The organism is Aquimarina sp. EL_43, assembly GCF_943422735.1.
Taxonomy (GTDB): Bacteria; Bacteroidota; Bacteroidia; order Flavobacteriales; family Flavobacteriaceae; genus Aquimarina; species Aquimarina megaterium.
On the sequence record NZ_CALSBR010000001.1, the window covers coordinates 4,729,059 to 5,651,804 of the forward strand.

Below are 922,746 nucleotides of genomic sequence, written 5' to 3' on the forward strand. Positions count from 1 at the left end.
ATTCTGGAGCACAACGTTATACTTCTTCATGGACGGGAGATAATGTGGCTACCTGGGAGCATCTGTGGATTGCCAATATTCAGGCACAGCGTATGAGCATGAGTGGTATGTCATTTACAGGTAGTGATATTGGGGGATTTGCAGAGCACCCAACAGGAGAACTATATGCCCGATGGATTCAACTGGGAGTATTCCATCCGTTCTGTCGTACACACTCCTCTGGAGATCACGGTAATCAGGAACCTTGGACTTTTGGAGAAGAAGTGGTAGATGTTACCAGAAAATATGTAGAATTACGATATCAACTATTGCCATATTTGTATACCATGTTCTGGGAATATGCAGAGGCAGGAATCCCAATGCTAAAATCTTTGGTATTATATGACCAGGAAGATTTACAAACTCATTATAGGACCGATGAATTTATATTTGGAAACCAAATTCTGGTATGTCCAATACAAGAGCCTAATGCCAAAGGTAGAAGAATGTACATTCCAAAAGGATATTGGTATAACTACTGGACTAGAACATATGTAAAAGGAGGGAAAGAACAATGGGTAGATGCTGATCTGGATATTATTCCATTATTTATTAAAGAAGGAGCAATTATACCTAAATATCCAATACAACAGTACGTAGGAGAAAAGAAGGTCGAAGAATTAAAACTAGAAGCATACTATAAACTAGGAAACAAAGAGGTATCCAAAGTTTATGAGGATGCCCAGGATGGGTATGATTATGCCAAAGGAAGATATAGTCTTAGAAGTTTTTCCTTTACAGGGAAAGAAAATGAAGTTATTATTCAACAACATAAAGATGGTAGTTATGTTACAGAATATGAAACGATGCAAATAGAACTGGTAGGGCTTCCCTTTAAAATAAATGAAATTGAAATTGACAATGTTGTAGTTTCATTTGAAAGTGTGCGTTTTGATACGAAAAATAATATACTAAGTGTTCCTAAAGGTTTTACAGAACTTCATATTATAGCGAAGTAATTACCTTTTATCGAACAATAAAGCATTATATAGATTTTTTGAAAGAAATATTAGCTATTGTTTTTTGAAGGTAGCCTGTTATTTTCGTAATTTTAACAAAATGAAAATTCAAGATTAATATTAATATATGAACATGCGAAAATCTATAGTCCTATTAGGAACTGTTTTATTATTTATGTCCTGTGCGACAAATCCATTTACTGGTAAACAAACATTGGCATTAGTCCCTAATTCTCAGATATTACCAATGGCTTTTCAGCAGTATAATCAATTCTTAGGAGAGAATAAGGTTATAAAAGGAACATCTGACGCACAAATGATCACTCGAGTTGGCCAAAAAATAGCAAAAGCATCAGAACGCTGGTTAAATGCTAATGGCTATCAAGGGTATCTTAAAGATTATAAATGGGAGTATAATCTTGTAGATGATAAAACTGTGAATGCCTGGTGTATGCCTGGAGGTAAAATTGTATTCTATACCGGGATTTTACCGATTGCAAAAAATGAAACTGGTATTGCTGCTGTAATGGGGCATGAGGTTGCTCATGCATTAGCAAATCATGGTCAACAGCGAATGAGTGCTGGTCAAATCCAACAAGTAGCAGGAGCGGCAACTGCAATTGCAGTAAGCGGGAAAGATCAAAAGACACAACAAATCGTTGGTACTGCATTTGGTTTAGGAAGTCAATTTGGAGTAATGCTGCCTTTTAGTAGAAGTCATGAAACAGAAGCAGACCGTATAGGATTACAACTAATGGCAATCGCTGGTTACAATCCTGATGAAGCTGCAGAATTGTGGAAACGTATGAAAGCAAATAGTGGAGGACAAGCTCCACCAGAGTTTATGAGTACCCATCCATCAAGTGATACACGTATTGCTAATCTAACAGCATGGGCCCCTGCAGCAAGGGCTGAAGCCAAAAAATTTGGGGTAACCTCTTTTAAATAATTGTAAAGTTTATAATCTTAAAAAGATTATACTTACTTTAGAAGCTGTTCTGAGCAAATTCAGAACAGCTTTTTTTTATATAAATTGTCATATTAAATCACTACTCGAAGTGATTATTATCTGATGGATATATCTTAATTTTATAAGTAAATGAGTAAACTACTACCAAAAGGGCATAAAAAATTATTAAATGCCTGGGCTTTCTACGATTGGGCAAATTCAGTATATAACTTAACGATTTCTTCAGCGGTTTTTCCCATTTTTTGGGGAGCACTCACTATAGTTAGAAATGATCAGGGAGAAATTGTTAATGATACAGTACGCTTCTTAGGATACGATTTTAATAATGATTCTTTAATAAGTTATGTCACTGCTTTGGCATTTCTAACCGTATCTATAATTAGTCCATTACTTTCGGGAATAGCGGATTATGTGGGGAACAAGAAGAATTTCCTTAAATTTTTCTGTTATTTAGGTGCATTATCGTGTATTGGCCTTTATTGGTTTAATCTCGAACACCTTTGGTTTGGATTACTATGTTACTTCTTGGCCCTAATTGGTTTTTGGGCTAGTTTGGTATTTTATAACTCGTATTTACCAGATATCGCATTTCCAGAACAACAAGATGCTATTAGTGCCAAGGGATATTCTCTTGGGTATATAGGAAGTGTAATTTTATTGATTATTAATCTTGTTATGATTTTAAAATATGAATGGTTTGGTTTTGAAAGTGAAGGTGTACCAACGAGATTATCTTTTGTTATGGTAGGAATTTGGTGGATTGGGTTTAGCCAATACACATATTATTATCTTCCAAAAGGGAATAAGAAAGATGTACTAACCAAAGCTGTTGTTTTTAATGGCTTTAAAGAGCTAAAAATGATATGGAAAGCACTTCAAAACGATATACGACTTCGCAGATATCTAAGTGCGTTTTTTGTATATAGTATGGCAGTACAGACCATTATGCTTATTGCAACTTATTTCGGAATCGAAGAATTAGACTGGGGAGAACAAAACGCAACTACCGGTTTAATTATAAGCATCCTGCTAATTCAGCTTGTTGCCGTACTGGGAGCGTATCTTACTTCTAAAGCGTCTTCAAAATTCGGAAACATACAAACATTGATTGTAATTAACTTTATCTGGATTGGTATTTGTGTCTATGCGTATACAATTACGACTCCATTTCAGTTTTATGTTACCGCCGCAATTGTTGGTCTTGTTATGGGGGGTATACAAGCATTATCAAGATCTACATACTCAAAGTTATTGCCAGAAGATGCTATCGATACGGCCTCATACTTTAGTTTTTATGATGTATCAGAAAAAATAGGTATTGTAATTGGGATGTTTTCATATGGAATTATCGCTCAGGTAACTGGGAGTGTACGATATTCGATTCTTTTCTTAATCCTTTTCTTTGTGGTTGGTCTTGTCTTATTATTCAGAGTACCAAAAACAAAATGATTACATACTAAAACCTTGTAAGGTTTTTATAATAATAAAAAAAAGGGTAAAAGCGGATAAAAATCTTTTATCCTTTTTTTGTGTATTTCATCTAGTTTTTAAGATTATTTAGTCTGTGATAATTAAATATCATTTTGAAATATAATAATATTGGAAACGTTATCGTTATTAGCTACTTTTATATAATAAAACTCATGACAATGAAAAAACTTATGTTAGCGTTGGTAGTTGTACTACTAGCTTCCTGTAATACTACTCAACAAACCGTTATTGCAGCAAAAAAGACCCTGAAAGGGGAGTGGTCTCTTGACAAAATCTCTTATGACCGTCAGGGAATATTTGAAGTAAATCTCTATAATGATGCCTCTGCAGAATGTTTTACTGGAAGTATCTGGAAATTTATCCCAAATAATAATACCGGAAAGTATGAAGTAAATCAAAGTAGTTGTGTTTCTACAGGAGCAAGAAACTTTAGATTTACAATTCCTAAGCCCGAGGGTAATGGAGCATATTATTTTATGTTTAAACCCATAAACGAAAAGAAAAAAAGCACAAATAATAATGCTGGTTACAGAATGCTTTTGGATCACCTTGATGATACCACTATGACATGGAAAATGACTGTAAGTCTAGAAGGGAAACCTTTTGTAATCACCATGAATTTTAATAAATTACAATAAACTCAAATCGATAAATGATGAAGACAAATCTTAAAAAAATAGTGGTTGCTGTAATGGCTGTTGCAATTTTAACAAGTTGTGAAGCCGTTAAAAACTCAAATAACACACAAAGAGGAGCGGTAATTGGTACTGCAGCTGGAGCTGTGATAGGAGGAATTATAGGAAATAATGTAAAAAACAAGAACTCTGCACTTGGTGCCGTAATTGGTGGTGTCGTAGGAGGTGTTGCCGGTGGTGTTATCGGTAAACAAATGGATAAACAAGCTCAGAAAATTGAGTCAGAAATACCAGGAGCCGAAGTAACAAGAGTAGGAGAAGGTATTGATGTGGTATTTGATGAGAATAGTGGAGTATATTTTGCTACGAATAAATCTACTCTTAATTCGAAGTCTAAAACTAATCTTAACAAATTAGCTGGTATTTTTAAAGAATATCCAGATACTAATATTATTGTAGAAGGACATACAGATAGTACAGGTGATGATAGCTATAATATGTCATTATCTCAAAAAAGAGCAAATGCTGTTACAAACTATTTAATATCTCAGGGAATAAGCAAGAGTCGTTTAACGACTTATGCTCACGGAGAGACACTTCCAAAATATGATAATGCAACTCCAGAAGGAAGAGCTAAAAATAGAAGAGTTGAACTTGGTATTGTTGCTAATGAAAAGATGAAGCAAGATGCGCAAAAGCAAGTAAAGCAGTAAACTTTTGTAATAAAACATTTAAAATCCCGACTATACAGTCGGGATTTTTTTATGCTTAATTTTTAATGTATCTTCAATACTTGGACAAGTATTCACACATAATAATCATTGGCGGAGGGCTCGCCGGACTAACCAATGCTATTCATTTGGTTAAAGCAGGTATTCCTGTTACACTTATCGAAATGAATGTATATCCAAAACACAAAGTATGTGGCGAATATATATCTAATGAAGTACTACCATATTTTGAATTTTTAGATATAGATATCAATGCTTTACAGCCTACCAGAATTTCAAAATTTACTATAAGTACACAAAAAGGAAAGTGTATACAAAGTACATTACCCTTAGGAGGTTTTGGAGTTAGTAGATATGCTCTTGATCATTATCTATGGGAAAAAGCAGCGGTAGCAGGAGTACAGTTAATACAAGATCAGGTAACCGATGTGCATTATCATAATAATAGTTTCCAAATTAAAACAGCTGTCAATGGTGTACTAACCAGTGATCATGTTATTGGCGCATATGGAAAGCGAACTCTATTAGATAAAGTTTTACGACGAGATTTTAGCTATAGAAAATCCCCGTGGTTAGCTGTTAAGGCTCACTACAAAGCTGATTTTGATTCAAATACGGTCTCATTACATAATTTTGAAGGAGGATACTGTGGTCTTTCTATGGTAGAAAACAACATCGTAAACGCGTGTTATTTGGCTACCTATGACAGTTTTAAAAAATATAAAGACTTAGATGCATTTCAAAAGGAAGTCCTGTGCAAAAATCCACATTTAAATGCATTCTTTAAGAACGCCGAATCATTATTTGATATTCCTATTACGATAAGTCAGATAAATTTTGATAAGAAAAACCCTGTTGAAGATCATGTCTTTATGACCGGAGATGCTGCTGGTTTAATTCACCCTCTTTGTGGTAATGGTATGGCAATGGCAATACAAAGTGCACAGATACTTAGTGAACTACTAATACATAATTATAATCAGGGTGTAATAACGCCCAGAAAAGTAATAGAAATAGAATACACCAAACAATGGAATAAAGCATTTTCTAAAAGATTGTATACTGGTAGGGCATTACAAAAAATCTTATTAAATGATAGATTACAACAGCTTTCTTATACAATAGCTAATACCATACCAGCTATTGTACCTAGAATTATAAAACAAACCCATGGAGAGCCTTTGATATGCTAGCAAATTTACAATATAGGAGTAATGAGGCAGAACTCATGGACAATCCAGAGATTGAAGAAAAGGCTTTACAAATTGCATTATCTGATATTTCGAGAGTAAATAAATGGTTGGGAGGTAATGCAATTACCAATAAGGCTATACACACTTTGGTCAAAAACCTCAATCCTTCACAAGAGATTACAATTCTTGATTTAGGTTGTGGTGATGGTGAGATGTTAAGGGCAATTGCAGATTCGTTTAGAAAAGAAAAAAGAAACACAAATCTTATAGGTATTGACCTGAATAGCAAATGTTTAGATTACGCTATCAAAATGAGTACTTTATATCCAGAAATATCATTTTTTAACAAAGATATTTTAGAAATAGAAGCTTCAGAGTTTTCTTGTGATATCATTATCTGTACATTAACATTACATCATCTTAGAAACGAAGAGATCAAAAAAATTATAAAAAAAGCTATTAACCTGGCAAAAACTGCAGTTGTGATCAATGATCTTCACCGTAGTACATTGGCATATTATCTTTTTAAAATATTCAGTTTCTTTTTTATTAAAGGATATGTAGCGAAAAATGACGGATTGGTTTCTATAAAAAGAGGATTCAAAAAGAAAGAGTTATTATATTTTGCCAAAGCACTTCATTTACAAGAGTATAAAATAGATTGGAAATGGGCTTTCCGGTATCGGTGGATTATAAAAACCGCAAGTAAATAAAATTAAAAAAGCAAGAAAAATTGAGTGTAAAAATAACTGCTGTAACTAAGCAACTTCCACAATACATGCGGGAGACAAAAGAAATATTACCCTTTGTTTCTCAATGGTTATCAGGTCAGAATGAACGTTTCAAACGTAAAGTGATTAAGATTTTTGAGAATGCTGCAGTAGATCGTCGTTATGGCATTATGAGTATCGAAGAAGTGTTTTTGGCTACCTCTTTTGAAGAGAAAAACGACATTTATATCCGAGAAGTAAAGAAATTAGGAACTTCTGTTTTAAAAAAAGCATTAGAAAAAGTCGATTGGGATCCCAAATCTCTTGATTACATTATCACTGTAAGTTGTACAGGTATTATGATTCCTTCTATTGATGCATTTATTATTAACGACCTTAATCTCAAACAAGATATTGTAAGACTGCCTGTTACAGAAATGGGGTGTGCAGCGGGTGTTTCGGGAATTATTTATGCGAGAAATTTTCTACAAGCCAATCCGGGAAAGAGAGCTGCGGTTATTGCTATAGAATCACCTACAGCAACATTTCAGTTAGATGATTACAGCATGACAAATATGGTAAGTGCTGCCATTTTTGGTGACGGTGCAGCATGTACATTGTTATCATCAGAAGAAGATGCTACAGGCCCAAAAATTATAGGAGACGAGATGTATCATTTTTATGATGCAACGACAATGATGGGTTTTAAGCTAACTAATGGGGGCTTACAAATGATATTAGACCCTAAAGTGCCAGAAACTATTGCCGCCCATTTTCCTAATGTAATTCATCCTTTTCTGGCAAAATATAACAAAACCATTGAGGAGGTAGATCATCTTATTTTTCATCCCGGAGGAAAAAAGATAGTACAGACGGTAGAAGAGCTTTTTGGATATTTAGGTAAGAATATAGAGGATACAAAGGCCGTTTTGATGGAATATGGCAATATGAGTAGCGCCACGGTGTTGTATGTATTAGAACGATTCATGGCGCAAAACCCGATGCCAGGGGAAACAGGACTTATGCTTAGTTTTGGACCAGGATTTTCTGCGCAACGAATATTACTGGAATGGTAAAAATTACTATTTTTTCATTTCCGCGTAGGCGAAATATTATTTATATAAAACAAATATTAAAAACTTAGATGTGTGAATAACGATTTTGTAAATAAAAATGAATGGGCACTCATACTGGGTGGTAGTAGTGGTTTGGGCTTAGCTTCTGCCAAAAAACTGGCTTTGCACGGTATGAATATTATCATTGTACATCGCAATCGTAAAAGTGAAATGAACCAAATCGAAGCTGATTTTATAAAAATAAAAGAAACGGGAGTTGGTTTTCTTTCGTTAAATATAGATCTTTTGAAGCCTGAAAAACGAATGGAAGCTATAGCAAAAATAGCAAATATTATAGACGAAGGGCGTATAAAAACAATTGTGCATAGCGTTGCAAAAGGCAACCTAAAACCTATGATTGATGCAACGCATGTATTGAAGAATGATGATTTTCATTTAACTATTGATGCTATGGCAATCAGTCTTTATGATTGGGTTACTTTGGTATTTAAAGCGGCATTGTTTGCAGAAGATGCTAGAGTTATTTCTTTTACAAGTGAAGGAAATACGAAAGCCTGGAAGAATTATGCAGCTGTTTCTGCTGCCAAAGTAGCTCTCGAAGCTATTACCAGAAGTATAGCGTTAGAATTTGCACCTTATGGCATTAAAGCCAATTGTCTGCAACCTGGAGCAGTAGATACTCAGTCATTACGAATGATACCTGGTCATGAACAGATTATAGAGCATAGTCTAAAACGTAACCCGTTTAATCGAATTACGACACCAGAAGATGTAGCGAACGTGGTGTATTTACTATGTAGAGAAGAAGCCTCCTGGATTAATGGTTGTGTGATACCTGTGAATGGAGGAGAACATTTAAACTAAAACAAGTGAAATGAAAAATATAGTAATTCTATGTCTACCCATTGTCCTTTACATTCTGTCTTGCAAAGAAGATAACAATAGTGCGGGAGATGTAGTTGCTGGTGTAAATGATAATAAAGCAGAGGTTATAAGTGTCGAGGTAACAGGAGAAGAGAATAAGTATTCTTTTAATGTTGGTATTAAGAGTCCGGATCAGGGATGTGATCAATATGCTGATTGGTGGGAAGTTATTTCTGAAGATGGAGAATTGCTCTACAGAAGGATTTTGGCACATAGTCATGTAAATGAGCAGCCTTTTGTGAGATCAGGAGGGCCTGTTCCTGTTAAAAAAGATCAAATCGTGTATGTGCGTGCACATATGAATACAAGCAAATATGGCAATAAAGTGTTTAAAGGCAATGTAAGCGAAGGATTTACAAAAAGCACTTTAGAAAGTGAATTTGCTAATCATTTAGAAAGAACACAACCGCTTCCTGATGGATGTGCGTTTTAAACTCGTTTAATTTTGGGTATAGAAGATATTATACAAGAACTGCCATATAGCAAACCATTTTTGTTTGTAGATAAAATTCTGGAGATTGATGATGATCATATCAAAGGTAGCTACACATTTCTAAAGGATGAATATTTTTATGAAGGACATTTTAAAGATAATCCTATTACTCCGGGGGTGATCCTTACCGAATGTATGGCGCAAATTGGGATGGCGTGTTTTGGGATTTATCTTTTAAAAGGAGAATGGAGTAAAGCCAATTTCGGAGTGGCAATGACTAGTAGTGATATTAATTTTTACCACCCTGTTTACCCAGAGGAGAAGGTGACTGTAATTGCTGCTAAAGAATATTTTAGATTTAATAAGTTAAAATGTAAAGTTACTATGTATAATGCTGAGGACGTGTTGGTTGCTAAAGGTATTGTAGCAGGAGTAGCTTTTAAAAAATAAAACCAAGAGATGAGTAGTATAGGATATTCGTTAGTAAAACTAGTGCTTAAACTAAAAGGAGAAAAGAAATCCTGGTCTCAAGATCCTATTGATTACCGTAAAAAAAGAAAACAAGATGTACATACTCCTAACACAAAGCTTTTATTAGGTAGTATCTTTGAAACTAAAGAGATATACAATAGTAAAGTGACTAGTATTGCCCCTAAAAATACAAATACAGATTTTTTGTTATTGTATTGTCATGGAGGAGCCTTTGTTTATGGTCCAACTCAAGAAAACTGGATAGCAATAGCTAAGATCGCAAAACAAGCACGTTCTCATGCATGGATGGTAGATTACCCAAAAGCACCAGAAAACACTATTAAAACGATAACAGAAAGCATATATCAAGTATATCTCGAAGCGATAAAAACATATAATCCATCTAAAATCATTTTAATTGGTGATTCTGTAGGAGGAAATTTGATTATGACGCTTACGCAACGATTACTAAAAGAAAAATACAAATTACCAAATAGATTAATAGCGATTACACCAATGATAGACGCCAGTCTAACAAATCCGAAAATTGAAAAAATTGATTTGATAGACCCTATCCTTAGCATAAAAGGGGTGAAGTCTGCAAAGAAAATGTGTGCAGGTCAATTATCTTTAAAAGACCAGATGATTTCTCCCATATACGGTGATTTTGATGATTTTCCGACAATACACTTGTTTACAGCTACAAATGATATCTGTACTCCTGATCAAGAGATGCTAATAGATAAAATAAAAAAAGCCCAAGGTGAAATAGAAGTTATTAAAGGAAAAGGAATGCCTCATATATGGCCAATACTACCTATACTATCTGAAGCTAAAATTGCTATAAAGAAAATAGTATCGATTATTAATTTAGCTATAGATGATGAATAAAAGGCGTGTCGTTATAACAGGCTTAGGTGTGGTTGCTCCAAATGGAACGAACGTTTCAAGTTTTAAAAAACATGTTTATGATGGAGTAAGTGGTATACAACATATTAAAAAATTAGAGGATCTAAATTTTTCATGTCAAATAGGTGGTTTACCAATTTATAAACATGATCATTTAAACAATTACTTTAATTCAATTCAGCTACGTGGTTTAAATGCTTCTGGGATGGAATATGGAGTTATTGCTGGTATGGATGCTTGGAAAGATTCCAAGTTGCCTATCAATGATTCTGAAACACCACTTTGGGATGCCGGGGTAATTTTTGGAACCGGAATATTAGGTGTCGATAAATTTAGAGAAGCTATTTATAAGGTAGACGAAGGTAAAGTAAGAAGATTAGGGAGTACCACAGTTACACAAACTATGGCCAGTGGTATTAGTGCTTTTTTAGGTGGTATGTTAGGATGTGGAAATGTGGTTACCACTAATTCCTCGGCTTGTAGTACAGGAACCGAAGCTATTTTGATGGCCTATGACAGAATAAGTGATGGTAAAGCAGAAATCATTTTGGCGGGTAGTACAAATGATAGCGGTCCCTATGTATGGGGAGGCTTTGATGCTATGCGTATTCTCCCATATAAGTATAATAATAACCCGACCGAGGCATCGCGCCCCATGAGCGCCACAGCTAATGGTTTTGTGCCTGGGAGTGGAGCAGGAGCTTTAGTTATCGAAAGCCTGGATAATGCCCAAAAAAGAGGAGCTACAATCTATGCAGAGATTTTGGGTGGACATGTAAATAGCGGTGGACAACGTAAAGGCGGAAGTATGACAGCTCCTAATAATGATGCAGTGCAGTATTGTATTCGTAAAGCGGTAACGCATGCAGGAATAGATCCGGGAGAAATTGATGCAATCAATGGTCATCTAACCGCTACAACGATGGATAGTGTCGAAATACAAAATTGGTGCATAGCCTTGGGGCGAAAAGGACAGGATTTCCCGTATATCAATTCACTTAAGAGTTTAGTAGGGCATTGCCTGGCAGCTTCTGGTAGTATAGAAAGCGTAGCAACTGTATTACAATTGAAAGAGAATTTCATCTTTGGAAATATAAATTGTGAAGATTTACATCCCGAAATAGAAAATTGGGTATCCAGAGATCGAATCCCTACCAAAACATTGGATTATGCTCCTAATATTATTGCAAAAGCTAGTTTTGGATTTGGAGATGTAAACGCTTGCGTTATCTTTAAAAAATACATATAAAAATAGTATCAAAAATAAATATTGAATCAACTCTAATTAAATTATGACAAAAGAAGAATTACTTTCTAAATTAAAAACAATCATAACACCGTATGTACAAAATGAAGAAGGGCTCACTACTCTTACAGAAAACACTGATTTTATAAAGGATCTGGAAATTAATTCTGCCAATCTGGTAGATGTAGTGCTTGATGTAGAGGATGAATTCGATATTGAGATTGATAATGAATCGATGGAGAAAATGTTAACTGTTAAGGCTTCAATTGCTGTGATAGAAGATAAATTAGCGTCGAAATGATCGGTAATGATATTGTAGACCTTCAATTAGCCAAAACACAAAGTAATTGGCAGAGAAAAGGGTGGCTTCAAAAAATATGTACCATACAGGAACAACAACATATTTTTACTTCAGAAAAAGCAGAAATACAACTCTGGCAGTTTTGGAGTATGAAAGAGGCGGCATATAAAGCCCACCAAAGGCGATTTAACCTTTCTCGAAGGTATAACCCCCAAAACTTTGAATGTACGCCAAAAGGAGAGGTTTATGTTGGTAATTACCGTTATAAAACAATTACAGAAACGCAAAATGAATATGTGTATAGCATTGCAATGGTATCTGATGAAAAGTATCACTCTTCTGTATATGGTAAAAAAACGAATGCACGTTCTAAATTGAAAGAAACAATTTCTGAAAAACTAAATATAGATTCGTCTCTGATTTATTTTACTAAAAATAGTAAGGGAATTCCGTTAGTACATATTGACCAAAAAGCAATACAATTACCGCTGTCGTTTACACATCACGGAAAATACTCGGCATTTGTCGTTTCAATTTAACAATTTGTCGTTAATAGAATTAGATTTCGGCAGTAATAGGATTTAAAAAAACAATTAAGCGTTGTTTGGTATTCTTTGATACACAACTTACTGATAAAATTTACCTATACAATTAAGAAGAAGCAATCTGGGGTATCTTTTTTAAATATATTTGTTTTCAGTGAAAAAATGGAAACAGTTAGATACTAAAAAACTATCTAAGTATCGGAAAATAAAAACGAATATCTAATTTGTTTTGCTCTCGTTTGTCGTGGATATTAACATCAAAATCACTAGAGTAAATCGTAGTTTTGCCTAATAATTTTTTGTCATCAAGAGAGAATGTGATAATCACTTCTTTTTGTATTCCCTTAATAGTAAGATTGCCAATAACTTTATAAGTATTGGTGTCAAAAGCAACTACATCGGTACTCACAAATCTTATTTTTGGGTATTTTTTTCTATAGAAGAATTTTTCCCACATTAAATGTCCATCACGCAAAAAATTATCGGTATCTAGTGTATTAATAAGGGCAGTACCTTTAAAACTTGCATTCTCTGGATCTTTAGGATTGAAATTAATCTTAAAATCTAAACCCGCAATAGTACCAGAAGTTTCATCTTTTATAAAATCAAAAGAAACTCTTGATTTTTCTTTGTCAAAAACAATGCCTTGATAGTCATTGATTAAGGCATAATCAGAAGTTGGGCTGGTTGGTAATTGTGTGGCGTTAGGAATAATATCTTGCCCAAATCCTTGAGCATACAAAATACCAATCAATATGTAGAGAAAAGTTCTCATAGGGATAATTATAATTTTACTAAGTTAGAAATAATCAAGAATCATTCCAAGGGTTTATTTACCCCAATTCTATACCATCATTCAACTACAAAACCAACAGGTATTCAACCTTTTGATTTACAGACTTTTAACTCTTTACTAATGTTTTAGTTATTTATACTTTTGCTCTTAATAAAATTGCAATTTAAAAAAGAAGTAGAGGGAACCTATGCATGAGAACTCTTGATATAACAAATTTTATAAAAACACAGATCATGAAGAAAAATGGAATATATGAAGATCAGGTTACTGATGAAACAACAGTTGTCGAAGAGGCTTTTGAAGGAACAGGAGATATCATAGAAACTGAAGAATTTGATGATACCTTGGAAGAGGAAACAGAAGAATCTGCCAACGACTACTTAGAGGTGAGTAGTGAAAACAGTGGGGGAGATCAGGATTTTGAGGATCTCGAAACACCTTTTGAAGGTAATGAAAGTGGTACCACAGAAAATTCTCAAACCGAAGAAGGTACTCTAGAAAAAGTTTCGGGGTACGATTACTCGGTATTAGAAGAGCAAGAAAACGAAGAAGAAGATGAAGAAAATCTTTTGGATGCATATTACGCTGAGTTTGGAGATCCTACTGCAGCAATGCTAATGCGTAGCGAAAGTGGTAAGAAAATGATGCAAGAAGTTGTTATCGGTAAAGATGATCGTAAACAAATTAAGGGAACAACCAAGTATCCCTGGCGTGCTATCTGTTCTTTAAGAATCAAAGCAAAAGATGGTACCAATTGGATTGGTACAGGATTTCTTATCGGCCCCAGAACAGTTATTACAGCTGGCCATGTAGTTTATATGCATAAACATGGTGGCTGGGCTAAGAGTATCGAAGTAATCCCGGGAAGAAATGGTGCTAAAAAACCATACGGATCATGTAAATCTTCTCATTTCCATTCGGTTAAAGGGTGGACTAAGAGTAAAAAGAGAAGCCATGACTATGGAGCTATTATACTTCCCAAAAACTGTAAGTATGGTAACAAAGTAGGGTATTTTGGATATGGAAACTATGGTTTCTTTGATTTATTAGGATTAAAAGTAAATCTTTCTGGATATCCTGGGGATAAACCAGCAGGTACACAGTGGTGGCATGCCAGAAAAATTAAAGCAGTTACATCCAGAACATTAGTATATAATATTGATACTGCAGGAGGGCAAAGTGGTTCTCCGGTATGGCGAATCAAAAATGGTAAACGTTATGCTGTAGGAATCCATACCAATGGATATTCTTTGGGTAATTCTGCTACTCGAATTACAAAACCCGTGTTTAAGAATCTTAAAAACTGGAAAAACAAATACAAATAGTAAGTAAAACAGAAAGAATGAGCATTTTTATAAGAGAGAATGCTCATTCTTTAAAAAACAAATATAAAAACTAATGGCAGCTACAATTAGAGGAAGAATAGTAGATCAAAAATCTAAAAACCCTGTAGAAGAAGCAGTGATAACTTTAACGATCACTGGGATGACACGATTAGTAGATATAGCTCAAGTAACCGATGATACTGGAGCTTTTTTCTGGAATGATCTAACTCCAGGAAAATACGATATACTCATTATAGCAGAAGGGTATGCAAACAGAAAAATTTCAATCCTATTAAATACAAACGAAGAACAGGAAATTTTTATTGAACTCTAAACCCTAAAAGAAGGATTGTTCGTACGTATCTTAAAATAAATATAAAGTACTACGAATGAGTAGACTAAAATTAAAAAAAATGATAACTTAGAAAGAGAATTAATTGTTAGTCGCGTGATTCATTAAAACTTTCCACTATGAGTAATAAAGAAAAAACCACTAGAAAAAGACGATTCGCAGATTTCCAGAATAAATATCGTAGATCTTCTAATTTTGGATACGGATCAAAGAGAGACCAATTCGCTATTGCCGGAAACGGTGATCTATCTATACCTGAAGATCGTAAACATGCATAGTTGATCACATAGGTAATCACTTTATTAATTAAGTAGCACGTTGTTGTTTTACAGATACTTTTAAATATACAAGAATTACAATTGAAAGTAGTGCACAGACCAAAAACCCTATAAATAAAGGTAGAGTAGTCCCCAAAACAAATCTTCCTATATAAGTGCTAATAGGAACCGCCATAATAGTTGAAACAAAACCTGTGATTGCAGCACCTATCCCCGCAATATGACCAATAGGTTGCATGGCCAACGCCCTTAAATTTCCAAATAAAAAACCAATAGCAAAAAATTGCATTCCGAAGAATAGCAATAATATACCTACGCTTGGATTTGAAGAATTATAAAACAATACAATATATAAAAGTGAAATTGCAAAAAATGCGAGTAGAGAAGTGGTAACCAATTTCTCCATACCATATTTTAAAACTAGTGTTCCGTTTAAGAAAATAGCAGAACCTATAGAGATTGCCAAAAGACCAAATATATACGGAAACTCTTCTTTTAATTGATATTGCTGCTCAAAAACTTGTTGAGAAGTACTTAGATATACCATAAAAGAACCCACAATAAAGCCCGAAATAAGGGTATAGCCAATGGTCGTTTTGTATTGCATTAATTCCTTTAGGCCATCTATAAAAATAGTAGATGTAAATTTTATACGTTTAGATATTTCGAGGGTTTCGGCTTGTCTTTTCCAAAACCAAAAAGAAACTAGTATACTAAATAGTACTTGCACATAAAATATAGCTTGCCAATCATAATGATCTAATACAAATTTACCCAATGCAGGAGCAATAATGGGCACCAAAAGAAATACTACAGTAATAAATGACATGATACGTGCCATATAATCTCCGCTATAAATATCTCGAATCATAGCAATAGCAATGGTTCTGGGAGCAGATAACCCTATACCTTGCAGAATTCGTCCCAATACCATCATTTCTATGCTTGTCGCAAAAACGCAGATAAAGCTTGCGATAATAAAAAGTAATAGCCCCATGTACACAACAGGTTTTCTACCTATACTATCTGATATGGGCCCAAAAAATAACGGACCAATACCAAGACCCAGAAAAATCATGGTTATTAATAACTGATTGTCTGCGACTTGCCGGGTACCAATAGTAATCCCTATAATATCTAACGCAGGTAAAAGTGCATCTATAGCCAAAGCTACGATAGACATTAGAGATGCCATAAGGGTTACAAATTCAAACTGGGCGAACTTATTTTTTTGCATCTGGCAAAAGTAATGCATTTGGCCCACAAAGGTTTAAAGCAGAATGTTATATTCTGTAACGCTATACTATTTTTAATAGTCTTTTATGTGAATCGTACTTTTTTAACCAATACCATCACTTAATTATGAGAAATAGTGACATTTTACTATATAACAAACCAAGGTTAAAACTGTTTCGAATACTTAGAAAAAGGCATTATGTACTTGTAGTAGGAGTCGTGTGTTCTGTTTTCTTATCCGGAAAACAAATACATGCTCAGGAAAAAGAAACAGATGCAAATGGAGTAGTAGATAAGAAATCAAAGTTAGCAATTGGTGGATTTTCATATTCTGGACTATCAAGTCGTGAACAGCATGCATATTTTACAATTGACTACAAAGTAAATTCAAATTTGTTTATAGAATTACAAGGGTATAATGACACATATCTTTCTGCAGATGTTTTTAAAATGCCGATTAGAGGAAAATTACAATTAACAAATAAATTTCATTTTTTTTCTGGTTTGGAAATAGAACTTACACGAAATGTAGATATTCATGATATAGAAGTTCCTTTACAAACTAAGTTTATATATGGTATGGGGTATGATTTTGATACTAATTTTTCTTTAGAGGTAAATCATAATCTAAACTTTGGCACATCGGAGTTTGGATATTATGGAACTCCAAATTTATTGTATGTGCGAGGAAGGTATAGGTTTTAGGGACTAAAATTTTCTATATACTACCTGATTCACTGAAACTTATGTTAAAAAAATGTGCTGATATTTAAAAAAATGGTATATTATTTGATGCAATAATCAGTAATATTTATCATAAAAAATGAAAACTCTTTTTTTAGTACTTATAAGCTGTTTACTATTGAGTTGTGGAAGTTCACAAAGTCCAGTAGTATCTACAGAACAAAGTAAAGCATTAGATGAATTAGATGAATTGGTAGCGCAAAAAAAACTAGAGATTATATCGGATTGGGCATCACCAGTAACGAGCGGTAGTTTTAACGCATTGGCCAATAGCGGATTATTACCTGTAGGAAGTACAGGAAACAATATAAATCTAATCGGAAATTATAATCATTTTAGAATTCTGGGAGATAGTATCTCTGTGGATTTACCATATTTTGGAGAACGTCAAATATCTGCAGGTTTTAATAATAAAAATAACAATATAGAATTTGATGGTGTACCAGAACATACTAAGGTTACATATAATGAGAAAAAGCAACGGTACTCCATAAATTTTGAAATTAGGAATTCTACAGAATGGCTTAGAATATCAATAACACTATATTCAAATTTGAGAAGTGATATTATGATACAGAGCAATCACCGAACATCGATACGATATAGAGGTATGGTATCAAAATTAGAAGATAAGAATCATACAGCGGTATCGAATAATTAATCTGAACTAAATCAATAGCAGAGCAGCACTCAAATATTCTATTTTACATAATATAAATTATAGTACAAATGTATTGTTTAGTTAATAAGAGTGGTCTATCCATTTGATAGCTATAATGTAGTATTATGTAAAATATCCCAGAAGCATTCGTTTTCATTATAATAATTGGAACTTGGGTCATTAAACTAATAAGCGGTTTGCTTCGCAGAGTTTTTTAAAACATTATGTATCTATAATTAGCCGTTATGTAAAATAGCCGCTACCAAGCGCTCGATTGTTTTATAAAATCAAATTGCTCTGGCAATTTATTTTACACACAATTATCCATCGCTTGCCAACGCCAAAATAAAAGCTAACCTTTTTACTCTTATTAAAAATCGCGTATTCGATAAAATGTACGTAATAAAAAATTTTAGACGATTCTCGTAAGTTTGCCACAAGAGTATAAAATTTTCCCTAGCTCTAATCCTTGCTTAAAAATTTCTATACACTTGTTATATGTAGAACTTTAATTAACCATTTTTTTATTCTTTCATTATCTTTTGTCTTGAAACAAAAGAAACAAAAATTCAAGGCTGCATATAATTTTGGAAACAATTAACGGCTCATTCGCTATATTTTAGGAAACATTGTAACTGTTTTCAAGATTGCTTTGAAATCCCTTGTATAATTGGAATTCTTAAGAAACTGTATTACTAAACCACTAAAATATACACGCTCATCTCACCTTATTGTTTTACCAAAATTTTATGAGGCCAAGAGAGAATTAAAAATAGTCAACTTCTTTTTCATTTATCTCATCAATAACAAAAAATAAATTTTCGAATCTTTTATATATTTGAGGTTCATTAATCGTTTTGATTTCATCAGCAAAACCGCCTTTACTTCCTGTTATTTCAAAAAGGCCATCAATCTCTAATTTAGTTAGCATTTTGTTTTTATCTAAAAAATCTTCCTCAAAATAATGTTCAATTTCGAAAAACTTAAACTCTTGTTTGGCTTGGTTATATTTTGCTAATTCTTCTGGAATTGGTAAAATAATGGCATAAATATTTTTTGTCTTATGTTTTTTTACAACTCCTGTTTTAAATATTTCATAATCCTCATTTTTAAAACCATTAAACTCCTGATGTCCAGAGGCATCATTATCAAAAACACCAATAATTGTTTTATCTTGATATTTTCCATTATCCATTTCTTTAGCTATATTATTTAATGTTTTAGCTAATTCATGTGTTCCACCACCTTCTTTTTTAGTTTTAATCTCGCATGATTCCACATTCCAATAAGGTTCTGTATTTCCTGTTAAAGCTTTAAAAGCCTGCATCATATATACTGCATCAGTTTTCCCTTCTGTATATATTTCTACTTTTTTAATAGGCTTAATTGCTTCTAAACTTGTAAACCTAGTAACATCAACACCATTTTCAAGATAATACTTGATACCTTGTTGCATTTTCTGAAGTCGGCTTTTTAACTTGTATCTGTCTTTTAATTCATCTTTGTTTTTAGGGTCAATAATATCAAGTCCATTATCAAATAACAGTGCGAAAATTGGATTTGAGAGAGTGTTTTTTCTTGAATAAAACAAATCCAATTTGTCATTTTTATCAAATTTATCCGATGTTAAAGTTGCTCCTATACAAAATAGTTTATATTTTAAATTAACTATATCACTAGCTAAACCAGTATCCTCAATTTTGTCTAACTCTTCGCTTAAATGGTCAAATGCCAGCTTCAATGTGTCTTCAAGGGTTTTAGAATTAAAATGATTGAAGAACCAAAAGAAATTCATTAATGCAATATCAGTATCTCTTAAATTTTTAAATATTGGTAAAGTTGATGATAGTCGTTTAACATCTTGGTCAGCTTTTATTAAAAGTTCCAATGATTTAATTACACCATCTTTTCTTATATCAGAATCTGTAAGCCACAAAGATTGTAAAATATATCCTAAACCCGAAGATGCAATTAACTCATCCTTTAGTTCGGTATATTTATCAACCCTTATCAATAAATCTCTTAAAAAATCTGGCATATCTTTAGTCCTACCAGTAAAAAATATTGCGGTATTTTGCCAACTAAATTTTGTGAAATTTTCAATTAATGTTGGTACTAAATCACGTCTCTGATTAAAAATTTCTCTTGAAGCATAATATTCCATAAAATAGTCATGCTTAAAATCTATTTTACCATTTTCATCTACATATAAAACACCAGTCCCTTGTGTCAATGATTTTAGAAGTTCTGGATAGACTTCATCTTTGATAGTTATATTCTTTCCTTTAAAAAATTTTTTAATTGATGATTCAAACTCTTCAATAGATTTTCTTGTATTATTTGGATCCTCAATAATATCAACCGCATAAATAGATAATATTCTTTCTTTTATTGTTATATCAAGAAATTCAAGACTAGACTTTACGGATGTTCTTCCTAATAAAAAAACATTAAAATTATCATATATGTCAGTTATTGTAGCTGGAATTTCATATTGCTTTTCTTCAAAAAGTATAGAAATTAGAGATACAGTCAGAGGAGTTATTGGTATTTTTTCTAGTATATTATTATCATGTAGTGTAACCCATAGTTTATCTGATTTTTCTAAATTAAACCTAAAAAAATTATCCAAAAACAATTTAACTTGATTCATGTCAAAATTGTTTAAGTTAACTCTTATGTGGTCATTTAATTCAAAACCTTCTACCAGATAATCGTAATTTCTTGTTCCTATAATAAAACGAATTCCAAAATCTTCTTTTAAGCCATGAATTTCATTCAGAACCTTCAATTGGTTATCTCGTTCAAATTCATCAATAGAGTCAATTATCAAAATTATTTGATACTCATTGTAAATTCGTTCGATATCAAATTCTTTATATATTTTAAGTAACTCTTTATCTAAAATAGTTTTAATATCAAACTTTGATTCAAGAATACTACTAGCTTTAATTAATACAGGTATATTCTTAAAAATTAATTCTTTATTTTTCTCAATAAGCTCCTTCCCTATTTCTTTGAGCAATGTACTTTTTCCTGTACCAGCTTCTCCTGAAAGGATATAATTACCAGACTTTACAATTTTATCTTTGTTTACTCTACTTTTTGTTAATGTTTCTGTTTCAGAATCTTCTTTGTATATATATAATTTTGGTTCAATAAATATTTCTAATAATTTATCATATTTATCATCTAATTTTAATAAACTTTTTAGATGTTTATCTGCTTGAATTGAATCATTAAAACTAATTTCATACGGTTTTAAAAACGTATCATTATGTGACCAATAGTCTTCATAATAATCGTTTATATTATCAATTACTTCTTTTTTACTCCAATATTCAATTACTGCCTTTGGATTTTCATCATTTAACCAATCCTTAAAATAATTTGAGAGTTTACCATTTGAAGTAACAACATATAATTGGTCATATTTAGAATTGATTTTTTTGATTCTTTCATCAAGAACTTCAACTTTACCATTCAATTCACTTAAAGTAATTAAAAAATAAATTTTTTGATTTTTAAGAGCTGTTTTTTGTGTAGCTTCAATTAGATTTTCTGAAACTCTATTTACATTTTCCAACCCCATTTTAACTAATAAATCTTCTATTAGTTTCGATAAGTCTCCAACTTTATCTATTGTATCAATGATACTATTTTTGTTCATATTTATATGCCGATGAAATTATCCATCTAAAATATGATTATTGAATTAAAAAAAAGCAATTAATTTAATTAATTCCATTCCACACACATTACGCTTCCCTCCTACGTCGTCGCATAAAAAGTGTTCCATTAACATTGTAGAAGAAACTTTTTAGAATAAAATTTTTTAAAGAAACTGTAGTAACAACTTTCGCTTTTAACCAAAGCTCAAGTTACATAACGCAGAACATTATAGTACAAATGTATATTGTAGCAAATTGGCGGATGCTTGCATTTTACATAATTGCAGATATAACAACACGCCAGTGTTTTATATCGACAGCAATTATGTAAAAGTCAATTTGCGACACGCCTGTTACATCCGTAGCTATAATGTAATACTATGTAAAATATCCCAGGATAATTCTATTTCATAGTAATCGTAGCTACTTGGGTCATTAAAACTATTTTAAGGCGTTTATGATTAAACCTCACGTTTGACATTTGTAGCTATAATTTGCCGTTATGTAAAATTGCCGCGCCCAACCGCTTTATTGTTTTGTAAATAAAAATGCTCAATGCATTTTTCTCTACACACAATTTGCCATCGCTTGGCCACACCAAAAAAAGCAAAACTTTTAGCTAGCTTATAAATCGCGTATATGATAAAATATACGTGTTAAAAGTTTTTATGCGATTCTCGTGAAGTTGCCGCATAAGCATAAAATTACTCTGACGAGGTAATTTCTATGCACATGCTAACCACAGAACACAGATTAAACATTCTAAAGGTCTACATATCTTTTTGTCTTGATACAAAAAGAAACAAAAAAATCAAGGCTGCAGAAAACTTTGGAAACAATTACGGCTCAATCGCTATATTTTAGAAAACATTGGAACTCATTAAGATTATTTAGAACTCGCTTTAAACTTCACGTTTATTTAGAATATGTATTTGCTAGCCCTCTAAAATATAGACGCTCTTTCACCTATTGTTTTAACCAAAGTTTTCTGAGGCCGTTACAAAAATTGAAGTTCTATTTTACATAATGTTATTGGTTTGATAATTTATCTAAGCAATTGTTTGATTTTCTCTTGTGTTAACCAAGGTCTTTTTCTATGAATCATTTTATGACAATTAGAACATACCATAACAATATCTTCGATTTTGGTTTTATCTCCTTCCTTCATTTCTGAAACAGGTATAGTATGATGACCTTCAATAAAGTCCTCTCCTATTTTACCATATATCTTTTCAAAATCAAAATCACATATTTCACAAAATAATTTCCCATTTAGTTCTTTAAAACGTCTCTTCGCTTCAATCATCAATTTAGGGTTTCTTTCAAATAGAATATGCTTTCTTAAAACTTTCTTACCTTCAGGAAATGTGATATCATCTTCAGTTAAATCAACATTTTTTTCTTGGGGAATATAATTTCTTAACCCCCAAACTCCAGAGCCAATTCCACTTATGGTATAAAAAAGATCTTCTTTATTTAAAAAAGATTCAGAATCAGAAGAATGTTGTTGAATTGTTCTTCTTACAACAGCTTTCCAGTTTTCTGATAAATTTTCTTCTCGAATCTCTTCAATCTTGGAATATAAATCTGAATAGTGGCTCAGACCACCTAACTGTACTAGAGCATTCGAAATATCATCTGTCCATTTACTCATATAATTAAGCTGAAATTATTTCAATTTCCTTTTGAATAATAGTTTTTACTTTACTTTCATTAGATTCACTTTCTTTTAATCTTCGATTCACCAATTTAATTCTAATTCTTTCTAGTTTTATTGTGTCCAAATCAGGAATTAAAATTGAATTTGTGAAAGCTAAAATATTTTCGATATCTATATCATTACGAAGCATTTCATCTAATGTATTGAATTCCTCATCTGTAATATTATCGTTATAAGGAATTGATAATTCCTTGAATTCATTTGGTGTTAATTCAAGAACTCCACCTCCATAAAACCTTCCCTCTAATTCTGCTAAAACAAATGTCAAAGAGTTATAAAATGAAAATACTAAATTTCGAATATTATACTGATTTTTAGTTATTATTCTATAAAAGGAATCCGTAGCAAGACTATTAGCTTCATTAACAAATATCTTTGGATATTTATGACACCTTTTAACAAAAAGCCCCTCAGATACCCAAGTACTTGGAACATGATACCAATTATCTCTTAAAGTCATTTTATATCTTTTATGTAGCTCACCAGAATTGTCTTCTTTTTTCTCCTCTCCTTTATTTAAATAATTAATTATTTTTTGATTTAATTCAGTTTTTGGCAGATTTGGAAAAAGTAAAAAGTTTACTTTAACGTCATTAGCTTTTAAAAGATTGAAATCTAAATTTGTGAAATTAGCAACATTTGGAACCAAAGCTCCTTTTGGTAGAATTGGTTTTATTACACTTCTAAATCTTGTTAATTCATTTTGTTTTAATTCTTTATCTGTAAGAATAAAATAATCATTTGCTGCAGAAACAATTCCAACTTGCGCTTTATCACAATAACCACTAATTGAACTATATTCACTTCTTTTCTCATCAATAAAATCTAACTCCTCATCTGTTAGAATATAATTTGTCCATTTATCAAGTGTCGTTCTATGAATATTATTATGCTTTTCTGTGAATCTTGGTTCATTCAAATCTTCTAACTCATCAACTTGATAAAAGGAAAAACCATGTTCATTGATATTTTCAATCCCTTTAACTCCAATTAATACTATAACATCTTGCTGTATCCCTTCAAAAATTAATTCATTAAAAGCAAACACTTCTACTCTGTCAAACTCATCAATGATTAAAGCTCTTAATTCTTTTGCATATTTAACCTGTAAAACTTCTGATGGAATTACAAAGCAAAGTATACCATTTTGCTTTAAACTCATGATCGCAGCTTCTACAAAAGCAATCCAAATATTATTAATTTTTCCATTGGAAGTAATCAGCTTATTTGAATCTTTAAATGTTTCGTGAACTTCATCACAACTTTTTAGTTGTAACTTTTGAAGATTCTTTCTCTTTATATAAGGAGGATTCCCTATAATTAGGGAATATTTTTTATTATTATCTAAATGATATTTTAAATAATCTTGATGATAAATACCTTTTTTTATCTTATTTGAACTTGGAATTAATGCTTTTGCGTTATTTAATTCTTTTTTATCTATATCAAATAAATCAATAGAAATACTATCTGTAGTATTTAAATCCAAAGAATCAAACAATGAGGATATGAATTGTCCATCACCACAACTTGGCTCTAAAATTGAAATATCATTGACTCTCAAATATTTTTGCACAATATGTCTAGCCAAAAACCTTGAAAGAGTTGTTGGAGTGTAGTATGATCCTGTTTCTTTTTTGTTTAGCACCTATTTATTTCTCTTTATTTCTCTAGGTTCATATCTAGAAATTTTTTTGTCTTCGTTTAACAGATTACTTATTTCAATGATTTTTTTATTTACTGCAACTAATAATTCAGCTGTCTTAGGATTATCCTTTTTAGTTAAAAGCTGTTCACTAAGAGCTTTCATTCTATTTGCTTCATTTATATATGTTTCTCTGATGAAATTTTCTCTTCTTTCATTTATTAATTGTGGTCTATTCAAAAAAACCTTCTCTATAACATATTTAGAGGCTACATATTTTCCAGAAATTAACCCATTTTCTTCAATTTCAAAAAGGTCATTATAATCTATTTGATTAGGGTCAGGATATGAAATAACTGAATGATCATCACTTGGGTCGTTAGGCCAATCATTACTTTTAAACCTATTGCAAATTGCGCAAGCGTAGAACAAATTATTATAGTCCTTAATTAACTTAGCAAATTGCTTTAAAGATTTTGGTCTATAATGTTCAACATGAAAATGATCACTTCCTCCAATAGGATTTTCATGAATCGCACAATAAACGCATTTTTCCTTTGCTTCTCTCCTTAAATACGGCTTGTAATCACCATATTTTGATACTTTATCTGGAATTACCGAATCTTCTTTTGCTATAACAGTGTACTTCATCTATTCTTTCAAGTAATCTTCTATTTTATTTGATAAATCTTCTAATTCTTTAGTTTTCATCTCTAACTCTTCTATCCAGTCTTGTCTATCTTTAGAAATGAAGTTAGAAAGAGGTATTTGTAATTTAACTTGTAGAGCTTTTAGTTCATATTTTTCTTCCTCTGAGGCTTTGTTTAGGGCTATTAATTCGGATAACTCAGCTAACCTAAAGTATTCTTTATTGAAATTTTCAAAATAAGTTTGAGTTACTCTTACGAACTTTTTGAATTGTTGATTTGCACTGTCACTTTCTTTGAACTTATCTCTTTGGATAACACCTTCAAACTCTCCATCATTATCCACAAGTGCTGGATCATCAGCATGAGCTGAAACAACATAAATAGGTAGTTGCTTATTCGTATTTCTAACAACTTTTACAAGATCGTGTCCATCATAATTTGTAAAACCTCCACCATCTTTTTCAGCCTCTTTTAATCTTTCATCAACTATCAATATGATTACCTTATTATGAGAAATCCAATTTGGATAATCTGTTTTTTGTTCTAAAGGTTCAAAGTGATCTACATCCCATGCGATTCCTTCATTCTTAAGATATCTTTTGAATTGTTTAGCTAATCGCTTTCTTACATCCTTTCTATCGTCTATTACTGCTACTAACGCCATAATTTATTTTTTTGGTAGCCAAATTGTAAATCTTGCTCCTTTTAATTTTTTATCATTCTCAACTTCTCTACTGCCATCTAAGTCATCAATTATTGATTGTACAATTGTGAGTCCTAAACCAGTTCCGATTTCATTTCCTTTACTATCAGTTTTTGTTGTATGAAGAGCTTCCCAAATAATCTCTCTAAAATCTTCATGAACTCCATTTCCTGAGTCAGAAACTACTATCTCAAATCCATCTTGTTTGCCTTTTAAAACATTTTTTAATTCAACTTTTATTTCTCTTTTTTGATCATTATGCAAACAAGCTGAATAAGAGTTAGTCAATAGATTAATTATTATTGTTTCAATATCCATTGGAAATGTTTTGGCTGACACATCTTCCATATCAGTTGAAACTTTAATCCCTCTTGCTTTAAATGCAGTATTCATTTCATCAATTGTATTATTCAAAAGGGCTTTAATATCTGTTTGCTTTCTCTTTCGCTTATCTCTTTTTATTCTTGTTAAAGCGAAGGAGCCCCATTTTGATACATGTGTCGAATAATGTTTAGCGCTTTCAAGTTCCTCAAGTGCTTCATCTAAATTCGGAGGCACTTCATTTAGCGATTCAATAGCTTCCTCATTTGCCATTTTGAATTGAGAAATTGACATTTGAGTTTCATGCCCAAAAACAGCTGATGCAATGCCAATCGTAGCTAGACCTCCTAAAGTTCTATTTTTGTTTAAAATTTCTTCAATAGTTTTTTCCGTAGATTCCGTTTTAACAAGCACAGCATCAACTGATTTTGAAGCATCCAAAACATATATATGGTTGTTTTCTTCAGCTTTTTTACTTAATTCAGAAAGTTCTTCTTTTAATTTTGAAAGCTCTTCTTTGTAATCGTCTAATATTTTTTTGTAAGATTTCCTTGGAGTTTTCTGATTGCCTTTATCAATTTCTTTATGAATATTATGTCTATGTAATTCTAATAGTCTAACTCCACATAGAACAAGCGCTCTGAGATCAAAATATGCTTCATTATGAACTAATCCTTCTCTTGCTGCGCTATCTTCTAATTTTTGATTTTCATCTCTATTAATATATATGGCACCAAGCATTTGGTTATTTTTCACCATCCAGTCTTGTCTACCAATTCCGGCTGGGTTTTGTGCCTGACGACCACCTAAGTTAAGCCAGTCTTCTCCATCTTTACCAGAAAAGCCATATGGCTTAACACTTACATTATCTCTATATATTTTAACTCCACCATTATATTCTAAATATTCACGCAATTGTTTTAAAGTAAATCCAGTTCCTTTAACTAATCCAGATTCACGTGGATAAAACATAAGATCAAACATTACAGGTCCACAAGTAGGTTTTTTATCACTAATATCGAAACTTTTAAAGTCATTAAGATATCCACCTTGTTCTGTTTTTTTATTTGTTTTTTGTGATAGTAATTTCCAAGGGATTTTTTTCTCTTTCTTCGGATCACCAAACCCATATTTATCACTTATGAAATAAGATATTTCGTCACCTTCACCATCATAATAGACATTTAATTTTACTTCAGGTTCTAAATGCTCTTTTGGCTTAACTTCTCCTTTGTATTCTGTCTTGATATTTGTATTTATCGTAACTAAGAAATCTTTGATTACTTTAAAAGGAGATGTCAAAATTGACAGTTCCTCATATAATCTTTTGAAGTCAGAGTCGCTCCAATTATTTCTTAAATTTCTTATTATAATTTCTGTTCCAGTTTTGCTTTCTTCAGGTAAATTAACCTCAGGTGATTCAATTTTATTAAATGGAATTAATAATAAATCTACTCCTTGTTTATTAAAATCATCCCAATTGATTTCCAATCCAAAAACATCTGCTTCTTCTGATTTTGTTATCAAATTAATTGTTGATCCAAGTCTATCCGCTGATAGTCTACCAATACCTTTTTCACCTGTTTTTCTTCTATTTTTTTTTGTCTTTTTATTAATTCTTTTAGTTGAAAAACCAATTCTTAACCAGTTATTTATAACTTCATCTTCAGTCATTCCGCTTCCAGAATCAGCAATTCTAATATAACTGGCATCTCCGTCTACGATAATGTCTATATCAACTTTTTCAGCATCAGCATCGTAACCATTTTTAACAAGTTCAATAATCGCAGTTGTATGATCTTTAATGCTATCCCTACCTAAATGTGCAATAGTACCCGCGTCAGTTCTAAATCGTAGGTGTTTATTATCATAACTTATGAAGTCAGAAGTTAGTTCTAAAAATTGTTGAAAATCAACTTCTTCTGCTTTTAGTACTGCTTCTAGTTCTTTTTTTATTTTATCTTCTGTCTTCATGATTTGAACTTTGATTTTGAAACAATAAGTTCTTTAACATCAACATCTAATATTTCAGCAACTTGATTTAATACCTCCAAACTAGGTTGCGTTCTATTTTGAACATAAGAATTAACCATATTATAGCTTTTACCTAGTTTTTCTGATAACCAGGTTTGTTTAATGCCTTTATCTTCTAGAACTTCTTTTATACGGTTCATTTGAATTTACTTTACATCATAAATGTAAAATAATATCTTGATTAATGAGATATTTATAGAGACTTAAATTGTATAATTATCAACATTGAGAAATTAAGCCATTCCATACACATTCCCCTACTCTCCTATCCCTTCGACAAGCTCAGGGGCCACGTCGCTACGGGCAAAGCGTATTCCATTACATTTTTAAAGAAACTTTTGAGAAGAAAAAAATCAAAAAAAGATATTGCTTGTAACAGCTTTTTACCCAAGCAAAGTTACATAACGCAGAACATTATAGTACAAATGTATTTATTGAAGCAAATTGGCTTTTACATAATTGCTGACGATATAGAACACCTGGTGGTGTCGCTATATCTGCAATTATGTAAAAGCCAATTTGCTCAACGTTAAGTTTCATTAGTAGCTATAATGTAATACTATGTAAAATATCCCACAGTGATTGTAGTTTCATAGTGATCGTAGCTACTGGGGTCATTAAATTACAGTTCTAGAGCTTTAGCTGTATAACGCTAGTAATTATGTAAAAAGTAATTTGCGCAAATGCGTTATCCAACTGTAGCTATAATGACACCATAAAAACAGAACTTTACTTTTTGTACACTTGAGTATAGGGTACAAATATTTTTAAACCATAGTAATTTATTTTGTCTCTTACACTTTCCTGCTTCACTCCTACGCGTCGAATAAAAAAGCGTTCTATTAATTTAGAATAAGAACATTTAGGGAAAAAAATCAAGGGGAATTCTTAAACAAGCCCCCATTTTATAAAGTTGTAACTCTCTAAACTTACGTTTATGTATGCTCATTTTTAATTAAATGAGCATTTTTTAAAATTCACCCTTATTGGGTGAATTCTAAACTATTTACTTAAAATATTTTTACACCTTCATAAACGACAAAAAAACACAATGAAATTATTAAAAACTATTAAGAGCCTACTTGGTAAGTGATCAAGAAATAGTAAATATGCGTTTTGTATTTATAGAAGAATTTACTAGAGGAAGAGGTGATAATCAAAATAGAGAGCTTATCGAAATTTGCTAACAATGAAAAATCCGCATATTATATAAAAGCAGAAGTAGATGTTAAAAGTGCTGCTTTAGATCCATCTGATAAAAAACAAATACGATTAATTTAACTTAAAAAAACATAGAATTAAGAAAATGAAAAATACTATTTATACACTACTACTACTACTTGTATTTACACAACAGTTAGTTGCTCAAAGTTTTCAAACAGGAAAATATTACACTTCAAGTCAAGCTATTAGCGCTATCAACCTCGTTCTTAGAGATGATAATACTATTAAAGCAGACTTTCAAACAAACAGAGGTAACTATAACTATATTTTTAATCCATTGGCTAAAAATAAAGGGAGCTATGAATCAACAAAAGGAGGGTTTATTCTAACAAGTAAAAAAGACGTCTTAACGCTTTTAGAGCTTGATAAAAATAACTTAATTAATTATACTGTTGCTCTTGCTACTTCAAAAAAAGAGTTACAAGAAGCAAAGAAAAAATTAGGGATAAAAAGCAATGTCTTTTCTCAATTAAATAATACCAAACAAAAATCTAAACCTAAAGAATATTTTTTAAGACACCCAACTTCAGAATTTCATAAAAATAATGTAGGGAAAATAGTATTTTTTTCTGAAGAACCTGTCATTGGAAAAGAAGATAAGGGGTTAATTAAAAACTCTTTTAAAGTAGGAGAAGAAATTTGGGCTGTAGCTTATTTGCCAAGCACTTTCAATTCTAATGAATACTTTAAAAGACTAACAAATTCTTTTTACGATGCCTACGGAAAAACACATTATTGGATTACTGTTGGTGTTGATAAAAATGATAAAGACAGGTTGCCAAAAGAAAATGAGATAGTAAACCAATGTACTGTAAAAACAATATATAAAGATGATTTAGAAAAAAACTATGTCGTATTTCAATTAATTCCAGCCTCCTTAGAATCTACGGTTAAAGATAAAGGTGTAAGTGATTTTTTACTTAAACGAATGGGCGAACGTTTACAAAGTAAAAAACATCGTATTAGAGTTTCATTAACAGATGGTGAAATGAAACAAAATCAAGAAATTATTTCAGGGTATTTTAATTATGACGCTACATCTGGAACTGAAAGTTTATTGGCGCTGTCTAAAGCCAAAGCAAATAAAGTTTTAGAAGAAAAGAAATTGCCTTCTGCTGTACGTAAAGATACAAATATTGAAAATGAAATGTTAATGCAAGTTAAACTATGGGGGTCAAAGAACAATTGGTCCGATGTTGATTTTAGACGTGCAATAATCACTTTAGATTGGACAATATTAAAAGATAAATACGGAAACATTGAAGGTAAATATATTGAAGGTGATGTTTTATACAAGAGCGATGAAGGCTGCGGTTATAGAAACTTTGGTTTTATAAGAAAATACCAAGGAGGAGGTCGTTATAATTCTTCTATTAGACAACATACTGTTGGAGCTACTGCCCCATTAACTTGCAAAAAAATAAATTAAAACAAATTTCAATAACTCAAAAAATAAATTTAATTATGAAACTAAACCACTACGGACTCAAAAGTCTATAGTGGTTTAGTTTTTTCTATGAAAAAATTGATCCTTATAGGTTGCCAAAGTTAAATTTTGATACTTACAAGTCTCAAATATTTGTGATAGCATCAGAGCAACAAAGCTCACGAATCTTCGGATTACAATTGATAACATTTAGATATATAATCCCATTCCATACACATTTTGCCTCCACGCCTCTACCCTTTCAGCAAAAAGAGTATTCCATTACCTTTTTTAAAGGAACTTTTAGCTCAGAAGGTTTACATTGTTTTAGAGGACTTCGTGAATCTTCGATTTCGTTAGAAAACTTTTAAAATAAACTGTAGAAGTAATAAACTTTGCTTTTCCCAAAGCAAAGTGACCCTTCGGCAAGCTCAGGGTAATACATAACGCAAGTACATTATAGTACAAATATAATATATGAGTAAAACGGCGAATACCGCGTATTTGATATAATATATACTCTGCAATCAAATTAAATAGCTCTTCAATCATCGTTTTATTGAACTTTCGTTTAGGCTGAATTGAAACTAAGGATAAAATTGAACAGTTCCAAAAAATGAACTTTTTTTTGGAACTGTTCTTAACGGTTTTATATGTGTCTGGTCATACCAATTTTGATTATATTTAAAAGATGAATCCACTATTGCAATATATACTATTACAACGCGCCAAAAGAAGGTTGAAATCCAAAAGTGGTGATCAGGCAATTCTCAAACGGCATATTGTGAATGAGTTAAGGAAGGGCCATGTAGAATTCGTTCATTCAGTCAAAGAAATGGTGTTTATTTCGATGGGTGTGCTTTCGGCAGGCTTTGGACTTAATGGTTTCCTACTTCCCAATCAGTTCATTGATGGCGGTGCTACTGGTGTTTGCCTCTTACTCCAAGTGTTCTCTAATATTTCATTAGGACTATTACTTATTATTGTCAATCTTCCATTTGTCATATTAGGGGCAAGGACGATAGGTAATTTTTTTGCAATTAAGAGTATTGTGGCCATCGCGACTTTGGCCATCGTTGTTCATTTTGTGCCGTACCCAATAATAACTGAAGACAAATTGCTGATTGCTTTTTTTGGAGGTTTTTTTTTAGGTTTGGGAATAGGGATGACTATGCGAGGAGGAGGTGTTATTGATGGTACTGAGGTTCTGGCAATTTATTTAAGTAGAAAATGGCATATGACAGTAGGAGATATCATACTGTTGATCAATATCATCATATTTTCAATAGGAGCATATCTACTGTCAATGGAGACGGCACTGTACGCAATTCTTACCTATCTGGTGGCTGCTAAAACCGTGAATTATATAGTTGATGGTGTTGAAGAATATATTGGAGTTACCATTATTTCAAAAAAAAACGAAGAGATACGATTAATGTTAACTAATGAGATGGGAAAAGCATGTACTATATATCATGGAAAACACGGATATGATAAATTAAATGAGGAACGCGCTAATTTTGAAATTGTATATACTGTATTAACTCGGCTAGAAATAGCAAAACTAACTACAGAAATTGATAAAATAGACAGAAATGCCTTTGTTGTAATGGATCTGGTCAAGGATATTAAAGGAGGCATGATAAAGAGAAAACCTTTAAAATGAGATTGGTTTGAATTCGTATCTTTTTTAGTATCGTACAGATATTTTTATATACCATTTTTCGGACCTGGTTCAATATCGATCATTGTTTTTTGAGTTAATTGAGAACCATCTTCATTTTTCTAAAGTCTATTCAGACGTTTCAATAGTTCTTTTTTATGAGTTCTTGATAAAGGTGTTTTTTGGTTGTTTGTCATTAAAATCAATCCGTCATCATCTCTTAATACTTGAAGAATATGATCGACATTTACCTGGATTGAAGAAACACTACCTTTATTTGATTTGAGTACTATGAGAAAAGAGCAATAATATTTAGATCTCTTTGTTTGAACTGAATGTATAATATTCCCATTACACACACATTCCCCTACTCTCCTGCCCATTCGACAAGCTCAGGGTAATACATAACGCAAGTACATTACCTTAGTACTAAACATCTAAAATGCGGTAAAAGCGATAATTGTGCTAATAATTCCATTTTAATTTTTACTACCTATTGCCGATAAATATTCGGTAATAGGTATATCTAATGATAAACCTAAAAATCCATTGTCACCAAATTTTTTACCATCAATAATTGGAAAACCTATTGTAATTGAAACATCTAAAGTATTATAAAGCCTTAGTCCAGTACCTACTCCAACATGAGGAAAATCAAAATTTTCATTAGTTGTTAAGTCTGCAATTTTATATAACAAACCAGATCCATATGCGATTAAATACCATTGATTTACAAATGGGTTTAACTCATTAGACTTGTCCTCATATGCAATTGAAGACTTAGCCAAATAATCATATCCTTTATTTTTAAATCCAAGAAGCTTTTTCTTGTAACCAATTTTTTCAGAGGCAAAACCAATCGAGTTGAGTGTCTGACTTTGATTGTTCTCCGTATAATTATAATCAGATAAAAATAGATTTTGGCTAAAGCCTATTGAAAAATATAATGTGTTTTTACCATAAGAACTCTCCTTATTGTAGTTTTCAATAAATGTATTTAAAAAAGATAAAACATCTATTTCTATCAATTGTTCTTCATTGTTAATGATCGTGTATTTATCAATTCCATTAATTATTTTTTCGTATATGTTTTTAAACTTTGATAGATTCTGGTATTTGATTTTTTCTTCACTCTCCAGTTTAGAATCAATTGTATTTACAAAAAAATTATGAGACTCATCTAAGAGTTGTAGGATATAACTAAATGTATTTGCTTTATCTAGTTCATTTATCTTGGATATGAAACCGAAAAACGAAATCACGTCTTCGTTTATTTCAAGATCCTCAAGTTCTGGTGGAATAAGAAAATAATTCATTATTGGAATTATACCATTAATTGCTTTAATAAAAGCATCAATTGTTTCATCATTTTTAGTATCAGCAATAAGGATTTTGGCTTGGATTAATTCTGGTAATACTTGATTTTCAAAATATAAAACATCATCTATTGTAAAATTATCTTTCTCCGAAAGCTTCCTTGTACGGATATACAAATTGCTAAAAAATTCAGCTTTATCTTTAATGAAAATACTATCCTTTAAATTAAAATTTTTACTTACCAAGTTATTGGAAATATTCTTTAATAAACCTTTTAAAAATCCAATATTTGACTTTGTATTATTAAATAAAGATTTGCTATTTGTTTTTAGTAGAGACTCAAACTCTTCTAGATTTGTCAATTTTTTTAATCTCTCAGTTACTGCATTGAACCGATAATCATCAAATGTACTATCTAACTCATTTTTAAGTAATTTCGATTTATTGATCAAACTATCTTTGAGAATTTCAATTCTTTCGGTTGAATTATCAGAAACTTCAATATTAGATATGAAATTTTTCCAATTATCTTCTGTTTCCCTCAATTTTTGCAAAATCCTCGTTGCTTTATCATATTGTTTATTAATATCGACTTTATGTGAGTTTATATTTCTAATAATGGCCAATCTTTCCCTTACTAGGTCTCTAGCATTTATTAAAGAAGAATTTTCTTGAACAATTGATCCTGCTTCACTTTTTATCTTTTTTAATATGAACCTTGCCTCTTCTAATTTGTTGGCTATATTAACAAACTCTTTCTTATAGTTTTCTAAGTTCAGCTTTCGGCTTGTAAGTACACTCAGATTAAAGTTAACATTTTCTTCTGAGGTAACATTCTTTAGATTTATATCTCCTAATTTCTCACCATTTTTTTTAAATGAATTTAATTTATCAATTCCTCGGTTGTAATCTTTAACCAAATCATGATATTTGTTAAGTTCAAAGCCAATACTAAATATTCCTAATAATTCATTATCCCCATTTTCGGTGGCATAATTTTTAAAAATCTCTGGATCAAAATTTGTTTTGTGTATATCATCGAGATATTGTTTCCGTATATTCTTAAGCTTATTATAATCTTTTGAAACTAATATCTCTTTAATATAATTGTAACTATTTAAATAGGCATTAATTATATCGTTAATTTCTAATCCTAAACTATTAAATATTCTCTCATTTACTTCTTGGTTCTTTATTTTATTCACCGAATTTTGATTCTTATTGCTTTCATTTTCCTTACTTTTATTCGCATCACTCTCATTACTTACATTTTCTTTAATTCCAAGCGAATTAAAAAGTCTAGAATACGTAAAATTTATTTTGGAATCAAAATCAAAAAATCCTTTTTCTTTGAGTAATTTATTATGGCTTAGCTGTGTACCAACTATATCAATTAATAGTTGATCTTTTTGATTTAGTGTTAATAAGGTATCTTTTTTATCTATTTTTATGACCAACTTAAGAGAATCATAATATTTAGTAATTTCATTAATTAAAGTAGAATCTTTAGATCTTAAATCGCTCTTTTTCCCTTTGTAATAAACCTCTTTATAAAGTTTTGTGAACCCAATGACCAATGCATAATTTGTTGCTAACTCTAAAAGCTCTTTTTCAATAATGTCTTGATTCTTTTCATCAACTAGAGTGTTAATAGTATTTTGAATAAACAATTTGGTTGTATAGTTATTTTCCGGGAACTTTGAAAATACGTAACGTTTCAATCCTTCACGCTTCAATTCATTTTGTTTTTTAACAATAATTTTTCTCAAGGCATCGATATCAATCGTCCCTTTGCCAAAGGTTAGACTTTCTAACCCTACCGATAAAGTAGGGTCATAATTTTCTTGTGCTAGGCAATTCTCATTTAAAATTAGCAGCAAGTACAGAAAAAGGGCTAAGCAAAATCTAAAAAGTATCATAATCTATGAGTTTTGATCGGTTAACAATTAAAATTAATAACAAGTACATTAGCAAAACATAACCCTCTAGGCCAAGGCATCTGCCCTATTTGTTTCATTTTTATCATGATTATAGTTTTTAAAAACAGAAAATATTTTTTTGGAGTAAAGTATAAAATACTCAATTTATTCATCCAAATTATGGGCTACTAGGAATACTACCAATACCGGATATAGGGTATTTTTGTTTAATTTGTACGTAGAAAAAACTATAGATACTTATACAAAATCAATTTCCATGTGCAATCTGTTGTTCCTTCGAGGAATAAGCATTCTATTACATTTGCAAGGAAATTTTTAGAATAAAAAAGTTTGCTTCAAAACATTACCCATTTCTTTTCCACGAATCTTTAATTACTTTCAAAAACTGACTAATACCCGTTGTACCTCCTGAAAGTAATGCAGCTGTAAATAAAAGGTCACAAAAATATAAGAGTTTTGTGCTTATATTACTTTCTATCGAACTCATTGAAATAAAAGGAGTCAGGGTTTTAATACCCGTTACAGCTAAAATTAAACCAATACTAAAAGCTACCATTCTTACATAGGTTGTTCTTTCAGAATTAACCGTTGTCATTATTTCTTCTGCTCTTTTGATAGAACCTTCTGAATTAGCTAATTCTGAATTTAATCTTGTTATGTTAGCTGCCCTTGCGCCCGTGTCAGCTGTTAATTGTTCCTGAAGGATATCTCTTCTTATTATTCTTCGTCTTTCTCTAAAAAAAGATAAAGTCGTTTCAGTTTCCTTCCTTATTTCTTGTGAATCGTTGTTTTCAGCGAAAAACACTGTAATGAATTGATCCAAAAGAGCACCAACAAGCAATAATCCTACCGCTAATTCTCCTAAAATTTTTTCAGGATTGTTTTTCCATTCAAAATCTTTTATGTGATTCTCATCATAGTTCAAAAAAAAGATTAATATAACCACTACTAACATTAACAAAACCCACCAATACTTTTTTAATACGCTTATCATAACTTTTATTTTTAATAAAATTCTCTTTAAAAACTAATTCTTTTTCTTCAAAAAAGGAAACTACATTTATTTAACAGTTTACCCCTTAATATTCCCTAAGGAAATAGTTTTACAAAGTTGATTAATTACTTGTATACCGGTCAAAAGGAAAACCATGGAAAATGAAAGGAGGGATTTTCCCCTAAATCGGAAGATAAACCTTATATTTCTGGTTATTAGTTTTTTAAATGAATTTTTAAAGATAGGTTTGAGAATTATTAATAATTAAAACTTTTAATCATGGGAACAAATTCAATTGACTCAAAACCTATTTTAATAACAGAAGCAGAAGCGTTTTTAGATAAGTATAACACACTAAATAGTAATATTACAAAAACGCCAAAGATCAAATCACCTGAAGTGGATGAATTAATAAAAAATAAATCCAATGCATTTGCTTTTAAGGCTGAACATATCCAAAGTTTAATAGGAAAAGGAAAAGCAGATTATATAGTAGTTATTCTTGGTGCACATAATGTAGATATTCCAGAGCATAAATTAAAGGCGGGGTCTTTCACTGTTATGGCCTTAGGATATACTAAAGATGAAAATTACCTAGGAGATGAAATTAAACTGAATATAATAAAAAAGAAACCAGTAGCATATCAATATCCTCCAAAGGCAGCGATTACAGGAACTCCAAAAATTAAAGTAGGAAAGGATGGAGAAAGAATGAGCATCGAACCTACATTAAAAGAGGACCAATTAATTTTCGAAAAAAATACTGGAAATTTATTTATGAAATAACTTTTAATTATTCAACAACTAATAAGTCAAATAGCTATTTGGAGTGTATTTCTCCCTGCATTAATCGGTTTGTTTTTTTATCGAAAGCTTAGTGCAGATAGCAAGTGGATTGCACTGATAGTATTTTTAGCGTGCGTACCACACATTGTTACATATGTAGAAAGCTATTTTGAAATTAAAAAAGAAACTCCTGTTCGATATGTATTTTTTAATATATATATGATACAGGAACTTCTTTTTTTAGCAATATTCTTCAATCAGTTTTTCCCTTCAGGAGTTAAGAAAACTATATTTAGAACATCAGTAGTACTATGCTTTTTGTTAGGAGTTATGCTAATTATCAAAAATGGATTTACCAACTTCCAGACTATTTGGTTGTGTTTTAACAATATTGCTTACACTATGTGGTCCTTATTGCTGTTATATAAACTATATGAAAGAGACGATACGGTATTTAACACTTCCTATTCGTTGTTATTCTATATTTTTGGTCTCTTTTTTTACACAAGTTGTACAATATTAGTATTTGGGTTATGGGATTATATTAGAAGTCATGAAAATTCATATTTAAAAAATCTTAATGCCATACATTCTATATATAATGTGGTAATGTATGTATCGTTTTCTATCGGTTTTATTATAGAAGTAAAACTATTTCGACCAAAAAAATCTTAATCTAAGAATATACCTTATGGTAAATAAAATAGACGAAGACATTTTAATTTCTGTGATAGCAGGATCAATACTACTCTCTGTATTATGTATTTTTATAGTGGTTTTTACCATGCTATATTTTAAAAAAAGAAAGCAAAATAAGCAGGAAAGGGAACAATTAGCTTCAGAATTTGCTGCTACATTACTTCAATCCCAATTAGAAATCAAAGAGCAAACACTTCAGAACATAGGACGGGAGCTTCATGATAATCTTGGGCATACAGCTAGTCTAATAAAAATATACTTAAATACAATAAAATTTGATGATATAGTAAGTGCTGAAAAAAGAATTTCCGATTCTAAAGAATTATTGAAACAGCTCATAAAAGACTTAAAACTGTTATCATTAGACCTAAACGGAGATAGAGTGATTCAGCAAGGACTATGTGTTGCAATTGCTAATGATTTAGATAAATTAAACAAAATAACTACGCTTACGACTAACTTAAAAATAACAGGTAAGGAATTCGTACTGCCATCTGAATCTGTTATTATTTTGTATCGTATGTCTCAGGAGATTATGAACAATATCATCAAGCATAGTGAAGCTACTGAAGTTATTGTGGAGTTTAAATTTTTAGAAAATTTACTTACCTTAGTATTTCACGATAATGGTGTGGGGTTCAGTTTTGATGAAAAATTAAATAAATGGGGGAATGGCTTACTTAATTTGCGAAATAGAGCAAAGATAATTAATGCTGCTTTCAATGTAGAGAGTTCAGAAAAAGGAACAACAGTTATCATTGAAATAACGAACTAAATGACATTTTTTTCAACAGTAAAATTGGGGGTTGTTGATGATCATAATCTATTTCGAAAAGGACTAATTAGTCTTATTTACATGCTATCTATGGAGTGTAAAATCCTTTTTGAAGCGTCTAATGGTAAGGAACTACAATCTTGTATTAATCCTGAAAACCTTCCAGATATAGTACTATTGGATGTTAATATGCCAGAAATGGATGGTTTTGAAACCGTTATATGGCTACGCAAAGAATATCCAAGTATACATATTCTGGTAATCAGTATGATAGGAAAAGAAGAAACCATAGTTCGCATGCTAAAATTAGGAGTAAAAGGGTATTTGAGTAAGGATGTAGAGCCCAAAGAATTAGAGGAAGCTATTAGATCAGTTATTAATAAAGGGTTTTACTATACGGATTTTATTACAGGGAAATTGGTGCATTCGTTTCAGAATGGTGTAAATGAATTCGAAAGCACTTATAGATTTCACGAATTAAAGGAACGAGAGCGAGATTTTATTAAACTGGCTTGCAGTGAAATGACCTATCATGAAATTGCAGATAAAATGTTCGTTAGTCCAAAAACAGTAGACGGGTATCGTAATACACTTTTTGAAAAATTGAATGTTAAAAATAGAGTTGGTCTAGCGTTGCATGCTGTTAAAGAAGGTTGGGTGAAACTTTAACCTTATTTTCCCATTCCACACCCCCCTACTCTCCTATCCTTTCCACAAGCTCAGGGACTACGTCGTTTCGAGCAATAAGTATTACATTTTTTAAGAAAATTGGGTTAAAGAACTTCGCTTTTACTAAAGCGAAGTGGCCCATCGGCAAGCTCAGGGTAATACATAACGCAAGTACATTATAGTGTAAATGTATTTATGGAAGCAAATTGACGAATACGTGGTATTAACATAGTTGCAGATATAACGACACGTTAGGTGTTTTATATCATCAGCAATTATGTAAAAGCCAATTTGCGATACGCCTGCCACATTAGTAGCTATAATGTAAATATCCTGTAAAATAAACTTTCTACTAAATCGAATATTCTGTACTACGGGTTCAGAAATTTTCAAATAAATGATTCTCAGCGATTAGGATTTTGCCGTTATGTACGGCACAATTTTAAAGATTAAAAAAATGCAAACACTTTTAGATGAATTTTAAATCGCGTATTTGATAAAACACCTACCATTTTATTGTATTCATAATCTTAAAAAAATAATTTTAGGATAATATTTTATATCCTTTTTGTTGTGAATTCGGAATGTATTAAAAATTATAAATATAAAATTCATTATATACATAACTATTAAAAACACTAAGTTAGAATTAATAATAATACGCCAAGTTATCTCTTCAGTTATACCAAAAATTATTGAAATTAATGGGATGAAGAAAAGTAAAATAGTCCATGTTATTTCAAAATTGACAATATCTTTTCCAACTTTATTAATGTCTTTTAATTTATCTTTTTTTAGAATCCACAATATAAATGGCACCAGAATTCCAAGTATAGGAAAGAATACGTAGGTAAGTGCAGATAAATTAAGAATTTTCAAAAACCTCCTATCCTCTTTTATTGTCCAATCAATTAACTCATCTGGAGTAACATTTAGAGCATTGGATAATCTTTTAAGGGTATCGCCCGTTGGTTCCGTTTTACTTTTTTCAATTCTTTGAATAGTTCTTAAACTCAAGCCTGATTCTTCGGCAAGTATTTCTTGAGACATTCCTTTTCGGTTTCTCAACTCTTTTATTTTTTTTGCTAAATCTTTATTCTTCATTACACTTTTTAATTACTTAATTTTATTAGCGCTAACTTGTCTCGTTCCTTGGTTTAAAGTTAGGCTGACAATTTTTCCTTTATCATTTGAATTGAATATTATTTTAACCGAAGAACCCTTTACAAAAAAATGATTCTCATCTTTAGCAAAAAGCTCATTCTTTCTTAATTCCTTTGGAGCTTGAAGAAAGAGTGAATTACCTATCTTGGTTATTTTAATATTAGCATTAGGCTTCAATCTGTAAGTGCCTATATATTGCTTAAGTATTTCTGATGAAATTTCTACCGTTTTATCTATAGTCGAAGTTTGGTTGATAATCATGGTTGCGATTTTCTTTGTAACATCTGGCACATTTTTAATACTCTTACAATTGCAATTGGTTAATGCGATAATATAAATATTTTCTTTGGTTATAAAAATGCCGCTGGCAGTATACCCAAAAGTACCGCCATTGTGAGCAATTACTTTTGAACCATTTAAATTTCCTATTCTCCAACCATATCCATATGGAATCTTCTTCCCATCGTTAAGTGTTGATGGGTTTATTGCTTTTTTCAAACTAGAACGTTTAATTAATGTATTAGATGTGATAGCATTATGCCATTTTAATAAATCATCTACGTTGGACATTAATGAGCCCGCCGAATATGGTAATGTCAAACTCATATAATTCGCGTTGATATATTTATTGTGTATATATTGATATCCAGCAGCTCTATTTTTAATGATTTCCTTATTACTACCATAATATGATTTTGTCATACCAAGTTTTTCAAAAATATTTTTTTCAATAAAATCTTCATACGATAAACCTGAAACAATTTCTATAATACGCCCAAGAATTATATAACCAGCATTGCTATATTTAAACTGTTCTCCTGGTTCAAAATCCATAGGCTTATTCTTAAAATAATCAATAAGTTCTGTGGATGTCATGTCCGTTCTAGCTATTAAACTCTGATTGCCCGAAGGTGTACTATTCTTAATGCCAGATGTGTGATTTAACAAATGATGGATAGTAATACCCTTACCTTTTGTGGGATAGTTAGGTATATATTTTATAATCTCATCTTTAACTCTAAGTTTACCCTTCTCCTCTAACATTAAAATGGCTATTGCAGTGAATTGCTTTGTGATAGACCCAATTTGTAACACACTATTCAATGTAATTGGTGTTTCTAGTTCTAAGTTAGATTTGCCATACGCTTTTCTATAAATGGGTTTACCATCTTTAGCTATTAACATTACAATTCCTGGTTCATTTTCTTTATAAATTGAGGAAACTATATTATCTATTTGTGATTCTAAATCTTGACTAAAACTAATATTCAATATAAAAAGAAAAAAAAGGGATGTGAGAAGTAATTTCATAGTTATATTTATCTAGAAAGATTAGATCAAAATTAAATATAACACATTACAACGCTTGTGAATTCTTTACGACATCTTTACGACATCTAAGCTAATTAACAGTAACCAAAGAGGTGTTGAAGTATCATCAGAGTCATCAAAACAAGTCCATACTTTTTATTTTCTAGAATTTTAGACAAAAACATTATAAATAACTTGAAGTCTATTCCTTCTTATGCCTTATCAGTTTTTGTGACCTTTTTAATAAGTTAGGAAATGTTTTTCTCAGTATAAAACTGCTTTTTTATAACGTTACTGTTTGTTTTCTAGGAAAGCAATAATCAAAAATAATTTCCTTGGATTTAAATAAACACTATATTCTTTTGATATACTTGAAGGTTAATTGTTTAAAATTGATATAAAAATTCCCAAATAAAAACTAATTAAAAGGTTAAATAAAACGGTATAAATCAAATCCCATTCCATATATATTCCCACTTCGCTCATATCGTCGCTTCGGGCAAAGAGTATTCCATTACATTTTTAAAAGAAACTTTTTGGGAAAGGAAAAAAATAAAGAAGATTAGGTACTGGTAAAAACTATTTACCAAAGCAAAGTTACATAACGCAAGTACATTATAGTACACATAACAATATCTAGAAAGTCCGGTGGACTTTCTAAATATTGTTGGCGAGATGATGCGTTGGCAAATGCTACGTATTGTGGTTAACTAAGCGCCAGCATATTATATGGATAGATATTATGTCAAAGCCATTGGTTTTATTGCTTTTCTAGTATTGCAGGTAATATATAATCAGTCATCATTTTATTAACATTGATTTGATTACCTGGTTTACCATATGCTGAGGCAGTGATAACCACAACAAAAGGAATGTCTTTAAAAACAAAGATCTTATTACCCCCGTTGCCTGCGGAAAAAAAAACTTCGTAGTTTTCCCCATCTACTTTATATATATTATTAAAAAAAAGGTACCCATAATATCCTTCTTCTCCTGCATCTGCATAAGCTCTGGATACTTGTTTGGTTAAGCTTTTCTCTACCCATTCTTCAGTGAGGATTTGTTTGCCATTCCATTTGCCTTTGTTTTTATAAAGTTGTCCATATTTTGCAAAATCAATAGCGCGTAGTTGTATTCCTCCACCTGTATATGCAATATGTTGAGGGGTATAAAACCACTTATAATTGGTAATACCTAAGGGGGCAAATAATTTTTTATCAGCAAAGGAAACCAGTCCGTTTGGAACTGATTTATCAATGATATCCCCTAGCAAACCAGAACCAGCAGTAAAGTAATTATAATCCTTACCTATTACTTTATTTTTATGCATAGGTAAATCTAAAGTAAATTTCACCCAGTTATCAGTAGATTGCATTTTAAATTCAGTCCCTGGACTGTCTTCGTCATTATCATTGCCAAGAAATCCAGAACTCATGGTTAATAGTGATTTTAGAGTTACAGAATCTTTTTTTGGACTATAATTTTTATAGGATTTTAAATCATAAAAATCTTTTAATAAAACATTTTCATTTTTTATAAATTTTTCTTCAATTGCTATTCCCATTATTGTAGAGGCAAATGATTTTCCTACCGACATAGGGTTGTGTAAACTATCTCTTGTTGTTCCATTAAAATATTCCTCTATTAAGAGTTTACCATTTTTTATCACTACAATTCCGTTAATATCTTCAAACCTACTTTCTGCTATTTTTCTATTTAGAGCTTCAATTTTATTGTTGTCAAAATTATCTTTAGAAATTTCCCAACCACTATTAGGCTGTATTTTCTGAACAGGAACTAAATTTTCATCTATATGTATTTTAGGCACTTCTACAACGATATTTCCTTTTGCCAAAAGAGGACCAACTTTTAATGTACCATCCCTTAAATACGGCTTTATTTCTATGCTTAACGTGTGATTTCCTTCGGTAAACGCATCTAGCCCACCATTAATTTTCATAAATCGTTGCCACATAAACCAGCCCCAGAAATTAATTTGTTCTGGTGTTACTAGTGGTATTACTTGTCTAAGTTTTTCTGTTTTACGTGTTTTTGGCCCTGCTCCAGTGTTTAAGTTTTCTGCATAAATTAATTTTCCATCTACTAAATATGAAAATTGAAAATTTCCTTTGCTTAATAATTCATCTTCAGATAAGGATGGGGCTAATTCTTGAAGACTTTGTATCAATGGTTTATCTAAGTTGAAAACAATACTAAGGTAGTTGTCGTTATGTAAATTGAAGTTTTTTGAATATTCTTCTGAGGAAATTTTAGCTTTTGTAAAATCTACTGTTGAAAAATATAAATTTTCTATTTCGGTTGAATTCGTATTATCTGATTTTGACTGACTATTATTCTTGCATGATATTAATATACATACAATAAGTACTAAAAAATGATTTGATTTCATAATTGGAATTTGATTTGATGAAAAATGTCGTTTTAAAACATTTTATAATTGTATAGAATTAACACTTATGACATTTATTTTAATCTCTTATAGCGTTCTAATATTTTTGCGTCTACCCAATAAATATCTTGGTTACTTGTATAAAAAAAGTATTTTCCGTCTTTACTTACAAACGGACAAAGTTCATGATTTTTAGTGTTTATGCGTTCACCCATATTGACAGATTTAGACCATGTTCCGTCCGTGTTCTTAAAGCTAATGTACAAATCGCCTCTACCAAGACCATCTTGTCTTGTGCCGCAAAAAATAATATAAGACTCATCTGGGGCAATAAAAACATCTGCTTCGTAGCCTAGAGTGTTGATTGAATCACTTAATGAAACTGGCTTTTGAAATTCTCCTTTTTCATATTTTGAAGCATAGATGTCGAAGTTAGACCCAACTTTGTTTGATGAAAAATACATAGTACCATTGTAGGTAAATGAAATGTAATATTCATCATTATTTGAGTTGATTTTTGGTCCAGCATTTATAGGTTCCGACCATCCGTTAGCAAATCTTTCAACATACCAGATATCATAATCTTTTGGATCCCCTAAACCATCTAAAGCTCTTTTAGATATAAAATACAATCTATTCTCGTCAGGTGAAAGAAAAGGGTCATTATAACCATATTTTTCATGTGCCAAAATTATTTTGGGTTTGCTCCAATTGTCTCCTACAAGTTTAGAATATCGAATTTCTTCTTTTCCATTGGTCGCAACTCCATAAAAGAATTCAGTAGCATCACTATTAAAGACTGATCCAAACTCGTATTCATCCTCTTTAGAAATAATATCGGGTGCAAAAATTTGAGGAGTGGTTGATGGTGGTTTTTGTTTTAGATATTTGAGTTTTTCATTTACCTGGCTTAAACAATTTGTTGTTGTTTGATCTTTTCTCTTATCGGGATTTTTTACAGGAAGTTTGTGTTGTAAGTAGTCAAAAATCTTATCTTTTTCCGATTTAATATACTCTTTGTCTATAGCTATATTACTTTTATTTGTTTTAGAAAAATTAAGTTGAGCATTACTGTCGAGAACGCACAAAAAAGAAATTACGATAATGAGTTTATATTTCATCGGTATTTTTTAAAATTTTACAATCATCAAACTAATAGAAAGCAACTCTCACTTAATAAAATGAAATTAACATTGTTATTTTTCACTTTAATTTTTTTGTAAAGAAAACTTTTTTTTGTCATCAGATGTAACTATTGTCGTTATTAGATGTCCTAAACTATAGTATCAGACTATTTTGTTAATCTATACATAAATAAAGATCAAATTCTAACTAAATGAAATGATAAAAAATATCAAACTCATTTTTATGTTAGACTAAAACACAACAATATTAAAATTTTGAGTGGATGAGTATATCGCTATATGAGCTTTTTCTGGTATTGATTATTGGTCAGTGTATTTTTTTGATTTTTGCCATTCAGTATATCCCTAAAAAGCATACAGGAGCAAATAGGGCTATACAGTACTTATTAGCTATTTATAGCCTTTTTTTATTCGAAAGAGCTATGGGGCATCAATTTGAAAGAGAATTTTTGAGGCTATATGGTAATATCATTAATATTTTTTATCTTTTTATTGGGCCTTTAGTTTACACGTATATTAGGCGGTTACTTTTTTATAAAAACGGAAATTATCAGTTAGCATACTATCACTATTTGCCAGCACTATTGTATTTAGCATACTGTTTTTTTCATGTTTATATTTATGATTCAATAAAGGATGTAAGCAGTTATTTTAACACTTTATTGTTTTGTAACGACATCATATTTTTCGTTTTTATCTCGGCTTATTTATTCAAATCTAATAGACTACTAAATTACTATAAGAGGAATGAAAGGCAAGAATTATCCTTTAATCAAACCATTATAAAATATATAGAGGTTATGCTCATTGGTTTGCTGGTTTATATGATTTTTTGGTTGTTAGGCATTGTTGAACGCTTTATTGTTAAATTACCAATTGATATTAGAATGATATGGGATATATCATGTTTAATCTTTGGTATACAGATTTATATAGTAGGTTTTTATAATTTAAAACATCCTGAAGTATTTAAAATTAGATTTTCATCTAATAATGAAAATGAATCTAAAAGAAAGAATATACTAGAAGAAAATGAAATAAGTAGGATTCAAAACATAGTTGATATTTTTTTTAAAGAAAAAAAAGGATATAGACGAACAGAATTAAGTTTGTCAATTTTAGCTAATGAAATTAATACTACAACTAATAAATTGTCATGGGTTCTCAATAATATCTACAAAAAAACTTTTTATGAACTGGTTAATGAATATAGAGTTGAAGATTTTTTACAAAGAATCAAAGAAAATGACCATAAAGAATTTACAGTAGTATCTATAGCATTTGATGTTGGGTTTAATTCTAAATCTACTTTTTATAAGGCATTCAAAGAAATAACAAATTTTACTCCTACAGAATATATTAGAAAGGTTGAGAATTCGCAAAAACTTAAAGAGTATTAATAAATTGTATCATCTCACAATTTATATACATTTTGCCTCCCGCCTCTGCCCTACAGTATTTATTGAGAGAAATATACACTAGCTAAGTTTTAATTAGTATTTTTGATTTGTTCCATCCATATTACTTTAGGTTATGTCTATTACATCAATAAGAAGAATATTCGTATTTGTTATTACAATCTCTGTTGTTACTATATATTCTTGTAAACAGGAAAAAAAATCTAAAGAAACAACTGTTACAAATCACAGTAAGGCTAATTTAAAAGAAGCACTAACCTTTTATGCTTCTTTTGATAAAGGAGTTGATGCAGATTTTTCATTAGGCGATACACGTATGTTTACGGTACCAAATAGAAAAGCGATAGATTCTGCAAAGGTTGGATTACACAAACCTGATATTAGCAGACAAGAAGGGAAAGGAAAATATGGTTATGGATTGGTCTTTACAGAGCGTAGCAAAGGAAATATTTATTATCCTAGTGAAAAAAACATAGCCTATACTAAAGAAAATTGGAGTGGCGCAATTTCATTTTGGTTAAGTTTAGATCCTGCTACAGATTTAAAACCCGGCTATTGTGATCCTATTCAAATTACAGATGTAAGTTACAATGATGCTGCAATTTGGGTTGATTTCACCAAAGAAAACCCTCGTGATTTTCGATTAGGTGTTATTGGAGATCGAAATGTATGGAATCCAAATCCTGAAGGACCTGATAACGAGAACCCCATTTTTAATAAGCGTCTAACCGGAGTAAAAAATCCACCTTTTGGGAGTGATCAATGGACACATATTTTGATTAATTTTTCTAATCTAAATACTAATAACGGACAGGCATCTCTGTATATAAATGGTAAGTTAAAGGGTACTCGTAAGAATATTGATACGCCTTTTACCTGGGATTTGTCTAAATCTAATATTTATTTAGGATTAGGATATATCGGACTTATGGATGAGCTATCCATTTTCAATAGAAATTTAACAGATAAAGAAATCATAACATTGTATGAGTTAGAAAATGGTGTACACACTATTTTAGAAATAAAGAAATGATACACGTAATAATATCCAGAAAACCCTTAGATAAATTGAGAGTTAAACTTAATATACAAAGAAATTGAAATAAAACGGGTTTTTAGATTTTAGTAAAGAATAATTTTAGAATACCTGCTAATTTATTTCCAGATATGCCTAAGGTGTACAATTCATAAAATTGGGTGTATTGACAGCAGTAAGTGGTGCATTAGAGGCAAAATTATGACAGAATATCGCATTGCTTACATTCCAACTTCCAATATCTTGATTAAATAGTGTATCTCTAAACATAGAACCCATATTGGTCGCACTACTCACGTTCCAACTACTAATATCTCGATTAAATGAGGAATTTCTGAACATAGAGAACATATTTACCACATTGCTTACATCCCAACTATCAATGTTTTGATTAAACGGAGTTCCTCTAAACATAGAACGCATATCGGTTACATTTTTCACATCCCAATTACTTATGTCTTGGTTAAATGAAGAGTTTCCAAACATAGAATCCATCTGAGTTACATTACTGGTGTCCCAGATATTAAAATTTCCATTAAGAAGGGTATTGACAGTAAAAAACATATTAGACATATCTGTTACTAGAGAAAGATCTGGAGCATCAACAGCATTTATAATCAAGGTATTTACCCCTGCAAAAGCACTATGCATTGTTAACCATTGTATAGTACCCCACTGCTCCACCGCACGTAACTGGCCTTGAGAAGTGCTGTTATTAGAAAGAACTATTGCTGGAAAGGTACCACTGATGCTCACAGTATGGATACCGGCATTAGAGTAAGTATGGGTAGCATCAGAGGTTCTCCCGGTTTGAGTTGTGCCATCACCCCAATCTATTGTGTAATCATAGGTGAACTCCGTTGACCGTGTAGATATGGTTACCATTTCATTACTACTAGTGGTTTGCCAAGTAGTTACAAAAGAAGTATCGTCTACATCGGTTAGATTTATGGTTACTATAGCCTCGGCTGTAGTTTTACCATCGGTAACCACTACAGTAATGGTATGGTATTGAGAAGTTTCATAATCTAAAACTTTCAAATCATCAAGACTTAGTATTCCCTCATCACTAATTTCAAAAAGATGATCATCATTAACGCTAATACTAAACACTAGTGTATCACCATCTGGGTCAATGGCTTCAATCGAACCTATTGGTATATTATCAGCTATATTTTCAGCAACAGTAAAGCTTTGGTTATTTATAACGGGAATATTATTTTGAGCTATCTTCAGATCATCATCGTTACTACAATTTAAGAGTGCAGTAAGCACAAAAAACAGTACAAGAAATTTTGCTAGATTTTTCATATCAATAACAAGTTTTTTTATTTTTTAAATAATTTCCACTTTCAACCTTCTAGAAAAAGCTAATTTTTATTTTTACAGAATCATCACCTTTTTAGCTAAGAATTTTCCCTATATACTTTTCTACCGTTTAATCAAATAGCTCGATTAAAGAACCTTTAAGGTTAGATGATGTTAAATGTTATGAAGTGACTAATCTATAATTTTAAACGTTAAGGTGTAATGACAAATTAACAAAACCCTATTTTGAATTTATGGACTGAGGTTTTCGATTGACCTGACTATGCATTCATTCCTGTGTTTTATAAAAATTAAAATGCCATAACTGGCATTTTAATTTTTACACATGATTTCCAACCAATCTGATCAAACCTTTATTTAATTTTGACTAATTTGCTATTTTCAAAAGTGCTTCTTTGGCAACTTTACCTATATCACCATCAGAATCTAAAGAAATGGCTTTTTTGAGTGCTTCTCTTGCTTTAGTAGGGTCTTGCAGTGCGATGTATGATTCTCCTAGATATTTATAAGCATTTGCAGAATTTGGGAATAGTTGTAAAACCATAGAAAATACTTGAGTAGAAGCCTGAATTTGAGGTACACGGCCACTTTGCAATAAAATGTTTCCTAATTTAATTAACTCCATCTCAAAATCACAAAACGCATAAAGTGGGTCCTGGATCATTTTAGGAAGTTCTTCTGCCAGTTTTTGTGTTTGTCCAGATAAATACAAGCTTACGACATAATCCATTGGCTTAGGTTTAAAATCCTGTACATTAAAAGTTAATGCTGCTTCTAATACAGGATCTTGATTGCTTGCATACTCATCAAAACTCATAGTAACTGGAATACTAGGGGCTATCCAATCTGCATTTTCTAAGGCTGGCTTATCTTGCCACCATAAATACGATAAAGAAATATTAATAGCACTATTTGGTAGTGTTACAGGGCGGTTATCCCCCCAAAAATTAACATTTTCTGCTGTGGGTTCCCCTACAAAAATAACATTAGTATAATTGTCTATTTCATTAACGAGATTTTGACAAGCAGAAAAGGTTCGTTTTCCTATAATAACAAATAGCTTTCCTATTTTATTTATCTTTTCGGCTTTAATAAGACCTTTTATAACATCTTTATTTAAATAGTTATTTCCACCGCCATTTAAACGTAAATCAATAACTAACTTTTCGGTATCGTTAGTTTCTATTTGATTAAAAACACGAGCATAAAAATCCTTAGTACTTTCTTCGGCTTCATCTGCTATTCTACTATGTCTAACATACATTGTCCTTTCTTTGGCTAAGTATTCTGAAAAGTAAACCTTATCTAGCTGTTGTAAATATAAAGGTGTTGTTGATTGGTCTCTTGCATCCAACCAATTTTCATCTTGATGTACATAACCACGGTGTGTGGGTACTGTCTCTCCTTTAGCCAATGCACTAAAGGATTGGGTAAATACGTTGCCATTTTTTTCTAACGTAAGTGCTACCTCATTTTGAAGGGTCTTTGTTATTTTTTGGGCATGTAAAATTTCAGGATATCGTATGTTATTAATTCCGTAGGCTTTAAAATATTGCGAATTTTCTACTTCTACTGTCGGTTCAATTGCTTTTAGAACCTCTGAAATTGGCTTCCCTTCTATCGCTATGACCTTTGCTCCAACTGCTTCTGGGTAGTTCTTGTGTGTTCCCTGAATATATATTCCATCATTAAATTCATATAAATTGAAAGGCAATTGTGAAAATTCAAAAGGCTTTTGATGAAAACTAATATAGGTATGCCCATATTTGAATAAAGACACAAGTCGAGAAATCCCAACTATAATTTCGTGTTCTTGTAAATTAGGAATGTCATGGCATAGTGTTTCTACTTCGGTATCAAAAATCTCCTTAGTTGTTTTTACAAAAAGATGTGAATAATCGTTATGTATGGTGTTTTGAATAAAACGAAGATCTTCTTGCCATTGTACTTTGGTTAACCTCTCTTGAGACCATAGTTGAGCAAATAGAAATAGGTTGAGTATAATTAGTATTTTTTTCATAATATTATTTTTTAACCTGAATGTATTTCAGGGATTTTGATTATATATTGATTGATGAATTAAAAGTGCTTATTTACTGTTCGTTCTTTCTAAAATTAAAGTAGCAAATGATTGTACGCCATATTTTATGGTGGTTTCGTCTACAGCAAAATTTGGTGTATGGGGCATAGAATTTATACCTTTTTCAATATTAGATCCTCCTAAGAAAAAGAATACTCCTGGTACTTTTTGCTGATAGAATAAAAAATCTTCACCAAAATAAGGAGCTTGGCCGTACAGTGGTTTAAACATTTCTTTGTTATAGAAACCAGAAATTGTTTGTGATGCAATTTTTGTGAGTTTAGGATCATTTATAGGAGTTCCCGAGTAGTCTTTTGAATATTCAATAGAAATAAAAGCATCTTTAAATTTAGAATTAAGGATTTGCTTTTTTATTTCAAGAGGTATGCTATTCACTTTTTTTACGTCAGTTTCAAGAAAACTAGCATTATAAAAAGTAACACCCTTATCTGTATTAAGTCCTGCACCCTGTAAAATGAAGTAATCTTTAAAAATTGTTTCTTTGTTTGTCAACCCTATTTCAGAATCTGAAATCTTATTTATGATATCCCAGATTGAGCCATTCTGTTCTATATTACGAACAAAACCTTTTAATATAGTATTCATGAAGTTTTCTAACTCTTTTTCATTGGTGCTAGGCTTGAATTTTATCTTAAGTGATTTTTGATAAGCAAATAACTCATTAGCCTTAACATTAATCTCTCCCGATGGACCAGGGCCAATATGTAATCCATAAATTTCATCTGGTTTAATAATGTCGAAAAGGCCATCTTTAATCATATCTTTTGCACCCGTAAAGGTTTCTTCGGCAGGCTGAAAAATGAAATAAATAGTACCTTCTAAGTTTTCTTTTTGTTGCGATAGAACATTAGCAATTCCCAAACCAATTGTGGTATGCACATCATGACCACAAATATGCCGTATGCCTTTATTTTTAGATTTAAAATCTACAACATCTGCTTCGTCTGTTTTTATAGCATCCATATCGGCTCTCCAAGCTATTTTTCTTCCTTTTTTATCACCTTGTAGGATTCCTACTACTCCATGTCCTCCAACATTCGTTTTAACTTCTAATCCTAAATTTTTTAAGTATTCTGCTACAATTTGAGAAGTTCTTTTTTCTTGTTTCGAAATTTCGGGGTTCCTATGTAAACCCCTTCTAATTTTAACCAAGCTATTATAGATGTCATCAGTTTGTTTTACTATTTGTTGGTAGGAACTCGTATTTGTATCTGATTGTGCAGAAAGTATTCCGGTAGTTACTAAAAGAAGTATGACTATAAGTTGTGTTTTCATGATATAATTTTGTTTGTTATATATCACAAATATTGTCTTATTATGTCATTAGAAATAGTGCTTTTTGTTGAAGTATCGTATTTGATATTTGAAACGTCACAGCAGTATTATTTGTTCATCCAATCTTTAAAATCACTAGTTTTTTGTCTACTTACAATAAACTCCTGATCTCTTGGATTAGAAACAGATAACTTTACTCTGTGATTAAAATATGGTTCTATTTTCTGAATTGAAATTTTGGAGATAATCTGACCTCTGTTAATTCTGTAAAATTTAGTGTCATCTAAGGAATCAAATAATTGGTCCATAGTTTCATCTATGATGTAGCGTTTGTTATGGGTGATACCAAAAGTAATACTATCCTGCGAATATATATACAATAGCTCTGATACCCTTATTTGTACAAAGCCACTCCCCTCTTTTACCAATATTCCTGAGCGTTTTTGTGGGGTTTGAATACTGCTCAAGAGTTCTTTTAAGATATTGGGTTCTATTGGATTAGATAGGCTTTTAGATTTTGAAAATTTGTGTAATGCAGCATCTAAGTCTTTTTGTTGAATGGGCTTTAGTAAATAGTCAATACTATTTACTTTAAATGCTTGAATAGCGTATTGGTCAAAAGCCGTAGTGAAAATAATAGGTGCAGTAACTTCTACTTTTTGAAATATCTCAAAACTCAATCCATCTGCTAGTTGAATATCCATAAATACTAGTTCAGGAGTAGTGTTCTTTTGAAACCATACGACAGCATCTTCAACGGTATCAATAATATCTAATAATTGAAAATCAAGAGTGCTTTTCTTTAACAAGTTTTGTAACTGACTTGCAGCCCGGGGTTCATCTTCAACAATTAGTATTTTCATGAGTTGTATTTTGATTTGATGCTTTTAATAATGGAAGAGAAACTGTAAAATGCTCCCCGTTATTATTGATAATAGGTGCTTTACTTGATATAAGTTGATACCGTTTTTCAATATTCTTTAATCCAATTTTTGTGGATGGTATTTGGGTTGACTTCGTTTGTATTTTATTACTTACCACTAAATAATCCTCTTTAATTTCTATAGTAATAATCAAAGGTTTCGCCCTAGAAACGATATTGTGTTTTATAGCATTTTCTAGTAAAAGCTGCAAACTCATAGGGACAATCATAGCCATTTGTTTGCTTTCCGGAATACGCCAATTTACCTTTAGGTTATCTCCAAATCTTTCTGATTGAATATGAATATAAGCTTTTGCAAATTTTAATTCTTTTTGTAATGAAATTAAGTTGGTATTTCCTGATTCTAGTATAAATCGATATACATCAGACAGATTATCAACAAACCCCTTCGCATCTTCTTTAGCATCTTGATCAATAATATCACGTAAGGTGTTTAAACTATTAAATAAAAAATGAGGTTGTGCTTGATTTCTTAGAGTATCTAACTGTGCTTGTATCATTATTTGTTTGGTCTGCTCTTCATCTCTAATTGATTTTTTAAGCCTAACATAATAATAAATTGCCTCATATATCGCCATTGTCATAATAATGATTATAAAAACAGGTAAAAGAACTTTCAATATTACCATATGGGTAGAATAGAATCCCAAAAAGGTAAACAATTGTGCAAGCAAAAAACCCATTGTAAAGTCAACAAACAATATCACACAAATAATTGCAAAAAGAAGGAAGATAATACGTTTTAAATCATCTTTAAAGTCAGGATATCTTTTCCGTAAATGAATCAAAATAAACCTTATGATACACCAATCACAGATTGTAGGAATTAATGAAGCAAACCAACCTATGAGTACTAATTCTATTGATGCTCTTTCTGATGGGTTATTGAATAAATAGTTTGCTACAAGACTTATAATAAGAATACCTATTACAGAAAACCAAATATCATTGAATCCTAGATATTGTATGCGTTTTTTTTTATTAAATAGTACCATGAACTATAAGTGTATTAGCAGTATACCTTGTTTAACTTGATAGAATACAAATCCAAAAGCAATTACAGTAATAACCTGATTCCTGCTTCTAGTTTTCCATTATTAGAGGCATCATACGAATAACGGAATTATTTGTATCCTGTACAAACCAAAAAAATGGACTTTTATTTGTAGTTCAAATATCTTAGGATTGACAAAAAAATGAAATCATAATATTTTGAAATGTCGTAATATGTTTCTGAATTGTTATACTTTTAGATATAATGCCATACCACATTAGTTGACAAAATAAACCTCACCCGTGTCTTCGGCAAACCCACCACCAAGCTGCCAGTCATCTTTGGAGAGGGAATTGAGAACAAAAATTTGAGGTGTTAAACCAGGTGTTTTATAACCAAAATAGGGATCTTCTACAAGGGGTTGTGTATCATTGTCTTTTGCTTTCTGATTTTTGGTATTACAAGCATTTAAAAATAAAACAAATACAAGTATTAAAAGTATAGAGTTGTAATTTCTCATTGTTTAGATTTTTATCATGTTTGCTAAGGCCTAGATATTTCATGTACTATCATTCAACCAATGTTCCTTCATATACAGTATCATATTTGTTAAAATCAGTATCATTCCCTCCAATCATATAAATCTTACCATTGAGTGTAGCAATACCTCCTATCTGTATTGGTTTGGGTAAATTGGTTGATTTAATCCATGTATCGTTTGTTGTATTATAAATATATACACTTGAAACGGCTTTTTCGTCTTTGTTTTGCCCACCAGGAAAAATAATTTTATCATTTATTACCGCACTACCAAGCAAAATAGAAATCCAAACAGGACAATTCTTTTTCGTTTCCCATGTATCAGAAAGTGTATCATATTTCCATAAAACATCGCCACAAAGCACATAAATATTGTTCCCGACAGCAGAAATTATTGAACTTTCACAAGGCATAGGTAGAGGGGATAAGGTTTGCCATGAATTTGATTTTGGATTATAAACTTCATTTTTATCAGTTTTCACGACTTTATTTGTCGTGCTAGACTTAGTTATTCCACCCATAACATAGATTTTATCATTAACTACACATGAAGTGTTGTGTTGTCTTCCAGTTGGCATTGGTGTCAATACATTCCATTTGTTGCTTAAAGCATTATAAGCTTCTAGTCTGTCTAGTGGTCCTCTTGCTCCTCCTGCTCCTCCAATAACATAAATTAATCCATTTATTTCTACTAAACTTACATTCCACCCCCGAGTAATCATATTTGTTGTTTTCTTCCATGTATCTTCAACGACATTATATTCATAAACTCCTGAAACTTTAGAATGTGCCTCCATAAAATAGATATTATTATTGCAGCTTACTGCTGCTCCCCTCATAGGTTGTGGAAGCTTTGCCTTTTCCTTCCATTCTATTTTTTGAGCAAATACTCCTGAAAAAATGAATACTATTAGTAGAAATAAAATAATCCTTCTTTTTTTCATTGTTTACTTATTTGTGTTCGCAATTTATAATTTCAACTCGCCAGCTGGCTCATTCACTAAAAAGGTCAACTAGGCTTTTTCTATACGTTCCGCCCTATTTGGGTCTGAGATTCTCAATAACCTGAGTAGATACCCAATGTTTTTTACCCACATAATAAGTTCTTCCATCTTCCTTTTCTATCCATTCTCCTCTAGTAAAAAATAAGTATTTCTCATCTTGTGTCACCATGGGTGAGCTTTCTTGCATTTCACTATTAATCGCTTGCCCCATATTCATTGGAGGTGACCAAGAGTTTTCTTTATCTTTTTGTTTAAAACTGATATAGAGATCTGCTTGCCCATATCCATCTTCTCGTCTAACATCCCAAATTAAATAAGATTCGTCTGGTGCAATAAAGGGATGAGCTATGTATTCCCCTGTATTAATATCAGCATTCATTCTTACTGGATTTTCATACTTGCCGTCTACAAATGGACAATAATAAAGAGAGCCATTTATGTTCATGTCTTCTTTTTTATAAACAGCATAATAATAAGTTCCATTGGATGAAATAGACCAACCATGTGCTTGGTCTTTTAAAAATTCGCCTGTACTTTTGGGCTCTGACCAACCAGTGTCTGTCCGTTTTCTATACTCTTTACCAACGTACATCGTATTGCCATCCTCAGAGAATCTTGGCCATTTTATATCGGTCTCAGATTCCTGACCCCAACTATTATTTTCATACCGAATAACAAAAAATGTGCGTTTTTCATATTTCCCATTTTTCCTAGTGAAATAGAATTCCTTCATATCTTGTGAAAACCTCCCCCCTTCAAAACTTCCCTCTGGAGAAAGAATATCAGGAGCAAAAAGTTCAGGAATTAAACCTGGTGGCTTTTGTCCAAAATAACGATTTTCAAATACTGGAAAGCTAGAAGCGTTTTCCTTATTACCTTGAGCAAAGGCAGTATGAAGCGATATAACTAATGTTAATATTAATGATTTCATTGTTTTCATATTTTCTTTCTTTGTGTTCGTTATTTATAATTTCAACCCGCCAGCTGACTCGTTCACTAAAAAGGTCTACTAGGCCTTTTCTATACGTTCCGCCCTATTTAGGTCTAAGATTTTCAATAACCTGAGCATCTACCCAGAATATGTCCCCATCTGAGTCTGCTTTATTAAAGAAAAAATATTTTCCGTCCGGAGTTACGTATCCTCCAGATTCCCAAGAACTAGTATTAATTTTATCTCCCATATTAATGGCAGCACCCCATGAACCGTCTTGCTGTCGAAAACTGATATACAGGTCAGAATCACCATATCCATTGTCTTTTTCACTATCCCAGATTAAATAGGACTCATCTGGCGCAATGAAGGGATGGGCAGTCCATTTACCTGTGTTAATCTCCTTACCGAGAAGTTTGGGTTTTTGACGCTTACCACCCTTAATTGTTGACATACGGATTACATCGTTATTTTTATAATCATCAAAAACATAGGTGCCTTTGGTGGATGCCGACAAGCGCATAATACCCCAGTCTTCCCTGTCAAACATGGGACCAAGACTTTTTACCTCTGACCAACCAGTCTCGGTACGCTCCATATATTTGCTACCCAAGTGCATGATCTTACCATTCGGAGCGACGATGGGCCGACCTACTCTGGGGCCCACCACAAACTCGCGCCATCGGTTATTTTCGAATTTAAAAACAATTAACGACCATTTTTTACTTTTGACATCTTTCCTAGTAAAATAGAACTCTTTCATGTCGGGTGTGAAGAAAGCACTAAGGTCACGATGCTCTGTCGAAACAATTCCAGGAGCAAAAACTTCAGGTGTTAATCCAGGTGGCTTTTGCCCAAGATAGGAATCTTTTACAGGGGGGTGTGTATCATTATCTTTTGCTTTCTGATTTTTGGTATTACAAGCATTTAAAAATAGAGTAAATACAAACATTAAAAGTATAGAGTTGTAATTTCTCATTGTTTAGATTTTTATCATGTTTGCTATTTTTTAATAAAAGCTGGCAGAACTCTTGCGGATGTCAGTGATACTGAGCTATCAACAGGACGATGAGTAGTGGTCACAACAACAAGATCAAGCGCTTCGATTACATAGATATTTTGTCCGCTGCCGCCCCTAGCCGATTTACTGAGGTAGCTTTTATCGCCTGCGGAAAAATCGGCCTGCCACCAAAAATAACCATAAGCTGTGCCTGAAACACCATTAGCAGTGTCATCATACTCATCACTTTGATTGACAATTTTACTGGTAGATCTCGCAATAAAAGTTTCTGGAACCAACTGTTCACCATTCCATTTACCCTTGTTGATGACCAGAGTGCCCCATTTGACCATATCGCGCGATGTCATGCTCGAGCGACTTCCTGAGCTTGGCAGGCCGCTAACATCAGTTTCCCAGTCATAATTCGTTATGCCCATTTTATCGAGAAGTTCATTTTTGATAAAATCTTTAGCAGTTCCTGGTACAACGGCGTCAATGACTTGCATCACCAATATTGGATCGAATTGATATTTAAAACTCTGAGACTCTGCAGTAATAGGCGCACTATGCTCGAGGTAAGCCTGAACTTGCCCCTGGCCTTTTAACAGAGCAGGGGTTTTCTCTAATTCTTCTCTCTGTTCTTTACTGATGCGGATACCGGAACGCATAGTCAATGCCATGTGCAGCGTGATTTTTTCTGCACCCTCAACAAACTTTGTTGGGTCCAGGTCTTTTAGAAAGCCAACCAATGGTTTGTCTAAATCGGCCATGGACAGATATCCCAATTGGATAGCACGACCGAGTGCCAAACTGGTGTAGGCTTTAGTCGCTGATGCTTGTGGGTGTGGTAGATTGATACGACCACGTGAATAATAGGATTCAAAGAGGAGTTTACCTTTATAGGCAATAAGAAAGCTGTCGAAGTTACCATATTTGTTGTCAGCTATCTCCTGCGCCAACTTAAGAACCATTGCTTTATTGCCACCATCGATACCTAATTCGCCCACGAGGATACCGTCTCTTCTATCAGCTGGAGCTGCATCGATAAATGCTTTTTTGAGATCAGGAATATCCCTGAATGAGAGCGTGGTTTCGGCAGCTGTAGCTTCTGGTGTTTGACTATCACTTTGTTGAGCAAAGCTACTATGTGTTAGTACAAGAAGAATTAAAAGTAGTAATCCTGTTGTTGTTTTTATAGCTTTTACTTGTTTCAAATTATTAGTTTTCATTTTTTCCTTCCTTTTTAATAGTTTCATTCACTTTTTTGCAATTCCTTAAGCTTATGTCTTGTACCATTATTTTGAGGATTCAATTCAAGTGATTTCGTATAATTTAAAATTGCCAGATCAATTTCTCCAATTTTCACACAGGCTTCAGCATAACTATCGTATACTTTATGACTATCGGGATAGAGCATCATATTCACTTTGAAAACATCTTGTGCTAATGTCATTCTATCCTCATGGAAAAAATCATAGCCTAGATCATTTAAATAGTCTTCAGTAACAGTAAGATAAGTTGAGTCATGTTCTTTTAAGGCCTTATATACATTAAGTGCTTTGTCAAAGTCACCTTCAAGAAGGAATTCTATAGGTTCTTTTTTATCAGTATCCATCTTAACAAAAGTTGAAGCTATTGTTCCATCGTTTCTATTAACATAAAGTAAATTGAGCGTTTCGTTTTCAGAATCTGGCTTGAATTGGATAAGTCGACTAGAATTTCTTCTAACAAAACTACTATCCGAGATTTTAACTAGTTCTTCTGCTTGCACGTCAAGTATATTTTTATAGAACAGTTGATTATCCTTTTGAAAAACTTCGACAATCCTACCATTGGACATATATCTACCATTAATTTTGTTGACTAAAGATTGTTCAACTTCTATTTTTTTATGTATTGGAACAAACTTATCCCATTCATAAGCCATAGCAACAGCGCGAATAACTTCGGCATTAAACTCCGGAAACGTAGAATTGGTCATCACAACCACACCATAACCTTTGTCTCTATGAGCCATTATTTCAGCATAGAATCCTGTATTCCATCCGTGATGCCTTAAGTAGATTTCATCATTTCTATTAAAAAGCTGAAAACCTAAGCCTAGTGTAAATGACCAACCAGAATTATTACTCACCCCATATGGTGTGCCCATTAATGCTGTCAGGTCTTTTGATAATCCTTTAGTACTCTTACCGTTTAGGGTTTGCTGTACATTGGCTATAAATTTTGCATAGTCCTCGGCAGTTGTCCATAATCCAGTTGAAGCCAATACAGGATCAATCTTTCTTCCTCCTTTTACCTTAGAACCATCTTTTAAATAACCTGTTGCTACCTTAGTTAATTGCTCCGTAGTAAGTGATAAGTTAAATGTACTGTTGTTCATTTCTAAGGGCTGCAACACGAGTTCATTCATAATCTCTGGGAATGTTTTCCCCTCTACATCCAACATCATTTGTTGAATAGGCACATAGCTAGCGTATGCAAAACGGACACTTTCACTAGGCTCTTTATTGACGGTAATTGGCTCGTTAGTAGCTGGATAAGTTCCATTTAATGTCTCTGTAAGTGTTGGGATTTTTTCATCAATACTATATGACCCTGTTCCACGAGGATGTATTCCGGCAGAGTGATTCAAAAGGTTTCTTATAGTAACTTTCTTGTCTTTGGTAAATTCATTTTCTGGTACTTTCCAGGATTTTAAATAACTGTTAACATCTTCATCTAAGTCTAATTTATTTTCTTCTACAAGACGTAATGCACCATAGGCTGTTACTGGCATACTAGTTGCCGCTGCCTGGAAAAGTGTTTGTGTCGTTACTGGGGTTTGACTTTCTTTATCCACGACACCGTAGCCTTTTGTCCATGCAATTTCACCATTATGTATGACTGCAATACTCACACCTGGAATGCCATAGTGTTTCATTCGTTCTTCTATAGACCATGTTGAATCACCCTCTACGTGTACCCGAGTTGTGAGACCTGTTTCTACCTTTTTAATTACATCAATTGTGGTATCGGTATTTGATTCTTCTGTACATGATTGAAAAAGAATTATGGTTAAAAGAACTGAGATAATATTTTTCATATAATGATTTTTTTATTGAATGATTGATTATTAAAAGGCTTTAATTAAATGTTGAATAAAAATATAGCATAATCCATGTTTAACACCTTAAATTGGATAAACACGACAATTAAATGATAAAACCATTTCGTCATTGATATACCGCTTTTGTACAGAAATTATGGAGATTTGTAGGTGTAGATAGTATATGTATTATATAAAATTTGGTTTCATTCACGTTTTTGTAATTCACTAATTGTCTGCTTGGTACGGTTATTTTCAGGGTTTAACTCAAGTGATTTAGCGTAATTTTTAATTGCCAGATCAATTTCTCCCATTTTCACACAAGCTTCTGCATAACTTTCGTATACTTTATAACTATCTGGATAGAGCATCATATTCACTTTGAAAACATCTTGTGATAATTTCATTCTATCCTCACGGAAAAAACTATAGCCTAGATCATTTAAATAATCTTCAGTAACTGTAGGATAAGTTGGGGCTTGTTCTTTTAAGGTCATATATGCATTAAGTGCTTTGTCAAAGGCACCTTCAAGAAGGAATTCTACGGGTTCTTTTTTATCCGTATCCATCTTAACAAAGGTTGAAGCTATTGTTCCATCGTTGCTATTAAGATAAAGTAAATTGAGCGTTTCATTTTCAGAATTTGGTTTGAATTGCATAAGCCAACTAGAATTTCTTCTAACAAAACTACTATCCGAAACTTTGATGAGTTCTTCTGCTTTTACGTCAAGTATATTTTTATAGAGCAGTTGATTGTCCTTTTGAAAAACTTCTACAATCCTGCCATTGGCCAGATATCTACCAGTAATTTTATCAACTAAAGATTGTTCAATTTCCATTTTTTTATGTACAGGGAAATAATTATCCCATTCATAAGCAAGAGCAACAGAACGAAACACTTCAAAAACAAAAGCCGGAAGAGGGGTATTAGTTAACACAACTACACCATATCCATTGTCTCTATGAGCTGTCATTCTACTATAAAACCCTGTACTCCATCCGTGGTGTTCAAAGTAGACTTCATCTTTCTTATTATAAATTGAAAAGCCTAGTCCATATTGTCCATAACGATTTTTTGAAGATGGTGTAAGCATTAATTCCGTCATATCTTTTGATAATCCTTTGTTACGATTATTATCTTTTAGAGTTTGCTGTATATTGACTACAAATTTCGCAAGATCCTCTGCAGTTGCCCATAATCCGTTTGAAGCCAATTCTGGATAGATATGTCTTTTACCTTTTACCATAGAACCATCTCGTAAATAACCTGTTGCTGCTATTTTTAATTGCTCTATGCTAAGAGATTGATTAAACATACTGTTGTTCATTTCTAAAGGTTGGAGCACTAATTCATTCATTAGCTCTGGGAATTTTTTACCTTCAACATCCATCATCATTTGTTGAATAATCGTATAGCCCCCAGCTGAAATCCAAAGATTTTCATTAAGTGTTTTATCTACGATGATTGGATTCGAATTGGCTGGAGGAGTTCCATTTAATATCTCTTTAAGAGTGGGTACAGGTACATCTGTACTATATCCTTGAAAATCGTGCACGTTTATTCCGGCAGAATGACTCAAAAGGTTTTTTATAGTGACTTTCTCTTCTTTGGTAAATTCACTATCAGGTAATTTCCAGGATTTTAAATAACTGTTAATGTCTTCACTTAAAGTTACTTTATTTTGGTCTACAAGACGTAATGCACCATACGCAGTTAAAGACATACCAATTGTTGATACTTGGAAAAATGTTTTATCGGTCACAGGAACTTTACTTTCTTTATCCATTACCCCGTATCCTTTTGCCCAGGCAACTTTGCCATTATGTATTACAGCAATACTAACACCTGGAACACCATAGTGTTTCATTCGTTCTTCTATAGACCATGTTGAATCACCGACTATATGTACCCGAGTTGTGAGACCTGTTTCCACCTTTTTAATTAAATCAATTGTAGTATCAGTATTTGATTCTTCTGCACACGATAGAAAAAGAATTAGGATGAAGAGAACTGAGATACGGTTTTTCATATTTATAAAATCTTAATAGCTATTTATTTATTGACTTTTAACCATGCGGGACTTGAAGCATTACTTATAATTTTTCTTACTGAAGAACCATCTTTGTTCATAATATAAATGCTTTTTTCTCCATCCCTGAGTGATGAAAATATCAGTTGAGAGCCATCAGGGGACCATGATGGATACCAATCACCAACATCATTATTTGTTAATCGTTTTTGATTAGACCCATCAATATTCATCACATAAATTTCATAATTTCCATCTCTATCAGACATAAAAGCGATTTGCTTACCATCTGGCGAAACCTCTGGATGCCACTCTTCAGCTTCATTACTTGTCAACTGAATTATGTTGTTACCATCAATATCTGCTATGCTTATCTCACTTTTTTTATCTTTGAATTCTGAGTGAAAGACTATTCTACCATCTGGTGTAAAATGAGGACCACCACCTTTTAGTGATTTTATTTGAGACAGTTCGCTACCATCTGAATTCATAATCCAAATTTCTTGCTGCCAATTTTTTTCCGAATCTTTATATTCTCTTGAAAAAACAATTTTTCTTCCATCAGGTGACCATGCAGGTGAATTATCCCATTTGTTTTTTTCGTGAGTTAATCGTTTCCTATTCGTACCATCACTATTCATGGTATGAATAGACCATGTTTTTTTGTCATCATATTTGTAATAAAAAGCGAAGTGTTTTCCATCAGGAGACCAAGCTAAGTAGCCGCCTTTCTCATTTGTACTTTTAATATTTGATTTACCTTCAGTATTTTTTTGATAAATTTCTACATAACCCGATTCTTTTGATGAATAAGCAATTGTATAGTATGTTGATTTAGATTTGTCACTATTCTGGCAATAGACATTGACAGACAGTAAAGTTAATATGAGTAGGACTTTCACTTGTTTCAAATTTTTGGTTTTCATATTTTCTTCCTTTTGGTATATTTAGAGCGTCTCTTCAGGTTAAATCATTTTTTTGCAACTAATTAGTGTACAAAGTGATTTGGAATAGTCCCTTTTGTCAGTGTCAATGTATTTTTCATGGTTTTTTATCATACAAAAGTTGTATTTTTCTCTCATGAATTCAATGCAAAATTTGCCAACTGCTCTATGTATTAATGAACTACTCAAAGAAATTATCTGATAATGATTAGCTTACATCTGTAAAACCACTTCAAAATGAATTTGAGATTTTTGCCTTGTTTTCTTTTCGTATTACTACTTGTGACCTCTTGCTCTCAAAGTTCTATTTACAAGAAATACGAGACTGTATTTCGGGTTGGAGATCAACAAGAATGGGCTTCGAAGAACTTAAATGATCAGGACTGGAGAAAACGCATAAGATTAGTGCCGGATGGTAAGGTTTTCTGGTCCAGAACTAAAATTGATATTTTAAATACCTCGGAATCATTACACCCATATGGTCTTCAGTTACATGTCTATGGAGAGTATGAGGTTTTTTGGGATGGAGTATTGATTGGGAAAAATGGTAATCCTGGACAAGAAGCAATACTTGGTCCTGAAGGTAAAATGTGGGCAAATTTTAGCATTCCTACCCATCTAACAGAAAAGGGAGAACATCTATTGGCGCTACGATCAAGTCTTTATTATTTTCCAAATCATACAGTAATAAAGGTGCTAGAGATAGACTATTACGATGATCTACTAATCGATCGACTCATCGAATCTTCCTATATGCATCTTTTTGCTGGAGCTTTTCTTATCGCCTCTTTCTATTTTCTATTTCTGTTTCTAAGTGACAAAAAGGAATATACCACACTAATTTTCAGTATTAGTTGTTTTCTCTTTTTTATCCTGATTTTGGCGGAATTCAGTAAAGTATATGTACCCATCCATTACAGTCTCCATGTTATACGTCTTCAGATCATAAGTTTTCTAATGTTCGGAATTTCTTTTTTGATTCCGTTCTATTTTTCAATGCAGTTTCCTTTCCCCAAACGAAAATTACTACTGACCATTTATACGGGTGTTTTATTATTCTTTTTCCTATCAAAACATATCATCGAATTGACTACCAATAATATGGCTTTGAGCATGTGGATTTTTTCATTTGGGATTGTGGTGTTTGGGGTTTATAAAAAGATGAAAGGTGCTCGTCTCGTACTGTTGACCCTCCTATTATCCGTGCCTATAGGTTTTGTCACTCCTTTTAATAAAAGCCTATTCGCAGGTTTCTGTCTTATCCTTCTGGGTATGTTTTATTTACTTTCTCTAAGTATCAAAGAACAACGCCTGGCTTATGAAAATTCTTTAGTTCAATCCACACGCCTGCGTCTAGAATTACTTAAAAAGAATATTCAACCTCATTTTTTAATGAACACCCTGACCTCATTAATAGATTGGGTAGAAGAAGCACCTAAGAAAGGTGTTTTGTTTATAGAAGCATTAGCAAAAGAATTTGATCTTTTTAACCAGATAGAAAATCAAACATTGATACCTATTTCGCAAGAAATAGCCCTTTGCCGTACACATCTTGAGATCATGGAGTATCGGAAAGAAATAAATTATTCCTGGCAAGATGAAGGCATAGACCCTGAGCAAAAAATACCTCCTGCCATTCTTCACACCCTACTGGAAAATGGAATTACACACAGTTTGCCTCTAGAAGATAATAGTATTAAATTTAAGCTTATTTTTGAATCGAATAGCCATTATAAGTGTTATACATTTTTGACGTTTGCTGCTCTTGAGGAGCGGGCAACAAATAATAGAGAAGAAGGTACAGGACTGAAATACATAAAAGCTAGACTTACAGAGAGTTATCATTCGAAATGGGATTTCACCTCTGAACCAACAAATCATGGTTGGAAAAACACCCTAAAAATTTATTCCTGAGAATATGAACATTTTAATTGTTGAAGATGAATCAAGAATAGCCAAAAGAATTGAACGAATGACACGTGATATTTTTGGCGACACCTTACAATCACTAACCCATATTAACAGACTCCATAAGGCATTGACGTATATTGAAACCCATTCATTGGATCTCGTTCTCCTGGATCTGAATCTTAATGGTGAGAATGGTTTTGACCTGCTTACTACAGTAGTTTCCCAATCCTTTCATACAATAGTTATTTCTGCCTACAAAGATCAGGCAATTACTGCTTTTGAATATGGGGTTTTAGATTTTGTACCTAAACCTTTTAACAGAGATCGTTTGGAGCAAGCTTTCAATCGGACTATCACGAAAGAAAAACCAGAAAATAAAATCAAGTATTTAGCTGTAAAAGGAAGACACAGGATACAGCTCATACCCATTGAAGATTTGCTTTATATAAAAGGAGCTGGTGTCTATACCGAACTCTTTCTAGCAGATGGAAAAAAAGAACTACATGATAAATCGCTCGAAAAGCTAGAACAACTGTTATCACCTACTTTTGAACGTATTCATAAATCATACTTAATGAAGATGTCTGAAGTAAAGGAAATTGTCGTAAAATCTGGTAGCAAATATATGGCCGAGCTAAAAAATGGAGAACTTATCCCTATTGGAAGAACAAAGTACAAAGACATAAAAGCGAAGTGGCTTTAAACACCGTATTGATGTATACTCGAGTTGTGAGACCAGTTTCTACTTTTTTAATTAAATCAATAGTAGTATTAGTATTTGATTCTTGTGTACATGATTGAAAAAGAATACTAATGAAGAGAACCTAGATACTGTTTTTCATATCTATATTTTTTTTACTGAATGATTGATTACTAATCGGGTCTTGGCTTAACATAAATCAAATGTTGAATAAAAATATAGTATAATCCATGGTTAATACTTTAAATAGGATAAACACAATAATTAGATGATAAAGCCATTTCATCATTGATATAAGGCTTTTGTAAAGAAATTATGGAGATTTGTAGATGTAGATAGTATCTTTATTTTTTTAAATAAAAGAGTTTATGATTAAAAAGTCTTTGAAACACACCATACTCATTAATATAGGAGCTTTCTTGTTGGTTTTTATACTTGAAACATTGAGTAATTTGTTTTTTAGAGATGATTTTGATACTAGTTATTCTTTTCATGCACATGGACTTAATTATACTGTTATGATTATGGGTTTCATTTGGGTAAATCATTTTGTTCTTATTCCTTTTTTATTAGATAAGAAAAGGTATTTTGCATATGGAATACTACTCATTGGGAGTATATTTATTTTTTCCCACTTAAGAACAAATACTTGGTCTGGTACTTCTAAAATATTCTTCTTTCTTCTTTATACAACAGGAGCAGGTATGGCTGTTTTTTTCTTAAGAAGGAATATGATCATCCAAAAAGAAAATGAAGAGAAAGATAAATTACAAAAAGAGATGGAGCTTAACTATTTAAAAGAGCAGGTAAATCCTCATTTTTTATTTAACTCATTAAATAGTATTTATGCACTTTCAAGACAGCAATCACCAGAAACCCCTGATCTCGTAATGCAGCTCTCAGAATTGATGAGGTATCAATTAGAAAGTTCTAAAAAAGATACCGTTTTATTAAGAGAAGAGCTTGAGTTTATAGAAAATTATTTGTTACTCGAAGAAAAAAGACTGAGTAAACGTTGTACTATTGAGTTTTTAATTGGCGGAGATTTGTTAGAGTTAAGGATTTCTCCAATGCTACTCATCCCATTTGTTGAAAATGCTGTGAAACATGGTGCCCAAAGCACTAATAAACAGAGCACAATTGATGTTTCTGCCACTATAAAAGATAACACCCTTCATTTTTGTGTAGATAATTCAAAGCCTCCCATGGTTGCTGTTCCCAAAAGAGAAGGACTGGGCCTTGAAAATGTGAGAAGACGTTTAAATCTATTATATCCTAATTCTCACGTATTAGAAATTGATGATATGGAAAAACTATATCGTGTAAATTTATCTATTGATTTAAGAGCTTCAATATTAAAAAAATAGTTAATGATTAAAATTGGCATAGTAGATGATGAAATACTAGCACGTAAAGTGTTAGAAGATTATTGTTCTAAAATTGACAACTTTGAATTAGTATTAAGTACGGGAAATCCACTTGAATTTGTCAATTTCACTCAGCAAAATGAAGTTGATCTCATTTTTCTTGATATAGAAATGCCGGAACTTAATGGCATGGAAATTTTGCGTTCTATGATAAACCCACCTAAAGTTATTTTAACTACGGCTTATTCTGAGTATGCATTAGAAAGTTATAATTATGGTGTTGTTGATTACTTATTGAAACCTGTAAAAATTGAACGCTTTTTGAAAGCAATAAACAAAGTTTCAGCTTCAAAAATAATACAGCCTAAAAAAAATAGTGGAAGTGAAGAGCTTCAAATAAAACATGATGGAATGCCTGTTAATATTTCATTTAAATCAATTCTGTACATTCAAAGTTTTGGAAATTATTTAAAAATCTTTACAGATTCAAGAATGTACCTGATCTCTGAAACATTGACTAATATCACTACATTATTATCTGAAAATTTCGAACGCACACATAAATCATATATTTCTAATCTAGATAGAGTTACAAAGGCAACCAGAACATATTTGTTAATTGAAAATAATAAAGTTCCTGTGAGCGCTACCTATAAGGTTATTGTTTTTAAAAAATTGGAAGTTTTATCAAAATTGTAACATAGTTTATTTCCATTTTACACGCATTCTACTTCCCTCCTATGCTTCGACTTCACTCAGCATAACGCAAATATATAAATACCGTGTATTTGATGTAATATCAGATATTATGTCAAAGCCAGATTTAGAACCTTAAAATTATCTTCATTCCAACCGTATTATCTTGCAGCTATACTCTGACTACAATTTTAGCTCTTTTAAAGCTGCAACTCTGCTGTTTTTCTTCTATCTTTAATACAATTGTAGCGTTCGACTGGTAATATTTAACATAACTAAGATCTAATGACTGGAAAACCTAAATCATCTCAGTCTGTCCATAAATTTGGTACTTTTCTGGGGGTCTACATGCCTAGTATTCTTACGATATTGGGGTTGATTATGTACCTGCGTTTTGGTTGGGTTTTAGGCAACTTGGGTTTGATTAAAACCGTAATCGTTGTTTTAATAGCTAGTTCGATCACTTTTATTACAGGATTGAGTGCATCGGCTATTGCGACCAATATTAAAATGGGTGTGGGTGGAGAGTATTTCATGATCTCACGAAGTTTGGGGTTAGAACCAGGAGGAGCAATTGGAATACCCCTTTATTTATGCAGGACACTAAGTGTTACTTTTTATTGCTACGGTCTTTCAGAAGCTATCCTGGCATTGTGGCCCATCACTGGGGTGGTACTTCCCTCATATACATTGCAATTGATAACTATTGGTTTTATTGTAATTATTACAGTACTCTCCGGAAAGAGTGCGAAGCTTGTATTACATTCCCAAATTCCTATTATGATTATAGTAGGAGTCTCAATTCTGGCCTTGATGATTGGTGTATTAAGTAAAGACCTACAATCTCCCATTATAGAAGCAACCTATCGAACAGCTCCAGAAGGGTTTTGGTACGTATTTGCTGTTTTTTTTCCTGCGGTTACAGGTTTTACTGCTGGGATTGGTATGAGTGGAGATCTAAAGGATCCGCAGAAATCAATTCCAAAAGGAACTATGGGAGCTGTTATTTCGGGAGCTGTTATTTATCTTATTATCCCACTTTTATTAGCCATAACAGGAGCATTAACAATAGAACAAATGACCGACCCTGAAGCTGGCGTTACGATATGGACACGCCTGGCGGTTTTTGGACCATGGATTGTATATCCAGCAGTTTGGGGCGCGGTTTTGTCGTCTGCCTTCGGAAGCATATTAGGTGGACCAAGGATTCTACAAGCTTTGTCTATGGATGGTTTAGTTCCAAAATTCCTGGCTAGGCTTTCCAGATCCGGACAACCTACTATTGCTACTTGGATTAGCGGAGCCATTGCCGTGAGCGCTGTCTTTTTAGGAGGGCTTAATACTATCGCTCAATATGTTTCGGTTCTGTTTCTTACCTTATACGTTGCAGTAAATATTAGTGCTGCCATCGAGCAGTTGATCAAAGAACCCTCTTACAGGCCTACCATTAATATACCATGGTATATTTCTATATTGGGTGCCATTGCTGCTATGATAGTGATGTGGCTAATCAATCCATTTGCGTTTGCATTTGCTCTGGGAATTGAACTCCTCATTTTCATATACCTCATGAGTAAAAAACTCGAACAACAGTGGGGTGATGCTTCGACAGGAATTTGGATGCACCTGGGACGATATGCCCTGCTTAGGTTGAATGCAAAAAAAATTCATCCACGAAATTGGAGGCCTATAATTATATTGTTCATCCGGGATTTAAAGGAACATATCGAATTAGTCAGGTTCACCGAAATGCTTGGACAAAACAGCGGACTTCTTACGATCTCCAAACTGATTACCTCTGAAAATAAGGATGAACTTCCTTTACGAAACGAAATCGCCCACGAAATGCAGAAAGACTTGGCTTTGGTAGGTCTGCAGGCACTTACAGAAGTACATGTGGTAACAGACCTTAAATATGGTATGAATCAGATAGCAGCGGGACACGGGATTGCTGGTATCAAAACCAATACTGTAGTTTTTGGATGGTCTTCTACAGAAAGTGGTAAGATAAAGGAATTAGAGATTATCAGTGAGCTGGCTCGATCCGGTAAAAATATCTTAATCGTTCATATTGACAAACCTTTTCCGAAGAAGATCAGGAAAAGAATCGATATATGGTGGCGTGGACAAGAGAATAATGGTGATCTAATGGTTCTACTCGCTTATTTGATCCAACTCAATAATAAATGGAAAAAGTCCACAATTCGTATTTTCTCGGTTACTCATTCTGAAGATGAGAAGCAAATTTTAGAAAATCATATTGGATTATCAATTAGAGAAGCTCGAATTGATGCGAAGGTTATTGTTATTTTAGCCCAACCAAAAGAAAATGCCTTGGATATATTACTAGCAAAGAGCAAGTATGTAGATCTTGTTTTTTTGGGCTTGGCACGAGAAACCAACCAAATTGAAGAACGCGTTATATTTATCGACAAGATTTTATCGAAATTGAATCGGGCAGTACTAGTACAAAATAATGGCATGGAAAGTGAAACCCCCATCATTTTCGGCCCAACAACATCAAAAAGTTAGACATTTAGTGTTTTGTGTATAAATGGTATTGTGTTTTATTTAGAAATAAGTTGAAGCATATTTGATTTGCTTGTAGCTTGTAATTTGTTCATTTTTAATACTACTCATTTTTTGGTTTATAATTATTTTTTAAAAATAGAAGTAATCTCTGCTATTGCCTATACTATTATTTAAATAAAGTTTTTATGCCATTTTTTAATTCGAAAACAGATTTCACTTCTTTAGGATCCAGTGGTTTATCAAAAACGGCAAGCTCATCCATAAAGCCTATATACCCTAAACCTAACATAATTTTTCCTTTTTCTGCTTCCCACGTAAATGGATCGTTAACATCTTTTATAACACCTTTAAATTGACCGTCTAGGTATAATCTGAATATAGATTTTGTTGTATTTACTTTTTCAAAAGTAATAGCAATGTGTGTCCATTTTCCTTTCTCAAAAGGAGGTTTCTTTACGGTAACAGTTCGTTTTTCCCACTTAGCATCATCATTTTTATTTTCTGGATTCCAAACTTCTAAATCTCCCAAAGCTCCTAATCTAAATTTTCTTGGATCATGATCTGTGAAATCTACCCATAAGGCGGCATCATTGTATCTAACATCTGTAATACATATTGGGTCGCAATAGCCTGGTGCCAAATCTTTGTTAGGATCTAATTGTAACCAAAATGATACAGTACCACTCCATGATTTACTACTGTATCCAACATTTTTATAAGCTTTATAAAAAATAGCAGAAGTGTTTGCCTTTTTAAAGTGAAGCGCATCACCCGTAAGGCCTTTATTTTTAGCTAAAACGACATTAGTGTTATGTAAGCCAGGTTGGGCACTAGCATTTTTTTTATAGTTTTCGGCCGTATATATCATTGCATCGCCAACAGATATATCTGCAGATAATTTTCCGTCAAAAGAACTGTAAAAAAGTATATGATCTTTTAATTGTTGGTTTTGTGAAAAAGAAATAGTAGTAATTAGCAAAAGGAATACTCTAGATATAGATAAAAGCATTGTTGTTTTCATGATTTTTTGATTAAAAGTTAATATTTATAGTATGAACCATGTTGTTTTTGGATGTATTAAAATTATTCAGATCATCTTTACACATTAATTATGTATACTCCATTCAATAGCTTTATGAGCATGAATTTTTCCTGTATCGAATATTGGAATAGCTATATCTAATTCTGAAATCAGAATAGGTAATTCTGTACAACCTAAAATAACACCTTGTGCACCTTGTTTTTGTAGTTCTTTTATAATCCCAATAATTTTTTGTTTTGAAGCGTTTGTAAATTGCCCATTAACCAATTCGTTATAAATTATATCATGGACAACTTGTCTATCACTTGTATTAGGAATTAAAATTTCAAGCCCAAAATCATTAATCAATGTTTTGGTGTAGAAATCTTTTTCCATAGTAAATTTTGTCCCTAATAATGCTACTTTTTTTAAACCTAATTTTCTGATAGATTCGCCAGTAGTTGTAGCAATATGTATAAATGGAATACTTACATTTTCAGAAATATAATGACTTACTAAATGTATAGTGTTTGTACCAAGTAGAATAATATCTGCTCCTGCCTTTTCTAACTGCTGTGCTGCTTTTTTCATGAGTTCTCCTATAGCATCCCAATCGCCTTTAAAAGTTAATCGTTCTATGTCTGCAAAATCTACTGAAACCATAATACATTTTGCAGAATGAGAACCTCCCAATATATCTTTTGCTTTGGTATTCAAAAACTCATAATACAGTTTTGATGATTCCCAACTCATTCCTCCTATTAACCCTATTGTTTTCATATTTTTATTATTAGCTTCAACAAAGCTATGATGAATAGTTAGGGGTAAACAGTTTTGAAATTGAGATAAATAAAATTATAACTGAAATAATTTCAACTACAACCTATACATAAGTAACTTATCTTTACAATTTATGGAACTCAAATATTTCAGATTAATAAAAACAATTGCTGAAGAAGGCAGTATTGCTAATTCTACTGAACGACTTTTTTTAACACAGTCGGCTTTAAGTCATCAGTTACGTGAGTTAGAAGAACGATTAGGTTTTAAAGTCTTTGAGAGAACAAGAAATAAATGGGAGTTAACTCAAGAAGGTTCAGAACTATATAAATTGGCTAATAAACTTTTTAGTGCAATAGACGAAAGCCTTAGTAATATTCAGCATATAAAAGAAGGCTCAAAAGGTTCTATTAAGTTAAGTGCAGAATGCCAATCATTTTTTCATACTATTCCCAGGTTTATACAAAAAATGGGGATTCTATATCCAGAAATTGATATAGATATAACTCTTGGAGCAACACATCAAACCATATCACAACTATTATCTGATGATATAAATATTGCCATTGTAACATCGAAACCTGCTTCTGAAGAATTGGAAAGTATAAAAGTGTTTGAAGATGAGATTTTTGCTGTTGTACATAAAGAAAATCATCTTAATAGTTTAGATTATTTAGAAGCAAGTGATTTTTCAGACATACACTTGTTAATCAACTCTTTTCCGTTAGAAGGTGTAGCTGTCTATGAGCAATTTCTAAAGCCAAACGGAATACATCCTATTAAGATTTCTGCAATTCCGTTTACAGAAATTACATTATCAATGATACATGCTAATATGGGAATCATGTGCGCTCCAAAATGGCAATTGACTCCTTTTAAATTGTCAAAAGAGTTGATATTCAAACGCATTGGGAAACATGGTTTAAAACGAAAACATTACTTAGTTGTAAAAATGAAACATCGAAATAAAAAGTATATACACGATTTCATCTCTAGTTTTGAGGAAGATTTTTTGGAAGATAATTTTCGATGAAAATTACGTTGACATTCCTTGTTTTTACATAACAAATTGATAATTTCTTTTGTCACGTAGCGCAGTCATTATATTAATGAATATGCATAGTTTTGATTAAATTTTGGTATTAAACCTCTATAATTTAAAATATCATATTAATTTGCTCTATAGATTGCATTCCCAAATTTAAAGTATTCACCTTTGTTTAGAATGAAATCTTCAACAGTTATTTTATCACTATTTATATGATAATGATATATTGTTTTACCCTTTTCTGTCTCTTCACTTCCCCACAGAATAGTCATTACATTATCATTAATAGTACCACGTAACGGAAAAGAAACACCTCTATTATCAAACCAATTCCCTACAACTTTACCATCATTCTCAATTTTATAATAAGCGGTTGCCAAAAATACAATCTCACCATTATCTTTTGCTTTTCTTTTATTTTGAAAATCTAGTTTTATAAATTTTCCGTCCCACAAACTTTGCCAATCCATAGTAAATGTTGCTTTTTATTACTAAAATGATAATGGAAATCATCGCATTAATAATACCATTAAATATTAGTAAAGAAGACCAATCGAAAGATATCATACTTCATTTTTAATATATTAATCTAAAATAAGGCTTTTAAACTAATCATTCCAAATACATTATTCTTTTAGCCTAGATCCTTAAAACGAATTAAAATAAAACTCGTTAATTTTTCTCTACAAACAATTCATCCATAAAAAAATACAATTCGGTAACATCGTTTTTATAGATAGTAATGTCCTTACGATATTTGATCAATCAATAAGCAAAACCATCTATGATTCAAGTACAAAACCTTTCCAAATCATTTCAAAACATACAGGCAGTAGACGATATTAGTTTTACCATTAAAAAAGGAGAAATCTTCGGGTTCTTAGGTCCCAATGGGGCTGGAAAATCTACCACACTCAATATGATGAGTACTATTTTAAAAAGCGATGCAGGAACTATTTATATCGATGGCAAAAATAGTAATAAAAATGCTTCAGCATGTAAGCATCTAATTGGTGTTGTACCGCAGGAAATATCCTTATACGAAGACCTTTCTGCCTATAAAAACCTATTGTTCTGGGGAAATTTATATGGAATTCCTTCCAAAATATTGAAAGAAAGAATCCATACCACTCTCAAATTGATCGGATTATTAGATCGGAAGAAAGATTTGATCAAAACCTATTCGGGGGGAATGAAACGCAGAATCAATATTGCTGCGGCATTGCTACATCATCCAAAAGTATTGTTTATGGATGAGCCAACTGTGGGAATAGATCCGCAAAGTAGAAACCATATTTTTGAAGTCATCGAAACTCTGAACGAACAAGGAATGACCATTGTCTATACCACCCATTATATGGAAGAAGTAGAGCGTTTGTGTGATCGTATTGCAATTATAGATTCAGGGAAAATCATTGCACAAGGAACACAATCTGAGTTGAAAGAATTGGTACAGACAAAAGAAAGTATTCAGCTCGAATTTGATTTCCTTTCCGAAAGCAATGTAAATCAACTCAAAAAATTACTTTCCCATACATTGACACAAAACAAAAACAAGTTGTTGGTAGAGTGTACAGTGAAAGATCTTTCTAAAGTAATTACAGCGTGTAATGAATTGCAATTACCTATCAAAGACATACAATTGAACAAAGTAAACTTGGAAGCGATCTTTTTAAGCCTCACAGGAAAACAATTAAGAGATTAATCATCTTCATATCCATCAATTACAAAATCAACCATCATGTTTATTACTATTTTAAAAAAAGACTTAAGATTATATTTCTCAGACAAAAAAGGAGTTCTGATTACCTTTCTATTGCCTATAATTATGATTACATTATTTGCATTTGCATTTGGTGGTGTTGCAAAAAAGAAAAGTGCTCCAAAACCTTTAGGGGTTTTGGTCGTAGATAAAGATGCTACAACAACTTCTCAAGAATTGATTACAAAATTGAATAGCATGCCGACTATTCGTTTGATCGCTTCTGAAGAAGAGAAAGCCTTAGACCTTGTTAGAAAGGGAAAAAATGTGGCCGCTTTAATTTTTGAAAAAGGTTTTTCGGATGCTGTCAAAGCTGATACAAACTTGCCTATCGAACTAAAATACGACGCTGCAAGAGATTTACAGATGCGAATTGTACATACCGTTTTAAAAGAAGGATTCAAATATCATTTAGGAAAAGTAGATGTGATTAATACTATAAAACTAAAAACAACTTCGCTAATCAAAGAGAGTTCTACCAAAGCACACCCTGGTTTGGTACAAGCTGTAGGAGGAACAGCAATTATGATGTTGTTGTTTAGTATCGCTGCTATTGGCGGTGGATTGTTAGATGAAAAAGATGCAGGTACTTTAAAACGTTTGCTAATTGCTCCTGTAAAACCATTAGACATTTTATTAGCAAAAATGGGAACGGCCATGGTGGTTTCTATTTTACAATTAACCACCATGTTTGTCTTTGCCTGGTTGGCATTTGGGTTACCTATTTTTATGGATATACTCTCATTAATCGTATTGATTTTATGTATCTCGTTTGCAGTTTCTAGTTTTGGAGTTTTCTTAGTATCTACGGTAAAAACACGTCAACAATTACAAGGAATGAGTACCATTATTATCATTCTGATGTCAGCAATTGGAGGAAGTATGATTCCGATTAGTATGATGCCAGCCTTCATGCAAAACATTGCAGTAATTAGTGTGAATTACTGGGGAATTGAAGGTTTCTTTGATATTTTATGGAGACAATTACCTTTGATAGCCATTCTTCCTAAAATGGGAATTCTATTAGCTATTGGTTTGGGAATGACTTTGGTTTCTACAATATTGTTTAAGAAGAATATTATTGCCATAGAGTAAATTATTCTGAAGTAGTTTTAAAAATCACTTCAGAATATTGTCCAGTCGCATCATCCCGCAATTATAATGATTCTTCTACTTAACGGTATATAATCATGAAGATTAAGAGTCTTTATGATTATCGAGCGAGATGATGCGGTGAATTATTATTTAGGTCTAAGTGTTTCAATAATCTGGGCATCTACCCAGAATACATCTACATTTTCGTATTTGTCTGACCCCATATTCCGATTGAAGAAAAGGTACTTACCATCTGGAGTCACACTCGCAGCCGCTTCCCAGGCATCGGTGTTTATTTTACCTCCCAGGTTAATAGCCTCACCCCAGGAACCATCTTTTTGCTTAAAACTGATGTAGATATCCGAATCTCCATATCCACTATCTCTTTCACCATCCCAGATCAAATAAGATTCGTCCGGAGCTATAAAAGGGTGCGCATTCATTTTTCCGGTATTAATCTCTTTACCAAATGCTTTAGGTTCTTCATGTTTCCCATTTATTAATCGCGAATACCGAATCACACCGTCTCCATCTGGCATGCCAACTTCATCAAAAACATACATCCCTTTTGATGAAGTAGTAAGGCGCATGATCTCTATTTTTTGGAATGAGGAGTCTAGTTTTTTTATTTCTGACCACTCACCTGCCCCGGTTCGTTCCTTATATCGTCTCCCCAAATGCATGGTCTTACCATCGGGTGAGATAAAAGGTTGCCCTACTCTGGGTGATATCACTGATTCATGCCATTTATTGTTTTTATATTGAAAAACAACAAATTCCATTTTTTTATCTTCATCAGCTTCCCCAACTTCTCTAATAAAATAGAACTCTTTCTGGTCTGGTGTAAAAGCACCTCCGTATTCCCAACCACCAGTCACAATCATTCCCGGAGCAAAACGTTCAGGTATTAAACCAGGTGTTTTTTGTCCCAGATAAGGGTTTTCTATAGTGACGGCAATATCATTACTTTCTGTTGTACGTTCCTTTTTAGTTTGGCAGGCATTTAAAAATGGCATCATTGCCAGTAGCATCAAAATACAATATGCTTTTTTCATTGTTCGAACTTTTTTTATTCTAGGTGATTTATTGTATGGATTATGATTTAGGCCTGAGATTCTCGATAATCTGGGCATCTACCCAAAATATATCTACATCATCGTATCTATCGGTTGGTTTTGTTTTACCTACACTTCTATTGAAGAAAAGATATTTTCCGTCCGGTGACACAAATGCACCGGCTTCCGAAGACTCTGTGTTTATCTTGTCGCCCAAGTTAATAGCCTCACCCCATGAACCATCTTGCTGTTGAAAACTGATATAGATATCAGCATTACCATATCCGCTATCTCTTCTACCATCCCAAAGAATATAGGACTCATCTGGAGCAATGAAAGGGTGAGCATTCGATCCTCCAGTGTTTATCTCCTTACCAAACTGTTTAGGTTCTTCACGTTCTCCATCAATTAATCTAGAATAACGAATAATACCTTCTCCCATTGAATCAAAAACATAGGTTCCTTTAGCAGAAGCTGTAAGGAGCATGATTGGGAAGTCTTTAAATGGAACACCAAGGCTTTTTATCTTGGACCAATCGCCAGTTTCCGTACGCTCTTTATATTTTGTACCCAAGTGCATGATCTTACCATCGGGCGATATAAAGGGTTCTCCCACTCTGGGTGATATAACCGACTCCTGCCACTTATTATTCTTATTTTGAATAACAACAAATTTCATTTTTTTATCCTCCTCTGTTTCTCCAACTTCTCTGATGAAATAAAATTCTTTTAGGTCGGGTGTGAAGGCACCACTCCATTGCCATTCCTCTGTTGTAACCATACCAGGAGCAAATAATTCAGGAATCAAACCCGGTGGCTTTTGACCAAGATAAGGGCTTTCTATAACTGAGAGTTCATCTTTAACAAACGCTGGTAGGATGATTTTTGAAACTTGAGTCATTATAGTATCTTCCCTGTCATGGCCAGTAATCACAACAACTAAATCAAGTTCATCAACGGTGATAATATATTGTCCGCCACCACCCCAAGCGAAAGTGGTATCATAGCTTTTATCACCGACTGCTATATTCGTTTGATAGAAAAAATAACCATAATTAAAGCTGTCGGGTTGCCAATCTTCAGTAGGTTTAGTAATGTTACTAGTCGCTTTAGCTAAAAATTTTGCTGAAATCAGTTGTTCGCCATTCCATTTACCTTTATTGATGGCCAAAGTTCCCCACTTGACCATATCACGTGATGTCATGCTCACGCGCCACCCCGCTTCTGGCAAGCCGCTAATAGAAGTCTGCCAGTTATAATTAGTTATGCCCATTTTGTCGAGAAGTTCATTTTTGATGAAATCCTGGGCGGTGCCCGGCACGACGGCCTCAATGGCTTGCATCACCAAACTTGGATTGAAGTTGCCATATGAATAGTTCTGAGATACTGAGGTAATAGGTGCACTATGCTCAAGAAGGGTCTGAACTTGACCTTGGCCTTTTAACTTGTTTGGATTTTTCTCGAATTCTTTTCTCTGTTCTTCATTGATGCGAAGCCCCCCGCGCATGGTCAATGCCTTATGGAGCGTGATTTTTTCTGCACCCTCAACAAATTTTGTTGGATCCAGGTCTTTCAGAAAACTAACCAAAGGCTTATCCAGGTCAGCCATTGTTAGATAGCCCAACTGGATAGCACGACCCAATGCCAAACTGGTGTAGGCTTTAGCGGCTGACGCTTGGTCACCAGCCAGGTTAACGCGACCACGCCGGTAATAAGATTCAAATAAGAGCTTGCTTTTGTGGGTGATAAGCATGCTGTCGTAGAGACCGTGCATACTATCGGCGATCTCCTCGGCCAGCTTGATAATCATGTCTTTATTGCCACCATTAACGCCTAATTCACCAATTGCTAGACCGTCTTTTCTTTCTGCCGGTGTTGTATCGATAAAAGCTTCTTTGAGATATGGTAAATCCCAAAACGATATTTTGGCTTCGGCAGCTGTAGCCTCTGGTGCAGGGCTATCACTTTGTTGGGCAAAGCTAATACTTGTTATTAAAAGTATAATTGAACAGAGTAATCGTATTATGTTTTTCATTGTTTTATCTTTTGAATTCTAAATCGTTTAATCTTACACAACCACTGTTATTTTCGTGTTTTTAACCAAACTGCACCAAAAGCGTTATTTATAAATTTTTCTACCGAGGAACCATCGTTGTTCATCATATAGACATGTTTTTCTCCATTCTCATCTGTGGATTGGAAAATTATTTTAGAACCATCAGGAGACCAGGAAGGATTCCAATCATCAACATCATTATTTGTTAATCGTTTTTGATTGGAGCCATCTATATTCATTACATAAATTTCATGATTTCCATCTCTATTAGACATAAAAACGATTTGTTTACCATCTGCAGAAACTTCAGGATGCAAATCTTTAGCTTTATTATTGGTTAACTTAGTTATATTGCTGCCATCAATATTGGCTATGCAAATTTCTTCACTATTGGAATGATAGATGGAATGAAAGACGAGTTTCCCTTCTTGAGTAAAATATGGTCCTCCACCATTCAGTGGTTTTATTTGAGCTTGTTCACTACCATTTGAATTCATAATCCAAAGTTCTGCCCTCCAAACTTCTGCCGAATCTTGATAATCTCTTGCAAAAACAATTTTTTTTCCATCAGGAGACCACGTAGGAGAATTATCCCATTTGTTTTTTGCATGCGTTAATCGTTTCATGTTCGTACCATCACTATTCATAGTATGAATAGACCATGTGTTTCCTCTATCGTAATAGCCATAAGAAGCGATACGTTTTCCATCAGGAGACCAAGCTATATAGCCATCTCTCCCAGAGCGATTAGTGATTCTAGTTTTTGATTCAGCTTTACTATCGATCAGGTAAATTTCTGAATCACCGGTTTCTTTTGATGCATAAGCAATCGTATAGGATATGGATTCCGATTTTTTATTGTTCTGACTATAACCAACCAAAAGAGAAAGGAAAGGTAAAAGGATGCTGATAGTTTTTATATACTTCATATTCTTACTTTTTAATAATAATTGATGTAATATCCTTAAACAAACGTATCGAATAGGATTAGTAAAAAATTGTAAAATAGACAAACGATACTTTCAAACTGAAATAAACCTATTTGTAACGGAAAATATTCTTAATCCGTAAAAAGCATGAGTTGGGCAATAGATTATCTGGATTGGTCTTTTTTAAAGGGATACTAGATTCATATTTTATATATTTATACACTATGATAAAAAGAAAGAACTTAATAGATTGGATCTTTCAGAATAGAGTCGTTTCACACCTCATATTTTGGATTTTATTGTTTATAAGTTTACCCATATTGGCAGCATTAAATGATGGAAGCGTTGAAAAGACTGTAAACGCTAGTTTGAGTTTTTTACCTGCTCAATTATTAGCAAGTTATTTTTTAGTCTATTATCAGGTACCCAAACTTCTATTTAAAAAGAAGTATCTTAAGTTTGGATTCTCTTTTTTGATATCTGTATATGTATTTTTAGTTATTTCAAAGCTTTCAAGTATGTACTTGACTAAATTTTTTATTCCTAAATATTACAAGGAGGAAAGCTTGATAGAAATAATATCCGATCCATTTCACTTGGCTGTAGTGCATTTTCCGTCGGTCTATGTATTTGTTTTTTTAATGCTAATGACTAAGATAGTTAAAGACCGCTTTGAAGAACGTCATCAACTAGAAGTTTTACAAAAAGAAAAAGCAAATACCGAACTTAAATTTTTAAAAGCGCAAACAAATCCGCATTTTTTGTTCAATACGTTAAATAATTTGTATTCATTAACATTAGATCGATCTGAAAAAGCCCCTGAAGTTGTTTTGAAACTATCAGACATGCTAGATTATATGCTTTATCGGTGTAAAGATGCTGAAGTTCCATTAAAAAAAGAAATTGCTTTTATACAGGATTACATAGATTTAGAATCCCTACGTTATGGCAATAAATTAACATTGAACTTTACATACCATCTTCATTCTCCCACCGTAATGATAGCACCCTTAATCCTGATATCATTTATCGAAAACGCCTTTAAACACGGTGCGAGTAATAATCTCAAGGATTCGGTAATTAAAATTGAATTAACCACAAACCAAGATCAACTATGCTTTAAAGTTTTTAATACGCTACCCGAAAACAGACAATACGACACGAAAAATGAATCACATTCTGGAATTGGATTTTCTAATGCTCAAAGACAATTAGAACTGAACTATAAAAATAACTATGACCTGAAAAGCACCCAAACAGACAATGATTTTCAGGTAGTATTAACTATTAATTTACAATAATATGGGAATAAAATGTATGGTCGTAGATGATGAGCCGCTAGCCATTAGAGTGCTTGAAAAACACATAATGGAAATACCAGACCTTGAACTTGTAGCAACATTTGATAACCCTATAACCGCTGGACATTTTCTTCAAAATACTACTATAGACCTTTTATTTCTAGATATCCAAATGCCTGTAGTTACAGGTATCGATTTTATAAAAAATACGAGGATACAACCAAAAGTTATCTTAACAACAGCTTACCGAGAATACGCTTTAGAAGGGTATGAACTGGATATTATTGATTATTTATTAAAGCCAATATCTTTTATTCGGTTTTATAAATCTATCAATAAATACAAGGCATTGAATACAACACCTCCATCCACCTCCCAAGAATCATCAGAGGTCGATAAGACATTAGATCACTTCTTTGTTAATTCAAACAAAAGGATGATTAGAATAGAGTTTAACGACATTCTGTTTATAGACAGCATTAAAGACTATGTGAGAATACATACTGCAAACGACATCATAATTACAAAAGATAAAATAAGTTCTTTTGTTCAAAAGCTACCTTCTTATTTTTTGAGGGTTCATCGTTCCTATATTATTAACACTAGAAAAATTGCTTCTTTAACTGCAAAAGATGTTGTTTTACTTGGCGGTATGGAAATTCCGATTGGTGCTTCCTATAAAGAAATTATTAAATCGATTAAGAATTGAGAGCGCTCGACTGTTAATTGTCACACTCCTATCCTTTCGACAGTACTTCAACATTTCGGTAGGCTCAGTGTGCAACCCAGGAATCATATCGTTTATATCATAGACATAGTATTCATAGCGCAATGCGCTATGATCACAGGCCATAAATTTCTATTGAGTTTCACATAAGCGATCCCCATAATAATTCCGATTAGTGCTACCGATATAGAACGTTCAGAGATATCATACGAGTGTCTAAAACCCCAAATACAAGCTTGTATTATAATCGCAATTGTGGTCCTAAATTTTAAATTTGAAAACAAACCTTCTATCCAGGTAATTAAGAAACCTCGTTCTAGTAATTCTTCAAGTGCAGATTGTAACCATACAAAAAGAATAACAGAAAAAAAATAGCCGTAATCTCCATTACGAAGTGAGTAACCTGTATTGGTTCCTTTTACGGCATCACTACTTTCTTTAACAACCAAAAACGAATCTTGTATTAGATTAAAAATAAGAAGTACTCCAATTATGATAGCAGTTATTATTCCTGCTTTTAAAAATGTTTTAGTAATGTTTTTAGGCCTTATAAGTCCCAAAGATTTCCATGTAACTCCTCTCCTTCTCATTTGCCATGTTGCAACTAATAAAGTGGTACCAGAATATAAAAACCCTGTAACTAAATAGTGCGTATTAGGAATTGAGGTTTTCCTAATCAAAAACATGATTGCAATGTAAATAATGAGATCAAAGAGAAAACTAAGTTGGTTGTTTTCTTTTATATTATTTTTCATGCTTTTAATTCTATTGTAACTTTTCTTTAAATCGATTTAGAGTATTCGTAAACGAATTTAGCAGCCTATGAGATTGCTTTTTAGCTACTTCTACCGCTTTTTCGTAGCTTTTTAAAGCTAAATCGAATTGTTCATTATTCTCGTAAGCTTCACCTAAACTATCATACATATTTGCTTCATCTGGAAATAAATGCACATTTAGCTTAAATAATTTTATAGCAAATTCAGTATTTTTTTCTCTCATAAACTCATAAGCAATAAGATTTAAACGTTGTGGATGATTAAGAGAATAGTTGTGTATTTTCACAAAGTTCTCAATATCTTTTAAGTCATTGAAATTGTTGATTTTAGCTTTGTTACTGTAAATAAAAAAGCGTAATCTCTCTTTTGGCAATTGGTATTTTTTATTATATAAGATATCCTCTATATAGTATACAATGTTTCTAGATATCATATCGTAGTTAGATAAAGCAATTATGGTGTATTTGTCATCTAAATATCTTGAAAAATATGACGAAAACCCTGGTAATCCTCCACCATGACCTACTACTCTATTATTATTTTTATTTTCTACCTGAAATGCCAAACCGTAAGTTATTTTTGGTATAACATTGGTAAATAATTTCTTTTTAGAATTTTCATTAATTAGAAGTGAAGTGTATAATGCTTGGTCAAATTTCAACATATCTTTAACTGTAGATAATATTCCTCCATCAGATTGTGGTGAACTATTTGTATATATCGTATTTGTATACTTACCAGATATTGACTTTAAATAACCTAATGCTCTATTTTCGACAACATCATCCCAAAATCTCATTTGCGTATTGTACATTTTAGCAGGAATAAAGATATTCTGAGTAATAAATTCTGAATAAGACTGTCCCGAAATTTTTTCAATAATTGCACCTAACACAACCATTCCAGAATTAGAATATGCAAATTTTTTTCCTGGAATATCAAACTCTAATTTTTGTTCATAAATAAAAGGTATTATATCATTGATTACGTAACGTTTCCCTCTATTTGCTCTATACACTTTGTGCCGCATGTAATTGCTTAAACCTGAAGTATGAGACAATAAATGATGAATAGTTATTTTATTGCCAAATGGAAAATCTTTCAGGTATTTTACAACCGGATCATTAATATTTAATTTCCCTCGTTCTTCTAATTGCATAATGGAAACACCGGTAAACATTTTTCCCATTGAGGCAATATTAAACTTTGTATCTATATTGTTTTTTATTTGATAGCTTTTATTCGCATCGCCAAAAGCTTTTTGATATAAAATTTTGCCCTCTTTTGCCAGCAAAACAGTTCCGGAAAATTGATCAAGCTCAACATGCTTTTGCATCATTTCCTCTATCTTGTCGTTTATTGTTTGTGCCTGTAAACTTGATACAAAACAAATTATTAAAAATGTAATTACTTTAATCATTGATATATAGTTTTATATGTATACATCAAAATTGATTAAACGTAAGAACTTATTAAAACGAAATAGATAGTTACAATGCAATTCTAGACAAACAAGAGGATTTTATCTATTAAGTAAAATCGGTATTAATGAATCTTTGAAAATCTTTTCTGTATTTTTCTGAAACTGGAATGTATTTATCTCCAAATACAATACGATTACGTTCTATAGTCGTTATCATCTTTAAATTAACAAGAAAAGAACGATGTACACGCATAAAGCTTTTTTTAGACAACTCTTCTGCTAAAGATTTCATGCTTTTTAAAGTAAGGATTGGCTTTTCAGAATTAACTGTGTAGAGTTTTAAATAATCTTTTAAACCTTCAACATAAATTAAATCTTTTAAATTTATCTTAATTAACTTATAATCCGACTTTACAAAAATATAATCCTCTATATAATTTGTTTGATTTGAGTTGTTAGGCAATAACTGTTTTGCCTTATTCGCAGCAGAGAAAAACTCGGGATAACTAATTGGTTTTACTAAATAATCAATAGCATTAACTTTATAACTTTCGAGTGCAAATTCTTCGAATGCGGTTGTAAAAATAACTTTAGTGTTTTTGTTTAAAAGTAGTTTAGAGAATTCAATACCAGATAGGTTAGGCATTTGTATGTCTGTAAAAATCAAATCAACCGATTTGTGTTCTATAATTTCCATTGCAGCAATAGCACTATTGCATTTAGCTATCAATTTTAAAAAAGGTGTAGATTTTACATAACCTTCTAATAAATTAAGAGCCAAAGGCTCGTCATCAATTAAAACACAAGAAAGTATCATTTTTTAAAATTAAGGATTAATGTTGCAATATATTCGTTGTTTTCCTCTCTGGTGGTTAATTTAAACTTGTTGGGATACAATAGTTCTAATCGTTTTTTTAAGTTCTCTAATCCAATTCCAGAGTCGGTAACTTTTTCTTTTTCGGGAAAAGAAGAATTAGTAACAGCATAATTAATACAATCATTTTCTATTGTTAAATCAATATAAATAAAACTTGGCTGTATAGCATCTATCCCATGTTTAAAAGCGTTTTCTACAAAAGAAATAAGAAGCAATGGAGCAATTTGTATAGGTTGATTAATTATAGGAAAACTCTTTTTTAACGTTAGATTAGCAGATACTCGCAATTGCATTAAATCTATGTAACGTTCTAGAAATTCTATTTCTTTTACAATAGGAACTTTATTGATTGATGCGTCGTGTAATAGATAACGCATCAGTTTGCTTAAGGTGTGTATTGATTCTTTGGCCAAAAAAGGAGAGCTATCAATTAATGCATAAATATTGTTTAAGGTATTAAAGAGAAAATGTGGCTGAACTTGATACTTTAAATATTTAATTTCAGTATCTAATTGTGTTTGTTTTACTTGTTGTAATAATAATCTATTTTCATTAAATCTTGAATTTACTTTTAAACCAACACACATGCCAATACTTAAAATTATAGGTAGCATTAATTGAACAGTAGTCATAGCACCACTTCTTACTTCTCGAATCAACTCTCCATTAACTGTTGGGTGAAATACATTAAATCGCAACAGTTTTTTTAATAATACATAGAGTATAACAATCAAAAAAATATTTAGAATATAAAACAATACCTTTTTATTTTTAAAAAAAAGTAGATCTACTAACACAAAGTAATTGATATAAAAAACAAGAAAAATGCTTGAAATAGACAGCCAATTTCTATTAATAAGATATTGCCCATTTGGAATATGATTTAATGAAGCTATTGGATATATAAATACAACGAGCCATAAAAAACTGTGTAATATTATTTTTAAATAACCTTTCTGCATACCATTTTGATAAAAAACTAAGGTAAGCTAAACAAGATAAATATTTGTAATTATATAGACGGTCTTTCTATTTTTATAGACGATTATTATAATTCTATCTATATCATTCCACGCAGATTATACTCCTCTCCTATTTTTTTAGTCAAAATTGCACGAACCCAAAAACACCATTATGTATATTTGTAAATGAGCATAAGAGTGTTAGCAAAAAATATAACTTGTATAAACCTCAAATGTCTTTTTTAGTATGGAGAAACCAGTAATTGAGTTTATCAAACACATAAGGCAATATAGTACACTCTCAAACGAAGCAGAAAACGCTATTGTAGCACTAGCTCGTAATGAGACTTTAGCTAAAGGTACCATCTTAAGCAAAGAAGGAAAAACATGTAAACACCTCTATTTTTTAAAAAGTGGCACAGTTCGCACTTATTTTTATCAAGACGGAAAAGATATTACACATTGGATTTATCCAAAAAACAATATGGTAACTTCTTGGCATAGTTATCTTTCGCAAACACCATCAAAAGATTATATCGAAACTACCGAAATCAGCGAGGTTATTTCATTAACCTATACTCAATGGCAGGAATTATATACCACTTTTCCGGAGTTAGAACGTTTTGGACGCCTACTCATAGAAGAACAAATGGCATTGATAGATGATTTTTATAAAGGCTATTATTTTTTATCGGCCAAAGAAAAGTACCAATTATTAATAAAAGCAATTCCTAATATAACGCAAATTGCCAATTTAGGACATATCGCTTCAATGTTAGGTATAAGTCAAGAAACATTAAGTAGAGCTCGAAAGTAGATTTTGACATAAGTCAAAAATAACACTAAACACTCTGATTAGTTTTGCCTCATAATCTTCATAAACCAATTACAATATGAATACTAATAATTTTATTTGGGCAGACTTATCCAGTTACAATCCTGATAAAGCAAAGCAGTTTTATGAAGCTGTTTTTGGTTGGAAATACTACAGTACCGATAATTATTTAATTGCGTATAACGATAAAAAAGAAACTGTTGGTTTGTACCAAACACCGCAGAAGTTTCAAGATATGAAAATGCCATCTTTTTGGATGTCCTATATTCAAGTAGACAGCGTTACAGAAACTATAGAAAAAGCACGTAAACTAGGTGGAATTATAGAACTGGTAGATACCAAAAATTCTATTGGTAGCATCGCTTTAATACGTGATACATTAGGCGCAGGGTTTACTGTCTATGAAGGCAATGCATTGAATTCGAGAACTAAAAATAAAGAAAACACTTTAATTTTTAACGAATTACACGTATCCGACACCCAAAAATCGATTTTATTTTATAAACAGCTTTTTAATTGGAAATTTCAAAAAGTGGATGAGAATAGCTTCGAGATTTATAACTTAAAAAACGATCATATAGCAACTATTAGTGAAATACCTAACAGTATAAAAAGTAAATACGAATATTGGGTATGTACATTTGGTGTAAAAGACCTGAAACAATCACAAAAAACCATTGAAGCAAACGACGGAAACCTAATTTTTAATGAAGGTAACCGGCTATTATGTTCTGATGGATCCGAAGCATTCTTCTACATACAAAAAATATAACTTCTTACGAGGAAGAACAAAGTAAAAACCAGTATTAAAAACATAAAAAATGAAAAATTCAATAGTACTGTTCAGAAGTTTAGCTGTGGTTATCCTACTTGCTGGTAGTGCACACTTAGTAAGCTATGCTTCACAAAGTTCAAACTATACGTCTGGAACTGATTTAGAAGAAAACACTATTTCTCAATTTCCAGATGAGAAAAAACAATCTATAGAAAATGAAGATGATAATAAAAAAACTTCTAATGCTTCTGTAAACCATTATAATGAAGAGACAGATTATATTATTGGTAATTGGAAAGTAACTTATCACTCAAAAGAATTTAGAGGCGCGATAGTGTATACTATTAAAAAAGAAGGCAATGTATTTAATGCCTATACTTACCAATATGAAGATGAAAGTGGAAATAGCGAAAAAGCAAAAGGCACAAAAACACTCATTATAAAATCATTCGATGGTTACAAGGGAAAAGGGATCTATACCATTGAACATGAAAAACAAATATATGATATCGATTGTACCATTGATATGGTTGATGAAAATACTTTTAAGCTAAGCTATGACTATTATGGTTATGGTGATGTAGAAACTTGGAAAAGGCAATAAATTATGATTGAATTTTTATCAAAACAACTAAGCTGGATTGATGTTAATTACTGGTTTTATCTCATTAACGATTTAAGTTTACTGTACATCATCATTCCGTTTTTTGTATTAGAATTAATTCGTTATGCATGGCAAAAACGCTTAAACAAAAACCTTGTTTTTGATAGTATTGCTAATATAATTACGTTTGGTGCATTTCTCCTTATTGAAATTATCCTTGGAGTTTTAGCGATAACCAAACTTTATTATTGGTTATATAACAATGCTAGTTTACCACATTTAGAATTAAATTGGGCAACAATTATTTCTTGCATAGTATTAGCAGATTTTGCTTACTATTGGGAACATCGTATGATGCATCGCATAGGTATTGGATGGGCAACACATACTGTACATCACAGTTCTCCACATTTTAATATGTCGGTAGCATATCGTTTTGGACCATTAGATGCTATAATGCCCATTCTTTTTTCACTTCCGTTAGTGATGTTGGGATACGATCCTATTTTAGTATTATTATCTGAAGTATTTGTACAAGTGTTTCAAACCTTATTACACACCGAAATTATTGGTAAACTCACAAAACCAGTAGAGTTTATTTTTAATACACCGTCACATCATCGTGTACATCATGGTTCAAACAGACAATATTGGGATAAAAACTATGCCGGAATTCTTATCATTTGGGATAGAATGCTAGGCACATTCGAGCCCGAAGTCGAAACTGTAAAATACGGCATTTCAGAACCATTAAATAGCACCAACCCTATAAAAGTATTTTTTCATGGAATAACTCGATTATTCAAAAAAATAGCTAGTGTTGAAGGCTTTAAAAACAAGCTTCTGGTGTTGATTAAACCACCAGATTGGATGCCAAAAAATTAAAAAACAGCCTCTTGTTTTCGTGAAAACAAGAGGCCTTTTTCTATTTAATATAATATTTTGAAAATTCTTCTTCAATAAGAATTTTACTTAATCTATTACCTGTGATCATTTCTGATTCTATACATAAGCCAGCCGTAATTGTCCCATATTGCATACACTTTTTTATATCATAACCATTAGAAAATCCATACAGAAAACCTGCAAAAAAAGAATCACCGGCACCATTTGTATTGATCATCGTATAATTTTCAATAGTTGGGACTTCAATCCATTCTTGATTTATAGTATATGCAGTTGCTCCACCTTTTCCGTGAGTACACACCACCAATTTCTTACCATTAGCAATCTGTTCTTCCATAAAAGATTTATAATCTGATAAATTATCTGAACTTAAAAAAATATAGGTAGCAGCATCAATAAAGTCTTGATGGTATTGGTTTTTACCATCATAATCATGTAAATCGGTCCAAACTTCTTTATTTAATTGTTTACAAATTGGTAAAATATTACGGCAATAATTAGCAATATTCACAACAATAAAGCTTGCTTTTAATACTTCTTTTTCAAATTTGGAATAGTCAATATCTGGTACATCCGAAGAAGAGTTCATGAATATAGAAATACGTTCTCCCTTATTATTCATAATATTTAAATGCCTTTCGGTACCTTTTATATCTATATCATTAATGAAATTTAGTGTAGGCTCTTGCAAATAAGACATTATTTTTTCTCCAAAAGAATCATTACCTATTAAAGAATGAAATGTAGTATAAAACCCTAATTTAGAAAACGCCAAAGCTTTTCCAGCACCAGTATTTCCAATAGTTTCATCAAAATCACAATTATGAATTGTTTGTGGAATAGCCTCAGGAAATTCATCTAATGTGATTACCGAATTGTATGAGGCTCCTCCTATAACAAATATGTTTTTCATTATTTACTAAGTTTAATTATGGAAGCCGAATTTGCTTTTAAATCAATTGACTTAAGGGTAGAGAAATGAGTATTTGTAATAATATCCTTTCCTTTAGAATATCCATCAAGAGCTTCTTTGTAACGCTCTAAACTATAATTTGGAATATCTTTTTTCTTATTATTTATAATAATCATCGTGCTTTCGGTATCTGTATACCTAAAATAAACATAGATATTTTCTAAAGGTTGAAAATGCTTCAATTTTCCAGAATGGATTTCTGTAGCTCCTTTACGCCAATTCAAAATTGTACTTACATAATTGTATACGCTATTTTCTTGAACTGTTCTTCCTTTATTAGTAAAAGCATTTCTTTTATCCGTCTTCCACCCTCCCGGAAAATCTTTTCGTAATTGTCCGTCAGGTTTATCACCTCCAAACAATAATTCATCACCATAATACAATTGCGGAATTCCTCTTGTGGTTAAGATAAATGCCATACTTAGTTTAAGTTTATCAATGTCTTCATCTAATAGCGTGAATAATCTCCCAACATCGTGATTTCCATTAAATATTTTATTGCTAAATGGATCTCCATACACAAAATCTTCAGCGAGTGTTTCATAGATCTTATATATATTCTCTTCTTTTCCAAATGCCTTTAACATTGCGTAATACAAGGGGTAATCACATACACTATTCACAGGAGATTTGTAACCATCGTTATTAACTCCACCATTATTCCAATATGATAATGATGACGCTTTAGCTTCCCACGTTTCTGCAACAATATAAAAGTTAGGGTATTCAGTATTAATAGTTTCTACCCATTTTGCCATTACATTTTTTTCAGGATAAGGATAGGTATCCATTCTAATACCATCTAACTGTGCATATTCTACCCACCAAATTGAATTTTGGATCATATAGGTGGCTAAAAATGGATTTTCTAAATTTAAATCGGGTAAATTAGTATCAAACCAACCTTTTGTAAATAAATCGTAATCACTTTTTGAAACATGTGGATCAGAAGCCGCAATATTGGTAAAATTACTTCGTGTAAATGTGTCCCATTGATTCAACCAATCTTTAGAAGGTAAATCATTCATCCACCAATGACCGGCTCCACAATGATTAAAAACCTGATCCATAATCATTTTCATTCCTTTTTGATGACACAAGTCAACCAAACTCAAAAAATCTGCATTATTTCCAAAACGACTATCTGTTTTATAAAAATCTGAAATTCCATAACCATGGTATGAGTATTTTGGTTGATCATTTTCTAAAAACGGATTTAACCATAAAGTCGTTACCCCTAAATTTTGAATATAATCTAAATGATTTATAACTCCTCTTATATCTCCGCCATGTCTTCCATCTTGGTTAGAACGATTTACTTTTTCAAGAGTATCTTCGGTAGAGTCATTTTTTGAATTTCCATTCGAAAAACGGTCAGGGGTTATTAAATAAATAACATCAGAGCCATCAACACTTTGAGTTGCATTGTCCCTATGCTTTTTTGTTTTTAATTCGTAGGTGTAACGTAATTCTTTATTCGTTTTTGTTTTAAAAACAATATCAAAAGAACCTTCTTTGGTTGTTTCTGCTATTGACAAATTTATAAAGAGATAGTTTTCATTTTCTAATGTAGAAATACTATGTATTAAAACCCCTTCATAATTGATACTTGGTTTTGTTTGACTAATATTTTCTCCATATACCAAAATTTGCAATTCGGGGTTTTCCATTCCGATCCACCAATTTGGAGGTTCTACTCTATTTAATGTTACACTTTGTGCACTTAATCGAATTGAAACAAAAAAGAGTAAACAAATAATAAAAATTCTAAATATAGTTTTCATTTTAGTAAAGTAAAAAATTAGATTTCTCAATATTACCAATGAAAATAACACCTCACAATCTCATTATATAAACAACCACTTCGATATACCAAACTACCAGTATTTATTAGTTTTAGTAAAGCTGAAAATCAATTCTAATGAGCTATAGATTACAATTGTTTACTTGTTTTTTGTATAAAATTGCCAGTTGTTTGTATATAATTAATGGTCATTTAGATTAATTTTTAGATTTTAGCCAAATGAAATCAAACTATACTAATTTTTCATTTTTGGGTATACAAAAAAAATCTAACAGAGTCACAAAACATCTTGGTTATTGGTTGGCATTTGTATGTTTTTTTACTTTAGTTTGGGGAACTTATGATAATGATTATTTCAGGAATTTTATGATCCAAATGTTAAGTCTTCCTGCAAGACTTATTTTGGTTTATGTGTCGTTGTATTTCTTATTTCCGGTTTTTTTTCTGAAAAAGAAATATGCGATGTTCGTCTTTCTCTATATTCTTTTATTGATTTTTGTTACTGTTTTTATTCAAAGAGTCTTATTTTTTTATGTTGTTCAACCAAATTATTTACAAAATTTTGAAGTTTCTAATTTCTTTGTTCTTACAGAAATAATGAACACACTTTTAGATGTAAATATTGCTATCATCATTCCTTTGGGGTATGTTTTTTTTAAAAGTTGGCATGCAACAAATCAAAAAACTATTGAACTAGAAAACCAACAATTACAATCTATAAAAGAAGAGGAATTTATTTATTTAAAAGTTGAAAAATCATTGCAGAAAATTTTTTTGAAGGACATAATTTTTATTGAAAGTCTTAAAAATTATGTCAAAGTAAAAACTACTAATAGAGAAATTATCGCTTATAAAGGCATTTCATCGATTGAAGAAATGTTAACCAACAAAAAATTCTTAAGAGTTCACCGTTCTTTTATTGTAAGTCTCAATTTTATTGATTCCTTTTCACCAAGTAAATTAATATTAAAAGGAATCCCTATACCTATTGGACGAAAGTATAAAGAAGAAGTTAAAGACACTTTAGGTTATTTTTAGATGTAAATTAATTCTCATTCTACACATATTTCCTTACTCTCCTATCCTCTTCAGTAATCTCAGTGTAGCAAAACCAGAAGTTATGTTGTTTTGTACAATATGTGTTATAGTTTTATCTTATGTATTCTATGAGAGACCAATTTTTCTTTCAAAATCTTCTTTATATACTCTACCTACAGGAATTCTTTCTTCTTCAATATAAATTTGGTTCCCTGATAATTTTGATATAGCTCTTATATTTATAATATATGATTTGTGTACTTGGCAAAATAATGAGTCATTAAGTTTCTCTTTCCATTGCTTTAAGGTTTCTGAACTCAGATAACTTTTATTTTTAGTTTTTACTTGAGTATAATCAGAATCCGCCGTGATAAACATTATTTCTTTTTCTGAAACCTTAAACAGATCATATCCCGATTTTATAAAAAAGAAATCTTCTTCTTTTTTTGGTACTATACTATCAGATTGAAGAGTTGTTTTAGTTTCATATGATGCTTTTGTAACTGCCTGTATAAAACGCTGAAATGAAAAGGGTTTTAAGAGATAATCAACTACATTATACTCATAACTTTCTAATGCAAATTCTGAGAAAGCTGTTGTTAAGATAGTTTTAGGTGGATTATTAATAGTCTTCAGAAAATCAATACCAGAAATTTTGGGCAAATGTATATCCAAAAAAATAAGGTCTATAGTGTTCTTTTGCAAAAAAGTTAAAGCAGTTAAAGCATCAGAAAATACACCTTTTAATTCTAATGTACCTAAATCAGCAATATATTTTTGTAGAATACGCTGTGCAGGTGGTTGATCTTCTATGATAATACACGTTTTAGACATACTTCTTTTAAGTATTTAAATATAAAGAAAGAAGCGCTTTATATCTATTATTCTCTTCTTCTATTACAAGATAATGTTTTCCGGGGTACAAAAGATTTAAACGTTTTTTTACATTCTTCAAACCAATACCTTTAGATATATTTTGATTATTTGCGTTTGGTAAAAAACTATTTTCGCAAATAAAAGTTAACTTATCGTTTTCTTCAATATCAATTTTTATATCAATAGTTATATTGTCGCTTTGACTTGCATTACTATGTTTAAAAGCGTTTTCTATAAAAACCACTAATATTAATGGAGCAATTTGATAATTCTTGGTAATCCCAGGAACATCAAAATTAACGTTTCCTCTTTCTTCAATTTGTAACTCATTAAGCTTAACAAAATTCTCAAGATGCTTGATTTCTTTTTCGAGTGAAACCAGGTCCTCTTTACAATCGTATAACATATAACGTAAAACTGATGACAATTCTAGAATTATGGAAGGAGTTTTTGGCGAATTTTCAATAGCATAAGAATATAGATTATTCAAGTTATTAAATAAGAAATGAGGATTGATCTGTGATTTCAAGAACCGCAACTCACTTTCTTGTACCGATATATGTAACTGCTCAACTTCTTTCTGTTTTTTGTTGGCATCCCATCCCAATTTGAAGCTTATCATTATAATAATTATTGGCATAATATCAATAAGTGTATAGAAAACACTTGAAATGTGCTGCCCTCGTCTTCCTGGAAAAAATATTTTTTCGAGAACAAATTCTTCTACAAAATAGACGAACATAAAAACTAAAATCAAAGAAACTGCAAGTTTGAGATACTTTTTCTTATAAAAGAAAGACGGAACTAAAACATAGCTTATAAAAAGAGAAACAAATACATAATGAATAAAGAATACTACTTTATAGAACTCTATTTCTGGATCGTGTTTATCAAAAGAATACACTATAAACAGTACAACAAAAAATACAATTTGATATATCCATTCTTTATTTTTCCAGCCTTTTATAAAATGCCTCATAACACAAAAATATAGGAATTACTATATATGCTGCTACTATTTACCGTAAGCTTCATGTATTATAAGGTAAACGACAAAAAGTTGGAGGCAAACGACCATTAAGTTGTTTAAGGTAAAAGTTTTGTAGTTCACGTGTTTTATTTTTGGTATTTATTTTGCTTTGTGAATTTTGATTTCGATTAATTAAGATTTCAAATATGAAGCGAATATTTCTAGTAGCTAATCTTTTTTTACTACTGTTTACCACTTGTATTGTAAATGCACAATCTAAAACTATCACGGGAAAAATTGTTGAAGCTACCTCACAACAACCCATTGAATTTGCTACGGTTTTAATTGCAGATAAAGCAACCCAAAAACCTATAACCGGCACTACAACTTCTGAAGATGGATCATTTGAATTTTCTACTGTAGAAAGCAACTTTATTATAGAAGTAAGTTTTATTGGTTTTCAAAAGAAAACATTTAATACATATCAGGTAAAAAAAGGAAACATAGATTTAGGAATAATACTATTAGAAGAAGATAAGGAACAATTAGACGAAGTCGTTGTTTCTGCAGAAGTATCGCAAACTGTTTTCAAGTTAGATAAACGTGTTTTCAATGTCGGAAAAGATTTGAGTAGCGCTGGTGCTAGTGCTCTAGAGGTATTGAATAATGTACCTTCGGTAAATGTTAATATCGAAGGGCAAATAAGTTTAAGAGGAAGCCAGGGAGTGCAAATGCTTGTTAACGGAAAACCATCGGTGCTTACCGATCAGGGTAGCAATGCTTTGGGAACTATTACGGCAGAAATGATAGACCGTGTTGAGGTGATTACTAATCCATCTGCGAAATATGACGCCGAAGGAACGTCGGGTATTATCAATATTGTTCTTAAAAAGGAAGAAAAACGAGGGTTAAATGGATCCATTTCTCTAAATGTAGGTACTCCCAATAGTAACAGTATTGGTGTAAGCCTTAATAAACGTACCGAAAAATTTAATCTATTTACACAATTAGGTGTTGGTCATAGAACTTTTCCTACAGAAAGGATTTCAGAGAATAATGATCTTGTAAACAATACTCAACTGCAATCTGTGGGTGATGGTGATAAAAATGAAACATTTTACAATATCCTGTTAGGAACAGATTATCACCTAAACGACAGTAATGTTTTTACACTTTCGGGAAGCTTTGCTTATGAAGTAGAAGACGAAAATTCAACAAATCTGTTTTCATTTAACGAATCTGAAGTATTAACACAAAGCTGGACAAGAACTGAAGAAACTGAGGCAACCAATCCTAAATGGCAATACGAATTTCAATACAAAAAAGATTTTAAAAATCATGAGGATCACGATCTACTCTTTAGTGCTTTGGGATCATTTTTTGGTAAAGATCAATCATCTGATTTTAAGGATAGAACGACCTTTGGTTCTCGTGAAAATCTTGATCAACAAACAGCAACCGATTTTAAAGAAGCACGCTACACCTTTAAATTAGATTATACTCGCCCTTTTGCCAAAAAATATACAATGGAGCTAGGTACTCAATATATATTAAATGATGTATCTAATGATTATCAGGTAGGGACATTAGAAAATGGAAATTTAGTAGTAGACCCTAATCTTACCAACTTATTCGATTACAATCAGAATGTACTGGGTGTTTACGGAACCTTAGGATTCGAAGGTGAAACATGGGGAATTAAAGGTGGTTTACGACTAGAGAATACCGACTTAAAAACGGTTTTGCAGAATACTAATGAACAAAACACACAAAATTATACAAACCTGTTTCCAAGCGCTCATGTATCATATAAAATTTCTGATAATATATCGCTTCAGACCGGATACTCAAAACGTGTTTACAGACCAAGATTATGGGATCTAAACCCATTCTTTAATATCAGAAATAATTTCAGTATTTCGACTGGAAATCCAAATTTACAACCCGAATTTACAGATTCGTATGAATTGACGAGTATTTTCAAAATTGGAAAAACCTCTTTTAATCTTGGCTTATACCATCATTATACCAAAGATGTAATAGAGGATGTAACTACGTTTGAGAATGGTATTAGCACTCGTTTGCCTATTAATGCAGGAACAAACAATACCAAAGGAATAGAATTTAATACCAAATACAGCCCTTTTAAATGGGGAACAATCACAGCCGATTTCAACTGGAATGCTTTTAATCGAAAAGGGAGTTTTGAAGGAAACTCTTTAGATTTTGATGGTACTCGCTGGAATTCTAGAGCTACTGCCAAAATAAAGTTACCAGCAGGTTTTGATTTTGAAGTCTCTGGCAACTACAGGTCACGTTTTAAAACCATACAAGGACAACAAGAGGAAAATCTATTTGCCAATTTAGGGTTACGAAAAAAACTTTTCAAAGGTAAAATTGTAGCCAATTTGAGTGTTAGAGATGTTTTTGAAACAAGAGTCTTTGAATTTACAACTGATCAACCTGATTTTTCTACCTATAACCGTAATCAAAGAGGTCGTTTTATCACTTTTGGCTTAAGCTATGGATTTGGTAAAGGTGAAGCCATGCAATACTCAGGCTCTCGAAGATTTTAATACATAACAAATAAATCAAATATAATGAGAACAACATTTTTGACAACTTTTTTAGTTTTAGTAACACTTACTCTTAACGCACAATCTACCTGGAAACTCGATTTAGGTCATTCATCAATCAACTTTGCAGTATCGCATTTAGTAATATCAGAAACCACAGGTTCTTTTGATCAATTCGATATTACGGCAACAACAGGAGACAATTTTAATAATCCCAAATTCGATGTTACTATTCAAACGGCAAGTATCAATACGAAAAACACACGAAGAGATGACCACCTAAAAGCCGATGATTTTTTTGGAGCTGAAAAACATCCCAATATCACATTTAAAAGTTCTTCTTTTGAGAAGACAGGAGAAAAGACCTTTGCGTTAAAAGGAAATCTTACAATCAAAGGTATTACCAAAGAAGTTTCTTTTACCGGCAAACTAAACGGAATACTCAAAAATGACCGTGGTGAAAAAGCCGGATTAAAACTAACAACAACCATCGACCGTACTGTTTTCAATGTGGGAAAACCAGGAAGTGCTTCAATAGGTGAAGAAGTTGAAGTTACTATTAATTTAGAGATGGCGAAAAGCTAAAAATGAATAAAAAGGCAAGAACATTATTAAATAGAAACCTACATAGAGATATTGGTTACTTCTATGTAGGTTTGATTATCGCTTTTTCAATTTCGGGTATTGCTTTGAATCACAGAACCAATTTTGATCCACAAGAATACACTGTAAAAACTGAAACCTTTCAAATAGAAATACCTTCTGATGATACTCAAATTACAGATGAATTTTTAAAAAAAGTAGCAAAAGAGATTTCAAAAGAAGAATATAAGGGTAACAGAAAAAGAGAAAACACTATAAGACTATATTTTGAAGATGCTTTTGCTTCTCTAGACCCTAAAACAGGTAAGGGTGAAATTGAATATGTCCAAACCATTCCTTTATTGGGGCAAATGACAATCCTACATAAAACTACGAATAAGTGGTGGATATGGTTCTCTGATATTTTTGGTGTGGCCATGCTTATTATTGCGATCACAGGTATGTTTATAGCTAAAGGGAAAAATAGCTTTAAAATACGAGGTTGGTGGCTGGCGACATTGGGTTTAATTTTTCCTTTTATATTCTTATTTTTAATTAGATAATACTAGCAATCATGAAAAAACTAACCATCTTTATCACAGTATGCGCAATGTTACCTTTTTGCAATAGTGCGCAAGAAAATAACAATGTTGTAACAAAAGATAAGAAGGTTGTTGAAACGATAACCGATGCCAAAACAAGAGTGCTTTTAAGAGCACAAAATGCTCTTAAAACTTTTGATGACCAATCAAAAGTTCTTCTTTCTTTTGAGGATAATGACAGAACCAAATGGACTAACCTTCCTTTGGGTATTGTACAACGAAAAGGAATTAGTATAGGAAATATGACCAATTCACAACGAATAGCAGTTCATAAGCTGTTATCCGAACTCCTTAGTTCTAAAGGGTACTTAAAAACTACTGGGATAATGCATTTGGATAATATTCTGGAAAAGCATTTTAACGTTCCTCACCTTAAATGGAGTCACAAGCAATATTATTTTACATTTTGGAATACGCCTAAAAAAGATACCAATTGGGGATTTAAACTTGAAGGTCATCATTTATCATTAAATTTTACATATGCCGATATGAAAATCTCTTCTACACCTCTATTCTTAGGAACAGATCCGGCAGAGGTAAGAGAAACTGAATATGCTGGTTGGCGGGTATTAGGCGAAGAAGAAGATTTAGGTTTTTTGTTTATAAACAGTCTAAACGAAACTCAAAAAAACAAAGCAGTCTTGAAAGATAAAAGAGTTCCTCGTGATATTCTTACAAATCCAGATGCTAAGCAACGCCTCACAGCATTCTGGGGAATCAAAGCTTCTGAACTAAGTAAAGAACAAAAAACACTCTTAAGAATTATTATAGAAGAATACGTTCATAACCTGGAACATAGTTTAGCTCATGACGAGATGGAAATAATTGATAACGCTGGTTTTGACAATATTCATTTCGCATGGATTGGAAATATGCAAAGAAGTGATAGTTACTATTATTTAATTCATGGCCCAACCTTTATTATAGAGTTTGACAATAGCAGAAATCATATTCATTCTATTTTTAGGAGTAAAGCAAATGACTTTGGGAGGGACATCTTAAAAGATCACCTAAAGAATAATCCACACTAAAAGCTATTTTCGAAGTACCAGATAAATATCAACTATCAAATCAAGTAATGACTACTACACAATAGTATCCAAATTAATTAACAAGAACAACAGTTGTTAGTATTAGTATTTTTATCAAAAGAAGCATCTAGACCAGTATCAATAGCCTTTTTTAACTGATAGAACGCTTGTTGAATTTTTGACAATGGTGAAGCTATATTCATACGCATAAACTGAGTATGACTTCTTTCAAACCAATCTCCTGGAGTCAAGGCTAATTTAGCTTGATGAACGACTAAATGCTTCAATGCATTATCTGATAAATGCAACGTGCTAAAATCTAACCAGATTTGATACGTCCCTTCTGGCTTATATAATGTAATCTGAGGTAATTCTGTTTCTATAAAATCAATGATCCAATTCATTGTTTTTTCGAGGTATACTAATAAATCATTCAACCACTCTTCTCCTTTGGTATAAGCAGCTATAGTAGCATTAGCAGAATATATACTGCCATGATCCAAATACAATGATCCAACGATGCTCTTAACTTGTGTATACATTTTCTTATTTGGTATATATAAATAGCCATTAGAAATACTTTGCATGCCAAATGTCTTAGCAGGAGAACCAATAACTGCAATATGTTTTTCATTATTATTTAACGAAGCTATACTATTAAACTGTGATTTTGAATACACAATATCCGAATGTATTTCATCACTGATAATTGTTACATTATATTTATTAGCAAGGTCTATTAACTTTTGTAATTCTTCTTTTTTCCATACACGACCAACAGGGTTATGTGGATTGAAAAATAAGATTGCTTTAATAATTAAAGTTTTGAGCTTACGTTCTATATCCTCAAAATCCATTTTATATTGACCATCTACAACTTTTAATTTATTGCTAACCACTTTCCTGTTTGCAGATTCAATAACCTTATAAAATTGATGATAAACGGGTGTTTGCACCATAATACTATCTCCTTTTTCCGATAGTTCTCTAATTAATAAACCTATTCCTGTGAGTACTCCAGAAACTTGCACAAATGATTTAGGGTTTAATTTTAATTGATGACGTTTAAAATTCCAATCTGAAATGGCTTTAAATACATCTTCAGTAATAAATTCGTAAGCATATATATTTCTGACTATCAATTTTTGCAAAGCGTCTTGTATTGGCTTTGCTATTTCAAAATCCATATCAGCTATCCACAAAGGCATAACATCTGTTGAGCCAAACATAGACTTTAAATAATTAGGATTACTCTTTGCAAAATTGTTTTCTATTGTATGTGTTTTATCGAAGGAACTCATTATGTTATATTTATTTTTTGTTGACTACTTCCATTCTCTTTTTGCAGCTTCAAAATCTTTTTGAAACTTATCTGTATGCCACATTAAAAGTAACATTCTATGTGCTATTTGTCTTGCGACTTCTTCATCACTTGGAAAATGAACTCCCATGATTTCTCTAGACAAACCAATTTCATAGGCTAAAGCTATAAATTCAGCTCTTTTTTCTGGTATTAGTTCACTTAACGTATACGCTTGTATATATGCCCATAGTGTGTGACCACTTGCGAAAGAAGGCGTAGGGATTTCTTGTAAGGGTTTTATATTAGAATCTAAATGATATGGTCTTGCTCGTAATAAATTAAATTTTACCGCAAACTCCAATAGTCGTGTATCTTGCATAACACTTTTTAGTAGTTTTGCTGTTTTCGGAAAACTTTTTATATCATGTTTTTCTTTAGTAACCTCTCTTACCATAAAAAACAAGTCCTGTAAATTACGTTCATAATCCTTATGAGTATTTGTGTAGTTTTTATGTGGCCAATACCCAATTCTTGCAAGTTGCAATACACGATCTATCTCTTCATTTGTTCTTTTCGCTTGTAAATCGAGTAAAAAATCAAGTTCAGCTCTTGTTTGTTCTGAACTATTGGCTGGAAAACTTACTGAGTTTGTTATAAAATCAACCTGATCAGAACTTAGATAATAAGGTTTATTTAAGGCGTATTCTATTGTAAATGACAGGTATTTTTCTGGTGGATAAACTATAGCATCCATAGCCGTATAAGCTGTTCGTTTTTCTGAGCTTAATTTCTTTAACTCTTTATAATGATTACTTATAGGTTCTATGTCGTGAATTTTGGGAAAAATAGTATTTTGACTATATAAACCTAAAGAAATACCGAATACTAAAATGATGCTTAAATTCTGTTTTAAAATATTCATAATATAAAATTATATTTTTTGATTCTTTCCTTCTATAGACGTGTAAGTCTAAAAAAGATGCAAAAAAATTACCTCATTAACATATGAGGCAATTTTTGTTGTTAATTCATTCTATCAAAATTACTTTTCTGCATAAACCCCTAGGCTAATAACTGCGTTATCACTTGCCTTAAACTTCTCTAATTCTTCGGGGCAGCATACATATTGTAGTAGCACATCATCTGGCATTTCAATTTCTCTTTCTTTTGTAATGGTAATGTTTTTAAAACCAGCATTTTTTATAGCATTAATATATTCTTCTTGTTGTAATGCTCCAGAAATACAACCCGCATACATTTCGGCTGCTTCCATAATACCCTTTGGCAAACTACCTCGTAAGACAATGTCTGACATACTAAAGTGCCCTCCTGGTTTTAAAACACGATATACCTCTTGATAAGCTTTCTCTTTATCTGGAACCAAGTTTAATACACAGTTGCTAACAGAAACATCAATAGAATTATCTTTCAGTGGGAGATCTTCTATTTCACCTAATACAAAATCCACATTATCATAATCCAATTTCTGTTTATTTTCATTGGCTTTTTCAATCATAGCTTCGGTCATATCCACACCAATTACATGACCAGTATCTCCAACAATACGGCTGGCAACAAACACATCATTTCCTGCTCCAGAACCTAAATCGAGAACTGTATCTCCTTTTTTGATTTTAGCATGTTGTGTAGGGATTCCACAACCCAATGCATAATCTGCTTCTGCTTCATAACCATCTATCGATTCGTAACTCTCACTAAGTGTCCAGTCTTGCGCCGGTGAGCCACAAGCTGTTGGTCCGCAACCACAGCCTGCACCAGAATTAGCTACTCTTGTATATGCATCTTTTACATGTTCTTTAATTTCTTGTGACATACTATATCTATTTTAAAGTGTTTTTAATTTATTTTCACTCTATAGACGTCACATCAAAAAAAAGACGCAAGAAATTTTATTCGCAAGTTTTATTACAACTTTTGGTTTTATAGTCTATAACACCTCCATAGACATCAGTAGATATTAAACAACATTGCTCGTAGGTAGCTTTGAGCATTTCTCTGCCCCGTTGTATACGTGATTTTGCCCCTGAATATGAAATATTTAATCGTTCAGCTATTTCTTTTTGAGGTACATTTTCAATATCAGCCAAAATAACGGCTTGTTTATATTTTTCTGGAAGTGAATTTATAAACGGACTTAGGCAATCAATAAGTTCTGAAGTAAGGTTTTCATTTGATGTCTCCGATACTTCAATATCTTTGGTAGTTCTATTGTATTTAATTTTTCTAAAATGTGAAATGATTTCATTGCGTGTGATTTGATATATCCAAGACACAAGTTTTTCTTTGTTTTTTAGGGTATTAAATTTTGTAAACGCTTTTAGAAACACATCTTGAACGATATCTTTGGTTATTTCGGAATCATTAACTTTTCCATTAACAAAATTGGTTAATCGATCATTCATATCATTCCAAACGTGTATAATCTCATTACTCATAGTAGTAAAAATAAATCTTTGATTTATTTATAGACGTAAAGAATCAAAAAAGACGCAAAAATTATTACTTCAAACAAATTTTCCTACTTTACCTATCAATCATTTTATTCAATAAATATTATATTACTAAAAAAGTATTCAGCTCACAAAATCATTATTGTTTTAGAGAAGTATGAATTATCAATTTCGTTAGAAGTTTTTAAAGAATATTAACTTTCAACTTTTTCCAAATGATCTTTAGAATCAAAAGAAATGATAAATTTGGTTCCGACACCTAATTCACTTTCACAGTGAATTTCGCCATCCATCGATTCGATATATTTTTTAACGATAGATAACCCTAATCCAATAGATGCCTCTCCTTCTGTGGGTTGTGCGCTAAGTTTCTGAAATCTCCCGAATAGTTTCTTTTGATCCTCTTTACTAATACCTGGTCCTTGGTCTTCTACCACAACATATGTTCTAGCATCATGGGATTTTACATGTAATATAACTTCACTTCCTCTTTCAGAAAACTTGATGGCATTAGAAACCAGATTTTCTAGGACCTGGATCATATAGTTTTTATCCACTTCTACAAAGTGATTTCCTGGTTGTGATGTAGTAATTATTTTAATCTCTTTATCCTCGGCGGTAAGACGAAAACATCTTACCACATACTTCACCAATTCTAACAAATCAATAATTTGATTCTTTAATTTAACCCGATTTGTTTCTAATGCATGTATATTTAAGATACGGCCAATCATCTGCGAGAGGCGATCAGCTGAGTTGTCAATTTCGGTTAAATAGGACACCTGATCTTTAGTCAAATCTAAAGAGGTAACATCAATTAATTGTATTAATAATCGTATATGGCTCAGCGGAGTTCTAAGATCATGAGCAACTATATTAACCAACATATCCTTTTCCTTGTTCAGGTTAACTAGTTCTTCATTTCGAATAGCGACTTCTGCCGTTCGTTCCTTGACCTTCTTTTCAAGTATTATATTTTGCTCCTGAATTAGTCTTTCATTTTCTTTGGCTGCCAACAGCGCTTCTAATTGTGCATCTTCTTTTTGTTTTTTGTACATATTAATTCGATCACCCAACGCAAATGAAAGCAGTAAAACTTCCAGAGCCGAACCAATCTGCATTGCATTTAAATACGTCATCACAAAAGTGAGATTTAAAGACTCGAGAATTGCAAAACATATACCAATGATAAGGGCTCCCCAGGCTAATAAATAATATTTGGCTGGGCGATATCCCTTTAATTTAAATCGAATACCTAAGATAAGAAAGTATGATGCCATGATTAACAGACCTCCCTGTGATAATTTCAGACCTTCTATTTTAAAGCCCAGTAACACAAGAGCACATACCAAAATACCAATAACAAGAAATACCATAGATCCCTTGTGCATAGTAGAACCGGATTCTTTGGTGTTTAAAAATTTTTGAGTAAATAAAGTAGCGGTAATCATCGTTAATCCAGAACTAACGACTACAACTTGATTAATGAAAGGGGTATTTGGCCAAAAGTATTCGAAGAAGTAGCCAAATATTGAAGCCATAAACCAGGTTATACTAAACACATAAGCAATGTAATAGAGGTATATTCTCTCTCTGGTCGAAAAATATAAAAAGAGATTATATAGAAAAATCAAGAGCATAAACCCAAAATAGATCCCTTGCAAAAAGTCTAAATCATGTTCATAATCTAAAAAATTAGGAAGTGTTCCTACTCGAAGCGGGAAAAACAAAGGTTGATCACTCTTTACCCTAAGGTAAAAAGTTCGCGTACTATTTACATCAAAATCAAGAGCAAATAGATAATTACCAACTTCAATTTCCCTGGTATTAAAAGGTAAATCATCACCAGTGTGTCTGGTAGAAATTAATTGATTTGCCTCATTAAATTCATAAAGTGATATCGAATCTATGAACGCCGAGCCAACATTCAGATAAAAATCGCCCGGTATGACCTTAGTAATTTTAAATTTCAGCCAGTAAGCGGAAGCTGTACTAGAGAAATTTATGGTTTCTTGAGTATACGCTTTAAACTTGGTTTCAAGGTTGTTATTTCTTGTTTCTTCAATAGATAGTCTAAGCGAAGTATCCTCCAAATATTGCGTTTGTTTTCCAATATCATGTAATTCTGTTGAATCATCAAGAAGGATAGTAGTTTGACTAAATACATTAAGAGGAAACAATAATATAATCGATAAAAACCCCAAATAGTATTTAAAATATGCTGTCATTCTTAATGTTTAATAGTTTGAGAAATCATTTTTTGCTCAACAAGGAAATTTAATATATCATACTACTTGAATTTCCTAAAATATCTATTGTATATAATAATTTTACTTGTAAGTTTATAAACCTTTTTACTAATATATGAACAAACTCGAAATACTTAAGAAAAAAGCCAAAGGAATTGTACTTCATGCCTCCGAAACTCCGCAGAATCGCTATAAATTACGTTACGAATTCTATCAAAAATACGGAGAACCTTTCATTAAAGGAAAAGAAGGACTGGGAAATTCTGAATTAGCGTTTATGGATTGGGAAATAAAAAGAGGAACTCTTAATTCTATAAATGCACAACATCCTGGTAGTCTGTGGTGGAGATCAGTAAACAGTCATTTTTTATATTTAGGGACACTTGCCCAATTGATCTATGAATCTGGTGAGACGTTTCCGGATCTACCTGTGCCTGTTAATTTTTGGTTGCAGTATATTCATACACCCGATGAATGTTCCTGGTATCATGCTCATAACTCTAGTATCATTGCCGGGTATCAAGTAGCCGATTCGTTAGCGTTTAAAGAAAATATTTATGAGCAATATTTTATGAATATCGTGCTTTATCGTGTATTGTATGCTCAGTCAATGGTTGAAGGTGTGAGTTTTGGAATTTTAGGTGAAATATTTAGCAATCCGCGAGGAGCTGCAGTTTCTATCCTAACAGATATTGAAGCCTTTTATCCAAGTCATTATCCATTATCTAAAAAAGATATTGAGTATGTTACGCATCGGGCACATAATCTAAATGGATTGATTGAAGATATTTTCGACAAGCTTTTTATCATACCACATTTAGATGAGTTATATACCGAAGCCGCCAAATGGAACAAATCTCCAATAGTATTAGAATACATCAAAAATAATAAACCGCTCTATCCGATTAGTGAGAGTGAATTTAGTTCAGCACATTTCAATACAAAATTAATAACTAAGAAAATCCATACTCTTTAAAATTAATAAACCAATGCAAAACTCAGAAAACAAAAAGAAAATAGCCATACTAGGTAGTGGTATGTCATCACTAACAGCCGCTTATGAACTTAGCTCTTACGAAAACTGGCAAGATCATTATGATATCACCATTTATCAAATGGGTTGGAGACTAGGAGGAAAAACCGCTACTGGTAGAGGTCCAAACGAAAGGATTCAGGAGCATGGTATTCATATTGCCCAAGGATGGTACGAAAATGCTTTTCGATTGATACAAGACTCTTACAAAGAATGTGAGCAACATAATCTAATGCCCGATAGCCCCTTTAAATCCTGGGAAGAAGCTTTTGATCGGGAAGATACTACCCTACTCACTCACTTTGACCCTAAAACAAATCAATGGATCAAAAAGAATATCATATTCCCATCTAATGAGTATATACCTGGTCAGGGCGGTCCTTTACCTTTTTCGGCCATTATTCATAAAGCAGTAGGTCTAGTCTCCGAAATTTTGTTTGGTACCGATCCAAATAAGAATAGTCTAGTAAGCATGGCTTCTGAATCTGCTAAAGAAATCAAACCACCTGAGCACCATCCGCTTTGGGCAAGTTTTAAGTCTAAATTTGAAGCGTTTGTAAAGGATAAACTCTTTAAGCATGAAGGTGAAAAACTATTGAATTATATATCAGAATTAGTTGAGAACCTGACCAGTGAGGATCACGATCATGCACAACGAAAAGAGCATCATTCTATGATCAAAGAACTATTCGACTTACTTTCTAAATGGGTAGCTAAACTTATTGATTCGATAGCCGATCACAACGAGTATTTCTATTGGTTAGCCGTATTTGTAGAATTCGGACTTGTAAATATGAAGGGAACATTTGAAGATGTATATAACTCAGAGACTCATGAGTTGGATTATGATCGTATTAACGATTTAGATTACCGAGAATGGCTTAAAAACCATGGAGCAAGTGAACGATTGTTGAGTTCTGCTATGGTAAGATTTCTTTATACAGGAACCTTTCACAACCTTACTGGATCTAATCACCAGGGTAGTTTGGCAGCTGGAGTAGGGCTTCATTTTCTAACAAATTCTGCAGGGTATAAAGGATCTTTTGTATGGAAATTCAAAGCAGGAACTGCAGATACTATGATTACTCCAATTTATTTAGTCCTTAAAAACAGAGGTGTGAAATTCAAATTCTTTCATAAAGTAGAACAGGTACATTATTCTGATTCTAGAGAAATAGAAAAGATATCTATGGCCGAACAGGTTACCTTAAAAAATGGGACTTACACTCCTACTTATAAATTTAAAAATCTGGATGTATGGCCCGGAGAGCCACTTTATGACCAAATAGATGACCAACAGGCCAAAGCACTTAAAGAAGGGCAATATGATCTCGAAGAAGCCTGGTGCGGTTGGGAGAATGTTGGTAAAATATCTTTAGAAAAAGGTAAAGATTTTGATGATGTAATTTTGGGTATCCCTATTGATGTTTTGGGTGGTGATGAAGGCATCTGTAAAGAGATTATTGATAATAATGAGGCATGGAAAAATATGTACAATCATGTAAAAAGTATCCCTACCATGTCTATGCAATTATGGATCAAACCTACCTTAAAAGAACTAGGTATGAATTTACCCGATTGGGGCTTTCCTGAAGGGTCATTACCTAATCTGGTTACGTATGCCGATCCTCAATATTCATTTATAGATATGTCGCAGGTGATGCCATATGAGGATTGGAAAAGTGATGAACCTGGGGTTTTGATATATTATACAGGATCGTTTCTAGATCCAGAAGTGATACCTCCATACTCAGATCATAGGTATCCTCACGAGCAATTAGAACGTATCATGCGGGTTTCAGAACAATGGTTAAAAGATAAAATGGGTTGGTTTTTTCCGAATGCCACTACTCTGGAGTATCCAGAAGGAATGAAATTAGATGTAATTCATGATTTCTCGAAAAATGCCAAAACCGATTATAGTAGGTTAAAAACACAGTTTTTTCGTGCTAATGTAAACCCAACAGATAGATACACACTATCACTTCCTGGTTCTAATAAATATCGTCTTAAAGCTAATGAGTCTGGTTTTGATAACCTTATCCTAACTGGAGATTGGATCAATTTTGGCGTTAATGTAGGGTATTATGAAGGAGCTATCGTTGCAGGTCTTCAAGCTGGTCAAGCAATTAGAGAAAAACTTGAATTGCCAAGTGAAACAGAAATTTTTTCTGGAGTGAAATTGAAATAGTAAAACGAAATACTTTCACAATACAAAAAAAGGTCGATTACAAGTAGTAATCGACCTTTTTTATGATTGTTTGTTATTGAATCATTTTATATGCATCTTCAATTCTTATCTTTTGTATAAGTGTCGGATCTACCATAAACATTCGTTGTCATTAATGCTTCGACCTGATCATTTTTTCTTAAGAATAGTAACCTCACATCGGTAAGTTCACCGTATTGAAAGGTTGAATTATCAATCGGAGTTAATTTAACTTTTGAGTCGGTACCACTTTGATAATATAACACTCCGTTTTCTAAACTAATGGCTAGATTTGCATACGTACCTACATAACTTTTTAAAGAAGATAAAGGAACATTTACTGGAGTTTGGACTGCTTTTAAGGTACCAATATGCCAATCATAAAAATCATTTCTAAAAGCATCTGTATTAACGCTTTTTAATGAATCTAGAGCTTTTAAATGAGCAGATATTAGTGCATCTTTTTCAGAAGTTTTTATATGCGGAATAACCCCTACTCCTTCCCAATTCGAATTTGTAATCGGGTTTATTGCTCGCCCTGTAGAGGTCCAAACTTTGAATTTTTTTGATATCTGAAACGATTCACCAGGATGTGCCCCTCCACCAGAAGTTTCACCAATAATTACCGCACGTTTTAAATGTTTTAGGTTATATGAAAATTCCTCAGCTGCAGAAAATGTACTACTACTGGTTAGTATATATAACTGTACATCCGGTAATCTTTTTCCCGGAACATATGGTAAGGTCCAAAATTGTTCATTGGTTTCATCAACTCTATTATAAAATGTGTTTAAATGAATAGGATCGCCATCAAAAAAATAGCTGGATAGCAACTGAACCATCTGTGGATACCCACCTCCATTATTTCTTAAATCAAAAATTATAGCATCTGTATTACTCAAAAAATTCATTGTAGCAATTACGGTTTCACTTGCATATTCTGGATCACGAAAACCTCTAAAATTTATATATCCAATATTTCCATCGAGGATTTTAACTTCTTTAAACGTAAAATTATCTCTCTTCTCCATTTCTCTCATTTTTTCAAGAAACTTCTCACGATCTTCAGCACTCATTTCTGTAGATTCTCTTCCTCGACTTTCAGGATTATAAAAAACTCTTAAATGTTTATCATGGTTTATTGACTGTATGTCCTTGGTAAGGATTTTTGCCAATTCTTTTGGATTACTTAAACTCTTATAATGATCTTTTTTTAAGTTGCTATTAATCAATTCTACTATTGTATTGGCAATTTCTGGAAATACATATTTTTCCTTTATTACTTTTCCAACTGCATCGATAGTTTCCTTAATTTCTTTTGTTGTTAATTTTTCAATATTCTTTTGAGAATAACAAGTTATAATGGTAAAAAGGAAAAATAAAATAAATACATCGCGTTTCTTCATTTTTTTTATCGTATTAAGAAGCATTAGCTTCAAATTTCTATACCACAAAAATGAATCAAGCGATTTGTGTTTTAAAATTATATAGATAAACTTAAAATTTTAATAGACGTTTTATAAGATTTCGTCTATTTAGAAAACTCTACTTCTCGAGTTTATCTACAGTTACCCTTCTTTTATATACAGATAGCTCCTAAACAGCTCTTTTTTTTAATAAGAAAATGATAATTTGATTATCTTCCCAGTTATGATTTTTAACAAAAAAAGAATCCTTAGTCATATTATATTTTGGGTGGGAATTTTTCTTTTCTACATTTTTTCTTCTAGTCATCCAGAATTGTTTGAACAATCTATAGAAACAACTTTGTTTAAACTCCCAATATTGATGATAGCTGCCTATACTTTCAACTATTGGCAAATACCACGCTATTTAAAATATAAAAAATACGTTGCTTTTGGGTTATCTATGATTTTTATGATTATCATATTAGTTCTACTATTTCGTATAATGGGATATTATCATCTGGACAAATATTGCGCAGATGGTCCTTATCCACTAATTAGTTTAGACGATTTTCCATTTTATATGTTGTCATTCCATTTTCCTGCCTTGATCATGTATTTCTACAAAACCAATAAAGAGCAAGAGTTAGAAAAACAAAAAGTGTATCAATTAGAAAAAGAAAAAATAGCTACAGAGCTTAAATACTTAAAAGCGCAGTTAAATCCTCATTTTTTATTCAATACACTAAACAATTTATATTCTTATGTGATTACCAAATCTCCTAAAGCACCAGATATGGTATTGCAACTTTCAGAAATTTTAGATTATATTTTATATAGAAGTCAGCAAACATCAGTTCCTTTGGTCGAAGAGATTCATACTATAGAAAATTATGTAGCATTAGAACGAATTAAATATGGTAAAAGATTACATGTTATTTTTGAAAAAAATCACTTTAAAAATGAACAACCAATAACCCCACTATTATTGCTATCTATTGTCGAAAATGCTTTTAAACACGGGGTTAGAGGAAATATTAAAAAACCAGAAATAAAAATTACACTTGAACAATTTGACGGATATATAGAGTTTGGTGTTTGGAACACAAAACCAGAAACCGAATACAATCATAAAACAGAAGAATATAAAAGCGGAATTGGTCTTGTTAATATTCAACGGCAATTAGATTTAATCTATCCCGAAAAACATAAATTTGAGATTGATGAATCTGATACGTTCTTTAGCTTAAAACTGACTTTAAAAACAAATTAATATGGTACGATGTTTACTTGTTGATGACGAATCTCCTGCAATTGATTTGCTGAAAAATCATATAAAAATGCTTGATGATCTAGAAATTGTTACCAGTTGCTATAGTGCTGTAGAAGCTTTTGAGGTCATCAAAAAGGAAGAAATTGATTTGTTATTTTTAGATATTGAAATGCCCGTTTTAAAAGGTTTAGATTTTCTAAAAACATTACAACACCCCCCTAAAGTGATTATTACCACAGCCTACAGAGAATATGCAATAGAAGGATATGATTTGGATATTATAGACTATTTATTAAAACCTATTTCTTTTGATCGGTTTGTAAAAGCTATTGATCGCTATTATGAAAGAGTACAATCTTCTCCTTTGGCTATTGTCGAAAAAAGCGATACATTTTTTTATGTAAACGTAAACAAAAAACACATTAAGATCATATTTGATGAAGTTCTATATATTGAAAGCCTAAAAGATTATGTAAAAATCCATACTATTCACCAAAAATTGGTAGTTAAAAGTAATATTGGTAAAATAGAAACTCAACTCCCTTCATCTCTATTTCTACGTACCCACCGTTCTTATATTGTTGCTATCGACAAAATTACTGCATATACACAAAAAGATATAGAAATAGATACTATAGAAATCCCAATCGGATCTAGTTACTCTAACAAAGTCTTCTCTTTATTATCACATACTTAGACACTTTTATAGCTTTTATCACTGGTTAATCTAACATCATCTACTTTTTAAGAATAGTATTCATATCAAGCATAATTTTACCATAAATTAATTCAAAAATGTAGATATGAACATGTTTAAACATCTAAGTATTTTTTTAGTTATAGTAAGTTTTTCATCTTGCCAATCCCAGAAAACAGAACGTGAAATCGAGGACGATTTTGTCAAAAAGTACGCTCCTTCTAATTTAAATACTCATGGGTTTACCCTGCCTGTAGACTCAAAAGTATCAGAGGTACATCAACTCTTTAATGATTTGTCGAAGAACTTCTATTTTTACGGAGATAAAGAAGAGTTTGAAGAGAAAGCGGCAAAGATTATGAAATTAGATCCCAATTATCCTAGTGGTTTTCTAATGGGAGGGTTTTATGAACAAGACCCAGAAAAATATAAAGAAAAAGTAACTAAAGCATTTGAACTCTCTAAAGCAACAACATTAAAATCAGAGCGAGATATTATGCAGGCAGAGTATTATCTATTGGTAAAAGAAGACTATTCTAAAGCTCAAGAATACTTTCAAAAAGTAGTGGATATGTATCCAGACAGCGCTGCGGCTGTTTGGTCTTTAGGTATGGCATATTATTACAATAGTGAATTTGACAAGGCCTTAGAATGCTACAAAAAGAGTACAGAATTAATACCAAATCTACCCAAAGGCTATGAGTTTATGTCCGTTATGTATTATGCAAAGAAAGACTATAAAAAAGCACTAAAGTATCTCGAAAAAGCAATACAATATGGAGCTAATGCCAAAAATGATTTTTACTATGCTGAATATGTAGCAATGGTGTATAACAGAAATAAAATGTATAAAAAAACCAAAGATTATATTGAAACTGTAAGCACGTATGGCGAATTGTATAAAAACAGTGAGATGTTAGGAAAAATATCTGAAATTGTTACAACAAAATTAGATTCGATACAATCATCAAAATTGTAAAGCGGGTCTTGTTCTAATAATGATAAAAAACAATTAATAATCCCTGAAGTGTAGTTCAGGGATTATTTTGATAAAGAAATTTTATGTATGTTAATTTTCATAATCATCTAAAAATCAAACAAGAAAATCACATTCTGCATACATTATAGCTCCGACTACTTCATTTCAACCGATGCCATGCTATTAATGATCGTATTGGCTGCATCAAAATTGGTGTCGTCATTAATGTTGAACTCCATCATCCCCCCCTTGTTACCGTTGGTTGGTTCCCAAGCTGCTAGTTGTTTGGTTTCAGAAAGTGGTGTTTGCCAAGGATCACCTCCAATTCCAATCAAAACATTTTCATTTCCTACAATATCAGCATAATATCCAAATTGAGTAATCATCGTGTTATAATCCCAAAAATACCCCATGGTCATCACATAATCGAATATACCCACAGTTGGTTTCAATACAATCTTATCGCTGTATATCTGGTAACCAACATAGCTCAATATCAATCCTGTATTGGACTTAGGGCCAAAATATTTTCCCAAGGCAACCATAACGTCAACAAAGTTCTGATTGGGTATTACACCTCCTCCTTGTTCAGGATCGATGTCAATTCCGTCAAAACCCCATGATACGATCAAATTATATAGATTTAATGCAAAAGTATCTGGATCAGGAATGGTATTCCAGATAAGAGTAGCATTTGGAGGGATTATAGAGGCGCAAACCTTTACTCCTTTAGCTTTCACTGCTGCAACTTGTGTCTGGATTTCGCTCCAGGAAGTACCTCGAGAGGTAAGGTAGTCATAGTTTATACTGGTTCCTGAAGTAGTAGATTCTAGATTAAACAGAAACAAGTTGATAATATCGATCCCTGCGGGTAGTGATTGAAGGGTTGGTGGGTTAGACTTATACCCCAACCAATAGACAACGAACTTTTCATTAGAAGTATTCATATTGATAATATTTATTGATTAATAAAAAATACTACTGGAATTTATGCCTTTTTTCAGTTAATTGTAAGAGTATATATACGTGTTTTCAATCTAAGTATATCCCCTTAGAATCTATACATATTTGTGAGTATTAACTCAAATTGATTGATTAGAATTATAGGACATTTTTAAAGAAAACCTTTAGTCTGAGGTTCTAAATTCACTACTTGGAAAAGCTCTCTGCCCCTTCACTCCTGGGATTAGCCCATCTATGTTTTTATATCCGTGTATAGATTTTATTTTCTTATTCATAACATATACATTATTTGTAGGTACATATATTTTATTAAAAAAATAGCAAAATATAATTTTGTTATCTTTTTAAATTGCTTTTTGTAATAGTTTAATTTTTTGGTTTAAATCAGTATTTAGTTTCTCGTTCTTTAATCCTTCTTCCGAAAAATTATCATAGAAAGATGGTAAAGAAAAATCTGCAATAATATTTCCCCCTAAATGTGGAAATGTCATTTTCGCTCCTTGAAGAACTCCCAATCCACCTCTTCCTCCTGGAGAAGTCGACATTAATAACATAGGTTTATTCTTCCATACCTTTTGGTCTATTCTTGATAGCCAATCGAAAGCATTTTTAAATGCTGTGGTATATGATCCATTATGCTCTGCCAAAGAAATTACCAATGCATCTGCAGATTCTAAAAGGTTATCTAATTTAGTTGCATCTTCTGGTATTCCATTTTCTGTTTCTAAATCAATACCATATATTGGTAAATCAAAATCATTTAGATCTGCTACTATTATTTCAGAATTTTCAATTTGGTTTGCTGCGTATCTTGCCAATGTTTTATTCATTGATTTTTTGCTATTGCTTCCACCTATCGCTACTATTTTTTTCATTGTAACTGTCCTTTTAGTTTTTTAATTAATTGTTTTAATGTATCTGCTTCTTCAGCATTAAGATTATTCATCATAGGTTTGTGAAAATCATGAACCTTTTTGTCTAATTTTTTCAATAGTTCAAGACCTTTATTAGTAATTATAATATCCATTTTTCTCCTATCTTCGGTACAAAGTGTTCGTTCAACAAGTCCTTTTATTTCTAGTTTATCAACAATACGAGAAACATTGCTAGAACGTTGTACCATATTTTCTAATATGGTGTTTACAGAAATAGGTTTGCCTTTGGCTCCTCGTAATATCCTTAATACATTAAACTGAGGTTCGTAAATATCAAACTCCTTTAGCTCTCTTGTTATTGAATCTGTAATCCAATGTCCTGTTCTTATAATCTCAAAAATAGCTTCAAAATAAATATTCATTACATGTACATTATTTGTAGGTACAAATATATATCAAAAATATGAACTGTACAAATTGCATCTACATTGCACATATGCATCTACTCTCCTATAGTTACTATCTTTTTTTAAGAAGTTGAGTCAAATCTCTTTTAAACATTCAAAAATCAAACTCTACCTTTTCTATATGATGATGGAGTCATGCCTTCAAATTTCTTAAATGCGCCATTAAAAGAGGAAAGACTACTAAAACCTGTATCAAAAGCAATTGATGAAATCGTATATTTATCACTTCCTGCACTCGAAAGTAGTTTCTTTGCTTCTTGGATTCGATAATAGTTTATAAAATCATTAAAATTTTGCTTAGCATATTGATTAATAACCGATGATGTTAGTTGTGTGGTTTTTCCTATCATGGTACTCAGTTTTGCCAGAGATACATCTGGTTCGAGGTATAATTTAGTATCAATAACCAATTTTGAAATCTCATCAAATAAGAGGTTATTGTTGTTTGCTTTAAACACATCACCATCCAGATCTGTTACTTTAAGTTGGAATGCTTTATAGCTTAAAAAATAGATAATTACCGAATATAATATTGGGCCTACAACATACGGTACGGTTTCATCTAATATGTTTAGAACATAAGATCCCCAGATGACCACAAAACCAATAATTAAGAGGTGTAACCAATTTAATATTGCGCTACGAGATTTTGTTTGTTGCTCTTGCTTATAGTGCCTCTTTGCGCGTTTTAAGGTTCTCCAGGATAAAACTATATAAAAAGCGAAGTGTAGATATATAAAAACAAGACCACTCGAAAAAACGATAATAACCAACTTGCTGTTTTCATACCATTCTTTGGTCACAAAAAGACTAGCGATAAAAATCAAAGCAAATGGAACGAATTCTAAAATATAATACTTGGGTAATTTAAAATTAGGGCGTGTCATCCCAAAAACATACCACCTTAAAAGTGGTCCGATTAGTAACAAAAATGCTAATCCCGCAAAAATAAATATAGGCTCCAGACCATCACCAAAATTTAACATGACCGATTTACCTATTCTAAATGCCATACATACAAGAATGAATGCCAGTAAAAGATTACTCAATGTCTTTTTCTTTTTAAAAACACTTAAGTAGAAGGCAAATAATACCCCATGCAAGAGTCCTGCACTACTAACAATTACAAGTAATATATCTAAAAAACTCAATGGAATTATTTTTTCCAAATGTAGGGATATTTAAAATTCAAAGAAAGTACAAACCAAGTATTGATTTGTACTTTAAATCTAAGATAAATACTGCTTATGCTATAAACCTCTATATGTTTTTGGATTCTCCTTTTGCATATGATGTTAAACTAACAAGGTTAAAAAACCGTCCAATACTACCTTTCATAATTGCAACAACACTATGTACAGCAATAAGTTGTCTGGCCAAAGGTTTATTTTCTACAGTCGATATTTGTTTAATTAATTCTTTGGCTTTCTGAGTACCTCCTTCTTCATATGCAATTAAGACTTTCATAGCATTTTCTTCGGCTGTTATTTCTCTATGCTTTGGTGTATATCCCAATGCCGAAATCATAGTTTCTGCTAATATCCATGTAGACCAAGGATTTTGACCTGTTATCAAGTTTTTATCATAGCTAATATGTTCCAAATACGTGGCTCCCTCATTAAAACGTGCACCCTGAGCTACTAGTTTATCTTGTAAAAGAAAAGGAAATATTTCTTCGGCATCTGGAATAAGTAGTAATTCCTCATTATTAGTAAAACTACTCACTTTTTTGTTTTCTAGTAATGGGCGACCGGTATCGAGAGTTACATTTACCAAAGCTGCCGGCCCATGACATACTGCGCCAACCACCTTATTTGATTGATATAAATGGCGTACAATATTTTGAATGTCCTTATTTTGTGGGAAATCAAACATTGCCCCTTTTCCTCCTGCAAAAAATACAGCTTCATACACATCTGGGTTAATATTTTTTACCGGAATGGTATGTTTTACTTTATGTTGAGCAATGCTATCGTTTAAAAATGCAAAATCATATTTCCCCATATCATCATCATCAATCACAACTGGTGGTTCTCCTCCCAACGGGCTGGCAATATCGACTTCAAAACCATTCGCTTGAAAAACGTAATAGGCACGTGACAATTCGGTTAGTTCATAACCCGTACTTTTATCGGTGCTCCCCATAGTAGCTGTGCTTGTCACTATAGCCAGGATTTTTCCTCGTGAGGGTTGGATGTCTTCAGATAAATATGGTAAATCAATTGTTTGTGTAGTAGACAAATCGGTACCCATTTCTTCTATAGGTAATAAACTCATAAACCACCAACCGAAAATAAAAAGAAAGACGATTATACTGCCAAAGACAATTAGAATCCATTTAAGAATTGGATATTTTTTAAACATAACATGATTTTTAGAATTACAGTGCGAAGTACTACCAAAATCATTGTAAAAACTGTCGAAATGATAATTCCGTCAGACTAAATTATGTTTTGAATACCTTATGTAGTAATCAGATAAGCAAAAAAGAGACCATCTATAAAGATGATCTCTTGAATATTCTAAAAATAAATTCAATTAGAATTTTAATATTATTAAAAGAAATGTTAGCATATATATTGACCGCTCCAAGGCAAATAACAACATACCTTAACACCATCTACATATATAAATGAACCATCTCCACCACAAGGGCGGCTTGGACCTGCGCTTCCGTCGATACTTTTTTGCTTATCTTTAGATAACTCTTTAGCTCCTGTTACATTTAAAAGTGCTTTTTTCATAATTCAGAATTTTAGGTTTTAAGAATATTTTTTGAATAGAATTTAACTCTAAATTTAATGTTTTTTAATACGGTAATCAATCACATTAATTAAACTTTAGGAATTATGTTACAAACGATCATAATATAAAAGCCCATCACCAAAATGATAGACTTTTACAGGTAGAATTGGCTAATTCATTACCATATACAGTCGATATGGTATTACCGTTACACTGCATTGTGTTCCTTACCAACATGTGGTTTTTATTTTGCTAGTAATTCTCTTTTAAATCCGTTATTAAACTTGACATTTGTAGTGGTTTGTTCATACAATACTTTACCTTTAATATTACCATCCCAATCTGCTGGAATTACTTTTCGCTTTGCCATAAAAGTATATCCATTAACGGTTTCATATTCTATTTCCATAAGAGATATCCCTAATGCACTTCCTTTTACAGTAAACAAAAATCTATCTACAAGAAGAGTAGTTGGATTAATATACAGTATAAAATCATCCTGAACATCCCCTACTCCTTTTTCAAAACCTATTTTTACTATGCTGTAATTTACCTTGTTATATACTCTATCAGGAAGCTGCGTATACAAAATACCTTTATCTAATAACTTAGGCATCATAGTAAACCAGTAATAATTAGCTTTACGCAAAAAATCAGAACTTCGTAATGTTCGTGTATCTGTTATCTTAGTGTTTTCAATAGTTATCCACGAATTACCTGTACTTTCGTAATATTGGGTAACTATTCCTTTCTTTTTAGGAAGTACAAATACGTTATGTGTTTTATATTGTCCCCAAGACACTTCTCCATTAAAAATATAACGCTCTACAGAAATATCACTTTTCTTAGTCTTTGGGCTATAAAAATCATAGGTAAACTCAACATCTTTTAGCTTTTTAAGTAGTTCATAATTTCCTGTTCTAGCAACCATTTTTTCTATTAGGGCTTTAGCAGAATCGCTATTTGATAATTCCTTTTTTTGGGCAAAGGTTATGTTAGCCAGTATACAAGCTATACATGTAATGTATATTCTCAATTTCATAATCTTGTAATTTTTATAAGAATTTGTCAGTTTTTTCATTTTTGTCACGTTTTTTACGTTTTAGTCTTTTGTTTTTTCCTCCACCAAAACGGTAAGAAAGTCCAAAATAAACAGATTGGCTATCACGTCTAAATTCACCATCCTGAATAACAGTTCTATAAGCTTCAAAAGCAAATCTTTGTGTTCTGAAAATGTCATTAAAATTAACACTAAAAGTTCCTTTTCCTTTGGCAAAATTGTAACGGGCACCGGCATTTACGAAAATATTGTCTTTTAATTCGTACTGTAATATTTTTTGCGGACCACTATAAAAAGTAAAGATTTGGAACGTTAAGTTTTTAGAAGCTTTAAAACTATTATTAAGTCTTGCATTTAATAAAGTATTATTAACTTTTACATTTTGACCTTCAATAACTCCTTTTTGTGTTCTGGTATACACATCAAAGTTTGCATTAAAATTCCACCATTTTATTGGTCGGTAACTTACCGAAAATTCAACTCCATAAGCATCATTACTATCAAAATTTGCATAATCAAGAATAAGTAGTGTTGGATTGTTTTGATCAAAATAGCCTATTCTATTAATCTCATCTTTAATTTTTCTATAAAAGCCACCAAACGTTATATTGCCTTTATTTATTTTTCTGTTATAATTGAGTTCGACCGAATTGGTAAACTGCGGCCTTAAGTTTGGGTTACCTATGATAATAATCTGCGGAGTACTAATTCGTCGTATAGGACTAATCTGGGTTAGTGATGGCCTATCAATACGTCTACTAAAACTTAATTGATATGAGTTTTTCTGCTCTTCGTCAGGAGTATATTTCAAAAACCCAGAAGGAAATACATTAAAAAGGTGATCTTTAAAACTATCTTGTGGCTCCCCTACTTCATTAAATTGAGTCGTTACATTATAATCTTCTAATCGAACTCCAATATTATATTGCCATGTATTAAAGTTTTGACTAAACGTTGTATAAAACGAATAAATATCTCTATCATAAGAAAAGGTCGAATTTCTAAAATCAATGCGACTCGTTTCATAAGAGTTATCGGTACGTCGCAGACGCGTTTCTACTCCAATTTCTACGATTGACTTCTCGCTAAGAGGGTTTACATAATCAAGATTTACTGTCGTATTTGTTCGTTTATCATCAACAATTTCTGTATAATTATTTATAGGTGAATTTCCTGCGAACTTAAAATCGTTAGCAATATCACTTTGTAGTGTATTATAATCTAATTCGAGTTCTATGGTATGTCCTTCTTTAGCAAAAGAATGTAGAAAATCAACATTATAAGTCGAATTTATATTATCTCTTTTTATTGTATCAAATTGTATGAAGTTTGAAGCAGTATCGTTAAAAAAAGTAAGTGTTTTTTTACCTTCTAAATCTGCATTAAACAAATTTTGATTGGTATACACCGAAAATGTGTTTTTTTCGTTAATGTAATAGTCGACACCTACTTTAAATAGATGTGATGTACGACCATTATTATTTTTGGTTAACTGATTCGTTTGTTCTATAGTTCTGGTAACAGTTCCATCTGTTATTTGCGTCCCGAAACGATTGCCATAGCTCCCGTAAAAATTAGTTTTCCCTGTTCTGTAATTTAGACTCAGCGAATTATTAAATCGTGCTTTTTGCCCAAAAGTTACTCCAGAGTTTATGGATCCATTAAATCCTAAACGAGTACTTTTTTTTAGGATGATATTAATAATTCCACTCATGCCTTCGGGATTATATTTTGATGAAGGACTTGTAATCAGTTCTATAGTTTTGATTGATGTAGATGGTATTTGTTGTAATAGATCGGTAGCGCTAATATTAGTTGGTTTTCCATCAACCAGAATACGAACATTTTCATTACCACGAAGAGAGATTTCACCATCTTGATTAACACTTACCGAAGGAATATTACTCATAATATCACTGGCCGAAGCACCGGCAGTAGTTAAATCTTTTCCTACATTAATTACCTTTCTATCAATCTTTTGTTCAATAGTCGAACGTTCGGCTGTAATTTCGACTCCTTCAAGAGCAACAGCTTCTTCTTCGATTAAAATAGTTCCAAAATCGATTTTATTGTTTGATTTGGTAATTGCAATACTCTTTGTAACTGTTTTGAAACCAATAAACTGAACTTCAAAATCATATGCTCCAAAAGGAATTTTATCTACAAAAAACACTCCCTTGTCATTTGTAATCCCACCAGTTGTGATCTTATCTCCGGATTTAACAATTATGTTCACATAAGGTATAGGTTCTTGTGTATTTTGATCTAATATTTCTCCTGTAACTGTACCCGATTGCCCATACATACCTATAGAAATAAGGAAAAGGAATATAAATGCATGCTTTCTATTCTCTAAAAGGTTAGGTAAGATTGTTTTCATAAAGTTCATTCTCAAAAAAATTATGGTTTGAGCGGCTAAATTATATGAAGAGTAAACCCGTATAAAAAAAACAGACAGAAGCAGTATAAGTGATGCCATAGATTGGGTTACTGCCGATCTATGATTTTGTCTACGGGAAATAGATTTTCGACACCACAAACCCTCAGTTTGGTGTCCTATACGAACTTGGGTTCTTTTAATTTGTACCTTTACAATCAATAGAAATAGAAAACGATATGTTACATAAAATCCAAAGCTTTCTGGAAGTTTCAAGATTCAAGTACCTCATATTTGGGCTTTTGATTTTTGTCTTTTCCGCTTCTACCGCAAGTTGGTATTATGCAACAACTGAAGAATTGTTAATCACGTACAGTATAAGAGCTATATTACAAATTGCCATGTCCTATGTGATTATAGAATTTTTAATTGTACATCTTTTAAATAAGGGTAAGGTCTTGATTTTTTGGATATCAATCATAATAACACTAGTTACTTTTTACCTTATTTGCACCTTAACGTATATGTATTATTTTGAGCCTACCTTCCCTGCAACGTATGTAAATTATATAAAACGTTTTACCGATGCTTCACTACTAGGGAGGTTTACCAACATAGGTGAGTTTATATCAAAATCATTGTATTTACTGTATCCAACATTCTTAATCCTGGTATTAAAACTTTATACAGAGAAACAACGTTTACTAAAGTTAAACGAACAGAAAAGAACAACCGAGCTTGCTGCATTAAAAAATCAATTAAATCCTCACTTCTTATTTAATACATTAAATAATTTACATGCATTGGCCTTAAAAAAGTCTGATGACACTACCAAAGTAATTCAAAAGCTTTCTAATATTCTCGATTATATCTTATATCGTTGTAACGAAAATTATGTATCATTAGATAAGGAAATTGATTTAATCGAGAACTATTTATCCTTAGAAAAAATACGATATGCCGATAGAGTAAAAATCTCATTTAGTAAAAATGTAACAGGACAAGAAAAAATAGCTCCTTTATTATTGCTCACATTTATCGAAAATGCATTTAAACACGGTGTTAAAGAAGAAATAAATCAAGCAAGTATCGAAATCAACATCTCTAAAAAGGAAGAGCAATTAGTGTTTAATGTAAAAAACAGCAAACCGATGGGAGTTGATATTTCTATGAATAAAGATTCTATAGGGCTAAAAAACATAAAAAAACAATTAGAATTACTGTACCCCAAAGCATATGATTTGATTATTGAAAACAAATCAAATTCATTTTCTGCTAATCTTAAATTAGATATTATATGAGCTATACATGCTTAATTATAGACGATGAACCTTTAGCCAGAGAATTAATCGAAACGTATTTAGATAAACTACCAGATTTTGAATTAATTGCTTCGTGCTCAAGTGCTATTGAAGCCAGTTCGATATTAAATACAACAAAAATAGATTTACTTTTCTTAGATATTGAAATGCCAGTATTAAAAGGCACCGATTTTTTTAAAAACCTTGTCTACAAACCTCAGGTAATTTTTACTACTGCTTATCGTGATTATGCAGTAGATGGATTTGAATTAAATGCTGTAGACTATTTATTGAAGCCAATATTTTTTGAACGTTTTTTCTTAGCCATTCAGAAGTTTTTAAAACAGGAAAGAAAATCCATTTCGTCTGATTCACCAGAAGATACTGTACATAAGAAAATAGATTTTGTTTTTGTAAACAAAGCAAAAAAACAAATAAAAGTACTTTTTGATGATGTTCTGTATGTTGAAAGTTTAAAGGATTATATTAAAATTCATTTAGAGAATGAAGCACTAACGATTAAGGAAAGTATTTCTAGTTTTGAAAAACGTATTGATAAACGTTTTATTCGTTTACATCGTTCTTATATTGTAAATAGCGAAAAGATCACTGCATATACTAAGAATGATGTAGAAATAGGAAGAATTGAAATTCCTATTGGAAACAGTTATAAAGATAACATGCTAGCTTTTTTAAATGACTTGTATAAAAGCTTCTCATAAAAAACAGGTATACAAACATCAAAACAACTTCAAAAATCTATTCTAAACACTTATTTTTTTAATTCCTCTAGTGCAAAAAACGGATCTTTATTAAAGGCTTTCCAATCCTTTTTTAGCTGTTCATATAAGGTATCAATTTCGGTGAAATCAATTTTTAAATCATCTTCGGATTTTTTGAGCTCTAGAATATACTCCATAAGTTCGTAGCAGAGCGTAAATTGGCCGCAGGAAATTAGTGTATCCATTCTATTTTTGGCAATATCTTTTTTATCCCACCATAATGTTGTTGGTGTTTCAGATGCAGTTAACCCTACACTCATTAATAATTTGCTAGGTACTGGTTTAATATCCTTATTATAACTGGGCTTAGCTCCCGAATAAGGTGTCTTTTGGCCATTTAGCTTATATACTGTGGTGGTAATACGTTTGTTTTTTAGTGAATATTTAGCATAGAACAAATCATAATTAAGTCTACGCATTTGTTTTAAGAAAACATCATTAATCATTTTTACTGCAGATGTTAATCGATTTGTAAGCATCTGTTGCACCAATCCAATATCAAGTTTTTTAAAACTCAGGATGTCATCTACAAGTGGTTCTGGTACATTTTTTTTAAAAAGCGATGCCATCTTGCTTTTAAAAAATTTCATGACAACCGAGGCTAATCCTCCCAATATTGTTAAAGTCAATCCAATACCAATTAATATACTGCCAATGATATAGATGGCAGGCCAGGCACAATCATCACAACTATTGAAAATTTTCATTGAATTTATAGTCACTATAAGTACTCCTATTACAAGAAGTATCCAATACAATGGTTTAATCCTGAAATATGTTAAGGCTTTCGCTATAAACTGTTTTACAGAAACTCCTTTTTTCTCAAAACTATTATCCTGATGCCAGGGTACCATTTTAAAACTTCCAACATCATTTACGATGATAAGACTGAGTGCATTTTTCATTCTCTCATTAATTCGAATCATACTACCAATTCCTTGATTATCTGCAATACCACCATCCATGATTCCTACTCCATCAATAAATCTATCAAGGCTTTTCAATGCTTTATAATCTGTAGTATTATGATCTTTAAAATAATCATCCGGAAATTGTAATGGTTCAAACCCAAGAGGAAAACAGGAAGATGAAGCAATAATATCTCCTAATTGTACTTTAAATTTAAGCTTTTCTACAGATGTATTAGAAAGTGGAGAATTACCAAAAACTCCTGTATTTTGAAACCTATACGTAAGTCCAAACGAAAAATCTGTAGCATTATAACATACTTGTTTTAAGTGTTTTGATGCTGGGTCCTTGAACATAGAAAAATCTCCCTTAAAAACTTCCATTTCTGCATATGTCAATGCAAACGCATTAATCAGGGAACGTGTCTTGTATGAATTATTTTTCCAAACGGTATCATCTTCCAGTTTCTTAATTGCTGTATCTAATAATTTATCGTTTTTAGGTTCAAAGGTTTGGTAAAATGCTTTAAAAAAATCTGTAAAACTGTGTTTCGTATCCTGTGCAGATTTGGCATAAGCTACTGCCAAAAGTGTTCCACCACTAACAGAACTTAGAGCTTCTACATATTCTAATAGAGGTTTTTCTTTAAATTTGACTTTATTTAGATACGAAAGTATCCCCAAAGAATAGAATGTTGCTCGATAACCACCGCCGCTAAAACACAAGCCTATATTTTCAAAAGGAATAAAGGTACTTTCGGTACTACTATTATCTTCACTCATAATTCCAGAATTTTACAGTATAATTTTAATAAAAGAATACATTAATAAGAAACTTAAATCAACTATTTATAATCAATGTGGGGAATTAAAAAATGACGATTATGATGTTTAAACTTAAGATGAACTTTTATAGCTAACAATACGTAAAAATACCTGTTTTCATATACACATTCAATAAATAGTATTTTTTATTTAGTACAATCCTGTATCGCTTCATCCAAAATTGCAATTCCTAAATCTATTTCTTTTTTGCTTATGGTTAATGGAGGAGCAATTCTAAAAACACTTCCGTAACCTTTCATTCGAACTATATTCATATTTAGTCCCAGCTCCAGGCATCTACTACATATTTTTTGCCCCAAATCATCGTCTGGTATCTTTGTTTCCCGATCCTTTACAATTTCAACACCTAATAAAAGTCCGCTACCTCTTACATCCCCTATACATTCATATTTCTCATGTAGTTGTAGCAATTGCTGTTTTAAGTACTTCCCCTTTTCTAAAGCATTTTTGGCTAATTGTTGTTCATCGAGTATTTCGAAAGCAGCCGAGCCAAAGGACGCACAAAATGGATCGGATACATGAGAAGTCACATAAACAAACCCTCTTTTATGGCATTCTTCCTCTATTTCTGCCGTAGTAACCATTGCAGCCAAAGGAAGCCCTCCTCCTAGTGTTTTTGATAAGGTTAAGAAATCAGGAACAACATCATATTGTTCAAAAGCAAAAGTTGTCCCAAGGCGTCCTAATGCCGTTTGGGCTTCATCAAATATTAGCAATAATCCACGTTCGTCACATAGCTCTTTTAACCTCTTAATATAGTCGGGTTTTAATTCTATCATCCCTGCAGCGCTCAATAAAGGTTCGGCTATTAATGCTGCATATTCACCAACAGATTGCTGATCGGCCATTTTCATGCCTACTTCCAGGCAAGTATGATCACAGCTCCCTTTACAATGTGCAATCGGACAGCGATACTCATAAGGTGCCGGTATCATCAAACTACCAGACATCGCAGGTCCGTATCCTTTTCTTGTTTTTGAATAGGTATACGATTGCGCCCCGGCCGTCATACCATGCCAGGATCCAGAAAATCCTATGATTTCAAAACCACCAGTAACTAATTTTGCCATTCGTATTGCCACTTCATTCGACTCGGATCCTGTATTTAGAAATATACATTTGGACAGACTATCGGGTAGTTTGCTGGTTAGTTTTTTGGCAAGATCAATAACCGGAGGAGACAAAATAGAACTTAGTAAATGAATAGCTTTATCTCCTGATTTTTCTAATATTTCAACAAATTTTGGGTGGTTATGTCCAAATACAGAACACATTTGACCAGAAGTAAAATCCAGAATTGCGTCTCCTTTTTTATTATAGATATAGCTTCCAAAAGCTTTTTCGGCAATAAAAGGTGAAAACTCACCACAATACCGTATTAGTGTTTCCTGGGCCTCTTCTACTTCTTTTGGGTTTAAATCTTGCATAACGTTTTACTTTTGATAGCAAGTTCGATCAATTTTAAACCCCAAAATTGTAAAATTCAATCATTTTTAACCAGGTCGGCATATTTTTTTGGGATCATCCCAACATTCATTTTAAAATATTTATTAAAATGACTTTGGTCAAAAAAGCCCGTATCATAAGCAATATCGGTAAAACTATCTCTCGTCTTTATGTATTCTTTAGCTTTTTCTATTCGCAGATTTTGTAGATAGCGAATAGGCGAAATCCCGATATTGGTTTTAAAAAGACGTTGAAAATGACTATCACTTAAACAGGTTAGATCTAATAATTCTTCCACTAGTATGGTGCGATTATAATTATGCTCGAAATGTACCAGTGCCTTTTTTAAAATAAGTTTTGACTTTGTTGAATTAGCACTAGTACTAATCAAAAAATGCTTAAATACTTCTGGCACTCTGGTTTCTTCACTATTTGTAGCACCCAAATTCTTCTTATTGGTATCCCTGATCGATTCGAACCAGGCATCAAAATGATGTTTATACGAATGGCAATTCTGTATTATAGTTAGACCTAATCGGTCACTGGAAATAGTATTGAAAGAGTATAACTTTGGAACTCGTATCACCTTATAATGAAAAAAATTCTCTACCAATGTCTGGTGTGCCACATAAGGAGGGATCACGACCAAATCACCTGTTTTTAAAGTGAATATAGCATCTTTACATATAAGATTTGAACTTCCATTTATGATATAAGAAAAGGTATAGCGATCCGGATGCAAATGCATCGGGAAAAAATGTTTTTTATCATAACATATGGTCGCACATTCCATGATATAGGTAACTTATCATACGAAGGTAATTAAAAAAAACACATACCCTTTACATAAAATTAGTCATTATAACGACAATACCTGTGTTTCTTAAATTGAATTTTTGAGTATCTCTATTTTAGAAATTGAAGAATTCTTAAGTATTGATAATGAAGGCTGTGATCTTAAACATGCGCTATTTTTACCAATTTCAGGTAGAAAACCCGCTATAAATTGGGGGTTTTAACTCTTTTTAATTGATTGTAAATGCTATAACTTTAGTAAAGCTAAATATGGGCTAACGGTATTCTAAATCTATTATTATGAATCCAGCTTCTATCGATGAAGTAATCAAAAAATTAGAATCTATTCTGCAGTGGTCAAAAGAACACTCTAGTCGAGTAGGCTATTTCGCTAGTTTATATTTGCGAGTAACCCAAACCATTAAAAACAAATTAGGTACAGGGTATTTTGATGATGATAAACGACTTGAAGAGTTAGATATTCATTTTGCAGCACACTATTTTAAAGTAGTTGAACAATTTCAAAACAATGATCCTGCCATGCCCAAAGCATGGGCAGTTGCTTTTAATGCAATATCTGATCATGAACTCATTATTGTTCAACACTTATTATTAGGAATGAATCCGCATATCAATATTGATTTGGGAGCTGCTGCTGCAGAAATTGCTCCTGATGCTGCTATTCATGATTTACACGATGATTTTCAAAAGGTAAATACGATTCTTGCTTCTATTATCCCAACTGTTCTGAAGGAGTTAAGTGAGCTTTCACCATTATTATACTTATTAGAAGACATTGCAAAAAAAGAAGAAGAGGCGATTATTAATTTTAGTATGAAAATCGCACGAGACTTTGCCTGGAAACTTGCTATCGAATTAGCACCACTCACCTTGTCAGATCAACAAATTGTCATTGAACAAAAAAATATAGATATAGCCCAGGTGGGTCAAAAAATTATTGACCCAGGTTTTTTGGGAGAATCTGTCTTAAAGATTATTAATTCTGTCGAAGTAAAAAATGTCGAACAGATTATTGACACCTTAAATGCTGGAAACGAATTACTTGAATTAATAGAACAAGAACAAGGCATCGCACTAAGTCCGGAAGCTCTTAAGAATGCTCCTAACCAGATATATTACTTTCGAATAGCAAAAGGAGAATGGACTGGTCATTTTAATTTTAAAATAAAAAGCTGGTCTAAAATGCTAAAGGCTTCGATTAGTATTAAAAATAAGATATTGCTTACTATGATGGGGTTATTTCAGAAAATAGTTGGTGATGCTTCTATCAAATCAATTATTACTCCTTTACCAAATGAAGGAAAAGCAGGTGTTGCCAAAAATGATTTCCGAATTCATAAAGGTTGGTTTACCCTTTTTATTTCTAAAGAAGATTACCTTTTATCTCCTAATGGCAAAGGAGTAATTGTAGATGCCCATGTTCGTTTTGGACCTTTTTCTTTTTTGTTCAGAGAACATGATGTGTATCCTGCTGTGATTTATGATAATGGCCTCAAAGCATTGTATCATATTGATTTGTTAGGCACCCAATTTGTTGGTGATTATACCGTTCGATCAGATCAAAAGCAAGTACATTCGGTTTTAGAGAATGATTGGGCAAAAGCAGTAGAAATCTTGAATAAACAATGATAATATTAAATCACTTTACTGCTTAATTGAGTTCCATATATCTAGATACATTTTCCAATTAGTTCCAACTTTTCTCCAAACAATCACATATTTACCTTTCCAGGAAATTTCTTCTCCGTTAGCTTTTTTTGTAGTGCCTTGATACGTACCATAATCATATGCTTCATTACCGATGATTTTAATTTCAATAGGATCTATTTTATGGTTAATGATTGATATCCCTTCAGGAAGTTTCCAATATCCCAATATATCTTCTATTCCTTCAATAATCTTTAAATTATTAGGGAATATTTTGGCATCCTTGGTATACGATTCACCAATCATTTTATAGTTTGAAGTATTTACATATTTAGAAAAGTTTTTACCGTTTTCTAATATTTGTTTGATCTCTGCTTTTTCTCCGATATAGTTTTGTCCAATTGCTTGATTACAAATGAATATGAGAAGTAAAATTGATAAAAATGATTTCATTTTTTAGTTCTTTTGCTTTCTATAGAATATTTTGCTCACTACTTTCCATTCTCCATCTACTTTTAATAAATTCATATAATCAATAAATGCAAATGTTTCGTATTCAATTTCAAGTTTTGCTTGTGCTGCATTTCCTGTGATATCTATAGATGCAATTTTTGTTTTCCGGTTTTGTTTAGGTCCCGGTTTCATTACTTTTTTAAAGAATTCTAAAGCATTTACCTCTTTGTAACCGTCTTTTGAAATAAATTTCATCGTAGCATTGGTATGAAATGCTTTTTTTAAGGTTTCAAAATCATTATTTGTACCACCGTCCAGATAATACGTAACGGTTTTTTCTACAAGTGCTTTATCAGATTCCTGAGCAAAAGTTAATGAAGAAGTACTAATGCATACAAGTAGGATATAAAGTATTGTTCTCATCTGTTTATTTATTTTAAGTTATTTATGATTTGTTTTCTTAAGCATTGCTACAACTTGTTTTGCCACAGATTCAGATGCTGTAGGGTCTTGTCCGGTAATTAATCTGCCATCAACTATATAATGATTATCCCATCCTTTTTTAGAATAGGTGAAATTTCCTCCATTTTTAGTAATAGCCTCTTCAATAGAAAAGGGAAAAGTTTTATAATACGCTTTGTTTTTATTTTCAAAAGCATCAGCAAAACCATTTACCTCTTTTTCTTCATACAGATATTTTCCATTTGTTAGCTTTAAATTTACAATTCCTGCAGTTCCGTGACAAATGGCTGATACAATTCCTGTATTCTCATAAATTTTCCTTGAGATACTCTGTATGGCTTTATTCTCAGGAACCCCGAACATAGCAGCTCCACCACCACTATAATAGACCGCTTTATAGTTTTTTGCATCAATAGCATCTGGTGAGTACGTATTTTTAAATAAATTCATAAAATCTAAGTCGTCTAAATATTTTTTTTGAATAGGATCTGAGGTATTTATATATCCTATTGGTATTTCGCCACCTTCTGGGCTTACAAAATCAACCTGGTAGCCAGATTTTATAAATACATCATAGGCCAATACGATTTCTGCAAAATGATTAGCCGTTTTTAGAGTTGTGTCTCCGTAGGTACGTTGATTAGAGGTAACAAACAAAATCTTATCTTTTGAAGATGCCGAGCACCCCATAAAAAGAAAAACCACCAAAAATGATACTATACAATTTCTCATACTGAATTAATTTTCAGCAAATTTGAAAAATCCTCACCTGTATTGGTTTATATATTATAAATCAGAAGTACTGATTTATAAATTAGAACTATTCTGTTTCTTTTTTATATGCCGCCGGAGTCTTACCAACTATCTTTTTAAAGGTAGTATAAAATGTTGATTTCGAATTAAATCCACACTCATACCCAACAGCTTCTGTAGTATAATTGCCTTCGTCAACCAAAAGTTGCTTGGCTTCCTCTATTCTATATTCGTTAATAAATAGAGGGAAGCTTTTTCCCAGATTGTCATTTAGAAATTGAGACAAGTAATGCGGTAAAACGTGCAGTTGTTTAGAAACGTCTGCAAGTTTTAAATCCGGGTTTTTAAATAACTTCTTTTCTTTAATCATACCATCTAATCTGATTTGAAACTTATTTGCTTCATCATGGTCTATCTTTTTATCCGCGTATTTAATCGTTTCTTCAAAAAACAAAGACGTTTTATTTCTTTTCAATACCCAAAATAGAATTAAAAGAAAAAACACAAACGAAAACGAAAGTGCACCTACGATATACGATGTGTAAGATCCAATATTATATCCCATCCAGATAATAAATACTCCACCAAATACACTTAAAACCCAAATTTCTAATTGTTTTATTTTATGCTCTTTAGAAAACAATGTCTTAAAAACCGTTTTTAATTGAATCGCTGTACATATAATATACAAAAGCCATTGTAGATATATGATTTTAACCAAGTTTCCTGACCATAATCTTTTATGTTCCCAATACGGATATATAATGCTTAATACAATGACTACTAACAGAACAGGGATAACATGAAATAACCACCAGCCATTACGTTTGGACTCAACTATCAAACTTCTGGTATATAAGTATAAAAAAGGACCTATTAGAACACAAGCCGAAAGCCCTATTTGAATAAATACTTCTGATAATGCTGGATTAAAATAAAAGAAAACAGATTTTAGTATTCGTACACTTAATACAAATAAAAGTGCCGACAGGAAATAATTAGACAGTCCTCTTTTCTTAGAAAAGAAAGCAAAATAAAAACTTAACAAAAACCCGTTTAATGCTCCTAGTGCACTAAAGAGAAATAATAATTGACGCTCTAAATCCATGAAAATATAAAAAGTAAACCCGTTGTGTATTTTAAAATTAATACTATAAAAAAAGCGTCAATTCAAGTGGTTTTTCATAGTGACCTCTCGACTGCGCTCGAGATAACATAGAGAAAAATTCTACTTCGGCAAGCTCTGTAGAACTATCGAGAATAGCTTTTTTGATTCCAAATCCTCGTCATCCTGAGTGTATCGAAGGACTCTATACATTTCTTCCTATGGTCGAAGCACTCTAATTGACGAATTTGGTATTCAAAAATATCAAAATGCACAACAGGTAAAGTAAATATATAGCAAATATTTAAAAATGATTTATAATTTTCATTTCCATTCCAGATACATTACCCCTATTTTACTATTCTTTGATAACCCCTGGAATTACATATTCAACGTGAATTCGATCTAAGGATTTAGTTTAAAAAAGCCGTCAAAAGGCATTTACTTGAAAATTTACGTCAGTCAGAGTAATTTTCGGTAGAAAATTGTATCAAAGACAAGTAAATTTTCTTACGTCGAACTCACATTATTTACTTTACTATTTTATCTGGCTTATACTGTAGTTTATTAAACTACACCAGCTCACGTCTTAATTCATTTAAAGAGATGTTACTATTAATCAACCTGGTGATTACCTCTTCACGAAATTCGTCCAAATCATCATAATCATAATATTTGGCCCACTTGTAGGTTTCGAGAAGGTTTTTGATTTGCTTGATAAGCTTTCGGGTTGCATCTGCAGAACGTAGCACAGCAACCTGATCATAATCAGGATTATCTTTATGCATATAGCTTACCTTTTTGGTTTCAAAATCAACCGAAATATAATAGGCATCTACATCGGGATCCAGATTTTCTCTAAAATCTGCCCAATCTGCATATCCCAATCGTAAATCGTCAATTTCTGGAGGAAAATCAGATACTAGTCTCCATTGGCACTTTGCAGCTCTACCCCAATGGTTAGACATTCTATATACTCCATGTTTTGTATAATAATAGGTACTCCCCGACTCACTTCTGTAATTTGGTTTTCTTCTGGTGATTTCGCGTAGCGAAGCTCCTCTGAATACACAATACGTTTTATTAAAGAAGTTATAACGCGTGTATACCTTAACGTGTTCCTTTTCCTGATGTTCCAAATGCATATTTTTTTCCCGGTGGCAAAGAAATCACAATTTTTTCAGAAAGTAAAAACAAGTTTTTAACATCTGCCCACAATACTGTTTTTATAATAGTAGGATAAGAATTCCTCTTCATTGCTTACACAATTATATTGCTTTCTGTTATGGTTCGAAATTTCCATCGAAAAGAAGGGTTTGAGCAAAAATCTTATTTATATTTGGTCTAAATAAACAACTTAAATTTTACACATATGAAAACTATAACACTTACTACGTTAAAGTGCTTATTTCTAATCGTTTTTTTCACATTGTCTTCTTGTGAAAAAACACCGATAGAAGAAACGAATACAGTAATATCTTCTTCAACAGAAGATAATGTTAAAACAGAATATATTGACCTTTTTAATTCTTCTGAAGGAAAATGGGTTAATATATGGTATAAAGGTGTACAAATAAAAGCCTTTGAAATAAATGAAGGATACATTTACGGCGGTGATGTTTTAATACCAAAGAACAAGGCAAGTTCGAATTATAAAGAATATAACGGTATTAGTAAAACTGGTGGTAGTATTACTTTATTAAGTAGGTGGCCAAAGGGTCAGGTTATTTATGAAATCGATCCCGCTTTACCAAATCAAAATAGAGTTACAAATGCAATATCGCATTGGACAAATAATACGAATATAACATTTAAGCTAAGAGGAAGTGAAACTGATTATGTTAGATTTACCACAGGAGGAGGATGCTATAGTAGCTCAATTGGTATGGACGGAGGTCAACAGATTGTAGGATTAAGTAACAGCTGTAGTACAGGTAATGTAATACATGAGATTGGGCATGTAATTGGTTTGTGGCACGAGCACACCAGAAGTGATCGAAATAATAAAATTAAAGTTTTATGGAACAATATAATAGATACCTATGAACCTCAATTTGAAATACAGAATACAATAAACTACGGGTTTTTAGATTTTGGATCTATTATGATGTATCCTTCTAATTCTAGTTTTTCATCTAATGGAAATCCTACTATGACAAAACTTGATGGTAGTACCTGGACGGCACAAAGAAGTGCCTTATCTACAAATGATATAAATGGTTCAAATGCATTATATGATAAATATAATTGTTATGGTGTACCTGCTTTCTTTTCTCATAACACATATGCCGATGGTCGGAGAGTTAAATACAATGGAAAAGTTTATAGCAAAATACCAGGCTCATCGAATGATTTTCGTCCTTATTTTGTAACTAACAGGTGGAGTTATGTAGCAGAATGTCTAAATTGTGCTGACTTCAATCCCTGGAGACCAGGACCGCATGCAGTAAATTCGTATGTATCATATAATGGCGAATTATATAAGAATATACGTTTTATTATTCCGCCATATTTTTTTACTCCTCCCAACCAAATACCAAATACATGGGAAAAAGTAGAATGTAATGAATAATTAGATTCAATATATAATTGAAGAGGCAATAATATTATTGCCTCTTTTTATGTGTATAGACTAAAGAATTCTATTTTAAATAAATACTCCTATCTAAAAAGAATAGCTTTTCAAAACCAACAAACCCTTTTCATCCCCAGTGTATCGAATGATATCATTTAACAGTAAATTGCTGTCAAAAAGGGGGATTTAACCTGTCTACATTAGGCATTACACTCTTTTATGAGTACTGTTTGTATCCTAACTTTGATCAATAGGTTTAGATTTTTAAAATGATAAAGTGAACATAATAGTCAATTGGCCTTTGACAGGCTTATCAAACGAGAAGTAAAGAGAAGTCCTGTTGCAGGGACTCATATTTTTGAATTAGCTTGATTCTAAAAAAGCATCTTGTTACAGAACAAGATGCTTTTTTACTGGCATGTACCTAATTAATTCAGGGTATAACTACTTTGCATTTTCGTAAAATGTCAAGGCTCTAGAAGGACATTTTTCGATCTGATTTTTTAATGCTTCAGAAGTAGCCATCTCTGGTCGAATCCATGGTTTTTCCTTAGGTTGGTATACTTCTGGTAAGGTCTTTACACAAACACCCGCATGAGTACATTTTCCAGGTTTCCAAACTACTGTAATCTCTCCGTTGTTGTATTCTTTTCTAATCTCGTTTGCCATGATATAATGATTTAAAGTGTGGATTATACTTCTATTTAAAGATATAGCTTCCTTTTAAATACAATATAAAACCGAATGGTTTTCTCAGTAAATCCGAATCATATTCGATAATTAATCAATATACACTATTTTATTAGGCTCTTTCGAGCTTCGTTTCTTAAACCGGTTATAGATTCATGATGTAACGTTTTTTGACAATACTCCTCTAATAGATAATAGTTTTTAGATATATTTAGAAATGAAAAAGGAATTCTTTACTGCTGCTAAAGTATATGTAAGTACCTGGATATTGATCGTATTATTGTTCCTTTCATTATCATTAAGAGCAGATATTAGTTTTAAAAAATCTGTTGAAACCTTAATAGAAGTACTTCCGAATACTGTATTTTTAGTAAGTACTCATATCGCATTTAGCATTTTTTATATACTCTTTTTACTCATTCGATACTTCATAAGAATATACCGTCGCAAAGGCTTTATTATTATGGGGAAACAAGTACTATTTGGTGTAGTGATTCCTTTTTTTGTCCTATTGGGTATCTATAAAGCTATTATATATACTAATAGTGCAGAAGAGTTTTCTTATAAGTGGGATTATTCTATTGAAAATGCTAGCAATACGACAAATGATCTTTATAAAATCGATGGGAAACATCGCGGAATGAGTGTATTTGGCTGGGGTTCTCAAAACAAAAAATCTATTACTACACTAGTAAAAAACAATGTAGAATGGGTGGCTGTTATTCCTTTTTTATACCAGAAAGATCAACATACCATACAAATGAATACCCCAAAAGTTATTGGACAATGGTCCAAGAGAGATTCTGTTTTTATCAACAGTATTGCACAATTACGGGCAAAGGGAGTTCATGTTCACCTAAAACCACATTTATGGATGAGCGAGGGCTGGCGCTCTGATATTTCGTTACCTTCTGCCACCGACTGGGATATCTGGTTTGATTCTTATCGTAGTAATATGATCCATTATGCACGTATGGCTCAAAAAACAGGAGTTGAACTATTCTGTATAGGGACCGAGCTACGATCATCGTTACAACATCAGCCGGATCGATGGAAAGCCCTGGTACAGGAAATCAAAACTATATATCATGGTAAGCTTACTTATGCCGCCAATTGGGATGGAGAATTTAAACATGTCGATTTTTGGCAAGAATTAGATTATATTGGTATACAGGCATATTTTCCGCTTACCAAAAAATCTCATCCCGACCTGGTTACTTTAAAAAAGGGATGGAGTACTCACATTACAACATTAGAAGCCTTATCTCGAACACACCAAAGGCCAATACTATTTACAGAAGTGGGGTATAAAAGCGAGGCTTCTGCTGCAATACAACCTTGGGAGTGGCAGTCTTCTTTGGGTATCCTATACCAGAAAAAATCTGATCGTACCCAACAGCTTGCATACCAGGCATTATTTGAATCATTATGGAGTAAAGAATGGTTTTCGGGTATGTATATCTGGCAATGGGATACCAGAACTTCTATCGATAGTGCACCTACAAGCCTGGATTTTTCACCGCGCTACAAACCAGCACAAAATACCATTGCAAAAGGATATGCTCGCCAGAACATACATAAAAACTAATATCCACAATATAAACATAAACCTCTCATTATCATACAACAAGATCAATTCATTCTGTTACTATTTTATGTCTATCACATGTTCTAAACGTACGTAACTCTTCGGTACCAACCACAATACCATTAGCTATAAATGTATTGGCATTATCCAGCTTTACGATAGTATACGTTTGTTGAGCAGTATCAATTTCTTTGATATTTAAAATTTTCACCGCACCAGAACTAGCTTGTAATATACTCCCTGCTTTAAGTTGTTTAACATCATCAAACTGGTATGCCATCTGTGTTTTCCTGGGAGAATAAGACAACCAATCTCCAGAAGAAGATAAGAGTGGATGATCACGGGTACAGGTAATCGTAGAACCATTGGATAGTGAAAGCGTAATAAGAGCATCATGTATTGGGTTTGCCAGTTCTTGAATGGTCGCAGCAATATAGCTACCTGTAGATTGATCATAAGAAAGTACCTGTTCTCCTACTAGTATATTCTCTATTGGTTTTTGAGTGTGATCCGCCATAGTAATCAAAGTGCCTTTGGCAAAACAGTGTACATCAATTCCATCAAAATAGATTTCAGAAAGTACTGTATCTTCATATTTATCTCCCGGATACACCTCCATAATCTCGAATTTCATAGTCCAGGGCGGTAAACTTTTTGAAGTAATATAATCTATACTCTTATCTAATTTACCTATCGGATCTACTTTAAAATGTTGTGCAGCACGTTGATCGGTAAGATTTAGGATTGCATAAGGTTGATTCTTAACATACACTTTAAGTTTTTTTACTCTACTATTGTTTCGCCAGGTCGTTTCGCTTTTTACATACCCATTTACAACAATAATTTCTGTGATACGAGGACTTCCCTGGTAAAAACTATATTCCAGGTATTCTCCTACTCCATACCCGGGTACTCCTTCTACCCATGCATTTTTATAGTTAAGATCCATGGCATTCTCTGCACGATAATTTATGTTTCCCTGATCGGCCAGATATGATGATGCAGTTTCTTTAAATGGTCCTCCACCGCAATACCAACTACACCCCTGGCCTTCAATATCCCAATAATTAGTCATTGTTTCATCAACCATCTTATCTAATTCTGCTTTCTCCTCCTGGGTAAGGTCTTCTTTTTTTAATCCCTTTGACATGCGTTCCCAAATGGCTTCACAAGCTTTTCTGTTTCTGTTAAACTCCTTTTCATCTGTAGTATTCAAGTCCAGTACTTCGATACGTGTTGGTGTAAGCACCTTGATTTCCTGTGCATAAGAAAAAAGTGTAATGAGTAATATGATACAAGTAAGTGTATTTTTCATCTGTTCTTTTTTTATTGTTTTTTAGTTGTCAGATGGAATTCGCCATTGAACATCTCGGTTGGTATCAATTCAATTGTTATGGCTCATTTCATAACATGTATGGTATATCATTGGTATGCACTACAAATATATTATTTATTACCGCCACCGCCTCCCCTGTTTACCGTGATAAAATAAAGTTAACAACCGTATTCATTTCCTTTGTTTAATTAGAATCGGAGGCTGAGGAGTGATACGGTATACGCTCCCCGTTTGAGAGCATTTCGACGCTTCGGCAGGCGCAACGTAACACCTCAGGGTTCCTACTTCAAGAATTGAGTTCTTTGGCTTGGTTCACGAAACACATAGTCGAAGTTCGTTTACTGTAAAAGATGTTATCAACATTATTTCTAGACCCTACAAAGATGTATGTAATATAACTCCTGTTAAATCAAGGCTTTTGAATTATTACAGTAACATATAATACTGTTGAGAAACCAATAATTTCCACACTACCAAAAAGTGAAAATTATTATTTATTTACGGTTTATACTTCGATTTTATGTTTGTGTAAACAATTAGAAAGGAACAACTAACTCATCTGTTTTTTAAATAGTTTTGAATCATCATTAACCAAATTCTTAAAATCTTACACAATGAAAAAATCCATTTTAAAATTAGGCCTGTTTGCTTTTATCTCCGTTACTTTTATAGCATGTCAAAACGATGGTCTTGATGCTCCCGAAGCACAAGAAGTACAAAATGCAACTGTTCAAGATGCTTCAAAACAGTTTGTAAGTGTAAAAGACGTATCAAACGATCCTACGATGCCACAATTAGTAGAAAAATTGATACATCAAAACAACCAGGCAACTGCCAAAAGGGTTGGATGCACATTAGATAGTGATATCGGATGTGGTAGTGATGCCGCTGCAGAGATCGAAGAATATGTAAATCTTTCTAACTGTATTTCTTTTAGTAAAGGAACATTGATCATCCCTATTCAATCCAGACAGTTTACCTATAACTATTCATATTATATCGATGGAGACGGAGATATAAACATGGATCAGTATCAATATCAATTCGATTCTCATGTAGCAGATATCGCACAGCGAATAGCACCTAACAAAATAGCACTGGTAAGTGCTAATGCATCTAATGGTTGCGGAAGAGGTTGGAAAGTAGCTAATATCACGTATACTGTTATTCTAGGTAACTAAGATTAATCTTGATCTTGCTATAAAACAACACATGACAAGCCCTATATATCTGTTTTGATGTATAGGGTTCTTTTATTTTATAGGGGGATGTTTTTTGTTTTGTTTTTATGCTCACCCTTCGACTACGCTCAGGGTTCGGTACCACTTCGACAGGCTCAGTGTGGCAGCTTCAGGGTTTGGGATTCGTTGTTTTTATTGGTATTTGAGCTGAAGATACATCATGACAAAACACACTTCTAAAAGTTGAAATCATACCAAAAGATTCATTATTTTAGTACTATAAACCACAGCCCGATTAATATTTAGATATACGATAAAAACCGTCAATTCGAGTGATTTTTCGTATTAAAATGGAGAAAAATTGTATCGAGAATAGGTTGTACTAAAAGATTCAAATAAAACTATGATATAACATGAAAAACAGCTTAGGTATACGTGCAAAACATCTTTTGTTGATATACTTTCTACTCACTTTTTTGATTTCGTGGACTGGTCTAGTTTTTATTATGGGTATTGACGGATTTACCGGACAGAAAGAAGTACCAGATAGTCAAATCCCGTTACTATTTTTGGCTATGTGCGCAGGGCCTTTTATAGCAGGGTTGTTAGTTAATTACTTTGAAAATGGTAAAGCCAGTTTTAAACAACTAATAACCAGAATAGGTAAATGGAAAGTAAGCACCCAATGGTATGCAATCGCACTTTTTTCTGCTCCGCTACTTTTTGGACTTACCTATGTAGCACTCTCTTCTTTTTCTTCTAAATTTTCTCCTATCCTTTTCTCTACCGATGATCTTCTCTTTTTAGTTCTTGGAGGAATTCTAGGTGGTATTGTAGCCGGTTTTTTTGAAGAAATTGGCTGGACAGGGTTTGCTGTCCCAAGATTGAGGCAACATTTCAATATAGGTACTACAGGGTTAATTGTTGGTGTCATATGGGGAGTATGGCATTTGCCTCTTTTTATGGATAGCGACCCTGATGAAGATATTCCATTGGCAATCTTACTGATCATAAAGCTCGTTACGCATTTACCAGCTTTTAGAATTTTGATGGTCTGGGTATATGATCACACCCAAAGTTTATGTATAATAATTCTTATGCATATGTCTCTTACGACAAGTACGATGATTTTTCAACCCACAACGACAAAAGGGGTTGATATCGTTGTTTTTAACCTTATGTTTACTGGATTGATTTATGTGTTTATGATTATGCTCAGGTATCTTACCTTTCGATTACGATCAGGGTTCGGTACTACTTCGACAGGCTCAGTATAACAGCTCAGGGTTCGATTTATTTCGAGGAATGAGCCCTTAGGCTAGGCTTAGGAAACACAGAGTCGAAGTCCCATGCTCTGAAAACTAAATAATGTATATCATTTTTACATTCTGTAATCTTATCATAAGCACTGAAAACAAGACCATTAATAAACCATAATCGTAGTGTTCCTTTCATAGAATAGATGTAATTTTACCTCCAATTAAATCACTACCATATGAAAATAAAATTACTTTTTTTTATTGTTTTAATCCTTTCCAGCACTCTGGTATTATCTCAAAAGAGCATCGTGTCCTCTGGTGGAAACGCTACTGGTACTAGTGGAACATCTAGTTTTACTGTGGGGCATTTTTTTTACAGTTCTACAGCAAATACGGTCGGTTCGATAATTGAAGGAACACAACAAGCTTACGAAATTGAAATCTTAACTAATATAGATTTAGGAGGGATTCAATTAAATGCAAGCACATACCCAAACCCAACAACAGATAGACTAATCTTGTTGATTAATCTCGTTAATTTGGTAAATATCAATTTTCAAATACATGATATTCACGGAAAATTGATTATGAATAGCCCTATAAAAGGTAATATTTCTACTATAGAGATGGGTACGTACGCAAAAGGAACGTATATCCTATCAATAAAAGATCGAAACAATACCTTAAAGACTTTTAAAATAATAAAAAAATAAACCTATGAAGAGCATAATTACTTTATTACTATGCATACTATCTTTATCTATAGCCACAGCACAAGATTCTAATAGAATCAATTATCAGGCTATTGTAAGAGATGTTAATAACACAGTACTTCAAAATACTGATATCGGAGTACAAATCAATATTTTACAAACATCTGCTTCAGGGTCATCAGTATATTCTGAAACTCAGAATGCAACTACAAATATCAATGGCCTAATCAATATTATTATTGGTTCTGCTACAGGTTTTGATAGTATAGATTGGGGGAATGGCTCTTATTTTATAAAAATAGAAATTGATCCGACTGGTGGAACAAACTATGTTATATCTACCGTCAATCAACTACTTAGTGTCCCTTATGCTTTGCATGCTGCAACTGCAGATTTTGCAGAAACGGCAGATTATAATGCTTTAACTAATACACCAACCACTATTACAGCAGCCCAGTCTGCAAAGATTGATTTTATCACCATATCCTCTGCTGTAGATATTAATCAACTGCAAACCGACGTTACGGCTAACAACGCTAAAACTTCGTTCCCTGGATTTGGGACAGTACCTGGTACTGCACTAGAAGGAAATAATCTAATTTGGACAAAATCAACGAATGACATTTTTTATAATACAGGTAATGTAGGTATTGGAGTTGATCAAAGCAGTAGTTTTGGGGATGCCAAACTACATGTAAGTGGCCCTATCCTTTTTGATGGTACTCCTGCTACAACGGTTCCCGGAACTTTATACTATGACAGTACCGGTAATGGAAGTTTTCATTATACAGATAATACCAATACCAGCGTTTTGATTAATTCTGGCGGAGTAACCTATAACAGTGGATTATGGACGGTAGAAAACGGAGATGCTGTAATTAGTTCTGACGTTATTATGCAATCTAGCCTTGGAGTTGGCCAGGATATGAATGTAGGTCAGGATTTTGGTTTTAATACAATTATTCTTAAAGAAAATAATCTAAGATTATTATTTGATGATTCTGATGATATTTCTGGTACAATGCCTGCTAATGATTGGCAAATTGAGGCCAATTCATCTACTAACGGAGGGACATCCCACTTTGCAATAGTAGATGCTACTGCCGGTGTAACTCCTTTTAAAATTTTGGCAGGAGCTCCAGAGAGTTCTTTATATGTTGCAGCTAATGGTAATGTAGGGATAGGGGTTAATTCTCCTACTGAAAAATTAGAGGTTGCAGGAGCTGTAAAAGCAAATACTTTTATAGGAGATGGTTCCGGAATAACAGGAATAGCAACAGGTACAGGAGGAGTAGCTAATGCCGGAAATACCACTATTGCTGCAGATACCGATGCAAATACTGTTGGTGAAATCTCTTTCCAAACACAAAACACAACTCGTATGACTATTACCAATACTGGTGCTGTAGGGGTTGGAACTACCAGCCCTTCAGCAGATCTGGAGGTAGCTGGAGATGTTAAAGTAAATGACTTAACAATAAATGGGAATGCCAATGTACAAACCATGACCCTGGGCACAACGGTAGATACATCAGTAACTCCTTTTCCTCCCGGATATAATGTTACAGACAAGAGTCTTATTATTTTGGATGGTCAAGTACCTTCTTCACTGCGAGGATTTACAGGAGGAGTTACCGGACAAACCATTACGATTACTGCATTAACCTCTGCAATTACTATTCAACACGAAGGCGTTCCTCCAGGTTTAGGCAGTGTAAGTTTACCAGGAAATGCTGATATTGTATTGCCTATAAATGGAAGTGCCACATTTGTCTTTGACGGAACATTTTGGTATTGTGTAGGACTTAATAATTAATTGCGATGAAGAAGAAACTATTAATATTCATATGCCTGCTTGTTGCGACAACAGGTATATACGCACAATCACCAGAGCTATTTAGTTATCAAGCTATTGTACGTAGTACATCAAATGTATTGGTTGTTAATGCTCCTGTATCTCTGCGCATTAGTATATTACAAGGTAGTACTACAGGAACCACTGTATATAGTGAAACACATGATACCACCACTAATTTTGCAGGTATGGTAAATGTACTGGTAGGTGAAGGAACAATTATATCTGGATCCTTATCAAATATTGATTGGGGAAGTACGGTGTATTTTATCAAGACAGAAACTGATCCTACAGGAGGTACAGATTATGACATTGTAGGAGTAGCAGCATTACACAGTGTTCCTTATGGGTTTACCAGTAACACAGCAAGTCGGGCATTAAGCGTAGATTACAATAACATAAACAATGCACCAAGCACTATATCTTCTGCACAGGTAGATAAATTAAATCTACTAAATGTTACAACTGCAACAAACTTTGATCAAATCGCTAACGATATAGCACTTAATACAGCAAAAGTTTCCTTTCCCGGTTTTGGGACTACCGCTGGAACTGCTTTTGATATCATCTGGTCTAAAATAAATGATAATGTATATTATGAGAGCGGAAAAGTAGGAATTGGTTTTACTGATGCTACTACTTTTGGTAGTGCCGTGTTAGGAATTAAGAACGGAATAGTACTAAGCAATGCTAATACTAATGGTATTAGTACAAAAACTCCAGGTTCTTTATTTTATGAAGAAAATGCTAAAGGATTTCTTTTTTACTATGACAATACAGGAACCCTAAAATCCTTTGGAACGGCGAATATTGAATTTAATACCAGGAATAATGTCTTTTTTAGTGATGCAATTATCCAAAATCGTTTAGGAATTGGTGAAGACGCAACCACAGGAATGGATTTTGGAGAAAATGATATGGTGCTACGTGATAAAACCATAAGTCTTTTGTTTGATGATACCAGTGTCTCTGCAAGCTTTCCAAGGAATGATTGGGCCATAAAAATTAACGATGATGTAAATAACGGGCAAGATTACTTTGCTATTAGAGATATTACAGGTAATAGAAATCCTTTTCTGATTATGGCGGGTGCACCAAACAACACTCTTGGTATTACTGCAAATGGAAATATAAACATTGGAAATAGTATTCCGACAGAAAAACTAGAAGTAGTCGGAACAGTTAACGCTACGGCCTTTGTTGGAAATGGAAATGGTCTAACCAATCTCCCCGGAGCAGGTACAGCTTCTACATCTAATACCGGAAGTACTACTATCGGCGCAGATACCGATGTAGATACCAATGGTCATATTATCTTCGAAACTGCACAAAATACCCGTTTACAGATTGAAAATAATGGAACTATAAATAATGGTATTGCAGATCCTACAAAACTAGTAAGTATTAACGGTGATGCTAATTTTAATGAACTAGATGCGAAAACATTATCGATAAGTAAATCGTTACGCAAAGCTGTTTTTACAGAATCTAGTGCTCCGACTTTTGTGGGAGCGTATGATTTAACAGGGAGATCTATAGTACTTTTTAATAATGCCAACACGACGATAAATAGTTTTACTGCTGGTAAGATTGGTCAAAAGGTACATTTGATTAATGTACACCCCACCAATACAATTACCATATCTAGTTTCGCAATTATTAGTCCAGGCACTGGGTTTACCCGTGTATTAGATCAAAACGAAAGTATAACCCTTGTATATAACAATAACCGTTGGGTAGCAACAGATTATATAACCGCTCCCTAGTTCGTAGATTATTATATTTATAGATGGATATAAACCCTAGACTCATAAAGATGGATCTAGGGTTTATTTTTTAGTCTTCCATCCTATCTCACCATGTCAATATGTACAATTCTAATTAGTTAGAGCCTTAACGATTGGGATATTGATGAATCTATTAAAAATCATTATTAAAAGTATTGGTATTTCCTTACTAAAAATAAAAAGAGAGAGTTTTACCTCTCTCTTTTCTCTCTAAACAAAAACGCATCATTCAACAATGAATTTCATGGCTTTTTTCTCTTTTTTAAGTGTGGTTATTATGACTAGATAAAAGCCGGGGTCTAGTTGGTTTACATTAATTATTACTTCTTTACTGTTTTCACGAATCACATCATCTTTTATTACATTTCCTGCTATACTTGTAATCGTGATTTTACTTCCTTGAAGGTTTTCGAAACTATGTAGAAATAGTCTATTGCTAACGGGATTAGGGCTAATCTTAATAGTAGTGCTTTTCATCGAACTTAATTGCATGTTCCTATTCTGAAAGGATGTCTCTTCATTTACCCAATTGGTAGCTTGACAATCGGGAGGTGTAGATGATGTACTACAATACAAAGTGAAATTATTGTTTTTTGATACTAATACAAGGTTTCCTTCGTCTGTAGTGGCGTAGTATGATCCATCTAAACCATTAATTCCTGTAGTACTCAACTGTACTTCTGGTTTTGGAGCATTAAAACTATGGGTAGTTTTTTGTAACAAATCCACATACCAGTCTGGAGTACCATCATTTGTATTCAAAGAAAACTGATATAGACCATTATTGTTCGAATCCCAATTTATAGTTAAGTTTTTGATATTATCCAAATTAGGTCCGCCATCCCCTAAAACATGAATAGTATCATATTGCTGATTTAAAGAAGGCAATGCCGTATCCAAAGGAACACCAAAATTGCAACCAACAGCTCCATCAATCACTTTAATAACTTTGGTTACTGTATCTGTTTTTCCTAATTGGTTAGTCACCGTAAGTGTAATATTTACCTCTTCAGGTACTGTGTATGTAGCAGATGGAGTTTTAGATATTGATGTCTCTCCATTTCCTAAGTCCCAATTATAACTTAATACTCCTCCAGAAGGATCTATTGATGATGACGCATCAAAATTCACCAATAAAGGACGTATTCCACTTTCGGGATCGGCAGTAAAAGAAGCTATCGGTTTACCATCGCTTACTTTTATGGCTATTGTTTTATGTGCTTCCTTTTTACCGTCACTTACAGTAAGTTGTATTACATAATCACCTACAGTATCATATTCATGAGTAACTGTAGTTCCCGTTCCTGTTTTTCCATTTCCAAAATCCCAGGTATATGTAAGAATATCTCCATCCGGGTCTGAAGAAGAAGATCCATCTAAACTAACAAGCAATGGTGCTACACCTATAGTAGGGTTGGCTATGAAATCAGCAATAGGACTACTATTATCATCAATAACGGTTATTGTTTCTGTTGCTACTACAGAGGTATTAACGCCATCACTTACAGAAAGACTTACCAAATAAGATCCTATTTCTGTGTACATAACTACAGGAGCCATTTCTAAAGAAGTTTCTCCGTTTCCAAAATCCCATGTATATGTCAACAAATTTCCATCGGGGTCACTGGACCCCGAAGCATCAAAATGTACTTCTAAAGGTTTTTTTCCGCTGGTCGTACTTGCCGATATCACTGCAACCGGCGTACCAGATTCGTCTTTGGGCTCCATACCCCATACTAATTTCCCTTTATGATATAAAGTTACTTTGACATGAGGTTTCAAGGTTTTTTTATTTGCATCATAAGAGTGATCATTAGACTGATTATGAGTTAGGTACCCCGCATGATGTATTCTTGTTTTTATTTCACCAGATTTTCCTTTTGCAGGTAATTTTCCTGAAGCTCCAGTAAAGCCTATTTCAACATACTTCTCTTCTCCTTTGGTTTTAAATTTTCCGTTTACTCCACTAATCGAAGTATAATCTATACCAAAACTCATTGCCGCAGTATGCTCTGGGGTATACCAATATCGTATTTTGAATTCTGAATATGGTATTGCTTTGGTAGAATCACTTACAATCTGAAATACAGGTTTTATTTCTGAAGAATTTACGTTTTGAGTATTATCATAATATTCTACTCTAAAAGGAGTATCGGGTAAATCTATGATACTTTTATCTACCGTTATGTTAACTATTCCCGGATCACCAGCAGGATTTCCGTTTTCATCCATCAATACTAGCTTTATCTTATGATCTCCATCTTCAAGATTTTGAATTGAAATGGGTTCAATTGTATAAACAGAACCCTTTGCTATACCATCGATATAGTATCGTATATGCTTCCCTCCTGGTTTAATATCCCATTTATAAGTGGTAAACTTAACATCAAAATTTGGTTTTAAGATACTTCCATTAATCGGAGACTGAATAATAGCTGTTGGTCTTTCTGGAAGAGGGTCTTTTGTAACGATTACTGTAATCTCATCTTTTAAATCCAACACCGAATTATTACTACGTTCCATCTGTAATGCTAATTTATGGGGTCCTTCAGACAGAACTGTACCATCGGTAAAAACCCCTTCACTAGTAATCAAACCGCGATCTTTTCCATCAATTTTAAACCTCAACTTGTACAAATTAGATGGAAGGTTCCATCCTTCGGTATCAAATTTTATTTTTAATGGTGTATTTACCAGTTCACCATCCGAAGGGGATTTAAAATGAATATCTGGTAAGGGTCGTACCGGGGTTTGTGCATCTCCTCCATGCAATGTCCATAATACTCCTGCATCAAAAAGTTCCCATCCATTGTCGGTGAGCAGGTGCATAAATTGATCCCTAAGCGGAAAAGCTAGTCGTCTGGAAGGGAGCGAAGTCCCTGCTTCATAACCAAATAGAATTGGATGATTCCCCACTTTGGCAATAGTCACTGCATTTTCTGTTGGCTTGCCAAAGGGCATTCGTTGCGTAATTTTGTATAATGCTGTTTTTCCCGCGTTTAGTCCAGCGGCAAGAGGATGATCAGCATTAGAAATCGTCACTTTTGGATACGCTTGTGGTGTAAATCCAAATCCAGAATTGATATTTCCCGAAGTTAGTTTCAGTTTCCCATACATAAAAGGATCCCACGTCATAATAGGCACTACAGCAGATTCTAAATCGTTTCCAAGTACTCCCGGATCGACAGAAGAAGAAACGAGTACCATATCATATGGATTTGCCATTTCTGGGCGACTCACTTTTTCATCAGAAAACAGAAGTATTTTAAATCCTAACTGCTGTTCTAAGCGTGATTTTATCTTTTGATCTTCGGGAGTTAGTTTTTTATCATCTCCCACTACAAACATTACTTTTATTTGCTTCTTATACCTTACTTTTATTTCTGAGGTAAGAGAAGCAGTATTTCCCTGGTTATAAAACACTTTTGCAGAAATCTTATATGCTTTCCATAGTACAGGGCTCCAACTCATTTCAAAAGGAGTAGTATTCACTTCTCCCAATAATTCACCATCAATATAATATTCGATTTTGGTAACTCCATCTATATTTGTTTGTACACTTAATTTCACAGGATCAGACTTCTCTATACTTGCTCCTGCTTTTGGAGATGCCATTTTTACAACCTGTGATTGTTCTATAGCCGGTTCTGAGCCATCAATCTGTTTGATATAAGCTATCAATTTGTTAAAATCAGATTGATTAAGACTAGAAGTGGCAGCATGTGCATCATTAGTATTATAAGTGGTAAATACTTCTTCTAAGGTTGTAGCACTTCCATTATGTAAATAAGGGGCTGTAGCCCATACATCTCGTAATGTTGGAGTATCAATCCCTAATATTTTTTTTTCCTAAGCGGCTACCACTATTCGTTGTGATCGTACCCACATCATGCATTTTTCCGCTTTTACTATCGGTAAAATTATTTCCACCGTGGCAAGAAGCACATTGTAGGTTTTTAAATATTCTTTTTCCGGCCACTGCATCATTTGTCAAGGCTCCATTTGCTTTTCGATATGGGCTGGGATCAAAAGTATTGAGGGATTCTATATATGCTGTCAGCGCGTCTAAATCTGCCGATTTCCCTTGTTTTGGATCTCCCAGAGAAAGTCCTGTTGTTCCTTTGTTAAAGTCACTGTCTTTCATAAACCCCCGACCTTTGAAATGAAAACGAATATCATTTTCAAAATCCTGAATCTCATCAAAATTAGCACTCCAATGCACTCTACCATGTTCTGTTCCCGCTCTTCCGACCAAGGAGATTGTATTTCGTACTCCTTCTCCTCTATCTGTAAAATCCCAATTGCGACCATCCTGGGCTCCATCAATATGACAACTTGCACAACTAATATATCCGTCGGTTCCCATTCTCAGGTCAGCAGCATTATAAAATATTTGCTTTCCTTTTAATACTGTCGTACTAAGCTTTTCATTCGTAACCGTTTTCACTGTAGCTATTTTTTCTAAAGAAGTATTTCCTGATTCGATCATTTCTTTTGCATCAAATACCGTAATATCTCTACTCATAAAGTTTTTGACAAAAAGGCGATTTGTTTTTTTATCGATTACCATTCCCTGAGGAGCACTGCCTACCTCTTTTTTTATGAGTTCTAGTCCTTTTTGTGGGTCAATTACCACGATTCTATTATTACCCTGCATCGTAAGAAAAAGAAGATTTCCTGTTGGGGTAAAAAGTGCAGAAGAAGGTTGCCCATGATTATCAATATCTAATCGATGCGCTAGCTTTTCTGTATTTGTAGTTAAATCAATCGATGCTATTGCAGTTCGTACTGCATTGTCAAAAGGAAGTGGTTTTCCATCTCGGGAAAGACCTCTTAATATATTATCTTTTTTTGCTACAGACCAAGCTGATTTATTATTAGGATGTATACTAATACCCGATACATAATTCGGAACCCCTCTACCTTCGTTTCCATTATCCACAGTAAAATCGTCTATCGGTAATGCAATTGTATGGGTAAGCTTAAATGTTTCTATATCTATTTTCCAAACCTGCCCTTCTTCATCTGGGGATATAAATCGGGTTACGAGCAATTCTTTTCCATCTCCTGTTACTGCTAATGCTCTTGGTGTTTGCCCTATAGTAAGTGTGGCAGTTATTTGCTGAGTTACGGGGGATATTTCTAAAATTTTTCCTGACCCATAAGTAGATACAAAACACCGGCTTTGATCTGGCGTAAAAACAATTCCAAATGGACGAGAACCTTTAGGTAAAGGAATTTTTGCGTGTATCGCACCATTCGCTTTAAGCACATATATTTCATCAGAATCCCTGCAAGTTATCCATGAATTTCCATCTGAGTCTACTGCAACATTTACTGGATCTGTACCTGTACTTACCTCTTTGATTACAGATAAATCATCTGCATTAATCAAGGTTATCGTATTATTATCGGGATTAACCGACCAAATAATCCTTCTATTTTCATCTACTGCAATTGGAGTAGATTGTGTAGGTAAACTAGCTGGTAATGTTTCTACAATAGATAATGATTTTGAAAATACAGCAAACCCTCCATTGTTATCAGATACCTGTACCTGTACCAAATAATTTCCTGGCTTGGCAAAAGTATGTGACGTTTTTTCTCCTATCCAATCCGTTTTAGGGGTACCATCACCAAAATCCCAACGGTAACTCATCGAGTTTCCATCGGGATCAGATGCATTTGCTACAAACTCAACTGTATCGTCCAATCCTACAGGTGATGGCATATTACTATCTATACTGGTAATTTCTGGTGACTTGTTTGAAGCGTCTCCTCCTGTTGTAAAATAAAACACATACTCTTTAATCCCATTACCTACAGCATCTTTAACTCCTCCATCGACAAATTTTACCTCATACGTTGTATTGGGTAATAATTTCTCTCGCGGAGCATAGTTAATCACATGATAAGAAGTCGAAGTAACATCTCCTTTAATAGGATTTCCTCCTAATGGACTTACTTGTATCGTTTTATCATTAAGCGAATTATCATCAAGAATTTCATTGATTACAAAACCAATAGTTGTATCTACGGGTTGATTTGTTGCTCCTGATACAGGAAAATGATGCCCTACAGTTGGCGGACGTGTATCCAGATCATCCTGATGAGAAAAAATAGAAGTTTTACCATCCCCACTTGCTACTAAGATATGCCCAATAGGCATCCATTGATTATCTAACAACTGTAAGGTCTCATCATCAGAAGGAGGAAAAAACTCTTGCTCTACACGCATTTTTTCAAAATTGTATTTTACTCCTCTATCAAACCTTCCTGTAAAACCAAATTCATCTTTAAAAATCATATAACGTCCCAGAGTAATATCATCTGAGGAGATATTAAAACCGTGTTTTACATTAGTAGGATCACTTATATCAAAAGCTACCAATGTATTATCTCCTTCATTTCCGCTCATATAAATCAAATAATTTCTCCATACCTGAAAACCAGTGCTATATTGCTCATGTGGTACTCCGCCTCCAAAAGCACCCAGAAATTTTATGTTTTTCGGATCTCCAAAATCGAATACTTTTATTTCCCCACTCTGCGGAGCATAAAAAACATAATTCCCTAAACGCAGTACTATATCTGGCAGCGTAGCAGCAATTGGTATTTTTCCTACTTGCTCCCCACTTCTCATATCATACACCCTATCGCCGTCTATAGTGTGCGGAAATGTTTCTAAATTATCATAATGAGGTTGATTGTCTTTAACCGTATATAAAACATTAGAAGAAGTGATTGGTTTTCTTTCTAACATATTCGAAAGGTCAAGGTATTTATATCCCGATCCTGCTACTTCTGGTACAGAATATTCTCTATAGTACAGATCGCCCATTTTCCACCATCGATGCCCATTATTTCCTGCCCCATCAAACTGAAGTCTCTTGGGATCTGTTGGATTAGAAACATCCCATATCCCCGTTCCTTCCTGGCCGGCTATCATCAGATAATTACGATGGTATGTATTAATCCGGTCTCCTTGTGGGAAATTTGATAAAAAAGTACCTGCAGGCCATGTTTGTGTAGTCATCGACGGACCTGAAGTCCCGTCATAGGATTCGATCATTTTTTTAGCAAGGCCAAATGACATCAAAATAGCTGAAACGTATAACAACCATAACCCTTTTGATGTCATAATGGCTAACCATTTGCGATATAATTTTTGTTTAGTTTTCATGTGTTTAATGTGTATTGTGTTTGAGGTCTGATAGCATTTACTTTATCATACGAATCATCATTACATATTCTATATAACATCTCTTTCAATCATCGAATAATCAGAGTATCGTAGTGCATTATTACTTTATCATTAAATTTTTCAACAGAAATACATGTATTATCTCTTTTGAGAAATTGAATTCTAAACTATTGGTATTGCACCCTAATTATACATCTCATTTTTTGATCTAATTCATGTTAGAATTGTGATTGGTATACAGTAGCTATCATTACGTATTTTCTATAGTATTTTACTTAAGTAGAATAGAGAGGCACATCGTATTGTGCCTCTCTATGATACTCAAATAATTATCGTTTAATTATTTTTTCTCTGAACTTTTCTCCCGTAGTTGTATTGATAATTTCAATAATATATAACCCGGTAGAAAGCCCCTCTAGCGAAAGTTGAGCGCTGTTTTGTAAATCCTTAAAAGATTTGGCTACCACCACATTACCTGCGATATCAAGAACCTTAACTTTAGCATTGGTAAGCTTAGCGTTTCCAGAAATATTTACATAGCTTGATACAGGATTAGGATTCACTTTGATTCCCAGATTCTTTTCAGGAGTACTTTTATTTCCTGGTTCATAAAAGAAATGTCCATATTCTGCATTTGCAAGAGCTATTTCAATTTGAGCCCAGCTTCTATGGTAACGTTGTGTATATTCTTGTCCAGAATTATACATTTCTTCAAGTCTTCCAAACTCAGGATCATTTTTATACCCTGATCTGATATCTAAGAAAGATACTCCAGACTTAATTTCATCACCATTAGCCATTGTACCGCTATAATTAGAAGGAACATAAACTTCCTGCTCAAACATTCTATTAAAATCCCCTCTGGTTTCTGGTGCAGATACTCCTTTATCATCTCTATACTTGTTCCACATTCTATCCAGTATTTCTTTTGCCAGATCGCGAGATTCTGTATCTAATACTGCATGTTTCTGAGTAGCAGCAGCATAATAGATCAATGCTTTTGCAGTAGATGCTGCAATACCTAGGTCTTTACCATATCCAACCACCTTAACACTAAGGTTATTATTACTTCCTGGGTTGGCAGGATTCCAATCGTCTGGTTCTCCTGTCCACTCTAGTGTTGCAGGGATTTCAAAATCATCATCTCCTACCAGTTTCACTACACTTTTAACCCAAGTGGCCCATTTATCTATTAAATCTTTAGCCATCTTATCATTAGTGATGTAGTAGTATTCTGCTACACGCTCCATAGACCAGGCTTGCCATCCAAACCATGTTCCACTTCCTGGATCATGATATACTGGATTATCATCATAAGCCATTCCGTAGAATTTAGATTTACCTGCCGGGTATGGGCTATAATCTCCATTCCAGCTATTTGTAGCTCCACCAGCAATTGCGCCTTCTTTAGATTGTAACCAGGTGTAAAACTCCATCATTCTCTGTAAACTGGTATTCCAGTCATTTTCTCCTGTTTGAGATTTAGGCTTTAGCTCATTTACATTGGTTAATGCATATGCTGCAACTGGGTTTTGGTATCCAAAATGACAGTGACTAGAACTAATTCTCCATGCCCATTCTCCCGGAGGTGTTGCACCACCCCAGGCAATATACCACGACATTAGATAATGTGCACTTTCATACCCTTTTCCGGGAGTAAGACCCTCGGCCCCCATTTTCATAAAGTACTTGTCAAACATCGCTAATCTCAAGAAGTCTCCCATTTTTGACGCTTTACCCAAATGGTCTGTAAGCGTAACTCCTTGTTCTTTGGCATATTCTTGTGCCCAATACATCGCCTGTACTACTCTGGCATCTGCATCTGGTGCACTGGTATATCTCCATTGCTTTGCATAATTAGGGTCGCCTGTAAAGAAGGGTAAAAATCCTTCTTCGCCTCCCCATGTAAAATCTTCCCATGATGGATGTGGAATAGTTTCAAAAACAGATTCCTGCTCACCTCTCTGGAACGTATTGATATATGATGGCGTACTTGTTCCATCTCCGCGATTACCATATCCGTAGAAATTATCGTTATCCAGTAACCAATGCATTTGATATACCTGGTCACCATAGGTCGCCGATAAATCTGCTGAAACTGGATCCTCTCCTACCGGTAATCCAAATTGTAATGGTGATGGGTACATATTAGGATCTGGGAATTCTGCTGCATAGGTTGCAGGTTTTGAAGGGTTATAAACAGAATTGGTAGGTTGATCGTCTACGGTTGGAATAATAAATTTTTCCATTGCATCCCATACTTCACCAACTCCAGACCAGTCCTCATTTATTTTTCCATCCATCACTTCTAACTGTAACCAGTATGAATACAATTCACTTGTAGATTCATGACCATAATCTGGTGCTTCAACAATTAATGTTTCAATAGAATGATGTGGAGACCCGTCTGCACTGAAATATCCATTACTTACACTATAGAATTCGTCTTTTAATTCATTGAACCTGTTATAGTATTCGTTAGATCCAGGAGGAGTAACAATATCTTCTTTCACTTTGATACGTTTTGTTGCCTGCCCGGTTCTTCCTCCTTCATCGGTTACGGTAAGAACAACATCATACTCTCCTTCTGCTACAAATTCGTGTGAAACCAATTCTCCTGTAGCAGTAGATCCATCTCCAAAATTCCAGGCAAACGTAAGTATTTCATCTGCTGAATCCGGATCACTAGAAGCAGAAGCATCAAAGCTCACCGTTAATGGCGGTACTCCTGCAGTGGGTGTAGCCGATATTCTTGCTATCGGGTCATTATTATTAGCGCTTCCACTACAATCTGGCCTGGTAGATGATGTACTAAAATAGATGGTGAAACCTTTATTTTTGGAAACCATAATAAAGTTATCTCCCTCTTTATTTACATAGTAATCACCATCTAACCCAGGAATCCTGGTATTACTAAGTTTTACTGATGGGTTTGCATTTGCAAAAGTGTGGTTAATGTTTCCTAATAAGTCTACATACCATCCCGGGACTCCATCTGTGGTTAACATAGAGAATTGATACAGCCCTTTATTCCTTAAATCCCAATTAATAGTAAAGTTAGCTACATTACTTAGGTTAGGTCCTCCATTTCCTAATACAAATATATTCGTATAGGAAATATGTGGTGTAGAAGGTAATGGATTGGCTACTGGTGTTCCAAAGGTACAATCTTCTACATTCCGATATTCGTAATCTATAATTGATTTTTCTAATTCTCGCCCCATACTTCTGGAAGCAGGGAGTAAAAGAATCAATGTGCAAATAAATAATTTAATTTTTCTCATTTTATTAAGTTTTAAGAGTTAGTGTTAAAAGAGCGGGAGAGAAAGAATGTCCCGCTCTTTTTGGTTAATTGTGAACTATCATTCTATAATGAATTTGGTAACGATATGTTTACCATGTACTGTGGTTACTTTTGCCAAATACAGGCCAGAACTTAAGTGATCTACACGAATCATAGTAGATTTCTTACTCTTACCTATAGTATAGCTTCTGATTACCTCCCCTGCTAAGTTTGTGATGATAATCTGGCTTCCTTTTAGATCTTCGGTACCAACGATGGTTAATTTATTTTTAACAGGATTTGGACTTATTGTGATGTCAAATTGATGGTCTGTTGAGTTCTCATTTTTTATAGCCATTCTTTCTAAAGAACTAGAACAATCCGGAGGAGTCGCCGATGTACTAAAATATACGGTAAACCCTTTGTTTTTAGACACTAAGACAAAATTCCCTTCATGTTGAGCAGCATAGTATGATCCATCAAATTTTGGAAACCCGGTTCCTGTTAGTGTTACACTTGGGCTAGCCGCTTTTAGGTTGTGCGTTATTTTCCCTAACATATCAACATACCAGTTTGGTACTCCATTATTGGTATTCATTGAGAATTGATACAACCCGTTATTACGATTATCCCAGTTTAAAACAAAATGAGTAACATTGCTAAAATCTGGCCCTCCTTGTCCTAAAACATGAATGTAATCATAGCGTTGATGAATAGAAGGTATACCAGAATCGAGTGGAGTTCCAAAAGCACAATCAACAGATCCATCGGATGCTTTAATCACTTTGGTTGCTGTATCTGTTTTTCCTAATTGATTCGTAACGGTAAGTGTAACGGTAAAATCTCCTACTGCTGTATAGGTTGTTGATGCAGTTTCTGATGTCGCAGTCTCACCATTACCTAAATCCCATTGATATGTTAATGTTCCTCCTGAAGGATCTACTGAGGCTGATGCATCAAAATTAACCAGTAAAGGAATAAATCCTTCTTCTGGATCAGCTGTAAAAGAAGCAATGGGTTTTCCGTCACTTATAGTTACCGTTAGTGTTTTAACAGCCACTTTATTCCCATTACTTACGGTAAGTTTTACCGAATATGTACCTACTGTGGTGTATTCATGAGTAGCTGTTACTCCACTTCCTGTAGTACCATCACCAAAATCCCATGCATATGTGAGCGGATTCCCATCAGAATCTGATGAAGCCGAAGCATCAAAACTTACAGTTACTGGTGCTATTCCGGTAGTTGGATTTGCTACAAAATCAGCGATAAGAATATTACCATCGATTACAGTTATGGTTTCTGTTACAGGTGTAGAAACATCAGTACCATCACTTACCGTTAGCGTTACTACATATGATCCAATTTGGGCATATGTCACTACTGGTTTCTCTTCTGTCGATGTTTGTCCGTTACCAAAATCCCATGAATAGGATAACGCATCTCCTTCGGGATCACTAGAACCAGAAGCATCGAAGCTCACTTCTAAAGGAGCATTTCCTGTTGTTACATTTGCCGATAATACAGCAATTGGTTTCCCTTTGGGTTCTTTACCATGAATCAAAATTCCTTTATCATACATTGGAATTTTCTGAGAATTGATACGAGTTGATTCATTAAGACCATCTGCAGAATAATCATTTGCAAGATTCCATGGCATTCCTGCTTTTACTTCTATTCGTAGCTGCGCTTCTCTTCTACTGGGGGACTCTCCTATCGGAGCTACAGGATCATTAGGAAACGAAACTTCTGCATAATATATGTTTTTGGCTGCGTCCCAGGGTCTAACCTTTAATTTTCCATTTCCTTCAACATAACTAAGTTTTATGGTATAGTCACTTATCGTATAGCCACTATTCACAGCTTCAGAAATATCAAAGAAATATCTAAAAGAAAGGTTCTTTGTTGTTCTGGCCGGCCATGCAGTATGGTTTTTGGCCATTACCGATACCGTTATTCCATTCTGGTTATTACTATTAAATTTGGCATCTGCCAAAAACTCGTCTTTAGGGGTTTCCTTTATAGGAAAATTGGCTAGTGGAGTCCCTCCAAACTCTTTATACATCCTAGCCAAAGTTCCTGTAAATGCCGCGTTATAATCACATGCAACTTCATTTGCGACATAATCTCCTCTATCATCTACATACTGATCATTGGCAGATGGTGGTCCTCCTACCAGTGCTCCATAGGTAATGTGTCTATTATTTTTTGGTAAACCTGTTAAGTTATTAGTCCAGGTCCCATGTGCTGTTCTATGATGTGGGTTTTTAGGAGAATTGTTACCAAAACCAACTACATAACTACTATTTCTGGGGTTATCTCCCAGGATATAATTGATCTGACGCTTTGCAAAATTGAGGTAGGTAGCTTTTTTGGGAGTATCAACATGATCACTATATACAAATGCTAAAAACGAAGTATTAGCAGTATGACGTAACGACCCCCATTGCGTTAGGTGCGCCTGACCTCCGGCACTATAAGGAACACGTTCTCCGTTATATCCTGTGGTCCAATAATCCAAATGTCTTTCTGCATCAATCTTATATTTATTTTTACCCGTAATCTTTGATAATAGGATGTAACATCCGTATGATTTATCATCCCAGGCCAATCCCCACTTATACGATTTTGTGGTAGACTGTGGCTCATTATTCATATTATCATATTCTGATTCTGCTTTATCCAGATAAGATTGTTTTTTTGTGGCTTCATACAACCAGGTAGCTCCCCATACAATTTCATCTTTAAATCCGCTCCATGATTTATAGTATTGTTGTACATCTGGTATAGATATAGAATAATCTCCTCTATGCTTATCTGCAAAATCATACAATTGTTCTGCATGAGAAAGTAATGTCGCGCTATAAGTTGGGTCAGAATCTTTAAATACAATACTGGCTGCTGCCAATGCTGCTGCAGTTTCTCCAGCTAGTTCTGTTCCTGGTTTTGCTTTTGTGATTTTATAAGCAGGTCTGGCCATAGGCATTACTTCTGCAGCACCCCACCAGGCATGATCTGCTCCTCCATTACCCACCTGCCCATAGAATTCATTGGGAGCAGTATGACATTTGATAAAATAATCACATACAAATCGTAGATTATTTTTGATATGCTGTAATTGCCCGCTATTACGATACGCATCTTCATATTCTATAGCTCCCCAGGCTAACATCGTAGCAGAATACGCCATAGGAAATCCAAATTTTACATGATCTCCCGCATCATACCATCCTCCGGTCAAATCTTTATTAACACCAGAACCATCATTTATTGCCGAATCATCTCTCCAGCTCACTCTATTCCAATCTGGTAACTTCCCGGATTGTTGCACTTCGTAAAAGAAAATAGATTTTTGTAATGCTTCTCCGTAATTAAAGCTTTGTGCAGTACTCGGCACGCTAAAAACACAGAATAATAGCCAAAAAGCTACTTTAACTAAATTTTTCATAATTGTAAGTTTTAAATAATTGTTTGTTATGATTTAATTACCTCAAAAACCTGATTTTTAACATTCAGGTTTTTAATGTTTTTTCATCACTAGGATGCGTCAAAAAACCTCACAAAACTGCTCGGCTTTTTAACCTATTTTCACGACTGACTATCTAAAAAACTATATGACTGACTTAGTTTTTTATTATTTATGATTTTGAATATATACTTCCCGTAGAAAGGGAAATTGGTAATTGATATTTAATGTGCGTTTTTAGGTGTCGCACATCAGATGCATAACACTGAGTAGTATGCATGACTTTGCTGGATTTCTCATAATTTACGTTAGGTTTTAAGATTATATTATTTAAGACAAAACTTAATTTAATTCCATTTGGTTTGATGGAAAAAACTCCGCTTGGTTACTTGTCTATTTTTATAGAGATAACAATCATTTATATATAGACACTTTATTTTGAAAAAAAATCAAATATTTAACAATATTACTGACTACTACATAATTCACATACTTGCATTACGGGATTCTCATCGAAAATAGATGTGTTATAAGGTTAGAGAATATGATTTTAAGGTAGGTGATGGTTCTCACCCTTCGAGAGCCTCAGGGTTCGAGTTCAATTTATCATTAAAGTCCGAGATACCATCGGGGGCTGAGGTTCTCGAAGCCCCATTTTTATCACGATACGCCATGGATAATCCCGGTAATGTTTCCAACTCCCCTCTCATTAATGCTTCTTTCTTTGCTCTCGACCAACCTTGTACTTGTTTTTCTCTGTAGAACGCAGTGTCTATTCGATTATAGTGCTCATAATACAGTAGCTTTATCGGTAATCTTTTTTTGGTATGGTTAGCGCCTTCTCCTTTTTGATGTTGTTGTATTCTTCTCTCCAAATATTTTGTACTACCTGTATAATAACTCCCATCACTACATTCTAAAATATACATATATCCATTCATATAAAGTTTTGTTTTTACAATAATAGCGCATACGAGTTTCATTTTTTGGAACTAGAAGAGCATCATCGTACAAATATCTCAATATTGTAAACCAATACCAGGACGAACTAAAAGTTGTAACCTTATTTTAGGATTATTATAACATATGTAAAGTTATTTTAGGACGATAGGGTACTTACGAAGTACCCTCCCCCCACTACAGAAGTACCCACCCCCCCAGTGCAAACACAGGTGTGTCCTGTATAAAACAGAGGCAGCACCTCTGTTAAACACAAGTGCTGCCTCTGTTTGAAGTACCCCCACCTAGCAATCGAAGTACCTCTGGCCAGGGTTACGGGTAGTGATACCCACTACCATAAGTACCCTATATACCCTTAACCTACCCACTACTATAAGTACCCACCCCCACTTATATAAGTGGGGTTTGGCCTATTTTGTAAAGTATTGGGTTGTTTTTTGGCAGGTTTTGTTAAAATGAGTGTCGGTTATTTTTAGACAGACTTTAACATATGGTGTATATCAATTCTACTATTCTTCTCCATATATATATTTACGAACAATAGGCTGACTAATACGCTTTAATGTTTTTCCATTAGTTGGATGTTTTCCTCCCATAGTAAAATACTCTATTTTCCTATCATACTTGCTGTACCAATAAATCCCTTTTCCATTTTCGAATAATTTCATAGTACTATCCAATTCAATTTTTCTAAAATTCTCTAATAAATCTGGATTCAATGCTATATCAGGAGAATTGGTTTTTCCACATTCTATTACTATATAATGATCTTTTGACCAAGTCATGCAACCATTTTGTTTCCAATCTATTCCCCAAAATACAATTGCAGCAATTAAAGGAATAAAACTAATGGTAATTACAATTTTTTTCCATCCAACTCCTTGCGGATCTGTTCTTTCTGGTGGGTCCCAATCGATTTCATTTGTTAGTTCTTCATCACTTCCAATTTCAGTTTTATAATCAACAAAAGGCACTTCTTTTAAATAACTATCATCTATAGGTTGGTTTTTCAGGAACTGGTCTGTTGAATCATAATTTAAATACGCTAATAGTTTATTAATAATAGTCTCGGTAGGTTCTTGTTTTGCACCATTCTTAAAAAAGAAGTCATAATAATTCGAAAGCGTCTTATAGTGTCTTTCATTTTCTCCTTCTTTTTCATTTTTAGTTATTCTTTTTGAAATCTTTTTTGCTAAAGCAGTTTTCGAACCTGCCAATGGGTTATCCTTCTTTGCTTTTATAAATGATAAGGCTACAATTTTCTTGAATTCCTCCATGAATTATTAGTCTGTATAAGTAAAAGTAGGAAATTTCATGGAAATCTTATTGTGGAAAAACACATCTAAAGGTTGATTATCACTCATTTCCACTAAAATTCTATCAGACTTCCCTTCTATTTCCACCCAATACTGGGGTTTTTATTGAAAATTGCGGTATCGAATTGGTAATGATCCTTTTATGTACAAATCAGGATCAATGTACAAAACTGATTCGAAACCGGAAATATAAGACAGGATCTGTGTATTGATCCAGGAAGTACAATTCACTTTTTCTGTTGGCCTATTTCCACTCTACTTCCTAAAAATCGAAGAAGCGCTTCTTCTCATTTAACGTGTTGCCGAATGGCTGTTAATCCTCTGGATTTAAACCCCGGACAGCAACACTATTGTTCAATTTTTAAAAACAAAAAAAGATGAGAAGATCATTTTTAATAATAGCAATAGTAATGTTTAGTTTATCAATATTTTCATGTACTACCTCTGATATCACCGACGAAATCGATATTGAAGAAATCGCTACCGAAGGGGAAGATGGAAATCTTGAAGAAGAGAGCACCGAAGAAAGTGAAGGAAACTAAACTCAATAAAAGGGCTTTGCAACTATGCAAAGCCCTATTTTTTTTATTAATTTGGTTGAATACAAATTCATCTAGCCATTGAGACCAATTTTATACTTATTTATATTTATCATATCTATCATTGGGTGCAATAAATCTAAAAATACTCATCGATCAAATACCCCCACTAACGATTCTATTACAAAATTTTTCCAACTTAGTAAGGATACATGTCTTAAACCACCCAAACGATTAATTTATATTAATAAAGCCTATTTAGAATGTTCAAAAAATGATATAGATTCTTCAATGCTACGCATCCTATCATACAAAGCGTTTTTGCATAAACTAAACAAAGAACCGGATAGTGTAATACTATATTCAAAAAAAATGCTTTCGCTTGCACAACAAGTTAAAGATTCTAATCAAATAGGAAGAGCTTATTTTAAAATAGCTGAATATTACCGGAACAAAAGCATTAACGATAGTGCATATTACTATTTAAATCAATCAAAGAACACTTTTTTTGCTATAAACGATAGTATTGCAGTTGGTAAGAAACTAAATACGATGGGTAGAATCCTCATAGACGATGATAATTATTATTTGGGAGAAACAATTTTAATTGAGGCTTTGAGATACTTAAAACCACTAAAAGATAATGCGTCAATAACTAATGTATATTTCAACCTTTCTATTGGTTCTAAAAAACAGCTCAATTATAGTGATGCTCTTCGACAAATTAACATAGCCATAAATTTAAATAAATCTCAAGAAAAAAATGTAATTCTGCTAAATAGTAAAGCATTAACTTTAAGAGAAAAAAAAGAATACAACAAAGCGATTAGATTATATGATAGTATCCTAAGAAATATGTCTAGAAGTAAAAATAAAAAAGAATATGCACGAGTGATAGATAACTTAGCCTATACTCAATGGCTTTCTAATACTTCTTTAGACGTAGAACACAAATTGATAGAAGCCTTGAATATTCGTAAATCACTTGATAATGCTGTTCCAGGAGTAATTGCGAGCACTTCTCATTTAATGAAATACTATACTAAAAAAAATAAAGAAAAAGCGATTGAATATGCTAATCAATTATACAAATTAACAGTTGAACAAAACAACATAGAAGACAGATTAGATGCATTAAATTATTTAAGAAGATTAGTTTCGAGCGAAAAATCCAAAAATCAATATATGGATTTATACATTACTATTAAGGATAGTATAACCAGAGCTAGAGATCTTACTAAAAATAAGTATGCAGCTATGCAATATGATTTTAGTGAAAAAGAAAAAAGAATACAAAAACAAGATATACTAATTGCCCAAAATAAATTAAAATCTTCTCAAGATGCTAATCAAAAATTAGCTCTGGCAATACTAGCACTAATAATGTCCGGCATAGGAATTTTTATTAATCGATATCGTAAGCATCAGGCCAAAATTGCTCTTATCAAAGAACGCCACACCACCGAAAAAAGAATCTCTAAAAAATTACATGACGAAGTAGGAAATGATATCTTTTATCTCGCTACACAATTACAACAAGATCCCGGTTTTACGACCGACCCCGATAAGCTAAAAATACTTAAAGGGTTTGATAGTGTATACCATAAAGTGAGAGATATTTCGAGAGACCATACCGTAGAAACGGGAGAAGAATATGGTGATGAGGTATTATCCTTGTTAAACTCTTACGGCAGTCAAACCACAAAAGTGGTTACCAATACTCTGGATGCTGATTTCTGGTCTTCTGTATCTGCTTATAAAAAAGGAGAATTGTATTGGGTACTTAAAGAATTATTGACCAATATGAAAAAGCATAGTAAAGCCAGTTTTGTATCTGTACAATTTCTGAAAGAAAAACAACATCTCGTCGTTACCTATGTGGATAATGGTATAGGAATTACCGATAAACACCTTATTTCTAAAAACGGACTTCGTAATGTGGAAAACCGCATGAAAGACATCAAAGGAACTATTACTTTTGAATCTGAACCTAAGCAAGGTTTTAAAGCAAAAATTGTTTTTACCTCTTAATCAATCAAGGTATGTTTACAAAAATTATTATTGCCGAGGATATCGATAATGAAAATCTGGGAATTGTTTCTTCAGTCCATACATTTACCAATGCACAGGTAGATACGGCTCAGTTTTGTGATAAAACAAAACTCAAGATCGAAAGAGAACTACAAGAAGATTCTCCTTATCAGCTTCTGATCAGTGATCTCTCCTTTACGCTGGATTATAAAGAGCATACTATCACATCAGGGAAACAACTTATCGAAGAAGTCAAAAAAATACAGCCTGATATTAAAATCATTGTTTTTTCGGGAGAAGATAAATCGGCTATTATGAAATCTCTTTTCGAAAACTACAAAATCAATGGATATGTCTGTAAAGGGTTATATGGGTTATCTGAGTTAAATAAGGCCATACAAGCGGTATATGATCATAAAACATTTACTTGTCCGGTTTCTAAAAATGCTTTACATCAAAAGAATGTTTTACAATTGGATGCTTACGAAATACAACTGCTAACCTTATTGGTACAAGGATACAAGCAAGAAGAAATTAGTCAATTCCTAATACAAAACAATATTTCGCCGAATAGCAGACGCTCTGTAGAAGACAGAATACGTAAACTACGAGAAGATTTTAATGCGAAAACCAATGTGCAATTAATCTATATGGTAAATCAATTAGGGTTGATTTCATAAACGAATACTATAAAAGCATATATTTTTATCCCTTGTGGTTTTCCACGAGGGATTCTTTTTAGGTCAAAGTAAATTTGAATTTAATAATAATTAATATTTAAACTCTACAGACATGAAAAAAGCAATACAAATTATTTCAGGTGCAATTATAACTATTATATTTCTAGCTTTCTTTTTTGGTGGTGGGCTTGAAAAACAGGCTGAAAAAGAAATCAACAAAATTCAAATTCAAGTTGCGAATGATGCGGTTAAGCAATATGAAATTGCAAAAAGAAATGGTTTTGCAACGGATGCATATGTTCAAGCAGGATTAGTTACTGCAGCATACTTACAAGCGAACGATGAGAAGAATTATAAAAAATGGAAAAAGATAGAAGAACAAGAAGCTAAAAATGCAGGGCTATAATTATTAATCTGGAATAGGGATAAAGTTTGGTGTTGGGGTAACAAGCTTTATTATATGTAGACCTCACAGGTTTTAAAACCTGTGAGGTCTTTTCTTTTCTAATAAGTTTTAGGTTCTGTGGAAAACCACAAGGGATTGGTTTTTAGGGTTGGTAAGTTTGAAGTGTATTAATCATAAAATTTAGAAACTAATGGAATATAAAGTAGTTCATTTTGAAAGAAGTAAAGATGTCTCTTCAGAATTACAAAATATTATTAATGCTCAACATTCTCAAGGTTGGGAATATATTAATCATCAATATAGTGACAAATTAACTCCTGGTAATGATGGATGTTTTGGATTAGGTAAAACACCAGATGTTGTTACCCATGTAGGACTTATAATATTTAAAAAATCATAATGAAACATATATTACTATTTACAATAAAAATGTATTGGTTTTTGATCCCAAAATCAAAAAGAAGAAGATGTGTTTTTCGAAAATCCTGTTCGAATTATGTTTATGAGCAAATAAACAATAATGGTATAAACTCAGGAATTAAAGCTTTTAGGTATCGATTTCGTAATTGTAGAAGTGGTTTTCAACTTTTTAAGAACCCTATTAATAATGAGACACAAATAATACTACCAAATCAAGAAATTATTAAGCAAGAAGAAATATCCAAACATTTTTTATAATAATCTTCAATATAAATACAAATCAAAATGAAAAAAATCATCCCATTAATATTCTTATTTATATATATCACCATCTTTTCACAAGATCAAAAAACGAATTTAAATCAAAGTAATGCTGAAATCTTTTCCAACAAATCAGGATCTCTAATTGAAAAACAGTTTAAAGAAGTAGGGAAAGTCGATAAAACAGAAATTAAGATAGTCAAATTGACGGATATGATTTCTGGGGAATCTATCAGTTCTTTAAGATTAGAGCGTAGATTTATAGATAAATATACTTCTGATACCAAAATAGCTTCTTTAGATACTGATGAAATTAGTGCCTTAATTAAATCAATAGAAATAATACGAGGCCAAGTTTTTAGTTTTCCACCAGAAAATTATACAGAAATATCATTTAGAAGCAGGAGTGGGTTTGAAGCGGGATGTTATTGGAATAAAAATATATGGAAGCCATATATCCAATTCAAAAAGAATGATCGCAAGTCTTTGTTAAGGCTAAACAAACCAGATTTCTTGAATTTATTGGCATTAATTAAACAAGCAAAAAAAGAACTTAACTAACTATGGAACTAAACAACCAACTTAAAGCCCTTGCCGATAAGATCGAGCAATTAAAAGATAAAATAGAAAACGAAGAATCTACCAAACATGCTTTTGTATTACCCTTTATTAATCTACTGGGATATGATAGCTTTAATCCTACAGAAGTGGTTCCCGAGTTTACAGCAGATCTGGGTCTAAAAAAAGGAGAGAAAGTAGATTATGCTATTTTTCAAAATGATCATCCAGTTATGATCATAGAATGTAAAAATTGGAGAGAAGACCTTAATGTGCATAACTCTCAATTAGCACGATATTTTCATGTTACTCATACCCGATTTGCATTATTAACCAATGGGATTGAATATCGATTTTATACTGATCTCGATGAGGCTAATATTATGGATGAAAAACCATTTCTCGAATTTGATATCACGCACCTTAAAGAAAGTACCATTAGTGAGATTGCCAAGTTTCATAAATCTAATTTTGATATCAATAAAATTGTTGATAATGCCAGTTCTTTAAAATATACTAAAGAAATTAGAAAGCTTATTAATGCAGAATTACAAACACCTTCATATGATTTTATACGATTATTTGCTAATCGTGTATATTCTGGTAGGTTGACTGAGCGTGTTATGGAAGAATTTACAGAATTGGTACAAAAAGCTTTTAACCAAACAATTAGTGAACGAGTAAGTGATCGTCTAAACTCTGCGCTTAGTCAGGAAGTAGAAAAGCAACAAGAAGAAGTATTAGAACATGAAGAAGAAGTTAGCAAAATAATCACCACAGAAGAAGAACTAGAAGGATATCGAATTGTAAAAGCTATTCTTCGTCGAAAAATATCAATAAATAGAATTGTACATAGAGATACACAATCTTATTTCGGAATTCTATTGGATGATAATAACAGAAAACCTATTTGCAGACTTCATCTGGATGGTAACAAAAAGTATATCAGTCTTTTTGGTCAAAATAAAGATATTCAAAGAGAGCAGATACATGCCGTAGATGATATCTATAATTTTGAAGAACAATTACTACAAACTATAGATCATTACGAACAGGAAATTATTAAAACTCCAATACCATGAAAAGAATAACAACAGCAATAGTTTTGCTTCTTCTCTTCTCCTACCAATGTCATTCGCAAAGTGTAGAAGCATCGTTATACTTAAGAGAAGAACTGATAAAACAACGAGACGATTTATTACAACAGGTACGTGAAATACAAGCACGGATTGATGCAATAGACTTAAAATTGGGTAACGCCACAACATCAAATACTGAAAAGAAATACCTTACAAAAGCAGTTAATTATAATGCACAGACGAATTATTCTAATTCTTTAGAAAATACCACCACCAGGCAGAGACAATATAGAACAAAAACAAAAAGAACCTATTACCGGGGGCCAAGAGGTGGATGTTACTATATTAATTCTAATGGTAATAAAACATACGTAGCCAGAAGTATGTGTAATTAAATAAACACCAAATATCTAATTTAACCCGATGTGCATTTAGGAAAATTATTACGGAAAAAGCGTCAATTCGAGTGTTTTGTCGTAATGGAATGGAGACAAAATGTATCGTGAATAGCTTTTTAAACTAAAATCCTATTCACGATATACTTCTCCTAAAGTCGAATCACTCCTTTAGACTTGCATAATTATAGTTAAGAAATATCTAAATGCACAACAAGTTTAATTTATTAAAAATAAAGTTAATGAAACTTACTTACTTTAAATATCTATGTATTTTAGTACTATGCCTATCATTTTCTTCTGTAGAAAAACTCCCTCAAGAGTTTTTTGCTAAAGTTATTGGCGTAAAAGATGGGGATACTATAGAAGTCTTATATAATAAAGAACCCATCATCATCAGGCTGGCACATATTGATTGTCCCGAGAAAAAACAACCTTTTGGTCAAAAAGCAAAGCAATTTGTTTCTGATTTCTGCTTTGATAAAGAAGTAAAGATTATTACTAAAGGAAAATTTGATCGGTATAGAAGACTTATTGCTGTAGTACAGTATAAAAACAAAATACTTAATAAACAGCTGGTTGCAAATGGATATGCCCTACATTTTAAAAAATACTCCAAAGACACTACCTACAATATACTAGAAAAAGAGGCTCGTTTCTATAAAAAAGGAATGTGGTCTCAAAAAGAACTTATAGAACCCTGGCTTTTCCGTAAAAGAAAAGTCTCAAAAAAAGCACATCAATAATTATATATGAATATTCAACTAGACCACCATGAAAACAATACTATTCATCACAGCAATGCTTCTCTCCTGCTCTATATACAGCCAGGAAGAAAAAGAAAATGAAGAGAAAAATCAAGAAAACACTCGAGAAAACCCAAAAATAGTATATATCTGTAATAGTATGAGTAGCAAGCGCTATCATTATAAAAAAGATTGTACGGGGTTAAGAAATTGTAAAGACTCTATTGTAAAAATCTCTATCATAACAGCAAAAGATAGATACGCTAGGACAATATGCGGCTATGAAACACACAGAGAAAGTTCTTCTAGCAGGGATAATTGAATTAATGGTACTTCTATAATTGAATCAAATGTAAGATTGGAGGAATTATAACTCTTGACTCTTCATTAAGTTACATACTCGTTACAGAAAACCCCATTCTCAACAACCTTATATACGTAACCTATTTTTAAATTTATATAGTTCTCCTGTATTAAAAGCAGTAACTAGTTCCTTACAATAAAGTATCGGTTAAAAACCAACAAAATACCTACTAATGGGTATTCCCTCCCATAGCTACCCCTGTTACTTTTGAATACACTAAAAACCAACACCTTATGTATATCAAAACGAACACACTTTATTTTTTATGGGGAGTACTCATATGTTTCTTTTCATTTCATGTTTCTGCCCAAGAGGTTTTAGAAATCAAATATGAGGATAACAATAAATCTTTATCCAAAATATCTACTAAGGATTTACATCCAGATGAAACCTATTTTATAAACATAACCGGGATAAATACCGCTTATATGGATATAACCATAAATGCAACACCAAAAGAACTGGTATCTCCTATCCCAGAACCTTTAAAAACTATTTTACCTGGCATAACCGAAAGTATTAGTATTGGTAATGCTTTTCAAATTTTAAGCGGTATTGATACTACTTCAAAAACAAAAGTAAATGCTTATGAAAAAATCTTTGAACAGGTAGAATTACATAAAAAGAAACTCAATGATTTAAGAGTAGAAACCAAAATTCTTTATGATCTAGTACAAGAACACAAATCTAATTCTGAAATAGTTACAAATAAAATCAGAAGTATTTTAAAGTCCTGGAGCAATGAAAATGCTTCATTAAGTCTTCCAGGCGATAAACTACAACTTAAAGAAAATATCTTAGCAAGTATAAATTACATTAAATCAGCTAATATTTTTTTTAATAATTACTTAGCTGGAGCTAAAAAAGCAACAACCTTGTTGGAAAATAATTTTATTCAACATAAAACAAAGATAGAGGCAATTGCAAGTCAATATAATACAGAAGAATTCCTTCGTTATTGGAAATTGATTGTTAAAGCCAATAGCTATACAAATCATAAAAAATCAAATCAATCTTATACTTCTGATAAGGATGTGTTAGAGGCCAAAGTAACTATAGTAAACTGGTTTACTAAAGATACTCTGGTTCAAAAAACTTTAGACTTTTATAACAAAGGAAACAAATTAAAACTTGGGTTTTCTTCAGGGTTTATTTTTAATAATATCATTGAGGATACATACTTTTTAAAGGCACGTGATACGATATCTAATTCTATAATTAGAGAAAATCAAGACAATGCAGATATTACTATTGGGGCTTTGGCACATCTACATTATCAGTTCTCGAGTTTCACCAGTGCCGGGATAAGCTTAGGATTGGGGATATCTCCTCTTGATGGAGAAACACGATATCTTATGGGAGGTAGTATTTTATTAGGAAAGAAAAAACAAGTTGTAATTAGTGCTGGAGCAGCTATGTCAAGAATTAGTGTTCTGTCTGGAGCTGTATCTGAAGACGATCAGGGACTATATATACCCATAGGGCAAGAAATCCCAACTTTCAAAAAAACACAATGGGGATATTTTATTGGCCTTACCTATAATATTTTGAGGACTAAAAAGTAATTAAATACAATAAACCAATGAAAACAATCTATAAAATAAGTCTGGTACTATGTTGTTTATATTATATCAGCTGTAAAAATGAACAAAAAGTAGAACATACGAATGAGACGGTGGAAGTAATAGAATCTTTTGACTATTATACCAATGAAGAATTTGATATAAAAGACTTTGTGACCACAACTCAGGTAGATGCCACAACCTTAGGTGAATTATCTGAAGATACAGATCCTTTTGAAAAATTTATGCAAAGATTTAATTCAGTTGACATCGATGGATTTACTTATTACGTTGTAGAAGGTGATCTATTACTAGATGAAGATCAACTATTAGAATATTTTTATGTGAGAGAACACATTTCTGAGACTCTAAAACAATCCAATCAACTATTATCAAACAAATTAGTAGGTGAAGTAAGAAATGGACAATTAGTTCGAATACAAAACCCTACCAATATAAAGTATACCATTATAAAAAGTTCTTTTGACAATGAAGAAAATTATAACAAGATTGTAACATATATGAAGGAAGCAACTCAATCCTGGAGTAATGTATGTAATCTTAAATTCTTTCACAAAGTAGAAATGGATGGTACATTAAGGCCAACAGATAATCCGGAAGAAGTGGATTTTGTAGTGCGCGAATATCCTGCTGGAGGAGCTTTTATTGCTAAAGCCTTTTTTCCATACTACAGCAAAAGAAGAAAAAAAATTCTATTGGACCCATCGTTTTATAACTCGGGATTTAGTCCAATTGGAGTATTGAGACACGAACTGGGCCATACCATTGGTCTTAGGCATGAACATATTAGATCTGGAGCTCCTGCCGATTGTCCATCTGAGAGTTTAGAAAATACTGTGAACCTCAGTGATTATGATCCACAATCTGTAATGCACTATTTTTGCGGAGGTGTTGGAAGCAGAGAGCTCTTAATTACAGAAAAAGATAGTATCGGAATTCAATTCTTATACGGACCTTCCACATAAAATAGCATAACAAAAAACACTCCCGATAGTTGCGTCCAACTATCGGGAGTGTCTTCCTCTTTACATCATGTGCAGAGGATGTATTGCTTGTTTTTAATATGTTTCAATTACCCTTCGCCACTTCGACAGCACTTCGACAGGCTCAGTGTAAACAAGCTCAGTGTAAACAAGCTCAGTGTGGCAACTTAGGGTTCGGTAAATATAAAGATACTAATGCCTAAACGAAGTAAGATGTAGTTTTACCTCTTTTAAGGTATCCTGAGTGATCATATACTCCTGTCCCATCAAGTTAATTTTGCACTCACCATCTATTTCGCAAATAGCCGAAATATGACTGGGATTGATATAATGTGTAATTCCCTGCTTATCTTTGATTTCCATAAATTCCATAATCGATATTGTTTTTATTTATATTCCTGATTTTTGATAAAAATACAACACACCTGGTTTCAGAATAATGATTCCTGTCATTTTTTGATAATAAAATTGTTTGGTTGTTTATCCCTTCGGCTAAGCTCAGGGTTCGGGATTTGTTGCTTTATTCGTATTGTGGGCTGAGGTGTCATACTGAGCCTGTCGAAGTACACTCGAAGCCGAAGTCCTAGGTTACTCAACAAATATTTCTAAGTCAATCAAAATTCCACTAAATTTGTACATCAACTACAAGTATTACTATTGCAAACTATAGATCATCTTAGCCAATTACATAATCCCTTCTATTTTTGGGGACTACTGCTTATCGCAAATATAGCGATGTTCTTATGCACCATCCTGATTAGCTATTTATGGTCTTCTTTTTATAGCCATCAAAAGTTACCCATCGAAAAGAAAGACATTACCTTATCTATTGTAATTATGATGATTAATGTACTTGTTGCAATTCCCGGATATCTGCTCTTTATCAACTCCAACATTACGTTTACCGATACTAACCTTATACGGGATTTTATACTACTCTTTGTGGTTGTTGATTTTGTAATGTATGTATTTCATTATGCTTCTCACTATGTATGGCCATTTACATTAGCACATGAAAAACATCATGAACACTACAGTTTTAACGAGATTAGCCTCTATGTGATGCATCCTCTTGAAGCTATTCTTTTTGGTTGTATACTAACCCTGCTTCCATTGGTAATCTCTCTTAATTTCTATAGCTTTATTTTCTTTCTATTCTTTAATTGGTTGATCGGAGTTTTATCGCATCTAAATACATCTTCGAACAAACGAGTTTTACTATTTGGTAATAATGTTTTTCATAGAAACCATCACGAATACTCCAAATACAATTTTGGATTTTATACCGTGATCTGGGATAGGATTTTTGGCACCTACTATTATAGTGCAAAGCGTGACTAATTTATCAATTTTTGTATTCCTTCAATAAGAAAAGAAAGCATATGCTTATGCGCTTTTCTCATTTTCAGGATCTATTTCTGTATTTTGAGCAAGTTCTTTTGCCCAAGCAATGGCATCTTCAAGATTATTGAAGCTCTGGAAACTATTTCTCATAAAGAGTTTTTCTATCAAAGAATTAAAAATTCCTCTCGAAGTATAGCTTACTACAGCATACCCTCTTAGATTATAACCATTTCTAAAAAACTTAACCCAATCACTAGGTTTTACAGAATATAAGTTCACGCGGTTGGATATATATACAATATCTTCACCATTATTATCATACAGGTGAGCAAACTCTTCGGTTATGGGTTTGGCATGGTCCTCCCATGTAAATAGCACTCCTTCATTAATCTCTGCAACTACAAAAGTATCAAACAGGTAATAATTACCGCTAGAAAAATTAAATTCGTGTATCGCGTCCTTGTAGAAAGGAGAATCCTTTATATATCCCATATTATGTATACATATTTCCTAAACCCCCATAAAAAGTAATATTAAATAAGCCGTTGTGCTAGTTGTGTATCTGGATATTTTTTAACCAAAACCCTTATTATCTATAATAAAGATGGAAGGCTCGATAGGTGTACAGAACTTATCGAAATACCTGAATTGACAGATTTTTGGTTAATACACAACTGCTATAATATAGTAATTAATCTATAATCTAAAAAGCAACATATCTGTTTCCTCCTTTATTTATAATCATTTTAAGCTTTTTATCTTCTTCTGAAAAATCCAGAAGTAAATGTACAATAGGTGTATAAACACAACTTTATATGGTGCTACCGTAGGTGATCGAGTGTTTAATTTAAAGAATTTATCACGGCTCTGTCTCAAAGTAGTTCATTCCATAATCCGGCAATTGATATGCTTCGATAATAGAGCGATTGTGTCGCTCTTTGCATAAACTCTAGGTGTCAGGTAAATTATGATGTATAGTCAATAGTATAAATGTTTTCTTCAAAATACAGTGCGTTATTTACTTGTTAATTTATCATTATAAATAGGTGAAATTTCCCCGAAGTATGAATTGGTTTCTTTACATATTCTTAAAATACAAACCGAATAGTATCAGGTAGATAATTAGTTATTTAGTAGAAGTATTAACCAATAAATAATATAAAATGAAATTACACTCAAAAATCTTATCAAGTTTATTAGTATTCCTGGTATTATTTACCTCTTGTGAAACGAATACTGAACAACCAGAAATTGTTAAGACTAATCCATATCTGGAATTAGTGGGTACTGTAGAGCATCGTCAGGCAACTAAAGAGGAATTAAGTAAACTTGTTCCTACTCAAGCTAAGGCTAATTGTACACTTCACGGAGATGAAGGATGTAGCGAAGATGCTTCATCTGAGTTCGAACGTTATGTAAAAGAATGTACTACGTATCCTCGTATATGGCCACCAACAGGAGCCGTTTCTACACACTACAAAAGTATGATCTATTATGTTGACGGTGACGGAGATATCAATTTGGATCACTATCAAGACGATCTACAGGCACACGTAAATCAATTAACCAGTTCTACCGGAGCTGCTTTTATTAGTGCCGACATTGTATTTTGGACATGTAATGAAAGAGAAAGCAATTCTTGTGTAATAGCTTACACAGTATACAGATAGAGAATTCATAGTATCGATAGTAAAGAAGCAGGCTTCTAAGTGAAGTCTGCTTTTTTATTTGTCCTATAGTCATGTCTCACTTTTGAACATTACTTTTTCCAGTGTTTTAATACCTGATTGATATCTGATCGTACTTCTTTTCGGATTTCTTTTTTACGTTTCCCTTTACCAAACTGATCGTCATAATTAGTTTCGGCATGTCGTATATGAGCTTCTACTGCAAGATCAATCATTTTATCATCAAACTCCTTAGCATTGGCTGTACGTCCCACTCTACCACTATATTTCTCGCATGCGTGTTTTGCTATATCAAACTCTCTCTTTGCCGGACAATTAGGATATCGTCTTCTAATAGCGATGGCGAAATTAATAATATATTCTTTGTCTTGTTGTTCTCGTACTATAGCTGCTTTTCTATTTTTTTCTGCACGAATATCCTGATCTTTATGACATTCTATTTTTGCTTTCTCTATTGCGATTTCTTCCACCAACTGTCCTTGTCGCTCATAGCGTTTTCGACGCTGATTCCATGCCCATACTACTCCGCACAAGGTAGAATATTTCTTAGATCTACGAGTCATTGCGGCATCTCCTGGCGGCAACAATACATACCCGCCAAACGGAGAACAACTAAAACAGGTGCCTTTGTGTTTCTCGCTTTCTGCTACAAATGATTTCCCGACAAGAATGCGTTTACCGCATTGTATACATCGAAGTTTTTCTTTCTTCGTTAAAAATATATTCTGAGAGGTTGTAGCCAAATATCAATTGTTTTAAAAGAAGGCGAAAATACATTTTTTAGTATTGAATTCGTCTCAAAAACATCACCTTTTCCTTATGTATACTCATTATGATTATTTTTATCTTCTGATATAAAATCCAAAATTAAATCCTACCGCCTCTGTATAAACATAACTTTGAATAACTGTATCATACTCGATCGGAGCGTTTAATGCTCTCATAAGTTTTATCATTCGATAGAGTTTGGTTCTTGAAATCCCTAATCGTTGTGCAAATTTTTCTGGTGATCCGGTGGCTTGTAAACGAATAAGCTGATCCATTCGTTCTATGATTTTGATATGTTTGATCATACAATCCATATACGTTTCTCTTTATGTGTTATACCAAATAACAATCCTTTCCCTTTCTGTAACAGTGAGATTGTTATACTAAACTATGTTGTCGTGATATGATTACTTACTCATGTCCTATATATGCACAGTATTGAGAAAAAATATTGATGAATTGTACTACTGTAGTGTGTTGAATTTTTCATGGTGAGTTGTTTTAACCCGGATTATGCAGTAGAACTTCGTTATGAGACTTGAAAGTACCATAAAATATGACAATTTTCTTAGTTTTTGCATAGCATCGCTATGGTTAAACTGAAAAATGTAGTGCAACGGTATATTTTGAAGCAGTTTCAAAGCGTAATAGATTTTCTACTGCATAATCCGGGTTTAAGTTATACTTAAAAATATCACGTAACTTATGGTAATAAAATCATAAATGAGGGAACTCCCCTTTTTGATGAGGGAACTCATTTTTGGTCTATACGTATTATATCATAAGTAACAAGAAACACCTGCAATGTTAAGTTTTTGATTTGTAGGAAAAAAACAAGTATCTGTACTCAAAAAAATAGTACATTGGTAGAAAACATATATTGTCAACATGGTAGAACACATAGCACTAAAACTGGCTACCGAAGCTGATCTCTCTGCAATGGTGCAGGTGGGAGATGCCTTGTTTGATTACCCCATAAAAACAAATCGGGCCAAAGAATTTTTAAAGGATCCAAGACACCACATGGTACTAGCCTATGATGGCGCACAAATTGTAGGAATGGCCTCGGGGTTTCATTATGTTCACCCCGATAAAGACCCTGTATTCTTTATCGATGAAGTCTCTGTACTGGATGAATATCATAATAGAGGCATCGGACGCAAAGTGACCAGGTATTTATGTGAATATGCAAAACAATTTGACTGTGAAGAAGCCTGGCTGGCAACAGAACATTCTAATATAGCTGCAAGAAAAGCATATGCCGCTGCAGGGGGAATAGAAGACAAAGACCCTATTGTACTTATTAATTTTGAGCTAAAAAAAGATAAATAACATTCCCTATTCACTCTAAGTCTTGTTTTAAGGAAATGTATGATTATCATACCAACTACCTATACTATTTTTACTAACTTTATCCGAATCAAATAGAATCATCAATCAAACCACACAACAATCAAAATCATCATGAAAAAACTCATATTTCTTTTTCCTGTTCTTTCTTTTTTTATTTCTTGTTCTACTACTCCGGAAGCGGTCGTTGCACCAGATCATGTAAAACTGGTAGAAACCAATCTTAGTCATCCCGTATATATCAAGGGAGATTCTACATGGACCATAGAAGAACGTATGAAACATTACGGGGTTCCGGGAGTAAGCATTGCTATTATTAAAGATTATAAGATCGATTGGATAAAAAGCTATGGTATCACAGACAAGGAAACAAAATCTCCTGTCACCGATCAAACGCTTTTTCAGGCCGGATCTATTAGTAAACCCGTAGCAGCATATGGGGCATTAACACTTGTAGAACAAGGTAAAATTGATCTCGACAAAGATGTAAATACTTATTTACAGTCCTGGAAATTACCAGACAGTGAATTTACCAAAGAAAAGAAAGTTGCTCTTAAGCACCTTCTTAATCATTCGGGAGGATTAACCGTACATGGTTTTTTAGGATACAGTCCTGATTTGCCCGTACCCACACTAGTACAGGTGTTAAATGGAGAATCCCCGGCCAATTCTGGGGCTATCTTTGTAGATAAAACTCCAGAAAAGAGTTTTCGCTACTCAGGAGGAGGATATACAGTGATGCAACAAATGATGATCGATGTTGCTCAAAAGTCATTTCCACAGCTTATGAATGATTTGGTGTTGCAACCCTTACAAATGAGTAATAGTACATATGATCAACCTTTACAAAGTGAACAATTAAAAATGGCTGCAACCGGTTACCTACCTGATGGTTCTATGACCAAAGGGAAACGACATACCTATCCAGAAATGGCTGCAGCAGGATTATGGACTACCGCAGAAGACCTGGCTAAATTTGCAGTTAATATACAACAGACATTAAAAGGAGAAAGCAAAGCTGCATTATCCCAGGATATGACTACCAAAATGCTAACTCCATTTGTAGAAGATTTTAGTGGATTAGGCATCTTTATAAACAAAATGGAAGACGAAATTTATTTTGGCCACGGGGGTTGGGACGAAGGGTTTTCTAGTGAAATGATAGCGCATAAAGATAAAGGATACGGAGTAGTCGTATTAACCAACTCTAATCATCCTGATTTTATTTCAGAATTGATTCGATCGGTAGCACTTTCCTATTCGTGGGATGGTTTTGTACCAACATATGAAAAAATGGAAATGACCACTACTCAGCTTGAGGAAATTAGTGGTCGATATCGTTTAGGAAATAACAACCTCATCAATATATACCACACTAACAATCAGCTATTCAAAAAAGATATGGGTGCAGAACCGGTAGCTTTATTTAAGGTATCTGATAGCACGTATATCAGTAGAGAAAATAACCAACCTATTCAGTTTACAACCAATGCAGAAAGTGGGCAACTGAATATGTTACTCATACATCCTATGAAAAAAACAGTTGAATCTACTTTGGTATTGATGAAAGAAGATGAAAAAATTCCTTTTGAGTTTCTTGAAGAAGGTAATTTTGAAGAAGGTCTGAAAGCGTATCAGGAAATAATGAAAACCAATGCAGATGATCCTGCGGTTTCAGAAAATAATCTAAACCGATTAGGATATCGTTTTATGGGTGCCGAAAAATTAAAATTAGCACAAGATATATTTAAAGTTAATATGCTACTCTATCCAGAAAGTTTTAATGTATATGACAGTTATGCTGAAGCCTGTATGAAGATCGGAGAACTGGACCTGGCCATTGAGAACTACAAAAAATCGTATAGCCTCAATGAGAAAAATACGAATGCCTTAAACATGATCGAGGAAATAGAGCAGAAAAAACAAAATCAAGTCGAATAAAGATTTTGATTATCTACCTATTACAACACTATTCTTGAACTAGTGATGGGTGCAATCATAAACATGCTACACTGAGTTGTCACACTGAGCTTGTTTACACTGAGCCCTTCGATAAACTCAGGGCAGGCCTGTCGAAGTGTCGAAGCAGTATCGAAAACTAACCGATTCCTCTGGGCATTGTAACAATACCCAGAGGTAATCGTCCTATACATACACACCAATCCTAAATCATAAATACGTATGAGGTATAGTATAGAAAGGGATACTCAAATGAAAGCTCTGATGTATCACAAATATGGTACGTCTGATGTACTTACCTTTAAAGAAATCCCTGTACCTATTCCCAAAGAAAATGAAGTACTGGTCAAAATTCGTGCAACTGCCATCAACTCATCAGATTGGGAACTCCTGAGGGGAAAACCTTTCTTTGCCCGTATCTGGGGACTTCTAAAACCGAAGTATCACATTCTTGGTTCTGATATTGCCGGACAAGTTGTTAGTATTGGTAAAGGCGTTAGTAAATTTAGGCCTGGTGATGCAGTGTTTGCAGATATATTCGAACAGTGGGGAGGTTTTGCAGAGTATGTATGTGTTCACGAAGATCTATTATTGTTAAAACCAGAGCATATTACATTTGAAGAAGCATCAGCCATACCGCAAGCAGGTGTTGTCGCCCTACAAGGACTTCGTTACAATGGAGAGATTAAACCCGGACAACAAGTTTTGATCAATGGTGCTGGCGGTGGTGCAGGTACATTTGCGATACAAATCGCCAAATCATTGGGCGCCGAAGTAACTGGTGTAGACAGCGCCAGAAAACTAGACTTGATGAGATCAATCGGTGCAGATCACGTTATTGATTATACCAAAGAAGATTTTACTAAAAATAAACAACAATACGACTTGATTTTTGATATTGTGGGACGTCGTTCGATTTTTGACTTTAAGCGTATTTTAAAACCTAAAGGAGCCTACGTTATGGCAGGTGGTTCTATGCGTAGACTTTTACAGGTTCTCTTTTGCGGTCCTCTGATCTCAAAAACTACGAGTAAGAAAATGGGACTCCTGATGCATAAACAGAATAAAGAAGATATCGGTCATATGCTGAAACTACGTGATGCCAGAAAAGTAGTACCGGTTATTGATAGATGTTATCCACTATCCCAGGGCATAGCAGCATTTCAGTATTTTGGAGAAGGACTTGTTCTGGGAAAAACAATTATCACGTCTGAAGCTTAAATTAAAAGAATATATATGAAACGAGAAAAATGGTTTGATAGAAAGTTTGATTTTTCTTTTGAAGAAAATATTTTCCCCTTACTACTCAAAAGATTAGAAGGCGCTCCTTCTGTTCTTGCAAATACGATCGATTCTCTTACAAAAGAACAATTAATCCATAAAAGAAACAGAAAATGGTCGATACAGGAAAACATTGGTCACCTGATCGATTTAGAACCCATCTGGCAAGGAAGACTTAATGATATTACAACCGACAAAATAGAATTGAGGCCTGCCGATCTGCAAAACCAAAAAACAGATTTTGCCCAGCACAATCTAAGAGACAGTAATGATTTACTTAAAGAATTCTTGGCTATTCGTACAATAACTGTAAACCAACTTCATCAACTTACCGAAAAGGAAATCTATAAACATGCATTGCACCCCAGGTTAAAAACACCAATGCGAACTATGGACCTGTTTCTTTTTGTTGCAGAGCACGATGATCATCACATCGCTGCTATAGAGGAATTAAAAAAAGAATTCTAAGATTAAAAATAAGATATGAGTAGCATTAAAGAAAAGCTATGGTTACAGGTTTTTATCATTTATACCCGGTATATGATCGGTGGGGCATTTGTTTTTGCTAGCCTTATCAAAATCAAAGGAAAACGATTTACATCGGTAAGCGGAGCATCGGAGCCTATTGATACTGCCTGGCATTTTTTTGAAACCATGTATCAATCTGGGTTATATTGGAAATTTATTGGCATTGGCCAACTCATCGCAGGAGGTTTGCTCATGACCCAAAGATATGCTAAACTGGGAGCGCTACTTAATCTCCCTATAATCGCCAATGTATTTATAATTACCTTATCCTATTACTTTGCCTACACACCTGTGATTACAGGGTTAATGCTATTCGCAAATATGCTACTGATTATATGGGATTGGAATGCGCTAAAGGTTATAATCAACCTCCCCCCTATATTTGATAAAAAGAAAAGGTTTGAAAAAGATAAAATCTGGGAAATAACTGGGATCGCCTTATTCCTGTTCACTTTTATCTATAGATTACTAGTTGATGGTTATGACCCTTTCTTTTGGGCAGGAGTTTGTTTTCTGGTGGGTATAACAGGATTAATTATAGGCCTAAAAAGAAGACGAATGTATTATCCCAAAGAGAATACCTTGCAATAATACATTTTCTAAAATGAATTGATCAAACCGAGCCTTTCTGAAGGTTTGTTTACTTATTTTGATGGTTATATAGGTTTAGAAAAGCTCGGTCTGATACTAATAACCTGATTAATATTTCAAAGGGCATAAAAACTGTCAATTCGAGTGAATTTTACGATTAAAATGAGTGAAATTTGTATCGAGAATAGGTTTTTAGCATTGAAATGCTTGTTTTCGATACAAAATTCTTAACAGAATTTCACTCAAACTGACGCATTTCAGATTAATCAAACTCAGGTTAATACATAGCAAACCCGAATTATATATTAGAACTTCGTTATGAAGCTTTAATGCACAATCTGGGTTAAAGGTTACTTGAGTCGTTTTTTTATACTACTCATTTTCTTATTTAGTTTTAAAATTTCTTTCATAAGATGAACATTTTCAATTGCTCTGTAAGAATCTGGACCTGGAGGTGGCGGTGGATCTGGTACTCCTCCCGGTGGTAACCCTCCATCAGGTCCATAAAACTGAGGTTTAAATTTAACCAGGATATCAATTAGTAATTGTGGGTCTTTTTCAAGATCAATAATGGGTCCGTGCTTTTTTATTACATCCTTTATAATTTTCTCCTGGTTCTTTACAGAAACAATAAGGTTCTTGTCTCGTATATGAGATATTTTAGAACCTTCGGCTTTTAAGTTTTTGATTTTTTTTGTCATATGCGTTTCAATTTTAGAGTTTTTATCGTATTGCTTTTTGTCTTTCCCAGGTAACCAATGTTGTTTTTTTACCATTAATAATGGGTAAGCCTGCATGCAACATATTATAATTACAATTTCCGTCTGGCAGTAAATTATCCCAGACCAATAATCTTCCTTGTTTTGGTTTGACTTTGATATCTAAATTTTTGAAATGTGTCGCACCTCCTTTTTTAGGTGTATTGAGGTATAATAAATAGGTTTTCTTTCGTTCTCCTGCATAATGCTCTCCCCAGGCTCCACTATCATAGTGATAATCAAACTTACCATGTTTGGCATATTTTGTGGCTTGCCATTGCTCTAGCCTATTCGGTTCTACATCAAATAATGATGTAATATCTTCTTCTATTTTCTTTATCACTCCTATAAGTGTATCTGTAAACAATTCCTGATCTGCACTTTTACTAATCCGGGTGTTGCTAAGATGACTCTTATGTATCTTTGGATCTATTACCGTACTGCGTTTCCAGAAAGAATATTCGAGTTCTTCTAATATTTTGGCACACATCGATGCAGGTACAAAACCATCAATACATATGATTTTATCTTTTTCTAATATCTCAGCTACAGATTGCTTCATTTTCTATACCATTATCATACAACTTAAGATCAATATATTTTTCATACTCAATCACTTTCCTATCAGGGCCAAGTATAGTATTAGAAGTCATGTTTGTTGTATAGATTATTTTCATTTTATGATAAGATATCTCCTCCTGTTTATACCATGAGGTATGATCATCCCAATGTGGTGTTCTTGTTTCTCTATCATATAAATGCCATCCCAAAATAATATGAGGGTGAAACAAATCATATCCATACGTATATGCCCTAAGGCTGGTTAATACCTCGTCTCCAAAAAAGTAGATCTCTGGATCGAAATGAATTTCATTATTAAAGAAACCATCGGCAAACAAAAAGTGTAATGAGATAAATTGTGCAAGAAGTGGTTTCTTAATTTTTTTCCAATGAGGAATAGGATAACTTGTTAACTTCGTAAGGAGTCCTTTGTCTCGCTCTAAAGGATAGATTTTAAGCGGGTATTTCATTCTTCCATCGGGTTCATTTTCGGGATCATAAGAAGGAAGATATGCTGTGATAATTGGTTTTTTTATACCTTCATCTTTTAAGGCTTTAAACATTTTTATAGTTTCCTCGTCCCAGTTTTTCACAAACCTATGATGAGAATCAAGGTATAAGGTATAGGCTTCATTTTTCCATTGTTTCTGAAGTAAATTACGTGCCCAGTTACAACCTTTACTGTCTTTGTAGTGAATATCAAGAATTTCGACATTACCGTAGTCAAAAACTTCTTTTTTAAGTTGTTCTTTATTTCCATGTTGCCATGCAATTACGATTCTTAGTCTCTCGGGATGTTTAGCCATTTTATTAAGGTCAATCACTGTGTTAGACAGCTCTTTATCCCGGTATGCTGGTATTTGTATGTATATCTTTTCGAGCATTATTATGTTCTTTTTAGTTGCAAGTTGTATTGCTATACCTATTTGTACAACTAAATTTTTATCAAGATACAATGGGTTCGCCTCTCAAAAAAGGGGGATTTACCTATTAATAGTCAGTGATTTACCCTTTTTAGGTATGATTTAATGTGATGTAAGCTTTTAGAGGTTAAGGTAGTGATATACTCTTCTTACGATGAGTTAACCTACTTTTTCAGACCTGATCCAGAATCTATAATTGAATCAAAATATCTACTTAATCATACTACTTCTTTAGTATATTGCAAGTGCATCATTTTTTAACTCAAAAAGACGGTTCGTTTAGGCATTTTTCAAATGATTAGGATTAATCAAGAATTATTAGATTTCTTTTCACAACTATCAGAGTCTTCTGTAAGTACTATGGTAAAAGAGAAGAGATTTATTTCAAAAGAAAAGATTATTATTCAGGGAAAATATGTACCCTCTATATTCATTATAAAAAATGGCGTAGTAAAATGTTATGTAAACGAGGATAATGGCAGAGATTTTATTCAGGAGTTTTTTAGTACTGGTGAAATCCTTGGAGAATTAGAAGTCTTTAATGATATTATTAGTTTTTGTAATGCAGAAGCAATAACAGAAGTTACTGGATATGAGATTGATGCTAAAGATTTCTATACCCTATTAGAAAATCACCCAAAACTTAATTTACTACTTTTAAAAGCATTAGCCAATAAAGTAAGAGATACTGCAATTAGAGCCTCTCAACAACAATCATATCCTATTGCTTATAATCTTAAAAAATTAATGAAATTTTCTTCTGATGAAGCTATGGCTTTTTCTAAACAAGATATAGCCGATTATTTAGGAATAACACTACGCAGTCTTAATAGAGCACTACATGAGATATCTTAATATAGTTAGTATATTTGATGAAATTATGAGAATCCCGTATGGTTCTCAAAACCGATATATCATCAAAGGTAAACGCAAGAATTAAATTATTAAATGGATAACTACGCTATTCTTAGCATTATAAGCTTGATGATTGTTTTTATATCATCACTTTTTGCCATCTTCTTACTAACTGTAAAAACCAAAAACAAAACCGGTAATCGACTTATTGCTGCTTTTCTTATTCTTGTAGCCATCGATATCAGCTCTTTTTTCTACCATCGATTTATAGATATGCCTCTAACGCTAGAAATGATACGTATGGATCTTCCATCTTTTTCAAGTCCGGTGCTTTATCTTTTTGTCTTATCGGTTATCTATATAGATTTTAAGCTGAAACCAAAACATCTGTTACATGGCCTTCCATTTGTAATAAGCACTTTGATATTTACACCCAGATTTTATTTGGCAAGCCAAGAAGCCAAACTTTCTTTTATGAATAATTATTTGCTAACTCCAGAATCCATTTCCACTATGATTATTGGTCATATTCAGGTTATAGCATATATCATTGCCATTTTTGTTATCTTAAAAAAATCTAAGAAGATAATGCTGGAAAACTACTCTAATGCAACCACAGCAAAACATAAATGGTTGTTTCAGTTAAACGTTATTTCTAGTTTTATCTTTGTTGTTAGTACTTCAAAAACGATATTTAAGTTTTATAATGATGATTTCCAAACTGTAAATATTGCCAGAATTATTGTTGTGTTTCTGGTCCTATGCTTTATATGCTGGTTAATTTTAAAAGCATTGTATAATCCAGGTTTTTTTAGAGGAATTGATTCTAAATTACTTCCGGTAGAAAATATGATTACAAAGAATGAAACAGTAATCAATCTCCCAGGCGATAAAGTGATTCAGGATCAAATACAGCAATTAAAAACGTATATGATCGACCAAAAACCTTATCTGAATCCCACACTCACTATACAGAATTTGGCAGATGATCTACAACTCCCTGTTAGAGAAGTATCGATTCTGATCAATCATCATCTGGATCAGCACTTTTTTGATTTTGTAAATGAATATCGCATACAACACGCGATGGATATTTTAAAAGATCCTACTAAAAAACAAGTAACTGTTCTCGAAATCTTGTATGAAGTAGGTTTTAATTCTAAATCTTCTTTCAACACTTCTTTTAAAAAATACGCTAACGCCACTCCTACTCAATACAGGAAAAACAACTCATAATCAGAGTCTTGCAAAAAGTCGAACGTTTGCTTGTAAAAAGTCGAACTCATTTTTGGTGGTCAAAAGCGTTCGATTATTTTAATCGGTCGCACAGGTTGTATTCAAAAATGATATTTGCTTCATAATTAATCTTAAATATAAAATTGTGATGCGATCTATCTTTATTTCTTTATTGTTTTTACTTCCTTTCTTATGCTTTTCTCAACTAGAAATCAAAGGAAAAGTTATTAGTAAAACAGAAACCATAGCTTTTGCCAATGTTATTTTATCTACACCAGGATCTGATGGTACAGTAATTACAGGTGCAATTACTGACGAAAACGGAAACTTCACCCTAATGGCAAAAGAAGGAACTTATACACTGGCAATACGTTTTATGGGATATACCGAATGGCAACAAGATATTGTATTAAATAACACTGTGGATTTAGGTACTATTACCCTCGAAAGCAGTACTACCAGTCTTGACGAAGTGGTGATTACCAAAACCAAAAAAGTAATTGAACGTAAACCCGACCGTCTGGTGTTTAATGTAGAAAATAGTATTGCAGCCAGTGGCGGAGATGCTTTAGATGCCCTTAAGATAGCACCAGGGGTTACGGTTCAGAATAATACTTTGAGTATGATTGGTAGAGGTGCATCGCGTGTAATGGTAGACGGAAGGATATTGCAGTTATCTGGAGAAGAACTGATAGACTTTTTAAATGGTATAGCAGCAAGTGATATTAAGAAAATAGAAATCATTACGAACCCACCAGCCAAATATGAAGCTGCCGGAAATGGTGGACTTATTAATATTATTTACAAAAAAGGAGCACGTAACTCTTGGAAAAATACCACTACCCTGGCCTACAATCAGAATACATACAATTTTACTACGCTTCGTAACAACTTTTTCTACAACAAAAACAAACTACGATTTTCTGTAACTGCCAATGGTACTAAAGGAAATATAAGAGAAATCGAAGAAGTAGATGTGTATTACCCTAATGGTCCATGGGTGTTGGATATGGATAATAAAGCAAATAAAGACAATATATCAGGTCGTTTATCAATAGATTATGACATTACCGATAATATTATCGTAGGTGCACAATACCTGGGTAATCAAAATACTCCCGATAATACTGTACAATCAACTACTCAAATTTTTAATGCAACCAACCAACTGGATTCTATATTGGATAATACAGGTTTTTTTGATAGAAAGGTAAAAAGCCACCTGTATAACCTACATATGATTACTACATTAGATACCCTGGACAGAAAGATTTCTTTTGATATTGATTATTTTGATTATGATAATACTCTGAAACAAGACAATGTAGTAAATACGTTATTACCAAACGGTGAATTTGTTGGGATTAACTATGCCGCTATGAATCTATCAGATCAACGTATTGATAATTTTAGTGCAAAAATAGATGTCGAGCACCCTTTTCCTTCTGTTAATTTATCATATGGTGGTAAACTTAGTTTTATCAAAACCATAAATGGATTACAAAACTTTACAACAGAGACAGGTACTCCGGTTTTTGACCCTATATCTTCCAACCAATTTGAATACACAGAAAATATTCAGGCATTATATGTAAATGCTTCTAAGAAGATCAATGACAAATGGGAGTTTCAACTGGGGTTACGAGTAGAAAACACACTTACAGAAGGCTTCTCAGAAACCCTAAACCAAACCAATACAAACGAATACTTAAAGTTTTTTCCGACAGCCTATATATCGTATCAAAAAAATGATAATAACATATTTTCGCTTAATTACGGAAGACGTATTAACCGACCAGGTTTTAGAAATTTAAATCCATTCAGGATATATGTTAATAGCAATAGTTTCTCTGAAGGAAATCCATTTTTACAACCTTCATTTACAGACACTTTCGAATTTAACCATACCTACAACAATACATTAACTACCAATGCTTTCCTTAATATTACCACTGATGGTTTTGGTACTATTTTTACAGCAGATCAGGAGACCGAAGTACAGGCAGTGATACGCGAAAACTATTATAAAAGTTATAATTGGGGAATTGGTGAAACCTTCTCATTTAGCACACTACCCTGGTGGAAAAGCCAGAACCAGGTATATGTTCTTGGATACAAAACTGTCATTGATGACGCGATAAACGCTAATGCCGAGGATGGGTTTCAGCTTCATCTATCTACGAACAATACTTTTACATTAAGTAAAACCACCAAATTGCAGCTTAACTTTGTATATAATTCTCCGCATAAAACAAACTTGTTTGACATTAGTGAAACCTACAATCTTAATTTAGCACTAAAACAAAGCATGTTTAAGGATAAACTACAGCTTTCAGTATTGGTAAATGATATATTAGATACATCGAGTTATAGTAGATTAGCTTCTGTAGTAAATGGTATAGAAACAGTATATGCCCAAAATTATAGCCCTCGATTTGCCAGAATATCACTATCCTACACATTTGGAAATAATAAGATAAAAGGTAAGCAAAGAGGTTTTGGAAATGATGAGGAAAGAAATAGAAGTAACTAATAAGCACATCTTCCTATCGCACCATTTTTCATCAGCTCATTCAAAATCAATAATGTTGTTGGATCTCCATGTTGCGCTAAACGATTGATGACTTCTTCAAGATGTTTACTGTTCTTTACATGAAACTTCATAATTAAACAGTCTTTACCGGTGACTCTGGTGCATTCTACCATTTCAGGATACGCATCCGCATCCAGTGCATCGGTAAACGACTGAAAATTGATTCTATTTACACTCATCATAATGAATGCAGAAAGAGACCATCCTAGTTTAGCAGGGTTTACCTGTGTCGTATATCCTGTGATCACTTCTGTATCTTCTAAACGTTGTACACGCTCTGCCACTGCAGATGGAGAAAGCCCCACTACTCTACCTATGTGTGCAAATGGCAAACGTGCATTTTCCTGTAAGAGCTCTAAAATCTTCCAGTCTAAATCGTCTTTCACCATAATCGTTGGTTTTTGTTTATAATTAAGATATATTCTCCAGAAAAAACAAAGATAAACCAATGATTTGTTTTCTAGGTCTTCTTTGTTTGGTATAATTTTGAATCAAAATCTAATACAATCCTATGTTTGGCATTCTTAATTTTGGAACCTTTATTTTAGCAGGAATACTACTTAACCTCACGCCTGGAGCAGATACTATATATATTTTAGGACGTAGCATTTCGCAAGGAAAAAAATCTGGAGTGATTTCTGCTCTGGGGATTTCTTCGGGAGCTCTTTTACATTGTATTTTTGCAGCACTTGGGTTATCTATTCTATTAGCAAAATCTGCTACTGCATTTAGTATCGTTAAATATGCTGGTGCTGCTTACCTAATGTATTTAGGAATTAAATCATTATTAACAAAATCAACAGCTATTGCTGAAGTAATTAAAGAAAAAGAAACAGCAAAAAACTACAAAAAAGTATATATCTCGGGGGTTTTAACCAACCTACTTAATCCAAAAGTTGCACTCTTTTTTTTGGCGTTCTTACCACAATTTATTAATCCGGATTACGCTAAAAGTGCCATCCCTTTCTTAATTCTGGGGTTAACTTTTGTGACTACAGGTACAATATGGTGCATGATACTGGCTTTCTTTTCTGCTAAGTTCGCTAACAAGATCAGAGAAAATAGTAAAGTGAAGTTTTGGATGGATAAAACTACTGGGGTTCTCTTTATTTTACTAGGAATCAAATTAGCCTTAAGTAAAAAATAATATTTCAAATAAGTGTTAAAACCTTACGTAACAGAATGTAAGCAATTCTTAATAAAGAATTAAAAACAATTAAAAAAAACAAAAAAAAGTAGGGTTTCGTATAAGTTAACCGTTATAATTAAGAGAAAGTAATTGGTTTTTGAGAATAAAGTTGGATATGTTGTTTTCTCATAAAAACATATAGAATAATTGATAGGTGAAATCACAACTATCAACTACCATACAAATCATTAACAATCAATACCTTATACAGGATTCAGTTGTTGATTTAAAAAGGAATATTATGAAAAGAATATCAAAATTAGCAAGTATTGTACTAATTTCATCCTTGCTATGGTTTTGTTCGGGAGATGATGATACTACAAATCCTGGTACAGATGAACCTGTAGAAGCAACAAAAATATTGGTAGAAACCTTAAGCGTTCCTTGGGAGCTAATTTGGGGTCCTGATAATTTCTTGTGGGTAACCGAACGTAATGGAAAAATTAGCAGGATAAATCCCGACAGCGGAGAGCAACAATTGGTATATACGATTCCTAATGTATCTCAAGTTGGAGAAAGTGGGTTATTAGGTATGGTACTTCACCCCAATTTTGATACCAATCCATATGTATACGTTGTATACACCTATAACGGGGGAAGTGGCTTATTGGAACGATTAGTTCAGTTTACATATGCAAATAACACCTTGTCTAACGAAACTGTACTTATCGATCAAATTCCCGCCAACTCTAATCACGATGGCTCTCGGTTATTGATCACACCAGATATGCATCTATTTATGACTACAGGTGATGCTGGTAATACCAACCTTTCTCAGGATATGAATTCTCTGGGAGGTAAAACACTAAGATTAAACTTAGATGGTAGTATCCCTACCGATAATCCTTTTGCGAATAGTTATATCTATAGTTTAGGGCATAGAAATGCACAAGGACTGGTATTGCATCCTAATGGTAAATTGTATAGTTCTGAGCATGGACCCAGTTCTGATGATGAAATAAATATCATACAATCTGGTAAAAATTATGGATGGCCGGCTGTAAAAGGTAAAATAGATACTCCCAACGAACAGACTTTTGCAGCGAGTACAGAGGTTATCGAATCCATTTTTGAATGGACACCCACCATTGCTCCTTCTGATCTGGTCTATTATACGGGTAATCGAATTCCTGAATGGACTAATAAACTACTGATGACAGTGCTAAAAGATCAAAGAATAATTGCGCTTACTCTAAACAGTGACGGAACTGCAATTACCAATGAGGAAATATTCTTTAATGGACAGTTTGGTCGTCTGAGAGATATCGCTATTTCTCCTCAGGGACGTGTTTTTATCGCTACCAACGGAAATTCGTATGGGGATACCAGTAATACACATCGTATTATCGAGATTAATAAAATTGAAAAGTAACTCCTCAAAAAATATAATCCTAAATCCTATTTATTTATGAGTGTTCTGTAATTACACTTCTTATGAAATTTATATACAGGTATTAGTTTTTTCACATAAAATTAAATACATTTTGTATCGTAATAATATGCTATAATTAGTTTTGTTTTTCTTTGAATTGAGAACAGATTTTGCATCTATTTGACTTTTTTCATTTTCTTCATTATGGCTACCCCATAAAAAGTGTAGAACAAACCTAGAAAGGAACTCCCGAAATAAGTATAATCCAACAAATACAATCGTATATACAGACATTCAAATAACTGGTTAAGAATTAATTAACATTGCTTTGTTATTAATTGATTAAATGTTAAATTTTTTATGAATAAACATGAGAAAATTTATAAAACTAAGATATCTTTGAACCAGTAAAAAGTAAAGTTGAAACTTCATAATTAGTATAAGTTGAGTTTGTGTTAAATACCGATTATGTTTCAATTTAGGCCCTCTATAGGAGTAGTTAACCTAGAGGGCCGCTTTCTATTAAACACCTATTTATTAGTTATTTACAACTAAAATAAACAAAAATCTACAAAGACATATTTTTTTGTAGGATTTGTTGTATTCCGACACAAGTTTTTTCTTACAAAAGGTAAAAAACAGGGTTAAATAAAAGCCTGTGATAGGTACTTTATCCATACATCTATATTTGTTAAAAAAATCATAATATTCTTGTACTCAATATTAACCTTAAAGCTATTTAAAGTCTCTATATTTTATAGTCAAATATATTCTTAAACAAGGGTTATTCTATATGTGCATTTTATTGTTCTTCAAGATATTATACAATTTTCACTTGCACATGTTACGGTTTTTCCGTAATTTTATCCTGCCTCATTATAAAATTAATAGCTTATGCGCAAAATTACCCTTGAAGAAGAGTTTAATGCTCGACAGTTAGATATCAAATACAAAGACCTCTGGGATCGAGGTATTCACCTCTTTACTATAAATGACCAGAATCGCGATTTTTATTATTCTATTTACTACGTAGATTTATTGTTTGTTGAAGTGATTTATAATAAAATTACTGGTGATATCATTACTATCAAAAGTTTTACAGATAAAAGAAAACTCATGTTTTATCTTAGAGAAGACTTTTCGTAATTAAAGTTTTTTAGATACTTGCAAATACAGTAATCCGTTTTATACATTAGAAAATCTACTAAGTTTTCAGGCTTTCTAGTCTTATAACGATAAGATCCTAATGTATAAACCAGATTAACGTTGTCGATACCAAATATTAAGGATTAGTCCGGTAATCACTAATAGGGTACCTATAATACTTAGGGCTGGATATATATCGGCAAACCAAAAAGTACCTGCAATCATTGTAAAAATTACTTCGACATATTTTAGGGATACCACTTTATTTGTTGCTTGAGATTGAAATGCTTTGGTCATAAATAATTGCCCGAAATATCCAAAAACCCCTAAACTAAGTAATAGTGGCCACTCTATACCTTTTGGTGTAGTCCAGTTGAAAATAGAAAGAATACCTCCTACGGTAACAGAAATCCACATAAAATAGTTAACGATCACAACAGGGTGGTCTCTATGACCAATTTTATTTATTAGTACATATACTATTCCGCTAAATACAGCTGATCCCAGTACTAATAACAGACCAAAAGAATCAATATTAGGATCAAAACCTTTGATCATTAAAACACCGCTAAACGCCATTAAAAAGAACAACCACTGTATTGGTTTTACTTGTTCTCTAAGAAAAAGTATAGCAAAAATAGTAGCGAAGATTGGTGATAAATACCGTAATGATACTGCAGAACCAATAGGAAGGTAATTAACCGACATAAAGAATAACCCCATCGAGGTTACTCCTGCCAATCCTCTATAGATCAACAATCCTTTTTGGTTACCCAATATTGGGATCTTATGCCATAACAAGTAACTCATCGTAAAAAATAACGAGCCAAATGCTCTAAAGAATACAAGCTGTGCTCCTCCAAAGTGCGCTAAATACTTAACAAATAGGTTCATTGCTGTAAAAGACACAGCACTTAGAAGCATAAAGTATATAGCTTTCTTCATTTTATCTAGTTAGAAGGATCAAAGGTATAATCTAAATGGTTTTGCTAATGTATTACCTTGTGATTTTGGAATTCCTGTTTTCTGTACATAGTAATCCCAGTTAGAAACAACATCAATGATTTGTTGTATCGCTTCCTTATGATTTTTATAGCTAATCTTCTCTCCTACAGCAATCAAATCCTGTAATGTAAAATCATCTCGTTTACCATTAATTGACATCTGATGCATACTGGTCCAAATCCCTGATGGATTGTATGAATAGGTCACATCATATGCAGGCGAAAGTCTCCAAACTCCACGTTTATCCATCAAAAAAGAAATATTTTTGGTATGATCATCCTGGTTACGGGCAATAACATTAAATACCATTCTTTTATACAATTGTACGGCATCACTATGTGGCAACCGTAGTTGTCGCATTACTTCAAATGCATTTTCATAAGAGTGTGCACCTGGAGATTTATAATCAAAATGTGCTATCGAACACAAGGTTTGCATATGTATTTTTTCATTATTACCATGGCGATCAAAGCGTTTGGTCATAAAATGAGCTCTGTCATGTTCTTCAAAAAGCAAAGATTTTTCCATATTGATACCACAATCCAATGCCATTAAGTAATATGCATATTCGATCCTACCATACCCTTGTGGATCACCAAGAGTAGTATCATCTACTCCATCAAACTTAAAAATATAATGTTCAAATCCGTGAGGAGCTATGGCCTGGCCCGACCGTATCTCATTTGTTGTAGAGTTATAAGCAATTATAGCCTTAGCTCGTTGCCCTCCTGCCGAAGTTCCTACTTTAATCAATTCATTAAGGTGTTCTGTTTCAGAAAGATTAAGTTCTAGTTTTTCTCGTGTATTAAGTATCTTTTCTGCCAGTTGTGCTAGTTTATCTACCTCTAATGTAGTAGTTTGAGCTTGCCCTATATGTTTCGCAGGTTGAAACTCTAGTGCTCCCATACCGCGAGTGCCAATATAACATAAGCGATCTAGTGGGGTAAATTTGGATTTTGGAATGTTATTAAGAGCAAGCCATTGGTCAATTAAACGATTCCCAAAATCATCGGGCAATACATCAGATAACATTCCTGGTAATCCACGGTAAGTGTCCTGATTTAGATTAGGAAAGCTATATATTTTTTTTGCAGAAGACTGTATTGGCATATGTATTGGTGAGACATCCTGGTTTTTATTTAGGAATGAAGGAAAAAACTCAAAAGAAGCAAAGTTTTTTTGACTATCCCAACTTAATGCTCCCAATTCTTCTCCCCAAAGGGTAATTTTAATAACATCTACCATAATGGATCTTCTTTTTGATTTTTAGAGCTACGTGATGCACGCTCACGTTCCTTTCCTTTTAGTTTTAATAATTCTATAGGGCTTATGCCCGGATCGGGAAATAAAGAGCTTAATGCGTTTAAATCTCCAAATGCTCGGAGTATCTGTATAAAAGTTAATAGTGTAGTTGTCTTTCCGGATTCAAAATTCTTAATCGTTTGCACATGCACTCCTGCCCTCTTAGAAAGTTCATCCTGAGTAATATTAAGATTAAGACGCCGTTGTTTTACTCTTTGAGTAAGTTCTGCTAGTATTTGTTCGTCTGAAAGGTTATTTACATTCATCACACATAAATTTAATTAATGTATATAAAAATATACATTAAAATTATAAAACGTAAATTATGTATATTTTATTATACTTTATAACGCAATTTCTTATTAAATACAATAAAGTATACTATAATATACACAAAATTATTAAAAATAAAATAAAGCACACTATAATATACCTTAAATATTATGATTAGATTTTAAATATCCTCATCATTTATCGAAACTGAATTTTAGATATTTGTCTTCATAAAAAACAGGTAAATCCCCCTTTTATATCGTTTAAAATAGTATTATTTTTAACCTACTTAGCGATCCCCCTCTAATCATATCGTCTGATTGTCTTAAAATCTAAGACAATGAAACATTCTATCCGATTACAATACATAAGCATAGTACTGGCAATAACCATTTGTTGTACAAGCTGTATGTCTACACGAGTTGTAAGTCTTCATGACAGTGATGCTGTAGTTAAAAACACTAAAACCACCTGGAGCTTTGCTTGGGGGCTGGTTTCTCCTAAAGATATCGATGCCAGATGTGAATCCAAACATTTAAGCTCAGCAACCAACACCACCAATTTTGGATACATTTTATTATCCGCAATCACATTAGGCATTGTTGTACCGCAAACCACAACATGGGAATGCGCCCCACCAGACCCTCCAATAGAAGAGTTATAGAGAAAATACATCATCTCTACTTGATCTATACCAATAAAGACAGAAAATCATATCTGGTTTTGATATTGGCTTACTAACAGTACTACCTAAAAAACAAAGAGCAGTTGCAATAAAATATTAAAAAACATAATCATGGCGTTACCAAAAGGCATTGAAACACTACCCATAAGAAAATGGGAAAACAGGCATCAAAATTTTACACAAAAGCTAACACAAAACGCTTCTTTTAAAGTACGTAATGATGATTCGCTAAGCAAAGGAGCGGATAAATATATTGCTACAACCAAAAACTTACAATGGTTGATAGGGCATGCAATTGATAACAATATTCGATTACGTGCTATGGGTAGCGGCTGGTCATTTTCTAAGGTAGCGGTTTCTGAAGGCGGTATCTTAGATACTAAATCATTACGTCTAAGTTTTTCGGTTAGTAAGTCTAATATAAGCAACGAATACCTCGATAAAGGAGGGCTAGCCGACGATTTATTTTTTGTGCAATGCGGCGTTTCTATATTGCAACTCAACTCAAAATTAGAAAAAGAGAAACGTCCTAATCGCTCTATCAAAGCCTCGGGAGCTAGTAATGGTCAAACAGTAGCAGGCGCATTATCCACAGGTACACATGGCGCTGCTTTTAACGTAGGAGCAATACAGGATTTTGTAACAGGAATACATCTCATCGTTGGTCGCAATCGTCATGTATGGCTAGAGCGAAGCTCCAACCCTGTAGTATCAGATCGGTTTATTGATTGGTTAGGCGCAGATTTAATAAGAGACGACACTATGTTTAATGCCGCTTTGGTTAGTTTCGGAAGTTTTGGGATTATACACGGTATTATGATCGAAACAGAGCCCAAATTTCTACTTGAAGAGCATCGTATAGACAAAATTGCATACAACAGTGAACTTAAAAACACCATGAAAACATTAGATTTTTCAGCAATTAATACTATACTCCCCTTTCCTCAACACTCTCCTGATCGAGAATTATATCATTTTGAAATACTAATAAACCCTTATGATTTTGAACCCGATAACAATAATAAAGGTGTGTTTTTAAAAGTTTCCTATAAACGCAAATACAGGGATAACTACACCCGTAGAACTCCAGATGATAAAGGGTTAACCTATGGTGATGATCTACTGGGGTTAATACAAACAGTTATGGATAGTCTGGGAGGGTTATCGATTTTATTAGTCCCAAAATTAGTTAACATACTATTCCCCCTGGCCTATAAAGAAATCCCTCCTATGGAAGGAACTATAGGAGAAACATTTAGCAATACCAAATTTAGAGGTAAAGTTGCCAGTGCAGCTTTAGGAATAGATATCAAAGACAGTGTACGAGTTGTTGAAGAAATTATGATGATTATTGAAGATGGCGACCCTTTTCCTGGTGGAATATCATTACGATATGTAAAAGGAACTGAGGCATTATTAGGGTTTACGAAATTTCCAGAAACCTGTGTATTAGAATTAGATGGTGTAGATGCAGATATAACTCGAAAGTTCTACGAAAAAGTATGGAATCGATTAGAAGCTATCAATATACCATATACCCTACATTGGGGAAAAATAAACTTCAACCTTAATTTTCAGCGAATCCAGAATATGTATGGTACTGCAACAGTACAGCATTGGCTTGACACTCGTAACGATCTACTAGAACCAGAAGCAATGAATGTGTTTACCAATGGCTTTATTGAAAGATGTGGGTTAAACAAAGTAACTGGAGTAATTGTTTAAACAAAACCTATAAATACTTAATTTACAAATACATATGTGATAAAAGTAGTTATGATTTAAAATAATTCTAATTATTATTGAAGCTCTTTGGCATGATAATCGTTCTAGTATAAATATATTTCATAACTTTATTTTTTTTAATCCCCATTACTCAATGAAAAAGCTGTCCTTCCTACTACTGCTTTTTTTAGCACAAATTGTCTATTCGCAGACTTATACTGTACTTGATTCAGTACAAAATACACCTATACCATATGCCACAATTTCTTTTAGAAACGGAAGTGGAACATTTGCTGATGCAGATGGTAATTTTCGATTCTCAAAAAAATGGTATTCTGATGTAGACTCCTTATACATATCATCTATAGGATATAAAGAATTAGCACTGTCTACTTCTGCCTTACCTCAGAAAATACGTTTAGTACAGGATATTGCAGAACTTAAAGAGGTGTATATTGTTGCAGAAAAGAAAAGAAAGTACAAAACCAAGAAATTGGCCTCAGAAGTGCATAATGATTATTTTAAAAGCTGGCTCCCCACAGTAGAATCTGAAATTGCAGTTTTCTTCCCCAAAGACCCCGAGAAATCTACCAAAATAGCTTCAGTATATCTACCCATTAAAACAGAATCTTCAAATCGAAATGCAAACAAAAAGGAATCATTTTCTACTTTATTCAAAATGCAGTTTTATGGCAATAACAATGGATATCCAGGAAAAAGATTACCTTATGAAGATATTATATTTAAAGTAACCAACAAGGATAAATCTAATTTTGAACTGAACGTTTCAGAATATAAAGTTTTCATACCAAAAGATGGTATTTTTGTTTCCATACAGGTATTAGGCTATACAGATAAGGACGGAAAACTACAACAAACAAAAAAGTATAGTGAGATTGAAACTCGAAAAGGTATCGTTAAAGTATCTACCACTTTTAGACCCTTACTTCCGTTTACAGACAAAATAAGTAGTTACAAAACTTTTACCAGAAGAGTATTTTTTAAAAATAGAACCTGGCAGCGTTTTGACAGAGGGTATAGCAAAAACAATAATCTGATTAAAAATAACAACACCAATTATGGTATGGGGTTAAAACTACATTTATACGAAGAGGATTAGAGTAACATTAATCTAAAAAAGATTTTCTTTTCGTATTAAACTGTACTGCTGCTTCGTGTATTTCTTTATGTTTAGCAGTTTGGTTTTCTGCATGATCTACCGCATCAGAAATTGTCAAATAATAATAAGTCGCACCTAATCTATCTGTAAAACCTGATCGTTTTAAAAAGTCTCGAACAGGACCTATTGTACCCACCATTAACAACTGAACTCCGATACCATCAAGATATTGCTGTATATCGTCTAATACATGCAAGCCAGTACTATCGATATCATGCATATTTGTATTGTCGAGGATTAGAAATTCGGGTAACCGTTCTCGATCAGAAACATAAGCCAGAATAGCATCCTTAAAATAACTTGAATTACCAAAATACAATTGATTATCAAACCTGATAATTAAATACACCTCTGATTGTATTGCATCTGGAAACCTATTAATATTTCTATAATATTTGGTACCTGGTATATTTACTAATTCGGCAATATGAGGACGAGCACTGTAATACTGTAGAAATACAAACGACAATATCACCCCGATAAAGATTCCATTTTCTACTCCAAAAATCAATGTTCCTAAAAAAGTAATGATCATTACAATAAAATCTCGTCTTCTAAGTCGAAACAAGTATTTTGCTTCACTAAAATTAATCAGGCCAAATACAGAAACCAATATAATTGCCGCCAGAACTGCTTTAGGGATATAATAAAAAAATGAAGTGAGAAAAAGCAAAGAAAACATCACCATTAATGCAGCTATAATAGACGACACAGTGGTCTTCCCTCCTGCCTCATCATTGATTGCTGTTCTACTATAACTTCCCGAAGAAGGTACTGCCTGAAAAAAAGCGCCAATAACCTTAGCTATTCCTAATGCAAATAATTCTTGATTAGGGCGTATGATATGGTCTCTCTTTTTCATTTCTATAGATTTGGCAATCCCAATACTCCCTACATACCCAATAAAAGTGACCGTTAATACCGATGGGATAAGTGCAACCATCGTATCATAATCCATATTCGGAATACTAAAAGAAGGGAGACCGCTAGGTACATCCTTAATAATCGCCAATCCTTTCGCATTTAAATCAAAAATATAGGCTATAGAAGTTGTAATCACCAATACAGTAAGTGCTCCTGGGAAAGAGCGTTTCCATTTTTTAAACACATTAATAGTTACAATAGAGCATAAACAAATCCCAAGTGTAATCCAATTTACTTCAGCAAAGTGACTAATTGCATACCAAATTGTCTGGTGCGTGTATTTAAAATCCGGAATAGCAATCCCCAGCCCCTGATCTAATTGAGAAACAATAATAATTATCGCTGCTGCAGAGATAAATCCAGAAATTACAGGCTGAGAGATAAGATTTACCAAAAACCCCATACGCAACACACTCATAATAACCTGCAATATTCCTATCAAAAACCCCACAAACAGAACCAATTCTACAAACCTCTCTGTAAATGGGTCTGCAAGTTGACTCACTCCACTCATTACTAATATTGCAGTAACCGCTACCGGCCCTATACTTAGTTGTCTGGATGTTCCAAAAAAGGCATAAAGCAACAAAGGAATCAGACAAGCATACAACCCATAAATTGGGGGTACCCCCATAAGTAATGCATAAGCGATCGCTTGCGGTATAAGAATAACTCCTACTGTAATACCAGCAATACAATCTGCTTTAAAGAAAGAGCTACTATACTTTTTATCTTTAAAAATCTGAAGAAACGGGACTATTTTATATAACTTTTTAACGCTACCGAAGGTTTTTGATTTATTAGGTAAATCTACAACAGTTTCAGAAGTTATACCAAAAGAATTTATAATTCATCTGTTTAAAGTTGAATTCGTTTTATTTTGATAGAAATAACTAATTTTAATCAGGCTCATTATAGAGATTTACCTATTTTTGAAAACAACATCGTATACTTTTTTTCTCTTAGTACTTTTCAAAAAACTCTATGAACGAAACACTACTTCTTTTCATTTTAGCAATTATTGGATTTATAGCAGGAGTAATTAATACTATAGCTGGTGGCGGTTCTTTACTCACCTTACCTATGTTAATTTTTATGGGACTCCCTCCTGCCGTTGCTAACGGCACAAATCGTATAGGAATTTTCATTCAATCTATCTCCTCTATTGCCGGTTTTAGAAGTAAAGGAGTTAAACCAGGTTCTTTTGGGGTCTATCTGGGAATATCGGCTCTTGTTGGATCATTAATCGGAGCACAGATTGCAATCGACATTAAAGGAGAAACATTTAATAAAATCCTTGCAATTGTAATGGTTATCGTAGTCCTTTTTATGGTTTTTAAGCCCAAAGTAAATCTTCAGGATGTGATAGAAAGAACACAAGGTAAACATTTTTGGATTTCGATTCTTGCCTTTTTCTTTATCGGGGTCTATGGTGGATTTATCCAGGCAGGTGTAGGAATATTTATCTTGTTAGCATTAACCTCTATAAATTACCTAAACCTGGTTACATCTAATGCCGTTAAAGTATTGGTCGTTTTTATTTATACCATTGGGGCACTAGCCATTTTTGTATATAATAATCAGATCGACTACCTCTATGGTTTTGTTCTTGCAACAGGAAATGCTACAGGAGGGTGGATTGCAAGCAGATGGTCTGTAAAAAAGGGAGATGGTTTGGTTAAAGTGTTTTTAATCATTATGGTTATTGCTATGGCTATTAAATTATGGATAGACAGTTAATCGCATAAAAAATAAGCAATTTTTGTTACACCACCTCTTCTCTTGTTTTATACTCTTTTACAATATATTACACCAAAAACAAGATATAACAATTGCTCTATCTGCTCGCGATAATACAGCTTATCCCACATATCTCGCTCAATATTCTTATCTTTTAGAACTAATAAACACAAAAATCACCATCTCATGAAACTTTCCCCCGTATTCATTACCCTGGTATGTCTTATTTTTTTTAACTGTAAGTCACAAAAAAATGAAGACACCGAAGAAAACAACGAAACTATTACCGAAGCCCCACAAGAACTACCTGAAAAACCGATTAGTGATATCACTATCGACCCAATAATTCATGCTACAGCTATTATAGAATGGAAAGAAAAAACTATTTATATAGATCCTGCAGGAGGAGCCAAAGCTTTTAAAGATAAAAAACTTGCAGATCTTGTACTTATCACAGATATACATGGTGACCATATGGATATTGAAACCTTGGATAGCCTGGATTTATCAAAAGCCGAAATTATAGCACCTCAGGCAGTGGCCGAAAAACTTCCTGCACAATACACAGATCACTTGATTATTCTTAATAATGGAGAAACAAAAGAAGTACAAGGTATATCCATTGAAGCCATCCCGATGTACAACCTAAGAGAAGAAGCCTTAAAATTTCATGATAAAGGAAGAGGCAATGGTTATATAATCACTTTAGGAAAGAAACGACTTTATTTTTCGGGAGATACAGAAGATATTCCGGAAATGAGAGCATTACAATACATAGATATGGCATTTGTAACCATGAATCTACCCTATACTATGACCGTAGAAAGTGCAGCGAGTGCTGTTCTTGAGTTTAAACCTAAGCAAGTATACCCATATCATTATCGTGGAACCGAAGGGCTAAGTGATGTTGCAAAGTTTAAAGAACTGGTATCAAAAAATCCGGATATAGAAGTAATTCAATTAGATTGGTATCCCAACAACACCAAATAGTAAGTTAACAGTACCGTTCTATTCTAATAAATAATCTAACATAAAAAAGGTCTGCGACAAATGCAGACCTTTTTTATATGTTCTATGTAGATTATATAATAATTATATCTTTTTTACTCTAACAGCATTCATTCCTTTCTGACCTCGCTCAAGTTCAAAAGTCACTTTATCATTTTCTTTTACCTCTTGCATCAAACCATTCACATGCACAAAATATCGCTCCTGCGTTTCAGTATCATTAATAAAACCATATCCCTTAGAATCATTAAAAAACGCAACTTTTCCTTTTCTTACCGGATCAAATTCCTCTTTTTCTCTTTTAGGAACCCCAATCTCAATATTCTCAGCTTTGATTTTTTTCTTTTTGGTCGGATCTGGTGGGGTATCAGTAGTATACCCATTCTCATCAACATAAGCAATCATACTATCCAAGCCATTACCCTTATTAGAATTAGCTCTACGCTCCTGCTTCTTTTTCTGCTTTTCTTCTCTCTTTTTTAATTTCTTTTTCTCTTTTTCAATTTTACTAAAAGTCTGCTGTGATTTTGCCATTCGCTATTTATACTTTGTTTTTTGTTAAACCGATTTTTAACCTAAAAAATGGAGGTTGTCATTGAAATACTAAACGAATGATTGGAAAATAGCAATTTCTAAGATTGATTTACCTAATAATTTACCCAGTTGTTGCAATAACGCATACATCTAATATATAAATATTGATATACTGAATTTTTTACAAAGATAAGTTTTCATTTTTAATTTTAGAAAAGTATTTACCTGATTCATGGTTCTGTATGAAATTTTGGCTCTGATAAAACTAAATTCGTAAATTCGAAAACTCATTTTTTCACCTCTAAAACACCAATTTCTATATTTTTTGAATGAAAAACAATACCGATAAACAAAATCATCAACATTTCGCTATTTACAAACCATATGGTTATCTAAGCCAGTTTATTAATAACGGTCAAAAACAAAATTCAAAAAAACTATTAGGAGAGTTGTATAATTTTCCTGAAGGAACTATGGCTATTGGGCGGCTGGATGAAAAATCAGAAGGGCTATTATTACTCACTACAGATGGAAAAACCAGTAACCATATCTGTAGCGGTCATGTAGAAAAAGAATACTATGCTCAAGTAAACGGTGAAATTACCATAGATGCAATTGAATTATTAAGAAAAGGAGTCGAAATTGGTTTTGAAGGAAAAAAATATATCACTACACCTTGTAAAGTTTCCAAAATAGATACTATCCCCACATTTCCCGAAAGGCCAAAAAAAATACGTGATGACAGGCATGGCCCTACCAGCTGGGTATCTATCACATTACAAGAAGGCAAATTTCGCCAAGTACGAAAAATGACATCAGCCGTCGGTTTTCCTACATTACGATTAGTACGAGTAAGAGTTGGTAATATTTATTTAAATGAAATGAAAGCCGGAGAAGTGAAAGAACTATACACTTTATAATCAAATCATACTCTATAAACCCACACAATCGCTACTGTTTTTAATTATTTGGATTAAATATTCTGTTTTCTTCCTATAACACAACTTTACTTCTCCTGTGTCATTAGTAAAAATGAAATATGTATAAGAATGATATTCTAAAAAACATGTTTTAACCACAGCTGACTAGAATTAAAATCTACCAAAAACATATAACAAAGACTAATATTCTAAATCAATATATATATTTAGAATATTTACCCATACTATGTAATTTTGAACAAATTATTAAGCCTATTATGAAATTACATACTACAGAACAACAGCAGCTTGAAGAATTATATCATAGCATCAAAAGTACAACACAAAATTTTTTAGGATACCCGGTTTCAAAAGATTTTGATTATTCAGAATTAATGCCATTTCTCCAATTCCCTTTAAACAACTTAGGAGATCCGTTTAGTGAATCTACGTATCGTGTAGATTCTAGAGCCATGGAGCGTGAAGTTGTAAATTTCTTTGCCGGATTATTTAGAGCCCATGAAAATGATATTTGGGGATATGTAACCAATGGTGGTTCTGAGGGAAACTTATATAGCCTATATGTAGCGCGAGAATTACATCCAAAAGGGATGGTCTATTTTTCTGAAGCTACACATTACAGTATTCAGAAAAATGTAACCTTGCTTAATATTAATTATGTGATTGTAAAGTCGCTTCCTAATGGTGAGATGGATTATGATGATTTAAAAGAAGCAATTGGTTACAATAGACATAGACCAGCAATAGTAGTTGCTAATATTGGAACAACAATGACAGAGGCCAAAGACAATACCAAAAAAATTAAAGGAATTCTGGAAGACATGGCTATAGAGAAGCATTACATACATGCAGATGCTGCCTTAGCCGGGGGATTTGCACCGTTTGTTACCCCAAGACCACAATTTGATTTTGAAGATGGTATCGATAGCATCTCAATCAGTGGGCATAAGTTTATAGGGTCTCCCATGCCGTCGGGGGTAGTTATTGTAAAAAAGGATAACAGAGACAGAATTGCAAGAAGAATAGCGTACATCGGTAGTTCTGATGCTACTATAACCGGATCAAGAAATGGACACACCCCATTATTTTTGTGGTATGCAATAAAAAAATTAGGAGTCGAAGGGTTTAAAAAACGAACAGAGCATAGTTTAGGTGTAGCTTCTTATACAGAAAACAAACTCAAAGATCTTGGAATTGAAGCCTGGAGAAACCCTAATGCTATAACTATCGTTTTCCCTGCTCCCAGCACAGAAATTATAGATAAATGGCAATTAGCAACAGAAAACGGACAATCCCATATCATTTGTATGCCAAATGTATCTTACGAACAAATTGATAGTTTTATAGCAGATATTGAAGTAGAAATGTGTACTGTCTAATATAAAATTAAAACCATATGATTATAACATAACATAATGGGGCATAACAAATTGTAATGATTCTTTCATAAGAAAACATTCAATTTTATGGTATTTTCGTCAGTGAATTTGTGTAAAAAGTATATTGTTGTTTCTTATATAAAATACCCCATTCACTATTTAATATAATTCAACAATACTTTCTTATAATGTAATTAACTTATCATTGCAAAGTACCACCGCCATATGCGGTGGTATTCTGTTTTTATATTATTTTTGCGCCAGTTAAAAAACATGGTTGTCTTTTTTTGGTTAGAATAGCAAACATGTAATAGAAAAATAGAACGTAATACATTATGAATAGATTACAACACATAGAAAATGAACTTTTTGATTTAAGGGTACAATTACAAAATCATAAGCTTTATAAAAATTTAAGCCATATTGATGACATAAAAATATTTATGGAAAACCATGTTTTTGCAGTTTGGGATTTTATGTCTTTATTAAAAGCAATACAAGTTAAACTAACCAATGTAACTACCCCATGGATTCCTAGAAAAAACCCTATATTATCCAGATTTATCAATGAAATTGTACATGCAGAAGAAAGTGATATTAATGAGTTAGGAGAACCTAAAAGTCATTTTGAAATGTATTTAGATGCTATGAAACAGATAAAGGCCGATACATCTAAAATTGATTTGTTAGTCGATTTAATTGCATCAGGAAATGATGTCGATCATGCATTAAATCAATTAAATATCGATCAGCATGTACTGGATTTCGTTAAATTTTCTTTCGAAATTATAGAAACTGGCGAATCTCACCGTATTGCATCTGCATTCACTTTCGGAAGAGAAGATGTTATTCCCGATATGTTTATTGAAATATTGAAAAAATCTGACTCAGAAAATAAACGATACAATAAACTAACGTATTACCTCGAAAGACATATTGAACTTGATGGAGATGAACATGGGCCGCTTTCATTAGAAATGATTTCTGAATTATGCGGAAACGATTCAAAAAAGTGGGAAGAAACTTTGCAGATTGCCAGGAAAGCTTTAGCACATAGAATTAAGTTATGGGATTGTATTTCTGATACAATAGAAAAGAAAAAGTTAACGTATAGTATCTAAAACACCTAAAAGCAAACACATCATAAAGAGTAATTTTTATGAAATCGAAAGTATATTATTCATTCAATAGTCGTTGAAACTCTTCGAGATAAAGGCCAATATGATACCCATCCATTAGTCCGTGATGTACATTAATAGCAATAGGCAAACTTAATTTACCATTTTCTTTGGTATATCTGCCAAAAGAGATTTTTGGTACACTATCCTTAAACTGAAAATGTCTGGCATGTGTAAGCCCTGTATAATTATACCAGGGAATAGATGAATAATGAATGGTATCTATACGCTTGGCATTATCCGTATGTCGTAATCCTGTACTTTTTTTAACAGCTTCAATTTCTTGTTGTGCTTTACTGCAAAACATCTCAAAATCATTGTCATACTCCATAAATGAAAATCCGAATGTATGATCCTCTCTCCCTATAGTTGGGGATGCATGAATTTTATCATACACAAACACTTGATTATCCTCTATACGATATCTAAAGGCCTCAATAGCATTAGCTGCATGAAGAGATTTGTAGAGGTAAAATAAAAAATATGGATACCCAAGGTCTTCTATCTTTTGGTACCCCATTGTAAAATCTACAGTTGTGGTTATCCCAAAAAACGGTTCATCAAAACTACCAAAAAAATCAAAATGCTCTTTTCTGTTCCAGGTAGTAAGATCTAGTTTTGTTTTCATTTTTATAATATTTGCAATAACTCGCTAGCCTTTGCAAAGCTCCTAAAATTAGGATGATCTATTTTATCATCAACCATTTCATGAGCCCAGGTAGTATGAAATGGAATATGAAATGCATGTGCCCCAATATTTAAAACGGGTAGGATATCAGATTTTAGAGAATTCCCCACCATTAAAAACTCATTTTCAGTAATATCCAGGTGTTTTACCAGTTTTTTATATTGCTTTTCTGTTTTATCAGAAACAATTTCAATATGATGAAAATAATTCTCTAATCCAGATTTAATAAGTTTACGCTCCTGATCCAGCAAATCTCCTTTGGTAGCCATTACAAGTCGGTATTTCTCTGATAACCGACGTAATGTTTCATCAATCCCATCGATCAACTCTATAGGTTCCCGAAGCATTTCCTTTCCTTTTTCAATTAGCCTCTGTACCAGGTCTATCGTCATATCTCCATTAGAAATTTTGATAGCTGCTTCTATTAACGAAAGCGTAAATGGCTTAATCCCATAGCCATATAATGGCAGGTTTTGCATTTCGACATCAAAAAGTAATTTGTTTGCTTCTTCTTTAGGTAAATACTCTTCTAATAACGTACAAAACTCTTCTTCTGCTTTTCTGAAAAAAGTTTCATTTACCCAGAGCGTATCGTCTGCATCAAAAGCAATTACTTTAATTTTTTTTAAAGGCATTTTATCTCACCAATTTTTTATACTTAATACGTTTTGGCATTAAATCACCACCTAAACGTTTCTTTTTATTCTCTTCATAATCAGAGAAACTTCCTTCAAAGAAATATACTTGCGAATCTCCTTCAAAAGCTAAAATATGAGTACAAATCCTATCGAGGAACCAACGGTCGTGAGAAATTACCACGGCGCATCCGGCAAAGTTTTCTAGCCCTTCCTCTAACGCTCTTAATGTATTAACATCTAGATCATTAGTAGGCTCATCTAAAAGTAATACATTACCTTCTTCTTTTAAGGTCATTGCCAAGTGTAATCGGTTACGCTCACCTCCAGAAAGCGTAGATACCTTTTTATTTTGCTCGCTTCCGCTAAAATTAAAACGACTCAGATACGCTCTTGAATTTACTTGCCTTCCTCCCATCATAACCAACTCCTGTTCTTCACTAAAGTTCTGCCAGATAGTTTTATCCGGATCGATATTACTATGACTTTGATCTACATAAGCAATCTTAGCAGTATCTCCGACTGTAAAGCTACCCTTATCGGGTTGCTCTTCTCCCATTATCATTTTAAATATAGTAGTTTTACCAGCTCCGTTTGGACCAATAATTCCAACAATACCTGCCTGAGGAAGATTAAAATTTAAATCTTCATATAACAACTTATCATCAAAAGCTTTACTTACTCCTGTAGCCTCGATAACATTAGTTCCTAATCTAGGACCATTCGGGATGTAAATTTCAAGCTTTTCATCTACTTGTTTTTGATCCTGACTTAACAATTTATCATAGTTACTCAAACGTGCTTTTTGCTTCGCCTGACGACCTTTTGGGGCCATACGAACCCATTCTAACTCTCGTTCTAATGTTTTTTGACGTTTAGAAGCCTGTTTTTGTTCTTGTGCAAGTCGTTTTGATTTCTGATCCAACCATGAAGAGTAATTTCCTTTCCACGGGATACCTTCTCCTCTATCAAGTTCTAATATCCACCCAGCTGCATTATCCAAAAAGTATCTATCGTGAGTTACAGCAATCACAGTACCTTTATATTGTTGTAGGTGATGCTCTAACCAATGAACAGATTCTGCATCTAAATGGTTAGTAGGCTCATCTAATAATAAGACATCTGGTTCTTGTAGTAAAAGACGACAGAGTGCCACTCTTCTACGTTCACCACCAGATAGTACTCCGATTTTCTTATCAGATTCTGGAGTACGAAGTGCATCCATAGCTATTTCTAATTTGGTATCCAACTCCCATGCATTACTGGCATCGATCTGATCCTGTAGGTTCGCTTGTTTATCCATAAGTTCCTGCATTTTATCAGGATTCTCATAGACCTCTGGTAAACCAAACATATCATTGGTCTTATTATACTCGTCTAAAACGGCAACCGTTTCTGCTACACCTTCCTTTACAACTTCTAATACTGTTTTTTCAGGATCTAGCTTTGGTTCTTGTTCTAACAGACCAACTGTATATCCCGGGGCAAATACAACATCTCCCTGGTAATTTTTATCTATTCCTGCTATAATCTTAAGCAAAGTAGATTTTCCCGAACCATTAAGCCCAAGGATACCTATTTTAGCTCCATAAAAAAAACTGAGATATATGTTTTTGAGAACCGGAGTATTTGCACTTTTGTACGTTTTACTCACTCCGGACATCGAAAAGATTACTTTTTTATCGTCTGACATAAGCCCTTAATTGTTATTTTTAGATTGTATAGTTTATAAGAGTTAAACTCTCCCTTTTAATGCATTAAAAACCCAGGCAATTGCAAAAAAGCCAACTCCAACAGCCGCAAAACCATATCCAGATACATCTCTATATCTAAAAGCTCCTAATGCAATAAGTGCTAAACCAACTATTATCATTATAAAAGTTGCCCAAGCCAACACTGTATTTTTATTCATTCCCATAAATTATTTTTTTTAGTTTAGTACGGTTACTCATGTTTTTATACATAAGCAAGTGCAAATATCGGTATTTTATCGTCAAAACACAGGTTTTTATAGAGTTGTTAAGACAAAAAAATAGTTTACCTATTGTCCTACAGTAAATTAAGAATTCACTTTTATTTAAAAACAGTTCTTCAGGGGTCTAGATCAACGTTAAAACATAGTGCCGAATATTATTAATGGCATATGCACTTCTTTTTCTGATTCGAAATATTAGTATACTCATGTTAATACTTCGTAGCTGGAAAGAAAAGTTATGATCAAATTATTTTGCTAATATTGAATTTAAATACCAAATAGAAGGGGTTTTTAATTACAGCCTTAACACTTTCTACAATTAAACTACTAAAAAACAATATTTTAAGAACAAAATAATAGCGTGGTTTAAATTGGTCTCCTATCATTCATAAAATCTACGTTTTTTGTATTTTCGTGCAAACAATACACACAATATACACAATACACAAAATGGATATAAACTTCAACAAAAACGAAGATCACAATAAACTCTTAGTATCAGAATTACGACAACGCCTTGCCAAAGTAAAATTAGGAGGAGGCGAAAAACGTATTGAAAAACTTCATGCCAAAGGCAAAATGACAGCAAGAGAAAGAATCGATTATTTATTAGATACAGATTCTAAATCTATAGAAATTGGTGCTTTTGCAGGAGAGGATATGTATCATGATCACGGAGGATGTCCTAGTGGCGGTGTTGTTGTTAAGATTGGATATGTAAGTGGAAAACAATGTATTGTTGTAGCTAATGATGCGACAGTAAAGGCTGGTGCCTGGTTTCCTATTACAGGAAAGAAAAACTTAAGGGCTCAGGAATTATCTATTGAAAACAAATTACCTATTATTTATCTTGTGGATAGTGCGGGAGTATATCTACCCATGCAAGATGAAATCTTTCCCGACAAAGAGCATTTTGGGAGGATATTTCGTAATAATGCAGTAATGAGCAGTATGGGGATCGTTCAAATTTCTGCAGTTATGGGGAGTTGTGTTGCCGGAGGCGCTTATCTGCCAATCATGAGCGATGAAGCTCTAATTGTGGATAAAACAGGTAGTATATTTCTTGCGGGAAGTTATTTGGTAAAAGCTGCTATTGGAGAAAGTATTGATAATGAAACTCTGGGTGGTGCTACCACTCATTGTGAAATTTCTGGAGTAACCGATTATAAAGCTAAAGATGATGCTGATGCTCTGGATACCATTAAAAATTTAATGTCAAAAATTGGAGATTTCGAAAAAGCCGGTTTTAATCGTAGTAAACCTGTTTCTCCAAAAGAAAATCAAGATGAAATCTATGGCATTTTACCAAAAGCCAGGAATGAACAGTATGATATGATGGAAATCATCAATCGACTGGTGGATGATTCTGATTTTGAAGAATACAAAGCCGGATACGGACAAACGATTTTAACTGGGTATGCGCGTATCGACGGCTGGGCTGTAGGCATTGTAGCTAATCAACGTAAAATAGTAAAGACTAAGAAAGGAGAAATGCAGTTTGGAGGTGTCATCTATTCTGACTCGGCAGATAAAGCAACCCGATTTATTGCCAATTGTAATCAAAAGAAAATTCCGTTGGTGTTTCTGCAGGACGTAACCGGATTTATGGTTGGTAGTAAAAGTGAGCACGGAGGTATTATTAAAGATGGCGCAAAAATGGTAAATGCCGTGAGTAATAGCGTAGTACCAAAATTTACCATAGTAGTTGGTAATTCTTATGGTGCAGGTAATTATGCGATGTGTGGCAAAGCATACGATCCTAGATTAATTGCTGCTTGGCCAAGTGCAGAATTAGCGGTAATGGGCGGCGCTCAAGCAGCAAAAGTATTGTTACAGATTGAAACAGCTTCTCTAAAAAAGAAAGGAGAGCAATTATCTGAAGAAGATGAAAAAGCACTGTTTAATAAAATTAAAGCTCGATATGACAAACAAACTTCTCCATATTATGCCGCTGCACGAATCTGGACAGATGCTATCATAGATCCATTAGATACAAGAAAATGGATTTCTATGGGTATAGAGGCTGCAGATCATTCTCCAATTGAAAAGAAATTTAATTTAGGAGTCATTCAAGTGTAACATGAAAATATATCGTATGTAGTAATGATTTGTGTATTAAAAATATGCAAAATGTATGTTTTAGGTTTTTTAGAAAACTTAACTTTAAAACTTAATTAACCATTTTAAATATTTTCGCAATGATTAAGAACATTTTAAATCTAGACAAGGTCATAATCCTTAAAAAAGAACAACAAAAATCTATTAATGCAGGTTCATTTGATAGAGGGTGCCCTCAATTTCGAGCATGTTGGAAAGATAGTGATTGTCCTTGTGGAGGATGTGGAGTAACAATAGCAGGCCACTATATTGATGATTTGTGCGCTTTTTAAGGGATAAAAGAAATCCAGTCGATTTCCTAATTATACAAATATCTACTTTATAGATTAGTAAAATATACATACTCTAATTACTAACGTAACCTATACCTAAGTAATTAGAGTTGTTTATTAATATAATTAGTATTCAGTATCTTTATTTATCTATTTGCAGATCTTCATTTATGAGGAATAAATACGCATTAATTATGAAACTACATATCAACATCTCATGCATACTATCGATACTGAGTTTTATTTTTATAGTGAGTTGCCAGACTGCCAAAAAAGTTGCTTTTGAAACCCCTGTAGATACTACTTCAAAAAAAATCAACCATCAAATTAAGCAAACATATACGTTAAAAGATATTGGTGTATATGCCAGTAATGAGTTTGACGGTGCCCGTCTAAATGGGTTTAAAAAAATAAACGATAGTACTGCGGCGGTTATTATACACCCTGAAAATACTCCTATAAATAAAAGCGCATACTACGCTTTTAAAGCATGGGCCAATACACCAAAACCTTTTTATTTTCAGTTCCTGTATCCCGATGGACATAAACACAGGTATCTCCCACAATTAAAAGCAAATAACGAACAATGGAAAAGTATTGACTCTATTAATTTATATCAAACTAATGAAAACACTACGATAAAAATTCAACTAGATAAAACGCCTTTATTGATCGCTGCTCATGAAATACATTCTTCTAAACATGTTAAGGATTGGTATACAAATTTGATTAAGGGAAAAGAGAGTTATGTAAATCTGAGTGTATTCGGAACCTCTAAATTGGGTAGAGAATTGCCTGTGTTAGATATTTTTAACGGAAATCCCGAAAATAAGGATGTAATCGTTTTGTTAACGCGACAACATCCTCCAGAAGTTACAGGTTATTTTGCTTTTCAACACTTTGTACAAACTTTATTAAATGATGACTCTGAGCTTTCGAAAGAATTTTTGAATAGGTATCGTGTATTAGCTTTTCCTATTATGAATCCGGATGGTGTAGATCTAGGTCATTGGAGACACAATGCTGGTGGTGTAGATACTAATCGAGATTGGTCTGCATACCGACAACCCGAAATTAAGCAAACAGTACAATTTATTTCTAAAACATTAAAAAGAAATAATTCGAAACTAATACTAGGTCTTGATTTTCATTCTACCTGGTATGATATATTTTATACCAATGAAATACGAAAAGGCACTACACTCCCCTATTTTATTGAAGATTGGTTTACCGCATTAGAAAACAATATCCCTGACTATGTTGTAAACGAAAAACCAGGAAATAGCAAGAAACCAGTTTCTAAAGGATGGTTTCTATATGGGCATAATGCTACAGGTGTAACTTATGAAATAGGTGATGATACTCCAAGAGATAAAATAAAAGTGATCGGTACGGTTACTGCACAACAAATGATGAGGATTTTAACCGATAAGTGATGTAATTCAATTTATTTTCTTTTAGGAATGGTTATCAATTCTGTTTGCCTGTCATTCACATATTTAAAACCTGAAGTTCCCCAAAAGCCCGCTTCTTCGAGCATAATACGAATATCTTTTTTCCATTCTGGGAGTGTTATTGTAGTATTTAATTCGATAGCATACACAGTATTTTCATACAAAGGATAATCTCCTGTTCCCGGGACTCCGCCTTGTGCATCCCACATTCCTATTGTTGGTCCTGCAGAGTGACCAAATACTCCTAATGGATGTGTATATATTGACGGTTTAAGCCCTTCGGCTTTTGCTTGTTCAAGAGATTTTAATAAAATCTCATTTCCGGTCTTACCGGTCTTAAAATTAGAAGTAAAAATGTCCTGTACTTTATTTCCATCTGCAAAAGCTTTTGTTAAAAACTCAGGAGGAGATATTTCTCCATTTTTAAGAATATAGGCGTGTTGCTGGCAATCTGTATTTAATCGTAAATATGTAATCCCAAAATCACAATGAATCAAATCTCCCGGCCGAATTACTTTATCTTTTGGTCGATCAGAAAAGGAAACAATATGGCTTTGTAATGCTTCACCCGAACGCTGAATATCTACCGTAGGATGAAACCAGGTTTTTAGCCCCATATCAGTTACCTTTTGCCTTAACCACCAAACCACATCATCTGTAGTAGTGGTTCCTGGTTGTATAACCGAAGTACTAAATGCTTCATCAATAATATCATGAGTGATTTTTACCAACTCTTTATATATTTCCATTTCCTGTTGGGTACGTGTTTCTACCCATGCAATTGATAATTTTTCGGCAGAGGAAATTCTTGACTTATATTCTTCTGGCAGCACATTCATCAACTCATCATAGTCTGTTTTTACTATACCATCCAGAATTCCGAAGTCTTTAGAATAATTAATTCCAATTTTTTTAGGATCTCTTTTTGAAATTATATCAATAAGTGCTTTCCATTGATCTGGTTGTTCATCTTTGTCCCAGGCAGAATCAATATTTTTGCCCACATTATATCGAGCTACTGCCAGTTTTTCTATTGTATTTTTAGCTTTATCCCTATAAAAAACCAATATAGTTCTCCGTCTGGCATTTAACCATGTCGAAGGTAACATTGTTTTAAGCACGGGGTCTTCATTGTATTCTCTAGAAATCAAAATCCACATATCAAACCCTGTACGATCCATTAGTTGAGGTAAAAGATTATCGAATCGATCTTTTAAAACCATATCAATTGCTGCAGCTCTTTCTCTTTGGTTAAGGATTTGGGATTGAATTGTAGTACTTAGAAAAAATAAAATTATAATAACGAAGTTTTTCATTGTGTGATTAGTGTGAGGCAATTAAATATATAATTGAAATAAAAATATCACAAAAAAAGACACCTGCAAAACAATACAGGTGCCTCTTTCTAACTTTAACAATACCTTTTGATTACTCCTCTAACCCTAGATAGCTATTCATAAGTCTTATAAATTCTGCTTTATATCCCTGGTTATCTTTTTCTTTATTTGTTTGGGCTAAATCAATAATATCTTTAATATCTTGGTTTTCAATACATTTCGAACCTCTTAGTTTCATCCCAAACCAAGCGATTGAAGCTGCAAAATTAAAATCTTGTGATGCAGAAGTTTTGGTATCTGTATGTAAAACATGAACCATTTCAATACTCTTTTTCTCTTGTGGTTTTTTATATCTAAACTTAACAGTTAATAGTTCATCTCCATACTCTTTTTTAATCGTTGAATTGGTATATTTTAGATCTGCAATCTCTTTCAGATATTTGTTTTTTACTCCTACAGGAATTACCTCATATAGTGCGGTTACTGTATGCCCGCTTCCCAGCTCTCCAGCATCTTTAGTATCATCTATAAAATCCTCATCTGCCAAAAGTCTGTTTTCATATCCTATCAATCGATATGCTTGCACTTTCCCTGGGTTAAATTCAACCTGAATTTTTACATCTTTAGCTATTGTATATAAAGTACCTCCGAATTCTTGCCCCAATACTCTTTGTGCTTCTTGCATGGTATCAATATATGAATGGTTACCATTACCGGTATCTGCCAATGTTTCTAGCTTACTATCCTTGTAGTTTCCCATCCCGAATCCCAGACATGTTAGAAACACATTAGATTTACGTTTTTCTTCAATCAATTTTTTCATGTCTTTATCGCTACTAATCCCTACATTAAAATCGCCATCGGTAGCCAGGATAACTCTATTATTGCCATTCTTTATAAAATTTTCTTTTGCTATTTTATACGCCAACCTTATTCCTTCTCCTCCTGCCGTTGATCCTCCTGCTTCAAGGTTTTGCAATGCTTGATTAATTTCGTGCTTATTAGCTCCAGATGTGGGTTTTAATACCATTCCTGCTGCCCCTGCATATACAACTATAGAAACCTTGTCTTTTTCTCGTAATTGATTAACCAAAAGTTTAAAAGCCTTTTTTAGTAGAGGTAACTTATTGCTGTTACTCATCGATCCTGATACATCAATTAAAAATACAAGGTTAGATGCAGGAATTTCATGTTGAGGAATTTCTTTTCCTTTTAACCCTATCTTAACCAATTGCGTTTTTGTATTCCAAGGAGTTGAAGCATACTCAGTATGAATTGCAAAAGGATGTTCGTCTTTGGGTTGTTCGTATTGATAATTAAAATAATTGATCATTTCTTCAATTTTAACGGCATCAGCAGGAACTTTAACTCCATTATTAATCATTCTACGAATATTACTATAGGATGCTTTGTCTACATCAATAGAAAAAGTCGAGAGAGGAGCCATTTGAACTTTTTTAAAATCATTCTCAACAATTTCTCGGTATGACTCATCATTTTGTACTTTATAATTACCAGAATGCGTAGTAATTACAATGCATCCATGCTTAGCCTTAGATCCATAAACCGAAGTTGCTTTTTTATTTTTAAGTACTTCTACCTTTGCTATTTTTGTTGGATCTATTGCGTTAACTACGGCTATGTCTTTATTATCAACAGGTACTCCATCTACCACATACATCGGTTGTTTTGCTCCCGAAACCGAATTAACTCCTCTAACTTTTAATGTATTACCTGTATTAAAAACCCGTACCCCAGGCGACTTATTTACGTGCCTTTGCCTGTGTTTTCTCCCTTTCCTTCTTGGTCTATTACTAGATACAGCATAACTCATTGATTTTCTCACTCTATTTGATCCATATGCTGTAACAACCACTTCTTCTAATTCTGCTGAAGAAGGAATCAATTTAATATGCATAAAAGCCGAGGCAGCGGTTATTTTTTCTTCAGCGGTTTCGAATCCTATGTAAGAAAACATTAGTGTATCTCCTATAGTAGCAAGAATGGTGTAATTACCATCAAAATCTGTTTGCGTTCCGTTGGTGCTTCCTTTTATAACAATATTTACACCTGGTAAAGGCTGGTTTTGATCATCTGTTACTTTTCCTGTAACTTTTATGTCTTGTGCATTTGAAATCCCTGTTATAAAGAAGACAAACAAGATGTATTGTAATAGTCTCATAGTTAATAGTTTTTAATTATAAACCAAAACTATGCGTTCTTATAAGCGATAACAATCAAGAATGAGTGAAGTCGTCTTTTTATTGAGTAAAAAGGAAAATATTGGTTTTTATGTTTCAAGAAAATGTAAAAGAGGGAAGTTTATTATCTGAATTGATTGGTTAATACAATCTATACTTTAACCAGAAAAGTATTACAATTTAGAATTCATAGCCAATTCTACGGTTTGTTTTCTTTGCACTTTTCCGTTCTCTGTTCCTATAAATTGAGGGATAAAATAAATCTCTTTCGGGATTTCGTATTTATTTAAGGTATTTAAATTCTGTATCGCTTCTTGCAATGTTAGGTATGCAATTTTATCATACTCACGTTCTATTAGTAGGATTACTTTGTCACCAAGCGTATCATCGGGGATACTGGTAATAAAAAAACGATGTCCGATCAATAGTTGTAATTTTGTTTCTATCTCTTCTGGATATAACTTTACTCCTCCACTATTAATTACATTATCATGACGTCCTTTCCACAAAAACTTTTTATATGTTTTTAGCTCTACCACATCATTAGTAATGATCGTCTCTTCATTTAGCTGCGGAGCTTTAATAATCAAGCAATTTCTATTATCAATGCTTAGCGTAATATTAGGTAGAGCCTTAAAATAGTGAGCATCTTTTTTATCTTTTTTCTTCGGGTTTATTCTTCTTGCGGCTATATGAGAAACTGTTTCTGTCATACCATAGGTTTCAAATATTTTAGTCTTAAAACCTTGGACCAATTCTTTTAAGTTTTCTGAAACTGGTCCACCTCCTACTATTAACTTTTTAATTAAATGAAGTCTATTAAGAGAGTTATCTAATTGTAGAGGTACCATTGCGCAAAAATCATATTGCTTATACACGGTATCCAAAGGATTTGTTCTTGGAGGTACCAAATCTATTTTCCATCCCAATACCATAGCTCTTACAAGCATCATTTTTCCTGCAATATAATTTGCAGGAAGGCATAATAGTGCTGTAGTTCCTTCTTCAGATTTAAAAAACTTTCCTGTTGCTATTGCACTATTGATCATGTGTTGTTTATATACCTTAATTTTTTTTGGCTTTCCTGTAGAACCCGAGGTTTGTACAACAATATGATCTTTTTCATTTAGCCAATCTAACAAAAAACTTCCTGCTTCCTGTTCATATACCTCACCTTCTTTAATAAAACCATAGGCTAAAGATTTTAGTCTTTCTTTATCAAAACAATTTTTATTTATTGAGAAGCTTTGATGTATTTCGGGAATAGAAAATGTACTTTTCGTTTGCATATTCAAATTTCAATTTTCTAACAAACTCATAAGTTATCAATATGTAAAGAGTGTGTTATTTCTTTGTTAGTTATTCTGAAATTGTATCAGATGGTATATTTCCAAAAAGTTTATCTTTCCATCCTGTCCATTTATATTTTTTAGCTAATATGAATAGATAAACAGGATATAATATAATAACAGGAAGTACAATATCAATACCTGCTGAAGGTTCTGAAATATCTAAAAATATTGCATTGGTTTGAAAAGCGCTCCAATCTGTTGTAACCAACATTGCAGCCATTATATTATTTGCTGCGTGAAAACCTAGAGCCAATTCCATACCATCGTCCATTAAGGTCATAATACCTAATAGAAGACCAGTTCCTATATAAAACACCATCATAATATAGCCTAGTTTCTCAACTTCTGGATTTAAACCATGAAGTAATCCAAACGTTACAGAAGTGATGATAAGTGGTAACCATTTATTCTTAGCTAAAACACCTATACCTTGCATTAAATATCCTCTAAACAAATACTCTTCAAAACTAGTTTGTAATGGTAGCAAGAGTAAAGAAATTAAAGCCAAGATTAAAAACGGAATCATTTCAAAATTAAGCTTATAAATTTCTGGTTCTGCATAAAAGCTAATCACAAAAAACACAATATTTATAAATGAAACAAGAAAGAATGTAAACCCAATACGTTTCCAATCAATCTTTTTTCTTGTTGTAGTCAATTCTCTAATCGTTTGTTTATGAATAAACTTAGCAGCTATAAATAACCCCAATAATCCAGATATAAAACTTATAATCACTAAGGTTAGAAATAAATTAGAATTCATATCTAACGAGGTGAAGTTAGATTCTGCAGCAATCATCAACGTTTGTAAATCACCAGTATTTATAAATGCCCCTATGAACAAAGGGATAATACCTATAAATTGCCAAAAAATAAAAATGATTGCTAACCCGATTAAATATCTCCACCAATCATGCTTTATTTTAAGTGCTTGTGCTATATACATATAATCTTAATTTAAATAATTTACGTTCCAGTTTATGTTATTATAATATCCTAAAGTTCCTTGACTAACAACCAAAGGTGAATCAATATTATTTGTATACAATCCTCCTGTTCCTAAGCCTTGAGGCATTTTGTTATTTAAAGTATATGTATATTGCGCAATAGCACTTAGTCCTATATTACTCTCTAGTGCACTGGTAATCCACCATCCAATTCCATAAGATTTTGCTATATCAATCCATTCTTTAGTTCCTTTAAAACCTCCTATCAAACTTGGTTTAAGAATAATATATTGTGGTTGTATAGTTTGTAATAGTTTTTTCTTTTCTGTTACATCAAAAACACCTATTAACTCTTCATCTAATGCTATAGGCAATGGGGTCTCTTTACATAAGTTTGCCATTTCTTTAAGCTGTCCTTGTCGTATCGGTTGCTCTATACTATGCAAATCAAAAGCAGAAAGCCGTTTTAGTTTATCTAAAGCTTCTTCTGGTTTAAACGCGCCATTAGCATCTACTCTTAATTCAATACTATTTGAGGAAAATTGAGATCGTATATAAGACAACAAATTTAGTTCTGTTTCAAAATCAATAGCCCCAATTTTCATTTTTATGCAATCAAATCCATCTTCTAATTTAGAGGTAATTTGTTGTCTCATAAATTCTTTATCTCCCATCCATATGAGTCCGTTGATAGAAATTTGTTCCTCACCCCGGGTAAATGGTGAAGGAAACAGTAAAAAAGGAGAATCGCTTTCTAAAGATTTAAACGCCATCTCTACTCCAAATTGAATACTGGGAAACTCTATAAGCTCTTCCCAAAGCTTGTCTACACCTAAATGAATATTCTCACAGGTCCATTTTAATTTATCCTCATAATCTGGTCGGTCATCTATACTTAATGTTCTTAGAATACCGCATTCTCCTATTCCTTCTTTTATTCCGTCAGAAATCACAATCAACCAGGTTTCTTTGGTTTTTAGAATTCCTCTCGAGGTACCGCTTGGTCTTTTAAACTTAAGGATATGTTTATAATATCTGGCATTCATTATAATGTGATGCTTTCCCCTATATCTAATAGCATAAGGTCTTTATTTTTTTCAAAAAACTTTTGTTTGGCTTGATCATGATCAATTTCAATATATCCAAAAGTATCATAATGTACTCCTAATATTTTTTCACATTCAACAAAATCACTTGCGATAATAGCATCATCTACACCCATTGTAAAATTATCTCCAATAGGTAGAATAGCTAGATCTAAAGTATTTCTCAATGGGATTAATTTCATATCCATTGTTAATGCTGTATCCCCCGCAATGTAAATAGTTTTATGTTCTCCTTCAATGATAAACCCTCCTGGTTGCCCTCCATATGTTCCATCGGCAAAACTACTGGTATGAATTGCATTCACATATTTTACTTTTCCAAATTCAAAACTCCAGGTTCCTCCATGATTCATAGGATGTATTTCGACACCTAGATTCTGGTAATATGTGGCTATTTCATAATTTGAGACAATCGTAGCATTATTACTTTTGGCTATAGCTTCTGCATCAAGAACATGATCTTGATGTGCATGAGTAAGCAATATATAATCTGCTTTAATTGTATTTATATCAATTTTATCCTTAGCTAACGGGTTACCCGAAATAAATGGATCTATAAGGATATTTGTTTCATTGATTTCAATTAGTAAAGTATTATGACCGTAAAAGGTGATTTTCATGTGTGAAAAATTTAAAACTAATTATACTACAAATAGGTTCTGAGATACAATAGAATGCTCACAAAAGCTACTATAAATTATCTACTATAACAGAGTTCGACTAAATTATAAAATCTGCCCCAGACTAAATAAAATTGATAGTAAAAATGTTGTTAAAGCTATTTTTTTAAGCTCGGGGTCTAATAGTTCTGAATTACTGGTTTTAGCAACTTTTCGTATATGAATAAGTAAAGGTATATAAGCAATCAAAAACAAAAAGTTTATAGGTGTTTTATAGGTAGTATATAAATATACTAACATGGATAGCATAGCGATAATTAGTAAGGTAAAATGGTAAGTTCTTGCTCGATTAATTCCTAGTTTTACAACAAGTGTATTTTTACCTGCTTTTTTATCACTATGATAATCTCTCATATTATTAAGGTTTAACACTGTGGCACTCAATAATCCGATAGTGATCGCAGGTAGAAAAACAAGAACATTTAATTGTTTTGCAAACAAAAAGTAACATCCAACGACGCTAACCAAACCAAAAAAGATAAATACAAAAAAATCTCCTAACCCCCTATATCCATATGCAGAGCTACCCATTGTGTATTTAATAGCAGCGGCTATAGCAGCAAGTCCTAATATGAAAAAGAATACAGAATAGAAAAAGTACTCTTTTCCGAAAGAAACATAAATTAAAGCAATAGCAACTCCTAAGGTGATTAATGCTGTAAGTACTATTCCTTTATACATTTCCTTTTTAGAAATAGCTCCACTTTGCAAAGCTCTTTGTGGCCCTATTCTATCTTCATTATCAGTTCCCTTTACCCCATCACCATAATCATTAGCGAAATTGGACAAAATTTGTAAACCTAATGTAGTAATAATAGCCAGCCAGAAGGTATTTGTTTCCAAAAAGTTCTTATAACCTAAAGCAGATCCAACAACTATTCCCGAAATCGATAGTGGTAACGTTCTTAATCTAGCTGCAGAGATCCATGCTTTTAATTTGGTCATTTTTATAATTTTGACTTCAAAGGAACATTATTTTTATAGAAAAATAAAAATTAATTACATCAATTCTTTGTCTTAAGAGTTTATAAAAATGTGTAACGAATCATAATATCACTTATTTTTACAAATTTAGTAATTCATCTTATTCTAATTTTTATAAGACTTTTTATAGCTTAGCATTTTTAAATCCCTAAATACAATGATTAAACTTACAAAAGCCATTATTTTTTTGTTCTTATGCCTTATGATCGGATGTAAAGATGAGCCAAAAACAAATGGTATTAATCAATCAAAAACTACTCAATCTGATACTCAAAAAGTAAGAAAATCAGAAAAACCACCTTTTATTTGGGAAGGGTCTAATATCTATTTTTTATTAACCGATAGATTTAAAAATGGAGACCCAACAAACGACGAGGCTATAAAACGAACTAATGAAACAGGCAAGTTAAGAGGTTTTGAAGGAGGTGATATTAAAGGAATTATTCAAAAAATAAAAGATGGGTATTTTAAAGCACTCGGAGTAAATGTTATATGGTTTAGTCCGATAGTAGAACAGATACACGGAAGTGTAGATGAAGGCACAGGAAATACATATGCGTTTCATGGATATTGGACAAAGGATTGGACAAAAATTGATCCTAATTTTGGCACGTATAAAGAATTAAAAGAGTTAATAGATACAGCCCATAAAAATGATATTAGAATCCTAATGGATGTGGTAATGAATCATACAGGTCCTGTTACAGAGCAAGATCCTGTCTGGCCTGATAGTTGGGTACGAACCTCGCCACAATGTACTTATAAAGATTATGAAAGTACTATAAATTGTACGCTGGTAAAAAACCTCCCCGATATTAAAACAGAGAATAACGAAAATGTAGAATTACCCGAAGCGCTAATAAATAAATGGAAAGCCGAAGGTCGACTAGAAATAGAACTTGCAGAGATAGATGTTTTCTTTACCAAAACACGGTTAAAAAGATCTCCCAAGAATTATATTATCAAATGGTTAACCGATTATGTTAGAGAGTTAGGAATAGATGGATATCGTGTAGATACGGTAAAACATATTAAAGAAGATGCATGGAGTATATTGGCCGAACAAGCTAAGCTGGCATTTTTAGAATGGAAATCAAAAAACCCTGATAAAACACTAGATGATAATGAATTCTATATGTTGGGTGAATTATATGGCTATGGAATTGATGGGAAACGATATTATGATTTTGGAGATCGTAGAGTAGACTATTTTGCTCATGGATTTAACAATATGATCAATTTTCAGTTCAAATATGATGCTAATCAACTTGATTATGAAAAATTGTTTAGCAAATACAGTAAAGCTTTATACACGAATTTAATTGGTAAAGGAATAACCAATTATATAAGTTCTCATGATGATGGTAAACCTTTTGACAAAAAAAGAAATAAAACGTATGAATCTGCCACCAAACTGTTACTAACTCCTGGTATATCCCAGATATATTATGGAGATGAGATAGCAAGACCATTAATTGTCGACGAAACCAAAGGAGATGCCACGCTTAGATCTAATATGAATTGGGATGCAATCGATAATGAGGATACCAAAACACTATTACAGCATTGGCAAAAACTAGGAGTTTTTAGAAAAAATCATCCCGCTGTAGGAGCTGGTAAGCACAAAATGATATCTCAAAAACCTTATGTATTCTCAAGAAAGTATCATAAAAATGGAGTATCAGACAAGGTGGTAATAGGATTAGATCTTCCTATGGGTGAAAAAATAATTAAAATTAATTCGGTTTTTCCAGAGGGAGCTATTTTAATTGATGAGTACTCGGGTAAGGAAGTTACAGTTTCTAATGATTCGGTAATGATTGATTCTGAATATGAAATTGCTCTATTAGCAATAAAAAAGTAAATTAATAATAAGAATTCTTTTTAAGTATCTATTGTGGTTAAATGACTATTAATTTGGTTTTACTTTTTCTAATATTCAAAAATAATATATCCCAGGACTAGACTCTATAGCGGTTGTATATATATATGTACCATATATTTATATGAATCTAAAGTAAAAATTGGATAAGATATCAAGTAGAAAATCGTTAATTTATTTAAGTTCATAATACCCCATGAAGAACTTACCTCCTTAGGATAAGGAGGTAAGTGTTGGGGAAAACAAAAAAAGTAAGGGAAAAATTGTAATTGGAATACATGTCAAAGATAAAGAGGTTTGGTGCATATACGGTTACGGTTTTACCTCAAACTTTAGCCGGAATAGTAGTATGAATTGAAGATAAGCCACTTAATTAACTGAAAAACAGGTATTTAACATAAATCAACTCTGTATGTTAAATTATACTAAATAAAAAAAACAAATATCTGTATAAATAAATACCCGTAATTGATTTCTAATAATTCAAGAAAAATTTAAATTTGCAATCATTAGTAGTTAATCATCTTTATAATATTACCCATTTGGAAAATAAAAAAGCAATCAAGTTAATCGATAAAATTCTGGTAGACCTGGAAAAAACAGGTATCAACACAGATGCACTAATTGTAGACCTTAAAGAATTAAGGACTTATGCTTTAGAAGAGCAAATACCACTTGTAGTAAAGGTTCTTAGGTTTACTTATGAGCATATAGAAGAGAATAATTCTTTTCTCATACCTATTCCGGATGATGAACCTATAGATGAGGACAATGAAATCCCAAATAATGAAGAAACTAAAGACCCTGTAGAGAGTCTTAAATATTTGGTATCATTAACAAAAAGTCTTAAAAACAGAACAAATATTTCAGACTTAAAAGAGTACAGAGATGCTCTTATGGAATATTAAATGATAGCTTTTTAGTGAGTCATTTTTCTGATTTAGTTTTTAAAAAATTATAGATCTTATAGAAGCGTCATATCTTTTATGTAGGAATGGCGCTTCTCTTTTTAACAGTATCAATCATTTTTTAATACGCTATCAATCGTAGTAAGATATTCCTCAAATTTTATTAGGTTATTATGCGATCCTTTTGGTATTGCAATCATTCTTTTGTTTGAAACTGTAATACTATTAAATAATAGCTCTCCTGATGCATAAGGGACTACCCTATCATCGGTGCCATGGTAAATAGTAATACCACAAACTACATTTTGTATAAACTCATGAGACGGAATTTTATATCGTAGCAATAGGTTTGTTGGAAAAATGGGTAACCAACTTTCTGCAATATCTTTCATATCATAGTATGGAGTTTCTAATATCAAATGGTTAGGTCGATTATCTGAAGCTACTTTTACTGCTATTCCGGTTCCAATAGATCTTCCATAAATAGTTATCTGATCCTCAGGATACCGTTCTAAAACATAATTATAGAACAATTGTGCATCTTCATATAATTTTTGTTCGCTGATTTCACCTCTACTTTTTCCATACCCCCGATAATCCATTATGATGACATCATATTTTTTTTGAGCAAAGAATATCGCTATTTCCCCCCAACGTTTCAAACTTCCCTTATTACCATGAAAATACAAAATAACCCCTTTGGGATCTTCATTAACAAAACGAATAGCATTAAGACGACTATGATCGTTGGTTTCTAGAAAAAACTCTTCAAAAGGATGCGCAAATTGAAAAATAAAATCGGTAGGAAGTTTTTCTGGTTGAAAAATGATTTTTTCCTGAAAGAAATAAAGCAATACGATAGTAATACTATACAATATTATACTCCACAATAGTATTTTTTTAAGCTTGCGCATTTGCTTTTTTTGAAGAATGCACAACACCAATACTTGTATTAGAAAGATTTATCTTTTTAATTTTAGAATTGATAATTTCTCCAAGCATCTTATGATAAGATTCAAAATTATTCAAATTTTTATGCCCTCCTCCTATCACAGTATATAACCGAGTAAGTTTTGGTCGAATTTTTGATAATTTAATACTTGATTTAAAAGGAATCAATTTATCATGGGTACCATGTATAATATGAATAGGGCAATTTACATACTTAAGCCATTTATAGGTTGGTATAGGATACCTCATTATTAAAGAAATTGGCATAAACGGGATAAACTTTGCAGCAACCTTATTTAGACTATAATAAGGAGCATCTAATATCAACATTTTAGGATTATTGATAGAGGCAAGTTTTGTAGCAAATCCAGACCCCATTGAACGACCGTATAAAATAATATATTCTTCCTTTACTCTATCTTTAATCTTATTATAGACAAACTGAAGATCTCTTTTTATTGCTTTAAATGAACGTCTACCTGTACTTTTACCAAACCCTCTATAATCCAACATAAATACATCATACCCATGTCTTGTGAAGTCTACAGCAAATTTCCCCCAGCCTTTAATGCTTTTAGAATTTCCTTTAAGATATAGAACAACACCTTTTGGGTTCTCTACTTTAAAATGAAGACCATTAAGTATAGCACCATCTCTTGTTTCCAGGTTGTATTCTTCTACAACCTGATTGTTATAATGAAACTCAAAATCCTTATCTAACTTCTCTGGTTTAAAAATGAAATATTCCTGCAAATAATACAAGATTATACTTACAACAACATACACTGCAAGAATACTAATTGCTATATATCCCCAATACGACATCCAATTATTCTTTTTTGTAAGTATCTAATTTACAAAAAATTAAATTGAGGTATAAAAAAAAATCCTGCTTTGGCAGGATTTTAATTACATATTATTTGTTAAAATTTATCGTCGCGCATCATAAATTCTGAATCGAACTCCTACTCTTGCATAAATATCAAAGAATTTACTATTAGTATCGGTAATATTATCTACAAAATCGTTCATCACTCCTACTTCTGCCATAATATCGAACATCTCTCCTACCATTTGAGAAAAACCAGCTCCGTACACACCACCAATAATCAACTTCTCATAGCCATCATCTTCTAGTTCTACACCATTTATTTCAAATTTTGTATTTACTCGAAAAGAAGGTCCGACATTAATAAAACCACGAAACCGATCTTTACCATCACCAGTTAAATATCTAAATTTTGGATTAAATCCAACCTGAAGTGTCTCTGCATCGCCTGTTCCTTCTATTTCACTGGTACGCTGTAAAAGATCTAAAGAAAAAACAATACTTGTTCTCGCTCTAACTCCCATTACATAACCATATCCGGCATTAACATAAAAACCTGTTCCGCCTGTAGTTTCATTATTATCAAGGTTTAGTTTAGAAAAAGTAGCTCCAGCAGAAACTTCCCAGCGATATTGCCCATAAGAAACAACAGAAAGCGTTGCAAAAAGAATAAAAAAGACTATTTTTTTCATGATTTCGAATTTAGATTTGAGGTTGTAATAGAGCGAAAATACTAAAATTTAAAAAACGACCATAAAAAAACCTGTCATATGACAGGTTTTTTTATGGTCTATATTGAGATAATATCCTTTATTTATGCATAAAAGCTTGTTTCTGTAATAAAAACTCTTCGGTTTCTACTATATCCTCATCAGGGATACAACAATCTACAGGACATACTGCAGCACATTGTGGTTCTTCATGAAACCCTTTACATTCTGTACATTTATCAGGAACAATATAATATACTTCATCACTAACAGGCTCTTGTGCCTCATCGGCATTTACACCTTTACCACCAGGAAGAACTACATCTCCTTCTAAATCTGTACCATCAGAATATCTCCAATCATCAGCTCCTTCATAAATTGCAGTATTTGGGCATTCTGGCTCACATGCACCGCAGTTTATACATTCATCTGTTATTATAATTGCCATAGCTCTTTTTTATTCTAAATTTGCAGCACAAAAATAGCTCGTAAACTAGTGATAAACAAATAAGAAATGTTATTAAATGATCGTATCAAAGCTTTTTCTGAATTAGGAAAGTTTCTTAGTCAATTCAAATCCACTGGTTATGAGAAGGTTAATACCATTTATCATAACGATGATTTTTTTGATAAAATGCTTCATAAAATTACTACTGCCGTACATCATAATGGGTGGTTTACAGAAGAAAATGTACTTTTTTCTCTAGAACAATGGAGTAATGCTCTTACCGAGAATAGTTTAAAAGATTGGTTGTCTCCTTATACATTAGAAAAAATAGAACCAAAAACTGTCGGTATTGTTATGGCAGGGAATATACCATTAGTAGGTTTTCATGATTTTCTTTCTGTATTAATTTCTGGGCATCACGTTTTGGTAAAACAATCTTCTAATGATAATCAGTTGTTACCTTTTTTAGCTTCGTATCTAGTAGCGGTAGAACCTCGATTTGAGGCATCTATTAAATTTACTTCAGAAAAATTTAAAAATTTTGATGCAGTAATTGCCACCGGAAGTGATAATACTTCTCGATATTTTGAATATTATTTTGGTAAAGTCCCCAACATCATACGAAAAAACAGAAATTCTGTTGCCATTTTAACAGGAAATGAGACCAAAGAACAACTCGAGGTACTAGGTAAAGATATTTTTAGATATTATGGATTGGGATGTAGAAGTGTATCAAAACTAATGGTCCCAAAAGGGTATGATTTTGATTCTTTTTTTAAAGCTATTTATCCATATCATGATGTCATTAATAGTGCAAAGTATGCTAATAATTATGATTACAATAAAGCAGTTTACTTAATGAGTAATTACAAATTATTTGAAAACGGCTTTTTAATGCTCAAAGAAGACGAAAGCTATGCTTCCCCTATTGCAACCTTGTTTTATGAAACCTATGATTCTAAAGATCAGTTAAGCAAAAAAATTAAGAGTGACAGCGAAAAGATCCAGTGTGTTGTAGGCCTTGATTTTTCTCCAGAATGTATTGAATTTGGAGAAACGCAAAGCCCTCAACTTTCAGATTATGCAGATGGTATAGATATTATTGAGTTTTTGACAAAAATTAATTAAATAATTTATCATTTTGATAATGATTTTGTATCATATTATTAGCACCTTTGTGGTGTTTTTTCTAACACTGTTTTTAGAGTAAAGAAAAAACAACGAAACCATACTATTTAACAACAATAAAACTACTAATGAAACTGATACAATTAGATAACCGTTAACATAAATAGTTATAAGATTTTTAATTGTTGAAGATTCCATGTGGCCATTAAAAACAACAAACATTAGCACATGAAAAAGCATAATTTTAGCGCTGGACCCTGTATTTTACCACAAGAAGTATTTAAAGAAGCATCACAAGCAGTGTTAGATTTTAACAACTCTGGTCTTTCTATTCTAGAGATATCGCATCGTAGTAAGGATTTTGTAGATGTTATGGAAGAAGCCCGTAGTTTGGTTTTAGAATTACTAGGTTTAGAAGGAAAAGGATATAAAACACTTTTTCTTCAAGGTGGAGCAAGTACTCAATTTCTTATGACCGCTTATAATTTATTACAAACAAAAGCTGGGTATCTAAATACAGGAACCTGGAGTGATAAAGCCATAAAAGAAGCTAAGCTTTTTGGTGAGATCGTAGAAGTTGCTTCTTCAAAAGATTCAAATTTTAATTTTATCCCCAAAGGGTATAATATTCCTAAAGGATTAGATTATTTACACCTAACTAGTAATAATACTATTTTTGGTACACAACTTAAAGATTTTCCTTCTACCGATACTACTCTTGTATGTGATATGAGTAGTGATATCTTTTCTAGACAGATGGATTTTTCTCAATTTGATTTAATTTATGCTGGTGCTCAAAAAAATATGGGCCCTGCAGGAGCTACTGTTGTAGTAATTAAAGAAGATATTTTAGGGAAAGTAAACAGACAAATTCCTTCTATGCTTAATTATCAAACGCATATTAGCAAAAGTAGTATGTTTAATACGCCGCCTGTGTTCTCGGTATACACATCAATGCTAACCTTAAAATGGATTAAAAAATTAGGTGGTATTTCGGCAGTAGAAGAACTTAATGAAAAGAAAGCTAAGCTTATTTACTCTGAAATAGATGTAAATCCATTATTCGAAGGTTTTGCTGCAAAAGAAGATAGATCAACGATGAATGCAACATTTAAACTTTTAAATGATGATCTTAAAGAAACTTTTGATGCTATGTGGAAAGAAGCAGGAATTAATGGAATTAACGGTCACAGAAGTATTGGAGGATATAGAGCTAGTATGTACAATGCATTAAGCCTTGAAAGTGTTGCTACTCTTGTAGATGTAATGGGTGATCTAGAACGTAAAGCGTAAAATATTCTAACAATAATCATTTAAGACAAGTCAAATTAATAGGACTTAATATTCAAAATTTAAAACTTGAAAATGAAAGTATTAGCAAACGACGGAGTATCTCAAAGCGGAATTGAAGCTTTAGAAAAAAAAGGCTTCGAGGTTTTAACAACTACAGTAGCTCAAGATCAATTAGTTAATTATATTAACGAAAATGAAATTTCTGTACTACTTGTGCGTAGCGCAACTAAAGTAAGAACAGATATTATTGATAATTGTCCTTCTCTTAAGATTATTGGCCGTGGTGGTGTAGGAATGGATAACATAGACGTAGCATATGCTAGAGAAAAAGGACTACATGTAATTAACACTCCCGCAGCATCTTCTGGATCTGTAGCAGAGTTAGTTTTTGCACATTTATATGGTAGTGTACGTTTTTTACATGATTCTAACCGTAATATGCCTCTCGAAGGAGATAGTAAATTCAAAAACCTAAAAAAAGCATACGGTAGTGGTATCGAATTAAGAGGAAAAACTCTTGGAGTAATAGGTATTGGGCGAATCGGACAGGCAACTGCAAAAATTGCAATTGGAGTTGGAATGAATGTTATTGCTTATGATCCTTTTATCGAAGAAGTAGAAATACCATTAGAGTTCTTTGATGGGCAATCATTAACGTTCAAAATCAAAACTGTATCCAAAGAAGAGGTGCTTAAAAATTCTGATTTTTTCACACTACACGTTCCTGCTCAAAAAGAATATGTGATCGGGAGTTCTGAAATTGAACAAATGAAAGATGGTGCAGGAATCATTAATGCTGCAAGAGGAGGCGTAATTGATGAAGTAGCATTGGTAGAAGCCCTAGAAAAAGGGAAACTAGGTTTTGCAGGACTTGATGTATTTGAGAATGAGCCTAGCCCGGCAATCAAAGTATTGATGAATAATAAAATATCGCTAACACCGCATATTGGTGCGGCTACAGGAGAGGCACAAGATCGTATTGGCCAAGAATTAGCTGAGCAAATTATTAAGATTCTGAACTAGATATAAAATATAAATTACATAAAAAAGAGCTGTTTCAATGATTGAGACAGCTCTTTTTTTACTTTTCATCCTGTAAAATGGTTTTTTATCCCATTTTTGTCAAAATAAAACGAGTTAATAATTCTAATTCTGGTATTAAAAATGTAAATTTAGATTCATTAAAAAATATTTACAATGTCAGGAATTTTAGATCTATTAAATAGCCCAATGGGCAAGCAAATTATCAACGGTGTGAGCTCACAAACGGGCCAATCCCAAGATAAAACCGGAGACCTATTAAGTATGGCTATGCCTGTACTTATGGGTGCAATGCAACGAAATGCATCTACACCTGAAGGAGCTTCGGGACTATTAGGAGCATTAACTGGTAAGCATACAGGTGGGATTTTAGATAATTTAGGAGGTTTATTTGACGGTGGTGTTGATCAAAGTGTTACTAATGATGGAGCTGGTATTCTAGGTCATATTCTTGGAAATAAACAACCTGCAGTAGAAAATGCTTTAAGTCAAAAATCAGGAATCGATGCTGGTTCTGTGGCTCAAATACTAAAAGTTGCCGCTCCAATTCTTTTAGGAGTATTAGGAAAACAAGCTAAACAGAATAATGTAAACGATGCTAATGGATTATCAGGTCTACTAGGTAGTATGTCTGGCGGTGGTACTAAGCAACAATCATTGATAGAATCTTTCTTAGATGCAGATGGTGATGGAAGTATTCTTGACGATGTTGCCGGAATGCTATTAAGTAGTGGAGGAAAGAAAAAAGGAGGTCTTGGAGGGCTGCTTGGTGGTCTTTTTGGAAAATAATACTCCTACCCAATAAGTCAAATAATATAATTTTTATTATTTTGATGTATCAAAAGAAAGGGCTTATTAGAGTTATATAACTTTAATAAGCTTTTATTTTAACCAACTACCTACTAACATGAAAAAATTACTAATTTTAGTAGTGTTTTTATATTACACAAGCACTATTGCTCAAATCGATGCTAATGCATTACTGGGATTGCCAGGAGCTACTACAACCGATATAAATGGTATTAGTACAGCTACAATACAAGAAGGATCTTTAATCTTCGATACAGTTAAAAAAAAGGTATTTCAATTTAATGGAACAGAATGGAAAGAATTACTCGAATCCCCATCTGTATTCGCTAAAACCGGAAATTATACTCTTGTAGATACTGACAATCATAATATACTAACCTTTAATAGCACAACAGATGTTACATTAACAGTTCCTGCGGGACTTCCTATAGGGTATAATGTTAGTATCTATCAACTGGGAGTAGGAAAAGTAACCGTCACAGGAGCCGCAGGGGTAACTATAAAAAATAGATTATTACGATTTAAAACAGCAGGATTAGATGCAGGAGCTGGTATCGTATGCACAGCAACCAATACATTTCATATCACTGGGGATTTAAAAAGAAATTAATAGCATGGCAAGATTATTACTTTACATAGGTCTGTTTTTTTCTAGCCTTGGTTATTGTCAAATTGGTCAATACAATAATTTCCCTACGATGAGGCCGTCTCATATCCTCGATGAAAAACTTACTAATATTAGCTTTGCTTTTTCCTTAAGGGTGCTAGAATCTGATTATAATGGACCTCTTATACGCCTAAGAAGAGATAGCGATAACGCCCAACAAGATTTTGGGTGGGACGATAATGATATTGTGGATGTGGCAGCAATAGATACCTGGAGAGGTGCTGCAAATGTATTTGTAGTCATATGGTATGATCAAAGTGGTTTAGGTAGAAATGCTATTCAGAATACCAATGCATTTCAACCACGGTTTATAACCGATCCCGCCAGACCTTATTTTTTTGGAGATGGTAGCAATGATCGGTTAGATATCAATACAAGTATTCAAATTCTTACTAATGCAGGAGTTAACGGTTCTGTTTTTACAGTTTTATACTCTACTTCTGATAATCAGTTTTCATTCGGTACCAGGCAACCTGGTGTTAATAGAAATCGATGGTCTATTCATGTAAACTGGACAAATAACAGAGTTTATTTTGATTCTGGGATTTGTTGTAGTGATCCTGTTCGATGGGCTTCTAATACGAATAATCAATGGCAACAGTTCTCTTTTATTCGCGCTAATGTTGTACAGACAATTCGACGATCCGGTACTATTCTTAGAACTGGAAACTATACTTTGGGTCGTTGTACTGCAACAAATGGAGCGGGTATTCTATATTCTAATGGAGCCAATCGCGAATTTGCCACAAATCGATTTACCGAACTCATTATGTATCGCATGGATATTAACCTTGTTGATATTCAGGAAATTGAACAAGACCAGATTGATTTCTGGAATTTATAATTTCTACAACACTATCGTATTCTTTTTTTAGATATATTTATAAGATCATGAAAAATTGTATTTATATATTAATCATAGGAATATTCATTTATAGCTGTTCTACAACCAAAAACAGAAAAATGGATGTAGCTACAACCGATACTGCTTCAGATACCATAAGGATCGCAAATGATAGCCTGGAATATGAAATTATTATTATAGAACCTGGATTTAATTCATGGTTAATTACTCAAAGACCCAGAGGGTTTTATTCTGAAACATTTTTAGAAACCAGAAATCGTATCTATGTTACAGAATACAATCAAAGAGTGATGCAACCGCAGCGATTTGATCCTAATTTATATCTTCAACAAATTAATTATGATCCCGTGATTCATTATGGGTATGAAGTAAATTATCTTCTATATAATTACTTTCTATATTTTGAGCAGCAATATCGACAACGATTTATTGTAACAAGAGGGCGACGATTTTGATTTCCATTCTTTTTAGTTGTATTTTTGTGACATGCAAAAATTTAAGGAACGTTGGGAAATAAAGGATAATTGGCAATTAATCTTTCCTATATTAGGGCTGCTAAGTCTAGTATTCTCGTCTTATCTGATTGGTAAGTATATTCTAAAACTATTACCAATTACCCAAAACGATAGCATTTATATTGGTGTACTATCTGCGATAATAATTTTTCTATCTTCATTATTTCTTTTTATTACCTTAAAACTTTTTAATGTTCTCGAAACAAAATGGAACGTTTCTTATCGATGGGAACTCATTGCCATTTTTATTGCGTTTGCTGTAACGGGTTCTACTGCTGCCCGTGTTTCTGATCCTATACTTACTTTTATAGGGATACATAGGGATACAACAAATGGTTGGTTGTATTGGCCTGCAAGAATACTATTGATATTTCCTGTATATCAAATATTACTTATTATCGTAGGGTGGCTCTTTGGACAGTTTAAATTTTTCTGGGATTTTGAAAAAAAGATGTTAAGTAGAATGGGATTTGCTCGTTTCTTTAAAGATTAAGAAATATCTACATCAATAATATCTTTTACTTTTTCCTTTTTAACCACATAGGTATATACCCACATAATAGTAAACGTTGGTATAATATCCAAACCTGGCAAAGCTTCTTCTACAAAGGTAAATACCCCGGCAGCCTTACCAACATTACCTTTATACATTCTGGTCATTAACCAACCTGCTAAAGGAGCCCATATCACATCTGCAAACTCCCCTACTCCAGGAATCACATAGCTAATCATTCCTAAGCCATCGAAAAGTAAACTTAATCCAAGTTTTTTATATTTATCTTTTGCCATATTTAATACATAATTTATAGTTTAATATACAATAAATAAAGCAAAGAGTATTCCAAAAATTTGTTATCCCAGATCTGCTGTAATTAATCTCAAAAACTCTGATCGGGTCTCTATTTTTTCAAATTGTCCTCTAAAACCAGAAGTAGTTGTTACAGAATTTTGTTTCTGTACTCCACGCATCATCATACACATATGAGAAGCTTCAATTACCACAGCAACACCTTTAGGTTTTAAGGTAGTATTGATACATTCTAAAATATCATGAGTAAGTCGTTCTTGCACTTGTAATCGTCTGGCAAAAACATCAACAATTCTAGGTAATTTACTTAGCCCTACTATATAACCATCGGGAATGTATGCAATATGTGCCTTACCAAAAAATGGTAACATATGATGTTCACATAACGAATACAATTCAATATCCTTAACTATTACCATATCGTCATAACCTTCCTTAAACATAGCGCTCCTAAGAATTTCGGCAGGATCCTGATGATATCCTTGTGTAAGAAATTGCATTGCCTTTGCCGCTCGCTCGGGAGTTTTTACTATCCCCTCTCTTTTTGTATCTTCACCCAGATCCTCAATAATAGATTCAAATTTCTCTTTTACTTCTTCGGTTACTTTTATGTTGTATTCCTCAAAATTCTTATATAACATAGCAATAATTCTATTTTTCTTTTTTCAATTTGTTTTTAAAGGTAGTATTTAATTTATTAAGTTTTGGATTTATCACAAATTGACAATATCCCTGACTACTGTTTTGGTTATAATAATCCTGATGATATGTTTCGGCATTATAAAATGCTCCTAATGCCGTTACCTCTGTAACAATCGGATTATCAAAAACAGATTCATCCTCAAGCATTCTAATTACTTGTTCTGCGATCTGCTGCTGCTGTTCATTGATATAAAAGATAGCACTTCGATATTGTGTGCCACGATCTGCTCCCTGACGATTTAAGGTTGTAGGATCATGTGTAGCAAAAAACACTTCAAGTAATTCCTTATAGCCAATACATTTGGGATCATATTCAATTTTAATTGCTTCGGCATGCCCTGTTCTTCCTGTTGTTATTTCGCGGTATACGGGGTTCTTTATTGATCCTCCTGTATATCCAGATACCACTTTTACGACTCCTTTTAAACGCTGAAAAACTGCTTCTGTACACCAAAAACAGCCACCAGCAAATACTGCTGTTTCAAAATTATTTTCTTCCATAACTATTTAGTCGTCTTTTTTTCAACGAAAATACATATATGCAATACCATTTTTTGCTTTTTAACTTTTCGTTAGTACCACATCTCCTAATACAAGCCTAGTTTTGCAACTAATCAAAAAAAAGTAAGGTTTTTATTACAATTTTATGAATATACAATTACATTCAAAAGCTTATGCTATATTTTTACTTTTCATTACATTACAATCTTTTGCTCAAGAAAGAAAGGAAATTATAGCAGAAAGAATAAGTAATCCTCCTAAAATTGATGGTGTTCTTGATGATGATGTATGGAAAACCCTTCCGGCTCATGGTAATTTTCAGATGTGGCAACCTGGAAACGAAGGTGAAATACCAAAAGAGATCCAATCTGAAGTAAAAATGGCGTATGACAATAAAGCTGTTTATTTTGGAGTCTACTTATATGACGATCAACCCGATACAGTATTACGCCAATTTAGCCAGCGAGATGATATATTTGTGCAAACCGATCATTTTAGTATCGCGATAAATACCTACAATGATGGAGTTAATGAAACTCGTTTTTATATTACCAGTGCTGGTACTATTGGTGATGCTAGAGCAGATCAATTCAATGAAGATTTTAGTTATAATGTAGTTTTTGATGCGAAAGTTTCTTTTGATGATCAAGGATGGTATGCAGAGTTTAAAATACCATATAATGCATTACGCTTCCCGGAAGTGGATATACAGGATTGGAGTATCAATTTTTATAGAAGATCTCTAAGTCGAAATCAGACCCATACCTGGAACTTTATTGATAACAAAATTGGGCAACGTACGCAATATAATGGTTTGGTTAAAGGCGTAGAGAATGTTAACCCTCCTGTAAGACTTACTTTTTTCCCATTTGTGCAAGGTCTGGTATCACACTCTGATGGAGATACCGAAACTGATTTTAGTGCAGGGATGGATGTAAAATACGGGTTAAGTGATAGCTTTACATTAGATGCAACTCTAATTCCGGATTTTGGGCAAGCAGCTTTTGATGAAGTTCGTCTTAATTTAGGGCCGTTCGAACAAACTTTTGGAGAAAACAGGCAGTTCTTTACTGAAGGCACAGAATTATTTAATAAAGGAAATATTTTCTTTTCTAGAAGAGTTGGCGGTAAACCCTCTACATCTATATCAGACGATGACCTTAATACGAATGAAGTTGCAGAAGATGCTCCTTCTAAAGTAAACCTCCTTAATGCCTTAAAAATTTCGGGAAGAACAAAGGGGAATCTGGGTATCGGTTTTTTTAATGCGATTACAGAAAAAACAGAAATTCGAATTACCGATACTATCACTGGTGCTGTGCGCAAAGAAGTAGTTGAACCTATTTCGAATTACAATATTTTTGTATTAGACCAACAGTTTAATAAAAATTCTTCTGTTTCCTTAATTAATACTAATGTAACTCGTAGTGGTAGCAAGTTTAGAAATGCAAATGTAACAGGGTTGGTATGGAATCTTGCCAATAAGGCAAACTCTTATCGCCTAACCGGAAGATCTTTGGTTAGTCACATAAATTCTCCGGGAGATAATATTGGTGGCTTTGCGTCAGAGCTTGATTTTGATCGTATAAAAGGTAAAATCAGATATGGTTTTGGCCATGATTTGGCAAATACGACATATAACATTAATGATTTAGGAGTAAATTTCAGAAATAATTTTAATAATTTTAGAGTAAGTGCTTCCTATCAAATCTTCGAACCTAAAGGATTATTTAACACGTATCGTATTAATGTTTTTGCAAGACATAGACGACTATATGATCCTAGTATTCAAACACAAAATTCTGTAGGTGCAAATTGGTTTTTTGTAACCCGAAAACGATTTGGTTTTGGTGGAAGAGGATCTTATAACTCTAAAAATCAAGACTATTTTGAGCCTCGTGTAGGCGGAAGGTTTGTTACTTTTAGTCGAAGTATTGGTGGTAGAATGTTTGTTTCTTCTGATTATCGAAAAAAGTTCGCCTATGATATTAGTGCCGGAACAAGGCAATGGTTTGGTGATGGACAAAAGATATATAGAATAGAAGTTTCTCCTAGGTATCGATTTTCTGATAAATTATTAGTGATATGGAGATCAGAATACTATAATCGCCCAAATAATTTTGGATATGTTGATGATGATGGTACAGATGTATTTCTAGGACAACGAGATATTGTTTCGTTAGAAAATTCTCTAAGTGCTAGTTATAATTTTAATCCCTATAAAGCTGTAAATTTACGTTTTCGAAACTTCTGGAGTACTGCCGATTATTCTGATAATGTATTTTATATTTTGAACGAAAACGGATCCAGAACTCAAATTGATTATGATATTTCAGAAGATAATCCCAACACCAATTTTAACATTTGGAATCTGGATTTAAGTTTTAATTGGAGATTCGCACCTGGCAGTGAAGCTACTCTACTCTATCGCAATCAAATTTTTAATGATGATGAGTTATCTACTTTAAATTACACACAAAGTCTGGATAATTTATTTAACAAGCCTATCAAACATACTTTATCATTAAGAGTGGTCTATTTTCTTGATGTGAATAATTTAAAGCGTTCTTCTAAAGGATAATCTTGGGGATTCTAATGATATTGATTACTTTCACTCCTTCAAGTATAGAAAACAGATGATCAAAGCTAATAATATTCATAAAAATTATGGAGACCTTCATGTTCTTAAAGGAGTAGATCTTCATATCAAACAAGGAGAAATTGTTTCTATCGTTGGTGCTTCTGGTGCAGGAAAAACAACATTATTACAAATTTTGGGCACATTAGACCGTGTTAGCGAAAAAAAAGATTGTGAATTATCGATTAATGAATCCAATATTAATACATTATCTCAGAAACAGCTTTCAAAATTTAGAAACGAACAACTTGGTTTTATTTTTCAATTCCACCAGTTATTACCAGAATTTACTGCACTAGAAAATGTGTGTATTCCTGCTTTTATAAAAAAAACTCCAAAAGCCAAGGTAGAAAAAAGAGCCAAAGAACTCTTAGATTTCTTAGGGCTTTCTCATCGATATGATCATAAACCTAGTGAATTGTCGGGAGGAGAACAACAACGAGTTGCAGTGGCCAGAGCACTAATCAATAATCCAAAAGTGATTTTTGCTGATGAGCCATCTGGAAATCTAGATAGTGAAGCTGCAGAAAATTTACATCAATTATTTTTTAAGCTTAGAGATGAATTTGGGCAAACCTTTGTTATTGTAACGCATAATCAAGAGTTAGCCGATATGGCTGATAGAAAGCTGGTTATGGTAGATGGTAAGATTGTAGGGTAAATCCGGTGGCATATAACAGACCATATCTATACTATGAATATTATTTCAGGACGGGACAAAAAAATAAAAAGGCTGCATAATTAATTATACAGCCTTTTCTTAATAAATTTCAAAGTTCTTAATAATTTTATATTAGTATATATACTGGAGAGCAGCTACATCCCCACTACTAAAACGACCAGTAGCTCCAAATGCTCCACATGAAATCATGATTGATGATCTATCTACGCCTGTTGGAGTTCCTGGGATATGAATAGCACCATCTTGTCCTTGTCCTTCATTTTGACCATTATCACATGATCTAGCAAACCAGTCTGTATGACGTAAACCAATACAATGTCCCATTTCGTGAGCAATTACATGTTTAGAATAAGTTACACCTCTACTACCTACACTAGGTCCGATTCTTGCCCACTTGTAAGGTCTTCCTCCTGAAGGAAATCCAGCTAATCCACCAGCACCTAGGTCTCCACGTACATAAACTACTATATCTGCTGCTTGATAATTAGTACCAAAACTAAGACTCATTCTAATCGTTAACCCTAAACTGTTATAGCTGTTTACCGCTTGCCTTAAACCTTGTTGTGCAGCTTGGTTTAATCCATTACCACCACCACCTGTGTATCCTAATACTGTGATTGTACGGGCAGAAACAAGATTTCTTGTTCTATATTGCTTCATTCCATTATCCAAAGACTCTAAACTTGGCTGATCTGCAAGTCCAGCAACTGGTATCCCAAGATCTGTACCATTAACGAAGTAGTCTTCACTACTTCCATCCAAATCTGTAACCGTTTTAACAGTCACATTATTTGTATTAACCCCCATGCTTTCTAACTTAAGAAGTTGTTCTTTTGTAGGAGTATTATCTATTTCATTTACTTCTGCAGCTACTTCTTCTTTTTGACAAGAAGTAATGCATCCTGCCACGATAGCGCTAAGCGCTAATAATTTGATAGTTTTCATATTATTAAGTTTGTTAATTTGTGTGAGTCAACAAAAACCAAAAGGTTTTCTATCATCTCGATTAAAAAAATTAGATATTAAGAACTTTGAAATCTTAATACTAGTTAGAGTATGTAATCTTTATTGTTCTAAATGAAGCTGTTAAGCATATCGCTAAACAACAAAGCATAAACCGGATAGAGGCTAAAAAGACCTCATATGAATCAAAATTTGGAAAGTTACTTTTTGATTGTTCCTCAATAAGAATTTTTAAATCTCAACTTTTAGGCTTTCAAAATGGTCCCTAAGAATCCTAAAATTGCATTAAAAAAAATATTCCGGCTTATAACTTTGTAGCAACCAAGAATTTAATCTATAGTTATCCTATAGACTATTGTTTATTTAGTAAAAACAAAATTGGAATACTGTTGAATAGTGTTTTCATAAGTTGAATGTTTGTGTAAAATTAGTTGATGCTAAATTCAACAAAAAAAGGACTCAAATCAATAATTAGATGTCTCTAATCACGATTTAAGACATCTTAAATCGTGATTAAAGACATTTACAAATAAGTATCAAATATAGTAAATATAGGAGGTAACAGAACTTTAATTAACTATAGTACACCTATTCAAAAGGAAAAAAATTAAAATACGAAAAGACTGCCTTTTCAGGCAGCCCCCTCTAAAAAAAATCAAAGTTCTTAATAAGTTTATATTAATATAAGTACTGCAATGCAGTAACATCATTTCTATTTAGAGTCCCATTTTGAGGGTTTCCTTGTGCCGGACAAGAAATCATAAAAGATGTAATATCCACTCCAGTTGGAGTTCCCGGAATATGGATAGCACCATCAGCACCTTGACCTTCTGGTCGACCATCACATACTCTTCTCTGCCAATCTGTATGACGTAACCCTATACAATGCCCCATTTCATGAGTGATAACATGTTGAGTATACGCAACTCCTCTGTTTCTAACATTAGGTCCTATTCTTGCCCACTTATATGGTCTTCCACCAGAAGGGAATCCTGCTAATCCACCAGCTCCTAAATCACTTCTTACGTATACTACCAAATCAGCTGCCTGATAGTTGGTGCCAAAAGTGAGTCTCATATTAAGAGAAGTATTTAAATTATTATATGTATTAACAGCTCTCTGTAAGGCCTGCCTTCCAGTATTAGACAGTCCATTACCGCCACCACCTGTATAACCTAATACATTAATTGTACGGTTATTACTAGAGACAATGTTTCTCGTTCTATACTGCTTCATCCCGTTATCCAAAGATTCTAAGCTTGGCTGATCTGCAAGTCCGGCAACCGGTATCCCTAGATCTGTACCATTAACAAAGTAGTCTTCACTACTCCCATCCAAATCTGTAACTGTTTTTACAGATACATCTTCTGTATTAACTCCCATGCTTTCTAACTTAAGAAGTTGTTCTTTTGTAGGAGTATTATTTATTTCATTTACTTCTGCAGCTACTTCTTCTTTTTGGCAAGAAGTAATGCACCCCGCAACGATAGCGCTAAGCGCTAATAATTTGATAGTTTTCATATTTTAAGTTTGTTAAATTTGTGTGAGTCAACAAAAACCAAAAGGTTTTCTATTATCTCGATTAAAAAAATAGATATTAAGAACTTTGAAACCTTAATATTAGTTAGAGTATGTAATCTTTATTGTTCTAAATGAAGCTGTTTAAGCATATTGCTAAACAACAAAGCATAAACCGGATAGAGGCTAAAAAGACCTCATTTGAATCAAAATTTGGAAAGTTTTTTGATTGCCACTCACTCAATAAGAAATTTTAAATCTCAACTTTTAGGCTTTCAAAATGGTCCCTAAGAATCCTAAAATTATATTTAAAAAAAAATCCGGTTTATAACTTTGCAGAAATCAATTATATAATCTATGATTTACCTTAATAAATTCTTTAGTTTGTATCTAAGGGAACTAGAATTGGAATGCTGTTGAATAGTGTTTTCATAATAAGTCGATTGTTTGTGTAAAATTAGTTGGTGCTAAATTCAACAAAAAAAATGCACAAATCAACAAACAGGTGTCCCCTAACATGATATAGGATGTCTTAAATCATAATCATAAACATATAAAAACAAGATAATCAGTCATCTGCGTTTTTTGCATATGATGAAGGAGAGACTCCAACAATATCTTTGAAATTTTTGTAAAATGATGCCCTGGAATTAAAACCTACCTCATTAGCTATTGCAGAAATGCTAAATTTTTTATGCCTATCCATAGACAAAAGCTGTTTAAATTCCTCTATCCTATAATAATTGATATAATTATTGAAATTTTTATGTTCTATCTTATTAATTGCTTTAGAAATTAGCCTTTCTGGCAACTTTATCTCTTTGGCAAATGTTTTTAAGGTAATTGAAGGGTTTAAATACGCTTTGGTTTCTGTCATATATTCTTCAATAATCCTTATAATATTTTCTAGTTCTGCCTTAGTTTCTTTTTCTTCTACTTTAGGAGAAATCATATTTATAATATTAACCTGTACCAAACTCGCAATGGTAACATAATAGAGAGAAAGTAAAAGAATAGTATTCATCAAATACCTATAAGATTTTTCACTAATAAACAGATTCAATGAGTTACCCGAAAGATTAAACAGGATACAGATAATACAAAAAACAGTTAACCAATTTAATGATTTGTTTTTGGTGACTTCATAATAATAAGGTAATTGTTTTTTATGCTTATTATTAATTTTAATAATCATAACAGACATCGTTACGATATAGACAGCACCAACAATGTTCATTATTTTGCCAAAATGCATTTCTTTTAAAGTAGTATGCATTTCCGGGTTTTGCAGCACTAGAAGAAAAAATACTGATAAAAACAAAAACTCTAAGATTGCAGGGATATAGTAATAGAATTTTCGCTTTATATAAATTCCAGCCGTTTCTACTGCGTAGAAAAATAAAAAACTCATACTTAACAAATTAAATCGAAACGGATGATAATAAATAGCCGGATGCTTAACATACTTAAAAACAAAATACATTGCCATCTCGACACATAAAGTAACAAAAAACAATCCCAGATATCTATTAATATGAACTTTTTTAGATCGGTAAAAAAGTAGAATAACAGTAATAACTAACGTTTGTAAGCCACTTATTAAAAATAAATAATCTATAATTTTCATCTCAAGAATCTTTAAATAACAAAAAACCACTGACTGTTATTAATATAGATCAATAGAAATGCCTATATGTTTTGTAACATAATAAAAACTATCTTGTTAATGGTATTAAAATAGATAAACTTTTTAACACATAAATTTATTGTACATAAAACTCAAATCTGTATTTTATTTAACCTTTTTCTTAAATATTAATAGATATTCATTAAAATTATCATCTTTGCTGATGATAAAACAATAAAATGATAATATATCCCCGTGAAGAAATTTAACCATATCGACCTCAAAGATTTTCTGGATGAAAAGGCATTTTACTACGAACAACCAAAATTTATTGAAACAGATCCGGTACAGATTCCTCATCTATATACTGAGAAAGAAGATATTGAAATCTCAGGATTTCTTACTGCCACTATTTCCTGGGGGAATCGAAAAAGCATCTTAACCAATTCTCACAAATTAATGTCACTTTTGGGGAATAGCCCGTATGATTTTATAATGAATCATACCGAGATAAATCTTCAAGATTTTAATGGTTTTGTACATAGAACTTTTAATAGTACAGATCTCTCCTACTTCATCACAGCACTACGACATATATATACTAAGTATGATGATATGGAAACTTTTTTTAAATTGTATAAAGAAGAAGACAACTTTCAGACCGCAATTCATAATTTTAAAAAAGAATTCTTTTCCTTACCGCATCCGATTAGAACAGAAAAACATGTTAGTGACCCTCATAAAAACTCTGCTGCCAAACGAATCAATATGTTTCTACGGTGGATGGTAAGAGATGCTTCTGCCGGAGTTGATTTAGGTATTTGGCGTAACCTCTCCCCTGCTCAATTATCATGCCCCTTAGACGTGCACTCGGGAAACGTTGCTCGTAAATTGGGATTGCTTACACGCAAACAAAATGATGGAAAAGCATTGTTAGAGCTTGATACAAAACTGAGAAGCTTAGATCCCATAGACCCAGTTAAGTATGATTACGCATTATTTGGACTTGGAGTTTTTGAAAAATTTTAAGTTTAGAACCATTCTAAAGAGTAATCTTAACTTTACATTCTAAACATTTAGATGATATTTCTTTAATAAACATAAAACATCTTCATAAAGCTGTTGAGGTATGCCTTAAGCTAAATTTGTGGAAACAAAAATCCACACAATCATGAAAAATTATCTTATTACTGCCTCTTTAGGTGCTGCATTACTATTGGCTTCCTGCAACCTAGACGATTACACAGGAGGTCCTACTAAGCCTCCAACAGGAAAAATTGAACTAAAAAATCATTCTATCTCTCCTGTTTTATTAGAAAAAACCCCTGAGTTTTCTGATATAGAAATATACAATCTGCTTTCTTCTGAAGATACCTATATTCCTGATTTCACATACGGTTCTATGGCAGATGGTGCAGGATTACTTCGTAATAAAAACGGAACATTTACTTTAATTAATAATATAGAAGCAGATTATTCTGTTGCCAGAATCACATTAGACGAAACTTTTAAACCAATTAAAGGAGAACATATCCTTAATGCTTTGGCCACAGCAAATACTGCCCAGTGTTCTGGTTCACTAATTACTCCATCTATACATGGTTTTGGCCCTTTATATCTTTCTGGTGGTGAATGGGGAGGAAATTCTAAAGGTGTTTTTGCAACTAACCCATATAAGAATGCATCAGAAGCTTCTGCTCCAAGAATGTTGACTGCACTAGGGCAATGGTCTACCGAGAATGCTGTGGCACTAAGCAGACGTGCATATCCGGGTAAAACTGTCGTTTTTATTGGTGATGATAATAGTAATAACGAAGTTCCTTCGGGACAATTAGGAATGTATGTTGGCAGACAAGGTGATCTTGAAGGAGGTAAATTATACGGGTTGAAAGTAACCTCTCCAGGAGTAACCTACGAGGTAGATATGGAAGAAGGAATTTCTTATGATATGGAGTTTGTAGAATTAACCGAAAAAGATATTGATTTATTAGATGCCGAAGCTAAAGAAAAAGGAGTAATGGGGTTTTCTAGATTAGAAGATATAGATTGGAGAAGAGGGCGTAGCAGAAAGAACAACCAAGAAGTATACTTTGCTGTAACAGGAAGAGATAAACCTGGATTAATAGGAAAAGGAACACGTTCTGGGAGAATTTACAAAGTAGAACTAAATAATAGAAATCCATATGGCCCTGGTAAAATAACTTGTGTATTAGATGGTGACAAAATTGGTGGTACTGCCGAAGCTTTTCACAGTCCTGATAATATTTTGGTAACCAAAAACTACGCTTACATACAAGAAGATCCAAATGGGATTCAAGATTTTAAACCTGCAGCAAATCATTATTCGAGATTGTATCAATACAATTTAAACACCAGAGAATTAAAAGTAGTATTAGAATGTGATCAGCCTAAAGCAGCAGCATCTGGATACGGTAGTTTAAATAAGATATGGGAAATAACAGGTATGATCGATATATCAGACGTGATAGGTGTTGATGAAACTTTTCTTATGATTACTCAAAATCATGGATGGGAAAGAGCAGACGGAACACCTTTTACCGATCCTACAGCAAACCCTGATGTAGCAAATAGCCGTAAAGAAGGTAGTATGCTTTATGTAATTAAAGGTTTAGAACGATAGACATATGATTTTATTTAAATACAACAAAGAGGCTTATTTTATGATAAGCCTCTTTATCATATTTGGTATTTTTTCTTCTTGTTCAGAAAAGAAAGAAGTAAAAATAGAAAATGCACCATTCAATATCCAAATGAAAGAACAATTCATAACCGATATTACTATGGCAATTAATCACCTGGATAGCGCTAAAACCGATACGACCAATGTCAAAAAGCATTTTCTTCAATCCAGAAAGTATTTCAAAAAAACTGAACCCATTTTGGCTTCTCTGGATATTGAAAATTATGGCTTCTTAAATCAACCTAATATTTTGAAAGTTGAAGAAGATGACTTTACCGATATAAAAACTAAACAACCAAGTGGATATCAAGTTCTCGAAGAAGAGATTTTTACAGAAGAAATGAATGCTGTACTTGTGAACAAGCACTTAAATCTGGTATCAAACAGGTTAAAATTAATTAGGAAAAATATCAGTTTTAATCACTTAAAGACATATCATTTTTTATGGCTATTTAGAAAATCAATAGTTCAAATTGCACTTACAGGAGTAACAGGTTTTGATTCTCCTGTCTTAGAAAACTCTTTAGAAGAGTCTAAAGTAGTATACCAAAGTTTAAAGACTTATTTATCTATCTTTAAGAATGAATTTAACGACGTAGCACTTTTAAAAAAATGGAACCACGAAATAGATGCGTCAATTAAAGATTTAAATGCTAATTTTAATACGTTTAACCGATATAATTTCATTAAAAACCATACGCATAAACAATTAGAATTATGGAATCAAGTTGTAGATGATTGGCGTGTGAGCTTTCCTTTTGAGTTAGCAATAAAAAATAATGCTACTTCTCTTTTTTCTAAAGATACTTATAATCACACCTATTTTGCTGATAGAAATTCTGGAGAAATGACTTTGGGAAAAATAGCATTGGGAAAAAAGTTATTTTACGATACTAACTTATCTTCGAATAAAAAAATTAGTTGTGCAACCTGCCATCATCCAGACAAAGCATTTACAGATGGCTTGAAAATTGGAGCAAAAGTTACACGCAATACTCCTACATTATTTTATGCTGGTCTTCAAAAGGCATTTTTCTATGATAAAAGAGCCGGTAGTTTAGAAGGTCAGATCATTGCCGTAATAGAAAATGAAAATGAATTTCATACAGATTTAGAAACGCTAAGACAAGTTGTTATACAAGATAGTACATACACAAAAAGTTTTGCCGAAGTTTTTAAAAACCAAAAGGTCGGTAATGCCGAAATTAGGAATGCTATAGCTAGTTATATAAGAAGTTTAGCACCTTTTAACTCTAAATTTGATCGCAACATAAACACTCTCGAGAATACGCTTACTCAAAATGAAATTAATGGTTTTAATCTTTTTAATGGTAAAGCCAAATGTGCTACATGTCATTTTGCTCCTGTTTTTAATGGTACTGTACCTCCTAACTATAGAGAATCAGAAATCGAATTAATCGGAGTTCCAGAACAAAATGACACTATCAATGCCACTATTAGTGCCGATTTAGGGAGGTATTATGTGTATAAAACTCCCGAAAGGAAACATTTTTTTAAGACTCCCTCGGTTAGAAATGCTGGAAAAACAGCTCCTTATATGCATAACGGAGTATATACTACTCTAGAAGATGTTATGGATTTTTATAATCGCGGAGGCGGTATTGGTATTGGTATCCAGAATGAATATCAAACCTTACCTCCCGATCCGTTACATCTCACTAATCAGGAAATAGAGGACATTATTTCGTTTATACATACATTAGAAGATGATATTGAAACCTATTAAAAAAGAATTTGATTGCTAATTACCCATTCATCAATTTAAGATATAGGTGGTCGCATATCTTTCTTAAGTTACATTACGGTTATCACGTAAAATTGTTATGTAATGCTAATTAATTCGTAATATCTGGGTTATTTTTGTTAATTTTATTAGGAATTGATTCTTATATAAATCAATTCTTTGTAAGAGGATGATATCGAATGCTATACCCATAAACGAAAACTTTAGGTTAGAAGCTTTAAAATCATTAGACATTCTGGATACCGAATCACAGAAGGAGTTTGATGAGATTACTGCGCTTGCCGCGTATATCTGTGAAACAGATATGGCACTAATTTCATTAGTAGATAATGATAGACAATGGTTTAAATCTAAACACGGTTTAAAAACCTGTGAGACTCCTCGTAATAATTCGCTTTGCTCTCATGTTGTTTTACAACCTCATGCTCCTTTAATAATTAAAGATACCCGAGAGGATAAACGTTTTAATGACAACCCAATTATTCTAGAAGAAAAACCTATTATTTTTTATGCCGGAATTCCTTTGATAGATAAAGATGGTTTTGCTTTGGGGTCCTTATGTGTTATGGATAGTGTTCCCAGAGAGCTTTCTAATAAGCAGCTAGAATCCCTTAACGCTCTGGCAAAACAGGTGATTATTCTTTTTGAGCTTAACAAAAAGAATAATGATCTTCAAATAATTCAAAACAAATTAAAAAAACATAACGAATCTTTAAGGGAATTTGCTAGAGTGATATCGCATGATCTCAAAATGCCATTAGCCAATGTTATTACATCTACAGATTTATTAAAACTTAAACTGGAAGATAAACTCGACAATGAAAGTTTAGAATATTTTGATTATATCAAAACTTCTTCTTTCTCTATGAGTAGTTATATTAGTGATGTACTTGATCATTATGAGAGTGAAAGTTTAATACATAATGAACCCGAAGAATTTTACTTAAATCACCTATTGAATAAAATTGTTGATTTACTTACTATGAAACCGGATTTTACTATCTATTTCCCAGAAGAAGATCCAATCATACAATGTAATAAACTAGCATTAAAACAAATTTTCTTTAATCTTATCGGAAACAGTATTAAATATAATGACAAAGATCAGATCATTATATCAATAGAAACTAACGAAGATGAGAATTTTTATTATTTCAGAATAACAGATAACGGAATGGGGATTCCGAATGATAAGTTGGATACCATTTTTGAGCTTTTCACTACCGCTAATACTACAGATAGAAGCGGTAATAAAGGTAATGGTATTGGGCTTTCTACAGTAGAAAAATTAGTTAAGAATCTAGGAGGTTATATTAAAGTATCTTCTAAAGAAAAAATTCAGACCACTTTTGAGTTCTCTATAAAGAAATCTATTTAGACTGTTTTCGATAGTATTTTTGCTACACAAGCCTGAGCACATTTTTCACCATCGATAGCTGCAGAAATTATACCTCCGGCGTACCCTGCTCCTTCACCACAAGGATATAATCCTTTAATTTGTGTATGTTCTAATGTTTTCCAGTCTCTGGGAATACGAACAGGTGATGATGTTCTAGACTCGGGAGCATGCACTACAGCATCATTGGTAAGATACCCTTTCATGCTTTTGCCAAATGCTTTAAAACCATCTTGTAATGTTTGATGAATAAATTTAGGGAACACTACACCCATATCAGCAGATGTTAAACCTGGTTTATACGAAGTTTCTGGAAGATTTGTTGATATTCTTCCTTCAACCATATCTACCAGTCTTTGTGCAGGAACCTTTTGAGTCTTCCTTCCTATTTGCCAAGCGTACTGCTCTATATTTTTCTGAAAATACATCCCCGATAAAGGACCATATTTAGAAAATTCCTTAAAATCTTCTATCCGCAATTCTATAACAATACCACTATTGGCGGTAGGTTGATCCCTCTTAGAAGGAGACCAGCCATTTGTAACCACTTCTCCAGGGCTGGTAGCACAGGGAGCAATCACACCACCGGGACACATACAAAAAGAATACATTCCTCTGCCTTTTACTTGTTTTACGATACTATATGGTGAAGGAGGTAAATAAGGCCCTCGAACTTCACAAGAATACTGGATCTGGTCTATGAGTTTTTGCGGGTGTTCTACTCGTACTCCCAAAGCAAATGGTTTTGCTTCGATCTCTATTTGTTTATCATACAATAGTATAAATATATCTCTTGCAGAATGTCCAGTGGCCAAAATAACGTTATTCGTAGCAATAGTACTCCCATCCATTAGAGTAACGCCATAGATTTCAGAATTTTTAATTTCAAAATCAATTACACGAGTATTAAAATGTACTTCTCCTCCTCTTTCAACAATTTTCTCTCGTATTGCAGTTATAATGCCTGGTAATTTATTTGTTCCGATATGTGGATGTGCTTCGACCAAAATTTGATCGGTAGCTCCAAATCCAACCAAAAGCTCTAAAATACGATGTACATCTCCTCTTTTCTTAGACCGGGTATATAATTTACCATCACTATATGTACCTGCTCCACCCTCTCCAAAACAATAATTAGAATCCTCGTTAACAATATGATCTCTGGTAATAGCTTTAAGATCTCTACGACGTGCCTGTACATCTTTTCCTCGTTCTAAAACAATGGGTTTACAACCTAATTCAATACAGCGTAGTGCTGCAAACAGGCCTGCAGGGCCGGCTCCAATGATAACTACCTCTGGTGCATTAGAAACATCTGGATATTCTGGTAATACAATGGGTTGATTTATATAGTCTTCCTGTACATATACTTTAAGCTTCAAATTGATCTTAATTGCTCGTTGCCGCGCATCTATAGAACGTTTTAAAACCTGAATATGTCTAATTTCATCAGAAGGGATTCCATTTTTATGTGCTACCTTACTTTTTAATCGATCGGGATGTGCCGCAATTTCTGGCGAGACTTGTATCGTGAATTCGTATTGCAATCTTAGCTTAGGTTTTGAATTTAGGGCGAAGATACAACATTCTTTGCTTCAAAATAACTCTTATAAAACATCAAAATAGTACTTATAAACAAGCCGAATCTTTCTAGATTTAACCTTTTCTTAAGATATTAGTCCCTATCTTTGACCTCAAACAAACCTTAAATTTACAATTATGAAAAAGCTTTTTTTATTAGCAATTGCGGTAATCGGTTTTTCAATTTCTTCAAATGCACAGGACATCAAACTTGGTTTTAAAGGTGGTGTAAACTTTGCTACATTAAATGGAGACGGTTACAATGGTTTAGATGGACGTACAGGATATCATATTGGTGCTGTAGTTCAAATAGGATTATCAGATATGTTTGCTGTACAACCAGAACTTATATATTCTGCTCAAGGGGCAAAATTTAAAGCCTTAGGTATTGATCAAGATATTGATGTTGATTATTTAAACCTTCCTGTTTTGGTAAAATTAAAATTCGCTAAACTTTTTAGTGTAGAAGCAGGACCTCAATTTGGTTTTATAGTTAATGATAATTTTAATGGTGGTACTGATCCAGAAAGCTTTGATCTAAGTGCAGCTGTAGGTGCCGGAGTAGAATTTGGTTCTTTTTTCGGTCAATTACGATATAATATTGGATTTACTGATATCGTAGATAATGTAGAAGCTAAAAATTCTGTATTTCAAGTTTCTGTTGGATACTATATCTTTTAGTAAAAAAAAAGATTTATATAGAAAGAGCGGAAGTTTTACTTCCGCTTTTTTTAGACATAAAAAAATAATGTCTCCTTCCCTTACCACTTCGTACTTATTTTAATTTTTGATTGATAATTTGTGAATTGATAATTTTGAAATTCATAAATCCCAAATCTTATAGTATATTTGACAAACCTTACTAAGGAATGCAGTTTAAACACCCAGAATTTCTTTACGCTCTCTTTGCACTTATAATTCCTATTCTAGTTCATTTATTTCAGTTACGGCGCTTTCAGAAGGTTAATTTTACAAATGTTGAGTTTCTAAAAGCGGTTACGGTACAAACTCGAAAGAGTTCTCAGATCAAAAAATGGTTGACACTTCTTGCTCGATTATTAGCTATGGCGGCTATCATTTTTGCTTTTGCACAACCATTTCTGGCATTAGAAGAAATTGTAGGTAAAAAAAGTAAAACCGTTTTATACCTTGATAATTCGTTTAGTATGCAGGCCAAAGGTTCTAAAGGGCCACTCCTAAAACGTGCTGAACAAGAAATCCTTAGTGACCTTCCTGAAGAGGAAACCATATCTCTTTTTACCAATACAGAGACTTTTATTGATGTTTCTAAACAAGATATTCAAAACGACTTGTTACAAATCGAGTACTCGTCTAATCAACTTTCGTATTCAGCAGCCTATCTTAAAGCTAAACAGTTAGTAGGAACATCTCCAGAAACCAATAAACGTATCATAATGGTTTCAGATTTTCAACAAAAAGAAAATGCCTTTAGTATACAAAAAGATACAGATACAAAAACACACCTTGTTCAGCTACAACCTGTCACCAGGCAAAATATTGCTATCGACAGTCTGTATTTAAGGCATAATACCAATAATGATCTCACTCTTAATGTAGTATTAAGCAATACCGATACTAATGCAGAAAACACCTCTATTGCGCTATATAATGACGATAAATTGATTGCCAAAACTGCAGTTTCTATTCCGGAAAATGGCACAGCCGAAACTGAATTCCGCTTAGATGAGAATATAAAAATTAATGGTACGGTAACTATAGAAGACCCCGTAATAACTTTTGATAATTCAAGGTTTTTTACCATAAATGCTCCAGAAAAGATAAAAGTTGTTGCTATTAATGAAACAGATGATAGTTTTATAAAGAATATTTTTACTTCGGATGAATTTGTAGTGCTAAGCAGCTCTGTCGAAAGGCTTAATTACAATGATATTAGTAATGCAAATCTGGTAATTATTAATGAGGTTAAGCAAATTCCGGTATCACTTATCAATGCATTAAAGCCTTTTGTTGATCAAGGAGGTACTATTTGTCTTATTCCTGCAACAAATGGAGATTTGGTTTCGTATCAACAGTTTATAAGCGGATATTCGACACAAGGGTTATTGGCAGAAACAACACGTGAAAAGAAAATCACATCTATTAACTTCTCACATCCATTATATCGTGGGGTTTTTGATAAAAAGATTACCAATTTTCAATATCCAAAGGTAAATAGTTATTATCAGGCAAATGCATCCAATATCGTGCTATCTTTTGAAGATAATAGCCCTTTCTTATACAAAACAAATAATATATATGTATTTACATCGGCTATAAATCAGGAAAATTCTAATTTTAAGAATTCTCCTTTAATCGTTCCTACATTATATAATATTGGTAAACAAAGCTTACAGCTTACCGATATATCATATACTATTGGTCAGATTAATTCTTATGATATTCCTATATCTCTCGGACAAGATGGAATATTGTCTTTGGTCTCTGATCAGGAAAACATTATACCATTGCAACAGAGTTTTTCTACAAAAGTGAATATAACGACAGACGAAGTTCCTACACGAGCAGGGATTTACCGTGTACAAGATAAAAATACCAGTGTTCAACAACATGTAAGTTATAATTATAATAGTGCAGAGAGTGATTTACAATACTATAACTTAACTACTACAGAAGATTATCAAGTAAGCCAATCAGTCACAGAGCTTTTTGACCAAATAAAAGAAGAGACTAGTGTTAATGAACTTTGGAAATGGTTTGTTATTTTTGCGTTGATATTCTTGCTAATTGAAATACTACTATTAAAATATCTAAAATGAACTTCTTATTAAAGGCTGCTACTGTAATTGACCCAAAATCCTCTTTTCATCGTCAAACAGTTGATGTATTAATCGAAAATGGAATAATTACAGATATAAAGAAGACAATCAAAGCCCCTGATCATGTTGAAGAAGTTACATTAGATAACTTACACATCTCACAAGGATGGTTTGATAGTAGTGTAAGTTTTGGTGAACCAGGATATGAAGAACGTGAAACTATTGAACATGGTTTACAAGTGGCTGCAAAAAGTGGTTTCACAGCTATAGCGTTACACCCAAATACATTACCTATAACCGATAATAGCACTTCTATAGGTTTTCTAAAAGGAAAGTCTCAAAATAGTGCAGTATCATTATATCCTATCGGAGCCTTGACCATACAGTCCAAGGGTGTAGATATGGCAGAATTATATGATATGCAACAGGCAGGTGCTATTGCCTTTGGTGACTATAAAAAAGCCATTCAAAATCCTAATTTATTAAAGATTGCTCTTCTCTATGCACAAAATTTTGATGGATTGGTTCTATCTTTTCCTCAAGAAAATAATATTGCCGGTAAAGGACTGGTTAATGAAGAAGAACAAAGTACTTTACTTGGATTGAAAGGAATTCCTGCGCTAGCAGAAGAATTACAGATTGCGCGAGACTTGTTTCTACTAGAATATACAGGTGGCACCTTACACATCCCTACAATTTCGACAGCCAAATCGGTAGCATTAATTAGAGATGCTAAGGCAAAAGGATTACAAATAAGTTGTAGTACCACCGTTCATCATTTAACCCTAACTGATAAAGAGCTGGTTACATTTGACACTAATTATAAAGTACTTCCTCCATTAAGAACGCAAAAAGATGTAGATGCCTTGGTAAAAGGTATAAATGATGGTACAATTGATATGATTACCAGTGATCATCAACCTATAGATGTAGAACATAAAAAGGTAGAGTTTGATCACTCAAAATACGGTACTACCGGTTTAGAAAGTGCTTTCGGAGTTCTTAATACGATATTAGATATTGAAGAAACCATAGCCATGCTTACTAGCGGTAAATCTATTTTCAAAATAGAAAGTGAAAGCATTGAAAAAGATAATAAAGCAGATTTATCTTTATTTAATCCTACAGGTGATACCACTTTTACAGAAGAGCATGTTATATCTTCTTCAAAAAATAGTGCTTTTATAGGAAAATCTACAAAAGGAGCTCCTTATGGTATTATCGCTAACGGAAAAATGATATTAAAATAAGTATATTACAAAACTAATTCTTCATTACGATCTAGTGTAGTAATAAAATAATATAATACAACAATTATGCAATCTGACTACGCAAAACAAGGAAAAACAGCAGCTATTGTTTCATATATCACCATTATTGGTACAATTATAGCTTTTTTCATGAATCAGGAAAATAAAAATCAGTTTGCAAGTTTTCATATCAGGCAAGCATTGGGTTCATGGATTAGTTTCTATCTTTTAATAGCTTTGGCTAATATTTTTGACTCACTAATGATTCATATCGCTTTCTATATCTTCTGTATCGTGCTAATTGTTTTTGGGCTTATCCTGGCAATACGAGAAGAGCAAAAAACAGTTCCTATTTTGGGGCCTTTCTTTCAGGAATGGTTTAGTTTCATTAAATAGAAGGTTATAACGAACTATTTTATGTTTAAAAAAATAGCAAAACTAGTTCTTAAACTCTTATTATTTCTTTTTTTAACCGCTCTAACGCAAATTGGTGGAGTGATATATATTCTTACAGAATTACTGGTTAAAAGAAATATACATAAGTATAGGTTAAAAAAAACGGCCATATTTCTTATCACTTATATATGTATAACGTTTTTGATTATCCCCCATATCGCCCCGTTATTTGGTAGAGAAAAAATTAAAGATACTACACAAATAAAAGCTCATAGCTTCGTAACAAAATTTCTAAATCGAAATTATGTACATCTTGAGCTTTATACTGCATTAGAGGAAATTGCAAATTCATTTCATCGATCTAATCCTGATATCGCACTGGTATATCTAGATGCTAGCTTTCCATTTATAGATGGTTTTTCATTGCTTCCGCATTTGAGTCATAATGATGGAAAAAAGATTGACATCTCATTTATTTATCAAGATCAAAATAATGAGACGACCAACAAAAAACCTTCAATTAGTGGCTACGGAGTATTTGAATCGCCTACCCAACAAGAATATAATCAAACCTTAATTTGTAAACAAAAAGGAAATTGGCAATACGATTTTACCAAATACACAACTTTTGGAACCTTAAACAAAGGGTTAAAATTTTCTGAAAAAGCTACAAAAGATTTACTTTTGGCAATCGTAAAACAAAAACAGATAGAGAAGGTTTTTATAGAACCACATCTAAAGAATAGATTAAAGGTACAAAGTACCAAAATACGATTTCATGGATGCCAGGCAGTACGGCATGATGATCATATACATATACAATTAAAATAAAACTATGCAAACCAAACCACTATCCCTATATCATATTATAAAAGAACCTACAATAAAAAAAGATAAGACTCCTGTTCTATTTATGTTTCATGGGTATGGTAGTGATGAAAATGATCTTTTTTCTTTTGCTACAGAACTACAGGAAGAATTATTCATTATTTCGGTTAGAGCACCTTATCCTATGCAACCATATGGTAATGCGTGGTATGCAATTTACTTTGATGCTGCCCAGGGAAAATTTAGTGATGATAAACAAGCTATCGAATCCAGAGATAAAATTGCTGCTTTTATAGATGAAGCTATCGATGCTTATGATTTGGATAAGGATAATGTTACTCTTCTTGGATTTAGCCAGGGAACGATCCTTAGTTATGCAGTTGCACTCTCCTATCCGCAAAAAGTAAAAAATGTAATTGCATTAAGCGGTTATATAAATGAAGATATTCTGGCTGATAATTACAAAGTAAATGACTTTTCTAAGCTTAATTTATATTGTTCTCATGGTAGTGTAGATCAGGTAATTCCTGTGGATTGGGCTCGTAAAGCTCCTGTGCTACTCTCAGAACTTGGCATAACAAGTTCCTTAAATGAATTTCAGGTAGGTCATGGTGTCGCTCCCCAGAATTTTTATCAATTTAAAGAATGGTTGAGTACTCACATTTAACATTAGAATTTTAGTGTAACCTTATGCCAAATGTCAGTATTTTTATAATTTATTGAGAAGTCGTAGTAATCGGCAATTCGATATACTAGTGACAAACCAAGACCACTAGAATCAAGCTTGTTTCCTGATTTCTTAAAACGTCCGAATAATTCTTCTTCTGATATTTCTAATGGTTCTCCTGTATTTTTAATCTCAAAATATGCATTGGTAAGTGTCATTACGATTTTCCCTGATTCTATATTATGTTTTATAGCATTACTAATCAAATTATTAAACAGCACATAGGCCATTGTTTCATTAATCTCTATCGACGGATTTTCTTTAAAATCAAGAGTTACCTCTATATTTTTAATATCAAGTAATTCTTTTACTCTTCCAATTTTCTTTTTAAGATATTCTGCCACGATTAGTTTTGATGTATCTATAAATTGATTATTATCAATTTTTGATAGTAAGGAAAGATTATCTTTAAGCTTTGATAACCTTCCTGTAGACTCGTATACTTGTCCTAAAATAGATATTTGCTGTTCAGAAAGATTTTTATCCTGCATCAAAAGCTCCATTTTATTTTTAATAATTGCTAATGGTGTTTGTATCTCATGAGAAGTATTCTCGGTATATTCTTTTAAATTCTTATAATCCTTTACCACTTGATTTGTCATGAGTTCGAGTGTAGAATTTAACTCTTCAAACTCTAATATATTAGTTTCACTAAAAGATAAAGGCTTTGGTTTTTTAACATTAAAATCTTTTATCTGGCTTAGCGTATTATAAAAAGGTATCCAAATTCGTTGCGAAACGATATTACTCAATACAAGCATCGTAATAAAAAACAAAGCAGTAATCAAAGCAATAACCTGTGTAACACCTCTTATTAAATCTTCTGTAGATAGTAATGATTTGGTTATAGAAAAGACATAGAAATTATCTCTCACTTTGTCAGAGAAGGTGATCTGCCTATAGTTCATCTGCTCATTTTGGTATTCATTAAATAATATCGTGTCTTTTATAAATGTTTGGATTTTTGGGTCATTATCTACTTTTTGGATAGTAATATTATCTCCAATATTTAGACTATAACTACTTAATAACTCATCATGCCTATACAACTCATCAATCAATTCTTCTTTTGCCGCAAATAATTTATCATTAAACTCGCTATTTACAGTACGTCTAATAACAAAATAAGAAGATAAACCTCCCACAAGAGATACAATAAATAGTCCTGTAAAATAATAACGATTAGATAAGCTTAGTAGTTTCATTGATCAGAAAATTTATACCCTACGCTGTATACAGTCTGTATATAATCTTTACCACCATGTTCGAGAATTTTTTTTCTAAGGTTTTTTAAATGAGAATAGATAAAATCATAAGAATCTGCAATCCCCATTTCATCTCCCCATAAATGTTCTGCAATAGATCCCTTGGGAATTACACGATTTGGATTCGAGATAAAATATAGCATTAGATCATACTCCTTTTTAGTAAGTTTTAGAATTTTGTTATGTACTTTAACACTCATTTCATAAGGGAATACTTCAATTTCATTAAAGGTAATCGTGTTTTGGGCATCAAAATTTCTTCTACGTATAATCGCCTTTATACGTGCATTTAGTTCTGCAAGATCAAATGGTTTTGTAAGGTAATCATCTGCTCCAATATCAAGGCCATAAATTCTATCATCGATAGCATTGCGTGCAGATACAATGATGATTCCTGATTTTGATCTCATTTCTTTAATCTGTTTAATAACATCAAGACCACTACCATCAGGAAGGTTAATATCAACAACCAGGCAATCATATTCATAATCCCAGCTTTTTTCCTTTGCCTCTGCTAGATTATCTGTCCATTCACATTGGTATCCTTCTCTCCCAAGGTACTGCACCATCGATTCGGCAAGCATATGTTCGTCTTCTATAATTAGAATTTTCACTTCTTTCAGATTAAATTTAATAGTCCAATAACCTTTAATTAAAGAAACAAATAATTATCAGAAAGCAAAAGTTTTTGCAAACAATATTCATCTTCAAAAATAGAGTTGATTTTCAACTTAAAAACAACAACATAACAAGCTGTTTTACAAACACCTACCTTAAAAACAGTTTCTAAACAACTTCTACAGATTTCCTACAGATTCTCCACAAATTCTCTACAGATTCTAATTCTACTTTCGCACCCAATAAAACAAACTGGTTACAAAACAACAATTTAACCACAATTAAAAAATGTTTTAACCATAATTTAAATACTATGAAAAAAATACTTAGCCTAATCTTATTTCTTTTTTTACAAATCAGTTTTTCGCAAACCCAAGAGGATTATCAAAAAATAATTACCGAAGTAACTGATGCATATAACGCAAAAGATGTCGATAAGATTTTTAACTCGTTCTCACCCCAGTTACAATCGACATTTACAATCGAAAAAGTAAAACAATTTGTTTCTGAAAACCAGTCAAAAAAAGGACCAATGGGAACTTCTTCTTTTTTATTAGATGAAGACAAAGCAAAAAGATACCTAACAGAATTCGAAAATACTTCTATGATTCTAATTCTGGGATTATCCCCCGATAAGAAAATTACAAAATTAATTCTTGAAGAATACTAATATATAAACACTTAAAAAATAATAGAAATGAGAAATAATTATTTAACTGCTAAATCAGCGTATATACTCTTTATACTAGGAATAACGACATTTAGTATAGTCAATGCCCAATCTAAGCCAAAATATGGCGTAATGACCTATAATAAAGCTATCAATATATCTGAGAAACAAGGTATGCTAATTCAGAAAATGGCTAAAGATTACCTATATATGGTAGAAAATTCGGATGATGACAAGGCGTCAAGAGATCTCATGACAAGTAAAATTATTTTTGAAAAACAAAATGAAATCTTGTCTAAAAATTCTAGCAACAAGGCAACAAAGAGTAAAATTAAAAAAGTGGGAAATCTATGGGTAGCATTTAAAAAACATATAGAAAGTACTCCCAATTTTGATGATGCCAAAAAAATTCTGAACCTAAATACAGATTTACTTAAAGAAACAGAAAGTGTTGTGCGTTCTATTGTGATAGAATCCAAAAATGCTAATAAAACTATAAAAGGATTAGCTAATGATGACTCTTATAATGAAAAAGATCTAGAACTGAAAAAAATCATAACCGTCTCAGGAAGACAGCGCATGCTTGCACAAAGATTGGCGTTATATTATTTAGCAAATCACCCAACATTGAAAGACAAAAACTCTGAACAAATGTTGAAAAACATATACAATGAAATAGATGGAATGAATACCCCATTACTTCTTTCAGATTTTGATAATGCCGAAATAGATGAAAAAATCGCAAATGCATTAACCATCTGGGAACTTATCACACAAAATAAACTTGGAAAACAAGGATACAAGCATAAAGAAATCTATGATATTTCTAATAAACTCACCAGAGCATATAATGAAATAACAACTTTATACGAGCATACGAAACTATAACAGACCTACTCCCCTGGTTTTGTAGACAACATATCAAAATCTAAGCTAATCTCCCAACACATCAATATCTTTCGAGCTAATTAATGTGCCTTATCCCCAGGGCACTGCTTCGAAAAATTCTAAAGATTAGTTTCCATTTCCACTCTTAAACCTAACAATAAAATATCATCTATTTCTAGTACAAGTAGTGTATTAGAATGTAGAAACGTAAAAAGAATACATTAAATATTTTAAGAACATTAACGCATGAAAAAAATACTTTTAATTACTACTGCAATGGCATCTTTCGCTTTTGCTAATGCTCAAGAACATCACAATAGTGCTACAAAAGAGCACCATTTTGCTAAAGATTATGATAAAAAAGGAGAATTTGAACAAGGAGATATATTTGTTTCTGCTTTGTTTGGATTTGATTCTAAAACAATTAAAGACGAAGGAGAAGAACATAAAGATATTATGTTAGATGTATTTACCAGAGTCGGTTACCTTATTTCTAATACTGTAACTGGTGGTGTAAAATTTGGATACGAAAGTGAAAAAGAAGAAGAAGGAGAAACAGAAATTAGATCTCATCATGGACTTATCGGAATATTTGGACGATATGATTTTACTCCGGGTCATAAATTCTCTCTTTTTGGTGAACTTGGAGTAGATTACCTTACAGCCGATGTAGAAAGAAATGGTTTAAAAAATAAAGAAAAAGGGTATAAAATCGGGCTTATCCCTGGATTAACCTATTTCCTGAATGATCATTTTGCTATTGAAGCTTTATGGGGAGCTATATCTTATGAATCTATGAAAGCTGATAAAAGAGAAAAATCTACCGACGAAATTATTGTAGGGTTTGATTTCGAACATATCAATTTTGGATTGGCATACAAATTCTAAAAACAACATCCGTATAGCCTACTATAGCAGTTATTTACCCTAAAATCACCTATACATTACGGTTGTATTGTTATATAACTAAAAATAATTACAATAAAATAATAACATACAATGAAACTGATTTTAAAGAAATATGTCTACGTGATCGTTGGATTTTTACTATCCACAATCGGGTATTTATATTGCATCATAGGAAATATAAATTTAGCAGAACAAATAGATATGTATTTTAATTTTATTAAATCATCAAAAATCGATGAATTGATATTTCTATGGTTTAAGTTCTTTGCTTTATTTATTATGCTGAATATCATAGTAATTTTAGAAAAAAAGCGAAACATTGAAAAGAGAAAAATATATCACTCAATGTTATATGCTAGTAATCATATTATACGAAACTTCTTATATCAATCTCACATATTAAAAATGGAAGCCGAAGAAAACATCACGTTTAATAAGAGTACTATTAATATGTTTGAAGAAAGTAAAGATGAAGCAATGCTGTTACTCAAAAAGTTATCTTCGATAACTAAGATTGATGATACTAGTATTTATAACTCAATAAAAGAAGAAGTGGGAAACAAAAACAGTACAGTGTAACTCTTCATACCCTATAAATAAGCTCCTCTCCTCCTAAATAAATTAGGTATTGATATAGCTCAATATGCACTTGAGCAAATCATAATATAGTATTTCAAGAATTTTATCCCTTATCGGGAAGATTGTGTGAACGGCTCTAATACTTAGAATTGTAAAATAGAGTCAAAATGATTGATATATCTATATCTATAATGAGAGGAGCATCCTATTAAATCATGCCAATTATTACTTGTTCATTTGCCCCAGTTTTTCAATTTTTTTCAACCATTTATTTCTAAACTCTTCCGTTGATAATCGGATGGGACCAATTGTCGTGATTTTTACTTTTTTTATCCCAATAAAATTCAATGTTCCCCTTTTCATAGCAAAATGGCTTGGGCTTCTATAAAACAATCTATAATACCAAGCAGGTTGGTCTAATGTGCAAATTATTCTTGCTGTTTTTCCAGTAAAACACTTATCCCACCACAAAGAGTTTTCTTTTTTATTAAATGCAAATCCCGGAAGTAATACTCGGTCTAAAAAGCCTTTCATAATTGCTGGCACAGATCCCCACCAAACAGGATAAACCCAAACAAAATGATCTGCCCATTTTAATTTATCTTGCGCTTCTAATAAGTCTGATTCTAGTTCGGTTCGTTTCCGATATCCAAATTGCAGGTTTGGGTTGAAATTCAATTCTCTAATATTGATTTCTTTTATTTCAGCATTCGATTTTTTTACTCCTTTCGTATACGCTTCTGAAATTCCGAAGTTGAAACTTTCTTTATCAGGATGTCCATTTATGATTAGTATTTTTTTCATCATCTTTAGAAATAAGTTTTCATTTTTTCTTCAAATCTGGTATTGGTTAAATTACTCTCTTTGAAGAATTTATATAATATAAAACAAGCAGGTATTGTTAAAGAAATAACACAAATAAGGAAAGTAGCAAAGCTACAAAAGACATCCAAAGTTTGTGCACCAATTTCTCCAATATAGGATGCAATATTATCTTGCTCGTTTATAAAATAGTTGTGAACTGATTGTGCATAATCAAAAAACCGAATTGAAGTTTCATATAGTAACCAAGTTGGATAAAACCATTTTCTGATTGGCACCCACCATTTTCCAAAAATTGATCTTAATTGTTCGTTGTTTTCTTCCATTTTTTTATTCTTTTTTACAAAAGTCGCTCTAATGGAAGAGTTATCAATTGATCTTAATCAAGTCAGAATTTTAGGATTTCTTATTCTGCTCAATGTTTCTGGTGTTATCCCTAAATAGGAAGCAATATGTATAAGAGGAATCCTATTTTCCATATCCGGATGAATATGTATTAAATGTTTATACCTCTCTTCTGCTTTATTGAATTGAATTGTATATAATCTTTCGCACAAACCCAACATAGTTTCGGTCACAACTTTACTTATAAAACGTTCAAAATCATGATACTTGTTAGAAAGCTTGTCAACCGTATCTTTTGAAAACTCTAAAACTGTCGAGTCCTCAACAAACTCAATATAATGTGGACTTGGTTCGTTACTGAAAAAGCTAACTATAGAAGCCATAAACTGATTTTCAAAAGTAAACCAGTCTGAAATATCTTTACCATCTTTCAAATAATAAGCTCTTGCACAACCCTGTACAATTAAATATGCTTTTTTAGAAAATTGTCCCTCGCGTATTACAATTTCCTCTCTTTTGAAAGTGTTGATTCTTGAATTGGCAATGAACTCTTCTTGGCATTCAATAGATAGTGGAAAATATGTTTTTCCAACTTCAGTTAAAATATGTTTACTGTTCATTTTCTAATTGGCTACAACATACATTACAAAAGATATATGTTCTTTATTATTCTATGCATGTTTATTTACAAATCTAGAGGAATTTTAATTAACTTAAAATTATTTACTATTACTTGATTATATATTTCTGTTGTTATGCGCTGTACTTTATTATTCTATTAATAATTTCAGCAGTTTCAAGAGGTTTTTCTAAGGGAAATAAATGCCCTTCATTAAGCTCAATGGTATCAAAATTTGAAAGGTTGCTTTTCCACCATTTAGCATCAGATTTTTTAAACATCTTACTTTTATTGCCATATATCAGTGTTCCATTTAATTTGTGAATTCCTCTTGGTAACTTGGTATATGTAGAACTATATATCTCGGCTTCAATTTCTTTACTAAACGCTAGTTCAAAACCATTTTCAGATGCTTTCAAACCATATTCAATAAAGTCGTTAAAACACTGATCATTAAATTGCTGAAATAGTTGCTTACCCTTGAAGTATTTGTAGGCTTTTTGTTTTGTTTCAAAAAAAGATTTCCTATTTAATGTTCGTTTCGCAGGTCCGATATTATTTGCAAATCCAAATATTTTCATTAAATGTATCAGTTTTCTTTTCCAGGGATGATAAAGAATCGGTTCTATTACTATTACTTTTCTGAAAAGCTGCGGCTTAATAGAAGCTGCTATTAGTAATAAAACCCCGCCAGTAGAATGCCCAATGCCAATTACAGGTTCTTCGAACTTATTCTCTATAGAATCAATTACTTCTAGAGCCAGGTTTTCGAGATTCCCATTTAGTTTGAATTGGTTATGCCCCATTAATTCGACATAATTTATATCAGCATTTTCTATTGAGTTTAAAAAATGATTGAAACATTTTCCCGGAAAACCATTTGAGTGTGCAAACTGTATTAAATTCCTATTCAATTCTTTAGATTTGTTGGGCATAACGTTTTTTAGCTAAACTGCGTTTTTATGCTTTTTTACACTTTGTTGGCAGTTATTTTAATTCAGTAACTCTTTCAAATGTTCTCAATTTATCAATTCTGCATACTCCAAAGCAGTTTTATTAGCTTTTCATTTCTTTTTATGCTAAATAAACTCGAAAATAATCCCATATTCTTTTTATTTAATTACAAATAACAACCTCTATAACAATCACATAAGCCGATATGCGGCTATCATTTATTATACATTATTAGCCCCTCTATTATTTCTTTTCTTCTCGCATAATTTTCTCCATTTTACGACCTCTTGCCAATTCGTCAATCAGCTTTTCCATACGTCTACACTGTTTATACAATTCGAATTCATCCTCTATTTCTTCAATTCGATAACCACAAACGACTCCTTTAATTAAGTGTGCATTAGGATGTATTTTAGCTTTTTGAAAAAATGTTCTAAAAGTTGCTTTTTCATCAATAAGTACTTGTAAAGCATCTTGATCAAAACCAGTAAACCATTTAATTACTTGGTCGAGTTCTTCTTTTGTTCTACCATTTTTTTCCAATCTATTCAGGTAAAGTGGATAAATGGATGCAAATATCATATTGGCAACCTTTTCATTTTTTTCGGGTGTAACTTTCATTTTCATTTTTATCTGATTTTGAATTGATTGGTGCTAATGTCTTGTATATAAAAAGTAGCGTTTATAGTTACTAGGTTTTCATTATTAAAACTAAAGTAATAAAAAAGTGCAAAACTTTGAGTCTTGCACCTTAATGAGTTATTTTTTATATACTTTATTTCCCAAAGATCGTATATGCAATATACGAATTGTTGTACATAGGAGTATACTTAAAATTCAATTGGAAAATAAACTAAAGAACTGACAACTCTATTTTCTATTTCTCCAGGATTAAATTTGAAGCCACAGTTTTTAATAATATCAACAGCAACTTTATTAAGTTCAGAGTTACTTTCTTCAAAGGGTTCAGGAAAACTTAATTCCCCGTTCTTATTAATTACAAAACTTAAATAACATATTAAGCTTTCGTCGGTTACTTTTTTCGATTTTCCTATTTCGAGTTTTTTTCTATAACATTCAATTGATTCTTTAGTTGGCTGAACTAACTCAACTCTTTTATCCAAAGCGCTATACGAAGCTACTATGATTTTGTCTGTGCCAACTGCAAAATTGCCTTGGTTTAATTCCAATGGTGTAATCTTAATCGCTTCCTGTATTTCAAAATAATCTTCAAACTCTGTAATTGTCTTTATAGAAATACATCCATCAACTTCTCTAAGTTTGTTATACCAATTCCCAACTTGATGATCCTTGAATGATTCATAATCGACCTTAACCTCATCAGAGTAAAAGGTCGTGGATTTGCCATAATTAGATTCATATTTTACAATAAAACAATCTTTGCCCATTATATTGACAACACTATCTCTAAATATTTTTGACTTTTTATAGTTAAAATTAGCCCTTCGCGAATCACGATATGTGATATATGGTTTATTAACATAATCATCGTACATTCTCTTTGAAATGTTATCATAAGTATATGAATATGTTCTTTGATTATTGTTGAAATAGGTAGATTTATAAAAATTCGAAGTAATTAAATATTTGACTTTCTTTCCGTGTTTTAATGACCATAGAGAATCCAAGTCTAAATTCTGTCTTTTAGGAATGATTTTTATGTCATATTCGATTTCACCACTAAAATACTGCGCATTAACGGAAACTGAAATCAAAAGTAAAAGTATTAGTCGCTTATATCTCATTCTTTAATTATGTTCGTTAAGATACATAGTTTACACAAGTTAAAGATTAGGTGTTTACACTAAATTAGTTTCTAACCTTGTTGATTGTTGTTTATGTCTTAGATTTCTTTGATCAAAGAAACCTAAAAATACATTTCTATAATAGACTTTCCAAATACCATTACCTAGCTCTTGGATTCCTACATATTTTCCTTTTAATGCTGCAGTTAAATACACCCAATAATAGGACTTCCATCTTATAGCTCCGCTCTTCGTTACTTTTAGAATTTTATACTTAGAATCATAGTCAAAATCTTTTATTTTTTCAGGGAATGGTCTACAGGAAAAATCGTGTACATCCGCTGGTGTTTTCATATCTAAAGCTTCGTGTGGTCTTATGTGATTATATTCCTTTACAAAGTGGTTTAAACGCCTTTGTTGTGCTTTTAGATCAAAGGCTGAAGGTTTGGCACAAGCCGCTTTTAAATCGCGATGTATACGTTCATGTCTACCATTTTGTTCTGGGTGTGCTGGGTCAGAAAATACAGGGATAATACCTAGTTCTATAAACCAATAAGAGAGTTGTGTAAATCGTTGTATGGCTCTTACAGATCCAAAGGGGCTTCCATTATCAGTATGTATTTGTTTTGGGATGCCGTAGGTTCTAAAAACCTTTGTGAATGCTGTCTTGGCAGCTTTTAGTGTTTCTTTGTAATGTCCTTTGGCGGCGAATAAGAATCGACTTTTAGAGTCCGCTATAGTTAGTGGATGACAGTAGATTTTATTACCCATTAAGAACTTACCTTTATAATCGGCACTCCATACTTCATTACAGTTTTTGGGGTCAAAAATAGGGTGTATAGGCTTTACTCTACGCATTCGTTTTTGAGGGGATACCAAACCGTTTTTTCGAAGAATATTATGAACCGTAACCACAGAAGGGATTTGCTCTTTTGGAAATTCTTTAAACAATAAAACCCTAATTTTCTTCGCCCCCCATAACTTATATTTTTCTTTTAACTTAAGAATACTTTCAATGATTTTTTGATCCGTTGTATTAGGATGTTTTCCAGGCTTTCTGGATAGTTCTTTTAGACCTTCAAAGCCTTGATTTTCGAATCGATGAATCAATTTATAGGCTGTTGGTCTGGAGACTCCAAAACTCTTACATAATTCTGTGATGGTATACTTTCCTGTTCGCCATTCACAGATAAATTCAATTTTTTGTTTCATAGTTGTTGTCGTTTTCCAAGGCATGATAATTTGATTTTTCCCTCAAATTATACCTTAAAAAGTGTAAACTATGTTTCTTTAACTTTGTAAAGGATGTTTGTTTAACGTACCCTAATAATAGGTAACGGTTTGTGTATGAAACGTAGTGTGTAAAATGATGCTAACTTTTCGGATTAACACAGAACCGAATTTTTATGTTTTGTTTTAATTTTTTATTCTAAAGCCAAATTTTTAAATTTGGTGGTCTTTGCAAATAAACAGAAACTTTTGGTTTAGCATTTATTAGCTATGTTTTATACATGTTGTTACCACACCTTTTTATTCAGCAACAATTATTCCTCCATTAATCTCTTTTGCACTCGGTTTCTCAAACCAATTTTCCATAAAATCAAAGTTTTCTTTCGTTACTTCAAATTCGTAAGTAGCTCCTTTTTCATTGTTCCTTTTCATTACTCTTTTCCATCGTGTTTCTTTTGATATGTCCAAAAAATGAATTTTTAGTTCATATTCATTCGACTCAGCAAATTTTCTAAATTTTTCTCTGTGCTCAAATTTTGACAAACCTAAATCGAGAATAGAGTCAGTCTTTGAATTTTCTAATTGTCGAACCAACTCCATTATCATTTTCTCTGCCCTATCAATTCTTTCTAAAAACCATTCCAATCCGTCATCCTTTTTTTTGTCGGCAAGAAATAACGTCTTATTCCATTTGTCAATTGAAAAAATAATTCCGTTTGTTTTACTTTTCAATTCCGTTGAGTATGTCGTTTTTCCAGAACCTGTATTTCCAACTATCAGATGTATCATTTTGCTTTTTTCAAATGTATGGTAACGTGTTCGTGTATGATTAGTTGCGTACAAGTACACGATTATTTTCCGTATTTACAATATAGTAAAAAGTAGGGGAAAACCATTGTCTTAGCCAACTATAGCAATTAAATATACACGTTGTTGGCATGCATTTTTAATTTTTTTGTTACATCACTCTCTCCACCATAGACATACTATTTAATATACAATGAGCAATAATTAAAGGCCATAAATTACGTCCTAATTTCACGTATGCTATTCTCATAATTAAACCAATTAATCCAACTGTTATTGACCTTTCTGACAGGTCATTTGAGTGTATAAACCCAAAAATGACTGCCTGTAACACTAAAGCAATCACTGTTGCATAAGAGGTCATTGAAAAGAATTTTTCAATCCAGTTCATTAAGAACCCTCTATCTAATAATTCCTCCAACATAGATTCAACCCAAATGAAGAAAATAATAAGAAAAAAATGAGACCAATTCCCTTTTAGGTCTCCAAACTTAAAAACTGCACTTTCTGATGAAGTATCTTCTGCAATGGAAATAGGTAAATTATCTTTTATAAGTTCAAAGACAATTATTGAGACCATTACTGCTGTGAAAATAATAACAGAAACACCGAGTGTTTTCCACAAGTTGTCGGGTTTTTTTAGCCCAAACCTTTCTAAGAGACGCCTCTTATTTTCATTCTCCAGCTTGCTACTACTAAAGTTGTAAATGACCAAAAAAGTCCATTAGCTATAAAACCTACTATTGAAGAAGGGTTATTTAAATTCAAATCAACTGTTTTTGTTTTAATAAGAAAGTTTTTATTCGGTTTATTAATTACGGTTTTTTAAATTGACTTAAAAAAGATTGTAATTCTTTCCAATAATCTTGATTGCCTTCAGAACAATTCCAAAGTGATTTTGAACCATGTAATCCTCCTGTTTCTGGTGCATAAATTTTTTTGTTTGAGGTCTGAATTAAATCATAAATTGTTTTAGCGTCTTCATATTCCGAGCTTGAAGCCGCAATAAAAGTTGGAAGTTTTACGCTTTTTGCATATTCATTTATTTGTATCTCTTTATATTCCAATGCCGGTGGTGAAAATGCTATTATACCATCTATTTCAGTTTGATATTCTTTACCAAGTATCAAGACAAGTGATGCAGAATAAGAGCTCCCCCAAACCAACAGTGTTTTGGGGTTAAAATTATCTTTAACATATTGTAAACCAGCTTCCATATCTGGATACGCATGATAATATCGTGTACCTTTATCCAGTTTACTCGCTTCAATACGAGTCTGGTTATCAATACCATTAATTGTATTACCAGACCTTTGGTCTATAGCAATACAATTAAACCCTAACGTATTTAATTCTGAAGCAATTGGATGATATTCTCCACGGCTATAACTACCTTGATGGTATAAAATAATCCAAGGTGTCGATGTATTATTTACCTTGTAAACATCGGCAGTTATTTGTACCTTATCTTTTGACGCGAACTGAACAGTTTCGCCATGAAATTCGACTATACATTCTGGTGTGTTGATGTGGTTATATATTTTAAGTCCTATAAAAACAAGGATTATACTACCAATGACTATTAAACTGATTTTAAATATTTTTTTCATATTTATTTTCCGAGTAATCGGAAATCTTTTTAGTTAAACTTACTCTCCTCTTTTTATTTAGGTTTAATTCAAAAACCCCATATCACTTTTATACAATAGTGATTAGCTAAATGGTTTTGAACTCTAAATTTATATTAATTATATAACCAAAAACATCAAAATAGACCAATGAGTAAAATCTGCAATCGTTAAGTGGATAAGTGTCTATAAGTAAATAAGTTTAATATATACTCTGAAGATTAGTTAAGTTCCTTGAAAACTTTTTCTTTGTAAGAATTGCTAATGGGAATTTCAATTTTATCAATTTCTATATCACTTTTGGTATAAGCTGTTACTTTAGTGAGATTTACAATATATGAACGATGTACACGTAAAAATTGATGATTTAGTTTTTGTTCAAAAGCTGTTATCCCACCTTTAAAAAGGATTTTTTTAGTATTAAAATGAATCTGAATGTAATCTTTCATGCTTTCTACAAACAAAATATCGTTGAGAACGATTTTTATATTTTTTTTATTGCTTCTAATATAGATATGTTCATCCTTTGAATTTTCACTTCTTTTTTTTTGAGTCTCTAAAAACTTTTCTATAGCCTTAAAAAACCTTGAGAAATTAATAGGTTTTAAAAGATAATCAATAACGTTTAATTCGTATCCCTCTAACGCATATTCTCTATAAGCTGTAGTGAAAATGACTTTTGGTTGTGCCATCAGGTTTTTAAGAAAATCTGTACCTGTAAGTAAGGGCATTTCAATATCTAAAAACATTAAATCAATGTCTTCTTCTTTAAGGATTTTAAGAGCCTCTAAGGCTGATTCACACGAAGCTACTAATTCAAACCCTTTTAATTCCGACAAATGTCTTTTTATAAGTTTTCTAGCTAATTCTTCATCATCTACAATTATGCATCTATACATTAGTTATTAAATTTAAGTTTGCTGAAAATTTTTGCTCGTTATCATTTAATTCCAAAACATAATTATTTGGATACAGAATATTGAGTTGCTTTTTAATATTTGGAAGTCCAATTGATATTCTTTTTTGGTTGTTAGTTTCCGAACTCAGTAAAGGTTTTGTGTTTTCTATCTGAAAATAGATTGTTTCGTTGCTTACTTTTAATTTAATATTAATAAAGGCCTTATTTGTTTCTTGACGTACACCATGTTTGAATGCATTTTCTAAGAAAGTAAGTAATAATAGTGGTGCAATATTTGCTTCATTACCTGCTTCGTATTCAAAATTAATTTTCAATCTTTTTCCGTACCGTAATTTCTCTAAAGCAATATAATTATTAAGTAATTTTATTTCATTAGCCAATGGTACAAATTTTTCATTACAACCATATAAGATATAGTCTAATATTTCTGATAACTTATCGATTACTTCGGGCGCATCGTCTGATTTCTCTAAAGTAAGTACATAAAGGTTGTTAAGTGTGTTAAATAGAAAATGTGGATTTAATTGATTTTTTAATGCTTCTAATTCTGATGTTTTTTTTTGCTCTTTTAAAGTCAATACTTCTTTTTGATGTCTATAATACTCAAACATGATTAGAATAATTGTAGGAAAAATCAATGAGGGAATATTATTTAAAAAAGCAAAACCATTTGTGATGCGTTCCTTAAAAACAGGTATGCTTCTTAAACTAAAAATTTCTGGATATTTGGGCACTATATAATAGCTGCTAATTGCAATATATATTACATAAGTAAGATAAATTATAAATAAGCAACTAAGTCCAAATAGAAATCTTTTTTTCTTACTTAATAATAGTGGGATTAAAAGCTTAATAATTATATAGCTTAGTGCAATTTGAACGAGTATTACAAAAATTGTTTTTTCGAATAATAAAATCTTATTAGATTCAAAAGTCCATTTTGAACTCATGTAGTACGCCAACATGACTATCCAAAATAGAATATGAGCTAGTAATTTTCTATTTTTTTTAATATATCTACTTATTTTAATTAGCATAATTATAAAACAAAATGACAGAAAACAAACCTGTTCTTTTTTTACTATTAATGTAAAATTAGTTCTCTTTTTTAAAGCTTTATTCTACTGGGTATCAAAAAGCTTAATATGGTTAAACAAATTTAGATGCTAAATTTAAATTAATAATAGTGTTAAAAAGTATTTAATATACCAATCATAAAAATCTGCAAACGTAAAGAGAGGAAGTGTCTATACTTAATACTTCTTAACATATTCATTTGAAGTTTAACACATATTTAAGTTAAGTAAAAAGCAATTTGTGATTGGTATTAATTCAGTCCTTAAATTTAAAATTTACCGTATCTATGTTTCGAATTTCACTACTTTGTCTTTAAATGAATGCCAACGTCTCTTGTATGTTGCATTTGCCTGCTGAAGGCGGCATATGCAATATACAAATTGTTAGCAATAGTATTTTTATGGGTTATTTCGTCTTTCTTTTCCGTTTTTAATTTCGGCTAAAGCGCTTTTAAATGTATAAATTTCGTTTTTTGCTCCATCAAAATCCGCTCTTGGAAGTTTAGTTGAATTTTTTCCAATTTGTCTTTTTAAGCGACTCCAAAATTTTTTAGTTGTATCGCTAGCTGAAATTCCAATTATTGAATAGTGATTACCAATCCATTCAAACGAGGACATTCCAATTTCATCATTATAGTCAGTTCGAATATTCAAGTGAATAACTCCAGGCCACCCAGCACCAAAATAGGGTGTAACCGGATTAGCTCCAGTCCGTTTTTCAGTCCATCCAATCCAAGGATTTTCAATCCATTCATCATCCCCAGATTCTGTTAAGAGAGGCAAAGGTCCACTTTCATTATGCCACAGACATATTCGGTCAGTTGGAAATTCAGTCAACGATTTTACTGCTTTCCATTTTTTAGTTCCGTCAGAAACCAAAAAAGCTATTTGTTCTTCAGAATTTAGTAAATCCAAAAGTTCTTTTTCGTCTTCTTTATTCAGATAAAGTGGAATCCAAGCCATAATTTATTTTACATTATTGCTAACGTTATAAGTATGTGTCGTGGCAGAGCAAAATGTTACCTAGCCATCGACTAATCTGCGCTTATTTTATATCTTTTTCACATAAAATCTTTGCGCCTTACCAAATATACAAGAACCATTCGGTCCATCACTTAGCTGTTATGACATCATATATGTTGTTGTAACACGTTTACATAACACTTCGTTCTAAGTTTTTGTCCTTTTTAAAAGTGATTGGGGTCGTTTCAATTGTTGCATCTGGATTGTTGCCATTTGAACCATTAATTAGAGTTCGACCAGAAATTAAAGCTGTAATTAATTCAGTATCAGATTTCAATATTTCAATCTTTAAATTTTCCAGGTTTGCATGTTCAAAGTAATAAACATTAGAAAGATTTTCTTCTCGGTTTTCATCCCAAGATTCAACTTGTTCAATCACTTTCCCTTCGCTAAGATTTAAAGAGGATTTGTCTAGTAAAGCAGTAGCTTCAAAATGAGGGTTAGGTTCTGATATTGCCTTTTCAAGTTCAGGAACTCTAGTCAAAGAGTCTTTAGTCTCAAAATAAATAGTGAACTCCCATAAGTCAGATTCTACTTCAATCAAATTGTAGTTTGCTTTGGAGACTAAAAATTCTTCTTTTCCGAATTCATCATGAATTAAGCTAACTATCTCTTGGTTTGAGTTCATCTGATTATAGTTTTTACAATGTGATGCAATAATTGAATATACCCAATTGGGTATATTTCTCTTTTACTCACAAATCTAGAGGATTTTGGATAGACCTCAAATTATTTGTTGCCACTTGTATATAAATTTCTGTTGTTTTGCTTGAACTATGATCTAATAAGACTTGGATATATCGCAAATCTGTTCCGTTTTCTAAAAGATAAGTAGCAAAAGAATGTCTAAGCATACGGTTACATTGAATAAATTTAAGCAGGAAATAGGGTTTCTTTGGGCCCGAAAATTCTTCGAAAAATCATTGCATTTTAGTTAATTTTCAGCATAAAAAAAGAGTACATATCAGCTTGTTTTTTTGAACTGTTTTAAGACATTTTTTGCTTCAAAAACAATGTTTTTGAGTACTATTTTTGGTCGTCTTGAGCAAAAAAATCGGCTTCTTAGATGGAAAAAAACGGCATCTAAGGTCAAAAAAAATCGCTTCTTAGGTGAGTTTTGGCGTTTTTTGGGTAAAAAAATACTCCCCGGCACCATAAGCGCCAGAGAGTACTTTTAATGTGTAGCCTTAAACTACATGCTTACTCACTTTTCTTTTTAAATCGAAGTGTCTTAAGCATGTTGCTTAATTCTATACTTGGGCGATACCGAATTTTTGTTCGTTTGATTAATGATGGGGTTACCTCTTCTGGGGTATCCACCCCTTCACTATTAACACCCAAACTAAAACTACCCAACTTACCCAAACGTACGGTACGCCCCTGGCTAAGTTCGTTCTGAATGGTTGTCACTAATCTAACGATGACAGCATATACATCTGCCCGGGTAACTGTTGATCCGTCACTTACCAATTGTGATAACTGATCAATATCGGTTACTCCACTACTTACGACCAAAGCATAGTGCTTTGGGATAGCCGTAGCATCCCTTGGATCCTTTCTGGCTATCGATTTAAAATGTACTGACATATTCTATCATATTTAAAGATTCATATGACCAGTAATAGGTCAAGTTTCATTACAAAAACAAGGAATTATACTATAAATGCATCAAAAAAACACATAGAACACTGATTAACAACAACATAATACAGGTGCCAAAATAGCAGTAAAACAACACATTGCATTGGCAAAATGTCAAAAAATTAACATCTTTATTAAAAATATTATATTAAAAATTAAATTTAAATCATAAATACGTATTAGAATAGCTGTATTTATGCAGATAACTATTTTTAAGATAGATTATCGTTGGTACACAAACTGAAAAGAGGTAGTTGTCTTACATTTTTATAAGCTGCAATGGTTTTGCAAAAGAATAGTATTAATTTTATCGGTACTTATCATTTAGCCCTATACCATCGAGTATCATTGGGTTTATTTTCTCTAATCTTGATATACGGGTAGCTTCTCGTTTTGCTGTAGCAATATATTCTGAATATTCTCTTTGTTTGAAAGGAGTTAGTTGTTCAAAAGATTTTTTTAAATTATCATTAGCGTTCAGTGCAGTTAATAATTCAGAAGGAATCTCGATTGTTTTTGACCTTTCTGGTTTGATTTCCTTACCATCTTTTTGGTTTCTAATCGCCTCTGTTACATACTGAAGTATCAATTTTTTGTCTATATCATCTGTAGAATTAAATCTCCATTGTCGTAAACCTTTAGTTTTTCCTTCTTGAGCATTCAATAACTTCTTTGCCTTATCTTCTAAAAATACACCTTGATAAAACCAAATCCCTACATAGGATTTAAATGCTCCTATTCCTATTACATTTTTATCATTAATTGTATAAACGGGTACTCCCCATTTTATCGTTTCTTTCATTTCGGTGGTGAGCATTATTGTCCTTAAGATTTCCAGAGCTTCTTTCCACTCCTTATTCTTTGAAATAAATTCTTCGACTGATTTATTTTTTTGCATAGCTCGAGATATTAAATTTATATGTTTTAGAACACTACCAAATCATAGCTATAACTTGTTGTGCATTTAGGAAGATTATTACAAAAAATATCTAAATGCACAACAAGTAGATATAGTATCCTTTTTCTTATACTCTTTCTAGTGCAAGATATGGTTTCTCTGGTAATACAATTTCTATTTCTTCACCAACAGATATTTCTCCGCCCTCTACCACTACTCCCATAACACCGGCTTTTCTTATTAAATTTCCATTCTCATCATGGTCCAAAACAGCTTTCATTAATCCCTCTTTTATCGAATTTAATTGATTACAAGGATTTCTTAAACCGGTTATTTTAATTTTCACTTTTTGACCAAGTTTCAAAATAGTATACCTCGGAAGACTTAATAGGTCTATCCCAACAGTAGTAATATTCTCTCCGATTTCTCCATTCTTAATATGAAATCCTTTCTCCTTTAATTCTTCGAATAGCTCAGAATGAATTAAATGCACCTGCCTTAAATTGGGTTGAGTTGGATCTTTTAATACTCTGGATCTATGTTTTACCGTTTTTCCCATATGGGCATCTCCTTCAACCCCGAGTCCTTTAATAAGCGTTATACGCTCGCAACTAAATTTACTAAAAGTGTGAGATTGACTTTTGCTTACACCGGTTATTTTTGGTTTCTTCATTTAGTATATAATATACCAATATTCTTATTTTCTTTTCAAGGTAGAAAAAGCTAAAACATCCTCTCCATCTATAATATAATAACTAAAACTAATATGGTTTTCATCTACTTTGGTTATGATGACGGTTCCTTCTTTTATACAGGTATTAGTGTTCTCTAAAATTAATTCATTAAAAACAGCGCGATTATATGAATACTCTACCAATTCCCATTGCCCAGAACACTCTAAACTTGGATATTGTATCTCGAATGATTGTTGGTAGACATCAATTTCTAAACTTATAGACCAGGTATTATTTTCTTCTAAATCCAATTGACATCCTACACCTTCCCACTGGCCATCAAGCCATACTATATCATCGGTTTTACATCCAACTAAAATTAAGGTAATAAAAAAGAACAGTATACTCTTGATTTTCATATTTTTTTGCATTAAAAACCTTAGAGTTTTGATGCAAATCCAAAGAAATACCAATCGCAATTTATAACACTAAATTACCCGTATTTGTTTTCTTTTAATTCTTAATCGACTAAAGGTTTTAAGACATACAAGATCTATATTTTTAGATTCTTTTGCAAAGAAATATTTGCGTTTTTAGTTTCTGTAGCGTTTCAATCACAGAGAGACAGATTACCATTTACAGCATAGACCAAAATATAACACACATAGAATAAACAACTTATACTTATTTTCGTTTGATATATTATTCTCCTCATTTCTATCATAAATAATTATTTTCTATACTATGTTATTGCTTTAACATGATGCTAATAGCAACCCCTCCGCCCTCAACTAGGTTAATCTTTTTTGTCATTCCTTTTTCTATTTCAATATGTTCAATATCTATTGCCTTAGGATTGTTTTTATAATGTGCATCATCTGCATCTTTATAAAGTATGCCGTGATATGTTTTTCCTTCTTCTAGAAAATCAAAATTGATAGTTATCTCTCTTTTATTTTCGTCTGTTATACTTCCCACAAACCAATTTCCTGTATTTCTTTCCTCTCGTGCAATGGTAACATAATCTCCAATTTCTCCATTCAAAACAATAGTTTGTTCCCAGTTTACACCTACATCTTTTATAAATTGAAATGCAGGTTGATTTTCATAATTTTCGGGTAAATCACAAGCCATTTGGATTGGGCTATAGACGACAACATATAAGGCTAGTTGTTGAGCAAGTGTAGTATTAATTTGGTTATTTTCTTTGGTTGGCAATGAGATATCAAACACTCCGGGAGTAAAATCAATTGGGCCTGCCAACATTCTTGTAAAAGCAACTATCGGCAGGTGCTCTGGTGGGTTTCCTCCATCAGCAGCCCAGGCATTAAATTCTTGTCCTCTTAGTCCTTCTCTGGCGATCGCATTAGGGTATGTACGTCGAATACCAGTAGCTTTAATCGGTTCGTGAGCGTTTATTGCTACTTTATATTTTGCTCCTGTCTCCAAAACCTTTCGATAATGATTTACCATCCATTGTCCATGATGATATTCGCCTTTTGGAATTATTTTCCCAACATAGCCCGTTTTCACAGAATGAATTCCTAATTGACTCATCATATGAAATGCTGTATCCAATTGTTTTTCATATGTCCGAGGCGCTCCAGAGGTTTCATGATGCATAATAATCTCTACCCCTTTTTCTTTTCCATATTGAGCTAATGCTTTAAGATCATAATCGGGATAGGGTGTTATGAAATCAAAGACCCCTTCTCTATCCTCAAAACCAATCCAACGCTCCCATCCTGTATTCCATCCTTCAACCAAAACACCTTTTATTCCATTTTTTGCAGCAAAATCAATATATCTTTTAGCATTCTTTGTGGTCGCGCCATGACGTCCATGTGCTTTCCCATTGTCAATCCATTTTCCATCCTCACCCAAAGTCATTCCATAATCCCAAGAGGATTTATCAATATGCATTTCCCACCAAATACCGACATATTTCTTGGGTTCAAACCAACTAACATCACCAATTTTATTGGGTTCATTTAAATTGACAATCAATTTAGAATCTATCAATTCGGTTGCTTTATCTGCTATTTGAATAGTTCGCCATGGTGTTTTAACCATTTTTTTAGACAAGTTTCTTTTCACTTTATAACCTAATCTATCAGAACCGACAAGTTCGCTCGTTAATTTAAAAGTATCATTATCAATCTTTAGTGTCATCCCGGCATAATCTGTAAGATTAGCTTCATGGAAACTTAAATATATTCCATCAGATGTACGCATAGTCACAGGGGTATTTACTGCATTTTCAGGAATAGCGGTCTGGGCTAAGTTATTATGATCTTTTAAGGCTAATGCATTGATTTCAGAAACTTTAGTGGTGTTATATAAATGCTCATAAATATCCCAATCTCCCGGAATCCACCATGTAGTATGATCTCCAGTTAATTGAAATTCTGTATTTTCATCCATTACAATTAGACTATCAACACCTTGTTGTGGTAAAAATTCATAACGAAACCCAATACCATCATCATATGCTTTAAAATTTATATTAAATTTTCGATTTGGAGCTGCTATTTCTTCTAATTCTATGATTAATTCGTTGTAATGATTTCTAACCTTCCTTTGTTCTCCCCATTGCATTTCCCAAGTTTCATCTACACTATTGGATCTAGTATCAATAATCTGTAAACCGTTTTTTAAAGGTGGTTGGTTTTTAAAATCAAATCCCATAGAAGAGCTGTCAATTACAATTTGATTTTTATGTTTTACCAAATACTGGGGAGTCCCATCTTGAGATAAATAAAACTCTATAGTATTTGATTTTTTTGGAGAAGACAAACTTGTAACAATTAACTGTTCTTGTTTACAAGATATTATGAGAACAAGAGTTATAAATAATAATATGATTTTTGTTTTAGTCATTTGTCAGTTTTTGATTTTTTCTATCTTTTAAAAAATTACATCAATACTTTTAGCTTTAGCAGAATTCCAATCGAAATCAATATTTAATGTTCCATGTTCTTCATCCCAATCAAACAAAGGAGAAGCACCACTTATTGTTACGGATTTTGGAGAAGCTTGAATATTATGAATAATCAAAGTCACTTTTCTGTCGATTGATGTGTAATTAGCTCCTTTTTCTGATGTTAATGCTATTGATAGCTCTTTATCGCTTAGTGTGCTATCAAATCTTAATATTTCGTATTTTCCTTTTTCAAAAGCATTTGGTGTTTTACCATCGTCATCATACAACTTACCAGAACTATTTTTTATAGTAGTATCATGATAGTAATGTAGCATTATATTTTTGGTCGAATACATTTTGGTTGTTTGTACTGGCTGCACCATAGGAATAAATGCTCCTGCTTTTACAAATACAGGAATGTGATCTTCTACTATTTCAACCGTTTTAAACGTTCCTCCCTCAAATTTCTGTCCCGTAAAGAAATCATACCAATTAGTTCCTTTTGGAAACGGAATATCCATAGATGCAATACCTGGTTGTATTACGGGTGATACCAGAAAATCACCACCCCACATGTAGGTAAAACTTATTTCGGATAATTCTTTATCATCTGTATTTTCAAAAAATAAAGGGCGCATCAATGGTATACCAGTTTGATTATTATCAAAAGCAATGGTATAATTATAAGGTAGTAGACTATACCTAAGTTCGATACTTTTCTTAGCTAAAGTTTTTGTTTTTGTATCATGAAAAACGGGTTCTGGAGCAATATGCTCCTGAGCATGGGGTCTAAATATAGGTTGAAAAACTCCATATTGTAACCAGCGGGTATATAACTCTGGATCAAATGTCTCTCCGCCAGCAAATCCTCCCAAATCAGAATGCATATAGCCTAATCCCTGCATCCCCATCTGTAATGCTATTTCGGTTTGGGATTGCAATCCTCCCCAACTTCTGCTTACATCACCCGACCATGGGATCATTCCAAATCGTTGCGATCCAGAATATCCCGCTCGCATCAATATAAATGGGCGTTGTTCTGGGAAGTCTTTTTGATATCCTTCTTGTACCAATCGTGCCCAATCATGACCATAAATATTATGAACTTCATCTGCACTTCCTGTAGCATGTTGCAAATCAGACGGGTGTACTTCGGGCTCACCCAAATCACCCCACCAACCTGCTACTTCATACTCTCGGGTATATTTGGCATAAATATCCCAAAACCATTCTTTTCCTCTAGGATTGTAAATATCTATAATTCCGGTATTTCCAAAATAAAAATCGTACTTAAATGGATTTCCTTGCATATCTTTTCCTAAGACTCCTCTCTTCACAGCTTCTTCCCACTTTTTTGAAGTCGTTAGCACAAAAGGTTCTGTAATCAATATTGTTTTGATTCCCTGATCTTTAAAATCATTGATCATCTGTTTTGGATTTGGAAATGAGTTTTTTAAAAACTCAAAATTTCCCATATGTCCTTTGATCTCTTTTCCAAACCAATAAATATCCAAAATTACTGCATCTAATGGGATACTATCTGCTTTAAACCTGGCTACGGTTTCTTTGGTTTCTTTTTCAGAATGATATCCAAAACGGCTGGCAAAATTTCCAAATGCCCAACGAGGAGGCAGCGGTTGTTTTCCTGTGAGGTTGGTATATTGATCTATCAAGTCTTCCCAATCATCTCCTGCAACTACCTGGTATGTTTTTCTTCCACTAATGGTTTCATATTGTAACGTATTATCTTTTTTACTATCGATATCCAAAAATCCAATCGGAGCATTATCAAAATGAACGGCATATATCTTAGAAGAAAGCACCAAGGGCATTGTAAAATTCATTAATTCAGAATAATTTTCATATCCATAATGTGCTCTATTGTATAACTGAAGCTTTTTACCTCTGCGATTCATTCCTACCACTCGAGAACCAGCTCCGTAAATCACTTCGCTTTTATCGAGGTTAAAATCTAAAATTTCTGTAGAGTCTGTCTTTATATATCCCTTCTTTTCAGAAATCAACTTTTTTCCTTTATACGTATATGAAATATGAAAAGGCTCTTTGGTAATATGTACATCAATACCCCTGGTATCTATAGTCAATACATTATCATCGTCCTGTATTTGCACTTTTGTAGTAATAGGGTCTAAGATTACGGCATGAGACTGTGAATCAAATGTCTCTCCTGTTGGTATAAATGAGGTTTCTATAATTTTATCAGAATAGGGTTTAATTATATATTTTCCGTTATCCTTAAAAACCTCGATATGGGTATCTTTATTTTTAAAGCCCTGATATGGTCCTTCATATTTCTTTTTACAAGAAATTGTCGTGAGTATAAGGGCTCCAAATACTAGAAAAAAGGTAAACTTAGAATTCATATTCAATATGTATTTTTATCAATAGATAGTACTCAAATATAACGGAATCCCTATAGAATAAAGGTATAACAGCACCTATACCAGAAGAATTATTGATTTTTTAGTAAAACTCGATTTACACAATAAGAATCACAAAAAATCACTACAACGTTTTCGTAAGAATTTCTGGTACAAACCAGACCTCTAAATGTGTTCATCATAGAGTGCTATACGTGGGGTAACAAAATTTATTTAAAGTTGATATAAGGATAGAAATGTAAAAAGGAGAAACCGAAAATCCTAAAAAAAGAGTAGGAAAATCAAATACGCATTATTATGAAAATTAAAACCTTTAAAAATGTAAATTACTCAATTCTAATCTTGTTTATTGTAGCGTTCATTCTCGCATCGTGTGAGAAAGAAGAGATTGTATCTTCAGAAAAAGAAAATACAATCCTTAAAAATTTAGATAGCAAAAATCTGAAACGAGAAACTATCGGGGTTTCTACATGTGCATCTTTTGACAGATCTTGTGATGATGACCTGGTTCTGGATGTAAATGAATGTAATTTTATTTCAGGATCAGGAAGAGATATGCCTCATCAATATATCATTGAAGATCTACTCAATAATTGCCGTACCGAAGAGCTTCCTTCTAACTGTAACTGGTGGAAAGGAAATATAACACAAACCCGTATCATAAAATTATTTTTAAACAATTGCTGTTATTCTGCCACTATTTTTAATAACAGATTAGACGGTTGGAGAGATTTGGCTATAGCCAACAAGCCAAACTCTTCATATCTGGTCACTAATTATGAGCGATTACCTGGTGGAATTATGCATAATTCACCTTTTGGGCCCTACGAAATTAGAATTAGAGTTACATATCGTAAGAAAATATGTAGTTTGACTGGGCTACCAGATGTTATTAGACAATAAGTATCAACATATAGAACGGGCCATTTACTAGCGTAGGTGGCCTTGTTTACTTCTATAAAGCTCTTAACATGTTTTTATACAGTGTTTTATGGATAAAGGGCACACAAAATTAATGAATAGATATAATCATTTATTTAAGAATCATAAACAATCAGGTAATATACACGGTGTAATTTTAAGGTGTCATTAACCAAGCTAATCTTAAATGTACAATACACTATGAAACGTCATTACCAAATCATTTCTAAAATGAAACATCATATACTTTTGGGTATATTATGTATGGGACTATTTACATTACAAGCCCAAAAATTGACTTCAAAAGATGAATCTTTAGAGAAATCTAAATTCGATCTTCCTACCGATAACCATTTTAATAGAAAAACATACCTAAAAGGAACTGGCAAGTCCTTCATTAACTTTGGAGATATTTTGATATCCAGAGCAGTTTTACCAGCTGCTAGTTTCTCCAATGGGCCCACCTCAGGACAGTACATCAACCAGGGATTAATCAATCAACAGCCAGTTCCTTTTTATAATAAACAGCCTATACAAGGATTTTCTGCAATTTTAAATAATTACGATAGAACTTTCACAGTATTATCTGATAATGGTTTTGGAAGTATCGAGAACTCATCAGATTATAACCTTCGTCTTTATAGGATTAGACCAAATTTTAAGAGTATTATTGGTTGGGGTAATGGATCTATTGATATACTAAGTTATATCGAATTGCGAGACCCTAATGGTTTGATTCCTTTTGCCATTACAAATCATTTTAGTGATTCGAGAATTCTTACCGGAGCAGATTTTGATATAGAATCTATACAAAGAACTTCTAATGGAGAGTATTGGATTGGTGATGAATTCGGACCTTTTCTATTACATTTTGATAAAAATGGTGTTTTATTAGATCCTCCAATCTCATTACCTGATTTTGATACTCCGGGAAAAGAACTTCGCGCACCACAAAATCCATATAGTGAAGAATATAGTGCCTTGCGAATAATGAACGCTATGCGATCACATGCAAAGGCGTATGGAAGCAAACCTCCTGTAATGTCTCCATGGTATGTGATGCTTGATGATCAAAACACCAATACAGTGGTAGGAAGTAGAAAAACTCCTCCTTCTACCCTTGCCAATGCATCGAGCGAATTATTTAATGTCTCTTCTTTAAATCGTGCAGGTCATCAAGTCGTTGTATATACAGTAAATGATCTTGAAAACATAAACCTACTTTTGGATCTTGGTGTACAGGGAATTATCTCTGATCGTCCTGATGTATTATTACAAGCTCTTCAAAACTTTGATAATAATAAAGATGGTCAACCCGATTTTATGACTTCTGAAGGATTGATCGATATCAATTTATTTGATGCGCAAGGTCATAGAGGTGCGCGAAACTTACGCCCAGAGAATACATTACCCGCTATAGAAGCTGCATTAGATTTCCTGATGCCAACCATAGAAACTGATTGCGGTATTACTCTCGATGGTATTCCTGTGTTAGATCATGATCCACATATCGAAGCTGCAAAAACACGTAAAGCAGATGGTACTCCTTATGAGTATAAAGATGAAGTTCTGGTTAAAGATCTTTCTTTACATCAAATTCAAAATACATTCATTGCCGATAAAATCTTAAAAGGAAGGCCTTCTCAAACCAATGATCTGTCTTTATCACCTGCTGCTGTCGCTTTTGCAAGCCAAAACAAGTTTATAGATCCATATATTATGCCTTCTTTACAACAGGTATTAGATTTTGTAAATTTTTATGTTTCATATTACCAAAACGGACCTGGGGCTTCAGATCCCGAGGCAAAGAAACGTTGGAAGAATGCATCCAAGGTTCGTTTTAATATTGAAACCAAAATTAATCCAAGAACAGATGTCGATGATCGTGGAGATATCTTTGCTAACAGAACAGTAGATCCAAAAACTTTTACAACAGCAATAGCCGATGTAATTGTTGCAAATAATCTTACCGATCGGGCAGATATTCAAAGTTTTGATTTCAGAACACTTCTTATTGCTCATAAACAATATCCAGAGATAAGAACTGTATGTTTATTTGGTGACTTTCCCAAAGTTGGTAATGTGGGAGATGGAACTAATTTACAAGATCAAAACGGGCAAAATACACCATGGTTAGCAGGGCTATATTGGCCATATAGAAATACAAAATTAGACACTCCTTTTCGGGTAAAAAGTAGTGGTGGTTTTGAAGGGATGGCATTAAGTACTAATAAAAAGACGCTATTACCTTTATTAGAAAAACCTCTTGAAGGCTCTGAAAACAATAATTTGTTGATTCACGAATTTGATTTAGAAAGTAAATCATATACTGGTAAAAAATTTGAATATCCTCTTGATAAAAAAGCCCGCGCAATAGGTGATTTTATTATGTTTAGCTCAAAAAGAGGATTAATCATAGAGCGAGATAATTCTCAGGGAGATATACATGGTTATAAAGCAATCTATGAAGTTGAATTAGATAAAAACGAAACATTGATAGAAAAACGACTAAATGTTGATCTTCTTAAAATCAATGATATTCGTAGAATATCTGAGCCGGGACTAGAGGGCGATATAGGAATAGGAAAAGATTTTGCATTTCCATTTGTGACCATAGAAAGTGTAGTGGTATTTAATCCTTTTTTAATCGGGGTCCTCAATGATAACAACTACCCTTTTAGTGTAGGTCGCCATATAGGCATGGGACTCCCCGATGATAACGAGTTTATCCTTTTATGGTTAGATCAACCATTAGGAAAACAATGGGACGAGATAAAACCCGACAAAAAAAATATAGCTACCAATACCATAAAAGTATATCCAAATACATTTAGAAACGAGGTTACTTTTTTTAATATGCTAAAAAAAGAAAATACTGTATCTATTGATATTTATGATGTACATGGTAACCTTGTTAGAAAACTAGTCGATCAACAACAAAATGATAAAGGTTTTACATATACCTGGAATGGTACATCAAAAAATGGGTATGAGGTTTCTAAAGGGCTCTATATTGCAGTAATCGAGGTTAATGGTGAGTTTATCAAAAAGAAACTCTTAAAAAAATAATATCGCATAACTAACTTCACTTCACTTAATAAACCAACTAAACAGAAAAACCACCTATACAGGTGGTTTTTTTATAGAATAATAGCTGTAATTTATTCTCTTATCTACATAATGAACACCTTTAGATATACAGTTATGTACAAAACATAGTAGTTAGAACACCCTTTATTATCACTGAAAACTGGGTAGTATATATGATTACAATTATAAATATTTGCACTCAAATTGTAATACTATTTGGAATTCGAACCATACCCCTATTAAAAAAGTAAGCTCATGAAAAATGTAAAAGTATTTGCTACCCTAATTTTAGCTATCATTAGTATTGCATGTACTAGTGATGACGATACTCCTGTCATAGAAACTATTATTACTGTAAAGGATTTTGAAACTACCATAGACGAGAACCCAACCACCGCACAAGAATTAGGAACTATTGATGTAACCACCAACAAAGGTACATTAACCTATGCTTTTAAAAGTGAAGAGCCTGCCAATGCTTTTGCAATAGATTCAAAAACCGGAAAACTCACTGTAAAAGAGAACTTTCTGTTTGATTATGAAACCAGAGTAATACTTACAGCAATAGTGTTGGTAAAAAATGGAGATCTAACTAAAGAAGCGAAGGTAACCATACATCTAAACGATATAGAGGATTCGAACATTACTATAAAAGATTTTGAAACTACTATAGACGAAAACCCAACCGCAGGACAAGAACTAGGGACTATTGAAGCCACAACAGATCAGGGAGAATTAACCTATAGTTTAAAAAACGAAACTCCTGAAGGTGCTTTTGCCATAGATACCAAAACAGGAAAACTTACTGTAAAAGATGCTACCTTGTTTGATTATGAAACCAGAACAACGCTCGCTACAACAGTAGTGGTAAATAACAAAGAAATTGGTAAAGAAGCTAAGGTTATCATCAACTTAAATGATATAGAAGATGCTACTATTATCGTAAAAGATTTTCAAACTACTATAGACGAAAATCCAACTGCTGGACAAGAACTTGGTACAATCGAAGCTACAACAGATCAAGGAGAATTAACCTATAGTTTAAAAAATGAAACTCCGGAAGGTGCTTTCAATATAGATCCAAAAACAGGAAAACTCACCGTTAAAGAAGCTACTTTATTTAATTATGAAACTAGAAAAACACTCACTGCAATTGCAGTAGTAAATAATAAAGAAGCTGTGATAACAGTAACGTTAAACAACGTTATAGAAAATGAAATTATTACATTTACAGATCCTAACTTTAAACAAGCATTATTAGAACATACTGACCCTGTAATAGATACTAATGGTAATGGAGAAATTTCTATAGAAGAAGCTCAAATAGTTGAAAAAATAAATGTAAATCTTAAAAATATTTCAGATCTTTCTGAAATACAATACTTTACTTCCCTAACCCGTTTAGAATGCTCGCTCCTAAACCTTAGTAATGGTAGATTTAGACATCTTAATGTAAGTAAAAATACTGCTCTAGAATATCTAGATTGTAGTGGTAATGTACTAACTTCCTTAGATTTAAGTAAAAACACTGCCTTGACTACTTTAATGTGTAGTGGTAATTCCCTAACAACATTAGATATTAGTAAAAATACCAACCTAACCAGGCTAGAAGTTCATGTCAATAAATTTACTTCAATAAACCTAAAGAATGGAAATAACAATGCTCTAACAGAAGTAACTTTACAAAACAACCCCTCTCTTACCTGTATTGAAGTAGATGATCCCAGCGCTTCATACCTAACGAATTGGCAAAAAGATGCAGCTGCCAGTTATTCTAGTGATTGTACTCCATAAAAATGGTAATAAAATAATTGAATAAAATTCCCTCTTGCACTACTGTAATGAGGGTTTTTTCTGCTCAATAATTTCGGTAAAAACAAGGCTTTAACGGTTTATATGTAAAGTAAAAATTAAATATTTAATTGTTCATGCAACCCTTTATTTTCTCAATTGTCTATGAGATACAAAATCATTACAACTACAATTATTTTTAAAAAAATCAGTCAAATCAAAAGTTATAAACAAAACCAATATGCATCGACATTTTAAATTTAGAAATCTAAAAAAAAGGACGCAGCAATTAATACTATGCTGCCTAACTATATTTTTTGTCAGTACCAATGCAATAGCACAAGAGAGCTATACGATAAGTGGTACGATTAAGGATAACAATAATGGGGAGACACTTTTTGGTGCTTCTGTTTTTTTGAAAGGCACTTCTATTGGTGTGATCACCAATGAGTATGGTTTTTATTCTATTACCGCCCCAAAAGGAAACTATACCCTTGTTGCCTCCTATGTAGGATATGCAGATATTAATAAAGAAGTAATACTCGACAAAAATCAAAAAATAGATTTTGATGTTATTGAATCTTCTACACAATTAGATGAGGTAATCATTAAAAGCGAGGAAACAGAGCGTGTAAGTCTTAGAAAACCCGAAATGAGTGTATCTAAGCTAAACATCAAAACTGTAAAACAAATGCCAGTAGTATTAGGAGAAGTAGATATCATAAAATCTATTCAGATGCTACCAGGAGTGACTAAAAACGGTGAGGGCTCTAGTGGGTTTCATGTAAGAGGTGGTGCAGCAGATCAAAATTTGGTCTTACTTGATGAAGCAATAATTTATAATACTTCTCATTTATTAGGCTTCTTTTCTGTTTTCAATGCAGATGCTATTAAAGATATTAAGTTATACAAAGGTGGGATTCCTGCTCGTTTTGGTGGTAGAACTTCTTCTGTACTAGATGTTCGTCAAAAGGATGGAAATAATAAGAAGTTTAGCCTTACCGGAGGTATTGGTGTAATTTCTAGCCGACTAGCCGCCGAGGGTCCTCTATTTAGCGATAAAGGTTCTTTTTTGGTTGCAGGTAGAGGCTCTTATGTAAATCTTATATTAAAAGCGGCTGGTGAAAAAAACACTGCCGGTTTTTATGATCTAAACCTTAAAACTAATTATACGCTTAGTAAAAAGAATAAACTCTATCTCTCTGGGTATTTTGGTAGAGACACATTCAAATTTGGTGAGAATTTTGGCGTAGGTTATGGAAACTTATCAGGGAATCTAAGATGGAATCATATTTTTAACGATAAATTATTCTCCAACGCATCCTTCATATATAGTAAATATGATTACGACATAGATATTACGATGGAGGAATTCGAATGGATTTCGTCTATTAACAACTATAACCTAAAATATGATCTTAAATATTATGCCAGCAATAAGTTTAAATTAGATTTTGGAGTTAGCGGTATCTACTATGATTTTGATCCTGGACAAGTACAACCCACATCAGCAAGTTCTGCAGTAAATCCTTTATCTCTGGATCGAAAAAAAGCTTTTGAAAGTGGTATTTATGTAAATGCAGAACATAAACTTACCGATAAGCTAACTGTACAATATGGTGTTAGATATAGTGCTTTTAGTCGATTAGGCGGGCAGGCATTAAAAAATTATGCTAATGATCAACCGGTAGTATATAATAGTACATTAGGTTTTTATGAAAGAGGTATCGAAATTGGTGAAACCGATTATAAAAAAAGTGAAACGATTAAGAGTTATGGTAATTTCGAACCCAGAGCATCCCTAGCATATCAGCTAAATGATGTTTCCTCTATTAAAATGGGGTATTCGAGAGCAGCACAATATATTCATTTATTGTCCAATACTACCTCTATAACGCCATTAGATGTATGGGCACCAAGTGGAAAATATATAAAACCGCAATTATCAGATCAATATGCACTAGGATATTTTAGAAACTTTAAAGATAAAATGTACTCCTTAGAAGTAGAAGCCTACTATAAAACCACTGATAACCGAATAGATTATATCGATGGATCTGATTTAATAGGAAACAATACTATTGAAACCGAAATATTAAATGGAGAATCCAGAGCATACGGATTAGAATTTTTGGCACGTAAAAATGAAGGGAAATTAACAGGGTGGATTTCTTATACCTTATCAAAATCAGAACAAAGAAGCCTTGGTAGTAATGCAGGAGGGCCAGGAATCAATAATGGAGATTGGTATAACACTGCATATGACAGAACACATGATATTTCGGTAACGGGAGCCTATAAACTAAATGATAAGTGGAGTTTTGGAGCAAATCTGGTTTTTCAGACCGGAAGACCTGTAACGTATCCTAATGGTCAATATGAATATGAAGGGTTGTCTGTAGCTAGTTATTCTGCTAGAAATTCTGATAGACTACCATCGTATCACAGACTTGATATCTCTGCAACATACAGACCTAATAGAAAACCAAACAGGAGATGGAAAGGAGAATGGATTTTTGGAATATACAATGTATATAATCAGAAAAATGCAGCTTCAATATCCTTTGGTCAAAATGTAGAGACAGGGGCAAACGAAGCTACAAGAACAGCAATTTTTGGTATAGTACCATCGGTAATCTATAACTTCAAATTTTAAAAAAATATAAACATATGAAAGCTTATTTTAAAATAATAATATTCCTTTTTACTATAATCTTTACTTCTTGTGAAGATGTAATAGACGTGGATGTGCAAACCGCTCCTGCCCGACTAACTATTGAAGCCTCATTAGATTGGGAAAAAGGTACAACAGGAAATAATCAAACCATAAAACTAAGTACATCTACTGCATACTTTGATACAACTTCTAATACAAGTGTTACTGGTGCTTCAGTTAAAGTTACTAATAATTCTAGCGGAGTCGAGTTTATTTTTACAGATCAAAATAATGGAGAATATACAACTACAGAATTTGTACCAGTACTTAATCAATCCTATACACTAGAGGTTATTTATAATGGTGAAAACTATTCAGCTACAGAAACCCTAATGCCTGTTGTTGATATTAAAGAAGTTAACCAATCTACCGAAAATGGTTTTGATGATGAAGTTTTAGAAGTAAACCTTATATTCGATGATCCCGTAGATGAAGACAACTATTATCTTTTCAGATTTAAAGAAGAAGGAGATCTTTTATCAGAATTTGAGGATCTTGATGATGAATTTGTAAACGGAAATGAAATTAACTGGTATTATGAAAAAGAAGAAGATACCAATACAAATACTCAAGAATTTACTTCTGGAGATATTGTAAATATTGACTTATATGGTATTTCTGAAGGATATTACAACTACATAAGGATACTTATCGAGCAATCTGAAGGTGTCGGCCTTTTTAGCGCAACTCCGGTAGCTTTAAAAGGAAATTGTATTAATCTGGATAATGCCGATAATTATGCTCACGGCTATTTTAGATTAACACAAGTATCACGAAGAACGTATACTTTTAATTAATGATAAATTTAATAAAGGCCAGATATATATTATCTGGCCTTTATTAAATTAGGTATTCTTCTAGTCTTTTGGGTACAAAAATGATTTTTCTACTTCAAAATCTATAACACCATCTTCTCTTACTTCATATAGTATAAAAAGCTCTCCCCAATAAACACCATCTGTAAAATCAGCTATAATCCATTTATGATTAAGTAATCTTACTTTATTAATACTCATATTACCCTCCATCCCAACAAACGGAATTATTGGGTTATCTTCTCCCGCCTTATTTTGTCCGATAATCTGATCACTTATCGTTAGCGCAAGCTTATTAGCATTATAGCCCATCTCTTCAAAATAATTTACTGCATCCTCATTACTTTCTAAAGTAAAATAGGTAATATCCATATTGGCACTAATCAGTGAATCAATGGTTGCTTCTTTTGTTGTTATTTTGGTCTTTAAGCTCTCTATTTTTGTATCATAGGATTCTTTTGCTTTTTTGGCATTCATGAATTGAAAAAGAATAAATAATGCTGCAAAAATGAATAGATATAAAAAGATCTTATTTTTCATATTCTAGATGGTTATTTTTAAATTATCGTAAGCTATATATACATTTTTTGGTAATAACTTCTCAACTTCGGCGTGAAAACCTAACATATGACTGATATGAGTGAGATATGCCTTTTCGGGTTGTATTTCTTTTATAAAATCAAGGGCTTCTTCTAAATTAAAATGCGAATGATGGGGTTCTATTCTTAATGCATTAACCACCAAAACCTTAACTCCTTTTAACTTTAATCTTTCCTCTTCTTCAACTGTTTTTACATCGGTTAGATATGCAAAATCTCTAAATCGAAATCCAAATACCTGTAAACGATTATGAAACGTATTTATAGGAATCACATCCAGATTGCCCAATTCAAAAGGTTGATTCGTAAGTTCATTTTCAATAACACTTGGGGCTCCGGGATATTTGTTTTCCGAAGAAAAAATATACTCAAACCTAGTTCTAAGTGCTTGCAAAACTCTCTTATGCGCATAGATAGGGATATCACCTTGCCTGAAAAAAAATGGCCTTATATCATCTAATCCCATAGTATGATCTGCATGTTCATGAGTAAAGACTACCCCATCTATTCTGGATATCTTATTCGAGAGCATTTGCTGTCTAAAATCTGGTCCGCAATCCACAACGTATTGGTAATCATCCCAAGATACAAGTATAGAAACACGAAGTCGCTTATCTCTGGAGTCGTCACTTAAACAAACAGGATGGGTACTTCCTATAATCGGAATCCCCTGTGATGTGCCTGTACCAAGAAAAATTACTTCCATATTTTAATAAACTAAGGCAAATGTACTTATATTTTTTTGGTCAAAAATCACATATTTCCCTTAAATAATACTTAAAATCTTAGGGAATATAGAAATTTGCATTCAAACCTTTTTTAATACTCATTGTATTATTACCTTTACGGTAAACAAAAAAAGCCCTTTTTACTATGCCTATTAAGATAATGGGAGATAAAGAATTTGAATCTGTCCCTTCAATAAAGAGCAAAGCTTTGCGTATTAACCTGAACCAAAACATCTATGGTACTTTTGCCGAGATAGGTGCTGGTCAGGAGACTGTTCGAAACTTTTTTAGAGCAGGTGGAGCCTCTGGTACCATTGCAAAAGCAATGAGTGCATATGATAAAGATTTTAGTGATGCTATTTATGGTATTGAAAATGACAAACGTTATGTTACCGAAGCAAGATTAAAAAAAATGCTTAGACATGAGGTTGGTCTTATTGAAGAAAGAATTACCAGAGAAAAACACCCTAATAAGTTATTTTTTAGTTATGCAAATACTGTTGCAACAATTGATTTTGCTAAAAAATATAAAGGTCATGGTTGGGTAGGCATTCGATATCAGACAACACCAAATGAAGATTATAATGAAATTTTGCTTCATATTCGGTTTCATGAAAATGATGCCCGATTGCAGCAAATGACTTTAGGAATATTAGGTGTTAACCTTATTTACGGAGCATATTATAAATACGATAATCCCAAAAAATTACTCAGATATCTATATGATCACCTGGATAAGGATCAAATAGAAATTGACACGATTAACTTTTCTGGACCACGATTTACCAAAGTAGATAATCGACTAATGAGTCTACAATTGGTTAAAAATGGAATGACCGAAGCGGTAATGTTTGGTCCTGATGGGCATAATATTTTACCTGCTGCCATATTATATAAGAAAAATATATTAGCACTGCGCGGGAGTTTTAGACCCGTGACTAAGGTTAATATGGATATATACAAAAAGTCACTCAATATGTTCTTGAGTGAAAATAAAGTAAACGAAGATAAGACCGTAGTAATTTTTGAAGTAACACTGTCGAACTTAAGGGCCGAAGGTGAAATTGATGAAGAAGATTTTATGGCTAGAGCCAGATTACTTTGTTCTTTAGGACAAACCGTAATGATCTCTAATTTTAAAGAGTACTATAAAGTAGTTGAATATTTCTCTAATTATACCAAAGAACGTATGGCGCTTTCTATGGGAGTTAATAATTTGGTAGATATTTTTGATGAAAAATACTATAGACACCTTAGTGGAGGTATTCTGGAAGCTTTTGGTAAATTATTCTTTAAAGATTTAAAAGTATATCTATACCCATTAAAGAATCATAAAACAGGAGAGATAACCACTAGTGATACTCTTAAAGTACACCCAAGGATGAAAGAACTGTATAAATTCTTTAAATACAATGGTAAATTACAGGATATTACAGATTATGATCCCTCTATTATGAATATTTTCTCAAGAGAAGTCCTACAAAAAATTCAAGAAGGAGAATCTGGATGGGAAGATCAGTTACCAGATCTTATACCAGAAATGATAAAAGCTAATAACTTTTTTGGATACAAATCCATAGAAGCGGTAAAATAAGTTACCTATACCAAAACATATTAAAAAAGCAGTATAGTTATTTACTATACTGCTTTTTTAATTGTGAACTCATCTTTAGTTCTGTAATAACCACGCACTTATAAAATTTGAGCAGCGTGATCTTTAGTTTTCACCTTTGCAATAACTTCAGAAATTATTCCTTTTTCATCGATAACAAAAGTAGTACGATGAATACCATCATACTCTCTACCCATAAATTTCTTTGGTCCCCATACTCCAAAAGCTTCAATTACTGTTTTATCTTCATCTGCCAATAATGGGTAAGGTAATTCAAATTTATTTTTGAAATTTTGTTGCCGTTTGGCGCTATCAGCACTTACTCCAATAATTTCATACCCCTGGGCCAGAAAAGTTTGATAATGATCTCTTAGATTACAGGCTTCTGCTGTACAACCAGGAGTACTCGCTTTAGGATAGAAAAAAACAACTAGTTTTTTCCCTTGATAATCCCCCAAGGTAACTGTATTTCCATCCTGATCTAATGCCGAAAAATTAGGAGCCTTATCCCCTGCTTTTAATGTTGTCATTGTATATAAATTGAATCTAGTTTATAACATCTATGTAAGTAAATATCCTAGTTAATACTTAACAAATAATAAAGTTCAACCTCTCTATTACTTACTTTTGTAAAGTAAGGCAAGTTATAAAATTTCAAAAAAACAGAACCAAATTTTTCGTAATACTTCAGGATTAAATTTAATATTTAGATCTTCACTTTTATTACCTACCATAACCCTTTTGTTGCGTTCAGATATTTATGTATTCTTGCATATAAATAAATTAAGGTTATTTTAGATATATGTCGTTGTCTGTGTTGCTAAATACTAATAAAAAAATACTCTTATCTGCTGTTTTTGTTTACATAAGTGTATGTAGCGCTCTTGCACAAAATCCGGTTAAAATAGATTCTCTATTACAACTACTTACTACTAAAATCACCGATAAAGAAAAAGTAGATATTTATAACAATATAGCTTTGCAATATTCTTCTACAGATTCTACTAAAACCATTGACTATGCAAATCGAGCGATTCATCTTTCTAAGCAATTAAATTATATTGAAGGTATTTCTAATGCTCACAATAGTATAAGTCAAGCTACGGTAAAATTAGCGCATTCGGATAAAGCATCTGATTTATTTCAAAAAATAAAATATGCAAAAGGCAAAGCCATAGCATCTAATGATTTAGCACTTACCTACAAAAAAAAGGGTGAGTATGCTATGGCACTAAAGCACTTCACAAAAGTTTTAAAAATAAGAGATTCTTTAGGAAACAAAAAAGATGTAGCTTTCTGTTATAGTAATATTGGACAAGTACATGTTAGATTGGGAAATTACACCAAAGCATTAGATTATAATTCTAAAGCTTTGGAGTTGTTTAAAGAATTGAATAATAAGAACGGTATCTTTTCTGGATATAACAATATAGGAATGATCAATGTGTATCAAAGTAATTATTCCTCTGCATTAGAATATTTTATAAAAGCTTCTAAAATTAATGATGAAATAGGCAGTAAAAAAAAAGCTATTGTTTCGCTTAGCAATATTGGGTTTATTTATGAAACTTTAGGAGATTATGACTTAGCATTAGAATATTATTTTAAATGCTTAACGATTAGCAAAAGCACTAAAAATCAAGCAAGTATATCTGAGGATTATTTAAACATTGGAAATATTTATTTTGAACAAGAGGATGATGCCAAAGCTTTAACGTATTCTTTTAAGTCTCTAAAAATTGCCAAAAAGCTCAACATTAAAGGTATCATGATATCTAACTACTGTCTAATTGGTGAAATATACCTTAATGAAAAAAATTATAAGGAAGCCCTGAAATACTTAAAAAATGGATTAACATTAAGCCAGGAAATTGGAGAGCTGTCTTCATCTACCACCGTAATGAATACTTTAGGTGAAATTGAATTTGAATTAAAGAATTATCTGCAGGCCAAAGAATATCTCATCAAGAGCATTACTATTGGTCAGGAGATTGGTTTTCCTTCTGCTGTAAAAAGTGCTTCGTATGGCTTAGTAAAAATAGAGAAAGCATTAGGTAATCATAAAGCTGCTTTAGAATCTTATGAACGATATCATGCTATTTATGACTCAATCTTAGGTGAAGAAAAATCAAAACAATTATCGCAATTACAAGTACAATATGAAACCGAGAAAAAAGAACAGGAAATAAAGAGTTTAGCTCAACAAGCCTCGATCCAGTCTTTAGAATTAAAACAAGCTAATTTTAATAAAACTATTTTCGGTATTGCAAGTGTAGTTTTATTACTTCTGGGATTAGTATTGTATTTGGTAAATCGACAAAAAAGGTTAGCATTACAACAAAGAGCACAGGATATAGAACAAAATCTATTGCGTGTACAGATGAATCCGCATTTTATTTTTAATGCCATGACTTCTATACAGGATTATATGAATCAGGGAGATGCCAAACAAGCCAGTATGTATCTCATAAAATTCTCGAAGCTCATTCGACAAGTGTTAGATAATTCAAGAAGTGAATTTATTAGCCTGGATCAGGAAATTAATATGCTCGATAATTACTTGAGTATTCAAAACTTAAAACGCGATCATCCTTTTACTTTTAAAATTGAAGTAGAAGACGGTTTAATTCCTGAAGAAATCGCCATCCCCCCTATGTTTGCACAACCTTTTGTAGAAAATGCCATAGAACATGGTGTCACTGCTATAAAAGAAGGTGCAACTATTCATATTCATTTTTCGATGGAAGGAGATCATTTGGCATTAAAAATATTAGATAATGGATCTGGGATAGAAGAAGCTATAAAGGTAAAACGCAAAGATCATGTATCTCACGCTATAAAAATAACTGAAGAACGTATCGATCTTTATCGTAAGATGCGAAAGAAAAAAATTGCATTTGATATAAAAAATCTTTCTCAAGGAACACAAGTAACGTTTAATTTACCATTTCAGCATGTATAAAGGCAATAATTGTATCTTGTATTTGAAACGCAACTTGGATTTATAATTTTAAATATGAAAAAAACTACCCTAACCATCTTTTTTTTTCTAATTGTTTTTAATGTTTTTGCACAAAATCAAGTAAAAATTGATTCGCTTTTACAAGAGTTAAAAACCAAGGTCTCGGATAAAGAAAAAGTGGATGTATATAATCTATTAGCTGATCAATATACTTCTGCAGATTCTACCAAAACCTTTAACTATGCCAATCAAGCTATCAATCTGGCACAACAGATTAAATATACAGAAGGAGTAGCAGATGCATATTATCAAATAGCCTGGGCAACTATGCTTTCAAAAAAATATGAAAAGTCTGCCAAAATATTTCAAAAAGTTGTAGATATATCTCAAGAAATCCAATACCTCAAAGGTGAGTCAAATGGGTATAATGGTCTAGGTGCAACAAATTATTATAAACAAGGTGATTTCTCTGAGACTATGGTTTATTTTCACAAATCTTTAGAGGTCAAGAAAAAAATGGGAAACAAAAGAGGAGTCGCTAGTTTTTATAATAACATGGGATTCTTACACTCTCAACAAAATGATTATTCTAAAGCCCTAGTATATTATCAAAAATGTTTGGAATCTTATGAAGAACTAAAGGATCAACAGAATATTGCTTATGCGAACCAGAATATTGCGATTGCCAACTTTTCATTAAGCAATTATACCCAATCTTTGAAATATTATAATATAAGTCTAAAATATTTTGAAAAAATAAATGATAAAGTATCAATCGCAAATCTATATAATAATATAGGCTTAGTTTTCTATAAAAAAAGCAAATATCCTAAAGCTATAACTTACTATTTTAAAGCTATAAATATCCTAGAAGAATTAGATAACAAAAAAGGTGTTGCTACTAGTTATAATTTGATTGCAGCTGTTATTTATGACCAAGGCGATTATACAAAATCTCTAGAATATCATTTAAAATCCTTAAGTATCAATAAAGAAATAAATGATAAAGCTGGTATTGCAGTCAGTTATAACAACATCGGAGATATATATGGTAAGCAAAATGATATCGCCATGGCTTTGGATTATTATTTTAAATCTTTGAAAATCAAAAAAGAATTAAATAATAGAATGGGAATGATTCGAGCTTATATTAGTATAGGCAATTCATACACACAACAAAAAAACAGTATTGAAGCATTAGAATATTTGCAAAAAGGTTTACCATTGAGTAATGAAATTGGAAATCATTCACTTTCTATTGAATTGTATAATGCTTTAGGCAGAGTTTATTACCAATTAAATAATTACATACAAGCCAAAGAGTATCTCACTAAAGGTATTAAGCTTGCTCAAAAAATTGACTTTCCTACAGAAATAAGAGACGGTTCCCTTATTTTATCAAAAGCAGAAAAAGCATTAGGTAATCATAAAGCTGCATTAGCATCCTATGAATTGTATCACGTTACTTATGATTCTCTTCTCGGTGAAGAAAAATCAAAACAATTATCGCAACTACAAGTACAATATGAAACCGAGAAAAAAGAACAGGAAATAAAGAGTTTAGCTCAACAAGCCTCGATCCAGTCTTTAGAATTAAAACAAGCTAATTTTAATAAAACTATTTTTGGTATTGCAAGTGTAGTTTTATTACTTCTGGGGTTAGTATTGTATTTGGTAAATCGACAAAAAAGGTTAGCGTTACAACAAAGAGCACAGGATATAGAACAAAATCTATTGCGTGTACAGATGAATCCGCATTTTATTTTTAATGCCATGACTTCTATACAGGATTATATGAATCAGGGAAATGCTAAACAAGCCAGCAGGTATCTCGTAAAATTCTCAAAACTGATCAGACAAGTGCTAGACAACTCAAGAAGTGAGTTTATTAGCCTGGATCAGGAAATTAACATGCTCGATAATTACTTGAGTATTCAAAACTTAAAACGCGATCATCCTTTTACTTTTAAAATTGAAGTGGAAGACGGTTTAATTCCTGAAGAAATCGCCATCCCTCCTATGTTTGCACAACCCTTTGTAGAAAATGCTATTGAACATGGTGTTACTACTATAAAAAAAGGAGCAACTATTCATGTCCATTTTTCGATGGAAGGAGATCATTTAGTCTTAAAAATATTAGATAATGGATCTGGGATAGAAGAAGCTATAAAGGTAAAACGCAAAGATCATGTATCTCATGCTATTAAAATAACAGAAGAACGTATCGATCTCTACCGTAAAATGCGAAAGAAAAAAATTGCATTTGATATTCAAGACCTTTCTCAAGGAACACAAGTAACGTTTAATTTACCATTTCAATACATATAAAAATAATTCCTTTTCAAAACACCTATACAGCAAGAAGAAGTTTTATAAATTTACATTCAATAATGTCAGAAAAGAAATAATAATAATTAATAAGTAATCAAATCTTATACTTCGAGGTACATCTGAATTTATACTATGAAAAAAAATACCCTAACCATCTTTTCTTTTTTAATTGTTTTCAATGTTTTTGCACAAAATCAAACTAAAGTCGATTCGCTTTTACAGGCACTTGAAACCAATATTTCTGAGAAAGAAAAAGTTGATACATATAATCTTTTGGCTCGGCAATATTCTGACAGTGATTCTGTTCAAACTTCATTTTATGCAAACCAGGCAATAAAAATTGCAAAAAAAATAAATTACAATAAAGGGGTCATAAGATCATACGATGAGATTGCCTGGATATCTATGTTATTAGGAAATTCTGAAAAAGCAATCGATTTACATCAAAAAAGTATTGCTATTGCAAAAAAGATCAAATACCCAGAAGGAGAAGCAGGAGCGTATAATGGATTAGGAACGGTAAATAACTATTTAGGAAATAGCACGAAAGCTTTAGAATACTATTTTAAAGCATTGAAAATATATGAAGGATTAAACGAAAAATTGAGGATATCTCAATCTTATTACAATATTGCCCTCACTTATAGAAATCAAAGCGATCATGACAAATCCTTAGAATACCATTTAAAGGGTTTAGAAATTGATAAAAATCTTGGGGACAGTAGTCGAATATCCACAGATCACAGTGATATTGGTTTTGTATATACCGAAAAAGGTAATTATACCAAAGCAATGGAACATCAATTAATAGCATTAAAAATTCAAGAAAGAATAAAGAATGAAAAATTACTTACCTATACTTTTCACAATGTTGCTATGCTATATTACAAGCAAAAAAAATATACACAAGCACTAGAATATTCTTTTAAGTCTTTAAAAATTGCAAAAAAACTAGGCTGGAAAGGTCATATAGGAAATCTATACAATACTATTGCAACTACATATAAAGAACAAGATAATTTTGATCAAGCTTTAGAATATAATTTGAAATCTTTAGAAATTCAAAAAGAAATAGGAGAAAAGCAAATTATCGTCGCAAGCTATGTCAATATTGGAAAGATACATCTTCTCAAAGAAGAATATGAAAAAGCATTAGAATATCTACAAAAAGGATTATTATTTCAACAAAAAATCGAAGATCAATCTTCTCATGCTGTACTTTTAAATACAATTGGTGAGGTTGAATGGAAATTGGGTAATTTACAAAAAGCAAAGGAATATCTTATTCAAGGTGTTACTATTGCTCAGAAAATTAATTTCCCTACTGCCATTAGAGACGGCTCAGAAGTATTGTCTGGAATTCAAAAAGCATTAGGTAATCATAAAGCTGCTTTAGCATCCTATGAATTGTATCACAGCACTTATGATTCTTTGCTCGGCGAAGAAAAGTCAAAACAATTATCGCTACTACAAGTACAATACGAAACCGAGAAAAAGGAACAGGAAATTAAGAGTTTAGCACAACAAGCCTCTATCCAGTCTTTAGAATTAAAACAAGCCAATTTTAATAAAACCATTTTTGGTATTGTGAGCATGGTTTTATTACTTCTTGGGTTAGTATTGTATTTGGTAAACCGACAAAAAAGATTAGCATTACAACAAAGAGCACAGGATATAGAACAAAATCTATTGCGTGTACAGATGAATCCACATTTTATTTTTAATGCCATGACTTCTATACAGGATTATATGAACCAGGGAGATGCTAAACAAGCCAGTATGTATCTCATAAAATTCTCTAAGCTCATTCGGCAAGTGTTAGACAACTCAAGAAGTGAATTTATTAGCCTGGATCAGGAAATTAATATGTTGGATAATTACCTGAGTATTCAAAACTTAAAACGCGATCATCCTTTTACTTTTAAAATTGAAGTGGAAGACGGTTTAATTAGTGAAGAAATCGCCATCCCTCCTATGTTTGCACAACCTTTTGTAGAAAATGCCATAGAACATGGTGTTACTGCTATAAAAGAAGGGGCAACTATTCATATTCATTTTTCGATGGAAGGAGATCATTTAGTCTTAAAAATATTAGATAATGGATCTGGAATAGAAGAAGCTATAAAGGTAAAACGCAAAGATCATGTATCTCATGCTATAAAAATAACAGAAGAACGTATTGATCTTTATCGTAAGATGCGAAAGAAAAAAATTGCATTTGATATCCAAGATCTTTCTCAAGGAACACAAGTAACGTTTAATTTACCATTTCAATACATATAAATGAAAGTAGTCCTTATTGAAGATAATCCGGCAGCAAGAAGAAATTTTTTAGAGTTACTTAATGAGTATTGTCCTAATGTAGATTTTATAGGAGAAGCGACAAATGTAGCAGAAGGAGTTGCACTAATTACAGCTAGTAAGCCAAATCTTGTATTTCTGGATATCGAGATGCCAGATGGCACTGGGTTTGATGTATTACGAAAATTACCAGAAATCAATTTCCAGATAATATTTGCTTCTTCTCATGAAAAATATGCGCTTAGAGCAATAAAATTTAGCGCCCTGGATTACCTCCTGAAACCTATTGATCCCGAAGAATTAGTAGAAGCTATCAAAAAGGCAAGGTCCGAATTTGAGCATCATAAAACACCGCAGAGAGTACAAACACTTATAGATAATATAAGTGAGCAATCAAAAGAACCTACTCGTTTGGTTCTAAAAGATAAATATGGTATCCAGATTGTATTTGTTAAAGACATTATGCACCTGGAGGCAAGTGGTAGTTACACCAAGTTTTTTATCCATAAACAGGATAGCTTGCTTGTATCTAAAGGACTTAAAGAATATGAAAATATGCTTTCTTCGCAACAATTTTTTAGATGCCATCAATCTCATTTAGTAAATCTGGATTATTTATTGAGATACGATAAGCGAGAAGGAGATTATCTGGTATTAAAAGATAAAAGTAAAATTCCGCTGGCTACCAGAAAAAAAGAAATATTGTTAAAGCTAATAAACGACCTTAACTAATGGTTTACTAGTGAAGTGATTTAAACTTTTTTGATTCTGGCGAAAAATAGTTGTTTTTTGATCAATTGAAGTGTTTTTTGCACTTCATAGCAGCGCTACGAAGTAATAAAAAGACGAAAATTGAGTGAAAAAGAGCATTTTTATAGCGAATTGAAAAAAGTTTAAATCACTTCAGTCATAAAAAAACTCACCTTTTCCTTTTATCAAAGGTAAAGATGAGTCTTTCCTGAACAAATTATCTAGCCATGTCTTTTCTAAAACTGGTAGAAAGATTATCAATAATTATTGGGGTATTCTGGTTCTGATCTGTACTAATTGATCCTCCTTTAACACCTTTTGCTTGTTCTTTTTTAATTTCAAACTCTAGAAATTTCACAAATTTACTTTTCATTAAATCTTATTTTTTTAGTTAGACATAAGATAAATGTACAGACATTTTAATCTTCAAAATTTGTTGTTTTATAAGTGAATGAGATTATGATATAAACGACCAGAGCAAATGTATAAGCGTAGCAAAGTATTGTTTTGAATCATATAACTGAAATATCTTCTATTTTCGAAATATTAAACCTTAGCTACTAATTTTATTTTTAACTTTATTGCAAATTAATTTTGTAATATGACCAAACAGGAAAAGGTAGATTTTACTATTAAGACACTACAGGAATTATATCCCAAAATACCAATCCCATTAGATCATAAAGATCCATACACTTTACTTATTGCAGTACTAATGAGCGCACAAAGTACAGATGTAAGAGTGAACCAAATCACACCACTCCTATTCGACAGAGCAGATAACCCCTATGCAATGGTAAAATTATCTGTAGAAGAAATTCGGGAAATCATAAGACCAGTTGGGTTAAGTCCTATGAAATCCAAAGGAATCCATGGATTGTCTCAGATTCTTATTGATAGTCATAACGGAGAGGTTCCTCAAAGTTTTGAGGCCCTGGAAGCTTTGCCTGCTGTTGGTCATAAAACTGCTAGTGTAGTGATGTCACAAGCATTTGGTGTACCTGCATTTCCTGTAGATACACATATTCATAGATTAATGTACAGATGGGGTTTTACTAATGGTAAAAATGTTACGCAAACCGAAAAAGATGCCAAGAGGTTATTCCCAAAAGAATTATGGAACGACCTGCATCTTCAAATCATATGGTACGGTAGAGAATATTCTCCTGCTAGAGGCTGGGATCTTGATAAAGATATTATTACCAAAACTATAGGCAGGAAAACTGTTTTAGACGAGTATCAAAAAGCAAAAAGGCCTATTAAAAAATAGGCCTTTATAAGTTTAATTTAAAATCGTTTCAAACTTAAGATTGTTATACTCTACAACCTGTAACGATTTTGAATAGTTTAGAAGAAAATCTATTGTTCTTCTGCTTGGTACTAAATGTTTTTCTTCTTTTTTAGAAGACTTAAAGTAAAATTTTGCCATATTATATAATCTTAAATTAAAGGGTTATATAAGGATAACGGCACTAATTCTGCTTTATTGTATAAAAAAGTTATTAATTTGTTAAAACAATATTATTTTTTTCTATTACTTTTCTTAAATTAATTAAAGCATATCGCATTCTACCAAGAGCAGTGTTTATACTTACACCAGTTTTATCAGATATTTCTTTAAAACTCATGTCTCTATACATACGCATTATTAAAACTTCTTTCTGGTCATCTGGTAATTCCTGAATCAAATTACGCAAATCTTCTTCTACCTGATCTTTTATTAATCTCTTTTCGGCATTTAGATTTCCATCACTAATTACAGAAAAAATACTAAACTCTCCATTATCTTCGAATTTTGGCATACGATTTCCTTTTCTAAAGTGATCAATTACCAAATTATGGGCAATACGCATTACCCAAGGAAGAAACTTCCCTTCTTCGTTATATTTTCCGTTTTTTAATGTTCGGATTACTTTAATGAAGGTATCCTGAAAAATATCTTCAGAGACATCTCTATCAAAAACTTTTGAATAAATAAAACTGTAAATACGTTGCTTATGACGTTCGATAAGGACAGAAAGAGCACATTCGTCTCCTTTGATGTAGTTATTAACCAGAACTGCGTCTGTTAGGGTGTAATTTTTCATACCTTGACTATTATTTAGTACAAACAAGCGTGGGGCTCGTGCTATGTTAAACTTTTAAAGTAAAGGTATGCTATAGGCAGTTTTGTTTAAATTTTGGTTCCTTAATTAGGGGCTAATATAATAACATTCATTGAATTTCAAACAATTTCTTGTTAATTTTTTTAACTAAACTTTCAATCTATATTGGTTATAATACTTGTTTAGTAATCCTTATCTTTGCGCTCTTACCGCATATTTACTATGATTCAAGACATTACAACCTTAGATCCAAAAGAGAATATAATTATTAAAGGAGCTAAACTTCACAACCTGAAAGATTTAGATGCCGTTATTCCTAGAAACAAATTAGTAGTCATTACAGGATTATCCGGTTCTGGTAAATCTAGTTTAGCTTTTGATACTTTGTATGCCGAAGGACAACGCAGATATGTAGAAAGCCTTTCGTCCTATGCCAGACAGTTTTTAGGTCGTCTTAATAAGCCCAAAGTAGATTATATAAAAGGTATAGCTCCAGCAATTGCAATAGAGCAAAAAGTAAACTCTACCAATCCAAGATCTACTGTCGGTACTACTACAGAAATATATGATTATTTAAAATTACTTTTTGCCAGAATAGGTAAAACCTATTCCCCTATCACGGGTAACCAGGTAAAAAAAGATAGAGTAACCGATGTTATCGAATACATAAAATCTTTTGAAGACGGCGAAAAACTATTACTCCTCTCTCCTATTCATATCGAAGAAGGTCGTACACTGGAAGGAAAATTAAAAGTATTACAACAACAAGGATATGCACGTATAAAAAACAATGGTACTGTAACCAGGATAGAAGATGCATCTATACAAGAAAAAGATGATTTTTATCTGGTTGTCGATCGTATTGTAAAAAGAGATGAAGAAGATTTTTATAATCGCTTGGCAGATGCTATTGGTTCTGCTTTTTTTGAAGGTAAAGGCACTTGTTTTATCGAAACATTAAAAGAAGGTAACCTAAGACAATTTAGTAATAAATTTGAGTTAGACGGACTCTCTTTCTTAGAACCAAATATACATTTATTTAGTTTTAATAATCCGTATGGTGCCTGTCCAGAATGCGAAGGTTATGGTGATGTAATTGGTATCGATGAAGATCTTGTTATCCCAAATACTGCATTAAGTGTATTTGAAGGAGCAGTTTTTCCCTGGAAAGGTGATAGCATGGGGTGGTATAAAGAGCAATTGGTAAATAGTGCCTATAAATTTGATTTCCCTATTCATAAACCGTATTTCGAATTATCAGATCAGGATAGAGAACTACTATGGAAAGGAAATGAATATTTTGAAGGTATCACCAGCTTCTTTAAAGAACTAGAAGCCAAAGCTTATAAAATTCAGAATCGGGTAATGCTTTCTCGCTATCGCGGAAAAACGAAATGTAACACCTGCAAAGGAAAGCGCTTGCGTACAGAAGCAAACTATGTAAAAATTGATGGAGCTACAGTAACAGATTTGGTAGAGAAACCTTTAAACGAATTAGCAGATTTCTTTAAAAACATCACTCTTAATGAATATGATGCCAAAATTGCTAAGCGTCTTCTTAAAGAAATTAATAGTCGATTAGAATTTTTACAAAATGTAGGACTAGAATACTTAACGCTTAATCGTAAATCGAATACACTATCCGGAGGAGAGTCACAACGTATTAACCTGGCAACCTCACTAGGAAGTAGTCTCGTTGGTTCTATGTATATCCTTGATGAACCTAGTATAGGACTACATCCAAAAGATACCGAAAAGCTTATTAAAGTACTACAATCCCTTCGTGATTTAGGAAATACTGTAATTGTCGTAGAGCACGATGAGGATATTATGAAAGCTGCCGATGAAATCATCGATATAGGTCCCGAAGCAGGTACTTATGGTGGTCATGTAGTTGCAACAGGTGCTTTTGACCAAATCCTGAAAGCAGATTCTCTTACCGCAAAATACCTTAATGGAGCTCTAGAAATCGAAGTTCCTAAAACCCGAAGAACTTCAAAATACTATGTCGAAATCATAGGTGCACGTGAGAATAACCTAAAAAATATAGACGTAAAAGTTCCTCTTGGAGTCTTTACAGCTATTACAGGAGTATCTGGTAGTGGTAAGAGTACACTTGTCAAAAAAATCATTTACCCTTCTTTGCTCAAACAATTAGGAGGATACGGAGAAAAAGCCGGACAGTTTACAGAACTTAAAGGCAATTATAGTAATATAAAACATGTAGAGTTTGTAGATCAAAACCCAATTGGTAGATCCTCGCGCTCTAATCCTGTTACTTACATTAAAGCCTACGATGATATCCGTAATTTATTTGCTTCCCAAAAATTATCCGGCATTCGTAACTATAAAGCAAAACACTTTTCTTTTAATGTAGATGGTGGTCGATGCGAAACCTGTAAAGGAGAAGGAGAAGTTACCATAGAGATGCAGTTTATGGCCGATGTACATCTTGAATGTGAAACCTGTGCCGGAAAACGCTTTAAAAAAGATGTTCTCGAAGTAACATTTCATGATAAAAACATTCATGATGTACTCTCGATGACCATAGATAATGCTATTGATTTCTTTTCTGATCATAATCAAACCAAAATACAGAGGAAACTCCAACCTCTACAAGATGTAGGCCTGGGATATGTACAATTAGGGCAGAGTTCTTCTACTCTTTCTGGTGGTGAAGCTCAACGAATTAAACTTGCTTCCTTTTTGGTAAAAGGAAATACCAAAGACAAAGCATTATTTATCTTTGATGAACCTACTACAGGACTTCATTTTCATGATATCAAAAAATTACTCAAATCTTTTAATGAATTGATTGCAAAAGGACATTCTATCTTAGTAATAGAGCACAATCTAGACCTTGTAAAATGTGCCGATTATATAATTGATCTTGGACTAGAAGGTGGTAAAAATGGAGGCAATATCGTTGCAGAAGGCACACCCGAAGAAATTGTAAAAATCAAAGGATCGTATACAGGAGAATATTTGAAGGAGAAGTTATAATTTTAGCGATATTTTCTTATCAAAAGTAATGCCACTCTAACCCGTTGTACGTTCTAATACTTCTTAGTTCGTAATTATGTAGTATACAATAGGGCAATTTGTTACACATTTCACTAATCCGAAATCAATACAACCTACCAGAACATGCAAATTCAAAGTATTTTGAATACTATTTTATAAAATAGTGTTCACTTAAAAATCCAACCAGAATTTATATAAATTTTTATAACTCCAATCTCTACAACCAATCAAGATAGAATTATCAACTACCATTTCTTTACTCAAGATCATAGAGAGCGAAAATACTTTTTCAAAAAAATAACATTCTAAAAACCAATTAATTACAATCAATTCTCAATTTCTTTCCAATTTTTGGCACGCCATTTGAAACACTACTTATCAAATAGCGGAAGCCGAAAAGCTAATGAGTAGGCATGAACCCAAAACATGTAAGTTATGAAAAAAATGATACTTTTTATTGCAGTATTATTACTAGTAGGAACAACTGCACAAGCGACCGACCAAAAACACTCGGATCACCAGGATAGGGTTACAAAACGCTATCACCATGCACAACCCATTGTATTTGTAGAGGGCGGAGTAAAGTTTTTTGTCTATCCAGAAGGAGACATCGATTACAGAATCATTAAAAGAAGAGGTAGATCCCATCATAGAAACTGGAATCGTAATGTATATAATACACCAGGTTCATATGCACATCGCAGAAACTATAATAACTTCATTAGATATGATTATTACGGTAGACTAAAAAAGGTAGGACGTAATTATATTACGTATGACCGATACAATAGAGTACGTAGAATAGGTTCGGTATCTATGCGATATAACAGAAGAGGATTAGTATATCAAATAGGAGGACTACATATCTACTATAAAAAATATGGGCGAATAAAGTATGTAGAAGGTAATGTTCATTATGATGGTTGTGGGTATTGTGGAATAGACGGATGTTCGATCACGCATTCCCCATACTATAACCGAAATTGGAAATCTAAACATTATAAACATAATGATGATGATGATGACCATTATTATAAAAATAGAAAAAGAAAAAAAAGATATAGTGATAACGATGATGATTAGAAAATAGAACGTATAAAGATTGGTTAGTTGTTTAAACCCCGTTGCCAGGAATATTTGGTAGCGGGGTTTTTTATTTAGGGCGTTCGGGCGGGCTATCCGTTGCAATTCCTCGCACGCTATTGCGCACTGTGGGATTTACACTACTATCCCTAACGCAAAACACATACAATTGATTAATCTCATTTCTGACTTAAATTTAACCCGTATTCTACATTAGAACTTCGTTATAAGGCTTAAAAGTATCATAAAACATGACATTTTCTTAGTTTTAGCATAGCAGTTTACCCTGAGTTTATCGAAGGGCTATGGTTACACTGAAAAATGTAGTACAACGGTATATTTTGCAGTAATTTCAAGGTGTAATAAATTTTCTAATGTAGAATTCGGGTTTAAAGTGTTGTTAACCTTTTTTCAAGACAGCACGAATATTATATATTTATACCATATACTCATCTAGAGTAATCACTTTACTAAAATATCAAATCAAAAAACATGAATTTCTATAAAACTTTTCTATTCTTTTTTATAATGATTAGTGCATCAATAAATGCTCAAAAAATGCAATTCGAAGACTACGACCCGCCCTCTACTCTAGTCGTTCCCGAGACAGAAATTAAAAAAGCAAAATTCCCTTTTATCGATGTTCATAACCATCAATTTAGAATGCCAACCCAAAATCTGCAGGATGTTGTTACCGAAATGGATAAACTAAACATGAGGGTTATGGTAAATCTATCAGGAAGAGGTCGAGGGTCTGATGAACATCTTATCAAATCACTAGAAAATGTTAAAACTAATTTCCCAAATAGATTTATCGTATTTACAAATATTGACCTTAAAGGAATAGATGAACCTGGTTGGACAGAAAAAACAGTTGCTCAAATAGAAAAAGATGTAGCCATGGGAGCCAACGGATTAAAAATCTATAAAAGCCAAGGGATGGATAATAAGGATAGTAAAGGTAATCGCATTAAGATAGACGACCCTAGAATAGGAGCTGTATGGGAAAAATGTGGTGAGCTAGGTATCCCGGTTTTGATACATTCTGCAGATCCAAAATCATTTTGGGATGCACATGATAATAAAAATGAGCGTTGGCTAGAACTTAAACTGCGATCAAGAAGAAAAAGAGATTCCAAAGTAACCGGTTCCTGGGAAACCATTATACAAGAACAACACAATATTTTTAAAAAACATAAAAACACCAAATTTATCAATGCACATTTAGGTTGGTACGGAAACAACCTGGCAAAACTTGCAAAACTTATGGATGAAATACCTAATATGTATAGCGAAATTGGAGCAGTTATAGCAGAATTAGGTAGGCAGCCTCGTAACGCAAAAGCTTTCCTTACCAAATACCAGGATAGAGTAATGTTTGGAAAAGACTCTTGGAATCCCGAAGAGTATTATACCTACTTCAGGGTTTTAGAATCAGACGATGAGTATTTTCCTTACTACAAAAGATATCATGCGTTCTGGAAAATGTATGGATTAGATCTTGATGATGAAGTATTAAAAAAGCTGTATTATAAAAATGCATTAAAGGTTATACCCAATATTGATAAAAGCTTATTTCCAAAATAGAAAATAAGCGATTTGTTAGATTTTCTTATCAAAATACAATTGATATACAAAATATCGTACATGTGATATTTTGTATATCAATCCAAACCATAAACCAATTATACTATTAATCTAATAATGCCAGGACATCCAAAATTTCTTGCGTAGTTTTGGGTTCAAAAGTAAACGAAAGCTCTTCTTCTTCAGAGATAGTCACATTTTTAATGGCTAAATACTGTTGATTATTTTCTATAGTAATTGCTACATAAGTAACTGCCAGTCCAACTGGTAAAGAATCTGTATAGCTTTGTATGATTGGAGTCCCAGCATTAAAGATTTTAACAACAGCAGGCAAGTTATTTTCTTTAAAGACCAAATACACAGCAGTTTCTGCAGCATTGGGGCTATTAGTTAAATTGATATAATTTGTGGTTTTTGCCCCTGGATATGCATAAAACTTATCGCAATTTGACCATCCAATATCAAATACATCATAGATATAAGAAGACGGAGCTGCATTATATGCAATACCACTTGTACCATTACCAATTCCAATATCTCCTGTAGCATTCCAAACAATACCGCCATCATTTGTTACAGTACCAGCAAAAGGAAGCATATCATTATCAACACCTCCCGTAGATGGAACCTGAACCTGGTAAAATGTACCTGGTGCCATATCCAGAGAATTTCCGTTTTGAGTAACCACAACCTCGGTCTCTCCTTCAGAAAGAAGAAAGGTATTTTCATCAGAAAAATTAACTGCATTAGTAGGTTTATTTGATAAAATCATTTGACTAGCCGTAAATATCTCTCTAATAGAAACATCTACTGTACCATTAATTAAATTTCCATCACTATCAACCAATGAATTTGGAGGAAAAATCACTTTAGTCCCATCCTCTCCGGTAATAGTACCTCCTGTAGTTGCATCAACCGTAAAATCTTGTTTTTGTACACCATGTGCCTCATAAAACCCCAGGATATCTTGATAACCAAGAATGTCTTGTTGTGGTATCAGTTCATCATCATTTTTTGAACAACTACTTATCAAAAAAGCAGTTAATAATACCATTATCATTCCGAATATATTCTTTAACGTATTCATCATCTTAATTTTTAAAGTTTACGCCTTCATATCAATACAGAAAGAATATTGTTACCCCTATTATGAATATATTTTATATTTTTTTCCTGGATAGTCTACAATTTCGATAACAACTTTAAATATTCTAAAAAACACAAGCCACTGTTTTACAGGTATTTAACTTTTTGGCACACTGCTTGATACTATAAAATTGAGAATGAAAAATTAATTTCTATTCTCATTTTAAAACCACAGATTATGAAAAATTTTGTTTTACTTTTTACAGGCTTATTGTTAGCTTCATTTACTGCTAGCGCTTCAGAAACGAATACAGAATCGTCTGCTAGATATTATAATTATGGAAAATCATTTATTTTCTCAGAAGGAGGAATTGATTTTTCGGTATATGCAGATGGTCAATTTGATTTTTATATCAATGGTCAAAGAAGTGGTGTAAGTATTGGAGTTAATGCGCCGGGAGTAAATATAAGTTTTAATTCTGGGTATGATTATGACGCTTATGTACAATATGATGATTATGGAGCTGTAGTGCAAATAGAAGATGTACCTATCTTTTATGATTATTATGGTAGAATTGTACAAGCAGGAGATATTTACATTAATTATAACAATTATGGTCGTATTTCTAGAGTTGGTGGATTATATGTTCATTATAACAGCTACGGAAATTTCTTAAACTGTACAGGCTATATTAACCGCTATAACAGATTTTACGAATACAGACCGTTTCACGCTTATTTTACAGTACCGGTAGTAAGTAGATGTATTGTATATCAGAGACCATACAGAAGATATTATACTCCATATAGATGTTCATATACCGTTTACAGAACTAATTATTATAATGGCTATTACAGCAGACCCTATAGAAGTCGTAATTATTACAGACCTAATAGTAGAGTATCAAGTTATAACAGAGGGTATAGAGGTTCTCGTGCCAGAAGCACCAATTATAGAACAAGAGATCATAGAACAGCAATGTATAAAAGAAATGATCGTAACTATAGTAGAGTAGCTCGCAGCAGATCTAATTACAATAAAAGTAATGCGACTCGTAGCAGATCAAACAATTATAGTACCAGAAGTAGTGCTAGAAGTAGATCAAATAATTATGGTACCAGAACTACTACCAGAAGTAGATCGAATAACAATAAGGTTGGAAACATAAACAGAACACGTTCTGTAACGCCAAATACAAGAACACGTACAACGAGTAGAAATACACAGACCAGACAGAGAGTACAATCAAACAATAGAAGTACACCTTCTGGACAAAGAGTTCAGTCAACTCAGCAAAGAACCCGAAGTGCTGTAACCAACAGACCTAAGTACGACAGAAGTAGTAGATCCCGTAGTGCTGTTGCAAAGACAAATCAGGTTCAAAGACAAAGAAGTTCTGGTAGAAATTACTCTGGTAATGTAACAAAACGTTCTAATAACAGTCAATATAATAGTAAGAGAACAAATAGATCCAGAACAACAACAAATAGACAAAGAAGTAATACTTCTAGCAGAGCATCGAGATCAAACAATTCTCGTTCTCGTAGCAGCAGAAGTAGAAGCTAAGAAGACATATAAGACATTAAATTTTTTGGTTGGTTAGTTGGAAAATCCCTCAGAGTAGTATGCTTTAAGCATCTCGAGGGATTTTCTGTATTAAATTGTTAATATCTACAGATACTTTCAGGAAATAAAAAACAATAGCATATGCCAGGCCAATTATAATGCTTTTAAAAATGATATTAAGAATCGGATGAAACGGTAATTCCCAAAAATAAAATCCAAAAACAAAAGCTATAATTAGCATTAATGCCAAAGCTGTTTTTTTCGAAAATGGATGCATCCCAAATTTAGCATAGACAATCCATAACTTAGCAAAGTTATAACAAAACACTGCAATGCCTGTAGCAATAGCTGCACCCGTAACTCCAAAAGCAGGAATCCAAAGCATATTAAGTATAACAGTAAGAATTGCCATCCCTACTCCTATGTATAATACCATTCTGTAATAATCCGAACTATATAGAATTGCATTATTATTTCCTAAAAGGTTATCGAATAATTTAGCGCTTCCAATCAAAATCACAACCCAGATAAACAGTTCATACTCATCAGGAATAATTTCGAAAAGCTGATGTACATTACAAGTAATCAATACAAAAAGTAACCCGCTGGTCACCAAAAGGTTTAAAGAGCTTTTTTTATACAAATCTCGCAATTGATCTTTTGCCTTTTCGTTAATTAATTTAGCGGTTAATGGGTACGTAATCTGATGCATGGCTCTAGAAGGAATAATAATCACACTAGCGATATAAGCACATATACCATATTTAGCTACATTTTCTATAAGAAGATAGCGTTCTATCATCGTCTTATCCAAATCAATTAATAAGGTAGCCACAGAGCCGGCAATCAATATCAATCCAGAGTATTTAAGTACAGAAATATAATTATCGGGTAATGAGAACTGTGGTTTAAAACGGTGAAGCTTCATTGCATATGCTTGCATAATCCCAGTACGTAATACATATACACTCATGAGTGCATATACGAATTGCTCAACCGTTAGAACTTCAAAATATACCAAAAACAAAAGAATACTTATACATAGTCTTAAAAATAACTCTTTCATGATGTTTCCGAATACACTCTTCAGCTTTACTTTAGACCATGCAAAAAACACTTCAAAATAAGACATTGCAAATGCCAGAATAAAAATAGTCCACACATAAGGTTGTACTATCGTATTTTTATTACTAAATAAGTCCAGAATTGTAGTATAGAAAAACAAACCTATTACTCCAAGAATTAGAGCTATCAATAATGGCAAGATCAACATCATGGTTAGAAAGCTATCTTGTTGTTCTCGATCAGAGTACGATGAAAAAAATTTTACCAGGGTGTTATGTACACCAAATGCCATTAGAGGCCATATTAGATTTGAAGCTGTAATCAGGTAAGAGATCAATCCATAATGTTCTTCGTCCATAAAATTGGTGAATAAGAACAATGTATTTATGGCTCCAATACCAAACCCCATACAAGTAATAACAATATTTCGTATGGTTTGATTAACAACTACTCCCATTATTGTTTTTTGATCGTTTTAATTTTAAAGCTTAAAAGTACAAAATACGAGATTAGTGGTAACATGATATTTTTTTATAAACTGAAGAAAAACACTTTCATCAATTTATAACACAAAAAGAGGTTGTTAAAAATAACAACCTCTTTTAATTAATTACAATATATTCTACCCGTTGTGCTTTTGAGATTTTTTAATGCACAATGGTTATATTCATATTTTATCTAGGGCAAATCTTAGCCACATCCCCTATAATAGTCCAACCTTTTACGACTATTAAAGTGTTCCTTTCTACATTACCATTACAATACTCTAGACCTTTTGCTCCTAAAGTTACATTAGATTGTATGTTTGGTAATTTGGACCATTCGATTAATAAATTATCATAATTGTCATTAGAAAGATTAGTATCGTCTAGCATTCTATCCATAACTGTTACCTTACTTACATCCCATTTTCTAAGATCTTGATTAAAGGAAGTCGCTTTGTAAAACAACCCTCTCATAAAGGCCACATTACTCACATTCCAATTACCAAGATATGCATTAAAAGAGGTAGCATTAGAAAACATAAACATCATATTAGTAACCTTACTCACATTCCATTTACCAATATCTCCATTAAAAGAGGTAGCATTAGAAAACATCCCAGCCATTAATGTTACATTACTCACATCCCAAATATTTATTTCTCCATTAAAAGCAACGGCTCCAGAAAACATCTGTTCCATAGTGGTTACATTGCTCACATCCCATTTACTAAGATCTTGATTAAAAGATGAAGCTATAGCAAACATATATCTCATACTTGTTACATTAGCTACGTTCCAATTACTAAGATCTTTATTAAAAGAAGTAGCTTCGCTAAACATTGATCCCATATCAGTTACACTACCAACGTTCCACTGGTTTATATCACCATTAAAAGCAGTAGAACCATTAAACATACTACTCATATTAGTTACCTTACCCACATTCCATGCACTTATGTTTCCATTAAAAGAAGTAGCTTTAAAGAACATAGAGCTCATTTTTTCTACCTTACCAACATTCCATGTACTTATATTGCCATTAAATAAAGTGGCATTAGAAAACATTCCTCTCATGTCTGTTACATTACTAACATCCCATTGATCGAGATCTTTGTTAAAAGAACTGGTGTTAGAGAACATTCTTCTCATAGTAGTTATGGTACTCACATCCCAATTATTAATATCCCCATTAAACTTAGCACAACCATAAAACATAGAATGCAATTCTGTTACCTTTGATAAATTTGGTATATCCTTGGCATTATAAGTCATATTTTCGCAAAAGATAAAAGCTTCGGCAAAAGACTCCCATTCATTGTCTCCCCACTGCTCTATTGTTTCTAATTTTGCAGCATTTGAAGCAGCACCATCTCCTTCAACTTCACCAGGTTTATCTTTAAATTGAACTGCTGGTAATACTCCAGAAACAGAAACAGTATGCACTCCTGGTTCTACATAGGTATGCTTCGGGGTAGTTGTTACATTAGCCTCTATGGTTCCATCACCCCAATCAATGGTAAAATTATAAGTTAACTCATCATTAAGTTGAAAAATAATTTCTTCATTAGCAGCTGTAGTTTTCCAGGTTGTAATAAAAGGTTCTGCTACATTTTCTAAAGAAATAGTAATCTCTGCACTAGCTTTATGCGTACCATCTGATACTTCTACGGTAATTGTATAGGTAGCATTTGTTTCAAAATCAAGTTTTTTACCCGCTACCAAGCTTAATTCTCCTGCATCGGTTAACTCAAAAAGATCATTACTATTTTGGGTAAGCTCGAAAGTAATCGAAGCTTGTTCTGGGTCTGTTGCTGCTACAGTACCAATAACTACATCATCAGCAATATTTTCGGCAACAGTAAATGTTTGAGCACTAATCACTGGTGCTTTATTAACCACAGGTTGTGGTTGCGCGTCATCATCTTTACTACATCCAACAGATAGTACGACCATCATTAGCATGGCCAATACGCTTACTTTAATTTGTTTTCGTTTCTTCATTTGTACATTTTTTTTGAGGCGCATGCTCAGGTTTCAAAAAAAGAAAACCTGAAGAGCTTACGTAATTTTGTTTCTAATAATTGATATTTTGATGCAAACCTAGCAAGATGTTTATCACGAAAAGAAGTTGTTTTGTATTCGCTATACACTGTTGGATATTCGCTACGGTTTATTTGATATCTGTAGTATTCAGATATTGAAGTGGTTTAAATATAGAGCATTCAAAACCTGATAAAAAAATAGGTTGTCTGATCAGACAACCTATCTTTTTTACAAATTTCCCTCAATTACCTATCTAGGACAACTACTATCACCAGTGAGTGTCCAATTCTTATCGTTTATTAATGTACTTCTAGCTGCATATGCATCACAATAAACCAATCCTTCTACTCCAAAAGTAACATTAGGTTGTAAACCTGGTAAAGCTGACCATTTGGTAAGTAATGCATCATAATTTGCTGTAGATATTTTTGTGTTACTAAGCATAGCTTCCATATTGGTTACCTTACTCACATCCCAATTGCTTAAATTTCCGGTAAAAGAAGTAGCATTCCAGAACATCGCATACATATTGGTCACTTTACTTACATCCCAATTACTTAGATCACTATTAAAAGAACCAGCACGAGAAAACATCGCATACATATTGGTTACTTTACTTACATTCCAACTACTTAGGTCACTATTAAAAGAATTAGTATTCGCAAACATATTTTTCATATTTGTCACATTACTCACATCCCAATTGCTTAGGTCTGAGTTAAAAGATCTAGCAATAGAAAACATATATGCCATATTAGTAACCTTACTTACATCCCATGTACTTAGATCTCCATTAAAAGAAGTAGCATCATTAAACATATAATCCATATTAGTTACTTTACTTACATCCCAACTACTTAAATCTCCTGTAAAAGATGTAGCATGACTAAACATAGCTTCCATATTAGTTACATTACTTACATCCCAATTGCTTAGATCTCCATTAAAAGAAGTAGCACTTACAAACATATATTCCATACTAGTCACCTTAGAAAGATTAGGTACATCTGTAGCATTATATGTCATATTTTCACAACTACCAAAAGCGGAATCCAAAACTTCCCATACAATATCTCCCCATTGTTCTATGGTCTGTAGTTTATGAGCATCTTTTCCCGAGTTTATAGAGATACTAGGAAATTTTCCTGAAACTTTAACTGTATACGTATTGGGTGTTACGTAAGTATGACTAGGAAGCGTATTTTGGTTATTTTCAACAGTTCCATCTCCCCAATCTATAGTAAAATCATAGGTGAAATCTGTATTAATTCCAATAACAATCTCTTCATTAGCAGTGGTAGTTTTCCAAGTCGTAATAAAAGGTTCTACTATATTTTCTACAGTAATCGTAATAGCTGCACTAGCTTTATGTGTACCATCTGATACCTCTACAGTTAATGTATGCGAAGTAACGGTTTCGAAATCCAGTTTTTTATTAGCTACCAGGCTTAATTCTCCTGTATCGGTTAACTCAAAAAGAGCATCACTATTTTTGGTAAGTGTAAATGTAAGTGCTTTACTTTCTGGATCTGTGGCTGCTATTTTACCAATAACTGTATCATCTGCAATATCTTCTGCTACAGTAAATGTTTGAGCACTTATCTCTGGTGCCTTATTAACTTCTGCTGTTGGGGTTTCACCAGGAGTTTCTGCCTGAGGTTGTACATCATCGTCTTTACTACATCCAATAGACAATATTGCTATCATCGATAGTGCCAATACATTTACTTTTACTTGTTTTCGTTTCATCATTTTTGCATCACTTTTTTTGAGGCTCACTCTCGGTTTTTCTGTAGAGAAAATCTCAGAGCTTACGTAATTTTGTTTCTAATACTTGATATTTTGATACAAACCTAGAAAGATGATGATCACGAAAAGAAGTTGTTTTTTATTCGGTATATCCTGTTAGTTATTCGTTATGTTTTATTTGATATTTGTTTTCACGTAGTAATTGATATTATAAAAACTAATGCTATAGTGAAACACTACTTAAATAAAGGTTGCCAAATAATGGCAACCTTTCCAGAAAAACACTTTTTTGAAGTATAAAATGACTCAAAAAAATAACTATTCATCAAATTTTATCACAGTAGTTTTACTTTCATTTACAGAATCCGAGTATGCAACGTATGGTACGTTATTATCAACTACCAAACTTACAGATCTTGCTTCTGATAGAGTATATCCAGCAGCATTTCCTATTTTTTGCCATTTATTTTCTTCAAATTTCACAACAGTAACCTCAGTACCTCCATCTATATATGCCACATAAGGGATATTATTATGAACCACTAAACTTTGATATCTTGCAGAACGTGTAGAAAAACCAGGATTTCCTACTGTACTCCAAGCATTATTTTCATATTTCATCACCGTTGTTTTTCCGCCATTCGCATAATCTTTATACGCAATATATAGTATTCCATTATCAATTACCATACTTTGGTATTCTGCTCGCCCTGCTGATACTTCAGTATTACCTACATTGCTCCACTTTCCATCTTTAAAATGCATTACAGTAGTTTTATTACCATTATTCTGATCGGTATATGCTACATAAGGAATATTATTATCAATCACTAAACTTTGATAACTGGCAAAACCTGCAGAAAACCTTTCTTCACCTACATTTATCCATTTATCAGCTTCAAACTTCATTACTGTAGTTTTTCCATCATTCCCATTCTGACTATAAGCTACATATGGCACTCCATTGTTAATAGCCAAACTTTGATGAGATGCTCTAACAGCAGAAAAACCGGCAACACCAACATTATTCCATACTCCTCCTTCAAACTTTACCAAGCTAGTTTTTCTTTCACTATTATGATCACTATAAGCCATATAAGGGATTCCATTATAGAATTTTAAACTTGGGTGACCCGCTCCTCCTTTAGAAACCCCAGCTTCTGATCCAACATGTTTCCAACTACCATTTTCATACTTCATTACCATAGCCTTAAATTGATTACCAATATCACCATACGCAACATAAGGTATTCCTTTAGAAATAACTAGGCTATGTTCATAGGTTCTTCCTACCGAAAATCCTGCATTACCTACTATTTTCCAGCTAGCAGCTATATCTTTTAGTGTTATGTTTACAGCAGCGTTTTTTGATACTTCTCCACTCATTACTTTTACCACTGCTGTAACGGTAGTACGGGTTTCAAAATCAAATAAAGATGGATTTTTTACGTTTAATTCTCCTGTAGCACTATTAATACTTAAAGCGTCTGCGGGCTCTTGAGAAGTAATGCTAAAAGTGACATCTCCTTCGCTCGCTGTTCCAGATACCACACCGATACTCTGTCCATCTTCTGGGTTCTCATTTATTTCTGTTTTGAAATCGGTTGTGGTTACAATGACTGCTGGTGGATCAGTTTCATCAACATCTGTAATTGCTATCGTAATTTTAGCATCCTTTGAAACTGTACCGCTTTTTACAGTAACTACCCCAGTAATCGAAGTACGGGCTTCAAAATCAAACAGTGATACTTCTTTCACTTTTAGTTCTCCTGTCTTAGCATCAATAGACATCGCATTTTTAGGATCCTGACTGGTCAGAGTAAAAGACACCTCCCCTTGGCTAGCTTTTCCGGTTACTTTCCCTAAATTTTGTCCTGCCGTTGGGTTTTCATCTATGGTTGCAGTAAAATCAGTCGTTGTCACTATGATTGGCGCAACATTTTCGTCATCACTTTTACATCCTGTTACTATTATGGCTATTATAAATAAAGCCAACACACTTACCTTAATTTGTTTTTGTTTCTTCATTTGTATATTAATTTATCAAGATTACGCTCTGATCAAAAAACCAGAGGAGTATCCCTAATTTTGTTTTTAATAATTGATATTTACTGTGTTTTATTTGATATCTGTAGTTTCATGCATTTTTAAAAAGAAGTGATTGTTAATTTGAATATCGAATATTCAAAATCTGAAAAAAAGGGAAGCCGCAAATTATGTGATAGCTCTCTTTTTATTCTACTGATCACATATATCTATCTAGGGCAAGAAGTGTCCCCTATGATTCTCCAACGTTTACTACCTGTTAAATTTTCTCTTGCTACTTGGGCATTACAATACGTTAATCCTTCTACTCCAAAAGTTACATTAGATTGTATATTTGGTAGCGCTGACCACTTAGTAAGTAGCGCATCATAATTAACTGTAGAAATATTAGTGTTGTCAAGCATATAATTCATGGCACGAACATTTTGAATATCCCAACCACTTATATCTCCATTATAAGAAGTAGCATTCCTAAACATATACGACATAGCTGTAACTTTACTTACATCCCAATTACTTATATCACTATTAAACTTGCTACAGCCATCAAACATTGAAAACATATCAGTAACGTTACTTACATCCCAGTTACTAATATCTCCATTAAAGGAAGAAGCATTAAAGAATACTGAATCCATACTAGTAACATTACTTACATCCCAATTATTAAGATTTGCATTAAACTTTGTACAATGGGCAAACATAGCTGCGATACTAGTTACTTTAGACAAATTAGGTACATCTTTGGCATTATACATCATATTGTTACACCCAATAAAAGCTCTATAAAACGATTGCCATTCGATATCTCCCCACTGCTCTATAGTCTGTAATCTCTTTACGCTAGCACCTTGATTTATATTAATACCTGGAAATTCCCCTGATATAGAAACCGTATATGTCCCAGCGGTTACATAGCTATGGCGTGATTGAGTAGTTTGACCATTTTCTACTGTACCATCACCCCAATCTATGGTATAATCATAGGTAAATTCTTCATTAATCCCAATTATAATTTCTTCATTAGCTTCAGTTGTTTTCCAGGTGGTGATAAAAGGTTTTTCTACATTTTCTACCGCAACCGTAATATCTGCACTGGTTTTATTTTTTCCATCTGATACTTCTACAGTAAGTGTATATGAAGTAGTTGTTTCAACATCCAGTTTTTTACCTGTGACAAGACTTAGCTCTCCCGCTTCAGTTAATTCAAAATAGTCATTACTGTTTTTAGTAATCGTAAATATAAGTGCCTTACTTTCTGGATCTGTTGCTTTTACATTACCTATTACAACATCATCCGCAATATTTTCTACAGTAGTAAAGGTTTGAGCTTCAATTACAGGTGCTTTATTTACAACAGGAGGTTCTTGAGATTGTACATCATCATCTTTACTACATCCAATAGATAATACAGTCATCATTAATATGACCAACACACTTACTTTAATTTGTTTTTGTTTCTTCATTTGTATATTAATTTATCAGGATTACGCTCTGATCAAAAAACCAGAGGAGTATCCCCAATTTTGTTTTTAATAATTGATATTTTGATGCAACCATTTCTAGGTTAATTTAATATCCTTTTTATCCGAAGGATCAAGAATAGCTGCTTTTACATCTACATTAGCCTCTACCATATATTTTGATTTTTCATTAGAAGCAAACTTGCTCATTTTTCCAATTGCGCCAAGAGTTCCTCCTTTTTCTGCTAATGAATCTGCTTTAGACTTTAACAACTTAAATGGTAAAACAAAAGGGATTTCTTTTACCTCCCCTGGTTTAACAGCATAAGTCTCAGTAAACTTAACCACACCCAAATCAAAAGATTCTGTACTCGCATTATCTCCTCGCCCACTTGTAAACTCCTCTACAAATTTGATTTCGACTTCGATAATTTCTTGTTCGCTTTTGGTGGTTAACACCACCTTACCTTCTACTTGTTCACTTTCTTTAGCAACATGTCCCGGAATTTGTAGGGTTACTTTTACTCCTCCAATACCTAGTTTATTCTTTACTTTATCAAAAAATCCCATTTCTATTAGTTTTTATTTAATTATTGAATCCCATTTACTTTTAAATTTCATCATCTTTTTGTTGAATTTTATAGAGCACCAATAGTTCTTGTAGTTCATATATTTTGCTTTCTACATCTTCGATACTTGTATCTTTTTCTCCAGATTGCACTTGACTTTCGAGTAGCATTTCATTTTTAGCATCGTCCATACCATTCATAATAACTCCTATAAATAAGTTTAAGAAAATCATGGTACCGATAAGGACAAATGACACGAAGTAAGTAACCGAGAGTACTAAAGAGCCTTTTGAATTTATACAAAGGTTCATATTACCATCATACCCATAATTCTCGCACCCAAACATATTGATGTACATAATATCTGTCCAATCCTCTAATGTTACCACCCTAAATAAGGATAGCATTGATCTTTGTAAATCCTGAAAATGTATGGGGTCATTTTCTGAAAAGAAGAATACACCCGCTACAGCGTAGATATAAAAAAGCAACAATAATAAGATAGAAACATATCCCATAGATGGTATACTTTTTAATAGTGCTCCTACCAACATTTGAAGTTTTGGTAATGCTTTTATAAGTTTTAAAACTCTTAATAAGCGTAGTAAACGTAATATGGCTATAGAACTTCCTCCAAAAGGGAGAAATGCAGCTGCTACAATGATAAAATCAAAAACATTCCATCCATCTGTAAAATAAAGCCAGGGTTTTCTTCCTTCTGCAATGACTTTAACAACGATTTCTATAATAAAAACTCCTAAAATTATTTCATTTAATACCTCTAATACAATTTCATGCTCTGAAGAAAATCTGGGATACGTAGCAATCCCAACCAGAACACCTGCAACTAAAATTGCAATGGTGACCAGGTTTTGAAACCATTTACTTGCACTTATTGATTTACAAAAATTTACCATAAAAGTTTTATTTAACCCGCTTTATGCATTAGAATAGATAAAAGGAGGCTTAAATTTTTAATATTATCTCTGCTAACAGATACCTGTTCTTATTTTATTACGAATGGTTATTAGTGGTAATACAGCAGTTGTTTTTGCCAAGTATTGTGCGCATACGATTTGCATATAGCTGTTTTATATGTGTTGAATATTCGTTATATGTTATTTGATATTTATAACATCGATATCGTTCTTAAAGAGAACTGATTGACAATTTGAATATAGAATATTCAAAACCTGGTAAAAAAGGAAGCCCCAAAATTATGATAGCTTCCTTTTGTATGCTACTGCATATATCTATCTAGGGCAAGAAGTGTCCCCAATGATGCTCCAACGTTTACTGCCTGTTAAATTTTCTCTTGCTACTTGGGCAGTACAATACGTTAATCCTTCTACTCCCAAACCTACATTAGACTGTACATTTGGTAGTGCTGCCCACTTGGTAAGTAGTGCATCATAATTAACTGTAGAAATATTAGTGTTATCAAGCATCCCTTCCATAACTGTAACATTTTGAATATCCCAATCACTTATATCTGCACTAAAAGATGTAGCCTTCCAAAACATAGATCTCATATTTGTAACTTTACTTACATTCCATTTACTAAGATCTCCATTAAAAGATGTAGCTCCAGAAAACATACTTCCCATATCAGTAACATTACTTACATCCCACTGGCTTATGTTTCCATTAAAAGCAGTAGCACCAATAAACATGCTTCTCATCCTAATAACATTGCTTACATCCCATTTACTAAGATCTCCATTAAAAGCGGTCGCTCCATAAAACAGACCTGTCATATCTGTAATCTTACTAACATCCCATTGGCTTATATCTCCACTAAAAGACAATGCTTTATAAAACATACTCGCCATATCGGTAACACTACTTACATCCCAGTTACTAAGGTCTCCATTAAACTTTATACTATTAGCGAACATTTCTTTCATATTTGTAACTTTACTTACATCCCATTGACTAAGGTCTCCATTAAAAGAAGTAGCATTATCAAACACCGATCTCATATCCGTAATAGTACTAACATCCCAATCATTAAGACCTGCATTAAACTTAGCACAATTAGCAAATAGACCTGCAATACTGGTAACTTTGGATAGGTTTGGTACATCTTTAGCATTATATGTCATATTTACAGCTCCTGCAAAAGTTCCATAAAGAGATTCCCATTGGTTATCCCCCCATTGCTCGATGGTTTCGAGTGTTTTCCTACTATCAGTTGATATTATAAACATAGGAAATGTTCCTGATATAGAAACTGTATATGTCCCAGCCGTTACATAAGTATGACTTGGAGCGGTAGTCTGATTCTTTTCGACAGTACCATCACCCCAATCTATAGTGTAATCGTAAGTAATATCCTTGTTAAGATCAATAGCAATAACTTCATTAGCGGTTGTAGTTTTCCAGGTGGTGATAAAAGGTTCTGATACATTCTCTACAGTTACCGTAATATCTGCACTTGCCTTATGAGTACCATCAGATACTTCTACAGAAAGTGTATACGAAGTAGTGGTTTCAAAATCCAGTTTTTTACCAGCTACCAAACTTAATTCTCCTGTATCGGTTAACTCAAAAAGAGCATCACTATTTTTAGTTAGTGTAAATGTAAGTGCTTTGTTTTCTGGATCTGTGGCTGCTACTTTACCAATAACTGTATCATCTGCAATATCTTCTGCTGTAGTAAAGGTTTGAGCATTGATCTCTGGTGCTTTATTAACTACAGGAGGGGTTTGCGGTTGTTCATCATCATTGCTACATGAGAATGTTACCAATACCATAAGTAGTATAATTCCTTTTGTTAAATATATTTTCATAATTAGATTTTATTTTGGTGTAATTTTTTGAGATGCTACTATTTATCTTGAGCGTACGAATAAAGTGTTAAGTTTTCATGGCAAACTGCAGAAAACACTATGTCTTTATTTTAAGAACAATCTCAAGTAAATATGTCTAGAAGAATAGGTGTATTCTCTAAATTAATTAAGTTAATATGTCAAATACTTTAATTCGGGCAATCAAAATCTTGATTAGTATTTGCGAAGAAATAGTTTACATTGTAGTTTTTTTTCATGATATGTTTGGATTTAAATTATACGCCAAAAATATCTCATTACTCAATTTTAATTTTCACCCGTTTAGGGTGATTTTTTTATAAATTTATTTTGACACTTTTGAAATCTATATTTAAACTATTAAATAGTAAATTTTAAAGTGTAGGTTTATTGTACTAATCAGGTGTTTAATGCTAATAAAATATATCGACAATCAATAATACTATCTATTTTAGATTACTAATTTTGTAAAAACATAATCATATCTATGTCGAGATTTTTTATAATATGCTATACTCTTGTCCTAAATGGTGTGATTCTTAATGCACAATCTCAGTTTTTCAAACATTTTACAACAGATAATGGCTTACCTCATGATATTACGTATCAAATCATTCAAGATCAAGAAGGGTTTATATGGATGGGTACAGATAACGGTTTAGTAAAATTTGATGGAAATCACTTTAAATCGTATAACTATAAAGAAGGATTAGACTCTTCGTTTGTTATAGATATAATTGAAAACAGTGCTAATCAATCCTTTTATATAGCCACATGGGGAGCAGGAGTTTATCAATTAAAAAATGATAGTATTTATCACACTTCTGTTGGCCAAAAAAAATTAACAAAGATTGATAAGATACATTTATTATCTAATAATTTGTTATACGCAAACGTAAATAGATATAATTTTTCGATTTATGATTTTAATAAAAATGAAACTAAAAATTACTATCTAAAAAATAAAAATAAGGAAAAACAACAACTTTACTTAGATACAGTTTTCTCGAAAAACGACTCTACAAACACCTCAATACTGTCTAAAGAAAGTATTATAAACGATACTCTTTTTATACATTCAAGCTTCCAAGTAGATCACTTTACTAACAATGTTAAAGGTGTATATACACTAGACACCAAAACTTTGAAAGTTAATTCTATTTTTCATGAAGTAAAAAGTAAAAAAATCTATACCGTTACTAAAGCAGACAGCGTGTTTTTTTTGGGTGGACTAAATACTATTTATAAGTACAAAAACGATAGAATGATCGATAGTATCGTACTTCCAACCAATATGCAAAGAACTATTATTGACATACAAGTAAAAGACTCTATTTTATATTGCATAGGTAAAAGTATAACAGATGCAAGTAGAGTCACCCTGAAATATAATTTAGAGTCTGAAAAACTTATTGATGTATCAAAAGAGATAGGTATTAAAAGTATGGTTTCAGATAATTTAATAGATAAAAATGGTAATCTTTGGATTACAACATACGGAGAAGGAGTCTACATGCTTCCTAAGGATCCACCATTTTTTTTAGGAAGTAACACATTCATAAATCATGATCTAAAAGATATTGAAAAACTTGATAGCGCCTTATATGTTTTATCTACAAATCGATTATATAAAATCAAGGATAAACAAATTTTAAGCTCTATTAATATTACTGAACATCGTGAAAAAATTCAGGCAAATAAAAACAACCATAACATCAACATATTTGGAGGTTATGCGGGTAAAAAATATAAAATTCAGGGAACACTAGTTAATATTGTCACTACTAAACAATTTGAATTACGAACTGAAGATGGTAACACCCTCATTTCCAATAAAAATGTTAGCCATGGAGGGGAGCTAAATGCCTATAAAAATGGTGAGAAAATATACAGTATTACCTTTAAAAGAGATTTGCTAAAAGAGGTTTATTTACATAAAGGTAAACTTTACATTATTCGGGATAATCAACCGGGTATAAGAATTTATGATGCCTATACAGGAACGCTAATTGAAACCTGGGATAAAACAACAGGGTTCCCTTTACAAAAAGTAACTAAAGTATTATTTCATAATCACAAAATGTGGATTGCTTCAAACAGAGGTTTATTTATCGTAGAAGGAAATAAGATACAAAATAAATTTAGTGAGCAACAAGGACTCCTAAGTAATCATATTAATGATATCTATTTCGATCAACATAACATATTATGGATCGCAACTCAAAGAGGTGTAAACATTTATAAAAATGATATTGTATACACTCTAGATAAGGATTCGGGGCAAAAATCTTCTTTTGTAACCGCAATTATGGAGTTAGATGATTACATATATATATCAGGTAATAAAGGGATGTTTATTAAAAAAAACCTTTATCCATTTAAAGTCAAATCTAACACAGATATTATCATTAAAAAAAAAGGAGTAAACTTTATTGTTAACCCAATAAATTATTTAAATCCCAATAGTACAAAAATACAGTATAAAATAAATAATGACTCTTGGAGACATTTAAATACAGATACATTATTGTTACAACACTTAAATCATGGTAATCACAAAATTCAATTTAAATATAAAGACGGACTAAGTGATTGGAAAATAAATTCACCGCAATCTTTTTCCATTTATCATCCCTGGTACGAACGTCCCTGGTTTATTACTTTTCTTGTAATTATAACTTCGATCTTACTTCTCGTTATTATCAGCTTAAAATTAGAACAAAGTAAAGCAAAGAATTCTTTCCTAAAAGCTACATTACACGAAAGAGAACTTTTGAAAAAAGAATTGGCTAACGTTCATAAAAATATTGCTCAGGATTTTCATGATGAATTAGGAAATAAAATTGCTAGTATATCGGTACTCTCTAATCTAATGAGTAAAAAAATGAAAGAAAATACCAAAGAATTTAAACAGATAAAAAAAATCAATAGAGATTCTAATTCTTTATACTCTGGAATGAGAGATTTTATCTGGTCCTTAGATCAAAATAGCAATGAGTTAGATCATGTTTTTTGTTATCTAAAAGACTTTGGAGAAGATCTGTTTTCTAATTCTGACATCACTTTTTACGTAGAAAACCTGGATATATCCAGGCAGATTTCGCTCCCTTACTATTGGAGTAAACAGCTTATTTTTATTTTTAAAGAAGCGATGACTAATTGTATAAAACATAGCAAAGCCACAGAAGCTGTACTTCATCTAAATATTCAGGATAACATATTGATAATATCATTGCATGATAATGGAATTGGGTGCACTATTGAATCCCTGAAACGAAAAAACGGATTAGTCAATATGACTGAAAGAGCTAAAAAAATTAATTCGGTATTAGACATTAAAAATGAAAATGGACTCAAAATATCCTTTGTAGGAAAGTTAAATCCATAGTTTTGTACTAATACCCTAAAAATCAATAATGAATTCGAAAATAAAAATACTAATTATTGAAGATAATAGAGTTTTACTCGACTCTTATAAAGAGATTATCAATGAGACCAAGAACTTTTACACAATCGGTGCTTATAGTAATTGTGAAGAAGCTATTTTAAATCTAAAAAACGATAATCCTGATATAGCTCTTATTGATATACAGCTCCCCGGGATAAATGGGATTGAAGGGTTAAAAAAAATGAAAAATATCAAATCAGACCTTCTTTCAATAATTATTACAGTACATAATGATACAAAATATATTTTTGATGCTTTATGTGCAGGAGCTATTGGATATTTAACTAAAAATACTGAACCCGATGAATTGATTAATGCTTTAAATGAAGCATATCGTGGAGGAGCACCGATGAGTGCTTTAATAGCCAGAAAAGTGGTAGAATCTTTTGTTTCACCCAAAGAGAAAGATCTGTCTGATAGAGAAAATAGTGTTTTACAACTACTTGCCAAAGGAAAAAGCTATGCTTCTATTGGCAAAGAGCTTAATGTTTCTATTAATACCATAAAAACTCATACCAGGAATATCTATGAAAAACTACAAGTAAACAGTAAAGAAGAAATTATAAAGAAGTACAACAATTAGTTAATACAGAACTATCAATTCTTATAATCATAAAAGTGAAGACCAAATCTATTCGCAATCAATTATTCCTTTTATCGTATTTGCCATTACTTGGGTCAACTCCTTCCTACTATACTTTCCTACTCCAATAACATGAGATGCTAATGTTCCTTTTTGAAACTGAACAAAATATTCGAGTATTTGGGCTTTTATCTTTTCATACTCTTGATACTCAAAAAAAGTACCCGAATTTGTTTCCGAAATTAATCTTGATACATCTGCTCCTTTAGGACCAACAGCAATAATAGGTCTTGTAGATACCATATATTCAAACAATTTACCAGGTATAATACATCGGGTATCTTTACTATCGATTTCAATCAATAGTAAAACTTGCGAACTTCTTTGAATTTGGATAGCTTCTGTGTGTGGTACATAACCTTTCAGTTCCAAAAAATCTGATAATCCGGCTTCCCGAATTGAAGACAATACATCATCACTAACAGCTCCTACCAATTGTAATCGAAATACCGATGAAAATACTTCATTTTCCTCAATCAAATCATATAAGGCTTTCCAAAGATTCTTTGGATTTCTACCAGATAATAACGATCCTATATGTGAAATAGTAAACGTAGTATCCAAAACTGTTTCGGGGATCGATTCTTTGTCATAGCCATTAGTGATTACAGAAATTGGAGTATCTGTAATCCCTTTAAACTCTTTTTTTGTCGTAAAACTGGTAACAACAACATGATCAGCAGTGTTTAATACTGCCTTCTCCATAGATGTATGCTTTTGCATAGATCTCTTTGTAAGTTTCAGCTTATCATGATATCCAATAGTAGTCCAGGGATCTCTAAAATCGGCAATCCACTTTACTCCTGTTCGTTGTTTCAACTCCTGCCCTATCAGGTGCATGCTATGAGGTGGACCCGTAGTAATTATGGTATTAATTTTATTTTCTGAAAGGTATTTCTGTAAGTAGGTAACCGAAGGTTTTACCCAGAACTTGCGGGCATCGGGAATAAAAAAATTACCCCGTATATACAATAACAGTCGCTGTACAAAAGACTGCTTTGCTGCACCAGCAATAATACCTTTACTTATTGTTTTGGTCTCATTTTTAGAAAAAATCTGTGCAAAACGATATGGTTCAAAAATAGGTTGTTTTAGTACTTCTATTCCTTCAGGAATTTCAGATAATAAAGAAGTATCTTCTAGAGGGTATGTAGGATTTTCGGGCACATATACTATTGGTTCTATATCAAAATCTCTAAAGTACTTAACAAACTTAAACCACCGCTGTACTCCAGGACCTCCTGCAGGTGGCCAATAATATGTAATGATCAGGATCTTCACGATATACCTTACTTATCTTCTTTTGTTAAAGATAGCAAACTCCCTGTTTTCTTATATTGAAAATACAATCCGCCAAGCACCAGTAAAACAAAAAGAATAGAGCTCGTAAGCGTAATGGTACTTCCTGTTTTTACAACCTGAGGTTCGAATTTAAATTCTATCGAATGCTTTCCTGCTGGTACTTTTAGGCCCCTTAACATATAATCTACCGGGTATATAGGTGTAGTTTCGCCATCAATATATGCGTTCCAGCCATCTTTATAGTATGTTTCAGAAAAGACAATAAAACCTGGATTAGCAGCATAGACATTATATGCCAGATGATTAGGTTGGGTTTTAGAAATTGATACTGTAGAAATACTATCTTTATTAGGTTTAAAATCTCCTAATTCGTTTTGATAATCTTTTCTAATAACCGCCGTCTTTTTGGTATCTATAGTATTTAATGATTCAAATTCCCTTTTATAATTGTCTACAAACTTTAGCTCTTCAACAAACCAGGCTGCTCCATTAATTGAAGGGTTTTGCTGAACGTCTAGTTGTCCTTCTTTATTTTGTTGAATTACATATTTTACGTTAAGCATATTAATTACTTCCAGATTACCTTTGGCAATATGGCCAAAATAAAGGTCTTCCATTTTTCTGGGGCGTACTGCAGTATACCCATTAATAGAATTAAAGAAGTAATTCGTGTGTGAATTATTAAAACCTCTAGCCTGATCTAATACTCTAAAATAGGATTCGTCTTTTAGAATTTCTTTATCCACCGCTGTTGGTTCAAAATAATTTCTGTATTCACGCTTAGAGATAAAACCCTCATTATCAACACTACGTCTATCTACGCTAACCAAATCTATTAGAATTAGTGCTCCCAATGCGATAAGGGTAATATTTTCTGAAAACTTTTTCTTTAAACTAAGCCAAAGGACACCTCCCATTAGAATTATAAACAGAAGTGAACGCAAACTATCACTTTTCATGATTGCAATTCGATCTTCTTTGATAGCATCAAAAATAGCAGGTTGTTCAATCCCTAATCGAACTTCTGAAGATGACTTGAAACTAAATAAACTTCCTCCAAACAGCCAAAAAAGCAGACACAACCCTCCAAAAACTCCTAATGAAATTAAAAATTTCTTTTGCCTTTCTTCAATAGATATTTTGTCATTAAAGAATCGATGCAGCCCAAAAACAGCAGCAATAGGTATTAATAACTCTAAAATAACCTGAATACTTGATACTGCTCTAAACTTATTATAAAAAGGTACATAATCAATAAAAAATCGTGTTAGAAATTCTAAATTCTTACCCCAACTTAAAGCGAGAGATAGTATCATTCCTGCCAGTAGCCACCAGCGAAGCCTTCCTTTTACCAACAACAACCCTAAAAGAGCTAAAAACACTACTGTTATTCCTAAATATGGAGGAGCTTCTACAAAAGGTTGTTCTCCCCAATATAGGCCTGTAACTTTAGCATAATAATTAGCTTGTTCTCTTGGCTGTCCTAATTCAATCAATTTTTGATAAAAAGCAGAATCTGTACCCAAATCAGATGCTCTACCTAATCCCATTAATTTAGGAACAAAAAGGTTTAGTGATTCTAATTTACCATAACTGTATTCTGTAATATATTCATAATCCAATCCGTTCTTTTCTGAAGAAGTCGCTGTAGTTTCTGCCAATAAGTTTTTACCTCTAATACTGGTATCAACATATTCTGATGTAGATAATAAAGTTGTTGCATTTGTCGCCAATCCTAATAATACGGCAAGTACTAATGTACCTACAGATTTTAAAAAATGTGGAACTTCTTTTTTTCGTATAGCGTCGACAAAATAAGCTACCCCCATAACTAGAGTAAGTAACCCCAGATAATATGTCATCTGATAATGATTGGCTTGTATTTCTAAGCCCATGGCCAGTGCTGTCAATAAAAATCCCCAAACATATCTTTTCTGAAAAACCATTATAATTCCTGAAAGAACTAACGGAAAGTAAGCAATAGCATGTGCTTTAGAATTATGCCCCACTCCTATTATGATAATTAAATATGCAGAAAACCCAAAAGCTAACGCTCCCAAAATAGCAATTCTCCATGGGATACGCATTACAAGCATCAAAATATAAAAGCTAAGCAAGTAAAGAAAAAGATAATCTGCTGGTCTAGGCAAAAAACGAATCAAACGATCCAATTTATCCATATAATCATGCGGAAATTTAGCTCCTAGCTGATATGTAGGCATTCCTCCATAAGCAGAATTATTCCAGTACGTCTCTTTACCGGTATTAGTGCGATAATCGTTTTGTTGTTTAGCCATACTCTCATAATGCTTTATATCATTTTGATAGAGCATTTTCCCACTTAATACTGGGTTAAAATAAGCTAATGAAACTATTACAAAACCTAAAACGACAAGAATATGAGGTAAAAATCTTTTAATTAAAGACATGATGTGTGTGAGTTTACTAATAAAGAGCCAAATTAATCAATTTCCTCATAATCGATATATTCTCCTACATCTTTATTAGAATAATTTTGTTTCGATTTTTTTTCAATAGTTACCTCTCCTTCTGTAGACTGCCGGGGTTGTTGATATTGATCAAATTGCTGTTTAAATTTCTCTCCAGCTTTCTTTGTAACATATCTAAGCAATAGAGGACCAAATAACCGCGTTATTATCTTTAGTCCATAATATACTAAGATTATAATGAGAATTATCTTTAATACCCCTTGTAGTGATGCTTCCTGCATAACATTTTTTTTCAAAAATAATGAACTCTGTATACAATTACATGTAGACAGTCCTAAAAAAATGATAAAATCTGCTATATTTGAACCAAATCTATTGAGTATGTACCCTAAGTCTATTCTGTTATTAATTATCACATTTCTATGTACCCTAACGGTTTCTGCACAATATACCGAGAAGATCAATACCAATAGACCTGGTACATCACAGGGTGCTTTCTCGGTTGGTAATAATGTTTTACAATTAGAAGGTGGTTTTGGTTTTGGAAAAGAAAAACATAAACTCCTTAATACAAAGACAAATGTTTTTAAGTTCGATTATTCTGTGCGATACGGTTTATTAATCGAACAATTAGAACTTAGACTAAATGGTACATTTAGAGCAGATGGAGTAAAACAAACTATTGGAGGTAATGAAGAAAAAATAAAGAGAAGTAACTTTGAAGTAAATACGATTGGTGCAAAATATTTGATTTATGATCCATATAAAAAGCCAAAAAAAGATTCTACTAATTATGATGAATTAAAAAGCTGGAAAGAGCGTTATAGATTTAAGTGGAAAAGCTTGATCCCTGCAGTTTCTGCTTATGTAGGAGCTAATTTTGTATCAAAAGACAACCCTTTTACCGCACCAAATGATGATGTCTTTAGCCCAAAGATTGTATTAATGACCCAGAATAACTGGACTACGAGTATGAATGGGAACTGGGTATTAGTAACTAATTTGATTGTCGATAAAGTAACAACAGATGATCCGATTATCGGTTGGATTATTACTTCTACTCATACAATAAATGAAAAATGGGCTGCTTTTGGAGAATACCAAGGGCAAAAAAGTGATTTTTATAGTGATAATATTCTTAGACTCGGAGGAGCCTATTTATACAATAAAGATTTACAGCTGGATGCAAATATTGCTTTCAATTTTAAAGATACCCCTTCTATTTTTACTTTTAGTTTTGGAGCATCTTATCGATTTGATTGGCATACCAAAGATGAGATCATCGAGCAACCAGGATTAGAAGGCGGCATTAAAGAAGGAGAGAAAGAAGAAAATGAGGATGAGGGAGAGAACGAAGAAAATGAACAAGATGGGCTTGATGAACTTGAAGAAGGTGAAGAAATAGAAAACGATAGCCTTAAATTAAGAAAAACTCCTTTTGTTAATGATTTTGAAGATGATGGTTTTAGAGAAGCAATCGAAAGCGACCTTGATCAAAGACGAACTGAAGAACGATTAGAGCGTGAGCGTATTGAAAACGAGAAAATAGCTAAAAAAGAAGATAAAAAATTCAGAAAAGAAGAAGCTAGACGTCTAAAACGTGAAGCAAAAGAAGCCAGAAAAGCTGAAAAAGCTGAAATCCAAGCCGAGAAAGAAAAGCAAAAAATGATCAATGATATTGATGCCGAATTGGATAAAATGGAGAAAGAACAAGGTGTGGATCAAGAATTACAAGATATAGATAAAGAGCTTCAGGAGCTCGAAAAAATGGAAAAAGAGTTAGATTCTGGTAATCAAGAAAAGGAAGAGAAAAAGGAAGAGAAGAAAGAAGAACAAAAGGAAGAGGAAGATGTAGATGCTGAATATGAAAAGTATCAAAAGGAACAAGAAAAAACTAAGAAAGCAGAAGAAAAAAGAAGAAGAAAAGAGGAAAAAAGGCGTCAAAAAGAAGAGAAGAAAAGGAAAAAAGAAGAACAAAAGCGCAAAAGCAAAGAAGAAAAGGATAATAAAACTGATGATTCGGACCTTGATAAAGAATTAGAAAAAATAGATCAGTAATTAGTGATAAAAAGCAGGAATAAAACTCTTTAAAGCACCTAAATAAAGAATCTAATGCAATTATTACTAAAATGATCTGTATGCAACCATAATATTTAATAAAAGGATTATATATTTGTGATGAATTAGAGATGATATATGATTACGATTAAAGAAATTACTTCAAAAGGAGATTTAACAACGTTTGTTAAATTTCCTTTTGAATTATATAAAGATTCCCCATACTATGTGCCTTCTATTATTAAAGAAGAAGTAGATGTGATGAATCCAAAGAAGAATCCTGTTTTTAGAAACTCTGATGCAAAATATTTCTTGGCTTACAAAGGCGATACCATAGTAGGAAGAATCGCTGCAATTATAAATTGGATTGAAGTAAACGAACAAAAAAAACCAAAAGTGCGTTTTGGATGGTTTGATGTTATTGATGACATTGAAGTAACTAAAGCATTATTAGAAAAAGTTTCAGAATATGGTACTCAACATGGTTTAGAATATATGGAAGGCCCCGTAGGTTTTTCGAATATGGATAAAGCAGGAATTCTAATTAAAGGATTCGAAGAGTTAAACACCATGATTACCTGGTACAATTACCCTTACTATTCTAAACATATGGAGCAGCTTAATTTTGAACCAGCTGCTACATGGGTAGAATACAAAATAAGAGTTCCGAAAAAGACAAAAGAAAAAGTAATAAAATTTGCTCAGGTAATTAAAGAACGTTATCAGCTTAAGCTTCTTAAATTTAATAAAAGTAAAGAAATACTTCAGTATGCAGATGACATGTTTGATCTGCTAAACAAAACCTATAGTAGCTTACAAACTTTTGTTCCTATACAGCAGTACCAGATAGATATGTATAAGAAAAAATACTTACCCTATCTAAATCCCGAATATATTACCTGTATTGCTGATAAAACAGGGAAGCTTATTGCATTTTCGATCGTAATGCCTTCATTTTCTAAGGCTTTGAAAAAAATGAATGGTAAAGTATATCCCCTAAGATTTTTACATATCCTAAAAGCACAGCGCAGAAATGATACAGCGGCTTTTTACCTTATAGGAGTTGATCCAGAATACCAAAATAAAGGAGTAACTGCACTTATCTTTAAAGAAATGAATGAAGCTTTTCTTCGTAATGGGATCGAAGTTGTCGAAACTAATCCCGAACTTGAAGAGAATAAAGCAATCCAAGCCCTTTGGAATGGTTATGAGCATGAGCAACATAAAATGAGACGAACGTTTAGAAAAAGTATTTAACCTCTATTACTTTATTTACATATCGATGTACTAAGAATTATAGCCTTAATTTTATACATAAGATTATTAATACTTAGTTAAATAATGAATAGCTAACACTATCTTCTTAGATTTTATCTATTTTTAATAAGACCAACATTTTTACTTGTAATGAGTAGATACAAAACTTTGACATAAAGTCTGAGTGTCTTTAAAAAAATCAGAGTTTTCAAATTCTTAAAACTATAAATCATGTTAAAAAACATTTTAAATGTAAATGGAGTTAAAAAGTTAAAAAAACAAGAACAGACAACCATTATAGGAGGGTATCGAGGTCCGGATATCTGTCTACTCCTTAATTGTGCTGAAAGGCTTGATGGAAAATGTCGTTGTGAAAATGGAAAGTGTGTATTTGACAGACATTATTGCAAATAGATAAAATGACCATAAAAAAAATCCGCTAATTATTCTTAGCGGATTTTTTATATATTATTATTTAAGCAATTTATTCACCCATTGCTGCAGCAACAGCGGCAGACATACGTTTATAAGTTCCGTTTTCTAATCGTTCTCGTATAGCAGAAAATGCATTAAGTGTTTCTTCTATATCCTCTAAGGTATGAGAAGCTGTAGGAATTAACCTTAATAATATTAGCCCTTTTGGTATAACTGGATATACTACAATAGAACAGAAAATCCCATAATTTTCTCTAAGATCTTTTACCAGAGCCATAGCTTCAGGAATACTTCCTTTTAAATATACTGGCGTTACGCAACTCTGAGTAGTTCCTAAGTCAAAACCTCTTTCTCTAAGTCCATTCTGCAAATTATTTACATTCTGCCATAGTTTAGCTTTTAGTTCAGGCATTGTCCTAAGCATATCCAAACGCTTAAGAGCTCCTACTACTAATTGCATTTGCAATGATTTTGCAAACATTTGAGAACGTAAATTATATTTTAAATAATCAATAATCTCTTGATCGGCAGCAATAAATGCCCCTGTACTCGCCATAGATTTGGCAAACGTAGCAAAATACACATCGATTTGATCCTGAATACCTTGCTCCTCACCTGTTCCTGCTCCTGTTGCTCCTAATGTACCAAATCCGTGTGCATCATCAACAAACAATCTAAAGTTATACTTTTCTTTTAAAGCTACAATTTCTTTTAGTCTTCCTTGCTCTCCTCGCATTCCAAAAACGCCTTCAGAAATCAGTAAAATCCCTCCTCCAGTCTTTTGTGCCATTTTGGTAGCTCTCATCAAGTTTTTATCAATACTTTCTACATCATTATGTCGATACGTATATCGCTGTCCTTGATGTAATCGTACTCCATCAATAATACAAGCATGTGCATCTACATCGTATACTATGATATCATCTTTACTTACCAGCGCATCAATTGTAGAAACCATTCCCTGGTATCCAAAATTTAATAAATATGCTGCTTCTTTATCGACAAACTCTGCTAATTCATCTTGTAATTGTTCATGAAGATCTGTATGCCCGCTCATCATCCTAGCTCCCATTGGATATGCAGACCCATAAGCTGCTGCTGCCTCTGCATCTACCTTACGAACTTCTTCTTTATTTGCTAATCCCAAATAGTCATTGATACTCCAGGTAATTACTTCTCTCCCTTGAAACCTCATTCTATTTGATATAGGTCCTTCTAGTTTAGGAAAAACAAAATATCCTTCTGCCTGATCCGCCCACTTTCCTAATGGCCCTTTGTCTTTATAAATCTTATCAAATAAATCTCTCATTTATCAAAAAATTGTTTCTTATAAGTGTGCGAAAATACGGAAAATTGATTTGATGACATAATTATATTCAATTTCACTTTTATAAAGTGCTATTTTAACACTTTACAAAATCTACTACACAATGAACCATAAATATTTTAATGATTTCTTGTAATTTAATAAATAAAATTGATATCAACAATTGAAGAAATAGGAACCATATTATGAAAGTAATATTAAAAAAAAGCATCCCGAAAATATCGAGATGCTTATCATTTTATGTTATATTTTTTTATTTAATGAATTGCACTTTTGTTGCGTCAATTTCATTTTTGCTATCAAAAAATCCTTGTTCTGTCATCCAATCATCACTAAATACTTTACTCATATATCGTGATCCATGATCGGGAAGAATAATAATAACATTACTATTTTCATCAAATTCACCTTGCTCTGCAAGTTGTTTTACACCTTGTATAGCTGCTCCACTTGTGTATCCCAAAAACAGGCCTTCTTTTTTCACTAATTCTCTAGCAGTATGTGCACTATCCTCATCACTAACCTTTTCAAATTTATCAATAACATCAAAATCTGTTGCAGTAGGGATTAGGTTTTTACCCAGACCTTCAATTCTATAAGGATATATTTCTTCCTCATCAAATTCTCTGGTTTCGTGATATTTCTTTATAACCGATCCGTAGGCATCGATTCCCAATACACGTACATTACTATTTTTTTCTTTCAAAAACCTTGCAGTACCAGAAATAGTTCCTCCAGTTCCGCAACACGCTATAAAATGTGTGAGCTTACCACTAGTTTGCTCCCAAATTTCTGGTCCTGTAGAATTATAATGGGCATCAATATTTAATTCGTTAAAGTATTGATTTATATATACAGATCCTTTTATTTCTTCATGAAGTCTTTTTGCCACCTGATAATAAGATCTTGGATCATCTGCACTTACATGGGCAGGGCATACGTACACCTTTGCTCCCATATTCTTAAGCATTGCTATCTTATCCTTAGAGGATTTAGAACTAACAGCAAGAATACAATCGTAGCCTTTGATCACGCTAACCATTGCTAAACTAAAACCTGTATTACCACTTGTTGTTTCAATAATGGTGTCACCAGGTTTAAGAATACCTTTTCTTTCTGCTTCTTCTATAATATAAAGTGCAATTCTATCTTTGGTGGAGTGTCCCGGGTTAAAAGATTCTACTTTTGCGTAGTAATTTCCCGGAAAGTCTTTCATAATTCTGTTTAGTTTTATAAGCGGTGTATCGCCAATAAGCTCTAAAACATTATTATAAGCCCTAATATCTTCTCTCATATAATTGTGTTTTACAGATTCGTGGAATAAAATGGGGGTCCACTAACTGTTACAAAAACGGTACGAAGTTACATTATTTTTTTTAATTACTCTTGGATACCTTCTAAATCTAATAAAAAGGCATATTCTTCTGCCACTTCTTTAAGTGCTTCAAATCTTCCTGAGGCTCCTCCATGTCCGGCTTCCATATTTGTATGCAATATTAATAAATTCTTATCTGTCTTTAACTCTCTTAATTTTGCTACCCATTTTGCTGGTTCCCAATATTGCACCTGAGAGTCATGTAAACCTGTATTTACTAACATATTAGGATATTTCTGAGCCACAACATTATCATAAGGAGAATATGACTTCATATATGTATAATATTCTTTTTCATTAGGATTACCCCATTCATCATATTCTCCTGTTGTTAAAGGAATACTATCATCAAGCATTGTACTTACAACATCTACAAAAGGTACCGATGCTACGACACCGTTATATAATTCTGGCGCCATATTAACTATTGCTCCCATCAATAATCCTCCTGCAGAACCTCCCATAGCATATAAATGATTGACAGAAGTATACCCTTGTGCTATTAAAGACTTTGAACAATCAATAAAATCTGTAAATGTATTTTTCTTTTTAAGAAGTTTTCCATCTTCATACCAGGATCGTCCCAGATATTCGCTTCCTCTTATGTGAGCAATGGCGTAAATAAATCCTCTATCCAGCAAACTTAATCTCGCCGTAGAAAAATAAGGATCTATAGTTGATCCATATGAACCATAACCATATTGTAATAATGGGTTACTTCTATCTTTTTGTAATCCTTTTTTATATATTAAAGAAATAGGAATCTTAGTTCCATCCTCGGCTGTTGCCCATACTCTTTCTGAAACATAATTACTTTTATCAAATTTACCACCAAGGACTTCTTGTTCCTTTTTTACTTTTTTCTCCTTAGATTCCATATCAAAATCAATTACCGAATTGGGAGTGGTAAGAGAATTATAAGAGTATCTTAGGCTTTTGGTATCAAAATCAGGGTTTGTACTTACATAAGCGGTATAGGTTTCATTATCAAAAGGAAGGTAATAATCAACAGTACCGTCCCATCTTTTGATATTAATCTTATTTAAACCATTATTACGCTCGCTAATAACTAAATACTCTTTAAAAATCTCTACATCTTCTAGTAAAACATCTTTTCGGTGTGGTATGACATCTTTCCAGTTCTCTTTGGCAGTATTATCCTCAGATACCTTCATTAGCTTAAAATTAGTAGCTTCGTCTGCATTGGTTAACACATAGAAATGATCATCATAATGTGCTATCCCATATTCTATTCCTCTTATTCTTGGCTGAAAAACTTTAAATTCTCCTGTAGGATCATCAGCTCTTAAAATTCTATATTCTGAAGTTAGCGTACTACTTGACCCTATTACAAGGTATTTTTTAGATTTGGTTTTATATACAAATGTAGAAAAGGTCTCATCTGTTTCATTAAAAATCTCTACATCATCTGATACTGGAGTTCCCAGAACATGCCTGTAAATCTTATTAGACCGTAATGTTTCATTATTTTTTTTTGTATAAAACAAAGTTTTACTATCTGTAGCCCAGGTACTGCCACCAGTTGTAGTTTCTATAGTCTCTGGATATATCTCACCTGTTATAAGGTTTTTTATTCGTATGGTATATTTACGTCTACTTACGGTATCTACACCAAATGCAGCTAACTTATTATCAGGACTAATACTAAGTCCAGATAATCTATAATAACTATATCCTTCAGCTTCTTTGTTACAATCAAAAAGAATTTCTTCTTCTGCATCAAGGCTTTCTTTTTTTCTGGAATATATAGGATAATCTTTTCCTTTTTCGAAACGAGTTAAATACCAATATCCATTTAATTTATACGGAACTGAAGAATCATCCTCTTTAATACGACTTTTCATTTCTTCAAAAAGGTTTTCCTGAAACTTCTTTGTATGAGCAGTCATCTTATCATTATAGGCATTCTCTCGCTCTAAATAATCAATTACCTCCTTATTTTCACGATCATTTAACCAAAAATAGTTATCAACACGCACATCATCATGTTTTTCTAGATTTGTTGGTTTTTTAGCTGCTATAGGAGGTTGAACTTTAGAATCCAATGTCGTCATGGTATTTTATTTACAAGAAGTTGCGAAAATAAGAGATAATAAGAATATAATGAATGAAGTTTTCATAATAATCTTGTTAGTTTATTAACAGCCAAAGTACTAATTTTGTATTTATAAATTTTAAAAACACATACACATGTTTGGAGATATGATGGGGATGATGGGTAAATTAAAGGAAACCCAGCAAAAAGTAGAGGAAACTAAAGAAAGATTAAATACCGTTTTGGTAGATGAAGAAAGTTCTGATGGTTTACTTAAAATTACACTCACCGCTAATCGAGAAGTTAAAAAAATCGCTATATCCGATCAACTATTAGAAGACAAGGAACAGCTAGAGGATTATTTAATTTTAACTTTAAATAAGGCTATCGCAAAAGCAACACAGGTTAATGAAACAGAATTGGCTGCAGTTGCTAAAGAAGGTATGCCAAATATCCCCGGGATGGATTTATTTAAATAGCCCTGTCATCAATTAAAGGGTATTGGGCTTTAAAAAAGTGCAGTTAGCTATTTTTATATTTTTCTTTCTCCTTTTAATTCTATAATTTTAACAAAAGCTAAAAAATTAACTAAAATCTGACAATATGTTTGAACTCAAAAATAAGGAAGGGTCTAGCTATCATTTTACCTTAAAAGCTAAAAACGGACAAGTTATCTTAAGTAGTGAGGTTTACAATAGTAAATCTGCTGCAGAAAACGGAATTGCATCGGTTAAGAAAAATGCATCTGAAGATGGAAGATATGAGCGTAAGACAGCAAAAAATGGTAAATTCTATTTTAACCTAAAAGCAGGTAACGGCCAGGTAATAGGTAGTAGTCAGATGTATGCTTCTGAATCTGGAATGGAAAATGGCATCAATTCTGTTAAAGAAAATGCACCGGGTGCCGATACTAAAGAAATTTAATTTTTTAAGTGTTTATAAATAAAGCTGTTCATTTATAAATGAACAGCTTTATTTTTATTCAAAGTAACCGAAGTTAGTAGTTCTAAAAAGTATTCATGTTTTTCCTGGGTATACTCCAAATGCGTTACAAGTCTTAATTTACCTTGCCCCATTCCATAAAAATGAACGTTTTTTGATGCCATTTCTGCAATAAATTCTTCTTCATTACCATCTATAACAAATATAACTATATTGGTATCTACAGGTTCTACCTGCGTTACAAAAGGTAGTTTTTTTAGTACTTCACCAATTTCTTTGGCTCTTTTGTGATCTTCTGCTAATCGATCGATATGATGTTCTATAGCATATAATCCGGCAGCTGCCAAATACCCTAACTGGCGCATTCCTCCTCCTAATATTTTTCTGATACGAATTGCATGCTCCATAATATCGGTATTACCAACTAAAACAGAGCCTATTGGTGCTCCCAGGCCTTTACTTAAACAGACAGAGATAGAATCAAAAACTTCTCCGTATTGGATAGCACTTTCATTCTTAGCCACAAGGGCATTCCATAATCGTGCTCCATCCAAATGATATCCAAGATGATGCTGATCACATACCTGTTTTATTTTTTTAATTTCTTCAAAATCATAACATGCTCCGCCTCCTTTATTGGTCGTATTCTCTATACACACCAAGCTTGTTAACGGGCTATGATAAAAATCTGGTGGATTAATTGCTGCTTCTACCTGCTCTGCTGTAACCATCCCTCTATGACCATCTAGTAATTTACATGATACGCCACTATTAAAAGAAACTCCTCCTCCTTCATAATTATATACATGAGCAAATTTATCGGCTATCAATTGCTCGCCTGGTTGTGTATGCAATTTAATAGCAGCCTGGTTTGCCATACTCCCCGAAGGGAAAAACAATGCAGTATCTTTACCAAACATTTGTGCTACCTTTTCCTCTAAAGCATTTACGGTAGGGTCTTCTTTATACACATCGTCCCCTACCTCAGCATTCATCATCGCAGCAAGCATTTCTGGAGTAGGTTTGGTAATGGTATCACTTCTAAGATCTATTTTCATTTTTTTATTATACTATATGATTTATATTGCAATCTACTCGACCAATAAAAATAATGCTATTTTTGTGAATAGCACTAGCATATTGCTCTAAAATAAATGTTCCTTCAAAAAAATATTATGTATAGGTTTTTTATATATTGTTTTTTACTGCAATTTCTTTTTACCCCAACCTCATTAAAGGCGCAACACTATACAGATTCACTACCGCAAAAAAGTTATAAAGAATTACAAAATCTTTTTTTAGAAAATCGTAATGTAGATTCTGTAAAGGCAAAAAAGATTTTGAAGGTTTATATAGAAAAAGCAAAGAAAAATTTAGATACTCTAAAAATAGCACAAGCCTTTCGACTTTATTGCCTGGATAAAAGTGAGGAAAATAAACAACCCTATTTAGATAGTATCATAGCTATTACTAAAAATAAACAAAATAAAAACTATCCTGCTTTTGCTTACCACAGGAAAGCACAATTTTTTCTACATCAACAAAGAAATATTGAAAAGACATTAAATAATCTTAACCTGGCTCGTAAGTATGCAAAATTGAATAACAATATTCGTCTTTTATACAGAATAAAACATCACATTGGCATTATTAAAAGTGAGCATTTAAATGAAAAAGAGGAAGCTTTGGCTATTTTTAAAGAGTGTGAAAAATTTTATAAAGATAACGACAAGTATATCTATAGATATTTATTTACGCTACATGTAATTGCAGAAACGTATATAGGTCTAAAAAAATACGATTCTGCATCATATTATAATAACCTGGGATATAACAAAGCTGTAAATGGTAGTGATATCGAGCAAAACAAAATGAAGGCCTATTTTATTTTATGTGAAGGGATCAACCAATATACCCAAAAAAAGTACACAACCTCTATTGACAGTATAAATAAAGCTATACCTACAATGATAGAATATAACGATATCTCTAATATAATTGATAGTAATTTTTATTTAGGGAAATCGTACTATGACCTTGGGAATAAAGAAAAAGCAATACCGCTTTTTAAAAAAACAGATTCTATATTAGCAACTTTAAATTCTATCCCACAATACAAACATGTTAAAACCTATGAGTATTTAAAAAATTATTATAAAGAAATAAATGATCTAATCAACCAAAATAAATATTTAGATAAGTTAAATACTGTATTAGATAATTATCTAAATGATCAGATTTTTATTAGTAGAAAAGTAAAAGAAGACTATGACATTCCTTTGCTAATTGAGGAACAACAGGTAATCATAAAAAAACTAAATAAAAATAATGATACTTATATTTCGGGATTATTGATTTCGGGAATACTTTTATTAATTTCTGGTGGGCTGATCTACTATCAGTATCGAAAAAGACGATTGTATAAAATTAGGTTCGAACAGCTGATTATCGATTCTAAATCAAATACACATACACCTCATTCAAACCAAGAGATTAAATCTACGAAAAGCTTGGATTTAAAAGTACCTGAAAAACATGTAACTTATATATTGAGTAAGCTTGATGAGTTTGAAAAAAACCATGATTTTTTGAATGTTGGAGTAAGTTCTCAATCTCTAGCAGATGATATAGAAACCAATGTTAAATACTTGTCACGAGTGATTAATCATTATAAAAATAAGAGTTTTACCAGTTATCTAAATGAGTTACGAATCACCTATGCTGTAAAAGAACTACAGGAGAATGTAATGCTACAAAAGTTTACTATAAAAGCTATCGCTAGCGAGTTTGGATATAACAGTGCTGAGACTTTTTCTAACGCCTTTTACAAACAGGTAAAGATAAAACCTTCTTATTTTATTAAAGAATTAAGAAAGGTAAAAAATGATAAAGAAGCTCCATTTATTTAAGCTATTAACGCTTCTTAAAAACACGAAATTCCAGAATTCCGTGTAATGTAAATAATTTTTCCATTTAAAAACAACGGTTTTTACATACATTCGTGATCAACTCACAAAACAACAAAACATATTACGTCATGAAAAAAAAATCACTCAACACAAAAAAACTTACTTTAAAAAAATTTGAAATTTCTAAATTTAATGATTTAAGTAAAATTCATGGAGGAGGCGGAGGCAGTACACCGCAAAATGGAGTTGCTCGATGTGTCTCTGACTCTTGTGGAAATGGAGCAGATTGCGATTCTTCTATTCACTTGATTATAAGATAAATAGTTTCAAAACCATTTTTAACCACGGTTTTTACATACATTCGTGATCAACTCACAAAACAACAAAACATATTACGTCATGAAAAAAAAATCACTCAACACAAAAAAACTAACTTTAAAAAAACTTGAAATTTCTAAACTTAATGGATTAAGTAAAATTTATGGAGGATTTCCAGGAGGAGGTAGTACACCTCAAAATGAGGCTGGCTGTGCCTCCCAATCTTGTAAGCGTAATAATGATTGTGACACTATTTATGTGGATAGAAAATAAACAATTTTAAAAACCACCCTCTACAATTTCATATAATACCATATCTAATTAGATATGGTATTCTTTTTTACAACAATGTCATCAAACCGCTACAGCAACATCTGGTATTTTTACTTCTAGTAATTGGCCGTTTTGTAATGCAACTACTCGATCTGCCATTGCAATGGTATCGGGTCTATGAGCAATAATTATTCTTGTAATGTTTAATTTCTTTACTGTAGTATTCACTACAGACTCTAACCCTACATCAAGATGTGAGGTAGCCTCATCGAGGAACAATATTTTAGGTTTTTTGTATAGAGCTCTTGCAAGTAGCAATCTTTGTTTTTGCCCACCAGACAAGCTACTTCCCATATCTCCAATTAAAGTATGATATCCCATTGGCATTGCCATAATATCTTGGTGTATAGCCGCCATCTGCGCACATTGTTCTATCCACTCCTGATCAAAATCAGGGTCAAAAAAGCAAATATTATCTGCAATACTACCCGATAATAGTTGATCATTTTGCATTACCGTACCTATTAAATTTCTATACGTTCGTAGCCCCACTTTTCGTATATCATATCCATCAACAAGAATAGTCCCGGTTTCTGGTTTTAGTAACCCCAACATTACTTTCATTAATGTTGTTTTTCCGCATCCCGATGCTCCCACTACTGCTATAGAGCTCCCCTCCTCTATTTTAAAATTAAGATTCTTAAATAAATACGGTTCATTATCAGAATATCTAAAACTAATATTCTCCAGATCCAGTTCTCCTTTTACCTGTGGCAACTGCCTTTTACCATCGATATCTTCTTCTTGCTCTGTAAGGATGATATCTCCCAGACGTTCCATGTGAAGGGAAAGCATTTTAAATTGTATAAATTTATTAACCAAAGCAGAAGCTTTTTCTGTAAACTGACTTTTATAAGACATAAAAGCATATAGCATTCCAATAGTCATCAAGCTATCCATCACTAATGAGGCAGCCAGATAAATCACAATTATATTTTCGAGTCCAAATAAAAATCCATTAATAAAGTTATAACCGATATCTAATTTGCCAATTCGTATACCAGTATTCATAGCATCGGCATAATAATTATGCCACACGGTTTGTCGTTGACTTTCATTACCAAATAGCTTAACACTTTGGATACCTCTCACAGTTTCCATAAAATTAGAATTCTGTTTGGCATCTGCTACAATAGCTTCTTCTTTCAATTGCCTATACGGGCGATACAATGCTAATCGCACTATTATATATAATGCTACAGCAGCCAGAACAATAAAGGCAAGTGTTGTGCTGTATATAAACATCATAACCAGAAGTCCGATAGCCATTATACCGTCTACAACGGTTTCAATAAGACCGGTAATTAATAATTGCTTTACATCTTCCAGAGATCCGAATCGGGAGATGATATCACCAATATGTCTTTTTTCAAAGTAATCCATTGGCAATTTTAACAAATGCCGTAACAGATTTGCTGCCATTTGGATATTGAGCTGTGTTCCCATATACAAAATAACGACTCCGCGTAATGCAGTTACTGCCAAATTAACAAGCTTCATAAGACCAAAACCTAATGCTAGTATCAACAATAAATCCAAATCTCGGCTAATAATAACATCATCTACTACTAACTGCATATAAAATGGAGTTGCTATCGCAAATACCTGTAGTAACAATGACAATACCAGAATTTGTGTCAATACCCTCTTTAAACCTGTAATTCTACTCCAGAAATCAGATAATTTTGCTCTTTTTGAAATTTTTTCTGGCTTAAAATCAGGTGTAGGTGTCAATTCTAATGCTACTCCTGTAAAATGCTTCGAAACTTCTGACAGTTTCATTATCCTTTTTCCAACGGCCGGATCGTGGATAGTGACTTTATTTCCTTTTACTGAAGTGAGTACAACAAAATGATTTAAATTCCAATGTAAAATACATGGAGTTTTTAATTGCGAAAGCTCCTCTAATTCAAGGCGTAGCGGTCTGGAGCTAAACTGAAGGTTATCTGCTAATTTTATAAGCCCTTGTAGCGTTGCTCCTTTTGCAGATATAGAGTATTTACGTCGTAAAGCATTGAGGTCCAACTTATGTCCATAATAATTAGCGACCATAGCTATAGAAGCTAGCCCACACTCTGCTACTTCTGTTTGTATGATGACAGGGACTCTTTTCCCCCAACCGTAATGAAGTAAATGAATTGGATTTTGCATAGACTATAATTTTCCTTTTAGACTATATATAGGTTCTAACAGCCATTGTCCCAGGCTGCGCTCTTCTAAAATAATATCTGCTGCTACAGACATTCCTGATTGCAATGGCATTTTTTTACCATATGCATTAATAGTTTGTACATCTAGAGCTACTTTTATGCGATATACAGGTTCTTGCATAGGAATGGGTATAGTAACTTCGTTTGGACTAATAACCGCTTCTGCTATTTGCACAATTTTACCTTGGTACAATCCATATCGTTGATACGGAAAAGCATCATATCGTAATAATACCTGCTGGTTCTTTTTCACAAAACCAATAGCTCTCGAAGGCAAAAACAATTCGGCATACAGTGTTGTATTTTCTGGTATGATGGTTAGTATGGGTACAGCAGAAGATACATTTTGCCCAATATTAACCTGGGTTGAAGTAATACGACCATTTACAGGAGCTTTGATCATATAAGAATGGCTGTTTTTTAATTCTATAAGACGTTCTTCTTTTTGTGCCAGCTGATTTTGCAATTCTTTTAATCGGGTACTTTTGCGTAAAGGAGATTGCTCCTGCTGCTTTCGTATATTGGCTATTTCTGTTTTCTTATTGATTTGTAATCTTTTGGTAGCATTAAAAGATGCCTTAGCACTAAAATATATACTTCTTTTACTACTAAGGTCATCTTCAGAAACTAGCCCTTTTACTCTTAGTTGCTTATAGGTATTCCATTGGTTTTTTGCCAGTTGTACTTGTTCTTTCTGGCTTTGTAATTGCTGATTGATCTGGTAATATTCATTCTTATGATTTATAAGAATGGTAGATAATCGGCTACCTTCGCTATCCAGAACTTGTGTTTCATCAATAATTCGTTGTTCTAGGTTTATTTTTTGTTGTTCTAGTCGGGTAATTAATTGTTGATTGATACTAATACTATCTTTTGTACCTCGTTCTGTAGTAACTTCGAGTAGGTTTTGGCCTTTACTAATTTTTTGACCATCTGTACTATGTTTTTTATCGATAACTCCATTAAATGGAGCATACACTCGCACTAAACCTTTGTCGGGTACCAAATATCCTGTTACCATCTCACGACGGGCAAAGGTTCCGAATGCTAAAAAAAGCCCCACCATCGTAACTACAAAAACCAGTATACCTGTAAATATCCAAAATGATATGGGTCGTATTAATAAAACATCTCCCAATAAACGTTGGGTGTTATTTTTTATGGCTTCTTTACGAAATAGTGGGGAACTCATAAGCTTTATTTAGTGAATTCTTTGTGTGAAATTTTCACATTCAAAATTATTAGATTGCCTTGTTGGATTTGTCGGGAAACTAATATGACAGGTCGGAGTACAAGAATCTACCACTCCTCCTTTTATGGTATTCATTTCAAGGTTTGATATGGTACACTTATTAAGGTTCAGTTTTTTAATTTTATTGTTTTTCATGATATCATTAATTTTATAGTATTATTTTTTTTTATCGTTTCAATAAAAGATTACATACAGGCCCAATTATATGGACCTGTATGATATTAAAGTATTAGTCTTCAGACATACTACCTACAACTGCACCAATAATAGCACCTACTATAGCGCCTATTGGTCCTCCTATTGCATTACCGATGCCTGCACCTGTAGCTGCACCACTTGCTGCATCACCACCATTAACTTCTTGTACTTCTTCAAATTTTAAATCTCTCATATTTATGATTTTTATTACTAAATTTATTTAGTGTTATTAAAAAATATATCAGAATATTCAGATACTATATTAATCTCCTTGTACTTGATCACCAACATATCCACCAGCAGCACAGCCTATTGTTTGACCATAAGTACGGCCTATATTCATTCCTATATAAGTCCCTACTAATGTTCCTACAGGTCCAAACAATGAACCTATTGCACCACCGATGTATCCTCCTGCTGTTTGACCACCAACTTGTCCAGCCACGGCTCCAGCTACACAACCTACGGCAGCACCTTCAGCAGGGCCTCCTCCGATTTCCTGAATTTCTTCAAATTTTAAATCTCTCATTTTTATAGTTTTAAATTATTAAACATAAATTTCTATCTAAGCGCTTCAATACCATCAAACTTAGTAGAACAAATAAGTTCTATGCAACAGGTTATATTGGGTATTCCAGAATTTCGAGCGTTTTTCTAGAATTTCGATTTTGTTTTTTCATAAAAAATTAAGGTTTTTAGAAATACAGTAAATATTGCTCTTAAGAATTATGAAAAAACTTAAAAATGGCTATATAAAGTCTGTGCTAATAGAAGCACTTGATAATATTTTGAAATTATCATTATGCGACTTTAAGATCATAACCATATCGATTATGTTATCCTTAAAATCCGGGCCTTCGACTTTTTTAGTTTTTTGAGAAAGTCTTACAACGCTTACATTTTTATCTTCCTGTAATATTTTGATATCTTCAAAATTTGCCTCTAGCGTATAACTAGACAAGACTGTTCTTAGTTGTTCTTTACCTGCATTAAACAAAACGTTATCTGGATGATGAAGATCAAATATTGTATCCAGATTTCTTTCTTTATAGGCAGAAGACAAGCTTTCAAAAAAGGCATTAAGATTGGTATTCATTATACATTTTTTATGAGTTATTAAATAATCAGGGTAATTTTTATAATTACCCTGATTAGCATCTAATTATTCTGAATTAACATTTGCTTGCAGCAATAAATCCGCCTGCGATAGCTCCAAACAAACCTCCAACAACTGCTCCTACTATACTTCCTGCAGGAGTAGCCGATGTTCCTATTGCACCTCCAATACCTGCACCAGTTCTAGCTCCTCCTAGAGCGCCCGCCAAAATACCTCCGGCAGTTTGTCCGCTACAACCACCATTTACAGAATTCAATTCACTATTTGTTAAATTTCTCATTGTGTTATTTTTTAATGATTTATATAATTAATTTGATTTTAAGAAAAAGCAAGCATCCCAGCCAAAGCTCCTATACCAAAGCCTAAAGCTGCTCCTACTGCTGCTCCTGCTGGCCCGGCCAATGATCCAATTTTGGCTCCTGCTCCTGCTCCTGCCAAACCTCCTCCAATTGCTCCACCTATTACTCCAGCATGATTAGTACCATCTCCTGCCGAAACATAAGCCACTTCGTTTACTGTTAAATCTCTCATTTTTGTATTTTTAAATTGTTAAACATAAATTTCTATCAAAGCGCTTTGATGCTAGCAAACATAGAGGAACAAGAAGGTTTTTTGCAACAGGTTATATTGGGTATTCCAGAATTTCGAGCGTTTTTCCAGAATTTCGATTTTGTTTTTTCATAAAAAAATGACTGAAAACATTTCAAGTATTATTTCTCTAAAAAAAGAAAGTATTTTATCGTCTAATAATCATAAACAAAAAATCGTCTGAAATATATTTTCAGACGATTCATCTCAACTTTCGAAAAACTGTGTGTTTACAAATCAGCTAAAAATGTATTAGCAAAGAATCTCGATAAGTATTGTTATTTACTTGTGAGCATTAACACATACCTGGCAGCTCATAGGTGTTTGTGAGTATTGACATGCCAATCCTTGTGTACCATTTCCACAACCAAATGGATCTGCTGTTGGTAAACCAGGCCCTGTTATTGGGTGAGGCCAGTTTATTCCCCCCTTAATGCTATCTAATTGTGCAACATTCATTTTCTTAAGACTCAATTTCTTTTTACTTTTCATGATATCTAATTTTAAGTTATACAAATATCAAAGCGCTTTGATAGAAACAAACATAGCTTGCTCTATAAGCTTAATGCAAATAGTAGTATTGAGTATTCTGGAAAAACGAACGATTTTCCAGAATTTCGACTTTGTTTTTAGATTAAATGGCAGAAAATCTTATCATGAGGCGGTTAAAATGCCTCTATGAAATTGTAGTTTTTGAAATTATAAAGGAAAAAGAATTAGCTAATCAAAAGGCATTCGTCCCATTTGGTGTCAAAAGGAGCCAAATAGGATATTATAGATAACCCGATACCCGCAACACCTTCAAGCAAACTTACTTCGGTTTTCCATTTTTCTTCATCTGTTCCTCGCCATACCATATATCCCGCGTATCCTTGTTCATGTATAGCCATACCAAGTGCTTTCTGGGCCCAAAAATCAGAAGCTTCCTTAAATGCTATATCGTTTGTTTTTCTATATAAATAATTATAAATATGAAGTACTCCATATGCTCCATGGCACAATCCAGCATCCTGAATTCCTGCTTCTTCAATATTTTTTCGTTGCGTAGAATATTTTAAAATAGCTATTGCTTCATCACTAATTTGGGTATCTCCTAATATTGTACCCGCTCTAAATATCGATATTCCTATCCCTAAATCTCCATAGCACCACGCTAATCTCGAATTATTATCCTCTACATTCTCTTCAATAATCCAATTAGGAAATGTAGCGGTTAGTGTTTTATCTTTATTTTTACAATGCAATATATAGCGCACCGACTGTTGTAACATCTCTCTAACATCATCATAAAATTCTTTATGTTCGGCTATTCGGGATAGGAAATTAACCATACTTGATATTCCGTGAGACAAACTTAAATTACACCCCTTAACTCCTTCTTCCTGCCTTAGAACAGACTCCCACCATACTCCGTGGTCATTCTTTTTTGATGATTTTTTTAGTGCTGCAATTAATTCATCAAGGTAGTTCTTATAGTGCTTTTTTGACTCTTCTGAAGCCAGATTTTGATAACGCTTTAAAAAATAATATCCATATCCCATTGCACCATGTAGAAAATCATAATTCTCTGTTTTTATATCAGCTCTCATTGCTTCTAACAAATAAGAATCTAAATCAGACGAAAGGAAGTCATCATCTAACTCTACAAACTCTTCTTCTTTAAGAATTTCGAGCACCCAACATGCTCCTGCAATTCCAGTACAAAAAGTGGGAAAAGTAAAACCATTATTAATAAGTTCTACAGCTCTTGTAATTGTTTCTGCTCCTTTATCTGCATGAATATCCTCATCTAAAAATTTTGAATAATAAAACTGAAATAAAGCAACTCCAGAAACTCCTGATAAAACCCCTACTTCCTGATTATTTTTTGCTTTAGCATCTAAAACCTCACTTATTTCCTTTAATTTATTCCTTAGTTGAATTTCAATAGTCATGTAGTGCTTAGTATTTCGAATTTGTAAAGTGGTAAAGATAAAAAGTAAAATAGTAGGGCTTCAAACAATATCAGTCTAAATTCTAGAATTTAGACTGATATCTATTTTATAGTACCCAAAATGATAAGATATATATTTAAAAACCGCAACTAAAACTACCTATAGGAGACCCATCTGGTATTTTGGGAGATGGTAATACTTTAAAATCCTCTGGCTTCTCTATAAATTTATTAATTTGATTGAGATAATATTCATTATACATTTTATCTGTAACATCGCCAGTCTTGCTTTTAAGAAGGGGAATTAAACCTTTAATTTTTGCATATGCGATAGCGTTAACTTGCGAATACGTTTGTGTATTCTTACTAAGGTTCATTAAATATTTTAAAATATTAGCTTTTACCATATGTTGAATTTCTTTATGGTAATTATTTTTAGCTTTGGTTTCAAAAGAGAATCTTAATAATTCATCTAGAGTTTCTACTAATCCTAATTGATTTTGATCTAAACTTTTTTGCTGTACCAGTCGAGATGCTCTCTCGGGATGCAATAACAAAGAAAGACTCATATCACTTGCTGTAGAAGCTACGCTTAGAGCATCAAAACCAACTCCTGTTTTTCCTTTAAAAGATTCTCTGGTTCTACCATATCCAAAAGCTCTTGGTGGAAATAATTTTAATTTATCTTCTGGAATAGCCAAAACTTCAGGAGATAATGTCTTTAAAACTGCTTCAAGTGCTTCTTTTTGTTTTTTTGAATTAACTGTTTCTACAATCGTTTGTTGATCACCCTTAACTGCATAATTATAATTTAGTCCTCCAATAAGCTTTACTGTAGCCTCGGTTTGATACCTGTGGAAAAAATACAATGGTACAAAAACATCTTCTAAAACCGAATATGGTTCATTACTTCTTATGTTATCTGAAGAAAAATTGCGTATCGCAACTTCTCTAATTTTCAGCATATTATCTAGTTCTTCGGTAACACTTTTACCATTATCCCATAAATGAGCTAATTCATGTGCTCCTCCTTGAGGTCTGGCATCACTATCCGAAATAAAACGAAGACCCGATTGATAAGCGGTATTCAAAATCTTGTTAAGTGCTTCTTTTTCATTAGTATTTTTATCAAATTCTGAATAACTGTATGCTACTGTTACCTTATCCCATTCTCCTATATTGGTATCATAAGCATTCGACAAATCTATTTTGCCATCCTTAAGTGCCACTGTTGGGTGAGGATAATCCATTACCGATGCTCTTCCGTTTGTACTTGCGGTAAAATTATGCGCAAAACCAATAGTATGACCTACCTCATGCGCAGATAATTGGCGAATACGAGCTAGTGCCATTTTCAACATAGGTTCATAATTATCATCACGAGTAGCAAAAGGTTGATTTAGTAATGCCTGAGCTATTAGAAAGTCCTGACGTATTCTTAAACTCCCTAAACTTACATGTCCTTTAAGAATCTCTCCTGTTCTGGGATCAACAACACTTGCACCATAACTCCACCCTCTGGTAGAACGATGTACCCATTGTATTACATTATATCGTAAATCCATAGGATCTGCATCTGCAGGTAACATCTTAACCTGGTACGCATCTTTAAAACCAATTGCTTCATATGCCTGATTCCACCATCTTGCTCCATCCAATAATGCAGATCGCACCGGTTCTGGGGTACCAGGATCTAAATAATAAACAATAGGTTCTTTTGCTTCACTTATATCTTGATTTGGATTTTTTTTCTCTAATCGATGTCTAATAATATAGCGCTTCTTTATAGGATCTTGTACAGGTGTTGCATAATCCAGGTAGGAAACAGATATAGCTCCACTTCTGGGATCAAACTCTCTTTTCTTATATCCATCATCTGGTAGTTCTACAAAAGAATGATGCTGAATAACAGTTAAGAATTTTGAGTCTGGTGCTACGGATCTAATATTTTGCCCCGTAGGTGAGCCTTTATAGGTAATCAAAGCCTCAAATTCTACATTTTTAGGAAAAGCTTTGGTTCTTTCGAGACTCAAACTGCTTCTGGTTTTGTCAACACTGTACGTTCCTTCTTTTTGATACTTTAATCGATTAATGATGTTATGAGTATCCTGTAGAAGAAAAGGAGTTAAGTCAATAATATATGTATTAGACTTCTCTTCTTTAATAGGAAATCCAAACAGTACAGATTTTGCAAAAGCCTGTTCTACACTTCTTTTCTCTAGTGTATTGTCTGTTATAGCGCGGTATCGTTGATTGGGTTGCACCAGTAACAGCTTACCACCTGCTTTTTGAAACTTTACTACTACGCCGTCACCAATCTGTCCTCTATCTAATCCTATATCATTTGATCCTAACCCTGTAGCCAACGAATGTACATATAAAAACTCTGAGTCGAGCTTATCTACTTCTAGATAAATCTCATCTTTTGATTCATTATAATAGAACTTAAAATAGCCATCAAAAGATGCCAAATTTTTCTGTTTTTCTAAAAATTGAGCCGAAATGATATTCCCCGCTAGAAAGAATAAACAAATGAAGCGTAGTTTCATAGACTGATGATTTATGTGATAAAATTTCTAAATCTATAAAATAACACAAAAATTACTTCTTACTGAACTGTTAAATCTTATTTTTGTCAAAAATAAATTAGATTATGATCAATACTGAGACTTTACAAGATCTTAGGGAGCGCCTGGTTGCGTTAAGGAGGTATCTTTGACATTGATGCCAAACTTATAGAAATAGCTAATCAGGAAGAAAAAACATTTGCTCCAGATTTTTGGGATAATGCCCAGGAAGCCGAAAAACTAATGCGCATTCTAAATGCTGAAAAAAAGTGGGTTTCTGAATACGAAAAAGGAGTTACACTGGTTGATGACCTCGAAGTACTTTATGAATTTTATAAAGAAGGTGATGCCACCGAAGCAGAAGTTTCTGAACGTTATGATGAAACCAAATCGTTAATTGAAGATTTGGAATTTAAAAATATGCTTAGTGATGAAGGGGACAATATGAGTGCCGTACTACAAATCACGGCAGGCGCAGGAGGTACCGAAAGTTGTGATTGGGCTAGCATGCTCATGCGCATGTACCTGATGTGGGCAGAAAAACAAGGCTTTAAAATTAGAGAGCTTAATTATCAAGGAGGTGATGTAGCAGGTATAAAAACAGTTACTCTCGAAATTGAAGGAGACTATGCATTTGGATGGTTGAAAGGAGAAAATGGTGTGCATCGATTAGTACGTATCTCTCCATTCGATAGTAATGCAAAACGTCATACTTCGTTTGCTTCTATTTATGTGTATCCTCTTGCCGATGATAGTATAGAAATAGATATCAATCCTGCTGATTATGAAATCATCACATCTCGTTCTAGTGGAGCAGGTGGACAAAATGTAAATAAAGTAGAAACCAAAGTACAGCTCACCCACTTCCCTACCGGAATCCAGATTTCATGCTCAGATACAAGATCACAACAAGAAAATAGGTTAAAAGCATTACAAATGCTTAAATCACAATTGTTTGAAATTGAACTTAAGAAGCAACAAGCGCAACGTGATGAGATCGAGGCCTCAAAAATGAAAATAGAATGGGGATCTCAAATTCGTAATTATGTCATGCACCCATATAAATTGGTTAAAGATGTAAGAACTGCAGAAGAAACAGGTAATGTAGATGCTGTAATGGATGGTAACATCAATCAATTCTTAAAGGCTTACCTTATGGCAATGGGACAAAAAAATGACGATTAAAAAACAAAACCAAAATGATCACAATTTATCATAATTCGAGATGTAGTAAATCAAGAGGATGTCTTGCCATACTCGAAGAGCAAAAAAAAGACATTACTGTGGTTAATTACCTACAAAATCCACCTTCAGAAAAAGAATTAAAAGAAATACTTAAACTTTTAGATATCTCTCCTATAGACCTGGTTAGAAAAAATGAAGCCATCTGGAAAGAAAATTTTAAAGGTAAAGATTATACCGATTCTGAATTGATCACTATACTCTCTAATAATCCAAAATTAATCGAACGCCCTATTGTTGTTAACGAAGGTAAAGCAATAATCGGACGACCACCAGAAAAAGTTATTGATATTATTTAAGTAATACTTCTCTTATAAAATATTTTTTGCTTAAGATTAAACCTTTTACATTTCTTCATGTCTAAATGCAAGTAATTGAATTAGGTGATACTACGTATCATCCATTTTAAATACATCACATTTAACACATCATTAACCGCCTTCTCGTATCTGCATCGATACTTTTGGCCAGAATTATTCAATTTTAAAAATGAAGAAATTTTTATTCTTACTATTTTCGGCATTAACACTTACACTATCTGCTCAAAATCGAAACTTTACAAAGGGGCCTGTAAACATTACTGGTTTAATCTTAGATCAAGACACTAATAAACCCCTGGAATATGCTACAATAGCTTTTTTTAGCCCCAGGCTACAGAAAATTGTTACTGGGGGTATTACCGATAAAAATGGAAAATTTGCTATTGAAGTAGATGCTGGAGTATATGACGTAAGTGTCGAATTTATCTCATTTAAAACCAAAAAGCTTCCCAGGCAAAAGTTATTCAAAAACACAAACTTAGGTACAATTACTCTTGGATTAGATACCGAAACACTAGACGATGTTGTCGTCATAGCAGAAAAAACTACTGTAGAAATCAAATTAGATAAAAAGATTTATAATGTAGGCAAAGATCTCACAGTGAGTGGCGGTACGGTGAGTGATGTTCTGGATAATGTACCTTCTGTTTCTGTAGATGTCGAAGGAAATGTTGCACTTCGTGGTAACGATAATGTAAGAATCCTTATTAACGGAAAGCCATCGGGTTTAGTTGGTTTAAACAGTACAGATGCATTAAGACAACTGCCTGCAGAATCTATAGAAAGAGTCGAAGTAATCACCTCGCCTTCTGCTCGTTATGATGCAGAAGGAACTGCAGGGATTTTAAATATTATTCTAAGACGAAGTAAATTACAAGGTATGAACGGAGCCATTACAATTAATGGTGGTTATCCCCTATCTGCTGGTATTTCGGGAAATCTAAATTATCGATCTGGAGATTTTAATTTTTTTACAACTTCAGGATATAACTATAGAGAAGTCCCAGGTAATTCTTTTTCACAAACTCAATATCTTTTTAGTGGCTTACCTAGCTCTTTTTTAAGAGAAGAACGGGATTTTGATAGGATACGTAAAGGATTAAATTCTAATATAGGAGTCGAATGGTATATCAACGAAACTTCATCTGTCACAACATCTTTTTTATATAGATCTAGTGATAAAGAAAGTAATACAACAAATAGAATTACAGAATTAAATTCTAATGGAGATATTTTAAGTCAAAATATTCGTTTTGATCCAGAGATCGAAGATGATATTACGAAACAATACTCTCTTAATTACACTAAAGATTTTGATACCAGTGGTCACAAATTAACTTTCGATTTTCAGATAGAAGATAGTAATGAAGATGAAAGATCAAAAATTACACAAGAAAATATAACTGCTGTAGAGCTTGTAGAAACAATAGAAGAACAAAATCGTATTCTGTTGCAAGCTGATTATGTATTACCTATCGGTGAAAACACTCAATTCGAATTAGGATATAGAGGTAATTTTAATGAGTTGGATACTGATTATCTGGTGCAGTTAGAAGATAATGGATCCATAACAACAAATTCTGATTTATCAAACACCTTATTGTATACAGAACAAGTAAATGCTGGGTACACACAATTAGGAAGTAAATGGGGAAAACTATCTTATTTATTAGGACTTAGAATGGAAAGTACTCGAATTACTATTGATCAGCAAACTAGTAATGATTTAAGCAAAAAGAATTATACCGACATATTTCCTACAGTTAATCTAGGATACGAAATCTCTAAAAAACAAAGTTTAACTCTTGGTTATAACCGTAGAATACGTAGGCCTAGGTCCAGATTTATTAACCCTTTTCCTTCTAGATCTAGTGCTACTAATTTATTTCAGGGAAATCCAGATCTTGATCCAAGTTACTCTAATGCATTTGATTTAGGATATTTAAATAGAATGGGAAAGCTTACTTTAAATACATCTATATATTATAATCACTCTACACAAATATTCACTTTTATTTCTGAAGATACAGGTGATACTACAACCATTGGAGCAGATGCAAATAATCCTGGTACAGAAGTTCCTGTTATTAGAAGAACACCTATAAACTTAACTAGTTCTGATCGATATGGTTTTGAGTTTACTCTTACTTATAACCCAAGTAGAAAATGGAGAGTGAATGGTAATTTTAACGCATTTCAGAATAGTGTTCGAGGAGAGAATAATGGAGAAAATCTTGATGCAGATAATTTTAGTTGGTTTGCAAGACTTAATAATAAAGTTACACTACCAGCAAAAATAGATTGGCAAACCAGCATGTTTTATAGAGGGCCAAGTGAAAATGCACAAACAAAAAGTGATGGTATTTTTAGTATGAACTTTGCATTCAGTAAAGATCTTTTTAAAGAAAAGGCTTCGATAACTTTTAATGTTAGTGATGTATTTAACTCTCGAAAGCGAATAAGCACCTCTACTACTACTACATTTATGTCGGATAATGAATTTCAATGGAGAGAACGTAGCTTTAATCTATCATTTACCTACAGATTTAATCAGAAAAAGAAAAGACAACGCCCTCAAAGAGGTATTAACGGGGATGAAGAATTCGAAGGATAATACTTATAGAATTAAAACAAAAAAAGGAAGTCAAAATGACTTCCTTTTTTTGTTTTAATTATTAATATGGATACGGTTTTATTTAAAAAAATATTTTATAAAAACACCACCTAAACTCATAATTGTCCTACATATTTTTTAAACCATTAAAGTAAGTTTGTTTATCAAGTAGCAGGAAAAGTAGAGCTGGATTTTTTCTGTTTCCTCAAAACCCTTGTTTATTACCAAAACAAACTTTAATTCATCTGTTTGTATGCATATTTTTTGGTTTTTCAATTAACAAACAACTATATGACATAACTAACTTTGGTAGAAAACATGTTCTTTTACTTTTCACTAATTTAAATAATATTCACATGAATAATACTAACCTACTTATAGTTACCCACAATACTTTTATAGTGGTTTATATAAATAATCGAGATACCATATTTGTTTGAAACCGAAGACTTTTCTTTAACACTACCCAATGTGACGGATTAACAGTTAATTAACAAAATCACGCTTCATTTATGGGATTTCGAAAAGGTAAAAACACAAAACTAGTACGCGAATTATATAAAGTAATAAGTTAAGTTCGAGTAATTCGTCACTAATTCCCTAGGTATTCATCACAAAACCAAAATTGCTCAACATTTTTTTTGAAGACTTCAAGTATGTTTGTTTACATAGCTAACTATCGGTTTAGAGTTTGATTTCGAATTAAAAAAGTGGCATATCCCTGAAAACCGTGACTATTTTTTCTCTAATAGGAAATAATATTGAAAAAAACACACATCATAAAAAAGAGTACCTAAAACTTCTTCAATTTTATTAAAGAATAATACAGAAGAAAAACTCTAAAGTATTAAAGCCAGTATAAATATGATAACAAAATACCTCAATTCGTCATCTAAATTTATTATTATTTTAATTATTTCAATATCTATTTCACAACAAACATTTGCTCAAGTTGACTTTGGTGTTGTTCCAAATAGTACATTAGAAATAAAGGGAGAGTTAAAAGTAATTGGTAATGCTATCACCGGGCTGGATCAAACGCTGGATGGTATACTATATACTCCTAATATGGATTATGATGGTTTGCAAAGTAATAACAGTAAAACTTTCGGATATATTGATATAGATGGTGAAGATACATTTAGTTCTAGTAGTGCAGACCTGATTCTTCCTTCTGGTTGCGAAAAAATCGCGTATGCAGGCTTATACTGGTCTGCTACATATTTTGTTGACAGGATGCCCGATGGTCGGCCACGATATACTGATTTGCCTCTAATAGATACTCGTCCGGATTTTAGAACTGTAAAGTTTAAACCTCCTGGGGGGAGTTACATCACGATTCCACCTTCTCAAACCACAGTTATTTATGATGGTTATCCTAATAGCGATACAAACAAAAATTTAGATATTTTAGATTTTGATAAAGATGGTGATACCACAGAACCGGCAGCAGCCGTAGACATGCCCTATGTTTGCTACGCAGATGTTACTGATATTATGAAAGGTATATCAAACCCATCAGGAACGTATACCATTGCAAATGTACGATCTGCTACAGGACTTGGAAAATCGGATTACCAACACCCTAACCAAATGGGCACTAACGGTATATCGTCTGGGTGGGTATTAGTAGTAGCATATGAAGACCCCAAATTACCGGCAAAATACATAAGTACCAGAAGCGGGTATTTAGTAGTAGATGTAGGGGCTAAAAAAAAATCTTTTAAGTATGAGCCTTTTAACACTTTACCAGATAAACTACCGGTAAATGCCCGATATTCTATTGCCACTCTAGAAGGGGAAAGATATTTTAGCGGAGACATTTTAGAAATAGAAAAACCTGATTTTACAACACAAGAACTTTACACAACTCCTGCTAATCCCAAAAACAACTTTTTCGACAGTTCGATTTCTGAAAATGGTGAGTATGTGACTGCAAGAAAACCTAAATCCAAAAACACTATGGGGCTTGATATAGATATTTTTGATATCGATAACCCCAAAAACACTATTATCCAAAATGGTCAGACATCGGCTACTTTTTTTACTTCTACTAAAAGTGATTCTTACAGTGTATTTTTTCATTCTTTTCAAATAGAAATTATTGAGCCCGAACTTACAGTTACCAAACAAGTATTTAATACTGACGACAAAGAAATTACAGGAGAAAATGTAAGCTTAGGGCAAAAATTGTATTATAAACTTACTATAGAAAATCAAGGTAATGAAGATATTATCAATGCATCAATCAAAGATAAACTTCCTATAAATGTAGACTATATAGAAGGTAGTATTTCTACAGATAATTCTGGGGTAACTGCTGTTATTAACAGTAATAAAGATGAAATCAATATTACTATTGACAACAAATTATTGGTTAAAAACGGGGGTAAATATACTGTTGAGTTTGGGGTGCAAATTATTGATGATTGTTCTAAGCTGAGAGATGCATGTTCTAATGAGATTAAAAATGTAGCTCTTTCTACATATACAGGGGCTACTTCTGGGTTTCTCAGAGAAGAAAAGGAAAGTATTTTGGGGCAAGATACATGTGGATATGATGTTACAGGAACCTCTAACGTTCTGGTGAGAGATGATATATGTACCAAAAAAGCACAAGATGCATTTATTTGTACAGGATCTATAGATCTTGTTGCTGGTGATGATTTTGAAAAATACGAATGGGTAAACATGAATACTCCTGGAACTATAATTGGTACTAATCAAAAATTAAACGTTACAAAAGCCGGAACATATAGAGTTACCAAAATTGATAAAAAGTGTAAAAATGCAATAGAAATTTTTAAGGTTGATGCCTTTACTACTGTAAAAAATCCTGTTTTAGAAATTGTAAAGGATATTATAGATAATCCTATTCCTAATGTAAGTGGTAATATACGTACATGTACGATCACCGGTGAAGCTTTACCTGAGCTATTTTTATGTGGATCTGATACAGAATACACCATAAATTCTGGATTTACTACAGCCACTAAAATTATATGGGAACGCTTAGATACTAAAGCTTGTACAATAAAAAAAGATCCTAATTGCCCTACCCCATCAATAGATATCGATAATATATGTATTAATGATTGGAGAAAAGTCGGAGAAGGGATAGATTATACTGTTAAAGAAAATGGAGAATATAGAATCGTTGTTACTTTTGATGCCAATTGTACCATACCTTTTTACTTTAATGTATTTAAAAATAGCTTGGATCCAGAACTCAAAGTTTTAGAAGATATTGTTTGTTATAATCCCGGAACAAAAGTGGGAGCAGGAATATTACAAGTTCAAAAAACCTCAAATCAACATGAGTATGAATTAATTTTTAACGAAGAAGTTATTAGACCGTATCAAACATCCACTATATTTTCTGATTTAACAAAACCTGGTGAGTATACTGTTAACGTTCGTCAAAAAAATGGACCTAACGGAGCTTGCATTGTACAAGCAACAGCAAAATTAAAAGAATTCGATGCTAAAGAAGAGATTACAGTAACATCTCCTTCTTGTCCTAATGATAGAGGGCAAGTACAAATAGTTGTTACAGAATCAAAAGAATTCTATACGTATACTATAAATAGCACAGGCACAACCGACCCACATACAGATACAACAGGGCCCATCAAAAATGCGAAACATACGTTTAAAGGCCTTAACCCAGGTACATACCAGGTTTTTGTTGAATCCTCTGGTGGTAACTGTTTATTTGACAAAGATATAGAAGTAGAAGAACCAAAAGACTTTTCGGCTACAGTGAAGCTTCTTAAAGATTTACATTGTAACCCGGGGTATCAACCTGATCCAACTCTAAATGATCCAGATTCACCAAATTACGATCCTTTAGCATTACCTTTTGATCCAAATGAATTTATTGCAATTTATAAGGTAGAAGTGACCGGAGGGTCAGGGAATTATAGTTTTAATACCAAAGAAGATTTTTCAGGCATTACACTAGACCCACTGCCAGGTACCTCATATGAATTTAGAGCTACAACAGCAGGTATTTATCCTGTTTTTGTTAATGACAATACTAACAATTGCACAATCAAAGCTGGTAGTGTTAAAGTAAATTCTTTTGAAATACTAAATGTAACTGTAACACCTAAAAATCCTTTATGCTCTAACAATAAAGGGGCTATTCAAGTAGATGTTAGTTCGGGAAAACCCGTTAGCTATATTTTAGATCAAGGAACAGCGACAGAGGTAACTATTATCTCAAATAATACCACTGAAATATTTAACAATGTAGATACATCGATATCCCATACTGTTACTGTTAAAGATAGGTATGATTGTGATTTTAGCATCACTAACATAACTTTTACTGTACCAGACCCTATTAAAGCGAATGAAACCATTGTTGATATTACCTGTAACACAGACGGAAGCGGTAATAACCCTGGTTCAATTACACTTACTTTGAATGGAGGAACTCCTGATGCTGATGCAGCAAGCTATACCTACAAATTAACTAAAAATGGACTAACAATACCTCCACCAATTGCTCCATCTTTCCCTTTGGCTAACCAAGTTTTATTTGAAGGTTTAGACTTTGGTATATATACTATTGAAGTCATAGATGACAATTTGTGCAGTAAAGTTTTTGGTTCTTATGAAATTAAAAATGCAGTTGATGAGCTAAAAATAGAAGTAAATCCATTAGGTAATTGTGTTATTGGATCTGTAGTAGACATCACAGTAATCAATGGATCCGGAGTTAATACTGGTGGTGTTATTGTAGGGTTTACAATCGAAGTAATTGGTGATCCCAACAATCCCGTTCAGGCTCTAAACGATGGGGCACCAGATCCTGTTCCCCCTCCAACACCTGCAGGTCTTATTAAAGATCATCGTATTGATGGTGCAAATGCTTTAGAATTTGGAAAAAGCTATACTATTAAAGTTGTAGATCTGGGAACAAACTGTGAATATCAGCAAAAATTCATGCTTACTGCTCCTGCAGCTCCTGCAGTTTCTTTAGGAACTCTGACTCATGAGCGGTGTGTAAATGGAAAAGATGGGGGAATTATATTTACTGTAGATAATTACAATCCGATACCTGTCGATCTAAACTGGGAGATTTTTAATCGATTCGCAACCCCATCAGATCTTCCTGTACTTTCTGGAGGCCCCGTAACAGCAAGTGGGGGGGCTATTGCAATCGATTCTAGCACAGAAGGAGGTTTACCCCCAGGAGAATACTATATTCGTGTTACTGAGGTAACGGGTACCAGATTGTGTTCGGGAGTATCACCAAATTTTAAAATAAAAGCAGCAGAATCTTCAATATCGATAAAAATCAATCAATTACAAGACGAAACCTGTAATCCTGGTGATGATGCTACGATAGAAGCAGTTGTTACTGGTGGTACAGGTCTTATACAATATCAGTTAGAAGATACAGGAGGAGGACCATTAGTGCCATTTGGTAGTGATCCTAGATTTGGAGGTTACAAACTTGATGGTGGTAGTACACCAGCAGGAATAGACTATGTAGTTAGGGTAAAAGATGCTAGAAGTTGTGAGGTAACAAACACAATTAATATCCAACCCCCAATCCCTTTAGAATTAAAAAAAATTGACCCAATTACTTTGACTTGTTCTGATAGTGAAGATGGTACAATTAGAGCTGAGGCTTCAGGTGGCCAGGGATCAGGAACCTACTTTTTTATGCTTGAATATCCAGATGGTTCACAAACTGGTAGCATAGCAAGTACTACAAATATTTTTCAGTGGAATGATCTTAAACCAGGTCGTTATATTGTTACAGTTACTGATAACTTAGCATGCCTGTTTTCTCGAAATGTGGATATTAATACGCCATCTGCTGTAACCATAAAGGTAAATCAAGGACCTATAACTTGTAGTGCTGCTAGCCCTAATCCGATGATAGTTACTGCAGGAGGAGGAACACCTCCCTATGAATTTAGTAGTGATGGAATTACTTTTGTATCAGGAGCAAATCCTTTTACATTCCCAACATTACCAAAAGGTGATTACAATTTCTATGTCAGAGATGCAAATGGATGTCCTTCTCCAGCCTCTAATACGATAACAATACGAGAAACTCCGGAAATAAAAGTGACATTAGATCTAAATAACACATTTATTATTTGTTTTGGTGAACGAACAGGCTCTATTAATGCAAAAGCTGAAGGAGGTTTAGGTGATTATGGATATCGAGTAACTGGTACAGATTATTTAGGAAATGCTGTTGAACTCCCTGGACCTATTGGATCTGATAATACACAAACCACTAGTTTCTTTGGAGATTTATTAGCCGGAAATTACACCTATACCGTAACCAGTGGAGATTGTATCGATAATGTAACGCCTTTTGAAATAGGTCAACCGAAAGAGAAATTCACGGCAGAAGCCTTTGAAACACCTGTTACTTGTAGTGGTGAAAGAAATGGTAATATTAGGGTAACTGCTTCTGGTGGTACAGCCCCATATACGTTTTCTTTATATAATAGTGCAAATTTAGCCGTATATGAACTTAGAGGAGATGATATAGATAATCTTCTGGGGGAACATACTTTTGAAAATCTACTCCCAGACACCTATCGAGTAGAAGTAGAAGATGCTAATGGTTGTCCAAGAACTATTCTTGATATTCAGATTATAGAACCGGCACCAATTTTGGCTACTGTAAATGCTACAACTCCAGAAGATTGTGCAGGAGATATGAATGGTACAGCTACCTTATCTATTACAGGAGGATTACCACCAACAAACCCAGCAGATCCTAGTTATTTCTGGAGTATCGATGGAGTAACTTATCAACCGGTTACCGATCCTGCGAATTTGTTTATAGATAATCTACCAGGAGGTATAACTACAGTATTCATTAGAGATTCTCAAAACAATGCAAACTGTCAGGGAGCCTTTAATATTGATATTGAACCAGGTGTTAACCTTGCTGGTGAACTCGTTCCAGAATTAGTATGTCCTATATTTGATTATAGTGATCCTACGAGTCCTGTGATGACTAGTGAAGAGCAATACTTTGTGAGTTTTGATATTGTTGAAGATTCACAAGGATTAGGTATTATTTATACTTTAAATGGTATAAACGGAACACCAAACCCACCTAATAATTCGAATTTGACAGGTAATTTTGAGGTTACCCCAGGAGAGTATGAAGGTATTATGGAATACCAAGGATGTACACGAACAGTAGATACTATCGAGATTCTTGAGTATACTCCATTGGCAATACCAGTTGCTCAAATGACTAATAATCCACAAGATCCTAATGAATATCAAATCATAGCATCAGGAGGAAGACCATTTGAAAACACTCCTTTCTATGCATTCTCATTTACGATGCTAGAAGAAGGAATGACATTGGATCAATTAGAGCCTTCAGATTATACAGAATTAGATGGAAACATTTTTGTAATACGACAGACTGCTGATTATGTATTGCGTGTTGTTGATGCAGATGGTTGTGAGGTCCTTACGGTTCAGAATCTGACTTATATTAATATTCGTATCCCGAATTACTTTACACCGGATAGTCCTAATAGTACAGCAGAAGATCGTTTCTGGTATCCTAGACAGATTACTCCTAATATAGATGATCCTTTCTTCTTTGAGAACATGGAAGTAACCGTCTTTGATCGATACGGAAGAATGTTAGCAAAATTTAAAGGAGACCAACAAGGATGGGATGGTTTATACCAAGGAAAACAACTTCCATCAGGAGATTATTGGTATTCTATAATCCTGAATGATGTAGACAATAGAGAATTTACAGGCCACTTTACATTATATAGATAATATAAAGTTGAATCGATAAATATCGAAACGCAAAAGTTACAACCTGTAAATCTTAATATTAGATGAAGAAGTATATTATCATATTTAGCCTATTTGCAAGTTATTGTACTTTTGCTCAGGAGTTTTTTACTCCTGTACAAAACCAATATATTGCAGATAACCCATATTTGATATCCTCGGCCTACGCGGGTATTGGAGATTGTTGGCAGATCAGAGCTTCGGGTTTTGAGCAATGGGTAAGTATAGAGGATTCTCCGGGTACGCAATCCTTATCAATAGATGGTAGAATATCTGACCGTTCGGGTGTAGGTGCAATTCTGTTTAATGATCAGAATGGATTTACCACTCAAAAAGGGATTCAGTTATCTTTTGCACACCATTTAACACTAAGTGAATATAATAATCAATACCTATCGTTTGGGATTAGCTATAAGTTTACCCAATTTGGTATCGACACTTCGAGGTTTAATAATGGAGACCCTGATAACCCAACTAATCCCGAGTTAGCAGATATAAGTGTAAATGATTCTAATTTTGATATTGGATTGTTATATCGTATTGGTCGATTCTTTTTGAGTGCCAATGCTGTGAATTTATTACAGAAAGAGATTGATGATTTTAATCCAACCGAACCTTCACAGATACAGAACTATTATCTATATACTGGATATACATTCTATCATAGGTTTAGTGATATCGAGGTAGAGCCTTCTGTATTGTATCAAAACTTTGCAGGTGATGGTCGTTCTACAGCAGATCTTAACCTAAAGGTTCGTAAAATGCATCGTGAAGATTATTATTGGATAGGCGTTAGTCTTCGATCTTTGGTTGATCAGGATTTTAAACCACTTTCTGTATCTCCCATGTTGGGGATCAAAAAAGCTAATTTTTATGTTGCATATGGATATCAGATTAACGTAAATGAAGTTTTACAACCGACCACAGCAGCAGGATCACATATGATCACGCTAGGATTTGATTTTGGTTGTAGACAAAGTAAATGTGGATGTACCTATTAGAAAAAGAAATAAAATAAAAAAGGAAGTCAATATGACTTCCTTTCAAATATAATGTAATAAACAATTATGCTTCTTCTTTCGCTTTGCGTTTAGCTTCTCTTCTCAATTTGAAGTTCTCAACATTAGCTCCTATAATCCAATAAGGAATAACAAAAGTTAACAAAAAGATCATTAACCAAAATCCAATGGTAAGGATAGTTAAGAACGCTAAAAAACCAAGGTACTGATCGAATTCAAACATAACAATATTCTAATTTTCAAATTTTGTCAAAGATAATAACTCTTACTTATATGTCATAGCAGAAATATAATTTATTTTTAAATCTCTTATGATCTCAATTTATCTACTAAAAAGTAGCTACTTTATTCAAAAATAGTGAGGCAAATGCTTAAATTTGCACTCTTAAAAAAAACAAATCATCTTACCACAAATGGAATATAGAATAGAGAAGGATACGATGGGCGAGGTAAAAGTACCTGCTGATAAGCTTTGGGGAGCACAAACAGAACGCTCCAGAAATAATTTTAGAATTGGTGCATCAGCATCTATGCCATTAGAAATTGTATATGGTTTTGCTTATTTAAAAAAAGCTGCAGCATATACAAATTGCGAATTGGGCGTATTACCGATAGAGAAAAGAGATCTTATTTCGCAAGTATGTGATGAAATACTAGAAGGAAAACATGATAACCAATTTCCTTTGGTAATCTGGCAAACTGGTTCTGGTACTCAAAGTAATATGAATGTGAATGAAGTTATTGCTAATAGAGCACATCAATTAGCTGGTAAAACAATTGATGAAGGAGACAAAACATTACAACCAAATGATGATGTTAATAAATCTCAATCATCAAATGATACTTTTCCTACAGGAATGCATATTGCAGCCTATAAAAAAATAGTAGAAATAACTATTCCGGGGATAATTCAATTAAGAGATACTCTTAAGAAAAAGTCTGAAGAGTTTAAAAATGTAGTAAAAATTGGTCGTACTCACTTTATGGATGCTACACCACTTACGATAGGACAAGAATTATCAGGGTATGTTTCTCAATTGGATCACGGAATTAAGGCTTTAGAAAACACCTTACCTCATATGGCAGAATTAGCCTTAGGAGGAACTGCTGTAGGAACTGGGTTAAATACTCCAAAAGGATATGCAAAACGAGTTTCAGAATTTATTGCACAATTTACCAGTTTACCATTCATTACAGCTGAAAACAAATTTGAAGCGTTGGCTGCACATGATGCCTTTGTAGAGAGTCACGGTGCTTTAAAACAATTGGCCGTTTCATTAAATAAAATAGGAAATGATATTCGTATGCTGGCTTCTGGGCCAAGAAGTGGAATTGGTGAACTAATTATTCCTGCCAATGAACCAGGGAGTTCTATTATGCCTGGTAAAGTAAACCCCACACAATGTGAGGCATTAACTATGGTATGTGCACAAGTTATGGGTAATGATGTAGCTATTAATGTTGGAGGAATGCAAGGGCATTTTGAATTGAATGTATTTAAACCTGTTATGGCTTCAAACTTACTTCAGAGTGCTCAACTTATTGGAGATGCCTGTATTTCTTTTGATGAGCATTGCGCCCAGGGAATCGAACCTAATCAAAAGAGAATTACTGAATTATTGAATAACTCATTAATGCTGGTTACTGCTTTAAATACTAAAATCGGATATTATAAAGCCGCCGAAATCGCTAATACTGCTCACCAAAATGGAACAACTCTAAAACATGAAGCTGTAGCTTTAGGATATGTAACCGAACAAGAATTTGACGAATGGGTAAAACCAGAAGATATGGTAGGTAGTTTGAAATAACAACACCTTATCTATTTCAAAATAAGAAAGCCTTACAATTTGCTATAAAACAGAGAGTAAGGTTTTTTTTATGCAGTATATTATAAATCATTTTAGTTTTTTTTAAGGATTAATCTAATTTAATTGCTAAGTTTACGTTAATGAAATTTATCATATTCTTAGTATTACCCCTTCTTTTTCTAACATCTTCTGTAAGTTCTGATACTTATATTGGAAAATGGAAAATTAAAGGAGGATCGATTATCGAAATCTATAGAGATGGAGACTATTTTTTTGGAAAAATTGATAAACGAGCAGAACGCCCTTTATCCAATCTTAATGGTTTGGATAATAAAAACCCTCAAAAAGAGCTTCAAGGTCGTCCTTTACTTGGGATGAATATTTTAGAAAACTTAAGATATAAAGATGGGGCATTATCTGGCGGAACTATTTATAATGCAGATAGTGGTAAAAGCTATATTGTAAAAGTTTGGATTAATAGTGACAATACTGATCTTTGTTTTATAAGAGCATATAAAAGTTTTCTATTTAAAACCTTTGAAGCCAGAAGAGTTAAATAAGTATAAATATTCTATTATGGCATTTCACTTATTCTTCATCAAAATGCTAATTAGATGAACTTATAGAATCCTACTGGTTTTTAAAAACATACATATTTATAAAAAACTTTTAAATTTGTATACTCCCCTTTTTCAGAACTAACAAACTATGAATCTAACTGTATGTTGCTATACGTATTATATTCTGAATTTAATTTTAACTATAAATAAACAGCAACAACATGAAAATTTTAAAAAAAATAGGAATTCTGCTTATTGCACTTATCGCTATTATCCTTATAGCGGCAGTCTTTGTTTCTAAAGAAGTAGTTTATGAAAAATCTATTGGTATCGACGCTCCTATAGAGGTTGTGTGGGAAAATGTAAATAGTCTCGCTGATTTAGATAAATGGAGTCCATGGAATGATTATGATCCAAACATGACAAAGGAATTTACGGGTACAGATGGGACAATTGGCGCAACAGCTAGCTGGGACAGTGATGTAAAAGAAGTCGGCAAAGGCAGTCAAACTATTGCAAAAATTGAAAAACCTAATCTTTTTGAAACAGATCTTAAGTTTTATGAACCTTATGAAAGTGAAGCAAAAGGGTATATCAAAGTACTGAAGGAAGGCAATACTACAAAAGTAACATGGGGATTTCAAAGTGAAATGCCTTATCCTTTTAATCTTATGAATTTATTTACGGATATGGAAGAAATGATGGGCAAAGATTGGGATAAAGGTTTATCAACACTCAAAAATATTTGTGAAAATAAAGGGTAATATTTATTTACGTCTAATGTTAACTCAAAAAGAGTCAAACAATTATCAGGACCACATGATTATTAAAAACAGATAATAGAAAAGGGGGAACCACCCCCCTTTTTCATTACCAAACTCAACTCTATATTCCACAACAAATAATTCCCAAATATTTGTCTCTCCTATATCCATAATCACAGCCACGACCTTCTTTACATTCCCAAGTATCCTGGCTACCACCGTTAATGTTTCCCTGCTCGTTTTTTTTGAGTTTATGAACTCCTTTAAAATTTAAAATCTTTGTTATCATGTGTGAAAATTTATATTATTAAATGTATTCTGAACAATTTAATGACACTCAGAATTTATGTCTAAACCTGATGTTTTTTGATTTTGAGCCTGCCAATCATTAAGGAAAAGAGATATCATCGTTTGGTGGTATATATCCACAACATATGACATCACCAAATTTACTATCATCGATATGTCCATATTTACACCATTTTCCTGGCGAAAGACATACTGTATTTCCTCCTCCATTAATCTCAAGAAGATGTTTCTTTTTAAGCTTTTTAGCTCCGTTTAATTCTAAAATTTGTTTTAGCATAATTATTAAATTAACTGATTTAAAGAATTCCCGAACAGTTAAAGACACTCAGGGATATGTCTATTAGTATGTATTAAGATAAAATGAGGTATAAACTTCAATACAACTGATATTTATTAAGCCTAACCATTAATTAATATCCATAAATTTATAAAGGTCCTATATCTCCACTTGGTAAATAAATTGATAAAGTTGTCCATCCTCTCCATACCCCGTTACTTTTACCTCTTACTTTAATCGTTCCCATTCCACTGCGTAATGGGCTCACCATTATACTAGCATACTTGGATTGTTTGATTTCTGACCGAGTAGTACGCGAAAAAGAGAATTGCCATTGCCAATCTTCAATTACTGTATTACTAGATACATATGCTTTAGAATATGTCTTACCGTTTATAGTGATTACAGCCACATCAACTAATATTCTTGAAAGCTCTGGTGGGCATTGTAGGTTTTCATCAACCTCGAATCTTGGCCTTCGGGTAGGCTTATTATTTTTAACAACTCCGCTTAGTTTACAAAAAGACACATCACCAGAAGCTATTAAATTAAGAAAAGTAGTATCTGAAAGTTTTGAGGGTTTTGTTTTAATATATCCTGCTTTTTTTGGCCAGCTGTCTTTTAAAATCCATTGCGTGTTATTCCCCAAATCATCCCAACCAATAATTGCATAAGCATGATCACTGATCTCATCCAATTCTGAAGAACTATACTCCCCAAATTTTTCTAAAACTCGGTTCGTCTGAGAATGTTTGACTTTCATTATCATTGGACCGTCAATTAGCAATCGCTTTATATCGTCGATAGATCTAATAGAATTTGATCTTATTTCTGATACATTTCTAACAGTAAAATAATCTGAATTAGTAATCAGTTGCCCACATTGATCATCGATTTTATATACAGGAGGTTCTCCTACTTCTTTAAGTCGAAAGTCTCTTTCTTCGCTAATACATTCTAGGGCTTTGCCTCTATACCCATTATATGCAGAAGAAAACCAATCATCTACATTAGGTATAAAATCATTATAAATATATGAGGAAGGATATTTATGTGCCGGAATTTTAAACCCATCCTCTAATACATCCTCATATAACCAAAAATTAGTAGAGAAAGCACCCATATACAAATACGCATTTGATAGTGGAATGCTTACATTTTCATTATATTCTATCATGTACATGGTTTCTATGACGGCATTAAACGCATGAGACATACATGGGCCTTGAAAAATCTGATCTCTGGCTGGTGTTGTAAAATCTCTTACTCCCGATGATGTTTTAACTTCTTTCCAAGAAAACTTGCATGGTAATTGAGCAAAACCCGAAGTGGTAGAAATCAAGATTGCTATTAAAAACGTTTTTAGTAATGGTACTCTCATATGTTCAGAAAATTTAAATAGGTGCTTCTCTAAGTATAGAAATATCAAAAAGGATTGTTTTTTTGATTCTAAAAACTCTATCTCCTGTATTATTCGTTATTATTTTACTACCTGATATTTGATAGTTACCAGGTAGTAAAATCTAGATGTATTTATTAGCAAGTATACTCTGGATCATTGGCTAAAAAAGGATAATTTGAAAGCCAAAAGCTTGGATTGCTACAAAATTCCCTTACTGAAGGTATATAACCTCCCTGGATTGTTCTTTGCTGTAGTTTGTGAAGGGTTTCTACTCCTTCTAAATTTTTAATCTGTTTTAACATTAGGTTTAATTTTATAAAGATTAATAGTATATACAGTGTTTAATTAACACCATTCTGCAGTATTACATTCCATTTCATATGTATAAGGAGCATCATTCCCCCCTTTTATATTATTTAAAGAAGTTACTTTTAGCTTCTCTAGGTTTAGTTTTTTTAGATTAACTTTTTTAGTTTCTTTACTTTTCATTTTTATATAAATTTTAAATTATTAATTATTGCTCTGATCATTTATCGACACTCAAAGCTTATGTCTTTTAGAAATAAATTTTTGAATAGTTTATTGTAAATTCTTACCACCACTATCATTTGTTACTTTTATTCTGTTCTATCCAATTAATTTTATGTGTTCTGTCTATATAAATGATACCATCAAATGCTTTCCCGTAATAACCAATTTCAGTTTCGTTGTTTCTATATTGAGCACCTGCACCAGACATTACTATTAGCGGTTTTTCTAAGTACAGTTTTAAATCATCATTATATTTTGCTTTTCTAAGATTTAAGAATGTATTAGGGGTACCGTATTTTTTGAGGCAATTGGTAAATGTATTTTCTTGTGTTTTATCAAAACTAAATGTTTGAAAATCCCAGCCTACTTCATTTGCATTATTAGGGTAAGCGATAAAATCTCCTACACCAAAATCGGTGGCAATATTAAAATAGGATGAGTCATATATTTTGCGTAATTGATGTCCTGTTACATCTACACCTCCATTACCTACCCAATCTCCAACGTGAGCATTATGTGCCCAGTACAATGCTTTCGAATCTTCTCCATGATACTTCAAAATCCATTCAATATTTTCGGCCATATAAATATCCCGGAAATCGTGTTTACGTTGCTCAATATTTTGATTAATAACAGTAACAAACTGGCCTAAGACTTCTACATGATGATATATTAAACTGAATTCTTGCTTGGATGTCTTGTTTTTAAATATTTTATGATTTTCAATAAAATAGTTCTTCAGTTTAGAGTAAGAAATATAGTAATCTGATTTCTCGCTTTCTTCTATATCTTGCCACAGATGTTTTTCAAATTCATCAATTACATAATCAAAACCCACCAATTTTAAATAATCTTTGATTCGATTGACATCAGAAATCACATACTGCATTTCGCATCCGTAAATGTGAATTTTATCCGTATGATTTTGATTGTATTCTCTTAACCAATTCATCAATTGATAAAACTCTTTAGTTTTATATCGCCAGGTAGAATTATGGTCTTTTAAAATGGTTTTTAAATCATCTCTTTTTTTATGAATATAATCGTTTAGATATGCTCCTTCACCAAAACCGGTTTCTAAAATCAAAATCTTAAAATTGTGTTTTCCCGAAAGATATTTAATCATTTCCTGAGCCAAAATGGTGAATTCAGCAGTGCCGTGAGTATCTTCTCCATATCCTACAATACGTACATCTTTGAGTTCTTTATCGAGAAATGAAAAAGAACTAGCTAATATGTTATCAAACCCAAAGGCATAATTTGCCAGCTCAGAATTGCATTGTGAATTACAGGATATGTATAAAATTGAAGTTATAAAGACTCTTACTGTTAATCTCATGTGTTTTATTAATTACAAAACAATTATTTCTTAGGTTTTTTTCTTTCCTTTTTCTTAAGTAGATTTCATTATTATTTCATGCTATTTAGATAGCATAAAAAGGCTAATCAAAATCAGAAAAAGAGTTGTCGTAAAATTTTCTTGCCGTCGAAATGGAATGAGGTTGTTTTCCATATTCTCAAAACAAACAATTGACTACCAATATCATTATTATATTTTGATACAACAGCAAGAAATTTTGTTGAAGCAAACATAGATTCAACTCTAAAAAAATTATAATGTAATTTGGGTTTTGTGACGAATACCCTATAAATTAGTGACGAATTGTAGTAATCTAGAAATGGATTTTATCTAATTCGGAAACATATTTTGTGCTTACCGGTAATTTCTCATTATTAATCGTCACTTCGGTCTTCGATTTCGAATGTACTTTATCTAATCTAATGATATAAGATCGGTGAATCCTAATATATTCTAAAGGGTCAGGAGTAGATTCTATAAAGCAACCAATTTTTGTTCTAAGGGTATAGTTTTTATACTCTGTAATAATATCAATATAGTTTCCAGAGGATTTAACATATAAGATTTCGCTAGTTTTTATTTTGATTTCTTTTTTACCTTCTTTAAATAAAATATACTTTTCATTTTTGTTTACTCGTTTTATCAATAAACGCATTAGTTCTCGAGTAAAACTTCGATTAGTATACAGTATTTTTATCCTAAGAAATAAATATATCAATAAAAGAATTGCGATTAGGCATGTTAGTTGAAACCACAAGGTTTTCCAATATGGAAGTTTAATATTAAAAGAGTAAGTCTGTACATTTTCAGAACAGTCGTTCTCATTATCACACGCCTTTACCATAAAAGTATAACTACCATGAGGTAGTGAAGAAAACCTAATTTTTCGATTATCAGAGAGTTGCCATTCTTCATCAAAGCCTTCTAATTTATATTTGTACTTTAATTTATTATTGGCAAATAATATTCCTTCAACAAAAAACTCAAGGTTATTTTCATTATACTTTAATTTTTGTGATCTAGAAGTAACCTGTATAGAATCATTAACTTTTATGCTTTTAATTTTTAAAAAATAAGCCCCCGGTTTGTTTGATTCTAAAACAGATTTTGGAAAATAGGTTATTCCTTTTTTTGTTCCTAACCACACTATATCATCAATAATCTCAATATCTTCTATTTCATTACTAATTAACCCTTCTTGAACAGATACTCCTTTTATGTCGATATCGTTATCAACGCCAAATACAATCCTATTAACACCTTTATTGGTGCAAGCCCATAGAACGTTTTCATTTTCAAAATAAATTTCCTTAACAGTATTACTATTTAATCCATCTTTGGTATCTATTGTATATGTGCTGCCCTTTTTTACAACAATAATACCTTTGCCTACTGTAGCAAGGTATAATTCTTCGTTTTTAGGGTGTATATCTATATCTTCAATTCTGGCATCAAAAAATGGTGTACCCTTCGGAAAAAATGAAGTGAAAGAGGTCTCATTTTGTTTAAATAAACCTTTAGAGGTTCCTATATACAAGGTATCTTTTCTAATAATTGCATCTAGGACTCGATATGGAGTATCAATAGAGTTTACATATTCTGGTGTTATTATTCTCACCGCTCCATTACTTGATGCTAAAATAGTTGAACCACCATCTGGTTCCGAAAGCTTTAATGTATAACCTAGCTCAATATTTTTATTAAATGGGGTTATGAGTCTATTATTATTATAGATAAACAACTCATTTTTTATGGTATCACTCGTAACCAAACCATGAATATTACCAGCAGACTTACTAAACATTACAGCTTTTTCGTCTTGTTTAAAACGTACGATACATCCATCGGTAGTTGAAAAATACAATGTATTATTTTCATCCTTTGCCAAGGAATTTACATGCGGATTTTCTATAAATGGGATTCTTTTGTTTTTAATACAAGGATTTTTAATATAAAATAAGCCAGAATTTAATGTTGAAAACCAATACCCCCCATGGTGATCTATTAAAAAATTGGTTACCGATAATCCTTCTAAAAATGTTGCGTTTGTATTTCCATTAATATCAACAATGCGAGCTCCTCCATGATGATACCCAACAAAAAACTGAGAATCATTTATCGTTTTAAGACCTAAAGGAGTATAATTATTTTTTATTGAAGTATGGATATTCCCTTTATCGGTTATAACTTCTACTAATTCTCCGTTAATAAAAATTGTATATGGCTCATTTCCCAAAGTAATAACACTTCTTAATGCACCTTTTAGCTTAGTTTTTATTAAATGTTTATTAAGCTTAGTAGTATCATTACTTAAAAAGAAAAACGGATTTTCTGAAGAATATTCTTTCGAAATTATATATGTACCTTCTGTAAGTTCAGTATCAGATGGAGGTTTTAATACCTCTCCTTCTTCACTAATAATAATTTCGCCATTAATTCCTTTTCCTCCTATATGTAACGATTGCTCATCATCTAAATATATACTTTCTACAACCGATTTTTTACTAATTAGACTATTTAGTTTGTCATTATAGTCATATAATTTTATTTCTTCAGACTTTTCATCTATAAAGAATGTTTTTTGTGTATTTAAAGTTCTACACCAAATTTGACCATTACCCTGTGGGAAAAAATCTAAAACGGCGTCTTCTAGTTTCTCATTTGATCCAAATTTTTCGAACTCGTAACCATTATATCTAATAATACCTTTTTGTGTTGCCAACCAGATATACCCTTTTTTATCCTGATATATGTCGTATATCTGTGAGCTAGACAACCCATTATTCGTTCCATATGATGTATAGTTATAATCATTTTGGGCAAAGGAAAACGCAAAAAAGAATAAAAAAAGTAATCGAAAGATCTTCAAAATGATGACTATATATGTTAAAATTTTAAAGCGTAATATTACAAAATAAGTCTGTTAATCATTTTAAAAAATTAAGTGAATTTTAAGTTAAAACCTTATAATAAGTAATTTAATCCAATATTGAAAATAATATAAAACATCAAATTACAGTTACGATAAAAAGTTATTTTTCCATAAAAAAGCCCTATGAATTCTAGAATTCATAGGGCTTTTTTATGGAAATACTGCTTATTAATTTAAAACTTTTTCAACCTTAGCTTTTACTTTTTCTAATGCCTGTTCTAAATCCCAGATCAAATCTTCAGAATGCTCTACTCCTATAGACAACCTTACCAATTGATCTGTAATATTCATTTGTTGTCTTTGTTCTTCATCTACACCTGCATGTGTCATTGTTTTAGGATGTTCGGCTAAACTTTCTGTGCCACCCAAACTTACTGCTAGTTTCATTAGTTTAAGGTTGTTAAGGAATATAAATGCTTCTTCTTCTCCCCCTATGATATCAAAAGATACCATTGCTCCTGGAGCAGAACATTGCTTTTGAAATGTTTTATACCCTTCTGTTTCTTCTTCTAATAATCCCAAATAGTATACGTTTTCAACCTTAGGATGATTATTTAAATAATCAGCAATGATCTGAGCATTTTTTGTTTGCTGATCCATTCTTACTTTTAAAGTTTCTAAACTCCTAAGTAGTAACCACGCTGTATGAGGGCTTACCATATTTCCCAGAAAAGTACGAAGGGTTTTTACTCTTAACATTAGTTCTGCATTTCCTAAAACTGCTCCTGCAATAAGATCGCTATGCCCCCCTATATATTTTGTAGCAGAGTACAGTACCAAGTCTGCTCCACATTGTAAAGGGTGTTGCCATAATGGTCCCATATACGTATTATCCACAGCTACCAAAGCTTTTCTGTCATTAGAGCTAAATTGTTTCGCTATCTGGCTATATTTTTCGATATCAACAATATCATTAGTTGGATTGGCAGGAGTTTCGAGATAAATCATTGCTAATCGATCTGATTTTCCAGAATCTTTGATCATTTTAATCACTTCGTCTGTACTTTGATTTGGCATTACTCCTATCGTATCTACTCCTATTTTATCTAAAAAATGATGGATAAAATGATCTGTCCCTCCATATAATGGGTTACTATATACTAACAAATCTCCAGGTTTAAGGAATTCTAACAATACTGTACTTATTGCAGACATTCCACTTTCAAAAACTGCACAATCATCTGCTTTATCCCACAAACATAGGCGGTTTTCCAGGATTTCAAGATTGGGGTTATTAATTCTACTATAAATAAGACCAAGTTCTTCTTTTGGAGATTTCTCCCTTAAACCATAGGCTAATTCAAAAAAAGCTTTTCCCTCTTCTGCAGTTTTAAAAACAAAGGTTGATGTTTGAAAAATAGGGCACTTTATGGCTCCTTCTGATAATTCTGGCTTATAACCATGAGTCATCATTAAACTCTCGGGGTTAAAATCGTGTTTCTTCATCTATACTATTTTATTCTTTTTTTAGTAGTAGAGCTAATGCCAATATAGATCAGCATGTTTACTATTATTTTCAATATTGAATTGATATCCCAAATACTCTTTTCAATCCTTAAAACTACATCTAAAAGAATTAAAAACCTTATTATTATCAATTTTAAGAAAAAATAATCTTCATTTATTATTCAAATAGAATTTTATTCTATATTTGATATAATATCAAGCTTTATATAGAAAATTATTATGGATAAAATAGATCGGTCAATATTATTGTTATTACAAAAAGATGGTAAAATCACGATTAAAGAAATTGCAGAAAGATTAAACCTAACTACCACTCCGATTTTTGAGCGTGTCAAAAAATTAGAACGTGAAGGTTACATAAAATCATATAAAGCTATTTTAGATCGTAAAAAGACTGGATTACAATTGATGGTGTTTTGTAATGTTACCTTAAATCTTCATCAAACCGATTACCTAAAAAAATTTGAAAAAGATATTCAACAATTCCCCGAAGTTGTAGAATGTTATCATGTAGCGGGTATGTTTGATTACTTAATTAAAATCTATGCAGAAGACATGGAACGTTACCAAGATTTTTTATCTAATAAACTAGCTTCTCTAGAAAATATTTCTAAAGTACAAAGTTCTTTTGTGATGACCGAAGTAAAAGATTTCTCATATCTGCCAATTCCATAAAAAATATATTTAGGCTTAACAAAAGATTTAGAATACATACTGTATTTTTGATATTCAACTAAAGAAAATTGCACAGATTATGAATATTAAAAATGCGAAAGTATTAATCACAGGTGGTAATTCTGGAATAGGAAAAGCTACTGCTAAGCTTTTAAAAGAAAAAGGGGCTCAAGTAATCATTTCTGGAAGAAACGAAACTACATTACAGGAAACTGCAAAAGCATTAAACATTGAGTATATAAAAGCAGATGTAACCGAAGAAAATCAAGTTCGGAATATGGTGCAGGAAGCCAAAAATAAAATGAATGGACTTAATGTATTGGTTAATAACGCTGGTTATGGATATATTTCTAAACTTGTTGATATCGAAGCTGATAAATTTATCGATCAATTTAAAACTAATATCCTAGGTGCTACACTATGTGCCAAAGAGTCGGCAAAGCATTTTGTTTCACAAGAATATGGCAATATTATTAATATAGGATCTACTTCTTCACTAAAAGGTTCACCAACGGCGTCGCCATATGTTGCTACCAAATTTGCTCTACGAGGTATGACCGAAAGTTGGAGAAACGAATTACGTCCTCATAATATTAGAGTTATGCAGGTAAATCCTAGTGAAGTTATGACTGGTTTTGCAGATAATAGAGTAGATCATAATTCTAAAACAAAACAATACACCGAAGCAGAACAGCAAACCAAACTTAGAGGAGAAGAAATTGCCCATACTATTAGTAGTCTTTTAGAAATGGACGATCGAGGGTTTATTACCGAGGCTACCGTTTTTGCAACAAACCCCAAGGTATAAGCTACCTCATTATTTTTACCAGAAGTTCTTTAAGAATATCACCTTGTGGAAGATTTGTTGCTCCTACTCCTTTACTTTTTACATCGGCATCTCTTAGGTAAGCAATAATCCCACTAACTTTTTTCATAGGATAATTATGAGCTGCTTCTGAGTAATCTTTTACAAAATAAGGATTGATCTTTAAAGCACTGGCAACATTACGCTGCGATTTATCGGTCAAGCCATGATATTGTAATACTTGAGAAAAAAAGCTATACAGTAAAGAAATCGTAACAACTAATGGGTTGTCTTTGGGGTTTTGTGCAAAATAATTTATAATAAGATGTGCTTTAACTCCATTTCTGGTTCCTATTGCCTTTCGAAGTTCAAAATTATTAAACTCTTTACTAATCCCGATATTCTCTTCAATTTGATCGGCGGTAATCTGAGTTCCTGAAGGAATAATTAATTTTAGTTTTTCGAGCTCATTATTTATTTTGCTAAGATCGGTTCCTAAAAACTCTACCAGCATTTGAGACGCTTTGGGTTCTATAGTATATTTAGCTCCACCAAGAACCCTTCTTATCCAATCAGAAACCTGGTTTTCATATAGTTTTTTACTTTCAAAAATAACCCCATTCTTCGCAACTACTTTATAGAGTTTCTTTCTTTTATCTATCTTTTTATATTTATAACACATCACCAAAACAGTAGAAGGTTGCGGGTTTTCTACATAATCTGCAAGTTTTTCAATCGTTCTGGATAATTCCTGAGCTTCTTTAACAATAACAACCTGTCTCTCTGCCATCATCGGAAAACGTTTTGCATTAGCCACAATATCTTCTATACTTACATCACGACCGTACAATACCATTTGATTAAATCCTTTTTCTTCTTCGGCAAGTACATTCTTATCAATAAATTGAGAAATCCTATCTATATAGTATGGTTCTTCTCCCATAAGGAAATAGACAGGTTTAATATTTCCATTTTTTATATCACTTACGATTTGTTTTACTTCATCCATTCAGAAAAAATCATCAAATTTGTGTTATGCAAAAGCTTAACTTTCCAGGGTATCAGTTCAGGTTCAAAAATAGCGAAAATAAAGTTTCTATTTTTGACAGAATTCGTAAAAAATTTATCATTCTTACTCCAGAAGAATGGGTACGGCAACATACTATTCACTTTCTTATTGAAGAAAAGAAATATCCCGAAAGCTTAATTAATGTAGAAAAATTAATACAACTCAATGGACTCAACAAACGTTATGACATTATTATATTTAATCCAGATGGTAGTATTTTTCTTATTGTAGAGTGTAAATCTGCTCGTATAAAAATCACACAAGAAGTATTTGATCAAATTGCGAGATACAACCTTGCTTTAGACTCAGAGTATTTAATGATCACCAATGGTTTAGAACATTATTATTGTCAAATGAATTATACCGATCAACAGTATACTTTTCTAAAAGATATCCCAGATTATAAATAGTTGCTTCCTTCATTACTTATGGTAATACAGTTACTTAACTCAAAAATTTAATATTTCATATACATAACCAGACATGGTAATAATTTAATAGGATATACTTTATTCTTTTTTATTTGAATTTATCTCAATTATTCCTTTTACTTTGCAGACGTGAATATCGCAGTCGTCATATTAAATTGGAATGGAAGATCTTTATTAGAGCAATTTTTACCTTCGGTGATCAAAAATTCTAAGGAAGCTACTATTTATCTTGCTGATAATGCTTCTACAGATGATTCTGTTGCTTTTGTAACGACTACTTTTCCTGAAGTTAAAATTATTCAAAACAAAGTCAATGGAGGCTATGCTAAAGGATATAATGATGCTTTATCAAAAATTGATGCAGATATTTTTTGCCTTCTAAATAGTGATGTTGAAGTTACCAAAGATTGGTTAGTTCCCATTCTTAAAACGTTTAAATCTCATACAGAAGTTGCAGCTATACAGCCTAAAATTCTTGATTATAAAAAGAAAACTCATTTTGAATATGCGGGAGCTGCAGGTGGTTACATCGATAAGCTGGGATACCCATATTGTCGAGGAAGAATATTTGATACTCTTGAAGAAGATAACGGACAATATGATGATACTACTACTATATTTTGGGCGAGTGGAGCGTGCATATTTATAAGAAAGCAGGTATTTGAAGAGGTTGGAAAACTAGATGAAGATTTTTTTGCTCACCAGGAGGAAATCGATCTTTGCTGGCGTGTGCATAGCAATGGCTATACAATACTTTATGAAGGTACGTCGACAATTTATCATCTAGGAGGAGCAACTTTGGATGCTATGAATCCTAGAAAAACATTTTTAAATTTTAGAAACAACCTATACCTTCTGATTAAAAATGTACCTGAAAACAACGTTTGGTTTTTGATTTTTATACGAATGATTCTAGATGGGCTTGCTGCAATTAGATTTATTACACAAGGAAAATTTTCTCATTTTGCAGCTATTTTCAAAGCACATATTAGTTTCTATACTAATTTTAACACTTTTAATAAAAAACGTAAAAAACTTTTAAAAACGGGGAAATATTATTCTCTTTTTTCCGTTGTATGGCAGTATTTTATTTTAAAACGTAAACATTTTGATCAATTATAAGGAGATATAATAAATTATTGTTAATGTGACCTAGCATTACGTCACATTTTTAATAATTTTGAGTTATATAACCAGAATAAGACTAAAAACAAATTTTCTAATGAAAAAAGCAATGATTATTGGGGCCTCTCTAGCAATTCTACTATCTTCCTGTGTTTCACAGAAGAAGTTTTCAGAATTAGAAGCCAAACACAAAGAAACTGAAGATTTATTAAACTCCGCAACGGTTAAATTAAATAGCTGTCTTGAAGAAAAAGCAAGCTCGACTTCGCAACTTAAAGTGCTTCAAGATCAAGTATCTAATCTTAAAAATCAGAATTCTGCTCTATTAAACAATGTAGGTAACTTAGCCACTCTCTCTACTAAAGAAGCAGAAAACCTAGAAAAATCTCTAGAAAGTATTAAAGAAAAAGATTTACAAATTAAAACTATGCAGGATGCTATTACTAAAAAGGATTCTGTAACCTTAGCACTTGTAACAAGTCTTAAGGGAGCTTTAGGAAATCTTGCTGATGAGGATATCGAGATTAATGTAGAAAAAGGAGTAGTTTATGTTTCTATTTCTGATAAGTTACTTTTCAAGAGTGGTAGCTATAATGTTTCTGCAAGAGCTCGCGAAGTATTAGGTAAAGTAGCAAAAGTTGTTAATGATAAGCCAGATATAGAATTCTTAGTAGAAGGTCATACAGATAATGTGCCTATCAAAAACAAAGTACTTTTGGATAACTGGGATTTAAGTGTAAAACGTGCTACTTCTGTGGTAAGAGTATTACAAAATGACTTTAAAGTTGATCCAAAACGTATGACTGCTGCAGGAAGAAGTTATTATGTACCAGTAACTGATAATAGTTCTGCTGCAAACAAAGCAAAAAACAGACGTACAAGAATCGTAGTATTACCAAAACTTGATCAATTTTATAATATGATTGAAGATGGTATGAAAAAAGCTTCAGGGAAATAAAATAATATTTTTCTAATCATACAAAAAGGGAGATCATTTTGATCTCCCTTTTTGTATTTCATTGGGTAGTATTTTCTTTGATTAATCCAAAATAATACCTGTACCATTCTGTCTGGGAAAATTATGAGTTTTGTCCTTACCCCTCTCTTCTCCTTGTTGGAAAAACTTCTTCCAAAAAGAAGATTCTTTCCATCTGGATTCTGCTTTGTACAATTCATTTTTCACCAAATAATAACTATCAAAAACAGAAAATAATGTTTTAGAATATGTTACGAACCCTCTTCTCTCACCTGTTAAGATATAGGATTCTATAGCATCTGAAGCTTCTCTAACTGTATAAATTGCATTAGCTATACCATGAGAAGAAAGAGGGTCAAAAGATAAAGCAGCATCACCTACTGCCATCCAATTTTCTCCTGATAAGTAATTGGCTATAGATGAATTTGCATCTGATCCTATAATTTTCACTTCAGATTGTTCTACCAGAAAATCTTTTAACAAAGTTGTTTTAGATAAAACCGATTGCCAATCAGAATACTCTCTTAGTTTTAGCTGAACAAGGTTTTCTCTATTTGTAAAAATCGACAACACATTGGTTTTCTCATCTAAACCAGAAACAATCCCCCACCCGTCTTCAAAAGATTCTACAAATACATCATATGTCAATTTTGGATGTTCTACTTTTGGTAAATGACAACTAAAAGAGATAAGGTTGTCATATAACCGAATAGGGATATTTAACTTCTTAAGAATAGCACGATTTCTACCTGTTGCATCAATAATCATTTTTGCAGTAATGGTTTGTCTTTGATGATTATTTTCTATTTCTACACTAACTTCTTCTTTAGAAATTACCATATTCAACATTTTTTCATAACGCATCACATTTTCATCGCATAGTTGTTCGAGATCATCTACTACAGCTTTCTTATTAATTTTTAAACCATTTTTATATGACAATTGAGAGAAAAAATTGTTATTCGATATTCTTGTATTTCCCCACATCGAATGATACCCATATGTTTTCTTGATCGCATTTTTTTCAAATATCTTTAGGAGATCAAGAGAATGTAATAAAGGCATTGAAGAAGGAGGTAATGTTTCTGCCAAAGCAAAGTGCTTCTTCTTACTTTTACGATCCAAAACCAAGTGTTGTATTCCTTTTTTCTTCAAAAGAAATGACAACACTAATCCTGCAATACCTTTACCTACAATAATAACATCTGTATTCATTATTTTTTATCAGCTTCTTTTCCGCTATAAGAAACATATACCGTTTTGGGTAATCCTTCTATATCTATATCTAATTTTCTACCAGTGACTATTCCTATTTTATCCCATTGATATACCATATTAATGAGTCCGTTAAGGTATCCACCTTCTGCATGATACCCTATAAAACCTGTATCTGCAGTGTGCAACCAAGCCAAGCGATTTGCATAAATATTACGTTTGGTATCCTCCAAAATATCGAGGTCGAGAAGCTTTTGGTAGCTTTCCTGAGGAAACACATGTACAGGTAAATTAGCTGCCCACCATGACGGAATAGGATATTGTTTCTCTACAAAAACTGCCTGACAACTACCTGCATCAGATTGCCACGGAATCCCCATCCATTTGGTAAGATCACCAGGTGTAAGTTTCCACAACCAATTTTTCTCACTTTTGGGATTCATAGATTCACGAATATCTTCAGAATTCATCTGAAATCCAAAATCATTATAAAATATATCATTTTGTTCTTTACTGGTAGCAGCATTAAGACGCACTTCTCTTAATCCATAAAACCCATATTTAAAAGCTCCTTCGGTTATCCATTGATATATTATACTATTCTCTACATAAATAAGATTATGCCGCATAGGCCAGGTTAACTCTACTCCTGGATGAAAACCTCCACCATATAACGTTTCTAATACAGTTCTGGTCATCAATAATGGCTTTTTAGATTCATCTTTGGCAGCTTCTAAAAATTGACTTTGATAAAATGCTCCCATCTCATCTATAGTCTGAAAATCAAAATCAGGAGGTGTTTCAAATTTACCATCTTTCCAGTTTTCAAGTTGTTCATAGAGCATTGGCGGAATAGCAAACCACTGGGCTGGGCTTCCTGGATAGTCTATAGCATCTCCCGGATAATAAGGAAGTTTTAATTCATCGGTACCACTACCTCGATTTACAACATCAGTTTTATCTTTGCTTGGTATTATAGGCTCATTATTATAATGATATGAAGGGTCTCTAAAGAGATCGAATATTTGTTTTCTCACAGCATCTGCTTCTTCTTTTGGTTCTTTTTTATAGATATATTTAAACTTCCCATCTGCCATAAGTTTATCGATCGTTTCCTTAAATGATGGAGAAAGGAAATCTCCCAGATTAACCCATTGCATCCTGTAGAGACGATAAAATATCGGAAATACCAGACTTAACTCGGGAGCATAGCTCTCATTAGCTGCTCCGGCAATTAAATCAAACATCGTAGATATTGGCTGAATCTGTGGTGCATAATCTGGCGGTGCAGTGGCTACCCAAGCAGAAGATAGTGCATCATCCAAATGATATGTATCTCCACTTTTCTTAGAAACAATAGATGCTGTAACTCTTCCATCACATATATCATCATACCAATTAGAGTTGTCTGCAAAATCATTATTAAGATCAGATGGGTTTAGAGAAGCCGAAATACCATCTGCTCCATAAAAAATTAATGTTCCTTCATCATACTCGATAGTACCAAGGTCAACAGATTTAGAAGAAGTATTCATACTAGCCGCTAATTTACTAACTCCACCATTATCCGAAGGAAATTTCCCTCGAATTACCTCACGTTGATCACTAGCATTAACTTTTGTTTTTCCTGGGTGATTCACCAATTCTTTACGATAATCATATCCTCCTTCTACTCTCATGGACTGGTTTAGTACATTAGGATTTCTTCGTTTTGCTCCAATACCAGGTGCCAACTTGTTTTTTACAAAATTTGGAGATAAGTTTTGATTTTCGGATAGCACAGAGAGGTCCAGACTATTATTAAAATCATACCAAAACGGCTTCTTATTAGCTACTTCTACCGTCCATTCAATATCATAATCACTAGCATCTATTTGCTTAACAGGTACTCCATTGTCATCACATTCATAAATATAAAATCGCTGAGCTTGCTTTTTTAAAGCTCCCTCTTCGGTAAGATAATGTTGATCTGTATCAAACAAATTAGCCCAGGGAATCTCTGGACTAAAAATAACCTGATCTTTTGTAGCGGGACCGTTTCCTAATCGCGCAATGCCTATAGATGGGTAAATTCTGAATTTAGGTAGTTTCCTAGTACTCATTTTATTGGTTTTAAGTTTTCTTAAAGTTAATAAAAATCCTATGGCATTATACACGTATTTATACGTGGTTTTATACTAAAATCAGATACAATTCATACTTTATACCAAGTATAGATTAGTTGTCTAAAGAGGTATTACTAAATCAAAAACTATGCTTTATTACTTTGTATAGAAATATAGGTTTTTGGAGTATGCCCCGTAAACTTTTTAAAAGTAGTTGAAAAATATTGTGATGAACTAAATCCTAAGTCAAAAGCTACCATAGTAATACTATCTTTCTTCAATAAATCAACTTTTGACTGCTCGATTTTTAACCTATTTATATATTCTTTAGGCGGAATACCCTTGATGTTTTTAAACCAAAATTTAAAATATCCCTCAGAAACGTTACAAATACTTGCTAGTTCATCAACATAGATGATACGGTGTAAATTATTCAAAATATAAGTATCGATATCATTTAATCTTTTTAAAGGAGGACTATCTTGTTTTCTCTTTGAAAGAATCAATATTTCTAATATAGCCTGAACAATAAGTTGATTTATGGTAATTTCTGATAAAATAGTACTACTTGATTTCAGTTCATTTAAAAGTTTTTCGAGGATAAATTTGATCTGAAATGCTCCCTTAAAAACCTGTTCTGAAGTTTTCTCTAACTCATTTAGAAGGTATTTTGAATGCTCTTCTGATAAATTACATAATCTATCTCGCTTATCAGAACAATTGATTTGTAGCCAGAATAGCTCTCCTTTATCCTCAGGATATTCGCCAGTACCATGTTCTTTATTAGGAGGAATAATAAGAATATCATTGCCGTGCAACTGAAATAATTCTTCACCAATTACATAATGTTGCTCTCCCTTAATGCAAAAACATAGCTCTATAGCATTGCGATGTTCATGTATCGGTAATTGGGGTTGTGCTTTAGAATATTTATAATATCCAAACTGCAAACAACCATTAATACCATAATCTGGTAAAAAATGTACTATACGTTCTTCTGCATTTATATTCATTTTGTATAAAAAAATAAGGTAGTACAAATTTAGAAGATTTATTAAGATGTTTTATTCATCTTTGGATAAAATCAATACTATAAAATGAACACTATAAAAAATGAATTTTTAACTAACGGGTATACCAAAATAGATCAACTTTTTGATAACACAGAAGCCGAAAAATTATTAGAGATCTACAATGGTGTATTGAATGATAAGGAAAAAACAACACACTTAAGAAGTGATTTGGCAGGATTGGATGAAACTAGTAAAGCAATTGAACGGATCACCCAGATCATGAGGCCAAGTTTGGTAATACCAAAAATACTAGATCATATCGCATATAAAAAGGCATTACACTACGCAAAAAAATTACTGGGAGATGATATGGAATTAGATTTTGACATGCTTATTAATAAAGCACCTCGCACTAATACTCCAACCCCATGGCATCAAGATGCTGCTTATTGGATAAATTTGCCCGATAAAAGAGCTGTAAGTTGTTGGATTGCTTTAGATAATGTGTATGAGAGTAATGGTTGTATGTGGTTTCTTCCGGTACCAGATCAACACATATTAAAACATAACAATCTACCAAATGGAGGAGCTTTATATTGTGATACTGATACAACTAATGCGATACCTGTTCCTTTACAGGTTGGCGGATGTACTTTTCATGATGGTTTTACATTACATTATAGCAAAGGAAATACTACAAATAGTCAACGAAGAGCTTTAATACTAAATTTTAGACCAAAAGAAATGATAAAATTAGAACGAAACCAGGGAATAGACCATACTGGTGTAAGAAAGCAACGTTCATAAAAAGCTTTTTATCTAAGCTAGATAATATCAATACTCCCCTTACCCTCTCTAAGTAATATTGGCTCTCCGCTGGTAAGGTCAATAACTGTAGATGGTATATTATCACCATATCCACCGTCGATCACCATATCCACCAGATTATCCCATTTTTCTAATATCAATTCTGGGTCTGTAGTATATTCTATTACTTCATCTTCATCATATATCGAAGTAGATACAATAGGATTTCCTAATTCTTCTACGATAGTTGTGCAAATGGTATTATCAGGAACACGAATACCAACCGTTTTTCTTTTTTTAAAAACCGTAGGTAAATTATTACTCCCCGGAAGAATATAGGTATATGGCCCCGGAAGCGTTCTTTTTAATAATTTAAATGTTGCATTATCAATTTGCCTTACATAATCAGAAAGGTTACTTAAATCTTTACATATAAAAGAAAAGTTAGCTTTTGCTAGTTTTACACCTTTGATCTGTGCAATTCGTTCCAAAGCTCTATTATTTGTAATATCACACCCTAAGCCATATACCGTATCTGTAGGATAAATAACCAATCCTCCATTACGTAAACAATTAACTACTTGTTGTATTTCACGTGGGTTTGGGTTTTCATTGTATAATTTTATGAACTCTGCCATATAAAGTGATTGTAAATAAAGATACTATAAAATACAGTATAAAAAACTAATCCTTAGCTTAAGCAATTAGCAATATTATAAAATCTTCAACTTTGCAAAACGAAGCAATAATTTTTTAATCCCTCCCTTTTCAAAATGAATTTCGGCTTTCTTATCTTGTCCAACTCCTTCAATTTTAATAATTTTTCCTTTACCAAATCGCATATGCTCAACTGCCGTCCCTGGTATAAGATCATTATCAAAGAGATTTGTATTAGATGATACATCGGTCGTGTCACTAGATGTAGGTCTAAGTTTTCTTAGTTTACGTAATTGTTCTTCTGTAGGTTTATGTGCTAATGGTGGTGACCCAGAAACCGGTTTTTTAAGTCTTAGTTTACTCTTATCGACTTCTCCAAAAATATCAGAATCAATTAATGGTTTATATCTATAACTTTCTATCGGTGTAATATATTCTAAAAATTGCTCATCTATTTCTTCAATAAATCGACTAGGTTCGGCATCTACCAGTTTACCCCATCGATAACGAGATTGAGTATAGGTGAGATACGCTTGTTTTTCTGCTCGTGTCAATGCTACGTAAAACAGGCGCCGTTCTTCCTCGAGCTCGCTTCGAGTATTCATACTCATTCCAGATGGAAAAAGATCTTCTTCCATTCCTACGATATACACATATGGAAATTCTAGACCTTTTGCTAAATGAATAGTCATCAATGCTACTCTATCATCATCTCCTGTATCCTGATCCAGATCTGTGGCCAAAGCTACATCTTCCAAAAATTCTGCTAATGCCCCTCTTACATCCGCTACTTCTTTCTGTCCTTCTACAAAATCACGTATACCATTAAGCAATTCTTCTATGTTTTCGATCCTGGCAATACCTTCTGGAGTACCATCTTTTTTAAGTTCTTGTAGCAATCCTGTTTTTTTAGCCACCATTTCTGCTAACACAAATGCATCAGAAGTCTCATTAGTGATTTGAAAACTTTTGATCATGTTAATAAAGTTTTCTAATCGAGTTTTAGTACCACTATTAATCTTTAAATTAATACGATCTAGATTTTCGATCACCTCAAAAATAGAACGATCATAGTGATTTGCTGCAACTATCAGTTTATCTACGGTTGTTGCACCAATTCCTCTGGCTGGATAATTAATTACTCGCTTTAAAGCCTCCTCATCTTTAGGATTAATTACTAATCGTAAATACGCCAATACATCTTTAATTTCCTTTCTCTGATAAAAAGAAAGTCCTCCATAGATTCTATATTTTATGTCTCGTTTACGTAACGCGTCTTCTATAGCCCTGGATTGTGCATTGGTCCTGTACAATACTGCAAATTGCCCATTACCTAGCTGATGTTGCATTTGGTTTTCAAAAATCGAACTCGCAACATATCGACCTTCATCTCCATCTGTTAATAATCGATTTACAATTATCTTAGGTCCGTCATCATTAGCAGTCCAAACTACTTTATCCAGTTTGGTTTTGTTTTTATCTATAATAGAGTTTGCTGCTTCTACAATATTTTTAGTAGATCTATAATTTTGTTCTAATCGATATTGCTGTACATTATCATAATCTCTTTGGAAATTAAGAATATTATTAATATTCGCTCCACGGAAAGCATAAATACTCTGCGCATCATCTCCTACCACACAAATATTCTGAAACTTATCTGATAATGCTCTTACTATAAGATATTGAGAATGATTTGTATCCTGATACTCGTCTACCAAGATGTATCTAAATCGGTTTTGGTATTTAGCAAGTACTTCGGGAAAACGGTTCAATAACTCATTCGTTTTTAATAAAAGATCATCAAAATCCATCGCACCAGCCTTAAAACAACGATCTACATAATGCTCATAAATCTCTCCTAACCTAGGGCGTTTTGCCATAGCATCGGCTTCTACCAGTTCTGCATTCTGAAAATATGCTTTTACAGTTATTAAACTGTTTTTATATGAAGAAATACGGGAGTATACCTGTTTATATTTATAGATATCCTTATCGAGTCCCATTTCTTTGATTATAGAAGCTACTAATCGCTGGGAATCCTGAGTATCATAAATTGTAAAATTAGACGGGTAACCTAATTTATCAGCCTCAAACCTTAATATTTTTGCAAATATTGAATGAAACGTACCCATCCAAAGATTTTTAGCCTCGCTTGAACCAACAATACTTGCGATACGCTTTTTCATTTCGCGGGCCGCTTTGTTAGTAAACGTTAAGGATAGTATATTAAAAGAATCTACCCCCTTATGCATCAAATAAGCAATACGATATGTAAGTACTCTCGTTTTACCCGAGCCAGCACCCGCAATAACAATCATGGGACCATCTACCTGAAGTACAGGCGCTCTTTGTGCATCATTTAATTCTGCTAAATATTCTTCCAAAGTAACATTATATTTAAAGGCGAAATTTAAGGAAAGAACTACGGTTATGGAAACGTACTTTGCATTTTTTGTAAACAAATCATAGTCAATAACTTTTATCGAACACCAATATCTTTTCAACATTGACTAATTATCATGTATATCGTTAACAATCAATTGGTAAATGAAAAATGAATTTCACCTAATATCTTATAATTAACAGCGATATATAATACAATATCTATTATTCATTAGAATTAAAACACAAACGAAATTAGTATCTATCTAACTAAGATTATCAACAATAAGAATTCTTACAAGTTGATATCTTTTTAATAAAAAATATAGATTAAATGCATTTTTTTAGGACAAAATGTACTATATTTAGCAGAAACGAAAAGTAAACACTAGTTTTTATTAAAATAAAAATTCAACCAAACTCAGCACTTATGGCCCCAAACATGAATGTACAAATGGTACAAAAAGAGCAAATTAAGTTTTTAAAATTCCCCAAAGAAGATGTTTTAAATAAAAGAAAAGATCAAATAGATCGATTCTTAGAATTACAAAGAGCCCTCTCTTTAGGAAATCTAGAACATCATAAAGTAAGAATTGTCTTCGTAGATGATAAAGGTTTAAAAAGAGTAGAAACTACTATATGGGGAATAACGGATAAAGAAGTTATTTTAAAACAGTCTACAATCATTCCGTTAGAAAGAATCATAAGCATTTCATAATTATGTATTATGTATAGACGCCACTATTTCTAAATCTAGATATACAGTTAATTTTTAGCATTCTAAATTTAGATCCCGAAAATGGTATATACGTATTTTGAATATAGAAATACGTGTATGCTGTTTTTGTTTTACCTAAATGCATAGATATTATAGCTTTATCTTATTGATATTTTTGATCTATATTACACCTTATTATACTAAAACTAAGAATATTTAGTTGTAGTAGAAATTGCAGTCGAAATAATTACTTAATAATCAAACTCAACATGAAAAGAAAATCAGTACAGTATTTTCTTCTTATTATAATGATAATAGGAGGATATAATACTTACGGTCAGTCTGATAAATCATACCTCATATCAGATAATCAACAAAATTTTATAAATGACCTGATTAACCCAAAAAAAAGTAGGTCTTCAGTAATTAAAATTGCTAATAACCAGTCTTTTTCTTTTAAACTTAATGTTCAAAATCAGACCGATCAGGATCTTACATTAATAGGTACTATTAATAATCATTCATTATCTTCATTTTCTTTTACCAAAACGAACAATTCGTTAAAAGGAAATATCATACTTCATGATTTAAAAAAAGCATATACTTTATATTCTGAATCCAATGGTCAGGTATTTGTAAAAGAAACCGATATCAATACAATTCTTTGTGTAGATTTTGAAAAAGCAAATACAAAAGACATTGACCCCGGAACTACATTTTCAAAAGCAGCGCCTCAATTAGAAAGCCTTCCGGGAGCACCTGGTATTATTTATCTTGATTTTGATGGAGAATTAGTTTCTAACACAAGTTGGCTTGGTGGTGCTACAATTGATGCGCAATCTCCTAATTTCTCTGACGAAAAAATAATCAAAGTTTGGAAAATCATGGCCGAAGATTTTCGTCCATTTAATCTAAACGTTACTACCAGAAGAGATCTTTTTGATGCAGCTCCCAGAAATCGTAGAATGATGTGCATTTTTACGACTACAAAAGATGCTGCTCCAGATTCTGGAGGAGTTGCTTACTTAAATTCGTTTTCGTCGAATAGCAATAACCCTTGCTGGGTTTATAATTTAGGAACAAGATCTGCTGGAGAGACAGGATCTCATGAAGTCGGCCATACGTTGGGACTATCACATGATGGCAAGCCAGGTACAACATACTACTCAGGACATGGAGAATGGAGCCCAATTATGGGATGGAGTGCTAGTAGAACATTAGGGCATTGGAGTAGCGGAGAATATCCCGATGCAACAAATACTCAGGATGATATCGCAATCATTTCAAATAATAGAAACGGTGTTGGTTTTCAAAATGATGACCATGGTAATACCTTCAATGAAGCTACTGCACTTAAAGTAGCTCCTTCTGGGGCAGTAAGTGCCGATCAAAATTTTGGACTAATTAGTACTAGAGATGATAAAGATGTTTTCTCCTTTGCAGTAGAAACCGGAAATGTATCCCTGACTTTTGATCCCGATCCCGATTATCCCAATCTAAACATCCAGGCAAGAATTCTAAATGAACTTGGCCAGGAAGTAGCACTTTCTGATCCAAACGGACTTACAGCATCTATTAATCAAAACCTTACAGAAGGAATTTATTATATTGAGATTGACGGTGTGGGTGAAGGAACATTAGCCAATGGGTATTCTGATTACTCTTCGTTGGGTAATTATTCTATATCGGGTAATTATATCCCCGGAGATGATAAACAACCTCCATTATCAGATTTCGAAGCAACTACAAACTGTTCGGTAGTAGAATTTCAAAGCACTTCTACCAATAGAATAAGTTCTTATTTATGGAATTTTGGAGATGGTCAAACATCTACAGAACAAAACCCAACACATACTTATGCAACTAATGGAAACTATACTGTATCCCTTACGACAACTAATGATTCTGGAAATAACATTAAAGAAAAATCAGATTTTATTTCTATAAATCTTCCTAATCTCCCTGTTGTAACAAATCAAAATGTTTGTGCTGGGGAATCTGTAACTATAACTATATCAGGAAATAGCGAATATAAGTGGTATACCACTGCAACCGGAGGTACCAGTATCGCATCTGGATTATCCTTTGAGACTCCTGCACTAGATGCTACTCAGGCTTATTACATAGAAGGAGCTATTGGTAACTGTACTACAACAACAAGAACAGAAGTAAAAGCAATTGTATCAGAAAACCCAGAAGAACCAGCGATAGCGGTAAATCAAAACCATATGCTATTTGTACCATCTCAATTTTCTTCTTACCAATGGTATTATAAAGGCGAACCTATTAACGATGCTAATCAAGCAGAATATTTACCCACAGAAGTAGGAGAACATACTATAAAAGTATTTAACGAAGCTGGTTGCAGTATAATTTCTAAAGCATTTGAAGTTGATCAATCCTTACTTAATTTGGGTCAGGAGAACAAAACATTTACCTACTACCCCAACCCGGTTAATGATGATGAAATATTACATATAGATGGCATAACGATAAATGATCATTCTGTAAGAATCGTTAACATACAAGGGCAAGTACTAATTGATACTACACCTACTCCCGAAATGGATATATCAGAACTTTCTCATGGGTTATATATCATTTTAATTAATAACAAACCTCTTGGTAAATTTGTAAGACAATAGACCTATAAATAATAAGAATTATCAAAGCATATCTTCATTAGTTTGGGGGGTATGCTTTTTTTGCATAAAAAATCAAAATAATATTTTAACTTTCCGTTAATAGATTTTTGAATATCTTTAGAAGCAAAAATTAAAGCTTGAAAAACAGAATAGCATCCTACATTTTTATTTTACTTCCTTTTTTTATTTTTTCTCAACAAAAATCTAAAGAAGGTAAAATAATAACTGAATACGGTAAAACCTATACAGTTAGTGAACCGGATTTTAAAACTAAAATACAGCATGATTTAAAAGTTGTATTTGATGTTGGAAGAACGTTTAAAGACAGCTCAAAAGTAAATCCTCTTTTTAATACTGCTGCAAGATATCTTAATATGCATGCCGATGCTGGCGTACCACTCGAAAAGTTAAAGGTTGCATTAGTAATTCATGGTTCGGCAGCAAATGATATTGTAAACAATACAAAGTATAAAGCCAAATACCATATTGATAACCCCAATGCTCCACTTCTTTCTGCTTTAGCAAAAAAAGGAGTGCAATTAATTTTGTGTGGGCAGACTGCTGCATATCGGGATATTTCTAAAGACGATACGCTACCCGAAATACAGATTGCATTATCTGCAATGACAGCATTGGTACAACTACAAAACGAAAACTACAGACTTATTAATTTTTAAACTTAATGAAACTAATATGATCATAACCCTCATATCACAACATGATTATTTTAATCGCCTTAGGTTATCTGTGACCCTCTTTTAAACACTAAAACAAGCGCATGAAAACACAACCATCATCTCTTTTATTTATTTTTTTAATGATCTTTTGTTCCATACAGGCACAACAAATTGATCCAGATATTAATACTGCTGCAGAAAAAATAGAATCCAAAGTAATTGAATGGAGACGAGATTTCCATCAAAACCCAGAGCTTTCAAATCGAGAATTTGAAACTGCCAAGAAAATTGCAAAACACTTAAAAAGTCTTGGTTTAGAAGTAACCGAAAATGTTGCTAAAACTGGTGTAGTAGCTCTTCTTAAAGGAGAAAAAGAAGGAAAAACTGTAGCACTAAGAGCAGATATTGATGCATTACCAGTAACCGAACGAGTAGATATACCTTTTAAATCTGTTGTAAAGACTACTTTTCTGGACACCGAAGTTGGCGTTAGTCATGCTTGTGGTCATGATACCCATACTTCTATATTAATGGGAGTAGCAGAAATCCTAACAAAACATAAAGATAAAATAAATGGTACGGTTAAATTTATATTTCAACCGGCAGAAGAAGGACCACCACCGGGAGAAGAAGGTGGTGCCAAATTAATGATCAAAGAGGGAGTTTTAAAAAATCCAGATGTAGATGCAATTTTTGGTTTGCATATCAATTCAGGAACGGAAGTTGGAAAAATTCGTTACAAACCAGGAGGAACCATGGCTGCAGTAGAACGATTTGTTATTAATGTAAAAGGAAAACAAACGCATGGTTCGGCTCCTTGGACAGGAGTAGATCCTATCCTGATTTCGGCCAAAATTGTTGATGGTTTACAAACTATTATAAGTAGAGAATCTCCTCTGGTAAATGAAGCTGCAGTAATCACGGTAGGTAAAATTACTAGTGGTGTACGATTTAATATTATTCCTGAAAGTGCTGAAATGATTGGTACTGTACGAACTTTAGATCCAAAAATGAGATCCCTTATTATTCGTCGTATGAATGAAATGGTGCCTGCTATTGCCAAAGCATATGGTGGCGAAGCTATTATTAAGTTTCAAAATAATACTTCTATAACATACAATGATCCCGAACTTGTAAAAAAGATGTTACCAACTATTGAAGGTATTGCTGGTAAAGAAAATGTTATCCTATCAAAGGCTACTACAGGAGGAGAGGATTTTTCTTATTTTCAGGAAGTAGTACCGGGGTTTTATTTCTTTTTAGGAGGAAAAACACCTGGAACCAATAAAGCCGCTTCTCATCATACACCTGATTTTTTTATAGACGAAAGCGGGTTAATATTAGGAGTTAAAGTAATGTCACAATTAACTATTGATTATCTTAATGCGCAATAGATAAAATAAAATGGAAAGTGTATTTAATTTTTTAGGTTCAATATCCTGGTGGATGTGGATCATTATTGCGCTTGTACTAGTTGCAATTCGCGATGTGTTTTTTAATAGAAGACATACAGTAAGCCATAATTTCCCTGTTATAGGTCATCTAAGGTATTTGTTAGAAAGTATAGGTCCAGAGATAAGGCAGTATTTTGTTGCTAATAATAGAGAAGAACTTCCATTTAATAGAATTGAAAGAGGTTGGGTATATGCTTCTTCTAAAAATGAAAACAATTATGAAGGTTTTGGTACAGATAGAGATATTTATTTGCATCAGCATATTTTTGTAAAAAACTGTATGATCCCATATAAGATGGAGAAGGATCACCCCAATAGAAAAGATAAATCTTTTCTTCCTTGCGCAAAGGTGATGGGTTTATACAACCAACGAGAAAAACCTTATCGACCTGGATCTGTTATTAATGTTTCTGCAATGAGTTTCGGATCCCTTTCTGCACGAGCTATAGAGTCTCTTAATATAGGCGTACAAAAAGGGAATGCCTATCATAATACAGGAGAAGGTGGACTTTCGCCTTATCATAGTAATGGTGGTGATGTTATTTTTCATTTTGGAACAGGATATTTTGGGGTGCGCGATGAGAATGGTAATTTTTCAATGAAAAAAATGAAAGATCTGGTAACCCGAAACCCTTTTATTCGAGCTATTGAGATCAAATTATCACAAGGAGCAAAACCTGGAAAAGGAGGTGTATTACCTGGCGCTAAGATTACTCCTGAAATTGCAAAAATAAGAGGTGTAGAAGTGGGTAAAGATGTATTATCTCCTTCTGCACATAAAGCCTTTTCTGATGTCCCAGAACTATTGCAACTTATTGAGGATATTGCCAAAGAGACGGGGCTTCCTGTGGGGATTAAAGCTGCAATTGGTAAAACAGAACAATGGGAACTCCTTGCAGAACTAATGGTAAAAACCAATAGAGGTCCGGATTTTATTACTATTGATGGCGGTGAAGGTGGTACTGGAGCTGCACCACCAAGCTTTGCTGATCATGTATCTCTTCCCTGGGTATATGGATTTACAGCGATTTATAAAATTTTTCAAAAACATAATCTTACAGATCGAGTAGTTTTTATTGGTAGTGGCAAACTAGGTTTTCCTGCAAAAGCAGCAATGGCCTTTGCCATGGGTGTCGATTGCATCAATGTTGCTCGTGAAGCTATGATGAGTATTGGTTGTATCCAGGCACAAATATGTCATACTAATCGATGTCCCAGCGGAATAGCTACTCAGAGCAAATGGTTACAGAAAGGAATTGATATCCCATTAAAATCTGATCGTTTGGCACAGTATTTTAAAACATTTAGAAAAGAATTTACAGAGATCACTCATGCTGCTGGATATGAGCATCCTTGTCAGTTTACAATGCAAGATGTGGATCTTAATGTTGATGATGGAGAACTCACCAAAACATTAGAAGATTCGTTTAAATATGCAAAAACTCCTGTTGAATATACCTGTGCTAAAGATTTAAAAGAATGTACATACCTTGGTGGTTTTAACCAAAAATAGAATTCTTTTATCATCTAAACTAATACAAACCAGAAAATAACATTAGATGATTAACTTACTTTTTTAGCATATGTACTCATAGTACACCCATATTCCTCTACAAAGAAATCATCAAGATCATCGGCTTTTAATGCGAGTTCCTTTATTTTTAATTTAATATCATTTTTGGTAGCTTCATCCTGAAATATATCGGTGATACTAATTCTATAAGATATAAAAATAGTATTCTTATATACCCCTAATGAAAATTGTCCTTGGTCACTAGAAATTAAATATTCATATAACTTTTCAAGGTTTTGTTTTGGTAAATTATTTAAAGGAGAAGTTAGATAGAGATACTCTCTATTCATTACAAAAATCCTAATTTGAGAACTTCCTTGATGAAATTCCCAAAACTCCTGACCCGTTCTTGTTAAAACAGGATTAATATCTAATTGTTTCAAAGAATCTTCAATAAAATTTGAAAATTCATTGAGTTCTAATTCATCAAATACATCCTTAGATAATGTTGCCCCACAATTATTACAGTAATCTTGTGCGACATATGTGAGACCAGAACAAGATGAGCACTGTAGGGAAAACTTAAATTCAGGGTTATTTTCAATACTTTCGATAGCCTGCTCAATTTCAGAAATCGGAATCGCAAACCCCATATTATCTGCATTATTGAATTTTGAAGAATTAATACCTGCCAATCTTCCATCCTGCGTCACTAATGGGCCTCCACTATTCCCAGGGTTTATTGCTGCATCTGTTTGCACAAAATATCTCCCGTTCATATGTTGCTCTGGATTCGAAACAATACCTTCTGTAATAGTAAATGGCATTCCGAATGGATACCCAAGAGCAAATACTTTTTCTTGCCTGGTAAGTTCTAAAGAATTATCTACAGAAAAACCATGATCTATATTCAACTCCCCTTCTACTTTGAGTATTGCAATATCAATATCTGGATTTGTCATAATAACTTTTGCCAGCATTCTGTTATGATGATCATCTTCGACAGCGACCTCTTTACAACCGCTAATAACATGATGATTAGTAAGAATAATATTTTTACTTTTTATATAAAAGCCACTCCCCGTACCTCTTGAGGTAAGTATTTTAAATGTTGCTTCTTTTAAAGAATCTAAATTGCTCATAATTTTTTTCATTTATAATCTAACCAAATAACTTAGAAAAGAATCCTTTCTTAGGAGTCGAAGTTTGTACTGCTTTACCATTTAAAATACTTTCCATCCCATTAAACAGTGATATCGCTGATGCCTCCCACTCCTTACCAGCTGCATTTTTAAGTGAATTCACCATTTTTAAATTTATATCTTCTGGGATGTTGTTATAATAGTAAAAATCATAAAAAGCAACAAGTAGTGTTAATGTCGCTGCTGTATATTGTTTATTCTGAATTTCCTTTTTTGCATTTTCATAAGGTCGTTCCCAGCTTTGTTTTATATGCTCTAATTCACTTCGCATCTTAGTGGGAACGAATGATTCTGAAATATAGAAATCTGCTAAAAGTTCTTCTTTATTTTTATTTTTCAATGTATCCAAAAACTTTTTTCCTCTCTGAATTCGATTTTGCATATCATCTTGCGAATACAAATCATTTACTTGATTTTCGATATCTGTTCTCAACTTACCATGAGGAGCCATGAGATAATCTATACGTTTTAATGTAATATTAATAATGTCCCAATTATAGTACCCCACCCTGGTCTGATCAAAGTATTCTATATATTGGTCTGCTTCTTTTAAATAAGAATTGATTTTTTCCCAAATCGTATCCAAAACTTCCTGACTATAATTCTCAATATGTGGATCATGTAATTGTTCTACATCAAACAAACTAATAAATTCATCATCAAAGTTATCTGCATTATGGCATATTTCTTTTAAAACATAATATATTTTTAAAGGCTCACAAAGGTGTAAAGGAGTGCTATATAAAAAATTAAGCTGATCATTATCTAGCTTGATTTGCGATAAATTAAGGGGGGAAAAATTAACCTCAGCAATTTTTCTATATAGTGGGATTTTTTGATTTTCACCTACTTTTAGAAAAGGTGCTTTAACATTAAAATGTGTATCTGTAATACTAATTTCTACAATTATAGAGCCATGAGGTATCTTAAAATAGGTTTCATCTGCATTGCCATATTTTTTTCTAATATCTAAATCCAGATAATCAAACAAGTTTAAAACAACATCTTTGTATCGTTTTTGATTATATGCTTCCTTGGTGTCATCCCATTTTGAAACGGTAATCTTAGTATCTAAAGATGACATAAGGGTCTCGTCAAAACTTAAAGTTTCCTTCATAAGAACAGATTAATAATTAATATTTATGTTATTCTCCCATTAGTAAAGAGTGCAACAAGTCTCTATTTTCTAAGAATTTAAATGTAAACAAAAAAACAAACCTAACAAAAGAGTCAAGAAAGCTTTATTTTTTTCTAAAAAGACATTGATATATGAAAATTTGCTGTACTCTTTCTTACGGAACAAACTTAGAATTTATCTTTAGCATACACATCCCTATTTTCAGTGAAAAAAATGCCTTTTGATTTATTTGTTTCAGGAAGCAAAGTATAAATTTTATGGAAAAAATAAATTTATTGTAAATCTAGATAGATAAATCAAAAAAGTTTGATTTATTTGTCTAGAGATAGTAATCTACACTTATATTTAATAACAACATATGGAATCCAAAATAGTTGATCTTCTTTTTAATATTATTCCTGCAGTGATTGTAGGGGTTATTTCATTCTATTTTTTTAGTCTTCATACTCGTAATGAAGAAAAACGTCGTAGATTTCTTTTGCATAGAGAACATCAAAAGCAATCGTTACCACTTAGGCTTCAAGCATATGAACGTATGGTTTTATTTTTAGAAAGAATTTCACCTGGTAATCTATTAACAAGAATAGCTCCGGTTGCAGAAGACAAAAAAAGCTATGAGTCTTTATTAATTCATACAATTGATCAGGAATTTGAACATAATCTTACCCAACAGATCTATGTTTCTGATGAATGCTGGAATACACTTAAGGCATCTAAAAATGCAACTATCGCTTTAATTAGAAAAACCGCACTAAAAGAAGACGTAGATTCGGCCATTAAGATGAGAGAAGTAATTCTTACAGAGCTTATAGAGAAAGGTGCTCCTAGTGATACTGCAATTGCAATTATCAAAGAAGAAATTGGTGATTTGTTTTAAAAATTTGTCTTATTTAAGAATCTACTTCAAAAGAATTATCCTGCAAGATCTATATCTTTAAGTTTATTTTCTTCTGCAGTTTTTGCTTTCTGAGCTGCGTATTCATAACCTTGTCTCCACCAGCTACTCATTAATTTTTTATTAAAAATCAATGAGTTCTCTGTAAGTTTAGATGGTGTGTAGTATAGATTTAAAGGAACTTCTTTGTTAATCGCTGCTAATTTACCTAATACCGTATCATGGCCTTCGACCTGGTCTAACATATAACTAAATAGGTTTACCATAAGCGAAAATGGATTTTTACCCAATACTTTATTATGCTCCATGTTTTCTGACTCCAAAATAATGGCATCAACTTCTGTTGCTCCTCTTCGTATTGCTTCTCGAATAGGTACCATACACCCAAAACCACCATCTGCATATTCACAACCGTCTTTGGTTACCAAGCTCATAAAAGGAACATAGTTACAGGATATCCAAACCCAATCACAGAAATCTTCATAAGAAAAATCCTTAATCGATTTATATTCTGTACTATTCTTGGTGAGGTTAGAAACGGTAACTACAACATCTTCAACTTTTGTACGTGCTAGTTTAAATTCTTCTTCAGAAAAGTTTCTGCGTATAGCACGTCGTAAATTTTTACTTTCTCCAAATGTTCGTTTTCTTTTAATAAATTGCCATAGTGAAGAAAAAAAGTTAATCGATACAAATTCTCTATTTCCTTTTTTTCTAACTACAAAAGGATTTACATTAAAAATTGTATGTTGGTTAACATTGGTATAGATATCATACATTTTCTCGATATTACCCAAAGCCAATTGCGAAATTAAAAGACTTCCGGTAGAAGTCCCGAGAAACAGGTCATATTTCTTACCTTGCTCCTGAATTAAATATTGCGCTACACCACCGGCATAAGCTCCTTTACTTCCTCCTCCTGATATTACTAGTGCTCGCATATTATAGTGGGTTCGAAATGTTCTTTTTCTTTGCAAATTTATAACCTTTTGTCCACCATTCTGTCATCTTTTCCTTATCAAAAATTAATGAGTTCGTAGTCAGTACAGTAGGAGTATAATACAGATCCATTGCTACATCGTGTTCTATTGCCTTAAATTTACCAATTCGAATGTTTTGATGTTCTATCCTATCCATCATAAAATCAACCATACTTGTAATTAAGGTAAAGGGGTTTTTGGTAGGCATTCTATTTAAATAATTAATTTCTGTTTCGAGTATAATAACGTCGAGTTCTGTTGCTCCGCGCTTTATTGCTTCTTCAATAGGTACCATTGATCCTAAACCACCATCAACATAATCACAATGGTTTTTTCTCACCAAACTCATGAAAGGCGGGTAATTGCAAGATATCCATATCCAATCTAAAAAATCCTGATATGTACATTCTTTTATTGATTTATATTCTACTTCATTAGCAGAAAGATTAGTTACTGTAATAACAATATCTTTTTCTCCCATTTTTAGTTCTTCAAAATACGATTCAGAAATAGCATTCTCTATCAGATTCCTAAGATTTCTACTATCACCAAACGATTTTTTTCCTTTAATTAAATTATATAGTACATTAAAATGATTAATATTGATACTAGTATATCCTCTTTTCTTTTTAATAGTAAACGGGCAGCTTTTAAATATTGAAGATTGGTTTACTGAAGTATAAAAAGTTTTGATCTCCTCGATTTTTGATAATGCCAGATGTGATACCAAAAGACTTCCGGTAGATGTACCTATAAACAGGTCATATTTTCTACCCAAATCCTGAATTAAATACTGTGCAACACCACCTGCAAAAGCTCCTTTACTACCACCACCAGAAATTACTAATGCACGCATGTTTTATGTTATGGGGTTAATTTTTTTTCCAAAAAATCTTGTTGATTCTTTGGTAAACTACCCAATAAAACTACGTATTTCTTTTTATATTTTTCATCCTTGAGTATTTTATCCAGAATTTTTCTACAAGAGTTCCTAAAACGCCAATTATGATGCGTAGCTCCATCAACAAGGTCTATTAAGGATTGATCAGAAAAAGCTTGTAAACTTTCTAAATAAGTAAACGCATTCTCACGAGTACTGAATCCAAATTTTGACGATGTGTAACCCGATAGTTCCAGATAAAATTTTTGATGTTCGCTGGTATGGTAATCCTTTGTGTTTAATGCTAAAACTAACCATAACATTCTAATATTTTTAGTATTAAAACCTACAATTTCTTTGGTAAGATCCAAATATTCTTTTCTTTTTTCTGGGAAACTAGTCCATAAATGATAAAGCGCCGGCTCTATGGTAGCATATGAGGTATCTTTTAGCAAAGACTCATATTGTTCTTGTAAATCCTTAGGAACTGTACTTAATGTATTGGCAATAGCCTGGCGTACAAAAATGTTATTTGTCTCAAAAGCTTTATCATACAGGGCTATAATCTCTGGAGAGTTTTTCCCTTCTAATTGATATACAGCTTCCTGACCAATGTAATCATTTGTAGGAAAATCTAATGCCTTAGCCAAAGTCCCCCATTTTCCAGCCATAGGTTGAGTACGCTCTTGTGCCAGACCCAGGTAATTTTTAATGAAATCTGATTTTGCAAGTATATCTAATGCTTCTTGCGAAGGGAATTTTATATTCTCTAACCATAATTGCCTAAATGCTTTCAAATCTTTACCACTCACGGCCGAAGCCATTGCAATAAAATCATTAGTTGTAACATTTTGAAATTTGTGCTTTTCGAGATAATTATGAATTGTAATTTTAAAACTAGTATCACCAATCAAATTTCTTAATGCATGAATGGCCCATGCTCCTCTTTGATAAAATGTTAGAGAGCTTGCTTTGGGATTCAAAAGTGATGTTGCGTTCTTTGTTTTGGATAGCTCGGTGAGTTGTTCTGCACTTTCATACAATTTGTATTGAAAATAATCATCTCCAAAAATTTCTTTTTCTACTAATAATGCATAATATGTTGCAAATCCTTCTTGAAGCCAATGATGTGTTCCTTCAGTTTCAGTTACCAAATCTCCAAACCATTGATGTGCCAACTCATGTGCATTGACATTAATATAGTTTTGATCAATGAATGCTGTTTCATCAACCATAAAGGCATCAGAAAAAATAGTTGTTCCTGTGTTTTCCATACCTGCATATAAAAAATCTTTAACAGGAATTTGCTTATAATTTTGCCAGGGAAACGAAAACCCAATCTCTTTTTCTAAAAAATCAAAAATCTGTTTACTATGCTTATAAGTTGCCTCGAATTTATGCTTATCCTTGGGGTAATAATACATTTCTAAAGGAGTTCCATTTGCCGAAGTTTCTACTACTTTATCATATTTACCTATGGCAAAAGCAACTAAGTAGCTACTCATGGGACGTTGCATATCATACTGCCAACTTTGGATAGAATCATTAATCGATTCTGTTTTAGTGAGTTTTCCATTAGCAATAACTTCGTACCCCTTATTAAAATTAATCGTAAGATCATATTCAAGCTTCTCATTCATATCATCAAAACTGGGAAGCCAATTAGAGGTATATTTTCCTTGCCCTTGTGTCCATACCTGATCATTACCTTCATAATCTTTAACAAAATAAAGTGCCTTTTTAGGTTTAGCTTCATAGTAAATCACGAGTTGATACTCGTTTTCTCTTTTAAAGTTAGAATTTATGATAATCTTCTTATCATCATACTTAAAATCTACATTTTTATCATCTAAAGACACTTTGCTGATTACCATATGCTGAGCATCTACAAAAACAGATTTCACAGACTTTATTATTTTAAAAGTATATGTTACTTTTCCTTTTATTTTTTTTGATTTAGCATCTACAGTCACATCGACTTTACCATTTTTAAAATCAACATCAGCTTGTTCCTTTTTAGAATTATGGGGTTGCACAGAAGCTACTTCCTGAGCATTACCGATCGAAGAAAAAACAAGTATTAAAAAGCTTAAAATAAATTTCATACTACACGTAAATCAAATGTTCTGCCAAAATAACGAAATTAGTCTGTTTATGTTACAAATTTTAGATTGACAATATTTCTATAATATAGTATATTCGCTATGATGAATCCTAATATTTTACAAACTCCCATAGATTATCTAAAAGGTGTTGGCCCATCCCGTGCTACCTTACTTCGGTCAGAACTGGGGATTCATACATACCAGGATTTGGTTAACTTTTTCCCGAATCGATATCTTGATAAAACACAATATTATAAAATCAACCAATTGCAACGCAATTCGGCAGAGGTACAAATTATAGGTAAGATTATTAATATTAAAACGGTAGAGCAAAAAAAAGGAAAGCGATTAGTTGCTAAATTTGTAGATGATACAGGTTCTATAGAGTTAGTTTGGTTTAGAGGACATAAGTGGATTCGTGAAAATTTAAAAATCAATACTCCTTATGTCATTTTTGGAAAAACCAAATACTATAATGGTTTTAGTATGCCACACCCCGATATGGAGCTATTGACAGAGCATCAAAAAAATCTAAGAACGGTAATGCAACCCATATATCCTTCTACCGAAAAGCTCTCTAATAAAGGTATCACCAACCGCGTGATGAGTAAAATGATGCAACAATTGTTTGTAGAGACCAAAGTACGTTTCTATGATACATTGTCTCAGGAAATTCTTGAGGATCTTAAACTTATTTCAAAAAGTGAAGCTGTTTTTAATATTCATTTTCCTAAAAGCCAGGAATTATTATCCAAAGCGCAATATCGGCTTAAATTTGAAGAGCTATTTTATATTCAGCTACAGCTGATCACTAAAAAACTAATTCGAAAACAAAAAATAAAAGGGTTTCCATTTACTGAAGTGGGTAAGCATTTTAATAATTTCTATAAAGACCACCTTCCTTTTGATCTTACCAATGCACAAAAACGGGTGATCAAAGAAATTAGAAATGATATTGGAAGTAGTGCTCAAATGAATCGTCTTTTGCAAGGAGATGTAGGATCGGGAAAAACAATTGTGGGATTGATGACAATGTTATTGGCTATTGATAATGGATTTCAAGCTTGTTTAATGGCTCCAACCGCAATCCTGGCAAATCAACATTATCAGGGGATTACTGCACTTACCAAAGATCTTGATATTAATGTAAAATTATTAATGGGTAGTTCTACAGCCAAAGAACGACGAAAAATCCACGAAGAACTAGAAGAAGGGTCATTACATATCCTAATTGGTACTCATGCTGTATTAGAAGATAAAGTGCAGTTTAAAAATCTGGGGTTAGCTATTATTGATGAGCAACATCGATTTGGAGTAGCACAACGTGCTAAGTTATGGCATAAAAACACTTATCCACCTCATATTCTGGTAATGACAGCAACTCCGATTCCCAGGACATTAGCGATGAGTTTATATGGTGATCTGGATATTTCGGTAATTGATGAACTTCCGCCAGGTCGTAAAGCTATTAAAACGGTACATCGATACGATAGTAACCGATTAAAAGTATTTAAATTCATTTCTGAAGAAATACAAAAAGGAAGACAAATTTATATTGTTTATCCATTGATACAGGAATCAGAAGCTATGGATTATAAAGATCTTATGGATGGGTATGAAAGTATAGCTCGCTCTTTTCCCCCTCCCGAGTATCAAATTTCTATTGTTCATGGTAAAATGAAGCCTGCTGATAAAGATTATGAAATGGAACGCTTTGTAAAAGGTGAAACCCAAATTATGGTTGCTACTACTGTAATTGAAGTTGGAGTTAATGTACCAAATGCCAGTGTAATGATTATAGAAAGTGCAGAACGTTTTGGGTTATCACAATTGCATCAGTTACGAGGACGTGTAGGTCGTGGAGCAGAACAAAGTTTTTGCATTCTTATGACTAGCTTCAAATTATCTGCAGACAGTAAGACCCGATTAGAAACTATGGTACGTACCAATGATGGTTTTGATATTGCCGAAGTAGATCTAAAGTTACGAGGCCCGGGAGATATTATGGGTACCCAGCAAAGTGGTGTGCTTAATCTTAAAATAGCAGATATCGTAAGAGATAATGATATTCTGAAAACAGCAAGGCACTATGCTATGAAAATACTAAATGAAGATCCTTCGCTATCTTTAGAAAAAAATAAAGTATTACTCTACACCTATCAGCAACTTGCCAAACATAAGAATATATGGAATTACATTTCTTAATACATAATAAATACTATACTATCATATTTAGTTAATTTATAATCTAAAATAAGAACTGTATTACGATATCTTTGAAATCTCTAAACAAAGTAGTTAAAAAATAAATAAAGACTTCTTAAAAATGCCATATCAACAGATACCAGAATATCCAGAGAATTATTCATCTGGTAACATAATTTCTAGACTTATAGATGGTCTTGGATATCGTTATTATTGGGCTACAGATAATCTTACAGATACCGATCTAAAATATAAGCCATCTGCCAAAGGATTTAATACATATGAAACCATAGAACATATATATTGGCTTTCAATAATGATTACGAATACTGCGCAAAATTTACCTAGTATCAGACTTACTCCAAACGATCTATCTCCTCTGAATTTTGATATCTTAAGAGAAAAAACGCTGTACAATCTAAAGAAGGCAAGTGAATTATATGCAAAAAATACAAAAGACGATATGGATAACTATATGGTCGTTATACAAAGTGATGGATACAAAGGAGAATTCCCTTTCTGGCATATGATCAATGGTCCAATATCTGATGCGCTCTACCACACAGGACAAATAGTATCGTTTAGGAGGACAACTGGTAATCCAATAGATCCGAAAGTTAATGTATTTACAGGAAAAGCAAGGAGTTAAATTTTGGTTAAGAAGAGATTTAAACGATTTTTTTATTCATATAATCATATTTTTATCTCTTGTAATCCTAAGTTTTCAGGTCTTTTAGAGCCTTTGGGTTACCTAATATTAGTTTAGTGCTTTACTATAAATTTTTAGTATTAATTATGAGTCATGAGGAATATATTATAAAAGAAGCTGCTCCAGATGAGTTTGCAAAAATTGGAGAACTAATGGTTGATGTATATTCACAGTTAGAAGGTTTTCCTTCTAAAAAGGAACAACCCAACTATTATAAAATGTTGGCTGATATCGGAAGTTTAACAAAGAATCCTAAAACTAAGTTGTTGGTCGCTATTTCTTCAAATAAAAAAATAGGAGGCGGTATTGTTTATTTTGGTGACATGAAATATTATGGTTCTGGCGGTACGGCTACAACAGAAAAACATGCTTCTGGATTTAGGTTACTGGCAGTCGATCCAGCTACCAGAGGTAAAGGTTTAGGCAAACGTTTAACAAATGCTTGTATACAGATTGCAAAAAATGAAAAACAAAATCAAATGATAATTCATTCTACAAAAGCTATGCAGGTAGCATGGAAAATGTATGAAAACATGGGGTTTAAAAGATCAGAAGATTTAGACTTTATGCAAGGAGAACTTCCTGTTTTTGGTTTTAGATTAGTACTTCAAGAATAATGAATTTCATTAAAATAATTAGACATAATACACTACGCTACTACTATGATACTACCAGATTTTGAAAATATTGTATTTTTCTTGGCAGCTGCCTCTATATTAATTCTTATACCCGGCCCGTCTGTTCTTTATATTATGGCCAAAAGTGTCGAACAGGGATATAAGGCAGGTATTGTTTCAGTTTTAGGAATAGGTATTGGAAGCATGATTCATGTTGCTGCCGCTGCAATAGGGATTTCTTCTATATTGCTAACATCTTCTACTGCATTTTCGATTGTAAAGTATCTAGGAGCTATCTATCTTATTTATCTAGGTATCAAGAAATTATTAGAAAAAACACCTAGTAAGCAACCAGTACTTACAAATAAAGACAAGCGATTAGACAAAATTTTTTATGAAGGTATTATAGTGAATACTTTTAATCCTAAGACAGCAATATTCTTTTTTTCTTTTTTACCGCAATTCATAAATATTGATAAAGGAGGTAATGCCAGTCAAATATTATTTCTTGGTATTTTGTTTACTGTTTTTGCAATATTGAGCGACACCTTATATGTTTTACTTTCTGTAAAAATATCAAAATGGTTTACTAGCTCAAAAAAATACCTCAAAAGACAAAAAAATATTACAGGTTCTATTTACATAGCTCTTGGTCTAATAACGCTAACCATTAACCAGCCTACAACACATTCTAATACTAAATAATTAGATATTCATATCATTTAATACATTCATCGCCAGTTTTTTGTCACTACACCCTGAAAACGAAGTCCTTTTACCGAATCATATGATACAAAATAATAGTTAGGTATGGAAATAGTATGTTACGGTTGTGGAAGAGGTGAAAATCCTGAAAATACAATTGAAGGAATACACCATTGTCAATCAATAAATCCAGATTGGTGGGTAGAAATGGATATTCAGATTACTAAAGATCAAAAATTAGTGCTATTTCATGATTATCAAACAAAACGAATCACTGGGGTAAACAACAAAATTCACTTACTTACTCTAAAAGAAATACAGCAGTTAAATGCAGGGTATAATTTTAATGTTGAAAATGAATTTATATACCGTGAGAACCCTATACAAATCCCAACTGTAGAAGAGGTATTTCAAAAATTCCCAAAAGCTAAATTATTACTTGATCTTCATACAAATAACCTCTTGGCGGTTACTCGACTGATTACATTAATTAAAAAATATGCTATGGCTAACCAGATAATTATAGTTAGTCGATATGATGAAGTAATCTCTTCTTTCAAAAAGAAACGCCCCAAATGGAGGTATGGTGTACCTACCAAAGAAGCAAAGAAAATGATCTACAGTAGTTTCCTTTATTTAGATAAATTCTTTCCTATTACATCAGATATACTAATGCTTCCTAAAAAAGCTGGTAAAGTAAATGTTTTAACAAAAAGAGTGGTCAAGCATGTAAAAAAACGAAACAAAACACTTTGGGCCTGGATGTATGAAGGAGAAATAATAGAAACTGTAGATAATGAAATAGAACTAAACGAAATGAAAGAACTTGGGGTTAATGGAATATTTACTGGTTACCCAAAAAAGCTTATGAATCAATTATAGTGAATAAAGATCTCATGAAACCAAAACTAATCATTTTGTCTGACCTATGGGGAAAGAAAAAATCAGATTGGGTTGCTTATTATATCAAAGAGCTTCAAGATCATTTTGTGTTGCAATATTATGACTGCTGTGAATTAGGAGCATTAGATACATCAACATACACCGAAGAAAACCTTCATAAACAATTCACTAACAGAGGAATTGATAGGGCAGTACAAAACTTGCTTACCCTAGAAAAAGGAAAAATACATATCCTTGATTGGCTGGAAATCGGCTATAAAAAACCAGAATATATTATCATTATACGCGGTTTCATCAACAAGGTTACGATATGAAACAAATAAACCCAAAACAAAAATAAAACTCTATTTTGGAGAAAATGATATATATTCTCCAAAAAACAAATGGTATACTCTAATGGGTATTACTCCCATTATAGAAAAAGGAAAAAAGCATCAACTATATATCGAACCAGAATTTGCTGTACAATTAAGCAATAGAATTAAAAATAGCATAAATCATTAAATAAAAAAAGCCTCACAATACTATAATACTGTAAGGCTTTAGTAATTACACTTGCAAAAAAAATTATTTAATCATTATTTTCTCTGAAACACTTCGGTTTCCATTGGATATTGTTATAAAATAAATACCAGATGTTATTCCCTCCAAAGAAATTTTGTTATCGTTTACTACTCCAGATTTTATTACACGACCTTGCATATTTGTCAATGTAAAACTACTGTCATGCTTATTTCTCAAGCTAATTTGAATATAGGTTGTAGCTGGATTAGGGTATACTTTGGCCAAAAACACTTTATCTTCCTGTTCTAATTTTCTATCAACTTTTATTGATGATGCTCCTTTAGCTCCCGTGGTTGACCCTATATTTACAGTATAATCTTCTACTTCTCCATATCCAAAAGTTTCACAAGATGTTGGTACTCCGTTCCATTTCATAGCAACTCGCATTCGAGTATTTCCTAATGCTGCTGTAGATGGTATATCAAAATTATATGATAGGTTGCCTGTCTCTGATGTAGATGCACTAACTACTTTTTCTGCCCCTTCAAAAGTTCCATTTTTATTAAAATCAATCCATACCGCCCAATGTTCTGTATAAGATGCGCTTGCAAACCCAACACTTAATACAATAGTATTAGCTCCATAGTTAAGATTTGCTACCTGAGCTGTAAAATCTCCATAACCGCCATTAGCCAATGTGGTGTTAGAGATCCCTCCTATTCCCACATAATCAATATATTCATATTTTACTGTATTCCCTTTGGACACACAATAGGAAACTACAGTATCAAGAGTAGTAGCGGTTACAGTATTACTAGATGATGAAGCATTTCCTGCTGCATCAAATGCAGATATTTTAAATGAATAGTTCGTTCCTGCTGCCAAGCCAGATACATTATACGAAACTCCGGTAGTAGTAGTTAGCACTGCTCCATTTTGATAAATCGTATATCCTGTAACCTCAATATTATCTGTAGAGGCTGTCCAGGAAAGCTGCGCGCTATTTTCTGTAATATTAGCAACTGTTACATTAGTAGGAATTGTAGGGATTTCAGTATCTGAGCCGGTATTACCTCCTCCACTGAATGTATGCTTTCCCAAGCCATCAAAAGTATTTTGAGGATATGATTCCCACTCAGATGTGTTATATGTTGCAGATGGTGATGATACATTCGCTTTTCTTCTTAGAGTAGCATCCTTAGCAAAGTTAGACGATCCTCCATTAAAGGTTCCTATCACATCTATTAGAACTCCATCCTTAAATAATCCTACAGGATCATTACCATTAAAAGTCAATTCTGAAGCTCCCGAAACCAGATCTGCTTCATTTTTTATAGTATTCGAAGCCGAACTATTGGCAGCTACATAAACATCATTAGTAGCCAAAACACCAGAAAGGTTTAATCCTCCCGACCAAGATCCGGAGCCATTAGTTTGTCTTTTGATTGTATATCCTGAAAGGTTAACCGATGCGCCTGTATAATTTGCTATTTCCAAAGCTTTATTATTCGAAGATCCTTCTATATACTCCGAAAAAAACAATGCCGTAGCATCACCACCAGTTGAAGTATCTTGAGTGGTAACATTAATCGCAGTACTAGCTGCAGATATATTACCTGCTGCATCTTTGGCTTTTACAGAAAATGCATACGTAGTGTTAGCTGTTAATCCCGAAACAACATAACTAGTTGTTGATGAAGAACTTAAAAATGTTCCATTCCTATATACATCATATCCTGTTACACCAACATTATCTGTAGATGGATTCCATGATAATGCTGTAGATGTCTGAGTTGTATTTGTTGCTACGAGATTAGCCGGAATACTTGGTGCTTGTATATCATTACCTCCTGTATTTCCAAACCTGTCTTCGGCTTGAGGCCCTCCCCAAATCTGCGTAGCAAATGCAGGATTATCTATAAATGGGTTTCTGTTACCTTGTATATTTTCAAGAATTGGATTACGTTGTAATTCTAATGGCGAAACAGGGTCTTCTGCATTCCATTCTAAAAATAATTGTAGCATATTACTATCACCAGTAGCTGCTGCCCCTACTCCAACATTCTTCGGTAAACAACGATTATTGTAGCGTATATACATATACATCATCATACGTGCTACATCTCCTTTCCATTCATCACCAGGATACCAATGGCCTTGAGAAGTAGGTCCAGAATTACCCGTCCCATCTGCAAACTTTCTATTTCCTCTTGATGAATTGCGCTGTACATCTGCAGGTCGTAAGTGATGTGCATCTGCTCCTGGCCCTTGTGTTCCCAAGTTGGGATTACCTAATGATTTTGGATAAACGTGCTCCCTGTTCCAATCGGTAGACCCTCCTCCATTATTGTTTACTCCTCGTGTTCTGTCTGTACTAGAATTTCCATCAGCATCACTATATCCATATACTAAGACGACTTTTGAAGGATCAGAAGGTTCTAAATCGGTCTGCTTTAATGCATCCCACACTCCTGGTGTATAACTAAGAAATGTGGTATGTGTATTTGTCACCTTATCACTTAATTCATTTTTTAAAGCAGTTCCTGATAAGGTTAGGTTTACATCATTGTAATATGATGGTATCTGGCTATACCCCATAACAGGTATAAGCAGAAGTAAGAGTATTATTTTTTTCATTATGTTATAAGTTAGTTTATTAAGCATAATTATGTGATCTCGAATCTAAAATTATTTTGTTAAACTTACTATAGTAAAACGTTATCAAATAGTTACCTAGTATGTTGACAATCCACTATTTACACAATATAACATATTCAAATCACTACAATTCAATCAATTACTCCCTCTAACAATTGTTAATAAGTTATTTCTTACAAAAAATAAGAGTATCCTTTACAACAAATTCCTGCAAAAAAACACAAAACCATAAGTGTGGTTTTTGTACATAATACTACTAATCGTCAATACTCTTAGCGTTTTCTGTTATAAAATTTTATCCTCTAAGTGACTTAATCCAAAGTTATAAACAAGATCAATACCATACTTTTTTAGCGGTTTTCATGTAACTCACTTACAATATTTTAAATTAAATTTAAACTATAACTTAAATATAATACACGATGAAAAAAATCTTGAATGTTACAGGAGTTCAGAAATTAAGTAAAGACCAGCAACAAAACATTAAAGGAGCATGGGGGCGTGCAACTTGCTGCCCAAGTGGAAGAGGATGCCTTATTAGCTTTGGAAATCAAAGTTTTTGTGAACCTGGTCGTTGTGACCGTTGGGGGCGTTGTATCTTTTTCTAATAAAACAAAAAAATCATACAAAAGGCAAACTAGAAAGTTTGCCTTTTTTTAGTGCTACATTTTTTATTAAAAATAATGTTATTTAACGTTTTAAAAAACTGACTCATACTATTTTAAAGTATATTTAAATACTAACTTAAATATATATATACAATGAAAACTATTTTAGAATTAACCGGTGTTCAGAAATTAAGTAAAGAACAACAACAGCAAATTAAAGGAACATGGGGACGTGCGACCTGCTGCGGACCTAGAAAATGTCGTATTCCTGGAACAAGTTTTTGTGACTATGGATATTGCCGATCTAACGGAAGTTGTATGTGGGCATAACCAAAATAACACTGTGTGAAAGTATTAAAAGATAATAGTGAATCTCTATGTTATTCTTTTAAAAAAACCTCTATTTATAAGTTGAAATTTATAAATATCAAGAATATGGAGTTGTATTTTACTGCATGACCCAATATTTTTAATGGAGCAAATCTGAATTATTAACTTTTAAAACTTTCACACAATGAAAAACATTTTAGAATTAACCGGTGTTCAAAAACTCACCAAACAACAACAACAAAATATTAAAGGGGCTTGGGGCCGTGCCGTCTGCTGCGGACCTAAAAAATGTCGTATTCCTGGAACAAGTTTTTGTGACTATGGATATTGCCGATCTAACGGAAGTTGTATGTGGGCATAACCAAAATAACACTGTGTGAAAGTATTAAAAGATAATAGTGAATCTCTATGTTATTCTTTTAAAAAAAACCTCTATTTATAAGTTGAAATTTATAAATCTCAAGAATATGGAGTTGTATTTTACTTCATGATCCAATATTTTTAATGGAGCAAATCTGAATTATTAACTTTTAAAACTTTCACACAATGAAAAACATTTTAGAATTAACCGGTGTTCAAAAACTCACCAAACAACAACAACAAAATATTAAAGGAGCATGGGGACGTGCAACTTGCTGCCCTAGTGGAAGAGGATGTCTCATTAGCTTCGGAAACCAAAGTTTTTGCGAGCCTGGTCGTTGTGACCGTTGGGGGCGTTGTATCTTTTTCTAAAAAAAATCAAAACCATACATAAAGACAAACTTTTAGGTTTGTCATTTTTATGATCATTACCTGTTCGTTCTGGTACAGTAGTATCATTGTAATCAAAATTGAATTATTAACTTTTTTAAATATTTTACAAAATGAAGGATATCTTAAACCTATCAGGAGTACAAAAATTAAGTAAAGAGCAACAGCAAAATATCAAAGGAGCGTTTGTTTCAGCACCATATTGTAAAGACAATAGATTTTGCTGTGTTAGATTTCCAAACGGAACCGAAATGTGCGATTACGGATATTGTGATCGTTGGGGGCGTTGTACATGGGCATAACCAAAAACAACATTGTACATCATCACTAAAAGATGATAGTGAACCTCCTATTATTACTCTTTTAAAAACAATTTTTATAAGTTGAAATTTATAAATCTCAAGAATATGGAGTTGTATTTTACTACATGATCCAATATTTTTAGCAGGAGATAATCTCAATTATTAACTTTTAAAACTTTCATACAATGAAAAACATTTTGGAATTAACTGGAGTTCAAAAACTATCCAAACAACAACAACGAAATATTAAAGGAGCTATGGCGAGCATATCGTGTTGTGGGCGTAACAAATGTCGAATTAGTTATGCTGGAGGAAGTTTTTGTGAACCCGGTAGATGTAACAGATGGGGACAATGTATTCTATATTAACAATACTTTAAATATTAAAGTAATGGATAAAAGGATGTGCTTAAAAAGCCATCCTTTTTTTATGGGTATGATCGATCAATCGATAGTAAACAGATATTAGATATATACAAACTCTTTTAGAGCATAATATTATAGAAATACTCTAGATTTGTAAATAAACATACATGAGAGAGAGATATAAGACATATCTTTTATTTAATTGTAGTATTTAATATTAGATAACGAAATATGGAATATCAAAAATTTCCTCGACACTATCAGAAATGCTATTATTACATAGTTTTTCTTCTTCTATTTAATTCAGCTTTTGGCCAAAACTTAAAGCAAGAAAAAATGGAGCAATTGAACTTTATGATTGGAGAATGGATCGGTACCACAAAAGTTTATGAAAATGGAGTCGTTTCGAGGCAAGGATCTGCACATCAAAAAATCACTTATGACCTAGACAAGAGTATTTTAGTCATTGAATTGAATACTGAGTTCCTACAACTTCATACCATAATTTATTATGATGAAAAAGATAAAAAATATTATTACTACCCTTTTTCTAAAAAAGGAGTAAATAGATATCCTGCAGAGTATAAAGATGGACAACTCATTGTACAAAGCAATGAAAAAAACAGATTTATTTTCAGTAAAACTCCAGAGGGAGGCTTTCGAGAATATGGAGAACAATTAATTAACGGGAAGTGGATAAAATATTTTGAGGACAATTTTAAAAATACGCAGTAAAAAAACACTAAGCACAACATGTGTATAATTCATTACGTCATAAATACCTTGTGTTTTTGTTATCTTTCGATCTTAATCGTAAAAATCTTACCGATTTTTCCATTATGAAATCATACACAAAATCGTTTCAGAACTAACTAAAAAATATATCTCAATTAGAAGAGTTAACCACAATTACGATAAATCTGATTATCCTCTTTAGGCTTATTTGTTAATAAACCTTTCCTTAAAATAGTGAGAATAATTACTCCCCAATGGTAGCGTAATATCTCCTATTTGTATTCTATTTGCGTCGATTTTGCTAACGTGTTTTAAATTTACCAGGTAGCTTTTATGAATTCGGCAAAATTCAAACAAGGATAATTCTTTATCAATTTTAGAGATCGTATTTCTAATAATTTTTATTTCTCCGTCGGTAAGGAATAGCTTTAAATAATTACCATAGGATTGAATATACAGTAAAGATTCATAAGTAATCTTATGAATAGTCTTTCCTTCTTTTATACAAAAATAGGTCGGATTAGTATTAGCAGTATTAGTTTCAAAATTTTGAGGAGTTTCTTTTTTCTCTAGCGCAATCACTTTTCTTGCCCGTTCTAAAGCTTTAACAAAACGAACAAATTTTATAGGCTTCAATAAATAATCTACTACTAAATCATAATTGTACGTTTCTATAGCGTAGTTAGAATAAGCCGTAACCATTATCACTTTTATATCCTCTTTTTGAAGAGTATCTAATAACTCAATTCCAGAGATTTCTGGCATTTGTATATCCAAAAGAATAATATCTACCGGCTGCTTATTAATTTCGTTAAGTGCTTCTAAACCATTATAGCAGTTTCCTACTATTTTTACGTAATCTATTTTATTACAATAACTTTCTAATAAATTATGAGCATAAGGCTCATCATCGATAATAAGTATAGTATAGGTAGCATTCATAACTTAATAATTAAATAAACGCGATAAGTTTCATTCTTTTCTTCGATAATTAGTTGATGTCTGTCTGGATAAATGAGTTGTAAACGCTTTATGGTATTTTTTTGTCCGATATTATTTTTAGAAACTTTTTGATTTTTAAACAGACTATTTTCTATAATCAACTCAAGTTTAAACTGGTCATAAGACAGCTTAATATCTATAAAACTAGGAAGTGAGGTATGTGTTCCGTGTTTAAATGCATTCTCAACAAAAGGCAAAAGAAGAAGCGGCGCTATAAAAGTTTTAATATCTATTGCAGGTCGCTTAAATTCTACAGAACAATTATCTCTTAACCTCATCTTTTCCAATTCTATAAAAGCTTCTATAAGTTGAATTTCTTTACGAACCGGAATTCTCTGAACAGTTGAAAATTCTAAATGATATCTAAGCAATTCAGCTAAGTTGATTAGCATTTCAGTACTTTTCTCTGAATCAACCTGGTTAACACCACAAATGTTATTGATAGTATTAAACAAAAAATGAGGGTTGAGCTGAGCTTTCAATACATGAATTTCCATTTTCAGTTTGTCTACCTGAAGTTTTTGGAGTTCTAATTGACTTATAATACCTCTCTTTGCTATTCGAGACACCACAACAATAAAAGAAATGATAAACATATTTTGGATCCATTGTCTAATATCTAATTCGGCTCCTTCACCATATAAATAAGTACCAAAATATGCAGCACAGTATCCTATAATTGCTGTAATTGTAATGGCAACAATACCAAAATAGATATACTGTTTTTTAGGAAAAAAATAATCTTGAAAAAAGAACAAAAGATACGTTAGAATAATAGAAGGAATAATAATGATAACTGTATCCAGAATCTTTTCTGGTATGTCAGCATTTTCTGAAGACCAAAAAGCAAGAATTACTAGTATAGCAAGTACCCAAATTAAAGAGTGATAATACCATCGCCTTTTTAGTATTTTTTCTACCATTTTCATCAAGTGTAAAGGTAAGGATTACTTTAGTTGCACTTCTTTTTTTGTGACCAACACGATTCATCACATTTTTAATAAACCACATCACATATACACCTAAGCCTATCACAATTATTTTAATCTATCTTTTTTCGCATCTAATTTTGAAGTACGATAACTATTTTTCTCAATAAAAAAATTAAAAAATGTCACGTAAAAAAAAGTATATACTTCTTATTTTAAACCTGTTAATTAGTGTCACATTATTAGGACAAACACCATTTATACAACTATCTCAATCTGAAAAATTAGACGATTTCAACTATTTATATAACGAACTTCAGGCTTCTTACCCTTATTTTGGAATCAATAAAAGAGTGCATAATATCGATTGGCTTTCAAATAAAAGTAAGTATAGCAAACAAATAAAGGAGACAAAGAATAACAAAGAGTTTTTTAAAGTTCTTAATGGAATTTTTAATGATTTAAACAACGGTCATACAGATGCTTACCCAACAATAATTTATAACTATTTTTATGATGCATATAAACAAGGAATGGCTCAAGATTCTATATATTCAGTTTATGTAAAAGAATTGGAAAAATCAGATGTTATTCGTTCAGCATATTGGAAAAAGATTAATCGCGAACTTTTCTTTCCAGAACGTAATAATAATGCTAATAAGAACAATGCTAACGAAACCAACATAGATACAGAAGCACCTCAAAATGTTGAAATCGATTTTATAGATTCATTATCAACCGCAATTATCCATGTAAAATCATTTAGCTATGATTATGTAGACAAAGATGCTGATACATTAAAGCATTTTTTTAGCAAAGCATATCATTATAAAAACCTAATAATAGATATACAAGGTAATGATGGTGGTAGTACAGAATATTGGATGCAAAATATGATTCCCCATTTAATTAATGATACCATTACCTACCCTATAGTCTATGGATTTAAGAATTGTGATAGGTTAAAAAAATTTAAGCCAAACTATTTTGAAGATACCATTGCATACGAAGAAATTGGATTACCTAATATGCCAAAAGAATTAAAAGATGGTAGTTATCTATTTAGAAGAGAACGTATAACAATAGACCCAGTTTCTGACAAAAGAAAATATTTGGGTAAAATTTATCTTTTGGTAGATGATAAAGTATTTTCTAGTTCAGAAGCTTTAGCATATTTTTGTAAGGCTACAAATTTTGCTACAGTTGCAGGAGAAAAAACAAGTGGAGATGGAGTTGGAACAGATCCATTACTATTAACGCTTCCTAATAGCGGTATTGTTATTAGATTTACCGGAGAAATGGGATTAAATCCTGATGGAAGCGCTAATGATGAAACCCAAACAGTTCCTGATGTAATCATAAAAGCTTTTAATGAGAAGGAAAGACGAAAAAAACTTCTTAATCATATTATGTATGAACAATAAAAACCAGCATACAATAATGATGAACAAAAGCCAGAGTATTATCGCATTTGGAAAAATGAAACAAAAATGCAAACCGAAATAAACGAAACAAGACGAGAATATATCAAACGAATTAGTTACGTATTGGATTTCATTGAAAAGAATCTTGATACAAACTTATCACTCGAACAGCTATCTAAAAAAGCTCATTACTCATCGTATCATTTCCATAGAGTTTTTTCAACAGTTATTGGTGAAAATCTTAATAAATATATTATTAGAAAACGAATCGAACGTATTGCGTCTATCCTACTTTTAGGTGCTAACAAACCTACAAAGGAACTTGCTTATAACTATGGTTTTAATAGCGAAAGCTCATTTTCAAGAGCATTTAAAAAGTATTATGGAATTAGCCCTACCAGGTTTACAACCGAAGGAAAAAATATACTTAGCAAGATTGGTATAGAACCTTTTACAACCGAAAAATACATTTGTAGCATTGATAACATTAAAAAATGGATTGAAATGAATGCACAAATAACCGTAAAAGAACTACAAGAAATAAAACTTGCTGGCATAATGCACATTGGAGAGTTTGATAAAATTGGCAATATGTACCAAAGATTGATAGAATGGGGAAACAAAAAAGAAATGTTTTCTATCTCAGATTTTAGCGCTATTACCATTTATCATGATAATCCAAACGTTACCCAAACTTCTAAAGTAAGATATAGTGCATGTGTAACAATTAATAGAGAATTTAAAGCCGAAGGAGAAATTAGACCTCTTGTAATCCAAAAAGATAACTATGCTATTGGAAATTTTGAAATTGAAGCAAAAGATTTCCCAAAAGCATGGGAAAGTTTGTCTTTATGGGTACTAGATAACGATTATAGGTTTAGAGATGGGGATTATTTTGAAATGTACCTTAACGATCATAAAACGCATCCTGAACAAAAATTTATAGTAGATATATGTATTCCTATCGAAAAACATAGCAAAAATAACAAGACCCCAGACAAAGAGGGTCTTTCTAATCACAACAAGTTAGTCAAGCATGATCAGGTACAGTTAGATTATCATCAACTGATAGATTACATGAAAAAATTAAGAGCATTTTTTCATAAAGAATATGCAACGGTCTTTAAATTAGGGACTATTTATCAAGGTAATCCAGATTTTTCCTATTTTTCTTTAACTACCGAGGAATTAAAAAAACAAAAATTGAAATTTGTAATCATCTTTAATCATAAAATGATGTGTTTTACAATTTGTTTATCTGGTCAAAATAAAAGTATCCGAAAAAAGTATTGGGAGATGTTTAAAGGTAGTAGCTGGAATACCTATCATATAGCAGAATCAATTAATGACAGTCTTTTGATTATCGATCATAAAATAGTGGAAAAGCCTAATTTTAACAATACCAATACTTTAACAAAACAAATTGAAACTGAATCCTTAAAATTTATAAACGAAATCAGAGGGATTCTCGAAAGATAAAAACGACATGCCACAATACAGGTCTTTAGTCATAATCTAAAAATGAATTCTAAAATATCTAAAGTAACGATACATATGGTTTCTAGTCTTGATGGTTTTATTGCCAAAAAAGATGGAAGCATTTCGTGGATGCAATCAACCGACAACTACAAAAAAGGTATTCATCTAACCGATAAATACATTACAGATTTTCTTAAATCTATTGATTGTTATATTATGGGTTCGCGAACTTATGAACATGCTTTAGAACTAGGATGGCCATATGCAGATGTACCAGTCTTTGTATTAACTCATAAAGACCGTGAAAAAGAAAAGGAAAAGGTAGAATTTTACTCTGGTGATCTAAATAAACTCATTAACGAAAAGCTAAAACCAAATTTTAAGAATATCTGGATGGTAGGCGGTACTATGTTAACAAAAGAGTGTTTACGTTTAGGATTAGCAGATGAAATAAACATAACTATCATACCAATTATTCTAGGAGATGGATTATTATTCTTTGACTATATCGGAAAGGAGTTACTGTTACACCTAAAAGATGTAACAGCATTTAAAGACGGAATGGTTGAATTGTGTTATGAAATAAGAAAAGAATAAAAACTCTAGTTAATAATGGTTATAATTGATTGTATACAGAGAAGTAAAACACAAATTAATCTATAATTCACCCTTAATTCTACTCTAAAAACACCTTTTGATTCTACACCAAAAACTATAGCTAAGTTGTTACAGGTAGTACGAAAAATCACTCTTGATGAGCAAGTGTTCTTAGGAAAATTCTCATTTTGACTAAAACATTCCTCATTTCTACTACTTTCAAAAAATAAGATCTAATGACTTTTGTACCTATAATTTAAAAATCAAAAAGATATGAGAGTTAATAAATTAAGAGATTTAAAGGTTTCAGAAATCGGTTATGGATGTATGTCTTTAAGTATGGGTTATGGAGCTACTCCAAGCAAAAAAGAAGCTATAAGCATTATCCAATCAGCTTATAACCAAGGATGTACTTTTTTTGATACTGCTGAAATATATGGAAATGGAGAAAACGAAAAATTGGTAGGAGAAGCCTTGAAAAATGTTCGAAACAAAGTGGTTATTGCTACTAAGTTCATGCTTCAAATACCTGGAGAAAACCTTACTCGAGACAAATTAATGATTATCATCAGGGAAAAACTAGAAGCCTCCTTAAAAAATCTTGGAATGGATTACATCGATTTATATTATCAACACAGGGTAAACAAAGACATTCCTGTTGAAGATGTTGCATGGTGTATGGGGAAATTTATTGAGGAAGGAAAAATACATGGTTGGGGACAATCTAATTCTACCGTTGAAGAAATACGAAATGCACATGCTGTAACACCAATAACTGCAATCCAAAGCGAATATTCTATGTTATCCAGACATTTTGAAGAAGATATTATACCAACTTGCAAAGAACTAGGTATAGGTTTTGTAGCTTATTCGCCATTGGCAAGTGGTTTTCTTTCAGGTAAAATAAATCTAGATACAGAATATGTAGGCTTCGATGCTAGAAGAGTTATTCCTCGTTTTGAAAAAGAAAACATTATTGCCAATCAACCGTTAATAGATTTACTGAGTAAATTTGCAGATAAGAAAAATGCAACGCCAGCCCAAATTTCTTTAGCTTGGATGTTACATAAAAATGATTTTGTTGTACCTATTCCTAGTTCAAGAAAAGAACAAAGAAACATAGAAAACTTTGGTGCAGTCGGCATCATATTGACAGAAAATGAATTTACACAAATTGAAAATGAGCTTTCAAAGATCAAGATTCATGGAAAGAAAACAACAGATGAAGATATGTTTAAATTAGCAGCTTTAGTGTCGTAAAATCAGAAGATTAATAATTTTAGAAATGAAAAAAGAAGAAAAACTGCCTCTAAAATTCAATTCTATAACAGATTTTCATCGGGTGTTCGGGTTATCAAAACCTTTACACCCGATGATCAGTTTTATAGAAAACAAAGATTTTAAAATTCAACGGGATGGGCTGCCTAATTCGTTCATTCTTAATTTTTATAAAATTTCATATAAGACAAGTCTTTGTGGTAAAGTTAAGTATGGCCAAAGTAATTACGATTTTGGTGAAGGTGGGTTGATATGCACTGCACCTAATCAACTATTTGGAACACCTGATGAAACTATGTATTCTGGTTATACCTTAATGATTCACCCTGATTTTTTCAGGACGTACTCTTTAGCAAAGAATATCCATAATTTTGGTTACTTTTCGTATTCAATGAATGAGGCACTACATCTTTCTGAGAAAGAAAAGTCCACTATTTTTTCTGTGTTCAAAAGTATTGATGAGGAATTGAAAAACAATATAGATGACTTTAGTCAGGATGTAATACTCTCACAAGTAGAGCTATTGTTAAACTACTGTAATCGTTTTTATAGGCGCCAGTTTATCACAAGAAAAGCAGTTAACAATGATATGCTACAAAAACTAGAGTTTTATTTAGAAGATTATTTTCAGAGTGAAAAAACAACCGAACAAGGTTTACCAACAGTTCAACTTATTGCTGAACACCTTAATATTTCTTCAGGTTATTTAAGCGATATGTTACGTTCCCTTACGGGACAAAATACACAACAGCATATACACAATAAACTTATAGAAAAAGCAAAGGAAAAACTAGCTATAACAGAGCTTTCTATTAATGAAATTGCTTACGAACTGGGTTACGAACATCCACAATCCTTCAGTAAATTTTTTAAAGCAAAGACGAGTTTGACGCCTTTGAAATTTAGACAATCCCTTAACTAACCAAGTAGTGTTAATCTGCAATTTATAGCTTATTACCTACTCTATCTCACTAATACCAACCATTACATACAATTAAACAAATCCTATACAGTGAAATTGGCATATTTTATTTTAAACACAGTACCTTGTATACTACAATACTATATTATATATTTACTCCGTGTATTCATCAACACACTATAAAATTTATCAATCAAAAAATCAAAAAATGAAAAAACAAATGTTACTAATTGTAGTAATCACTACACTACTATTGTCTTGTTCACAAAACAAAAAGTCTATCCAATCAATACAGCAACAACCAAATACGTATCAAATAAAAGTAGATAGCATCTTTAAATCCTATCAAGAAAAAAGTGAATTTATGGGTAGTCTTGCATTAATTCATAACCAAAAAACAATCTATACAAACGTCATTGGTTTTGATGATATAGAAGTAAAAAAGAAGTCTGGTATACATACCAAATACCGTATTGGTTCTGTATCAAAAACGTTTACCGCAGTACTTGTTTTCAAAGCTATTGAAGAAAATAAACTAACATTAAGTCAAACCATCGAAAGTTACTTTCCGAATATAAAAAATGCAGATAAAATTACGATTGCTCACCTGCTACAACATAGAAGTGGTATCCACAATTTTACAAGAGATCCCAATTTTTTTACATATCACACCCAATATAAATCTTCTGCAGAAATGCTTGCTCTGATTTCAAATTATGATATTGATTTTGAACCAGATAGTACAGGTGAGTATAGTAATTCTAATTATTTTTTACTTTCTCAAATTCTCGAAAAAACCTACGATTCATCTTACGAAGATCTTTTGAAAGAGAAAATTTGCATACCACTTAAGCTTGAAAATACGTATACCGGAAAAAAAATAAACATAGCAGACAACGAGTGTTATTCATATAAGTACACTACTGAATGGATCAAATTACCAGAAACCGATATGTCTATTACTATAGGAGCTGGTTCTATTGTTTCTAATCCCAAAGAAGTAAACAGATTTATGGAAGCGTTATTTACTGGTAAATTGATATCAATTGAAAACCTAGAGTTGATGAAAACTATAAAAGATAATTTTGGAATGGGAATTATCCGATACAAAATAAATGACAGACAAGGCTTTGGTCATCGTGGAACTCTAGATGGGTACAAATCTACCGCAATTTATTTTCCAGATGAAAAACTAGGTATTACCATAACTTCTAATGCTTCCAAAGATAATATTAACTATCTCTTTACCGAAGTTTTGAAATTGTACCTCAACGACCCTATTATAGAAATATCAGAATCAGAAATACAAAAATACGTGGGTATCTATAGCAATCCTGAGGAAAAATCTGACAAATACATCTTTTCGAATGATAAAAACATTTTGATTCATCATATAAAAGAATTTCGGGATACATTAAAATATAAAGGAAATCGCCGCTTTGTATTAGAACAGGTATACGCAGAATCTATGTCATTTACTTTTTCTCCTAATGGAAACGAATTAACCATAGAACAAGGTGATTACAAAGGTAATTTTGTAAAGGAATAACCACGTACAAAGTTGTTAACATGTCTGAAAAATATAAAAGGTCTGTATTGTTCAAACGAAGTTTATAAAAACATTCCCTTTTAAATATTTTACCGTATATGTACGTATATAATAAGGTACTTATACTAATGTAAGATTGATTTGGGGTTAGTATATTGGTTTGTACAATAACCAATATTAAAACCAAACTATGACACAAAGCATCAATTCATCAAACATTACCCCTATTACGATTTCTAATAATCTATTTATGTGCGGTACAGATCAGTGGGCACCTAAAGGAGTTTGTTATCAACCTACTGATTTTGTGGATCCAATTTCAGACAATAATCTAACTACAATTCAAGATTTATTAAAAACAACAACAACTTATGGGTTCACTAATATGAAAATAAATGCCATTCGCGTATATCAAGTCGATCCGACAAAAGATCACACAAAAGTAATGAATGCGCTGGCTGCTGCAGGAATTTATGTGTTAGTAGGAGCTGTGGACCATACTACGGTACATGACGGCCCTACAATTTATAATGCCAGACTGAAGGCGGTTGCTGATGAATTCAGTAAATACCAGAATGTCCTGGGTTTTTCAATAGGAAACGAAACAATTGATCCCGGTACAAAAGGGCAAAATCCAGGCTATGATATTCCAAATAAAATTAGGGCCGGAGCCAAATACTTGAAAGCCTATATGGCAAAAAATTGCCCTCGTGTTGTTCCAGTTACCGCAGCGCTTCGTGATGATCCTGATTTCACTATACCAGCAGCTAAGGCATATATGTGTGGGGATTCTTCTGAGCGTCTTGATTTCTTGGGCTATAATTGTGAGCGATGGGCAGGAGGAACACTTGCAGCAAAAGTTGGTGCTTACTATACTTTAACAAAAGCGTTTGAAGGCGCTAACCCTGTACCGATAACTTTTACCGAAATGGGTTCGAATCCCAGAGCTGTCTCTCCGAGAACTTGGGAACAAGTTGACTATTTGTATGGAGGTATGAAACTCACTCCGCAATCGGGATCAGGTTCGCCAATAAACATGGCAGATGTCGTTTCGGGTGGTTTTGCATTTAGATATTACGAGCGAAATGCGGGATGGGGAATGCTCACAACAAGTGGTGACGAAATTCCTGGTCATGGTGCAAATTCGATTATTACCGAATATTCTAAAATAAATTCTTTTAGTAGTACAGGAAATACGATGGGGACTGCTCCTTGTGATAAAAATAATCCATATGTAAAAGGATCTGCTATTCCATCATCAGGATTACCAACGGCTGTAAAAGTAACATTAACAAATTCTATTACAAATCCTGCTTCAGGAAGAAATATTAAATTTAATTATACGTCGAATTTGAATGCTGCTAATCCAACCTGGATAGAAGCGGTTGCGATTAAAGCCAATGGTCCAAAAACAACATTCACCTTTCCAAAAGGCACAAATGGGATTTCAATGATATATGAAGTTGATTCTAAATGGGATCAAGGCTGTCAATTAAAAGGACAAGCTTTACTTCAACTAGCAGATGGAGACACTATCGAAGGTAACTGGATGAGTCCGGATGGTAATGGAAATTGTGCGATTGGCTAAAGTTTAATACACCCTTCAAAAATACAGTAAAGGGTATTACTTACAAACATAAACACCATTAATGGTGTTTATGTTTTTCGAACTCTAAAAATGTATCCTTAATCATTTCCATGATTAATACCGTCTATTCTTCCCTTGGTATTTTTCATAACATCAATTTTAATTTCGGTTGTATCACGAAATATTTCAATAATCCTTTTGGAAACATAACTTTCATGAATGGATTTGTTGCCTCTCCAAACTATGCGATAACACAAGTTTATAGTATGTTTGTTATAGAGAAAAGATTTTAAAGATTAAAAGAGCTAACTGTTGCATCACTAATTGAATCGAAATCATCAAAGTAAGATATGAAATATACTCCCGAAGCCGGATTCCCATATTATTATGACCTCGTAAAGAATATGAATTATCAATCCCTCTTTGCTTCGTCATCAACAATTACATTCCTAAATTCTATCAGTGAGGAAAAGGCTATTTATCGCTATGCTCCTACTAAATGGAGTATTAAACAAATTATTGGACATATAACTGATCATGAAAGAATAAAAATATTTCGAGCATTTTTAATGAGCAGGAATGAATTAGTAGAACTATGGGGCTATGATCAAAATTTGTTAGTAAACAATAGTCGTTTTGAAGAATTAACCCTAAAACAATTAATAACCGACTTTGTTAATGTACGAGAGGCATCTGCTAGTTTTATTGAGACTTTGTCTGAAAATCAGTTACTAATAAAAGGGATGGCTCGACAATATGAAATTACTCTTGAAGACTTCTTAAAATCTATCATTGGTCATGAAAAACATCATATAAACATTATTAAAGAAAGGTATATTTAATAAAGACCGTAACAACACCTTTCTATAATGTGGAAAAGCAAAACATAAAAAACGAAAATATCTATTAAAAATAGCATTACGAGATCCTAGAATCGTAAAAATCTTGTAACCCGAAAGAAGCTGAATTATACATTGACTTTGAAATACCATCATATGCCAATAGACAACATACCAGAATTATATATTAATAACCCTAAGCTTAAACCAGATCTTTTTGTTTATGATTTTAAAATGACCGAAGATACAATTAAAACTAAGGTTAATTTGAATATGCACATGTTTAGCTTTTTACAAGTTGGAAAGAAGCAAGTACACTTTGCAGGAACATCAGTTACTGTAAATAAAGATCAATCGTTACTTCTTAAAAAAGGGAATTGGATTTGGACAGAATTATTAGACACAGATGCTATTTATTACTGTAAACTTTTATTTTTTTCCGAAAAAATCCTCGAGGATTTTTTAGAAAAACACATTCAACACCAACAAATAATAAAGGAAGAAGTGCCATATTTCGCAATTAGGAATGATGCATATATAACTTCATATTTAAACTCATTATCAACAATTAGTGATGCACCAACAGTTTTTATAGAAAACCTACTTTCTGTAAAGTTCGAAGAAATTATGCTGTATCTTATTCATAAATACGGAAAAAAGTTTGAGTTATATTTAAAATCATTAATAGTTAAGGAAACCTCTCCCTTTAAAAAAATTGTAGAAAGTAAAATACATTCTAATTTAAAACTAGAGGAAATTGCATTTTTATGTAATATGAGTTTATCTACTTTCAAACGTCATTTTATTAATGAATATAAAGTGTCCCCCGGAAAATGGCTACAAGACAAACGGCTTCAAAAAGCAAAAGAAACATTAGAACAAGGTAAACTAACACCATCAGACATATACCTGGATTTTGGGTATAATAATCTTTCAAACTTCAGCATAGCTTTCAAAAATAAATTTGGAGTTAGCCCCAAAGAGGTTTCTAAATGATATTTTGTCTTTTTGGTTTCATTTTTATACTTGACCTTTTTTCATAAGTTATTGAACTGTTTTAGTAATTGAGTAAGACTATCTGCACTGTACATTTGTACTCAGATTATAACAAAAATTAAAACATAAAATAATGAATATTACATTAGCACAAGCTGAAAAAATTATTTCAGTAGCAAAAGAAAAATCTATAGCAATAGATACAAAAATGAATATTGCAATTGTAGATGCAGGAGCAAACTTAGTAGCATTTGGGCGTATGGATGGAGCTTGGTTAGGTTCTTTAGATATATCAATTAAAAAAGCGAAAACAGCTCGTTATTTTGATATGAATACGGGAATCATTGGAGAATTATCTCAACCCGGAGGTGCTTTGTACAACATCGAACATTCTAATAATGGTCTAATTACTTTTCCTGGAGGTGTACCAATTAAAAATGCAGCAGGTGAAATTATTGGTGCTATTGGAGTAAGTGGTAGTTCTGTTGAGAATGACCATGCAGTTGCAGAAGCTGGAGCATCAGCAATCTAAAATTTAAAGTAGTATACTAAAAAGAGGAGAATTAGCATGCTAATTCTCCTCTCTTCTTTTTTAAAATAATATGAAACAATATATTGCCGAATTTATTGGCACATTTGCTTTAGTCTTTTGCGGTACGGGAGCAATAATTGTGAACCAACAAAGCAGTGGAAATTTAGGTTTAATAGGAATTGCTTTAGCTTTCGGAATAGTAATTAGTGCTATGATTTATATTTTCGGAAATATTTCTGGTGCACATATAAATCCATCTGTTACTATAGCATTAACAATAGGAAAGCTAACCACAAAAAAAGAAGCTTCACTTTATATTTCTGCTCAAATTCTTGGAGCAGTCTCAGCCAGTGGATTACTCAAATTTATGTTTCCAGAAAACTTAACATTAGGAACTACAATTCCTTCTGGAGAATTATCACAATCTTTCTTTTTAGAATCTGTATTGACTTTCTTTTTAATGCTTACAATTTTGGCAGTCACATCTAAAAAAGAGCTTTCTAATATAGCAGGGCTTATAATTGGGTTATTCGTTACTGGAATTATTCTATTTGCAGGACCAGTTTCTGGTGGTTCATTTAATCCAGCCAGAAGTTTTGCTCCAGCAATTGTATCAGGCAATTTCACAACACTTTGGATTTATATTACTGCCCCAACATTAGGAGCAATAGTCGCAATGCAAGCCTGGAAAACACTTAACAAAACGAAATAAAAACATATCTATAGGATACTTCGTTATACCCATATCCTATTGTAACTTGGTTAAGTTTAATTCTGAATACTATTCTCATACATTGATTTGATCGATAAAAGAAAGCTTATTATCAACATCTTATAAAAATTAATTACTAAATTAGGTGTTTAACCATGCAATTAATTATTACAAGTATGTTACTACACAAGTCGAAAAAATGAAGCCTATGATTAAAATTCATCATTTAAACTGTGTTCAAATAGAATCGCCAATGGGGCCTGCAATCGGACATTGTTTACTCCTTGAGGGAATAAACAGATTGGTGCTAATTGATTCTGGGATCGGATTATCAGAAACCAAAGACCCTGAAAAAAAACTTGGAAAGGAATTGATAGAGATCACGGGGTTTAAATTTGACGAAAAACGTACTGCCATAACACAAATACAAAAGTTAGGATTTCGTCCCGAAAAAGTTAAAGATTGCATCATTTCTCATCTTGATCCCGATCACATTGGGGGGCTTGCCGATTTTCCTGATATGAAAATTCATATTGCTAAAGAAGAGTACGAAAGTTTTAAAAGTGGAAACGAAAGGTATCTTCCCCAACAATTAGCGCATAATCCAGAAATAAAATTGTACGAAAAAAGTAATAGCAAATGGTTTGGACTTCCTGCCCGAAAAGTTGACTTAGATTTTGAAACTGAAATTTACTTAATTCCATTGTTCGGCCATACACTTGGACATTGTGGAGTAACATTTAAGAAAAATGAAAAATGGATTTTTTATGTGGGAGATGCGTATTACCTAAGAGATGAAATATCTGATTTGAATCATCCCGTAGATGAATTAGCAAGGATAAGAGCAGTCGATGATGAAATGAGAAAAGAAAGTCTTGAAAAAATAAGGGAAATAGTGAAAAAGCACGGAAATGAAATTGAATATTTTGGCTATCATGACCCTACAGAATTTCAGGAAACTAAGGAAAACTTAGCAGATAACGACGTCTATTATTAATAAACACCATAAAGAGCAACTATGAATCCAATACTTAAAAATATTCTAGCTGTTATTGCTGGATGGTTAGGAGGTAGTATAATCAATATAGCCCTCATCAAAATTGGTCATAAATTAATTCCTATAAAAGGGATTGATCCCAATGATATGGATGCTCTCGCAGCCGTTATGCCGTCTTTAGGATTCGAGTATTTTATTTTTCCTTTTTTGGCTCATGCTCTGGGTACTCTGGCTGGTGCAACGATTGCTGGTTTAATAGCCGCAAGTCACAAAATGAAATTCTCATTAGGTATTGGTGGATTGTTCTTATTAGGCGGAATCATGGTTAATTATATGCTACCCGGCCCTACCTGGTTTGCTGTTGCAGATATAGCTATCGCTTATATTCCTATGGCATGGATCGGTGGAAAAATAGCTATGAAGATATCAGAAAATAAAAAAAGAGGAGAATAGAAAACTTTACTTAATCTAATACAGTGTATAAATAAAAGTAATTATATCTGGTTTATTTTATTTGATATATCAAATAAAAATGACATATTTGTTTGATATATCAAATAAATGAAAGTTAATACTCCCACAACCACTACATTATATTCTATTGAACAAGCCATTAAAGCTTATAGAAGACTGTGCAACAGAAATATTTCGAAAGTCATTGAAGACATCACGGTTGATCAAGCTTTAATCCTAATTATTTTAAATGACAATAGCAGTTTAACCCAAATGGAAATCGGTGATTTGGTCTTTAAAGATTATGCTTCTATTACGAGGATTTTAAATTTGATGGAGAAAAAAGAGTACATTAAAAAAGGAATCAACAATAAAGACAAAAGGCGTTCATCACTTGAAATTACAACTAAAGGAAAAGAAACATTAACTATTTTAAGTCCAACCATACAACTTAACAGAAATACTGCCCTTAGGAATATCACAGAGGATGAGTTAAACCAATTATATACAATACTTAATAAAATAACAAACAACTGTAATCAATAAAAATGAAAAAGATAATTCTATTTACTATTACTTTTATTCTACTCTCTTGCAAACAAGAAAACAAAACAATATCAAAAGATTTTGGCACCATAGAAATAACAAAATATCTCGATTCTTTAGATGGATTTAGCGGAGCTGTTTTAATAGCAAAAAATGATAGCATAGTAGTAAAGAAAGCATATGGTTTTGCTCATTTAGGTCATAAAATACCGAACAATATAGATACTAAATTTTCGTATGCCTCTATTGGAAAATCATTTACATCTGTATCAATTTTTCAGTTAATCCAGGCTAGAAAGCTTTCTCTTGATGATACCGTAGGTAAATTTATTCCTAACTATCCAAATCAAATTGTAAGAGATTCTGTTACAATCAGGCTTCTACTAACTCATAGAAGTGGTATGCCTAACTATTTTGCTTCTGAAAAACTAAAAAAAACATCTAAAGATTTATATCGAAGCATGCAAGATTTGGCTCCATTATATGAAAACAAACCGATGGAGTCGATGCCTAATGAAACATTTTCTTATAGGAACACAAATTATATTTTACTTGCCAGAATTATAGAAATAGTTTCACAGTTATCGTATGAACAGTACGTAAAAAAGAATATATTTTCTATTGCTAAAATGTCTAATTCTGGGCTTTATGATATTGATCATCCTATAGAAAATGCAGCAGAAGGTTATACTTTATCTGATATATATCCAAATAAGTTAAAAAAAAATACTTTCATGGGTACCGTTAGAGGAAGCGCTGCAGGTGGTGGTTATACAACTATAGAAGACTTATATAGATTTACCTACGCCTTTAGGAAAAACAAATTATTAGATATAAAGCATACTAACCTAATGAAAACTCAAAAATCTGATGAGGAGTGGTATGGCTATGGTATGCAATTTCCTGGTTTAGTTGATTCAAAAATGTATGGTCATAGTGGAGGGCATTTTGGAGTAGGAAGTGAATGGCGAATTTATGAGAAGCAAAATTATACGGTTATCATTTTAACAAATAAAGATGCAGATCAAGGTTTTTTAGACGCCCGATTCTATATACAAAAAACTCTTGCCGGATCAACACCAATGACCGATAGTTATTTTTATACAAAAAAAGTTGTACGTAATTGTTTTGAAAAGAGTTTTGAATACGCAAAAAATATGATTAAAGATACAGCAGAAAAGTTATCTGAAAGGGATTTAAATTCCAAAGGTTATGAAATGATAAAAAGAGGTTATTACAAGAAAGCAATTCAGCTTTTTAAACTAGAAGTATATGCTTTTCCTAAATCATATGATGCCTATGATTCTCTTGGTGAAGCTTATATGAAAAATGGAGATACAGAAAAAGCCATAACAAGCTATGAAAAAAGCTTGAAACTGAATCCCAAAAACGAAAACGCAAAAGAAAAACTAAAAGTATTATCAGAAAATAACATCTAAACCTCTCTGAATTCTCATAGAAAACATAAAATTTATTTCAGATCTTAAAAAGTATTTTCCAATTTGAAAACGTATAAAATTTTATATGGTTAACAAGAAATGAAATGCTAAAAACAACTAATTTAGCGTAAGCCTCCAAAGCTTACGCTTTTTTAATACATTTATAGTAAAAGACTTCAATTATCAAGATGTTACTGTATATATAACACCGTTGACAATTATGAAAAAAGCAATAATTATATCGACTCTTTTGTTTTTTGGGTTAGAACTGATTTCAGCACAGTCCAAAGAAACGGCCTTAGAGGATATAAGATCCGAATATAAAACGATAAGAAACAATATAACTTCTTATGTAAAAAAATCCCCAGAAATTGAATTAAATACAACAGAAGGAGGGCTTGTAACTGCATATTTAGATAACAAAGATTTAAGGTTAATCGAAATCATTGAATTTGGAGAAACAGGAAAAAATATAACTCAATATTATTTTAAAAACAGAAAGTTATTTTTTGCATTTGACCAGCAATATCGCTACAATACACCTATTTACAATGAAGAATTTGATGCAAACAAAACTACTATAATTGAAGATCGATATTATTTTCACAAAGAGAAACTATTTCTTTGGTTAGATACTGATAAAAATAAAGTCGATTTGACTTTACAAGCAAATAAGATGATTGGAAAAAAGTTTATTGATTACACAAAAAAATTAAAACACGAATTAAAAAAAGAGCAAAAACACTAACATAAAATTCGAATAAATGAATAGATATGTTGCTTTTCTACGAGGAATTAATGTAAGTGGTCATCACAAAGTTCCTATGGCCGACCTTCGTAAAGAAATGGAAAAACTGAATTTTGAAAAAGTAATTACAATTCTTAACTCGGGAAATATAATATTTGACTCAGCAAAAGATGATGTGAAGAGTCTTGAAAAAATAGTATCTGATCATTTAGAAAAAGCTTTTGGTTTTCCTATCCCAACGATCATAAGAAAATCTGAAACGATCTATCATTTATTAGATAAAGATCCATTTAAAGACATACTACTAACAAAAGACATTCGATTGTATGTTTCATTTCTGCAGGAAGATGTTAAAACCGATTTACAGTTACCATGGGTAAATGATAATAATGCTTTCAAAATTATCGGTAAGATCGACAAAGCCATAATAAGTGTCTTAGATCTTTCGATAACCAAGACACCAAAAGGAATGGAAGCTCTGGAACGATATTTTGGTAAGCAGATCACAACTCGTAACTGGAATACCATCAAACGAATAGAAAAGAAGCTTGAAATTAACTCTTAAGTCACGAATAAAGAGTAATATTAATTATCTTGTTACAATTTAAAACTAAATTGATATGAAATGAGCCATAACAATTGAGTAGATACCAATAATCTAGATGTTCAATGGTGTAATTCTATCTGACATTTAAAAGACAATAAAAAAGAAAAGATGAAACATAAAGGTTATATTGAGATTGATCAATCTTTACATAAAGTGGCTGAGCTTTTTGCAAATCCAGATAATCTTAAAGAATATCAGGATGGATTTATTAAAAAAGAATTGATCAGTGGAGAAAAAGGAAAAGTTGGTGCTGTTTCTAAAATGTATTACAAACACGGAAAACATGATATGGAATTGACTGAAACAATAACCAAAAATGAACTTCCGCATTCATTTGAAGCCAGTTATCATCATAAACATATGGACAATACCATGAAATGTAATTTTATTGCCTTAGGCGATAAAAAAACAAAATATGAATTCGAATATGAATACACTCGTATAAACTGGGTTATGCCAAAATTGATGGCTATTTTATTTCCGAGTATGTATCGAAAACCCGCAGAAAAATGGCTTAGACAATTTAAAGAGTTTGCCGAACGACAATAATCACTGTACTTTTCTTTTTTATATTGCTCTTATGCTAATAATTCGAAAGATTGTTTGGCAATCTCTAATTCTTCATTAGTAGGAATAACTAATATTTTTACCTCTGAAGAGGGTAAACTTATATCCCTTATTTCTTTAGATCGAATATTGTTTTTTTCTTCATCTAATCGAATGCCAAAAAACTCTTGATCTTTACACACCAAATTTCTAATCAAAGTAGAATTCTCTCCTATTCCGGCAGTAAATACAATAGCATCCAAGCCGTTCATAACCGAAGCATATGCTCCTATAAATTTTTTGATACGATATGCATTCATTTGCAGCGCTAACTGGCAGTCTTTATTTCCGTTTTCTGCTTCAGATTCAATATCACGTAAATCGCTATATCCTGTTAATCCCAGCATTCCACTTTCTTTTTGTAAAAGATCATTTACTTCTTTTAATGAATATCCCAGAGAATTAACCATATAAAAGATAACTGCAGGATCAATATCTCCGGATCGTGTTCCCATAATCAATCCATTCATTGGTGCAAATCCCAAAGTATGATCTATACTTTTACCGTCGCGAACCGCAGTCATACTACATCCATTTCCTAAGTGAATTGTAATAATCTTAGATTTTTCTTTCCTTAAAAATTCGATTGCTTTTTCTGAAACGTATTTATGGCTGGTGCCATGAAACCCATATACTCTAATATTATGCTCATCTAAAAATTTATTCGGAATAGCATACTTATAAGCTTCTACAGGAATAGTTTGATGAAAAGCTGTATCAAACACGGCTACTTGTTGTGCGTTAGAAAAAATCTCTTCGGCAACCAAAATTCCTTCCAGGTTTGCAGGGTTATGTAATGGTGCCAATGCAGAAAGTTTCTTGATTTTTTGTTTTACTTCTTCGGTTATTTCAACTGTTTCGGCAAAAGTGCTTCCCCCATGAACTACTCTATGACCAACAGTATGAATTTCTGTTGCAGATCGGATCACTCCTACTTTATCATCCATCAAATAGCTGGCTATTAATTGTAGTCCATCTTTGTGAGTATTAACAGTCACAGTTTTTTCAATGTTATGTATCTCGGATGTATAAGAAATTTTAGCATTTTCTATACCAATACGCTCTACTAGCCCAGAACAAACTACTTTTGTATCGGGCATAGTAAATAGTTGAAATTTTATAGACGAACTTCCAGAATTTAGTACAAGTACTTGCATATTTTTTAATAATTAAGAGTATTAAAAATCAGATATTTCTTTACTCTGTTTATAATCCCTGAGCTTGAATTGCAGTTATAATTACTGTATTATACACATCATCAACAGTACACCCCCTGCTTAGATCATTAACGGGTTTATTCAATCCTTGTAACATAGGACCAATGGCTAATGCTCCTGTTTCTCGTTGAATCGCTTTATAGGTGTTATTTCCTGTATTTAAATCTGGAAATATCAAAACACTGGCCTGGCCAGCTACTTCAGAATTTGGTAACTTACTTTGTCCCACTTCCAAATCTACTGCTGCATCATATTGTATAGGTCCTTCTATTTTTAGATCAGGGTGTTTTTCTTTTACAATGGCAGTTGCTTCTCTAACTATTTCTACATCTTCTCCTTTACCAGAGGTTCCCGAAGAATATGATAACATAGCTACTTTGGGTTCGATCCCAAAAGCTGCTGCCGATTCTGAAGAAGAAATTGCTATTTCTGCCAATTGTTCTGCATTAGGATTAGGGTTAATTGCACAATCACCAAAGACTGATACCCGATCTGCTAAGCACATAAAGAATACAGAAGAAACAACTTTTACTCCTGGTTTGGTCTTTATAAATTGTAACGCTGGCCTAATCGTATGTTGTGTTGTGTGCACTGCTCCCGACACCATTCCGTCTGCATGACCTTTGTATATCATCATCGTACCAAAATAGGATACATCTGCCATCATATCTTTGGCCATATCCAGATTTACATTTTTGTGCTTTCTTAACTCATAAAATGTTTGTACATACTCATCATAATAAGGAGATTCTGTAGGGAAGACAATCTGTATTTTATCAAAATCTATCGGAATATCCAGTTTTGTAGCCTTGCTCTTTATTTTCTTTTCATTTCCGATTAAGGTAATATCCACAACTCCAGATGCCAATAATCTAGAAGTAGCTCTTAAAATTCTTTCATCAGATCCTTCTGGAAGAACAATATGCTTTTTATGTTTTAGAGCGCGTCTTAATAAATTATATTGAAACATTCGAGGGGTTAACCCTTCTGATTTAAATGTAATTAGTTTATCGGCTAATTGATCTTCATTAACATATTTTTCGAATATGCTAATGGATGTATTTATCTTTTGCAGATTATCTAGATAGATTTTAGATTTAATTGCTCCTATTTTATTAGTAATAGAAAATGTACCGCTAGGTACCGATATAATAGGGAAAGATAAAGAAACTCCTTCTATTAATTTAAGTATTGGTGGTTCAGGAATAATTCCTCCGGTAAGTATAATCCCCGAAATCTTAGGATAATTATCAGAAATATTTGCCTGTAATACTCCCAAAATGATATCTGCACGATCTCCAGGAGTAATGACAAGACTGTTATCCTTAAGATGTGTAAGGTAGTTACGTAATTGCATTGCTCCTACTCCAAAACTACCTGCTTGATTATTAAGGTATTCTTTACCAAACAACACATTACCCTCTAATTCGTTTACAATCTCTTTAATAGTAGGATTAATCAAAGAATTGATCTTTGGGATAATAATACGATCGACATTATTACCAAAATCTTTTTCAAAATTACTTTCTAATTGTTTTTCGCAACCTTGAGTAACTTTATTGGCTACCATAGCCAAAACTTCAACATCTTTACTATTAAAAGTATCGTATGCTAGTTTTAGATTACTAACAATTTCATCATTTTGCTTATCAATTCCACTTGCTACTATAACTGCCGGGATACCCAAATTTTTGGCAATAATAACATTAATATCAAATTCAATGATATTACCTTCATCAGAAAAATCAGTACCTTCTACTAATATAAAATCAAATCTTTCTTCAAGGTTTTTGTATTTCCTGATGATCTCATCTATAATTTCTCCTGATTTACCCTGGTTGTATTTTTGAAGTATCTCACTTCTTGTATAGGCATAGGCATTTTTGAAGTTAATATCTAATTCGAAATGCGATATTACAGTATTAATATGGTTATCAACTTCTCCTTCTTTAGGATCATCGATAATTGGTCTAAAATACCCTACTCTGGCTACTTTACCCAGAAGCATACGCATCATACCCAAAACAACAATAGATTTACCACTATTAGGTTCTATAGTAGCAATATAAACGGCTTTACTCATGTATAAGAATTTGGTAGTGCAAAGATACGTTAATACCATAATTTAACATAAGATCATTGTATAATAAAACTTCTTTCTATCATAGTCATATAATATTAACAATTCGATTTTCATTTCAACAAAAAAGGTTTAGAATTACACTAAACCTTTTATTATATCCTATAACTTTTTGACATCTTAATTCATGCCTTTTCTACTTTTAAAGCCTTTGTACAATACATGCTATAACATATGCTACAATTAATTTAATCAATACAATCATTATACATATTACAATTTAAAAGATAAACCAGCTTGAAACACCGAGTTTTTAAGCGATGTACTATTTTCTTTAGTAATATCTGCAAATCCAAGGTTATATCTAATTCCGATTTCTAAATTATCAGTTAACGAATATCCTATACCCAAAGCTACTCCGTAATCGATTTTCTTAAAGTTACTTTTAACAAAACCAGTTCCTTTGCCTCCTAATAAATATCCTACTTGAGGTCCTGCCTCGAGGCTTAACTTATTAATAGGATAGAATTTTATTATTGCCGGTAATACATTGATATAGTTTAATTTTATTTTTCCGGAACTATTTTTTGATTTAGCTCCTTGAGCAGAATACAGTATTTCGGACCGAATTGCTAATTTTTCGGATAGTCTATATTGAGAAAAGACTCCTCCCATTATCCCTATTTTAAATTTAGAAGATGTATTTCTAAACTCGGTTAGGTTAGCCCCTGCTTTAATCCCAAACTCTATTCCTTTTTGTTTTTCCTGTGCATTTATAGTCATTACCCCAAATAACACTGCACATAACATTAATTTAATTGTTTTCTTCATTTTGATTTATTTGTTTTTAATTGAATACATTATTGTTCTGAAAGCGATTTTCAGATTAAAAATTAATCCCTAATTCGAGCTCAAACCCAAAGTTTTTGGTATACACCTTAGAAGTTTGTATTTGTTGAAAAACACCTGCTCCAATGACAATACCATACTCTTTCCAGGGGATAATTTTCACTCCTTGTTTAGCGCCTATTCCTATAAGGAAATTATGCTGTTTTTTGCCTTCTATCTTTTTGGTGATTTCAAGTCCTAAAGGCACTTCTATGCCTATATTGGCATACACTCCTGGTATTATTTTTAGATACCCATCAAAACCGCCCCCTACGCTAAAGGCATCAACAGACGTGTAATTTTTGTTGAGTAATGAGCTTCGTTTTATACTATATCTATCATAGGATATTACAAAAGGCATGATGAAGTCTTTATCACTATCGGCGAAACCTATATAACTCATTTTCCACCCTTCTTTATGTTTGCTGTATACTTTCCTAAATGTCACCATATCAAACCATTTCCCTAATCGTTTTTTATGCTTCATTTCTGATTTCTCATAAAAAACATCTTCTGCACTGGTTTGTAGATCTCCTGATATGAATTCTGGTTTGTTTCTTTTTTTATAGGTATTGATAAAGCTTAAGGTACAATACTCTAATGCCGCTCTGATTCTCTGTTCATAGGTTTCGAATATTTTTGATTTATCAGAGATAGAAAAAGTTTCATCTTCATAATGCTGTACATCAAAAAGTTTTTGCAGTTTATCATTTTCTTTTTCATAAAAAATCAAGTTAATATACACCCTCGTTTTTATACTGCTTATACTACTTTGTGATTGTTGAATTTCTAAATTCTTTACTTTTATAACTATTGGTTTTGTGTCTTTGGTTTGCGAAAAAGAAGTTTTCATAAAATTCAGAATAGCCGTTGGTGCATCTGGATATAATTGAAAAATGACTTTTTCTCCATTTTCTTTAGTTCCTAATCCTAAGTTTTTCTCTTTTCTAATATCGATAACCCGTGCTATAGATATCGATAAATTTTCTGTATGAAAAGGAATGGTTTTTAAGCTTATATTTTCCTGAGATAATACTATAGAAGACAGGAAAAACATTGATACGTGCCAGATATACTTCATTATAAACCTGATTTTATAAATTAGACTTATAATGAACCTCGACCTCTCTAATTTCCTCAATATCAAAATATAACACTAGCTCTTTGGGTGTTAAAGTGGCAATATATGCTTTCACTGTTTCTCTTTTGTCATCAGTCATCATTATATAACCTCCATTAATATTTAACATCCAAACACCACTCTCCTTTTTCCCTTCAGAGATAGAGACAAAAGTCATATCCTTTTTAAAAAGGATATAATCATTTCTTTCTTTTTTGGATGGTGGATATTTCTTAACTCCGATCTTATAAGTATCCAAATCCCATTTCTTTAGGAGAGCATTTTTATTCAGGGTTTGTGCACCGATACTATAAAGCGAAAAAGTAAATAGTATTGTCGTTAGAATTGTTATGTTTATTTTGCTGTTCATATCTTACTTTTAAAATTTTAGTCAAAACTAGTAAGCATGAATAGTATGTCGTTTGTCCTGTTAAGACAAAAAAATATGACTTATATATGATCTTAAAATTCTTATTTTACTGTAGTAATAACCTATCTAATTGTCCTAAAAAGACAACTCAAAAATTACTATATCGTAGTACCTTTCCTCTAAAATGATAAAACATGGGAAACCCAACACAACTGGAACGTTATAAAAAGCTAATTCTCTATATAGAAGAAAGATTTAAAAATGAAATCAGTAAAAAAGATATAGAAGACGTATCGTTTTATTCGTATCGAAATATAAATAGAATATTTCTTGCGCTTCATCACGAAACTATTGGACAATATATAAAAAGGATAAAACTAGAAAAAGCTGCAGAATACTTAAAATTTTCATCCGAGAATATCTCTGATATCGCTTATGAAATTGGATATAGTGATATTGCTGCTTTTAGTAAAGCTTTTAAAAAGCAATTTAAATGCTCTCCTTCTTCTTTTCGGAATTCAACCAAAATCAAACAACACATTACTCAAAAAGCTATCTTTCCATTAGAAAATACTAAAGAACAAATTCTTACGTATGAAATCGAAGAAATCCCCGGTTTTGATATTTTATATTTAACCTATCAAGGATCTTATGAAAATATTAATGGAATAGAGAAAACCTGGAAACAACTGATCTCATATGCGTCAAAACATAGTTTATTAAAAGATGAAACAATTATATTGGGAGAAATACTAGATGATGACGAAATCACCGATACTTTACATTGCCGATATAATGCTTGTATCATTCTAGAAAAAGAAATAGATTTTCCTCTAAAAGGGTTATTTAAAACCAAACATATACCCCGACAAAAATATGCTAAGTTTATACACAAAGGTAGTCACGAGAGTTCTGTAGACACCTATGATTTAATCTATGGATACTGGATAACCGAAGTACAATTAGAGTTTGAAGACAAACCAACTTTAGAGTTTTATCTTAATGATGAGTCTGATACTCCAGAAAAAGAACTTCTTACCGAGATTTATATTCCTGTAAAATAATAATTGTCTGTATTGAACAATAACGTTTCGAAACTGCTCATCTAAATTTGTTAGCAAAAACAGAGTTCTATGCAAAAAAGAATTATCGGAATAGATGTAGCAAGAGCATTAGCTATCTTCGGAATGATTATCGTTAATTTTAAAATGGTCTTTGGAAATCATGGCAACCCTCTCTTGAATACCTTTTTAGGATTATTAGACGGAAAAGCAGCTGCAACCTTTGTGGTTCTGGCAGGTGTAGGAATTTCATTACTAACAAAAAGTGCAATACATCAGAATAATAAAGAAACGTTAAACAGAAACAAAAATAAACTTCTTAAAAGAGCTCTATTTCTTTTCTTAATTGGTATATCTTATTCAACAATCTGGCAAGCAGATATTTTACACTTTTATGCGATATATATGTTGCTAGCAATATTTTTAATAAAAAGTAGTCCAAAAACACTAGTATCAATAGCAGTAGGAATGATTATAGTATATCCTATACTTATGATGTTATGGAATTATGATAGCGGATGGGACTATACTAAAATGGAATATACAAACCTATGGACTGTAAAAGGTTTTTTTAAAAACCTTATTTTTAACGGTTTCCATCCTGTTATTCCATGGAGTGCATTTATGATTATAGGAATGTGGTTTGGTAAAATGGAATTAAGTAATACTATAGTGGTCACAAAAGCATTGTGGATTAGTCTTACTGTATTTATTGTTGTACAGATACTATCCTATTTTTCTATTATATTCTTTTCTATGGGAAACCAAGAAATCATCACAGAATTAACCCCGATTCTTGGAACAGATCCTATGCCTCCATTACCTTTATACATGGTTTCTGGGAGTAGTATAGCCATATTTCTTATTTCTTTTTGTATTCTAATTTCAAAAAAATATGAGAATACCATTTTCATATATATATTAAAAAACACCGGACAACTTGCTTTAACTTTTTATATCGCACATGTTATAATAGGAATGGGATGTATAGAAATTGTTAATCCCACAAGAATGGGAGAGTATACTATAAATTTTTCGTTTTTATACGCCTTGTTCTTTATTGTAATATGTCTCATTTTTTCAATGATTAATAAAAAACATGCAAAACATGGCCCCATTGAATGGATAATGCGAAAATTAACCGATTAAGGATCTATAGATTAAAAACATAAAGACCGTCTAAGTTTTATTAGACGGTCTTTATTATTGTTTGTTATAGATTAGTTTCCTAATTTATATCCTCACCTTTTTTAAGTTTTTCCAAATCACCATTAAGTCTTCCTTTAAATCGATCAGGAGCGTTACCTAGTGATGTATTTATTGCTTTTATAGCATTTTTATAATCTCCAGTTGCCGAATATGCTTTTGCTAATCCATAGTTAGATGGCCATGCACCTTTACTATTTTTTACGTTATCCTTTAAAACAACAAGTGCTTTATCTTTTTGTCCTAAGCTTATTAATCCTGTCCCTAATCTAAAAATCTGTGTAGTGCTTCCTAGTTTAGCCGCTTTATCCACAAAAGTCATAGCTTCACTTGTTTTTCCTTGCTTAGCCAAAATCTGTGATTTAAGAGATAGGTTAGCAAAAGTTTCTTTACTAAAAAAATTACCCGATATAGAGGCATTAACCCACTCTAATGCCTGATCTAACTCACCAGCATTAAAAGCATAATTTGCCGCGTTATCCCAGCTTGTCTGAGTAAAACCGGCAGAATTACGAAGATCATTTTTGATACCTGTCATGACCACATTTTTTACATCAACTTCGATCTTGAAAGGAATTTCTTTTTTCTCCCATCTCAATGCTGCTACAGCGCTATTGGCTTCAACATTAGGAAATAAAAAAGTTAACATTTCGGTATGTGCAGTTTCTTTGGTTTTAACATCTACACGTAAAGCATCTTCCTTTTCATCATAAAAATAACTTCCCCAGGATGTCGAGTTGTTAGAAAATATAACCGTAGCCCCACCATCTTCTTTTAATGCAATATGAAGCCCGTAAGTACCTGCTTTAATATCTTTTCCTTCAATTTTAACATCGTGAGTAAACGTTATTATCGAATTGCTGTTAGCTCCTGCTCTCCAGGGTGCTGCTTTAGAAGTTCCAAATCCCAGGTTATTATATCCATAAGGAACTAGTTTTCCCCAGATTTCACGTTCCTTTACACTTGGTCTCCCATAATCAATGGTGATATTAGTAACCCCTACACGTTGCATTACCTGTGCACGTTGACTTCCTTCTGGAGTGGTAAGTTGCGCATTTGTTTGAATTGAGAGCAACATCATTGCGCTCACAATACAAGTTGTAATTAAGTTGAATTGTTTCATGACTGTTTTTTTTGATTAATTATTATCACTTAGAGAAATTAAATTTCTAACCTAAACAATGTAAGAGGTATATCTCAATCCTAATGTTACGGTAGTGTTAAACTCAAAAAGAAAGTCATAATTGATTGTTAAACCATGTTATTCTTTTAACAGCTGATTAACAAAGTCTTCAAAATCCTTTTTAAAATTTACATATTTCTGACCTGTAGCCGGGCCATTAAATCCTGTGTGTATTTTACGTACCTGCCCTTTTTTATCAATAAAAATAGTTGTAGGATATGACAATACATGGTTTAGCATTGGTAGTTTTTCTTGTGCTTTTTGTTTATCTGAAGTTCCATATTGCGCCAAAAGAATTGGGTAGGTCACTTTCAGTTTTTGTTGTAGTCGTTTTATAGATTTAAATGCTTTTTCTTCGGTCTTAGCATATTCAAAAGCCAATGCTACAAATTCGGCTCCATTGTTTTTGTGCTTATTCTGATACTCTACATAATATTTGGTTTCATCCATACAGTTTGGGCACCACGTCCCCATAATTTGTACGATTACCACTTTATCTTTAAACCGATCATCTTTAAGCGAAATTTGATTTCCTTCAACATCAGGAAAATTAAATTCTAATGTATCATATCCTTCTTTCAGAAAAGTTAATGAATCTTCAGAAGGTAATTTAAAGTTTTCATTTCTTTTAGCTACAAAAGGTTCTTTCCAATGATTACCCGAATAAAAGTGACCATTTAATGTGCTATCTGTTACCTGTGCAGTAAATAAGAAAGCATGAGCTCCGTCAAAAGTTGATAATTGTAATTGGTCTTTATTTAAAACACCTTCTAAATAACGATAGTCTCCTGTAGTTGTTCTAAATGTACCCGTAACAATATTTCCATTTTGTTTAAAAGTACCTTTAGCAATATACCTGTCTTCTTCATTGTCTTTACTAAAAACTGTTTCCCAATTTCCCGTAATATCATAATTTGATTTTGAAACAATTTCAAATCGATCCTGCTCTCCATATTTTGCTGCAAAAGGTACTACTCTATCAAGGCTTTTTTTAATAAAGCTTCCAGAAATTGTCATAGAATCTATAAATCGACCGGCAATATACCCCTCAAAAACAGGAAGTTTAATTAGTATAGAATCTTTATTAATTATAACTTCATCAACATCAATTGTTTCTTCGGCATTAAAAATTCTTAAGGTCTGATCATCCATTACCTCGATCAGAAAAGGAAGTTTTTTATTGTCCTGAACTTCTAATGTTGCTTTCCATGGGCCACTTTTAAACTCAAACAAATCAAATGGTTTATCTTTCTTACAAGAAGAAAAAATAGTGGTAACAAGTAGAATAATTATGGCTGTTTTTCTCATTATTTGATAGTATAAAAAGTCCGGAAAGTTACTCAAAACTTACCGGACGATTCTCTTTTTATAATTTTATTAAGTTTTTATTGCTCCTTTGCATATAATTTCTCTAATTTTTCTTTTCCTTCTTTCATCTTTTCTTTTCCATTTTTTATTGATTTCTCTAAGGCTTTTAGCTTTTCTTCAGCTTTAGTGATTTTAGTTTCTTTTTCTGCAATTTCTTCTGGAGTTAAAGCTTCTTCTCCTTCTTTTTCCTTTGCTTTTGCTAGACGCTCTTTTGCAGCTTCGATTTTTGCTTTGCCTCTGGTAATTCTTTCTTCATTCTTTTTTAATACTTCGCTACGTTCTTTTACCATGTCTTTAGCCTCTTCGGCTCTGGCCATTCCAAACTCTTTACCTGTTAATCCTTCTTTATTTTTTCCATATGCTTTCCCTTTTATTTTCTTTTCAGCTTTTTCTAAAGCTTTTTCGGCTTTTTCTTCTGCTTTTTCAGCCTTTTCAATAGCTTTATCCTTAGCTTCTTCTGCTTTCTCTTCTAGTTTTTCAACTTTTTCTTCGGCTTTCTCTCTAGCTTTCTCTGCCTTCTTTTGGGCTTTCTCTGCTTTTTTTTCTGCCTTTTCCTGAGTTTTTTCTTTTTTCTTAGCTATTTTTTCTTTTGCTTCTTGAGATTTTCCCTGAGCAATTATCACCTGATTCCCTAAAGTGAAAATCAAAACAAATACCAATATTAGTTTTATAAATTTCATGTTAGTTTTTTTTAGTTAGTGTTAAAATGATTAAGGATGTGAAGGTTTATTACTAGAAGATCTTTTAAATATCATCCAAATCTTCTAAAGATTCTTCTAATTCTTCTACTTTGGTCTCAACTTCTTCAGAAACCTGATCTAATTCAGACTCAATTGCTTCTATTTTTTCTACAACAGCTTTGGTTTCTTCCTCTTCTTTTTTCTTATCTGTACAAGAAATAATTCCGAAAAGAAACATGATAGCAAATAACTTAATTCCTGTTTTCATAATATTAAAATTTGGTTAGAATAAAACTATTATAAATATACCACAATTTTGTTTATAGATATACTTACAACTATTTGTATCCTCTGCCCAATATATTATCTTTACCAACTGAATTTAGAAAGATCACAAATGAAGATTTCATATAACTGGCTGAAGCAATTTATTAATATCGATTGGGATGCAGAGAAAACAGGAGAACTCCTTACCGATCTAGGCTTAGAGGTAGAAGGAATAGAGTCCTATCAAAGTGTAAAAGGAGGATTAGAAGGTGTTGTTATAGGGCAAGTTCTTAATTGCGAAAAACATCCAAATGCAGATAAGCTTAAAATTACCAGAGTAGACTTAGGTAATGGCGAACCGGTTCAGATTGTTTGTGGTGCTCCTAATGTTGCTGCGGGGCAAAAAGTCCCTGTTGCTACTATTGGCACAAAACTTTATAATGATAAAGGTGAAGAATGGGTTATAAAAAAAGGAAAAATAAGAGGTGAAGAAAGCCATGGTATGATCTGTGCTGAAGATGAATTAGGGCTAGGAAAAAGTCATGACGGGATTATGGTCTTAAGTACTGATATCACCGTAGGAACTAAAGCTGCAGATATATTTGATATTGAAAATGATTCTGTGTTTGAAATTGGATTGACTCCTAATCGTGCAGACGCAATGAGTCATTGGGGTACTGCACGTGATCTCAAAGCAGGATTGCTACAAAAAGACCTTAATTTAGAACTTATTACTCCTTCGGTAAGTAATTTCAGAGTAGAAAACAGGTTAAATAAAATTGATATCGAAGTCAAAAATAATGAGATGGCACCCAGATATTGCGGTGTAACGATTTCTGATATTAAAGTAGGAGAATCTCCTGCCTGGTTACAACATAGACTAAAAGCGATAGGAATTACTCCGAAAAATAATGTTGTAGATGTTACCAACTATGTTTTACATGAGTTAGGACAACCTTTACACGCATTTGACGCACACTATATTGAAGGGAATAAAATTGAAGTAAAAACTGTTGATGCCGGTACCAAATTTACAACTCTAGATGAAGTAGAAAGAGAATTACATCAAGAAGACCTTATGATCTGTGATGCTGTAAAACCTCTTTGTATTGCTGGTGTATTTGGAGGAATAAACTCTGGTGTTACAGAAAGAACAACATCAATTTTCTTAGAAAGTGCTTACTTTAATCCTATTAGTATTCGTAAAACCGCAAAACGGCATGGTTTAAACACAGATGCTTCTTTTAGATTTGAAAGGGGTATTGATCCAAATATCACCGAATACGCATTGAAAAGAGCTGCTCTATTAATACAAGAGCTTGCAGGAGGTAATGTTTCTAGTGAAATCATGGATTTATATCCTAAAAAGATTGAAGATTTCCAGGTGATTTTATCTTTTGAAAATACTACAAAGTTAATTGGTGAAGAAATACCTCAAGATACTATTAAAAGGATTCTCACTTCATTAGATATTAAAATTAATAGCGTAACCGAGACAGGAATAGGTCTTACCATTCCGGCGTACAGAAATGATGTACAAAGAGAAGTTGATGTAATAGAAGAAATTCTTAGAGTATACGGGTATAATACTATTGGTTTTACTCAAAAATTAAATGCTTCGATATCAAATATTGATAGGTTCTCTGATCATAATGTGCAAAACACCATATCAAATCAACTTGTTGGTCTGGGATTTCATGAGATGTTAGCCAACTCACTTACCTCTCCTGATTATATTGTCTTGAGTGAACAGCTCAAAAATGAGAATAACGTAGAAATGCTAAATCCACTAAGTAATGATTTGGCAGTAATGAGGCAATCCATGTTATTTTCGGGATTAGAAGCTGTATCATATAATAGTAATAGAAAACGATCAGATCTTAAATTGTTTGAGTTTGGAAAAACATATCATAACTATGAAGATAAAAGAATAGAAAATAAACATCTAAGTATTATTATTTCTGGAAGTAGGTCTAAAGAAACCTGGACTGCAAGTCCGCAAACAAGTGATTTCTTTTACTTAAAAGGAATAGTATTCTCTGTTTTAGAACGTTTAGGACTTACAAGATTAAAAACATCTCCTATAAAGAATGATGTTTTTACTGAAGGGCTTTCTTTAAGTATTGATAAAGCACAATTAGTAGATTTTGGAATACTAAAAAAACCGGTACTTAAACATTTCTCTATTTCTCAGGAAGTATTGTATGCAGATTTTAACTGGGATGTTATTTTAGAATATGCAAAACATAATAAACTAAAGTATAAAGATATTCCAAAATTTCCTGAAGTGCGTCGTGATTTTGCTTTATTACTAGACGATTCTATAAAGTTTGAAGAAATTCATACTATCGCCAAGCAAACCGAGAAACAAATTCTAAAAGATGTAAACTTATTTGACGTGTACCAAGGTAAAAACCTTCCTAAAGGAAAAAAATCGTATGCCGTAAGTTTCATTCTACAGGACGATAATAAGACACTTACCGATAAACAAATCGATAAGATCATGAACAAATTACAGTACAATTTTGAAAATAAATTAGGCGCCGAACTTAGATAAGTAACAGTGTCAAATTTAAGATACTAACCTAAAATACCATTTAAAATATATCATAAAAAAAACCGGAATGTACATTCCGGTTTTTTTTATGATATATAATTTGAAAGCTTTTATTACTAGTTGCCTCCTTCTAAAGCTTTAAGTCTGTCTTTCATTTCGCCAGCCTTAGGATCATCTAACTGATAAAATATATTCATCAATGTACGAATAGCTTCTACATTATCAGGATTACTTTTTAGAGCTCCTTCAAGATAAGGAACAGCTGTTTTATATAATTCTGATCTCTTTTTTGTAAGCTCATCATACTTTCTATTATCACTTGAGGATGTTCCTAAACTATTCATTTCATCTACAATCTTAGTTTCTCCACTTAAAATTATAGAAGCAATATTGATTTGAGCAGCAGTATAATCTGGTTTTAGCTCTAAAGCTTTCTTATAGTAACCTAATGCTTGATCATTATCACCAAGACGAGATGCACTAACTCCTAAATTATATAGTAAATCAGGATTTTCAGGATCGTTAGCTACGATCTGTTCCATAATTTCTTTATACTTAGCAATATTTCCTAATTTATAGTATACATCAGCTTCTGCTTGCTTTAATGCAGAATCTTCTGGGTTCTCTTTTTTAGCATCTTCAATAGCTGCTATTGCTTCTTCATCTTTTCCTTGACTCATGTAGATCAAAGCAATATTTTTTGCGATCTCTCCTTTTCTGGATTCAGAAGTTTTAGTTTCTGGCTTAATGTATTCTCCAGTTTTTACAGAAAGGTCTCTTATTTGTTTAGATTCAAAAACATCAACCTTACCTGTTTCTTTATGAGTTGCAACAAATTCCTTCTTTACCCCACTAAAACCAAGACTTTTTAATTCCTTATAGTATTTTAAAGCAGTATCATAATCTTTATCATTAACAGCATTACTAGCTGCATAATATAAATATGTTGTATCAGCTTTATTGGTAGTATATCCTAAATAAAGTTTTTCTGATGCTCCTTTATAGTTTTTTGCATTCTGATCTTTAATTGCGTTTTCAATTAAAGATTGGCGTAACAATTGTAATTTCTGAGTAGCATCAACAGTATATTTAGATCCTCCTGTGGCTTTTTCAATTTCGATTGTTTTATTATAAGCATTTGCTGCACTTTCAATTTTCTCTAAAGATTCACTTGCAGAAGAAGCTACAACTTGTCCTTTAAAAAAATAATACTGTGCTTTCATTTTATCATCTGCAGCATCCAACAGTCCTTCTGCAGCTTGTAATGCTTCTGTCGCTATATCCATATTACCAGATTTTAAGGCTTTTGCTGCTGCCTTTAATGCCGGTTTCATTGTGGTTTTCTTTTGAGCAAATCCAAAAGCACCAATAGCTAGGAATAGTACTACGATAAATTTAGTTTTCATTACTTGAGTTTTTTTAAAATGGGATTTAATTATTGTTTTGTTTCATTATCAATATTCGTGCCATCTGAAGCGTTATCAGCATCAGTTGTAGAAGAATCAACATCTTCTATATCTTCGTCCTGATCTATATCATCTTCGTCGTGCATAACTTTTGCTACTGCAGCAATAGAATCTTTACCTTTTAAATTAATAAGACGTACACCTTGTGTTGCGCGTCCCATCACACGTAAATCTTCTACGGCAAGTCGAATAGCAATTCCTGATTTATTTATAATCATAAGATCATCTAAATCGGTAACATTCTTAATTGCCACTAGAGATCCTGTTTTATCTGTAACAGAAATGGTTTTAACACCTTTTCCTCCTCTATTTGTTATTCTATAATCTTCTAATTTAGAACGTTTTCCATAACCATTTTCTGAAACTACTAAGATATTACTTTCCATTTCATTAACAGCTACCATACCAATTACTTCATCTTTATCATCGGCAAGTCTGATTCCTCTTACTCCCGAAGCTCCACGTCCCATTGGTCTGGTTTTTTCTTCTTCAAATCGAATTGCTTTACCCGATTTTACTGCTAACATTACCTGGCTTTTACCATCGGTTAATTTCGCTTCGAGAAGCTCATCATTATCCTTTATAGTAATAGCATTAATACCATTTGTTCTCGGTCTGGAATATTGCTCTAAAGATGTCTTTTTGACCTGACCTTTTTTCGTTGCCATAATGACATAGTGTGAATTAATGTACTCTTCATCTTTAAGATCCTGAGTACAGATAAAAGCTTTCACTTTATCATCACTATGTATATTAATTAGATTTTGAATAGCTCTTCCTTTAGAAGTTTTACTTCCTTCAGGAATTTCATATACTCTCATCCAAAAACATTTTCCTTTCTGAGTAAAGAACAGCATATACTGATGATTGGTTCCCACAAATAAATGTTCAAGAAAATCCTCATTACGTGTTGTACTTCCTTTTTGCCCTACTCCTCCTCTATTTTGTTTCTTATATTCATTAAGAGAAGTTCGTTTTATATATCCTGCATGTGAAATCGTAATGACTACTTTTTCATCCGGGATCATATCTTCTATACTCAGATCTCCTCCTGCGTATTCTATTTGAGAGCGGCGTTCATCACCGTATTTTTCTTTTACTTCTATAAGTTCGTCCTTAATGATTTGCATCCTACGCTCCTTCTTCTCCAAAATATCCTTAAGGTCTTCGATCGTTTTCATCAATTCTTCATACTCGGCACGTAATTTATCTTGTTCAAGACCTGTTAACTGTCTTAAACGCATTTCTACAATTGCCTTGGCCTGTATTTCAGAAAGTTTGAAACGCTTTATTAATTTTTCGCGCGCCTCATCTGCATTTGCAGAAGAACGAATTAAAGCAATCACTTCATCAATATTATCAGAAGCTATGATTAAACCTTCAAGAATATGGGCTCTTTCTTCAGCTTTTTTCAATTCATACTTTGTACGACGAACAACAACTTCATGTCTATGTTCTACAAAATAATGAATCATCTCTTTTACATTCAATAACTGTGGTCTTCCATTAACCAGTGCAATATTATTTACACTAAAAGAAGATTGTAAAGCTGTATATTTATATAAAAGGTTTAGTACTATATTAGGTATTGCATCACGTTTTAGAACATATACGACACGCATACCTTTTCTATCAGACTCATCACGTATTGTTGCAATCCCATCAATTTTCTTATCATTAACAAGGTCAGCAGTTTTTTTAATCATGTCTGCTTTATTCACCTGATAAGGAATTTCACTAACAATAATACATTCTCTACCGTTTACCTCTTCAAAACTGGCTTTAGCTCGTATAACGACTCTTCCTCTACCTGTTTTAAAAGCTTCTCTAACACCATCATAACCATAAATTGTTCCTCCTGTAGGAAAATCCGGAGCTTTAATGTATTGTATTAACTCATCAATTTCGATATCATTATTATCGATATATGCAATAGTACCATCAACAACTTCACTTAAATTATGAGGAGGCATATTTGTTGCCATACCTACTGCAATCCCTGAAGCTCCATTTATTAATAATCCCGGAACTCTTGTTGGCAGAACTGTTGGTTCTTGTAAAGTGTCATCAAAATTAAATGTATGGTCTACAGTATCTTTTTCGATATCTGCCAGCATATCCTCGGATATCTTTCGCATTCTTGCTTCTGTATAACGCATAGCCGCAGGGCTATCACCATCTACAGAACCAAAGTTACCTTGGCCATCAACTAACATATATCTCAAACTCCACTCTTGTGCCATACGAACCATCGTATCATATACAGATGTATCACCATGTGGGTGATATTTACCAAGAACTTCTCCTACAATTCTTGCAGATTTCTTGTGGGCACTACTTGCTTTAACACCCAGTTCATACATACCGTATAAAACACGTCTATGCACGGGCTTAAGACCATCCCTAACATCAGGAAGTGCACGAGATACAATAACAGACATTGAATAATCAATGTATGCCGATTTCATCTCATCTTCTATATTGATAGGTATAAGCTTTTCTCCATCAGCCATAAAAAATTATTTTATTCTAAAATTGATTAATTAAACGCGCTAATTTAAGTAAATTAAGACGGTTTTAACAGCCAATTACCCTGTAATATACGGAATTTATTAACAATAGTATAGACAGATGTAGTTAATAAGTCTGTGATCTTAGGTTTTGATTATTAATGCATTTTTTGTCTATTTACCAATACAAGCAAAAAAACCCTAATAGACACTGTCTCAGAGCTGGTGTGTGTATTTTTAGAGCTTGAAATTGCATGACAAAATATCCCAATGTCAAAATATCTAATTAAAAGGAATAGTTTTTGTCAATTTAATTCTAAAAATTACTATTTTAGTTATAAAGAAAGAGAATAATTTTATGGATGATAATTTTTCGCCCAGAGTAAAAGATGTGATTGCGTACAGTAAAGAAGAAGCTCTTAGATTAGGGCATGACTTTATTGGCACAGAACACCTTATGTTAGGGTTGCTACGTGACGGAAGTGGTAAAGCTATTAATATTCTAGATGCGCTAGATATTGATTTGACAAATTTAAGAAGGAAGGTTGAGATCCTAAGCCCTGCAAATCCAAATATAGCTGTCGCCTCGAACGAGAAAAAAAATTTACATTTAACTAGACAAGCAGAAAGAGCATTAAAAACTACTTTTTTGGAAGCTAAGTTATTTCAAAGTTCTTCTATTAATACTGCTCATCTTCTGCTATGTATCCTAAGAAATGAAAATGACCCAACTACAAAACTTTTAAATCGTTTAAAAGTAGATTATGATAATGTTAAAGACCAATTTAAGTTTATGATTGCTAACGAAGAAGAATATATAGATAATCCAAAAGCAGAATCTTTCTCTGAAGATGATGATGATTTAACTGGAGATTCATCTAAAGAAAATCCTTTTAACTCTCCTTCTGGAGGAAGTAAAGCAGGGAAAAAATCTAAAACTCCTGTTTTAGATAACTTTGGCCGTGATTTAACGGCAATGGCAGAAGAAGGAAAACTCGACCCCGTAGTGGGGCGATCCAAAGAGATAGAGCGTGTATCTCAAATATTAAGCAGACGTAAAAAGAATAACCCACTACTCATAGGAGAACCTGGAGTTGGTAAATCTGCCATCGCAGAAGGACTTGCTTTAAGAATAGTAAAACGTAAAGTTTCTAGAATCTTATTTGACAAAAGAGTCGTTACTCTCGATCTGGCAAGCTTAGTTGCAGGAACCAAATATCGTGGACAATTCGAAGAGCGAATGAAAGCGGTAATGAACGAATTAGAAAAGAACGATGATATCATTCTTTTTATAGATGAGATTCATACTATTGTTGGTGCTGGTGGTGCTACAGGAAGCTTAGATGCTTCAAATATGTTTAAACCAGCCTTAGCAAGAGGTGAAATTCAATGTATTGGAGCCACAACCTTAGATGAATATCGCCAATACATAGAAAAAGATGGTGCTTTAGAGAGACGTTTTCAAAAAGTAATTGTAGAACCTACAAATATTGAAGAAACCATAGAAATCCTTAATAACATTAAGGAGAAATATGAAGAACACCACAATGTTAGTTATACACCAGAAGCTATTGAAGCTTGTGTAAAATTAACCAATAGGTATATGACAGATCGCTTTTTACCAGATAAAGCTATTGATGCGTTAGATGAGGCAGGCTCTAGAGTACATATTACCAACATTGATGTTCCTAAAAAAGTACTTGATCTTGAGAAAAAACTTGAAGAAGTAAGAGAACTCAAGAATAGCGTAGTCAAAAAACAAAAATACGAAGAAGCTGCAAAGCTTAGAGATGACGAAAAGAATCTTGAGAAAGAGCTTGGTGTTGCACAAGAACAGTGGGAAAAAGAATCTAAACTACATAAAGAAACTGTTGATGAAGAAAACGTAGCAGATGTAGTTTCTATGATGACTGGTATCCCTGTTAATCGTATAGCGCAAACTGAAAGTAATAAATTAGCCGAATTACCCGACCTAATTATGGGTAAAGTTATAGGTCAGGATGAAGCCGTTACCAAAGTTGTAAAAGCAATACAACGTAACCGTGCCGGTCTTAAAGATCCCAACAAACCTATCGGATCATTTATATTTCTAGGGCAAACCGGGGTTGGTAAAACACAATTAGCTAAAGTTTTGGCCAGAGAACTCTTTGATAGCGAAGACACACTTATTCGTATCGATATGAGTGAGTATATGGAGAAATTTGCAGTTTCCAGACTTATTGGAGCACCTCCTGGGTATGTTGGTTATGAAGAAGGAGGTCAACTTACAGAGAAAGTAAGAAGAAAGCCATATGCAGTTATTCTATTAGATGAAATAGAAAAAGCACATCCCGATGTCTTTAATATGATGCTTCAAGTATTAGATGATGGATATCTTACTGATAGTCTTGGACGTAAAATTGATTTTAGAAATGCTATAATCATCATGACATCTAACATTGGAGCTCGTAAACTGAAAGATTTTGGACAAGGAGTTGGCTTTGGAACTTCTGCCAAAAAGACTCAAGCAGAAGATTATGCTAAAGGAGTAATCGAAAATGCATTAAAAAAAGCATTTGCTCCTGAGTTTTTAAACCGAGTAGATGATGTTATTGTATTTAATGCATTAGAACGAGAGGATATTCATAAAATTATCGATATCGAACTTGATAAACTATACGGACGAATCAAAGATCTTGGTTACGACTTATCTTTAAGTGAAAAAGCTAAGGATTATATTACCGAAAAAGGTTTCGATAGACAGTATGGCGCAAGACCTTTAAAAAGAGCTATCCAAAAATATATAGAAGATGCTTTAGCAGAAGAGATCATCAATTCTCAGCTTGAAGAAGGTGATAGTATATTTATGGATATGGATGATGATTCTGGCGAATTGACAATTACCATTAAAAAAGCTGAAGAATCAACCGAATCTTAACTTAATATTTATAATAAAAAATACAAAAGAGACTGTTACCTATAAGTAACAGTCTCTTTTAATATAGATTAAAAACATGTAACAGCCTTAAATTCAATCGTACAAAAATTACAAAAAACACAATAATAAGATTACCAGAGAACTTTTCTAATCCCCTTTCTAATTCATGTTTTTTTTATATCTTATACCAATAATAAAATAAGAAAGAGAGCCCTATTTCTATCCTATTTCGTATCTAAAACACATACTAAAATGCTAACAAATAATAGATGATCACTTCATACAACTTCTATTTCTGTCATATAGAGATATATGAAGATTATGTAAAGGCTATAATGAAAGAAGGAATTACAGTCTTACCAGAACATAACGATGTCTTGCTAATGATTACAGAAAAACATTTCAAAGACAAACCTTTTGTTTATATCACACACCGCATTAACTCTTATGCTGTAAATCCAACGGTATACTTAGAAACTGCCAAAATCACAAATGTGATTGGATTTGCGGTAGTATCTGCCGATCATAGACAAAAAATACAAACAAAGCTCGAAAAAGCTTTCTTTAACAAAGAGTTTAAACTATTTGACACTTTGGAGCTAGCCCTGAAATGGAAAGATAATATGATCAGAAAATATAAAGATCAAAAAATATTATAAATAAACTATAAAGCGATACTTGTAGTGATACAGTATCGCTTTATTATAGTTATTAAGTTTATAAATTATTTAGCAATATTTACTGCTCTTGTCTCTCGTATTACGGTCACTTTTACCTGACCGGGATATGTCATATCTGTCTGCACTTTTTGAGAAATTTCGAAAGAAAGGCTAGCTGCTTTTTCATCATTCACTTTTTCGCTTTCAACAATCACACGAAGTTCTCTACCTGCCTGAATCGCATAAGCTTTTTTCACTCCATCAAATCCAAAAGCGATTCCTTCTAAATCTTTCAGCCTTTGTATATAAGAATCCAATACCTGACGTCTGGCCCCTGGTCTGGCTCCGCTAATCGCATCACACACCTGAACGATAGGAGAAATTAGCGATGTCATCTCTACTTCATCATGATGCGCTCCTATAGCATTACAGACTTCTTGTTTTTCACCATATTTTTCTGCCCATTGCATTCCCAGAATAGCATGCGGTACTTCTGTTTCTGTATCCGGAACCTTACCAATATCATGCAGCAAACCTGCTCTTTTTGCTAGTTTTGGATTTAACCCTAATTCTGAAGCCATTACGCCGCATAACTTAGCAACTTCTCTTGAATGCTGTAAAAGATTCTGACCATAAGAAGATCTATATTTCATTCTACCTATAGTCTTAATTAGTTCTGGATGCAATCCATGTATCCCGAGATCAATTACGGTACGCTTACCGACTTCAATAATCTCTTCGTCAATTTGTTTCCTTGTTTTTCTTACTACTTCTTCTATTCGTGCAGGATGAATCCTCCCATCGGTCACTAATTTATGAAGTGACAATCGAGCCACTTCTCGTCTTACAGAATCAAAACAAGATAAAATTATTGCTTCAGGAGTATCATCCACTATAATTTCGACTCCTGTAGCAGCCTCAATAGCTCTAATATTTCTACCTTCTCGACCAATAATCCTACCTTTTACATCATCACTTTCAATATTAAAAACCGAAACACAGTTCTCAATTGCTTCTTCTGTGCCTATTCTTTGAATAGTATTAATTATTACTTTCTTAGCCTCCTGTTGTGCAGTTAGCTTAGCTTCTTCAATAGTATCTTGAATAAGTGCCATAGCATCAGTCTTTGCCTGCCCTTTTAAAGACTCAACAAGTTGTTCTTTTGCTTCTTCTGCAGATAATCCTGATATAACTTCAAGTTGTTGTACCTGGCTTTTATGAAGTTTTTTAAGTTCACTTTGTTTCTTTTCTAAATAGTCCTTGCGTTGCTCTCCTTCTTTAATTTTTTCCTCGAGCTCTATATTTAGTTTTTTGTTTTTAGATAATTCATTAGAAACCTGAGATTCTTTATCTCTTGTTCGTTTTTCTGCTTCGGCCATCTTTTTATCTCGCGATAATATTACCTTTTCATGTTCTGATTTTAATTCAATAAATTTTTCCTTAGCCTGAAGTATCTTGTCTTTTTTAATTGTCTCTCCCTCATTTTTAGCATCTCTTAAAATGCTTTCGGAAGTTTTTTTAGCATTTTTAATAATTTCTGAAGCTTTATTACGTTCCAGAACTTTGGCAATGATAAATCCTATCATTAGTCCTGCTACCCCAGCAACTATTAAAAATATAATATTATTATCCATAATTTGTGTTAGTATTTATATAAAAAAAGCCTGCACTAGTAAAGGTTTTGTATAAACTCTGTAAAAACAGGTTTAGGGCTAACAAATTGCTCAAGAATCCGCTCAAGGCGGCGCGCTTTTACAACTTAAACTCACCCTTTTTAATTAATTCTTGTTGAGTTTATCAAAATAACAACTAGTGCAGGCAGTAACCTTATTTATTTTAAAGAACGTTATGATAAATGTTCATGTAGCAAATTATTTAATTCATTTAGTCTATTAGCCACATTAACCGTGTCATCATCTTTATCTATAGTTTTTTGTTCTACTTGTGCCGCAAACTGTAAAGCACACATTGCCAATACATCTTGCTTATCTCTAACTGCATAACTTTGCTCAAATTGCTTTATCATGGCTTCTATCTTTTTTGCTGCTTTCCGTAAACCTTCTTCCTGATCCGGATTAATCGTTAACGGATATACACGATCTGCAATAGATAATTTAATTTTAAGCTTATCTGCCATATTTTACTTATTCAGAAAGTTGTGCGATACACATATCAATCTCTCTTATTAAAGCGTTTATTTTGAGCTTGGTTTCCCTTTTATATTCGTCACTGCCTAATATTGCGTTTGCATTTTTGAGCGCACTGAATTTTTCTTCCCACTGCTTTAATTGATCAATCTGAAGTTCTGAATTAGACTCCAAATCCGATATTTTCTCTTTTAAATTTAAATTTTGTTGCTTAATTAATTCATATTTATGAAGCAACTTACTTATTCTATTTTCAAGAGAATCAATAATTTCAATTAAATCACTCATTGTAAATTTTACACAATACTTCGTTACACAAAGTTAACATACCAATTGAAAAAACCCAATAGTTTTACAACTAATTTTAAACCCTTTCTTTATTGTGGTTTAATCCTCGATATTTCTTCTACTTTAACCAAAGACGATGCGATTATCTGGTGCATATCATAATAACGATATTCTGCCAGTCTTCCTCCAAAAATCACACCTTCTAATTGTTGTGATTCTTCTTTATACTTTTTAAATATTTCTTGATTTCTACCGTTATTAATAGGGTAATATGCCTCTTTGCTTCTATCCCAATTTTCGGGATATTCTTTTGTTATAATTGTTTTATCCTGCTTTCCAAATTCAAAATGTTTATGCTCAATAATTCGAGTAAATGCATAACTTGCATCATTATAGTTTACCACTGCATTACCCTGGTAATTTTCTATGTCATGAAGTTCATGTTCAAATCGTAATGATCTGTATTCTAAATGCCCATGCTTATATTCAAAAAACTCATCTATCTTGCCCGTATATACAATCTTATCGGCTAGAGATTCAAGTTCTATTCTATCTTCAAAAAAATCCACTCCTGTTTTGGTATCAATACCGTCTAGTAAACCATTAATAATTACATTATAACCTCTGACAGGAATTCCTTGATAAATGTCATTAAAATAATTATTGTTATATGTATATCTAACTGGAAGTCTTTTAATAATAAATGCAGGGAGTTCTGTAGCTTTTTTCCCCCATTGCTTTTCTGTATAGGCTTTAATAAAAGTTTCATAAATATCTTTCCCTACCAAAGATAAAGCTTGTTCTTCAAGATTTTGTGGAGATTTTACTCCATATTGTGCTACTTGCTCATCAATAATCTTTTTTGCTTCCTGCGGTGTCTTGGTTCCCCATAGTTGATAAAACGTATTCATATTAAAAGGCAGGTTATACAGTTTACCTTTTGACAATGATAATGGAGAATTTATATAATTATTAAAAGTTGCAAATTGATTTACATAATCCCAGATTTTTTTATCATTAGTATGAAAAATGTGAGCTCCATATTTATGTATATTAATTCCTTCTTTTTCCTCGCAATATACATTTCCGCCTAAATGATCTCGTTTATCTATCACAAGACATTTTTTACCCCGATTAGTCATTTCGTGAGCAAAAACACTCCCAAACAATCCTGCTCCTACAATTAGATAATCATATCTCTTTTCTTTCACTAGTATATTTTTTTATTCGAAATGGTTTCTAAAAAATTCAGTTGTCAAAACTACTATTTTTAAAAGGATTTTATAGGTAATAATTACACATCAAAAAATCAAAATTGATAATCTTCTTAAAATAGGGTATAAAAAATAAAATGTGTGTATCTTTCCCACGATAAATTTACATATTCATATGAAAGGATATTTCATTTCCAGAAATTACAAATCTCTTTTTAACGCCGCTGGTAAAGCAAAAACTGATTGTGAGTCTATTCTAACCGAAATGGGGTTTAAAAACCTTGGATTCAAACAATCTTCAATCCCTAACTCTGCAATTGGTGCTCTAAAAAACTTTTTCGGCATTACCTTCGCCCTAATACGATTACCTTACAAGTCAACATTATGTACACAATATCCTCTAAATAAATTTAGAAACTATGTCTTATTTGTTGCAAAAATAAAAAGATGTAAAATCATTACTATTGTTCATGATGTGCGTTTTTTGAAAGGTAGAACTAGTGATGCAAATAAAGAATTAAAAAAAATAATTTCTTCAGATGCCATTATTGTGCATAATGATTCGATGAAGAATTGGTTTTTGGAACAAGATGTTAAAATCCCAATAATTGTACTCGGAATATTTGACTATATCTTAAATAAAGGATTACCTGATCAAAACAATGATGTTACAGGAGAAAAGATACACGAAGTAGTATATGCGGGAGGTTTTGGAGAAGGTAAAAATTCCTATATCTATGATATTGACCTACTCGAAAGAAAAAATTTCAGAATGAATCTGTATGGTATGGGATTTGATTATCAAAAACTCAAAACCGAAAAAGAAACATCTGTACTTACTTATGAAGGAGCATTTCCTTCTGATGTGGTTGCTTATCATATCAAAGGATCTTTTGGATTAGTATGGGATGGTATCTCTACAGAAGAATGTAGTGGTCAATACGGACAGTACTTAAAATACAATAACCCTCATAAAACTTCATTGTATATTTTATGTGGATTACCTGTAATTGTATGGGACAAAGCTGCCATTAGTACTTTTATAACAGATAACAATATTGGCTTTACAGTTTCTAATTTAGATGAATTAAGTAACAAATTAGAAAGTTTATCATTAGAAGAATATAAAAAAATGAAAACTAATGTAGATTTGGTTAGAACAAAAATTATTTCTGGTGGATATTTAAATGACGCTATTAATCATGCACTGAAAATAACATAATCTAACAAAAAAATAAGTAGTTTTATAAGCACATTTCATAAACACACACATAGATACCCCCTTTTATGAGAAAGATTATAGTTTTTATTGTACTTGGCTTTTCTTTTTGCTATGGACAAAAGAACCTTCCAAAAGACTATTTTATTCGTCCTCTGGATATTCCTACTGTAGTTTCGGGAACATTTGGCGAGTTGAGATCTAACCATTTTCATTCTGGATTAGATATGAAAACTAAGGGCGAAGAAGGATTAAATGTATACGCTACAGCATCTGGTCGAGTAACTAGAATAAAGGTTTCGCATGGCGGGTATGGTAAAGCATTATATATTGCACATCCCAATGGATATACAAGTGTATATGCCCATTTAAAAAAATTCTCTCCAGAAATTGAAGCTTTTGTAAAAGAAAGACAGTACGCAAAAGAATCTTATGAAATAGAACTTTTTCCAAAATCAGGTTCGTTAATGGTTAAGCAAGGTGATGTTATAGCATACAGCGGTAATACCGGAGGAAGTTCTGGACCTCATCTTCATTTTGAAATTAGAGATTCGAGATCCAGACCAATGAATCCAATGAATTTTGGTATAGAAGTAAAAGATACCAGAAAACCAATCATAAATAGTCTTTGGGCCTATAGTCTGGATAAAGACGCACATATTAATGGTGCGCAAAAACCAGTTAGATTAAAGCTTACACCTCTAGAAGACGGTAGTTTTAAAGCAGAAAACCTAAGTGCATATGGTAAAATCGGTTTTGGCGTAGCTACCATAGACAAACAAGATTTAGCCGAGAATAATAACGGTGTATATGAAATAACTACTCTAATTAATGGTCAGGAAAATTTAAAAATAGAAATGAATCGTTTTTCTTTTGCCGAAACACGATATGCAAATCGGATTATTGATTACTCCTATTTTAAAGAATACAGAAGTAGAATAACAAAACTCTTTGTTGAAAAAAACAATCCGTTGACCGTTTTTAAAAAGAAAGTAAATAACGGTATTGTTACTATTCAAGATAGCCTTTCTTACAACTATACCATTCATATCAAAGATTTTAAAAACAATACCACTACAATTACTATTCCTGTACAAGGAAAGAATGTAGAAACAATCACTAAAACAGATATTCCTAAAACATCAGAATACGCTAAAGCAACAGAAAATTATACGTATAGCTCTGGTTTTTTTGACCTTTTTATTCCTAAAGGTGCATTATATGAAAATACCTATCTAGACATATCTGTTAATGGAGAAAAAATTAAAATCCACAATAACAAAACTCCGTTACATAAAAACATGACTCTGGTTTTTGATGTATCAAGGTATAGTGAAGAAGATAAGAAAAAACTATATATAGGCCGTTTAAATGGCTCTAAAACACCATCATACTCTAGAACATCTAAGAAAGGTAATCGGTTCTCGACCAGAACACGTACTTTTGGAACATACTCCTTATTTACCGACAACCAGAAACCTACAATAATACCTATTAATGTTTCTAGCAAAAAATGGATATCAAAGGCCACACATTTAAAAGTAAAAATCAATGATTCTGAATCTGGAATAAAAAGTTATCGAGGTACTATAAATGGAAAATTTATTTTATTAGAGTATGATTACAAGACCGGAATGTTAATCTATGATTTTAATGATAAAAATCATGTGGACTCAGAAAATAATTTTAAACTTGTTGTGTTAGATAAAGTAGGTAATCGAGCAACGTTCGAAACCACTTTTTTTAGAAAACCTTAAATACTCTTATTTCTTGAAACCTAATTTTTTCCCTCTTTTGATTTTACTGATTCTAATCAGTATTTCTTCTTCGGCTCAGACCGCAACGTTAAAAGGTGTTATTCTTAATGAAAACAATATTCCCATTCAAGGAGCTAACATCTCTTATAACGATTCTGGTACTCAATCTGATAAAAACGGTGTATATCAACTTAGTATACCAGCTAATCAAGAAATTACAATACACATATCTCACATTAGTTTAAAAAATGTACAATTTGTTATTAATCTTGAAGAAAATCAAGAATATGAACTTAATCCAGTACTAAAAACAGATATTGAACAGATAAGTGAAGTTATTATATCGGGTAGAGAGCGAAAAATTGTAGAAGGAATTACAACATTAGATCCCGAAACCATTAGAACCACCCCTTCTGCCAATGCAGGTGTAGAAGGACTCCTAAAGAGTTTACCCGGGGTAAGTTCTAATAACGAATTGAGTACGCAATATTCTGTTCGTGGAGGAAATTATGATGAAAATTTGGTTTATGTAAATGAGATCGAAGTTTATCGTCCTTTTTTAGTAAGATCAGGGCAACAGGAAGGTTTAAGCTTTGTAAATACGGATATGGTTCGTAATGTAGATTTTTCTGCAGGAGGGTTTCAAGCTAAATATGGAGACAAACTTTCTTCAGTTTTAGATATTACCTATAAAAGACCAACAAGATTGGGGGCAACAGCAGATTTAAGCTTACTGGGAGGTAGTGTTTCTGCAGAAGGAATTTCTAAAAACAAAAAACTAGCTGCTATTGTTGGTGTGCGATATAGAGATAATAGCTTATTAGTAGATGCAAAAAATACTGAAACCAATTTTCAACCTAGATTTGCAGATGTACAAACGTATCTTTCTTATAATTTTTCTAGTAAATTTGAATTAGGCTTCTTAAGCAATTTAGCACTTAACACCTATGACTATGAACCATTAACCGAACAGGTGAATTTTGGAACATTACAAACAGTGCAGGCATTGACTGTTCGTTATGATGGACAAGAAAAAGATCGGTATGAAACTTATTTTGGAGCACTAAAAGGGACCTACAGAGCCAATGACAACTTAACTCTAAAATTAATTGCCTCTGGATATCACACACAAGAACAAGAGCATTATGATATTTTTGCAGCATATGCACTGGGTACTGTAAATACCGATATCGGGAGTGAAAACCTGGGAGAAGTAGAATTTAGCGAAGGTATAGGTTCTCAATTAACGCATGCAAGAAATGATCTGGATGCATTGATTTATAATCTCGAACATAAAGGAACATATGTTGCAGATCAACATCAGTTTGATTGGGGTATCAAATATACCTCAGAAGACATTAGAGACCGTTTACAAGAATATGAAATCATTGATTCTGCTGGTTTTTCTATCAGACCTCCTGTATTGGATTTTGTAAATGATCAGCCATACACTCCTTTTGCAAGTCCTATTGTTCCTTTTACTAGCGTAAGAGCTACAAATAGCACCAAAATTGATCGTATTTCTGGATATGCACAATACAGCATTCGCTCTAATATAAAAGAAAATGAAATTTGGGCAAACGTAGGCGTTAGAGCACATAACTGGAATATTTATGGAAACACAGTTGATAGCTCTGATTCGCAAATTGTATTTAGCCCTAGAGCTCAGGTTGCGATTAAACCTAATTGGAAATCTGATATGATCTTTAGAATCTCTGGAGGGTTATACCACCAACCTCCTTTTTATAGAGAGTTACGAGATTCATTGGGAGTGGTACGACCAGATGTTAAAGCACAACAATCAATACATATTGTATTAGGTAATGATTACAGCTTTTCTATGTGGAAAAGACCATTTAAATTAACTACAGAGTTATATTATAAAAAACTAACTAATGTAAACCCGTATACTATCGAAAATGTTAGGATACGATATCGCGCAAGAAATAATGCAGAAGCATATGCACAGGGAGTGGATTTAAGGCTTAATGGAGAATTCGTTCCTGGTACAGAAAGCTGGGTGAGTCTCGGGTATTTAAAAACTGAAGAAAATATCGATAAGCGTGGTTATATTTCTCGACCAACGGATCAACGACTCAAAATCGGAGTATTATTTCAGGATTATGTTCCCTCTATCCCAAGTTTAAAAATGTATTTAAATATGGTCTATCAAACAGGAGTACCAGGAGGTTCTCCCAGTTATGCCGATCCATATAATTTTCAGACCAGATTACGAGATTACCGAAGAGCCGATTTAGGCATCTCATATGTTGTTGTTGATCAAAACAAAAGATTAAGAGAAGGTCATTTTCTTAATATGTTTAGAGAACTAAACCTAGGTTTTGAGATCTACAATATCTTTGATAATCAAAACACGATTACTAACACTTTTGTAAGAGATGCAGCAAGTCAACGCCAATTTGCTATTCCCAACTATTTAACGCCACGGGTTTTTAATGTTCGATTAAGGATGAAATTTTAAGAAAGAATTATTCTTCTATAAATTTCTTTAAGACATCTACTGTATAATCAATTTCTTCTTTAGTATTAAACTTTGAAAGAGAGAAACGTATAGATGGTTTTTGTAAATCCTCATCAGAAAGGATTTCGGTTAACACATGAGATCCTTTACCACTTCCGCTTTGGCAAGCACTCCCTTTTGAACATGCAATACCATTAATATCTAAATGAAATAATAATATCCCTGCCTTTTCTTCAGAAACAGGTAAACACACACTAATTAAGGTGTATGTACTTTTTTCAGGATCACAACAACTGGCATTAAACTTTACTCCTTCAATGTTATTTTTAAGAGTATCGATAAAGTATTGCTTAAGATTTTTAACGTAGCTCTTTTCTTCTTCTAAATTTTCATATGATAATCGCAATGCCTCATCCATTCCTGCAATATTATGCACGCTTTCTGTTCCTGCTCGATATCCTCGTTCTTGTTCCCCACCAAAAATTAACGGTTTTAACCCAGAATTTTTTCGAATATATGCAAAACCAACTCCTTTTGGCCCATGAAATTTATGAGCACTTACCGCTGTAAAATCAACGTGTAAATTACTTAAATCTACATCATAATGGCCTATTGACTGAACCATATCACTATGAAAAAGTGCTTCATGTTCATTACACAAGTTTCCTACATGCTCAATATCTAATATTGTTCCTACTTCATTATTTACATGCATTAAGCTTACTAACGTCTTCTCATTAGAATTACTAAGAAGTGATTCTAAGTGTTTATAATCAATCGAACCATCTGTATTTATGTTAACATAACTTACTACTATATCGGTACGAGACTCTATTTCCTGTACTGTATGCAATACTGCATGATGTTCTATTCTGGTTGTAATAATATGCTTAACTCCTAAATCCCTAACGGCACTATTTATTGCTAAGTTATCAGCTTCTGTGCCTCCAGAAGTAAAAATAATTTCTGATGCTTTTACCCCTAGATAACCAGCGATGTTTTTACGTGTTTGTTCAATATGATTCTTAGCAGATCGACCATAACCGTGTATTGATGACGGATTTCCATAATCTTCTTTCAATACAGAAACCATTTTAGCAATAACTTCTGGCCTTACCTCTGTGGTAGCCGCACTATCAAAATAAACTTTTTGCATAAAACAAAATAATTAAGTTGTTGAAATAGATATTTATTCGTTTTTTGTAAAAAAAACTTTAATTTTTACAATATTCCCAATTTTCCGACTACAAAACTAATCTAAATAAAATTATTTTCGAGTACACACGTTATAATCTTTCAATTCCTTTACTTTTGTCAAAAAAAATACTCATTCTGACATGAAAAAGTTGTTTTCATTTCTCTTTTTATTATTATTTCTCACCTCGTGCGATGATGGTGATATAGTGATCACCAGTTTTGAGTTTGATGATGTTGACTTACAACTTTGTAAAGGTGCAAAACCAAATGAATTTGTTTTTTTCAAGATTAGCAAAACTATAAACGAAGCTATTTCTTATAACTTTATAAGTGAGAACTTTTCTGATACTATCGCAACACCCACACCCATTGCTATCCAATTAGGTGAAAGTTCTAGTAATTTAATATATAGAAATTTCAATGCCCCGGTAACTGCAGATTATTTTTGTTCTAATGTACCTTCTAGTGAAATCGTAATTATTGAAGAACTTAATGGTACTACAGGAACATCTGAAATTTTAACTGAAATCATTACAGAAGATGATGATGATGGAATTCCGGCAGAACAAGAAGATCTGAATGGTAATGGCAACCTTGATGATGATGATACCGATGGCGACGGAATCCCTAATTATAAAGATCAGGATGATGATAATGACAACATTCTAACAAGTGTTGAGTTACCAAATGATATTCCTGATAATGATGATCCACGAGACACAGATGGAGACGGCACACCTGATTATCTCGAAGAAGATGATGATAATGATGGAATCTTAACTCGTAATGAAGATGCAGATATGAATGGAAACCCAAGAGATGATAGAGATTCTGTTTCCGGAAAATTATTTTACCTAGATGCAGAATCGACTAATAGTGCAGTTGCAGTAGATCCTGTCCTTGACAACACTATAAAAACTACATTTAGAACCACTGTATCTATAAACGGCCTTGTTTTTGATGGTAACAATCAGAATTTTAAAGACAAGAATTTTTCATTTGGTTTTAGGGATATTACCATCCCTAAGACTACCAAAAAAGAGTAGCTCATACCACATTATTATGAATAATTTTTTTTACTATATAATTTTTATTGCAGTACTGGTTAGTTGTAGTGAAGGAGATGTTATTGAAAATGACATCAGTAATTTCACAGCTCCGTTAGAGAATTGCTCTAATCAAAATGAAGATACTTTTGTTTTTTTCAAAATTGATCCTCAAATTAATCAATCTCTTTCTCTTAGCTTCACAAGCACTACTTTTGAATTAAATACAGTTCCAGAAAGCCTTACTCATACTGTAGCACTTAATAATACTACAAATATCCTAATATACAGACAATTTAATACTCAAATCGATGGTACTGTATATTTTTGCAGCAGTGTTCCTCCCAGTGGTATTACAGTTACTCAAGAGCTAAAAAGTTCTAACGGAAATGCTGAAATAAAATATGTCGTAAAGAGTGATACAGCTACAGAAACTGTCTACACCAGAACGATAACTCTTACCGATATCACTCTGGAAGGAGCTGGGATTGCAATACGACAAGAACTATTACAACTAGGTGAAGATGAGATTACTGTTTTAAAATAACTATTTTGGGTTTTGAACAATATACACCTCTGTCGCTCCTAGTCCATATTTTCTATAGTTACCTTCTGAAATTCTGATATTATCATATCTCCCAAAAAGGTATTTGAGTTCTTCTTTTAAAACTCCTTGCCCTACTCCATGAATAAAAACCACATTGGGAATACGTTTACTAATTGCGAAATCCAGTTGTCTTTTTGCAGTATCCAATTGCAATGTTATCATATCATGATTTGTCATTCCCTTGGTTGATCTCACTAATTTGTTAATATGTAAATCAACTTCCATTGGTGGCACATCTCGTTCTTTTGGTTTAGCAATAGGTCTTTTGGGCTTTTTTTTAAAGACCTCCTTCTCCTGCAAGTTCTTATGTATCTCTTCATAAGAAGGCATAATAAGCTCTCCTGACTTAATTTTTACCACTTCACGAATAAAAAATGTCATATCAAACCCATCTTCTGTTTCAATTGTTACTTCATCAGCAGTAACTGCTACAACTTCGCCTGTTATTGGTTCGTCCAAAACAGATACAGTATCCCCTATTTTAATCATATCATTCTTCTTCTTCAAGGTATGGATCAGAATCAATTTTGGTTTTCGATTTCACATTGGTATTAATAAGAAATACTCCTAACATTAAAAAAACCACTCCAATACTCTGGATGTAATAGTTTTTCGTTATCGAAGAAATTTCACTTATCAATGCAATAGCCCCAATCATTACCAAAAGTATACTTATAATTTTTTTGACCCTACGATAATTCATTTGCCTAATCCTTTTTTTATTAATCCAATAGATAGTATAATCAATATCATCATTCAATATCTTAAGAATTGATTTCTTTTCAAATAATGACTTCAAGGTATTTTTCTTTATACCTGATCCAATACTTCTCTTTACGAATTGCAAAAGTATTAAATAATAGATTTTTGAACCTGCAAATATTTTAAATAACTTAATTATGTATATTGCAGTTAATAATTATAAAGTTTTTCGCTTTTGGAGACCTATATGTTACCTTGTTTAAACAAAAAAATTTTTGGAGTTGATTGTTTAGGCTGTGGAATGCAAAGATCTATTTCTCTCTTACTCAAAGGAGATTTTGTTGCTGCGTTTTATATGTATCCTGCGATTTATCCTCTTTTACTATTACTAATATTTTTGGGATTCAACTTTTTTATCAAATTTAAATATGATAGACTTATAAAAATGGGTCTTATGGTTACAGCCATACTTACTATTATTATAAGTTATGTAATCAAAATGAAAATTATTTTTAACTAATCAATCTAAATTATGGAAAAACAAACATTACCTAATTCTACCCTAATCCTCGTTTTTGGTATTCTATCAATCTTAGGATGCTGTTGTTATGGTGTGCTAGGAATTATCCTTGCTATTGTAGCTATAGTACTTGCTAAAAAAGCTACTGCATTATACAATGAAAATCCAGAATTATATACTGGATATCAAAATGTTAAAACAGGTAAGATACTAGCAATTGTAGGTTTAATATTAAGTATTATCTATTTAATCTATGTTGTTTTCATATTTGCAACAGTAGGATATGATGGTATACTAGATATGCAAAGAGAAATGATGGAACAGTACGGAGGGTAATCTGTAAATAATTTAATTTTTAAAAACTGTTCGGAATAGTATTTCGAACAGTTTTTATTTAGAATAAATGTCTTACTCATATAATTTGTGGAACGGTTTATTAACTATATTGAATCTAATCTATTACAATGTCCTACCAAAAAACTAATGGGTATTGATTGTTTAGGCTGTGGTTTTCAACGAAGTTTTTTATTACTCATCAAGGGGGATTTAGTAGAGTCGTTTCTAATGTATCCTGCGCTTATTCCATTACTATTAATGTTTGGATATCTAATTGCTCATCTTCTTCTAAAGTTTAAAAAAGGTGCTAAAACCCTTCAATATTTTTATATTTTAAATAGTATACTTATCATTACAAATTATATTATAAAATTCTAATACATTATATGGAAAACAAACAACAATTGCCAAATGCTACATTGGTATTAATATTTGGGATCGCATCAATAGTAACCTGTTTCTGCTATGGATTTCTGGGGTTAGTATTTGGTATCATTGCCTTGGTATTAGCTAAAAAAGCTAAAGAATTATATCTGGCAAATCCAGAATTATACACAGGATATGAAAATCTAAATGCAGGTAGAATTTGTGCTATAATTGGTACTATATTAAGTTCTTTATACCTACTAATTATTATTGGGTATATAATATTTATGGGTGCTCTAATGCCTTGGTCAGAAATATTAAATCAATAAAATTTTTGCGTACAATAAAAAAAGGAGGCCATTGTGCCTCCTTTTTTATTATATATGAATTTTGAATAGTATTTCACTATTTCTCAAACTCCTTTAACGTTTTGATAATAATGCTCACACAATCCAGTAGTTGTTCTTTATTCATTACTAATGGTGGAGCAAAACGAATAATATTACCGTGGGTTGGTTTAGCCAAAAGACCATTTTCTTTAAGCGCCACACAGATATTCCAGGCAGTATCACTATCCTCAGAATCATTAATTACAATCGCATTTAGCAATCCTTTACCGCGAACTAAATTCGCTATATTAGATTCTGCAATGTATTTACCAAGTTCTGATCTAAATAATTGACCTAATTCTTCTGCATTTTCTGCTAATTTTTCATCTCTTACTACTTCTAAAGCTGCTACTGCTACTGCTGCTGCAACAGGGTTACCTCCAAAAGTACTACCGTGATTTCCTGGTCTTATAACACTCATGATTGTATCATTAGCTAAAACTCCCGATACAGGATATGCTCCTCCACTTAACGCTTTTCCAAGAATCAAGATATCTGGTTTAACATTTTCATGATCAACGGCTAGTAATTTTCCTGTACGTGCGATTCCTGTTTGAACCTCATCTGCAAGAAATAGTACATTATGTTTTTCACAAAGCGCTTTGGCTTTGGCCAAAAATCCTTCAGAAGGAACATAAACTCCCGCTTCTCCTTGTATAGGCTCTACCAAAAACCCTGCAACATTAGTATTACTTTCTAAAGCCTGTTCTAAAGCAGATAGATTATCGTATTCAATTTTTATAAACCCTGCAGTATAGGGTCCAAAGTTTTTTCTAGCTACTTCATCATTCGAAAATGATATGATTGTTGTTGTTCTTCCATGAAAATTATTTTCGCACACAATAATCTGTGCTTCATTTTCTGGAATACCTTTCTTCTCATATGCCCATTTCCTACAAAGTTTCAATGCTGTTTCTACTGCTTCTGCACCAGTATTCATTGGTAATAATTTATCAAAACCAAAATACTCAGTCGCAAACTTCTCGTACTCACCTAATTTATCATTATAAAAGGCTCGCGAGGTTAGTGTTAATGTTTGTGCCTGATTAACCATTGCTCCTACTATTTTAGGATGACAATGCCCTTGGTTCACTGCAGAATATGCACTTAAAAAATCATAATACTTTTTACCTTCTACATCCCAAACATACACACCTTCTCCTTTGTTTAAAACAACCGGTAACGGGTGATAATTATGAGCTCCGTACTTGTCTTCTAATTCAATTAAATGCTGTGATGACTTTTTCTCTAAGATTGCCATTATTCACGTATTAAAAATAAAACTTTACAATTCCTACTTCGACACAAAGTTCGGGAGAGAAATCATCCTATTGAAGTTGGTTGCAAATTACTAAATATAAGCTTCTTTCTAAAATCTTATTGTGATATTTTTCCAGCTATAGAAGATACCTGTAGTTCTAGCCTCTTAATTTCTCTTAATAGTGCATTTTTATCCATTTGCATCCAGGCGAATAGTTTGGTCATTCCTATAACCATAAAACAGATCGCTCCTCCTGCAAACCACTTGATCAGTTCGTTAGTATTATCTGTATCTAAAAATTGAATAATGCAATAGATTAAAAAACCAAAAGCTACTACAGTTGCAATATTCATCAATACAATAATCCATCTGTGTTTGGTATTAAAAAGCCCCCCTAACATTTCGAAAAGATTTTGCTCATCTAAATCATCATAAAATTTTGCTTCTTCCTGGCTCAATGTTTCTTTAATTAATTGATCTATATCTTTCATTTTATTCTCCATTATTTCTATTTTTTAAAATTGATTTCAGTTTTTCTCTAGCTGTAAACAAACGTGATTTAACGGTACCGGTCGAAACGTTTATAATATCACTTATTTGTTTAATGCTATACTCTTCTATATAAAAAAGGTTTAGTACTAACTGTTGAGTATAAGGTAGTTTTTTAATTGAGTTTTTTAATAATACCATCGTATTTTGATTATTTTGAGTATCATCTTCAATACGATTTGTATTACAATCCTTATACACTTGTAAATGTTCTACTTCCTTTTTATGTTTTCGTAACCAATTAATAGCATTTCTGGTTACAATAGTCAATGCCCAACTCCCAAAACTATTAGAATCTTTTAGGCTATTGATTTTTAAAAAAATAGTACTCCAGCTATCCTGAGCAATATCTTTTGAAATTTCTATATCTCGAGTGTACCAATATGCCTGTTTACATAGTTTTGCGTGCCATCTTTTCACAAGAAGAGTTACTGCTTTCTTGCTTCCCGACTGGCATTGTAAAACCAACAAAGAATCAATTGTTTTATTGGTGTTTGTCATATGGGTCTTTATAGTATAGACGTAGAAATAATAAATAGGTTCATTTTTTTATTTCTTTTTTCTAAGATATATTGAATATTTAATAAGTATATGCTTTCTATTGTTATTTTTGCGCTATGGCAAGGAAAAACAGAAGACAGATCTTTGAGAATATCGAAGTTATTGATGCAGGTGCAAAAGGAAAGAGTATTGCTAAAGCCCCTGATGGAAAGGTAATTTTTATTAACAATGCAGTTCCTGGGGATGTAGTAGATATCCAAACTACCAAAAAGCGTAAGGCCTTTTATGAAGGTTCTGCTACTACTTTTCACAAGCTATCAGACAAACGTACCGAACCCACTTGTGAACATTTTGGAACTTGTGGAGGCTGTAAATGGCAATTCATGGGTTATGAACATCAACTAGCTTATAAACAACAAGAAGTTGTAAATAACCTAACCCGATTAGGTAAAATTGAACTACCCGTAGTAAGTTCGATACTTGGCTCCGACGATCAATTCTTTTATAGAAATAAAATGGAATTTTCGTTTAGTGATAGCAGATGGCTAACTCTTGACGAAATTAGAAGTGGTACTGAAATTCAGAATAGAAATGCATTGGGATTTCATATCCCAGGAATGTGGGATAAAATTTTGGATATCAATAAATGTCATCTACAGGAAGACCCAAGTAATGATATCAGAAATAAGGTAAAAGCTTTTGCTACAGAAAACAACCTCCCCTTTTATAATGCAAGGAATCAACATGGCTTTTTGCGTACATTAATGATTAGAATTGCATCTACCGGAGAAATTATGGTTTTGCTTCAGTTTTTTCATGAAGATATAGAAAAAAGAACACTACTATTAGATTATATGGTTTCAGAATTCCCAGAAATCACTTCGCTTCAGTATACTATAAATCCAAAAGGTAATGATACCATTTATGATCAAGAGGTTATTTGTTACAAAGGGAAAGATTATATTGAAGAAGAAATGGAAGGATTGCGGTTTAGAATTAATGCCAAGTCTTTTTATCAAACAAATTCTAAACAAGCTTACGAATTATATAAAGTAACCCGAGATTTTGCCAACCTCACAGGGGAAGAGTTAGTATATGATTTATATACGGGAACCGGAACCATTGCACAATTTGTTGCAAAAAAAGCAAAAAAAGTAATTGGTGTAGAGGCTGTTCCTGAAGCTATTGAAGATGCAAAAGAAAATGCAAAGCGTAATAGTATTAACAATGTAGAGTTTTACGTTGGAGATATGAAAAAAGTATTCACCAAAGATTTTATTTCTCAACATGGTCAACCCGAAGTGGTAATTACAGATCCACCAAGAGATGGAATGCACAAAGATGTTGTAGGGCAATTATTAAACATTTCTCCTCAAAAAATAGTGTATGTAAGCTGTAATAGTGCAACACAAGCACGGGATCTTTCATTATTAGATGAGATGTATAAGATAAGTAAAGTTCAACCAGTCGATATGTTCCCACAAACACATCACGTTGAAAATGTAGTATTACTTGAAAAGAGATAGATACAACTAGTTTTTTTACTAAAAAAACAGTTTTAATTCCTGATATATTTTTGCCGACTAAATAATTGATATCAGACTTTAATTAGTTAATGAATGATCTGATAAATTATAATTTCATCATGTATTTCATCGATTTTTTTAATCATTAGACATTAGAGCACCCAATTATCATGAAATTCATTGATAATAAGTGCTTTACTAACAAATAATTCGCTTTTTTAACAAAAACCACACTATTGACTGATTATCAGATAATTAAACATATTTATTCAAATTTATCAATTATGGTTTTACCATAAAAAGTTAACTCAAAAACCACATATAATATCATGAGTTATTTCCTACATTTGTACTCGAAGATTGCTACTACAATAAATTTATAATCAAACCTAAGTTTACCAAAACTAACAGTTATGAGAAATGTAGTAAAAATACCCCTGATCTTCATTCTTCTTATTTTAATTTATTTCTTATTTACTACCGGTTCCAGTGATACTGGTCAACATCAGATTAACGAAACCAAAAATCAAGTTGCACAAGAAGCTATAAAACAATATAACATTGTTAAACGAAATGGTCCTGGTATAGAAGCCTCATTACATGCAGGATTCGTTGCAGAAGCCTTTCTTCAAATCGGAGATAAAGAAAATTATACTAAATGGACAAAAATAAAAGAACAAGAAGAACGTGATGCAAAAAATGCTAACGTTAACTTACCATAATTTTTTTGCATACAAACTACTCACTACCACCAAGGCTTACAATGATGATATTGAACTTAAAAAAAGGAGAGTTTATAATAAAACTCTTCATAATACCAATTATATGTATTACAATAATAACTGGAGCTGTTTTATACAATCTATACTATAACAATAATGCTCAAATTACCAGTTCTAAAAACAATAAAAACCCATTTTATTTTCACAAATCCGAGGCATTAACTGCATCATACTCCATCATCAATAAAAGGTTACGATCATCAACTATTATTTCTTTTGGAGAAAGTGACAAAGATGTTAGGATCGTTAATGATTCTACATTCACAGTAATCAATTATGTTGATTGGATAAATCAGGAAGGTGAAAACAAAAGAAATTATTACTGTTGTACTGTAATTTTTAATCACAACTGTAAAGCAAAAGCCCGAAATCTGGTTTTTATGGATTAATCACACCCTTTAGATTATGGCAACTTGATGTAGCAATCTTCTACATTTTCTATTGCGGTGGCCGGGAGCTGTTAAAAGTTCCCGGTTTTTAAAACAAAATTATAATCACCAAAAACTTCACAAGAATCAAAATATGATATAAACAGCAACACATCTACTTTATTCGAGTCTTTTATTTTTAAGAAATAACCAGTATGAATTGGTTTATCTTTTTTATTTTTGGTCACGCAAATAGCAATTCGAAATTTATTTTGTTTCAATATTTTTGCATTCATCTAACCGTATTTTTATCCTCGTAGTATCGAGGGTAGTTACAAAAAACCATATTCAGTAATGTTATGGTTGAGATAGAAAAAAATACTATATGAGAGTATACAAATATTTATTTTTTATATTAATAGGAGGCTTGGTTTTATATTCAAATTTAAGCTGTGAACGAGATGACATATGTGCAGAAGGTACTCCTACTACACCTTTCTTAGTTATAAAATTTATTGACTTTGATGCGGGCACCCAGATAAAAACTCCATTAGAATTACAGGTAAAAGCAGTTGGCATAGAAACTCCTTTTACTTTGGGTGCAGTTACAGATTCTATCCTAATTCCTCTAAGAAATGATGTATCGATTACTGATTATGAATTTACTATAAATTCTGACACAACTAATAATAGTGATACTGACCCCCTCCCTAATAAAGATACTGTAAGTTTTCAATACACAACAGAAGAAGAATATGTAAGTAGTGCTTGTGGGTTTAAGATTAATTACAAAGGTCTTACTGTATCTCCACCAGAAGCAGGAGATGATGGGAGCTGGATCAAAAATATAACAATACAAAGAGAGAACGTAACCGATGAAACAACTGCACACGTATTTATTTTTCATTAGCATCTTAATCACCAGCTTTTTCTATGGGCAAGAAGAACCAAAAGTTAGTGCAAAAGACACTCTCCCTCCCGCAGAAAAATATGGTTTTAGAGCAGGAGTTGATCTCGGTCGATTAATCAGAACAGCAGTTGATGATAACTATTCTGGATTTGAAATTGTTGGAGATTACAGGTTTTATAAAAAATTCTATCTCGCTGCAGAAATAGGTAATGAGTCCTTGATAAGAGATGAAGAGAATATTAATACAAAAGGATCTGGAAGCTATGCAAGAGTCGGTATAGATTATAACATATACGATAATTGGTACGGAATGCAGAATAGCATCTATGTAGGGCTGCGGTATGGATTTTCTACTTTTGAACAAACGTTAAACGATTATTCTATTTTTACAAGTACAAACTATTTTGGACCAAACCAAATAACCGAAAGTATCAAATCTGATGGCTTAAACGCCAGTTGGATAGAATTAGTTCTTGGTATCAAAGTAGAGCTTATAAATAATCTATACCTGGGAGCCAATGTATCTCTTAGAACTCTGGTAAGTGAAAAAAAACCTGATAGATTCGATAATCTATATATTCCTGGATTTGGTCGCACTAATGATTATAGCAATATCGGTGTAGGATACGGATATTCTATAAGTTATCTGATTCCCTTTTTTAAGAAAAAAAAGTAATATAAATCACTGCTTTCCTCCTACCTTTTGTTTATTTGCCCGGGATATGTTCTGCAATAACATAACTTCAAAATAAACCTGTACAATCATTTTACCAGGTATTCCATCAATTATTATAGGGTATTGCTTATCTTGTTTGGATGTTTTATCATCTCATACTCGTTCACATGAAATCATTTAATACTCTTTGTTTTCTTTTTTTAGTACCTGTAAGTATGATCTTCTCTCAGGATCGAATTACCGGTAAAAGTTTTGCCACACGATCTGAAGTAATTGCTACCCACGCAATGGCTGCCACTAGTCACCCTTTGGCTACACAAACTGCTCTAGACATTTTAAAGCAAGGAGGTAACGCAATTGATGCAGCAATCGCTGCTAATGCAATGCTTGGGTTAATGGAACCTACAGGAAACGGGATAGGTGGTGACTTGTTTGCTATTGTATGGGATGCTAAAAGTAAAAAGTTATATGGATTAAATGCTAGTGGACGATCTCCTGAAAAATTAACTTTAGAATATTTTAAGAAAAACAACCATACTAAAATACCGTCTCATGGTGCTCTTCCTGTTTCTGTTCCTGGCTGTGTAGATGGGTGGTATGAGCTACATGGCAAGTTTGGTAAATTAAGTATGAAAAATATTTTGCAACCAACTATTAATTATGCTCGTGAAGGTTTTCCTGTGACCGAACTGGTTGCATATTATATGCAATTAAGTGCTAAGTTTTTATCAAAATACCCTGGTTTTAAAACCACGTATATGCCAAAGGGTTCTGCTCCGAAAAAAGGAGAAATTTTTAAAAACCCTTTTTTAGCGAATACACTTGAAAAAATTGCAAATGAAGGTAGAGATGCTTTCTATAAAGGAGATATTGCTAAAACTATTGCAAAGTATGTGAAAGAAAATGGTGGATTTCTGAACTATGATGATCTAAAAAATCATACCTCAGAATGGGTAGAGCCTGTATCTACAAACTATAGAGGATACGATGTATGGGAACTACCTCCAAACGGTCAAGGAATAGCTGCCTTACAAATGCTAAATATTCTTGAAAAATATGATATCAAATCTATGGGGTTTGGTACAATAGAATATCTTCACATTTTAACCGAAGCTAAAAAACTAGCCTATGAGGATCGAGCAAAATTTTACGCAGATCCAGATTTTAATACTATTCCTGTAGATCAGCTTATCTCTAAAAATTATGCTGATCAAAGAAGAAAACTTATTGATGAAAACAAAGCTGCAAAAACATATGACGCCGGAAATCTTAATGATGGAGATACCATATATCTTACCGTTGCAGATGAAGAAGGAAATATGGTATCCTTGATACAAAGTAATTATAGAGGTATGGGATCAGGAATGACACCCACCGAACTCGGTTTTATTTTACAAGACAGAGGTGAGTTATTTTCATTGAAAGAAGGTCATTTTAACACATATGAACCTAAAAAAAGACCTTTTCATACCATTATTCCTGCATTTATTACCAAAGACGGAAAACCTTTCATGAGTTTTGGGCTTATGGGTGGTGGTATGCAACCCCAAGGACATGTGCAGATTATCGTTAACATGATTGATTTTGAAATGAATCTACAGGAAGCTGGTGATGCTCCCAGAATAAATCATATGGGATCATCGCAACCCACAGGAGAAGAAATGACCAACGGAGGAACGCTACATATTGAATCCGGAATTTCATATGAAACAATTAGAGGTCTGCTTTCAAAAGGTCATAACATATCCTATGCTTTAGGCCCATACGGAGGCTACCAAGCTATTATGGTAAAAGATGGTGTTTATTACGGAGCTTCTGAATCTCGTAAAGATGGCCAGGCAGCTGGATATTAACCTATACCAAACTTCTAAGCAATTATTCCTCTACAAATGGTGCACCTGCTTCTTGTAATGCTTTTGAAAATGAATTTACCTCATTCTTTAAAGCAGTGAACTTAGAAGTAATACTTTTTAATTGGTCATCGATTATCTTCATCGTTTCCAAATGTGTACTGGTTGGCCCATAAGTAGATCGCTCTACACCTTTATAAATAGAAAACATTCTATGTTCAATAGTTGGTCTTGTCTTCTCGCCTACTTGTTGTTTTGAAGTATTTCCAAAGAATTCTTTATTTAGATTTGCTATACGTTGTTCTAAAATATTTAAGCGATTATCCAGATCACCAGGAGCGCTGTTTGTTCTCAATAAGGCAGTTCTCATAGCTTTAATACGCTTTCCTGCTTTATTAACTTTCATATTTAAAGCAGAAACTCTACCAATAGTATTTTCATAACTTCTCCAGAATGTTGTCACTTTTTCAAGTGTCGCCCCCTTTAATGTACCATTGTGCATGCGCTTAACCATAAAAGAAATAGGGTCTGAAAGCTGAGTTACTTTTCCATTTACAACTTTGGATAATGTAGCTGTATACTGTCCCGGAGCAACCATAAATCCACGAGGAGATCCGTATGAGTTTTCTTGTTTCTCTAAAAAAATTGCATTTGTAGCTGGATATCGTAAATCCCATGCTACTCTATGAAAACCAGATGTAACAGGTCCTTCAATTCTACGAATGGTCTTTCCCGAGCTATTTGTTATTGCCAATAGTATACGAGGTTTTCTTTCTGTACGCTCTGCTTCTACATCATCCCAGCCAGGAAAAGCAATATTTTTTCCTTTATTCTTTTTCTCTATCTCTTGTCGGTTTTCTTTACTGGTTTTTAACCCATCTTTTAAGTAGTATGTTAATACAGCTCCAAAATCTGGATTAGGAGCCACATAATGCGAAGCTCCCTGGCTACCTTTTTTATCATCAAAACTTAAACTAGGTCTTGGGATGTACCACCATGCATCTCTGGTTGGGAATAGTGTGGCTTCTTCTTTCAGTTTATCTTCAGAAATATTTCTTAAAAGAGAAAAATCATCAAATACGAAAAAACCTCTCCCAAAAGAAGCTCCTACTAGATCATTCTCTTTACGTTGAATTACCAAATCACGAAAAGAAATTGTAGGTACGCCTCCTTTCAGTTTTACCCAACGATTACCTCCATTTATAGTAAAATAAATTCCAAATTCTGTAGCTGCAAACAAAAGATTAGGTTGTACATGATCCTGAACAATTCTCCACACTAATGTCTTTTTCGGAAGATTTCCTTTTATAGATTTCCATGTTCTTCCATTATCAGTACTCTTTACCAAATAAGGATTAAAATCTCCGTATTTATGATTATCAAGAGCTACATATACTGTGTTTGCATCAAAAAGATCTGCCTTAATATCATTAACAAATGCTGTTGCGGGAACTCCAGGCAGTGTGCCTACATCAATTTTTCGCCAATTATTCCCTCCATTTTCTGTTGCTTGAATAATCCCATCATCAGTCCCTGCATAAAGTACATCTTCTTGTTTTGGAGATTCTGCTATCGAAGTGATTGTATTATAATTAGACATCGCCAAGAAATCCCAAGGTGCATCCCATGATTGTTTTTTACCCATAATAGACAATTCTATTCTTTCCTGATTTTTGGTTAAATCTCCTGATATAGCTTTCCATTTATCTCCTCTATTATCAGATTTCCATACACGATGAGAAGCAAAATAGATACGAGAAGGGTCATGAGCACTCACCAAGATCGGTGCATCCCAATTAAACCGCTCAAAATCCTCTTCTGCTCCAGGTTGGGGTTGGATATCAATCACTTCTCCTGTACTTAGATCTACACGAGTTAAATTTCCTTCTTGGCGTTCTGCATACATAATATTAGGGTTGCCAGGTTCTGTAGCGGGTTGATGACCATCCCAATTTAGTACAATCTTCCAGTCAGAATTTTGAATTCCATGCAAGTTATCGGTTCGTGATGGTCCTCCCTGTGTACTATTATCTTGGGTTCCTCCATAAATATTGTAAAAAGGTTCAGAATCATCTACAGCCACTTTATAATATTGTGTTACCGGAAGGTTTTCTATAAATCTCCAATTTTTAGTAAGATCAAAAGTTTCATATAGCCCTCCATCTGTTCCTACCAAAAGATAATCAGGGTCTTCTTTTTTAAAAGCTATAGCATGATTATCGCCATGCTTATGCTCTTCATTCATTCTTGTAAACGTTTTCCCTCCATCTACAGAGATTTGCATCGTATTATCTACCAGGTATAGCCTTTCAAAATGGTGAGGCGATGCATATAATTCCTGGTAATAATGTGGTCCTGTAGCCCCTGCAACAGCATTAGATTGTTTTTCCCAGGTAGTACCACGATCTGCAGAACGATATACTCCTCCGGTTCTTCGATCTAATTCAATAGCTGCATATAAAATATCGGGTTGTTGTGGTGAAATCGCTAATCCTATCTTCCCCATCCAAGACTTAGGAAGTCCATTTTTGAGTCTTTCCCATGTTTCACCTCCATCTGTACTACGATGCAATCCTGATCCCGGGCCTCCTCCCATATAAGCAGCAACTGTACGATGTCTCTGCCATGTAGCTGCATAAAGTTGATCTGGATTTCTGGGGTCTATAACCAAATCGGTAACACCCACCCAGGTATCATCTCCTAGTGTTTTTTTCCATGTTTTTCCACCATCAATAGATTTATATAACCCTCGATCTCCTCCTTTTTTCCATAGAGGGCCTTGAACAGCTACCCAAATTACATTAGAGTTTTCTGGATGTATAATAATTTTAGAAATATGTTCTGATGCTTTTAATCCCATATTGGCCCATGAAGCTCCCCCATCATCGCTGCGATAGATACCATCTCCATATCCCATATGACGCCCTCCTACATTCTCGCCAGTACCAACCCAAATCCTATTATGATTTACAGGATCTATAGTCACACAACCAATAGAATATGATGTTTGATCATCAAATATTGGTTTCCAGGTAGTTCCAGAGTTTACAGTTTTCCATACTCCTCCCGAACCAACAGCGACATACCAAATACTTTCGTTTTTAGGATGAATCGCAACATCTGCTATTCTACCAGACATAAAAGCCGGGCCTATGTTTCTTAATTTTAATCCAGAGAATACTGAATCTGATAATGCAGTGGATATTTCTTGTTTTGCTTTAGCACGCTGCCCGTAGATTGAAACAGTAAATGCAAACAAAAATAGTATGAAAAAGAATTGTGTGAATTTTGTTTTCATGAGAATATAATTGATGGTTAGCTTCAAAAAGAAGTAGAAAATTATTGTTATTTCAATAATAATCTCTTAACAAAAACATAAAAGTGTACAAATATTATTTTACATATTTATATTTTCCTCATTTCAGTTTTATATTACTAGCTTTCAAAGCTTAAAAAGAAAATAAATGATCTTAGGTAGTAATGATTCTACTATAGTTAATGTCTTTGTTTAATCTTACAACTTTTATAATCTTTTGTAAATTTCCAATTATAATAATGAGCGATTATCAAAGAACCTGTTCCTAAGAAATGTAATATTTTTTCTACTGAATGATTTTCTATTATAAATCCAATACTAAAAAGGATTAATGTTGTTATAAACAGAAAAGCTGGCAATGATTTACCGTGGTATTTTTTGTATCCATTATACATTGCAAACATTGCAATCATCATGCTGGCTCCTATTAAAAAAAACTCGTAGAATTCATCAGTTAAAAAAACAAGTCCCATCAAAGGAAAAAGAGTTATACATATAGGCAAAAGTATACAATGAAGCATACACAAAAATGATGTAGAAAACCCTATGAAATCCCAATTTACACGTATTGTTTTATGTATCATAATAATATAAAATTGATCAATTGCTATTGATCGTATCCTTATTTTTTTTAGAAAAACAGTTGCTTAATTCTTCACTATTGTTACCCCAAACATGAAATACTTTTTTTATCATAACTAAAAAACTGGTACAATAGCAATCAGATTTTTTTTGTAATTTTCAATATTGAATCACACTAAAGCAACAATGTTGCAATAATACAAAAAATATAGTTTTCAATTATGCTTTAAGGATGAAAAAAACAAGAAATACGCAAAAACAAGATTTCGTTATTGATATACTTACAAACGCCAAGCATACTATGTCTGTAGAGGCTATTTTAAAAGCAATGCCTATAAAGGTTAATAAAACTACCGTATATAGAATCTTAGAACGTTTTGCTGAAAAAGGGAAAGTACATTTTGTAACTGGCGAGGATGGCAAAGCTTATTATGCACTTTGTAATGATTGTAATATCAAACACGAAATGCATAATCATATTCATTTTCAATGCAAATCTTGTAAAAAAGTAACTTGTTTGCCTTATGAAATAGATGTTCCAGAACTTAAAAACTTTGAAATACAAGAGACTCAATTCCTCATGATAGGAATTTGTGATATGTGTATTAGCTAGAAGTCAATTCTTATATTTTGCCTTTTTACTTCCTGCATACATTTCATATTTAACTAATCGAGCTTCTAATTTTCCATTAAAGACTTTTATTTTTCTAGATGGTCGAAGTCCAACATGTTTTAAGGCTTCAAGATTTGCAGTAATAAACCAGGCATTGGTACCTGGATAATTTTGTTTCAATGTATCTCCTATTTGCGAATAAAATTCTTCTATATTTACTTCTAATCGTTCATCATAAGGAGGATTAAATGCAATATGAAGTGGTCCTTCTACTTCTTTTGTAGATTCAAAGAAATCTCCTTCTTTTATTTTTATAAAATCAGTAAGATTAGCATTTTCTACATTTACATTTGCTTTTCTTACGGCCGAATATTCTTTATCTATCCCGATTATGGAATGATGAAAATCTCTGGTTTTATTTAGACAAGCTTCCTCTATTTTTTCAAATAGATCTAAATCCCAATCTAACCATTTTTCGAAAGCAAACTCTTTACGGTTTATATTTGCCGGAATATTACAAGCAATCATCGCAGCTTCGATAGCCATTGTACCACTACCACACATAGGATCTAAAAAATCACTTTGCCCATCCCAACCAGAAAGTAATAACAGGCCAGCTGCCAAAACTTCATTAATTGGTGCAATATTGGTAGCTGTACGATATCCTCTATGATGTAATGATCCTCCAGAACTATCTAATGACACTGTACACAGATCACGTTGAATATGAATATCAATCGAAAGATCAGGGTATTCTGTATCTACATTTGGTCTCTCCCCTGTTTCTTTTCTAAACTGATCTACAATCGCATCTTTTGTCTTTAATGCAATAAACTTAGAATGGCTAAAAATAGTAGAATTAACTGTGGCCGAAATAGCAAAAGTATCTTCTAAACTTAAATACTCTTGCCACCGTATACTTTGAATAAAATTATATATATCATTTTCGTTTCTTACTTTTTTGGAAGTAATTGGTTTTAAGATTTTTACTGCAGTTCTCAAACATAAATTTGCTTTATACATAAAGCCTGTGTCCCCATAAAAACTTACCATACGATTCCCAATTTCTACTTTTTGAGCACCTATTTTTCTAAGTTCACTTGCAAGAACTTCTTCAAAACCATAAAGGGTTTTGGCAACCATTTTAAACGAATTACTCACTATTTTCTTTTTCGACACGAAGGTATTTAAATTTTTAAGTGTAAAGGTTTAAAACTTTAAACGACTTCTATAATTAAACCGTAAAAATACACTAATTTTGCGCCCTATGCTAAAAGATTCAACAATGTGGTATGCATCATGGTTTGACACACCATACTATCATATCTTATATAAAGATAGAGATCATACTGAGGCTAAAGACTTTATGGATAACATCACTAAGTATCTGAGCTTAGAAGCTGGTGAAAAAATTCTGGATTTAGCTTGTGGTAAAGGTAGACATAGTATCTATTTAAATACATTAGGTTATGATGTAACTGGTGTAGATCTCTCTAAAAATAGTATTGAATATGCTTCACAATTTGAGAACGAAACGTTAAAATTTAGGGTGCACGATATGTGTCAGCCATATTCTGAGAAATTCTCTGCTGTTTTTAATCTTTTTACTAGTTTTGGTTATTTTGACAAGGAAGAGGATAATCTAAATACGATTAGAGCTATTAAATCAAACCTAAATGAAAAGGGATTCGGTGTTATTGATTTTATGAATGTAGATTATATCATTCAGAATCTGGTAGCCCAAGAAACGAAAGAAGTTAATAACATTTTATTCAATATTAAGAGATACTATCAAGATGGATATATCTTTAAAGAAATTGGATTTAGAGATAATAACGAGGATTTTTTATTTACAGAACGTGTTAAAAGCATTACACTAAGTGATTTTAAAAATTACTTTATAAATGCTAATGTAAATTTGTTGGATATTTTTGGCAATTATCAACTTCAGAAATTTGATAAAACTACTTCGCCAAGACTCATATTAATTTTTAAATAGTGTACAACTATATATTATCCATAACAGCTGTATTTATAGGAGCTTTATTAGTTTTTATTTTTAAAACTTCTAACCAAAAGAGCTTAAAACTACTTTTAGCTTTTAGTGGTGCTTTTCTTCTTGCGATCACCATTTTCGATTTATTACCAGAGGTATTTGAAGATAATCTCTTTGCAAAACGTACCGGTGTTTGGATTATGATTGGTATTCTTCTTCAAAAAGTATTAGAATACTTCTCTAAAGGGGCAGAACATGGACACATACATCTTCATGAAGAAACTCGTCGGATTCCAAAATTATTATTTATTAGTTTAGGTCTACATGCCATTCTCGAAGGGTTTCCGATACACCATACAGATGGGATTTTATTAGGTATAATTATACATAAAATTCCTATTGCTATGATTTTAACAACTTTTTTATTAAATACCAAAATCAAAAAAAGTGTCATTATCATATCATTAACTTTATTTGCGCTAATGACCCCTCTGGGTACTTTCATTTCTGAAAACTTTACTATGATTCAGAATTATTATAAAGAAATTACTGCATTAGTTATTGGTATATTTCTGCACGTGTCTACTACAATTCTGTTTGAAAGTAATGAAGGCCACAAATTTAACATTACAAAACTTATGGTTATTCTTATAGCTACAGTTACAGCATATATTATATAATGTTTAGTAAATCAGAATCAAAACAAATACGTCAGGAATTCTGGACCAGTTTTGGTAAAGAATACCCTCGTAAGTGGGTATTGTATAATACCAAAATCAAAGATGTAACCCTTAAATTTACATTTACTACAAAAAAGGCCCAAGTATCTATTGATATCGAACCCTATGATAAGATAATCAAAGCATATTATTATGATAAATTCATTAGTTTAAAAAAGATTCTTACCAGTGAATTTATAGAAGATATTATCTATAATGAGTTCTACGAACTTGATAGTGGTAAAGTTATATCCCGTATATATGTAGAGATAGATAATGTAAGCATCCATAATAGGAACACTTGGTCAGAAACCATGGTTTTTTTATCAAAAAACATGGATAAACTTGAAGAGTTTTTCTTAGAGTATAAAGAATACATTAGTGATTAAGTTTAGTTACTAAAAGTGTTCGATACTCATTTATCGGTTACATATTCTTTCCTAAAAAGCTATTATTCTCCTCTAAAAGATTAGAATGGGTTGATTTAAAGGCAATCTCATTTCATCAAAAAATTGATATAAATACTGTTCAACTACAATAGTAGTTATCCTAAATATATAATTAGATAGTTGTATCAAAAAGTAAGTTTAAGACTACAATAATAAACGAAAATAAAGCTAAAATATTATTTTAATCATGATTTTATGCATTTAAACTGATTATTTAGTATTTTTTTAATATATTTAGATACCCCAAAATCTATGCTGAACATGAAGATTGTCAAAATTAAGAAGCATTACATATGTTTACTATGTATAAGTTTGCTTTATTCTGTTGTATACACCCAACAATATGAAGAAATGTCTTTTTCGGAATTAGAAAATGCAATTATCCATACCGAAGACCATTTAAATTCAACAATAAGAAGAGCCAATGGTATAATGATTATTGAAACGATAATTGATATTTCAGAAAAATTTAATCCTAAACAAGAATATTATTTAAAAGGATATTCCTACAATTTGCTTGGAAAAATTCACTTTTCGACTAAAGATTATAAAGAAGCACTTAAAAACTACAAAATTGCAGAATTATTTGTAAAAGAACTTGAAGGGTTTCAGGAACTATCTATAGATATAAATAACAATATTGCCCTAGTATATATAAATGGATTTAACAAACCTAAAAAGGCTCTTAAGAGGATAAAACATATCTATGAAAAATCTGATGATTTAAATGAAAATTCGCAACATATTTTAGCGTTAAACCTGGCGAATATTTATATAAAAACAAAGAATTACAATAAAGCATATCATCTATTAGAAAAATGTAAAAAATACTTTATTGATCAACAACAACAGCCATCAAAATTAGCCACTACCTATACTAGCTACGGCGAATATTATTATCGTAAAAAAAAATATAGTACCGCTATAAAATATTATGAGTTAGCTGCTACCATTGCAGAAAAAAATCAGTTGTTTAGACAGGCAATGACCATTTACAAAAAATATGAAGATTTATTGGTTAAAATTGGAAAAGAAGATAAGGCATATTTAATTCTAAAAAAATATACAAAGCATCATCAAACTGCACTCGAAATAGAAAAATTAGAAGCCGAACAATATAAAAAACAGCTAATTGTAAGCGAAGAAAAAAACACTATAGAAACTCAAAAAGCACAACAATCGAAGACCATATCTATTTTTACGGTCTCTTTACTTCTTTTATGTTTAATACTCTTTTGCTTCTTTATTTATAACCACAGAAAAACAAAAATCCTCGGAAAATCCCTTGCTTTGCGAAATAAACAACTTAAAATTTCTAAAGAAAAATCTGACCATCTAGCGGCTGTAAAAACAAAATTTATATCTACTGTTAGTCATGAACTCAGAACTCCATTATATGGAGTTGTAGGGTTATCATCAATCTTAATGGAACGTATTGAAGATGAGGAGAATCATAAGTTTATAAAATTAATGAAGTTTTCTGCAGATCATTTATTAAACCTTATTAATGATGTACTTCAGGTTTCTAAAATGGAATCTTATGAAATACGTCTTGACAAATCTACTTATGATATTAAAAATCTAGCCGATGATATTAAAAACTCATTCGAATATCAAGCAGATAAAAACGGAAATACTTTGCATCTTAATTTCGACCCTAATATCCCCAATTTGCTTATTGGAGATTCGGTGAGGTTATCTCAGATTTTTATTAACCTTATCAGTAATGCTAATAAATTTACTAAAAAAGGAAACATTTGGTTAAATTTTATAAACCCAATTATTACTGATAATATGGTTGAAATTACTTTTGAAATAAAAGATGACGGAAGAGGAATTCCTTTAGACAAACAAGAAATAATATTTGATAAATTTTCTCAGGCTAATTCTAAAGATCATACTACAGGTACTGGTCTCGGGTTACATATAGTTAAGAACTTAGTTGATCTTCATGGAGGAGACATTAAACTAAAAAGTACTCCAGGGGAAGGTTCTACATTTTATTTTACTATCTCTTTTGAAATTGATACCGTGAGTGAAGTAAATAACACATCAAATAACACCAAAAATTGTATTTCATTACTAAACACTAAAGAGTATAACATTCTAATTGTCGAGGATAATAAAATAAATCAAATAGTTACCCAAAACATTCTTAAAACAAAGGGATATTATTCTGAAATTGCTGATGATGGATTGATAGCGATCGAAATGGTGAAGGAAAAAAAGTATGATCTTATATTAATGGATTTAAACATGCCAAATATGGGCGGGATGGAATCTACTAAAATAATTAGAGAATTTAATTCTGATGTGCCTATTATAGCGTTGACTGCCTCGGATACTCAGGATACTATAAAAGCAATACTTAATTCAGATTCTGGTTTCAGTGATTTTATGAGAAAGCCATACAAAAGTGAAGAGTTTTTCAGGAAAATTGAATTGAATATTTCTACTACAATTTCAAAGGCATCATAGATTTATTACATAAAAAAACCCTTCATTAAATAATGAAGGGTTTTCAAAGAAGGCGGTGACCTACTCTCCCACGATTGTAGTACCATTGGCGCTAACGGGCTTAACTTCTCTGTTCGGAATGGTAAGAGGTGAGCCCCGATGCTATAACCACCTTAAATCTTGATTAGTACCTGAGTAATCAGTAAGGAATATTCAGAGATTATATCTCTATATACACTATACTAATATCTCACTACTAACATAATATTGTTGACATATTGATTTAATACACGATAAAAGAACACTAAATATAGCTTGCAAAGCAATTCTCCACTCCGATAGTTGCCTATCGGAGTGTGCGCATAAGCCTATGGGTTATTAGTACTACTCGGCTATGACATTACTGCCTTTACACCTATAGCCTATCAACGTGGTAGTCTCCCACGACCCTTTAAAGAAATCTCATCTTGTGGTGGGTTTCGCGCTTATATGCTTTCAGCGCTTATCCCTTCCGAACGTAGCTACTCTGCAATGCTCCTGGCGGAACAACAGATACACCAGCGGTTCGTCCAACTCGGTCCTCTCGTACTAAAGTCAGATCCACTCAAATTTCTAACGCCCACTGTAGATAGAGACCGAACTGTCTCACGACGTTCTGAACCCAGCTCGCGTGCCACTTTAATGGGCGAACAGCCCAACCCTTGGGACCTTCTCCAGCCCCAGGATGTGACGAGCCGACATCGAGGTGCCAAACCCCCCCGTCGATGTGAGCTCTTGGGGGAGATCAGCCTGTTATCCCCGGAGTACCTTTTATCCTTTGAGCGATGGCCCTTCCATGCGGAACCACCGGATCACTATGCTCTACTTTCGTACCTGATCGAGCTGTATCTCTCTCAGTCAAGCTTGCTTATGCCATTGCACTCTACGCACGATTACCAACCGTACTGAGCAAACCTTTAGAAGCCTCCGTTACTCTTTTGGAGGCGACCACCCCAGTCAAACTACCCACCAAGCACTGTCCGTCGCTAGACGTTAGGCTTCGAATAAGCAAAGGGTGGTATTTCAACAATGACTCACACACGCCTGGCGACGCATGATCAAAGTCTCCCACCTATCCTACACATTACTTATCCAAAGTCAATACTAAGCTATAGTAAAGGTTCACGGGGTCTTTTCGTCCCACAGCGGGTAACCGGCATCTTCACCGATACTACAATTTCACCGAGCTCATGGCTGAGACAGTGTCCAGATCGTTGCACCATTCGTGCAGGTCGGAACTTACCCGACAAGGAATTTCGCTACCTTAGGACCGTTATAGTTACGGCCGCCGTTTACCGGGGCTTCAATTCAATGCTTCGATAAATCTAACATCTCCTCTTAACCTTCCGGCACCGGGCAGGTGTCAGGCCATATACATCATATTTCTATTTAGCATAGCCCTGTGTTTTTGATAAACAGTCGCCTGGACCTTTTAACTGCGGCCTCGCCGAAGCGAGGCGACCCTTCTCCCGAAGTTACGGGTCGATTTTGCCTAGTTCCTTAGCCATGAATCTCTCGAGCACCTTAGAATTCTCATCCCAACTACCTGTGTCGGTTTACGGTACGGGCTGCTTCACTCGGTTTTCTTGGAAGTCGATCCGCTAGATTATCACCTCGGCCGTAGCCTTAGTGTACTATCGCCGTGTTACCACTGGCTTCAACGCACATTTCCGTCAGTGCGCACTAACTTCTCGCCTCCGTCACTTTTAGTGTGAGCAGGTACAGGAATATTAACCTGTTGTCCATCCACTACCCCTTTCGGGTTCGCGTTAGGCCCCGACTAACCCTCAGCTGATTAGCATAGCTGAGGAAACCTTAGTCTTTCGGTGTGCGGGTTTCTCGCCCGCATTATCGTTACTTATGCCTACATTTTCTTTTGTAGATACTCCAGCATACCTCACAGTACACCTTCAACGTCACTACAATGCTCCCCTACCGATATTTCTATCCCATAGCTTCGGTAATATGCTTATGCCCGATTATTATCCATGCCGAACCGCTCGACTAGTGAGCTGTTACGCACTCTTTAAATGAATGGCTGCTTCCAAGCCAACATCCTAGCTGTCTAAGCAGTTCAACCGCGTTTTTTCAACTTAGCATATATTTTGGGACCTTAGCTGATGGTCTGGGTTCTTTCCCTCTCGGACATGGACCTTAGCACCCATGCCCTCACTGCTGGTAAACATTTTATAGCATTCGGAGTTTGTCAGGAATTGGTAGGCGGTGAAGCCCCCGCATCCAATCAGTAGCTCTACCTCTATAAAACTATACCAACGCTGCACCTAAATGCATTTCGGGGAGTACGAGCTATTTCCGAGTTTGATTGGCCTTTCACCCCTACCCTCAGGTCATCCCAAGACTTTTCAACGTCAACGGGTTCGGTCCTCCACTTTGGGTTAACAAAGCTTCAACCTGCCCAAGGGTAGATCACACGGTTTCGCGTCTACTACTACTAACTATAGCGCCCTATTCAGACTCGCTTTCGCTACGGATCCGATGCTGAACATCTTAACCTTGCTAGTAAAAGTAACTCGTAGGCTCATTATGCAAAAGGCACGCCGTCACCAATAATGGCTCCGACCGCTTGTAAGCGTATGGTTTCAGGATCTTTTTCACTCCCTTATTCAGGGTTCTTTTCACCTTTCCCTCACGGTACTGGTTCACTATCGGTCTCTCAGGAGTATTTAGCCTTAACGGATGGTCCCGCCAAATTCATACAGGGTTACACGTGCCCCGCACTACTCAGGATACTACTAAATCAATGTGCTTTACTTATACCAGGCTATCACTGTCTATGGCTCCTCTTTCCAAAGGATTCTAATTCATTACAAATCTTATATTGTAGTCCTACAACCCCTGCATTGCCGTAACAATACAGGTTTGGGCTAATCCGCGTTCGCTCGCCACTACTAACGGAATCACTTTTGTTTTCTTCTCCTCCGGGTACTTAGATGTTTCAGTTCTCCGGGTTCGCCCCTATTGCTAGGTGACATATCTTCAATATGCCGGGTTGCCCCATTCGGATATCTGCGGATCAATCAGTATGTGCCTGTCCCCGCAGCTTTTCGCAGCTTATCACGTCCTTCTTCGCCTCTGAGAGCCTAGGCATTCCCCATACGCCCTTAATTAGCTTATGCGTCTTGCTTTAACTTGCTCTTTTAGTTTTTGTCGATACCAATAAAGTAACTAAATCAGTATCAACCTCTTTTATTTTCATTAATTGTAAACAATTAATGCTCGTATTTTTAAATCAATATGTCAATGAACGTTTTTCTTAATAACAATATAAAATTAACAACTATAAAGACTATTTCATCTCATGAATCCTGTGCTTTATAATCTATCAATACTTATACCTAAAGAATCGTGGAGAATATCGGAGTCGAACCGATGACCTCCTGCGTGCAAGGCAGGCGCTCTAGCCAGCTGAGCTAATCCCCCAGTATTTGAAATCCTAAATGTCGAATCCAGAATCTCGAATGATGAAGTAATGAATTCTCAACTTCTAAAATTTCCTTTCAATATTTTTTTATGAACTTTTTTTTAATCCGTAATTCGTAATTCAAAAATCCAGAATTAAAAACCGTAGTCTCAGGCAGACTCCCTTCGATAAACTCAGGATAAACTTCTCGTCTGTCTTTCTACTTTGTAGTCTCAGGCAGACTCGAACTGCCGACCTCTACATTATCAGTGTAGCGCTCTAACCAGCTGAGCTATGAGACTTCTTCATAGTTGTGTGTTGGTGGTTAATTGTTGATCGTTGAAACAATCAACTAACAACCAAAAACTAACAACTAAATAATTAATTAACAGCATAAAGACTAAAAACAACTAAGATACATTCCATCGTATCATTTCTGCTTCTCTATATAAAATAGAAAATCTCTAGAAAGGAGGTGTTCCAGCCGCACCTTCCGGTACGGCTACCTTGTTACGACTTAGCCCCAGTTACCAGTTTTACCCTAGGCCGCTCCTAAACGGTGACGGACTTCAGGTACTCCCAGCTTCCATGGCTTGACGGGCGGTGTGTACAAGGCCCGGGAACGTATTCACCGGATCATGGCTGATATCCGATTACTAGCGATTCCAGCTTCACGGAGTCGAGTTGCAGACTCCGATCCGAACTGTGACCGGCTTTATAGATTCGCTCCTATTCACATAGTGGCTGCTCTCTGTACCGGCCATTGTAGCACGTGTGTGGCCCAGGACGTAAGGGCCGTGATGATTTGACGTCATCCCCACCTTCCTCGCGGTTTGCACCGGCAGTCTTGCTAGAGTTCCCGACATGACTCGCTGGCAACTAACAACAGGGGTTGCGCTCGTTATAGGACTTAACCTGACACCTCACGGCACGAGCTGACGACAACCATGCAGCACCTTGTAAATTGTCCGAAGAAAAGTCTATCTCTAAACCTGTCAATCTACATTTAAGCCCTGGTAAGGTTCCTCGCGTATCATCGAATTAAACCACATGCTCCACCGCTTGTGCGGGCCCCCGTCAATTCCTTTGAGTTTCATTCTTGCGAACGTACTCCCCAGGTGGGTTACTTATCACTTTCGCTTAGCCACTCAGACCGAAGTCCAAACAGCTAGTAACCATCGTTTACGGCGTGGACTACCAGGGTATCTAATCCTGTTCGCTACCCACGCTTTCGTCCCTTAGCGTCAATTAATTGTTAGTGATCTGCCTTCGCAATCGGTATTCTGTGTAATATCTATGCATTTCACCGCTACACTACACATTCTAACCACTTCACAATAATTCAAGTCTTGCAGTATCAATGGCAATTTTCCGGTTGAGCCGAAAACTTTCACCACTGACTTACTAAACCGCCTACGGACCCTTTAAACCCAATGATTCCGGATAACGCTTGGATCCTCCGTATTACCGCGGCTGCTGGCACGGAGTTAGCCGATCCTTATTCGTAGAGTACCGTCAGCATTTCACACGTGAAATGGTTTCTTCCTCTATAAAAGTAGTTTACAACCCATAGGGCAGTCTTCCTACACGCGGCATGGCTGGATCAGAGTTGCCTCCATTGTCCAATATTCCTCACTGCTGCCTCCCGTAGGAGTCTGGTCCGTGTCTCAGTACCAGTGTGGGGGATCTCCCTCTCAGGACCCCTATCTATCGTAGCCTTGGTATGCCGTTACCATACCAACTAGCTAATAGAACGCATAGCCATCTTATAGCGATAAATCTTTAATCCTTAGTGAAGGCTCACTTAGGATACTATAAGGTATTAATCCAAATTTCTCTGGGCTATCCCTTACTATAAGGTAGGTACTATACGCGTTACGCACCCGTGCGCCGGTCGTCATCAGTTGCAAGCAACTATGTTACCCCTCGACTTGCATGTGTTAAGCCTGCCGCTAGCGTTCATCCTGAGCCAGGATCAAACTCTTCATCGTTTGTCTTTAAATATTATTTAAAACAATACAACGGAATTATAATCGTATCTCAATATGTCTCTAGTCTTTATTCTAAATGTAATAAACTATACTAATAGTTTAATACGCGCTGTCAATCAATATGTCTATGAACTTATTTTAATCAATAAAGCAATCTTCATCGCTATTAATTATAGATCGTAATTCAAGGAATCGAACCCCAAAAATGCTATCAAAACATCCTAAACCATTACTACGTATTTTTTATGAACTTGTGCTGTCTCGCTAAGCGGGTGCAAATATATAACCCCTTTTGTTACTAGCAAAACTTTTTTTGAATTATTTTTAAAAAAAAAGCAACCCTACTAAAATCTCAAATCCAATCTCAATGAACTAACAAAACATTATCCCGTTTTGCGGGCGCAAACATACAACCCTTTTTTATTCTGACAAGACTTTTTAATAAAGTTTTTAAAACTTTTTCTTAACTATAAAATCAAAAAAACAACTCTCAATGAACTCACAAAACATTATCCCGTTTTGCGGGTGCAAACATATAACCATTTATTAAAACAACAACACCTTTTGGTATAATTTTTTACAAAAAATAAGGAATATGCTGATTTTAAAAAAGATAGAAAGCGAAGATAAGAAATTTAATCAAAATAGAAATAGATTTTTGATACTTTTTCTATGTTTAAATACCTAAATGTGGTTATAAAATATATTGTTTTGTATTAGGGATGGAAGTGGCATCCTTTTGTTGGTCCTAAACAACTTAAAAAACTACAGTTTTTAATCCTACATCTATAAAGAAAATAAACTACTATACAACAAAAGATACAACGTACAGCCCGGCCCCTTTTTCCCGGGGAAATACCCGAAATTAATTTTTAGAAGAAGTTGTTTTTGATATATCAGACCATTTATTTCTTAAATCATAAAAACTAAAATCTAAAGCTGTTTTTTGTTCTTTTAAAATACTTGATTGAAAACTTCGCTGTAATATATCCTCTATCCAATAATCTTCTTCTACATTTATAGGATCGTATTTCTCTTTTAAAGAAATATTAAAAAGTTTGGCTGTATTATTATACCAAAAAGCTCTCCACCCACTTCTATATTCTTTTACTAACTCGAACATTGTTTTACCTGTTTGTCGATAAATCAATTTAACCAAGATCTGTCCTTCAGTACGAGTAAGTTTTTTTAATTCTTTGGTAAACTCTTCTTCCATGTACTTCTGCAACATTTTTATGTATCGCTTCTTTTTTCTCTTGGAGTCAATATTTTCTAATCGTTCATTAAGAGATATTAGTCTATCTGCAGCTAACTTTGCATAGGGATACACTTTTCTAGTCTTACGTCGTAGAATAAGATATTTTCTTCTTGCCAGTTTATCTTTAAAATTTAACCTCCCTAAAATAATTACTTCATCAAGGTCAATAGCCTCATGAGGAATTGTATCTCCTTCGATAATATAGTATTGCACATAACCTGTAGTATCTACCTTAGAGGTGTCCAAAAGTTTTTGATCTTTCTTTTGGGCATTACTCAAAGAAGTTAGCATTACCAAGATAATATATACCGAATGTTTTATCATAATAGATTATGAGACTTTCTAAAATTGTTCCAAAATTAATAATTAACCAATTGTAAACTGTAAAATGAATGTGAATATTGTTATTTTCGCAATAAAATGAAATAATACTATGGCAAAAAAGAGTATTCTAAATAAAAAATCCCTGACTTTTCTTGAAAAATATCTAAACAATCCTGCTCCGACAGGATACGAATGGGAAGGGCAAAAAATCTGGATGAACTACTTAAAACCTTATGTAGATGAATTTATAACAGATACTTATGGAACGGCTGTTGGTGTAATTAACCCAAAAGCAAAATATAAAGTTGTAATCGAGGGACATGCTGATGAGATTTCGTGGTATGTAAACTATATTACAGATAATGGGTTAATTTATGTGATTAGAAATGGAGGAAGTGACCACCAGATCGCAACTTCGAAACGGGTTAATATCCATACCAAAAAAGGTATTGTAAAAGGTGTTTTCGGGTGGCCTGCTATACACACTAGAAAAGGCTCAAAAGAGCAAGCTCCAACCCTTGAAAATATATGTATTGATGTAGGATGTAATACTAAAGAAGAAGTATTAAAACTTGGAGTTCATGTTGGTTGTGTGATTACTTATCCTGACGAATTTTTTATTCTGAATAAAAATAAGTTTGTTTGTCGTGCGCTTGACAACCGAATGGGAGGTTTTATGATTGCAGAAGTAGCTCGTTTACTAAAAGAAAACAAAAAGAAATTACCATTTGGTTTATATATCACTAATTCTGTACAGGAAGAAATTGGTTTAAGAGGTGCCGAGATGATCACGCATACAATTAAACCCAATGTAGCTATTGTGACCGATGTTTGTCATGATACCACTACTCCAATGATAGAAAAAAAGACACAAGGAGAAACCAAAATTGGTGATGGCCCTGTAATTTCTTACGCTCCTGCGGTTCAAAATAGGTTGAGAGAATTATTGATCGATACTGCAGAAAAGAAAAAGATTCCTTTTCAGCGTATGGCATCTAGCAGAATGACAGGAACAGATACTGATGCATTTGCATACAGCAATGGTGGTGTTGCCTCTGCTTTAATTTCTTTACCGTTGCGTTATATGCACACTACTGTGGAAATGGTACACAGAAAAGATGTAGAAAATGTTATAGAATTGATTTATGAAAGTTTACTTTCTATAAAATCAGGAGAGTCTTTTAGTTATTTTGAAAAGTAATTAATCATAACTACATATATATTAAAAAGCCCTTGTAGATACAAGGGCTTTTTAATATATACTCTTTTATACCACATTATCCATTATCTCCTGAACTACATCTGGATTTAATAGCGTAGACGTATCTCCCAGGTTAGAAGTATCTTTAGATGCTATTTTTCGCAAAATCCTTCTCATAATCTTACCACTTCTTGTTTTTGGCAATCCACTTACAAACTGAACTTTATCTGGTTTTGCAATTGGCCCAATAGTATTAGACACTTGTTCTCTAATTTCATTTATCAATCCTTCATCTGCTACTTGATCATTATACAGAGTAACATATGCATACAGAGCGGTTCCTTTTACATCATGAGGAAAACCAACAATTGCAGATTCTGCAACCGACAGATGTTCATTGATCGCATTTTCTATAGGTGCAGTTCCCAAATTATGTCCAGAAACAATAACCACATCATCTACTCTACCTGTAATTCTATAATTGCCTGTTGCATCTCTATATGCTCCATCACCAGTAAAATACATATTTTCATATGTAGAAAAATACACATCTTTATATCGCTGATGATCTCCATAAATTGTTCTTGCTATAGATGGCCAAGGAAATTTTATTGCTAATCTTCCTTCTGAGCTTTTCGATTTAAATTCTATTTCTTTTCCCTCAGCATCCATCAAAACGGGTTGAATACCTGGCAAGGGTAATGTAGCAAATGTTGGTCGTGTTGGTGTAATCCCTGCTAATGGTGAAATCATCACTCCTCCTGTTTCTGTTTGCCACCAAGTATCTACTATAGGTGAATTTCCTTTTCCGATATTATCATTGTACCAGTGCCATGCTTCTTCATTTATTGGTTCCCCTACAGATCCAAGAACCTTAATAGAAGAAAGATTATGTTTATCTACCAATTCTAGTGGTTGCTTCGCTAGTGCTCTAATTGCAGTTGGTGCTGTGTAAAAATGGGTTACATTAAGTTTATCACAAATTTCCCAGAAACGACCATAATCGGGATAACTTGGTACTCCTTCAAACATTACAGTTGTTGCTCCAGCAGCCAATGGCCCATAAATTATATACGAATGTCCGGTAATCCAACCAATATCTGCTGTACACCAATAAACATCATCTTGTTTTTTGGCATGTATATCTTGTCCCGTAGGGGCAAAATGATCACATTGAAATACATTGGCAAAAGTATAGGTAGTATACACCATATACCCTCCAATGGTATGTACCATTCCTTTTGGTTTACCAGTAGAACCAGATGTATATAATATAAACAACATATCTTCTGCATCCATCACTTCTGCCGGGCATTCTTTTTCTACTTTTTGCAATTCATCAAACCAAAACTTATCTCTACCTTCTTGCATTGGTGTTGGCTCTACCGTTCTTCTGTATACAATAACCGTTTCTATAGAAGGTGTAGTTTTTAAAGCCTCATCACACATCTCTTTCAGTTTTACAGGCTTTGCTCCTCTATACACTTCGTTTGCAGTGATCAACATTTTACATTCTGAATCATTAATACGACTCGCTATAGCGGTACTCGAAAATCCTGCAAATACAATAGAATGTATTGCCCCAATTCGTGCACAGGCCAGCATAGCTATTGCTAATTCTGGGATCATAGGCATATATAAACAAACGCGATCACCTTTTTTAATTCCATTATTTTTTAAAACATTAGCAAAATGACAAACTTTTACATGAAGTTGTTTGTAAGTAATATGACGGGATTCTTCTGTTGGATCATTCGGCTCCCAAATAATGGCTGTTTTATTGCCAAATTTCTCTAAATGCCTATCCAGGCAGTTTTCTGTAATATTTAATTTACCTCCTTCAAACCATTTTACTTCGGGTTTTGTAAAATCCCACTCTAATGTTTTATCCCATCGTTTATGCCAATAAAACTTTTCTGCTATGGCATCCCAAAATTTTTCAGGATTATTAATACTCTCCTGATATGCTTCTTTATATTCAGCAAAAGAACTAAGCTGAAGTGTGTCTTTTATTTCCATGATCTGTGATTTTCTAATTTTGGTCTATTAAATTCTTTTAAAACATGTCATCGTCAAAAAATTATCGACAAGTAACTATTATTAAGGTGCAAACAACTTAAAAATAGCTGCATCTTGTTTTAAAGACTAAGATTCATTCGATTATTTTAAGCAATAAGTTCATTGATCTCTGCCATGATCTTTTTTATTGAAAATGGTTTTGTTAAATACCTATCTACTCCCATTGTTAATCCTTTTTGAATATCTGAAGCCTTATTTTTTGCAGTCAAAAATATCACCTTAATATTCTTTGTTTCAGCATTTGACCTTATATATTTTAAGGTTTGATACCCATCTACGTTTGGCATCATAATATCCAACAGCACTACATCGGGAATCTGTGATTTTAATATTTCGATAGCTTCGCCCCCATCCCGAGCAATAAAAACCTCAAAATCATTCTTCTTGAATGTATACTCTAAAGACATTACAATATTTGGTTCGTCATCAACAATTAATATCTTCTTCTTATTCAAAATTTATTTATGTTTATTATTTACTACTTGTGCTTATCAGGAATTTCAATAATAAATCTAGCTCCTGTTTTGCAATTTTTATCGGCCCATATTTTTCCATTATGTCCTTCTATAATCTGCTTACTTATAGCTAAACCAAAACCACTACCTGCTGGTTTTTTTACGTTTTGATTTTTGGACTGGTAAAATTTATCAAAAATATGTTTCATATCTTCGATAAGAATGCCTTTTCCGTTATCTTCTATACTAATACGAATATAATCTTTCCTTTTTTTTGATACTATTTTAATAACTCCATTTTTTTCATCAACAAATTTAATTGCATTAGAAAGCACATTAGTAAATACCTGAAGAATTCTGTCTTCATCATATCTGGCAACTAAAATTTCTGAAGGTTTTGAATTCTTAATTTTTATATTCTTTTTTTCTGCAATTGCACGTACACCTAATATTGCTTTTTCTATGGTTAGATATAAATCATTTTCTTTTTTATCTAGAATTTCTCTGCCAGATCCTAATTTTTCTAAATCCAGTATATCATGAATTAACTTAGTAAGACGTTCTGAATCATAAACAATGTTATCTAAAAATTGCATTTTTAGCTCATCGGGCATATCCTGACTATCCAACAACACTTCTGATGCTGCTCTAATTGATGTAATAGGTGTTTTTAATTCGTGCGCTACTGTATCCAGAAACTCATCTTTTAACTTATCATGAAGTGTTAATTCTTCATTAACCTCTTTTAATTCATCTGTAAGCTGAGTTAATTCATCTGATTTTTGTTTTAAAAATTTATTTGTAGAAATCGTCTTTTTATTTTCTTCTAAAATCTCTAATACTTCTACCAGGGTAACAGGTTGTTCTTTGACTACACTGGATATTAAAATTCTAGAAGAAGCACTACCAATACTACCAGTCAATAGTTTTTCTGAAAAATTAATTAGTCTTGCATCTGCGGCTTCAGCATTTTTAGGAAGATCGTATTTAAGATAAAATAAATCCAAAGCACGCTCTGTACGTTCTTCTCCCAAAAATCGATTCAATACTTTTCTGATATCTGAAACATAGGCTTCTCCTTTCCATACAAATGCATTTTCCTGCAAAGAATTATAATTGCTATCCACAAACATTTCTCCGTAATTACGTTCTCTATAATTTCCTTTAAAAGAAAGGGAAACCGAAAGATATACAATAACGTTAGAAAACATACTCCAAAAAAATGCATGCGTTACTGGGTTAAGGATATCTATACCAAACAATGCATAAGGTCTTAAAAGTTCGATTTCAAAAGGACCGTATACGATAAAATTCATATTACCAAATATTGTATCTAGTACAAAAGGTAAAACAAGAGTGTACCCTGTGACTAATGCTCCAGTAATGATTCCCATTTTTGCAGCTATAGAAGACCCTCTATTCCAAAATAATCCTATAAAAAATGAAGGTCCGAGTTGCGCAATGACAACAAAAGATAATTGTCCAATCGAGAATAATGACAATTCTATATTAAAATTGATATAGAAAAAATATGCTCCTAATATCAAACATAAAATAGCTATCCTTCTAATATTCTTAATATAATTGGCATTACGCTCAGGACGACTTTTACTAAATTTATCTAGAAATCCATATGGAATAATTAAGTTATTACTAAGCATAGTTGATAACGCCAATGTAGAAACAACTACCATAGAAATCACTGCCGAAAAACCTCCTAAAAACACTAGAGTTGCTAAAAACACATCTCCGTTTTGTAGAGGAAGTAATAATGAATAATAATCTGGGTTTGCGATATCTCCTAATCGTAATTTTCCGCCCCAGGCGATAAAAACAACAAATACATTAAACAACAGTAAGTATAGAGGAAACATCCAAATTGCATTTTTAAGGTCTTTTTTGGTCGTATTCTCTATCACAGAAACGTGAAATTGCCTTGGTAAAAGAAAAATTGCTAAAAAAGACAAGGCAATCATAAAATACCAATTGATACCAGACTCCAAGCTATCGAAGGTAGTTAATGATTCGAAGTCTTCTATAACCGATATTTGATTGTAAATATCTGTGGTTCCATCAAAAAGAAAATACGTAACATACCCTCCTACTCCTAAAAAGAAAATAAGTTTGATTACAGATTCTACCGCTACCGAAAAGACTATTCCTTGTCTGCGTCGCGTAGCATCTGTCGTTCTTGTACCAAAAAATGCTGCAAATACTGCTAACAAAACCGCTATATAAAATGTTGAGTCCTCAAAAATTGTTCCCGAAGAATTAACGGGATCATTAGAAATGATCTCAAAAGTCTCAGAAACTGCTTTAAGTTGTAATGAAATATAAGGTAATACCCCCAAGACACATATTATAGTCACCAAGGCTCCTAAAAATCTATCATTACCATACCTAAGAGATATAAAATCTGCAATACTTGAAACTTTATGTTGTTTTGAAATTTTGATTATTTTTTTCAAGACTACAATCCAAACTGGAAAAGCTATTACAGGCCCCAAATAGGTAGTGAGAAAACTAACTCCAGAGGTTGCTGCAATCCCAACACTACCATAATAAGTCCATGCAGAACAATATACCGCAAGTGATAATGTATAGACATAAGGATTATTTACCCAGGATCTTTTTGCTTTTTTTTCGGCCCAGAAAGCAATTCCGAACAAAAGCAGCAGGTATCCTACAATTATGAATATTAATACATAGCTATTCATAAAACTTTTTCAAAATTATAAAAGAGATCAAAATTGAAATTGCCCAAATCAGAAATACAAAAAAGTACAGTATAGGGAACCCAAAAATACTTCCGAAATGGTTAAACATAAATATCAACGGAACATTAAACAGAAAAAGCAATGCAATAGAGAGTACTACCAGTTTTTGTTGATGACGTTTTTTCATGAGAATACTTCTATTGGTTGTTTATAGTTTTTGAGTTTATACACTTTAATTTTTATCGTTTTTTTAGGCAGATTATATTTCTTTTAAACCTCACAGATCTTAACAAATCTGTGAGGTTTAATTCCTTTACATCTAATGTGTTGCTTCTCCGGCTCCACTAGGGATTCTTATATTTTCTACAATCTCTTGCACTTCTTTTGGTGGTGCCGAAGTAAACTTGGAAATCACTAATGATATCACAAAATTAATTACCATAGCAACGGCTCCAAATCCTTCTGGAGAAATCCCAAACCACCATTCGCTTGATGGAGGTAGTGCTTCGTCGAACCATCCCAATTTGTATTTTACCATATATAGCAGCATACATAAGATACCTACTACCATTCCTGCAATAGCTCCTTCTTTATTCATTCTTTTATAGAATATCCCTAACACAATGGCTGGAAAGAAAGAAGCTGCTGCAAGACCAAAGGCCAGAGCAACAACAGCTGCAACAAAACCTGGTGGGTTGATTCCAAAATACCCTGCAACACATACGGCAGCTACTGCAGAAAGACGTGCTGCAATTAATTCTCCTTTTTCTGAGATATCTGGTTTGATCATTTTCTTGATAAGATCATGAGATACAGAAGATGAAATCACTAATAACAATCCAGCTGCTGTAGATAAAGCAGCTGCCAATCCTCCTGCAGCCACCAAAGCAATTACCCAATTAGGGAGATTTGCTATTTCGGGATTTGCCAATACCATAATATCACGATCTACAAAAAGTTCGTTCTTGGTTGCAGCATTTACATTTGTAATTTTACGCTCTCCATGTTCTCCTCTATTTTTTCCGTCAAAAACCGGTTTGTTTTTATTTCCTTCAACTGCATGACCATTGGCATACTGTACTTGTCCATCCCCATTTTTATCTGCCCAACCTAATAAACCTGTATCTTCCCAGTTTTTAAACCATAAAGGAAGTTCTTCGTATTGTTTATTCTGTACAGATTCAATAAGATTTGTTTTCGCAAAAACTGCTACGGCCGGGGCGGTTGTATACAATATAGCGATTAACAAAAGGGCATATCCTGCAGACTTACGAGCATCTCTAACTCGCTTTACAGTAAAGAAGCGAACAATAACATGCGGTAATCCTGCAGTACCGACCATCAATGCCAAAGTTATAGCGAATACATCTAATATTGATTTAGACCCATTTGTATATTCTGAAAATCCTAATTCTGTACTCAAACCATCTAACTTATCCAGAAGATATGTTCCTGAGCCATCTGCAATGGTATCACCAAATCCTAACTGAGGTATTGGATTTCCTGTCATCTGAATTGATATAAATATAGCAGGTACCATGAATGCGAAGATAAGCACACAATATTGTGCAACTTGCGTATATGTAATTCCTTTCATCCCTCCTAATACCGCATAAAAGAGAACGATAATCATCCCAATAATAACTCCGGTATTAATATCTACTTCCAGAAATCTGGAAAATACAATGCCGACTCCTCTCATTTGACCTGCCACATAGGTAAAAGATACGAGAAGCGCACAGAATACCGCTACTGATCTTGCGGTTTTTGAGTAATATCGATCCCCGATAAAATCAGGAACTGTAAATTTTCCGAATTTCCTAAGGTAAGGAGCCAGCAGTAATGCTAACAACACATATCCTCCTGTCCACCCCATTAGGTATACAGCGCCATCATAACCAGAAAAGGCTATAATACCAGCCATAGAAATAAATGAAGCAGCACTCATCCAGTCTGCAGCTGTAGCCATCCCGTTGGCTAAAGGAGATACGCCACCCCCGGCCACATAAAATTCTTTTGTAGAACTTGCTCTCGACCAAATCGCAATTCCTATATATAAAGCGAAGGTTAACCCTACCAGAATATAAGTCCACATTTGAACACTCATAATATATTTTTTTAGTTGTTTATAATCTTAGAAATTGTGTGAATTAAAGTAGGATCTTGTCCTAACCAAATTCATGTAATTTTCTATCTTCTCATTCTTTGTCATAACCATATTTCTTATCCAATTTGTTCATTAACCGAACATAGACAAAGATTAGAATCACAAACACGTAGATAGAACCTTGTTGTGCAAACCAGAATCCTAAAGGAAAACCTCCCATATGAAATTGGTTTAACGCATCTTTAAAAAGTATTCCTGCACCGTATGACACAGCAAACCATATTGCGAGTAAAATGAATAAGTATTTAACATTTTCTTTCCAGTAGGCACTGGCTTTTTGTTGTTTTTCTGACATAGTTATTAAGTTTTAGAGATAGATCATTGCTTGTAAGGTAACAAAACTTTGCGCATCATTATCACCATATTTTATGTTTAGATATTCTAAGGTTAACTTAGAGTTATGACCACTAAAATACGCATTAGCCCCAACACCAAATGTTGTTGCATTATCATCAATAGCATCTATAGATCGCAAATTAAAAGATGTATACGGCTGAAATTTGATTTTTTTATTAGCATTAGGTATTACATACCCTACATGTCCATATACCATAGACCCTGTTTCATAGGTTTGTCCTAAAGTATAATTCTGTCCATAATCATTATTTTGATATGTTGCATAAGCTGTAATCGCTGAACCATTACTTCCTAAAGGAGCATCGTAAAATGCATCAACTGCAAATATTGCTACATCTTCTCCTTCGAGAGTGCCATTTGTATTTGCGATTACACTTCCATCGGGATGGTAAAAGAATCCTGCACCAACATTAAATACTTTTTTACTTCCCAAATACGACCCGACTTTATAAGGCAAGAAATTGGATTCCTGATCTAAAAAATTATAATCAAAATATCCTGCAAAATTCTTCCCAGCATCCTTAGATCCTAATAATCGTCTGCCTGCATATACTGCTGAACCATTAGCAATAGGGTCTGTGCCTTCCTGAAGGTTGTTGGTTATCGATTCATTAACAGATACACGATATTGCAATTTGCCAAATGCTCCCTTGGCATAAATCCCAATATGACGGGCAAATTGATCTGATAACCCAATATGTGCCCAAGATTGTCGATTATTATCTAGGGTCATAATATTAAGTGTACTTTGATTGTTAAGACGAGAAATCCCGTTCCAATAATGTAATCCTCCACCGATTGCATGATTTGCTCCAAGGCTGTATTGTCCCCAGACCCCATGAAAAAAAAGTTGCGAACTATCACCTTTACCCACAGGGCTTAGATTATTAGCATTTAAACTATTTAATCCAAAATGAGTAAGAATCAAAAAGTCCTTATTGATTTGAGAATACATTAGAATACGTGCTCTACGGATACTGAAATCTATATTACTATCATCATCGGGAACATCATCTGTATATCTTGCCCAAAACTGTGCCCAGGAAATAATCCTAAAGTATTTTGAACCAGATTCATTTAGCTTTACTTTAAGACCACCTGTATAGTCTGGAGATCCTTGAGAAAAGACGGAGTGCGAAATCAAAAAGCTACTTAAAAAAAGTAGTAATATGAGTTTTTTCATAATTTAAGAATTTGATTTGTAGAAAATGATTAGTACTACTTGCGTAGTTTTGTGCACTTGCTAAAATTCTAAAAATTATGTCGGGTGATAAAAATTAGTATAGTTATTTGCTAATTAATATAGTTATTCTTTAAAACGTTCCCATTTTATAAGCATAAACTTATCTCCAAGTTCTGTTACAATAACCCCTGCTCCCTGGATATTCTCTGGAGATTGAAAATAATTAGCTAATTCTAAGGAATTTAAAATCTTATATGTAGGGTGGTATTGAGAATTATATGGTCGCTTGATATTGTATTTTTTTACCCAGTTGATAACACTCACATGAGATATCCCCAAGATACGTTCGATTTCACGATATGTTAATCCTTCGAGATAAAGCTGTAGTGCTTTGTTAACATAATAGTCATCTATTTTTTTACCCAGCTTATTGACTGTAAAATAATAACTGCAGTCTTTACATCGATATCGCTGTCTTTGGTTGATTACTCCACTTTTTATATACTCAGGTGAACCGCAATTCGGACAAGCTTTAATCTTCATATATATTATTTTTGCATAAATATATCATTTTAGCAATAAAAATATAACAAGTATTTAATATTAATTATAGATAAAATTAACTTTCACAAGGTATTTATTAAAAATATATCTTTAATTTCCCTTCAGCAATGCAAAATTCAAAAAACAAATATGGCAGATGAGTTTATAGATATACTTCATAAAACGGGAGAGTTTACCGGAGAAGTACGATTAAAATCAGAAGCTCATCAATTAGGGTTATACCATGCTAGTGTTCATATTTGGTTCTTTACAGCCCAGGGAGAAATCTTACTACAAAAACGGGCCGATAATAAAGATACATATCCTGGTTTATGGGATGTTTCTGTCGCTGGACATATCGGTACCGGAGAAACGCCAGAGGATTCTGCTATTCGAGAAGTTAAAGAAGAAATTGGTTTGTCTGTTTCTAAAAATGATCTAATGTTTATTGGAACGTATTTAGCAGAAAAAATGCCCGGACCTGATCTTTATGACAACGAATTTCATCATATTTATCTTTCGCGCCTTGAGGTATCTATTGAAACTCTGACCCTACAGGAAGAAGAAGTTTCAGATCTTACTCTTATAGATATTAATGAATTAAAGAACATCCTTAAAGTCCCAATTAAGGCTACTGATTATGTTCCTCACGATGCTGCATATTATGATTTTATTCTTAAGAAAATCACAAATCAATTATAGTAATATGCCTATTACAACTAACTATTGTAACTTGATACTTTACTACTTATATTATAATAATTTTGTATTGAAATTAAAAAATCAATAGATAAAAACTATGAGTAATTCAAACCTAAAAACCATAGAAGCTTTAAATAGATTATTAGCAGATTATCATATGCATTATCAAAAACTCAGAAATTTTCATTGGAATATCACTGGGCCCCATTTTTTTGAACTTCACGTAAAGTTTGAAGAATTTTATGAAGATGCTAAACTGAAAATCGATGAAATTGCTGAAAGAATTCTAACACTTAGGGGTAAACCTGTTAGCAATTTTAGCTCTTATCTAAATCTTTCTAATATTAAAGAAGCAGATACAACACTTGCGGATCACGAAATGGTAGCTACTATTCTTGAAGATCATAGCGCACTTTTGAATCAATTAAAAATAGTAACTACTGCTGCCGAAGATGCCAAAGATGACGGAACCCTGGATATTACAGGTACGTATATCGGAGAGATTGAGAAAACAAGTTGGATGCTTAATGCCTGGAATCATAGAAGCTAAAATAGTAAAACTCTCTTATCTTATCCTTTTGATGACTGCTACTGTTAGTTGTCAAAAGGATAAGAATACAGATTTAATAAAAGTTAATACTTTACCCAAAATTCTTCACGAAATATCAGGTATCACCATGTTATCTGATCACAATTTGTATGCTATAAATGATTCTGGTAATAGCAATACATTGTTTTGTCTAAATCAAAAAGGAAAAATAGTACGTGAGATCAAAATCTCCGAAACCAAAAATATAGATTGGGAAGATCTTGCATATGACAAAGAAGACAATATTTACATTGGCGATTTTGGCAATAATGCTAATGACCGAAAAGATTTAGTTATTTATAAAGTTTCAGGAATTCTATCAAATACTATTGTTACCTCAAAAATTGAATTCATTTTTGAAGATCAAAAGAAATTTCCACCTAAGAAAAAAAGATTAAATTTTGATGTTGAAGCTTTTGTACACTTCAAAGGTAACCTCTACTTATTTACTAAAAACAGAGGAAAAAAATCAAAAGGAGTTACTAAGTTATATCGGGTTTCTGCCACGCCAGGAAAACATATGGCCAAACTAATTGGAGTGTATGAAACCTGCAAAAATTATTCTAATTGTCTTATCACCGGAGCCACAATCAATCGATCTGAAGATAAAATTGCCCTTCTCACACATAATAAAGTATTCTTGCTCAGTAATTTTAAGGGCGATAATCTATTTGATGGAAATATTCAAAAAATAGCATTAAAGCATAATTCTCAAAAAGAGGGAATTTGTTTTAAAAACGATTCTATTCTCTTTATAACTGACGAAAAAACAAATCATCATAAAGCTACTTTGTATAAATATCAGTTTGAAAAATAGGTTTTTATATTATTCGTCATTACATATCAAAAACATTTTTTTCTCATAAACCTTTATCTGTCTATAACACCTCCAGAGATGCTACATGATATTTTAAATCAATGTGTAGTATATTAGGAGATGTTATAGACAGATTGAGTTTATTTATTCTTTAATTAATTCTTCACTATATTCTTATATACTGTATCACCATTGGCCAAAGTAATCTTTAACACATATAATCCTGCTGGCAAATGACTCATATTAAGTTGATCTTTGTAAGAAGAGTTACTTTTCAATTTCGATTTCCCTGCATATCTACCCATATAATCATTCAGTTTCCATGAGGCTATTTGCTTTTTACTATTAATAGTTACTATACCTTTAGTTGGATTAGGATGCACTTTAACCATCTCTAATACTTCTAAAGCATTATTTTCTATACTAATATTTTCATAAGTAATAACTTCTTGTTGGCTAGTTGGTTCCTGTTCAACAGCTCCTTTTCCAGAGCATCCTTCTATATATGCTCTAAAGGATGATCCTGATTTAGCACTAAACCCAGTTTTTAGGTGAATCGAAGTTCCTGCATCATATGCCGCAGTTCCTCCACTAAAAATAACATTGGTAGCTGTAATTGTGTTTTTTGCTTCCTGAATATCTGTTTGACCAGAAAGCACATTTTGGTTAATCGTAAGGTTATCCTGGCAACTTTGAGCTAATAATACAGCTTGATGTGCATCTACCAAACCATACCCCATTTGATTATTCCAAGTTCCATTGGGTCGTCCTCCAGTAGTAGAATATGTATATGTCCCTACTTTCTGAGCAGATTGTTCGATAATCGTATTCACCTCACCAAATGTTAAGTTTGGATTAACGCTTAATATTAGTGCTGCTACTCCTGCTACTACCGGGCATGCCGATGAAGTTCCGTTAAAAGTTTGCGTATAATCTGATGTAGAATACCCATTTATCCCCTGCCTATCTGTAGTAGGCATTTTTACTCCGGGAGCTACAATATCTAATTGGGTACCATAACAACTCCCCCATCTATTCTCTCCATCACAAGAACTTGGATTTTTACGCTCTGCACAAGGACTCATTGCCCCTACTACTAATACATCTGGATTACTATTTCCTGGGTATCGAATATTTGTATTATTCTCATTACCTGCAGCAAAAACAATGACACAACCTTTTCCTCCTCTACCATTAGTTAATGTATTTGTTATAGCATTGTCTATAATACTAGAAGGAGCATATCCTCCCCAAGAATTACTAATCACATCTGCTCCATTTTGCCACGCCCAATTAAAACCACTTGCTAATTGAGACGGAGTATCTGACGTTCTAAGATTGATACTGATCGACATTAATTTTGAAGTAGGAGCAACACCCGAAATCCCTAAATTATTATCTTTAACCGCTCCTATAATACCAGCACAAGCAGTTCCGTGATTTCCTCTTACTGTGGCTGGTGTTGTTCCGTTATTTGCATCAAACCCTGTTCCGTGAACATTAGCTTGTAAATCTGGATGATTCATTTCTAACCCATGATCATACACAGCTGTTTTGATACTTGGATCTCCGGTAGTTATGCTCCAAGCTTCCTCCATATTGATATCAATTCCTACCGTTCCTCCATTCTGCCCTGTATTATTTAAAGACCACTGGTTATTGAAGTAAGTATCATTCGAAGTTTCTATATTGTGATACATAAAAGCGGGCTCTGTACTTTCAAACCATCCCGTTTCATAAAAAATGTTGGCAAGTTGTATTGAATTTAATTTGTTTTTGGAAGTTACAGAAAGTGTAAACCAAAGTGGCATGTACTTATCATGACCTAAGATCTCTACATTCATTTCTTTTGCTTTTTTATAAAGAATATCAACGTCATCTTTATTTTTAAGTTTTACATAAAAATTATTTGACAACCCTAATTCTCCTCCACTTTTAGTAATATATGCCGGCGAAGCTTTTAAGATATTAGGTGTACTTTTATACGACTCAATCTCTCTATAGTAATCCATTATAGACATGTTTTTGGTCATAGATATTTCCATATAATAGCTTTTTATAGCTTTCCTATTAGTAGCCTTATCGTCTATTGCAATTACTGTCGCTCTTGCATTATCTTCTATTATCTCTGTTGTTTTAATCAAATTACTATTCAAAGATTTAAAAGAATTAATTGAATTCTCTCCCTCGAATGAGATAGAAATAGTTTTAGTATTTATGGTTAAAAACACTTTTTCTCCTTTATAATAGTAGAAATTATCTAATTGTCTTTGCCCAAAGGCACTAACAGTAAGAAACAACAAAATCAATGGTGTTATTTTATATATTATATTTCTCATGATGTTTATTTGTTATTTAAAAACAGTTGTATATTACTAGAGTATATTTTATTTCTTGGTAGACTTAGATTCTAACAAACTAATACGTTTGTTTTGTTCAATTACATACAAAGTCAATTCCTCTATCTTTTGAAGTAGCTTTATATTCATTTCGGCTAAATGAATACCATTCTTTTCCATCTCTTTAGCCGATGCTATTTCTGGTAAATGTTTGTTTTTCTTTACAAAAGCTTCTACCTCTGCTAAAGAAGGCAACTGATACTCATTTGCAAATACAAAATCAGCCCCTCCTGCTGTAGCCGTTACTTTTATTTCTCGAGAGTGAATATTTCCTTTTACGGTAAGTTTAGAATCTGGATTCTGTGTTCCTATCCCGACATTACCATTTGTTAAAATGGTCATCTTTGAGGCATAATTTGTAATAAGATGTAAATTATGGTTACTTTCTGTACCAACAAAACCTCCTCCACCATACCAAGACTTATGAGAATACATACCTACTCTATGTTTGGAATCAGTAGTTGTTGATAAAATTTTTGAATGTCTTGAACCTGAAACATCCAATACTCTATCCCAACCTTGTCTATTTGAAGGAGTTAGTGTTCCTACCCCTACATTTCCATTGGTTAAAATGCTCATCTTTGGTCCATAACCTGTTATAAAATGTAGATTGTGATTACTTTCTGTACCAACAAAACCTCCTCCTCCATGCCAGGAACTATGAGAATACATACCAGTTCTAAATTCAGTATTAACACTTGTTGCTAAAATTTTGGAATGTTGTGAACCTGCAACATCTAATACTCTATGCCAGCCTTGTGCATTGGAAGGGGTTTGTGTTCCAATCCCTACATTTCCACTATTTGAATAAATAGTATTTTGATTATCATAATTATGTTGGGCATAAATTCCCGAACTAATACCCATTAGAATAAGTATAAAAACTGCTTTTTTCATTTTGTGTAATTTTAAGTTGGTTTATTTTTTTGCTTCAATTAATTTTTCTATTTCTGATAATCTATTAGACAAAGATTTCAATTCTTCAATTTCACTAGCTTGCCGTTTAATTTCTTTTTCCTGTTGTATCGTATACAGTGTTAGCTCTTCGATTTTTTGAAGTAATTTAGCATCCATCGCTCCTAGATAAATCCCATTTTTTGCTACATCTTTAGCATTTGGAATATCTTTTAAATGACCTTTTTCTTTGATGTGGTTTTCTACTTCACTAAGCGTAGGAAGGTTATAATCGGTTTCAAAAACGAAATCTGACCAGCTAGTTGCTTCTACTTTGATTTCTCTTGCTCCTATCGAGCCATCTACTGCAAGCTTATGAGATCCTGTTGTTATTGTCCCTATACCTACTTTACCTACATGATCTATAGTCATAGCTGTTTTAGAACCAGAAACGTATGCGTTGGTTGTTGAAAAATACATTTTTGTCCCATAACTACCATCACTTCTTACATAGATACCTGCCTGAGCAGTTTCTCCATTAGACGAGTCTGATGCTCCAAAAGTGATGGCACTTCCAAAATGGTTACTCGAATTCTCAGGGTCTAAATGAATAGAACCAACCGATAGCCCAGGAATTGATTCACTCCAATTCTTTGAGCCCCCTGCGATCTGAAGTTGGGATTTAGGAACATTTGTACCTATACCTACTTTACCTACATGATCTATAGTCATAGCCGTTTTAGAACCAGAAACGTATGCGTTGGTTGTTGAAAAATACATTTTTGTCCCATAACTACCATCGCTTCGAACATATATACCTGCCTGAGCAGTTTCTCCATTAGACGAGTCTGATGCTCCAAAAGTGATAGCACTTCCAAAATGATTACTCGAATTCTCGGGATCTAAATGGATAGAACCTACTGAAGTTCCCGGAGTAGATTCGTTCCAATTATTTGAACCTCCTGATATTTGAAGTTTCGATTTTGGAGATGTTGTTCCAATACCAACCATACCTCTATGATCTATACTCATGGCGGTTTTTGATCCCGAAACATAGGCATCTGTTGTTGAAAAATACATTTTTGTCCCATAACTACCATCGCTTCGAACATAGATACCTGCCTGAGCAGTTTCTCCATTAGACGAGTCTGATGCTCCAAAAGTGATAGCACTTCCAAAATGATTACTCGAATTCTCAGGATCTAAATGGATAGAACCAACCGATAGTCCCGGAATTGATTCACTCCAATTATTTGAACCTCCTGTAATATGCATTTTTGCTATAGGGTTTGTTGTACTTATACCTACATTACCGGATTTTGAATAAATAGTATTTTGATTATCATAATTATGTTGGGCATAAATTCCCGAACTAATACCCATTAGGATGAGTATGAAAACTGCTTTTTTCATTTTGTGTAATTTAAGTTGGTTATGTACTATATTAGTTATGTACTTCTTGTATGATGATGTACATATTTAATATTAAATTGTTATACGTCTTTACCTTTGAGATTCTAGTTTTTCTAATCGAAGGTTTAATTCTTGAAGTTTTGTATTTAGAGACTTTAATTTTTTAATTTCTTTTTCCTGTTGAATGGTATACAGCGTAAGTTCCTCTATTTTTTGTAGTAATTTAGCATCCATTGCTCCTAGATAAACCCCATTTTTTTCTACTTCTTTAGCACTTGGAATATCTTTTAAATGTCCTTTTTCTTTGATGTGGTTTTCTACTTCGATAAGTGTAGGAAGGTTATAATTAGTTTCAAAAACGAAATCTGGCCATTGAGAATGTAGTGCTACTTTAACTTCTTCAGCAGCAATCTTTCCTTTTACTCCAAGTTTAAACCCTTTTGTATCTGTTGTGCCAATACCTACATTACTAGTAGTTCTTGAAACTGATAAAGCAACAACATCTGGTTGACCTATTAGCCCAATCCCATTACCTGTATTTGTCCTTAATAAAGACCAATCACCTACATCATTATCTCTATATAATAGTAAGTCGGTATTACCATTTTCTATTCGTACTCCTCCTTTTACTCCAAGCTTAAACCCTTTTGTGTCTGTTGTACCGATACCTACATTACTAGTAGCTCTTGAAACTGATAAAGCAATAACATCTGGTTGACCTATTAGTCCAATCCCATTACCTGTATTTGTCCTTAATAAAGACCAATCACCTACATCATTATCTCTATATAATAGTAAATCGGTATTACCATTTTCTATTCGTACTCCTCCTTTTACTCCGAGTTTAAACCCTTTTGCATCTGTTGTGCCAATACTAACATTACCATTTTTCGAATAAATTGTATTCTGATTATCATAGTTATGCTGAGCTTTAATGCCAAAGCTAAACCCTATTAAAACAAGTGTTAAAATTGTTTTTTTCATTTTGTGTAATTTTAAGTTGGTTTAAGATATTTTTTACATTGCATTTTTGCATAAAAAAACCTCATAACAGAATTCTTTCGAATCCTGATTATGAGGTAATTTTTAATAAATATAGAATATAATAAGACTAAAGAGCCTTAGCTTACGGTTATTGTTATGTTAATTTTTTATGATTATATTTAGGTTACCAAAATATACTACCAAATATAGAATATCACATAGTCGTAGTACTATTTTATAGTAGGGTATTTCAAGTATAAGAAGTTTTTTAAATACTATAAAGTTCTATAAGCTCATCCCAAAACCAAATGTAAATCGCAATCCATCATCACTAGAAAATACTCCTAACTGTCCTCCAATAGTATCCATAGCATTAAGCCAGATGCCTCCACCTACAGAATCATGCCATCGATCAGAATCTTCGCCATCTAACCACACTCTACCAATATCATAACCACCAAAGACTCCTAATTGCAACGGCAATAAACCTGTTTTAAATGTATTAAAACTATATCTTATACCATTTCCAACCTAAATTTACTCAATAAAATGCACCTTCGATAAGATATCCCTTCACGGCCTTTTTGGCTTTTTCCTCTTCTAACAACTGATTCTATGATCTCGAACATACACCTATGATAATCCGCATTATAATAAATGGTTTGTAAAGGCAGTAAAACAGGGGGAAGTTCATCGCAGTTTTTGGTAGGAATTTCTACTTCCGATATCCGAAGCCCCCGATCACTGGTAATTCAAATCGCTTGCGCATAATAGTCGTTTTATCATAAATCTAACGTACATAAACCTAGCAAAACCATTGCAGATATCAAATTAAATCTTAACTATTACACCAATATTGATTGAGATTCCTAATACATCATATTGATGGGCTTAACCCTTTTTGATTCTGGCGAAGGATATGAAAATTGAGTAAAAAAGGCATTTTTATAGCGAATTAAAAAAAAAATTAAACTTCACATATTACAGAGGAAGAAAAACGTATAGAGGTCAGTATTTAAATACTGACCTCTATTAAATTTATTATGTTCTGGTATTTCAGAAGTTAAAATAAGATTCCCTCAGATAAACAGGATCTTACAATCAAAACTTATTGTATTACAACAGTTTTTGATAATTTTTTTGACCCCAAAATTAACTGCACTTGATAAAACCCTGAAGGAAGCCCTGATAAATCAACTTTTGTTTTACTTGAAGTCATTTTTTCTTTTTTTACTATTACACCACTGGAGTTAATAAGAGTTATTTGAGCCCCTATTAGTTTAGATGAAATAACAAATTGTTCTGGAGTTGGATTTGGATAAATAAGCATATCGTCAATGGATTCAGTGATTAATCCAGATTTTGATCCTTTGATATTCACAGCATAATCCTCAACCTCCCCATAACTTCTTGTCCCACAAGGAGTTCTACTACTACTATTATAAGAAACTCTAATACGCATACCTGTAGTTCCTATAGATGCACCTGATGGTACTGGAATTGAAATCGAAGCTTCTGAGGTGCTACTTTTTGATAATAAATATTGTTCACCTGCATCCTCAAAATCACCATCAATATTCCAATCAATCCATGCCGTTACTTCATTATCATTACCATATGGTTGACCAATAACTACCGATAATGCATAACTATTATTCTTAGCAACATCTGTAGATATATTTGTATAATCATGATAAGAATCTCTGGCTGAACTATTATCTATTGTCCCAAATTTAACCTTTGCAATATGTTCAGGCCCATTTGTAGCTTCTGCCGCACAATAAGTCGGTGGTGTTCCTCCATCATTATTAGGATCTGTTGTAACTGTTAATACATTACTTGCTCCTGATACATTACCTGCTGCATCTTTAGCTTTGATGGTAAAATCATAACTTGTATTTGGCGTTAATCCTGATATTGTTGCTGTGGTACCATTTACCGTAGTAGAAAGGTTACTCCCGTTGTAAACATCATACGCTGTTACACCTACATTGTCTGTTGAGGCTGTCCAACTTAAACTTACACTAGTTTTAGTTTTTCCAGTAGAGACCAGATTGGATGGTGCTGTTGGAGCTTCAGAATCAGAACCAGAACCATTCTGAGCCAATAAGACTGCTTGATGCGCATCAACCAAACCATACCCCATCTGATTATTCCAAGTTCCATTTGGACGCCCTCCTGCAGTAGCATATGTATATGTTCCTACTTTCTGAGCGGATTGCTCGATAATATTATTTACCTCACTATATGTTAAGTTTGGATTAACGCTTAATATTAGTGCGGCTACTCCAGCTACTACTGGACATGCTGATGAAGTTCCGTTAAAAGTTTGCGTATAATCAGATGTAGAATATCCATTTGCCCCCTGTCTATCTGTAGTTGGCATTTTTACTCCAGGAGCTACAATATCTAATTGGCTACCATAACAACTCCCCCACTGACTCTCTCCATCACAGGAGTTTGGGTTTTTACGCTCTGCGCAAGGGCTCATTGCTCCTACTATTAATAAATCTGGATTACTATTTCCTGGGTATCGAATATTTGTATTATTCTCATTACCTGCAGCAAAAACAATGACACAACCTTTTCCTCCTCTACCATTAGTTAATGTATTTGTTATAGCATTGTCTATAATACTAGAAGGAGCATATCCTCCCCAAGAATTACTAATCACATCTGCTCCATTTTGCCACGCCCAATTAAAACCACTTGCTAATTGAGACGGGGTATCTGAAGATCTAAGATTGATACTGATCGACATTAATTTTGAAGTAGGAGCAACACCCGAAATCCCTAAATTATTATCTTTAACCGCTCCTATAATACCAGCACAAGCAGTTCCGTGATTTCCTCTTACTGTGGCTGGTGTTGTTCCGTTATTTGCATCAAACCCTGTTCCGTGAACATTAGCTTGTAAATCTGGATGATTCATTTCTAACCCATGATCATACACAGCTGTTTTGATACTTGGATCTCCGGTAGTTATGCTCCAAGCTTCCTCCATATTGATATCAATTCCTACCGTTCCTCCATTCTGCCCTGTATTATTTAAAGACCACTGGTTATTGAAGTAAGTATCATTCGAAGTTTCTATATTGTGATACATGAAAGCTGGTTCTGTACTCTCAAACCAACCTGTTTCATAAAAAATATTAGCAAGCTGTATTGAATTTAATTTATTTTTGGATGTTACAGAAAGCGTAAACCAAAGTGGCATGTACTTATCACGACCTAATACTTCTAGATTCATCTCTTTTGCTTTTTTATAGAGAATATCAATGTCATTTTTATCTTTAAGTTTTACATAGAAATTATTTGACAACCCTAATTCTCCTCCACTCTTTGTTATATATGTTGGAGAAGCCATTAAAGTATTAGGTAATTTCTTATAAGATTCGATCTCTTTATAATAATCTTCTATAGTCATGTTTTTGCTTGTAGACACTTCCATATAATAGCTTTTTACAGCTTTCTTAGAAATTGCTTTAGCATCTAATGAAACTACAGTAGCTCTCGAATTATCTTCAACTATTTCTTTTATTTTTATTGAATTACTACGTAAAGATTTGAAAGAGTTAATAGAATTTTCTCCCTCAAATGAAATAGAAATAGTTCTAGTATTTATATTTAAAAAGAATTTTTCTCCTTTGTAGTAATAGAAATTATCTGATTGTTTTTGTCCAAAGACACTTACTGTAAAAAACAGTAACATCAATGGTGCTATTTTATATATTATGTTTTGCATGATGTTTGTTTGTTAAATTATTATTGAAGTAGTTTAAACTTTTTTAATTCTATACAAAAAACAGTGTTTTTGACACTTCATAGCACTCCTATAAAGTGAGAAAAAGAAAGGGGTTAAGTAAAAAAAGATATTTTTTACAGCGAATTAAAAAAAGTCAAATCACTTCATTCAAAAATAGATGCCTATTTTTAAATAAATATGTTTTATTTTTTTGGTAAGACGAGAATTAAACGTAATGATACGCTTATCTAAATTATCTATAAAGTTAATTCCACTATTTTCAAAAGTAGTTTTATACTCTATTCAGCCAAATGGATATCGTGTTTATCCATTTCTTATTCACAACTATAAAAGAAGAGAGAAAAGACTGTTAGTGTGCTTAAAATTTTCAGTTGAGTTTTCATTATTGTTTGATTTTTTGTGTTAAACTTATTTGTTTAAATTAAAATGTTGAGCTCTTATTAAAATTTGTTATTCAAAAGTAGAGATTAATTCAAACAAACAAATACGGCAAACGCGTAATAAACAGATAGTTATGACTCGATTATCATTATCAAATCGGGTAAATCACCTCTTGTTTTCTAATAACGCAACAGTATTGCATTACTGAAAATCAAAGGATTATGCTAAAAAGAAGAATGTCGAAATTGGAGAAAATTTAAGAAGAAAAAACCAATACAGATTTAATCAAATCATACCTTATTTAACATTAAATTAACAAATTAACAAATCTTATTCGGAATAAATCAGTGCTCTTTTTATGATATTCTAATTCACAAATCGATATTATATTCAAGTTTATGATCATTTATTTATACATTGAAACAAAAAAAGCCGTTGTTCAACACTTTTTATACTAATACTATTTGTGGTAGATCCTCATTTGTCTTCACGAGAACTTTTATCTCCTTATAGAGAAGGTATCGAAGTCATTTACAAATAAGAAATAGTATTTACAGTAACTTTTACTTCACGAGAATGATTTTTACCTTTTGGATTATTTAATTCTATCATTAAAGTAGAATATCATATTGTTCAATCATTTTTTTATTTGTTACACAGTTGTTATTCATTTATATATTTTCTCAACACTGTAAAACCCTATAAACTCATCCCAAAACCAAATGTAAATCGCAATCCATCATCGCTAGAAAATAGCCCTAACTGTCCTCCAATAGTATCCATAGCATTAAGCCAGATGCCTCCACCTACAGAATCATGCCATCGATCAGAATCTTCGCCATCCAACCACACTCTACCAATATCATAACCACCAAAGACTCCTAATTGCAACGGCAATAAACCTGTTTTAAATTTATTAAAACTATATCTTAAATCTCCATTAAATGCTAGTGCGCTTTCACCAGTAAAACGTTCTTCTCTATATCCTCTCAACCCTTTTGTACCTCCCAGATTGGCACCCTGGTAAAACTCAAAACCATCACCAAGATTGATTTCTGCAATTACATCTGTTTTAAGCACTAACCTGCGATCTCTAGTTATCGAATTATAAAAACCTAGTCTTGGATAAATATATCCATATGTTCTATTCGTATCTTCTACATTCGTTCTTACACCAGTTTGTAATTTAAACAACATTCCTCTGGTAGGGTTAATATCATTATCATAGCTTTCGAATTTATACATCACCTCTAGATTTGTAAAATATTTTCTTTCGAAGAAAACAGGGTCTACTGTTACAAAACCCAAGCCCGACGTAATAAATCGATCTTGAGTATCTTGAACCTCTATACCTTCAAATGCTGCTTTAACCGAAAACTCACTACCATAACGATCTCTTTTAGAAACTCCTAACCCAAATGACCAAATTCCTAGCTTTACTCTGTTAAAATCCAAATCTAATTCGTCATCCGGATTAAAAGTATTGTTTCCGAAGCCAAAAAAGTTTTGTGCAAAATTCTCACTTGTATACACTGCATCAATAAGGAAATTCCAGTTTCCTAATGCATTTACAAATTCTCCCGAATATGACAAATCATAACCTTCTGTTTGAAAGTAATATGCTGCCCTAAATCTATGTTTACTATGGTATGGATTATTTTTAAATCCATTTATTGTATATACGTCTGTTACATTAATGTTAAGTCCATCATCGGGATTAAAGCCAATAAAAGGCGTTATCGTATTCGTTTTACCTACATACTTATTGTAATCATATACATTATAGTCATAGATATTACTTAGTATAAATTTTGCTCCACCTTTTTTCTCTATAGTATTAGGTTTTGATTTATGGTCATAGATTTTTATTTTTCTTCCATTCTCTATCGCATAAGTGTCATTATTCTGGCCCCCAACAATTCGAATTTTTATCAGGTTACTTCCTTTTCCTTTTACAACAAATCGATCGTCATCATCCAACCCATAAATCCAAATTTCTTTAGTTTCTTTAGCAGTAAAACTTCTACTACTATATGGTTTTTGCTTTTTATCTCCTTTTATTCTCGAAATCTGTATCGTTGTTTTTCCTTCTTCTCTAAGTATTTCAAAAAGATCATCTTTATCTGTTCCTGTAATAATAACATGTTTTGAAAGATATGTATAGTAACGATTAGCGATATCTTCAATATTATCTCTTCTGAGTTTAAGATCTCTTTTTATTTTTTCTATTGTCTCATCCTGAAGATTATTTGGAAGATTTGTAAATGCTTTTTCAATAGCTGTATCAGAAAGGTTTTCTTTAATATATCTTGCTTGTTCTATCCAGATTTCTTTTCCTGAGTTCTGTGTTAATGTTCTATCTAATGGTAGCCCTGATTGGTTAATCCACCTCACTTTTTTAAGTTCTCCATCGTATACCTGAAACTTACGAACTAACGGAACCACAAATTTTACGACATCCATAAGTATTCCATCATAATTAGAAAACACTTGATCTCTATCTCTCGGAATAGGTCTGTACTCTTTACCATTTTTAGTATCAAAACGAGCCCATCTCCATTGATCAGAATGGCGGTCCCAATCTCCTAAGATCATATCAAAAAGTCTGGTTCTTATATAGTGTTCTTCGTCCATTTGATATTTTTCGTCTTTCCTTAGTCTACTTAACAAATCATCTGTACTTTCGATATCATCAGGTTTTCCAAAAGTAACCTCGTCTTTATACTCTTTCCCTGGTCGTTCTTCTAAAAAATATATTTCATCACCAAAACTTTCATTGTATTTACCCAATGCAGGATGTTTTGGAATATAATACAACTTAGGATTTGCATGATACACTCCTATTGCATCAGCCAATGTACCAACAGCCAAAAACGCATAAGGATAGCTAGATGTATAGAAATCAGAAAGGAGGTCTTCTGTAAACGTGTCATCAAATCCATCTTCGAGATATGTATATTTAAATACTCCTTTCTGTAAAAATTGCGTAACACTTTTACGCATTGCTCTAAGGCTATAGCGTTTTCCTTCTTTATCGATAAGACGTAGCGATCTTGTCACCTGTCCTCCTCCTTGTCTATCAATAGTAAAACCTCCCATTAAGGTATCTAGAGTGGCCACAGGAACTTTTATATCGGTTCCGTATACATACCGATAGTGATCACCCCACATCGATTGATACAATTTTGATTTTTTCACTTCATCTTTAGTATAAATTGAAGCCGAAACTTCTGGTTCAAAAGAATTCTTAACACCGCTAAAATCAAATTCTTTTTCTTTTTGATGAACTATAGTTTGATATACCAATTTTGGGTTTCCGTTATCATTTCCAAAAAAGCGAACATTAGAAGAACCATCTTTGTATACATCTAATATTGCAAAGCCCTGCCCCGGGTATGCAAACAATCCATCTTTCCCTAAAGAAACCGATGAAACTTTGGATCCAGAACCCGATACAATTTGTTTTAACCCATTACTATCGATATACTGTAAAGAGTGTTCATGCCCCGAAACAAAAACTACCTTATCCAAATCCCTTGTCATTGTAGATAGTCTTCTCATTAATTTATTATAATGAACATTAGATAAATCCTGCGTAGAAATTCCTCCCTGAGACCGTATCTGAGCAGCTAATGAACCCAAAATTGGAAGAGGTATTTTCTTTTTTGAAGGAAAAATATGTTTATCAAAGCTATATTTCCCTCCATGTATACCATTCGTAAACATGGGGTGATGCATCGCAACAAGGATAGTTTTCTTACTGTGTTTTTTTAATTCACCCTCTACCTCAAGAAAGAATTTTTCACGAGTTTTAATTTCACAATTGTCATTCATCGTTGGATTCTTATCCCAATTAGCCAAATACCACTGCGTATCCAAGATCAACAAATGTACTTTATCGCTAATTTCTACGCTTTCGATAGGACACCCTTTTGTTGGTAAAAAAGCTTTTTTATTATTCATTTTTTTGGTCACATACCGCTCTTGTCGATATAGACCTTCTACCCCATTAGCATACCAATCATGATTTCCCGGAATAAAAACAACATCTCCATCAAAATCCTTAGTTGCTTCAATTTGTGCATCTATTCTATGTTCTCCCAAAGCTCTTTCCGGAGATTTTTTTTCGGGCATTCCTTTTTGATAAATATTATCTCCTAAAAAAATAAGATAATCGTCTTTTGTTTTTGCAGTATCTAATACTTTTTTAAGAATCGAAAGCCCTTCTGTACTCTCTTTCATTTTGGCATTTCCGGCATCTCCCACCAGATAAAATGTCTTTTCTATAGCACTATTGGGTAATGTTTGAGTAAAATTTTCGACTTTATATTGAGGAGCGTATGTTGCACATGAACTGAGTAATAAAGCAACACAAATAATTAGAATCTTATTATATTTATTCATTGTTTGAAGTACAATCTCTTTTTTTTAATTATTTTGGTTATCGAAAAATTAAAAGTATGTCTTCTCTACTAGAAAAAACAGATCATTTCGTTTCGGAACTTTTTGAAAAAGAGCTCCCTAATTCTTGTATCTACCATAATTACGATCATACCAAAAGAGTATTTAAAAGTACAAAAGAAATTATTGATAATACTAATTTATCTGATGAAGATAAAGAAGTTTTATTGCTTACCGCATTGTTACATGATACCGGGTACTCTAAAAGTTCTAAAAATCATGAAGAATATAGCGTAGAGATAGCCAAAGATTTTTTAGGTCAACAAAATGTTTCTCAAGAGGTTATAAATCAAGTTTCGGAACAAATTATGGCGACCAAAATGGAGCATGTCCCTACTAATCTTATGGAAGAAATTATACGGGATGCCGATGCTTCTCATTTTGCAAAAGACTATTATGGAGAAACAAGCGAACTGTTAAGGTGTGAATTTAAACTTAATGCCATTAAAGATTTAACCCCTTCTGATTGGTTAAAGGCTAATATCGATCTATTTAAAAACAAACATCAGTACTATACCGAGTATGCTATCTCTCATTGGAAACCAAAAAAAGAAGAAAATCTTACCAAAATGTTGGAAGAACAAGCGAAACTAAAAAAGGAAAAGAAACGAGAAAAGGAAAAATTGAAAAAATTACTGAGAGAAGAAAACCCCGAAAAAGGAATACAAACTTTATTTAGAGTTACCTTAAGGAATCATATGAAACTAAGTGATATTGCTGATACAAAAGCCAATATATTACTATCTGTAAATGCTATTATTATATCTCTTGCATTATCAAATCTTATACCTAAGCTAGATAACCCTTCTAATCAATATCTGATATATCCAACTTTGATATTTATCATATTTTGTATCGCTTCTATAGTATTATCTGTATTGGCAACACGCCCTAATATAACAAGTGGGGAGTTTACTCGTAAAGAAATAGAAGAGAAGAAAGTTAACTTATTATTTTTCGGAAATTTTCATAAAATGCCATTAGATGAATATAAATCAGCAATGACAGATCTAATGAATGATAAAGAATACATCTATGATACGATGATAAAAGACCTTTACTTTTTAGGTAAAGTTTTGCATAAAAAATACAAAATCTTAAGGGTTACATATACCGTTTTTATGATAGGGATTATAACCTCTGTTATTTCATTTATTTTTGCATTTAACTCACTACAATAAGATAATTTGGTAGGTGGTATACTATCATATGATAATGCTATAAAAAAGATAATCATCAGGAATAACAATTCCTGATTTAATTAATTTCTTTCATCAAATCTTCATATGTATAGTATTCTTTATCTTGTTCACTCTTATGATATAGAATATTAACACGTAGTGCTTTTAACCCAGTAACTCCCTGAAGATTATCTAATTCTACAATCTCAATTTCTTCTTCGAGGTAATTCTTAGATTGCAGGAAATTAAGATATTTGATATATTCTCTTTCATCAGAGCGTTGAGAATAGATAATCACCAATTTACCTTTTTCTGTAACTCGTTGATCTGTACCTTTAATTTTAGATTTGTCTACACGTTTTTTTACAACTTCATACCTTGCATTATAGGTTCCATCAACATCAAATCTTTTTTCATCCATTCTAAACCTAACCGATAAAGAAGAATTGAATACCAAAACCATAGAAGCTACATCCAGTGCTATAGGTAAATCTTTTTTCATTTGATAATATGCATTTTCCATTTCGCACATTATCTGTAACTGCCATAATCTTAGGTTATACAAATACACTTTATTAAAGCTGTCTTGTTTTGTTATCGATTCTCCGATATACATATTGTGCTCTACCCCGTCAGATTTGAAACGTTCAAAATAATGCGGATACATTCCTTGCGCTTCATCTTGTTTTTGGTCTAATAAAGATGCCATCTTTTTATTGATAAGCATAACAGACTCATCGTATGCTTTACGATGTTTATATACTGTTTTTATAACCTTATCCAACATATCATCATATTGACCAATAAGCTCATCTAGCTCAACACTTTTCTGTTTAAGGTGCTTAAACAATGGTGTAATTTCTTTTTTAATAAAGTTTAAAATTTTCTGTTCACTATCTACTTGCAATTGTTCTGTGATAGAATTGATATATCGATTTGTTCTATATTTTAATTGCTCATAAATAGGTATCGGATCAGATTCTATAACTTTATTAATTACTTTAGCAATTCCTTTAAGTTGTAATACCAGGTCTTTTTGTATTGCTTGATTACGGGCCTCGGAAGAGCCTTTTATATCAATTTGCCCATATAGTGGATATACATTATCAAAAACGACTTCTCTAAAGGATACGGGATTCTCATCTACCATCGCTCGCATAAATCGTTTTGCTTCTTGTTTAAACTTCCAATGTACACTAGGGTGAATCGAAGTACATTCTTGCTGGATAATCAACTCTAACTCATTCTCTGTTTTGGATTTAGAACGTAGAACAGAATCTACCAAATATGGCATAACATCCTGTAATTTATTAGCATTAATACTATTCAATTCATGAACATTAGGCGATACGATTTCTAAAATACCTAGTAATTTATTGCCGCTTTTTATAGGAGCAAGTATTGCACTATTAATGCCTTGAGCTATCAGATTTTTATACATGATCTGATCCTTAGCTAACTTTTGATATTTTTTTACATCAGAAATAGCAAAATATGTAAACTCTTCAAAAAGATAATGATATGTTCCATCACATAGAGCAGATTCACAACAATCAGAATATTTATCGTACAAAATGTAACTATCTATATCCTTAAAAGGTACTCTTTCTAATACTTCTTCTTCTGGGTTATAGCTAGAAAATCCAACTTTAATTTCATATAAATTAAATATTGCCCTAAAAATTTGTTGAAAACTACCAACAAAATCACCTTGTGTTTTATCATATTTAATAAGGCTGGTTTTAAAGTCAGACAACGAAACATCTGTTGTAACATCAAACATATTTGCAATAACCACACCTTTAAAAAGCCAGCTATGCGGGGGAAATTTTTCTTTCCAGATATCTACATTATCAAAATTATCTAGTAATTCTGCTACATCCTCATCTGTAATATCTTTGGCTCTATCTGATTTTATAATATCTATAAAGTCCCCGTTATACATGATTCTATAATGCCTCATTATCCCCATAGCATCAGGAATATCATAAAAGAAAGGCCTTCTAAAATCAATATTATATCCATAATAAATACTCAAAACCATACTACATCCCATGATGTAATAATGATTCTGATCAAAATTTTTAATCTGAGGCTCAAAATCTTTACCTGCAGTGGCTATTATATTTTGATAACGTTGAGATGATTTTAATACTGTATTATGAAAAGGTATTGTAGCAATCTTTATTTCATTTTGCTGTAGAATTTGTGCAAAAGAATCTTCTAATATCAAATCAATCTGAGGTAGCAATTCATTTATTCTCGTTTCTTCCTTTATCCCTTCTTCCAATTCAGGGTATTCTTTTGCAATTTCTAAAACTCGTGAAGCTCTGTCCATAACAAGTTCATTACCATTTTTGAACAATTCTCTGTAATGTTCAAAAAACTTTGAAAAACTAATCGATATGTCTAATGGAAAATCTTGCTCTAAACCCCTCATGTCTGATCTTTTCTGGTCGTTTACAAAAATAATACAAACCAAATTGTATCACTAGATATTAACAATTAATTAGATTATTATTCTGAAAATATAATATATCTATAGTACTACTATACTTGACGAATGCAATTGAAAAAATTGGACATAAAATCCATTAAAATTGAATTCTGCCATCTTTTTATTAAAAATCCGTAGGTATCTGCTATTTATGTTAGACTAAAAACCTATGGATTTGTTACATAAAAGATACGATTTTTCTTTTGATTTTGTAGAACACCTAAATAGAGTTTTTAACAATTCTTTTTATCTACAACGTTAATTTTTGGAGTATATACTTTGGATTCTTTATTTTTACGATCAAATAATCCAAATTATTATGAAAAGAGTTGCTTTGTTTGTTACAATTCTCCTACTTGTAGCTTGTCAAAAAGATCAAAAAGGATATACTATTACTGCCAATACTGCTGGTTTCGAAGATGGAACAGTAGTGTATGTTAATGCAATTAGTCAATCTAACAGGCCTATTATTATTGATTCTGCAAGCATACAACAGGATAAGTTTGAGATCACTTTACCTCCTCCAGAAAATAATGATTTTAATTATTTAACTTTTAAAGACATAAGAGGTAATGTATTGTTTATGGCTGAGAACAATCCTATTGAAATGACTATTTACAAAGATAGTTTACGCTCTTCTGTAGTTAAAGGAGGTTCTGAAAATGAGTTGTTCTTTTCCTATATTAATACTATTAAAAAATATGGTGAAGAGAAATTAAATCTAAATAATCAATATCAGATTGCTTCAAAATTGGGTGAAACCGATAAAGTGGTTAAGATAGCTCTCGAAAGACAAGAATTGATTGAAAAAGAAAAGCAATTTAGAAAAGATATTACAGATAATACGAATTCACTAGTATCTATTATAGCTATCACAGAGCTCTTAAACCTTAAGATGTTAACCGCACAAGAAGCCAAATTGAAATTTGATCAAATTGATGATACCCTAAAACCAACAAGGTTAGGTAAAAACTTAAACATGCTTATCAATAATGCAGTAGCTGTTTCTAAACAAAAGAAAATAGATATAGGTGTTACTGCCGAAGATTTTTCTGCTCCAACTCCAGAAGGTAAGATGCTATCTCTTAAAGAATCTATGGGTAAAATTACCATTATCGATTTTTGGGCTTCGTGGTGTAAGCCTTGTAGGATAGAAAATCCAAATGTTGTAAAAGTATATAACAAATACCATGATAAAGGACTTAATATTATAGGAGTCTCTTTAGACAAAAAACAAGAAGCCTGGACCAAAGCAATTGCTGATGATAACCTAGAATGGAATCATGTTTCTAATTTACAATTTTGGCAAGAACCAATTGCCAGAGCCTATGGTGTGAGATCCATACCTGCCACTTTTATCATCGATGAAAAAGGAAATGTAATTGCCAAGAACCTTAGAGGACCCGCATTAGAAAAGAAAATATCAGAATTACTAGAACAAAAGTCTCTTTAATTCAACATATAGAATATAAGTAAAAAACGACCTCTTGTGGGTCGTTTTTTACTTATAGTTTTCCTAGCCTTTGTAAAATAAAAAGGATTATAATAGGAACTGCTAATAAACCTATCATAAATAAATTTTCCTGAAATAACCAGGGAGCCAATATTAAAGTTATTACATACCCTCCAACGGCTCCTCCAAAATGCGCGTCATGGCCTATATTTCCTATTTGGTTTTTCATCCCAAAAATAGAATATACTAAATACCCTATACCAAAAATATATGCAGGAATAGGAATTGGAATAAACATCAAATATAAACTCATATCTGGTCTAAATAATATGCCCGCATATATAACTCCAGAAACAGCACCACTCGCTCCTACGGCACTATAATGATATTCGTCTTTATGAAAAAACAAGGAAAACAAATTCCCCATTAATAAACTCCCAAAATATACTATCAAAAACTTAACATTACCAAAAAAGCTAACAACAACAGGCGCAAAAAAATAGAGTGTAAACATATTAAAGAACAAATGCATCATATCTACATGCAAAAAACCCGAAGTTAACATTCTTAGCTGTTCTCCTCTTCTTATCCCTCCTATATTAAACTTATATTTCTCAAAAAATGAAAAATCATTAAACCCCTTTAATGACATCAATATATTAGCCCCAATAATTATAATTACAACTATGTCAAGTGTCCCCATGCAACTTTAATTTTATCCAAATATACTATATATTTTAACCTCAAAAAATCTAACTAAATTATCCTTTTCTTATTAGCAAAAGTTTATGATAAAAAAAAACGAATAATTTTATATTTGTGTCCTCAATTTAATTTTATCGAATGCAATTATTTGTATATCGTTTAGTCTATCCAATGTTGTGGGTAATATCTAAATTACCCTGGCGATTATTATATTTTTTATCCAGTACTGTTTATATTTTAGTGTATCACATTATTGGCTATAGAAAAAAGGTAGTTACAAAAAACCTAACATTAGCTTTTCCCGAAAAACCTATAGATGAAATTTATAAAATTCGTAAAAAATTTTATAAACATATGTGCGATATGTTTATGGAAATGATAAAAAGTCTTTCTATTTCTAAAGAAGAAATGACCAAAAGATTTACAATACTTGACCCTCATACTTTTAAAGAAATACAATCTCATCAAAAAAGTATTATTGTATTAATGGGGCATTATGCTAGTTATGAGTGGGCAATTGCTGCTCAATTTGCAATGGATTTTCCTATAGTTGGTGTGTACAAAAAAATTAAAAACAAACATTTTGATCAATTAGCACATCGTATAAGAGGTAGATTTAATACAAGACTTATAAGACATCGTAAGGTGATTAAAGAGATTACTCGAGATAAAGTAAACGGCAAATTATGCGCCTATGGTTTGTTATCTGATCAATCTCCTAAATTGAAAAATGCATTATACTGGACTGATTTTATGAACATTAAAGTTCCTGTTATTACAGGAGGAGAAGTACTGGCAAAAAGGTTAGATATGCCTGTAATGTACCTAAAAGTAGAGAAAATAAAACGTGGTTATTATCAAGCAAAATTCATAAAAATTACCGATGATCCCAAAAACTGTGAAGACCATTTTATTACAAAAAACTATCTCTCTTTATTAGAAAATCAAATCAAAGAAAATCCTGAGTATTATCTTTGGACTCATAGACGATGGAAACATCGAAATACAAAAATTCCTAAAAGTGCAGTAGTAGATTAGATCAAACATATTGTGTTCTCTAACAATTTTATCATTTCGTTTTTATTACGCTATATTTTTATTTTTTTAATACTCAAATCGCTGGTTTTAACAAAATACTACTATTTTCGTGAATTAAACCCCTCCTTTTTATGCAATTAATTATCTATAAATTAGTTTACCCTTTTTTATGGTTTATTTCAAAATTACCATGGAGACTTTTTTATGCATTTTCTACAGGCATTTTTTTCCTGGTATATTATATTTTTCGATACCGAAGAAAAACTGTAACTCAAAACCTAGAGTTAGTTTTCCCAAACAAAACTTTTCGAGAAATCAAAAAAATACGAAAAGAGTTTTACCAGCATATGTGTGATATGTTTCTTGAAATGATTAAATCGATATCCATTTCAAATAAAGAAATGAAAGAACGATTTAAGGTTACAAATATTGAAAAACTACACGAATTAGAAGCTAAGAAAGAAAATATAATGATACTTATGGCCCATTATGCTAGTTATGAGTGGGCAAATGTAATTGATATACAAACAAATTTTCAGGCAGTTGGAGTATATAAGAAAATAGGAAATAAATACTTCGATCGGTTAGTACATCGAATTAGAGCCCGATTTGGTTCGAGAATAGTAGGTACCAAAGATGCGATGAAAGTAATCACAGAAGACCAAACTAAAGGAGGGTTATATATGTACGGACTAATTTCTGATCAATCTCCAAAATTATATAAAGCAACCTTTTGGACTGATTTTATGGGCATTAAGGTTCCTGTTTTTTTAGGTGCAGAAGTATTATCGAAACGATTAGGATTAAACACATATTATCTACAAGTTGAAAAAATAAAAAGAGGGTACTATCAGGCAACTTTTGTTACACTAACAGAAGACTCGAAAAACTGTGAAGATTATTCTATTGTAAAAAGTTACCTTAGATTACTGGAAAACCAAATTAATAATAAACCACAGTATTACCTATGGTCTCACAAACGATGGAAACACCGCAATGCGCCTATTCCTGAAGATGCCACTATAGATTAAAATTTGGATTCATCCACATACTGCCAAATAAGCTTACCTTTATGCGTTTTTAACTACACTACATTTATGCAATTAATTATATATTACTTAGTTTACCCTATAATATTAGGCATCTCTAAACTACCTTGGCGATTATTTTATGCATTTTCTACCTTTGCTTATATTTTGGTATACTATGTCATTAGGTACAGAAGAAAAACAGTAACAGAAAACTTACAACTGGTTTTCCCAGAAAAATCTAAAAAAGAAATCCATGATATTAGTAAATCATTTTATAAACATATGTGTGATATGTTTTTAGAAATGACAAAATCGCTTTCAATTTCTAGAGAAGAATTAATAAAACGATATAAAGTTGTAAATCTGGATGAGTTTCATGAGTTTGAAAGGAAAAATAAAAGTATAATTACATTAATGGGACATTATGGTAGTTTCGAATGGTCTAATGCAGTTGATCTTGTTTCTTTAAACCCATGTGTAGGAATCTATAAACAAATAGAAAACAAATATTTTGATCGTCTTGCGCATCGTATCCGAGGGCGTTTTGACTCCCGACTTATTCCTAGTCATAAGGTTGCAAGACAAATTATAAAAGATAAAAAGGAAGGTACTGTATGCGGATATGGTATGATCTCTGATCAATCTCCAAAAATTTACAACGCAAAATATTGGACCGATTTTATGGGAGTCAAAGTTCCTATATTTTTAGGAGGCGAGTTCTTAGCACAACGACTTGATGTTATTGTGTTATATCTTCATGTAGAAAAAGTAAAACGAGGGCATTATGAAGTAAGATTTATCCCTATCTCTGAAAACAGCAAAGAAGAAGAGCCATATTTCATCATAAAAAAATACCTTCAATTACTAGAGAATCAAATTCGTGAAAAACCTCAATATTACTTATGGACTCACAAACGCTGGAAACATAGGAATTCACAAATTCCTGAGGGAGCCATAGTCGATTAATCTATGCGTCAAATTTGTTATAACGTATAGTTTGATCAAGTATATTTTATTATCCTAGCAGAGCTATATTCTTTTTACCAAACCTGATGCCTTTTAGAATTTATTAGATGTTATGTTTTTGGCATACGAAGTAATTAAGCCTAATGGTTTCCAGAGATTTATTACATAATCATATCCTATATTTTTGCTTTAAAACATGTATATCACTAATACACCTATCTATTAATAAGAACTTTGCCCTAAAGTTCTTGCTAATCTAGGTTCTAAAAATGCCAGAGTAAATAGAAGAATATTATTCAACCTTAATTTTATCTAAAAATAAGATATCTACATCAACCCGAAGTAGAAATAGATATCTTACCTACTCTTTTCAAAGAAAAGTTCAAAGCAAATAATACGTTTGGTTAAATTTTAGATTCCAGCTATTTCTTTTAAAGTAACGATCGTATCTTCTGCTAATGAGTCTGCTTTTTCCTGGCTCAAGGCTTCGGTATAAATACGAATAATAGGTTCTGTATTACTTTTACGTAAATGTACCCAGCAATCTTCAAAATCTACTTTTACGCCATCAACAGTAGAGACCTCTTCTGAAACGTATTTTGAATGAAACCCTTTTAAAATAGCATCAACATCTAAATCTGGAGTTAGCTGAATTTTATTTTTACTCATAAAATAAGAAGGGTAACTATCTCGTAACTCGCTTACACTGCATTTCTTTTCTGCCAGATGTGTAAGGAATAAGGCTACTCCTACCAACGAATCTCTTCCGTAATGTGATTCTGGATATATAATCCCTCCATTACCTTCGCCACCGATAACTGCATTATTTGCTTTCATCAACTCTACTACATTAACCTCGCCCACAGCACTTGCTTCGTAGTTACCATTATGTTTTTGTGTTACATCTCTTAACGCTCTACTTGATGATAAATTAGAAACAGTATTGCCACCAGTTTTTCCTAATACAAAATCGGCACAGGCAACCAATGTATATTCTTCTCCAAACATTTCTCCATTCTCACTCATAAAAGCAAGACGATCTACATCAGGATCGACGGTGATTCCCATATCTGCCTTCTCCTTAACTACTAATTCTGACAAATCTGTTAAATGTTCTTTTAATGGTTCTGGGTTATGGGGGAAGTGTCCATTAGGCTCACAATATAATTCAATAGTCTCTACTCCCATTTTCTTAAGTAATCTCGGTATGGCAATACCTCCTGTAGAATTAACAGCATCTACAACAACTTTGAAACCAGATTTACTCACCAATTCTGCATCTACCAGAGATAGATTTAGCACTTCTTCAATATGTTTATCGATATAGGTATCATTTACTGTAATACTTCCCAAATCATCAACCTCTGCAAAAACATATTCATCATTTTCTGCTATATCCAAAATCTTTTTACCATTCTCTGCATTCAAAAATTCTCCTTTATGGTTCAGTAATTTTAACGCATTCCACTGTTTCGGATTGTGACTAGCTGTAAGAATTATTCCTCCATCTGCTTTTTCTAAAGGAACAGCAATCTCTACGGTAGGTGTCGTAGAAAGGCCTAAATCAATAACATGAATCCCTAATCCAACCAAACTATTCATTACCAATTGCTGAATCATAGGGCCAGAAATTCTGGCATCTCGACCAACAACTACTATTGGGTGATCTTTATTAGTTTCATTTTTTAGCCAACTTCCATAAGCCGAAGCAAATTTTACCGCATCTACCGGAGTAAGATTATCACCAACTGTTCCTCCAATTGTTCCTCTAATCCCTGAAATTGATTTTATTAATGTCATATATTTTGATTGATTTTTCTATTTCGAACAAATGTACAAGATATGACAAACAGCAACAATTTAATAGGTTATAATTTTATAAATACAATCAGTTTTTTCCAAAATTAATAGATCTTTAAAATCTTCACTTACTATTTCTTTATTACACGATAAATACAAAATAATAATAGCGCACCTCATCATCTATGTTTTAGGTATATCATCAAAAGTAATTTATTTTAACTGTTGGCCTTTACTTTTTTACAAGTGATACTTTTTGTCATACAAACGACTATAATTAATAGATATTAGTATTTAAAAAATCGTATTTTAACCCAATGAATTTTCTAGCCCACATATATCTTTCTGGTGAAGACCAAGAACTTAAAATAGGTAATTTTATAGCAGACTCTGTCAAAGGAAAAAAGCAACTACTACAATATCCCAATCGTATTCAGCAAGGTATCACTTTGCATCGTAAAATTGACTCTTATACCGATACTCATACCATTGTAAGAAAAAGTGTGTCTAGGTTATTTCCAAAATACAGGCATTACAGTACTGTAATCGTAGATGTTCTTTATGATCATTTTCTTGCAGCTAATTGGAAAGAATATTCTGATATTCCTCTTGAAACGTATGTAGCAGAGTTTTATGATTTATTATATGAATATCATGAAGTTTTACCCAAACAGATTCAAAATTTTATGCCCTATATGATTAAAGACAACTGGCTTCTTAGCTATGCAACCATTCAAGGAATTGGCACTATATTATATCAAATGAATCAGAGAACAAAAAATAGATCTAAGATGAATTTTGCAGTTATCGAACTCGAACAATATTACGCTGATTTTGATAAAGAATTTCGTTCTTTTTTTGAAGAATTAGAGTTTTACACTAAAAATGAAATAAGAATATTATGAACATAAGATCCATTAGACATTTATTTTACATTTCTTTACTTGTTATAAGTTTTTCATGTAAAACCAATACAGAAATAAAGCAAGAGGTCAAACCAGTTGTTGGTCTTGTTACCCAAAAAGCTATGGTTGTTTCTGCCCGGGAAGAAGCTTCAAAAATTGGAGCAGACATCATGAAAAAAGGAGGAAATGCTTTTGATGCTATGGTTGGTACAGCGATGGCTCTAGCGGTTACATACCCTGTAGCAGGAAATCTGGGAGGTGGTGGATTTATGGTATACCGAAAAGCTAATGGTGAAACCGGAGCTTTGGATTATAGAGAAAAAGGACCTTTGGCTGCTACCAAAGATATGTACCTGGATGACAAGGGAGAGTTTATCCCTAAAAAAAGTCAACTTGGTGCTATGGCTGTTGGTGTTCCCGGAACTATTGCCGGTATTTTTGAAGTGCATAAAAAATTTGGCTCCTTACCTATTGAAGATATACTTACTCCTGTAGTGCAATTGGCAAAAAGAGGTTTTGTCATTACCGAAAAACAAGAAAGACGCTTTGTACATTATAAAGATTTATTCTATGAGGCTAATGAAGATACAATTCCTATTCTTAGGGGTTATAAAGCCAATGATACCTTAAAAAACATAAAACTGGCTGAAACATTAGAAAGGATTATTAAAAATGGAGCTGCCGAGTTATATGAAGGTGAATCTGGTCAAAAGCTGGTCAGTTTTATCCAATCCAGAGGTGGTATCATCACTATGGATGATTTGGGGAAATACAAAGCAAAATGGCGTAAACCTGTACAGTTTAGGTATAAGAACCTAAATATAACTTCTATGTCTCCACCTTCGAGTGGTGGTATATGTCTTGCTCAGATTATGAAGATGATCGAACCCTATGATCTAAGCAGCTATGGTCATAATTCTCTTAAAAGTATTCAGGTAATTACAGAAGCAGAACGAAGGGCTTATGCAGATCGCAGTTTTTATTTGGGTGATCCTGATTTTGTAAAAATCCCTATCGATACATTGATTAATGAATCCTACCTTTCTGATCGCATGCTAGATTTTAGTTTTGACAAGGCTACATTATCTTCAGATATTAAACATGGCGGTATCCCAGGGTATGAAAGTGATGAAACTACTCACTACTCTATTGTAGATCAGTTCGGAAATGCTATTTCGGTAACAACGACACTTAACGGAGCTTATGGTTCTAAATTATATGTTCCAGAATTAGGTTTCTTTCTAAATAATGAGATGGATGATTTTAGTGCCAAACCTGGTATCCCAAATATGTTTGGATTAACAGGTGCAGAAGCCAATGCAATAGCTCCCGAAAAAAGAATGTTAAGTTCTATGACTCCTACAATTGTAGAGAAAGATGGAAAATTTTGGATGTCTGTTGGTACTCCTGGTGGATCTACCATCATTACTTCTGTACTACAAACAATTTTAAATGTGAAAGAATACGGAATGACTATGCAAGATGCGGTTAATGCTCCCAGGTTTCATCATCAATGGCTACCCGATGTAGTAGTGTTTGAACCAGAATTATTTGATACTACCTTATTAGATAGCCTACGGCAAAAAGGATATCAAATTAATGAAGAAGATTCTAAAATTATAGGCAAGGTTGATGGTATTCTTGTTCTTCCTGATGGAAGACTCGAAGGCGGAGCAGATAAAAGAGGTGATGATACTGCCGTAGGGTTTTAATCTATATAAAAACATGGATTTCACAACCTCTCTAATTTCTATATTTCAAGAGCATGCTAATGCTAAAGAAGCAATACGAATGGAAGCCTATATGAAAAATCGGTTTTCTTATTATGGCATAAAAGCTCCTATAAGAAAATCGCTTCTAAAAGATATTATTCTTCAATACACACCTACTCTTACTCATGATAATGTAATTAGTATTGCAAATGTGCTCTATAAAAAGTCTCAACGAGAACTTCATTATTGTGCTATGGAACTGGTCGATCGGTTTTTAAAAAAAGAATATAATATAGGTGATATTGATTTTATAGAACAACTGATTACCACTAATTCCTGGTGGGATTCGGTGGATTTTATAGCAAAACATATTTTAGGTAAATATTTATTGCAATTCCCAAATCAAATACACCCCGTAATTGAGAATTTTTCAAACTCTGATAAGATGTGGCTTAACCGAAGTGCAATCTTGTTTCAATTAGGATATAAAGACCAAACAGATTATCAATTATTATGTAGTCTTTGTGAGCAACATAAATCTTCTAATGAGTTCTTTATAAAGAAAGCTATCGGTTGGGCGTTGCGAGAATACTCAAAAGTAAATCCTGATGCCGTAGTAAACTTTATAACCAACACTAAACTGAAACCTTTATCTGAAAAAGAAGGATTAAAAAGAATTCGTTTATCATAATCTGCCCAGAGCCCTGGTATTAGGGCTCTATAGGACAGATAAAGAATAGTAACACTTAAATTATTCTGTACTTAATCTACCTTTTTTATTTTACCCATCCCACGATGGTCTAATTTTGTAGTTTTAGCATTTCCTTTATAATAAACACTACCAATACCAGAAGAAGTTATGCTTATTTCTTGTTGTGCATTTACTTCTACTTTTCCGATACCAGAGTTATTTATCTCTAATTTCTGAGCAACCAAATCAAAAGCTCTTAAAGCTCCCGTTCCATTATTATCAAGAGTTACCTCTGCAACCTTTCCTTTCAAAGTAAAATTACCTACCATAGAAATTTCACCATCTAATTTCTTACAATCTAGCTCTAAAGATGCATTTCCTACTCCAGATGCCTCAACATCGAGTTCGTTTAAAGAAAGTTTAGAAGAAGTTTTAACATTTCCCACTCCCTTTACCTCTAACTTTGTTATATCCTTTAGAGTTACATAAACGTTCATTTTGGTTTTTCTTTTCACGTTTATTCCTTTTTTCCAGCCTAAAACCAGTACATTCCCTTTGTTTTTAACAATTACGGCTTCTTGCAGGTTTTCATCAGTTTCTACTTTCACAGATTCATTTTGTCCCTGAGTAAGGTATACATTATAAACCCCATTTACGATAATTTCATTAAAAGGTGATATTGTTCTTTCCTGGGTAATAACATTACCATTACCCTTCATTTTTTTTTGTGCCATCACTGGATTAATAGTAAGCAAAGCTATTACCATGCATAGCAGCATTGTAATATTAATGTTTTGTGTTTTCATATTTATATAATTTAGATGAAGAATTTAGTTATGAATAGATCACTCTATTTATAATCAAAAGACAAAACTATTCTCATATTGTTACAGTTAGCAGAGTACAAAATTCAAAAAACTGAAAAAGCAACTAAAAACAGCTGCGTAATTAGAGGTAATTAAAGCTATAAAAAATCTCTATCAAAAACGGATACATTTCAAGCTCATTTTTTAACGAAATAAATCATCCCTAATTATTAAATATTCGTCACTTACAATATGATACTCATCACTAATTACAAGTCATCTATCACTAAAACCTACATTGTATTTTATAATCTAAAAAAGGAAACTAAATTGCCTTACGTACACAAAAAATTATAGCTAAGACAGAAGTTACGAATGTCTTTAAACCATCGTAAATTTATTAATCAAATTATTTATTTTATCATGTTAAAAAAAATTTCGAATCTTGGAAAATCTTTAAACAAAACTGAGCAAAAAAAGATTTCTGGAGGAGGGCCTCCAAAAGGTGAATGCCCCAAAGGTGGTTATCATTGGAATCCTCATAAAAGGTGTTGTTGGTCATATGCATATAACTGCTGTGCTGGTTCTCCAGAATGTCCAACTCCATATTAGAATTCTAATGATAAAGGCCTATGGTCATATATAGAAAAACAAAAAATGCGTAGCTTTTGGCTACGCATTTTTAAATTATACAAACTAGTTTATATTTACTTTACTTCTTCAAAGTCAACATCTTCTACATCGCTTCCTTCAGAATCATCGCCAGAAGATTGGTCTGCTCCTGCTCCAGCGTCAGGTCCAGGTTGTCCGCCCTGTTGTGCATCAGCCTGAGCTTTATACATTTCTTCACTAGCGACTTTCCATGCTTCATTGATTTTATCAAGAGCAGGTTGAATTAAAGCCAAATCTTTAGATTCGTATGCTTTCTTCAATTCTTCTAAAGCTTCTTCGATTGGTTTTTTCTTATCATCTGATAATTTATCACCAAACTCTTTAAGTTGCTTTTCTGTCTGGAAGATCATTCCATCTGCTTCATTAAGCTTATCTGCAGTTTCTTTTGCTGTCTTATCTGCTTCGGCATTTGCCTCTGCTTCTTTTTTCATTTTCTCGATTTCTTCTTCTGTTAATCCAGAAGAAGCTTCGATACGAATATCCTGAGATTTGTTTGTAGCTTTATCTGTAGCAGAAACTTTGATGATACCATTAGCATCGATATCAAAAGTAACTTCGATCTGAGGAGTTCCTCTTTGTGCTGGTGGAATCCCATCTAAATGAAAACGACCAATTGTCTTATTATCTGCTGCCATTGGGCGCTCACCTTGTAGTACATGAATCTCTACCGATGGCTGATTATCTGCTGCTGTAGAAAACACTTGTGATTTCTTGGTAGGGATTGTTGTATTGGCATCAATAAGTTTAGTCATTACATTACCCATTGTTTCAATACCAAGAGAAAGCGGAGTTACATCTAATAAAAGTACGTCTTTAACATCTCCAGTTAATACTCCTCCTTGAATTGCAGCTCCAACGGCTACAACCTCATCAGGGTTTACTCCTTTACTTGGTGATTTCCCAAAAAACTTTTCTACTGCTTCTTGTACTGCAGGGATACGTGTAGACCCACCTACTAATATAATTTCGTCGATATCACTTGTCGATAATCCTGCACTTTTAAGTGCGGTACGACAAGGCTCTATTGTACGTTTTACTAAATCATCTATTAATTGATCAAATTTTGATCTGGTTAATGATCTCACCAAATGCTTAGGTCCACTAGAAGTAGCAGTAACATAAGGTAGATTAATCTCTGTTTGTGAAGAAGATGATAATTCGATTTTAGCTTTTTCTGCAGCTTCCTTTAGACGTTGTAAAGCCATAGGGTCTTGTCTAAGATCCATATTCTCATCAGCCTTAAATTCTTCTGCTAACCAATCAATGATTTTCTGATCTACATCATCTCCTCCTAAATGGGTATCTCCATCTGTAGATAATACTTCAAAAACTCCGTCTCCTAACTCAAGTATTGATACATCATGTGTACCTCCACCAAAATCAAATACAACAATCTTTTGATCTGTACCTTTTTTATCAAGTCCATAAGCCAAAGCTGCTGCTGTAGGCTCATTAATAATTCGCTCTACTTTAAGACCAGCGATTTCACCAGCTTCTTTGGTAGCTTGACGTTGCGCATCATTAAAGTAAGCAGGTACAGTAATTACTGCACTGGTTACATCCTGACCAAGATAATCCTCTGCTGTTTTCTTCATTTTTTGAAGTGTCATTGCAGATAATTCTTGCGGTGTATATAAACGTCCATCGATATCTACTCGAGGCGTATCATTATCTCCTTTTACCACTTTATAGGCTGCTCTTTCAGCTTCTTTTGAAGATTCTGAGAATTTATTTCCCATAAATCTCTTAATAGAAGAGATAGTCTTAGTTGGATTTGTAACCGCTTGACGTTTTGCAGGATCTCCTACTTTAATTTCTCCTCCTTCTACAAAAGCTATTACAGAAGGGGTAGTTCTTTTACCTTCGGCATTAGGGATTACTACAGGCTCATTACCTTCCATTACAGAAACACAAGAGTTGGTTGTCCCTAAGTCTATTCCTATTATTTTACTCATTATTTATCTTAAATTGTTATACTATTATTCTTAATAACTTAATGCTGTTAAGTCAATGATTATGCCATTACGATCTATCTGACAGGATGTCATCATTGCAGTATACTCTTTAATGAATTGATCATAAAGCTAAAAGAAAAACAATATTAACTATTCTTTAAAAAATGAGTTTCTTTGTTGTCAAAAAACTATATTTACCCCCGAAATTTTATCAATAATTTTGTATTATGGAATGCATCAGTGTTTTTGATATGCTGAAAATAGGCGTAGGCCCTTCAAGTTCACATACATTAGGTCCGTGGCGTGCAGGAAGAAGATGGATCACAGAACTTAAAGAAAAAGAACTCTTTGAATCTGTCTCAACAATTACTATCGATCTTTTTGGATCATTATCACTAACAGGAAAAGGTCATGCTACCGACATTGCTGTAATTTTAGGTTTATGTGGTTACGATCCTCAAACTATTGATGTTTCTACAATTGATACTATTATTGAAAACATAAACACTTCTAAGCAACTCTTCTTTAATAGTGAACTTCAGGTATCTTTTGATCCAAAAACACAAATTATATTTAATAGAGAGTTTAAAGAATTTCATCCTAACGGTATGACTTTTCATGCCGATCTGAAAGATGGAAAAAAAGTATCGTCTTCTTTTTATTCTATTGGTGGAGGTTTTGTAGTAAAAGAAGAACGTAAGAGAAAAGAAAAAAAACTTACTGCTTTCAAACAATTTCCTATGCCAATTCATAAGGCAACTGATCTTTTGGAATATTGTACATCGAAAAACAAAAAAGTATCTGAAATTGTTCTAGACAATGAGCGTTCCTTACAAAGTGATGCCGAGATTGATGAAAGAATTGCACAAGTCTGGAAGGTAATGCTAGAATCAATGTATACTGGTTGTCATACTGAAGGTACTTTACCTGGGGGATTAAATGTAAGACGACGAGCATATGATACACATAAAAAATTAATAGGTACTACAGCTTACACTACTCCAACAGAATGGATTGAAGCTATACGAAATACCGAAGTAAAATTTCGTCAAATATTAAAATGGGTTTCCTGTTTTGCTTTGGCAGTTAATGAGGTAAATGCATCTTTGGGTCGTGTGGTTACTGCTCCTACTAATGGAAGTGCTGGTGTAATTCCTGCAGTAATGATGTATTATATGGTTATCGAAAACCATGATGCAAATTTTGATGATGTAAAACAGTTTATGCTGGTTGCAGGAGAAATTGGAAGTCTTTTCAAAAAAGGAGCTACGATCTCTGCAGCTATGGGTGGTTGTCAGGCAGAAATTGGAGTATCGTCTGCAATGGCCGCTGGAGCATTAACCGAACTTATGGGAGGTACTCCAGAACAAGTATTAATGGCAAGTGAAATTGCAATGGAACACCACTTGGGATTAACATGTGATCCTATCGCCGGATTGGTACAAATCCCATGTATTGAACGAAATGCTATGGGAGCCATAAAAGCTATTAATGCTTGCGAAATGGCTTTAGATACGGATGCTGCAAATGCTAAAGTGCCATTAGATAAAGTAATTGAAACTATGTGGGAAACTGCTCAGGATATGAACACAAAGTACAAAGAAACCAGTGAAGGTGGTTTGGCAGTAAAAGTAAATCTTAGTGATTGTTAACCTATAAACTACCTGTAACGAAATACAAAGCTCAAAACTTATAATATTACAGGTTTTTAATAAGTATGTTATTACTTACACCCTTCTCTAAATCGAGTATCAGCAATAGCTATAATTTTCCAGGTTTTACCATCATTAAATAGTTGAAATACATTTACGCCACAATGGCTAAAATTATCATTGACATAAAACTCATAAGGAGTCCATGCATTTGCAATTGCAGAATCTGCTTCGATTTTAAATGCTAATAATCGTTCATCCCATTTTTGCTCTGCTGGTCTATTTTGTATGGCAGTTAAAATTTTTTCTATATCATTCTTTACTGTTTTTATCTCTCCTTCTTTGGTTCTCACAATAGTTTGTACTGCTATGTTTTTATCTATAGTAGTTTTCATTTTAGCAGTGTCACCAGCATGAAAACCTTCAAAAAACTCTAAAACAGTCTGTTTCACTTCTTTTTCATAACGATTTTGGTCATCTTTAGATATATTTTTTTGAGAAAAAACATGGCATGAGAAGAATAAAACAACCAATATTGATACTTTATACATAATGTTCATTATTTTTGAATAGGTATAAAAATAAGATTTTAATCACTTCTATACTATATAATTTTCACTTCATTGTATCAAAGAAAAATCAAAAACAAATTACACTTGTTACCATATAGGTAATTGATTACTTTTACAATCCTAAAAAAACAATTCAAAATGTCTACAGCAAAAAAAGATTATAAGCGCGTTACGGTAAAATCTCTTGTAGAGATGAAAGCTAACCAAGAAAAAATATCGATGCTAACCGCTTACGATTACACGATGGCCAAAATTGTAGATGGTGCCGGAGTAGATGTTATTCTCGTCGGGGATTCTGCTTCAAATGTAATGGCAGGTCATGAAACTACTTTGCCGATTACATTAGATCAGATGATTTATCATGCATCTTCTGTAATTCGAGCAATCGATCGCGCATTAATCGTTGTAGATTTACCTTTTGGAAGCTACCAGAGTGATCCTAAAGAAGCTTTACGTTCTGCAATTCGTATTATGAAGGAATCAGGGGGGCATGCTGTAAAACTTGAAGGAGGAAAAGAAGTTAAGGAGTCTATTAAAAGAATCCTTAATGCCGGTATCCCTGTTATGGGACACCTTGGTCTTACTCCACAATCTATATATAAATTTGGAACCTATACTGTTCGTGCCAAAGAAGAACAAGAAGCCCAGAAACTAAAACAAGATGCACTTATGCTTGAGAAAGCAGGATGTTTTGCAATCGTTCTTGAAAAAGTTCCTGCCAAATTGGCTAAAGAAGTAGCTGAAAGCCTTACTATTCCTATCATTGGTATTGGAGCAGGAAATGGTGTAGATGGACAAGTATTGGTTACTCATGACATGCTAGGAATGACCCATGAATTTAATCCTCGTTTTTTAAGACGTTATTTAGATTTATATACAGAAATGACTAATGCTTTTAAACAATACGTTACCGATGTGAAAGCTGTTGATTTTCCTAATGAGAATGAGCAATATTAATTTCATTCAATTTAAAGTTTATCGATCAAATCAAACTTAATAAACTTTTTATAAGATTGAAATTAATTATTAAAATGACATCAAAATTTAAGTCTTCATTACAATAGTTCTAAAAATCAAACGATCTAAAAATCACGGATGTCAAAAATCATTTCAAATAAAAACAATCTTCAGGTGCTGCATGAAGACAATCATATTATTATTGTTAATAAGCGCCCAGGGGATATTGTACAAGGTGATAAAACGGGGGACAAACCTCTTAGCGAAGTTGTCAAAGAGTATATTGCAGAAAAATATAATAAACCGGGGGCAGTATATCTAGGGGTTGTACACCGTTTAGATCGTCCTACCAGCGGAATTGTCGTATTTGCAAGAACAAGCAAAGCACTTCCTAGGCTTAACGCGTTATTTGCAAACAAAGAAGCTCAAAAAACATATTGGGCTGTGGTAAAAGATTGTCCTCCTAAAAAACATGACAACTTAACACATTGGTTAAAACGCAATCCAAGACAAAATAAATCGTATGCACATGCTACCGAAGTTCCTGATAGCAAAAAAGCAGTTTTAGAATATCAACTAATCAAAAAGTTAGATAATTATTGTTTGTTAGAAATTGATCTTCATACAGGGCGCCATCATCAAATACGATCACAACTCTCCAGTATTGGTTGCATAATCAAAGGTGACCTAAAATATGGAGCACATCGTAGTAATAAAGACGGAAGTATTCATTTACATGCCCGAAAATTAACTTTTATTCATCCCGTTAAAAAAGAAACTATAGCTATCATCGCTCCTCCTCCTTCTGATCCTATTTGGAAAGATTGTCTAAATTAAGCTTTTGGGTTATTACCGTTTAACTATTTGTAAGTTCGTATACTTTCGATCACTACAGATGTTAAAATCAAAATACCTCCAATAACCGTAGAAAGTACAGGGACTTCTCTTAAAAAAATGATTCCAAGAATAATACCATATACCGGTTGAATACTACCAATAATACTAGCCGTTGTTGCAGAAAATCGTTTAAAACTATATAAAAACAAGGTATGGCCTATTGCAGTAGTTAACAAGGCTAAAATCAAAACAAAAGGAAATTGGCTAATAATGCCCGAGCTATCCATAATAAATAAGGCAGGCGATAACAGTACTACCATTATTATTAATTGATACCACATTAACATAGAACCATGATAATTACTAACTTTTGTTTTCATGATTAGATTTCGAAGAGCATAACATAATGCCGAAAATACTCCCATGGCAACAGCTTTAGCATACGTATTTTCTATACTAAAATCCGGAACCAAAAAATAAATTCCTACTAGGACAAGTACTCCCAGCATCAAATGCATTTTCTGAAATTTAACTTTTAACACCAAAGGCTCTAGTAAAGCCGTAATGACTGGGTAAGTAAACAAAGATAACATACCAATAGCCACATTTGACATTTTTAGAGCATAAAAATAAGTGATCCAATGTAGCCCCATAAGCATCCCTCCCACAAGAATGGGAATACGATCCTTAGTATCAATTCTAAATGATATCTTTTTCCATTTACAAAACAAGAATAATATGCACGCTGCTAATATAGCTCTATAACCAATAATAACAGGTACAGGCATATCGATATGTCTTCCTAATACCCCCGAGGTACTAATGAGCAACATAGCAAAATTTAACTCGAGTATGTTTCTTAAGTGTTGGTTACTTTTTGACAAGGTTTATCGAATTAGTGAGAAATTAGAATTAAATACTTTTGGTACACCATTTTCAATATAACGTACTTTAAACCAATAATCACTTGCTGGCAATTGTTTTCCGCTATATGTTCCATCCCAGTTACCGTTTGCACCAAGATCTTTTAAGAGTTTACCAAATCTATTAAAAATTAGAATCTGAGTTATTATAACATTTGTACTTCCTGTGATTCCCCAAGAGTCATGAAATCCATCTCCGTTAGGTGTAAAATACTTTGGATAGTCTACTACTACTTCTACTTTAGATTCTAGTTCATCACACATACGCAAATCTCTTACAAATACAGTATGCTCTCCTCTTGAAACTCCCGTAAAGATATTAGACGCTTGCCATTCTCTATTATCTATTCTAAATTCATATGTTCCATTTCCGACGACTGTAACTTCAATAGTGGCATTATCAGAAAAAGCTCCCGATAGCAATTCTGCCGTAATACTTTCTGGAGGATAAGAGGTTACTACCGTTGTACTTTTTGATATTTCACATCCTGTAATTATACTTGTAGCTAATACACTATACTGCCCGGGAGTATCTGGCAAAAAAGAAGTATCTACTTCTCCTGGTATTTCGTTTCCTGCTACAGGAGCAGTCCCTGTATACCATTGAAACGTATAATCTGAAGGCTTTAATCCAGTTTCTATACGATCTTCGGGCGCCAGATTAAGTACTTGCCCATCTCTTTCTAAACATAATGTATACTCATCTTCAAACGTAATAGGTTCAAAAGGGTTAACTATTAAAGTAATATGCTCTCCTAATCCTAGACAGGAATTCGCCGCACTATTCTCTACTCTTACATATAGCGTAGCTCTAAAAGGAGATGAATTATTTCTATAGTTAGAGATATCGGTTATCTCATTTTGTTCGGATAACGCATCTGCCTGGTTTTCGTAATACCTAATTGTTAAATTTTGACCACCAGGGTATAACTGAATTATTTGAGGAGTAGCATCACTAAAATCAAATGATGCAACCCCATCCGTAGGGTCAACATCGTTTGCCTCACATGCTGTATATGTAAGATTAAAATTAGCCGGAATTTGAGTTGATGAGACTTCGAGATCAATTCTCGATGTTCTAAAACAATCTGTTATAGATTCTACTCTGGCATACACCACACTGTTTTGTACAATTGGATTAGGGTATGCTGTAAAATTGGTGATCTGATCTGCAGAATCCCCTCTAATAGCTTGCTGTTCTGTTAAATAATATGAAAAAGCCTCATTTGCAGCATTAGTAGATATCAAAGAATTTGCTTCAGATAAATTGAACAATGAAAAGCCATCGATATCATCATCACATTGCAGAAGCTGTACCGAATTCAAAACATTTGGAGGAGGAACAAATTCAACATTAATAGAGTCTGATGATGAACATCCGTTAGCAATATTTACTTCTACACTATACACTCCATTTTGCGTAACCTCTAATTGAGCACCTCCTGCTATAAGCGTTGTTCCGTCACCTGCTGCTAAAGGAGCTCCATTTTTTCTCCAGGTATAGGTAGGGTTATTTCCTACCGTCGCATTAAGGGTAATCGGTACTCCTAGACATCCCGGGTTACCAGAGGCTAATGTTCTGTCTTCTCCCAAATCTCCTCCAATATTAAAACTTCCGGCGGCTAGAAATACCGCAGAATCAAATTGTCCATCTCGATGTTCTGCAATCACTAATTTAATTGTATATCGCTCACCAACCACTACGCTTCCTTCGGCTGTCAATACTTTTGTATACCCATTAAAATCTATAGGAGCAGCACTTCCCGGCCGAATTGTTCTATTATAGAAATTTGGGTTTCTTGGAGGACATTCTGAAACCTGGTTAATCACATCAACGAAATCTCCATCATTATTTAAATCTACTCCTTCATTAACTGTAGTAACTTTAATAGGAATATTTGTACCCGGCACAACTGCTAAGTTTCTAGAATTTCCAGATGAATCGGTAAGGATAAAAGCAAAAACATCAGAAAATGTACAAGGAAAAGCTTCTGTATACTCTTCTGAAGCAAACAAGAAGTCAAAACTTATAAAATCTATGGTTGGTACAAAATCAAATTGGATATAACTGGCATTATGTAAATTAACTGTACTAGTCACTGATCCCAAATCACTATCACCACCCCATCCCGAGTTATCACCTTCAGACAATGCAATCGGTCCGTTTGGGCCAATTGCGCTTCTTGCATTACCCGTACTTAAAATGACTCCTCTATCAATCTCAAAACCAGAATTATTAGATTCAAAATAACCTATACCATTAAATCCAAAATTGGTTCCAGTAAAAGAAGAAATATTTTCTACCGTTGCACAAGGGCTATCTATCAAAACATCTTCTACCAACTGCTCTACAGTGAAAGAGTTATCATCTACCGTTATCTGGGCATTGATAGATAATACGGTAAAAAAACAAATATAAAAAACTCTTTTTGCAGTAGAGCTTTTCGGTATCCATAAATTCATTACGACTTACTATTAAATGGAATATACCTCATATGCTCTATTTCTTATTCTTACAGAGAAAATTTCACAGTTGCATATTAGAAACTAAAATACTCGTATTTTAATTCTATAAAGTATTCCAATTATTTTTCAAAGGACGAAAGATATAAAATACTAATTAACTTTCAGCTCTTTATAAAAATTTAAGTTACCTTATTAGCCCTTTTGCTTTCTCCTTTATTATATCTGCAACAGGTCTCCCTTCAATATTGCTTTCGAGCCATGAAAGAATATCCAAATACAAAAAAGCTCTCTTTTCATAAGGGTGATCTTCATACTGTTTTAATCTTTTATGAAGTTTTCTAAACTCCTCTTTAATTTGGTGAGGGTAAATATCTCCAAGGTTTTTAAGAAATTTGATCATTTCTTTTTGTACTTCATGTAGGTCATTCATTTTTATTAAAAACCGATAAGTCTCTTTTAATTGGGTTTCTAAATGATAATCCATCCCAGCTTCATAATGAGCTACCAAACTTAGTACTCTGGAGAAGCACATCAAGTCTTCTCTCATCTTCAAAGATTTATTATTAATAATTTTGGATAGGTATTCAATACATTTTCGATGATTTGCCATTCCAAAATATAAACAGCCAATCTTATAATAAAGTACCATTATATGATGATCATCCAAACGATTTTTAAATTCTGATATTCCGCTAAGAATCTCTTCTACCAAATACTCTCCTTCGTCAAAACTTCCTTCTAAAAAATGAACATTCAACTTATTGTTATAAATAAATTGAAAAGATAAAACTTCTATATTATCATCTTTAGGAAAAGTAAGATCAGTAATTCTATTTTCGAATTCTTGCAAAGTTGACCTTAATTGTGTTTTATCTTTTATGAGATACAAAGACTCTAATAAATAGTGATTTCCTCTAAGAAAAAAAACAGGATTTTGAACAATCATTTTTGGGTGCTCATAAAATAAATCCAACCATTTCTTCGAATATTTATAACACGATAAAAAATCCTGAACAATAAAACTATACCACAGATGAGCTTTATATAGCCAAAGTTTTTCTCTAAACCCTAACATATTCCATTCATATTTTGGCAGTTTCCCATTAAAATAATTAGTAATTTCCTGATGTTCTTTATCGTTTCTTACATAACCACTTTTAAGCATCAAACCATACAACTGAAGAGATAAATTAGACAACCTACTAGTCAACACGTTTTTCATACTTAACATCTTGGCTTCTACCGTTAGCTCATCTGCCCTACTATTGATACTTCTGGTTATATATTGCGTTTCTATAATTTTTTCAAACTCTACAATTTCATAAGCAATATTATGCTCTTCATTTTCCATAGCCAGGGTTTTGGCTTTATCTAATACCTTAAGGCTTTGCTTATATAGTCCTTTATGATATAATATAGAGGCAAAATCTAATTGTTCTCGTATTTGTGATCGAGTATTTTGATGTAATGGGCTTAGTCTTAAACTAATTAATATTTGTTTATATAAATGAGCTTTAAGATTAGAAAATTGTTGTTTTTTCACAATTCCTTTTGAAACAATAAGATCTTCATCCAGAGTATCGTGTTTATCCAAATGATTAAAAAGAGCTAGAAATTTTGAATCTGTGTTTACTCCTAATCGTCCTACATATACCTTAAATTGTCGTTTTTCTGATTTAGAAAGTGACTTCACTAAAACAAACAATGGATCTTTTTGGTCATTAGTCATTGTATGAAAATATAATATAATTAACTGATTTAAAAATAGTTATGTTTTAATTAAAAGATTTTAGCATTGTAAAATCAGTAATCAAATACTTCCTTTTTGAATTCCCAAAATATAAATTCGTAAGAGATTAAAGAAACATCTTTTAAGAATATTTTAAAATAATGATGTTTTTATAGATAACACTAAAAGTCAAATTCACTGTATTTCTATGAGTAATAATAAAGTTCAAATATTCGATACCACATTAAGAGACGGAGAACAGGTCCCTGGATGTAAATTAAATACGCAACAGAAACTAGTTATTGCAGAACAACTCGATCTTTTGGGTGTAGATATTATAGAAGCAGGATTCCCTGTTTCGAGCCCAGGAGATTTTACTTCGGTAAGTGAAATAGCCAAAATCGTAAAAAATGCAACTGTATGTGGATTAACCAGAGCTGTAGAAAAAGATATTAAGGTTGCTGCAGAAGCTTTAAGTTATGCAAAAAGACCTAGAATCCATACAGGTATAGGTACTTCTGAGTCTCATATTAAATATAAATTTAATTCTACACAAGATAAGGTAATAGAAAAAGGAGTTGCTGCAGTTAAATATGCAAAATCCTTTGTAGAGGATGTTGAGTTTTTTGCAGAAGACGCCGGGAGAACTGATAATGAATTTTTAGCTCGTGTATGCGAAGCTATGATCAAAGCTGGTGCAACTGTACTTAATATTCCTGATACAACCGGGTATTGTTTGCCAGAAGAATACGGTGCTAAAATTAAATACCTTAAAGAAAATGTAAAAGGTATAGATAATGTTATTATTTCTTGCCACTGTCATAATGATTTAGGCCTTGCTACTGCAAATTCTATCGCAGGAGCAATTAATGGTGCTCGACAAATTGAATGTACAATTAATGGTATCGGTGAACGTGCAGGCAATACATCTCTAGAAGAAGTAGTTATGATCATGAAACAACATCCGTATTTAAATCTAAATACCGATATTGATTCTAAATTATTATACAGTACCAGCCAAATGGTATCTGATCATATGGGTATGATGGTACAACCTAATAAAGCAATTGTCGGAGCTAATGCTTTTGCTCATAGTTCGGGAATACACCAGGACGGAGTAATTAAAAATCGGGAGACTTATGAAATTATTGATCCCGAGGAAGTTGGAGTTACAGAGTCTGCTATTGTACTTACCGCCAGAAGCGGTAGAGCTGCACTGGCTTATAGAGCCAAAAAAGTTGGTTACGAATTATCTAAACTTCAATTAGATGATGTTTATTCAGAATTTTTGAAATTTGCTGATCGTAAGAAAGAAGTTATCGATGAAGATATTCATCAAATTATGAAAAATACTAATGTAGCTACTGTAGTAGCATAAATAATACTAAAAGCCTACAAAAGCATTATTTTTGTGTAGGTGTTTTATATACATATGAAGAAAACTTTATTTGACAAAGTATGGGATGCGCATGTAGTCAAAGAGATACAAGACGGCCCACAAATATTATATATTGATAAACATCTAATTCATGAGGTTACCAGCCCACAAGCATTTGGAGAATTAGAACAACGTGGGATTCCTGTTTTTAGACCCGATCAAATTGTAGCTACTGCAGATCATAATACGCCTACAGAAGACCAACATCTTCCTGTTAAAGATGCATTATCCAGAAATCAACTCGAGCAGCTTACCAAAAATTGTGAGAAAAATGAAATTACATTATATGGCCTTGGTCATAAATATAATGGTATTGTTCATGTAATGGCACCAGAATTAGGTATTACACAACCTGGAATGACTATGGTTTGTGGTGATAGCCATACTTCTACACACGGTGCATTCGGAACCATTGCTTTTGGCATAGGAACCAGTCAGGTAGCGCAGGTATTTGCCAGTCAGTGTTTACTGCTTCAAAAACCAAAAAGCCTTAGAGTTAATGTAAATGGGCAGTTAAAACCTGGCGTATTACCAAAAGATGTAATTTTATATGTGATCGCAAAACTTGGTACTAATGCCGGTACTGGATATTTTTGTGAATATGCTGGTAATGTATTTGAAGATATGTCGATGGAAGGCAGAATGACTGTCTGTAATATGAGTATCGAAATGGGTGCCCGAGGAGGAATGATTGCCCCAGATGAAACTACTTTTGAATATATCAAAGGCAAAGAATTTGCACCTAAAGGGGTCGAATTCGACAAAAAAGTTGCCTACTGGAAAACATTACCTACAGATAAAGATGCGGTATTCGATAAAGAGTATCATTTTGATGCATCGGATATAGAACCCATGATTACTTATGGTACAAATCCAGGAATGGGAATCAAAATATCAGAAAATATACCTGTAGAAGATAATGCTTCATTCGAAAAATCATTAGCTTATATGAATTTTGAGAAAGGACAATCTCTCGTAGATCAAGAAGTAAATTATGTTTTTATAGGAAGCTGTACTAATAGTAGAATCGAAGATTTTAGAATTGCTGCAAACTATATTAAAGGTAAGAAAAAGGCCAACAATGTAACTGCTTGGTTTGTTCCGGGATCGCAACTCGTAGCACAGCAAATCGTTGAAGAAGGATTAAAAGATGTTTTTGAAAACGCTGGATTTCAATTACGACAACCTGGATGCTCTGCATGTCTAGCAATGAACGATGATAAAATTCCGGAAGGAGAATATTGCGTATCTACTTCTAATCGAAATTTTGAAGGACGACAAGGACAAGGTGCAAGAACAATTTTAGCAAGCCCTCTAGTTGCTGCAGCTACAGCTATAGAAGGAAAAATTATTGATATTACTAAACAATTAAATTAATTATGGATAAGTTTACTAAACTAACATCCTCTGCTATACCATTATCTATAGAAAATGTAGATACAGATCAAATCATTCCTGCACGGTTTTTAAAAGCTACTAGTCGCGAAGGATTTGGAGAAAATTTATTTAGAGATTGGCGCTTTCATAAAAATGGAAGTATAAATCATGATTTTGTATTGAATGATACTACTTATAAAGGTAAAATATTAGTAGCAGGAGATAACTTTGGATGCGGATCTAGTAGAGAACATGCCGCATGGGCAATTAATGACTATGGTTTTAAAGTAGTGATATCTAGTTTTTTTGCTGACATTTTTAAAGGAAACGCTCTTAATAACGGAGTATTACCCATTCAGGTAACTCCAGAATACCTACAAGACTTATTTAATGAAATTGAAAAAGATGCTAATACGCAAATTGAAGTAGATCTTGAAGCTCAGAAAATTACCATTCTCGCTACTGGTTCTTCTTCAACTTTTGAGATTAACCCGTACAAAAAAACCTGCCTTATGAATGGTTATGATGACATTGATTTTTTAATCAGTAATAAAGCAGAAATAGAAGAATTTGAAAACGAAAGAATATAAATATATATAAGTTGTCAGGCAGAGCTGGTCGAAGTCTTATAAACTACAATCAAGAACAAAAAAACACTTCGACAAGTTTAGTGTGACAAAAAGAATAAACTTATGAAATTAGATATCGCAGTATTATCAGGAGACGGTATTGGCCCAGAAGTGACCGCACAGGCTATAAAAGCATTAGAGGCAATCGCACATAACTTTGATCATTCCTTTATTTTTAAAGAAGGATTAGTAGGTGCTATTGCCATTGACAAAACCGGAAACCCATTACCAGATGAAACATTAGAACTCTGTGTACAAACAGATGCTGTTTTGTTTGGCGCAATTGGTGCTCCAAAATATGACAACGACCCTAGTGCTCCGGTTCGTCCCGAACAAGGTCTATTAAAATTACGAAAAGAACTTGGGCTCTATGCTAATATTCGCCCTGTAAAAGCCTATTCTACTTTAATCGACAAATCACCTCTTAAACGTGAGATTATCGAAGGAACAGATATTTCTATCTATCGTGAGTTAACTGGTGGTATCTATTTTGGTAAAAAAGAATTAAGCGATGATGGTAACGTTGCTTCTGATCTTTGCGAATATTCTAGAGAAGAAATCGAACGTATCGCTCATTTGGCATTTAAAGCAGCACAAAAGCGAAGAAAAAAACTTACTCTTGTAGATAAAGCCAATGTATTAGAATCATCTCGCTTATGGAGAAAAGTAGTTACCGAAATCGCTGTAGCCTATAGCGATGTAACCTTAGACTTTTTATTTGTTGATAATGCTGCAATGCAAATGATACTCAACCCTAGTCAGTTTGATGTAATTCTTACCGAAAACATGTTTGGTGATATTATTTCTGACGAAGCTAGTGTGATTGGTGGATCTATTGGTCTCTTAGCATCTGCTTCTATTGGAAATACATGCTGTATGTTTGAGCCTATACATGGATCTTATCCGCAGGCAACAGGAAAAGGAATAGCTAATCCAATTGCCGCTATATTATCTGCCGCTATGTTATTAGAGCATTTTAATTTATTAGGAGAAGCCAATGCAATTAGAGATGCTGTAGAAAAAGCGTTAGAGTTAAATCTTACTACTTCTGATCTAAATCCTAGTAACCCACTTACCACAGAAAAAGTAGGAGATTTTATTGCTGATTACATATTAAATCCCGAGGATTCTAATATCAATTTTGAGAATATACACGTAGGGCAATCTACGATTATATAATTTTTCAAATAATGATTCTGTTTAAAAGCAATCAAAGAGGTGTCTTTGGTTGCTTTTTTGATTCTATAATCAACAACAATACAGATAAAACTACAACCTGAATAGAAGACATTTTATCAATACTTTCCCAATAACTTTTCTACATATAATTTATACATGAACAGAGTTCTAGTTCTTAAACTTCAAATAATATGTATTGTTATTTTTATTATTAGATTATTACATAATTCACTAAAAAAAACAAAAAATTGCATTTCAATTGTTAAAACAATACAAAATTACCAATTACCAACACTATATTATCCCATATTTTATTCCCTATAATTTTGATGGTATTATTGTTAATATAAATACAAACTAACTCTAATATTTTCAATCTTATAACCAATGAAACACAAACTCCAAACAGTAATCACCTTCATACTATTTTGTATGTTGGTAAGCTTTAGTCATGCACAAAACAGATGTGGCACAAAATTATCTCCTGAAGAAGAAGTTAATTTTAAAAAAACAATCAGTAAAGTAAAGAGGTTTAAAAAAACTGGTGTACAGAGTAAATCTGCTGCAACTCCATATGTTATCCCTGTAGTATTTCATATTTTACATAATGGAGAAGGCTCTGTTAGTAAGGCAGACATGAAGTGTAGAATTGATGACGTCTTTAAAACAATCAATGGAGATTATAATGGTACATTCCCTGGGTTTAATCAAATCGACCCAAGATTCGAATCTATTAAAGATAAAATGAATATTGAATTTATTCCAGCCACTGTAGATCCCGATGGAAACACTATGGATACCCCCGGTATGGATTGGCAGGCTAACGCTAATATTGCATATGGTTATGACCCTAACATTTATAAATATATGTGGTGGGGCAAAAAAAACAAATACTATTTAGACGTAGTTGTTGTAGATGCCCCTAATGAAAAAGGAGGTACCAATGGATCAGGACATGCCTTTCTTCCAATTCAGGATGTAATACCTCATGTAACTTATAATTGGAGGTATGTTGGTAGTACCTGCGGATCACAATCTGCACCTGGATTTGAAAAAGTAATGACTCACGAATTTGGTCACTATTTTGGATTAAGACATACATTTTATGAAAGTTGCGATGCTACTAATGATGGAATTGATGACACTCCCCCAACTACACAAGCAGAAGGATGTGAAAGAGATAAACTAAATAATTGTGGTGTGTATGCGAATCTTGAGAATCATATGGACTATAATACCAGTTGCCAGAATATGTTCACAAAAGGGCAAGTAAGCGCAATGACTTATTGGTTAGAAGATAGTACTGAAGCATTATATTCTAGACGTTTACTTTGGCAGGATAGTAACTTAAGCTCTGTAGGAATACTTAAAAGAACTCCAATAGCAGATTTTGCAAGCGATTACACAGCCGTTTGTGATGGAAAATCTATCACTTTTGAAGATCTTTCATTAGGCTTACCTACTTCTTGGCAATGGCAATTTGAAGGCGGGTCGCCATCAACATCTTCAGAAAAAAATCCTGTAATACGATATGATAATTCTGGAATATACAAAGTTCGCCTCGTTGCAAGCAATGACTCTGGACAAAACACAGAGGAAAAAACCAGTTATATTTATATAAACCAAAAAACATCATCGGGACAGTCAGAAAATTTTCAAGGACAATTCCCTCCTACAGAATGGGATGTTATTAATCCCGATAAAGGATTTGGTTGGGAAAAAAGAAGTGATGCCGGAAATGGAGACAGTTCTAGTATCATAATGAATAACTCTGACAATGCAATTGTAGGAGAAGAAGATTTTCTTAGATTACCATATTATGATTTCTCTTCAGCAAAAAATAGTCAGATGTATTTTGATCTTGCCTATACAAAGTTTGATGATGCCAGTCCCGACAAATTGAAGGTACAAGTATCTAAAGATTGCGGAAACTCATGGACAGATGTTTATTCTAAAACACATACAGAATTAGAAACCAAAAGTGTAACCACTGGTCTTTCTAACGGTTGGATTCCTAAACAAGAATCTGATTGGAGAAAAGAAATTATTGACCTTAGTGCTTATGATGGTGAATCTGAAGTAACCATTAGGTTTATGAATATATCTGGATACGGAACCAGAATATGGATAGACAATATTAATGTCTTAATTAATAATGATACCACTCCGGTTTCTGACTTTTATTCTAGCAAAAGAGTTTCTAATTGTAATAGTACCGAAATCTCTTTTAAAGATGTTTCTGTAGGAAATCCTACTTCCTGGAATTGGACATTTGAAGGAGCCACTCCTTCTTCTTCTACAGATAAAAATCCTAAAGTAACCTATAACAATCCGGGGTCTTACAACGTATCCCTTACAACAAGTAATGCTAATGGCACTGGTAATACAATAACAAAAAATGCATATATAACGGTTACAAATCCAACAAAAAACTCTTTTACAGAAGGGTTTGAAGGGAGTTTCCCACCATCTGGATGGGAAATCATAGATAATGATGGAGAATTAGCTTGGGAAAAAAGTAATGCTGCAGGTCGAAACTCTTCCTCTTGTATGATTATGAATAATACAGATAATGAAGAAATAGGAGAAATAGATGAAATTATTCTTAATCCTATAGATATGTCTGGCGGAGAAACTACCTTTTCTTTTGATTTGGCATATACCAAATTTGATGATGACAGTAAAGACAAATTAAGAATATTGGTATCTACCAATTGTGGAAACTCCTGGACAGAAGTATATTCAAAAACTCATACAGAACTAGAGACCGTAGCAACAACAGACGATCCAGATACCTGGATTAATGAAATTAACCTATGGGTACCCACACAGGATTCACATTGGAGAACAGAAAATGTATCATTATCTCAATTTAGTGGAAAAGAAAATGTATTGATCAAATTAGAAAACACCTCTGGGTACGGAACTAGAATTTGGATCGATAATATGAAATTCGATATTGAAAATTCTAGTGGAAATAATTTATCTGCACCAACAGGATTATTGGCATCTAATGTATCAGAAACATCATTAACGCTGTCCTGGGACTCAGCACCAAGCAATGAGCAAGTAGTTGGCTATGACATATATCAGGACAATGCAATCGCTACATCTGTAACAGGAACATCTGCTAATATTACAGGATTAACTGCAAATACACCATATCAATATAAGATAAAAGCTAAAGATGCTTCAGGTAATACTTCTGAGTTTAGTAATATCGTAAACGTTACTACTTCTAGCGAACCAAGTCCTACTTGTACAGATGGGATTCAAAATGGAGATGAAACCGGAATAGATTGCGGAGGTTCTTGTGAACCGTGTAACCCTTCGTCTTATTGTACTTCTAATGGAAGTAACCCTAATGATGAATATATTAGTCGTATACAATTAGGAAGTATTGATAAAACTTCTATAGCAGGGAATGGTGGGTATAGTGATTTCACATCAGAGTCTACACCTCTACCAAAAGGAGTAGCTCAAACGATTACAATTACTCCAACATGGTCATCAACTGTGTACTCAGAAGGATACAGTGTATGGATTGATTACAATCAAGATGGAGATTTCGAAGATTCTGGTGAACAAGTATTTAGTAAAAGCCCTTCAAAAGACACTTCAATAAAAGGAGAGTTTACGGTACCAGATGGAGCAAAAAATGGAAATACGAGAATGAGAGTATCTATGGCATACAATAAAATCCCTGATACTTGTGAAACATTTGATTATGGTGAAGTTGAAGATTATACCGTTTCTATAGAAGGAGTAACATCTACCCCTACTTGTACCGATGGTATCCAAAACGGGGATGAAACCGGGATAGATTGCGGTGGAAGCTCTTGCTCCCCATGTAATAACACCGATGGGATTGTTTATGTAGATATCGAGGATCTTACAGTTACTTCATCTAATAGCTGGGAGTTCTTCCGTATCGAAGTTGGTGATGATAAAGATTATGGCGCGTGGTACACTAGTAATTCGGTACGATTAGTTACATATGATAAAGATATTGTATGCCAAGGAAATGAAGGTAATATAACCCTAATAGGTGAAGGTGAAGGAATTGATGGTTCTGATAATTTTATAGCAAAATCAAACAGCTATACTATAAGTTCATCTTCTTATACAACTTGGAATGGTAAATCAGGATTTATTGGATTTACCTTTAAGATAAATGGAAATACACATTATGGATGGTTTCATATATCTGTAGCTAACGATGGTTTATCTTATACAATACTGGATTATGCATATAATAAGAAACCAAATGAGATCATTTATACCCGATCTTCAAATGCAATAAATAGCATAGCAAACAAAGGAATTTCTGAAAACAAAACATTCACATCTCCTAATCCTTTTATCGATACTTTTGTGATTAACACTTCAAAACTTGACAAAACTAATATCACGGTTAAAGTATTTGATATACACGGAAAACTTCTGATACAAGAAGAATATACAAAAAACCCTAGGTCTATAATTTTAGGGAGTGAGCTTAAAATGTCTGGGATTTATTTTGTTCAAATACAAACAAATTCAAAAATGGAAACATTAAGAATTCTTAAGTACTAAATAACTTTAAATTTATTTTTGAAAAAAGGCTTGATTATGATATCATAATCAAGCCTTTTTATATTGTCGACAAAATGTGTAATTGTCTATAAAACATTTAAGAATCCCGTAATTCTTCATATCATTACAGATACCTTTTTAGTTTTTATGAAATCTTATCGAATAAATCCATCAGATATAGTAGCTTTTTGTATTTTAGGACATATTAGAATTAAAAACTAAGCCTACTTAACATATATAACAAATGAACAGTAAATCTCTTATCCTTTTTTTCTTTTTAATGACATGTGCTATTCAGGCACAAGAAATTATCTGTTCTGCAAAAGATAAAGAAATCTTTACCACCAGAATTACAGCTTTAAAAAAAGAATACACTCCAAAAACTGCTTTTGGAGAGACTCTGGTGTTTGTTGGAAAAACTTTTTTAGGTACTCCTTATGCCGCCAAAACTCTGGAGATCGGGTCAAAAGAATCCTTGGTGATTAATTTTCAGGGATTAGATTGCACTACTTTTGTAGAAAATGTACTGGTTTTAAGTCTAATGCTTAAGAATGAGAAAGAGGATTTTGAATCCTATACTGCTTATCTAGAAAAAATACGTTATAAAAATGGGGAATTAGATGGGTATGCTTCACGACTACACTACTTCTCTGAGTGGATTACTAATAATGAACAAAAAGGCATTATAAGAAATATTACAGGTGATATTGGTGGAATAGAAATAGAGAAAGATATTAATTTTATGAGCACACACCGAGAACTTTATCCTTTTCTTAAAGATGATAAAAACTTTAAAGGCATACAACAATCCGAAATTAATATTAGCCAATCATCGGTATGCTTTTTACCAAAAGATCAGATTAAAGAAAATGAAGCATCAATACTATCTGGCGATATTGTCGCATTAACTACTTCAATCAAAGGATTAGACATTACACATACAGGGATCGCTATACGCAAAGAGAATGGACGAATTCATCTATTACATGCATCTTCAAAGGGTCAAGTAGAAATCTCTACGCTTCCACTGGTTGATTATCTTAAAAAGATAAAAAATAATACTGGAATTATTGTTAATCGGGTACTGTGATCTTTTACTAAACGATCTCTTTAATCTTGTATAACTTAACCCAAATTGCTAATTTAGTAGAGCTAAAAAAAAAGATGTTATTTCCCAGGACAAACATAGAGCAACAACTAGGTAAACTACGGGATAAAGAATTTAATGCCTCTACCTGGAAAGAACAAGTATATGCAATCTTTTCGGAAGAAGAGAAACACGAGAATCAAATTCTTAAAAACCTGAAAAATTCTTCTCATGTAGTTCAGAATGTTTTTGATCTTGATCACATAGAAACCCGCAGCATATACCATCTGGATCAAATCAAAAAAATCTGTATTACCTATCGATTACGTTTTTTGGATTCTAAATATTTTAAAGGAAAGTTGCCCTTATCTGCAATTTCTGCTATTAAAAACCTTGAGAAAAAACATCAAACCGAATTAAAAGGATTTAAAATTATTGCGCCATCTAAATTATTTAAATTAGAAAATGCTGATGATCCCCTACTCTTTGCTCCTATGGGTAATGACTATTTTTATTTAGTGCATAAATGGGGGAATGATTTACACCCACTTCGTAAATTTATGATGTGGTTTTTTAAGAGTTTTGAAAATTTACTCATACTCACTTTTTTAGTAAGTCTTTTACTTACATTTATGGTTCCAGAAGGTATGTTCACTAAACACAGTACTACCTCAACATTTATCATGATTTTATTCTTTATGTTTAAATCGGTAGCAGCTGTGGTGTTATTTTATGGATTTGCACTTGGAAAAAATTTTAATACTGTCATATGGAACAGTAAATATTTTAATGCTTAAACAAATAACACTATGTTTCCTGACAGTGAATATGAAAGAGTATATACAGGTAGTTTAATTAATGTTCAATTTTTACAAACAATATTGCAGGATAAAGGCATTAACTCTATCACCCGGGATGATATGAAGTCTGGTATGATGGCAGGTTTTGGAGGTGGTATACCTGACCATGTTCAACTATTTGTAAAAAAAACCGATGCAAAAAATGCGCTCCCAATTATCAAACAAAACTTAACCTAAAATTATGGAAAACGAAGATAAATCACCTCGCAAGACCTGGGACTTAATGATCGGTATTGCTCTTGTTTTATTTGGAGGTTTACGATTATATAATAGATTACAAGCTCAGGCAGAATGGGACTTCAGAGTCATGATAACCATATTATTTATTGGTTATGGAGGCTATCTAATTTACAAGCATTTTCAAACTCCGTCTAAAGATTGAATCGGACCTAGTGTCATCGTTTTTTCTAATAATCGAAATCCTGCAAATACACCATAACCTCCTTCTCCTTCTATATTATTAGGCGGTATAATAGGCTGAAAGAAAGGGTTTGATGTTTGGTCTTTATTTAAGAAAGAAGCTTTTAAAGTGGTAAAAATAAGCTCATCTACATTTGCGACTTTCACAGTAATTTCTAAGCTTTCGTTTGTATTAAAGATTGTTCCATTTGCAGATATACTTAATCCATCTCCATTTACATCAGTGGCAAATCTTTCAATATCAAAATTTGCAATAGAGCGATTTTCTTCTGTACTATTGGTCACATTAAATAATGCTCCTACGATATAAAAATTATTTTCGCCCTTTATATCATCAAAACTTACACTAAGATTCTCTACAACAGCACCATCTACAGCTCTAAACCCAACCGCCGCCGATACATTTTCTATTTTAATAACAGGAATAACACAAGTGGCTTTAAATTCTTTTCCTTCTGCTAAGACATTTAGAGTATACCTTTTTCCCGGTTCTATCAAGAATTCGCTAGATGCAATCTGATATAACTTACTATCGCTAGAATATCTTAATTCTACTTCTTCTTGGTTTTCATTTTTGATAACTACTACTGCATCTTTAATGATTAAAGTATTTACAAAATCTGCTGGTTCGAGTTGTAAAGGTTTATCAAATACAGATATTGTTTTAGAAACTTCAACTTTTATTACTTCTTCTTCTGGAGACAAAAAACCATTAATCAAAACTAACTTCTCTCCTTCTGGTCTATTTTTTATCTCTTCTTTTAAATCTTCGCAACCTAAAACGATAAAACCTATGATTAATAAAATGTAGAGTCTCATATACTAAAATTTTAAACTATAATTAAACGACGGAAGAAACTGAAATAAGTATCTTCTATATAAAACATTAGGAGAACTTTGATTTTCGCTAGCAATTTCATAATAAAAAGGGTTTTTTCTCGCATATACGTTATAAAACGAAAAGCCCCATGTTCTTTCTCTATTACGTTTTGTGATTTTATGAAATTGAATTCCCAAATCTAAACGATGAAAATTTTCTCCTTTAAAATTATTTTTTTCTGTATTAAACAGTAATATATTATCATTATTGTTTACATCCTCTATCGGGAAATTATTACCCGCTGCAACTCCTAATGTATTAGGGAGGTTGTAATTAATTCCTGATGCAAATAACCAATTACCAGAAATCGTTATTCTTTTACTAGGCTTGTAAATCCCTACAATAGAGAAATCATGTCTTCTATCATAACGTTCGTTAAATACCTTCCCTCCATTTAAATCTTCAAACTGTCTTTGCGACCATGATAAAGTGTATCCCAACCAACCTGTTAGTTTTCCTTTCTTTTTTCTAAGTAAAAACTCTGTTCCATATGCCCAGCCTTTCCCTGTAGTAATGCCATTTACAAAATCAACAGTTCGGATAGAACCTGTAATTTCTCTCACGCTTTCGAGACCTGCAAAAGAAGCGCCTTCTTTGAAGGCTATAATATCATCCATTTTTTTATAATACCCTTCGATTGTTAGTCCAAATATGTTATTCTTGAAATCCTTTGCTACCCCTAAAGCAATTTGCTCAGAAAGCTGAGGCTTTAACCGTTCTGTAGAAGACACCCAAAGATCTGTTGGTAATCCCAAACCACTATTAGATAACCTATGTATATACTGATTCATTCTTGCATACGAAGCTTTTAATGTAAGCAAAGGATACAATTTATAAGCAACAGAAAGTCTCATCTCTGGTTTAAAATAACCTTTAGATTTATGCTGAAAATGACTAAACCTTAAACCTGGATATATGCTAATCTTATCGTTAATTCTCCAATCATCCTCAATATATATTCCACTCTCAACGGTTTTTATTTTTTGGGTATTTACAATTTCATCTTCATTAATATTTCTAATATTAATTTCTTTTGGAGTAAAATCATGATAGGTAGAAACTAAACCAAACTTAAATGTATGATTAGGTGTAGGATAATAATTAAAATCGAATTTAACTCCATAATCGTTGATCCCAGAGCTTGTTCTAAACGCAGAACTTCGATTCGCTCCTCCTCTATCATCTTTACTAACTGTAAACTTATAATTACTAAATATTAATGATGTATTAGAGAAGAGCTTGTTATTAAATTCATGATTCCAGCGTAAAGTAGAAGTTATATTACCCCAAAGTATTTTCTGCTTAGATCTTTCATTCTCAACAACAGTTTTATTTCTATATTTATCTTGCCCATAGTATGTACTCCAGTACAATTTATTTTTATCATTGATAACATGATGAAGCTTAGCATTAACATCTGTAAAATAATAAGCAAGTTTCTCGTCCTTGGTCATTAATGGTAAAAGTAACAGATCTGCATATGTTCTACGACCACTAATTACAAAGGATGTTTTTCCTTTTTTTATGGGTCCTTCTAACAATAGAGATGAAGAAATCAAACTAATATTTGCTTTGCCAGCAAATTTTTCCTTATTCCCATTTTTAGTATTTATCTTCACTACAGAAGATAACCTTCCGCCATACCGAGCAGGAAAACCTCCTTTAAATATTTCTACGGATTTAATGGCATCTCCGTTAAATATGGAAAAAATCCCAAAAAGATGATTTGAATTATAAACTGTAGCTTCATCTAGTATGATCAAATTTTGATCGGGTGTTCCGCCACGAACATAAAAGCCTGTAGAACCTTCGCTTCCTGATTGTACCCCAGGTAATAACTGTAAGGTTTTAATAGCATCTTTTTCTCCCAGGATTGTAGGAATATCTTCAAAAAATGAAGGGCTTAGTTTTTCAGAACTCATCTGTGTGATCTGACTTTTACTTGTTTCCTGATCAGAGTTTATAATAATTTCATCCAGATATTCAGTCTCTGGTTCTAAATTTAAATTTATCGTAATATCAGAGGTAAGGTCAATGCTTTTCTTAATGTTTTTATACCCCACAAATGAGATTAATATCTGATGATTGCCCTCTGGGATAGAAAGGGAATAAAATCCATAATCATTGGTTATTGTACCTGTATTGAGTTTGGGGATATAAATAGATACACTACCCAAGTATTCCTGGCTTCCTTTTTCAGAAATATACCCACTAATTGTGTACTTTTTTGGACGTTTATAAATTAGTAGTTTTTTGCCCAAAACCTTGAATTGATAGAGTTTCGAGGGAAATAGATTTCTTAATATCTTAGCTAAAGTTTTTTCTTTAGCATTAACCGATACTATTTTAGAAATATCTATTGCGCTATCAGAATATCCTATCGTAAAATTTAATTTTGTTTCTAACTCACCTAAAACACTGGCAATAGATACATTTTCTTTAACTAAACTAATTTTTTGATCTAAAATTTCTCCCTGGGTATAACCACTAAACCCTCCTATAAAAAGCGCTACAAATAGTACCCTAATCACTTTTATTCTCACTAGAAAATTAAATCGGCAATTTGATTTTTGCAAAAAGAATAATGTTTTTTAAGAATTACAATCTCCTCCTTTTATAACAATATTATTCGAATCATTTTTTTCATATGTGACATCAAATAATATTTTAAAAGTTTCCAAAACATCCTCAAACGATTCGTTGTCAAAGATAGTGGTTAACGTACAATTAGCAAATTCTCGACTCTCGATAATTATGTTCTTATTGTAATACAGTTCTATATCTTTAATTACTTGTTCTATAGAAGTTTTTTCAAATTTAAGTACTCCCGATTTCCAGGAAGAGAAATTTAGGCTTTTATTTGAAGTTTTTATCAATTTGCCACTCTCTTTTGCTGTTACCATATCTCCCGGAGCTAAAATTTCTTTATATTTTTTTGATGAAAACTCAACACTACCTGTTACCAATACAAGCTCTACTTCTTTTGTATTAGCATTATTTTTTAGGTTAAATGACGTACCTAAAACTTTAGTTTGTGTGGTATTGGCAATAACAACAAATGGTTTCTCGGGATCTTTTGTAACTTCAAAAAAGCCTTCTCCTTTTAGGTTTAATTGCCTGCTATTTCCTTTAAAATCCTTTTTATAAGTAAGTTGACTACCTTCATTAAGCCATACTATAGAGTTATCTGGTAATATAAATTTGTTTTCTGCTCCCGTTTTTGCCAGTAAAATTACTTCAGTGTTAAAAAGTGAATTAAAATAAAAGCCTAAACCAATCAAAAGCACAATAGAGGCTGCAATTTTAAGATAAACATTATTTAATTTTGGTTTCTTCTTTACTGTAGCATTTATGCCAGATTCAAATTTACTCCATTGTTCATCTACATCAATTTTATCAAAATCCTCTATATTTTCTGAAGTACTCCATATGCGTTTAACATCTTCAAAATAGGTTGTATTTGATTCGGATTCGGCAATCCAATCCTCTACAAACTTTCGTTCATCATCTTGTACGTCATTTTGTAAATAACGTGTTAAAAGTTGTAGTATGTGATCTTCTTGTTCGATACTCATTTCTGAAATTAAAATCTGGCTCTAAAAGTAATAAATTATTAAGATTATGTTGTCAAAACAACTTTAAGTTCGCTTTTTAAATAATAGTCTACTCGATTTTATCTTTTTTGTTTAAAAAGTTTCTTCCACTTCTGTTAATTGATATCCTGCAAAAACACCATATCCATTCTCTCCTTCTATATTGGTCGGAGCAATAACTGATTCTGCAAATGGATCTCCGTCATTAAAATCATTTAAATATGTTGCTCTTAGCGCTTCGTATAATATTTTTTCTGCATTGGCTACCTGAATCTTTAACTTGGGATTGGGTAATGCGCTATCGGATAAAGTAAAAAATCCATCTGCTGTAATTACAGAATTTTCTCTACTTACATCTGTTGCAAACTGTTTAAACTCGAAATTTATATTTTCTACTTGATTACTAGTTGTGCCTCCTCCATTATCAAAAGACTGAGTGACTATGGCACCTATGATATAAAAATTGTTTTGATTTTTGATATCCCCTACAGTAACTTTCAACAAGCGATTCTCAGAGAATTCACCTTCTTTTACCTGAATATCCTTCTCTATCCTTTGTACAGATTCGGTTGGTATTGTACAAGATGCTTTATATTCTTTACCTAGAGCCGTAATCTTCAAAAAATATTTCTTGCCTGGTGATATTGCTAAACCACTTGCTGGTGCTTCATAGTTTAAAGATGCATCTGTATATACAAGTGCCACCTCATTGTTTTCTTCATCTGCTATCACTACGGTAGCATCTTTAATAACCATATCCTTAACATTGACTGTCCTTGATGCCCTTGATTTAGATCTTGACACTTGCACTTTTAATGTGGTATCTTGTGGTGATAAATAACCATTAATAACTACAAGCTGTTGCTTTTCTAATAAATCACTTGCATCTACACTTGTCTCACAGCTTACTAAACAAATGCCTAGAATTATTAATAGTATACTTTGAAAATATTTCATCTGTGTATCTTTATATTTTTCTAATAATTTTGACCTTGTTGATTTCACTTTTTAGAATTTATAGGTATAATTAATTGATGGAATAAACTGTAGGATTGATACTTTTTTAAGTTTAGCATCATCAAAATAATAATAGAAAGGATTCTTTCTTCCATAAATATTATATATCGAAAATCCCCAGGTACGCTCCCTATTCTTTGAAAATCGTTTATGAAATTGAATTCCTAAATCTAAACGATGATAATTTTCTCCTCTAAAATTATTTCGCTCTGTGCTAAAAGGTGTTCCTCCATTAGAGAGATCAGGTATTGTTATCGGAAAAGTACTTGTGTTTGATAATGACTCTGTATCCGGAAGATTAAAATTATTACCCGAAGAAAACAGCCATGTTCCCGATAGTGTAATACGATCATTAGGCTTGTAAATCCCTACCAAAGAAATGTCATGTCTTCGATCATATTTTGCAAAGAATTTTCGTCCTTGATTTAGCTCATCAAATTGTCTTTCTGACCACGATAATGTATATCCTAACCAACCTGTAAGTTTCCCCGTTTTTTTACGTAATAATAGCTCTGTACCGTAAGCCCAACCTTGGCCTGTGGTAATATTTTCTTCCCAATCAATTTCTTTTCCTGTTCCCAAGTCTTCTAATAACAAGAATGAAGCGCCTTCTTTATATGCTATCACATCATCCATTTTTTTATAATACCCTTCGACAGTAATAGAATATCCATCATCCATAAAATCTTTTGCCACTCCTAATGCATATTGTTCAGAAACCTGAGGTTTTAATTGATCTGTAGAAGATACCCAAAGATCTGTAGGTAACCCTATTCCCGAGTTAGAAAGTAAATGAATGTATTGATTCATTTTAGAATACGAAGCTTTTAGTGCCAAATCGGGTTTTACATTCCAGGCAATAGTTGCTCTTGGTTCCAGATTAAGGTAATCTGTTGATTTATATTGAAAATGAGTTAACCTTAACCCGGGAGAGAAACTTAGCGTATTGGTAATTTTCCAATCATCCTCGAGATATAAAGCGCTCTCTAGAGATTCAATTTTTTGTGTGATATCAGAATTACTTTCTCCTGTTTCTCTTATCCTGGATTGTTTTGGCACAAAATTATGATATGTAGATGCCAGTCCAAACCGTATAGAATGCTTAGGGTTTGGATAGTAATCAAAATCTGCTTTAATTCCATAATCATTGATTCCTGAGTTTGTTTTCAATTTAAAAATTTCATTCTGAAACTTTTCATCAACTTTAATTCCAAAGTTATAATTACTAAAAATTAAAGAAGTGTTAGAAAAAAACTTATCACTAAATTGGTGATTCCATCGTAGTGTAGAGGTTATGTTACCCCAGAACAATTTTGTTTTTAAATCATCCCCTGCTTCCTTTTCTACCGCATGAAATTTATCTTGTCCAAAATAATTACTCCAGTATAGTTTGTTTTTTTCATTAAAAACATGGTGTATTTTAAAATTAAGATCCATAAAGTAATAGCCGGCTTTTAGATCTGATTTTTGAAAAGGTTTAGACAATAAGTCTGCATACGTTCTTCGCCCACTAAAAATAAATGAAGTTTTTCCCTTTTTAATTGGTCCTTCTACCAATAGAGATGAAGATATTAACCCTACGTTTATTTTTCCGCTCAGCCTTTCTTTATTTCCGTTTTTTGTATCTATTTTGAGTACAGAAGACAATCTACCACCAAATCTTGCCGGAAACCCTCCTTTAAAAGTTTCTATAGACTTAATAGCATCTCCGTTAAATACCGAAAATATTCCAAATAAGTGGTTAGAATTATACACAGGAGCTTCATCTAGTATGATCAGGTTCTGATCCGGGGTTCCTCCTCTTACAAAGAATCCTGCACTTCCTTCATTACCTCGCTGAATTCCTGGCAATAACTGCAATGCTTTGATTACATCTTTTTCTCCCAGAATAGCGGGAATATCCTCTATTTCTGAAGGTTTTATAGAGACAACACTCATTTGAGTTACCTGGCTTTCATTCACCCTTCTGTCTCCATCTATAATAACTTCATCAAGGCTTTCGGTTTCTAGTTCCATATCAAAATTAAGTGCAAGATCACTAGTAAGATCAATCGATTTTTTAATGGTCCCATATCCTATAAAAGACACAATCAATTCATGTGTTCCTTCAGGAATGGTAAGTGAAAAGAATCCGTAGTCATTGGTAGAGGTCCCCACTGCACTACCCGGAATATAAATTGATACAGCCGGTAAATATTCCTGACTACCTGATTCTTTTACATACCCACTAATTGTATATTTTTCTACTGCTTTTTGTTGGCTAAATATTTTACTAAAGCCCATAAGTATCACCCAAAAGGCAAGAATTACTTGTTTTGTTTTCAATTTTCTAAAAAGTTTAATGATTATATATTCAAAACCCCTATTATGATCAAATCATTGATTTTATATTCTAAGCGATATCATAACACTATTCTTTGAATCCATAATCGTTGAATCTTATGATAATATGAAGTATTGTCAGAACTCTCAGAAGCCCACTGTTGTACAAATGTTTCTTCTTCTGGTGTTGCTTTATCCGAAAAATATTTAATTAAAGCATATTCTAAGTTAATTTGGTTGTGCATATTCATAACAGATCTCATTTTAATAAAAATTATATGTTATTCTTTCTCTCTACAACAAAGCATTTTACATTATCTCTGTATAGTTAGTCATCTATATGACGAATAGAAAAGAAGTTACACGTAACCGGAAAGTAAAAAAAATGAAATTATTTCATAAAAAACTGACAATCAGCACTATAAAAACAAATAAAACTAATGCTTTTATTTTTTTAAGGGCATTACTGATATGAGTTTCTACAGTTCTTTTGCTAATATTAAGTTCATCGGCAATCTCTTGATTGGTTTTTCCTTCGAACCGACTAAGCATAAAGATTTTTTGATTTTGATCAGGAAGAGTCTTGATAGCTTTATAGATTTTTTCCTGTAATTCTGTTTTCGCTATTTCTTCATCGTTTTCTTCTATAAGAATAGACGATTCTTTTTGAATGATATCCTTATGTTGTTGGCGAATATTATGAATTTTGATATAATCCAAACATCGGTTTTTTACAGATGTATATAGGAATGATTTTAAAGAAGTATGGATGATAAGTTCATCTTTTCTTTCATAGAGTTTTATAAATACTTCTTGTGTAATATCTTGTGCTGTATCCAGGTCCAAAACATATTTTTTGGCATGTATAGTAAGTACTTTAAAATATTGCTTAAATACAGATTCAAAAACTTTGACATTTTTGTTTTTGATTTGTTCTATGATAAGTTGATCACCCAAACGTTGATTTTGAAAATTATGCTATCAAATATCTTGCAAAGATAAAATTACATTACTTTAAAAAAACGATAAACTTACCAATATGTTACAAAAATTAAAGAAATTCGCTCTTCTCTTATCACTTCTTAAAGTAATAAAGAATACAAAAGGGTATTGAAATTTGCTTCTTCCAATACCCCATTAACACCAAATAATTAGAAATTAAATCTATACGATACCCCTACTTGCAAAACTTCGTTAAATTGATTTTTTTCTCTATAAAGAGATTGTTGTGAAAAATTGTGAAAATCTCCATCAAAAACATCCAATGTTCCCCTTTTATATCTGGCCTCTACCCCTATTCCATTTTTAAATTCGTATCCTAAACCAACCGCGATCGAAACATCAACAAAAGTAACATCATTGCCTTCATCCCTGTTTACAATTCCTACCGGAGTATCATCTACATCAAAATCAATCCCTGGCGCAATTAAAAAATGTAAGCCTGTATTTTTAACATAAAACTTATTTGTTGCAGATATCGAAAGATAATGAATTTCGACATCGCTCCCTGTAGGAAATTTAGTATTACCCCCTTGATTTGAATATCCAATTTCGGGTTGAAGAGCATAAAGTTTTGAGAATCTGATATTCAATAATGCTCCTAAATAAACTCCAGGTTTAGTTTCTAAATTTGAATCAGAAAGATTAGAAATATTAACTCCACCTCTTAACCCAAAAGATGTCTTCTTTTGTGCTGATGCGATTCCGAAAATGCTAATACATGTACATACTAATAAAAGTTTCTTCATTGTAATAAAAATTATATGTTTTACTTTTTAGAGAATAAAGCATTATGCTTCATCTTTGTTCATTTATCAATATGACGTATAGAAAAGAAGTGACACGTAACTAAAAAGTGAGAAAATTTCAAAAAAACTACAAATAACTAAGGGTCAATATTATAAAATAGTTAAACCCAATAATTTTATTGTTACAGTGTTGATCACTATAGTTACTAATATTCTTTCCTCAATAGTAAACTCTTAAAGTACCATGAGGATAGTGTTTTTTCTGAAGAAGGTTATTCTACATCCTTATAATCTTATAATTTTTCATCTCGTTTATATAAAAAACAATCAAGGATTAACCTTTATCCATAGATATTTTCACATAACTTTTTGGTTATTTATGTTGTAAACGATTAAGTTTGAAAAACGGAAAACAAAAAGGCAGAACTACTTTATACTAAGTAGTTTGATTTTAGTAAACTTATCAAACGTGGGAAGAAAATCTATACTCAAAAATAGAAAAGAAAAGAACCAAAAAGTAGAACAATGGACCCTGGCAATACTCCCTAAATTAAAGACTACAGATTTAGGTGAACTAACCATGGATGATCTGGCTTTGCTTATGAAAAAAAGTAAATCTACTATCTATCAATATTTCACTACGAAAGAAGAGATTTTTGAATATATCACACAAGTAAGAATAGATTATTTGTATACTTATAAAAATCAGATTACTGAAGAAATTTTAAAATTAGATTACAAATGTGAAACTCTAGGGCGTATTCTTATGGAAGGAGCTAAGGATGTTTCTTCTTTTTTTTTAAGACAATTACAAGAACATTATCCCACAGCATGGAAAATTATTGAAGAATTTTTGTGTGCATTACTCGAAGATCTAAAACAATTTTACATCTTAGGAATAGAAAACAATATCTTTAAGCCCATATCGTCTGAGCTTCTTGTTAAATTAGATGAATACTTTATCAGGCAATTAATTACTGACGATAATTTCTTTGATCAGACTGAAGAAACATTAGAATCTATAATGAGAGATTATATGTTTTTAAAATTTGAAGGGCTAAAAAAATAAGTATACCTATAAGCAGAAACTTATAGGTATACCATATCTTAGCGTTATAACAAAATAAGCTTACCTAATAACAATTCTTGTTGTATTTGTTATCCCACCATCTCCAAAAACCTTAACCAAATACATTCCTGATTTAAGATTTTCTAGGGACAACGTTTGTTGAGATTCATTTAGTGTTCCAATTCTTTTTGAGTATACGAGTCTACCACTTATCCCATATATTTCGACTACACTGTTGTTCATTGTGGTTCCTGATGAAATCTGTACCTCTCCATTAGAAATTGTTGGATATAAAAGAGCGCCTTCTGAACTTCGAGGAGGTTGTACTACTTCTTCCTGTTCTTCTGCGACCAATTGTTCTTCTGGTGCATTTATAGAGCGAATAGCCCAACCAAAGGAAGTAAATAAAGGATCAGAAATTAATCGAAAACGTACCGCAATAACATCTCCTTCCTGAAAAAAGTCTAATAAATTGATTGATTGTTCTTTAAACAACTCATCATTTATTGTTGGAGAAGGGCCAGAATTAAAGGCATCTGTCCATTCTGGAAATCTTTGTGCATCATAAGCATCTAATCGTACCCAATCTTTTAAGTTACTAGAAGCTTCTATAGTTACGTAATCATAAAATTGACCCGGTGCAGGATCAAATTCTGTGATTGCAACATCCTCGTATATAAAATTTCCATTCTCTGCATTAACAATAATAGGATGCCTTAAAACAGTACGATATTCTGAATCATTTAAATAGGGATGTGCAGAATTATTAAGAACCGCCTGACTTACTGTTTCATTAACTGTATTGATAACAAACTCTCCTCCAAAAGTATATACATCAGACATTTCAAAAGTTGTAATAGATACAAGGTTTTTTGGAACTGTATAGTCTATAATATCAAATGATGTCGACGAAGCAACAGATGTATCTCCTGTACTATCAACGGCTTTCAATCCAACAGTATGGTTTCCTTCTGTTAAATTCTCTATCGTATAAGTAAACTCGGTACCTTGCTCGATATTATCTGTAATTTGTGCGATTTCTTCTCCATCTAAATACACTATTATTTTCTCTATTTCCTCATTTTCCTGTACATAAGTAATCGCTGCATTCTGATTTTCTACAGATTCTTGCGCTGCGGCAGTAATTGTTGGAGGGGCATAGTATGTAGGAGGTTCATACCCTTCTAGTTCCTCAAGAGTAGCGGTCCAAACTCCTCTACCATGAGTTGCCATAACTACTTCATCATTTACAATTTTCATTTGCCAAACAGAAAAAGCTGGTAATCCAGCCAGGAGGGACCAGTGTGCTCCTCCATCTAATGTTTGAAACACCCCAATATCTGTTCCTACCCAAATTCTATCTTCATCAAAAGGCATTTCTACCAAACTATGAATTGCGACATCCGGAAATCCTCTATCTTCTCCTGTAGAAAACCCTGAAATATCTTCCCAGGTTTGCCCTAAATCTTCTGTTTTTAATATTTTAGCAGCTCCCTGTCCAGAAAATAATACATAAGCTCTATTCTCATTTGTAGATGAAGTTTCTACTCCTGAAATAAAATAATTATGATTAACACCGTCTCTTGGGTCAGAGAATAAAGCTGTAGGCTCATAAGACACTCCATTATTCTTAGAAACATGAATCACATAACTCCCTGATTCTGTCATTGCATTACCAGCCCATACAATATCTGGGTTAGCTGTTGACACAGAAACATCTAATGAACTTGAAGCTCCTACCGAAAAATTATTTGGAATAGAAGTTAATTGCCATGATTTTGCAAAATCAGGGGATCTCCAAACTCCGCTAATAGAAGGGCTAAAGAGTACATTAGGGTTATTATTTGAATTTGTAATTTTAGAATAAAAAGGAGATGTTCCTGCACCCGATTCTCCATGCCTTGCATTAAATCCTTGACCATTCTCATAACGTACAAAACCATTAAATTGAAAACCTCCTATATACTCATCAGGATTATCATAATTCCATAATACTTCAAACCCGTCTCCTCCAAGAATAAATTGATATGCGGTTTCATCGTTTGCTCCATTTTCGGTAAATGATATCCAGGTTCCATTATCTTGTGCTCCAGCCATATAATCTTCTGTACCGTTACGTTTATCGGCTCCATAAAACTGTGTGCAATTAAGTCCTACTGCAGAAGTAGACCAATCATTAAGCGTTGTTCCCGGTTCGAATAGATAATCGGTATGATATATTCCTCCATCATTAGCTAGGATTAATTTAAACTTTTTTTCTTTTCTTTTCTTAATCCATGTTAAACCATGTTGATCTACGTGAACATAATTATTTAATTCGCCATTATAACCTGCTGCGATAGGCTGAAAAGTATAACTTACTGGTCCATCTTTACTTTTAATACCAGTTCCTGCTTTAACTATTTGTACTCTATGCATCACTACTCCTCCTGCATAAAAAACATTTTCGTTAAAAGGATGTGCTCTTATTATGTTGTCATACCATCCTTGCCCAGTAATCAAATTTCCTGCTGCAGGAGTTCCTTCAAAACCAATTAATCTAAACGTTTCTCCTGCATCACTGGTAAGATAAAAATCGGTATTCACTGCAGTAGTTGCTCCTCCACTACCAGTGTACACCGAAATGAAAACTCTATTCGGGTTAGCTGGAGAAACATCAAGCTCAAAACGTGAATGATTTGAATTGTAATCATCTTTATTCAACACTAAGTCCCATGTTAATCCACCATCTGTACTTTTTATTACTCCTACACTATTTACGCCTCCATATAGAGTATTAAAATTAGTAGGATCATAATTAAGATCCTGAACATTTCCTCCACTATACGTATTCTGCCATGTTACTCCTCCATCCGAGGTAACATAGACACCGTTTCTACTTGCTACAACAAGGTTATTTTCATCGTCAGGATTTAAGGCCAATCGACCAACTCCTCCAAAACTTTTGGTGTTATTGAGATATTCCCAACTGCGGCCTCCGTTTACACTTTTTAAAACACCTACTCCTCCTATTGCATCTAAATTATTAAAAGGCTCACCTGTTCCCAGGTACAATGTTTCGGGGTCGCTTGTCCCCACTGCAACAGTAGATGTAGACAGATTAGGTATTTTATAATCTGTAAGATTCTCCCAGGTGGTTCCAGCATCTTCGGTTACCCAAAGTCCGCCACCAACTGTACCGGCATACCATTTATCATCATTATCGGGGGCCACTACAATACCACGTATCCTACCTGGCACATTTACAGGCCCTCTTTCTTTCCATTTAATAATGCTAGAGTTCTTGGCCGTAGATCTATTTTTCATAGCTTTTTGATGTTCTGTCATCAAAAAACCATCCTTATAGGTAGATTCTTCAGCGCCAATAGGTTTTAAAAGATTTGCCTTATACTCTGCTATGATTTCAATTCCTTTCTTCTTGTTATAATCTTTCTTTTTTTTGAGTTTTTTAGAAGTTTCTACAGTGCTTATTTCTGTGTGTTTTTGTTCTTGATTTTTATCGCATGCAGAATAAACGATTAGTAGAAAGATAAGAAAAGCCAATCTTCGAAAATAAAATTTGTGTGTCATGAGTTAGTTGTTTAAATTAATAATTGTTATTTGTATTTGTGTATCTGACAGCAATAAATCATCAGGATTTTCAGAAGTCGGTTTTTGTTCCATCCCGATGTAAGGAATAAGCTTTATAGAGGTATTATCATTCCAATCAACATTAGCTCCTCTAAAATAGCCTTGTTTTATAATTTTTTTTGTCGCAGTATTATATACCGTATATTCAAAATGAGTAGCTGGATCTTCTGGTTTTATTACCTTTTTAATATGAAGCTCCATAGACTTATTTCTGTTTAGTTTTGAAATAATCATATCATTTTTCATAGATATTAAGGGCTGATGAGAAGGTTTATCTTGAGTGATTTTATCTTCTGCGGTTTTACACTGAGCAAAAGAAAATATGGTTAAACCAAAAAAAAGGATACTTATAATTTTTCTCAATAACATCGATACTATTTTATAAATCGCTTGTGAAAGTTTCATTAACTACTCGTTAAACCGGTAATTACTTTCGATTTTTGGGGAAGGAATATGGTGAAAGCTTATACTTTTATATAAATAATAAAAGACAACCGCATAACATACCTCTAAAATAGTTTTTATTTTTTTAAAAATCAACTACTTACCACTTGATTTAACAAAATAAATGTAGCTTAGTTTTATGCACACAGAAAGTTTCTGGATGATTGTTTTTTAACTTAAAATCCAAATATGTTACTTAACGAGGACAACTAAAATTTTAAGATTTCATCAATTTATGCACTAACTTATGTTATAAGCAGAGCTAACCCCATATTTTGAAATCATCTTTTTAGAATTTTCAAAATAAAATCTTATTCCTAAAAACCGCTTTAGTTACCCTCTCAATTAAGAAAACACTTTATGTAGAAGAAGTATAGAGTTATAGGGTATAACACTATAATTAATTTATCATTTGTTGATTTTGATAATAAAATCAAACACTTACGCCATACATTTTTTCTCGAAGCTCTTTAATTTTTGGATCACTCATATATTCATCGAATGTGGTGTAACGATCAATAACTCCATTAGGTGTCAGTTCGATAACTCTGTTACCCACAGTTTGTGCAAACTCGTGATCATGAGTAGTAAATAAGACTGTACCCTTAAATTTTTTCAATGAATTATTAAATGCGGTAATCGACTCTAAATCAAGGTGATTTGTAGGTTCATCCAGCATCAATACATTTGCTCTTGTCATCATCATTTTAGATAACATACAACGAACTTTTTCACCTCCAGACAATACATTTGATTTTTTTAATGCTTCTTCGCCACTAAAAATCATTTTTCCTAAGAATCCTCTAATAAATACTTCTTCTCTTTCTTCTTCTGTAGTTGCCCATTGGCGTAACCAATCGACTAATGTAAGATCATTCTGAAAATATTCACTATTATCTGCAGGCAAATACGATTGAGTAGTGGTAATTCCCCAGTTAAACTTACCTGAATCCGCCTTTTGTTTATTATTTAGCGCCTGATAAAATGCGGTTGTAGCTCTTGAATCTTTAGAGAAGACAACAACTTTATCTCCTTTGGTTAAGTTAATATCAATATCTTTAAATAATGTATCTCCGTCTTGACTTGCAGCTAATCCTTCTACATTTAGGATTTGATCACCCGCTTCTCTATCTCTTTCAAATATTATAGCAGGATAACGGCGACTTGATGGCTTAATATCTTCGATATTAAGTTTTTCTATCATTTTTTTACGGGAAGTAGCTTGTTTAGATTTTGCAACGTTTGCACTAAACCTCGCAATAAACTCTTGTAATTCCTTTTTCTTCTCTTCTGCTTTTTTATTCTGTTGGGCTCTTTGTCTTGCTGCTAATTGAGAAGATTCATACCAAAACGTATAATTACCACTGTAGTGATTAATCTTACTAAAATCAATATCCGAAATATGTGTACATACGGCATCCAAAAAGTGACGGTCGTGAGATACTACAATAACTGTATTATCGAAGTTTGCCAAAAAGCTTTCTAACCATGAAATAGTTTCATAATCTAAGTCGTTTGTTGGCTCATCCATTATTAAAACATCTGGATTACCAAACAAACATTGTGCTATCAATACTCGTACTCGTTGTTTAGTATCAAGATCAGACATTTGTGTATAATGCAATTCTTCTTTGATACCCAAGTTAGAAAGCATTGCTGCTGCATCGCTATCCGCATTCCAGCCATTCATTTCTTCAAACTGTACCTGTAATTCACCTATCTTCTCTGCATTTTCATCTGTATAATCTGCATAGAGAGCATCTATTTCTTTCTTTATTTTATAAAGAGGCTTATTCCCCATAATCACTGCTTCTAATACAGTATACTCATCATATGCGTAATGGTTCTGTTCTAAAACAGACATTCGTTTACCTGGCTCTAGATGTACATGCCCCGATGTAGGCTCCATCACACCAGAAAGAATTTTAAGAAACGTAGATTTCCCAGCACCATTGGCACCAATAATACCATAACAATTACCTTGTGTAAAAGAAGTATTTACTTCATCAAAAAGTATTCGTTTACCAAATTGAACAGAAAGATTAGAAACTGATAGCATGAGTATGAAAAATTGTAAGGTTTAAATTTGCCGCAAAAGTAGAAAAATGGATTCAGAACCTGAAACAATCTATCATTAATTTATGAGGTTTATTCTGTAGTTTATTTATCATCAAAAACCCAAGAACTGAAAGATTTTAATAGCTCAATTCGTTAATCTGCATAGAATTAACTTATAATTAACAAGCGTAATAGGTGTTTCCCTTTATTTTTGGACACAGAGTAAGTTAATTTTATAGCGCCAAAAATGCAATTTTCAGTACTAAGATATTTTATCCAAGTTTCTTTTTTATCATGCTTTGTATGCAGTTGTGGTTCTTCTGAAAAAGATAATAAAGAATATACTTATTTTGGCGGTGAAATTGTAAACCCTAATACGAACTATGTTATTTTATCTAAAGGTTACGATTATAGAGATACCATACAATTAGATAAAAATAATAGATTCCTACACAAAATAGAGAATTTAGAAGATGGATTGTATTCTTTTAAACATAATCCAGAATATCAGGTGGTACTCCTTGAGAAAGGAGATAGTGTATTAATTCGTTTAAACACTTTAGAGTTTGACGAATCTCTTGTTTTTACAGGTAAAGGTTCTGGAAAAAATAATTTTTTAATCGATTTGTTTTTACAAAACGAAATTGAAAGAGAACATTTAAAAAGAACAGGCTTTATGCAGTCTGCTTCGTATTTCAAAAAAAAGCAGGATTCTTTACTAAACATAAAATCGGATGCTTTTGAAAAGTTAATCAACAAAAATGAGTTGAGTAATTTGGCAAAAAAACTTACTCAAGCTAGTTTCATATTTGAATACTACATGAGGCATGAGTTCTATTTTACCAGTTGTTATAAAATGGGAGGTCCCGATGCAACTAAAGAATTATCTACCTCTTTTTTTAATTATAGAAACCAGATTGATTTTAATGATGATGAATTAAAAAGACTATATTCTTATAATTGGTTTTTAAATTGCTACTTCACTAATGCTTCTATTTCTAATAATGATAATGGATTACAACACGATAATAACTTAGAGAATTTTATTTACAAGCTGGATTTAATTGATAATGTTGTAGAGCATTCATACATAAAAAATAATCTATTAAGAAGATCTACTATTCGTTTTTTACTGGATGATAGTAAAAATAATGAAGAATCAAATAAAGCTTTAAAACATTATCTTTCTGTAAGTACCAGTAATCGATCACAAAAAGAATTAAAAAAACTTGCCAGGCATATTTCAAAATTAAGACCCAATAAAGCTATTCCTGATCAGGATTTAATTACTTCAAAAGGTGAAACCGTTAAATTATCTTCACTCTTTAGTAAACCGATTACTGCTTTGTATTTTTGGTCTATAGAAAGTAAAGATCATTATGTAAAAGCTCATGAAAAAGCAACCTACCTTAGCTCTTTATACCCTGGTATTGATTTTATTGCTGTAAATATTGACCCTGATCAAACAAAAAATTGGTTAAAAACTATTAAAAGGCATGGGTACAATTTAGATAATGAATACGAGTTTAAACATCCTAAATGTTCTTCAGAAGAATTGGTAATTCATTATAGAAATAAAGTTATTCTTGTAGATCAGAATGGTAAGATAATAAATCCTAGTACAGATTTGTTCGCATCTGTTTTTGAGAAACAGCTTATGCAATATACACAATTGGCAAGTTTAGAAAATTAAAAAGCCACTCGATAGAGCAGCTTTTCTAAAATTTTATATGTTAGGAAAATTACACTAGTTTCCTTTTTTATAATCTGCAAGAAACTTAGCAAGACCAATATCTGTTAATGGATGTTTTAACAATCCTTCTATAGAAGAAAGAGGCCCTGTCATTACATCTGCACCGATCTTAGCACAATCAATTACATGCATTGTATGTCTTACCGAAGCTGCCAAAATTTCTGTATCAAATCCATAATTATCATAAATCAATCTTATTTCTGCAATAAGATTAAGTCCATCTGTAGAAATATCATCCAATCTACCAATAAACGGAGATACATAGGTAGCTCCTGCTTTAGCAGCAAGTAAGGCCTGCCCAGCAGAAAACACCAAAGTACAATTGGTTTTAATTCCTTTATCACTAAAGTATTTGATTGCTTTTACACCATCTTTGATCATAGGTACTTTTACAATAATTTGATCATGAAGTTTAGCCAGTTCTTCTCCTTCTTTAATAATACCATCAAAATCTGTAGAAATTACTTCTGCACTTACATCTCCGGTTACGATTTCACATATCTTTTTATAGTGATTAATTATATTTTCTTTACCAGTGATACCTTCTTTAGCCATCAAAGATGGATTTGTAGTTACTCCATCAAGAACTCCTAAATCTTGTGCTTCCTTAATCTGATCAAGATTTGCAGTATCAATAAAAAATTTCATAGTATTGTTTTTAAAATTGTTGTGTTTAAATTTTGCGCTTTTATAGATCGCGAATATAAAAATAATCGTTGTAGACTAATAAATTCTTTTTGTTAATTAAAAAAATATCTTTCATCTGTCGAATCCATAACGCTTCTATATTTAATTACAGAACTACACATTATAATTTATAATGATTCATCAGCATTTTCTCATACATTCTATCTGGTAATATTCGTTTTAGCACAATAGAAAATTTTTGCATAAATGCTCCTACTTTATAGTGTACTTTTGGTTTTTTGTTTTTTATAATCTTAAAAACTGCTTCGGCCATTTCTAAAGGATCATTACCCGAATCTACATGGCTATCCATTAGTTTTAATGTATCTCCATATGGTTTTTCATATGGAGAATTTTTAATAACGGGAGCATGGTAGCGCCCTGCAGCAATATTGGTTGCAAAATCCCCAGGAGCTACATTAGTCATTCTAATATTGAAATCTTTCAATTCCATTCGCCAGGCTTCGGTAGTCATCTCTAATGCTGCTTTAGAAGCACTATAAATCCCTCTATACGGTAATCCCATATACCCTGCAATAGAAGTGATGTTAATAATTAATCCACTTCCCTGTTTTCGCATTACTGGTAAAACCGCTTTGGTAACATTGATTGGGCCAAAATAATTTGTAGTAAAATTTCTTACTATTTCTTCATTAGGAATTTCTTCTATTGGCCCTGTAATACCAGCTCCGGCATTATTAATTAACACATCTAATCTTCCATGCTTTTGTTCAATGGTCGCAATAGCAGAATTGATACTGTTCGTATCTGCTACATCTAACTCTAAAAGTGTAAAAAACTCAAAATCAGGAAATCGAGATGGATTACGACTAGTACCGTATACAATATATCCTTTTTGTGCCAAAAATATTCCTATTGATTTTCCTATCCCAGAAGACCCTCCTGTAATTAAAACTACAGTATCTTTTTGATTTGTGCTCATAATCGCAAATATACAATTCTGATTAACGATCTACTAATCTCAAAATATAAAATGATGGGAAACAAATGATGGTAATTTAGGTATCAATGGAATTTAAATTACATCAAAAATTAAGGCACAAAAAAAGGCAAGCTACCTACATCACACTGCTACAACCGTCTACCTTTGCTGCGTTCCCGCCCTGGAGGATTCAACAGGAGCTAGTTGTGTAGGACTTGCCGCTGCAAAGATACAATCTTTAGGATATAAAACAATGATTTTTTAAACCCAATTAAAATAAATATCTTGCTTAAAATTTAATTATCACAATGAAGATCCATAACTCCTTCGTCATCATTATTTTAAGCATACTCAGTTTTTCTTGTGGAAGTAATCAAGATAAGCGAAAAAAATATTTTTCTATCAATACCGAGGGTAATAAAACCAAATTTATGCTTGGTGAGACTATAAAAGCAAACATCATAAACGCTCAAAATATAAAAATTGACTCTGTTACTTTTCTTTTAGATAATAAAAAGGTAGCTTCTAAAAAAGATTTCAGTTATGAAGAAAAAATTGATGATGAAAAACTAGGAAATCACATCTTAACGGCTCAAGTTTTTTATGATGGAAATATCGACACTATAACCAAAAAAATCGCTTTTCTTAATAATATATCTCCAAAATTATATTCTTACAAAATTATTGCAGAATACCCTCATGATAAAGAAGCCTTTACCCAGGGATTAGAATTTTTTGGTGATACGTTATATGAAAGTACTGGTAAAAAAGGAATGTCTTCTTTACGGAAACTTGACTATAAAACCGGAGAAATTCTTGTAAAAAAAGATATAGCAAAGGAATATTTTGCAGAAGGGATTACCATTATGAATAATAAAATATTTCAACTAACCTGGACATCTAAAGAAGGATTTATCTATGATCTTACTACCTTAGAGAAAACCGGAAGTTTTGCATATAACCAAAGTAAAGAAGGTTGGGGATTATGTAATAATGGAAATCAGATCTACAAGAGCGATGGTACAGAAAAAATCTGGATACTAGATCCTAACACCCTTGCAGAAAAAGATTATATAGAAGTCACTACAAACAAAGGTGTTAAATCCAGATTTAATGAATTAGAATGGGTTGACGGAAAAATTTATGCTAATACCTGGCAAAAAGATGGAATTGCCATAATTAATCCTAACAGTGGTGCTTTAGAAGCAGTTATTAATCTTAGTGGTCTTCGTAAAAAAGTAATGCAGCATGAAAAACTGGATGTTTTAAATGGTATCGCATATAATGCAAATACCAAACGGTTATTTGTTACTGGTAAAAACTGGGATAAACTTTTTGAAATTGAAGTTATAAAAAAACCATAGTATTTTTTTGAGAAAAAATAATGATACACTAATTAGACATTGATCTTTTTATTCTATTTTTCTGATACTATAAAGATTCATTCTTCAATAAATTTCTGCAACACTATAATAAGTTACTCGTTATTGTAATAGACAGATAATAAACCGTACCTTTGCGGCTTATTTTTAGCTATATGAATAAATTTGAAGCGTTAGGTCTTGGTGAAGCCATTATTAAGGCGGTGAATGATATGGGTTTCGAAACCCCAAGTGAAGTACAGGAAAAGGCAATCCCTATTTTATTAAAGGAAGATACAGATATTGTTGCTTTAGCACAAACTGGTACAGGAAAAACAGCAGCTTTCGGTTTTCCCTTAATCGAAAAAATTGATAGCAGTAGCAGGATTACACAAGGATTAATCCTCTCTCCTACTCGCGAACTTTGTTTACAAATTACTAACGAACTTAAAAACTACTCTAAATATATTCCTGGATTGCACACTGTAGCAATTTATGGTGGAGCAAGTATAACGGATCAGGCAAAACAAATAAAACGTGGTGCCCAAATTGTAGTGGCAACTCCTGGGAGAATGCAGGATATGATCAACCGTAAAATGGTAGACATTACCAATATTAGTTATTGTGTATTAGATGAAGCTGATGAGATGCTAAATATGGGGTTTTATGAAGACATCAATACCATTTTGTCTCATACTCCGGAAGATAAAAATACCTGGCTATTCTCTGCAACAATGCCAAAAGAAGTTTCTACCATTGCAAAACGATTTATGCAAACTCCTATAGAAATTACTGTAGGGCATAAAAATACTGGTTCTAAAAACGTTTCTCATGAATATTATGTAGTAAATTCTCGTGATCGGTATGCTGCTTTGAAACGACTGGCAGATGCAAATCCTGATATCTTTTCTGTAATTTTTTGCCGTACCAAAAGAGATACTCAAAAAGTAGCAGAAAATCTTATTGGTGACGGATATAATGCCGCAGCATTACATGGTGACTTAAGTCAGAATCAACGTGATTTGGTAATGAAAAGCTTTAGAAATCGCCAAATACAGATGTTAGTAGCTACAGATGTAGCTGCACGTGGTATTGATGTAGATGATGTTACTCATGTAATTAATTATCAACTTCCTGATGAGATAGAAACGTACACACATAGAAGCGGAAGAACAGGACGTGCAGGAAAAAGTGGTGTTTCTATGGTTATCGTATCCAAAAGCGAAGTCAGAAAAATTAGATCTGTAGAACGAATCATTAAGAAGAGCTTTGAGAAAAAAGAGATTCCTAGTGGAGAAGAAATATGTCAGGTTCAACTCTTTCACTTAGCTAGTGACATCGGAAAAGCAGAAATAAATCATGAAATCGATAGTTATTTACCATCTATTAATGAAGTTTTAGAAGAGTTTTCTAAAGAAGAATTGATCAAAAAGTTCTTTTCGGTAGAGTTTTCTCGTTTTCATAATTATTACAAAAAATCTAGAGATCTAAATGCTGTAAACGAAAGAGAAGGCAATTCTGGTAGTGATGGCAGTACACGTTACTTTATTAACGTAGGAGAAAAAGATGGATTTGATTGGATGACTTTAAAGGATTTCCTGAAAGAAGTATTAGAGTTAGGAAGTGATTCCTTAAGCCGAGTAGATGTCAAGGAAAGTTTTTCTTTTTTCAACACCAATACCGAACATCAGGAACGAGTTCTTCAGGTTTTTGAAGATTTCAGAATGGAAGGAAGAAAGGTTAATGTAGAAATATCTAAAGATTCTGGTCGTAGAGGAAGACGTCGTCGCGATAATGATGGTGGTTTTAAAGGAAAACGTAGAAGTGATGGATTTAAGCCCAAAGGCAGAAAACGTTTTGATTCAAAAGAAGATAGAGGTAGCGGAGGTAATCGAAAAAGAGATCGTAGAAAACGTAGTGATCGCAGATAAATCAGAGGTTTTGTCCTTTGTATATTCAAAAATTACTTTTTAGTAAATTACTGAATATAAGAACTTAACAAATAAATATGATTTTTGGCGCGATTTTTATGTTATATTATTTAAAATTGAACGTCATATTATATACATGAAGAGAGTATTATTTTACATAGCCCTATTAGCAGGTATAACTACTTATGCTCAGGAGAATGATTCAAGTACTGTATCAGGAAAAGTATTAAATGCTGCTAATGATCAGATACTAGAAAATGTTCATATCGTTAATCTTAGTCAAGTCATAGGAACAATTACTAATGAAAAGGGAGATTTTAATATCCCTGCAAAAGTAAATGACACTCTATATTTCTCTTATATAGGGTACAAACCATTACAGGTTAGAGTAACTAACGATTGGGTTAAGTTTGGAGAAGTTAAGATTAAGATGACCGAGCTGGGAATTGCATTAGAAGAGGTAGTTGTTGCCGATGTACAACTAACAGGCTACCTAGAGATTGATGCTAAAAGAATCCCTGTTTACAATAATTATAGGTATAGTATTTCTGGATTGAATTCTGGTTATGAAGGTGGTAATAAACAACCTGGTGCCGTAAACAAGGTGTTAGGTGCTATCTTTAATCCTGCTGATTTTTTATATAATATATTTAGCAAACGCTCAAAAGAGTTAAGGAAATTACGTAAAATGAAAAAAGACGATGAGATTAGGAACCTTTTGGAGACTAAATTTGATCGTGCTACCTTAATGGCTCTTCTACAAGTAGGGCGGTTAGATATAGATGAGATTTTACGTAATTGCAATTATTCTGTTGATTTTATAAAATTTGCAAATGATCTTCAAATTCTCGATGCCATAAGTGAATGCTATGAGGAATACAAAATATTAGATAGAAAGTAATCTACATATCAACGTAAAGAATGTAATGCAATTCGATTTCCTTCTGAATCTACAAAATACGCCATATATCCATGTTCTTCAGAAATTTGCTTTTTGTCTAAAACTACTTTTCCTCCTGCATCTGCTACCCTACTCATTTCATTAGCAACATTATCACAAGAAAAATACACCAAAACTCCATCTTCACTAGGCTTATAATGTTCTCCAGCATAGATTAATGTTCCTGTAGCAATTCCTGCTTGATTTTGATTAGGGAACCACCCCATTTGTACTCCTTCCATATCATGAAGACTAATTTCTATATCAAAAACTTTTTCATAAAAAGCTTTAGCTCTTTTCATATCTATAACCGGAATTTCGAACCAAGTAACCATAATATTAGATGTTAGATGTTAGATGTTAGATGTTAGATGTTAGATGTTAGATGTTAGATGTTAGATGTTAGATGTTAGATGTTAGAAAGTTACTCATTCTCATGATATCGTGCAATAATTTGTTCATGGCTTTTAATCACTTTCTTTGCCCATTCCATTCGTTTTTCTAATTTTTCCTCTTCAGATAATTGCCAATTGCTATTTGTTTCTTTAAGTTTAGATGTAACATATTGTAATATTATTGCAGCTGAAACCGAAATATTAAGGCTTTCTGTAAATCCAACCATTGGGATATGTAATTTGGCATCTGCCGCTTCAAGAACCTGATCGCTTAACCCTTGCTGTTCTCTTCCAAAGAAAAATGCAGCTGGTTTATTAATATCAAAATCCTGTAAAACTTTAGAATCATCATGCGGGGTAGTCGCAACGATTTGATATCCTTTTTTTTGTAGCGTAGCCAGACATTCTTTGGTAGTAGAATATCGATTAACATCTACCCATTTCTGAGCACCCATTGCAATTTCACGGTCTATACGTTTTGCATTTACCTCTTCAATTACATGTACATTTTGGACTCCAAATACATCACAACTACGTATCACCGCACTTGTGTTATGCAATTGATACACATCTTCGACTGCTACCGTAAAATGATTTGTACGTTGTTCCAAAACTTTTTTATTTAAACCTTGTCGTCTTGGAGTAAGAAATGATTCTAAGTATTCGAGAAGTTTTATATCTATCATAATTGCTAAAATATAAAAACATCGATTATTTTTAATAAAAAAGAGCTGCCTGTTATGATATCAGACAACTCTTTTACAATCTACTTAATTTAACTTAAACATATGCACCATAGCTTTTCTGTATTGTAATATTTATGGCTTATTACAACAAAGCTCTTGTATGTACATAATTCTGATTTAAAAAACACTTAAAATCTGATATCACTTATCAAATTCTATTTTCACAACTAATTACTATTTAATCTTTTTTAGACAAAAAAAACCTCCCGAAATTACCCCTAAAAACGGAAGGTTTAAGTAAACACATTGTCAAAATGTTTCTTACTGACTAATTATTCATATCATAATTAGCCTAATTTTTCTTTTTCATTATTTCTTAATTTATACTTTATTATACTGTTGTTATGTAATTTATAGTCATTGATTTTAGTATTAGCATAGCTATGGCCTAAATAAAATTTGGCGTCATTATACTGTATAGCGTGGTAAATAAACATCAAAAAAGATCTTAACAACTTGTAGCTGTGTACATTAAATTCTAATACAAGATTAACTACAGATAAAGCATTAGTTTTTCTGGTATTATATCGTGTTAAGAAAGTGATAAAAAATGTACGGTAAGTCCGTAAAAAAGATAAAGAATTACTATATTTCACCCTTCGGAAAGAGGAGAAAAACGATATGTATTTTTCCTTAAGGGAAAGAAGCATCCCATCAATTGAAAATCGAAATTGACAATTTCTAGACGCATGAAATAATAGTCTACTCATAATGATTGATTTATTTTAAATTAATCGCTATTCAGACCCTGCTTTTGTTGGCTCGCCAAAGTTTTACAATCGCGGGGTTGTTTTTGTCTTAACCTTAATTTTTAATGATACATATTTTTTATAAAAGAAACTAACATTAAAAATCTACAGTTTTACACATTTATTTATTACTTTTTATTTTAGTACTACGCTCAAAACACCTCCAAAAACAGAGGTTTTTGATTTTATATTATTACTTATTTTTCTCATTAATGCAATTTGACAATAAAAGTGTTCGTTTATTCATAAAAGTATATTATCACTACTTAGATGAAAAACTACATATCCTTTTACAAAACAATATCGAATATAAAACTCAGGGAGGGGTAAGAAAATAAGTTTTTTATCCTGTAATTATTACATTATGTTTTGCTTAAAAACAATACTTAAAGATAGTTACTATTTGTTAAAACCGAACACTGAAACACCACATAATTATTCCGGTTTTACCATAAAAAAATAAATGTCTAATCATATTATCAAAAAAATAAACAAAATTAACATTTTCATCAATCTCCAAAATCACAAATTATTAATTATCAATTACTTACAATAAAAATAGAGCTATGCAAAATGTTATGAATTCATTAAAAAAGTAGGAATATTCCATAAAAAATATAGAAATACAGCTTTTTAACCGATGTATTACGCTTTTTAACTGTTTTTAGATTATTGAAAAAACGTCAATTATGGATAGGTAAACTGTAATTTTTTATCAAGATAAAAGTATAAATTCCATTTTTCAATACTAAAATAGATAATAGGTTTAGGTTATTATATTATCATTCTGACCTCTGATATTTTTAACCTACTAAATTTAAGCAGTTTACAAAAAAAAAATCACTTTCCATAAAAAATAGAAAGTGATTTTTAATTTCAATTTATTTTATACAATTAACTTTCTTTATGAATTTCTACTGAGTGTGGATAAGGAATTTCAATACCTGCATCATCAAGAGCTAGTTTACAGTTTTCTAATGTAGTAAAATACACATCCCAATAATCTTCTGGAGTGCAGTAAGGACGAACAGCCAAATCGACAGAGCTTTCTCCTAATTGGCTAACATTTACAGAAGGCGCAGGATCTTTCATTATCTTAGGGTTTGATGTTAAAACTCCTAGCAATACATCTTTTGCATTTTTTATATTTTCATCATAACCTATACCTATTGTGATATCTACTCTCATCATTCCTTCTGCCGTATAGTTAATGATATTACCATTTGCCATTGCTCCATTAGGAACGATAGCTAACTTATTTTGAGGAGTAGTTAATTTTGTTGTAAAAATTTCAATTTCCTTAACTACACCCAATACGCCTTGTGCCTCTATAACGTCTCCTATTTTGTATGGTCTAAAAATCATAATAAGCACTCCTCCTGCAAAATTAGATAAAGATCCTTGTAGTGCTAAACCAACTGCCAAACCAGCTGCAGCAATTACAGCAGCAAAAGTAGTGACATCGACACCTAATCTTGAAATTACGAGAATGATGAGGAATACTTTTAGGGACCAGGTCAATAAGTTTAATAAAAACTTTTGCAAAGATTCATCATACTTACTTTTAGACATCACCTGTCTAACACTGCTAATTAATTTCTTAATAACCCATGATCCTATAATATAAATAAGGATGGCTGTAATGAGTTTAGGGCCAAATTCTTTTGCCAGTTCAATACCGTAATTGAACCATTCTTGAGCTTTTTCCATTATAATTTGTGTTATTTTGTGTTGAAATATTGCAGTAATAAAAACTATAACTACAACAGATAAAATTTAGGATAGCAAAGGTATATGAAATCAATATCAAAGCCAAAACGTTTTATGTACTATCATTATTGTAGTATAATAAATTCGCTTCTGCGGTTAAGTTGATGTTCATTATCGCTACATGGTACTCCATCTGCACATTTATTAATAAGTGCAGTTTCACCATATCCTCTACCCGTTACGCGAGATCTATCTATCTTTCCTTTTTCTACTATATACTTAATCGTGCTTTTTGCTCTGCGTTCACTTAAATACATATTATAATCATCATCTGCCCTACTGTCTGTATGAGATCTAACATCAATCTTTAAATCGGGGTATTCGTTAAGTGTTGCAATAATTTTTTGTAATTCTATTTCTGCATCTGGCCTTATAAAGGATTTATCTAAATCAAAATATATAATCTCCAGATCTAATAGTTTAGCCAAATCATCACCTGGTTTCACTTCTTTTTCGGCCAATCCGCCTTTGCTAAGTTGCAGAGCTAAGTCATGCTTATGTTCTAATACATTATTTGCCGTAAGAAGCGCTTCTGTAGGGCCATACCCTATCTTATTTGCTCTAACAATATAGGAAGTATCACACTCGAGATCAAACCTATATCTCCCTTTCGAATCTGTAACTGTACGTTGTAATTCGTTATTAGTATCGTCTAATAAAAACACTTCGGCATCTACCAAAACTCCTCTAGAACTTGCATCTGTAACTACTCCTTCAACATATTGGTTACATTTAGTAATTAATTCTTCTGTTTGCTTAAAACTATAGATATCATCATTTCCTTTTCCTCCTGCTCGATTGCTTGAGAAATATCCAATTTTTGTATTTTCATTCAATACAAAGGTAAAATCGTCTTCAGAACTGTTTACTGGTTTCCCTACATTATAAGGTATAGAAAACTCTCCAAATTCCTCGGGAACAGTTACAAAAATATCTAATCCACCTAAACCAATATGTCCATCACTAGCAAAATACAATCGTCCCGAATCACTAACGTATGGAAAAGTTTCTCTTCCTTCGGTATTAATTTTATCTCCCAGATTTTTGGGTTCACCAAAAGTACCATCTTCATGTATATCAATAACATATAAATCAGAAAGTCCCCTACTATCGGGCATATCACTTGCAAAATAAAGTTTAGTTCCATCTGCACTCAATGCAGGGTGGGCTATAGAATATTCATTGCTATTAAAAGATAACTCTTCTATGTTTGTCCATTTATCATTTTCGAGTGTTGCTCTATATATTTTTAGTAATATAGTCCCCTCTACATTAGATCCTAATTTTCTTTTAAGATAATTATTACGAGTGAAATATACTGTTTGTCCATCACTACTAAAAGAAGTAGAAGATTCGTGAAACTTTGTATTTATTTTCCCTTTTAACTTTTTGGGTGTTTGTAAAATCCCATTAGATTCAATAATCGTTGAAGAAAACAAATCCAGAAATGGCATTTCATCCCATTCATGAACAACCTTACTCATTCCACTTCCTCCTCCTCTCGAAGATGCAAATATCAACTCTCCCTGATTATTAAAACTAGGTGCATAATCAGAGTATTTAGAGTTTATACTTAATTTTAATAGTCTAAACTTACCCGACTGCATTTCAATAAATTTTAAATAATCTCTGGTATTCATAAAGAATTCTGCTCTTTGGTCATTACCAGTAATCGTATTAAATTGCTCCATTATCTTATCTGCTTCCTCGTATCGTTGTATACTTTTTAAGCTTTGAGAATATCTAAATAAATATTCGGGATCAATATCATCTGCATACTTAGTAGTTAGTTTTTCATACCAAGGAATTGCATCCTCTAACCGGGCATTAAAATAATAAGAGTCTCCAAGTTTTTTAAACAAATCTGCAGATTCATAGCCACTTTCTGCAACTTGAAGATATATTTTACGGGCATCGACAAAGGCATAACGATTAAAGCTTTCATCAGCTTTAGCCATTCGCTTTTCTTGGGAAAACGCAATCCCCGACAACAATATACTTAAGGAGATATTTATAAAGTATTTGGTAAAATTCATAGTTTTTCGTTTTTATTTAATTCTAAAAACTAGGTTTTAATATGGTTCTAATCATTTTTTTGAAGGCCTAACATCTTAAATAGTTCTTAAAAGAAACGAGGTGTTAGCATTCTATTGTACTTTTTGAAGAGTTCGAATCTGAGAAATACCTCATAACTCCCATCATTAAATTGACTCTGACCTAACTCTGTCGTTTCTCGATCATATGCAAAACCAATCATTAATGCATCAGAGATCTGAAATCCTATAGTACCACTTAAGGCAGCACTCCATCGATAAGCAGCTCCCAATGTTAAACGATCATACAATAAAAAGTTAGCTGAAACATCTACCTGTAATGGAGCGCCAAATACCAGCTTACTCAAAACAGCTGGCTTAAACTTAACATCATCACTCAAATCAAAAACATGACCCGCTATCAAATAATAATTGATACGCTCCTCGGCCAAAAAACTAACAGCATCACTACTACTGGTAGTAGTACTCTCATCAAAATGATCCGTCTCTAATAAATTAGGAGCACTTAATCCTACATAAAATTTATGAGTATGATAATAAACCCCAACTCCAACATTAGGACTAAACTTATTATCTATATTATTCTCAAACAAAGCATCATTGGTATTAAATTGTGATAGCTTTTGAAAATCAACATTTAACAAATGACCTCCGGCTTTTATACCTAAGCTTAACTTACCCGTTTCTGATGTCGGAATCGTATATGAAAAATCAATATCAAAATACGTCTCATCGGTAGGACCAATCTGATCATTAACTATAGACAATCCCAAACCAACTCGCTCATTACCACCAATAGGTGTATTAAGAGTAAGTGTCTGAGTTCGGGGAGCTCCATCTAAACCAACCCATTGACTACGATGAAGACCCATAATACTTAGTACACCTCGACTACCTGCATAGGCAGGGTTTACACTTATCGTGTTATACATATACTGAGTGTACTGAGCATCTTGTTGTGCATAACTGGTAAAAAAAGTAACGCTCAAAAACGCTGTCACAACTATTATCTTTATTTTTTTCATCCGCTCTAATTTAACATTTTTATTTCACCCACGAGCAGATATACTGATACTCATGGGAATCTAAATTTTGATTGATTATCTGTTAATGTATAAGTAACCTGCTTTACTTTTACGTTCACCTGATTCTAAAACATACTCTAAAACATAATAGTAAGTACCTACTGGTAATCGATCTGTTCCTTCTATTGTAGTTCTTCCTTTAGAGATTCCTCTGAAGAATTGATCGTCTCTTCCATAATTTTTAGTTCCATATACTTTAACACCCCAACGGTTATATATCTCTAAAGTATTCTCTAATCTTTCTATTCCACTAATTATAAATACATCATTAACACCATCTCCATTTGGAGACATTCCTGTAAAGACTGTAATACCATCTTCCCCTTCTTCTATTGGCCCGTTAGGTTCTAAATAATCAGGAGTACCATTACCATCTGTATCAAAAGCATCATCTGGGTTTCCATCTCCATTAGAATCTGGATTCTCATCTTCTGTTAAGATTCCATCATTATCATCGTCAGTATCCAAAATATCAGGTGTACCATCACCATCAGTATCTTGAGGGTTATTTGGATCGTCTCCTATTTCAAATTCATTCATCACCCCATCACCATCACAATCACCTGAAGAAACAGCACCAGGATTTGGATCACAAGGATCCAAAGGATCTGTACCATCGTTTTCTTCATCGACATCATTAATTCCATCACCATCTGTATCACTAAGGTTTATCTCCACCAATCCAATTGCAATATTACCTCCGGGATCGGTAGCCACAACATCTATCGTATCCATATCATCAAGTACAGGGAATACTCCGCTATCAGGAATAGCTGTATCTGGGTCAATACTCCAATTACCAGTAGTATCAGTGGTTACAGTATACGTAACTTCTGGTATACCATCTCCGTCTTCGTCTACCGTAATGGTTAACGTTTCATTAGGCTCTCCAGTACCAGTTAAAGTAGGTGTAATATCATCCGTGGTAAAACTATCTACCGATATTGTGGTAATATCAATAGTTACTACTCCTGATCCGCTGTTGCCTGCAGTATCAGTAGCCACTACATCTAAAGTATCATTATCGGTTAGTACTGGTAAACTACCACTATCTGGTACAGCAACTCCGGTATCAATACTCCAGTCTCCTGATGCATCTGTCGTTACGGTATAGGTAACTTCTGGAGTACCATCGCCATTCTCATCTACTGTAATGGTTAAAATCTCATTTGCTTCTCCGGTTCCGGTTAAAGTAGGTGTAATATCATTAGTTGTAAACGTATCTGCTGTAGGAGCCGCAAGATCAATAGTCACTACTCCAGCTCCACTATTTCCTCCAGCATCGGTAGCTACTACATCTAAGGTATCATCATCGGTTAATGGTGGTAGGAATCCGCTCGTAGGAACAACAACTCCAGTATCAATACTCCAGTCTCCTGATGCATCTGTCGTTACGGTATAAGTAACTTCCGGAGTACCATCTCCGTTCTCATCTACTGTAATGGTTAGCGTTTCATTCGCTTCTCCGGTTCCGGTTAAAGTAGGTGTAATATCATTTGTTGTAAACGTATCTGCAGTTGGTGCAGTCGTATCAATAGTCACTACTCCAGCTCCGCTGTTGCCTCCTGCATCGGTAGCTACTACATCTAAGGTATCATTATCGGTTAGTACTGGTAAACTACCACTATCTGGTACTGCAACTCCGGTATCAATACTCCAGTCTCCTGAAGCATCTGTGGTTACGGTATAAGTAACTTCCGGAGTACCATCACCGTTTTCATCTACTGTAATGGTTAACGTTTCATTTGCTTCTCCTGTACCGGTTAAAGTCGGGGTAATATCATTTGTTGTAAAGGTATCTGCAGTTGGTGCAGTCGTATCAATAGTTACTACTCCTGATCCGCTGTTGCCTCCTGCATCGGTAGCCACAACATCTAAGGTATCATTATCGGTTAACACTGGTAAACTACCACTTGTAGGTACAGCAACTCCAGTATCAATACTCCAATCCCCAGCTGCATCTGTGGTCACGGTATAAGTAACTTCCGGAGTACCATCGCCGTTTTCATCTACTGTAATGGTTAACGTTTCATTCGCCTCTCCTGTACCAGTTAAAGTCGGAGTAATATCATTGGTCGTAAACGTATCTACTGTAGGAGCCGTAAGATCAATAGTTACTACTCCTGACCCACTATTCCCTCCTGCATCAGTAGCCACAACATCTAAGGTATCATTATCGGTTAGTACTGGTAAACTACCACTTGTAGGTACAGTAACTCCAGTATCAATACTCCAGTCTCCTGATGCATCTGTCGTTACGGTATAAGTAACTTCCGGAGTACCATCCCCGTTTTCATCTACTGTAATGGTCAAGGTTTCATTTGCTTCTCCTGTACCGGTTAAAGTCGGGGTAATATCATTTGTTGTAAACGTATCTGCAGTTGGTGCAGTTGTGTCAATAGTCACTACTCCAGCTCCACTATTTCCTCCTGCATCGGTAGCCACAACATCTAAAGTATCATTATCTGTTAGTACTGGTAAACTACCACTATCTGGTACAGCAACTCCGGTATCAATACTCCAGTCTCCCAATGCATCTGTGGTTACGGTATAAGTAACTTCTGGAGTACCATCGCCGTTTTCATCTACTGTAATGGTTAGCGTTTCATTCGCTTCTCCAGTACCAGTTAAAGTCGGGGTAATATCATTAGTCGTAAACGTATCTGCTGTAGGAGCAGTAAGATCAATAGTTACTACTCCAGCTCCAATGTTGCCTCCAGCATCGGTAGCCACAACATCTAAGGTATCATCATCGGTTAATGGTGGTAGGAATCCGCTCGTAGGAACAACAACTCCAGTATCAATACTCCAGTCTCCTGATGCATCTGTGGTTACGGTATAAGTAACCTCTGGAGTACCATCGCCGTTTTCATCTACTGTAATCGTTAACGTTTCATTCGCTTCTCCGGTTCCGGTTAAAGTAGGTGTAATATCATTGGTAGTAAATGTATCTGCAGTTGGTGCAGTCGTATCAATAGTCACTACTCCTGACCCGCTGTTGCCTCCTGCATCGGTAGCCACAACATCTAAAGTATCATTATCGGTTAGTACTGGTAAACTACCACTTGTAGGTACAGCAACTCCGGTATCAATACTCCAGTCTCCAGAAGCATCTGTCGTTACGGTATAAGTAACTTCTGGAGTACCATCGCCGTTTTCATCTACTGTAATCGTTAACGTTTCATTCGCTTCTCCTGTTCCCGTTAAAGTCGGGGTAATATCATTGGTAGTAAATGTATCTGCTGTTGGTGCAGTCGTGTCAATAGTTACTACTCCAGCTCCGCTGTTGCCTCCTGCATCGGTAGCTACTACATCTAAGGTATCATTATCGGTTAGTACTGGTAAACTACCACTATCTGGTACTGCAACTCCGGTATCAATACTCCAGTCTCCAGAAGCATCTGTGGTTACGGTATAAGTAACCTCTGGAGTACCATCGCCGTTTTCATCTACTGTAATGGTTAACGTTTCATTCGCTTCTCCGGTTCCGGTTAAAGTAGGTGTAATATCATTGGTAGTAAATGTATCTGCAGTTGGTGCAGTCGTATCAATAGTCACTACTCCTGACCCGCTGTTGCCTCCTGCATCGGTAGCCACAACATCTAAGGTATCATTATCGGTTAGTACTGGTAAACTACCACTTGTAGGTACAGCAACTCCAGTATCAATACTCCAGTCTCCTGATGCATCTGTAGTAACTGTATAAGTAACCTCTGGAGTACCATCGCCGTTTTCATCTACTGTAACGGTTAACGTTTCATTCGCTTCTCCGGTTCCGGTTAAAGTAGGTGTAATATCATTGGTAGTAAATGTATCTGCAGTTGGTGCAGTCGTGTCAATCGTTACTACTCCAGCTCCGCTGTTGCCTCCTGCATCGGTAGCTACTACATCTAAGGTATCATTATCGGTTAGTACTGGTAAACTACCACTATCTGGTACTGCAACTCCGGTATCAATACTCCAGTCTCCTGAAGCATCTGTGGTTACGGTATAGGTAACTTCCGGAGTACCATCGCCATTCTCATCTACTGTAATGGTTAAGGTCTCATTCGCTTCTCCTGTTCCCGTTAAAGTCGGGGTAATATCATTTGTTGTAAACGTATCTGCAGTTGGTGCAGTTGTGTCAATAGTCACTACTCCAGCTCCACTATTTCCTCCTGCATCGGTAGCCACAACATCTAAAGTATCATTATCGGTTAGTACTGGTAAACTACCACTTGTAGGTACAGCAACTCCAGTATCAATACTCCAGTCTCCTGATGCATCTGTAGTAACTGTATAAGTAACCTCTGGAGTACCATCGCCGTTTTCATCTACTGTAATGGTTAACGTTTCATTCGCTTCTCCGGTTCCGGTTAAAGTCGGTGTAATATCATTAGTTGTAAAGGTATCTGCAGTTGGTGCAGTCGTATCAATAGTCACTACTCCTGACCCGCTGTTGCCTCCTGCATCGGTAGCCACAACATCTAAGGTATCATTATCGGTTAGTACTGGTAAACTACCACTATCTGGTACTACAACTCCGGTATCAATACTCCAGTCTCCGGCTGCATCTGTCGTTACGGTATAGGTAACTTCCGGAGTACCATCGCCATTTTCATCTACTGTAATGGTTAACGTTTCATTCGCTTCTCCGGTTCCCGTTAAAGTCGGTGTAATATCATTTGTCGTAAACGTATCTGCTGTTGGTGCAGTCGTATCAATAGTTACTACTCCAGCTCCACTGTTGCCTCCTGCATCAGTAGCCACTACATCTAAGGTATCATCATCGGTTAATACTGGTAAACTACCACTATCTGGTACTGCAACCCCAGTATCAATACTCCAGTCTCCTGATGCATCCGTGGTTACGGTATAAGTAACTTCTGGGGTACCATCGCCGTTTTCATCTACTGTAATCGTTAACGTTTCATTCGCTTCTCCTGTTCCCGTTAAAGTCGGGGTAATATCATTTGTTGTAAACGTATCTGCAGTTGGTGCAGTTGTGTCAATAGTCACTACTCCAGCTCCACTATTTCCTCCTGCATCGGTAGCCACAACATCTAAAGTATCATTATCGGTTAGTACTGGTAAACTACCACTTGTAGGTACTGCAACTCCAGTATCAATACTCCAGTCTCCTGATGCATCTGTAGTAACTGTATAAGTAACCTCTGGAGTACCATCGCCGTTTTCATCTACTGTAACGGTTAACGTTTCATTCGCTTCTCCGGTTCCGGTTAAAGTAGGTGTAATATCATTAGTTGTAAACGTATCTGCTGTAGGAGCCGCAAGATCAATAGTTACTACTCCAGCTCCGCTGTTGCCTCCTGCATCGGTAGCTACTACATCTAAGGTATCATTATCGGTTAGTACTGGTAAACTACCACTATCTGGTACTGCAACTCCGGTATCAATACTCCAGTCTCCTGAAGCATCTGTGGTTACGGTATAGGTAACTTCCGGAGTACCATCGCCATTCTCATCTACTGTAATGGTTAAGGTCTCATTTGCTTCTCCGGTTCCAGTTAAAGTCGGCGTAATATCATTAGTCGTAAACGTATCTGCTGTAGGAGCCGTAAGATCAATCGTTACTACTCCAGCTCCACTGTTGCCTCCAGCATCAGTAGCTACTACATCTAAAGTATCATTATCAGTTAGTACTGGTAAACTACCACTATCTGGTACGGCAACTCCAGTATCAATACTCCAGTCTCCCGATGCATCTGTCGTTACGGTATAAGTAACTTCTGGAGTACCATCGCCGTTCTCATCTACTGTAATGGTTAAGGTCTCATTTGCTTCTCCGGTTCCCGTTAAAGTCGGGGTAATATCATTAGTCGTAAAGGTATCTGCAGTTGGTGCAGTCGTATCAATAGTTACTACTCCTGATCCGCTGTTCCCTCCTGCATCGGTAGCCACAACATCTAAAGTATCATTATCGGTTAGTACTGGTAAACTACCACTATCTGGTACTGCAACTCCGGTATCAATACTCCAGTCTCCAGTTGCATCTGTGGTTACAGTATAAGTAACTTCTGGAGTACCATCTCCGTTTTCATCTACTGTAATGGTTAACGTTTCATTCGCTTCTCCTGTACCCGTTAAAGTCGGTGTAATATCATTGGTTATAAACGTATCTGCAGTTGGTGCAGTCGTATCAATAGTTACTACTCCTGATCCGCTGTTGCCTCCAGCATCGGTAGCCACAACATCTAAGGTATCATTATCGGTTAGTACTGGTAAACTACCACTATCTGGTACAGCAACTCCAGTATCAATACTCCAATCCCCAGCTGCATCTGTCGTTACGGTATAAGTAACTTCTGGAGTACCATCCCCGTTTTCATCTACTGTAATGGTTAAGGTCTCATTTGCTTCTCCTGTTCCTGTTAAAGTAGGTGTAATATCATTGGTAGTAAATGTATCTGCAGTTGGTGCAGTCGTATCAATAGTTACTACTCCTGATCCGCTGTTCCCTCCTGCATCGGTAGCCACTACATCTAAGGTATCATCATCGGTTAGTACTGGTAAACTACCACTTGTAGGTACTGCAACTCCAGTATCAATACTCCAGTCTCCGGCTGCATCTGTCGTTACGGTATAGGTAACTTCCGGAGTACCATCGCCATTTTCATCTACTGTAATGGTTAACGTTTCATTCGCTTCTCCGGTTCCCGTTAAAGTCGGTGTAATATCATTTGTCGTAAACGTATCTGCTGTTGATGCAGTCGTATCAATAGTTACTACTCCAGCTCCACTGTTGCCTCCTGCATCAGTAGCCACTACATCTAAGGTATCATCATCAGTTAGTACTGGTAAACTACCACTATCTGGTACTGCAACCCCAGTATCAATACTCCAGTCTCCTGATGCATCCGTGGTTACGGTATAAGTAACTTCTGGGGTACCATCGCCGTTTTCATCTACTGTAATCGTTAACGTTTCATTCGCTTCTCCGGTTCCAGTTAAAGTCGGGGTAATATCATTTGTTGTAAACGTATCTGCAGTTGGTGCAGTTGTGTCAATAGTCACTACTCCAGCTCCACTATTTCCTCCTGCATCGGTAGCCACAACATCTAAAGTATCATTATCTGTTAGTACTGGTAAACTACCACTATCTGGTACAGCAACTCCGGTATCAATACTCCAGTCTCCCAATGCATCTGTGGTTACGGTATAAGTAACTTCTGGAGTACCATCGCCGTTTTCATCTACTGTAATGGTTAGCGTTTCATTCGCTTCTCCAGTACCAGTTAAAGTCGGGGTAATATCATTAGTCGTAAACGTATCTGCTGTAGGAGCAGTAAGATCAATAGTTACTACTCCAGCTCCAATGTTGCCTCCAGCATCGGTAGCCACAACATCTAAGGTATCATCATCGGTTAATGGTGGTAGGAATCCGCTCGTAGGAACAACAACTCCAGTATCAATACTCCAGTCTCCTGATGCATCTGTGGTTACGGTATAAGTAACCTCTGGAGTACCATCGCCGTTTTCATCTACTGTAATGGTTAACGTTTCATTCGCTTCTCCGGTTCCGGTTAAAGTAGGTGTAATATCATTGGTAGTAAATGTATCTGCAGTTGGTGCAGTCGTATCAATAGTCACTACTCCTGACCCGCTGTTGCCTCCTGCATCGGTAGCCACAACATCTAAAGTATCATTATCGGTTAGTACTGGTAAACTACCACTTGTAGGTACAGCAACTCCGGTATCAATACTCCAGTCTCCAGAAGCATCTGTCGTTACGGTATAAGTAACTTCTGGAGTACCATCGCCGTTTTCATCTACTGTAATCGTTAACGTTTCATTCGCTTCTCCTGTTCCCGTTAAAGTCGGGGTAATATCATTTGTTGTAAACGTATCTGCAGTTGGTGCAGTTGTGTCAATAGTCACTACTCCAGCTCCACTATTTCCTCCTGCATCGGTAGCCACAACATCTAAAGTATCATTATCGGTTAGTACTGGTAAACTACCACTTGTAGGTACAGCAACTCCAGTATCAATACTCCAGTCTCCTGATGCATCTGTAGTAACTGTATAAGTAACCTCTGGAGTACCATCGCCGTTTTCATCTACTGTAACGGTTAACGTTTCATTCGCTTCTCCGGTTCCGGTTAAAGTAGGTGTAATATCATTGGTAGTAAATGTATCTGCAGTTGGTGCAGTTGTGTCAATAGTTACTACTCCAGCTCCGCTGTTGCCTCCTGCATCGGTAGCTACTACATCTAAGGTATCATTATCGGTTAGTACTGGTAAACTACCACTATCTGGTACTGCAACTCCGGTATCAATACTCCAGTCTCCTGAAGCATCTGTGGTTACGGTATAAGTAACCTCTGGAGTACCATCACCGTTTTCATCTACTGTAATCGTTAACGTTTCATTCGCTTCTCCTGTTCCTGTTAAAGTAGGTGTAATATCATTGGTCGTAAACGTATCTGCTGTTGGTGCAGTCGTATCAATCGTTACTACTCCTGATCCACTATTTCCTCCTGCATCTGTAGCCGCTACATCTAAGGTATCATCATCGGTTAACACTGGTAAACTACCACTATCTGGTACTGCAACCCCAGTATCAATACTCCAGTCTCCTGATGCATCTGTGGTTACGGTATAAGTAACTTCCGGAGTACCATCGCCGTTTTCATCTACTGTAATGGTTAACGTTTCATTCGCTTCTCCTGTACCGGTTAAAGTCGGAGTAATATCATTTGTTGTAAACGTATCTGCAGTTGGTGCAGTCGTATCAATCGTTACTACTCCAGCTCCGCTGTTGCCTCCTGCATCGGTAGCCACAACATCTAAAGTATCATTATCGGTTAACACTGGTAAACTACCACTATCTGGTACTGCAACTCCAGTATCAATACTCCAATCCCCAGCTGCATCCGTGGTTACTATATAGGTAACTTCCGGAGTACCATCACCGTTTTCATCTACTGTAATGGTTAACGTTTCATTCGCTTCTCCGGTTCCTGTTAAGGTCGGGGTAATATCATTCGTTGTAAATGTATCTGCTGTAGGAGCCGTAAGATCAATCGTTACTACTCCAGCTCCACTATTTCCTCCTGCATCTGTAGCCACTACATCTAAGGTATCATTATCAGTTAATACTGGTAAACTACCACTATCTGGTACAGCAACTCCGGTATCAATACTCCAGTCTCCAGAAGCAGCTGTCGTTACGGTATAGGTAACTTCTGGAGTACCATCCCCGTTTTCATCTACTGTAATGGTTAAGGTCTCATTTGCTTCTCCGGTTCCGGTTAAAGTAGGTGTAATATCATTAGTCGTAAACGTATCTGCAGTTGGAGCAGTAGTGTCAATAGTTAAAGTCGCAGAATTAGAGGTAGTAGACGAACAAATGTAAGAACTATCTGTTATAATCACTTGATATACATATCCATCTTCAGTTGCAGTTGCTCCTGTTAATGTTAATATTGCAGTATCACTACCTGTATAAATATCTACGACATTGGCCGGGTCAATGGTGACAAAACCGCCACCACTTTGATCATCAACCTGCCATTGATATGCATAATAATTTATATCTGGTTCTACTTCAAATGTAACAGAACCTACTCCATTAGTTATTATATTAACTGGTTGTGTAGTTATAGTTGGTACCGCTCCGGCTTGTTGAAAATCAAACTGTGTATTATTTGTTGGTGCTATACCATCTGCATTCGCAGGAGTGGTATACGCTGCAGCCACCACTACTCCATTTGTATTTACTGTACCTGCTCCAACTGTTAATGGTTCTGCTGCAGTGTTAGAAGGATTATACACTCCGCCATCACCTCCATCAGCATTTGCATCGGCATAAGCTTCATTGGCATCGCTACAACCATCTCCATCACTATCTAGTGTTATATAATCCAGACTACCATTACTACCTGTATCTGTTGGAGTATTTCCTGCTCCGCCATTGGCAAAAGAAGGGACTCCGTTAGTAGCCATATTATTTGTATTGTTATTATCATCATTATGTCTACCTTCTTGTCCTACAGCGCCACTAAGAGTTCCCCCAGCTTCAATAACATCATAAATCCCATCGTTATCACTGTCTAAATCTAAATAGTCTCCAATGCTATCGTTATCTGTATCAATAATCCAACAAATAACTACTAATCCATTTCCTCCAGGGTTAGAAGCTAAAGTTCCCGCAGTTCCAACTCCAGCAATATACCCAGAATCATTTGTGTTAGGCGGTGTTGAAGTTCCATCCGGAGTGAATAATAGTTTAGAATTTATAGCTGAAGCAGCAACAAAACCACTTCCTCCATTTGCAGCGGCTATAGTATTACCACATGTTCCATATACACCCGAGTAATTAGGACTCAGAGTTGATGTTCGATTTCCTCCCTGATAACCACCACCTCCTCCAGAGAAATGTGCAGTTGTTGGAGAAGGAGTACAACCTGTTCCTAAAATATTATCAGAAGAACCTCTCATAGAAGATTCTCCACCAGAACTTGGGCTATTACCATTATTCCCTATTGCTCCAATATCCGGAACTCCTCCACTATTTTCATATCCACCGCCACCGCCAGCAACGATTAATGCTCTAGCCATATCTGTTTCTAAAACACTCGTATTTCCAGTAAAAATACCTGATAATCCTCCACCTTGATCATGTCCGGAAACAGAGCCAAAACCATAAACTGCTAAAGGGCTGTTTTCATCCGGCCTTCCTGTCTGGTTTCCTCCACTTCCTACTATTACTGAAAATTGTGTACCTGGTATAACCACTGTATTATCAAAAGTTGCTTCCGTATACCCTCCTGCCCCTGCATAGCCACCTGAACCAACTATTTCATGGCCTCCACCGGCTCCCCAAGCTTTAACAATCATACCTATAGCATTTGCAGGTACAGTTACCACTTGATCACTTCCTATGTAAGTAAGTGTTGTACATTCTTGTTCAACTGTATCCAAAATTCCATCATTATCATTATCCAAATCAACACCATCCTGAACACCATCATTATCTGTATCGATGAAAGTAAAAGTAGTCACTGTAGGATCATCTGGATCATTATCTCCATCTGGATCTACATTAGTAGCGTTATCAGGATCATCTGAAGTATCTGTTTCTAAATTTCCATTAACATCTACACTATTTACTGTTGCGCTATTACTATAACTACCTGTATTAATATCTGCCTGAAGAAGTGTATATGTCCCTGTAAAAGTTGTATTATCGGTTGCCCCTGAAGCTAAACTCGCAATTGGAGTACCACTAACAGTTATCCCCGAATCTATAATTGTCACATTGGTTAATGTTGTTCCTCCAGTATTAGTTATTGTAAAGACATAAGTGATTGTATCACCTGCATCCATAACACCATTTGTATTTGTATCTACATAAGTGTCTATCTTTAAAAGTGAAATATCTATCCATTCTCTCCAGTTAGATTCTCCTCCCGGGCTATCAGTATTAGGAAAAGGATTGGTCGCTGTTTGACCGCCATTTGTAGGGTCTAAATTGGCATCATCTACATCAAAGTTATCATCCAAACCATCATTATCAGCATCTGATGCTGCTGGTACAGTATCTGCAATACCATCATCATTAGTATCATATGCTTCAATAGTATCACTTTCATTATCACCGTCTGAATCTAAATCCAGATAATCTGGTACCGTATCACTATTAGGAGTACCTGTATCTGTGTTTATTGGTATTAGCGGAAATCCTCCAGAATTTATATCATAACGATCATCAATACCATCTGAATCTGCATCGTTTAGTAAAGGGGCTAGATACCCTGTAGTTGTCTGTGCTTCAATATTATCTACTATTCCATCGTCATCTGCATCAATATCAAGATAATTATCATTACCAGAACCATCACTATTAGGAGTAGGAAGTGGTGTTCCCGTTGTAACCTCTCCTGCTCCACTACCACTATCTATATTATCAACAGTATCTGCTAATCCATCTCCATCTACATCAGTAGGTACTCCTGTACCGATAACACCATCATTATCTGGATCAGTCCCTCCTGCTTCTATAACATCTAGGATACCATCGTTATCACTATCCAAATCTAAATGGTTGGAAATACCATCTCCATCAAAATCAAATTGAGTTTCCACAGCTCCATCTACATTTCCAATTGTAAAATTATTATCATTATCATCAAGATATGCCGGTATGCCATCTCCATCAACATCCAAATTAGGTTCACCTGCTGCTCCTGATTCATCTATATCTAAAATACCATCATCATCATCATCAGGATCTCTGGCATCAGAAAGGCCATCTCCATCAGAATCTCTATCTCCAGATATTGTACTTATAAAAACTCCAGAATCTAATGTAGGATCACCTGTATCTGCAATTGCCATTTTAAATCGATACGTATTTCCTGGCAGTAACCCAGAAAGTACTCCTGTTAATTGTTGTGTTATACCGTTATATTCTGTAAATATTGTAAAAGGTCCAGGATTAGTATTACAGGCAGCAGCCGATGTGTCATGTCCATTATTAATATAAAAAGCAGAGTTTGTTAAATCTTCTGTAGCGGCATCATCATTACATCCTACAAATCCTGCATTTATCGTATTCACCGCAACAGGGCTTGTTGTTCCCGGCACTAAAGCTATATTCTGAGTACCAGTTATCCCGGGACCAGAAATAAAAAATCCAAAAATATCATTGAATACACTTCCCACATAATCTGGAAATTCATCAGATCCAAATTGATACACTACTTTTAAATCTGTAAATCCAGGTTCTAAAACTACATCAAATGAAAAGACAACCACGTCATGTACCGCAGTTGCATCTATTGCAGTAATATCCGGATCGCTATAAACACCACCAGGAGCAAGTGGTAGTGCATCAATACTTGCCTGCACTCCAGAATTATTAGGCCATGCCGCATTACCATTACTTCCAAATGCCTGAGTAGCACTACCAGTAGACATTAAAACCCCTCCATCTAAAGAAAGATTAGCTCCTGCTGTACCATTAGAAAATGTTGCTAATTGCGAAGCTCTGTTTCCATTTTCGAGAGTGGCATTAGATAATCCTACTCCATCACCATCTAATACACTTAACATAGCCGCATCGGTAGGGTTACCTACAAAAGTTGCCTGAGAATAGGAAAAATTACTTACTATCAAAAAAAGACCCAATACCAGTACGGTTCTTTTTTGATTGATGTTTTTGGTCTGAAAAAAAGTAAAAATTTTCATAGGCTAGTTATAGTAAATTGGTTGTGTTATTGTTTTGGAACGATTTAAAGGAATTAGTATAGTTGTTTTTAGAAATATCGTATATACCTATATCTAAGCAAGTCTTATGATTTTGAAGAAATAAAGATGTAGTTACCAAGGGTAATATGTTGAATATGTATAAAAAAGAAATTATTCTTTTTTTATCATGTAATAACTGAGTAAAATTCATCATATTTCTTTGTTTGGGGTATGAATTATGAAATAAAAAACTATAAAAATCCAACAATTATATTTGGACAATATTAACTTTTTTTTTTGTTAAAAAAGCGAGAAATAGTGTCAAAAAGCTTCTTTTTATCGATAAAAAGCTATTTTATTTCGACGAATGGTTATCCCCTCTACTAGCAAAATATCTTGTGATTTTTGTTATTAAGACGTAAACATCTCTCTTTATGAAGGTTAGATTCCGAAAGAAATCTATGAGCACATTTATCACTAAAATTGGTAGTAATTTCCCCTGTTTTTCTTTGGGTATTATGATAGTTTTTATGCTCTATAAGAACCGAAGAAGTTTCTAAAAAGGAATATGCTATAAAAGAATATGTTCCCAATAAAATGGTAATTATTCCTGTTAAAAATAACGCTCTATAATTAGGTGAATTATCAACTTGCTTTAGAATATAGCTCGTATAGATATTCTTAATAAAAGAAGATATATCTTTTGATATAAAAAAAAGGAACCTCATAATGGTGGTTTAGTTTAAATTATCGTTATTCAAATCCTTACAATTACTGGCTCGCCAAAAGTTTTATAATTGTTGGATTGTTTTTTATTTGTATTTAGTGTTGTTTATTCCTTATCTATTTTGATATTTTTTTAGTGTGAATCACTATTCACATACTCATTAAAAATTTATGTGTATCTAATTTGGAAAGAAAACCATTGGAATGTAGTTATACAATTTTAACAATAGTGTCATTAAGCGTTAAAAAAGAAAGTACATCAGTAGATTATACAAGGAAATATATTTATCGAATGTAATTTTTTTATATACGCAACAATAATTTAAAAAATAATGACTTATACCATGTTTTTCTCAACATCATAAATTTATATATAAATCCTTAATTATAAATACATTAAAAACTCAAAATAAATATGGTTTTACCATAATTATAATCATGTAATTGATTATTGATGTAAGAAAAAGATTAGATATGTAAGAAACTATAGTAGATGTCATTTCATTTACCCTTTGCATCTACTGAAACAAAATATTTCTATACAGTAAATTATAATGGTAAATAAATAGTATGATGTTATTTGATATGCTATGCAATTTTGGTTAAAAGAAACGAGGTGTTAGCATTCTATTGTACTTTTTGAAGAGTTCGAATCTAAGAAATACCTCATAACTCCCATCATTAAATTGACTCTGACCTAACTCTGTCGTTTCTCGATCATATGCAAAACCAATCATTAATGCATCCGAGATCTGAAATCCTATAGTACCACTTAAGGCAGCACTCCATCGATAAGCAGCTCCCAATGTTAAACGATCATACAATAAAAAATTAGCTGAAACATCTACCTGTAATGGAGCGCCAAACACTAGCTTACTCAAAACAGCTGGCTTAAACTTAACATCATCACTCAAATCAAAAACATGACCCGCTATCAAATAATAATTGATACGCTCCTCGGCCAAAAAACTAACAGCATCACTACTACTGGTAGTAGTACTCTCATCAAAATGATCCGTCTCTAATAAATTAGGAGCACTTAATCCTACATAAAATTTATGAGTATGATAATAAACCCCAACTCCAACATTAGGGCTAAACTTATTATCTATATTATTCTCAAACAAAGCATCATTGGTATTAAATTGTGATAGCTTTTGAAAATCAACATTTAATAAATGACCTCCGGCTTTTATACCTAAGCTTAACTTACCTGTTTCTGATGTCGGAATCGTATATGAAAAATCAATATCAAAATACGTCTCATCGGTAGGACCAATCTGATCATTAACTATAGACAATCCCAAACCAACTCGCTCATTACCACCAATAGGTGTATTAAGAGTAAGTGTCTGAGTTCGGGGAGCTCCATCTAAACCAACCCATTGACTACGATGAAGACCCATAATACTTAGTACACCTCGACTACCTGCATAGGCAGGGTTTACACTTATCGTGTTATACATATACTGAGTGTACTGAGCATCTTGTTGTGCATAACTGGTAAAAAAAGTAACGCTCAAAAACGCTGTCACAACTATTATCTTTATTTTTTTCATCCGTTTTAGTAGAACTATTTTAATTTAACCCACGAGTAGGTATACTAATACTCATGGGAATCTAAATTTTGGTTGATTATCTGTTAATATATAAATATCCAGCTCTAGACTTTTGGACTCCACTAGCATTTTCATATTCCAGGACATAATAATATGTTCCAACAGGTAATTCTTCTTTTCCATTTATAGTTTGCCTTCCACTAGAAATTCCTTTGAAGAACCTTACGCCTGGTTGTTCATATCCATCCTGTTCAAACACCTTAACGCCCCAACGATTATATATTTGTAATGTGTTTTTAGGAAAATCGCTTAGTCCCATGATCCTAAACTCATCATTAACACCATCTCCGTTAGGAGTAATTCCTGTATATATGATGATATTTTCTGGTACAATAACAAATACCGTCTCGTCTTCAAAATCACCATCATTATCTAAATCAATATTGGTATCATTTAATGGATCATCAGATATATCAGATACATCCAGACCGTCTGGATTTTGGCCAGTAACTGTAGCCTGGTTGGATACGCTACCAGAACGTATATCTTCTTCTGTTAGAATATAGGTTGCTGTAAAACTATCCGTATCTGTTTCTCCTGCAGCTAAATCAATCGGGCCACCTACTACTTCAACTCCTGGCAATGGATCATTAAGAATAATATTAGTAATATCTACATTACCTCTATTTTCTATAGTAAAGGTATATCGTATTTCATCTCCTGCATTAGAAATATCATCTCCATTTGTATCTACATATGAAGCTGTCTTAGTTAATGCCAGGTTAGAAATATCATTTGCAACTGCTACTGTAATAACTATTATAGCATCGTCACATACCACAGGAGTAGTGACACTACACAGAGTATAATTTATAGTATATTCCCCTGGTGTTGTATTTGGTAATACTGTTATTATTCCTGTTGTTGGATCTAGACTAACTCCATCACCAGAATCAGAATCTGTAACCGACGTTATAACAACATTTGTTCCTAGTGTAGCAGGATTACAATCTAACAAGTCGTTAGCATCTACAACATTTGCAGAGCTACCTCCTATACTTCCATTAATAACTACAATATCATTATTAGCAATTGTTACGGTCGGTACAGTTATATCAAAAGTACAAGTTTCACTATTTCCAGAAACGTCACTAAATGTATAAGTCACTGTAGTTGTTCCTACCGGAAATGCATCACCAGGGTTATGTGTACTACTAACAATTAATGGATCTGTACAATTATCGGTCGCAGTAGGTGGTGCCCAGCTAACAATAGCATTACACGTGTTAGCAGTTGCTGTCTGAACTATATCTGATGGGCAGCTGGTAACTACCGGATTTATATTATCTATTACAGTTACAGTTTGTGTACAGGTAGCCGTATTTCCTGAGCTGTCCGTTACTGTCCAAGTTATGGTCGTATCTCCTAATGAGAAAATCGCCGGTGCATCGCTAACCGTACTAACAACTGAACAATTATCTGAAGTGGTTGGAGTAACAAGAGCAACTCCTGTCGCTACACAACTCGCTGCATCTACATTGACACTCACATCTGCTGGGCACACTATCGTTGGATTAATATTATCGGTCACCGTTACGGTTTGAGTACAGGTCGATGTATTACCAGAACCATCGGTTACTGTCCAGGTCACTGTAGTATTTCCTAATGGAAAAACTCCCGGTGCATCGTTGGTTACACTAGCCACTGCGCAATTATCTGATGTAGTAGGTGTACCTAAAACAACGCCACTGGCAGTACATAGACCTGCATCTACATTAATGCTCACCACATCTGCAGGACATACTATTGTAGGGTCGGTAGTATCATCAACAATAACAGTTTGTGTCTGTTGAACTACATTACCATTTCCATCATCATAAGTCCAGGTCACCGTAAAGGTTCCTTGTGTTGTATATGTTAAAGGATCAGTAGTTGTTCCATTTATTGTTACAATTCCTCCGCATCCATCTGTAGCCGTTGGGATAGTAGTTATTGTTGCGCTACACTCCCCTACTACATCAGGTAATGGATTAACATCAGGAACCGGAATTCCTGTATCTTGTACTATTACCGTTTGTGTTTGTTGGCTTGTGTTTCCATTTCCATCATCATAAGTCCAGGTAATCGTGTATGTTCCGATTACTGTATAACTTGTAGGATCAGTAGTGGTTGCGGTTATTACTCCTCCACAATTATCTGTCGCTGTTGGAGCTATTGCTGTAGCGGTACACTCACCAACTACATCAGGTAATGGAATAACATTAGCTACCGGAGCTTCATTATCTGTTACCGTTACCGTTTGGGTACAGGTCACTGTATTACCAGAACTGTCGGTGACTGTCCAAGTTACGGTCGTATCTCCCAGTGGGAAGGTTGCCGGTGCATCATTAGTCACACTAGCCACTGCACAATTATCTGAAGTAGTCGGTGTACCTAAAGTAACTCCACTCGCAGTACATAAACCAGCATCAACATTTACGTTTACTGTCGCTGGACATGAAATTACCGGATCAATATTATCAGTTACTGTTACCGTTTGGGTACAGGTCGCTGTATTACCAGAACTATCCGTTACTGTCCAGGTGACTGTCGTATCTCCTATCGGGAAAACTCCTGGTGCGTCATTAGTCACACTCGCCACTGCACAATTATCTGAAGTGGTTGGTGTACCTAAAGTAACACTACTGGCAGTACATAGACCGGCATCAACATTTACATTTACTGTCGCTGGACATGAAATTACCGGATCAATATTATCAGTTACTGTTACCGTTTGGGTACAGGTCGCTGTATTACCAGAACTATCCGTTACTGTCCAGGTGACTGTCGTATCTCCCACCGGGAAAACTCCGGGTGCATCATTAGTCACACTAGCTACTGCACAATTATCTGAAGTAGTCGGTGTACCTAAAGTAACTCCACTGGCAGTACATAAACCAGCATCAACATTTACATTTACTGTCGCTGGACATGAAATTACCGGATCAATATTATCGGTTACGGTTACCGTTTGAGTGCAGGTAGCTGTATTTCCTGAACTATCCGTTACTGTCCAGGTGACGGTGGTATCTCCTAGTGGGAAAACTCCGGGTGCGTCATTAGTCACACTCGCCACTGCACAATTATCTGATGTAGTAGGTGTACCTAAAGTAACTCCACTGGCAGTACATAAGCCGGCATCTACATTTACATTTACTGTAGCTGGACATGAAATTACCGGATCAATATTATCAGTTACCGTTACTGTTTGGGTACAGGTCGCTGTATTTCCTGAACTATCCGTTACTGTCCAGGTTACGGTGGTATCTCCCAGTGGGAAAACTCCTGGCGCATCATTAGTTACACTAGCCACTGCACAATTATCTGAAGTAGTCGGTGTGCCTAAAACAACACCACTGGCAGTACATATACCGGCATCTACATTTACATTTACGGTTGCAGGACAACTGATGGTTGGATCTATATTATCAGTTACTGTTACCGTTTGGGTACAGGTAGCTGTATTTCCTGAACTGTCTGTTACTGTCCAGGTGACTGTCGTATCTCCTATCGGGAAAATTCCTGGTGCATCGTTAGTCACACTAGCTACTGCACAATTATCTGATGTAGTCAGTGTGCCTAAAGTAACTCCACTTGCAGTACATAGACCAGCATCAACATTTACATTTACTGTCGCTTGACATGCAATTACAGGATCTATATTATCAGTTACCGTTACTGTTTGAGTACAGGTCGCTGTATTTCCTGAACTATCGGTGACTGTCCAGGTGACTGTAGTGTCTCCCAGTGGGAAAGCTCCCGGTGCATCATTAGTCACACTAGCCACTGCACAATTATCTGATGTAGTAGGTGTACCTAAAGCAACACTACTTGCGGTACATAAACCGGCATCTACATTTACATTTACCGTAGCTGGACATGAAATTACCGGATCAATATTATCAGTTACCGTTACCGTTTGGGTACAGGTAGCTGTATTTCCTGAACTATCGGTGACTGTCCAGGTTACGGTGGTATCTCCCAGTGGAAAGGTTGCCGGTGCGTCATTGGTTACACTAGCCACTGCACAATTATCTGAAGTCGTCGGTGTACCTAAAGTAACTCCACTTGCAGTACATAGACCAGCATCAACATTTACATTTACCGTAGCAGGACAGCTGATGGTTGGATCTATATTGTCGGTTACGGTTACCGTTTGAGTACAGGTCGCTGTATTTCCTGAACTATCGGTGACTGTCCAGGTGACTGTAGTATCTCCTAGTGGGAAAACTCCTGGTGCATCGTTAGTTACACTAGCTACTGCACAATTATCTGAAGTAGTCGGTGTACCTAAAGCAACACTACTCGCGGTACATAAACCGGCATCTACATTTACATTTACTGTCACTGGACATGCAATTACCGGATCGATATTATCAGTTACCGTTACCGTTTGGGTACAGGTCACTGTATTTCCTGAACTATCGGTGACTGTCCAGGTGACTGTAGTATCTCCTATTGGAAAGGCTCCCGGTGCATCATTAGTTACACTCGCCACTGTACAATTATCTGAAGTAGTCGGTGTACCTAAAGCAACTCCACTCGCGGTACATAAACCTGCATCAACATTTACATTTACTGTCGCTGGACAACTGATGGTTGGATCTATATTATCTATTACTGTTACCGTTTGGGTACAGGTAGCTGTATTTCCTGAACTATCGGTTACCATCCAGGTTACGGTGGTATCTCCTATTGGAAAAGTACCCGGAGAATCATTAGTAGTACTCACTACGGTACAGTTATCAGAAATTGTGGGTGTAACTAAAGTAACTCCTGTTGCGATACAACTTCCAGGATTTACATTCACACTTACATCTGCAGCACACACTATTGTTGGATCAATGTTGTCTATTACAGTTACCGTTTGAGTACAGGTAGCTGTATTTCCTGAACTGTCGGTGACTGTCCAGGTGACTGTCGTATCTCCTATCGGGAAAACTCCTGGTGCATCATTGGTTACACTAGCCACTGCACAATTATCTGAAGTCGTAGGTGTACCTAAAGTAACTCCACTTGCAGTACATAAACCAGCATCAACATTTACATTTACTGTCGCTGGACAACTGATCGTTGGATCAATATTATCGGTTACGGTTACCGTTTGAGTACAGGTCGCTGTATTTCCTGAACTATCGGTGACTGTCCAGGTGACTGTCGTATCTCCTAATGGGAAAGCTCCCGGTGCATCATTAGTCACACTAGCTACTGCACAATTATCTGAAGTAGTAGGTGTACCTAAAGTAACTCCACTTGCAGTACATAGACCAGCATCAACATTTACATTTACCGTAGTAGGACAGCTGATGGTTGGATCAATATTATCTGTTACCGTTACCGTTTGAGTACAGGTCGCCGTATTTCCTGAACTGTCAGTTACTGTCCAGGTTACGGTGGTATCTCCTATCGGGAAAACTCCCGGTGCGTCATTGGTTACACTAGCCACTGCACAATTATCTGAAGTAGTCGGTGTACCTAAAGCAACACTACTTGCGGTACATAAACCGGCATCAACATTTACATTTACCGTGGCTGGACATGAAATTACCGGATCTATATTATCAGTTACCGTTACTGTTTGGGTACAGGTAGCTGTATTTCCTGAACTGTCTGTTACTGTCCAGGTGACTGTCGTATCTCCCAATGGGAAAACTCCCGGTGCATCATTAGTTACACTGGCTACTGCACAATTATCTGAAGTGGTCGGTGTACCTAAAGTAACACTACTTGCAGTACATAAACCAGCATCTACATTTACATTTACTGTCGCTGGGCAGCTGATGGTTGGATCTATATTGTCGGTTACGGTTACCGTTTGAGTACAGGTCGCTGTATTTCCTGAACTATCGGTGACTGTCCAGGTGACTGTAGTATCTCCTATCGGGAAAACTCCAGGTGCGTCATTGGTTACACCGGCCACTGCACAATTATCTGAAGTGGTTGGTGTACCTAAAGTAACTCCACTGGCAGTACATAAACCAGCATCTACATTTACATTTACCGTGGCTGGGCAGCTGATCGTTGGATCTATATTATCAGTTACTGTTACCGTTTGGGTACAGGTCGCTGTATTTCCTGAACTGTCAGTTACTGTCCAGGTTACGGTGGTATCTCCTATCGGGAAAACTCCCGGTGCGTCATTGGTTACACTAGCCACTGCACAATTATCTGATGTAGTCGGTGTACCTAAAGCAACACCACTCGCGGTACATAGACCAGCATCAACATTTACATTTACCGTGGCTGGACATGAAATTACCGGATCTATATTATCAGTTACCGTTACCGTTTGGGTACAGGTCGCTGTATTTCCTGAACTATCCGTGACTGTCCAGGTTACGGTGGTATCTCCTATCGGGAAAACTCCAGGTGCGTCATTGGTTACACTAGCCACTGCACAATTATCTGAAGTCGTCGGTGTACCTAAAGCAACACTACTTGCAGTACATAGACCAGCATCAACATTTACATTTACTGTCGCTGGACATGAAATTACCGGATCTATATTATCAGTTACTGTTACCGTTTGGGTACAGGTAGCTGTATTTCCTGAACTATCCGTTACTGTCCAGGTGACTGTCGTATCTCCTAATGGGAAAACTCCTGGTGCATCATTGGTTACACTAGCCACTGCACAATTATCTGAAGTAGTAGGTGTACCTAAAGTAACTCCACTCGCAGTACATAAACCAGCATCTACATTTACATTTACTGTCGCTGGACAACTGATCGTTGGATCTATATTGTCGGTTACCGTTACCGTTTGAGTACAGGTCGCTGTATTTCCTGAACTATCAGTTACTGTCCAGGTTACGGTGGTATCTCCTATCGGGAAAACTCCCGGTGCGTCATTGGTTACACTAGCCACTGCACAATTATCTGAAGTAGTAGGTGTGCCTAAAGCAACACTACTGGCAGTACATAAACCGGCATCTACATTTACATTTACGGTAGCTGGACAACTGATCGTTGGATCTATATTGTCGGTTACCGTTACCGTTTGAGTACAGGTCGCTGTATTTCCTGAACTATCGGTGACTGTCCAAGTGACGGTGGTATCTCCTAATGGGAATATTCCCGGTGCGTCATTAGTCACACTAGCCACTGCACAATTATCTGAAGTCGTAGGTGTGCCTAAAGCAACACTACTGGCAGTACATAAACCGGCATCTACATTTACATTTACGGTAGCTGGACATGAAATTACCGGATCGATATTATCAGTTACCGTTACCGTTTGAGTACAGGTCGCTGTATTTCCTGAACTATCGGTGACTGTCCAAGTGACGGTGGTATCTCCTAATGGGAATATTCCCGGTGCGTCATTAGTCACACTAGCCACTGCACAATTATCTGAAGTCGTCGGTGTACCTAAAGCAACACTACTGGCAGTACATAAACCAGCATCTACATTTACATTTACGGTAGCTGGACAACTGATCGTTGGATCTATATTGTCGGTTACCGTTACCGTTTGAGTACAGGTCGCTGTATTTCCTGAACTATCGGTGACTGTCCAGGTTACGGTGGTATCTCCTAATGGGAATATTCCCGGTGCGTCATTAGTCACACTAGCCACTGCACAATTATCTGAAGTCGTCGGTGTACCTAAAGCAACACTACTTGCAGTACATAAACCAGCATCTACATTTACATTTACGGTAGCTGGACATGAAATTACCGGATCGATATTATCAGTTACCGTTACCGTTTGAGTACAGGTCGCTGTATTTCCTGAACTATCGGTGACTGTCCAAGTGACGGTGGTATCTCCTAATGGGAATATTCCCGGTGCGTCATTAGTCACACTAGCCACTGCACAATTATCTGAAGTCGTCGGTGTACCTAAAGCAACACTACTTGCAGTACATAAACCAGCATCTACATTTACATTTACGGTAGCTGGACATGAAATTACCGGATCGATATTATCAGTTACCGTTACCGTTTGAGTACAGGTCGCTGTATTTCCTGAACTATCAGTTACTGTCCAGGTTACGGTAGTATCTCCTAATGGGAAGGTTGCCGGTGCATCATTAGTTACACTAGCTACTGCACAATTATCTGAAGTGGTTGGTGTACCTAAAGCAACACTACTTGCGGTACATAAACCGGCATCTACATTTACATTTACGGTAGCTGGACAACTGATCGTTGGATCTATGTTATCAGTTACTGTTACCGTTTGAGTGCAGGTCGCCGTATTTCCTGTACTATCGGTGACTGTCCAGGTTACGGTGGTATCTCCTAGTGGGAAAACTCCCGGTGCATCATTAGTCACACTAGCCACTGCACAATTATCTGAAGTAGTAGGTGTGCCTAAAGCAACACTACTGGCAGTACATAAACCGGCATCTACATTTACATTTACGGTAGCTGGACATGAAATTACCGGATCGATATTATCAGTTACCGTTACCGTTTGAGTACAGGTCGCTGTATTTCCTGAACTATCGGTGACTGTCCAAGTGACGGTGGTATCTCCTAATGGGAATATTCCCGGTGCGTCATTAGTCACACTAGCCACTGCACAATTATCTGAAGTCGTCGGTGTACCTAAAGCAACACTACTTGCAGTACATAAACCAGCATCTACATTTACATTTACGGTAGCTGGACATGAAATTACCGGATCGATATTATCAGTTACCGTTACCGTTTGAGTACAGGTCGCTGTATTTCCTGAACTATCAGTTACTGTCCAGGTTACGGTAGTATCTCCTAATGGGAAAACTCCTGGTGCATCATTGGTTACACTAGCCACTGCACAATTATCTGAAGTAGTAGGTGTACCTAAAGTAACTCCACTCGCAGTACATAAACCAGCATCTACATTTACATTTACTGTCGCTGGACAACTGATCGTTGGATCTATATTGTCGGTTACCGTTACCGTTTGAGTACAGGTCGCTGTATTTCCTGAACTATCAGTTACTGTCCAGGTTACGGTGGTATCTCCTATCGGGAAAACTCCCGGTGCGTCATTGGTTACACTAGCCACTGCACAATTATCTGAAGTAGTAGGTGTGCCTAAAGCAACACTACTGGCAGTACATAAACCAGCATCTACATTTACATTTACGGTAGCTGGACAACTGATCGTTGGATCTATATTGTCGGTTACCGTTACCGTTTGAGTACAGGTCGCTGTATTTCCTGAACTATCGGTGACTGTCCAGGTTACGGTGGTATCTCCTAATGGGAATATTCCCGGTGCGTCATTAGTCACACTAGCCACTGCACAATTATCTGAAGTCGTCGGTGTACCTAAAGCAACACTACTTGCAGTACATAAACCAGCATCTACATTTACATTTACGGTAGCTGGACATGAAATTACCGGATCGATATTATCAGTTACCGTTACCGTTTGAGTACAGGTCGCTGTATTTCCTGAACTATCGGTGACTGTCCAAGTGACGGTGGTATCTCCTAATGGGAATATTCCCGGTGCGTCATTAGTCACACTAGCCACTGCACAATTATCTGAAGTCGTCGGTGTACCTAAAGCAACACTACTTGCAGTACATAAACCAGCATCAACATTTACATTTACGGTAGCTGGACATGAAATTACCGGATCGATATTATCAGTTACCGTTACCGTTTGAGTACAGGTCGCTGTATTTCCTGAACTATCAGTTACTGTCCAGGTTACGGTAGTATCTCCTAATGGGAAGGTTGCCGGTGCATCATTAGTTACACTAGCTACTGCACAATTATCTGAAGTGGTTGGTGTACCTAAAGCAACACTACTTGCGGTACATAAACCGGCATCTACATTTACATTTACGGTAGCTGGACAACTGATCGTTGGATCTATGTTATCAGTTACTGTTACCGTTTGAGTGCAGGTCGCCGTATTTCCTGTACTATCGGTGACTGTCCAGGTTACGGTGGTATCTCCTAGTGGGAAAACTCCCGGTGCATCGTTAGTTACACTAGCTACTGCACAATTATCTGAAGTGGTCGGTGTACCTAAAGTAACACTACTGGCAGTACATAGACCGGCATCAACATTTACGTTTACCGTGGCTGGACATGAAATTACCGGATCTATATTATCAGTTACCGTTACCGTTTGGGTACAGGTAGCTGTATTTCCTGAACTATCGGTGACTGTCCAAGTGACAGTTGTATCTCCCAGTGGGAAAGCTCCCGGTGCGTCATTAGTTACACTGGCTACTGCGCAATTATCTGAAGTAGTAGGTGTACCTAAAGCAACTCCACTGGCAGTACATAAACCAGCATCTACATTTACGTTTACTGTCGCTGGGCAGCTGATCGTTGGATCAATATTATCGGTTACGGTTACGGTTTGATTGCAAATAGCCGTATTACCAGAACTGTCGGTGACTGTCCAGGTGACTGTAGTATCTCCTAGTGGGAAGGTTGCCGGTGCATCATTAGTCACACTAGCCACTGCACAATTATCTGAAGTAGTAGGTGTACCTAAAGTAACTCCACTTGCAGTACATAAACCGGCATCTACATTTACATTTACTGTTGCTGGGCAGCTGATCGTTGGATCTATATTGTCGGTTACCGTTACCGTTTGAGTACAGGTCGCTGTATTTCCTGAACTATCCGTGACTGTCCAGGTCACGGTGGTATCCCCCAGTGGGAAAGCTCCCGGTGCATCATTAGTCACACTAGCCACTGCACAATTATCTGAAGTCGTCGGTGTACCTAAAGCAACACTACTTGCGGTACATAAACCGGCATCAACATTTACGTTTACCGTGGCTGGACATGAAATTACCGGATCAATATTATCAGTTACCGTTACTGTTTGAGTACAGGTCGCTGTATTTCCTGAACTATCAGTTACTGTCCAGGTTACGGTGGTATCTCCCAGTGGGAAAACTCCTGGTGCATCATTAGTTACACTAGCTACTGCACAATTATCTGAAGTAGTAGGTGTACCTAAAGTAACACTACTTGCAGTACATAAACCAGTATCAACATTTACATTTACCGTGGCTGGGCAGCTGATCGTTGGATCGATATTATCAGTTACCGTTACCGTTTGGGTACAGATCGCCGTATTTCCTGAACTATCAGTTACTGTCCAAGTTACTGTTGTATCTCCCAGTGGGAAGGTTGCCGGTGCATCGTTAGTCACACTAGCTACTGCACAATTATCTGAAGTGGTCGGTGTACCTAAAGCAACACTACTTGCAGTACATAGACCGGCATCAACATTTACATTTACTGTCGCTGGACATGAAATTACCGGATCTATATTATCAGTTACCGTTACCGTTTGGGTACAGGTCGCTGTATTTCCTGAACTGTCCGTTACTGTCCAGGTGACTGTAGTATCTCCCAGTGGGAAAACTCCTGGTGCATCGTTAGTTACACTAGCTACTGCACAATTATCTGAAGTGGTCGGTGTACCTAAAGTAACACTACTGGCAGTACATAGACCGGCATCAACATTTACGTTTACCGTGGCTGGACATGAAATTACCGGATCTATATTATCAGTTACCGTTACCGTTTGGGTACAGGTCGCTGTATTTCCTGAACTATCGGTGACTGTCCAAGTGACAGTTGTATCTCCCAGTGGGAAAGCTCCCGGTGCATCGTTAGTTACACTAGCTACTGCACAATTATCTGAAGTGGTCGGTGTACCTAAAGTAACACTACTGGCAGTACATAGACCGGCATCAACATTTACGTTTACCGTGGCTGGACATGAAATTACCGGATCTATATTATCAGTTACCGTTACCGTTTGGGTACAGGTAGCTGTATTTCCTGAACTATCGGTGACTGTCCAAGTGACAGTTGTATCTCCCAGTGGGAAAGCTCCCGGTGCGTCATTAGTTACACTGGCTACTGCGCAATTATCTGAAGTAGTAGGTGTACCTAAAGCAACTCCACTGGCAGTACATAAACCAGCATCTACATTTACGTTTACTGTCGCTGGGCAGCTGATCGTTGGATCAATATTATCGGTTACGGTTACGGTTTGATTGCAAATAGCCGTATTACCAGAACTGTCGGTGACTGTCCAGGTGACTGTAGTATCTCCTAGTGGGAAGGTTGCCGGTGCATCATTAGTCACACTAGCCACTGCACAATTATCTGAAGTAGTAGGTGTACCTAAAGTAACTCCACTTGCAGTACATAGACCAGCATCAACATTTACATTTACTGTCGCTGGACAACTGATGGTTGGATCAATATTATCGGTTACTGTTACCGTTTGGGTACAGGTAGCTGTATTTCCTGAACTATCCGTGACTGTCCAGGTTACGGTGGTATCTCCTAATGGGAAAACTCCTGGTGCATCATTAGTTACACTAGCTACTGCACAATTATCTGAAGTGGTTGGTGTACCTAAAGCAACACTACTTGCAGTACATAAACCAGCATCAACATTTACATTTACTGTCGCTGGACATGAAATTACCGGATCTATATTATCAGTTACCGTTACCGTTTGGGTACAGGTCGCTGTATTTCCTGAACTATCCGTTACTGTCCAGGTTACGGTGGTATCTCCTAGTGGGAAAACTCCGGGTGCGTCATTAGTTACACTGGCTACTGCGCAATTATCTGAAGTAGTAGGTGTACCTAAAGTAACTCCACTGGCAGTACATAAACCAGTATCAACATTTACATTTACGGTGGCTGGACAACTGATCGTTGGATTAGTAGTATCTTCCACAGTAAGAGTTACAGTAATTGAAGTTTCAGGAGTACACACATAGATTGAACTTGAAACAACAACTCGATATTGATTACCATTATTTGCAACAACTGCATTGGTAATTGTTAATGTAGCAGTAGTTGTAGTACTATGAATTCCTGTATCTGTTAGATCATCCCAGGTACTACCATTAAACAATTGCCACTGATAGGTATCTGCATTAGATGTCGCGACAGTAAAGGTAGTATTTGCACCCGGGCATATCGTCGAATCAGATGGTTGTGTCGTAATTGATGGGGCAACTCCAGCTGTGGTAACATTAGCATTAGTACCTGTATACCCATCAGTTCCGGAAGTAACTACTCCGTTTCCATTTACCGTGAGGCCAGCTCCAAAAGTACCGCTACCCAGATATCCATTATTATCACCATCGGTAAATCCAGCTTCAATAACATCGTTACACCCATCGGCATCGCTATCTAATTCTAAGAAATTATAATTATTATCTGTATCACTATCAGCAATTGTATAATTAATGGTTCCGCTACTTTCACTTCCAGGTGCCTGAACTGCATCTGGTACTCCATCTGAACTTAAAGCGCCAGATACAACACCGTTTACATGCGCTTGATTATGACCTGCTTCTACAGCATCATAAATCCCATCATTATCACTATCCAAATCTAAACGATCCACAATGTTATCACCATCAGTATCTCTGTCAAAACATAATACAAAAGAATTTGCCTTAAAAGCTAACCAGGAATCAAAAAGATTATCTCCATTATCAGCTACTCCGATTTTTATGGTGTTATTTCCTGCATTTAACACTGCAGAAAAGGTTATCGTGTGTGTAAAACCATCTGCTTCAATATTTATGGCTGTAGGAACCGTTTCATTATCGGTATATGATCCGCTATCTACTGTGTTGTTTACTGTATCAATACTTAGTTGTGCTCCTGAAGGTGTTAATGCTAAATTGGTTCCGTTTATAAATATTTTAGGGGCATCGTTTAATCCAGAATTCACATAATCATTATATTCTTCTGAAGCAAAAACAAATTGACCCGAGATCACTGTTTCTGCTGGAATATTAACTACTATTTCGAGACTGGCAACATCAAATTCTGCACTACCTCCACCAAAATCGGCATCTTTTCCTCCTCCTGCAGCACCTGTACCATTAATTCCATCTCCTAATGCACTAGGGGTTGAGAATTGATTAGATAAATTATCATCTAACTCGAGAACATTACCCGAAGAAAAAATAATTCCTCGATCAAATCCAAGGAATGCATTTAACGCTCCTCCACTACTCGTTATTTGATCACCATCATTGAATGTTCCTATTTGTGTTACAGCTCCATTACCTTCATTAACACTAGCAGATACCAAAGTAAGATCAGAATTAGGGGCAAATAATAAATTTGCCAGAGTAGTGGCATTATTTTCTGCTGTAATCTCAAAAGTGGTATTGGCATCATCTAACAATTCGACTCCAAATGATCCTCCTCCCAAATCACATTCATCTCTATCCAGGATTCCATCATTATCATCATCCAAATCTATAGAATCCATTATACCATCTCCATCTGAGTTCACAGTTAAAAGTGCAGGGCCGGCGGGATCAATAATTTGTCCATCCGAAACGGTATCATCACCAAATACTCCATCTGTAAGATTATAAGAAGCTGTAGCAATTGTTCTTGCGCCTATGGTTGTTGTATTTAGTGTAGTAGTAAAATCCTGATAAATATCTGAAGCTCCTCCAGGAGTGGTTGGTCCATATTTTCGATATGTAAATCCTGCTAAAGAATTAGTAATATGCCAATAGTAAGTAACTGTTACATCGTCTCCCGGAGTTATACAGTCTAAAGTAAAATCTACTAATCCATAAGGGTAATGATATGTTGCATCATTAGCTGCCAGCTCTGATTCTAATACAGTACTGATACTCGAGATCTGAAAACAAATTCCTGTGGTTTCTATGGTTACATATCCTGTACCATCTGCTATTGGTATAGTAGCTACATTTCCTTGTAAAGAATCTAATATTCCATCTCCGTTTCCATCGCCTCCGTTAGGTCCTGCATTCTCTACAGTTCCTGTAACTCCATCACCATCTTCACAACCTGTAGCTACAGCATTATTTGTTACGGCTGCTACTGCTCCTGTGTTATATGCTGCTGCAACTACCAATCCATTAGAATTGACAGTCCCTGCAGTTACTGTAAGTGGTTCTGTGGCCGTATTCCAAGGGTTATAAACTCCTCCATTTGCTCCATCTGCATTCCAATCATTATAAGCTTCGTTGGCATCACTACATCCATCTGCATCACTATCCAGGGATTCGAAATCAGCATCTCCGGCTGCATCGGTGTTTGCTATTGTATAATTAAGTACTCCAGATTCGGCTACAGTTTCTATGCTGTCGAAAAGTCCATTATTTCCTGATCCTGTATCGGCGCCATTAATTCTTCCGTTACTGGTAGCAAACCCATGACCTGCTTCTATAGCATCATAGATACCATCATTATCACTATCTAAATCATAAAAATCAGGGATTCCATCTCCATCGGTATCAAAAGCAGTTTCGACGGCTCCATCCACATTTCCTGTTCCTGCATCGGCATCATTATCATCAAGATAAGCAAAGATATTATCTGTATCTCCATCTGCATAGGGATCAGACGGAGCTTCATTCAAATTAGGAATTCCGTCATTATCTACATCCAAATCCCAGGGATCTAAAACAAGATCACCATCCAGATCAAAAGCAGAAGATGCTGTTGGGCACGCAAATCCATCATTACTGGTGGTAGCTATTGTATTGTTTAAAAGTGTTACAGAAGGTGTTGCAGTGGTATAATCGTTAACCAGGTACATTCCTCCATTATTATAGGAAACATATAAGCGATTTTCTGCATCAGTAAATGCAGCTCCAAAATTAGTTGCTGTAGGAGTTCCCAGACCTGAAACTTCTGTTTTAACAAGTGTAGTAAGATCCCAATTAATTAACAAATCTGTATTACTTACGCCATATAATTTTCCGTTGATAAAAACTACATCATTGGTATTTTTATTCGTTCCTCCTGTAAAAGTAACCGTAACTACTGCGGGTGAACCACCAACTGGTAAGGTGGATAGATTTTCTATTTTGTCATAATGTTTTCCTCGATTAATCCATAGATTATCATTATCATCAACATCACCAGATATGCCACCACCACTCATGTTAGTTAGTGCGCCCAAATCTTGAAAAGAACCATCTGCTCCTATACGAAGTAAGTGATTATGGATAGGACTGCTTGAAGCTCCTCCTTTACCAATCGCATACACATAATCATCAATTCTATTATACCCAGTTGCGTTGTATAATTGACTCACTGCAATAGGATCAGAATATTCTCCTGTTATGGCATCGTAACTTTTTAACTCTCCAGAGATAATTTGAAAAAAGTTTTGAGGACAACTAAATGGAGTAAGTGAGCATGCTGCTGACACTACTCCACCATTAATATAATCTGCATTAGGAGTGGTATACCCATCTACTGCACTAGTTACTACTCCGTCTTCATTAACGGTTACGACAAGAGGCCCTAAAATACCATCACTACTTTCGTCTGTAAAACCTGCTTCTCGAACATCACTACACGTATCTCCATCACTATTTGTAGATTGAAAATTAGGATTTCCTACCGTATCTGTATCTGCTATTGTATAATTAATTATACCAGAATCTACTATAGTTTCCAGGCCATCGAAAAGCCCATTTGTACCTGCTCCTGTATCCTGACCGGTTATTCTTCCATTGGTATGTGGCAAACCATGTCCTGCTTCGACCACATCATAAATCCCGTCATTATCACTATCAAGATCAAAAAAATCAGGAACTCCATCTCCATCGGTATCAAAAGCAGTTTCGATAGCCCCATCTACATTTCCTGTTGCTCCATCGGCATCATCATCATCTAAATATGCAAAAATCAAGTCTCCATCTCCATCGGCAAAAGGATCAGATGGAGATTCGTCTGTATTTGTTAGACCATCCCCATCTACATCTAAATCTAAAGGATCTAAGATATCATCACCATCCTGATCTATAGGTGAGGGTGCCGAGGGGCATGAAAACCCATCATTACTGGTTGTTGTAGCTGTAGAGTTTAAAAATGATGATGTTGGTGTTCCTGTTGTGTAATCATTGATTAAATACAACCCACCATCATTATACGATACGTACAAGCGGTCTTCATTATCTGTAAATGCTGCTCCAAAACCAAGAGTTGTGGTTGGAGTACTTAAACCTCCTACTACCGTTTTAATAGATGTATCGAGATCCCATATAATGAGTTCTGCGCTTTTATTAACTCCATATAATTTTCTATTGATATGCACAACATCATTAACCTCACCTGCAGGCCCTGTAAAAGTAACGGTTACTACTGCGGGAGCCCCTCCTACCGGAAGGGTTGACAGATTTTCGATTCTGTCATAATGATCTCCCCTATTGATCCATAAATTATCACTGTCATCAACGTCTCCTGATATACCACCAGATCCCATATTGGTCAAAGCTCCAAGATCTGCTATAGATCCATCGGCATCAATACGAACTAAATGACCATTTATGGTACCGGCTCTTCCTATAGCATATACAAAATTATCAACCGGGTTATATCCTGTAGCATTATAGAGATCATTTGTGCTAATCGGTGCCGAATATTCACCCGTAACTGCATCATAGCTTCTTAATTCGCCACTAATGACCTGATAAAATGTAGAAGGACAGCTAAACTGTCCATATCCCAAAGAACCTATAAGCATAAAGGCTATACCCCATGCTATAGAGAGCCTGCTCTTCTTTTTATTTTTTCTTACTATACAAAAACGTAACAATCTATTTATCAAGATGAATATGAATTGTATTAGAAACAAGAATCGTGTATTGATTTTCATAAGCTATTTATGATAAAATTGTTTTATTATTATTCTGAAGGGATTCATACGAATCCATATCTACTATGTTTTTAGAAATACATATTAGCGTAATACCGCCAACTAATGTGTAGTCCTGCTGAATTGATCTTAAATATTTCTGAAAAGAAGTATGAGTAGTACTTACCACATTATTTTTTGAGTCATGCGTAGTACTATATGTTTTACTTTTATATAAATATGTATATACATGAGTATGTATACTATCCTTAAAAGCGGTACTATTTTCTATAGGTACCTCGGTGCGATTATTACTTTTTAATAAAAGGACAGAAGAAGACTCTAAAAATGAGTATGCAATAAAAGAGTATAATACTAACAGAAGTGTAATTACTCCCATCAAAATTATGATGTTATAGTTGGATAGTGTATCTATTTTTCGAACATAATTCGTATAGATACCAGAAAAACTATCTTTTATATAAGAAGACCTTTGTACATCCTTTGATGCAAAAAAATGAAACCTCATAATGGTTAATTTAGTATTAAATTGATCGTTATTCAGATCCCTGGGATTGCTGGCTCGCCAAAAGTTTTACAATTCCGGGATTGTTATTTTCTATGCTATATTCTCATTATTATTTATGTGCATTATCAAACAAAAAATATCTTTTCCTTCTACATTAAATACCAAAGCATTGTTTGGTAACAGATTCTGAAAATCACGTGTTTTGTATTTTCAAAATGGTATTATATAGTTTGCATATGAAAAAATCAGATGAGGAAAACATCATCACACATTTTACGAAGGAAATAAAAGTAGTGCAATCCATAAGCAATTTATTATATCGATTAAAGTTCACTAACTATAATATCTACGGGCAAATAAATACTATAATGTATCACAGCTATATTGCCGTAATTTTCTATGCTAAATAGCTATCAAAAAATAACACATTTGGGACATCAAGGGGTAAGAAATAAAATGTCTGGTGTAATTTTTTCTATAAGCAATATCTATTTTAAATAATGTGTTTACGTTATGCTTTTATTAACATTATAAATGTATACATAAAACTTTGATTATGAGTATCTTAAAACACCAAAATAATTACGGTTTTACCATAAAAATAGGTTGAAATCATCAATTTTCGGGATAAAAGGCAGAAATTTGAGAAAATCCTACGAATACGTAATACAATTTCTAAAAAAGTAATCCGTACCTTTTTAAGGTCATTTAGTTAAGAAATTAAGTAATACCAGTATCAAATTAAGTCTATTAAAATGTAAACAAGATTTACATTTTATTTTGATTTCGATAAGGCTCAATATTGCAACGATTTTCGTATATCAAAAAAACAAAAGAGGTTATCAAAATGATAACCTCTTTTTACTTTGCATTCGTACCTTACTCGTCATATGATCTAATACCATTTGCACTTTAAACCTACTGGAATAAAATGTTCTTTTTTCATCTCAGTTTCAGAATAAAAATAAACCGTAGCCCTGCTATGTTTGATTTTTCTTCTTTACTGAAACAAAAAAATCTTAATTTTCTTTGCCAGCAAATTCAAAATACAAATGGTACAATATAATTCACATTACATCTTGATCAATCGTTTTTGAATTATAGTATCACCAACACTTATTTTTATAAAATATTGTCCCGTAGATAAATCTTGAGTAGGCACTTTAATTCTTTCTTGATTTGTATATGATTTCAAGAAAATTGATTGTCCTAAATTATTAAATATCTCGACTTCTGTATTTTGATCACTACTTTCTTTTGAGGTGATATATATCTGGTTTCCAAATGGATTTGGATATATCGAAAACATATCCTCTTTAGCTATCGTTTCTTCTGTTATTGCTTCTGGCTCTTCGGCTTGTACCTCTGGTCGCACTTCTGCTTCTGTAGATACATCATTAACAATTGTTGTGATGGTCATAGAAGCAGCTGGAGTACTACAACCATTAATCACTACATCATCTATATAAACCCAATCAGAATTACCAGATGCATCGGCTCTAAATCGAAGTTGAGTCGTTGCCGTAAAAGGTCCCGGGATTACCACCTGATCATTATAGCGTTGATCATTTACAAATTCATCAGACTGATTCCATTCTTCTACAGTTGTAAAGTTTGCTCCACCATCTGTTGATATCTGAAGCCAGAAATCTTCATTACTATTATCCATACTTCTACAGTAATACGAGAAATTAATCGTTAACTCTTCATAACTTGTCATATCAAAATTAGAAGTAGTCATCACCGATGTAGAAGTGTTATCTCGTAATCGTATACAATACGTTCCCGAATTTGCATACGCTGCATCGCTAGCACTTCTTCTTGCATCAGATCCACCACCGGACCATACGCCCCACCCAGATTCGAAATCTTCTGAGTTAATAACCGCATATGTACATTGTGATGGGTTAGGATCTGGGAGACATCCAGATGTGATCACCTGCGCTGCAGAAAGTGCAAAATCATAAATAACAACTGCATCCATTTTTCCGGTATAAAAATTATCTGTAGTTTCTCCAAAACTATCTTTTTTCTGTACTCCGCCAATTCCTCCGGATCCTATATGTGTAGGAACAGAACTTGGTGCTGCACTACTTGAAGCAGCAGAAACACCATCAATATATAAACTATGACTGGTACTTCCGCCATTATACACCACAGCAACGTGGTGCCAATCGCCATCATTCGGAAAAGCTACACTATGACTATCAGAAACAGTAGCACTATTTCTTACTATAGATTCCAGATTTGAGCCGTTTAGTCTCAATACAACTCCACTAATCCCTCCTCCTTCTTCAAAAAGATTCTGGATACCAGACAGAGCAGTTGGTTTTATCCACATAGCAACACTTCTTTGCGACATCGATGCAATCAAAAATGGACCAGGGTTCTGGCTATATTGTATTTTGGTCGCTCCATCAAATACAGCAGATCGATCTCCTTCTTTAAAATCTACGGCATCATAAGTTAACGTTCCTATAGTCGAAAGAGGATCATTATTATTTGAAGAAGCATCATTTGCATCTACTCCAACGTCAAAATTCCAAAGTGCCAAATACGTATCTGGCTCAACACAACTAACAACTGGTGGGTTAATTTGGATAATTTCTGGTAAAGGAACCGTAAGTCCACTACTTCTATAGGTAGGCAAAGGAGCAGATATATTAATTAGATAATTACGAAGATCGGTACTTAGATCATTTGCAATAGTTAAGGTTGCATTATCAGGGCTTCCTGATAGTAAGTTAGTAGCTTCGCCAATATCGGTTATTAGGTTATACATTTCATAAGAAGCTGTTTCATAATTATGAATCAACTTATAATCTCCTTTACGTATAATAGATACAGGTCTTTGATCACGTTTAGAATCAATCAGGTATCCAGGAAAATGCCAGTAGATTGCATCTCTATTTAGGTTAGGATTCGTACCGGTTAGCATAGACCATTGGCTTACACCATCGATATCATATCCTGCGGGTAATGTTCCTCCTGCGGCTTCTACAAGTGTTGGGTACAGATCGAAAGCAACAATAGGAGTATTATTAATTGTACCCGTATTTGCTAATAAACCTTCTGACCATGCTATAGTAATTGATCTTACTCCACCTTCATAATGTTGTCCTTTCATTCCTCGTAAAGGACCATTATCTTCTGTTCCGATAGCGCCACCATTATCAGAAATAAAATATACCAATGTATTTTCTGATAACATATGACCAGGATTTCTTGGATCTGCCGTTGTTTTTAAATAATCGATAAGTCTGCTAATGGTTTGATCCATTCCTTCGGCAATTGCTGCCTGACTTACATTAGTATGTCCCATCTGGCTGGGGTTTGTGTTATTTTTAGCCACATATTTGGCATATAAATCGGGCCTTGCATTTGCCTGTCCCCAAGGGCCATGTATTGCATAATTACTAAAATGCATAAAAAACGGAGATGTATTATTTGCATTCATAAAATCGATTGCGGCATCTGCCATCGCATCGGTTACATGTTTTGCTGTTCCTTCTAGAGAGTTATCTCCTGCTAGTGCCATAGATTCACTTAGTGTATAAGGATCTGCATATGGATCTAGTTCTGGACCTATCCTGCTATGAAAAGTCCAAACACCACCAGATTGCGAAGCAAAATAACTTCCTGGAGCACCATCAGAACCACCACCATAGTTAAAATCAAATCCCTGGTCGGTAGGTCCGTTGCTCATACTTCCTCCCGAGTGATATTTTCCAAAATGGGCTGTTGTATACCCGCTTGCTTTTATGGTTTCGGCTATTGTAATCGCACTGGCAGGAATTTCATCTTCTCCGTTAGATAGTCCTTGACTAGGGCCTACTAACAAAGTAGAATTTCCTCCTCTATTTAAACCATTTACTGCAAATACATTATTATCGGGTCTTGATGCATATTGCCCACTTAAAATTGCTGCCCTGGTTGGTGCACAATTTGCTCCATTTACATAGGCCTGCGGAAATGCAATACCTTGAGCAGCCAATGTTTCTAAAGTTGGCGTCTCATAAAAATCACTGGGATTATTAATGTTAGTTGCCCCCGTACTCACTTGTGACCACCCCATATCATCGGCAATAATGACCACGATATTTGGGGATTGAGAATGAATCGAACTACTAACGCCAATACAGAGTAGCAGTACTAAGAATTTGGTTGTTGTTTTCATAGATTAATGGTTTAAAATTTACAATCGTAATGATTGGATAGATTAGTTATTTATGTATTCGTTTTTTAATTGAAATCTAATACTGATAGTACACTACGAAGCCTAATGCTTCTATACTATCTTATTGTCAAACTGATCTTTGGGAGGATTCTAAATTTAGAAAGGAAAATTATTATCAGGTCTGGGAAACCACTAACTCAAAAAAATAAGAATTCTGAGTGCTTTTTTAGAAAACATCATTAGATGTATTGTTTCTAAATTGTAATTAGTATTTGTATTCCAGACACTGCTTTTGTTGGCTCGCCAAAGTTTTACAGTTGCAGTGTTATTTTATATCCTGTTGTTTAACGCTATATAATGATAACAAACTGGTTCGTATGCTAATGCAGCATATATGCTCTTATATTTTTTAAGAGGTGCTATAATTGGTCATATCCATTGCTTTTAGATCTGAAAAAGAATCAGATCCAACACTAATGGTATAGATGTTATATACGAGGTAAAAAGATGATTTAAAAAGCATTTGCATCACCTTTACAAAGAAAAAAGTAAATGTAGTCATAAGTAGAATAATTTAATTAATATCTAAAAATTAGCTCATTAACCTAAACATGTGATTGGGTACATGATTAGTATTATTTACATTATGACAATTGTAATTTGATGATATCGTATACTTAAAAAAGACTATATCTAGTAGTTGGGGTAGGCACTACTGTCCTTAATAACTAAACTATTTTACATCCAGGTTTCTGTTAAGTTTTTTTTAACATTATAAATGTATATATAAAACTTTGATTAAGAGCAATTTAAACCCTCAAAATAAGTAAGGTAAAACCGTATTTTATATATTTATATGCTTGAATACAAGTAAAATCCAAAAAATAAAAGATATAGGTATTTATAAATAGTTATTTTATTTAATGTGGATTCCGGATCAAGTCCGAAATGACAGAGTGAATTTGTACGAAACGTAATCAGATGCCAGCCAAATACGAATAATCCTTAATAATCAAAAAAGGTCTCGATACTATTTTTCTTCGTTATACTACGAAAAATCACTCGACCTGACCCAGAAACTATCTATAGTATTAAATACCTTATAAAAAAGAAAGGCTTAATTCTAAGTAAAAACAAAGAATTAAGCCTCTCCTGTATCGTATTTTTTCTCTATATAAATCCTCTTTTTCTAGCTTCTTCTAATAACATTTGATCATCTGCTTTGGCAATAGAAAACATTTCTTTGATCTGGTTCTTTCTTTTCTCGATTGCACTTAATGATAAACTTACATAATTAGGTAAATTCTTGGTCTTAACACCACGAGATAAATGATATAAGATCTTTAGGTTTTTCTCATCTAAAGAAAATTTATTCGTCATCATTTTTCTAAAATGATCATTTACCGTAGCACTATAATACGCTTTACCTTTTAAGATATTATTAAATGCTAATAATAATTCGCTAGAAGTAAGATCACTCTTGATTAAGAATCCTGCCGGATTAATATTCTTAAGGATATTATGTATTCTATGATCTTCTCTATGCATGGTTAAGATAATGATCTTTGATTTTGGCAACAGTTCTTTTGCATGCTTTGCCAAATCCTCACCAGAGGTAATCGATCCATCTGAAGAAGGAGGTAATTTAATATCTACAAAAAGCATATCATAAGGAACCGTCTCTGAAGATTTTACGATACTGGCATATGCATCATCACAATTAGAGGCGATGTCAATCTTAATTTGATATTCTTTTTGATTTTCTCCTAATAAGGTATTTTTATACCCTTCGATAATCATAGGATGATCATCAATCATAAGAACTTTTAGCTTTTTCTTCATCTTAAAATTTGTTGTTTTTTAGGTTTTAAAATTTTCACCTCCTGCTATTTAAACTTAATAATATGTAAAATAGTATGAGCATAGATTATATTAGTACACTTCTTCAACTTTGGCTTCTATAGGTACATGTACCGATACTTTGGTACCAGAGCCTTCGTTGCTTAGAAATTGAACTTCTCCATTCATCTGACTAACTCTTGATGTAATGTTTTTTAAACCAATTCCTTTTTTAACCTTATTTGCTTTAAATCCTATTCCATCATCTAAAATAGTAAGATTTATGGTACTATCCACATAATCGAAATTAATTTTTATATGATCTGCATGGGCATGTTTAAAGATATTCTGCATCGACTCTTGTAAAATCCTAAAAAAGTTTACCTTTTTCTGGTCGTCTATACCCTCCCAATCGATATCCTCGTCATTATTAAACTCAAACTCTATTTTATGCACTTCGCACAGGTCCTTGATTAGGTTTTCTACGGCATCGATATAAGCCACATCAGACGGTAAAGTCTCTGCACCCAGATCATGAGAGATTAATCGTATCTCTTTTTCTATCGCTTTAAGCTCATCTATATATTTGTTCCTGGCTTCTGTAAAGCCATCGTTGGCACGCTGGTTAATCCCATCGAGACTTAGTCGTACCCCAAACAGTCTACCCAGTACACCATCATGCAACTCCTCAGACATACGTTGCTGCTCCATCTGTCTACCTTCTTCTAGTTTGATCTGTTGATTAAGCAGTAATCGATAAATCTCCTCGTTAGATTCTTGCTGGGTTTGGGCAAATAGTAGTTCTTTATTACTCTGTTGTTGTCTAAAGATAATATACCCCAATAAAAATAATGCCGTTAAACCCAAGATCGCAATGATCAAAATTTGATTTTCTCTACTAATTTGTTGATTCTCTTGTACAATTTCATCGGTCTCAAAACGAATACGAGCAAATTTATCTCTAAACAAACGTTCTTCTCTAATTAAACTATCATTTAAGGCTATATATTTATTAGCATATCCAAGCCCTTCTTTACTATCCGAAACATCTGATAAAATTTGATATGCATGTAGCAATTCTTCATTTTTTTGTAATTCTAAAGATAGGTCTCGTGATTGCTCTGCGTACGTACGAGCAATACTATCATTACCAACAGATTGATAATACTCTGCAAGATGCAAGGTATTAGTCGCAATACCATTTTGATCATCAATACTATCTCGTATTTTTAAGGCTTTATAAAACAGATCAGGGATATTGGCTGTATCTTTAGATAAAAAATTAACATAGGCCAAATTATCTAACAATAAAGAACGATGTTTAGGGTCCTTATTTAAAAATTCTTTATAGGATAAGGCTTTATGATAATATTCTTTTGCTTTATCATATTTTTGTTGTGATTTATATACGGTACCTATATTATTGTAAGACACTAAAGTTTGATAAACCTCTTTCTTTGTTCCTTTAGCATATTCTATTACTTTTAAATGATAATCAACTGCCTCATCATATCGTTCCAGATATTTTGCCACAATACCTAAATTAGAATAGCATAGATTAAAATACATATCACTTTTAGACAATTCAAATTTTTCTATGGCCTTTATTGTTACAGATTCACTTTCGCTATAATCTTTTGTTTTTCTCAATATTAATGCTAAATCGAGTAACACAGAACCGTGATCAAAAGCATAATCTTCTGGAGCATACTTTTGACCATTCAAGGATGAATAGATTTTATCGGCTTCATGAAAATTCTTAAGTGCTAAATCCAATTCAGATTTCGATTTTCTATAATAAATTCCTAAATATGCATACGATTTTGCGATATTTAATGAATCATTAATTGAATTAGATAGTTTTAAGGCTTTTTCATTCATTTCCTTATAATTATCATAATCTTTAAGTGCAAAATACACAAAGGATATTTCATGAATTTTTTCTACTTTATATGAATTATCAATTAAGGTAGAATAAATTCCATATGCTTTTTCTAAACTATTTTTTCTTTCTTCCTCAGAATTCTTCTTGTTTTTAGCTTCTTCGATATATGACTGTATCAAATTAGATTTTAATTCTTTACTTTCTATATTTTGATCAGGATTATTACACCCTACAATAGTCAAAAGAAAAAAAATAATCGACAATTTGAAGAAAACTCTATACATTTAATAATAAATTTATTTCTAAAATAGTTAATTTGAATACAACAAAAAAGTAAAACAGAAAAAGAGTCCTAACAAAATTAGAACTCCCACTTTTATAATTTTAAATTAAATAGAAAATTTAATTTTTTAATTACTTCCTGTATTTCCTGGGTCTGCTCCTGGTATTACTTCATCTACTTCTCCGTCCTCTCCTATAAAGTCAACATCTTCAATACCCATCTCATCGTTTACAGTATCTGCCTCACAAGCCATAAACATCGTAGTTAAAAATAATATAGCGAATAGTGTTTTTATAGTTTTCATAGTATTGTTAGTTTTAGTTTTCTAATAATTTATTAAATGATCAAAAATATTGAATGTATTAATCTTGACCTCCAGGTTGCACTTCATCTACATCTCCATCTTCAGAGCCAATAGTATCATTTACTTCAATTCCAACTTCATCATTTACAGCATTTGCTTCACAAGCGATAAACATAGTACTTAAGAATAGTATAGCGAATATAGTTTTTACAGTTTTCATAATGTTAGTTTTTTTAGTTTGAATTTACTTTTCAAAAGACCTATTGGTCTTTAACGGGGTATGTTTATTTTTATTTAATTATTGGTTGTCGTTGCGCATACGACTTTTATTTTTTAGAGTACTCTTTTATATACATTTTTTATGATGTGTATCTCTAATTGTACACTACAAATGTAGGTCGATATCCCCCTCGCGCCTAATATATTAAGGTGTGTTTAGTAACTGGCACCCTATGAGATGTACATGAACCGATTATACGGGTAAATGAACATATTTTTAAATTCACACTTTTTTGTAGGAAACCCTGTACTAAGGGTTTTGTAATACTATTACTGGCTTTATCCCATAAAAAAACCGATAAATCCTACAATTTATCGGTTGCTATATATAGTAAACTATATCTGTTTTATATATAGATTAAACTTTTCTTTGCCAGAGAGTCTTTAATTTCTTCTACATTGTTTTTATACGACTTAGAGAAGGGGATTAAATCATCTGTATTTTTGATGGCGCATTTTGCTTTTCCGAAATGTATTCTCGATACATAATCGGTATTAATAATATAACTGTTATGTATACGCACAAAATGATCGGGCAACAGGTTCTGAAAATGTTTTAAGGTCTTAAAAGCCTCTACCTTAGTACCGTTACTCATTATAAAATCTGTAGTATTGTTATCTGCTTTTAGGTATAATATCTCATCTACATCTACAAATCGATAGTCCCCATAGGATTTAAAACACAGGGTATTATCCCCGCTTTGTCCAAAGTCTTTTTCGAACCTCATTAGAGTTCTGTTTATCTGCCCTTTGCTAAAGGGTTTAAGGATATAATCCATGATTCTGTTACGTATGCCTTCTATAGCATAATCCGATGTTTTGGTGATTACAATAAACTCTGGTAACCGCGACATATATTTAGAAAGCTCGGTCATTAAAGAATACTTTGTCGTTACGGTATCTATTCCTGGCACTTCTGGCTCTAAAAAAACAAGTCTGGGTCTTCTCTCTAAAATTAAATCCAATGCATCCTGCTCGTCTTTTGCTATTCCCGTGCAGATATAATCTGGCTGCTCTTCTAAAGAGATTTGGATAGAATCTGCAATTTTCTGATCATTATCAATGATTACATAAGGATATTTCATAGGGTATGAGTTAAAAAATTTGTGTCGGTTAATATATGCTGAATTATTCTACTTACAAGATAGGGTATTTACACTTTTTTTGTATACGGTAAAACCGTAATAAAATTACGGAAACCCTTTGGTGTCAAGGGGTTACATAATGTTCTTTATCGACATATAAACGCTTTTTATCGGATAAAATTGTAAATAAACTAAATGAAGTAATTTAACAATACACTTATGGTTTTGTTAAAAAAAGCCAAAAACTACGTTTAGTAGTCAAAAAATTGCGATAAAACACCTTTGATTTATCCTTTTTTTGAGAATACATCATCTAAATCTGTCTATTTTTAACTTCTGCTTATGATTTTAACACAAGTTTTTAAGATATAAAAAGGCATTAATTATACATAAAACTCTTGTTTTTTTTCTATTATTGTGATGTCAAACTGAGCCCTTTGATAAACTCAGGACAGGCCTGTCGAAGTTTTTATGTTATTCATAATCAATCGGTCTTCGACAGGCTCTGTAGAACTATCGAGAATAACTTTTTTGATTTAAAATTCTATTCTCGATACACTTCTTCGGCCTGTACTGAGCTATGCCGAAGTATCGAAGCACTCGAATTGACGAATTTCAAGTTAAAAAATCTCAAATGCACAACGGGGTTACAATAAAATCACATATTATATTAATCTATGCAAAACATAGTTGTACTTACAGGAGCAGGAATTAGCGCAGAGAGCGGGATCAATACGTTTAGAGATGCCAATGGTTTATGGGAAGGGCATGATGTTATGGAGGTAGCTTCTCCGCAAGGATGGAGAAACAATCCAGAATTGGTCCTCGATTTTTATAATAAAAGACGTAGCCAATTACATACAGTAACTCCTAACAAAGCGCATCTGGATCTGGTCACTTTGGAAGAGAAATTTAACGTTTCTATCATTACTCAAAATGTAGATGACCTGCATGAAAGAGCAGGAAGCAGTAATGTAATACATCTACATGGCGAATTGCTAAAAGTACGAAGTCAGTTCGATGAGCAATTGGTACTCGACTGGAAACACGACCTGGTTCTCGGGGATCATTGTGAGCATAATTCGCAACTACGACCTCATATTGTATGGTTTGGCGAAGCAGTGCCTATGATGGATCTGGCCATAAAAATTACAGAACGGGCAGATATTCTTATGATTATCGGTACATCGATGCAGGTATACCCCGCTGCCGGGCTGCTACAATATGCCAAATACCAAACTCCTGTTTACTTTATCGATCCTAATCCGGCAATTTCTCCTACAGAACATCTTACCATACTATCTGAAAAAGCAACTACAGGAGTGGCAAAAGTGGTGAATGAGTTGTTAGGGTGATTTAATAAAAGGTATTGTATATATTGAAATAAGCAGACCTCACAGGTTTTAAAAACCTGCGAGGTCTTGTTTTATGAAGTTTAGTTTTTATGCTTCAAGCTATACTAGATTTTCTAATGTATAATTCGAGTAATATCGTTAAGTTAAACTGTTATGTTGTTAGTCATAGCCCTTCGATAAACTCAGGATAAACTTGTCGAAGACCTATAAAGCCACTGTTTTTAATTGCATTTCGGCAGGCCTGTCCTGAGTTTATCGAAGGGCTTAGTGTGACATAGAGATAGTATCCTTAACTTAAGGTATCGATAATTCGGGTTAAATACTATCTACAACAGTAGAATCTGATACTTTTACTGGCAACGAATCTGTTACTTTCTCCTGTGGATCTTCTTTACCTTTGGTTATTGCATCACGGGTTTCTTTTGCCCAATTGATTAGTTTTTCTGCATCATTAGCTGGTAATTTACCATGCATCCAGGTATAGGATTCTAAAGGCATTTCTTTCTTCTCTATCATTTCTATAAACTCTTCTAGCTTATGATCCTTTTGCTTATCGGTATACGACTCCCAGTCAGAGACATTAAAATGCTCTTTTCCTTCTTTTATATGATAGGCCATCCAATGTGAAATGGGGCTAACCTCCATATACCAGGGGTATCGTGTAACATTACTATGACAATCATAACATTGATTCTGCAAAATTGTTTTAACCTCTGCAGGAACCATAGTAGCTGCTTCGAACGTAGCAATACTATCGTAGCTTGCCTCATTCTTCGTTGGTCTTAAAAACTGTGATATCAAAAAAACCAACACGAGTAGAAAAAGAATTCTTTTTATCATTTTATTATACTTTAAAAAGATACTTATCAAAAACAAGCACTTACCAGGGGTTTACTCCCAAATAAGGTGATAATTATCTGTTATAGAAGGTATAACGATTTTAACAAGTAATTATTATTATCTTAAACTTACCGAGAATGAATCATAACCATCTATCCTATACAGATTAAAGTTATAACATTAGACTATCTAACGTATAGAACGCAGACAACGTTTGGAATCTATATGTATATTTATTGAACTCATTTAAAACTTTTTGATTTTAAGTAAAAATTGTTGTTTTCAGTCCTATTTTTATCTTTTTTTCTTTCTGTAGCCCTGCTATGCTAATCAATCCTGAGTGCTCGGGACAACAGAACTAAAAACATTTAATTTTTACTTAAAACCAAAAAATCTAAATAAGTTCGTTTATTTTTGAAGTTGAAAAAACCTGTGCTTTTATTCTGAAGACATACCTTTATTTATGACATCGCTTGAAGACGTATTAAATACCGTAGATCATTCTCGAGAAAAAAGGAAGTATTTTGCTAATATGATCCTTGAGAATCCAGAATTGCTTCCTGATTTGCTAAATATCTGTGCCCGGGTAGATGATGAAATCTCGTGTAGAGCTTCCTGGGGCCTCGAATTTTTATGCAAGCACGATCTAACTGCTATTCTCCCCTATCTTGATGAGCTTATTGGTATTGTACCTAATGTATATCAGCACCCCGCTGTACGACCAATGGCAAAAATATTCGAATATCTAAGCATTGCCTATTACCAAAAAAAGAATCCTAAGGTTAGAACAGCCTTAACTACGCAACATCGCGAAAAAATAACAGAACTATGCTTCGACTGGATCATTACAAATCAAAAAGTAGCTCCAAAAGCATATTCTATGACATCATTATACCTATTGGGTACAGAATTCGATTGGGTACATCCCGAGCTAAAAATCACACTAGAAAATAATTACAATACCGGTAGCGCAGCTTATAAAGCACGTTCTCGAATGGTATTAAAAAAAATTGGGTAGTGTTTGTTGGTTGATAGTTGAAAAATATTTAAAAAAAACCAATACTCAATACTCAATACCCGAAACTTTTAAAATTCGTTGCTCGTACTTCGTAATTCGCAATTAATTAAATTATCTTTGCAGCTTCAAAAAAAGAAAATTATGTCATTATTCCCTTTGCAAGCAATCTCACCTATAGATGGGCGTTACGCATCAAAGACCAAATCTCTTAGTGCATTTTTTAGTGAAGAAGCCTTAATCAAATATCGTGTACTCGTAGAAATTGAATATTTTATCGCTTTATGTGAGCTACCATTACCACAATTACAAGGTATTGATACCTCGTTATTTGATAAGCTAAGGGAAATCTATACTAATTTTTCTAGCGAGGATGCCTCGGCAATAAAAGACATAGAAAAAGTAACAAATCATGATGTAAAAGCTGTAGAGTATTTTATCAAAGAGAAATTTGATGCTCTTGGGTTACAAGAATACAAGGAGTTTATCCATTTTGGATTAACCTCTCAGGATATTAATAATACTGCGGTACCATTAAGTATCAAAGAGGCTATTAGTAGTGTTTATATTCCAGAATACAATGCATTATTAACAAAGTTAAAATCTTTGGTAGAAGAATGGTCTGCTGTGCCTATGCTTGCACGTACTCATGGGCAACCTGCCTCTCCTACCCGATTAGGAAAAGAGTTTCAGGTATATGTTACCAGAATCGAAGCACAGTTTGATTTATTAAAGGATATACCAAGTGCTGCAAAATTTGGTGGTGCTACAGGAAATTACAACGCACATAAAGTAGCTTATCCTGATATCGATTGGAAAGCTTTCGGGACTCATTTTGTACAAGAAAAACTGGGGCTTCATCATTCTTTTCCTACCACTCAGATTGAGCACTATGATCATATGGCTGCGCTGTTTGATGGTTTAAAACGTATTAATACGATTATACTGGATCTGGATCGTGATGTATGGACTTATGTATCTATGGATTATTTTAAGCAAAAAATAAAAAAAGGAGAAGTTGGTTCTTCGGCTATGCCGCATAAAGTAAATCCTATTGATTTTGAAAATAGTGAAGGTAATCTGGGAATTGCAAATGCCATATTCGAACACCTTGCTGCAAAACTACCTGTAAGTCGATTACAACGTGACCTTACCGATAGTACGGTACTTAGAAATGTTGGTGTACCCTTTGGTCATACACTAATTGCTTTTCAGGCGACACTTAAAGGACTAAATAAGCTTTTATTGAATGAAGCCAAATTTGCAGAAGATCTTGAGAATAATTGGGCTGTTGTTGCAGAAGCTATACAGACTATACTAAGACGAGAAGGATATCCTAATCCTTATGAAGCCTTAAAAGGTCTTACACGCACCAACGAAAAGATAAATCAAAATTCTATTGCTGATTTTATTGAAACCCTAGATGTTTCTGAATCTATAAAATCAGAGTTAAAACAAATTACCCCTTCTAACTATACAGGGATATAAACAATAGATTTTAAACCATAAAAAAAGAGGCTGTTTTTCAACAGTCTCTTTTTTTTACATCATTGTTATTGATTAATCATCAATATCTATAGTCTGTGCTATTTCTTTAAATGCATTAAGGTTGATTTTACCTTTTTCTACAGATTTCATAAGCATAGCCATTTTTTCGGGTCTCATATTATCTCCCAATACACGTACTAATGCTAATCCTTTTTCATTATTCTTAGCAAAAACGATAACCTCATCAATATCATCTTCTTCTCCTTGATATTTAAGTACTGCTTTGGTTCCGTCTGATCCAAATCGCATTAAGGTTTCATACTTATCTGAATCTAATATCTTTTTTATCGCTGCACTCTCTTCTTCATATTTACCTTGATTACTCTCGGTAAGTTGCAAAGCCAAAAAGTTAACTTTTTTAATACTTTCTAAAGCTTCTCTTTCATCTCTATCAAGTTCTACTGTTTCCTTATCCAAAAGGCTAGTCGGTACATCGACTGCTATAAAATCAGCATCACCATGATGATCTACAAAATACTTTTGTAGTGAGGGTTCACTACTACAACTCATCATTAGTGATATACTTACAATACCTAAAATTTTATACACATTTTTCATTTCTCTAATTTTTTTCACCTGCCTAAGCTGGTGGGTTGGTTGATTATTTTTGATTGATGTTTTTAGACCAGATTTCTTCTAACCTCACGGTTAGAAGAAATCTGATTCTTTTTTATCCTAATACTTGATTAGTTTCCTTTCTTTTTTACGTGCTTTAATTCTTCCCCACCAGGTACATTAAGGTGATCTGCAATCTTAGAGACTTGTTTTAAATCAATATCTCCTGTTATCGTAAGTACTACAGTATTGGGCCCATCTCCATCTTCTTTTACGCCATCAAGAAACATAAACAATTCACTTACATGATCATCGTCTTTTCCTGGTTTAGAATAAAATTTTACATTTTTCCCATCACTTTTTACTCTCATTAATTCATCAAGAGAAGAACTTTTAAGATAGTTACTTACATCTGATCTCATCTTTTGTCCTACTGCTGCATTTTCTGTAGCAAAGACCTTGATGTTTTTTATGTTTTCTACAAGGTTCATATACTCTTGTACTTCGGCATCATTACTTTCTAATTTTATTTGGCTTAGTAGCTTAAACATTTTACTGGTTACTACTACAGAAGATACTCCTTTCATATCTTCATATTTATCAAAATTACTTTGTGCGATAGACACATATGGTAATATTGCAAAGGCTAAAATAATTGCTAACTTTTTCATAATATTTAAAATTTTAATCTCCTTACTACACCCTGTTTTATCAACAGTATTTTTCAGGTAGTTGTTTATTTTTATTTTGTTAATTTTTCGGTAGTGCTTTCAAACTCGTTCAGGTACACTAATTCCTGTTTGCCCTCATTCATTAATTGCGAAACCATATTGAGGATTTTTTTGGTTTCCTGTAAAGCTATTTCTGGATCTTCATAAGTTCCGAGAGTTTTGTCTGGGTTTGATGGTGTATTTGTTAAAAATATCCCTGCAATCAAAGCTATTGATGCTGCAATACCCATCCAGGCGTATCTGGATTTTCTACTACTGGTATTTAATTTTAGATCCTTGGTAGCCGTTATGGTACTCTCTTGAGAAAAATATTGAAATAGATCTTTGTATCTCTCTAAATGCGACGGCACAGTTTCTCTGGTAAAGTAAACCTTTAATTCTTTTTCTTCAGAAATGGTCGTTTCTCCTTCGAAATACTTCTCTAGTAATTTTTCTATGTTAGACAACTCCATAATTGTGTTTTTTTAATAATTCTTCTCTAATTTTTTTTCTTCCTCTTGATAATGCAACTCTAACTGCCGTTTCATTAAGTCCTAGCATATCAGCTATTTCTGCATTATTATATTGTTCTATATCTCTAAGTTGGATAATCATTCGTTGTTGTTCTGGCAAACTATCCATAATCTTACCTACCCAATCTAAGCTATCTCTAGCTTCTACTTGTCGTTGTAATGAAGGTCTCTCGTCCTTATAATTACTATGTACAATTTTTAGGTTTCCTGTTTCTTTAGCCTTAAGCTTATCATAACAATAATTCTTAGTCATTGTCATCGCAAAAGCTTCTACATTTTTATACTCAGCCATTTTACTTTTATTCTTCCATAGCTTCAGTAATACTTCTTGTGTAGCATCTTCTGCTTCTTCATTACTTACAAGCAAACGTTTAGCTAACCTAAAAAGCTTATCTTTAAATCCGTTTGTAAGCGTTATAAATGCTCCTTCTTTCATTTTGGTTGGTGGTTTTCATAAAACTTTGTCAGCTTTATATTAGGGAGACGACTATCTAAGTAATTTGTTACAATCTTTTTTAAAATTATAATAAAGTAGTTACATTTATCACTTTATAATAAGAAGTATAGGTCATTATGAAATAAGTATAACCTTCATTTTTATTCTTCACGGAATGATTATTGATGGATTTCATTTAGACAAATAAAAACAATAAATATAAAATAGATGAAGTACATAAAGTATTTTGCACTATTGCTTTTCATTGGTAACCTGCTTACTGCATGTTTTGATGATAACGATGATGTACCCCGTATTTCTGGTGCTACAGAAATAAATGATTTTATCTGGAAAGGATTAAACCTTTATTACTTATATAAAGCAGATGTTCCTGATTTGGCAAACAATCGTTTTCCTTCTAATCAGGAATACGCACAGTTTTTAGAAGGATTTTCTACTCCCGAAGCTATTTTTGAGGAATTAAAATCTAAACAAACTGTATTAGTAAACGGAGAGCAGGTAAAAGTTGATCAGTTTAGTTGGATTGTAGATGATTATGTTGCTTTAGAACAAGCTTTTGATGGGATTACAAGGAATAATGGTATGGAGTATGGTCTTGTACGTTATCCAAACGACCAATCTCTTGTGTTTGGATATGTACGTTATGTGCTACCAGGAACAGATGCCGAAGCCAAAGGAGTAAAGAGAGGAGATATTTTTAATACCGTTAATGGTACCCAAATGAATGATCAAAATTTCAGACAATTACTAGCTCCCGATAGTTATACTATAGGTCTCGCTACTTTTGATGGTACTAATGTTACTGCTACGGGAACTTCTGTTTCTCTTACCAAAGTTCAATATACCGAGAATCCTGTTTTTATATCAAAAACAATTGATGTAGGTGGTAGCCCTGTCGGGTATCTTATGTATAATTCTTTTACCGGGGATTTTGATGCCCAGCTTAATGCTGCTTTTGCAAAATTTGTATCTGATAATGTAAGTGATTTAATATTAGATCTAAGATATAACGGCGGTGGATCTGTTACGACTGCAATTGATTTATCGAGTATGATTACAGGGCAGTTTAATGGTCAGGTTTTTTCGACAGAAGAATGGAACTCTGATCGACAGGCACAATTTGGAAGTACCAATCTTTTTGATACTCAAATTAGAACAGGTGAGGCTATTAACAGCCTTAATTTGAGCAGAGTTTATATTTTAACAACCAGAAGCTCTGCTTCGGCTAGTGAACTGGTAATTAATGGGCTTGATCCGCATATAAATGTGATGCAGGTAGGAACTACTACAAGAGGAAAATTTCAAGCATCAATAACATTATATGATTCTGATAATTATGGAAGACAAGGAGCTAATACAGGACATACATATGCTATGCAACCTTTAGTTCTTAAATCGAGTAACTCTGTTGGCTTTACAGATTATCACGGTGGGTTTGCCCCAGAAATAGAAATCGAAGAAGATTACTCTAATCTTGGTGTCTTAGGTGATGAAAACGAGCCTCTTTTTAAAGCCGCAATAGATAATATTTTAGGTACGAAAAGTGCTAAAAATTATAATTTGCTACAACTAGAAAGTGTTGGAAATAGCAAAATGTTTTCTCCTGTTTATGAACGCATGTATCGGGATTAATACTCTTTCTGCTACAGAATAAAAAACTATAATCTCTAAAAAAAATAAAAACTCCTAAACTATTCGTTTAGGAGTTTTTTGATTAAACCCGGGAAGTATTTAGAATTCTAGAGTAATTCCTACTCTGGCATTTCTACCTTTGGTACTAAATCCTAAAATCTCCTGATAATCTTCATTGGTAATATTATGCATCGCTGCATAAACATTTAGATTTTTTAGTAATCGATGACTAATATAAAAATCTAAAATCCCATAACTATCGAGAGAAACTTGTGTTGGGGCAAAAGTAACCGGGTCTGTATTAGCAAAATCATTATCTATACGCTTAGTATTGTATTGATAGTTTAACGAAGTATATGTTTTTTCTCCTAGTTGATAACCTATACTGGCATTAATCATATGTTTAGGAATTCTAATATTATCATCTAATTTGTCAATATTAGTATATGTATAATTTCCTTTTACAGATAGTTTATCTTCTAACATCAATGTAGACACCTCTACTTCTACTCCATCTACCTTAATATCGTCTTGCGAATTAAAGTTCATAAAAGTAGTAGGATTAAATGTGATAAAATTTTCTGATTTACGATTAAAATACACTACACTCACTGTAGCTTTCTTCTTATGAGATAATTCTACTCCCCCTTCTATAGTTGTACTCTCTTCTGGTTTAAGATCTGGATTTCCGGTAAGGAATGCAGTATCGTACAATTGAAATAACGACGGCGTAATATATGCTGTACTATACGATGCTAATCCTTTGATATAATTATCTCCAAATGTATGTGTATATGATGGGTTTATATTGTAGACAACATGATTATCATAGGTACTATGAATATTATATCTCGCTCCCACATTTAGATTAAAACCAAAATCTGAAGCGTATACTACATTAATATATGGATCTATTATATCAAACTCTGCATCACTATCACTAATTGTTTCTTCTAGACTTGTTGTACCAAAAGGAATATTTAGTAAGCTAAATTTACTATACGAACCATTAGCTCCAATAACCGTATGTAGCGTATTGTTAAAGGTATATTTATTATATGCATCAAAAGTATGTACATTACCTTCATATTTTGAAGGAAAGCTAGACCTGGTAAGATCTCTTTCTAAAGAAGCAAAACTGTTTGTAAATGTAAAACTTCCCTTAGGATATTTGATCTCCCAAAAAGATCCTGCTCTTAATTGTTGACTTTCAAACCGGTTATCTCCATCGATTCCTGCAGCAGCATCGAAATCATTTTTATATTGATCTAAATTTCCAAAAAAATGAAACCTGAAGTTATCATTCCATCGATATCCTAACTTGGCATATACATTAAATTTAGAAAACGCATCACTTTCTGCTCCTTCGGCCTCTGCTGCCGATAATCCATCACTAAACTGGTTTCCTATACTTGCCAAATAGTTTACCTTTCCTAAGGTTCCGTTAATCGAAGCCAAGTTTACAAATTCATTAATATCATAATCCTGATCTTCCTGAGATTGATTCGTTCCTATACTAGATTGAAAACTAGCAGCGATTTTTTTCTTACTCTCAGATTTTGTAATAATATTAATTACTGCAGCCGCAGCTCCCGAACCATATAACGTACTCGATGCTCCTTTAAGAATTTCAATTTCCTGTATTTGATTAACAGATAATAATCGTAAATCAAAATCTCCAGAAGAAGTAGAAGGATCGCTAACCGTTACCCCATCTACTCTAATCACTACCTGGCGGTTACGCCCTCCTCGTACATAAACTCCAAGATTTTGTCCTGCTGCACTGCCATTACCATTAATAAATAAGCCAGTTGCTCTTGTAAGCACCGTAGCTACCGATTGTCCCTGGCTACGTTCTAGTTCCTTAGCAGTAATTTTAGTAATTACTTTACCACTTTGTTCTCGTTTTAAACTAAACTTAGAGTCAGAAATAACTACCTCGTCTAGTTCGTTAACCTCTTCATCTATTTGGATCTCCTGTCCAAATACAAAAGAAGATCCCAGCATTAAAAATGCGGTTCCAAAAAATACTTTTTTGTTCATTACTTAAACACTTAATTTTTACAATTACCGGAAAAAAGTATGTAGTTTACCCATACCCAAACCTTTGTCCCGAAAGTTTGATTACATCGAATAAAGGCAGGTCTCCTGGCTCGCGTCTTGTTGTTTACCTTCCCGATCGCCATAACGAGCAGTGGTTATAAAGAATTAACAACAAGCATCCTTTTTAATGTGGACACAGCATACAGTTGCGGGAACAGCTCAGGAATATTGATTAACGATGCTAGAGGTTAGAAATACGATTAAAAATTAAAAAATCGTTATTCATATCTCCATCTTCATTTTTCATTGTACCTGATTCCCTTTTAATCCTCAACTCCCATGATTAAGGAGTATCAGAACCAAAATTCTGCGCGAATGTATTATATTTTAACGAATTTCGGATTACTTTAACAAATAAATAATGTATTCGATTACCTTTGCTTTCTTTAAAACCAATTCAATGTTATATTACATTACAGGAGGAGAACGTTCTGGTAAAAGTGGATATGCACAACGTTTGGCATTACAATTATCTAATACTCCTTATTATCTAGCTACTTCACGCGTATGGGATGATGATCATCGCAAACGTATAGATAGGCATATTGCAGATCGCGACGAAAGTTGGACTTCTATAGAAGAAGAAAAAGAAATTTCTAAAGTTGTAAAAAAGGATAGCGTCGTTGTAATCGATTGCGTAACTTTGTGGCTTACCAACTACTATATGGATACAAAAAATGATGTCCAACTCTCTCTGGCGCAAGCAAAAGCAGAATTTGATAAATTATTAGATATAAATGCGACCATAATTATCATTTCTAATGAAATCGGAATGGGAGTTCATGCTACTACTAAAGTGGGTAGAAAATTTACCGAACTACAGGGTTGGATGAATCAGCATATAGCCAGTCATGCCGATAAAGCAATATTAATGATTTCTGGTATTCCTGTAGAAATCAAAGAATCTAATTAACCAAAAATACGCATGGAATTTATTATAAAACCTATCTTTAACAATAGCCTTGAGGCTACTCTTCAAAACAAAATTAATACTAAAACAAAACCTGTTGGAGCATTGGGGGTACTTGAAACAGTCGCCTTACAAATAGGTATGATCCAAAACACAGACCAACCGAGTTTAAACCAATCTACGATCCTCGTTTTTGCAGGTGATCACGGTATTGCCCAAAAAAGAGAAGTCAACCTTTACCCCCAGGAAGTGACTGCACAAATGGTTTATAACTTTATAAATGAAGGAGCGGCTATAAATGTTTTTTGTAAACAACACCAAATAGCTCTTAAAATAGTAGATGCTGGGGTTAATCACGATTTTGAAAATACTTCTGGCATTATTCATGCAAAAATTGATTATGGTACTCAAAATTATCAGGAAAAACCTGCTATGACCATAGCACAATGTAATGAAGCTATACAAAAAGGTGCTGATTTGGTTGCAGATACATTTAATAATGGTTGCAATACTATAGGTTTTGGCGAAATGGGAATCGGAAATACCTCTGCTGCTTCATTATTAATGTCATATTTCACAGAGATTCCGATAGCAGAATGCGTGGGTTCTGGAACAGGACTGGATACTTCAGCTATTAAAATCAAGCAAAAAATTTTATCTGAAGTTTACCAAACACACACACCTTCTTCTCCTCTTGATGCCTTAACAACTTTTGGTGGATTCGAAATTGCAATGATCACAGGTGCAATTTTAAAAGCAGCAGAACTCAAAATGACTATTATCATCGATGGGTTTATCGTTACTTCTGCTTTATTGGTTGCACATGCTATGCATCAAAATGTATTAGATTATTGCATATTTGCACATACATCTGAAGAGCAAGGACACCAAAAAATGTATGAGTTTTTAGATAAAAAACCATTGATCAACCTTGGTATGCGCTTAGGAGAAGGAACAGGAGCTGCTGTAGCATATCCTATTATAGAATCCGCAGTTGCTTTTCTTAATACTATGGCTAGTTTTGAAAGTGCTGGAGTTTCTGGTAATAATTAACTGCTCTAAAATACCTAAATTAAAAATATGAAAACATATGAAAAGAGGTGTGTTATCTGTTATTATCGCATGCATAGGTTTTTATTTCATGTATAAAATTAATCTATCGGGACATCATGCATTTTTAGGAATAGAAGAGAATACAGAAATTGCTCCTACAACACAAATTCTTAGCAAGCTATATAAAATTACTACTCTTTGTATAGGATTATTAAGTTTATATTTAGGAGTTATTTCTGCTCTTAAAAAAAATAAAATAGGGATTTTAGGTATCGTATTTTCAATTGTTCTCATTATTTTAGCATGCATACCATTTTCTAAATATCTGCAGAAAAATTCTGCTATTAACACCAATTTTCATGCTAAAAAAGTTACCATCCCTACAAAAATGATAGAAGAAACATACGATTTATGAAAAAGGAAATTCACATCTTTTTTACTGCATTGATGTTTTTTACCCGTATTCCTTGCCCAAAATGGGTAAGTCATGACCCAGAATATTTACATCTTAGCTCCAAGTACTTTCCTCTCGTGGGAATCATTGTCGGAAGTATTGGTGCTATTGTTTTTTATGGAGCTTCTTTTATTTTTTCGGTAGAAATTTCAGTGATTCTATCTATGTTTTCTACCATTTATGCTACAGGTGCATTTCATGAAGATGGATTTGCAGATGTATGTGATGGATTTGGTGGCGGGTGGACCAAAGATAAGATTCTTTTGATCATGAAAGACTCTCGTTTAGGCACTTATGGTACTATTGGGTTATTGTTAATGCTAAGCATAAAATTTGCAGCATTAAGAGAAATAGAAACGTATTACATCCCATTCTTATTAATTTCTGGACATGCCCTAAGCCGTTTTATTGCTACCACCTTAATCTTTACGCATCCTTATGTAAGAGATACAGAGAACAGTAAGGCCAAACCAGCAGCAAAAAGCATGAGTATACATTCATTATTAGTAAGTGGTATATTTGGTATTGCTCCTTTATTTTTCTTCAAAAATCCCATGATATTTCTTACCTTAATCCCAATGTACCTGTCAAAAATGTTCTTAGCAGCCAAATTCAAAAAATGGATTGATGGTCAAACAGGAGATTGTGCAGGTGCCGTACAACAACTGAGCGAAATTGTATTTTATCTTACGAGCGTAGCATTATGGAAATTTATCTGGTAAGACATACCACCCCAAATATCGAAAAAGGAATTTGCTACGGACAAAGTGATATAGGAATTACAAATACCTTTACTGCCGAAGTAGAAAAAATACATCAATCTATTCCTGTTCATGGAATTACTACTATATATAGCAGTCCATTACAGCGGTGTAAACTATTAGCTCAAACATTCAAAAAAGAAATCATCTACGATCATCGACTTAAAGAGCTAAATTTTGGAGATTGGGAGTTACAGCCTTGGGATGCTATACATAGTTCAGAAATAGATCCCTGGATGAACGATTTTGTAAATGTGCAAGTCCCAAATGGAGAGTCATATATCAAGCTACAAGAACGTATTTTGGATTTTTATACCTCCCTGGATCATATTTCTGAAGAAAAAATTGTGGTAATAACACATGCAGGACCTATGAGGGCATTGCTTGCTAAGCTACAACAAATAGAGCTTAAAGACTCTTTTAGTATCAAGATTGCATACGGAGAAGTATTTAACATCTAATCTGATAAAATTTTAGTAGAAAAAATAATCTACTCTTAATTTAATATGCTGTAACAGATTTTCTATTACGGCATACGGGTTTAAAATCATTTCGGGATTAAACTTATTCTGATTTACTATTTTTACAAAAAAATGATGCTCATGCGTACTATATTTATCATTTCTTTACTATTCTTATTAAGTGCTTCTTGTAAGAAAACACCAAAAGATACAACTCCACTCACTGTGATGTATCTGGCTCCTCAAAATATTGAGTACGCTTCGGGGTTTACTATTAAAAACCAAGAAAATTATAAAGAGATTAAGGTTTCAACACCCTGGCCAGATGCAAAAGAAGAGCTTACCTATATTTTACACCCAAAGGGAACAGAAAAACCATTTAAATCTCCAAATGCAATATTTATTGAAGTACCTGTAGAAAGAGTCGTTGTGACTTCTACCACAGATATTCCAATGTTGGAGTATATGAATCTTGAAGAGAAGTTAGTAGGATTTCCTCATACAGATTATATCTCTTCTGAGAAAACACGAGCTTTGATTAACAATGGTGCGATTAAAGAACTTGGTGAGGAATGGAATTTAAACACAGAAGTTGTTCTTGAGCTTTCTCCCGAATTAGTTGTTGGATTTTCTTCTTCTGGAGATACAAAAGCTTATGATCTGATACAAAAAACCGGAATTCCTGTGGTAATTAATGGCTCCTGGCTAGAAGAACACCCCCTAGGTAGGGCAGAATGGATAAAGTTTATGGCAGCTTTCTTTGGTAAAGAAAAAATGGCAGAAGATATCTTTCAAAATATTAAAAAAGAATACAACCAAGCAACTACTTTGGCCAAAAACACAACTTCTTCTCCAACAGTTTTATCAGGTAATATGTTTAAGGATGTATGGCATGTACCTGGCGGAAACAGCTTTGTTGCCAAATTTTTAAAAGATGCAAATACTACATATTTATGGGCAGACAATTCACAAACAGGAAGCCTGACATTAAGTTTTGAAAGTGTACTTGAAAAAGCTCAAAATGCAGAGCTTTGGATAGGATCTGGAAATTCTAAATCACTCGACGAACTAAAAGAAAAAAATCATCGGTATACTTTATTCGATGCCTTTAAAAATAAAGCCGTATATTCTTCAACATTAAAGATGGGTTCAAAAGGAGGATTAGTATATTATGAATTAGGACCTATGCGGCCAGACTTAATTTTAAAAGATATCATTAAAATTGCTCATCCAGAATTGTTAATCGATTATGAACCCTTTTTTTTCGAAAAACTAAACTAATTGACCCCAACCAAATCATATAAACGTGTTTTTATAAGTATTGTCATACTTCTATTCATTTGCTTTATTACAAACATAAGCTTAGGCTCAGTATTTATTCCATGGTTAGATACACTAAGTAGTCTGGTAGGCGGAACAGTAGAAAAAGAAGCCTGGAGGCATATCATTATTGATTATCGATTACCAAAAGCGATTACTGCCATAATTGTAGGTAGTGGGCTTGGGGTTTCTGGATTACTAATGCAAACCTTGTTTAGAAATCCATTGGCTGGCCCCTTTGTACTTGGCATAAGCTCTGGAGCAAGTTTGGGAGTAGCACTACTTATATTAGGAAGTGCATTTACCGGAGTAGCTGTATCTACTTTTTTAATTTCAAAATGGGGATTGGTTATTGCTGCTAGCTTGGGTAGTATACTAGTATTGTTTGCCGTAATGCTCGTTTCTATTCGAGTTAGAGATACAATGGCAATACTTATTATCGGGCTTATGTTCGGAAGCATTACAGCTGCTGTAGTAAGCGTATTGGCCTATTTTGCTCCTGCAGATCAATTACAACGATATATCTTTTGGGGATTTGGTAGCTTAGGTAATTTATCCTGGTATGATGTGCTTATATTTTCTGGTGTATTACTTTTAGGAATGTTATTATCCATCCTTGCTATAAAACCTCTAAACACATTACTATTGGGAGAAAACTATGCTCGTAGCCTTGGGCTAAATATCAAGACAAGTCGTTTTCTAATTATTGTCGCTACGGGATTATTGGCGGGTAGCATTACTGCTTTTACCGGACCAATAGCATTTATTGGTTTAGCTGTTCCTCATCTTACAAGACAATTATTTCATACCTCAGATCATAAAACATTAATTCCTGCCGTAATATTATTAGGTAGTATCATTATGCTGGTGTGTGATAGTATTGCACAGTTACCATCTAGCGAATATACACTTCCTATTAATGCTATTACTTCATTAATAGGTGCTCCTGTAGTCATTTGGCTATTAGTTCGAAAACGAAAAATGTTGTTTTAGACCTCTCCTTATATTTATCCTGGCGATTACCCTCGGACATAGTACCAAAATATTTATTGCAGTATTGGTATTTCAATAGTAATAATAGTTCCTCTTTTAAGACGTGAATCGACATGCATTACACCTGATAATTTTTGTATCCGACTTTCTATATTTGTTAATCCAATACCTAAAGATGTAACAGAGGTATCAAACCCTTTACCATTGTCTTCAAAAATAATATGAATATAGTTGTCTATAAGATCGATTTGAATTTCAACTTTACGGGCATTAGCATGTTTTATGGTGTTTGTAATGAGTTCCTGAAAAACAGAGAATAATTCATTATGAAATGAATGATCTATTTCATTAATTTTATTTTCTGAATAGGTTGAAATATGAATACTTAATTTACTCGCATTTCCAATATTTTGCATATACTCCTTTAACAACTGTATAAAGTTATTATGTCTAAATTTTTTAGGAATAAGATCATGAGATAGTGTCCTAACTTGCTTATAAGTATCATCAATCTGCTGATAAATAGCATCCATTTTTCTTAAGTTTTCTTTGGCCAAACCAAACTGAAGCTTTATTGCTGCCAGATTCCCCCCTATCCTGTCATGAAGCTCTTGAGCAATACGGTTTCTTTCTTTATCCTGAATACTAATCGAGGTTTTGATCAATTTTAACTCCTGGTCTCTTATTAAAGCTTCTATCTTTTGTTCTCCTATTTCTTTTTCTTTTTTATGCAATAAGTTTTGACTTTTTAATTTTTGATAATATAGGAAAAGTAAACCCGCCAGAGGTATCAAGATTACAACAAATGCATATGTAAGTGTTTGTTTCTGAAATTGTTGTCTTTCTATTTCTAAAACTTTAAGTTCTTGATTCTTTTTTAAAATTGTTATTTCTTTTTCTTTCTTTAATGTCTCATATTCTATTTCCAGCTTAGCTACTTCCTTATCTTTTTGTAGTTTTTTTATAGAATCTTGTATTTGAATCTTTTTCTCTGTATTCTCTAAAGCTTCTTTGTAGTTTTTTTTCTTCTAAAGCTATATTTTTCAAACTTTGATATACATATAATTGTTGCTTAAGATATCCTGATTTTTTGGCTATTTCTAATACCTCATTATACCCTTTTTTCGCATTTCTAAAATCCTTCTTCTCTCGATAAATTTCGCAAATATTAAGTATATTATTCAGGATAATTAAAGGGTAATTATATTCTCTCGCAATAGGTAATGATTTATTAAAATAAATGAAAGCTTTATCGTCTTCGTACATATTTAAATACACTACACCAATATTCAATAAAGTAACCGCTATATTTCTATTATTACCTATTGTTTTACGACGCTTCAGTGCCTTTTTATGATAAAATAATGCTTTTTCATAGTTCCCTAACTCCATATAGCACAAAGCAACACCTTCACAATAGTTCGGATCTTCTTTATCTACAACAGTAGATGTTAAAAGTTCTAAAGATTTTGTATAATCACCGTTAAGCTTATAATTCATTGCCAAACTTATAACTAACTTATCCTTAGTATCAGAATCTTTAGTTTTTTGAACAATTTCAATACCTTTTAAAGCCCATTTTTTACTTTCTTCGATTAAGTTTTTATCTCTAGATGCATTCGAAAGAAGTAAATAAAAATATGATAATCGGTTTAGAGATACAGAATCTTCTTTACCCTCTATCAACCCAATAGCTTTTTTTGCATATACCAGCGAAGAATCTGTAGCATATTTGTAATAATGATAATTTGCCAAAACATAATGCGCCAAAACTGTATTACTTTCACTTTTAGTTCTTTTTAATACCTCATGACTTATACTAAAGGCTTTTTCCCGATCCTGGTTTTCTGCCTTCATAAAACTTCTAGCATGTTCAAGCAGTACGCTATCCTTTTTGGCAATCTTTATATCCTCTTTTTCATTTGTCTGGGCTTTTGCAATACTGCATATCATCAACAAAATAAATACAAGTGTAGGTTTTGAAAATATTATCATATGATATAGTAAATATTTTTATGGGACTTTATAGTATTTTCTCTTCAAAAAGATCAATAGTATCCTTAAAAATAAGGAATTAACTTTTATTCCTATTATCTATCTCTATAGTAAGAGAAATTAAGCATCACAAAAAATGATGTTATTTACAATTACAAACAAGGTTATATGCATTATATTCTTCTGTCTAAAATACCTACACAGAATATCTTACTCGTAATTAACTCGAATCCCAATACTCTGGTTTCGAACAATTAAAAATCAAGTATTAATTTAAAGTTCTATCTTTAAAGTAAAAGTATACAACAATGAAATCATCTGAATATCTAGAAGGAATACAAAAACAGTTTGCTTATTATAAATCTCTGGGGGAAAAAACAATAGATCAAACTCCAGAAGAGAAGCTTTTTTGGCAATATAATAACGAGAGTAATAGTATAGCAATTATTGTAAAGCATCTTTGGGGTAATATGAAATCCAGGTGGACAGATTTTTTAACTACCGATGGGGAAAAAGAATGGAGGCAACGTGATGCAGAATTTGAAAACGATATTTTATCTAAAAAAGATCTTCTAATCAAATGGAACGATGGATGGCAATGCCTTTTTGAAGCATTAGAAAGTATTGATCAAGATAATTTTAACCAACCTATTTATATACGTAACATAGAACATAGTATTACTGAGGCAATCAATAGACAATTGGCACATTATTCATATCATATAGGACAAATCGTATGTATAGGAAAAATGATTGTCGGTGAAGAATGGCAAAGTTTATCTATCCCAAAAGGAAAATCTATAGCTTATAACCAAAAACGCTTTGCTACACCCAAGCATAAAGCACATTATACAGATAAGCTTATGAAAGATGGTACCAATTAATTGTCCTGAGTTCATAAAATAGTCAATAACTCTCTTTGGTTTGTTAATAACTATGGTTTTCTCAATACCAAATCCCAAATAGATTACGATTATATTTGCGTAAAACTGTACGTAATTAGTCACACATATATATGAAATTAAGTCATGCCAACTACATTGATTCTTACATACCTCACCGTAGATAAGTTAAAATGATTATTGGCAAATTTCATACTGATCGGTATCAGCATAAATCTGACAACTAAAAAATAATAAAGAAAAAACAGATGAAATTTATAGTATCCAGTTCTTACTTACTTAAGCAACTACAGGTATTAGGAGGGGTAATTAGTAATAGCAATACGTTACCAATTTTAGACAACTTTTTGTTCGAATTAGACAATAATGCACTAACCGTTTCTGCCTCTGATTTAGAGACCACTATGTCTGCAAAGTTAGAAGTAGAATCTTCTGATCAGGGAACTATTGCAGTACCAGCTAAATTATTGTTAGAGACGCTTAAAACTTTTCCTGAGCAACCTTTAACTTTTGTCGCCGCAGATAATAATACAATAGAGATAAGTTCTAATCATGGTAAGTATGCACTGGCCTATGCTAACGGCGAAGAATTTCCTAAAGCAGTAGAATTAGAAGATCCTAGTGCTACCAATTTACTAGGAGATATTTTAGCCACTGCAGTAAGCAAAACTATTTTTGCAACGGGTAATGATGATTTAAGACCAGTAATGAGTGGTGTGTTTTTTCAATTCTCTACAGAAGGCTTAACTTTTGTTGCTACCGACGCTCATAAATTGGTTAAGTATACTCGAGAAGATATTAAAGCTTCTCAATCTGCAGAATTTATTATGCCTAAAAAACCGTTGAACTTACTCAAAGGAATTTTGGCAGGCAGTGATAGTGAAGTATTGATAGAATACAATGAATCTAATGCTAAATTCTCTTTTGATGAAACACAATTAATATGTAGATTAATTGATGGAAAATACCCAAATTATGAAGCGGTAATACCAAAAGAGAACCCTAATAAATTAACGATAGCTCGCACACAGTTTTTAAATTCTGTACGTAGAGTTTCTATTTTCTCTAATAAAACAACTCATCAGATTAGATTAAAGATTGCAGGAGCAGAATTAAATATATCTGCAGAAGATATCGATTATTCTAACAAAGCAGAAGAACGTTTAACATGCGATTATCAAGGTGATGATATGCAGATCGGTTTTAACTCTCGTTTTTTAAGTGAAATGCTAAATAACCTTAACGCAGATGAAGTACAACTAGAAATGTCATTACCAAATAGAGCAGGAATCCTTACTCCAATCGATGGATTAGACGAAGGAGAACATGTAACCATGCTAGTAATGCCAGTGATGTTGAACAACTAAGGTCATAAATAATTATTTGTATCTAAAATTCCAACCATATTGATGTGGTTGGAATTTTGCTTTTTAAAGATGCCGTATAATTTCTTAACTTATTTGCATGATTAAAAACATGAAACAAATTTTAAGTATACTACTTATAATTACAACTGCTTTGAGTTGCAAAAATTCAAATTCGATAGAAAACCATAAAGTGAGGTTTTTGGTAGATCAAATTCCAGATACTACTACTCCTATAGTATTTAAACAAGATCTGGTTCCTAATGATAAAATAATACATAGAGGTGTCTTTTCGCCAAACTTTGAAGAATATTATTATACCATTTCTGATAAAAATTTTAAACAATTTACTATTTATAGTATTCAAAAAATAAATGGAAAATGGTCTACGCCCAAAAAAACTTTTTTTAACAGTGATTATAATGATCACGGAATGAGTTTTTCTTCTGATGGAAAATCGCTTTACTTTAGTTCCACAAGGCCCGTTAATATCGAGGGAGTTGCATCTACATGGCATATCTGGAAATCAGAAAAAAAAGATAATGTATGGAGTACTCCAGAATATGTAGATATCCCAAATCTGAGAGATAAGTTAGCATCTCACCCTTCTATCACCGACTCGGGAGTACTTTATTTTCATGTAAGCAATTCAGATTATAGTGAAATGGATATCTATTTATCTAAAGCTGTAAATGGCAAATTTCAAAATGCTCAAAAACTTATAGTTCCTCAGTATGCAAAAGTTGGAAAATGCACTCCTTATATTTCTCCTAAAGAAGATTATATCATCTTTGCCTCTATTGGAAATCAGCTAGATTTAATCATAAGTTTTATGGATAAAAATGGTAAATGGACACACACAAAGAAACTATCTGAAAAAATTAATAATCTTGGACAAGGAAACCCATATATAACACCCGATAATAAGTTTCTCTTTTATGCAACTGGTGATCATATAGAGAAAAATTGGTCTGTAAAGTGGGTAAATATTGCATCCGAATTGAAGAAAAACCAAAACTAATATCTGTTCCTATTACAAAAAGTCATTTAAAAAATCCTTGGTATTTCATATCTTACTCATGTACATATTTTTTGTATTTCAATATTTATAAAAAATGATTTTCGAAAAAGAGATTCTTAAAAAAATAGATTTTATTACAGAAAACGAACTTCAGGAAGAGATCCTTAAACATTGTGAAATCTTATCTTTTCAAAAAGGAGATATAATTGTTAGAGAGGGACAATATGTTAAGATATTACCGATTGTAATCTCTGGTCTTATCAGGGTATTTCAGACAAAAGAAGATAGAGAAATCTTGCTTTATTATGTCGAACCCAGCCAAACTTGTATGATGTCATTATCGGCATGTTTTTTTAATAATCAAAGCCCCTCGCAGGCTATGGCGATCACTCAAACCCATATTCTTGCCATACCAGCAAGGTTTATTACCCAATGGCAAAAACAATATAATTCATGGAACAATTTTGTGATTAAAACGTTTAAAAAAAGATATGATGAGCTTCTAGATACTTTCGAGAGTGTCGCCTTTGATCATATTGACAAAAGAGTTATCGCGTATTTAACTCATAGAAAATCACAACAGGAAAGCTCTAGAATTAAAATTTCTCATCAACAATTAGCTAATGAGTTGGGTACAACAAGAGTCGTTATTTCTCGTATATTAAAACAATTCGAATTAGATGGAAAATTAATTTTGCATAGAGCCGAGATAGAATTGTTATAATTTTTTTGACACTGTGTATCTTTTGATACCGTTTTACACCTTATTACTTCCTGACCTTTGAAGTATTCATTTATAAAAAATAAAATATGAGTGCTACAAATCTTTTAATAGAAATGGAACAAGAATTTGTTTCAACAAAAAACCTTCTGGATATACTTCCCGAAGATCGATTACAGTATAAACCTCATGAAAAAGCAATGCCACTTGGTCAACTTGCTTTTCATGTCGCAACTATCCCTGGTAGAAATTTGAGATTTGCCCAAGATGGTCAGGTAGAAACAGAAGTTATCGTCGAACATCCTATTCCTGCCAATAAAACAGAAATTCTAAATGCTTTTGAAGAGAGTATGACCTCTGTACGAATATTACTTAAAGAAGAAAACACCTCCTGGTTAAAAAACGATTGGAAACTTCTAAAATCCCAAAACCCAATTGCAGAAATGCCTACCTATACCTTTGTAAGAACTTTTGTTCTTAATCACTGGTACCACCATAGAGGAGAACTAACCACATATTTAAGGATACTAAATAAGAAATTACCCTCTATTTATGGCCCAACGGCAGATGTAAATCCATTTGCTTAACTATAAAATAAAAATAAATCTGGGAGATGTCGATATCGCCTCGTCTCCCATTTTTATGCAAATACGCATTAATAAAGATGAAACTTATCATAAACATCTACTCTATAATTCTAATTCTGTGCAGTGTTATTAGTTTTATTGGGCATTATTTTCAATTTCAGGTGATACGCATAACCCCTTGGATCCCTACATCAATTGGTCTATTCCTCTTATTTATAAACACATTAAAGACAAAAAACACAAAAGTCATTCACCAATTTTCTATATGTATTATACTTGGTTTTGGTATCTTGGTTACAAGCATGTGTTTCTTTTTTCTTCCAGAAGAATCTCAACCTATTCGCAAGAAAATTATTTTTTTGATTATGTCTCTCTCTTCATGGGTTTCACTTAATTTCTTAACCCCAATAAAATTTTTTAGAAAGAAATAACAAAGGTCTAGTTTTACACTAAAACAAATTAAAATGTTTATTTTCAACACTATAAATAACACTTACTCACCAAAATATCTCGCAAAATCAGATTCTGCTGCAATATATCCAAAAGAGTTTCGTGATTTACCTTTCAGGATTTCTTGTAGGTGTACTTTTGCTTTCTCTTTGTTCCCATTATAAAAAAACCAATTGGCAATCCCATACCGAGTTGCATCATCCTGAGGTGCATCTTTTCCTGTATGTAATGAATCAATCGGAATTATCTTTTTATAGAATTTACACAGATTATAATAACTGGTATTCTCGATAATCGTCATATCATTCGTTATCAAATCTAATAGTTCCTTCGCCCTGTCTTCGTTTCCTATTCTTCTTTGGATCATATATAACCAGTTTGTACTCGAGACTGTATTATCATCATTAGATTTTAAATTTCTACAATTAAGGTAGGCATGATACGCTTTTTTCATATCGTTTTTTAAGTAATATGCCAATCCCAGGTGGTACCATATGTTCCCATGCAGACTGCTTACTGGGATATTCATAGCGTTAGGTAGCCCATCAGGCTCAATAGTATTTTCCTTTCCTTTTATTAATGTTGTTGCAAACTCTAAATCATGTATTGCTTTATCAAATTCTCTTATAGAAATATAACGGTGCCCTCTATGCCTGTATAACCGAGCTTCATTAGGGTATTTTTTAATTCCATTAGAGTAAATTTCTATAGCTTCTTTATACTTCCCTAAATATGCAGTTCTTCTTCCATACCAAATGATATTATCTATATTGGTTGAATCTGTAAGAAAATCCTGTTTTGCTGTCTCATATTGATTGTTCATCTTTTGCAAAAGTGTTGTAACAGGATCTTTTTTATCTACTGCCTCTACAGCAGGCTTTTCTTCCTTTTTTATAACTTCTGGTGTTTTTTCATTTTTACAAGAAAAACACAATGCTAATACAAATGAAGAAACTAAGATTAACTTATGAATATGCATAGCCTAAATGATTTAATTTAAATCGAATATAAGAAAACTTATTAAGGTTATTTAAAATAACAAAACTCACATAATATTAAAAAATCAAAAATTCTTAATGATATCACAAATGTGGTTTAACCGTATCCAATCTTTTTTAAAACCTCTTATATTTGAATGTTTGATTTTCAAATCATTACACAAGAAAAAGACATTAGTCGATCATTCTGAAAATTTACCCCACAACACTAGTTAAAGCAATAAATTTTAGTTAAAAAAGGCGTAACCTGAAAAGCCTAAAATAGAGTAGGGACTTACTTTTAAAACCTTTAATTATGAAATTAGAAGATTTCAAATTCGGTGAAAAACTTGAAAGAAAACAATTAGCAAAAATTGCTAAAGGTGGTGGGACCTCATCAAACGGTCATACAACTGCAACTACAGGAAATGATGCCGATAGTGTGAATGGGGATTTAGATGATGGGAAGCCAGAAAAACCTGTTATCTCAGCGTAATCTAATTAAATTAATGCCTGCTTTGTTTGTTTAACAAAGCAGGTATTAAAATAATAAAGGAATGATTCTAATTTTAAGTATAAAGTATGATAGTACTACAACAGATGTAATGCAATGGCTTCATTATTTTGGAAAAAAGGTATTAAGACTAAATGTAGAAAATAATAGAGTTAAGTTGGTATACTTTTCAATGGATACCGATGATATTATTATTGATGTAGATGGTGAAACTTATAATCTGAAAAATGTAGATGCAATCTGGTATAGAAAATCAGGTATGGCTATTTTTGTTGAAAATTTGTCTAAGCAAATTATAAAATCAGCCTTTGGAGAGGATCAGGAGTTAGAGTTATCTGTCTCTAAAAACCTTACCAATGAGACAAGAACCATTTCAGAATATCTACATTTCTTTTTGGAAACAAAAAAGAAATTAGGAAGCAGGTTTAATGCAAATTTGAATAAGCTAATTGTATTATATAAAGCCAAAGAATTAGGATTAAATATCCCATCAACATTTATCACCAACAATAAGGAAGGTCTTTCAACAATACTTGACAAATCCAAGGAAGGGATAATTACCAAAGCATTAAGTAATGGTATTTATACTTTTTCAGAAAAAAAAGCTTATTATTCATATACCGAAGAGATTCAAAAAGATGATATACAAGGTTTTATTCCAAACAACTTCTTTCCATCTCTAATTCAAACCAAAATAGATAAAAAATATGAATTAAGGATTTTTTATTTAAAAGGTGAGTTTTATTCTATGGCTATCTTCTCACAAAATGATAAACAAACCGAGGTAGATTTCAGAAAATACAATCATGAAAAACCTAACAGAAATGTTCCTTTTATCATAGATGATCATATAGCAAATAAATTGACAAAACTATTAGATTTTTTCAAGTTGGATACTGGTTCGATTGATATGATTGTTGATAAAAATAACAACTATATTTTTCTTGAAATAAATCCTGTTGGGCAATTTGGTATGACATCAAGACCATGTAACTATAATTTAGAAAAAAAAGTAGCAGAATGTTTGAAATAAAAGAATATAAAATAGCAAAAGAAAGTTCTAAAACATTTCCTTTAGGATATAACTTTATAAAATATAATCATTTATCAGTTCCAAAAAGTGAAGAGTATTACGTTATAAAAATTAAAAGATACAATTCAGAAATGGGGCCATACAGATCAACAAAACCTATTTCCAAAATTTTTGATTTTACTCCAATACAAAAAGAATTGAAGAATGAATAATGATCAATACTTTTATTTATTTGCCGATTGTATTCCGGTAAAAGGAGCTACTAGATCAGTAATTTGTGATCTGGGTAGAACAGAAATTCATTTTATTCCAAATTCTTTATACTCAATATTGTTAGAAACAAGAAAATACACTTATACTGATTTAATTAAAAAATTAAATCTTAACAAAGATGACAATAAACTCAAAGAATATTTCAAATTCTTGATAGATAGCGAATTAGGTACTTGGGTTGATGATATTGAAAAATTTCCCGAAATAGATACTAAATGGGAATCACCGTCGCTTATTTCTAATGCTATAATTGATGTAAGGTATATCATACACGACTTTGATAATATTTTTAGGCAATTAGCTGATTTGGGATGCGAAGATGTACAAATACGATTTTATGAAACAGCTAGTTATGAATTGATCGATTCTATTATGGGGTATTTAAAATCTAGTTCAATAAAATCGGTAGAATTCTTAATTAAATATAGTGATACGGTTAATAACATTAAGCAATTAATGCTTTTAACAAAAAAACATCCTAGAATAAGTATCTTATGCATCCATAGTTCGCCAAATAATAAAGTAGTATCGCATGAAGATTTCGTAACACTTGATGGGATGGGCAGGATTTATTTCATTAAAGAAATAATTGGTTCATCAAAATCTTGTGGTCAAATTAATCATCTTTCATTTTCTTATGAGAGTCTTCATGATTTTTTCGAAAACACTAAATTCAATGGCTGCTTAAACGGAAAAATATCTATTGATGAAAATGGTGAAATCAGAAACTGTCCCTCACTAAATAAAAGTTTCGGCAATGTTAAACAATCACCTTTAAAAGAAGTTTTAGCTAATCAAAAAGCTAAAGAATATTGGAATATTTCTAAAGATCAAATAGAATCATGTAAAGATTGTGAATTTAGGTATATATGTACCGATTGTAGAGCGTACATCGAGAATCCTGATAATATTTATTCTAAACCTTTAAAATGCGGATACAACCCATATACTAATGAATGGGAACCCTGGAGTAATAATCCATTAAAGAAAAAAGCAATTAAGTACTATGAGCTAAACCATCTATAGAATTACAAAAAAGTTAGCAAATGAAACATCACTTTTACTTATTAATTTCTATTTTGCTTATTAGCTGCAAAAGCAAAACATCTGGCTATGAAAAAAAAACTTTAAATAATAATTCTATCTCAAAAGAGAAAATATTAAAACACTTAGCTAATCGTAATGATTCTACTACTTGGAATAATGAACTACTCCAAAGTGATTTATCTCGAAATACCAAGAAAAATGGCCCATTCGAATATGGTGTTTTCCCTGTTCCTAGCTATAATTTAATTGGTGAAGGTAGTTTTACGGGTTTGGGTAACTATGGATATACCGGAGCTCAAGGATATTTTAAGAAAGTAAAAGATAAAAAAATATTGTTTAATAGTTTTTTTGTGATGAAGAATACATTAAATGATATACATATTGATGAAAAAGAAAACCTAATCTTCTTCCAAATAATTGTACTTACCGATTATATAGATTCTCAAAATTTCACTCACTTAGGAAGTGAAATTATTTCAAGAAATCATCCTGATTATATTGGGCAAGGTTTTTATAAAACAAAAAATAATAAAATAGATTACGTCGCATTTTTAACACATGATCAAAATTCCTATGCTATTATAAATACAAGGATTTTTGACCTAAAATATGGAAAAACTATTCTAATAGCTCCACAAAAAGATAAATCATTACGTTCAATGCAAATAATGTCTCCCAAACTATCTAGTAAAGAAATTGATGAGTATACAGATATACTACTTCATAAAACAGAAGTTATTGAATTCTTTACGAATAAAGAAAATATCTAAACGTTAAAACTATTGTTTTAGAAACCAATTTAAAAACTCCTCAGCTTAAGGTAATTAAGAAAAAAAAAAAAAAAACGGTTAAAGAGACATCTGATTGATAATAGTATAAGTATTTTAGAATCTCTCCTCATATTTTGTTTACAAAACTTGTTAAGGTTATTTAAAATAAAAATAGCTATTCTAATCTTTTATATACATTTACAATTATCGGTAACATCTAATTCTTCTACGCATATGATTATAACTCGATGTATCATTACAACTACTCTACTTTTTCTCACCTTCTCCTCTACTGCGCAATCGTTACATGACAGTGAATTGGATAAACTTTCACTCACCTATGCCAAGAATTCTTTTAATGAATTGATAGAACTTTTGAGTTTACCCAATGATGCTCACTATCCAAAGGATATAGCAAAAAATATAGAGTGGTGTGAAAAAGCATTTAAAGACCGTGGATTTACATCCAAACGCCTTATAACAGAGAAAATTCCTTTACTACTCGCCAATAGGCAACATAAGAATGCAAAAAAAACCGTGTTAGTCTACCTTCAAATAGATGGGCAACCTGTTGATACAACCAAATGGTTTCAGGAAAACCCATATAAAGCAGTACTAAAAGAACAAGATAATGCTGGAAAATGGAATACCATCCCATTACATAAATTAACTGGTAAGATTAATCCCGACTGGAGAATTTTTGCCAGATCAACATCTGATGCCAAAGGGCCTGTTGTTATGTTTCTAAAAGCGATGGATATTATTAATAAATTTGAGTATGAGCCTAATTATAACATTAAAGTCATTATGGATTTTGAGGAAGAAATTAGTTCTCCCAGGTTACCCAAAGCCGTATTAGACTATAAAGAAGAATTGGCCTCGGATATGCTTGTCATTTTTGATGGTCCAAGGCATATTTCTAATCAACCCACATTAGTATATGGAGCAAGAGGAATAACAACATTATCTCTCGAGGTTTTTGGTCCCAAAGCACCACAACATAGTGGTCATTATGGTAATTATGTTCCCAATCCGGCATTACGTCTTGCTCAACTATTAGGTTCGATGATGCAAGAAGACGGAAGAGTTGCCATACCTGGTTGGTATGATGGAATCGAAATGTCTGAGGAAACAAAAAAAATCTTAAGTCAAGTACCTGATGATGAAAAAATAATTAGAAAAAAGCTTGGGATAGCTTCAATAGATAACATAGCAAATACATATCAAGAATCTATACAATACCCTTCTTTAGGAATTCTTGGATTACAATCGGGTTGGGTAGGCAATAAAACAAGAACAATAATCCCCTCTAGTGCTATCGCCGAAATGAATATCAGACTTGTTAAAGAAACCAATGCACAACATATGGTTGATATGGTGAGACAACATATTTTGGATCAGGGATATCATATTATAGATAGTATCCCTACTGAAGATGAGCGGATGAAATATTCAAAAATTATTCGTTTTAATTATCAAATTGCCTATGATGCTTTTAGAACCGATTTTAATACTGAAATAGGGAAATGGTTAAGAAAGGCATTGACAAGAGCTTTTGGCAAACCTCCTATACAAATTCGTACTGGCGGAGGCTCTATTCCCATTTCACCTTTTGTAAATACTTTAAATATTCCCGCTGTTATTGTCCCTACCGTAAACAAGGATAACAACCAACATAGCCCTAATGAAAATATTAGGCTTGGCAATTATATTGAAGGTATTAAAACGATTACAGCAATATTAACACAAAAACTGTAATACTACATTAACCAAATACTCATATATGATTAGTATTCCTGCTATAGATAATTATTCCTTATCAGGAAAGGTATACCCATGCGAAGGGATCATCAATAAAAACAAAGTACTGATTATTAATTCTGCTACAGCTGTAGATAAAAAATTATATCATCACTATGCTGCTTACATGGCAAAAAATGGATATCAGGTAATTACCTATGACTATCGAGGAATTGCAGGTTCTAGACCTAAAAAACTTAGTGGTTTTAAAGCTTCTTTTACAGATTGGGGGCAAAAAGATTTTTCTGGAGTAATCGATTATGCTAAAAAAAAGTTTCCAAATCACAAAATAGTAACTCTTGGCCATAGCATTGGAGGAACAATTATTGGGATGACCGAAAAGAGTACTGAAATTAGTGGAATTATTAATATTGGAGCGCAGACAGCATATTATAAAGATTGGTCTAAGAAACAGAGAACCAAAATCTATTTTTTATGGCATATTGTTTTTCCTATGATTACAAATCTATTTGGTTATTTCCCCGGAAAAAAGTTGGGATTACTAGAAGACGTTCCTAAAGGTGTAATCGAACAATGGAACAATCGAAGACGACATGCCGATATGAAAAAACAAATGGAAGCTATTGGTATTACTTTTTATTATGATACCTGTACATCAAAACTTCTTACTCTAGGTCTAGAAGATGATCCTATCGGGACAAGACCTGCCATTACCAGAATACATGATCTATTTGAGAAGTCTGATAAAGAAATCAAAATGATACAACTACATGAGATTCCGACAGATAAAATAGGACATTTTGGTTTTTTTTAGCAGGAAATTTAAACATACCCTCTGGGCAAAAACTTTAATCTGGTTTGATACTATATAAGTCAACCCATTCTACATAACTCTTATATCGATTTCTCTTTACAGATGATATAGTCTTACTATTAATTCTAAAAGGATAAATCAAATATTAAAAAAAGAGAACCAACAATAATGTTCGTTCTCTTTATATGTACTATGCAAAGATGCAGTAGCCATTAGGACGACAGTAGCCTGGTTCGCAGAACCCTCCTCCAGGAGGACCTACACGACAACCTCTTCCAGTTGGGCAGCATCTAGCCCATCTCATACTCGACCCTGTGATAGTTTGTTGTTGTTCTTTGCTGAGTTTTGTGACTCCAGCCAAATTAAGAATGCTTTTCATTGTGTATATATTTAAATTTATATCACCTAAATTTAATGTAAATTACTGATAACTAAATACGTGAATTACACAAACAAATTGAGGTTTTGCATGATTTACATAGGGTTAAAACTTTCTAAAATACCAGTTTATATTCTTAGAAAACGAGAGTGTATCAAAAAAAACATTGTTATGTTTCATATAGGAAAAGTAAACGAAATGTTCACTAAAAAAGCAGATTACCCTTAGATAATAAATGAGAAGAGGATAAGCATATGCTTATCCTCTTCTCATTTATTATTTTTCATTTACTAATGAAATATACAGACACCAGTAGGAAGGCAAAAGCCTGGTTCACAAAAATTTAATCCTGGAATGCGACAACCTTTTCCACTTGGGCAACACCAACCCTGTCTTGTACTAGATCCTATAATATCTTGTTGTTGTTCTTTACTAAGTTTTGTAACTCCTGTTACATTAAGAATTTTTTTCATCGTGTAAATATTTTTAAATTAATACAAACCTAAATTAATATAAATCAACAGTATACACCCATTAAGATCAAGCAAATAAACTAAGGTTTTCGGCTTGATTAAATGATTTATAGTTGATTTTCAACCTATTCAAAAGTGTGAGGTATTATTATGTTTGGGTACCGTAAAAACAAAAAAATGGGCAAAACTCCTAAACAATACTAATTAGATTTAAATCTAATAATCTTTTCTTTTCTAGATCATAAAATTAAACATTTAGCTTTATTTTTGAATCGCAATTTTACAAACAAAACAATAATGAACATCACTCTAGAACAAGCAGAAAAAATCATTACCGTTGCAAAGGAAAAAGCGATCGCTATACATACACAAATGAATATTGCAATAGTAGATTCTGGTGCAAATCTTATTTCCTTTGCACGTATGGATCAGGCCTGGATAGGTTCTATTGATATTTCAATTAAAAAAGCAAGAACGGCTTGTCTTTTTGGTAAAAATACTGGTGTTATCGGGGAGCTTTCACAACCTGGAGGTCCTTTATATAATATAGAACATTCTAATGGCGGGCTAATTACTTTTCCTGGGGGTGTTCCTATTAAAAACAATTCGGGAACTATAATAGGAGCTATTGGAGTAAGTGGTAGTAGCATAGAAAACGATCATGCGGTAGCCGAAGCTGGTATTACAGCACTAGGTATATATGCTTAAAGACAATATCGATCGCGAGGCATTAAATAACCTGGTTTTACGTACAGAAATACATGAAGAGATTATTAAGTTATCTATGGCCATTCACCAAAGAGGTTTCCTCACAAATTAATGGAACATTAGAACTCACATGGATGAATGGTAAAAAAGTACTGGATAGTCAAAATGCAAATTACTCCTACGGATCGCTACAAAAATTACTTAGTTACGGACTTTCACTAATAGATATTTCTGCTAATAGCGAAATTCTTTTACTAGGACTTGGCGGTGGGAGTGTAATAGAACCTCTTAGAAATACATTTGACCATCAAGGAAAAATTACCGCTGTAGAAATTGATGAAGTAGTTATCGAAATTGCTAAAAATGAATTTAATATAACCAATAATCACAATCTCGAAATCATTTGTGAAGATGCTTTTTTCTATGTTGGTCGTTGTGCATCACAATTTGAAATTATAATCATCGATATTTTTATCGATAATCAAGTCCCTCAGCAGTTTTATGAAAATCAATTCTGGAAAAACCTTATTCCCTTATTAAAACCTGAAGGACAAATCGTCTTTAATGCTGGAATTAATTTGAAGGAAAACATCAAAATCGATTCTCTTACATCTATGGTTAAGCCCGATATAGAATTTTCACAACACAATCAAGTTCAAGGAACCAACACACTGTTAATCGGGAAGAAAAAATCAAGAGATAAAGATTAAAAACTACGGTATACTTTTTACGAATTCGATATATTCTTAATCTGAAACGGTACAGATCTTAGAAATATTCTGTTTTCCTACTCTTAAAATACGATAACAACATTTTCCCAGAAAACAGGGTATTCTCGTATAGCATTTATGTATTACATTTATAACAAATTATATGTTATATAAAACAATGTCGTGAAAATAAATACATGCTTTTTATCTATTATCCTGATTTGTTGCTTCTCTTGTAACACTAATAAAAACTCAAAAGAAAGTAGTAGCCAATCAAAAATGACCAACCAGATAGTTACTACTCATAGTCAGGATGACAAAATTAATACTATAAAAGCAACAGTTTTATCGGTTGAAGAAACATTAATCATGCCCGATGATTACCTCACCACGGTTCTAACAGTTAAAACAAATACTAAGGATACCTTGGCATTTATAGATATGAATGGTTTTGAAAAATTAGTTAATAAAGAAATCACCATTACCTATCGGTTAAAATCAAATCAGAAAAAATTAATAGTTTGTTTTGATTGTACATCATATTCTAAATCAATTAAGTTAGCCAATATCACATCAATTGCACCCAAGATCGATTTTAAACTATTAAAGTTAAAAGAATATCAGGAAGATGAATATATCACTACTGCTTCATCGCTTATCATGCATACCAAAGATGATAAAGTAGAACGTTTTTACACCAATATATTTGACCTAATTGAAGATAGCACAAAGATGAAAAGTGCATTTTTTAATTATGGGGTTGTAACAGAATATACCCCCGAACTACTCAATCGTGATGATTTACAGTTATTGTTAGAATAGATATGTACCTCTTATACTCTAAAAAAAGCAATAATTATTTTTTAAAACCGTAATACCTTTCTTAGAAATTTACTTTTCTAAAATACATTATCATTTTTTTAACATCCTCTAAAAACCTTTTAAAATCGGTACTTAACACAGTAAAACTACTAATTCATTAGTTACACTACTAATTAATTAGTTGCAAAACTAAAAGATTAGTAGTAAGTTTGCTTTATAAAATTAATACTATGCAAAAATTAGCCAAAAGAGAAGAACAGATTATGCAAAGTCTGTGGAAATTGGAAAAGGCATTTATAAAAGAAATCATTGAAGAGCTTTCTGACCCTAAACCGCATTACAATACTACTGCTACGATTGTAAAAATTTTAGAAGAAAAAGGATTTATCAGTCATGTAGCCTACGGAAACAGTTTTCAGTATTATCCTCTAGTATCAAAAGATGAGTATCAAAAAGAAGTATTAGGTGAGGTAGTACACAATTATTTTGACAATTCTCCTTTGGCTTTGGTTAAATTCTTTGCTAAGGAAGAAAAGATAAATACCGACGAATTAGAAGAAATAATTCAACTGATAAAAAACAAGAAATAATGGACTATATCATACATAGCTCGGCATTAATAGGATTATCTTATATTATTTATAGATTTTTTCTTTCCAAAGAGACCTTTTACCATTTAAACAGATGGGTATTGATATCATTAGTTATACTTTCATTTACTTTACCTTTTATTACGATCCCTGAAAGTTTATCATTTAAAAGTGCTCTATTTCAAGAAGTAGAAGTACAACCTTCAAATTCTGTTGTTACAGATTATAAAATACCAGAAACAACCACAAAAATTGAAAATATATCGACCACAGATACTTCTGGCATCAGTACTACTTCTGTTAGCAAATTTTTAGATTGGAAATCGGTTATACTATACATCTATATACTAGGTATATTGGTATTTGGTATTCATTTTATCATCCAATTAGGAGTTTTATTATATCGTATTTCTAAATATCCAACCATAGAAGTTGATGACTATAAAATTGTAGAAACCGATAAAAAACATGCCCCCTACTCGTTCTGGAATAGAATTTTTATGAATCCCAGTCAATATAACCCTGATACGTATTTACAAATCTTAAAACACGAACAAGTACATATCAAAGGTAGACATAGTATCGATATGTTATTAGTAGAGTTATTAGTGATGATGCAATGGTTTAATCCTTTTGCCTGGTTATATCGCAGAGCCATCGATAACAATCTAGAATACCTAACCGACAATAATATGCTTAATATAGGTGAAGACAGAGAAATTTATCAAATGAATCTCTTAAAAGTCTCCACCCCAAATATGCCAACAGGTTTGGCAACAAGTTACAATCAATCATTTCTCAAAAAACGAATCCTTATGATGAATTCTAAAAAATCAACATCAAAATCAGGGTGGAAATACCTAATCATTATTCCACTACTAGCTATCACCGTATTTTCTTTTAATCCGGTAAAACCCAATGAAACATTAGCCGATCATGATAAAGACTCTATAGATACGACTATAGATTCGAGAAAAGAATCTATATCATCTAGTGCTCAGAACAACTTTACCAAAGGAGTATGGGATGCCGAAGTTGGTGGAGGTAAATTATGCATTATGTACAGAAGTGCAGAGCCTCTTAAACGAAATTTCTGGTCTATGACCAGATGCTATGACCCCATATATTTTAAAGATTTCCCCAGTGGAGATCGACAACAATTTAAAATCACCAAAGATGCCGGAACTATAACTTATGTGGGGCGGTTTGACAACAAAATAGGTGATGGAAGATATGAATTTACTCCTAATGAATCGTTTATTAAATCGCTCAAAGCTTATGGTTTACATGTAGACAACAAAGATTTGGTACATTGTTTCCTTACTGGTTTTGACAACAATTACCTTAGTTATTTAAAGCGCGAAAATCTAAAAATAGATCAAGATGATTTTGAAGATATTATTCATAAATCGCTTCCTCTTGATAAACTAAAAATGTATAGAAAAGAACTTGCACGATTAGGTTATGAGAATTATACAATGGAAGAGGTAAGTAAGCTTAATTTATTTGACGTTGATGTTGCCTATATTTCATTTATCAATACTTTAAATGGTAATAAAACGTCTTTAAAAAAGATTACAAAAGCTAAAATCCATAATGTATCCTCTGAATTTGTTACATCGTATCGAAATAATGGTTACGGGAACCTGTCTCTTGATGATTATATGAAATTAAAGATTCATGATGTGACTCCAGATTTTATTGAGTCATTTAAAAAGGCTGGGCATACTAATATCACTGTACGAGAAGCTAAAAATCTTAAAATTCATAACGTTACTCCGGTATACATAAATAATTTCAAGAAAGCTGGATATCCTAATATTACTTTACAGGAAGCTAAAAAATTAAAAATTCATGGAGTAACTCCAGAACTTATACAGGCTTACAAAAAAGCGGGGCAAAATAATATTTCATTACAAGAAGCTATAAAACTAAAGATTCATGATATCACACCAGGTCAGGTAAAAACAGCTAAAGGTTTTTCTTCCTCTAAGAGCAAAAGAGATCAAAATACCTTATCCAGTTCTACCAATAGTCGTGGTGCCTCACAGGATAATCAACAAACACCAAATGATTTTATAAAACAATTTAAACAACTTGGTTATGACAATGTACCTGTTGATGATATTATCAAATTAAAAATACACAATGTTACACCAGAATTTGTTAAAATGTTCAATAAAGCTGGTTACAACAACATTCCTCTAAATGATGTAGTTGCTTTAAAAATTCATAATGTAACTCCAGATTTTATTGATTCGTTTAAAAAAGCTGGATATAAAAATATCTCTTTAGATGATGCAAAATCATTAAAAATACATAACGTATCTCCTAATTCCGCTTCAGAATATGTAAAAATAGGATATTCTAATATCTCTATAAGCAAATTAATATCTCTTAAAATTCATAATGTATCTCCAGAGTATATTAAGGAATTCAAAAAGACACAATTCGGTGACCTTCCTCTAGATGATATTATGAGTTTTAAAATTCACAGAGTTACCCCAGAGTTTGTACAATCTTTTAAAGATATAGGGTTTAAAAATATAACAGCTGACCAAGCCAAGAGTCTTAAAATCCATAATGTTACACCAGAATTTATAAAATCCTTAAAAGAACAGGATAAAGATATTTCGTTAGAGCAAGCTATTAGAATCAAAATTTATTTTTAAATATATATGATACACTAGCCAAAATTCAATCAATCAAAAAACGGGAATGGTTATTAATTCCATTCCCGTTTTTTCAATGAACTAATAATCAACCATAACATTAAACTATTTCAGGAGTTTTCAATTATTATTAAAACAATAAAAATGAATAGGATGTACTGGGTAGTACTAATAAGCTTCTTGAGCATGTATATGGTTACAGGAAGAGCACAAGAGTCCATAGTTTATCAACCTGAACAAATGCAGGCTGACTTAGAAAAATTTAAAACGGCACTCATTAAAATTCATCCTGGAACTTATACACATCAAAACCACGAAGAGTTTAATCAAATGATGAACGATTTGATGTTGCAAACTTCCAAACCAATGGAAGCCAAGATATTTTATAGAATTGTTCTTCAATTGATAGCGAATATACATGATGGACATACACAAGCATATACATTCGGCAAACTCGGAAGTGTTATCAATAATCAAAAAAGACTCCCCTTTCAAGTATATATTAAGGATGAACGTATTTTTATAGTGAAAAATCTTAGCTCTATAGAAATTCCCGAAGGATCCGAAATCCTATCTATTGATAGCAACTTGAGTAATGAGATTATTGTTAACATTTTAGCACATTATTCTTCTGATGGTGAAAGTCAAAGTGGTATGCAACATTGGTTAGGAGGGCCATACAAATCGTTTTACAGACTCTATCCCGAGATATTTGGAGAACAACCTACATATAACCTTGTGTATAGAGACTATAAAACCAAGAAAATTATAAAGACAAAAATTGAAGCAATTTCAAAAGAGGTTTATGAAACTAGAGCATCTAAGAAATATCTGCCAGAAACAGCGCCTGAAAAAGCTTTTAACTTTGAGATAAATAAGGAAAATTATGCTTATCTGAAAATAAACCAGTTTATAAAAGATGGTTACGATGAACCCGAGAATACTTATCCTGATTTTTATAAGCAATGTTTCAAAAAAATTTCTGATAAAAATATTAAAAACTTAATAATCGATTTAAGAAATAATGGAGGTGGAAAAGCAAGTAATGCAGCTTACTTGCTTCAATATTTTATTGATCAACCTATCATTCCTGCAAAAGAAATAGTGACTTTGGTGGATGATAAATACCTTGTAGAAATAACTGGCAATACACTTAATTTGAATGAATCCTTTGGATTAAAGAGAAAAAAAGACGGTACTTTCAAAGTAACAAAACATGAATTATTACGTGATTTGATGAGTTATGATCCAATTGAAGAGTATCGTTATAAAGGAAGGCTGATCGTTCTGATCAATGGTGGTACCACTTCAGCTGCTGGTATTGCTGCTGGCTTACTAAAAGAATATACAAATGCAGACTTAGTTGGAACAGAAACCTATGGATATGCAGGTATTAGTAACGGTGTGCGTCAAATTTCTATCAAAGGGGATCATACCGAAACAGCAATCTATTTACCTTTACTACATGCAGAGTATACTATAGATGAACATATCCAGAAAAGAAGCGTTGTCCCAGATTACAATGTATCAAACTCTATACATGATATTCTAGAGGGTAATGACGCTGTTCTGGAATTTGCATTGAAAAAACTATTATCAAAAATGTAAAAAAATTATTAAAACGGTTTTTAGTAACTTCTTTCTTAACATCTAAAATTGAATATTCATAAATGATACACTAGCCAAAATTCAATCAATCAAAAAACGAGATGGCTCTATGACCATTACCCATACTAAAATATTTGACAATGGATGAACTCAATTGAAGATAAAACTGACACGATAAAACTAAATTGAAAAATTAAGACCTAAATCGCGCTAAAAACTAAGCCAAAAAATATACCGTCTGGCTGTAAAGTATATAAACAATTGCTGATTTTTCATCTCAATTATTTACCTGTTTGCTAAGGCTCATTTTCCTATAGAAAATTTGCACCTCCTAGTAATTTCAAAAATTTTTATACTAATCATTAACAACAATTAATAAAAACAGACTATGAAAAAAATTTTATTATTATTCCTTCTTTCTTTTTCTATTTGCTCATTTGGACAGCCTAAAGAAAACCTAGCAATAGACAACCTCTTTTCGGAATGGAATAAACCTGATGTTCCAGGCGGTGCCATAGGAATTATTAAAAATGGTAAGCTGATTTATTCCAATGGATATGGAATTGGTGACTTGGAACACAACATAGAAATAACTCCTTCATCTGTTTTTTATATTGGTTCTGTTTCTAAACAGTTTGTAACATTTAGTATTTTACTTCTTGAAGAACAAGGGAAACTAAACTTAGATGATAGAATTCAAAAATACCTTCCTGATTTTCCAGAATACGATACTCCTTTGACTATTAGACATTTTATACATCATACGAGTGGTGTTAGAGACTATTTTACCCTTATGTATTTAAAAGGCAGAAACTATCTTGACGATACAAATGCAGATGAGATCTATGGCCTTATAAAGAAACAGGAAGAGTTAAATTTTTTGTCAGGAGAAAAACATTTATACAGCAATTCTTGCTATTTCATGCTGGCGATGATTGTAGAAAAAGTGGCTGGTCAATCCCTAAAATTATTTGCGCATGAGAATATTTTCCAGCCTCTAGGTATGAAAAACACACTTTTCTATGATGATAATACTGACCTGATTAAAAATCGTGTTTTCAGTTATAACAGAAAAAGTAATGGAGAGGGATTTAATAATTTAATTATGAGATTTGACCTTGTTGGCTCCGGTGGAATATATTCAAACATAGAGGACTTGTTTTTATGGGATCAGAATTTTTATAATAATAAACTTGGAAAAGGAGGACAAGAAATTATTGAAAGAATGCATGAAGAAGGGCTTTTAAATAATGGAAAAAGTAGTGGATATGCTTTTGCATTGAATAACGGAATTTATAAAGGATTAAAAACTGTGAGCCATGGTGGGGCCCTCGCTGGTTATCAAGCACAATTAATACGATTTCCTAAACAGAAGTTTTCTGTAATTATATTAGCTAACAGAAATGATGCAAACCCAACGCGTAAATCCTTTCAAATCACCGATATGTTTCTTAAAGAAAATTTTATAAATGCTGAAGTTGAAAACCAAGACAAAAAAGTCAATATTAAGCAAGAATTTATTCATTTAAAAACTAACAATCTTGAAAATTTCTCTGGACATTATTGGAACGACGAGGGTTCATATACTAGAAAGATTTATGTAAAGAATGACACTCTAAGATATTATAGGTCTGAGGCTAATGAAAGTGACTTAATCCCTATCAGTAAGCATGAGTTCAAAATGATTAATGTTGGATCTGATGTACTGGTGAAATTTGACAAAAATGAACAAGGAAATTACACTATGGTTTTTAGTGCAAACGGAGGAAAGCCGATAATTTCAAAAGAGTATCTCCCCAAAAATTATACTAATGAGGAATTAATTGATTTTGTAGGTACTTATTATAGCAAAGAATTAGATATTAATTACACATTAAAAATAAAAAATAAATTGTTGGTACTTTATATAAATGAAATCGAAATTTCACCTCTCAATTCGGTTATGACGAACCTTTTCTCTAATGAAGAATATGGAGTTTTTCATTTTAAAAGGGACAGTTATGGTAAAGTTTCAGATTTTAGATTGGACACCGGAAGAGTAACAAATTTGAAATTTCAAAAGAAATAATATGCGGTAACATGGGTAATCGTTATACAAATTTATAATTTGTTATAAAAACGACTCGTTTTTAAGCCTCTAATAAGAGGCTTTTTTTATTTCTTTTCGTATTACGATAAGGTTTTCAAGATATTTATATTGAAGTAAAAGAGCTCATAAAAAGCAAATTCTATAGATTTAAAAACCATTACAGATGCTACTCCACTATTAACAAGAATGAATGTAAATACAACCGTATCTGAATACTGTATAAATTAATCTTTTAGTATTCAGACAAGGTTATATTTATACTCTCTATGATTATGGTCATAGAGCCATCTTAATTAATGTGATGCAGGCATTTAAATAATAAATACATTACAGGTTAGATCATTAGTTTCCATAAGCCCAAGTGATAGCCGTTCTATCATCTCTCGACCATCCTGGTGTTGAACTGAATCTCCAATTACATGTATATATAGAGCTTTTCATGACAGAACCACAATTATTGCTTTGATGATAAGCTACGCCATTAGTACCAGGTATATGACCTCCATAAGTTTGATCAGAATGGTGGTAACCTAGATTATGTCCTAATTCATGTATCAGTAACGCCATTGTAGATTCATCACCTGGGTGAGGTTTAGCTGTATTTACTCTCATCCAAGAGCCAACATTTCCTCTACCATCAGGCAACAGTGCTCTCGCCCATGCACCTTCATTAGAATTATACCAAGACCCTACCAAAATATCTGCACTCGATCTATTATACGTTCTACTTATATTAATATTACGACTAGAAACACTCCAATGCCAAGCAGCCCAGGAAAGTGCGTACTCTAAATTTCTTGGATAGTTATTTTCAACATAATATCTAACATCTCTAGAGTTACTGTAGTATACCCCAACTCCACCAAAAAACCATCTGTTTTTTTCCTGAATGCTTCCCTTTTTGGGTGGGTTTGCGTCTCTATTACTTTTTAATGCAAAAGGAATCATCATGTCTCCGTGCATAAAAGCTTCGTCCTCAAAATTTGGTTTAAGATCTTCTTTAGAAAACCCTTTTTCAATCAAATAATCCAAAGTTGCCGTAGCCTCTTTAGATAATGGTCGTTCTTGATTTAAATCTTCCTGATCTAAACCATCATTTTGACAACTGACACATAAGAAAATAGTAGTCAAAAAAATACTGAGTTTGAATTTGTGTGTTAACATAATTATATAGTTTAAAATTACTATTGAAAATTATACAATTATTTAACTTAAAAATTACATTATATTACCATATCTCAATACAAAACTTGCTAATATTTTATTTATAATGTTAAAAAACAATAAAGTTAACTTATTAGATATTTTTAACAACACTCATTATAGCAAAATAAAAAACACCCTATACTTTTTATACTCTAGGCAAATCTCCTTCCCCTTTAAGTGGCAGATTAGAACTTCCCATCAAATAGGTATCAATATGATATGCAGCTTGCCTACCTTCTGCAATTGCCCAAACAATTAAAGATTGCCCTCTACGAGTATCACCTGCCGCAAAAACTCCTTTTACATTGGTTGCATAATTTTGTTCATTCGCTTTAATATTGGTTCTTGCATCCATATCTACCCCTAATTGTTCTGCAATAGTAGGTTCTGAGCCCGTAAATCCCAAAGCCAACAACGCTAATTCACATTTCCATTCTTTATCTGTACCCAGAATTTCTTTTAGTGCAAAACGACCATTTTCTTTTACCCATTCTACTTCGGTCGTGATTAAACCTTTTAGATTTCCGTTTTTATCCCCCAAAAATTCCTTGGTAGAGATACTCCAATTACGATCTACTCCTTCTTGATGAGATGAGCTTGTGCGCAAACGCATTGGCCAAAATGGCCAGGGTTGATGCGCAGGACGTTCTATAGTTCCTTTGCCCATAATCTCAAAATTAGTTACAGAAGTTGCTCCCTGACGCACAGAAGTACCAATACAATCTGACCCCGTATCTCCTCCTCCAATTACGATCACATCTTTTTCTGTAGCCAGGATTTCCTCTCCTAAATCTTTTACCCCATCGACTCTTCTATTATTTTGGGGTAAAAAATCCATTGCCTGCACTACTCCATTAAGATTAGCTCCCTTAACTGGTAAATTACGACGAACTGTAGCTCCTGTACACAATACTACAGCATCAAAATCGGCCTTTAACTCATCTGCTTTGATCTCTTTTCCAATATGAGTATTTGTTTTAAAAACAATACCTTCTTTTTCTAAAATGGCGACACGACGATCAATCACATATTTTTCCATCTTAAAATCAGGAATACCATAACGTAATAGCCCACCTACTTTTTCATCTCTTTCAAAAACGGTCACCAAATGCCCTACACGGTTTAATTGTTGAGCAGTGGCTAATCCAGCAGGGCCAGATCCAATTACAGCCACGGTCTTGCCTGTTCTTTCTGTTGGAGGATTAGGTTTAATCCAATCATTTTCAAAAGCTTGCTCTACGATATTTTTTTCTATATTCTCAATAGTTACCGGATTTTCATTTATACCTAACACACAAGCTTCTTCGCATGGTGCAGGACATAACCTTCCTGTAAACTCAGGGAAATTATTGGTTGAATGCAGGATTTCTGCTGCTTTTTTCCATCTACCACGATACACAGCATCATTAAAGTCAGGAATCAGGTTACCTAATGGGCATCCGCTATGACAAAATGGTATCCCACAATCCATACAACGTGCTCCTTGATTTTTGAGTTTTCCCTCGGGCATTTCCACGGTAAACTCTTTATACCCTTTGATACGATCTTTTACCGGTTGGTACTCTTCTATCTCTCTTTCAAATTCTAAAAATCCAGTTATCTTTCCCATGTTCAATATCGTTTTATACTTGTGCTAATTTTTCTTCTTTTAATCGCTGTAATGCTTGTTTGTATTCTTCAGGGAAGATTTTGATAAACTTTGGTAATTCACTTCCCCAATTTTCCAAAATTCTTTGAGCCAAAGGACTTAAGGTAGTATTGTAATGATTCTCGATTAGTGTTTTTAACTCTTCAATATCTTTTTTCTCTACCACGAGATCCAGGTTTAGCGCTTCTTTATTGCAATGTGCTTCAAATGTCTTTTTCTCATCATAGATATACGCTATTCCACCAGACATCCCGGCTCCAAAATTCCTTCCTACTTCTCCCAGAATCACTGCAATACCCCCAGTCATATACTCACATCCATGATCGCCAATGCCTTCAACTACAGCTTTTGCTCCAGAGTTACGTACACAAAATCGCTCTCCTGCTTTACCATTAATATATACTTCTCCCGCTGTAGCTCCATATAGAGTTACATTACCTGTAATCACATTATTTTCGGGAATTATCGTAGCTTCTTCGGGTACTTTAATAATAAGTTTTGCTCCCGAAAGCCCTTTTCCGAGATAATCATTGGTATTCCCATTAACCACCATAGTCAATCCTTTGGTAGCAAATGCTCCGAAACTTTGTCCGGCTGCCCCTGTAAAGTTTAATTTCAAGGTATTATCGGGCAATCCTTGTGCGCCATATATTTTTGATATTTCATTGCTTAAGATAGCGCCTACTGCTCGATCGGTATTACAAATATCAAAATCTAATGCTGTTTTTTCTTTACGAAAGAGTGCTGGATGTGCTTGTTCTATAATTTCAAAATCTATAGATTTCTCTAAACCATGATCCTGACTTTCGGTATTATAGATATCTACTCCTGAAGGTGTTTCTACTTGATGAAGAATTGGTGTAAGATCTACCCCTGCAGCTTTATAATGATCAATGGCTTTTTTATGATTTAACTTACTCACTTGCCCTATCATTTCGTTGATAGTACGAAACCCTAGTTGTGCCATAATCTCTCGCAACTCCTGAGCTACGAAATACATATAATTTACGACATGTTCTGGTTTTCCTTTAAATTTTTTACGTAGTTCTGGGTTTTGTGTGGCAATACCAACCGGGCAGGTATTTAAGTGACATACACGCATCATTACACATCCTGATGCTACCAGAGGCGCTGTTGCAAAACCAAATTCTTCTGCCCCCAAAAGGCACGCTATCGCAACATCCCGACCAGTTTTTAACTGTCCATCACACTCTAGTACAATACGACTACGCAGGTTATTACCCACCAATGTTTGCTGTGCTTCTGCAATACCAAGTTCCCATGGAAGTCCGGCATGTTTTAACGATGTTAATGGTGATGCTCCGGTACCTCCGTCAAATCCAGAAATTAGCACTACATCTGCCTTTGCTTTAGCCACTCCTGCTGCAACAGTTCCTACACCAACTTCTGACACTAGTTTTACATTTATCCTGGCGTTCCTATTTGCAGATTTTAGATCATAAATTAACTGTGATAAATCTTCGATAGAATAAATATCATGATGTGGTGGTGGTGAAATTAATCCTACATAAGGTGTAGAATTACGGGTTTTGGCTATTTCGGGATTTACTTTTGGTCCTGGTAATTGCCCTCCTTCTCCCGGTTTGGCTCCCTGAGCCATTTTTATTTGAATCTCGGCAGCATTCGTTAAATAGTTTGAAGATACTCCGAATCGACCAGAAGCCACTTGCTTAATTGCACTGTTTTTCCAATCACCATTTACATCTTTATAGAAGCGAAGTGGATTTTCTCCTCCTTCTCCAGAGTTACTTTTCCCTCCGATACGGTTCATTGCTACAGCAAGGTTTTCATGTGCCTCTTGACTAATAGACCCATATGACATGGCTCCCGTTTTAAAACGTTTTACGATCTCTGTCCATGGTTCTACCTCATCTATCGAAATAGGGTCATAATTAGAAAACTCCAGCATTCCTCTAATGGTCATCAGAGCTTTTGATTGTTCGTTGATTAATTTGGCATATTCTGCATAGGTTTCAGGATCATTATCTCTAACCGATTTTTGTAGTTTCGCTACTGATAAAGGGTTAAACTGATGTTTTTCTCCATTACGTCTCCATCGGTACTGCCCTCCTATCTCTAAGCTTAAATTAGCATCTACTTCTTGCCCTATATAAGCTCTTTTATGACGCTTGGATATTTCTTTTTCGATTTCATATAACCCTATTCCTTCTATACGTGTGGCGGTATTTGGAAAATACTGATCAACAACTTTGGTATGAATACCTATACATTCGAACAGTTGAGAACTTCTGTAAGAGTTTAAGGTAGAAATCCCGATTTTATTCATCACTTTCAATACTCCTTTACCTACTGCTTTATTATAGTTATATATGGCATCTTCAAAAGTGAGTCCCGAAATATTATTTTCTTTAATTTCTTCTCCTATAATCTCATTTACCATATATGGATTAATGGCACTAGCTCCATACCCAAACAACAAAGCAAAGTGATGTACTTCTCTTGGTTCTGCAGATTCAATAATAGTACTGATTTTGGATCGTTTTCCTAACTTTTGTAATCCACTATTAACATAAGAACATGCTAATAACGCAGGAATTGGCGCTCTGTGTTTACTTACATTTCTATCAGAAAGTATAATGATATTTGTTCCTTCGTCAATAGCTTCTGATACATTTTTGAGCATTATTTCTAATGCATCTTCAAGACCATTTAACCCTCTATTAATGTTGTACAACATCGATACAGAAGTAGATTTAAACCCTTTACCTGTGTAGGTTTTGATCTTATCCAGATCTTCTTTTGATATTACGGGGTTTTGGATCTTTAGTTTATTACAATGCTTCTCATTAATATCAAATATATTATAATCAGACCCCAGCGTTAAACTAATATCAGTAATCAATTCTTCGCGAATACCATCTAATGGTGGATTTGTCACCTGTGCGAATAATTGTTTAAAATAGTTATAGATCAATTGCGGACGCTTAGAAAGTATTGCAATTGGCGTATCAGATCCCATAGAACCAATGGGTTCTTTTCCTAATTGCCCCATAGGAGAAATAATAGTGTCTATATCTTCTTGAGTATATCCAAATATTTCTTTTCGTTTGGCAACTGTTTCTTCGCCTAAAAACAAAGGACAATCATTATAAGGTATATCTTTTAAATGTACCAGATTATCATCCAACCACTCTCGATAGGGGTGTTTTGCTGCAATTTCTTCTTTAATTTCTTCATCATTTACAATTCTACCTTCATCCATATTAACCAAGAACATTTTTCCAGGTTCGAGCCTTCCGTGATATTCGATATTATTTGGTTTAATATCCACCACTCCCGTTTCTGAAGACATGATTACATAACCGTCTTTGGTTACACTATAACGAGAAGGTCTTAATCCATTTCTATCTAACACTGCTCCTATATAATTACCATCTGTAAAAGGAATTGAAGCTGGGCCATCCCATGGCTCCATAGAACAAGAATTATATTCATAAAATGCTTTCTTAGCCTCAGACATTTCAGGATTTTTCTCCCAGGCTTCTGGTACCATCATCATCATTACTTCTGGTAATGATCTTCCTGTCATTAATAACAGCTCTACAACCATATCCATTGAAGCCGAATCTGATTTACCTTTTAATATCACCGGAAGTATTTTTTTGATATCCTCACCAAACCAGTTGCTCTCTAATAACTCTTCTCTAGATCGCATTCTGGTTACATTCCCTCTTAAAGTATTAATCTCTCCATTATGACACATATATCGAAAAGGTTGTGCTAGATCCCAGGTTGGGAATGTATTGGTCGAGAAGCGTTGATGTACCAAAGCCAATCGTGTGACTACTTTTGGATTCAATAAATCTTTATAATACAACTTAATATCTTCTGGCATCAATAAACCTTTAAATATCAAGGTTTTTGTAGACAAACTAGGCAGATAGAAAAACTTGCTTTCTGATAATTTAGATTTATATATAGTATGCTCTGTTACTTTTCTCGCTATAAATAGTTTTAAATTAAAGTCAAAATAACTTTGATCTTCATTTTCTTTACCAATAAATATTTGTTTTATAAATGGCTCTGTCGTTGCTGCAATCTCACCAATATGAATATGATCCACAGGAACATCTCTCCATCCCAATAAAGTAAGTCCTTGATCAATAATATTTTTTTCGAAGGTATCTATACAAAACTGTCTTTGATTTTCTTTCTTAGGCAAGAAAACATTACTTACTGCATATTCTCCGGCAGCTGGTAAATTAAAATCACAATGCTCGGTAAAAAAATCATGTGGTATATCAATTAGAATCCCTGCTCCATCTCCTGTCTTTCCATCTGCACTTACAGCACCTCGATGTTCTAGTTTTTCAAGAATCTCTAATGCTTTATGAATAATGTCGTTTGATTTCTTTCCTTCTAAGCTACAAATGAATCCTGCACCACATGCGTCATGCTCAAATTCTGGTAGATACATTCCTTGTTTCTTCATCATATTTTCTGATCTAAAAGTGTTTCAAGCAGATGAAATTAACAAATCATTAAGTATAGAGGAAGAAAAAAACTGCTTTCGCAATCACTTTTCTGAGCTACATAAAAAAAGACCTTCCAGAATAAAATAATCACAAAATAAGAGCTTCAAATTATGAATTTGACAATGCGTTTTTTGATAAAAAACCTAAATAAATCAAGAATTAAAAACAAATCACAGACAATTGATTATCAGCCAATTTTAACGAAAACGTTTTCGATAATATTTTGAATACCTCTAGTATTAAATTATTATTTTTTTACACAAAAAAATATTTAACCCCAATTTTGATAGGGTTAAAAAACATAAAATGATAAAAATAAACACATATACCCTATTTATTTGACAGTATATTTTAAAAAAATATACTTTTGAATGTAATTCAATATTAATTTTAACTTTTTATTCTTTATGAAGAAAATAGAAGCAATTATCAGGAGATCAAAATACCGGGTTGTAAAAGAGGCTTTACACAACAAAGGTGTTATGTTTTTCTCGTATTGGGATGTAACTGGAGTTGGACATGAACAAAAAGGAAGTGTCTATAGAGGAATTTCTTATAGTACTACAGATATCCAAAGAAGGTATTTATCTATTGTTGTAAATGATGATTTTGAAGAAGTTGCAATCTCTGCAATTCTAGAAGCTGCAAAAACCGGAGAAGTTGGTGACGGAAAAATCTTTGTTTCCGACATCAAAGAGGCCTATAGAATTCGTACTTCGGAAAAGGGTGGTGAAACATTAAACTAATAGGTCTCACTGCTCATAAAAATTAACCAATCAAAAACTAAAAACAATTTTAATAGTAATTAAACTATGGAACTTTTAACCACAAACAATGTATGGATGATGGTGTGTACAGCACTTGTATTTTTCATGCACTTAGGGTTTTCCTTTTTAGAAATAGGATTAACTCGTCAAAAAAACACAATTAATATATTATTCAAAAACGTATTTATCATCTGTATAGGTTTATTATTATACTACATCGGTGGTTTTAATCTTATGTATCCAGGATTCGAGGATGGGGACGTTGGTTTTTTAAAATTTGCGGGATTTGGTATTTCTGCTCCCGAAAATGGAATGACCCCAGAATATGCCAGCGGAGGGTACACCTGGTGGACAGATTTCTTATTTCAGGGAATGTTTGCCGCAACTGCTGCTACTATAGTTTCTGGTGCTGTAGCAGAACGTATTAAGTTAGAAGCATTTATGATATTTACTATACTCTATGTAGGTTTAGTATACCCTATAGTAGGGTCCTGGCAATGGGGAAGCGGATTTTTATCTACTTTAAAAATTGGTGAAGCTGAAGGTTTTTATGACTTTGCAGGCTCTACGCTTGTACATTCTGTTGGCGGGTGGGCTGCTATGGTAGCGATTATCTTATTAGGTGCAAGAATTGGAAAGTTTAATTCTGAAGGAAAACCACAAGCGATTCCCGGGCACAATATACCTATAGCTGCAGCTGGCGTACTCATTCTTTGGTTAGGATGGTTTGGTTTTAATGGTGGGTCTGTACTCTCTGCAGATCCTGCCGGCACCTCATTAGTATTAGTAACTACCTGCCTTGCAGCAGCAGCAGGTGGTGTTGGAGCATTTGTACTTTCTACTGTCTTACATAAAAACTATGATCTTACCATGTTTCTAAATGGTATTCTAGGGGGATTGGTAGGGATAACAGCCGGAGCTGATCTCATGTCTCCGAATGAAGCTGTAATTATTGGTTTATGTGCAGGTATAATCATCGTATTTGGTGTAGCACTGGTAGATAAATTTAAACTAGACGACCCTGTAGGTGCAATAGCTGTTCATTTAATCTGTGGTATCTGGGGAACTATGGCTGTAGGATTTTTTGGGTCGAAAGCTGGATTTGATCAATTCTTGGTTCAAGGGCTTGGCGTTCTTATTGTAGGAGCTTTTTGTTCAACAACTGCTTTTGTTATCATATTCATACTTAAAAAAACTATAGGAATCCGAGTATCGGAAAAAGAAGAAATTGACGGATTAGACAATCACGAGCACGGCATGGATGCTTATCCTGATTTTAGAATTAATCAACATTAAAAAATAATAAAGATCTAAACTGTTTTTAATTAATGAGCTTTCTTATAGTATTTAGGAAGCTCATTTTTTAGTCTTTCTTTAGAGAAAAGGACAAGATTTTTTGAAACAAATCACTTCGTTTATAAGGTTTAGTAACAATACCATTCATCCCAGATTCATGAACCTTTGCAATTACCTTTTCTAAATCAACAGCTGTTAATGCCATAATGATAACGTTTTTATTAAAACTTCTTACTTTTTGAGTCGTTTCAAAACCATCTTGTTCTGGCATATGAATATCCATAAACACCACATCATAGTCATTTTTTTGTATTAATAGTATTGCATCAAAACCATTATCCACAGTTGTACATGCTGCTCCTGCGCTTTCTAGAATCTTTTTTGTAATCATTAGGTTAATTGTATTATCATCTACAACCAACATATTATATCCTTCTAATACATTATTATAATCTTCATCATTTACAATCGGTACCTTTGTATTTTTTAGATTTCGTTCCATTTCAATCTCAAAAGAAAATGAAGTTCCTTTACCTTCTTCAGATTCTACGACTATTGAGGATTTATATAAATCTTCTATAAACCGTTTTACTATATACAATCCTAAGCCCGAGCCTCCTTTGTGTTTATCTATATGGTGTATTCCTTTAAATCCATCAAACACATCTGATATCAATTCTTTTTTAATTCCGATCCCATCATCTTTCACTACAAAGCGATGCCTGATCATATTTTCGAAACTTGTAACCTGTGTAACCTCTATCCAGATATTTCCATTTGTAGTAAACTTAATAGCATTAGAAATAAGATTAATAAAAATTTGAGAAAGTCTTAAACGATCTCCTAAAACATTTGTTTCTACATTTTCTGCTATATTGATATGCAATTCTGTATTACTCTTATGTGATTGATACGAAAACGAATTACAAATATTCGTTAGCATTTCATCTAAGGAAAAAGCATCTTTATTTAGTCTAACATTTCCCAGACGGAACTTAGAATATTCTAGAGCATTATTTACCAGTCCTGATAAATGATTATTCGAAAACTTTAGTGTATTTAGAAATTCTTCCCTCTGTTTTTGGTTTTTTGTGTTTTCTATAATTTCTACCAATCCCTGTATTGTATAGATAGGCGTTCTCAATTCATGGCTTATCATAGAAAAAAATTGATTACGTTCCTCATCAACAGCTAACAACTCAGCATTTTTTTCTTTCAATTCCTCATTAATTCTATTCTTATGGCGGTTAGACCTATATACATAGATGCTAAAAATAATTGCCAACAACAACAAAAATCCAATTAAAAAACTGATTTGAAAATAACTTTTTTGAATCTGAATATTTTTCTCATTGATAATAGAAAGCTTCTCGAAATCGTTTTTATTTTTAGCAATTTCATAAATGAATATATCAGCATTAGAAGCACGTTCTCTTAATTTCCTTATATAGATCTCATGGTATTTATTTGATAAAGATTGATAATAAGATACCGAATCCATATTCTTATCATACTCATAAAAATAACGTGCTTTATATTGCTTTATAAGTCTCAAATATTCATCCCGTTCTCTTTTTACAAAAAAGAGGGAATCTCTTCCTGTTTCATTGAGTAACTGATAAGATTTCTCGTATTCTTTTTTTTCTTCGATAAGAGCTAAGGCCAAATATAATTTAAGCTCATTACGAACTCCTTTATTCACAGAATTAGTAATACGTTGACTCCTATTACTAAAGTCTACTTCATCAAGTTCTGAGATAGCCTTGCGTGTAGTATGAATTACTTTTTTATACTGCTTTCTATTCATGCAACTAATTGCATAATCGTTATAATTTAAAAAAATAGCTAGATTACCGTTTTTTTTATTTTCGGAAATGTTTTTTGCATATAAACTATCCAGTTCTTTATACATATTAATTTCTCTATAAATTCTCAGCTTCATAGTAGAAATTCTTGTTTTGTATAATTTATCTGGTGTTTTATCCGAATACTTTTGCGCTCTTGTCAAGTATTTCAGAGCTTCACTAAATTTTCCAGAGCTGTTAAAAAGTACTCCATAATTATAATGATACATTACCAAGAAATTATTGTCAGTAGTATCTTGACGTATATTAAAAGCACTATCTAATAAGATTCTGGCTTCTATAATACTATCATTCTTTATTAAACCGGAAATTGTTTTTTCAATATCATATATAGAGCTATCTGTGGTGGTGTTTTTTTGGCTAAAACCTACATTACTTAGAAGTAACATAATAGCAATTACTCTTATATGTATATCCCATATTCTCATGAACTCCTTCTCTTACTCTTTTGTTTTCCCTTCTACTAAGATAACGATTATATATCTATTCATATTAGGAAGAGTTACGCATAACAAGCCATGAATACATGAAACAGGTGTTTTTTTTAACAAAAATCAAATAGAAATCAAGTATAATCTTTTCATAATCAACAAAAAAACCACCATTGTTTTACACAATGATGGTTATATAAAAGTTTAACATTTTATTTTATAATCTGCATAGATAACGGATATGAGGGTTCTTCTCCATTATTTGCTTTTATTGCATTAATAATAGGAAATATAAAGCATAATAGTGCAATAAGGGCTAAACCTAATAATCCCAGTCCAAATAATAATATTAAAGGAACACATACGATTGCATAAATAAACATACTTATCTGAAAATTCATAATTGATTTTCCATGTTCATCCATAGCAGAAACTCTTTCTCTCTGGGTTAACCATAATATTAGAGGTACTATAAATCCTCCAAACCCTGTGATAAGGTCTAATAATTGTGATAAATGGGTAATAACTAATAATGATCTGTCCTGTCTCATGATTTCTACGTTTTTGGTTGATGATTGATGAAATTGCTAAAAATATTAGCAATCTATATTTATATGACGATAAAAATAGCAATTTGTTACAGTGTATATATAAAAACATGTATTTTACCTATCACTAAGACAAAGACGTTTTCATGAAGAAAGACCTAGATATTAGCAGCTTAAAATCTTGTGTTTATAATTTTTTCTTTTAAAATAGCATAATTTATTGCTATTTTAGAAAACTTTTAACTCGTCTAAAATTTTATCTCAATGCGATTATTTACATTGGTATTTATAATATCTTTCTTCCAATCTTATGGTCAACTTATTGTTGAAGAAGTTACTCCACCAAAGGAAAAAGAAAAAATAGCTAAAAGCATTACAATTAATCTTAAAGCATCAAAAAAATTACCCACAGATATTAATCAATATCAAATAATAAGAGTTAGTGGGTATGAGCACTTAAGTGATGTTGATTTTAAACTTCTTCTACATAATTCTCTTGAGAGTTTAACTATTTTGGGTTTTGGAGTTAAAGCTACAACGAACTCTCTTCCTCCTGCTATAGGTTTAGCCACTAATCTTAAACGATTAAAAATCAGAGGTAGAAAATTTGAAAAAATACCTAAAGAAATTGAAAATCTTAAAAAGCTAGAATCGTTACATATCGATAATTCTCATTCCCTTGAAACTCTACCCAAGGAAATTTGTCAATTAAAAAGTTTAAAATCTCTGCATGTAGGTTCTTTTGCTCTAAAAAGTATTCCTGAGGAAATCGGAAATTTATCAAACCTGGAGTCACTTATACTCGATCCCGTTTCGCTAACAAATGATTTAATAGCCTTACCAGAAAGTATCAAGAACTTAAAAAAACTTAAAAAGCTCAAAGTATACTCTAGTGAATTGAATTCGATTCCTGAAGGATTATCTGAATTAACGGCTCTTATTGATTTAAATTTATATGGTAAATTCAGTAAGCTACCCACTAATTTATTTAATTTGACAAATCTTAAAGCCCTTCGCATTCGCAGTCCACAATTGATAGGTACATTTTCTGGTATAGATAAACTTAAAAAGTTAAAAAAACTTGATCTTTCCTTATCGGGTATAAAAAACAACCAATTAGACATTTCTGGCATGTCGGATTTGTCATCTATACTTATTTATCTTTATACAGATGAATTCATTAGTTTTAAGGCTAATACATCTGAAAAACTTACTAAGCTATTTATCTCTGGCAATAAATTAAAATCTATAGAAGGTTTAGATAACTTGGCAAATATCACTCATTTATCTATAGAGTACACTAGCTTAAAAGATGTTCCTGCTTCAATATTTAAACTTAAAAATCTGAAATATTTTAGGATATCCAATTCTCTAATTAATGTATTTCCTAAAAACCTGGGAAACAATAAAGAGTTAAAAGAAATTGACCTTAATACTAACAAAATTTCTGGTAAAATCCCTTTGACTCTTTTAAAATTACCAAATTTAAAAAGAGTGATAATTAGTCGTGGAAATGAAGAAATATCTAACCTGAAAGAAATAAAGGAAAAAGCAAAGTTTAAGATTTATTAAAAAATTATGTAGAAACTTAAGTTCAATAAGTTTTATAACCACCATACCCAATTCTATTTTTTTCACAATGATTTGCTTAAATATAGCATTAGCAATGTATATGATTGAAAAATAGGAATTTGTTACAATAATACATCTAATACGATATATTTTAACTAAAAAAACACCTCGACACAAAGCCGAGGTGTTTACTAATTACTAAATTTAATGTCTTCTATGTAAGATGTTAATTCACGATTAGTTTCTTGGTAGCAGATTCCCCAGTACTACTATCAATTTTAATCAGATAAATTCCTCTTCCCAACGATAGGCTTCGGGCCGAAATTGTATTGATACCTGGTTGCATACTTATTCTAGCTTTTTTACTCCCCAGAATCGTATAAATGGTTGCAGTTACATTTCCTTTTATATATTGGCTTAGATGTAACGAAAAGATATCTTTTGCAGGGTTTGGCTTGATACTTAATCCTGCAAGATCACCTTCATTCTCGTCTCCGATAATTGGTGAAACTGATTCTAACTGAGCTATTAAACTTTCTGAAGTTGCTGATCGCCCACAAGAACCTTCATATATTTTCACATTACTAAAAACAGAGGTATTACCACTACCAGCATCATTATCATTTATAAAAACCAATCTATCCATACTACCAGTATAGAAATTCCCTACCGGAATGACATACTTTTTTGTACCACTAGAATAATCATCAAAGTTAGTTACTCCATAATTTTGAGTACCATGAACTTTAAAATATCTGGTAGAGGTTAATGCATTATCATTTTCAAAACCAACTGCGTGAATTTCTCCTTCAGAAGTACTGCTAAAATCAAATTCTATTACCGTATTAGCAGTTACTGTATAATTCATAGCAATATATTTCCATGTATTATTTTGTAAAGAAAGTGCAGCTCCCCCGTTTTGGATTGAGAAATTACCTGCAGTATCCTGATTAGAGAATGCTGTGATTGTAAAATCATTAAAATCTAAAGCCGTACATACAGGAGGTGTTACTGTACCATTAGATATATTTAATGCATCGATAGTAATATCTCCTTGCCAACTGCTTCCTGTCACTACATTTAATCTTAACTGTACGCTTGCATTACCGGCATACGCAGAGAGGTCTATATCTGCCGCATTCCAATCTGTTCCCTGTGCTCCTGTTTTGGTAAACACACTAGACCAACTTCCTGTATTATTTGTTCTGGCTTCTACAGTCAATGTTCCTACTGCGTTACCTATCATATGATATTGAAAACTTAGTTTAGGCGTTGTAAGACTTGTAAAATTTAAACAAGGGGAATTTAAGATCGCTCTTTTAGAAGGGAATCCTGTTCCGTTTCCAGATGCTTCTACATAAATATATGAATTGCCATCTACAGCACCACTTGGTCCGGTACCAGTAGAAGGAGTACCATTAGAATTTACAGTCCAATCTAAATCATCTCCGCTAGCTTGTTTCCAATCTCCTATATTACCTTCAAAACTTTCACTATAAGGGAAAGAAGCAATATCACCTGTACATTCATCGGTTGGTGGTGGGTTTCCATCTAGTCCCATAGCATCCCAAAAATCGGGTATGGTTGCTCTTTCTCCAAAGTTAGAACCTCCCGATCCCGAGCATCCACCATAGGCATGAACCCCAACTGCATTTCCTGTTGCAGCATCTATTATAGGACTTCCAGAGTTTCCTCCGGTCGTATCTGTTCTATATCTTACAAACGTATTATCAACAGATGATAATGGCCCAGTATGTGTTTGCTGCGTTTGATTATCAATACCAGTATCTGTACCAAATCCCGTTATAGTTATATTATTTCCGGGAGCGCTTTGTACTACATTAAATGATTTACCCTGTGCCTGTATAGGTGTTTGACCTGTTTGCGAATTTGCGCTTGCCGTAAATACTGCCCAGTCTGTTTCGGGTCTCCCTCTAACATAATTGGTAACAAAATTACCTATTGGATACTGATCTTCTGGCCCTGGGTGTACAATGGTACGATCTGGATTAGATTTAGGCACATTAAATTCTATAAGTTGCGCTCTGCTCCCTACGCAATGCCCTGCAGTAACCAATCTACCATTCGTGATAATCCAACCTGTACAACCAATAGGTACTATTCGTCCGATTGCATTATCAGTAGAATCAACTCTATCATCAGTCGAACCACATTGAGATTTTGATCCCGGATCATTTTCACCAACTCCTACTTCATGAATAGTAAAACCTATAGCTGATTCTCCCGGCGCTACAGTTAGTTTTAGAATTATTCTATCACCATTAAAATAAGCTGTGCTATTCTTCCACTCCTTGATGGTCTTTGATGTTAATGTTTGCGTAGCCCCGTCTAACGCCGATGTAATGGTTAGTGTACTCTTATTTCCAAGATTTACATCTTTAAGAAATAAACGTAACCAAGTAGCTCCTTTTTCTGATATGGTTTCTGTAACAATTTGTGAACTATTTTTGCTCTGATTGCCATCAGGTTTTATCTCCATATTATACTTTGTATAATGTCGTGGCAGCTCATCCTGAGCAAAATTAATATAGGGTATCAACATAAAAATGATGCATAACAGCATACATGTTCGATGTACAGGATACCTGTAAATGTGAATTGAGTTTGTGTTGTTTGAGTTCATAAGAATAAGATTAAAAAAATTATTAGGTTAGACATTAAATTTAGTTAGTACAAAAACTCTTGCAGCACCTTTAATTGCCACAAAATTGTATTCCACTAACTGGTCATCTAATTTTTAATTAATCAAAAACCAGTGGTTTTTTCCTATTCTTTTTTTTTCCGAAGGAAATAAGTTGGTTAATACTGAAGTATTTCTTCTTCTTCCTGCTACAAGATAGAAAAGAAAATCAACTCCTCAAAAAAGTTTGGCAATCAAAATTTAAAATACATGTATTAATATCTATTTTTGCTTTTTTATAGATAAAATATATGATCGCATAAGATACCATAGTAGCATCAGCAATCCTATCAGGAGCTATCTAATAAGATATATTATCATAAAAGCATCCCAGAAAAGATTCTGAGATGCTTTACTTTAAAAACTAAATTTAATATCTATTGTTTGTTTTATTGATTAGTCTATTATTCTTTTGTTTACTTAATGACTAATTTTTGTGATCTAACTATTTCATTAGAATCTACTATTCTAACCATATAGATACCTCTGCTTAATTTGCTAACATTGATATCTAGATTTGTACCAGTAGAAACAATTTCTTTAATTTTTTGACCAGCAAGTGAATAAATACTTATACTAGATCCGTCAGAAATTCCTTTTAGAGTAACAATATCATTCGTTGGGTTAGGATACATACCGAAAGTATTAGTATTTTCAGCAGCTTCTGATTGCCCAGATTCTGCTATTATTGAAGAACTAACATTTATAAACTTCCATTTAGTAAAGCTACCTACTGTAGTTACAGTAGAACAGCTTATGTCATTATTCTGTCCGTTTCTATTGTTTCTTCTAATATTTTGGTTAGAGCCATCTACTCTTATGTTACCAAAACCATTGCTTACATTGGTTGTAAAGAATTTAGTAGCGTTACTTTGGTTAGTAACCATATTTAGTGCGTTACTAGAAGTTCTCTGAATATACTTACTATTTTTTTTATTTTTTAAGTAATATCTATTATTACCTGCATCAATTTTATACCATTGCACCCAATTACCAGCATTTGTAGTAGGCCTGTGTCTTAGAACAGTTGCAGTGGCTTGCAATCTTCTACCCACATCAGGGCTTTGAATATAAAATGGACCAGTTTGTGAGATCCCTCCTAACCCCATTGCATTCCAAAAAGCAGGTATTGTAGCTCTTTCTCCAAAGTTAGAACCTCCAGACCCAAAACATCCTCCATAGGCATGAACTCCAACTGCATTTCCTGTTGCGGTGTCAATAATAGGACTTCCTGAGTTTCCTCCTGTTGTATCTGTTCTATATCTAACAAATGTATTATTAACAGATGATAATGGTCCTGTATGGGTTTGCTGTGTTTGGTTATCAACACCTGTATCTGTACCAAATCCCGTTATGGTTATATTATTTCCGGGAGTACTTTGCACTACATTAAATGATTTACCCTGTGCCTGTATAGGTGTTTGACCTGTTTGCGAATTTGCGCTTGCCGTAAATACTGCCCAGTCTGTTTCGGGTCTCCCTCTAACATAATTGGTAACAAAATTACCTATTGGATACTGATCTTCTGGCCCTGGGTGTACAATGGTACGATCTGGATTAGATTTAGGCACATTAAATTCTATAAGTTGCGCTCTGCTCCCTACGCAATGCCCTGCAGTAACCAATCTACCATTAGTAATAATCCAACCTGTACAACCAATAGGTACTATTCGTCCGATTGCATTATCAGTAGAATCAACTCTATCATCAGTCGAACCACATTGAGATTTTGATCCCGGATCATTTTCACCAACTCCTACTTCATGAATAGTAAAACCTATAGCTGCTTCTCCTGGTGCTACAGTTAGTTTTAGAATTATTTTATCACCATTAAAATATGCTGTGGTATTCTTCCACTCTTTAATAGTCGTTGATGTTAGTGTTTGTGTAGCCCCGTCTAACGCCGATGTAATGGTTAGTGTACTCTTGTTTCCAAGGTTTACATCTTTAAAGAACAAACGTAACCACGTAGCTCCTTTTTCTGATATAGTTTCTGTAATAATTTGTGAGTTACTTTTACTTTGATTGCCATCAGGTTTTATTTTCATATTATACGCTGTATAATGTCGTGGCAGCTCATCCTGAGCAAAATTAATATAGGGTATCAACATAAAAATGATGCATAATAGCATACATATTCGATGTATCGAGTACCGATAATTAGTGTGAACTGAGTTTGTGATGTTTGAATTCATAGGAATAAGATTAAAATGTTAGGTTAGATATTAAATTTAGTTAGTACAAAAACTCTTGTAGCACTTTTAATTGCTACAAAATTGTATTCCACTAACTGGTCATCTAATTTTTAATCAATCAAAAACCAGCGATTTTCTCTTATTCTTTTTTTTCCGAAGGAAATAAGTTGGTTAATACTGAAGTATTTTTTCTTCTTCCTACTGCAAGTTAGAAAAGAAAAACAACTCCTCAAAAAAGTTTGGCTATCAAAATTTAAAATACATGTATTAATACCTATTTTTGCTTTTTTATAGATAAAATATATGATCGCACAAGATACCATAGTAGCATTAGCAACCCCATCAGGAGCCGGGGCTATAGCGGTCATTCGAATCTCTGGAAAAGAAGCTATTACGATCTGCTCTCCTTTATTTCGATCTGTTAGCGGAAAAGAATTAAGTGCTCAAAAAAGTCATACCATCCACCTGGGACATATTGTTGATGAAAACAGAATGCTTGATGAAGTTTTGGTCTCTATTTTTAAAGGCACTAATTCGTATACCGGGGAGCCTACTATAGAGATTTCTTGCCACGGTTCTGTATACATACAACAAGAGATTATTCAATTATTACTACGGAAAGGATGTAGAATGGCTAATGCCGGAGAGTTTACACTACGTGCATTTATTAATGGGAAACTAGATCTTTCTCAAGCCGAAGCTGTAGCCGATCTTATTGCATCTGATTCTGAAGCTTCTCATCAAATTGCAATGCAACAAATGCGGGGTGGTTTTTCTAATGAAATTCAAAAACTGAGAGATGAACTCCTTAATTTTGCTTCTTTGATAGAGCTAGAGTTAGATTTTGCCGAAGAAGATGTAGAATTTGCAGATCGTACTCAGTTTAAAGATCTAATCGCCAGAATTACAAATGTATTAAAACGCCTTATTGATTCTTTTGCAGTGGGTAATGTTATCAAAAACGGAATTCCGGTAGCTATTGTCGGAGAGCCTAACGTTGGAAAATCTACGTTGCTTAATGCATTACTAAACGAAGAAAGAGCTATCGTATCGGATATCGCAGGAACAACTCGTGATACTATAGAAGATGAAATTACTATTGGTGGAATCGGTTTTAGGTTTATAGACACTGCCGGGATACGGGAAACCAAAGATGTTGTAGAAAGTATAGGCATCCAAAAGACGTTTGAAAAAATTGAACAAGCACAGGTAGTTATCTATTTGGTAGATAGTTCACTATTGACTGCTGATAGTTTACAGGAGCTAAAAACCGAAATAGGAAAAATAAAAAATAAGTACCCGCAAAAACCATTAATTATTGTTGCTAATAAAGTAGATAAGCTTGATAATGATCAAATTTTGACGCTAACATCTGAAATCGAAAATATCCATTTGCTTTCTGCAAAACAAAATACGGGTGTCGAGGCCTTACAAAATAAACTTCTTGAATATGTAAACACCGGCGCTTTACGTAGTAATGAGACTATTGTTACTAATTCTCGTCACTATGATGCCTTATTAAAAGCCTTAGAAGAAATACAGAAAGTACAATATGGATTAGATACCGGGCTTTCTGGAGATCTAATGGCTATAGATATTCGCCAGGCGTTATATCATTTTGGAGAAATTACAGGAGAAATTACCAGTGATGACTTACTCGGAAACATCTTTGCTAATTTCTGTATCGGGAAGTAGGTTTTCGTTTGTCTGACTTTTATAAAATAAAGTAGAGATGAAATTCTTCAGGTTTGAACCTTCCGAAGTATTATAACTATGTTAGGAAAGTCCCTATCCTTCAAAAGAACTATGTTTATTACAGATAGTTAACAAAAGGTAAAAAACAACAGTGAAATTCAATTTTGCAGTTTGATAAGTTTATCTTTATGGATAGTTTTTGAAAAAAATGATAATCAAATTATTAATAGCAATTATAAGTGGTATTGGACTTGGAATAAGTTTATTCTTTGGAATTTATTTACTTAGACTTAAAAAAGTTCAGAACACAATATTAGGAGTATTACTTATCGTCCTAACGTTAAGGATTACCAAATCTGTTTTCTATAATTATATAGAACTTCCTGTTTTTATTAAGAATCTAGGGCTAGCAGCTAATTTAGCAGTAGGTCCTTTATTATATATTTATGGGCGTTCACTCTTTATAAAAACAAAGACTCAACTGAAGTTTGTACTATTTCATTTTATCCCTAGTTCTATTTATGTAATTTTTTGCAATAGTATCCCAAATGAAATTAATAGTGTTTTTTGGAAATTGAGTTATAGTTTCATTTTAGTGCATTCATTTTCTTATGTAATAGCAAGTTTGTTTATCTCTCAGAAACGACAAATTACAATTGACAAAAAAGTAAGAGAATGGTATATTCTATTGGTTTTGGCTCTTTGTCTAGTGTGGATAGTTTATACTTTAATATTTATTAAGTTAATCCCTGTCTACTCTGCTGGTATAGTTGCATTCTCAATTCTAATGTTTATCATCCTGTTTTTAGCTTTTGATAGAAAAGGAATATTTGATAATAACTATAAAGAAAAATATCTTAATTCTAATATTACCATAGAAGATGGTGAGGTTCATTTAAACCGGATAAGAAAATTAATCGAGGAAGAAAATCTTTATTTAGATCCTAATTTAAAATTAGCATCTTTATCTTCCAGACTTAATTTATCTTCTAGAGATATTTCTATGATAATCAATAAACACGCCAACAAGAATTTTTCAAGTTTCATTAATGAATATAGAATAAAAAAGGCAAAAGAGTTCCTAAGTACCAGTCATCCGGATACAAAAATTTTAGCTATTGCTTTAGATTCAGGTTTCAACAGTCTTTCATCCTTTAATGTAGCGTTCAAGTCATTTACAAAATCTACACCATCTGAATACCGATTAAAAAATATTACCAGAATAGTTTCTTAATATTTACTATTAAATCTCTATTGGATTCATGAATTCGATAGACAGTACGCCTAATTTTTAGTTGATTTAGAAAAAACTTTAAAATTATGGATACAATAAATAGAAGACAATGGTTAAAAAACTCTTTGGCAACATCTGCAGGTTTAAGTCTATTTCCCCTGAATGCTTTTTCTGAAAATAACGGAAATCATTATAGAAAAGATTACAATACTAACAAAAGTGATATAAGAAGATTACTTTACAATGAAAACCATCTTGGTCCGAGTAAAAGTGTAGAAAATATAATTAAGGAAGTTATATTTCGTAGCAATCGATACTCAACTTTTCATGAATATGATGCAAAAGCCTTAAAACAATTGATAGCAAAGGAAGAAGGATTGAAGCCCGAGAATGTGCTACTGGGTCATGGATCTTTTGAACCTTTAATATGGACAGCAACTCATTTTGGAAGTAAAGGAGAACAAATAATTGTTCCCAGTCCAACATTTGATGTAATTGGACTTTTTGCCAGAAAGATTGGAGCAAAAGTCACACCGGTTGAAGTAGATTCAGATTTCAAAATGAATTTAACAGAAATGGAATCCAGAATTAGTTCTGAAACTAGTCTTTTAACACTCTGCAATCCTAATAACCCAACAGGGACTGTCATAGAAACCGAAAAATTAAAATCGTTTTGCAGGCTTGTGTCTGATAAGACTACCGTACTTGTTGATGAGGCGTATATTCATTTTATGAATTCCTGGCGAAACAAATCAATGGCACCTCTCATTGCAGAAGGAAAAAATGTTCTTGTTACTCGTACTTTCTCTAAGATATACGGTTTGGCGGGTTTACGAATTGGTTTTATGCTGGGGCCAGAATCACTTATAGCAGAAATGGAGAAAAAATTCACTTTAGGATTTCCTGGTAACATGCCTAATTCACTTAGCGTTGCATCTGCAATTACTGCATTAAAAGATGATGTCTTCTTAAAAACATCAAAGAATAACAATATCGATACACGAAATGCATTTTACAATGAACTTGAAAAACTTGGCTTCAATTACATTCGCAGTGAAGCCAACTTCGTCTATTTTGATGTTAAAAACTTTAAAGCTTACAAAGAGCTTATGTTGAAAAACAAAATTTTACTTGCTGGTGGTTGGCCAACGAAATCGAATTGGGCACGAGTAACTATGGGGTCTGAGGCTGATATAAGTTTCTTATTTGATAAAATGAAAGAAAAGAAATGGTTATAATCATTTCTTTCCTTTCTGATTTTACTTTTCTAGATCATATCTAACTGTAAACACATCTTATTTGTTAAAAAATTAACACATTTTGATTCTCGGAAGGGTACTTACGAAGTACCCCCTCCCTACTTCAGAAGTACCCTCCCCCCAGTACAAAGACAAGCAACTCTTGTGTTTAACATAGGGCACACTTCTGTTTAACACAGGTACCACCTCTGTTTGAAGTACCCCTGACCTACATTTGAAGTACCCCAAGCGAGGTATTCACTATAATACCCCCACTACACTAAGTACCCCTACTCGACATCAACCATCGGATAGGGTACTTATATAAGTACCCCCCTCCCACTATAACAAGTGGGTCTTGAGTACTTATGAAGTTAACACCTCTCCTTTTTGTTAAAAATATCTTAATAGATGTCATGTGTTTGATTAAAGGAAATCGCGATGGTTTGTAATACTATTTTACCTACAAATGGCCTGGATATGATCCACTTTTTTAATAGATTATCTATTTACTAATCATAAAATAGAATGTGGTGCCCTTTCCTATTTCGCTTTCTAACCAAATTTCTCCTTTTGGATTGATGTAGAGTTCACTAAAAGGCAAAAAAAATCGATACTCTATTTGCATAAAGTATCGATTTTTTTTGCCTTTTAGATAAGTATGATTATTCTATCTATTTTACTGAAGTGCATCGTATATATTAATTGGTAAAAAATGACGTCTTTGCTCATTATTTTCACCATTAGATGCAGCATATAAATCTCTAAAGTATTTCACTGCGCCAACAGAATAGTTTATTTTTTCTATCCATTTATAGAAATCTTCTTCTTTTTGATCGGTGTTAACATATTCAAATACTGTCCCTTTTAGTTTCTCTAAACCATTATCGGTAAAGACAGGACGAGAAGGCAGTTTTTTAAATTCTCCTTCTTTAACCCCGAGTAAGTTTTCGATCCATTGCAAATCTGTTTGGTATTGCTTAATCAATTTATTCTCTAAAGAGTGATATAATTCATCTTCAAATACAATCCTAAGTGTACTTCTTTTACCGATCATATCCCCAGTCTTAAAAGTAAGACTATTATTAATCCCTAAATGAAATTGTCCATCATTGTTACTTTCCTCCAGAACTATCGTAAAAGGAATACCATTAAGACTTCTTACCTCAAACTCCTGATCACTAATAGGTTGAATAGAAACAAGCTCATTTTGTGCATTTACTTGCATAAAAAAGCAAGACATCACTAGCATAAGTACTATTTTCTTTAGGTTCTGTATGTTTATTCTGTAGATCATGGCAAATTATTTTAGGTGTTCAAATTTATAATTTCATAAGCTGTTTTCAAAACTCTAACAATATTGATTTGTTATTATTTTAAAATTTGACTTAATAGGGCTGCTATTTTTAACATAACATATATCATGCCACAGAATTTAAAGTGCTCTTCATGAAGGAATATAGCTTTTGCATTTCCTTTTTACCAGCTTGTCTTCCCAAACGACCAGCAAAGTAGAGTACAAACCAGGTAATGAGAAGGAAAAACATAGTAAGTATAGAAAATAAATACGATTTATCCAGGCGTATGTTTACATACATCCAGACCAGAGCACCTATAAATAATGTTGCTACTACAAAATGCAGAAACATAAAAAGTGTCCATACCGTAGGACTGGGACCAAAAAGCCCTTTAAGTTTTGGTTGGTTTTCATCAACTTCATAAATCTCGAGATGAAGTTGTGGTGACCAGAAGTGTTGTTCTTTTTTAGGAATACGTATAAAAACATGATGGTCTATCCGGCTTACTTTAAAATCCTGACAAGTCTCACTCGTTTTTTCAAAAGCTTCAAGCGCTTTTTCTGATGGTATATCTAAATCCTGAAAAAACCGGGGACGTAAAACAATATCATTTGAGACTTCCATAGATGCATTTAAGCATCAATGTTACTATATTTTTTAATTCTTATTACTGATTTTTATCAGTTTTAGAAAACTCAATATGAATCTATTAGAACTATACTATAAAATGAAGATCGTATGATTATAACATAATGGTTTAGGAGATTCCTTTCATAGTGAGTAATGTGGTTACCCACACAATAACAGAAGAGAAAAATATACCCACGCTATTCGCGATAAAAGCTTTTCGTTTTTTAACCTTAAATAAATATGTAGCAATACTTCCTGCATACACACCTGTACCAGGAATTGGAATCATAACAAATAAAAGAAGTCCCCAAAACCCGTGTTTTTGAATTTTACTCCCTGATCCTAACTTTGCTCTTCGTGCTACATATATCGCAGCTTTTTTATAAAATGTCCATCTTAGTAAATAGGTATTCATCCTTTCCAAAAAAAACATCATTAGAGGAAACACCAATACATTAGATAAAAAACATAAAACAAATACCAAATAGATATTTAATCCACTAAGCATACCATAAGGAATCCCAACCTTAGCTTCACCAAAAGGGGAAATACTCCACAAAACAGCTATAATAATATCCTTAATCACAAACAATTTTTCTTACAGTTTGCAAAGGTAACGTTCTAAATGGTTTGTACCATAATTTTAAATCTTAAAAAAGCTCTAAATTAGCTTTATAGCTCTTATTTTAACAATAAAGCTCTTTTTATGGTTTCAACAGCTTGGGTTCCAGCCATAAATATCCTGCGCACAATAAAAACAGAAGATAAAAACCTAAAAGTGGTATCGGTCGTATCGTATGATTCTGGATTATTTCATTCTTCAACGATTTTTTATAACGCCTTTTATTTTCTTCAATTGTTTTATACAACATCTGTGATCTCCAATGAGAGGTATCTGCTGCAAAATACTCAAACACTTTTGTTGTATCCTGTTCTATAAATTGAGTATTCCATCCAAAATCTCTTGGATAAATAACTCCTTTCCAAAGGTTTGCTATATCAATATCACTACGCATCGAAATACTGTGTTTCTTACTGGTTTTGACTATTGGTTTTGGTATTGATGTTCTTACCTCGAATGTAAAAGGATGATCTTTATACGCAATTATTGAAGTTGCCTCCCATTCTACCGGTGAAGTTTCTTTACGACTTAAACTAGTAATGAGTTTAGACCATATGTGTTGATAAGCAGTGGTATGACCATCTAATACTAGTTCGTATGTATTTTCTAACACTGTAGTCCCAATTCTACCTTTTCCGAGGTGTTTGTATCCAGATATGATTTTGGTATTGGGTTTAGTATGAATATGCTGCAGCAGAAATTCGTCTTTAAAAACAAAAGCATGTTTAGAAAGTTTAATTTTTGTCTCACTATCCAATCGGGTTTCTGTATTTTTTTCTGAAACAAAATTAAAAGCTCCTAATCCGTTTGAAGCTCTAAAAAAATTAGAGTCTGGCTGGATAAAAATACCCAGGCCATTTTCTTTTACCGAATTCTCTAAAGCAATACGAGATGCTCTTCCCAGATTTTTGAATGAATTGGCATCAATAATGACAAGATCAAAAGGTTCTAAATTCTTTTTAGAGAAAGCTCCCATAGGTATTCTTTCCATATTAAAATACTCGAACTTATATCTTCCTTTGGTGATCTGACTCCTAACTAGTACTTGATGCCCCATTTCTGCCAGGTAGTTTTTAAGGTACTTGGTTTCAAAAGTGGGAAAACCATTTATCACTACTATTTTTAACGGAGTAGAATCCTCTACAATTAGAGGGATAGGGTCTGTAGACAAAATTTTCCCTAAAGTATCTTTTTCGACTAATGAAAAGAGATAGTTTCCTTTTACATTAAGGTTAGTTGTGAATTCAAATTTTTGTTGTTCTCCAACAAGTAAAGAAACAGAATCTAAACCTGCTCCTCCCGGTCCTTCTAATATAAGTCTATTCCCTTTTTGTGGATTAGCATATAATCCTGTAAACACCTGTCGTTTACCAACTGTATTTTTATAATCATATTTAAATCTAATTACCCCAGAAGGAGTCTTTCTTCCCAGGTAGCTAACGTTATAATTATCTAATTTCCAGAGGTCATAAGGTTTCACACCATACCCAAGTACAAAAACAGAATCTGGAGTGTCTACGCCATCAAAAATAGGGTGATTAGCTTTGTACAGATGTTTTTTTAGTTTTTTATGAATTCTCGCCAGGCTATCTAATTGTTCTTTATCATAGCCCTCGGTTAGCAAAACCATTTTAGTAGTTATAGTATTGGCAGTAGAAATTGCAGGTTTTAATGCTATGATAGCAAGTGAGGTAATTGCCAAAAAGGATATTGTTATTTTTATCCAAAATCTACGTTTCCCAAACTCTGGCCATTCTTTCCATATAAAAACAGTCCATAGTATTATCCCGCCAATACCGATTTGCAATATCCAGTTATCATTCAAAAAAGTTATTTGATCAATCATGAATTTGAAGCTCTTTTAGTAGTAATTCATTAATCTCACTTGTTAATACTTTCTTTTTAAATGGATTGGGTTGCAGCTCGGGAAGCGCATAAAACAAACCTCTCTGTACCTCGATCAAAATTGAAGGTGATATAGCCCTACCTTCTGTAATCTGTTTTAACTGTTGTAAGGTTTTTAAATATTTCCCAGGGCTTTCAATAGCTTTGACGGCCAGTTCATTTCCTGCCTGTTTAAAAAGGAGTCTATCTTCATCGGTAAATATCGTTTTATTAGATATCAATTGCTCAAGCCTTAAAACAGTTTTATATATAGACGGATATAGTTCTGGGAGTTGTAGTTCTTCTTTTTTTCTGAAATTAGATACTTCATCAATTTTACCCGTAAGTCTTTTATCTTCTTTAATCGGCGGAGGATCAAACCCAATACGGTGTACATAGACTCGGGCACTATTTTTAATTTCCTGAATCAATTTAAGCGCTTTGTATTGATACGGTAAGGACTTTTCTGGAGTATACAACCGTAAATATAACTCGGCATCCCACATTTCATTTAAAGCTTGTCGTAATTTACTTTTTAAAGATTGCGTAAAAAGCGTTGACTCTTCGGGATCATCATGATTATGTAAGTACTCATGCAAAGGGTCATTTGCTTTTTCATCATCCTCTTCTTCTTCGTGAGGTACCAGGTTATGTTCATTTTCATGATCATGGTCATGAGTATACGCTGCTAATGGATCTTTTTCTTTCTCATGATCTTCATCGTCATGTTCATCTTCCTCCTCGGGAATTGCCGTATTTTCTTGTGTTGCCGGTCCAAACTCCGATTCGTCTCCCATAAATTCACCATACTTTAGGCGTAGTACTTTTTGATCGAACCCTAATTCATTACTTTTAAATTTGAAGTCTTTTTCTGATAATTTTGGCTTATCCTTAATCAATTTTTCTGTATCAATAATCAACTGGCGTTGACTTCTGAAATAATCTGGCATTAAATCTACTCCCATTGTTCCCTCTACGGCAAATGCATCAGAAATAGTATCTTTTATAACGGCAAAAAAGGTTTCACTTCTAGAAGTATTAGGTCTGGGTTGCTTAAGATCCAGTGCTTCAATATAAAAATAAAGCTCATCTCCCGGTTCCATATTCATTTGATCCAGGTCTATATTTTTTGATAAGCTTAAGTTTTTGTATCCTCTATCTACTTTATTATCAAAACTTAATTTTTCCTCTCTAAACTTAACAGATTCACCAGATCCTTTACTTACCGTTGCTATAATATATGCTTCTGCAATACCAAAATCATCGGTAACAGAGGTTGTAAATGCTATTCTTTTGTTTTCATCATAAGAAAAGGAAGTAAACTGTTTTAAATCAGTAATTTTTATATCCGGTCTTTTATCTTTTACAACTTCAATCGAATATAATTCAGAAGTATATGATGTGCCCAGTATATCTGTAAATTTGAAATTGTAGAATCCCGATGTATTTAAAATCGAAGTTCTTACATATCCGTTATCAGTCAATTTCATAGGGTAGCTATTTCCCATACTTTCCATAGATACACTTTTAACTTCTTTATCAAATGTTATTTGCCACGATAATCGCGATCCTTCTACTGCTTTTATTTCCATTTTTGAAGTTTCAATAGAAGATTTTCTTGTATAAGAAGGATACTGTATGGTTAACAATTGACTTTTTAATTTAGGTTGTTGGGTAGTCGTTGTAGAATCAATGGGGTTAAAGATTATTGTATCTGGATGTACTTCCTTATGTTGTGGCCATTGTAAATGATCAAGAATATGATATCTATATCCAATAAAGCCAACCAGCGTACATAAGCTCATTACGATACAGGCTCTAAATAAATGATTAGGAGGTTTGATCGTTTTTAATTTTTCGACAAGTTCTTTTGTTATTCTATATTGTTGCAATTTTGCCAGATCAGATAGTTGTTCTTTAGGTAGTAGCAAAAGACCTGTGCTATATTCTGCAACATCGAGGTGTTGATCAATATAACTACTCACCATTTTTAAACCGGGTTTCCAGGGTTTCACAAAAATTACAATCAATAAAGCAGTTGATATCAAAGTAATAATTGAAAAAATAAGGTTAAAGAACAAAAAATATATAAGAATAGCGGGGCCTAGTGCATAGAGCAAAATCTCTATCCAAAGCATGAGTTGCCAACGCTTTTTAAACCGAATCAATATTTTATCTCCAGACGCTATCATTGTTTTCTATATTTTGCTACGACACGCTCTGTGATGAGGAATAATATACATAAAAACCATAACCATTTAGATAACTCTAAAGTAGCAGAATTTTCTTTGTTTTTCTTAACATCTGTAGCTACTATCGGAAGTAATTCTCCTACATGTGTAACTCGTTTATCATACGATTTAATTTTTTCTTCGAGATCTTCATTATGATTGAGTATTGCCAGGAGATGTTCTGCAAAATACTCATTTACGACACGTTCTGTACTAAGAGGTTTTGTAAGATAGAAGATTTCTTTTGAAGATCCTTTTTCTATGATATCATGGGATAAATCATCTGGTTTATACAGGAGTAATGTCGAAGAAGTTTGCGGAGTTTCATCTTTACTTAACCATATTACTGTATTAAAAGCATCAAGGTGTATAGTATCTATATTCTGTACGGCACGAACATTAACAGGTGCGTTAAGATGTTTTGATATTGCGCGATAAGCAGCTTCAATATATCTCTTTTCTGTAGATAAACTATCGTCATAAAATACTAATACGCTAACGGGTGATTCGGTAATAAGAGGATGCTGCTCTTGATTTCCGTTTACAGAAAAAACTATACTATCCTTCTCTTTATTAAATTCGATTCGATTACTACTCGTAGCAACAAGTTCTTTCTCAAAAAATACATGTTGAGCATCACTTGATACAGAAAGCAACTGTATTGCATCTTCTTTTTTAGTAGCACTAAGCATATTCTTAGTTGGTTTTCCGGGATCTAGAATTACCCATGATATATTTTTATGAACCTGTGGTCTCTTCCCCTTTATACCCGATACAAATGCATTCGTTAAAACAACAATACTATCGGTTTCTAATGTTTCCATTTCTTTGGCCAATTGCCAATACCCCGGAGTTACAGTAGCAATTTCATATGTTGGATCGTTTTGATACTCTGGAAAACCAGGTTGCAAAAGTCGTATTGGTGCTTCGGTTTCTATAGTATCCAGAATTGCATTTACCTCTTCATATTCGAGTAGAGAAGGTTCTACGATATAAGTAATGGGTACTGCAGTAACTTTTCTTTTTATCTGTGGTTCTGCTATGATCATAACAAGTGTAGTAATCAATAACAATCGTAAAAGTAATAACCACAACTCATTGATTTGAACACTACTCGTTTGTTTTGAATCAGATTCATCAAGTAGCTGAATACTTCCTATCTTAATTGTTTTCCCTTCTTTTTTACTCCACAGATGTATTGCAATAGGAACAATACCTCCTAATAAAGCCCATAAATATGTGGGAGTAAGAAAAAACATACTAAATCAATCTATTTCGTTTCTTCAAAAACACCTGTAAAGCCTCTCCGATATTCTCATTTAGCTTAAACAAATGATAACCAATATCATTAGCAAGCAGGGTGTTTTTTGTATTTTTTATCATTTCTTCTAATGCAATGAGGTATTGTTTTTTTGCTGTCTTAGCATCTATTTTACGCCTTGCTCCTGTTTCCAAATCTTCAAATGTAATGGTACCTTTATAATCAAATTCCAGTTCGTTTTTACCCATCAAATGAAATACTACAACTTCATTCTTAGGTGTTTTCAACCGCTTAACAAAAGAAGTTAGTTCTTCACTGTGTTCATATAAATCGGTAATAAAGAAAATCAATTCTTTATGGTTACGATCATGAAGGTTTTTTGACGCTCCAGGGTCCTCTGGCCATTTTCCTTCATTCTTAATATTAATCAATTCTAACAACAGACGATTATAATGTTTTTTCTGAATTTTGGGATATACACTGTGTAATTGGTGATCATTAAGTGCAAAAAGACCCACGGCATCTCCTTGATTTTGGGATAAGTATGCTAATGAGGCGACCAACACTCTAGTGTAATCCATTTTAGACAGATCTTCTTCCTTGTGAAGCATTGACATACTAGCATCGACAATAAATTTTACCGCAATATTACTTTTTATATCTGATTGTCTAATATAGTATCTACCTGATCTGGCAAGCATTTTCCAATCCAGTAGTCTTAAATCATCACCCGGTTCATAATTACGAAATTGACTAAACTCCATCCCTGGACCTACACTTCTACTGTGATTATGTCCAGACAAATATCCATCAACTATTACACGTGCAATGAGTGCTAATCCAGATACATTTTTTACAAGTTCTGGTTTTAATAATTGATGATAGTCCTGTTTCATACCTATTTAACTTTAAAATATCGCATATCAGTTCTTTACCCGAATAGCGCTTAACAGTTGATGAGTAACATCATCAGATGTTATCCCTTCGGATTCTGCTCTAAAATTTACAATAACTCTATGGCGCAATACTGGTATAGCGACATGCTGTATATCTTCTAATGTAACCGATAAACGTCCTTTCATCAAAGCACGAGCTTTGGCTGTTAATATCATTGCCTGCCCCGCTCTTGGTCCTGCTCCCCAATTTACCCACTCTTTTACATATGCGTTTGTAGTAGTTTCTGGCCTTGTCGCTCGTATTAACTTACTTACAAATGTGATAAGATCATCGCTTATAGGCACTTCTCTTACCAGATTCTGTAATCTTAATATATCATCACCGGTAATCACTTTATGAAGTGTTTCTTTTTTGGTACCTGTTGTATTCTTTAAAATGGTGGTCTCTTCTAATTCGCTGGGATATCCAATTTTTATATATAACAGAAAACGATCTTGTTGTGCTTCTGGCAACATAAACGTACCCGATTGCTCAATGGGATTTTGGGTAGCGAGAATAAAAAATGGTCTATCCAGAGTATAGGTTTTACCAGAGTATGTTACTTCAAACTCCTGCATGGCTTCTAACAGCGCTGCCTGAGTCTTTGGTGGCGTTCGGTTAATCTCATCTGCCAATATAATATTAGCAAAGATGGGTCCTTTATTAAATTTAAAAAACTTCTTTCCGGTGCTATAATCTTCTTCAAGTATTTCGGTACCAATAATATCTGAAGGCATTAGATCGGGAGTAAATTGTATTCTTTTAAACTTTAGATCAATAGCCTGCGCTAATGTTCGTATCATTAACGTTTTTGCCAACCCGGGAACTCCTTCTAATAATGCATGTCCTCCTGCCAGAAAAGTAATCAGTAATTGTTCTACGGTTTCCTCCTGTCCTGTGATTACCTTGCCAATTTCTTTCTTTAACTTGGTAAGTTTCTCGGTAAGTACATTCACCTCTTGTTCAATACTTGCTAAATTTTTATCCATACATCTTCTTTTATGATGTTAAAGCATACATCACTATATTTACTCCAAAACGGGTATTATCTATTTTATACCATCGCTTATTTCTAAAATCATAATCCCATTCGCAACCATAATCTTTGTTGCTAAATAAGACCCCTATTCTACCATTAATTTCAATAGCTTTTAGGTAATCATGTACAATATCATCTCCCCATCCGTTAAGTTCTTGTGAAGTCGTGGGTGGACCATCTTCAAATTCGAAGAAAACGTTATATATCTCATGAGTATTAGGGATTTTTTTTAACTGCCTAGGGCCAAAGATATCCTCCATTTGTCGTTCAAATGATTTTGAAAACAAACCATCTATATCGTGATTACAATCATCTGCAAAGACAAAGCCTCCGTTCCTGACATATTTCTCAAAATTCTCTCTTTCTTTCTTTGTAAATTGTACTAGTTTATGTCCGGATATATAGCAAAATGGACTTTTAAATATTTCATCGCTACTAAGGGCTATAATTCTTTCTTGTGTATCTACTTTTAGGGTAGTATACTCCACTAGAGAATTTAAAAGGTTTGAAGGCATTCTTTGATCTACATCCCAATCTCCTGACTCATATTGCAATCTTGTAAAGAAAAACTTGTTACTCAATGCAGTTATTATTTTAGCTTTCAAAAACATATTACCCCACAAAACTGTTACGATTAATGGTTAAAATAGTATTGAAAGAAAAAACTGGCCATAATGAAGCTAATCAAAATGACCAGTTTATATTATGAATTATACTTAGACCGCATCAGACAAGCTGGTAAAGGTGAAATCTCTTACCTTCATATAAGGTACCAAATTACCATTTATCCTAACTTGTTTCCCGAGTGTTTCGAGATTATTAAGCATAATAATCGGACTCTCATTAAACCTAAAATTCTTTACCGGATGCTTTATTTTTCCATTTTCGATATAGAACGTTCCATCTCGGGTAAGACCAGTATATAAAAGAGTTTGAGGATCTACATTTCTGATATACCATAATCTGGTAACCAAAATCCCTTTTTTGGTTCCTTTAATAAGATCTTCTAAAGAGGCATCTCCTCCTTGCATAATGAAATTAGATGGAAAAGGTACTGGATCGACTCCTTTCTTTTCTGCCCAATAACGGCTATATGCTAAATTTTTCACTACTCCATTCTCTATCCAGCTCATCTTCTTTAGAGCCTGTCCTGCTCCATTCCATGTACTTGTAGGTGCATCTGGATTTAAAGGATCGGACCAAATGTTTACACGTTCGTCTACAATCTTCTCTCCTAGTTTAGTGCCTCCGCCTTCTTTAGACATAAAGCTTCGTCCTTCATCTGCAGTTCGTGCGCTAAGGGCACTACCAATATTTTGTAGTAATCCAACCGACGCTGCAGGTTCAAGAATTACAGTATATTTTCCTGGTTCTATAGCTTTAGCTTCTCTTGATGTTACTGCCTTATCTATCGCTATATTAGAAGCTTTTGCCGCATCAAACTTGCTGATATCATTAAAATCACGAGATACCCATCCTGATCCGGTACCGTCATTAGTTCTCATTGTAACCGTGAAATTAGAATCTGTAGATTGATTGTAGGCAAAAAGACCATTAGAATTCATCATTGCACTAAACCCATAAGAATCGTTAAAGAATCCCGCAGCGGTAACATCTTTTGCTGCAGCTGGCTCAATACTACTACTTGCTACAGTAGCACGATACTCTGGTGAGATATTGGCCGATGCTTTGTTATAGGTTATTGATTTATCATAGGTTTGAGGTCCCAAAGGCCCCATAAACTCTGGATTCTCTGGCGAAAGTTTTGCTAACTCTTCTGCTCTTTTGACTACTTTCTTTAAGGATTCATCATCAAACTCATCAATCGTAGCCGTACCCGATTTTTTTCCAAAATTAGATTGTACAACTAGGTTTTGATTAGATCGATGACCCGCAGTAGAAACCGTATTACGCGCATAGCGGATATTTCCGCTTTCGCTTCCACTCATATTTATTTCACAAGCATCAGCAGTAGAAAAGCTCAGTGCTTTTTCCATAATTTGCTTTGCTTCTTCTTTTGTATATATTGCCATGATATTTTTATTATTTGTTGGAAAAAGATGTTTTAAATAGTTCTACCTGTATTGATCACATTTACATTATTAAACCTAGTAGTAGAACTTCCGTGTGATACAGCACTTATCTGAGAAGGCTGTCCTTTACCATCAAAGAACGATCCGAATAACCTATAGTCATCTTTGTCACATATTTTGGCACAAGAATTCCAAAACTCCTGTGTATTAGATTGATAAGCAACATCATCTAACATACCCACAATCGCTCCGTTTTTAATTTCGTAGAAAGCAGTACCGCCAAACTGGAAATTATATCGTTGCTGGTCGATAGAGTACGAACCTCTACCCGCAATATAAATTCCTTTTTCTACATCTTTTATCATGTCATTAACATTATATTTTTCTTTACCTGGTTCTAACGAAACATTAGGCATACGCTGAAATTGCACATCGTTCCAACTCTGAGAATAACAACAACCATGTGATTCATTCTGATCTATCATATGAACCTGATCTCTTATTGCCTGATAATTGGTTAATACACCATTACGTACAAGATCCCATTGTTTTGTCTTTACTCCTTCGTCATCATACCCAACAGCTCCTAGAGATCCTACTTGCGTTTTATCTGCTACCAGATTAACAATATCACTACCATACTTGAAGTTTTTGGTTTTCCATTTATCAAGAGTAGCAAAACTTGTTCCTGCATAATTGGCTTCATATCCCAGTACACGATCCAACTCGAGAGGGTGCCCTACCGATTCGTGAATAGTTAATCCCAGGTGATTTGGTTCTAATACCAAATCATACTTACCTGCCTCTACCGATTTGGCGCTAAGTCTTTCTTTGGCCTGCTTGGCTGCCATAATAGCATCTTCTACCATATCGTAACTTCCTCTATATAACTTCATTCCTGCTGGCCCATCTAATTTTTCTGAATCCAAACCATCCATATATTCATATCCCATTCCCATAGGAGCACTCATTGCTTGGCGTGATTTAAATTTATTATTAGCACGATCAATTGCCGTAACCGTAAATGTTGGCCATATACGGTGAACATCCTGATCTATATACGACCCATCGGTAGATGCAAAATATTTTTGCTCATTTACCATAAAAAGACCAGAATTCACAAAATTAGCTCCATTTTTCATTGCAGCTGCATTAGCACTAAGCAATAGATCTACTTTTTCTGAAATAGGTACTTTTTTGAAATCTTTTTTAATAGGTGTCTTCCAGGTTACTTCTCCATAAGATTTTACCGGAGCCAGTTTCACAGGCACCTTCTGAATTTTTGAATTTGCTTTTGCTATTGCAACCGCTTGTTCTGTTGCTTTTTTAATTCCTTTTTCTGTTACGTTATTGGTAGAAGCAAACCCCCAGGTTCCATTGGTAATAACTCGTATACCAATTCCAAAAGATTCTGTATTTACTACATTCTGAACCTTATCTTCTCTGGTAAATACATATTGATTTAGATATCTTCCTATTCTTGCATCGGCATAAGATGCTCCCAAAGTTTTGGCAGTATTTAATGCTATGTCTGCAAGGCTTTTCTTGATTGCGACGTCCATCCCAGGATTTAGCAAAGCTTCTGCGGAAATATTATTTCCCATAAGCATGGATGGCATCATTAATGCGCCAGATCCTAATCCAGCGTATTTAACAAAATCTCTTCGTTTCATATAAACCTCCTTTTTTGATTGAATGAATATTTATTTAGTTATGGTGTTTTAGTTTTTAATGTATACTAATGCTAAATTTAGAAACATAACGCTATAGTATATATCATTTTTTCGTGAGGAAATATGATTGTTTTTATCTAAAAAACTTAAAAAACATATGAGTTTTTTCATTCTTTTAAGATCCCCCAAGTTAAAATCATATCATACCAAAAAGAAGCTTATTATGCCTACTTTTTATTTTTAGTACAGCACTAAAAGTAGAAAATTTATGTCAAATAACAATAGTGCCCAAAAATGTTAAAAAAAGAGTAAGAATTTTCGTATACAGAGAGGTTTAAAACTCAAGTAAACACATAAATACCTAACATACAAGTATTTACAAAAACAAAGTTGATCTAATATACAATCAAAAAATTATCAATAAAATGCTTGAATCCCTAGATTTGAGCGTATTTAAAATTTTGTTAAACTTTTATATTTTTAACGCAACTGTTATCAAAATCATAAAATACCTTTAGCAAAATTGCTCTTTTACAACTTAAAACAGTGTCTATCGACATATCTAAGAAGTTATAGTCTCATTCTACCTTATAGAGCAAAAAATGATCTTTGCATATGTAACCTTTGTTACTGATAAATATTTTGTAGTGCATTACTTTTATCCAAAATTCAACAACATGTTTGGTAGAGGTTCAAAATTATATAGCATATTGTTTTTAAAATGTCCACGGTGTCATGATGGAGCATTTTTAGAAGCTAACCCATATGACCTAAAACGTTTTAATAAAGTAAAAAAAAGGTGCCCTTCATGTCAATTAAAATATAGTATAGAGCCCAGTTTTTATTATGGTTCAATGTATGTTTCATATGCAGTTGGTATAGCGATAAGTGCAGCTGTTTTTACCTTGATACAACTGTTTGGGTTAAATCTAACCCCAATACACATCTTTATCAGTATTGTTATTACCCTTATACTTTTAATGCCATACATTGGAGCGATTTCAAAATTGATTTGGGCCAACCTCTTCTTTACCTACGATGCATCTATCGCCAAAGCTAAACAAGATTCTAAATGATTCAGGAACTAAAAAACAGTTACGGACGCCAGTTTGAAAATGCTTTGATAAACGATATACTACAAGTCGGAACTTTTAGAGAAGTTCCTGCTGGATATAAGCTGATTGAAATTGGAGATTATATCAAAGGAATGCCATTACTCGTATCGGGAGCAATAAAAGTACTTAGAGAAGATAAAGAAGGAGACGAATTGTTATTATATTATTTAGAACAAGGAGATACCTGTTCGATGACAATGACTTGTTGTATTGGCCAAACTCGCAGTGAAATTAGAGCAATCGCAGAAGTAGATACGAAACTTATCATGATTCCTATTCGAAAAATGGAAGAATGGACGGCCAAATACAAATCCTGGAGGAATTTTGTTTTTGAAAGTTATCATAACCGATTAAATGAACTTCTTATTACTTTAGATAGTATAGCTTTTGATAGAATGGATGAACGCCTGGTAAATTACCTGAAGGAAAAAGCTCGAGTTAATAACGAATATATTATTCGTAATACACATCAGGAAATCGCACAGGAATTACATAGTTCTAGAGTAGTGATATCCCGCTTGTTAAAAAAACTGGAACAAATTGATAAAATAGAATTACATAGGAATTATATCAAAATTCTTGATTTATAAAAGCTATGTAACCAATGTTACTGATTATAGATTTATGTTCTACTACTTTTGGTTATAAATTCACGCATACATGCTAAAGCGATATTTCCCTGTTTTTCAATGGCTTCCTGATTATAAAAAAAAGTTTTTATCGGGAGATATTGCAGCAGGTTTAACTGTAGGGATAATGTTAATTCCGCAAGGAATGGCATACGCCATGATTGCAGGTCTTCCTCCTGTATTTGGGCTATACGCCGCATTGATCCCACAAGTAGTCTATGCTATTATGGGTACCTCGCGACAATTGGCAGTAGGCCCCGTAGCAATGGATTCTCTTCTTGTAGCATCGGGATTGGGAGCACTATCACTTTCGGGTATTGAAGAATATATAACGATGGCAATCTTTCTCTCTCTATTCATGGGAAGCATTCAGTTTATTTTGGGGATATTAAAGATGGGGTTTTTGGTAAACTTCTTATCCAAACCTGTTATAAGTGGTTTTACGTCTGCTGCTGCAATTATTATTGGACTTAGCCAATTAAAACATGTATTAGGAACAGAAATCGAGCGTAGTAATCAAGTACATATCTTGTTACACAATGCATTCAAAACCATAGATCAAACTAACTTTTTAACTCTAGGTATTGGAATTCTTGCCATTGTATTTATCAAAACCATAAAAAAAATAAATCCAAAAATTCCTGCAGCATTAATTGTAGTTATTCTTGGAATCGTTAGTGTTTATACCTCTGGTATAGATGATCTGGGAGTAAAAATTGTAGGTGCAATACCAAAGGGGTTACCCGAATTTGAGGTACCTATTGTTGAGTATTCCAGAATTTCGGAGCTTGTTCCCATTGCTCTTACTTTAGCTCTTATTGCCTTTATGGAAGCTATTTCTGTAGCCAAAGCAGTAGAAGAAAAACATACAGAGTATGAGGTTGATCCTAATCAGGAATTAATTGCTTTGGGAACGTCTAATATTGTCGGTTCCTTATTTCAATCTTATCCAACAACAGGTGGCTTTTCCAGAACAGCAGTTAATGATCAGGCTGGTGCAAAAACAGGCATAGCCCCAATCATAAGCGCAGTCGTAGTTGGATTAACTTTATTATTCCTTACTCCTCTTTTTTATTTTTTGCCCAACGCGATTCTGGCAGCCATAATTATGGTAGCGGTATTTGGATTGATCGATATAAAATATCCCATTGTACTTTTTAAAAACAGAAAAGATGAATTTGGCCTTCTCCTTCTTACCTTTTTGATTACTCTTATTATTGGTATTAAAGAAGGAATATTATCAGGAGTATTGTTTTCTTTATTGATATTAGTTTATAGAACTTCAAAACCTCACATTGCAGTTTTGGGGAAAATAAAAGGAACCAATTACTTCAAAAACATTACTCGTTTTAGTAATGATATTGAAATACAACCATATATTTTGATTATTCGTTTTGATGCTCAACTATACTTCGGAAATAAAGATTATTTCAAAAAAGAACTCTATAAACAGGTTGACTTAAAAGGAAAAGAACTTAACACCATTATACTTAATGCTGAAGCTATAAATTATATAGACAGCAGTGCTGTACACGTACTCAAACAGCTCGTTAAAGATCTCAAAAGTAAAGGTATTCAGTTTATTATTACCGGAGCCATAGGGCCAACGAGGGATATTATATTTAGCAGTGGTCTTATCGATACTATAGGTACAGAAAATCTTTTTGTAAAAGTTTATGAAGCATATGATCACTGCAATAATGCAAGTAAAAAAACTGCTATACAAGAAAAGATTTCTCTTCAAACAAAAAAAACACCTTCTGTAACATAAGTAACTGTAGAAGAATAACATCCATACTACCTTTATACTATTAAACCTTTTAAAAGTAAATACTTATGAAAATAGAACAGATTTATACAGGCTGTTTAGCCCACGCTGCTTATTATATTGAGAATAACGGAGAAGCTGCAGTTTTTGACCCCCTTAGAGAAGTACACCCCTATATCGATCGTGCAAAAGAGGATAACGCAACAATAAAATATGTATTCGAGACCCATTTTCATGCAGATTTTGTAAGTGGGCATCTTGACTTAAGTAAAAAAACAGGAGCAGAAATTGTTTTTGGCCCCAGTGCAAAACCTGGATATCATGCTACCATTGCAGAAGATGGACAGGTTTTTGAAATCGGAGAGTATAAAATAAAAGTGATTCATACTCCGGGTCATACTATGGAAAGTACTACATACTTGCTTATCGATGATCAGGGAAAAGAGCATGGGATTATTACCGGAGATACATTATTTATAGGTGATGTAGGACGACCCGACCTAGCTCAGCACGTTGTATCTGAGTTAACCGAAGAAAAATTGGCTGGTCATTTGTATGATTCTCTTCGCAATAAAATCATGCCTCTAAGTGATGATTTGATAGTATATCCTAATCATGGGGCTGGTTCTGCCTGTGGTAAAATGATGAGTACAGAAACTACCGACACTCTTGGGCATCAGAAAAAAGTAAATTATGCTTTACGCGAAGACATGACAAAAGAAGAGTTTATCGATGCTTTACTTACTGGGTTAACCGCTCCTCCCGGATATTTTCCTCAAAATGTTTTAATGAATATCAAAGGATATGACAGCCTTGATGAAGTAATGGATCGAGCAATACGACCTTTGCTTCCTGATACTTTCGAAGTAGTGGCCACCGAAACAGATGCACTAATGCTTGATACCCGAAATGCAGAAGATTTTACTAAAGGGTTCATTCCTAATAGTATTAATATCGGTCTGGAAGGAAGTTTTGCTCAATGGGTGGGAGAAATGATTCCCGATGTGAAACAAAAAATATTACTAATCACCTATCCAGGAAAGGAAAAAGAAGCAATCACCAGATTATCAAGAGTAGGATATGATAATACCATAGGATATCTTGATGCCGGGTTTGATTCATGGAAAAATGCTAAAAAAGAGTTCGAAACCTCGAAAAGAATTACCGCCAATGAATTTGAAAAATCCTATACCAAAGAAAAGCCTTTGGTTTTTGATATTCGTAAAAAAAGTGAGTACGACTCAGAACACATTATTGATGCGATAAATATTCCTTTAAACGAAATTAATAAGCATTTGGCAAAGTTTCCAAAAGACAAATCTTTTGTACTATACTGTGCGGGAGGATACAGAAGCATGATAGCTTCCTCTATTTTAAAACAAAGAGGTTGGCATCAATTTGTAGATGTGATTGGTGGATTTGCAGAAATTGCAAAAACTGATATCACAAAATCAGAATATATCTGCCCAACTACAATGCTTTAATATATAGAAATTAGAAGTAAAACACCTGAATTTAAAAATGAACAGATTTGGGTGTTTATTTTTAAATGTATTGTTTGCATTTAAGTTACTATTCATATAAAACAAAAGTTATTGTAAAATGACTACTTTAATATACTCCAGCTATGATGTCAATTTTTAAGACTCTTTTTAAAATACAAAACCAACAAACGGATGCCATCACCAAAATTGATGCTCTTGCTTTCAAAGAAGCCATCTCACAAAAAAAAGATCTACAATTAGTCGATGTAAGAACATCGTATGAATATAATACCAAACATATTAATGGTGCTATTAATATTGATTTTTTTAAACAAACAACATTCAAATCTTCGTTCAATAAATTTGATAAAGATGAACCCTTATATGTATACTGCCGAAGTGGAAATCGAAGTAAGAAAGCAGCAGTACTATTAGCCAAAACAGGGTTTAAAAATATTATAGACCTAAAAGGTGGGTATATCGCTTGGGAAAAGTGCAAAAACTAACACACCAAAACGTTGAATTAAAAGTATAAAACCATCGATTTTTTTGTTTGTGTAACCAAAGTTACCGTAATAATAAATTATTGAAGGTACTTTTAATTTCCTAATACAAAGAAGACATAAATGAAATCACATTATCAAATTGTCGTTATAGGAGGCGGTACTGCAGGAATTATGACAGCGGCTCGTCTACTCAGAAAAGATAGTCGATTAGATATTGCAATTATAGAACCCGCTGATACACATTACTATCAACCCGCCTGGACTTTGGTAGGTGCAGGAGCGTATTCCTATAAAAAAACTGCGAAGTCTATGGCATCTATAATGCCTAAAAAAGTAAATTGGATTAAGGATTTTGCTATTGCTTTTGATCCTGAAAATAATACTGTATCTACAAAATCAAGTGGAAATATAACATATAAATATCTGGTCGTTGCAACTGGGCTAGTTATGGAACCATCGATGATAGAAGGTCTTCAGGAAGCATTAGACAAAGGTGTTGTTTGTAGTAATTATACGAACCCTAAACACACCTGGGAAGTTCTTAAAAATTTTAAAGGAGGAAATGCTATTTTTACACAACCAACAACTCCTATTAAGTGTGGAGGTGCTCCTCAAAAAATTGCTTACCTGGCAGCAGATTATTTAAGAAAAAAGAGGCTTGCACATACATCAAACGTAGTTTTTGCAACTCCTGGTTCTGTTATTTTTGGAGTAAAGCCCATTCGAGAAACTTTAATGAAGGTTATAGGCAGATATGGTATTCATTTTAAACCTTTCTATGCACCTCATAAAATAGATGCAGCAAATAAGTTTATCTATTTCAGACATGTAGCTCCCGAAGAAAACAAATGTGTTATTAATGAAGATACTACAATTGGAGAAATTTCTACAGATGATAATATTATTAAACTTCCGTTCGATATGTTGCATATCGCTCCTCCACAAGCAGCACCAAAATTTGTAAGAACTTCTTCTTTAATGAATGATGCTGGGTGGCTTGATGTAGATCATCATTCACTACAGCATAATACATATCCCAACATATTTGGATTAGGAGATGTGGCTGCACTTCCTACAGCAAAAACTGGTGCTGCCATACGAAAACAAGCACCAGTTGTAGCTGATAATATTTTAAAACTAATGAAACATCAAGAAGCCAATAATAAAGCATATAACGGGTACTCTTCTTGTCCTTTGGTTACAGGGTATGGAAAAATGACATTAGCAGAATTTGATTATGATGGTAATTTTACTCCTGATCCAAAATTAAAACGAATGTTGGTCTTTAATAGTGCTAAAGAACACTGGAGGTTATACATATTCAAAAAAATCATGTTACCGTATTTATATTGGAATAAGATGTTAAAAGGAAAAGATGTATAACAATCTGTATAAACTAGTCCTTTTTACGGTGTAACTGGTTGATATATTTCCCTACAACAATGGCAGTAACAATCACTAAATAAAACTGTCCAATTAATCCAATAAGTATGGCTGCTTTTTTAGATAAACTCGTTACCGGAACTATATCCCCATAACCAATAGTTAACATCGTGATATAACTGTAATACATTAGTTCTTCTGTAATCATCTCACCACGGTTAGAACTGTCAAGCATCAATCCTTTAAACGAACCATGATCTGCCATTTCTATACTTATGCAAATAAAAAAACCAATAAGTCCTAATGAGACATAACCACTTATCAGGCCTAAGATCACATTTTTATTGACAAATTCAGCTTTCCAAACTTGCATTATAATTTCGAAAGTAACCACCACATAAAACAAAAAATAGATGATCATTCTTATAAAATTAAAAAACTTCTCATTCCTGTTTTCGAATAGGCTCGAACCAAAAACAACACCAGAAACAAGTAGTAATACTACAAAAAACCACATCAGGTTTTTCTTTGTCGACAGTAGTAAAACACCAGCTAAAAGGTTAATCAAAAACAAAATGGGAGATACAATATTTTCGAATATAGCAGATGGAACTATTAATGATCCAAAAAGAATTGTGACCTGACTAAAAAAGAAGATCTCAAAACGATATGGGTATAACTTTTCTATCATACTTTATTTAAGGAGTTCTTCGTTAAAAGTATACTCTTTATACTCTATTTTATACAACACGCTATAAAATGCAGGAATAAATAACAATGTGATTATTGTACCAAATAGCAATCCTATCATAATGGTAACTGCCATAGGTTCCCACATTTCTCCTCCTCCCAGATATAATGGTATCAATCCTAATACTGTTGTAAATGTTGCTAGCAAAATTGGCCTAAAACGTTGTAAACATGCTGCTATGATGGCATCTTGTGGTTTTCGGCGAAGTTCATTTTCTTCGATCTCTATCCTATCAATCAATACGATTGCATTATTGATTACAATTCCGGCCAATGATATTACACCCAGGAATGCCATAAATCCAAAAGGAACACCAAATATCAATAACCCTATCACCATACCGATCACTCCTAAAGGAATTGTTGTAACAATCATTGTCATTTTTCTAAAAGAATTGAACTGAATAATTAACAGCATTACAATAATGAATGCAGATAGTGGTAAATAATTAGCAACAGCTCCCATATTCTCGGCACTATTCTCTGCATCACCACCAAGTTGATATGTATACTCCTCTCCCCACTTTAATTGTTCCTCGACAAGCCAAGGTTTCATAATTTTAGTAACCTCAGAAGCATTTCCATCTTCTGTTAATTCACTAGATACGTTAATAGTACGGGTGAGATCTAATCTTTTGATTTTAGAATATTGCCATTGCGGAATAATATTAGCTACCTGTAATAAAGGAACACTTTTTCCCGAGTTTTGCCCGTATATATTTAATGTTTCTAAAGAAGCCAGTGATTGCTGTTTTCCTTGATTACTGGTCATTATTATAGGAATCGATTTATCTTTTTCTCTAAACTCTCCTGCTTGAAAACCATCTAAAACGGTTTGTAATGATACAGCCACATCTTGATTTGTAATTCCTGCTGCTTGTGCCTTGTTTTGATCAATATCAATTACAAACTTCTTGCCCTTTGGGCCCCAATCGTCCTTGATATTTTTGGTTCCTGTAATGCTAAACAGTTTGGCTTTTATTTCTTCTGATATACTAGCGAGTTTATCCGGATTATCACCAGATACTTTTATTTCAATTGGAGTACCTCCTCCTCCTGATCCTAAAAACCCTACTTTAATATCGGCATTAGGAAAAGTATCGAAACAAAATGCGTCAATTTGTTTTACCATATCAGAATTCACTAAAAAAGATGAGGTGTTTACCAGAATATGAGCATAATTAGAATTAGGCTCATCTGCATTATACCCAAGATCATAGGATGATGGGCCTTCGCCAATATAGGATGACCAATCAACGATCCCGTCTGGCCTTTCTGAAGTTACTTTTAATGCTTTGGTTATATAATCCTCGATGGTCAATACTGTTGCTGTAGTGCTTTCGATTTTAGTTCCTTGAGGTAAATTGATATCAATTGTAATCATATTACGATCACTATCGGGAAAAAATACAAATGCTAGTTTTGTAAACCCATAGATCGATAAAAAGAATAAAGCGACTATACTTATTAAAACGGATCTTTTCCAGGATAATGCTAATAAAATAAGGTCTTTATATTTAGTTTTTAGACTATTGATCATTCTGTCTAAAAACCCTGCTTTTCCATCTTCTCTCTTTTTGATTTTAAGAAAGAACACACAAAACAAAGTGATGATACTTAAGGAAATTATCCACGAGGATAATAGTGCAATGGTAATAACCACAAAAATAGGTCCCATAATATCCCCCATTACAGATTCTGCCATAAAGAAAGCAAGAAATGCCGCCGACGTTGTTAATGTAGAAATTAGTAGCGGCATAAATAACTCTGCACAAGAATCAATAGCAGCTTTTTTTACATCGATACCGTCTTCCATTTTTACCATAATGGATTCTGCAACCACAATAGCATTATCGACCATCATCCCTAATGCCATAATTAAGGCCGCCAGGGTAATTTGATTAAGTCCTACATCGATAAGCCCCATAACCATTAAAGTCGTAATGGTTACAATAGGAATCAAACTGGCAATCACCATCCCGGTACGAAACCCTAAAAAGATTAACATCACTGCAAGTACTATTGCAATAGATTGTAACAGGTTCCCAAGAAAATCATTGATTTTAAGATCAATATACTCATCAATTGATGCCAATCTGGCTACTTCTAATCCTACAGGAAGTTTTTCTTGCCATTTGGTCAACAGTACATCTATTTCTTCTCCTAGTTTGATAATATTTCTTCCTTCTTTTAAAGATATATGAAGAGAAATGGCATCTTTACCATTAATTCGTACTTTTTGTTTTGGAGGATTGATATATCCTTTTTCTATAGTCGTAATATCTCCTAAGGTAACTACCTGACCATTTTGACCAATAGGAATCAACATATTTCTGATATCTGCAATAGCATTAAAATTACCCGTGGGTTCTAATATGATACGCTCTTCTTCGATATTAACTTCTCCTCCAGAATTTAAAATATTAGTGCTACTTATAATTCCTTGCAAACTGCTTGAGGTTAGCCCATATGCTTTAAGTTTTGCATTGTCAAATTTCACAAAAACGCGTTCTTCCTGGGCTCCATTAATTTCTACTTTTGCAGCATCTTCGAGTTTAATCAAATCATCACGAAGATCGTCTGCTTTTTCTTTCATTGCTGCATACGAATATCCATCACTGGTAATCCCAACCGCAATTCCAAATACCTCTCCTATTCCATCATCATTAAGTTGTGGAATTACATTATTGGGCAATCCCTGAATAGCGTCTAATTTTCGACGTAATCTATCCCAAACAGGCTGTAACTCTTCTGGAGTAACTTCCATTTTTAATTCTACACTCACTACCGACAGTCCTGTACGCGAAGTACTTGTCACTTTTTTTAACTCTGGAAGTTCCTGAGCTATTTTTTCAATTTTATCGGTTACTAATTCTTCTACCCGCTCTGGGCTTGCCCCGGGAAATGAAGAAACAATAGAAGCAATACGTATGGTATAAGGAGGCATACTATCCCTAGAAAGAGAGGCATAAAATACCATCCCCATAATCATCACTACCGCAAGAATACTTAACGCAACCCGGTTTTTCTCTATAGAAAATTTAGCAAAATTCATAGTTGATTCTTTTGATATCGATTATTGTAATTTTACCTTTTGACCATCCAACAAGGTTTGTAGTCCTGCTGTAGCGATTTTTTGCCCTTCAGTAAGTCCGCTTTTGATTTTAAAACCACTTGTTGTAAGTTCTCCTATTTCTATACGATGTTTCTTTGCTATTCCTGTGGTTCCGTCTTCAGATTCAATAAGAAATACAAAATTACCGTCACCATCTTCACCAACAGATTTTACAGGAATAACCAGCGCCGCATCATTTTTACTTTGAGGATCTACAAAATTAAAAGTCACATTTGCTGTCATCCCAGGTTTAATATCTTCTGTTGCATCGGCAATATCTATTTTTACAGGATATGTTGCAGAGTCCTCATTTACAATAGGTGAAATTTCGATAATAGTGCCTCTAAAAATTTTCCCTGTTAGAGCAGAGAAAGAAATCTCCGGGTTCATTCCTAATTGCACTTTATTAATCACATTTTCGGGTAATCCAACCTCAATATTAGTTTGATCCCCCGCATTTAGTATTGCGATTACCTGTCCAGCACTTACATTTTCATTAAGTTGACTATTCTTTGCTGCAATAATACCTGCTTTCGGGGCTTTGATATATCCGTAACTAATCTGTGATTGCTGTATGCTTTTATTACGTTTTGCAGACTCGTATTGATCCAATGCGTTTTGATATGAATTTTTTGCTGCTTCATAATCACTCAAAGAATTACTTCCTTTTTCATACAAAGACTTGATACGGTCTAAACTAGATTTTGCGGTATTCATTGCAGACTTCGCACTGTTTAGTGCAGAAACCGATTGTTCATACGCCAGGTTAGCCTGTACATTGTCTAATTTCGCAATAAGATCTCCTTTATTTACCTTCTGCCCAACTTTGATATTTAGTGCTGTAATTATCCCATTACTCCTAAAACTTAATTCGATCTCATCACCTGCTTTGGCAATACCACTAAAAGTTCTGATTTTCTGGGCATCAGAACTACCTACAACTTGAAATTGTACAGGGCGCAGTATTTCTTCTTTTACGACTTCTTTATCTTTGCAGGCATTTAACATCAGAGATGTAAGTACTGCTAGTATTATGTATTTAGTGAGTTTCATACTTGATGGTGTATTAGTCAGTTATCGTTTTATAGTTATTCCCTACTTAATATAAATTCATTAATTCTTCGAATAAAATCCTGATTACTCGCCTCTGTATTCATTAGAAAAAAATAACCAATGGCTCTTTCTAACTGCATAGAAGTTAATAAATAATTGTAATTAGCTGTTGCACTAGCTAATTGTGTTTGTAAGTAATTGGTTTGTGCGTCAATCAACTGAATAAGTGGTACAGCTCCTTCTGCATATGCATTTTGCGTGAGATCCAGGCTCTCTCTTGCAGCTTCTTCTGAAACCTTGGATATTTCGATATTGGCAATTTGATTGATCATATCTAATAAAATATCATTTACGTTTTTTTCAATAGTCAACTCCACATTCCCTTTTTGTATCAGTAACTGATCTTCCTGAATTCTTGCAGTTTGCCTATTAATATTTCGTTGGTTTTGCTTAAAAATAGGTAGTGATACATTTACCCCTACATTGTATGTGCCGTCTGGTACAGTAGGGATTCCTACAGGTACTGTAGAACCCTTCCCTGATTCTGAAATAGCAAGGCTATATTTACCTTGCAATGCTACCGTAGGAATAAATCGTCCTGTATTATTTAACCTATAGTTTCTTTGGGTAGCTTCAACATTATAATTGATATTTTTTAATTCGGGAGCATTTCTCTTAGCTTCTTCAACCAAAAAGTCGATCAATGCAGGCCTTAGTTTTGGATCATCAAGAATCTCTAAAAAGTCTTCATACTTATAATTCTTAAATAACCCTTGTGAAATTTCTGCATCATCAATGTCAATTTCTGTTGAAATAGAATTATTCATTAATTGGTTTATGGCATTAAACGCCTGTTGCATTTGATTACCTGCATCAATCAAACTCTGAGTATTTTGTGCTAACTGACTTCTAAAACGTAACACATCTGATTTTCCTGACTCACCTGCCGTAAAGTTTTGATCTGCAAGCTCCAGATTCTTTTTGGTTACTTGCAGGTTTTGATTCTGAATCTGTAAATTAGTTTTCAGAATTAAGGCATTAAAATATGCTACAGCAGCATTAAGGATGGCGTCTAATTCGGCTGCATTATAGGTTTCTTGTTGTGCTTTTTGCAAATTTTCCTGAATCGTAATATTGGCTCCTGCACTTTCAGAATAAATCACTTGCTCTAGAGCTATATTTCCTGAGGTCGAAAACTCTGGGTTCGAACCATTAGAAATCTCTGCTACTTTAGGATCGAGATATACACCAGTAGCATTGGCAGTTACATTTGGTAAATAACTGCTTTTTGCCGTTTTTACATCCTGCGTGCTTAACTCAATATTTTTTCGTTCTGCATCAAGTGAAAGGTTTTCCTCTACCACTCCTTTCATAATATCAAGAATCGAATAGGAAATATCTGACGTTACTCTTTTTTCTTCCCCTATAAAATCTGCTTTTGCTATAAGACTATATCGCAATGGGAATCCAATCTGTTTTGCTGTATTGGTATTTATCGAAAGTTTATTTTTGTACTCTACATACATCGGTAACTTAGAGGGGTTTGTACCATTTATTATTGCTTCTACATTAAGAGCAATACGCCTAAAAAACTGATCTATATTGGTTTCTGGCTGATTAGAAGCCAAAATTCCTTTCTCGACATCCTCTTGATTATAGGCAGAGAAAGATGGTAGTTTTTTTAAATTAACAGTAGTAACTAATTTAGAAAACTCATCATCACTTAAATAAAATCCCGCTGCTATATATACAGCATCTACACCATCTAAATCTGCTTCAATATTTCCCTTATCTTTAAGTGAAATTAATGTGTAAGAAGATTCCTTTTTAGAAAAATAATCATCAAACAATGCTTTAACAGGTAATACATCTGTAATCACCTCATCGATTACAATACCTACTTTTTTATAGTCATATAGTGATTTAAAGACATCCAGATCTTTTGTATATGAAAAAGGAGTGATAAGGTACGTTATATTATCTATCTCTGAAGTTTGCTGACCTTCTGGTAAGTCATAAAAATCACCATTTACAGATCCAAAAACAATAGTAGGTTTTGGGTAATTTTTTTCCTGATATAGTACAATAGTATTAACAACTCCGAAAGCCAGAATAAGATCGGTATCAGTATCTAGGAGTGTTTGATAGTTGGTTTTTGCTGTGGCAACATTAAACCTGTTTTCTAACACCTCTTTAAAAACAACAGTTGCATCACGCCCCACTACTGATTTTATTTCATTCTGTAGTTTTGCTAATAACGGCTGGGTCTCTTCTGATGATTTATCTGCAAGAATACCAATAGTGACTGTTTTCGAGATTTGAGAATACCCTAATAGGTTTATGAAAACAAGTAGAAATACTAACTTTAGTTTTTTCATATACATAAGATGATGTGTAATTATAGTTGACATAAGCTCATATTTACAAGCTTAATGTATTCTTATTTCCAGCCTTTTCTGTTATATACGCTGGTGATGATTTTTCCATAGTTTTCTTTATGCATTTGGTATTGCTCCTTGGTCAGGATCTCTTTAACCTCATCATTGAGTTGGATTACCATAGCATCAAATTTTGTTTTTTTCTCTGCTTCGGTATATCCTTTATCCTTATTTCCTATACGTCCCATTTTATTAGAATAATACAGGATAATACCATAATAGTCATTGCTTAAATCTTCTGAAAGCTTCATTTTATCTACTTGTTCTTTAAAGAAAAATTGTAGGTTGTCTTTTTCGCCAGAGGTAAATATTTCTGTTTTATTTTTTTCTCCAGGTTGCTCTTTCTCTTTTTGTGTTTGTGCAGATACAGATATAAACATTAATAAAAGTATTGCGGTGATAGTAATTCTCATGATTTGTGTTTTGTTGGTTAATGTTATATTCTCTGAAAAAAGATTTTCAGATTTATAAATTTAGGTTTTTTTAAGAACTATTCTAATGAATACAGCAATGTTTTGATTTTGGGGTTTGATAGCGCTAAAGCAGGTGTATCTATTATAATTTCGTTTCTTATTTATAAATTTTGATTTAAAAGAATCTCTGATTTTATAACTATGAGTTTACCCATTTCTTAAACTCTGTGGCTTTGGCTTTACTTACAACTATACGTTCTTTTGATACTGGGCTTATATTTATAATCAACTTCCCATTGAAATAATGCTTAATATTCGAGATTGCATTTTTTTGAATTATAAATTGACGATTAACTCTATTAAAATTCTCGGGATTTAATTCCTCTTCTATATCCTCAAGTTTCTTGTCTATAATATACGTTTTATTTTCGATAGTGATTGCTTTAACTACACCTGTATCAATATAGAAATAGGCTATTCTTTCTGTATTAACAGGAATTAATTCATCTCTTTGATGCACCAAATATGTAGTTTTATATGATTTTGTTTTTGCTTGGAGTAGTTGTAACATTCCACTCATTTGAGCATTCATAGCATCATTTTCTCCGGATTTAGTTTTAAACTTTTTCAACGCTTCTGCTAATTCATCCTCATCTATAGGTTTAAGCAAATAGTCTATGCTATTTACTTTAAATGCTTTGATAGCATATTGATCATAAGCTGTTGTAAAAATGATGGGGATTTTTATATTTATTTCATCAAAAATTTCAAAAGAAATTCCATCTGCAAGATGAATATCCATAAAAATTAATTCTGCCCGATTGGGTTCAGAAAAATAGTCAATTACCGATTTTACAGAGTCTAATACTTTTAAAATTTCAATATCAGAATTGATAGAGTTGAGCAAAAAAGTAAGATGGTCACTTGCTGCTATTTCGTCTTCTACTAGTACTACTTTCATATGGTTTAACTTAAAGGTAGTGTTACTCTAAATGCATTATTAGCATTACTAATACTAATGTGTTGTTTTTTCAGTAAAAAATATCGCTTATCCAAATTCATTAGTCCGTTACCGGTACTATCTACAAAGGAGGTTCTTGGTCTTATTATGTTTTCCACACAAATCGCTTCTCCTTTAGAAAAAACCCTAACTTTCAAAGGGTTATCTTCTGAAATCTCATTGTGTTTTACTGCATTTTCTACCAATAATTGTAACGCTAATGGAGGTACCTCTTGTTGCAAATACATATCATCTATAGCTATATCAATCATAAATCGATCTCTATATCTAGTCTTTATCAAATGAACATAGCTCTTTAAAAATTTAAGTTCTTCTTTTAAGGAAACCAAATCCTTGTCTCCGCTTTGCAAAATATATCGGTACATAAAAGATAACTTGTTTACAAAAGTTGTGGCCTCTTTATTATCCCGAATAATTGAGTTTAAAGAATTTAAAGAGTTAAAAAGAAAATGAGGGTTGATTTGATTTTTTAATGCTGTTAATTCCTTTTGAAGGTTTTGTTGTTTTAGTCTTTCATTTTCTAAAAGATCTTCTTGATGAAGGATCTGATATCTAAGAATTCTAGCAATAAAAAGGGTTATTAATAAGACTACAAAATAAATAAAATAGATCAATCCTTTCTCGGGTCCAGACAGTAATTCTCCTACAAATAAAGGATATACAATAAAAAATAACTGAACAATTCCTAAAAAAATAATTGCATTAAGAACTATTGTTATACTACTTCTTAATAGGATAGAATACTCTGCATACTTATTTTTCCAATTGGCATTTAATTGAAGTATTAAAAACGAAAGTATAAAAATAAAAAGTACACGTATGATAATGTCTTTTATAGATACCTCGGTAAAAGACTCTATTAATTTATCTGTCAAATTAAATAATGACAACGTCCTTGGTAGGTTAACAAGTACAGAGACAACCAGTGCTATCTTTAAAATTACAGTGTATTTAACCTTTTTTAAGCCCAAGATAAATAGTAAAGTTCCTAATTTTTGATTCTTAAATTTACGGAAAATTAAGCTGAAAGAATATTCTAATTTCTGAAACATAATATTTAGTTCTCAATAATTAAAGAAGAAGCCTCTGTATGGGGGTTAGAGACTTCTTCAAACGAAGTGAAGGTCTGGGGTGATTAACTACTATACGGATCAAGATCCTGAGGTATATATGCCTTCACTTACATCATACACAATCACTTCTTCCTCCTTTACATCGTGTATATCAATGGGTTCTATTAGCTTTTCTTTGGTTGTTTCAAATACATCTTCAAAACTCATCACAGGTTCTAGCTCTTTTTTTACCAATTCGTCGATTTCCTTGTTTAATTCCTCTTCAAGAATAGTTTCTGTTTTAATTTCTTTACTAAAAGATATATAGCTTTCTACTTTTTGTTTTCCAGAGGTTAATACAATTAATCCTCCTATAAGCATGGCCATTGTTATTATATTGGGTACTTTCATATCTATTATTATTAATTATTATTTATTGAATAAGCTCTTTTACTATTTTTTTAGAAAAATCCTCAGATGTGGTACTCAAGGTTTCTGGGTTATCTAAAACAGTTGTAATCACAGAAAGCAATTGTTTTTCTTCAGGTAGAGAAAGGTCATACACCACTGTTTCTAGTATGTACTTTTTCCCTAAAGAGGTCACTGTCGTAATTGGGTCTGATTGTATATATACAGTACCATAATACCTATAGAACCCTCCATAATATCCTCGTCTATAAAATGTTGGATAAGTATTTAATTGATATGTAGTACCCGTTGTAATGGTTTCTGTATATTCCTGGCAATCTCTTAATACGGTCATTATTACCACATCTATTCCACTTTTCTTTAACTTTTCTTTTATTTCTTTTACTTGATCTTTACTCATCTCTTTTGTAGATCTAGACGCAGGAAAGACCACAAAACTTTCTACAGATTGATATCCTTTATGATTAAGAGTCGATACCATATCTTTTTCAAATCTGGTTCTTACAACTTCGTTATCTGTTTTACTAACTACCATAATATTTTTTTCTTTGATATCTGATGTTTTTACATCTTTCCATGAGTCTGTTACTTTCACGGCAGAACAACTAAACAAGAGTGTCATCCCCATCGTGATTCCTAATATTTTATTTATTGTTTTCATGATTTATTAATTTTAAGGTTGCTGTTTTATTAAATGAACAAAAAGGTGTTTTCATCATTCTCATAGCTAGAAAGAAAATCTTTATGATTTATATACCCTCCATTTCGTAATATGCTATTCCATATCTTTTTTGAAATATTTCCTAAAATTGCTTGTATCGTTTTCATCTTTTATATCTTATTATACTGTGATTAATCCTTTTCTGGTTTGTTTAATTTCTAATAGCCATACCTGCTGCAGTACCGAATTCTTCTAGTGTACTATACATACTCTTTATCCATACTTTATATCTCTTGGCTAATGCTATCAAAAACTGAGTGGTTCTATTCTTATTTGTTAATGTGTTTGCTGTATATCCTCTTTTATGATTGTATACTACTCTTAGGTTTGTTGTCTCCATGATTATCTTTTTTATTTTGTTTATAATTAGAATTTATTTTTATTTTCTTATACAAATGTATCTCGAGATAGAGCCAGAATTATTGGTTTTTTGGGTGAAGCATCCAAAATCAAAAGTGAAGTAACCTAATCGTAGGGTGAGGTGTTTAAAGCACAAAAACAAGGTATTTAAGTTTCTTGTTACTATATAATTTTAATATATCTATCTAATAAAAAGATCCTTAACAGTTAGTTAAGGATCTTACACATAAGGAATACATTTTTTTACTATTCTTCAGTTTTAAAATCACTTTCATTAGTGATTGATGATATCTGGGCGCCTATATTGGGTTCTGTATATATATCATCATTTATATTATTTACTATTGTTTCATATGCATCAGTTGTTACTTCAAAATGAGTATATATTTCTAAATCATCTTTTATACTTGTTCTTAAAAAAAAGCTTATTAAAATACCGGTTATAATGTATATGCTTATCGTTCTCATATTTTCTAAGTTTTAGATTATCAATTCGGGTTATACAATCAAAGCTAATGCGTATTTCTAGTCTTTATCTGCTGTTTATAAGTGAAGTAACCATAATCAACTATGAAGCTTCTATATTCCTATTTGAAGTATTCATGAAAAAGAGAGTTCTTTAAAACCTATGATCTCTATTCGTGATCAAAAACTACTTTTAGGTTTAAATTACATGTCATACAAAACACCCTTTGCTAAAATCAACAAAGGGCGTTTTTAATAAAAAAATATACCTAAACATATTACCTCAACCGTCTTTTCTTGCCAAAATCATATTCATTACGTTCGTTTCTATCGTCATAACGCTCTCTTCTATCTTCTCGTCTTTCACGATTATCTTCTGCCAGTTCTCTTTTTGTGGCCATAATATCTTCATTAAGAGATTGTACAAATTCCTGAATCAGTTTTTTATTTGCAATTGATTTCTCTATCATTTTGGGATCAAATGAAAAGTTAAATGTTTTTAGTTTTTTCAGTAATGATGCCTGGTATTCTGCCCGTGCTATTTGTTCTTTAAAATCACGTATGTCGTCCCTCCTATCTCTTTTATCATCCCGTTTATTGGCTTGATCTCTTGCCAAATCTTTTTGATCATCACGTCGATCATATCTACCTCTATTGCTGTCATCTCTATCTTTTCTAATCTCTCTTCTGTCTGATCTAATTTCTGCCGAGCTTTGAGCAATCTCTATTCTTGCTTGTTTTGCCTTGGCCTCACTTTGCTTTACCTCTCTTATCATATCGGTAATAATATCTTGTTTCAGCATATTAGTTTTTGATAGATCATGGATAGCAAACGCTTTTTTAAATGTTGCTATTTTTAGCTGTAAAGCTTTCAATTCTTTAATATCTCTTTCCAGGTTTCTTTTTCCTTCAGCAATTTGTCTTGTATTTTGGATAGCTTCTTTTGCATTTTGCGCATTCACACTACTACTTATAAGTAATAAGACTAGTATTAGATTGTTAATCGCTTTCATCGGTTTTATAAGATTTAAAAGTTATATTTATTTATTTTCTTTATGTACATGAACTACCTCATAAGCAGTATTACCATCAAAAGTGGACACTCTTTTGTATAAAATATTATTGTAGTCATAGAATATTTTACCATCGATTACTACTTCTTCTGCATCTTCATGAATAGTGGTTAAAAGTGTTCCTACAGGAGGTTGGGTCACTTCATATTTTTGTTCTTCAGAAGAAGATTCATTAGTATCTACATAATATACTCCAGAGTGATAGTAATATATCGAAGGTCCTACCGTCACTCGTGTATAACCTGCAGGTAAAACGGTTATTCTAAACCCAACCGGAGGTAATACTGTTACATATGCATCATTATACACCGTATAGTAGATACCAGCATAATAGAAATATGGTAAACCACGATATACTACACGTACATGGTGTCTGGGTAATGTTCTGATAACTCTATGGTGTCTTGGGTATCTGTAATGTGGATTCCTGTAAATGGGTTGTGTTCTGTATCGATCTCCTCTGTAATGATTCGTTCCTACAGATGCTTTGGTATTATAATTACGATGTGTATTAGTCCCTCTGCTTCTTTTACCTTCATTTCTTTGTGCCTGAATCGTATCTGTACCGAGAAATGAAACAAGGATCAAAATAATTCCTGTAATTCTGTATATAGTTTTCATATGATTTGTTTTATAGTTAATACTCTAAATCTCTTAGGTTTCTTTGTACAAATGTATTTGCAATTCATACGGTTTTATACCGATTATATACTGAAACGGATAAATTTGAAGGTGAAACGAACTAATCTCGAAGTGAACTTTATAGTGCTAAAAATTATACCTAATCTTTTTGTATTTTCGTGATACTATCAAAATAGTATATGAATGAATCCTAAATGGCTAAGCACTGTCTCTAAATTTACAATTGGGTGGATAGCTTCTTCCCTTATCTGGGAAATAACAAGAGGGTTCAGTTTCGAACCTCTTCTCTCCAAAATAAATATTGATTTTCCATTCTTAACTATTCTTCCCATATTACTCTTTGTTTCATTATTCGCCGGAGTTACATTTGGCAGCGTACAATACTTTAGTGATCAATCTATTAGGAAAATAATGTCTTTTAGAGCCACTCTTCTCAAAGGGCTTATTATTCATGTTCTAATTATGGTAATTATCTATTTGTTTATTTACATATCTCTAAGAATTACCGGGCTAAGTCCTGACCTATTATTTATCGATTTTTTGGATAACCCTATCATTATTGTCAATTTAATCTATTCGATACTTACAAATAGTGTTATTGTAATTGTTTTACAAATCAACAAATTATTAGGTAATGGTAATTTGCTAAAGTTAATAACCGGAAAGTTTTATACTCCTCGTGAAGAGTTTAGAGTATTTATGTTTCTGGATCTAAAATCATCTACCTCTATTGCCGAAAAATTAGGGCATATAAAATATAGTAGATTTATACAAGATTGTTTTTTTGATTTATCGGTTATCGAAAAATATAAAGCCGAAGTGTATCAATACGTAGGTGATGAAGTCGTCTTGACCTGGAAAATAAAAAAAAATCATTCTATTGATTACTGCCTGGATGCTTTCTTCGCATACACCAATCAATTAAAAATAAGATCTGATTATTATCAATCTACCTATAATTGCGTCCCTTTTTTTAAAGCAGGAACGGACCTTGGTATGGTAACTGTGGTCGAGGTGGGTACATTAAAAAGAGAAATAGCATATCATGGGGATACACTAAATATTGCTGCCAGAATCCAGGAACAATGCAAAGTCTTTGATAAAGCAATCTTGATTTCTGGTGCTATTCATGAATATGTACATCAAATACCGAAGTACGAATATGAAAAGATGAAAGAAACCACATTAAGAGGCAAAGAGAATTCGACTTCTATTTTTAGTGTATCAAAAAAGTAAAAACGAATAAAATTAAACTATAACTGATATTCTCTTTTTAGATTTTACTACCTTGTCATTAATCATTTGCGCTGCTAGTTTTTTTGCAAATATCTTTGAAGTAGATTTACAGCTTTAGTTCCTATCTTAGCCTCTTCATTTTTGTTATATTTACTTATAAATCAACATTATGAAGCCTATTACAACCATCATTACACTCTTTTTTACGATCATAAGCACTGCACAAGATCTTTCTAAGATCTATGAAACAGTAAATCCGGCAGTAGTTGTAATTTTTACTCAAGAAGCAAAATTAGAATCAATCGGTAGTATCACCAAAACTGTTACTTCAGAGGGGTTAGGTTCTGGCTTTATGATTTCTGAAACCGATATCATTACTGCTGCACATGTGGTTGATGCTGCAGAACAGTTGAGAGTTAGGTTCCTGGATGGCCAAATCATAGCTGCAAAAGTGATTTCTACATTCAAATCGGCAGATGTCGCTTTAATCAAATTAGATACTCCCAAAAGAAATGCTGTTACCGTAACTTTTGGGGATTCTGATCAAGTAAAAATAGGAGAACAGGTGTTTATTGTAGGTGCTCCTTTTGGATACGGCCATTCTTTATCTTCTGGTTATGTAAGCGGAATTATAAAAAATAAATTAGGTACTAATCCATTTACCAGTTCCGAGTTTATTCAAACCGATGCGGCTATTAACACCGGTAATTCTGGTGGGCCTATGTTTAATATGAAAGGTGAGGTTATCGGTGTTGTAAGTCAGATACTAACCAAATCTGGTGGTTTCGAAGGTATTGGATTCGCAGCAACTGCCAATATTACCAAAAACCTAATGATGAATAATAAAACTCCCTGGTTGGGATTAGATGCATATCCATTAACAGGAAAAACAAAACGATTGCTAAATGTCCCTCAAAACAGTGGACTGCTAGTACAACGGGTTGTGTTTGGATCTATCTTATATAAAATGGGCTTACAGGGAGGTGATACAGAAGTTAGTATAGATGGTCAAAAATTAATCATAGGTGGAGATATTATTTTGGCATTCGATACTATAGAATTTGATCTTACCGATGATGCTTTGGTTAGGCTAGGGGAATTTGCCAAAAATTTAACACCCAATAGCTCTTTTACACTAAAAGTATTACGAAACGGAAAGATTATAGAATTAAAAAGGTAATTGCTGATTATTTTCATTACTAAAAGTAATGCAACGCAACACATCCTTATTTATTGACTTTATTGATAATAGGTCATATAATTGTCATTGTTTTATCAATATTCATAATCCTAAAAAACAATAAACAAAGGAAAATAATTCAATTTCTTAATCTTGATTAAGAAATATCTACTAGTGTCCTCATACCTTTGCCTTAAATTAATTTAAAATAGAGACAATAGCATCTATATTGGGTTAATAAATATTCGTTATACAAAGCGAAAAAAGAAGTAATAGATAGTAATCTACCAACACTACAAGAAAAACCGAGATAAATGAAAAAAATTGGAATTGTAACAACAATAATTCTTGTGACTATACTGATGAGTTGCAATACGGATAAATCAAAACCTAAGGCCGAAAATCAAGAAACAAATTACACCGAAAAAAAAACAGATCCTCAGGCCAAATACCTAAAACCTTTCAAAACGGATTTGCCTACAATTGGACTTTTAATGTATAATGGTGTACTTCAAGGTGAAGTTATTGCGACATCTGATGTTTTTGCAAAACCGACTATAGATAAAGAACAAATTTTCAATGTCATTACAATAGCAGAAACTGAAAATCCAATAATAACAGAAGAAGGAATTAGAATTGTGCCTGATTACTCTTTCGAGAATTGTCCTAAACTAACAGCCCTGTTTATACCGAGTGCCTATGACATGTACGCGCAGGTTCATAATGACAAAATTGTGGATTTTATAAAAGAGAAAAATAACGAAACTAAATATATCGTGAGCAATTGCGCTGGAGCTCAACTAATCGGAAAGTCTGGAATTGCAGACGGACACAAAATCGTAACATGGATTGGTGGTGGTAAACAATTACAAAAAGATTATCCAAATTTAAAAGTACAGAATGATAGTTTAGTAACTTTTGTCGAGGACGGAAAATTCAGCTCCTCAAACGGAAATTTAGCTAGTTATGTTTCCGCTTTGAACTTATTAGAAAAAATGACTAGCCGAGAACATAAAGAGTTTGTCATAAGTTATTTATATCTTGATCGGCTTCAAGATTGGAGCAACTAAGTACTGCGAGCCATAAGACGTGTATATATTTAAAGATATAGGTAATTTGAATTCAGTATTTGATTTCATCAAACTAATTCTTTTATCTTTTTAATGATATCTAATTCATCTCCAGATGTAAAACCTTGTTTTTCCCATACTATTTCTCCAGTTTTACTAATTAAGAAAGAGTGTGGCGTACTAGTAGCATTCATTTTATGCATTAAATTTCTTTCGACATCTAAATATACATCAAAGTCCCACTTATTGTTTTTAACAAAAGGAGCTACTCTATTTGCATATCGTGGTATATCTACAGAAATAGCTACTATATTAATTCCAGTTTCATTTTTCCATTGCTTATAAACATTAGAGATTGTAGAAAGTTCCTTTTTGCAAGGAGCACAACAGGTGGCCCAAAATATGAGTAGTGTTGGTTTTTCATTACTAATTATATTCTGAGAATTGATAGATTCTCCATTAAGTGTTTTAATTAAAACTGATGGCATTTTAATGCTTGTTTCTGATTTTTTATGATTCTTTATTTTAGTAGTTGAAAATGCGCTTATACTTATTGCAAATAAGGCAACGATACCTATTGAAATAATTTTTTTCATCTTTTTAAATTTTTATAAAAAATGAGGATTGACAACCTAAAGTATCAATCCTTATGTTTTGTAATTATTGTGGGAAATTAAATTTAGCATGTATTCCATCAATCCTCGTAAGAGATTTCACTAATAATGGTGCTACTTTCTTAAATTCTGGGTCTGCAATTAATCCGTAATAAGCATTCGTATTATTCCACTCAACAATACCTGCCATATGAGGCTGTAAAAGATAATCTGCTGTCGATAACCCCTTTAAAGGCTTTAGGTTTGCTAGGAAAGCTGGTGATCCATATTTTTTTTTGACATCATCGGATTTTTTGAAATACTCGGGCAATAATTTTTCTGCTTCTGGTGTTAACCAAGCATTAAAAAATTCATATGTTTTGTCTTCTCTAAAAGTAATCATCACATCTTTATCTACAGTATAATACGCTAATTTAATAGACGTTAAAATTGCATCTCTTACAGGAAATAGTTTTTGAGCTTTACGATCTGCTAATAACTTATCTCGCGCTTCAATATTTGGCCATTCAAAAATAGCCACCATTTGTGGGACTACTTCTCCTCCTACTACGGCTGTAACTTGTAAACTTCCAAGCATCTTTCCTTCATATTTTGCAGCAATTGGTAAGATTTTAGAAAAATATTCTTTGTTAAGGTGTGCTTCTTTACCTCCTTCTACAGTGGCATAAGCTATTTCAATCACTTTTCCGGCTTTTAAAAGAATATTAGCTTCTTTTATATTATTTTCTATTTTATCACTTGTCATGGTTTTAACTTTAAACTCTTTATCTTTAGCTAAAACAGTAAAACCTATACATAAAGCTAAGCCTATAGCTACCATTTTCTTTTTTTTCAAATTCTTCATTTTTATAATTTTATTTATTTATTACACAAATATATTTTATGTTTGTATACAGCACAAAAACACAGGTACATACAAATAAGTTCGTGTAATGAGAAAAGAAACATCAACAAATTTTGAGAATCAAAAAATTTTAGAAATGTCATGTGGTCTTTCATATGCTGTTGAGTTAATAACAGGACGATGGAAAGTAAACATTCTTTGGAATCTTAATAGAGGAGTAAACCGTTATGGGCAATTAAAAAAAAGTATTCCGGGAATATCAGAAAAAATGCTAACTCAAAGACTTCGTGATATGGAAACGGATGGATTGATTATTAGAAAAGACTTTAAAACAATTCCTCCACACGTAGAATATTACTTATCTGAAGCTGGCAATCAATTAGTTCCCGTCTTAAACATGTTATGTAAATGGGGAAGTAAGGTGAGAGATATTACCAGATTGGAAGAAGTAAAAAACAAAATATAAAAATTCGGCTTTGTGTTAATCCAAAAAGTTAGCATCTTTTTACATACTACGTTTCTTACACAAACCGTTAGTAGCAAGTCGGTACGTTAAACAAACATCCTTTACAAAGTTAAAGAAACATAGTTTACACTTTTTAAGGTATAATTTGAGGGAAAAATCAAATTATCATGCCTTGGAAAACGACAACAACTATGAAACAAAAAATTGAATTTATCTGTGAATGGCGAACAGGAAAGTATACCATCACAGAATTATGTAAGAGTTTTGGAGTCTCCAGACCAACAGCCTATAAATTGATTCATCGATTCGAAAATCAAGGCTTTGAAGGTCTAAAAGAACTATCCAGAAAGCCTGGAAAACATCCTAATACAACGGATCAAAAAATCATTGAAAGTATTCTTAAGTTAAAAGAAAAATATAAGTTATGGGGGGCGAAGAAAATTAGGGTTTTATTGTTTAAAGAATTTCCAAAAGAGCAAATCCCTTCTGTGGTTACGGTTCATAATATTCTTCGAAAAAACGGTTTGGTATCCCCTCAAAAACGAATGCGTAGAGTAAAGCCTATACACCCTATTTTTGACCCCAAAAACTGTAATGAAGTATGGAGTGCCGATTATAAAGGTAAGTTCTTAATGGGTAATAAAATCTACTGTCATCCACTAACTATAGCGGACTCTAAAAGTCGATTCTTATTCGCCGCCAAAGGACATTACAAAGAAACACTAAAAGCTGCCAAGACAGCATTCACAAAGGTTTTTAGAACCTACGGCATCCCAAAACAAATACATACTGATAATGGAAGCCCCTTTGGATCTGTAAGAGCCATACAACGATTTACACAACTCTCTTATTGGTTTATAGAACTAGGTATTATCCCTGTATTTTCTGACCCAGCACACCCAGAACAAAATGGTAGACATGAACGTATGCATCGCGATTTAAAAGCGGCTTGTGCCAAACCTTCAGCCTTTGATCTAAAAGCACAACAAAGGCGTTTAAACCACTTTGTAAAGGAATATAATCACATAAGACCACACGAAGCTTTAGATATGAAAACACCAGCGGATGTACACGATTTTTCCTGTAGACCATTCCCTGAAAAAATAAAAGATTTTGACTATGATTCTAAGTATAAAATTCTAAAAGTAACGAAGAGCGGAGCTATAAGATGGAAGTCCTATTATTGGGTGTATTTAACTGCAGCATTAAAAGGAAAATATGTAGGAATCCAAGAGCTAGGTAATGGTATTTGGAAAGTCTATTATAGAAATGTATTTTTAGGTTTCTTTGATCAAAGAAATCTAAGACATAAACAACAATCAACAAGGTTAGAAACTAATTTAGTGTAAACACCTAATCTTTAACTTGTGTAAACTATGTATCTTAACGAACAGTCACACAATGAATCTGATAAGACTTAAAAATATTTCAGATAATTATTTCCAACAGGCCTGGAAACTCTATGAGAATGTATTTCCTATTGTAGAGCGAAGAATATTGGATACTCAGACTCATATGATGAAGAAATCTATCCCGTTAGATTACTCGATTGTTGTATCATAAAACATATTACAAAAATAATGAAACCACGAATATTAATAGAAAAATGGGTTGAAATATTCAACGAAGGAAATGCAGACAAAATAGCAGAATTGTATCATACAGATGCAATTAATCATCAAGTAGCTAATACTCCGATTAAAGGAAAAAAAGCCATTAGAGAAATGTTTGCTGCCGAATTCAGCACAGCAGATATGACTTGTATTCCTGAAAATATATTTTCTGATGGAGATTGGGTTATTCTGGAATGGAAAGATCCTTTGGGGTTAAGAGGGTGTGGATTTTTTCAAGTAATTGATGAAAAAATCAAATTCCAACGTGGGTATTGGGATAAATTATCATTTTTAAAAATGCACAACCTTCCGATTCCGACCGAATAAATCATAAAAACAAATAAACCATAATAAAGTTAAATTACTATTCATTACTTTTTAACTTAAAGGAGCGTTATTAATTTTACTTAAATCTTCTAACACATCAAAGATATGGTCTGTTATTTCGGTGATACCAATTCTATTAAGTCTTTTAATATGCATTTCTCTATACTTCATTAAATACTCTTTATTTTTGAATAAATAAGTCGAGCCAAAATGAGACGTTCCTTCTTCATGAGTCCATATTTTCCAAATAATACCTTCTTCTTCAGCAATACTTTTTGCTAAACTTGTATTGCCTTCCATAAACTCTTGTGTTACAGGACCATCATATTTTAAATGGAGGTCCCAAATCTTTAGTATACTCATTGTTCCTAAGTTTTAATTATTGTTTGTATTGATTATGCTTCAACTTTACATAGCTTAGTATGGATAGCAAAGTAAAAAATGCAGGGTCTGACCAGCCAAAACCGTAGAAAACACCAGTGTAAATTGCATAGAGTGTTATAAGTACTCCCAAAATGTTTGTCCACAATAAACTCGTTAAAATTTTTCTGGCATACACACTCTTTTCTTCTACATCTCTAAATAGAAGGCTAATAATTGCAATTCCTCCCAGGAAAATAGTAGTGTGTTGTGATAAAAAAACCGAGTATTTATCGTTTAGTTCAAGTCCATAATTTGGCCATAATAGGTTAGGAATAAAAAACAACCCCAATCCGAAGACCGTATAAATCACCCCGTGAATTGTTAAAAATGTTTTAGTACTCATATGGTATTTTTTTGTTTTACACTGCAAAATTAAAGTATATAGTTTATTTTTGATACTTATTTACAAAAAGATACTAATTTCCTTTAGGAAACTATTAAATTATTTGACAATGAAAATACAGCAGGAACAACCATTATCAAAAGAATGTATACAGCAATTAAGAGCTATTAAAGACACTATGGAATTACTATCTGGTAAATGGAAAATACAAATAATGGGTACATTACTTCGAGGTGGAACTATGCGATTTATGGAGTTAAAAAGAACCTTAAATGGAATAGCTCCAAAAAAATTATCAAATGATTTACAAGAACTCGAATTAAATAAGCTAATCACTCGAACAGTAAAAGATACTAAACCAATTACCGTTGAATACTCCTTAACAGAACACGGAAAAACGTTAGATAATTTGATAGTCGAAATTATAGATTGGGGGCTTAATCACAGAAAAGAGATTATTAAAAAATAGAATACTCTGTAGTCACAATGTGTACTATTATAATAATTCGTTTTGGTTTACAATATTTTATTTAAATTTAATCTAAATAAACTTGTTTACTTAATTTCTAACATTTAGATTTGTTCCTTATTTATAACTAGTCTAAATTAACGTGAAATGAAATTTAACATTCAAGTGATAGCTTTAATTACAGGTGCTATCCTAAGTATTGTAAGTTGTAGTAGTGATGATGATGCTCCAGCTAACGAAACTGTATCAAAATCTGCTGTAATAAAAAACTATGCTGATATCGTATATCAATCGTATAAAGATTCATACGACAAAGCTTTAGAAATGCAAACCGCTATTAATGCTTTTGTAGATAACCCTACAGAGAATGGATTTCAGACTACCAAAAACGCCTGGCTTGCAGCTAGAGAACCTTATGGTCAAACTGAAGCCTATCGAGAGTCTAACGGACCAATAGATGAAGGAAAAACTGAAGGCCAACTTAACGCATGGCCTCTTGATGAAAATTACATAGACTATGTTCGTGATAATTCTGGAGGTGTTACTTCAGAGGGAATTATAAACAATACTTCTATAACAATAGATGAAACTGCCCTAATTGGTTTAAATGAAGGAGCTGGTGGTAATGGTGTGCTTGATAAAAATATCAGTACCGGTTATCATGCTATAGAATTTTTGCTTTGGGGTCAGGATTTTGCAGATCCGTCTAACGGGCTACCTGGACAAAGAGCTTATACCGATTATGTAACAGGTAGTTCTGGCACTAATCAAAATCAAGACCGAAGAGGTACTTACCTTAAAATAGTGACAAGTATTTTGGTTAAAGATCTTAAATCTCTTGTTGATACATGGGTAGAAGGTGGTACATATAGAAATACGTTCCTGGCATTACCAGAAGATGAAGCCTTAAAAAATATGATGTCTGGTATCTTTTTTATGACAGGAGAAGAATTATCTACAGAAAGAATGGCTGTTGCTGTAGAACAAAATCAAGAAGATGAACACTCTTGTTTTTCTGATAATACACATAGAGATATTTATACCAATGCCAAAGGTGTAAATAATGTGTTATTTGGAGAATATGGTAACATTAGTGGTCCATCTCTATATGACCTGGTTAAACAAGCTGATTCTGGTCAAGCAGAAAAACTTAAAGTTGCTGCGGCATTATCGATATCAAGAATAAATACAATTCTTAACAATATTAGCACCACCAAAAAGTTTGATCAACTTATAGAAGAAGAAACTCTAACTTCTGGTGGTATTGTTATTCAAGCTGTTCTTGCATTAAGAGATCAAGCTAAAGAAATAAGTGCTTCGGCATCTAAATTAAACATTACATTATAAGAGCCACTCAATATTAATGCTATTGTTTTGAAAAGTGGAAAAGTCCCTCATGCGTATGCATGGGGCTTTTCTTGTTAAAAAAAACACACTATTACTTTTATGAAAAAAAAGTTTTTATATTATATCCTTTTCAGTTCTTCTTTACTATCAATTTTTGGATGTAGTGATGATGAATACACAGACCCTACTCCAACCAACCGAGCTGTTTATGAGGACGGAGAAGAACTCTTGGCTGGTAGACTTACTATTAACTCACAAACCAGTAATGCTTTTGGGAGAGCAATCCCTGGCCTTTCTGACGAAGAACAAATCGCTTTTGGTATAGGCAATTCTTTATTTAATCAAGCATGGGTATCTTCTCCTGCATCTACTACAGCCAGAGATGGCCTTGGCCCTACATTTAATAGCAGAGCATGTACCAGTTGTCATAGCAAAGATGGTCGAGGGCTTCCTATTACAGATAATTTTTTAGGTTCAAATGGTTTTTTAATGCGAATAAGCATGCCAGGAGCAGATGAAAATGGAGGCCCCAATCCTGTTACCAATTATGGAACTCAAATACAGGATAAAGCCAATAGTGGTATTTTGCATGAGGCAAAAATAAGAGCAACCTATGAAATTATAGAAGGGTCATATCCAGATGGAGAAACATATACGCTTCAAAAACCTATATATGAAATCTATGATGAGCAGTTTGGATCACTACAAGGTGTGTTAACCTCTCCTAGAGTAGGTACTCAAACTATTGGAATGGGATTAATTGATGCTTTACCAGAAGCCTCTATTTTGGCACATGCCGATGAAAATGATACCAACAACGACGGAATCTCTGGTAAACCTAACTATGTATGGGATGTAAAAGAAAATCAATTAAGACTTGGCAAATATGGCTGGAAAGCAAATCAGCCTTCTTTAGAACAACAAGTTTTTAGTGCATTTCACGGTGATATGGGACTTACAACTTCTTTTTTACCAGTAAATAATTGTCCAACTCCCCAGGTAGATTGTATAGATGCTGCTAATGGTGGAGAGCCAGAAGTAACAGATTTACAATTAGAAAGAGTTCTATTTTACCAAAGAACTTTAGGAGTTCCCATACGTAGAAATTTTGAAGATGAAAATGTATTAAAAGGTAAAGTACTCTTTAATGATTTGCAATGTATATCCTGCCATCAAACCAAATACACAGCAGGTAATTCACCTTCTACCCCATTAATCGAAGATGTTGTATTCAATCCATATTCAGATTTTTTATTACATGATATGGGAGAAGCTTTGGCAGATAATAGACCAGATTTTAAAGCAGATGGAAGAGAATGGAGAACACAACCTCTCTGGGGTATAGGTCTAATTGAAACTATAAACAACCATACTTTTTTTCTTCATGACGGTCGTGCAAGAAACATTGAAGAGGCCATTTTATGGCATGGTGGAGAAGCTGAAAATAGTCTTAATGAATTTAAAAAATTGCCTAAGTCACAAAGGCAAGAACTTATTGCATTTATAAACTCACTATAACAATGAAAACATATCTAAAAATAGCTAGCACCATCATTATTATTCTTTCAGTTCTTATTATCTTCTCTTGCAATAGTGATGATAAGAATACGAATGAGGATCCTGATCGTAAATTTAATACTTCACAAATGTTATCCGACATCACTTCGAGTAGTATTCTGCCTTCTATATCATCATTTAAAGATAAAGCAATAGAACTAGAAGAAAGTGTATCCAATTTTGCTTCAGATCAATCTGAAGAAAAGCTACTAATTGCGCAAAACAAATGGAAAGAAGCTGCAAAATCTTATGCAAATATATATGTCTTTAATATTGGAAGGCCCAAAGATCTATTCATGCACGAACTGTTATTTAACTGGCCTACATTTACAGAAGATATAGATAATTCGATAGCACAAAATACCGAAATAATTGCAGAATCAATTAGTACTAGAGCCAAAGGACTTACAGGGATTGAATATTTATTATTTGCAAATAGAGGTACATCTAATGCCGATATAGTATCTCTTTTTACCGCTACCCCAAGAAGAACTGAATACCTAACAAGTATTACAATCAATTTTAAAGAAAAAGCAATTTTACTTTCAGAGATATGGAATGAAAATGGAGAAAATTACTCGAATACCTTTATAACAAATACAGAAACTGGATTAAATGGTTCATTAAATATGGTATTTAATGGCATGTTTAATGTTGCTGAAACTATTAAAAAAGCAAAATTAGGAAAACCCGCAGGCCTTGAAAACACATCAAGTACCAACCCTCAGATTCTACAGGCTTTTAGAAGTGAAATTTCTCTTGATTTGATAGAAAATAATATTAAAACCATCGAAAGTGTATATTTTACCTCTTCTGGATTAGGAATTTCTGATAATGTAGAATTTATTACCAAGAATTCGACTATTAATGATCGTATCAGAACTCAGTTTAATCTAATTTATACTGCCATAAACAAAACTACAATGCCTTTACATCTTGCTATAGATCAACAAAAACAATCCGTAGAAGAAGTTTATAACGAAATCAAAACCTTGGTTGTATTGTTAAATAACGATGTAGGAAGTACATTATCTATTATCATTACACCTACAGATAATGATGGAGATTAATTCATACCGAATATATAAATAGGCAGGCCCTATTCTACGTATAGAATAAGGCCTGCCAAACTCAACCCACTAACTAAACTAATAGATAACTAAACTTGTTATTGCATCATTTTTTTGGACAGTTCTTGTAACTGTGCAGATTTTTTCTGCATATAATCACTTAGTTTTTTTACATCATCTGCAGAAAGATTCCCCATTACTTCCTGAGCTTTTGTTCCTAATTTTTGTCCTTGTTCTCCAAGAGAAGCGAAAGCTGTCATATCCTTACTTTCTACTGCTTTTTTATACTCTTCGATATAAGCTTCATAAGAGTTCACATATTCCTGAACTTTTTTGTCGCTAAAATTAGGCACTCCGTTAGCAGATTGTGAAGAAGTATTCTCTTCTGTTTTTTCTTCAACTTTTTCTACTTCGTCTCTAGAATCTGATGTATCTGATTTAGTTTCACTCTTACATGATACTGCTAGTATCGCTATTACTAATGAAAGATTTAAGATTACTTTTTTCATGATTTATTTATGTGTTAATTATTTATGATTTTTATTCATATTGATACCACAAATTTGATGCATTTAGAAAGGTTGCCAAACACCCTTTTCAGTGAAAAAAGAACACCCTGAAAACAGGGTATTCAAATAGCAATCATAAATGGGTCATGAGATAAGAAGAAACAGAACTTTTAATCTCTTCTTTTATATTAACTGTATATATTATACATTTATAATCTTACAACATAACACCCCTCTATAAATTAAGATCTATGACGATACAAGATATTATCAACTGGTTTGCAAATAATCCAAATCTTGTACTTGGGTATTTTGCTGTTATTATTGGCATATCTTTACTAGGGTTAATGTTTGTAAATCAAAGAAATTTTCGATCTCCGATAAATTATTTTTATGGAATCTTAGTCTATGCGGTAACTATTCCTGGATTATTGGCCTTAATTATTGTTTTGTACAGTTTTTTCTTCTTAAAGATTAACCTGCTTCAGGTCAATATATTGGCCTATTTTGTTCCTGTCGTTTCTATGTTTGTTACCTTATTTATTATTAATAAAACGGTACCTATGTCTAGAATTCCAGGTTTTGAAAAACTTTCTGGCTTATTTATCATTGTTGCGATAACTTTTATCATTACCTATATATTGCAACGTATGTTTTTTGGAGTCTTTTTTGTTGGTAGATTTCAATATTTAATACTATTCTTTCTTGCATTACTTCTGATTCTAAGAATCGCCTGGAAAAAAATTATAAAATAAAGGATCTTAGCATCTCATCCACAAGCAAACTTCTAAGTATTTGATTATATACTGCCAGATGCTAAAACAAGTTTAGCACAAGGTGTAGATTACTAGATTATTACGAATTAAGCATAGTTGCCTTTATTTGCTTAACAATTTCGATATGATCTAGTCCAAAATCTTTCCAGGCAAGATTTAATTCTTTCATATCAAAATGTTTAACAATAGTACCATAATCAGCACGTTTTCCATCTACGGTAGGATAGCCAATTACATAAATACTATCTGCCAGTTCTACCGCTAATTCTATATCATGTGTAGAATAAATAATCGTATTAAATTCGTGTGTAGACGTAATTAGATTAAATGCGTTTTTAACATCTTCAATATTTCCTACATCAAGCCCCGAAAAAGGTTCATCCAGAACCATATAATGGCCAGAACATAGTATCTGTTCGATTATTGCCGTACGCTGCCTTTGTCCCCCGGATAACTCGCAAGGGTACTGGTCTTTTACTTTTTCCAAACCCCAATCAGACAGGTAACTCATTATTTTGGTATGCTTTTCTTCTTTAGAAATATCTTTTTTACGAAGTGCAAACAGTAATGCCTGATACACGGTTTTATTTCTAAACAAGGTATATTTTTGATCTACAAAACCAATATCTCCTTCATGTACTTCTTTGGCATCATTTTCTGAATCTGTTTCTGTATCGGCAATTAGTATTTTTCCTGTAGTTGGCTTGATCAAGCCTGTCATCGCTCTAAACAATGTAGACTTACCTCGACCAGAACGCCCTACAAAAGCAATAACCTGACCCGTAATATTGTTTTCCCGAATAACATCTTTTTCTACAAAATTAATATCCTTTATTACAGTTTTATCACCATAGGCGACACTTAAGTTTTCTACATATAATAATGTATTATGCGTACTATAGTTCATTCTACTTATATTTTGGAGTATCTAAAAAAAGCTTTTCTCAAGTAATCTAAAACAAAATCTATCGACAGGCCTACTAATAATATTACTATTTGTAATGCTATAATTCTACCGTGATTCATGAATTTATCAGAATTTTTAATCAAAAACCCTAAACCACCGGCCGCTACAAGGATTGATTCTACGGTTACCAACATCATCCAAACGATAGCCAGATTTTGCCTGATTACTTCTATAACATGATCTATTCTTCCTTTTACAACAACTTCCCATAGTACTTCCCATCGATTACATTGTAAAGAACGTGCATGATCGAATTCTTCTTGTGGTATCGAGCTAATCATACTTAATAATGATGTGGTAAGATATGTGGTCATAAATACCACCAATACCCAAACCTGCATGGTTCTGGCATCACTAATAAGGATCGCCAGGTAAAAAGATATACCCGTAAGTGGAAGATAACGTAGCTTACTTAATGTTTTTGCTATTGGTGTTACTACAGGAATCGTAGATAAATAAGTAACGATTAAAGAAATAATAACTGCTATAAGTATTGCTTTTATACAAAGTAATAGCGAGCTGCCAATATGTACCACCAGTCCTTCATTATAAAGCTCTGTAAATCCTGTTAGTACTTGCTGTGGAGAAGGGAACAAATGTCTCTCTCCCATACTAGAAACGAACCAGAAAATCAACACTAATGCTACCCATATACCTATAATAAGTAATCGGCTATTTTTGCTAACCTTTTCGAACGGTTTAAATAAATACTTCATAATACACTTGGTTAATAAAAAAGAAAGCCGTCTAATATGTAAAATCAATATTTTACAAACATAAGACGGCTCTTATTAATTGGATGCCATGTTATTTCAATAATGTAATAACTACTCGTCTGTTTTTGGCTCTACCGCTACTGGTAGTATTTGTTTCAATTGGTTCATCTTCACCTTTTCCGATTACAGATTGGAAACGGGATTGAGGGATTCCTTTACTTCTTAAAAAGTTAACTACAGATTGTGCACGTCTTTGTGATAAATCATAATTAGATTCTGCAGAACCTGTATCGTCGGTATGTCCTTCTAATCTAAGTTTTGTATCCTCTGCCTGAATAAGAAGGTTATAAATTGTTTCTAAAGTATTTGCAGATGATCCCGAAATATTTGCACTTCCGGTATCAAAATTAATATTCCATTCTCCAGAAGCTAAAACTTCTTCGGCTTCTTTGGTGTAATCTGGTTTGTAAGCAGAACCAGCATCAATATCATTAATATTTTTAATAAAATAAAGATTAACTGCTTCGTCATAAGGTACAATCCTTTTAACAGATTCATTAAACCCAAACGGATTAAGTTCGTTTAGATAAGAAGATACCTGATTATAAACAGCTTTATATCGATTGGTTCCATCTGTAATACCATAATATTGCATTACATCTGCATAGTTAAATACTCGTGATCCTCCCATGTTATAATCGATACCATTTTTACTTCCTTTTTGGCCTTTAAACATATCATACCAATACTTTGGAGTTTCTAAATCATATGTTTTGGCAACTGCTTCAGATGCTCTAACTCTCCATTCGTCATATTGCTTCATTTGATTAGAAGCTGTTAGCGCCGATTTTAAAATATTACTAACAATTTCGGGATGTTTTACAGACCATTCTTTTACAGCAATAACTGTAGTTGCCATTTGGTTGTTAAATTCTCGTGTAGATATAATATCTGTGAAACCGTTTAACTCATCAAAAACCATTTTATCTCCTGGAGTCCAGGTAGCACATCCATCAACTTTTTTATTAATTGTTTTTCCTGTTAATTTTCCGTTTCTCACTTCTTTAAGAGGAACTGTCCATCCTGCTTTTTGAGATTTAATTAGTTCTTCTGCAGATTTAATATAATCATCATCCTGTGAAGGATAAAAATTCACAGCATCAGGATCATAAGTAGTAACATCTGGATTTACCTTTAAACCATTAGCAAAGGCATAGTTTAGAGCGGTTACCCAATCTCCATCACCTAATACGGCAGATATCAAAGCTCCTTTCATACTTTTTGGATCAACTTTCCAGCTTGGAGGGCCAATAAGTTTATCTTCACCATAACTAAGTCCTACTGCACCAACTACCTGCACATGGTATTTATCTTTCCCAAATTTATCATCTAAAGCCTGTTGCATGGTACTGATATAAAAAGGAGCACCATCTCCCATCATCATAATTGCAAATGCACTTTTATCTGCGTCTGGGAACTCTTCTCCTCTATCAAATTCTTCAATGAATTTCATTTGCATATTTCTCAATTCAGAAAGCCAATCCTGACGGATTATCTCTAAATTCACTCCATTTTGCTCCATCAAAGAACCTTTGGTTGTTTTTGGTCCTCCGTTAGAAACGATAATACCCGACTGAGCATTCCATGCATATGCCGCCATTCTAACAAGAGGTTTATTCTTCACACTATTTGAAAGGCTGTTAGAAGGCAATTCTAATTTTTCTGATGTAGTAACATTATCTACTTCATCTTTATTTATATTTAACTCATCTAATTGTTTTGCTTCTCCTACTCGCAAACCTGGAGCAAAATAATACACTGCACCTAAGATAGCTCCAAGTAAAATAATTACAATGATAAGCTCGGATAATGTAGTGAGTTTTTTTGTTCTTAAAATTTTACCCATTTTTTAATTTTTATTATAGTTTTTATTTCGGTTAGTTAGTCAAACATATTCCCAAAACCACCACTTGCCTCTTTATCTTCAGCGGTTAGTTTGTAGTTAGGATTTTTATATTTTTCAGAATCAGGAATATAGTCTTTCCCTGTTTTAATATTATCTGCCAAAGTATCTAATTGCGAGTACAGTTCATCACTATCCATATCATATTTAGATGTTAGCATATCGATATCTGTTAGATTTTCCTGAGTCTTTGCTATATCCATAGCAATGGTTTCTGTGATCACATCTAGTGCATATTCTAACTCCCAATCTTTGGTAAATAACATAGCTGATTTTGCCCCATCTGTTGCTGCTTTTGCTGACTTTGCAAACTGATATTCTTTTTCGAGCATTTTGATCGTTACTTCAAAATCAGAAATCTTAATATCTATTGCCGTACCGGCAAGCGTTAGTTTTCTATCCAGTTTCCCCATAACATTGGCTCTACTACCATATTTTTGGATAAAACTTTTACTCTGTTTTAATTGATGAGCAACTTGCTGAGATTGTGATAGTTTTTTTGCCAAAGCGCTATGCAATTCTACATATTCATCGGTATCCTTACCTGCATTACCTTTTTCGGATACTATAACTTGCATTTTATTTCTAATCTTTTCTGCCTGTTTTTGCAATGTTACCACATGGTCCTGAAACTCTTTAGACTCTTTTTCTGCCTTAGAAGCTTCTAGTTCCATTTTACTTTTCAATGCTTTTATCTTAGCCTTAGAATCTTTAAAGACTTTTCTATTCATGAGCATTTTTTGTTTTTGCTCCTGTAATTCTCCAAAAGGATCATGTTTTATTAAGGATTTATGGATTCCTCTTGTTACTCTGCGTAAGAATTTTAAAATTACTGGTAACATCATGATAAAAAATATCACAAATACGGCTACTCCTGCAAGTGCTATTACCTGCCCTAATGCTGTAAACAAAGGTGGTAATACATACACCCATGCAGCGTACCCTAAACCAGCAAACAATGCTATTTTAAGAAAAGCATTTAGTCCCTTTTCTCCATTTCTCCAATTATTAGGGTTTAAAGAAATTTCCCCTTTTTCATCATCAAAATGTTTTAAAATAGGTAAGTCTAATAAGTGGCTTTTTGATTCTTGATCCATTAATGTATTGCTTATATATTATTTTTAATCCCCTCTACAACTGCTGATATTGTTTCCAAAATTTTTGATCTTGCTTTATCGTTAGCAACAATTTTTTGGTCTATCTCTGATACTTCAGAAATCATATCTGCATCAACCGATTGAAGTAAGTCTTTTTTTACGCTGATTTGATTCTGAATCTCAATTAATTTTTTTTCTAAATCAGAAATTTCAGTATTAAGGGTATCTTTTCTATTTTTTTGAGTACTCAAAATCTTAGATTTCTTAGAGTTTCCTTGATTCTGGTACTGCTTATGTACTTTCTCGATTTCTTTAATGTAAAAATCAGCTTGTGTAAGAAGTGAATTTTTAGACACATTCGAGTCTACTCCCTGAGCCATTGTAAAAGCCATCTTATATACAGATGGATCATTAGATCCAACTGCTTTGATCGCTTTAAAAAATTCATAAAAATCATATCCCGGCTTATTAAGAGACTCAAAGCCTGATTCGTACATCTCTATAATTGTAGTAAGCACACTATCACTTACCAAAGTTGCTTTTGGAGGGTGTACTGGAAATTTTGAAACTGATTTCCCCGATTCTGGAAAAGAATTAGAACTAGGTGGTGTTGAAGTTGTTTCTATTGGTTTTTCTCCTTCTGAAGTTTCGTCGTTAATAAAAAGACCTTTCCAGTTAAATTTTTCTTTAGCCATTTAAAATATTTTTGATGAGCTCATTATTGCTAAAATACTGATCCAGGAGGTAAATTTATATAAATTCTTATAAATATTATTGTTTTTTTTAACCTTACCAAGCCATGGATTAAAAGCATTTAACAAAACAAATGATCTTGTATGATTTCCTTATTGATTTATAGACTTCATTATATTAGTGTAATAAGAACACAATTTGTTACAACTCATATACGATACTCTTAAAATTCTAAAATACGTCTTTTTACATTATTATTACAATAAAAAGGATTACAAATGTCTTAATCTATTTCCAAAAATGTATTTTAAACAATACGATATTCACTTCTAAACAGGTCTAAAACATTAAAGCCAAACAACTGATTTTAAATATTAAACAGAATACGAAAGTCCTAAAACCGAATTTGATATAGATCAAATGATACCTTATAATTTAGATTGACCTTTGTAAAAAAAATGAATGAAGATATAATTGAACTGGTTGCTCAAAGAAAAAAACAATGGGTTAACATACTTCATGATTTTCGTAAAAAAATGTACAATGATCATGACAGAGAAAATTTTGAAAATATCTTAAAGTTTATTTTTGGAGAATCTGATGGGTTACCACAAATAACAAGGTCAAAAATAGATACTTTTGATCGTTTAGCTACCTTATTTAGTCCGATACAAGAATGGAATTTTATTGATCAACGTCTTCTTTCATTTATATGTAATGATACTTTTTTTTATGTAAAAGATACCAATACTGAAGGATATTATAAGGTTTTTTTTAAAGAATGGTTTCTGCCTCAACTAAAAGCCGAAAAAAAAGAAGAAGATCTCTTTGGTTTAACTCTAAAAGTTTTGGGTCTTTTTAATATAGATACGTGGACTTCTCTTTCTGCGTATTTAAATGCAACAGAACAAGTTTCCTTTTTAAGAGAAGATAAAACTGTTAATTCTGTGGGAGAAGTAATACTCGAACTCGTCAAAGAAGATGAGATAAGAATCATACAATTATTAGAAAACGAAAATTACATAAAACCATTATTGTCATTATTAGGTACTACAGAGCAAAGTTTACTCGACACACTTTTAGAAAAGCTTCCTCTATACTATACAGGAAAAGAAGCTCAAAAACATATTCGCTTTAGTTGGTTAGAAGAATTGTGTAAAATTGATCTAAAAAAATTCGAATCCTTCGTAGTAGAAAAAATGGAAGGTTCTGATTGTATTTGTTCTGTGATGCAATGTCACAGGATTTTATTTACACGTGCCAGAAAAAAGTACAGGAAACCAACTGCAGCGCATATAAAAAAAGTGCTTCCCTATATTTCTGAACGCAAAAATTTAAGTCAAAATAATTGTACTTCTAATTGGCCTTCTATTACAGGATTATTTCAGAATGACATCCCCAAATTTATTGGTTGGGTATGCAAACATTTTAGAAAAGAAACAAAAACCGAATTGTTTTCATTTGCAAAAGATACAAAACAACTAAATCTAGAGGTTGTTCAGCATATTGTTGATTGTTACAAACAAGATGCTATAGAAATTGCAATAGAAGCATTAAAAACAAACATAAAAGATAATACTACTATTGCACATTACAGGCAAGCTTTTGCACTGCTCGAAGGGTTAGATTTCTCAAAATATTATGATCTGATATGGGATATCGCATGTTCTGAATATCAGGACCTGGCAGATATAGCTGCTTCTTTATTATCTAGATATCCAACAAACGATATTTTTCACAAAGCAAAAGAACTAACCTTGTCAGAAAAAAAAGAGGAAAAAAGAGCTGGAGTTTTTGTTTTAAGTAAAATAAGATGTGAAGAAGCAATCGCTTCATTACAACCTATAGTCGAAAAAGAGATTTTAGAAGATGTACGTAATATTGCTGTGTGTACATTTTATAATCACAAGAATCAGAGTAAAATATCTATTGAAGATATAAAAAAACGTATTCACCTAGCATTGCAAAGAGGGAAACTAGATAACCCTATCCCAAAATGGGCCGGGACATTACCCGAATTACAATGGCAGGACGGTACTACGCTATCAAAAACCGAAACAAACTACCTGTTTTACAGACAAATAAGCTCTAAAAAAATTGATGTAGATATAGAAGCAGAACCCATGTATGCTCTATTAGATCAGAAAAAAGGTGCTGACTTTGCTTATGACTTGTTTCAAAATATGGTAAAAAACACGGGTATGAAAGTAGCTGCAAAACCAGGTTTTGCTATTTTAGGAAAGTTGGGAGATCACCGATTGGCCGTGCCTCTGCAAAATATTGCTATACATGATAAAAATATAAACGCCTGTATTATTCTGGGGATTATAGGAACACGTAGAGCTGCATTAGCATTAGATCAAATCATTCAGCACTTTTATGTGAAACACCCCAATGTTCGCTATGCAGCAGAAGAAGCGTTTGAATCTATAGCAGAGCAATTGGGACTAACCTATTTTGAATTGAAAGATAGTATGATTCCTGATTTCAATTTTATAAATCAGAAAAAAGTATTGAGTAACGGGTATGTAATATGTATAGGTCCACAGCTTAAGTATAGTTTTAAAAATCAACGGGGAAAGCAGGTGAAATCAATCATCAAAACATCTGAAGATATCAAAACAACGTTAAAAAACTTAAATGTTATACGTAAACATACCATACAACATTTTAAGCATAGCTTAGAGAATTACCTGGTTATACAGAAGTTTTGGAAAACAAAAGATTGGAAAAAATTATTTCTCAATCACCCCATTGCTTTTGCCTGTGGCCAAACTCTGATTTGGCAACAAAACAATGAAGACACCTTCATCGTAACTGCAAGTGGTAAATTAAAAAACTATAAGCAGGAACCTGTTAATGTTAATCATGACGACCAGATACGACTGGCACACCCTATTTTCCTGAAGTCTAAAATAAAAACGAAATGGAAAAAATATTTAGAAAATCAAAAAATAACTCCAGTTATTCAACAATTAGATAGAAATATAATACAACTTCCCAGGAAGTTATATAGGGTAACATTATCCACAAATTTTAAAGGCAGAACCTTAACAGCAGGAAAGTTTAAGGCCAGAGCACAAAAAAGAGGCTGGAGAAGAGGAAGTATTGGAGATGGCGGAAGTATATTATCATATAAAAAAGCTTTTAAGGAGGGTAGAATAGAAGTTTTTGTAGAAACTTATAATTTACAAATCCAAGGGATGTTTGATAAAGAGATGATTTTAGGAAAATGCTTTTTCACTCCCTTGGGGTTTGTTCAAACTGATAGTTTTTGTTTTTCAGAACCGCGAAATGAAGCAGATCATCGCCTTATCACATTACAGGATGTTCCCAAGATTATTTATTCTGAAGCAATGAATGATCTCGAAAAAATCATGAATGACGGCTCGTAAAGAAAAATCAAAACAAAAAGAAAAGTTTAAAAACTTTGAAAATAATAAGATGAGTACTTCTATTCTTCTTCAAAAAGAATAATTTCTTTTACCGTTTTTAATATTTCTGGGATATCTTCTTCGGTTAACATCATCAATATTTTTTCTGTAATTGGAGTTATCGAAACAATCCTATTAGCCTGGCGTTCTATAATTTTTTCAAACAGATTTCGTATTGTTCTTGCATTTCCAAAACCTCTATGCCTCTTTTCATATATTCTATCCAGAATTTCCATTAGTTTCTCTTCTGCATCTTCAGTAAGGATAAAATCAGCTTTTTTTGCAAAAAGTTTAAAAATGCTTAACAGTGCTTCTGCCGTAAAATGATCAAACTCAAAATATCGGTTAAATCGAGATTGAAGCCCTGGGTTGGCTTGTATAAATTCCTGCATTTCGTCTGGGTATCCTGCTACAACAATAACTAAATCATCCCGTTGATCTTCCATTCGTTTTAGTAGAACTTCTATTGCTTCGTTTCCAAAATCATTAAATCCTCCAGAAGTAAGTGAATATGCTTCATCAATAAACAAAACACCGCCAATAGCCGATTTTATAATCTCATCTGCTTTGATTGCTGTTTGCCCTACGTAGCCAGCCACCATACCTGCTCTATCTGTTTCTACCAAATGTCCTTTCTCCAGATAACCGAGATGTTTATATATTCTTCCTAGCATACGCGCAATTGTAGTCTTACCAGTACCAGGAGGCCCCATAAAAACTGCATGCAATGAATTAGAAGAAGTCTTCAACCCTTTTTCTTTTCTTATCTTTTGAACCTTTAGAAAATTAGTAAGATCATCAATATTCTTTTTGATATCATTAAGGCCTATAAGTTCATTGAGTTCCTGAAGTACAATCTCGAGGGTATCATTTTCTGGCACTTCATTATATCTGGCTTCTTTTACAACTATTTTGGGGTGATTTGCCTTATGTGATACTCGTTTTAAAAAATCTCGTTCTTTCTCTGTAATTATTCCATCTGCATTAACGACCAGTGAGGCTATTCGACTTAAAAATGAACCTATACCCATTGAATGGTTATTTTTGAATTTTGCCAAAATAACTGGTAAGGCAAATTCAGTTTTAACCTCATCAATAGATTCAAAAAAAGAGGTGTTTCTGATCGTAGCTACATTTTTACTAAACTGAGATGATAAAGGAAGTTCATTTAGCTTTTTTAGGTCATAAGTCTTACTTAAATCATTTCCTTGTAGTTTTTCATAAAAATACACCAGAATAAATTTCACTTTTGCTGGTACTTTAGCAGCATCAGCATGTATCTCTATAAAATCATCAACTACCCTAACAATATCATGCAAAAGTATATGTTCTGCTTTATAATCCACACTCTGAAAACTATCATCTACAATAGAGGTGATTGTATTTCTAAATTCATTATTTGTATTTAAATTTTGGCAAATTGCCAATGCTTTATTTCCTTCTTTTTTAAGGATGTCAAGATATGCTGAAGAAATTTCCAATACCCCTGGTTTTTTAAATAAATGTATACTATTGTTTTCAATCTTTTCACCAAAGATAATGAACTCATTTAATAACTAATGTGTAATATATACCCGGTAATTTATATCATAAAAAACAAAGCCGCTTATTTCGATGAAACAAACAGCTCTGTTCAAACCTAATTATGTTTTTTCTTTGTTATTCTATGACCAATTTTCTCACCTGGCTCGCAGATGAAGTTTCTAATAGAACAAAATATATTCCTGATGGTAATATCGACATATCATAGTCGAATGTATAAGTATCATTGCCTTCTCCCGATTTCGAATCGATAAGGGTATTATTAATCATATTAAAAATCTTAACGCTAATAGGTTGTGATTTTTGTAAATCTACTTCTACTTTAAACCTTCCGTCTGTAGTAGGGTTTGGATATACCAGATAGTCAATAAAACTCTGGATATCCGGATTTCCTTCTCCTTCACCTTCGTTTTCAATTTCTTTTTCTACAACAATAACTGTTTTTGTAGTCATAGCAGTACATAACCCACGATAAGTTTGTAGTGTAATCTCATATTCTCCTGGAGTCTCAAAAATCGCCTCTGCATAATTATCATCTTCATAAGTTACAACGGCTTCTTCTGGGAATATCCAATCTACATTATCTGGTATTGGATCACTGTTATCTACAATAACAAATTTCTCTCCTACAAATACCTGAGTAGAGGCAAAAAAGTTAGCTGTGATATCTTCTGTAGAACTATCTATAAAAATACTATCAGACCCAACACATCCTTTAGAATCGGTAACAACTACCTGGTAAATACCTGACTCACTTACTTCAATAACAGCATCTGTGCTGCTATATCCATTTTCTGAAGTCCATAGATACGCTGCATCGGGGTCTGTTATCGTTGCATCTAATACAATACTCTGGTCTTTACATAATGTAACATCTTCTCCTATATCAACTAGTAGCGGGGTCGGGTTATCCAGAACATATTCTCTTGTGATCTGACATCCTTTAGCATCTGTAATACTAACAGAATATGTACCAGCACAGATATTGGTTAGATTCTTTCCTGTCTGCCCATTACTCCACTGATAACTATATGGAGCGGTTCCTCCTATTGTTTCTAAAGTAATAGTACCATCACACCCTTCATAGCATGTAGGAATTGTTTGTGAAAGATTTACATCTAATACTTCTGGGGCAATCGTAATAACCTGGTTTGTAACATAACATCCTCGTTTATCTGTAACCTCGACGCTATATGTACCTCCTACAACATTTTCTATTCTATCGCTAGTATTTCCTGTATTCCATAAATAGGTATAAGGCCCTGTTCCTCCTTCTACCTGTGCTATAATTGTCCAATCTTCTCCATCTCCACAATTTTTAAAATCTACATCTAATTTTAATCCTAATTCTTTGGGTTCTGTTAGTGAAAAATCTGCACTAGTTACTCTGACTCCCATGGCATCGGCAACAATAACATTGTAGTTTCCTGATGTAATGCCTTCTAATAAAAAACTATCAGAACCAACAACGCTATTCTCATCGGTATCAAACCATTGATAGATATATTGTTTTGTTCCGCTAAATGGTGTACCTCCTTCTGCTCTGGCATTTAAACTACCTGTAGCATCTCCATTACATAAAATCACATTTACCTGTTTTATTTCTACTTTTAAGATCGGAGGATCATATACATCAACATCTGGGATATGCAAACTACATCCATTAGCATCGATAACCGTTAAAGAGTACTTTTCTGATCCAATGTTACTAAGCACATTTGTTGTAGAACTTTGCAATACATTACCAGAATCTCTCCATTCGTAACGATAAGAAGGGGTTCCTCCTGCTATATGTACTGTTATACTCCCATCTCGTGCTCCGCTTGATGAAGGATTCACTCTAATAATATCTCCATTAACAAATAATCCTGGGGGTTGATTAATCTCAATTGTTTTTGTTATCATACAGTTATTAGCATCGGTAACTGTTAGTACATAATTACCAGCCTGTAATGAAGATAAGTCTTCGCTATTCTCTCCTGTGCTCCATCTATATGAATATGGTTCTACCCCACCTTTAACCGTTATATCTATACTTCCATTAACATCTCCTCTACACAACAAATGAGTTACATTTTGATCTATCTCAAGAACTTCTGGCTCTCCTACAGTATAGGTATCATCATGCGTATTTCCATTGGCATCGGTTACAATAACTGTATAGATCCCGGCGCCAACGATTGTGGTTTGTGGTGTTGTAAAAAGAATATCTGTCGGATCTTTTTGCTCATACCATTGATATGTATAGTCCCCTATACCTCCCTGCGTAGTTGTAGATAAAGGTATTACTGTATCTTCTCCATAACATTGAACTCCTTCATCTTCTGATAATGGTACAATAGTAACTATTAATTGGTTAGGTTCTGTGATTTCCCTGGTTATTGATATACTACAGGCATTAGCATCGGTAACCACTAATTCGTATCTTCCAATCTGAAGCATATTAATATCCTGACTCGAAGCTGTGTATAAAGGGTCATCCAGGTTTTTCCATGCATAACTATACGGAGTTGTTCCTCCTTTTACCTCTAAGGATATGCTTCCATCTCCCGCTTTAAAACCTGTTAAATTAACGGCCACAACATCATAAATTTCTAATGCAGCATCGGGCTGTTCGATAGTAACAGCTTCACTAAGGGATGTTGTACATAGATTATCGTCTATAACCACTACTTCATAAGTACCTGCTGGCATGTTTTGCAAGTCTTCTGTAGTAGCTTCAAAATCCGGATCCTCAACTTTTGTCCATCTATAAGTATAAGGCAGGTAAGCTCCTGTTCCTGGATCTTTTGGACCTCCTTCTACTGTGATATCAATAGCTCCTGTTGTATCTCCATAACAAAGAATTTTTGTAGAAGCACTGCTAAGTTTAACGACAAGATCTTCTGGTTGAGTAAGATCGATAGTAGCCTCTGCAGTAGCTCCTTGAGAATCATTGGTTACTACTTTATATTTTCCTGCTTTTAACCTCTCTAACCGATCAAGCGTAAGATCTGTATTGATAGGAACATCTCCGCTACTTTCTATTTTATACCATCGATATTCAAAATCTGCAGGGGTTGATTCTATAGGATATCCTCCCTCTACGGTAGCTACAAGTTCTCCCAAAGCATCATCATGACATAGGATAGGGTTTTTAATCTCTATCTTTACAAACATAGGAAGAGGTTGTTTTACTTCAAAAGTTTTTTCGACCACACAACTATTTGTGTCTTGTACAGAAATTGTATATATACCATATGATAAATTATCTATATCTCTGGTTGTTTTGATAAAGCTTACGTCTCCTTGTTTACTCCAGCTATAGGTATATGTTCCTACTCCACCGATAACATCATCCAGAGTAATACTACCATTAGTACCGTTTACTGTCGTTGCATGTACAATTGATTTTGCCGTAACAATAATTTCATTAGGTGATGTTAATGTAACGGTTTGAGGAGTTGAAATTTCACAACCATTAGCATCTTTTAACCAAATAGTATATGATATTGCTTCTAATCCTTCTATGGTTAGATTGGTCAAATCATCCTCTGAGATATACGTCTTTTTATCATCTATAGAAAAATAATAAGGACGAGTACCTCCCTGAGGTTTAGTAAAGATTTTTCCATCCTTACCCGAAAAACATGAAACATTTTCTGTTTTATCTATTATCAAAACTAATTCTTCTGGTTCTCCAAATTCTTTAGAAGTATCTGTAGCGGTATACCCATCCTCTACATGAACATTATAATTGCCTGCTTTGATATCTGAAAGCGTATTAGACTCTTCTCCTGCTATTGGTCGACCATCCTTATACCATTGATAGGTATAACTTAAAGATCCTCCCTTAACATCCGCTGTCAATGTTCCTACTCCATCATAACATGGTATAGGAACTGTTTCTTCTATGGTAACAATAAGTTCTCCCGGTTCTTCAACTAGTATAGCTAATGATCTTACCTCACAACCATTATCATCTTTTGCAATAGCTATATAATCACCTGCTTTCAAACCTGAAATAGATGTGCCTGTATTAGAAACAGGAGTTCCGTCTTTCTCCCATGTTATAGTGTAATTTGGCTTCCCTCCTGTTACATTAATCTCTATTGCTCCCTTGTTATCATTAAAAACTTTATTATGAACCACTTTAACAGTCTCGATATCGATCTTAGCGGGCTCATCTATAAGCTGCCTACCAGATATATCTGAATCACAGCCAGTTTCATTTCGATCCCTTACTCTAAAACGATATCCTGATATTGTATTAGCTTCTAATGCAAATACATTACTGTCTTGCCATACTGAAGTTGTTGCTCCTGTCCATAACGCATATTGATAGGATCCAGAACCTCCACCCGCAGCTGTAATGGTTACTTTGGCTTTATCACCATTACATAATATGGGTTGAATATTGATATTGGTAATAGTAATTGGTAAAGGGACATTATCAAATTTAATTCCTGTTTGCTCTGCCCTACCAGATCGGTTATCGGTAATCACCACATCATAATTACCTTGATCTCCTTCAATAGAAGCACCTACTCCATAAGCATTACCATCTTTCTTCCATGAAATGGTATAAGGTGGATAGCCCCCTACCAAATCAATCACTTCTAGTATTCCGTCGATTGCTTCTGAACAACTCGGATCTTGTTTTTTTATTTTGAATTGTATCGGTAAGGGATCTTCTATTTTTGTAAACGTATATCGTTGTTCACAACCATTGGCGTCTTTATATTCGATCTCATGCGTCCCTTTTGGTAAACTCAGAATATCAAAACCATTGGCATCAGCTCTTTGTGTCTTTGTATTAGTAGATGACCCATTAATAAAAATGGTAGCATCATAATACGCACCACTACCATCTGTTTTGGGCGTACCTCCCCATACTTTTTTTACACGAATACTTGCATCTTCGGCTTCAGGTTTTCCAGGAGGCACAATGACACCTTCTTCATGCTGGATTTGTGTAGCCTCATTTATTGTAATATTAGGTTTAGAAACTACACAATTACCATTTTTACTTACCCACACCGTGTAAGTAGCAGGAGGTAAATCCTCAATAAGAACACCAGACCCCGTAAAATCAATCCAGTCTGTTCCATTTAAAGAATATTGATTAGCACTACCTGAAGTTACATTTATTTGTATTTTACCACCTTTATCACTATAACATCTTTTATGAGTTGGAGATGCTGTAAAATTAATTGCAGGAGGGGTTTTTAATTCAAAAGTCTTATCGGCTCCTGTATTGCAATTTTCAATTAATTCTCCATCAAGAGTCCCACCCGTAACGACCAGAGTATAATCACCTGCTTCCAAATCTGTCGGTGTCCAGGTATATTGTTTACCAGAAAAATCTTTACTCTCAATAGTTTTATTTTTATCGGGAATACCGTCTAATCGTAAAGCAAAATCCATCGTTTCATTCGCTTTCAATGCCCGATCAAAAGTAATCGTAAAACCACCATCTTTACTACCTGAGCACGAAGGGTGTTTTTCTTGTATTGAAACTACCTTTGGTAAATCTGGCAAATACACAATAGTAAGTTGATTAGAGGCACTTCCATTTCCACAATCTGGATTAATCCTTACCCTCATATTTTTTCTTACCACTTGATTACGATCTGCTGCATTGGGGTACAGATCACTTAGGGCTAAGGCAATATTAGGTTGCCCGATTTTACTAGTATTTCGTATAGGTCGCCATCCATAATCTACCTCTTCGGTTAACGGACCTGTAGCCATATAATTGTCTAAGTTTTGTTGAGCTTGATTTCTTCTTCTAAGTTGTGGTCTACACCATTTCACATTGCCTTCCGTAGCTATACAACGATTTAACTCTTGTTCCGCTTCTTCTAATTCCTCTTGTAGTTGAACAAGAGTACGATGAGGTACAGTCCTTTTACCTACAATATCAAAAAATTCCCACTTATAAATACTATTTCCTATACCAAAACCGGTAGTAGCCTGAATATCTACAGCACTACTCTTGCATATGTGATAGTTGGCTGTAACATCTTTACCATCTTTATACGACAAACTTATTTTGGGAGTTATTGATATAGTAACAAAACCAGGGAAATCTGGATGATAAATTTCATCTTTCTTTTCTCTCGGAATATTCTCGTATCGCTTTTTATTCGCACAATATTCTCGAATATTAATTACTCTTTCTTGTAATCTCCCAGTAATTTCACAACCGCTACCAAATGGTTTTTTATTTTTCTTGGTATCAAACTGTATTGCAACAATTTTATTACTTGCTGTAAACTCCTTTTTATGGTCATAATTTTTTCTAAAAAAATTGTTATAATCAAAAGGGATTATCTCTCGACTTCCATTAGCATATATTAAAGTTACCTTTTGTATCCCTGGAGAACCACAATCCTTTCCTGCCAAGCCAATATATCCATTAATATTCATCACAAAATCTTGTGCATGTATCATGGGTGCAGAAATCAAAAGTGCTAAAACTAGTACTATCCTTTTCATATCTTTTCTTTAATATTCTACTTCAATTTTTTTAATTGGGGATTTCGCCCTCGAATCAAATACTGCCTGTAATAAATAGGTGTATTTTGTATTTACGGTGAGTTGGTGATCTGTAAATTTGGTATCTGTATTCGAAAATATTTTATATCGTGTAGGTTGTTTTCCTTCTTCTGCTTTGTATAATAAAAACTCTTTAACTCCTTTTGCAGTATACCTCCAGTTTATCCCTATTTGTCTTTCTTCACGGTTTACAACTGCGACAAACTTATCTATTTCTGGTTTGGATTTATTATCCGGTAAGCTAATCGTTAAAGGAGTTACCGGTTCTGACTCTAATCCAGATTCATCCATGGTTACCAGGGTATATAGATAGGTTAACGCAGGTATTGCAGTGACATCTTTATACTGATTCTGGGGGATATCGGTTTCTGACACCAACTGCCAGGGGGATTCTTTTCCTTTTTCTTTACGATACACCAGGGTTTTTGAAGCATCAATACTACTACTGGTTATCCAATGTAATTCTATTACTCCTTTATCTGCACTAAATGATTTAAAAACTGGTTTTGTAGGTGGTATGATATCAGGTTTTTTAAGCGCCACTACTTCAGAAAACCCCGAAGGATTATATCGTTTATCAAAAGCCTGAACTTTATAATAGATTTTATTGTTCAGGGTTTTTATGTTTATCGTATCTACAATGTTATTTTGGGGTATCGTACGAAAAGTAATCTGTGTAAACTCTTCATTTTCGAGATTTGCTCTAAACACACGATATCCCAAAAAATCGGGTTCGGTATTAGCATTCCATTGTAATTGTACTATTCCTGTAGAGTCAATAACACCAGTAAGTCCAAAAGGATTAGCTGGCGGCGTATCATCGACAGGCTGTACCATCTTTGGAAACGATACTCGTTTTGTACCGTCTACTCCAACTGCAGTTATTGTAAAGTAATTAATTACACTTAAATTTTTGAACTCTAGACTTCTTGTGGTCTTAGCAATATCAGGAATCACTATCTGGTAGTTATCTTTGATAGCATCTGATCTGTTTAATTCGAAATGACTCAGGGATTCTAATCCTTCTTCGGGGAATTCCCAGGTGATTATTGCCGTGGTATTATCAGATTGTAACTTTGCCTCTTGTATTGCCGGATTATATTCTAAAGCTTTTTTACCAACTCCAGCAACGATCTTAGAAGGAGGGCTTATTTGCCCAAAGGGCGATATCCCTTTTATCCTATACCGATATTCCTTATCATTTTGTGGTAAACTATCAATATAAAACATACGATCTGTAGTCTTTTCCTCTTTTTCACCCATATTAATTATGGGTACATCACTTACAGGTATATACGTAGTACCATTATCTTCTGATCGTTCTATAATATAATTATTATAATAGTCTGCCAGTGATGTAGAATTCCAACTTAGTAGCACACTTTTATCCTTAAATATTCCAACAAGATCTATTGGTTGTGGTAATTCGATATAATCTGATAGTCCAAGGTATACTCCCCCATGTGCTACACTCATTTTTTCTTCGGGGATAGCTGTCTTAATATTGTAAAGATATCGCTCATCGGGTTTTACATCTGTATCTATATAGGCTAATCCAGAATACTTTGCTACTTCAAAGTCTTGATCTGCTGCATACAATGCAAAAGAGAAGCGTTGCTCCATAGCGTCAGACAGGTTCACAATACTCATCATATCATTACCTCCTTCTTCCAGTTCTGCATCAAAGTCATCTCCATAAATAGCTTGTGCTGTAATAGCTGCATAATCATTCTTACTGGCAAATTCTTCCCATGCTGCTAGTGGTTTAGGCAGTATTGGTCTTGTTGTGATTTTTTTTATTTCTGGTTCTCTAAGAATTTCTCCCGCTCTCACAATAGTTTTACGTTCTATTGTGAATCCGTATTTGTTAGCATATTTCCACGCTGTAGGGGTGGTAACTGCCCATCGCAACATAATGGCTTCTTTGGTCACCCTACTAATCACCTGTACCGATGGAGGTTCATCTCCAATAGGTTTTTGACACCATATCGGGAACGATAACAGCAATACTATCCCCAGGAATACCTTTTGCATCGTTTTGGTTTTACTTATCTCCATACTTGTATGATATTATATCACTACCTCTATGTATTTGCCCAGGTAATACATATTGCAATTTGGTTTTGTAAGTCTCTTTTTTCATTATCGGAAATGGCCCTACTACCAGATCTCTATATTGCTGCATAGTTTCCCAGGGAAGATTCGAATTTGTTAATTGATATCCTAAGTCAACATAGTCTCGATAGTAATATAGAGTTAAGTCATAACGATATGGATTATAGGTTCTAATTCTGTCATTAAGATCGTTCTCCAGGTATGTCAAATACCATGACTGTGGCTCCACACCTTCTATAGGAGGAACACCTACTTTGGTGACATCTCTTTTTACCGTAATGCTATTCCCTATCGGATAATTTTCATAAAGCAAAGGTCTAATCTCTTTTTTATAGTATGTATCATTATGAGTGGCTATTGCCTTAATTAAAGAAGTACCGCCCGAATACTGATTCCCAGCTAATTCTACCATATCAAAAGGCTCTATTGGATCTATTTGTGATACAAGAACCATCCCATAAGGTTTTGTAATAAGGTCATACAAGTCCTGATGTGTATTCATTGCTTTCATCTTTTTCTTAAAAGTGGTATACTCACTTGTTCCAAAATCATAGGTCAATAACTCTCGTTCCTCTCCCTGGGTAACCACTCCTTCAGCTTTTCGGGTTCTTATTTCAACATCATTTCCAGATTCCTCATCCCCTAATTCTGTTTTAGTATAGGATTCGGTTATATTACCCGAGTTATCCTCTTTAGGAGGAATCAATTTAATCTCCACATGATATGCTGTTTGAGTACTTATCGTTTCCGGAATAGCATAAGTAAGTTGTTTTTTGCCTGTATTATATGCGAAGTTTTCAACCAAATCTTCTCCAGAATCAGCACTCATTGTCATATTTTTATTCCAATTAGGTACAGGATCGAATAGATATGATTGTCCTCGTTTTAGGTTGATATATCCAATGTTGTATTCTTTGGCAAAGAAATTCTTTTGCCCAAGTACAGGATACATATATTCGATATTATGTAATGGAATTGTTTTTGGTGCTTCTCCTGTAGTGAAACTAACTTCTTTGGTTTCTGTAGAAACACTTCCATTTTCTTTGATGATCTGCCATTGCCCATTTTTATATTCTTCAAAATGTAACTGTACAAATGCTTTGAGTTGGGTATTTGGCGGTAATATTTCATGAGAATAGAATACGGCCATATCATTATTGTTACCCCATTTTATTTCTCCCTGAAGTAATTGCCCTTCTTTGCTTACTTCAAACTTATCCATAAGAATACGGTACTTTTGATCTCCAGAATCATCTGGGATTTCAAATACTTTGTTTATTGGCATATTAAATACGACTTGTGGTGCAGCAAAAACATCTACATCTACCGAACTCTCTTCTGGGGTCATATCCCCTATAACTACCATACCATCAAGTACACCTCCTTGTTCAATTTCACATTTATCTCCAAGTTCTATTTTAAATCTGAAACTTCCTTTAACTAGGCCTCCTAGAATACGATAACGACCTGCTAAATATCCTTTAAACCATGCCGGATTTGGGAATCGGGATTGCATTAGTATAGCTCCTCCTCCATTAAAAATGGATACTTTCTTTTTAAATCCAAATACTTTTATTTTCAATCCTACTTTTCCTTGCATATATGCATAGGATTGCCCATTAGCATACCAGCCATTCATTCCTATTTGTTCTGAAGAGCCTTTACAATGTGCTTCTCCATAGTCTTTAAGCATAAGATCAAATCCTATTCCCGCATCAAATCGTGCATAGAAAATCAAAAACCTAAGATCTCCTGTACTCACACTTACACTAGAGCCAAACGCTAGTCCTTTACCTGCCTTAAGGGAGTTAAGGTCACGTGTATAATCTAATTTTGACGCATCTACTCCTAAAAGGTTGGCTACAATATCAGGTGGTGGTGGGCTACCTGGGATATTATCTCCCGACATGAAGTAGCTTTTTGTTTTCATTTTAACAAACCCCAGATTTAGTGCTACTCCTATAGGGTCATTAGGAGTTCCTATCAAAATATGCCACTCGTTTGGATCTACATAAAAGTCCATCCACCCTGCTCGTCCATTGTCTCCAACACCTTCGAGGATTCCGAAAAGGTTCACATATACCTCTGACGTAGAATGAAAAACATCATTTACAAAATCATAACCGATAAATACATCCGCTGTAATTGCTCCGTCGGGAGTAAATGGTGGTTCTCCATCATATCCTACATTACTGGCAATATCACTTAACTGATCATTAATTGCATCATAAAAATCAGATGGTAACGAAGCAATAAGTCTACCATGACCTTTCATATATATTTCCTGTAATCCTCCTGATCGTAAAAATGCCATCCCGAACTCTACCGTTGCATTAAAAAGATCTGGTGATCCTGCTGTGATAATCCCTACCGAGGCTTTCATTCCAAAACCATTCTCATTATAGGGTTCATAAATTACTCCAGAGCTAGATGCTCCTATCTGAGTGTATTGTGCATCTTTCTGATTTGTAGTCCCGGCCATCTTCATACGGTTATAGAAACCTCCTCCAAACGCATTAATCTCAAACCCGGGAAAAATAGGAATCCCTTGCGGTAAAGTCACACTAGCATCTGCGTACCAATATCTAAAACTATCGGTCTTACCAAACAAAGCTTTGGCTTCTACCTCTAGTTTCATTCCTGTAGTAAACTTGGCTCCTACCGCCCCGGCAAAACCAGTACCATAAGTTGGGTCATCTTCAAAAATAAAAATGGCTCCTTTTAGCTCCATTCCTGCCACAGACATTTGCAAGAAAATTCGTTCGAGGTCTATGCCATCATATTTCCAGCGATCTCGTCCTTCACTTTGATCTAAGAGCGCATTAATTTTTAGTTTGGCTCCTCCACCATTAGCTCCGTCTCCTTCTGAGGTAAGATTGATATTAAAATCAAATACAAGTGCTGCTTTATTATCAGAAGGGGTTTCTAATCCTATTTCATTAACCGTTAAAGGGAAATTAGCAATTTTCATTTCTCCTTTATACCCAAAATAACCAACCGAAAATTTTGGAGATTCGGTTTGTATGACCATTTCTTCAAATACAATCCCTTTAAAATCGACAGTCTTATCTTTTTTAGTATCTGTTGATGTGCTTTCTTCTTTTTTTAACCCAGATGCAATATTTATAGATCCATTTAAGCTTGCTTTGGGTCTAAACTTGTCATCTTTAACTTTAAGTTCTATATAAGATTCAGGAGTTAAGGTTACTTCAGCATTCCATACATCAAAATTAATATCTTCGGTATTAGATACACTAAGAGTATATTCATCGGGTTGGATCATTGCAGTATAATTTACCTTATCGACTTCGGATACAGGTAATATGATCTGTCCCTCAAACTCTCCTCCTTTCAGCTTATTTACTTCAATATCCAGTAAAAAGTGATCTAATGAAAATGCCCATCCCGAAGCTGATCCTTCGTCTAGCGTGAGAATATTATCTCCTGTAAACTTGCCAGTTACTCCCTGACCATCAATAATCAGGTTATGCGCTCCAAAAGCAACTCTTTTATCATTATTTTGTTTCTCGAATGCTTTGGGTAAAACAACTTCTAAATCTTGTACATATACTCCTCTCCACAAATTGGGGTTCTCACCGTAATATGTATTTAGATATCCCGATGGCATCGACTCGTCATTACGTAGATCACTAAAATCCAGTACTGCATTTTTTAGTTTAAAGGTAGTACCCTTTGCTGCTCCTGTGATCCCAAACTCGGGTAATGAAATGTTGACTACCATATCATTCCAATCTTCTGCTACTATTTTAAAATCACTATCAACATAGCCCGTTTTCTTTTTACCGTTTTCATCTACAGGAAATAATAATCCATCGGTGAATTTGATATTGGCATCTATTCCAAATTCTTTAAAACCAAAACAGTCAATCAACGCATAAGTACCTGGTTCTTCAAAACTTCCTTTTAAAGTAAGTAGAATGGCACCACTATTAAGATTCATGGTATATTGCGAAATTAGATGTAATCTGGCATCGCCATCTATCCCACCATCATGAGATAGTTTGATATTAGATGCTCCTAAAATCAATACATCTTTTTTATTTTTTGTTGTGGTGGTTGCTCCTTCTGCTGTGGTCGTCGATGTAGTTGTTGTTTCTGGTAATTCTACCCTAAGAAAAACTGTAAGTTCTGTATGTGCTGGCTTAAAAACCGCTTTGGCGATCCCAACGGTATAGGTTACATTACTAATAGTTACCGGTTTTATCGCAACAGGTAGTTCTTTTAACTCATCATTAGTAAGTTCTTCAATATATTTCTTTGTATTATCTATGGTTTCAAACACACCATTGGCTATCTCAAGCCAATTCTTGTCCTGTTCGGCATTAGGTCCATTAAACTGAAAACCTTCTGTAACCTCAAAATCAGATATTTTTTCCTTTACTATAGGGGTATCAAATTTCTCGAGAGATTTAAATTCTCTAAAGGTTTTAACTGGTTGTGCTGGTGCTATTTTGGTATTGGTAACCGTGGCATTGTTATGCAAACTATCCTTAACCGGTTCTGCCTTTTCCTTTTTTGTATCTTCTGTTTTTTTCTCTGTAGCATATAACATGTCATTTGCCAACAAACTTGTTGTAGATAAACAAAGACATAATACTAATGCGAATCGTAGTACTTTATTCATAGGCTCTGGGGCAAAATTATCTTTTAAAAAATGTATGTTTACAGGTTTTTCTATTTCTAACCCATTGTTAAAAAACATAGTTATTTTATAAGTTGATTAACATTATGCAAGTTTATTAATAAGCCTCATAGAAAATATCACGGTTTTCAGGGGTTTTACGTTTTTGCCTTACTTTTTTTGCAAAAAAACACAGTTAAAACTCTAATTATCAACACAAAAAACATTTCGGCTTTAAAAAAATGGTAGAACTTAGGAATGGCATATTCCTATATTAAAGCAAAAAAGCTCTTATATAGAGCTTTTTGTTGAGGTGAAGTCATTATTTATGAGAAGTCAAAAAGGTACTTCAAACTAGAATTTGTATATCGTTCAAAATCTATACTATTTTAATAGTATCAATTTATTTATATGGTGAGTAATCTGGAGGAACTTCTAACCATTTCTTAGAGAATAATAGTTCTCTAATTTCATCGAACTCAAGAATTTTTACTATCTCAGCTAGGTATTTTTCTACATTTTCATTTAATTTTTGTTCGTTAATAAAGAAGTCTTTATTAAAATATTCTATGTTCTTCATAGAGCAATAATCAATAATTGAAAATGATGATCTTTGACATTCGGAAGAATTACATTCAATAAAAAACTTTAATCCATTAAATTTATCTTTATTATCATTTATTCCATCAGAGATTAAAAACTTTAATTGTTTATCAAAAGTATTATTTAATACGATTATCTCTAACCAACCTAAATCTTTAGAATCTTCTACAATTTTAGAATTAAAAGTATCCGAAAAATCTTCAATATAAAACTGAAAAAGTTGTATGAAAAGTTTTTCAATATTTTTAAAAAGTACAATTCGTTCTTTGTTCATTTAATCCCAGTTTATAGTATTAACCTCCATTTCATAAAAAGAACTTGAAGTATCTTCTCCTTTTGGATACCCAATATCTATTACGGTTACATCATCTAGTTCTACCTTTTCGATCCACATTTTATTAATTTCATACATTGGAGTTTTGACTATATGCTCAGGTTTAATATGGCCATTTTCATTCTTAAATTGATCCCATTTTGGGTTTTTAACCATATCTTCCCAAGCTGAGTCCACCGTCCACTTTTTGCCATTAATTATAAACTCAAAACCATCATCATATAGAGGTTTCAAATATAAGTCATTTAATACTTCTACATTTTTTCCTTCTGATTTTAATTTCTCGGCCACCTTTAAAACATGACCTTCCATTTTTCTTCCTATAACAATAATCTTATTGTTCTTTCCTTGCCTAACTCTCTGTATAGCAACACCTTCAATTTCATCTCCAATTTTAAAAACATTTCCTTTGTTAATCAATTTAAACCCAACTTCTTTTCCTTTTCTTAAGATGACATCTTCTTTATATTTACCAGCAAATTCTGCTCCATCTGCTTCATCCAGAAATTTTTTCTTAATTAGGTTTCCTTCTTTATTGATACGTGCTATTTCTTGGTTTTTTCCATCTATTACAGTTGTAATAATAACATCTCCTTTTTTGATTCCCGAAAACTTAACCGGTAAATTCCAATCAAGATTAAAAAGTTCGTTCGCCTGTTCTAGTCCACGAAACAGGTTATTCTTACTTACTGATGAACCATTATTTATAAGTTGATCAAATCCTTGAAAAGAGTTTTGATCACCATACGTAAATCGACTATGGGTTTTAGCTAGAATTTCTAAATTTTTACCATCGTTACCCAATCGAATATTTTCAAAAGATTCAAGAACTTTCCATGATTGTTCAAGTTCTGACTTTCTTGTAGGCGATGCCTCATCATACATTTGTTTTACTTTTGTATTTGTATACTTAGCATCTAGTAAAACTGTTCTTAACGAAGGGGTCACACCAGTTCCAACAACATCCAGATCGTTTGTCACTTTTTTTCCGCCTTCTGGTAATTTGTTTAGGGTATTAGGATCCTCTTTTAGTCTCTTTGATAATGCTTTTGCCTTATTTATAATAGTACCTCCTAAACCTTGTACTTTTATAGCTGTTTGAATATGTCCTAAATAAGTTCTTATTTCCTTACACGTTTCATCTGCATCACAGGTTTTAGAATACTTTAATAAGGTCTCTGTACTAGACAATAAAAACTGATAATTTTGAAAATCCTTAAGGGCAGTTTTTAAAGCACTTTGTTCCTTCAATTTCCAAAGTATACTTAGCCTTTCATTCGTTATCTTTTCATGCAACCTTTTCATCACACGATTAAAATCAGTTTTACTTATATTATCTGGTAGAAGACCTGGATTATTATCTACGTCATTACGAAGTTGTTTGGATAAATCATCCAATTCATCCATTCTTTTGGCAAAATCAGCAATCCCGTTTATCGACCCCAAAATATCTCCCACAAGAGCAAATTTTTGGCAAAAATTCATTCCTGTGTTTGTAGTCGGTGGTACTGCTGAAGTCTGACTAGGAGCACAGTAATCAGAGTATTTAAGCACCATATTGGTTACACTTACCATTGTCTCTGCATATTTCAGTCCTTCAAAAAATTGCTCTAACTTACCCAATGTTTTTATATGCCTTAACTTGGTAAGGTTACCTACCCCTGTAGCTGTAAGCGCAACTTCAAAAGCAAGTTGTACTCCTTGTTCTATGTTATTAGTACTATACTTTTCGTCAATAGCTTTAAGAATGAACATTGGTACTTTTGTCGATTTAACATTAATACCCGAACTGACAATCTTATCATATTTTGTTAATCGTATAGGGTCATAAATATCATATATTCCTCTAACAACAGGCTCTTTTTTTCCTTTCCGTACATTTCCATAATCATCATATCTGTAAGTCTGAACTTTTTCTATAAATTCGACATCAGTATTCTCATTTTTGAACTCAACTTCATAATCACTTAAATAAAAAACTCCAGATTTACTACTTTCATACGGTATGTCATATACTATGTCTGAATTGTATTTAGAGTTTTTCCAAGCTTTATAAATAACATTTATAAAGCTTGTAAAATTATCCTTACCACCCCAATCATCTATCTTGCTATAAAGCTCTCTAAAAGCATTATTATCATTGATCTTCCTAGATTTTAAATCCGAAAGAAACATACTTTCTTTATCTTTCGCTATAGCTTTTATAATAGTTATCACTGCATCTTCTTCAGAAACTCCTTTATCATTAACCGAACAACTTAGCAGTATTTTTAAAGTTTGCCATAGTCTCTCACGATCAAAATCCAATTTATTAGCCTCTACTAAATAACCTGCTGGTATTTCAGAAAAATAGGTGTCAATATTATCACAATCAGTATTTCTAGTGATACCTCTTTCAGGGAAAAAATACTTCTCCAGATAAGCTATAATATGCTTAGAATACTTTGAAAGATTAGGTGATTTAAAGCTTTCCTTACGACCTATTTTAAAATCATTACAAAATGATTCTAATTGATCATGATGGTCAAATTGAAATATAAAATTTTGTCCTTCTAAATTTGTCCTTAAAGTTAATTGATAATATAATCCTCCCGTATCATGTTTTTTAATTTCGAGTTTTTCTTTTCCAGGAGAGACACTAATTTTAATATCAGTTTTATGCGAAATTGGGTAATTTACAAGGTTAAAATTTAATACATTTCCTGAAAAATTAAAATTACGCTCACCGCTAAGGTTTACGATATTAATAGAAGCTCTATTTTTTAAAAAGGGTTTCCAGGTTAAAACATCATTAACTCCATGATATCTGTTCTGGATATGTTTTAGTATGGCTTCTGTTCTTTCTTTTTTTCTTTTGGCGATATTATTACTACTCTCTCCCTCTTCATCATCCTGAAACCAATACAATTTAAGCCCTGGAGCAAAGATATTTTTCCAATCCATGTGGTTAAAGGATGTACCTCCTTTATAATCCATCATAAAATGGGTTGTGGCTTCTGTGGTACCATACTCCTGAAACGGGTGTTTGAGTCCAAATACGCCATGCCCCAGCTCATGAGCAATAGTTATGGCATCATCTGTAGCGCTTTGAAATATATATCCAAACTGACTTTTAAGCGGCATAAACCCATCTATTTCTTTATTCTCATTAGAGTTTACTCCTTTAAGATCGGTGACAAAAACATAGTATGCATCTTGCTTGTACTCACCAGTAGTTTTAAAATAGGCATTGATCGCTGCTTCCTCTGCGCTGTAGTGAGCTAATATGCCACTATCTCCGGCATTAAGTACACCATACGGTTCTTCTTTATCCCAAATACTTTCTGGCACCTGAAATCGTTGTCCTACGGTAATATTAAAATTAACACCAACCTTACTATAGATCGTTTTGATTTCTTCTTCGACCCGGTTTACCTTAGCTTTATTTACAGGGATCAATACAATATTAACATCGGTAAATGCTTTGCTACCTAAATGCACTACATTAAGAACTCCCGCAATCGTACTTTTTTCACCTTTTCCTTTTTTTACAGTTGCCAATATTTTGGTTATTGCATAATCATAAGATTTTTTAAGAGTTAATGTCGCTACATTTTTATCCCAGCTAGCTGGAACTTCTACTCCGCTTTTTGTTTTAAATACAATATCTTCGTTAGCAATCGAATCGTCACTAAAATCTGCTACGGCTTTAACAAAATCATTTCCGCTTATATTAGATATTGCTTTAAAGGCCGGAGTGTAAGTTCCTCCTCCCACTACAGGAATAGAAGGATAGAATTCTTCTGTACCTAATTTGTCCTTGGCGCTGTCTGGTAGTGCATCAAAATTATAGTATCCCGATTCTATAAATGTAATCAAGACTCCCGTTTCTGAAATCTGTATAACCTTATTGTCTTCTACTCCTTCTGTATTATCATCTGTAGCTGGCCCATCTTCTGCCATCACGCCATCTAGTGCTCTTACTGTACCGTTTTCCTCTACTTTCCAGACCTTACCATCGCTACCTGAAATCTGTAAATCTCTCCCTCCGGGTACCAGAGCTTCCTCACCATTGGTTCCTGTAATAATTACTGCTCCATTCTCATCGACAGTGATACTCTCTATAACAAATCCAACCTCTACCTGGCTGGTTTCTCCTTCATCACCGGTAATAATTTCTACTACATCTGTATTGATATCTACAGTCATGGTTTCACTTTCTCCATACACCGGATCATATAAGGTTACGATCTCCCCTTCTGCCAATTGATTTTCGGTATTGATCAGAATATTATTAAATTTTACTCCATAGTGGGTTGACCTCAAATATGGTATCCCTACATAACCTCTTCCGGTAATACGACCATCAGCCTGATTATCAATTTCTACTATTCGAACGATAAAATCTCCAGCAGTAATTCTGTCTCCAATCTTTAGACCTGGATGTCCTTCTTGATTAGCAATAGCAATTGGGTCTGGTGTAATCCCGCAATCATAATTTGCTGTTTCATCTTGTGTTGTATCGGTAGTAACCTCTTGTATATCATAATATTCCCCGTACTGATATTTACATTTTGCTTTTACTTTATATTCATATGTGGTCCCTGGCTTAAGGTCCCATATGGTTGTCCAACCACTATTGGTACGTTTGGTAAACCAGTAGGCATTAGGTCTGTTGGCTTCTCTATACGCAATAGTATATTCGCTATATTCTGAAGGGTCTTCCCCCCAAAAAACATTGATTTTTGAAATCCCTTTGGGCGCTGCAGTTACATTATCTAGCATACTACATGGTGACGTTTTAGAAAACCAAAAAATCTCGCTATTTCCTTCATTTTTAAAGAGACCAACCTCTTCAATACCTTGTAACGCTTTTGCTTTTACACGCCACGCATATCGCTTTTCTGGTAACAATTGCGGTTGTGCGGGGCCATATACAAATGAGGTAGATTTGGTAGTAGTTTCAAAAACAGGAACCTGAGATAAAAATGCAGTTTGTGGATCTACCTGGTCATCCCAAATCTCTACGATACTAAGTTCATACTCTACATTACTAACATTAATATGTCTTGGAGTCCATTGAAAAACAATATTCTCTGTTTCGGTTGGCTCTATATTAGCTCCTTTAAAAGGAAGGTTTAATAACGGAGGTTCATTATTATATAAAAAAGCACTTGCACACGTCTTTGATGATAAACGGTTACCTGTAGAAAAATCAAAAACTTCAAAACAAAATTGATAGCTACCTTCGGGAATAGTGCTACCATAGATATTCGAATTTATACCTTGTATATTTTGAAATTCGAAATAGGGCGCTAATATCGTATTGGTTAGCACTAAAGGAACTCCACCATCAATAAATAATGAGGAGGCACCTATAACAACATCCCTGCTTTCGAAAGCAATACCATTACCTTCAAAATATACTTTTAATCGAATTTGCTCATTAGAAATGGTGATATCGCTAAGTAGCAATTGCACTCGCAACGGACTATTGATCGTAGCCTGATCTGCGTAATTATAAAAATTTACGGGAGCTGGCGGATTAATTTGTGGAACAACAGTGATAGGAAATCGTTGTGCCATCATTTGACCAAAACCATACAATATAATAAACAGGGTAAGTATCAGTTTTCTCATAGGTTAGTTCTTTTCTATATATTTTAAATCAAACTTATCCGGGTCGGTATAATTCAGAGACTTTTTCAGGTAAAAATCAATGATCTGGGTGATCATATACAATTTTATTTTCTGATCATCTTCCTCTTTATCTACCATACGGAATATATTATCTTTTTCCTGCTCCATTACCTCTTTGAGGAACGCATCAGGGTACTCTACTTTTTCTATAGTATTGTAACTTTTTATGATAGGCAATGTCCATCGATGTCCTATCAATCGAGCCAGAGCGGTTTCAGAATTTTGTTGAAATTCTTTGTATCTACTTTTTAATTCTGGTGAAGCTTTTTGTCGTTGTTCTTCTGTTCTCTTGTGCATGCTATGGTTATCCACTGCGATTTTTGCCCTTACAAAAGCTTTTTCAAATGCATAATCAAGACGTAGCATGTCCTTTCTTAATTCTGTAAGGATTTCAAAAACCAATTGATTATACCCTGCGAGAAAATCTTCGTATTTGTATAATTCTTTTAGGAAATTAATTGCTTCTGGCTTATACTCTTTTGCTTTTCTTACATCGGCTACGACCAATCGTAACATCGTAAGTTCTTCTTTTTTATATTCGGGGATATGGTTAAAATGAGGATGATTTTGAACATTCTCTAAAAGGACGTCTATCTCATCCATAGTACCATGATATAAAGAGTCTCTATATCTAAAATCAAGTATCTCCTGTCCTCTGGATTTTCTGCGCCTTTTTAACTTACTGGCTTTTTGTTTTCTTTTTCTTTTAGGTAATTTTATTTGAGGGTTAAACTTGCCAAAAGTATAATTGTAACCAAAAGTTACTGTAAAATCTCTGCCCGATGTTGCGGCATTTCTAAACTGAGTTAAGATGTTAAGGTTAAAATTATGTCTCTTTATGTAGGTATAATTTCCTCCTATTCTTATATTGATAACTTCTCCTTGTTTTTCTCCGTTACTATTACTCTGATTATAACTTGCCGAAGCTGTCGTTCTTAGTTTTTTGTCAAAGTATTTTTTGGTTGCTGATAATGTAGGGCCATAAGTAAGGCTGTTATCCACACCTATAGTATTATAATTAACATTAACAGCAGCTGAAATATTTAAATCAGTATTAGGGTATCCCAGGGTATACGATGCATTTCCGTTATAGAAATTAGAATCCCCATTTTCTACAGTTTGACCACCTTGCTTGTTTGTAGCATTTTGAAAAGATAGTCCAACATTAATATTTCGTTTTTGGTCTTCGGTATCCTTTAAAAGATAATTCACATTAAGATTTGCATTTTGTGAAATTTGCTGAAAATCTAATGTATCCAGGTTATCGGTTTGGGAGACTTCGTTGATATAATCAAACTGATTTTTAATATTAGTATAGGATTGAAAATTAGAATATCCTCCTGTTATACTTAGTTTTTCTGAAGCAGTGTACCCAATAGTAACAGCACTAACTACTCTCTGCAATTGTGTATTCTTCGTATTATCAAGATCATCTCTTTGAAGGCCTGCATTAAAAGCGATATTAACCTTATTTCCGAATAAATTCTGGGTAGCATTAAGTGTAATATTTTCGAGATCATTATTAAAAAAATAAGCTCCCAATGTTTTATATTCAGGGTCTATATATTCATATCCTATACCTACTGTACCATGTCCTACCGGGTAAGAGAAATTGGCGTTATAAGCTTTATAATGCTGGGTAGTAATGTTATTATCTATTAATGCAGATAACACAAATGGGGTTCCTTCTTCCCCTTTTGCATTTATATCTTCGGTTATTGCAGATGAAGCTACTTCTGCACGAATCTCTCCTTTACCAAAAAGCTTTACTTTTCCTTCTAAACTTACAACTACGTTATCTTTGGGTTGCAACTCGTATTCTACCGGCACAGGATTCTCAATAGAATTTTTATCATCAGAAGCTTTGAAAAAGATTGCTCCAATAGAAAATTTTTCAAAATCATAAGACGCTTTTACTCCATATCCCATTCTTTTATACGCAGGCTGGGATTGTGGATCATTAAGATTATATTCTGATTCTTTAAGCAATCGTCCATACATTGCACTAATCTTAAAAGGCCCTTCTGGAGTAAGATCTACTCCCAAACCTGTAAATTGATGTCCACTTAAAGTATATGGCGAAAATGTCATACTTACATCCCCAATATGTGTGGTCACCCATTTGTATGATGGGTGTATACTTAATCTGTTAAAAGAAAAAGGGTTACTGCTTTGAAATTTTTGATTAGAATATGAAAATGAGAAAGGAATATTGTATACTCCGCTAATATTTAAATTAACATTACCTGTAAGGAAGTATGTAAATGGTTCCCTACTAGATTGTCCATCATAAAAGATTGAATTTGCTGCCACGCCTCCGGTTAATTTAAATAATTTTGCTTTTCCTATTTGACCTAAATCCTGGCCAAATGCAATAGTTGAGAAGCAAAATAAAAAAGCAAAACAGAGTATTTTTGGGACCAAATAACAATATTTTCCTAATAAAAAACCTACGACATTATCCTTTTTCAATGGGGTATCCAAAAAACTAAAACACTTTTAGTAAAACTTCTTAAAACTATTCATATCCTTAGCACACCACCAAACAATTAACTTATAGTCAAATAATTACACACAACAATTTCCTTGATTAGTCATATTACTCAACTGTGTAAACATATACCTTATTAGCATGTCAATATTGTAAATGATGGTTTACCATATTATTTATAAGGTTCAAAAATACTTTGGAATGTTTAAGAAAAACTCACGGTTTTCAGGGGTTTTTATATTTAAACGATATAACACCCTAACCAAATGAATATAAAAAGATCTGTAGTTGTATTTTTAATACGGAATTGTGAAATAGAAAGTACTTCCGCTATTTTCGTTAGAGGTAAGCCAGATCTTACCACCGTGAGCTTCTACTATTTTTTTGCAATGCGCCAAACCGATTCCTGTACCTTCATACTTATCTCTGGAGTGTAATCTTTGAAAAATTGCAAATATTCGTTCCTGGTGTTCTTCTGGTATCCCGATACCATTATCTTTTATAGAGAATTGCCAGAAACCTTTTGATGCGTCTTCTGGGTCATTTTTTTCGACACATGCAATATCTATCTTAGGAATGGTATCGGGAGCACTAAATTTAATACCGTTGCTAATAAGGTTTTGAAACAATAATCGAAGTTCTATTTCTGAGCCTTTAACTACAGGTAGGTCCTTTACCTTAATTTTTGTTCCTGTTTTTTCGAGAACAACCTTTAAATCCTTTTTTAACTCTTCTATAAGGGTATTACAATCAACAGTATCGTATTCTTTACTTCTTCCTAATCTAGAATATTCTAATAATGCATCAATCAATTTTTTCATTCGCACACTGGCATCCTGAATAAAAATCATACTCTCTTTTCCGGCTTCATCGAAGTTTTCTCCATAATCTTCGGCCAATAATCCAATAAAACTCGATATTGTATTTAGAGGCTCCTGAAGATCATGACTTGCTATGTATGCAAATTGTTCTAATTCTTTATTTTTTGCCTCTAGCTCTACAGATTGCTTGTATATTTCCTGGTTTTTATGCTTCAGCTCTTGATTATATTTTTTCTTAGCTCGATAATTCCTATATATAAAAAAGCTAATAATAAGAGTAAGGAATACCAAGACAATAAGTAATATATTTACTTTTTTATGAGTATAAAGTTCTGAAGCTTGTTGGTTTAATACGTTCTCCTGTTTTTTGATCTTTTCTTTCTGCTCTTTAAGAAACTCATTTTGCTTACTAATTTCCCGATTGCTTTGTATAATTTTTTCTTCCTGACTTTTTATAAAAGCAACTTGTTCCTGGATATTTTTTTCGAGCTCTCTTTCGATTACAACCTTTTCTTTATATTTTTTTTGTTGTATTTCACTCTCAGAATAAAGACTTTCTATCTTTTTATTTCTTCTGTTAATTTCTCCCTCCTTACTATCAATTTTTTCTAATTGATCTGTTATTTTTTCTTCCTGAAATTGTATTTGTTTTTCTTTGTCTTTTAATATCGCCTCTTGCTTATCTTTATCTTCTTGTACCTTGTTTAGAGTTTTTTCTGTTTTTCGGTATAAACGTTTCCATTTTTCTGAAGAAGTAATAGCGTATTTTCCTAATGTAGGAACAATAGTAAACCCTTCTTTTGCTATTCGACTTTCATTAATCTCATATTCAAAAGAATCTCCTACATTAACCATATTAATCATAGAAGCATTAAAGTTATAATCCTCTCCGACAAGCATTATGTTTTTTCCTGAAATCTTACTAAGGATATAATGTATATCATAGTTATACTTATGATTTACATACAGTAACTGAATATCTTTTACATTCTTAACAAATTGAAATCGAACAATCTCTACTGGTTTACCATGGATCTTACGCCTTAGAGACATTGCCTTTAAATCTAGTATTGTTCGATCAGGTCCAAGTACACCTATTTTAAAATTTGGTTGTTCTTCTATAGTTGGCCAACCTATTTGTTGCGCAAAGTTAAAAACAAATATAGCTCGCTGTAATCTTTTTACTTCTTCATTACTTGTTTCCTGAGCCTTTATTCTTGCAGAAAAACTCGTGGTAAGAATGCATAAAAGTATAGCTATTACATTAGTATATGCTGTCGATATATATTGACGCTTACACATCATAATTTAAGTAATAGTCTTACATAATAATTCGATCCGTTAAGACCAAACTGTTGCACTCTCCTGCTATACATAAAATTTCCATCTTCTGTATTAGCGGCATGTTTATGTTTATCTGGATAGACATTAAAAACATTATTCCCTCCAAGGGTACATTTTATATAATCACTAACCTGATATGATATAGCCATATCTGTTACAAGTTTAGGAGAGAATACCTGATCTCTGGATTCTATATTTCCTGTAAAATCATTTACTACCCAATTTAGAGAATTGCCATCATTTGGATGAATAAATTTAACCTTACCAAAAAGTGTATTTACCACCTGAAATCCAAACTCCTCAAAATCATAAGAAAGCAGTGAATTTATTTTATAATTAGGTTGTGCAAATTCTACTCTGGCAATTTCTTCTCTATTAAACAATACTTCTTCTTGCCCTACTAATGCTTGCGAAACGTTAATTGGCCCTTTTACTTTGGTCTTTGTAAAGTTACCTCCCAGAGAGGCATTAAATTCTCCTGTACCAAGAGTTGTTTTAAAAAACAGTGATAGGTCAGCACCAGTTGTTCTAGAATCTATCGCATTCGTAAAAAATTGAGCGGCACCAACATTAAAAGGTTCTAATATTTCCTCATATCCTTCTGCGAATCTTCCCGAAAGAACAATTCTATCCTGTATATTAATTAAGTAATAATCGAAGCTAAACGTAATGTTATCGTTTAGTTTTCCGCTGAAACCAGTATTAAAATGACTTGATAATTCAGGTTTTAAGTTGCCGATATCAAAAGCCTCTGTAGCAACAGCACTTTCATTATTAAAGGTACCTACTTGTACACTTTCCCCATTAATAAACTGGGTACTTATATTCTGGAAAAATACCTGATGAAGAGAAGGTGCCCTAAACCCGGTAGAAAATCCTGCTCTAATACTAATTTCATCCCTAACCCTATATCTACCTGATAGTTTCCAGATTGCCTGACCTCCAAAATCATTATATGCTTCATATCTGGCGGCTCCTCTAATTAAAAGTTTGTCTGTTATATTTGCTTCGATATCCAGGTATCCAGAACTATTTGTTCTAAAACGGTTTAATGCATTTTCTGGCTGAAAACCAGGAAAAACCTGCGCCCCAACAATTCTAGGCAATTCTACTCCAGAAGTATTGGTATAGGTACTTCCTCCATCAACATAAGAAGCTTCTTCTCCTGCAACGATCTCATAATTCTCTACTCGCAGTTCTGCTCCAAAGGCTACGTTTACACCACTTAGCCAATCAAATGTTCTTGAAATATCAAGGTTTGTCGTATTTTGCTTGTAAATAAACCCTCCTGCATGAAATGTTCTGGGCGATGTTACTCCTAAGGAGGCATTATTAGAATTATTTACAGTATAATCTAACCTATTAACTCCAATAGAATGGCTAAAATCTACATTCCATTCGTTTTTAATTCCTCGTATTCCTCCTGTAATTGCATCATCCTGAATATCAGTAAGAATTTCTGGAGAAAAACCATTTGGGAACAACTCTAAAACTACCCTATTCTCATCTTTAGGAAAACGATAGAATCCTTTTGAGGTTCCTTCTCTGTAATTTCTCCCTCCATGCATATAAAATGTTGCATAGTCAGACATTATTATTTCTCCATTAAATGATAATGCAAGATTTTGGGTTTCTGCACTTCCGATCTCCATTACTCGTTTACCAGAATATCCTGTCTGTGCAAAAAAATTGTTTTCCTCGATTAGTGTTTGATCGGTTGTACTATCATTAGAATATACTGTACCCGTATAGTCTCCAGATCTATTAATAGACTCTCTATCTCTATATTCTGCTGTAACATTTATATAGCCTTCTTTTCCTATTTTTAATCCAAAATTTGCAGAAGAATATATATTAAGTCCATCTCCTTCCGTGTTTATTGCTACTCTATTATCGAGTTGAATAATTTCTGTTTGCTTTTTTAAGATAATATTAATTACTCCCGCAATAGCATCAGAACCATATTGAGAGGTCGCTCCATCCCGTAATATTTCAATGCGTTCTATAGATGCTATGGGTATCGCATTAAAATCAGTACCTACCGACCCTCTACCCACAGTACCATTAACATTTAACAAAGAACTATTATGCCTGCGTTTCCCATTAACCAACACAAGTACCTGATCTGGCCCTAATCCCCTAAGTGTAGCTGGGTCTATATGGTCTGTACCATCTGCTATTGTTTGATGTGTAGAATGAAAAGAAGGAATCAGATAATGAAGAATGTGACTCAATTCTACCTGGGACGAATTCGTTAATTGTTGCGGTGAAATAATATCTACAGCCGCTGTATTTTTTAAGATTGATTTTGGTTTAGCCCTTGATCCCAAAGAAACTGGTTGATCGATCGAGAATCCCGTTTCTAAGATAAAATCTACCTTTGCAGTATCTCCAACCTTAACTAGTATTGTTTTAGAAACCGAAGTATACATCACAAATTCTGAAGTAACTATATACTCTCCCTCATCAACATCAAAACTATAATTACCATTAACATCTGTTGTAGTATTTTTATCTGTACCTTCTATAACGACTCTTGCTCCTGGCAGATTACCAAATTGATCAGAGACATTACCTGATATTACTGCTCTCGATTGAGAAAATGCCCCAGAAATAAAACAAAGAAATAGTATACCAGTAAGGCATAACCTATACTGAACTAACAAAATAGAAGGTTTTTTTTTTAATCTGTGTCTTAATATGTTTACTTATTTAGATTTTAAATAGATTGCTTTGTGCGCATTCAAAACTATCATAAGTTCATTCAAAATACAAATATATATGGGGGCAATATCTGAAGTTATAGTATCTTTTTATATGATTCTGAGCAAGAATCCAACTCTGACGATTTAAAATATTTTGTCACAATCTTGCAAACAATCTCTTTAGTTAACATTTTTTGTTCATATTCTTTGATTTCCAAAATACGCTCTGCTTTTTCCTGATCTTCTTTACTTAACTCTGTTCCCAGCATAAGTATTATAATAGATCCCTTATATTTATCATCTAATTTCTGGTATTCGGCAATAAACTCCCAACCATCCATGACAGGCATATTAATATCCAAAAAAATAATTTCAGGAACAATTTCGGATTGAATATGATCTAGTGCTTGTTGTCCATTTTCGGCAATAAAAACCTCTTCTACACATTGTACTTTTTCAATAATTGTTTTATTAAAAAAGTTAGTTGCTTTACTATCATCAATGAGAAGAAAACGTTTTAATTTTTTCATTATCAAAAATGGTTTTTTAACACATCATCCAACAAATCCATAGATAATGGTTTATTGATAAAATCATCGACCGAATGATTTTTGGCAGATGCTCTTACATCATCTGGGTTAGAAGATGTTGATAATAAAATCACTTTAATATCGGCTGTTACTTTTTGATCCAGTTTAGAAAACTCGGTCAAAAACTCCCATCCATTCATTGCAGGCATATTGATATCCAAAAAAATAAGGTCAGGTTTTGTTGCTGTATTATTCTCTACAGCATTAAGATAATCTAGAGCCGCCATACCACTTTGCACAGTATTAACCTGATAAAAGTCTTCGTGTTTGGTAACAACCCTTTCGTTAAAGAAGTTTGTGGCCTTGTCATCATCTATTAACAAGACACAATTCACCAATGTATTCATTTACTTTTCCAATTACGCTCAAAGGAAATAAACTTATTTGATATGACCATAACAAAACTAAATTTTATGAAATAGTTTTCGTTTAACAACACAAATTTAACGGTAAAATGTATTTTCTAAAATTACTTTTCTGAAATAAAGCAATTTATGACTTAAAAAATCTTAATTATCTTATCCAATATTAGTTTTGACATACTTTTAATAAAGACTATTAAAAATAGATGTAAATTTGAAATGCATTCAGTTGATGGTTTTAGATGTCAAACCTATATGAGAATAAAATTATGTGTAAGACGTACCAACCTGATTCTAAATAGACTTTTAAAACCTTTAAACAAATTGATTTCTCCCAGTAAATATGAAATCAGAAACTCTTTATAAACTTCAATTAGATTAATGGATTCATTAACCCAAATCGTGTTAGGGGCTGCTGTAGGAGAAGCTGTTCTGGGTAGAAAAGTAGGTAACAAAGCTATGCTTTGGGGTGCCATTGCAGGAACTATTCCTGATCTGGATGTACTATCCAAACTTTTTGTTGATCCTATTACAGCAAATGAATTACATCGTGGGTTTTCACACTCCATACTCTTTAGTATACTAGTCGCTCCATTATTTGGCTGGATGATTTCTAAAATCCATCGCAATAATGAAGCAGACTGGAAAGATTGGTCAAGACTTATGTTTCTGGGTCTTCTCACACATCCTATACTAGATGCATTTACCACATGGGGAACTCAGCTATTCTGGCCTTTTGATTATAAAGTTTCTTTTAAAAATATTTTTGTTGTAGACCCATTGTATACTATACCATTTTTGATTTTTGTGATTCTGGCAATGTTCTATAAACGTACACATCCCAAAAGAAGAAAGTTCAATACCCTTGGATTATACATTAGTAGTATTTATATGTTTATAACACTGGGATTAAAATGGTATACGTATGGGGTGTTTCAGACCAATCTAGAAAATCAACATATTCGATATAAAGAGATTCAAACAAAACCAACTCCTCTCAATAGTATTTTATGGACTGCTAATGTAGAAACCGAAGATTCTTTTTTAATAGCATATTATTCTTTATTAGAAAAAGAAGATATTATTACTTTTTCAGAATTTCCTAAAAACCATCATTTGTTGGGTAAAATGAAAGATGATCCTCTTATTCCCAGATTAATTAAATTATCAGAAGGTTGGTATACTATCGAAAAAATGAATGACAAATTATTTTTTAATGACCTTAGGTTTGGGCAAATGGGAGTAGGTGAAGAAGCTAATAGATTTGTATTTAGCTATGAACTGTTTTATGATGATAATGGTATTCTAACCGCCAAAGAAAGAGAAAGAAATATGGATGATGCTTCTCCCCTTCTTAAAAAATTATTTAGCAGAGTATTAGGAAATAAATCATAAAAAGAACGTATTAAAACATCCTATTGTAAAGCTTTCGATAAACGATATGTGAATACCTATGATTATTAAATTCTCTTAAATGATAGGCATTATAGTCTTTCTTTTTTCAAAATTTCTATATGACGCATTAATCGCTTTACATCTAAGGGTATAGTTCCATTATATACTCCCCTAATATATCCTTGTGTATCGACAAGTATAAAATTTTCTGTATGTATAAAGCTATTCTCATCCTGAGTCTTTATAAAATCTTCATCTGCAAAATACCCTTCGCGAGCAATGGTATAGATCTCATCTTTATCCCCGGTTACCAAATTCCATTTTCCATCATCTATAGTATTCTTTATTGCATACTCTTTTAAAACAGGAACCGAATCATGCCACGGCATTACTGTATGTGACAATAATTTAATATCACTATCATTTTTATACGTTTCCTGAATCAAATTCATGTTTTTAGTCAGCTTGGGACAAATTCCACGGCAGATGGTAAAGAAAAAATCAGCAACATATATCTTACCTTTATAGGTATCATTAGTAATAGTATCCCCATTTTGGTTGACAAATGAAAATGGAGATATTTTATGTTTTCCTTCAAGCTCAGATGCAGTAAGCCACTGTGGTGTAAAATCAGAAGCAATAAAATATGGCAACTTATCTACTGTAGGTTTCACAATAGCCTTATCTTCTTGTCTTTTACATGAACATACAAGAATTGCACTTATGAATAATGATAAAAATAATCTCATTTTTTTAATAAATTTTTGTAGAATCCTTCTTTATGGTGTAGCATTTTTTTAATCCAATAAGACCAAATCGTTCGCCTCTAATCACTTCGTAGTTTGCTCTAATATTACCATCGGATCTAAATAATTGTTGTTTGCCTTCTTCTTTTCCGTGGTTAAACCGAAAAGATTTTAAAAGTTGTCCATTGGTATACCATTCCATTACACTACCATGATATTTTCCTTCTTCATTAAAATGATACACAAACTTATGATGGTTATCAGGCCACCATCCTTCATGAATACCAACCTTTATTCCTTTTCTATAAAAACGTTTTGTTCTAAGCTCTCCATTTTCATAAAAAGACTGTTCTTCTCCTTCTTTTCTTCCATCAACATAAATTACTTTTGATTTTATCTGATCATTTTTATAATAATCGATCAACATTCCCGAAAACAGTTTGGTTTTATAAAACAACTCACCATTATCAAGATGTAAATTAGTATCGGTGGTCAAAATAATACGATCAGTATCTTCAGAAATACAGCTTACCTGCATTGCTAGTATTATAGTAAAACTTAATAGCTTTTTCACACCTCCAAATTTTAGTAATTGTTGAAATTTCTTAATGATCGTTTCATCTGCTAATTTGTAATATTTCCGGGAGTACCAAAAAACCCATTTCCGTTAATATACGGATCTTCAGAAGTAATATGATAATGGTAAATTCCGTTAGGAAAATCAGTAGTAGCACTTGTATGACCATGATACTCATCCAGGTCGGCATTGATAATTTCCTCACCATTCTCTATAGGGCCATACACAGGAAAACCATCGGCCAATACACCCAAAAATGTATCTTCACCAAACTTAGTGGTAAGGTATTCAGGTTCTTGATGATAATGATATCCTCCTTGCTGTTGAGGGTGCCCAAGATATTGATCAAAAGAATTAATCTCTGAAGTTAAAGGCTGGTTATTAGGCCCCGCATATTGATTGTAAAAAACCACTCCGTTAATTGCAATACCCATAGCTCCTAATGCGGTTGCTTCTTTTGTAGTAGCTTCTGCCGGATGTATCGGGACAGTGATCGTGATATTTTGTTCTGCAATTCTATTAGGATTTAGAGTAAAACTCGTATTACTACCAGTATAGGGTTCGTATAACTCTGTTTCCCACTCGGTACCTTGATAATATGGAGATTTATGACCCGGTAGGTTATTCGTGGTAAAAATCACGTTATCTCCACTAATCTCATACGACAATCCTGCTGCATTAAATTTGGCTAATATCGGACTTATGTCATAATCTGTAGAAGTTATTGTCCCACCATCACTATCACTACCTGCTGTTGTATCATCATCGTTAGAGCATGCAATACATGTGAATATAAAAAGGGAAAAGAAAGTGAAAAAATTTGAAATTGATTGGGGCTTTTTCATAAATATGTAGTTTTAGTTCATTGTATTTCTCCTTTAGACTTTTATAATTACAAATGGTTTAATCACCATATATATCGAATACATAAAGGTAAGTTCATAGTAAATCAAATTGTTATGGAAACCCATAAAAGCTGAAGGAATAAACTTCTAATTATTATCTGGTTCTTTTTAATATCTATTTTTATATTGCAAGTCAAATATTCACATTTATGAGTAGTACATATAAAGTTAGTGTAAATACTATTTTTGATTTTGAATTTACCGAAGAAGACATTTCAAAGATAGATATGGTAAGTAATTCTAAATCGACCCATCACATTCTTCAAAACAACAAATCTTTTCATACAGAAATTGTACAATCAGATTTCGATACTAAAAAATATACTGTAAAGGTTAATAACAACAGCTACCAGGTTAACATTACCAATGAATTAGATACCCGGATTGCAGCAATGGGATTCTCTATTGGATCTTCTAAACAGGTAAATGCGATTAAAGCTCCTATGCCCGGACTGCTTCTCGATGTTCAGGTTGAAATAGGCCAGGAAGTAAAAGAAGATGATCCTTTACTTATTTTGGAAGCTATGAAAATGGAAAATATTATTCTATCTCCCAGAGATGGAGTTATCAAATCCATTTCGGCCACTACAGGTGATGCAGTAGATAAAGGACAATTATTAATCGAATTCGCTTAGCCTACCCTAGGCATTAAATAGGACAATGTGTTCTAATATAGTTTAATATGAAAAAAATACTAGTAGCAAACAGAGGTGAGATTGCCATTAGAGTGATGACCACAGCTCGTAAAATGGGAATCAAAACCGTAGCAATATACTCTACCGTAGACAGAAACGCTCCACACGTAAAATTTGCAGATGAAGCTGTCTGTATTGGTGAAGCCCCTTCTAACCAATCCTACTTATTAGGATCTAAAATCATTGAAGTGGCTAAACAATTACATGTAGATGCCATACACCCGGGATATGGATTCCTTAGTGAAAATGCAGAATTTGCAGAAGAAGTAGAAAAAAATAATATCATTTTTATAGGCCCAAAATCAAAAGCCATTAAGGTTATGGGAAGCAAATTAGCAGCCAAAGATGCTGTTAAGGCCTATGATATCCCTATGGTTCCTGGTATAGACGAAGCCATTACAGATGTTGTTAAAGCAAAAAAAATCGCTTCAGAAATAGGTTTTCCTATTTTAATTAAAGCCTCTGCCGGTGGTGGTGGAAAAGGAATGCGAGTGGTAGAAGAAGAAAAAGATCTCGAATCACAAATGAATCGCGCCATTAGCGAAGCTACCTCGGCATTTGGAGATGGTTCTGTATTTATCGAAAAATATGTTGCCTCACCACGACACATCGAAATACAAGTAATGGCAGATAGTCATGGCAATGTAGTACACCTATTCGAAAGAGAATGTAGTGTACAACGACGACATCAAAAAGTAGTTGAAGAAGCTCCCTCTGCAGTACTTTCTCCAGAATTACGATCCGAAATGGGAGAAGCAGCCGTAAAAGTAGCCAAAGCCTGTGATTACCTTGGCGCAGGGACTGTAGAATTTCTTTTAGATGAAAATCATAATTTCTATTTCCTCGAAATGAATACCAGACTACAAGTAGAGCACCCTGTTACCGAACTTATTACGGGAACAGACCTTGTAGCACTACAAATAAAAGTAGCCAGAGGCGAAAAACTACCCATACAACAAGAAGATCTAAGTATACAAGGACACGCGCTGGAGTTAAGAGTTTATGCAGAAGACCCGCTCAATGATTTCTTACCCAGTGTAGGAAACTTAGAAACTTATCAATTACCCGTTGGAAAAGGCATTAGAGTAGACAATGGTTTTGAAGAAGGAATGGATATTCCTATCTATTACGACCCCATGCTCTCGAAGCTAATTACTTACGGAAAAACTCGTGAAGAAGCGATACAGTTGATGATAAAAGCAATTGACAATTATACTATTAAAGGAGTGCAAACTACATTACCGTTTGGTAAATTCGTGTTTGAGCATGATGCCTTTAAATCTGGTAATTTCGACACCCATTTTGTGAAGAAATATTTTATCCCCGAAACAATACAGTCGGCAATGGAAAAAGAAGCCAAAATCGCCGCCTTAATTGCTATGAAACAATACCTCGAAGATCAAAAAACGTTACGCATACCAACACTCTAATATTATGAATTCAAAAATAAAAACATTACAAGATAAAATTGCTCAGGCAAAATTAGGTGGTGGTGAGCAACGTATTGAAAAACAGCATCAAAAGAAAAAATTAACTGCCCGTGAGCGTGTAGCATATCTACTTGATGAAGGCTCTTTTGAAGAAATTGGTATCCTGGTAACACACCGTACTACCGATTTTGGAATGGATAAAGAGATCTATTATGGCGATGGTGTCGTTACGGGATACGGAACCGTAAACGGACGCTTAATCTACATTTTTGCACAAGACTTTACCGTTTTTGGTGGTGCTTTATCCGAAACTCACGCCGAGAAAATATGTAAAGTTATGGATATGGCTGTAAAAATGGGAGCACCCATTATAGGGCTTAATGATTCTGGTGGTGCCCGAATCCAGGAAGGAGTTCGCTCTCTGGGTGGGTACGCCGATATTTTTTATAAAAACGTACAAGCCTCTGGAGTAATCCCCCAGATCTCTGCTATTATGGGACCCTGCGCCGGTGGTGCTGTATATTCTCCTGCAATGACAGATTTTACCATGATGGTAGAAGATACCAGCTATATGTTTGTTACCGGACCTAATGTGGTAAAAACAGTAACCAATGAAGAAGTAACCTCTGAAGAATTAGGAGGTGCCAGTACCCATTCTACAAAATCAGGAGTAGCACACATTACATCTTCTAATGATATAGAATGCCTCGAAGATGTAAAAAAACTACTAAGCTACCTACCACAAAGTAATAAAGAGCAACCTAAAAAATTAGAATATACCTTAACCGACGAAGTAAGAGACAACCTCTCTTCTATCGTGCCTGATAATCCCAACAAACCTTATGACATGCACGAGGTAATTAGCGGGATTATTGATACAGACTCCTTCTATGAAATTCATAAAGACTATGCAGAGAATATCATTGTAGGTTTTGCCCGTCTGGGCGGAAGAAGTATTGGGATTGTAGCTAATCAACCACAATTTCTAGCTGGAGTTTTGGATGTGAATAGTTCTAAAAAGGCTGCACGATTCACACGTTTCTGTGATTGCTTTAATATCCCTTTATTGGTATTGGTAGATGTTCCTGGGTTCTTACCGGGAACTGATCAGGAATGGAACGGTATTATTGTGCATGGAGCTAAATTACTATATGCTTTAAGCGAAGCTACCGTACCAAAAGTAACAGTGATTACACGTAAAGCCTATGGTGGTGCATATGATGTGATGAATTCTAAGCATATTGGTGCAGATCTTAACTTTGCCTGGCCTTCTGCAGAAATTGCAGTGATGGGTGCCAAAGGTGCCAGTGAGATTATTTTTAGAAAAGAAATCAAAGCAGCAGATGATCCGGCAGCCAAACTTGCCGAAAAAGAAGCTGAGTATGCAGAGAAATTCGCTAATCCATACCGAGCTGCACAACGTGGTTTTGTAGATGAGGTTATCTTACCTAAAAATACCCGTAGAAAACTAATTAAAGGATTTAGTATGCTCGAAAATAAAATAGTCGAGCGTCCTGATCGAAAACATGGCAATATTCCTTTGTAGATACATATACAAACCCTTCACAAGTTAAAGAACTTATGAAGGGTTTACTTTTTCTGGTATATTTCGAATATACAGCAATATCGTCCTGATTATCCATATCCGAAATCAGAAAAAATAAAATTATAATCATTACTTCCCTATATAGGTTTTTACGTTTTTCTATACTAAAGACTATATTTTACCTACTCTAATTTTAATAGACACCTTCAAATTATCAAGCTTTTTTTCACTGAAAACAGGGGGTATTTTATGCATTAATTCATTTAATTTTACGCTTTGTCCCTTTATTTTTTGTAAACAAATCTGTAGAAAAAGTTGACTTCTACTGATTTAGTGACATATCCCAACATTAAATGAAAAGTCAAATGAAAAAAACACTATTATTCTTACTACTTATTACCTACATTTCTTTAACAGGTCAAACGTACTACGTAGCTACAAACGGAAATGATTCTAGCGGCAATGGTTCTAACGATGCTCCCTGGGCAACCATCCAACATGCTCTTAATATGGTTACAGATGGTAGTACAATCTTGGTAAAACCCGGTACATACAATGGGCGTGTGAGAGTTCGTGGAAGTTTTACTACCGGTGTTTTGGTAAAATCACAAGTGTCATATATGGCAAAATTACGTAATAACACCACCGTTATTACCGCATATAAAAGCCCTAATGGTTGCCATGGTATTACTTTTGATGGTTTTGATATAGCCCATGATGCTCCCGGCGCTGCCCCATTAGTTATTCACATTGATGGAGACGGGAATGGTGATGTGCATGATATCACATTTCAGAATTGTATTATACATGATAGTTACAATAATGATCTTGTAAAAGTAAATGCCGCCTCATACAATATCACTTTTCAGGGAAATTTATTTTTTAATCAAGCCGGATCTGATGAACATATCGATGGGAATAGCGTCGAAAACCTAATTATACAGGATAATATTTTCTTAAACGATTTTTCGAGTAGCGGCCGTACAAATAACAATGACACCAGTAGTTTTATTGTAATCAAAGATAGTGGTGGTAGTAATGATATCTATACTGGTTCGAGAAATGTTAAGATTCGTAGAAATGTATTTCTAAATTGGGAAGGAACCATAGCTACAAACTTTGTTCTTATAGGCGAAGACAGTGAACCGCATTACCAGGCCTTTGATGTTATGATAGAAAATAACTTAATGCTGGGAAATAGTAGTAATCCTATGCGGGCCCCTTTTGGTATTAAAGGCTGTAGAGATATTACATTTAGAAACAATACAGTAACAGGAGATTTACCTGCTAATGCATTTGCTTTTAGATTTAACAGAGAACCTACCAATCCTATTATCAACACTATTAATATTTATAATAATATATGGTCTGATCCTACCGGGACTATGAATGATTTTTCAGACTCCCCCATATCTCATACCGATACGTATACTTTAGACACTAATCTATATTGGAATAATGGCACTCCTATACCCCAGGATAACAGTGATAAAATTAACAGTGCAGATGATGCAAACGGTATAACAGCTAATCCACTGTTAGGAAATCAAAACAATCTAATCATTCCCCATTATGATTCTTCTTTAAACCAATTTAAAGATGGTTCGGTTACCATTCGAGAAGCATTCGAGCGTTTAGTAAACACATACGGAACACCAGAAGCCAACAGCCCGGTTATTAATATGGCAAGGGCAGATCAGCTTCCTGCAGATGATATCTTAGGTAGACTACGGGTAAATGCTGATATCGGTGCAGTAGCACCAGGTGCTGTAGAAAATAATGAATTAGCATTAATTCGACCAGATAATGGTTCAGAAAATATTTCCATTACTCCTACTTTAGAATGGTCAGGCTCCGCAAGTTCTTATATTTTAGAAATAACCGATTGTAGCCCCATAGATCCCCCTCCCCCTCCAAATCCTACAATCGGTTTGGGTCTGGATCAATTTAATCTTATCGAGGGTCCAAAAACGATTACGCAAATTCCTGATGATCTATCCGGATTAACTTACAACAGTACTACTAATACAATTTTTGCTGTGATCAACGATCCTCCCCGACTGTATGAATTGAACTTAGATGGTGATGTTATAAGAAGTATTACACTACAAGGTTTTAATGATACAGAAGGTTTGGTATGGGTTAATGGTACCGATTTTTTTGTTATTGAAGAAAAAAGAGGGCGTGCTGTTAAAATTACTGTAGAAAATACAACAACCATTTCTTATCCAACAGATTACATTCAACTACCTGGTAATTGGGGAGCAAATAATGGTCTGGAAGGAGTAGGCTACACCCCAGATACAAACGAATTAATCCTGGTGAAAGAAAAAAGTCCGTTGACTATATATTCTTTAGAAGTACCCGCAGATCTATCAACTTCTCCTACTGTTACCAACCCATTTGATATTGCTACAAATAATTTTGGATTTAGAGATTTATCGGGTTTACATCATTTAGGAAACAATACAATAGGTCATAATACTCATTTTCTTGTATTAAGTCATGAATCCAGAGCATTAGTAGAAACCGATGTAACCGGAAAAGAATATAGTCGTTTAGATCTTGGCCCTAACGGTGCAAATGGTACCTTACCCGATAGAATTCGCCAGGCAGAAGGAGTAACGGTAGATAATCAGGGGACTATCTATATCGTAAGTGAACCCAATACTTTTTATAAATTTTCTAAGCCAGCATCTGCTAATGCCACCAAAATGGCCCCTATATTTACAGCCTCTAATATATCTGAAGAATCGTTTGTGGTTCCAGAAAATACACTTACAATAAATACAGAATATTGCTGGAGGATAAAAGACAATGATACCGGGGATTGGACATCTTATTTTTCGTTTACGACAGGGGATAATGAAAATCCGCCTCCACCTCCACCTCTGCCACCATTGCCTGTAGAAACTACCAATACTATCCAGGTTTTTCCTAATCCGGCAGACACCTTCCTTAGTGTTTCATTTGATTTTGATGAGCTTCCGGAAAACATACAAGTTTTCATGTATGATATTTCGGGAAAAGAAATATTGAGACAGTCCTCTGTTGATATTGTAGATAATACATTACATATCAATGTTAGTCGATTTTCTAAAGGCTGTTATTTCATAAAAATCAAATACCCTAAAGAAGATATCGTTAAAAGTTTTATTAAAAAGTAATGTAGGTAGATACTTTAAATTCACATCTAAAAGATATCATCAACAAGTAATCTATTGCTATTACTGGCCCGCGCACAGGGTTGAGGTTTCCGCGCAACGAGGGAGCCTTACCTTATTGCAGGGATTGGTTTTCCCCTTGCGGGGGAAGGTACTGGTATACCGCTGGTCGATAAAAAGAGTGCGGGGAAGGGTATCTCTATTGCGCTGATCGATATACCTATACCGATGATCGATAAAAGGAGTGCGCGAAAAGGTATTCGTATTGCGAGGATTAATATACACGTACCGATGATCGGTAAATAGTCTGTGAGAAGCTCAAAATAATCTTTTGACACTACCTGTCATAAGTTTATCTAAGAACTTAGGATGATGGACATACTTATAATTATTAATTAAAAACGTAATGTCAGTCTGAGCCTGTCGAAGACCCATTATTTTTATCAATGTTATTTCCAAACTGGGTATAATTTTTAGAATATTCAACCAATTTATCCCAATTCTCTTCAATTAAAGCTATTTTCTTTCTTCTACTCCATCCTTTTACTTGCTTTTCTATCTGTATGGCTTCATTTGGGTTAGTACATATTTCAAACCATTTTAAAACAACTGGTCGTTTATTATAGGTATAACTATCTGGCTTATTACCTGCATTATGCTCATTCATTCTTCGTTCTAAATCATTCGTCATACCGGTATAAAAAGAACCATCACTACATTCGACTATATATGTATAATAGTATTTCATTATTAAAATTTTATTTTCTCTATGTTCAATCTCCTTCGACAGGCTCAGGATGACAAGGCTAATAATTATTAGTATAAACAATGGTACTTCAATATTAAAATTTCACACTCTACTCCTTCTCCTATACCAAAACACCCCTACTCCTATCAACACTAGTACTATCAATGCTACCCAATACCACAAGGTGTTGCTTTCAAAAACAATCGGTGACGAATCTCCTACCAGGTAAAATCCTCCCCAATAGAACGGTTGTGTACGATTGATATTTGCCGTCGCCAGGTATTGCAATTTGGCTTGTTGCAATGCTTTTGCCTTATTCATCCCTGCTTTAAGGTTGGTATAGAAGTATTGCATCAATTCTGGAGTGGTTTGATCTGATACTTCCCAACTGCTTAAGAGCAAACTTTTAGTACCCGCATATTGAAAAGCACTACCTAAACTCATAATCCCTTCTCCCTTAGCAATCTTACCGGTACCCGTATAACAGGCGCTAAGTACAGTAAGCTCTGCCGGAATATCCAAAGCAAATAATTCGTGGCTATACAACAGGTTATCCTCTATCGTATTTTTACTTTTGGTAAAATAAAGTCTTGAATTCTCTGGTCGTTCATTGTCTACATCCCCATGCAATGCCAGGTGAAGTATCGCGTACCGTCCTGCATTTTTCTTAAAATTAGCTTCTATGGCTTGTGATCCATAATAATATTGCCCATCGATAATATTAGAGATCGCTTTGATCTCTTTTCGTGTTCCCGGAAGATCAATACCGGTACTTCTTAGCGCGGCCAAACTCATTGTATTGGTCGTTATCGTACTATCTGAAAACGAAAATGCCAGGCACTCCTGCCGTTGTTGTGTGAGCTGTTCACTTTTATCTTTAGCAAATAACAAGTTAGCCGCATTGGCATAGGTAATCGCATATTCTTTAAGCAAATATGATAAGTCTGCGGGGTTATTTGTTGTATCTTTTTGAGTTAGCAATAACTCAAAATTTAAATGCCATAGCGGCCCATCGGGAATGATAATCAATTCATCATCTGCAAACGTGTCACCCTGTCGAAGAGTATTGGCAATCGGAGAGATTAATCGGTTGTATAAAGCATATGCCGTTGTTTTATAGGCTGCCAGGTTTTGTGACGCAATGGCTTTTCGTAGTTGTTCTATAGTAGTCGTAAGATTGGGAGTCGCTAATTCTTGTACTGTAATCTTATCTTTTGAAATCGTAAAAGCATAAGTGATACGATCTGAAGTAAAAAACTCAAGTACTGTAGTATTATCGTTTAGATGGCGCTGAATATCACGAACCGTAACAAGAGTGTTCTCATGTTTAAGCTGGTAATATTTTGGGTAGTTCTGCTCTAATACTGCTGTTAGTGAATCTTGCCTATTGCTAATGTCAAATAGTGTATTCTCATAACGAACCATTTTTAGAGAATCTTTAGTACTCATCCTGGATCCACTGTAGAGTTCTGTGATTTTAGATTGATAAAATGCTTTATCAATCCTTAATTCTTTTTCTAATGCTACAAGATCCGCTGGTAATCCTGTATACGTTTTGGCATTGGCATCAGTAAGTAGTTCTTTTAAGGTATTGGCTTTACTTTTCTCGGCATAGTAAAACGCCTGTTCTAAAGAGGATTGCTCTTTTTTCGTATCGTATACTAGTAATTGTGTGGCTATAGCACCCTGGTATACTGCTGCTGCTTTTTGGGCAAAACGCACCTTGTCCTGGTAGTTGGTATACGTTTCCCTGATCGTATGGATAAGGGCATCTGCTTTTTGGTATGTTTGGATTGCATCGTTAAGATCATTAATATCGTTACTTTCTGTATACAAAGCAGTATAGGTTTTGGCTTTGCCTAATAAAGAGCTTAACAACACATCTAAGTTTAAGTAGTGCTCTGAGGTAAAAGTTGCCTTGGTTTGGGTATCAGGCTTAATATTAGCAGCTATAGCTTTATTATAATACGTTAAACTGCTTGCAAACTCTTTTTGTGTAGCATACACTTTTGCAATTTTAGTATAGGATTGTGCAACTTTGGGGTGATGCTCACCAAATACATGTTGTCGTATGGCTAAGGCTTTTTGATAATGTTCTAAAGCTATATTATAATCTGTTTTGGCATGATATATATTACCGTTACTCTCATAAGAATCTGCGACAAAAGGATTGCTTATTCCATAAATAGCAATCCTTATTTTTAAAGCTTTATCAGCATAGTTAAGTGCTTTATCATACTCTTTTTTTAAACTATACAACTCTCCAATATCACTATAAGATTCAGCTACATTAGAATTATTTTGATCAAATAGCTTGGTTCGTATTGCTAGGGCTTTTTTATAATACTCTAAAGATTGATCATACTCTTCTTTTAATCTATAGACATTACCAATATTATTATAGTTAAGTGCGATATGTGTACGATTGTCTCCCCTTCTTTCAACATTAGCATGTAGTGCTTTCTTATAGTATTTTAAAGCTTTATCATAGGCTCCTTTATCTTTATATACTACACCTACATTATTATACACTGCATGGGTATATTTTTTACTTCCATTAATATTTATTGCTTGATTATAATAATATAGTGCTTTCTTATATTCCCCTCTATTCTTATAAATTAAACCCATATAATTAAGAGCAGTAACAATACTAGCTTTTTCATTTCCATTAACTGCTACAGATAAATACTTTTCAAAATAAGGAAGTGCCTTATCATATGCTCCTTGATTTTTATAAGCAAGGCCAATAACTCTATAACATATAGCTATATCTTTATGATTTCTATCCAGTATATTGATTCTAATTGATAAAGCCTGATCAAAATATGGTAATGCTTTATCATATTCTTCTTTTATATCATATGTAAGTCCAATATTGAAATAAGACATAGCAGTTCTTAGATCATATCCTCCTAATTGTTCTTCTCGAATGATTAAAGACTTTTGATAATACCATAATGCTTTATCATATTTACGATGCATAAAAAAGATATTACCTATGAGAATATAAGAATATGCAATATCAAGATGATTTTCGCCAAAAGCTTTAATTCGCATATCAAGAGCTTTCTCTTGATACTTCATTGCTTTGTTATAATCTTTTTTCACATAATACATATATCCTATTCGAGAATATGAATTTGCAATAGCAGGATGGTCTTTTGCATAAATTCTTGTTCTTATTTTCAACCCTTTTTCATAATAGTCTAAGGCAGTTTTATAGTCTGAATTATTAGATTCATAATATTCACCTATATTACCATAAGCACTAGCCTTTTCCCTATTATCTTCCGGGAGATATATCTTACTTATTTCTAGTACTTTTTGTGCGTTTTTATAGGATTCATCATAGGTTGCATTTCTCCATTGGCTTTCAGCAATTTTATTATAACATCGGGCAACACGTTCCCAGGCGTTGGCCTTTTGGTAGATGGGTAAGGCTTTCTTAAAATATACTACAGCACTATCTAGTTTTCTATCGTTTAGTAATACATCTGCTTTGGTAAAATGTTGTGAGGCAACTGTAGTGTCGGTTACCGTTTGGGTATAACCAAAGGTGGTGTATAAAAAACACATACCAATAACACAGTATAGAAGTGCATTTTTGTATGGTATTGATTGTATAGTGATGGTCATTAAGTTTGTTTTTCAAAAACATCTCGATACACTATGCCCAAAAGCGCAGCACTCGATGTGACATTGCAATTATATTTGTTAATAACAAAGAAACTAAAAATGTTACCATTTAGATTCCCCGAGTTATACTTAAATACATTATAAATTAATCTGTTGAGTGTTTTAATGTTTTTGAACTCCAAATTCGTCAATTCGAGTGCTTCGACCATAGGAAGAAGTGTATCGAGAATAGAATTTGGGGTCAAAAAGCTATTCTCGATACAATTTTTCTTCGCTTCACTATGAAAAACCACTCGAATTGACGCTTTTTTATAGTATTTAGTTTTAAAATACTCAACACATTAAGTTAGCATACATTTATTTGCTTCTGAGATTGTAAAAACCTGTGAGGTCTTATGTCATATAGTGTTCTTATTTTCAAAAGACTATATAATCTGTATTCTGTATTACTCGATTACTCTTTATCAAAAAACAATCTTTATTTTGAATATCAAATTATAGATTTTACCTTGGTCAACAGAATTAACTTTTTAAAATAGAATAGTTGCCCTACTATGAGTAATCGACAAACCACCAAATATGCAATCTACACAGTAGCTGTATTATCTGCTGCATTAATCAATGAGTTTATCCTAAAATATGTAAAGAAACATATCCATCAACAGGGATATCTTCTGGTATTAATAGATATGCTGGTTATCGTTTTGATTTTTGCACCTGCTTTTGCCCTGGTGACCAATTACGCAAAGAAGATTTCTAAGGCGTATCTTAAGACTTCTAAAAAATTGTCGAGCAGAAATAATGGGATCCTGCTAGGATTTATCGTTGCTATCATTATTTTGTTTATCCTTTATGCAAACATTAGACATAACATCAATGTAATCAATGATCTAAAAGCTTTGATTTCGTAATCATTATCTATTTTTTTTAATCATTAATAAGTAAATTATAACATTTATTATCTTGTTATGCTTTGGTTAATACTGTATTTTAGTACATACATTAATCAATATAAATTATTTACTCATGAAAAATTCTTTAGAAGTATTTAAAAAATTCAAAGTTTTATCCCGAGAAGAGTTAATATTAATAGGTGGAGGCAGAAGAGATCAATGTACCGCAGAGCAGGTCAATAATTGCACATTTGTACAATACTATCCAGAAGGTTCTGCAATGATGGATTGTGGAGTATCTGAAGACTCTGATGGGAATGAAGAATGGATTTCGTGTGAAGCACATATAGCGTAATCCGGGTTTAATCAAATTTCTTTCTAAAACACTAAATTACTCTGCATTTTTAATGTGGAGTTTTTCGGTATGCCATCTTACTATCCCTATTACATCATCTTTCTCTCTCATTAATTCTAAGGCATACTATATCCCTAATCATAAAAAAGACAACCCCCAGTGGTTAACAACTCCTCTGGGGGTCTAGGCTGAAGCGAAAAAATCAAACTAACTCAACTTACACTCAATTAAATATACTTCAGCTTCTCTTCAATATCATTAAGATATGCCTTTTTATTAACATTTTCAATTTTTTATTCAAGAACTACAAACTAACCCTATAGACTAGCTTGTGTTCTCACATAATTCACATGATTTTAGAAAGTGCTGTTCCCTCAAACTTCCTCTAATTTCTTTTTTATCTTGTTAAGACATAAATTATTAATACTACCACTATGGCTATGTTTTGTATTCTTTTCGGGTGTGTAACATCCCTTCTCAATATCTAATCCAATTTTTACATAGGCATCCCTAAAAGACATGCCCTGCATTACTAATTCGTTTAATGTATCTACACTAAACAGGTAATCATACTTATCATCATCCAATATATTTTTGTTCACCTTTATATTCTTAAGTGCATACATAGTCATCTCAAGAGATGCTTTTAAATCCTGAATAGCAGGTACAACTCCTTCTTTAAGCAATTGTAAATCCCTGTGGTAACCACTTGGTAAATTATTGATTAGCAAATTTAATTCGTAAGGCAGTGCCTGAATTTTATTACATTTTCCTCTTATTAACTCAAAGACGTCTGGATTTTTCTTATGTGGCATAATACTGGATCCTGTAGTAAATTCTGATGGAATACTCATAAAATCAAAATTCTGACTCATATACAAACATACATCCATTGCCAGTTTAGATAAAGTCGCGGCTACACTACTCATGGCAAAAGCGGTAGATTTTTCTGATTTACCTCTACTCATCTGTGCAGCAACTACATTATACTTAAGGGTTTCGAAGCCTAATTCTCTTGTGGTAAACTCTCTATCTATCGGAAATGAACTACCATACCCTGCGGCGCTTCCCAACGGGTTTTGATCCACAACTTTTAAAGCAGCATTTACAAAATACAGATCATCAATAAAACTTTCGGCATAGGCAGAAAACCAAAGTCCAAATGAAGATGGCATCGCTATCTGCATATGGGTATACCCAGGAAGTAACACATCTTTATATGTTTCTGCAAGGGTAAGTAAATTCTGAGATAATTCGTTAACCAGAGATTTAATTTGAAGTAGTTCCTCTTTCATATACAGATGCATCGCTACCAACACCTGATCATTACGTGATCTGGCGGTATGTATTCGCTTACCCGCATCTCCTATTCGTTGAGTTAATTCATACTCAATTTTAGAATGTATATCCTCGAACTGGTCTTCTATCACAAAAGTTCCTTTTTCTATTTCCCGCCCCAATATATTCAATTCTTTTTCAATTTCAGAAATTTCTTGGTCAGAAAGTAAATTAATCTTATGCAACATCTTAGCATGAACCAAGGTTGCCTGCACGTCATACCTGGCAATTACCATATCCAATTGCCTGTCATTACCGACGGTAAACCTGTCTATTTTTTGATCTGTTGGTAACCCTTTATCCCAAAGTTTCATTCTATATTTTTTTATATGCCTGTCTGAAAAGTAAAATTTTCAATGTCAAACTAACAATTCAGTCCTAGATTTATCTTTTCAGACAGTCTCTTATTTATACTATACCTTCTAAAATTTTGATATACAATTCGATTCCTTCTTTCACCTCATCTACATAAATAAATTCATTTGCAGAATGCGATCTGGTCGAATCTCCCGGTCCCAGTTTTAATGAAGGGCAACTCAATACCGATTGATCTGATAAGGTTGGAGATCCATAGGTACTTCTTCCTAGTCTAATTCCTGATTTTACAACAGGGTGATCTATAGCAATCGACGAGGATCCTAAATCCAGAGATCTGGGCGCGACCTCAACATATTGAGGCATGTGTTGTTTTACAATATCCAAAACCTCTTTATTTGTATAACTATCATTCACTCGTATATCTACCACCAGATCACAACTTGCCGGTACCACATTGTGTTGTTTCCCAGCATTGATCTGTGTCACTGTAGCTTTTACTTTGCCCAGGTTTTCTGATATTTTTTTAAATTCATATGTTTTAAACCACTCTATCACCTGCAAAGCATTATAAATTGCGTTATCCTCATTAGGGTGAGCGGCATGACTTGCGGTTCCTTTTACCGATATATCTAATACCAATAAGCCTTTTTCTGCCACGGCCAATTGCATTAATGTTGGTTCCCCTACAATACCAAATGCTACATTCTTAAGGTATTTTAATACACTTTTTAGTCCCAAAGGACCACTACTCTCTTCTTCTGCAGAAGCGACAATCACAAAATTGTATTGTAGTCCTTCTCTATTGTAGAAATAGGTAAATGCAGCTAATAAAGCCACCAGGCAACCGCCTGCATCATTACTTCCCAGGCCAAATAGTTTCCCTTCTTCTACAAAAGCTTTAAAAGGATCATTCGTATAGTTTCCATTTGGTTTTACCGTATCATGATGAGAGTTTAATAAAATAGTAGGTTTAGATTCGTCAAAATACGTATTATATGCCCATATATTATTGTTCTCCCTCTCAAAAGGAATATCATTTTGGATGAACCAATTCTCGATCAATTGCGCCGTTTTTTCCTCTTCTGATGAGAACGATGGTGTTTCTATTAGATGATGTAAAAGCTCAATCGCTTCACGTGTTAGTTTTTCCATTATTAGTTATAGACTTAAAGTCGTATGTTTAGTTGTGTTATCCTTTATAAAATCTGCATTTGCAATATGTACCTTATTTACTCTTTTTTGTAAAGCATCAAAGCAATTTTGAAGCTTTGGAAGCATTCCTTCTGTAATCACTTCTGCCTCTCTTAATGCTGTATATTTTTCTAAATCAATATGTTCGATTACAGAATCTTTATCTTCTATATTTTCAAGAACCCCTTTTAATTCGAAACAATAAAATAACGACACCTCATAATCAGCACTCATTTCAGAAGCTATTTCTGAAGCTATTGTATCTGCATTCGTATTAAACAATTGCCCTTGACCATCGTGGGTAACGGCGCAAAAAACTGGTGTAATTTCCTGATTCAAAAATGCTTTTATGATATCGCCATTTACCTTAACAACATCACCAACATATCCGTAATCAACAAATTGCACAGGTCTTTTCTTTGCCAGAATCACATTGGCATCTGCCCCAGTTAATCCCAGAGCATTACAATGGCGATGCTGTAAACCTGCAACAATCGTCTTATTTAATAAGCCTGCATAAGTCATTACAACGATATCCAGGTTCTCTGCAGAAGTAATTCTTCGACCATCAATCATTTCGGTCTTTACTCCTAACTGAGCTGCAAGTCGAGTAGCAGATTTTCCTCCTCCATGAACCAAAATCTTTGGGCCTTCTACTTTAGAAAAATCTTCTAAGAAAGAAGTCAATGCTTCTGGATCTTCTATTATATTTCCACCAATCTTGGCTACCAATAATCTCTTTTTCACATGTTCTCTCATCACATTAAGATTTTTCAAGTATTTTTTTTAAAATCAACTGGGCAGCATATGTTCTGTTATTTGCCTGTTCGATAACAATAGAATTTTTACTATCCAGTACTGCATCATCTACAACTACATTTCTTCGTACTGGTAAGCAATGCATAAATTTTGCGTCATTGGTTAACTTCATTTTTTTGTTTGTAATTTTCCAGGAAAGATCATTATCTATGACCTTACCGTACTCTTGATAAGCACTCCAGTTTTTGACATACACAAAATCGGCATCTTTTAATGCATTTTCCTGGTTGTAATCAATGGGCACCTGTTTAGTAATCTGACTGGCTAACTCAAATCCCACAGGATGGGTTATTACAAAATCTGCGTCCATACGCTGCATCATCTCTACAAAAGAATTAGCAACTGCCTGTGGTAAGGCTTTTGGATGCGGTGCCCATGATAATACAACCTTTGGCTTATCTGTTTTTTTATATTCGGAAATTGTTATAGCATCTGTTAATGCTTGTAATGGATGTCTGGTCGCACTTTCCATATTGATAACCGGTATAGAAGCATGGTTTATAAACCCATGAAGTACTTTTTCGCTGTAGTCATCATCTCTATCTTCCAGCTTTGCAAAAGCTCGTACTCCTAATACATCACAATATTGAGAAACTACCTGGGCAGCTTCTCTTATATGTTCAGAATTTCCCTGATCCATTATGGTGCCGTCTCCATACTCGAGCGACCAGCCTTCTCCTGTAAAGTTCATGACCATAACATTCATCCCCAGGTTTAAGGCTGCTTTCTGAGTACTCAAACGGGTACGAAGACTTGGATTAAAAAATAACAATCCTATCGTTTTATCTTTTCCCAAAGTCTTATGGGATAAAGGGTTTTTCTTTATTGCAATTGCTTCCTCTACCCAACCGGGTAAAGAGTCTATATCTTGTATTGAAAAGTAGTTGTTCATTCTTATCTCTTAAATCATTGGTTTTTCTACCAATACACTTTGTAATGCGTTTATAAATTGATCTATCTGCTTTTTCCCAATGGTTAGCGGAGGAAGAATTCGCAATAGCTTTTTATTCATTGCTCCTCCTGTAAAAATATGTTCTTCATAGATTAGTCTTTTTCTAAGTTCGCTAACCTCGAAATCAAACTCTAATCCTAGCATTAATCCTTTTCCTTTTACCTTTTGTACTCTGGGAATTTGATATGCTTTAGATTCAAAATATGCTCCTGCTATTCTTGCATTATCAATGAGATGTTCTGCTTCAATTACTTCAAGAACCGATAATGCTGCAACGCAAGCCAGGTGATTACCTCCAAAAGTGGTCCCCAGCATCCCATAATTGGGTTTTATATGTGGGGCAATTAATATACCTCCTATCGGAAAACCGTTACCCATACCTTTTGCTATAGAAATAATATCTGGTGTAATCTCATGATATTGATGTGCAAAAAAATTACCGCTCCTGCCATAACCCGATTGCACTTCATCTGCTATTAAAACAACACCAAACTCATGACATAAGGTTTCTAAGGTTGTAAAAAAAGGAGTCGTACCTTCATCTAACCCTCCTACTCCCTGTATAGGTTCTACAATCACAGCACACACGTCACCTTTTTCTAATTCAGTTCTTACGAGCTCAATTTGGTTTAACGGCAAAAAAGTGACGTTTTGCTGAGTATTTAGTGGTGCATTGATTTTAGCATTATCTGTTGCAGCTACTGCTGCAGATGTTCGCCCGTGAAAACCATTATGAAATGCTATCACCCTTGATTTTCCTGTATAAAAAGAAGCTAATTTTAATGCATTTTCATTGGCTTCGGCTCCAGAGTTACACAAAAACAATTGATAGTCATCATATCCCGATAATGCTCCAAGTTTTTTTGCTAATTTGGTTTGTAGGCTATTTTGAACAGCATTAGAATAAAAGCCTATTTTCTCTATCTGTTTTTTTATGTTTTGCACATAGTGAGGATGAGAATGACCTATTGAAATCACCGCATGTCCTCCGTACATATCCAAATATTCTATTCCATTTTTATCCACTACGGTAGTGTCATAAGCTTTTACAGGCTCTACATCATATAAAGGGTACACATCAAATAATTTCATAGTATTGGTTGTTCTATTTAATTGTATTTATTTTTTCATAAGAAGCCATCACTCCTTTTATTACCGATGAGCTTAATCCTTGGTGCTCCATCTCATTTAGACCTTCTATGGTACATCCCTGAGGTGTTGTCACCTTATCGATTTCGCGTTCGGGATGAGTTCCATTCTCTGCTACCAATGTTGCAGCTCCTATCGCGGTTTGTACAGCAATGATTTGGGCTTCATGTGGGTGAAATCCCATTTGAATCCCTCCTTGTATCATAGCTCTTAAAAATCTAAGAAAAAATGCTATTCCGCTAGCTCCTAATACCGTAGCAGCTTGCATTAGACGCTCTTCTATAATTAGCGTTTTACCAATGGTATCAAACATCTTTTGTACTATAGCTAATTCTTCTTTTACATCCTCATTAGCTGCAATACAGGTCATTGATAGTTTTTTGGCAGCTCCCGTATTTGGCATTACCCGTACTACTTTATTACTAGGAACTACCGCATTGATTTCGGCAATGGATGTACCTGTTACGGTAGAAATCAATATTTGCTCTGTTGTTACTGTATTTTTTATTTCCTGTAAAACAGCATCCAACTGTCTTGGTTGTACGCAAAGAATTACCCATTTTGCATTTTTTATAGAGGCTACTATATTTTGTGAGGTAGATACGCCTAGTTTTTCTTCAACTTCTTTTAGGTTATATTTTGATTTATCTACTACTGTAATATTAGTAGCTTCAAACAAATCACTATTGACCAATCCAGAAATTATTGATTTGCCTAAGTTTCCTCCTCCTATAATTGTTATTGTGTTCATATTATTTTTTTATACGTTTATTTCAATATGAAATTCTTTTACTAAAACGCACTTGCTTTTAATTCTAACCCTGTTTTTTCTTTTAATCCCAACATTAAATTCATATTATGAATAGCTTGTCCGGATGCTCCTTTGATTAGGTTATCGATTACAGAGGTGATGAGTAACATTCCATTTTTCTTACTAATGTGTAGTATACATTTATTCGTATTTACCACTTGTTTTAAATGAATTTCTTCATCAGAAATCACGGTAAACTCAGCCTTTTTATAGTAGGATACATACAGTTCTTTTGCCTCTTCTTCGCTTCCCTCATATTTTGTGTACATCGTAGCATAAATTCCTTTACTAAAATTTCCTCTATTAGGAATAAAGAAAACCGGGGCTTCAAAATCATGTTGCTCCTGTTTAAGGCTTTGTTTAATCTCTCCCAGGTGTTGGTGCGAGAATACTTTATAACTAGAAAAATTATTATCTCTCCAGCTAAAATGAGTGGTTCCTCCTGGCATCACACCAGCTCCTGTACTTCCTGTTGTAGCATTAATATGTACAGTATCTTTAAGTTTTCCTGCAAAAGCTAATGGTAATAACCCTAACTGAATGGCAGTAGCGAAACAACCCGGATTTGCAATATTTTTTGCTGACCTAATCTTTTCTTTTTCTAACTCTGGCAAACCATATACAAAATCTCTTCCCAGAAATTCCTGATCCTCGTTTAATCTAAAATCATTTCCCAAATCAATTACTTTGGTCATTTTTGAAAACGTATTGGTTTCTAAAAACGATCTTGACCTACCATGCCCCAGGCACAAAAACAATACATCTACATTTGAGTTTATGGTATCTGTGAACTTAAGATCTATTTCTCCTATCAAATCTGGATGTTGTTTATGAATTGGTACACCTGCATTTGTTGTGCTATACACAAAATCCAGTTTTACTTCTGGGTGATGTACCAATAACCTTAAGAGTTCTCCTGCTGTATATCCAGATCCTCCTATTATTCCTACTTGTATCATGCCTCACTTGGGTTTACATTATGATATATCTTATTAGCATTACCGTAGATTTTTATAAAACCTTTGGCATCATCAGAGGTCCACGAATTATTCATTTCGCCATACTGTCCAAAATCTGATTTCATCATATCGAAATCTGATTCGATTCCTTCCAGCGTAAAATGGTAGGGTTTCAATTTTACTTTTACGTCTCCTGTTACTGATTTTTGAGAGTCTTCCATAAACACTTCTATATTTCTCATTACCGGATCCAGATAGTTTCCTTCATGTAACAACATACCATACCAGTTAGCTAGTTGCTCTTTCCAATATTGTTGCCACTTGGTTAAAACGTGTTTTTCTAAAAGATGGTGAGCTTTAATGATTACCATTGGTGCGGCTGCTTCAAAACCAACTCTCCCTTTAATACCAATGATTGTATCTCCTACATGGGTATCCCTACCAATGGCAAAAGCACTTGCGAGTTCTTCCAATTTCTGAATGTTATTCACCGGGATATCTTTAACTCCATCTAATCCTACGAGTTCTCCTTTTTCGAAATTTAAGGTGATAACTTCTTCATTTTCTTTTTGAAGTTGACTTGGGTATGCCGTATCTGGTAATGCACGATGCGAAGAAAGGGTTTCTTTTCCTCCTACACTGGTTCCCCAAATACCTTTATTGATTGAGTACTGTGCCTTTTCCCAGCTGTAGTACACCTCGTGTTTTTCCAGATATTCTACTTCGGCCTGACGAGACAGTTTTAAATCTCTAATCGGAGTAATAATTTCGATCTCTGGCGCTAATGTTTGGAAAATCACATCAAATCTTATTTGGTCGTTTCCTGCTCCCGTGCTTCCGTGTGCGATATACTTTGCTCCTACTTTCTTGGCATATTTAATCACCTCTATGGCCTGAAAAATTCGTTCTGCACTTACAGAAAGTGGGTATGTATTATTTTTTAATACATTACCATAAATCAGATACTTAATCGCTTTATCATAAAACTCGTTTAGAATAGTCTTATTTACATGAGATGAACTTCCCAGTTCATATGCTCTTTTTTCTGTCTCCTTTAACTCTTTTTCAGAAAAACCACCTGTGTTAACCAAAATGGTATGTACATCCAGATTTTTTTCATGAATAAGATATTTTACACAATATGAGGTATCCAGTCCTCCGCTATATGCTAATACTACTTTTTCCATAACAACAATTGTTTATTGCTTGTAAGCATTGTTTGTTTAATATTTTTTAATCGTTTTAGTACTTTTTTATCGTACCACTTTTCTTTTTTCTTTACTTCTTTTAAAGGATCGTATAGCATGCCGGTACACAAGCACATTTTATGCTCTTTGGAAGTTAGAATATCATAATTTGTACATGTTTTACACCCTGCCCAAAACTTAGGATCATCTGTTAATTCGGAGAATGTAACGGGTTTATACCCCAAATCAGAATTGATTTTCATTACAGCTAATCCTGTTGTGATACCAAATACTTTGGCCATTGGATATTTCTTCAAAGAATAATTGAATGTAAATTCTTTGATTTTTTTTGCCAGACCTTGATTTCTAAAATTGGGATGTACGATTAAACCAGAATGTGCTACATATTTTTCATGACCCCAGATTTCGATATAACAAAACCCTGCAAATTGATTGCCTGATATGGCTATAACTGCATTCCTGTTTTGCATCTTTGTTTGTATATACTCTGGAGTACGTTTAGCTATACCAGTTCCTCTTACTTTGGCAGAGTCGGATATTACTTCGCATATTTCCTTTGCATGACGAAAATGATTTTCGTTAGCAATTATTATTTTTACTTTTTCCATAAACGAATCCCGCTTATTAAAGAAGCTTTTCTATTAAAATTAGTGTTGATTTTTCTGAATCCTGGTTGGTATGCGAATCATATCCCGCTATTTGGCGTGATAAGAATTCTTACTAAATACTTTAAATAGGTTATTTACATAACTATCTAAAAATTCAGTTTTTCTAAAATGGATTCGATGTCTCTAGGGGAAGTAGGACGCACCTACTTCAAAAGAATATTAGACCCCCAAGGGGCGACGAAAGCGGCGTGTGGGAATAAATGTATTACCAAAATTGTTCAAATATTGAACTTTACTCTCTGTAGATATGTAATTTACCGTTTTCATAATAGTAACTCTAAATCGTCGGCCGTAGCCCCTTTCGTTAACTAGATGGTACAATATTACGTAAAAAATTAATACAGGAAACAAATTAGTCACAAAACTGATTAACTTTTATCATTTTTATAAAATTCTAAAGCTTTGACTGTTAAATTGATATTCTATATTATGAATCTCTAACAAAAAAGACGATCTTTTCAGATCGCCTTTTTTAAATTTTTATCTTGAGTTGTTTTTATTTTCCTCCAAAAGTAAACAAAAGCCCTACATTAAATGTAAAATCACTTACTGTAGCCTTTCCATCACCTTCTCCTATTTCTCCTGCATTTAGATAAGCGGCATTAACATTAAGAATACCATATTTAAAACCAAGTGCCGGGCGAAACGAAAAATTAGAAGTTCTTGCCGTGGCTGCAACTCTTGTTCCGTTTGTTGCTGCCTCGATTTGTGCGATATCAGTAATTCCTATAGCAAGACTACCATAAGGCCTAAATCCTTCTTTTTTAAAGTAGTAACGCCCATTTACCATATAACTTCCAAAAGCAACGGTATCATAAGATAATAGACCTGCATCTGCTCCAGTTAAAAAATCTCCATGTACAAAAACAGAAACATCAATATCTTCTGTTATTCCGTATCCCAGTTCAAGGTGTCCAGAAAACCCTCCATCTGTGATATCGGCAATATCTCCAGAAGGAATAGCATAACCAACACCAAAACCAAGTTTAACCTGCGCATTTGTTGTTAATCCTAGTAAAGCAACTACAGCAAAAAGTAAAAGTTTTTTCATAATAGATTTAGTTTTTATCGTTTAAGTGCGTGAATATATCGATAAAGAGCCAAATATTGCACATTTTTATCAAAAAAAGCTAAGAAAAACTATAACCTATTGACAACAAATCTGTTGAAGGTCATAAAAAACTTGATGATTAAGGATAGGTAATACTATGCAATGTTACTTTGATCAAATCATATTAAAAACTGAAAAAGATCGGGTTTATCATTAAGGTAATCTCCAAAGAAATTAAGAGCCTTCATCCTGGAGACCAAAGGTTCCAGATCTTTCTTATCTTTTAGTTCAATCCCAACCACTGCGGGGCCATTTTCTCTACTAGATTTTTTCGAATATTCAAAATGAGTGATATCATCATTTGGGCCTAGCACTTCTCCAACAAATTGTTTTAATGCGCCTGCTCGTTGCGGAAAACGAACAATGAAATAGTGTTTTAAATCTGCATATAACAAAGCTCTTTCTTTAATCTCTGCAGTACGGGTAATATCATTATTACTACCACTTACAATACATACTACATTTTTACCTTTGATCTTATCTTTATAAAATTCTAGAGCTGCCAGAGTTAGCGCTCCTGCCGGTTCGACTACAATAGCATCTCTATTATATAAATCTAAAATAGTCTGGCACACCAACCCTTCGGGAACTGTATACATATCAGAGAGGTATTCTTTACAAATATCAAAGTTAAGATCTCCTACTTTCTGAACCGCTGCACCATCGATAAATTTATCAATATTAAAAATCTCTGTATTCTTATTATTTTGGATAGATGATAACATAGAAGGTGCTCCTTCTGGTTCGACACCAATAATTTTTGTCTTTGGCGATAAAGCCTTCATTGCTCCGCATAATCCCGAGGCCAAACCACCGCCACCAATAGCTACAAAAATGTAATCAATAGGTACATCGGTCTGCTTAAAAATCTCAAGTCCGATTGTTCCTTGTCCTTCTATAGTTTTTGGATCCTCAAAAGGATGTACAAAGGTTTTCCCTTCAGAGGTACAGGTTTCCATCGCTGCTTTATACGAATCATCAAAAGTATCGCCTTCGAGAACAATTTTTACATGATCACCACCAAACATTTGCGTCTGTGCTACCTTTTGTTTTGGGGTTACCGAAGGCATATAAACTGTGCCTTCTATTCCCAAATGATGGCAGGCAAATGCGACCCCTTGTGCATGATTACCTGCACTGGCACAAACAACTCCCTTTTCTAGTTCTTCTTGAGTAAGCGAACTTATTTTATTAAAAGCACCTCTTATCTTATAGGAACGAACACGTTGAAGATCTTCTCGTTTCAATAAAATATTAGCATCGTATCTGCGAGAATACCGAATACTATTCATAAGAGGAGTAACCATAGCCACTTCTTTTATCGTTGAAGCTGCCTTTTGGATATCCTCTAATTCAGGAAAATATGTTGTGGTGGTTATGGTACTCATAATTTAAGTTTACGCTGGTCTTTTATTACTATTCTGCCGGCTCAGATCCATCAAAGGTTACACAATACACATCTCAAAACTCCAACAGATCTGGCCTGACAAAATTAAATGTATTATACTATAGGCTTCATTGCCGTCATCGATGCTCTTAATCGAGAACCAACAACTTCTATAGGGTGATTTCTTATAATTGCATTTACTTCTATTAGCTTAGCATTATCTACTCCATTCTCTTTTCCTTCATCGTATGCTTTTCCGATAACATCGGTATCTATTTTTTTCATAAAATCTGCTAGTAAAGGCTTACAAGCATGATCAAATAAATAACAACCGTATTCTGCTGTGTCAGAAATCACACGATTCATTTCGAACAATTTCTTACGTGCAATCGTATTGGCAATAAGTGGAGTCTCGTGTAACGATTCATAATATGCAGATTCTTCAATAATTCCAGAATCTGTCATTGCTTCAAAAGCCAGTTCAACACCAGCTCTTACCATAGCTACCATTAACACGCCATTATCATAGAATTCTTGTTCAGAAATTTCAATATCTCCTGCAGGCGTTTTCTCGAATGCAGTCTCTCCTGTTTCTGCTCTCCAGGATAATAAATTCTTATCATCATTAGCCCAGTCTTCCATCATAGTTTTAGAAAAATGTCCTTGCATGATATCATCCATATGTTTTCGAAATAATGGACGCATAATATCTTTTAATTCTTCAGAAAGCTCAAATGCCTTAATCTTTGATAAATTTGATAATCGATCCATCATATTTGTGATTCCTCCATACTTCATCCCTTCGGTAATGGTTTCCCAACCGTATTGGATTAATTTAGAAGCATATCCTGGATCAATTCCTTTTTCTATCATTTTGTCAAAACATAAAATAGACCCGGTTTGCAGTAATCCACAAAGAATGGTCTGCTCTCCCATAAGATCTGATTTTACTTCGGCTACAAAAGAAGATTCTAACACTCCTGCTCTATGACCACCTGTTCCTGCTGCATAGGCTTTTGCCTGATCCAAACCATGTCCCTGAGGGTCATTTTCTGGATGTACCGCTATTAATGTAGGTACTCCAAACCCTCTTTTATACTCTTCTCTCACTTCTGATCCCGGACATTTTGGTGCTACCATAATCACCGTAAGATCATCTCTTACTTCCATACCTTCCTCTACAATATTAAACCCGTGTGAGTATGATAAAGTTGCTCCTTTTTTCATTAGTGGCATTACTGTATTTACCACTTGAGTATGTTGTTTATCTGGTGTTAAATTAATAACCACATCTGCATTAGGAATCAATTCTTCATAAGTTCCTACATTGAACCCGTTATCCGATGCATTTTTGAAAGATTGTCTTTTTTCTTTGATCGCTGCTTCACGAAGCGCATACGAAATATCCAAACCAGAGTCTCTCATGTTTAACCCCTGGTTAAGTCCCTGGGCTCCACACCCTACGATAACCATTTTTTTCCCTTTTAATGCATCTACACCTGCCGAAAACTCTTCAGCATTCATAAATCTGCATTTTCCTAGTTGTGTTAGTTGATCTCTTAATGATAGCGTATTAAAGTAATTTGCCATTTCTTTCTTAATTTGTTGTGATTTCCGTTAGGAAATTTGATTTAATTTTGATTTTTAGTTGTTTCAATTTTTATGGTGTATCCCTGAGTCAAATTCAGGGTCGGGCTATTCGTTATATCTTTTTGTTTGTCTCCTTCAATCAACCAAAAAGGATGTCACTACTATCCCTTACACAGCTTCCATTCCAAAATTTTCTAATATTTTAGAAATATGCATCTTTTCTTTGGTTATTGAAATTCTTCCAGAACGTACAAATTGCATTAAACCATAAGGTTCTAATTGATCATATAATGCCTCGACATCTCTACGTCGCCCTGTTTTTTCTAATACAAAAAACTCTGGAGTTACGGTAACGATATTAGCATTACTATCCTTTATTACATTCTGGATTTTACGTTCCTCGAATAACAGTTTCGAAGCAATCTTAAACAAAGCGGTTTCCTGATAAATGGTCTCATCATCTTTATGATAAAAAGCTTTAATCACCTCTATTTGTTTTTCAATCTGTCCGATAATCTTTTTTACCTGTTCTTCGGTTATGCTTACCACTATTGTAAAACGAAATACATCCTTAATCTCTGATACCGAAGCAGTAAAACTCTCAAGATTGATATGTCGTCTTAAAAATATTGCCGAAATCCTGTTCAACAATCCTATATTATTTTCGGTATACACCGATATGGTATAATTTTCTTTTTTCATTGTTAGTATATTGTATGATTGTATACATCCTGGCCCAAGTCTATACTGATTTAGACAAACCAGAACAACAAAATCGTATTACTCTAATCTTATATCCGAAACTGATGCTCCTGTAGGAATCATCGGAAATACATTATTTTCTTTCTCTACACATACTTCTAAAAAATATGGTTCTTTGCTTGCTATCATCTCTGCGATTGCTTCTTGCAAATTTTCTCTTTTGGTAACTCTTGTAGATTTGATATGATACCCTTCTGCTATTTTTATAAAATCTGGATTTACCATCTCTGTAGACGCATATCGCTTATCAAAAAACAGTTGCTGCCATTGGCGTACCATTCCCAGAAAATCATTGTTTAGCACTACGATCTTTACCGGTACTTTGGTCTGGAAAATCGTACCTAATTCCTGTATTGTCATTTGGTATCCACCATCTCCTATAATTGCTACGACTTCTCTATCCGGAACTCCCATTTTTGCTCCAATCGCTGCTGGTAATGCAAACCCCATTGTACCTAAACCACCAGAAGTAATATTACTCTTAGATTTATTAAACTCTGCATATCTACAAGCAATCATTTGATGTTGACCAACATCGGATACAATAACTGCATCGCCTTTGGTTTCTTTATTAATTCCTCTAAGTACTTCGCCCATAGAAAGCCCTTCCTGGCTAGGGAACAATTCTTCTTTAATTACTTTATCATATTCTATTGCATCATAATCTCTAAACTCCTGTAACCAAGAATCATGAGAATTTGACTGTACCATTGGAAGTATCTGTGACAGCGTATCTTTAACATCACCCATTACCGCAACATCAACTTTTACATTTTTATTTATCTCTGCCGGATCAATCTCAAAATGTACGATTTTGGCCTGCTTGGCATAGGTCTCTAAATTACCAGTAACTCTATCATCAAAGCGCATTCCGATTGCTAGTAGTAAATCACATTCGTTAGTTAGCTTATTGGGCCCGTAGTTACCATGCATACCTACCATTCCTACATTTAACGGATGTGAAGTTGGCAATGCAGAAAGTCCCAAAATAGTCCATGCAGATGGTGTTCCTGATTTCTCTATAAAGTTTTTTAACTCCTCTTCTGCTTCTCCAAGGATTACCCCCTGGCCAAAAACAACCATCGGCTTTTTTGCTTTATTTATAAGCTTAGCTGCCTGTTCTAGGCTTTTTAGATCTGTTTCGGGTACAGGTTTGTAACTACGTACGCCTTTACATGTTGAGTATGCAAAGTCTAGTTCACCAAACTGTGCATCTTTTGTAATATCGATTAACACCGGGCCTGGTCGACCAGAACGAGCAACATAAAAAGCTTTTGCCAATACTGCAGGAATATCTTCGGCTTTGGTAACCTGGTGATTCCATTTGGTAATTGGTGTAGAGATTCCTATAATGTCTGTTTCCTGAAACGCATCTGATCCCAGCAAGTGCGATCCTACCTGGCCTGTAATACATACCATAGGTGTAGAATCTATTTGTGCATCTGCGATTCCCGTTACAAAATTAGTAGCTCCCGGTCCAGAAGTAGCTATCGCAACCCCAACTTTACCACTTGTTCTGGCATATCCTTGTGCTGCATGAGTTGCTCCTTGTTCATGCCTGGTTAATACATGATGTAACTGATCCCTATATTTGTATAACTCATCATAGACTGGCATTATGGCTCCGCCAGGGTATCCATAAATTAAATCTACTCCTTCTGCCAACAGACACCGAATTACTGCCTCTGCGCCTGTCATACGCTCTGTTGATATTTTGGTTTCTTTTTTTAACGTTTGCGTTTGTGTTTCCATACACTCTTATTTTAGAGGCTAGACCTTTAGAAACTAGAGTCTAGACTTTTTTTAGATTCTGATCTTCATCAGAATGATAATTTATCTTTTATCAGCATCAAATGCTGTTCTTTTTTAGATTCTGATCCCGTTCTTCAACAGGATTACATATTGCCAGAATTAGAATTCATCGGTTACACATCCTTGTGATGCAGAGGATACTGTATGTGCGTATTTGTACAGTACTCCTTTATCAAACTTTAATGCTGGTTGAACCCAGGAAGCTTTTCTTTTTTCGATCTCGGCTTCACTAATATCTACAGTAATCGAGTTGGTCTCTGCATCAATAGTAATGATATCTCCATCTTGTACTAAAGCAATCAAACCTCCTTCTTGTGCTTCTGGTGTGATATGTCCAACAACAAATCCATGCGTTCCTCCAGAAAATCTTCCATCTGTAATTAAGGCTACGTCCTTACCTAAACCAGCTCCCATAATAGCGGCAGTAGGTTTTAACATTTCTGGCATTCCCGGTCCTCCTTTTGGACCTTCGTATCTTATGACGACTACATCGCCTTTTTCTACTTTTCCATCTCTAATACCATCATTAGCATCATATTCTCCATCAAAAACTTTGGCTTTTCCTTGAAAACGCAATCCTTCCTTACCTGTAATTTTTGCAACACATCCGTCTTCAGACAGGTTACCAAACATAATTCTAAGGTGTCCTGTTGGTTTAATTGGATTTTCTATTGGTTTAATAACGTCCTGTCCTTCTGAAAGATCAGGGACATCTAATAGATTTTCTGCAATTGTTTTTCCGGTAACGGTTAAACAATCTCCGTGTAGTAATCCTTTCTTTAGAAGATATTTTAATACCGCAGGAATTCCTCCAACTTCATGCACATCTTCCATAAGATATTTACCGCTTGGTTTAAGGTCTGCCAAAAACGGTGTTTCGTCACTAATTCTCTGAAAATCTGCTAATGTAAACTCTACATCCGCTGCTCTGGCAATTGCCAAAAAGTGTAATACAGCATTCGTAGAACCACCAAGTACAGTAACTAAACGTATTGCATTTTCGAGTGACTTTCTGGTCACTATATCTTTAGGTTTGATATCCTTTTCTAATAGCGTTCGCATAGCACGACCTGCCTGGATACTTTCTTCTTCTTTATGTTTACTTATTGCTGGATTCGAAGAGTTGTAGGGTAAAGACATTCCTAATGCTTCGATTGCAGAAGCCATAGTATTGGCGGTATACATTCCTCCACAAGCTCCTGCTCCCGGACATGCTTTTTCTATGACACTTTTATATTCTGATTGGGATATTGTACCGGCTACTTTTTCTCCCCAGGCTTCAAAAGCAGAAACTACATCTAATTTTTTGCCTTCATGACATCCAGATGCTATAGTTCCTCCGTAAACTAAAATCGAAGGACGGTCTAATCGAAGCATTGCCATTAATGCCCCTGGCATATTTTTATCGCAACCAACAACAGTTACCATACCATCATAAGACATTGCCTGTACCACAGTCTCCATCGAATCTGCAATTACATCACGAGATGGTAATGAAAAACGCATTCCTGGTGTTCCCATAGAAATCCCATCGCTTACTCCAATAGTATTAAATATGAGCCCGACGACATCCTCTTCTACTGTTCCTTGTTTTACCAATTTAGCAAGATCATTAAGGTGCATGTTACATGGATTCCCTTCATAACCTGTACTGGCGATTCCGACTAATGGTTTATTAAAATCCTCATCGGTTAAACCAATTGCGTGAAGCATTGCCTGTGCGGCAGGTTGCGTGTCATCTTGAGTGACTTGTTTACTATACTTATTGATGCTCATTTCTTTTTTGAATATCAGTTTTTACGAATTATTTAAAATTTTAACTTTTACCCTATGATGTATGCATTAGATTGAATAAACCACAGTATAAAATTATTTTGTTGTAGCTAAACATGTGTACATTATTCAATATCCTTACAATATCCAATAGCCTCTTTACTCATACTAACAGCTGATTTACAGTATTTTATGTTTTTATAATTTACAATCACTATTTGATAATTTTATTTAAATATTCTTTATACATCAAAAAAAACTCCCTTCATTTCTGAAGGGAGTCTGTATTTATTTATATACAATAATGCCCCTTCATCATGGTGAAATAATCACAATAATGACAATGACATTACTAATTATGTTGCTAAATATTCTCATTTCTATTGTATATACTTTATTTTAGATTATAATCTTAATCTTTTATATAAAAAAAATCCCTTTACTCGAGTAAAGGGATTTTAATATCTTATAGTATAGTATTAATACATCCCTTATCGAGGTGAAATAATCACCTCAATAATAATGACTGTATTAATATTTATGTTTCTAGTATTCATTTATGTGGTCAAATATAGGAAAATATTTTTTTGAAATACAAATACTAAATTATTTTTTTAAGTAAACTCTTCTTGATTTCATTAAAAACAAGACCTTTCATCAAAATGAAAGGCCCAATTTTAAATTCTGATTTTTGACTACTTAGAATTCAATTTTATATTAAAACTTAACAAGTCTTAAGGTTTCTGTATGCTTATTAGCTTGTATTTTCACAAAATAATTCCCAGATGATTTTATTTGATCTCCTAATCGTATTGTGCCTGGGTTTTTACTATATTTTTTATGGATCAATTCTCTTCCTAACAAATTATATACGGTTATTGTAAATGTATCACTTTCTAATCTTGATACATCTATCGTAACGGTATCGTTAAATGGATTAGGATACACAGTAGTAAACCTGTTTACCTTATTAAATGTGAGTAGCCTACTACTATTAATTACAATCGTATAATCTTCATATTCTCCGTAACGTACATCGTTAGTGCCTGTATCACAGGGATTGTTTTCATTATCATAATAAGAAACCAATAATCGCATTCGGGTAGCCCCTGTTGCAGCTGTCTGAGGCACAGATATAGATACGTTACCTCTCAGGTTTGTGGTTTTGGTTAAAGTATAAGATTCATCCGTATCCGAAAAATCTCCATCTTTATTCCAATCGATCCAGGCATATATCTCATCTGCCGCACCTCCATTATAACCTGTAATATCTACGGTAAGAGTATAACCGGATCCAGTATTTACACTCCCTGACACAGAAGTAAAGTCATCATATCCTGTTGAATTCCTAGCAGAGGAATTGTTAATTCCTGCAAAAGTAACATTAGTTACTCCTTCCGGACCATCGTTCCCTGTTGCTGAGCAATAGGTAACATCGGTCTGACAAGGACTACAAGAACCTCCACAATCTACGCCAGTCTCATCTCCATTCTGGATACCATCGTTACAAGTAGGACTTGTAGTTCCTCCTACTGTTACAGTATAATCTTCTACCTCTCCTAAATAAGTATCAGTACCACAAGGTGTTATTTTTGCTTGCGATCCATATCCTACTCTAACTCTCATACGTAAAGAAGTATTTGATACTGCCCCTGATGGAGGTGTAATACTAGCTGTATAGGGTCCTCCTGCATATCTTGAATAAACGAGTTCTCCTGCATCGGTAAAATCACCATTACGATTCCAATCAATCCAAACCCCTACTGCATTATACGTCCATGAATTATTGTTTAAAGTCACGGTTAATGAGGTAGCTTGACCACTGGTAAGACTGGTAGAAATACCGGTGTAATCCGAATATGCTGTGTTTGTCGAAGTATTGTTAATACTTCCAAACGTTACGTTAGTAATATGTAATGTACTATTACCGGTGGTAGATGCATTACAATAGACGACATCGTTTGGGTTCTGAGTCGTCACGTTTACTGTATTACTCGATGCCGATTCATTTCCGGCCGCATCTTTAGCTTTTACCGAGAATGAATACGCCGTATTAGCTGTTAACCCCGAAACATTGTACGATGTTCCTGTTACTGTTGTTAACCTAGTAGTACCTCTATATACATCATATCCTGTCACCCCAACATTATCGGTAGAAGCAGTCCAACTTAAGCTCAACGTTGTTTGCGCTACATTAGAAGCTGTCAAATTACTTGGTGCCGTTGGTGCTTGGGTATCATTAGGGGTATTAGTAGTAGTCACATTAACTACATTACTTGACCCAGAGACATTACCCGCAGCATCCTTAGCTCTAACAGAGAAATTATAAGCAGTTCCAGCGGTTAAACCAGTAACATTATAAGTAGTTCCTGTATAGGTACCTATATTCGTACTTCCTTGATATACATCATATCCAGTTACCCCCACATTATCGGTAGAAGCGTTCCAGTTAAGGGTTAAAAAAGTATTCCCTACACCCGAGGCTACCAAATTAGTAGGTGTACTTGGAGCCTGTGTATCGGGAGTTCCATCACCTTTAATAAACACAAAATAATCTTCTACTTCATCACCATTAGTTCTTGCTGTTCCACAAGACTCAGGGGCAGTATGTATTTTATAACGTACTCTTAATCTGGTCGCGCCACTTTTTGCAGTATTCGGAACTACAACTGTTTTTGTTATACCACCAGCACCATTGGTTGCCAGTAAAACTTCTTCACCTGCATCTTCAAAATCTCCATCTTTATTCCAATCAATCCAAGCTCCAAAATAATTAGGGTCCCAAAAATCGATTCCCGGATTAACGGTTAAAGTATAAGACCCTCCTTTAACAAGATTGGTTCCCAGATTCGTAAAATCAGAATACGAACTATTTTCACTTTTATTAATGATATCCCCAAAGATCACTTCGGCTATATAGTTATTACCCTGATAACCCGCAGCACAATAATTTGTAGGCATAGGATCAGGATTTCCATCTGTTATACTAAAATTAGCATTGGTAACATCGAAAAAGATATGATTGGTACCTCTTACCATAATTCTATTTACACCTCCTTCATTGTTAGGTATAGTAATTTGTTGAGAACCATCATTAGGTACTGCCGAAGCTAATGTTATTGGGTATGTATTTCCACCATCTGTAGATAACAAAATATCAACAGTTGCTGCATTTACCCCATTTCCTGTAGTTCCTGCTACGTTCCAGGTTACCGTTTGTGTAGAACCTACGGGCGCATTAAATCTAGTGTTTTGAGAAGTAATCACAAAAGGACCAGCAGTTCCACTTACCGTAATAACAGCATCCTTAGAATCTGTATTACCTCCTCCCGGATGATTATCCCTTACTGTGAATCTAAAATTCATAGTTCTAGCAACAGAAGGTGTTACCTCCCATTCAGAAGAAGCATTTCCAGCTTTTATGGTAGAAAGGTCAGGCATATAACGATTTGGAGAGGATGAAGGAGGTTTATAACGGAATAAAGGACCATTAGTTGACGTAGCACGAGGAGGCATCGGAGCTATTTCTTTATCCATTTGGTTCCAGGTATATGTTAGTTGGTTGGAGGCTGTATTAGGATCAGTAGCTGATCCTTCTAATATAAATGGAGTAGATCTTGGAATCGTATAATTACCTCCTATACTAGCTACTGGCGCACTATTGCCTATTGATCTTAAAATAGCACAACTTTCAATGCTTAAAATATGATTCCACATTTCATCTATTTGTTTCGCATGAAAAAAAACATATTGCGTATTTTCTGTATTAGGAGCACAACCTGTATATGCCATGATAGTATTACCCCCTCCTGGTTCAACGGCACCTTCGTCAAGACGATTACCCCCACAGGAATTGTTAAACGAATGGTTAGCACCGAATTGATGGCCTATTTCATGAACGAATGTGCGATAGAAATAATCTGCGACAGATGTGAAAGGATGTGCACCAGTAGCTCCTTGGGCTTTTTTACTATCATCACACACAGCTCTTAAAGCTCCACGTCCAGTCCCATCTGAATCTAAAACATGGCCAATATCATAGTTAGCGTTACCAATTGCAGCATCAAGAACACCTTGACCTTCATTTACCGATATTGAAGTATTACCATGTGTAATACCATCAGTTGCTCCATCAAGAAAAATGGAATTCTCAATATTAGATACTAATTCAAACGTAGTTCCAAGATCTCTTTCATAAACCGCATTCACTCTGGTCATCAGTGCATTCAACTCGGCAAGTACTGCGGCTTTCCTTTGTTGAGTTGAACCATTAGTAACGCCTGCCTTATCAGTATAAATTTTAGACAATTCTCCTGTTACTGCTATAGCCATTCGGTAGACTCTAACGCGACCATCATTAGCGTCTTTTCTTGCTTTGTTTGAATTTTCAGCTTGCTTTGTACTTTTTTCTGAAAAAGTTTCGGCTGCATTATCAATTATTTGACAGTTAATTGGTTCTGATCCATCCGTTTTTGAAGTAACCATATACGTTTTACTAGTACTAGTAGAAGGTTTGATATTCGTTATTGTAGCATCAGGTTTCATAATCATAGCTCTAAAGTTATTATACCCCAAACTAAAATGTACTACTTCGTTTTCTCCATTAACAGATGTACCAACATACGATTTAATATCTGGGAGCTTTTTGGCTAAATCCGGATGCAAAACATTGGTTTCCTTTACACGGTATTTTTTAAATCTTCCGTCTTCAGTTGGAAGTATGATAATGACATTTGATTTTCCAAATGAATTAAATCTTTTTGGGCATTGAGATAAAACTTCTTTTAGTTTTTCAACACTAAGATGATATGTGTGTTGATGTGAAATTTCTGTATTATTCTTTATGGAAGAAATGTTTTCGTTTTCAATTGGGCTACTATTTTTTTTCCAAAAATTATGGGTTTGTGAAAATCCAAATTGGAAAACAAATAAGCCTATAAATAAGACAAGTTGATTTTTCATGATTTAATTTTTAATAGTTAATCAAGTTGTTGATAAATGAGAATCAACATCTTTTGCAAAAGCAAGCAATGAATTGGAAAACTCACTGTAGCTTTTAGCAACAATACTTTCGTTGAATAGCACACATACTGCCATTCTTTACTAATGATTTTTGTGAATTCATAACCTAAGCTTAATAGTGATTAAAAAAATTGAAGAATTTAAACAACCTCTCTTGATTTGATTTCAAGAGGGATTGTATTAGATTAAAACCACTCGTTATGTTCTACACCTTACTGCTAAGGTCGAAAATAAACAGTCTATTTCAGTTAATGATTATTCGACTATAATTCTTACTGAATCTGTTCATTTTCCTAGCGTAACAGTTTCCAAATACAGTCCCATATTTAATTGATTTGCATTAAACTGAACTGTTTTGGTTTGCTTCTTTTGATGTACTAAACTCTGCTGCTTTGCCAGGGTTTTGTTTTTTTTAGTAAGGCTTGTTTTTGAAGTATTTTTTCAAATTCTTTAGCTTTTTCAAAAGCCCCTGGGTTCTGTTCGTAGTATTCTTGCTGAGTTTCCTCGAATGAGCAACTCTTTTCTTTTTGGTGTTGACCCATAATCGGCCAAATTATCAACCCCATTAGAATCGATAAAAACGTGTTTGTAGTTTTCATTAGATAGTTAAGTTTTGTGTTAGTTCACAAAATTAATGCTATTCTAACCCTCTGAAATATACTATACTAGCAACACTTAATACTATCTTACCCAGAATAGCATTTATTTCAATATTTTAACATTTAAATTCAATAAATAATCAACAAAAACAACAAATTGATAAGTATTTCAAATAATAAATGTTAATTAACTAAATAATTCACACCAATTATTAAACAAAACTCAGCAAGGCAGATTATTTTCTTATAAAAACCTAATCTCGATAGCTTCGCTGAGCCTTTTGGTATACTCAGAACAAGCCTGTCGAAGTGCATTTTTTTTTATTATCATTTCAAAAAATCACTCGATTTGACGGTTTTTGAATTTTTTAAACCTTTACACTGGCGTGGGTTCAACCTGCTATTTTGAATGCACTTTGCAAGCTTTTCAAAACAGGGATACCTTCTTCTCCACAAATGGATCCCAGTCTACACTGGGATTGGTTCAACCAGCCATTTTGAATGCACTTTGCAAGCTTTTCAAAACAAAGACACCCTCTTCTCCACAAATGGATCCCAGTCTACACTGGGATTGGTTCAACCTACTATTTTGAATGCGCTTTGCTAGCTTTTCAAAACAAAGACACCCTCTTCTCCACAAATGGATCCCAGTCTACACTGGGATTGGTTCAACCTACTATTTTGAATGCGCTTTGCTAGCTTTTCAAAATAGGGTTTCACTCAATCTTAAAAAGTTTATTTTTCATGCAATAGATCACCAAGCCTACTCTGGTTTTTACTTCTAACTTCTTAAAAACCGTTTCTCTATAATTCTCTATTGTTTTAGGGCTCAACCCCATTTCGGCGGCGATACTCCTATAGGTAAGTTCTGAACATGCGTATTTTAAAAATACTCGTTCCTTATCGGTTAATTTCTCCTGTAGGTTTTTACTGCTTCCGGCTTCTTCAGAATTACGTAGCGCTGTTTCTATTTTACCCGAATAATAAAATCCTTGTTCTATCACCATCTTCATAGCAAATTCAAAATTTTCGGGATGTATATCTTTTAGCAAATATCCTTTGGCTCCTGCCCTAAGCATTCTAATAATGGTTTCTTCGTCATCCTCCATTGTTAGTGCCAGCACTTTTTGATCCGGTCGATTTTCTTTAAGCCATTGCATCGTTTGCACACCATCCATCACAGGCATTTTTACATCCAAAAGAATAAGATCTGGTGTCTTTCTTTTATGTAAGTAATATTGTGTAAGCTCTTTTCCGTTTTTTAGAATAGCCAACACCTCATATTCCTCAAGTTTAGATATTAAACTCTCTAGTGATTGTGCAAATAAAAGATGATCATCGACAATAACTATAGTCTTCTTCTTCATCTGTTTTTTTTATTATTTATTAATTATCAGATCAAATTCGCCATTATATATTTTGGATGGTATCGATATTAGTTAAGAGTGGCTCCTTTTATCTGTATTACGTTTCGTACTAATTACCTGTTTTTCAAATATTTAAATTTTATAAGTATCTACATTGAAGTAATGCTTCTTATTTGGTACAAATGTATAAAGTAGATCACAAAAAATTGTATGTTTTATAAATAAGTTACTTTGTCATTCCGTTGCAGAACGGAATCCACTACCAAAAACATCCTCTAAATGGATCCCAGTCCCGTTCTCTAACAGGATAACAGGTTGCCCAGATGACAAAAAAACAACAACCATGAGTTTACAGTACTAAACATCAACAACTTATTAACCTGAATCGAAGGGCTCAGCAGAACTATCCAGAATAGCTTTTTAGCACTAAAATACTTGTTTTCGATACAAAATTCTTAACAGAATTTCACTCAAACTGACGCATTTCAGATTAATTAAATTCAGGTTATTATATAAAAAAACAAATGTATTAAATCAATCGTTAAGTTGTATAGGATATGACAAGGTAAGTACAACTCCTTTTCCTGGCGAAGATGTATAATCTAGTTTTGCATTTACCAGAGCCGCGCGGCTTTTCATATTAAGCAAACCAGAATTTGCCTGGACAGATTTTGGATCAAACCCAACGCCATCATCCTGTACTCTAATATTGAGTGTTTCTGGAGTATACTCCAGCTCTACTTCAAGGTTTGAGGCCTCTGCATGTTTTATCGTATTAGAGAAAAATTCCTGAATGATACGATATAGGATAATCTCATCTTTAGGGTTTATATATACTTCTTCTCCTTTTACAGTAAGGGAAGGCGTTAAAAAATTAAGTTTCTCAAAACGTTTAAGTTCTACAGTAATAGATTTTTCTAGCCCTACATTTTGAATCACTTCGTGATTTAAGGTTTTAGATAAGGTACGTATCTCTTGCAAGCTATCCCCTACCAATTTTCTAACATCCTGTAGTGATTCTGATGCTGTATCCTCTATGGTAGCCCCCATAATATTAATCTGCATTACTGCAGTAGATAACAATTGCCCGATATTATCATGAAGCTCCCAGCTTACATTTTTAAGTGCTTGTTCCTGTATCTCTATACGGGATTTAAAAATCTCATCTTCGAAACGTTGTTCTGCTCTTAGTTTATCCAGCAGTAGTTTGTTTTTTCGACGCTGAAAAGCCACAAAGAATATGATACCAAATACTACAAAAAATAGAATAATAATGGTAAAATATATAATTAATAAGATTTGTTCTTTTTCGAGCATACAATAAAACCAATAGTGTAGCAAGTATACATAAAAATATTCGCCGCAGTAAGAATTTGAGCATAAACATTCACAAATTCAGGACTCTTTGCATTACTATAATACGATCCATAAATAAATATTGGCGTCACAATTAGATAAAAGAGTAAACAACCAACTCCTATATAAAAGGGTAGTGTTTTATAAAAAGCCAATATAGTATCAGATATTAGTAAATGAAAAAAATAATAGCTAATAAACAGAAAGATCAACAAAGATCCAAAAACATAATTAAACGCTGAAACAGCTTCAAAAAATATATCAGTAATCGAAAGATTGATAATTGCCAAAAAAACAAAAATAATTATTAAAACCTTACCATATTTTTTTATTCTGACAGAATTTATTTGTCCAATAAAGAAAAATAAATAAAAAGAGAAACTTATAATATCATAAATATTATAAATCCATTGATTATGACTAAAAATTGAATCTTTCATACCATTGAAAATTTCAATATTTTCAATGCCTCTAGGTAACCAACCAAATACAAGTTCAACAAAAACAGTGAGCCATAAAAAATAAACAAAGTATCGAGAAAATTTATCTTCTCGATACTTTTGAATATAAAATATTCCTACTAACGCAGCGGTTATTTCGAATATATTAATAACTATTTGATATATCATAATTATTAATAAATGTTTGGCGGATTACCCCCGCCTCCTCTATTATATGGCTCAATATCATAATTATTTGGCGCACTATCACCACCTTTACCCATCTCACCTGCTGGTGCTCCTGTTGGTGCTAAAAAGATCGTTGCATATCCCTTTTTACTTTTACATTTAGATTCAGGATACGCACCAAAGTACATTCGAATCCCTGGATTATCGATCCCTTGCTTTTTAGACTTTTTCTTTACATACTTAAGATATTCCTGCAATTCTTCTACACTCCAATAAAATTCACGTCTATCTTCAAATCCTATACATTTATCTATCTCTGGTGTTCGGGTACAGCACCATACATGTTGTAGCTCTTTTGCTTCTTCTACGCTAATACATTTTTTAGGCTTTCCACCTTTTTTCCCTTTTTTTGGTAATTCTTTTCCCATAACGTTATATAATTTTAGATTAAATTAGGTTAGACTTACGCTAATATATCCAAAAAACATGCAGCAAAGCAAATACACCCTACCTAAAAATCAAAAACCACACAACACCTAAACAGCATCAAACTCCTGTTTTTCAACCCCCTAAAGCACTAAAAAAAAATCTAAAAAAAATCACAAGGGGCATTTACCCCTATTACCAAAAGGGTGTTTTCCCCCTATCGATACAACTCATTGTATATTTTTTCGTTTTTTGATCTAAAATTCGTCAATTCGAGTGCTTCTATACTTCGACATAGCTGAGTACAGGCTGAAGAAGTGTATCGAGAATAGAGTTTTTGATCAAAAAAAGCTATTCCTGATAGCTTTACTAAGTCCATCGACAGGCCTAGCTTACTGAAAGGACTTAGCAGAGCTATCGAGACCCAACTGTAGTAATAGCTATTGCATCTCGATACAATTTCATCAACCGCTATTGCTATTGATAAAATCACTCGATAAGACGTAAGAATATATAAATAAAATCAGCACGTTAGAGAATACATCAATAGCAGTGCTTCTTTCTACCCACATCGAAAGACCTATCTTGAGTTTATGGAAGGGTTCATGAAATGTCGTTTAGTTAATATAAAAAGATATTCGAGTGTCATATTGAGCTTATCGAAATGTAATTGAAAACGTCAATTTTACTAGTCTTCGACAGGCTCAGACTGACACTATAAAACCAAACAACATTACTGACTCTAGGTGGCAGCTGTTTTTACATTTATTATTAGAGATAAGTATTACCTCAAAATCCAATTAACTTAAAACTGCATTTTTCTTTCATTCGTTTTTGTGCAATGTGGTTGATTGCAGTTTCAGTTAGTTGTAAAACTCTTGGGTATCCTCCCGTAGTTTGACAGTCTCTCATTAACACAATTAAACTACCTGATGGAGTTAATTGTATTGTACCTGGTAAAACAGGTGATGTTATAATCGAAGGTAAAGTGTTTGGTATTTTTTCTTCTAACTGAATTGCCATTCGATTTATAGTATTAGAAATTGTAAAAACTGCATCTGATACTTTAGATTTTTGAGTATCATTTAACATATCAAATTCGGGTCCTTTATACACCTCTAAGGCATTTGAATTTTCTAAAAATAAAGGTGGAGAAATTGCAGAAAAATGATCGGTATAATCACTACTACTTTGGTATGGAATTTTGTCATTTTTAGCTAATCGAAACTGAGGTGTAATTGACTTATAAAAAGATCTACTATGTAACACTTCTTCTGAAAGGAATCCATTCTTGATTCCTACATAACCATACACTCCTTTCCTACAAAAATTTATTTTAAGAATATCATTTTTTAAGACTCTAATCCCACGATACATTTCTATTTTTTTATCATTTAAAAATGCATCTGTTTCACCACCCGTTAATACAACAGTTGTGGTGTCATGAAATTTTAAAACGGGAGGTTGAATAGTCCATTCGATACATGCAGAATTTTTAGGATTGCCCAATATTAAATTTGCAAATCCAAATGCCACCTGATCCATTGCTCCACTTTTTGGAACTCCATATTTTGAAAAACCAAAACGTCCTTCGTCCTGAATAGTTGTAAAAAGTCCCGGTTTAATTATCTCGACATTTGTAATCATAAACACACAGATTCAGGCGTATAATTATTATTTTCAACTCTAGTTCTTATTTCGTTATATTTTTTTTCTTTAATCGATATAAACTGAATTTTATCTCCTGGTGAAATAAAGCAACAATTTTTTGTTTTAGGATTAAAAAAATCCAGAGGACACATACCTATCACATGCCAACCTCCAGGACTACCCACAGGGTATATTCCTGTCTGACTTCCACCAATTGCTACAGCACCTTTTTTGACATGCAGCGAAGGGGTGATTTTTCGAGCACTATGCAATTGATCATCGAGACCACCCAAATACAAAAATCCAGGTAAAAAACCAATACCATATACTGTATAGAGTGGAGCAGTATGTAATCGAATTATTTCTTCGACAGTAAGCGATTTATCTTTTGCAAATACTTCTAAATCCTGTGCAAGTGAAGTAGCATAACAAACAGGAATTTTCCACAGTTTACTTTCAGGCCTTGCTTCTTCATAACTTTTAGAATACAGCGATTTTAACTCCAAAACACTACTATAGAAATCCTCTATAGTAGACACATAACAAATTAATAACGAGTTATATGATGAAATTACCTCAACAATTAGTTTATCATAAAAAGAAAGTATCGATTTTTTAAAGAAAAGTAGGTCGTGAAGGGTGTTTTCGTCAATTTTTGCAGGCCATTCTATTAAAATTGCTCTTTCAGAATATCTTTTGTATTGCAATTTATATTTCATAAGCTTCCTATTATAGTAAATTTAAAATCGAAAACTCTTTATATAAATATTTCAAAATCTGAACAGATTTTGGGTTATCTCCATGCACACAAATTGTATCAAAAAAAATCGGAACTTCTACTCTATTTTTAGTTTTCACTTTCCCTTCAAGAACCATTCTTTTTACATGACTAAAAATTTCTTTTGGATCAGTTAGTAAAGCTTCTTTTTCTTTTCTTGAAACCAATGTCAAATCATCATTGTAATTTCTATCAGCAAAAGCTTCATGTTTAACCTCGAAATTCCCTTTGGAAAGATACGATAATTTAGCATTTTTCAAAGTAATTATACATAAACTTTTATCGACATTTTTCACAGCTTCGATAATTGCCATAGCTACCGATTCATTTTTTACTGCTTCATTGTAAAGTGCTCCATGTGGTTTTACATGATGTAGTTTTCCTCCTGCTTTTTCGGTTAAGGATTTTACCAACCGTATTTGTTCGGTTATTGTTTTTACCAAATCACCATACGGCATTTCAACTTTGGTTCTTCCAAAATTTTCACGATCGGGGTATGATGGATGTGCTCCAATTTTCACATTATGTTGCATTGCCAATTCGATCGTTTTCTTGATTACTTCTACATTCCCTGCATGGCTTCCACATGCAATATTACACCAAGAGATATACTGCATAATTTCGACATCAAAACCTGCCTCTTCCCCCACATCTGCATTAAGAATAATTTTCTTCATATTCCTACATTTATTAGCAATAATTCCTACAAACTTTCAATCACTTTCCAAATCCCTCTAAATCCTAAAAAGCAAGTAATGATAAGAATGAAAAATCCAATCAGGTTTTGCTTCCATGAATTGGTATATTTTCCTAATATTTTTTGTTGGTTCATTACCCATAAAAGGAAGATTGCAATTACAGGTAAAAGGAGTCCATTGGCGATCTGAGCAAATCGAATAATTACTATTGATTTTATCCCTAGGGAAGAAAACAAAACTCCCAAAAAAAGGATGAACATCCACACTGCTCTAAAGGATTTACTTTTGAGTCCTTTTTGCCATCCCATACACCCTTTTACTACATAAGCTGCTGCAAGAGGTGCTGTGATTGCAGAAGTAATTCCTGCTGCAAACAACCCAACAGATAGTACATATTTTGCCATCGAACCAAAAACCGGTTCCAGTCCTTTAGCCAGATCGGCTGCATTATTCACTTCTGCTTCTTGTATAGCCGCTCCCGCAATAATAATTGCCATCGATACAAATCCACCCAATACAATCGCAACTACAGTATCCTTTTTTGCTTCTGGCAGGTCCTCGGTAGATTTCCATTTTTCACTAACAATAGAGGCGTGTAAAAAGAGGTTATACGGCACTACTGTTGTTCCTATCAACCCTACAATGGTAAGTACGTTATCACTAGAAAAGTTAGGCACAAACCCTTTAAAAATCATTGAAATATCTGGTTTGGTAACTATTGCTGTTACTATAAAAGCTACACTCATTAATAAAACCAGAACAATCAAACTTCGTTCTAAAACCTTATAATTACCTATGTACAATAGTACAAAGGCAATCACACCGATTACGATACTTAGGTAGTTTTCTGAAATCCCGAGTGAGGATTCTAAGATTGTAGACAGTCCAAGTACTCCCCCACTGATATTACCGGCTTCGTATGCCGCATTTCCTATGAAAATTGCTGACAGGATTAATGCAATAAGAGCTCCTCTTACAATTTTGTTATCAAATTGAGATTTTAGCACTTCGCTTAATCCCTTTTGGGTGACTACACCTAATCTTGCTGCCATTTCCTGTAAAACAACACAAGCTACAATAGATAACACCAATGCCCATAGTAATGAAAATCCAAACTGTACCCCTGCTAATGTACATACAGTTACGGTACCTGGACCAATAAAAGCTGCAGTCACCCATGTTCCTGGGCCTATATTAAAAAACTTCTTCATTTATTTTGTATTAACATCTAGTGTATAAATAGCAAATGATCCCAGCCAATGCCCTCCTTCATAACTATCCCCAACCAGATTAGGCAAAGAATAGTTTACATGTGTATTTGCTACCGAAAAAAGATGCATGTACTCTTTATACTGTTTGGCAAGCCCATATAACACCCAGGCTCTACTAAAATTAAGTCCATCTAAATGAACCAATTTACCATCTGTACGATCAGACACTTCTCCTACGTCGATCGTAAAATTTTTGGCTTTAAGTTGCGGCATAAAATCAGAGATCCAACGATCAAATTCTTCTTTATTTAACACTCTTCTCATTACATCTATTTCTTCAAAACAAGGAGATAAAAAATCATAACCACTAGGTTCCCAGCCAATGGGACAACCTTGATCATTAGCATAGAATTCTCTTGCCCTGGTCTCTATAATGCCCTTTAGTTTTTGATCTCCCAGAGTATTTGCATAATCCCAAGCAAAGGATAATCCAAATGCAGTATTGGTATGCTCTCCTACTCTAATTGGATATTTAAGTTTTGGAAGAAAATCGATATACCGTTGTACAATAAGTGCAGTTAGTGGCTGAAGGCTTTCTTCTAATTCTCTTGCCAGTGGATCATCCCAGGTATGAAGCTCTTCGGCCAGTTTAAGCAACCAGGCCCAACCATAGGTTCTCTCGTATGACTTATTATGCTTTCCTTCAAAATACTTGATTTCTTCCTCAATATTCTTCTTAGACATATTTTGAAGCAATTTGGTTTTCGCTTCTTCCTTTTTTTCCAGATCAGGAAATGTTTTTAATAATTTCACCAACGACCAATGCCCATGGACTGAAGAATGCCAATCAAAACAACCATAAAAGGTAGGATGCAATACATGAGGTTCTCCTATATTTTCTTTTCCTCCTAAGGTTTGTCCCAGTTTATTAGGGTACTCTACCTGCAAGCAAGCTAATGGCAGTTCTACCAATGTATTGGCTTGTTTTAATGTGAGTTGCAAAGGTTCTTCTATTGGATTCTCTTGTAGTGATTGTTCTTTGGTTTTTACATCCTTGGATGGTTGTTTTGATGTATCATTGTTTTTATTACACCCTAAAACAACAAGTAATGAAATCAGAAAAAGTATTCGGTACATAATCAATATTTATAAGTTTAAAATATCTACTTTCTTAAAAGTATCAATTTCCGGAATTATGCGTATGTGATTGTTGATAAGAACGGTAAATAGTTTATAAATTCTCTTAACCACTCAATAGAGTGATTTAAATACTGGTATAGTTTTTTATTTAGCGTTTTGGCATAAAAAAAGGGATATGATTAGATCATATCCCTTTACTTTCATTTCTAACTTGGATTTACATCTTCACATCGCTAAGCTTCACTTCTTTTCCTTCTTTATCCAACATCAATACTTCATCAAACCCGGCATTTTTAAATTGCTCAAATTGTGTAGCTGCATCTCCTATTAACAGGTATGCCATTTTGGTTTCATCAAGATATTTATTAGCTAATGCCTTATGTTGTTCTAAGGTCATTTCTTCTATTATTTTTTCTTCCTTAGCTATATAATCTGATGCAAAATCATACCTTCCCATTTCCTGTAACATTCCTAATAATGCTCCTTGGGTCTCAAATCTGCGAGCATTAGATTTTATTAAGGCGTTTTTAGTAAAGGCTAAATCTTCTTCAGAAATACCATCTTTATACTTCTCTATTTCATCTTTAAAAATCTTTACAGACTCAAAAGTCGTATTGGTACGTACACTTGAAGAGGCGGTAAAGGTCCCCGGTATCTTACTCCCATTAAACCTGGATCGTGCACCATAGGTATATCCTTTTTCTTCTCTCAAGATTAGGTTTACATTTCCTGAGAAAGATCCTCCCAACTTATAATTCATAACTGTAGCCGGAAAATAATCTTCGTCGGTACGTGCCATAGAAAGATACCCTATATTAATTACAGATTGTTTTGCATTAGGAATATCAACAAAATATAAAGATGATTTATCTCTGGTATTCACTACTTCATATTCTGGAATAGTTACTTCTTTGCTAGCCCATTTACTTTCTAAATTTTTAAGAGCCGCAAGTGCTTTATCTTGGTTTAAGTCTCCTACAATTTGAAATTTACTAACTGAAGGAGAGAAATTTTTGGTATAAAACTGCTTTAAATCGTCTATAGTAATCGCTTCTACAGAAGCTACAGTACCAGTGGTAGGGTAAGCAAACATGTGTTTTTCTCCATAAAGAAGTTTATTGTATACGTTTCTTGCCACCGTATTAGGGTCTGCAGCCGATCTTTTAATCCCATTAATAGTCTTGGTTTTTATTCTTCCAAATTCTTCTTCATCCCACCTTGGCTCCAGCAATATTTCGCCTATCAAATCCATTGTTTTATCAAGATTACGAACCAGGGTATTACCTCTTACGATAATTGCTTCTCTGGTTGTATACATTCTGATAGAGGCTCCCAGTAACTCTATCTCTTCTTCTAACTGCTCTGGAGTTTTAGTAGCGGTACCTTCCATCATGATATCTGTCATTAGGTTTGCTACTCCAATTTTATCAAATGAATCTAACAAATGTCCTCCAGAAATTATCAAACTAAAATTAACCAATGGAAGTTCATTTTGCTCTATACCATATACTTTCATTCCGTTAGATAATGAAGTACTCCAGGATTGAGGAATGTTCAGTTTTGGAGATTCTCCTTCTTTCGGAGCTACAGAACGATCAAAAGCCGAAGGTGTTTTTTGGATTTCTTCTTTTGTTTCGACTACTGCTTCTTCTACATTTTCTTTTATCTCTTCTTCTACAACTGCTGCTTTTTCTGAATCATTTGCCGCCAAATCCAATTTTCCTTTAGGAACAAAACTAGTAATCACATAAGGCTTATCCTTAATATATGTGTTGTATACTCTAATCACATCTTCTTTTGTAACCGCCTTAATATTTTCTATATCTTGAGTTATAAACCCCGGATCACCAGCAAACACATTGTATTGTGCTAATTGAAATGATTTTCCTAGTACACTACTAATTCCATTATAAAATTGTGTTTCGAGTCCTGCTTTAATACGTTCGATATCTGTTTCAGTAATTCCCTCTTCTTCAAATTTCTTAAATGCTTCAAAAACACCTGCTTCGATATCGGCTAGACTTTTACCATCATTAGCCGTAATATTTACTCTGAATTTACCTGCTATTTCCATAGATCTATTCCATGCATTAGTATCCGAGGTTAATTCTTTTTCTTTTACCAAAACTTTATATAAAGGTGCTTTTTTTCCGTCGGATAACAATTGCCCTAAGAAGTCTAATGCATAGGCATCTTTAGTATATTGTTCTACTGTTGGCCATACCATATTTAATTGTGCAGTAGTAGCAAAGTTATCTTCGTGAGAGAATCTTTTGGTTTCTGATAAAGTAACATTCTGTACTTTTAACTTTTCTACTGGTTGACGTTTTTTAATTTCGCCAAAATACTTCTCGATCATTGCTTTAGCCTCTTCTGTTTCAAAATCTCCAGCAAGTACTATAGTGGCATTATTGGGTCCGTAATATTTATCATAAAACTCTTTTACATCTTCTACAGTAGCATTTTGAAGATCTACTAACTCCCCTATTACTTGCCAGTTGTATGGGTGTCCTTCTGGATAAATATTCTTATCAATTACCCAATTGGTATGCCCATAAGGATTATTATCTACACGTTGTCGCTTTTCATTTTGCACCACTTCCTGCTGATTTTTGAAAGCACTTTTGGTAACTGTATTAATTAGAAAGCCCATTCTATCAGACTCTAACCATAATACCGTTTCCATAGCATTTTTGGGAACTACTTCATAGTATATTGTTCCGTCTTGCCATGTTCCCCCATTAAGTGTTCCTCCAACATCCTGAATCTTTTTAAAGAACTGATCCTGAGGTACATTTTCTGATTCTTGAAACAGCATATGTTCGAATAAATGTGCAAATCCTGTTCTTCCCGGTTTTTCTCGATTAGAGCCTACACCATATTGGATCGCAACCGAAACGATCGGATCAGATTTATCCTGATGTAATACCACCTGAAGCCCATTTTCTAGCTCATATTTTTCGAAATCAATAGATAATTTACCTACTTCTTCTGTTTGTACTTCAGAACTTGTTTCTTTCTTACAAGAGATAACTCCTAAAAATAAAAAGGATATTGCTACGACGAGCACCCTATAAACCTGAGTTTTCATAATTATGTTTTTTGTTTATGGAGTTAAAAATAACCTTTGCCAATGAGTATTTCTATTGATATGTTATTAAAATAAAGTTAAAGAGGTCTATTTTATGCTTGTAAATCCTCATAAAAAGCTTTTTATGAGGTAAATAGAAAGACCTTCCATTCTCTGGAAGGCCCTTCTATCGATAAGTAGTATTTACTCTTTTTAAAAAATTGAAGTTAGTTAAGTTACTATAGTTTACCTGAGTTTGTTTGCACTTTTGAAATCTAATTTTCTAATCATACATCAACAGATTCTATGTAGTAAAGAAATATTTCTATTTTTCTCAACATAACGACAAAACTGTATAACTCTAAAACGAGGTACATTACTTACGTGAAAGATTCTTACACCTAGATTTACCGAAGTTAATATGTACATTGGTTTGCTGCATTTGTACATTCGGTAGCCATATTATTTTTTCTGATTTGATATTCTTGAGAATTCATAATACCACAAACGACTGCTTTAAGACTTGTTCTTCTCATTTCTCGTGTCCAGGCAATTCCTCCGGTTACATCTGGCTCTCGTAAAAGCAATCCTCGGTATGCAATATAAATATCTAAATCCAGCTGAATCTCGGTCAAATTATAACGATTCAAATAACTATAATATTGATTCCCCCATCTTACTTTAGCTTCATTTGATATTATAAATTGTTCTGTTACAAAACAAACATCTCGTCTATTTAACTCTCTTACCCATTGAGTAACTACGCTTTGGTTTTCTGGACACCTTCTTAGAAAAGACAAATAGGAAATCCTAATCACGCAAGTTGCATCTATTTGAGGAGGTGAAGGGATATCTCTTGGTGGTCTGAAATCGGGATCTTCGGGAAAAGGAAATGATTTTTCTGGCGCATTGGTAGTATCCACTATTTCTACTGGCTCATTATTTGTATCTTCTTTCTCGCAGGAAGAAATTAAAAGCAATCCAAAAAACATAGGAAATAGTACAAGGTACTGTAATCTATATATTAATTTTTTCATGATATATAAGTTGTTTTAATGATTTATTATGTGAAATTATTTATGTTTCAAATAGAGGCTAAACTCCTTTGTTTTGATATAGAACTTAGCCTCTTATTAACTGATTCGGTGTTGCAACCAACTGATACTTATCGTTAGTAAAATACTTTCTAACTCAACCTCCGAATCCAAGACATATCACCCTCTTATGCAATGACCGTTATTACTACATACCGGCCATAAAAAAGGGCAATCTGCATCAGAGTTGCAATCTATTTTTATCCCTCCTTTAATAAAAGCTTGTTCGTTTCTTTTTAATTGATCGACACCGTTAAGGTTTACAATGTTTTTTAACATAACTATTAATTTTAAAATCGTATTTGTGTGAACATTTATAGACACTCACAGTTTGTGTCTATTCTTGCAAGAATATTTTTATATGTCCTAACCTGGTTTTAGATCTTTAGGACGGTTTCTTTTTTAATACTTAAAAGTCAAATTTTGTTTACAAAAAGTTTCAGATTATGAAACATATACTAATCGTTTATCTCAAAATTAAGTCGTGCATCCCTTTAAAACAAAGGGTTAGTATTCATATTTATAAATTTGAACAACCAAAAATTAATAGCGCGATTTTAATAAAATGATACTTCTTAAGAATTGGCATACTCATCATATTTAGAAGGCTAAGGCATATGTTTTTTGATCAAAAAACATATGCCTTAGCTATAAAGAATTTTCTTTTATAAATATGATTAGGATATGATTAATAGGTTCTACAAAAAAACCGTCTAGACATTTCGCTAGACGGTTTCGTTCATTTCAAAAAAGTAGATTGTTTTTTAATTTTTTACCAAGGTTTTATAATACTTATTTTCTCCACTGGTAATCTGACAATAATACATTCCTTTTTCCAAACCCAATGTTTCAAAACCATACATAGTTTTAAGTCCTACACTACTTTTTCTTTTTAGCATACTACTTCTTACTTTTTTTCCATTGCTATTATATATCTCTATCTGTATTTTATTTTCATTGTTCTGCTTACCGAAATATTCAATCGTCAAATGTTCTTTAACAGGATTAGGGTAAAATTGAATTGGGTCTTTATGAGTCGATGTCATTGAAGTACGGCCTGAACGATCTTTACCTATCAATACTTGAATCTCTAAAATATCATCTAACCAATTCCCATCGCTACCATCTTCATCATTACGGTAATCTTCTTCATTATCATACTCTACCAAGCGTAATGAAATTAAATTGTTCTTCTCTTTAAAAAATAGAGGTGTGTTAAAAACATAAGGGTAGTCAAATATCGGATCTACAATTGATGGCGCAGGTGGGGGATCGTTTCTTACGGGAGGTATAATTACAGGTGCACTGGCTCCAAAAGGATCGCTGGGTACTACGACATAGGACAATCTAAAATATTTTGTGGTATTTATATTAGAACTATAATCTAAATCAAGCTTTAATCGTATAATATCATATGGTCTAAACGCTAACCTTTCTGGTCCTTTTAACTTTACAACCTGTTCTATTACCCCTTTATCATTAAATGAATCTGTAATAGATATGGATACATCAACAGTGCGATCCCTAGGGGTTAGTTTTTCTTGCCCATTAATGAAATGAGGAATACATACTACAAGGAGTATAAAAAAATACTTCGTTTTCATGATTAAAATTTTAAGAGTTATACATTAAAAACAAAGTATCAATAATTGGGCTTATCTAATAATTCGAATTGTTCATATTTATAAATTTAAACAATAAACCACTAGCTCAGCTCTAGTTTCTTAATGTAATATGCCGGATTTAGTCCGGTTTTACTTTTAAAAACTTTAATAAATGTAGTGGCACTTTTATAACCTGTTTCCTTTGCTACAGCCCTGATGGTATAAGATCTAAACATTGGATCTTCTTTAAGTTTTAGCAAGGCATAATCTATTCTTAATTCATTAAGATATTGATTAAATGACTTCTTTTTTATTTCGTTTAAGGCTTTTGATAAGTAGGTCGTATTGGTATGAAGTAATTTTGCTGTTGAATACAAATTACAGTCTTGTGAAATATAAAAATGAGTATTTTCTAATTCTTGAAGTTTCTTGAGAATTTTTTCTGATTTTTCATCTTTTATTTTCACTTCTCGAATCGGGTGTTCCAGGTCTTGATCTAAAGATTTTTTCTCTTTAATATCCTCGATTATTTTTAGAAACTTTTGTTCTTTTATTTTAGTCTTTCTTCGATATACCAAAAAAACGGACAATAGCGCTGTAATCAATACTATGGATATAGTTACAATAATTTTCTTACTTGTCACACTTTTTGTTTTTTCACTTGCCAGTTTATTGTTTTCGATTTTAAAATCTTCTAAGTCGTCTTCATACAATAAATCTTTAGCCACTAATCTTTTGTCACTTTTTACCTGAATAATATTTTGAAGTCTATCATAATACGCTATCTGTTTTTCCTGATCGCCCATCATTTTTGATGTTTCGATAGCCAGCCTATACATATTTTCTATTTTATCTGCCTCTATGTTATCACCAATCAGGTCAAAATTTTCATTTAATAGAGAAATTGTTTCATCATATTTCTTTTGCTGATATAAACACCTTGCCATGTAGTAATTGGCTATATACAAATTGGTTTGTTGCCCTCCTGTATTGTTTATAAAAATATCTTTTCCTTGCTTAAGAAACCCGAGTGCTTTATGGTATTCTTCTTTTTTATAATAGATATCTCCAAGGTTAATATAAAAATAGCTTTTGTATATAGGTAAGTCGTAATTCTCTGCCAATAAAACACCCTGATCATTAGTTTTTAATGCCTCATCAAGCTTATGGATTTCTGCCAGGCATTTGCCTTTTCCTAATAATGAACTTAGGTAGGTATTTTTGTATTGAACAAAATTATCTTTTGTTTCTTTTTCTAAGGTTTTAAGTACTAAATCGTATTCACCAATTGCATCTTTGTATCGTTTTAATTTCATACGCACATTGGCTATATTGGTATGACTTATCAACTTATATGATAAATTCTGTATGCCTCTAGAAAGCTCTTTGGCTCTAAGATAAGATTGTAGTGATTCTTCATACGCTCCAAGAACATAGTAACTACTTCCCAGCAAACTATGGCTTCCAAAAATCTTTATGGTATCCTTCATTTTTTCTGCGGATTTAACAGATATGTAGGCATTTTTTATTGTATTACTATGATGAGAACGTATGTATTCTATGTATGCGATCTGATAACTTGAAAAATACTGAATATTATAATCTTCTTGTATTTTTCCTCTTTGTAAAAAAGCCTTACAGTACGCTAAACCTTTTATAGTATCTTTCTCTTCAGAAAATGTGTTTTGAATAAAATTTTCTATTTTTTTTATAGAATCAGATTGAGTAATAAATCGTTTTTCTTTTTCTGAAATCGAATATGTCTCCTCTTTTTTCTCTGCTTTATTTTGTCCGATTGCAATACCAGAGCATATAGTAAAAACATAAAAGACAAGGTAATATCTACAGTATTCAGAATTACCAAAAACTGATAAAATTGATTTTGGGAAATGAGATAGTGAAAATAAGATCATTGGTTTTAAAGAGTTAAATTTTCATATCATCTTCAATTATATGTAGGACTATTATTATAGTTCTTTGTTACAAATTGAATTTTAATAATTAAAGAAATGTACATTTATATTTCTAAAATCATATCTTAATTAACACAAATAAAACTTATTTTCTTATTGCTTTCTATGATTACCTTAGCCATCCATCACGATCCAAGCTTCTATATTGTATGGTTTCAGAAATATGATCTCCCAAAATTGATTCTGATTTTTCGAGATCTGCAATAGTTCGGGATACTTTTAGTTATTATTTTCAGAAGTTATTCTAGGAACAAAATTTGTACTTATCTCGTATTGAGTATTTGGTTCTGCTTTTGAAATACATACTACTAAATTTATTTTTATTTGAAACTTATCATAATAAATTCAGAGAAAGACAATAAATTACCTCTGCAAAGATTAATTAAGGTTAATCATTGATATTTTACCTTTTATCTGATGTCCATCCTGAGCTTTAATAAAGAAATTTGAAGATGAGTGTGGTTTCATTTTTAGTGTCGTCGACCTTATTGCATAGCCACTTATAAACCTTATTTCATTATATCTTACCTTACAATGATAGCCAGAGCACAAGTCGCATGTTTTATGACAACCCCAAATATTACTCGACAATTCAAGTTGAAGTTTACCAGAAATATAGTCATTAAGGTTTACTATAAAATCAACATTATGAGCATAATTATTCAGTTTGTTGATATTTCTTTTATGGTAATCCTTGTTTAAGGTTCCGTTAAACAATAACAAATTGGAGTTGTAATCCCCAACATAATTAACAGATGGAGCTAAAGTATTTTTTGTTGGATTATAATACTCTAAGTTATCTATGTTCTTGATTCGTACGATAAGAGAACCTTGTAACCTCGAGCAATCATTGTTATGAAAGGATTTAAAAGACATATCAGAGACGCTTATTCGAATTAATTGATTTACCTTTTCTCCTTTCTTTATAGTTTTAAGTTTCCAAGCAGAACCGTATCTTTTCCACATGACTATTCTAGTTCCTTCAGTACGTTTTCCCCATTGATTAATCATGTACGTTCCTTTTTTAGATTGAATAGAGTAATAACCATCTCCTATATCATTAAACTTCCATTTTGTATTAGAATTCCCCTTCCCTTCCCAAAGAACAACCTTAGCATTAGAATTGGAGGAATTGTTTTCTATATGAACATATTTTCCAAGGTCAGATTTGATATAAAAATATCCATTGCCTGCATCCTCTAAATTAAATCGTTGAGTGACATCATTACTACCATTTCTTAAGTTAAGTGGTGTGCCATTAACTGACATATGCAATTCAATGTCGAGGTATTTGTCTTCAAATTCTGATTCTATATAATATTTCCCCTCTAATTGAGCGTTCAAATTAGTTATGAATAGAACAAGTACTATTAACTGAAATAAAAAAAGTGTTTTCATGATTTAGTGATTTACCCAAATCATGCACTGAAATTTTGACTTCATTAGGAAATTTCAGCGCATAATCCTGGTCGTAAGTTTTATTTATTTGTTTTCTGAATTTTTTAAAGCTTTCAATTTCATTGAAATTTCTTTTTGAGCAACCCCAAGGTTTTCACATAATTCACTTAAAACTTCTTCTACAATGTTTTCTTTTTTTATTACATCAATAAAATTATAAGAATCATTCTTTCCTGGAGATTTACTAACAAGATCATGTATCTTATCATTTACTAAATCTTTGACTAGCGGACCTAGTGGCCAAGGCCAAGGGTTTATATCATCAGGAACAGGATAACCTACAGTATTATTAAACCACTTTGAACAATTTATGCAAGGTTCTGGCCATGGGGGACCTGACAAGCCTTCAATTCCGGATCTTACATGAAAATAATTTCTCCAACCAATGGGTCGTGGCCATGTTATTGGGTAAGGCTCATCTGGATCTGGAGTATATCCTACCAGATTCCTGAGCTTTGACAGTTCTTGATTTTGTAAAAAATCCTTTAAATAAGTTCTTGCTATTGTGGTAAGTTGGTACGTACCTGGATCAAAAAAAGACTTTGGCAAATTCATTTTCTTATGTATTAAGTTAAACAATTGATAATTTTCTGACTCTATGCTAAACCACTAGAGATCATAGAAATAAATATTTGCTAATAATTTGTATTCCAAATTTCGTGAAGCCTTCTTTTTAAATCGATGACTCATTAACCCAAAACTAGGCAGTGTGTTAGCGTAATTTAATTGGGTCATTTAACCCTGTGGATTTAAGTTAGATCACCTTATCAGAAACCACCAGTTAATTGTTTCTTTGTGAGGCATTTAAAAATAATTTCAGTAACTCAAAACAAAGTATTATGAAAAAAAGAATCGTAACTTTATTAGTATTTATAGGAATAGTAGCTTTTATAATTTTTAGTGGTTGTAAAAAACAAAAAGTAGATCCAGCTTTTGACAAAACTATTTGTCTTAATTATACTAGTGATCCAATCAGTAAAATACCTGTTGGATTGGTTCATGATATGGTAAATGGCTACAAAACTAGACAATTAGCTAAAATCAACGAAGGATTGAAAATAGATGATGCTAGAGCTATTTGGTTTGATTTAGAAACATTAAAAAAATTTATATATCAGATTGAATCCGTGACAATAGAAAATAATTCTTCGAAATCTAAAGAAGATTTAGGAATTCGAATCTATTATGCAAGTTATCCATCTAAAGATACCTGGGAGAATACACCTAAATACCATGGTTATTTAAATGGTTATATGAATCATCCAGAAACAATGCAATATGAAATAAAACATACTTTAGTAATGATACCAACAATAAAAATTGATAATACAGATGTAGATTTTAATCCATTAGACACAATAACCTACGACCATGGATTTCAAGACACCATTAAATATGGTTCCACATCAGAGTTCCCTACTTTTGGTTTAAACTTAATGCCTAGATTAAAACCAAATGGTGGGGATAGTATATTAGGTCGAAATCATGGAGGTTTGTTTCCTCCAAAAAAAGAAGAAGGTTTTGGTTTTTAATTAAAAAAAATGTTGAATTATTATCCAATCATGCACAAAATATTATTGGTATTGCAACTTTTCGCTGCCATAGTAGGTTTTATATATATATTTAGGTTGAGAAACTCGTATTGGAAATGGCTTTCGATATATTTAATTTTTATTTTTATTCAGGAATCTTTTTGGACCCTTAATACTTATTCATTAGATAGTATAAATATAAAATATTATGCTTTTATCGGGATTCCTATTCAATACCTTTTTCTTTTTTGGTTATATGCTTACAAATCTCTAAATAACAGAAAATTATTTTATTTTTTTTCCTTTATTTATTTATCGACCTATTTACCGATAGAACTTTATTTCGGAAAAATTAATTTAGTTTATTCTATAAATCTAACCGCAGGCACAATACTACTTACATTTCTTGTTGTTTTAGAATTTATTAAGCAAATCAAGAACGATAATATTCTTGAGTTCACTAAAAATAAAATGTTTTATATTAATGTTGGGGTCATATTATTTTATATTGGAACATATCCATACTTTGCCTTTTATGATGTACTTTCAAAAGAACCATATATAGAAATATGGAATGCATATTATCTGTATTTTTTAGTGTCTAATTATGTCATATATTTATTATTTACAGCTTCTTTTATATGGGGGAAACATCATTTAAAATAATGTTAATCATTTTTAATGTAATTTTTATTGCCTTTATCGGGGCGATAGTCGTTTTCATTCGTGAATATCATAGAAAAAAGAAAGCATATATAGAACAAATCAAAACCATTGATATACTACATAAAAAGGAGCTTTTAAAGACACAAATGGAAATACAGGTTCAAACAATGAAATCTATAGGTAGAGAAATACATGATAATGTAGGGCAAAAACTTACTTTGTCTAGTTTGTATTTACAACAATTAACTTTTGAAAACAAAGCCCCTCAAATTAATAATAGCATTGCCAATATTAATACTATTATTAGTGAGTCGCTCGATGAATTGAGACATCTTTCAAAATCTCTGATGGATGATACTATAGATAATAATTCAATTTCTGATTTGATAGAAAATGAATGTAGAAAGGCAAACAATTTAAAAAAATACAGGGTTCGTTTTAAGAATAACCTGGAACATACACCTAAATTATATGAAGTTAAAAGTATTTTATTAAGAATAACACAGGAGTTTATCCAAAATAGTATAAAACATGCCGGTTGTAAAAATATAGATATCTCGCTATATGAAAATGAAGGTAAATTACATTTAAAATTACAAGACGATGGTAAGGGATTTGATGTAGAAAACTTAAAAACAAACGGTATTGGAATAAAAAACATGAAGAAGAGAACGGAAATGATTGATGGAATTTTTAATTTAGAAAGTAATACAAAAAATGGCACAAAATTAACTTTAATAATTCCTATTTAGATGAAACATACTATTGTCATAGTTGATGATCATATTCTAATAGCTAATGCCTTAAGCGATTTTATTTCAAATTTCGATCAATTTGAAGTTTTGTATGCTTGCGAAAATGGGAAAGATTTTCAAGACAAAATTAAAACAAAGCCTATTCCTGATATTGTTTTATTAGATATTAGTATGCCAATTATGGATGGTTTCGAAACATCAAAATGGTTAAAGGAAACGTATCCAAAAGTTCTAGTAATGGTTTTAAGTATGCAAAATGATGAACAAAGTTTGATTAAAATGATAAAGAATGGAGCAAAGGGATATTTACTAAAGAATACTAATCCTGGTGAATTAAAAAAAGCATTAAATCAATTAGTTGATAAAGGATATTTTTTTCCAGACTGGGCTACCAGTAAAATACTTACCTCTATCAGTGACAATACAATAAGTGCTAATATAAAAACCAAATTATCCGAGAGAGAAATAGAGTTTCTCAAATATACACCTACAGAAATGACCTATAGAGAAATTTCAGAAAAGATGTTTTGTAGCCCCAGAACCATAGAAAATTACAGAGATAGTTTATTTGAAAAATTAGAACTCAAAACGAGAGTAGGGCTTGCTGTTTATGCCTTAAGAAATGGTTATTATAAATAATTTATTCCAATCAAATTATAGAATGATCAGGCTAAATTCTAAAAATCACTTTCAATTTCGTGATTTCATGGTGCTAAAAAACTTTACCCTAGCCATCCATCACGATCCAAGCTTCTATATTGTATGGCTTCAGAAATATGATCTCCCAAAATTGATTCTGATTTTTCGAGGTCTGCAATAGTTCGGGATACTTTTAGAATACGATCGTATGCTCTGGCAGAAAGGTTTAATCGTTCCATTGCAGTTTTTAGTAGTTCTTTAGAAGCACTGTCTAAGGCACAGTATGCTCTGATTTGCTTTACTCCCATCTGTGCGTTGTAATGAATATTTTGCAATTCTGCGAATCTTTGGGTTTGTATATTTCGCGCTTCAATTACTCGTTTTCTTATTTCAACACTAGACTCTCCTCGTCTTTCTTCGCTAAGTTTATTAAAAGGTACTGGTGTAACTTCTATATGAATATCTATTCTATCTAATAACGGACCCGAAATTTTACTAAGGTAGCGTTGCATCTCTGCTGGAGAAGAGGTTACAGGTGCATTCGGATCATTAAAATACCCTCCCGGACTAGGGTTCATACTTGCAACCAACATAAAACTTGAAGGATAGGTTACCGTAAATTTTGCTCTCGAAATGGTTACTTCTCTATCTTCGAGAGGTTGGCGCATTACTTCTAGTACTTCTCTTTTAAATTCTGGTAATTCATCTAAAAACAATACTCCATTATGAGATAGTGAGATTTCTCCGGGTTGAGGATAACTTCCACCACCTACTAGTGCTACATTTGATATGGTATGATGCGGACTACGAAACGGTCGTTGTGCCATCAATCCTATATTATCTTTAATACGCCCTACTACACTATGTATCTTGGTTGTTTCTAGGGCTTCTTGTAATGACATAGGTGGTAAAATGCTAGGTAACCTTTTACTTAGCATCGTTTTACCACTTCCCGGCGGGCCTACCAATATAATATTATGTCCTCCCGCAGCAGCGATCTCCATACATCGTTTTATACTTTCCTGCCCTTTTACATCTGCAAAGTCAAACTCAGGATTATCCAGTGCCATATAAAATTCTTCTCTGGTATCTACAATAGTTTGTTCAAGCTCTCCTTTCTCATCAAAATAGTCAATTACTTCTCTGATATTTTCTACTCCGTATACTTCTAAATGATCGACAATCGCTGCTTCTTTAGCATTTTGTTTTGGAAGTATAAATCCTTTAAACCCTTCTTCGCGCGCTTTGATAGCAATAGGTAGTGCTCCTTTAATAGGTTGTAAACTCCCATCCAGAGATAGTTCTCCCATAATCAAATATTCTGAAATTGCACCTCCCTTAATTTGCGAACTTGCTGCAAGAATTCCTAAAGCCAGGGTAAGATCATATGCAGACCCTTCTTTTCTTAAGTCTGCAGGAGCCATATTAATGGTTATTTTCTTTCCTGGTAATTTGTACCCATTGTTTTGTAAAGCAGCAGCTATACGATAACTACTTTCTCGTATCGCATTGTCTGGTAACCCTACAAGGTGATACCCTATTCCTTTATCGATATTCACCTCGACCGTAATGGATGTTGCCTCAACTCCAAAAACAGCACTCCCATAAACTTTTGTAAGCATGTGTTATGTTTTACATACATGCAAACATACGTACGATGAGTTTTAAAAAATGAAACTGGGATTTTGTATTCGAAATACTTTAGATACGTATTTTACAGTCTTCCTTGTTTAGATATTAAAAGATAAGAATTGAAAAGTAGGGCCCTCGCCTTATAAAGATATATTACGTATGATATAATATCCCAAGCTTATGCCCTACTTATTTTATGTATAAAATTACATAACAAACAATCATACAACTGCTTCTACGGTTGCTTGAAACAGCTTTTTATTTAAAAACTTTAATGTTGGTATTTTGTCTTTGGTATCTACCAAAATAGATATATTGTTATTGCTTCCTCCATAAGATACCATACGTACCGGTATGAAATTTAATATTTCAAAAAGCCTATATGAATTCTTATCATTGATAACAGATTCTCCTACAATACATATGATACTATGATCTTTCTCTACAGTTATTTCTGCGTAGGTTTCTATTTCTTTTACGATTTCATCCAGATTGCTTGTATTATCAATTGTTAACGATATCGCAATCTCTGAAGTGGTAATCATATCAATTGAAGTGTGGTAGTTATCAAAAACTTCAAAAATTCTTCTTAAATATCCATGAGCCATCAACATTCGATTCGACTTGATCTTAATCGCTGTAATTCCATCTTTTGCAGAAATTGCTTTCAACCCTTTTCGATATGTTTTATTAGAAATTACTGTTCCCGGTGCTTCTGGATCAAATGTATTTTTAAGAAGTACTGGTATATCTTTACCTACAACCGGAGAAACGGTTTGAGGGTGAAGTATTTTGGCACCAAAATATGCTAATTCTGCTGCTTCATTATACGTAAGATGGGAGATCGGGTGTGTTTCTTCAACATATCTTGGGTCATTATTATGCAACCCATCGATATCGGTCCATATCTGTACCTCTGAAGCATTTAATGCAGCTCCAATAATTGTAGCAGTATAATCACTACCTCCTCTTTTTAAATGACTAATTTGCTCTACCTCGTTTCTACATACAAACCCTTGAGTTATATATAAAGATGTGTGGGTATTACTTTCTATTACTTTATTCAATTTTTCACCAACCTTGCTAATGTTTGGATTTTCAACAGAACCCACATACATAAACTCTTTTGCATCTAGTAAAACATTAGATATACCCTCGGCATTTAAGAATTCAGAAAATATATATGTCAAAAGCGCTTCTCCAAAGGTAATAAGCTTAGAATTGACAACTTCTGAATACTCTTGACTAGAGATCTCAAACATTTCTGTGATCATTGCAGACAAACCGTCTTTAAGCACATTTCTTGTTTCCTGATTCTCGATTAATTCATCAATAACATCACTGTGTTTACTTTCTAATCGATGTAAATTTCTTGTAATGGCATCAACATCATTAAATTTCACATTTTCTACCAGTCGAATTAACTGATCTGTAACACCCGACATTGCAGAACAAACTACAATTTTATTTTCTTGATCAGAGATCAAAATTTCCTTTACCTTATTAAGGTTTTCAACAGATCCTACAGAAGTTCCTCCAAACTTTAAAATTTTCATCAATCTTGCTTTTTCATTTGTTTTTAACACTGCATAGTTAATTAATAACTCACAAATAATAAATATTTTAAAAGAAAAAGCATAAATTTGCACAGAATGTTAAATATGTAACAATGAAAACAATTACAGATTGTGTACACAATATTTTAAGGCATCAGCCTTTTCTAGAGGACGCACTATCAAGGGACATTATTAATTTCAGTTCGTTGGCTGTCGATCTATTACCTAAAGTAGAAAAAATCATGAAAAAGCCTGTTAAACCAGGTTCTATTGTGATGGCATTAAGGCGTTACCATCCAAAAAAAATAAAACACATCGATAATTTAAGGAATCTTGGTGATATTATGGTACGATCAGGGATAACCGAGTATACATTTTTAAACTCTAATAGTATTTTAACCAGCCAGAGTAATCTTTTGGAAAGTGTAAAAAACGAAACAAAAGCTTATTTTACATACTCTAGTAATTTTCAAGAAAGTAATATATTAGTGTCTTCGTCACTTAAATCTACTGTTGAGAAACATTTTAAAAATGAAGTATGCATCTCTGTTGCAGATGACTTATCTTCTATTTCTATAGCGCTACCCGAAGACAATTCTAAAGTAATTGGTTTGTATTTTTATATTTTTAAGCTATTGGCTTATGAAGGCATTCCTGTTTTTGAAGTTATTTCTACTTCAAACTACTTCACCTTATTTTTAGAAAAAGAATATGTTAATAAGGCATTTTTATTAATGAATGAAGTTAAAGAAGATCAATCTATATAAACAAAAAAACCCTGCTATAGAGCAGGGTTTTAATACATTACATATTATATTTTTACCAAATATGTACTCGTTTTTCTGGTGCCAAATACATTTTGTCACCTTCTTTTATATCAAAAGCTTCATAAAAGGCTTTAACATTTAATAAAGGTTGGATAGCACGTGTTGTACCAGGTGAATGCGGATCTGTCTTAATTTGAGTTCTTAAAGCATCTTCACGAATCTTTGTTCTCCATACGGTAGCCCAAGACATAAAGAAACGCTGTTCTGCAGTAAATCCATCAATATCTTCTGGTCTTCCATTTTCTGCAAAATACATCTGTAATCCATCATAAGCTCCTAACACACCTCCTAAATCTCCTATATTCTCTCCTAGTGTAAATTTACCATTTACAAATACACTATCTAACACTTCAATAGCACTATATTGTTCTGCTAAAGCATCTCCTCTTTCAGTAAAAGCTTTAAGATCATCTTCTGTCCACCAGTTTTTAAGATTTCCTTCTGCATCAAAACGAGCTCCAGAATCATCAAAAGCATGTGATATTTCATGACCAATAACGGCTCCGATACCTCCGTAATTAACTGCTTCGTCTGCTGTATAATTATAGAATGGTGGCTGAAGTATAGCTGCCGGGAATACAATTTCATTAAGTAAAGGATTGAAATATGCATTTACGGTTTGAGGAGACATTCCCCACTCTGCTTTATCTACCGGCTTTCCTATTTCATCGATTGACTTTTCGAATTGCCATTTTGATACTGCCATTGCATTATCAAAATTAGAATTCCCTTCTTTTACATCAAGTGTAGAATAATCTTCCCATTTATTTGGATATCCAATTTTAACAGTAAACTTATCTAATTTCTCTATAGCTTTAGCTTTTGTGCTATCACTCATCCATTCTAATACTTCGATTCTTTTTTGATAAGCTTTGATTACATTCGCAATCATTTTCTCTGCCTTAGCTTTTGCTTCAGGTGGAAATTTAGCATCAACATACAATTGCCCAATAGCTTCTCCTACAGAACCATTTACTGCACCTAATGCACGTTCATCAAGTGGTCTTTGTTTTTTTGCACCTCTAAGTGTTTTGCTATAAAAATCCCAGTTTGCTTTTTCTATTTCTGTAGAAAGAGATCCAGTTGCACTATTTAAAGTAGACCAACGCATTACGGTTTTAAGATCTTCAATATCTGTTCCTGTTAACACTCCTTGTAAAGCTTTCATATATTTTGGTTGCAACACCATAACCGTATCCAGTTGTTGTTTAACACCAAGATCTTTCAATAATTTATTCCAATCTACTGCTGGAGTCATTTCTGAAAGTTGAGCCATACTTCTTGGATTATTAAAGTTACGAGCATCACGACTTTGAACTTTATCTAATCTAGGTTCGGCTAATTTGGTTTCGATATCTAAAATCTTTTCTGCTGCTTTATGTGCCTGATCTTCGGTATCCCCAATAAACTGAAGCATTCTTGTAATATGATCCACATATTGTCCTCTAATTTCTTTAGACTTTTCATCCTGATCCAAATAGTAATCACGATCTGGTAATCCTAAACCACCAGTAGTTACATATGGAGCATTTATATCACTATTATTTAAATCTGGAAAAGAAGTAAACCCTAAAAACGGTGCAGAAGCAGCTGTTTCTGTTGCTAATACAGATTGTAAGTCCTGGATATTCTTTATCGCAGCTATTTTATCTAGTGTTGGCTGTAATGGAGTTATACCAGCTTTATTTCTTGCTATTGTATCCATTATAGATTCGAAGATAACCAGAGCCTTATGCTGATCAGTTCCTGCGGCATATTTACCACTGGATTTTGCTTCTTCCATAATCTTAAGCACATCATCATCTGTTTTCTTTCTTAAAACCCCAAAGCCTCCCCATCGTGTTCTGTCTTCAGGAATTTTAGTGTTTTTCATCCAACTTCCATTAACATAGCTATAGAAATCATCTTTAGGACTTATACTGGTGTCCATGTTTTCCAGAACTATGCCGGGAATCTTTTCTACTTCAGCTACTACTTCGCTATCGCTATCGCTTTTTTTTGTTTCGTTTTTACAACTCACAAAAGCAAAAATAAATGCAGCCAAAAAGTAAACATTTTTCATTTTTATACTCATTCTGTTATTAAATTAAGATTAGTTATTAGTAAGTATGACGTTTGAACCGAAAATTCGTTACGCACATTAAGCTGGTAATTTATACAAAATGAAATATGTTGATGAATTTTGGATAGAGTTTTAACGAAAAAATAAGATTTACCCAAAGGATTTTATTTTAATAACCGGGTATCAAAACAAAATGGTTCGACATCAAGAAGTTTTACTTTATCAAATTTAGGATGCATTGGATTGACTAGAAGGTTTTTTTCTTTCGGAATTATAATACTAGGGACTTTAAGCCCTAGATATTGTTCTTCTGCGATCCACGGCATCACAAAATTTTGAATCTCGATAGGTACAGGAATTTGATTCCAATTATCTGGTATCTTTTCTATGTCTATTGTGGTAATTAATGCATCGGGAACTTCTATCGTAGCAATCGACATATCATCTGGAAAATATGCAGCTGGCAAATGAGCCAGTACTTCGAGAGCAGAAAGTGCTGCTGTAGTACTAGTATACAAAACGGCGACTCCTTTAGGATTCCATCTTCCTCCTACTGTTTTTGCTCCAATTCCGGTAAGGTCTTTTATATATTTTTGTTTAGCTATTCGATATACTCGCATTAGGCAAAAATTCCATGTTCTATTCTAACTAATTCTTCATTAAGTAACTGAAAACCAAACGTAGTATCTAATAACTCTTTTGGTTTTTTCATGGCTAATGCCACACTTGGATGTCCCATCCAATCTTTAAAACGAGAAAGATCTCCAAAAATATTTTCTCCTTTTGCATAAAGCTTAGCCAACTGTAATACTCTAGCACTAGCTTCTGTTCCTAATTTTTTATTTAAATCATAACGCTGGATAGTGCGTTCAGACATATGAAGTATATGTGCCAGCTCTTTAAGATCAAAACCAATAGTCTTAGCAAGATGTAGCAATGCTTTTTTATCTATCCCATTTCTTGATAACTCGATAAAATCATACATATTACGTAAAGGGATGTCTATATTTAGGTATCGTAATAAACCTTTATTTTCAAAACTATCAAAATCTAATGGAGATACTGCGCTCATAGCTATATATTTTACGACAAAAATACGAAAAAAAATGACAACTGTCCTAGTTTACTGTTAAAATTGCGTCTAATTGTGGTTTTACCTCATTCAATCGTGCTTCCATAGACCTAACCGCAACAGTTGACAGGTATCGGCCTAGTGGTAAAACTGGTTTAATCATAAGAACTTCTTCTTCCTTATTTTCTGGTTCTGAGAAAGAAAGCGGTATCATGGTTGGCTGTAATTTTATGATATACTTACTCCCTAGTTTTTTGATAATTTCCTGAGTATGCCCATATCTAACATTCTGCAATGTTGTTAAAGGAGCTTTATATTGTGTTTGTGTTTTTATGATTTTACGCTCCTCACTATTAGCAATAATAATATGCTTGATATTGATCTTATCCTGTAACTCTGGAAAAGAATCCCGTAATACATTCCTAAAAACTTCTTCAACACCCTTGGATACAATACCACCTACATTATCATAATATCCTGCATCTGCATATTGATCAGAATATTGTTTATCTGAAGCAGAAGTTTTTTTTACTTCTCCTACCGGGGTTATATAAGGAAATCCAGCATTTATACGCATTGCAGTCGATAGTCTGATAGAGCTATCGGGATAACTTTTTTGTAAATTTTCTATAAAATCTCTCATCCCCGTAAGTGGCCTTAGATGTGCGTATTTAACCGGGCTTATTACATTATAGTTCCCTGTCTGTGTATGTGTAGTATTAATAAGTAGAAGTGGTGAGGTTCTCTTCTCTTCTTTATTGGTGCTATTGTTATAAAAAGATAAAAACTCTTTCTGTAGGATATCTTTATCTGGCTCTTTAGAAAAGTATTTCTTGTATGTATGACTCCATTGTTCTTCTAACAACTTCCCTCTATTTTTAAAACGAAACAAACTTGTCGTTTCTTTAAATAGGTCTCTACCTAAAAGTGAAAGTAATGAAACCGATAAATAGTTTTCTTTATACACTGCGCTTGCTTTATATTTTAAAGCCGGGTATCCATCAGTCGACTTAGTTTTAAAACTAGCCTTTTTGTTATTATACATTGCAAGTTGCGCTTCTGCAAAAAACATAGCATTACCTACACTTCCTCCCGATGCTCCTGTTAAGGACAATAAATTTTCCTCAAAATAACTTCCATTAGACTTCTCATATAAATAACTATGTACTAAAAAAGACCAAAGTCCAGCTCTGGATCCTCCTCCTTCTGATGAAACTAAAAGAGCAGGAAACTTCCCTTCTCTCTTTTCTATGATATCAATTCTATCTTTTATCCATTGATATAGATATTGCTCCATAGCGGGTCTCTTTACTTCAGAAGGTTTTATAGTAAGTTGGTAATGATCTGAACTTTCTGAAAAAAGTCTGGAAGAAAATAAACATAAAACAACAATTATAGAAAACAAAGGTAGTTTTAGCTTTTTACCCAAAAGAATTAACACAAAACTTATCATGAATAAACTTAATAATGATAATGTTAAAATTGATAAAGGGTTTATTCTACTAGCCCATTCGGGAACAAAATTAAGTGCAAGAAAAGAAAACAATAACATAAAACCCGAAAAGAGAACAATCCCATAAAAGAGTTTTTGGGGAAATTCTTTTAAAAATCGATAGCTGTTAAACGATAATATAAAGAAAAACAAAGCCAGTGCGCAATTAGACAGAAAAAGATTTCCTAAATCTTTTTCTGTCTGAGTATTTAAAGTACCCAGAGATATAATAAAAACGATCAACCCAACAGATAATAAAACGATAAAAGCATTGGTCTTGGGAATCTTATTAATAAATTCTTGCATATGACCATATATAGTAGGTTCTGATAATAGAAGAAGAAAAAAGATACAGTAGATAAGTGTATCTGTTGGCTCTAAAAAATTAGTATAGATATTATCAAGTTCAAAAAGCTCCATTGCATTAAGAATACTTAAAGCAGAAATAATTAATAGCAAAAGTGCTAATATTCTAGGCAGTACTTTTCTCATATGTACCCTAACCAAATAATGGTATCTCACCGATTTATTTCTCTCCTGAAATTTATAATGTTGATTAGGAACAAAACCAATTAGGTTAGAAAACGAAATATCTTTATAATTATAATAGTAGAAATACTTTGGTATATTCCAGATTAAAAATGCCGAAACCATAAGTAAGAAAAAATACAAAGGTACTTCAAACAAAAAGGCATCTGCTTGATTAAGAATTAACAATAAATCTATAGTTTGAGGAAAATGCCATAAAGCAAAATATAAAGCTAAAATAAGGAAGAGGCTAATTAGGTTATTAGATAACTCACTTAACAGTATTTTAAACCATATACTAAATTGTTGAAAAAACAACAACAGTTTTACCATTTCTGAAATAATTTAGATTTTAAGAATAAGAATATAAATCTAATGAATAAAACGAATACTCATATCTAAAAGTATTTTAATTTATTATTCATTAAAAATCAAACAAATATGGTGGTTGCTTTTAAAAATTGTTAAAAAAAACCAAAAAAATGATTTCATTAAACTACCCGTAATTAAAGGGGCATACGTGATTTCTATATCTTAATCACAAATAAAAATCAATATTAAACTCAAAAAATTTACGTTTTTCGCATAAAATATTGTATATTGTCGTTGATTTTGTGTTTTACAACGATAAAAAATCATTTAAAGTAAGTTATTACTTACAAAATTGAAGTTCAACCCCAAAACCAAACTTTATGAAAAAATTTCTACCCTTATTAGCCTTGTTATTAACAAGCATGACATTTGCAAATACTAAAATTGACATTTCTTATAAGTTAATGTCGGTAACAGAAAACACCGTAGTTGATGGTTTGGACGAAAATTCTGAAGAAGGTGTTATTTTCATTACAGAAAGCTTACATCTTGAAGCTGGAGTACGTATCAAAGTAAGAAACGCTTGTCTAATAATTCTAGGTGATTTAACAGGTAATGGAATCATTGATATTGATGATTCAGCTACCGTAACCTTAGAAGGAGAAGAGCAAGGAAGAATTACTTTTATCAATAAATTTTTGGCAGATGACACCTGTCAACAAACTACAGATCAAAAAACTTTTAAACATATAAAAGAAGTTCCTCAAGGACTTAAATATAGTCTATACAACATGTCTGGAAGATTATTAGACAAAGGAGAAGTAGATGATTATATTCAAAATTATATAGACCCAAAGACCTATTTAATTAAAATAGATGGATACAAATTAAAAAAGATAATTTTCAAAATGTGATTTAATCATTAAAAGTAAGGTTTAAAATCCACGGCAATCCCCTGTCGTGGATTTTTTTAAAAATACTCTAATCCCCCGCTATATAAACCTATAAAACATTGCTTAATATTTCAAAAAAAAACTATATTTAGCAATTATTCTCCCTAAGCTTCCCCTAATACAGCCAGTTTTTTAAATTATAAAGAACGTAAGCGCTCAACCAAAATAATTATTATGGCACGAATATCATGGTTCAAATCTGAAGCTGCTAGATATACTTTTTATGGGATATCTTTTGGGTTTGCATTTCCTGTTCTAGCCACAAGTATTGATATTGCCAGGTTTGATCTCGAATTCTCATGGCAATCTATCGCTTATGTACAAAGAAATTTTCCTATTCATTATATTATAGATACTGCCCCTCTATTTCTAGGTCTATTTGCTATGTTTGGAGGTAGAAATCTAGATAAATTAAAAGAAAAAAATCAACAAATCTTAAAAGCCTCAAAATTTAAACAAGAATTTCTTGCCAATATGAGTCATGAAATCAGAACTCCTATGGTTGGAGTTATAGGTATGATTGATTTGCTTTTTAATACTACAGAACTTAATGATCTTCAGAAAGAATATGTTACCACAATTCACCAATCTTCTCATAATTTATTAGAAATTTTAAATCAAATTTTGGATCTATCAAAAATGGAAGAAGGGAAATTTAATTTATCTCCTACTCCCATTAATTTTAAAAAGTTAATCCACCAAAATGTAGATCTCTTTTTGGCTACTGCAACAGCTAAAGAAATTAATTTAATTCCTAAATATTCTGAAGAATTACCCGAAAATATAATGGCAGATGGTAATCGTTTAACTCAGGTTATTTCTAACCTTATTGGTAATGCCATAAAATTTACTAATGGTGGAGAGATACATATACAAGTTTCTGCAGTAGCTCAAAAAAACGATTATTTAACCATCAAAGTAGAAGTGATCGACTCTGGTATTGGTATTGGCAAAAAAGATCAGGAAGCACTTTTTAGTCGTTTCAGTCAATTTAATGAAACATCAATTCTCTCAGGACAAGGAAGTGGACTAGGGCTTTCTATATGTAAAAAACTAGTGGATCTAATGCAAGGTAAACTTGGTGTAAAAAGTGAACTCGGAAAAGGCAGTAATTTTTGGTTTACTTTTAAAACAAATATCATCGATACATCAATACCTATAAAAGAAAGCAAGGTACCTACCCATGTAAAAAAACATAAATATGACCTACATGTGCTGTTAGTAGAAGATTCAGAAACCAATATACTGGTATCTAAACAAATTCTAAAATATCTTGGTTGTACAGCAGATATAGCAAAAAATGGAAGGCAGGCAGTCGACATGTTCAAAGAAGATACCTATGATCTTATTTTAATGGATATCAATCTACCCGAACTTGATGGTGTTCAAACTTGTAATCTAATTCGTAAAAATTACAAAAAAGTTCCCCCTATAATTGCATTAACTTCTAATGCGTTACCCGGTGATGCAGAGCGTTTTATTGCCAAAGGTCTGGATGATTACATTACTAAGCCCTTTACTACAGAAATTTTGAATATTAAACTCAAAAACTGGTTCGGAGATCATTACAGGTATCATTAATCGTATTTGAAGTAATCCGAAATTTAACAAAAGCTACTGTTTTAACGTATTGACATCAAATTTCTTCGGTAAAATTTCTTACCTTGTAATGTAGGATTAAGCTCTTTAAAAAAGAAATTACAACCAAAAAAACTCGAGCTATGAACAAAAAAAGTATTTTTTTTCACAATAGATATACCTCTTTTCTATTGTTTATTTTGCTAACTATCTCATATTCTGCTCACATACAAGCATTCACTTATTTACAGGATAGTAGCCAAGATGACACCAATTATAACGAGTACAAAGGATATATACTCGATAGTGAAAACAATCGACCTCTGATATCGGCATCTATTGAAGTAAATGAAACGAATATTTCTACAGTTACAAACGACGAAGGAAAATTTTCGTTAAAGGTTCCTAAAGAGATGGCTAATGGAAAAATAACAGTCTCTTATCTTGGATATAGAGATAAAGTGATTATGTTATCCAAATTTAATGGTAAAGAGTTAAAAATAAAACTAAATACCTCTATCACCGAATTATCCGAAGTTAATATTGATCCTAAGGATCCAAATGCACTTATACGTGAAGTAATAAAGAGAAAAGGGAGTAATTATCTTAATGAAAACAGTATCATGACTGCCTTTTATCGAGAAACCATCAAAAAACGCAGAAGCTATGTATCGCTTTCTGAAGCTGTGGTAGATGTCTATAAAAACCCTTATGAATCGACAAAAACAGATATCATTAAACTTTTTAAAGCTAGAAAAAGTGCCGACTATAAAAAATTAGACACCTTAACATTAAAATTACAAGGAGGACCTACCAGTACACTTTATATTGATGTGATGAAAAACCCTGAGATTCTTTTTACTGCAAATATGACCGATACTTATATTTTTAGTTTTGATAAGTCTACAAAAATTCATGATCAATATATTTATGTATTAAATTTTAAACAACGCCCATACATAAAAGAACCATTATACTATGGAAAATTGTATATAGATGCAGAAACATTAGCAATGACCAAAGCTGTCTTTAGTCTTAATATGGAAAATAAAGAAGAGGTTAGCAAAATGTTTGTTAGAAAAAAACCAAAAAAAGCAAAAGTATACCCTACCCAAGCATCTTATACAATTGATTATCGTCAAAAAGATGGAAAATGGTATTATAGTTATGGAAGAATTGATCTTGTCGTAAAAATTAACTGGAAGAAGAAATTATTTAATTCGGTTTATAAATTAAATGTAGAAATGGCGGTGACCGACTGGAAAAAGAATATTAATAACGAAACGGTTAGGTCAAGAGATCAATTAAAATCTTCTGTGGTCATCAGCGATGAAGCATCTGGATTCTCTGATCCTGTATTCTGGGGTGAATACAATGTTATAGAGCCCGAAAAATCTATAGAATCAGCAATCAAAAAAATAAAAAGACAACTGCGAAAATTAAACTAAAAACAAAACAATTTGCAATCTAAAAAGAGTATGTTTTTCATACTCTTTTTTTATTAAACTCATGGTATTAAATCTAGTAATAGATAAAATTCACTCAACAATTTTATTATTTTTACACCTGGGAAAACAAAAAGATTGCAACAATAAGCAATCTAAAGAAGTCAATTAAGTTATATCGTTAAAATCATCTAATGAAAAAAATACAGTGTTTTGTACTTTTTTACATACTCACTTGTGTAGTTTATGCACAAAAACGCATGGATTCTCTTGCTGTTAGAGAAGATTTTAGGATTTTTGAAAATATCCTTAAAAAAGGACACCCCAGTTTATATGAATATCTTGATCAAGATTCTTTGGAGTATATTTTTGAGATTACAAAAGAATCCCTAACTACAACAGATTCTGATATAAAATTATATCAAAATATGCTAGATGTTACAGATAAAATAAAAGATGGACATCTTTCATTTTTTGCTCCCAATACCATAAAAACAGACCAATATTATTTTCCTCTGATTCTTAAATTAATAAATACAGAGTTTTATACCGATACCGATGATTTTGATATCCCAATAGGTTCTAAAATTAATCGAATTAACGGAAGAAAAACTTATGAAATTTTACAACACCTAAAGAAATATGTGCCAAGTGACGGCTATAATCTCACTCGAAAATATAGAGAAATAGAATTGAAGTTCGGATTATACTTTGCATACGAATATGGCATTGAGAAAAAATTTAGCATCGACTATACAGAACCAGATGGTACAGAAAAAAATAAAGTATTACCTGCAGAATCTTTTGTAAACGTAAGACTTAGAAACACCAAACGTAATTCCTATTTTGCTTCATATCATAACCAAGAAAATGGCTTTGACTACTTTGATACATTTATCAATAACAAAAGCCCCTTTGTGTATTACAAAGAAGACATAAATACTGCCGTCGTAGTGGTCAATTCATTTAGAGGAGATCTCAGGATTTTTAAATCGAATCTAACAAAAATCTTTAAAGAAATTAATAAAAAGAAAATTAGTAATCTTATCGTTGATGTTCGACAAAATGATGGAGGTTTTAGATCTAATGCAGTACATTTATTCTCATTCATCACCAATAGTGTATTTAAACAGATAACTAGTGAATATGTAGCTTCGCTTACTGTTCCCGAGCGAAAACATGTCACCAAGACCTATCTTAGTGAAAAGCATTTTTTAAAAGATAAGTTTTATAACCATCCTATATATGATGGATGGAAACTGGTTTTTGATGATATGGAAGCTCTTATGGTTCCCGATAAAGATAGATTTCGAGGAAATGTATATGTACTTGCAGGGGGAGCAACTTTTTCTGCCGGATCTACCTTTGCATTAAATGTTAAAAATGACCCTAATATTATTTTGGTAGGAGAAGAAACTGGTGGTGGATATCACTTTTCTAATGGAGAGTTTCCTGTATATTACGAATTTCCTAATTCCAAAATAATTATGGTAATGTATATGGAAAAAATCAACCATCATGTAATAGACAAAAGAGTTCCCAAAGGATCTGGTGTACTTCCAGACAGGCAAACTATATTCTCTATTGATGATCTAATCTCTGGCAGAGATCCTGACCTGGATTATGTTTTAAAATTGATTCGGGGATAAGTAAAATCACCCAATATATGTATTTACACTGGTGACTAACTCACAAGAATTATGTAGCATTTGCTTAAATCTTAATGCAAGATGCTCATCGTTAAACTTCATTGCCTCACTAATACTGTTAGACAATACCAGTTCGCCGATAAGATATTCAACAAAATAACTTTGGTCATCTGTTAGAAGTACATATTCTGTCATACGATAATTTATTTTCCGAACTATATTTTATGATGATACGACCTCATAAAGTTCGAAGGTAAAAATAAGTTTAAAACCTACTCAAAAAGATAAAGGAGTAGAATACTTTTACACAGAAGTATTAACAATTATATTGTATGAATTTCAATTTTTCTTAAAAGTCCTGTTTCAATATATTCTGAAATTTTGTTGATCTCTTTAACGTTTTCGGTTGCTATAGGGATCCAACCATCTATTTTAATTTTATCATTAGGATTGCTACTAAAAAACATCTCATACTCACAGTCTTTTAATTTGTTTTTACCGAAAGAATAATTTGGATTATTTTTAGTTTTATCCTGTATTCTTTTTTTGACAATTTCGATTTTGGAAGCTAAATCCAAAGCTTCCGTATCTCTATGTACTTCTACTTCTAAAAATTCTGAAATAGATACCATAATTATTTCTTCTAAATTCATAAGTAAAAATTTTAGTTATCATTATTATCTAAACTATTCTATTCCCTAACTTAATATCAGAATCACCTTTACATTACCCGCATTTTAATCTTCTTAAAATTATTTTTTGGAGCTTCACAGAGAGAACAGCCATAATTATCTGGTAATTCGACAAAATCTACTCCTCTTGGGATTTTGTTTAATACATCTCCAATTAAAGAGTCATAAATAGTTTGACAATTATTACATTGATACACTTCAATCTCAAGAGTTTCTTTTTTAATACCTAGCTCAGAGGGTTGATCATCTTCCATTTTTCCTAAATTTTGAAAATATGTTTTTGTTAATTCAAGTAATATTCCTGGTAAATCCATTTGATCTATATCTTGAGCATATACAATATATTGTTGGGTATTAGGGTTGAAATTTTTAGCATACAACACATTATATGTTGGCCTTACTACAAAATCCTGAATAATGTCTGATATCTTATTTTCTTCTATCATTATAGATGTAAAATATCGCTTTTGATCATGTTTAAATATGATTCCAAAAGTTAATCCATAGGTGCTGATATCATTTTGGTCAAAGTTCATCACTAAAAACTTTTTTAGATCAAATGCTTTTTTATTATTAACTGGTATATGCCAGTTTAATTCTAAGGCCGAGTGTCGAACATTTATACCAAATTTCCCTAGTAATTTTTCTAAAACCAACTTACTTTCTTTTGGTATTCCTTTTATTATAAAAGATTTCCAAGGAGTTAGACATATTTTTCCTATTCGATATTCTATACAAAATTCACATAGAGTATTTAGAAATTCTAAATTATATCTATTGTTTCTCCAATATAACCCCAACCAATATTGATGTTCATCCATTTTGTTCATTCCTTCGTAATAGGGAAATGGGCTAAAATTAATTTGAAGTGGCTTTTCTATTACTCTATTATTAGTTTCTAGGTTCTTATTCAAAAATTGAAACAGCTCATTAACATTATTCACGTTTTGATATTCATTTTCAATCGCTTTTGCAACTTTTGCAATATCCCATGTATAAATTAACACGGGATAAAATACTTCTTCCCAATTGGGTAATTTTAAAAATAAATACCAATAATCTTCATAAGAAGAAGCTATAAAGTTTAAATCGCCTGTAAACACAGGAACGATCTGTTGCTTAGGGTCGGTAATGTTTATTTTTAATTTTGGACTATACCTAAATTCTTCAAAAATATATAAATAGGTTGTGTCTCGTAACCAGACCGTAGCGTTAAAAATATCAATAGAAACATAAGAACAACTGATATTTTGTTGTGTTTCTGAGGCAAAAAAGGACGAGTCAAAAAAATCACTTTTGGTAATAATATTTCCATTACTATTCTTTTTAGGAAAAATAATATCCTGCCGAGATCCAAAATGAAAAACATCAAGCCCCAGATTCTGAGCGTACTTAATAATACGTAGCAATTCTATCGGAGACAAAACACCTCCTTTGACATCTACTCGATGTAAATATTTTTCTTTTTTCATGACTAAGTCAATTGTAAGACATTGTTCAACACTTCTTTTATTTCAGGTTTGCAGCTACCACAACCTAATCCTGCTCCAGTTTTGCTACATAGTTCAGAAAAAACCTCGCATCCTGATCTAATCTCTTTCTTAAGGTTTCCCTCTCCTACTTGACTACAAGAACAAATAAGTTTACCTATAACAGGTTTATCTGGTTTTGAAGACTTTAACAATTCGTCTCGTTTCTCTGATAATTCTATTTTTTCTTCAATAAGACGTTTAAAATCTGCAAATTCTTTTTTATCCCCCATTAAAATAGCTCCTATCAATCTATCGTCTTTCACAATACATTTCTTATAAAACCGCCTGCTAACATCCATAAATACCACTTCTTCAAAAGAGCTATCATTGGCAGGTACATCTATATTACCAATACTACAAAGGTCTAGATCTTCAAATTTGAGAATATTCATGAAAACAGAACCTCTATATATTGCGCTATAATCCCCCAACAAATATTTAGCTACGATATCAGCTTGTTGTTCTGCTGCTGCAGTAATACCAAATAAATTGCCGTTAAACTCGGCAATTTCTCCAATAGCAAATATATTAGGGTCACTTGACTGCAAATATTGATTCACCAATATTCCTCGACGGCAATGAATTCCTGTTTTTTTAAGCAAATCGATATTAGGAGTTGTACCTATAGAGTACACTACTGCATTACAGTTAAAGGATTTACCAGACTTTAAATTAACCAGTAAATCGCCATTATTCTGTTTAAAAACAGTATCTACTTCGTTATCAAAATAGATTTGAATTCCTTTTTCTTTTACATGTTCTGCTAATAAACGACTGGCAACAATATCAAGTTGACGTTCCATTAATCGGTTTCCTTTTTGTACAATTGTAATCGTTATTCCTTTTTTACGAAGTACTGCTGCCAATTCTAACCCTAGTAATCCGCCACCTACTATGGTTACATGCTGCCTATTCTCTGGTATACCCGTTTGATTGAGATATGATTTTAACTTATCGGCATCGCTACGATTGCGTAGGGTAAATCTTCCCGGACGATGTATTGGGACTTCCTTCGGGATAAAAGCACGGCTACCTGTTGCCATTAAAATAACATCATAATCATGTTTTTGGCTTTTACTATCTATAAGGTGTTTTTTTTCTCTATTAATTTCAATAACAGGGTTACTTACGAAGAGGGTTACATTAAGTGATTTCATATTTCCCTCTCGCATCTTCTGTAACTGTTCCCATTTTAGTTCTTCACTTATATATTCAGGAAGTAAAACTCTGTTATAAAATGGATATGGTTCTTTAGAAAACACTACAATTTCATCTTCGCTATTAAATTCTCTATACGTTTGAATAAAACGATATGCAGCTGTTCCAGCTCCTACTATACAGATCTTTTGTTTTGGTTTTATAAATTTATAAACCTGAACCGCAGAAAATTTAAAATCAGGCTCTTTAGATGTCGTATCTACAATACTAGTCGTCAAATTATTCGCCCTTCCGTAATCATTGCCCAGAACTTTGCCCCAATGCATAGGAAGAAAAACCACCCCTTTATTGATACCATCACTAATTTTTGCTTTTACCTGTACTTTACCTCGTTTACTCTCAATAATAACAATATCTCCTTCTTTTATTTTCCTCAAAAATGCATCAACTTGATTAATCTCTAAATAAGGATCTGGAGTATGAGTTCGCAGTCTATTTACTTTACCTGTCTTTGTTCTGGTATGCCATTGGTCACGTACTCTACCTGTTGTAAGAATCAATGGATATTTTTCCGTCAATAACTCAGAGGTTGGTTGCGTAAACTTCGGGATTACAAATTTTACATTTCCAGTATCGGTATGAAATTTTTTATCTTCAAATAATCGCGATGTACCAGGATGATTATTCTTGGGTACGGGCCATTGAAAACTGCCTTCTGTTTTAAGACGTGAATAGCTAAGTCCAGAAATATCGATAGTAGTTCCTTTGGTTAGTGTACAATGTTCTTTATATACTTCTTCTACAGTGTTATAATCAAATCCTCGATATCCCATTTTTTGTGCAAAACTCCAAAGAATTTCTACATCTGGCATTGCTTCTCCCGGAGGATCAATCACTTTATTAAGGTAAGTAATCCTACGCTCACTATTTGTCATTGTACCTTCCTTTTCTGCCCATCCGGCTGCTGGAAGCACTAAATCAGCATACTGGATGGTCTCTGATCGATGTGATATATCCTGAACTACAACAAACTTGGCACTCTGTAAAGCTTTTTCTACTTTATTAGCATTAGGAAGGCTTACCAATGGATTAGTGCATATAATCCAAATGGCTTTTAGTTTTCCATTTTCTAATGCATCAAACATTTCAGTAGCAGTAAGTCCTGGTTTTTCCGAAATCTCTTTTCCTCCCCAAAAGTTTGCTACTTCCTTCCTGTCTTCTTCATTTGAAAGTTCTTTATGAGCTGCTAATAAATTAGCCATTCCTCCTACCTCCCTTCCTCCCATTGCATTGGGTTGTCCTGTTAAAGAAAATGGGCCACATCCAGGTTTACCAATATGCCCTGTGAGTATAGATAAATTTAATAATGCATTGTTTTTATTAACTCCAATAGAACTTTGATTTAATCCCATCGCCCATAGAGTAATAAACCCTTTTGCGTCTGCAATATAGGAAGCAGCTTTTTTAATATCTGCAACTGTTATCCCACAGGTGATAGCAGCTTTAGATAGAGATATTGATTGCAAAGATTCTTTAAACGTTTCATAATTATCTGTATGATTAATAATAAAACTCTTGTTAATTTTTTTTCGATCGATTAATCGTTTTGCAATTGCATTGTATAAAACTACATCTGTTCCGGGAAGAATCTGCAAATGTAAATCTGCTATATCACAGGATTGTGTTCTACGAGGATCAACAACTATAATCTTTATTCCAGGATTCTTTTCCTTTTGTGCTTCTATTCTTCTAAACAAAATGGGGTGACACCAGGCAGGATTTGCTCCGGCAATCATAAAACAATCTGCCAGTTCTATATCATCATATGCAATCGGGACACTATCTTCTCCAAATGCCTGTTTATATCCCACCACAGCAGAACTCATACATAGTCTCGAATTGGTATCAATATTATTGGTTCCTATGAACCCCTTTACTAGCTTATTTGCCAGATAATATTCTTCTGTGAGGCATTGTCCAGAAACATAAAACCCAACACTATCCGAGCCATATTTTTCGATTATTGTACTAAAAACTGATGCTACCCTGTCTAGTGCCTGGTCCCAGGATACCCGTTGACGGTCATGCCCTTTACTCCAGCGCATTTCTGGATATAGAATTCTATCACTTCTATCTTGAATCACATGGTGAAGATTCATTCCTTTAGAACATAGCATTCCATGATTTACAGGATGATCTGGATCCCCTTTTACTGTAATTAAACCTTTTGGGTCTTTTTTTGCTATAATTCCACAACCAACTCCACAGTATGAGCACGTTGTTTTGTATGATTTGAATGTAGGCATAAGATATAGTTTAATGCACAATTTCTTTATATCAAAACTAAGTATTAATACGTATTCACCATAGTTTCATAACCTTTTTCTATGTTTGAATCAAAAGAATTATCAATTCAATAAAATACTATAGTTTAAAAATAGATTTTGAGGTTATAGAAGGTTTATTTTATTAAATCTCTCATAAAAAAGGTGACTAATATTTTATAATTAACTACATAAAAACTCATAAATACCCTAGCATTTATTTAGAGTTGTATTATTCATTAACTATATACAGGAGTACTTTTCATTTCTCTTGCAACTGCTTTCTCATCTTCTGTTGAAAACTTAATCATAAGTGAGATAACTGCAGTAAAAATCACAAAAATTCCAATAGTAAAATATCCACTAGATACTGCTTCAGATGAAGCAAAAGTTTGAGCTGCTTGTATAGCTTCCTGACTAAAGTTTTGATTATCGGCTATTGCTTTCTTCTCTGCCACCGCAGATTTTGATTTTAGCACGAATGCAGCTACAAAAGCACCTACATTTCCTCCCGCGCCAACAATACCAGAAATAGATCCAATTGCTTTCTTATTAATAAAAGGTACAACCGAAAAAGTAGCTCCTTCTGCCATTTGAACCGTAAGACTAAAACCTATCAAAAATATAATTCCTAAAGTCAACTCATTCATTCCCGAAAATAGAGACAACATAATCCCTTCAATTCCCAAAATAATTGCAAGAAATAAAACACGTCCTCTTAGACCTTTCATTTTCCCAAACCTATCCCCAAAAACTCCCCCCAGGGTTCTTGCAAAAATATTCATCAACGCAAATGACAATACAATATTTCCTGCTGTAATTCTTTCAAGTTGAAATGTATTCTGAAGATAATCGTCCATAGTTCCATAAACTGTTAATTCCATACCAAAACACGCAGCATAGACTATAAAAAGTATCCAAACTCTATAATCCTGGATAGCCATCAAGAAACTAACTTCATCTTTTTTAAACCTTATAAATTCTCCTTTAGCTTTCAATTCTGAAAAGTTTCCGTTAGGAGTATCCTTAGTAAAAAAGAAATATATCACACCCATTAAAAAACAAGTAATTCCAGCAATGATCATACAATATCTCCAGGCATCAGTTTCTGCTACACCAAAACTAACAACAGTCGCTGCAATAAGTGGCATTCCTAGTCTATTAACTCCCCCGCCCAAGTTTCCCCATCCAGCAGATGTCGCATTTGCTGTCCCAACTATATTAGGAGCAAACATAATAGAAGTATGAAATTGAGTAATTACAAATGAAGCACCAATAAAACCAATAAATAGCCTGCATATAATAAATTGAATTGGAGTTTGGACAAACCCAAGTAAAATCACTGGTACTGCCCCAAAAATTAGCAACCATGTATAACAAATACGTGGCCCATACTTATCACACAATTTACCGATCAATAATCTCGCGAAAATAGTTCCTGATACTGCTACAATAATAGAATTCCATTTCTCATCGGGAGTTAATCCCAAATCTTTAATTACATCGGGCATAAATGGTACAATACCAAACCAGGCAAAAAAACACAAAAAGAAAGCAATCGACGTGATCCAAAAGGTTCGGATAGATACACTTTTATAATTTAATAAATTTAGAGTCGTAGATTTACTATAAGTATTCATAATTCCTTGTTTTTAGATTCGTTATATTCTGGTTTCAATCAACCAGTGAATATATAAATTCAAATCAAAACTAAGTATAAATACTTATTTTTAAATTAAAAAATACGTAATTCATACAAGAATTACGTATTACAAAATATATCTTCTCAAAATTAGATATTCGACAAAAACTTTGAAGATAATTGTCAATTTTACAATACAGAAGAATGAAGTAAATCCTTAATCAATCATGCCATATTTTTTGGCCTTGTTACTCAGCTCCAATATATTTTTCACTTTCATTTTTTTCATCAAATTAAATCGATGTACTTCTGTAGTTCGCTTACTAATATCGAGTGTTTCTGCTATATCTTTATTTGTTTTTCCTGAAATAGCTAAACGAAGTATTTGATTTTCTCTCTTTGTTAAATCAAAAGGATTCTGTGTAGTTATTTTAGATTTTATTGATATGGTATCCTTTGATAAAGATGTATAATCGGAAGATATATTATCTCCTCCCTTTATTTTTTTAATCAAGATAGAAGACACATCTCCACTAAAATATTTTTCTCCTTTACTCACTACTGAAAGTGCTTTAAGAAATTCATCTTTACTAGCACCTTTTAGAAGATACCCTTCTGCTCCAGCATTTATAGATTGTAAGATATATTCATCAGAATCATGCATAGATAGCATAATAGCTTTAGAAGACACACCAAGTGATGTTAGTTTTTGCACGGTCTCAATCCCAGATATTTCAGGCATTCTAATATCGCAAATTACGATATCTGGTTGTAGGGATTGCACGAGTTCAATAGCTTCAATTCCATCCGAAGCTTCTCCAACTACTTCGTATTGTTCCTCATCTTCTAAAAGAGCTCTTATACCATCTCTTACCAAAAAATGATCATCTACCAATACAATCCTAACCATACAATTTGTTATAATATATTATACTTTCTTTGAGAGAAAAGCTATCTCTATGTTCAAAGATATGAATATTTCAAAAACGACTAAGTAGTTGTACTTGGATTTGTATTCAAAAAAACAGAATTAACCATGTTTATAAACAGAAGTATTTAAAACTATTGAAATTGAAATACTCTTACTGCAAACAGTTTTTCAAAGTAGATTTTATGGCCAGTTTCAGGTCTTCAAAAAAAGAAAAACAATTCTTTCTAAACAAAAATATATGAAATAGATTTTATAAAACTCAATGCTTATTTTTTAGAGATTCTCAATTTGTTATACTCATAATTACGTAATTCTTATCACAATAATACGTATTAATACTTAATTTTGAATTTTAAATACGTAATTTATGAAAAAGGTAGTAGTAATAGGCAACGGAATGGTAGGTTATAAATTTTGTGAAAAGTTTGTAGCCTCTGAAAAGTTCCATAATTATAAGCTTACAGTTTTTGGAGAAGAGCCAAGAAGAGCATATGATCGTGTACATTTAAGTGAATACTATGCCGGAAAATCGGCAGAAGATTTAAGCCTGTCTTCAACTACATGGTACGAAGAAAACAATATTGATCTTCATATTTCTGAAATGATCACTAAAATCAATAAAAAAGAAAAAGCTGTAATTAATCATAGAGGCGAAAAATATTCTTATGACTATCTGGTCTTAGCTACAGGGTCATCTGCATTTGTCCCTCCTATCCCAGGTGTAGAAAAAGAAGGAGTGTTTGTATATAGAACTATCGAAGATCTCGAAGCTATAAAGTATTATGCCAAAAAACTAAAATCTGAGGGGAAAAATCAAGCTGCAGTATTAGGTGGAGGGTTATTAGGTCTCGAAGCTGCTAATGCTGTAAAAGAATTAGGATTGCAAGCCCATGTGGTAGAATTTGCACCAAGATTAATGCCCAGACAACTTGATCAGGGAGGTAGCGATATGCTGAAAGCTAAAATTGAAGAACTTGGGTTACATATTCATCTGGGTAAACAAACTAAAAATATAGAAGGGGATCATGTTATCGAAGGTTTAAAATATGTAGACGGTAGTGAGCTAAAAGTAGACATGTTAGTCGTCTCGGCTGGTATTCGTCCACGCGATGAAATTGCTAAAGAATGCAAATTAGCAACGGGAATTCGCGGTGGAATTATTGTAGATAACACCATGAAAACCTCAGATGATCATATTTATGCCATAGGTGAAGTCGCTCTTTATAACAACATGATCTACGGGCTTGTTGCCCCTGGTTATGATATGGCCGATGTAGCTGTATCACAAATCACAGGTAATACCAAAAATATTATGAAGGCAGATATCGATATGTCTACTCAACTGAAACTTATAGGAACAGAAGTAGCTAGTTTTGGTAACGCTCTTCATGAAGGTGAAAATGTTGATACCATTATATACAAAAATAAACGTAAAGGAATTTATAAACGAATCAATATATCTAAAGAGAGCTCTAAACTTTTAGGGGGGATTTTGGTTGGGAATTCATCAGATTACAATACATTATTTCAGATTTATAATACCGCAATGACTCTACCCGAAAATCCTGAAGATTTAATTTTAGGAAATCGTAATGATGATAATAGTTCTTTATTAGGAGATGTAATGGATCTCCCAGATGATGCCCAGATTTGTTCATGCGAAAGTGTGAGTAAAAATGCCATATGCAGTGCTATTCAGGATGGCTCTTGTAATGATCTTGGAGATGTAATTTCCTGTACCAAAGCAGGAACAGGCTGTGGAGGGTGTAAACCAATGGTAAAAGATTTAGTAGATGCTACTCTTAAATCACTGGGAAGAAAGGTAAATGATATAATATGTGAGCATTTCGAATATAATAGACAAGAACTTTTTGACATCATAAAATTAAAAGGGTATAGAAAATATAATCAGATACTAGATAATTATGGTAAAGGAGACGGATGCGAAGTATGCAAACCTGTAATCGCCTCGATCATGGCTAGTATCTATGCAGATACTGCCAATGAAGAAACTACAATACAAGATTCTAATGATCGATTTTTGGCTAATATTCAACGTAATGGGACGTATTCTGTGGTACCGAGAATTCCAGGAGGAGAAATCACTCCAGAAAAACTAATTGCTCTTGGTAAAATAGGCAAAAAGTATGATCTCTATACTAAGATAACAGGGGGGCAGCGAGTAGATTTTTTTGGAGCTCGGTTAGACCAACTTCCAAAAATATGGGAAGATCTAATCAATTACGGATTTGAAAGTGGTCATGCATATGGAAAATCTTTACGAACGGTAAAAAGTTGTGTAGGATCTACCTGGTGTAGATATGGGATGGATGAAAGTGTAAGTTTTGCAATAGAACTCGAAGAGCGCTATAAAGGTCTTAGGTCTCCACATAAAATAAAAGGAGGAGTATCTGGATGTATAAGAGAATGCGCAGAAGCAAGATGTAAAGATTTTGGAGTTATCGCAGTAGAAGGAGGCTGGAATCTATATATCTGTGGAAATGGAGGCGCCAATCCAAAGCACGCCGAACTCCTGGCAGAACAAATAGATAATGAAACCGTAATTAGGTATCTCGATCGATTCCTCATGTTCTATATTAGAACTGCTGCTCCGCTAGAGAGAACTGCAAAGTGGTTAGATAAGCTTGAAGGAGGTATCGAATATCTAAAACAAGTAATAATTCACAATAAACTTGACATTGTTGAGGAACTTGAAAGTGAAATGAAAACTCTTGTTGGATCATTTAAATGTGAATGGACTCAAGCTATACAAGACAAGGAAATCATGAAACGATTTAATCATTTTGTAAACAGCGATGAAACCGATAACAACCTTGTATTCGTTCCTCTAAGGGATCAAAAAATGCCAGAGCCTTGGAAATAAAATAGAAAAAACAGTATGGAAGAAATATTAGAAATATACAAAACCACTACAATAGAAAATGTTACAATTTGGTTTGAAGCAGGAAAGGTGAGCGACTTTCTAAAAAATAGTGGCGCATGCATTAAATATAAAAACAAGCAAATTGCAATTTTTAATTTTGAAAGAAAAAATGCCTGGTATGCCTGCCAGAATGTATGCCCACATAAAATGGAAATGGTTCTAAGCAGAGGGATGACAGGCGACCAGAACGGGGTGCCAAAAATAGCATGCCCAATGCATAAAAAAACATTTTCATTAGATACTGGTAAAAATCTAGACGGAGATCTCACTCCTATCGCTATATATCCAGTAAAAATAGAAGACGACAACGTGTTTGTTGGTTTTGTAGAATAGAAAGGATTATTTGATTCGCAATCATACATCCTGATCCAAAAAACTCTAACTTTGTTAGAATATCAATATACAAAACACTATGTCTGTTAAAAAATTAACTGAAGCTTATACATTATTTGATAAAGCCAATACTCAAGATCCCAATACAGAAGACGTAAACGGGAGTCTTATACCCAAAGAATTAATTTATGGACAGCGAATGACACAAACACTAGAAACATTTGATCCAGAAGCTTCTGATGCGTTAAAACTAGCTGCTCGTTCTCAACATATTTGTCGATGGGAGATTCCTCGTTCTAACTATGTAATGGATCGAACAGGTTATCTAAAATGGAGAGAAGATTTAAAAAAGTTTCATGCTAAAAAAGCATCAGAAATCCTTCAACACATAGGTTATGACATAGAAACTATAAATAGAGTTTCTTTTTTGCTTCAAAAGAAAAAATTAAAAAAAGATGAAGAAACGCAAACCCTTGAAGATGTGATTTGCCTTGTCTTTCTTAATTTTTATTATGAAGATTTTTTAATAAAACATACTGAAGAAAAAGTAATTGATATTTTACAAAAGACATGGCGTAAAATGTCTGAAAAAGGACATAAAGCCGCTTTACAGCTTTTGTATTCAGAAAAAGCTTTAGATCTGATTAAACAAGCAATAAATGGATAAAATTTGAGATCAAATGAATATATCTCAATATATTAAAAAAATAAAACTCCTATTTTATATCGGTATAACAATAACTCTTGCTACAGCAGTATTGGGGCTTTTTTCTGTAATAAACCAGAACTATTTATGGATCTCGTTAATAGTTCTTCTAATCATTCTGGGAATTCTATTTATAAAACTAAATACATTCATTGTTCGATTACAACAGTCTGTGCTAAATTCGCAAGTAAACCTGAAACAAACAGAACAGTCTCTAGCATCTAGAGATCAAAAAATTCAGGAATTAGTAGCATTAAACTATGCTATGAATAAGGCCATTTTATATGCAAGAATCTCTAAGAAAGGTTCTATCATAAGCTTAAGCGAACGTTTTGCTAAATTACTTAATATTGAGCACGATTATGAAAGAAAAAACCTCATCGATCTTATTAATCTTAATGAAGTTCAAAAAAACAGATTACTCAGTCTTATAACCCAAAGCTCAGGGAGTGTATTTAATGAAGAATTTGAGTTAAAAACCAGTATAGGGCAAAAAATCTGGTTAGATATTTCAATACTTACTATTTTTAAAGAATCCGGAAACTCTGAACGACTTATATTATGTTCCGACATTTCTAAACGAAAAGAAGCACAAATTGAAATTGAACGATTAAATGCTTACAGATATAGAGAAAAAGAAGAATTACAAAAATCAAATGCAAGTCAAATTGTAGAGGCCCAGGAAGAAGAAAGGAAAAGAATTGCCAAAGAGATTCATGATAGCATTGGGCAAATGCTTACTGCACTTAAGCTTAATATTGAATCTATTAACCTCGAAAATACAGAAAAAGCATATCAGAAAATTGAAGGGTTAAAACAATTATCAAAAAATTTAATTCAGGGAACTCGAATTGCAACATTTAATCTTACTCCTCCCGAATTAAAAGATTATGGGATTGGCATTGCTTTAGATAAAATGGCCAAGGAGCTTTCTAAACTAACTGGTAAAAATATTCTTTTTGAGAATAAATCAAATTTTGAACAGAGATTCGATTCTCTAATTGAAACTAACCTATATCGTGTTACTCAAGAAGCAGTAAACAATGCTATTAAATATGCAAATTCTAATTATATTCTAATAACAATTAACCATTCTAATTCTTTATTAAGTATTACTATTGAGGATGATGGGACAGGATTCGATATTAATACTATACCTTCTAAACCTAATAATAATGCAAAAGGCGGAATGGGCCTATTCTTTATGAAAGAACGAATGAACTACATAAATGGAAGAATATTTATTAACTCTATTCCTAATGAAGGAAGTAGAATCATTTTGAATTATACTATTTCATAACAGAGATTCAGACTTTACTTTTTTTTTTAATTACCTCATTGCGATAGTAATCTATAATTCCATCAATAGGTCTTCTTACGATATTTCCAACCTTTAGGTGATATGGCCAGACAGCTGCTCTTATAATGTCTTCACTAAAATGAGCTATCGAACCAATAAAATGTATTGGTACATGTTGTGATTCTGGAAAACACAGGACTCTGGTTTCTATAAATTCCTGAATACCTTCGGTAATAATTTTATAAAAATACCCGTTGCGCTCGCTGGTAAAAATAAACTCTGCAAAAGAAGCCAGATATGTATTAGGGTTTTCTCTTTTGTATAAGTTTTCTTTAATTGAATCTGAAGAAAGGTCAAAACGTTTTTCAAATTCTGATGCTATTTCGGGAGGCATTCTTTTATAGTAATAATCACGTATTAGTTTTTTTCCAAAGTGATTTCCACTAGCCTCATCCATAAGAATATATCCCAGAGAATCTACAGACATATGAATATCTTCCCCATCAAAGTAGCAACTATTAGATCCTGTTCCTAGAATACATATAATCCCTGGTTCTGTTGTAGCGGCATATACTGCTGCAACCATATCTTCTTTAACGATAACTTCTGCACCAACAAAAAAATCCTCAAAGATTTTTTTCAACATTACTGCTGGTTTTTTTGTACCGCATCCTGCTCCATAAAAATGAACAGTCTCTATTTTATCTTGATAGGAAGAAAGTTTGTCGTTTTTTCTAACTCTTTCTTCTAAGAGAGATTTTTCGAATACAGCAGGATTTAATCCTTCTGTACGGGTTTTAAAAACGATTTCTCCTACATCATCCAGAAGAATCCAATCGCATTTAGTAGAACCGCCATCAGCTAATAAAATCATTTAAAAATTTGTTATGTGGTTAGCAAATAGAATAAATACTAAACATTTATTCTTTTGAATTTAATATGCTATCAACACGAGCATAATCGAAAAATAGTAATTAGAGACAATAGTTCTCGATTACGCTCAGATAGCTAATACTATACTTTATAAATTACCTACATGCATTGATAAATCAACCAACTTCGTAGAATATCCAAATTCATTATCATACCAGGATATCAACTTAAAGAAATTCTCATTTAGTGCTATTCCTGCATTAGCATCAAACACAGAAGTTTGTGATTCTCCCACAAAATCCTGAGATACTACAGCTTCTTCTGTATATCCGAGAATACCTTTTAATTCATTCTCTGAAGCTTTCTTTACAACAGCCTTAAGTTCTTCATAAGAAACCGATTTTTTAGTTTTTACAGTAAGGTCTACTACAGAAACATCTACTGTAGGTACTCTAAATGCCATACCGGTTAATTTTCCTTTTAAAGCAGGAATCACTTTGGTAACTGCTACTGCAGCTCCCGTAGTAGAAGGAATAATGTTATTTAATGCACTACGCCCTAATCTATAGTTTTTCCTCGACGGAGAATCTACTGTAGACTGTGTAGCTGTAGAAGCGTGTACTGTGGTCATCAACCCTTCTTCTATACCAAAATTATCATCTATAACTTTTGCTAACGGAGCTAAACAATTTGTAGTACATGAAGCATTAGAAACAATGGTATCAGAAGCTTTTACGTCGTTATGATTTACTCCCATTACAAACATTGGAGCATCTTTTGAAGGAGCAGAAATTACTACTTTCTTAGCTCCTGCTTTAAGATGAGCATCTGCTGTCCCTAATGTTGTGAAGATCCCTGTACAATCCATAACTACATCTACTCCTACAGCACCCCATTTTAGATCTTCTGGATTACGTTCGGCGGTTACTCGAATTTCTTTTCCATTGACCACAAGGTTACCATTTTTAAGTTCGATTGTTCCATCAAATTTCCCATGTACTGAATCATATTCTAATAAATAAGCTAAATGCTCTACATCTAATAAATCATTAATTGCTACTATCTCTACATTATCACGTTTAGAAGCAATTCTAAAAGCAATTCTTCCAATTCTACCGAAACCGTTAATTCCAATTTTTAACGTACTCATATCTAAAATTTTAGTTGTTTTATTAATTTATACTGACTGTGGTTATACTATTCAAAATTATACAGAAGTGATATCTGCTACTTTTATTAATCCATCATGTTTATGAGGCCTTTTATCTAATGCAGTTTTAAGAGGTACAATAGTAACCACCTTATGAACAATCCCAATCATTACTTCACTTTTACCATTTAATAATGCTTCTACTGCTCCTACCCCAAGTTTACTGGCTAATACACGATCATAACAACTTGGTGGTCCACCTCGTTGGATATGCCCTAATACAGATACTCGTACTTCGTAATCATTAAGATTTTCTTCGACATATTCTCCTAGCTCAAAAATATTCTTGCCCGATTTATCCCCTTCTGCTACTACAATAATACTTGAGGTTTTTCCGGTTTTCTTACTTTTTCTTAGCGATTCTATAAGTCGCTCTACTCCCATATCTTCTTCGGGAATTAAAATTTCCTCTGCTCCTGCTCCAATTCCAGCATTTAAAGCGATATCTCCTGCATCACGCCCCATTACTTCGATTAAAAACAATCGATTATGAGAACTTGCAGTATCTCTAATCTTATCAATTGCCTCTACTACTGTATTTAAGGCGGTATCGTATCCTATAGTATAATCTGTACCGTTAATATCATTATCGATAGTCCCAGGGATACCTACTACCGGAAAATTAAATTCTTCTGATAATTTTAAAGCTCCTGTAAAACTTCCGTCACCACCAATTACAACAAGTGCATCAATACTATTTTTAACTAGGTTTTCATATGCTTTTTGCCTACCTTCTATAGTTCTAAATTCTTTTGAGCGGGCAGATTTAAGAAAAGTTCCTCCTTTATTTATAACATTACGAACAGATCGTGCATTTAATACTTCGACTTCATTATTAATAAGACCTTCATATCCTTTATAAATACCAAAACATTTTACATCGTAATAGCTACACGCCCGAACTACAGCACGAATTGCTGCATTCATTCCGGGAGCATCTCCTCCCGAAGTTAGTACGGCTATATTTTTAACTTTTTTTGTCATTGAGCCAAATCTATCGTTATTGATAGTAATAACCTAATTTGCCCAAAAACTAAAACGTTTTCGGTTAATAAATTCAGCTTTTACTGACAAAAAATGCATTATTTTAACACATATTCCTACATTAAATTAAGAATAAATTAATGTGTGCTTAAAATTGTAAAAAAATAAAAACGACTCGCAATAGCAAGTCGTTTTTGTAAATTAACACTACTAATTTTGATTATTCTTCAATCAAAATCTGATATTGCCATGCAGCAAATTCATATGCTGCACCAGATGATACTTCTATGATTTCTCCGGAAAGGTAATCTGTAAACTTTCCTTCATATGCCAAAGTAAACTTTATGGGTTCCTTCGTCATATTTGCAATAAAGATCACTTTATGACCGTCTTTTTCTCTTAAAAATGCTAATACACCAGTATCATCAGAAGTTTTAATACGAGTATATGAAGCAGCATTTTTACCACCATGCAGTGCTGGGTTTGTATTTTTCAGTGCTCCTAATTTTTCATATAATGGGAAAAATTTACCTTGTTTTTTTATAATAGTATCTTTTTCAAAAAACAAAAGGCGTTTATCCATATCATATTCCTGTCCAGAATAAATCAAAGGCATACCAGGTGCAAGGTACGTAAGCGCTGCTAACATCTCTTTTGCATCCCCCATTCTTTCTTCTACAGTACCATTCCAGGAATTTTCATCATGATTTGATGTAAAGTTCATTAAAATATCGTCTTTTGCATACATGGTATCTATCTGGGCCATTCTTTTATCCCATTCGGTAACATTAGCTTTTCCCTGGGCAATATCATTCATTTTATGATGAGTATCCCATCCATATCCCATATCAAAGGCATTTTCTAATAACTCGGGCTCCCAGCCTTCTGCCAGCATAAATACAGGTTTAATCTTTTTAAACTCTGCTATGGTTTTATTCCAAAAATCTACAGGAACCATTCCCGCCACATCACATCTAAAACCATCTACACCTTCTTCTTTTAACCAATACAACATATCATTTTTCATCTGCTCACGCATCTCCTGATTGTCATAATTAAGATCTGCCACATCGGTCCAATCTGTACCTTCGGTATGTGTGATAGCACCATTTTTATCTTTGGTGTAATATTCGGGATGTTCTTTTAACCAAATATGATCCCAGCCAGTGTGATTAGCTACCCAATCCAAAATCACATAGATTCCGTTATCATGAGCTGTTTTTACCAATGCTCTAAAATCTTCGATAGTACCAAATTCTGGATTCACCTTTGTGTAATCAGATACTGCATAATAACTTCCTAATGATCCTTTACTTTTGGTTGTAGAAATAGGATATATAGGCATTATCCATAATACTTTAACTCCCATTTTTTTAAGAACAGGGATATCTTTGGTAAATGCACTAAAGGTACCTTCTTCAGAATATTGACGAATATTAGCTTCATAAATAACTGCATTTTCCATCATGGCATCGCTAACCGGTGGAAGTGCTTCTTTTATTACCTCCTGAGTTTCAGTCTTGGCAGTGGTTTCTTCTTTTGTTGTCTTTCCGCAGGAAAATAGAATTCCAATTACTGTAAGACTTAAGATTATCTTCTTCATTTAATTAATTTATAGGTGGTTATTTGTGGTTATATTTTATTTTAAATCCAGTATCATTGATGTTTTGGCAGGTATACTAAAATCCTCGGTGATGTCTATATTAGAATCAGTAATAATATCGGTTCCGACGCTATAGTTTTTTATACCTTCTTTAAATCGGGTAATGTCTATTTTTTGATCTTTTAGGCTATTATTAATAATCACCATTACACTTTTCTCTTCATTATACCTGAAGTATACATATACATTATCAAAAGGAATAAATTGTAATAGTTTCCCGGTATGAATTACATTTGCTTTTTGCCTCCATTTTAATACTTTACTGGTAAAAGAATGAAATACTTCCTGATCATTGGTTCTTCCATTTTTGGTTTCTGAAGATAAAAAGGCATTTTTTGTATCTCCCGGCCATCCGCCAGGAAAATCTCTGCGAATATCACCATCGCCTTTTTTATCGCGATTGCCCAACATACCTATTTCATCGCCATAATAAATTTGAGGGATACCACGAGTGGTAAATATCAAAGTCATCACCATTTTATAGATATCAATATCTCCTTGATATATTTCATTAATACGATTTGTATCATGATTTCCGGCAAATAACAGAATATTGTTGATATCGGGATATAGAAAGTCATTTGTAAAGTTATTATATGCTCTTATCATTCCCTTATCCCAAGAATTTTCGTCTTCGTTAAATAATACTGTAATGGCATCATGAAGCGTAAAATCCATTACCGATGGTAAATGAGAATTGTAGTTATCGATAGCTCCGATTTTACTATTTTTTTGCCAATACGCTATCTGTGACTGATTGTGCATCCATACTTCTCCTACAATATTAAAGTTAGGATATTCGTCCATAATCGCTTTGGTCCATTTGGCTATCCCCTCTTTATCATTATAAGAATAGGTATCTACTCTAAAACCGTCCAGATCTGCATATTCTATCCACCAAATTGCATTCTGGGTAATATACTTAAGCAACAAAGGATTACTTTGATTCATATCTGGCATGGTAGTATCAAACCACCCGTTCATACACCCTTTACTATCTATTTGTGAAGCATTATCATCAAATTGGGTAGTCATACGATAATTACTACGTCTGAAACCTTCTGGCCATTGGTGTATCCAATCTTTGGTTGGTAAATCTTTTATCATCCAATGCTTAGATCCCCAATGATTTGTCACATAGTCCATAACCAGTTTCATATCCTGTTTATGCATTTCTGAGGCTAATCGTTTATAATCTTCATTGGTTCCATATCTTGGATCTATGCTATACAAATCACTTTGTGCATAGGTATGATACGAATACGTTGGTTCGTTATCTTCTAGTAATGGAGTACTCCATAATGCTGTAACTCCCAAATCTTTAAGGTAATCCAAATGATCAATTACTCCCTGAATATCACCTCCATGGCGCCCGCCGGGATTAGAACGATCTGCTTTTTCTACCGTGTCCTTATGAGAATCATTCTCAGGATTACCATTTGCAAACCGATCCGGCATGATTAAATACATCACATCGCTACTATCAAAACCTTTTCTTTCTGCAGAATTCTCTCTCCTGGATTTAAATTGATAAGGTTGAGAAAATACCACATTACCATTCTCTTTAAAATCAATTGAAACTGTACCCGCTTCAACCTCTTTGATATCCAGAGTTATAAACAGATAGTTTGGGTTTTCGGTTTTGGTAATATCGCTAATCTTTATGTCTTTACTTTCTACATTATATTTAGCAATACCTTTTCCGTAGCACAGTATCTGAAGTTCGTCATTATGCATAGCACTCCACCAAAATGGAGGTTCCATTTTTTCTACCTGGGCTTGTGTTAAAGCAACCAGGCAAAAGGAAAACAGAACAATTAGTTTACTTTTCATTTTTATATATTTTATATTGATAGAAATGTTTATACAATCACTTTTTTGAAAACAATCGCTCTAGCAAAAAAGGTATTACTATTTCTATTAAGCAGAGTCGATAAAGTAGGGTTCATTCATCTTATTACAGCTCGACTCTGCTCTCTAGAAAAGGTTGGGGGGCAAAATTTATTACTAAAATCTATTTCTAAATAACCGATTATACAGTTATTAAACTGTTGGGAGAAATTTTAAACTCCTTATTATCTACATAAATTAATAATTCCTTAGTACCTTCAAGAGTAAACGATGTTCCTTCTTGAGATACTTTTACTTTAAGGATTTGATTTCTGAAATTTACATTAAAAGTATACCCTTTCCATTCTTTAGGAATTTTAGGAGAAAAAGACAAGGTATCATTCTTAATTCTAAGTCCTCCAAATCCTTCGACAATACTCATCCATGTACCTGCCATACTAGTGATATGCAATCCTTCTTCAACTTCCTTATTATAATCATCCAAGTCTAGCCTTGAAGTTCTCAGGTAAAAAGTATAGGCCTGATCCATTCTATCCAGAGTAGCTGCCTGTATACTATGAACACATGGTGAAAGTGAAGATTCGTGTACAGTAAATGGTTCATAGAAATCAAAATGCCGTGTTAATTCTTCTTTGGTAAATTGATCCTCGAACATATAAAACCCCTGAAGCGTATCTGCTTGTTTGATATAAGGAGAACGCAATATTCGATCCCAACTCCACTTTTGATTAATAGGACGTTGTGACTTATCTAAATTATCTACTGTAATCAATTCTTTATCTAGAAATCCATCCTGTTGTAAGTATACCTGGTATTTTTCTGAATATGGAAAATACATTTGACCAGCCACTTCTAACATGGCACTGATTTCTTCCTGATCTAAATTGGTTTTTTCTATAATTCTTTGATAATCGCTCGTATATTGTGTTTTTATTGTATTAACATTTTCTATACAATATTCGATGCACCATTTTGCCAGGTAATTCGTATACCAATTGTTATTGACATTATTTTCGTATTCATTAGGTCCTGTGACGCCAAGGATCACATATTTATTTTTTTCGGTAGAAAATGTCGCTCTTTGATGCCAGAAACGAGCAATTGCGATCATGACTTCTAATCCCTTTTCTGTAACATACGTATAATCGCCGGTGTACCTAACATAGTTATAGATAGCAAATGTCATTGCACCATTACGATGTATTTCTTCAAAGGTGATTTCCCACTCATTATGACATTCTTCGCCATTCATAGTTACCATAGGATATAATGCAGCTCCATTGGTAAAACCAAGTTTTTCTGCATTCTCTATAGCTTTTTCGAGGTGGTTATAGCGATAGGTTAATAAATTACGTGCTACGCCTTGATCTTTGGTGGCCATATAAAACGGAATACAATACGCTTCTGTATCCCAATATGTACTTCCGCCGTATTTCTCACCTGTAAACCCTTTGGGCCCAATATTTAGTCTTGCATCTTTACCAAGGTATGTTTGGTTGAGTTGAAAAATATTAAACCGGATTCCCTGTTGTGCTTTTACATCTCCTTCGATTACAATATCGGCCATTTCCCATATGCTCGACCATGCCTTCTTTTGTAAATTCAAAAGTGTATTAAATCCAGATTCTGAAGCCTGCTTAAGTATGGCTTTGCTAGTCGCTTGCAGATCTTCTTCTTTATGATTAAGAGATACTGTATATCCTCCAAATTTCGTAAGGCCTGCTGTTTCTCCTTTACGAACCTGAATTGTATATTTTAGATGTATGTATGTGCCATTCGCCTCTACTTTTGGTGATATATCTTTTTGTATACCATTAACAAATATCTGATTAGACATTCCTGTACACACATGGTAATCTGTCTTCATGGTCTTAGATAAGATATATGCAGCATTTTCTTCGTGTGCCAGGTTATAGGTATCCCAAAACTTATCGTCCCAATTGGTATCTTCATTCATAATTCCCGAATCCAAATATGGTATCAATGCTATAGTAGCTTCTTGATTTACGGGAGTTACTTCATATTTAATTGCACCTATTTCATCTAGATCCAGGCTTAGGAAACGTGTAGAGATAACAGATACTTCTATATTATTAGATAAAACAGCATGAAATGAACGTTGATACCAACCTTCTTTCATATTTAATTCTCTTCTAAAATTAGTAACTGATTTACATGTATATAAATCTAATTTTTCTCCATCGACCTCTATATCGATACCGATCCAGTTTGGAGCATTCAATACTTTGGCAAAATACTCTGGATATCCATTTTTCCACCAACCTACTCTGGTTTTATCGGGGTAATACACTCCTGCGATATAGCTTCCCTGAAAAGTAGGACCAGTATATGTTTCTTCAAAATTGGCTCGCTGCCCCATTGCTCCATTACCAATACTAAAAAGGCTTTCTGATGACTTAACTCGTTCTACATCAAACCCTTCTTCAATAATTGACCAGTTATCTGGTTTTATATAATCCTGATTCATCTATTATTTTTTATTCGTTTTTAGTAATCAGATCTGTATTGATATAGATCTGTCTAAAACATGCCATGAATTTTTTATCCTAAATCTTTAGGATGAATTGCTGTGGCTTTTTATATTTTACTAAACTTTTTTGGTCGTAACCAATTGATTTATAAACTCTTCTTTTATTTCTGTAAAATCTTTAAAAATGTAATCTGCCTCGTGTAGTACTTCCTGATTACCGATACCAATACTAACCATATTGGCTATATTTGCGGCCTTAATTCCGGCAACAGAATCTTCGAATACAATACAGTTTTCTGGGGAGATCCCTAATGCTTTGGCTCCTAATAAAAATACTTCGGGATCTGGTTTTGCTTTAGAAACATTAGTACCATCTACAATAGTATTAAATTTATCATAGAGTTGTACCTTTTCTAAAATTGCCCTGGCATTCTTACTTGCAGAACCCAAGGCTATTGCCTGGTTCTCTAAAATGAGGTATTCTAAAATTCTCGGTACATCGGGTAGGATTTCACTAGCATCCATCCCAGAGATATAAGTAAGATACTCTTCATTTTTTTCAGACATCAATCGACTAAATTTTTCTTCAGATATGGTTTTGTTTCCCCACTCCAGAATCTTTTCTAACGATTGTACTCTACTCACTCCTTTAAGTTGTTCATTCTGTTCTTCAGAAAAAGAAATCCCAAGACTATCGGCTAGTTTTTGCCAGGCCAAAAAATGGTATTTTGCAGTATCAACAATAACACCATCAAGATCAAATATAAATGCTTTCTTCATTACTCTATCTCGCCTTTTGGGTTATACGTTATTGCATCTTTATTAACAATTAATAAATTACACATTCCTGCAATGATCAAACTTATTCCTGCTACCAGCATTGCATTAATCGTTTCGTTTCCTATAAGTTTATAAGCAAAATTAACTCCGCCTACGGCTGCAATAATTTGGGGGATAACAATAAACATGTTAAATATTCCCATAATCACTCCCATTTTTTTAGGGTCTACGGCACTTGATAACATCGCGTATGGCATCGATAGAATACTCCCCCAGGCAAAACCTACCAAAGTAAAAGAGAGAAATAACCATTCTGGCGAAGGGATAAAATACATCGATATAAAACCGAAACCTCCTAAAACCAGAGATCCCAGATGAACCCATTTTCTATTAATTCTTTTTCTAGAAGTATAAAAAGTTAATATCAAAGCAAAAGCCATAGAGGACAATCCATACATTCCCATATATCGACCTACTTCGTTAGATGATTTTTGAAATGCTGTATTTGCTTTTTCGAATGCTGCAGCCGATTCTGGGACATCCATATTAAATGCGGATTCGACCGGTGCAGGGGTATTAAAGACATGTTCTGTTAATGCGGGATTTGCAAGACTCCACATGGTAAAAAAGGCAAACCAGCTAAAAAACTGGATAAGCCCTAGTTTTTTCATGGTAAGAGGCATACTACCGATATTATTCAAAATATCGGGAATAAATTGGTTCTTTTTCTTCTTTTCTCGTTCAAATTCTTCCATATCCTCGGGAGGGTATTCAGAAGTTGTAAAAACGGTATACAGAATACTTGCAAGAAAAACAAAAGCTCCAATAGCAAAAGCTATTTTTACCGACATTGGGATCACGCCGTTTGGAGCGGCGTCACTTACTCCCATTTGAGAAATCATCCAAGGTAAATTACTAGCTACCCAGGTTCCAATACCTATAATAAGTGTTTGAGTAACAAATCCGTATGATCGTTGAGATTCTGGTAACTTATCTGCTACCAAAGCTCTAAAGGGTTCCATAGAAATATTTATAGAAGCATCAAGAATCCATAAAAATCCCGCTGCTACCCATAAAGTCGGAGAATGAGGTACCAGAAACAAAGCTATAGAACTTAGTACTGCTCCTATTAAGAAGTAAGGTCTGCGTCGACCCCATCTTGGGCTCCAGGTACGATCACTTAAGTATCCTATAATCGGTTGAACCAAAAGACCTGTCAAAGGAGCTGCAATCCATAATAAAGGTATTGCGTCTTTTTCTGCGCCTAAGGTTTGGAAAATTCTAGACATAAATCCGCCTTGCAGTGCAAAACCGAATTGAATTCCCAGAAAACCAAAACTCATGTTCCAAATTTCCCAGAAACTTAATTTACGCTTGTTCATCAAGTAAATGTTTAATTATTACTATGATAAGCGAAACTACTTATCAAAACTTATTTTAGTAGAAAGTGAAAATATAAGTCTTGATCGAGGTCAAAGATATTATAATTTTTTAATTAAAATAGCCTCTCCTTATTTTTTTGTCGATTTTCTTTCAATCAGACTTGTATCAATAATAACTGTCCTATACTCCTCTGTTACAGCATCATCCCCTTCTAATTTATCGATAAGAAGTTTTGCTGCTCGTATTCCCATATCTTCTCCATGTTGGCTTATCGTAGTTAAGCTTGGGATAAAATGTTTAGAAAGAATACCATCTGTAAAGCCAATAATAGCGATGTCATCAGGGACTTTTTTGCCTTGTTTATCTAGAACTTTGGCTGCTGTAACTGCAAATAATTCATTTACTGCAAAAACAGCATCTATATCCTTATTTAGTAAGAAATCCGAAATTTCGGCTTCACAATTATCTATATCCTCTATTTTAAGAATAAGCTCTTCTTTTTCAGGAATATCATAAGCTCTTAATGCTCTTAGGTACCCATTAGTTCTTAATTTACCTACACTTATATAATCTACCGTAGTAAGAATGGCTATTTTCTTACATCCAATAGAAAGCAGGTGATTTGTAGCGGTTTGAGCTCCTTTGGCATCATCTATAATCACTTTATCACATACAACCTCATCAATAATTCTATCAAAAAGTACAACAGGCATTCCCTGGCTCATCGTCTCTTCGATATGGTGATAATCCTTTTTAAGCTGTGTTTCTTTGGCTACAGATAGGATAAATCCATCGGCACTCCCACTGGCCAGCATTTCTAAATTAATAACCTCTTTATCAAAAGAGTTGTTCGAAGAACATATGATTACATTGTACCCTTTTTCATTCGCTACCTTCTCTACCCCGCCAATTACTGTCGTAAAAAAGTGATGCACAATTTCTGGAATAATAACACCTATGGTCTTAGTTTTCCTATTCTTAAGGCTTAACGCTATATTATTAGGCTTGTAATTGTATAGCTTGGCAAAGGCTTTTACCTTTTGCCTGGTATCTAAACTTATCTCTGCACTATCTTTTAATGCTTTAGATACTGTAGAAATAGAAACATCCAGCTCCTTTGCTATTTGTTTTAATGTAACTTTTCTCTTCATCCTTATTCCTTTTATTGTTTTTATCATCAGATCAACCTGATATAAATCTACATGAAATGTACTATAAAAACATGTTTAATTATCCTAAATCAATATGTATAGCCTTTTCATTATTCGTATCTTTTAAAAGTCATTTGAACTTTTAATTGTGGGCTGCAAAAATGCATTTTGCATCCTAATTTCATCTTTTTTTCACACCGTAGCTATGGTTATGCTATTCAAAAATGGATTTATTATAGCACAAAAGTCTATTTTTTCGCTTCCATACAAAAAGTTCAAAATGACTTTTTAGTTAAAAATCAAATGTAAGCATCAAAATATGCCATATGACCAGAATTATACTTAAAATTTTGATAGAATTCTAAAAGTTTTCCACACGCAAACGTTTGCGTAAGGTTCGGACTACAACTTGACAAAAAATTAACACAAAATTTACATACTTTGGTTGCAGAAAGTGAAAATATAAGACGTAAAACAATCAAAAACTAATTTAATTTTATGAAAACATTTACCAAAAGCGCATTGTTTTTATTATGGTTGATACCAATGAGCTTTTTTGCACAGTCAACTGTTAATGGGACAGTTACTGATGCTGGAAGTGGTCAGCCCATTCCTGGTGTAAATATCATTGTTAAAGGAACCACAAACGGAACAACTTCTGATTTTGATGGTAACTATACTATAAACAATGTTAACAATGAGGATATTATTGTATTCTCTTATGTTGGGTTTATACCTCAAGAAATGGTATATAGTGGTCAGGCCACTATTGCTATCACATTAGAAGAAGATGCCGCAGAACTCGAGCAGGTAGTACTAATTGGATATGGTGCCACCAGAAAGAAAGATCTAACAGGATCTGTTGCTTTGGTTACATCAGAGGATTTCAATACGGGTAACAATGTTACTCCCGAAAACCTATTTAACGGTCGAGTTGCAGGTGTATCCATTAACACTAACGGTGGTCCTGCCGCTAATTCTGAAATCAGAATCAGAGGTGGAGCTTCACTAAACGCATCTAATGATCCACTAATTGTTGTAGATGGCTTACCTCTAAATGATCCAGGAGATTTAGCCAATGGATCAAGATCTATTCTTTCTTCAATCAACCCCAACGACATTGAGTCCTTTTCTATTCTTAAAGATGCATCGGCAGCTGCCATTTATGGTAACCGTGGTGCAAATGGTGTGATCATTATCACCACCAAAAAAGGAAAAAAGAACTTACAGATCAGTTTAGATTCTAAAACTAGTGCCACTCGTGCTCATGAAACGGTAGATGTTTTTTCTGCAGATGAGTATAGAGCATTTATTGCAGAAAATTTCCCTACCCGTGTTGCCGATTTAGGAACTGCAAACACAGATTGGCAGGATGAGATTTACAGAACGGCTTTTTCTACAGATCATAACCTATCTGTAAGTGGTTCTCTTATGCAAGTCTTACCTACAAGAGTTGCCATAGGAAGATCAGATCAGGAAGGACTTAGAAAAACATCTAAGTTTGAAAGAACTACAACATCTCTTTCTTTAAACCCAAGATTATTTAATAATCATCTAAAAATAGACGTAAACGCTAACTTAAACTTTGAAAAAAACCGGTTTGCGCCAGGTGTAGAAGGGGCGGCTATTACTTTTGATCCAACTCAGCCAGTCCTTGACTCAAGTTCTCCCTACGGAGGTTTTTTTGAATACCGAGATTCTAGTACTGGATTTGCCTCAAGCAACGTTCAGAGAAACCCTCTGGCTCAACTATTACAAACAAAAGAGATCGCTAATGTAAGACGGTACTTCGGAAACATAAAACTGGATTATCAATTACACTTCTTTCCCGATATACGCGCTGTAGTAAACCTGGGAATAGATGATAGCGAAACAGACAGATTCCAGGAACGTTCTACCGAAAGTGCAACCGGTTTTAATGCTACACAAGGAGAATTTTTAGGTTTTAAATCAGATACAGATCTATTAGTAAAAAACCGACTTCTCGATGCTTACCTTAAGTATAACAAAACTCTTGGTCGATTAGATATCGAAGCTACTGGAGGATACTCGTATCAAAAATTCGAATTAGATAAGTATGAAACAGGAGATCAGCGTGATCCGGGTAATGTCCCAGAGAGAACCATTGATCCAGACGAAGTACTACTGGCTTATTTCTTAAGAACCAACCTAAAATTTAATGACAGGTACTTTTTAACCGCTTCTATACGTAGAGATGGTACTTCCCGATTCGGAAAAGATAACAGATGGGGATATTTTCCTTCGGCATCTTTTGGGTGGCAAATAAGTGAAGAAAATTTCCTTAGAAACTCATCTACAGTAAGTAATTTACGATTACGTTTAGGATATGGTATCACTGGTCAGCAGGATATCGATCAAGCCTATGCATATCTAGAGCGATACAGAAGAAGTAGTCCTCTTACACAATATATTCTTGATGGAGAGCTCATCAATATTGTACAACCACAATTTAGAAATGAAGATATCGAATGGGAAAAGATAACCGAATATAATATCGGTTTAGACTACGGTTTCTGGAACGATAGAATTAGTGGTGCAATCGATGTGTTTAGAAAAGAATCTGATGATTTACTTTCTCAGGCACCCATCCCCGATGCTGCTAACTTTTCTAATCAAGGATTTCAGAATATCGGTAAGTTTATAACACAAGGTATAGAGTTTTCTGTTAGTGCCGATGTTATTAGAAATAGTAACTTAAAATGGAATGTAAGCTATAATGCAACATTTATAGATAGAGAAATAGAAAGTCTGGCATTTGGTCAGGATATCTTAACTACTGGTATTGGTGGTGGTACGGGTAATACAATCCAGATACATAGACAAGGAGAGGCTCCGTTCTCATTCTTTACCTATGCACAAATTTATGATACCAATGGTAAACCTATAGAAGGAGCATATGCTGATCTTAATGGTGATGGAATCATTAATAATAATGACCGATATATTTCTGGTAAAGGTACTCCAGATTTAATCATGGGACTTCAATCTAGTGTAAGTTATAAGAATTTTGATTTTAGCTTTAGTATGAGAGCTAATATCGGTAATGAAATTTATAACAATGTTGCTTCTTCAAATGCACAACGAGGTAATATATTTAGAACTGTATTTAATAATACACCATCATCAATAGTAGATACTAATTTCCAGAGTACTTCAGATGTTATTCTTTCTGATTATTATATAGAGGATGCCTCTTTTCTACGAATGGATAACATTACATTAGGGTATACGCTTAGAAACCTTATGAAAGGAGTATCTAGTCTTAGATTATGGGCGGGAGTACAGAATGCATTTGTTATTACTGATTATTCTGGATTAGATCCCGAAATTCAAAATAACGGTGTAGACAATACTATTTTCCCTAGAGGAAGATCACTCTTACTGGGAATAAATTATAAATACTAAAAAATTAAGAAATGAAATTATATAAGATTTTTTTATACGCATTTCTATCCATAGGTATCTTCACCTCTTGCGAAGGGGATTTGGATATCGAATTAGAAGATGATGATGATTTACTAGCGAGTGATGTATTTAATACTCGAGAAGATTACCTTAAGGCTCTTGGCGGAGTATATGCAAACTTATCATTGGTTGGTCTTGATGTTGATGCTAACGGTGATCCTAATCAATCCAACCTTGCTGGTATCGATGCCGGAACCAGTCAATATATTCGAGGTTTGTTTAGTATGCAAGACGTATCTACCGATGAAGTGATATGGACCTATGAGAATGATCCTGGGATTCGTGAGATCCAGAGAAATACATGGGATGCCAATAATGTTATTGTCCTTGGTTTCTGGGCAAGAGCAACTTTTGAAATCTCTCTGGCAAATGAATTTTTGCGCCAAACTACAGATACCAAATTAGATGAGAGAGGTGTATCTGCAGCTCTTAGAAGTGAAGTTAAAACCTTTAGAGCAGAAGCTCGCGTATTAAGAGCATTAGCCTACTATCATCTTATGGATCTATATGGTCGTGCTCCTTTTGCAACAGAAAATGATCAGGTAGGATTTATAAGAGTACAGGAGATTAAAGGTCAGGCATTATTCGATTATATAGAAAAAGAACTTCTCGAAGTAAATGCAGATCTATTAGATGTAAATCCTAGTCAAAACTATGCTCGTGCTGATAAAGGAGTAGCAAAAATGATTTTGGCCAAGATCTATCTAAATGCCGAAGTGTATTTAGGAGCAGGTAATGGTCGTTATGCAGAATGCGTACAAACAACCCAGGAGATTATTAATAGCGGGTATTCACTAACACCTAATTATCTGTATAACTTTATTGCGGATAATGATGCTAATGGTGCTCAAAACGAAATCATATTTCCTATTGTAGGTGATGGTGCAAACGTAAGAAACTTTGGTGGTGCATCAATCATCATCCAGGGGCAACAAAATGCAGATGGTTTTAAACCTACTCCTGCTTCATTAGGAGTACAAGGGTTCACTACACTGTATAGAGCGAGAAAACAATTCTCTGAGTTATTTGTTACCGATCCGGTTTTTCAAAATGATGATAGAAACACTTTGGTGACTCAGGATATTAGTTCTGATCCGGCGAATACAGATCCTCCTGTAGACAGACCTATCGAGATAGGATCTGATTTTACAGATTTCTCAAAAGGATATCTGGTCTCTAAATATTCTAATATAAAGTCAACCGGTGAAGCCGGACAAAGTGTAAGATTTGTCGATACCGATTTTCCATTATTCAGGTTAGCCGATGCTTATTTAATGTACGCAGAGGCTCATCTTAGAAGTGGTGGTGGTGATCGAGCTACTGCACTGGGATATGTAAATGCGCTTAGAGAAAGAGCATTTGGAGATATGTCTGGAAATATTACAGATTCTGAACTCACTCTGGATTTTATCCTTGACGAAAGAGCCCGAGAATTATATTGGGAAGCTCACAGAAGGCAAGATTTAATCCGATTTGGTAAGTATACCGGTGGGACCTATAACTGGAGATATAAAGGAGGAACACCTAATGGGTCTTCAATCTCAGATAATTTTAAACTATTTCCGGTTCCGGCATCCAGTAGAGCTGCTAATCCTAATCTAGGACAGAATACTGGATTCTAAAACAACGATTACAAATTTAATTTACTCAGTCATGAAAAAAATATCAATACTACTATTTGCATGTATCGCTGCACTTTGCTTCAATGCGTGTGTAGAAGATGAAGAACCAACGTTTGTTATTCAAAACGAACAAACAGAAGGGCCTTTAATTGTAACTGCTAATTCTACAGTTAGTCTTGTTAAAGATTTAGAAGATCAACGTGCTTTTACCTTAGTTTGGGAAGATGCAGGATATAATATTAATACTCCTATTACCTATACTATAGAAGCTGGTCTTGGAGGTACAAATTTTGAAACAACCTTAGATCCTGCGGTTATTGCGACTACCACTGATCGTTTTTATAACTGGACAATTGGCGAACTTAACAACCTTGCTATTGGCTTAGGTATAGAACCTGATAAAGAAGGAGCGATAGATCTACGAGTAATCTCTTCTATCGGGACAAATGGTGGAAGTTCTATAACATCTAATGTAACCTCTTTAACGGTTACTCCTTATGCCACTGTACTTCCTCAAAAAGATCTTTTCTTAGTAGGTAGTGCAACTGCAGCAGGATGGGATAATAACAATAACAACCCTGCATTAGTAAGAGATCCTAGTAACCAAAATGTATTTAAATTCACTGGTAAATTTTTAGGTGGTGGTGATATCGCATTCAAATTCTTAGAGGTATTAGGACAATGGCAACCACAATGGGGATTAAGCGGTGGTAGTTTAGCAAGTAGCGCTACCCTTGGTTCTGACCCAGATACATTCTCTGTTGCTGCAGAAGGTTATTATACACTCGATGTAAACATTCAGGATTTAACGTATACCGTTAATGCATTTGATGCTAGTGGTGCGACCGATTATACCGCTCAGGGTATTGGTATTATTGGTGATTCTACTCCGGGAGGATGGGATAATGATACCGATCTTACGCAATCTGCTTTTGATCCGCATTTATGGTATATCAATGGTATCGTATTAACCAATGGTGAAGCTAAATTTAGAGCAAATAACGCCTGGGATGTAAACTGGGGTGGAGATACTGCAATAACAGGATATGCTACTGATGGTGGTCCTAATATTCCTGTAGCTGCGGGAACATACAACGTATGGTTCAATGATTTAGACGGAAGCTATGTTTTCATCATTCAATAATAAATCAGTATTCACTTAAAAAATTGAAATGAAAAACATTAAAAACATATCAACCAAAACCATCCTCCTTTTAGGAGGGTTGGTTTTTGGATTGACCGGTTGTTCTGATGATGACGATACTGCAAACGATGCAGCACCCATAATCACAAGTCAATCTCTAAAAATGGATTTGACAGCGCGTAAAAAAGAAAATGCAGGCGTATTCATGCAAGCTTTTTATTGGGATACCGAGCCTGCAGGAGAATGGTATAATGAAGTAAGCACCAGGATTGAAGACTATAAAGCGTCGGGAATTAATAGAATATGGCTTCCTGCGCCAGGAAAAGGTGCCTCGGGAGGTTTATCTATGGGATATGACCCTTCTGATTATTTTGATGTTGGTGAGTTTGACCAGCACGGTACCGTAGAGACCCGTTTCGGATCCAGACAAGAATTAGAAGATCTTATCCAAAAAGCACATGCTAATGATATAGAGGTGATTGCCGATATCGTCATGGGGCATAATTCTGGAGGAGGAAAACAAGCCAATCCTTTTCGCGGGGGTACCGAAGTATATTCTTTGTTTAATGAATCAAACGGAAATGCCTCTGGTAAATTTAACCGTTCTAATGAGCATTTTCACCCTAATGATATTCATGATCATGATGATCAGGCTTTGTTTTTTGCCGAAACAGATCTTTGCCATGATCAACAATATGTACAGGATTGGTTATGGGGTAGAGATGATTCTGTTGCAGAATTTTATAAAAAAACCCTTGGTTTTGATGGATGGCGTTTTGACTACGTAAAGAGTTTTGATCCTAAATGGGTTAAAGCTTGGAATGCTAAAATTGGTGGTTTCTCTGTAGGAGAAAATTTTGATGGAAACCAACAGGTACTAAAAGACTGGGTAGATGCATCTGGATCAACAGCTTTTGATTTTGCATGTTTCTACAGATTAGATGAAACTCTCGACAGAGCCAATGATCTTACTGCATTAGGTGAAGCCGATAATATGCTTAGAAAACTAGATCCAGCTAATGCTGTTACTTTTGTCGCTAATCATGATACCGAAAAAGATGATAATCCCGAGAATAGAATAAGCTATAATAACAAGCTACTCGCCTACTCTTACATTCTTACTCATGATGGATATCCTACTATTTTTTATCTTGATTATGAAGCTTTTAAAGGGCAACTTAAAACCCTTATCCAAATCTATACTACATTAGCGGTTGGTGATGTCGAAATACTTGAAGCCAATAAGGATGAGTATATCATGAAAAGAAGCGGTAGCGGTGATAACCCGGGACTAATTCTATATATGAATATTGGCCAGCAAACAAAACAACGTGTTGTAAAAACCAACTGGGCAAACAAAACCCTGGTTGACTATACCGATAATTCTAGAGCGACTCCTACTACAGACGCAGAGGGTAATGCCACACTACAGGCACCTGCAGGAGGATATGCTATATGGTCTGTGACCAAAGAATAATAATACATCATTCTTTATAATTAGCCCATACCCATCAAAAGAGTGCTTTTTAGCACTCTTTTTTTATGTGTTTTTTTATCATCCCAACCTTTTATCACTCCAGCCCTGTCATACCGTTGAAGAACGGGATCCATAGTAAAATTAAAAAAGCAAATTAGTTCTCGATACACCACACCAAAAGCGTGGCACTCGAACTGACGGGCGTTTACTCTGTCATTCCTGTCTTTTATCATCCCGCTGAAAAACAGGACTGGGATCCATAGTAAAGTCGTTACTTTAAAATAGATCCCAGTCTTTACTCTACTTTATCTCATGTTAACGTGAGTTCGGCTTTAGAAAATTTACGTCAGTCAGAGTGATTTTCGATAGAAAATTGTATCGAAGACAAGTGAATTTTCAAGAAAAGCCTTATATCAAATTTATGTTAAGTAAGGTTAAATGACACATCAATCTATAGTATGCATTCATAACCAAAACTAGGCTTTACCCAATAATGGGTGATGTGTACCGTATCGTATTTCTCGTGTTTTTGCATTAATATACTGCATCCAATCTACTGGATTATCAGTTTTCCTCTTAGGAACATATGCGCTTTTTAATAGTAATTTCTTTTTCATAACAATGTGTTTTTATTCAATTTTTGTTGTCGTTATGAATATATATAACCAATCATGATGCCAAAAATGATTTTTTCCTATGTATTGTAGTGTTTATAGGGCTTAATCGGCAGGTGTTAGACTGCTATGGTATAAGGGTGATATGATTCTTATGGTAATTTTTTGTGTAATGACTTGGGGTCAAAAAAGCTATTCTCGATAGTTCTACAGAGCTTGTCGAAGTGCAATTTTTCTTCGTTTCACTATGAAAAACCACTACTATTGACATATTTCATAATGATTTGTTTTTCATGAACTTATAAACTCTTAAATTTCATCTAATTTCCTTTGATTTGGCTTTCTGTTCATTTTCTTTGCTTGCCCAAAGAAAACGAACCAAAAGAAAAGGCACTTTTTTCAAGGTATTTTTCAATCTTATTGAAAACCAGATTTATTGTGCTAAAATCTTTCCAAGGCTTCAAGATTTTTTAACCCAAAACAAATCTTATACTGGTGAAAAAAGATTTCAAAGCCCTGCTTTGAAACGTCAGTTTAAACACTGGATAAAATTTTTATTGGATGTCTCGAATTGACGTTTTTTTTATATTATTAGTTTTAAAATGTACAGCGAGTTCTATACATGATTTTTTATCGATTATAAGGATATTCATTAATCCAATTAAAACCCCTTCCCGTAAGTAAAAAATCTTTTTTGTCTAATCTTTTCGTTTTACAATCAATCGTATCCTTCATAAAAATACCTTTGATATGCATTGTCGAATCTGTTCTACTATAGTTTAAAGTATACACTTTTGTAGAATCTTTACGATGTGTTAACTCTATTTTTTTGCGGATCGTGTCGATTTTTGATTTATAATTTTTACCAGACATATCTGTTCTATATAACCGTATAGATTTTAACCATTCAATAGATACAAACCTCCATCGTATGGTATCTGTAAGAATAGGTGGTACCTCTCTAGAGTTGACTTTAAAATCGGTAACCTCATATAAGCCATACAAAGGTGGTTTAGGAGCGCTAGGCCCATATTTTTTACTGGATTCTATAGCATCTCCAATGGTAGAATAAAGGAAAAAAACTACAGCGATCCACTTTACAGCATTTTTTATTTGTAGTCGTCTTTTTATGGTAAATGGCTCTTTATATTGTATAGGTATTGTTGCCGTATTAAGAAGAATAACATTAAGTAATCGTTTTAAGTGAGGCGCCATGATAAGAAGTACCATAATCAGTAATTCTGATGAATACAATTTTACAGGAACATCATAACAAAAATTGATCAACACAATATTTGTCAATACCGGTATTAATATCATTCCACCAAGTATCACCGTTTTTCTGTGAAAAAGCAATAACCCACCGATCATTTCAGCTAAACCACTAATTATAGTGTATCCTTTTGATGCTCCCATAAACGTCCAGACTAATCCCATAGGAGAAGATTCCCCATAGGGTAGTAAAAGTCTATAAAATGAAGGCTCTCGAAATTGTAAGGGAATTACTTTTACAATACCATAAGAAAGCATTACATATCCAACATAATATCGTAGAAATACCAAAAACCAATAATTAAGTTGCTCATAATCCCTTTCTTTTTTATCAAAAAATGACCATATAACGGTACCTATGGCAGCTACCACTATAAAAAATAATACTAATACATAATCATAGGTAGTATCTCCACTACCATTGGTAAACACAGTGATCTCATAATCTAATTGTAAGATATTCTTGCCGATCCAGGGAATGATGATGTGATATAAATCAACAATAGGGTCTTGTACAACATCTAACTTAGGAATAATATTAATAGGAAACGGAAAGGTTAACAATCCAAAAAAGAGAAGTAAAAATCTAAGTAAAATTTTATTGTTGGTAATCATAGTTTTTATTTTTAGATAATTGCCTATATAACAAAAGAAATAAAAATCGATTCTTACGTATTGACACTCCCTAAATTAATGAGCATTATTTTTAACTCTCTTTTCTATTTCCTTTTCACCAGCCGGGGTAAGTATAGAATGGGACGTTTCTTTGATAAAGATCATGCCATCAAAATTTTTACCTGGTGATATATCAAAAGCCGGTAGTATACCATAATCAAGGCTCCAACTGGCTCCTCCTCGATATGTTTTTCTTTCTTGATTCAAAAAAGTAGTAACTGTTTTAGATCGCGATGATTTAACAAAATCAATAAAGAAAATATCCTTATCGGCTTGAGCAAAATACCAGTCTAAGCTTCCTTCTTTGGCAGGAGGAAGAGTAAAAACTGCATTTTTATCATATTTTTTTTTCTTTAGCATTGTAATTCATTGCTCTAAAACTTCCCTGATTCGTAGAAAAACCAATGGCATAATATTTTTCTGCTATATATTCTTTTAAAATACTACCTAGAGGTCGAGCTTTGCCGCTTACTTTTGTTTTTATATTTTTTGAGATATGAGTATTATGAGCCCAAAGTACCATTTTGGCCCCTGGCTTTTCATTTTGTAATATTTCTAAAACTGTTTGTGCCATATATTCATCGCGAATATTAATATCAAAAGTTTTTCTATATTTTCTATCTCCAACCTCAACACCTTGTATGATCTTTCTTAAATCTGAAATAATCTGCTCATATATTTGTTTTGATGTTTGATCAACTAGTTTAGCTTTGTTTAAGATAAGGTATGATAACAAGGTATATAATTTTTGTCTTTGTAAAGACATATCGTTTCTGTTGGGGTTGTTTTTTAATTTTTTAAATAATGCATCTACATCTATTATTAGCAATCCATTAGTATTTGTTTTTTTAACGAAATCACTTATTCTTTCATATGCTAAGTCAAGCCCAACCATTTGAGTATCTACTCCAATAAATTTTACCTTTTTATTTTCTGAAACTGATTGGTTATAGTTTTTCATCCATTCGATCATCTCTAGTACTTCCTCTGTATTCCATATCCAAAAACCTTGAGCGGTCAATGCATCTCTAATTATGCCTTTCCCTTTCAAAACATAATCATTGATTGGTTTACATCCTACATGGCTTGCCTCTATTGCAAAAATGGTAAATCCCATTTCTTTAACCAAAAACTCCAACATACGATGTTTCATCTGGAAGATTTCCTTAGTACCATGACTGGTTTCTCCCAAACCAACAATTTGAACATCTTTAAAAATAGATTTTATACTGGAAAGATCGGTAAGCCCAGTTTCTGCTTTTACATCATTTACTAGTATCGATTGATCTTTAATCCAAGAAATTACACTATCTTTTCGTGCTTTTCTTCTGTTTTGTAATTGAAAATGTTCTTTTTCAGAAAATATTCTATATTTTGAAACAATATAACTACCATCAATGTTATCAATATACTTTTGTCTGGTAGAACCTGTAAATCTTTTAGGAACAAGCGTACTAACTTCAAAATGGTACATACCACTTTTTTCTATAGATAGCTCAACTACTTCCAATCCATTTTTTCCATTTGGAGCGTCAAATCGTTGTAATGTATCGTTATCAGGTGATAAAGCTATGATTTGCAGATCTACATTTTTTTGCAACAGATGTAATTGTAATAATTCACCTTTATTCAACTTTACCTGATATAAATGTTTTTTATTCCCTTTTATAAAGATTTCTTGACCTATTCTAAATTGAAATGATATTTCTTGTGCAATAAATACTAAAGGGAAGAGTAGAAACAAAAAAATATTTTTTGTTGTTGAATAGATCATATTTTTTATAGTTATCATAATTGTGAATTAAAAATCTTGCTTTTATGCAAAAAAACAAACGTTGACTTAAAAAATCATTGAAGCCATATAGATAAATATATTCAAATTTTATATAATTCATAAAACACAACTCTAGTTAATATTTATATGAAAATAGAAGTACATCTTTTCTCTTTTTAGATGAAATTTTAGCCTAAATTTGGAAGAACATCGAAATTTTTAAAGTTTCCAAATAACTAGCAAGTTATCTGGAAACTAAGTTTTTCGAGAAATACTGAAATTTCTTCTGATTCTTTATAACTACTAATACTAAGAAAGCTTCTTTAACAATTTTGATCTACTGAAGGTTCTCCTTCACAATTACCGGTTTCCCCTCCCTTAACTTGTAGACCTTGTAATCTTGTTAATTTACATAAACTAATTTTATTTAATTCTAATTTTTTTTTGTTCGATTTTTTCATAAGTGTAATCAAGGTTTAGTAAAATTTATTTGATCATAAAAGTAGAAAATTAAATTAGCTCAATTCAGGTTTTTCAATATATAGTATTCAAAATTTATAAATCTTAAATAATTCATTCACCATTTAAATCTTTGATAATTAGATTCTTAATATAATAAGAAGGCTGTACTTTTATTTTTTTCAAAAATGCTGAGGAAAATGATTGTATATTATTAAAACCTATTTCTTTTGCAATAGATTGTAATGAATAATGTCTGAACTTTTTATCACTTTTTAGCTTTTCAATGCAAAAATCGATACGCAAATCATTAAGATAATTCGCAAAATTCTTATGTTTATGAGTATTAATAATTTTGGATAAGTAGGTAGAATTGGTCTTAAATTTTTTAGCAACTTTAGCTAATGAAATATTATTCTTTAAAAATTCTTGATTCTCTTCAAATTTTCTAAGCTTTATTAATATTTCTTGAATCACCTCATTAGATAATTCAATGTCTTTTTTTCGTTTTCTATTATGGTCTTTTAATTGAACTTCTTGGATTTTTTCTTCGTATTTTATTTTCTTTTTTTCAGAATTTCTAAGGTAGAAAAAAGATAATAATATAATAACCATAACACTAAATAAAACGATATATGAATATGTTTTCATAGAGTTTCTTTTCATCTCTTGTATCAGGTTATCTTTTTCTTTTATCAAATTGGAAGTGTTATAATTATTTGCTAAACTAATACTGAGTCTACTATGTCTTTTATAAGTAATACTATCCAGTTTGATTAATTTTTCTAACAATCTAAGTTGGTTTTTTTTATCATTATTATTTCCATAATAATCGATCATCCATTTAATACCATCTCTGGTTTCAGGTAAATAGTTGCTAATGGAAATAGTTGAATCTAATTTTTTAAAATAGATCAACGCTTCATTTTGTCTATTTAACTTTAATAAACTTTTCGCTAAATAATTATACGTAATTGTTTTATCTTGTAAAACTGAAAGAGCTTTTTTTAGGCTATCTACGGCTAAATCATATTTTTTCCTTTTGTAGCTATTAATACCCTGGCTTCTTAATAAACTTGGGTAATAACGCCTATCATCTCTAGCTAAAGACATTTTAATTCCTTTGATTATATAATAGCTAGCGGAATCTAGCTTATTTAAATTATTATACAATTTAGATATATGTGCTACAGTTGATAAGTAATGAGAGCTAAATTTAACAAGTGTATCTTGTGTCTTAATGAAATTAAGGTTTTCTTTGCACTCTTTTAGTGCTTCTTCTTTATTCCCAAGTAGACTTTTAAGTAGAGCTATATTATGTCTTAAGGCAACAATATTTTGAGAATCATTTTTTAATCTGGCATAACGAAGTCCTTCCAGAAATGGATCTAACGCTTTTTCATATTGGTTTTGATAAAGAAAGGCAAGTCCTCTAAATAAATAACCCCTTGTAGGATATCTAAAATATGCTTTATGTTGGGTAAGTAGTATTATAGAGTCTGCATATTTTAAAACAATTTTTGTATTGTTACTATTTAGTCTAAGCTTACAAAACATACGATATCCATTAGCGATCATTGAAGTATCGTTTTCTTTTTTTCCTTTACTTATATAAGCACTAGCATATTTAGCAGCAAGTATCGTATCTTTTTTATTTATACTAAATAATTTTTCTAGTTCTTCATAAGGTTTTTCCTGCAATGAGTCAAGATTATAAAGCTGCAAGGTCTTTTCAGTACAATTAAAGCTAGTTCGATTAGAGGTTCTTTTGCTTGTTAAAGAAACCAAGCTCAAAAAAATAATCGGCACAAGAAAGAAAGTTCTCATTTACAAAATGATATCAGATTATGTAAATCCAGATTAATAAACAATCATTTAAAACCAAATAGATACTAAGTTGCTAAAAGAGGAGCTAATAATTAAAATTATAATACCTTAATTTATAGATTTTAAAATAAAAATATATACTACAAAATTTATAAATATAACATTCAAAATTTATAAATCCTTAAATACTCCTCTTGCACTAACGTAATTCTCCCCGTTATATTTGATCCAACAAAAACAACCCACATGGATTCTTCAGCATATAACAGTAAATACCGGTTTATGTCCGATATCTTAAAAACGTTACACCTTACTATGGATATTTTTATATATAACCTGGCAAATCATAGCCCATATGAGATGCTACTCTATCGATGGATTAATAAACTATATACCAAAGGGATATCTAGCGAAGAAGCCATACAACTCATCTATAAAGCACGTAATATACTATTGCTTAACCCCAAAAATAGTTGGTGTAGCCCCCCAATTTTATCATAAACCACCTACTTATGTTTATGCATTATGATCAACTATGTAGCACACAAAAAGCTTTGGTACATCGCAAATTGATAGCAAGAACAAAAGCTCCCCAGGAGATCGTATATAAAGTACTCACACATATTAACCCTGTATTAAAAATAATAGACCAGGATGTGCTTATGATGTATTATATGATGAGTAAGATAGAACAGAGAATACAGAAAGAATTACGAATGATGAATGCTGAATGAAGAATATTGAATAACGAACACTGAATATCGAAGTGGATTGAAATATAAAAGTAAGAAGTCAGGAGTCCGAGGTTAGTTACAATCAAAACTTAGATTCTTTGAAACTTTGGAACTAAATGGAAAGTAAAAAATACTGAATACTGAATAACGAATATCGAATTATGAAGTATTGAAATGTGAAAGGAGTCAGAGGTTAGCCCTTCGACAGGCCTGTCCTGAGTTTACCGAAGGGCTCAGGGTAACGGAATGTAGAAGTCGAGTGTCGGATGATGGGTACTGGCAGACAGATCTTGGAAACTAAGAAATAAAAAAGAAAAAGGTAGGAGTAATTTATATAGCTAAGCATAGTTGAGTTTGTGTAAACACCCCATTTTTAATTGCTCCTACTTCTTTTTTAAAATAGAAAACAAACAACAAATAACCATCAACTAACAACAAACAAGCTATCAACACAATTTATCTCAATACTAATATCTAAATACTAAAAATAAAACAATGAGAAACATCATTCAAGATTTATTAACACAAGAAGAAAGAGATCAGGCGGGGCAACTAGTAGCACAATTAGAAGCCATGTTTACTAATAAACTAGCAGCCCTAACCGAAAAAGAACGAGGGAGCTACAAGGCCATTAATGAAACTAATAAACTATTTGTAAATAAGGTTTGGGATTATCGCCAAAACAGTAGTACGCTTAGTTCTCCCGATGTAGACTGGGAAGAGTTTGAAAAAGATTATAAAGCTCGCGTATTTGCAGAAAACCTATTAGGTCGTTTAGAAAGCCTGGCCTATAGATTAGAAAGCACCAAGATCCTACATGATTATGATAATTACCAGGATGCGCTTAATGATTATGCGTATTCGCAATATAGCAAAGGAGCAGGGAAACCCGGTTTTACCGAAAAAGTAGCAGAACTGAAGCAGTTTTTTAATCGTACCAGAAGTATCCCAAAGTCAGATAATACAGAAGTGCGATCATTATGACCATGTCATCCCAGCGTAGGCTGGGATCCATAATTATAGTAGATTCCAACCTACGCTGGAATGACATATAGAACATTAGTTCTCAAAGACCTTCTGATGGATCAAAAAGACGCTTCGTTAGGCTCGAACGTCTCAAATTTAGAGATTAGGGTTCCAAAATTGGGTGTCGTACCTCTAATTTTAGAGAACAGAGACTCAAATTTAGACTATAGGGTCTCAAAATTGGCCCTCGACAGTCTAAATTTTTATCAAAAAGATCCAACAGAAGGTCAAAAAGACCAAACCATTGATGAGCAGCATACAAATTTTAAGTAGAAGGCGTCAAATTTTAACCCGGGAGGTCGAAAATCCTACAGTAACCACCAAATTTTGACCTCGAGGGATTAAACGATTGCAAAAAAACAAAATAAAGGGAAAACACATTATGAACATCATTATCAAACAGATTGAGCTTATAGAGCGAGTTGATCAACTTATTCGCCTGCAAGCCACAGGATCACCAGATGATCTTGCATATCGATTAGGAATCTCTAAAACGAAATTGTACCGCATTATCAATACCATGAAATCCCTGGGTGCCCCTATAGAATATGATATTGCCATACAAAGTTTTGTCTATGCAGAAGCGGTAGGGTTTACATTCGGGTTTTACCCAAGACAACAAAAACATAAAAAGCTACATCCTTTTACAGGGTAGTTTTAGAAATCAATTAAAGAAAAAATATGTCAAGATATTGAAGACATGTAGAAACGAAAAAAAAAATATAAAATCTTTCTCAGTTCCGAAAAATGAAACTGGCTTCTCATAATATTGCAAGTAGAATATCATATTTTAATAACCTAATACAATTCCAACTTATGAAAGGCGAAATCATATGACCATCGCTAAAATTAAAACCTAAATAAAAAATGAAAAAAATAATATTCCTACTAGCTCTAGCTATGGTATTTTCTTGTAAACAGCAAAAAAAGGAAATCAAAACTAAAGAAGTTAGTGCCAAAGAGCTTACTGTTGAAGAGAAAGCCCAATACACGGTTTTAAAAAATGAAGCCTGGAAACTCTACCAATCCAAGAATTATCTACAATCCGCTAAGAAATACTCAGAAGCTTTTGAGATAAGTGAATATAATGGAAATACAACAGATATGTATAATGCTGCTTGCTCCTGGGCCCTGGCCAAAGAAGTAGATTCTGCATTTGTACACCTTTCACGAATTGCCGAGAGAGGAGAATACTCCAACTACAATCACATTACAACAGATAGTGACCTCTCTATCTTACATTCGGATAAACGATGGGAACATGTCCTTGCACTGGTTAAAGCAAATAAAGAAAAAGCTGAAATTAATTTTGACAAACCACTAGTTGCACTACTCGATACCATACGTCAGGATGATCAAGGGCCAAGAAGACAAATAAATGAAATCATAGAAAAATACGGCAGGGATTCTGATGAGCTAAAACAACATTGGAAAAAAATAGCCGCTAAAGATTCGATTAACCTGATAAAAGTTGAAAAAATACTGAAGGAACGAGGTTGGCCGAGTAAAGATATCATTGGCAATAGAGGAAATACAACCTTGTTTATGGTGATACAACATTCTGACTTAGAAGTACAAGAAAAATACCTACCTATGATACGAGAAGCTGTAAAGAAAGAAAATATACGGCCAAGTAGTTTAGCATTGCTAGAAGACAGAATCGCTATACGTAAAGGGAATAAACAAATTTATGGGAGTCAAATCGGGCGAGATACAGAAACAGGTACATATTATATTTACCCGCTACAAGACCCGGATCATGTAAATAAAAGGAGAGCAGAGGTTGGACTTGGGCCGCTACAGGATTATGTTTCTAGATGGGATATCACCTGGGATCCAGAAAAATATAAACAACAATTACCAGATTTAGAAAAAAAACTAAAAAAGTAATTAAATAACCCATTGTGCATTTGAGATTTTTTAATTCGGAATTCGTCAATTCGAGTGTTTTGTCGTAATGGAATGAAGACAAATTGCACTTCGACAAGCTCAACAGGACTATCGAAAATAGCTTTTTTAAGCTAAAAATTTGTCATCCTGAGTGTATCGAAGAGCTCTACACTTCTCCAGCCTGTGCTGAGTTATGTCGAAGTATCAAATCACTTAAATACGAAAAGCTAAATCATAAAAAAAGAGAAACAGCTCATGGTTTCAATAGATATAGAATATAATAAAGTAGCATTAAAGATGATTCTGATTTCGTTATTGTTTTTCGTATCAATACATTGCCAGGGTCAGAAAGCTAAAAAAAGTGAAATTATTAAATCATTTTTTGAAGATATTTTCATACATAATAAATCTTCTGAGAAATTATTTGTAGAATATGCGGATAAAAAAGGTTCTGGAGCTAGTGCTTCAAAAGATACAATCTCTGACATGTTTAATAAATGTGTTTTGCAATTAAAAGCAGATAGAAAGCATTTACTTAATAAAAACGTTAGCTTTTATGTAGAAAATTATAATACAAGTTCTCAACCTAACTTAAGGTATTTTGACAACAAGATGGGAAAACTAATATATGTAGTTAGTGTAAATAATAAGATTGAATGTTATGTTTTAATGAGGAAATCTAAAATTTTGGCATTTCATTATATCACAAAAGGTACAGAAGGACCAACCTATTTTTTATACTAATTTAGATACTTTAAAACCCGTCTATCCAGACGGGTTTTTATATGGTATAAAAAATTTAGAAAATTTATCTCCTAAACATCCTAAAAAAACAAGGGAAAACACCTATTGTTATTAGTAGGGGTTTATGTTACTTTTAGAGTACTACAATTACATCCCAGAAGATAGTGATGCAATAGTATACCCATAAGAAAAAAGAAATCAGCACTATCACAGATACATTGATTGAATAAGAGTCTAATTCAACATTCTTATACCTCTCAATCAATATTTTGCCATATAAAACAGCACATAGATACCTCGATGTGACTCCTTAAAAAAGGAAGTTGTACCCCCTATTTATATTTTAATTGTTATCAAAAATTAATACTATGAAAAAGTTAAGTATACAAACGTTCTTTGATTATCTCTCTGATGTTGAATTTTACATAAAAATCACACTTGCTTGTGTGTTATTTCAATGGATATTTGTTCACCTATTCGAAGGGTTTCAACTTACGTTAGTTTCTAAGATTCTTATATATTGGGGAGTAAATTTATCATCATATTACATCATTGCTTTTTTGATAGAAAAGGTAATTAAGAAAAACCACAAGCTCACTAAAAAGCTAAATACCAGGGTAACCAAGGTAAAAAGTCAGCCTTATAAGCATCCGTCTGCCAAACTTTTTTTTCTATCTCTTTTTCAAAACCTTATGATTTCTAGTGGGGTGATCATCATACTTAGAGAGGTACATCGAGAGGTTAATTTTGTCGAAAACTGCGGTTGGTTTCTCCTTAGTATTGTGGTTACCGATTTTGCCTTTTTTGCCCACCACTACTGGTTCTTACATAATAAGAAATTTCCAAAATTGTTTAAAATCCACGGTAAACATCACCGTTATCGAGATACTTCTGGCTTTGTAACTGCTTATAAAGATTTTGCAGACCAAGTGATCAATTTTGTTTTTGCAGATATGGTGGTTCTTATTCTATTTGGTTTTGATTTTTACCAATTACTCGCCTGGACAGTAGTTATCAATCTATTTAACATAGAAGGACATAGCGCCGTATCCCTATTTTTTATAGGCTCTGATTTTCATGATAGGCATCATACCAATTATAGAGGTAATTATGGTATACAGGGGCTTTGGGATAAGATTTTTGGTACGTTTATAAGTAAAACAAGAAAGACTGGGATTTTCTTTCCTTCTAATACACTTGGCAAATACTTTTTGGAAAAGAATAAAAAGCATATCAACAGTATAAAAAAACCAAAGCAAAAAGCTTATATAGGCGATATGTATAAGGGTTGACACTATTCTTTAAACGCAATAGCCCGGATTATAAATCCGGACTATCAGATATTGGTAAACATTTTTATAAACTATCAAATTCTACAAAATCATATTCTGGTGAGCTTTCTAGTAGATGCCTTAAAACCGCCGCATGACCATTTCCTATTAAAACAAGGATTCTATCCTCATTATTTTCTGTGATTTTTTGTAATTTTCTAAAGATTCTTACATTTCTATTATACCACCAGAACGATAAAATATCAGCGCCTCTTTCGTTATCTAGCTTAAAATCTCCAACAAGATATGCTCCGTATCCATATAAATGAGATTCTCTTGAGTTTAGGTGCTTGAAATAGTCTAATAAATTAGTTTTTGGGATGATCTCATCTTCTCCTTTATACCAGTTAAGAGTCATTTTTCGGTACGGATCATCATTTTGAAAGTCAAAATCTTTATACAGTTTTTTAGTATAAATAGAATCTAACTTCTCTATGTCGTCGCTCATAGAATTTGCATCAATAGCATATAGCGTATCTAATTTTAGTTCGTTTGCAATACGCATTCCTATTTGAAACCGTTCATCCCTTTGGTCTCTATATTCTCCACCTTTGTATTTTTTTAGTTTTCTTGTGGCATTCCATTTTGGTGTAGCCTCTATTGCTATTTTATTGGGTTTAAACTTCTTAATATAATTTACAAGTTCATTAACCTCAGATTTTTTGGGTTCTTTTAATACATCTATTTGATTTTCGGGAGTCACTTTAACCACATCTAATCCTGGGTAATTAAAGTGAAAAGTACCGACCATTAGAACTTTTGCCTTTTCTTTTGGATAATATTCTGATGCCTTTTTAATTATTCTGGTTTCATTTTCTGAAGAACAGGAAAGTATACTAATTACAAGAAATAATATCGTAAGATGTTTCATCTGCTTATTTTTTTTATATAGAGTAAGAACAAATTACTTTTGAAAATGTTACACTATTTGGTATAAAGGTTTGTCAACAGTGTTGTATCGAGTAGGTAAGAGATGTTGTATTTGATAGTGTGAGTTTACAATCTCTGTCATACAGCAAAAGGTTGAAACAATTACGGATAAGTTGACAGTTTTTTACGCTAAGGAATATGTATAATTAGGTAAATATTGCTATAATTTAAAACTCAAAAGTTATTTCTTGATGAGTAATTTAACTCTTATTAAAACACCTATTTCTATTTATTTATAAGGAGCAAATTTCCTATCAACAAAAATACTTCATAAAAAACTGTCCAGATACCTGTTATTTTGTTCTGATTTCGGAAATCAGAACTTTTTTAAGCTAAAAATTTACAAAAAAAATGAATTTCCGAAATATATTTGTTTTAACATAACAAACCAACTCAACTTAACTTAACATGAAAAAGAAAACTAACTTCCTCATTCCCTTGCTTTTTTTATATTGATTTTTTATTAATCTATTTCTCTATATGTTTTATAAGTATTCATCATGAATACTCTATAACAAATTCTATGTTATATATTTCATTTAGTGAAATTTGAAAACTCCTATTACTTCTTATCAATATGCAGTGAAATACTCGATAGATATATCCTATCTATCGAGTATTCGAAAAGTTATTTTTATTTGCCCAAACTCTTAAAATTAGCAAAAGTTTTCCCCTATGTGATTTTCACATGCTAAATTTTTAAAACCTATGCAATTCATTAAACAATTACAACTAGAAAAAGACATTACCAACCAAATAGCTAAACATTCTACCATAAAAACTTATTCGAACGGAGAGCAAATTATATTTCAAAATATTCACAAGGATCAAATTTCATTTATAGACTCTGGTTTGATTAAAGTCTATATTGAAGAAGAGAACAGTTCATTATTCTTATATCATCTCGAATCAAAAAGAAATAACATCCTTTCTCTTATGAATATTTTTAGCAATGCTCCTTCTCAGGTTTCTATGATGGCATTACAAGAAACCACTCTTTATTGGGTTCCTAATTCGATAATCCGAGAACTCTTAAGAAAATCTCCAAAACTTAAATCAGCCATTTTTAAATCCGATTGCTACCTGCATCAAAACCTGATAAATACTATCAAAAAAATGACTTTACACTCTAAAGAAGATCGGATTTATGACTATCTAAAAATAAAATTAGAACACCATAAAGTCAAAAAAATTAAGGTCACTCATATGCAACTAGCTAAAGATCTTAATTTTTCTAGAGAAACCATATCCCGAGGTTTAAGAAATCTAGAAAAAAATGATAGAATAAAACGAGCATCGGGATGGATAAGTATATCTCTTTAATAATATATCTCTGATTCTAAGTTAAATTTTAGAAAAATGAATGTAATAGATAAAACATATTTTAAAGAAGAACTCATTAACTTACTGCAAAAGGAAGGTTCTACAAAAAAATTTCGTTCTGGTAAAGAAATTACTCCAACTGATGATATACATGATCAAGTTATATTTTTAATCCAGGGAAGTATTAAAGTTTTTATCAAAAATGATGACAAAAAAATATTCCTCTATCTTCTCGAAGATAATCAAACACATTTTTTCTATTCTCCTAATAAGGACATTCTAATGCAATTTCAGGGAGAAATAGTAAAAGATTGCATTTTGACCTGTATCCCTAGTGAAATATTAGTAAAATGGGTAGAAAAAAAGCCCCAACTCAGGGATTTTATGATAGCATATCAACAAGAAAAATACATATTTCTTTTAAACACTATCAAAATGCTAATAGAACAACCTCTGAAAATGAGATTACTTGAGTATATCACACTAAAATCAATTCAATATAACAACAAAAATATCCATATTAACAAAAATGAAATCGCTATAGACCTGAACACCTCACGTAAATCAATCTACAGGGCTATAAAAGAATTAGAAAGAGATAAAAAAATTATTCAGAAACCTCGATCTATTGTTCTTTTAATTTAAATCTTGAACAGCTTCAAGAAAGCACTATATCATCTAACAGATATAGTTAGCTTAAGAAAAAACAGTCTCACCTTATTTCTTAATGTTCTTAAGAGACTTTTTATATTTTAGAGGAGTCGTACCTGTATATTTTTTAAAAAAACCATAAAAAGCACTTTTGCTTTGAAACCCAACCTCTATTGCAATCCCTTCTATAGATAAGTTTTTTAAAGAATCCGATTCTAAAACCTCAATTACCTTCTTAACTCTATGTGTATTAATATATGTATTAAAATTCTGATTGTATTTTGAATTTATAATTTTAGATAGTTGTTTAGGATGAATCCCTAATCTTTCTGCAGCATCAATTATAGTGAGATCAGTTTTTGTATATCCTTTTTCTTGAATCATGAATGCTTCTAATTCTTTAAGGAGCATATTGATTGATCGTAAATCTTCTTCTAGTTCTGGTTCTACAGTTGTAGGCTTTTTTTGTTTTGTAGTTAAAACCTTAGATTTATCGGTTAGCAACCATATTATATTTTGTTGAAAAAAACCATGAATTGAGACCCAATATAATAAACCTATATTTATAATGGTCATAACAAATTGATAGTAATGATTCTGTATAATCAAAGGAAATAATAGCTTTAACGCAATACCAAGTGTAACATAGCACAACCCCAGAACAATATATGTTTTTGCCCATTGCAATTTCTTATATTCTATAGCTGTATATTGATTATAAAGCTCGGCAACATGCTTTTTTAGTAATCGTATTGTAGCAAAACCAATTATTAACCCATATAACGTCCCCAATACATTTAAGATATTACAAATCACTTTTAAAATATTAATATCATGTCCAATGTATATGTATACAACGTTAAAAACGAAAATGAATAATACTGGTATTAATATTTTATAATTAATTTTACTCTTAGCTAAAATCGATATCTGTTTTACATACAAATAGAACAAAGGAAACAATAGCAAAGCTAAAACCGAAAGTAAAGCAACCAAACTACTCAAATCCCAACCTTTATCTTTTAATCCTATGTTACATATAGGCACTAGTAGCTCCAAACTATAAATCAGAATAAAAATACTTAGAAGAAATATTGATTTATTTATTTTTATATAATTTCTAATTAATAAAATAACTCCGAATATAATCCCATGAATCAATCCTATCAAATTCAATAAAACACTCAGTAAAACCAGAAGGCTATTATTCTCTTTCATATCAAATTAAGATAAGTTTTATACAAATTTCAGAATACATTTTCAGTGCTTATCTATTAAAAAAACCTCTTCTTTTTAACTAAAAAACTAAGGAATTATGAAGTTTCTGATAAAATATTAACAAAGATATAGACTCTTATTAACAAAAAATGTGATTTATGGGACAACGATCACATTTTTATTAAAAAAACCAACCACATTATTACAAAAAGAATATGAAAACCCAGTAAGTATCTGAAATTTATGAGTGATTTCTGGGTAACAAAAAGGCAATACAAGACACTTGTTTATAAAGAAATGTGATAGATCAGCGTGAAGGATAGTAGCGGCATCCTTTTTTGTATTTGTTCTCTTTTTTTTGGTTTAGGAAAATGCATAAAGAATAATAAAAAAGATATAGCGAATAGCCTGACCCTTGTAGGGTCACGCCCCAAAACATGGTATTAGTATTATAGAAAAGAATTACTTTACTTTGTAGATAGATATATTATCACACAAAAATCAATTTAATTTAAAAAAGCTTAATGCCTAAATTTCCATTTTACAAACAAGCAGAGTCGAAAGATTGTGGACCTACTTGTATTAAGATTATCGCAAAACATTATGGAAGAGTTCTCAATACTCAAAAACTTAGATCATTAAGTGAAACCACCAGAGAAGGAAGTTCTCTCTTGGGACTTAGTGATGCGGTAGAGGAAATAGGCTTTAGATCCCTGGGCGTAAAACTATCGCTAAACAAATTAGACGAGGTACCTCTCCCCTGTATTGTACACTGGAACAAAGTACACTATGTGGTCGTCTATAAAATCAAAACCTCGCGAAAAGGTGATATGACCATTTATGTCTCTGATCCTGCTCATGGATTGATAACCTATACAAAAGACGAATTTATAAAAGCATGGATCGGTAATAACGCCGATGAAAATACAGAAGAAGGTGTTGCCTTACTGGTAGAACCTACTCCTAATTTTTATAGTGATAATCTAGATGAAGAGGATCAAAAATTTGGATTTAAGTTTATATCTAAATACATATTTAAGTACAAAGCTTTTCTTTTTCAGCTGGCATTAGGTCTGGGGGCAGGAAGTTTATTACAACTTATTACTCCGTTTTTAACACAGAGTATAGTCGATGTCGGGATTAAAAATCAAGATCTTAATTTTGTATATCTCGTACTGATTGCAATGCTTTCTCTGTTTATTGGGAGAACATTAATCGATGTACTTAGAAGCTGGATTTTACTTCATCTAAGTACACGTATTAATATATCGCTGATATCAGATTTCTTTATTAAACTCATGAACCTGCCTATCTCCTATTTTGATGTAAAAATGACAGGAGATCTTTTACAAAGAATTAATGATCATAAACGAATCGAGCAGATACTAACCATGTCTTCTTTAAACGTGCTATTCTCGATGGTAAATCTTATCGTGTTTAGTATCGTCCTGATCTATTATAGTGTTCCTATTTTCGGTATTTTTGCAATAGGAAGCACGTTCTATTTTGCCTGGATACTTGTTTTCTTCAAAAAACGTAAAAAACTGGATTACAAACGCTTTTCGCAAATAAGTGAAGAACAAAGTAAAGTTATCGAACTGGTCAATGGTATGCAGGAAATAAAACTGCATAACGCTGAAAAAAGAAAACGATGGAACTGGGAGTTTGTACAAGCAAAACTGTTTAGAATATCTATCGAGAATCTGGCACTGGAGCAATACCAAAGTGTAGGATCTTCTTTTATCAATGAGCTAAAAAATATCCTGATTACAGTTTTCTCTGCAAAACTGGTTATAGATGGTGACATCACATTGGGTATGATGCTGGCAATTACTGCCATTGTAGGGCAATTAAATGCTCCTATTTCGCAATTAATTAATTTCTTAAGAGAGTTGCAGGACGCACAAATTTCTTTAGAACGTCTGGGAGAGATTCATAATAAAGAAGATGAAGAACACCCTGGTGATGAAAAGATTAGAGAAATCTCGGCAAATTCTGGGTTTGAAATCAAAAATCTAAGTTTTAGATATGTAGGAGCCGATAAACCGGTATTAGAAGACCTCAGCCTTTCTATTCCTGCTAATAAAATCACGGCTGTAGTTGGAGTTAGTGGTAGTGGAAAAACCACACTTATGAAACTCCTTCTTAAGTTCTATGAGCCAGATGAAGGGCAGATTTATATTGGTTCTCATGATTTACATAATGTATCCCAAAAAGCCTGGAGAGATCAATTTGGGGTGGTTATGCAAGAAGGATATATTTTTAATGATACTATTGCTAATAATATTGCAGTAGGAGAAGATTATGTAGATAAGAAAAAATTGGCGCATGCCGTAGATGTTGCCAATATCAAAGAGTTTATAGAATCGCTCCCGCTTTCTTACAATACCAAAATAGGAATGGAAGGCGTAGGACTAAGTACCGGGCAAAAACAAAGGCTGTTTATAGCCCGATCGGTATATAAAAACCCTAAATATTTGTTCTTTGATGAAGCTACTTCTGCTCTTGATGCCAATAATGAAAAGGTGATCATGGAAAAACTGGATACCTTCTTTAAAGACAAAACTGTAATGGTAATTGCACATCGATTAAGTACTGTAAAAAATGCTCATCAGATTGTTGTTTTAGACAAGGGTAAAATTGTAGAAGTAGGAAATCATGAATCCTTAATCAAAGAGAAAGGAAATTATTATCACCTGGTTAAAAATCAACTCGAATTAGGGAAATAATACTTGAATTAGGAATTAGATGAAACGAATATGAAAAATCCTTAGATTAGAATATCAAAACTGTATCGTACATGACAAAATTGAATGTTATAGAAATGAGTTGGTTTGTCATTCCGGCGTAGGCCGGAATCCACTTGATTTAGTACGGTGCAAAAAATAGATCCCAGTCTAAACTATGATGACAAATAACATTAAATTAAAAAAAATCGCAATACATAGCTAAACATTATGCCAGACACTTTAGACGACATACAATTACGTAGTGAAGAAGTACAGGAAATTCTAACCCGGGTTCCGCATTGGATGATACGATGGGGGAATCTATTGATTTTGGTATTAGTACTACTGTTATTATTTCTTTCCTGGTTGGTTAAGTATCCCGATGTAATACCCGCAGAAGCGATTATCACGACTCGAATACCACCACAAAAAGAATATGCCAAAACCAGTGGTAAAATAGAATCTCTATTCGTTAAGGACAATCAAATCGTACCCAAAAACACTCCTCTGGCGATATTAGAAAGCAGTGCCAATTATAAAGATGTGTTTTTGCTTAAATCTATTGTAGATACCATTAAAGTAAATACGAAATCATTTACATTTCCTATCGATGAGTTACCGGTCTTGTTCCTGGGAGATATCGAAACCAGCTTTGCTTTATTCGAAAACAGTTATTCTGAGTATATTCTGAATAAAGAATTACAACCTTTTTCTAATGAAGCCATAGCAAATCAAACCTCCTTATCAGAACTCTACAGGCGCTTAGAAAGTCTAAAGGCCCAAAAAAGGCTAGGTAAAGCAGAACTGGAGTTTAAACGAAAAGAGCTTCAGCGTCAAAAAAACCTATTCGAAAAAGGAGTAATCTCTGCACAAGAGTACGAAAGCAAAGAACTCGATTATCTGAGAACTAAACGTAATTATGAAAATAACGACGTACAGCTATCTCAAATTAACGAGAGTATTAGTAATGCTACCAAAACATCAAAAGGCACAGAAATCAACAAAAGAAAAGAAGAAATTAATCTGTTTAAAAAGGTATTACAATCCTTTGGGCAACTAAAGAAAAGCATTAAAGACTGGGAGTTACAATACGTGCTTAAATCTGATATCGAAGGTCGTGTTTCTTTCCTTAATTTTTGGACAGAAAACCAAACCGTAGCCTTGGGAGATCTTGTTTTTATCATTATCCCTTCGGAATACTCTTCTTACCTAGCAAAAATCAAAGCTCCTTCTCAGAATTCGGGAAAAATAAAGGTCGGACAAACAGCAAATATTAGATTAGAAAACTTTCCTGATAATGAATTCGGAACGCTGAAAGGTAAAGTTAAGCACATATCCCTGTTACCAGATAAAGATGGGCTATATCTTATTGATGTTGAATTGCCCGAAAAACTAATTACTACCTATGATAAAGAAATTCCTTTTAAACAGGAAATGAGGGGTGTAGTAGAAATTGTAACTGAAGACCTTAGACTTATCGAACGTTTCTTCTATCAGTTTAGAACATTAATGGATAAGTAAACGTGAGTTCGACCTAAGAAAATTTACGTCAGTCAGAGTGATTTTCGGTAGAAAATTGTACTTCGACCAAGCTCAGCAGAACTATCGAAGACAAGTAAATTTTCAAGCAAAAGTCTTGCCATCCTGAGCTTCGTCGAAGGGTCGATACAATTTTTCTTCGTTTCACTATGAAAAATCACTCAATTTGACGGCTTTTTAAATATGCTCTTGCAAATACGTTAAGTAAATTGTTTTAGTACATGACAAAAAACCTATATTTTGTTATGAACAACTAAATATCAACAAATTACACATATATTCGTTGTTTTTGTCATTCCAGCCCTTCGGCCTAGCTCAGGATAAACTAAAGGCTGGAATCCATTTTGATATAATCCTATTAATGAGTGGATTCTGTTCTTCAACGGAATAACAAATCAACTCATCTCTATGTCGCGTAAATTTTTGTTATGTACCTAGGTAAACTATAGATCTTCTACCTCTTCTGATATTTCTTCCTGAGTAGAACTAACTTCTTCTAATGCTTCATTTTGAGTAGAATCGATCTCTTCTGAAACTTCTTCCTGAGAAGGATTACCTTCTTCTAATATCTCTTCCTCAACAACATCAACTTCTTCTGATACTTCCTCTTGAGAAGAACTTGCTACCACTACCGGTT

The 922,746-nt window shown here is 33.2% G+C and carries 738 protein-coding genes, 2 tRNA genes, 3 rRNA genes, 2 other RNA genes, 3 pseudogenes and 1 riboswitch (1 of these 749 cut by a window edge); of the genes and pseudogenes, 345 read left to right on the top strand and 403 right to left on the bottom strand.

The window, feature by feature from the left end; genetic code table 11:
- From NNL09_RS20325 to NNL09_RS20395, 15 genes are all read left to right on the top strand, one after another.
- A protein-coding gene (locus NNL09_RS20325; RefSeq protein WP_196910119.1) for a glycoside hydrolase family 31 protein crosses the window boundary here: on the top strand, positions 1-998 show its 3' end. 1,408 nt of this gene lie to the left of the window's left edge; the window shows 998 of its 2,406 coding nt (coding positions 1,409-2,406); its start codon lies beyond the left edge, outside the window; its stop codon occupies positions 996-998.
- A gap of 127 nt (positions 999-1,125) precedes the next feature.
- The gene (locus NNL09_RS20330) at positions 1,126-1,947 is read left to right on the top strand and encodes a M48 family metallopeptidase (RefSeq protein ID WP_025663917.1); all 822 of its coding nucleotides are present in this window, start codon (positions 1,126-1,128) and stop codon (positions 1,945-1,947) included.
- A 150-nt stretch (positions 1,948-2,097) separates the two neighbouring features.
- Positions 2,098-3,417: an MFS transporter gene (locus tag NNL09_RS20335; RefSeq protein ID WP_025663918.1), complete on the top strand. Its 1,320-nt coding sequence runs from the start codon at positions 2,098-2,100 to the stop codon at positions 3,415-3,417.
- 200 nt (positions 3,418-3,617) lie between these two features.
- Positions 3,618-4,097: a lipocalin family protein gene (locus tag NNL09_RS20340; protein ID WP_025663919.1), complete on the top strand. Its 480-nt coding sequence runs from the start codon at positions 3,618-3,620 to the stop codon at positions 4,095-4,097.
- Between the two features lie 17 nt (positions 4,098-4,114).
- Entirely contained in the window at positions 4,115-4,807 is a 693-nt protein-coding gene (locus NNL09_RS20345; protein WP_025663920.1) for an OmpA family protein, read from the top strand.
- An 80-nt stretch (positions 4,808-4,887) separates the two neighbouring features.
- A complete protein-coding gene (locus NNL09_RS20350) occupies positions 4,888-6,018 on the top strand; it encodes an NAD(P)/FAD-dependent oxidoreductase (protein WP_231389108.1) in 1,131 nt (376 codons plus the stop codon).
- Complete coding sequence (locus NNL09_RS20355) at positions 6,012-6,731, top strand: methyltransferase domain-containing protein (RefSeq protein ID WP_196910117.1); 720 nt, start codon at positions 6,012-6,014, stop codon at positions 6,729-6,731. Before NNL09_RS20350 ends, NNL09_RS20355 begins: the two co-directional genes overlap by 7 nt.
- Positions 6,732-6,751: 20 nt before the next feature.
- Positions 6,752-7,804, top strand: a complete 1,053-nt coding sequence (locus NNL09_RS20360; protein ID WP_196910116.1) for a type III polyketide synthase — start codon at positions 6,752-6,754, stop codon at positions 7,802-7,804.
- 72 nt (positions 7,805-7,876) lie between these two features.
- Entirely contained in the window at positions 7,877-8,668 is a 792-nt protein-coding gene (locus tag NNL09_RS20365) for an SDR family oxidoreductase (RefSeq protein WP_196910115.1), read from the top strand.
- A 10-nt stretch (positions 8,669-8,678) separates the two neighbouring features.
- Entirely contained in the window at positions 8,679-9,161 is a 483-nt protein-coding gene (locus tag NNL09_RS20370; RefSeq protein ID WP_196910114.1) for a hypothetical protein, read from the top strand.
- A 12-nt stretch (positions 9,162-9,173) separates the two neighbouring features.
- Positions 9,174-9,611 carry a 3-hydroxyacyl-ACP dehydratase FabZ family protein gene (locus tag NNL09_RS20375; protein WP_196910113.1) on the top strand — a complete coding sequence of 146 codons (438 nt, stop codon included), beginning with the start codon at positions 9,174-9,176 and terminating at the stop codon, positions 9,609-9,611.
- Between the two features lie 9 nt (positions 9,612-9,620).
- Positions 9,621-10,523, top strand: a complete 903-nt coding sequence (locus tag NNL09_RS20380) for an alpha/beta hydrolase (RefSeq protein WP_196910112.1) — start codon at positions 9,621-9,623, stop codon at positions 10,521-10,523.
- Positions 10,516-11,790 carry a beta-ketoacyl synthase gene (locus tag NNL09_RS20385; protein ID WP_196910323.1) on the top strand — a complete coding sequence of 425 codons (1,275 nt, stop codon included), beginning with the start codon at positions 10,516-10,518 and terminating at the stop codon, positions 11,788-11,790. Before NNL09_RS20380 ends, NNL09_RS20385 begins: the two co-directional genes overlap by 8 nt.
- A 43-nt stretch (positions 11,791-11,833) precedes the next feature.
- A complete protein-coding gene (locus tag NNL09_RS20390; RefSeq protein ID WP_025663929.1) occupies positions 11,834-12,088 on the top strand; it encodes an acyl carrier protein in 255 nt (84 codons plus the stop codon).
- Positions 12,085-12,627, top strand: a complete 543-nt coding sequence (locus NNL09_RS20395; protein ID WP_196910111.1) for a 4'-phosphopantetheinyl transferase superfamily protein — start codon at positions 12,085-12,087, stop codon at positions 12,625-12,627. Before NNL09_RS20390 ends, NNL09_RS20395 begins: the two co-directional genes overlap by 4 nt.
- Positions 12,628-12,820: 193 nt before the next feature.
- On the opposite strand, the gene NNL09_RS20400 is transcribed toward NNL09_RS20395, so the two are convergent.
- Entirely contained in the window at positions 12,821-13,408 is a 588-nt protein-coding gene (locus tag NNL09_RS20400; protein WP_025663931.1) for a YceI family protein, read from the bottom strand.
- A 254-nt stretch (positions 13,409-13,662) separates the two neighbouring features.
- Here NNL09_RS20400 and NNL09_RS20405 point away from each other — a divergent pair, with 254 nt between their 5' ends.
- The 3 genes from NNL09_RS20405 (at position 13,663) to NNL09_RS20415 (ending at position 15,384) form a co-directional block, all read left to right on the top strand.
- Positions 13,663-14,754, top strand: a complete 1,092-nt coding sequence (locus NNL09_RS20405) for a serine protease (protein ID WP_152538258.1) — start codon at positions 13,663-13,665, stop codon at positions 14,752-14,754.
- A 73-nt stretch (positions 14,755-14,827) separates the two neighbouring features.
- Positions 14,828-15,088 carry a carboxypeptidase-like regulatory domain-containing protein gene (locus NNL09_RS20410; RefSeq protein WP_025663933.1) on the top strand — a complete coding sequence of 87 codons (261 nt, stop codon included), beginning with the start codon at positions 14,828-14,830 and terminating at the stop codon, positions 15,086-15,088.
- A 137-nt stretch (positions 15,089-15,225) separates the two neighbouring features.
- The gene (locus NNL09_RS20415) at positions 15,226-15,384 is read left to right on the top strand and encodes a hypothetical protein (protein ID WP_160170047.1); all 159 of its coding nucleotides are present in this window, start codon (positions 15,226-15,228) and stop codon (positions 15,382-15,384) included.
- A 28-nt stretch (positions 15,385-15,412) separates the two neighbouring features.
- On the opposite strand, the gene NNL09_RS20420 is transcribed toward NNL09_RS20415, so the two are convergent.
- Entirely contained in the window at positions 15,413-16,621 is a 1,209-nt protein-coding gene (locus tag NNL09_RS20420) for a multidrug effflux MFS transporter (RefSeq protein WP_196910110.1), read from the bottom strand.
- Positions 16,622-16,746: 125 nt separating this feature from the next.
- On the opposite strand from NNL09_RS20420, the gene NNL09_RS20425 reads away from it, so the two are divergent.
- Positions 16,747-17,325 carry a hypothetical protein gene (locus NNL09_RS20425; RefSeq protein ID WP_025663935.1) on the top strand — a complete coding sequence of 193 codons (579 nt, stop codon included), beginning with the start codon at positions 16,747-16,749 and terminating at the stop codon, positions 17,323-17,325.
- A 118-nt stretch (positions 17,326-17,443) separates the two neighbouring features.
- Entirely contained in the window at positions 17,444-18,025 is a 582-nt protein-coding gene (locus tag NNL09_RS20430) for a DUF4251 domain-containing protein (RefSeq protein ID WP_196910109.1), read from the top strand.
- 766 nt (positions 18,026-18,791) lie between these two features.
- On the opposite strand, the gene NNL09_RS20435 is transcribed toward NNL09_RS20430, so the two are convergent.
- From NNL09_RS20435 to NNL09_RS20465, 7 genes are all read right to left on the bottom strand, one after another.
- Entirely contained in the window at positions 18,792-21,695 is a 2,904-nt protein-coding gene (locus NNL09_RS20435; protein ID WP_196910108.1) for an NACHT domain-containing NTPase, read from the bottom strand.
- A 1,046-nt stretch (positions 21,696-22,741) separates the two neighbouring features.
- Positions 22,742-23,350 carry an HNH endonuclease gene (locus tag NNL09_RS20440; protein ID WP_196910107.1) on the bottom strand — a complete coding sequence of 203 codons (609 nt, stop codon included), beginning with the start codon at positions 23,348-23,350 and terminating at the stop codon, positions 22,742-22,744.
- A 4-nt stretch (positions 23,351-23,354) separates the two neighbouring features.
- Positions 23,355-25,064 (bottom strand): Eco57I restriction-modification methylase domain-containing protein, encoded by a 1,710-nt coding sequence (locus NNL09_RS20445; RefSeq protein ID WP_196910106.1) that lies wholly within the window; start codon positions 25,062-25,064, stop codon positions 23,355-23,357.
- Entirely contained in the window at positions 25,065-25,712 is a 648-nt protein-coding gene (locus tag NNL09_RS20450; RefSeq protein ID WP_196910105.1) for an HNH endonuclease, read from the bottom strand.
- Positions 25,713-26,375: a hypothetical protein gene (locus NNL09_RS20455; RefSeq protein WP_196910104.1), complete on the bottom strand. Its 663-nt coding sequence runs from the start codon at positions 26,373-26,375 to the stop codon at positions 25,713-25,715.
- Between the two features lie 3 nt (positions 26,376-26,378).
- Complete coding sequence (locus NNL09_RS20460; RefSeq protein ID WP_196910103.1) at positions 26,379-28,709, bottom strand: ATP-binding protein; 2,331 nt, start codon at positions 28,707-28,709, stop codon at positions 26,379-26,381.
- The gene (locus NNL09_RS20465; RefSeq protein WP_196910102.1) at positions 28,706-28,909 is read right to left on the bottom strand and encodes a helix-turn-helix domain-containing protein; all 204 of its coding nucleotides are present in this window, start codon (positions 28,907-28,909) and stop codon (positions 28,706-28,708) included. Before NNL09_RS20465 ends, NNL09_RS20460 begins: the two co-directional genes overlap by 4 nt.
- 1,166 nt (positions 28,910-30,075) lie before the next feature.
- Between NNL09_RS20465 and NNL09_RS20470 the strand changes: the two genes are divergently transcribed.
- A complete protein-coding gene (locus tag NNL09_RS20470) occupies positions 30,076-31,422 on the top strand; it encodes a hypothetical protein (RefSeq protein ID WP_196910101.1) in 1,347 nt (448 codons plus the stop codon).
- A 688-nt stretch (positions 31,423-32,110) separates the two neighbouring features.
- The gene (locus NNL09_RS20475; RefSeq protein WP_196910100.1) at positions 32,111-33,085 is read left to right on the top strand and encodes a YitT family protein; all 975 of its coding nucleotides are present in this window, start codon (positions 32,111-32,113) and stop codon (positions 33,083-33,085) included.
- Positions 33,086-33,561: 476 nt separating this feature from the next.
- Here NNL09_RS20475 and NNL09_RS20480 read toward each other — a convergent pair whose 3' ends face one another.
- Both NNL09_RS20480 and NNL09_RS20485 read right to left on the bottom strand, forming a co-directional pair.
- The gene (locus tag NNL09_RS20480) at positions 33,562-36,318 is read right to left on the bottom strand and encodes a hypothetical protein (protein ID WP_196910099.1); all 2,757 of its coding nucleotides are present in this window, start codon (positions 36,316-36,318) and stop codon (positions 33,562-33,564) included.
- Between the two features lie 364 nt (positions 36,319-36,682).
- Positions 36,683-37,333, bottom strand: a complete 651-nt coding sequence (locus NNL09_RS20485; protein ID WP_196910098.1) for a hypothetical protein — start codon at positions 37,331-37,333, stop codon at positions 36,683-36,685.
- Positions 37,334-37,612: 279 nt separating this feature from the next.
- Between NNL09_RS20485 and NNL09_RS20490 the strand changes: the two genes are divergently transcribed.
- The 3 genes from NNL09_RS20490 to NNL09_RS20500 all read left to right on the top strand — a co-directional run bounded on the left by NNL09_RS20490 (position 37,613) and on the right by NNL09_RS20500 (position 40,262).
- Positions 37,613-38,119, top strand: a complete 507-nt coding sequence (locus NNL09_RS20490) for a hypothetical protein (RefSeq protein ID WP_196910097.1) — start codon at positions 37,613-37,615, stop codon at positions 38,117-38,119.
- Positions 38,120-38,810: 691 nt separating this feature from the next.
- Positions 38,811-39,593: a sensor histidine kinase gene (locus NNL09_RS20495; RefSeq protein ID WP_196910096.1), complete on the top strand. Its 783-nt coding sequence runs from the start codon at positions 38,811-38,813 to the stop codon at positions 39,591-39,593.
- Complete coding sequence (locus tag NNL09_RS20500; protein ID WP_196910095.1) at positions 39,594-40,262, top strand: response regulator transcription factor; 669 nt, start codon at positions 39,594-39,596, stop codon at positions 40,260-40,262. It abuts the gene before it with no gap.
- A gap of 522 nt (positions 40,263-40,784) precedes the next feature.
- Here NNL09_RS20500 and NNL09_RS20505 read toward each other — a convergent pair.
- From NNL09_RS20505 to NNL09_RS20520, 4 genes are all read right to left on the bottom strand, one after another.
- On the bottom strand, positions 40,785-41,366 hold the full coding sequence (locus NNL09_RS20505) for a helix-turn-helix domain-containing protein (RefSeq protein WP_196910094.1): 582 nt from the start codon (positions 41,364-41,366) through the stop codon (positions 40,785-40,787).
- Positions 41,367-41,378: 12 nt separating this feature from the next.
- On the bottom strand, positions 41,379-42,737 hold the full coding sequence (locus tag NNL09_RS20510) for a serine hydrolase (protein WP_196910093.1): 1,359 nt from the start codon (positions 42,735-42,737) through the stop codon (positions 41,379-41,381).
- Between the two features lie 760 nt (positions 42,738-43,497).
- Positions 43,498-45,147, bottom strand: coding sequence for a serine hydrolase (locus NNL09_RS20515; RefSeq protein ID WP_196910092.1), 1,650 nt, complete (start codon positions 45,145-45,147; stop codon positions 43,498-43,500).
- A 74-nt stretch (positions 45,148-45,221) separates the two neighbouring features.
- Positions 45,222-46,268: a PD40 domain-containing protein gene (locus NNL09_RS20520; protein WP_196910091.1), complete on the bottom strand. Its 1,047-nt coding sequence runs from the start codon at positions 46,266-46,268 to the stop codon at positions 45,222-45,224.
- A 287-nt stretch (positions 46,269-46,555) separates the two neighbouring features.
- Between NNL09_RS20520 and NNL09_RS20525 the strand changes: the two genes are divergently transcribed.
- Together NNL09_RS20525 and NNL09_RS20530 are read left to right on the top strand one after the other, a co-directional pair.
- Positions 46,556-47,692: an AraC family transcriptional regulator gene (locus tag NNL09_RS20525; RefSeq protein ID WP_196910090.1), complete on the top strand. Its 1,137-nt coding sequence runs from the start codon at positions 46,556-46,558 to the stop codon at positions 47,690-47,692.
- Positions 47,693-47,825: 133 nt separating this feature from the next.
- Positions 47,826-48,743: a LamG-like jellyroll fold domain-containing protein gene (locus NNL09_RS20530; RefSeq protein ID WP_196910089.1), complete on the top strand. Its 918-nt coding sequence runs from the start codon at positions 47,826-47,828 to the stop codon at positions 48,741-48,743.
- 138 nt (positions 48,744-48,881) lie between these two features.
- Here the strand turns inward: NNL09_RS20530 and NNL09_RS20535 are convergent, their stop codons facing one another.
- The 13 genes from NNL09_RS20535 to NNL09_RS20595 all read right to left on the bottom strand — a co-directional run bounded on the left by NNL09_RS20535 (position 48,882) and on the right by NNL09_RS20595 (position 64,883).
- A complete protein-coding gene (locus NNL09_RS20535) occupies positions 48,882-50,057 on the bottom strand; it encodes a BspA family leucine-rich repeat surface protein (RefSeq protein WP_196910088.1) in 1,176 nt (391 codons plus the stop codon).
- A gap of 385 nt (positions 50,058-50,442) precedes the next feature.
- Positions 50,443-52,095 carry a tetratricopeptide repeat protein gene (locus NNL09_RS20540; protein WP_196910087.1) on the bottom strand — a complete coding sequence of 551 codons (1,653 nt, stop codon included), beginning with the start codon at positions 52,093-52,095 and terminating at the stop codon, positions 50,443-50,445.
- Positions 52,096-52,164: 69 nt separating this feature from the next.
- Positions 52,165-53,451 (bottom strand): M20 family metallopeptidase, encoded by a 1,287-nt coding sequence (locus NNL09_RS20545; RefSeq protein WP_196910086.1) that lies wholly within the window; start codon positions 53,449-53,451, stop codon positions 52,165-52,167.
- Between the two features lie 107 nt (positions 53,452-53,558).
- Positions 53,559-54,314 (bottom strand): LytTR family DNA-binding domain-containing protein, encoded by a 756-nt coding sequence (locus tag NNL09_RS20550; RefSeq protein ID WP_025665720.1) that lies wholly within the window; start codon positions 54,312-54,314, stop codon positions 53,559-53,561.
- Positions 54,295-54,978: a sensor histidine kinase gene (locus NNL09_RS20555; protein ID WP_231389107.1), complete on the bottom strand. Its 684-nt coding sequence runs from the start codon at positions 54,976-54,978 to the stop codon at positions 54,295-54,297. The genes NNL09_RS20550 and NNL09_RS20555 overlap by 20 nt, the downstream gene beginning before the upstream one ends.
- A gap of 687 nt (positions 54,979-55,665) precedes the next feature.
- Entirely contained in the window at positions 55,666-55,908 is a 243-nt protein-coding gene (locus NNL09_RS20560; RefSeq protein WP_196910084.1) for a hypothetical protein, read from the bottom strand.
- Between the two features lie 49 nt (positions 55,909-55,957).
- Positions 55,958-56,872 (bottom strand): kelch repeat-containing protein, encoded by a 915-nt coding sequence (locus tag NNL09_RS20565; RefSeq protein ID WP_196910083.1) that lies wholly within the window; start codon positions 56,870-56,872, stop codon positions 55,958-55,960.
- Between the two features lie 94 nt (positions 56,873-56,966).
- Positions 56,967-57,863: a hypothetical protein gene (locus tag NNL09_RS20570; protein WP_196910082.1), complete on the bottom strand. Its 897-nt coding sequence runs from the start codon at positions 57,861-57,863 to the stop codon at positions 56,967-56,969.
- Positions 57,864-57,966: 103 nt separating this feature from the next.
- The gene (locus NNL09_RS20575; protein ID WP_254514266.1) at positions 57,967-58,842 is read right to left on the bottom strand and encodes a hypothetical protein; all 876 of its coding nucleotides are present in this window, start codon (positions 58,840-58,842) and stop codon (positions 57,967-57,969) included.
- A gap of 23 nt (positions 58,843-58,865) precedes the next feature.
- The gene (locus NNL09_RS20580; RefSeq protein WP_196910080.1) at positions 58,866-60,092 is read right to left on the bottom strand and encodes a serine hydrolase; all 1,227 of its coding nucleotides are present in this window, start codon (positions 60,090-60,092) and stop codon (positions 58,866-58,868) included.
- Between the two features lie 23 nt (positions 60,093-60,115).
- Positions 60,116-61,948, bottom strand: coding sequence for a serine hydrolase domain-containing protein (locus NNL09_RS20585; RefSeq protein WP_196910079.1), 1,833 nt, complete (start codon positions 61,946-61,948; stop codon positions 60,116-60,118).
- Positions 61,949-62,157: 209 nt separating this feature from the next.
- The gene (locus NNL09_RS20590; protein WP_196910078.1) at positions 62,158-63,885 is read right to left on the bottom strand and encodes a serine hydrolase; all 1,728 of its coding nucleotides are present in this window, start codon (positions 63,883-63,885) and stop codon (positions 62,158-62,160) included.
- A gap of 119 nt (positions 63,886-64,004) precedes the next feature.
- Positions 64,005-64,883, bottom strand: a complete 879-nt coding sequence (locus NNL09_RS20595) for a DUF5050 domain-containing protein (RefSeq protein ID WP_196910077.1) — start codon at positions 64,881-64,883, stop codon at positions 64,005-64,007.
- A gap of 279 nt (positions 64,884-65,162) precedes the next feature.
- Between NNL09_RS20595 and NNL09_RS20600 the strand changes: the two genes are divergently transcribed.
- The 5 genes from NNL09_RS20600 to NNL09_RS20620 all read left to right on the top strand — a co-directional run bounded on the left by NNL09_RS20600 (position 65,163) and on the right by NNL09_RS20620 (position 72,131).
- Positions 65,163-66,839, top strand: coding sequence for a histidine kinase (locus NNL09_RS20600; protein ID WP_196910076.1), 1,677 nt, complete (start codon positions 65,163-65,165; stop codon positions 66,837-66,839).
- Positions 66,840-66,843: 4 nt separating this feature from the next.
- Positions 66,844-67,539 (top strand): LytTR family DNA-binding domain-containing protein, encoded by a 696-nt coding sequence (locus tag NNL09_RS20605; protein WP_196910075.1) that lies wholly within the window; start codon positions 66,844-66,846, stop codon positions 67,537-67,539.
- 365 nt (positions 67,540-67,904) lie between these two features.
- The gene (locus tag NNL09_RS20610; RefSeq protein WP_196910074.1) at positions 67,905-68,903 is read left to right on the top strand and encodes a sensor histidine kinase; all 999 of its coding nucleotides are present in this window, start codon (positions 67,905-67,907) and stop codon (positions 68,901-68,903) included.
- A 3-nt stretch (positions 68,904-68,906) separates the two neighbouring features.
- Positions 68,907-69,602 carry a LytTR family DNA-binding domain-containing protein gene (locus NNL09_RS20615; protein WP_196910073.1) on the top strand — a complete coding sequence of 232 codons (696 nt, stop codon included), beginning with the start codon at positions 68,907-68,909 and terminating at the stop codon, positions 69,600-69,602.
- 345 nt (positions 69,603-69,947) lie between these two features.
- A complete protein-coding gene (locus tag NNL09_RS20620; protein WP_254514267.1) occupies positions 69,948-72,131 on the top strand; it encodes an amino acid permease in 2,184 nt (727 codons plus the stop codon).
- A 166-nt stretch (positions 72,132-72,297) separates the two neighbouring features.
- Here the strand turns inward: NNL09_RS20620 and NNL09_RS20625 are convergent, their stop codons facing one another.
- Positions 72,298-73,152, bottom strand: coding sequence for a LamG domain-containing protein (locus tag NNL09_RS20625; protein WP_196910072.1), 855 nt, complete (start codon positions 73,150-73,152; stop codon positions 72,298-72,300).
- Positions 73,153-73,236: 84 nt separating this feature from the next.
- The gene (locus NNL09_RS20630) at positions 73,237-73,932 is read right to left on the bottom strand and encodes an aspartate/glutamate racemase family protein (RefSeq protein ID WP_196910071.1); all 696 of its coding nucleotides are present in this window, start codon (positions 73,930-73,932) and stop codon (positions 73,237-73,239) included.
- A 133-nt stretch (positions 73,933-74,065) separates the two neighbouring features.
- On the opposite strand from NNL09_RS20630, the gene NNL09_RS20635 reads away from it, so the two are divergent.
- On the top strand, positions 74,066-74,965 hold the full coding sequence (locus tag NNL09_RS20635; protein WP_196910070.1) for a LysR family transcriptional regulator: 900 nt from the start codon (positions 74,066-74,068) through the stop codon (positions 74,963-74,965).
- 137 nt (positions 74,966-75,102) lie between these two features.
- Here NNL09_RS20635 and NNL09_RS20640 read toward each other — a convergent pair whose 3' ends face one another.
- The gene (locus NNL09_RS20640) at positions 75,103-75,450 is read right to left on the bottom strand and encodes a hypothetical protein (protein WP_196910069.1); all 348 of its coding nucleotides are present in this window, start codon (positions 75,448-75,450) and stop codon (positions 75,103-75,105) included.
- A gap of 314 nt (positions 75,451-75,764) precedes the next feature.
- Here NNL09_RS20640 and NNL09_RS20645 point away from each other — a divergent pair, with 314 nt between their 5' ends.
- Positions 75,765-76,685, top strand: coding sequence for an ABC transporter ATP-binding protein (locus NNL09_RS20645; protein WP_025665703.1), 921 nt, complete (start codon positions 75,765-75,767; stop codon positions 76,683-76,685).
- Positions 76,686-76,721: 36 nt separating this feature from the next.
- On the top strand, positions 76,722-77,837 hold the full coding sequence (locus tag NNL09_RS20650; RefSeq protein WP_025665702.1) for an ABC transporter permease: 1,116 nt from the start codon (positions 76,722-76,724) through the stop codon (positions 77,835-77,837).
- A gap of 146 nt (positions 77,838-77,983) precedes the next feature.
- Here the strand turns inward: NNL09_RS20650 and NNL09_RS20655 are convergent, their stop codons facing one another.
- The 3 genes from NNL09_RS20655 to NNL09_RS20665 are packed head-to-tail and all read right to left on the bottom strand — an operon-like array spanning position 77,984 to position 81,877.
- Entirely contained in the window at positions 77,984-78,892 is a 909-nt protein-coding gene (locus NNL09_RS20655; protein ID WP_196910068.1) for a PD40 domain-containing protein, read from the bottom strand.
- A 40-nt stretch (positions 78,893-78,932) separates the two neighbouring features.
- Positions 78,933-80,927 (bottom strand): serine hydrolase, encoded by a 1,995-nt coding sequence (locus tag NNL09_RS20660; RefSeq protein WP_196910067.1) that lies wholly within the window; start codon positions 80,925-80,927, stop codon positions 78,933-78,935.
- A gap of 47 nt (positions 80,928-80,974) precedes the next feature.
- Positions 80,975-81,877 carry a DUF5050 domain-containing protein gene (locus NNL09_RS20665; RefSeq protein WP_025665699.1) on the bottom strand — a complete coding sequence of 301 codons (903 nt, stop codon included), beginning with the start codon at positions 81,875-81,877 and terminating at the stop codon, positions 80,975-80,977.
- A gap of 320 nt (positions 81,878-82,197) precedes the next feature.
- Between NNL09_RS20665 and NNL09_RS20670 the strand changes: the two genes are divergently transcribed.
- Both NNL09_RS20670 and NNL09_RS20675 read left to right on the top strand, forming a co-directional pair.
- Positions 82,198-83,178, top strand: a complete 981-nt coding sequence (locus tag NNL09_RS20670) for a sensor histidine kinase (RefSeq protein ID WP_160170097.1) — start codon at positions 82,198-82,200, stop codon at positions 83,176-83,178.
- 16 nt (positions 83,179-83,194) lie between these two features.
- Complete coding sequence (locus NNL09_RS20675; RefSeq protein ID WP_231389105.1) at positions 83,195-83,887, top strand: LytTR family DNA-binding domain-containing protein; 693 nt, start codon at positions 83,195-83,197, stop codon at positions 83,885-83,887.
- A gap of 92 nt (positions 83,888-83,979) precedes the next feature.
- Here the strand turns inward: NNL09_RS20675 and NNL09_RS20680 are convergent, their stop codons facing one another.
- The 4 genes from NNL09_RS20680 to NNL09_RS20695 all read right to left on the bottom strand — a co-directional run bounded on the left by NNL09_RS20680 (position 83,980) and on the right by NNL09_RS20695 (position 87,715).
- Positions 83,980-84,660 carry a CPBP family intramembrane glutamic endopeptidase gene (locus NNL09_RS20680; protein WP_025665696.1) on the bottom strand — a complete coding sequence of 227 codons (681 nt, stop codon included), beginning with the start codon at positions 84,658-84,660 and terminating at the stop codon, positions 83,980-83,982.
- Positions 84,661-84,670: 10 nt separating this feature from the next.
- Positions 84,671-86,101, bottom strand: a complete 1,431-nt coding sequence (locus NNL09_RS20685) for a serine hydrolase (protein ID WP_196910066.1) — start codon at positions 86,099-86,101, stop codon at positions 84,671-84,673.
- A 109-nt stretch (positions 86,102-86,210) separates the two neighbouring features.
- On the bottom strand, positions 86,211-86,921 hold the full coding sequence (locus tag NNL09_RS20690) for a LytTR family DNA-binding domain-containing protein (RefSeq protein ID WP_196910065.1): 711 nt from the start codon (positions 86,919-86,921) through the stop codon (positions 86,211-86,213).
- A complete protein-coding gene (locus NNL09_RS20695; protein ID WP_196910064.1) occupies positions 86,918-87,715 on the bottom strand; it encodes a sensor histidine kinase in 798 nt (265 codons plus the stop codon). The genes NNL09_RS20690 and NNL09_RS20695 overlap by 4 nt, the downstream gene beginning before the upstream one ends.
- A 475-nt stretch (positions 87,716-88,190) precedes the next feature.
- Between NNL09_RS20695 and NNL09_RS20700 the strand changes: the two genes are divergently transcribed.
- The 4 genes from NNL09_RS20700 (at position 88,191) to NNL09_RS20715 (ending at position 91,042) form a co-directional block, all read left to right on the top strand.
- The gene (locus NNL09_RS20700) at positions 88,191-88,760 is read left to right on the top strand and encodes a Crp/Fnr family transcriptional regulator (protein ID WP_196910063.1); all 570 of its coding nucleotides are present in this window, start codon (positions 88,191-88,193) and stop codon (positions 88,758-88,760) included.
- A gap of 76 nt (positions 88,761-88,836) precedes the next feature.
- Positions 88,837-89,550 (top strand): VOC family protein, encoded by a 714-nt coding sequence (locus tag NNL09_RS20705; RefSeq protein ID WP_196910062.1) that lies wholly within the window; start codon positions 88,837-88,839, stop codon positions 89,548-89,550.
- Positions 89,551-89,599: 49 nt separating this feature from the next.
- The gene (locus NNL09_RS20710; RefSeq protein WP_196910061.1) at positions 89,600-90,157 is read left to right on the top strand and encodes a hypothetical protein; all 558 of its coding nucleotides are present in this window, start codon (positions 89,600-89,602) and stop codon (positions 90,155-90,157) included.
- 3 nt (positions 90,158-90,160) lie between these two features.
- Entirely contained in the window at positions 90,161-91,042 is an 882-nt protein-coding gene (locus NNL09_RS20715; RefSeq protein ID WP_025665689.1) for a sterol desaturase family protein, read from the top strand.
- Positions 91,043-91,082: 40 nt separating this feature from the next.
- On the opposite strand, the gene NNL09_RS20720 is transcribed toward NNL09_RS20715, so the two are convergent.
- Both NNL09_RS20720 and NNL09_RS20725 read right to left on the bottom strand, forming a co-directional pair.
- The gene (locus NNL09_RS20720) at positions 91,083-91,976 is read right to left on the bottom strand and encodes a carbohydrate kinase family protein (protein WP_196910060.1); all 894 of its coding nucleotides are present in this window, start codon (positions 91,974-91,976) and stop codon (positions 91,083-91,085) included.
- Positions 91,976-93,820 (bottom strand): glycoside hydrolase family 13 protein, encoded by a 1,845-nt coding sequence (locus tag NNL09_RS20725; protein WP_196910059.1) that lies wholly within the window; start codon positions 93,818-93,820, stop codon positions 91,976-91,978. The genes NNL09_RS20720 and NNL09_RS20725 overlap by 1 nt, the downstream gene beginning before the upstream one ends.
- Positions 93,821-94,437: 617 nt before the next feature.
- On the opposite strand from NNL09_RS20725, the gene NNL09_RS20730 reads away from it, so the two are divergent.
- Positions 94,438-94,878, top strand: a complete 441-nt coding sequence (locus tag NNL09_RS20730; protein WP_160170095.1) for a LytTR family DNA-binding domain-containing protein — start codon at positions 94,438-94,440, stop codon at positions 94,876-94,878.
- Positions 94,879-95,004: 126 nt separating this feature from the next.
- On the opposite strand, the gene NNL09_RS20735 is transcribed toward NNL09_RS20730, so the two are convergent.
- Together NNL09_RS20735 and NNL09_RS20740 are read right to left on the bottom strand one after the other, a co-directional pair.
- Positions 95,005-95,712, bottom strand: coding sequence for a LytTR family DNA-binding domain-containing protein (locus NNL09_RS20735; protein ID WP_196910058.1), 708 nt, complete (start codon positions 95,710-95,712; stop codon positions 95,005-95,007).
- Between the two features lie 7 nt (positions 95,713-95,719).
- Positions 95,720-96,733 (bottom strand): sensor histidine kinase, encoded by a 1,014-nt coding sequence (locus tag NNL09_RS20740; RefSeq protein ID WP_196910057.1) that lies wholly within the window; start codon positions 96,731-96,733, stop codon positions 95,720-95,722.
- A 197-nt stretch (positions 96,734-96,930) separates the two neighbouring features.
- On the opposite strand from NNL09_RS20740, the gene NNL09_RS20745 reads away from it, so the two are divergent.
- From NNL09_RS20745 to NNL09_RS20760, 4 genes are read left to right on the top strand one after another with little or no spacing between them, the layout of a single operon-like run.
- A complete protein-coding gene (locus NNL09_RS20745) occupies positions 96,931-99,300 on the top strand; it encodes an outer membrane beta-barrel family protein (protein WP_196910056.1) in 2,370 nt (789 codons plus the stop codon).
- 24 nt (positions 99,301-99,324) lie between these two features.
- Positions 99,325-99,885 carry a YceI family protein gene (locus NNL09_RS20750; RefSeq protein WP_025665683.1) on the top strand — a complete coding sequence of 187 codons (561 nt, stop codon included), beginning with the start codon at positions 99,325-99,327 and terminating at the stop codon, positions 99,883-99,885.
- Positions 99,886-99,887: 2 nt separating this feature from the next.
- On the top strand, positions 99,888-100,445 hold the full coding sequence (locus tag NNL09_RS20755; protein WP_025665682.1) for a PepSY-associated TM helix domain-containing protein: 558 nt from the start codon (positions 99,888-99,890) through the stop codon (positions 100,443-100,445).
- A gap of 11 nt (positions 100,446-100,456) precedes the next feature.
- Positions 100,457-101,515 carry a DUF3500 domain-containing protein gene (locus tag NNL09_RS20760; RefSeq protein ID WP_196910055.1) on the top strand — a complete coding sequence of 353 codons (1,059 nt, stop codon included), beginning with the start codon at positions 100,457-100,459 and terminating at the stop codon, positions 101,513-101,515.
- 77 nt (positions 101,516-101,592) lie between these two features.
- Here the strand turns inward: NNL09_RS20760 and NNL09_RS20765 are convergent, their stop codons facing one another.
- The 5 genes from NNL09_RS20765 to NNL09_RS20785 all read right to left on the bottom strand — a co-directional run bounded on the left by NNL09_RS20765 (position 101,593) and on the right by NNL09_RS20785 (position 107,517).
- Positions 101,593-102,816, bottom strand: a complete 1,224-nt coding sequence (locus NNL09_RS20765; RefSeq protein ID WP_196910054.1) for a MalY/PatB family protein — start codon at positions 102,814-102,816, stop codon at positions 101,593-101,595.
- 24 nt (positions 102,817-102,840) lie between these two features.
- Entirely contained in the window at positions 102,841-103,740 is a 900-nt protein-coding gene (locus tag NNL09_RS20770; protein WP_196910053.1) for a phosphatase PAP2 family protein, read from the bottom strand.
- A 120-nt stretch (positions 103,741-103,860) separates the two neighbouring features.
- Positions 103,861-104,652: an arsenite methyltransferase gene (arsM, locus tag NNL09_RS20775; RefSeq protein WP_196910052.1), complete on the bottom strand. Its 792-nt coding sequence runs from the start codon at positions 104,650-104,652 to the stop codon at positions 103,861-103,863.
- A 76-nt stretch (positions 104,653-104,728) separates the two neighbouring features.
- On the bottom strand, positions 104,729-105,274 hold the full coding sequence (sigZ, locus tag NNL09_RS20780) for an RNA polymerase sigma factor SigZ (RefSeq protein WP_196910051.1): 546 nt from the start codon (positions 105,272-105,274) through the stop codon (positions 104,729-104,731).
- Between the two features lie 209 nt (positions 105,275-105,483).
- Entirely contained in the window at positions 105,484-107,517 is a 2,034-nt protein-coding gene (locus tag NNL09_RS20785) for a sensor histidine kinase (RefSeq protein WP_025665676.1), read from the bottom strand.
- Positions 107,518-107,653: 136 nt separating this feature from the next.
- Here NNL09_RS20785 and NNL09_RS20790 point away from each other — a divergent pair, with 136 nt between their 5' ends.
- Positions 107,654-108,514 carry a hypothetical protein gene (locus NNL09_RS20790; protein ID WP_196910050.1) on the top strand — a complete coding sequence of 287 codons (861 nt, stop codon included), beginning with the start codon at positions 107,654-107,656 and terminating at the stop codon, positions 108,512-108,514.
- A 13-nt stretch (positions 108,515-108,527) separates the two neighbouring features.
- Entirely contained in the window at positions 108,528-110,762 is a 2,235-nt protein-coding gene (locus NNL09_RS20795; protein ID WP_196910049.1) for an FAD/NAD(P)-binding protein, read from the top strand.
- 98 nt (positions 110,763-110,860) lie between these two features.
- Here NNL09_RS20795 and NNL09_RS20800 read toward each other — a convergent pair whose 3' ends face one another.
- Positions 110,861-112,186 carry a S41 family peptidase gene (locus NNL09_RS20800; protein WP_196910048.1) on the bottom strand — a complete coding sequence of 442 codons (1,326 nt, stop codon included), beginning with the start codon at positions 112,184-112,186 and terminating at the stop codon, positions 110,861-110,863.
- Between the two features lie 244 nt (positions 112,187-112,430).
- Between NNL09_RS20800 and NNL09_RS20805 the strand changes: the two genes are divergently transcribed.
- The 3 genes from NNL09_RS20805 (at position 112,431) to NNL09_RS20815 (ending at position 115,135) form a co-directional block, all read left to right on the top strand.
- Entirely contained in the window at positions 112,431-113,459 is a 1,029-nt protein-coding gene (locus NNL09_RS20805; RefSeq protein ID WP_196910047.1) for a sensor histidine kinase, read from the top strand.
- A gap of 1 nt (position 113,460) precedes the next feature.
- The gene (locus tag NNL09_RS20810; RefSeq protein WP_196910046.1) at positions 113,461-114,156 is read left to right on the top strand and encodes a LytTR family DNA-binding domain-containing protein; all 696 of its coding nucleotides are present in this window, start codon (positions 113,461-113,463) and stop codon (positions 114,154-114,156) included.
- A gap of 106 nt (positions 114,157-114,262) precedes the next feature.
- Complete coding sequence (locus tag NNL09_RS20815) at positions 114,263-115,135, top strand: M48 family metallopeptidase (RefSeq protein ID WP_196910045.1); 873 nt, start codon at positions 114,263-114,265, stop codon at positions 115,133-115,135.
- 155 nt (positions 115,136-115,290) lie between these two features.
- Here NNL09_RS20815 and NNL09_RS20820 read toward each other — a convergent pair whose 3' ends face one another.
- The 8 genes from NNL09_RS20820 to NNL09_RS20855 form a co-directional block, all read right to left on the bottom strand.
- Positions 115,291-116,082 carry a glycosyl hydrolase family 18 protein gene (locus tag NNL09_RS20820; protein ID WP_196910044.1) on the bottom strand — a complete coding sequence of 264 codons (792 nt, stop codon included), beginning with the start codon at positions 116,080-116,082 and terminating at the stop codon, positions 115,291-115,293.
- 360 nt (positions 116,083-116,442) lie between these two features.
- Entirely contained in the window at positions 116,443-116,973 is a 531-nt protein-coding gene (locus tag NNL09_RS20825; RefSeq protein WP_025665668.1) for an NADPH-dependent FMN reductase, read from the bottom strand.
- Positions 116,970-117,395 carry a MarR family winged helix-turn-helix transcriptional regulator gene (locus NNL09_RS20830; protein ID WP_196910043.1) on the bottom strand — a complete coding sequence of 142 codons (426 nt, stop codon included), beginning with the start codon at positions 117,393-117,395 and terminating at the stop codon, positions 116,970-116,972. Before NNL09_RS20830 ends, NNL09_RS20825 begins: the two co-directional genes overlap by 4 nt.
- 146 nt (positions 117,396-117,541) lie before the next feature.
- A complete protein-coding gene (locus NNL09_RS20835) occupies positions 117,542-118,609 on the bottom strand; it encodes a helix-turn-helix domain-containing protein (RefSeq protein ID WP_196910042.1) in 1,068 nt (355 codons plus the stop codon).
- Positions 118,610-118,700: 91 nt separating this feature from the next.
- Positions 118,701-119,804 carry a type 1 glutamine amidotransferase domain-containing protein gene (locus NNL09_RS20840; protein WP_196910041.1) on the bottom strand — a complete coding sequence of 368 codons (1,104 nt, stop codon included), beginning with the start codon at positions 119,802-119,804 and terminating at the stop codon, positions 118,701-118,703.
- A gap of 203 nt (positions 119,805-120,007) precedes the next feature.
- Positions 120,008-120,184 (bottom strand): hypothetical protein, encoded by a 177-nt coding sequence (locus NNL09_RS20845; RefSeq protein WP_196910040.1) that lies wholly within the window; start codon positions 120,182-120,184, stop codon positions 120,008-120,010.
- Between the two features lie 245 nt (positions 120,185-120,429).
- Positions 120,430-121,227 (bottom strand): DUF6503 family protein, encoded by a 798-nt coding sequence (locus NNL09_RS20850; protein WP_196910039.1) that lies wholly within the window; start codon positions 121,225-121,227, stop codon positions 120,430-120,432.
- Between the two features lie 13 nt (positions 121,228-121,240).
- Positions 121,241-123,625 (bottom strand): TonB-dependent receptor domain-containing protein, encoded by a 2,385-nt coding sequence (locus NNL09_RS20855; RefSeq protein ID WP_231389104.1) that lies wholly within the window; start codon positions 123,623-123,625, stop codon positions 121,241-121,243.
- Positions 123,626-123,861: 236 nt separating this feature from the next.
- Here NNL09_RS20855 and NNL09_RS20860 point away from each other — a divergent pair, with 236 nt between their 5' ends.
- Both NNL09_RS20860 and NNL09_RS20865 read left to right on the top strand, forming a co-directional pair.
- Positions 123,862-124,923, top strand: a complete 1,062-nt coding sequence (locus tag NNL09_RS20860) for a sensor histidine kinase (protein ID WP_051476060.1) — start codon at positions 123,862-123,864, stop codon at positions 124,921-124,923.
- Positions 124,920-125,645 carry a LytTR family DNA-binding domain-containing protein gene (locus tag NNL09_RS20865; RefSeq protein ID WP_196910037.1) on the top strand — a complete coding sequence of 242 codons (726 nt, stop codon included), beginning with the start codon at positions 124,920-124,922 and terminating at the stop codon, positions 125,643-125,645. Before NNL09_RS20860 ends, NNL09_RS20865 begins: the two co-directional genes overlap by 4 nt.
- Before the next feature lie 50 nt (positions 125,646-125,695).
- Here the strand turns inward: NNL09_RS20865 and NNL09_RS20870 are convergent, their stop codons facing one another.
- From NNL09_RS20870 to NNL09_RS20880, 3 genes are all read right to left on the bottom strand, one after another.
- Positions 125,696-127,396: a patatin-like phospholipase family protein gene (locus NNL09_RS20870; RefSeq protein WP_196910036.1), complete on the bottom strand. Its 1,701-nt coding sequence runs from the start codon at positions 127,394-127,396 to the stop codon at positions 125,696-125,698.
- A gap of 188 nt (positions 127,397-127,584) precedes the next feature.
- The gene (locus NNL09_RS20875) at positions 127,585-128,886 is read right to left on the bottom strand and encodes an aspartate aminotransferase family protein (protein ID WP_196910035.1); all 1,302 of its coding nucleotides are present in this window, start codon (positions 128,884-128,886) and stop codon (positions 127,585-127,587) included.
- A gap of 56 nt (positions 128,887-128,942) precedes the next feature.
- The gene (locus NNL09_RS20880; RefSeq protein ID WP_196910034.1) at positions 128,943-129,698 is read right to left on the bottom strand and encodes an AraC family transcriptional regulator; all 756 of its coding nucleotides are present in this window, start codon (positions 129,696-129,698) and stop codon (positions 128,943-128,945) included.
- Between the two features lie 103 nt (positions 129,699-129,801).
- On the opposite strand from NNL09_RS20880, the gene NNL09_RS26220 reads away from it, so the two are divergent.
- Both NNL09_RS26220 and NNL09_RS20885 read left to right on the top strand, forming a co-directional pair.
- A complete protein-coding gene (locus NNL09_RS26220) occupies positions 129,802-129,924 on the top strand; it encodes a hypothetical protein (RefSeq protein WP_255518905.1) in 123 nt (40 codons plus the stop codon).
- 76 nt (positions 129,925-130,000) lie between these two features.
- Complete coding sequence (locus NNL09_RS20885; RefSeq protein ID WP_196910033.1) at positions 130,001-131,350, top strand: DUF5995 family protein; 1,350 nt, start codon at positions 130,001-130,003, stop codon at positions 131,348-131,350.
- A 15-nt stretch (positions 131,351-131,365) separates the two neighbouring features.
- On the opposite strand, the gene NNL09_RS20890 is transcribed toward NNL09_RS20885, so the two are convergent.
- The 6 genes from NNL09_RS20890 to NNL09_RS20915 form a co-directional block, all read right to left on the bottom strand.
- On the bottom strand, positions 131,366-131,821 hold the full coding sequence (locus tag NNL09_RS20890; protein WP_196910032.1) for a DUF4440 domain-containing protein: 456 nt from the start codon (positions 131,819-131,821) through the stop codon (positions 131,366-131,368).
- 3 nt (positions 131,822-131,824) lie between these two features.
- Complete coding sequence (locus tag NNL09_RS20895) at positions 131,825-132,244, bottom strand: nuclear transport factor 2 family protein (protein ID WP_025665655.1); 420 nt, start codon at positions 132,242-132,244, stop codon at positions 131,825-131,827.
- Positions 132,245-132,262: 18 nt separating this feature from the next.
- The gene (locus NNL09_RS20900) at positions 132,263-133,015 is read right to left on the bottom strand and encodes a type 1 glutamine amidotransferase domain-containing protein (protein WP_196910031.1); all 753 of its coding nucleotides are present in this window, start codon (positions 133,013-133,015) and stop codon (positions 132,263-132,265) included.
- Between the two features lie 88 nt (positions 133,016-133,103).
- Positions 133,104-134,144, bottom strand: coding sequence for an AraC family transcriptional regulator (locus tag NNL09_RS20905; protein WP_025665653.1), 1,041 nt, complete (start codon positions 134,142-134,144; stop codon positions 133,104-133,106).
- A gap of 569 nt (positions 134,145-134,713) precedes the next feature.
- Entirely contained in the window at positions 134,714-135,286 is a 573-nt protein-coding gene (locus NNL09_RS20910) for a hypothetical protein (protein ID WP_025665652.1), read from the bottom strand.
- A complete protein-coding gene (locus NNL09_RS20915) occupies positions 135,252-135,398 on the bottom strand; it encodes a hypothetical protein (RefSeq protein ID WP_196910030.1) in 147 nt (48 codons plus the stop codon). The genes NNL09_RS20910 and NNL09_RS20915 overlap by 35 nt, the downstream gene beginning before the upstream one ends.
- A gap of 115 nt (positions 135,399-135,513) precedes the next feature.
- On the opposite strand from NNL09_RS20915, the gene NNL09_RS20920 reads away from it, so the two are divergent.
- On the top strand, positions 135,514-136,713 hold the full coding sequence (locus NNL09_RS20920) for a M12 family metallopeptidase (protein ID WP_196910029.1): 1,200 nt from the start codon (positions 135,514-135,516) through the stop codon (positions 136,711-136,713).
- Positions 136,714-137,160: 447 nt separating this feature from the next.
- On the opposite strand, the gene NNL09_RS20925 is transcribed toward NNL09_RS20920, so the two are convergent.
- Entirely contained in the window at positions 137,161-137,385 is a 225-nt protein-coding gene (locus NNL09_RS20925; RefSeq protein ID WP_174412100.1) for a (4Fe-4S)-binding protein, read from the bottom strand.
- A 238-nt stretch (positions 137,386-137,623) separates the two neighbouring features.
- On the opposite strand from NNL09_RS20925, the gene NNL09_RS20930 reads away from it, so the two are divergent.
- On the top strand, positions 137,624-138,994 hold the full coding sequence (locus tag NNL09_RS20930; protein ID WP_196910028.1) for a glycoside hydrolase TIM-barrel-like domain-containing protein: 1,371 nt from the start codon (positions 137,624-137,626) through the stop codon (positions 138,992-138,994).
- Between the two features lie 49 nt (positions 138,995-139,043).
- Here the strand turns inward: NNL09_RS20930 and NNL09_RS20935 are convergent, their stop codons facing one another.
- Positions 139,044-140,309 (bottom strand): hypothetical protein, encoded by a 1,266-nt coding sequence (locus tag NNL09_RS20935; protein WP_196910027.1) that lies wholly within the window; start codon positions 140,307-140,309, stop codon positions 139,044-139,046.
- 635 nt (positions 140,310-140,944) lie between these two features.
- Here NNL09_RS20935 and NNL09_RS20940 point away from each other — a divergent pair.
- From NNL09_RS20940 to NNL09_RS20960, 5 genes are all read left to right on the top strand, one after another.
- On the top strand, positions 140,945-141,511 hold the full coding sequence (locus NNL09_RS20940; protein ID WP_025665648.1) for a hypothetical protein: 567 nt from the start codon (positions 140,945-140,947) through the stop codon (positions 141,509-141,511).
- A gap of 413 nt (positions 141,512-141,924) precedes the next feature.
- Positions 141,925-142,788, top strand: a complete 864-nt coding sequence (locus NNL09_RS20945; RefSeq protein ID WP_196910026.1) for a CPBP family intramembrane glutamic endopeptidase — start codon at positions 141,925-141,927, stop codon at positions 142,786-142,788.
- 218 nt (positions 142,789-143,006) lie between these two features.
- Positions 143,007-143,483 (top strand): T9SS type A sorting domain-containing protein, encoded by a 477-nt coding sequence (locus tag NNL09_RS20950; protein ID WP_196910025.1) that lies wholly within the window; start codon positions 143,007-143,009, stop codon positions 143,481-143,483.
- Between the two features lie 4 nt (positions 143,484-143,487).
- On the top strand, positions 143,488-145,299 hold the full coding sequence (locus NNL09_RS20955) for a hypothetical protein (protein ID WP_196910024.1): 1,812 nt from the start codon (positions 143,488-143,490) through the stop codon (positions 145,297-145,299).
- A 5-nt stretch (positions 145,300-145,304) separates the two neighbouring features.
- Entirely contained in the window at positions 145,305-147,104 is a 1,800-nt protein-coding gene (locus NNL09_RS20960; RefSeq protein WP_196910023.1) for a hypothetical protein, read from the top strand.
- Between the two features lie 246 nt (positions 147,105-147,350).
- Here the strand turns inward: NNL09_RS20960 and NNL09_RS20965 are convergent, their stop codons facing one another.
- From NNL09_RS20965 to NNL09_RS21000, 7 genes and pseudogenes are all read right to left on the bottom strand, one after another.
- Complete coding sequence (locus NNL09_RS20965; protein ID WP_254514269.1) at positions 147,351-150,806, bottom strand: PKD domain-containing protein; 3,456 nt, start codon at positions 150,804-150,806, stop codon at positions 147,351-147,353.
- Positions 150,807-150,881: 75 nt separating this feature from the next.
- A pseudogene (locus NNL09_RS26320) lies at positions 150,882-150,965 on the bottom strand (hypothetical protein); the annotation flags it as partial.
- Complete coding sequence (locus NNL09_RS20970; protein WP_254514270.1) at positions 150,952-154,308, bottom strand: Ig-like domain-containing protein; 3,357 nt, start codon at positions 154,306-154,308, stop codon at positions 150,952-150,954. The pseudogene NNL09_RS26320 and the gene NNL09_RS20970, both read right to left, overlap by 14 nt.
- Positions 154,309-154,658: 350 nt before the next feature.
- The gene (locus NNL09_RS20975; RefSeq protein WP_196910021.1) at positions 154,659-157,613 is read right to left on the bottom strand and encodes a glycoside hydrolase family 48 protein; all 2,955 of its coding nucleotides are present in this window, start codon (positions 157,611-157,613) and stop codon (positions 154,659-154,661) included.
- Between the two features lie 78 nt (positions 157,614-157,691).
- Positions 157,692-161,060, bottom strand: a complete 3,369-nt coding sequence (locus tag NNL09_RS26275; RefSeq protein ID WP_196910020.1) for a glycoside hydrolase family 9 protein — start codon at positions 161,058-161,060, stop codon at positions 157,692-157,694.
- A gap of 587 nt (positions 161,061-161,647) precedes the next feature.
- The gene (locus tag NNL09_RS20995; protein WP_231389103.1) at positions 161,648-162,061 is read right to left on the bottom strand and encodes a GIY-YIG nuclease family protein; all 414 of its coding nucleotides are present in this window, start codon (positions 162,059-162,061) and stop codon (positions 161,648-161,650) included.
- Positions 162,062-162,547: 486 nt separating this feature from the next.
- Positions 162,548-163,315 carry a hypothetical protein gene (locus tag NNL09_RS21000; protein WP_196910019.1) on the bottom strand — a complete coding sequence of 256 codons (768 nt, stop codon included), beginning with the start codon at positions 163,313-163,315 and terminating at the stop codon, positions 162,548-162,550.
- A gap of 416 nt (positions 163,316-163,731) precedes the next feature.
- Here NNL09_RS21000 and NNL09_RS21005 point away from each other — a divergent pair, with 416 nt between their 5' ends.
- The 13 genes from NNL09_RS21005 to NNL09_RS21065 all read left to right on the top strand — a co-directional run bounded on the left by NNL09_RS21005 (position 163,732) and on the right by NNL09_RS21065 (position 173,381).
- Positions 163,732-163,896 (top strand): hypothetical protein, encoded by a 165-nt coding sequence (locus NNL09_RS21005; protein WP_196910018.1) that lies wholly within the window; start codon positions 163,732-163,734, stop codon positions 163,894-163,896.
- A gap of 369 nt (positions 163,897-164,265) precedes the next feature.
- Positions 164,266-165,924: a sensor histidine kinase gene (locus tag NNL09_RS21010; protein ID WP_196910017.1), complete on the top strand. Its 1,659-nt coding sequence runs from the start codon at positions 164,266-164,268 to the stop codon at positions 165,922-165,924.
- A gap of 11 nt (positions 165,925-165,935) precedes the next feature.
- A complete protein-coding gene (locus tag NNL09_RS21015) occupies positions 165,936-166,604 on the top strand; it encodes a response regulator (protein ID WP_196910016.1) in 669 nt (222 codons plus the stop codon).
- Between the two features lie 112 nt (positions 166,605-166,716).
- Positions 166,717-167,010, top strand: a complete 294-nt coding sequence (locus tag NNL09_RS21020; protein ID WP_196910015.1) for a hypothetical protein — start codon at positions 166,717-166,719, stop codon at positions 167,008-167,010.
- A gap of 190 nt (positions 167,011-167,200) precedes the next feature.
- The gene (locus NNL09_RS21025; protein ID WP_196910014.1) at positions 167,201-167,410 is read left to right on the top strand and encodes a hypothetical protein; all 210 of its coding nucleotides are present in this window, start codon (positions 167,201-167,203) and stop codon (positions 167,408-167,410) included.
- Positions 167,410-167,688: a membrane protein insertion efficiency factor YidD gene (yidD, locus tag NNL09_RS21030; protein WP_196910013.1), complete on the top strand. Its 279-nt coding sequence runs from the start codon at positions 167,410-167,412 to the stop codon at positions 167,686-167,688. The genes NNL09_RS21025 and yidD overlap by 1 nt, the downstream gene beginning before the upstream one ends.
- A 27-nt stretch (positions 167,689-167,715) precedes the next feature.
- Entirely contained in the window at positions 167,716-168,252 is a 537-nt protein-coding gene (locus NNL09_RS21035) for a hypothetical protein (RefSeq protein WP_196910012.1), read from the top strand.
- 2 nt (positions 168,253-168,254) lie between these two features.
- Positions 168,255-169,331, top strand: a complete 1,077-nt coding sequence (locus NNL09_RS21040) for a type I restriction endonuclease (RefSeq protein WP_196910011.1) — start codon at positions 168,255-168,257, stop codon at positions 169,329-169,331.
- The gene (locus NNL09_RS21045) at positions 169,328-169,723 is read left to right on the top strand and encodes a hypothetical protein (RefSeq protein WP_196910010.1); all 396 of its coding nucleotides are present in this window, start codon (positions 169,328-169,330) and stop codon (positions 169,721-169,723) included. Before NNL09_RS21040 ends, NNL09_RS21045 begins: the two co-directional genes overlap by 4 nt.
- A gap of 242 nt (positions 169,724-169,965) precedes the next feature.
- On the top strand, positions 169,966-170,469 hold the full coding sequence (locus NNL09_RS21050; protein WP_231389102.1) for a thermonuclease family protein: 504 nt from the start codon (positions 169,966-169,968) through the stop codon (positions 170,467-170,469).
- Positions 170,470-170,497: 28 nt separating this feature from the next.
- Positions 170,498-170,791, top strand: a complete 294-nt coding sequence (locus NNL09_RS21055) for a hypothetical protein (protein WP_196910008.1) — start codon at positions 170,498-170,500, stop codon at positions 170,789-170,791.
- Between the two features lie 275 nt (positions 170,792-171,066).
- Positions 171,067-172,398: a hypothetical protein gene (locus NNL09_RS21060; protein WP_196910007.1), complete on the top strand. Its 1,332-nt coding sequence runs from the start codon at positions 171,067-171,069 to the stop codon at positions 172,396-172,398.
- A gap of 17 nt (positions 172,399-172,415) precedes the next feature.
- Entirely contained in the window at positions 172,416-173,381 is a 966-nt protein-coding gene (locus NNL09_RS21065) for a matrixin family metalloprotease (protein ID WP_196910006.1), read from the top strand.
- A 210-nt stretch (positions 173,382-173,591) separates the two neighbouring features.
- On the opposite strand, the gene NNL09_RS21070 is transcribed toward NNL09_RS21065, so the two are convergent.
- A complete protein-coding gene (locus tag NNL09_RS21070; RefSeq protein ID WP_109853329.1) occupies positions 173,592-173,771 on the bottom strand; it encodes a hypothetical protein in 180 nt (59 codons plus the stop codon).
- A gap of 285 nt (positions 173,772-174,056) precedes the next feature.
- Here NNL09_RS21070 and NNL09_RS21075 point away from each other — a divergent pair, with 285 nt between their 5' ends.
- On the top strand, positions 174,057-174,740 hold the full coding sequence (locus NNL09_RS21075; RefSeq protein WP_196910005.1) for a sterol desaturase family protein: 684 nt from the start codon (positions 174,057-174,059) through the stop codon (positions 174,738-174,740).
- 45 nt (positions 174,741-174,785) lie between these two features.
- Here the strand turns inward: NNL09_RS21075 and NNL09_RS21080 are convergent, their stop codons facing one another.
- On the bottom strand, positions 174,786-175,235 hold the full coding sequence (locus NNL09_RS21080; RefSeq protein ID WP_025665629.1) for a hypothetical protein: 450 nt from the start codon (positions 175,233-175,235) through the stop codon (positions 174,786-174,788).
- A gap of 671 nt (positions 175,236-175,906) precedes the next feature.
- Between NNL09_RS21080 and NNL09_RS21085 the strand changes: the two genes are divergently transcribed.
- Positions 175,907-176,413: a hypothetical protein gene (locus NNL09_RS21085; RefSeq protein WP_196910004.1), complete on the top strand. Its 507-nt coding sequence runs from the start codon at positions 175,907-175,909 to the stop codon at positions 176,411-176,413.
- A gap of 89 nt (positions 176,414-176,502) precedes the next feature.
- On the opposite strand, the gene NNL09_RS21090 is transcribed toward NNL09_RS21085, so the two are convergent.
- Both NNL09_RS21090 and NNL09_RS21095 read right to left on the bottom strand, forming a co-directional pair.
- Entirely contained in the window at positions 176,503-177,174 is a 672-nt protein-coding gene (locus NNL09_RS21090) for a DUF2293 domain-containing protein (protein WP_196910003.1), read from the bottom strand.
- A gap of 99 nt (positions 177,175-177,273) precedes the next feature.
- Positions 177,274-177,513, bottom strand: coding sequence for an HTH domain-containing protein (locus tag NNL09_RS21095; RefSeq protein ID WP_196910002.1), 240 nt, complete (start codon positions 177,511-177,513; stop codon positions 177,274-177,276).
- Between the two features lie 574 nt (positions 177,514-178,087).
- Here NNL09_RS21095 and NNL09_RS21100 point away from each other — a divergent pair.
- The 5 genes from NNL09_RS21100 (at position 178,088) to NNL09_RS21120 (ending at position 182,908) form a co-directional block, all read left to right on the top strand.
- Positions 178,088-178,531, top strand: a complete 444-nt coding sequence (locus tag NNL09_RS21100) for a GNAT family N-acetyltransferase (protein ID WP_152538313.1) — start codon at positions 178,088-178,090, stop codon at positions 178,529-178,531.
- A gap of 132 nt (positions 178,532-178,663) precedes the next feature.
- Positions 178,664-180,490, top strand: a complete 1,827-nt coding sequence (locus tag NNL09_RS21105; RefSeq protein ID WP_196910001.1) for a serine hydrolase — start codon at positions 178,664-178,666, stop codon at positions 180,488-180,490.
- 240 nt (positions 180,491-180,730) lie between these two features.
- Entirely contained in the window at positions 180,731-181,729 is a 999-nt protein-coding gene (locus NNL09_RS21110; RefSeq protein ID WP_231389101.1) for an NAD(P)-dependent alcohol dehydrogenase, read from the top strand.
- A 15-nt stretch (positions 181,730-181,744) separates the two neighbouring features.
- Positions 181,745-182,257 (top strand): DinB family protein, encoded by a 513-nt coding sequence (locus NNL09_RS21115; protein WP_196910000.1) that lies wholly within the window; start codon positions 181,745-181,747, stop codon positions 182,255-182,257.
- A gap of 15 nt (positions 182,258-182,272) precedes the next feature.
- Entirely contained in the window at positions 182,273-182,908 is a 636-nt protein-coding gene (locus tag NNL09_RS21120) for a hypothetical protein (RefSeq protein WP_231389100.1), read from the top strand.
- A gap of 350 nt (positions 182,909-183,258) precedes the next feature.
- Here the strand turns inward: NNL09_RS21120 and NNL09_RS21125 are convergent, their stop codons facing one another.
- The 3 genes from NNL09_RS21125 to NNL09_RS21135 are packed head-to-tail and all read right to left on the bottom strand — an operon-like array spanning position 183,259 to position 185,111.
- A complete protein-coding gene (locus NNL09_RS21125) occupies positions 183,259-183,609 on the bottom strand; it encodes a hypothetical protein (RefSeq protein ID WP_152538312.1) in 351 nt (116 codons plus the stop codon).
- Between the two features lie 22 nt (positions 183,610-183,631).
- Entirely contained in the window at positions 183,632-184,228 is a 597-nt protein-coding gene (locus NNL09_RS21130; protein WP_196909999.1) for a 2OG-Fe(II) oxygenase, read from the bottom strand.
- Positions 184,209-185,111: a GlcNAc-transferase family protein gene (locus NNL09_RS21135; protein WP_196909998.1), complete on the bottom strand. Its 903-nt coding sequence runs from the start codon at positions 185,109-185,111 to the stop codon at positions 184,209-184,211. The genes NNL09_RS21130 and NNL09_RS21135 overlap by 20 nt, the downstream gene beginning before the upstream one ends.
- Before the next feature lie 333 nt (positions 185,112-185,444).
- Between NNL09_RS21135 and NNL09_RS21140 the strand changes: the two genes are divergently transcribed.
- The 3 genes from NNL09_RS21140 to NNL09_RS21150 all read left to right on the top strand — a co-directional run bounded on the left by NNL09_RS21140 (position 185,445) and on the right by NNL09_RS21150 (position 189,774).
- Complete coding sequence (locus tag NNL09_RS21140) at positions 185,445-186,005, top strand: Crp/Fnr family transcriptional regulator (RefSeq protein ID WP_196909997.1); 561 nt, start codon at positions 185,445-185,447, stop codon at positions 186,003-186,005.
- Between the two features lie 93 nt (positions 186,006-186,098).
- The gene (locus tag NNL09_RS21145; RefSeq protein ID WP_196909996.1) at positions 186,099-187,241 is read left to right on the top strand and encodes an AraC family transcriptional regulator; all 1,143 of its coding nucleotides are present in this window, start codon (positions 186,099-186,101) and stop codon (positions 187,239-187,241) included.
- 148 nt (positions 187,242-187,389) lie between these two features.
- Positions 187,390-189,774: a TonB-dependent receptor domain-containing protein gene (locus NNL09_RS21150; protein WP_196909995.1), complete on the top strand. Its 2,385-nt coding sequence runs from the start codon at positions 187,390-187,392 to the stop codon at positions 189,772-189,774.
- On the opposite strand, the gene NNL09_RS21155 is transcribed toward NNL09_RS21150, so the two are convergent.
- Positions 189,771-190,223 carry an Lrp/AsnC family transcriptional regulator gene (locus tag NNL09_RS21155; protein WP_196909994.1) on the bottom strand — a complete coding sequence of 151 codons (453 nt, stop codon included), beginning with the start codon at positions 190,221-190,223 and terminating at the stop codon, positions 189,771-189,773. The two genes, NNL09_RS21150 and NNL09_RS21155, sit on opposite strands and share 4 nt — an antisense overlap.
- Positions 190,224-190,345: 122 nt before the next feature.
- On the opposite strand from NNL09_RS21155, the gene NNL09_RS21160 reads away from it, so the two are divergent.
- The 3 genes from NNL09_RS21160 to NNL09_RS21170 all read left to right on the top strand — a co-directional run bounded on the left by NNL09_RS21160 (position 190,346) and on the right by NNL09_RS21170 (position 193,541).
- Complete coding sequence (locus tag NNL09_RS21160; RefSeq protein ID WP_196909993.1) at positions 190,346-190,981, top strand: LysE family translocator; 636 nt, start codon at positions 190,346-190,348, stop codon at positions 190,979-190,981.
- A gap of 283 nt (positions 190,982-191,264) precedes the next feature.
- Positions 191,265-192,395 (top strand): sorbosone dehydrogenase family protein, encoded by a 1,131-nt coding sequence (locus NNL09_RS21165; protein ID WP_196909992.1) that lies wholly within the window; start codon positions 191,265-191,267, stop codon positions 192,393-192,395.
- A gap of 894 nt (positions 192,396-193,289) precedes the next feature.
- On the top strand, positions 193,290-193,541 hold the full coding sequence (locus tag NNL09_RS21170) for a hypothetical protein (RefSeq protein ID WP_025665611.1): 252 nt from the start codon (positions 193,290-193,292) through the stop codon (positions 193,539-193,541).
- A gap of 114 nt (positions 193,542-193,655) precedes the next feature.
- Here NNL09_RS21170 and NNL09_RS21175 read toward each other — a convergent pair whose 3' ends face one another.
- The 3 genes from NNL09_RS21175 to NNL09_RS21185 are packed head-to-tail and all read right to left on the bottom strand — an operon-like array spanning position 193,656 to position 196,114.
- Positions 193,656-194,486, bottom strand: coding sequence for a DMT family transporter (locus NNL09_RS21175; RefSeq protein ID WP_231389099.1), 831 nt, complete (start codon positions 194,484-194,486; stop codon positions 193,656-193,658).
- 18 nt (positions 194,487-194,504) lie between these two features.
- Positions 194,505-195,791 carry a type II toxin-antitoxin system HipA family toxin gene (locus NNL09_RS21180; RefSeq protein ID WP_196909991.1) on the bottom strand — a complete coding sequence of 429 codons (1,287 nt, stop codon included), beginning with the start codon at positions 195,789-195,791 and terminating at the stop codon, positions 194,505-194,507.
- Positions 195,785-196,114 (bottom strand): helix-turn-helix transcriptional regulator, encoded by a 330-nt coding sequence (locus NNL09_RS21185; protein ID WP_025665609.1) that lies wholly within the window; start codon positions 196,112-196,114, stop codon positions 195,785-195,787. The genes NNL09_RS21180 and NNL09_RS21185 overlap by 7 nt, the downstream gene beginning before the upstream one ends.
- Before the next feature lie 347 nt (positions 196,115-196,461).
- Between NNL09_RS21185 and NNL09_RS21190 the strand changes: the two genes are divergently transcribed.
- The 3 genes from NNL09_RS21190 (at position 196,462) to NNL09_RS21200 (ending at position 199,651) form a co-directional block, all read left to right on the top strand.
- Positions 196,462-196,785, top strand: coding sequence for a Bor/Iss family lipoprotein (locus NNL09_RS21190; RefSeq protein WP_196909990.1), 324 nt, complete (start codon positions 196,462-196,464; stop codon positions 196,783-196,785).
- Positions 196,786-196,917: 132 nt separating this feature from the next.
- Complete coding sequence (locus NNL09_RS21195; protein WP_196909989.1) at positions 196,918-198,531, top strand: FAD-binding protein; 1,614 nt, start codon at positions 196,918-196,920, stop codon at positions 198,529-198,531.
- A gap of 154 nt (positions 198,532-198,685) precedes the next feature.
- Positions 198,686-199,651 (top strand): hypothetical protein, encoded by a 966-nt coding sequence (locus tag NNL09_RS21200; protein ID WP_196909988.1) that lies wholly within the window; start codon positions 198,686-198,688, stop codon positions 199,649-199,651.
- Between the two features lie 7 nt (positions 199,652-199,658).
- On the opposite strand, the gene NNL09_RS21205 is transcribed toward NNL09_RS21200, so the two are convergent.
- Positions 199,659-201,395, bottom strand: a complete 1,737-nt coding sequence (locus tag NNL09_RS21205; protein WP_370540879.1) for a SulP family inorganic anion transporter — start codon at positions 201,393-201,395, stop codon at positions 199,659-199,661.
- A gap of 224 nt (positions 201,396-201,619) precedes the next feature.
- Between NNL09_RS21205 and NNL09_RS21210 the strand changes: the two genes are divergently transcribed.
- Both NNL09_RS21210 and NNL09_RS21215 read left to right on the top strand, forming a co-directional pair.
- Positions 201,620-202,375 carry a sulfite exporter TauE/SafE family protein gene (locus NNL09_RS21210; protein ID WP_025665604.1) on the top strand — a complete coding sequence of 252 codons (756 nt, stop codon included), beginning with the start codon at positions 201,620-201,622 and terminating at the stop codon, positions 202,373-202,375.
- A 186-nt stretch (positions 202,376-202,561) separates the two neighbouring features.
- On the top strand, positions 202,562-203,365 hold the full coding sequence (locus NNL09_RS21215) for an MBL fold metallo-hydrolase (RefSeq protein ID WP_196909987.1): 804 nt from the start codon (positions 202,562-202,564) through the stop codon (positions 203,363-203,365).
- Positions 203,366-203,467: 102 nt separating this feature from the next.
- Here the strand turns inward: NNL09_RS21215 and NNL09_RS21220 are convergent, their stop codons facing one another.
- Positions 203,468-203,917 carry a cold-shock protein gene (locus NNL09_RS21220; RefSeq protein WP_025665602.1) on the bottom strand — a complete coding sequence of 150 codons (450 nt, stop codon included), beginning with the start codon at positions 203,915-203,917 and terminating at the stop codon, positions 203,468-203,470.
- Between the two features lie 329 nt (positions 203,918-204,246).
- Between NNL09_RS21220 and NNL09_RS21225 the strand changes: the two genes are divergently transcribed.
- The 3 genes from NNL09_RS21225 (at position 204,247) to NNL09_RS21235 (ending at position 207,358) form a co-directional block, all read left to right on the top strand.
- Complete coding sequence (locus tag NNL09_RS21225) at positions 204,247-204,837, top strand: pseudouridine synthase (protein WP_196909986.1); 591 nt, start codon at positions 204,247-204,249, stop codon at positions 204,835-204,837.
- Positions 204,838-205,115: 278 nt separating this feature from the next.
- Positions 205,116-206,237 carry a histidine decarboxylase gene (locus tag NNL09_RS21230; protein WP_196909985.1) on the top strand — a complete coding sequence of 374 codons (1,122 nt, stop codon included), beginning with the start codon at positions 205,116-205,118 and terminating at the stop codon, positions 206,235-206,237.
- Positions 206,238-206,572: 335 nt separating this feature from the next.
- Positions 206,573-207,358, top strand: coding sequence for a DUF3050 domain-containing protein (locus NNL09_RS21235; RefSeq protein WP_025665599.1), 786 nt, complete (start codon positions 206,573-206,575; stop codon positions 207,356-207,358).
- 55 nt (positions 207,359-207,413) lie between these two features.
- Here NNL09_RS21235 and NNL09_RS21240 read toward each other — a convergent pair whose 3' ends face one another.
- From NNL09_RS21240 to NNL09_RS21255, 4 genes are read right to left on the bottom strand one after another with little or no spacing between them, the layout of a single operon-like run.
- A complete protein-coding gene (locus tag NNL09_RS21240; RefSeq protein ID WP_025665598.1) occupies positions 207,414-208,043 on the bottom strand; it encodes a chloramphenicol acetyltransferase in 630 nt (209 codons plus the stop codon).
- Between the two features lie 2 nt (positions 208,044-208,045).
- Positions 208,046-208,738 carry an HAD family hydrolase gene (locus NNL09_RS21245; protein ID WP_196909984.1) on the bottom strand — a complete coding sequence of 231 codons (693 nt, stop codon included), beginning with the start codon at positions 208,736-208,738 and terminating at the stop codon, positions 208,046-208,048.
- 1 nt (position 208,739) lies between these two features.
- Entirely contained in the window at positions 208,740-210,431 is a 1,692-nt protein-coding gene (ettA, locus tag NNL09_RS21250; RefSeq protein ID WP_196909983.1) for an energy-dependent translational throttle protein EttA, read from the bottom strand.
- Positions 210,432-210,473: 42 nt separating this feature from the next.
- Complete coding sequence (locus NNL09_RS21255) at positions 210,474-210,656, bottom strand: CAL67264 family membrane protein (RefSeq protein WP_034238511.1); 183 nt, start codon at positions 210,654-210,656, stop codon at positions 210,474-210,476.
- A gap of 507 nt (positions 210,657-211,163) precedes the next feature.
- On the opposite strand from NNL09_RS21255, the gene NNL09_RS21260 reads away from it, so the two are divergent.
- The 3 genes from NNL09_RS21260 to NNL09_RS21270 all read left to right on the top strand — a co-directional run bounded on the left by NNL09_RS21260 (position 211,164) and on the right by NNL09_RS21270 (position 214,539).
- Positions 211,164-212,792 carry an acyl-CoA carboxylase subunit beta gene (locus NNL09_RS21260; protein ID WP_196909982.1) on the top strand — a complete coding sequence of 543 codons (1,629 nt, stop codon included), beginning with the start codon at positions 211,164-211,166 and terminating at the stop codon, positions 212,790-212,792.
- A gap of 119 nt (positions 212,793-212,911) precedes the next feature.
- Complete coding sequence (locus NNL09_RS21265) at positions 212,912-213,103, top strand: hypothetical protein (protein WP_025665594.1); 192 nt, start codon at positions 212,912-212,914, stop codon at positions 213,101-213,103.
- A 194-nt stretch (positions 213,104-213,297) separates the two neighbouring features.
- Complete coding sequence (locus NNL09_RS21270; RefSeq protein WP_196909981.1) at positions 213,298-214,539, top strand: M14 family metallopeptidase; 1,242 nt, start codon at positions 213,298-213,300, stop codon at positions 214,537-214,539.
- Between the two features lie 11 nt (positions 214,540-214,550).
- On the opposite strand, the gene NNL09_RS21275 is transcribed toward NNL09_RS21270, so the two are convergent.
- From NNL09_RS21275 to menA, 7 genes are all read right to left on the bottom strand, one after another.
- Positions 214,551-215,873 carry a M24 family metallopeptidase gene (locus tag NNL09_RS21275; RefSeq protein WP_196909980.1) on the bottom strand — a complete coding sequence of 441 codons (1,323 nt, stop codon included), beginning with the start codon at positions 215,871-215,873 and terminating at the stop codon, positions 214,551-214,553.
- A 112-nt stretch (positions 215,874-215,985) separates the two neighbouring features.
- Positions 215,986-218,076 (bottom strand): VWA domain-containing protein, encoded by a 2,091-nt coding sequence (locus tag NNL09_RS21280; protein WP_196909979.1) that lies wholly within the window; start codon positions 218,074-218,076, stop codon positions 215,986-215,988.
- A 192-nt stretch (positions 218,077-218,268) separates the two neighbouring features.
- A complete protein-coding gene (locus NNL09_RS21285) occupies positions 218,269-219,384 on the bottom strand; it encodes an AMP-binding protein (RefSeq protein ID WP_025665590.1) in 1,116 nt (371 codons plus the stop codon).
- Between the two features lie 70 nt (positions 219,385-219,454).
- Positions 219,455-220,393, bottom strand: coding sequence for a CPBP family intramembrane glutamic endopeptidase (locus NNL09_RS21290; protein ID WP_025665589.1), 939 nt, complete (start codon positions 220,391-220,393; stop codon positions 219,455-219,457).
- A gap of 6 nt (positions 220,394-220,399) precedes the next feature.
- Positions 220,400-221,440, bottom strand: a complete 1,041-nt coding sequence (locus NNL09_RS21295; RefSeq protein ID WP_025665588.1) for an o-succinylbenzoate synthase — start codon at positions 221,438-221,440, stop codon at positions 220,400-220,402.
- A complete protein-coding gene (locus tag NNL09_RS21300; protein WP_196909978.1) occupies positions 221,440-222,120 on the bottom strand; it encodes a metal-dependent hydrolase in 681 nt (226 codons plus the stop codon). Before NNL09_RS21300 ends, NNL09_RS21295 begins: the two co-directional genes overlap by 1 nt.
- 105 nt (positions 222,121-222,225) lie before the next feature.
- Positions 222,226-223,125, bottom strand: a complete 900-nt coding sequence (gene menA / locus NNL09_RS21305; protein ID WP_196909977.1) for a 1,4-dihydroxy-2-naphthoate octaprenyltransferase — start codon at positions 223,123-223,125, stop codon at positions 222,226-222,228.
- Between the two features lie 196 nt (positions 223,126-223,321).
- On the opposite strand from menA, the gene NNL09_RS21310 reads away from it, so the two are divergent.
- Positions 223,322-225,028: an alpha-amylase family glycosyl hydrolase gene (locus NNL09_RS21310; protein ID WP_196909976.1), complete on the top strand. Its 1,707-nt coding sequence runs from the start codon at positions 223,322-223,324 to the stop codon at positions 225,026-225,028.
- 560 nt (positions 225,029-225,588) lie between these two features.
- The gene (locus NNL09_RS21315; RefSeq protein ID WP_025665584.1) at positions 225,589-225,954 is read left to right on the top strand and encodes a hypothetical protein; all 366 of its coding nucleotides are present in this window, start codon (positions 225,589-225,591) and stop codon (positions 225,952-225,954) included.
- 110 nt (positions 225,955-226,064) lie between these two features.
- Here NNL09_RS21315 and NNL09_RS21320 read toward each other — a convergent pair whose 3' ends face one another.
- From NNL09_RS21320 to NNL09_RS21335, 4 genes are all read right to left on the bottom strand, one after another.
- Positions 226,065-226,868: an alpha/beta hydrolase gene (locus NNL09_RS21320; RefSeq protein ID WP_196909975.1), complete on the bottom strand. Its 804-nt coding sequence runs from the start codon at positions 226,866-226,868 to the stop codon at positions 226,065-226,067.
- A complete protein-coding gene (locus NNL09_RS21325; protein WP_025665582.1) occupies positions 226,855-227,730 on the bottom strand; it encodes an alpha/beta hydrolase in 876 nt (291 codons plus the stop codon). Before NNL09_RS21325 ends, NNL09_RS21320 begins: the two co-directional genes overlap by 14 nt.
- Before the next feature lie 105 nt (positions 227,731-227,835).
- On the bottom strand, positions 227,836-228,426 hold the full coding sequence (locus NNL09_RS21330; RefSeq protein ID WP_025665581.1) for an outer membrane beta-barrel protein: 591 nt from the start codon (positions 228,424-228,426) through the stop codon (positions 227,836-227,838).
- Between the two features lie 118 nt (positions 228,427-228,544).
- Complete coding sequence (locus NNL09_RS21335; RefSeq protein ID WP_025665580.1) at positions 228,545-228,892, bottom strand: 4Fe-4S dicluster domain-containing protein; 348 nt, start codon at positions 228,890-228,892, stop codon at positions 228,545-228,547.
- A gap of 66 nt (positions 228,893-228,958) precedes the next feature.
- Here NNL09_RS21335 and NNL09_RS21340 point away from each other — a divergent pair, with 66 nt between their 5' ends.
- The 8 genes from NNL09_RS21340 (at position 228,959) to NNL09_RS21375 (ending at position 235,704) form a co-directional block, all read left to right on the top strand.
- Positions 228,959-230,020 carry an acyl-CoA reductase gene (locus NNL09_RS21340; RefSeq protein WP_196909974.1) on the top strand — a complete coding sequence of 354 codons (1,062 nt, stop codon included), beginning with the start codon at positions 228,959-228,961 and terminating at the stop codon, positions 230,018-230,020.
- Between the two features lie 228 nt (positions 230,021-230,248).
- Entirely contained in the window at positions 230,249-231,313 is a 1,065-nt protein-coding gene (gene serC, locus NNL09_RS21345; protein ID WP_196909973.1) for a 3-phosphoserine/phosphohydroxythreonine transaminase, read from the top strand.
- Between the two features lie 72 nt (positions 231,314-231,385).
- Positions 231,386-232,336, top strand: a complete 951-nt coding sequence (locus tag NNL09_RS21350; RefSeq protein WP_025665577.1) for a D-2-hydroxyacid dehydrogenase — start codon at positions 231,386-231,388, stop codon at positions 232,334-232,336.
- A 174-nt stretch (positions 232,337-232,510) separates the two neighbouring features.
- Positions 232,511-233,143 carry a DUF937 domain-containing protein gene (locus NNL09_RS21355; RefSeq protein ID WP_025665576.1) on the top strand — a complete coding sequence of 211 codons (633 nt, stop codon included), beginning with the start codon at positions 232,511-232,513 and terminating at the stop codon, positions 233,141-233,143.
- Between the two features lie 118 nt (positions 233,144-233,261).
- Positions 233,262-233,774, top strand: a complete 513-nt coding sequence (locus NNL09_RS21360) for a hypothetical protein (protein ID WP_196909972.1) — start codon at positions 233,262-233,264, stop codon at positions 233,772-233,774.
- Positions 233,775-233,778: 4 nt separating this feature from the next.
- Entirely contained in the window at positions 233,779-234,675 is an 897-nt protein-coding gene (locus NNL09_RS21365; protein ID WP_196909971.1) for an arabinofuranosidase catalytic domain-containing protein, read from the top strand.
- 47 nt (positions 234,676-234,722) lie between these two features.
- On the top strand, positions 234,723-235,151 hold the full coding sequence (locus tag NNL09_RS21370) for a DUF6146 family protein (protein WP_025665573.1): 429 nt from the start codon (positions 234,723-234,725) through the stop codon (positions 235,149-235,151).
- A gap of 31 nt (positions 235,152-235,182) precedes the next feature.
- The gene (locus NNL09_RS21375) at positions 235,183-235,704 is read left to right on the top strand and encodes a DUF6787 family protein (RefSeq protein ID WP_025665572.1); all 522 of its coding nucleotides are present in this window, start codon (positions 235,183-235,185) and stop codon (positions 235,702-235,704) included.
- On the opposite strand, the gene NNL09_RS21380 is transcribed toward NNL09_RS21375, so the two are convergent.
- The 3 genes from NNL09_RS21380 to msrA form a co-directional block, all read right to left on the bottom strand.
- Positions 235,701-236,000 carry a hypothetical protein gene (locus NNL09_RS21380; protein ID WP_025665571.1) on the bottom strand — a complete coding sequence of 100 codons (300 nt, stop codon included), beginning with the start codon at positions 235,998-236,000 and terminating at the stop codon, positions 235,701-235,703. The two genes, NNL09_RS21375 and NNL09_RS21380, sit on opposite strands and share 4 nt — an antisense overlap.
- A gap of 63 nt (positions 236,001-236,063) precedes the next feature.
- On the bottom strand, positions 236,064-236,660 hold the full coding sequence (folE, locus tag NNL09_RS21385) for a GTP cyclohydrolase I FolE (RefSeq protein WP_025665570.1): 597 nt from the start codon (positions 236,658-236,660) through the stop codon (positions 236,064-236,066).
- Between the two features lie 10 nt (positions 236,661-236,670).
- Positions 236,671-237,222, bottom strand: a complete 552-nt coding sequence (gene msrA / locus NNL09_RS21390; protein ID WP_196909970.1) for a peptide-methionine (S)-S-oxide reductase MsrA — start codon at positions 237,220-237,222, stop codon at positions 236,671-236,673.
- 145 nt (positions 237,223-237,367) lie between these two features.
- Between msrA and NNL09_RS21395 the strand changes: the two genes are divergently transcribed.
- Positions 237,368-239,803, top strand: coding sequence for a DUF5916 domain-containing protein (locus NNL09_RS21395; RefSeq protein ID WP_196909969.1), 2,436 nt, complete (start codon positions 237,368-237,370; stop codon positions 239,801-239,803).
- Positions 239,804-239,858: 55 nt separating this feature from the next.
- Positions 239,859-240,521, top strand: coding sequence for an ABC transporter ATP-binding protein (locus NNL09_RS21400; RefSeq protein ID WP_025665567.1), 663 nt, complete (start codon positions 239,859-239,861; stop codon positions 240,519-240,521).
- Between the two features lie 132 nt (positions 240,522-240,653).
- Here NNL09_RS21400 and NNL09_RS21405 read toward each other — a convergent pair whose 3' ends face one another.
- From NNL09_RS21405 to NNL09_RS21415, 3 genes are all read right to left on the bottom strand, one after another.
- The gene (locus NNL09_RS21405) at positions 240,654-241,487 is read right to left on the bottom strand and encodes a M57 family metalloprotease (RefSeq protein ID WP_196909968.1); all 834 of its coding nucleotides are present in this window, start codon (positions 241,485-241,487) and stop codon (positions 240,654-240,656) included.
- A gap of 696 nt (positions 241,488-242,183) precedes the next feature.
- Positions 242,184-243,026: a M57 family metalloprotease gene (locus NNL09_RS21410; RefSeq protein ID WP_196909967.1), complete on the bottom strand. Its 843-nt coding sequence runs from the start codon at positions 243,024-243,026 to the stop codon at positions 242,184-242,186.
- A 565-nt stretch (positions 243,027-243,591) separates the two neighbouring features.
- Positions 243,592-244,650, bottom strand: a complete 1,059-nt coding sequence (locus NNL09_RS21415; RefSeq protein WP_196909966.1) for an AraC family transcriptional regulator — start codon at positions 244,648-244,650, stop codon at positions 243,592-243,594.
- A gap of 255 nt (positions 244,651-244,905) precedes the next feature.
- Here NNL09_RS21415 and NNL09_RS21420 point away from each other — a divergent pair, with 255 nt between their 5' ends.
- From NNL09_RS21420 to NNL09_RS21435, 4 genes are all read left to right on the top strand, one after another.
- A complete protein-coding gene (locus tag NNL09_RS21420) occupies positions 244,906-245,679 on the top strand; it encodes a TIGR02757 family protein (protein ID WP_196909965.1) in 774 nt (257 codons plus the stop codon).
- A 142-nt stretch (positions 245,680-245,821) separates the two neighbouring features.
- Complete coding sequence (locus NNL09_RS21425) at positions 245,822-247,291, top strand: hypothetical protein (RefSeq protein WP_025665563.1); 1,470 nt, start codon at positions 245,822-245,824, stop codon at positions 247,289-247,291.
- Between the two features lie 4 nt (positions 247,292-247,295).
- Positions 247,296-249,098 (top strand): cytochrome-c peroxidase, encoded by a 1,803-nt coding sequence (locus NNL09_RS21430; protein WP_196909964.1) that lies wholly within the window; start codon positions 247,296-247,298, stop codon positions 249,096-249,098.
- Positions 249,099-249,285: 187 nt separating this feature from the next.
- On the top strand, positions 249,286-250,494 hold the full coding sequence (locus tag NNL09_RS21435; protein WP_025665561.1) for an ATP-binding protein: 1,209 nt from the start codon (positions 249,286-249,288) through the stop codon (positions 250,492-250,494).
- On the opposite strand, the gene NNL09_RS21440 is transcribed toward NNL09_RS21435, so the two are convergent.
- Positions 250,491-252,059, bottom strand: a complete 1,569-nt coding sequence (locus NNL09_RS21440; RefSeq protein WP_196909963.1) for an NAD(P)/FAD-dependent oxidoreductase — start codon at positions 252,057-252,059, stop codon at positions 250,491-250,493. The two genes, NNL09_RS21435 and NNL09_RS21440, sit on opposite strands and share 4 nt — an antisense overlap.
- 172 nt (positions 252,060-252,231) lie before the next feature.
- Between NNL09_RS21440 and NNL09_RS21445 the strand changes: the two genes are divergently transcribed.
- The 6 genes from NNL09_RS21445 to NNL09_RS21470 all read left to right on the top strand — a co-directional run bounded on the left by NNL09_RS21445 (position 252,232) and on the right by NNL09_RS21470 (position 258,032).
- Entirely contained in the window at positions 252,232-252,774 is a 543-nt protein-coding gene (locus NNL09_RS21445; RefSeq protein WP_196909962.1) for a porin family protein, read from the top strand.
- Positions 252,775-252,962: 188 nt separating this feature from the next.
- Entirely contained in the window at positions 252,963-254,891 is a 1,929-nt protein-coding gene (locus NNL09_RS21450; protein ID WP_196909961.1) for a BatA and WFA domain-containing protein, read from the top strand.
- A complete protein-coding gene (locus tag NNL09_RS21455; RefSeq protein WP_196909960.1) occupies positions 254,888-256,141 on the top strand; it encodes a dihydroorotase family protein in 1,254 nt (417 codons plus the stop codon). The genes NNL09_RS21450 and NNL09_RS21455 overlap by 4 nt, the downstream gene beginning before the upstream one ends.
- Before the next feature lie 66 nt (positions 256,142-256,207).
- Positions 256,208-256,537 (top strand): membrane protein, encoded by a 330-nt coding sequence (locus NNL09_RS21460; RefSeq protein WP_025665556.1) that lies wholly within the window; start codon positions 256,208-256,210, stop codon positions 256,535-256,537.
- A 21-nt stretch (positions 256,538-256,558) separates the two neighbouring features.
- Positions 256,559-257,368 carry a hypothetical protein gene (locus NNL09_RS21465; protein ID WP_196909959.1) on the top strand — a complete coding sequence of 270 codons (810 nt, stop codon included), beginning with the start codon at positions 256,559-256,561 and terminating at the stop codon, positions 257,366-257,368.
- A gap of 4 nt (positions 257,369-257,372) precedes the next feature.
- Positions 257,373-258,032 (top strand): alpha/beta hydrolase, encoded by a 660-nt coding sequence (locus NNL09_RS21470; protein WP_196909958.1) that lies wholly within the window; start codon positions 257,373-257,375, stop codon positions 258,030-258,032.
- A 2-nt stretch (positions 258,033-258,034) separates the two neighbouring features.
- Here NNL09_RS21470 and NNL09_RS21475 read toward each other — a convergent pair whose 3' ends face one another.
- Both NNL09_RS21475 and NNL09_RS21480 read right to left on the bottom strand, forming a co-directional pair.
- On the bottom strand, positions 258,035-259,297 hold the full coding sequence (locus tag NNL09_RS21475; protein WP_025665553.1) for a cell wall metabolism sensor histidine kinase WalK: 1,263 nt from the start codon (positions 259,295-259,297) through the stop codon (positions 258,035-258,037).
- Positions 259,294-259,971: a response regulator transcription factor gene (locus tag NNL09_RS21480; protein WP_025665552.1), complete on the bottom strand. Its 678-nt coding sequence runs from the start codon at positions 259,969-259,971 to the stop codon at positions 259,294-259,296. Before NNL09_RS21480 ends, NNL09_RS21475 begins: the two co-directional genes overlap by 4 nt.
- A gap of 317 nt (positions 259,972-260,288) precedes the next feature.
- Between NNL09_RS21480 and NNL09_RS21485 the strand changes: the two genes are divergently transcribed.
- The 4 genes from NNL09_RS21485 (at position 260,289) to NNL09_RS21500 (ending at position 263,021) form a co-directional block, all read left to right on the top strand.
- Positions 260,289-260,645, top strand: coding sequence for a DUF3887 domain-containing protein (locus NNL09_RS21485; RefSeq protein WP_196909957.1), 357 nt, complete (start codon positions 260,289-260,291; stop codon positions 260,643-260,645).
- Positions 260,646-260,672: 27 nt separating this feature from the next.
- Positions 260,673-261,533: a hypothetical protein gene (locus NNL09_RS21490; RefSeq protein ID WP_152538309.1), complete on the top strand. Its 861-nt coding sequence runs from the start codon at positions 260,673-260,675 to the stop codon at positions 261,531-261,533.
- 246 nt (positions 261,534-261,779) lie between these two features.
- Positions 261,780-262,421 (top strand): outer membrane beta-barrel protein, encoded by a 642-nt coding sequence (locus NNL09_RS21495; protein WP_196909956.1) that lies wholly within the window; start codon positions 261,780-261,782, stop codon positions 262,419-262,421.
- A 111-nt stretch (positions 262,422-262,532) separates the two neighbouring features.
- Positions 262,533-263,021, top strand: coding sequence for a hypothetical protein (locus NNL09_RS21500; protein WP_035096132.1), 489 nt, complete (start codon positions 262,533-262,535; stop codon positions 263,019-263,021).
- 225 nt (positions 263,022-263,246) lie between these two features.
- On the opposite strand, the gene NNL09_RS21505 is transcribed toward NNL09_RS21500, so the two are convergent.
- The 12 genes from NNL09_RS21505 to NNL09_RS21560 all read right to left on the bottom strand — a co-directional run bounded on the left by NNL09_RS21505 (position 263,247) and on the right by NNL09_RS21560 (position 272,722).
- Positions 263,247-263,825, bottom strand: coding sequence for an NAD(P)H-dependent oxidoreductase (locus NNL09_RS21505; RefSeq protein ID WP_196910318.1), 579 nt, complete (start codon positions 263,823-263,825; stop codon positions 263,247-263,249).
- Between the two features lie 5 nt (positions 263,826-263,830).
- Complete coding sequence (locus tag NNL09_RS21510) at positions 263,831-264,169, bottom strand: hypothetical protein (RefSeq protein ID WP_196909955.1); 339 nt, start codon at positions 264,167-264,169, stop codon at positions 263,831-263,833.
- A 57-nt stretch (positions 264,170-264,226) separates the two neighbouring features.
- Positions 264,227-264,808 carry a Crp/Fnr family transcriptional regulator gene (locus NNL09_RS21515; RefSeq protein ID WP_196909954.1) on the bottom strand — a complete coding sequence of 194 codons (582 nt, stop codon included), beginning with the start codon at positions 264,806-264,808 and terminating at the stop codon, positions 264,227-264,229.
- 133 nt (positions 264,809-264,941) lie between these two features.
- Positions 264,942-265,721, bottom strand: coding sequence for an alpha/beta fold hydrolase (locus NNL09_RS21520; RefSeq protein WP_196918847.1), 780 nt, complete (start codon positions 265,719-265,721; stop codon positions 264,942-264,944).
- 283 nt (positions 265,722-266,004) lie between these two features.
- A complete protein-coding gene (locus NNL09_RS21525; RefSeq protein WP_035096138.1) occupies positions 266,005-266,382 on the bottom strand; it encodes a DUF2200 domain-containing protein in 378 nt (125 codons plus the stop codon).
- A gap of 209 nt (positions 266,383-266,591) precedes the next feature.
- Positions 266,592-267,497, bottom strand: coding sequence for a hypothetical protein (locus NNL09_RS21530; protein WP_196909952.1), 906 nt, complete (start codon positions 267,495-267,497; stop codon positions 266,592-266,594).
- Between the two features lie 84 nt (positions 267,498-267,581).
- A complete protein-coding gene (locus tag NNL09_RS21535) occupies positions 267,582-268,739 on the bottom strand; it encodes an integrase core domain-containing protein (RefSeq protein ID WP_254514271.1) in 1,158 nt (385 codons plus the stop codon).
- 318 nt (positions 268,740-269,057) lie between these two features.
- Positions 269,058-269,600, bottom strand: coding sequence for an ATP-binding protein (locus NNL09_RS21540; protein WP_255518924.1), 543 nt, complete (start codon positions 269,598-269,600; stop codon positions 269,058-269,060).
- A gap of 115 nt (positions 269,601-269,715) precedes the next feature.
- Positions 269,716-270,189 carry a CPBP family intramembrane glutamic endopeptidase gene (locus NNL09_RS21545; protein WP_196911290.1) on the bottom strand — a complete coding sequence of 158 codons (474 nt, stop codon included), beginning with the start codon at positions 270,187-270,189 and terminating at the stop codon, positions 269,716-269,718.
- A 190-nt stretch (positions 270,190-270,379) separates the two neighbouring features.
- A complete protein-coding gene (locus tag NNL09_RS21550; protein WP_196911291.1) occupies positions 270,380-271,174 on the bottom strand; it encodes an alpha/beta hydrolase in 795 nt (264 codons plus the stop codon).
- 239 nt (positions 271,175-271,413) lie between these two features.
- The gene (locus NNL09_RS21555; protein WP_196911292.1) at positions 271,414-272,091 is read right to left on the bottom strand and encodes a LytTR family DNA-binding domain-containing protein; all 678 of its coding nucleotides are present in this window, start codon (positions 272,089-272,091) and stop codon (positions 271,414-271,416) included.
- Complete coding sequence (locus tag NNL09_RS21560) at positions 272,084-272,722, bottom strand: sensor histidine kinase (protein WP_160170092.1); 639 nt, start codon at positions 272,720-272,722, stop codon at positions 272,084-272,086. Before NNL09_RS21560 ends, NNL09_RS21555 begins: the two co-directional genes overlap by 8 nt.
- On the opposite strand from NNL09_RS21560, the gene NNL09_RS26225 reads away from it, so the two are divergent.
- Entirely contained in the window at positions 272,721-272,852 is a 132-nt protein-coding gene (locus NNL09_RS26225) for a hypothetical protein (protein ID WP_255518925.1), read from the top strand. The genes NNL09_RS21560 and NNL09_RS26225 overlap by 2 nt on opposite strands.
- 734 nt (positions 272,853-273,586) lie before the next feature.
- On the opposite strand, the gene NNL09_RS21565 is transcribed toward NNL09_RS26225, so the two are convergent.
- From NNL09_RS21565 to NNL09_RS21605, 9 genes and pseudogenes are all read right to left on the bottom strand, one after another.
- Entirely contained in the window at positions 273,587-274,150 is a 564-nt protein-coding gene (locus tag NNL09_RS21565; protein ID WP_025665507.1) for a hypothetical protein, read from the bottom strand.
- A 190-nt stretch (positions 274,151-274,340) separates the two neighbouring features.
- Positions 274,341-274,838 (bottom strand): hypothetical protein, encoded by a 498-nt coding sequence (locus NNL09_RS21570; protein ID WP_196911293.1) that lies wholly within the window; start codon positions 274,836-274,838, stop codon positions 274,341-274,343.
- A 67-nt stretch (positions 274,839-274,905) separates the two neighbouring features.
- Positions 274,906-275,064, bottom strand: a pseudogene (locus NNL09_RS21575) (tyrosine-type recombinase/integrase); the annotation flags it as partial.
- A 346-nt stretch (positions 275,065-275,410) separates the two neighbouring features.
- Positions 275,411-275,797, bottom strand: coding sequence for an HU family DNA-binding protein (locus tag NNL09_RS21580; protein WP_196911295.1), 387 nt, complete (start codon positions 275,795-275,797; stop codon positions 275,411-275,413).
- Positions 275,798-276,158: 361 nt separating this feature from the next.
- On the bottom strand, positions 276,159-276,749 hold the full coding sequence (locus NNL09_RS21585) for a YdeI family protein (protein ID WP_196911296.1): 591 nt from the start codon (positions 276,747-276,749) through the stop codon (positions 276,159-276,161).
- A 127-nt stretch (positions 276,750-276,876) separates the two neighbouring features.
- A complete protein-coding gene (locus NNL09_RS21590; protein ID WP_196911297.1) occupies positions 276,877-277,422 on the bottom strand; it encodes an MOSC domain-containing protein in 546 nt (181 codons plus the stop codon).
- Positions 277,423-277,446: 24 nt separating this feature from the next.
- Complete coding sequence (locus tag NNL09_RS21595; RefSeq protein WP_152538305.1) at positions 277,447-277,842, bottom strand: hypothetical protein; 396 nt, start codon at positions 277,840-277,842, stop codon at positions 277,447-277,449.
- Between the two features lie 328 nt (positions 277,843-278,170).
- Positions 278,171-280,303 carry a glycoside hydrolase family 97 protein gene (locus NNL09_RS21600; protein WP_196911298.1) on the bottom strand — a complete coding sequence of 711 codons (2,133 nt, stop codon included), beginning with the start codon at positions 280,301-280,303 and terminating at the stop codon, positions 278,171-278,173.
- 27 nt (positions 280,304-280,330) lie between these two features.
- Complete coding sequence (locus tag NNL09_RS21605) at positions 280,331-282,730, bottom strand: TIM-barrel domain-containing protein (RefSeq protein ID WP_196911299.1); 2,400 nt, start codon at positions 282,728-282,730, stop codon at positions 280,331-280,333.
- Positions 282,731-283,045: 315 nt separating this feature from the next.
- Here NNL09_RS21605 and NNL09_RS21610 point away from each other — a divergent pair, with 315 nt between their 5' ends.
- From NNL09_RS21610 to NNL09_RS21630, 5 genes are all read left to right on the top strand, one after another.
- Positions 283,046-283,651 carry a hypothetical protein gene (locus NNL09_RS21610; protein WP_025665499.1) on the top strand — a complete coding sequence of 202 codons (606 nt, stop codon included), beginning with the start codon at positions 283,046-283,048 and terminating at the stop codon, positions 283,649-283,651.
- A 249-nt stretch (positions 283,652-283,900) separates the two neighbouring features.
- Positions 283,901-286,738 (top strand): esterase-like activity of phytase family protein, encoded by a 2,838-nt coding sequence (locus NNL09_RS21615; protein WP_196911300.1) that lies wholly within the window; start codon positions 283,901-283,903, stop codon positions 286,736-286,738.
- A gap of 276 nt (positions 286,739-287,014) precedes the next feature.
- Positions 287,015-288,553, top strand: coding sequence for a cadherin domain-containing protein (locus tag NNL09_RS21620; protein ID WP_196911301.1), 1,539 nt, complete (start codon positions 287,015-287,017; stop codon positions 288,551-288,553).
- 238 nt (positions 288,554-288,791) lie between these two features.
- A complete protein-coding gene (locus tag NNL09_RS21625; RefSeq protein ID WP_025665496.1) occupies positions 288,792-291,206 on the top strand; it encodes a TonB-dependent receptor in 2,415 nt (804 codons plus the stop codon).
- Between the two features lie 14 nt (positions 291,207-291,220).
- On the top strand, positions 291,221-292,063 hold the full coding sequence (locus NNL09_RS21630; RefSeq protein WP_025665495.1) for a DUF4249 family protein: 843 nt from the start codon (positions 291,221-291,223) through the stop codon (positions 292,061-292,063).
- Between the two features lie 60 nt (positions 292,064-292,123).
- Here the strand turns inward: NNL09_RS21630 and NNL09_RS21635 are convergent, their stop codons facing one another.
- Positions 292,124-292,621, bottom strand: coding sequence for a hypothetical protein (locus NNL09_RS21635; protein WP_025665494.1), 498 nt, complete (start codon positions 292,619-292,621; stop codon positions 292,124-292,126).
- 3 nt (positions 292,622-292,624) lie between these two features.
- Positions 292,625-293,386 carry an MBL fold metallo-hydrolase gene (locus tag NNL09_RS21640; RefSeq protein WP_025665493.1) on the bottom strand — a complete coding sequence of 254 codons (762 nt, stop codon included), beginning with the start codon at positions 293,384-293,386 and terminating at the stop codon, positions 292,625-292,627.
- Between the two features lie 167 nt (positions 293,387-293,553).
- Here NNL09_RS21640 and NNL09_RS21645 point away from each other — a divergent pair, with 167 nt between their 5' ends.
- The gene (locus NNL09_RS21645) at positions 293,554-295,002 is read left to right on the top strand and encodes a TonB-dependent receptor (RefSeq protein WP_025665492.1); all 1,449 of its coding nucleotides are present in this window, start codon (positions 293,554-293,556) and stop codon (positions 295,000-295,002) included.
- A 98-nt stretch (positions 295,003-295,100) separates the two neighbouring features.
- Here NNL09_RS21645 and bcp read toward each other — a convergent pair whose 3' ends face one another.
- The gene (gene bcp / locus NNL09_RS21650; RefSeq protein WP_025665491.1) at positions 295,101-295,550 is read right to left on the bottom strand and encodes a thioredoxin-dependent thiol peroxidase; all 450 of its coding nucleotides are present in this window, start codon (positions 295,548-295,550) and stop codon (positions 295,101-295,103) included.
- 272 nt (positions 295,551-295,822) lie between these two features.
- Between bcp and NNL09_RS21655 the strand changes: the two genes are divergently transcribed.
- The 4 genes from NNL09_RS21655 to NNL09_RS21670 all read left to right on the top strand — a co-directional run bounded on the left by NNL09_RS21655 (position 295,823) and on the right by NNL09_RS21670 (position 303,346).
- Positions 295,823-297,982: a tetratricopeptide repeat protein gene (locus NNL09_RS21655; protein ID WP_196911302.1), complete on the top strand. Its 2,160-nt coding sequence runs from the start codon at positions 295,823-295,825 to the stop codon at positions 297,980-297,982.
- A 54-nt stretch (positions 297,983-298,036) separates the two neighbouring features.
- On the top strand, positions 298,037-300,310 hold the full coding sequence (locus tag NNL09_RS21660) for a tetratricopeptide repeat protein (protein ID WP_196911303.1): 2,274 nt from the start codon (positions 298,037-298,039) through the stop codon (positions 300,308-300,310).
- A gap of 135 nt (positions 300,311-300,445) precedes the next feature.
- Complete coding sequence (locus NNL09_RS21665) at positions 300,446-302,596, top strand: tetratricopeptide repeat protein (protein WP_196911304.1); 2,151 nt, start codon at positions 300,446-300,448, stop codon at positions 302,594-302,596.
- Positions 302,597-303,346 (top strand): LytTR family DNA-binding domain-containing protein, encoded by a 750-nt coding sequence (locus NNL09_RS21670; RefSeq protein WP_196911305.1) that lies wholly within the window; start codon positions 302,597-302,599, stop codon positions 303,344-303,346.
- Between the two features lie 235 nt (positions 303,347-303,581).
- Here the strand turns inward: NNL09_RS21670 and NNL09_RS21675 are convergent, their stop codons facing one another.
- A complete protein-coding gene (locus tag NNL09_RS21675; RefSeq protein ID WP_196911306.1) occupies positions 303,582-303,737 on the bottom strand; it encodes a hypothetical protein in 156 nt (51 codons plus the stop codon).
- Between the two features lie 228 nt (positions 303,738-303,965).
- On the opposite strand from NNL09_RS21675, the gene nth reads away from it, so the two are divergent.
- Positions 303,966-304,634, top strand: a complete 669-nt coding sequence (nth, locus tag NNL09_RS21680; protein WP_196911307.1) for an endonuclease III — start codon at positions 303,966-303,968, stop codon at positions 304,632-304,634.
- A gap of 232 nt (positions 304,635-304,866) precedes the next feature.
- Here nth and NNL09_RS21685 read toward each other — a convergent pair whose 3' ends face one another.
- Positions 304,867-305,451, bottom strand: a complete 585-nt coding sequence (locus tag NNL09_RS21685; protein ID WP_024769545.1) for an RNA polymerase sigma factor — start codon at positions 305,449-305,451, stop codon at positions 304,867-304,869.
- A 240-nt stretch (positions 305,452-305,691) separates the two neighbouring features.
- Between NNL09_RS21685 and uvrA the strand changes: the two genes are divergently transcribed.
- The 3 genes from uvrA to NNL09_RS21700 all read left to right on the top strand — a co-directional run bounded on the left by uvrA (position 305,692) and on the right by NNL09_RS21700 (position 311,163).
- Positions 305,692-308,472, top strand: a complete 2,781-nt coding sequence (gene uvrA / locus NNL09_RS21690) for an excinuclease ABC subunit UvrA (protein ID WP_196911308.1) — start codon at positions 305,692-305,694, stop codon at positions 308,470-308,472.
- 456 nt (positions 308,473-308,928) lie between these two features.
- Positions 308,929-309,576, top strand: a complete 648-nt coding sequence (locus NNL09_RS21695) for a hypothetical protein (protein ID WP_196911309.1) — start codon at positions 308,929-308,931, stop codon at positions 309,574-309,576.
- 492 nt (positions 309,577-310,068) lie between these two features.
- Positions 310,069-311,163: an amidohydrolase family protein gene (locus tag NNL09_RS21700; RefSeq protein ID WP_231389242.1), complete on the top strand. Its 1,095-nt coding sequence runs from the start codon at positions 310,069-310,071 to the stop codon at positions 311,161-311,163.
- A gap of 106 nt (positions 311,164-311,269) precedes the next feature.
- Here NNL09_RS21700 and NNL09_RS21705 read toward each other — a convergent pair whose 3' ends face one another.
- Positions 311,270-312,250, bottom strand: a complete 981-nt coding sequence (locus NNL09_RS21705; protein ID WP_196911310.1) for a hypothetical protein — start codon at positions 312,248-312,250, stop codon at positions 311,270-311,272.
- 237 nt (positions 312,251-312,487) lie between these two features.
- On the opposite strand from NNL09_RS21705, the gene NNL09_RS21710 reads away from it, so the two are divergent.
- Positions 312,488-313,816, top strand: a complete 1,329-nt coding sequence (locus NNL09_RS21710; RefSeq protein WP_196911311.1) for a hypothetical protein — start codon at positions 312,488-312,490, stop codon at positions 313,814-313,816.
- Between the two features lie 64 nt (positions 313,817-313,880).
- On the opposite strand, the gene NNL09_RS21715 is transcribed toward NNL09_RS21710, so the two are convergent.
- From NNL09_RS21715 to NNL09_RS21750, 8 genes are all read right to left on the bottom strand, one after another.
- On the bottom strand, positions 313,881-315,338 hold the full coding sequence (locus NNL09_RS21715) for a lipopolysaccharide biosynthesis protein (protein ID WP_025665480.1): 1,458 nt from the start codon (positions 315,336-315,338) through the stop codon (positions 313,881-313,883).
- Between the two features lie 217 nt (positions 315,339-315,555).
- Positions 315,556-317,367: a BspA family leucine-rich repeat surface protein gene (locus tag NNL09_RS21720; RefSeq protein WP_196911312.1), complete on the bottom strand. Its 1,812-nt coding sequence runs from the start codon at positions 317,365-317,367 to the stop codon at positions 315,556-315,558.
- A gap of 291 nt (positions 317,368-317,658) precedes the next feature.
- Positions 317,659-319,158, bottom strand: coding sequence for a BspA family leucine-rich repeat surface protein (locus NNL09_RS21725; protein ID WP_254514272.1), 1,500 nt, complete (start codon positions 319,156-319,158; stop codon positions 317,659-317,661).
- Between the two features lie 318 nt (positions 319,159-319,476).
- Complete coding sequence (locus NNL09_RS21730; RefSeq protein WP_196911314.1) at positions 319,477-321,186, bottom strand: cadherin repeat domain-containing protein; 1,710 nt, start codon at positions 321,184-321,186, stop codon at positions 319,477-319,479.
- Between the two features lie 227 nt (positions 321,187-321,413).
- Entirely contained in the window at positions 321,414-322,670 is a 1,257-nt protein-coding gene (locus NNL09_RS21735) for a BspA family leucine-rich repeat surface protein (protein WP_196911315.1), read from the bottom strand.
- Between the two features lie 96 nt (positions 322,671-322,766).
- On the bottom strand, positions 322,767-323,237 hold the full coding sequence (locus NNL09_RS21740; RefSeq protein ID WP_196911316.1) for a sporulation protein: 471 nt from the start codon (positions 323,235-323,237) through the stop codon (positions 322,767-322,769).
- Between the two features lie 40 nt (positions 323,238-323,277).
- Positions 323,278-324,153, bottom strand: a complete 876-nt coding sequence (locus NNL09_RS21745) for an ion transporter (protein ID WP_025668123.1) — start codon at positions 324,151-324,153, stop codon at positions 323,278-323,280.
- Between the two features lie 336 nt (positions 324,154-324,489).
- The gene (locus NNL09_RS21750) at positions 324,490-326,028 is read right to left on the bottom strand and encodes a BspA family leucine-rich repeat surface protein (protein ID WP_196911317.1); all 1,539 of its coding nucleotides are present in this window, start codon (positions 326,026-326,028) and stop codon (positions 324,490-324,492) included.
- A 505-nt stretch (positions 326,029-326,533) separates the two neighbouring features.
- Between NNL09_RS21750 and NNL09_RS21755 the strand changes: the two genes are divergently transcribed.
- Both NNL09_RS21755 and NNL09_RS21760 read left to right on the top strand, forming a co-directional pair.
- Entirely contained in the window at positions 326,534-329,434 is a 2,901-nt protein-coding gene (locus NNL09_RS21755) for a two-component regulator propeller domain-containing protein (protein WP_196911318.1), read from the top strand.
- Positions 329,435-329,462: 28 nt separating this feature from the next.
- The gene (locus NNL09_RS21760; protein WP_035096999.1) at positions 329,463-330,077 is read left to right on the top strand and encodes a response regulator transcription factor; all 615 of its coding nucleotides are present in this window, start codon (positions 329,463-329,465) and stop codon (positions 330,075-330,077) included.
- Positions 330,078-330,125: 48 nt separating this feature from the next.
- Here NNL09_RS21760 and NNL09_RS21765 read toward each other — a convergent pair whose 3' ends face one another.
- From NNL09_RS21765 to NNL09_RS21775, 3 genes are read right to left on the bottom strand one after another with little or no spacing between them, the layout of a single operon-like run.
- The gene (locus NNL09_RS21765) at positions 330,126-331,418 is read right to left on the bottom strand and encodes a glycosyltransferase family 4 protein (RefSeq protein ID WP_317193935.1); all 1,293 of its coding nucleotides are present in this window, start codon (positions 331,416-331,418) and stop codon (positions 330,126-330,128) included.
- An 8-nt stretch (positions 331,419-331,426) separates the two neighbouring features.
- Entirely contained in the window at positions 331,427-333,868 is a 2,442-nt protein-coding gene (locus NNL09_RS21770) for a YfhO family protein (protein WP_051476156.1), read from the bottom strand.
- 32 nt (positions 333,869-333,900) lie between these two features.
- On the bottom strand, positions 333,901-334,170 hold the full coding sequence (locus NNL09_RS21775) for a DUF4834 family protein (RefSeq protein ID WP_025668024.1): 270 nt from the start codon (positions 334,168-334,170) through the stop codon (positions 333,901-333,903).
- Positions 334,171-334,231: 61 nt separating this feature from the next.
- Here NNL09_RS21775 and NNL09_RS21780 point away from each other — a divergent pair, with 61 nt between their 5' ends.
- Together NNL09_RS21780 and NNL09_RS21785 are read left to right on the top strand one after the other, a co-directional pair.
- A complete protein-coding gene (locus NNL09_RS21780; RefSeq protein ID WP_231389243.1) occupies positions 334,232-335,947 on the top strand; it encodes a transporter in 1,716 nt (571 codons plus the stop codon).
- A gap of 138 nt (positions 335,948-336,085) precedes the next feature.
- Positions 336,086-337,204 (top strand): GNAT family N-acetyltransferase, encoded by a 1,119-nt coding sequence (locus tag NNL09_RS21785; protein ID WP_025668022.1) that lies wholly within the window; start codon positions 336,086-336,088, stop codon positions 337,202-337,204.
- Between the two features lie 484 nt (positions 337,205-337,688).
- Here the strand turns inward: NNL09_RS21785 and NNL09_RS21790 are convergent, their stop codons facing one another.
- The 3 genes from NNL09_RS21790 to NNL09_RS21800 all read right to left on the bottom strand — a co-directional run bounded on the left by NNL09_RS21790 (position 337,689) and on the right by NNL09_RS21800 (position 342,416).
- Positions 337,689-338,948 carry an aminotransferase class I/II-fold pyridoxal phosphate-dependent enzyme gene (locus NNL09_RS21790; RefSeq protein ID WP_196911319.1) on the bottom strand — a complete coding sequence of 420 codons (1,260 nt, stop codon included), beginning with the start codon at positions 338,946-338,948 and terminating at the stop codon, positions 337,689-337,691.
- Between the two features lie 271 nt (positions 338,949-339,219).
- Positions 339,220-340,260 carry a PLP-dependent cysteine synthase family protein gene (locus NNL09_RS21795; RefSeq protein ID WP_196911320.1) on the bottom strand — a complete coding sequence of 347 codons (1,041 nt, stop codon included), beginning with the start codon at positions 340,258-340,260 and terminating at the stop codon, positions 339,220-339,222.
- Positions 340,261-340,346: 86 nt separating this feature from the next.
- Complete coding sequence (locus NNL09_RS21800; RefSeq protein ID WP_196911321.1) at positions 340,347-342,416, bottom strand: S9 family peptidase; 2,070 nt, start codon at positions 342,414-342,416, stop codon at positions 340,347-340,349.
- A 136-nt stretch (positions 342,417-342,552) separates the two neighbouring features.
- Between NNL09_RS21800 and NNL09_RS21805 the strand changes: the two genes are divergently transcribed.
- Positions 342,553-342,876, top strand: coding sequence for a YbaB/EbfC family nucleoid-associated protein (locus tag NNL09_RS21805; RefSeq protein ID WP_025668016.1), 324 nt, complete (start codon positions 342,553-342,555; stop codon positions 342,874-342,876).
- A 124-nt stretch (positions 342,877-343,000) separates the two neighbouring features.
- Positions 343,001-343,321: a YegP family protein gene (locus NNL09_RS21810; RefSeq protein WP_025668015.1), complete on the top strand. Its 321-nt coding sequence runs from the start codon at positions 343,001-343,003 to the stop codon at positions 343,319-343,321.
- 32 nt (positions 343,322-343,353) lie between these two features.
- Here NNL09_RS21810 and NNL09_RS21815 read toward each other — a convergent pair whose 3' ends face one another.
- Positions 343,354-344,397 (bottom strand): low specificity L-threonine aldolase, encoded by a 1,044-nt coding sequence (locus NNL09_RS21815; protein WP_196911322.1) that lies wholly within the window; start codon positions 344,395-344,397, stop codon positions 343,354-343,356.
- A gap of 117 nt (positions 344,398-344,514) precedes the next feature.
- Here NNL09_RS21815 and NNL09_RS21820 point away from each other — a divergent pair, with 117 nt between their 5' ends.
- From NNL09_RS21820 to NNL09_RS21830, 3 genes are all read left to right on the top strand, one after another.
- Positions 344,515-346,248 (top strand): AraC family transcriptional regulator, encoded by a 1,734-nt coding sequence (locus NNL09_RS21820; RefSeq protein ID WP_196911323.1) that lies wholly within the window; start codon positions 344,515-344,517, stop codon positions 346,246-346,248.
- 128 nt (positions 346,249-346,376) lie between these two features.
- Positions 346,377-346,568 carry a hypothetical protein gene (locus NNL09_RS21825; RefSeq protein WP_025668012.1) on the top strand — a complete coding sequence of 64 codons (192 nt, stop codon included), beginning with the start codon at positions 346,377-346,379 and terminating at the stop codon, positions 346,566-346,568.
- 79 nt (positions 346,569-346,647) lie between these two features.
- A complete protein-coding gene (locus NNL09_RS21830; RefSeq protein ID WP_025668011.1) occupies positions 346,648-346,839 on the top strand; it encodes a hypothetical protein in 192 nt (63 codons plus the stop codon).
- Positions 346,840-346,920: 81 nt separating this feature from the next.
- Here the strand turns inward: NNL09_RS21830 and NNL09_RS21835 are convergent, their stop codons facing one another.
- From NNL09_RS21835 to NNL09_RS21885, 11 genes are all read right to left on the bottom strand, one after another.
- Entirely contained in the window at positions 346,921-349,050 is a 2,130-nt protein-coding gene (locus NNL09_RS21835; protein ID WP_196911324.1) for a peptidase domain-containing ABC transporter, read from the bottom strand.
- Positions 349,051-349,053: 3 nt separating this feature from the next.
- Positions 349,054-350,301: an HlyD family secretion protein gene (locus NNL09_RS21840; protein WP_196911325.1), complete on the bottom strand. Its 1,248-nt coding sequence runs from the start codon at positions 350,299-350,301 to the stop codon at positions 349,054-349,056.
- Positions 350,302-350,310: 9 nt separating this feature from the next.
- Positions 350,311-350,496, bottom strand: coding sequence for a TIGR04149 family rSAM-modified RiPP (locus tag NNL09_RS21845; protein WP_074405920.1), 186 nt, complete (start codon positions 350,494-350,496; stop codon positions 350,311-350,313).
- Positions 350,497-350,590: 94 nt separating this feature from the next.
- Positions 350,591-350,752, bottom strand: a complete 162-nt coding sequence (locus NNL09_RS21850; RefSeq protein ID WP_074405919.1) for a Blp family class II bacteriocin — start codon at positions 350,750-350,752, stop codon at positions 350,591-350,593.
- Between the two features lie 69 nt (positions 350,753-350,821).
- Positions 350,822-351,088: a hypothetical protein gene (locus NNL09_RS21855; RefSeq protein ID WP_025668006.1), complete on the bottom strand. Its 267-nt coding sequence runs from the start codon at positions 351,086-351,088 to the stop codon at positions 350,822-350,824.
- A 219-nt stretch (positions 351,089-351,307) separates the two neighbouring features.
- A complete protein-coding gene (locus NNL09_RS21860; RefSeq protein WP_025668154.1) occupies positions 351,308-351,655 on the bottom strand; it encodes a hypothetical protein in 348 nt (115 codons plus the stop codon).
- A gap of 76 nt (positions 351,656-351,731) precedes the next feature.
- The gene (locus NNL09_RS21865) at positions 351,732-351,956 is read right to left on the bottom strand and encodes a Blp family class II bacteriocin (RefSeq protein WP_025668153.1); all 225 of its coding nucleotides are present in this window, start codon (positions 351,954-351,956) and stop codon (positions 351,732-351,734) included.
- A gap of 38 nt (positions 351,957-351,994) precedes the next feature.
- Positions 351,995-352,207 carry a hypothetical protein gene (locus NNL09_RS21870; RefSeq protein WP_025668151.1) on the bottom strand — a complete coding sequence of 71 codons (213 nt, stop codon included), beginning with the start codon at positions 352,205-352,207 and terminating at the stop codon, positions 351,995-351,997.
- A 339-nt stretch (positions 352,208-352,546) separates the two neighbouring features.
- Positions 352,547-352,756, bottom strand: coding sequence for a hypothetical protein (locus NNL09_RS21875; protein WP_025667785.1), 210 nt, complete (start codon positions 352,754-352,756; stop codon positions 352,547-352,549).
- 224 nt (positions 352,757-352,980) lie between these two features.
- Positions 352,981-354,198, bottom strand: coding sequence for a lanthionine synthetase C family protein (locus NNL09_RS21880; protein ID WP_025667787.1), 1,218 nt, complete (start codon positions 354,196-354,198; stop codon positions 352,981-352,983).
- Between the two features lie 136 nt (positions 354,199-354,334).
- Positions 354,335-356,746, bottom strand: coding sequence for a zinc-dependent metalloprotease (locus NNL09_RS21885; RefSeq protein WP_196911326.1), 2,412 nt, complete (start codon positions 356,744-356,746; stop codon positions 354,335-354,337).
- A gap of 104 nt (positions 356,747-356,850) precedes the next feature.
- Here NNL09_RS21885 and prfB point away from each other — a divergent pair.
- From prfB to NNL09_RS21910, 5 genes are all read left to right on the top strand, one after another.
- Positions 356,851-357,949 (top strand): peptide chain release factor 2 gene (prfB, locus tag NNL09_RS21890; protein ID WP_152538397.1). Its coding sequence is split into 2 segments (ribosomal slippage): positions 356,851-356,913 and positions 356,915-357,949, totalling 1,098 coding nucleotides; the frame shifts between segments, so codons are not numbered across the junction.
- Positions 357,950-357,963: 14 nt separating this feature from the next.
- Positions 357,964-358,305: an arsenate reductase (glutaredoxin) gene (gene arsC, locus NNL09_RS21895; RefSeq protein ID WP_025667790.1), complete on the top strand. Its 342-nt coding sequence runs from the start codon at positions 357,964-357,966 to the stop codon at positions 358,303-358,305.
- 190 nt (positions 358,306-358,495) lie between these two features.
- Positions 358,496-360,940, top strand: coding sequence for a TonB-dependent receptor domain-containing protein (locus NNL09_RS21900; RefSeq protein WP_025667791.1), 2,445 nt, complete (start codon positions 358,496-358,498; stop codon positions 360,938-360,940).
- A gap of 864 nt (positions 360,941-361,804) precedes the next feature.
- Positions 361,805-368,734 (top strand): T9SS type B sorting domain-containing protein, encoded by a 6,930-nt coding sequence (locus NNL09_RS21905; RefSeq protein WP_196911327.1) that lies wholly within the window; start codon positions 361,805-361,807, stop codon positions 368,732-368,734.
- 62 nt (positions 368,735-368,796) lie between these two features.
- On the top strand, positions 368,797-369,753 hold the full coding sequence (locus NNL09_RS21910; protein ID WP_196911328.1) for a type IX secretion system membrane protein PorP/SprF: 957 nt from the start codon (positions 368,797-368,799) through the stop codon (positions 369,751-369,753).
- A gap of 64 nt (positions 369,754-369,817) precedes the next feature.
- Here NNL09_RS21910 and NNL09_RS21915 read toward each other — a convergent pair whose 3' ends face one another.
- Positions 369,818-369,994: a hypothetical protein gene (locus tag NNL09_RS21915; RefSeq protein WP_165583327.1), complete on the bottom strand. Its 177-nt coding sequence runs from the start codon at positions 369,992-369,994 to the stop codon at positions 369,818-369,820.
- Positions 369,995-370,184: 190 nt separating this feature from the next.
- Between NNL09_RS21915 and fumC the strand changes: the two genes are divergently transcribed.
- The 3 genes from fumC to NNL09_RS21930 all read left to right on the top strand — a co-directional run bounded on the left by fumC (position 370,185) and on the right by NNL09_RS21930 (position 372,906).
- The gene (gene fumC, locus NNL09_RS21920) at positions 370,185-371,582 is read left to right on the top strand and encodes a class II fumarate hydratase (protein WP_196911329.1); all 1,398 of its coding nucleotides are present in this window, start codon (positions 370,185-370,187) and stop codon (positions 371,580-371,582) included.
- A gap of 140 nt (positions 371,583-371,722) precedes the next feature.
- Entirely contained in the window at positions 371,723-372,142 is a 420-nt protein-coding gene (locus NNL09_RS21925) for a DUF2147 domain-containing protein (RefSeq protein ID WP_196911330.1), read from the top strand.
- Positions 372,143-372,363: 221 nt separating this feature from the next.
- Positions 372,364-372,906 carry an SRPBCC family protein gene (locus tag NNL09_RS21930; protein WP_196911331.1) on the top strand — a complete coding sequence of 181 codons (543 nt, stop codon included), beginning with the start codon at positions 372,364-372,366 and terminating at the stop codon, positions 372,904-372,906.
- Between the two features lie 121 nt (positions 372,907-373,027).
- On the opposite strand, the gene NNL09_RS21935 is transcribed toward NNL09_RS21930, so the two are convergent.
- From NNL09_RS21935 to NNL09_RS21970, 8 genes are all read right to left on the bottom strand, one after another.
- A complete protein-coding gene (locus NNL09_RS21935) occupies positions 373,028-373,195 on the bottom strand; it encodes a hypothetical protein (protein WP_196911332.1) in 168 nt (55 codons plus the stop codon).
- A 99-nt stretch (positions 373,196-373,294) separates the two neighbouring features.
- Complete coding sequence (locus tag NNL09_RS21940; protein WP_196911333.1) at positions 373,295-373,492, bottom strand: hypothetical protein; 198 nt, start codon at positions 373,490-373,492, stop codon at positions 373,295-373,297.
- 148 nt (positions 373,493-373,640) lie between these two features.
- On the bottom strand, positions 373,641-374,873 hold the full coding sequence (locus NNL09_RS21945; RefSeq protein ID WP_196911334.1) for a C1 family peptidase: 1,233 nt from the start codon (positions 374,871-374,873) through the stop codon (positions 373,641-373,643).
- A 155-nt stretch (positions 374,874-375,028) separates the two neighbouring features.
- Positions 375,029-375,196, bottom strand: a complete 168-nt coding sequence (locus tag NNL09_RS21950; RefSeq protein WP_196911335.1) for a hypothetical protein — start codon at positions 375,194-375,196, stop codon at positions 375,029-375,031.
- Positions 375,197-375,239: 43 nt separating this feature from the next.
- The gene (locus NNL09_RS21955) at positions 375,240-375,383 is read right to left on the bottom strand and encodes a hypothetical protein (protein WP_159099190.1); all 144 of its coding nucleotides are present in this window, start codon (positions 375,381-375,383) and stop codon (positions 375,240-375,242) included.
- Positions 375,384-375,498: 115 nt separating this feature from the next.
- Positions 375,499-376,764: an erythromycin esterase family protein gene (locus tag NNL09_RS21960; protein WP_196911336.1), complete on the bottom strand. Its 1,266-nt coding sequence runs from the start codon at positions 376,762-376,764 to the stop codon at positions 375,499-375,501.
- A 334-nt stretch (positions 376,765-377,098) separates the two neighbouring features.
- Positions 377,099-379,654: a triple tyrosine motif-containing protein gene (locus NNL09_RS21965; RefSeq protein ID WP_196911337.1), complete on the bottom strand. Its 2,556-nt coding sequence runs from the start codon at positions 379,652-379,654 to the stop codon at positions 377,099-377,101.
- 231 nt (positions 379,655-379,885) lie between these two features.
- On the bottom strand, positions 379,886-381,163 hold the full coding sequence (locus NNL09_RS21970; RefSeq protein WP_196911338.1) for a cystathionine gamma-synthase family protein: 1,278 nt from the start codon (positions 381,161-381,163) through the stop codon (positions 379,886-379,888).
- A 240-nt stretch (positions 381,164-381,403) separates the two neighbouring features.
- Between NNL09_RS21970 and NNL09_RS21975 the strand changes: the two genes are divergently transcribed.
- Positions 381,404-381,859: an Lrp/AsnC family transcriptional regulator gene (locus tag NNL09_RS21975; protein ID WP_034238836.1), complete on the top strand. Its 456-nt coding sequence runs from the start codon at positions 381,404-381,406 to the stop codon at positions 381,857-381,859.
- Positions 381,860-381,938: 79 nt separating this feature from the next.
- A complete protein-coding gene (locus NNL09_RS21980; protein ID WP_025667797.1) occupies positions 381,939-382,667 on the top strand; it encodes an SDR family oxidoreductase in 729 nt (242 codons plus the stop codon).
- Position 382,668: 1 nt separating this feature from the next.
- Here the strand turns inward: NNL09_RS21980 and holA are convergent, their stop codons facing one another.
- Positions 382,669-383,673 carry a DNA polymerase III subunit delta gene (gene holA / locus NNL09_RS21985; protein WP_196911339.1) on the bottom strand — a complete coding sequence of 335 codons (1,005 nt, stop codon included), beginning with the start codon at positions 383,671-383,673 and terminating at the stop codon, positions 382,669-382,671.
- Positions 383,674-383,699: 26 nt separating this feature from the next.
- On the opposite strand from holA, the gene NNL09_RS21990 reads away from it, so the two are divergent.
- The 3 genes from NNL09_RS21990 (at position 383,700) to NNL09_RS22000 (ending at position 386,247) form a co-directional block, all read left to right on the top strand.
- Entirely contained in the window at positions 383,700-384,143 is a 444-nt protein-coding gene (locus NNL09_RS21990) for a type I restriction enzyme HsdR N-terminal domain-containing protein (protein ID WP_025667799.1), read from the top strand.
- Between the two features lie 150 nt (positions 384,144-384,293).
- On the top strand, positions 384,294-385,286 hold the full coding sequence (locus NNL09_RS21995) for a glycosyltransferase family 2 protein (RefSeq protein ID WP_196911340.1): 993 nt from the start codon (positions 384,294-384,296) through the stop codon (positions 385,284-385,286).
- Positions 385,287-385,386: 100 nt separating this feature from the next.
- Positions 385,387-386,247: a flagellar motor protein MotB gene (locus NNL09_RS22000; RefSeq protein WP_025667801.1), complete on the top strand. Its 861-nt coding sequence runs from the start codon at positions 385,387-385,389 to the stop codon at positions 386,245-386,247.
- Between the two features lie 81 nt (positions 386,248-386,328).
- Here the strand turns inward: NNL09_RS22000 and NNL09_RS22005 are convergent, their stop codons facing one another.
- From NNL09_RS22005 to NNL09_RS22015, 3 genes are all read right to left on the bottom strand, one after another.
- Complete coding sequence (locus NNL09_RS22005) at positions 386,329-387,480, bottom strand: NAD(P)/FAD-dependent oxidoreductase (protein WP_196911341.1); 1,152 nt, start codon at positions 387,478-387,480, stop codon at positions 386,329-386,331.
- On the bottom strand, positions 387,480-389,582 hold the full coding sequence (locus NNL09_RS22010) for a LodA/GoxA family CTQ-dependent oxidase (RefSeq protein WP_196911342.1): 2,103 nt from the start codon (positions 389,580-389,582) through the stop codon (positions 387,480-387,482). The genes NNL09_RS22005 and NNL09_RS22010 overlap by 1 nt, the downstream gene beginning before the upstream one ends.
- A 149-nt stretch (positions 389,583-389,731) precedes the next feature.
- A complete protein-coding gene (locus NNL09_RS22015; RefSeq protein WP_196911343.1) occupies positions 389,732-390,598 on the bottom strand; it encodes an AraC family transcriptional regulator in 867 nt (288 codons plus the stop codon).
- 84 nt (positions 390,599-390,682) lie between these two features.
- Between NNL09_RS22015 and NNL09_RS22020 the strand changes: the two genes are divergently transcribed.
- Positions 390,683-391,405: a phytanoyl-CoA dioxygenase family protein gene (locus tag NNL09_RS22020; RefSeq protein WP_196911344.1), complete on the top strand. Its 723-nt coding sequence runs from the start codon at positions 390,683-390,685 to the stop codon at positions 391,403-391,405.
- 17 nt (positions 391,406-391,422) lie between these two features.
- Here NNL09_RS22020 and NNL09_RS22025 read toward each other — a convergent pair whose 3' ends face one another.
- Together NNL09_RS22025 and NNL09_RS22030 are read right to left on the bottom strand one after the other, a co-directional pair.
- Entirely contained in the window at positions 391,423-392,043 is a 621-nt protein-coding gene (locus tag NNL09_RS22025) for an L-threonylcarbamoyladenylate synthase (RefSeq protein WP_025667806.1), read from the bottom strand.
- A gap of 75 nt (positions 392,044-392,118) precedes the next feature.
- Positions 392,119-394,449 carry an ATP-dependent helicase gene (locus tag NNL09_RS22030; RefSeq protein WP_025667807.1) on the bottom strand — a complete coding sequence of 777 codons (2,331 nt, stop codon included), beginning with the start codon at positions 394,447-394,449 and terminating at the stop codon, positions 392,119-392,121.
- A 428-nt stretch (positions 394,450-394,877) separates the two neighbouring features.
- Between NNL09_RS22030 and NNL09_RS22035 the strand changes: the two genes are divergently transcribed.
- The 5 genes from NNL09_RS22035 (at position 394,878) to NNL09_RS22065 (ending at position 401,454) form a co-directional block, all read left to right on the top strand.
- Positions 394,878-395,165 (top strand): hypothetical protein, encoded by a 288-nt coding sequence (locus tag NNL09_RS22035; protein ID WP_051473707.1) that lies wholly within the window; start codon positions 394,878-394,880, stop codon positions 395,163-395,165.
- 269 nt (positions 395,166-395,434) lie between these two features.
- Positions 395,435-397,810 (top strand): PKD domain-containing protein, encoded by a 2,376-nt coding sequence (locus NNL09_RS26230; RefSeq protein WP_196911345.1) that lies wholly within the window; start codon positions 395,435-395,437, stop codon positions 397,808-397,810.
- Between the two features lie 137 nt (positions 397,811-397,947).
- Positions 397,948-398,487 (top strand): DsrE family protein, encoded by a 540-nt coding sequence (locus tag NNL09_RS22055; protein WP_196911346.1) that lies wholly within the window; start codon positions 397,948-397,950, stop codon positions 398,485-398,487.
- A 140-nt stretch (positions 398,488-398,627) separates the two neighbouring features.
- Positions 398,628-399,881: an amidohydrolase gene (locus tag NNL09_RS22060; RefSeq protein WP_370540764.1), complete on the top strand. Its 1,254-nt coding sequence runs from the start codon at positions 398,628-398,630 to the stop codon at positions 399,879-399,881.
- A gap of 10 nt (positions 399,882-399,891) precedes the next feature.
- Positions 399,892-401,454 carry an FMN-binding glutamate synthase family protein gene (locus tag NNL09_RS22065; RefSeq protein ID WP_025667811.1) on the top strand — a complete coding sequence of 521 codons (1,563 nt, stop codon included), beginning with the start codon at positions 399,892-399,894 and terminating at the stop codon, positions 401,452-401,454.
- Positions 401,455-401,504: 50 nt separating this feature from the next.
- On the opposite strand, the gene NNL09_RS22070 is transcribed toward NNL09_RS22065, so the two are convergent.
- Together NNL09_RS22070 and NNL09_RS22075 are read right to left on the bottom strand one after the other, a co-directional pair.
- Positions 401,505-402,596, bottom strand: a complete 1,092-nt coding sequence (locus tag NNL09_RS22070; RefSeq protein WP_035096876.1) for a trypsin-like peptidase domain-containing protein — start codon at positions 402,594-402,596, stop codon at positions 401,505-401,507.
- 19 nt (positions 402,597-402,615) lie between these two features.
- A complete protein-coding gene (locus NNL09_RS22075) occupies positions 402,616-403,773 on the bottom strand; it encodes a hypothetical protein (protein WP_035096878.1) in 1,158 nt (385 codons plus the stop codon).
- A gap of 379 nt (positions 403,774-404,152) precedes the next feature.
- Here NNL09_RS22075 and NNL09_RS22080 point away from each other — a divergent pair, with 379 nt between their 5' ends.
- Positions 404,153-404,671, top strand: coding sequence for a hypothetical protein (locus NNL09_RS22080; protein WP_025667814.1), 519 nt, complete (start codon positions 404,153-404,155; stop codon positions 404,669-404,671).
- Between the two features lie 35 nt (positions 404,672-404,706).
- Here NNL09_RS22080 and NNL09_RS22085 read toward each other — a convergent pair whose 3' ends face one another.
- The 3 genes from NNL09_RS22085 to NNL09_RS22095 are packed head-to-tail and all read right to left on the bottom strand — an operon-like array spanning position 404,707 to position 408,654.
- Positions 404,707-405,630, bottom strand: coding sequence for a patatin family protein (locus tag NNL09_RS22085; RefSeq protein ID WP_025667815.1), 924 nt, complete (start codon positions 405,628-405,630; stop codon positions 404,707-404,709).
- Position 405,631: 1 nt separating this feature from the next.
- Positions 405,632-406,525 (bottom strand): patatin family protein, encoded by an 894-nt coding sequence (locus NNL09_RS22090; protein ID WP_196911347.1) that lies wholly within the window; start codon positions 406,523-406,525, stop codon positions 405,632-405,634.
- Positions 406,526-406,533: 8 nt separating this feature from the next.
- Positions 406,534-408,654, bottom strand: a complete 2,121-nt coding sequence (locus NNL09_RS22095; protein WP_196911348.1) for a M1 family metallopeptidase — start codon at positions 408,652-408,654, stop codon at positions 406,534-406,536.
- A 102-nt stretch (positions 408,655-408,756) separates the two neighbouring features.
- Between NNL09_RS22095 and recG the strand changes: the two genes are divergently transcribed.
- From recG to NNL09_RS22125, 6 genes are all read left to right on the top strand, one after another.
- Positions 408,757-410,859: an ATP-dependent DNA helicase RecG gene (recG, locus tag NNL09_RS22100; RefSeq protein ID WP_196911399.1), complete on the top strand. Its 2,103-nt coding sequence runs from the start codon at positions 408,757-408,759 to the stop codon at positions 410,857-410,859.
- 121 nt (positions 410,860-410,980) lie between these two features.
- Positions 410,981-411,508 (top strand): hypothetical protein, encoded by a 528-nt coding sequence (locus NNL09_RS22105; protein WP_196911349.1) that lies wholly within the window; start codon positions 410,981-410,983, stop codon positions 411,506-411,508.
- A gap of 146 nt (positions 411,509-411,654) precedes the next feature.
- Positions 411,655-412,185 (top strand): GNAT family N-acetyltransferase, encoded by a 531-nt coding sequence (locus tag NNL09_RS22110; RefSeq protein ID WP_196911350.1) that lies wholly within the window; start codon positions 411,655-411,657, stop codon positions 412,183-412,185.
- A gap of 45 nt (positions 412,186-412,230) precedes the next feature.
- Positions 412,231-412,890 (top strand): LysE family translocator, encoded by a 660-nt coding sequence (locus NNL09_RS22115; RefSeq protein WP_196911351.1) that lies wholly within the window; start codon positions 412,231-412,233, stop codon positions 412,888-412,890.
- Positions 412,891-412,995: 105 nt separating this feature from the next.
- Positions 412,996-413,772, top strand: a complete 777-nt coding sequence (locus NNL09_RS22120) for a glycerophosphodiester phosphodiesterase family protein (RefSeq protein WP_196911352.1) — start codon at positions 412,996-412,998, stop codon at positions 413,770-413,772.
- Between the two features lie 14 nt (positions 413,773-413,786).
- Positions 413,787-414,107, top strand: coding sequence for a hypothetical protein (locus tag NNL09_RS22125; protein WP_196911353.1), 321 nt, complete (start codon positions 413,787-413,789; stop codon positions 414,105-414,107).
- 253 nt (positions 414,108-414,360) lie between these two features.
- On the opposite strand, the gene NNL09_RS22130 is transcribed toward NNL09_RS22125, so the two are convergent.
- Positions 414,361-416,934 carry an endonuclease gene (locus tag NNL09_RS22130; RefSeq protein ID WP_231389244.1) on the bottom strand — a complete coding sequence of 858 codons (2,574 nt, stop codon included), beginning with the start codon at positions 416,932-416,934 and terminating at the stop codon, positions 414,361-414,363.
- A 443-nt stretch (positions 416,935-417,377) separates the two neighbouring features.
- Here NNL09_RS22130 and NNL09_RS22135 point away from each other — a divergent pair, with 443 nt between their 5' ends.
- From NNL09_RS22135 to NNL09_RS22165, 7 genes are all read left to right on the top strand, one after another.
- Positions 417,378-417,563, top strand: a complete 186-nt coding sequence (locus tag NNL09_RS22135; RefSeq protein ID WP_025667826.1) for a hypothetical protein — start codon at positions 417,378-417,380, stop codon at positions 417,561-417,563.
- 153 nt (positions 417,564-417,716) lie between these two features.
- Entirely contained in the window at positions 417,717-417,893 is a 177-nt protein-coding gene (locus tag NNL09_RS22140; protein ID WP_160111903.1) for a hypothetical protein, read from the top strand.
- Positions 417,894-418,077: 184 nt separating this feature from the next.
- Positions 418,078-418,254 (top strand): hypothetical protein, encoded by a 177-nt coding sequence (locus NNL09_RS22145; RefSeq protein WP_160170149.1) that lies wholly within the window; start codon positions 418,078-418,080, stop codon positions 418,252-418,254.
- A gap of 185 nt (positions 418,255-418,439) precedes the next feature.
- The gene (locus NNL09_RS22150) at positions 418,440-418,625 is read left to right on the top strand and encodes a hypothetical protein (RefSeq protein WP_131248769.1); all 186 of its coding nucleotides are present in this window, start codon (positions 418,440-418,442) and stop codon (positions 418,623-418,625) included.
- A 131-nt stretch (positions 418,626-418,756) separates the two neighbouring features.
- The gene (locus NNL09_RS22155) at positions 418,757-418,945 is read left to right on the top strand and encodes a hypothetical protein (RefSeq protein WP_025668177.1); all 189 of its coding nucleotides are present in this window, start codon (positions 418,757-418,759) and stop codon (positions 418,943-418,945) included.
- A 185-nt stretch (positions 418,946-419,130) separates the two neighbouring features.
- Positions 419,131-419,313 carry a hypothetical protein gene (locus tag NNL09_RS22160; RefSeq protein WP_152538385.1) on the top strand — a complete coding sequence of 61 codons (183 nt, stop codon included), beginning with the start codon at positions 419,131-419,133 and terminating at the stop codon, positions 419,311-419,313.
- 333 nt (positions 419,314-419,646) lie between these two features.
- On the top strand, positions 419,647-420,045 hold the full coding sequence (locus NNL09_RS22165; protein WP_152538384.1) for a hypothetical protein: 399 nt from the start codon (positions 419,647-419,649) through the stop codon (positions 420,043-420,045).
- Between the two features lie 204 nt (positions 420,046-420,249).
- Here NNL09_RS22165 and NNL09_RS22170 read toward each other — a convergent pair whose 3' ends face one another.
- Positions 420,250-420,987: a LytTR family DNA-binding domain-containing protein gene (locus NNL09_RS22170; RefSeq protein WP_196911355.1), complete on the bottom strand. Its 738-nt coding sequence runs from the start codon at positions 420,985-420,987 to the stop codon at positions 420,250-420,252.
- Positions 420,984-421,970, bottom strand: a complete 987-nt coding sequence (locus NNL09_RS22175; RefSeq protein WP_196911356.1) for a sensor histidine kinase — start codon at positions 421,968-421,970, stop codon at positions 420,984-420,986. The genes NNL09_RS22170 and NNL09_RS22175 overlap by 4 nt, the downstream gene beginning before the upstream one ends.
- A 188-nt stretch (positions 421,971-422,158) precedes the next feature.
- Between NNL09_RS22175 and NNL09_RS22180 the strand changes: the two genes are divergently transcribed.
- The 18 genes from NNL09_RS22180 to NNL09_RS22265 all read left to right on the top strand — a co-directional run bounded on the left by NNL09_RS22180 (position 422,159) and on the right by NNL09_RS22265 (position 439,231).
- Positions 422,159-423,400: a S41 family peptidase gene (locus tag NNL09_RS22180; RefSeq protein ID WP_196911357.1), complete on the top strand. Its 1,242-nt coding sequence runs from the start codon at positions 422,159-422,161 to the stop codon at positions 423,398-423,400.
- 66 nt (positions 423,401-423,466) lie between these two features.
- The gene (locus NNL09_RS22185; protein WP_196911358.1) at positions 423,467-424,879 is read left to right on the top strand and encodes a GyrI-like domain-containing protein; all 1,413 of its coding nucleotides are present in this window, start codon (positions 423,467-423,469) and stop codon (positions 424,877-424,879) included.
- Positions 424,880-424,921: 42 nt separating this feature from the next.
- Entirely contained in the window at positions 424,922-425,476 is a 555-nt protein-coding gene (locus NNL09_RS22190; protein WP_196911359.1) for a dihydrofolate reductase family protein, read from the top strand.
- Between the two features lie 273 nt (positions 425,477-425,749).
- Positions 425,750-426,736: an aldo/keto reductase gene (locus NNL09_RS22195; RefSeq protein WP_196911360.1), complete on the top strand. Its 987-nt coding sequence runs from the start codon at positions 425,750-425,752 to the stop codon at positions 426,734-426,736.
- Positions 426,737-426,761: 25 nt separating this feature from the next.
- Complete coding sequence (locus NNL09_RS22200) at positions 426,762-427,676, top strand: AraC family transcriptional regulator (RefSeq protein WP_196911361.1); 915 nt, start codon at positions 426,762-426,764, stop codon at positions 427,674-427,676.
- 208 nt (positions 427,677-427,884) lie between these two features.
- On the top strand, positions 427,885-429,225 hold the full coding sequence (locus NNL09_RS22205) for a serine hydrolase (protein WP_196911362.1): 1,341 nt from the start codon (positions 427,885-427,887) through the stop codon (positions 429,223-429,225).
- 190 nt (positions 429,226-429,415) lie between these two features.
- Entirely contained in the window at positions 429,416-430,813 is a 1,398-nt protein-coding gene (locus NNL09_RS22210; RefSeq protein WP_196911363.1) for a hypothetical protein, read from the top strand.
- 350 nt (positions 430,814-431,163) lie between these two features.
- Positions 431,164-431,655 (top strand): DinB family protein, encoded by a 492-nt coding sequence (locus NNL09_RS22215; protein WP_196911364.1) that lies wholly within the window; start codon positions 431,164-431,166, stop codon positions 431,653-431,655.
- Between the two features lie 153 nt (positions 431,656-431,808).
- Positions 431,809-432,648: an AraC family transcriptional regulator gene (locus tag NNL09_RS22220; RefSeq protein ID WP_196911365.1), complete on the top strand. Its 840-nt coding sequence runs from the start codon at positions 431,809-431,811 to the stop codon at positions 432,646-432,648.
- A 133-nt stretch (positions 432,649-432,781) separates the two neighbouring features.
- Positions 432,782-433,180 carry a heme-binding protein gene (locus tag NNL09_RS22225; protein ID WP_025667486.1) on the top strand — a complete coding sequence of 133 codons (399 nt, stop codon included), beginning with the start codon at positions 432,782-432,784 and terminating at the stop codon, positions 433,178-433,180.
- Between the two features lie 70 nt (positions 433,181-433,250).
- Complete coding sequence (locus NNL09_RS22230; RefSeq protein WP_025667485.1) at positions 433,251-433,892, top strand: MIP/aquaporin family protein; 642 nt, start codon at positions 433,251-433,253, stop codon at positions 433,890-433,892.
- A 208-nt stretch (positions 433,893-434,100) separates the two neighbouring features.
- Positions 434,101-434,889: an MBL fold metallo-hydrolase gene (locus tag NNL09_RS22235; RefSeq protein ID WP_025667484.1), complete on the top strand. Its 789-nt coding sequence runs from the start codon at positions 434,101-434,103 to the stop codon at positions 434,887-434,889.
- A 21-nt stretch (positions 434,890-434,910) separates the two neighbouring features.
- Positions 434,911-435,342, top strand: a complete 432-nt coding sequence (locus NNL09_RS22240) for a hypothetical protein (RefSeq protein WP_196911366.1) — start codon at positions 434,911-434,913, stop codon at positions 435,340-435,342.
- A gap of 108 nt (positions 435,343-435,450) precedes the next feature.
- Positions 435,451-435,888: a MarR family winged helix-turn-helix transcriptional regulator gene (locus tag NNL09_RS22245; RefSeq protein WP_196911367.1), complete on the top strand. Its 438-nt coding sequence runs from the start codon at positions 435,451-435,453 to the stop codon at positions 435,886-435,888.
- 2 nt (positions 435,889-435,890) lie between these two features.
- Positions 435,891-437,327 carry a serine hydrolase gene (locus NNL09_RS22250; RefSeq protein WP_196911368.1) on the top strand — a complete coding sequence of 479 codons (1,437 nt, stop codon included), beginning with the start codon at positions 435,891-435,893 and terminating at the stop codon, positions 437,325-437,327.
- 220 nt (positions 437,328-437,547) lie between these two features.
- On the top strand, positions 437,548-438,075 hold the full coding sequence (locus NNL09_RS22255; protein ID WP_196911369.1) for a hypothetical protein: 528 nt from the start codon (positions 437,548-437,550) through the stop codon (positions 438,073-438,075).
- 16 nt (positions 438,076-438,091) lie between these two features.
- Complete coding sequence (locus NNL09_RS22260) at positions 438,092-438,640, top strand: DUF1697 domain-containing protein (RefSeq protein WP_196911370.1); 549 nt, start codon at positions 438,092-438,094, stop codon at positions 438,638-438,640.
- A 150-nt stretch (positions 438,641-438,790) separates the two neighbouring features.
- The gene (locus NNL09_RS22265) at positions 438,791-439,231 is read left to right on the top strand and encodes an SRPBCC family protein (RefSeq protein ID WP_025667480.1); all 441 of its coding nucleotides are present in this window, start codon (positions 438,791-438,793) and stop codon (positions 439,229-439,231) included.
- 29 nt (positions 439,232-439,260) lie between these two features.
- Here NNL09_RS22265 and NNL09_RS22270 read toward each other — a convergent pair whose 3' ends face one another.
- The 5 genes from NNL09_RS22270 to NNL09_RS22290 form a co-directional block, all read right to left on the bottom strand.
- A complete protein-coding gene (locus NNL09_RS22270; RefSeq protein WP_196911371.1) occupies positions 439,261-440,445 on the bottom strand; it encodes an acetate/propionate family kinase in 1,185 nt (394 codons plus the stop codon).
- 49 nt (positions 440,446-440,494) lie between these two features.
- Entirely contained in the window at positions 440,495-442,588 is a 2,094-nt protein-coding gene (gene pta, locus NNL09_RS22275; RefSeq protein ID WP_196911372.1) for a phosphate acetyltransferase, read from the bottom strand.
- A 270-nt stretch (positions 442,589-442,858) separates the two neighbouring features.
- On the bottom strand, positions 442,859-443,416 hold the full coding sequence (locus NNL09_RS22280; protein ID WP_196911373.1) for a porin family protein: 558 nt from the start codon (positions 443,414-443,416) through the stop codon (positions 442,859-442,861).
- A 55-nt stretch (positions 443,417-443,471) separates the two neighbouring features.
- The gene (locus NNL09_RS22285; RefSeq protein ID WP_196911374.1) at positions 443,472-444,554 is read right to left on the bottom strand and encodes a hypothetical protein; all 1,083 of its coding nucleotides are present in this window, start codon (positions 444,552-444,554) and stop codon (positions 443,472-443,474) included.
- 13 nt (positions 444,555-444,567) lie between these two features.
- A complete protein-coding gene (locus NNL09_RS22290) occupies positions 444,568-444,963 on the bottom strand; it encodes a lipocalin family protein (protein WP_196911375.1) in 396 nt (131 codons plus the stop codon).
- Between the two features lie 194 nt (positions 444,964-445,157).
- On the opposite strand from NNL09_RS22290, the gene NNL09_RS22295 reads away from it, so the two are divergent.
- Together NNL09_RS22295 and NNL09_RS22300 are read left to right on the top strand one after the other, a co-directional pair.
- Complete coding sequence (locus NNL09_RS22295) at positions 445,158-446,027, top strand: GyrI-like domain-containing protein (protein ID WP_025667474.1); 870 nt, start codon at positions 445,158-445,160, stop codon at positions 446,025-446,027.
- Between the two features lie 69 nt (positions 446,028-446,096).
- Positions 446,097-447,173: a DUF418 domain-containing protein gene (locus NNL09_RS22300; RefSeq protein ID WP_196911376.1), complete on the top strand. Its 1,077-nt coding sequence runs from the start codon at positions 446,097-446,099 to the stop codon at positions 447,171-447,173.
- Between the two features lie 79 nt (positions 447,174-447,252).
- On the opposite strand, the gene NNL09_RS22305 is transcribed toward NNL09_RS22300, so the two are convergent.
- The 4 genes from NNL09_RS22305 to NNL09_RS22320 form a co-directional block, all read right to left on the bottom strand.
- Positions 447,253-448,353 carry a DUF2911 domain-containing protein gene (locus NNL09_RS22305; RefSeq protein WP_196911377.1) on the bottom strand — a complete coding sequence of 367 codons (1,101 nt, stop codon included), beginning with the start codon at positions 448,351-448,353 and terminating at the stop codon, positions 447,253-447,255.
- A gap of 138 nt (positions 448,354-448,491) precedes the next feature.
- Positions 448,492-449,721: a peroxiredoxin gene (locus NNL09_RS22310; RefSeq protein WP_196911378.1), complete on the bottom strand. Its 1,230-nt coding sequence runs from the start codon at positions 449,719-449,721 to the stop codon at positions 448,492-448,494.
- 77 nt (positions 449,722-449,798) lie between these two features.
- Entirely contained in the window at positions 449,799-450,461 is a 663-nt protein-coding gene (locus tag NNL09_RS22315) for a hypothetical protein (RefSeq protein ID WP_025667470.1), read from the bottom strand.
- A 64-nt stretch (positions 450,462-450,525) separates the two neighbouring features.
- A complete protein-coding gene (locus NNL09_RS22320) occupies positions 450,526-450,729 on the bottom strand; it encodes a hypothetical protein (RefSeq protein WP_025667469.1) in 204 nt (67 codons plus the stop codon).
- A 129-nt stretch (positions 450,730-450,858) separates the two neighbouring features.
- On the opposite strand from NNL09_RS22320, the gene pheT reads away from it, so the two are divergent.
- Entirely contained in the window at positions 450,859-453,285 is a 2,427-nt protein-coding gene (pheT, locus tag NNL09_RS22325) for a phenylalanine--tRNA ligase subunit beta (RefSeq protein ID WP_196911379.1), read from the top strand.
- A 116-nt stretch (positions 453,286-453,401) separates the two neighbouring features.
- Here pheT and NNL09_RS22330 read toward each other — a convergent pair whose 3' ends face one another.
- Positions 453,402-454,691, bottom strand: a complete 1,290-nt coding sequence (locus tag NNL09_RS22330; RefSeq protein ID WP_025667467.1) for a lipopolysaccharide assembly protein LapB — start codon at positions 454,689-454,691, stop codon at positions 453,402-453,404.
- A 29-nt stretch (positions 454,692-454,720) separates the two neighbouring features.
- Complete coding sequence (gyrA, locus tag NNL09_RS22335; RefSeq protein ID WP_025667465.1) at positions 454,721-457,264, bottom strand: DNA gyrase subunit A; 2,544 nt, start codon at positions 457,262-457,264, stop codon at positions 454,721-454,723.
- Between the two features lie 355 nt (positions 457,265-457,619).
- On the opposite strand from gyrA, the gene NNL09_RS22340 reads away from it, so the two are divergent.
- On the top strand, positions 457,620-460,178 hold the full coding sequence (locus NNL09_RS22340) for an ATP-dependent Clp protease ATP-binding subunit (RefSeq protein ID WP_025667464.1): 2,559 nt from the start codon (positions 457,620-457,622) through the stop codon (positions 460,176-460,178).
- 269 nt (positions 460,179-460,447) lie between these two features.
- Positions 460,448-460,837 (top strand): hypothetical protein, encoded by a 390-nt coding sequence (locus tag NNL09_RS22345; protein WP_196911380.1) that lies wholly within the window; start codon positions 460,448-460,450, stop codon positions 460,835-460,837.
- Between the two features lie 65 nt (positions 460,838-460,902).
- Here NNL09_RS22345 and rny read toward each other — a convergent pair whose 3' ends face one another.
- The 5 genes from rny to glf form a co-directional block, all read right to left on the bottom strand.
- Positions 460,903-462,471, bottom strand: coding sequence for a ribonuclease Y (gene rny, locus NNL09_RS22350; protein ID WP_025667462.1), 1,569 nt, complete (start codon positions 462,469-462,471; stop codon positions 460,903-460,905).
- A 53-nt stretch (positions 462,472-462,524) separates the two neighbouring features.
- Positions 462,525-462,631: non-coding RNA, 6S RNA (gene ssrS / locus NNL09_RS22355), on the bottom strand.
- A gap of 52 nt (positions 462,632-462,683) precedes the next feature.
- A complete protein-coding gene (locus NNL09_RS22360) occupies positions 462,684-462,974 on the bottom strand; it encodes a cell division protein ZapA (protein ID WP_025667461.1) in 291 nt (96 codons plus the stop codon).
- Between the two features lie 7 nt (positions 462,975-462,981).
- Positions 462,982-463,272 (bottom strand): hypothetical protein, encoded by a 291-nt coding sequence (locus tag NNL09_RS22365; RefSeq protein WP_025667460.1) that lies wholly within the window; start codon positions 463,270-463,272, stop codon positions 462,982-462,984.
- A gap of 89 nt (positions 463,273-463,361) precedes the next feature.
- Positions 463,362-464,483, bottom strand: a complete 1,122-nt coding sequence (glf, locus tag NNL09_RS22370; protein ID WP_196911381.1) for a UDP-galactopyranose mutase — start codon at positions 464,481-464,483, stop codon at positions 463,362-463,364.
- A 178-nt stretch (positions 464,484-464,661) separates the two neighbouring features.
- Between glf and NNL09_RS22375 the strand changes: the two genes are divergently transcribed.
- The 3 genes from NNL09_RS22375 (at position 464,662) to NNL09_RS22385 (ending at position 469,944) form a co-directional block, all read left to right on the top strand.
- Positions 464,662-465,708 (top strand): hypothetical protein, encoded by a 1,047-nt coding sequence (locus NNL09_RS22375; protein WP_025667458.1) that lies wholly within the window; start codon positions 464,662-464,664, stop codon positions 465,706-465,708.
- Positions 465,709-465,773: 65 nt separating this feature from the next.
- The gene (locus tag NNL09_RS22380; RefSeq protein WP_025667457.1) at positions 465,774-467,462 is read left to right on the top strand and encodes a M23 family metallopeptidase; all 1,689 of its coding nucleotides are present in this window, start codon (positions 465,774-465,776) and stop codon (positions 467,460-467,462) included.
- Between the two features lie 13 nt (positions 467,463-467,475).
- The gene (locus NNL09_RS22385; RefSeq protein ID WP_196911382.1) at positions 467,476-469,944 is read left to right on the top strand and encodes a carboxypeptidase-like regulatory domain-containing protein; all 2,469 of its coding nucleotides are present in this window, start codon (positions 467,476-467,478) and stop codon (positions 469,942-469,944) included.
- Between the two features lie 7 nt (positions 469,945-469,951).
- Here the strand turns inward: NNL09_RS22385 and NNL09_RS22390 are convergent, their stop codons facing one another.
- Positions 469,952-471,100 carry a cysteine desulfurase family protein gene (locus tag NNL09_RS22390; protein ID WP_196911383.1) on the bottom strand — a complete coding sequence of 383 codons (1,149 nt, stop codon included), beginning with the start codon at positions 471,098-471,100 and terminating at the stop codon, positions 469,952-469,954.
- A gap of 181 nt (positions 471,101-471,281) precedes the next feature.
- Here NNL09_RS22390 and NNL09_RS22395 point away from each other — a divergent pair, with 181 nt between their 5' ends.
- Positions 471,282-472,187 carry a hypothetical protein gene (locus tag NNL09_RS22395; protein ID WP_196911384.1) on the top strand — a complete coding sequence of 302 codons (906 nt, stop codon included), beginning with the start codon at positions 471,282-471,284 and terminating at the stop codon, positions 472,185-472,187.
- A 16-nt stretch (positions 472,188-472,203) separates the two neighbouring features.
- A complete protein-coding gene (locus NNL09_RS22400; RefSeq protein ID WP_196911385.1) occupies positions 472,204-472,734 on the top strand; it encodes a hypothetical protein in 531 nt (176 codons plus the stop codon).
- On the opposite strand, the gene NNL09_RS22405 is transcribed toward NNL09_RS22400, so the two are convergent.
- Together NNL09_RS22405 and NNL09_RS22410 are read right to left on the bottom strand one after the other, a co-directional pair.
- On the bottom strand, positions 472,735-473,283 hold the full coding sequence (locus NNL09_RS22405) for a DNA mismatch repair protein MutS (RefSeq protein ID WP_196911386.1): 549 nt from the start codon (positions 473,281-473,283) through the stop codon (positions 472,735-472,737). It lies immediately after the preceding gene.
- A 1-nt stretch (position 473,284) separates the two neighbouring features.
- On the bottom strand, positions 473,285-473,593 hold the full coding sequence (locus tag NNL09_RS22410) for a hypothetical protein (RefSeq protein ID WP_152538383.1): 309 nt from the start codon (positions 473,591-473,593) through the stop codon (positions 473,285-473,287).
- A 204-nt stretch (positions 473,594-473,797) separates the two neighbouring features.
- Between NNL09_RS22410 and NNL09_RS22415 the strand changes: the two genes are divergently transcribed.
- The 4 genes from NNL09_RS22415 to NNL09_RS22425 all read left to right on the top strand — a co-directional run bounded on the left by NNL09_RS22415 (position 473,798) and on the right by NNL09_RS22425 (position 475,047).
- On the top strand, positions 473,798-474,016 hold the full coding sequence (locus NNL09_RS22415; RefSeq protein WP_370540763.1) for a DUF2752 domain-containing protein: 219 nt from the start codon (positions 473,798-473,800) through the stop codon (positions 474,014-474,016).
- A 12-nt stretch (positions 474,017-474,028) separates the two neighbouring features.
- Positions 474,029-474,352, top strand: coding sequence for a CCC motif membrane protein (locus NNL09_RS22420; RefSeq protein ID WP_025667449.1), 324 nt, complete (start codon positions 474,029-474,031; stop codon positions 474,350-474,352).
- 87 nt (positions 474,353-474,439) lie between these two features.
- Complete coding sequence (locus NNL09_RS26325; RefSeq protein WP_196911387.1) at positions 474,440-474,730, top strand: DUF2752 domain-containing protein; 291 nt, start codon at positions 474,440-474,442, stop codon at positions 474,728-474,730.
- A gap of 8 nt (positions 474,731-474,738) precedes the next feature.
- Positions 474,739-475,047, top strand: a complete 309-nt coding sequence (locus tag NNL09_RS22425; protein ID WP_025667447.1) for a CCC motif membrane protein — start codon at positions 474,739-474,741, stop codon at positions 475,045-475,047.
- Between the two features lie 76 nt (positions 475,048-475,123).
- Here the strand turns inward: NNL09_RS22425 and rocD are convergent, their stop codons facing one another.
- The 3 genes from rocD to NNL09_RS22440 all read right to left on the bottom strand — a co-directional run bounded on the left by rocD (position 475,124) and on the right by NNL09_RS22440 (position 477,418).
- Positions 475,124-476,368: an ornithine--oxo-acid transaminase gene (rocD, locus tag NNL09_RS22430; protein ID WP_025667446.1), complete on the bottom strand. Its 1,245-nt coding sequence runs from the start codon at positions 476,366-476,368 to the stop codon at positions 475,124-475,126.
- A 116-nt stretch (positions 476,369-476,484) separates the two neighbouring features.
- Positions 476,485-476,871 (bottom strand): DUF6768 family protein, encoded by a 387-nt coding sequence (locus NNL09_RS22435; RefSeq protein ID WP_025667445.1) that lies wholly within the window; start codon positions 476,869-476,871, stop codon positions 476,485-476,487.
- Positions 476,861-477,418, bottom strand: coding sequence for an RNA polymerase sigma factor (locus NNL09_RS22440; RefSeq protein WP_196911388.1), 558 nt, complete (start codon positions 477,416-477,418; stop codon positions 476,861-476,863). Before NNL09_RS22440 ends, NNL09_RS22435 begins: the two co-directional genes overlap by 11 nt.
- A gap of 116 nt (positions 477,419-477,534) precedes the next feature.
- Between NNL09_RS22440 and rlmD the strand changes: the two genes are divergently transcribed.
- The 3 genes from rlmD to NNL09_RS22455 all read left to right on the top strand — a co-directional run bounded on the left by rlmD (position 477,535) and on the right by NNL09_RS22455 (position 480,115).
- Positions 477,535-478,944, top strand: a complete 1,410-nt coding sequence (gene rlmD / locus NNL09_RS22445) for a 23S rRNA (uracil(1939)-C(5))-methyltransferase RlmD (RefSeq protein WP_196911389.1) — start codon at positions 477,535-477,537, stop codon at positions 478,942-478,944.
- A 413-nt stretch (positions 478,945-479,357) separates the two neighbouring features.
- On the top strand, positions 479,358-479,666 hold the full coding sequence (locus NNL09_RS22450) for a hypothetical protein (protein ID WP_025667442.1): 309 nt from the start codon (positions 479,358-479,360) through the stop codon (positions 479,664-479,666).
- Between the two features lie 50 nt (positions 479,667-479,716).
- The gene (locus NNL09_RS22455) at positions 479,717-480,115 is read left to right on the top strand and encodes a hypothetical protein (protein ID WP_231391020.1); all 399 of its coding nucleotides are present in this window, start codon (positions 479,717-479,719) and stop codon (positions 480,113-480,115) included.
- Positions 480,116-480,186: 71 nt separating this feature from the next.
- On the opposite strand, the gene NNL09_RS22460 is transcribed toward NNL09_RS22455, so the two are convergent.
- Positions 480,187-480,390 carry a hypothetical protein gene (locus tag NNL09_RS22460; protein WP_025667440.1) on the bottom strand — a complete coding sequence of 68 codons (204 nt, stop codon included), beginning with the start codon at positions 480,388-480,390 and terminating at the stop codon, positions 480,187-480,189.
- An 89-nt stretch (positions 480,391-480,479) separates the two neighbouring features.
- Between NNL09_RS22460 and NNL09_RS22465 the strand changes: the two genes are divergently transcribed.
- The 3 genes from NNL09_RS22465 (at position 480,480) to ggt (NNL09_RS22475) (ending at position 483,533) form a co-directional block, all read left to right on the top strand.
- Positions 480,480-481,004: a DUF6452 family protein gene (locus tag NNL09_RS22465; RefSeq protein ID WP_025667439.1), complete on the top strand. Its 525-nt coding sequence runs from the start codon at positions 480,480-480,482 to the stop codon at positions 481,002-481,004.
- Positions 480,970-481,680, top strand: a complete 711-nt coding sequence (locus NNL09_RS22470; RefSeq protein ID WP_025667438.1) for a DUF6048 family protein — start codon at positions 480,970-480,972, stop codon at positions 481,678-481,680. Before NNL09_RS22465 ends, NNL09_RS22470 begins: the two co-directional genes overlap by 35 nt.
- Positions 481,681-481,847: 167 nt before the next feature.
- On the top strand, positions 481,848-483,533 hold the full coding sequence (gene ggt, locus NNL09_RS22475; protein WP_196911391.1) for a gamma-glutamyltransferase: 1,686 nt from the start codon (positions 481,848-481,850) through the stop codon (positions 483,531-483,533).
- A gap of 22 nt (positions 483,534-483,555) precedes the next feature.
- Here the strand turns inward: ggt (NNL09_RS22475) and NNL09_RS22480 are convergent, their stop codons facing one another.
- Together NNL09_RS22480 and NNL09_RS22485 are read right to left on the bottom strand one after the other, a co-directional pair.
- Entirely contained in the window at positions 483,556-486,828 is a 3,273-nt protein-coding gene (locus tag NNL09_RS22480) for a glycosyl hydrolase (RefSeq protein WP_196911392.1), read from the bottom strand.
- Between the two features lie 197 nt (positions 486,829-487,025).
- Positions 487,026-487,430 (bottom strand): MerC domain-containing protein, encoded by a 405-nt coding sequence (locus NNL09_RS22485; RefSeq protein ID WP_081748328.1) that lies wholly within the window; start codon positions 487,428-487,430, stop codon positions 487,026-487,028.
- Between the two features lie 230 nt (positions 487,431-487,660).
- On the opposite strand from NNL09_RS22485, the gene NNL09_RS22490 reads away from it, so the two are divergent.
- Positions 487,661-488,041, top strand: a complete 381-nt coding sequence (locus NNL09_RS22490) for a Fur family transcriptional regulator (protein ID WP_025667434.1) — start codon at positions 487,661-487,663, stop codon at positions 488,039-488,041.
- 3 nt (positions 488,042-488,044) lie between these two features.
- On the opposite strand, the gene NNL09_RS22495 is transcribed toward NNL09_RS22490, so the two are convergent.
- Complete coding sequence (locus NNL09_RS22495) at positions 488,045-489,184, bottom strand: class I SAM-dependent RNA methyltransferase (protein WP_196911400.1); 1,140 nt, start codon at positions 489,182-489,184, stop codon at positions 488,045-488,047.
- Between the two features lie 124 nt (positions 489,185-489,308).
- On the opposite strand from NNL09_RS22495, the gene NNL09_RS22500 reads away from it, so the two are divergent.
- The 4 genes from NNL09_RS22500 to NNL09_RS22515 all read left to right on the top strand — a co-directional run bounded on the left by NNL09_RS22500 (position 489,309) and on the right by NNL09_RS22515 (position 493,683).
- Positions 489,309-490,040, top strand: coding sequence for a cyclopropane-fatty-acyl-phospholipid synthase family protein (locus tag NNL09_RS22500; RefSeq protein ID WP_196911393.1), 732 nt, complete (start codon positions 489,309-489,311; stop codon positions 490,038-490,040).
- Positions 490,040-490,717 carry a ZIP family metal transporter gene (locus NNL09_RS22505; protein WP_025667431.1) on the top strand — a complete coding sequence of 226 codons (678 nt, stop codon included), beginning with the start codon at positions 490,040-490,042 and terminating at the stop codon, positions 490,715-490,717. The genes NNL09_RS22500 and NNL09_RS22505 overlap by 1 nt, the downstream gene beginning before the upstream one ends.
- Positions 490,717-491,145, top strand: a complete 429-nt coding sequence (locus NNL09_RS22510; RefSeq protein ID WP_196911394.1) for a DUF4268 domain-containing protein — start codon at positions 490,717-490,719, stop codon at positions 491,143-491,145. The genes NNL09_RS22505 and NNL09_RS22510 overlap by 1 nt, the downstream gene beginning before the upstream one ends.
- Before the next feature lie 321 nt (positions 491,146-491,466).
- Positions 491,467-493,683 (top strand): ATP-binding protein, encoded by a 2,217-nt coding sequence (locus NNL09_RS22515; RefSeq protein WP_196911395.1) that lies wholly within the window; start codon positions 491,467-491,469, stop codon positions 493,681-493,683.
- A 47-nt stretch (positions 493,684-493,730) separates the two neighbouring features.
- Here NNL09_RS22515 and rrf read toward each other — a convergent pair.
- The 6 genes from rrf to NNL09_RS22545 form a co-directional block, all read right to left on the bottom strand.
- Positions 493,731-493,838: ribosomal RNA gene (rrf, locus tag NNL09_RS22520) — 5S ribosomal RNA — on the bottom strand.
- A 182-nt stretch (positions 493,839-494,020) separates the two neighbouring features.
- Positions 494,021-496,838, bottom strand: a 23S ribosomal RNA gene (locus NNL09_RS22525).
- Between the two features lie 230 nt (positions 496,839-497,068).
- Positions 497,069-497,142, bottom strand: a tRNA-Ala gene (locus NNL09_RS22530).
- Positions 497,143-497,350: 208 nt separating this feature from the next.
- Positions 497,351-497,424 (bottom strand) — tRNA-Ile (locus NNL09_RS22535).
- A 166-nt stretch (positions 497,425-497,590) separates the two neighbouring features.
- Positions 497,591-499,113: ribosomal RNA gene (locus NNL09_RS22540) — 16S ribosomal RNA — on the bottom strand.
- The 16S, 23S and 5S rRNA genes sit together here with 2 tRNA genes alongside, the layout of an rRNA operon.
- An 865-nt stretch (positions 499,114-499,978) precedes the next feature.
- Positions 499,979-500,695 carry a DUF4294 domain-containing protein gene (locus tag NNL09_RS22545; protein ID WP_196911874.1) on the bottom strand — a complete coding sequence of 239 codons (717 nt, stop codon included), beginning with the start codon at positions 500,693-500,695 and terminating at the stop codon, positions 499,979-499,981.
- A gap of 109 nt (positions 500,696-500,804) precedes the next feature.
- Here NNL09_RS22545 and NNL09_RS22550 point away from each other — a divergent pair, with 109 nt between their 5' ends.
- Positions 500,805-501,896 (top strand): M42 family metallopeptidase, encoded by a 1,092-nt coding sequence (locus tag NNL09_RS22550; RefSeq protein WP_025668063.1) that lies wholly within the window; start codon positions 500,805-500,807, stop codon positions 501,894-501,896.
- A 66-nt stretch (positions 501,897-501,962) separates the two neighbouring features.
- On the opposite strand, the gene acs is transcribed toward NNL09_RS22550, so the two are convergent.
- The 7 genes from acs to NNL09_RS22585 form a co-directional block, all read right to left on the bottom strand.
- Positions 501,963-503,915 carry an acetate--CoA ligase gene (gene acs, locus NNL09_RS22555; protein WP_196911875.1) on the bottom strand — a complete coding sequence of 651 codons (1,953 nt, stop codon included), beginning with the start codon at positions 503,913-503,915 and terminating at the stop codon, positions 501,963-501,965.
- A 146-nt stretch (positions 503,916-504,061) separates the two neighbouring features.
- Positions 504,062-504,430 (bottom strand): response regulator transcription factor, encoded by a 369-nt coding sequence (locus NNL09_RS22560; protein WP_025668065.1) that lies wholly within the window; start codon positions 504,428-504,430, stop codon positions 504,062-504,064.
- Positions 504,431-504,453: 23 nt separating this feature from the next.
- Positions 504,454-507,147, bottom strand: coding sequence for an ATP-binding protein (locus NNL09_RS22565; protein ID WP_196911876.1), 2,694 nt, complete (start codon positions 507,145-507,147; stop codon positions 504,454-504,456).
- 319 nt (positions 507,148-507,466) lie between these two features.
- A complete protein-coding gene (locus tag NNL09_RS22570) occupies positions 507,467-509,254 on the bottom strand; it encodes a sodium:solute symporter family protein (RefSeq protein ID WP_196911877.1) in 1,788 nt (595 codons plus the stop codon).
- Between the two features lie 91 nt (positions 509,255-509,345).
- The gene (locus NNL09_RS22575; RefSeq protein WP_025668068.1) at positions 509,346-509,609 is read right to left on the bottom strand and encodes a DUF4212 domain-containing protein; all 264 of its coding nucleotides are present in this window, start codon (positions 509,607-509,609) and stop codon (positions 509,346-509,348) included.
- A gap of 12 nt (positions 509,610-509,621) precedes the next feature.
- Positions 509,622-510,854: a hypothetical protein gene (locus tag NNL09_RS22580; RefSeq protein WP_196911878.1), complete on the bottom strand. Its 1,233-nt coding sequence runs from the start codon at positions 510,852-510,854 to the stop codon at positions 509,622-509,624.
- A 123-nt stretch (positions 510,855-510,977) separates the two neighbouring features.
- Complete coding sequence (locus NNL09_RS22585) at positions 510,978-511,397, bottom strand: helix-turn-helix domain-containing protein (protein WP_196911879.1); 420 nt, start codon at positions 511,395-511,397, stop codon at positions 510,978-510,980.
- A 150-nt stretch (positions 511,398-511,547) separates the two neighbouring features.
- Between NNL09_RS22585 and NNL09_RS22590 the strand changes: the two genes are divergently transcribed.
- From NNL09_RS22590 to NNL09_RS22600, 3 genes are all read left to right on the top strand, one after another.
- The gene (locus NNL09_RS22590) at positions 511,548-512,099 is read left to right on the top strand and encodes an NUDIX domain-containing protein (protein ID WP_196911880.1); all 552 of its coding nucleotides are present in this window, start codon (positions 511,548-511,550) and stop codon (positions 512,097-512,099) included.
- 97 nt (positions 512,100-512,196) lie between these two features.
- A complete protein-coding gene (locus NNL09_RS22595; RefSeq protein ID WP_196911881.1) occupies positions 512,197-512,649 on the top strand; it encodes a Dps family protein in 453 nt (150 codons plus the stop codon).
- Complete coding sequence (locus tag NNL09_RS22600) at positions 512,603-513,505, top strand: hypothetical protein (protein ID WP_196918874.1); 903 nt, start codon at positions 512,603-512,605, stop codon at positions 513,503-513,505. The genes NNL09_RS22595 and NNL09_RS22600 overlap by 47 nt, the downstream gene beginning before the upstream one ends.
- 155 nt (positions 513,506-513,660) lie before the next feature.
- Here the strand turns inward: NNL09_RS22600 and NNL09_RS22605 are convergent, their stop codons facing one another.
- The 7 genes from NNL09_RS22605 to NNL09_RS22635 all read right to left on the bottom strand — a co-directional run bounded on the left by NNL09_RS22605 (position 513,661) and on the right by NNL09_RS22635 (position 527,746).
- Positions 513,661-515,844 (bottom strand): S8 family serine peptidase, encoded by a 2,184-nt coding sequence (locus NNL09_RS22605; RefSeq protein ID WP_196911882.1) that lies wholly within the window; start codon positions 515,842-515,844, stop codon positions 513,661-513,663.
- Positions 515,845-515,892: 48 nt separating this feature from the next.
- Positions 515,893-516,801 carry a tail fiber protein gene (locus NNL09_RS22610; RefSeq protein WP_025667906.1) on the bottom strand — a complete coding sequence of 303 codons (909 nt, stop codon included), beginning with the start codon at positions 516,799-516,801 and terminating at the stop codon, positions 515,893-515,895.
- A 21-nt stretch (positions 516,802-516,822) separates the two neighbouring features.
- On the bottom strand, positions 516,823-518,211 hold the full coding sequence (locus tag NNL09_RS22615) for a hypothetical protein (protein WP_196911883.1): 1,389 nt from the start codon (positions 518,209-518,211) through the stop codon (positions 516,823-516,825).
- A 90-nt stretch (positions 518,212-518,301) separates the two neighbouring features.
- Complete coding sequence (locus tag NNL09_RS22620; protein ID WP_196911884.1) at positions 518,302-519,195, bottom strand: hypothetical protein; 894 nt, start codon at positions 519,193-519,195, stop codon at positions 518,302-518,304.
- A 285-nt stretch (positions 519,196-519,480) separates the two neighbouring features.
- The gene (locus tag NNL09_RS22625; protein WP_025667909.1) at positions 519,481-519,678 is read right to left on the bottom strand and encodes a hypothetical protein; all 198 of its coding nucleotides are present in this window, start codon (positions 519,676-519,678) and stop codon (positions 519,481-519,483) included.
- Between the two features lie 625 nt (positions 519,679-520,303).
- The gene (locus NNL09_RS22630; RefSeq protein WP_196911885.1) at positions 520,304-522,940 is read right to left on the bottom strand and encodes a S8 family serine peptidase; all 2,637 of its coding nucleotides are present in this window, start codon (positions 522,938-522,940) and stop codon (positions 520,304-520,306) included.
- A gap of 1,101 nt (positions 522,941-524,041) precedes the next feature.
- Positions 524,042-527,746, bottom strand: a complete 3,705-nt coding sequence (locus tag NNL09_RS22635) for a metallophosphoesterase (protein WP_196911886.1) — start codon at positions 527,744-527,746, stop codon at positions 524,042-524,044.
- 56 nt (positions 527,747-527,802) lie between these two features.
- On the opposite strand from NNL09_RS22635, the gene NNL09_RS22640 reads away from it, so the two are divergent.
- A complete protein-coding gene (locus NNL09_RS22640; RefSeq protein ID WP_025667912.1) occupies positions 527,803-528,984 on the top strand; it encodes a Pycsar system effector family protein in 1,182 nt (393 codons plus the stop codon).
- A gap of 76 nt (positions 528,985-529,060) precedes the next feature.
- On the opposite strand, the gene NNL09_RS22645 is transcribed toward NNL09_RS22640, so the two are convergent.
- Complete coding sequence (locus NNL09_RS22645; protein ID WP_196911887.1) at positions 529,061-531,424, bottom strand: GAF domain-containing protein; 2,364 nt, start codon at positions 531,422-531,424, stop codon at positions 529,061-529,063.
- A 376-nt stretch (positions 531,425-531,800) separates the two neighbouring features.
- Here NNL09_RS22645 and NNL09_RS22650 point away from each other — a divergent pair, with 376 nt between their 5' ends.
- Complete coding sequence (locus tag NNL09_RS22650; RefSeq protein WP_025667914.1) at positions 531,801-532,934, top strand: TlpA disulfide reductase family protein; 1,134 nt, start codon at positions 531,801-531,803, stop codon at positions 532,932-532,934.
- A gap of 52 nt (positions 532,935-532,986) precedes the next feature.
- Here NNL09_RS22650 and NNL09_RS22655 read toward each other — a convergent pair whose 3' ends face one another.
- A complete protein-coding gene (locus NNL09_RS22655) occupies positions 532,987-533,637 on the bottom strand; it encodes a rhomboid family intramembrane serine protease (protein ID WP_196911888.1) in 651 nt (216 codons plus the stop codon).
- A 140-nt stretch (positions 533,638-533,777) separates the two neighbouring features.
- On the opposite strand from NNL09_RS22655, the gene NNL09_RS22660 reads away from it, so the two are divergent.
- From NNL09_RS22660 to NNL09_RS22670, 3 genes are all read left to right on the top strand, one after another.
- Entirely contained in the window at positions 533,778-534,677 is a 900-nt protein-coding gene (locus NNL09_RS22660) for a lysophospholipid acyltransferase family protein (protein ID WP_025667916.1), read from the top strand.
- 131 nt (positions 534,678-534,808) lie between these two features.
- A complete protein-coding gene (locus NNL09_RS22665; RefSeq protein ID WP_196911889.1) occupies positions 534,809-535,708 on the top strand; it encodes a lysophospholipid acyltransferase family protein in 900 nt (299 codons plus the stop codon).
- Positions 535,709-535,774: 66 nt separating this feature from the next.
- On the top strand, positions 535,775-536,674 hold the full coding sequence (locus NNL09_RS22670) for a lysophospholipid acyltransferase family protein (protein WP_196911890.1): 900 nt from the start codon (positions 535,775-535,777) through the stop codon (positions 536,672-536,674).
- A gap of 411 nt (positions 536,675-537,085) precedes the next feature.
- On the opposite strand, the gene glmM is transcribed toward NNL09_RS22670, so the two are convergent.
- Complete coding sequence (glmM, locus tag NNL09_RS22675) at positions 537,086-538,474, bottom strand: phosphoglucosamine mutase (protein ID WP_025667919.1); 1,389 nt, start codon at positions 538,472-538,474, stop codon at positions 537,086-537,088.
- A 317-nt stretch (positions 538,475-538,791) separates the two neighbouring features.
- On the opposite strand from glmM, the gene NNL09_RS22680 reads away from it, so the two are divergent.
- Genes NNL09_RS22680 through NNL09_RS22690 form a run of 3 tightly spaced genes read left to right on the top strand, consistent with a single transcriptional unit; the run spans position 538,792 to position 541,782 of the window.
- On the top strand, positions 538,792-539,379 hold the full coding sequence (locus tag NNL09_RS22680; protein ID WP_025667920.1) for an ACP phosphodiesterase: 588 nt from the start codon (positions 538,792-538,794) through the stop codon (positions 539,377-539,379).
- Complete coding sequence (gene ggt / locus NNL09_RS22685; protein WP_196911891.1) at positions 539,376-541,091, top strand: gamma-glutamyltransferase; 1,716 nt, start codon at positions 539,376-539,378, stop codon at positions 541,089-541,091. The genes NNL09_RS22680 and ggt (NNL09_RS22685) overlap by 4 nt, the downstream gene beginning before the upstream one ends.
- Before the next feature lie 13 nt (positions 541,092-541,104).
- Positions 541,105-541,782: a DNA alkylation repair protein gene (locus NNL09_RS22690; protein ID WP_196911892.1), complete on the top strand. Its 678-nt coding sequence runs from the start codon at positions 541,105-541,107 to the stop codon at positions 541,780-541,782.
- A gap of 71 nt (positions 541,783-541,853) precedes the next feature.
- On the opposite strand, the gene NNL09_RS22695 is transcribed toward NNL09_RS22690, so the two are convergent.
- A complete protein-coding gene (locus NNL09_RS22695; protein WP_196911893.1) occupies positions 541,854-542,588 on the bottom strand; it encodes a head GIN domain-containing protein in 735 nt (244 codons plus the stop codon).
- Between the two features lie 423 nt (positions 542,589-543,011).
- Between NNL09_RS22695 and NNL09_RS22700 the strand changes: the two genes are divergently transcribed.
- Complete coding sequence (locus tag NNL09_RS22700; protein ID WP_025667924.1) at positions 543,012-543,200, top strand: hypothetical protein; 189 nt, start codon at positions 543,012-543,014, stop codon at positions 543,198-543,200.
- A 95-nt stretch (positions 543,201-543,295) separates the two neighbouring features.
- Here NNL09_RS22700 and dnaK read toward each other — a convergent pair whose 3' ends face one another.
- On the bottom strand, positions 543,296-545,215 hold the full coding sequence (gene dnaK, locus NNL09_RS22705) for a molecular chaperone DnaK (RefSeq protein ID WP_196911894.1): 1,920 nt from the start codon (positions 545,213-545,215) through the stop codon (positions 543,296-543,298).
- Between the two features lie 227 nt (positions 545,216-545,442).
- Here dnaK and NNL09_RS22710 point away from each other — a divergent pair, with 227 nt between their 5' ends.
- On the top strand, positions 545,443-546,867 hold the full coding sequence (locus NNL09_RS22710) for an L-serine ammonia-lyase (RefSeq protein WP_025667926.1): 1,425 nt from the start codon (positions 545,443-545,445) through the stop codon (positions 546,865-546,867).
- Positions 546,868-546,938: 71 nt separating this feature from the next.
- On the opposite strand, the gene NNL09_RS22715 is transcribed toward NNL09_RS22710, so the two are convergent.
- Positions 546,939-547,418, bottom strand: coding sequence for a nuclear transport factor 2 family protein (locus NNL09_RS22715; protein WP_109097017.1), 480 nt, complete (start codon positions 547,416-547,418; stop codon positions 546,939-546,941).
- Positions 547,419-547,577: 159 nt separating this feature from the next.
- Here NNL09_RS22715 and panB point away from each other — a divergent pair, with 159 nt between their 5' ends.
- Positions 547,578-548,396 (top strand): 3-methyl-2-oxobutanoate hydroxymethyltransferase, encoded by an 819-nt coding sequence (panB, locus tag NNL09_RS22720; RefSeq protein ID WP_025667928.1) that lies wholly within the window; start codon positions 547,578-547,580, stop codon positions 548,394-548,396.
- A gap of 138 nt (positions 548,397-548,534) precedes the next feature.
- Positions 548,535-549,233 carry an RluA family pseudouridine synthase gene (locus tag NNL09_RS22725; RefSeq protein ID WP_025667929.1) on the top strand — a complete coding sequence of 233 codons (699 nt, stop codon included), beginning with the start codon at positions 548,535-548,537 and terminating at the stop codon, positions 549,231-549,233.
- Between the two features lie 23 nt (positions 549,234-549,256).
- Here NNL09_RS22725 and NNL09_RS22730 read toward each other — a convergent pair whose 3' ends face one another.
- The 3 genes from NNL09_RS22730 to NNL09_RS22740 form a co-directional block, all read right to left on the bottom strand.
- Positions 549,257-550,066 (bottom strand): DMT family transporter, encoded by an 810-nt coding sequence (locus NNL09_RS22730; protein ID WP_025667931.1) that lies wholly within the window; start codon positions 550,064-550,066, stop codon positions 549,257-549,259.
- 54 nt (positions 550,067-550,120) lie between these two features.
- Positions 550,121-552,619, bottom strand: a complete 2,499-nt coding sequence (locus tag NNL09_RS22735; protein WP_196911895.1) for a T9SS type B sorting domain-containing protein — start codon at positions 552,617-552,619, stop codon at positions 550,121-550,123.
- Between the two features lie 187 nt (positions 552,620-552,806).
- Entirely contained in the window at positions 552,807-554,351 is a 1,545-nt protein-coding gene (locus NNL09_RS22740) for a hypothetical protein (RefSeq protein ID WP_025667933.1), read from the bottom strand.
- 208 nt (positions 554,352-554,559) lie between these two features.
- On the opposite strand from NNL09_RS22740, the gene NNL09_RS22745 reads away from it, so the two are divergent.
- From NNL09_RS22745 to NNL09_RS22785, 9 genes are all read left to right on the top strand, one after another.
- The gene (locus NNL09_RS22745) at positions 554,560-555,729 is read left to right on the top strand and encodes a 2-isopropylmalate synthase (protein WP_025667934.1); all 1,170 of its coding nucleotides are present in this window, start codon (positions 554,560-554,562) and stop codon (positions 555,727-555,729) included.
- Positions 555,730-555,783: 54 nt separating this feature from the next.
- Positions 555,784-557,166: a 3-isopropylmalate dehydratase large subunit gene (gene leuC, locus NNL09_RS22750; protein WP_025667935.1), complete on the top strand. Its 1,383-nt coding sequence runs from the start codon at positions 555,784-555,786 to the stop codon at positions 557,164-557,166.
- Positions 557,167-557,168: 2 nt separating this feature from the next.
- The gene (gene leuD / locus NNL09_RS22755) at positions 557,169-557,756 is read left to right on the top strand and encodes a 3-isopropylmalate dehydratase small subunit (RefSeq protein ID WP_025667936.1); all 588 of its coding nucleotides are present in this window, start codon (positions 557,169-557,171) and stop codon (positions 557,754-557,756) included.
- Positions 557,757-557,858: 102 nt separating this feature from the next.
- Positions 557,859-558,974, top strand: a complete 1,116-nt coding sequence (leuB, locus tag NNL09_RS22760; RefSeq protein WP_196911896.1) for a 3-isopropylmalate dehydrogenase — start codon at positions 557,859-557,861, stop codon at positions 558,972-558,974.
- Between the two features lie 387 nt (positions 558,975-559,361).
- A complete protein-coding gene (locus NNL09_RS22765; protein WP_196911897.1) occupies positions 559,362-563,549 on the top strand; it encodes a M43 family zinc metalloprotease in 4,188 nt (1,395 codons plus the stop codon).
- A 244-nt stretch (positions 563,550-563,793) separates the two neighbouring features.
- Positions 563,794-564,639 carry an N-acetylmuramoyl-L-alanine amidase-like domain-containing protein gene (locus NNL09_RS22770; protein ID WP_196911898.1) on the top strand — a complete coding sequence of 282 codons (846 nt, stop codon included), beginning with the start codon at positions 563,794-563,796 and terminating at the stop codon, positions 564,637-564,639.
- 74 nt (positions 564,640-564,713) lie between these two features.
- Positions 564,714-565,433, top strand: a complete 720-nt coding sequence (locus NNL09_RS22775) for a hypothetical protein (protein ID WP_025667969.1) — start codon at positions 564,714-564,716, stop codon at positions 565,431-565,433.
- 12 nt (positions 565,434-565,445) lie between these two features.
- Positions 565,446-565,673 carry a putative signal transducing protein gene (locus tag NNL09_RS22780; RefSeq protein ID WP_025667967.1) on the top strand — a complete coding sequence of 76 codons (228 nt, stop codon included), beginning with the start codon at positions 565,446-565,448 and terminating at the stop codon, positions 565,671-565,673.
- Positions 565,674-565,677: 4 nt separating this feature from the next.
- Positions 565,678-565,878 (top strand): hypothetical protein, encoded by a 201-nt coding sequence (locus tag NNL09_RS22785; protein ID WP_025667966.1) that lies wholly within the window; start codon positions 565,678-565,680, stop codon positions 565,876-565,878.
- On the opposite strand, the gene NNL09_RS22790 is transcribed toward NNL09_RS22785, so the two are convergent.
- The 8 genes from NNL09_RS22790 to NNL09_RS22825 form a co-directional block, all read right to left on the bottom strand.
- Entirely contained in the window at positions 565,857-566,735 is an 879-nt protein-coding gene (locus NNL09_RS22790; RefSeq protein WP_196911899.1) for a DUF4249 domain-containing protein, read from the bottom strand. The two genes, NNL09_RS22785 and NNL09_RS22790, sit on opposite strands and share 22 nt — an antisense overlap.
- A 3-nt stretch (positions 566,736-566,738) precedes the next feature.
- Entirely contained in the window at positions 566,739-569,372 is a 2,634-nt protein-coding gene (locus NNL09_RS22795) for a TonB-dependent receptor (RefSeq protein WP_254514273.1), read from the bottom strand.
- 15 nt (positions 569,373-569,387) lie between these two features.
- Positions 569,388-570,371, bottom strand: coding sequence for a FecR family protein (locus tag NNL09_RS22800; protein ID WP_196911901.1), 984 nt, complete (start codon positions 570,369-570,371; stop codon positions 569,388-569,390).
- A gap of 111 nt (positions 570,372-570,482) precedes the next feature.
- Positions 570,483-571,346: a DUF4249 family protein gene (locus tag NNL09_RS22805; protein ID WP_196911902.1), complete on the bottom strand. Its 864-nt coding sequence runs from the start codon at positions 571,344-571,346 to the stop codon at positions 570,483-570,485.
- Between the two features lie 51 nt (positions 571,347-571,397).
- A complete protein-coding gene (locus tag NNL09_RS22810; RefSeq protein WP_025667958.1) occupies positions 571,398-573,731 on the bottom strand; it encodes a TonB-dependent receptor in 2,334 nt (777 codons plus the stop codon).
- 77 nt (positions 573,732-573,808) lie between these two features.
- Complete coding sequence (locus NNL09_RS22815) at positions 573,809-573,979, bottom strand: hypothetical protein (RefSeq protein WP_160170152.1); 171 nt, start codon at positions 573,977-573,979, stop codon at positions 573,809-573,811.
- Between the two features lie 145 nt (positions 573,980-574,124).
- Entirely contained in the window at positions 574,125-574,685 is a 561-nt protein-coding gene (locus NNL09_RS22820) for an RNA polymerase sigma-70 factor (RefSeq protein WP_196911903.1), read from the bottom strand.
- Positions 574,686-574,879: 194 nt separating this feature from the next.
- Entirely contained in the window at positions 574,880-575,476 is a 597-nt protein-coding gene (locus NNL09_RS22825) for a porin family protein (RefSeq protein WP_025667954.1), read from the bottom strand.
- 469 nt (positions 575,477-575,945) lie between these two features.
- Between NNL09_RS22825 and NNL09_RS22830 the strand changes: the two genes are divergently transcribed.
- Positions 575,946-576,545 carry a TetR/AcrR family transcriptional regulator gene (locus tag NNL09_RS22830; protein ID WP_025667953.1) on the top strand — a complete coding sequence of 200 codons (600 nt, stop codon included), beginning with the start codon at positions 575,946-575,948 and terminating at the stop codon, positions 576,543-576,545.
- A gap of 60 nt (positions 576,546-576,605) precedes the next feature.
- Here NNL09_RS22830 and NNL09_RS22835 read toward each other — a convergent pair whose 3' ends face one another.
- From NNL09_RS22835 to NNL09_RS22845, 3 genes are all read right to left on the bottom strand, one after another.
- On the bottom strand, positions 576,606-580,115 hold the full coding sequence (locus NNL09_RS22835) for a T9SS type A sorting domain-containing protein (RefSeq protein ID WP_196911904.1): 3,510 nt from the start codon (positions 580,113-580,115) through the stop codon (positions 576,606-576,608).
- 3 nt (positions 580,116-580,118) lie between these two features.
- Positions 580,119-580,544, bottom strand: coding sequence for a hypothetical protein (locus tag NNL09_RS22840; protein WP_196918873.1), 426 nt, complete (start codon positions 580,542-580,544; stop codon positions 580,119-580,121).
- Between the two features lie 508 nt (positions 580,545-581,052).
- Positions 581,053-582,678 (bottom strand): ABC-F family ATP-binding cassette domain-containing protein, encoded by a 1,626-nt coding sequence (locus NNL09_RS22845; protein WP_025667949.1) that lies wholly within the window; start codon positions 582,676-582,678, stop codon positions 581,053-581,055.
- 246 nt (positions 582,679-582,924) lie between these two features.
- Between NNL09_RS22845 and NNL09_RS22850 the strand changes: the two genes are divergently transcribed.
- Positions 582,925-584,370: a hypothetical protein gene (locus NNL09_RS22850; protein WP_196911906.1), complete on the top strand. Its 1,446-nt coding sequence runs from the start codon at positions 582,925-582,927 to the stop codon at positions 584,368-584,370.
- Positions 584,371-584,424: 54 nt separating this feature from the next.
- On the opposite strand, the gene fsa is transcribed toward NNL09_RS22850, so the two are convergent.
- The 3 genes from fsa to ffs all read right to left on the bottom strand — a co-directional run bounded on the left by fsa (position 584,425) and on the right by ffs (position 586,281).
- Complete coding sequence (gene fsa / locus NNL09_RS22855) at positions 584,425-585,078, bottom strand: fructose-6-phosphate aldolase (RefSeq protein ID WP_025667947.1); 654 nt, start codon at positions 585,076-585,078, stop codon at positions 584,425-584,427.
- A 160-nt stretch (positions 585,079-585,238) separates the two neighbouring features.
- On the bottom strand, positions 585,239-586,060 hold the full coding sequence (locus NNL09_RS22860; RefSeq protein ID WP_025667946.1) for an SDR family oxidoreductase: 822 nt from the start codon (positions 586,058-586,060) through the stop codon (positions 585,239-585,241).
- Between the two features lie 122 nt (positions 586,061-586,182).
- An RNA gene (ffs, locus tag NNL09_RS22865) (signal recognition particle sRNA small type) lies at positions 586,183-586,281 on the bottom strand.
- Positions 586,282-586,368: 87 nt separating this feature from the next.
- Here ffs and NNL09_RS22870 point away from each other — a divergent pair.
- The 3 genes from NNL09_RS22870 (at position 586,369) to NNL09_RS22880 (ending at position 590,253) form a co-directional block, all read left to right on the top strand.
- Positions 586,369-587,424 carry a glutaminyl-peptide cyclotransferase gene (locus NNL09_RS22870; RefSeq protein ID WP_196911907.1) on the top strand — a complete coding sequence of 352 codons (1,056 nt, stop codon included), beginning with the start codon at positions 586,369-586,371 and terminating at the stop codon, positions 587,422-587,424.
- Positions 587,425-587,597: 173 nt separating this feature from the next.
- A complete protein-coding gene (locus NNL09_RS22875; RefSeq protein WP_196911908.1) occupies positions 587,598-589,352 on the top strand; it encodes a DEAD/DEAH box helicase in 1,755 nt (584 codons plus the stop codon).
- A gap of 136 nt (positions 589,353-589,488) precedes the next feature.
- Positions 589,489-590,253: a carboxypeptidase-like regulatory domain-containing protein gene (locus tag NNL09_RS22880; RefSeq protein ID WP_025667943.1), complete on the top strand. Its 765-nt coding sequence runs from the start codon at positions 589,489-589,491 to the stop codon at positions 590,251-590,253.
- A gap of 8 nt (positions 590,254-590,261) precedes the next feature.
- Here NNL09_RS22880 and NNL09_RS22885 read toward each other — a convergent pair whose 3' ends face one another.
- From NNL09_RS22885 to NNL09_RS22975, 17 genes are all read right to left on the bottom strand, one after another.
- On the bottom strand, positions 590,262-590,627 hold the full coding sequence (locus tag NNL09_RS22885; RefSeq protein WP_025667942.1) for a VOC family protein: 366 nt from the start codon (positions 590,625-590,627) through the stop codon (positions 590,262-590,264).
- 89 nt (positions 590,628-590,716) lie between these two features.
- Positions 590,717-591,373, bottom strand: a complete 657-nt coding sequence (locus NNL09_RS22890; RefSeq protein ID WP_196911909.1) for an RNA methyltransferase — start codon at positions 591,371-591,373, stop codon at positions 590,717-590,719.
- Between the two features lie 1,703 nt (positions 591,374-593,076).
- Positions 593,077-593,892, bottom strand: coding sequence for a mechanosensitive ion channel family protein (locus NNL09_RS22895; RefSeq protein ID WP_025667940.1), 816 nt, complete (start codon positions 593,890-593,892; stop codon positions 593,077-593,079).
- Between the two features lie 125 nt (positions 593,893-594,017).
- The gene (locus NNL09_RS22900) at positions 594,018-595,988 is read right to left on the bottom strand and encodes an OmpA family protein (protein ID WP_196911910.1); all 1,971 of its coding nucleotides are present in this window, start codon (positions 595,986-595,988) and stop codon (positions 594,018-594,020) included.
- A gap of 86 nt (positions 595,989-596,074) precedes the next feature.
- A complete protein-coding gene (locus tag NNL09_RS22905; protein WP_196911911.1) occupies positions 596,075-597,031 on the bottom strand; it encodes a type IX secretion system membrane protein PorP/SprF in 957 nt (318 codons plus the stop codon).
- Between the two features lie 75 nt (positions 597,032-597,106).
- Positions 597,107-610,282 carry a choice-of-anchor L domain-containing protein gene (locus tag NNL09_RS22920; protein ID WP_305883696.1) on the bottom strand — a complete coding sequence of 4,392 codons (13,176 nt, stop codon included), beginning with the start codon at positions 610,280-610,282 and terminating at the stop codon, positions 597,107-597,109.
- A 383-nt stretch (positions 610,283-610,665) separates the two neighbouring features.
- Entirely contained in the window at positions 610,666-611,010 is a 345-nt protein-coding gene (locus tag NNL09_RS22925; protein ID WP_196912051.1) for a hypothetical protein, read from the bottom strand.
- Positions 611,011-611,610: 600 nt separating this feature from the next.
- On the bottom strand, positions 611,611-612,567 hold the full coding sequence (locus NNL09_RS22930; RefSeq protein WP_196911911.1) for a type IX secretion system membrane protein PorP/SprF: 957 nt from the start codon (positions 612,565-612,567) through the stop codon (positions 611,611-611,613).
- Between the two features lie 76 nt (positions 612,568-612,643).
- On the bottom strand, positions 612,644-630,163 hold the full coding sequence (locus NNL09_RS22935) for an HYR domain-containing protein (RefSeq protein WP_254514274.1): 17,520 nt from the start codon (positions 630,161-630,163) through the stop codon (positions 612,644-612,646).
- 67 nt (positions 630,164-630,230) lie between these two features.
- Complete coding sequence (locus NNL09_RS22940) at positions 630,231-630,731, bottom strand: hypothetical protein (protein ID WP_196911818.1); 501 nt, start codon at positions 630,729-630,731, stop codon at positions 630,231-630,233.
- A 1,072-nt stretch (positions 630,732-631,803) separates the two neighbouring features.
- Positions 631,804-634,908 carry a sulfatase-like hydrolase/transferase gene (locus tag NNL09_RS22945; RefSeq protein ID WP_196911817.1) on the bottom strand — a complete coding sequence of 1,035 codons (3,105 nt, stop codon included), beginning with the start codon at positions 634,906-634,908 and terminating at the stop codon, positions 631,804-631,806.
- A gap of 409 nt (positions 634,909-635,317) precedes the next feature.
- Entirely contained in the window at positions 635,318-635,470 is a 153-nt protein-coding gene (locus tag NNL09_RS22950) for a hypothetical protein (RefSeq protein ID WP_160170061.1), read from the bottom strand.
- Between the two features lie 608 nt (positions 635,471-636,078).
- The gene (locus NNL09_RS22955; protein WP_025664289.1) at positions 636,079-636,750 is read right to left on the bottom strand and encodes a response regulator; all 672 of its coding nucleotides are present in this window, start codon (positions 636,748-636,750) and stop codon (positions 636,079-636,081) included.
- 90 nt (positions 636,751-636,840) lie between these two features.
- On the bottom strand, positions 636,841-638,916 hold the full coding sequence (locus tag NNL09_RS22960; protein WP_196911816.1) for a sensor histidine kinase: 2,076 nt from the start codon (positions 638,914-638,916) through the stop codon (positions 636,841-636,843).
- 126 nt (positions 638,917-639,042) lie between these two features.
- The gene (locus NNL09_RS22965) at positions 639,043-639,219 is read right to left on the bottom strand and encodes a hypothetical protein (protein WP_196911815.1); all 177 of its coding nucleotides are present in this window, start codon (positions 639,217-639,219) and stop codon (positions 639,043-639,045) included.
- Between the two features lie 58 nt (positions 639,220-639,277).
- A complete protein-coding gene (locus NNL09_RS22970; protein ID WP_196911814.1) occupies positions 639,278-639,439 on the bottom strand; it encodes a hypothetical protein in 162 nt (53 codons plus the stop codon).
- Positions 639,440-639,845: 406 nt separating this feature from the next.
- Positions 639,846-640,583, bottom strand: a complete 738-nt coding sequence (locus tag NNL09_RS22975; protein ID WP_025664287.1) for a LytTR family DNA-binding domain-containing protein — start codon at positions 640,581-640,583, stop codon at positions 639,846-639,848.
- 677 nt (positions 640,584-641,260) lie between these two features.
- On the opposite strand from NNL09_RS22975, the gene NNL09_RS22980 reads away from it, so the two are divergent.
- The gene (locus NNL09_RS22980) at positions 641,261-641,938 is read left to right on the top strand and encodes an NAD-dependent deacylase (protein WP_025664286.1); all 678 of its coding nucleotides are present in this window, start codon (positions 641,261-641,263) and stop codon (positions 641,936-641,938) included.
- A 315-nt stretch (positions 641,939-642,253) separates the two neighbouring features.
- On the opposite strand, the gene NNL09_RS22985 is transcribed toward NNL09_RS22980, so the two are convergent.
- A complete protein-coding gene (locus NNL09_RS22985) occupies positions 642,254-642,778 on the bottom strand; it encodes a heme-binding domain-containing protein (protein ID WP_196911813.1) in 525 nt (174 codons plus the stop codon).
- 463 nt (positions 642,779-643,241) lie between these two features.
- Here NNL09_RS22985 and NNL09_RS22990 point away from each other — a divergent pair, with 463 nt between their 5' ends.
- Positions 643,242-643,796 carry an adenylosuccinate lyase gene (locus NNL09_RS22990; protein ID WP_196911812.1) on the top strand — a complete coding sequence of 185 codons (555 nt, stop codon included), beginning with the start codon at positions 643,242-643,244 and terminating at the stop codon, positions 643,794-643,796.
- Positions 643,797-643,937: 141 nt separating this feature from the next.
- Positions 643,938-645,281, top strand: a complete 1,344-nt coding sequence (gene purB, locus NNL09_RS22995; protein WP_196911811.1) for an adenylosuccinate lyase — start codon at positions 643,938-643,940, stop codon at positions 645,279-645,281.
- Between the two features lie 72 nt (positions 645,282-645,353).
- On the opposite strand, the gene NNL09_RS23000 is transcribed toward purB, so the two are convergent.
- The 4 genes from NNL09_RS23000 to NNL09_RS23015 form a co-directional block, all read right to left on the bottom strand.
- Entirely contained in the window at positions 645,354-645,899 is a 546-nt protein-coding gene (locus NNL09_RS23000; protein ID WP_025664282.1) for a DUF4252 domain-containing protein, read from the bottom strand.
- Between the two features lie 128 nt (positions 645,900-646,027).
- Positions 646,028-646,567, bottom strand: a complete 540-nt coding sequence (locus tag NNL09_RS23005; protein ID WP_196911810.1) for a DUF4252 domain-containing protein — start codon at positions 646,565-646,567, stop codon at positions 646,028-646,030.
- Positions 646,568-646,638: 71 nt separating this feature from the next.
- Entirely contained in the window at positions 646,639-647,079 is a 441-nt protein-coding gene (locus NNL09_RS23010; protein ID WP_025664280.1) for a hypothetical protein, read from the bottom strand.
- Entirely contained in the window at positions 647,066-647,575 is a 510-nt protein-coding gene (locus NNL09_RS23015; protein ID WP_025664279.1) for an RNA polymerase sigma factor, read from the bottom strand. The genes NNL09_RS23010 and NNL09_RS23015 overlap by 14 nt, the downstream gene beginning before the upstream one ends.
- Positions 647,576-647,803: 228 nt before the next feature.
- On the opposite strand from NNL09_RS23015, the gene NNL09_RS23020 reads away from it, so the two are divergent.
- Positions 647,804-649,228, top strand: coding sequence for a S41 family peptidase (locus NNL09_RS23020; protein WP_196911809.1), 1,425 nt, complete (start codon positions 647,804-647,806; stop codon positions 649,226-649,228).
- A 99-nt stretch (positions 649,229-649,327) separates the two neighbouring features.
- On the opposite strand, the gene NNL09_RS23025 is transcribed toward NNL09_RS23020, so the two are convergent.
- Complete coding sequence (locus NNL09_RS23025; protein WP_196911808.1) at positions 649,328-651,271, bottom strand: TonB-dependent siderophore receptor; 1,944 nt, start codon at positions 651,269-651,271, stop codon at positions 649,328-649,330.
- A 77-nt stretch (positions 651,272-651,348) separates the two neighbouring features.
- Positions 651,349-651,650, bottom strand: a riboswitch (cobalamin riboswitch).
- A gap of 81 nt (positions 651,651-651,731) precedes the next feature.
- Here NNL09_RS23025 and NNL09_RS23030 point away from each other — a divergent pair.
- The 7 genes from NNL09_RS23030 (at position 651,732) to NNL09_RS23060 (ending at position 657,283) form a co-directional block, all read left to right on the top strand.
- Entirely contained in the window at positions 651,732-652,244 is a 513-nt protein-coding gene (locus NNL09_RS23030) for a bifunctional adenosylcobinamide kinase/adenosylcobinamide-phosphate guanylyltransferase (RefSeq protein ID WP_196911807.1), read from the top strand.
- A gap of 12 nt (positions 652,245-652,256) precedes the next feature.
- Positions 652,257-653,294 carry a nicotinate-nucleotide--dimethylbenzimidazole phosphoribosyltransferase gene (gene cobT, locus NNL09_RS23035; protein ID WP_196911806.1) on the top strand — a complete coding sequence of 346 codons (1,038 nt, stop codon included), beginning with the start codon at positions 652,257-652,259 and terminating at the stop codon, positions 653,292-653,294.
- 37 nt (positions 653,295-653,331) lie between these two features.
- Positions 653,332-653,709: a hypothetical protein gene (locus NNL09_RS23040; protein ID WP_196911805.1), complete on the top strand. Its 378-nt coding sequence runs from the start codon at positions 653,332-653,334 to the stop codon at positions 653,707-653,709.
- Entirely contained in the window at positions 653,706-654,470 is a 765-nt protein-coding gene (locus tag NNL09_RS23045) for an adenosylcobinamide-GDP ribazoletransferase (protein ID WP_196911804.1), read from the top strand. Before NNL09_RS23040 ends, NNL09_RS23045 begins: the two co-directional genes overlap by 4 nt.
- Positions 654,452-654,970, top strand: a complete 519-nt coding sequence (gene cobC / locus NNL09_RS23050) for an alpha-ribazole phosphatase (RefSeq protein ID WP_196911803.1) — start codon at positions 654,452-654,454, stop codon at positions 654,968-654,970. The genes NNL09_RS23045 and cobC overlap by 19 nt, the downstream gene beginning before the upstream one ends.
- 141 nt (positions 654,971-655,111) lie before the next feature.
- On the top strand, positions 655,112-656,251 hold the full coding sequence (locus NNL09_RS23055; protein WP_196911802.1) for an ABC transporter substrate-binding protein: 1,140 nt from the start codon (positions 655,112-655,114) through the stop codon (positions 656,249-656,251).
- Positions 656,252-657,283 (top strand): iron ABC transporter permease, encoded by a 1,032-nt coding sequence (locus NNL09_RS23060; RefSeq protein ID WP_196911801.1) that lies wholly within the window; start codon positions 656,252-656,254, stop codon positions 657,281-657,283.
- A gap of 53 nt (positions 657,284-657,336) precedes the next feature.
- Here the strand turns inward: NNL09_RS23060 and NNL09_RS23065 are convergent, their stop codons facing one another.
- Positions 657,337-658,017 carry a sensor histidine kinase gene (locus NNL09_RS23065; protein ID WP_254514275.1) on the bottom strand — a complete coding sequence of 227 codons (681 nt, stop codon included), beginning with the start codon at positions 658,015-658,017 and terminating at the stop codon, positions 657,337-657,339.
- A 208-nt stretch (positions 658,018-658,225) separates the two neighbouring features.
- Positions 658,226-659,278, bottom strand: coding sequence for a lipopolysaccharide assembly protein LapB (locus NNL09_RS23070; protein WP_254514276.1), 1,053 nt, complete (start codon positions 659,276-659,278; stop codon positions 658,226-658,228).
- Positions 659,279-659,586: 308 nt separating this feature from the next.
- Here NNL09_RS23070 and NNL09_RS23075 point away from each other — a divergent pair, with 308 nt between their 5' ends.
- The 5 genes from NNL09_RS23075 (at position 659,587) to NNL09_RS23095 (ending at position 663,873) form a co-directional block, all read left to right on the top strand.
- On the top strand, positions 659,587-660,162 hold the full coding sequence (locus tag NNL09_RS23075) for a DUF1572 family protein (RefSeq protein ID WP_196911799.1): 576 nt from the start codon (positions 659,587-659,589) through the stop codon (positions 660,160-660,162).
- Between the two features lie 266 nt (positions 660,163-660,428).
- The gene (gene dnaN / locus NNL09_RS23080) at positions 660,429-661,547 is read left to right on the top strand and encodes a DNA polymerase III subunit beta (RefSeq protein WP_025664268.1); all 1,119 of its coding nucleotides are present in this window, start codon (positions 660,429-660,431) and stop codon (positions 661,545-661,547) included.
- A 109-nt stretch (positions 661,548-661,656) separates the two neighbouring features.
- Positions 661,657-662,565, top strand: a complete 909-nt coding sequence (locus NNL09_RS23085; RefSeq protein WP_196911798.1) for a PD40 domain-containing protein — start codon at positions 661,657-661,659, stop codon at positions 662,563-662,565.
- Positions 662,566-662,659: 94 nt separating this feature from the next.
- Positions 662,660-663,289 carry a Crp/Fnr family transcriptional regulator gene (locus tag NNL09_RS23090; RefSeq protein WP_196911797.1) on the top strand — a complete coding sequence of 210 codons (630 nt, stop codon included), beginning with the start codon at positions 662,660-662,662 and terminating at the stop codon, positions 663,287-663,289.
- An 86-nt stretch (positions 663,290-663,375) separates the two neighbouring features.
- Positions 663,376-663,873 carry a DinB family protein gene (locus tag NNL09_RS23095; RefSeq protein WP_196911796.1) on the top strand — a complete coding sequence of 166 codons (498 nt, stop codon included), beginning with the start codon at positions 663,376-663,378 and terminating at the stop codon, positions 663,871-663,873.
- 493 nt (positions 663,874-664,366) lie between these two features.
- Here the strand turns inward: NNL09_RS23095 and NNL09_RS23100 are convergent, their stop codons facing one another.
- Positions 664,367-665,302 (bottom strand): hypothetical protein, encoded by a 936-nt coding sequence (locus NNL09_RS23100; protein ID WP_196911795.1) that lies wholly within the window; start codon positions 665,300-665,302, stop codon positions 664,367-664,369.
- 314 nt (positions 665,303-665,616) lie between these two features.
- Here NNL09_RS23100 and NNL09_RS23105 point away from each other — a divergent pair, with 314 nt between their 5' ends.
- The 7 genes from NNL09_RS23105 (at position 665,617) to NNL09_RS23135 (ending at position 671,512) form a co-directional block, all read left to right on the top strand.
- Positions 665,617-665,796 carry a hypothetical protein gene (locus tag NNL09_RS23105; protein WP_025664265.1) on the top strand — a complete coding sequence of 60 codons (180 nt, stop codon included), beginning with the start codon at positions 665,617-665,619 and terminating at the stop codon, positions 665,794-665,796.
- A gap of 61 nt (positions 665,797-665,857) precedes the next feature.
- Positions 665,858-666,847: a grasp-with-spasm system ATP-grasp peptide maturase gene (gene gwsG / locus NNL09_RS23110; RefSeq protein WP_196911794.1), complete on the top strand. Its 990-nt coding sequence runs from the start codon at positions 665,858-665,860 to the stop codon at positions 666,845-666,847.
- On the top strand, positions 666,835-667,059 hold the full coding sequence (locus NNL09_RS23115; protein ID WP_025664263.1) for a hypothetical protein: 225 nt from the start codon (positions 666,835-666,837) through the stop codon (positions 667,057-667,059). Before gwsG ends, NNL09_RS23115 begins: the two co-directional genes overlap by 13 nt.
- Positions 667,052-668,146 (top strand): grasp-with-spasm system SPASM domain peptide maturase, encoded by a 1,095-nt coding sequence (gene gwsS, locus NNL09_RS23120; RefSeq protein ID WP_025664262.1) that lies wholly within the window; start codon positions 667,052-667,054, stop codon positions 668,144-668,146. Before NNL09_RS23115 ends, gwsS begins: the two co-directional genes overlap by 8 nt.
- 20 nt (positions 668,147-668,166) lie before the next feature.
- Positions 668,167-668,937 (top strand): hypothetical protein, encoded by a 771-nt coding sequence (locus NNL09_RS23125; protein ID WP_025664261.1) that lies wholly within the window; start codon positions 668,167-668,169, stop codon positions 668,935-668,937.
- Positions 668,938-669,171: 234 nt separating this feature from the next.
- Positions 669,172-670,695, top strand: coding sequence for a M20/M25/M40 family metallo-hydrolase (locus NNL09_RS23130; protein ID WP_196911793.1), 1,524 nt, complete (start codon positions 669,172-669,174; stop codon positions 670,693-670,695).
- A 25-nt stretch (positions 670,696-670,720) separates the two neighbouring features.
- The gene (locus NNL09_RS23135; RefSeq protein ID WP_254514277.1) at positions 670,721-671,512 is read left to right on the top strand and encodes an alpha/beta fold hydrolase; all 792 of its coding nucleotides are present in this window, start codon (positions 670,721-670,723) and stop codon (positions 671,510-671,512) included.
- Positions 671,513-671,702: 190 nt separating this feature from the next.
- Here NNL09_RS23135 and NNL09_RS23140 read toward each other — a convergent pair whose 3' ends face one another.
- The gene (locus NNL09_RS23140; protein WP_034247168.1) at positions 671,703-671,891 is read right to left on the bottom strand and encodes a hypothetical protein; all 189 of its coding nucleotides are present in this window, start codon (positions 671,889-671,891) and stop codon (positions 671,703-671,705) included.
- A 770-nt stretch (positions 671,892-672,661) separates the two neighbouring features.
- Here NNL09_RS23140 and NNL09_RS23145 point away from each other — a divergent pair.
- The 7 genes from NNL09_RS23145 (at position 672,662) to NNL09_RS23175 (ending at position 681,542) form a co-directional block, all read left to right on the top strand.
- Entirely contained in the window at positions 672,662-673,072 is a 411-nt protein-coding gene (locus NNL09_RS23145; protein ID WP_196911791.1) for a heme-binding protein, read from the top strand.
- Between the two features lie 53 nt (positions 673,073-673,125).
- Complete coding sequence (locus tag NNL09_RS23150) at positions 673,126-673,782, top strand: fused MFS/spermidine synthase (RefSeq protein WP_196911790.1); 657 nt, start codon at positions 673,126-673,128, stop codon at positions 673,780-673,782.
- Positions 673,783-673,965: 183 nt separating this feature from the next.
- On the top strand, positions 673,966-674,604 hold the full coding sequence (locus tag NNL09_RS23155; protein WP_196918872.1) for a hypothetical protein: 639 nt from the start codon (positions 673,966-673,968) through the stop codon (positions 674,602-674,604).
- A 230-nt stretch (positions 674,605-674,834) separates the two neighbouring features.
- Entirely contained in the window at positions 674,835-675,194 is a 360-nt protein-coding gene (locus tag NNL09_RS23160; RefSeq protein WP_025664254.1) for a BlaI/MecI/CopY family transcriptional regulator, read from the top strand.
- A complete protein-coding gene (locus NNL09_RS23165) occupies positions 675,194-677,866 on the top strand; it encodes a M56 family metallopeptidase (protein ID WP_025664253.1) in 2,673 nt (890 codons plus the stop codon). The genes NNL09_RS23160 and NNL09_RS23165 overlap by 1 nt, the downstream gene beginning before the upstream one ends.
- A gap of 144 nt (positions 677,867-678,010) precedes the next feature.
- Positions 678,011-679,474: a S41 family peptidase gene (locus NNL09_RS23170; RefSeq protein ID WP_196911788.1), complete on the top strand. Its 1,464-nt coding sequence runs from the start codon at positions 678,011-678,013 to the stop codon at positions 679,472-679,474.
- Between the two features lie 388 nt (positions 679,475-679,862).
- On the top strand, positions 679,863-681,542 hold the full coding sequence (locus NNL09_RS23175) for a serine hydrolase (protein ID WP_196911787.1): 1,680 nt from the start codon (positions 679,863-679,865) through the stop codon (positions 681,540-681,542).
- 363 nt (positions 681,543-681,905) lie between these two features.
- On the opposite strand, the gene NNL09_RS23180 is transcribed toward NNL09_RS23175, so the two are convergent.
- The 3 genes from NNL09_RS23180 to gltB all read right to left on the bottom strand — a co-directional run bounded on the left by NNL09_RS23180 (position 681,906) and on the right by gltB (position 688,894).
- Entirely contained in the window at positions 681,906-682,727 is an 822-nt protein-coding gene (locus tag NNL09_RS23180; protein ID WP_025664250.1) for a hypothetical protein, read from the bottom strand.
- Between the two features lie 187 nt (positions 682,728-682,914).
- Positions 682,915-684,378 carry a glutamate synthase subunit beta gene (locus NNL09_RS23185; RefSeq protein WP_196911786.1) on the bottom strand — a complete coding sequence of 488 codons (1,464 nt, stop codon included), beginning with the start codon at positions 684,376-684,378 and terminating at the stop codon, positions 682,915-682,917.
- Positions 684,379-684,391: 13 nt separating this feature from the next.
- On the bottom strand, positions 684,392-688,894 hold the full coding sequence (gltB, locus tag NNL09_RS23190) for a glutamate synthase large subunit (protein ID WP_231389277.1): 4,503 nt from the start codon (positions 688,892-688,894) through the stop codon (positions 684,392-684,394).
- A gap of 447 nt (positions 688,895-689,341) precedes the next feature.
- Here gltB and NNL09_RS23195 point away from each other — a divergent pair, with 447 nt between their 5' ends.
- Both NNL09_RS23195 and NNL09_RS23200 read left to right on the top strand, forming a co-directional pair.
- The gene (locus tag NNL09_RS23195; protein WP_025664247.1) at positions 689,342-689,680 is read left to right on the top strand and encodes a P-II family nitrogen regulator; all 339 of its coding nucleotides are present in this window, start codon (positions 689,342-689,344) and stop codon (positions 689,678-689,680) included.
- A gap of 66 nt (positions 689,681-689,746) precedes the next feature.
- A complete protein-coding gene (locus tag NNL09_RS23200) occupies positions 689,747-690,997 on the top strand; it encodes an ammonium transporter (RefSeq protein ID WP_196911785.1) in 1,251 nt (416 codons plus the stop codon).
- Between the two features lie 67 nt (positions 690,998-691,064).
- Here the strand turns inward: NNL09_RS23200 and NNL09_RS23205 are convergent, their stop codons facing one another.
- Positions 691,065-693,290 (bottom strand): ATP-binding protein, encoded by a 2,226-nt coding sequence (locus NNL09_RS23205; protein ID WP_196911784.1) that lies wholly within the window; start codon positions 693,288-693,290, stop codon positions 691,065-691,067.
- A 215-nt stretch (positions 693,291-693,505) separates the two neighbouring features.
- Positions 693,506-693,844, bottom strand: coding sequence for a DUF4870 domain-containing protein (locus NNL09_RS23210; protein ID WP_025664244.1), 339 nt, complete (start codon positions 693,842-693,844; stop codon positions 693,506-693,508).
- A gap of 261 nt (positions 693,845-694,105) precedes the next feature.
- Between NNL09_RS23210 and NNL09_RS23215 the strand changes: the two genes are divergently transcribed.
- Complete coding sequence (locus NNL09_RS23215; RefSeq protein ID WP_196911783.1) at positions 694,106-695,413, top strand: leucine-rich repeat domain-containing protein; 1,308 nt, start codon at positions 694,106-694,108, stop codon at positions 695,411-695,413.
- A 226-nt stretch (positions 695,414-695,639) separates the two neighbouring features.
- On the opposite strand, the gene NNL09_RS23220 is transcribed toward NNL09_RS23215, so the two are convergent.
- Complete coding sequence (locus NNL09_RS23220; RefSeq protein ID WP_196911782.1) at positions 695,640-697,913, bottom strand: trypsin-like peptidase domain-containing protein; 2,274 nt, start codon at positions 697,911-697,913, stop codon at positions 695,640-695,642.
- A gap of 617 nt (positions 697,914-698,530) precedes the next feature.
- Positions 698,531-700,162, bottom strand: a complete 1,632-nt coding sequence (locus tag NNL09_RS23225; protein WP_196911781.1) for a T9SS type A sorting domain-containing protein — start codon at positions 700,160-700,162, stop codon at positions 698,531-698,533.
- A gap of 450 nt (positions 700,163-700,612) precedes the next feature.
- On the opposite strand from NNL09_RS23225, the gene mnmE reads away from it, so the two are divergent.
- The 3 genes from mnmE to NNL09_RS23240 all read left to right on the top strand — a co-directional run bounded on the left by mnmE (position 700,613) and on the right by NNL09_RS23240 (position 704,476).
- Positions 700,613-702,004, top strand: a complete 1,392-nt coding sequence (gene mnmE, locus NNL09_RS23230; protein WP_025664240.1) for a tRNA uridine-5-carboxymethylaminomethyl(34) synthesis GTPase MnmE — start codon at positions 700,613-700,615, stop codon at positions 702,002-702,004.
- 208 nt (positions 702,005-702,212) lie between these two features.
- The gene (locus NNL09_RS23235) at positions 702,213-703,238 is read left to right on the top strand and encodes a helix-turn-helix domain-containing protein (protein WP_196911780.1); all 1,026 of its coding nucleotides are present in this window, start codon (positions 702,213-702,215) and stop codon (positions 703,236-703,238) included.
- Between the two features lie 86 nt (positions 703,239-703,324).
- Positions 703,325-704,476 (top strand): histidinol-phosphate transaminase, encoded by a 1,152-nt coding sequence (locus NNL09_RS23240; protein ID WP_196911779.1) that lies wholly within the window; start codon positions 703,325-703,327, stop codon positions 704,474-704,476.
- A gap of 679 nt (positions 704,477-705,155) precedes the next feature.
- Here the strand turns inward: NNL09_RS23240 and NNL09_RS23245 are convergent.
- From NNL09_RS23245 to NNL09_RS23295, 11 genes are all read right to left on the bottom strand, one after another.
- Positions 705,156-705,773 carry a hypothetical protein gene (locus tag NNL09_RS23245; RefSeq protein ID WP_196911778.1) on the bottom strand — a complete coding sequence of 206 codons (618 nt, stop codon included), beginning with the start codon at positions 705,771-705,773 and terminating at the stop codon, positions 705,156-705,158.
- 124 nt (positions 705,774-705,897) lie between these two features.
- Positions 705,898-706,398, bottom strand: a complete 501-nt coding sequence (locus tag NNL09_RS23250; RefSeq protein ID WP_025664236.1) for a hypothetical protein — start codon at positions 706,396-706,398, stop codon at positions 705,898-705,900.
- Between the two features lie 133 nt (positions 706,399-706,531).
- On the bottom strand, positions 706,532-706,990 hold the full coding sequence (locus tag NNL09_RS23255; RefSeq protein ID WP_025664235.1) for a small multi-drug export protein: 459 nt from the start codon (positions 706,988-706,990) through the stop codon (positions 706,532-706,534).
- 118 nt (positions 706,991-707,108) lie between these two features.
- Positions 707,109-708,872: a hypothetical protein gene (locus NNL09_RS23260; RefSeq protein WP_196911777.1), complete on the bottom strand. Its 1,764-nt coding sequence runs from the start codon at positions 708,870-708,872 to the stop codon at positions 707,109-707,111.
- Complete coding sequence (locus tag NNL09_RS23265) at positions 708,865-711,102, bottom strand: tryptophan-rich sensory protein (protein ID WP_196911776.1); 2,238 nt, start codon at positions 711,100-711,102, stop codon at positions 708,865-708,867. Before NNL09_RS23265 ends, NNL09_RS23260 begins: the two co-directional genes overlap by 8 nt.
- The gene (locus NNL09_RS23270) at positions 711,099-712,400 is read right to left on the bottom strand and encodes a BatA domain-containing protein (protein ID WP_196911775.1); all 1,302 of its coding nucleotides are present in this window, start codon (positions 712,398-712,400) and stop codon (positions 711,099-711,101) included. Before NNL09_RS23270 ends, NNL09_RS23265 begins: the two co-directional genes overlap by 4 nt.
- A 1-nt stretch (position 712,401) precedes the next feature.
- Positions 712,402-713,298 carry a DUF58 domain-containing protein gene (locus tag NNL09_RS23275; RefSeq protein WP_025664231.1) on the bottom strand — a complete coding sequence of 299 codons (897 nt, stop codon included), beginning with the start codon at positions 713,296-713,298 and terminating at the stop codon, positions 712,402-712,404.
- A 27-nt stretch (positions 713,299-713,325) separates the two neighbouring features.
- The gene (locus tag NNL09_RS23280; RefSeq protein WP_025664230.1) at positions 713,326-714,327 is read right to left on the bottom strand and encodes a MoxR family ATPase; all 1,002 of its coding nucleotides are present in this window, start codon (positions 714,325-714,327) and stop codon (positions 713,326-713,328) included.
- A 10-nt stretch (positions 714,328-714,337) separates the two neighbouring features.
- Positions 714,338-714,958, bottom strand: a complete 621-nt coding sequence (locus NNL09_RS23285; RefSeq protein ID WP_025664229.1) for a DUF4159 domain-containing protein — start codon at positions 714,956-714,958, stop codon at positions 714,338-714,340.
- Between the two features lie 135 nt (positions 714,959-715,093).
- Positions 715,094-716,410, bottom strand: a complete 1,317-nt coding sequence (locus NNL09_RS23290; protein ID WP_196911774.1) for a TldD/PmbA family protein — start codon at positions 716,408-716,410, stop codon at positions 715,094-715,096.
- Between the two features lie 32 nt (positions 716,411-716,442).
- On the bottom strand, positions 716,443-718,083 hold the full coding sequence (locus tag NNL09_RS23295; RefSeq protein WP_025664227.1) for a TldD/PmbA family protein: 1,641 nt from the start codon (positions 718,081-718,083) through the stop codon (positions 716,443-716,445).
- Positions 718,084-718,685: 602 nt separating this feature from the next.
- On the opposite strand from NNL09_RS23295, the gene NNL09_RS23300 reads away from it, so the two are divergent.
- The 6 genes from NNL09_RS23300 to NNL09_RS23325 all read left to right on the top strand — a co-directional run bounded on the left by NNL09_RS23300 (position 718,686) and on the right by NNL09_RS23325 (position 724,968).
- Positions 718,686-719,159, top strand: a complete 474-nt coding sequence (locus NNL09_RS23300; protein WP_316930164.1) for a DUF983 domain-containing protein — start codon at positions 718,686-718,688, stop codon at positions 719,157-719,159.
- Entirely contained in the window at positions 719,156-719,788 is a 633-nt protein-coding gene (locus NNL09_RS23305; protein ID WP_196911773.1) for a Crp/Fnr family transcriptional regulator, read from the top strand. The genes NNL09_RS23300 and NNL09_RS23305 overlap by 4 nt, the downstream gene beginning before the upstream one ends.
- A 70-nt stretch (positions 719,789-719,858) precedes the next feature.
- Positions 719,859-721,598: a SulP family inorganic anion transporter gene (locus tag NNL09_RS23310; RefSeq protein ID WP_196911772.1), complete on the top strand. Its 1,740-nt coding sequence runs from the start codon at positions 719,859-719,861 to the stop codon at positions 721,596-721,598.
- A gap of 65 nt (positions 721,599-721,663) precedes the next feature.
- Positions 721,664-723,079: a rhodanese-like domain-containing protein gene (locus tag NNL09_RS23315; RefSeq protein WP_196911771.1), complete on the top strand. Its 1,416-nt coding sequence runs from the start codon at positions 721,664-721,666 to the stop codon at positions 723,077-723,079.
- 143 nt (positions 723,080-723,222) lie between these two features.
- Positions 723,223-723,585 carry a rhodanese-like domain-containing protein gene (locus tag NNL09_RS23320; protein ID WP_317193941.1) on the top strand — a complete coding sequence of 121 codons (363 nt, stop codon included), beginning with the start codon at positions 723,223-723,225 and terminating at the stop codon, positions 723,583-723,585.
- 120 nt (positions 723,586-723,705) lie between these two features.
- Positions 723,706-724,968, top strand: a complete 1,263-nt coding sequence (locus NNL09_RS23325) for an FAD/NAD(P)-binding oxidoreductase (RefSeq protein WP_196911770.1) — start codon at positions 723,706-723,708, stop codon at positions 724,966-724,968.
- Positions 724,969-724,981: 13 nt separating this feature from the next.
- Here NNL09_RS23325 and NNL09_RS23330 read toward each other — a convergent pair whose 3' ends face one another.
- From NNL09_RS23330 to NNL09_RS23395, 14 genes are all read right to left on the bottom strand, one after another.
- The gene (locus tag NNL09_RS23330; protein ID WP_196911769.1) at positions 724,982-725,659 is read right to left on the bottom strand and encodes a potassium channel family protein; all 678 of its coding nucleotides are present in this window, start codon (positions 725,657-725,659) and stop codon (positions 724,982-724,984) included.
- A gap of 3 nt (positions 725,660-725,662) precedes the next feature.
- The gene (locus tag NNL09_RS23335; protein WP_196911767.1) at positions 725,663-728,773 is read right to left on the bottom strand and encodes an efflux RND transporter permease subunit; all 3,111 of its coding nucleotides are present in this window, start codon (positions 728,771-728,773) and stop codon (positions 725,663-725,665) included.
- Positions 728,774-728,794: 21 nt separating this feature from the next.
- Positions 728,795-729,886 carry an efflux RND transporter periplasmic adaptor subunit gene (locus NNL09_RS23340; RefSeq protein ID WP_109097422.1) on the bottom strand — a complete coding sequence of 364 codons (1,092 nt, stop codon included), beginning with the start codon at positions 729,884-729,886 and terminating at the stop codon, positions 728,795-728,797.
- A 35-nt stretch (positions 729,887-729,921) separates the two neighbouring features.
- Positions 729,922-732,297 carry a TolC family protein gene (locus NNL09_RS23345; protein ID WP_196911765.1) on the bottom strand — a complete coding sequence of 792 codons (2,376 nt, stop codon included), beginning with the start codon at positions 732,295-732,297 and terminating at the stop codon, positions 729,922-729,924.
- Between the two features lie 29 nt (positions 732,298-732,326).
- Complete coding sequence (locus tag NNL09_RS23350) at positions 732,327-732,737, bottom strand: hypothetical protein (RefSeq protein ID WP_025664216.1); 411 nt, start codon at positions 732,735-732,737, stop codon at positions 732,327-732,329.
- A gap of 199 nt (positions 732,738-732,936) precedes the next feature.
- Entirely contained in the window at positions 732,937-733,698 is a 762-nt protein-coding gene (locus NNL09_RS23355; protein ID WP_196911762.1) for a LytTR family DNA-binding domain-containing protein, read from the bottom strand.
- A 5-nt stretch (positions 733,699-733,703) separates the two neighbouring features.
- Positions 733,704-734,810 (bottom strand): sensor histidine kinase, encoded by a 1,107-nt coding sequence (locus NNL09_RS23360; protein ID WP_196911760.1) that lies wholly within the window; start codon positions 734,808-734,810, stop codon positions 733,704-733,706.
- 99 nt (positions 734,811-734,909) lie between these two features.
- Positions 734,910-735,221 carry a hypothetical protein gene (locus NNL09_RS23365; RefSeq protein ID WP_196911758.1) on the bottom strand — a complete coding sequence of 104 codons (312 nt, stop codon included), beginning with the start codon at positions 735,219-735,221 and terminating at the stop codon, positions 734,910-734,912.
- Positions 735,222-735,243: 22 nt separating this feature from the next.
- Positions 735,244-735,900: a hypothetical protein gene (locus NNL09_RS23370; protein ID WP_025664211.1), complete on the bottom strand. Its 657-nt coding sequence runs from the start codon at positions 735,898-735,900 to the stop codon at positions 735,244-735,246.
- A gap of 29 nt (positions 735,901-735,929) precedes the next feature.
- A complete protein-coding gene (locus NNL09_RS23375; RefSeq protein WP_160170057.1) occupies positions 735,930-736,067 on the bottom strand; it encodes a hypothetical protein in 138 nt (45 codons plus the stop codon).
- Positions 736,068-736,111: 44 nt separating this feature from the next.
- Positions 736,112-736,300 (bottom strand): hypothetical protein, encoded by a 189-nt coding sequence (locus NNL09_RS23380; protein WP_196911756.1) that lies wholly within the window; start codon positions 736,298-736,300, stop codon positions 736,112-736,114.
- A 266-nt stretch (positions 736,301-736,566) separates the two neighbouring features.
- Positions 736,567-736,788, bottom strand: coding sequence for a hypothetical protein (locus NNL09_RS23385; RefSeq protein WP_196911755.1), 222 nt, complete (start codon positions 736,786-736,788; stop codon positions 736,567-736,569).
- Positions 736,789-737,063: 275 nt separating this feature from the next.
- Entirely contained in the window at positions 737,064-737,798 is a 735-nt protein-coding gene (locus NNL09_RS23390; RefSeq protein ID WP_196911754.1) for a hypothetical protein, read from the bottom strand.
- Positions 737,799-737,825: 27 nt separating this feature from the next.
- Entirely contained in the window at positions 737,826-738,479 is a 654-nt protein-coding gene (locus tag NNL09_RS23395; protein ID WP_025664207.1) for a DUF6515 family protein, read from the bottom strand.
- Between the two features lie 204 nt (positions 738,480-738,683).
- Here NNL09_RS23395 and NNL09_RS23400 point away from each other — a divergent pair, with 204 nt between their 5' ends.
- The 3 genes from NNL09_RS23400 to NNL09_RS23410 all read left to right on the top strand — a co-directional run bounded on the left by NNL09_RS23400 (position 738,684) and on the right by NNL09_RS23410 (position 741,986).
- The gene (locus NNL09_RS23400) at positions 738,684-739,736 is read left to right on the top strand and encodes an adenylate/guanylate cyclase domain-containing protein (protein WP_196911752.1); all 1,053 of its coding nucleotides are present in this window, start codon (positions 738,684-738,686) and stop codon (positions 739,734-739,736) included.
- Positions 739,737-739,905: 169 nt separating this feature from the next.
- The gene (locus NNL09_RS23405; protein WP_196911750.1) at positions 739,906-740,916 is read left to right on the top strand and encodes a S1C family serine protease; all 1,011 of its coding nucleotides are present in this window, start codon (positions 739,906-739,908) and stop codon (positions 740,914-740,916) included.
- Positions 740,917-741,230: 314 nt separating this feature from the next.
- Positions 741,231-741,986: a DJ-1/PfpI family protein gene (locus NNL09_RS23410; protein ID WP_025664204.1), complete on the top strand. Its 756-nt coding sequence runs from the start codon at positions 741,231-741,233 to the stop codon at positions 741,984-741,986.
- Between the two features lie 68 nt (positions 741,987-742,054).
- On the opposite strand, the gene NNL09_RS23415 is transcribed toward NNL09_RS23410, so the two are convergent.
- Together NNL09_RS23415 and NNL09_RS23420 are read right to left on the bottom strand one after the other, a co-directional pair.
- Positions 742,055-742,582, bottom strand: a complete 528-nt coding sequence (locus tag NNL09_RS23415) for a TlpA disulfide reductase family protein (RefSeq protein WP_196911748.1) — start codon at positions 742,580-742,582, stop codon at positions 742,055-742,057.
- 64 nt (positions 742,583-742,646) lie between these two features.
- A complete protein-coding gene (locus tag NNL09_RS23420; RefSeq protein WP_196911747.1) occupies positions 742,647-743,444 on the bottom strand; it encodes a hypothetical protein in 798 nt (265 codons plus the stop codon).
- A gap of 136 nt (positions 743,445-743,580) precedes the next feature.
- On the opposite strand from NNL09_RS23420, the gene NNL09_RS23425 reads away from it, so the two are divergent.
- The 4 genes from NNL09_RS23425 to NNL09_RS23440 all read left to right on the top strand — a co-directional run bounded on the left by NNL09_RS23425 (position 743,581) and on the right by NNL09_RS23440 (position 745,850).
- The gene (locus NNL09_RS23425) at positions 743,581-743,910 is read left to right on the top strand and encodes a helix-turn-helix domain-containing protein (protein WP_051476000.1); all 330 of its coding nucleotides are present in this window, start codon (positions 743,581-743,583) and stop codon (positions 743,908-743,910) included.
- A 191-nt stretch (positions 743,911-744,101) separates the two neighbouring features.
- Positions 744,102-745,259 (top strand): integrase core domain-containing protein, encoded by a 1,158-nt coding sequence (locus tag NNL09_RS23430; RefSeq protein WP_196912086.1) that lies wholly within the window; start codon positions 744,102-744,104, stop codon positions 745,257-745,259.
- A 52-nt stretch (positions 745,260-745,311) separates the two neighbouring features.
- Complete coding sequence (locus NNL09_RS23435; RefSeq protein WP_196911953.1) at positions 745,312-745,473, top strand: hypothetical protein; 162 nt, start codon at positions 745,312-745,314, stop codon at positions 745,471-745,473.
- A gap of 17 nt (positions 745,474-745,490) precedes the next feature.
- A complete protein-coding gene (locus NNL09_RS23440) occupies positions 745,491-745,850 on the top strand; it encodes a nuclear transport factor 2 family protein (RefSeq protein ID WP_196911952.1) in 360 nt (119 codons plus the stop codon).
- Positions 745,851-745,901: 51 nt separating this feature from the next.
- On the opposite strand, the gene NNL09_RS23445 is transcribed toward NNL09_RS23440, so the two are convergent.
- A complete protein-coding gene (locus NNL09_RS23445; RefSeq protein ID WP_196911951.1) occupies positions 745,902-746,213 on the bottom strand; it encodes a monooxygenase in 312 nt (103 codons plus the stop codon).
- A gap of 16 nt (positions 746,214-746,229) precedes the next feature.
- A complete protein-coding gene (locus NNL09_RS23450; RefSeq protein WP_025664198.1) occupies positions 746,230-746,616 on the bottom strand; it encodes a hypothetical protein in 387 nt (128 codons plus the stop codon).
- Positions 746,617-746,725: 109 nt separating this feature from the next.
- Here NNL09_RS23450 and NNL09_RS23455 point away from each other — a divergent pair, with 109 nt between their 5' ends.
- The 4 genes from NNL09_RS23455 (at position 746,726) to NNL09_RS23470 (ending at position 751,059) form a co-directional block, all read left to right on the top strand.
- Positions 746,726-747,085 (top strand): helix-turn-helix domain-containing protein, encoded by a 360-nt coding sequence (locus tag NNL09_RS23455; protein WP_231389229.1) that lies wholly within the window; start codon positions 746,726-746,728, stop codon positions 747,083-747,085.
- Positions 747,086-747,232: 147 nt separating this feature from the next.
- Positions 747,233-748,432 carry an imelysin family protein gene (locus NNL09_RS23460; protein ID WP_196911950.1) on the top strand — a complete coding sequence of 400 codons (1,200 nt, stop codon included), beginning with the start codon at positions 747,233-747,235 and terminating at the stop codon, positions 748,430-748,432.
- Positions 748,433-748,531: 99 nt separating this feature from the next.
- The gene (locus NNL09_RS23465) at positions 748,532-749,950 is read left to right on the top strand and encodes a di-heme oxidoredictase family protein (RefSeq protein ID WP_196911949.1); all 1,419 of its coding nucleotides are present in this window, start codon (positions 748,532-748,534) and stop codon (positions 749,948-749,950) included.
- A gap of 2 nt (positions 749,951-749,952) precedes the next feature.
- On the top strand, positions 749,953-751,059 hold the full coding sequence (locus NNL09_RS23470; RefSeq protein WP_196911948.1) for an imelysin family protein: 1,107 nt from the start codon (positions 749,953-749,955) through the stop codon (positions 751,057-751,059).
- 98 nt (positions 751,060-751,157) lie between these two features.
- Here NNL09_RS23470 and NNL09_RS23475 read toward each other — a convergent pair whose 3' ends face one another.
- On the bottom strand, positions 751,158-751,568 hold the full coding sequence (locus NNL09_RS23475) for a hypothetical protein (protein WP_025664193.1): 411 nt from the start codon (positions 751,566-751,568) through the stop codon (positions 751,158-751,160).
- A 251-nt stretch (positions 751,569-751,819) separates the two neighbouring features.
- Here NNL09_RS23475 and NNL09_RS23480 point away from each other — a divergent pair, with 251 nt between their 5' ends.
- Positions 751,820-752,323 carry a hypothetical protein gene (locus tag NNL09_RS23480; protein WP_196911947.1) on the top strand — a complete coding sequence of 168 codons (504 nt, stop codon included), beginning with the start codon at positions 751,820-751,822 and terminating at the stop codon, positions 752,321-752,323.
- Positions 752,324-752,423: 100 nt separating this feature from the next.
- Here NNL09_RS23480 and NNL09_RS23485 read toward each other — a convergent pair whose 3' ends face one another.
- The 5 genes from NNL09_RS23485 to NNL09_RS23505 all read right to left on the bottom strand — a co-directional run bounded on the left by NNL09_RS23485 (position 752,424) and on the right by NNL09_RS23505 (position 757,782).
- Positions 752,424-753,251: an ATP-binding cassette domain-containing protein gene (locus tag NNL09_RS23485; protein ID WP_025664191.1), complete on the bottom strand. Its 828-nt coding sequence runs from the start codon at positions 753,249-753,251 to the stop codon at positions 752,424-752,426.
- A gap of 5 nt (positions 753,252-753,256) precedes the next feature.
- Positions 753,257-754,027, bottom strand: a complete 771-nt coding sequence (locus tag NNL09_RS23490; RefSeq protein ID WP_025664190.1) for an ABC transporter permease — start codon at positions 754,025-754,027, stop codon at positions 753,257-753,259.
- 91 nt (positions 754,028-754,118) lie between these two features.
- Entirely contained in the window at positions 754,119-755,933 is a 1,815-nt protein-coding gene (locus NNL09_RS23495) for an OmpA family protein (protein WP_025664189.1), read from the bottom strand.
- A 35-nt stretch (positions 755,934-755,968) separates the two neighbouring features.
- Positions 755,969-757,087 (bottom strand): hypothetical protein, encoded by a 1,119-nt coding sequence (locus tag NNL09_RS23500; protein WP_025664188.1) that lies wholly within the window; start codon positions 757,085-757,087, stop codon positions 755,969-755,971.
- A gap of 11 nt (positions 757,088-757,098) precedes the next feature.
- On the bottom strand, positions 757,099-757,782 hold the full coding sequence (locus tag NNL09_RS23505; RefSeq protein ID WP_025664187.1) for a hypothetical protein: 684 nt from the start codon (positions 757,780-757,782) through the stop codon (positions 757,099-757,101).
- A 456-nt stretch (positions 757,783-758,238) separates the two neighbouring features.
- On the opposite strand from NNL09_RS23505, the gene NNL09_RS23510 reads away from it, so the two are divergent.
- The gene (locus tag NNL09_RS23510; RefSeq protein ID WP_196911946.1) at positions 758,239-761,175 is read left to right on the top strand and encodes a DUF4132 domain-containing protein; all 2,937 of its coding nucleotides are present in this window, start codon (positions 758,239-758,241) and stop codon (positions 761,173-761,175) included.
- A gap of 59 nt (positions 761,176-761,234) precedes the next feature.
- On the opposite strand, the gene NNL09_RS23515 is transcribed toward NNL09_RS23510, so the two are convergent.
- The 11 genes from NNL09_RS23515 to NNL09_RS23565 all read right to left on the bottom strand — a co-directional run bounded on the left by NNL09_RS23515 (position 761,235) and on the right by NNL09_RS23565 (position 790,967).
- Positions 761,235-762,695 carry an AAA family ATPase gene (locus NNL09_RS23515; RefSeq protein ID WP_196911945.1) on the bottom strand — a complete coding sequence of 487 codons (1,461 nt, stop codon included), beginning with the start codon at positions 762,693-762,695 and terminating at the stop codon, positions 761,235-761,237.
- 178 nt (positions 762,696-762,873) lie between these two features.
- Positions 762,874-769,236, bottom strand: a complete 6,363-nt coding sequence (locus NNL09_RS23520) for a T9SS type A sorting domain-containing protein (protein ID WP_196911944.1) — start codon at positions 769,234-769,236, stop codon at positions 762,874-762,876.
- A gap of 9 nt (positions 769,237-769,245) precedes the next feature.
- Positions 769,246-771,354 (bottom strand): hypothetical protein, encoded by a 2,109-nt coding sequence (locus NNL09_RS23525; protein ID WP_196911943.1) that lies wholly within the window; start codon positions 771,352-771,354, stop codon positions 769,246-769,248.
- Positions 771,341-776,134: a hypothetical protein gene (locus tag NNL09_RS23530; RefSeq protein ID WP_196911942.1), complete on the bottom strand. Its 4,794-nt coding sequence runs from the start codon at positions 776,132-776,134 to the stop codon at positions 771,341-771,343. The genes NNL09_RS23525 and NNL09_RS23530 overlap by 14 nt, the downstream gene beginning before the upstream one ends.
- A 322-nt stretch (positions 776,135-776,456) precedes the next feature.
- Complete coding sequence (locus tag NNL09_RS23535) at positions 776,457-776,930, bottom strand: hypothetical protein (RefSeq protein ID WP_196911941.1); 474 nt, start codon at positions 776,928-776,930, stop codon at positions 776,457-776,459.
- The gene (locus NNL09_RS23540; RefSeq protein WP_196911940.1) at positions 776,931-782,609 is read right to left on the bottom strand and encodes a fibronectin type III domain-containing protein; all 5,679 of its coding nucleotides are present in this window, start codon (positions 782,607-782,609) and stop codon (positions 776,931-776,933) included.
- Positions 782,610-782,612: 3 nt separating this feature from the next.
- Positions 782,613-785,153 (bottom strand): hypothetical protein, encoded by a 2,541-nt coding sequence (locus tag NNL09_RS23545; RefSeq protein ID WP_196911939.1) that lies wholly within the window; start codon positions 785,151-785,153, stop codon positions 782,613-782,615.
- A gap of 303 nt (positions 785,154-785,456) precedes the next feature.
- The gene (locus tag NNL09_RS23550) at positions 785,457-787,286 is read right to left on the bottom strand and encodes a YfiR/HmsC family protein (RefSeq protein ID WP_196911938.1); all 1,830 of its coding nucleotides are present in this window, start codon (positions 787,284-787,286) and stop codon (positions 785,457-785,459) included.
- Positions 787,283-789,991 (bottom strand): TonB-dependent receptor domain-containing protein, encoded by a 2,709-nt coding sequence (locus NNL09_RS23555; protein WP_231389228.1) that lies wholly within the window; start codon positions 789,989-789,991, stop codon positions 787,283-787,285. The genes NNL09_RS23550 and NNL09_RS23555 overlap by 4 nt, the downstream gene beginning before the upstream one ends.
- A gap of 134 nt (positions 789,992-790,125) precedes the next feature.
- A complete protein-coding gene (locus tag NNL09_RS23560) occupies positions 790,126-790,560 on the bottom strand; it encodes a response regulator (RefSeq protein ID WP_196911937.1) in 435 nt (144 codons plus the stop codon).
- Positions 790,561-790,562: 2 nt separating this feature from the next.
- The gene (locus NNL09_RS23565; protein WP_025664175.1) at positions 790,563-790,967 is read right to left on the bottom strand and encodes a two-component system response regulator; all 405 of its coding nucleotides are present in this window, start codon (positions 790,965-790,967) and stop codon (positions 790,563-790,565) included.
- Between the two features lie 396 nt (positions 790,968-791,363).
- Between NNL09_RS23565 and NNL09_RS23570 the strand changes: the two genes are divergently transcribed.
- A complete protein-coding gene (locus NNL09_RS23570) occupies positions 791,364-792,377 on the top strand; it encodes a metal-dependent hydrolase (RefSeq protein ID WP_196911936.1) in 1,014 nt (337 codons plus the stop codon).
- An 89-nt stretch (positions 792,378-792,466) separates the two neighbouring features.
- Here the strand turns inward: NNL09_RS23570 and NNL09_RS23575 are convergent, their stop codons facing one another.
- The 3 genes from NNL09_RS23575 to NNL09_RS23585 are packed head-to-tail and all read right to left on the bottom strand — an operon-like array spanning position 792,467 to position 794,545.
- The gene (locus NNL09_RS23575; RefSeq protein ID WP_196911935.1) at positions 792,467-793,126 is read right to left on the bottom strand and encodes an SCO family protein; all 660 of its coding nucleotides are present in this window, start codon (positions 793,124-793,126) and stop codon (positions 792,467-792,469) included.
- A gap of 4 nt (positions 793,127-793,130) precedes the next feature.
- Complete coding sequence (locus NNL09_RS23580; protein WP_196911934.1) at positions 793,131-793,697, bottom strand: toxin-antitoxin system YwqK family antitoxin; 567 nt, start codon at positions 793,695-793,697, stop codon at positions 793,131-793,133.
- Between the two features lie 50 nt (positions 793,698-793,747).
- Positions 793,748-794,545 carry a YHYH protein gene (locus NNL09_RS23585; RefSeq protein WP_196911933.1) on the bottom strand — a complete coding sequence of 266 codons (798 nt, stop codon included), beginning with the start codon at positions 794,543-794,545 and terminating at the stop codon, positions 793,748-793,750.
- Positions 794,546-794,754: 209 nt separating this feature from the next.
- On the opposite strand from NNL09_RS23585, the gene NNL09_RS23590 reads away from it, so the two are divergent.
- From NNL09_RS23590 to NNL09_RS23605, 4 genes are all read left to right on the top strand, one after another.
- A complete protein-coding gene (locus NNL09_RS23590) occupies positions 794,755-795,240 on the top strand; it encodes an acetyl-CoA carboxylase biotin carboxyl carrier protein subunit (RefSeq protein ID WP_196911932.1) in 486 nt (161 codons plus the stop codon).
- Between the two features lie 47 nt (positions 795,241-795,287).
- Positions 795,288-796,730: an acetyl-CoA carboxylase biotin carboxylase subunit gene (gene accC / locus NNL09_RS23595; protein ID WP_196911931.1), complete on the top strand. Its 1,443-nt coding sequence runs from the start codon at positions 795,288-795,290 to the stop codon at positions 796,728-796,730.
- Between the two features lie 4 nt (positions 796,731-796,734).
- The gene (locus NNL09_RS23600; RefSeq protein ID WP_196911930.1) at positions 796,735-798,276 is read left to right on the top strand and encodes an acyl-CoA carboxylase subunit beta; all 1,542 of its coding nucleotides are present in this window, start codon (positions 796,735-796,737) and stop codon (positions 798,274-798,276) included.
- A gap of 365 nt (positions 798,277-798,641) precedes the next feature.
- A complete protein-coding gene (locus NNL09_RS23605; protein ID WP_196911929.1) occupies positions 798,642-801,443 on the top strand; it encodes an SdiA-regulated domain-containing protein in 2,802 nt (933 codons plus the stop codon).
- 406 nt (positions 801,444-801,849) lie between these two features.
- Here the strand turns inward: NNL09_RS23605 and NNL09_RS23610 are convergent, their stop codons facing one another.
- Together NNL09_RS23610 and NNL09_RS23615 are read right to left on the bottom strand one after the other, a co-directional pair.
- Complete coding sequence (locus NNL09_RS23610; protein ID WP_196911928.1) at positions 801,850-802,188, bottom strand: GIY-YIG nuclease family protein; 339 nt, start codon at positions 802,186-802,188, stop codon at positions 801,850-801,852.
- A gap of 102 nt (positions 802,189-802,290) precedes the next feature.
- Positions 802,291-805,827, bottom strand: coding sequence for a tetratricopeptide repeat protein (locus NNL09_RS23615; RefSeq protein WP_196911927.1), 3,537 nt, complete (start codon positions 805,825-805,827; stop codon positions 802,291-802,293).
- A gap of 554 nt (positions 805,828-806,381) precedes the next feature.
- On the opposite strand from NNL09_RS23615, the gene NNL09_RS23620 reads away from it, so the two are divergent.
- Both NNL09_RS23620 and NNL09_RS23625 read left to right on the top strand, forming a co-directional pair.
- Positions 806,382-806,738, top strand: coding sequence for a hypothetical protein (locus NNL09_RS23620; RefSeq protein ID WP_034245825.1), 357 nt, complete (start codon positions 806,382-806,384; stop codon positions 806,736-806,738).
- 115 nt (positions 806,739-806,853) lie between these two features.
- Positions 806,854-807,075 carry a hypothetical protein gene (locus NNL09_RS23625; protein WP_196911926.1) on the top strand — a complete coding sequence of 74 codons (222 nt, stop codon included), beginning with the start codon at positions 806,854-806,856 and terminating at the stop codon, positions 807,073-807,075.
- Positions 807,076-807,449: 374 nt separating this feature from the next.
- Here the strand turns inward: NNL09_RS23625 and argH are convergent, their stop codons facing one another.
- From argH to NNL09_RS23790, 34 genes and pseudogenes are all read right to left on the bottom strand, one after another.
- Positions 807,450-808,727: an argininosuccinate lyase gene (argH, locus tag NNL09_RS23630; protein ID WP_196911925.1), complete on the bottom strand. Its 1,278-nt coding sequence runs from the start codon at positions 808,725-808,727 to the stop codon at positions 807,450-807,452.
- A 94-nt stretch (positions 808,728-808,821) separates the two neighbouring features.
- Positions 808,822-809,883 (bottom strand): M20 family metallo-hydrolase, encoded by a 1,062-nt coding sequence (locus NNL09_RS23635; RefSeq protein WP_196911924.1) that lies wholly within the window; start codon positions 809,881-809,883, stop codon positions 808,822-808,824.
- Between the two features lie 6 nt (positions 809,884-809,889).
- Positions 809,890-810,699, bottom strand: a complete 810-nt coding sequence (gene argB, locus NNL09_RS23640; protein WP_317193932.1) for an acetylglutamate kinase — start codon at positions 810,697-810,699, stop codon at positions 809,890-809,892.
- Positions 810,686-811,633 carry an N-acetylornithine carbamoyltransferase gene (locus NNL09_RS23645; RefSeq protein WP_196911923.1) on the bottom strand — a complete coding sequence of 316 codons (948 nt, stop codon included), beginning with the start codon at positions 811,631-811,633 and terminating at the stop codon, positions 810,686-810,688. Before NNL09_RS23645 ends, argB begins: the two co-directional genes overlap by 14 nt.
- Before the next feature lie 9 nt (positions 811,634-811,642).
- The gene (locus tag NNL09_RS23650) at positions 811,643-812,785 is read right to left on the bottom strand and encodes an aspartate aminotransferase family protein (protein WP_196911922.1); all 1,143 of its coding nucleotides are present in this window, start codon (positions 812,783-812,785) and stop codon (positions 811,643-811,645) included.
- Positions 812,786-812,798: 13 nt separating this feature from the next.
- Positions 812,799-813,593, bottom strand: a complete 795-nt coding sequence (proC, locus tag NNL09_RS23655; protein ID WP_196911921.1) for a pyrroline-5-carboxylate reductase — start codon at positions 813,591-813,593, stop codon at positions 812,799-812,801.
- A gap of 41 nt (positions 813,594-813,634) precedes the next feature.
- Positions 813,635-814,612, bottom strand: a complete 978-nt coding sequence (gene argC, locus NNL09_RS23660) for an N-acetyl-gamma-glutamyl-phosphate reductase (RefSeq protein WP_196911920.1) — start codon at positions 814,610-814,612, stop codon at positions 813,635-813,637.
- Complete coding sequence (locus NNL09_RS23665) at positions 814,609-815,799, bottom strand: argininosuccinate synthase (protein ID WP_025664155.1); 1,191 nt, start codon at positions 815,797-815,799, stop codon at positions 814,609-814,611. Before NNL09_RS23665 ends, argC begins: the two co-directional genes overlap by 4 nt.
- Positions 815,787-816,428 (bottom strand): GNAT family N-acetyltransferase, encoded by a 642-nt coding sequence (locus tag NNL09_RS23670; protein ID WP_025664154.1) that lies wholly within the window; start codon positions 816,426-816,428, stop codon positions 815,787-815,789. Before NNL09_RS23670 ends, NNL09_RS23665 begins: the two co-directional genes overlap by 13 nt.
- Before the next feature lie 556 nt (positions 816,429-816,984).
- Complete coding sequence (locus tag NNL09_RS23675; protein WP_025664153.1) at positions 816,985-817,539, bottom strand: hypothetical protein; 555 nt, start codon at positions 817,537-817,539, stop codon at positions 816,985-816,987.
- 179 nt (positions 817,540-817,718) lie between these two features.
- Positions 817,719-818,987 (bottom strand): threonine ammonia-lyase IlvA, encoded by a 1,269-nt coding sequence (gene ilvA, locus NNL09_RS23680; protein WP_196911919.1) that lies wholly within the window; start codon positions 818,985-818,987, stop codon positions 817,719-817,721.
- Between the two features lie 113 nt (positions 818,988-819,100).
- A complete protein-coding gene (gene ilvC / locus NNL09_RS23685; protein ID WP_196911918.1) occupies positions 819,101-820,576 on the bottom strand; it encodes a ketol-acid reductoisomerase in 1,476 nt (491 codons plus the stop codon).
- Between the two features lie 168 nt (positions 820,577-820,744).
- Complete coding sequence (gene ilvN / locus NNL09_RS23690) at positions 820,745-821,278, bottom strand: acetolactate synthase small subunit (RefSeq protein ID WP_025664150.1); 534 nt, start codon at positions 821,276-821,278, stop codon at positions 820,745-820,747.
- 78 nt (positions 821,279-821,356) lie between these two features.
- Entirely contained in the window at positions 821,357-823,090 is a 1,734-nt protein-coding gene (ilvB, locus tag NNL09_RS23695) for a biosynthetic-type acetolactate synthase large subunit (protein WP_196911917.1), read from the bottom strand.
- 159 nt (positions 823,091-823,249) lie between these two features.
- Positions 823,250-824,926 carry a dihydroxy-acid dehydratase gene (gene ilvD / locus NNL09_RS23700; RefSeq protein ID WP_196911916.1) on the bottom strand — a complete coding sequence of 559 codons (1,677 nt, stop codon included), beginning with the start codon at positions 824,924-824,926 and terminating at the stop codon, positions 823,250-823,252.
- A gap of 714 nt (positions 824,927-825,640) precedes the next feature.
- On the bottom strand, positions 825,641-829,885 hold the full coding sequence (locus NNL09_RS23705) for a GEVED domain-containing protein (protein WP_196911915.1): 4,245 nt from the start codon (positions 829,883-829,885) through the stop codon (positions 825,641-825,643).
- 437 nt (positions 829,886-830,322) lie between these two features.
- Entirely contained in the window at positions 830,323-830,544 is a 222-nt protein-coding gene (locus tag NNL09_RS23710) for a hypothetical protein (protein ID WP_196911914.1), read from the bottom strand.
- A 716-nt stretch (positions 830,545-831,260) separates the two neighbouring features.
- Positions 831,261-831,911, bottom strand: coding sequence for a response regulator transcription factor (locus NNL09_RS23715; RefSeq protein WP_196911508.1), 651 nt, complete (start codon positions 831,909-831,911; stop codon positions 831,261-831,263).
- Between the two features lie 534 nt (positions 831,912-832,445).
- Positions 832,446-833,228, bottom strand: a complete 783-nt coding sequence (locus NNL09_RS23720) for a sensor histidine kinase (RefSeq protein ID WP_196911507.1) — start codon at positions 833,226-833,228, stop codon at positions 832,446-832,448.
- Positions 833,201-833,896 carry a hypothetical protein gene (locus tag NNL09_RS23725; RefSeq protein WP_196911506.1) on the bottom strand — a complete coding sequence of 232 codons (696 nt, stop codon included), beginning with the start codon at positions 833,894-833,896 and terminating at the stop codon, positions 833,201-833,203. Before NNL09_RS23725 ends, NNL09_RS23720 begins: the two co-directional genes overlap by 28 nt.
- A gap of 5 nt (positions 833,897-833,901) precedes the next feature.
- Positions 833,902-834,324 (bottom strand): hypothetical protein, encoded by a 423-nt coding sequence (locus tag NNL09_RS23730; protein WP_196911505.1) that lies wholly within the window; start codon positions 834,322-834,324, stop codon positions 833,902-833,904.
- A gap of 787 nt (positions 834,325-835,111) precedes the next feature.
- Entirely contained in the window at positions 835,112-835,969 is an 858-nt protein-coding gene (locus NNL09_RS23735; RefSeq protein WP_196911504.1) for a biotin-dependent carboxyltransferase family protein, read from the bottom strand.
- Entirely contained in the window at positions 835,966-836,691 is a 726-nt protein-coding gene (pxpB, locus tag NNL09_RS23740; RefSeq protein WP_196911503.1) for a 5-oxoprolinase subunit PxpB, read from the bottom strand. The genes NNL09_RS23735 and pxpB overlap by 4 nt, the downstream gene beginning before the upstream one ends.
- 10 nt (positions 836,692-836,701) lie before the next feature.
- Positions 836,702-837,427 carry a 5-oxoprolinase subunit PxpA gene (gene pxpA / locus NNL09_RS23745; protein ID WP_196911502.1) on the bottom strand — a complete coding sequence of 242 codons (726 nt, stop codon included), beginning with the start codon at positions 837,425-837,427 and terminating at the stop codon, positions 836,702-836,704.
- A gap of 26 nt (positions 837,428-837,453) precedes the next feature.
- Positions 837,454-838,659, bottom strand: a complete 1,206-nt coding sequence (locus tag NNL09_RS23750) for an Nramp family divalent metal transporter (protein ID WP_196911501.1) — start codon at positions 838,657-838,659, stop codon at positions 837,454-837,456.
- On the bottom strand, positions 838,660-839,796 hold the full coding sequence (locus NNL09_RS23755) for a DUF2891 domain-containing protein (RefSeq protein ID WP_196911500.1): 1,137 nt from the start codon (positions 839,794-839,796) through the stop codon (positions 838,660-838,662).
- A gap of 220 nt (positions 839,797-840,016) precedes the next feature.
- Positions 840,017-842,890, bottom strand: coding sequence for a pitrilysin family protein (locus tag NNL09_RS23760; protein ID WP_196911499.1), 2,874 nt, complete (start codon positions 842,888-842,890; stop codon positions 840,017-840,019).
- Between the two features lie 395 nt (positions 842,891-843,285).
- Positions 843,286-843,906: a hypothetical protein gene (locus tag NNL09_RS23765; protein ID WP_025664124.1), complete on the bottom strand. Its 621-nt coding sequence runs from the start codon at positions 843,904-843,906 to the stop codon at positions 843,286-843,288.
- A gap of 177 nt (positions 843,907-844,083) precedes the next feature.
- On the bottom strand, positions 844,084-844,242 hold the full coding sequence (locus NNL09_RS23770; RefSeq protein ID WP_159099342.1) for a hypothetical protein: 159 nt from the start codon (positions 844,240-844,242) through the stop codon (positions 844,084-844,086).
- A 485-nt stretch (positions 844,243-844,727) separates the two neighbouring features.
- Positions 844,728-845,567, bottom strand: a complete 840-nt coding sequence (locus NNL09_RS23775; protein WP_196911498.1) for a T9SS type A sorting domain-containing protein — start codon at positions 845,565-845,567, stop codon at positions 844,728-844,730.
- 101 nt (positions 845,568-845,668) lie between these two features.
- Positions 845,669-847,480, bottom strand: a complete 1,812-nt coding sequence (locus NNL09_RS23780) for an AraC family transcriptional regulator (protein WP_196911497.1) — start codon at positions 847,478-847,480, stop codon at positions 845,669-845,671.
- A gap of 169 nt (positions 847,481-847,649) precedes the next feature.
- Positions 847,650-847,763: pseudogene (locus NNL09_RS26235) on the bottom strand (ATP-binding protein); the annotation flags it as partial.
- A 155-nt stretch (positions 847,764-847,918) separates the two neighbouring features.
- On the bottom strand, positions 847,919-848,938 hold the full coding sequence (locus tag NNL09_RS23785) for an RICIN domain-containing protein (RefSeq protein WP_196911496.1): 1,020 nt from the start codon (positions 848,936-848,938) through the stop codon (positions 847,919-847,921).
- A gap of 84 nt (positions 848,939-849,022) precedes the next feature.
- The gene (locus NNL09_RS23790) at positions 849,023-849,553 is read right to left on the bottom strand and encodes a hypothetical protein (RefSeq protein ID WP_196911495.1); all 531 of its coding nucleotides are present in this window, start codon (positions 849,551-849,553) and stop codon (positions 849,023-849,025) included.
- A 284-nt stretch (positions 849,554-849,837) separates the two neighbouring features.
- On the opposite strand from NNL09_RS23790, the gene NNL09_RS23795 reads away from it, so the two are divergent.
- The 3 genes from NNL09_RS23795 (at position 849,838) to NNL09_RS23805 (ending at position 852,590) form a co-directional block, all read left to right on the top strand.
- Positions 849,838-850,530, top strand: coding sequence for a hypothetical protein (locus NNL09_RS23795; protein ID WP_196911494.1), 693 nt, complete (start codon positions 849,838-849,840; stop codon positions 850,528-850,530).
- 641 nt (positions 850,531-851,171) lie between these two features.
- Positions 851,172-851,948, top strand: a complete 777-nt coding sequence (locus NNL09_RS23800) for a sensor histidine kinase (protein WP_196911493.1) — start codon at positions 851,172-851,174, stop codon at positions 851,946-851,948.
- Entirely contained in the window at positions 851,949-852,590 is a 642-nt protein-coding gene (locus NNL09_RS23805; RefSeq protein WP_196911492.1) for a response regulator transcription factor, read from the top strand. It abuts the gene before it with no gap.
- 83 nt (positions 852,591-852,673) lie between these two features.
- On the opposite strand, the gene NNL09_RS23810 is transcribed toward NNL09_RS23805, so the two are convergent.
- Both NNL09_RS23810 and NNL09_RS23815 read right to left on the bottom strand, forming a co-directional pair.
- Positions 852,674-854,212, bottom strand: coding sequence for a YifB family Mg chelatase-like AAA ATPase (locus tag NNL09_RS23810; protein WP_196911491.1), 1,539 nt, complete (start codon positions 854,210-854,212; stop codon positions 852,674-852,676).
- Positions 854,213-854,443: 231 nt separating this feature from the next.
- Complete coding sequence (locus tag NNL09_RS23815) at positions 854,444-855,778, bottom strand: aspartate kinase (RefSeq protein WP_196911490.1); 1,335 nt, start codon at positions 855,776-855,778, stop codon at positions 854,444-854,446.
- A gap of 113 nt (positions 855,779-855,891) precedes the next feature.
- Here NNL09_RS23815 and NNL09_RS23820 point away from each other — a divergent pair, with 113 nt between their 5' ends.
- Entirely contained in the window at positions 855,892-856,545 is a 654-nt protein-coding gene (locus NNL09_RS23820; protein ID WP_025664119.1) for a hypothetical protein, read from the top strand.
- A gap of 52 nt (positions 856,546-856,597) precedes the next feature.
- Here NNL09_RS23820 and NNL09_RS23825 read toward each other — a convergent pair whose 3' ends face one another.
- The 4 genes from NNL09_RS23825 to NNL09_RS23840 all read right to left on the bottom strand — a co-directional run bounded on the left by NNL09_RS23825 (position 856,598) and on the right by NNL09_RS23840 (position 862,092).
- Entirely contained in the window at positions 856,598-858,667 is a 2,070-nt protein-coding gene (locus NNL09_RS23825) for a M13 family metallopeptidase (RefSeq protein WP_081748218.1), read from the bottom strand.
- 164 nt (positions 858,668-858,831) lie between these two features.
- A complete protein-coding gene (locus NNL09_RS23830; RefSeq protein WP_025664117.1) occupies positions 858,832-859,287 on the bottom strand; it encodes an RES family NAD+ phosphorylase in 456 nt (151 codons plus the stop codon).
- Positions 859,287-859,739, bottom strand: coding sequence for an antitoxin Xre-like helix-turn-helix domain-containing protein (locus NNL09_RS23835; RefSeq protein ID WP_025664116.1), 453 nt, complete (start codon positions 859,737-859,739; stop codon positions 859,287-859,289). The genes NNL09_RS23830 and NNL09_RS23835 overlap by 1 nt, the downstream gene beginning before the upstream one ends.
- Positions 859,740-859,785: 46 nt before the next feature.
- Positions 859,786-862,092 (bottom strand): hypothetical protein, encoded by a 2,307-nt coding sequence (locus NNL09_RS23840; protein ID WP_196911489.1) that lies wholly within the window; start codon positions 862,090-862,092, stop codon positions 859,786-859,788.
- 359 nt (positions 862,093-862,451) lie between these two features.
- On the opposite strand from NNL09_RS23840, the gene NNL09_RS23845 reads away from it, so the two are divergent.
- The 4 genes from NNL09_RS23845 (at position 862,452) to NNL09_RS23860 (ending at position 867,696) form a co-directional block, all read left to right on the top strand.
- The gene (locus tag NNL09_RS23845; protein WP_152538268.1) at positions 862,452-862,985 is read left to right on the top strand and encodes a hypothetical protein; all 534 of its coding nucleotides are present in this window, start codon (positions 862,452-862,454) and stop codon (positions 862,983-862,985) included.
- Between the two features lie 423 nt (positions 862,986-863,408).
- On the top strand, positions 863,409-864,605 hold the full coding sequence (locus tag NNL09_RS23850; protein WP_370540765.1) for an ATP-binding protein: 1,197 nt from the start codon (positions 863,409-863,411) through the stop codon (positions 864,603-864,605).
- A 140-nt stretch (positions 864,606-864,745) separates the two neighbouring features.
- Positions 864,746-866,050: a carboxypeptidase-like regulatory domain-containing protein gene (locus tag NNL09_RS23855; protein ID WP_196911487.1), complete on the top strand. Its 1,305-nt coding sequence runs from the start codon at positions 864,746-864,748 to the stop codon at positions 866,048-866,050.
- 191 nt (positions 866,051-866,241) lie between these two features.
- Positions 866,242-867,696 carry a S41 family peptidase gene (locus NNL09_RS23860; RefSeq protein ID WP_196911486.1) on the top strand — a complete coding sequence of 485 codons (1,455 nt, stop codon included), beginning with the start codon at positions 866,242-866,244 and terminating at the stop codon, positions 867,694-867,696.
- Positions 867,697-867,702: 6 nt separating this feature from the next.
- Here NNL09_RS23860 and NNL09_RS23865 read toward each other — a convergent pair whose 3' ends face one another.
- The 6 genes from NNL09_RS23865 to NNL09_RS23890 form a co-directional block, all read right to left on the bottom strand.
- The gene (locus tag NNL09_RS23865; protein ID WP_025664110.1) at positions 867,703-867,891 is read right to left on the bottom strand and encodes a hypothetical protein; all 189 of its coding nucleotides are present in this window, start codon (positions 867,889-867,891) and stop codon (positions 867,703-867,705) included.
- A 128-nt stretch (positions 867,892-868,019) separates the two neighbouring features.
- Complete coding sequence (locus NNL09_RS23870) at positions 868,020-868,349, bottom strand: hypothetical protein (protein ID WP_025664109.1); 330 nt, start codon at positions 868,347-868,349, stop codon at positions 868,020-868,022.
- Positions 868,350-868,417: 68 nt separating this feature from the next.
- A complete protein-coding gene (locus NNL09_RS23875) occupies positions 868,418-869,860 on the bottom strand; it encodes a rubredoxin (protein WP_196911485.1) in 1,443 nt (480 codons plus the stop codon).
- Between the two features lie 2 nt (positions 869,861-869,862).
- Complete coding sequence (locus NNL09_RS23880; protein WP_196911484.1) at positions 869,863-873,384, bottom strand: nitrate reductase; 3,522 nt, start codon at positions 873,382-873,384, stop codon at positions 869,863-869,865.
- 257 nt (positions 873,385-873,641) lie between these two features.
- Positions 873,642-875,042, bottom strand: a complete 1,401-nt coding sequence (locus NNL09_RS23885) for an MFS transporter (RefSeq protein WP_196911483.1) — start codon at positions 875,040-875,042, stop codon at positions 873,642-873,644.
- A gap of 219 nt (positions 875,043-875,261) precedes the next feature.
- Positions 875,262-875,954, bottom strand: coding sequence for a response regulator transcription factor (locus tag NNL09_RS23890; protein ID WP_196911482.1), 693 nt, complete (start codon positions 875,952-875,954; stop codon positions 875,262-875,264).
- 388 nt (positions 875,955-876,342) lie between these two features.
- On the opposite strand from NNL09_RS23890, the gene nirB reads away from it, so the two are divergent.
- The 4 genes from nirB to NNL09_RS23910 all read left to right on the top strand — a co-directional run bounded on the left by nirB (position 876,343) and on the right by NNL09_RS23910 (position 881,258).
- A complete protein-coding gene (gene nirB, locus NNL09_RS23895; RefSeq protein ID WP_196911481.1) occupies positions 876,343-878,859 on the top strand; it encodes a nitrite reductase large subunit NirB in 2,517 nt (838 codons plus the stop codon).
- A 15-nt stretch (positions 878,860-878,874) separates the two neighbouring features.
- A complete protein-coding gene (gene nirD, locus NNL09_RS23900) occupies positions 878,875-879,252 on the top strand; it encodes a nitrite reductase small subunit NirD (RefSeq protein ID WP_025664103.1) in 378 nt (125 codons plus the stop codon).
- Positions 879,253-879,331: 79 nt separating this feature from the next.
- On the top strand, positions 879,332-879,919 hold the full coding sequence (locus NNL09_RS23905) for a DUF4202 domain-containing protein (protein ID WP_025664102.1): 588 nt from the start codon (positions 879,332-879,334) through the stop codon (positions 879,917-879,919).
- 13 nt (positions 879,920-879,932) lie between these two features.
- Positions 879,933-881,258 (top strand): sensor histidine kinase, encoded by a 1,326-nt coding sequence (locus NNL09_RS23910; protein WP_196911480.1) that lies wholly within the window; start codon positions 879,933-879,935, stop codon positions 881,256-881,258.
- 7 nt (positions 881,259-881,265) lie between these two features.
- Here the strand turns inward: NNL09_RS23910 and NNL09_RS23915 are convergent, their stop codons facing one another.
- The 9 genes from NNL09_RS23915 to NNL09_RS23955 form a co-directional block, all read right to left on the bottom strand.
- Positions 881,266-882,132 (bottom strand): N-acetylglucosamine kinase, encoded by an 867-nt coding sequence (locus tag NNL09_RS23915; protein ID WP_025664100.1) that lies wholly within the window; start codon positions 882,130-882,132, stop codon positions 881,266-881,268.
- Positions 882,133-882,279: 147 nt separating this feature from the next.
- Positions 882,280-883,281, bottom strand: a complete 1,002-nt coding sequence (gene gap / locus NNL09_RS23920; protein ID WP_025664099.1) for a type I glyceraldehyde-3-phosphate dehydrogenase — start codon at positions 883,279-883,281, stop codon at positions 882,280-882,282.
- Positions 883,282-883,338: 57 nt separating this feature from the next.
- A complete protein-coding gene (gene pfkA / locus NNL09_RS23925; RefSeq protein ID WP_025664098.1) occupies positions 883,339-884,325 on the bottom strand; it encodes a 6-phosphofructokinase in 987 nt (328 codons plus the stop codon).
- A gap of 220 nt (positions 884,326-884,545) precedes the next feature.
- Positions 884,546-885,928: an alpha-amylase family glycosyl hydrolase gene (locus tag NNL09_RS23930; protein ID WP_196911479.1), complete on the bottom strand. Its 1,383-nt coding sequence runs from the start codon at positions 885,926-885,928 to the stop codon at positions 884,546-884,548.
- 36 nt (positions 885,929-885,964) lie between these two features.
- On the bottom strand, positions 885,965-887,821 hold the full coding sequence (locus tag NNL09_RS23935; RefSeq protein WP_196911478.1) for a glycoside hydrolase family 13 protein: 1,857 nt from the start codon (positions 887,819-887,821) through the stop codon (positions 885,965-885,967).
- 199 nt (positions 887,822-888,020) lie between these two features.
- On the bottom strand, positions 888,021-890,327 hold the full coding sequence (locus tag NNL09_RS23940; RefSeq protein ID WP_196911477.1) for a glycoside hydrolase family 65 protein: 2,307 nt from the start codon (positions 890,325-890,327) through the stop codon (positions 888,021-888,023).
- A 120-nt stretch (positions 890,328-890,447) separates the two neighbouring features.
- On the bottom strand, positions 890,448-891,110 hold the full coding sequence (gene pgmB, locus NNL09_RS23945; protein ID WP_025664094.1) for a beta-phosphoglucomutase: 663 nt from the start codon (positions 891,108-891,110) through the stop codon (positions 890,448-890,450).
- Positions 891,110-892,492 carry an MFS transporter gene (locus tag NNL09_RS23950; RefSeq protein WP_196911476.1) on the bottom strand — a complete coding sequence of 461 codons (1,383 nt, stop codon included), beginning with the start codon at positions 892,490-892,492 and terminating at the stop codon, positions 891,110-891,112. Before NNL09_RS23950 ends, pgmB begins: the two co-directional genes overlap by 1 nt.
- Positions 892,493-892,621: 129 nt before the next feature.
- Positions 892,622-893,671: a LacI family DNA-binding transcriptional regulator gene (locus NNL09_RS23955; RefSeq protein WP_323753818.1), complete on the bottom strand. Its 1,050-nt coding sequence runs from the start codon at positions 893,669-893,671 to the stop codon at positions 892,622-892,624.
- A 471-nt stretch (positions 893,672-894,142) separates the two neighbouring features.
- Here NNL09_RS23955 and NNL09_RS23960 point away from each other — a divergent pair, with 471 nt between their 5' ends.
- The 4 genes from NNL09_RS23960 to NNL09_RS23975 are packed head-to-tail and all read left to right on the top strand — an operon-like array spanning position 894,143 to position 901,373.
- Positions 894,143-897,070: a TonB-dependent receptor gene (locus NNL09_RS23960; RefSeq protein WP_196911475.1), complete on the top strand. Its 2,928-nt coding sequence runs from the start codon at positions 894,143-894,145 to the stop codon at positions 897,068-897,070.
- An 11-nt stretch (positions 897,071-897,081) separates the two neighbouring features.
- On the top strand, positions 897,082-898,752 hold the full coding sequence (locus NNL09_RS23965; protein WP_196911474.1) for a RagB/SusD family nutrient uptake outer membrane protein: 1,671 nt from the start codon (positions 897,082-897,084) through the stop codon (positions 898,750-898,752).
- Between the two features lie 31 nt (positions 898,753-898,783).
- Positions 898,784-899,896, top strand: coding sequence for a SusF/SusE family outer membrane protein (locus NNL09_RS23970; RefSeq protein ID WP_196911473.1), 1,113 nt, complete (start codon positions 898,784-898,786; stop codon positions 899,894-899,896).
- A 28-nt stretch (positions 899,897-899,924) separates the two neighbouring features.
- Positions 899,925-901,373, top strand: a complete 1,449-nt coding sequence (locus NNL09_RS23975) for an alpha-amylase (RefSeq protein ID WP_196911472.1) — start codon at positions 899,925-899,927, stop codon at positions 901,371-901,373.
- Between the two features lie 476 nt (positions 901,374-901,849).
- Here the strand turns inward: NNL09_RS23975 and NNL09_RS23980 are convergent, their stop codons facing one another.
- The 5 genes from NNL09_RS23980 to NNL09_RS24000 form a co-directional block, all read right to left on the bottom strand.
- Positions 901,850-901,990 carry a hypothetical protein gene (locus NNL09_RS23980; protein WP_196911470.1) on the bottom strand — a complete coding sequence of 47 codons (141 nt, stop codon included), beginning with the start codon at positions 901,988-901,990 and terminating at the stop codon, positions 901,850-901,852.
- 627 nt (positions 901,991-902,617) lie between these two features.
- Entirely contained in the window at positions 902,618-903,874 is a 1,257-nt protein-coding gene (locus tag NNL09_RS23985; RefSeq protein ID WP_196911469.1) for a hypothetical protein, read from the bottom strand.
- Positions 903,875-903,949: 75 nt separating this feature from the next.
- Positions 903,950-904,294 carry an erythromycin esterase family protein gene (locus NNL09_RS23990; RefSeq protein ID WP_254514278.1) on the bottom strand — a complete coding sequence of 115 codons (345 nt, stop codon included), beginning with the start codon at positions 904,292-904,294 and terminating at the stop codon, positions 903,950-903,952.
- On the bottom strand, positions 904,272-905,678 hold the full coding sequence (locus NNL09_RS23995) for an erythromycin esterase family protein (protein ID WP_254514279.1): 1,407 nt from the start codon (positions 905,676-905,678) through the stop codon (positions 904,272-904,274). The genes NNL09_RS23990 and NNL09_RS23995 overlap by 23 nt, the downstream gene beginning before the upstream one ends.
- Positions 905,679-906,281: 603 nt before the next feature.
- Complete coding sequence (locus tag NNL09_RS24000; protein ID WP_196911467.1) at positions 906,282-907,994, bottom strand: AraC family transcriptional regulator; 1,713 nt, start codon at positions 907,992-907,994, stop codon at positions 906,282-906,284.
- A gap of 246 nt (positions 907,995-908,240) precedes the next feature.
- Here NNL09_RS24000 and NNL09_RS24005 point away from each other — a divergent pair, with 246 nt between their 5' ends.
- From NNL09_RS24005 to NNL09_RS24035, 7 genes are all read left to right on the top strand, one after another.
- The gene (locus tag NNL09_RS24005) at positions 908,241-908,495 is read left to right on the top strand and encodes a hypothetical protein (protein WP_196911466.1); all 255 of its coding nucleotides are present in this window, start codon (positions 908,241-908,243) and stop codon (positions 908,493-908,495) included.
- Between the two features lie 11 nt (positions 908,496-908,506).
- A complete protein-coding gene (locus NNL09_RS24010) occupies positions 908,507-908,728 on the top strand; it encodes a hypothetical protein (protein WP_196911465.1) in 222 nt (73 codons plus the stop codon).
- Positions 908,729-909,223: 495 nt separating this feature from the next.
- Positions 909,224-909,712: a hypothetical protein gene (locus NNL09_RS24015; protein WP_196911464.1), complete on the top strand. Its 489-nt coding sequence runs from the start codon at positions 909,224-909,226 to the stop codon at positions 909,710-909,712.
- A 424-nt stretch (positions 909,713-910,136) separates the two neighbouring features.
- Positions 910,137-910,409, top strand: a complete 273-nt coding sequence (locus tag NNL09_RS24020) for a hypothetical protein (RefSeq protein ID WP_196911463.1) — start codon at positions 910,137-910,139, stop codon at positions 910,407-910,409.
- Positions 910,410-910,621: 212 nt separating this feature from the next.
- On the top strand, positions 910,622-911,644 hold the full coding sequence (locus tag NNL09_RS24025; RefSeq protein ID WP_196911462.1) for a DUF6624 domain-containing protein: 1,023 nt from the start codon (positions 910,622-910,624) through the stop codon (positions 911,642-911,644).
- A gap of 255 nt (positions 911,645-911,899) precedes the next feature.
- Positions 911,900-912,388, top strand: coding sequence for a hypothetical protein (locus NNL09_RS24030; RefSeq protein WP_196911461.1), 489 nt, complete (start codon positions 911,900-911,902; stop codon positions 912,386-912,388).
- Positions 912,389-912,756: 368 nt separating this feature from the next.
- On the top strand, positions 912,757-913,680 hold the full coding sequence (locus tag NNL09_RS24035) for a sterol desaturase family protein (protein ID WP_196911460.1): 924 nt from the start codon (positions 912,757-912,759) through the stop codon (positions 913,678-913,680).
- 64 nt (positions 913,681-913,744) lie between these two features.
- On the opposite strand, the gene NNL09_RS24040 is transcribed toward NNL09_RS24035, so the two are convergent.
- A complete protein-coding gene (locus NNL09_RS24040) occupies positions 913,745-914,590 on the bottom strand; it encodes a DUF5694 domain-containing protein (protein ID WP_231389227.1) in 846 nt (281 codons plus the stop codon).
- 767 nt (positions 914,591-915,357) lie between these two features.
- Here NNL09_RS24040 and NNL09_RS24045 point away from each other — a divergent pair.
- Positions 915,358-915,972: a Crp/Fnr family transcriptional regulator gene (locus tag NNL09_RS24045; RefSeq protein ID WP_025664070.1), complete on the top strand. Its 615-nt coding sequence runs from the start codon at positions 915,358-915,360 to the stop codon at positions 915,970-915,972.
- 36 nt (positions 915,973-916,008) lie between these two features.
- Positions 916,009-916,617, top strand: coding sequence for a Crp/Fnr family transcriptional regulator (locus tag NNL09_RS24050; RefSeq protein WP_196911459.1), 609 nt, complete (start codon positions 916,009-916,011; stop codon positions 916,615-916,617).
- A gap of 72 nt (positions 916,618-916,689) precedes the next feature.
- Here NNL09_RS24050 and NNL09_RS24055 read toward each other — a convergent pair whose 3' ends face one another.
- A complete protein-coding gene (locus NNL09_RS24055) occupies positions 916,690-917,841 on the bottom strand; it encodes an AraC family transcriptional regulator (RefSeq protein ID WP_196911458.1) in 1,152 nt (383 codons plus the stop codon).
- A 524-nt stretch (positions 917,842-918,365) separates the two neighbouring features.
- On the opposite strand from NNL09_RS24055, the gene NNL09_RS24060 reads away from it, so the two are divergent.
- Both NNL09_RS24060 and NNL09_RS24065 read left to right on the top strand, forming a co-directional pair.
- Positions 918,366-920,570 carry a peptidase domain-containing ABC transporter gene (locus NNL09_RS24060; RefSeq protein WP_025664067.1) on the top strand — a complete coding sequence of 735 codons (2,205 nt, stop codon included), beginning with the start codon at positions 918,366-918,368 and terminating at the stop codon, positions 920,568-920,570.
- A 228-nt stretch (positions 920,571-920,798) separates the two neighbouring features.
- Positions 920,799-922,091: an HlyD family secretion protein gene (locus tag NNL09_RS24065; RefSeq protein ID WP_025664066.1), complete on the top strand. Its 1,293-nt coding sequence runs from the start codon at positions 920,799-920,801 to the stop codon at positions 922,089-922,091.
- Positions 922,092-922,746 lie beyond the last annotated feature (655 nt).

Bases quoted from the DNA above. Each gene is read 5' to 3' on its own strand.
- NNL09_RS20330 (WP_025663917.1), top strand. From the start codon at position 1,126: ATGAACATGCGAAAATCTATAGTCCTATTAGGAACTGTTTTATTATTT.
- NNL09_RS20335 (WP_025663918.1), top strand. From the start codon at position 2,098: ATGAGTAAACTACTACCAAAAGGGCATAAAAAATTATTAAATGCCTGG.
- NNL09_RS20340 (WP_025663919.1), top strand. From the start codon at position 3,618: ATGAAAAAACTTATGTTAGCGTTGGTAGTTGTACTACTAGCTTCCTGT.
- NNL09_RS20345 (WP_025663920.1), top strand. From the start codon at position 4,115: ATGAAGACAAATCTTAAAAAAATAGTGGTTGCTGTAATGGCTGTTGCA.
- NNL09_RS20355 (WP_196910117.1), top strand. From the start codon at position 6,012: ATGCTAGCAAATTTACAATATAGGAGTAATGAGGCAGAACTCATGGAC.
- NNL09_RS20370 (WP_196910114.1), top strand. From the start codon at position 8,679: ATGAAAAATATAGTAATTCTATGTCTACCCATTGTCCTTTACATTCTG.
- NNL09_RS20380 (WP_196910112.1), top strand. From the start codon at position 9,621: ATGAGTAGTATAGGATATTCGTTAGTAAAACTAGTGCTTAAACTAAAA.
- NNL09_RS20385 (WP_196910323.1), top strand. From the start codon at position 10,516: ATGAATAAAAGGCGTGTCGTTATAACAGGCTTAGGTGTGGTTGCTCCA.
- NNL09_RS20390 (WP_025663929.1), top strand. From the start codon at position 11,834: ATGACAAAAGAAGAATTACTTTCTAAATTAAAAACAATCATAACACCG.
- NNL09_RS20395 (WP_196910111.1), top strand. From the start codon at position 12,085: ATGATCGGTAATGATATTGTAGACCTTCAATTAGCCAAAACACAAAGT.
- NNL09_RS20400 (WP_025663931.1), bottom strand. From the start codon at position 13,408: ATGAGAACTTTTCTCTACATATTGATTGGTATTTTGTATGCTCAAGGA.
- NNL09_RS20405 (WP_152538258.1), top strand. From the start codon at position 13,663: ATGAAGAAAAATGGAATATATGAAGATCAGGTTACTGATGAAACAACA.
- NNL09_RS20410 (WP_025663933.1), top strand. From the start codon at position 14,828: ATGGCAGCTACAATTAGAGGAAGAATAGTAGATCAAAAATCTAAAAAC.
- NNL09_RS20415 (WP_160170047.1), top strand. From the start codon at position 15,226: ATGAGTAATAAAGAAAAAACCACTAGAAAAAGACGATTCGCAGATTTC.
- NNL09_RS20420 (WP_196910110.1), bottom strand. From the start codon at position 16,621: ATGCAAAAAAATAAGTTCGCCCAGTTTGAATTTGTAACCCTTATGGCA.
- NNL09_RS20425 (WP_025663935.1), top strand. From the start codon at position 16,747: ATGAGAAATAGTGACATTTTACTATATAACAAACCAAGGTTAAAACTG.
- NNL09_RS20430 (WP_196910109.1), top strand. From the start codon at position 17,444: ATGAAAACTCTTTTTTTAGTACTTATAAGCTGTTTACTATTGAGTTGT.
- NNL09_RS20435 (WP_196910108.1), bottom strand. From the start codon at position 21,695: ATGAACAAAAATAGTATCATTGATACAATAGATAAAGTTGGAGACTTA.
- NNL09_RS20440 (WP_196910107.1), bottom strand. From the start codon at position 23,350: ATGAGTAAATGGACAGATGATATTTCGAATGCTCTAGTACAGTTAGGT.
- NNL09_RS20450 (WP_196910105.1), bottom strand. From the start codon at position 25,712: ATGAAGTACACTGTTATAGCAAAAGAAGATTCGGTAATTCCAGATAAA.
- NNL09_RS20455 (WP_196910104.1), bottom strand. From the start codon at position 26,375: ATGGCGTTAGTAGCAGTAATAGACGATAGAAAGGATGTAAGAAAGCGA.
- NNL09_RS20460 (WP_196910103.1), bottom strand. From the start codon at position 28,709: ATGAAGACAGAAGATAAAATAAAAAAAGAACTAGAAGCAGTACTAAAA.
- NNL09_RS20465 (WP_196910102.1), bottom strand. From the start codon at position 28,909: ATGAACCGTATAAAAGAAGTTCTAGAAGATAAAGGCATTAAACAAACC.
- NNL09_RS20470 (WP_196910101.1), top strand. From the start codon at position 30,076: ATGAAAAATACTATTTATACACTACTACTACTACTTGTATTTACACAA.
- NNL09_RS20475 (WP_196910100.1), top strand. From the start codon at position 32,111: ATGAATCCACTATTGCAATATATACTATTACAACGCGCCAAAAGAAGG.
- NNL09_RS20480 (WP_196910099.1), bottom strand. From the start codon at position 36,318: ATGATACTTTTTAGATTTTGCTTAGCCCTTTTTCTGTACTTGCTGCTA.
- NNL09_RS20485 (WP_196910098.1), bottom strand. From the start codon at position 37,333: ATGATAAGCGTATTAAAAAAGTATTGGTGGGTTTTGTTAATGTTAGTA.
- NNL09_RS20490 (WP_196910097.1), top strand. From the start codon at position 37,613: ATGGGAACAAATTCAATTGACTCAAAACCTATTTTAATAACAGAAGCA.
- NNL09_RS20495 (WP_196910096.1), top strand. From the start codon at position 38,811: ATGGTAAATAAAATAGACGAAGACATTTTAATTTCTGTGATAGCAGGA.
- NNL09_RS20500 (WP_196910095.1), top strand. From the start codon at position 39,594: ATGACATTTTTTTCAACAGTAAAATTGGGGGTTGTTGATGATCATAAT.
- NNL09_RS20505 (WP_196910094.1), bottom strand. From the start codon at position 41,366: ATGAAGAATAAAGATTTAGCAAAAAAAATAAAAGAGTTGAGAAACCGA.
- NNL09_RS20510 (WP_196910093.1), bottom strand. From the start codon at position 42,737: ATGAAATTACTTCTCACATCCCTTTTTTTTCTTTTTATATTGAATATT.
- NNL09_RS20515 (WP_196910092.1), bottom strand. From the start codon at position 45,147: ATGAAATCAAATCATTTTTTAGTACTTATTGTATGTATATTAATATCA.
- NNL09_RS20520 (WP_196910091.1), bottom strand. From the start codon at position 46,268: ATGAAATATAAACTCATTATCGTAATTTCTTTTTTGTGCGTTCTCGAC.
- NNL09_RS20525 (WP_196910090.1), top strand. From the start codon at position 46,556: ATGAGTATATCGCTATATGAGCTTTTTCTGGTATTGATTATTGGTCAG.
- NNL09_RS20530 (WP_196910089.1), top strand. From the start codon at position 47,826: ATGTCTATTACATCAATAAGAAGAATATTCGTATTTGTTATTACAATC.
- NNL09_RS20535 (WP_196910088.1), bottom strand. From the start codon at position 50,057: ATGAAAAATCTAGCAAAATTTCTTGTACTGTTTTTTGTGCTTACTGCA.
- NNL09_RS20540 (WP_196910087.1), bottom strand. From the start codon at position 52,095: ATGAAAAAAATACTAATTATACTCAACCTATTTCTATTTGCTCAACTA.
- NNL09_RS20545 (WP_196910086.1), bottom strand. From the start codon at position 53,451: ATGAAAACACAACTTATAGTCATACTTCTTTTAGTAACTACCGGAATA.
- NNL09_RS20550 (WP_025665720.1), bottom strand. From the start codon at position 54,314: ATGAAAATACTAATTGTTGAAGATGAACCCCGGGCTGCAAGTCAGTTA.
- NNL09_RS20555 (WP_231389107.1), bottom strand. From the start codon at position 54,978: ATGACAATGGCGATATATGAGGCAATTTATTATTATGTTAGGCTTAAA.
- NNL09_RS20560 (WP_196910084.1), bottom strand. From the start codon at position 55,908: ATGAGAAATTACAACTCTATACTTTTAATACTTGTATTTGTTTTATTT.
- NNL09_RS20565 (WP_196910083.1), bottom strand. From the start codon at position 56,872: ATGAAAAAAAGAAGGATTATTTTATTTCTACTAATAGTATTCATTTTT.
- NNL09_RS20570 (WP_196910082.1), bottom strand. From the start codon at position 57,863: ATGAAATCATTAATATTAACATTAGTTATATCGCTTCATACTGCCTTT.
- NNL09_RS20575 (WP_254514266.1), bottom strand. From the start codon at position 58,842: ATGAGAAATTACAACTCTATACTTTTAATGTTTGTATTTACTCTATTT.
- NNL09_RS20580 (WP_196910080.1), bottom strand. From the start codon at position 60,092: ATGAAAACTAATAATTTGAAACAAGTAAAAGCTATAAAAACAACAACA.
- NNL09_RS20585 (WP_196910079.1), bottom strand. From the start codon at position 61,948: ATGAAAAATATTATCTCAGTTCTTTTAACCATAATTCTTTTTCAATCA.
- NNL09_RS20600 (WP_196910076.1), top strand. From the start codon at position 65,163: ATGAATTTGAGATTTTTGCCTTGTTTTCTTTTCGTATTACTACTTGTG.
- NNL09_RS20605 (WP_196910075.1), top strand. From the start codon at position 66,844: ATGAACATTTTAATTGTTGAAGATGAATCAAGAATAGCCAAAAGAATT.
- NNL09_RS20610 (WP_196910074.1), top strand. From the start codon at position 67,905: ATGATTAAAAAGTCTTTGAAACACACCATACTCATTAATATAGGAGCT.
- NNL09_RS20615 (WP_196910073.1), top strand. From the start codon at position 68,907: ATGATTAAAATTGGCATAGTAGATGATGAAATACTAGCACGTAAAGTG.
- NNL09_RS20620 (WP_254514267.1), top strand. From the start codon at position 69,948: ATGCCTAGTATTCTTACGATATTGGGGTTGATTATGTACCTGCGTTTT.
- NNL09_RS20625 (WP_196910072.1), bottom strand. From the start codon at position 73,152: ATGAAAACAACAATGCTTTTATCTATATCTAGAGTATTCCTTTTGCTA.
- NNL09_RS20630 (WP_196910071.1), bottom strand. From the start codon at position 73,932: ATGAAAACAATAGGGTTAATAGGAGGAATGAGTTGGGAATCATCAAAA.
- NNL09_RS20635 (WP_196910070.1), top strand. From the start codon at position 74,066: ATGGAACTCAAATATTTCAGATTAATAAAAACAATTGCTGAAGAAGGC.
- NNL09_RS20640 (WP_196910069.1), bottom strand. From the start codon at position 75,450: ATGGATTGGCAAAGTTTGTGGGACGGAAAATTTATAAAACTAGATTTT.
- NNL09_RS20645 (WP_025665703.1), top strand. From the start codon at position 75,765: ATGATTCAAGTACAAAACCTTTCCAAATCATTTCAAAACATACAGGCA.
- NNL09_RS20650 (WP_025665702.1), top strand. From the start codon at position 76,722: ATGTTTATTACTATTTTAAAAAAAGACTTAAGATTATATTTCTCAGAC.
- NNL09_RS20655 (WP_196910068.1), bottom strand. From the start codon at position 78,892: ATGAAAAAAGCATATTGTATTTTGATGCTACTGGCAATGATGCCATTT.
- NNL09_RS20660 (WP_196910067.1), bottom strand. From the start codon at position 80,927: ATGAAAAACATAATACGATTACTCTGTTCAATTATACTTTTAATAACA.
- NNL09_RS20665 (WP_025665699.1), bottom strand. From the start codon at position 81,877: ATGAAGTATATAAAAACTATCAGCATCCTTTTACCTTTCCTTTCTCTT.
- NNL09_RS20675 (WP_231389105.1), top strand. From the start codon at position 83,195: ATGGTCGTAGATGATGAGCCGCTAGCCATTAGAGTGCTTGAAAAACAC.
- NNL09_RS20680 (WP_025665696.1), bottom strand. From the start codon at position 84,660: ATGAAAAATAATATAAAAGAAAACAACCAACTTAGTTTTCTCTTTGAT.
- NNL09_RS20685 (WP_196910066.1), bottom strand. From the start codon at position 86,101: ATGATTAAAGTAATTACATTTTTAATAATTTGTTTTGTATCAAGTTTA.
- NNL09_RS20690 (WP_196910065.1), bottom strand. From the start codon at position 86,921: ATGATACTTTCTTGTGTTTTAATTGATGACGAGCCTTTGGCTCTTAAT.
- NNL09_RS20700 (WP_196910063.1), top strand. From the start codon at position 88,191: ATGGAGAAACCAGTAATTGAGTTTATCAAACACATAAGGCAATATAGT.
- NNL09_RS20705 (WP_196910062.1), top strand. From the start codon at position 88,837: ATGAATACTAATAATTTTATTTGGGCAGACTTATCCAGTTACAATCCT.
- NNL09_RS20710 (WP_196910061.1), top strand. From the start codon at position 89,600: ATGAAAAATTCAATAGTACTGTTCAGAAGTTTAGCTGTGGTTATCCTA.
- NNL09_RS20715 (WP_025665689.1), top strand. From the start codon at position 90,161: ATGATTGAATTTTTATCAAAACAACTAAGCTGGATTGATGTTAATTAC.
- NNL09_RS20720 (WP_196910060.1), bottom strand. From the start codon at position 91,976: ATGAAAAACATATTTGTTATAGGAGGAGCCTCATACAATTCGGTAATC.
- NNL09_RS20725 (WP_196910059.1), bottom strand. From the start codon at position 93,820: ATGAAAACTATATTTAGAATTTTTATTATTTGTTTACTCTTTTTTGTT.
- NNL09_RS20730 (WP_160170095.1), top strand. From the start codon at position 94,438: ATGAACACACTTTTAGATGTAAATATTGCTATCATCATTCCTTTGGGG.
- NNL09_RS20735 (WP_196910058.1), bottom strand. From the start codon at position 95,712: ATGTCTAAAACGTGTATTATCATAGAAGATCAACCACCTGCACAGCGT.
- NNL09_RS20740 (WP_196910057.1), bottom strand. From the start codon at position 96,733: ATGAGGCATTTTATAAAAGGCTGGAAAAATAAAGAATGGATATATCAA.
- NNL09_RS20745 (WP_196910056.1), top strand. From the start codon at position 96,931: ATGAAGCGAATATTTCTAGTAGCTAATCTTTTTTTACTACTGTTTACC.
- NNL09_RS20750 (WP_025665683.1), top strand. From the start codon at position 99,325: ATGAGAACAACATTTTTGACAACTTTTTTAGTTTTAGTAACACTTACT.
- NNL09_RS20755 (WP_025665682.1), top strand. From the start codon at position 99,888: ATGAATAAAAAGGCAAGAACATTATTAAATAGAAACCTACATAGAGAT.
- NNL09_RS20760 (WP_196910055.1), top strand. From the start codon at position 100,457: ATGAAAAAACTAACCATCTTTATCACAGTATGCGCAATGTTACCTTTT.
- NNL09_RS20765 (WP_196910054.1), bottom strand. From the start codon at position 102,816: ATGAGTTCCTTCGATAAAACACATACAATAGAAAACAATTTTGCAAAG.
- NNL09_RS20770 (WP_196910053.1), bottom strand. From the start codon at position 103,740: ATGAATATTTTAAAACAGAATTTAAGCATCATTTTAGTATTCGGTATT.
- arsM (WP_196910052.1), bottom strand. From the start codon at position 104,652: ATGTCACAAGAAATTAAAGAACATGTAAAAGATGCATATACAAGAGTA.
- sigZ (WP_196910051.1), bottom strand. From the start codon at position 105,274: ATGAGTAATGAGATTATACACGTTTGGAATGATATGAATGATCGATTA.
- NNL09_RS20785 (WP_025665676.1), bottom strand. From the start codon at position 107,517: ATGACAGCATATTTTAAATACTATTTGGGGTTTTTATCGATTATATTA.
- NNL09_RS20790 (WP_196910050.1), top strand. From the start codon at position 107,654: ATGAACAAACTCGAAATACTTAAGAAAAAAGCCAAAGGAATTGTACTT.
- NNL09_RS20795 (WP_196910049.1), top strand. From the start codon at position 108,528: ATGCAAAACTCAGAAAACAAAAAGAAAATAGCCATACTAGGTAGTGGT.
- NNL09_RS20800 (WP_196910048.1), bottom strand. From the start codon at position 112,186: ATGAAGAAACGCGATGTATTTATTTTATTTTTCCTTTTTACCATTATA.
- NNL09_RS20805 (WP_196910047.1), top strand. From the start codon at position 112,431: ATGATTTTTAACAAAAAAAGAATCCTTAGTCATATTATATTTTGGGTG.
- NNL09_RS20810 (WP_196910046.1), top strand. From the start codon at position 113,461: ATGGTACGATGTTTACTTGTTGATGACGAATCTCCTGCAATTGATTTG.
- NNL09_RS20815 (WP_196910045.1), top strand. From the start codon at position 114,263: ATGAACATGTTTAAACATCTAAGTATTTTTTTAGTTATAGTAAGTTTT.
- NNL09_RS20820 (WP_196910044.1), bottom strand. From the start codon at position 116,082: ATGAATACTTCTAATGAAAAGTTCGTTGTCTATTGGTTGGGGTATAAG.
- NNL09_RS20825 (WP_025665668.1), bottom strand. From the start codon at position 116,973: ATGAAAAAAATAGTAGCGATAGGTGGAAGCAATAGCAAAAAATCAATG.
- NNL09_RS20830 (WP_196910043.1), bottom strand. From the start codon at position 117,395: ATGAATATTTATTTTGAAGCTATTTTTGAGATTATAAGAACAGGACAT.
- NNL09_RS20840 (WP_196910041.1), bottom strand. From the start codon at position 119,804: ATGTTTAAAAAATATCCAATTCTTAAATGGATTCTAATTGTCTTTGGC.
- NNL09_RS20845 (WP_196910040.1), bottom strand. From the start codon at position 120,184: ATGAAAAAAGCACTTTTAAATGTAACAGGAGCTAAAGAGTTATCTAAA.
- NNL09_RS20850 (WP_196910039.1), bottom strand. From the start codon at position 121,227: ATGAAATTGAGAATATACATTACATGTATAGCTTGTATACTGGCTAAC.
- NNL09_RS20855 (WP_231389104.1), bottom strand. From the start codon at position 123,625: ATGAAAACAATCTTACCTAACCTTTTAGAGAATAGAAAGCATGCATTT.
- NNL09_RS20860 (WP_051476060.1), top strand. From the start codon at position 123,862: ATGTTACATAAAATCCAAAGCTTTCTGGAAGTTTCAAGATTCAAGTAC.
- NNL09_RS20865 (WP_196910037.1), top strand. From the start codon at position 124,920: ATGAGCTATACATGCTTAATTATAGACGATGAACCTTTAGCCAGAGAA.
- NNL09_RS20870 (WP_196910036.1), bottom strand. From the start codon at position 127,396: ATGAGTGAAGATAATAGTAGTACCGAAAGTACCTTTATTCCTTTTGAA.
- NNL09_RS20875 (WP_196910035.1), bottom strand. From the start codon at position 128,886: ATGCAAGATTTAAACCCAAAAGAAGTAGAAGAGGCCCAGGAAACACTA.
- NNL09_RS20880 (WP_196910034.1), bottom strand. From the start codon at position 129,698: ATGGAATGTGCGACCATATGTTATGATAAAAAACATTTTTTCCCGATG.
- NNL09_RS20885 (WP_196910033.1), top strand. From the start codon at position 130,001: ATGAATCCAGCTTCTATCGATGAAGTAATCAAAAAATTAGAATCTATT.
- NNL09_RS20890 (WP_196910032.1), bottom strand. From the start codon at position 131,821: ATGAAATCATTTTTATCAATTTTACTTCTCATATTCATTTGTAATCAA.
- NNL09_RS20895 (WP_025665655.1), bottom strand. From the start codon at position 132,244: ATGAGAACAATACTTTATATCCTACTTGTATGCATTAGTACTTCTTCA.
- NNL09_RS20900 (WP_196910031.1), bottom strand. From the start codon at position 133,015: ATGAGAAATTGTATAGTATCATTTTTGGTGGTTTTTCTTTTTATGGGG.
- NNL09_RS20905 (WP_025665653.1), bottom strand. From the start codon at position 134,144: ATGGATTTAGAGCGTCAATTATTATTTCTCTTTAGTGCACTAGGAGCA.
- NNL09_RS20910 (WP_025665652.1), bottom strand. From the start codon at position 135,286: ATGCATTTGGAACATCAGGAAAAGGAACACGTTAAGGTATACACGCGT.
- NNL09_RS20915 (WP_196910030.1), bottom strand. From the start codon at position 135,398: ATGAAGAGGAATTCTTATCCTACTATTATAAAAACAGTATTGTGGGCA.
- NNL09_RS20920 (WP_196910029.1), top strand. From the start codon at position 135,514: ATGAAAACTATAACACTTACTACGTTAAAGTGCTTATTTCTAATCGTT.
- NNL09_RS20925 (WP_174412100.1), bottom strand. From the start codon at position 137,385: ATGGCAAACGAGATTAGAAAAGAATACAACAACGGAGAGATTACAGTA.
- NNL09_RS20930 (WP_196910028.1), top strand. From the start codon at position 137,624: ATGAAAAAGGAATTCTTTACTGCTGCTAAAGTATATGTAAGTACCTGG.
- NNL09_RS20935 (WP_196910027.1), bottom strand. From the start codon at position 140,309: ATGAAAAATACACTTACTTGTATCATATTACTCATTACACTTTTTTCT.
- NNL09_RS20940 (WP_025665648.1), top strand. From the start codon at position 140,945: ATGAAAAAATCCATTTTAAAATTAGGCCTGTTTGCTTTTATCTCCGTT.
- NNL09_RS20945 (WP_196910026.1), top strand. From the start codon at position 141,925: ATGAAAAACAGCTTAGGTATACGTGCAAAACATCTTTTGTTGATATAC.
- NNL09_RS20950 (WP_196910025.1), top strand. From the start codon at position 143,007: ATGAAAATAAAATTACTTTTTTTTATTGTTTTAATCCTTTCCAGCACT.
- NNL09_RS20955 (WP_196910024.1), top strand. From the start codon at position 143,488: ATGAAGAGCATAATTACTTTATTACTATGCATACTATCTTTATCTATA.
- NNL09_RS20960 (WP_196910023.1), top strand. From the start codon at position 145,305: ATGAAGAAGAAACTATTAATATTCATATGCCTGCTTGTTGCGACAACA.
- NNL09_RS20970 (WP_254514270.1), bottom strand. From the start codon at position 154,308: ATGAAAACTAAACAAAAATTATATCGCAAATGGTTAGCCATTATGACA.
- NNL09_RS20975 (WP_196910021.1), bottom strand. From the start codon at position 157,613: ATGAGAAAAATTAAATTATTTATTTGCACATTGATTCTTTTACTCCCT.
- NNL09_RS26275 (WP_196910020.1), bottom strand. From the start codon at position 161,060: ATGAAAAATTTAGTTAAAGTAGCTTTTTGGCTATTATTCTGTGTTTTT.
- NNL09_RS20995 (WP_231389103.1), bottom strand. From the start codon at position 162,061: ATGAAACTCGTATGCGCTATTATTGTAAAAACAAAACTTTATATGAAT.
- NNL09_RS21000 (WP_196910019.1), bottom strand. From the start codon at position 163,315: ATGGAGGAATTCAAGAAAATTGTAGCCTTATCATTTATAAAAGCAAAG.
- NNL09_RS21005 (WP_196910018.1), top strand. From the start codon at position 163,732: ATGAGAAGATCATTTTTAATAATAGCAATAGTAATGTTTAGTTTATCA.
- NNL09_RS21010 (WP_196910017.1), top strand. From the start codon at position 164,266: ATGCTTTCGCTTGCACAACAAGTTAAAGATTCTAATCAAATAGGAAGA.
- NNL09_RS21015 (WP_196910016.1), top strand. From the start codon at position 165,936: ATGTTTACAAAAATTATTATTGCCGAGGATATCGATAATGAAAATCTG.
- NNL09_RS21020 (WP_196910015.1), top strand. From the start codon at position 166,717: ATGAAAAAAGCAATACAAATTATTTCAGGTGCAATTATAACTATTATA.
- NNL09_RS21025 (WP_196910014.1), top strand. From the start codon at position 167,201: ATGGAATATAAAGTAGTTCATTTTGAAAGAAGTAAAGATGTCTCTTCA.
- yidD (WP_196910013.1), top strand. From the start codon at position 167,410: ATGAAACATATATTACTATTTACAATAAAAATGTATTGGTTTTTGATC.
- NNL09_RS21035 (WP_196910012.1), top strand. From the start codon at position 167,716: ATGAAAAAAATCATCCCATTAATATTCTTATTTATATATATCACCATC.
- NNL09_RS21040 (WP_196910011.1), top strand. From the start codon at position 168,255: ATGGAACTAAACAACCAACTTAAAGCCCTTGCCGATAAGATCGAGCAA.
- NNL09_RS21045 (WP_196910010.1), top strand. From the start codon at position 169,328: ATGAAAAGAATAACAACAGCAATAGTTTTGCTTCTTCTCTTCTCCTAC.
- NNL09_RS21050 (WP_231389102.1), top strand. From the start codon at position 169,966: ATGAAACTTACTTACTTTAAATATCTATGTATTTTAGTACTATGCCTA.
- NNL09_RS21055 (WP_196910008.1), top strand. From the start codon at position 170,498: ATGAAAACAATACTATTCATCACAGCAATGCTTCTCTCCTGCTCTATA.
- NNL09_RS21060 (WP_196910007.1), top strand. From the start codon at position 171,067: ATGTATATCAAAACGAACACACTTTATTTTTTATGGGGAGTACTCATA.
- NNL09_RS21065 (WP_196910006.1), top strand. From the start codon at position 172,416: ATGAAAACAATCTATAAAATAAGTCTGGTACTATGTTGTTTATATTAT.
- NNL09_RS21070 (WP_109853329.1), bottom strand. From the start codon at position 173,771: ATGGAATTTATGGAAATCAAAGATAAGCAGGGAATTACACATTATATC.
- NNL09_RS21080 (WP_025665629.1), bottom strand. From the start codon at position 175,235: ATGGGATATATAAAGGATTCTCCTTTCTACAAGGACGCGATACACGAA.
- NNL09_RS21085 (WP_196910004.1), top strand. From the start codon at position 175,907: ATGAAATTACACTCAAAAATCTTATCAAGTTTATTAGTATTCCTGGTA.
- NNL09_RS21095 (WP_196910002.1), bottom strand. From the start codon at position 177,513: ATGGATTGTATGATCAAACATATCAAAATCATAGAACGAATGGATCAG.
- NNL09_RS21100 (WP_152538313.1), top strand. From the start codon at position 178,088: ATGGTAGAACACATAGCACTAAAACTGGCTACCGAAGCTGATCTCTCT.
- NNL09_RS21105 (WP_196910001.1), top strand. From the start codon at position 178,664: ATGAAAAAACTCATATTTCTTTTTCCTGTTCTTTCTTTTTTTATTTCT.
- NNL09_RS21110 (WP_231389101.1), top strand. From the start codon at position 180,731: ATGAGGTATAGTATAGAAAGGGATACTCAAATGAAAGCTCTGATGTAT.
- NNL09_RS21115 (WP_196910000.1), top strand. From the start codon at position 181,745: ATGAAACGAGAAAAATGGTTTGATAGAAAGTTTGATTTTTCTTTTGAA.
- NNL09_RS21120 (WP_231389100.1), top strand. From the start codon at position 182,273: ATGAGTAGCATTAAAGAAAAGCTATGGTTACAGGTTTTTATCATTTAT.
- NNL09_RS21125 (WP_152538312.1), bottom strand. From the start codon at position 183,609: ATGACAAAAAAAATCAAAAACTTAAAAGCCGAAGGTTCTAAAATATCT.
- NNL09_RS21130 (WP_196909999.1), bottom strand. From the start codon at position 184,228: ATGAAGCAATCTGTAGCTGAGATATTAGAAAAAGATAAAATCATATGT.
- NNL09_RS21135 (WP_196909998.1), bottom strand. From the start codon at position 185,111: ATGCTCGAAAAGATATACATACAAATACCAGCATACCGGGATAAAGAG.
- NNL09_RS21140 (WP_196909997.1), top strand. From the start codon at position 185,445: ATGATTAGGATTAATCAAGAATTATTAGATTTCTTTTCACAACTATCA.
- NNL09_RS21145 (WP_196909996.1), top strand. From the start codon at position 186,099: ATGGATAACTACGCTATTCTTAGCATTATAAGCTTGATGATTGTTTTT.
- NNL09_RS21150 (WP_196909995.1), top strand. From the start codon at position 187,390: ATGCGATCTATCTTTATTTCTTTATTGTTTTTACTTCCTTTCTTATGC.
- NNL09_RS21155 (WP_196909994.1), bottom strand. From the start codon at position 190,223: ATGGTGAAAGACGATTTAGACTGGAAGATTTTAGAGCTCTTACAGGAA.
- NNL09_RS21160 (WP_196909993.1), top strand. From the start codon at position 190,346: ATGTTTGGCATTCTTAATTTTGGAACCTTTATTTTAGCAGGAATACTA.
- NNL09_RS21165 (WP_196909992.1), top strand. From the start codon at position 191,265: ATGAAAAGAATATCAAAATTAGCAAGTATTGTACTAATTTCATCCTTG.
- NNL09_RS21170 (WP_025665611.1), top strand. From the start codon at position 193,290: ATGCGCAAAATTACCCTTGAAGAAGAGTTTAATGCTCGACAGTTAGAT.
- NNL09_RS21175 (WP_231389099.1), bottom strand. From the start codon at position 194,486: ATGAAGAAAGCTATATACTTTATGCTTCTAAGTGCTGTGTCTTTTACA.
- NNL09_RS21180 (WP_196909991.1), bottom strand. From the start codon at position 195,791: ATGGTAGATGTTATTAAAATTACCCTTTGGGGAGAAGAATTGGGAGCA.
- NNL09_RS21185 (WP_025665609.1), bottom strand. From the start codon at position 196,114: ATGAATGTAAATAACCTTTCAGACGAACAAATACTAGCAGAACTTACT.
- NNL09_RS21190 (WP_196909990.1), top strand. From the start codon at position 196,462: ATGAAACATTCTATCCGATTACAATACATAAGCATAGTACTGGCAATA.
- NNL09_RS21195 (WP_196909989.1), top strand. From the start codon at position 196,918: ATGGCGTTACCAAAAGGCATTGAAACACTACCCATAAGAAAATGGGAA.
- NNL09_RS21200 (WP_196909988.1), top strand. From the start codon at position 198,686: ATGAAAAAGCTGTCCTTCCTACTACTGCTTTTTTTAGCACAAATTGTC.
- NNL09_RS21210 (WP_025665604.1), top strand. From the start codon at position 201,620: ATGAACGAAACACTACTTCTTTTCATTTTAGCAATTATTGGATTTATA.
- NNL09_RS21215 (WP_196909987.1), top strand. From the start codon at position 202,562: ATGAAACTTTCCCCCGTATTCATTACCCTGGTATGTCTTATTTTTTTT.
- NNL09_RS21220 (WP_025665602.1), bottom strand. From the start codon at position 203,917: ATGGCAAAATCACAGCAGACTTTTAGTAAAATTGAAAAAGAGAAAAAG.
- NNL09_RS21225 (WP_196909986.1), top strand. From the start codon at position 204,247: ATGAAAAACAATACCGATAAACAAAATCATCAACATTTCGCTATTTAC.
- NNL09_RS21230 (WP_196909985.1), top strand. From the start codon at position 205,116: ATGAAATTACATACTACAGAACAACAGCAGCTTGAAGAATTATATCAT.
- NNL09_RS21235 (WP_025665599.1), top strand. From the start codon at position 206,573: ATGAATAGATTACAACACATAGAAAATGAACTTTTTGATTTAAGGGTA.
- NNL09_RS21240 (WP_025665598.1), bottom strand. From the start codon at position 208,043: ATGAAAACAAAACTAGATCTTACTACCTGGAACAGAAAAGAGCATTTT.
- NNL09_RS21245 (WP_196909984.1), bottom strand. From the start codon at position 208,738: ATGCCTTTAAAAAAAATTAAAGTAATTGCTTTTGATGCAGACGATACG.
- ettA (WP_196909983.1), bottom strand. From the start codon at position 210,431: ATGTCAGACGATAAAAAAGTAATCTTTTCGATGTCCGGAGTGAGTAAA.
- NNL09_RS21255 (WP_034238511.1), bottom strand. From the start codon at position 210,656: ATGGGAATGAATAAAAATACAGTGTTGGCTTGGGCAACTTTTATAATG.
- NNL09_RS21260 (WP_196909982.1), top strand. From the start codon at position 211,164: ATGGATATAAACTTCAACAAAAACGAAGATCACAATAAACTCTTAGTA.
- NNL09_RS21265 (WP_025665594.1), top strand. From the start codon at position 212,912: ATGATTAAGAACATTTTAAATCTAGACAAGGTCATAATCCTTAAAAAA.
- NNL09_RS21270 (WP_196909981.1), top strand. From the start codon at position 213,298: ATGAAACTACATATCAACATCTCATGCATACTATCGATACTGAGTTTT.
- NNL09_RS21275 (WP_196909980.1), bottom strand. From the start codon at position 215,873: ATGAAAAACTTCGTTATTATAATTTTATTTTTTCTAAGTACTACAATT.
- NNL09_RS21280 (WP_196909979.1), bottom strand. From the start codon at position 218,076: ATGAGACTATTACAATACATCTTGTTTGTCTTCTTTATAACAGGGATT.
- NNL09_RS21285 (WP_025665590.1), bottom strand. From the start codon at position 219,384: ATGCAAACGAAAAGTACATTTTCTATTCCCGAAATACATCAAAGCTTC.
- NNL09_RS21290 (WP_025665589.1), bottom strand. From the start codon at position 220,393: ATGTATATAGCACAAGCACTTAAAATAAAGCATGATTGGTGGAGATAT.
- NNL09_RS21295 (WP_025665588.1), bottom strand. From the start codon at position 221,440: ATGAATGCCAGATATTATAAACATATCCTTAAGTTTAAAAGACCAAGC.
- NNL09_RS21300 (WP_196909978.1), bottom strand. From the start codon at position 222,120: ATGAAAATCACCTTTTACGGTCATAATACTTTACTAATTGAAATCAAT.
- menA (WP_196909977.1), bottom strand. From the start codon at position 223,125: ATGACCAAATTAAAAGCATGGATCTCTGCAGCTAGATTAAGAACGTTA.
- NNL09_RS21310 (WP_196909976.1), top strand. From the start codon at position 223,322: ATGATTAAACTTACAAAAGCCATTATTTTTTTGTTCTTATGCCTTATG.
- NNL09_RS21320 (WP_196909975.1), bottom strand. From the start codon at position 226,868: ATGCGCAAGCTTAAAAAAATACTATTGTGGAGTATAATATTGTATAGT.
- NNL09_RS21325 (WP_025665582.1), bottom strand. From the start codon at position 227,730: ATGTCGTATTGGGGATATATAGCAATTAGTATTCTTGCAGTGTATGTT.
- NNL09_RS21330 (WP_025665581.1), bottom strand. From the start codon at position 228,426: ATGAAAAAAATAGTCTTTTTTATTCTTTTTGCAACGCTTTCTGTTGTT.
- NNL09_RS21335 (WP_025665580.1), bottom strand. From the start codon at position 228,892: ATGGCAATTATAATAACAGATGAATGTATAAACTGCGGTGCATGTGAG.
- NNL09_RS21340 (WP_196909974.1), top strand. From the start codon at position 228,959: ATGTTATTAAATGATCGTATCAAAGCTTTTTCTGAATTAGGAAAGTTT.
- serC (WP_196909973.1), top strand. From the start codon at position 230,249: ATGAAAAAGCATAATTTTAGCGCTGGACCCTGTATTTTACCACAAGAA.
- NNL09_RS21350 (WP_025665577.1), top strand. From the start codon at position 231,386: ATGAAAGTATTAGCAAACGACGGAGTATCTCAAAGCGGAATTGAAGCT.
- NNL09_RS21355 (WP_025665576.1), top strand. From the start codon at position 232,511: ATGTCAGGAATTTTAGATCTATTAAATAGCCCAATGGGCAAGCAAATT.
- NNL09_RS21360 (WP_196909972.1), top strand. From the start codon at position 233,262: ATGAAAAAATTACTAATTTTAGTAGTGTTTTTATATTACACAAGCACT.
- NNL09_RS21365 (WP_196909971.1), top strand. From the start codon at position 233,779: ATGGCAAGATTATTACTTTACATAGGTCTGTTTTTTTCTAGCCTTGGT.
- NNL09_RS21370 (WP_025665573.1), top strand. From the start codon at position 234,723: ATGAAAAATTGTATTTATATATTAATCATAGGAATATTCATTTATAGC.
- NNL09_RS21375 (WP_025665572.1), top strand. From the start codon at position 235,183: ATGCAAAAATTTAAGGAACGTTGGGAAATAAAGGATAATTGGCAATTA.
- NNL09_RS21380 (WP_025665571.1), bottom strand. From the start codon at position 236,000: ATGGCAAAAGATAAATATAAAAAACTTGGATTAAGTTTACTTTTCGAT.
- folE (WP_025665570.1), bottom strand. From the start codon at position 236,660: ATGTTATATAAGAATTTTGAGGAATACAACATAAAAGTAACCGAAGAA.
- msrA (WP_196909970.1), bottom strand. From the start codon at position 237,222: ATGGAAGAAAATAATTTTGAAACAGCAGTATTTGCTGGTGGCTGTTTT.
- NNL09_RS21395 (WP_196909969.1), top strand. From the start codon at position 237,368: ATGAATATACAATTACATTCAAAAGCTTATGCTATATTTTTACTTTTC.
- NNL09_RS21400 (WP_025665567.1), top strand. From the start codon at position 239,859: ATGATCAAAGCTAATAATATTCATAAAAATTATGGAGACCTTCATGTT.
- NNL09_RS21405 (WP_196909968.1), bottom strand. From the start codon at position 241,487: ATGAAAACTATCAAATTATTAGCGCTTAGCGCTATCGTGGCAGGATGC.
- NNL09_RS21410 (WP_196909967.1), bottom strand. From the start codon at position 243,026: ATGAAAACTATCAAATTATTAGCGCTTAGCGCTATCGTTGCGGGGTGC.
- NNL09_RS21415 (WP_196909966.1), bottom strand. From the start codon at position 244,650: ATGAAAATTATAGATTATTTATTTTTAATAAGTGGCTTACAAACGTTA.
- NNL09_RS21425 (WP_025665563.1), top strand. From the start codon at position 245,822: ATGAAAAATTATCTTATTACTGCCTCTTTAGGTGCTGCATTACTATTG.
- NNL09_RS21430 (WP_196909964.1), top strand. From the start codon at position 247,296: ATGATTTTATTTAAATACAACAAAGAGGCTTATTTTATGATAAGCCTC.
- NNL09_RS21435 (WP_025665561.1), top strand. From the start codon at position 249,286: ATGATATCGAATGCTATACCCATAAACGAAAACTTTAGGTTAGAAGCT.
- NNL09_RS21445 (WP_196909962.1), top strand. From the start codon at position 252,232: ATGAAAAAGCTTTTTTTATTAGCAATTGCGGTAATCGGTTTTTCAATT.
- NNL09_RS21450 (WP_196909961.1), top strand. From the start codon at position 252,963: ATGCAGTTTAAACACCCAGAATTTCTTTACGCTCTCTTTGCACTTATA.
- NNL09_RS21455 (WP_196909960.1), top strand. From the start codon at position 254,888: ATGAACTTCTTATTAAAGGCTGCTACTGTAATTGACCCAAAATCCTCT.
- NNL09_RS21460 (WP_025665556.1), top strand. From the start codon at position 256,208: ATGCAATCTGACTACGCAAAACAAGGAAAAACAGCAGCTATTGTTTCA.
- NNL09_RS21465 (WP_196909959.1), top strand. From the start codon at position 256,559: ATGTTTAAAAAAATAGCAAAACTAGTTCTTAAACTCTTATTATTTCTT.
- NNL09_RS21470 (WP_196909958.1), top strand. From the start codon at position 257,373: ATGCAAACCAAACCACTATCCCTATATCATATTATAAAAGAACCTACA.
- NNL09_RS21475 (WP_025665553.1), bottom strand. From the start codon at position 259,297: ATGAAACTACTAAGCTTATCTAATCGTTATTATTTTACAGGACTATTT.
- NNL09_RS21485 (WP_196909957.1), top strand. From the start codon at position 260,289: ATGAAAAAAATACTTAGCCTAATCTTATTTCTTTTTTTACAAATCAGT.
- NNL09_RS21490 (WP_152538309.1), top strand. From the start codon at position 260,673: ATGAGAAATAATTATTTAACTGCTAAATCAGCGTATATACTCTTTATA.
- NNL09_RS21495 (WP_196909956.1), top strand. From the start codon at position 261,780: ATGAAAAAAATACTTTTAATTACTACTGCAATGGCATCTTTCGCTTTT.
- NNL09_RS21500 (WP_035096132.1), top strand. From the start codon at position 262,533: ATGAAACTGATTTTAAAGAAATATGTCTACGTGATCGTTGGATTTTTA.
- NNL09_RS21505 (WP_196910318.1), bottom strand. From the start codon at position 263,825: ATGAAAAAAATACTAATCATAAATGGACATCCTGATAAAGAAAGTTTC.
- NNL09_RS21510 (WP_196909955.1), bottom strand. From the start codon at position 264,169: ATGGAAGAAAACAACGAACAATTAAGATCAATTTTTGGAAAATGGTGG.
- NNL09_RS21515 (WP_196909954.1), bottom strand. From the start codon at position 264,808: ATGAACAGTAAACATATTTTAACTGAAGTTGGAAAAACATATTTTCCA.
- NNL09_RS21525 (WP_035096138.1), bottom strand. From the start codon at position 266,382: ATGAAAGTTACACCCGAAAAAAATGAAAAGGTTGCCAATATGATATTT.
- NNL09_RS21535 (WP_254514271.1), bottom strand. From the start codon at position 268,739: ATGAAACAAAAAATTGAATTTATCTGTGAATGGCGAACAGGAAAGTAT.
- NNL09_RS21550 (WP_196911291.1), bottom strand. From the start codon at position 271,174: ATGAAAAAAATATTTAAAATCAGTTTAATAGTCATTGGTAGTATAATC.
- NNL09_RS21555 (WP_196911292.1), bottom strand. From the start codon at position 272,091: ATGTATAGATGCATAATTGTAGATGATGAAGAATTAGCTAGAAAACTT.
- NNL09_RS26225 (WP_255518925.1), top strand. From the start codon at position 272,721: ATGATTAGAATAATTGTAGGAAAAATCAATGAGGGAATATTATTTAAA.
- NNL09_RS21560 (WP_160170092.1), bottom strand. From the start codon at position 272,722: ATGTTTGAGTATTATAGACATCAAAAAGAAGTATTGACTTTAAAAGAG.
- NNL09_RS21565 (WP_025665507.1), bottom strand. From the start codon at position 274,150: ATGGCTTGGATTCCACTTTATCTGAATAAAGAAGACGAAAAAGAACTT.
- NNL09_RS21570 (WP_196911293.1), bottom strand. From the start codon at position 274,838: ATGAACTCAAACCAAGAGATAGTTAGCTTAATTCATGATGAATTCGGA.
- NNL09_RS21580 (WP_196911295.1), bottom strand. From the start codon at position 275,797: ATGTCAGTACATTTTAAATCGATAGCCAGAAAGGATCCAAGGGATGCT.
- NNL09_RS21585 (WP_196911296.1), bottom strand. From the start codon at position 276,749: ATGCAAAAAAATAAATCAGTCGAAGAATTTATTTCAAAGAATAAGGAG.
- NNL09_RS21590 (WP_196911297.1), bottom strand. From the start codon at position 277,422: ATGAAGAAACCAAAAATAACCGGTGTAAGCAAAAGTCAATCTCACACT.
- NNL09_RS21595 (WP_152538305.1), bottom strand. From the start codon at position 277,842: ATGAAAATCAAGAGTATACTGTTCTTTTTTATTACCTTAATTTTAGTT.
- NNL09_RS21600 (WP_196911298.1), bottom strand. From the start codon at position 280,303: ATGACTAAAACAAAAATCATATTATTATTTATAACTCTTGTTCTCATA.
- NNL09_RS21605 (WP_196911299.1), bottom strand. From the start codon at position 282,730: ATGAATTCTAAGTTTACCTTTTTTCTAGTATTTGGAGCCCTTATACTC.
- NNL09_RS21610 (WP_025665499.1), top strand. From the start codon at position 283,046: ATGAAAATTAAAACCTTTAAAAATGTAAATTACTCAATTCTAATCTTG.
- NNL09_RS21615 (WP_196911300.1), top strand. From the start codon at position 283,901: ATGAAACATCATATACTTTTGGGTATATTATGTATGGGACTATTTACA.
- NNL09_RS21620 (WP_196911301.1), top strand. From the start codon at position 287,015: ATGAAAAATGTAAAAGTATTTGCTACCCTAATTTTAGCTATCATTAGT.
- NNL09_RS21625 (WP_025665496.1), top strand. From the start codon at position 288,792: ATGCATCGACATTTTAAATTTAGAAATCTAAAAAAAAGGACGCAGCAA.
- NNL09_RS21630 (WP_025665495.1), top strand. From the start codon at position 291,221: ATGAAAGCTTATTTTAAAATAATAATATTCCTTTTTACTATAATCTTT.
- NNL09_RS21635 (WP_025665494.1), bottom strand. From the start codon at position 292,621: ATGAAAAATAAGATCTTTTTATATCTATTCATTTTTGCAGCATTATTT.
- NNL09_RS21640 (WP_025665493.1), bottom strand. From the start codon at position 293,386: ATGGAAGTAATTTTTCTTGGTACAGGCACATCACAGGGGATTCCGATT.
- NNL09_RS21645 (WP_025665492.1), top strand. From the start codon at position 293,554: ATGCCTATTAAGATAATGGGAGATAAAGAATTTGAATCTGTCCCTTCA.
- bcp (WP_025665491.1), bottom strand. From the start codon at position 295,550: ATGACAACATTAAAAGCAGGGGATAAGGCTCCTAATTTTTCGGCATTA.
- NNL09_RS21655 (WP_196911302.1), top strand. From the start codon at position 295,823: ATGTCGTTGTCTGTGTTGCTAAATACTAATAAAAAAATACTCTTATCT.
- NNL09_RS21660 (WP_196911303.1), top strand. From the start codon at position 298,037: ATGAAAAAAACTACCCTAACCATCTTTTTTTTTCTAATTGTTTTTAAT.
- NNL09_RS21665 (WP_196911304.1), top strand. From the start codon at position 300,446: ATGAAAAAAAATACCCTAACCATCTTTTCTTTTTTAATTGTTTTCAAT.
- NNL09_RS21670 (WP_196911305.1), top strand. From the start codon at position 302,597: ATGAAAGTAGTCCTTATTGAAGATAATCCGGCAGCAAGAAGAAATTTT.
- NNL09_RS21675 (WP_196911306.1), bottom strand. From the start codon at position 303,737: ATGAAAAGTAAATTTGTGAAATTTCTAGAGTTTGAAATTAAAAAAGAA.
- nth (WP_196911307.1), top strand. From the start codon at position 303,966: ATGACCAAACAGGAAAAGGTAGATTTTACTATTAAGACACTACAGGAA.
- NNL09_RS21685 (WP_024769545.1), bottom strand. From the start codon at position 305,451: ATGAAAAATTACACCCTAACAGACGCAGTTCTGGTTAATAACTACATC.
- uvrA (WP_196911308.1), top strand. From the start codon at position 305,692: ATGATTCAAGACATTACAACCTTAGATCCAAAAGAGAATATAATTATT.
- NNL09_RS21695 (WP_196911309.1), top strand. From the start codon at position 308,929: ATGAAAAAAATGATACTTTTTATTGCAGTATTATTACTAGTAGGAACA.
- NNL09_RS21700 (WP_231389242.1), top strand. From the start codon at position 310,069: ATGAATTTCTATAAAACTTTTCTATTCTTTTTTATAATGATTAGTGCA.
- NNL09_RS21705 (WP_196911310.1), bottom strand. From the start codon at position 312,250: ATGAATACGTTAAAGAATATATTCGGAATGATAATGGTATTATTAACT.
- NNL09_RS21710 (WP_196911311.1), top strand. From the start codon at position 312,488: ATGAAAAATTTTGTTTTACTTTTTACAGGCTTATTGTTAGCTTCATTT.
- NNL09_RS21715 (WP_025665480.1), bottom strand. From the start codon at position 315,338: ATGGGAGTAGTTGTTAATCAAACCATACGAAATATTGTTATTACTTGT.
- NNL09_RS21720 (WP_196911312.1), bottom strand. From the start codon at position 317,367: ATGAAGAAACGAAAACAAATTAAAGTAAGCGTATTGGCCATGCTAATG.
- NNL09_RS21725 (WP_254514272.1), bottom strand. From the start codon at position 319,158: ATGAAACGAAAACAAGTAAAAGTAAATGTATTGGCACTATCGATGATA.
- NNL09_RS21730 (WP_196911314.1), bottom strand. From the start codon at position 321,186: ATGAAGAAACAAAAACAAATTAAGGTAAGTGTGTTGGCTTTATTTATA.
- NNL09_RS21735 (WP_196911315.1), bottom strand. From the start codon at position 322,670: ATGAAGAAACAAAAACAAATTAAAGTAAGTGTGTTGGTCATATTAATG.
- NNL09_RS21740 (WP_196911316.1), bottom strand. From the start codon at position 323,237: ATGGGATTTTTTGATAAAGTAAAGAATAAACTAGGTATTGGAGGAGTA.
- NNL09_RS21745 (WP_025668123.1), bottom strand. From the start codon at position 324,153: ATGGTAAATTTTTGTAAATCAATAAGTGCAAGTAAATGGTTTCAAAAC.
- NNL09_RS21750 (WP_196911317.1), bottom strand. From the start codon at position 326,028: ATGAAAATATATTTAACAAAAGGAATTATACTACTTATGGTATTGGTA.
- NNL09_RS21755 (WP_196911318.1), top strand. From the start codon at position 326,534: ATGTCGAGATTTTTTATAATATGCTATACTCTTGTCCTAAATGGTGTG.
- NNL09_RS21760 (WP_035096999.1), top strand. From the start codon at position 329,463: ATGAATTCGAAAATAAAAATACTAATTATTGAAGATAATAGAGTTTTA.
- NNL09_RS21770 (WP_051476156.1), bottom strand. From the start codon at position 333,868: ATGTCTTTAATTAAAAGATTTTTACCTCATATTCTTGTCGTTTTAGGT.
- NNL09_RS21775 (WP_025668024.1), bottom strand. From the start codon at position 334,170: ATGCAGGAAGCATCACTACAAGGGGTATTAAAGATAATTCTCATTATA.
- NNL09_RS21780 (WP_231389243.1), top strand. From the start codon at position 334,232: ATGATAAAATCTGCTATATTTGAACCAAATCTATTGAGTATGTACCCT.
- NNL09_RS21785 (WP_025668022.1), top strand. From the start codon at position 336,086: ATGATTACGATTAAAGAAATTACTTCAAAAGGAGATTTAACAACGTTT.
- NNL09_RS21790 (WP_196911319.1), bottom strand. From the start codon at position 338,948: ATGAGAGATTTATTTGATAAGATTTATAAAGACAAAGGGCCATTAGGA.
- NNL09_RS21795 (WP_196911320.1), bottom strand. From the start codon at position 340,260: ATGAGAGAAGATATTAGGGCTTATAATAATGTTTTAGAGCTTATTGGC.
- NNL09_RS21800 (WP_196911321.1), bottom strand. From the start codon at position 342,416: ATGACGACATTGGATTCTAAAGTTCAACCTCCTATAGCAGCTAAAAAA.
- NNL09_RS21805 (WP_025668016.1), top strand. From the start codon at position 342,553: ATGTTTGGAGATATGATGGGGATGATGGGTAAATTAAAGGAAACCCAG.
- NNL09_RS21810 (WP_025668015.1), top strand. From the start codon at position 343,001: ATGTTTGAACTCAAAAATAAGGAAGGGTCTAGCTATCATTTTACCTTA.
- NNL09_RS21815 (WP_196911322.1), bottom strand. From the start codon at position 344,397: ATGAAAATAGATCTTAGAAGTGATACCATTACCAAACCTACTCCAGAA.
- NNL09_RS21820 (WP_196911323.1), top strand. From the start codon at position 344,515: ATGTATAGGTTTTTTATATATTGTTTTTTACTGCAATTTCTTTTTACC.
- NNL09_RS21825 (WP_025668012.1), top strand. From the start codon at position 346,377: ATGAAAAAAAAATCACTCAACACAAAAAAACTTACTTTAAAAAAATTT.
- NNL09_RS21830 (WP_025668011.1), top strand. From the start codon at position 346,648: ATGAAAAAAAAATCACTCAACACAAAAAAACTAACTTTAAAAAAACTT.
- NNL09_RS21835 (WP_196911324.1), bottom strand. From the start codon at position 349,050: ATGCAAAATCCAATTCATTTACTTCATTACGGTTGGGGGAAAAGAGTC.
- NNL09_RS21840 (WP_196911325.1), bottom strand. From the start codon at position 350,301: ATGAGTTCCCCACTATTTCGTAAAGAAGCCATAAAAAATAACACCCAA.
- NNL09_RS21845 (WP_074405920.1), bottom strand. From the start codon at position 350,496: ATGAAAAACAATAAAATTAAAAAACTGAACCTTAATAAGTGTACCATA.
- NNL09_RS21850 (WP_074405919.1), bottom strand. From the start codon at position 350,752: ATGAGAGATTTAAAATTTGAAGAAGTACAAGAAGTTAATGGTGGTGAT.
- NNL09_RS21855 (WP_025668006.1), bottom strand. From the start codon at position 351,088: ATGAGAGATTTAAAATTTGAAGAAATTCAGGAAATCGGAGGAGGCCCT.
- NNL09_RS21860 (WP_025668154.1), bottom strand. From the start codon at position 351,655: ATGAATACCAATCTTAATGCCTTTTTTGAAAGCTTGTCTTCTGCCTAT.
- NNL09_RS21865 (WP_025668153.1), bottom strand. From the start codon at position 351,956: ATGAGAAATTTAACAAATAGTGAATTGAATTCTGTAAATGGTGGTTGT.
- NNL09_RS21870 (WP_025668151.1), bottom strand. From the start codon at position 352,207: ATGAGAGATTTAACAGTAAACGAAGTGGCTTATGTTTCGGCAGGAGAT.
- NNL09_RS21875 (WP_025667785.1), bottom strand. From the start codon at position 352,756: ATGAAAAGTAAAAAGAAATTGAGTCTTAAGAAAATGAATGTTGCACAA.
- NNL09_RS21880 (WP_025667787.1), bottom strand. From the start codon at position 354,198: ATGACTATTGAAATTCAACTAAGGAATAAATTAAAGGAAATAAGTGAG.
- NNL09_RS21885 (WP_196911326.1), bottom strand. From the start codon at position 356,746: ATGAAACTACGCTTCATTTGTTTATTCTTTCTAGCGGGGAATATCATT.
- arsC (WP_025667790.1), top strand. From the start codon at position 357,964: ATGATCACAATTTATCATAATTCGAGATGTAGTAAATCAAGAGGATGT.
- NNL09_RS21900 (WP_025667791.1), top strand. From the start codon at position 358,496: ATGAAGAAATTTTTATTCTTACTATTTTCGGCATTAACACTTACACTA.
- NNL09_RS21905 (WP_196911327.1), top strand. From the start codon at position 361,805: ATGATAACAAAATACCTCAATTCGTCATCTAAATTTATTATTATTTTA.
- NNL09_RS21910 (WP_196911328.1), top strand. From the start codon at position 368,797: ATGAAGAAGTATATTATCATATTTAGCCTATTTGCAAGTTATTGTACT.
- NNL09_RS21915 (WP_165583327.1), bottom strand. From the start codon at position 369,994: ATGTTTGAATTCGATCAGTACCTTGGTTTTTTAGCGTTCTTAACTATC.
- fumC (WP_196911329.1), top strand. From the start codon at position 370,185: ATGGAATATAGAATAGAGAAGGATACGATGGGCGAGGTAAAAGTACCT.
- NNL09_RS21925 (WP_196911330.1), top strand. From the start codon at position 371,723: ATGAAATTTATCATATTCTTAGTATTACCCCTTCTTTTTCTAACATCT.
- NNL09_RS21930 (WP_196911331.1), top strand. From the start codon at position 372,364: ATGAAAATTTTAAAAAAAATAGGAATTCTGCTTATTGCACTTATCGCT.
- NNL09_RS21935 (WP_196911332.1), bottom strand. From the start codon at position 373,195: ATGATAACAAAGATTTTAAATTTTAAAGGAGTTCATAAACTCAAAAAA.
- NNL09_RS21940 (WP_196911333.1), bottom strand. From the start codon at position 373,492: ATGCTAAAACAAATTTTAGAATTAAACGGAGCTAAAAAGCTTAAAAAG.
- NNL09_RS21945 (WP_196911334.1), bottom strand. From the start codon at position 374,873: ATGAGAGTACCATTACTAAAAACGTTTTTAATAGCAATCTTGATTTCT.
- NNL09_RS21950 (WP_196911335.1), bottom strand. From the start codon at position 375,196: ATGTTAAAACAGATTAAAAATTTAGAAGGAGTAGAAACCCTTCACAAA.
- NNL09_RS21955 (WP_159099190.1), bottom strand. From the start codon at position 375,383: ATGAAAAGTAAAGAAACTAAAAAAGTTAATCTAAAAAAACTAAACCTA.
- NNL09_RS21960 (WP_196911336.1), bottom strand. From the start codon at position 376,764: ATGAGATTAACAGTAAGAGTCTTTATAACTTCAATTTTATACATATCC.
- NNL09_RS21970 (WP_196911338.1), bottom strand. From the start codon at position 381,163: ATGAAGAAACACGATTTTAACCCCGAGAGTTTAATGATGACTCATGGT.
- NNL09_RS21975 (WP_034238836.1), top strand. From the start codon at position 381,404: ATGGATAAAATAGATCGGTCAATATTATTGTTATTACAAAAAGATGGT.
- NNL09_RS21980 (WP_025667797.1), top strand. From the start codon at position 381,939: ATGAATATTAAAAATGCGAAAGTATTAATCACAGGTGGTAATTCTGGA.
- holA (WP_196911339.1), bottom strand. From the start codon at position 383,673: ATGGATGAAGTAAAACAAATCGTAAGTGATATAAAAAATGGAAATATT.
- NNL09_RS21990 (WP_025667799.1), top strand. From the start codon at position 383,700: ATGCAAAAGCTTAACTTTCCAGGGTATCAGTTCAGGTTCAAAAATAGC.
- NNL09_RS22000 (WP_025667801.1), top strand. From the start codon at position 385,387: ATGAAAAAAGCAATGATTATTGGGGCCTCTCTAGCAATTCTACTATCT.
- NNL09_RS22005 (WP_196911341.1), bottom strand. From the start codon at position 387,480: ATGAATACAGATGTTATTATTGTAGGTAAAGGTATTGCAGGATTAGTG.
- NNL09_RS22010 (WP_196911342.1), bottom strand. From the start codon at position 389,582: ATGAGTACTAGGAAACTACCTAAATTCAGAATTTACCCATCTATAGGC.
- NNL09_RS22015 (WP_196911343.1), bottom strand. From the start codon at position 390,598: ATGAATATAAATGCAGAAGAACGTATAGTACATTTTTTACCAGATTAT.
- NNL09_RS22020 (WP_196911344.1), top strand. From the start codon at position 390,683: ATGAACACTATAAAAAATGAATTTTTAACTAACGGGTATACCAAAATA.
- NNL09_RS22025 (WP_025667806.1), bottom strand. From the start codon at position 392,043: ATGGCAGAGTTCATAAAATTATACAATGAAAACCCAAACCCACGTGAA.
- NNL09_RS22035 (WP_051473707.1), top strand. From the start codon at position 394,878: ATGGCCCCAAACATGAATGTACAAATGGTACAAAAAGAGCAAATTAAG.
- NNL09_RS26230 (WP_196911345.1), top strand. From the start codon at position 395,435: ATGAAAAGAAAATCAGTACAGTATTTTCTTCTTATTATAATGATAATA.
- NNL09_RS22060 (WP_370540764.1), top strand. From the start codon at position 398,628: ATGATCTTTTGTTCCATACAGGCACAACAAATTGATCCAGATATTAAT.
- NNL09_RS22065 (WP_025667811.1), top strand. From the start codon at position 399,892: ATGGAAAGTGTATTTAATTTTTTAGGTTCAATATCCTGGTGGATGTGG.
- NNL09_RS22070 (WP_035096876.1), bottom strand. From the start codon at position 402,596: ATGAGCAATTTAGATTCTTTAAAAGAAGCAACATTTAAAATACTTACC.
- NNL09_RS22075 (WP_035096878.1), bottom strand. From the start codon at position 403,773: ATGAAGGAAACTTTAAGTTTTGACGAGACCCTTATGTCATCTTTAGAT.
- NNL09_RS22080 (WP_025667814.1), top strand. From the start codon at position 404,153: ATGGAATCCAAAATAGTTGATCTTCTTTTTAATATTATTCCTGCAGTG.
- NNL09_RS22085 (WP_025667815.1), bottom strand. From the start codon at position 405,630: ATGCGAGCACTAGTAATATCAGGAGGAGGAAGTAAAGGAGCTTATGCC.
- NNL09_RS22090 (WP_196911347.1), bottom strand. From the start codon at position 406,525: ATGCGTGCATTAGTAATTTCTGGTGGTGGTAGTAAAGGAGCTTTTGCA.
- NNL09_RS22095 (WP_196911348.1), bottom strand. From the start codon at position 408,654: ATGAAATTTATTTTAAGCTTTTTAATACTTGTTTTTTCTTCGATCGGT.
- recG (WP_196911399.1), top strand. From the start codon at position 408,757: ATGAATCCTAATATTTTACAAACTCCCATAGATTATCTAAAAGGTGTT.
- NNL09_RS22105 (WP_196911349.1), top strand. From the start codon at position 410,981: ATGCCATATCAACAGATACCAGAATATCCAGAGAATTATTCATCTGGT.
- NNL09_RS22110 (WP_196911350.1), top strand. From the start codon at position 411,655: ATGAGTCATGAGGAATATATTATAAAAGAAGCTGCTCCAGATGAGTTT.
- NNL09_RS22115 (WP_196911351.1), top strand. From the start codon at position 412,231: ATGATACTACCAGATTTTGAAAATATTGTATTTTTCTTGGCAGCTGCC.
- NNL09_RS22120 (WP_196911352.1), top strand. From the start codon at position 412,996: ATGGAAATAGTATGTTACGGTTGTGGAAGAGGTGAAAATCCTGAAAAT.
- NNL09_RS22125 (WP_196911353.1), top strand. From the start codon at position 413,787: ATGAAACCAAAACTAATCATTTTGTCTGACCTATGGGGAAAGAAAAAA.
- NNL09_RS22130 (WP_231389244.1), bottom strand. From the start codon at position 416,934: ATGAAAAAAATAATACTCTTACTTCTGCTTATACCTGTTATGGGGTAT.
- NNL09_RS22135 (WP_025667826.1), top strand. From the start codon at position 417,378: ATGAAAAAAATCTTGAATGTTACAGGAGTTCAGAAATTAAGTAAAGAC.
- NNL09_RS22140 (WP_160111903.1), top strand. From the start codon at position 417,717: ATGAAAACTATTTTAGAATTAACCGGTGTTCAGAAATTAAGTAAAGAA.
- NNL09_RS22145 (WP_160170149.1), top strand. From the start codon at position 418,078: ATGAAAAACATTTTAGAATTAACCGGTGTTCAAAAACTCACCAAACAA.
- NNL09_RS22150 (WP_131248769.1), top strand. From the start codon at position 418,440: ATGAAAAACATTTTAGAATTAACCGGTGTTCAAAAACTCACCAAACAA.
- NNL09_RS22155 (WP_025668177.1), top strand. From the start codon at position 418,757: ATGAAGGATATCTTAAACCTATCAGGAGTACAAAAATTAAGTAAAGAG.
- NNL09_RS22160 (WP_152538385.1), top strand. From the start codon at position 419,131: ATGAAAAACATTTTGGAATTAACTGGAGTTCAAAAACTATCCAAACAA.
- NNL09_RS22165 (WP_152538384.1), top strand. From the start codon at position 419,647: ATGGAGCAATTGAACTTTATGATTGGAGAATGGATCGGTACCACAAAA.
- NNL09_RS22170 (WP_196911355.1), bottom strand. From the start codon at position 420,987: ATGAATGCTACCTATACTATACTTATTATCGATGATGAGCCTTATGCT.
- NNL09_RS22175 (WP_196911356.1), bottom strand. From the start codon at position 421,970: ATGGTAGAAAAAATACTAAAAAGGCGATGGTATTATCACTCTTTAATT.
- NNL09_RS22180 (WP_196911357.1), top strand. From the start codon at position 422,159: ATGTCACGTAAAAAAAAGTATATACTTCTTATTTTAAACCTGTTAATT.
- NNL09_RS22185 (WP_196911358.1), top strand. From the start codon at position 423,467: ATGCAAACCGAAATAAACGAAACAAGACGAGAATATATCAAACGAATT.
- NNL09_RS22190 (WP_196911359.1), top strand. From the start codon at position 424,922: ATGAATTCTAAAATATCTAAAGTAACGATACATATGGTTTCTAGTCTT.
- NNL09_RS22195 (WP_196911360.1), top strand. From the start codon at position 425,750: ATGAGAGTTAATAAATTAAGAGATTTAAAGGTTTCAGAAATCGGTTAT.
- NNL09_RS22200 (WP_196911361.1), top strand. From the start codon at position 426,762: ATGAAAAAAGAAGAAAAACTGCCTCTAAAATTCAATTCTATAACAGAT.
- NNL09_RS22205 (WP_196911362.1), top strand. From the start codon at position 427,885: ATGAAAAAACAAATGTTACTAATTGTAGTAATCACTACACTACTATTG.
- NNL09_RS22210 (WP_196911363.1), top strand. From the start codon at position 429,416: ATGACACAAAGCATCAATTCATCAAACATTACCCCTATTACGATTTCT.
- NNL09_RS22215 (WP_196911364.1), top strand. From the start codon at position 431,164: ATGAAATATACTCCCGAAGCCGGATTCCCATATTATTATGACCTCGTA.
- NNL09_RS22220 (WP_196911365.1), top strand. From the start codon at position 431,809: ATGCCAATAGACAACATACCAGAATTATATATTAATAACCCTAAGCTT.
- NNL09_RS22225 (WP_025667486.1), top strand. From the start codon at position 432,782: ATGAATATTACATTAGCACAAGCTGAAAAAATTATTTCAGTAGCAAAA.
- NNL09_RS22230 (WP_025667485.1), top strand. From the start codon at position 433,251: ATGAAACAATATATTGCCGAATTTATTGGCACATTTGCTTTAGTCTTT.
- NNL09_RS22235 (WP_025667484.1), top strand. From the start codon at position 434,101: ATGATTAAAATTCATCATTTAAACTGTGTTCAAATAGAATCGCCAATG.
- NNL09_RS22240 (WP_196911366.1), top strand. From the start codon at position 434,911: ATGAATCCAATACTTAAAAATATTCTAGCTGTTATTGCTGGATGGTTA.
- NNL09_RS22245 (WP_196911367.1), top strand. From the start codon at position 435,451: ATGAAAGTTAATACTCCCACAACCACTACATTATATTCTATTGAACAA.
- NNL09_RS22250 (WP_196911368.1), top strand. From the start codon at position 435,891: ATGAAAAAGATAATTCTATTTACTATTACTTTTATTCTACTCTCTTGC.
- NNL09_RS22255 (WP_196911369.1), top strand. From the start codon at position 437,548: ATGAAAAAAGCAATAATTATATCGACTCTTTTGTTTTTTGGGTTAGAA.
- NNL09_RS22260 (WP_196911370.1), top strand. From the start codon at position 438,092: ATGAATAGATATGTTGCTTTTCTACGAGGAATTAATGTAAGTGGTCAT.
- NNL09_RS22265 (WP_025667480.1), top strand. From the start codon at position 438,791: ATGAAACATAAAGGTTATATTGAGATTGATCAATCTTTACATAAAGTG.
- NNL09_RS22270 (WP_196911371.1), bottom strand. From the start codon at position 440,445: ATGCAAGTACTTGTACTAAATTCTGGAAGTTCGTCTATAAAATTTCAA.
- pta (WP_196911372.1), bottom strand. From the start codon at position 442,588: ATGAGTAAAGCCGTTTATATTGCTACTATAGAACCTAATAGTGGTAAA.
- NNL09_RS22280 (WP_196911373.1), bottom strand. From the start codon at position 443,416: ATGAAGAAAACAATTAAATTAATGTTATGTGCAGTGTTATTTGGGGTA.
- NNL09_RS22285 (WP_196911374.1), bottom strand. From the start codon at position 444,554: ATGAAGTATATCTGGCACGTATCAATGTTTTTCCTGTCTTCTATAGTA.
- NNL09_RS22290 (WP_196911375.1), bottom strand. From the start codon at position 444,963: ATGAACAGCAAAATAAACATAACAATTCTAACGACAATACTATTTACT.
- NNL09_RS22295 (WP_025667474.1), top strand. From the start codon at position 445,158: ATGGGAAACCCAACACAACTGGAACGTTATAAAAAGCTAATTCTCTAT.
- NNL09_RS22300 (WP_196911376.1), top strand. From the start codon at position 446,097: ATGCAAAAAAGAATTATCGGAATAGATGTAGCAAGAGCATTAGCTATC.
- NNL09_RS22305 (WP_196911377.1), bottom strand. From the start codon at position 448,353: ATGAAACAATTCAACTTAATTACAACTTGTATTGTGAGCGCAATGATG.
- NNL09_RS22310 (WP_196911378.1), bottom strand. From the start codon at position 449,721: ATGAGAAAAACAGCCATAATTATTCTACTTGTTACCACTATTTTTTCT.
- NNL09_RS22315 (WP_025667470.1), bottom strand. From the start codon at position 450,461: ATGAAATTTATAAAACTAATATTGGTATTTGTTTTGATTTTCACTTTA.
- NNL09_RS22320 (WP_025667469.1), bottom strand. From the start codon at position 450,729: ATGAAAACAGGAATTAAGTTATTTGCTATCATGTTTCTTTTCGGAATT.
- pheT (WP_196911379.1), top strand. From the start codon at position 450,859: ATGAAGATTTCATATAACTGGCTGAAGCAATTTATTAATATCGATTGG.
- NNL09_RS22330 (WP_025667467.1), bottom strand. From the start codon at position 454,691: ATGAAAACTAAATTTATCGTAGTACTATTCCTAGCTATTGGTGCTTTT.
- gyrA (WP_025667465.1), bottom strand. From the start codon at position 457,264: ATGGCTGATGGAGAAAAGCTTATACCTATCAATATAGAAGATGAGATG.
- NNL09_RS22340 (WP_025667464.1), top strand. From the start codon at position 457,620: ATGGATGATAATTTTTCGCCCAGAGTAAAAGATGTGATTGCGTACAGT.
- NNL09_RS22345 (WP_196911380.1), top strand. From the start codon at position 460,448: ATGATCACTTCATACAACTTCTATTTCTGTCATATAGAGATATATGAA.
- rny (WP_025667462.1), bottom strand. From the start codon at position 462,471: ATGGATAATAATATTATATTTTTAATAGTTGCTGGGGTAGCAGGACTA.
- NNL09_RS22360 (WP_025667461.1), bottom strand. From the start codon at position 462,974: ATGGCAGATAAGCTTAAAATTAAATTATCTATTGCAGATCGTGTATAT.
- NNL09_RS22365 (WP_025667460.1), bottom strand. From the start codon at position 463,272: ATGAGTGATTTAATTGAAATTATTGATTCTCTTGAAAATAGAATAAGT.
- NNL09_RS22375 (WP_025667458.1), top strand. From the start codon at position 464,662: ATGAAAGGATATTTCATTTCCAGAAATTACAAATCTCTTTTTAACGCC.
- NNL09_RS22380 (WP_025667457.1), top strand. From the start codon at position 465,774: ATGAGAAAGATTATAGTTTTTATTGTACTTGGCTTTTCTTTTTGCTAT.
- NNL09_RS22390 (WP_196911383.1), bottom strand. From the start codon at position 471,100: ATGCAAAAAGTTTATTTTGATAGTGCGGCTACCACAGAGGTAAGGCCA.
- NNL09_RS22395 (WP_196911384.1), top strand. From the start codon at position 471,282: ATGAAAAAGTTGTTTTCATTTCTCTTTTTATTATTATTTCTCACCTCG.
- NNL09_RS22400 (WP_196911385.1), top strand. From the start codon at position 472,204: ATGAATAATTTTTTTTACTATATAATTTTTATTGCAGTACTGGTTAGT.
- NNL09_RS22405 (WP_196911386.1), bottom strand. From the start codon at position 473,283: ATGATTAAAATAGGGGATACTGTATCTGTTTTGGACGAACCAATAACA.
- NNL09_RS22415 (WP_370540763.1), top strand. From the start codon at position 473,798: ATGCAAAGATCTATTTCTCTCTTACTCAAAGGAGATTTTGTTGCTGCG.
- NNL09_RS22420 (WP_025667449.1), top strand. From the start codon at position 474,029: ATGGAAAAACAAACATTACCTAATTCTACCCTAATCCTCGTTTTTGGT.
- NNL09_RS22425 (WP_025667447.1), top strand. From the start codon at position 474,739: ATGGAAAACAAACAACAATTGCCAAATGCTACATTGGTATTAATATTT.
- rocD (WP_025667446.1), bottom strand. From the start codon at position 476,368: ATGGCAATCTTAGAGAAAAAGTCATCACAGCATTTAATTGAATTAGAA.
- NNL09_RS22435 (WP_025667445.1), bottom strand. From the start codon at position 476,871: ATGGAGAATAAAATGAAAGATATAGATCAATTAATTAAAGAAACATTG.
- NNL09_RS22440 (WP_196911388.1), bottom strand. From the start codon at position 477,418: ATGACAAACACCAATAAAACAATTGATTCTTTGTTGGTTTTACAATGC.
- rlmD (WP_196911389.1), top strand. From the start codon at position 477,535: ATGGCAAGGAAAAACAGAAGACAGATCTTTGAGAATATCGAAGTTATT.
- NNL09_RS22450 (WP_025667442.1), top strand. From the start codon at position 479,358: ATGAGAAATGTAGTAAAAATACCCCTGATCTTCATTCTTCTTATTTTA.
- NNL09_RS22460 (WP_025667440.1), bottom strand. From the start codon at position 480,390: ATGAATGCAAAAATATTGAAACAAAATAAATTTCGAATTGCTATTTGC.
- NNL09_RS22465 (WP_025667439.1), top strand. From the start codon at position 480,480: ATGAGAGTATACAAATATTTATTTTTTATATTAATAGGAGGCTTGGTT.
- NNL09_RS22470 (WP_025667438.1), top strand. From the start codon at position 480,970: ATGAAACAACTGCACACGTATTTATTTTTCATTAGCATCTTAATCACC.
- ggt (WP_196911391.1), top strand. From the start codon at position 481,848: ATGAAATCATTTAATACTCTTTGTTTTCTTTTTTTAGTACCTGTAAGT.
- NNL09_RS22480 (WP_196911392.1), bottom strand. From the start codon at position 486,828: ATGAAAACAAAATTCACACAATTCTTTTTCATACTATTTTTGTTTGCA.
- NNL09_RS22485 (WP_081748328.1), bottom strand. From the start codon at position 487,430: ATGATACATAAAACAATACGTGTAAATTGGGATTTCATAGGGTTTTCT.
- NNL09_RS22490 (WP_025667434.1), top strand. From the start codon at position 487,661: ATGAAAAAAACAAGAAATACGCAAAAACAAGATTTCGTTATTGATATA.
- NNL09_RS22495 (WP_196911400.1), bottom strand. From the start codon at position 489,184: ATGGTTGCCAAAACCCTTTATGGTTTTGAAGAAGTTCTTGCAAGTGAA.
- NNL09_RS22500 (WP_196911393.1), top strand. From the start codon at position 489,309: ATGCTAAAAGATTCAACAATGTGGTATGCATCATGGTTTGACACACCA.
- NNL09_RS22510 (WP_196911394.1), top strand. From the start codon at position 490,717: ATGTTTAGTAAATCAGAATCAAAACAAATACGTCAGGAATTCTGGACC.
- NNL09_RS22515 (WP_196911395.1), top strand. From the start codon at position 491,467: ATGAAGATTGTCAAAATTAAGAAGCATTACATATGTTTACTATGTATA.
- NNL09_RS22545 (WP_196911874.1), bottom strand. From the start codon at position 500,695: ATGATAAAACATTCGGTATATATTATCTTGGTAATGCTAACTTCTTTG.
- NNL09_RS22550 (WP_025668063.1), top strand. From the start codon at position 500,805: ATGGCAAAAAAGAGTATTCTAAATAAAAAATCCCTGACTTTTCTTGAA.
- acs (WP_196911875.1), bottom strand. From the start codon at position 503,915: ATGGAAATAAAAGACACACTTCAGCTTAGTTCTTTTGCTGAATATAAA.
- NNL09_RS22565 (WP_196911876.1), bottom strand. From the start codon at position 507,147: ATGAATAGCTATGTATTAATATTCATAATTGTAGGATACCTGCTGCTT.
- NNL09_RS22570 (WP_196911877.1), bottom strand. From the start codon at position 509,254: ATGAGTGTTCAAATGTGGACTTATATTCTGGTAGGGTTAACCTTCGCT.
- NNL09_RS22575 (WP_025668068.1), bottom strand. From the start codon at position 509,609: ATGTCAGAAAAACAACAAAAAGCCAGTGCCTACTGGAAAGAAAATGTT.
- NNL09_RS22580 (WP_196911878.1), bottom strand. From the start codon at position 510,854: ATGAAAAAACTCATATTACTACTTTTTTTAAGTAGCTTTTTGATTTCG.
- NNL09_RS22585 (WP_196911879.1), bottom strand. From the start codon at position 511,397: ATGAAGATTAAAGCTTGTCCGAATTGCGGTTCACCTGAGTATATAAAA.
- NNL09_RS22590 (WP_196911880.1), top strand. From the start codon at position 511,548: ATGGCAGATGAGTTTATAGATATACTTCATAAAACGGGAGAGTTTACC.
- NNL09_RS22595 (WP_196911881.1), top strand. From the start codon at position 512,197: ATGAGTAATTCAAACCTAAAAACCATAGAAGCTTTAAATAGATTATTA.
- NNL09_RS22605 (WP_196911882.1), bottom strand. From the start codon at position 515,844: ATGAGAAATATAATATATAAAATAACACCATTGATTTTGTTGTTTCTT.
- NNL09_RS22610 (WP_025667906.1), bottom strand. From the start codon at position 516,801: ATGAAAAAAGCAGTTTTTATACTTATTCTAATGGGTATTAGTTCGGGA.
- NNL09_RS22615 (WP_196911883.1), bottom strand. From the start codon at position 518,211: ATGAAAAAAGCAGTTTTCATACTCATCCTAATGGGTATTAGTTCGGGA.
- NNL09_RS22620 (WP_196911884.1), bottom strand. From the start codon at position 519,195: ATGAAAAAAACAATTTTAACACTTGTTTTAATAGGGTTTAGCTTTGGC.
- NNL09_RS22630 (WP_196911885.1), bottom strand. From the start codon at position 522,940: ATGCAAAACATAATATATAAAATAGCACCATTGATGTTACTGTTTTTT.
- NNL09_RS22635 (WP_196911886.1), bottom strand. From the start codon at position 527,746: ATGAATAAATATAATAAGATTCTAATTATTTGTGTTGCTTTATTACTC.
- NNL09_RS22640 (WP_025667912.1), top strand. From the start codon at position 527,803: ATGTCTTCTCTACTAGAAAAAACAGATCATTTCGTTTCGGAACTTTTT.
- NNL09_RS22645 (WP_196911887.1), bottom strand. From the start codon at position 531,424: ATGAGGGGTTTAGAGCAAGATTTTCCATTAGACATATCGATTAGTTTT.
- NNL09_RS22650 (WP_025667914.1), top strand. From the start codon at position 531,801: ATGAAAAGAGTTGCTTTGTTTGTTACAATTCTCCTACTTGTAGCTTGT.
- NNL09_RS22655 (WP_196911888.1), bottom strand. From the start codon at position 533,637: ATGGGGACACTTGACATAGTTGTAATTATAATTATTGGGGCTAATATA.
- NNL09_RS22660 (WP_025667916.1), top strand. From the start codon at position 533,778: ATGCAATTATTTGTATATCGTTTAGTCTATCCAATGTTGTGGGTAATA.
- NNL09_RS22665 (WP_196911889.1), top strand. From the start codon at position 534,809: ATGCAATTAATTATCTATAAATTAGTTTACCCTTTTTTATGGTTTATT.
- NNL09_RS22670 (WP_196911890.1), top strand. From the start codon at position 535,775: ATGCAATTAATTATATATTACTTAGTTTACCCTATAATATTAGGCATC.
- glmM (WP_025667919.1), bottom strand. From the start codon at position 538,474: ATGACATTAATAAAATCAATTTCAGGGATTAGAGGAACAATTGGAGGA.
- NNL09_RS22680 (WP_025667920.1), top strand. From the start codon at position 538,792: ATGAATTTTCTAGCCCACATATATCTTTCTGGTGAAGACCAAGAACTT.
- ggt (WP_196911891.1), top strand. From the start codon at position 539,376: ATGAACATAAGATCCATTAGACATTTATTTTACATTTCTTTACTTGTT.
- NNL09_RS22690 (WP_196911892.1), top strand. From the start codon at position 541,105: ATGGATTTCACAACCTCTCTAATTTCTATATTTCAAGAGCATGCTAAT.
- NNL09_RS22695 (WP_196911893.1), bottom strand. From the start codon at position 542,588: ATGAAAACACAAAACATTAATATTACAATGCTGCTATGCATGGTAATA.
- NNL09_RS22700 (WP_025667924.1), top strand. From the start codon at position 543,012: ATGTTAAAAAAAATTTCGAATCTTGGAAAATCTTTAAACAAAACTGAG.
- dnaK (WP_196911894.1), bottom strand. From the start codon at position 545,215: ATGAGTAAAATAATAGGAATAGACTTAGGGACAACCAACTCTTGTGTT.
- NNL09_RS22710 (WP_025667926.1), top strand. From the start codon at position 545,443: ATGGAATGCATCAGTGTTTTTGATATGCTGAAAATAGGCGTAGGCCCT.
- NNL09_RS22715 (WP_109097017.1), bottom strand. From the start codon at position 547,418: ATGTATAAAGTATCAATATTGGTTGTTTTATTCTTCTCATGCCATGTT.
- panB (WP_025667928.1), top strand. From the start codon at position 547,578: ATGTCTACAGCAAAAAAAGATTATAAGCGCGTTACGGTAAAATCTCTT.
- NNL09_RS22725 (WP_025667929.1), top strand. From the start codon at position 548,535: ATGTCAAAAATCATTTCAAATAAAAACAATCTTCAGGTGCTGCATGAA.
- NNL09_RS22730 (WP_025667931.1), bottom strand. From the start codon at position 550,066: ATGTTGCTCATTAGTACCTCGGGGGTATTAGGAAGACATATCGATATG.
- NNL09_RS22735 (WP_196911895.1), bottom strand. From the start codon at position 552,619: ATGAATTTATGGATACCGAAAAGCTCTACTGCAAAAAGAGTTTTTTAT.
- NNL09_RS22740 (WP_025667933.1), bottom strand. From the start codon at position 554,351: ATGACTAATGACCAAAAAGATCCATTGTTTGTTTTAGTGAAGTCACTT.
- NNL09_RS22745 (WP_025667934.1), top strand. From the start codon at position 554,560: ATGAGTAATAATAAAGTTCAAATATTCGATACCACATTAAGAGACGGA.
- leuC (WP_025667935.1), top strand. From the start codon at position 555,784: ATGAAGAAAACTTTATTTGACAAAGTATGGGATGCGCATGTAGTCAAA.
- leuD (WP_025667936.1), top strand. From the start codon at position 557,169: ATGGATAAGTTTACTAAACTAACATCCTCTGCTATACCATTATCTATA.
- leuB (WP_196911896.1), top strand. From the start codon at position 557,859: ATGAAATTAGATATCGCAGTATTATCAGGAGACGGTATTGGCCCAGAA.
- NNL09_RS22765 (WP_196911897.1), top strand. From the start codon at position 559,362: ATGAAACACAAACTCCAAACAGTAATCACCTTCATACTATTTTGTATG.
- NNL09_RS22770 (WP_196911898.1), top strand. From the start codon at position 563,794: ATGAACAGTAAATCTCTTATCCTTTTTTTCTTTTTAATGACATGTGCT.
- NNL09_RS22775 (WP_025667969.1), top strand. From the start codon at position 564,714: ATGTTATTTCCCAGGACAAACATAGAGCAACAACTAGGTAAACTACGG.
- NNL09_RS22780 (WP_025667967.1), top strand. From the start codon at position 565,446: ATGTTTCCTGACAGTGAATATGAAAGAGTATATACAGGTAGTTTAATT.
- NNL09_RS22785 (WP_025667966.1), top strand. From the start codon at position 565,678: ATGGAAAACGAAGATAAATCACCTCGCAAGACCTGGGACTTAATGATC.
- NNL09_RS22790 (WP_196911899.1), bottom strand. From the start codon at position 566,735: ATGAGACTCTACATTTTATTAATCATAGGTTTTATCGTTTTAGGTTGC.
- NNL09_RS22800 (WP_196911901.1), bottom strand. From the start codon at position 570,371: ATGAGTATCGAACAAGAAGATCACATACTACAACTTTTAACACGTTAT.
- NNL09_RS22805 (WP_196911902.1), bottom strand. From the start codon at position 571,346: ATGAAATATTTTCAAAGTATACTATTAATAATTCTAGGCATTTGTTTA.
- NNL09_RS22815 (WP_160170152.1), bottom strand. From the start codon at position 573,979: ATGAATATGCACAACCAAATTAACTTAGAATATGCTTTAATTAAATAT.
- NNL09_RS22825 (WP_025667954.1), bottom strand. From the start codon at position 575,476: ATGAAGAAACTTTTATTAGTATGTACATGTATTAGCATTTTCGGAATC.
- NNL09_RS22835 (WP_196911904.1), bottom strand. From the start codon at position 580,115: ATGACACACAAATTTTATTTTCGAAGATTGGCTTTTCTTATCTTTCTA.
- NNL09_RS22840 (WP_196918873.1), bottom strand. From the start codon at position 580,544: ATGTTATTGAGAAAAATTATAAGTATCCTTTTTTTTGGTTTAACCATA.
- NNL09_RS22845 (WP_025667949.1), bottom strand. From the start codon at position 582,678: ATGCTATCAGTTTCTAATCTTTCTGTTCAATTTGGTAAACGAATACTT.
- NNL09_RS22850 (WP_196911906.1), top strand. From the start codon at position 582,925: ATGCAATTTTCAGTACTAAGATATTTTATCCAAGTTTCTTTTTTATCA.
- fsa (WP_025667947.1), bottom strand. From the start codon at position 585,078: ATGAAATTTTTTATTGATACTGCAAATCTTGATCAGATTAAGGAAGCA.
- NNL09_RS22860 (WP_025667946.1), bottom strand. From the start codon at position 586,060: ATGAGCACAAATCAAAAAGATACTGTAGTTTTAATTACAGGAGGGTCT.
- NNL09_RS22870 (WP_196911907.1), top strand. From the start codon at position 586,369: ATGAAGATCCATAACTCCTTCGTCATCATTATTTTAAGCATACTCAGT.
- NNL09_RS22875 (WP_196911908.1), top strand. From the start codon at position 587,598: ATGAATAAATTTGAAGCGTTAGGTCTTGGTGAAGCCATTATTAAGGCG.
- NNL09_RS22880 (WP_025667943.1), top strand. From the start codon at position 589,489: ATGAAGAGAGTATTATTTTACATAGCCCTATTAGCAGGTATAACTACT.
- NNL09_RS22885 (WP_025667942.1), bottom strand. From the start codon at position 590,627: ATGGTTACTTGGTTCGAAATTCCGGTTATAGATATGAAAAGAGCTAAA.
- NNL09_RS22890 (WP_196911909.1), bottom strand. From the start codon at position 591,373: ATGATAGATATAAAACTTCTCGAATACTTAGAATCATTTCTTACTCCA.
- NNL09_RS22895 (WP_025667940.1), bottom strand. From the start codon at position 593,892: ATGGAAAAAGCTCAAGAATGGTTCAATTACGGTATTGAACTGGCAAAA.
- NNL09_RS22900 (WP_196911910.1), bottom strand. From the start codon at position 595,988: ATGAATTTTACCAAATACTTTATAAATATCTCCTTAAGTATATTGTTG.
- NNL09_RS22905 (WP_196911911.1), bottom strand. From the start codon at position 597,031: ATGAAAAAAATAAAGATAATAGTTGTGACAGCGTTTTTGAGCGTTACT.
- NNL09_RS22920 (WP_305883696.1), bottom strand. From the start codon at position 610,282: ATGAAAATTTTTACTTTTTTTCAGACCAAAAACATCAATCAAAAAAGA.
- NNL09_RS22925 (WP_196912051.1), bottom strand. From the start codon at position 611,010: ATGAGGTTCCTTTTTTTTATATCAAAAGATATATCTTCTTTTATTAAG.
- NNL09_RS22930 (WP_196911911.1), bottom strand. From the start codon at position 612,567: ATGAAAAAAATAAAGATAATAGTTGTGACAGCGTTTTTGAGCGTTACT.
- NNL09_RS22940 (WP_196911818.1), bottom strand. From the start codon at position 630,731: ATGAGGTTTCATTTTTTTGCATCAAAGGATGTACAAAGGTCTTCTTAT.
- NNL09_RS22945 (WP_196911817.1), bottom strand. From the start codon at position 634,908: ATGAAAACAACAACCAAATTCTTAGTACTGCTACTCTGTATTGGCGTT.
- NNL09_RS22950 (WP_160170061.1), bottom strand. From the start codon at position 635,470: ATGACTACATTTACTTTTTTCTTTGTAAAGGTGATGCAAATGCTTTTT.
- NNL09_RS22955 (WP_025664289.1), bottom strand. From the start codon at position 636,750: ATGAAGAAAAAGCTAAAAGTTCTTATGATTGATGATCATCCTATGATT.
- NNL09_RS22960 (WP_196911816.1), bottom strand. From the start codon at position 638,916: ATGTATAGAGTTTTCTTCAAATTGTCGATTATTTTTTTTCTTTTGACT.
- NNL09_RS22965 (WP_196911815.1), bottom strand. From the start codon at position 639,219: ATGAAAACTATAAAAACACTATTCGCTATATTATTTTTAACTACGATG.
- NNL09_RS22970 (WP_196911814.1), bottom strand. From the start codon at position 639,439: ATGAAAACTGTAAAAACTATATTCGCTATACTATTCTTAAGTACTATG.
- NNL09_RS22975 (WP_025664287.1), bottom strand. From the start codon at position 640,583: ATGAAATATCCTTATGTAATCATTGATAATGATCAGAAAATTGCAGAT.
- NNL09_RS22980 (WP_025664286.1), top strand. From the start codon at position 641,261: ATGCAAAACATAGTTGTACTTACAGGAGCAGGAATTAGCGCAGAGAGC.
- NNL09_RS22985 (WP_196911813.1), bottom strand. From the start codon at position 642,778: ATGATAAAAAGAATTCTTTTTCTACTCGTGTTGGTTTTTTTGATATCA.
- NNL09_RS22990 (WP_196911812.1), top strand. From the start codon at position 643,242: ATGACATCGCTTGAAGACGTATTAAATACCGTAGATCATTCTCGAGAA.
- purB (WP_196911811.1), top strand. From the start codon at position 643,938: ATGTCATTATTCCCTTTGCAAGCAATCTCACCTATAGATGGGCGTTAC.
- NNL09_RS23000 (WP_025664282.1), bottom strand. From the start codon at position 645,899: ATGAAAAATGTGTATAAAATTTTAGGTATTGTAAGTATATCACTAATG.
- NNL09_RS23005 (WP_196911810.1), bottom strand. From the start codon at position 646,567: ATGAAAAAGTTAGCAATTATTTTAGCCTTTGCAATATTACCATATGTG.
- NNL09_RS23010 (WP_025664280.1), bottom strand. From the start codon at position 647,079: ATGGAGTTGTCTAACATAGAAAAATTACTAGAGAAGTATTTCGAAGGA.
- NNL09_RS23015 (WP_025664279.1), bottom strand. From the start codon at position 647,575: ATGAAAGAAGGAGCATTTATAACGCTTACAAACGGATTTAAAGATAAG.
- NNL09_RS23020 (WP_196911809.1), top strand. From the start codon at position 647,804: ATGAAGTACATAAAGTATTTTGCACTATTGCTTTTCATTGGTAACCTG.
- NNL09_RS23025 (WP_196911808.1), bottom strand. From the start codon at position 651,271: ATGAACAAAAAAGTATTTTTTGGAACCGCATTTTTAATGCTGGGATCT.
- NNL09_RS23030 (WP_196911807.1), top strand. From the start codon at position 651,732: ATGTTATATTACATTACAGGAGGAGAACGTTCTGGTAAAAGTGGATAT.
- cobT (WP_196911806.1), top strand. From the start codon at position 652,257: ATGGAATTTATTATAAAACCTATCTTTAACAATAGCCTTGAGGCTACT.
- NNL09_RS23040 (WP_196911805.1), top strand. From the start codon at position 653,332: ATGAAAAGAGGTGTGTTATCTGTTATTATCGCATGCATAGGTTTTTAT.
- NNL09_RS23045 (WP_196911804.1), top strand. From the start codon at position 653,706: ATGAAAAAGGAAATTCACATCTTTTTTACTGCATTGATGTTTTTTACC.
- cobC (WP_196911803.1), top strand. From the start codon at position 654,452: ATGGAAATTTATCTGGTAAGACATACCACCCCAAATATCGAAAAAGGA.
- NNL09_RS23055 (WP_196911802.1), top strand. From the start codon at position 655,112: ATGCGTACTATATTTATCATTTCTTTACTATTCTTATTAAGTGCTTCT.
- NNL09_RS23070 (WP_254514276.1), bottom strand. From the start codon at position 659,278: ATGATAATATTTTCAAAACCTACACTTGTATTTATTTTGTTGATGATA.
- NNL09_RS23075 (WP_196911799.1), top strand. From the start codon at position 659,587: ATGAAATCATCTGAATATCTAGAAGGAATACAAAAACAGTTTGCTTAT.
- dnaN (WP_025664268.1), top strand. From the start codon at position 660,429: ATGAAATTTATAGTATCCAGTTCTTACTTACTTAAGCAACTACAGGTA.
- NNL09_RS23085 (WP_196911798.1), top strand. From the start codon at position 661,657: ATGAAACAAATTTTAAGTATACTACTTATAATTACAACTGCTTTGAGT.
- NNL09_RS23090 (WP_196911797.1), top strand. From the start codon at position 662,660: ATGATTTTCGAAAAAGAGATTCTTAAAAAAATAGATTTTATTACAGAA.
- NNL09_RS23095 (WP_196911796.1), top strand. From the start codon at position 663,376: ATGAGTGCTACAAATCTTTTAATAGAAATGGAACAAGAATTTGTTTCA.
- NNL09_RS23100 (WP_196911795.1), bottom strand. From the start codon at position 665,302: ATGCATATTCATAAGTTAATCTTAGTTTCTTCATTTGTATTAGCATTG.
- NNL09_RS23105 (WP_025664265.1), top strand. From the start codon at position 665,617: ATGAAATTAGAAGATTTCAAATTCGGTGAAAAACTTGAAAGAAAACAA.
- gwsG (WP_196911794.1), top strand. From the start codon at position 665,858: ATGATTCTAATTTTAAGTATAAAGTATGATAGTACTACAACAGATGTA.
- NNL09_RS23115 (WP_025664263.1), top strand. From the start codon at position 666,835: ATGTTTGAAATAAAAGAATATAAAATAGCAAAAGAAAGTTCTAAAACA.
- gwsS (WP_025664262.1), top strand. From the start codon at position 667,052: ATGAATAATGATCAATACTTTTATTTATTTGCCGATTGTATTCCGGTA.
- NNL09_RS23125 (WP_025664261.1), top strand. From the start codon at position 668,167: ATGAAACATCACTTTTACTTATTAATTTCTATTTTGCTTATTAGCTGC.
- NNL09_RS23130 (WP_196911793.1), top strand. From the start codon at position 669,172: ATGATTATAACTCGATGTATCATTACAACTACTCTACTTTTTCTCACC.
- NNL09_RS23135 (WP_254514277.1), top strand. From the start codon at position 670,721: ATGATTAGTATTCCTGCTATAGATAATTATTCCTTATCAGGAAAGGTA.
- NNL09_RS23140 (WP_034247168.1), bottom strand. From the start codon at position 671,891: ATGAAAAGCATTCTTAATTTGGCTGGAGTCACAAAACTCAGCAAAGAA.
- NNL09_RS23145 (WP_196911791.1), top strand. From the start codon at position 672,662: ATGAACATCACTCTAGAACAAGCAGAAAAAATCATTACCGTTGCAAAG.
- NNL09_RS23150 (WP_196911790.1), top strand. From the start codon at position 673,126: ATGAAGAGATTATTAAGTTATCTATGGCCATTCACCAAAGAGGTTTCC.
- NNL09_RS23160 (WP_025664254.1), top strand. From the start codon at position 674,835: ATGCAAAAATTAGCCAAAAGAGAAGAACAGATTATGCAAAGTCTGTGG.
- NNL09_RS23165 (WP_025664253.1), top strand. From the start codon at position 675,194: ATGGACTATATCATACATAGCTCGGCATTAATAGGATTATCTTATATT.
- NNL09_RS23170 (WP_196911788.1), top strand. From the start codon at position 678,011: ATGAATAGGATGTACTGGGTAGTACTAATAAGCTTCTTGAGCATGTAT.
- NNL09_RS23175 (WP_196911787.1), top strand. From the start codon at position 679,863: ATGAAAAAAATTTTATTATTATTCCTTCTTTCTTTTTCTATTTGCTCA.
- NNL09_RS23180 (WP_025664250.1), bottom strand. From the start codon at position 682,727: ATGTTAACACACAAATTCAAACTCAGTATTTTTTTGACTACTATTTTC.
- NNL09_RS23185 (WP_196911786.1), bottom strand. From the start codon at position 684,378: ATGGGAAAGATAACTGGATTTTTAGAATTTGAAAGAGAGATAGAAGAG.
- gltB (WP_231389277.1), bottom strand. From the start codon at position 688,894: ATGATGAAGAAACAAGGAATGTATCTACCAGAATTTGAGCATGACGCA.
- NNL09_RS23195 (WP_025664247.1), top strand. From the start codon at position 689,342: ATGAAGAAAATAGAAGCAATTATCAGGAGATCAAAATACCGGGTTGTA.
- NNL09_RS23200 (WP_196911785.1), top strand. From the start codon at position 689,747: ATGGAACTTTTAACCACAAACAATGTATGGATGATGGTGTGTACAGCA.
- NNL09_RS23205 (WP_196911784.1), bottom strand. From the start codon at position 693,290: ATGAGAATATGGGATATACATATAAGAGTAATTGCTATTATGTTACTT.
- NNL09_RS23210 (WP_025664244.1), bottom strand. From the start codon at position 693,844: ATGAGACAGGACAGATCATTATTAGTTATTACCCATTTATCACAATTA.
- NNL09_RS23215 (WP_196911783.1), top strand. From the start codon at position 694,106: ATGCGATTATTTACATTGGTATTTATAATATCTTTCTTCCAATCTTAT.
- NNL09_RS23220 (WP_196911782.1), bottom strand. From the start codon at position 697,913: ATGGAGATAAAACCTGATGGCAATCAGAGCAAAAATAGTTCACAAATT.
- NNL09_RS23225 (WP_196911781.1), bottom strand. From the start codon at position 700,162: ATGAAAATAAAACCTGATGGCAATCAAAGTAAAAGTAACTCACAAATT.
- mnmE (WP_025664240.1), top strand. From the start codon at position 700,613: ATGATCGCACAAGATACCATAGTAGCATTAGCAACCCCATCAGGAGCC.
- NNL09_RS23235 (WP_196911780.1), top strand. From the start codon at position 702,213: ATGATAATCAAATTATTAATAGCAATTATAAGTGGTATTGGACTTGGA.
- NNL09_RS23240 (WP_196911779.1), top strand. From the start codon at position 703,325: ATGGATACAATAAATAGAAGACAATGGTTAAAAAACTCTTTGGCAACA.
- NNL09_RS23245 (WP_196911778.1), bottom strand. From the start codon at position 705,773: ATGATCTACAGAATAAACATACAGAACCTAAAGAAAATAGTACTTATG.
- NNL09_RS23250 (WP_025664236.1), bottom strand. From the start codon at position 706,398: ATGGAAGTCTCAAATGATATTGTTTTACGTCCCCGGTTTTTTCAGGAT.
- NNL09_RS23260 (WP_196911777.1), bottom strand. From the start codon at position 708,872: ATGATTGATCAAATAACTTTTTTGAATGATAACTGGATATTGCAAATC.
- NNL09_RS23265 (WP_196911776.1), bottom strand. From the start codon at position 711,102: ATGATAGCGTCTGGAGATAAAATATTGATTCGGTTTAAAAAGCGTTGG.
- NNL09_RS23270 (WP_196911775.1), bottom strand. From the start codon at position 712,400: ATGTTTTTTCTTACTCCCACATATTTATGGGCTTTATTAGGAGGTATT.
- NNL09_RS23275 (WP_025664231.1), bottom strand. From the start codon at position 713,298: ATGAAACAGGACTATCATCAATTATTAAAACCAGAACTTGTAAAAAAT.
- NNL09_RS23280 (WP_025664230.1), bottom strand. From the start codon at position 714,327: ATGGATAAAAATTTAGCAAGTATTGAACAAGAGGTGAATGTACTTACC.
- NNL09_RS23290 (WP_196911774.1), bottom strand. From the start codon at position 716,410: ATGGCAATATATACAAAAGAAGAAGCAAAGCAAATTATGGAAAAAGCA.
- NNL09_RS23295 (WP_025664227.1), bottom strand. From the start codon at position 718,083: ATGAAACGAAGAGATTTTGTTAAATACGCTGGATTAGGATCTGGCGCA.
- NNL09_RS23300 (WP_316930164.1), top strand. From the start codon at position 718,686: ATGATCTTTGCATATGTAACCTTTGTTACTGATAAATATTTTGTAGTG.
- NNL09_RS23305 (WP_196911773.1), top strand. From the start codon at position 719,156: ATGATTCAGGAACTAAAAAACAGTTACGGACGCCAGTTTGAAAATGCT.
- NNL09_RS23310 (WP_196911772.1), top strand. From the start codon at position 719,859: ATGCTAAAGCGATATTTCCCTGTTTTTCAATGGCTTCCTGATTATAAA.
- NNL09_RS23315 (WP_196911771.1), top strand. From the start codon at position 721,664: ATGAAAATAGAACAGATTTATACAGGCTGTTTAGCCCACGCTGCTTAT.
- NNL09_RS23320 (WP_317193941.1), top strand. From the start codon at position 723,223: ATGATGTCAATTTTTAAGACTCTTTTTAAAATACAAAACCAACAAACG.
- NNL09_RS23325 (WP_196911770.1), top strand. From the start codon at position 723,706: ATGAAATCACATTATCAAATTGTCGTTATAGGAGGCGGTACTGCAGGA.
- NNL09_RS23330 (WP_196911769.1), bottom strand. From the start codon at position 725,659: ATGATAGAAAAGTTATACCCATATCGTTTTGAGATCTTCTTTTTTAGT.
- NNL09_RS23335 (WP_196911767.1), bottom strand. From the start codon at position 728,773: ATGAATTTTGCTAAATTTTCTATAGAGAAAAACCGGGTTGCGTTAAGT.
- NNL09_RS23340 (WP_109097422.1), bottom strand. From the start codon at position 729,886: ATGAAACTCACTAAATACATAATACTAGCAGTACTTACATCTCTGATG.
- NNL09_RS23345 (WP_196911765.1), bottom strand. From the start codon at position 732,297: ATGTCAACTATAATTACACATCATCTTATGTATATGAAAAAACTAAAG.
- NNL09_RS23350 (WP_025664216.1), bottom strand. From the start codon at position 732,737: ATGAGAATTACTATCACCGCAATACTTTTATTAATGTTTATATCTGTA.
- NNL09_RS23355 (WP_196911762.1), bottom strand. From the start codon at position 733,698: ATGAAAGTAGTACTAGTAGAAGACGAAATAGCAGCAAGTGACCATCTT.
- NNL09_RS23360 (WP_196911760.1), bottom strand. From the start codon at position 734,810: ATGTTTCAGAAATTAGAATATTCTTTCAGCTTAATTTTCCGTAAATTT.
- NNL09_RS23365 (WP_196911758.1), bottom strand. From the start codon at position 735,221: ATGAAAGTACCCAATATAATAACAATGGCCATGCTTATAGGAGGATTA.
- NNL09_RS23370 (WP_025664211.1), bottom strand. From the start codon at position 735,900: ATGAAAACAATAAATAAAATATTAGGAATCACGATGGGGATGACACTC.
- NNL09_RS23375 (WP_160170057.1), bottom strand. From the start codon at position 736,067: ATGAAAACGATACAAGCAATTTTAGGAAATATTTCAAAAAAGATATGG.
- NNL09_RS23380 (WP_196911756.1), bottom strand. From the start codon at position 736,300: ATGGAGACAACAAACCTAAGAGTAGTATACAATCATAAAAGAGGATAT.
- NNL09_RS23385 (WP_196911755.1), bottom strand. From the start codon at position 736,788: ATGAGAACGATAAGCATATACATTATAACCGGTATTTTAATAAGCTTT.
- NNL09_RS23390 (WP_196911754.1), bottom strand. From the start codon at position 737,798: ATGAAAGCGATTAACAATCTAATACTAGTCTTATTACTTATAAGTAGT.
- NNL09_RS23395 (WP_025664207.1), bottom strand. From the start codon at position 738,479: ATGAAAACTATATACAGAATTACAGGAATTATTTTGATCCTTGTTTCA.
- NNL09_RS23400 (WP_196911752.1), top strand. From the start codon at position 738,684: ATGAATCCTAAATGGCTAAGCACTGTCTCTAAATTTACAATTGGGTGG.
- NNL09_RS23405 (WP_196911750.1), top strand. From the start codon at position 739,906: ATGAAGCCTATTACAACCATCATTACACTCTTTTTTACGATCATAAGC.
- NNL09_RS23410 (WP_025664204.1), top strand. From the start codon at position 741,231: ATGAAAAAAATTGGAATTGTAACAACAATAATTCTTGTGACTATACTG.
- NNL09_RS23415 (WP_196911748.1), bottom strand. From the start codon at position 742,582: ATGAAAAAAATTATTTCAATAGGTATCGTTGCCTTATTTGCAATAAGT.
- NNL09_RS23420 (WP_196911747.1), bottom strand. From the start codon at position 743,444: ATGAAGAATTTGAAAAAAAAGAAAATGGTAGCTATAGGCTTAGCTTTA.
- NNL09_RS23425 (WP_051476000.1), top strand. From the start codon at position 743,581: ATGTCATGTGGTCTTTCATATGCTGTTGAGTTAATAACAGGACGATGG.
- NNL09_RS23430 (WP_196912086.1), top strand. From the start codon at position 744,102: ATGAAACAAAAAATTGAATTTATCTGTGAATGGCGAACAGGAAAGTAT.
- NNL09_RS23435 (WP_196911953.1), top strand. From the start codon at position 745,312: ATGAATCTGATAAGACTTAAAAATATTTCAGATAATTATTTCCAACAG.
- NNL09_RS23440 (WP_196911952.1), top strand. From the start codon at position 745,491: ATGAAACCACGAATATTAATAGAAAAATGGGTTGAAATATTCAACGAA.
- NNL09_RS23445 (WP_196911951.1), bottom strand. From the start codon at position 746,213: ATGAGTATACTAAAGATTTGGGACCTCCATTTAAAATATGATGGTCCT.
- NNL09_RS23450 (WP_025664198.1), bottom strand. From the start codon at position 746,616: ATGAGTACTAAAACATTTTTAACAATTCACGGGGTGATTTATACGGTC.
- NNL09_RS23455 (WP_231389229.1), top strand. From the start codon at position 746,726: ATGAAAATACAGCAGGAACAACCATTATCAAAAGAATGTATACAGCAA.
- NNL09_RS23460 (WP_196911950.1), top strand. From the start codon at position 747,233: ATGAAATTTAACATTCAAGTGATAGCTTTAATTACAGGTGCTATCCTA.
- NNL09_RS23465 (WP_196911949.1), top strand. From the start codon at position 748,532: ATGAAAAAAAAGTTTTTATATTATATCCTTTTCAGTTCTTCTTTACTA.
- NNL09_RS23470 (WP_196911948.1), top strand. From the start codon at position 749,953: ATGAAAACATATCTAAAAATAGCTAGCACCATCATTATTATTCTTTCA.
- NNL09_RS23475 (WP_025664193.1), bottom strand. From the start codon at position 751,568: ATGAAAAAAGTAATCTTAAATCTTTCATTAGTAATAGCGATACTAGCA.
- NNL09_RS23480 (WP_196911947.1), top strand. From the start codon at position 751,820: ATGACGATACAAGATATTATCAACTGGTTTGCAAATAATCCAAATCTT.
- NNL09_RS23485 (WP_025664191.1), bottom strand. From the start codon at position 753,251: ATGAACTATAGTACGCATAATACATTATTATATGTAGAAAACTTAAGT.
- NNL09_RS23490 (WP_025664190.1), bottom strand. From the start codon at position 754,027: ATGAAGTATTTATTTAAACCGTTCGAAAAGGTTAGCAAAAATAGCCGA.
- NNL09_RS23495 (WP_025664189.1), bottom strand. From the start codon at position 755,933: ATGGGTAAAATTTTAAGAACAAAAAAACTCACTACATTATCCGAGCTT.
- NNL09_RS23500 (WP_025664188.1), bottom strand. From the start codon at position 757,087: ATGGATCAAGAATCAAAAAGCCACTTATTAGACTTACCTATTTTAAAA.
- NNL09_RS23505 (WP_025664187.1), bottom strand. From the start codon at position 757,782: ATGGCTAAAGAAAAATTTAACTGGAAAGGTCTTTTTATTAACGACGAA.
- NNL09_RS23510 (WP_196911946.1), top strand. From the start codon at position 758,239: ATGAATGAAGATATAATTGAACTGGTTGCTCAAAGAAAAAAACAATGG.
- NNL09_RS23520 (WP_196911944.1), bottom strand. From the start codon at position 769,236: ATGAAAAGGATAGTACTAGTTTTAGCACTTTTGATTTCTGCACCCATG.
- NNL09_RS23525 (WP_196911943.1), bottom strand. From the start codon at position 771,354: ATGGAGATAAGTAAAACCAAAACGATGCAAAAGGTATTCCTGGGGATA.
- NNL09_RS23530 (WP_196911942.1), bottom strand. From the start codon at position 776,134: ATGTTTTTTAACAATGGGTTAGAAATAGAAAAACCTGTAAACATACAT.
- NNL09_RS23535 (WP_196911941.1), bottom strand. From the start codon at position 776,930: ATGAACAAAGAACGAATTGTACTTTTTAAAAATATTGAAAAACTTTTC.
- NNL09_RS23540 (WP_196911940.1), bottom strand. From the start codon at position 782,609: ATGAGAAAACTGATACTTACCCTGTTTATTATATTGTATGGTTTTGGT.
- NNL09_RS23550 (WP_196911938.1), bottom strand. From the start codon at position 787,286: ATGATGTGTAAGCGTCAATATATATCGACAGCATATACTAATGTAATA.
- NNL09_RS23560 (WP_196911937.1), bottom strand. From the start codon at position 790,560: ATGAAAAAATTAAAACGTTTTCTTCTCATTGATGATAGTAAAGCAACT.
- NNL09_RS23565 (WP_025664175.1), bottom strand. From the start codon at position 790,967: ATGAATACATTGGTGAATTGTGTCTTGTTAATAGATGATGACAAGGCC.
- NNL09_RS23570 (WP_196911936.1), top strand. From the start codon at position 791,364: ATGGATTCATTAACCCAAATCGTGTTAGGGGCTGCTGTAGGAGAAGCT.
- NNL09_RS23575 (WP_196911935.1), bottom strand. From the start codon at position 793,126: ATGAGATTATTTTTATCATTATTCATAAGTGCAATTCTTGTATGTTCA.
- NNL09_RS23585 (WP_196911933.1), bottom strand. From the start codon at position 794,545: ATGAAAAAGCCCCAATCAATTTCAAATTTTTTCACTTTCTTTTCCCTT.
- NNL09_RS23590 (WP_196911932.1), top strand. From the start codon at position 794,755: ATGAGTAGTACATATAAAGTTAGTGTAAATACTATTTTTGATTTTGAA.
- accC (WP_196911931.1), top strand. From the start codon at position 795,288: ATGAAAAAAATACTAGTAGCAAACAGAGGTGAGATTGCCATTAGAGTG.
- NNL09_RS23600 (WP_196911930.1), top strand. From the start codon at position 796,735: ATGAATTCAAAAATAAAAACATTACAAGATAAAATTGCTCAGGCAAAA.
- NNL09_RS23605 (WP_196911929.1), top strand. From the start codon at position 798,642: ATGAAAAAAACACTATTATTCTTACTACTTATTACCTACATTTCTTTA.
- NNL09_RS23610 (WP_196911928.1), bottom strand. From the start codon at position 802,188: ATGAAATACTATTATACATATATAGTCGAATGTAGTGATGGTTCTTTT.
- NNL09_RS23615 (WP_196911927.1), bottom strand. From the start codon at position 805,827: ATGACCATCACTATACAATCAATACCATACAAAAATGCACTTCTATAC.
- NNL09_RS23620 (WP_034245825.1), top strand. From the start codon at position 806,382: ATGAGTAATCGACAAACCACCAAATATGCAATCTACACAGTAGCTGTA.
- NNL09_RS23625 (WP_196911926.1), top strand. From the start codon at position 806,854: ATGAAAAATTCTTTAGAAGTATTTAAAAAATTCAAAGTTTTATCCCGA.
- argH (WP_196911925.1), bottom strand. From the start codon at position 808,727: ATGAAACTTTGGGATAAAGGGTTACCAACAGATCAAAAAATAGACAGG.
- NNL09_RS23635 (WP_196911924.1), bottom strand. From the start codon at position 809,883: ATGGAAAAACTAACACGTGAAGCGATTGAGCTTTTACATCATCTAATA.
- NNL09_RS23645 (WP_196911923.1), bottom strand. From the start codon at position 811,633: ATGAACAACTACTTTTCAATACAAGATATAGACTCTTTACCCGGTTGG.
- NNL09_RS23650 (WP_196911922.1), bottom strand. From the start codon at position 812,785: ATGAAATTATTTGATGTGTACCCTTTATATGATGTAGAGCCTGTAAAA.
- proC (WP_196911921.1), bottom strand. From the start codon at position 813,593: ATGAACACAATAACAATTATAGGAGGAGGAAACTTAGGCAAATCAATA.
- argC (WP_196911920.1), bottom strand. From the start codon at position 814,612: ATGATACAAGTAGGAATAATAGGAGGATCTGGATATACAGCAGGAGAA.
- NNL09_RS23665 (WP_025664155.1), bottom strand. From the start codon at position 815,799: ATGGAAAAAGTAGTATTAGCATATAGCGGAGGACTGGATACCTCATAT.
- NNL09_RS23670 (WP_025664154.1), bottom strand. From the start codon at position 816,428: ATGGAAAAAGTAAAAATAATAATTGCTAACGAAAATCATTTTCGTCAT.
- NNL09_RS23675 (WP_025664153.1), bottom strand. From the start codon at position 817,539: ATGAAAAAACTTTTACTTTTTGCTGTAGTTGCTTTACTAGGATTAACA.
- ilvA (WP_196911919.1), bottom strand. From the start codon at position 818,987: ATGAGTACCATAACCACCACAACATATTTTCCTGAATTAGAGGATATC.
- ilvC (WP_196911918.1), bottom strand. From the start codon at position 820,576: ATGGCAAATTACTTTAATACGCTATCATTAAGAGATCAACTAACACAA.
- ilvN (WP_025664150.1), bottom strand. From the start codon at position 821,278: ATGAAAAAAGAAAATTATACCATATCGGTGTATACCGAAAATAATATA.
- ilvB (WP_196911917.1), bottom strand. From the start codon at position 823,090: ATGGAAACACAAACGCAAACGTTAAAAAAAGAAACCAAAATATCAACA.
- ilvD (WP_196911916.1), bottom strand. From the start codon at position 824,926: ATGAGCATCAATAAGTATAGTAAACAAGTCACTCAAGATGACACGCAA.
- NNL09_RS23705 (WP_196911915.1), bottom strand. From the start codon at position 829,885: ATGAAAAATCAACTTGTCTTATTTATAGGCTTATTTGTTTTCCAATTT.
- NNL09_RS23710 (WP_196911914.1), bottom strand. From the start codon at position 830,544: ATGAAAACTACAAACACGTTTTTATCGATTCTAATGGGGTTGATAATT.
- NNL09_RS23715 (WP_196911508.1), bottom strand. From the start codon at position 831,911: ATGAAGAAGAAGACTATAGTTATTGTCGATGATCATCTTTTATTTGCA.
- NNL09_RS23720 (WP_196911507.1), bottom strand. From the start codon at position 833,228: ATGCTCGAAAAAGAACAAATCTTATTAATTATATATTTTACCATTATT.
- NNL09_RS23725 (WP_196911506.1), bottom strand. From the start codon at position 833,896: ATGATATATCAAATAGTTATTAATATATTCGAAATAACCGCTGCGTTA.
- NNL09_RS23730 (WP_196911505.1), bottom strand. From the start codon at position 834,324: ATGGGAAAAGAATTACCAAAAAAAGGGAAAAAAGGTGGAAAGCCTAAA.
- NNL09_RS23735 (WP_196911504.1), bottom strand. From the start codon at position 835,969: ATGATTACAAATGTCGAGATAATTAAACCGGGACTTTTTACAACTATT.
- pxpB (WP_196911503.1), bottom strand. From the start codon at position 836,691: ATGAAATATAAATTGCAATACAAAAGATATTCTGAAAGAGCAATTTTA.
- pxpA (WP_196911502.1), bottom strand. From the start codon at position 837,427: ATGAAGAAAATTATTCTTAATGCAGATGTGGGGGAAGAGGCAGGTTTT.
- NNL09_RS23750 (WP_196911501.1), bottom strand. From the start codon at position 838,659: ATGAAGAAGTTTTTTAATATAGGCCCAGGAACATGGGTGACTGCAGCT.
- NNL09_RS23755 (WP_196911500.1), bottom strand. From the start codon at position 839,796: ATGTACCGAATACTTTTTCTGATTTCATTACTTGTTGTTTTAGGGTGT.
- NNL09_RS23760 (WP_196911499.1), bottom strand. From the start codon at position 842,890: ATGAAAACTCAGGTTTATAGGGTGCTCGTCGTAGCAATATCCTTTTTA.
- NNL09_RS23765 (WP_025664124.1), bottom strand. From the start codon at position 843,906: ATGAAAAAATTAATATATAGATTACAGTACCTTGTACTATTTCCTATG.
- NNL09_RS23770 (WP_159099342.1), bottom strand. From the start codon at position 844,242: ATGTTAAAAAACATTGTAAACCTTAACGGTGTCGATCAATTAAAAAGA.
- NNL09_RS23775 (WP_196911498.1), bottom strand. From the start codon at position 845,567: ATGAAAACGAAGTATTTTTTTATACTCCTTGTAGTATGTATTCCTCAT.
- NNL09_RS23780 (WP_196911497.1), bottom strand. From the start codon at position 847,480: ATGATCTTATTTTCACTATCTCATTTCCCAAAATCAATTTTATCAGTT.
- NNL09_RS23785 (WP_196911496.1), bottom strand. From the start codon at position 848,938: ATGAAAACACTTTTTTTATTTCAGTTAATAGTACTTGTTCTATTCATA.
- NNL09_RS23790 (WP_196911495.1), bottom strand. From the start codon at position 849,553: ATGAATTTGCCAAAGTCTTTTTTTGATCCAGGTACGTACCAACTTACC.
- NNL09_RS23795 (WP_196911494.1), top strand. From the start codon at position 849,838: ATGAAAAAAAGAATCGTAACTTTATTAGTATTTATAGGAATAGTAGCT.
- NNL09_RS23800 (WP_196911493.1), top strand. From the start codon at position 851,172: ATGGGGGAAACATCATTTAAAATAATGTTAATCATTTTTAATGTAATT.
- NNL09_RS23805 (WP_196911492.1), top strand. From the start codon at position 851,949: ATGAAACATACTATTGTCATAGTTGATGATCATATTCTAATAGCTAAT.
- NNL09_RS23810 (WP_196911491.1), bottom strand. From the start codon at position 854,212: ATGCTTACAAAAGTTTATGGGAGTGCTGTTTTTGGAGTTGAGGCAACA.
- NNL09_RS23815 (WP_196911490.1), bottom strand. From the start codon at position 855,778: ATGAAAATTTTAAAGTTTGGAGGAACTTCTGTAGGATCTGTTGAAAAC.
- NNL09_RS23820 (WP_025664119.1), top strand. From the start codon at position 855,892: ATGAAAACAATTACAGATTGTGTACACAATATTTTAAGGCATCAGCCT.
- NNL09_RS23825 (WP_081748218.1), bottom strand. From the start codon at position 858,667: ATGAAAAATGTTTACTTTTTGGCTGCATTTATTTTTGCTTTTGTGAGT.
- NNL09_RS23830 (WP_025664117.1), bottom strand. From the start codon at position 859,287: ATGCGAGTATATCGAATAGCTAAACAAAAATATATAAAAGACCTTACC.
- NNL09_RS23835 (WP_025664116.1), bottom strand. From the start codon at position 859,739: ATGAGCGCAGTATCTCCATTAGATTTTGATAGTTTTGAAAATAAAGGT.
- NNL09_RS23840 (WP_196911489.1), bottom strand. From the start codon at position 862,092: ATGGTAAAACTGTTGTTGTTTTTTCAACAATTTAGTATATGGTTTAAA.
- NNL09_RS23845 (WP_152538268.1), top strand. From the start codon at position 862,452: ATGAAAAAATTTCTACCCTTATTAGCCTTGTTATTAACAAGCATGACA.
- NNL09_RS23850 (WP_370540765.1), top strand. From the start codon at position 863,409: ATGTTTGGAGGTAGAAATCTAGATAAATTAAAAGAAAAAAATCAACAA.
- NNL09_RS23855 (WP_196911487.1), top strand. From the start codon at position 864,746: ATGAACAAAAAAAGTATTTTTTTTCACAATAGATATACCTCTTTTCTA.
- NNL09_RS23860 (WP_196911486.1), top strand. From the start codon at position 866,242: ATGAAAAAAATACAGTGTTTTGTACTTTTTTACATACTCACTTGTGTA.
- NNL09_RS23865 (WP_025664110.1), bottom strand. From the start codon at position 867,891: ATGACAGAATATGTACTTCTAACAGATGACCAAAGTTATTTTGTTGAA.
- NNL09_RS23870 (WP_025664109.1), bottom strand. From the start codon at position 868,349: ATGAATTTAGAAGAAATAATTATGGTATCTATTTCAGAATTTTTAGAA.
- NNL09_RS23875 (WP_196911485.1), bottom strand. From the start codon at position 869,860: ATGAAAAAAGAAAAATATTTACATCGAGTAGATGTCAAAGGAGGTGTT.
- NNL09_RS23880 (WP_196911484.1), bottom strand. From the start codon at position 873,384: ATGCCTACATTCAAATCATACAAAACAACGTGCTCATACTGTGGAGTT.
- NNL09_RS23885 (WP_196911483.1), bottom strand. From the start codon at position 875,042: ATGAATACTTATAGTAAATCTACGACTCTAAATTTATTAAATTATAAA.
- NNL09_RS23890 (WP_196911482.1), bottom strand. From the start codon at position 875,954: ATGGTTAGGATTGTATTGGTAGATGATCATTTTTTGGTAAGAGATGGT.
- nirB (WP_196911481.1), top strand. From the start codon at position 876,343: ATGAAAAAGGTAGTAGTAATAGGCAACGGAATGGTAGGTTATAAATTT.
- nirD (WP_025664103.1), top strand. From the start codon at position 878,875: ATGGAAGAAATATTAGAAATATACAAAACCACTACAATAGAAAATGTT.
- NNL09_RS23905 (WP_025664102.1), top strand. From the start codon at position 879,332: ATGTCTGTTAAAAAATTAACTGAAGCTTATACATTATTTGATAAAGCC.
- NNL09_RS23910 (WP_196911480.1), top strand. From the start codon at position 879,933: ATGAATATATCTCAATATATTAAAAAAATAAAACTCCTATTTTATATC.
- NNL09_RS23915 (WP_025664100.1), bottom strand. From the start codon at position 882,132: ATGATTTTATTAGCTGATGGCGGTTCTACTAAATGCGATTGGATTCTT.
- gap (WP_025664099.1), bottom strand. From the start codon at position 883,281: ATGAGTACGTTAAAAATTGGAATTAACGGTTTCGGTAGAATTGGAAGA.
- pfkA (WP_025664098.1), bottom strand. From the start codon at position 884,325: ATGACAAAAAAAGTTAAAAATATAGCCGTACTAACTTCGGGAGGAGAT.
- NNL09_RS23930 (WP_196911479.1), bottom strand. From the start codon at position 885,928: ATGAAGAAGATAATCTTAAGTCTTACAGTAATTGGAATTCTATTTTCC.
- NNL09_RS23935 (WP_196911478.1), bottom strand. From the start codon at position 887,821: ATGAAAAGTAAACTAATTGTTCTGTTTTCCTTTTGCCTGGTTGCTTTA.
- NNL09_RS23940 (WP_196911477.1), bottom strand. From the start codon at position 890,327: ATGAATCAGGATTATATAAAACCAGATAACTGGTCAATTATTGAAGAA.
- pgmB (WP_025664094.1), bottom strand. From the start codon at position 891,110: ATGAAGAAAGCATTTATATTTGATCTTGATGGTGTTATTGTTGATACT.
- NNL09_RS23950 (WP_196911476.1), bottom strand. From the start codon at position 892,492: ATGAACAAGCGTAAATTAAGTTTCTGGGAAATTTGGAACATGAGTTTT.
- NNL09_RS23955 (WP_323753818.1), bottom strand. From the start codon at position 893,671: ATGATAAAAACAATAAAAGGAATAAGGATGAAGAGAAAAGTTACATTA.
- NNL09_RS23960 (WP_196911475.1), top strand. From the start codon at position 894,143: ATGAAAACATTTACCAAAAGCGCATTGTTTTTATTATGGTTGATACCA.
- NNL09_RS23965 (WP_196911474.1), top strand. From the start codon at position 897,082: ATGAAATTATATAAGATTTTTTTATACGCATTTCTATCCATAGGTATC.
- NNL09_RS23970 (WP_196911473.1), top strand. From the start codon at position 898,784: ATGAAAAAAATATCAATACTACTATTTGCATGTATCGCTGCACTTTGC.
- NNL09_RS23975 (WP_196911472.1), top strand. From the start codon at position 899,925: ATGAAAAACATTAAAAACATATCAACCAAAACCATCCTCCTTTTAGGA.
- NNL09_RS23980 (WP_196911470.1), bottom strand. From the start codon at position 901,990: ATGAAAAAGAAATTACTATTAAAAAGCGCATATGTTCCTAAGAGGAAA.
- NNL09_RS23985 (WP_196911469.1), bottom strand. From the start codon at position 903,874: ATGATTACCAACAATAAAATTTTACTTAGATTTTTACTTCTCTTTTTT.
- NNL09_RS23990 (WP_254514278.1), bottom strand. From the start codon at position 904,294: ATGCTAAAGAAAAAAAAATATGATAAAAATGCAGTTTTTACTCTTCCT.
- NNL09_RS24000 (WP_196911467.1), bottom strand. From the start codon at position 907,994: ATGAGAACTTTCTTTCTTGTGCCGATTATTTTTTTGAGCTTGGTTTCT.
- NNL09_RS24005 (WP_196911466.1), top strand. From the start codon at position 908,241: ATGGATTCTTCAGCATATAACAGTAAATACCGGTTTATGTCCGATATC.
- NNL09_RS24010 (WP_196911465.1), top strand. From the start codon at position 908,507: ATGTTTATGCATTATGATCAACTATGTAGCACACAAAAAGCTTTGGTA.
- NNL09_RS24015 (WP_196911464.1), top strand. From the start codon at position 909,224: ATGAGAAACATCATTCAAGATTTATTAACACAAGAAGAAAGAGATCAG.
- NNL09_RS24020 (WP_196911463.1), top strand. From the start codon at position 910,137: ATGAACATCATTATCAAACAGATTGAGCTTATAGAGCGAGTTGATCAA.
- NNL09_RS24025 (WP_196911462.1), top strand. From the start codon at position 910,622: ATGAAAAAAATAATATTCCTACTAGCTCTAGCTATGGTATTTTCTTGT.
- NNL09_RS24030 (WP_196911461.1), top strand. From the start codon at position 911,900: ATGGTTTCAATAGATATAGAATATAATAAAGTAGCATTAAAGATGATT.
- NNL09_RS24035 (WP_196911460.1), top strand. From the start codon at position 912,757: ATGAAAAAGTTAAGTATACAAACGTTCTTTGATTATCTCTCTGATGTT.
- NNL09_RS24040 (WP_231389227.1), bottom strand. From the start codon at position 914,590: ATGAAACATCTTACGATATTATTTCTTGTAATTAGTATACTTTCCTGT.
- NNL09_RS24045 (WP_025664070.1), top strand. From the start codon at position 915,358: ATGCAATTCATTAAACAATTACAACTAGAAAAAGACATTACCAACCAA.
- NNL09_RS24050 (WP_196911459.1), top strand. From the start codon at position 916,009: ATGAATGTAATAGATAAAACATATTTTAAAGAAGAACTCATTAACTTA.
- NNL09_RS24055 (WP_196911458.1), bottom strand. From the start codon at position 917,841: ATGAAAGAGAATAATAGCCTTCTGGTTTTACTGAGTGTTTTATTGAAT.
- NNL09_RS24060 (WP_025664067.1), top strand. From the start codon at position 918,366: ATGCCTAAATTTCCATTTTACAAACAAGCAGAGTCGAAAGATTGTGGA.
- NNL09_RS24065 (WP_025664066.1), top strand. From the start codon at position 920,799: ATGCCAGACACTTTAGACGACATACAATTACGTAGTGAAGAAGTACAG.